The following is a 922,746-nucleotide window of genomic DNA, read 5'->3' as shown; positions in this document are numbered from 1 at the left end:
ACCAATTTTCTTTAAAATGGACCCGGAGACGGCGCATCATCTCGTCATCGGCGGACTGAATAAAGCAGATCTGGTTCCCGGCGGGAGCGCGGCCATGCGCCTCATGTATGGGGTTCCTGAGACCGCTGACCTTGCAGTGGATCTGTTCGGGGTACATTTCCCGACCCCTGTGGGCTTAGCGGCAGGACTGGATAAGAATGCAGAAGCGGTAGGAGGGTTCTCTTCGATCGGCTTCGGATTTATGGAGGTAGGCACGGTAACTCCGGTAGGCCAGCCCGGCAATGACAGTCCCCGGCTGTTCCGGCTGCTGCCTGACAAGGCGCTCATTAACCGGATGGGCTTCAATAATGAAGGCGCGGAGGCCATGGCTGAACGCCTCAAGAAGCTGAAGAAGCGCAGAATTCCGGTGGCGGTCAATATCGGACGCAACAAGGCTACCCCGAATGAATTGGCACATGAGGATTACCGCAAGTGTATCCGTACGCTGTATCCGTACGGTGATTTTTTTGTGGTCAATATCAGCTCGCCGAATACCCCGGATCTTCGGAGTCTTCAGCATGGCAGCGAGCTCTCGAACCTGCTTAGCGAGGTTAAGGAAGAGATGAAGCTGCAGCGGGCGAAGACGGGCGCCGCGAAGGGGCTGCTGGTCAAGATTGCTCCCGATGTCAGTGACGCTGAGCTGGAATATATGGTACATACCATCACGGAAGCCGGAATGGACGGTATCATTGCCACTAATACGACCCTCTCCCGTGAAGGGCTGCAGAGCGACAAAGCCGGTGAGACGGGCGGGCTGAGCGGCCAGCCGCTGCGCGAACGTTCTACAGAGATTATCCGCAGAATCTATAGCCAGACGGGCGGCAAGCTGCCGATTATCGGGTCGGGCGGGATTTTTACAGCCCAGGATGCTTACGATAAGATACGGGCAGGCGCCAGTCTGGTCGAAATTTATACAGCACTCATCTATGAAGGGCCGGAGGTTAACCGCAGAGTGCATGCCGGACTACGGCAGCTGCTGCGGCGGGACGGCTTCGAGAGGCTCCTTGATGCGGTAGGCGCTGATCATCACTGAAGGATGAATGGACAGGAGGACAAGGCGATGGACGTCAGGGACTGGGGAACTTTTCTGCTTCCTTATGAACAAACGGTGGAGGAATTGAAGGTTAAATTCAAGACGATGCGCTCTGAACTCAAGAAAAGGGAAGAATACACTCCGATTGAATTCGTTACCGGCCGTGTGAAACGGCTGTCTAGCATACTTGAGAAGGCCAAACGGTTAAACGTAAAAATGGAGGATCTGGAAACGGGCATCGAGGATATCGCCGGCATTCGCATTATGTGCCAGTTCGTCGAGGATATCCGCAGAGTGGCGGAATACATCCGCGCCCGCAAGGATCTTGAAGTCCTATATGAGAAGGACTACATTACCAATTATAAGGAAAGCGGCTACCGCAGCTTCCATATGATCATCCGCTATCCGGTACAGACTGCGCTGGGTCAAAAGATTGTACTGGCTGAAATTCAAATCCGTACACTGGCGATGAACTTCTGGGCAACCATTGAGCATTCGCTGAATTATAAATACCGGGAGAGCCTGCCCGATGAAATGCGGGTGCGCCTGAAGACGGCAGCAGAAGCGGCTTCCATTCTGGACAGCGAGATGTCGAGCATCCGGGAAGAGATTCTGGAGGCCCAGAAGACCTTCGAGGAGAACTCGAACATGACGACACAACTGCTGAAGGCTATTCATCAGCTGTATTTCTATCATCTTGTGAATGAAGCGATTGAGAGCCAGGAACGGTTCAATGCGATCTGGCAGGCTCAGGATATGGATGCGATGAAGGAACTGCTGGACCATGTGCGCGAGCTGCTCTCGAATGCCAAGAAGGGCAGCGAGCCGGATGGCTTATGAGCCGCTGTATCTGGCCTACCTCATCTACTTCAACCGGGACAGGGATTATTTCGAATGTCATGAGGTGCTTGAGGAATTATGGCTGGAAAAGCAGCGTGATCCGTTATACAAGGCTCTGCTGCAGGTGGCAGTCGGGCTGTACCATTTCCGTAATGCCAATGTGCGCGGCGGCCTGATTTTGCTGAAGCAGTCACATGAAGTACTGGGCAGATATCCGGCGGTGACGCTAGGTATTGATCTGGCGAAGCTGGTCCGGGAAGCGGGAGCGTATGTTGCCCGTCTGGAAGCTTACGAAGATCAGCCCTTTGATTATTATGATCTCACCATCCGCATCGTAGATCCCGTGCTGGAGGAAGAGGTCAGGCTGGCGGCTGAGTCCATTCAGCCTGTGGTGCCCCAGCGGCGCGGGCCGCAGCAGCCGGACAGACCGAGGAACAGGCCGGATGGCGCTTGACCATAGTAAGTTAGAACAGGAGCACCCGCAGGGGTGTTCCTGATTATTTGAGCGGGAGGAAGGCATCATGACGGCACAACTGCCCGGAGCTTTCGCAGAGCGTATGAAAGAGCTGCTGGGACCGGAATATGAGCAATTTACAGATACCTATCAGCAGTCACCCTACGGGGGAATCCGTGTCAATACACTGAAAATAACGGTGGACGGGCTGCGGGAGCGTTCCCCCTTCACCCTGGAGCCGATTCCCTGGTGCCCTTCGGGCTTCTATACCGGTGAGGGAGCCAGACCCGGCAAACACCCCTATTATCATGCCGGGCTGTACTATATTCAGGAGCCGAGTGCCATGGCCCCGGTTGAACTGCTGGATGTTCAGCCGGGGGACCGTGTGCTTGATCTGTGCGCAGCCCCGGGCGGAAAGTCTACCCAGATTGCCGCCAAGCTGCAAGGCGAAGGACTGCTGGTCAGCAATGACCTGCATCCTGAACGGACGAAGGCGCTCGCCAAGAATCTGGAGCTGTACGGGGTACGCAACGGCATTGTACTTAACGAAAGCCCTGAGCGGATTGCGGGAGCGTTCCCCGGGTTCTTCGACCGGATTCTAATTGATGCTCCCTGTTCGGGAGAGGGCATGTTCCGCAAGGACGAGGATATGGTCAAGCAATGGGAGCCGGGGACACCGGACAAATACGCGGAGATGCAGCAGGAGATTCTGCGGGCCGCAGCTTCAGCGCTGAAGCCCGGCGGTACTATGGTGTATTCCACCTGCACGTTCGCTCTGGAGGAGAACGAGGAGATGATTGCCGGATTCCTGTCCGGGCATCCGCAGTTCTCGCTGGTTCCCGTAGGCGGAACCGGCCCGTTCGCTGCCGGACTCGGCCCATTGCCGGGTGCGGCGCGGCTGTGGCCGCATAAGGTCAAGGGGGAAGGGCATTTCATGGCGGTACTGCGCCATGACGGAAGTGGCGGACCTGCGAGAGAGGCAATTGAGAACGGGGCAGCAGAGAATGGAGCTGCGGTGACAGATACTTTAGAGAACGCAAAAGCACGAAATGATAAGAGAGAGAGAAGTCTGTCTGCCGCGCCCCGGAGCAAAGCTGCGAAAACAGACTTTCACAGTAAGGCAGTTCCCGGCAGGGCAGATCACGGCCGGGGCGGCAAGGGAGGACGCGGATCTGGACACGGCTCCGGCTCTGGTAGAGCCGGAACGGGTCCAGGTCCGCAGTCACAGCGAACTGGCGGGGAAGCGATAGCGCTCGCGGTCTATGCGGACTTTATTCAAGAGCTGCTGGGGACACAGCCGCCCGGACATGCCATATGGTTCGGCGATCATCTATATATCTCCCCGTTGCCGCGTGAAGCGCTGGACGGTCTGAAGACGGTTCGGCCGGGCTGGTATGTGGGGCAGATCAAGAGCGGCAGATTCGTTCCCGGTCATCCGCTCGCTACAGCACTGCGTCCTGAGGAATGCAGCCGCTTCGTATCGCTATCCAGCGCCAGCGGGGAAGCAGTGTCCTACCTGAAGGGGGAGACCCTGTCGATCCCCGCAGAGCGCTTGTCGATTAAGGAAGGACATGCATACAAAGGCTATACCCTCGTCTGCATCGACGGCTTCAGCGCAGGCTGGGGCAAATGGCAGGACGGACTACTGAAGAACGAATATCCCGCAGGCTGGAGGTGGACTTAGAGTATGGCTACAGGAGGAACTGCGAACAAGAAGCAGCGGCTTGACAAGGTGCTGTCCCACATGGGGATCGGCTCGCGCAGCGATATCCGTAAGCAGGCCAAGCAGGGCCTGATCACAGTAAATGGAGCTGTCGTCAAAGACAGCGGGTTCCATGTAGACCCGCAGCAGGACCGCATAGAGGTGGGCGGAGAGCCGGTCCTCTACCGGGAATTCATCTATCTGATGATGAATAAACCGCCGGGCGTATTGTCCGCCACTGAGGATAAACGGGACCGCACGGTTCTGGATCTGCTGAAGCAGGAGCATGCGCTGTTCGAGCCGTTCCCGGTCGGGCGGCTGGATAAGGATACCGTGGGTCTGCTGCTGCTCACGAATGACGGGAAGCTGGCACATGAGCTGCTGTCCCCGCGCAAGCATGTCCCCAAAACCTACGAGGCCACCGTCGAGGGTGAGGTCGATGCGGCGGATGTGGCTGCTTTTGCCGAGGGTGTTACGCTTGAGGATGGTTATGTGACCCTGCCCGCGCAGCTTAGCATTCTAAGCAGAGAGCGGGGCAGCCGCGTCCTGTCGTATATCTCACTCACCATTACGGAGGGCAAATTCCATCAGGTGAAGCGGATGTTCGTAGCTGTCGGGAAGAAGGTAGTGTTCCTGAAGCGGGTGTCGATGGGCGAACTGAAGCTCGACGAGACGCTGCCCGAGGGAGCCTGCCGGGAGCTCACAGCCCGTGAGCTGGAGCTGCTGCGCGGCGGCGGGGCTGCGGAATAAAGGTATACTATACAGAGATAGGATGATGGGGTATGAAATACAAACTGATTGCACTGGATGTAGACGGAACACTGCTGAATGATGATCATCAGCTCAGTGAAGAGAACAAAGCGGCGGTTGCCGAGGTCACGCGTCAGGGCGGGCAGATTGTACTCTGCACAGGGCGCAGTCCGCAGAATTCGATTCCTTTTATGGAGGAGATGGGCTTGTCGGGGTATGTGCTGGGCCATAACGGAGCGGCTACAGTGAGTGTCAAGGACCGTAAGGTGCTGCACCAGTATGGACTGGACGCCAGAGGGCTGGACCCGTATATCGCCTATTGCCGCGAGCGTGATATCCATTTTGATGTAAACACTGCGTTTGAGATGTATGTGGACAATGTGGAGAACCTGACGAAGGAAGCCCACTTTATGTATGAGCATTTCCGCATTATGCCTGCATCTCTTCCAGCCTGGGAGGAGTTCCGCGAACCGATTGTGAAATTCACTGTGTTCACGCAGTCCGATATTCTGGATGAAGCGCAGCGGGAGTGGGCTACTTGGGGAGAGCAATACAATATTCTGCGCAGCGGAGAGTTCTTCGTTGATCTCATGCACCCGGAATCCTCCAAAGGCAATGCCCTGAAGCATCTGGCAGCTGAGCTTGGCATTCCGCAAGAGCAGGTGCTGTCGATCGGCAACTATTATAATGATATCTCCATGCTGACTTATGCCGGTCTGGGCGTGGCGATGGATAACTCTCCGGTAGAGGTCAAAGCAGCCGCAAATGTGATCACCGGCACCAATAATGACAACGGCGTGCGCGATGCGCTGGTGAAATATTGTTTGTCTTGATGATGCGAGTAACGGAAAAAGCAGCCTGCCCCCATAAAGGGGGCGGGCTGCTTGAGGTCCGTGTGCTGTGCTGCTTACAGCGGAATTAGACGAACAACGAACGGGAAATGATTACGAGCAATATGAAGAGTACCAAGATCGCACCGGTCGAAGTGAAGCCTACACCTGCACCCATGTCTGATTCCTCCCTTGATTCATGTCTGTTCCCACTTGCCGCCTTAAGTCCGGCGGACCTCCATGGGATAATGACATCATATGCGTAGGGAGGCTTCATGAACTGGTCAACTGCCTAAACCTCGTCAAGATGGGCTTTTAGAATCCGCAGACCCTTGGGCAAATGATTCTTGAGCTGGCCGGAGCTGGCTTTGCCCCAGCCTACGGGCAAGCCGTCTACGGTTACCAGCGTCCAGCCATGCAGGCTCGGCGGAACCGGCAGACTCTCGCCGCGCAGCCAGGCCTGGATCTCCGTGCCGTCCGCAGGCATATCATAGCTGCGCGCCGCCTGATCCACCCGGAGTGCCATAGCCAGAGCGTGGGCAGGCTCGATCCGGTTTTTCTTAAGATGGGCAATATGCAGTCCGGCACGCGGCACCTTGAGCCCGTCCAGTACCCCGGTGTGCAGCCGCTCATTGAATGCCTCAGGCAGCAGATACAGGGATTCGCCGAAGAGAAGCGGAATGCCGCGATCGGCGAATCCGGGCAGCTCTGCCGCCGCCCAGCTCATGAACTGTTGATAGGACTCTCTGAGCGTGGCACTTGTCTTCGGACCATTATTGCCGCGTTCGCTGCGTTTGCCCCGGCTCTTGCGCGGAGCAGAATCCGCCGGGTCTGCTGAAGCCGCCTTGTGCAGCAGGGCCACGAAATGCCCTTCGCCCCGCTCCAGATGCGGCCACAGCCGCTTCGTAACGATCAGCTCCATATCGGGATAGGTCTGCATGAAGCGCTCCATCGTCTCCTCATTCTCCTGGCGGTTGAAGGTACAGGTCGAATAGACCATATGGCCGCCAGGCTTCAGCATCAGATACGCATCCTGCAGAATATCCCACTGTCTGGCTACACAGATCTCCACATGCTTCGGGGACCATTCGTCTATCGCCGCAGGGTCTTTGCGGAACATTCCTTCACCGGAGCAAGGCGCGTCCAGCATAATGCGGTCGAACACCTCAGGGAATCTTTTGGAGAGATCACCAGGGGCTGCGGAGGTAACCAGCGTGTTGCTTATACCGAGCCGCTCGACGTTTTCGGCCAGGATTTTGGCCCGCTCCGGGTGAATTTCATTGGAGATGAGCAGCCCTTCCCCTTGCATCAGTGCGGCGATATGGGTGGTTTTGCCGCCGGGAGCGGCCGCGAGGTCGAGAACGATCTCTCCGGGAAGCGGCTTCAGCAGCTCGGCTGCGGACATTGCGGAGGGCTCCTGAATATAATATAGTCCGGCGGTATGATACGGATGTCTCCCCGGGCGAGCGGGGTCTTCGTAATAGAAGCCTGACGGACACCATGTTACCTGTGACAGGCCGAATTGCGGGATTGCCTGCTCCGCTGCGGTGCGGCCGGAAGGTGTACTGCTTTTTAAAGTATTGAACCGCAGACCCTGGGTCCGCGCAGCCAGATAGCTCTTCAGAAAAGCGTCCGCCGAATCCCCCAGCATCTCTCTAATATTGGCGGTGTAAGCGGCAGGCAGTCGTTCTTCATTCATAAATCACTCTCCTCTAGTCCAAGTTCAAGATAAGTAAAGCTGTCATCTTAGTTGCTGTTTCTGGTGGATACCGATAAAATTAAGATATGGAACCTTAGCGTACCTATACCTGCAGCAGTACCCGAAATTGTAATTGTACATATACACAACTATATCATAATTGCCGGGCTTCACCGTAAATAGGGCAATTGTAAAGGGAGATGTACCTATATGAACTTGCTGCAAGCGCTATTCTTCCCGCCGGAGCAGCCCGGTGGTGTATCTTCTATGATTCCTTATCTCCAGGAACGCTTCCGGTCCAGCCGCTGGGAGATGGATTTGTTCTGGCTGCCCAAGCGCATCCGGGGCAAGGGACGCGAAGACATCGTCTTCGAGACCTTCGACTGGACAGTGTACGGCGAAAGTCCGGTTGTGCAAAAATACATTCAGACCTACCGGGATTACATTTGGTGGACCAAGCTGCGCATGAGCAAAAAATATGATCTGATCCATGCCCATCATCCGATTGCCGGGCTGGCGATGAAGAGAATTTATCCTGATGTTCCCTTGATTCAGACGCTGCATTCCAGCTATGAGCGTGAATTGATTCTGAACGGGCTGATCCGCGAGGGGGGGCTTGAGCATCAGTTCCTGGTCGCGATTTACCGGGAGCTGGAGCAGGTGAGTGACCGGCTGATGACGGTTTCGCGTGCTTTTGCCGATTATGTGACTCCCTATATTGACCAGCCTGACAGCATTGGAGTCATTCCCAATGGATTTGATGAGAAGCGGTTCAAGCCTGTCCCGCATGAGAATGACATTCCGCAGCTGGTCACGGTTACCCGTCTCGTACCGGCCAAAGGCATCGATATTCTGTTCAAGGCCTGTGCCGAGCTGAAGAAGCGGGGGCATGAATATGTGCTGCATATCATCGGGGACGGACCGAGCCGGGCGGAGCTGGAGCAGCTTGCGCAGAAGCTGGGCATCTATAATGAGACTATTTTTTACGGCTATACGCTGCATCCTGAGGAATTCATGCCGTTCTTCGATATCTTCGTATTGCCTTCGCGGGCGGAGGCGTTCGGTTCGGTGTTTGCCGAGGCTGCGCTGAGCTGTCTGGCGCTGGTCGGGACGAATGTGGGCGGTATTCCCGAGCAGATTGAGGACGGGGTGAACGGGCTGCTGGTGAATCCGGATGATGAGCTGGGACTGGCGGATGCCCTGGAAAAAGTAATCACGGACCCCGGCTACCGCTATGAGCTGTCGCGTTCGGCCTGGGATAAAGCAAAGAGCCTCTACTCCCTGACCCGTGTAGCCAATGAGCTGAAGAAAACCTATCTGCAGTTCCAGCCGGGAATGAAGGGGTGAGGCTATGATTCCTTTTCGTTTCCTGCATGCTGCGGATCTGCATCTGGACAGCCGGTTCGCCGGTCTGTCCCATCTCCCGCAGGATATCCGCTCCTATCTCCGAGAGTCCACCTTCGCCGCCCTCGGGCGGCTTGTTGGCGTAGCCATCCTGCAAAAGGTAGATTTCGTAGTCATTAGCGGCGACGTCTACGATGTCTCAGATGCTTCGCTTCAGGGGCAGCTCCGGTTCCGGGAGGCCCTGGAGGAACTTGGACGCCACGGGATTCAGGTGTTCCTGATCCACGGTAACCATGATCCGCTGGACGGCCCGCGCCTTAGTTCGGCACCGCCTGCCCATGTTACGGTATTCGGCGGAAGTGAGCCGGAGCACGTGACCGCCCGCCGCAGGGAAGACGGACGGGAGGTAGCTGTGGTTAGCGGCATCTCCTACCCGACCTCCAAAGTGACAGAGAATACAGCTCTGCGCTTCAGCCGCCAGCCGGGCAGCAGCCTGTTCCATATCGCCCTGCTGCATGGCAATGTGGACGGGGATCTCCAGCATGAGACGTACTCCCCGTGCAGCCGGAAGGATCTGATCGGCAGGGGCTATGACTATTGGGCGCTCGGGCATATTCATAAGCGGAGTATTCTGCATGAGCATCCGCCTATCGTCTATCCGGGCAATATTCAAGGGAGAAGCATTAAGGAGACCGGGCCAAAGGGCTGTTATACAGTTGATGTCAGTGCAGAGGGGGGAGTCCGGCTGGATTTCCATGAACTGGACAGTGTGCGCTGGCAGGTCCGCGAGCTCTCTATTGATGGGCTCACTGACGAGGCCGAGTGGACCCTCGCTGTAGAGAATGCAGTGGAGGATATCCGCAGCGAGACCCCGCAGATGATGTCTGTGGTCAGGTTCCGCCTGACGGGGCGGGGCGATATACATAAGGTGCTGGCGGAGAAGGGAGCGGCGGATGACCTGCTCACCGAGCTGCAGCGGCGTGAGGCTATGCGTGCGGTGCGCAAGGAATATGCAGGCTTGGTCTGGACGGAAGGCTTCTCCATTGAAACGGGACTTGCGATTGACCGTGAGCACTTGCTTCTGGAGGACAGCTTCCTGGGTGAAATGCTGCGGCTTGCCGAACACAGTGGCGGGAATGCCGCAGAATTGGACGAGCTGGTCGCTACTGCGCTGAGACCGATGATGGAGAATCAGGAGCTGCGCAGGCTGCTATTATCCGTAGGCCCCGAGGAGAAACAGGAATGGCTTAGAGGTGCAGCGGAGCTGGGCATCACACTGCTGAGCGGACTGGACGAGTCCGGCGGGGCGCAGCTGAATGCTGCGGAAGAAGGCAAGGACCGGTCTGCTGAGAGCAGTGAAGCATTCATGGAAGGATCTGGACTGGTGGCGGACAGGACGCCGAAGGATCCTGACAAATGGGTGATGAGTAAGGCCGCAGCCGGGGATACAGGAGATGGGGATGGACAGCAAGGCCGGGAGGTAGAGGAATGAAGATTGACTTACTGCGGATAGGCGGCTACGGAAGGCTGGCTCAGCGGGAGATCGGACTGAATGAAGGGGTCACGGTTCTGTTCGGACGCAACGAGGCTGGTAAAAGCACGACCCTGCAGTTCATCCGTGCCATGCTGTATGGCATCCCCGGCCGGGGAAATCCGGCTGAACGGTACGAGCCGCTGCAAGGGGGGACGCACGGCGGGGTGCTGGAAGCAAGGGATGAGTCCGGCGCATTATGGACTATCCGCCGGTATGCATCCGGCGGCGCGGGGCCGGGCAGAGCAGAGAAGCTGCAGATAGCAATCAGCCATCCGGATGGCCGCACGGAGGAGCTGAATCAGGCGGAGCTGGAGCGGCGTCTGCTTGGCGGCATCTCCCGGAGTATGTTCCGCCAGCTGTTCGCTGTCTCGCTTGACGAGCTGCAGGAGCTGGGGACCTTGCAGTCCGGGGAAATGAGCAGCTACCTGTTCCATGCCGGGATGGGCGGCGGCGGGGAGATCATGCGGGCAGAGAAGCGTCTGGTTCAGGAGGCCGAGAAGCTCTACAAGCCGCGCGGCAAGGTTCAGGAGGCGGCCAGGATTCTGCAGTCTATCGGGAAGCTGGAGCAGGAGGTAGCGGAGAGCCGCTCTTATCTGCCGAGATATAACGGGAATACTCTGGCTCTGGAAGCTGCGGAGCAGCAGCTGGAGCAGATGAAGCTGGACCGCGAGCTCGCAGGTGCAAGGCTGATGAAGCTGCGCAAGGCACAGGACATCCGGGAGCTGTGGCTGAAATGGAGCGAAGGCCGGCTGGAGCTGGAGGAGCTTCCCGTGATTGCATCGTTCCCGGATAACGGGGCGGAACGCTGGAGATCACTTACAGCCGATCTGCGCAGCCTGCAGGGCGCAGCGTTCCGGCTGGAACGGCTGACGGCGGAGCTTACCGCAGAGCTGGCGGCGAATCCGCCCGACCCTCTGCTTGCGGAGCAGGGGCCTGCGCTCGAAGCGCTGGACCGCAGCCGCAGCAGCTATGAGGACAAGCGGGCGGAGCAGCAGCGGCTTGCCGCGGAGCTGACGGCTCTGCGGGAGCAGCTGGAACGCCTGCTGCGCAGCATTGGCGCAGGCTGGGACACCGCAGCGCTTGCGGGCTTCACCCCGGCCGCCGCGGACCGGGAGGCCGCGCGGCGTTATGCCGGCTCCTTTGCCGGGTATGACCGGCAAATGGAGGCCCGGGGCGCGGAGCTGCTGAGCCTCCGCGCCCGCAAGGCCGCCGCCGCTGCTGCGCTGCAGGCGGCTGAGCGCCTGCTGGCGCAGGAGCACGCCAGCGGCGCAGCGGACTTCGCGGGCCTAGCTGCGCGCAGCCCGCGTGAACTGGTGCAGCTCTGGGACGAGCTGCAGCAGGCCGCCGAGCGCTGGCGCGAAGCGCAGCTCGGCCCGGAGGGCGGCGCGTCAGCTCCGCGCCGCCAGGGCCCCGCCGGGGGCAGCCGCCCCGGCGTGAACGGGCGCCGGGCGGCACGCTACCGGCGCTTCCTGCAGGCGGGCGCAGCGCTTACGCTGCTGCTGCCGCCTGCGCTGTGGCTGACCGGCGCACCGCCGGTCAGCGTATGGTCCGCGCTCGGCCTGCTGGCCGCAGCGGACCTGTGGCTCTGGGCCGCCCTGCGCGCAGCGGGGGCGGCGGTTTCCCCGCCGGAGCAGGGCGGCGGGGCGGCAGGCAAGGCCGCAGCGGAGATGCTGCGGCTGCGCGGGCAGCTGCTCTCCGGTGCGGAGCGGGAGAGCAGCAAGGCGTCCAGCCCTGACGCAGGCGGGCTGGAGGCCGGGATGCGCGAGCTGCGCCGGCTGATGGAGGCCTGGGGCACCTGGCGCCAGCGCGTAGACCGGCAGGCGGCTGAGGCCGAGGCCTGCCGGACGGAGCTTGAGCGGCTGAGCGGACAGGAGCAGGTGCTGACCGGCGAGCTGGAGGAAGCGGAGGCCCGCTTCACAGAGCTGGCGGCGCGCTACGAAGAATGGCTGCGTCAGCGGAGACTCCCCGAAGGGCTGTCCCCGGACGGCCTGCCGGATATTTTCGCCCTGGCAGAGCAGGGCCATGAGCTGCTGCGCCAGGAGGCCAAATGGTCTGCGCGGCTTAGCGGCCTGGCGGCGGAATGTGCGCTCTATGAACAGGAAGGGCTGAAGCTGCTTGCAGCTGCCGGTACCGGACGGATAGATTCTATTCCCTTTATAGCTGATCAGCAATCGCTACCGGCTTCTCCGCTTACTGAGCAGCACCGACTACCCGCAACCAACCCTGCTGCCCAATACACAGCCCCAACTCCAACTGCTCCCCGCCACCCCACACCAGCCGCCCTATTAACCTGGCTGGAGCTGCGGAAGCGGGAGTGGGATCAGCTGAAGGCGGAGCTGCTGCGCAGAGAGAGTGTGGAGGCGCGGCTGGCTGAAGTCCGGGAGGAGCTGGCAGCGAATCACAGGGAGCAGGCGGAATTGAACCTGCGCTGCTCGAAGCTGCTGGAGGAAGGCGGTGCTGAGGACGGCGAGCAGTTCCTGCGCCGTTCCTCGGCGTGGCTGAGGCGGATAGAGGTTACGCGGTCCGTGCGTCAAGCGGAGCTGGCGATGTTCAGCGGATGGGATGACGAAGGCCGGGCAGAGCTGCTGAGTCTGCTCACGCATCTGGACGCCGGGCGGCTTGCGCAGGAGCGTCAGGCCGCGGAAGAAGCGGCGGCCGAGCTTGAAGAGGAACGCAGCGCACTGCTTGAGCAGCGCGGCAAGCTGCTGCAGGAACGGGAAGCATTGACGAAGCGCGGCAAGGAAGATACTGCGCTCCAGCAGCTGGAGGAACAGCGGGCGGCACTGCGTAATCTGGCCGGGCAATATGCGGTAACGGCGCTGGCGGCCGAGCTGATGGGCCGGACACGCCGGATCTATGAGCAGGAGAAGCAGCCGCAGGTGCTGCAGCTGGCCTCCGTGTATTTCGCGAAGCTCACGCACGGGGAATACCGCCGGATCGTGATGACGCTGGGGCATAAAGAGCTGAAGGCTGAACATAAGGATGCCGGACTGCTGGACAGCGGGCTGCTCAGCCGGGGAACTGCGGAGCAGCTGTATCTGGCAATCCGGCTGGCCCTGGCAGAAACGATGAGCAGCAAGGTGAATCTGCCGCTGTTCTTCGATGATCTGTTCGTGAACTTCGATGAACACCGGCTTCACGCAGCCCTGGCTCTGCTTGGCGAGCTGTCGGCTTCCCGGCAGATCGTCATGATGACCTGCCACCGCCATGTCGCTGAAGCCGTGGCGGGCATCATTCCTGCCGCAGCCATTATTTCCGTGTAGGACGGATCGCAGGCTTGATGCTGACAATTGTGATTCCCTGCTTCTTGCCGCCCGCTCCTCCTGCGGGCGGCTTGCCCTGCCCCGGCGGCGGAGACATAGGGGAGCGCACAAGCATGACCACCCATATCAGACACAGCGCGCCGAAGATCGGGTAGAAGATGCCCAGCAGCGAGCTGAAGCCGAATTGGCTGAACACATAGCAGATCAGCATCAGCAGCGGGGCGACAAGTGCAGGGGCGACCGGGAGCCGCTGCTGGAGCTGTACGCTTACCCCGTAGATACCGGCGACGAAGGTGCTGAAGATTTCCATGAAGATCAGCAGCAAGAAGACCATCTGCACCACCGGACCCAGCCGGATGGCGATGCTTCCCATCGGAATCTCGAACTGCAGGATACCCGGCATCTGCGAGCTCATGGCAAAATGGGCCGCCAGCAGCATGAACCCGATGCCCGCTCCGCCCAGAATCCCGCCGCGCACCAGCGCACGTTCGTCATCCGTATGACGGGCCAGCGGAACCAGCACTGCCTGGGCCATGCCAAGGTTGAACGAAGTATAGAGCAGCGGAGAGATCCAGGCATTGATGCTGCTGTGATCCGTGGGCAGGAAGAGGAAGCGGTCGGCTCCCGGAACGCCCAGCGTATTACAGACAAGGATCAGCGACAAAGTAAGCATCAGGGGCACGACCAGGCTGTTGATCTGCAGAATTCCGGATATGCCGCGCTTCAGCAGCAAGTAAGATCCGAGGATCGTCAGAAGCAGCCCCGCCTGATAGGGGAGGCTGAGATGCTCCTTGAAGATCGCCCCGGCGCCTGCCAGCATGATGCTGTTCACCCCGATCAGAATAATCATGGTGAACAGGCTGATGATGGTCCCGGCCTTGGCGCCGAACAGGTGGCGGTTGAAATCCTCATACGAGTCCGCAGAGATTTTCCGGGCGATGATCATCATTTTGGTGCCCAGCCAGATAAAGAGAGCGGCAGAGAATAGAATCGTCAGCAGCGCCCAGTGGCCGTATCTGGTGAAAAAACGGAGGATTTCCTGGCCGGTAGCAAATCCGGCGCCGACAATGGTGCCAATATAAGTGAAAGCGATCTGTAATGTGCGGACATGTGACTTCATGCTTAGCCTCCTTATGAATGCTGCGAAGTTTACAATCGCGGGGCCTGCAAGGATATAGCCTTGTGTAGTCCGCATAGTACAGGTTATGATGAGGAACAGAGGGACATGACTTCCGCCTGGACGAACAGGTGCGATTTCGGTGGAACGTCTGCAACAAATAAATTCTTATATTTTTATTAAGGGTAATGGAGGTTTACAATGATGGAAGTATTGAAACAGCGGATATTGGAGGAAGGCGTAGTCGTCTCGGATCAGGTGCTGAAGCTGGACGGACTGCTTAACCACCAGGTCGATCCGATGCTGACGATGGAAATGGGACGGGAATTTGCCCGCAGATTTGCTGAGGCTGGAGTTACTCGCGTAGTGACTGTGGAATCCTCGGGGATTGCCGTGGCATTTGCCACCGCTTATGAGATGAAGGTACCGCTGGTGTTTGCCCGGCGCAAAAAAACGCTGCTGGCTGATCCCGATGCTCTGTGCGAACGGGTTCCATCTTTTACCAAAGGGATTGTTACGGACATTATGCTGTCCCGCCAGTTCATCTCGGAGGATGACAAAATCCTCTTCATCGATGATATTATCGCCAACGGCGACGCGGCGCGCGGCTTGATCAAGATTATCCAGCGTTCAGGAGCCGAGCTGGTGGGCCTTGGCGTAGTGGTCGAAAAAAGCTTCCAGGCCGGCGCCCGCACGATCCGGGAACAGGGAATCCGTCTGGAGTCTCTTGTTGATATCACCTCTCTTAATGACGGGACGATTGTTTTTGGATAAGGCTGAAGTGACAATAACAGGATCTCAGCCTATTTTTTAAACATCTGCTTTTCACCCTATAAGTTTTCCTTTATAATAAAAATTAGACATGAGAGAGGAGGCGTCACAATGGGGAATGAACCGGTGACAGAGCAATTTTTTATTGATAAACTAACCGAGGCTAAGGATCACTTCGAACGTGCGCTGGATTGCAAACACACGGAGTTCGACGATTTGTACCCCTATATGATCGAACATCCTCAGTTTTTCTGGTACAAACGTTATGTTGCTTGGTCGGAGCTTTTGACAATCACAAGTTTGTGTGAAGAGCTGTCGTATGGCTGGAGACAGACATTCACAGAGCATCAGGTCGAATATCTGGAACAACGTGTGATGTCCGCTAAAGTTCTTGACTTCTGGTTTGAGAAGAATGAAGCGCTGATATAGGAACTTCGTAAGATATACAGATTGCTTTGAACGTAACTAGACCCGGATGATTCTCATTTGGGTCTTTTTCATGACCGGATACAGGGTGAAATTGGACAAGCTAAGCACAGAGAGGAGAGAAGAAGACTATGATCAGTGATGAACAATTGGATGCTTACCGGATCTCCGGGGAAAAGATACGCGTTGTGCGGGACGGGCTGGAGAGTAATGATGTGAGGGGGATCGTGCTGGCCTGGGATGAGTCCCAGGTGATGATCCGCCGACCTAATAAGCGGGTGGTTAAGCTGGATCGGGGCTATCTGTATCAGCCGTTCAGTGAGCCAAGACCAAAGACCGATACTGCGGAGTAAGCGGATTAGGAGGGAACCATGAGCCATCTTCATAAAATATCAATTGTCACAGGAGGCGCAAACGGAATTGGACGCTGCATCACCCAGGAATTACTGAAGGCTGGAGCAGTGGTTGCCTGCATCGACACAGATCTTGCCGCCGGACGCTGGCTGGAGGCCAAGTATGGAAGAGAGCGGCTGTTCTTTTATCAGGGAGACATTGCGGAGCAGTCCGTGCTGGACGATTTCACCGCACAGGTAATCAGCCGCTACGGACAGGTGGATTACCTGATTAACAATGCCTGTATCAGCCGTAAAGGGCTGCAATCAGAATGCAGCTATGAGGATTTCGAGTATGTGCAGCGGATCGGAGTGACAGCGCCTTATTATCTGACGCTGCGGCTTAAGCCGCATTTTACCCAAGGAGCCTCTATTGTGAATATCTCCTCCAGCCGGGAGCGGATGTCACAGCCGGATACCGAGAGCTATACTGCAGCCAAAGGCGGGATCGGTGCATTGACTCATGCCCTTAGTGTAAGTCTTAGCGGTAAAGTGCGGGTTAATGCAATCAGCCCGGGTTGGATTGATACCACCGCTTATCACGGTACAGAGGAATCGGCGGAGCCGGTTCATACAGAGCCGGATCGGCTGCAGCATCCTGCGGGACGGGTAGGAACTCCGGCGGATATCGCAGGCATGGTGCTGTTCCTGTGCAGTGAGTCTGCGGGATTCATAACGGGCGAGAATATGACAATCGATGGCGGGATGGGCAAGCAGATGATTTACCACGGAGACGAGGGCTGGACCTACCACCCTGGAGGGCAATCATGAAGCTGCCGGTTATTAAGAACGCCGGGGAACTGGCTGCGCTGGTGCGGGAGATCGGTTATCTGCCCTTGTTCCGCTGTGAGATCGCAGGCTTCTCTCTGGAGGAATGCACGCCTGCGGGCTACTGGTTCGTGAAGGATGTCATCGGGCCGTGGGAATGGCGCGAGGAGATTGCGGCCGGGGGCGAGATCGCTTATGCCAAGCTTTTTAACAAGAAGGCCGGGTTCATCAGCAGAGAATGGTACCCGGACTTCGCCAATTACCGCCGGGACGGTTATGATTTCGATGCCAGATATGATGACGGACTGGCCTCCATGGCCAGCAAACGAATCATGGATGTGCTGCTGGAGCATGAGGCGGGGCTGCTGTCCAACGAGCTTAAGCAGCTGGCGGGCTTCGCAGCCAAAGGTGCGAAAGGCTTCGACACAGCCATGACGCTGCTCCAGATGCAGACCTACATTACAGCCAGCAAATTCGAGTATAAGCAGGACAAGCATGGCCGTCCCTACGGCTGGGGAATCGGGCGTTATGCCGTGAGCGAGCATGTATTCGGAGCAGACTGGGTGACTTCGCAGTACAGCGTTCAGCCTGAGACATCCAGGGAGCGGATCGTGGAGCATACGGCCAGGCTGTTCCCGGAGGCAGGATCGAAGCAGCTGGAGAAGGTTCTAAAGTAAGGTTAGGCGTCACAAAAACCGAACACAATAGCTCACACGAAGGCACCTGAGCCAAATGTATGCGAAAAACCAATTACAATTGCTCGCGTGGAGCTACCTGGTCCAAATATAGTCGAAAAACCGATTATAATTACTCGCGTGGAGCTACCTGATCCAAATGTAATCGAAAAACCGATTACAATCGCTCGTGCGAAGGTACCTGCTCCAAATGTAATCGAAAAACCGATTACAATTGCTCGCGCGAAGGTACCTGGTCCAAATGTAATCGAAAAACCGATTACAATTGCTCACGCGAAGCTACCTGCTCCAAATGTAATCGAAAAACCGATTACAATTGCTCACGCGAAGCTACCTGCTCCAAATGTAATCGAAAAACCGATTACAATTGCTCGCGTGGAGCTACCTGGTCCAAATGTAATCGAAAAACCGATTACAATTGCTCGTGCGAAGGTACCTGGTTCAAATGTAATCGAAAAACCGATTACAATTGCTCGCGTGGAGCTACCTGTGCCTGTGTTCCAGACGACAAAGTCTAATCAAACCACTCCCCGTCAACGTATCATATATTGATCTGCACCCGCACCAAGAGCCTCGTCCAGAATAGGACGAGGCTCTTATGTCAGTAATACAATCCATTACAAGATGCGGCTCAGATGGACATCGCCAACTGTTCGGCTTGTTCCTCCCGGGGGAGGACCGAGGCCAGCTCGGCACCCAGTCCGAGGTAGGCACGCATGCGCTGCATCATTTCATTACGGAAGCCGGGCCATAGAATATGGATCTCGCCGACATAGCCCCGGCAGTTATACTCGGCGGTAACTCCGCGCTGATCCTGGCGGACGGTATTGATCTTCAGCTGATGGGAGGTAAGCTCGCGGGTAACCTCCTGCAGCATCAGGGATGTCTTCTTGGTAGCACTGGATACCAGCTCCATGTAGAGCTGGGGAGTCTTGAACAGACCACTCTTGCCGATGGCGCGGCAGTCCCGTTCAAATACTTTATGAATAAACGTCAGCAGCAGATAGCTTCGGACCAGGGACAATTCATCTTTGGTTATATTCTCAGGGATGGTTGGTGTAGTTAGGGGGTGTCTCTTGGTAATCGCCATTATAAATCACCTCATTTATAGTATGCGAACCTTTGTTCTCATTATACACCGAATCCGCAAATAAAAGCAATATTTTACTTGCAATTTATGGATAGCAATTTGCAATAAAATAAACTTGACTCCATCATTCAGGCATGGTAAGATCTATCTTGTGACTGCGCAAGCAAGTCAACTAAATATGCGGTCATGGCGGAATTGGCAGACGCGCTGGCTTCAGGTGCCAGTGGTAGCAATATCGTGGAGGTTCGAGTCCTCTTGACCGCATCACTATAAACTTTTAAGATCTTGATTCGTCTTCATAGACGTTGTCAAGATCTTTTTTTGCATGCCATTATCATCTTTATAATTCAGAATAACATATTGCCGATGATCATTATTTAATAATAAACATTAAATAATTATTGAAAAACATAAAAAAATCTGTTATATTCTAATCAACCTAATGAGGGAGTTCGATTAGATGAGTATTTTGAGAATCCAGAAGACAAGCAAAGTATTGTCCGTATGCCTGCAGTTGCTTTGTAACATGTTACTTCTAGCCACTCTGGCCATGATTGCTGCAATGGTCTGGCTTGCTGTGCTGTCAGGAGATGGAATTCCGACTGCACTACACAATATGACTCATATTTTTGTCAATAAAGATCATGGTGATTATGCCAAATCCGACCTGATTATTAAATTCAGCGGGGATGTAGCAAGGCTGTGTTTAATCATTTTTGTACTATTTTTAGTGAGGATGATATTTAAGGATATAAGCAGAGACTATACACCGTTTGTTGCCAAGCATACGAAGCGCTTGAAACTGATTTCCTTGTTGATGGCAGGCATAGCCTTTATTCCTGGACTCGTTGAAGTAGTACTGATACAAATAATTGATCCTGTGACGTTTGTGTATGCGTCGTTTGAGCTGTTTTTTGTTTTAGTTGCCATTGTATTTTTTTGTCTAGCTCAAATATTTGAATATGGCAGAATGCTGCAACAGCAATCTGACGAAACCTTGTGAGGATGTATGTGCGATGGCTATTATTTTGAGGCTAGACCGTGTAATGGCGGACCGTAAGATATCCCTGAACGAACTCGCGGATAAGGTGGGCATATCAAATGTGAATCTTTCAAACATTAAAACGGGTAAGATTAGCGCCATTCGCTTCTCTACACTTGATGCGATTTGTAATGTGCTCGATTGCCAGCCAGGTGATATTTTAGAGTTTCGGAGGGAAGAATAGTATATGACTGTTTCAATGATGGTGTCATCCCTTATACAATTAATCCTATTTAGCTTTATACCTCTGGTTTGTTGGTTAATATTCGCAAGAAAGAAGCAGTCTTTTTGGAGCTGGATCGGCTTAAAAGCTCCTGAAATAAAAAAGAAAAATCTATTTTTCATCCTGTTTTTCTCAGGGCTCCTTTTGTTCTTGTCGCTTGGATGGGTAATCATGTTGTTTTTTACCAATGGATCCGACGTTGCTGCATCACAATTTGATGGCTTAGGCGTTGCAGGTATAGCGGCTGCTTTATTCTATGCTTTTGTACAAACTGGTTTGTCTGAAGAGATAGTATTCCGGGGGTTTATCGGAAAAAGGTTGATTTCTGCGGTTGGATTTACGGCAGGGAACTCGGTTCAGGCGGCATTGTTCGGCTGTTTGCACGGAGTTATTTTTTTTTCACATGCCGGATATTTAAATGCCTTAATCATCACACTATTCACTGCTGTAATTGGCTGGTTTATGGGTTACATAAACGAGAAACTAGCAGGAGGATCGATTGTTCCAAGCTGGATTATGCATGGATTGGCCAATTTATTTACGGCGATGATGATGATGTTTAACTTGTTTTAGTAGTATAAGCCGTAATTCCGCTTGAATATAAATTCTCCGCTAACTGGATGAATTCTTCTGGGGTACATCCTTATCTCTTTGAAGCCAAAGACGAAATAAAGAAAGGGTCGTCGTCAGATAGAACTCAATGAAGTACGGCGTTAAGGAGTGGTTTTGCGGAAGGTTCAAGAACTGCTCCATGGGAATTTCTTTTTTCAAGCGGGCTAAGAAACGGGGGCTTCCATAATCGCCCAGAAGGGCATGGAGCGCCAGGAGATGTTCTTTTTTGTCCAGACAAGAGAGCGCATCCTGAACCGAATGCATCGACAGCTCTTTACCGGCTAATTCTGCTTTGATGTCATTGAGCAAGTTATTTTCCACAGCGTCCAGCAATTCGTAAATGTCAGTAAAGTATTGATAAAAGGTGCTGCGGTTATACCCTGACCGGTTGGCGATTTCCTGAATGGAAATTTTCTCAACCGGCTTTTGGCTGTATAGCTCACAAAAAACTTCTATAAACCTTTGTCTTGTTTTCTCCGTGATTTGGGGCTGCTTCTTCATGTGTCCCTCCTGCTGGCGTATAAGATATCATCCGACAGATTTTAAAAAACTGATGATTGATCAAGGAATCCTAAAGCTTTATGATCACATCATACAACATGTTGTTGGATGATTACACAGAAATATGAATCAGCGGGGTGGTAAAATGTCAGCGGTAAAGCAAAACAGAATTCTAATTTTCGGCGCAGGTGTCATCGGAAGCATCTATGCAATGAAGTTTATGGAAGCCGGGTTTGACGTTAGCCTGTTTGCACGTTCGGACAGATTCAGAGCCTTACAAGAAAAAGGTCTGCAATATAATGACAAAGGTACAGTCAGAACGATTCCGGTGAAGGTCATGGATACGCTCGAAAATGACGATATATACGATTTTATTTTCGTTACCGTCCGTTATGACCGGGCCGAATCAGCGTTGCTCGCGCTTAAGGATAATCAAAGCCCGAATATTGTTACGATGACCAATAGCTCCATTGGATTTTCTTCGTGGCGGAGGATTGTCGGGGATCGGCTCCTGCCGGCTTTTCCCGGCTTCGGCGGACAGATCAAAGATGGGGTCCTGTACGCCCGGTTCATGCCCAAGCTTCTAGTGGCTACCACCTTTGGAGAAATGAACGGCGCAGTAACGCAGCGCATCGTAAAGCTCTCACAAGTATTTCAAGCCGCCAAGCTTCCCTACGCTATAAAAAAGAATATGCAGGCGTATCTAATCACACATTCTGTATCAGACATTGCGCTGCTGGGCGGTTTGTATTCCGGACATCGGATGACTGACCCTGTAACACCCGGAACCAGACAGACGGCACGCCAAATAACAGTTACTTTAAAAGCGTATCTAAAGGCAATCCGCAAAGCAGGTGTTGCCGTTGATCCGCCTTTCTTTAAAATAGTCCCTAAACTCCCAAGCTGCATGCTTGATCTTCTCTTCATTGCATGGCTGCGCACGAACATGGTTAAGGATATGCTGCTGCCGGATTATGCGAATGCTGCGAATCAGGAGGTTGTTCAGCTAGAGAATGATCTAACGAAATTTTTAACTATGCAGAACGGCTGATACCGGATAATTGTAATCTGAGCAATTAAAACCTGCAAAAAAGGGTTAAATGTATTACATCGCTGCAGTCTGTACTACTAATTCTGCCTCAATCTTAACCAAGGAGTGAGCAATGATGAGCTGGGATGTATTTATCATGAAAGAGAAATACGATTTTGAAGCGCCGGAGGAAGAACAGCCCCCAATGCCTCCCCTGGGACAACGTGATGAAATCATTGAGAAGCTGACCCGCCGTATACCGAACCTGGATTACCGGGATAAGGCTTGGGGCTTCCTTGAGGGCGAGGGGTATTCGATCGAGTTCAACACAGGTGATGAGGAGCTTGTGAATTCCATCATGCTGCATGTCCGGGGCGGGGGAACGGTGATGGAGACGATCCGGCTGGTCTGTGAGACACTGGAGGCTTATGCGCTGGATACATCGGATTCCGGCTATATCGATTTTGAGCAGCCTGAGCAAGCGGAGCAATCCTGGGAGCAATTTCAGCGGTATCGTGACCAGGTGTTGAAGAATGATAACTAAAGAGGTATATGGAAATCAACAGAGGCACAGGATGGTAATCACCTGCAGCCTCTGTTTTTTTGCTGTGTACAGCCCTCTCAAAATCCTCTGAAATAACGTGCAGAAGGGTATTGACGCCTGAAGATTGATCATGTTAATATTTTCACGTAGCAAACTAACATGTCAGTATATATGAATAGCATGTTAGCATGTTAACTCATTTATCCTACTTCAGGAGGTTATTTTGTGGATGTGGCTAATGTTGTAATCGGTTTCATTATGGTCTTATCGTTTTTTGGATTGGTGTGGTATTGCGTCAAGGGGTATAACCTCATGGTTGGCTTCTTCGTCATGTCGGTGCTGTGGACCTCGATTGCCCTGATCGGAAATAGCATTCATCCTACCTCCGTGATGGAGGGCAAGACTTTCATTGATGTCCTTACCAACGTATTCCAGACAGGGCCGGAGAATTACGGGAAGGCGATCCTGGTTAATATTTTCTTCGGCGCCTTCTTCGGAAGAGTCCTGATCGACACCGGGATTGCTGCTACCCTGATTCGTAAGGTTGTAGAGCTTGGGGGAGACAAACCCAGAATCACCATGTCTCTGCTGTGTATCGTTACCGCTGTAATCTTCACATCCATGACCGGTATCGGCCCGGTAATCTCCATTGCGGTCATCGTGCTGCCGATCATGCTGTCGCTCGGGATTCCTTCACCGATTGCCCTGTTCTCCTTCATGGGCTCAATCATGGCGGGGATTTTCGGGAACATTGTGAACTTTAAGCAATATCAGGCGATATTTGCCACAGCCAATGAGAGTTATGCCAGCTACGACTACAATACATATTTCAAATTCGGCATGATTGCAATGGCTGTGTCCCTGATCGTGGTTCTGGTGGTATCTAACGTGATGATGAACCGGAAGCTCTCCCGGGCCTGGGCGGCAACACCGGATAGCGGAGCTACTGTAGATGCACCTGCTATCTCCTGGATCTCAATCATTCTGCCGGTAGTAGGTGTGGTGGTGCTCAAGGTTCCGATCATTTTTGGATTTATCTTCGCCGCCTTGTTCGCCCTGTTGACCTGCGGTAAGCTGAAGGGCGGTTTTGCAAGCGTTTGCAGAATGCTGTCGAAGCAGTTCGCGGACGGAGCCATAGATGTAGCACCGATGATCGGGTTCCTGCTCACGCTGTCCATGTTCAACAATGCGGCCACCTATGCTTCCCCTTATTTCAAAACCCTGCTGGACGGCGCGATGCCCCAGACCGCGCTGCTCTTATGTATTGTATTTGCAATCCTCACACCGCTAGGCTTCTTCCGCGGCCCGATGAACCTTGTAGGTTCGGGTTCGGCCATCCTGGCCGTCGTGGTGGCAACCGCAGCCTGGCCGGTACAATTCCTCTATCCGCTGTTCGCCATTACTACAGTAGCACCGCAGCATTTGGACGTTACACAGTCCTGGGTTGCCTGGGGCTTCGGCTATACGAAGGTTCCGGCCAAGGAATATATGAAGATGTCGATTCCTACCGGCTGGATCATCGGGATTATTCTCTGCGCGGTTGTGTTCTTCATGTACGGCAATTTGGTGTAGCACTATATTAATGAAGAGAAACGGAGAAATCATATGAGTACAATGGTTAGAATGGGGATCGATGTGGGGGGAACCCATACCAAGGCAGTTGCGATTGACAATTCGACACATGAGATTATCGGCAAATCGTCGGTGAAGACGACGCATGACCATGCCACAGGCGTAGCCGCAGGCGTGGTGAAATGCTTCCAGAATTGCCTGGAGGAGAACAATATCCGTCCGGAGGACGTAGTGTTCGTGGCCCACAGTACCACGCAGGCAACGAATGCGCTGATCGAGGGCGATATTGCCCAGGTGGGCATCATTGGCCTGGCGAAGGGCGGTCTGGAAGGCTGGCTCGCCAAGCGTCAGACCCGGCTTCAGAATATCGACCTGGGCAACGGCAAGGAGATCAAGATCTACAATAGCTTTCTTAATGTTAAAAAAATATCCGAAACCTCTGTGGTGACGGTGATTGACGAATTGAAGCAGCAGGGGGCACAGGTGATTGTGCCTTCGATGGCTTTTGGCGTAGATAACGGGCGGCCCGAGGAACTGGTCTATATAGAAGCAGAGAAAAAAGGCATGCCGACCACCATGGCCTCCGACATCACCAAATTATACGGGCTGACCCGCAGAACGCGGACGGCGGCGATTAATGCAAGCATTCTGCCGAAGATGCTGGATACCGCCAATTCCACAGAGAAGTCTGTGCGGGAGGCCGGGGTCCATGTTCCGCTGATGATTATGAGAGGCGACGGCGGCGTCATGGAGATCAGTGAGATGAAGAAACGGCCTGTGCTGACGATGCTGTCGGGACCGGCGGCTTCAGTCATGGGCTCACTGATGTATCTGAGAGCGTCGAACGGGGTGTACTTCGAGGTCGGCGGCACGACTACCAATATCGGTGTGATCAAAAACGGCCGCCCGGCCATCGACTATTCCATCGTCGGCGGTCATCCGACCTATGTCAATTCCCTGGATGTACGGGTGCTCGGCGTGGCCGGCGGGTCCATGATCCGGGCGAACAAGAGCGGAGTGGTCGATGTCGGACCAAGATCGGCGCATATCGGCGGTCTGGATTATTCGGTATTCACCGATCCGGATCAGATCAAGGGAGCGCAGGTCGAATTCTTTTCTCCGAAGCCGGGTGATCCTGCTGATTATGTGGCCATCCGGCTGGAGAACGGGGAGCGGGTGACGATCACGAACTCCTGCGCGGCGAATGTGCTGGGACTGGTGAAGCCGGAGCACTTCTCCTACGGGAATGTGGAAGCGGCCAGAAGGGCGATACAGGCACTGGCGGATTATTGCGGAACGACGGTAGAGGATATCGCCAAGCAGATTATGGAGAAGGCCTATGCCAAGATCGAGCCGATCATTCTGGCGCTGGCTGAGAAATACAAGCTGGAGAAGGATCAGATCTCCCTCGTCGGCGTGGGCGGCGGAGCGGCTTCGCTGATTGTCTATTTTTCGGAGAAAATGGGCCTGAAATACAGCATCCCCGAGAATGCCGAGGTTATTTCTTCGATCGGAGTTGCCTTGTCGATGGTCCGCGATGTGGTGGAACGGATTATTCCGTCCCCGTCCAAGGAAGTGATTGCCGCCCTGAAGATGGAAGCCTTGAACAAGGCCATCCAGAGCGGAGCGACCCCGGAGAGCATCGAGATTCATATTGACATTGATCCGCAGACTTCCAAGGTGACAGCGATTGCTACCGGTTCCACCGAGGTGAAGACGACTGAGCTGCTGAAGGAATGTGATGAGGCGGAGCTGCGGGAGCTGGCTGCCCAGGATATGCGCATCCCTGTAGAGCGGACGGAGCTGCTGCAGAAGACTAGATATGTTAGTATTTTCGGCGAGAAAATGGATAAAGCCGGTGAAGCTGGCGCGGTTCGCATCCTGGACACCAAGGGCTTCATCAAGGTGCAGAGAGGCCGGGCCATGGCGCTGAAGACAACAGCCGGGGACTATCTCAGCGCGGTCAAGCAGCTGTGGGATGCAATGGCCGTCTACCAGACTGAGCTGATCGCAAGACCCGACTTCTACCTGTGTATCGGCGCACGGGTGATGGACTTTACCGCCTCAGACTTCGAGCAGCTGGAGCTGCTGATGGACATTGAGATATCCACGTTCGAGCCGGACACGGAGGTTATTGTTGTGGCGGCCAATATCAAGCAGAGCTAAGAGCCGCGCGGAAGAACGTGTAGACAGGAGGACGTATGCAAGTAAAGACGAAGCTGGGAGAGCTGTTGAATCCATTGCTGGAGGTTGACGATGAGGCTTGGGGAATGTATGCCTTCAGGAGAGACATCCTGAACCGGCGTATTCCGCCGGAGACGAAGCGGGAAATGCTGAAGCAGGCCAGAGCCTGCGGCACCGAATATGCACAGCGGATGATGCTTGAATATGGGACCTGTGATGTCCGGGTGCTTGCTGAACGTATGAACCTGAAGCTGGAATTCAAGGATGCGCTCATGACCGGCAAGCGTGTGCTGTTCGCTTCCTATACCCCTCCCGACCGGATCGAAATCATGGAAGAACCCTTGCACAGAGCGGCAGAACAGGTGCGGGAGGCGGGTCCAGGTCTAGTTGAACTTTTTCCGCAAGCTGGTATAATGAATACTATCCTTGGCCACGAAATTTATCATTTTGTAGAAGACCGGTTTGCACAGGAAATATACACCCGAACCGAGCGTATTCTGCTGTGGAAGCTGCTGGGCCTTAAGAATTATTCTACAATACGCACCTTAAGTGAAGTTGGAGCCATGGCTTTTACACAGGAGCTGAACAGACTGCGATACTCGCCGTTTATTCTGGATGTTCTGTTGTATTACAGCTACGATTCAGCCAGTGCGGAGACAATAACCCGTGATGTACTAGGAGTGAGTTCAGGGAAGGTGTAGGGAAGCCGTTGAAGATTATGAATAACAGCAATTCACTGAATGATGTAACTTACAATAGAATAAAAGAAGACATCATGAATATGACGCTCGAGCCAGGAATGGATGTCAGTGTGCAGAAGCTGTCTGAACGCTATGGCGTCAGCCGCACACCAGTGCGGGAAGCAGTGGTCCGTCTTCAACAGTCAGGACTGGTGGAAATATATCCTCAGCGCAAAACGGTAGTCTCCAAGATCGATCTGCAACGGGTCCGTGAGGAGTGGTTCATCCGCACCTCGCTTGAATCTGCGGTGATCGATGAGTTCATCCGCAAGTGCAGCGAGCTGGTAGCAGATACGATGCAGGAACTGATTAATAAGCAGAAGAAATATATGGACAAGAAATACTTCAGAGAATTCTATATTAAGGACAACAGGTTCCATCAGCTGATCTTCCAGACGGCCGGGGAAGAATTGTCCTGGTTCACCATTGAAGAGGTAGCGTCCCATTACAACCGTATCCGTCTGCTCTACGGGAAGATGGAGGGGGTGCAGCCGTCCGATATCGATAAGCATGTGAAGATGGTAGCGGCTACCCGCAAGCGGGATGTGGAAGGGATGCGCAAGGTCGTGATGGAGCATTCCAATACGCTGCTGGACCGGGTCCAGAGCATGTCGGGGCAATACCCGCAATTCTTCTGATCATACAAATGACAAGCTTAAAGGCGTATACTGAAGTCTTCTCCGCATGGAGCAGAACTTCCGGTATACGCCTTTTGTTGCGAAAGCACTAAGCTGTCTCTACTTGTGCAGGGCCTTTGCAACAATAGCTATTGCTGCTTGAGCCGCCGGTAATATAGCCAGGTTCTGCCCGCGAACGAGCCGAAGAGCAGAATGGAAAGGAACATAATTGAAATGTTCCACGCCTGGGAAGCGGTGAATTCATCCCGCAGCATGCCATCTATGAAGGCCGACACATTCAGGCTGTAGAGCAGGATCATGGGCAGGAACAGCAGGGTATAGCTGATGGCGATTTTACGTGCGTGCTTCAAGCGGTGTAACGGATCGCTGTAGAGCTCCGGGTATTCGGCATGCTCCGGGTTCTCCCGGCTCCACAGGGTCCATTTCTGCAGAGAGAAGGGAGAACTGTAAAGCCTGGTCCAGCCTGCCTCCTGATGCAGCTCGAAATACCCTTCACCCGCAACGACCTGATAGTCAGCGTGATATTTCATACGGCGCGGACGGCCCTTGCTGAAATGGAACAACGTTCCTCCGAAGCCTACTTTATAGAGATTCCAGCCGTTCAGCTCCTGCTCCTCCAGCCATTGCTCCAGCCGGTCAGGGGCATACATCCAGCCTAACTTCATCCGCGCCATCGTAGTGCCGACGGGCTTCTGCGGTTTGGAGGGCTGCTTCAGCTCCTGATGATCCAATAGAAATACCTTACTGGCAGCCCGGAGCTTCACCATGGAGTAGATTGCAAGAACAAGCAGGGCCAGGGCTCCCGCTGCTGCGGTCCAGGTAACAGCCCACATCGGACTTGGCTGAATGCGAACTGGAGTGTCCTGATTGAAGGTGAGCCCTAGTACAAGCAGTGGAATAAGTGCTATGAGCAGCAAATACACCAGGATTCCCATGAAAAGATAGGAGATGATGCGGTTACGCCTCAGGACATCCTTACGTGAAGGATAGGCGCTAATCTGTGACGGGGACCGGTCATTCTCGTACAGGCTCCACTTTCCTTGCTGTAGCCTCCTGCTCCATCCCTCTGCGGACAGATAAGGAGACATGGATGAATGCTTGGGTGAATGATAAGCCAGCTGATAAGTTAGCAAGGCGGGCTCAGCCTGCCGGAAGGTAAAGCGCCTCAGCAGCAAGTTCCACTCCTCGATTAGCCATCCCTTGCCGGCCATATCGGCCAACCAGGCTTCTGTCCCCGGCAGATCGTAGCTCCAAAAGGGCCGAAATACAGTTCTCATTGAAATTCCTCCTCACTGGTGACGGCGTTGCGGTGAAGTTCCTTTAATCTGCCGATTTCTGCGCGCATGACTTCCTTCCCCAGCTCAGACACCTCGTACACCGTCTTTCTCTCTTCATCGGCAAATACGGTAATGAGCCCATCCTTATTCATCTTGGTCAAGGTTCCATACACCGTACCGGAGCCCAGCCGTAGCCGTCCTTCCGACAGATCATCCACATGCTTGATGATTCCGTATCCATGGCGCGGCTTGGTTAAGGACAACAGAATATAGAAGGCCGTTTCGGTCATGGGGACGTACTTTTTTAGAACCTTTTGTGCTGCGGACACCGCGTTCACCTGCTTCGTCAATTCGTTGTGCCAAGTCATAGCTATAAGAGGATATGTCATGCTGTGACTATGTCATATCATGACTATATCACGTTGCGACATATTATTCAACGATAAGTGAGCGAGCTGAGGCAGCAGAGTTACATTGGCGTAAGAAGCAGGGGCTGACACATTGGCTGCCAGAGCTCAGGTACAAGCTGGGGCTGTGAACAGTAGACCGCCTGTAGATACTGGCTGAGCGGGGCCAGCTTGTCCTCAACGAGCACCTCCTTGATGTCGGACGGCTTGACGGGTATATCTTGTCCGGTGGAGGACATGAATTCGGCTAGGGGAAGCAGCATTGCGCAGCTCTTGCGGTATGACATGCGGTGCGGGAACCTGGGGGAGCTGCCGGAATCGTATTTGGACAGCCTGATGCGGGTGTAGTGACCCGCCAGGACGCTGCGGGCATCGAGCTTCAGCACAGCGAAGACCTCGCCCGGCTCTCTGCGCGAATACATTGCAGCCATTGCGAGGCAATCGCGCCAGGTCGGCCACAGGAACACATGGCGGTCCAGGCAGCGGCGGAATTCCTCCGCCGTTGTCCCCGGAGCCATCGCCTCAGGCGTAATGCGCAGATGGGCATTCAGAATCGTAGCTTGACCAGCATAGCTTACCCGGTGCGCAGCAGTACGCCGCTCTCCGGCTGCATGGGCGGGACTCAGCACCGCAGAGGAATAGATGGCGTCAAGGGCAGCCATGGCGGGCAGATTCACTGCCCGGGTGAAGTGATAGAAGGAGGTACGGATCGGGCTTTTGGTCATGGCGTCAATCAGGGAGGGGTTCATGGGAGCTTCTGCCCTTTGAAGGAGCTGAAGGGCATACTCTTCACCTTGCGGTTCAGCAGGACCGCATTGATCTCGCCTCCGGCCAGGATGATAAATGAGCTGATATACAGCCAGATTAGCAGCACTGTTACGCCTCCGAGACTGCCGTAGGTTTTGGAGAAATCACTGAATTGATTGACATATACCGAGAACAGGATCGAGGTCGTAATCCAGCCGATGGTGGTGAACAACGCCCCAGGCATAACCTCCCGCAGCGCCAGTCTCCGGCTGGGAGCGATCCAGTACAGCAGGGTGAAGACGATGAACATCACGAGCAGCGGAACCAGGTATTGCAGCAGATCCCACAGCTTCTGGAATCCATAAGGAAGGTCAACCAGCAGGAAGACTTGCGTCTTGAGCCAGCTGCCAAGGACCAATAGCAGAATGCTGAGCAATACGACGAACCCGATCGTCAAGGTAGCGAGCAGGGCGATCCCCCGGATTTTCCAGAACACTCTGCTCTCGTCAATCTCGTAGGCACGGTTCAGCCCCTTGATGATCGCATTGATTCCTTTGGAGGCGGCCCACAGGGTAGCCAGCATCCCGAAGGACAACAGTGTCTGGCTGCGTCCGGCGGATACATCCTGCAGAATCTCTTCTATGATAGAGATGGCTTCGGCGGGCATGATCTGCTCCAGCTGCTCTATATTTTTCTCAAGAGAGATATTCGCATACCCGATCAGGGTCATGATGAAGATCAGAAAAGGAAACAGGGACAGGATTAAATAATAGGTCAGCTGCGCAGCGATGCCCTGGACATCATCGTCGTTGATTTTCACCCATAGCTGCTTGATGAACTTGAAAGTGCCTCTTCTACTGCCTGAAGTGCTGTTCATAAGACCCTCCTTCATGAATTCCCGGATAGACTGACATGGCAGCCAAATCGTTCCATATATATGTATACCCGTTAAAATATCCTTTAGTCCGTTAAGCTTAGTTTTATTGTAACATACGGGGATTCGATGGATTTTGAACAGTGAAAATTCAAGCAGGAAATTCACTTGTATTATACTGGAAAACTCTTAGAATAGTAGTAAAGATAACTACCCAAGGCTGTTAAGGTCTGCCGGTTAAGGGACTTCATCAAACCTACTATAAGGAGATTGCCCATGAAGCTGCTGCTGGAGGATTACGAGGGAATCAGGCGCTGGATGTACCGCAATGCCCGTCCGCTGGACCTGGCGAGATGGAGATTTCACTTTGAGGGCGGCGGGTCTGCGCCGGTACTGGAAGCGCTGTCCGCCTACCAGAATGAGGATGGGGGCTTCGGCCATGCCCTGGAAGCGGACGCGTGGAATCCGCATTCCACGCCCATTCAGACCGCTACGGCGGTGGAGAGGCTGCTGGAGCTGGAATTTGCAGATAACGGGCATCCGCTGGTGGAGGGAATTCTGAAATACCTGGACAGCGGTGCGGATATGGATGGCCGAACGTGGAGGAATGTCGTAGCTTCCAATAATGATTATCCTCATGCCCCCTGGTGGCATACAAGCTCGGACAGTACTTCCCGCAGTATGTATAATCCGACAGCTATTCTGGCCGGATTCATTCTGAAGGCTGCTCCGAAGGATAGCGGGCTGTATGCCACCGGACTAGGGATTGCCCGTGAGCTGACGGAGCTTTTCCTGCGTGATCCAGCTATTGAGATGCACCCGCTGAAATGCGTGGATACGCTGCTGCATTGCATCACCTGGGCCGGGCTGCAGGAGCACTTCCCCTATGTGGAGCTGCACAAATCCTTCAAAGAACAGAGCGCACGGCTGATCAGCCGCGATGAGGGGAATTGGAACGGGTATGGCTGCAGGCCGTCAGCGTTCATCCATTCGCCGCATAGTCCCGGATACGCTGAACTCGGCGGGCTGCTGCACCAGGAGCTGGATTATCTGCTGGAGACCCGAAATGCCGCAGGCGTCTGGGAGCTGACCTGGAGCTGGGAAGGATATGAACGCGAGTTTGCTGTCAGTGAGAACTGGTGGAAGGCGCATATCGTGATTGAGAATTTGCGGCTGCTGCGGGAATTCGGACGAATGGCGGAGCTGCCGGGGATTGACTAGGAATTGAATTTACCTTGAAAAAATAATGCAGCGCATGTTAAGCCACAGCTCTCCGGATGGAGGGGCTGTGGCTTGAGTTCGTACCGGATGCTTGCAAAGGCAGCAGACAGAAGCCGTTACTGTGCTCTATCCGTTTGAACAAATTCCTGCTCGTAAATGGCCTGCACGTCCTTAAGGATACGGCTGCTATGCTCTGTGAATTTCAGCGGTCGTACCTGATTCTTGATCAGGAAGACACCGGACTTGCCGCTGTGTTCGCCCAGAGCCGCCTGATACAGCAGGCCTGCCCCGTGGGTAGGCTCGGGAAAGAACAAGCGCGTAATGGGCTTTAACCACAGCGGGATACCGGATTTTTTGCCGCTGCGAAGGGTGTTGTTGCCGCCGGGATCGGCGCTCCGGATCAGGATGCCTTCAGCTGCAAGCGCCGGGGCTACCGCCTCTGTCCACAAGGACATGGCGCGCTTGGTGTCGGCATACGGGCCGGTCAGCATCTGAAATTTCGCCGGATGCTCCAGTGAAGCCGGGTCGAAGCTGCGCTTCATCATAAAAGCATTAGAGGACGTATTCACGACCGTGCGGAGCGTGCCTTGCAGCAGGAGCGGCTTCAGCTCCATCGTAATGATGTACGGAACCACCGTCTGCAGCTCATAATGCAGCTCACGCCCTTGCTTGGACAAGAGTAACTCGGGGAAGCTGCCCCCGGCATTATTGAACAGGAGGTCAAGGTGCGCTTCGTGGCGGTTAATATCCTGCAAGGCACTCCGTAATTGGCCAAAATCGCTTAAATCAGCCTTATAGATTCTTAGCTGCCCGCTGCTGAGCGCCTGCCCGATGAGCGGGTCATCTTCAGCAAAAGCTGAGCGGATCAGTGCGAGCACCTCCCAGCCTTCGTCCAGCATCCGGCGGGTCAAGGCCAGTCCGATGCCATGATTTGCTCCAGTGATCAGCGCTGTGCGGGGGGGATGCGTTATGTTCATTATAATTGCTCCTTCGGATTTGATTAGGTGAATGGTGTCCATTCTATAACTTGGAGCTGAGTCCAAGTCAAGTGCCGGAATTAACCGTTGACTTGGAGCTGACTCCAGGTTATACAATGGTACGAAGGAACTTTTAGAGCAAGTAGAGAGGGAGTGGTTCTATGAGTCTGGCGGAAGCGGATCTTGCGCAGGGATATTCGATTAAGGAAACGGCGGAGCGGACCGGAATGCCGGAGGATACGATACGGTACTACGAGAAGATAGGACTGCTGCCCCGGGCGAAGCGCAAGGGGAACAGCCACCGCATTTATAGCGATGCGGATCTGGAGATGATGCAGATGATCTCCTGTCTCAAAAAAACAGGGATGTCACTCGACGATATGCGGCCCTATCTGAATCTGTCACTCGACACGGACTTGTCCGGCTATCCCGAGCTGCATGAGATGATCCGTAATCACAGAAGCAAGATCCTGGAGCAGATCGCTTCACTGCAGCAGATTGTAGACTTCATTGATGTCAAAATAGAGCAGGGAACGCTGGGCCCGCAGACCTGCGAGCTGACCGGGGACCGCAAGCAGATGCCAAGAGGACGTAAAACTAAAGCCAAAGCGTGAGGGTTAATGCGAAGCAGGAGGGGATTCAGGTGCTGAAGGCTATGCTTGACGCTGACAGGCGCGGAGCCGGAGGAATGGCATAGATGCCGCCAGGGCCGCCCGTGCCGTATCCACATCCCATTGTTAATAATTGCGTTAAGACTCTGTACATATTTAACCTTCGTGAGCCAAACAATGAGAACAATTGTTGAATCACGAAGGAGGTGTTCCATCATGAAAATAAACAACCGCAGAGTGAAGTGTGTTCTTCTATATCCATTGGCCGCAGCTGTGATTATGTCGGCGGCGCTGATCCCGTCAGGTCCGCATGCAGTGTCTGCTGCTGCATCGCCAGACAAGGCAGTTTCAGCACCCGCACCTGCGGATAGCAGAGGGAGCAGCGCATCGGGCAACCGGACAGCCGGGAATCAGCCGCAGCAGGCGCTCAGCCGTGTGGCGGTCATTATCGATGATTTCGGCAACAGCATGCGCGGGACAGAGGAAATGTTCAAGCTGCCCGTCAAAATCACCGTCGCAGTCATGCCATTCCTGCGCTCCAGTGAGCAGGATGCCCGGCGCGCCCATGAGCTGGGCTTCGATGTGCTGGTCCATCTGCCGATGGAGCCGCGTCAGGGCAAAGCGGAATGGCTGGGACCGGGGGCCGTGCTTACAAGCATGAGTGATGCCGAAGTCCGGGGGCGGGTGGAGGCTGCACTTGATAATGTGCCTTACGCGATCGGCATCAACAACCATATGGGCTCCAAGGTGACCGGAGATGAACGGGTCATGGGTATTGTGCTGGAGGTCTGCAAGGAGCGCGGTCTATTCTTCGTAGACAGCCATACCAATTACCGTTCAGTCGCGGGACGGATGGCCCGGGAGCTGGGAATGCCGCCGGTGGAGAATCATATTTTCCTGGATGATGTGCATTCGGCAAGCCATGTGGAGAAGCAGATGAAGCTGGTGCAGGAGCGGGCCTTGAGCCACAAGTTCTGCGTTACCATCGGTCATGTCGGTATCCAGGGCAAAGAGACCGCCGCGGGCATCCGCAGCGGCATTGCCGGAATGAAGGACAAGGTGCAATTCGTCGGCATTTCCGATCTGGTCCGCGAGGAATGGAAGTGGAATTCCCGGCTTACACTTCCATAAGGAAGGCAGCAATCCCGTTCGCAATGGCTTCGGCGATCTCTTCCTGACCCTTTGGTGTACAGAGCTTCTCGCGGTCAGCCGGACTGCTGACAAATCCCGCCTCAACGATCACCGTTGTGGCGGTTATTTTGTTGAGCAGGTAAAAGGGCTTGCCCCGGACAGGATCATTCTTCATCCTGTAGAGCTGGTTGAGCTGATCCTGAATGGTCCGCGCCAGCAGGAAGCTGCGCCCTTCCTGGCGGTACAGGACGAGCGGACCATGCTTGGACGGCGATTTCGCCCAGTTAATATGGATGCTGACTACGACATTAGCCGGAAGCGTCTCTGCCAGCTCCTTGCGCTGGGCCAGATCGCGCAAATGCCGGGATCTGCTTCTCAGCCACAGATTCTCATCGCTGGGTGCATAATCGCCGGTCCGGTTCAGGATGGTATCGAAGCCGTCCGCACGCAACAGAAGAAAGAGGCGGCGTGAGATGGCGAGGGTGATGTCCTTCTCCAGAATGTTGCCGTAGGAGGTTCCGCCGTCAATCCCCCCATGGCCGGCATCGATCAGAATGATCCGCTGGTCATGGCCGAGCATATGCTGGCGCTGGCCGGGCTGCTCTGCCTGCGGTTCAGTGCGGGGGGCAGCCGCATGGATCTCTGCGGGGTGGCCTGTTGTAAGCAGGAGCAGAATGCTTGCTGCGGCAATAATCCGCTGCAGCTGCCGCCGGGATCTCAGCCGGGGCTGCTCTTTTGAACGGTGGGACTGTGTAGCGCTATAGGGCTCCAAAGCTTCCGATTGTCTCATGTGAATAACCTCCCTGCCGGAATAATCAACAGCTACTTGTACTTAATGACGGTTTATACAGGTGTAGTCTTGTTAGATTGTGCCTTAACAGCCCAACCTATACGAAGCTTCGGATTCCGGTTTAGAGATCAGAGGATTGGAGCACACTATAGACATAAGGTCAAGCGGCGGGAACCCGCCAAGCACTCACCTGGGAGGTGTATGAGATGGCATCCGGCGGAGATGATCTAGTGAAGTATATTACGGAGAAGGTAGTCGTCTACATTGAGAACCCGCGCGCTGTCCATGCCCGGCGGAAGGCAGAGAAGCAGCCGTGGGCGGAAAAGTGGTTCGGCACGCTGCCGCTCGCCTGGTCCGTCTGGCGCAGCAAATGGAGCCGGGGCGGGGATGGTAAGGAGTAGCGATTTAGGCAGTGAGCGGGCGTTGAGAGGAATTCAGGTGTATAAATGCACCTGAATCTGGAGAAAGCAGGCGTTGAGAGGAATTCAGGTGTATAAATGCACCTGAATCTGGAGAAAGCGGGCGTTGAGAGGAATTCAGGTGTATAAATGCACCTGAATCTGGAGAAAACGGGCGTTGAGAGGAATTCAGGTGTATAAATGCACCTGAATCTGGAGAAAACGGGCATTGAGAGAAATTCAGGTGTATAAATGCACCTGAATCTGGAGAAAGCGGGCGTTGAGAGGAATTCAGGTGTATAAATGCACCTGAATCTGGAGAAAGCAGGCGTTGAGAGGAATTCAGGTGTATAAATGCACCTGAATCTGGAGAAAGCAGGCGTTGAGAGAAATTCAGATGTAGAAGCAAACAGCCTTCCCGAGAGGTACCGTACAGACGGCACCCAGGAAGGCTGTTTCAGTATGGAGTGGGAATTCTGCCAGTGCCAGTCTACCGGCTTGAATCGGGCAGAACAGCCGAGCCCAGCGTGGCTCCCCCGGGCAGCGGCACCGGCAGCTTGTGGAAGGTGCCTGCCTTCTGAAGGGCGCTAAGCGGGAGATAGCGGATGCCACCGGGACCGGCGGCGGCATAGACTACGGCGGCTTCAGTGCTGCCTTGGTCCCGGGAAGCGCCTGGCTTCAGCCAGCTCTGGCTGCCTGTAATCATGAATGGCGCGCCCAGAGTATCGTTGTGCCCCGGGGACTGGAAGGCGAGACTGCCCCGCTCCTGAAGCAGAGCGCTCAGGCTTGCTCCGTTCAACGTCTTCAGCCCGGGTGCGGTCAGCCACAGCAGATCGGCATACGGGTCATCCTCTCCGCCGCTCCGCAGAGCGGGCTGGGGAGTGCGCGCCTGGCCCGGGCCGGAGGACAGCATAGCTGAGGCTTCCGGTGCAGCATTAAGAATATGCTCAGCCTGGCTCTGACTCCAGGGCAGCGTCTCCAGAACGGTAGCATTCAGATACAACGTTCTGTTCTCCGTAGTGATTTTCCAGACGGGCAGCATTGGAGCATAGAGCGCCGTAACCCCGATGGCTCCTGAAGAATTAGAGGGTATCAGTCCTTGCTGCACCAGATACTGGCGCAGTTCAGTCATACTGTAAGGGAGACCATCGGTTCCGGCTCCGTATTCGCTAAGCAGATAGCCGCCCTGATCCGCAGCGGAGATAATGAGATAGCCGATCCGCTGACCGCTGTGCATCACATTGACCAGCCAGCTCCGCGTTCCCGGACCAAGAGGGTAGACCTCCGTTCCGGCATCCTTCCATTCCTTAAAAGGAGCATCCGCCGAGAGCTGGCTAATCGTCTGGCGGGTGAAGGCCTGCAGTGTTTCCGGCGCTGGAATCGGCTTCATCTCAAGTCCCGGAAGAAGCACCTCCTGCGTAACGGCCTGCGTCACGCTCAGCCGGCTGGCTTGTGACGCTAGCGCCTGGGGAGAGGAGGCGCTGGCAGCCAACAGAGTCAGTCCAAGAATCAGACAGAGGAGCAGGCGGCCACGCCGCCGGAAGCCCTTCTGCCTCGCAGTGATATTCATAGGTTCAGTCACCTTTCCTGTTTAGAGGGAATTTACGCTTCTTACTGTTCATTGTAGGGGACAAGCCCTGAAAAGGCTGTTGCTTGCTGTCGCGGCCGGCGGCGGGAGTTTCGCTGTTTTTTTGCCTGCTTTTAGCGGACAAGGTCGCATTCTATGTGCTGCGCAGATGAAACAATCCGTACGTTACGGCAGAAACTGCAATCTGCGGCTCATACTGCCACGAGGTCTCCTGGCGGCGGCGGTTGTACTGCTCCAGGATGGCGAGGCGCTTCTCTTCTTCCGGTTCTTTCAGCAGCTCCGCGTAATAGATGTCCACGATGCTAAGCTCCAGCTCCAGCCGCTCACGCGCTTCTTCCGCCCAGGTGTAATCCAGCAGCGCCAGCTTCGAGGTCAGATATCCCTCCAGCCGGTCGGCCCCGTCCGTAATCCCCAGCTCGAACGGCTGGACATGAATGTTCTCCGGCAGCCGGGGCGTCAGCTCCTTGCCGGCCAGCCGGGCCTCGAAGTCCGGGACAATCAGCCCGGAGGTTAACGACACCGCGATGAAATGCAGCTCCTCCCGCTTCAGGTCACAGGTCATCTCGACCTTGTAGCAGACTGCCAGCCATGGCTCGTAGGCGGCCGAGAACAGCGTGGTCCGCTGCCTTAGGCCAGGGTCCTCGAACAGCTGGAGGCACCGGCCTTCGTCACGCGCCGCCGACCAGATCTGCCGCAGGCGCTTGCTGCCGTAGGTCACATCCTCGCGGCGGATCATCCCCGGCCCAAGGCGCGGCAGCGCCGGAACGATGCCGAAGTACCGCGCGAGGATGCTGTCCTCCGGCGCAGCCGAGACCCCGGGCGGCACCACTCCGCCCGGCACTTCAGTCTGCGCTCCGCCCGTCGCTGCGCCAAGCTCCGCCCCTGCTTCGGCATCCGCCGCCCCGGGCAGACCCGGCGGCGCTCCCGCCCCTGCCGGGCGGCTGGCCGCGCCGCGCGGGCGGGCCGCAGGTGCAGCGGCCTGCGCGGCCAGTTCATCGTACTTCTGCGGGTCGAAGACGAAGCTGAAGGAGAGGGTCTCGGGATCTACGCCGGTGCGCTCCACGAAGCCCCAATAATAAGGGCGGTCCGTCAGCATCCGGTCCGCGCGCGGGGAGAGCTTCACCGTCACATGCAGCGGAGAGGATTCAAGAATGGTGCATTCGGTCGCTTCGAGATAATCCATGACCTGCTTGCGCACCTCAATAGGGGTCAGCATCAGTTAGGCACCCCGCTATCATCCAGCTTGGCGTGGGTCAGCTCGCTGAGCGAATCGCCGATCGTATCCAGCCCGGTGCGCAGCTCCTCGTCGCTGCCCGCTTCGAGAACGATTTTGTACAGGCTTTTCTCAAGCGAGCCCTTCTGCTCGAAGCGCTCCAGAATGACATCCAGCCCGCCGATGACCATCTCGAACATGTTGATTTTCTCATGCAGCAGGTGGAGGATATGCTCTTCAATGGTCCCTTCGGTGGAGAGGTTATAGATGACCACATCATTCTCCTGACCGAGCCGGTGGACCCGGCCGATCCGCTGCTCGACCCGCATAGGATTCCAGGGCAAATCGAAATTGATCATATGGTGGCAGAACTGCAGGTTGATCCCCTCGCCGCCGGCTTCGGTGGCAATCATCACCTGGGCGCGTCCGCGGAAGAGGTCCATCATCCAGTCCTTTTTGCCGCGGTTCATTCCGCCCGAGTACGTCACACATTGCAGTCCATGCTCACGGAAATACTGGAGCAGATACTCCTGCGTGGCGCGGTACTCTGTGAAGACGATCACCTTCTCGTTCATTTCACGGATTAACTCCATCGTCTTCTCCGCCTTGGTATTCGTCTTGACCGTACGGATCGTCTGGAGCAGCCCCATCATCCGCTCGCGCTTCGGCGAATCGGCCGGCAGCTTCTTGATCAGATTCACCAGCGTTACGAACACCGCATCCCGGCTGCTGCACACCTCACGTTGAAGCGTGACCAGGGAGAGCATACTGCTGAGATTGCCGCCCGCCTCCTGATACTGTTCTTTGACAAAAGCGGTCACGCCGTCATACAGCGCCTTCTCCTCTGCGGAGAGAGTGAGGGGGATATTGCGCACCTTGCGCTTGGTGAAATTCACCGGGCCTTCGCCCCGGCGGTTGCGGATCATAACCTTGGACAACTCGCCCCGAAGCTGGACCTCGTTCTTGGGCTGGCGCTTATCCACCACGAAATTGGTAGCAAAATCGCCCTGATTCCCCAGCTGGCCCGGCTTCAGCAGGGTGATCAGATTGAACAGCTCGCCGAGATCATTCTGCACGGGGGTGGCGGTGAGCAGCAGGCAGTACTTTTTGCGGAGCTGCTGTACGAAGAGGTAATTGGTCGATTTCTTGTTCTTCAGCTTATGGGCTTCGTCAATAATCAGCATGTCGTATTCCTGGCTCAGCAGCATTTCCTTATGCGGGTCACGCTTGGCCGTATCCATCGAGGCGACGACAATGTCATTGCCCCAGGAATAGGCTTTCTTTTGCGCTACGGCAGAGATTCCGAACTTGGTATTCAGCTCCCGCACCCATTGCAGGACAAGCGAGGCCGGCACTAGAATCAGAACCTTGCTCACCAGCCCGCGCACCAGATACTCCTTCAGCACCAGCCCGGCTTCGATGGTCTTGCCAAGTCCGACTTCATCGGCCAGAATCGCCCGTCCAGACATCTCGAACAGCACCTTGTGCGCTGTATCCAGCTGATGGGGAAGCGGAGACAGCCCGGACAGATGCTTCATACACTGCAGCTCATCGAAGCTGGTAACCAGGCCCGACTGCTCTCCCTGCACGGCAAGGCGGGATAAGCGCCAGTCGCCCCACGGCCCCCCTTTATCCAGTCTAGATTCCAGATCATGCAGCCAGTTGCGCTCAAAAGATAGAGGAACAGGCAGCAGCGGCGCAGAAGTTACCTTCTCTTGGGGCAAGGAATTGCGGAATAATTGCGTCATGTTGCAGCCTCCTCCGTCGCAGTTTTCATATCGAAATGCGTAGCAGTAGTATGCTCGTTTCAGAGAGATTTCATAACCAGAGGAGTATGGAATTCACAGAGGAACGCTGTAATCCGCCTTGAAAGCTTTCAGTTCCGGTGTCTGCAAAAAAGCGAGAAAGAGGGAGGAAATGAGCCTTTCTTTTCCCGATTTTCCGTTATTCCTGCCTGGGGCTGCTTTTTCAAAAAAGACCGCTATCCACAACATGTGGTATAGTTTAAAAGTTAACGCACACCATATATTGTTACAAAAGAATGAAATTTAGCTGGTATGCGGATTTTTTCGGCTGTTTGTTATTGACAAGAGGAGCTTCCGCAGGACAAGCAGGCTGCGGCTGCCCAGCCGCCGGAAGCATGACCTATTAATCCCCGGGAGGTTTTGCTATTGAGTACAGTGGAACACAACAAGCGTCTAGAGGGTCTGAGCGAGAAAATATTCCTGGACCGGTATGCCTGGAAGGACGCTGACAGCAATAATGCCAAGGTAGGCGATGTGGTGCTTGTCCTGACCAAGGACGATCCGAAGTTCCCGACCAAGGAGGTTGGCGAGATTGTAGAGCGTACAGGCCGGATGGTAACGGTTCGAACCCGCAGCGGCGAGCTGGTGCAGTCGGATGTGGAGAAGCTGACGCTGAACATCGAGAAGACGCCGGAGGAGATGTGGGACCGTCTCGCGGCAGCGATGGCCTCTGTAGAGAAGACTCCTGAGCTTCAGGAGGAGTGGACAGGCAAATTCCGCTCGATTCTGGATGACTGGAAGCTTGTGCCGGGCGGCCGGATTGCGGCGGGTGCCGGAGCGAGCGAGGAGCTTACACTGTTCAACTGCTATGTTATTCCATCGCCAAAAGACAGCCGGGGCGGCATCATGGAGACACTCTCCGAGATGACAGAGATTATGGCCCGCGGCGGCGGGGTTGGGATTAATCTGTCTTCGCTGCGCCCGCGCCGCGCTATCGTCAGAGGGGTGAACGGCTCCTCCAGCGGCTCCGTGTCCTGGGGCGGCCTGTTCAGCTATACAACCGGACTGATTGAACAAGGCGGCAGCCGCCGCGGCGCGCTGATGCTGATGATCAACGACTGGCACCCGGATGTGCTGGACTTCATTACCGTGAAGCAGACCATGGGTCAGGTTACCAATGCCAACCTGTCGGTATGCGTAAGTAATAGCTTCATGAAGGCGGTCAAAGAGGATCTGGACTGGGAGCTGGTTTTCCCGGATACCACCGACCCGGATTACGACACCCTCTGGGACGGCGATCTCGATAAATGGAAGGCAGATAACCGCCGCGTCATTCCTTACCGTACCGTCAGAGCACGCGATATCTGGCATACGATTATCGAATCGGCTTGGAAGTCCGCAGAGCCGGGCGTTGTTTTCATGGAATATTATAATCAGATGTCGAATAGCTGGTATTTCAATCCGATTATTTGTACGAATCCGTGCTTCCACCCGGATACCCGGATTGCAACGGAATACGGTCTCTTAACCATTGAAGAGCTATATAAGAAGGTCGGAACGGAATCCTTCCTGGTGGGAACCGATTTGAGACTCGTGGAGCAGGCCAAAGTGGTTGGCGGAAGAAGCTATGAAGTCCCAGGTCTACAGATGAGACGGGCTACAGTGTTCCCAACCGGCACCAGAGAAACCTTGAAGATATCGCTGCAAAATGGGGTGGAGCTGTCCGTAACGCCTGAACACCGCTTATTTACTGACTCTGGCTGGAAAGAGGCCCGGAACCTGAGTGCTGAAGATAGTGTATATTTGCAGTCTGGTGAGGGCGGGTTCGCGGCTGAGGATGAACTTGGTGAGGATTGGGGCTGGTTCCTGGGCTGGCTTACAGGTGACGGCTGGCTGTCCAAACGCGGCGACATCGGAATGGTGTTTGGAGAGGCAGACAGCGAAGTAATTCCAACACTTATTGATGCTGCCGAGCGTATTACTGGTGTGAGTGCGAAGGTATTCGACAGAACGAATGGCACCAAACAAGCTTATTGGTGGCGTAAATCGTTCCGCGAACAACTTGAGAGACTCGGAGTCAAGGCGGTCAGAGCCGCCGACAAAGAGGTTCCGGCCGCGCTATATACTGCTTCACGCGAGACCGTTGTAGCCTTCCTGCAAGGATTGTTCTCGGCAGACGGAACGGTATATGACCGTGACGAGATGCATCGTTCCGTTCGTCTGACCTCCGCTTCCAAGAAGCTGCTTCAAGGCGTTCAATTGCTGCTGCTTAATTTCGGAATTAACAGCTCCATCTATAACCGTGAGAAGAAGAATCAGGCTGTATTTACGTATACAACTATCGCGGGCGAGGAACGCAGCTACGAGGGCGGCGGATTCTATGAGCTGATCTTAAGCGGCAACAACATTCTTGAATTCAAGAATAAGATCGGTTTTAAGCTGATCTCCAGAAAACAAGAGGCGCTGGAGCGCATTGCCAGACCTTCCCGCAAAAATGAAAAGTTTATCTCCAAGGTCGTTAGTGTCAAAGCAGGCGAGGTTGTGACGGTATACGATATTACCGAGCCTGTAACGCACTCACTGATCGCTGGTGGTATTGTTGCCCATAACTGTGGAGAACAGGGCCTGCCCGGCTGGGGCGTGTGCAACCTGTCCGCCGTCAATCTCTCCAAGTTCTACGATGAAGAGAAGCATGATGTGGACTGGGCAGATCTGGCGAGAACTACCCGGTATTCTGTGCGTTTCCTGGACAATGTTATCGACAAGACACCGTATCATTTCCCGGAAAATGAAGCCAACCAGAAGCTCGAACGCCGCGTAGGCCTCGGCACTATGGGACTGGCTGAGCTGATGATCAAGCTGAATATCCGCTACGGCAGCCCGGAATCGCTGGAGTTCCTGGACAAGCTCTACGGCTTCATGGCCCGCGAGGCCTATCTGGCTTCTGCGGAGATTGCAGGCGAGAAGGGGGCGTTCCAGGCCTTCGACACAGATAAATATTTGCAGAGCGGCTTCATGCGGAATATTACCGAGGTCTACCCAGAGGTCGGCGAATCCATCCGCAAGCACGGAATGCGCAACGTGACTGTCATTACCCAAGCGCCTACCGGCAGCACCGGAACCATGGTTGGTACATCTACTGGCATCGAGCCGTATTTTGCCTTCAAATATTTCCGCCAGAGCCGTCTCGGCTATGACGAGCAATTCGTGCCGATTGCCCAGGAGTGGCTGGAAGCCCATCCGGGAGAGGAACTGCCGGACTACTTCGTCACATCAATGGATTTGTCCGCTAAGGATCATATCCGCGCTCAGGCCGCGATCCAGCGCTGGGTGGACAGCTCGATCTCGAAGACAGCGAACTGCCCGTCTGACTTCACAGTGGAAGAGACCGCCGAGCTGTACGAAATGGCTTTCGATCTGGGCTGCAAAGGCGTAACGATCTACCGTGACGGCAGCCGTGATGTGCAGGTACTGGAGACCAAGAAGAAGGAAGATAAGAAGGATGCTGCGGCAGAAGTTGAAGTTAAGGAAACCGAGGAGAAAGAAAATGCATCAGCAGCTCCGGCAACTGTAGCAGTAGCTCCCGGCCCGCAGGCAGCAGCCAGCGGAGTAGATAAGCAATACAAGAAGCGCCCGCAAGTGCTGCGCGGCGCGACCTATAAGATCAACACGCCGTTCGGTATGGCGTATATCACTATCAACGATCTCGATGGCATCCCGGCTGAGATCTTCCTGAACGTCGGCAAGGCCGGCTCTGACGTCTTCGCCATGGCCGAAGCCCTCGGCCGCGTCTGTTCACTGTTCCTGCGCTACGGTGATCACGGCGAGAAGGTCGGCCTGCTGATCAAGCACCTCAAGGGCATCGGCGGCTCCGGCGCCATCGGCTTCGGCGCGAACCGCGTCGAGTCCATCGCCGACGCCGTAGCCAAAGCCCTGGAGACCCATGTGCTGAACAACGCCCATGACGACCATATCCCGGCGCCTATCGCCGCCACACTGGAGCTTGATTTCAACGAGGCGCTGAGCGCCGAACTGAAATCCACGGTTCCTGCGGCAGCTACTAACGATGGCCATGGCGGTCATGACGCGCACAGCCACGCTACCGCTTCGCGGGACCTCTGCCCTTCCTGCGGCAGTGCCTCGTTGATTAATATTGAGGGGTGTAAGACCTGCGGGAATTGCGGGTATAGCCGGTGCGGGTGAGGATTGAAAGATATTAATACATTTTAAAAAAGCAAAGTACATTGATGAGTCGTTAAATTTCAACTCAGACTCTTTCAAACAGGCTTGGAGCGTTCAGGGTTTCTTATTGACCCTAATGTAGATTGGAACGTTCTTTCTTCACAGAACAACGTTGTTTAGAAACAACCGGTAAATCTGTTAGGACTAGATAAGAAAACAACGCCCCTCTTCGTAAAGGGGGCGTTGTTTTACGTTGTGCTTAGTTACTAGCTTTGTCCATTTCGTATCCATATACTGTATAGCCAGCGCTAAACCAATCTTGGAGTGTGCTAGTTTTTTTTGTGAGATCGACATGTCCATCAGCTCCAAAGTCCGCATTTACGGCATCACCTGTTTGTAGACTCGAACACTCAATCATAAATACACACCGCTGGTGATTGTACTCAGAGTCTACAAGCAAACATTGATAGCGGCTCCCTGGTCAGGGATATTGTCTCCGCTGTACTAATTGCCAACGGACAGGGAGCTTTCCTCTGTCCGTTGTTGATCAGGTTGAACCTGCTGTTGAGCCATCGGAAGGAGAAATTCATGCAAAAGAATAATTATTGACAACGCTCTCAAAAACAAATAAAATCAAAATATAAAAACGATTACGCAAACGATTACCTGTCTTCAGAATCAGGGAATGGCAAGTGTATTTATATAAAAAAATAAACACTTATTTTTTTATATAATAGGAGTGCATGTTAACCTTTGCCACAAGAAGCAGGAGGGCTTACAAAATTATAAAAAAAGGTCTTGTCGATTACGTAATCGTTTACTTTGGAGGTGGAGGAAAATACATGCTCGGGAAAATGAAAAAGAATTATGAATTGTACTTATTGATTTTAATCCCAGTAGCCTATTTTACAATTTTTAAATATTGGCCTATGTATGGGGTACAAATCGCTTTCAAAGACTTTGTAGCTTCCAAAGGGGTTTGGGGCAGTGAGTGGGTGGGTTTAGAACATTTTCAACGCTTTTTTGAATCATACAATTTCAAACAAATCGTAGGAAATACTCTTTTACTAAGTGTGCTCAATTTGGCTATAGCTTTTCCATTTCCCATTATTGTAGCGATTATGCTGAATCAATTAAGACAGCAGAAGATGAAAAAATTCATTCAGACTACGATTTACGCGCCCTATTTCATTTCAACCGTTGTCTTGGTCGGAATGCTGTTCATTTTCCTGTCCCCGACCAGCGGTTTGGTGAATCATATTGTAACCGCCTTCGGCGGCGAACCGATTATGTTTATGGGAGAGGAAAAATGGTTCAGGCCTCTGTACATATTCTCCTCCGTATGGCAGGAAACCGGGTTTGCGTCTGTGATCTACTTGGCTGCCCTGGCGGGGATCGACCCGCATTTGCATGAGGCAGCGGTTATGGATGGTGCATCCAAGTGGCATCGGATTCGGCATATTGATTTACCCGGTATCGCCCCTACTATTATTGTGCTGTTCATTATGGCTGTTGGCAATTTAATGAATGTAGGGTTTGAAAAGGCATTTCTTATGCAGACGGATTTGAATGTCGCTACATCCGAGATTATTCCAACCTATGTATACAAAGTGGGGATTCAACGGGCGGAATACAGCTTTTCGGCAGCGATCGGACTGTTTAATTCCGTAATTAACCTGATACTACTAATAATTGTAAATAAAACAACTAAGAAAATAAGCGGCAAGGGCTTGTTTTAGAGGCGGGAAACGCCTGTTAGAAGGAGGAGAGAAACCATGCTCAAGAGAAAAACGAAATCAGATCTGGTATTTGATATCATCAATTATTTGTTTCTCGGCTGCTTCACTTTAATGATTCTGTATCCCCTATATTTCATAGTGATCGCTTCCATCAGTGACCCGAACAGGATTTATTCCGGTGATGTGTGGCTTCTGCCGCAAGGTATAACCTTTGACGGATATAAAAGAATTTTCAGCGACAGTTCAATCTGGAATGGCTATAAAAATTCTATTCTCTACGCGGTGCTGAATGGATTTGTCAGTACAGCACTTGTCATCATGGCGGCGTATCCGCTTTCAAGAAAAGATTTTTATGGAAGAAATGTAATAATGACCTTCTTTATCATCACGATGTTCTTCAACGGCGGTATTATTCCGACATATCTGGTTGTAAAAGATCTGCATTTGATGAACTCGATGTGGGCGGTCATTCTACCGGGGGCAATGGATGCTTTCCTGATTATCATTGCAAAAACATTTTTCGAGGAATTGCCTGAAGAATTGAGAGAGGCGGCTGCCATTGATGGAGCAAAGAATCTCAGATATTTATGGAGTATCGTTCTTCCTCTATCTAAACCGATTATTGCAGTTCTTGTGCTCTTCGCAGTTGTACGCCAATGGAACGGATTCTTCGATGCTCTAATTTATTTGAGTGATGGTGATAAATTCCCGTTACAGCTGGTTCTTCGAAACATTCTGATCCAAAGCCAACCGTCCGGCAATATGCTTATGGATATTGATAACATGCTGGCCAAACAGCGTGTGACAGAATTAATTAAGTTCGGTGTGATTATCGTTTCCGCTGTTCCGTTGTTAGCCTTATACCCGTTCTTACAAAGATATTTTGTCAAAGGAGTAATGGTAGGTTCGGTGAAGGGGTGAGAGCTGGCCTGTCAAACCGTCGTTAAGGAGGTGTTGTGGGGCTGAATTAGAATGGGATTGGTCTATCCCGGATCAAAGAAGGATGTAATGAACAGATTTAATAGGGAGGTTAAGAAGAATGAACAAACAAGCTGCAGGTCTATTGGCAGTGGTAATGGCCGTTTCCGTATTTGCTACGGCCTGTAACAGCAACAACGGTAATGGCAATGCAGGTACGAATACAGAGAATAGTGGAAATCAAGTGGATGACAGTGTATCCATTCAATTTCCTCTAAAAGAAAAAACCACCTTAAAGGTGGTTGCCCGCAGAGCTCCGCTGGCGCCAAGCGATTATAACGAAATGACCATGGCTAAAAAACTTGAGGAAGCGTCAAATGTTCATATCGACTGGGACACCATTGTAGAGACAGATTACAACGAGAAGAAGAATCTGCTCATAGCAAGTGGCGACTTGCCTGAGATGTTCTTCGGAGCCAACTTCACAGATACAGAGCTGATGAAATACGGTGCAGACGGCACCATTATACCTCTAAATGATCTGATTGACAAACACATGCCTAACTTGAAAGCATTGTTTGACAAGAGACCCGATATCAAAGCTATTGTTACAGCTCCGGACGGCAATATTTATTCCCTTCCTGCGGGTGAAGAGCTTGGCACTGGTCAAGAAGATATTGGATCTAACCCGGATTTCCTCTATATCAATCAGGATTGGCTGAAAAAGCTGGGGCTGAACATGCCGACTACTCTTCAAGAGTATCATGATGTACTGCTTGCCTTTAAAACCAAAGATCCTAACGGCAATGGAAAAGCAGATGAAATTCCGTTATCCTTCGTCAATGCATTCTGGACAGGGGATATCGGTTATCTGTTCGGAGCCTTCGGCGTACCAGACAAAACCTATCAGCCTGCTAACAACGCCTATGCGGAGCATTTAAATGTGGACAATGGCAAGGTTTCATATGCGGCCGTTCAAGACGGATATAAAGAGGCTGTAACTGAGATCGCAAAATGGGTAAAGGAAGGCTTGATTGATCAGGAATCGTTCACTCAAGAATATACCCAATATTATGCAAAAGGGAAAACGGAACCGGAAACTCTTGGCTCATTTCTCTGGTGGGACCGTACGGACGTAGTGGGTCCTGAACGTGACGAACATTATCCGATTGTACCTCCGTTCAAAGATATGGTTGTTAAATGGAACAGCGGCTCCGCACTTTCCAGAGGAGGCTCGGTCATTACCAAAGAAGCCAAGAATCCTGCATTGGTTGCGGCGTGGTTGGATTTGATATACAAACCGGAAACCACGGCTGAAGTCCGTTGGGGCCCTATTGGCGAATGGTTTGAAAAATCTGCCGATGGCAAATTGGTACAGAAGTCGGATATCAGCAACCCGGGTGAGTTCCGTCAAACCGTATCACTGGGCGGAGGAGGCGTGTTCACGGGTGAAGACTTCACCAACATTGCACCTCCAGAAGCACGTGCGCAGCAAAGAATGGATGATATCAAAAATATTTTTGTACCGCAAATGCAAAAGGAGAAATATCCGAACATCTTCTTTACTGAAGAAGAGTTGAAAACTATCGATAAGCTGAAACCGGAAATACAAACCTATACGAACTCCATGCGTGCCAAATTCATGTTAAAAGGGGTCTCTGACTCCGAATGGAATGACTACCTGGCTTCACTTAAAGATATGGGCTTGGAGGATCTGATGAAGATATACCAAGACGGTTATGACCGTTATCTTGCAGCTCAAAAGCAATAAATTAGGATAGGCAAGGCATGTAGCAAGCCTGATTGAGAGCCTTCACTCAGGCTTGCTACCTATGTTTTCGGATTAGAGTCGTATATATAAATGATGGATTAGGGGTGGAGAACCATATGGTTGATATAACAGCAATAGGAGAAGTACTGATTGATTTCACACCGGCAGGGTTGTCCGAGAACGGTGAACAGCTATTTGAATGCAATCCCGGCGGGGCACCAGCGAATGTAGCTGTAGTTTTGTCCAAGTTTGGAAAATCTGCGGCATTTATCGGTAAAGTCGGTGAAGACCAGTTCGGGGAATATCTTACTCAGGTCTTACAGGGAAATGGTGTGGATACAAAGGGCTTAATGAAGCAGAAGAATGCGAGTACAACGCTGGCATTCGTTCATCTCAAAGAAGATGGCGACCGTACATTCAGCTTCATCCGTAACCCGGGTGCGGATATGCTTCTGGGAATCGGGGATGTTGATCTGAATTATATCGAGGGTTCGAGAATATTTCACTTCGGCTCTGTCTCGATGACCCATGAGCCTTCGGCGAGCGCCACGTTAACCACATGCCTTCATGCGAAAAAGAATGGAGCTCTGATTTCATTTGATCCCAATCTGAGACCGGCACTTTGGCGGGATTTGGAGGAGGCGAAGGCCAAGATCGAGGAAGGACTTGCTCTTGCGGATATTGTTAAAATCTCCGAAGAGGAACTTGAGTTTATTACAGGTCTCACTGCTTTGGAAGAGGGTACCCGCCAAATTCAAACCCGATTCAAGGTGAAAGTGATTCTGGTGACTAAGGCTGAAAAAGGGTGCTTCGTCAGGTTCGGCTTAGGCTCCAAATGGGCGGATGTGCCAGGCTTTAAAGTTGATACCGTTGATACTACCGGTGCGGGAGATGCATTTCTTGGCGGGTTCCTCTATCAGCTGCTCGAGAGAGGCTGCAGCATCGGCCAGATCAGAGATCAGGACTGGATTCCTATTATCCAATTTGCGAACGCTGTGGGTGCTTTGGTAACGACACGGAAAGGAGCCATTCCGGCCATTCCAACTTATAAGGAAGTCACAAAACAGATTCAGTCAACGGGCACGGATGTGTTCAAAGAATCTTACCGGCCTCAATTCCATTACTCACCGCCGGCTATGTGGATGAATGATCCTAACGGCATGGTCTATTTCGAAGGGGAGTACCATTTGATGTACCAGTATCATCCCGAAAGTACCGTATGGGGTCCTATGCACTGGGGACATGCGGTGAGCAAGGATTTGGTGAACTGGGAAACACTCCCTGTTGCCATGTCACCGGATCATAACGGAGCTATTTTCTCTGGAAGCGCAGTTGTGGACTGGAAGGACACCAGCGGATTCTTTGATGGCGGGTCGGGATTGGTGGCTATATTCACCCATGCAGATATCTACCCGGATTCAGACAGGCCGAGACAGCGCCAAAGCCTGGCCTACAGTAAGGATAAAGGTAGAAGCTGGACGTTATACTCGGGAAATCCGATCCTGTCCGATATCGGAATCACAGACTTCCGTGACCCCAAAGTCTTCTGGATGGAAGAGGCCGGTGTCTGGGTGATGGTGCTTGCGTGTGAGGATCATATCCGTTTTTACCGGTCGGTTAACTTGAAGGAATGGGATTATGCCAGCGAATTCGGCAAGTCGGATGGCTCACACTACGGTGTATGGGAATGTCCGGATTTATTTGAATTAACAATAGACGGGTTCAATCAGAAAAAGTGGATATTGATCGTCAGTATCGGAGACAATCCGGATTGTCCGGAAGGCTCCAAAACCCAATACTTCATTGGAAGCTTTGATGGCAGGGAGTTTGTAAATGAGAATACTCCGGATACGGTGCTGTGGCTGGATGAGGGACGGGATAATTACGCGGCAGTTTCCTGGTCGGATATTCCGGATGAAGACGGACGGCGCATAATTATCGGATGGATGAACAATTGGAGGTATGCCAACCAGACACCTACTGCTTCCTGGCGAGGCGCAATGACTCTCCCCCGCGTATTATCGCTGGCCCGCACGAATGGAACTGTAATTCTTACTCAGATGCCTGTCCGGGAAATAGAGGAGTTGCGGAAAGAGTCACTATCCTGGAGTGATGTAACGGTTACACGGGAGACTCCGTTTATTCATATGACTAACGATGATCTGCTGGAGATTGAAGTGAACATCGATATCCGTTCCGCAGAAGAGGTTCATATCCAATTGGATTCCTCAGGGCAGAGTGAGACCATTATCGGATATGATCCTCAGCGCGAGTGGTTGTTCATCGACCGTTCCAAATCGGGACTGACAGATTTCAACCCGTCATTTGCATGCAAGCATGGTGCCAGATTAGTTTCAGAGAATGGAACTATTAAGCTGCGCATCTGGGTGGATCGTAGTGTGGTAGAAGTATTTGCGAATGATGGAATACTTGCGCTGACAGATCAGATTTTCCCTGATGAACCGATTGATAATGTAAGGATAAGCACAGAGGCCGGGAGTGCGGAGCTAAACTCGCTTTATATCCATACTCTTCATTCAATTTATAAGCCTGAAGGCAGCATAGAGCAGAGATCAGGGAGGGTTAAGGTATGAGCGGAATCATCGATAAGCAAGGTCTAATGATGTACTGGGCCTTTGATGAAGAGACCGGAGCAAGTGCTCTAGAGAGTGTATCTGATACCCTGGATGACGTCCAGTACGTATTTAACCAGGCGCAATTCACCGAACCGTCTACTCCGCAGTGGAGACAGGGGGTATCGGGAAATGGGCTCCTCTTCGATGGTTACTCCACATATATTGCCCATCCAGCCCATGGGGAACAGCGTAATGGGGAGCCTGAATATCTCTCAACTCTCAGTATCGGAGTTTGGGTTGCCCCGCGCACCTATGAGTGGGGATATGAAGGCAAGCTGGCGGCCATCGTGAACCGGCACAATAAGGATGTCAAACAGGGATACCTGCTGGGCATGTTCCGGCATGGCTCCTGGTCCTTCCAGATCGGGCTTGAGGGAGGAGAATGGAAGGAGCTCTGGTCGCCGGACGGCTATGAATTGCCGAAGAATGAGTGGTCTTACCTTAATGCTGTATTCAACGGGAATGATGGAGCAATGAAGCTGTTTCTTAACGGCAGCGAGATCGCTTCAGCCGCTGTGCCCCGCGGTTGCCGCATGGCTGCGGCGGTGGACAAAGATCTGCTGATCGGCAGGAACAATCACAGCAGCAAGCTTGTAGAGGCGTTCAGCCTTCATATGTTCGGCGGCATCATGGATGAGCTGAAGATATATAACCGCGCCTTGAGCAGTGAGGAGGTAGCAGCTTCTTATCAGGAGGTGCTGGCCGCGCACGGAGGCGACAAGCCGCAGGTGAAACATGATGACATCAAGCTGGACCGTACACCCCTGCTGGCGGACCGCCACAGGCCGCAATATCATGTCAGCCCGCCGGCCCACTGGATGAATGAGCCGCATGCGCCTATTTATTTTGACGGACTTTATCATTTATTCTATCAGCATAACCCGCAAGGGCCGTACTTTCACCATATCCACTGGGGACATTGGGTAAGCGAGGATCTGGTGCACTGGCGTGATCTTCCTATTGCCTTGGCGCCTGAGAAGGATCAGCTTGCACCGGACGGGATTTGGTCAGGAAGCGCGACCTATGATGCAGACGGCCTTCCGGTCCTATTCTTTACGGCGGGCAATGACAGTGCTTCCCCGAATCAGAGCGTAGCGCTTGCCAGAAGCACCTATTCCCTCGACAAGGACCCCGAACTGGTTCACTGGATCAAACATCCCGAGCCGCTTATCGTACAAAAAAAAGGAATGGGCCTTTTCGGAGACTTCCGGGACCCGTTTGTATGGAAGGACGATGATGGCTGGTATGCTTTGGTCGGGTCGGGAACCGAAGGTGGAGGCGGGGCAGCGCTGGCATTTACCTCGCAGGATATGCTGAGCTGGACGTACAAAGGGCCGTTTATGGAAGCGGATATTCAGAAGTTCCCTTATCTTGGACCGATCTGGGAGCTTCCAGTATTTCTCCCTCTGGGTAGTGACAAAGAAGGTGTGAGCAAGTATCTCCTGTTGGTCAGCCCTGTGGGGAAGGGGGCAGATGTCGAGGTATTCTATTGGATTGGACAGCTGGACAAGCAGAGTCTCTCGTTCCTTCCAGATCAAGAGGAGCCTCAATTAATTGATGTCGGCGATTTCCATTTCACCGGTCCGAGCGGCATGGTTGATCCGAAGACGGGCCGGAATATCGTCTTTACCATCGCGCAGGGTGACCGCACATCTGAGCTGGAATACCAGGCGGGCTGGGCCCACAACGGCGGCTTGCCGCTAAGCGTGTATCTGCGGGAGGATGGACAGCTGGGCATTGAGCCGATTCAGGAGCTGGAGTCGCTGCGCGGCGCGAAGTTGCTATCAATTCAGAAGAAATCATTAGCGGAAGCCAATGATCTTCTTAAAGATGTTCAATGCGATATGCTTGAGATTCAACTGGAACTGGAATCAAGCACTGCGGTACAACTCGGAATCAAAGTTCGGCGGTCGCCGGATGGAGAGGAAGAAACGTTGCTGTATTATGACTGGAATGACTCCATGCTTGTAGCCGACCGGTCAAAAACAACGCAACATTCGGGAGAAAAATGCAGCGGGGTTCAGGGTGGCAAGCTGGAGCTCCTGGGAGAAAATCTGAAGCTGCATATCTATTTGGACCGCTCCATGGTTGAAGTCTATGCCAACGGTTTGAAAAGTCTGACGACCCGGGTGTATCCGAGCCGAATGGATGCTCTGGGGCTTGAAATCTGGGGGACTGGCGAACTGTTGGTTAAATCCATGGAGATTTGGGAAATGAAGTCTATCTGGTAGCAGGCTTGCTTGAATAAGAAATGACTAAGGAGGCCCGTTGATGAGAGAAGTCAAAAGAGGTAAAGCGTGGATATCCATAATGGTTGCTGGACGGTATTCAAGGCGGCTATCATTTGTGGGGCTTCAATGAGGCAGCTGGCGGTGACAGCTTAACGGGAACGCTGAAATCACAGAATTTCGTTCTTGGCGGGAACGGCAGGCTCAATTTCCTGGTCAGCGGCGGGCGTGATATCGATAAGCTGTATGTTGCGCTGGTCCGGGCATCGGACGGCAAAGAGCTGTTCAAAGAGACAGCCACTAATTATGAGGAGTATCAGCGGAAGATTTGGGATGCATCGCAGTATATCGGCCAAGAGCTCTACATTAAAGTGGTAGATCATTCGACAGGCGGTTTCGGGCATATTAACGTTGATGATTTCAATGTGCCGGTTAAGGTGCAGAACCAGTAATACCGGCAAGAATGCCTAAAGGTTAAAAGCGCAGCGGGTATTGTAACCTCAAGAAGCCTGGATACTTTTGCACCTCAGGATACCCTAAGCTATTCAAGATAACGGGAGGAATAAGCAATGAAGGAATTTTTCTATCGTCCGGATAACGCTTGGGTAGGGGATGTCATCCCTTATTATGAAGAAGGGGAGTTTAAACTTTTTTATCTGCATGGCTGGAGAGAAAATGACCGTGAAGACCTTGAGCACGGTTGGCATCTGCTTGGAACGAAGGATTTCGTGAATTACCGGGAAGATGGAGCCTGCAAAATCGATGGCGGAACCGGCCACATTCTCAAAGTGGATGATGTCTATCATATGTTCTACTGTATCTTTCCCGAAGGGAAACAGTTCGCCTGTCATGCTATCAGCAAGGACCTGCGCACATGGGAGCCGATTCCTGAAGATACTTTTGGCCCGGACGGTGAAATATATGAGCTGGCAGACTGGCGCGATCCCTTTGTCTTCTGGAATGAAGAAGAGGGGCAGTACTGGATGCTGATCGCCGCTCTGGCCAAGGGACCGACGAACCGGAAAGGCTGCACGGGTCTGCTGTCCTCCAAGGATCTTAAGCATTGGGAATACCGTGAGCCATTGTACGCACCGAACCTACATGTAGGCGCGCACGAATGCCCGGACTTGTTCCGGATGGGGGATTGGTGGTATCTGATTTATTCCTCTTATACGGGGCGTTTCGGCACTTTTTACCGGATGAGCCGTTCCTTGAACGGACCATGGATTGCACCGCCGGAGGAAGCCTTAGATGGACGGGCTTATTATGCGGCGAAGTCGGTATCGGATGGATACAAGCGGTATTTGTTCGGCTGGAATCCGACGAAGAACGACGATCTGTTCGGCTGGAATCCGCCGAAAGCTCCAGGCAAAGACTATAATACCTGGGATTGGGGCGGCAATCTGATTGTACATGAAATAACTCAGCGCCCGGATGGAACGCTCGGTGTTAACGTTCCTGCCACTGTTGTCTCTGCTTTTGCTGAACAGGTACCCGTGAGCTTTAAAGGGATTGCGGGAGAATGGGTGATCACAGACGATATGCTGCGCTGTGACTCTCCTTATGCTTTTGCAGGTTGTCTCACACAGGAGGAACTGCCCGGTCAGTGCAAGATTTCTGCAACTGTACGTTTTTCGGGATCGGCCCAGGGGCTGGGGTTCATGCTTCGGGCAGGCGAAAGTCTTGACTTTGCCTACTATATTACGCTGGAGCCGGAGCGTAGCCGGATTACCTTCCGTGGGCCGATTATGCAATCTGAGGATGGGGGCAAGACCTTCCCTTACGATGTCGAGCTGGAACGTCCGCTTAAGCTGCTGCCGGAACAGGAATATGAGCTGAAGGTGTTTATTGACGGCACGATTTGCGAAATTTATGTTGGGGGGGAAGTGGCGCTGAGCGCCAGAATGTATGATATTGAGCAAGGAAAGCTAGCCTTGTTCGTTAGTCAGGGAGCAGCGGAATTTAAGCAGGTTAAGATACAAACATTAAGAGCTTAGTATGAATAGAGGAAAATGTAATGTTAGAAGAAACCAGACTTGACTTACAATAGTATTTGACAAAAGCTTCTAGTGAAAATATATTATATAGTAAGTAATCGTTTACTTCCATGATCACGGTGAATAACCATTGAGGTAACGGAGATGCTTAATGCGAAACGAGACAGGTGTAATTTAAATGGCTGAAAAAAAGAATATCAGTATTAAAGATGTGGCGCTAAGAGCTAATGTATCTACAGCTACAGTCTCACACGTCATTAATGGAACACGGTTTGTGTCCAATGAGACGAAACAGAAGGTACAGTTTGCAATGGATGAGCTTAACTTCCGGATCAATTCTGTAGCCCGCTCCCTGCGCAGCCGGAGATCGTATATTATTGCGTTTCTTGCTCCGCTCCTTGCTTCTGAAACTTCGAACTTTTATTTTATGTCGGTAGCAGCCGGAGTACAAAGCGTATTGAAGCAAAGAGGCTATCACCTTATTTTGAGTGATTCCAGTGACAATATGGAGGCGGAGAACAAAGAAATCAGTATGTTTGATTCACAAATGATTGACGGACTGATTGTAGCTCCAGCCAGCAGAGATTCAGATTACGAGCGGATGTTTGGAGATTATCCTGTGGTCTATATTGATAGGGTGCCTAATCATTGCGAACGGGATTCTGTTCTTATTGACAACAAAACAGTGACGAAGGAAGCAACACAGAGGATCCTGGACAAAGGCCACCAAAGAATTGCGTTTCTATCCGGTCCCCTTTCGGTAACGACAACCATTGAACGGTATGAGGGTTATTCTGAAACACTAAGGAATGCAGGCCTCGAATTGGATGACTCACTGATTTGTTTTGAGGAGGTTAGCTTTGAGAACGGATACAACAGGATGGGAGATTTGTTAGAGAAGAATCCGACAGCTATTTTTGTGACAGATAATGTGATGGCAATGGGCGTAATGACGTATCTGCAAGACCATTCTATTCGTATACCGGACCAGTTGGCCGTTGTTGGATTCGATGATGTGCAGTGGACACGGGTCACTCATCCGCCGTTAACCGTTATTCAGCAGCCGTCCTTCCAGCTTGGTGTAAAAACTGCTGAAGTGATATTGCAGAGAATTGAGGATGGCACTTCAGGAAAAGAGGAACACCGTTTGCAGGCCAATTTAATGGTCAGACAATCGCTCTGACTTTTGTGAAATTAAAGAGGCCTTCTTTTTCATTGGAAGGACCGTATGCCATGGTCATCCCCATCGTACCCAAACCCATAACAGAGAATTCTATTCCTTGTTGACCGAGAATGCGAGTTTTCAATGTAGTTCCTCCCTTAGCACCGGCATGTTAGAATAGATCAATTACGGCCCTGCTTAGATCATTGTTTTGAGGCAAGGGGTCTATTAGAATTTGGGGGTAAGCAACGATGTGGATGTAAAGGAGACGGTAATATGCTTAGATTGGTCAATGTGGAGAATGGCACGGTAAAAGGCTTGCCCGCAGCCGATCCCCGGATTACGAGCTTCAAGGGAATACCTTTCGCAGCTCCGCCTGTAGGCGAGAACCGCTGGCGGGCACCGCAGCCTGCCGAAGACTGGGAGGGTGTTCTTCAGGCCCACGAGTTCGCACCGGTCTCCATGCAGGTCAGACAGGAGCTGGATGATAACAATATCTATACCCGTGAATGGGCGGTAGAGCCGGATATCGCGATGAGCGAGGATTGCCTGTACCTGAACGTATGGACCCCGGCCAAGCAGGCGGACGAGAAGCTACCCGTCTATGTATGGTATTTCGGCGGCGGGCTCCAGGTGGGCCATCCGGCGGAGATGGAATTCGACGGGGAACGGATTGCCCGCAGAGGGATTGTGGTGGTGACGATTAACTACCGGCTGAATATCTTCGGCTTCCTCTGCCACCCCGAGATTACGGCGGAATCGCCGGAGGCGCCCGCCAACTTCGGCAACCTTGACCAGCAGGCTGCTACCCGCTGGGTGAAGCGCAATATTGCCGCCTTTGGCGGTGACCCGGACAACATCACCATCGGCGGGCAGTCTGCGGGCGGCGGCAGTGTCATGAGCCAGCTCACCTCTCCGCAGAACGAAGGATTGTTTCAGCGGGCGATTGTTGAAAGCGGTATCTTCACCGACCTGTATCCGGGAACCCTGCTGCCGCCGCTACGGGGGACGTTGCAGGAAGCGGAGCAGGACGGCATCGAGTTCTTTAACTATCTGGGTGTATCCTCCCTCGCGGAAGCGCGGAAGCTGGATGCGGTCTATCTGCGGGACAAGGCAGTTGCGCTTGGCGGGTTCTGGGGCACCGTTGCTGACCAGAAGTTCCAGGTGGGCAACCCGTTCGATCTGTTCGTGCAGAACAGACGCTTGAAGGTGCCGATTATGCTAGGCCATACCTCCTCCGAGTTCTTCAGCACTCCGAATGTGCATTCCTACGGGGAGCTCAAGCAGCTTGCGGCGGACATGTTCGGGGAGGATGCGGAGACCTTCCTGAAGCTTAGCGGTGCTAGGCCGGATGCTGTTCAGGAAGCGGCGGAGCGGGCAGCGGTAAGCGGGGTCGAATACGCCATCCGGATCGCCGGGCAGGCGAATGCGGATACCGGAAGCGAAACCCCGCTCTATTACTATAATTTCGATGCGGAGATTCCGGGATGGGATAACCCGGGCACCTTCCACTCGGTGGATCTGTGGTTCTTCTTCGAAACGCTGGCCAAGTGCTGGCGGCCGTTTGTCGGCAAGCATTATGATCTGGCCCGCCAGATGTGCAATTATACCGCTCACTTCATCCGTACCGGCGACCCGAACGGACAAGATTCCACAGGCGAAGCATTGCCGCACTGGGAGCCGTACACCCCGGAAGCACCTTACGGGATGCTGTTCGCAGACAAGGCGGAGTTCTCCGGAGAACAACCGGGCGAGATCATGAATTTTCTGGTGCAGCAGTACTTCAAGAAGAGTGGCAGTCCGGTCTGAGGGGATTCTGCTCTTGATAGGATCAGCGGCAGTTTAAGACTTTATTTATTGAGTCTTAGATTGCCGCTGTTTTTATTGCCGGACCATCCCTTACCATGTTATTCCCTATCTAACAATAGCCCGATAGAGTAGTTTCGGCGGTATTCACTAAGATGTAAGAAAGAGTTGATGCTTCCATGAACGTTTGAAGGCAAAAAGGTGACCGGAGCCGATTTACTTAAAATTAAAGATATAATAATTCAAAATATCTACGATTTTTATAAGGAGGCACTAACGTAATGGGCATCGATACCGTGCTGTGGAGCAGACTGGTGACAGGCTTGACACTGGGGTTCCACGTTATTTTCGCAACAATTGGCGTCGGGGTTCCGCTGATGATCGCTATTGCAGAATTCATGGGCATACGCAAAAAAGACCCTCACTACACGCTGATGGCGAAGAGATGGGCCCGCGGGTTTGTCATTTCTGTAGCGGTGGGTGTGGTGACAGGTACAGCGATTTCATTGCAGCTGGCCTTGGTCTGGCCGAATTTCATGAAGCTGGCCGGTAACGTGATTGCGCTCCCGTTATTTATGGAAGTGTTTGCTTTCTTTTTTGAGGCCATTTTCCTGGGCATTTACCTCTATACCTGGGACCGGTTCAAAAAACCGTATATCCACTGGCTTCTTACGATCCCGATTGTTGCCGGTGCCGGGATGTCCGCTGTTTTTATCACGACGGTAAACGGGTTCATGAATCAGCCCGAGGGCTTTGCTATGGCGGGAGGGCAATTCATCGCAGTGAATCCGGTGGAGGCGATGTTGAATACAGCGACGTTCTCCAAGGTGTTCCATGTCTTAAGCTCAGCCTATCTGACCGGAGCTGCACTGCTGGCAGGCATTGCCGCGTTCGCACTCCTGAAGAAGGGTGCCTCCGAATACCATAAAAAAGCGCTGAAGCTGATGATGGCCGTGGTGATGGTGTTTGGACTGCTGAATGCACTTGCTGGAGATACGTCTGCAAAATTTTTGGCGGAGCATCAGCCGGAGAAGCTGGCTGCGGCAGAGTGGCATTTTGAAACGGAAAGCGGGGCAGATCTGATTCTGTTAGGGTGGCTTAACGCAGAGCATGAGGTTCTGGGCGCACTGCACATTCCCAAATTTCTCAGCTTCCTCGCCTTTGGAGATTTTAATGCAGAAGTGACAGGTCTGAATGAATTCCCTGCGGATGAGCGGCCGCCGCTCCTGGTTCATTATTTGTTTGATCTGATGGTCGGTGTAGGGTTCGCACTGCTAGGCATTTCGTTCCTGTATTTCCTGTTTGTCTTCTGGAAAAAACGCAATGAGCATAACAAATGGCTGCTTCGCGCGATCGCGTTAGGCGCACCGCTTGCTTTTCTGGGAGTCGAGCTTGGCTGGTTCTACGCTGAAATCGGTCGGCAGCCCTGGATCTTAAGGGGCTACATGCGTGTAGAAGAGGGGGCTACGGCATCACCGAGCGTGAGAATCCTGTTTTTTGTGTTCCTGTTGCTGTACATCCTGTTAGGTACTGTCTGTGTGCTTGTGCTGCGGCGTATGTTCAAGGACAATCCGGCAGAAACCGAGATGGAGAAGTGGAATCAGCCTCCCGGCGGCAAATCAACAGTAAGGGGTGAGCACGCAAAATGAGTTATGAGCTGATTGGAATTTCAGTGCTCTGGCTGTTTTTATACGGCTATTTAATTGTGGCCTCTATTGATTTTGGAGCCGGGTTCTTTGCCTTTTATGCCCGGCTGACGAAGCAGGATCATCTGATTAACCGTTTGATCTCCCGCTACTTATCGCCTGTCTGGGAGATTACGAATGTATTTTTCGTCTTTTTTTACATTGGACTTGTCGGCTTCTTCCCGGATACGGCTTATTATTACGGCTCGGCACTGCTTGTTCCGGGAAGCATTGCGCTTATCCTCATCGCGATCCGTGGTTCGTTCTATGCGTTCGAGAATTACGGCTCCAAAAATAACATCGTATATCTGTTCCTGTACGGCGCTTCGGGCCTGCTGATTCCCGCGTCCTTGTCGGTGGCACTTACCCTGTCGGAAGGCGGCTTTATCTTTAAGCAGGGAGAGACCGTGTCTCTGGATTACTGGGCATTGTTCACTAACCCGTTATCCTGGAGCATTGTGGGCTTGGCGATTGTATCTGTGCTGTTCATCAGCGCCTCCTTTTTGGCTTTTTATGCTTCCCGGGCAGAGGATCAGCCCGCACTGAAGCTTATGCGTACTTATGCGCTGTTCTGGAGCACGCCGACGATTGTTATCGCGCTGACGGCCTTTATTTATCTGGGCCAGCACAATGAGCGGCATTTTCAAAATATGATGGATCTATGGTGGCTGCTTGCGCTGTCCGTTGCTTTCTTCATGCTTGCCATGTGGCTGCTGTACAGCGGACGCCGTTACGGGTTGGCGTTCATAAGCATCATGCTGCAATTTCTCTGCGCCTTCTTCGCATACGGCATCGGGCAGTATCCTTATATTCTGGACCCGTTCATTACGCTGGAGAACAGCATTACTTCACCGGCCATGGGCCTGGCGCTGGTCATTGTGTTCATCGGCGGGATGTGCCTGCTCATTCCTTCCCTGATTCTGGTGTTCAAGCTGTTCCTCTTTGACGCAGATTATGTGAAAGGAAAGAAATAAATGGACAAGACAACAAGCCTGATCGCTGAGCAAATGTCACGGCAACGCAAACGATTGGTTATGCTTGCCATCCTGTCGCTCCTGCTCGGCATTGCGATTGTAAGTCAGGCCGGGCTGCTGGCGGAAGCGGTCCAGCGGGTGTTCGTGGAGAAGGCTTCGTTATCTTCGGTTGCTCTGCTGCTCGCGCTTCTGCTGTCAGTGATGGCGATCCGCACGTTGCTGTTATATGCAAATGGGAAAATAGGCCTAACTATGGCGGCCGCCGCTAAGGCCAATATGCGTTCAGCCGTGCTGCAAAAGCTTACCCGTGCCTCTATGCCTTCAACGCTGCGGGGACAGACGGGGGGAAAGGTCAGTGTGGCGCTGGATGCAGTGGACGAGGCGGACAGCTATTTCAGTCAATACATGCCGCGGATGGTCGAAGCAGCTATTATCCCGGTTCTAATATTGGTGGTTACGTTCATCTTACATGCGAATACGGGCTTCATTCTGCTGTTTACGGCACCATTCATCCCGCTGTTCATGATTCTGGTGGGGCTGCAGACGAAGAATAAATCCGAAGAAAAATATGCGCAGCTTGCCGAATTCTCCGGCACCTTCCTGGATTCGCTCCAGGGGCTTGTTACCTTGAAAATATTCGGACAATCCCGCCGCCAGCAGCAGCAGATTGAGCGCAGCAGCCTGGGGTACCGTGACGCGACCATGGATATTCTGAAGGTTGCCTTTACGAATACCTTTATGCTGGAATCCATCGTTATGCTGAGCATCGGGATTGTTGCCCTTGAATTGGCTATTCAACTGCTCGTATTTAAATCGATGCCGTTCCACACGGCTTTTCTGGTGCTGCTGCTGGTTCCTGAATTCTTTAATCTGCTCAAAAATACAGGCACTGCTTTTCACAGCGGGCGGACCAGTATGGGGGCAGTCCGTAAGGTGGAGCAGATGCTTGCGGAAATAGGCGGCGGCGACTCCGGCACACAGCCGGAAGAGGGCCAGCACTCATCAGACAAGCTGCTCCGGATGCCGCCATCCATTGCGCTGGATGAGGTACAGTTCCATTATGCACCCGGTTCATTTGAGCTTAAGGCCGGACCCGTCTCCATAGGATCGGGAGAGCATGTTGCGATTGTCGGTAAAAGCGGCTCTGGCAAAACAACCTTGCTCCATCTCATTGCCGGGCTGCTGAAGCCGGTATCCGGGACCGTGCTGGTGAACGGAAGCCCGCTGACGGAGTGGGAGGAAGACTCATGGTTTGAGCAGGTCAGCTACATTACGCAGCACCCCTATATTTTTGCCGGTACCTTTGCTGAGAATATCGCCATCGGTGCCGGACGTAAGGTCTTCAGGGAAGAAATCAGGCAGGCCGCAGAAGAAGCGGGACTTGCAACGCTGGTTGCCGGGCTGGAGCAGGGATTAGATACCTATGTCGGGGAAGGCGGCAGGGGACTGTCGGGCGGGGAAAAGCAGCGTCTTGCTCTAGCACGGGCTTTCTTGAAACGTCCGGCTCTGATCCTGTTCGATGAGCCTACGGTAGGACTCGACTTGCAGACCGAGCAGATTCTGCAAAGCTCTATAACCAAGCTGGCCCAAAAGGCAACGATGATCTCAGTCGCGCACCGGTTATATACGATCCGGCAAGCGGATCACATTTTGTTTATGGACCATGGCGTATTGGCGGCGGCAGGACCTCACGACGAGCTCCTTGAACGTGTGCCGCAATATGCCGAGATGGTTGATATGCAGCGAAAAGGAGGGTCAGCATGAACGAACTGGCGATTTTGTCCAAGGCCATGATAGCAGAGCGTAAGGATATTCTCCTGTCGATTCTGGGAGGGTTTATTGCCGGAGCAGCCGGTGTGGCCCTCTTCTCCGCAAGCGGGTATCTGATTTCACAGACGGTCTTTATGCCACCGCTCTACACCCTGATCATACTGACTTCGCTGGTCAAGCTACTGGGTTTGCTCCGCGCGGCAAGCCGTTACGGGGAACGTCTGTATTCGCACAGAGCTACCTTTTCTATGCTTAGCCGTTTGCGCACAGGCTTTTTTGCCCGGCTGATCCCGTTAACGCCCGGCATCTTGAACAAGAACCGCAGCGGAGATCTGCTGGCGCGGATTGTCGGCGATGTAGAGAGCCTGCAAAATTATTTTTTACGTGTCGCTTATCCGCCGGTTATCGTCATCACGGTCTTTCTGGCCACTATGGTGTTCAGTGCTTCTTATTCATTCTGGATCGCCTGCTTGTTTGTAACAGGAATGCTGCTAACCGCGTTGGTTGTACCGGGAATCGTATTACTGGGCCAGCGGGCGATTAATGGCCGTGTCCGCAAGCAGCGGGCGCTGCTGTCAACGGAAGTGACCGAGGTCTTGTATGGCTTCCGCGATCTGAAGGTGTACGGGCAATTGCCGCAGCGGGAGCAGCAGCTCCAGGCGGCTTCGGCAGCACTGACAGCAGAGCAGCAGCGTGCGGCAGGACATTTGCTGCGCGGACAGGCGATGCACACCTTTGTCACCTTTTTTATTTCCTGGGGTGTACTGACGTTAGGAGCCTATCTAATTATGGAAGGTGCGCTGGCCGGCGTATTTCTGGCGATGCTTGTCATGGCCTCACAGACGGTGTTCGAAGAAGCCGCAGCCATGGCTACTATGCCAGCCTATAAGCAAGACAGCGAGCACGCGGCCAAAAGGCTGACTGAAACTGTAGGCACTGCCGGTGACTTACCTGTGCAGCCGGGCCTCATTCTGCCAGCAGACGATGCTGTTTCGGTGGAGCTGTCCTGCGTTACGTTCCAATATGAAGACGAGTGGCGGCCCGCACTGAAGGAAGTATCGCTGCACCTCCCGGCAGGCTCCCGAACGGCCGTGGTCGGACCAAGCGGGTCCGGCAAATCCACGCTGATTGATCTGCTGCTCAAGCTGCGCACACCTGCATCCGGAGAGATACGTTTGGGCGGCATTCCGGTACAAGAGCTGGATGAGTCAGGCATTTGGGAAGCCTCGAATGTCGTCTTACAGCAAGGTCATTTTTTCCGCGGAACAGTCCGTGACAACCTGCTGCTGAATGGAGAAGAACCATCTGACGAAGTATTGTTAGAAGCTCTCGCTAAGGCCCAATTGCCGGATGTGGCTTTAACCGATGTGGTATTCGAGAAAGGAGAGAACCTGTCTGACGGTGAGAAGCAGCGTCTGGCGCTGGCCCGGGTCATGCTCCGCAAAGGGCGGTTATGGCTGCTGGATGAACCGACCTCTTCGCTGGACTATGTAACGGAAGAGCGCGTGTTAACCCGTCTCTACGAACAGTCCGCCGGAGATACATTACTGCTCATTTGCCACCGGCTTACCGGCCTGGAAGGAATGGACAGGATTATCGTCATGGAGCAGGGCAGGGTCATCGAAACAGGTTCATATGCGGAGCTAATGGAGCAAGAGGGCTACTTGTACCGGATGAAGCAGATTGAGCTGCAAATGATTGGAGAGCTATAGACAGAAGGTCTCTATCACGGGGCGATTATTCATAAATTGATTAACAATGCGACCATCGATATGGGTTATGCTGCTCACCTTAAGGTGAGCTTTTTTTGGTGAAGAAAGTCACATTTTAATTATGGGATATATGCTATTTTTATCTTGTTAAATGTAAATATTGCCTCTTATACTAATTCTCCCTACTTTATACCTATTCAACCCCGTAAATGGTAATAGTTAATTTTCACCACTTTGAAGTCTACCAATCCCTTGTAAAATGCATGTTTATTCAAAAAAATACATATATAGTTTAATGGAATTTTTTTGTGATTTACAGTCGTGAATGATAAGCATAGTAAAAGGAGCGATAGGTATGAATAAGCAGACAGACAAGCTAGTGGCGATTGTGGGGATGGGCTGCAGGTTCCCGGGAAGCGCAAATAATGTTGAACAGTTCTGGGACATCTTGAAGTCAGGCAAGGATACGATTACGGATATTCCCGAGGATAGATGGAGTATTGAAGAATATTATCATCCCAACAAACAGGTAAAAGGAAAAAGCCACGCCAGGCGCGGAGGATTTATCGATAATTTTGATCAATTTGATGCAAAGTTCTTTGGAATTAATGCCAGAGAGGCCGATCAGATCGATCCGCAACAGAGACAAATGCTGGAGATTGTCTGGGAGGCGTTAGAAGACGCAGGAATTAAGCCCGGCAGTCTGAGCGGTTCCCACACCGGTGTGTTTATCGGCGGATTTACGCTCGATTATAAAATCCTGCAATTTGCTGACGCTGCACAAATTGGAACCCATGCTGCAGTAGGAAGCATGATGACGATGTTATCGAATAGAATCTCGTACATATACAATTTAATGGGTCCCTCTCTATCCATAGATACAGCCTGCTCGTCCTCTGTGGTTTCTGTTCATGAGGCCTGCAAAAGCCTGCACAACGGTGAATGCGATCTGGCCTTGGCAGGCGGCATGGAACTGATCTATGCCCCGGAATATTTCATAGCCGAATCCAAAGGCGGATTCTTATCGGTGGACGGAAGCTGCAAGACCTTCGACGCTGCTGCGAACGGTTATGTCAGGGGGGAAGGGGGCGGAATCCTTGTCCTTAAAAGTCTGGAAAAAGCGCTCGAAGACGGCGACTATGTGTATGCCGTGATCAGAGAGAGCCTTGTGAACCAGGATGGAAAAACGAATGGTATTACGGTTCCTAACGGCGAATCACAAAAGATGCTGCTGCAGGATGTATATGCGAAAGCAGGAATTGCCTCCGATGAAGTTCAGTATGTCGAATTGCACGGAACCGGAACAGCACTGGGTGATCCCATTGAAGTCAATGCGGTCGGTGAGTTCTTTGGAGAGCACAGGACTGAAGATAACAGATGTATCATGGCCTCGGTCAAACCGAACATCGGTCATCTGGAGGCAGCCTCCGGCGTAGCATCGGTAATCAAGGCGGCGTGCATTCTTGATCATCGACAGATTGTGCCGCATATCGGAATGAAAGAGCTTAATCCTGAGCTTGATCTGGACAAGCTGAGGCTAAGAATTCCCTTAACCAATGAAAGCTGGCCGCAGGATGGTAAAGCTGCCATCGTCGGTGTCAATTCGTTCGGATTTGGCGGAACCAATGCGCACGTGATTTTACAGGGAATAACGGGTGACAGAAAGTACGATGGAACAGTCAACGAAGAACTGCCTCAAGTATTAACCATCTCCGCAAAAACAGAGCAATCCTTAAAGGCTCTTGCCGCAGAATACACTCAATTTCTGAATCATACAGAAGAAAGTTTACCGGATATTTGTTATTCCGCCCTTACCAAACGTGAGAAATTCCCGAAATCCCTTGTGTTATTCGGAGGGAATACACAGGAGATCATTCAGGGTCTGACAGATTATCAGCAGGATACTCTGCCGCAGAATGTGGTTGCGGGCAATGAGGGCAAAGACAAGAGACTGGTGTTTATTTTCACCGGCATGGGTCCTCAATGGTACGCGATGGGACGCGAGCTCTATCATGCGAATACGGTATTCCGCCATACGGTCGAGAAGTGCCACGCTGAGTTCTCCCAATACTTGTCCTGGTCATTGCTGGATGAATTCCTTATTGATGAGGAACAATCCAGCATGCAGTTCACCGAAGTCTCCCAGCCGTTGAATTTTACGGTGCAGGTGGCCTTGGTTGAGATGTGGAAGAGCATGGGGGTCGTCCCGGATCTGATTATCGGACACAGTGTGGGTGAAGTGGCAGGATTGTATGCTGCCGGTGTCTACAGTTTTGAAGATGCGGTCCGGATTTCGTATTACCGCAGTATGCTCCAGCAGCGGCTGACGGGTAAAGGCGGTATGCTTGCGGTTGGCTTGAATGAAGAACAGGCCGCAGAGCTGATTGCTGACAATAACGACAAAGTATCCATTGCGGCAATCAACAGCAACACAAGCGTAACCCTATCCGGAGATATGGCCTGTCTTACAGAGATCAGCAGCAAGCTTGAAGCTGACGGTGTTTTTAACAAGTTCTTAAGAGTAACGGTACCTTATCATAGTGTGTTTATGAATGAGATTAAATCGGAGCTGCTGGAAGCCCTGCGCGATATTCATCCGCAACCAACCAAAATAAGAACGTATACCACCGGAAATGGCCAGCTGGCGGAAGGGCCGGAGCTGGATAATGAATACTGGTGGCTGAATGTATCGGGTTCCGTGTACTTTGCCAAGGCCATGGAACAGATTTTGGAGGAAGGCTATGCCTGTTTTGTTGAGGTTGGCCCTCATCCGGTACTGGCGAATTCAGTAAGTGAGCTTGCGAGTGAGATGGATCTGGAAGTTCTGATCTCGCCCTCCCTCCGCAGAAATGATCCGGAAATCCCAAGAATGCTTAGAACCTTGTCTGAGCTATTCTGTGCAGGCTATGAAATTGACTGGTCCCGGATCTACAGAGGAACCTTTAAGTATGTGAAGCTGCCGCATTATCAGTGGGAGCATGAGAGGTTCTGGAAAGAATCCAAAGAGCATATGAAGAGACGCCTTGGACAGAAAGAGCATCCTTTTATCGGATACCGCAAGAATAGCGTAGTTCCGGTATGGGAAGCGGAAATCAATGATTATATTATGCCGTTCGTCTCAGATCATTGTGTAAATGGCAGTGTACTGCTGGCCGGGGCCCATTTCATTGAAGCCGCGTTCCAAATGCTCCGTGATTATAGCAAATTAAGCATGGATGAGGTGTATGGTTTATATCATATCCACTTTAAAAGAGCGCTGTTCCTTGATGAGAATAATGCCGGCCACATGTCTATTAACTATGATCCGCAGCATGGTGTGGTGAAGATCGGAAGCCTGGCAGATGGCGATGTATCCAGAACTACCGAGAATTTCCGTGGGGAATTTGTCAGAAAACAGACCTTCCCGGTCAACCGGACAGCCGATCTGGAGGCTCTTAAGCACAGTGCCAAGGAAATTCTGAATCAGGCGGAATGCTACGAGCTGCTGGAGAAAATGAATTTCACCTACGGTCCTATGTTCCAGGGGCTTAAGAAGGTATGGATTAATCATAATGAAGTCCTGGCTGAGATCTGCATGCTGGAGGAGTTAGGCATCCAGGACATGGATAATATCCTGCATCCGGTTATTCTTGATGCTGCCTTTCAGTCGCTGCTCGCTAATCAATTTGATGAGCTGAGAGATCACGGGCAAGTTGATATTAAGCTGCCGGATACGGTGGACTCAGTCGTCGTATACGGTAAGACATCCGGTCCATTGCGGGTCCGTTCTATAGTGAAGGAATCCAATAAGGAGTTCATTGCCGGGGATATTGAAATCTATGATGAGCAAGGAAATATTGTTGTCATTGTAGACAACTTTGTTGCCAGATCAGTAGACAAAAGTCCGGAAGATGCCGTGCTTAGCGAGAAGAATCTGAAAGAATGGTTCTATGCCATTGAATGGAAGGCTCAGGAGGCAGAGAACGATGAGCAGCTGATCGCGGCCCGTAATTCGTATACGAACTGGGTTGTGCTGTGTGATGCTTCCGGCATGGGTGACAGGATTGCCGACAACTTAAGCGGCAGAGGCTATAACTGCAAACGGTTCTACGCGGATTATCAGAATCCCGGCAACCAGGATGCAGGCAGTGTTATCGTCAGCAATAATCAAGAGGATTATATTAAGCTGATTCAGCACATGGATCAACAGCAGGAATACGGCATTATCCACCTGTGGGGTCTGGACATTTCAAGTCATGATCAGATGGATACGGAGGCTATAGAGGCTTCCAAGCAGAAGGCGGTCAACAGTATCCGCCATGTTATGAATACTTTGAATGAGCACTCCATGAAATATCGTACTTGGGCAGTTACCCAAGGGGCAGTCAGTGTTGACGGCAAAGAGCCAGTTGATGTCCTGCAGGGAGCGGCTATCGGTATGTGCAGGGTAATCAGCCACTCCGAGTGCATTGGAAGCTGGGGAGCAAGTATGGATATCGATCATCACCCCGCCTCAGTCGAACTTCTGATCAATGATCTGGAGAACTATACACGTGAAGATCAGCTGGCGTATAGAAACGGTGTCCGTTATGTTGCCAGACTGGAGCATATCTACGATCTGGACGGGAACATCCCGGTCACTATGGCGGACAATAAGATTTATCTGGTCACGGGTGCAATGGGCTCACTCGGGCAAATCACTGTGAATTGGATGTACGAGAAGGGAGCCAGACATTTTGTATTGGTGGGCCGTACTCCGTTCCCTGGTAAAAAAGAAAGAAAAGGGATGGCTTCATCCCATAAGCTGTACAGCCAGGTGCAATTTATCAATGAGCTTGAACGGAAAGGCTGTACCGTTGAAGTAGCCGCGCTGGACATCGCGGATGAAGCAGCAGTCGGGGAGCTTACGCATCGATTGATTCATGAAGAAACCATGCCGATCGGCGGTGTGATCCATATTGCCGGTGTAGTCAAAGACAAATTAATGATGCAGATGGAGCAACATGAGTTCGATGAGGTCTATGACACCAAAGTTAAAGGCGCCTGGTTATTGAATAAATATCTTGAAGAGGTTGAACTGGACTTTTTCATCATGTATTCATCCACGGGATCGGTTGTAACGGCGGTTGGACAAGTGAATTATGCCGCAGCGAATTCCTTTATGGATTCACTGGCCTGCTACCGCCGCAGTAAAGGCAAAACTGCCTTGAGTCTGGGCTGGGGACCATGGGGTGTAGGGATGGTTAAAGAAAAGAATTTGATTGATCATTATAAATATCAAAGAGGCATGAACCCGATCTACGCAGTGAATGGCATGCAGGCCCTGGAAAGAGTGTTCGGACAACAGCTATGCCATGCGGTAATCGGTGAAGCGGACTGGCCGCTTGCGCTTAATAATTATCCGGGCAAGCCTGCATTGTACAATCACCTCGCCGTGCAAAACGAAGATACTGCCGGGGACATGCAGGAGACCGACTTGTTCAGCATTCTGGCCAAAGCCTCCGGCATGGAAGAAAAATGTGCGGTTATCATGGATTTCTTCGCTGAGATCATCGCTGAGACCATTCATGCCAAGAAGGAAGCACTTGTGCTTGATGAGCCGATCAGTTCAGTTGGAGTGGACTCCATTATAGCTGCGGAGATCAGAAATAAAATAAATAAGAAATGCAGTATTAACATTTCCATTGTTGACCTTCTGGGTGGAATCAGCATTGCTGACTTGGCCGGAAAACACTTCAATGACATCAACGACCTGATTATTGAAGACGAATCCGAAGCGGACCTGGAGGCTTTATTGAACCAGTTAGAGAATCTGACAGAAGAAGAGGCTGCGCTTCTACTATCTAAATAAAAACGGAAAGGAGGATACAGAAGCATGGAAATATCCGCTCAGAATGATGATCTTAGAGACCTCGATATTGCTATTATCGGGATGGACTGCCAGGTTCCGGGAGCAGATAACGTGATGCAGTATTGGGAGAATCTGTGCAACGGAACGGAGTCGCTTACCTTCTTCACCGATGAGGAGCTTCGGGCAGCAGGGATACCGGAAGAACTGCTCACCAATCCGGAGTACAGAAAGTGCGGCTTCAAAATAAATGATATTGAGCAATTTGATGCGGCGTTCTTTGGCTTCACGCCCAGGGAAGCGGCCCTGATGGACCCGCAGCAAAGAATTCTGCTTGAGAGCTCATGGCGGCTGATGGAAAGTGCCGGGTACCAATCGGACCAGTATGCAGGGAAGGTTGGCGTATTCGTCGGGACGGGAACCAGCAAGTATTTATTGAAGAATATTATGTCCAGTATGGATCTGGATTCCACTCCCGAGATCAGACAAATATGGATTGGGAACGATGTTCATTATGCTTCGACCATGATTTCCTACAAGCTGAATCTGAAGGGACCGAGCGTGAACGTGCAGACTGCATGTTCCACTTCCCTGACCGCCGTGGTTCTGGGCTGTCAGGCTCTGCTGAATTATCAATGTGATATGGCCATTGCCGGAGGGAGCTCCCTGTCGCTTCCTCAGGATAGCGGTTATCTCTACATCAAAGGAGAGGTTCTTGCGGAGGACGGACATTGCCGGCCGTTTGATAAAGATTGCAGCGGTTCATTAAGCGGCAGCGGAGTAGGAACCGTGCTGCTGAAAAGATTGGAAGATGCTGTAAACGACCGGGATCATATCATCGCTGTCATTAAGGGAGCCGCCTTTAATAATGACGGTTCGGCAAAGGTTGGTTATTCGGCACCAAGCATTGAAGGCGAACGCAATGCGATTAAGAGCGCCCAGATCCTAAGCGAGATCGATGAAGAAACGATTACTTATATTGAGACTCATGGAACAGCGACTCCCATGGGGGACCCCATAGAGATACAAGCACTTACAGAAGCCTTCTCAGAAGCCACGGACAAGCTGAATTTCTGCGCCCTGGGTGCAGTGAAAGCCAATATTGGACATCTGGATTCTGCAGCAGGTACGGCCGGGTTAATCAAAACCAGTCTGATGCTCCAGAAGCAGAAGCTTGTACCCTGCATTAATTATAAAGAAACGAATCCCAACATTGATTTGAAGAACTCCCCTTTCTATGTCAATACCCGTCTCAGAGACTGGAACCCGGATTGCCGGGTAAGAAGAGCGGGCGTCAGCTCGTTTGGCATTGGCGGTACCAATGTTCATGTAGTCTTGGAAGAAGCGATCGACACCCGCAAAGTCGAGAGCCATGAGGAATTCCAATTGCTGCTGCTATCCGCAAAGACAAAGACCGCCTATGAAGAGGTGGCCGGACAATTGCTGGATTTTGTGCAAAATAATAAAGATATTGATTACCGGAATATCCTGTATACGATGAATATCGGAAGAAAGAGACTGCCCTATCGAGGCGGTCTGGTCTGTAACAGCAGAGAAGAGCTGATTCATAAATTGGGCGCCAGCCTTCCTGCGGTGAAATCTCCAAATGAGAACGAAAAGGAAATTGTGTTCCTGTTCCCGGGACAAGGCGTGCAGTATGTGAATATGACAAAACAACTGTACGATACGAAGCCTATATTCCGGCATGAGCTGGATAAGTGTTTCGAGATTCTTCAGAAGCAGTTGAACTATGATTTAAGACAGCTTATCTTTGCAGATCAAGCGGATGCTAAGGGTGAGGAGAAGCTCACCGAAACCCGGAATACACAGGTTGCTCTATTTGCCGTTGAGTACTGCTTGGCCAAGACTTTGATGCATTGGGGAATTACTCCCAAAGCTCTGCTGGGGCATAGTGTTGGGGAGTACGTAGCCGCTTGTCTGGCCGGGGTATTCTCACTCGAGGATGGTCTTAGATTAATGGTCATGCGGGGCCGGATCATCCAAAGTCTGCCGGCGGGCGAAATGCTGTATGTGAATATGAACGAGCAGGAAGCGCAGGCCTATATTAACGGGAAGGTCTCACTGGCCTTGATTAATTCCGAGAACCGGGTGGTATTGGCCGGGGATAGCGCAGCGCTGCAGGAAGTGGTCGAACAGATTACAGAGCAGCGGGAGTACAGAATTCTTCACACCTCCCATGCTTTTCATTCCTATATGATGCAGGGTGCAGTTGAGGACATGCTGAAGGTGCTCCAGACGGTGACGTTCAACAAGCCGATGATCCCGATCATGTCCAATGTCACGGGAGAGTGGCTGAAGCCGGAAGAGGCGATGAGTGCCGACTATTGGATACAGCATATGCTGGGCACCGTCAGATTTAAAGATGCTGCACTCCATTTGGCACAGAAAAATTATAAATACTTCATCGAAGTGGGTCCGGGAAAAACGCTCTCTGTCTTCATGCAGGATAATTTGAAAGACTACGCGGAGTGCCTATTGTTCCAAACGGTCCGCGGCATTAAGAATACGATGAATGATAATAAATTTCTGGCGGAGTTCGTAAAGAAGGCCTGGATCAGCGGACTAACTATTGATTTTGCGAAATATTACGAAGATGAAATCTTATTCAGAACCCCCTTGCCGACGTATCCTTTTGAACGGAAGAGACATTGGATTGAAGCTGGCAAGCAGAAGGCTTATGAAGCGGCTGGAAGCAACGGCTGGGATAGGGAGCTTTCAGCAGACAGTGCTGAAGAAGCGGACACGATAGAGTATAACCGGCCGGATATATCGGTGGAATATGAACAGCCTGACAATGCGATTGAAGAGAGTATAGTGGAAATCCTCCAGGATATTATGGGGATCACGCCGATTGGAATCAACGATAACTTCTTTGAGCTTGGCGGACATTCTCTGATGATCACACAAGTCGTCCTGAGAATAAAGGAACTCTATGGGATTGAATTGCAGTTGAAACTGTTTATCGAAGCACCGACTGTCAAGAATGTAGCTGACCTTGTATTGGAAGAGTTGTCAGAAAGCCTCGATTTGGATGCAGTCTAAATATGGACAGATAGAGGTGTGGAGAGATGCAGAACAACGAAAGCGGAAGTGTGAAAAATAGAGTGAATGCCTTATCGGACGCCAAGAGACTGCTGCTGGAGAGTCTCTTGGAGGAACAAAGAAAAAAGAAAAGACAGATCATCCTGCAAGAGAAAGGGCTGCATAGGGTCATCAAGAGAGCACCGGAGTTGACCGTGTTGCCTTCCAACTATATGCAAAAGAAAATTTGGTATGTCGAACAACTCTTCAATGAATCGGTTACGTATAATGTTTCGGGTTATGTGACATTCCATGGCAAGCTTCAAGTGGAGCTTTTGCACAAGGCCTTCAGAACGGTGGTTAAACAGCAGGAGGTGCTGCGTTCCAAATTCAAGGGAGGACAAGGACAGCTTGAGGTTGAGCTCAGCGAAGATACCGAAGAGCCGGTCTTCAAAAGTTATGATTGCTCCCAGGCAGGGATGGAACTGTCTCCTCATGATATCAGGCAAAGGATGTACACGGAAGGAATACAGCCGTTCCGGTTAGCTGAGGGCAAGCTTATTCGCCTGATCTGTTACAAGCTTAGTGAGACCGAATGGATTGGACAAATTGTTTGGCATCATATTGTATCGGACGGCTATTCAAGCGGCATTTTTATTAGAGAATTGCTTCAACTGTATGAAGCCTATACAGGCGCAAGCATGGCACCTGTAGAGGAACCCGCTGTGCAATATTATGATTATGTCATCCACATGAATGACCGGATTGCCAAAGGCGAGTTCGATCATCAGCTTAAGTTCTGGAGGGAACAATTGTCGGGCAGCAGCATGACCTGTATGCTTCCAACGGATTACACGGCCGGTCATGGGCTTACCTATCATGGCGAACGGGTAGCTTTTTCAATCCGCAAGGAGCTGAGAATAAAACTGGAAGCTGCTGCAAAAAAACACGGGGTTACACTGTTTGTATTGTTAATGAGCGCACTCAAAATCATGCTGCATAAGTATATACACCAAAACGATATTATTGTCGGGGTCCCGGTTACCGGCAGAAATGAAGAGGAATGCCAGAGCATCATCGGGTGCTTCCTGAACATGCTGCCGATCCGCAGTACTATTGGAGAAGAGCAACAATTATTCGATTATATCCAGGCGGAGAATGCCCAGGTGATGCAAGCCCTGAAGCATCAGGATTTGCCGTTTGATTTCATAGTAGAGGACTTGAAGGTAGAAAGAGATTTGCTGTCTACCCCGATCTATCAGGTGGTGTTCAGTTATGAGACCCATGCGTTAAAGGATATTACAACAAAGGATTTCTACATAGAGTTCGAAGAACTGGATTTAAAAACGGCCAAGGTGGACTTGGCGCTGGAAGTCAATGATGACAAGGATGGGTTAAGCGCCTGGTTTGAGTATAAATCGGATAAATTCTCCCGGGAGCGGATTGAAAAGATTAAGGATTATTATCTGAATATTCTGCAATTCATTGCTGCATATGACAATCGGGCCATTGCAAATATTGAAATGATCTCGGAAGAGGAAAAGAATGAGATCCTCTACTCTTTTAACGAAAAGGTTACGGACTATAAGCCACAGACCATCAAGCAGCTATTCGAGACCCAGGCGGCGCTCCGGGAAGAGGCAGTAGCCGTAGTATGCGGCAATGAGAAGATTACCTATAAAGAACTGAATAACCGCAGCAATCAACTGGCACATTATCTGCGGAAAACCGGTGTGGGCTGCGAGAGTCTGGTTGCCATTATGCTGGATAAATCCATTGAGGCCATCATTGCCATACTGGGGGTAACCAAGGCTGGCGGAGCTTATATGCCAGTGGATTTGACTTATCCCCGGGAGCGGATGGAGTACATTCTGGAAGACAGCAAAGTCCGGTATATGATAACTTCCGGCATCCATCAGGATTATGCAGGTATTGAGCAGATTTCAATGGGTGATAAGCGCATTGAGACCGAGTCCACGGACAATCTTGCGGACCACAGTAATCCAGATAATCTTGCTTATGTAATCTATACCTCGGGAACTACAGGTCAGCCCAAAGGCGTGATGGTAGAGCACAGCGGCATTGTTAACCTGAGAGATTATTTTTGGAATAAATACAAAGTGACCACGGATGATACGATCCTGCAATTTGCCAATCTTGTTTTTGATGCCTCTGTCTGGGAAATGATTATGGGAATTCTCACTGGTGCAAAACTATGCATCATTACCAAAGAAGTGGCACTGGATGTGAATCTGCTGGAGCTTGAGCTGAAAAGGCATAACGTAACCGTTGCCACCTTGCCCCCGCCATACTGGAATGTAATAGCGGATAGACCCATAGGAATCCGTCTGTTGATCACAGCGGGATCAGCAACAAGCGTCAATCTGGTCGAAAAATTGGCAGAGCCGATTGAATATTTCAATGCGTATGGACCTACCGAGACTACGGTCTGTGCATCGGACTGGCAATACGAAAGGACTGTTCAAATTCCGAATCGAATTCCGATTGGCAAGCCAATTGCCAATATGCAAATCTATATTATGAATTATACTTCCTTATGTGGAAAAGGAAGTATCGGAGAATTATGTATAGCAGGAGCAGGCATTGCCCGGGGGTATCTGAACAGGCCGGAACTGACAGCGGAGAAATTTATTGACAATCCCTATGGTCCCGGTAAATTGTACCGGACGGGGGATTATGCTAGCTGGCTGAACGACGGAAATATTGCTTTTACCGGAAGAATAGATAATCAGGTCAAGATCAGGGGACACCGGATCGAAATCGGAGAGATTGAGAATAAGCTCTCTTCTCATAACAAAGTGATTGAGGCGGTTGTTATCCCGGAGATTGACCACCAGAGCAATCTTTATCTGGCAGCTTATTTAGTTGTGGATGCAGCAGTGACTCTGACAGAGATTAGAAGCTTTTTGAACGATGGATTACCTTCGTATATGATTCCATCAGCATTTTATACGCTTGAGGCCATTCCGCTTAATATGAACGGTAAGCCGGATAACAGCAGATTAGCATCCTTAGGCCAGCCTATGGAAGCGGAGAACGATTTTGTTGAACCGTCCACAGAGATTGAAAGAACGCTGGAACGAATCTGGTCTGAGCTCTTAGGGGTCCGGCGGGTTAGTATCCGTGATCATTTCTTCGAAATTGGCGGAGACTCCATTATCAGCATGCAGGTTATCGCTAAGGCGGCAGAGGCAGGAATTAAGCTCGAATTAAAGTCTTTTTACGATGATAAATGTATTGAACAAATGGCATTAAAGGCTGAGGCAGTTGAACAAATCTGCTGTGATCAGGGAGAGGTTACAGGTACTTACCAGTTGACACCTATCCAGCAGTGGTTCTTCACCAATAATTTCCCGGAAAATAACCATTGGAATCAGTCTGTAAGCTTTGAATTGAAGGAGACTGTAGATGCCGGGCGATTGAATGAAGCGCTCAATGAAGTGTGCCGGCAGCATGATTTGTTAAGAACCCGCGTACTTCCCGGAACGGCTCCAAGGTATGCGGATATTCTGCCGTTTGCCTACAGCGAACGCTTGAAGACAGTAGAGATTCCAGCTCATGATGACTATGAACAGCGGATGCAGCAGGAATTGGAGGCTTTTCAGCAATCTCTTAATTTGCAAGCGGGAGAAGTATTTAAAGGGCTGCTTATTGTATCCGATACGTTGTCAAGCAGCAGGCTGGTATTGACAGCACATCATCTGGTATGCGACGCGGTGTCCTTCAGGTTCATCGTCGAGGATCTATTGAATGGCTATCAGGCCTTAGCAGATAAGCGGGAAGTTAGACTTCCGCAGAAAACCTCATCCTTCATAAGCTGGAGCAACGCGGCAGAAGCATACGCCGGCAGCCATGAAGCCGTGAGCAAAAAAAAGGAGTGGACAAAAGAAATTGCGGCTCATTCAAGAAAAACCAAAAGAGGCCGCTCCAGCATAGACAATCTTGAAGGAGAAGCAGAGCAATGCCTGTTCTCCTTATCGGAAGAAGATACCGCCAAGCTAATGATTGAAGTGCCTAAGCATTACAGCATTCAGCCTATTGAGGTGATGATTGCCGCCCTGGAAACGATGCTGCATGCATGGGATGGGGCAGACCATACCTTATATCTGGAAAGTCACGGAAGAGATATGCTTGCCGGTCAGGTGGATCTGTCAAGAACGGTAGGCTGGTTTACCAACCTGTATCCTTTTTACTTCTCCGCAGATGATATTTCAACTACTGGAGCTACGTTGAAAAAAGTGAAAGACAGATTAGCTGCCGTGCAGAAGCGTAAGTTCGAGTTCTTGCTTAGTGATGGCCCCCGTGAAGCTATTGATATTGTTTTTAATTACATGGGGCATTTGGATAACAAAACCTCCGAGCATGCACATTTCCGGCTGCTTACCGGAGAACCGCTGTATACCAGGGGATTGAAGAATACAAGAGTTAGTCTGCTTGAAGTCAACGCGTATATCCGGCAAGACCGCTTAACCTTCGAGTGGGGATATCACCCGAATATCCATTCCGGGGAGAACATCGTGCAGCAGGCAAATGCCTTCACGGATACGCTTAGGGGGATGATCAGCTACTGTATTGAATCTGAGGATGATGGAGTTTCCGCTGCAGATTTTGACGATGTGGATATGGAAGATTTAGATTTCATCTTGGCAAAGTTCAATTAAGGTCACTCAGGGACAAGAAAGAGGAGAATAAATGAACAAGAGGAACGTTGCAGATATCTATGGATTATCCACCATGCAGGAAGGCATGCTGTTCCACAGCTTGAAAAGTGAAAGCAGCAGCATGTATTTGGAGCAATTCTCGTGCAAATTACACGGGCAGATTAATTTCGAATATTTTTGGGATGCCTGGCAAAAGGTCATTAACGATCATTCCGCTCTAAGAACCGCCTTTGTCTGGGAAGGTGTGAAAAAACCTGTTCAGGTAGTTCTGAAGCAATGCGAATGCAGCTACATTCAGTATGACTGGAGCAATCTGCCGAGGGAAGAAATCGAGCATGATTATAGCATGTTTCTTGAAAATGACCGAATGATGGGCTTTGAACTGGACAAGGCTCCGCTGATGAGATTTGCTCTAATTCAAATTACAGAAGACAGCTTTTATTTTGTCTGGAGCTTTCACCACATTATAATGGATGGCTGGTCACTGCCTCTGGTACTGGAGGGAATGTTCGGGAATTATAAAGCGTTCAAGACAGGGGAGGCACCGGCGAAGCACAAATCCGCTTCATTTAAGGACTATATCCATTGGCTGCATAAACAGGATGCCGGGGTCTCCAGACAGTACTGGAAAGAAAAGCTGAAGGGCTTTGAGGAAGCTTTGCCTCTGTATACTGAACCTGCAGTGGAAGAGCAGAAGGGTGAGACCCGTAAGCTCTCCTTACGGCTTTCAGAGGAAATACATCATTCTATCGAGCAGATCACTAAAAATAACGGTTTCAGCGCCTACCAATTGTATAATCTTGCCTTTGCCATCTTGTTGAGTAAATACAGTGGAAAAGAAGATGTCGTCTATGGGACGACTGTATCGGGAAGACCTGCGGAATTAAAAGGTATCGATCACACCGTAGGCATCTTTATCAATACCATTCCGGTCCGTGTTCAGTTAGATGGTAATCTTACCTTGCTGGAGTGCCTGGAGAACCTCACACAGGATCAAATCAGCCGCAGTCCCCATGAATATATGTCTTTGGCTGAGATCAGCAGCGCCCTTAATCTGCCTGAATTATTCCAGAGTATTTTTGTATATGAGAATTATGCCAATGCGCAGGCTTATAAGGATATCACAGAGTTCTCAATCGCAGAGCTGCAATTAAGAGAAGAAATCAATTATCCGCTGGCCTGGGTGGTTAAGCCGGATCACGGAATCCTTGTGGAGACGATTTATAATTCTGCTTATTTCAGCGACAGGATCATTGAAGAATTTCAAAGGAGCTTCATAACGATTTTGGATGAAATGGTCCTTAAAATAAATGAAGCTATCCGCACGATTCAACTGCTTCCATCGGAGCAGAATACAGATTTCAAAGCAGGGAAGGCAGTATCCGCCGTTGTGAACCTGCATAACCAGCCTATCCCTCAGAGTTCGGCTTCCGCTATACCGCGCGTTCTGATTGTTGATCCCTATGGGCACCCGCTTCCGGACGGATTCGAGGGCAGTGTATGTACGCCGGATCAGACCGCTTCCGGGTATAGGGGCCGTTATTATGCAGATGGAACGTTAATGATTAATGAGACCTTAAGCACCAGCATGGTGATTGGCGGAATCAAACGTGATTTGCCTGCGCTGGAGCGTGCCCTAAGAGCGGAATCATTAGTAGATGATGTGAAGCTGCTTCACCGTTATAACAGGGAGGGTGAATCCAAGCTTGTTGTCTATTATGTAGAACCGGTGACGGGTGCTGTAGTGGAACAAGCGGCATTCGATGAAGAACGAACTGGTGCCATAAGAGGTGCAATCGTCGACAGGTTGTGCACCTTGCTTGACTTCAATAAGAAGGATTGTCTGGCAGCAGCAGAGCTCGTTCCTGTGTCAAACATTCCTTATTACAGAGATGGCGTTGTCAAAATCAATGATCTGCTCGAACTGGAAATTATTAATGACAACCTCATTCAGCGCTGGAGTAATTTAGTTATCCCGAATGAGCAGAGTGCTATGAGTGAATCTCCTGTGAAGTTCGTGCGCAAGGCCGCAAGAATCAGCCGGGATAACGTGCATATCTCCGATTTGGCCGATAATTATTCTTTTATTAAGAAGAAGAGCTCCGGCAAAATGGACAAGGCTGAAGGGGTTGAGACCCGCAAGGAAGAGAGCAGCGCTGAAACACAGCTATCCCTCATTGTTGGAGAAGAAGTGATCATTCCTGAGAATACCGTCTTTGATCTGGGTTATTACATCAAACGGGCTGCCGATCAAGCTCCTGATGATTATGGAGTCCGGTTCGTTAATTATGATGGCAGCATTGACTTTGCTAACTATAAGCAGGTCTACAGTGAAGCTAAGGCTATCTGCTGCGGTCTTATCGAAAGAGGCTTGCAGCCTGGGGATAAGGTCATCTATCAGATGGATAACAACCGGAATTATGTAAATACGTTCTGGGCTTGTATGTTAGGCGGCTTTATCGGGATTCCGGCCACGGTAGCTGCTTCTTATAAAGAAGATAATGCAGTAATCCGCAAACTATTGAATGCTTGGAAAATGCTTGAACAGCCTGTGATTGTGACGGATGAAGCGCTGGCTGCAAGTATTCGCAGTGTTCCCGGAGTTCTTGGCGGCGAAGAAGAGTTCACCGTGTATTCCGCTGAACAATTGATGAAGAGCCGGGATATAGAAATCACCTACGAGGTGAAGCCGGATGATGTAGCGCTGCTGCTGCTTACCTCGGGAAGCACAGGAATGCCGAAAGGAGTTATGCAGACCCACAGAAATATTCTGAGACGCACGATTGCCGCCTGCCAAAATAACGGGTTTGGTCCAGAAGAAGTAACCTTTAACTGGATGCCTATGGACCATGTGGGCGGAATTGTCATGTGTAATGTAAGAGACATCTATCTGCATTGCCAGGAGATTCTGGCACCTGTTAATTATATTCTGGAAGCTCCGCTCCGGTGGCTTACGCTGATGAGTGATTTCAGAGCTACGAATACCTGGGCACCGAACTTTGCCTTTAATCTGATTAACAGCCTTGAGAGTGGAATCAAAGCACTGAATATTGACCTGTCTGCCCTGCGGTTTATAACCAACGGCGGAGAAGTGGTGGTGGCGCGGACCGCCCTGAAGTTTAATGAGATCCTTAAGCCATATAAGCTGGATAAGTCGGCAATGATGCCGTGCTTCGGGATGTCCGAGACTTGTGCGGGTTCCATATACTCCACTGATTTCGGTCAGGATGTAGTGAAGCAGGAGGATAGCAGTGTAAGTGTAGGCAGACCTCTTCCAGGGAACAGCATCCGTATTGTCGATGCTCAGAATGAATTAGTGCCTCTCTATACAGAGGGACGCTTTCAGATGGCCGGGGTGTGCATTACACCGGGATATTACAATAACCCCAAAGCAAACGCCGAAGCATTTACGCCAGACGGCTGGTTCGATACGGGGGATCTGGGGATTATAACCGACCGGGGACTTACCATTACAGGCAGGGCCAAAGACATCATTATCATCAATGGTGTCAACTATAATAATTCGGAAATTGAGGCCATCCTTGAGGAGATTGACGGGGTTGAAGTATCTTATACAGCTGCGGTATCCGTTAAAGCAAGCGGTTCACAAGAGGAAGAATTAGCGATATTCTTCCATCCGGTATCCATGGATGCCGGGAGGCTCAAAGGGATCATCAAAGAGATGCAAAAGGTAATCACTTCAAAAATCGGGCTTGTTATTGAATACATCATCCCTCTGGCTAAAAAAGAGATTCCAAAGACAGGAATTGGTAAAATTCAGCGGATTCTGTTAAGAGATTCCCTGCTTGCCGGCAAATACGATGCTGTCCTGAAAAAACTCGAAATCGTCAGAAATAAGAACACCGTAAAGCCATGGATATTCAAGAAAGTATGGAAGCCGCTGAGCTTTAAGGTTGAAGAGGGCTCCGTACCCTGCGTCAATATCCTGGTGTTTGAGGACCGCCACGGATTGGCGGCTGAATTCATAGAATGTATGGGCCTGGATGAAATCAGGGTCATATCGGTCAAGCAAGAGGACCGCTTCCAGGTATATGACCGGAATCATTATGGCTGTGATTATACCCGTTATGAGGGCTGCAAAGAGCTGTTTGACTATTTTAAGCAAATCGGGTGGACGGCCGATCATATGATCTATCTTCCCACTTATCAAATAAACGCTAGCGGACATGCAGATATCTCAAACAGTAACCAACTCGGTGTCTTTAGTCTAATCCACTTACTGCAGGTATTGGCGAACAATGACCTGTGCGCATCTACAAGCCTGTATGTGGGTAGCAGCAATGTGTTCCCGGATGCAGGCGGCCTGGAAACCCGTTATGATAATGCCGCATTAATCGGCTTCATGGCTACTCTGGATACGGAGAATACGGGTGTACGATCGCTGCTGATCGATTTGGAAGGAAGGGATATCAAGCAGGATGCCCGCTTATTACGCGCTGAGATTATGCACGGAGAGACTGCTGTGAAGGAAATCAGTTACCGTGACGGCAGGAGATTAACATGGAAGCTCCGGAATGTGCCTTTACGGAAAGCAGAACCCAAGACAAAGATCAAACAAGGCGGACATTATGTGGTAACCGGGGGCCTTGGGGGCATCGGCACAAAAATCTGCAGTCAGCTCATTGAAAACTATCAGGCTAATCTTCTGATCCTGGGAAGAAGCGATCTGGGGACTCTTGAGGATAAGGATAGCAGAGTTCAGCATTACGACCAATTAGTTGCACTAGGAACTTCCATCAGTTACCGGCAGGCGGATGTGTGTGATCTGGATTCCATCATTCAGGCGGTTGAAGATTATGAGCAATCGAAGGGAATTCAGATTGATGGAATTATACATCTTGCCGGGAATTCAAGCTACCAGCGGCATTTTGACAACCGGGATTCATACCTGATTACGGAAATCGGACAGCAGACTTTTGCCGAAGAATTCGATGCCAAGGTCTATGGTGTGCTAAATCTGTTTGAACTCTTGAAAAGCAGAAAAGATGCGATGCTGATCACTTTCTCTTCGGTGACCTCGCTGCTCGGAAGTGCGACCTTCAGTGCCTATGCGGCAGGGAACAGCTTCCTGGAAATGTTCTGCCAATATGCAGCCGGCCAGTTAGGGTATGCAGTGAAATGTATCTCTTGGACGATGTGGGATAAGATCGGAATGACTGCGGGAAGCCTGCAATCCATTAACAGTCTCAGTGAATCCATCGGGCAGCATGTGATCAGTGAGCAGGATGGCCTGTTATTCTTTGAAGCCCTGCTGAACCTTGGTGACGACATGGTCTATGTAGGGATTGACGAGAATAATGTGCATATCAGCCACAGAATCGATGAGAAAGTGTATGCCAAAGAATATCTTGCTGTCTACAGGCAGGAAGATACAGAGGCGCTTCTCCAGCTTGAGAACGCCAGGGTCCTGGATGATTATGGCGCGGTAAGCACGCTGAAGATGCTCACGGTCAACAGGGATGGCGAAGTGATCGAAGAGGAACAAGCAGAGCAATATGTAGAAGCGTCTACAGATGCTGAGAGAATCATAAGCAACATTTGGTCCGAAGTATTAGCCGCCGGGAAAATAGGGATGAATGATAACTTCTTTGAGCTTGGAGGACATTCCTTAAAGGCAACCCAGGTCGTCTCCAGAATTAAAAAAGAATACGGGATCGAATTTGCCATCAATGACTTATTCTATCATCCGACTGTTGGAGCGCTGGCTAAGCTTGTGGAAGAGAGAGTTCACCCGGCTACGGATTCCAAGGGAGAAGTTCACCTTCCAAAATTATCTGATGAAGAGAAGAAACAGGGCATACCGGTTTCTTATGCCCAGCAAAGACTTTGGTTCTTAAAGCAATATGATGAAGAAAGCGCGTTTTACAATATTCTGGAGAGCATCAGGCTTAAAGGCGAGTTAAATGTCTCCTGCCTGCAGCAGGCTGTTACAGAAATCGTCAAGCGCCATGAAGGACTCAGAACGACCTTCGACAACATTGAAGGGCAAATTATGCAGGTTCTGCATGATGTGGATGCCATCGAGATTCCTTTGCAGAATCTAATGCATGTGGAAGAAGAGGCAAGAGAGCAGGTAATTACCAAACTGGCAGATGAAGAAGTCCATCAGGAATTTGATTTCAAAAACGGACCGTTAATCAGATGCAAGCTGCTGAAATTTGCTGCGGATGAGCATGTTATTTTCCTCACCATGCATCATATTATTTCCGACGGCTGGTCTATGGGAGTCTTTGTACATGAATTCGTCGAGCTATATGATGCCTTAGTGAATCAAAGGCCGGCCGTATTACCCGAAATTGAATGGCAGTATGCGGATTATACCCAGTGGCAGAGAGACTGGTTCACCGGAAAGGTTAAAGAAGACCAGTTCGTATATTGGAAGAACAAGCTCAAGGATGTTGCTACCCTGGATATCCCGTCGGATTACGACAGACCGAAAGTACAAACCTTTAACGGGAAAAAGGACTTCTTTGTATATAGCAAGAGCATGATGGACCGGGTGAATGAACTGGCAGAAGCTACGGGCGCTACACCCTTTATGATTTATCTGGCGGCGGTCGATGTCCTGTTCGCGAGATATACCGGACAGGAGGATATCGCCATTGGAACTCCGATTGCCAACCGGATGCGGATGGAAACAGAGAATACGATCGGATTCTTTGTGAATACCCTGGTGCTCCGCAATGATTTGTCAGGCGATATTTCCTTCATGGAATTGATTGAACGGGTAAAGACAAGTGCGCTGGAGTCCTATGATGCGCAGGATATGCCGTTCGAGATGCTGGTGGATGAATTGGAGCTGGAACGCGATTTAAGCAGAAACCCGTTGTTCCAAGTGATGTTCTCCCTTCAAAATGAAGCACTGCCAGATTTCAAGCTGCCGAATCTTGCGATTACCCGAGTGGAAACAGACAATAAATCAGCAATGTTCGATTTCTGGATTTCCATGAGAGAGCTGGAAGACGGAGTGCACACCTTATGTGAATACAATACGGATATCTATAAAACAGGTACCATACGCAGGATGATGCGGCATCTGGAGAACATCATCAACAGCCTATGCGCAGATCCTTATCAAAAAATCAAGCAGTTCAATTTCATGGATAAAGAAGAAATCAATGAAATCCTCTATGAGCACAATAAAACGGATGTTCCATTGGAGAAAGAATTATTTATCCATGAATTATTTGAAGAACAGGCGCTCTTAAGACCGGATGCACCGGCGCTGAAATTCCAGGGAGACACACTTACGTATCTGGAATTTAATATGCGGGTGAATCAAGTCGCCCATTATCTGATTGCGCAGGGAATAGGCTATGAAGATTTCGTTGGTGTGTACGCAGACCGGTCCATTGAAATGATGGTAGCCGTCTATGGAATTCTAAAAGCAGGCGCGGCCTATATTCCTATTGATCCAACCTATCCCCGGGACCGGGTAGATTATATGCTTCAGGATTCTGAGGTTAAGCTGGTGCTGACCTGCATGGACGAGACCGATGCGCTTGCGGGAATCCGGAAGGTGGATTTGCGGGACAAGGAACTGTTCCTGCCGATGAGTACCGGTAATCCCGGAGTGAAGGTTGAAGGTACCCACGCGGCGTACATGATTTATACCTCAGGTTCGACAGGAAAGCCTAAAGGAACGATTAATATTCACAGCGGCATCCGAAACCGTATTGTATGGGGCCAAAAAGAATTTGGGATGCAGCCGGGAGATCGGCAGGTGCAGAAGACACCCTTCAGCTTCGATGTATCCTGCAGCGAGATTTTTTGGGCGCTGACGGTAGGTGCCTGTCTGGTTATAGCCAAGCCTGAAGGGCATAAAGACGTGGAGTATCTCGCTCAGCTGATCAGGGATGAACAGATTACCATCTCTCATTTTGTGCCTTCGATCCTGAAGCTGTTCCTGGAGCATCCCGGAGCCAAGCAGGCAGGAAGCAGTCTGAGAAAAGTGTTCTGCAGCGGGGAGGCATTGCCGTACCGGTTAAAGGAACAGTTCTTCCAGACCTTCGATGCAGGTCTATACAACCTGTATGGCCCTACCGAAGCCTCCGTTGAAGTATCTTACTACGATTGCAGCGAGAAGCTGGATAAAGAGATTGTGCCGATCGGCAAGCCCATCTCCAATGTGCAGCTGTATGTACTGGACGAGTACATGAATCCCGTTCCCTATAATGTGAGCGGAGAGCTATTCATTGCCGGTGCGAACCTGGCCAGAGGATACTACAAACGTGACGATCTGACAGCCGAGAAATTCATTCCGAATCCGTTCAGTAAATATGTGGCTGCACGGATGTACCGGACCGGTGACATTGTCAAATTGCTGCCGGACGGCAACATCAACTTCATAGGACGCGCTGACAATCAGGTCAAAGTAAGAGGACTGCGCATTGAATTAGGGGAAATCGAAAAGGTGATTCAGTCGCATCCTTCCGTTAAGGATAACGTAGTCATCAACTTAGAGGATGGAAATGATGTAAGAATCGTGTCCTACATTGTCCGTGATGTGAATTATAGGGAACAGGACGTCATGGAGGAGAGCAAGGAGCAGGTCACCCAGTGGGAATCGATATTCGATAATGCATACAACAAAGAGGAAACGATTCAAGATTTCAGTCTAAATACAATCAGCTGGAACAGCAGCTACACCGGGGAGAAGCTTGGTACCCCGGAAATGGAAGAGTGGCTTGCCGATTCCGTCGATCTGATTAAGAGCTTTAAGCCGCGTAGAGTACTGGAGGTCGGTTGCGGTACAGGGATGATTCTGTTCAAAATCGCCCCGTTATGCGAAGAGTACGTGGGTATTGATTTATCGAGGATAGGTCTCGATTATATCGAACGGAATTTGGACAGCTCCATGAATGTCAGACTATATCAGAAATCGGCTGATGAGCTTGGCGAGCTGCAGAATGAGGCATTCGACACCATTATTATCAACTCTGTCATTCAGTACTTCCCGAGCGGAGAGTATCTGAATGAGGTGATTACTACTCTTTTAGGCATGCTGGACAAAGATGGAACCCTCTTTATCGGTGATGTACGGTCCCTGCCGCTGCTAAGAAGCTATCACACTTCGGTGGAATGGTATAAGGCTCCTGCGGAAACCACCGTGCAAGAATTAAACGACCGGATTAAGAATTCCATTGTAGCGGAGAATGAGCTGCTGGTAGACTCCAAATATTTCTTGAGTCTTAAGGATTCCCTGGAGCAGGTTCACCATGTCTCCATTCTGCCTAAAGTAACAAAGTTCGAGAATGAGATGAGTAAATTCCGCTATCAGGCAGTGATCCGGACGAAAGAAGCGGAGCAACTGGAGAATATCGTTCAGCTCAGCTGGCGGAATATACAATCAGAGCAGGGGCTCCAGGATATACTCACCGGGCGGCAGGATGAGGTTATTGTAATCCAGGATGTCCTGATGGATAAGCTGGTTCATGAGAACAAGCTTGAGTCGCTGCTGAACGACCCTGCGGTGCAAGCTGCAACTGTCCGTGAGCTGAGTGAAGACGTTAGGGAGCTTCAACTGTATGCTCCAAGCTTATATGATTTGCTCGTGCAGGATGGCGGGAATTACCGGCTTCGCGCTTTGTGGAATGGTCATGGCGAGAGCGGAGATTATCAGCTGATCTTGTTCCATAAGAATAAATATGGAGCGGACACCTGTGCCTATGATTATGAAGTGCCGAATTTCATCCGCTACAATGAGGACCCAAGTGTATACTTCACCAATCCTTTGGAGTGGAAAGATAACCACCAGTATATTCCTGTCATCAGAGAACATGTCAGAAGTCAGTTGCAGGATTATATGATTCCATCGTTCTTTATGGTCTTGCCGGAGATGCCGTTATTGCCAAATGGCAAGCTGAATAAGAAGATGCTTCCGGAGCCTGGAAGTATAAGAAGAAGCGTAAGGAATGAATTTGTAGAAGCAGCCAATGACAACGAAGCCAAGGTCAAGCGAATATGGGAAGCCGTCCTGAATGCCCGGAACATTGGCGTCAATGATAATTTCTTTGATATTGGCGGCCATTCGCTGCTTGTGGTTCAGGTCTATTACAAGATCAAGGAGAGCTTTGATACGAATATTACGGTAGTGGATATGTTCAAATACCCAACCATCCGCAGTCTTTGTGAATATCTGGAGGAGACAACGAACAGCTTTGCCGAAGTCGCTTCTGCAAGTGAAGTGATGGAGACAGAGAAGGAAGCCATGAAGGTAAAGAGGAAGCGCCTTAAGGAGCTTTTGAAAAGATAAGTAAGGAGTACTTATATGGAGACTAAGAAGGATAAACTCAAATCCTTATCAAGGGAACAGCTCGCAGGACTAATTACGAAGTCCAAAGACAGCAAAAAAAGGAATATTGAGAGGGTTGCCAGAACCTCGAATGCGTTCAGCCAGTCCTTTTCACAGCAAAGACAATGGTTTATGGAGCAGTTCATGAACGGAGGCGTATTTAATGTCCCGCAGTCCTATCGGCTCAAAGGCGATATAAAGCTTGATATTCTGGAAGATGTGCTCAATGCAGTCGTTGAGAAGCATGAAAGTCTTAGAACAGTGTTCAACACCATAGACTATATACCTTCACAGATTATCAAACCGTATGAAAGATTCCGGCTGGATATTATTCATTTGGAAGAATACGACGGTGCGATGAGGGATGCAAAGATCCGGGAGGTTAACAGTGAAATTGCAAGACGGCCCTTTGATTTGACTGTAGGCCCTTTGTGGCGGTTCTATGTGTTGAGATTGTCTGCAGAAGAAATCGTCTTAACCCTCTCCCTTCATCATATTATCTGTGATGGCTGGTCCTTCGGTGTAATTATGAATGAAATTGCCGGGGGCTACCGGGACAGGCTTCATGGACAAGTTGCCCGTTCACTGCTCCAGGTACAATATGTCGATTATTCGGAATGGCAGCGTAAAAGAATTGAAGGCGGCCAGCTGGATGATCAGCTGGAGTATTGGATTGGCAAGCTTAAAGATGCACCAAAGGCCATTCATTTACCCTACGATTATAAAAGAGGCAGCACACAGACTTACCGGGGAAGGACGGAGTACTTTCTCATTGAAAAAGAAGCAGTGAAGGCAATGAGCGACAGATGTGTGCAAATGAATGGCTCGATGTACCATATGATGATGTCCGCGCTAACCCTTCTGATGCATGGCTACAGTCTGGATAATAAGCTCTGTATTGGAACACCGGTTGCCAACAGAAACCAGCTTGAATTGGAGAAATTAATCGGCCTGTTCATTAATACGGTAGTTATCCAAAGTGAAATAGCGAGCAGCATGACCTTTGCAGAGTTATTCACCCAGGTTAGAGACCATTGCATGGAAGCCTTTAATCATGCGGAGATTCCGTTTGAGCAAGTGGTCACAGGCCTTGATATTGAACGTCAGATGCAGCATTCACCAGTGTTCCAGGTGCTGTATGTTCAGACCGAGGAGTCGATGCTGAGTGTTAGTATTCCGGGAATTGAGGTTGAAGTACTCCCGGTATCGGTAGAAACGGCACAATTTGATTTGTCCTTGTACGCAACCATTCTGAAGAATGGAATATCTGCCGGGTTCGAGTACAATACGGATCTGTTCGCGCAGGATACCATTCTGCAGATGATTGAGGATTTCAAGCTGTTAATCCAGTTGATTACTGAGAATCCTGACCGGACCATCGGGGAATTCGTCTCCTCTCTATCGCGTAAGAAAGTAGTGATGACGGTAGTCTCCTCCTTCGAATCCGGGCCTGTAGGAGAGCCGATGGAATTCTGGCTGGACAAGCTCCGGATCGACTATAAGCTGCAATTCGCACCGTATAGCCAGATGTTCCAGCAATTGATTGATGATACGGGACTGTTATGCAGAAGCAGTCAGGGCATAGGAATCCTGTTACTCCGTTTGGAAGACTGGATTCAAGGCATGGATGCTAAGGATGCCAGGCTTGCAGCCGTGCTGACGGACAATGCGAACCGGTTCATCCAATGTGCATCCAGCTTTGTGAACAAGCATCAGTCCAAGGTCATCCTGTACTTGTGTCCGGCATCGGATAAAGTCAATCAGATGACTGAAACCAGGCGGCTCATTCAACAGTCGGAGCAAAAAATAGCTGCGGAATGTGCGAATAACGGGAATATTTCTGTACTTCATGGAGACGAAATCGCTGTGAAATATAAGCTTAGTGAGTATAACGACGGTCTTGGTGATGAAGAAGGGCATGTTCCTTATTTAAGAGAGTATTACACGGCGATGGGCACAGAACTGGTCATGAGTATTTACAATACAGCACTGCAGTCAACGGGCTGAATGATGAGAGGATGCTGAAGTTATGACATTAAAAGAGATTGTTGCGGATATTCTGGCCATCCCGGACCAAGAAACGATTCACGAAGACTTGTCACCGCAGAATGCTCCGGAATGGACAAGCCTGAAGCATATCAAGTTAATCACAACCATTGAAGATACCTATAAGGTCAAGTTCACCTTCAAGGAAGTGAAAAGCTTGAAAAATCTTGCCGCCTTTATAACGGTCTTAAAGAGCAAAGGAGTAAGCAATGGAATCTTTGAATAATGCCATTGCCGGGCAGGCGGTTCTGGCGGGAAGCACTAGTGATCATGATCTGGAAAGAATGCTGTTGATCCGTCAATATGAGCTATCGATCCTCGGGCTTTTTTCCAGCGGACATGTCACAGGGACCACTCATACCTGCATGGGACAAGAATATATCCCGGTAGCTTTGAATCCGTTCATTGAAGAAGAAGACTTTGTGATCAGCAATCACCGGGGGCATGGGCATTATATTGCCAGATATGGGGATGCTGAGGGCTTGCTGGCAGAGGTCATGGGCAAACAAGGCGCCGTATGTAATGGAATCGGAGGAAGCCAGCACATTCGCAGAGACCGCTTTATATCTACAGGGATTCAGGCCGAAGGCATAGCAGTAGGCACAGGCATCGCCTGGAGTTATAAATACAAGCAACAAGATAATCTGGTATTTGTCTATATTGGAGACGGAACCTTTGGCAGGGGCTGCGTGTACGAAAGCTTGAACTTTGCCGGCATCTGGAATCTCCCGATGGTCATCGTTGTAGAGAACAATGGAATAGCGATATCAACCCATCAAAGCTACAGCATGTCGGGAAGCATAGAAGGCCGGGTGCGGGGGTTCGATCTTGATTATCTGTGCATCCAGAGCAAAGCTGTTAATGAAATAAGAGAACAAACTCGTGACGCTATACACCGTGTCCGCAAGGAATCCAAACCCCTGGTCATTGAATTCATAACAGATCGGGTCGCGTCCCACAGTAAAGGCGATGACACTAGAAGTGCTGATGAGCTTGAAAGAGTCAGGGAGAATTACTGGTACAACCAAATGAAAGCCAGCGATAAGGCAAGGGTAGATAAGCTTGAAGAAGCTGTCCGGAATCAAATGCAAACGCTGCAGGAACTTGTCATACACAGAGAGGGAGCAGAATGGGCGGACTATGAAAAAAGAAAAAATAAATGAGAATTTGAGACATGCCATTCATCAGCTGATGTGTGAGGACGAGGCAGTCGTTGTAATCGGGGAAGATGTACGTGAGCCTTATGGGGGTGCCTTCAAAATCAACAAGGGATTATCTGATGATTATCCGGACAGAGTGATTGGCACGCCGATAAGTGAAGAGGGATTTGTCAACATGGCAAGCGGAATGGCAATCATGGGCCACAAACCGATCGTGGATATGATGTTTTCGGATTTCACTACATTGTCATTTGATCCTCTGCTCAATTTTGCATCCAAGTCCGTAACCATGTACGGGGACAAGCTGGATCTCAGCATGATTGTCAGATGTGCGAATGGCGGTTACAGGGGGTACGGACCCACACACAGCCAAAGCATGCAAAAATACTTCATGGGCATCCCTAATCTAAGCGTGTATGAGCTGTCTCCTTTTCATGATAATTATGATGTGTTTAACCGGATGTTGAGTGAGAAAAATCCTTGTATTTTTTTTGAAGAAAAAATAATATATTCCCAGTACAGGTATGAAAATGGCGTGATCGATGAACTTTTCAACTATTCCTTTAAAGGTGACCATGAGAACTGGGCAGTCGCCAGTATAGAAGAAAACAGTGTACCGGATGTTCTTATCCTTTGCCCCGGAGGCTTGGCTTCCATGTGCATGAAAGTGGCTGAAAAGCTGATTATGGCGGATGAAATTGAAGTTAAGGTAGCGGTACCTTCCAAGCTGTATCCCTGCGGAATCGAGGCCATTGTTGAAGATGCGGTTGCAGCCGGCAAGATTCTCATTGTGGAAGAGGGGACCAGCGGGCATACCTGGGGCGAAGGAATAGCGGTCAAATTATATCCATATCTCAATAAGCAGAAGGATGGAGCCATTGAGCTCTTAAGTTCTTCTGACAGCATTATTCCCGCATCCATGTATTATGAAAGCCAGGTGCTGGTAGGGGAACAAGACATTTATGAAAGTGTACTGAAGCTGATGAAAATCGCTAAAGAAGGGTGACGGAGGCGGGTATGAGACCAATTGTTGTTCCACAGTTAAATGCGAATGATAACAGCTGTTTGATCCAGAACTATTATTGCGCTGAGGGCGAATTCATTCATTCCGGTGATCTAATTACCACCTTGGAGACCTCCAAGGCAGCTATTGATGTCGAATGTGAAGCAGACGGCTATTTTTATCCTGCGGCTAAAGAACACACCGATGTGAGGACCGGCGAGGTTATTGCCTTTGTTTTTGAGTCCCTCCAAGAAATGAATACATACAAGGAATTATCCGTGGGCAGTGCCACCGCAGACAGCACGGCCAATTACAAACTTTCCAATCAGGCAGAAGCGTTTGCCGCATTGCACCAATTTTCGCAGCAGGAGCTGTCAGCCTTAAATAAGAAATTGATTAAATTAAGTGACTTGGAAGAGCTGCTGAAGCAAAGAATCGACGGGGATGAGGCCCGGATTCCCTTGAGTAAGAATCAAAAACAGGTCTCTAAAACAGTAGCCGAATCGCATACGAATATTCCAAACGCATTTTTATTAATGAAAGTATATTGTGATGAAGCTCTAACCGGAATGCGGGAAATCAGTGAGCAGCTTGAGGTCATTGTGGGGTTTGGAGAAGTATTACCGGTGCTGCTGGTATCGATCAAGGATGAATTCCCGTTAATGTACGGAAAGCTGAAGGATGAAGATACATTTATTCCTGCTGCTGAAGTCAACGTCGGTGTGACGATCGATGTGGGGACAGGTCTCTACATTCCGGTAATTAAAGCTGAACACGCTGGAAGGATTGAGCATACTGCAGAAATAATGATGGAATATAAATATAAAGCATTAAGAAGCAGTTTTGCTGAAACGGATCTGATGGACGGAACGATAACGATTAGTCTGAATACAAGCGCCGATGTTGTCAGCGTCATTCCCATCATTCTGCCGGGACAGACCGGGATGATTTCCGTGGGTGCGGTAATGAAGGAATTGGTCCTGATTGACGGGACAGTGGCAGAAAGAAGCTATATCAATCTTGGCCTGGCGTACGATCATCGTGTAGTGAACGGATTCTATGCGGTCGAATTTTTGGCGCGGCTGAAGAGCAAGATTGAACATTTTGAGATCAATGTGTAAGGTGTGAGCCCGGAAGCGGAGAGTGAAGGAGGAGGATATAGTGAGTGACATGCCGCGCAATATTTATGTATTGTCCAGCTTCACTGCTGATTTACTGGAAGACTATCTTGAAGAAGATCTTAAGGAACTCGGGCTTCCGTTCAACGTTGAAACCGGACCCTATAATCAGATTATTTCCCATTGCATGGACCCGGACAGCTTATTATTTCAGAAGAAACCGGATTATTTAGTCATCTGGACCCGGTTGGAAGATATTATAGGCCGGAAAGATTTCTATCGGAAAGAGAGCTTTAATTCATGCAAGGCTGATCTGTCGATGTTGATCGAGGCCGTTCTGCATGCCAAGGCGGCACTCCGCTGCAAGCTGATTTTTATGCTCCCCCCTGTCTATGAGAATAGGCCTCTGGGAGCCGGTGACCTGCAAATTATGTACGGTGCAATGGAAACTTCCATGATGCTGCGAAAGTTGATGATAGATAAGCTTAGAGTGGTTGAAGGCATATACCTGGCAGACGGGGAAGAGCTGATCCGCAGATACGGCGCAGATCAGAGCTATCACATGGGCATGTATGCTTTTGCCAAAGCTCCTTATGTGAATAGCATCTACAAAGAGGCTGCAAGACAGATTAGCCGGCTCATCAAGCTGGATCTGAGAAATAAGCGCAATATCCTTGTATTTGATGCGGATGTCCTATTGTGTGAGCAAGAGGAACAAGAAGGACACGCAGTTCTTCATGAATTGGATGAGCAAAGAGTGGTTACGGATGATTCCTACCTTTTATTTCAGAGCTATCTGCAGGAACTTGTAAGCTGGGGAAATGAAATCATGCTGTGTTCCAGATCCGCTCCAGGGCAATTGAATGCCATATTGGACAGGGAAGATCTCATCCTCACCAAGCAAGAATGTAAGTATATGAGCTGTGAGTGTGAATCGATAACAGAAGCAATCCTGCAAATACATAGAGAACATGGCGTTTCACTGGATCAATTCATTGTACTGGATACGAAAGAGCTGTACCTGAACGGAATCCGCCAGCTGCTGCTGCCGGAGGATTCTACACTTTGGATGCAGAGCGTAGAGGCCTCGGGGATTCTGGATTATATATCCGCTGAAGCTTCCCATTACAGCCATGGCGAAGATGTCTTGGCAGACAGCACAGAGGAATACAGTCTGGAGGAATTCCTTCAATCCATCCAGCTGGAAGTCACTCTGCGGGAAATCAATGAGCTGCAGGCCGAGAAGATCGAGCATATCCTCCATAATACCAAAGACTTCAACCTGACAGGGTTACTATGGACGCAGGAAGAAATCATCGGAGCGCTTAACGGGGATAATCAATTGATTTATTCCGTAAAGGTACAAGACAGATTTGGAGATTATGGTACGGCCGGTACCATCATTGGGACAGTTGATAAGAAGAGCTTCAAGGTTGACGCTCTGCTCTTAAATTGCCGGGTGCTCGGTAAAAATGTTGAATATCATTTAATGAAGGAATTAGCCCATAGAATTAGAGAACATCAGTGTGACTCTATAGTGTTCCACTATCAATCCAGCGGCAGGAATGAGAGTGCGGCTCAGTTTCTGGCCAGGATTACCCGCACGGACTTGAAGCGTGTTCACTCAGGTGAAGCCCTGACAATTTCTTGTGAAAAGCTCGTGGATTATGCGAATGAAGCACTCCATCCTAACAAAGCAGACAAAGTAGCAGATACTCCAGACGAACCGCACAAGGCAGACCGCAGCTTCGACCCCTACCAGTTCATTTTCAATAGATGGAATAAGCTGGATGAAGCCGAAAAAGATCAAATTAACGATCTGGTTAGTCATACAAAGTCTATTGAAGAAATAATGAGGGCGATTGCGGATTCGAAAATGAAAACAAGAACAGGCGTTAAGGTTGAATATATGCAGCCGAGAACGGAAACGGAGCAAAAAATCGCCGGCTTGTGGGCAGATATTCTTAACGTTGACAAAGTGGGAGTTTTGGATAACTTTTTCGAACTTGGCGGAACCTCCATCATGGCGGCCCAGCTCATTGTAAAGTTCAAGAATGCCTTTGATATTATGCTGCCGGTGCGGATCTTCTTCGACAGCTCGTCCATTGAGCAAATGGCGATGTATATTGAAGCGGTCAAAAGCGAGCAAAATAAACAGGATATCAATGAATCCGCCGTAAGTAATTTCCGCTATAGGACCCGGGAATTCTTGAAAAACGAGGTGTGGCTGGACGAGGGAATTACCGGAGCAAAGGAACTTCAAGCGTGGGATCATACCCGGGTCCATAACGTCCTTTTGACCGGTGTGACAGGATTCCTTGGGGCATTTCTGCTGCAGGAGCTTATCGCTATGACAGATTATCATATCGTGCTGCTGGTCCGTGCGGACAGTGTGCAGAGCGGCTACGACAGAGTTGTGGCTAATATGGAAATGTACCATTTATGGGACGAAGCTTACAGCAGCAGAATGGAAGTCTGCACGGGTGATCTTGCCAGACCTTTACTCGGCCTACAGCTGCAGGATTTCAACGAATTGGCAGCCCGAGTCGATGCTATCTATCATGCGGGCGCTATCACTAATTTCATGGAGCCGTATAACAAGATTAAAGATGTAAACGTACAGGGAGTTCAGGAGATTTTACGTCTGGCATCCACTCATAAGTTGAAGCAGGTACATTACGTATCAACTCACTATGTATTCTCTACGCTCTCGCACGAAAACGGCTATATCGCTTATGAAGATACCGTTCCGTCCGATAACGAGGTGCTTGTACTGGGATATCAGCAAAGCAAGTGGGTCGGTGAGAGAATTATGGCGCTGGCCAAAGACAGAGGCATTCCGGTGAGTATCTACCGTGTCGGCAGAATCTCCGGCTCCAGCACCACAGGGGCATGTCAGACCAGAGATATCATGTGGCTTATGATCAAAAGCTGTGTAGAGGCAGGGGTATTGTTCGAGGAGAATGTGAATATAGAATTCATTCCTGTGGATTATGTCAGCAAGTCTATTGTAGCCTTGTCCACTCAAGCAGGATCAACCAACAAGAACTTCCATATTGTCGCCAGTAAAATGAATACACTGCATCAGGTGTATACCTGGATGAATTCGTACGGGTTCAAGGTTGAAAAAATGCCGTATGAGCAGTGGAAGGATGAGTTGGTGGACAGAGTTGCCGGGAATCCTTATCTGAATACGACCAAGGCTATGCTGCCGTTCATTCCGGAAGATATGGGGGAATGGGATGTGGAAATAACCTATGACATTACCAATGTTACCAAAGGCTTGAGTGAAACTGCGATCACTTGCCCGGAGGTAGGAGAGGAGGTGTTCAACCGGTATTTGGATTACTTTGTGAAGACAAAGTATTTTGAATTACCCGTTGAGGTCAAGTGAAGGATCAGAGAAGTTTACAATTATATGATTTTATAGGAGGAAAACATGATGAAGGAAAGATTGGATGTAATTACAGCAAAGAAAATGAGCCTGTACACTAGCGGGATGTGGGTCTCTCTGCTCATAGGCTTGCTCTATATGGGAATAGGCATTCTGATGCCTATTGATCCGGCGGAGAAATACAGAGGAACGGAATTCTATGAGCAAATTGCCGCTCATCCGTTTATTCCGCATTTATGGAGATATATCTTCGTAGCGATCGGCTTCTTGTCCATCTACTGGATATCGACGGCAGTGTCAACAGTGAGATCCAAAAGCTATGAATGGGAAGGCTTTTACAAATGGGTAACCATTGTTGGTTATGGCGGCGCGGGCTTGCTGTCCCTGGAGTGGATGAGAGAAATATTTATTATGAAGGTTATGACTTTGTATTCCACAGGCAATGAAATGTACCGGGTAGCCTTGGAAGTAGCAGCTTTCCCGCTCGACCCTGACTTTATCTGGATGTTTGGCGGCTTTGGATTATGGTATCTGGTGACTTCGCTGTTGGGCAAAAGAAATCAGGTTTTCTCCTCCAAGCTCAACATTTTGGGCATTATCGTCGGACTGGATTTGATCATCACCATGGTTTTTGCGATGACGGATACGATCATTTATTTCGATGGCGGTCAGATGACCGTTATGCAGATTACGGCTCTTCTCGGCGGAATTATGGGAGCTGTGTATCACATCTGGATGTTCTTTGATATGAGAAAGAATAAAGCGATGTTCGAAAAAAGCATTACCACCCTGCTGGAGCAAAAAAAGAGCGCGGCATAAACGATGAAACCAACCTTAACTAAAAACAGGCTCGGCTTTTCTCTCAAGGGCCTGATTATTCTTTTGCTGGTATTGCTTCCTAATCTGTTATTTTACGCATTTGCGGTAAACGGAACTGCCGGAACAGGGGCGGCCTTCGACAACAGGTATGAAATCCTTAGTTATATTGAACGTTCGAGCCAAATATTATTAATGCTTGTATTAATATTTCGCGTAAACAAAAGCTCTCCGTCATTGCAAAGCAAATATGTGTTTGGAATGGCCGTATTTTTACTGCTCTATTACGCTTTATGGATTCGTTATTTTGCGGGCGGGATGGACTATACCTTGATCAGCGGGACTTTTTTCGTATTCATGGGGATGTCCATCTTCCCGTCTGTGTATTTCGCTTTAGCAGAGAAATGGCTGGGGGATCATTTGGGAGTAGGGGTCGCCATTACCTTTGGGGTATTTCACACCCTTAACACCTATCTGAATTTTGCAGCTTAATGAGAAGAGTGGAGGATAACATGAAACAAGAGGTTAAACCATGGTTTTTTTTCAAAAGAAGCGCTGAAAAGTCCGAAATCAGATTACGTTTGTTTTTGTTCCCTCCTGCCGGTGGAGATGTTTCAACCTTTTTGCACTGGGAAGAGCAGATGCCGCGGGATGTGGAGACCTGCTTGGTCAGGCTGCCGGGCAGAGGGGCCAGAATAACGGAGCCGGCCATTGATAATATGGATATACTTACAGATCTATTACTCCAGGAAATGAAAGAGTACACTGATGTGCCGTACGTGTTGTTCGGGCATAGCATGGGAGGTCTGGTCTCCTATGAGCTGACGCAAAAAATATATAAACAGGGGCTTCCTTTACCGGAATATGTAATTATATCAAGCATGAAAGCACCCAACTATATGAACAAGTTCACCGAGAGTCTGACAGAAGACGGCAATGACAAATTATATCTGAAAAGCAACGCTGAATTTATGGATAGAATCATCAGTCTTGGCGGAATCCCGGACGCTTTCAGTGAGAACAGAGAGTTTCTGGAATTAATCCTGCCTACCTTTAGAAAAGATATGAAAATGTGTGAAACGTATAATCCTGAGAGTGCGCAAGCCGTCCCGGTGTCATTTGATATCTATGGCGGGAACCGCGATAGCATTGCTACTAAGAAAGAACTAGAGGGATGGAAGAAATACACCACCCAAAAATACGCACTCACCCTCTTTCAGGGGAACCATTTTTATTTTATGGATAATCCCAATATGCTTCTGTTCCATCTGCGCAATAAATTAATGGATATAGGGAATAGGCTTACGGATCAAGCTCAAAGAGAAGCACTATAACACCGGCTTGCCATTTAAAAAGAGTGGAGGATGAAAGATGAATGTGATTCAAATCGATAACCTGGTCAAAAAATTTGGTGACTATACCGCAGTAAACGGACTCAATCTGTCCATTGAAAAAGGTGAGGTGTTTGGTCTGTTAGGCCCGAATGGAGCCGGCAAGAGTACCACGATTAATCTGGTATGCGGCCTGCTTCATGCGACATCGGGGAACATCAGGCTATTCGGAAATAAGGTAGAGGATGAGAAAAGAAAGCTTGGCTTTGTCCCGCAAAACATTGCCCTGTATGATAATTTCACTGCGTATGAGAACGTTAAGTTCTTTGGTGAGCTGTATGGACTGAAAGGGAAAGAATTGGAGAATGGAATCGATGAAGCCTTGGAATTCACAGGCCTGTCCGATGTCAAACGTAAAAAAGCAAAGACCTTCTCCGGCGGGATGTTAAGACGATTGAATATTGCCACTGCTTTGGTCCATCAACCACAGATTCTTATTATGGATGAGCCAACGGTCGGGATTGATCCGCAGTCCAGAAACCACATCCTGAAGTCTGTCCAGCGGTTAAATGAGAAAGGCGTGACGATTGTCTACACAACACATTATATGGAGGAAGTTGAAGCGATCTGTAATCGCATAGCCATTATTGACAAAGGCCAGGTCATTGCTTCGGGGACAAAGAAAGAATTAACAGATCTGATCAGTGATAAGAAATCTCTGCAGTTAACTGTGGATGATGCCCTTGAACTGGATAAGGAAGCAATCTCCCATATTGATGGCGTGGTTAATGTGGAAATCAATGACAACCTGATCCAGGTGGAGTCGTTAAAAGAAAATGATAATTTGAATGCAATTATTGCATACGTAACCAGCAAAAATGTGAAAATCAGAAGTATCGGCACCACTGATGTTACTTTGGAAACCGTATTCCTGACATTGACAGGGCGCAAGTTACGCGACTGACCATAGAGTCTAGAGGAAAGGAAGATCATATGTTTCAGATCATAAAGAAAATCATTAAAAATCAAATCAGAAATCCAAAGTGGTTATTATTCTTGATGATATTCCCTATCTTTTTAATGATTCTGATCGGTTCGATTCTGACCGGAGCCTTCTCTGACAAATCAAACCTGACCATGGTTGATGTTGCATTGCTCAATCAATCGGAGGGAATGGCAGCCGAGGTTATTGATGCCTTAACCACAGCCTCTGTATCCATTGAAAAAGATTACGGGATAAAAATGGGCTACACCGGCTCAGAGAAAGAAGGCAAAAAAGAGGCACGGGTGAACAAAAAAGTATTCGTGCACCTGGATAAGGAGAAGATCCTGGTCTACGGAAATGAATCGGAGCCGTTAAATACGGCCAGAGTGGTAGCCTTATTCCGCAGCGTGGCCAGCAGCATCCAGACGGTTAAGGAAGCCTATAAAATTGACGGGGAAAAAGCGATTGAACTGATTGGTGCGGATAATGCCACGTATGAAGTGCCTGTAGAACTGATTCCCTCCAAAAGTGCCATGAGCTCCTATGATTACTATGGGGTGGTGGAATTAACGCTTATGGTGATGTATATGATGCTGATTCCCATTGGGGATTTATTTACGGACAAAAGAACCAAAATCAAAGAGAGAATTTTACTTACAGGACTTAGCAGAGTGAAGTATTATCTCGCTTCCTTGGCCGCGTACTCTATTTTTGCCTTTGTGGTATTTATTCCAGCCTTTATTTTCTCAATAACCTACTTGGACGTAAACTGGGGCAATTATTCTTTATTCATGTACCTGTATATTGTTTTATTTGCCATCTTCAATGTAGCTCTAGGCATGTTAGTGGCCCAATTATTAAAAGCGCGCGGCAAAGTGGATGTGATTCTTTCTGTGATTATCCTGCCGATTTTCTCCTTTCTCGGGGGATCGTATACACCATTTCCTTACGATATGGACGGCGTATTCGGCAAAGTCTTGCTGGTCTCCCCGTTACGATGGGTGAATATTGGTATTTTAAAAAGTACCTACGCGCATGACAACCAAATGATATGGGTAAGCTCTTCCATATTTCTCCTTTTAATATTCGTCAGTCTATTTATCGTTGTTGCCAAAGAAAAGAAGGAGGAATTAAGAGCATGAGAACATTTTATGCATTAATAAAAAATAACTTAAGAATTACGATAATGCATAAACCGATTTCTTTTCTGTTAATGACCATCACTCCGATTATCGTCTTAATCATTGCCAGTAAAATGGTCAGTTACTCGACAACCTTTGTTAACGTGGGTATTGTGGATGGAGATCAAACCCGGGCCTCGGAAGCCATCACCCAAATTGTTGACGGCCTGGAGGGCATCAAGGTCTTCAAGATGAATGAGAATGAAGTGGAGGCCAATTTTCAAAGTAATAAAATAAATACAGCTTTGGTCATCCACAGCGGATTCCAGGATGGGTTGTTAAATAATTCTATCGATCAGCTTGTGGTGAAAGGAAACGAAGAGCAAAACGTATATACGTTGCTTCAGGCTATCCTCAAAAATCATTTGTTGAATTTACGCAACTTGGGCAAGATTTCAGGGGGGGATGCAGCTGTATTCGAGAATGCGGTAGGCAATTATATCGCCAGCTCTGAGTTTGTGGAGAAAACCTCTCTTAACGATTTGTATACGGAGTACAACAACTCCAATATCTTTGTCGGTTTTTTGATCTTGTTTATTTTCTTCAATTCCTCGGCCATAGCGAATGTAATTAATATTGACAGGGAGCGCAATATTTACTCCAGAATCTTCCTCTCTCCGGCCAAAGTATGGATGTATTATCTGTCCAATGTACTCTGCAATCTGGTCATCACCGCCTTTCAAATTCTGGCCGCAATCCTCAGCATGGAATACTTCACGAATACCTCCATTGGCGTGGAGCCCGGTGTGCTGTTCTTAATTCTTTTCCTGACGGCTATGGTGGCGGTCTCCTTGGGGACATTCTATGTTTCCATTACGGAAGAGGCGGATGCTGCTTCCATGATTTCCAATTTTGCGAACCTGCTGATTGTTATTCTGGGCGGCTGCTTTATTCAGGTGGAACTGTTTCCTAAATTAATCAATGCCATTTCCTATATTTCACCGGCTAGATGGGCTATGGGAAGTATTCTGGATTTACAGCAAGGTTTAACCTTGGGGGATATAGCTGGCAAGGCGTTTTTACTTGGCGGCATGGCAGCGGTGATTCTAGCCATATCGGTCATCATAACCAGCAAGCGGGAAAAGAAATTCAGAAGTCTCTCCTAAAGTGGCAACGAATTCAACTAGACAAGGATAGGAATATAACTATGGCAGAACTCTATTATATTAATATCGAAGACCCCATAAGTGCTGATGATTATCAGACGTTAATGGGCACATGTGCTTCAGACAAAAGGGAAGCCTTACACAAATTCAGGTTTGAGGCAGACCGGAAAAGAAGCTTGTACGGGGAAGTGCTGGCCAGATTCATGATCGCCAAGAAAACCGGAGTTACGATGAAAGACATTGAATTTGACAAAAATTCATACGGAAAACCTTATGTAAAGGATCAGAATGAGGTATTTTACAATATATCTCATTCTGGAAAGTATGTAGTCTGCGGAATGGATACTGAGGATATTGGCATAGATATTGAAGAAATCCGGGACATTGACTTGGATATTGCTAAACGCTTCTTCCATGTCAAAGAATATGAGGATATCATTTCTCGGGAAATAGGAGAGCAGGTTCATTCGCTGTATGATTTCTGGACGTTAAAAGAAAGTTATATTAAGTTTTTGGGCGTCGGGCTGAGTAAGCCGCTGAACTCATTTTATTTCATGATTAACGGAGAATCCGTACAGCTCTGCTCCCAAGAAGACCATACAGTTTATTTTAACCGTTACTTGCTGCAGGATAATTACAGGCTTGCCGTTTGTGTAAGCACACCTGATCAGATCCATATGGAAAAAATATCACTTCATGACCTTGTAGCCTATATTAAGAGTGAAAGTTAATGGATAAAATCTGGTAAGGAGTCCCTGGCATGAAGAAAATAGTTGCGATTTCCGGAGCATTAAGCACTTTGTTTTTTTTGATACATCTTATAGTGGCCTGTATCTATTACGCAGGAATCATGCCGTATGGATATATTCATATGACCATCGGCGGAATTCTGTCCATTGTCATGTCCGTCCATATGCTTTCCGCGATCTTCCTGATGGTGAAAAATCGCCAAAGGGATAAACAAGCCAAGCAATATCCGCAGCTCAATATGGGCACTGTAATCCAGTCCGCAACGGGTATTTTCACAGGGATATTTTTATTGGTGCATATCCTGGTGATTGAATTAAGTAAACGGATAGACGGGACTATGTTTAATATTATTTATGTTTCAGCAGAGTTTTTGTTTCTCTTAACTGTAGGTCTGCATATGGCCATCAGTGTGCCCAAACTCTTTATATCCATGGGAGTCATTAAAAAACGGGAGCATTACCCGCTCTTCATCAGAGGGACCTATGTCTTCTTAGCCTTGGTGCTGGTGATGTATATGGGGTCCCAAATTATGTTTTGGGCAGCATAGACCGCCGGGTGAGGCTGCTGTCTGAGGGAGAGAGAGGAGTGTCAGCATTCGGATGAAGAATATACTTGTAATGGGCAGCGGCCTGGCCGGAATGACGGCAGCGCTGAAGCTTGTGGAAGAAGGAGCAGCTGTTACCTTGGTGTCACCGGCGTATTCAGAGAGAGCGCAGTCTGTAATGGCCATGGGCGGAATTAATGCTGCCCTGAATACCAAACAAGAAGATGATTCGATCGATGAGCATTTTGAGGATACCATGCGGGGAGGCAGTGATCTTAATGACCCTGAAGCCGTGGCTAATCTGGTACGGAGGGCTCCGGAGATCATCCGCTGGCTTGAAGAAATCGGTGTGAATTTCACCCGGGATGAGAAGGGCAGAGTGGATTTACGGAATTTCGGCGGACAAAAAAAGAAACGTACTGCCTACGCGGGTGCGCGTACCGGTAAACAAATTGCCACAGCTATTATAGCTAAATGCCGGAAATATGAAGCTGCTGGCCAAATCAAGCGGCTGACGGGCTGGAGATTCCACTCCCTATTAATAGAGGGCCAGGAATGTGCGGGTGCTGTTCTGCTGCACGAAAACACGAACGAATTGAAAAGCCTGGTTGCCGATGCAGTGATTATGGCCGTCGGAGGGCCGAATGGCGTTTTCGGAAAAACTACCGGCTCCAGATTAAATGATGGCTATGCCGCAGGAATGCTGCTTGAACAAGGGGTCGAATTTTCCAATCTGGAGATGATTCAATATCATCCTACAACAGTACATACCCCTTCCAAACGTATGCTGATTACGGAGGCTGCACGTGGCGTCGGAGGAAGATTGTACGTCATTAGAGAGGGGCAGCCCTGGTACTTCATGGAGGAGTGGTTTCCGGGATATGGGGCATTAATGCCGCGTGATGTGGTGAGTCAGAGTATCTATAAAGTATGTAATGAGATGAAGCTGGGCATTAACGGGAGCCAGGAGGTTTATTTGGATGTCTCTCATCTGTCCCCGGAAATTATTGATGTACAGTTAGACGAAGTTGTCAGCATCTGTTCGAAATTCTTAAAGGTCAACCCGTATAAGGAACCCATTCCGGTTGCTCCAGGGATTCATTACTTTATGGGGGGAATCAAGACGGATAAGAATCATACAACGAATCTGGCGAGACTTTTTGCCGCAGGAGAATGCTCCGCTCAATATCATGGGGCAAACAGACTGGGCGGGAATTCGCTATTAGGCGCGATTTGTGGAGGATGGGTTGCAGCCGAAAGCTCTCTAAGGGTCGGCCCAATGGATACTGCTGCCGCAGACAAAATAGGTGAACAGCATCTGGAGACAGCAAATCAGGAGCTGCAGCATTGGGAGAAGAGGGCGAACACTTCTATAAAAGGCTATTTTCAGATCAAACAAGAATTATCAGAGCTTATGTACGGCGCCATGGGTATATATAGAAAAGAGAGACAGCTGCTTGAAGCGAAAAAAAGGCTGGAGGAAATGAACAACGACAGCGCGGAGTCATGGTATCATCATCATTTTTATGAATACAAAACTTTATCAGCCAATATTTTATTGGCAAGGGGAATGGTCGAGTCGGCATTGGCCAGAAAAGAGAGCCGGGGGGCACATCAGAGAATCGATTATAGCGAAAAAAATGATAAACAATTCAAGAAATCTACGAATGCAGTATTTCTGAATAATAGTATCTGCATTGAGTTTAATTAAGAAAAGAGGCAGTACTATGAGTATCAGGATTAATATCAAGCGGCAGGAAGATGCAACGAAGGAAGCATACTGGCAGAATTTTGAATACTCGGGTGAATTACATGTATCCATAGGGACTCTAATTAATAATCTGAATAGTGAAATGCTCGAAAGGGATGAGGGAGAACGGCCGATCCGCTGGGACTGCAGCTGTGAACAGGGACTGTGCGGAGCATGTGCAATGGTGGTTAATGAGAAGCCGGTACTGTCCTGCCAATTATTTTGCGATGATCTGGTACAAGAGAACAATGAAATTACGATTCATCCCCTAAGTAAATTCCCTGTCATAAGCGATTTGGCAGTGGACCGGAGTCAAATGTTTGAAGTGATGAAGGACATGAAGCTATGGCTGGAAGAGCCGGCAAAGGTTAGAACCGCCAATTTAACGCTGCAATATGAAGTGTCCCAATGCCTGATGTGCGGGAGTTGTCTGGAGGTCTGCCCCAATTATAGCCTGGGTGAATTATTTACTGGAATGTCCTCCGCGATGTCGATGACTAATCTGACCTTATTAAGTGAGGACAAAGCCTATAAAAAACAATATACCCAAAGAGTATATGATGGCTGTTCCAAATCTCTTGCCTGCCAGGAAGTTTGCCCCATGGACATTCCGATTGTGGAGGCGATCTCCAAAATGAATAGAGTATCGGTCTGGGGAATGTGGAACATGTTTGGGAAACATGGATAAAATGAAACTGATGAATGACATTACCAAACTACTATAGCGGAGGACACACCATGAAACAGCTCTACATCAAGCAAAAGATATTCAGCATAGGCGAGAAGTTCACGGTGAAGGATGAGCGGGAACAGGATGTGTATTACGTAGAGGGCAGCTTCATGCGGATTCCAAAGACCTTCTCGATTATGAATGCAGACGGAAGGGAAGTTGCACAGATTACGAAGAAGGTGTTCAGCTTCCTGCCCAAGTTCTTCGTGGAAGCGGATGGCCGTGAGGTGCTCACCATTAAGAAGGAGCTGTCGTTCTTCAAGGCGCGCTATTCGATAGATTCGGCGGATATTGAGGTGCACGGGAACTGGTGGGATATGGATTTCCAGGTCTTGCAGCGCGGGACGGTCGTAGGGGAAGTGAGCAAGAAGTGGTTCACCTGGGGCGACAGCTACAGTGTTGAGGTGTTGAATGAGGAGCTGGAGGCGATCATCATCGCGATTGTGGTCGCCATTGATTGTGTGAAGAGTGATGAAGCCTCGGCTTCTAATCAGTAGCGATTAACAATCCTTTCAATTAGACCCTCTCCGGGCGGAGAGGGTCTTTGACATCCACGGGCAAGGTGTGCTGCAAGATCACGAGTTCGCACCGGTGCTGGCCAAGTGCTGGCGGCCGTGTGTCGGCAAGTATTATGATCTGGTCTGCGTAACGGCCGAAATTCCCGACAGGCTCTGGAGTTATGGCGGCGAAGCCCCGGTATTGGCCTGCCGCTGGTAATTTCGCGGAGTATATCCGGTCACCTGCTTGAATTGCCGGCAGAAATGCTCCACATTCGGATAGCCGCACCGTGCTGCGATATCAGCGGTGCTCTCTGTGCTGTGGATGAGGTATTCCTTGGCCATGCGGATGCGGCTGTTAATGACATCCTCCATACAGGAGAATCCGAAGGTTTTTTTGTAGATATTCTGAAGATAGCCTGAACTGATCTCCAGCACACCGGCCATTCTGGCTACGGTCCAGTACTCCCCGGGATTGGTCTGAATGGACGTGCGCAGCTTCAGCAGCTTGTAATATTGCGGGGTAATATTGTCCTGGAAATAGGATTCCCACAGCTTGTTGAACAGCGCGCGCAGGAGCAGATCGATGGAAGAGGACTTACAGTCGCCGCCCATATGATGCTCGGTGGCCAGCAGCTCAAGCAGCTTTTGGCAATAGTCAGGGTCGCTAAGCGCAAAGGGGATACCTAAGGGAAGCGGTGATTCCGTGACATAAGGCTCACTTGATTCAAAACGAATCCAGTCATTGATGAACTGGCCGGCGCAGGCCTGATAATAGACCTTCTGCTGCGGCTGGTAGAGAACTACGCTGTGCGCAGGGTATTGCTTGAGTCCGCCATGCACCCAGAATAGCGCCGGAGTCTTGGTAATGACCAGGAGCCAATGCGCACCGGCGGGAACATCTACAACGAAATTCGAAGCGTGTGTCGTATTGCACTCGACATAGTGTATAAGGGCCATTTCGGTTCTCCTCCCGGCAAACATGCTTAATTATAGCATGGTTTTTTTGTGTTTTTGTCAATGCCGGATAAGTGAAGTAAAAATGTGAGCGTTGTCAATAAATAGGTGTCTCCCCCATAATGAAAGCGTAACCAAATAATGACCACAAACATTGAACTGGGGGTTGACTATGAACACAGGTACAAGAAATGGTCTGGGCCGACTGAAGAGTACATCCATCCTGCTGTTGTCTGCACTGCTGTTGTCCGCTTGCTCGGGCAAGCTGGAATCCGGTAACGGCGGCAAGGACGCAGCAGCCGGTAATGATCCGAAGCCAAGCGCAGCTGTTGATGAGAGTCCGCTCGGCAAATACGATCCTCCGATTGAGCTATCGTTCGTCAGAGATCTGAGCGATGTGGTAGAGAATAACGTGCTTGGCGTATTGAAGGATGAGACGATTGATAACAACCGCTGGACCAAGCTGTATGAGGATCAGCTCGGCATCAAGATCAAATATAACTGGATTGTGAAGGGCAGCCAGACCTCGGATCAATACTTGCAGAAAATCAATGTCACCCTGGCCTCCGGGGATCTGCCGGATGTAACGCCGGTCAACGCCACCCAGCTCAAGCAGTTGGCCGATTCAGACCAGCTTGAGGATATGACAGCTTTATATGAAAAGTATGCTTCCCCGTTCACCAAGAAGGTGCTGTCGGGAGAAGGCACGAGTGTATTCGATGCCGCGACCTTCGACGGCAAGCTGATGGCTATCCCGAGCCTGGAATCCTCCATTGAACGCTCGATGTATATCTGGATTCGGACAGACTGGCTGGAGAAGCTCGGTATGCAGCCGCCGAAGACGATGGCGGATGTCCTGGCGATCTCTGAAGCGTTCTCTGATAAGGACCCCGACGGAAACGGGAAGAAGGATACCTACGGCCTTGGCATTACCAAGGATCTGTGGGGCGGGGCGATGGGACTGGAAGGCTTCATGGCCGGGTATAATGCCTATCCGAACATCTGGCTGGATGACGGAACCGGCAAGCTGGTCTACGGCAGCATTCAGCCGGAAGTGAAGAAAGCGCTTCAGGTGTTGCAGGATATGGCCAAGAAGGGGCAGCTGGATCAGGAGTTCGGCGTGAAGGACGGCGGCAAGGTCTCTGAGCTGATCTCGGCCGGCAAGATTGGGATGGAGTACGGCGAGCAGTGGAATTCCATCTGGCCGCTGCAGCTTAACCGTGACAATGATCCCAAGGCGCAGTGGCAGGCCTTCCCGATTGTCTCGGAATCGGGCGACACGCCGAAGGTGCCGCTGAAATTCAGCACGACCCGCTTCTTCGCGGTTAAGAAGGGCGCCGCCCACCCGGAAGCGGTGATCAAATTGTTCAACCTGCATGTGGAGAAGAACTGGGGCGAGACGGCCGAATTTGATAAGTACTATGCACCGCCGGAAGCGGAAAGTGTCTGGCAGCTGTCTCCGGTTACGCCGTATCCGGTCACGAAGAATGTAGATGCGTTCCGTGAGATTGATTCTGCCCGCAAGGCCGGTGACTTCTCTACACTGAAGGGTGAAGCCAAGACGATCCAGGAGAAGCTGGAGTCCTATGCTTCAGGTTCAACGGAGGGCTTCTCCCTGTGGGGCTGGGAGCGGATCTATGGAGAGCAGGGCTCCATGGGCATAGCTGACCAGTATATCAAGAATGACCAGTTCCTGCAGGAGAAATTCGTCGGCGCTCCGACTCCGACCATGGTCGAGCGCAAGACAACGCTTGAGAAGCAGCAGAATGAAATGTTTGTCAAAATCATTCTGGGTGATCCTATCGATAAGTTCGACCAGTTCGTGAAGGACTGGAAGAAGCTGGGCGGCGATCAAATTACGCAAGAGGTCAACGAATGGTACGCAGCGACTAAGAAATAAGGCGCCCCTGGAGGAAGAAAACGACCTTTTCTTCCTCCATTCCATTCTTGCCTGCAGATGTGGAGGATAACGATGAGAACAAAACTGCGAAAAGAACTGCCGCTTCATTTGATGCTTTTGCCGGGACTGGTGATGATCATTCTGTTCTCCTACGTCCCCATGGCCGGTGTCATGATCGCGTTCCAGAAATTCATCCCTGCCAAGGGCTTGTTCGGGGATCAGAAGTGGGTGGGCCTTGATAACTTCGAATATGTGATGAACCTGCCAAGCTTCACACAGGTGCTGTGGAATACGCTGTTTATTTCAAGTCTCAAGCTGATTCTGGGCCTGATTATTCCGCTGGTGTTCGCGATTCTGCTGAACGAGCTGGCCAGTAATGTAATCAAGCGTTCCGTACAGACAGCGATCTATCTGCCGTATTTCTTGTCCTGGGTCGTGCTTGGCGGCATCTTGATTGATATTCTGTCTCCATCGGGCGGGATTGTGAATGAATTCCTCGGATGGTTCGGTGTCTCCAAGATATTCTTCCTCGGCGACAATGACTGGTTCCCCTTCACGCTGATTGCTTCGGATGTGTGGAAGAACTTCGGCTACGGCACGATTGTATACCTGGCGGCTATAACGGGGATTGATCCCGGACTCTATGAAGCAGCTACCATTGACGGTGCGAACCGCTGGCACAAGACCTGGCATATTACCATTCCGGGCATACGCATGGTCATCGTCCTGCTATCGGTACTCAGTCTGGGTCAACTGCTGAACGCGGGCTTCGATCAGGTCTTTAATCTGTACAGTCCGCAGGTCTATGAGAGCGGGGATATCCTGGATACCTTCGTTTACCGGATCGGTCTGCTGGACGCACAGTACGGCGTAGCGACTGCCGTCGGCTTCTTTAAATCGATCATATCGCTTACCTTAATTTCCAGCTCGTATTTCCTGGCTTACCGTTTCGCCAAATACCGGATTTTTTAGAGGAGGGAGCTCCCTTGCAGCAACCGCTTACGCCTAAACAGACAGACATAACTACTGTTCACCGTTCAAAAAAGTTCGACGGGATATCGATGCTGAACGCCACCTTTCTCATTCTGGTCTCACTGCTCTGTATCCTCCCGCTCATTCATATTATAGCGGTGTCCTTCAGCTCCAGCGCGGCCGCCTCCGCAGGGTATGTCAGGCTCTGGCCGGTAGATTTCACATTCGCCTCGTATATGTATACGATGAGCCGCACAGAATTCTGGCAGTCGATGCTTGTATCGCTGACCCGGATCGGAATTGGGACGCCGCTGAACCTGTTGCTGACGATCCTCGTGGCCTACCCGTTATCCAAGGAATCACACGCTCTGCGGTTCCGCAGCGTCTATGCCTGGGCCTTCTTCGTCACGATGCTGTTCAACGGCGGGCTGATCCCCTGGTATACCACGCTCAAGGAGTACGGCCTGCTGGATTCCATCTGGGCGCTGGTGCTGCCCGGCGCAGTTCCTGTGTTCAGTGTGGTGCTGCTGCTTAACTTCTTCCGGGAGATTCCGAAGGAGCTGGAAGAGGCGGCGCTGATTGACGGGGCGGGCCACTTCCGGACGGTCTGGTCCATCTTCGTGCCGATCTCCAAGCCGGCGCTGGCTACACTGGCCTTGTTCTCGATGGTGGAACACTGGAACAGCTGGTTCGACGGCCTGCTGCTCATGGGGAATCCGGCCAACTATCCGCTGCAGAGTTATATTCAGACGATAGTGATCCAGCAGAACCTGTCGAATATGTCGCGTGATGCTATGCTTGATCTGGCGCTGATCTCGGACCGGACCCTGAAGTCTTCCCAGATCTTCCTCGGCTCCCTGCCGATTATTCTGGCCTATCCGTTCCTGCAGAAATATTTCGTGAAGGGGATTGTACTCGGCAGTGTCAAAGGTTAACCTCCCGGAAGTTATGCATAAGACTGCGGCTCTCCCCGGATTCAGGCTATAATGGTGAAAATGATTGCTGGGGGCCTGGGATTGTTGTTCAAAAAGGATTACTCACTGCGCAATACAATATTTCTGCGGCTGATTGTGACCTTTCTGCTCATTATGCTGCCTATTCTTGTGTTCGCCGCTTATCTGTATCAGTGGATTGTGCAAACGGCCAGCAGCGACATCCGAAGCTCGGCCAGCGCGCAGACCGTCTTCTACTTAAATGATATGGAGAATGAGATCGAGCGGATGAAGCTGCTGCAATACAGTCTGCTGGAGGATGAGGATCTGAACAAGCTGGCTCTGACCTGGGAGACGCTGCCGACCATTGACCGCACGGAGAATCTGAACTCGCTGATGAAGCGGCTGTTCATCGTGCAGAACAGCAGCACGTATATCAAGGACGTCAGGGTTCATATCATGACTATAGGCCGGACCATCTCATCAGTCGGCGGCGTGCGTGAGATCGAACTGAAGCGCTTCCGCGAGATCCGCTCGGTCTTCGGGGACCGCCGTTCCCAGGTGATTGAGTGGGATGGCGGCCTGTACCTTAGTGCGATGAAGCAGCGGGGCATCAAGGGGGCGGAGCCGCTGCTGACGGTCGAGATTGAGCTGGACACCCAGGAGCTGCGGGCAGCACTGGGCCAATTCAATACGTATCCCGGCAGTGGAACGCTGCTGCTCTCCGATAGTGCGAGATTCGCGCTCTACAGCATGACCGGCGGGCTGGCGCAGGCGGAACCGTCCCAGTATGCCCGGGATATCCGCGCGGTGGCCTCCGGGGAGAGGCTGAGGATCGCAGGTGCGCCTTATTATATCGTCCAGACCGGCTCACAGGAGCTGGGCTTGTCCATCTACCGGATCATCCCGGAGGCTATTATCAAGAATCCGCTGAGCAAATTCTATACCTGGGCCTGGGTGTTTGCCGTGGCTGCGCTTGCTATCATCATTGCTTTTGCACTGTCGACCTACAAGTTCATTCATAAGCCGATGCTGACGCTGGTGAAGAGCTTCCGGAGAATGGAGCAGGGCGATCTGGACATTCATATCCAGCATGAGTCGAAGGATGAATTCCGTTATCTGTACAGCCGCTTCAACCAGATGGTGAGCAATCTGCACTCCCTGATCGACCAGGTGTACAAGCAGAAGATTATGGCCCAGCGGGCAGAGCTGAAGCAGCTGCAATCACAGATTAACCCGCATTTTCTGTATAACAGCTTCTTCATTCTGAACACAATGGCGAAGACCGGCGATACCGAGCGGATCGAACAGCTTACTACGATGCTAGGGGAATACTTCCAGTTTGTCACCCGGAACGCTTCCGATCTGGTGTCATTGGAGCAGGAGCTTCACCATGCAAGGATGTATACAGAGATTCAGGCCATGCGCTTCTCCCGCAGAATTGGGGTCCGGTTCGATGCCTTGTCGGAGGAGCTGAAGAAGGTGCCCGTTCCGCGGCTGATTGTGCAGCCGATTATTGAGAACGCGTTCAAGCACAGCCTGGAAAAGAAGGCCATGGAGGGCCTGATCATTGTGCGTTTTGAGCAGGAGGATGCATGTATCCGCATCATTGTGGAGGACAACGGGGACCGGCTGAGTGATGACACACTGGAGCAATTGAGAGAGTCCCTTCATGTCTATCAGGAGCAGGCGGAGACAACCGGCCTAGTGAATATTCACCGGCGCATCCGCATAACCTTCGGGGAAGAGAGCGGCTTGCTGGCGGACCGGAGTGAGCTGGGCGGACTAAGGGTAACCATCCTGCTTAGAGCTGGAGGTGAGAATGCTGATGTACAGGATGCTTATCGTTGATGATGAAGAGATTATCACAGATGGACTGGCGGTAATTTTCGGCAAAATGGCGCTTGAGCTGGACATCTACAAGGCCTACTCGGGCCGTGAAGCGCTAAATCTGCTGCACCGGACCCGGGTGGATATTGTCCTGTCTGATATCTGCATGCCCGAGATGGACGGGCTGGAGCTGATGGAGCATATCCGCCGGAGCTGGCCGCAATGCAAAATCGTCTTCCTGACCGGACACAGCGACTTCAATTATGTCTACCAGGCAATTCAGGCTCCGGGCGTCCAGTATGTGCTCAAGAATGAAGGTTATCCGAAGCTGATTGAAGCGGTGATGCGTGCGCTGCAGGAATTGAACGACACCATGCAGGTGAATGATTTGATCCGTGAATCCAAGGAGCAGCTGAATACGCTGGAGACCTTGGCACAGGGCGATTATTTCCGCCATCTCATTCACAGCGTCAAGGCGGATCAGGATATGGCCGGGGACTTCGTCCGTCTGAACATTCCGTTGGATGCTTCGCGGCCGGTGCTGATCGCACTTGGCAGCATCAGTGATCCTGAATCCTCGCGCACCTATATGGATCGCCGGGAGACGGCGCTTGCGGTCAAGTTCCTGTCGGAGAAGCTGCTGAAGGAGCGGACGGTCAGCCTTGGGGTTATCGACCGGTACGGTGACCTGATCTGGCTGATTCAGCCGGGCAGGACGGGAGAGGCTTCGCAGCCGGAAGATTTGGAGCAGATGATTAAATTTCTGGAAGGCACCTTCGAGCTGATTCAGCAGTCGTGCAGGGAATCGCTGGAGGTCGGGATGGCCATCACGCTCAGTGCGGAGGAGTGTACCTGGTCCAGGCTTCAGGTAGTATACGATAAAGCGAGGCAGGTTCAGCATTACCGGGCAGGAGACGGAGAGCGGATGGTGCAGAAGGTGCAGCTGAATGAAGCGGCGGCGCCGGATACCGTGCGTGACCGGTTCATGCAGGGCAAGGTGGAGACGCTGGCTGCGCATCTGGAGGCGGGCCGGAAGGAGGAATTCCTACGGCTGTTCGGGGAGATGGCTGAACCGGCGGGGCAGGAATGCGCGCGGGGCAATCCTTATCTGACTGAGCTGTATTACACCATTGCTCTGATGCTCATGTCGTATACCAACAGATGGGAAGCGGACCAGGAGATCGGGGCAAGCGGGCTGATGCAGCTTGAGGTCCACCGGACATGGGGAGAAGCCTTCCGCTATCTGGAGGACACCGCCGGGAATCTGTTCTCTGTCCGCAGGAGCGGCGAGCAGAAGCGGGCGGCGGGTGTTATCGACCGGATCTGCCTATATATAGAAGAGAATCTCGACCAGGACCTGTCGCTGGTCCGTCTGGCCGATGTGATCCACTTCAATCCCTCCTATCTGTCCCGTTTGTTCAAGCAGGAACGGGGAATCAATCTGTCCGAGTATATCGAGGAGCTGCGCGTCCGCCAGGCCAAGGAGCTGCTGCGCAGAGGGGAGCTGAAGGTCGCCGAGGTCGGCTCGCGGATCGGCTACGTCACCCCGCAATCCTTCACGCGGGTCTTCAAAAAGTGGACCGGAACCACGCCGCAGGAATACCGTGCGGATGTGGTTGGGGGGTAAATGGATAGGAAAAGGTATAAGAAAATCGCTCCTTCGGGATGGATGGCGTTGCCTCCATCGTCCGGGGGAGCGATTGTTCGTTGAGGGGAGTAAATGAAAGGGATAAATCCCTTTGGTGCAGCCAAAAGTTGGCTGGACGGGCAAAAGAAAGGGATAAATCCCTTTGATGCAGCCAAAAGTGGGCTGGATGGGGAAAAGAGAGGGATAAATCCCTTTGGTGCAGCCAAAAGTGGCTGGACGGGGAAATGAGAGGGATAAATCCCTTTGGTGCAGCCAAAAGTGGGCTGGACGGGGAAATGAAAGGGATAAATCCCTTTGGTTGCAGCCAAAAGTCGGCTGAATGGGGAAATGAGAGGGATAAATCCCTTTGGTGCAGCCAAAAGTGGGCTGGACGGGGAAATGAAAGGGATAAATCCCTTTGGTTGCAGCCAAAAGTCGGCTGAATGGGGAAATGAAAGGGATAAATCCCTTTGGTGCAGCCAAAAGTCGGCTGGACGGGGAAATGAGAGGGATAAATCCCATTGATGCAGCCAAAAGTGGACTGGATGGGGAAATGAAAGGGATTAATCCCATTGATGCAGCCAAAAGTGGGCTGAATGGGGAAATGAGAGGGATAAATCCCTTTGGTGCAGCCAAAAGTGGGCTGGACGGGGAAATGAGAGGGATGGTATTAGAGTAACGAGGAGCACAAGTGCACCAGATATCAGCAGAAGTCGGCTAAATGAGCGAATCAGGCGCACAAGTGCACCTGATATCCGTAGAAGTTGGCTAAATGAGTAAATCAGGTGCAGAAGTGCACCTGATATCGGTAGAAGTTGGCTAAATGAATTAATCAGGTGCAGAAGTGCACCTGATATCGGTAGAAGTTGGCTAAATGAGTAAATCAGGTGCAGAAGTGCACCTGATATCGGTAGAAGTTGGCTAAATGAATTAATCAGGTGCAGAAGTACACCTGATATCGGTAGAAGTTGGCTAAATGAATTAATCAGGTGCAGAAGTGCACCAGATATCGGTAGAAGTTGGCTAAATGAATTAATCAGGAGCACAAGTGCACCAGATATCAGCAGAAGTCGGCTAAATGAGTAAATCAGGTGCAGAAGTGCACCTGATATCGGTAGAAGTTGGCTAGATGAGCGAATCAGGCGCACAAGTGCACCTGATATCCGTAGAAGTTGGCTAAATGAGTGATTCAGGTGCAGAAGTGCACCAGATATCAGCAGAAGTTGGCTAAATGAGTAAATCAGGAGCAGAAGTGCACCTGATATCGGTAGAAGTTGGCTAAATGAATTAATCAGGAGCAGAAGTGCACCTGATATCGGTAGAAGTCGGCTAAATTTAGTTAGTTTCTTTTACAAGTAAATTCGATAATTCCCGCTCAGCGCCAGCATGGTGAAGAAGTATAGACAGTTGTCGTAATACCGCCGTTCTCCGGTGCGCAGCGGGGTGTCCCAGAATAGCTTGACGAAATGACCGGCATCCGGGCCATCGGCGGCAAGCGAGGCCATGGCCAGAGTGGATAGCAGGCCGACCGGATGCAGGGACAGCTCGTCGAACGGCTGGCCGTCAATGGTATACCGCCGGTAATCAGCCGGATCGATATCGCGGAAGAAAGCCTGAATGCGGTTAGACTGCTCTACCTGCCAAGGATCGCAGCGGAACCATTCATAATCCAGCCCGATGTTGGCGGCGACCCGGTAAGCATCACTGAAGAAGTGGCGGAAGTCGCCATGCGGTTGAGGTTCCGCCGGAGTTCCGTCATAGTTGGCGTACTCCGGCGACAGCCCGGTAACCGGGTGGCAGGCCAGGTGTAGGTAATCCCGACTCTTGTTAGCCGCATCCTTCCAGAACGCCCCGTCTGCTTCATCCGCTTCCAGCGCAAACAAATCATAGAAATGCGGCAAATGATAGGAGGGATCGCTGAACGGAGTCTCCGGGATGAACTTGATCAGCCGGGTCGCCGGGTCCCACATCGGATCGCCTTCCCCGTCTTCTCCCTTGTGCACACAAGCGCGGAGAATGATTCTGGCCTGCTCGGAATAATTGAACGGCGCGGCTCCGTCACCCCAGCGGCGGGAAGCGAAGAACAGTGCCATCGCGAAGAACTCCTCTCCATCCGGCGCGGGACCGGGAGACAGCCGTGTACCGTCCAGCTTACAATGCCAGGCGAAATAATCCTTGTAACGGCCTTCCGTATGCTGCATGAATACCTTGGCGAAATTCCAGAGCCGGTCGAACTCCTCCTTTTTATCCATCTGAACCGCCATCATCATCCCGTAGGACATGCCCTCTGTGCGCACATCGGTATTACCTGTATCTACGATATAACCCTTATCATCATCCATAGTATGATAGAGCCGGACATCAGGGGCGCCGTAGAACATCTCGTTCCAGGTATCTTCCAGCCGCTGCTGAATCGCCTCCGGACGCAGTCCGTTCTCAAGGAACAGATTTCTGTACTCTCCAGTGTAAAAAGACCCCTCTGTAGTATTCATCATAACATCCTCCAGGTGAATTTTATTTGGCCCAAGTATACCATAAGCGGCAGTATAGAGATTAAAGCGTTTTCCAGATATTTTATAGACGATTCCGGCTCCGGCCCATAATCTAAGGATAGATCAAGCTTAGGTGTCTATATGTCATGGACTTCACGCCAAAAGCTTCTCTATACTGATAGGGACATGCTGCAAGATGAATAACAAGGTAAGGGTGATAGAGCTATGAATGAGGTGGCAGAGCTAATGAAGCTTACAGTCTACACGCGCGTTCCGAACCAGGATTACACCGGGTCTCTCGCCAACAGTGTTCATATGGCCTGTGCAGATGACCCTAACGAATTTCAGCCGCTGAACCGGAACTATGGCCTATTATTTGCCGTGGCCACCGTGGATGAGAAGAATGTGATTCATGAAAAAGGACTCAAAAACCCCTATCTGTTCCGCACACAGGATGGTGCTTTCGGGATGATTGCGGTAAGGATTGACGCCTCGGGGGAGGATGACAGGGAGAGCAGGGGGCAGATTCTGCTGTGGACCTCGCCGGATCTGGTGACCTTCGATGCTCAGCGGCTTGTCCGGCTAGACCATGAACGGTATGTAAAAGAAGCCGTCTGCGCACTGGACAGCACTGGCGGGTATGAGATCCGCTGGAAGGACAACGACGGCAACTATTATGTGAACCGGCTGGCTGACCTGCGGAAGCCGGAAGGGATCTCGCCGCCGGAGCCTGCGGAAGCCTTCACCGCAGAGCGGCCCGCCCAGCCGCTGCCCGGAACCCGTCCGGGGAATGTGCTGACCGTGGATGGCCCCACCGGCCGCAAGGTCCAGGCGGCCTGGACCCCGGTGCATAACACCGGTATTCGCGTGGCGGAGCAGGTCAGTGTCCACTCCGCCGCCGAATTGGCAAAGGTCAGAGCCACAGCGCTATATTCGGACGGCTCCACTGCCGATAAGCGGGTGGACTGGGATACCGCAGGGATTGATTTCACCTTGCCAGGAACTCATACCATACAGGGCAAGGTAGTTACTTACGACTTGCCGTTCCCGTTAGCAAGCGGCTATGCAGACCCTGTAATTCTCCCCTGGAACGGCAGGTATTACTTCCTGGCTACCAATGACAATGTCAATAATATCGGCATCTATGTCCGCGTGGCAGATACTTTACAGGACTTATTCGCTCCGGGCTTCCAGGAAGCCGTTATACTGGACCTGAATGAGGAGCTGAACTTCATCCAGACCTTCTGGGCACCGGAATTCCATGTCATCGGCGGGGAGCTGTACATCCTGTTCGCTGTTGGCGGCAAGGTATGGGGACCGCAATGCCATCTGATGAAGCTGAACCCCGGCGGCGATATTATGAAGGCCGGAGATTGGAGCACGCCGGTCCGGGTGAAGCGGATGGACGGTACTCCTTTGGCCGCAGACGGCATTACGCTGGATATGACTTATTTCAAGGTAGACAACACCTCATGTGTTGTCTGGTCTTACCGCAAAGGAATCGGAACGCCGCTGGATACCGGCTCCATGCTGTATATCGCCACTGTAGATGAAGCGAACCCGGCGGTATTAACCAGTGAGCCGGTGCTGCTGTCGCGTCCGCTGCTCGGCTGGGAGAATGTTCAGGGCACCATCAACAACGAAGGCCCGTATCCGCTCCTTACGGAAGATACCGTGTACATTGCCTATTCCGGCGGGGCGGCAACAGGGTATACCTATGCGGTAGGCTGGTTAAGCATTCCACGGGGCGGCGATGTTCTGGATGCCGGTGCCTGGAGCAAGGCGGCTACGCCAGCACTTTCTTATTATTCGCTGGATGGGGTGTACGGCCCGGGGCATAATTCCTTTTTCCAGGATACAGACGGTACTATGCTAGTTCTCTACCACGGGGAAGAGCAGCTGGTGAAGCATGGAACGAGATGCTCGGCGATCCACAGAGTCCATTACAACAGTAACGGCGTACCCTTGCTCGATGTGGCCGGGGATAGAGATGTACACCCGGATTACGCCGAGTGCACGATACAGGTGACTGTGCTTGCTTAGCCGGGCACCTCTTACAACGACAATCTATATAACAAATGGAGGATGTTAGAATGACACAACAACAAGGATTTAACCCCTATCTGCCTTCCTGGGAGTATGTGCCGGATGCGGAGCCTTATGTTTTTGAAGGAAGAGTATATGTCTATGGCTCACATGACCGGTTCAACGGCCACGCCTTCTGTCTGAACGACTATGTCTGCTGGTCAGCGCCGGAGGACAATCTGGGCGATTGGCAGTATGAAGGTGTGATCTACCGGACGACAGATGATCCGCTCAACCCGGAAGGCAGCATGTGTCTCTATGCACCGGATGTGACGCAGGGACCGGACGGGCGCTACTATCTCTACTATGTACTGGACAAGGTTCCTGTCGTATCGGTAGCGGTCAGCGATAAGCCGGGCGGTAAATACGAATTCTACGGCTATGTCACCTATAAGGACGGCACGCGTCTGGGCGAACGGGAAGGCGATGAGCCGCAGTTTGACCCCGGGGTATTAACCGAAGGAGACACCACTTACCTGTATACCGGCTTCTGCGGATACGGCGACAAGTCCAGACACGGCGCGATGGCTACCGTACTGGGTCCCGATATGCTTACGATTATTGAGGAGCCTGTGTTCGTTGCACCGAGCCAGCCTTACAGCCAGGGGACCGGATTCGAGGGCTATGAGTTCTTCGAGGCCCCTTCCATCCGCAAAAGAGGGGATATCTACTACCTGATCTACTCCTCCATCTCCATGCATGAGCTGTGTTATGCCACCAGCAGTCATCCCACCCGGGATTTCGTGTATCAGGGAGTCATTGTGAGCAACTGTGATCTGCATATCGATACGTATAAGCCTGCGGACCAGACGATGTATTACGGCGGCAATAACCACGGCAGCATCGTGGAGGTTAATGGAGCGTGGTATATCTTCTATCACCGGCATACCAACGGGACCGCGTTCTCGCGCCAGGGCTGCATCGAGCCGATTACGTTCCGTGAAGACGGCACCATCCCGCAGGTGGAGATTACAACCTCAGGCCCGAACGGCGGCCCGCTGGAGGGACGCGGAGAATATCCGGCCTACCTGGCCTGTCATTTGTTCACCAAGGATCAGGAGATGTATACCGGAGGGTTTGGCAAGATGGGTGCCTGGATGGACAGCCGGTTCCCGAAGATTACCCAGGACGGCAGAGACGGCGAAGAAGAGGTTGGCTATATTGCCAATATGACGGAGTCGGCGACCGCGGGGTTCAAGTATTTTGACTGCAAGGGGGTTAGCCGGGTCTCCATCAAGGTGCGGGGATATTGCCATGGGGAGTTCCAGGTGAAGACGGCTTGGGACGGGCCTGCGCTTGCTTCCATTCCGGTAGGCTTCACGAATGTCTGGAAAGAATATGCTGCGGAAGTGGCGATTCCGGACGGCGTGCAGGCGCTGTATTTCACGTATACCGGAGGCGGCGGCGCGCAGTTTGCATCGTTTACGCTGGAGTAGACAGTAATAGCTGTCGGCAGATTCTCAATAAGCACAGCAACAAGGCAGCAGCCGCCGGGAATTCTCCGGTGCTGCTGCCTTGTTGTTCGTATGGTGGTGCGCACGCTCTGAGCCCGCAGCTACACGCCGGAAGAATACCGGGCCTTGTACTCTGAGGGGGTCATGTTCATATAATGCTTGAACCATTTGGTGAAATAGCTGACATGCTGGTAGCCCGACTCCAGCGCAGCCTCCAGCACGTTGTATGATCCGCTGCGGAGCAGACTGGCCGCCTGGCTGATGCGGATATAATTCAGATACTCCATCGGGCGCATCCCTGTCTGAGCCTTGAAAAACTTGCAGAAATGCGAGCGGCTAAGCGATACCACGGAGGCAAGCTGATCCAGCTCCAGCCGGTCGCGGGAATGCGTCTCCATATAGCTCAGCACCTCCCGGATCTGCCGGTTATATTCCCGGCCGTGCCGGGTCTCCGCCGCCGGGTTCATTGCGGTCAGCCCATATTGATAGCTGTCTGCAATGAACAGCAGCAGGAGCGCCTTCAGACTCATTTCGTATGCCCCGGACTTACGCTCATAGCGGCTTAGCAGCTCCCTGATTAGCTGAACCAACGGGGAGTGGGCGGCATCTGCAGCAGATAACAGAGCGGGAAGCCGGACCTTCCCTTGCAGGACGGGGTCCAGGAACAGCTCCTGTACCCGGTCGGGCTGCGGCGAAGACAGCCAGGAGCCCTTGAACACGATGGAATAATAACAGGTGCCGCCCATGGCGGTGTCCATGCCCGAATGAAGCTCGCCGGGATGAACGATCAGGGCATCTCCTGCCTGGATGGCGAACTCGCGGCTCTCAATATAGAAGGTAGCGCGGCCTTCCGCCAGATAGATCATCTCCATCTCGTTATGCCAGTGCACGGGAAGAATGGAATGCACGCGGGCCTGATGCTCCACCCGGTAGATATGCAGCGGGAATTCCGGCTGGCCGTGCAGCTTGTTCTCCCGGTAACGGTGTTCGTACATGATGCCCTCCTCTAAATCGCTATATTGTGATGATATCGCGCAAATATATGGTAGATGAACCGCTAATAATAATAATATCATTATCATCAGAGGAAGTCATAAGGAAGGGTGAAACCATAATGAAACTGATAGCTGTTCAATCCGGCGAGGCTGGCGTAAGGCTGGAGACTAGTGAGGGAATGATGCATATTGGCTGGTGTACGCCGGGGATTGCCAGAATCCGCTATACGCTGAATGCTGAACTGAGCGGTAAAGAAAGTCTGATGGTGGTACGCCGGACAGAAGCAGAGAATGTAGCTTGCGCGATTACAGACCTGCCCGGCCATCTGGAGATCTCAACGGCGCAGCTAACGATTGAAGTGGATAAAGAGACCTGTGCGTTCAGCTATAGAGCTGCGGACGGCACACTGCTGACACGGGAGCCGGCCAGAGGCGGCAAAACCCTGGAGCGCACAGAGGTCTATCATACGGTATTCGATGCTTCGGCAGACACGGTAGAGACCGGACAGGGTGCGGACGGGCTGCGTGCCAGAGCGGAGGGCGTTAACCGGAGGCTGGACCGGGAGGCTTTTCACACGAAGCTGGAATTCGAATGGCAGGAAGGCGAAGCTCTGTACGGACTTGGCTCCCATGAAGAGGGGATGATGAACCTCCGGGGACGGCAGCAATACTTGTACCAGCAGAATATGAAGGCGGTTGTACCGGTACTGGTGTCTACACGCGGCTACGGGATTTTGGTAGATTCGGGGTCTTATATGACTTTTCATGACGATGCCTTTGGCTCGTACCTCTGGAGCGATGCGGATGAAGAGATGGATTACTATTTCATTTATGGTCCGGAATTCGATCAGATTACGGCGGGAATCCGCTACCTGACCGGAGATGCGCCAATGCTGCCGAAGTGGTCCTTCGGGTATGTGCAGTCCAAGGAAAGATACGTCTCCCAGGCAGAACTTCTTGCCACTGTGCAAGAGTATCGTGAACGTTCGCTTCCCCTCGACTGTATCGTGCTCGACTGGCAGTCCTGGACGGGTAATCTGTGGGGGCAAAAGACTTTTGATCCTGAGCGCTTCCCCGATCCCTCGCAGATGATGGACAGCCTGCACGCTATGAACGCCAAGCTGATGGTATCCATCTGGCCGATTATGGGCGCGGGCGGGGAGAATCATGAAGAGATGAAGGCACGCGGCTTCCTGCTCGGCAATCAGGCGACGTATGACGCCTTCTCGGAGGAGGCTCGTGCGCTGTACTGGAAGCAGGCCAATGAAGGACTGTTCGCCCACGGCATTGATGCCTGGTGGTGCGATTGCACCGAGCCGTTCGAAGCGGACTGGAAGGGCGCGGTGAAGCCGGAGCCGGAGCAGCGGCTGCTGATTAATACGGCAGAATCGAAGCGGTATCTCGATCCGGGCTTGATCAATGCCTATTCTATGCAGCACTCCAAAGGGATCTATGAAGGCCAGCGTGCAGCGACCTCAGCGAAAAGGGTGATCAATCTGACACGCTCCGCGTTCGCAGGACAGCACCGTTACGGCACGATTACATGGTCAGGCGATATAGCCGCCAATTGGGAGACGCTGAGGAAGCAGATTGCAGACGGCCTTAACTTTTGCGTGACCGGTTCGCCTTATTGGACTTTGGATATCGGGGCGTTCTTCGTGAAGAATTCCAAGGAGCAGTGGTTCTGGAGCGGGGATTATGACGAAGGTGTTGCGGATCTGGGCTACCAGGAGCTGTATGTCCGCTGGTTCCAGCTCGGGGCCTTCCTGCCGATGTTCCGTTCGCATGGCACGGATACGCCGAGAGAGATATGGCAGTTCGGCCAGGAGGGGGAGCAGATGTATGACACGCTGGTGAATTATCTGAAGCTCCGTTACAGGCTGATGCCATACATCTACTCCCTGGCCGGAGCTGTGGCACACCGCAGCTATACTATGTTCCGTGCGCTGGCCTTCGATTACCGGGAGGATGTGCAGGTCCATGCCATCGGCGACCAGTTCATGTTCGGTCCGGCCTTCATGGTGGCTCCTGTCACAGAGGCCATGTATTACGGTCCCGGCTCCCGCGAGCTTGAGGGGGTTCTTAAGCAGCGCCGGGTCTACCTCCCTGAAGGAGAATGGTATGATTATTGGAGCGATGAACGGCTGGAGGGCGGCGTTACGATTGAAGCCAAGGCGGATCTGGAGACGCTTCCCCTGTATGTCCGCGCCGGGTCCATTGTTCCGCTCGGCCCCGACGTTCATTATACGGATGAACAGCCGGAGGCGGTGACGAGGCTCAAGGTATACGGCGGCAAGGATGCAGCCTTCACCCTGTATGAAGATGAAGGCGATAATTATAATTATGAGACCGGCGCCTATGCCATGATAGAGCTGAGCTGGTGTGAAGCGGACCGCAGCCTGACGATCGGGAAGCGGGCCGGAGACTATGCCGGAATGCAGGCGGTAAGGCAATTTGCCGTAGAGCTGGCCGGTTATGCGGGAAGCCGCATTGTCAGTTATGAAGGGGAAGCTGTAACCGTCCGCGAAGCGGATCTTCAGAGCTAAGGCTTCATTCGATGTGTGACTCATTGTACGCTTGATAGAGAAGCTCTAGTAAGCTCTGTTACTCTTGCGGTAGGCGGCGGGTGTCATGCTGGTGATTCTTTTGAACGTACGGTAGAAATGGGGCAGGCTCTCGAAGCCGCAGGCCATGGCAATCTGCTCGATGGTGCCGCTTGATTGCAGCAGGCTGTCCTTGGCGGCAAAAATCCGCTTGGTCGCAATATAATCCGTCACATTCATGCCCAGACGCTGCTTGAAGACCCGGCTGAAATGGGCCGGTGAGATATTCGCCCGCGCAGCCAGAGAGCTTAGCTCCAGCGGCTGATCCAGATGATCGTTGATATCCCTGAGCGCCTCACGGAACCACTCCGGCAGCAAGGGATTGGAAGCAACCGGCTCGGCGGCTTGCGGCAGGCAGTAGCGGTTCAGATGCAGCAGTGTAAGATGAAGCAGCAGCGTAAGCGCCTGCCCGCCGTCCGGCTGATTCTGCTCGCGTTCCCGGTGGATCGCATCGATATCATTTTGTAGAATTTCAGCATGCTCTGGAGACAGGGTATACTTGTACTGCTTGTTTGTCTTGGCAGCGTCGAACAGCTTCAGATAGGGATAAGACTCACTGTAGGTATGGTTATGAATCAGAGCCGGGCTGAAAAAAAGGGCGGAGGAGGTCACCGGCTCCTCATTGTCGGGAAATCCCCGGTGTACCGTGTTTCCGGGAACGACAATAATGTCACCCGGATGCATCTCATAAAAGGTCTGATCGATGAAAAAGCTTCCTTTGCCGCCGTATACGTAAATGAATTCGTACCAGTCATGCTGGTGGTCGGGCAGCTCGCGCTGCGGACTTTTCGTTTCCTTATAGTCCAGCAGCAGCGTAACCGGTAATTGATGGTCAAAATGCCTGCGGATCGGTTCCATGAAGTCGCCCCCCTGTGCTACATCTCTGCATTCTTACCCACATCATATCAAAATAAGGTATAGATTTGTTTGTTTTAGCTATTTTTATTCCTTTATCGGATGTTTACAATAAGGTGGAATGGAGGCGTTATCATGTATATTGATGCTCACCAGCATTATTGGAAGATAGACAGGGATGATTATGGATGGATTACGCCGGAGATTCCGGTGCTGTTCCGGGATTATCTGCCTGCTGATCTGGAGCCGGAGCTAATGAAGCACGGGATCACCCAGACGATTGTCGTACAGGCTGCGCCTACGGTGGAGGAGACGGAATACATTCTGGGACTGAGCGGGCAGGCGGATTCTGTTGCAGGCGTAATCGGCTGGCTGGATCTTGCAAGCCCTTCCTTCCAGGCGGACTTCGAGCGTCTCAACAAGCATCCGAAGTTCACCGGGCTGCGGGTGATGATTCAGGAGATGGCAGACCCCGGTGTGCTGTTGACCCGGCCTTATATAGAAGCGCTCTCATATCTTGCGGAGCGGGATGTGCCGGTGGACCTGCTGGTGCTGGCCGATCAGCTTCCGCAGCTCATTGCGATGCTGGAACAGGTTCCGGGACTGCGGGGAGTCATTGATCACCTGGCCAAGCCCCCGATTGCAACGGGTAGCCTGGAGCCGTGGAGAAGCCAAATGGCAGAGGTTGCGGGGCATCCGGGAATTTACTGCAAGCTGTCCGGGATGGTCACTGAAGCAGATCCCCAGGGCTGGACGCAGGAGGATTTCACGGCTTACGTACATGCTGTGCTGGAGCTGTTCGGACCGGGGCGGGTGATGTTCGGCAGCGACTGGCCGGTGTGCCTGATGGCGGCAACCTATGAGGAGGTTGTGGGGATTCTGCGCACAGCACTGCAAGGCCGACTGTCTGCGGAAGAGATGGAGCCGGTGTTTGGAGCGAATGCTGTTAGATTTTATAAGCTGGATTTATAAACCATAGGAGGTAGTGCAAGATGAAATACAGAAAGCTGGGCAATACGGGACTGGATGTCTCCGCATTAAGCTTCGGGGCCTCTTCGCTGGGGAGTGTATTCCGGGAGGTTCCGAAGGATGAGGCTATCCTCACGGTTCATACGGCGCTTGATCTGGGGATTAACCTCATTGACGTCTCCCCTTACTACGGTCTGATGAAGGCGGAGACCGTGCTGGGTGAGGCACTCCAGACGGTACCGCGCGACAAGTATATCCTGAGCACGAAGGCCGGACGTTACGGCGAGGGGGAATTCGATTTCTCCAGAGAGCGGATCATCCGCAGCGCGGAAGAGAGTATGGGCAGACTGGGCACAGATTACCTGGATATTCTGCTGCTGCATGATGTTGAATTCGGCTCGCTTACACAGGTGATGGAGGAGGGGATTCCGGCGCTGGAAGAGCTGAAGCAGGCGGGCAAAATCCGTTATTCCGGCGTCAGCGGCCTGCCGCTGAGTGTGTTCGAGAAGGTGCTGCCGCAGACCAAGCTGGATGTCATTCTGTCCTATTGCCATTATTCGCTCAACGATACCACACTGCTCCGGCTCCTTCCGCTGCTGGAGGAGAGCGGCACGGGACTGATGAATGCGTCGCCCATCTCGATGGGGCTGCTCAGCAACCGCAAGGTGCCGGACTGGCATCCGGCAGGAGCGGAGATTCAGGCCGCATGCCAGCGCGCCGCTGAGTATTGCAGGGACAAGGGAGAAGACATCGCCAAGCTGGCGGTCCAGTTCTCTACCGCGAACGAGCAGATTCCTACGACCTTGGTCAGCACGGCGACACCAGCCAATATCCGCAACAATATTAAGTGGACTGAAGAGCCGATCAATGAACAATTACTGGCAGATGTACGCGATATTCTGAAGCCGATCGACGGGGCGACCTGGCCGAGCGGCCGGGCAGAATGGAACGAAGCACCAAGCCGGAACGGGGAGCGCCTATAATGAAAGGAATTATTTGTGAAGAGATCGGAAAGTTCGTATTCAGGGAAGATCTGCCGGAGCCGGAGCTGCTGGATGGAGAGGCGGTGGTAAGCATCCGCCGGATCGGCATCTGCGGGACGGACCTCCACGCTTACCGGGGCAACCAGCCTTATTTCACTTATCCGCGTGTGCTGGGGCATGAGCTCTCAGGGATTATTGAGCATATTGGCGATAACCCGCAAGGGCTGCGGGCCGGTGATCAGGTCAGTGTCATTCCGTATCTGCATTGCGGAGAGTGCCGGGCCTGTCTGAGCGGTAAAACGAATTGCTGTAAGCAAATGAGAGTGTTCGGTGTTCACCTGGATGGCGGAATGCGGGAACGGGTAAGTCTGCCTGCAGGCAATCTGCTGAAGACAGACGGGCTGACGCTGGATCAGGCGGCCATGCTGGAGCCGCTGGCGATCGGTGCCCATGCGGTGCGGCGCTCCGGTGTCGGCGCGGGGGAGCAGGTACTGGTAATAGGCGCAGGCCCGATCGGACTGGGCGTAATGGCCATGGCCCGGTACGCTGGGGCGAAGGTCATTGCGATGGATGTCAATGACGAACGTCTGGCCTTCTGCAAAGGCTGGGCGCAGGCGGAGCATACGGTAAGCGCCTTGCAGGAGCCGAAGGAGCAGCTATCGGCGCTGACGGACGGCAACTTCCTGCCGCATGTCATTGATTCCACCGGCAACATCTCTTCTATGGAAGGGGCTTTCGGACTGGTCGGGCATGGCGGTACGTTGACTTATGTCGGCTTGGTCAAAGGAAACATTACCTTCAGTGACCCCGATTTCCATGCCCGTGAGATGACGGTGCAGGGCAGCAGAAATGCGACCCGCGAGGACTTCGAGCGGGTGATTAACGCCATTAGGGACGGTTATATTGATGTGGACCGCTATATTTCCCACCGCTGCTCATTCGGGGAGATGACCGGGCAGTTCGAGAGCTGGCTGAATCCTGAAACCAAGGTGATCAAGGCGCTGGTGGAACTGAATTAACGGATGAAGCTGGACTAACGGGTGGAACTGACTAACTACGAAGGAGCGGAATTGTAATGAAAAGCAAGGAACACAGCCAGCGGTTATGGTATAGTGAACCGGCACAGAATTGGAATGAGGCGCTGCCGATCGGCAACGGCCGGCTCGGGGCGATGATCTTTGGCAGGGTGGCTGAGGAGAAGCTGCAGCTTAATGAGGATTCCGTATGGTACGGAGGTCCGCGTGACCGCAACAATGAAGATGCGCTACCCCACTTGCCGAAGCTCCGCCAGCTGATTCTGGAAGGCAAGCTGAGTGAGGCGGAGGAGCTGGCGGCCATGACGATGGTGGGGCTGCCGGAAGCACAGCGCCATTATCTGCCGCTTGGCGACCTGCTGCTGTCGTTCGGCGGACATGAGCAGCCTGCTCAGGACTATCAGCGGGAGCTTAATCTCGAATCCGGTGTATCCCAGGTGAGTTATTCCACCGGCGGAGTGCGGTATACCCGTGAGCTGTTCGCCAGCTTCCCGGATCAAGCCATCGTGTTGCGGATTACCGCTGACCGGAAGAACGCAATCTCCCTGAAGGCCAGATTCAACCGCCAGAACTGGAGAATGCTGGAGAAGACCGAGAAATGGAATGACAGCGGGCTGGTGATGGGCGGAGAATGCGGCGGGCGCGGGGGCAACTCCTTCGCTGCCGTACTCAAGGTCGTCACAGAAGACGGAACCTGCCGTAACATCGGCGAATATGTGCTGGTGGAGGGTGCGAGCTCGGTTACGCTGCTGCTTGCCGCAGGAACTACGTTCCGCCATCCTGATCCGGCGCTGCATGCCAAGCGGCAGCTTGAAGAGCTAAGCAGCGTTCCTTATGATAAGCTCCTTGCCCGCCATGTCGGGGACTACCGCAGCCTATACGGCCGGACCACGCTGACGCTGCCGGAGAACGCGGAGCTGAGCGGACTGCCGACAAGTGAACGGCTGGACCGGTTCCGGCAGGGGGAAGAGGATCACGGGCTGATCTCGACTTATTTCCAATATGGCCGTTATCTGCTGATCGCCTCCAGCCGCCCAGGCTCCTTGCCTGCGAATCTGCAGGGCATCTGGAACGACAGCTTCACCCCGGCCTGGGACAGCAAATTCACGATTAACATTAACGCGCAAATGAATTACTGGCCGGCTGAACTCTGCAATCTGGCGGAATGCCATGAGCCGCTGTTCGATCTGATCGAACGGATGCGGGAACCGGGCCGGGTGACCGCCAAGGTAATGTACGGCTGTGGCGGCTTCACAGCACACCACAATACGGATATTTGGGCAGATACTGCTCCGCAGGATACGTACCTGCCAGCATCGTTCTGGCCGCTGGGAGCCGCTTGGCTGTGTCTGCATATGTGGGAGCATTACCGGTTCAGCCAGGACCGCCAGTATCTGGCGAATGCCTACGATACAATGAGGGAATCTGCACAATTCCTGCTGGATTACCTGATAGAGGATGAATCGGGCCGGCTGATTACCTGTCCGTCCGTCTCGCCGGAGAACACGTATCAGCTGCCCGGCGGGGAATCGGGCGTGCTGTGTGCCGGAGCCTCCATGGACTTCCAGATTATTGAAGCTCTGTTCAAGGCCTGCATCCAGAGCGCGGAAATCATCGGACGGGACGAGGCATTCCCCGAAGAGCTCCGCTCAGCACTGGACCGTTTGCCGGGGCCGCAGATCGGCAAATACGGCCAGATTCAGGAATGGATGGAGGATTATGAAGAGGTAGAGCCGGGGCACCGTCATATCTCGCATCTGTTTGCACTATATCCGGGGGATGCCTTCACAGTGGAGCATACGCCGGAGTTGGCGGCAGCGGCCCGTACGACGCTGGAACGCAGACTTGCCAGCGGCGGCGGACATACCGGCTGGAGCCGGGCCTGGATCATTAATTTCTGGGCGCGGCTCCAGGATGAAGGCAAGGCTTATTCGAATGTACGGGCGCTGCTGGAGCACTCCACCCTGCCTAACCTGTTCGACAACCATCCGCCGTTCCAGATTGACGGGAACTTCGGAGGAACAGCGGGCATTGCGGAGATGCTGCTGCAGAGTCATACAGAGGTTATTAAGTTGCTGCCAGCTCTGCCGGCAAGCTGGTGTGAAGGAAGTGTCAAGGGACTGCGGGCAAGAGGCGGCTATACTGTCGATTTCACCTGGACTGGTGGACTCATTACGGAAGCAGTGGTAACATGTACCGTATCCGGCCCTTGCCGGCTCGAAGGTCCAGGACTTGATTCCGTATCGTTCACAGGAGAAGCGGGCAGCTCGTATACATTCACCCGCTGAGGCTGAATAGCAGGCTGTGCGGGTGACGAATACTATACGATAGTACACTGGGATTGGCGCATTTGCGTCAATCCCTTTCTGCTGTGGTTGGCTAGAACTTCGAGCGGAGCAAGTGTAATCGGAAAACCGATCACACTCGGACCGGGAGCGGCGCGTAAGCCAAATGTAATCGAAAAACCGATCACATTGCGCAGCGCGGAGACGAGCGGGCCAAATGTAATCGAAAAACCGATCACATTTGGCAGCGCGGAGGCGAGTAAGCCAAATGTAATCGAAAAACCGATCACAATGCGCAGCGCGGAGGCGAGTGGGCCAAATGTAATCGAAAAACCGATCACATTGCACAGCGCGGAGGCGAGCGGGCCGAATGTAATCGAAAAACCGATCACATTTGGCAGCGCGGAGGCGAGCGGAGCAAATGTAATCGAAAAACCGATTACATTGCGCAGCGTGGAGGCGAGCGGAGCAAATGTAATCGAAAAACCGATCACATTACGCAGCGCGGAGACGAGCGGGCCAAATGTAATCGAAAAACCGATCACAATGCGCAGCGCGGAGGCGAGCGGGCCGAATGTAATCGGAAAACCGATCACATTTGGCAGTGGCGTAGGTGCGGGTGGGTGCGCAAGGGACGAGCCTAATGGTGAGGTGCACAAGTGCTCCCGAATCCGCCGAAAGCGAGCTCCAGCGTGAATGAGGTGTTCATGTGCTCCAGAAACCGCCGAATGCGAACTCCAGCGTGAATGAGGCGCACAAGTGCATCAGAATCCGCCGAAAGCAGGCACTCAGCGCCAATAAGATGCACAAGTGCACCTGAATCCACTGAATAATACCGCGTCCGCAAAGCAGCCAGAAGCCGAACCCCCGCAGGCACCACGCCCCCACTCACAACGGCAATTCCGCTGCCGCTTTGCAAGCAAGCGTTTTCTTTTTATGAATTTTCAGGGGGGAAGACCTATATTCTATGAATTGTAAGCGCATTCTGAAAACGTATAATTAAAGTTGTCACCAGGAGAAATTAGAAGCATAAGCGATTAGCCAAAAAGGGGAGGCATAACAACATGCACAAAACGGCAAAACGTTCAGCAGCAGCCGCTGCGGCCGGTGTATTAGCACTCACACTGGCACTGACAGGCTGTGGATCAAGCGATAATACCAGCAGCACAGGTACCAAGGATACCGCCACTGGAGGAAACGCCAGCCCGGCAGCAGCCGGAGACGACACGGCTCCGGTAACGTTCTCGGTATTCATGAATGGTCCCGGACAACAGCCAACGCCTGACAATAAGATTCTGAAGCTGATCAAAGACGAGACCGGAATCAGCTTCAACCAGGAATTCCTGGTCGGCGATTTGCAGCAGAAGCTCGGGGTCATGATTGCCGGAGGCGACTACCCGGACATCCTGTCGGGCGACGACAAATTAATCAACGCCAAGGCGTACATTCCGCTTGAGGATCTGATTGAGAAATACGCTCCCAACCTGAAGAAGCATTATGGTGCGGTCTGGAACCAGATCAAGGATGAGAGTGACGGACATATCTATGTACTGCCAAGCTATGGCGTCTATCAAGGTAAAATTACCGAGCCTACTTACCAGGGACCAGGCTTCTGGTTGCAAAAAGGTGTGCTTGAGGAAATGGGCTACCCTACTCCCAAGACCCTGGATGAGTATTTCGATCTCATTGCCAAATATAAAGAAAAACACCCGGACATGATCGGGTTCGAATCACTCAACTTTGACTGGCGCGTGTTCCCGCTGCAGAATCCCCCAGAGCATCTGTCGGGGCATCCGAATGACGGGGCCGTTATTGTAGATAACAATGTAGCACAGATTTTTGCCGACAAGGATATCTCCAAGACCTATTACAAAAAGCTTAATGAGATTAACGCTCAAGGCTTGATGGATAAAGAAGCCTTCGTCCAGAACTATGACCAGTATCTGGCCAAAGTAGCAAGCGGTAAGGTCATCGGGATGTTCGACCAGCACTGGAACTTCCAGGACGGCGAGAAATCTCTGATCTCCCAAGGCAAGCTGGAAAATACGTATATCGGCTTCCCTCTGCTCTATCCGGGCGCAGAAGAATGGTATCGTGACCGCGGAGCGGTCGGCACCAACCGCGGATTCGGAATTTCGATCAATGCCAAGGACCCTGTCCGCATTATCAAATTCTGGGATAAGATGATTACCGAGGATTGGCAGAAGACGCTTCAATGGGGCGTGAAAGGCGAAGATTATGAAGTGAACGCAGACGGCTCCTTCTACCGTACGGCTGAGCAACGGGCGAATGCAGATCAGACCAGCTGGCAGGTTGCTAACAAAATCTCAGGGATGTTCGGTTACATGCCTAAGATTCAAGGTACGTACAGCGACGGTAACGCAGCAGATGCCGGTACACAGCCTCAGGAATTCTTCGACAGCCTGAAGCCTTACGACCAGAAGATTCTGAAGGCGTACAACAAGAAATCCTGGTCCGAATTCTTCAAGGAACCGAAAGAGAACAATATCTACTTCCCTGCGTATTCCATCGTGCTTAAGGATGGTTCACCTGCACAGCTCGCACAGTCCAAACTGAATGACCTCATGATTAAGTATTTGCCGAAAGCCATTATGGCCAGCCCTGCTGAGTTCGACGGCGTGTGGCAGGATTATGTGGACAGAATCCACAAGCTGGACATCAAGGCCTATGAAGACCGGATGAATGAAGGCATTCAGCAGCGTATCGAAAAATGGAGCGTTAAATAAACCATTCAATACAGAAGTAGGAGCGGGAAATGCTGTTTCCCGCTCTTCCTAAATAGGACTGCGTGAATAGGACAACGTGGAGAGAATGATTTTTACAGGAGGGAATACAACATGTCTGATGCCGTACTGGACAAACAGGTCAAAAAACAGAAGACCCGAAAAAGCAAAATCGATCCGGAAATCGGTGTGGAACTCAGCTGGAAAACACTGAAAACACAGAAACAGCTTATTTTTATGTCCGTGCCCATTGCACTCTATCTGATAATCTTCAACTATGTTCCCATTTGGGGCTGGCTCATGGCCTTTCAGAATTACCGCCCGGCGGTGTCCTTCGGCCAGCAGGAATGGGTAGGCTTGCAGCAATTCAAGTTTTTGTTCTCTGATGATACCTTTATGCTGGTGCTTCGCAATACCATTGCGATGAGTTTTATCAACCTTGTACTGGGTACGGTTACGGCTATCGGTCTGGCTCTGCTGCTGAATGAGATCAAGCTCAAGTTCTTCAAGCGCGCGGTTCAGTCGATTTCTTATTTGCCGCACTTTCTGTCCATGGTTATCGCTGCGGGGATTGTGTCCACTTCACTCTCCATCGATGGCGGGATTGTCAATGTCGTTCTAATGAAGCTTCACCTGATTAAAGATCCGATTATGTGGCTCAGTGAAGGGAAATATTTCTGGGGCATTATCGGGGCATCGAACGTGTGGAAAGAGGTGGGCTGGGGGACGATTATCTATCTGGCTGCTATTACCTCCATCGATCCTTCCCTGTACGAGGCAGCTTCCATTGACGGCGCGAAACGTTTTCAAAAGATGCGTTATATCACGCTTCCGGGAATTAAGGCTACATTCGTTATTTTGCTGATTATGAACATTGGACATATTCTCGATGCCGGCTTCGAGCTTCAATATCTGCTGGGCAACGGACTTACGGTGGACTATTCGCAAACCATTGATATCTTTGTAGTGAAGTATGGTCTGGCTATGGGGAACTACTCGCTGGCTACGGCGGCAGGGATCTTCAAAACGATTGTCAGTGTCATTCTCGTATTCATCGCAAACAATGTCGCAAAACGCCTCGGCGAAGAGCGATTACTATAGAGGAGGAAGCCCATATGAAAGCCGGGACCAAAGGTTCAAGCCGGATTGAGCCGGTTGTATTTCATACATTCAACACGATATTTATGCTCTTTGTGGTTACTGTCACCCTCTATCCGTTCCTCCAGACGCTGGCGGTATCCTTCAATGACGGCAGTGACACGCTTACCGGGGGAATCTACCTCTGGCCCCGTGTATGGACGCTGGAGAATTACCGGGCGGTCTTTATATCAGGAACGATCTATCATGCCGCATTTATCTCGGTATCCCGTACGATTATCTCAACGGTGCTGGGTGTATTCCTTACAACGATGCTCGCTTATGCACTGGCGCAGCCGCAATATATTTTCCGCAAAAAGATCGGCCTGCTGTTCATCCTGACCATGTACTTCAACGCCGGGCTGATTCCGAACTACTTCCTGATCAAGAATATGGGCCTGCTGCATAACTTCATGGTCTATATCCTGCCGAGTCTGGTCAGCGCGTTCAACCTGATTATCATGCGGACGTATATCCGCGGGCTTCCGTTCAGCCTTACTGAATCGGCGAAGATTGACGGGGCGGGAGAATTCAGGATTTTCTGGAAAATCATCTTCCCGCTCTGTACGCCTGTACTGGCAACTGTCGCACTGTTCATCGCGGTAGGCTCATGGAATTCCTGGTTTGACACATTCCTGTATGCCTCCTCGGATATCAAGCTCAGCACGCTGCAATACGAAATGATGAAGATGCTCGGCTCCATTATGAGTGCGAACAATGATCCGTCGATGCTGGCGGGAGGCCAGAACAATCAGGTCCAGTCGCTGGTTACGCCAGCCTCCATGCGTTCAGCCATTACGATCGTTACAGCGGTTCCGATTCTGTTCGTCTACCCTTTCTTGCAGAAGTATTTCGTGGTAGGATTGAACCTGGGTAGCGTAAAAGAGTAATTGTCACTACGTATTATATAAGGAAAATATGTATACTATAACCGTTTCGGGTACAGCCGAAGCGGTTTCTCCTGTTCCATCACGGGGAGTCCTGCCGGGCTCCAACTACTTATATAAAGATGGTGATTCCATGCTTAAGGTACTGTTTGCCGACGATGAGCCGATTATGCTGGAGGGGCTGCGCTTTCTGGTGGACTGGAAGGCACTCAACTATGAAGTATGCGGCGAGGCGCTGGACGGGGAGGATGCGCTGCAGCTGATTCACAGCACCCGTCCTGATCTGGTCATCACCGATGTGCGCATGCCGGTTATCGACGGCCTGGAGCTCATTCGAAGAGCCTCTGAAGGCGATTGCCGTCCGAAGTTTATTATTTTTAGCGGCTATGCTGACTTTGAGTATGCCAAGCGGGCTCTGAAATACGGAGTCTCCAACTATTTGACCAAGCCTCTGGATGAAAAGGAGCTGACGGAGGCGCTCCATACAGTAACCGAACAGATTCTTAAAGAACACAAGGCCTCCTCGCGGCGTGACGCGCTCTCGGCTCTGATGCAGGAGGATACGGTATCCCGGCTCCTGATGCGGGAGAATTCGCAGGAGGAGCAGGAGAAGGGCCTGAATATGCTGGGGATCGGCCCTGCCTCGCGGCTATGCTGTGTCCTGGTCCATGGAGCCGCGCCGGACAGCCTGCAAATGCGCAAGCAGGTCGCCGCCATGAGCGGCAAGGAGCCGCTGCGCGGCATTTCAGTCTATCCGTTCACCGCAGGCAGCGGGAAGCACGGGTATCTGCTGGTGTCACCGCAGGAAGGGCCGGCGCTTGACCGGACCTTGCTTACCCGGTGGATGGAGGAGATGCGGCCGCTGTACACCACGCCGGTCTTTTTCGCGGCAAGTCTCCAGCATCAGGGCAAGGAGGCTCTGAATACGGCATACCGTGAGGCGCTGGCTGCTGAGCTGTGCAGGCACGATACCACGGGCAGCGAGGCCGCCGGCTTCTTCGAGAAGCAGGATAAGACGCAGATGGCCATGCTTCCGGCAGAGCTGAGACGTTCGCTGCTGCAATCTGTCACCGAAGGGAAGGCTGAACATCTTACTGCGCAGCTTGGCGAGGTGTTCAAGATTTTCTCGGCGGAGGTGGCTTCGAGCTCCTGGATCGATGCTTTTCTGGCCAATATCAAAGCAGAGCTGCTACGTGAAATTACCGCCAGAGGGGGAGACTATGCACAGTGGGTGCAGAAATGGTTCCCGTCACGGCATACGGCCAATTGTCTGCCGCTGCTTGAGCGTCAGATCGAGGAGGAGCTGTGTGAGGCTGCCGAGTGGTTCGCAGCGGCTGCGGACGGCAGGGCGGAGGATCAGATCGTGGCCGCAGCGATTGAGTATGTCCGAGGGCATTATCAGGAGAAGCTGAAGCTGCAGGATATTGCGAAGCATCTGCATGTGAATTCCGCCTACCTGGGACAACGGTTCAAGAAGCATTACGGCAGCTCTTTTAACGACTATCTCCATGAATTCCGCATTGAAGAAGCCAAGAAGCTGCTGCGCCGGACCGATATGGGGATTTCCGATATCTCAAGCAGAGTGGGCTATTCAGATGCCGATGTGTTCGCCGCCAAGTTCAAGGCACTTAACGGAGTTACACCTTCCGTGTACAAGAAGAGTTAATTCATGAGGAAGGAGGGGGCGTGCATGAAGAATAACCGGAAGCCATCTGCCTTCATCAATGATATTCCGCTTAAATACAAGTTTTTGTTTATCTACTTACTGTGTGTGCTCGTCCCCATACTTAGCATCAATGCCCTCTTTTATGTGCAGATCAGCCGTAATGTGGAGGCACGGGAGAGGGAGAACCTGGAGATTTCGGTAGACCGGGTGGCCTATGACCTGATGCAGATCGTGAACGAATGCGTGGCGATCAGCAACACGGTGGCTGCGGACCGGCCCTATATGGAAATGATGGATTACGCCTACCCGGATAATGAGGCTTATTATGATGCCTATAATGATTCACTGAAGGATAAGCTGCGGCAGTACAGCACGCTCCACTCCTATATTTCCTGGATGGGGATATACACCTCTAATCCGACGATCCAGAACGGCAACAGCTACTTCATTCTATCGTACGCGGATAAGCAGAGTGAATGGTACCGTAAAATCTCAAGCAGCACAGGTAAGGTGCTGCTGACTTCTTATCAGGGAACCAACCCGCTGAATCCGCCGCAGCAGGAGGTGCTGGTCAGTCTGATCCGCAAGCTGGATAACTTCACGGGCCAGCCCTACACGAAATACCTGAGGATTGATCTGCGGCTGAACAATGTACAGGAGCTGTTCCAGAAGGAGCGTGACTATCTGGATTTCAAGCTGCTGGACGAGAAGAACCGGGTTGTGCTGGACTCGAACCGTTCCTTCTCCTCGCTGGATGCGAGTGCCTTGCTGAATGTGGACACCAGCCTTGACCAGCCGCCCAAGCAGATTGTCCGGGCGCTGAGCAGTGCGGCCTACACCAAGGGCTGGCGGCTGGTCGGAACACCGGAAGGGCGCAAGATCAACCATGAGATGGAACGCGCGCTCAGGAACTCGCTGATTCTGGTGCTGCTGACGATCATCATTCCCACTCTGCTCATGATCGTGATTATACGCTCCTACAATCTGCGGGTACGGCTGCTCTACAAGCATATGAAGCTGGTCAAATATGAACAATTCGAGAGCATTGATATGTATGAGGGGAAGGATGAGATCGGTGGTCTGATCCGCAGCTTCAATCTGATGACTGGCAAAATCCGCAATCTGATCAATGATGTCTACAAGCTGGAGATCCAGAAGAAGGATCTGGAGCTGGAACGGGTACGGGCGGAGCTGAAATATCTGGAGAGTCAGGTAGACCCTCATTTCCTTTTTAATACGCTGAATGCGATCCTGGTCATCTGTAAGAAGTATAAATATGAACAGGTTACCGATGTCATCCGCAATCTGGCCCTGATTATGCGCAGGCTGCTGAGCTGGAAGGATGATCTGATTACGGTGGAGGAGGAGGTATCCTTCATCGAGATGTATCTGCAGATTGAGAAGTTCCGCTTCCAGAACCGGTTCTCTTATGTGCTGGATATTGCGCCTGAGGTGCTGAACTGCCGGATTCCCAAGATGAGTATACAGGCTCTGGTGGAGAATTCCTGCAAGCATGGCCTGCAATCGGTCAAATGGGCCAGGGAAATTCACGTGTCCGCTTCGCGGAATGAGACAGGTCTGCTGATTGTGGTGACTGATAACGGCAAAGGAATCGAGAAGGAGAAGCTGGAATGGATTAAGTCCCATCTGGAGACAGAAGAGGATACGGGACAGAATGTTGGCCTCCGCAATGTGTATAAACGCCTCATGCTGTACTATAACGGCAGAGCCGAGTTCAGTATTGAGAGCACCGAATACGAACGGACGGTCATCACCATCCAGATTCCGGGGGACCTGAGTCTGGTTCCGGGAGAGGAGGGTGCTCATGTATAAAGTAGTGCTTGCAGATGATGAGACGATTGCCTTAGAGGGGCTGCAGACGCTGACCGACTGGGAGGAGCTGGGCTTCGAGGTATGCGGCGCCTGTGAGAACGGGGAGGAAGCGCTGGCTGCCATTATACGAAGCTCGCCCGATCTTGTGATTACGGACATCCGCATGCCCGAGATTGACGGGCTTGAGCTAATCCGGCGCGTACGCAGCCTTGATATGGAGCAGCCGGTCTTCATCGTGCTCAGCGGCTACGGCGAATTTGAATATGCCAGAACAGCCATCCGTTACGGGGTAAGGCATTACCTGCTGAAGCCGGTTATGGATGCGGAATGGGATAAGCTGCTTACAGACATTACGGATGAGCTGGAGCTGCGCCTTAAGCAGACCATGCAGCAGAGTATGCTGTCCAGCCGTCTGCTGCCGCTTGCCATTGCGCGCATGCTTGAGGGACACTGGGCAGAGCCGGATGAGGAAGCTGCTGAGCAGATGGACCGCCTGGATGAGGCGGCCACGGGGTGGACGTATGTGCATGTGGAGGGCAACAGCAGCCGGATTACGGAGCTGTGCCGGGAGCTGGCCGGACCGGCCGGTGCGATGCTCATTGATCTGCCCGGGGATCAGGCCGGGCTGGTCGTGGAGAGCTCGGGGGAGGCGGCAGGGCTGGCGGAGCAGCTATACGCCGGGCTGACCCATAGCGGAGTAAAGGGTTCGGTCAGCATCGGGCCAAGTGTGCGTTCCCTCCGCGAGCTGCCGGTCTCCTACCGCGAAGCGGCAGACGCTGCCGCCCGCCACTACTTCTATTCGGACGAATGCGGCCCGGTGGATTCGGCCAGTGAAGCCGAGGGACACGTGAATTACACGCTTCCTTCCGCAGAGCTGATTGAGGAGATCATCAGCGCAGTGGAACGGCTGCAGGAGCATAAGGCTGCGGAGAAGCTGGGCGAATTGTTCCGCGGGTTCAAGGAGAACCGGACAGATCCGGGAGTCGTCCAGATGACGGGCATGGATATCATGCTGCGGAGTATGGAGCTGCTGAAGGAATTCGGGGGCGCGGACGATCAGTGGATCGGCACGCTTGATTTTTTCAGAACCGAGCCGAGGTCCCTGGAAGCTCTGCAGGTTACCCTGGAGACGGCGCTCTCCACCAGTATGAACTACATCCGCCAGCACAAGGAGCGTAACTCCGAGCATCCGCTGACCCGCGTGGAATGCTTCCTGCGGGATCATTATTCGGAGCATCTGACGGTGAAAGAGATTGCAGAGCATTTCTATATCAATCCGGTGTATCTGGGCCAGGCCTTCATCAAAAAGCACGGCATCAGCATTCTGGAGTACATTCATAATTTGCGGATCGAAGCAGCCAAGAAGCGGCTGATTGACACTCACGATACGGTCAGAAGCATTGTGGAGAGCGTCGGTTACGTACACTATCACCATTTCTTAAGAGAGTTCGAGAAACGGACCGCACTCAAGCCGGTGGCCTTCCGGGAACAGGCCCAATCGGAACAAGGATAGGGTATCCATTTATTTATTAGGGTCCAAGTCTTTACTATGGTGATGGAAAACGCATACAAATGCGTTATGATAGAGAGAGTTGTCCAAAAATGTTATCAACTACAGGAGGTTAGCAAAGATGAAGCAAGCGAGCAGCGAAATTCCTGCATTACATGAGATGTTCCGGGAGGCCTTCAAGATAGGGGCTGCCGTCAGTACTGGCATTATAGCTGCCCAGGGTCCTTTCATTGCCAAGCATTACAACAGCATCACCGCCGAGAATGAGATGAAGCCGGCTCTGGTTCAGCCGCAGGAAGGGGAGTTCACCTTCGAGGCTGCGGACGGTATCTTCGAATTCGCAGAGACACACGGGATCGGTGTCCGGGGGCATACGCTTCTGTGGCATAACCAGACCGGAGACTGGATGTTCCAGGATGCGGAAGGCGGAGCCTGCAGCAGAGAACAATTGCTTGCCCGCCTGCAAACCCACATTAACACGGTAGTGGGCCGTTACCGGGGACGGGCCTATGCCTGGGATGTAGTGAATGAAGCGATTGAGGATAAAACAGACCAGTACCTGCGGGATACGCGGTGGCTTGAGATCATCGGCGAGGATTATCTCCGTCAGGCCTTTGAAATGGCACATCAGGCAGATCCTGACGCGCTGCTGTTCTACAATGACTATAATGAGACCGATCCTGTCAAAAGCGGAAAAATCTACAAGCTCGTGCGCAGCCTGCTGGACCAGAATACGCCGATTCACGGGATCGGAATGCAGGGACATTGGAATATCTACGGCCCTTCCATTGAGGAAATTCGTAGTGCCCTTAAGCTCTACGCGTCGCTGGGGCTTAAGATCCATATTACCGAGCTGGACCTCTCCGTGTTCCGTCACGACGACAAGCGCACGGATTTGAAAGCGCCAACAGCTGAAATGCTGAAGCTTCAGGAGGAGCGGTATGCCGAGATCTTTGCACTTCTGCTGGAATTCAAGGACTCTATTGATTCGGTAACCTTCTGGGGCGTGGCTGACGATTATACCTGGCTGGACGGCTTCCCCGTCCGGGGACGCAAGAACTGGCCGTTCCTGTTCGATGAGCAGAAGCAGCCGAAGGCTTCATTCGCCCGGCTGGCTGAGCTGGCCGCACCGCAATCCTAATATTATTGGAAGCAGGACACTTTATTATATCTGGAGGGAATTCAATGACAACTCAATTGAAGCAGGCTGCCGGCAAGGTACAGCCAAATGGCAATCCGCTGGTGGCACACAGATACGGAGCCGATCCTTATGCCCTGGTATTCGGGGACAGAGTCTATCTGTACATGACCAATGACGCACTGGAATATGATGAGAACGGTGTCGTGAAGGAGAACTCCTACAGCAGCATTAATACGATTACTGTAATCTCGTCCGCCGACCTGGTGAACTGGACCGATCATGGTCCGATAGCCGTAGCCGGACCGGAGGGTGCAGCGAAGTGGGCAACCCAGTCCTGGGCACCGGCAGCACTTCATACCGTAATTGACGGCCAGGACAAGTTCTTCCTCTACTTCGCCAATAATGCCAGCGGCATCGGCGTTCTGTCGGGTGACAGTCCGGTGGGTCCATGGGTGGACCCGATCGGGGAGGCACTGATTCTGCGCTCCACACCCGGGGTAGAGGATGTGACCTGGCTGTTCGACCCGGCAGTGCTGTTGGACGACGACGGCAAGGGGTATATCTACTTCGGAGGCGGCGTCCCGGAAGGACAGTTCGCCGAGCCGGGCACAGCACGGGTGATGCCGCTGGGTGAAGACATGACCAGTGTGGTCGGTACAGCCAAAGTCATTCCGGCCCCGTTCATGTTCGAGGATGCCGGAATCCATAAGTGGAACGGAGTCTACTATTATACCTACTGCTCGAACTTCTATGACGGGCAGCGGCCGGAAGGCAGCCCTCCTGCGGGAGAGATCGCTTATATGACGAGTGACAGTCCAATGGGCCCATGGAGTTATCAGGGGACGATTCTGAAGAATCCGGGACATTTCTTCGGCGTATCCGGGAATAACCATCATGCGGTCTTCCAGTTCCATGACAACTGGTATATTGCTTATCACGCCCAGACCTTGTCCAAGGCCCAAGGGATTGCGAACGGCTACCGCTCCACCCATCTTAACCGCCTGACTCATCATGAGGACGGGTCCATTCCCGAGATCCATGCGGATTACGAAGGTGTGCAGCAGCTTGCAACGTTGAACCCGTATGAACGGATTCCGGCGGCAACGATGAGCTGGAGCGCAGGGGTGAAGACAGAATACCTGGCCGAGGGCGGAGTTCAGGCCGTAACGGATGTGGAGCAAGGCGGTTGGATCGGACTATCCGGGGTAGACTTCGGCAGCGGAGCTGAGTCGTTCCAAGTCTCGGTCCTGAGCCTGGAAGCGGGCGGCGTGCTGGAGCTGCATTTGGATGAGCCAGCGGGTCCGGTTATCGGCAGACTGACGGTTCCGGCGGCGGACGGCTCGCAGGAATGGGTGGAATTGAAGACAGAGGTCCAGGGAGCGGAGGGAGTTCACAACCTCTATCTGGTGTTCACAGGAGAGAGCGATAAGGGCTTGTTCAAGCTGGCTGCCTGGCAGTTCACACCACAGCATAACTAACATCAAGGGGGCGGGCACTTTGAATACAGCCAGAATTACCAATCCAGTGATATGGGCAGATGTCCCGGATGTGGATGTCATCCGGGTCGGCCCGGTGTTCTATATGGTCAGTACCAGCATGCACTCCATGCCGGGCTGCCCGATTATGAAATCGGTGAATCTGAAGGACTGGGAGATAGTGGCTTACGTCTATGACACCTTCGAGGACAACGAGGCCCACCGGCTGGAGGACGGCAAAGGCATCTATGCCAGCGGCTCGTGGGCGGCATCGTTGCGTCACAAGAACGGGACCTTCTATGTATGCTTCTCCTCCAATGACATGGATCAGTTCTATATCTACCAGACCCGGAATATTGAGCATGGGCCATGGGAGCGTTCGGTTATTCCGGGGCTGTACCATGACCCGGCGCTGCTGCTGGATGATGACGGCCGCAATTACGTGATCTACGGGAACGGGGATATCCGGGTCCGGGAGCTGACAGCGGATCTGACGGCTGTGAAGCCCGGCGGAACGGATCAGCTGCTGCTGGAAGGCGAGCGGAAGGACATCATGCTGCGGATGGAAGGCTGTCACGCCCATAAGCGGGACGGCTACTACTTCCTCTTTTTCATTGAATGGCCGTCGGCGGGGAATCAGCGCAGGAGACAGCTATGCTACCGCTCCCGGGAGCTGCTGGGTCCATATGAGCATAGGGTTGTTCTGGATGATGATCTGGGCTACCGCAATAACGGCGTGGCGCAAGGCGGGCTGGTGGATACAGAGGAAGGAGACTGGTACGCTGTACTGTTCCAGGATCACGGGGCGGTTGGACGTATTCCCTGCGTGTTCCCTGTGACCTGGGAGAACGACTGGCCGGTGATCGGGGATGGCGGCAAGGCTCCGGTGTCCTTCGGGACGAAGCTTCCCGCCGGGGAGCCGAAGAAGCTTGTGATCAGCGATGAGTTCGAGTATGCGGAGAACCGGCTGGCGCTTCAGTGGCAATGGAACCATAATCCCGATAACGGGCTATGGTCGGTTACCGAGCGGCCGGGCTGTCTGCGTCTGCGTACAGGCCGGACGGCAGACAGTGTCCTGACGGCGCGCAATACGCTGACCCAGCGGACGGAGGGTCCGGCTTGCAGTGCCGAGACGCTGCTGTATCTGGGCGGCATGAACGAAGGGGACCGGGCCGGTATGGTTGCTCTCCAGTCCGGGTACGGCACGGTTGGGGTGACAGCCGGAGAGCAGGGACAGTTCACCGTGGAGATGTGTATCCAGGGTGACGATGGCGTTGAAGTGGTGGAGAGTATCCCATTCACAGGGGAGCGCATCTCCCTCAGGATTGATTTCAACTTCAAGGATGGTGTGGATGAAGCCAGGTTCTTCTATTCAGGGGATGGTGAGGTGTGGCATTCCATTGGTCAGACCCTGCATATGAAATACACACTGGATCATTTCATGGGCTACCGGATTGGCTTGTTCAATTATGCGACCCGGCAGACGGGCGGCTATGCCGATTTCGGTTATTTCCGTTATCACAGAGAGGATTAAGCCCGGGTCTGGAAATGGGAAGCATATTCGCTGGGTGTCATCGATGTATGCTGCTTGAATATTCTTCCAAAATACGTCAGGCCCGTGAACCCGACTCTGAAGGCAACCTCCTGAATTGAATACCGGCGAAGCTGGAGCAGGCGGCTGGCCTCATGCACCCGCAGCATGTTCACATATTCGATTAAGGTCTTGCCGGTATTCTTTTTGAACAGATGACAAAAGTAGTTGGGGGTCACACAGCAGATCCGTGCGGCCTCCTCCACAGTCAGCGGTTCATGGAAATGGTTGCTAAGGTGAATCAGCAGGGGCTGGATGCCCGTCTCCTGCCGGTCTTTTTTGGAAGGCGGTACTGTGAACTCTGCCAGGGGATAAGCCAGACCCAGGGAAGAGAACAGGCCGCCTTTGATACATAATTCGAACCCGGGGCTCTTGCTCTGGTAGCTGTAGATAATCTGTTCAACGCATCCTCTGATCTGGCGGGTAACCGGCTGATCCGTCCCATAGAAGGCGGGCAGCCGGATCTCACCGGAGAGCAGCGGCCGGATATGCTGAAGCTCAGTCAGGTCCCGCATGCCGTTCAGCAGCGCTTCGTTGTAGACAACCGCATATAGCTCACTGCCATCCTCTGTCGGGTAGGCCGCATGAATCTGCGGACGGCTGACGAAGGCAAGCTCACCCTGTACCAGCTCTCTGGAGTGGGGGCCGACCTGGACGCGGAAGCGGCCCTTGGTCACGAGAATCCATTCGAGATGGTCATGCCAGTGAGGCGGAATAATGCTGCGGTCCGGAAAGCAGATATGAAATACATTGATGGGAAACAGGCCCTCGGGAATTTCCGTGTGCTCTTTTTTCCATGGATAAGGCTTGTCCTCGAACGCTTCACTCATCTTATTCCCTCCACACAATCGTAATATCGTATGATAGATGCGTACTTTTATGTATAGTATAGCGGCTTTGCACTATTTATAATGTGGTTGCAACCTTATTATAGAACTGTTGGAGGGATCGCGCTATGTTTCGTGAAGAGAATGGCAGACTGATCAGAGAATATGACCATGAGAGAGTCTGGATAGAGCCTTGGGGAGAGCATTCGCTGCGTATCCGGGCTTCGTATGCGGAGATTACCGATGAGCAGTGGGCGCTTCTGCCTGCTGTGCAGACGCTGAGTCATATATCGATTACCCCAGAACGCGCGAGTATTGTGAACGGAAATATCCGGGCGGAAATAACGGACAAGGGGCAGATCTTCTTCTATAACCAGCACGGCAAGCTGCTCCTTAACGAGACAGAGGATACGTATCAGTTAAAATATGGCGGGAGAGAACTGGCGGCGGTTCCGGGGAGCAGTGATTTCTCCGTGAAGCTCCGGCTGGAGGCGGACCCGCAAGAGAAGCTGTACGGCATGGGCCAGTATCAGCACTCCTTCCTGAATCTGAAGGGCTGCTCGCTGGAGCTGACCCACCGCAACAGCCAGATCAGTATTCCGTTCGTGCTGTCCAGCGCCGGTTACGGGTTCCTGTGGCATAATCCGGCGATCGGACAGGCGCATTTCAGCCTGAATGTGACCGAATGGACAGCCCCGTCGACCAAGCAGCTGGATTATTGGATCACCGCCGGTGACTCGCCTGCCGAGATCGAGGAGGCTTATGCCAAGGCTACGGGAACCGTGCCGATGATGCCGGAGTATGGTATGGGGTTCTGGCAATGCAAGCTCCGCTACCGTACGCAGGAGGAATTGCTGGAGGTGGCGAGGGAGCATAAACGGCGCGGGCTGCCGATCGACGTCATCGTCATTGATTTCTTCCACTGGACGAATCAGGGGGACTGGCGGTTTGACCCGGAATATTGGCCCGATCCTGAGGCGATGGTGCAGGAGCTGCAGGAGCTGGGCATTGAGCTGATGGTCTCGGTCTGGCCGACTGTCCAGACGGAGAGCGAGAATTATAAGGAGATGCTGGAAAAAGGGTACCTGCTGCGCTCAGACCGCGGCGTGCGGACGCAATTCCAGTTCCTCGGCCAGAATGCGATCTTCGATGCGACGAATCCAGAGGCCCGTAAGTTCCTGTGGGGACTGATTAAGCAGAATTATTATGACAAAGGAATCAAGGTCTTCTGGCTCGATGAGGCGGAGCCGGAGCTGACGGTCTATGACCATGATATCTACCGTTATCATATCGGCTCCAGCAAGCAGATCGGCAATATCTACCCCATGAAATACAGCCAGACCTTCTATGACGGTATGGCGGCTGAAGGCCAGGAGAATATCATCAATCTGGTCCGTACCGCCTGGGCGGGCAGCCAGCGCTACGGGGCGCTCGTATGGTCCGGAGATATTCACTCCAGCTTCAAGGTGCTCAGCATCCAGGTGCGGGCCGGACTGAATATGGCCGTGGCCGGGATTCCATGGTGGACCACCGATATCGGCGGCTTCCACGGCGGTAATCCGGCAGACGCCTCCTTCCGGGAGCTGATGGTCCGCTGGTTCCAGTACGGCGCGTTCTCTCCGGTGTTCAGGCTGCACGGGGACCGTTCCCCTTTTGTTCCGCCCACCGGAACGCGGGGCGGGGGCGTATGCGGAAGCGGCTCGGATAATGAAGTGTGGAGCTACGGGGATGAGGCGTATGTCATCTTCAAGGAGTTCATGCAGATGCGGGAGCGGCTGAAGCCATATATCCGCGGGCTGATGCAAGCGGCACATGAGAAGGGCACGCCGCCTATGCGTCCACTGTTCTATGACTTCCCGCAGGACCCGGCGGCCTGGGATATCGAGGACCAGTATATGTTCGGTCCCGATCTGCTGGTCGCCCCGGTGCTGGGCGAGGGTGAACGGGCTCGCAACGTGTACCTGCCGTCCGGCTCCGAGTGGACCCATGTCTATACCGGCACTGCCTATGCCGGCGGACAGGCTATTACGGTCGATGCGCCGCTTACGCAGATTCCGCTGTTTGTGCGGGACGGTGCCGTGCTGCCGGTGCTTGGCGGGGCGGCGGAGTAAGTAACTCCTCACAGGCTCACAACGGAATAAATTAAACAGAGCAGCGATTCTCCTGATAGTGGAGGGTCGCTGCTCTGCTATGTGGGCCAAATGTATGCGAAAACCGAACACATTGGGCAGTGCGGGTGCGTGTGGAGCAAATGTAGTCGAAAAACCGATTACATTTGGCATGGCAGAGGCGCGAGGATGGAATGTAGTCGAAAAACCGATTACATTGGGCTAGGCAGAGGCGCGAGGATGGAATGTAGTCGAAAAACCGATTACATTGGGCGTGGCGGAGGCGCGAGGATGGAATGTAGTCGAAAAACCGATCACATTTGGCTAGGCGGAAGCGCGAGGATGGAATGTAGTCGAAAAACCGATTACATTGGGCGGCGGCGAGAGGGTGCCCATAGTTGGAGCAACGATGTATTCACATTTCCACATACCCTTTGCCATACTCCTAACTAACTCCCACCTTAGCCTCATCTAACTCCGACCTTATTACACTCCCGCTATTCCCCCTTCCGCACCTGCGGCTCCCGGGAATTCAGCTTCTCCCGGTAGGCGCGGGGAGAGAAGCCGGTAAGCTGGCGGAACTGGCGGCAGAAATGCTCGACATTGGCGTAGCCGCAGAGGGCGGCGATCTCGGCGATTTTGTGCTGGCCGAAGCCCAGCTTCTCCTTGGCCAGCCGGATCCGGCATTGGATGACATCCTCCATGCAGGAGATGCCGAAGGCAGATTTGTAGATGGTCTGGAGGTAGCCGGTGCTGATGTGCAGATACCCGGCCATCGAGGATACAGTCCAAGGGTGGCCCGGATTGCTGTACAGCGTCTTGCGCAGCTCCAGCAGATTATAATACTGCGGTGTCAGCTTGTCCTGGGACGCTTCGGACAGCTTGTTGAACAAGAGACGGAACAGGTAGTCAATGGACAGCTCCCGGTAATCGTTCTGGAACGAGTTCTCCAGCGTCAGCAGCTGGAACAGCTGATGGCAATACCCCGGATCGGGCAGGGAGAACGGGCTGCCCAGCGGCAGGACGCTTTCGGTGATATACGATTCATCCGCATCGAAACGGACCCAGTCGTTGACATACCTCCGGGAGCAGGCGCGGTAATAGATATTGTGCCCTGGAGGATACAAAGCGACAGAGTGAGCGGGAAACTCCTTCAATTCACCGCCCACTTCAAACACCGCCGGAGTCTGGGTCAGGACAAGAAGCCAGGCGTCCAGTCCTTCGGGGATACTGTAGACGAAATTGGCCGGATGTGCGGCATCGTATTCCACGTAGTGAATTGTGGGCATGGGCTTCTCCTTTCTGCGGATAGATCAATTAATGGTCAGTAAATATCATTGTTAGAATTTCAGTGAATCTCTATAATTTGTAGTGGATATAAGAGTGAATTCGAAGGTTACCCGAACAGCGCGTGATTATTGTTATTAGTAATTATCAATATGAAAGAAGGCTATGGAACCATGATACCACAACAAAACGAAGATCGGAAAGATATCCTTTGTTACACAAGACTGCCGCAGGAGGATATCGTGTATGCATCGAAGCTGGCTTATAGTATGCACCTGGCTTACAAGACGGAGAGGGGCCAGTATCAGGCATTGAATCATAACTCGGGTGTTCTGTTCGCCAAGGCGACGGAGAATGAGGATGGGACACTTCGGGCCAAAAGCCTGAAGCAGCCGTATCTCTTCTACCTGGCAGACGGGAATTTCGGCGTCCTTGCTGTGCGCACCGAGGCAGACGGTGAAGCGGATGACCAAAGCAAAGGGAAGGTACTGCTATTCTCTTCAGCCGATCTGCTGCAATACAGTGAGATTGGACTGCTGGAGCTTAAGGCAGACACTCATGTAAGCGATGTCTACTGCACCTATGACCCGCAGCGCAGCGGTTACCTGATCCGCTGGATCGACGGGCAGGGTCAGGGCTATGAGAATTTCACCGCCGACATTATGAGCCTTACGAATGTCTCGGAACCGGTGGAAGCGGAGCCGTTCACGCTGGAAGCGGTGCAGGCGGATATCGAGGGAATCCAGCCGCGTAATGTGATCTCTGTCTCCGCCGGGATCGCCCGCAGACTCTTCTGCAAGCTTACGGTGCCGGAGAACATTGCTGTCGTGGTACCGGACCGTGTGAATGCGGCATCGGTGGAGGATGTGAAGGCAGTCCGGGCAACGGCCCTTTACAGTGATGGTACGCAGGCTGCCAAAAGAGTTCATTGGAACACGGATGCCATCAACTGGGACAAGGCCGGAACCTACAGCATCTCCGGGGAAATCCATCAGGATCATTTTCCATTCCCGATTGCACTTAACCGTGCGGACCCTTGCATTACACGGTGGAAGGGAAAATATTATTTCATTGCGACTAATGATGCGGATAAGGAACATACGTTGTATATGAGGGAAGCCGATACGATTCCCGGGCTGGTAACAGCCGGGGAAGCCCTGATCCTCGATTCCTCCACATATGAAGAGATTGGCGGCCTGCTGTGGGCGCCGGAATTTCATATCATTGAAGACGAGCTGTATATTTTCCATGCCGCCACACCCGGCGAGTTCTTCCACGAGGAATCGCATGTGATGAAGCTGAGCCCGGGCGGGAATCCCATGAATGCTGCGGACTGGTCCAAGCCCCGCCGGGTAGTGAAGAAGGACGGCAGTTATCTGTGCGAGGCAGGCAAGACGATCTCTCTGGATATGACGGTCATCCGCTGGAACGGCCAGCTCTATGCCGCATGGTCGGAGCGCCAATTCCTGCCGGTGGATCTGGGAGCCTGGGTCTATATTGCTACCATTGACCCGCAGGAGCCATGGAAGCTGACCAGTGATCCGGTGCTGCTGACCCGGCCGGATTACGGCTGGGCCAATAACCATACGTTCGTGGATGAAGGTCCGTTCGCTCTGTACACCGATGATAAGCTGTATGTGACTTTTGCCAGCGCAGCGGTGGATGCTACTTATGTTGTCGGTCTGCTGACCGCAGACAAGGGGGCTGATCTGCTGGATATCAAGAGCTGGACCAAGGGCAATTATCCGCTGCTGACCTCCAGAAGCGTGCCGGGGGAATACGGGCCGGGCCATAATTCCTATGTGACGGACGAGGACGGGCTGATCTGGAACGCCTACCACGCCAGACCGGGAATCGAGGGACCGCGAAGCTCCGGCCTGCGCCGCGTGCATTTTGACATTGATGGTGCTCCCGTTCTGGATCTCACCGAGGAGAAGGACCTGAATCCGGGCCTGAAGCAGGTATCCATGGAAGTCATCGTAGGCTAGACTGCGGGCCCGCCTAACTCTATAATATTCCTTGTCATCCGGGAACCCTTGACCATTCACTTAGGTCGGGGATTCCCTTTTTTAAGATTTTACGGAGGGGGGGATGCCAATATGTACGGGATCATTATTGTCGATGATGAGCTGTTTGTCCGCAAGGGCCTGATTGGAATGATTGACTGGGAGGGCAGTGGATTCAGGATAGTGGATGAGGCAGACAACGGGGAAGATGCGTTGGAGCTGATCCGGGCCAAGCGGCCGCAGCTCGTAATCACCGATATCCGCATGCCGGTTCTGGATGGCATCGGGCTGATTGAGGCGGTGACCGGGGAGCAGCTTGGAACGGAATTTATCATTATCAGCGGATATAACGACTTCCGGTATGCCCAGCAGGCTGTCCGGTATGGCGTGCTGGACTATGTGTTGAAGCCGATTAATGAGCACGAAATTGTGAAAGCGCTTCACAAGTTCCGCGATTTATTCACTGCGCGCAAGCAGCTCCAGGACCGGCTGAGCATTCATGAGGGCGAGAAGCGGGTGGAGGCGCTGATCCGGGGGGAAGCGGCGGATGAAGTGCTTGACGCCTGGGAGCAGCAGTGGACAGAGGCGGGGTCCCGCCAGTTCAGCTATGTGCTGCTGGAGGTGAATAATGTGTTCCCCTGGAACGGGCAGTCCATGCCCGGCAAGGCGGAGCTGAAGGATGCGATCCGGCAGGCGGTGCAGCAGTTCACAGCAGAGACGCCTATTATCTATGAGCACCGGAGGTTCTTCGGCTTCATTGTGCCGGAACATTATCTGGCGAGTCATGCAGGAGAGCTGCGCAGCTTCGTGGCGGATTGTCTAAGCAAGCTCTACGAGCGTTATCCTTTGCAGGTTCAGGCGTATGCGGGCAGGCCGGTAAGCAAGCTTCAGGAGCTGAAGCATTCGTATACCTCAGCCAAGGAGACGGTGGAGTACAAATATGTCCGGCCTGCCCAGCCGATTCTGCTGTCCTCTGATATTGCCGGTCTGTCCCTGAACTATATCCATGCCAGTAGTAGGGTGTTTCAGGCGCTGATTGAAGCGATTGAGGAGAATCAGCACGCGGAGATCATGGGCGGGATCGGTAAGCTGTTCGCAGAATTTCAGGAGAAGCTGGTCTCGCGGGAAGCGATGAAGGCCGTAGCCATTCAGTGCGTCCATAGTGTGCTGCATACTATACGGAGCATGGAGGGGGATGAGAAGCAGCTGGCGAGCCTTGTCCCGATGATGAACTGGCCGGATCATAACATCACGCTGGCGGAACTGAGGTCCTTGTTCGAAGCCTTTGCGCTGGAAGCGGCGGAGCGGATTCAAGAGCTATACCAGAGCTACGGCAGCAGCGGGCTGTATAGAATCAAGTCTTATGTGGACCGGAACTTCCATGAGAACCTGAACCTCAAGCAGATCGCAGGCCAGTTCTATATGAACTCGGCCTATCTTGGCCAGGTGTTCAAGAAGAACTACGGCATGTACTTCAATGACTATCTGCTCCAGCTGCGTATCACCGAGGCCAAGAAGCTGCTGCGGCAGACCGATCTGCGGATCTATGAAATTGCCGAGCAGGTTGGATTCAAGAATGCCGATTATTTCGTCACCCAGTTCGAGAAGCTGGAGCAGAGGACGCCTACAGAATATAGAAACCGGACGGGCAACCGTTAATGCCAGGAGGAGGCGCTGCATGAAGCTGCTGAATAATATCCGGCTCAGGAATAAAATGTTCCTCGTCTATTTCCTCGGGGTCATCGCTCCGATTATTCTCACGAATGTGATCTTCTACAACACGATTACCGGAAATGTGAAGGCGCAGCGGATCAAGGACATAGATCTGGCAGTGGAACAGATTAAGAATGAGTTCCGGCTGATGGTGGATCAGGCCGTGGGCTTATCCTCTTTTTTCTATGCGGATTACAAGACCAATGAGGTGCTGGACCGTAACTTCACACAGACTGAAGACTATGTTGAGGCGTACGACCTCTATCTCCGGTCCACCCTGAACAACTATTCCCCGTTCTCTTCCTCGCTGCAAAATAAAACCATCTATGTGGATAACCCCACGTTGCTGAATTCAGGGAATATCGGGATTCTGTCCGGGGAGGTCCGCGAGAGTGTCTGGTATAAGGAGTGGATGCAGGAAGCCTCCTCCCAGCCGATATTTGTGCGGATTAATGAAGCAGACGGCCGCTTCCAGTCCTTCTCCGTGCTAAGGCGGATGGATTACTTCGCGGACCGGATGGACAAGGAGAAGCTGGTGAAGATTGATTTTAAGACGATTGATCTGATGGAGGTCTTCGCCAATCTGAACGTGCAGGGGGATGTGTCTCTGCTGGGACCGGAGGGGCGGATTGAATATACGACTAACCGGGCCATTGACTGGCAGGGGAAGGACCGGCCGCTGTATGCCTCCCTGAAGCAGGAGCAACTTATTGATTTCGAGAAGGAATACGGCAGTATCAGCTATCTGTCCGGCTGGCAGATTGTCGGCACAGTGAATGAGAAGGAGATCATCAAGGAGGTGCTGAAATCCCGCTATTTCATCCTCTGGTCGGCCTGCCTGATGATGGTTGTCCCCACCGTTATTATTCTGATCATTACCCGTTCGATCAACCTCCGGATTATTGAGATTCTGAAGCATATGAAAAAGGTGAAGACGCAGCAGTTCCAGACGATCATGCACGGGGAATCGCGCGATGAGATCGGCCAGCTGACCCTGGAGTTCAACAGTATGATTATGCAGATTAAGGCCCTGATTAACGATGTGTATCTAACGGAGATTCAGAAGAAGTCGCTGGAGCTGGAGCGGCGGAAGGCGCAGCTAAATGCTCTGCAGAGCCAGATTAACCCGCACTTCCTGTTCAATGCGCTGGAGACGATTCGGATGCGGAGCTTGCTGAAGCAGGAGAACGAGACGGCCAAAATCATCCAGAGCATGGCGATGATCCTGCGCAGCTCGCTGACCTGGAATAAGGAGTGGGTGAGCGTGGAGGAGGAGCTGGGCTTCATTCTCTGTTTTCTGGATATCCAGAAATACCGGTTCGAGGATAAGCTGAGCTATCATATCGAGGTGCAGCCTGAGGCCTACGCCTGCGTAGTCCCCAAAATGGTGTTCCTGCCCTTCGTGGAGAACGCCAGTATTCATGGCATCGAGCCGCTCAAAAAAGGCGGAAGCATTGAGATCCGCATCAGCGTGGAGGGGGATGAGGTGGTCTTCCAAGTGGCGGACAACGGGATTGGCATGAGCAGTGAGCAGGTTGACACTCTGTACGGATACCTCGACATGGAAGGAATTATCGGCGAGCGGATCGGAATACAGAATGTAATCTACAGAGTAACCATGCTGTATGGCAGACGCGCAATCTTCCAGGTGGACAGCAGACCGGGTGAAGGGACACGGATTGAGCTGAGAATTCCAGTTCATCCATAGTTTTCAAAGGAGAAGCCATAATTTCACGGGTAACGGAGAAATGTAAACGCTTTTATACTAAAGGAGCACTAAACCATGAATATACAAGGGGGAGTACAGGCAATGGGGAAAAGCAAGAGAATGTGGCTTCTCGCTCTGACGGCAGTCGTCTCGTTATCCGTGGTGACGGCTTGCTCGGGGCCGAATAACACCAAGAAGAATACGGGAACGACGGAGCCGACAAACGCCGCCGCTACTGCTGAGACTGAGCCTAAGCAGGACAAGGTAACGTTCAAAATCTTCAACGGGGTAGCCGGATCGAAGGACGGAAATACCAATGAGACGACCATCGGCAAGCTGCTGGAGGATCAGACCGGTGTCAATTTCAAGCTGGAATTCGTCGTGGGTGACCTCAATACCAAGATCGGAACCATGATTGCGGCCAACGATTACCCGGATGTGCTGATTCCCGATGCCGCTATAGAGGAAGTGCTGAATGCCGGCGCATTCATCCCGCTTGACGAGCTGATTGAGAAGTACGGGCCGAACATCCAGCGTGTGTATGGCAAGTCGCTGAATCAGATGCGCTCCAAGGATGGTAAAATCTATTTCCTGCCGATTGCCGCCCAGGTGAACGATTTCATTCCTGAGCCGGAAGCGGGTGCGGGGTTCTGGGTTCAGCGCCGCGTGCTGGAGGAAGCGGGTTATCCGAAGATCAAGACGCTGGATCAATATATAGAGCTGATTAAGAATTACCGTGACAAGCACAAGGATGAGAATCTGACGGGCATGGTCTCCCTTACGCATGACTGGAGATTCTTCGCCACCTCCAACCCGCCGATGCATCTGATGGGCTATCCGAATGACGGCAACGTTACGGTGGATACCAATACCTGGGAAGCCAAGACCTATGCCGGTGCAGAGTCCACCAAAAAGTGGCTGAAGGCGCTGAATGACCTCAATGCCGCCGGGCTGTTCGATAAAGCCTCCTTCGTCGATAACTATGACCAGTATATCGCCAAATTAACCTCCCACAAGGTGCTCGGCTTCTTCGACTACCGCTGGCAGGTGGATAATGCGCTGAATGTGCTGAAGGATGCCGCCCGTAAAGACCCTTCCCTGGACGGCTTCAAGTATTTCCCGCTGCCGGTAACCTTCGAGGAGGGCACGCCGGATGCCTATCTTGATCCGCCTGGGGGTCTGGTAACGAACCGCGGAATCGGGATTACAGTCAGTGCCAAAGACCCGGTCCGCATCATCCAGTTCTTCGACAACATGCTGACCGAAGAGAACCAGACCCTGATGTCCTGGGGCATCAAGGGCGAAACGTATGAAGTGAATGAACAGGGCCGCTACTTCCGTACGCAGGAGCAGATCGACAAGATTGACGAGCCGTTCAGAGAGAGCTTCGGCTTCAAGTACTTCAGCTGGAACTGGCCGATGTATAATGCCACCTCTACACTGGCTGACGGAAATGCCAAGAATGTTGCCAGCCAGCCGGAGGTGTTCCAGATGACGCTGACCGACAAGGATAAGGCGATCTTAGAGAAATACGGCGTACAGACCTACAGCCAGCTGTTTGCTGAACCGGTTCCGCGTCCATACTTCCCGGCATGGGGCTTCGCGAAGGAGCAGAATTCCCCGGAACAGCTCTGGGAAGCCAGCAAGGATGAAATGACGAAGAAGTATTTCCCTAAGCTGGTGCTGACGACTCCGGATAAGTTCGATGCGGTCTGGGAGGAGTATATGAAGGAATTCGGCAAGCTCGATACTGCGGGTTACGAGAAATGGACCACCGAGCAAGTCAAAGCGAAGGTTGAACTGGCGAACGAGTAGCCGGAATCGGCGGGAAAGACCAGATTGTACAGCTATCCTGGTCTTTCCTGTCTGCCGCTTGGACGGCCCGGTGTGCTGAAGGAGAGAGATACGGATGGATAAAAATACGGTACCCGCGTTATCCCGGCCGGCGGCGGATAAGGAGCCGGGCCGGATGAGGCTGTTCTTTAAAAAGCTGGGCCAGCAGCGGGCCTTGGCAGTGATGTCGGTCCCTTTTCTAATCTGGCTGTTTGTATTCAAATACTTGCCGCTGTGGGGCTGGAGTATTGCCTTCCAGGATTATAAGCCGGCCAGGAAGTTCATGGAGCAGACCTGGATTGGCTTCGAGCATTTCAAATTTCTGTTCGGGGATGACCGCTTCCTCCGGGTGCTCCGCAATACGCTGGCGATGAGCTCGATTAACCTGTTCTTCGGCTTCGTCACCGCGATCACCCTGGCCTTGCTGCTTAATGAAATACGCAATATTGCTTTCAAGCGTGTGGTGCAGACTGTCAGTTATTTGCCGCATTTTATCTCCTGGGTCGTGGCAGCGAGCATCATTCAGACGACGCTATCCCCGGATGGTACGATTAACCAGCTGCTGGTGGGTCTGGGCTTCCTGGACCGCGGCAATGAAATCCTGTTCCTGGGTATCCCGGAATACTTCTGGACCATCTTCGGAGCCAGCTCCGTCTGGAAGGATATCGGCTGGAACACCATCGTCTACCTGGCCGCTATGACCACAATTGATCCCACACAGTATGAAGCAGCGGAGATCGACGGTGCGAACCGGTTCAAGAAAATGATCTATGTCACGCTTCCGGGCATCAAGTCTGTTGTGATTGTCCTGCTCATTATGAATATCGGCTATCTGCTGGAATCGGGATTCGAGCCGCAGTACCTGCTGGGCAACGGCATGAATGTGGACTATTCCGAGAACATTGATATATTCGTACTGAAATACGGAATTGCCCAGAGTAATTTCTCCCTGTCCATCGCAGCGGGAATGTTCAAGACGGTCGTCAGCTTCATCCTGCTGTTCATGGCGAATAATGCCGCGAAGCGTATGGGCGAAGCCAGACTGTATTAATAAAGGAGGCGCAGGCATGGAAACCGCAGCTGTCCCTAAGAAAAAACGCAAGCCCCCGATAAGCTCTTCCACCGGCGACCGCTTGTTTGTCATTTGCAACTACTGCTTCATGATCGCACTAATGATTGTTACCCTGTATCCGTTCGTGAATGTCCTGGCAGTGTCGCTTAACAACGCGCAAGATTCCATTAAAGGCGGGATCTACCTGCTGCCCAGAGAATGGACGCTGGCGAATTACAATTATATTCTGAGAGAGGCCACGATTTTTCATGCGACCTTCATCTCGGTGCTGCGCACCGTGATCGGAACGGTAGTCACCGTCTTCTGCTCGGCCATGCTGGCTTACACGCTTAGCAGGCAGGATTATGTGCTGCGCAAATTCATCACCGTAGCTTTTATCATGACGATGTACTTCAACGGCGGCCTGATTCCCAATTACCTGCTGATCCGGGATATGGGACTGGTCGGCAGCTTCTGGGTCTACATTCTTCCGGGGATCATCGGGGTGTTCAACCTGATCATTATCCGTTCCTTCATTGAAAATCTGCCGGAGAGCATTATTGAATCGGCGAAGATTGACGGGGCGGGGGATTACCGGACCTTCTTCAGCCTCATCCTGCCGCTTACGGTGCCCGTGCTGGCTACGGTGGCGCTGTTCTCGGGAGTGTTCCAGTGGAATTCGTGGTTCGATGTGTTCCTCTACAACTCTTCGGATGAGAAGCTGAGTACCCTGCAATATGAGCTGCAGAAGATTCTGCAGAACTCCAACACCACCACAGGCACCTCGTCGCTGGACGGGATGATCCAGGGGGCAACAGGAGGCCAGCAGAATGCGGTTACTCCGATGTCCGTGCGGGCAACGATGACGATTGTAGCTTCCGTGCCGATTATTATGGTCTATCCGTTCCTGCAGAAGTATTTTGTCAAAGGCATGATGGTCGGCGGGGTCAAAGGTTAGGTTGTCTAATTGTATACAAGAGTTCTTCCTTACGGGGAATTCTCTTAGAAGGATCGTATGCCGGATGTACAAGGCCTGCGGTCTTTTCTATTAGGATTGTATACATGGTTATAGCAATATACAGGATATTCATTTAAAATGTCCATATGACATACAAGAAAGAGGAGGATTCTCATATGGAATATCATGTTGCATTGCAAGGGAGCGATCAGGCTCCAGGCACGGCGGAACAGCCTTTCCGCTCCATCTCCCGCGCTGCGGCGCTGGCGGAGCCCGGGGATACAGTTACTGTTCAAGCGGGTACATACAGGGAATGGGTGAGCCCGGCTAACGGAGGAACAGAGGAACAGCGGATTGTCTATCAGGCTGCCGGGGACGGGGAAGTCGTCATCACAGGGGCTGAACCTATTGCGGATTGGCAGGACGAAGGAGATGGTGTCTGGAGTACAGTGGTGCCGAACAGCCTGTTTGCTGTGCGCAATCCTTTTGCGGAGAAATTGTATGGCGACTGGCTGTTCGAAGGGGCGTTCGAGCCGCATCTGGGGGAGGTCTATCTGGACGGTAAATCGCTGTATGAATGTGATAGCGTTACCAAGCTGCGCGATCCTCAGGTATGGCCGCAGGCCAAGTACGCAGCGGACTCTCTGCTGCAGTGGTATGCGGAAGCAGGCTCGGCCGCCACTAAGATTTGGGCGAGCTTCGGGGGCAAGGACCCGCGCCGGGAGAATGTGGAGATCAGCGTGCGACCTTATTGCTTCTGGCCGGAGCAGACCGGACGGGGCTACATTACGGTCAGAGGCTTCACGCTCCGCCAGGCGGCTCCGCAGTGGGCTCCGCCCACCGCGTTACAGGAAGGGCTGATCGGCCCCCACTGGAGCAAAGGCTGGATCATTGAAGACAACCATATCTGCGAGTCCAAATGCACAGGGGTGAGCCTGGGCAAAGAAATCTCAACCGGGCATAACGAGTGGTCGAAAGGCCGGATGAAGGGCGGGACGCAGCGGGAGCAGGAGGTTATTTTCCGCGCACTCCGCCAGGATTGGCATAAGGACAACATTGGAAGCCATATCGTCCGCAATAATGTGATTCATGACTGTGAACAGGCTGGAGTCGTGGGGCATTTAGGGGCTGCTTTTAGCCGGATTGAACAGAACCGCATTTATAATATTCATCATAAACGGATTTTTCACGGGGCAGAGGTCGGCGGGATCAAGCTCCATGCTTCACTGGATACCCAGATTTGCGAAAATGTCATTTACAGCTCCTACCGGGCGTTATGGCTGGACTGGCAGGCACAGGGCACCCGGATCAGCCGGAATGTATTCTACGACAACCTGTCCGAGGATTTCTTCATGGAGGTGTGCCACGGTCCGTATATGGTGGATCACAACCTGTTCCTGTCGCCGATGAACTTCCGCAATATGGCCCAGGGCGGCGCGTTCGTCCATAATCTGTTCGCCGGACGGTTCGTGGTGCGTCCCGAGCTTACTCGATATACACCGTACCATATGCCGCATGAGACAGCGGTTGCCGGGTACAGCAATATCGCGGGCGGGGATGACCGCTATTATAACAATATCTTCCTGCGTGATGAGGATACGGACAATGAGGCAGTGCCGATGACCTTCTTCGAGCATCTGCCGCTGGCCCCAAGAGAACAGCTTAACGATAACGGTGAACGGGTGATGGACGGTATCCCGGATAATTCCCGCTGTTATCTGCATCCTGTCGGATTAGGCGGCTACGATGAGCACCCGAATTCGCTGGACAAGCAGTGGTGGGAATACACCAGGGAAGAGATCAAGGCGCTGATCGATTCCGGGAAGCCGTTCCATCCTGAACAGATGGCCCTCCCTGTAGCCATTCAAGGCAATCTGTATCTAAAAGATGCGGTGCCGGGTACACATGAGCCGCACGCGAAGGTCTATGCCGATAAGGGTCTTGAGATCAAGGTTGATCCGGCTTCCGGTAAGGTGCAGGTGCATATTGTGAATCCTGAGCTGCTGCGTGCCGCGGCGCCGACCGTGGTCACCACCAATCTGCTGGGCCAAAGCTATCACGCCGAGATGCGTTACGAGGAGCCGGACGGCTCGGCGTACCGGTTCGACCGCGACTTCTTCGGTAAGCAGCGCCCGGACTCGAATGTGACGCCTGGACCGTTTGAATTAACGGATAACAGTCCGGTGAAGATTGTGCTGTAAGTTAGAAAAGTTGAAAGCCTGTCCGTGAGGACAGGCTTTTGTGTGGTGCACGAAATGAGAAATCCTGCAAGAAATACAACAATGCTGTTCAATTTAGGCAGTCAAAGCGGAAATCCTGCACGAAATGCAACAAAGCCAGCTCGAATTAGCTCCACACACCGAAAATCCTGCATATGTTGCAACAATGCTCCACAGCCAGCAGCTAACTTAGAGAATTGCTGTAATAAGTGCAACAATGCTGGACAATACAAAGGGTCGGTAAGAGAGAAATCCCTCAGATGTGCTGGCGCGAAGGTTATCCTGCACCCCATGCTAAGTACAATAGCACAGATGGTTATAGCAGATTTCTGCCTATGAAGGCGAAGTAGGCCCAACATATAATAGAAGAAGCGTGAATGATTAGAGTCGAAAGAATGGAGGTGCGAAGAAAAGTACATAGATACCCCGGAGAACTTCAATAATGTCCATACCTTTTTGAGAAAAATGGTAACCTTGACTGGGAAGCTTCAGACTTGGGAATTTGTCAGATTCGAGTTCTGGAACCGGTACGAAGCGCCCAAAAGTGCAGACCCTAATTTCATGGAGCATAATGCACACCTATGGAAGAATGAAACCGGTGAGATAACAGGCCTTTTCATTTCCGAATCCGGAGGCGGTTTCTTCAGCTTAATCGTTCATCCGGATTACCCGTATCTGGCGGACGAGATGGTCGCATGGACCCGGAATGTATGGGGCAAGGGGAAAAAGAAGCTTAACACGGATTGCTATCCCTATGGTCAGGAGGTTCAGGCATTATTGGATCAAGGTTTTGTGCAAGATTCCCATATTGGGAATACAAGAAGATACGATCTTGTGCAAACTGAGTACACTTTTAACTTGGAAGAAGGCTTCTACATCCGGTGCATGGCGGAAGGGATAGATGAAGGCGCGAAGAACGATTTAATTGAGCAGATCTTCTCTCCGGGTGATTCCGGCCCAGTCAAGGTAGAGTATTGGAGAAAAACTCTGCCGTCCTATCTTGCGGAGCTTGATTTCTCTGTGGTTGATGATAAGGGCCGGCCCATTGCCTTCTGTTTCGGATTCGTGGATCAGGATAACGGGATCGCGGTTATAGAGACGATTGGTACCCATCCCGATTACCGGCAACGCGGCTTCGGCAAGGCTGTCATTACAGCATGTTTCATCCGGCTGAAGGAGCAAGGTGTGACAACGGCATATATTACGGGTTTTTCTACGGAGGCTAATGCACTATATCAATCCCAGCAGCCGGTGGAGATTACTCCGATGCATTCGTATGTATACGAAGATTAAATACAAGCGGGACTGTCCAATGTAGGAGAAAGCAGAAGACCTTCTATCCTCCATATATATTTTTCCGCAGCAGGTTCCTCAGCAGGATTCTACACTTAGTTTATTGAATAAACTAAGTGTAGAGGAATACATATAATCCAAGAGAGGAATGAGCAGCTTTGGACATGAACCATCAGAAGTATACAACACAAGCAGCGGGATATGATCAGGAAAGAGAAGGGATAACACGTGGAGAGATCACGATGATCGAATACCCCTCTGCCACAGTGGGCAACACCCGGAAGGCCAGAGTCTATACGCCGCCTGGATACTCTAGCACAGAGAAATATAGTGTCTTGTATCTGCTGCACGGCATTGGCGGAGATGAGGATGAATGGTATACTCACGGCACACCGCAGATTATTCTGGACAATTTGTATGCCGATCACAAACTGAAGCCTATGATCGTCGTGCTGCCCAATGGGCGGGCGATGCTCAATGACCGGGCGGAGGGCGATATCTTCGCGCCTGACAAGTTGGAAGCCTTTGCAACCTTTGAGTCTGATCTGCTGAACGATCTGATCCCTTATATTGAAGCGAACTATTCCGTTCTGACGGACCGGGAGCACCGTGCGCTGGCCGGGTTGTCGATGGGCGGAGGACAATCGCTCAACATGGGTCTGAATAACCTGGACCGCTTCGCCTGGGTGGGAGCCTTCTCTGCGGCACCTAACACGAAGGAGCCAGAGCTGCTGGTACCCGACCCGCAGAAGGTAGCGGACGCGCTTAACCTGCTCTGGTTATCCTGCGGAGACCTCGACAGCCTCAAGTATGTCAGCGACCGCACCCATGCGTACTTCTCGGAACACAACGTACCGCATATCTGGGTGGAAGAGCAGGGCGACCATGACTGGCCGGTCTGGAAGAACGGCTTGTATCAGTTCGCGCAGCTTATTTTTTAAGGGAGCTGGAAGAACAGTTACCGGTAACAAAAAAAGGCAGCCCCCAAGCCATTGTCATGGCTCCGGGGCTGCCTCTTCTTTTACTTTTACAGCTACGCAGTAACGCTCATTGCTTATTTATTGGCAACCGCATCCGCGCGCATTTTAACGATTTTCTCTGCTCTTTCCTTGTCTACCGCGAACACATCGTTCCAGCCGAGTCCTTCGACATCGCTCTTCAGCTTGGTCCAGAGCTGGTCGAATTCGGCCTGGTCCTTGGCGAAGATCATTTTCCAGGAGGTGTTCTTGACATAATCCGAGATCTGGCTGCGTTTGTTCTTGACGTCAGAGGAATCGGAGCCAAGACTGGTGTTAATATTCGGCACGATGTCGATCATGTTGTTCTTCGTATAGTACTCGGTTGGCGTAGTGGCGTCATAGGTCTTCTGCCAATCTGTAGTCAGCGCAGTCTTGTTGGCTTCAATGGTGGAAGCCCAGTAGGTGCTGTTGTAGAATTCTTTGGTTTCCGGGTCGGTCACGAAATCACTCATAATCATCGAGTTGACCTTGCTCTGGCCGTCCTGGTAACCGCCGCCGCCGTATTCGGCAGGGACCGGGGTGTTTTCCTGGAATGCCGTCTGGCCGACTTCGGTCAGCTTGAATTTGCCGTCCGGTGTCTTCTCATAGTTGAAGCCTTCGAAGCCGTTGGTGTAGTAACGAAGACCTTCCGGTGAAGACATCCAGTCCATCAGTTCCATAATTCTTTCCGGCTCTTTCGCTTTGGAGCCGATGGCGAACACTCTGCCGTTCCCGAAGTATGCATCACTGTTCTGGATCAGGTGGGTATCTGCAATCGGAACGGCTACGTTGCCGTCGCCCTGGTTGCCGCGTTCAATCGTATTGTAGAACCCTCTCTGCCAGGAGTACCACAGAAGCAGAACCTGCTTGTTGGTCAGCTTCTCAGACACCTTGTTCCAGTCCTGGGAAGGAGAGTCGGGGTCAACGAGACCCATTTTGTTAGCGTCATAATAGAACTGAAGAATCTTCTTGTACATACTGTTGTCGTCCACGATCGGCACGATGTCACCTTTGGCATTCAATTGAATCGTTGTTGTGCCGTTCGGCTGCTCATAGCCATACCAGTTGCTCAGCCACCGGACATTCTCCATGCTGCCGCCATCCCAGTCCTTCCAGAGGGTGATCGGAACAATCGGCTTGCCGTCCGGAGTCTTCGGATATTTAGCCTGCATGTCCTTCAGGGCGGTCATCAGGTCGTTCAGATTATTCAGCTTCGGCGCGCCGATTCCCTTGTAATAATCCCAAGGCATAATCGGGCTGGAGTAAGGCAGCTCTTCTGAGAAAGTCGTTGGCGAAGTGTCGGCGGTGAAGGCCGGGAGAGCATAGATTTTACCATCCGGGTTCTGCTTCTCGAAGGCCACATTGAACGGCTTAAAGTGATTGTCTACATATTGGGACAGATGCTCCGTGTTCTTAATCATGTCGGTTAGATCCATAATCATGCCTGCCGGAATCAGTTCCTCGAGCTGGCTGTTCTCAATAATCAGGAGGTCGCCGAGGTCACCGGATGCAGAGCGGGTCTTGTACAGCTGGTCGCCCGCTACCTGCGGAGCCAGAATGTTCAGTGTGATATTGAATTTGTCTTTCAGCAGCTTGCCGTACCATCCCGTCTGCTCGCCTTGATAGTTAGCTGCGTTGTCGAATACCGTAATGGTTAGAGGTTTGCTGTGATCGATGCCTGTGCTTGTGCCCGGATCGGATGACTCAGTAGGTGTTCCGGGTTCGGCCGTCCCCGCAGCAGCTCCTCCATTGTTGGAATTACCGCTGCAACCACTTAACGCCGTTGTTACCAGCAGAATGGTCGTCCCTAGTAACAGCGCGGACTTTCTGCCCAGCTTAATGTGTCTTTTCATGTGTAGCCCCCCGAATGATTAATGTATCATAATGGCGCAGGTCCGTTAGCCTTTCACGGCGCCAATTATAATTCCTTTGACAAAAAATCTCTGGAAGATCGGATATACCAGCAGAATCGGTGCGACTACGATAATGGTTACAGTCATGCGGATGGAGGTAGAGGTCTGCTTGGTCGCCAGGGTTGCCATCGCCGTGGATCCGGCATTCTGCAGGTTGACCATGGTGGACAAGGAGCTCGCCTGGTTGATGTAGTTATACAGAATGAACTGTAAGCTGTAGAGCTTACTGTCCGTCACCAGCAGCAGCGTATCCTGGAAGGAGTTCCACTGGTTGACCGCCGAGAAAATGGCAACGGTTGCAAGGATCGGCTTGCTGATCGGCAGAATGACTTTGTAGAAAATCGTGAAGATTCCTGCACCGTCAATGCTGGCCGCCTGCTGAAGCTCCTTCGGTGTTGCCTCCACGAAGGTTTTGACCAGGATAATGAAGAACGGAGCGACAACGGACGGAAGAATATAAGCCAGGAAGTTGTCCGTCAGATGCAGCGATCTCATGGTCAGATACCAGGGGATGATCCCGGCGTTGAAGAACATTGTGATGATGGTGAAGCGGTACCAGAACTTCTTGCCCCACATATCCTCCTGGGCGAACATGAATCCGAGGAAGGCCGAAGCGCCGACCGTCAGCAGCGTACCGATCACGGTTCTGCCGAGGGAGATCATGAACGCATTGCCCAGACCCGGGATTTTGAACACATCGATATAGTTCTGGAAATGAATCCCCTTAGGCCAGAAAATAATTTCGCCCTTTGCGCTTAGGTCGTTCGCGCTGATCGTATTGATAATGATCGAGTAGAACGGGTAAACGCAGATGAAGGCGAACAGTGAGAATAGGATATAGATAATAGTAGAGATGATTTTATCGGTAGCGCTGACCTGCATTTTGACCGTTTTTTTGGTGATGTCGATCTCCCGGGTGTTTGGCGTAAGACTGGTCTGGTTGTCACTCATACAATGCCCTCTCCTCTCAGCATTTTGGACAGCCCGTTCACCGAAAAGAGAAGCACCACGCTGATTACACTCTTCAGCATACTGATCGCAACGGAGACGGAATAGCTGCCGCCGCCCATGGCGAGGTTATACACATATAGATCAAGAACCTGAATAGTGTCCTTGTTAAACGCATTTTGGAAGACGAAATATTGCTCCAATCCGTTATTCAGGAAGCTTGCAATCTGGAGCATCAGCAGGACGAAGTAGGTTGGCATCATGCTTGGCAATACGACATGGCGGATCACCTGCATCCGGGTAGCCCCGTCCACATAAGCCGCTTCATACAGCGATTCGTCGATGCCCATAATGGCCGCGATGTATAGAATGGCGGACCAGCCGAGTGTCTTCCAGGTAGCCCAGGCCCACATGGTCCACCAGACATGCTCTGAGCTCTGCAGGAACATTGTAGGTGAATCGGTCAGCCCTGTCATATGCAGGAAGCCGTTGACCATCCCCTCACTGGAGAACATGGAGAAGGCGAGGGAGTACACAAGCACCCAACTGATAAAGTTCGGCAGCGTGGTGACCGTCTGGATGAATTTGCGGAAACGTACCGCCTTGATCTCGGTCAGGAATATGGCGAAGATCATCGGGAGCCAGGAAAAGAGAATACCCAGTCCGCTGATGCCGAAGGTATTCCAGATGACCTGCATCAGCTGGTCGATCTTGACCTGATTCTCAACCAGGGAATGGAACCATTTGAAGCCGACAAACTCGGATTGTGACAATGGGATAGGCGGGGTGTAGTCAAAAAATGCATATACCCATCCATAGAGCGGATAGTAGGCAAAGACAGCGAGTAAAAGCATAAAGGGAGAGATGTACAGGAATTTCCGGAACGAATTGCTTCTCATGCTCTGGCTGCGCATTGTTTCACTCCTCATCATATTCTCTTTGTATGATTGCTTCCTGAAGCTAAGCCGGGGCAAGCAATCCTGAGTAACTTGTCTGGCTGTCATCCCCCTTCATAATATAAGCAATGAAAAGCAATTTCGGAGCAATTGATAACGCTTTCATGTATGAAACTATAATAAGTTATCGTCTATCTTCCTACAATGACCGATCCTCACCAATTATTGATCTATTGTCAGGTGAAGGAAACGCGGACGAGAAGGGAAAGTGCATGGGAGGGGGAGCGAGAGAAGCAAGGGGCGCAGACAAAACGGGACTTTATAGGAGTGGGAAGAAAGGAATACGGGAGGCTAAACGGAAACCCAGAGAGTGATGAGGGGTATTAGTGCACCTGAATTCGGAAAAAAAGGCGGATGAGCCGAATGAGGGGCATTAATACACCTGATTTTATCAAAAGCGGGCGGATGGGCCGAATGAAGGGTATTAATACACCTGATTTTATCAAAAGCGGGCGGATGAGCCGAATGAGGGGTATTAATACACCTGATTTCAACAAAAGTGGGCGGATGAGCCGAATGAAGGGTATTAATACACCTGATTTCATCAAAAGCGGGCGGATGAGCCGAATGAAGGGCATTAGTGCACCTGAATTTATCAAAAGTGGGCGGATGAGTCGAATGAAGGGTATTAATACACCTGATTTCGGAAGAAGTGGGCAGATGAGCGGGCAGGTGCGAACTGGAACACAACATTATACATAACGCACAGGCCGCTCACTCCACCCCCCTCCGCCTCAGGCAATGATGAAGCATTGCTTGCGGTATTCATTGGCGCTGGTTCCCGTGTATTCTCTGAATTTCTTGTAGAACCAGTCGATTTCCGAATATCCGACAGCGTCTGCAATCTCATAGATCTTCATGTCGGTCGTTTCCAGCAGCAGCTTGGCCTTCTCCATCCGCTGGCGCAGAAGGTATTCGTTGAAGGACATCTTCTCCTGCTGCTTGAATTTCTGTCCGAGATAGGCGCAATTGAAGTTCAGGGAGTCGGAAATCCGCTTGAGTGTAATATTATGATGGAGCTGCTCATCTACGTATTGCTTGATCGTACTGACGATCGGGCACGGGGAGGACGGCTCTTTTTGAATGGTGAACTGAGCATAATCCCGCTCCGCAGCAGCCGGTCTGCCGGCCGGAGCCAGCACCCGTCGAACCGCCTCCAGACTTCCGCCCAGCTCAGCCGGGTCCACCGGGTCTGTTAAGTAATCGCTTACATTATAGAGTAAGGCTTGGCGCGCCAGCCCGAAATCTCCGCTGCCCCCGAGCAGAATAATCGGAACGGAGCTTCCCTGCCTGATCTGCTCACAGACTCGCATGCCCGGCGTATGGGCATCCCTGATATTCAGAAGCACCAGTGATATCCCCTCGCTGCGGATCAGCCGCAGAATATCGGATGAATAATCAGCATGCGCATGAATGATGAAATTCTTAAGTCTGCTCCCTGCCATATAAGAAGCGATCTCCCGCACTTGGGCGTTTCGCTCTACACATAAGATTCTGTACAACATGAAGACCCCGCTTTCAGAGAGAAGTTAAGCTTCCTTCATTCATTATGTGCAACAGAGCCAGGCGCTACAATGTGCAATTCTTGCACCAGGCTCCATTTGTTTACCTGATCGGAATCCGGCTGCGCGGTGGATAAGGACTTGCGGACCGGACCTATAATTTGACAGGTGAACACCTGAAATTAGACGGGTTGCTGCCTGAAAATGTAAGCGCTAAACTTTCGAGGTAAGTCATTCATACTTGGGGGGACAGATCATGCGGGCAAAAAAGGTAATGTCAGTATTCATTAGTATGTTGTTATTAGCGGCAACGACGGCATGTGGAGGAGCGGGGAACGCCGGGAACGCCGGCGGGGGAGCATCAGCCCAGCCGGCGGCGGCTACGGAGGCTCCGGCAGCTGAGGCTACTGCAGAAGCTACACCGACTGCAGAGCCGAGCAATGCTACACCAGAAAAAGACTTCGATATGGGCGGCAGAACGATCAAGATTGTCTCCTGGTGGGATATGACGATTCCCGAGGACAATCCTGATAATATCCAGCGCTCGAAGAATCTGAAGGAATTGATGGCCAAGCATAATTTCAAGGTTGAATATGTAGCGCTGGACTTCGGTGAATACCAGAAGAAGGTTGTGGCTTCACTGGTCGCCGGTGAACCGCTTGGCGATATTGTCAGAATGGGCAAGGGCTATATGATTCCGGTGCTGACCAAGCAGGATATGTTCTGGCCGGTTGACGAGTATACCAAGAATGAGAACGCCTTCAATCAGCGGATGACTACAGAATTCTCACAATATGAGGGCCGGGGCTATGGCTTCTCGGAGAATGCAGGCAACCTGATCAGCGGGATATTCTATAACCGCACCCTGATGAAGAAGCTGGGCATGAAGCCGCTTCAGGAATATGTGAACGAGGATAACTGGAACTGGGAGACCTTCACCCAAGTCGCCAAAGAAGCGAACAAAGATACAGATAACAACGGAAAACTTGATGTCTGGGGCTTGGCCTCCGGCGGGTTCCTGGAAATGGCGCTGGCCTCCAACGAGACCGATCTGACCGTTGACGACAAACAGAATCTCGATGATCCGAAGCTGCTGGAGGTCTTCAAGTTCATCGCCAAGCTGGGTGCCGAGAAGGTAGCACGGCCGACAGAAGGCGGGGACTGGCAGGAACCGGCGCAGTTCTTCCGTCAGGGGAACACGCTGATGTATGCAGGAGCCGATTATGAGGCGAACGGCTTCAAGACGGATATGAAGGATTATGATATCGGCTTTGTTCCTTTTCCAAAAGGACCTAATGCTACCGAATACCACAGTGTGGAATCCAATGTCCAATTCCTGACCATCCCGAAGAAGGCCGAGAATCCGGACCAGCTGCTGTATATCTGGGAGAAGATCAATGATATCGAGTCCATCTACGATTATCCGAAGCAGGCTTCCCTGGAGAGCACGTATGACAACGAGGATGATATCAACAATGCCAAGCTGGTCGAAGGCGGCATGCTGCTCACGAACCATAATACCTTCTCGACCATGCCTTACTACGAGATGATTGACGAACTCAAGAAGGGTACCTCGGCCTCTACTGTCATTCAGAAGTACAAGGCTAAGGTTCAGGCATCTGTAGACGCGGTTTACAAAAAATAAACGAATACCGCATGGAACAACAGTCCCACGCGGACTGTTGTTCCCATTCTTGCTGAAATTTTATGATCCATCGCTTAAGGGGAGGAGTACGTTGAATATTCGAATCAGGAACATAGCGATTATATTGGTTGTTGTCCTGCTGGCCGGGACGATCTGGATATTTAATTCCTCGGGGCAGCCTGTGCATTCCGACTCTCCGGCAGAAGGCAAGTTCACGGCAGCCATGCAGGATGCCGCAGAGGGCAGCTATGAAGCCTATCTGAAGCAGCATGCGAACGCCGCACGCCCTGACCGGGAGATCCGCATCGAAGGGGAGAGCTATTCCCCCGGCAGCGGAGATGTCTTCGAGGTGAAGCAGCAATTCGAGGGGCTTGACGGAACAGCAGTCATTACCCCGGAATCGGGAACCATCTCCTGGGAGGTGCCGGTTCCGGAATCCGGGCTGTATAACCTCCGGGTTCATTATTATCCGGTGGAAGGCAAAAGCTCGTCCATTGAGCGTTCCTTATCCATCAACCGGGAGGTGCCGTTCAAGGGAGCGGATACCTTGCTCTTCGACCGGGTCTGGGGGAACCGTGAGGAGGACATTAAGCAGGATGACCGCGGCAACGATCTGCGCCCCAGACAAGTGGAGCAGCCGGTGTGGCAGTCCACAGTCATTGCGGACAGTGAAGGCTTCTATGAGGAGCCGTATGCCTTCTATCTGGAGCAGGGAAACCAGACCCTGTCGCTGACTGCACTACGTGAGCCGATGGCCATTGATTATATTGAGCTGTTCCAGGACCAGACAGTGCGCTCTTATGCAGAGGCTAAGCAGGAGTATGAGACTAAGGGTCTTCAGCCGGTAAAGGAGCCTTATATCGAGGTCCAGGCCGAAGCGGCATCTGCCAAATCCTCGCCCACCTTATATCCGTTATCCGACCGCTCCAGCCCGGCAGTGGTTCCTTATGCCGTCTCGAACTTAAGAATCAACACCATCGGCGGGGTGAACTGGAAGCTGCCGGGACAATGGATCGAATGGGAGATTGACGTCCCCGAAGAAGGTCTGTACCGGATAGCGCTCAAGGAGAAGCAGAATCAGCTCCGGGGCGTCTATGCCAACCGCAGCCTGACGATTGACGGTGAATATCCATTCACCGAGATGAAGCAGATCCGCTTCAATTACTCTCCCGGCTGGCAGATGAATGTCCTTGGCGGGGAAGAGCCTTATCTGTTCCATCTTACACAAGGGACGCACAAGCTGAGACTGACCGTGACCCTTGGCGATATCGCGCCGCTGGTCCGTACGGTCCAGTCCAGCGTTCTGACCTTGAATGAAATGTACCGTAATATTCTGGCGATTACCTCCAATAACCCGGATAAGTTCCGCGATTATCAGCTGGAGAAGCGGATACCGGAGATGACTAAGGTATTCCGGGAGCAGGCGGAGATTATCCGCAGTGTCGGCGAATATCTGGAGCAGGCCACCGGAGAACGTAGCGACAAGGTATCCGTGCTGTACTCGATGGTCACCCAACTGGAGGATATGGCTAAGCACCCGGACACGGTAGCCAAACGGCTGGTCTCCTTCAAGACGAATGTCGGCGGACTGGGGACCTGGATTCTTAGCGTGCGGGAACAGCCGCTGACGCTGGATTCACTGGTGGTCTCGGCCCCGGATAAGCCGCTTCCGTCTGCGCAGGCGACCTTCTTCCAGAAGCTGAAACATGAGCTGAGAGCGTATGGCGCCTCGTATACCGAAGACTATGACAGTATCGGTAACGTGACGAAGAACCAGAAGGCGATTACGGTCTGGATTTCGACCGGCCGGGATCAGGCTCAAGTGATGAAGAGCATGATTGACGACACCTTTACGCCGGATTCGGGCATCTCCGTGGCACTGCGGCTGGTGCCTCCGAACATTCTGCTGCCGGCGACCCTGGCGGGCGAAGGGCCGGACGTAGCCATGCAGATCGGTGAGGATCTTCCAGTGAACTACGCGATGCGCAAAGCATCGGCCGATCTGTCCCGGTTCGCCGACTTCAAAGAAGTAGCTGACCGGTTCCGGGACAGTGCCCTTACGCCTTATAAGTACAATGGAAGCGTCTACGGGCTGCCTGAGCAGCAGATCTTCCCGATGCTGTTCTACCGGAAGGATATTCTGCAGGAGCTTGGCTTAGAGCCGCCTGCTACGTGGGAGGAAGTCTACAATGTGGTCTCTGTTCTGCAGAGACATAATCTGGAGTTCTATCTTCCGCTGGAGGATACACTGAACAACGCGACGCTGGTGCCCAATGCGGCCTTCACCATGCTGCTCTACCAGAACGGCGGGCAGCTCTACACAGACGACCAGAAGCGAAGCGCGCTGAACTCGGAGACCTCCATGAGTGAATTTAACAAGTGGACCCAGTTCTATACCAATTACAAGTTCCCGGTGAAGGTGGACTTTCCGAACCGCTTCCGTACAGGCGAGATCCCGATCGGGATTGCCGATTATACCATCTATAACAGCCTGACGGTAATGGCGCCGGAAATCCGCAATTTGTGGGAATTCACGGTGGTGCCGGGAACGAAGCAGGCGGACGGCACGGTGGACCATAGCGTGGCCAGCCATACCACCGGTGTCATGCTGCTGGAGAATGCCAAGGACAAGGATTCGTCCTGGGAATTCATGAAGTGGTGGACAGACAAGGACACCCAGGTCCAGTACGGCCGGGAAATGGAAGGGCTGATGGGAGCGGCGGCACGTTATCCGACCGCCAACATCGAAGCGCTGGAGGAGCTGCCTTGGCCGGTGAAGGACTACAAGGAGCTGGAGAGCCAGTGGCAATGGGTGAAGGGGAACCCTCAGGTTCCGGGCGGCTACTTCACAGGCCGGCATCTGGACAATGCGTTCCGCAAGGTGGTCAACGGGAATGTGAATCCGCGTGAAGCCCTGTCGGATTATCTGATCTACATTAACGATGAAATTCAGATCAAACGGAAGGAATTCAAACTTCCGTATTAGGTTGGAGGCTGCAAGCTGATGGTACAAATACACAATACCACTGAACCAGCCTTGCAAGGGCTGGCTGGCGGTCCGCTCAAGGAATCCCGCCTGGCGCAATTATGGAAAGATATCAAGAAGAGCAAGCATTATTATTTCATGATGAGTCCCTATATGATCATCTTCTTCCTGTTCACGGTGATCCCGGTGGTCGTCTCCTTCGGGCTGAGCTTCTTCTACTTCAATATGCTGGAGACGCCGAGATTCATAGGCTGGGAGAACTATTCCAGGCTGCTGCTGGGCGATGATGTGTTCATGATCGCGCTGAAGAACACCTTTCTGTTCGCTGTCATCACAGGACCGTTAAGCTATATCGCATGCTTCCTGTTCGCCTGGCTGATCAATGAGCTGTCGCCCTTTGTCCGGGCGCTGATGACACTGGTCTTCTATGCGCCCTCGATCTCGGGCAATGTATTCTTCATCTGGCTGATTGTCTTCTCGGGGGACAGCTATGGCTACCTCAACGGCTTCCTGATGAAGATCGGGGTGCTGCTGGAGCCGATTCAATGGCTGCAGAATGAGAAGTATATTCTCGCCATTGTCATTATCGTCCAGCTCTGGCTGAGTCTCGGCACAAGCTTCCTGGCGTTCATCGCCGGACTTCAGACCGTGGACCAGACGCTGTTCGAGGCGGGGGCGATGGACGGGATCAGGAACCGCTGGCAGGAGCTGTGGTTCATTACCCTGCCGTCCATGCGTCCGCAGCTGATGTTCGGTGCAGTCATGCAGATTACCGCCTCCTTCGCGGTGGCCGAGGTCTCTATTGCGCTTGCGGGCTTCCCGAGCGTTAACTATGCGGGACATACGGTGGTAACCCATCTGATGGATTACGGGACATTGCGCTTTGAGATGGGCTATGCCTCTGCGATTGCCACCATTCTCTTCGCGATTATGCTCGGAACCAATATGATGACCCAGAAGCTGCTTCGAAAGGTGGGTGAATGACCCTGTATTCAAGAGTGATAGGGGCCCTTCGCCCTCAAAAAAGACTGAACCGTTCCTTTGCTGTCAGCTTTATGCTCTTCGGCCTGCTGCTGGGCTTCGGCGCATTCATGGTTCTTCCGCTGATCTACACGGTGAACAATGCCTTCAAGCCGCTGGATGAGCTGTTCATCTTCCCGCCGAGATTCCTGGTGCGGAACCCGACGCTGGAGAACTTCACCGATCTGATGGTGATCATGGGCAATTCCTGGGTGCCGTTCACCAGATACATTGCGAATACACTGCTGATCACCCTGGTAGGAACCGCAGGACATATCCTGCTGGCGTCAGCAGCGGCGTATCCGCTGGCCAAGTTCAAATTTCCGGGCTCCAGCATTCTGTTCAAAATTGTAGTGCTGTCCCTGATGTTCTCGCCGCATGTTACGGCGATCCCCAACTATCTGGTCATGTCGCAGCTGGGGTGGATCAATACCCAGGCGGCGATTATCGTGCCGTCACTGGCCTTTTCACTAGGTTTGTTCCTGATGAAGCAGTTCATGGAGCAGATCCCGGATGCGCTGATTGAGGCGGCCAAAATCGACGGTGCGAACGAGTACCGCGTGTTCTGGCAAATCGTAATGCCGAATGTGAAGCCGGCCTGGCTGACGCTGATGATCCTGCAATTTCCAGCACTGTGGGGCACAGATGGAGGAAGCTTCATCTACAGTGAGAACCTGAAGACGCTTCACTACGCGCTCAGCCAGGTCATCCAGGGCGGGATTGCGCGTGCCGGGGTCGGAGCGGCCGTCGCTCTGCTGCTGATGACCGTGCCGATTCTGTTGTTCATTATTTCACAGAGCAGTGTCATCCAGACGATGGCCACATCCGGTATGAAAGAGTAGAGAGGAGGAACGGTGACAATGGTCGCAAGGATAAAGAAACTGAGAACCGGTCTGCTGGCCTTGTGCTGCCTGGTCAGTCTGGGGCTTGGCGGAGAGCAGGCCCTGGCAGAGAGCGCAGCCCCTTCCTACAATTATTCATACTGGGGGAATGCGGTGGCGGCTCCGTCCGCCTACCAGGCTACTACGCTCATCACGGGTGCCAGCTCCGGTGCGGGTCCCTTCAACAATCCGCAGGATATTCAGGTTACAGAGGATAAGCAGATCTATGTTCTGGATAGCGGCAATAACCGGTTTGTGATTCTGGATCAGGATTACAAATCCGTCAAGACGGTAGACGCGTTCCAGTTCAAGGGGAAGGCGGAGAAGTTCAACAATCCGCAGGGCATCTATGTGACGCAGCAGAAGGAAGTGTATGTCGCGGATACGGGCAATAAGCGTATCGTCCATCTCGACAGCGACTTCAAGGCTGTGGGGATCATTGAAGCCCCGAAGTCCGAGCTATTGCAGGCGAACTTTGAATTTCAGCCTGTCCGTGTTGCTGTAGACAAGGCGGACCGCATCTATGTGATGTCGGCCGGCGTCTTCGACGGATTCATGGAATTCGGGGCGGATGGTGTGTTCAAATCGTTCATTGGCGCGAACCGGGTGCATGTCGATGCGGTGGAGTATTTCTGGAAATCGATCTCGACCAAGGCGCAGCGCGAGCAGATGGTGATGTATACGCCAACCGAGTTCACGAATCTGGACATTAATGATGAAGGCTTTCTGTACGCTACCAACGGTGACGATTACGGGGACCCGATCAAGAAGCTGAACGCGCAGGGGGCAGATATTCTGCGGAGAGAGGGCTATTACAAGCCCAGCGGTGATCTGCTCTACTCCACGCGCTCAGGGGGTGCCCCGCGGCTCGTGGATATCGATGTGAGCGACAGTGAAATATACGCGGTGCTGGATGCCAGCCGGGGCCGGGTGTTCACGTACAACGGGGACGGCTATCTGCTGTACATTTTCGGCGGAATCGGTAACCGTCTGGGCGAATTCAACACTCCGGTTGCCATTGAGCACAGCGGTGACGATATTCTGGTGCTGGATCAGGCGCTGGGTGAAATCACGGTATTTCAGACCACAGAGTATGGAAGAACGCTGAACAGTGCCGTGCGCAGCTACTATAACGGTGATGAGGAGATGGCCTCTCAGCAGTTCAGCAAGGTCGTCAACCTGAATGCGAATATGGAGTATGCCTATGCGGGCATAGGCAAGGCTTATCTGCGGCAGGGCGAGTACAAGGAGTCGGCGGAGTATTTCGAGCGCAGCATGGACCGGACCAACTATTCCAAAGCGTTCCTGCTCTACCGTAAGGAAGTGCTTCGCGGACATTTCTCCACCATTATGACGGCTCTGATCGCGCTGGTGGCCCTATGGCTGGGCCTGAGAATGTACAGGAAAATGAAGGCCAGAAAGAAGGTGGAGCTCCATTGAACAGAGAAGCGCTGCAACATCCGCTGTATGTGATGGTTCATCCGTTCAACGGATACTGGGACCTCAAATATGAACGCAGTCAAAAAACCAGTCTGATCATCTCCTTCGGCATTCTCTTTATGCTGATTCTGACGAATGTTCTGGGCAATCAATATAGCGGGTTCCTGGTCAATATGAATAATCCGCGGTATCTGAACAGCCTGCTGGAAGCGGTCTATGTGCTGGTTCCTGTTCTGTTCTGGTGTGTGGCGAACTGGTCGCTTACCACGCTGATGGACGGGGAGGGGAAGTTCACGGAGATTTTTATTACCACCTGCTTCGCCCTGGTTCCGATTGTCCTGATTAATTTCCCCTGGATCTGGATCAGCAATTTCATTTCGGCCCAGGAGAGCTCTTTTTATTATTTTTTCAAAAACTTTGCCATCCTCTGGTCGGGACTGCTGCTGTATGTGGGCATTATGACCGTTCATCAGTTCTCCCCGTCCAAAACGATCGGGACGATTCTGCTGACGCTGCTCGCTATGGCCTTCATGGCTTTCCTGACCCTGCTGTTCTTCAGTCTGGTTCAGCAGATGATTGCATTCGTCTCGACCATATACCAAGAAATTGTCTTGAGGAGATAGGAGGAGGACCGGGAATGAGGAAGCCGTTAATCATGCTGCTCTCGATTCTCTTCAGTATGAGTGTGCTGGCCGGCTGTTCGGCGTCAAGCTCAGGCAGCCAGGCCAGCGGGCATGAACCGAATCTTGAAGTGTCCTTTACGGAAGGGAGCGCGCTGAAATCTGCCTTCACCGATAGTGGGGTGAGCGGCATGACAGGGGTGCTCGAGAACGCGCAGCTCCGGCTGTTCATGGATGAAGCTACCGGAGGGATTGCCGTCAAGAATCTGTCGGACGGGACGCTCTGGTACAGCAACCCGCTGGACCGTGAAGCGGATGCCAAGGCCAGCGGGGATAATAAAGACCTGCTGTCCGCGCAGCTCAAGCTGGATTTCTATAACAACCTGGGTCAAGTCAGCTCTGTCAATTCATATACGGACAGCGTGGCCCATAAGCAAATGAAGCTGGAACTGACGCCGGAGGGCGTCAAGGTCTTCTACCAGTTCGGAACGACCGCCGCAACGGCGGAGGATCTGCCGATGAAGATGGGCAAGGAGCGGTTCGAGGAGAAGATCATGAGCAAGATGGATAAGACCGGGCAGCGGACGATGAAAATTGCCTACACCTTCGATGAGGAGAACGGGGTATATACGCGAAACGATGAAGCGCTGAAGGGGCTTCAGCTGGAGCGGACTCTGAAGGGCTTCGAGAAGGCGGGGTACACAGAGGAAGATCTGCAGCAGGACATCGCCGAGAACAACCTCAGCCAGACCAAGCCTGCGCCGCGTATTTTCCAGCTCGCCATTGAATACGCCCTGGACGGGGATCAGCTGGTCGTCAAGGTTCCGGCAGCGGATATCCGCTATCCTGCGGATTATCCAGTGAATGACATCTCCCTGCTGAGCTTCCTGGGTGCCGGGGGGAGCAAGGATTCGGGGTCCATCCTGGTGCCGGACGGCTCAGGAGCGCTGATTCATTTCAATAACGGCAAGACCCGTTATCCCGCATACAAGCAGGCGGTATATGGTGTGGACGGGACGATGGAGACCACAGATGCCTATGCGCAGCAGCAGGAGGTCAAGCTGCCGGTGTTCGGCCTGATCCGGGAGGAAGGTGCAATGCTGGGCATTATTGAACAAGGCGCGTCCTTGGCTACCATCAACGCGGATACCAGCGGCAGATTGAACGGATACAACTACGTGTATCCGAGCTTCACCCTGATTGCCAAGGGGGATCTTACCCTGACGTCAAGCGATCAGAACCGCACCCTGCCGAAATTCCAGCAGGAGCCGCCTAAGACAGATTATGTCGTCCGTTACGCGTTCTTGAGCGGAGCAGAGGCCTCTTATCCGGGCATGGCGCGTTATTACCAGAGCTATCTGGCGGAGCATGGCGGACTGCCTGAGGCGCAGCCGGCCGCTTCCGCAGAAGCTCCTGTGAATACGCCGTTTTATCTGGAGCTGGTAGGCGGAATCACGAAGACCAAGCATGTCCTGGGTATTCCGTATCAATCGCTGGAGGCATTGACCACCTTCGAAGAGGCCCAGAGCATTCTGGAGCAGATGAAGCAGCGCGGCATTGATCATATCAAGCTGAAATATGCCGGCTGGTTCAACCGGGGCCTCGATCACAAGGTGCCGGACCGGCTGTCTGTGGATCAGGCGGTCGGCGGCAGCAAGGGATTGAACCGGCTGGCTGCATACGCCAAAGAGCAAGACATTCAGCTCTTCCCTGATGTGGCTCTGCTCCGGGCGAACCAGACCTCCGGCTTCCGGATTAATCAGAAGGCTTCCCGGATGCTCAGTGAGATTCCGGCAGCTGTCTATCCGTACAATATGGCCTTGAACCGGCGGGACCGTTCCTTCACCCCGGCCTACATTATTTCGCCAAGCAGGGTCGGCGGATATGTCGATGCCACACTGAAGGAGATTGCGCCGTTTCAGACCGGGGGCATCTCGCTCAGGGATATGGCCGATCAATTGAACAGCGATTTCCGTAAAAATCAAGAAATTGACCGGTCTGCATCCGAGCAGATATCGGTCCAATCGCTGGAGAAGATCACCGGACAGTCCTTGCGCATTCTCGCGGATGGCGGGAATGCCTACGCCCTCCCGTATCTCTCTGACATTACGGATGCTCCGGTGTCCAGCAGCCGGTTCAAGCTGGAGGATGAGGAGATTCCGTTCTATCCGATGGTGGTGCGGGGATATGTGAATTACACCGGCAAGCCTTTTAACCTGTCCACGTTCACCAATCCAAGGCAGTATATCCTGAAGAGTCTGGAGTACGGCTCCGGTCTCTATTATGAATGGATGTATGCGCCTAATTACAAGGTGAAGGATACCGACTTCGATAACCTGTATGCGGTCAATTACGAGCAGTGGATCAACCAGGCGGCTGATATGTACACGGAAGTGAACACAGTGATGAAGAACGTTCAGAATCAGCGGCTGACGGGTCATGAGAAGCTGGCAGACGGTGTCTATAAAAGCACTTACGGTAACGGGATGTCTGTCATCGTCAACTACAATAAGACCGCAGTCCTTGCCGAAGGCCGGACGGTTGAGGCCGAAAGCTATATTACGGGTGGTGAGCAATCTTGAAATCCATACTTAGACTGGACCGCAGATCCTACAATGAGCAAAAGGCATTAATGGGCTTCTTCTATGTACTGCCCTGGCTGCTGGGGTTCATCTTCTTCTTCCTGATTCCGTTGTTGTCTTCGCTGCGCTACAGCTTAAGCTCGGTGCAGGCCAACTCCGACGGACTGATTGTTCATTTCAGCGGCTTCCAGAATTACGTTGAAGCGCTGACGGTGAATACCGAATTCAACCGCTCGCTGGCCGATGCCATATTGAATATGGTCATCAATGTGCCGCTGATCGTGATCTTCAGCCTGTTCCTGGCGGTGCTGCTGAATCAGAAATTCATTGGCAGATCGCTGGCCCGCTCGATCTTCTTCCTGCCCGTCATTCTGGCCTCCGGGGTCATTCTGAGTCTGGAGAGCACCAGCCTGATTCAGGCGGTTAACGATCAGAATGCCGGAGCGGGAGCGATTCAGGGACTGGGTACCTTCGAGCTGGAGGGGCTGATGCTGGATGCGGGCTTAAGCGAATGGGTAGTGAACTATCTGACCAGCGCCGTGAGCCGCATCTATAGTATTGTGAGCCAGTCCGGCGTACAGATTCTGATTTTCCTGGCCGGCATCCAGACCATCTCGCCGCAGCTGTATGAGGCGTCCAAGATGGAAGGGGCAACCGGCTATGAGGCCTTCTGGAAAATCACTTTTCCGATGGTCAGCCCGCTCATTCTGGTGAATTCTATCTATACGATTATCGATTCCTTCTCGAATAACGCCATGACGGACCTGATCCGGGAGACCGGCTTCACCCAGTTCAACTTCGGTCTAAGCTCTGCGATGGCCTGGCTGTATTTCGCCGCAGTGGCCTTAATTCTGGCTGTCAGCAGCTATCTGATCTCGAAGAAGGTCTTCTACTATGATTAAAGGGAGGATGGGACAAATGCATGCGACCCGCTTACTGTCGCTCGAACGCTGGAAGAAATGGATATGGTCCTTCGTGCGGCTGACGCTCATTGCAGGCCTGTCGTTCGTGATCCTCTATCCGGTACTCCAGAAGATATCCACGGCCTTCAAGGCCAAGAGCGATCTGTATTCACCGATTGTCGTCTGGCTTCCCGAGAATTATACGCTCGACAATTTCGTCAAAGCGATTGGAATTATGGATTACTGGCAGGCCTTGCTGAATACCTTCACCCTGTCGGCGACGACTACAATCTTGACCGCCATCTCCTGCGCGCTTGCAGGGTATGGCTTCGCCCGGCTGAAGTTCAAAGGGAGCCAGCTGCTGTTCGCCGGGGTCATATTGACGATCCTGGTTCCGCCGATCACGATTCTGATTCCGGTCTACCTGAATTTGAAGGATTTCAGCCTGATGGGGCTGATTCCGCTCCTGACCGGCAAATCGGTGAATCTGCTCAACACCTACTGGCCGTTTATTCTAACCTCTGCTACGGCGAATTCGCTGAAGGCGGGGCTGTACATTTTTATCTTCCGGCAGTTCTTCCGGGGGATTCCCAAAGAGGTGGAGGAAGCGGCTTATATCGACGGGGCCGGGGTAGGCAAGACCTTCTACCGGATTATGCTGCCTAACGCGATACCATCCATTGTTACGGTACTGCTCTTCTCGTTTGTGTGGCAATGGAACGACAGCTTCTTCACCACGACTTATCTGACCTCCAGCAAGGTGATGGCGACCCAGCTCGGCTCGCTGCCGTATAATCTGGCGATTCTGCTGGAGGACGGGGCCAATTCCAAGGCTGATCCGTTCTACCTCAGCATGGTCCAGGATACAGGGATTCTGCTGGCGATCCTGCCGCTGATCATTATCTACCTGTTCGTGCAGCGGTATTTCGTGGAGAGTATTGAGCGTACCGGGATTGTGGGATAACCGTAGAAGGAGGATAACTGTGCGCCAAAATAACAGAACAAGCACTCCGGCCAGACTGGCCCGGAGTATAGTCTTCGCAGCCGCGCTTCTAGGGTTATCCGGCTGCTCCACTTCGGGCGGGGATGCAGCTCCGGCTGCTTCCCCGCCAGGGAATGTAGCGTCCTCCCCGGCAGCCTCACCCGCCGGGACTCCGGCTGCTGCCCTTGCAGCTTCGCCTGAAGCTGCGGCGGAAGCTCCGGTGCAGCAGGAGGCTCCGCCGCTGGCGGCAGCCTATGCGGATTACTTCCCCATAGGCGCTGCGGTGGAGCCGGACCAGACAGAGGGGGCCACGGCAGAGCTGCTGAAGCGGCATGTGAACTGGCTCGTGGCCGAGAATGCCATGAAGCCGGATGCAATTGCACCGGCTGAGGGCACCTTCACCTGGGAACGGGCCGACCGGATCGTCGCCTTCGCGAAGGCGAACGGCATGGGGCTGCGCTTCCACACCCTGGTGTGGCACAGCCAGACGCCGGAGTGGTTCTTCCGGGATGAAGCCGGCCGGGCGATGGCGGATGAGACCGATGCGGCGAGGCGCGAAGCGAACAAGAAGCTGCTGCTGAAGCGTCTGGACGGCTATGTCACTGCCGTGGTCGGCAGGTATAAGGAGGACATCTCCTCCTGGGATGTAGTGAATGAGGTGATTGAGCCGAATGACCCGGACGGCATGCGGGCGAGCGACTGGTACAAGATCACCGGCACCGGCTTCATCGAGACAGCCTTCCGTGCTGCCCGCAAGGCTGGAGGACCGGAGCTAAAGCTGTACATCAATGATTACGGCACAGACAACCCGGAGAAGCGGGACCGGCTCTACGAGCTGGTGAAGGACATGCTGGCGAAGGGAGTGCCGATTGACGGGGTTGGCCACCAGACCCATATTAATCTGGAGTATCCTTCGGTGGAGAGCATTATCGAGTCCATGGAGAAGTTCCATGCTCTGGGCCTGGATAATCAGATCACCGAGCTGGATATGAGCCTGTATGTCTATAACGATCTCAGTGATGTCGGACCCGTGGTTCCCGAAGACATCCTGCAGCGGCAGGCCGCGCGGTACGGCGAGCTATTCGCTGCGTTAAGAGACCGGAAGGAGCTGCTAAGCGGGGTCATGTTCTGGGGCATTGCGGATGATCATACCTGGCTGAGCACATTCCCGGCCGAGCGGACCGAGGCCCCGATGCTGTTCGACAGGCAGCATCAGCCGAAACCGGCCTTCCGGGCGGTCACCGATTTCTAAAAATATAAGAATTTATATGTTGCACACGATAACTTATCCTTCTATTTCCCGCTGAAACGGTACCGTCCTTTAAAAGGACGGCAATGCCGTTTCCACTTGATTGGTAAAGAACGGGTAAGCCAAACAAGAATTGCACCTTACAATTTCATTATTTTTGCCGGGATAATATAATATTCCGGTATTCATAATCTTGCAAAGTGAGGTTGCAACTGGTGCCCAAAACAATCAAGAACACGATGGCCTGGACTGTCACAGCATGCATGGCCGTACAACTGTTGACCGCTTGTGAGAGGAGCGATAGCCTTGCGGAGCGTTCTCCGGTCCCTGAGGGACAGCCGGGGAGCGCTTCGTTATATGAAGAGCCGGGTCTAAGCAAATATGATCCGCCCATCCAGCTGTCGTTCGTACGTGAGAACAACGATGCGCTGGAAGAAATACTGAAGGAATTGCCGGGAGAGTCGCTGGAGCATAACCGCTGGACCGAGCTGTATGAAGAGGTGCTCGGCATTAGGGTCACCTATGATTGGACGGAGTGGAGCTCCATCTACTCCCGCAAGCTGGGGGTATCTCTGGCCTCCGGGGATATCCCTGATATTGTGCGGGTGAATGCTTCGCAGCTCAGGGTGCTGAGCAATGCAGGGCTGATCCAGGACCTGAGTGAAGTCTATGACAAGTATGCAACCCCGTTAACCCGCAAGGTGCTGAGTGAGGAAGGAACGGGTCCGTTTGAGACGGTTACCCTTGACGGCAAGCTTATGGCGATCCCGGAGACCAATTCGTCCATTGAGGGCGCGATGTTCCTGTGGATTCGGACGGACTGGCTGGAGCGGCTCGGCCTGCAGCCGCCGCAGACGATGGCAGAGGTGCTTGCTATTTCGAAAGCGTTTACGCAGCAAGATCCTGACGGTAACGGCAAGCATGATACCTATGGCCTTGCGGCAACCAAATATCTGTGGGACCCGGTCATGGGACTTACCGGGTTCATGGCCGGTTATGGTGCGTATCCCGGAATCTGGATTAAGGACAAGACCGGCAAGCTGGTCTATGGAGGGATCCAGCCGGAGGTCAAGCATGCCCTGCAGGTGCTTCAGGAATTGTACCGGACGGGGCAGATTGACAGGGAGTTCGCCTTCAAGGACGGGGTCAAGGCCAGCGACTGGATTGAGCATGAGCAGGTCGGCATGATGTACGGGGAGCAGTGGGGCTCCTTCCTCGCGCAGTCCAGCCGTGAGCATAATCCGCAGGCCGAGTGGCAAGCCTTCCCGCTGGTCTCGGAGTCGGGGGCCGCGCCGAAGGTGCCGCTTCCGTTCAGCACTAACCAGTTCCTGGCGGTCAAGCAAGGCGTCCAGCATCCAGAGGCGCTGATTAAGCTGATTAACCTGCATCTGGAGAAGAATTGGGGGGCTACGAGTGAGGTGGAGCGGTACTATAACGCTCCGCAGGCGGTGTGGAAGCTGTCGCCGGTGACACCGTTTCCGGTGCAGAAGAACCTGGAGGCCTTCCGGGAGCTGGAGACCTTCCGGCGCACCGGCGATGCCTCCGTGCTTCAGGATGAAGCGAAGACGATCCAGAAGCGGATTGCCGCTTACGAGGCCGGAGGTGCGGACAGCGAGACAGGCTGGGGCTGGGAGCGGACGTATGGGCCTTCGGGTGCTTTTTCTATCCTGGACGGGTATGAACGTAAATCTCAGCTGCTCTATGAGAGCTTCGTCGGCGCACCTACAGAGACGATGATCGAGAAGCAGAATATTCTAAATAATCTTCAGATTGATGCCTTTCTTGATATCATTCAGGGCAGACCGCTCAGCGAGTTCGATAATTTCGTGGCACAGTGGAACAAGCTGGGCGGCGAGCAGATTACGGCTGAGGTTAACGACTGGTATGCAGAGAAGGGCGGGAGCGGCAAATGATCGGACATGAGCAGAGGAGTGGAGGCGGTGCAAGTGCTTAAGTTTCCTGCGGTGTCGATGCGCCACACTATTTTTATCCGGATGGTTGTCACTTATCTCGCTATTATTCTGCCGATTCTGCTGCTTGGACTCTACCTCTACAACTGGAGCTACAGGAATGCAAGCCAGGACCTGTCCAGAGCGACCCTGTCGCAGCTAACCTATTATCTGGAGGACCTGAACCGCGAGGTGGAGTGGATGGAGATCCAGCAGTATGATCTTGCCCAGGATACCGAGCTGAACAAGATTGCCGTGACCTGGAATTACATGGACGATGTTCAAAAGCGGGAGAGCCTGAACTACATCACGCAGCGGCTCACCTCCCTGAAGAACAGCAGCGCCTACATCGGCGATGTGTTCGTTCATATCCGTACCATTAACAAAACGCTGTCCGCGATGAACGGCATCGATGATTTTGACAGCAGCAAGTTCAATTTCTTCCGGTCCGTCGATCTCAGAAAAGAAGGCCGGCTGATCAACTGGAACAACTTCCTGGAGCTAAGCGTTACGCAATCCAGCGGCAGGAGGAATGAGCCTCCGCTGTTCATCGTTCAGATCGAGCTGGACAACGAGAAGCTGAAGGATTCGCTCCGGGCGATCAACGCGTACGAGGAGAGCGGCTCGCTGCTGGTCTCGCGGCTGACGGATTATGCGCTCGGTACAGAGAACAGCTCCCCGGAGCTGATTGAGAGCTATCACCGGGCGATCGATGAGGGGAATCTGTACAACTGGGAGCTGGACGGAATACGGTATCATATTGACAGCTTCACCTCGGACAAGCTGGGGATGGCTGTGGCCACCTATTTGCCGGAGAAGGCGGTCAAGCGGCCGCTGACCAAGTTCGTGGTCTGGGCCTGGCTGTTCGCGGCGGCGTCCTTCCTGGCGGTGCTGATCTATTCCTACGCCACCTATAAGTTCGTCCAGAAGCCGCTGCTTGTGCTGATCCGCAGCTTCAAGCGGATGGAGAGCGGCTCGCTTGATATTCAGATTGACCATGGCCGCAAGGATGAATTCGGCTATCTGTATCTCCGGTTCAACCAGATGCTCAGCCGGCTGCGGATGCTGATTGACCAGGATTACACCCAGAAGCTTATGATGCAGCGGGCGGAGCTGAAGCAGCTCCAGTCACAGATCAACCCGCATTTCCTCTATAACAGCTTCTTCATTCTCAGCGCCCTGGCGAAGCAGGGGGACAGCTCCCGGATTGAGGAATTCTCCGGCATGCTGGGCGAATATTTCCGGTTCATCACCCGTAACGGAGAGGATAATGTCCGGCTTGCGGAGGAGACGCGCCATTCCCGGATGTATACGGAGATCCAGAAGATGCGCTTCTCCAGGCGCATTCAGGTGCAGTTCGATGACCTGCCGGAAGCGATGGAGGAGCTGCGGGTTCCGCGTCTGATTCTCCAGCCGATAATCGAGAATGCCTATGAGCATTGTCTGGAGAAGCAGGCGGAGGATGGGGAGCTGCGGGTTTCTTTTGAACAGGAGGAACGGGAGATTCGCATTATTGTTGAGGATAACGGAAGCGGGCTGACCGATGAACGGATCGAGACCCTGAGAAGGCGGCTGAATCAGAACGGCGGAACGCATGAAGTCACCGGCATGAGCAATATCCACCGGCGTATCCAATTAATCTACGGGGAAGGCAGCGGCCTGTTCCTGGACAGAAGCATGTTAAGCGGCCTCCGGGTCGAGATCCGGATTAGGCTGACGGGAGGTGAAGGTCTTGTACAGACTATTGATCGTTGATGATGAAGAGATAATAACAGACGGCTTATACGAGGCGTTCAACCAGCTGCTTCCGGACAAGCTTGATGTCTACAAGGTCTATTCGGCCAAAGCGGCCCTGGAGTGGCTCTCGCGCACCCGGATCGATATTGTGCTGACCGATATCCGCATGCCCGGCATGAGCGGGCTGGAGATGTCTGAGCAGATCCGGGAGTTCTGGCCCCGGTCACGGATTGTGTTCCTGACCGGCTACAGCGAATTCGATTATGCCTATAGTGCGCTGCAGCTTCCCGGGGCACGTTATCTGCTGAAGACCGAGGGCTTCGACAAGATTATTGAGACGGTGCAGGAGGTGCTGCAGGAGATTGAGCAGGGCAATATGCTGAGCGAGCTTCTGGAGCAGTCCAGGGAGCAGCGCGATTCCATGGAGACGGCGGCGCAGGGCGATTATCTCCGCCATTTGCTTCAGGACAGCCAGGCCTTATGTGCGGATACGGATGCGTTACGTGCAGACTTCAGCAAGCTGGGTATCAGCCTTAAGGCTGATACCCCGGTCATGCTCGTTCTTGGACGGCTTACCTACCCGGAGGGCATCTCTTACATGGACCGGCGTGAGCTTCTGACCACTTCCCGGCTGATCTGGAATTCCCATCTGGCGGAGATGACCCGGCAAGCCTGGATGCTTGACAGGCACGGGGATCTCCTGTGGCTGCTGCAGCCTCTGCATAATGCCGGGGCTGCCTTCGGCTTGAATTTCGCGCGTTATCTGGAGGGAACGCTGGAGATGATTCAGGAATCCTGCCGGCAGACGCTGGGCCTGCCGGTTGCTTTTACAGTAAGCGGCTCGGCCTGTGCCTGGACGGAGATTGGCCGCCATTACGAGCGGCTTCACCGTCTGCAGCAGATGAAGATCGGGGACGGCATCTCCATGGTACAGATTGACCGCAGCGGTCCGCCGGAGCCTGACGCAGTCCGTGAGACTGGGGTCCGGCTCCACCAGCGGGTGGAGAATCTTGCGGCCCATCTGGATGCCGGACGGCGGGAGCGGTTCGCTGAGACGCTGGAGGAGATCCGGGAAGGCATTCATTCGGGCGTCTCCGTGGAAGAAGCCGCCGAGCTGTATTATACAGTTGCCCTTGTGCTGCTGTCCCATATGAACCGCTCGGAGCTCTACAGCCTTGTCAATGAATATGGCAAGCTGATGCGGCTGGATGAGCATTCGTCCCTGGGGGAGGGCATCTATTATCTGGAGAGGCTGGCCTCAGATCTCTTCGAGCGGAGAAGCACAGCCGAGAAGGAACGCTCCTCGGAGGTTATTGAACGGATCTGCGATTATATCCATAGCCATTTGGGCGAAGACCTGTCTCTGGTGCGGCTGGCCGAGCTGCATTATTTCAATCCGTCGTACCTGTCCCGCTTCTTCAAGCAGGAGCAGGGCATTAACCTGTCTGAGTACATTGATCAATGCCGGGCTGTAAAAGCGAAGGAGCTGCTGGGAAATGAAACGCTCAAGATCCGCGATGTAGCGCTGTATGTCGGTTATGAGGCCCACCATTCCTTCACCCGGTTCTTCAAAAAAATGACGGGAATGACCCCCCAGGAATACAGGGAGTCTCTGCATGTAAATTTATAATCTGAGTCTATCAACTATAATTTGTAAGTCTATCAACTATAATTACACAGGTTTCAGCCCGTCTCCCCGCAGAGTACAATTCAGATGTATTCGCTTTCATTAAGACGGCATCTGCCGATTACACGTTCATGAGAAGGAGATGGGTATCTGTGAGAAAAAGGAAGTTAAGCTTATCCATGAAGCTGCTGGTGATGCTGGCCCTGCTGCTGACGCCGATGCAGTCCGGCGGCGGCACTGCAAACGCTTGGGAGGGTTCGCCTGTTCCCAAGCTGCATGTAAGCGGCAATCAGCTGGTGAACAGCAGCGGGCAGCCTGTGCTGCTAAGCGGCTGGCATCAGCCTACCGGGGCTTACTGGACGTATCAGAACAGCAATTATTACCTGAACCGCAACGGCGGGAACCGGCATAAGGCTACTCTGGAGTACCTGAAGGAGATCACGGATACCTTCACCAGCACCTCCGGCAAATACGGCAACAGCCACGGCTGGTACTCGAATCAGGTCCGCCTGTTCATCGACCGGGAGGATATGGGCGATGTCGCAGCAGGAACGTATAACTTCGCGGGCCTTCAGGCAGCTACCCAGAATCTGATCATTCCCTATGTGGAGTATGCGAAGACGAAGGGGCTGTATGTCACGCTGGGGCTGGACTTCACCCTGCTGGACAATAAGGCGACCACCCAGGCCAATCTGGACAAGTTCAATCAGATCTGGGGTTACCTGGCCTCCCAGCCGGGACTCAAGAGCGCGGATAATGTCATGTTCGAGCTGGTGAACGAGCCGGTGCTGAGCGATGTGAACGGACAATGGGGCGGCAATCCCTCCCAGCCTAACTTCGCAGCGTTCTGGAATTCGCTGAAGAACTTCCAGAACTCCATGATCTCCACGATCCGCAGCAAGGGCGCGGATAATGTGATCTGGGCTTCCGGACTTGGCTGGGATCAGCACTATCAGCTGACGGCATCGAGTCCGCTGACCGACCCGCTGAACAATTACGGCTATGCCGTACACTGGTATCCGGGCTACGGCGCTTATGACAATTACAACTCGCTCCAGCAGATCTGGGATAGCAGCATCAAGCCTGCTGCCGATGCTTACCCGATCAATATTACGGAAACGACCTGGTTCAAGAACCAGCCAGGCGACTCCTCGTATTGGGATCTGTTCAACGGTACGAACGCAGGCTTCGGCAAGAATACCAAAGCGATCTTCACCGCCGCCGGCAATGTCAGCATTGCCGTCCATATGAACGGATTTCTGCTCAATCCCGGTCCCAAAAGCTCCTTCGCCGATCCCGACGGCGGGCTGCTCTATGACGGCAACTCCACCCGGGACGGCATGGCGCGCTTTATCTTCGAATGGTACTACGAGCGGGCACAGTTCAACCCCTGGAACGGGGTGTGGAACGGGGTCACCAACAATGCGAAGTATAAGCTGATCAACCGGGCGTCAGGTAAAGCGATTGACGTTCCGAACGGGCAGAATACGAACTCCCTTCAGCTCCAGCAGTGGCCGGAGAACACCGCGCTGGCTCAGCAATGGACGGTTACGGATATGGGCACGTACAATAATATTTACCGGCTGCGCAGCGTGAATTCTTCCGACAATAAGGTGATGGATGTGCGTAACGGCACGAAGAATAACGGCGAAGCCATCCAGCTGATGCAGGATTTGAACAACACCGCCCAGCAGTTCCGGCTCATCAAGCTGAGCAACGGCTACTGGAGCATTCTTAATGTGAACAGTAACAAGGCAGTCGAAGTCACAGGAGCCTCCACCGCAGACGGAGCGAAGCTCCAGCAGAACCTCTACCGCGGGGATCTGCACCAGCAGTGGAAGCTGGTCCAGGTGAACTAGAGCTTTATGGTAAGAGCCCCCTTCTCCATCTGTAGGGCGGTCCGGGACAGTACCGGATTGCCGCGCGGGGAAAGGGGGCTTTTTTGAGCGTGCGGGAGGTGCGAGTGCCGAATGTAGTCGCAAAACCGATTACATTGGGCAGGACGGAGGCGTGCGGGCGAAAGGTAATCGGAAAACCGATTACATTCAACGCTGCGGAGGCGCGTGGGCGAAATGTAATCGGAAAACCGATTACATTCAGCGCTGCGGAGGCGAGCAGGCGAAATGTAATCGCAAAACCGATTACATCGGGTGTGTGTGTAGGCGCGTGGGCGAAATGTAATCGCAAAACCGATTACATTCAGCGCTGCGGAGGCATGCGGGCGAAATGTAATCGCAAAACCGATTACATCGGGCGTGTGTGTAGGCGCGTGGGCGAAATGTAATCGGAAAACCGATTACATTCGGCGCTGCGGAGGCGTGCGGGCAAAATGTAATCGCAAAACCGATTACATTCAGCGCTGCGGAGGCGCGTGGGCGAAAGGTAATCGCAAAACCGATTACATTCAGCGCTGCGGAGGCATGTGGGCGAAAGGTAATCGCAAAACCGATTACATTCAGCGCTGCGGAGGCGAGCGGGAGAAATGTAATCGTAAAATCGATTACATCGGGCGTGTGCGGAGGCGCGTGGGCGAAAGGTAATCGCAAAACCGATTACATTGGGCAGGACGGAGGCATGCGGGCGAAATGTAATCGCAAAACCGATTACATTCAGCGCTGCGGAGGCGCGTGGGCAAAATGTAATCGAAAAACCGATTACATTCGGCGCTGCGGAGGCGAGCGGGTGAAATGTAATCGCAAAACCGATTACAATGGGCGGGCGCAGGGCGTACGGGAGACGGATGTCGGAGGCTGGAGTGCCGGGCGGAAATGTGCGGAGGGAAACAATTGCCTTTTATACACTTGCTGATGAACGGAAGGCTTCTCCTACAGCAATGGTTGGAAAAACAACACTTACTCCCGCCCACTCCCGCCGAAGTTGCTGCATATGCGCCCACAAGCATCACAATCCGCATAAAACAAACCAAGCTCTTTTCACCTTCGACTCTCTCACTCCTTATATAAGAAAAGCAACATCCATACATATGAAAGCAACGTCAAGCTATAGATTACAAGGATTAGGTATGATTAAATACATAAATAATACAGCATTTTACCAGGGATTAATTCCTGTCATAATGCGAAAGGATGAATACAAATCATGGACAAACAGCAACAGCTTGGCTTAACCCCTCCGATGGGATGGAATTCGTGGAACACATTTACTTGGGATATCAACGAGCAATTGATCCGGGAAGCGGCCGATACGCTGGTGGCGGACGGTTATAAGGATGCAGGGTACGAATACATTGTCATTGACGACTGCTGGAGCCTGAAGGAACGGGACAAGGATGGCAAGCTGGTGGCTGATCCGGTTAAATTCCCGAACGGAATGAAGGCGGTTGCAGATTATATTCACTCTAAGGGACTGAAGTTCGGCATGTACTCTTGTGTGGGAACGCATACCTGCGCCGGGTATCCGGGCAGCTTCGAGCATGAATTTCAGGATGCCGCGTCGCTGGCGGAATGGGGCGTAGACTTTCTGAAGTATGATTACTGCTTCAAGCCGCGACATATGTCGGGAGAGCTGCTGTACAAGCGGATGAGTCTCGCACTTAAGAACTGTGGAAGAGACATTCTTTTCTCCGCATGTAACTGGGGTGAGGATAACGTCTACCAGTGGATTCGTGAATCCGGCGCGCATATGTACCGTTCCACCGGCGACATTCAGGACAGCTGGGAATCGATCAAGACCCTCGCACTGTCGCAGCTGGATAAAGCCGCCTACACCGGGGCCTACTGCCACAATGACCTGGATATGCTCGTCGTGGGCATGTACGGGGGGAGCAACAGCGACTTCATCGGCAGCCAGATCGGCGGCTGCACGGATGTGGAGTACAAGACACACTTCTCGCTGTGGAGCCTAATGGGTTCTCCGCTCATGATCGGCAGTGATATCCGCAAGGCGAACGAGGCCACCAAGAACATTCTGCTTAACCCCGATCTGATTGCCATTAACCAGGATATCGAGGGCCGCGGAGCTTACCGCATTAAGCCTGAGCCGCAGTGGTTCCATACCAATGAAGTGTTCATGCTGGTAAAAGTATTAGCAGACGGCGACCTGGCCATCGGGTTCTTCAACCTGAGCGATGGACAGCGGGAGATGTCCCTGCAATTCTGGGATTTCGGGCTTCCGTATGCCTCCGGCAAATCGCTGTCGCTGTATGACTGCTGGGAGCACAAGGAGCTTGGGGTGTTCAGAGAACGGTTCGCTCCGGTTGTGCCAGCTCATGATTGTCTGATTGTACGGGCCAAGATCGTCTAACAGGCGGCCCGAATATGAGCAGAACCTGCAGAAAATGCGGCGTCCCCTTAATGACCGATGATGTGGCGATTTACCTGAAGCTGGTCACGCGCAATGCCCAGGATTTCCTGTGTATCGACTGTCTTGGCGAGCAGCTGAAATGCGGACGCGAGCCGATTGAGCGGCTGATCAAGTACTTCAGGGAATCGGGGAAATGTGTGCTGTTCCGTTAAAAATACTGACAAGCCCAGAGCAGCGGTCTCCATGGATGGAGAATTGCTGCTCTGTTACTTTTGCGGGACGGTGTGATCAAGACAAGGGGTATTGCGTATATATACGGTTAACATTCTGGCTATATCCTCGGGAGGCATGGCACGGCCGCTCGTAAACCAGTGATGGATAAGCCCAAATTGTGCGTTACCCAAATAAGCGATGGCATATTCAGTAAACAGACGGCTTTCGTGATCCATCTCCGGTTGCTGATGCTTCAGATGATCATATAAGCGTGTACCGGTCAGATAACGCAGCCGTTCCTGGATCTCAGCCGGAGCATCCGGATGGAATAGCGCCTTGAAAAAACTGGCGTGCTGCTGCATATACTCAAAGGCCTTAGTAATAGGAGGGAATGCTGCTTGCGGATCAGGATAGTCCATTAACTCTTGCATCTGGATAGGCGCAAATACCTCTAATAGTCCTTGGAAAAATGATGTCCCCTCAATCAGATGAAAAATATCTCTATAATGCAAATAGAAGGTGCCCCGGTTAATCCCTGCTTTTTCACAAAGATTCTTTACCTTCAGTCCTTTAATTCCTTCCTTCTCCAAGATAGATAACAAGGCGTTTTCCATTTGAGTGCGGCTGCGGACGGCTCTCATGTCTGTACTACGTTCAATCATGGACGGAGCTCCTTTGTACGGATAACCATTATTTTATCAACACTATTGACATTGTATCTATTAATAGACACTCTGCCTCTAATGTTCATTGATCTCCTTGGTATGCCTGATTATAATGGGTCCTAGCGCTGGAATCAACACGTGTTCATTATCTTCGCCATGGCAGGAACTTAACTAGGAGGATGATCATGGAATATCGTTATCTTGGAAAGACAGGTACTAAGGTCAGCAGCTTTGCGCTCGGCGGGTCTGGTTTTGGAACCAGGACAAGTGAAGAAGAGAGCCGGCAAATCATAGATAAGGCTTTGGATTATGGGATTAATCTGGTGGATACCTCTAATATTTACGGAAAGGGGGAATCAGAACGTGTAATAGGCCAAGCGATTAAGCACCGACGGCAGGATGTTCTGCTGGCTTCTAAATTTGGTGCGGAGTCTCCTGGGAATATTAATCAGAGCGGCGGGTCACGCCGCTGGATACGGACGGCTGTCGAGCAAAGTCTGTTACGCCTGCAAACCGATTATATAGACATTTATCAGCTTCATCTTCCGCTGGAGTGGATGGGCTATGAAGAAATTCTGCTTACCTTGAACGATTTGGTGAAGGAGGGGAAAATCCATCATATCGGTACCTCCAATCACCTCGGCGGGCAGCTTGTGCATGGACAGGCGATTAGTGACCGGTATCATATTCAGCGTTTTGTAAGTGAACAGACACCCTATTCGTTGATTAACCGGCGCATGGAATTTGAACTTGCCGGAATCGCCAAGCAATACCAGTTGTCTCTATTTGTGTATAGTCCCTTATCCGGGGGCTTGCTAACTGGCAAATATAAACCGGGCCAGCCCGCACAACGCGGCACACGCGCTTCCGAGTTAAAAGGATATATGGATAATCTCGACCCGGAATTAGCGGAAAATGAAAACAAGTTCAAGATCATTGCCCAATTGCAGCAGTTGGCCAATGAATCCGGGATGGAACTTGCGGATATGGCCATCGCTTTTACACAAAGCCATCCGGCCGTCACCTCCACTATATGGGGGCCACGGACCTTGGACCAATTAAATGCCTATATCTCCGGTGCGGGGATCAGGCTCAGCACAGAGGTGCTGGATGCGATTGATGGTATAGTTCCGCCAGGCAAGCGGGTGGATGATAAAGAACAAACCTGGACTCCGGAGTGGATGGAGCCGGAACAGCGCAGGCGGCACATGTAGAGCACGAACGGGAAGCTTAGGTATATAACAACAACAGCGGCAGAATAGGGCGGGTACCCGCCCTATTCTGCCGCTGAGTTATTTATTTAGAGGGATGAAGGATGCTAAATCACCGGGAGTTAGTTCATTAATTCCGCTTGCATCAGCAAGCGGAGGATGACGGTTGCCGCCTCCGCACGGGTTGCGGATTGTCCCGGCTGGAATTGCCCGGCCGGTGTCCCGGTGATCAGGCCGGCCTGAACAGCCTTGGCCACATCCTGCTGCGCCCAGCCCGCAATCTTGTCGGCATCCTTGAAGGCTGTAGGCTGAAGCTCTGAAGCTGGGAGCGGCGAGCCTGCAAGGGCGATCGCCTTAACCAGAATAACGGTCATCTCCTGTCGGGTAATGATGTCGCTTGGCCGGAAATTATTGTCCGTTCCGCCCTGCACCAGACCCAACTCAGCGGCTGTTCCGACACTTCCGGTGTACCATGCGCCGGAGGGGGTATCCTTAAACGCAACATCTGCCGAACCGGAGGAGGAGTAGCCCAGCGCACGAACCATCATCGCTGCGAATTCCGCGCGGGTTGTGGTAGCGTTCGGTGCGAATTGGCTGTCCGTTAAGCCGGTCAGGATGTACTTGGAAGCCAGCTTTTCGACGGATGCCTGTGCCCAGTGCCCCTTGATATCCTCGAATGTCTTGTTGCTTGAAATTACTGCAAAAGTGCCGTTGCTCGGACTATAGAACGTGACACCTGTGCCGTTGAAAACCGCCGGGACGAAGGTGAAGCTTCCGTCCTTCCCGATCCGCACCACAGTCGCATTGCGGCTGTCCGCCGGAGCATCAAGCTGCAAGGTGTGCCGGGAATAGCTGCCCTTGAAGCCCGGGATCTCCACCGTACGTCCATTGGCTTCAGCTGTTACCGTGTATTCAATGGCTTGGCTGATTAATTTGCCCTTGGCTGCCAGAACAGCCTGAAGGATCTCTTGCTGCCGCTGTTCCGGCAGGACCGTCATACTGACCTTAAGCTTCCAGTCTCCGGTTCCCAATTGCTGGCCCCAAGCTGCGGTATCAACCGCTTTGACAGGGAAGTGGAAGGTGCCGAGCGGAGACGAGACGGTGATCTGGTCTGCCGCTTTTACTTTCTGCGCATCCAATGTGGCTGTAGCAGTAGTTCCTGTAACCTCTGCTTCGACGGTCAAATGGCCGCTGCCGCTTGGTGCTTCCGGCTGAACAGGGGTGACCGAACCAACGGTAGTGCCACCGCCGTTGCCACTCCCGGCGTTCCCGCCGCCGTTATTGCCGCCGCCAGGATCACCGCCGCCGTTATTACCGCCGCCAGGATCACCGCCGCCGTTATTGCCGCCGCCAGGATCACCGCCGCCGTTGTTGCCGCCGCCGGGATCACCGCCGCCGTTGTTGCCGCCGCCGGGATCACCGCCGCCGTTGTTGCCGCCGCCAGGATCACCGCCGCCGTTATTGCCGCCGTCGTCAATCGCAAGCGTATGCCGCGCATAAATATCGAACCGGTCGAATGCAGGCGCGTATTGGCGCGGGACCGCCGTGTAAGGAGTGAATCCTTGCGCCCCGGTTCCTCCATAAGGGTTGGAGCCGCCGTCATACGTATTATTATTGGAGAAACGGATGCTGTTGGTGCCTGCTTTCAGTTCAACATCAAAGGTCTGTGTGGCGAACTGCTGCCATGAGATGGTGTTCTTGAAAAAGACCGTCTGCGGCTCACCGCCGTTGACGCTTACTTGCGCATACCGTTCAACAACGTCATTGTTGTAAGCATGTGTCCCCGCACTTTCACCATTCGCGTAGGTAACGACCAGCTTATAAGTGCCTGCTTTGGACACCGTGATGTCCTTAAGCTCCAGATACCGCTCTTCTCCGTCGAAGGAAGTAATGCCGTTCACATATTTGCCGCCGGAAGCGTATTTGGCGAAGGCATCCTCGCGGATGAGCGGCAGCTCGGAGCCGGCCGGAGTACCTACGACCGTTGCCGCCTCTGCCTCAACGGAATATACAGAAGTCTGGCTGACGAAGGCTGCATTAATATAATCCAGGCTAAGCGCAGCGCTGGAACGCACATCAACCAGGTTAATACCTGTGCGTAAGAAGGCTGGTACTGTAGCGGTCTGCCATTGTCCGCCGGTATCGGTAACAGGCAGATCCACGAGCGGCTTGCGGTCATGTTGAATTTGCAATTTGCCCGCGCCCGATGCGGCATAGCGGATCTGCAGATCATACATGCCGTCTTGCAGCACACTTACCACAAAGCGGGTATTGGCATCCTGGCTGCTGCCGTAGCCGGTCACATATCCGGCACCCTCGAAGCCTTCAAGGCTGCTCTCTCTGGATAATCCCAGCGCAGAATCATAGTCGGCGAATTCCGCTTGAACACGGTAGCTCGGCTCTGCGCCCAACATACCGCTATAAGTTAATTCCATCGCGTCAAGGGTGGATTCGCCCTGGCCCGCTTCTCCCGTATCCGGGTTGTACTTGCTGATGCCGATGGAATGTGTCCCTTGCGTCAGATCGGCAAAAATCGTATTGCCACCCAGCAGCTGCATGTTGTAATCCGCACGCAGAACCACCTTCGTTGCCGGCTGATCATCAATCTTGATGAACCATTCGGAATTGATGCGCTGATTCGCATCTCCGGTATTGGATTGATTGCGCAGGGTGGAGGTTGCGCCGCTGCCGCCAATCAGATCCAGACGGTAGCTCCCGTCTGCCGGAACCGTAACCTCCGTCCATTTCACCAGGCTGTCCGCAGCCTTGATGCCTTGGACATACTGGCCGTTCGAGGCAGAGCGTCCGGTGCTCTTGCGCGGATAGTGATCCGTCAGTGTCACATTGGTCCGCACCTCTGCATTCTCAGCCTCGAAGCGCTTATAGAAAGTCTCCTTCGCGGCATGAGCTACCGCCGGAGTAATGACTGCATAATACGCCGAGGTGTAATCGTTCAGGTTGACATCCAGAGTGACCGCGCCGTTCTTGACAGGATAATCACGGTCCAGAATCTGGGTAGGCTCTACGAGAAATCCGGTCAAGCCTGTATATCCTGCGTGCCATACGGTGATATGCACGGCTTCTGCTTCTGTGAGGAAGGAGGGGCTGTTCCCGTTGCCGGTCACGTTGTTGAACACGATCTGGCCGTCTCCTTGTGTGCCTCCGAACGCGATACTGACCTGCTTTTTGTTGTCTTGAATGGAGCTTAGCCCGTACAAGCCGGGGCCGAAGGCGTCCTTCTCATGTCTCGCGTTGATGACCTCAATCTTGGCCATGTCGCCGCCCATCATATCGGCATACCACTTGTAGAGCCACCATGCCCCGTTAGGCTCATTCTGCCCGGCAAGCAGGGAACCGTAGGAGTTGGCCGTGTTCCAATACGGCAGCATGCTGTTCATTTTCAGCTCATCATAACGTGCGATGTAATGAATCAGCGAGCCGCCTACGGCAATCTCCGAGGTTGCGGCATACTCATTGATGTCCACCTTGATCGGGAAGGGGACCGTCCGGTCCGGGTACAGCTCCCGATAGCGCTGCACGGACCTCTCTTCCACCGTCCGGAAGGTGGCTACGTTGGAGGGAGCCTGGTTGAAGGCTTTGTCCCACAGCATATGCCAGCTGATAATGTCCGGCAGACAGTCATTCTCTACGCAGTAGGGAATGAAATCCTCGAATACCTTGGCTCCGTACTGGGTTAGATTCACACCCGAAATGACTGCGCCGGGGTCAATCTCTTTGATCTTCTTCGTTACCGCCAGCCAGTCGCTGTTGAATACGGCTCTTGAATTCTTGCCTGTCTGGTTATCCGCCAGCAGCTGGGGATAACGGGTATTGTTCTGCTCAGGCTCATTGAACGGGATATAAATGAATCTGGCATCCGCATCCCGCCCCGGATTCGCGGCCTCCCATTGCTGCTTGTAGGCCTTGACAGCTGTTGTAATCGGAATGACGGCTTCCTGAATATATTCGTTAGCCGTTCTGGACGGATAGTACCAATGCTGATAATAATCCTGCATGACGATATTTACAGCTTCCCCGCCAGCCTCGAAGAAATAGTCCGACACCCGCAGCGCGTCGCCGGTCGGATGCTGGATGCCGTTCGGCGGCTTCTGAGAGATATGCGAGGGCTTGATCGGAATCAGTGTATTGATATCCGGCACATTCGGCTCGCTGATCGCATACAGTGCGCCGGAAGATCCATGGAATACAGGTCCGAGCGAGCGGTCTGCCAGATCGACCGAGATTTTGGCCGGCTTGGCTGAAGTGTTCTCTTCATGCTTCGTCGCCGCATAGAGTGCGCTGACCTGAGTGGCATTTAACTGGACATTATAGATCCGCAGATCATCGAATTTCCCCTTGATATCTCCATCCGAGGTATAGAGCGATCTGCCGAAATCGTTGAATTTCAGCGCGTTCAGATAATCACGCGAGAAGAAATGCTCCAGAACGGAGGACATGGTCGCTTCAGGGGAGCTTTTGCCCTGATCCAGACCTTTGGTGCCAACGGGAACACCGTCCAGGTATACCTCGTAGGCCCCGCTGCTGGTCATAGTGACAGTCACCTGCTGCCATTTGCCCTTGGCCGGGTTACGGTTCCAGACGATATCGCCTTTGTAGCTGGCAATCTGACTTGGATTCGTGCCGGTATAAATCCGGTTGCTGAACGTGCCATCCCCGGCGATGATAATGAATTCGGAGTCCTGCCAGCCGCTTACCCCGGCATTCGTCAGCCCCTTCTCGGCAATTGTGGAGGACAGCAGACGGTTATAGGCGTTAGCCGAAGAGTCGATGTTGGCCCAAAAGGAGATGGACAGTTCATCCTTGATCCTGCTGTAGAGCTGATCCGGCAACTTCAGCCAGGCGGTACCGTTCCCGCCGCCTGGTAAAGAGAGGACGTCTCCGCGCTGGTCGTCATAGACAATGGCTGCTACTCCCTTAAGCTCAGCACGTTCAGCGGCCGCATCGGGGTAGACGCTGTTCACCACCGTGGTGCGGTCAAGCACCTGTCCGGGGCGGAAGCTCCACTGGAACAGCGGGGCCGCCTCAGCAGCGGTCTTCAACTGGAGCTGATCCGGCGCAGTCTCCTGAACAGGAGCCGCCTCCGGCAGTGCAGCAGCGTCCGCCACCGCAGCAGCATCCGGCTCTGCCGGGGAAGCGGGCACTTCATCGGAATCAGGTGCCGTAACCGGATCGGTCACTAACTCCGAATCAGTCACCCATACAGAATCTGCCACAGGAACCGGGTCTGCGGCCGGAGCTGTGGAAGCGCTTGCCAAACTGGAGGGCAGAAGAGTCAGAATTGCCAGTATAGATATCAGTGAACGCTTAAGATATAGCCTCAATAGATACTCACCTCTTTTGTTTTTTGGGGATACCTGTCCTAATAGAACGGTCTGCACACTTGAAACAATTCTCTATCCACTAACACTTATCTCCGCTATCTCTGCATAGGCACCGCAACCTCCCTGTCATTGCTGCTTCGCTTCACCGAGAATGTTAAGTGAATGACCCTTACTATAAAATCAAGCTTTTTTACTGTTTTTGTTCCTTTCTTTACGTCTCTGGGTTACTGCCTGGAGCGGGCAGACAGGGAAGCAGAAGCGGGAGCCGTAGAATCCTGCCAGCCCTTTCCCCGTAATCCCCCTACATGTAAAAAAGGGAACGAAAAGAGTAAAAAAAAGACATGCAGAGCAGGGTGGCGGGAAAGCAGCCGGGAGTCTATCATTAAAGGTATTCTACAAAGGTGTTCCACCAACTCTGCCGCCGGAGGTTATGACTTGAAAGCTCCCTTCACCTTGAAGCCCAGCCGCCGTTTTGTGAGCGTGAAGAACAAAATGCTGTTCTTTTTCCTGCTGGCCATTCTGATTCCGGTTGTGATTCTGTTCGTTACCTCCTATATCTCCTCCCAGCAGATGCTTGAACGTAAATATACGGACCTGCTAGCCGATGTGACGAGACAGTCGAATATCCGCATCGAGGAATTCCTGGAGGACACGAAGCAGATTTCGCTCATCGCCAGCTACGGGATTAACAGCTACATCTCAGCTGTCTCGCAGGAGAACTACCCGGTACAGAACTATCTGCACGACAGCTCTGTGACGAACGAACTTCAGGCTACGCAATTGCTGATGAATTACATCACGATGAAGGACCGCGCCATCTCTATCTATGTCTACAATCTGGTGAATGGCAGCGACCTCTATGTGGCCCCGAACAAGCCTGTCGACTATACGTATAACCCCCGTGAGGAGGATTGGTTCACCGAATTCCTGCGTTCTGACGATATTACGCGCGATCTGCCGACCCGGCTGGACCTGCAGACCAAGGCGGACAGCAATTGGACGATTTACAATCTGCGTAAAATCTTCGATATGGAGAACGGCAAGCTGATCGGCGTAATGGCGGTAAGTGTAGACATAGATTTCATCAACCGGCTGAACAAGCGGATGGAGGCAGGCAACCGTTCGGCCTTCACCGTTACCGATGACAGCGGCAGGATTATATTCAACAACAATTATAACCTGATCGGCAAGCCGTTCAGGACACTTTTTCCGGTGCGTGAGGAAGAACTTGCCGCAGGCTCAGGCAGGCAGATTGTCCGTGTATCCGGCAAGGACTATATTCTGATCCAGTCGCCATTGGAGGAACATAGCTGGAAGACTTATATGTATATGCCCGTGGAAGAGCTCGCGGTGGAAGGCGACATCCTGAAGCGGAATCTGTGGACGATTGCTGTCGTGCTTATCCTGTTCGCCCTGACCAGCTCGGTGTACATGTCGAATCTGATCACCCGGCCGATCAAGCAGCTGATCCGCAATATGACGCTGGTGGAGCAAGGGAAATTCGATAATCTCCCGGCGGTCCGTTCGAATGATGAGATCGGTGTCATGGCCAGTCGGTTCGAGCAGATGTCCGCTGAACTCAAGCAGCTGGTGGAGCGGATCTACGTGGAGCAGGAGCAGAAGGTCGAGGCTGAAATACGCGCGTTGCAGGCCCAGATCAGTCCGCATTTCCTGTACAATACGCTGAATTCAGTCAAATGGATCGCCACCATGCAGCAGTCGGAGAAGATTGTTGAGATGACCGGAGCGCTGATCTCTATGCTCCGTTATACCGCCAAGACGGACAATCGGCTGGTGCCGATCCGTGAGGAGCTGGAGCACATCGGCCATTATATAATCATTCAGAAGGTGCGGTATTTCAACCGGATCGAGTTCCATTCGGAAGTGGAGGAGACGCTTGCGGAGCAGGAGATTCCGAAGCTGAGCATCCAGCCGCTGGTCGAGAATGCGATCTTCCACGGAATTGCCGACCAGGAGGACGGGCTGCTGTCTATCGAGGTCCGGCGGGCCGGAAATGCAGAACTCACCATTACGGTCAGAGACAACGGTGCGGGCATCAGCGCTGAGGCGGCAGCGAAGCTGCGCAGCAGACTGGGCGGTGCAGAGGACAGCGGCGGCATCGGCGTTACCAATGTGCATCAGCGGATACGCCGGTTATACGGCGAGCCGTACGGGGTATCGTTCGAGAGCAGTCCGGGGCAGGGTGCGGTATTCGTGATCACAATTCCCATTCGGGACAGGAAGGGGGCCTATTGAGTATGCTGGGTGTGCTTATCGTGGATGACGAGCTGCTGATGCGTATCGGCCTGAAATCGATTATTCAATGGGAAGATGAGGGATTTACGATTCTGGGGGAGGCCGCAAACGGGCGCGAAGCGCTGGAACTGGCCGGGACGCACCGGCCGGATCTGATTATTACGGATATCAAAATGCCGGTGATGGACGGTCTGGAGCTGATCCGGGAGGCCCGGCGGCTGGACATCGGCGGGCAATTCGTCATCCTTAGCTGTCTGGATGAATTCCAGTATGCGCAGGAGGCGCTCAGGCTCGGGGCGGCGGACTATCTGATCAAGAGCGATATGAAGCCGCAAGAGCTGGTGCAGGTGCTGGAGACGGTCAAGAAGCGGGCGGTCCGCCTCTCCGCAGGCAGCTCCGCCGCAATGCCGCCCGGCTCCTACAAGGAGAGCATCGAGCATTTGAAGGAGACACTGTTCAAGGAGGTGCTGAGCGGCTTCAAGGGAGCCGAAGAGGTGCTCGCCCGGCGTGAAGCGCTGCATATCCGCCTGCCGGACGGGCCGATGGTGCTGATGAAGCTGCGGATCAACCGGTTTGACCAGCTGCGGCGCAAGTACGTGGAGCAGGATGAGAAGCTGCTGCGCTATTCGGTGGCGAATATTCTGGAAGAGATCCTGCCCCGCAAGCGGGCGAAGGAGATCATCGTCATGAATTCCGCGGAATATGTGCTGCTGCTCGATCTCGGAGAGGAAGGCCGGATTGTCCGCGCGGAGATCGAGCGCGCCGCCGCCAAGATCCAGGCGGCGATGAAGGATTTCCTGAAGCTGACCCTGTCGATCGGGGTCAGCGGTCCGGCTCCCGGCTTTGACGGCCTGAAGCGGGCCTATCAGGAGGCGGACATGGCGCTTGACGAGCTGTTCTTCGCCGGCGGGAGCGGCCTGTCCTTCTATGATAAGGCCAGGAGCCGTCAGAGAAGCGGGGAGCGGCTGTTCATCGACAAGCCTTGCATGCGGAAGTTCAGGCAGGATACCGAGAGCGGAAGCGAAGGGGCGCTTGCCTTCCTGAACAGCCTGAAGGATACTATGCTGCTGGAGGGCTGCACGAAGCAGGCAGCGCGTTCGACCTACATACGGATGCTTGGCGCGATTCTGTCCTGCTTCCCGTCGCTTCCCGAGCCGAATGAAGCCGGGCTTACGGTGTACGAGAGCATTCTCCATGAAGAGAGTCTGGAGGGGCTGCACCAGACCGTCGCCGGTTATCTGGAGCAGTGCAGAGCGCAGATGTCGGAGGGACAATCCTCCCGGAGTTATGCAGAGCAGGCGAGTGAGCTGATGATGCAGCTCTACGCAGAGGATATCTCGCTGCAGTCGGTGGCGGAGCAGATTAATGTGAACGCCTCTTATCTCAGCAGGGTATTCAAGCAGGAGACCGGCGAGAATTTCGTCAGCTTCCTGACCCGGCTTCGTATGGAGAAGGCCAAGAGCCTGCTCAGGGACAGGAACATTAAGGTCTATGAGGTTGCTGAGCGTGTGGGTTATCCGAACACCGCGTACTTCAGCAAGCTGTTCAAGAAGCTGAACAGTATGAGTCCGGAGGAATACCGGGGCTAGAACAGTATCAGATTAACGGACCTGAGAGACCCTATTCCCAGCAAAACGCCACCTTTTGCGGATTAACGGACTCAGTAGCCCTTATCGTCTCTCTACGAGAGGTTTAGGAGTAGAGATTCCAAGAATAAGCACCAAGAGGTCCGTTACTTGCCCAAGTGATGACGTTAAACCAGAATAAGCGCGCCTCAGTCCGTTACGCCGGGCTATACGCCTTTAATGGACAACTCCCGTCTTTATCTGGGAATGGCACCTGAAGGGGGGCCTCACTCCTGTAGTCATTCAGGCAGGATAGTGCCCCATCCAACAGAATAAATCGCTTTGGTAAATCGTTTGCTGTGGGTTTGCAGCGCCCCGATTACCATACCTGCTCATGAGCGCTACGCTTAATTGTATTTTGTGCAACTAAAATGTCTGTTTTACTCCTTCTTCTCACCTTAGTTGTATTTCGTACAATTAAAATCTCTACTTTCCCTGGGTTCCGCCCTTTGGGGCAGATTTAGTTGTACAGATTACAGCTAGAAGAGGTAAGCCTTCTTTTTCGCTGTTTTTAAGTGTACATTTTGCAACTATCACTGAATGTCTACTTGGAACCATAGGCTATAATGCGCTTCACGGTTGAACCCCATTCACTTCTTTAGTTCTGATGATCTACTAGAACGGCAATTGTCAAAAAAAGAACAGAGTCTGTAAAAGAAGTGCATCCGCTGCGGGTGCACTTCTTGCCGCTTCCGGGGATTGGTCAAAAAAAGGAAATGTTCCGTAAAAAACAGCCATTTCGATACCTGCCCCCTTCACCTACTATTGGAGGTGCAGCAGATGCAGCACATCCTAAATGGAAGTTGGGGGTAATTCTAGTGAAGAAAAAAAGCTTGGCTACCGTGTTGTCTATCTTACTTGCGGCGGTCACCTTGACGGCTTGCGGCAGTGGCAGCGGCAACGGCAACAGCAATACATCGGCTTCACCACCGGCAGAGGCAACGGATGCCGCAGCGGCTACCCAGGCGGCAAGCGGAGAGAAGGTCCAGCTGACCTACGCGATCTGGGATTCCAATCAGGAGAAGGGGCTGCGGACCATTGCCGATGAATTCGAGAGCAAGAACCCGGACATCAAGGTCGATATCGAGGTGACCGGCTGGTCCGATTATTGGACGATGCTGGAAGCGGGAGCCACCGGCGGCTCGCTGCCGGATGTCTTCTGGATGCACTCCAATGAGATCTACCGCTATGCGAACAACGGCATGCTGCTTGATCTGACAGACCGCATCAGTAAGAGCGAAGAAGTCAAGCTGGAGAATTACCCGGAAGGCCTGAACCAGATCTATAATCTGGGGGGCAAGCAATATGCGGTTCCGAAGGATTTCGATACCATCGGACTGTGGTACAACAAGACGCTGTTTGACGAGGCGGGTGTGAAATACCCGGATGAGAACTGGACCTGGGATGATCTGCACAGCGCAGCGAAAGCGCTCACCAAGGACGGGGTATACGGCTTCCTCGCGCCGATGCACAACCAGGAGGGGTATTACAACTTCGTCTATCAGAACGGCGGCACCATTATTACAGCGGACAAGAAGTCAGGCTATGACGATCCGAAGACGATCGAAGCGCTAGATTTCTATATAAGCTTCGTACGTGACGGACTGTCCCCTGAGGTGTACGGAGATGCCGAGCGTGCCGATCTGCTGAAGAACGGCAAGGCGGCGATGGGCCTGTTCGGTTCATGGAACCTTAGCGGCTTCACAGAGAACGAGTTCATGGCGAAGAATTTCGATGTGGCCGTCCTGCCCAAGAAGGCTGCACAGGCCTCCATCTATAACGGCCTTGGCAATGCGGTTGACGCCAAGACGAAGCATCCCGAGGAAGCGTGGAAGTTCGTGGAATACTTAAGCTCCAAGACCGGCCAGGAGCGCCAGGCGGAGCTGGGCGTTGCCATCTCGGCGTACAAAGGCGCGGCTGACAAGTGGGTGGATTCGAACAAGACCTTCAACATCAAGGCATTCGTTGACATGGTCAGCTATGGCGTAATCCGTCCGTATTCCAATACAACGGCTGTCTGGGAAGACAAGGCTTATGAAGCGCTGAAGCCGGCGTTCTCCGGCAAGGTGTCAGTAGAGGAAGCAGCCCGTAATGCAGCGAAGGTGATGAATGAGAGTCTCGCGGAAGAGAAATAAGCAAGAGTCATATGCCTGCGGCAGCCTGGAGGCTGCCGCAAGTTTGATAGGAGAGGGAAGCAGATGAATCATACCGTCAAGAGGAAAATTGGAGCCAAAACCTGGAATGAATGGTCCTGGGGCTGGTTTCTGATCGCGCCAACGATGATCGGCCTTATCGTCCTCAACTTCATTCCAATAGTGCAGACCGCTTACCTTAGCTTCTTCAAGAGCGGAGATTTCGGCAGAGGCAATATCTATATCGGAGGGGAGAATTACCGCAAGCTGATTCATGATCCCCAGGTATGGCATGCGGTCGGCAATACACTGCTCTACACCTTGCTGGTCGTGCCTGTCAGCATTGCCATCGCCATGCTGGTGGCCGTGCTGCTGAACGGCAAGCTCGCGGGCCGCTCGCTGTACCGCACGATCTATTTCATCCCGATGGTCGCCGCTCCTGCGGCAGTGACCATGGTATGGCGCTGGATGTATAACCAGCACTACGGCCTCATTAATTACGGGCTATCCAAGCTGGGCCTTCCGGCTGTCAACTGGACGACGGACCCGAGGGTAGCGATCTTATCCATCGCGGTGATCGGAATCTGGAGTGTCATCGGCTATAATATGGTGCTGCTGCTCGCCGGTCTGCAGGAGATCCCGAAGGACTACTACGAGGCCTCGGATATCGACGGAGCCAGCCGGGTGCGCCAATTTTTCGTGATCACTCTGCCGCTTGTAACGCCAACATTGTTCTTTGTTGTGGTGACCACGATTATCCAGGCCATGCAAGTGTTCGATGTCATCTATATGATGATCGATGTGAGTAACCCGGCCTATGATCATACAGTATCGCTTGTGTATCTCTTCTATAATAATTCGTTCAAGTACTCCAACAAGGGTTATGGCTCAGCGATTGTAATGGTGTTGCTCGCGCTGATCATGATCATCACCTTCTTCCAGATGCGAGCGCAAAAAAAATGGGTCAACTACATGTAGGAGGCGGCACTATGGCCAAACATAAACAACTTAACCGTATCTTAGCCCACCTTGTGCTGCTCCTGGGAGCAGCCGCGATGATTCTTCCGTTCGTCTGGATGGTGCTGACCTCGTTCAAGTCGGTTACGGAGTCCACCTCGATGAATCCCTTTATCTTTGTCCCCAAGACCTGGAGGGTGGAGAATTATCTGGAGGTATGGCGGCAGAATAACTTCCTGATCCTGTACTGGAATACGTTTGCGATGATGGCTCTAAGGGTGCTGTGCGCGGTGATGTTCAGCGCGATGGCGGCGTATGCTTTTGCCAGACTAAGATTTCCGGGGCGTGACTTCTGCTTCAGTCTGGTGCTGTTCCAGATGATGGTGCCGACCCAGATCTTCATCATCCCGCAATATCTGATGGTCGATGCGCTGGGGATGCGCAATACGATCTTTGCCTTGCTGTTTCCGGGGCTGGTCAGTGCCTTCGGCACCTTCTTATTGAGACAATTCTTCATGGGCCTGCCTAAGGAGCTGGAGGAGGCGGCGAAAATCGACGGCTGCAATATCGGCCAGACCTTCGCCAGAATCATGCTCCCGCTGGTCCGCTCCGGTCTGGTGGCCCTCGGAATATTCACAGCCCTCTTCTCCTTCAAGGACCTGATGTGGCCGATGATCGTCAACACAAGCTCGGACGCTGCGACCCTCTCCTCGGCCCTGGCTAAGATTCAAAGCGCCTTCGCCGTGGACTACCCGGAGCTGATGGCGGCTTCCGTGCTGGCCATTTGGCCGATGCTGCTAATCTACATCCTGTTCCAGCGGCAATTTATCGAAGGGATTGCAACTTCGGGGGGCAAGCTCTGATTGTCCGTTGACTGCAATCTATTGGATCGGTCAGAATATAACGATAGGGCAAGAACGTTACAGAAGCGAACGGAGAATAGATTAAGGAAGGGGAAGCGTCATGAAGAAGTGGAGACCCGGTATCGGGGGCAGCATTGTTCTGCTGCTGTTCATGATTGGCGGCTGTGATACCCGGAGCAGTACAGACGCTTCCCTGCTGTCCGGCGGAGGCGGAGCGGCAGACACCCGCGAACCCGTCATCCTCCGGTACTCCAGCTATCTGCTGGATACGGCGCAAGCAGGCAAAGTGTATTTTGACGCGATTGCCGAATTCGAGAAGCTGTATCCCCATATCCAGATCGATGCAGATTTCATCCAGAACAATAATTATACGGCGGGGATCAAGATCCGGCTGCTTGGCGGTGAGAAGGTGGATGTATTCGATACGTGGTCGCCCAGCCTGTTCGAGGAATTCCGCGCTCTGCGGAGCGATATGTACCTGGACCTGACCGGAGCCGATTTCCTCAAGGAATTCTACCCGAACTCCCTGCTGCCGGTTACGGTGGGCGGCCGGGTATACGGAGCGCCGGAGGTCATGCACAGTGACGGGCTGCTCTACAACAAAACCTTGTTCGACTCTCTCGGGCTGGAGGTTCCGCGCACCTGGGACGAGTTCCTTGCGCTCTGCGTGAAGCTGAAGCAGGAAGGGCTTATTCCGGTGGCAATGGATGCGGAGTGGTCCACGGCCCAGTTCTTCTGGGGGTCCATCATGTCGGATAACGGGGCGGATGCCGCCTGGACGAAGAAGCTGGAGAGCGGGGAGATCACTATCGATGATCCGGTGTTCGTGGATGCCATCCAGAAGCACCGGGAGATTATCGACCGGGGGTTCGTGCCGCCCAACTGGAAGAGCCTGAAGCATGAGCAGGCCAAGGATCTGGTCGGCATAGGCCAGGCGGCCATGATTATTACGGGAACCTGGGACATCCCCAGCATCAAGGAGCGGAATCCGGCTCAGGATATCCGCTTCATGATGGTGCCGGGCAGTGTGCGGACGGTGCCGAACATCAATGTCGGCACGTACCGGGTGATCAGCTCGCGGACGGAGCATCCCGAGGAGGCCAAGCAGTTCGTGGCGTTCATGAACGGCAGGGCTACGCAGGAGAAGCTGGCCGCAGGCGCTCTGGCAGTGCCTTCGGTCATCTCGGCCCCGACGGACCGGAGCGACTCGGTCTCGTCCATTGCCGCTGCGGTAACGCGCGAGGACGCCACGCTCTATTGGCCGCATACAGTATCGACGGAGTCGCTCCAGGTGAAGATTCTGGAGGGCGTCAACCAGTATCTTGCCGGACAGCCCATGGAGACCGCACTGGCCAATATCCAGCAGGCGATTGATGAGGCTGCGGCCAAGCGGCAGCAATCAGAGTGACCTGAGCAGGAGATGGGGGATGCCCATAGAATATAGTCAGGGAAGCAGTTGAATATACAGACTGGAAGGGTAGGACGACAATGGTTAACTACAGAACGGCAGCTCCGCACGAACGCGAGGAATACATAGATTTGGCCAACCTTGCCTTCCGCTTTGATTTTGAAATTCTGATGCCCAAGGCGTATGACAAGAGCGTAGATTCATCAGCGATGCATAAGGTAGCTGTGGACGAGCAAGGCAGGCTGCGAGCGCTGGTGGCTGTTTTTCCAGAGTCTCTGACGGTATGTGATCATACGCTGCGCACCGGCTATCTGGGTACGGTATCTGTTCATCCGCGTGCGCGAGGCGAAGGGCATATGAAAGCGCTTATGAACCTGTGGCTTGAAGAGCTGCGGGGTACCTGTGATATGGTTGTATTATATGGACAGCGGCAGAGATATGAGTATTTCGGCTTCACGCTTGGCGGTGTCAAGTTCAAATATACCGTGGCAGAGGCCAATGTCCGCCATGGCTTAAGAGGGGTGAATGACACCGGAATATCCTTCAGTCCGCTGTTTGATATGGAAGGTGGAGCAGAATTTGCATATACTCTGAACACCTCGCGGCTTGCTTATGTTGAACGTAACTTAGAGCAATTGCCGCTGATCTTCGGTACACTCTGTCAAAAGGCACTTGGCGTTCTGGATCAGGGCAAGCTGATCGGGTATCTGGTTGTCAACGAAGCGGGCGATGATATCGCTGAAATCGCGCTGAAGAGGGCGGATGACATTCTGCGGACGATCAAGGCCTACATGGCTTACAGCAGCGCAGGGCAGATAACGTTGCACGCGCCGGAATATGACATCCCGCTGAATAAGGCTCTTGGCGGCATTGCGGAAGACTTCGTGACCGAGAACTCGGATATGTATCATATTTTGGATTTCGCCAATGTCCTGAAGGCGTACCTCACGCTGAAGTATAAGACCACAGGCATTATCCCGGGAGAATTCTCCGCAGTCATGGACGGACAGCCGGTGACGGCGCGGGTGGACGAAGAGGGCGTGAGCGTCGAGCGGTCAGCCAAGACGGATGCAGTTGTACTTAGCAGGCAGCAGGCCCAGGCCCTGCTGCTTACACAGCACAGCCGTTATATGGCCGTGGATGCGCCTGCAGGCTGGTTCCCGCTGCCTCTGTTCTGGTACAAAATCGATAAGTACTGAGTCATCCGTCGCGCGATAATCCCGGCTGTTCCCGCCTACAGCGACTTGCGGAATTCCGCCGGAGTCATGCCGGAGAAGTTACGGAACAGCTTGATGAAGTAGCTGACGTTGTCATAACCCAGCTGCTCCGCGATTTCCACGATGGTCAGATTCGTCTGATTCAGGAGATCGCGGGCCTGTTCCATTTTCACTCTGGTCACGTACTCGATGAAGGTCAGCCCGGTCTCCAGGCGGAATAACCGGCTGAAATGGGTGGGGTTCAGACCCAGACGCTTCGCCATCTCCTCCATTCCGACCTTCTCGCCTATATGATTCATCACATACCGTTTGGCTTCGGCTATTTCTTTGCGGACATTCTGCTTCCACATGGAGCTTAGCATGAGTATTTTATCCTTCAGGAATTCCTCCAGCCATTCCATAAGCTGCTCCAGCGTTTCGAATTCCTGGATTGAGCGCTGGAGCCGCTCACTGTTGAAGTTGCTGACGAAGTTCTGCATGACGACATATTTCAATTCCAGCTCCATCACCATCTTGAGCAGCCAGCTCTTCACACTCTCCACCGGATACTTCTGGTCCCCGATATACTGCTTGATCTCCCTGACCTTGGCCGCAAGCTGCGGGCTGTCCTCCTGCTGAATGCAGTCCCTTAGCTGCTGAAGGATCTCCGAATAATGCACGAACAGGTCCTCGCCGCTGGTCTGGACAGGTGCATACTTCATAACCGCTCCCTCGGCAGTATAGAAGCGCAGGGCCTGGGAATCCAGCAGCGCCTGAATCTGCTTCTTGATATCGATCAGACTTGGAGTAGCCTCCCCGTAAAAAAAGGAAATTCCCATCCGCAGATGCAGCTTCGCCATTCTCTGGACATGCCGGAAGTTATCACGGAACTCCTCATAAAGATTGCGGACGAGGATATGCGGCAAAGGAATGAACAGGATGAACTGCCGTTCCGTCAGCGCGAACTGGATAATGCCGTCAATCTCCAGAAATTCCTGCAGCACATTATCCATCACGAACTGCAGGTTCACGACTCCGCCGAACCGCCTCTCCAGCTCATAGGAGCGCTCCGGGACCGCCAGTACAGGCAGATACGGGGTGCCTTTGTGCAGGCTGATGCCCATCGCTTCGGCTTGTCCGAACCACTCGGCTTCATCCCAGACCGGCTGCTCCACGAACATGCGGATGAATCTGGTCCGGATGGCGGCATGGTTCTGGCTGACCAGCTTCTCCATCTGGAGATAGTGGTTACGGGATTTCAATTTCACCTCCAGCCGGGCCACCGCTTCCGTCAATACGGCAATCACCTGATCGATCTGCAGACTCTCCTTCAATATATATTCGGCCACATTAAGTTTTACAGCCTTCTGGGCATATTCGAATTCCCCGTGGCAGGACAGGATAATCGTCTGAAGCTGAGGGTTCATCTCCCGCGCCTTCTGGATTAGCTCCAGTCCATTCATCGCCGGCATGCCGATATCCGTAAGCAGAATATCCGGCTGATGCAGCTGGCAGGCTTCCCAGGCCTGTCTGCCGTCCGAGCAGCAAGCCGATAGTTCAAGGCCGAGGGTGTCCCAGGGAATCGAAGTGCTTAAATACTCCAGCACCGGATAATGATCGTCTGCCAGTACTACTTTATAGGTCATGATTATCTGCTCCTATCCGCTTCACGGGCATGATTAACTGTACGGTGGTGCGCCCCCCGTGAATGCTCTCAATGTTCATCTCGAAGCGCTCCCCGTAGATTAGCTTGAGCCGCTGGTAGACGTTGATTAATCCGATGCCGTGAGCGGACTCTGCCACTGGCGTCCCGTCAGCACTCAGGGCGCCGATCTCCGCATCCTTCTGCCTGATGTGCTGAAGCAGGGCTGCGAGCGTATGCTCCTCCATTCCCGTGCCGTTATCCTCGATGGTAATGGTTAGCCTGGACTGAACCAGTCCGATGGTGATGACCACCCGCCCTCCGCCCTGCAAGAACCCGTGCTTGTAAGCATTCTCAATAATAGGCTGCAGGATGAACCTCGGCACCGTCTCCAGCAGCAGCTCTTTGTCCACATGCACTGCATATTCCGTAGGATATCTCATCGTGAACCGCATTAACTCCATATACTGCTTCGTGAAATCAAGCTCGCTGGCAATGGAGACGAATTCCTCCCGGCTGGAGAAGCTGGCCCGCAGCATAGCGGAGAGGGAGCCGACAATCGCAGCATTCTCCTCATCCTGCTTCATCAGCAGCTTCAGCCGGATCGAACTTAGTACATTGAATAGAAAATGAGGGTTAATCTGGGCCTGCAGCATCGCAATCTCCGCCTGGCGCTTGAGTTCCTGCTCCGTCTCCACCTGCCTGAGCATCAGCTGTACCCGGTCCAGCATGTTATCGAAGGAGTGCCCCAGGCTGCCGATCTCATCGGCTCCCCGGATGCCCGAGCGGACCATGAGATCCCCGTCTTCCACCCGGCGGGCCGCCTTGCCCAGAACAAGCACAGGCTTGGTGAATCTCCTCAGCAGAACCGTCAGCGCGAACAAGAAGCTGACCGCAAATATCGTCTGAATGATCAGGCCGGTCCGGTTAATCCCGTTCAACCTTTCTGTTAGCTGCTCATAGGGAGCGACACTGATGAGTCTCCATCTGGCAAACTTCAGCGGCAGCGAGAGGAGGAGCTGATTCTCCCCCTTGAACTTGACGATGTCAGGGAAGACCAGCTCATCTACAGGCAGCAGATGGTCAAAGCTTGTGCCTATCAGCTCCTGGTTCCGGTTCGACAGAATGTTCTCCTCTTCATCCAGCAGATACACATCCTCTTCCAGTGAAGCAAACCGTTCACGGATCGAAGCCTCGCTGCGGCTGACAATCAGGTAAGCGTAGGGAGCGGCAGTCGTTTCTTCTCTTAAGGCTCGCGCTGTCATGAAGATATACGGCTGCTCAGCCTGCAGGGAGGTCAGGTAATTGTCTTCTGCTCCCATAAATAAGGTGTCATACGGCGGGAGCTGTTCCAGAGTAGAGAACCAGCCCCGCTTCAGAAATTGCCGGGGATCATAATCATAGAAGGAATAATCGGAATAGGCATGTCCTTCCTTATCCAGCAGAGTGATCCTCAGATCGATGGTGTCTCCGGCCACCTGCTCCAGGCGGCTGGTCAGGGTCCGCGCAGCTACGGGATTGGTCTTGGCATCCTCCAGCAGGGTCTTGATCTCCGGGTCGAAGTGAACGAAGTTCGACACCGACACCATCTCCTCGAAGATCACATCTATCTGGGACTGGACAATTCTCAGGGACTGCGTGGCCTTCTCCAGGGAATGTTCCCGGATAATCAGCTTGGAATAGACGTTGGTAATATAGAGCATCCCCAGTGCCGGAATGACCAGGCAGGCGATGGAGGTAAGGATTAGCTTTTGCCGGAAGGAGAGCTGACTGAGCCTGTGCTTTTCTTTCATTAATATCCCTCCAGTAGTAGACCTTCACAGACTTATGGTACTTGATTCTGCGGTTCGGCTCATCCAATAAATTTTTCAATTTAGAAAAAATAATGCTATACAAAGTTTTCACCACAGATAAATTCGTTGCATGTGCAATAAAAGTTGTCCTTCTATAATGAAGCTACAAACATAAAAAGAGGTGGATACAGTGGACGTTATTACTGAAGAGGGGACGGCACAACGGTCCGGCAGCCCCGGGATAAGCAAGATGCGCAAGCAATCCTTATACGACAATATTGCAGGGTATTTATTCATTGCCCCCATGCTCATTCTGACCGTAACGCTGGTAATTATTCCGATTCTCCTATCCGGTGTGATCAGCTTCTCGAACTGGAACTTTGTATCCGGGCTGGACGGATTTCAATTTATCGGTCTGGATAACTACACCCGGCTGGTACAGGACGAGTCCTTTCACCGCTCGCTCTACAACAACCTGATCATGATTGCCGTTGTTCCGGTAGCGATGTTCCTGGCGCTGGTGCTGGCGGTGCTGATCAACAAGGCAACGTATTTCAAAACCTTTTTCAAAGTGATCTACTTCATGCCCTTCATCTCGAGCTTCGTGGCCATCGCCCTGCTCTGGAGAGTGCTCTATCACCCGAACAACGGTCCGATCAACGGCTTCCTCAGATCTATAGGGATCGAGCATCCGCCCATGTGGCTGGCTGATCCCAAGTTCGCCCTGATCTCGGTCATGATTATTATGGTGTGGACTTCACTGGGCTTCAACATGGTCATCTATCTGGCGGGCCTGCAGAATATCTCACGGGATTTGTATGAAGCCGCCGATGTGGACGGGGCCTCACCGCTCAGACAATTCTTCAGAATTACACTGCCGATGCTGTCGCCTACGTCCTTCTTCCTGCTGATCACAGGAGTTGTCGGGTCCTTCAAGGTCTTCGATCTCATTATGGTGTTAACCGGCGGCGGCCCGGCAGGCTCAACCTCAGTCATTGTCTACTATCTGTATGAGGTGGCGTTCGTCAATCTGGAGTCGGGCTATGCTTCGGCGATGGGCATTATTCTGCTGATCCTCATCCTGCTGGTGACCTTGTTTCAATGGGTCGGACAAAAGAAATGGGTCAACTACTAGGAGGTATACACATGCGATCGATCAAGCTTAACCGTGTTATTGTTACCGTTTTCATGGGGGTTGCGGGCATTCTGTTCATCATGCCGTTCTTATGGATGCTCTCCGCCTCCTTCAAGCCCGAGCTGGATGTGATGAAATATCCGATAGAATGGATTCCGTCGAAATGGAATGCGGTGGAGAACTACAAGCAGGTATGGGCGGGAGCCGTGCCGTTCACACTCTATTACTGGAACACGACGAAGGTTACCCTGATGTCTACAGCGCTGTCGCTGATTATCTCCGCTATGGCGGCTTACGGCTTCTCCAAAATCATTTTCAAAGGGCGGGACATCCTCTTCCTGGTTGTCCTGGCCACCTTCATGATTCCGACGCAGGCCATTCTGGTTCCGCAGTTCATTATGTACCGCTGGCTTGGATTGTTCGACAGCCATTTCGGGCTGGTGCTGCTTGCCGCCTCCGGCGTGCTGGGAACCTTCCTGCTGAGACAGTTCTTCCTGGGAATCCATGATGAAATTATTGAATCGGCGCGGATTGATGCAGCGGGCCATTGGACGATCTTCATGCGGATTGCCATGCCACTGGTGCAGCCAGCCCTTGCTACCTATATGATTCTCCGCTTTATCTGGACCTGGAATGATTACCAGAATCCGCTGATCTTCCTTCGTTCCGATTCATTGTTTACCCTGCAGCTGGGCATCCGGAAATTCGCTGATTTCAGCGGCGAGTTCTACTCCTTAATGATGGCAGGTGCCGTATCAGCCATTCTGCCATTGTTAATTATTTTCATGATCGGCCAGAAGCAGGTGATTGAGGGAGTTGCGATGGGCAGTGTCAAAGGCTAGACTAATTACATTACAGGGGGCCAAATCATGTCAAAAGTAAAACGCAATCTATTCATCGCTGTACCGCTGTTATCCCTGCTGGTATCCGGTTGCGGAGGGGCCGGCAATGCAGAGAAGGAGCCGGCGGCAACGGGTGCCGGAACAGATGCAGAACAAGCGGTAACCATTAAGCTGAGCAACTGGTACGCCAAAAAAATGGACAACTGGGATATCGTCATTGCCGAGTTCGAGAAGCAGCATCCGAACATTAAGGTGGAATTTGCCTCTGCGGAGGACAACAACTCCAACGAGTATTATAAGAAGCTGGACCTTGCGGTGGCCGGCGGCGATGATCTGGATATCCTCATGTTCAGTAACATGACCTTCCTGTCCCAGCGTGCAGGGCTCGGTATGATCCAGCCGCTGGATGATTATCTGGCGAAGGACGGCATCAATTTCAAGGATGAATATACAGCCGATACCAGCATTGACGGCAAGGTCTATGGACTGCCCGGCAAGTCCTCCCAGGGTCTGGTGATTATTAACGAGGATCATCTGAAGGAGGCGGGACTTGAGCTGCCTAAGGACTGGACCTGGGATCAGTACATGGATTACGCCAAGGCGATGTCGAAAAAGAATGGCGATAAGACCCGGTACGGCACCTACTTCCACAGCTGGATTCAATATGGATATGTGGCGCAGAACTTCGGCCAGCCGGTGAATGCCAATCTGACTACCGATGACGGCAAGACCGCCAATATCGACAATCCGTTCATGCGCAAGTCGCTTGAGCTGCGGCTTCGGGGAGAATCAGAAGGCTCCGCAACCCCGTATTCCGAGGTGGTCAGCCAGAAGCTGAACTACAGACCGCAATATTTCAACCAGGACACCAGTATGCTTGTTACGGGGACCTTCCTGATCCCGGAGACTGGCGGAACGGATACCATTCCAGCTACCTTCAAGACCGTGTTCGCTCCGCTGCCTAAGATGAAAGCGGAAGATCCGATGTCATCGAACGTGAGCGGGGATGTCCTGAGCATCTACAGCAAGTCCAAGCATAAAGACGAAGCCTACACCTTCATCCGCTGGTTCTCCACCGAAGGGATTGTACTGCAAGGCAAGAATATCCCGTCCTGGAAAAAAGCTGATCTGAATGATGTGGTGGACCGGATTATCGCAGGCAGCAAGACCCCGGAAATGATCGACAAAGCTTCCCTGCTCTATGTTCTGGAGAATACTAAATCTACTACTGCAGCTACAGCAGTACCTTATCACGCTGAGCTGGAGAAGGTGCTGCTGGAGGAGTTCGACAAAATGATGCTGTCCGGTCAAAGTATTGATGATACGATTCTGCATGCACAAACCAAGATTCAGAAGATTATTGATTCCAAATCCTAAGAAGCAGATATCACAGATTAGATAGGAGTGCTGCCCGTGCTGTATCCAATAATGACGGAAACCCGCAGTCTGTACGATCTGGGCGGGGTATGGAATTTCAAGCTGGACGATGGCTCCGGCTGGGACGAGAGCTGGCAGGCATCGAAGCTCACAGATACGATCCCTATGGCGGTGCCCTCGGCTTACAATGATCTTGGCGTAAGCCCGGAGATTCGTAATCATGTCGGTTGGGTCTGGTACGAGCGGGAGCTGACGCTCCCGGCGAACATCCTGAATGAACGGCTGGTGCTGCGCTTCGGCTCGGCTACCCATAAGGCGAAGGTATTTATCAATGGAAGCTTGGTAATGGAGCATGCCGGCGGCTTCCTTCCCTTCGAGGGCGTGATTAACGGCTATATCCGCCCTGGAACGAACCGGTTGACGGTGGCTGTTCATAATGTCGTGGATTACACGACACTGCCTGTAGGCCTGTACACAGAGACTGAAGGCCCGGACGGGAAGACCAAGGTGAAGAATCAGCCGAATTTCGATTTCTTCAACTTTGCCGGATTGCAGCGGCCGGTGCGGATCTATTCCACGCCGCAGACCTTCGTTCAGGACGTTACTGTAGTGACCGATTACAAGGAGGAGCAGGGGAAGGAGAGGCAGGGGATAGTCCGCTATAGCGTGGACATTAGCGGAGAAGCTGAGGTCCGGGTCACGCTACTGGATGAAGAGGGGAAGGCGGTCTGTTCAGGTTCAGGGCGGTCCGGCACTCTGGATATTCCCGGCGTGATCCTATGGCAGCCGTTGAATGCCTATCTGTACACCCTGAAGATTGAGCTTCTGCAAGCGGAGCAGTTGGTTGATGTCTATGAGCTGCCGTTCGGTGTGCGGACGGTAGAGGTGAAGGACGGGCAGTTCCTGATCAATGGCGAGCCGTTCTACTTCAAGGGGTACGGCAGACATGAGGATACTCCGTTCCATGGACGGGGACTGGATGAAGCCGCGAACATTATGGATTTCAATCTGATGAAATGGTCCGGGGCCAACTCCTTCCGCACGGCGCATTATCCGTATGCCGAGGAAGTGATGCGTCTGGCCGACCGTGAAGGCTTCGTCGTGATTAATGAGACTCCGGCGGTAGGCTTGGATCTTAATTTCCTGGTGATGTTCTCAGGAGGTTCGAAGAAGGATACCTGGGCAGAGGTCCAGACCTTCGGGCATCACCGGCAGGTGATCCGGGAGCTGATTAACCGGGATAAGAACCATGCCTGTGTAGTGATGTGGAATGTGGCTAATGAACCAGCCTCTTATGAGGATGGGGCTTATGAATATTTCAAGCCGCTGATTGAGCAGTTGCGGGAAGAAGACCCGCAGCATCGTCCGGTTACGCTGGTGACGCATATTGAGGCATCCCCGGCGAACGACAGAATCTCTGAGCTGATTGATGTGCTTGCCTTCAACCGGTATTACGGCTGGTACGTGGACGGGGGAGATCTGGAGTCGGCGAAGAACAAGCTGCGGCTGGAGCTGGAAGCTTGGAGCCAGCGGTGCCCGGGCAAGCCGATGATGATGACCGAATATGGAACCGATACCGTAGCCGGACTGCATGATGTGGAGCCAATTATGTTCACGGAAGAGTACCAGGTGGCGTTCTACCGGGCGAACCATGAAGTCTTCGACGAGTTCCAGGAGTTTGTGGGCGAGCAGGTATGGAATTTCGCCGACTTTGCTACCAGCCAGGGCATCATCCGCGTGCAGGGGAACAAGAAGGGCATCTTCACCCGTGACCGCAAGCCCAAGGCGGCAGCCCACGAGCTGCGCCGGAGATGGACGGCTATACCGGATTTTGGGTATAAGAAGTAGATTGAGTTTAAGTTGCAGCGTAAGTTTGCAAGCCTGCGAACCTGCAAGCCTCCCGTTACGGGAGGCTTGTTTTTTTGCCGCACTCCGAACTGTTTATTCCTGCTTGGCGTACCTTCCAGGGGATACTCCGGCCACCTTGGTGAAGCTGCGGATGAAATTGGCGTAATCGCTGAAGCCGGATTGATAACAGGCCTCGGTAAGGCTAAGCCCGTCGCGGAGGTAAGCCTTGGCCAACGAAATCCTGCGGTCCAGTATGTAGGAACGTAACGTCAGGCCTGTATGCTGTTTGAACTGACGGCTAATATAGGTGCTGTTCAAATGAAAGGTGCTACTAAGCTGCTCAAGCGTGAGGGTCTGGCCCAGATGGGCATCAATATACTCCATGGTCCTGCGGACCAGCTCCGGCATGATATCTGCAGGAACGATGCTTGTTCTATGAAACACGGTGTTGGTCAGCACCAATAATTGAGCAAGCATGCTGTTGGCGAGGATATCTGCTCCATACGCATCCGATGAGAGGGCCTTCTCCAAATCACCGGTCAACCGTAGCACCTGTTGAAGCTCGGCTTCCTCCAGATGCACAATGTTGCCCTTACCCTTCGGACGGTAGTCGAAGCACCAGGATAGCGGGGTAGCCGGAGTAGACAGGCGGTGCAGATAGGATTTTTGGAGATTGATCGTGATCCGTTCGTATTCTGATTCATCCTGGCTGAAGGAACGGTGCATCTCTTCCGGATTCATCACAAGCAGATCACCCCGTTCCATATGGTAACAGCTGTTCTCAATATAGAAGTTGACATTGCCGCGCAGGAACAAGTATAACTCATACGCTTCATGGCGGTGATAGAAGGTCCCCATATTATAGGTAGTCGTCCTGTGCAGGTAGAGGAAATCTTTATGGATAGGATCATACCGCAGCTCAAAAGGGTCGTTCATCGGTAACCTCCAGGTCAGTTGGCGCAATACATCGCGCGGAATTCGCAAGGATTCTTATCTGGAACTACTTTAAAATGTCATTATCCTAGCATGCAGGAATATGATTTGCAACCATTTTATCGTATTACAACAGACTGGAGGACAGGATGATGGAACTGATCATAACGGCAAGAAGCAAGCTTCAGGAAGATCCTGAATATACCGGATTGAACGGACATGGATTACAAGCATCCGTCGAGATAACAGGCGGAGCAGGCAGTGCCGTGCAGCCTTATCAGGCATCTGTAACGATCACGAATCTGAACAGCACGCCGTGGTCGGGTGTCATTCATGTAGAGCTGCCGTTTACGAAGACAGCCCCGCGCTTTTTTCTTCCTGCCTTTATGTATGGACGCAACCGCGGAGAGGCACCGCAGAATGTTCCGAATGAGTTCCCGCGGCTTAGAGACGGCCAGCCCTCGCGTCCTTCTTCTCCCTGGTGGATGGTCCGAAGCGACCGGCTGTCGCATCCGGCGGCGCTTGTATATGACACTGGCAAAGTGTACGGTTTATGCGCCAGCCCTTATTTTATATACAGAGAGGGAGAGAAGATCCAGTGGAAGCCCGGGCATGAAGGGGAGTTCTACCAGTATGGCGGCTTCACCTGCTCACTTGCCAAGGGAACGGTCGGCTATACGCTGGGGTATGAGAATGCTCCGCTTCTGTTCATCAAATCCCGTCTTGTCAAGGAACGGGCACCTCTGGAGGAGAACTGCTTTGAACTGGCGGCCTCAGAGTCAGTAGCGTTCATGCTGGATCTGTATGACTACAAGGCTGAGTCTGAGCTGGGCATTAATACTGCGCTGGAAGACATCTATTTCCGCTATCATCAGCCACCGAGATCTGGAAGTGATATGCGGACCGCTGCGGCCGATCTGTCGAAGGCGATCTATCAATACGCGTGGCTGCCTGAGGACCGGAGCTACACCACCTTCGTCTATGAGGACAAGGAGACGGGCGGGTACCGGTATAATAAAATCATCTCGACCAGCTGGACAGACGGTCTGACTGTAGCCACTCCTATGCTGATGGCTGCGCTGCGGCTGGAGGATGAGCCGATGCGCGGGCAGGCACTCTCCTGCATTGAGAATATCATCGGGAACTCCATGAACCCGGCTTCCGGTCTTCCCTACGAGGCCTATCAGGATGGGAAATGGAGTATTAACGGCTGGTGGTTCGACGGAATGCGTACTCCGGGACATTCCGCCTATCTGTGCGGACAGGCCTTATTCTATATTATGAAGGCCTATGAATACGAGAAACGGCTCAAGCATGTCGTTCACGAGGAGTGGGTGGACTTCGTGCGGAAGATTCTCCCTGTACTGGAACGAAGCCGGAATTCGGACGATGAATACCCGACGATTCTCTCCGAGCGAACCGGTGCCGGGCTTGAATACGATTCCTTCAGCGGAACCTGGATCATGGCTGCAATCGCCTACTACAGCTGGCTAACAGGAAACCGGTCGCATCTGGACAGCCTGAAGCGCAGCGAGCGGCATTATTATGAGACCTATGTGAGACGGATGGAATGTTATGGGGCGCCGCTTGATGCGGATAAGGCGGTGGATTCTGAAGGGATTCTGGCGTACATCCGGGCGGTCAGATATCTGCATGCCCTTACAGGAGATGAGCTGTATCTGGATCATATGCGGGATGCGCTTGCTTACGAGTTCACCTTCAAATTCGTCTATAATTCACCGGTTAAAGTGCCGCCGCTCAGCACGGTGGGCTGGTCCAGCTCGGGGGGGAGCGTGACCTCAGTCGCCAATCCGCATATCCATCCCATGTCGAGCAGCGTGGTAGATGAGCTGTACTATTATGTGAAGCGGCGTGAAGATCCGTATGTGAAGCAGCGGATGCTGGATACCGTCGGCTGGGGCTGTCAGACCTACAACCGGTATGACCGGGAATTCGATCACGGCTTGACGGGCTGGATGTCCGAGCGCTTCTGTCATTCCGAAGGGCTGGTAACAGAGACCTACAGTGACGGCTCACCGGCCAGCACCTGGTTCTGTCTGATGCCCTGGGCCAGCGGCAGTATTATTGAAGGTCTAGTTGGCGATTACTGGGAGGCGGACAGCGAGTAAAGCTGTTCATTCTCAATGTTGATATTCTGTCAAAAATATGGGGCTGTCCCAAAAGTGACAGCCCCTTTTATTGTGGGAACGAAAAACAGCATATATTTTGCTGATGCGCAGGCATGAGGCCTGAATGTATGCGAAAAACAGCATACATTTGCTGATGCGCAGGCGTGAGGCCTGAATGTATGCGAAAAACAGCATATATTTTGCTGATGCGCAGGCATGAGGCCTGAATGTATGCGAAAAACAGCATACATTTGCTGATACGCAGGCATGAGGCCTGAATGTATGCGAAAAACAGCATATATTTTGCTGATACGCAGGTAATGTCGGAGTGTCCCCTCCCCCAGGTGCTCATGCTGAATCTACTCCAGCAGAAAGAGCTATCCCAAGCAGCCGTTTCATGGCTTCTGGGACAGCTCCGATTAAGCTACCGTAAATTTCATACCGACTGTCTGCAATACTTTTCCTTGAACTTCAGTGACCCCGTCTTCTGCGGAGACCGGAATTTCCAGTGCTGCTATAAGCTTTGTCCAGAACTTAACCGCTTTTACATTCGATTTGAACATCCCCACCTCGTAGCGGCCCGAGTGCAGTTTTAAGATTTGCATGACAGCATCTTTGGCTATATTCGTGCCTCTGTATTTGGGCAATACAAACAGCTCCTGCACTGAATAGTCCACTTCCTGTGCAACATAAGGAGGAGAGGTAACCAGAATAAACCCAACGATTTTGCCATTAAACGTGATGAAGTAAGGATGCAACCGTTCATCCCTATAATATGGCGAGATGTCTTCCATTTCGTAGATGCCTTTTGTTCCAACATCCTCCTGTGAGTAAGCAGAAAGCTCGTAGAGATAATAATTAAATAAGTTCTCAAATTGTTCCTTGTTTGTATCTGTTATTGGTTGAATTGTCGCCTTCATCTTAACCCCCATAATATTATTCTCTTAACCTACTGTATCAGCACATTACGCCGAACGTAAGGGAAAAGACCGCTATAATGAACCTTACCTTTTTCAAAAGAATGCCCGGGCACTTACGGCAGCATCCCTGCCCGGTATCTGCCCGGAGATACTCCGGCTACCTTGGTGAAGCTGCGGATGAAGTTGGCGTAATCGCTGAAGCCGGACAGCTCGCAGGCGGCCGCGACGCTCTTGCCGGCGGCAAGGTGGCTCATGGCCAAGGAGATGCGCTTATTGACAATATAAGAGCGGATGGTAAGTCCCGTATGCTCTTTGAATTGCTGGCTTATATATTTGCCGCTGTAATGAAATTCCTGCTCCAGCTGAGCGGAGTAGATCGGTTCGAGCAGGTGCTCCTCGATGTAGGCCATCGTCATCCGGACCAGCTCCGGCATGAGATTGTGCGGCAGGGCGGAGGAGGATTGCTGCAGGGTATTAATGAATACAAGCAGCCGGGTGGAATAGCAATCGGCCAGCAGGTCCTGTCCGTAATCCTGCGAGTGGAGGCTATGAATCAATTGGTCCGCCAGCCGGGAGTAGAAGGCGCACTGTTCACGGGAGAGCCGGATCAGTGTGTTCAGCCCGGAGGGTGAGGATTGGAAGCAGGCCAGCAGATTCGTCCGGCTGCTGGACAGCCGCTGAAGGGCGGACCTTCTCAGATTCAGCCCGATCCGTTCATACGGCTGGTTGTCGGCACAGACGCACCGGTGCATCTCACCGGGCCGGATCAGGAGCAGATCGCCGGGGGCCAGCTGGTAACAGGCCTGCTCCACATACATATAGGCATTGCCTCTCAGAAACAGGTAGATTTCGTAAGCATCATGCCGGTGGTAGGGCTGAGCCGGGTTGAGCTGCTCCGTGGTGGTTGACTTGTGGAAGCAGATCATTTCTTCCGGGATCGGGGTGAACACATACTGGACATCCTGTTCCATGGCATACATTCCTTCAAATGGAAATATAGGGATTATCGGTATCCGCGCAATATATTCTCTCTGATGTGCAACGACTAGACTAGCAGATATTTACTATAATACAGGAAAAGGAAGCGCTTGCAAGTGCTGCAAGAATCATGGACAAGCCTGTATGGCGTTCATCTGCCGCTTCTAGCAGACAGGAGGTGTGGCGGGAGAAGATCCGGCAGAACTGATAGGTTAAGAATATTTCATATGAAGAGGAGCTGAAGCAATGAAATCAAAGTTCAAAAAATCACTGTTGACCCTATTGGCTAGTGTGACCATGCTGTCTGCAATGGTGATTCCCCCGCCGCCCAAAGTAAATGCGGCCAGCGATGTGACCGTCAATCTGTCCGACCAGAAGCAGGTAATTCGCGGGTTCGGGGGTATTAACCATCCGGTCTGGATCGGGGATCTGACAGCCGCGCAGCGGGAGACCGCCTTCGGCAACGGGGCGAACCAGCTTGGATTCTCGATTCTGAGAATCTCAGTAGACGAAAACCCGAACAACTGGTATAGGGAGCTGGATACGGCCAAGGCGGCCATTGCCAAGGGAGCAATCGTCTTTGCTTCGCCGTGGAATCCGCCGAGCAGTATGACAGAGACCTTCAACCGCAACGGGAATCCTTCAGCCAAGCGTCTGAGATACGACAAGTACGGCGCATATGCCCAGCATCTGAATGATTTCGTGACGTACATGAAGAATAACGGGGTTGACCTGTATGCGATTTCGGTGCAGAATGAGCCGGACTATGCCGAGACCTGGACCTGGTGGACGCCGGCCGAAATGCTGAACTTCATGAAGAATTATGCCGGTGCGATCAACTGCCGTGTCATTGCGCCGGAGTCCTTTCAATATCTGAAGAATATGTCTGACCCGATTCTGAATGATTCCCAGGCGCTGGCCAATATGGACATTCTGGGGGCGCACTTGTATGGAACTCAGGTGAACAACTTTGCCTATCCGCTCTTCAAGCAGAAGGGTGCAGGCAAAGATCTGTGGATGACCGAGGTCTACTATCCTAACAGCAATAACAACTCGGCCAACCTGTGGCCGGAAGCGCTGGAAGTGGCATACCATATGCATAATGCGCTGGTTGAAGGGGATTTCCAGGCCTATGTATGGTGGTATATCCGCCGTCAATACAGCCCGATGAATGAGGACGGCACGATCAGCAAGCGCGGGGACAGCATGGCCCAATTCTCCAAGTTCGTCCGTCCGGGTTATGTGAGAGTGGATGCCACGAAGAATCCTAATACCAATGTCTATGTCTCGGCCTACAAGGGAGATAACAAGGCGGTTATTGTCGCTATTAACAAAAGCACATCGACCGTAAGCCAGAAGTTTGTCCTGCAGAACGGGACGGCCTCCAGTGCTTCGACATGGATCACGGACGCGAGCCGGAAGGTTGCTGGGGGAGCATCCATCAATGTATCGAACGGTTCCTTTACAGCCCAGCTTCCGGCGCTAAGTGTAACGACCTTTGTAGCGGAACTTGGAAGCGGGGGCGGTACCGGCTCGGGAACGACTTATGAGGCTGAGACTGGCACCACACTGACGAATGCGGCCGCAGAGACAGTCAATGCCGGTTATACGGGCAGCGGCTACGTCAATTTTAATGCGGCAACGGATGCTGCGATCCAGTGGAACAGTGTGTACTGTGCGGTGGCCGGAACCAAGAATCTGAAATTCCGCTATGCCCTGGAGAGCGGCACAAGAAATCTGGATGTGTATGTGAACGGCAGCAAGGTTATCAGCAATGCCGCATTTACCGCAACGGGTGCCTGGTCCTCCTGGGGGGAGAAGACGGTTCAGGTCCCTATGAATGTCGGCAATAATACGGTAAAAGTGGTGACTACCGGTACGGAAGGCCCGAATGTGGACAGCATTACTGTGACCGCCCAGTAGGCTCTGGAGCCTCATCGGTTCAATAGGCTGAAATTTAATCCCGGCATGTAAATGCAGCTTGTATAGTGCGTTTACGGGCCGGGATTTTTGGCATTCCGCGACATCGTTTAAATTTGAAAGAGAATAGTGTTATTTTAAAATGAATCGTGCATCCTTCTGCTACAAATGTCCAAGTTCAATTGTTAAGATATTACCAGGTAAAAACATGTAAGCGCATACAAGAGGAGGAATCTCTAGGATGAGTAAAAAGATCAGGAGAAAGGCACTCTCGGTTTCAATGGCTGGCGTGCTGCTGCTGTCCGTCATTACCCCTATGCCATTCTCTAACCCGCTTCAAGCTGCTCCGGCTGCTGCCGTTCAGGCCGCAGTTGCCCCGGCACAGGTAACCGCGGACTGGTACAAGACTTACCAGACGATGGATGGTGTTGGCGCCGCTTATGCTTACACGGATTCCATCCATATGCTGCAGCTGGCGTCGGCCGGACATCAAGACACTGTCAGGCATCTGCTGGATCTGACCTTCAGTGAACAGGCAGGAACAGGCCACGATATTGTCCGGGTGATCATCGGCGACAACGGCGGCCTGACGACTTCCGGGGCTACGGCGGCCAGCCCGGGCTTCAACCCGCTCACCAGTCTCCTGGCCGATGTGAATAATCCCGGCTTCGATATTGAAGGCAATGCTATTCCCCTGCGTGGAACGGGCGGGCAATATGGATACAAAATAGAAGCGGAGAACCGCTATTACGATGGCAATACCGACAGTATCTGGCCTGTTGAACCGGAACACGCTCCAGGTACGCTGGTGCCTGTGCAGGATTTCGTATGGGATTATCCTTCCTGGGATCAGCCGGCCGCGAATGACGATGGAGGCCCGACCAATCTCCTGAGCGCACCGGGGGATCATCCTGTGGTAATCAAGAACTCCCCGCGTACCCGCAAAGAGCTGTTCGATGTGGATCAGGTCTGGACAATGCGCCAGGCGATGCAATACGGCGTCAAGCAGTTCTACGCCTGTACATGGACTGTGCCTTACTGGATGAGCCAGTCTTCGACAGGCTCCCCGAATAAGATTGTCCGCAGCGATACAGCCACGATTAATGGAAAAGCGGTGAAAATCTATTATCAGGCCTATGCCGATTATCTCGTGAATTATATCCGCGGAATGTGGGAGCAATACGGAATTCCGATTACCCACATCAATCCCTTTAATGAGGTTGATCTCGCGGGCGGGTCAGCCGCGTACGTTACCGAGCTGATTAACGGTTATATCGGTCCTGCCTTGAAGAAGTCCATGCAGCCGGGCGGCGACCTCTACGATATCAAGAATCCGGACGGCAAGCTCATTGACTTCATTCCCCAGCTTGCTGCCGTGGACGGCACCAATCTGAACGCTTCCTTAAGCAGAGGCGGCGAAGTGTTCAGTCAGACCGACCCTGACAATGCACTGGACAAAAATCCTTACCTCGACGTATTTACCACCCATCTGTATGGAACGGTCGGGATCGGCACGGATGAGAACAAGCTCTACCATACCGGTGACTTCTCCCAGAGTCCGCTGGATTACTCCAAGGATGGAAGTAAGTATCCCGAGTACCTGACCAAATACAAGCTCTGGCAGGCCGAGTTCATGAATCAGGATACCGGTGACGGATCGGCCGGTGCCTACACCCAGCGTTACGGCAACCAGAATATCAATGACGCTGTACGCTGGTCCAATCTGCTGACCAATATGTTCAGCAGCAACCCCGGATTTAACGGCTTCGTCTGGTGGAGCATGTGGGACAGCAACGGTGCGGACGGCTCCGACCTGATCCGCTTCGTGACGACCAACTCCCAGCAGGAGCCGGGACGGATCAGCACGCTGACGGGGGAATACCGGCTGTTCAAGCGCTTCTACGGCTATGGGCATTTCTCCCGGTTCATGAATCCCGGAGATGTACGGTTTGATGTGACACGGGTACCTGCGGCCGATATCAACGTGGTCGCCTTCAAGAACCCGGATACCAATGATTTCTCGATGACAGTATCGAATGCCAAGAATGATGACAGCGTTCAGCCGCTTGAATTCAATCTGAAGGACTTCCCGGCGGGCACGACAAGCGTAACCGTGTTCCGGACTTCAGGCAGCGAGAATCAGAAGAAGCTGGCCACGATTCCGGTAACGGGCGGCAAGTTCGTTGTTGACATCCCGTCTGCCAGCATCGTCACTATTGTTCCGTCCCAAGGCAAATTTGCCTCGTACCAGGGACTAGACGGCGAGCGCGATATTTTCTCAACGCTGGAAGCAGAGGGGAATGACAACAGCGTGCCCGGCGATAGTGCAGGTAATGCGGGCCGTGCGAATGAGGCAGTGACACTGGGTGCAGGCGGTTATCTCGCCTATAGAAATCTGAACTTTGCAGATGGCTCCGCGAACGGCGGCGTTGTACGCAGACACTTGCTGTACCTGACCGCCCAGAGTAAGTCGGCTCAAGGAGGTAAGCTGGCCGCCTATGTGCTTCCGGTGGGAACCGCTGTCGGCAATAGCGCCGATATCCTGTCCCAAGGCACGCGCGTAGCAGAAATTCCGGTACCAGCCAATGAGGTATACGGTAAATTCCAGGACATGGTCGATACAGGCGATCTTAGTGCTTACGGCCATAAGGATCTGTATATTGTGGCCGAACCGAACGGGACTGCGGGTACCCTCACCGTTGACCGCTTCCTGTTCGGAGCAGGCGATGCCGACTGGAGTACTGCGGCTAATAACTCTACAGTATCCATACCAGGCAATCTGCTGCTCAACGGGGATTTTGATACGGCGACCGCTTCCAATACAGACAACTGGTCTGCCGGACGTTACAACAAGGGAACCTTTGAGCCTGCTGCCGCAGGACCTGTGTTAACGGCGGATACCATACAGAGCTATTCGGGTCTGTCACGTTACCTGAAGAACAGCACCACCTCGAAGGTTGCCGGTTCCGGCAAGCTTGCTGGCCGCATCGAAGCTGCGCAGCAGTATGACGGAATGTGGCAGGATGTTACCGGTAAGCTGAACAAGGGAGAGAGCTATAACTTCAAGGGCTACTTCCTCTCGATGATGAGCCGTCCGGAGAGCTATGATGTGGCTGCGGAGCATCCGGGTGATGTCGAAGCGGCGCTGGTGTATTACGACGGGAACGGGAATCAGCTCGGCATGACTCCGATCAATGGCCGCGATATGCCTGAACCGTACGCAGCCCGTGAAGCCGGTGATCCTGCATACTGGGCGGGCGGCAAATTCATCGGACGCATTCTTGAGGGCGGGCCGCTCAGCTTAAGCTCCTTCCAGCCTGTGGATGTGAAGGTGGCGGACTGGCATGAGACGCCTAATGCTCCGTTTACCTATGATGAGCCGGCAGGTACGGCCAAGGTGGTGCTGGCGGTGTATGCAAAGGATGCCAACATCCTCTACGCCGATCAGCTATCACTGACGCCGGAGGCTGTGACTTCGCGCAATATTTTCGTGGATGGCGTTCAGCCGTCTAACTTCGATGCCGCGAAGTATGAATACAAGTACACGGTTACCGGGAACACCGTGCCGAAGGTAACGGCATCAACCAATGACCCGTCTGAAATCGTAAGCATCTCTCAGGCGGACAGTGCGCAAGGCACGGCAGTAGTCCGGTTCGTCAAAGGAGAACAGATCAAGACTTATAAAATTTTCTTCAGTACCAACGAGGTGGTTGATTTCTCAAATGGCCTTCCAGCGGGCTGGGAAGTCATCAATCCGGCTGATCCGCAGACTGCCCTTGGCTATAGCGCGGAGGGCGCGGCCATTCAGACCTTGAAGGGCGACACGGAATATCCGGGCAGCCATAATATGCTGCAGATGCCGGGTTCGGCTGAAGGTAACTGGACACTTACAGCGAAGCTTACGGTAGACAAACCGCTTAATGATTCGTCGGTGGGTGAGAATTCCCAAGCAGGACTTGGCATCAGCCGGACTACAAACGGTGAATTTTACCGGATCAATGCCAGAAAGGTAAGCGCCAATATCAAAGTGAATAATTCGGGGTTAATAGGCAATCAGCCCTTCACGAACAATACGAATCAGACGAATCTGAGCGGCACGAACTATTATTTGCGGATTGTAAAAGAGGGCAATGTGGTTCAAGGGTATTTCTCCACGAACAGCGGTTCTTCCTGGACGGCGATGGGCAATCCGTCAACGTATACCCCGGACTTCTTCAAGGATGCCAAGGTGCAGTTGTACGGAACCAATACGAGCGTTGTAACGGACTTCAAAGTCACTTTCTCTGGGGTCACACTGGTGAAGACCCTGGGCGAGACGGGACAAATCTGGCCTGAGGGAAGCAAGCTTGAAGCTACCGGTGTTACGCGCAACGGGGTTACCTTATCGTGGCCGGCGGCAATGGATAATCTGGGTGTTACCGGCTATCGCATCTACAACGGGATCGATGCCGAGCCGCTGCTTGTAACCGGCATTGAGCCGGTGGAGACCGGAGCCGGAGCCGTATACCGTTATGAGGTATCCGGGCTGCTGCCGAACACGCAGTATACCTTCAAGGTGGAGGCAAGAGATGCTGCGGGGAATTGGAGTAAGGACGGACCGAGCGCCATGGTGACCACTCTGCCGGGTGAAGACATCACACCGCCGGTCTGGGCGGAAGGCAGTACACTTGCCGCTTCCAGTATCACAAGTAGCGGGCTGACGCTGACCTGGTCGGCTTCGGCCACAGATGACAGCGGCATCTACGGTTACCGGATTATGAACGGAACCGGAGACCAGCCGATTACGGTTACAGATGCTGTGTACACGGAGACCGTAACCGGTGCTGTATATAGTTATCAGGTAACGGGATTACAGCCGGGTAAGCAGTATACGTTCAAAGTGGAGGCAGGCGATATGGGCGGCAATTGGAGCGAGGGTGGGCCTTCGGTGTCAGCAACCACGCTGCCTGCTACCGACACCACACCTCCGGTCTGGACGGAGGGCAGCAAGCTTGAAGCTTCACGGATCACGGCATCCGGCCTGACATTAACCTGGACGCGGGCTGAGGATGATACGGGAGTGACAAGCTACAGAATCTATAAGGGATCGGAGGAGATAGCGGCGTTACCTGGTACGGTGCTGCAGTATGAGGTAGCCGGACTTGCTGCGGAAAAAGAGTATCATTTCTCGGTGCAGGCCGGGGATGAGGCAGGGAACTGGAGCACGAATGGTCCCGCCCTCTCTGTAACTACGCTAAAAGACAGCAGCGGTCCGTCTGAGCCGACGCCAACACCAACAACACGACCAACACCAACACCAACACCAACACCAACACCGACACCAACACCAACACCAACACCAACACCAACACCGACACCGACGCCAATATCGACACCAGCGCCGACATCTGCGCCAGGTTCTATCCCGTCATCTGCACCAACGCCTACCCCTGTGCCTGGAGCAGTAGTGTCGCCATCGCCGTCACCAGCTGTAACTTCGGCACCTTCACCGGTGCCTGCCAGCCTATTCCAGGATGTGCAGGCCAAGTATAGCTGGGCTTCTGAGGCGATTGACACGCTATACGGGCTGGGTATAATCACAGGAACCTCTGATACGACCTTTAATCCAGGAGAAAACATCACGAGAGCGGATTTTGTGCTGATGCTGGTGCGGGCACTGGGACTTGAAGCAGAGGCAGATTCCAGCTTCACAGATGTCAGTCAGGGTGCCTACTATTATGAAGCATTGGGCATCGCCAAGAAGCTGGGAATCATCCAGGGAGTAGACGGAAGCAGGTTCAATCCGAAGGGAGAAATCACCAGACAGGATATGATGGTCATCGCTGCCAGAGCACTTATGGCGGTGAATAAATTGACGGTTAGCGGCAGTGCGGGAGACTTAAACGGCTATACGGACAGCAGTAAGATAGCGAAGTATGCCGTAGATAGTGTAGCCGCTCTGGTCAGAGACGGCATCGTGCGGGGAGACGGCATATCCATTCATCCCGCCGCAGCCACCACACGGGCGGAAGCCGCCGTCATGATTTTCCGTATGCTGAAGAAGTAATGAAGTAACACCCCGCAGGTAAAACCATAGAATCACATCAAATAACCCTCACGGCCGCGAGCGTCCACCCATCGGAAGATGGGCCGGATTTCGCTGGCCGGAGGGGATTTTTGAGTAATATAAACTCCCGCGTACCAAGCGCAATCCCTCGCCGTACCTACCACCGAACAAACCAGCATACTAATAATCCGGGTGATCCCGGAAACAAGAAGCTACCAGGACCGGAATTGTTGGATAAAGTACACTTGCTGATGAGCGAATGGACACTACTGGAGCAGCAGTTGAAAAAAAATCCCTAGGATATCAGCGAATTAAGATACGTTTTTCCAAGTGTTTGCGGCTTGAAGGTGTGCGTGGAAGCTACTCCCCAATAACCGCAATATCCGTGTTGATCCATTTGGCTGTGTCTACGCTCTTGGCCAGTAGAAGCAGCGTGTTGATGATATCCTCACCCCAGTTCTGCTCGTTCTGTGAGATCACCCGGGTAATCTGGCCGTTATCCAGCGCCTGCTGCAGGGCAGGGGTCAGGCCGAGGGCGAGGTTATAACGCTTCAGCCCCTTGGCCTTCCAGACCAGGACAGAGCTGGTGCTGGAGACGAAATCCAGATTAACCAGCGCGCTGAAATGGGGATGATCCGAGATCATCTGCTCCAGCTGCCCGGCAGCCCGCTCCTCACTGCCGTCGTTATGACGGATCTCCAGTACATCGATGTCTGTATGCTGAGTCAGGTAAGCTTCAAATCCCAGCAGACGTTCCTGGGTGCTCTGCATCCGGGACATCCCGGACTCCACCAGAATCATTCCTTTGCCGCTTAGCAGACGTTCCACCGTCTGTCCCATCACTGCGCCGGTTGCCCGGTTATCCGCCCCGATATAGGCTGCTCTCCGGCTGGCAGGCGAATCCGATTCGAAGCAGACCACGGGAATCCCTTGGGCGGCCGCTTTGTTAATCATGGCGGTGAGCGCCTGCGAATCCACCGGAGCAATCGCAATGCCGTCTACCCCCCGTTTAATCATCATCTCCATGATGCGGATCTGCTGCTCCAGATTGGCTTCATCGGGAGCTTGCACCAGCAGCTCCACATTATGCTTCCGGGCTACCGCTTCCGCTTTGCCGGTGATCATCTCGTAAGTGGCATTCACCATAGGGTAGATGATGCCGAAGGTCAGCCGAGGTTCTTCGCTCGTGCTTGCCGGGGAATCTCCAACGCCCATCTGATGAGTATCCGCTGCTCCGGCAGCCTTAAGGCAGCCGCCAAGCAGGAAGCCTGCCGTCAGCAGCAGGAGAACCACGGACCAGCCCCGCAGCCTATTTACGTTCACGCATTTCCCGCCCCTCTGCGGATCGTCTGCAGCTGCTCCTCGGGTTTTCCCTGCTTGCGGAATTCCATGGGCGTCATCCCCGTTACTTTTTTAAACAGGTTGGAGAAATAATGCTGATCGTTGTAGCCGACCAGATAGGCGATTTCAAAGGTTTTGTGCCCCGTGGATTTCAGCAGCTCCTTGGCCCGGTCCATACGTGTAGCCGTCAGGAATTCCGTGATGGTCTGTCCGGTCGCCTGACTGAAGGTCTTGCTCAGATGGCTGGGACTGACCCTGACCACTTTGGAGATGTCATTCAGGGAGAGCTGCTCCTTGTCGTATTGCTCCCGGATATACTGCTTCACCCGGTCGATCAGCTCACGGTGCTTGTCTGCTCCTTCGGACCGCCATTCCCACAGCCGCTCGTACAGCTGCTTGAGATACTGAAGGCCGTCATCACTACTGGAGATTTGCTTCAGCTGTGTCTGCAATTCCTGGAGGATGCCGGCGTGGCCCGCCGCTGCGCGGAACCCGTTCTTCGCCGTCTGCACCAGCTCCAGCGTGATATCGTTCATCAGGTAACAGGCATATCCTGAGCTCCAGTTCATCTGCTCAAGCTTCTTGGACAGCTCCAGCAGGAAGCCGGGCATCTGCCTGTGGTCGCCTGACTTCAGGAACTGGACCAGCCGGCTTCTGTCGAGCAGAACCCCATGGGCGCTAGGGTCATAATACGCCTCAAGCATGGCGGCGGAATGCATTCTGGACATCTGCTTGAACATCCGGTCATTCTCAGCCTCCAGATAGGAGAGGTGAATGCCCTGAAGACGTTCGCAGACCTTGCCCCGGCTGACGGACAGCTCCAGCCCGCAGCCTTCCCTCAGCCGCTGCTTCGCAGCCGTGCACAGGTCATCCAGGGCACAGGTCATCCGGAGCGGATCACTGCCTTTATAGATCAGGACCATCTCCATGCGGCTGCGCTTATAGATGAAGCTGTCGGCCGCCTCCTTCAGCAGACCCGCTAACAGCGCCTCTGCATCCGGTGAAGCGGGGGGAAGCTCAGGGGACTCCTCCATATTCTGCGGATGCAGAGTAAATATAGCGGCGGCGTAGTAAGGAGCTGTTAACTGCAGCTCAAGCTGGGCCGCCGCTTCGTAGGCGGCAGCGGTGCTGATCAGGCCTCCGCACAGATCGGCGAACAGGTTCTCGGGGGTGTAGGCATATTTGTGCCTGATCCGTAATTCCTCATCGATCCGTGCGCTGACGCTGCGCAGAAGCTGCAGCAGGTCGGCTGCGCTGAACGGCTTCAGGCAGTAATCCTCGACCCCCAGGCGCAGCGCCTGCTGGGCATACTGGAAGTCATCATGGCCGCTGAGAATGATGATTTTGATCTGCGGGAATTTCTGTCGGACGACAGAGGTAAGCTCCAGGCCGTTCATGAACGGCATTTTGATATCGGTAATCAGAATGTCGGGCAGCTGCGCTTCAATAATAGGCAGCGCCAGCTCACCATCGGGAGCGTCACCGCAATAGAGGAAGCCCTCCTTCTCCCAATCGATGCATTCCCGGATATTCTCGCGGATCAGGATCTCGTCATCCACCAGCATAATCTTCTTCATCACTAGACCCCCCTGTTCTTGGGTATGCGAACTGTAATCTGTGTGCCATAGCCTTCCGAGCTGTCCAGACGGATACCATATTCGGGCCCAAAATACAGCCGCAGCCGCTGATGCACATTCTGCAGGCCGAAGCCGCCCTGGCCGGTGTCCTCAGGTTCCTCCGACTGAATGGGATGCTCAACCGATTCCCTTAGCGCCTCCAGCCGCCCGGCGGGGATGCCGATGCCATTGTCCGAGACCGTAAGCATAATGGTGCCGCCGTCGGTGTACCCGCCAATGCGGATTAGTCCCATGCCCCGCTTATTCTTGATTCCGTGATACAGGGCGTTCTCGACCAGCGGCTGCAGGGTCATATTCAGAATTGGATATTCCTGCAGCTCCTCGGCCACCTCCACCTTGAACTCCAGGATGTCATGGTAGCGCATCTGCTGGATGATCAGATAGCTCTGCACATGGGCAAGCTCGGAGCGGATCTGTATCCAGTCGCGCCCGTTGTTGAGGCTAAGCCGGAAGAACGCGGATAACGCCTTCACCAGCCGGATCACGCCATCGTGATTCCCCGCTTCCGCCATCCAGACAATAGAATCGAGGGTGTTATATAGAAAATGAGGGTTAATCTGCGCCTGAAGCGTCCGCAGCTCTGCCTTTTGCAGCTGCTGCTGCTTACGGATGCTCTGGGCCAGCAGCTCTTTGATCTGCCCGACCATGATGTTGAAGCTCTGTCCGAGATCGGCGATCTCATCGGTGCCGTCCGGCTTGACTTTGGCTTCCAGATAGCCACTTGCGGTCAGACGCATCTTGTGCTGGAGCAGCTGGATGGGCCGGGTTAGCCGCCGGGTCAGCAGATAATGGAGCGTGATCGCAAAAATAATGCTTAAGCCCACGCTGACAATAATAAGCTGCCTAATCCGGTTCGCCTCGGCCACAATCTCCTGCAGCGGGGCTATGCCGATAATCGTCCAGCCTGTCGCAAGCGACGAGGTATGGACGATGAACCGGGGCGGGCCGCCCGTCTGAAGCACGAAGCTGCCGCTTCGGCCCCGTTCCCCCGCAGGAATCAGGTTGTCCTGAATGACGGCCAGCTCTCCCGCCCGCACAGGAGGGACATAGAGGGGATTGTTCTGCTCGTCCAGCAGGTAGAAGAATCCGGTAGTGCCGATCGTCACCTTGTCGCAGAACTCTTTAATGAAGGAATCGCTCAGATCCACAATGATATAACCGATGACCTCATGCGTAATCCGCTGCTTGACCGCCGTCATAATCGAGATCACGCCCTCGTCCCCGTAGGTGAATCCGTCCACCCGGTCATAGCCGGTAATCAGCGGCGGGGGCACCCGGAGGATCAGCTCCGGCTGCTGGGATAACGCCTGAAAGTGCGGATTGCGCAGCGGGTTGCTGGCCGACTGGAAGATTCCCCGGCGCTCGCTGATGCCTTTGCCATACAGGTTAATCAGGCTGATGTTGAGCACATTCTCATACTTGTAGGTGTCCCGGTAGAGAGTGAAGGTCTGCAGAATGTCCTTGGCCTCCTGATAGGTCTCCGACTGCGAGAACAGAAAGTGGATGACCTGAGGATTATTGCTAAGCTCCAGCAGACGCTCGGTATCCTTGAACAGGTTGTCCATATTCGTTCCCAGCATATCGGCCTGAAGCATGCTTGAAGCCTTGCTGTGACTGGAGATGGATTGGTAGGATTTCTGGTAGGAAATGAGGCCGACGGCAATCAGCGGTATGGTGGACAGCACTATGAACAAAGCCAGCAGTTTGGCTCTAAGACTGGAGGAGATCCAGCGTGTAATCCGCATTATCGGGAATTCCCTTTCACAAGTAGAGTAGATGCCGTTCCTAGCTCTATTTTATAACAAATATTGGAATACCGAAACAAAAAAGAAAGCGCAAACAAAATATCCACCTTTTGAATAAAAAAGTACACCAAAACACCCGCCCGGGGGCAATAAACCCAAAATTAGAAAGCAAACGCCAAAGGCTGCCCGTATAATGCCCTTCTGTAAGCGTTCTATAATGGGCACAACACCGGAACAAGGTGAACGTCAAGGGGGAGGAATAAGGAGATATGAAAAAGCTTGGAAAAGTGGGGGCTGTGCTGGCCCTGACCCTGTCCATGACCCTGTTAGGGGCATGCAGCAGCAATAACGGCGGGAACACGGCGGCCGATGCGGGCAAGACAGACAGTGCAGCAACGAAGGCGCCGGCGGCAAATGCCACCAAAGAGGCTAAGGACATCACGCTCGGCTTCTCGCAGGTCGGGGCGGAGAGCGGCTGGCGCAGCGCGAATACGAAGTCTATTCAGGATTCAGCCAAGGAAGCGGGCTACACACTGAAATTCTCGGATGCCCAGCAGAAGCAGGAGAATCAGATCAAGGCACTGCGTTCTTTTATCCAGCAAAAGGTCGATGTCATCTCCTTCTCTCCGGTAGTAGAATCCGGCTGGGATACGGTGCTGAAGGAAGCGAAAGCGGCGGGCATTCCTGTGGTTCTGACCGACCGTGCGGTAGATTCCAAGGATACCTCGCTGTATGTTACCTTCCTGGGCTCCGATTTCGTGGAAGAAGGCCGCAAGGCAGGGAAGTGGCTGACCGAGCAGTATAAGGACGCTTCCGAGGACGTTAACATTGTAGAGCTGCAGGGAACTACAGGCTCAGCTCCGGCTAATGATCGGATGGCAGGCTTCGCCGAGACCATTAAGGATAACCCGCACCTCAAGGTCATTGCTTCACAGACCGGCGACTTCACCCGCGCCAAGGGCAAGGAAGTCATGCAGGCCTTCCTGAAGGCAAATAAGGATATCGATGTGCTGTATGCCCATAACGACGATATGGCGCTGGGGGCGATTCAGGCGATTGAAGCAGCAGGTCTGAAGCCGGGCCAGGATATCAAGATTATCTCTGTCGATGCCGTGAAGGACGGCATGCAGGCCGCCAGTGAAGGTAAAATCAACTTCATCGTCGAGTGCAACCCGCTGCTTGGACCTCAGCTGATGCAGGTAGTTAAAGATGTGGTCGACGGCAAGCCGGTAGAGGCCCGGATCGTGACCGAGGAGACAACCTTCACTTCCGAGCAGGCCAAGGAAGCTTTGCCTAGCCGCCAGTATTAAATATTGTATAAGAAGAACTTAAGAAATTAACGAAAAGCAAAAAGAAGCGGAGGGGAAATTTGGAACTGAAGGAGCGGTAGCGACCGCCTTTGTCACCGGATTTCAACCGCGAAGAGCGGATTAAATCAAGAAATCTGGTGACAACAGCGGCCGTAAGTCCAAATGTTCACCGCAGCGACGACCAAGCTTCAAGTCAAACTTAAGTGCGTGGAGAATAAGGAGTGGATATAGCCTTGAGCACACAGCAGCCCATACTGCAAATGACCCGGATACATAAACGGTTTCCGGGGGTGAAAGCCCTGACAGATGTGAGTCTGCGCCTGTTCCCCGGCGAGGTGCATGCCTTGATGGGTGAGAATGGCGCCGGTAAATCCACCTTGATCAAGGTGTTGACCGGCGTCTATTCGATTGATGAAGGCCTTGTGGAGATGGAGGGTACCGCCATCTTCATGCGCAGCCCGCAGGAATCACAGTCTGCGGGCATCAGCACTGTGTACCAGGAGGTGAATCTGTGCCCCAACCTGACCGTGGCCGAGAACATCTTCATCGGCCGGGAGCCACGGCGGTTCGGCTGCATTCAGTGGAAGCAGATGAATCTGCGGGCAGCGGAGCTGCTCCGGGAACGGATGAATCTGCACATCGACGTCACCCTGCCTCTACAGAGCTACTCTGTTGCAGTTCAGCAATTGGTTGCCATTGCCAGAGCGCTGAATATCTCGGCGAAGGTGCTGATTCTGGATGAGCCGACCTCAAGCCTGGATCAGAATGAAGTGGATCAGCTGTTCCGCATTATGAGGAAGCTTCAGCAGGAGGGACTGTCGATCCTGTTTGTGACGCATTTTCTGGACCAGATGTATGAAATCTCCGACCGGGTTACCATTCTGCGCGGCGGTGAGCTGGTCGGTGAATACATGGCGAACGAGCTAAGCCGCCTGGATCTCGTACTCAAAATGATCGGCAAGGAGCTTCATCTGCTGGATGAGCTGCCTGAGCTTGCGGCACAGGACAAGAACAGCCTGGGCGATGAGCTGCTGAGGGCGGAAGGGCTGGGCCGCCGGGGCGGAATCGAGCCGTTCGATCTGACGATCCGCAAGGGAGAGGTCGTCGGACTGGCCGGGCTGCTGGGTTCCGGGCGGACGGAGGCGGCCCGGCTGTTGTTCGGTGCCGACAAGCCGGACTTCGGGCAAGTGATCCTGCCGCCAACTGGCGGCGGGGTGCACTCCCCCCGGGAAGCCATAGGACGGAGGATCGCCTTCTGCTCGGAGAACCGCAAGACCGAGGGGATCATCGGCGATCTGACAGTAAGAGAGAACATTATTCTGGCGCTCCAGGCCAAGGACGGGATGTTCAAGACGATCCCGCGCAAGCGGCAGGAGGAGCTGGCCGGAGAATACATCCGTATGCTGAATATCAACCCTCCCAGTCCGGACCAGCTGATCAAGAACCTCAGCGGCGGCAATCAGCAGAAGGTGCTGCTGGCCCGCTGGCTGCTGACGGAGCCGGAGCTGTTCATCCTCGATGAGCCGACGCGGGGCATCGATATCGGAGCCAAGGCAGAGATTCAGAAGCTGGTGCTGACGCTCTCCCGGCAGGGGATGTCGTTCCTGTTCATCTCCTCGGAGCTGGAGGAGGTGCTGCGGGTCAGCGACCGGATCGCCATTCTGCGCGACCGCCGCAAGGTGAAGGAAATTTCAGAGAAGGACATGAGCCAGCAGCAGATTATGCAGGCGATTGCGGGAGGCTGAACCGATCATGAGCTCAATAATGAAGCATCATTTATTCTGGCCGCTGTGCGTTCTGGCTGCACTGCTGATGTTCAACCTGTGTTATTCGCCGGATTTCTTCTCGATCACCGTCCATGACGGGCATTTATACGGCAGCTTGATCGATATTCTGAACTTCGGTGCCCCGCTGATTCTGGTAGCTATCGGGATGACGCTGGTAGTGGCTACCAAGGGGATCGACCTGTCGGTCGGTTCCATAGTAGCCATCTCAGGCGCCATCGCCTGTCTGAGCATTAGCAGAGCAGCGGATCAGAACAGTCTGGGGCTGATCCTGACCTCGGTGCTGCTCGCCGCAGGCTTGTCCCTGATGCTGGGGGCCTGGAACGGACTGCTGGTCTCAGGGGCCGGGATTCAGCCGATTATTGCCACGCTGATTCTGATGGTTGCAGGAAGAGGCATCGCCCAGCTCATTACCGGCGGACAGATTATTACGGTAACCAGCACCAAGTATGCGTACATCGGGTCCGGTTCACTGGCGGCGCTGCCCTTCTCTATTTTTGTCGTCGCTCTGGTTCTGGTGATCGCTCTGCTGCTTACCCGGCGGACGGCCCTCGGCCTGTTCATCGAATCGGTGGGCTGCAATCCGGCCGCCAGCAAGATGTCCGGCATCCGTGCCCACTTAGTCATACTGGCCGTCTATGTGTTCTGCGGCTTATGCGCCGGCATCGCCGGCCTGCTGCTCAGCTCGAATGTCTCCAGCGCTGACGGCAACAATGCCGGTCTCTGGTATGAGCTGGACGCTATTCTCGCCGTGGTCATCGGCGGGACGTCGCTGAACGGCGGCCGCTTCTATCTTACCGGCACCGTGATCGGAGCGCTGATCATCCAGACGCTGACCACCACCATCTATATGATCGGTGTGCCGCCGGAGATTACGCTGGTTGTTAAGGCCTGTGTCGTCCTGGCCGTCTGTCTGATCCAGTCGGATACCTTCCGCGCCGCGATTGCCGCCCGCTGGAAGTCGCGGCATTACCCCGCTGAGAAGGAGATGAGCCGTCATGTCTCTTAACCGCAAGTATATTCCGATTGTTGTCACCATTCTGCTGTTCATCGTCATGTTCACCGCCGGTTCCTTCCGGTACACAGGCTTCTTCTCCCTCCAGGTGCTGATGAATCTGCTGGTGGACAATGCTTTTCTGCTAATAACGGCTGTGGGCATGTCCTTCGTCATCCTGTCCGGCGGCATCGATCTGTCGGTCGGCTCGGTGATTGCGTTATCCACAATGGTCTCGGCGAGCCTTGTGCAGCAGCAGGGCTGGCCGCCCGCCGTGGTGATCCCGATTGTGCTCCTGATGGGTGCCGTATTCGGCACGGCTATGGGAGCGATTATCCATTATTTCTCCATCCAGCCGTTCATCGTCACACTGGCCGGAATGTTCCTGGCCCGGGGCTTATGCTATGTCATCAGCATCGATACCATCACCATCGATAACACCTTCTACACCGCCATGGCCCAGACGCGAATTCCGCTGCCGGGAGGCAGCTTCCTCTCCATCAGCGCGGTTATCGCCATACTTGTCGTTGCCGCCGCAATCTTCACGGCCCACTATACCCGGTTCGGTCGCAATGTGTATGCCCTTGGAGGCAGTGAGCAATCGGCGCTGCTGATGGGGCTGCCTGTGGCGAGAACCAAGGTGCTGGTCTATACGCTTAGCGGGCTATGCTCGGCGCTGGCAGGCGTGGTGTTCACCTTTTACATGCTGTCGGGGTATGGGCTGCATGCCGTCGGCTTCGAGCTGGACACGATCGCGGCGGTCGTCATTGGCGGCACACTGCTGACCGGAGGTGTAGGCTATGTGCTGGGCACCTTCTTCGGTGTACTGATTCAAGGCGTCATTCAGACGATTATCAGCTTCGAGGGCACACTCAGCTCCTGGTGGACGAAGATCGTCATCGGCCTGCTGCTGTTCGTCTTCATCCTGCTGCAGCGGGTGCTAAGCTCCAGGCGGCTGACTTTAAAAGAATAAGCACTCCGCATGGAGAGACAAATTATACTTGTCTCTCCATTTTTTTGAAATATAATAATGTATAGGTTTCACGCTATACATTATCCTTCTATTTCTCGCCGAAACGGTACCATCCTTTAAAAGGATGGCAATGCCGTTTCCACTTGCTATATTATTGTAATCGCTATCATATGGAAGGGGGAATCTGCTTGCGAACGGTAAAAGAGTGCCTGGTGCTGCTGTTCTTCGTCCTAACACTGATGTTGCTGGGAGGCTGCACGGGTGGCGGGAATAACAGCGGGACACAAGTACTGCCTATGCAGGGGCCTTCTCCTGCGGCCCTTACAGGCCTGCTGCCATCGGAGATTGCCGCCGACAACAAGCCTATCGTGCTGGGCTTCTCCCAGCTTGGGTCGGAGAGTACCTGGCGGGAAGCGAACACCGCCTCGATCCGCGAAGCCGCCGGGGAGGCGGGAATTACGCTGCTGCTGAAGAACGCCGAGCAGGATCAGCAGCAGCAGTTCGAGGCTATCCGCTCTTTTATCCGCAGCGGGGTCGATGTGATCGCCATTGCGCCTGTGGTGCAGACCGGCTGGGAGCCGATTCTGCTGGAGATTAAGCAGGCCGGAATTCCGGTGATTATCCTGGACCGTTCAGTGAATGTACCGGACAGCTCGCTCTATGTCACGTTCATCGGCTCTGACTTCTATGAAGAAGGCGTGAAGGCGGCTAAGTATGTGAGAGACAAGATGCGCCATCACAACGGCGAGATCCGCATTGCCGAATTGCAGGGAACCGTAGGCTCAACGCCATCCATCGACCGCGGGCGCGGGTTCCGCAAGCTGATCGCGGATCAGCCGAACCTGCGGATTACCCTGAGCGCCCCGGCGGATTTCACGCGCAGCGGCGGTCATGAGGTGATGAAGACCTTCCTGCAGCAGCCGAAGGAGCAGTGGCCCCGCGTACTCTATTCCCATAATGACGATATGGCAATTGGCGCAGTGGAGGCTATTAAGGAGGCCGGACTTGTGCCGGGAGAGGATATTATTATTGTGTCGGTGGACGGAACGCGGCGGGCATTCGAGAAGATGGTGGCGGGCAGCATCAACGCGGTGGTCGAATGTAATCCGCTGCTCGGGCCGCTGCTGATGCAGGCCGTGAAGGAGATTATGGCCGGCCGGACTCTGCCGAAGCGGATGGTGACCCCGGAGGATATATACACTCAGGAGCTGGCTGCAATAGAGATTAACAACCGCAAATATTAAGACAAAAAACCAAAAAATTTCAACTTTTCAAACAAAAATCTACATTGTTCATTGGGCAGAAGTATATTAAGATGATCTCGAATAACAAATATTAGTAGATTCATTCAAGTAATTCTATAGGAGGGGAGGATTGTGAGCTTCCGGCATAAGTAGCGCATCCGATTGAAAGGGTTTACACAAATTCGAAATGGAGGAGAATGCCGATGTTCAAAAAGCTCTCGGTGCTTGTGATGACCTTTGTTCTGCTGCTGGGCTGTATGCCTATGCTGTCTGCTCAAGCGGCAGGGAACGCCACAGCCAAACAGCCGGGAAATTCCAATCCGCTGATGGACCACAAGCTGGGTGCCGATCCCTTCGCATTGACGTATAACGGAAGAGTCTATATCTATATGTCGAGTGATGCCTATGTCTATAACAGCAACGGAACGGTGAAGGATAACGATTTCAGCGCACTGAACAAAATTAATGTCATCTCTTCGGCAGATATGGTGAACTGGACAGACCATGGTGCCATCCCGGTTGCCGGAGCCAATAATGTTAACGGTTCTGCGGGCATTGCCAAATGGGCCTCGCTCTCCTGGGCACCTTCAGCAGCCGTCAAAAAAATCAACGGCCAGGATAAATTCTTCCTGTACTTCGCCAACGGGGCGTCAGGCATCGGGGTACTGACAGCCAACTCTCCGATTGGCCCATGGTCCGATCCGCTCGGTAAAGCGCTGGTGACAGGCAGTACACCGGGAATGTCCGGGGTGACCTGGCTGTTTGACCCGGCGGTACTGGTCGATGACGACGGCAGCGGCTATCTGTATGCAGGCGGGGGCATCCCCAACACTTCGGACCCGGCATCTATTGCGAGTCCCAAGACAGCCCGCGTGCTGAGACTTGGTGCGGATATGACCAGTATTATTGGAAGCGCCTCCACGATTGATGCTCCCTATATGTTTGAGGATTCGGGCATCCACAAGTATGGCGGCAAATATTATTACTCGTATTGCTTCAACTTCTCCGGCACGCATCCGGCTGCCTATCCGGCAGGTGAAATCGGGTACATGGTCAGCAACAGTCCGATGGGACCCTTCACCTATACCGGGCATTTCCTGAAGAATCCGTATACGTTCTTCGGAGTGGGCGGCAATAACCATCATGCCGTGTTCAACTTCAATAACGAGTGGTATGTGGTGTACCATGCCCAGACTGTAGCGAAGGCAGTACTTGGCGACGGCAAGGGCTACCGCTCACCGCATATCAACAAGCTGTTCCATAATTCCAATGGGACCATTCAGGAGGTTCAAGGCAATATGGCGGGCATCGCCCAGATTGCCAATCTGAATCCGTATAACAGAGTCGAAGCCGAGACGATTGGCTGGAACGCGGGCATTACAACGGAACGTACGCAGGCTGCGGGCGGTCCTGTCAGCAATATGAATGTGACCAATATTAACAATGGAGACTGGGTTGCCGTGGGCAATGCCGATTTCGGCTCCGGCGCTTCCAGCTTCAAGGCGAATGTGGCATCGGCTACAGGCGGCGGTAAAATCGAAATCCGGCTCGATAGCGCAACCGGCCCGCTGGTCGGCACGCTGAATGTTCCTAATACAGGAGGAGCGCAGTCCTGGCAGGAGGTACAGACTACGGTCAGTAATGCGGCAGGGGTGCACAGACTCTATCTGGTCTTCACCGGATCAGGCTCCGGCAATCTGTTCAACTTCGATTACTGGCAGTTCTCTACGGGCGGCGATGGCGGCACGACACCTCCTCCAGTGAGCAAGGTGGAAGCGGAGGACATGACGCTCAGCGGGACCTATGCCGGCAAGATCACTTCCCCTTTCAGCGGAGTGGCGCTGTACGGGAATGATGACGCTGCTGTATTCAATCAATATTATGCCTACGGTACGCATAACTTCTCGGTCCGGGGGGCTTCTAACAATTCCTCTACGGCGCGGGTGGATCTGCTGATCGGCGGTGTGAACGTTGGCTCCTTCAATTTCAGCGGCACAACGCCCTCGGTACAGACGTTGACCAACGTGGCCCACGCCACCGGCAATCAGGAGGTCAAGCTGGTCGTAACCACGGACAATGGAAGCTGGGATGCCTATGTGGATTATATTGAATGGAGCCAGTGATGAGGGAACCAGATGGGAGGAGGGGCGCTATGGCAAATGGAAACGGCCGTGTGCAACATATAAATTCTATTTTTAAAAAAACAGGGCTGTACCTGCTGGCAATCTCGCTCATGCTCGGCATCCTGTTCAATCCTTCTACGGCTGCGGCCGCGACCTTCACGAACCCGTTTATCTATGCCGATGCCCCGGACAATGATGTCATCAGGGTAGGCAATGTGTATTACATGACCAGCACCACCATGCATATGACCCCCGGAGTCCCTATCATGAAGTCCTATGATCTGGTGAACTGGGAAATCGTGAACTATGTCTACGATACGTATGCGAACGGGGATGCCCAGAACCTGAACAACGGACAGAATGAGTATGGCAAGGGTTCCTGGGCAAGCAGCATCCGGTACAATAACGGGATCTACTATGTATCCTTCGGGTCCAACTCAACCGGCCGGACTTACATCTATCAGACCTCGAATATTGAAAATGGCCCCTGGACCTCATCGGTCCTGAACAGCTATTATCACGATGCGTCGCTGCTGTTCGACAATGGCCGGGTCTTCCTGGTGTACGGAGTTGATAATATCAGCCTGATTGAGCTGACGGCAGATGCCAAGGCGATTAAGTCTGGCGGAATCAGTCAGGTCATCATCCCGAATTCCAGCAATATTGCCGGTTCGAGCTTCATCGTGAAGGCCGAAGGCGCGCATATCCAGAAGATTAACGGCTATTATTATGTGTTCCTGATCTGCTGGCCTTCGGGAAGCGGACGCACCCAATTGACCTACCGCTCCACCAGCTTAACTGGAGGCTATACGGGGCAGGTGTCACTTAACGACTCGGGCATTGCCCAGGGCGGAATCGTGGACACGCCATCCGGCTCTTGGTACGCGATGCTCTTCAGAGACAGCGGGGCAGTCGGGCGGATGCCGTATCTGGTGCCGGTAACCTGGTCAGGGAACTGGCCGGTCTTCGGAAGCGGGGGCAAGGCGCCCCGGACCCTGAACCTGCCTGTCGAAGGGTATCCGGTGAAGAAGGTGTACGCGTCAGACGAGTTCACAGCCCCATCTTCAGGCTCAGGGCTGGCTAAGGTCTGGCAGTGGAACCACAATCCTGATAACTCGAAGTGGTCGCTGATTCAGCGCCAAGGCTTCATGCGGCTGACGACCGGCAAGGTAAGCACAAGTCTGCTGGATGCCCGGAACACGCTGACCCAGCGGACGTTCGGACCGAAGAGCACAGGCGTCACGGCTCTGGAGACGGGCGGAATGAAGGACGGGGACGTTGCCGGACTGGCTGCTTTTCAGGCGAAATACGGGTTCGTCGGCGTGAAAATGTCCGGCAATTCCAAATCCATTGTGATGGTCAATGCCAGCTCCGGGTCTATGACTCAAGTGGCGGGTGTGCCGCTCAGCCAGAACAGAGTCTATCTGAAGGTGCTCTGCGATTTCACCAATCAGACAGATAAGGCGTACTTCTCCTATAGTCTGGACGGCAACAACTGGACGTCCATAGGGAATACGCTGCAGATGTCTTATACGCTGCCTCACTTTATGGGCTACCGGTTTGCGTTGTTCAATTATGCGACGAAGTCAGCGGGCGGCTATGCGGATTTTGATTATCTGCGTCTGGAATAGCTTGTTTGAATTTGAACCCAATTAGAAAAAGGAGATGTATTCAATTGAAGAATAGAATCAAGAAGGTTGTGGGCGGGCTCGCCTTAGCGAGTGTCCTGCTCACCTCTGTGATGGCAGGCAATGCCAGCGCAGCAATTACCAACGGATCGAAGTTCCTGGGGAATATTATTGCAGGCAGTGCGCCCAGCAACTTCACCACCTATTGGAATCAGGTCACCCCTGAGAACGGCACCAAATGGGGAGCGATTGAAGGCAACCGCAACCAGATGAACTGGGGCAATGCGGACATGATCTATAACTATGCGATTAGCAAAAACATCCCGTTCAAGTTCCATACCCTGGTCTGGGGAAGCCAGGAGCCTAACTGGGTCGCTGGTCTATCGGCAGCGGAGCAGAAGGCGGAGATCAGCTCATTCATTACTCAGGCAGGCCAGCGTTATTCGGCCAAGTCAGCCTTCGTGGATGTTGTCAATGAACCGCTGCATGCCAAGCCTTCGTACCGCAATGCCATCGGCGGTGACGGAAGCACCGGCTGGGATTGGGTCATCTGGTCCTTCCAGCAAGCCCGGGCGGCGTTCCCGAATTCCAAGCTGCTCATCAATGAATATGGCATTATCGGTGACCCCAGCGCGGCCGATAAGTATGTGACCATTATCAATCACCTGAAGTCCAGAGGACTGATCGATGGTATTGGTATTCAGTGCCACTACTTCAATATGGATAACGTAAGTGTGAGCACCATGAATACTGTACTGAATAAGCTTGCTGCAACAGGCCTGCCAATCTATGTCTCCGAGCTGGATATTACCGGTGATGACAACACCCAGCTTGCCAGATACCAACAGAAATTCCCTGTGCTCTGGAACCATCCTTCCGTTAAGGGCGTAACCCTGTGGGGCTACATCCAGAATCAGACTTGGGCCGCCAACACCCATCTGGTGAATTCCAACGGTACAGAGCGCCCGGCGATGAAGTGGCTGAAGCAATACCTGGGCGGCTCCTCGGCCCTGATGGAAACCGCCGACACCCAGGACATCACCGACAGCGTGATCCAGCCGGATAGTGTGGTTGAGCCAGACCTTCAAACGGATCTCCAGCCGGTGCTGGAACCCGTTCCGGCCGAGTAAGGTGACAGCATAAGGGCTGTTGCCAAAGTGTGAACAAGGCTGTTACTGATGCATGAATATGGCTGCTCCCCATGCGTGGTAAGACGCGCCGGGAGCAGCCTTTTTTTGGTGGGATGCAGTGCGGAGGTGCATGGGCCAAATGTATGCGAAAAACCGAACACACATTGGTTAGTGCGGAGGCGCGTGGACCAAATGTAGGCGAAAAACCGCACACATTGGGCAGGCACAGGCGGACCGGAAGACAGCTTGTGATTTTCATCTTGCGTTCGCTGACCAAAAGTGGCACACTAGTAATAAATATATTGAACGTGGCAAAGAATGCCCCGCTCCCTTCTCTTGTAGAAGGAGGCGGGGTTTTGTGCGTTTAGAGATTAATCTCATTGCAGAGCGGGGGAATTAAAGTGGGCTTTACTGAAGAACATGACCAGTGGTTAAGCAAGCATTTGAAACAAAGAAAGGGGGAGCGGCTCGATGCACTCAAGCGGGGGCATAGCTACGGTAACCGCTTATTTGTTGAATGTGTGTGGTGGCCACTTACCGGACACTTTCACGGACTCCATCCGGAATATGAAGTTAAGGACTGGCGCGGTAGATCCTATTTTATCGACTTATTGTGGAAGGCCGGTTCCTCGCGTATTGCATTTGAGATAATGGATTACGGATCGCATGGCACGGACCGGAGCAAATACCGGATGGACTTGAATCGCGGCCTCTTCCTGCAATCGCAGGACTACATGGTTCTCTATATCTCGCTGGATGAGATGAAAGAGAATCCGTCATTTGTCCTTTCCACACTGCGGAACATGCTGTCTCCTTACTTGTTGGCAGGAACTGCTAATAGAAGCACAGAGAAATCCTATTCCAGAATTGAACGGGATTTGATGAGGTTAGCTATCCGTAACTATCGTGTCCTTCGTCCCGGCGATGCAGCGAGAGAACTTGAGCTACACTACACCACAATTATTAAATACAGCCGTATGCTGGTGGATAAGGGGAAATTCCGCCCTGTAGCGAGAGGGACATCTCCACGAGTTACATACTACGAGTATATAGGCACCATTCAAAGCCCAGATTTGGTCTAAAAAACAGCGTCACCGAATGTAATCGAAAAACCGATTACAATCGGCCGGATGGGAAGCGTGGACGGAAATGTAATCGAAAAACCGATTACAATCGGCCGGACGGGGGGCGTGGACGAAAATGTAATCGAAAAACCGATTACAGTCGGCCGGACGGGAGGCGTAGATGGAAATATAATCGAAAAACCGATTACAATGGGCCGGACGGGAGGCGTGGACGAAAATGTAATCGAAAAACCGATTACAATCGGCCGGACGGGGGGCGTGGACGGAAATGTAATCGAAAAACCGATCACATTGCGCCGGATGGGTGGTGCGGACGGAAATGTAATCGAAAAACCGATTACAATGCGCCCGCCATCACTCACCCGCACAAGTAAGTTATCCCCGAACCCGCCAAGACACCCGCCAATCTCACCCCTCACGCCCATCCGCCGCAGGAAGGGACACCATCCCCTCCCTATACACCTTCCTGTACTGTGAAGGCGTGTAAGAAGTAACCTTCTTAAATATCTTCGAGAAGTACAGCGGGTCGTGGTAGCCGACCGAGTAAGACAACGACTTCACCGACAACCGCGACTCCGCCAGCAGCTCACAGGCCCGCCGGATGCGCACGGTGGTCAGGTAGCCGGAGATGGAGGTGCCCGTCTCTTTTTTGAACAGCCGGAACAGGTAACTGCGCTCAATCGACACATATTCCACCACATCCAGCACCGACAAGGAAGACTTCCAATAGTTACTCTCAATATAGGCCTTCGCTGACCCTACATAGTCCTTCTTGAGACTGGCCTGCTCACTCGGATAATACTCCATGTAATACGACAGCAGCAGATGAAGCGCCGCATCCGAGCGCTCCCGTGCATACGGCTCCAGTTGATATCCCTTGACCTGATCGAACATAGCCCTGAAATCCTGCGGGGCAGCCGTTACAACGGGCTGGTCCGGTGAGATATGAATCATGGCAAGTAAGCGCAGAGCCTCCGCCCCGCTGAACTCGATCCAGCAATACGCCCACGGGTCCTGCGGGTCAGGATAATAATACACCTCCGTCTGCGGAAAAATCATAAAGCTCTCACCCGTCTCCACAGGGTGCACCGCCTGGCCGGTCTTCAAGTAGCCCCTGCCGCTTACGATATAATGCAGCGCATATACATCCCGGACGCCGGGTCCCCATCTGTGCAGATTGGGGGGCTTGTACCCGTTTCCTTTTACCATTGGACCCTCATTGAGTCCGTATTCCCTAGAGTTCATAGTCGGCACCTGTACCCTTTAAAATGATAATACTACTATTATAAGCTGAATATCAGCCACTGGCTCTATGCCCAGTCGTCACTATAGTGAATATTTGGACTTCCTGCGTAATACCCCAACAGGCTGTCAGAATTAACTGGATTTTATAGGCGTTTATGCAACTATATAGATTGAACTTGATAACTCAAGTTAAAGGAAAAGGGAGGGAGGGGAATTTTGGAACTGTAGGAGCGGTAGCGTCCGCCTTTGTATTTGGATTTCTACCGCGAGGAGCGGTTTCAATCAGGAAATCCTAATACAACAGCGGCCGGAAGTCCAAAACTTCTCTGGAGTCGCGGCTAATCCCAAAACATAAAAATAATTAGTTCAATTTATATAATAATGTAGATGGAGCCAGTTAAGTATGTCTTAGCCGTATTCAAAAATGACAACGCTTTCTTAAGAATGTTGGCTTACGCCGTCGCGGAGCTTGCAGGTAAACTAAAGGTACGAGGGAGGAGCGCATATGGAATTGGAAACACAGTTGAGTAGTCCCGGAACCGGTGGCGGCCGGCGGTCGTTTTTATGGAAGCGGTTTAAAAAACAGAAAGTACTGCATTTGTTCGTCGGGCTAGGCATGATCTATCTGCTGATCTTCGCGTATACTCCGATGTTCGGCATACTGATGGCGTTCAAGGATTACAGCATCTCCGGCGGCATCAAAGGAATCTTCACCAGCGATTGGGTCGGGCTGAGGTATTTTGATGAATTCGTCCATGATTATCAATTCGGCAAGCTGGTCCGCAACACGCTTGTCCTCAGTCTGCTGAAGGTCATCTTCGCCTTCCCGGCGCCGATCCTGCTGGCAATCATGCTGAATGAAGTGAAGCACATGGCCTTCAAGCGGTTTGTGCAGACGATCAGCTATCTGCCGCATTTTATCTCCTGGGTGGTCGTGGTTGGCGTATCCTATGCCTTCCTGTCCGCCGATGTCGGTGTGGTCAATAAGGCGCTGATGGCGATGGGCTTCACGGATGAGCCGCTGGCCTTCCTGACCAGTCCGAATTACTTTTGGGGGCTGGCGGTAGGGAGTGCGGTGTGGAAGGAGATGGGCTGGTGGACGATTATTTTTCTGGCGGCGATCTCGGGGATCAGTCCTTCCCTGTATGAGGCTGCTGAGATTGACGGTGCCGGAAGGCTGGCGCGAATCCGTTATATCACCCTGCCGGGGATGAAGGGAACCATCGTTGTTGTACTGGTGCTGACCATCGGAAGTATTCTCGGCGGCGGATTGGTTGGTTCGAACTTCGAACAGGCTTACCTGCTCGGCAACAGCATCAATAACCCGACTTCAGAAATCGTGCAGACCTATGCCTTCAGAGTAGGCCTAAGCGACGGGCGGTTCTCCTATGCAGCGGCCATAGATTTAATTCAATCGGTGATTTCGGTAGCGCTGATATTCTCCAGTAACTATATCGCCAAGCGGGTGTCAGGCTCAAGTCTGTTTTAGAGAAAGGAGGGAAGGCTATGCTGAAGAGTCAGCGGCAGAAGGATTTTGTTTTTGACAGCGTGATCTATGTGGTATTGTTCATTATTATGCTTACGATGCTGTATCCGTTCTATTATGTGTTAATTGCCTCCTTCAATAAAGGCTCGGACTCGCTGCTGGGCGGTGTGTATCTGTGGCCCCGGAATTTTACCCTGGAGAATTACCGGGTGTTCATGGATGATCCCAAGTGGGTGAAGGCGTTCCTGGTCTCCGTACTGCGGACAGTGTCCGGCACCTTGCTCGGACTGCTGCTCACCAGCATCGTCGCTTACGGTCTATCCCATCGTGATCTGTTATTCAGCAAGGTCTATTTCACAGTGATCGTATTCGCTATGTACTTCTCCGGCGGACTGATCCCTTATTATGTAGTCCTGCGTTCACTAGGCTTGTTAAATTCCTTTGCGGTGTATATCATCCCGTCCATGCTCAGCACGTTCTTCCTGCTCATTGCGATCTCATTCTTCCGTGAAATTCCCGCTGAGCTAAAGGAATCTGCGCATATAGACGGGGCCGGTGAGCTTACGATATTCTTCCGCATCATCCTGCCGGTCTCAACGCCGGTGCTGGCGACTATGGCCTTGTTCATGGGGGTCGGGCAATGGAATTCCTGGCTGGATTCGGCTTATTTCGTCCAGTCCGAGGAGCTGCGTACGCTGGCCTTCCGCATGATGGAGGTCATCAACAAGAGCAACTCTCCGATGGATTCGCTGGCGGTAGCCAACAGTGCCTCGGCGGGTGTGACCAGCTTCTCCTTACAGGTCACTTCAATGGTCGTTTCCATTGTTCCCATTATCTGTGTGTACCCGTTCCTGCAGAAGTATTTTGTTCATGGCATCATGCTGGGTTCGGTAAAAGGCTAGGCCAGTGCTTCAGTGTTCAAATGTTCCATTGCTCATACAGCTCATTAATTCAATCATGGAGGGATTAGCTTGAACAAAAGCAGAAGCTTCAAGATCGTTGCAGCCGCACTCTCAATGGCCGTAGTCTTATCCGCCTGCGGCGGTAACGGGGGGAATACCGCCCAGCCCGCCCCGTCCGGCAGCCCGGACGCCGCAGCAGGCGGGAATGCACCGGCCAAGCCCGGACAGGTGAAGGAGTTAAGCCTCTTCATCGATGCGTCGTGGTACCCGGTTACGGAATGGAAGGGCCCGGTCGCCGACATGATTACCGAGAAGACGGGAGTGAAGCTGAAGGTTACCGTCGCTACCGATGATAAGCAGCTTCCGCTGATGATTGCCTCCGGTGACCTGCCGGACCTGGTGTTCACCTCTTCCAACATAGACCGGTTATCCGACTCGAAGCTGTCATATTCCTGGAATGAGCTGATTGAGAAATATGCGCCGGATTTCAAGATTGACAAGACCCGGATTGCTATTCATACCATGGATGACGGCAAGTTCTATACCGTGCGGAATTCCTTTGCTACCCAGGAGGAGATGGCGAATAGTAAATATTCGTTAGGCAGCGACGGCAACCCGGGCATCGCGGTACGGGAGGATATTCTGAAGGAGCTGGGGAATCCGCCGATCAAGACCCTGGATGATTTCGTCAAGGTGCTGGGCATGGTCAAGGAGAAATATCCCGAGATGGTCCCGCTGATCATGGACAAGGACTGGATCGAACAGTATTTCCTGGCCCAATTCGGTACGGAGACCCTGCTAGACGGCTGGTATGAACAGGACGGCAAGGTGGAATATGCGATCAGGCAGCCTAAGATGCTGGACTTCTTCAAGTTCATGAATAGCCTGTACCGCAACGGATATATCCTGGCTGAGAATTTCGCACTGGCCAATGACCAGATTGATGATCAATATGCTACGGGCGGCAAAGCCTTCGCCCATAGCCACACCGTCTCCACCGCAGATACCGATAACATTAAGATCAAGAGCAATCAGGGGAACTTCTCCTTCAAGATGCTGCCAAGCGTATTGTCTAAGGATGCCAAGGTAGTCAGCTCAGGACTCGGCTTCTCCGGAACCTTCATCACCAAGAAGAATAAGGACCCGGAGGCTTCCATCAAATTCATGCAATATCTGGCCAGCGACGAGGGCAAGAAGCTGACGATGTTCGGGGTAGAGGGCGTGCACTGGACCTGGAATGAAGAAGGCCACCCCGATTTCAAATACAATCCGTCCGATGCCGATTTCGTGAACAGCAACGGGATTAAGTGGTGGTATCTGTATAACGATGGAGTTACGGAGGGCATGCTGTCCTATGTTCCTGAGCTGCAGAAGACCCAGGCGCTGATGGAGCTGAAGTCCGTCAGAGTCTATAAGCCGGAGATCGGCCTGATCCAGACTCAGCCGGATTCACAGGAGAAGACCATTAAGACCAAGATCGATGAGATGGTCAAGAATGAGAAGGTCAAAATCTATCTGGCTGAGTCGGAGGAAGCCGCAGTAGCAGCCTATGAGAATATGCTGAAGAACGCAGAGAACATCGGCTTGCAGAAGCTGACCGACTGGGCGAATGCGACCTATCAGAAGAAGAAAGAACTGTTCAAGTAAGCGAATTCCTGCCGGTAGAGACCTGTCTCTACCGGGTTTTACATGTTCATGGTAGGATTAGAGAACACAAGTCGGGCACCGGAGGGACAGACTGCCGTGAGCATTGTACGCAAGATGATAGTAGGGTATATCTTTCTGATTTTTATTCCTGTAGTTACGTTTGGCTACTATTATTATAGTAAGATCTATGACAGTGTAAGCAGCCAGTTTGTGGAGAGCCGTCAAAAGATACTGGAGCAGGCCTATGCCAATATGAAGGCGGACCTGGCCCGGATTGATTCTACCCAGCGTATGCTGCAGTACAACCCGTATGTCACCGACTATCTGGACGGCAGCTATGAGACGGACTCAGAGAGCGTATATGCCTATAACCGTTATATCAATCCGGTGATTCTGCAATCGCTTAATATCAGTCCTGAGATCGACACGTTCAGAATCTATATAACCAAGCAGGGCGTGCTGCCCATTACTGACCGGCTGCTCGATATATCAGCGCTGAACGAACAGGGTGCCGAGGCTACCCGTATGCTGCGGCCGGGACAGGGCAAATGGATCATTCCCGATCCTGAGGTGGAGGCGCCCCCGCTGGTATTCTACCAGAAAATATATAATAATGACTTTACCGAGATTGTGGGACTGCTGGAGCTGCGGGTTGGCAGTGAGCTGATCCGCAAATTCTACCGGGCAACAGGCGGAGGGGATTGGACCGCGCTGCTTCTGCCGGCAGAGGGTGAACCGCTGGAGCGGGAAGGCATTCCCGCAGCGGTGGACGATGCCACCTGGAGCAGACTGGCTTCGGGAGAAGCACAGACCTATTTCATTAACCGGGAGGTCATTGTTAATCAGCTATATATGAAGGAACTGGGCGTACGTGTCGCGGTAATCGGCAAGGTATCCGAGGTGTTCCGCTCGATCAGGAGCCAGGAGCTGGTGATGATTACGACATTCGCGGTGCTGCTTGCGTTATTGTCGTTCGCCTATTACACACTTGCATCAACGATTACGAAGCGCGTACTCCGGCTCGCCAGGCATATGCGCAATCTGAACGATGACAACCTGAAGCAGTCGGTCAGCAAGGAAGATAAGCCGGGCCGCAGGGATGAGATCAGCTTCCTGACCGAGACCTACAATTCGATGCTCCTGCGCATGGATGAGCTGATCAACAATGTCCACCGGGCCGAGCTGCGCAATAAGGAAGCCGCTTACAAGGTGCTCCAGGCCCAGATCAAGCCGCATTTTCTCTATAATACGCTGGAGACCATCCGCATGCTGGCCGAATCGAACAACGACAAGGAAGTGGCGGAGATCTCTTACTGGTTCGGCAAGCTGATGCGCTACAGCCTGTCCGCCCAGGACGATCATACCGTTCTCTCCCAAGAGCTTGAGACCGTAGTTTTCTACCTCAATATTCACAAAATGCGGCTGCAAAAAAGACTTACCTATGAGGTCGATATCGCTGTGGCTGCCGAGAACCTGATCTGTCCAAGATTCATCCTCCAGCCGCTGGTCGAGAATAGTATTATTCACGGAGCTGCCGTGACACTGCGGCCGGTCCATATTCTGATTCAGGCGAAGGAGACGGCGGATGAGATTCGAATCAGCGTGTCGGACAGCGGCATTGGCATTCCTGAGAACCAAGTGCGGCTTATTCGCGCCCGGTTATCCCGCGCAGAAGAGGTGAGGACTCAGGAGGAGGCGGAGGGAGGCGTGGGGCTGTATAATGTCAGCGAACGGATTAAATCATTCTATGGCGGGACTTCACGGCTGGATCTTGAGAGTGAAGAGGGCAAGGGGACCTGCCTGACCATCATCCTATTGAAAGGGGCGGCAGAGCAAGCATGAGAATTCTGATCGTAGACGATGAGCCGATTATCCTTGGAGGGCTGGTGAAGGTGATTGGCGGAGCCGCGCCGGTCGGAGCCGAGATCCGCGAGGCCAGCGACGCCTTCGAGGCGCTTCAGATTATGAAGGAATACATGCCGGATGTGACGGTAACCGATCTGCATATGCCGGAGAAAAACGGGTTCGAGATGATGGAGGAGGCGAAGGAGAACGGTTTATGTGAGCGCTTCATTATTCTTACCGGACATGATGACTTCGAATATGCCCGCCGGGCGCTCCGCTACGGGGTAGTGGACTACCTGCTGAAGCCGGTGGATAAGGAGGAGGTAGCCCGGCTGCTGAGTCAGGTGAGCCGGAATCTTCCCTCAATGGACAGTACGGACTGTCCGCCTCATGCCAAACGGATTCTTGCCTATACCCGGCTGAATTACATGAATGACCTGTCCCTGGATCATCTGGCTGAGCTGATGCATCTTCATCCGAATTACATTAGCAGCCTGTTCAAGAAGGTCACCGGCGATACGTTCGTCAATTACCTGAATACCACCCGGATCAAGGAAGCGCAGAAGCTGCTAAGCCTCCACCGGGATCTGCCGGTAGGTGAGATCGGACGCCGGGTCGGGTATGAGAACAAGCATTACTTCAACAAGGTGTTCAAAAAATATACCGGCAGCACCCCGGGGGCTTACCGGGAAGACCACTGAAGCTTGCGCTCGGCCGGGAGGCCGGGCGCAAGGATGGGGCATGCTGTACCTACACGCCCCTCTTGGCCTTCATGCACTTCAGCTTGTAGGTACGTCCGTAGGCTGTGCCGTATCTTACGATCCGGTCCAGCATCCGGGTATCCTTCAGCTTGGTGAACGGGCAGGGATCGGGGGCGGTGTTCACTTCCAGAATCCAGGGAGTCAGCCGCCGGTCCAAGGCTAAATCCAGGCCGATTTCCTTAAGTCCGGGATAGGCAGAGCTTAACTGGAGGGCGCACTTCACGCCAAGTTTGTACATTTGGGCAAGCAGCTCACTGCTTTTTTCTGAACGGGTGTAAGCCTTCAGCAGCGTCTCCACCGGATAGATGGTTCCGCCCTGGCTGCCATTCGTAACCACCTTCTGCGGATGTGCCACGCGTCCCGCCGCTCCGGTAGCCTCCCACTCCCCCTGAAGATTACGCTGCACCATCACCCGGATATCAAAAGGCCGTCCGCCGTAAGTCAGCAGCCGGATGCCCTTTTGCACCAGATAGGATCGGCCACGGGTCTCCGCCAGGAGGGCCTGATAGGCCTCGTTATAATTACCGAATGTGCGTATCCTTGTCCCTGCCTGATAGCGGTAGGACCGTCTGGTCCCCGAATCAGTCCCGCTTCCGCCAGCGCCGCTACTGCTCCGCAGCATCCGCTGTTCAACCCTTATGACGCCTTCGCCCAACGAACCGCAGCAGGGCTTAATGTAGACCATCTGATGATTTTGCAGCATGGCCTGGAGTACTCTCCGGCTTAATTGCCGGGTCTCCGGGATATGCCGCTTTAATTCAGACTTCTTCGCCAGTACCGTTGTCTTCGTTAATTTATTGGAGATTCGGCTGATTTGCTCCTTCATGCTACTCCCCCGTTCTATGGACTCTAATAGGCTATAGTACGGTACAGAGCAGGATTTGGCTTGGGCGGATGCCCCGGGGCCGAACACACATGCCGATGATTACATAGATTATTGAAGGTATTCATCCGGGGCTGCGTTCAGGCAACCGGTGCGGGAGGCGTCGAGAGGAATGGCGGAGCAGTGGCGGGATAAAGTAAACGAAGTGATCAGGTACTTCCCCTGGTACAAGGATCTTATCGGCAATGAGCACGTGAATTACAGTCTGGAGCAGCTTCCCCTTATGACTTCGGATCTGCTGGATATTCATTATTATAACAACGAACCCGATGCTTCCCATGCCGTCTACCGGACCTCGGGCACCAGTACAGGACGGCGTAAGGCAATAGTCTATTCGGAAGAGGATGAACAGCATTATATCGATATCAAAACCAGACTGTTCGGGGAATTGCTTCAGGGAAGCGGATGTGCCCGGGCGCTGGCGGATATGGGAACCGGACATGCTGCGCATACGGCGCTGGCTATTTTTGCACGGCTGGGACTGGTGAACAGCTCCATTCCCTTCGAGTTGCCGGTAGAACAGCATATTGAGCGTATTCAGGCTTTCCAGCCCGACCTGCTGTACACCATGCCCTCGATCTTGGATCATATCGTATATGCTGCGGAGGACCCCCGGGCGTTTGGAATCCGCAAAATCATTCTGGTCGGCGAGATCGCTACCCGCGAGTGGCAGCAGAACATGGCCCGCCTGTTCGGCCTGAAGCCGCAGGATATTACCGATACGTACGGGTCGATTGAAATCGGCACGATTGCTTATTATTCGCATGAGCTGGGCCGGTATCTGCTGGCTGAAGGCATCGTTGCCGAAGCTGTGGGAACGGAGATCGTAGGGGAAGGGCTCGACCCGCTGGGTAACGGCGAAGGCATTCTGGTGTTAACTTCAACCGTGCGTAAGCTGCTGCCAGCCCTCCGGTTTGTCACCTATGATGTTGTGAGGGATTTCAGGACTGTGGAGGTAGACGGGGTGGAGCGGCAGAGCTTCCAGTCCATCGTCAAGCGGGTGGGCCGTGAGCTGAAGCATGGGGAGAAAATTAGCATCTACGATATTGAACAGGTGGTCTACCGTCATCTTCAGCAGGCCAGGGTCCGGGTCGGGGTCAGCCATAATGCATTATCCGTGTATATCCAGAGCAGGTCAGCTGCTCCATCCTGCGTTCCGGTCATCAGGGAAGAGATCAGGGCATGCATCCCGGAGATTGGTCTGATGATCGCAAATCACCTGCTTGACGATATTGAAGTCATTCTGACGGCAGAGGACGGGGAGCTTGCGGGCGGACAGGTGAAGAACAAGAAGCTGTATTACCGGAAAGATCAAACGGAGCAGCAGACAGTGGAGCAGCGGGCAGAGCCTCAGCTTACCAGGGGGATATTATCGGCTATCGGACATACACCACTCCTGAAGCTGGATAATCTGTTTCCTGCCAGCGGGTTCAGCGTCTACGCCAAGCTGGAGCTGATGAACCCGGGAGGAAGCGCAAAGGACCGCCCAGCCTTGCGGATGATCCGGGAAGCGTGGAAGGAAGGCCTTATCGGGCCGGGGACCGTTATTATTGAATCCAGTTCCGGGAATATGGCCATCAGCCTGGCCATGATATGCAAGCAGCTGGGGATGACCTTCATCAGTGTGGTGGATGCCAGAACCACCGGGATGAATCTTCAGCTGCTGAAGGCCCTGGGTGCGGCTATTGATTTCATTGACCGCCCTGATCCCGAAACCGGGGAATTCCTGCCGGCCCGGCTGAAGCGTGTACAGCAGCTGCTCGCGGAAATACCGGGCAGCTATTGGCCGAATCAGTATGCCAATCCCAATAACTATTTATCCCATTATGATACGACTATGCCGGAGATCGTGAAGGAACTGGGGCAGGTCGATTACCTGTTCTGTAGTGTCAGTACCTGCGGAACGATAAACGGACTGGCAGAATACGTGAAGGACAAGGGACTGCGGACACGGATTGTGGCGGTGGATGCAGAGGGTAGCGTTATTTTTGGCGACCATCCGAAGAAGCGGCACTTCCCTGGACTGGGTGCCGGTATTGTGCCCCCGCTGCGCAGACAGGATCTGATCGACCGGATTGTACATGTTACCGACGCCGATATGGTGAAGGGCTGCCGGGCGCTGGCCCGCAGGGAATCCATTCTGGCCGGAGCCTCCTCCGGGGCAGTGCTTGCCGCTATTCGGCAACTTAAGGAGGAGATCCCTCCCGGCGCAGTCTGCACCGCCATCCTGCATGATAAGGGAGAACGGTATCTCGATACGGTATACTCGGACACCTGGGTGCAGAGCCAATTCGGAGCGGAGCTGCTGTCAGCTACGGAAGAGTTCCTGGTGTGACCATCTTCCTTGAGCTTGGCCTTATCGGCTAGGAGCCGTGGGGTCAAGCTCATTGTCAGCTGACCCTTAGCGCTCCTTGGCAGCAGGATTGAACGGATTCAGAGATAGTCATCACCTGGGAAGAAGGCCTATGGTATGATGGACGTAATCGTAATAACAGAACCGCCCGTGATTTTACACCCCATTAACATCCTTAATATGTTGGCGTGATATAACTGAAACAATCGGTTATAAGAGGAGAAGATGAGATGAAGCTAAGCAAAGAGGAGAGATCGTGGATTCTGTACGACTGCGGGAATTCCGCTTATTCGATGGCCGTGACTACGGCGCTGCTGCCGATTATCTTCGGGATGTTCGATAATGTGGGCAGCAGCATGGACCTGGGGTACTTCAACTCGATCGCCAGTATTCTGGTCGCGGTCCTCAGCCCGATTCTGGGCACGATTGCGGATTATAAGGACCGGAAGAAGCGTTTTTTTATTTTTTTCGCTGCGCTTGGTATCCTTGCAACCGCCTCCCTGGCCTTCGTGTCCCCGGACAGCGGTCAATGGCAGTTGCTCATCGCCTTTTACATTCTGTCAGCGGTCGGCTTCGCCGGGTCTAACATCTTCTACGATTCCTTCCTGGTGGATATTACGGAGGACGAACGGATGGACAAGGTGTCTACCCGGGGGTTCGCCTACGGCTACATCTTCAGTTGTATTCCGTTCGGCATCAGCCTGCTGCTGATCTTCCTGCTGGGGATGGACAAGGCCATCGGCTACCAGATCGGGTTCATCATTACGGCGCTCTGGTGGGGGCTGCTTACGGTGCCGATGATCCGCGATGTGAAGCAGAGATATTATATCGAGCCTGAGCCGAAGCCTGTTGCCCGGAGCTTCCAGCGTATCGCTGCCACCTTCAGGAATATCCGCCAGCACCGAATCGTCTTTGTGTTCCTGCTCGCCTACTTCTTCTACATTGACGGAGTAGATACGATTATCAAAATGGTTGTGCCCTACGCCACCTCCGTCCTCGGCACAGATGCCCTGGATACCTTCACGCTGCTGGGAATTCTGCTCATCATCCAGATTATTGCCTTTCCCTGCGCGATTCTCTATGGCAATCTGGCCAAAACCTACTCCGCCCGGAATCTGATTATTGCCGGGATCTTCACCTACGTTATTTCTTGTATCGCAGCGTTCTTCATTAGCTCGGTGTGGCATATTTTCCTGCTGGGTGCGCTGATCGGCTCGGCACAGGGCGGCATTCAGGCGCTTAGCCGGTCCTATTTCGCCAAAATCATCCCGAAGGAGAATTCCAACGAATTCTTCGGGTTCTATAATATTTTCGGCAAGTTCGCGGCGATTCTCGGCCCTGCCTTAATGTCTCTGACCACTACCTTGAGCGGGGATGCCCGCTACAGTATTTTATCAATTATTCCGCTCTTTCTGATCGGCTTCTTGATCTTCATCACATTGCCAAAGGGGACATAGTATGGAATCTACTGGACTGCAATCGCAACCACCCCCGGCAGCCAAGCATCTGATCGTCATCTCCTATGATGCCTTCTCTGAGGATCACTGGGAGCTGGCCAGCCGCCTGCCTAATCTGTCGAAGCTGATCACCAGCGGTGCTTACAGCAACCGTCTGAGAAGTGTCTATCCCACGCTCACTTATGTGGTGCATACGACCATCGCTACCGGCGTCTACCCGGATAAGCACGGCGTCTATCACAACAATCCGCTGCAGCCGTTCGTGCCGGAGGAGGAGCAGCGCTGGTTCTGGTTCCGGGAGGCGGTCCAGGTGCCAACGATCTATGATGCCGCGCGTAAGGCAGGGCTGAGTACGGCGGGACTGCTGTGGCCGGTAAGCGGCAAGTCCTCGATTCAGTATAATATTCCAGAGATCCGGGCGTTAAAAGGAGAGAATCAGGCGCTCAAGATACTGCGAAGCGGCAGTCCCCTGTACTGCGCCCGGCTGGAGTTGAAATACGGACGGATCAGGCAGGGCATCACCCAGCCGCAGCTCGATAACTTCACCACGAAGTGCGCTGCCGATACGATCAAGCGGCATAAGCCGAATCTGCTCATGATGCATCTAATCGACCTGGATGACACCAAGCATATGTACGGCACGGATAGCGGGGAAGTGGACGATGTCATCCTGCGGATGGACAACCGGCTGGGTGAGATCATGCAGGCTGTGGAGGATGCCGGAATCCGGGAGGAGACGGTGATTATGGTACTGGGTGACCATGGTCAGTTCAACGTGCGCTACAAGGTGCATTTGAACAATCTTTTGCAGGCTAAGGGGCTGATCTATGAGAAGGACGGCGTGATGCAGTGGCGGGCCTACTTCCAGAGCGGCGGCGGTTCAGCTTATCTGCATGTGCAGCCCGGAGATGAGGAAGCGCAGCGGCTGGCCTTGGCGGTGGTGGATGAATATAGGCGTGACGGTGCACCAGGAATCGAGAGTGTATATACGGAAGAGACGCTGAAGCAGCTCCACGCCAGCCCGGTGGCAAAAGTCATGCTTGAAGCACAGCGGGGCTACAGCTTCGATGAGGCGCTGGCGGACACGCTGATAACCGATCTGCAGGCTGAAGGTATACGCTATGCTACGCATGGCTACTCGCCGGATGCAAGCGGGTACCGCTGCAATCTCGTCATCGCAGGGGCTGGGATCAAGCAGAGCTATCCCATCGGTGACCTGGAGATGGTCGATATCGCCCCGACGATGGGACGAATTCTGGGGATGGAGTTCAGGCCGGGGGACGGGCGGGTGCTGGAGGAGATTTTTGAGGGATAGCTAGGGGAATAGTAGTGGTAGTAGGAATGCTAATAGAGCAACTTCCATCGGTCTGATCAGGATGTCCGCGCACGCGGCCGCCGGGTTGGGCTTTTTTTTGTTGACTTCAGAGGCCAATATGATGATAGCTAGCTTATGCGGGGGTGTGGAGCGGGAGACTGTAATTTAAATTTAAATTACCGTTGACAATTTGCCTATGATAAAATATATTATCCATAAGAATAAAAGTTTCCTGAAGGAAACATATATGCAGATGAGAAACAATAGACATATTAATAGGCTAGATAATTTGAACTAAAAAATTTAAGTTTAGGGAAAAGTGGCGAACAGCCAATTCCAAAACCTAAAAAATCATTAGTTCAATTTAGCCAGATAGGCTAAATAAGAGACGGGGTGCTGACATGATTCAGATTAAAGGTTTAAATGTTGATTATTTCGGCCATTCGGCGCTGGAAGGAGTGACGCTCGATATCCCCTTCGGGCATTCGGTAGGCATTATCGGGCCTAATGGCGCCGGTAAATCCACGTTCATTAAGGCGCTGCTGGACGTAATCAAGAAGAGAAGCGGAACGGTGAAGGCAGAGGGGAAGGACATCGCCCTGTACAGACGGAATATCGCCTACGTGCCGCAGAAGAACGATATTGACCTGACTTTTCCCATTACAGTGAAGGATACGGTGCTGACCGGAACTTATCCGAACCTGAAGCTGTTCCGGCGTCCGGGCAAGAAGGAGCGGAATATTGCGGAGCGCAGCATGGCGATGGTGGAGATCAGTGACCTTGCGGATAAGCAGATCAGCAATTTGTCCGGCGGGCAGCTGCAGCGGGTGTTTATCGCCCGGGCGCTGGCTCAGGAGGCCAGTGTGTTTTTCCTGGATGAGCCGTTTGTGGGCATTGATATGGTCAGCGAGCGCATCATTGTGAACCTGTTCAAGCAGCTCCGCGAGGAAGGGAAGACGATCCTGGTGGTGCATCATGATCTGCATGAGGTCGAAGAATATTTTGATAAAATCATTCTGCTCAACAAGCAGCTAATCGCCTTCGGAGATGTACAGGATACCTTCACCACGGAGAATATCCGCAGAGCCTACGGTACCTCCTTGGGCAATGTAATGATCCAGGGGGCAGGAGGTGCCGCTCATGCTTGAGTCCTTATCCAGCCTGCTGAATATTCCAGTGTATGCCATTAACGCCGGGCTATCTGCGATTATCCTCGGGATTGTCTCGGGGGCGCTGGGCAGCTTCATCGTTCTGCGCAAAATGTCGCTGATGGGCGATGCCTTATCTCACGCGGTGCTTCCGGGCGTCGCCCTGTCTTATATTCTGGGCATTAACATCCTGCTGGGTGCTTCGTTATTTGGCCTGTTAGCCGCTATTCTCATTCAATTCATCACCAGCCGCAGCAATATTAAGAGCGATACCTCCATCGGCATCATTCTTAGCTCCTTCTTTGCACTCGGCATTGTCTTGATTACATTCGCCCGCAGCGGGCTGGATCTCACTCATATTCTGTTCGGCAACATTCTGGCCGTTCCGCAATCCGAGCTGCTGCAATCCTTCATCATCATGCTGGCGGTGCTTGCCATTATTACACTGCTGTACAAAGAACTGCTGATCAGCTCATTCGATCCGGTGGTAGCGAAGGCATACGGGCTGAAGACCGGCTTCTATCATTATCTGCTGATGATGCTGCTCTCCGTAGTGACCGTCTCCTCCTTGTCCCAGGTTGGGATTGTGCTGGTCATCGCCATGCTGGTTATCCCGGCGGCCACTTCGTATCTGTGGTCTAATTCCTTACTGCATATGATCGTTTTAGCCTCTGCAGTAGGGGCAGCCTCGGGGATCATCGGCGTATACGTGAGCTTCCGCTACAATCTGCCGACAAGTGCAACAATCGTGCTGGTAGGCGTCACCCTGTTCAGCATTTCATTCATCATATCGCCCAAAAATAATTTTCTGCGGAAAGGATTGAAGCAAGCATGAGACTGTTCAAAATACTATCGGCATCCGTACTCCTTCTACTACTAGCAGCCTGCTCCAACACCAGTAAGGGGGGAGCGGATGACGGTAAGCTGCAGATCGTGGCCACGTATTCGATTATTGCCGACATGACCCGGAATATCACCGGAGATAAAGCGGAGGTCTATAGCATGGTGCCTATCGGCACAGACCCGCATATGTATGATCCGCTGCCCGCAGATACAGGCAAGGTGTCGAGTGCGGACCTTATTTTCTATAACGGCTTGAATCTGGAGACCGGGAAGGGCTGGTTCCAGGATCTGCTCAAGGTGACGAAAAAGGAAGCGGCCGCGTTTGCCGTCTCTGAAGAGGTTGCGCCGATGTACCTAACCGAGAAGGGGAAGGAATCTCAGGTTGACCCTCATGCCTGGCTGGATATACAGAACGCGGTCAAGTATGTGGACGTCATTACCGCGCGTGTGATCGAACGGGACCCGGACAACAAGCAGTATTATCTGGATAACCAGACCGCGTATGTGAAGGAGCTGACCGAGCTGGATCAGTATGCCAAGGAAGCCGTGAGCAAGGTCCCGCAGGATAAGCGCGTCCTGGTGACCAGTGAAGGGGCCTTCAAATACTTTTCCAAGGCCTATGGCTTCGAGTCCGCCTTCATCTGGGAGATCAACACGGACAGCCAGGGAACACCGGAGCAGATGAACCGGATTATCGGCATTATCAAGGAGAAGCAGATTCCGGCGTTATTCCTGGAAACGAGCGTCAACCCCAAGACAATGGAGACCATATCCCGCGAGACCGGGGTGCCGGTGCACTCCAAGATTTTCACGGATTCTCTGGCTAAGGAAGGCGAAGACGGAGACACCTATCTGAAGATGATCAAGTGGAATATCGATCAGGTGATTGAGGGCTTGTCGAAGGAATAAGCGGATGCCTGTGTGCGAAAAAGAGCCCGCAACAACCAATAACCCGCAAGGCCGGATAAGCACTGCTATCCTTGCCTGCGGGTTATTCGTTATCCTTAGGGGTTATTTTGTGTGGTGACAATCCCGAGCACAAAGCCGTCATAGCCCTTGCTGCCGACCGTCTGTATTGCAGTAGCATCTATACGCGGCTCTGCGGCGAGCAGCTCCATGAACTGCCGGATACCTTGAACCCGGTCATCCTTACTGCCCGGGTCAATAACCTCGCCGTCACGCACTACGTTATCAGCCACAATGACCGCGCCCGGCCGGGCCAGCTTCAGCGCCCACTTCAGGTAATGCGGATTATTAGGCTTGTCGGCATCAATGAAGATGAAGTCAAACGGCTCATCGCCCCGGGCTTCCAGCAGCGCCAGCGAATCCAGCGCCGGGCCTTCAATTACCTCTGTCTTGTCTGCCAGCCCCGCCATTCTCAGGTTATCCTCAGCTACCACAACATGCTTGTGCTCGAATTCCAGCGAGACCAGCCTGCCCGTCTCCGGCAATGCCCGCGCCAGCCAGATGGTGCTATAACCGCCCAGGGTGCCGATCTCCAGAATGTTGGATGCCCCCTTCATTTTGGCGAGCAGATACAGCAGCTTCCCCTGGTTCGGAGCGACATCAATCGCCGGTAAGCCGGCCCCGGCATTCGCATCCAGCACAGCGTCCAGGACCGGATCTGCCTCCAGCAGCCTGTCACCGAAATAGGTATCGACCTTACTCCATTTACTTTGTTCTTCCATGTGAATCCCTCCGTTAGTTGTGTTTTTATATTGGTGTATTAGAACTGCTTTAAATATAAGGGATTATCATTCATAATACTAATATATGTTAATGTCATAATCATAAGTATTGGTTATGAATGCAACCTATGAATAGGAGCGTATTTATGAACATTCATGCACTGAGGCTTTTTTATTATGTGGCTGAGACGGGAAGCGTCACGAAGGCGGCTGCCCGGCTGAGGATCAGCCAGCCGGCGGTGACCAGCCAGATCAAGAGGCTGGAGAAGGATCTGGGACTGCCGCTATTCAATCCCAGCGGCCGGGGAATCTCGCTGACTCCCTTCGGGACAGAGCTGGCGAAGCAGGCCGGCAATCTCTTCACCTATGAAGAACGGATTGAGGAGTTCGTAGAGGATTACCGCCAGGGACGGAAGGGGAAGCTGCGCATTGCCGCCACCTATCTTCCGGCGAATTTCCTGGTCCCGGGCTGGGCCGCCCGGTTCAAGGCGGGGCAGCCCGAGATGGAGATTGAGATAACCACGACCAATTCCACGCAGGCCTTTGAACAATTGCAGCGTCATGAAGCGGATGTCGCCTTTTACGGGGGCGGAGCCAAGGAGAAGCCTGAGGATGTAGACTGGCTGGAGCTGTTTGAGGATGAGCTGTGGTTCGTAGTGGCCCCTTCCCATCCTTTTGCCAATGGTACGGTATCGCTGCCGGAGATGATGCAGGAGCCGTTCGTAATGCGTGAGGAAGGCAGCTCCACCCGGGAGCGTCTGGTCTCGCTCTGTACAACCTATGGTCTGAAGCCGCCGCGTGTGACCCTGCAATTCAGCGGGCTGGGCGAAGTCATTCGTTCGGTCATGGCAGGGTATGGCGCCAACTTCATCTCCTCACTGGCTGTGCGGGACTATGTGGAGTGGAAGCAGTTATGCCGGGTACAGGTGGAGGGCATTCAGCTTAGCAACCATATTGCTGTCTGTACACGCAAGAACGAGACCCTGTCAGCCGGGCTACAGCGGTTTATTGACATCTGCCGGCAATGATGAACAATAAGAATATATTCCTTTTCAATTAAAATATATTGATAAACGATAAATATTATGCTAAATTATACTCACTCTAACAAGTGAGGTGTTTGTGTGATGAACCGTAAGCCAGGCTCAACCACGTTTCTGAAGGCGGTACTTATTGTGTTCGCGCTGGCTGCGCTGGCCTTGTGTATCTTCGCGGTCCCGGCGATCGCTGGCTTCGCGGCGGAGCTGTATCCAGACCATTCGTACATCCAGGTGCTGGTGATGATAGATCTGTACGGGGCGGCCCTGCCGTTCTTCATAGCACTGTCCCAGGCCTACAGGCTGTTAGGCTTCATTGACCGTAATGAGGCGTTCGCGGAGGGCTCGGTGCGGGTGCTGAAGCTGAAGCATATCAAGCATGCGGCTGTGTCGATTAGCGGAATGTTCACCTTAGGACTGCCGCTGTTCTATCTGCTGGCAGAGCGGGATGATGCCCCGGGCATTATTGTGATCGGGCTGATCCTTATTTTCGCATCCATGGTGATTGCAGTATTCGCGGCGGTGCTCCAGAAGCTCCTGAATGAAGCGATTGAATTGAAATCTGAGAACGATCTGACAGTCTGAGGTGGCTACCATGGCGATTATCGTTAATATTGATGTGATGCTGGCTAAGCGGAAAATGAGTGTAACAGAGCTTACGGAGCGGGTGGGAATTACAATGGCGAACCTGTCCATTCTGAAGAACGGCAAGGCCAAGGCGATCCGCTTCTCAACGCTTGAGGCGATATGTAAGGCGCTGGACTGCCAGCCGGGAGATATTCTGGAATATACACCGGATGCTGTAGAATAATGGGCACCGGGAGCGGGGAGGGGACGGTATTGAGAGCCATGACACGGCTGCTGCACTTCGGGTATCATCAGGCGATGAGCTGTATCTTTCCTGTAGCGATCTTCGGAACGTTAATCCTGACCCGGACAGCAGAGCTGCCGTTCATCCACCGCTATGATCTTATTCTGCTGATCCTGCTTACTGTGCAGTACCTGATGTACCGGAGCGGGCTGGAGACGCTGGATGAGATCAAGGTGATCTGTGTGTTTCATGGGATTGGACTGGTGCTGGAGATGTATAAAATAAGAATGGGCTCCTGGGCCTACCCGGAACCCGGTTATGCGAAGCTGCTCGGTGTGCCGCTGTACAGCGGATTCATGTATGCCAGTGTGGCCAGCTACATGTGCCAGATCTGGCGCAGGCTGAAGATGGAGTTGACCGGCTGGCCGGGTCTTGCCGCTGCGGGACTGCTGGGCGGAGCGATCTATCTGAACTTCTTCACCCACCACTATATTCCGGATTTCCGCTGGTGGCTGACAGCCCTGGTAGTAGTGGTATTCTGGAGAACCTGGATCATCTACCGGGTGCAGGGCAAGACGTACCGGATGCCGCTTGTGCTGGCTTTTGCCATTGTAGGCTTCTTCATCTGGCTGGCCGAGAATATTGCGACCTTCCTGGGGGCGTGGCAGTACCCGGACCAGCACGGGAGCTGGCGGCTGGTTGGCTTCGGCAAGATCAGCTCATGGTTCCTGCTGGTGATTATCAGCGTGATTATTGTCGCCCAGCTTAAGCATGTGAAGGCCGGGCGGAGCGGGTCCAGATAGTCATTCCCTCCAGCGGATAACGGAAGGACAGTCCGGTTCCGCCGGAGACAGACGGGATTAGCGAACATTGTTCCCCGTTGGAATCAAGGGAGAATAGCTGTTCAATATGATAGACACCGGGAGACGGTGCTGACTCATAGAGTCTCAAGGCGACTCCAGCAGCCGTTGCCGCTGTGATGGATGCTTCATGTACGCCTGTAATTCCGTATTCTCTGGAGGCGGGCCTGCCATCCTTCGTGCCGCAGGCATCGACTTTGACCGCGTAGCGCTCGGAGCCGAAGCGGAAGCGGGTGAACGCCTGGACTGCGAGGTTGCGGAGTGTCCGGTTACGCAGCAGACGGGAGAGTCCGGTGCGGCGCAGCAGCGCTGCGGCTGAGGTCATGCTCCGTGAATCGAAGCAGAGCCGGGTCGAGACGGAAGGTACGGCAAGGGTCTGAGGCAGAGTCATCTGATCCGAAAAAGGAAAACGGTAGGCTCTATGCGTCCGCAGAGAAAAGCCGAAATCCGCAGTCTTAGCCTCCGTGAAGCTTGAGGCGGTGCGCGGTCTGCCGTGCTCGGTAATCTCGAAGTCGGCTCCAAGGTTGTCCACCGTCCACTCCATAGCCGCCTGTCCATGGGTGTCACCCAGTCCCAGCATGATCGAGATGTCGATCTGCTCTGTATGGTCCAGCTCCTGGACGGCCCTTGCCGCAAGCAGGTTGGTTAACCCCGGCGCGAGCCCGACACTTAGCACTGCTGCCGCCTTGAGCTTATGCTTCACAGGGTCCAGCCTTTGCAGCATAGTCAGGAAGTCTCCGCTTGCCGAGACATCTACATAATGGGTGCCGCTCTGGAGGCAGGCTTCGGCCAGCCGGGTGTCCTGCTGATCCAGACACATGACGACCAGCTTGACCTTCTCCAGCAGCTCAGGGGGAAGCGGCTTCTCTGCCGACAGGCGCAGCGGCTTCACGTATCCGCCGGTACTGCGGGAGAATTCCACGGCCCGGTTCAGGTTTCTTCCTGCCGCGTAGACCTTGCCGGGGTGCTGTGCCCCGAGTAGCCGGCATATCTGTGACCCGACATGCCCGTAACCGCCGATCACTACAATATCTGTTTTCATGAGTATTCCCGTCCTTCGTGGTGGATTGCAGGTTCTGCGGTATAATTAACTCTATGTATCATTATCCTGCTAAGGCGGGCGGCAGACTATCCCACATTTGTGGGATTTCGGGGAGGGGAGGGCAGAAGATGAACGAGGTTATGAGAAGCATTCTACAGATTGACCCTGCCCGGGGCGGGCCGGTGCTGGATTCGCAGCAGTACCGGGAAGCGGTGATTGCCAGACTCCGCCTGCTGGTGCCGTTCTCTGCGGCCTGCTGTACGACAGTGGACCCGCACACGCTTTTAACCACAGGGGCGGTTACGGAGCAGGGATTGGAAGAGGTTCATCCGCTATTGTTCGAGTATGAATATCTGCATGAGGATTATATGAAGTATGAGCAGTTAGCGGTGTCGGATATTCCGGCAGTCTGCTTAAGCGGAGTGACCGGGGGAAGCCTGGAGAAAAGTGCGCGTTACCGCAAGGTGCTGCAGCCCGCCGGATTCGGGGATGAGCTGCGCGTAGCGCTGCGCACCGGCGGGGTCTGCTGGGGGTTCCTGACCTTATTCCGTCCGCTGGACCAGCCGGCGTTTCAGGAGCAGGAATGCGCCTTGCTGGCTTCGGTAGCTCCGCTGATTGCTGAACGTCTGCGGGCGTATGCCTCTGTCCTGCCGGTATCCGGAGCGGACCGGGCAGTGCCGGAGGATAACGGTATTCTGGTGCTGAGTGAGCAGCTGGTCCCGGTCAGTGCGAATGCAGCAGCCCGTTACTGGCTGAAGCAGATCTGGAACCTGGAGCTGCTGGAAGAAGGGCAGCTTCCCGGTCCGGTGCGTGCTGTCTGCCTGCGGGTGCTCGGCGCGAAGAAGCCCGCCGGAACCGGGACTTCTCAGGCAAGAATAAGTCTTCCAATCGGAGACGGGGCGTATCTGACAGTTACCGCAAGTTTGCTTGGCGGCCCGCAGAGACAGCTCGCCGTATCCTTGGTGAGTGCCCGCTCCGGGGATGTCTTCCGGCTGCTGGCCGAAGCCTTCGCCCTTACTGCGCGGGAGAAGGAGCTGGCAGAGCTGCTGGCGCTGGGGTTATCGACCAAGGAGCTGGCGGAATCGCTGCATATCTCCGCCTACACCGTGCAGGATCATTTGAAATCCATCTTCGCCAAGACAGGCGTGTCCAGCCGCAGAGAGCTGATCAGCCGGCTGCTTCCGCGATAAGGCCAAGAATCACTAAGAACAAATAAGGGGAATCTCCACAGCCGCCTGGCTGGAGATTCCCCTTGCTTCATGTCTGGGACTTTTACTATCTGGAACTGTTCCGTAACTGAATAGAAGGAGCCTAGAATGAATTCTTGAATGCTTACTGGCGCAAGGTCTTCAGCGCGCCGCTCCAGGCCAAGACCTGATCCAGCATAGCATTGACATTGGCAGCATGCAGGTCAGCAGGCTTGAACACCGAGCCGTTCTCGAAGTCGGTGAACAGCGAGAGCAGCGGGTGGACACGGACATCGGCAACGGACAATTCGCCGAGAATACCGCGCAGATGCTCAGCGGCGCGGGCGCCACCGGCGGAGCCGTAGCTGACGATTCCGGCAGCCTTGTTGTTCCATTCTTCGCGGGCAGAATCCAGTGCGTTCTTCAGGGCACCGGAGAGACTGTGGTTATATTCCTGGACGATGAATACGAATCCGTCCAGGGTAGCCAGCTTAGCTGCCCAAGCCTGAGCTTCAGCGTAGCTGTCGCTCTCCCCGAGCAGCGGCAGCTTGAAGTCAGCAATATCTACGATTTCGTAATTAGCATCTCCACGGGCATCAGCGATCCCCTTCACCCATTCGCCTACCTGCGGGCTAACGCGGCCCTGGCGTGTGCTTCCGAGAATAATTCCGATATTAAGTGTTGTCATTGTAATTCCTCCTCGATTTTTATTTACAAGTTCTTGCAGCAGTTGTTATGTTTTTATTATAGCTAATAACTAAAATAAAGCAAGTTAATTTTTGAAACCAATTTAAGTTTTAGCCAAAATTTAAAGAGTCCATTAGCGTCCCCCACTTGGAAAGGCATTGGACCGCAATGGATGACTCTGTGTGCAACTTCGATTTTTAAAGGTCAACCATCCATTTTTTTCTTTGCCAGAACGAAGGATGTGTCATAATGCATAACATTATACTGGTATTATTAGGCTGTGTACCAAAATAAACAGCTTTACAATTGATTTATATATTGAAATTAGCTTAAAATACACTCAACAAGTCAGTTATTCTGACATATAATTAAGCAATCTTAATATATCTATAATATATGGAGAGGTGGGGCAGCCATGATAGAGGAAAAGAAACGGCAGACAGAGCTTGAGCTCCCGCGTGATTGCACCTTCTCGCCTGAAGACTGGCGTATTCTGGCCCAGTACTGGTACCCGGTGGCTACGGCAGCAGAGGTACAGGATCAGCCGGTGGCCGTGAAGCTGCTGGATATGAAGCTGGTATGCTACCGCAGCGGAGGCAAGGTGGTTATTGCCCGGGATCTGTGTTTTCACCGGGGAGCCCCGCTGAGTAAGGGATGGGTGGAGAACGGGGAGATTGTCTGCCCGTATCACGGGTTCCGCTATAATTGTGAGGGGAAATGTACTGCGGTACCGGCACATCCAAGCGCTAAAATCTCGCCCAAATTGAAATTGATTGTCTATCCGGCCATCGAACGCTACGGTCTGATCTGGACCTGCCTGGCAGATGCGCCGGAGCAGATTCCTGCCTTCCCGGCCTGGGATGATCCCGACTATATTAATATTCTGATTCCGAGCTTCGATATTGCCGGCTCCTCCGGGCGGCAGATGGAAGGCTTCCTTGATGTATCCCATTTCGCTTACGTGCATACGGCAACCTTCGGTGACCGCAATAATACAGAGGTCCCCCAGTATAAGGTATGGCGTGAAGGAGAGACGGAGCTGGTGGCCGAATACTGGAGCACGGTCAGCAACTATGGCAAAGGGCAGGAGAATCCTGCGCCGGAAGGCTTCCAGTGGCTGCGGGAGTTCCGTGTATTCGCACCGTTCGCCGCATCGCTGACGGTCTATTTCCCGGATGAGGGCAGGCTGAAGATTCTGAACTGTGCATCTCCGGTGTCGGCCCGTTATACCCGGCTGTTCTGCCCGATCTCGCGGAATTTTGACAAGAACGCCCCCTTGGAGGATACGGTGAAGTTCAATCTGCAGGTGTTCCAGGAGGATGCGGAGATGGTGGAATCGCAGACGCCGGAGGATCTCCCGCTGGATCTGCAGGCTGAAGCCCATATTCCGGCAGACCGCACCTCCATTGCTTATAGACAGCTGCTAAGCAGTCTAGGGCTGGGGCAGAATTATACGTCCTGAGCATTATTAACAGCACACGCCCGGCAGCAGAGAGCAGAAGCTCGGCAGCCGGGCGTGTGCTGTTGTGTTGATTGGGTGGAGGCTGCTGCGAAAAGCAAAGCTGGCGGCAGCAGCTAGACCGTATAATTTTCCAGCGACAGGCTCCATCTTCCGTCCACCAGCCCGATTCTGTGCAGGCTGGCATAGGAAGCAGGGAATTTACTGCCCCGGTTATTCCAGTCGATCCCTTTGATGATGTGATAGATGATATTTATGACACCGCCGTGTGTAACAATCATCAGGTTATCATCGGGGCCGCTGTCCGCATGCTCTTCGCAGAGCCGGGTGAAGGTCTCTTGAATCCGTGTAAAGAATTCGAGCGGACTCTCTCCGTCAGGGTAACGCTCGTCCATCCGCAGTCCTGAGAAGTATAAGCCGGGGTAACGTTCATTCACGATTTCGTTCGGCATACCGGCGATCACACCGTTATTCATCTCACGCCAATCCATGCTGCGCTCCAAGGGTAACTCCAGCTCTCTTGCCAGCTCGCCGGCTGTATCCAGCGCCCGCTGCAGATCACTGCTGACTATACGTTGTATAGGGAATGAGGCGGAATTCTCTCTCAAAAAACGGCCAAGCTTCTCGGCTTGTCTGTACCCCTGGGTATTCAGCCCCCGCTGGCTCCATCCGCCGCGATATCCTTCGTCGTCCTTACCGTGTCTTACCAGATAAATCGCCAACTGCTCTTCGGCCTCCTTTAAGTAGGATACCCTGCTAAGTCTATCACTCACTTTCCAGAATGTTCAAGAACAGAAGTTACAATTGCGTGTCTGGCTGCGGAGCAACACAGCTGACAATACCCGGACATAGCTTGCTTGGCGGGTTCTGGAGATTACTTGTTGTGCGGTACGAAGACAATGCGCTGCTGACTGCCCGGCGGAGTCTTCCATACTTGTTCAATCTCGGATAGCGGGTAAACCACAGGGTTGGCTGTAAGCTGACCCTCTGCAATCGCCTGAATCAACGCCGGGAATTCAGCCAGATATCCGGCTGGCGTGACGGACCCCTGGCCGCTGCCGATGATCTGGAAGTTGGCAGAGCGGAGTGCAGCGGAAGGGATTGCGGCGTCCGTACCGGCCATGGAACCGATCTGAATCCAGGTTAACAGCCGGCTGCGGTCGGACCGGCGGGTTAATATCGGGAGCATAGCGAGTGCAGCAGGCTCACCCCACAGATAGTCGAGAACGATATCCACTTCAGCTGAGGCTTCGCCGAGCTTCCGGGCCGCTGTCCCGGGATCTCCGGCAAACTACATCTGCACCAAGCTGTGTAAGTGAACGGAGACGTTCCGGGTTCCGCCCGGCGGCGATGATCTGACTGGCTCCCATATGCTTGGCGATCTGCACGGCCATTTGCCCGGAGTTGCCGGTAGCACCCAGAATGAGAACCTTGAACCCGGGCTTAGCCTGAACGCGGCGGCGGAGAGTCACCCAGGAGGACATAGCCGGATTCATCGCGGCGGCGATGAGCACGGGATCGGCATCTGCGGGCAGCTGGACAGCGCGGCGAAGATCGATGAGGGTCTGGTCTGCGAACGATCCCAGGGCATTATCGGCGGCTACAAAATAGACCAGCTTGCCATCCGGGAGCCGTCCGACGCCATCAATGCCTGGGATTAGCGGCAGCTCATCCGTACTGGTGTAGTGAGAGCCATTGGCTTGTGCCCGGACCCGGAGATGTAGTCCGGCAGCCAGCACATCTACCAGAGCTTCGTGTTCTCCTGAAGGTACCGGAGCTGCAACCTTTTCGTATTTCGGACCTGAATCGAAGGATCTTACAATAGCAGCGTACATAAATAGGCCTCCATTTACCCGGATAGTTGCCGGGTGAGTGATTTTTGTTTGTGAAACAAACTAAAAAGTTTGTAATACAAACAATATAGTTTGTATTACGTACAAAGTCAACGGCTACTGTGGTACAATAGGAGCGAACAGGTCTGAAATATACAAAAGTGCGGAGTGAAATCAATGAGCGGTTACGATAATTCTTTTGATAAGCTGGAGGATCTGTCGATGGTAGACAGCCTTGTGCAGCTATCCTTCCTGGTTCAGAATATCCTTGCCCGGATAGGAACGGAGCATGATCTGTCGATCATTCAGATCCGCCTGCTGGGGATACTGCGCGACCGGGAGCCGGGCATGCTGCAGCTGGCCAAGCATCTGGGCCTCGACAAATCCAGTATTACAGGGCTCGTTGACCGGGCGCAGCGCCGCGGGCTGGTAGAACGTACCGTATCACAGAGTGACCGGCGGGCATTCAATGTGAGGGCTACTCCGGCAGGCTGGAAGATTATTCACGAGGTCGGGGAGCAGATCGAGCGTCAGATTACGGCGGTAACCGATGGTCTTACCGGAGAGGAACGGGCGCAGATGATTGCCCTGGCCAGCAAGATTCTGGCCACTGCACCTGGGGTGAGCCGCTGAACGATAGGGTTCGTGACGATGAAGCATATAGGAGGGATTTCCATGGACCAGGAACTTATGAATGAACTGGCGTCTCAATTCAAGAATTCGCTGAAGGTGCTGAACGCGGTCGGTGCCGAGACCCGGCAAGCTATCCTGATGGCCTTGCTGCAAGGGCCGCAAGATCCGGGCATGCGTGTAGGCGAGATAAGAGGAATCACCCACTTTTCCCGTCCGGCCGTGTCCCATCATCTGAGAATATTGATAGAAGCGGAAATAGTTAGCGTCCGAAAAGAAGGCACCCGCAACTATTACCGGCTTGATTCTGGAAGCAAGCTGATGGTGCTCAAAAGCCTGGTGAACGGGCTGGAGAAGGTTCTGGCACAATGCGGGCGTGAAGCAGGGATTCTCTGACCATGGAGAATCCCTGCTGTGCGGTATAGGCTAATACTAAGAATGTGTTGGCGTGAAGGCACGTGGTCCAAACGTATGCGGAAAATTTAAGCTACCTTGTTCCAGCAAAGCATGCTATGCTATAATCAATTACCGACAGACAGTCGGTCGGTAATTATTTTTTCACAAATAAAGCTACGGTTACAGCCAAAGTTACATGTACAGTTACACCCAAAGTTAGTACAATCCCAGCTTTACCACAAGGAGACATGACCATGAGAGTTGTAAAAGAAGCGGAAGCCCGTAGAAATGAGATTCTGGATGCAGCAGAGGAGCTGTTCGGACAGAAGGGCTTCGACGGTACCAGCACGGGCGATATTCTGGGCAAGGTCGGCATTGCGCGCGGGACACTGTATTATCACTTCAAGTCGAAGGAGGATATTATGGACGCGCTGATTGAGCGGACGAATGCCGCTATCCTTCATGCCGCTCAGCAGGTTGCTGAAGACAAGAGCATCCCCATCATCGACCGGATTCTCCGTGTAGTCATGGCGCTGAACATCAGCAGCGGAGAGGGGAGCAGCACGGAGATCATGGAGCATATCCACAAGCCGCAGAATGCGCTGATGCATCAGAAGGTTCAGAAGGCGGTTATCCGCAGCGTTCCGGCCATTCTGGCCTCCATCATCAGCGAGGGGATAGAGCAGGGGATATTCAATACTCCCTATCCGTACGAATGTATGGAGATGGTTGTCATCTATGCCACCACCATTTTTGATAATGACATGGTTGAAATGACGGAAGAAGAGCGTATGTCACGCATTCTGGCCTTCATCGCCAATGTGGAACGACTGCTCGGTGCCGGGAGCGGAAGTCTGATGAGTGTAATGCAGATGTTCGGCGGCTCCGGTGGAGTGGAAGCGGGCAATGGTGATGAATAGATCCGGAACAGGCTTCGGCAGATTCCTGTTTCTGTGGTCAGGGCAGCTGATTTCGGCTATCGGCGGCGGGCTCACCGCGTTCGGGCTGGGGATTTATACCTTACAGCAGACCGGGCAGGCTTCGGCTATGGCGCTGGTGACATTACTGGCATTCATGCCTTCGCTGCTGCTCAGTCCAGTCGCAGGCGTGCTAGCGGACCGCTATGACCGCAGACTGCTGATGGTGCTGGGGGATACGCTCTCTGCCTTAGGTCTGATTTATATTCTGGTCTGCCTGCTGAATGGAGATGCACAGCTGTGGCAGATCTGCTTAGGGGTGACCGTCAGCTCGGTATTCTCCTCGTTGCTTGATCCCGCCTATAAAGCTACGATAACGGATCTGCTCACAGAAGAGCAGTATACGAAGGCCAGCGGGTTTGTGCAGATTGCCGGCTCCGCCAAATATCTGATTTCGCCGCTCATTGCCGGGCTGCTGCTTACAGTCTCTGATGTGAAGCTGCTGCTGATTATCGACATCTGTACTTTTTTTCTAACCGTGCCTACTACGCTTGCGGTCCGCAGCGGTCTTCCCTCCAAAAAGACGGAGCAGGCTCCGGCCTTTATCCGTGAATTTCAAGAAGGCTGGAGAGCAGTCTCCGGGAATCGGGGAGTACTGGTGCTGGTGATTATGACCTCGGTCATGACCTTCTTCATCGGGTTCATCGAGACCTTGTCCATGCCGATGATTCTGGCGTTCTCGAATAGTGCTGTCCTGGGAACGCTGGAGACCGTCATGGCATCGGGGATGCTGGTGTCGAGTGTCATTATAGGGATGCTGCATATACAAAAAAATTTTGTACGCATGCTGGCAGTGTCGCTTTTTTGCTCAGGAATCAGTATCGCCGTCTTCGGACTGCGTGAGAATATTGTGCTGATTGGCGCTGCCGGATTTATGTTTTTTGCCATGTTGCCCTTTACGAACACGGCCCTGGATTATCTGGTCCGCACTAATATTGACAATTCCGTTCAGGGGAGAGCCTGGTCATTGATCGGACTGCTCTCACAGCTAGGATTCGTGGCGGCTTATATGCTGGCAGGTGTGCTGGCAGACTACGTATTTACTCCCTTGCTGGTGAGCGGCGGAGTTCTGGCGGATAGTGTGGGGCGGATCATCGGCACTGGCAGCGGGCGGGGGATGGGACTTCTCATCATCATTGCCGGGCTGCTGTTAAGCGCTGCTTCGGTCATGATCTATCGGCTCAAATCCATTACAAGTCTTGAGAGCAGGGGGTAACTTATGTTTTACCGAATCATCCGCAGAGATATCCGCACAAGCAAGGGAATTACACTGACGACTATGCTGTTCGTAGCGGCCGCTGCCATGCTCGTCTCTCTGTCAGCCATTCTGGTCGTCAATCTGAGTGGGGCCATCGATCATCTGATGACGCAGGCGAAGACGCCGCATTTCCTGCAGATGCATTCCGGCCAGCTGGATCAAGACCGGCTCAAGGCCTTTGCAGAGCAGAACAATAAGGTTGAAGAACACCAGGTGCTTGATTTTCTCAATGTAGAAGGCGCGAGGATTGTCATGGACGGGCATACGCTTGCGGACAGTGTTCAGGATAACGGCTTCAGCACACAGAGCGGGAAGTTTGATTATCTGCTTGATCTGGACGGGAAAGTGATTGATGTACGGGGCGGCGAGGTGTATGTCCCGATCAGTTATATGAAGGATGGCTCCGTCAAGGCCGGAGGGACGGTTACCGTGGGAGATACAAGTCTCACCGTAGCGGGGTTCCTGCGGGATTCACAGATGAACTCACTGCTTGCTTCGTCGAAGCGGTTCCTCGTCAGCCCGGCGGATTATGCGGAGCTGGCGCAGTACGGAACCACGGAATACCTGATTGAGTTCAGACTGAAGGACCTGTCGATGCTGGGGGCCTTCGAGACAGACTATACCGCAGCAGGACTTGAAGGCAACGGCCCGGTGATTACATATCCCCTGTTCAGAGTGCTTAATGCCATCTCGGACGGACTTATGATTGCGGTGATCCTGCTGGCGAGTGTGCTGGTTGTTATTATTGCTTTTCTATGTACAAGGTTCACCCTCATGGCAACCATCGAGAGCGATTACCGGGAGATCGGTGTCATGAAGGCCATCGGTCTGCGCGTCTCGGATCTCAAAAGAATCTATCTGGCCAAATACGCAGCGATAGCAGCTCTAGGGAGTATCCTCGGCTTGGCATTATCGTTCAGCTTCAGAGGTCTGCTGCTTGAGAATATCAGGCTGTATATGGGCGAAAGTGCGCATCCGGCACTTGCTCTGGCCTGCGGCATCCTTGGAGTGCTGCTCGTATTCCTCATTATTGTTGCCTATGTGAACAGGGTGCTGAAGCGTTTCCGGAAGATTTCAGCTGTCGAAGCCATCCGTTTCGGCACATCCCAGCAGACCCGGGCGGGCTCAGGGCGGTTTACCTTGAGCGCCAACCGGCTGCTGAACACGAATGTTTATTTAGGCGTTAAGGATGTCTTGTCCAGAAAAGCTCTATATGCAACTATGCTTGCAGTACTCGTCATCTCTTCCTTCCTTATGATTGTGCCCCAGAATCTCTATCATACGATCTCCTCTCCAAGCTTCATTACATACATGGGCATCGGTGACAGTGATCTGCGCCTGGATATCCAGCAGACGGACCATATTCCAGAGAAGGCCGCAGATATTGCGCGGGTGATGGAGCAGGATGTGATGATCTTCCGTTTTGCCGTGCTGACCACTCAGGCGCTGAACGTGAAGCTGGACAATGGTGTCGTTGAGCGGATAAAGGTTGAGCTGGGCGACCATTCTATTTTTCCGGTTGCCTATGGTGAAGGACATGGCCCGGTTGCAGCGAATGAGATTGCCCTCTCCGCCGCGAATGCCAAGGAGCTGGGCAAGCAAGCCGGTGATTCCCTGACCCTGCTCGTAGACGGAGAAGCGAAGGAGCTTACGGTGTCCGGGATTTATTCGGATGTGACCAACGGCGGGAAAACAGCCAAGGCCACCTTCACCACGACTTCTGATCAGGCCATGTGGGCCGTGATTTATGCGGAGCTTGCAGATTCCATGCTAATCAGCAGCAAGGTGAGCGAATATGCAGAGCGGTTCAGTTATGCTAAGGTGTCTGATATCGGGGAATATGTGACGCAGACCTTCGGCTCTACCATTAGCTCAGTCGGTAAGGCTGCATGGGCTGCTCTAGCCGTGATGCTGGTCCTGAATGTACTGATTACACTCTTGTTCATGCGGATGCTGGTAGCCAAGGACCGTTACTCTATTGCCGTCATGAAATCGATGGGCTTCCGGAATTCCGATCTGACTGTACAGTATTATGCGCGTTCTATATTTGTACTGGTGACCGGAATGGCTCTGGGCATCCTGCTGGCGAACACCCTGGGGCAGATTCTTGCCGGGGCTGTGATCTCCTCCTTCGGGGCTTCGTCGTTCAAGTTCGTGGTCAATCCACTCTCGGCGTATCTGCTGTGTCCGCTAATCATGACCGGTTCTGTACTCATCGGGACGGTTATCGGCACATCGGGCATCGGTCGAATTCAAATATCCGGCAATATTAAGGAGTAGATCAAGAAGATGAAGAAGATCATTTCGGGAGAAAATATAACCAAACAATATGGCACTGGCGGGGAGCAGCGCAAGGTGCTGGACGGGGTATCCGTCGATATTCACGAAGGTGAATTCGTCTCGGTAATGGGACCCTCAGGCTCAGGGAAGTCCACGCTGATGTTTGCACTGAGCGGAATGGACCGGATCGACTGGGGGCTAGTTACTTTTGAGGGCAGGGATCTGGGGATACTTGAAGAGGATGAGCTTGCGGATCTCCGCAGAACGGAAATGGGCTTCGTGTTCCAGCAGCCGACACTGATGAAGAATCTGAACATCCTGGACAATATTATTCTGCCGTCGATGCGTGACAACAGGCGGAAGGTTGCAGCGATTACGGATAAGGCGCAGCAGCTTATGGAAAAGGTGGGGATCGCGGAGCTGGCGAAGCGTGATATTACAGAGGCTTCGGGTGGACAGCTGCAACGGGCGGGTATCTGCCGCGCGCTGATGGGCAGCCCGCGGATTATTTTCGGGGATGAGCCAACCGGCGCGCTGAATCTGAAGGCTGCCGAGGAGATCATGGACCTGCTGTCCGGAATCAATGAAGAAGGGACGGCAATCATGCTGGTCACCCATGATGCTACCGTTGCAGCCAGGACGCAGCGGATTATGTTCATGTGCGACGGCCGGATTGTCGATGAGATACGCCTGCCGAAATACAACGGAGGGACGCTTGAGCCCCGCATGAACTTAATCACGGCAAAAATGCGGGAGATTGGGATTTAATATTGAAATGAACCATTAGCCCGGGCTGTTCGTATTATAGTTATTTGCTAACACCAAGGAAGAGGTGAGAGGAAATGCTGACCATCAAGAATTTTACGAAGAGTTATAAAGGCGGCGCAAAGGCGGTGGATGATCTTAGCCTTGAGGTTGAACGGGGCGATATCTACGGCTTCATCGGGCATAACGGGGCAGGCAAGACCACGACGATTCGCGCTGTGGTGGGCGTGCTTGATTTTGAACAAGGGGAGATTGAAATTGACGGCATCTCAATTAAAAAAGATCCGTTAGCCTGCAAGGCGAAAATTGCCTACATCCCGGATAACCCGGACCTGTACGATCACCTGACGGGGATTCAGTACCTGAATTTCATCGGCGATCTCTTCAGTGTATCGAAGTCCACCCGGGAGCGGCTGATCGGGCAATACGGCGATGCCTTCCAGCTCACAGCCAGTCTGGGCGACTTGATCTCCTCGTATTCCCACGGCATGAAGCAGAAGCTGGCCATCATCTCTGCGCTGATTCATGAGCCGAAGCTGTTAGTATTGGATGAGCCTTTTGTGGGCCTTGATCCGAAGGCTGCGCATACGCTGAAGACGATCATGGCAGATGTGTGCAGCAGAGGCAGTGCGATTTTCTTCTCCACGCATGTGCTGGATACTGCTGAGAAGCTCTGCAATAAGATTGCGATCATCAAAGGCGGACGGCTGATTGCCCATGGTAAGACCGAAGAGGTCAGGGGCGAGAACAGCCTGGAGGATGTATTCATGGAGCTGATCGATCATGATTAATGTCTGGAGATTAACGAAGCTGCAGCTATTGTCCTCCTTCGGCCTCAATAAAGCGCTGCATACGAAAGACCCTGCGGAGAGACGGAAGGCGCTGTTGCTCAGCATTGCGATGATAGCCGGGATACTCATGATCGGAGCCGTGTCATTCGGCTACAGCTTCATGATGGCGCAGTCGTTCGAGCAGCTTGGGCGGATGGACTTATTGCTGGCAGTGATGATGGCGGTCACTTCGCTGGTCGGCTTCTTCACTACGGTCTATAAGGCAAGCGGGGTATTATTCAGTTACAAAGACTACGATATGATCATGTCGCTTCCCGTGAAGACCAGCCATGTGGTGGCGAGCCGTGTGCTTCAGCTTTATGTGATGAATCTGTTCTTCACGCTGCTGGTCATGCTTCCGGCGGGGGCGGTGTATGCGATACATGTGAAGCCGGGCGTGCTGTTCTACCTGTTTTTCCTATTGACGCTCTTCTTCATTAATCTGCTGCCGATTATAGCGGCTGCGCTTGTGGGCACCCTCATTAGTTGGGTCTCGTCCCGGTTCCGGGCGAGCAAAATCCTGAATATGATTCTCACGTTCGCCTTCATCATTGTGCTGATGCTGGGCTCGTTCACGCTCAATCAAGGGCAGCAGGCGATTGCAGATGTTGGAGCCGCCTTGGGTGATATGATCTTCAGGGTGTATCCTCCGGCTTCCCTGTACGTTGATGCGGTCTGCTCGTACCGTGTAAGTGCCTTGCTCTTCTTCATCGCGGTGTCTGTGCTGGTCTTCATGCTCTTCTCAATCCTGCTGGCGACCCGGTATAAGGCGATTCATACAGGGCTTATGACCAGCCGGGCAAGCCGCGGATATACGATGAAGCCGCTACAGGCTAATTCAGCATTCAAGGCCTTGTATCTGAAGGAGCTTCGGCGTTATTTCAGCTCAGTCAATTATGTGCTGAACACAGGGATCGGCATGGTGCTGCTCCTGATGATGTCCATTTCCTTATTATTCGTCAGCTCAGAGCAGCTGGGAACTATACTTGACATCCCGCAGCTGTCGGACTCCCTAAGTACGCTGAGTCCGCTGGTGATCTCTCTGTTTGTTGTTCTGAGCTGCACCACGGCCTGCTCCATTTCGCTGGAAGGAAATCATCTGTGGATCTTGACCAGCTCGCCCGTGCCCAAACCGGCGATTGTATTCAGCAAAGTGGCGGTGAATCTCACCATTACGTTACCCATTACAGCTGTAAGCTGGGGGCTGCTGGCCTATACTCTGCGTGCCGGGTGGATGGAAAGTATATTAATGCTGGCCGTTCCGGTAATCTATGCCTGCTATTCCGCCCTACTGGGCGTTATGGTGAACCTGAAGCTGCCCAAGCTCGACTGGACCAGTGAAGTTGCGGCGATCAAGCAGAGTGCGTCGGTGCTGGTAACGATGGTTATCGGCGTTCTCACGCTGGCTGTTCCCGCCGTACTGTTCATGCTTCTTCCTGGGGTGGGCGGAAATCTCATCCTCCTGGGATACGGCATTCTAATGGCAGCGGTGTGCGCCGGTATGTACAGATATATCCAGATCAACGGAGAGAGGATGTTTCAGAAGCTGTAGTCCGCTTGTTGTGCACGCGGGGAGAAGTTTTTTTTCGGATACACCCGATTAGCCCCTTGAAGTTGCCGCGGCGTCAAGTGATAGGATAGCTAAGAGAGGAGGGTGAAATGAACAAGACTGTTGTTACCATACAGCAATTGTCGGAGCAACTCGGGCTGACGAGCCGAACCTTGCGGCACTGGGAAGCGGAAGGATTGTTTCAGAGTAAGAGAGAGGTATCTTCCGGCTGGCGTACATACGATGAACATGCGCTTAAGTGTATCAGGATCACAGCGCTGCTGCGGAGAATGGATATTCCGATCAGAGAAATACAGCCTATTCTGGAGAAGGGTTCTGTGTCTGTGCTTAAGCAGGTTATACAGAACAGGACAATCGCGCTGCAGGTGCACCAAGAAGAACTCGAACGGGTGGGAGAGCAATTACATCAGGTACTCGATTACCTGAATACTTCTAATAAGAGGGCCTCCATTCAGGAGGAACTGCTTAGCGAAATGGAGAATGTCTTTATGAGTAATGTAACCGAGCGGTCAACATTCAAAGTGATTACATTGCCGGAGATGAGAGTAGCTTATCATATCGTGGTGGACCAGTCTCCGGAAGACAAAGCGATGGGTCCTATCATGGATTGGTTGGAATCCGCAAAGCTCCTGGGCACGGCGCGGTTATTCGGCGGGAATATGAAGCCTATGCCAAGTGGTGCAGGTAAACCCTATGGCTATGGAATGTGTGCGACAATTCCTGATGGAACCACCGTGCCGGAACCCTTCAAGGAAATGACCCTGCCCGGGGGGCTATACGCCAAGCTGGACAGCAGCGAAGACATTGGCGGCTCCTGGAAGATGCTGATGGATCATTTAGCCCATAGCCAAAAGTACCGCTCGGACCGCAGCAGACTTTGCCTGGAAGAGCATATCCGCAATGACTGCCCTGCGGGCAGCGGCAACCTGTATGATCTTAGTCTGCTGGAACCTGTAGTGTTGAAATCATTGTAGCTGAACCCAAGAAAAGAAGGGAAGTAAATGAGCATTGAATTCAGTAAGATCAGCCTGTTTGAACGGGGAACATTGCTTGAATTATTGAAGGATGCCTATTCCTTCGACCGCAGGTATGAGCAGAGCTGTCTGGAGAATTGGCAGGAGTTCGACTGTTTCTTCTTTGACAATCTGCATATTGCGGATCAATATGGGTTCATGACTACGCTGGACGGTGAGGCGATAGGCTTTGTATCCTGGGACCCGCGGAAGATGCCCCTGTACGCTGAAATCGGCCATAACTGTATTGCGACTGCCAACAAAGGCAAGGGCTACAGCACCCTGCAGCTTCAAGAAGCGGTTCATCGTATTCTGCAGAATGAAGTGCAGCACATTGTAGTGACCACTAATGACGATCTAATCCCCGCCCAGCGGATGTATGAGCGCGTTGGTTTTATTTTGCAGCAGAAGCGGCACTTGGGTCCTGGTTCCGTACTTAAAGGTGAACATTGGGATTATGTGTATAGGCCATGAAATTGGGGGGACTATGAAAAAGTCAGAGGTTACACTAAGTAAAGCTACAGTGGAGGATGCGGCGGCGATTCATGCGTTGCAGCTTGAGGCCTTCATGCCGCTCTTAGAGAAATATCAGGATTATGAGACAAATCCGGCTAATGAAACGTTGGAGAGACTCGTAGAACGGATGAATCAGGAATTTGTTGATTACTATATCATCCGAAACGCCGGGAATGCTGTAGGCAGTATTAGAGTCAAGAAAATAGAAGAGCATCATTACTGGCTCGGTCAATTATGTGTAGTTCCGCAATCCCAAGGCCAAGGCATCGCCCAGCAGGCATTCGCCCGGATTGAAGAAATCTATTCGGATGCGAAAATGTGGGGGCTGGCGACCGTCGTGCAGGAGGAGCGGAACTGCTATTTGTATGAGAAGCTGGGCTACAGAAGGACCGATGAAATCCGGGAAATCAATGATAAGATGACCTTGTGCTTTTATGAGAAAAAGCTTGTTAAGTAAAGTTAATGCTGATAGCTAAGAAATACTGCATAAATTGCAACTCTGGTTGATTAATACCTAAGTATTCGGGAGAAATGTTGTATAAAAAGCAGGAATAGTCCCGTCCAGCTGTCTGGTGGAGGCGGAGAAGCTGCCTTTTGTGCAACATTTTTTGATTACGGGCCTTAGAGTGAGCAGAATGTTGCAATATGTGCAGGATTGTCACTGTTCATCTAGTAAAATGTGTTCAAAAACTATTAGTTCAGCGGCCTCTTCTTAGGAAGGGGCTATTTATTGTACTCAAGTACTTGACAACTGTAACTATAGAAAGTAAAGTGAGGATATAAATTATCTTAACTTAAAGATAATATTTAAACAAATATCTTAAAGTAAAGATATAATTCGATTTTATTAACTTAGGAGGCAATTCAAATGAACAAACAAACCATGGGTATTCATCATATCACCGCGATTGTCGGGCATCCGCAGGAGAATATGGACTTTTATGCAGGGGTACTGGGGCTGCGGCTGGTGAAGCAAACGGTCAATTTCGATGATCCGGGAACGTATCATTTCTACTTCGGCAATGATGGCGGTAAGCCGGGAACCATCATTACCTTCTTCCCGTGGGCGGATGCGTATCAGGGTAAGATCGGCGGGGGCCAGGTTGGCGTTACTTCGTATGTGATTCCGGCCCAGGCGATGGCGTTCTGGAGAGAGCGGCTCACGGCATTCAAGGTGGCTTACACAGAGATGGAGCGGTTCGGGGAGCTGTACCTGGAATTCGATGATCCGCACGGCCTGCATCTGGAGCTGGTGGAACGGGAGGCGGGTGAGCGTAATGAATGGACCTTCAGCGGAGTAACACCGGAGGTGGCAATCAAGGGCTTCGGCGGCGCGACACTGCTGTCCACTCATCCGGAACAAACCGCTGAGCTGCTGGAGAAGGTGATGGGACTTACATTCGTGGGGCAGGAAGGCGATGTCGCCCGCTACCGCTCGGCTGCGGATCTGGGCAATGTGATTGAGCTGAAGGTGACGGCTGTACCGCGTGGTGAAATGGGGGTTGGCTCTGTCCACCATATTGCCTGGAGAGCGAAGGATGACCAGGATCAGCTTGAATGGCAGGATTATGTGCATGATAATGGATATGGGGTAACGCCGGTGCAGGACCGAAATTATTTCAACGCTATCTACTTCAGAGAGCATGGGGAGATTCTGTTCGAGATCGCTACCGATCCTCCGGGCTTCGCTCATGATGAAACGCCGGAGACGATGGGGACCAGCCTGATGCTGCCGGAACAATACGAGCCGCACAGAGCAAAGATTGAACAAGTTCTGCTGCCGGTTACTGTAAGAGCGCTTGACTAATCTGCTTTGACATTAAAAAGGAGGCATGAGCATGATCCCTATTGATCCGCAGCAGGGCACCGAACGGGATAATTATAAGCTTCTGATCGGGACAATTATCCCGCGTCCGATTGCTTTTGTAACCACCTTGTCGGAGGGAGGGGTCTTGAACGGTGCGCCGTTCAGCTACTTCAATATCGTATCCTCCAATCCGCCGATGATCTCTATCTCTATTCAGCATGCCGGGGGCCAGTCGAAGGATACTGCACGCAACATTAAGCAAATGAAGGAGTTTGTGGTTCATATTGTGGATGAGCAGAATGTCGGACAGGTGAATATGACCGCCGCGCCTTTGCCGCCGGATCAGAGTGAGATAACCTTAGCCGGAATGACGCCTGTAGATAGCCTGCGCATTAAGGTTCCCGGCGTTCAGGAAGCGAAGGTGCGGATGGAATGTGTCCTTGAGCAGTGTCTGGAGCTGCCAAATACTGATCTATTGATCGGCAGGATCGTGCAGTTTCATCTGGACGAGGCGATCTACGAACAGGGGAGAATTAATCCGGTGGCATTAGGGGCGGTCAGCCGTCTGGCCGGGAATAACTATGCGGGGATCGGGGAGATTTTTGAGATTGAGCGGCCGTTGTAACGGCTGTGCTGGTGAGCAGACGGTTAGCCGTTTCAGCGGGGGATAGCGGGCAATACAAGGACAGGTTATCACCTAAACAACAAAACCCTGGCGCAAGCGCCAGGGTTATTTATGATTCAGGAAGTATTGCATACAAAGAAATAATATGCTAATGTTAGAAGACTGTTGACTATTTTTAAAAATCAGATCGGAGGTAACGCATCTTATTTATATTTTAATTATAGCAAAGGGACATCCGGTTTGTCAACCCGCCTGTTTGGGACTATTTCAAGAAAGAGGAGTGATCAGGTGATGGAGAAGGTAAGCAGCTGGGAGCAGGAGCAGGAGTGGCTGGATCAGGTGAAGGAGAAGCTGAAAGCGGGGATCGCTGAGCTGGAGCCGGAGGTCGGGCAGCTGAAGGAGCAGGCCACAGACATCCGCCGGAGATTCTGGGAAGAGGTAACGGTCAATACGAGTACGGAGGAGGATTTCGAAGAGAGCTTCTTCACCATTACCCAGCAGGACGCAGTCCTGTCAGAACGGGAACGCAGTCATGCGCGGAAGCTGCGGCAATGGAAGAATATGCAACGGCTGCTGCCGTCGCCTTATTTTGGGCGGATAGATTTTCATGAGGAGGGTCAGAAGGCTGTGGAACAGGTCTATATCGGAGTGTCCTCCTTCATCGAAGAGGATGGTCTGAGCTTCGTGGTCTATGACTGGCGGACCCCGATTGCGAGCCTGTACTACGACTATCCGCCGGGAAAAGCAGCCTTCGACACACCTGGAGGACGGATTAGCGGAACGATGGAACTGAAGCGGCAGTACCAGATCCGTGACGGTCAGCTCCAGCATTTGTTCGATTCTAGCGTTACAATCGGAGATGAACTGCTCCAGCAGGTGCTTGGCAAAGGCGCAGATTCACAAATGAAGAGCATCGTAGCCACGATTCAGGCCGAGCAGAACGCGATTATCCGTAACGATACCAGCCGGATGCTTATTGTGCAAGGAGCGGCGGGCAGCGGCAAAACCTCGGCAGCGCTCCAGCGCGTAGCCTATCTGCTGTACAAACACCGGGAGCGGCTCACGGCGGATCAGATCGTATTATTTTCCCCGAACCCGATGTTCAACAGCTATGTATCCACCGTTCTTCCGGAGCTGGGTGAAGAGAATATGCAGCAGACGACCTTTCAGGAGTATCTGGAAACGTGGCTGGGTCAGGATTACCGGATAGAAGATTCGTTCGATCAGATGGAATACGTGCTTACCGCTCAGCAGGAAGAGGGTTATGAAGCCCGTCTTAAGGGAGTCGGATATAAGGCGTCGGAAGCCTTCCTCCGGGCACTTCAGGGTTATGCGCAGTGGCTGAAGCTGGAGGGGATGCTGTTCAAGGACATTTGCTTCCGGGACCGCGTGTTAATCTCGGGGCAGCAGATCAAGAGCAAGCTGTACAGCTATGATCCTTCGATTCGTCTGCCGAACCGGGTGGAGCTGGTGCAGAAATGGCTGCTCACCGAGCTGGCGGGACTACAGAAGGAGGAGCAAGGGGCAGCCTGGGTAGAGGAAGAGATGAATTACCTCGACAATGACCAATATGCTGAAGTGCACGGTAAGCTGCACAGAGAGAAGGGCGTGTTCGACTTCGCGGAGAAATACCTTCGCCTGCAGGAGCTGCTGGTGCATAAGCGGGAGCAGGATGAAGGGGACTTCGATTACGCCGAGCGGGAGGAGGCGCTGCTGGGAGAGATGATCGTGAAGGAGCAGTTCAAACCGCTGAGACGGGGGATCAGGAAGTTCACCTTTATCGACATGGCCGGGCTCTACCGTCAATTGTTCAGTGATGAAACGGCCTACAGGGAAATGACAGGTGAAGCGGAGGTACCGGAGCTATGGCCGGAGATCTGTGCGCAGACCCGGAAGATGCTGGATAGCGGGACACTCTGGTATGAAGATGCGACCCCGTATTTGTATTTAAAAGAGTTGATCGAGGGTGTGCGGACGAATACGCAGGTGCGGCATATTTTCGTGGATGAAGGCCAGGATTATTCCATGTTCCAGTATGAGTTCCTCAAAAAGCTGTTTCCGCGTGCCCGCATGACGGTGCTGGGAGACTTCGGCCAGGCGATCTTCACGCAGGCGACGAATCTGTATGGAAGCAGCTCACCGCTGCTAAAGCTCTATGGAGAAGAAGAGACTAACCAGTTCCTGCTGGTCCGCAGCTACCGCTCGACCTTTGAGATTGTGGAGTTCACGAAGCGGCTGCTGCCCGGCGGCGAGGCGATTGTGGCTTTTGAGCGGAGGGGCCGGAAGCCTGTATTGGCTAAGCTGGACAATCATGAGTTGAGGGCGGAGCGAATCGTGAAAGATCTCGCGGAGCTTCAGGCTGAAGGCTATAGCTCCATCGCTGTGATTACGAAGACGGCCGCAGAGAGCAGAGAAGCTTATGAGTGCCTGACGGCTCGAGGTAGCGCCCCGGAGCTGAGGCTGATTACGAAGAATACGCCAACTTTTGAACGAGGAATACAGGTAATCCCCGCCTATCTCGCCAAAGGCGTGGAGTTCGATGCCGTACTGATCTATGACGCCTCCCCGCAGACGTATCACAGGGAGAGTGAGCGGAAGCTTTTTTATACGGCATGTACTCGGGCTATGCACCGGCTGCAGTTGTATACTGCGGGGGAGTGGACGCCGTTTGTGGGTGGGGTAGATGGGGAGTTGTATGAGCAGACAGTAGTTACACTATAGATCTAAGAGAGCCTCTCCGAGTGCTGGGGGGGTCTTTGCATGTTGAGCCTGGTTCAACTAGGAGAACGAAGCGAATGGATCTGTGATACTTTTTTCATATCAAAATACTCGTTAAATGATATTTCACCTATTAATAGTGATTTGTTACGCTTAAATGGCTATTAAAAGGAGGTAATGAAGATGGAATATCGGAAATTGGGTGCCAGCGGCTTATCGGTCAGTGAGATTGCTTTTGGAAACTGGATTACGCATGGGGCTCAAGTGGATTATGACACAGCCAAGGCTTGTGTTCATGCTGCGTTGGAAGCGGGAATTACTACATTTGACACCGCAGATGTGTATTCGGACACGAAGGCGGAGACGGTGCTGGGGCAAGTCTTATCAGGAGTGCGGCGCGAAAGCATCGAGTTATGTACTAAGGTCTATCAGCCTACAGGAACAGGACCTAATGACCGTGGTCTATCCCGGAAGCATATTATGGAAGCTTGTAACTCCTCGTTAAACAGGCTGCAGACGGATTATATAGATATTTATTATGCCCATAGATTTGATAAAAAGGTTTCGCTGGAGGAGAGCTTCCTGGCCTTCTCTGATCTGGTGCGTCAAGGGAAGGTTCTGTATGTGGGGATCAGCGAATGGACGGCGGAACAGATCACACAAGCCGCGGTGTTGGCCCGGGAGCTGAGGGTTCCTCTGGTGGCCAGCCAGCCGCAATATTCGATGCTATGGCGGGTAATTGAAGCGGAGGTTATTCAGGCTTCTGAGCGGGAAGGGATCGGGCAGGTTGTCTGGTCACCGCTGGCCCAAGGCATTTTGTCGGGAAAATATCTGCCGAATCAACCTGTCCCGCAGGGGTCCCGTGCTTCGACTTCAGCGGGTTCTCCGTTTTTTCAACGATTGGCTGGCCAGTGGCTGCACACAGAGGTTCTTACGGCTGTATCCCGGCTGTCCTCACTTGCACACGAGGCGGGGCTGACGCTTCCGCAATTAGCCATAGCATGGGTGCTGCAGAATCCGCAGGTGTCGGCTGCAATCATTGGGGCATCCAGACCAGAGCAGGTACAAGAGAATGTGAAGGCTTCGGGGGTGCTTCTTGAACCTGATTTGCTGAGTGAGATCGACAGAATATTAGAGGGACTGGTTGAGCGTGATCCTGCAAAAACCGGGTGAGTAACGCTGTCCGCTCACCTTTCACCTGGAATTATGCTCTTGTAAAATCTCTATAAATGCAGAGAGGATGGCCTGATTCGTATCCGTTCTCCAGGCAGCGTAGAAGGGAACAGGCGGCGCATTTTCTTCGAAGGGTCTGAACACGACCCCGCTGCGCTGGAAGACGGAAACTGAAGAAGGGACAATGGAAACCCCCAGGTTCGCTGCCACAAGGTTAACAATGGTATACATCTGCACGGCTTCCTGTACAACCTGAGGGTAAACATCATGCTCAGCGCAGAAGCCCATAATCAGATCATGAAAAGGAAGACCGTGCTTACGCGGAAAGAAAATAAAAGGCTCGGAACGCAAAGCGGACACTGGCAATGCAGGAAGCTTGGCCAGCGGATGTTGATCAGGCAACACGGCAACCAGAGTTTCGTTGATCAGGCTGCAATGACTAATGTTCTTGGCCGGCTCAATGAAGCGAAGGAATCCAATATGGATGTTGCCGTCATGCAAGGCCTGCCATTGCTGGGCAGAAGTCATCTCCAGCAGGTTCAGCTGTATTTGAGGGAACCGTTGCCGGAATATTTTGAGCACATCGACCATGATGCCGCCCTCTGCTGAACCGATGAAAGCTATATTTAAATGTCCAATGATGCCTTGGCTTGCCAGTTGTACCGTTCGAATAGACCGCTCCAGTTGAGATAAGATCCGGGTGGCTTCCTCCCAAAAAACAGATCCCGCTGGTGTGAGGCGGACTTGACGTTTGTTCCGTTCAAACAGCTTCACGCCAAGCTCTTGTTCCAGCGCTTGAATCTGCTGAGTCAACGGAGGCTGTGTCATATTTAATTTCTCTGCGGCACGATGGAAATGAAGCTCTTCCGCCACCGCAACGAAGTATTGTAATTTTCGTATATCCATTGTTGTGGTCCTCTTTCCTGGTGATAAAGGTAGTATAGCATAAGGGAAGTAGGGGATTGGCTGCGCTGTATGGGCCTAAATTATTATTGTGAATTCTTTCGACTAGGAAACTATTAGCTAAAAAACACCCTAGCCAACATTAAGGGGACAGTCCCTGGTCGGCGCGGGTGTTTTATAATTTTAATAATTGCATAAATGATGAATATTAGGAGTTATTGTACAGTTACTTTAAATATCAATCTATCACCTTGTGGAGTGATCTCAGCAGCTACAACCGAATACCCTGGAGATAAACCAATGAATCTTCCATCTTCTGTTACTAGCAAACTACCATCCCACCGAAGGAAATGCCATAGATAAGGGTAAAATTCAACAGTTTCACCTACAGCAATTGTTAAATCGCGAACATAATCATTAGGCGCGGATTGAGCAACATTAGTTGGAAGGAATGCGTTGGGAGCCAGAGTGGTTTCAACGCTAGAAGCAAAGGATGTCGATCCTAAAGAAAAACAGGCAGATACAGTCAATAACCCGGCGAGCAATTTCTTATTCATAAATTCTCACTCCATTTCAAATATTAGGATATTATTAAATATTACAGAATAAATATCCATATGTAAAGTATTATATATAAAATTATGAATTACTATATTAATAAAGGAATTTAGGATGAGATAGTATTTCACTTCACTCTGTCAAAAATGAATATTGACAACACAATGTAGTTACACTAAACTGTAACCAATACAGTTTAGTGTAACTTTTGTTTGGATAAGAGAGGTGAGTACGATGAATACGTATACTGCGAAGCAGTTGGCTGAAGTGCTACAGAATGAAGATCCGCAGATGAATCTGCGGACGGTCAGGTATTATACGCAGATCGGGATGTTGCCGCCGCTGGAACTGGTGGGCAATAAGAGGGCGTATACAGATAGTCATTTGCATTATTTAAGGGCGATCCTTGTATTGACCAGGAGCGGCGAGACGCTGGCTTCGGCACAGGAGAAATTAGCGGGACTGCCGCTGGACGATGTGATTAAGCTCGGGGATAATCTGCGGCTGTACCAGTCGGATCAGATGCTCCACAGTGAGCTGCATGTCATCAGTGAAGATGTGATTCTCTCCGTTAGTCCGCGCATCTCAACGGCGCTGAAGGAGAAGATGCTTGAGACGATTACTAGACTACTTCAAGAGGAGGGGCAGGTATGATCCATATCCGCTTTGCCAAATCTGCAATGGAGAACGAAGAAGGGATGAATCATCTCTGGCTTCAGATTGCGCCGCCCGGCGGGGTGCAGAATGTCCGCTTACAATTAATCCTTCCGGCAGGGCTTCACCGGTTTCCTAATCTGAATGGTACTGTTGAAGACAGCAGCGGGAGAATGTGGATTAACGATACGCAGTCAGTAACTGACCTGTACGTTGAAATCTTCACCCGGGAGCCGGTCCCTTGCGGGGAGTATAGTCTGGCGGTTGAATTGTCTTACACGGACAGGGATGGAACGGGTACCAGTGTTAAACAGGTGATTCCGCTGAAGGTCGTGTCTGAGGAGGAGTCGGAGGAGATTCGTACCAATGAGGAAGTAGTGCGCAGAATTAAAGAACTTCATCTGACACCGGGCAGCAGCGAACCGGCACACTGCAACGAATATACCCCGGCCAAACTAATCAGGCTTGATTCCAACGCTATGTCGGAATGGGAGAAGAAATACCGCGTGGAAGGAGCTAAGATCGAGAGCATATGAGAACCCAATTACCATTATTCATTATCACCGGAGCCAGCGGAGTAGGTAAAACCACGGTCATGCATGAGTTGAGGGAGCAGATGCCGGAATTTGTTCTGTTCAGTACGGATGACGATCATTTCGGGACGACGGGGAAGAAGCTGGAGTACCAGGACCGCTACAACCTGCTGCTACATGCTGCCCATGCTGTTGCTTTGTCTGGACGAGGGACGGTGATCTGCGGGACTATGATGCCATGGGATGCGGAGAAATGTGATGCCTACAGCACATTCAGTGAAGTGCACTTTATTAACCTGCATTGTGACGATGCCACCCGCAATTCCCGTCTGCGCAGCCGTGAGGATGCGGCGACCTGGACAGAGGATATGCTTAGGCAGCATGAGGTATTTGCCCAGTGGCTGCTGGATCATGCGGAGACGGATTATGATCCGCCGATGCCTACTTTTAACACCACTTCTACACCTCCGGCTGCGCTGGCGGAACAGATCAAGGAGTATATTAAGGGAAAATGGAAGAGTAGCACGGGAATTGTCTCTTAGGTGATTAAATCTGCGGTGTATAGGATGGTTTACTTTCTATTCGTATGTAAAAGCTTAAGGCCATCCCTGCCGGGATGGCCTTTGAACTATTTTAGGTTATCCCACAGCGCCTGGAAGGCACCGGGCTCAACCTCGAAGAATACTGGCGCATTGCCGTAGCGCACAAGTCCCTTGCCGAACAAGGTTAGCTCTACCCGGGCTTTGTCAGCAAGTTCGAGGTAAACCAGCTTGCGGTCCTCATTGTCATAGATGCCTTGCGCCATGAGCGAGTCTGCGGACAGCGGCTTGGCGGCATTAAGCGCGCTCAGGAAGTCGTTAAGCGCTGCGCCTTCGGGCAGCGGCAGGTATTGCTGCTTGCCGTTATTCCAGCTGTCGAAGCTCTCCCACTGGGCGGAGGCGATGCGCCCGTCCAGGTTCAGCTTGCCAATAAGATCGGCACCGCTATGCACAGTAATCCCGTTCGTGTGTTCGTACAGCTCCGCGAACACCTGACCGTCTGCCTCTGTATAAGACATGACCAGGAAGCCGGAATCGTATCCTTTGACAGCATAGATATCTGTCTCCCCGATGTTTGAGGCCATCTCTGTATACGCATCCTTGCCGCTCCATTCATCAATCCCGCTGGTTGTGCGGCCCAGCTTCTCCCCGCGCAGTGCAGCCGCATCGGCTGCTTCAATGCGGATCGCCGCCTGGGTATAGATATTTCCCTGGTAGATGACCAGGCCGATCATATCTGCCTGGGCACCGGAGCTTTTATCCGGCAGCTCGATCTTGGGAATGACGACTCCGGCAGAATTCCCTGCCGAAGGTGTGCCCGGATCTACCTGGGCTACTGGATTCGGGGAAGCTGTACCATTTAGCTGCTTCATTACGCTGGGTCCGGCCAGGCCGATTCCGGCGGCGACCAACACGCTTGCTGCGATATAGACCATTTTACGCGGACGGCGCTTTTGTTCCATTTTACCTTCTAAACCTTGCTTCATTTCTCTGCTTGAACTCATAGTATCCACCGCTTTCTTGTATTGGGTTCGAAACTGATCTTCCTTCATTCCGCTTCTGCTCCTTCCAGTTCCAGTCTTAACAGCTGACGTCCGCGCTGAAGTCTCATCTTCACGGCAGACTCGCTGATCTGCAGAATTCTGCTGATCTCCTGGACGGGATAATCCTCGTAATAGTACAGATGAATCACAGTCTTATACTTCACCGGCAGGGCCAGCACGAGCTGCAAGACCGCCAGCTCCTCAGGGTTATCGGCCGTGACCGGCTCCACCCCTTCGAGCTTGACCTCGCGCTTGCGCCAGCCTCTGCCCAGCAGATTCTTGCAATGATTGGTGATGACCCGGATCAGCCAGGCCTTCTGGTGTTCGTCATCCTTGAATACGGGAGCCTTCTCCATCAGCTTGATGAAGGTGTCCTGCGTAGCCTCTTCGGCATCCTGGCGGCTGCCCAGATGAACCAGGGCAATCCGGTACAGCATTTCTGCATATTGTTCGTAGCTTTTCATCACAGGATGGCCCGGCCGGGTCATGGGTTGCTGCATGAGGTTATGCCCTCCTTTATCTATAACACCCTTTAGGACGGCATCCGGTCACATTTTGTTTCCGGGAATTTATTCTGCTTGTTCTAAGCTCACCCTGATACAGCAAAAAACAGGGGATGAAGAAGTCCAAGACTTCCTCATCCCCTGTGATAGAGGCCGTATGAAGCGGCCGGCTCATCCGGTCACTTATCTGTTTGCAGGAATCCTGCTGTTACTCGGGGGTTCCCTGGGTTACCCCGTGAACATAAGTCTTCCAGGGGGTGTCCAGCGCCCCTTGTCCGGGATTGTAAGTGAAGAAATACTCTACGAAATCGCCTTGCTGCACGTTATTGACCGCGTAGGTGTAATTGCCGTTGCCTGCGGAGGTCATGGCTACGTTCTGCTGGCCGCCGCCGTTGATCTTGTAATGCAGATCAGCGAAGGTGGCGCCGTTCACATAGAAGAGCAGGTTATTGCCTGTTTTCTTCAAGCCGCGCACCTGATCTCCGATCACAATGGTTGCTGGCGGCGGGGAGACTACAGTGATTGTGCTGCTGGAGGTTTTGTTACCATCCGCGGTTGTTGCAGTAACGGTAGTGGTTCCCGTTGCAATTCCGGTAACAAGACCACTCTGGCTCACTGATGCAATGTTGCTGTTCGCTACGCTCCAGTTCACCTGTTTGTTGGACGCACCAGAAGGTGCTACGTTAGCTGTTAACTGGACATTCTGCCCAATCTCCACCTGGGAGGTGGACGGAGTTACGGTAACGCCGCTAACCGGAACGGTACCCGGATTGCCCGGGTTACCAGGATTTCCGCCGCCGCTGCCTTCCTTATACACCCGTACATAATCGACCTGCATCGTTGCCGGGATATCGGACGGAGCCGGAGTCAGTCCGCCGTCGAAATGTCCGCCCACTGCCAGATTCATAATCAGATAGAAGGGCTTGTCGAAGGGAGCATTAGGGTTGTTCGGCGCTGCAACGGAATACCACTGCTCTTTGTTAACCTTGAAAAAGAACTTGCCGTCCACATACCATTTCACATTATCTTCTTCCCAGATCATGGAATATACGTGATAGTCGTTCGCAAAGGTCTGGCCTTGCGGGAAGTGATATTCCCCGGCAATGTACTTGTTCACCGGCCATTGTCCGCCGAAGTGAACCGCGCCGCTGGTTGTGCCGGGCAGCCGTCCCTTGGCTTCCATGATGTCAATTTCGCCGGATGCAGCCCAGGCTCCATAAGCCGCATCCTGCGGGAGCATCCACAGCGCGGGCCAGATACCGTTGCCTGTCGGCAGCTTGGCACGGATGTCTACCCGGCCGTACTGGAAGGACAGATGGTCTTTGGTGTTGATTTTGCCGGAGGAGTATTGTGCATAGCGGTTCGGGTCCTGCGGGAAGGACTTCGGATCGTTCTTGGCCCGGATGTTCAGCTGGCCGTTCTGCACAAACACATTCTCCGTACTATTCGTATAATGCTGCAGCTCGTTATTCCCCCAGCCCCAGCTGTTAGGGTCATTGGTGATATAGTAACCCTGCTCATAGTTCCACTTGCTGGTATCCAATGCGGTTCCGCTGAACTCATCCTGCCAGAGCAGGTTCATGCCCGCTACGGCCGGGTCTGACGGAGTACCCAACGTAATATCTTCCTGATCGCTTTCATCTGGACGCGGAGCATTCGGGTTACCGGTGAAGGTATAATACACATAATTGCTGCCGATATTGCCGCCCTGCTGGCCGTTTAACGGATAGCCGATGCGGATCTCCATATTCTCCTGGATCGGCTGGAACCACAGTCCATAGACGTAATCGGCCCAATAGCCCCACTGGTTGGCCGCGGACATATTGTTGTAGCCGTTGCCTGCATAGACGAAGCCGCTCTGGGCGGAATTGCTCAGATCGACCCACTGGCCGCCGATTTTGATCTGATAGACGTATTTGCCCAGCTCGCTGCCAATCGGTGCACCCCCGTCAATTTTCGGCAGAGGGAATCCGATAGACCCGTTGTTATCCGCAGTGAAAGCTGTGCCTTCATAAGCGGATAGGACATAGGAAGCTCTGACGGGCTGATTGAAGGTAAGGGTGTAGATCACGTTCGCGGATGAGGTCTTGGACTCCAGCTTGACGTTGATAGATTCGGTGATCGTGAACCAGTATCCGCCGCCTCCTTCGGTGAACTGACCGAAGTTGCTGTCGTAGATCCAGCCGCTGGCTGCGTTGTTGTTAATATCGATCCAGGTGCTGCTGTTCACCGGCTTCACATAGACCTTCAGGTCATCGGCCACAGCTTCATAAGTGAGCGCCGGATCATTATTGAACGTAGGGTAGGTGAAGCCGGCCCCGCCGGTGAAGCCAGCTGTAATCTGCGGCCCTTGGGTTGGTGTCATCGCAGTGATGGTGGTCTTGTTCAGGTTCTGAAAAGCCAGCGTGTAGTTCAGTGTAACCCCGCTGTTCGCTTTGGAGTAGAGCTGGATCTCGGTTGTAGCAGACAGAGTGAACCAGTAGCCGTTCTGTCCGCCATCGCTCCAGTGTCCCCAGTTCTGGTTGTAGACAAAGCCGCCTGCGCTGTCAATGTCTACCCAGTTGCCATTTACTTTGACTCTGACGCCTACATCATCCGACACATCGCTCCAGGACGCAGACCCGCCGTTAAATACCGGCATCACGAACCCGTAGCTCGCCTGGCCGACACCTGATTTGGAGATGACCGGACCGTCTGCCGCTGAGAAATAAGCCATAGAACTAACCGTGGTTCCTGCGGCCTCTGCGCGCTGAATGCCTGAAGCAGGGAACTGGCCGATGCCGGATAGCAGCAGCAGGACCAGGAACAGACTAAGCACCTTCCGCTTGAAACCGGGTTGCGTAACATAAAGTCGCTTCATACTTGCCCTCCTTTAATTAAATGGTAGTGAAGGTAACCGCTTACATGTGAGAGAACATCTTTATTCTATCGAAACTTGTCAGCTGCTAAAAGGGACAATCCTTTTTGTTTTGACCCATTTTTTTGGGTTTTGCTGCCAGAGAAGGGCTGGCGCGGGGCGCGTGGGCGGAATGTAATCGGAAAACCGATTACAATGGGCGTGGCGGAGGCGCGTGGGCGGAATGTAATCGGAAAACCGATTACAATGGGCATGGCGGAGGCGTGGGGAGGGAATGTAATCGGAAAACCGATTACAATGGGCATGGCGGAGGCGTGGGGAGGGAATGTAATCGGAAAACCGATTACAATGGGCATGGCGGAGGCGTGGGGAGGGAATGTAATCGGAAAACCGATTACAATGGGCATGGCGGAGGCGTGGGGAGGGAATGTAATCGGAAAACCGATTACAATGGGCATGGCGGAGGCGTGGGGAGGGAATGTAATCGGAAAACCGATTACAATGGGCATGGCGGAGGCGTGGGGAGGGAATGTAATCGGAAAACCGATTACAATGGGCATGGCAGAGGCGTGGGGAGGGAATGTAATCGGAAAACCGATTACATTCTGCCCAGCGCGGGACCTGAAGGTCGGCCGCGCTGGGAATTTCGCATAAATAGCGGAGCGGACGGAGCATAGGTTGAATCAGCCGCCCGATAGCTGGTGACTGGCGCGGGGCGCAGGGGCGGATTTTTTTTCACAGCACAGTATCGCGGTAATCCTCTTCACTGGCAGGCTTCCGGCGGATCAGCAGACGGTATTCGGTCGGCTGCATGTCCATGGATTCGCGGAAGGCGCGGGTGAAGCTTTTGTAGCTCTCGTAGCCGACCATGGCGGCAATCTCGATGATCTTGTGGTCGGTCTCGGCCAGCAGACGCCGCGCTTTGCCCAGACGCACATCACGCAGGTATTCGGCGAAGCCCTTGCCGATATTCTTCTTGAACTGGTTGGAGAAGTAGGCGTAATTCAGCGAGACATGATTGGACACCATCGCCAGATCCAGCGGCTTGTGGTAATTCTCGTGGATGAAGCGGATAGCCTCATTCAGATCCTGCGAGCTGCGGTAGCTGCACTTGTATTCGTAGTAGAACTGGTCGAGCCGCAGGAGCTGCTGCTGTAAGGCCTGGATATATTCGCGGATGCCGGGATAGTCGAACAGATTGCGCAGACACTCCAGATCAAGCGCTTCTTCACCCAGATAAGGACGGATGACACGCTCATAATCCTCCATCATCCGGACAACGGCGCGGCATAGCTGCTGGGTGTAACGGATGTGATAGCGCTGAAGCACCTCCTTGTGGAAGAGGCTGGAGATCCCTTGGGTGATTCTGCCGCTGTTACTTGTGCCGGTTAACTGGAAGAGAGCATACAGTTCCTCATAAGGAAGCTCCCAGTGCTGCTCCAGCCGTGCGATGTGCTGAGGCAGCAGGCAGCGCGTATCCGGGAAAAGAAAGCTGTGGCGGTACAGATCAAGCACCTGTATATAACTGCCCGGCAGAGTGCTTAATCCTTGGTGCGGCTCAGTCATGGCCGTGACGGCCCCGATCTGCTCTTCGCTGAGCGCAGCAGGCAAGGCTCCCGGATCTATGGCTGCATCCACGGCCAGGACCAGGTGGGGGCGGTGCTGGAGACAGATGCAGCCCTGTCTGCCGTACACACGGTAAGCCACAGCTTCGATGCTGTGACTGCTGCTGGCCCCCGGCTGGTTAATCCAGCGCTCCTCGCGCAGTTGGCAGAGGCGGTAGCTGCGCCACAGCCCCGGGTTCTGCTGCTCAGTCGCGGCAATCCACGCTTCATCGCCCGCCGCACCTTGCATATACATCCGCAGCTCCTTGCGGTCCGTCTCCCGGGCACGCTGCGAGAGCCGCTCGATATCGCTGGTGAGCAATATGCGCGTCTCGATCTCCTGCCAGACATGCTCCACCGAGACCTGCAGGTCCTCGCGCTTCACAGGCTTGAGCAGGTAACCTTTGGCCCCGAGCTCAATGGCCTTCTGGGCATAGGCGAAATCGCTGTATCCGCTAATGATCAGATAATCCGCCTTCAGGCCTTCCAGCCGGCTTTGCGCCATAAGCGCAAGGCCGTCCATATCCGGCATGCGGATATCGGTAATGACGAGCTGGATGCTGTGCGCCCGGAGAAGCTCCAGGGCTTCAAGCCCGTTAGCGGCGCTGTACATATGCCCCGGCTGCTGCGGGAACTGGCGGAGCATCGCCTGCAGTCCGTCGCGGATATGCTTTTGATCATCCACCACCAGAATATTGATCATGCCTACCAACCTCCAAGATTCTCATTTTCCCAGGGCAGCCTCAGGGTTACACAGGTATATTCCCCTTGAACGCTGCTGATCCACAGGCCGCAATCCGTGCCGTAATGGAGCTGCAGGCGCTTATGTACATTGTCCAGCCCCAGCCCGCTGCTGCTGCTGATAATCGGGGTGTCAGAGTCCCCCCGCAGCACAGACTGCAGGCTGTCCAGCATCCGGGGAGCTACCCCGGCGCCATCATCGCGGATCTCGATCAGCAGCAGACTGTCATTCTCTACCCGTACCGAAATGGTGATCTGAATACTGCCGCCGGAAGGGGCTGCATGGTGTACGGCGTTCTCGACAATGGGCTGCATGCACATCTTGGGGATGCGGTAGCGCTGGACCTCCGGGGGGAGATCGGCCGACAGCTCCGTGCTCCCGCCTTCCATGAAGTTGATGAACCGGATATAGCTGCGGATATTGGCCAGCTCCTCGCTGAGCGCGACCGTATCGCTGCGCCATTGCATGCTGTAACGCAGCAGGGACCCCAGCGAGACGAGAGCGCCTGCGATGGCAGGCTGCCGTTCCACCTCTGCGCGCATTCTGATAGATTCCAGCGCATTGTACAGAAAGTGGGAGTTGATCTGCGAATGGAGAGAGTGGAGCTGCGCATTCTTGGCGATAAGCTGCTTATCTACTACCTGTGTCATCAACTGCTGGATTTCGTCCAGCATACTATTGTAGCTGACGGCTACATAGTCAATTTCGTCACCGGTTTCGTTCGCGCCAAGCCCGGTATCAATATTGGCATCCAGCTGGCCCCTGCGCACCTTGCGCATTGAGCCCAGCACCTTCTCTAAGCGTCGGAAGATCCGCCGGGTCATCCTCGACACCAGCAGCAGCATCAGCAGCAGGACGGAGGAGGTGATGGCAATGACCAGCAGATACCCGTCGCGCGGACCTTTCATCAGTGCCTGACGGGAGGCGATGTCCACCACATAGGCGTTCAGGGGAGCGATATAACGGTAGAGCGCATAGTAAGTCTGGTCCCCGGAATGGACCTCAATGGGGGCCTTTTGCTCCAGTACGTTCAATTGCTCATGGGTCCGGCTAAGGATGTCATCCAGCTTCTCTCCGGCCTTCTGCGGGAACACATGCCCCGGAAGGTAGACACTACGGGAAGCATCTGCGCTGTCCATGATCACGGTGAAGAAATCCCGCCCGCTGTCCTCCAGCAGATCGCTGAACAAGACGTTATGCCGCGCCCGGATCTCCATAATCGTAGGCAGCCTCTGCTGCTGGCCCTGAAGCCGCACCAGCCGGTAGTAAGACAAGGTATCTGCGCCATCCTTGAAGGAGAACAGCCGGAAGGCGGCGCCGCCTTCATCCCGGAGGGTCATCCAGTAATCCTGCGGCCAGAACTTGCTGTAATGATAGATTTCCGGCCAGATCTCATAGACATCGGGGTTATCTACATAGAAGCTCAGACTGCTAATCATCGCATGGCTCTGGATGATGTTATGCATCTGTTCATATTGGTTCTGCTTGAATTTCACAAGCCGCAGACCATCCCCGCGCATGCCCGAATGGATGAAATCCACGAAGGACTTCTGGGTCAGGGCTGTTGAGGAAGCGTTCTCAAGAAGTTCAAGCCGGCTGCGCAGCCGTTCGTTCATCCGGGCGACATGGTTGCTGCCCTCGGCCATAGCCTCTTTATAGAGCTGGTTCTCCTGGCTGCGGATGAACAGGGAAGACACCACAATGGCCGGGATGGCGATCATCAGGCTGAAGGCCAGGAACAGCTTTTGCGAGATCGGGGCATTGCGGTATAGCCTTCTTAACGTGGTCAGCAGCTTCTTCATCGGTAACCCCTCCATCCCAGTAATATAGCATAGATCATAAATGGGCTGGTAGGGAATATGGCACGTATTTTAGCAGCTACAGCCCGTAGGGGAGCCTCCTCTATACAGGAAATACCGGCAGCCCTCACGGCCGCCGGTACAGCTCCATTACACAGGCGGATTATTCCGCCATCTTGGCCTTCCGGGCATCCAGCTCGGTCTGCCGGTATTCCATCACCTGCGCGAACCCGTAGCCGTCGCGGCGGGAGCGGAAGCTCTCGAACACCTTGTCAAAAGCCGCCTCATCCTTGGCCGTAATCAGCTCCGGCAGCACCTCTTCCCAGTTCTGGGAGATCCGTGACCAGGCTACGGCAACATCGGAATCGCCGAGCGGGTCCAGGCCTTTGTAGATCCCGCTGTCAATATCGGCCTGCGCATTCGCGAAGTCCTCCATCTGCTTGATGACCGGGGCTTTCTTCGGTCTCCACTGGTTGACGATGACCGGGTTACGCATCATCCAGTAGGTGTCCAGAATGCCGTATTCTTTCTCCAGCTTCTCAATATTGCTGCCCAGCATGTCGGCGAACTCTGCCTTCAGCTGAGGCTTGCCGTCCACGGAATCCCAGGTTTCGCCCTCCTTGCCAAGGAACAGGTCGCGCTGGCCTTCTTCACTGGCGAGGTAGGTCAGGAAGCGGATCGCCCGCTCCGGGTTCTCCGTGGATTTGCTGATCATGGTCACCATCCAGCCGTCCATGTTGCCGGGGAACAGCTTGGCGCTCTCGCCCTTGCTATTCTGCGGCCCGTCAACCGCGATGTAGTAGGAGTCCGGGTTGGTCCCCGCCGCCAGCATCGGATTGACCGCTGACATGCCGGTCCATTCGCGGATCATCATGAAGTAGCGGGCATTGTTTGTTTTCTCCTCTACCTGGGTATCGGAATCCACCAGGAAATCGACGTTAATCAGTCCGCGCTCGTACGCTGTGCGGAAGGTTTTGAGCCAGGCGATGTAATCAGGGTCGGTAATACGGTCATATACTTTGCCATCCTTCTCATGCGGAACCGCCAGCAGATTCTGGAGATATTCCGTCATCCCGTAAGGCACATTGCCCTGGGCGAAAAAGGGGCTGATCGGCTGGCCCTTATACTCCGGGTACTTATCCTTCAGCAGCTGCAGCGCACTGAGGAAGCCTTCCGGGGTACTGAGGTCCGGCTTGCCCATCTCCTCGTACAGATCCTTACGGACCAGGAAGGTCTGGTTGGCCGCCGTCATGCCGGTCTCGTGCATCAGGTTAGGGCTGTAGGAATCATTCGGCACTCCGTAGGTGTTGCCGTTCTCCTGCCGGTACCACTTCAGTGTGCCGTCACCGGCAACCTTGAAGAAGTAGGGATCATACTTGTCGGCCAGTTCATTGAGCGCATAGACATGATCGCCCTCCCACAGTTTTTTGACAGCGGTCTCCCAGGAGCCCATGCTGATCAGGTCAGGCAGCTTGCCGGAGGTCATCATCAGCGTAACCTGCTCATTCGCTTCCCCCGAGGGAACCTCCAGCTTGACGTTCACGCCCGTCTTCTCGGTGACATACTTGGAAGCTAGGCTCTCGCCCCAGGTGTGGGCATACCAGTTCGCGCCGACGAACCAGGTGAGATCCACCGGACTGGTATCGAGCTTCCAGGCGGGCTCCTCCGCATTCAGCTTGGTCTCGGTCTGCGGTTCCGCTGACGCTTCGGCCTGAGGCGCAGCCGTCGGCGTATTCTCCTTAGTGGCGGAATTGCTGCTGCAGGCGGCTATGCTTAATGCCAAGGTTACAGTCATCATTGCGGCCAGGATGGGGCGTACAGGTTTGCTTTTCACAGCATAATCATCCTTTCGGGTTAGATGTGGTTAGATTTCCTACGGTTATCCCTTAATCGCGCCGATCATCACACCCTTGACCAGATAACGCTGAATGAAGGGGTAGAAGATCAGGATCGGCAGCGTAGCCACCATCATGGAGGCGAATTTGATTGAGTTGCCGGGCAGACGGGCACCGAATTGGGCCATAGCCTGCTGCTGCATGAAGGACATGGAGTTCTCGGCGATGATTTTGTACAGCATGGTCTGCAGCGGCAGCAACTCCTGGGAATGGATGTAGATCACACCCTGATAATAATCATTCCAGTGATAGACGGCGGAGAACAGCGCGATGGTAGCAATGACCGCCATGCTGTTAGGCAGTACAATCCGGAACAGCACGCCGTAATCCGAAGCGCCGTCTACCTTGGCCGACTCCTCCAGGCTATCAGGAATGGTACGGAAGAAGCTCATGAAGATGACCATATTAAAGAAAGTATACATGGACGGGATGATGAACACCCAGAAGCTGTCATACAAGCCGAGCTTCGTCATGAGAATGAAGGAGGGGATGAGCCCGCCTGAGAAGAGCATGGTGATCAGAGAGATTTTGAGATAGAGCTTGCGGCCGATGAGATTCGTCTTGCTGATTCCGTAAGCGATGATTGCCGTGAAGAGCACATGCACCACCGTTCCGATCACCGTGCGCATTGTAGTGATGTAGAACCCGTTCATCAAGGTCTTATCGTTAAAAGCTACACTGTAGCTGGCCAGCGACAGCTCGGAGGGGAACCAGTTGACGGTGCCGAGTGAAGCCTGCTCCGGCGAATTCAGCGAATTGACGAGCACGAACCACATCGGGTACAGCGTCAGGAAGCAGACGGCCAGCATCAAGAGCGTATTGAAGATCTCGAACAAGCCGATCCGCCGAAATCCTCCATGTCTTGCCATGAATCGTTGGTCTCCTTTCCAGGTGAATTCTTGTGTTCAAAAAATACTGTCCCCCGTAAGCCTTTTGGAGCTCTGATTGGCTAACAGCAGCAGTCCCAGCGCTACAATCGAGCGGGCGAACAGGACGGCGGTGGAAAAGGAATGGCGCCCGGAGACCAGCCCCATGTTGTAGATGTAGAGGTCCAGGCTCTCCGCCATCTTCATGTTCATATTGTTCTTCAGCATGAAGATCTGCTCAAAGTTGCTGCCGAGAATGCCGCTCACAGCGAGGATGAAGAGGATGGCAATGGTCGGGCGGATGCTCTGCATCGTGATATGCCACATCCGCTGCCAGCGGTTCGCGCCGTCCAGCTCGGCAGCTTCATACAGCCCCGGATCAATGCCCGCTATGGCCGCTATGTAGATGATGGCGCTCCAGCCGGTCTCCTTCAGCGTATCGGTGAAGAAGGTAATCCACCAGAAGTACTGCGGCTCGCTGTTGAACAGAATATCCCGGTCCTGCAGCCCCAGCGCCATCATCAGCTGGTTAATGACACCGCCTTCGCCCAGCCAGTTGAGCGCGATTCCCCCGAAGATCGTCCAGGCGATGAAATGAGGCAGATAGGAGATCGTCTGCACCGTGCGCTTGAACCGGAGGCTGCGGATTTCATTCAGCAGCAGGGCGAACAGAATAGGGATAGGGAAGCCGAGGAAGAGCTTGATGCTGCTCATCCCGAGGGTGTTGCGGATCGAGCGCCAGAACCGGTCATCTGTCAGGAAATCGCGGAAATGCTTCAGCCCGACAAACGGAGATTCCAGCATAGGCTTCGCGATACTGAAATCCATAAAGGCTATGATCAGCCAAAGCATGGGGATGTAACAAAAGATAAACATCCAGAGAATGCCCGGGATCACCATGCTTTGCAGCTGCCACTGCCTAAGAAGCGCTTTCATTTGTCCCGTTCGGGTGTGGAACATGTACTGTACCCCCTTCCTTCTTCATCGTATGAAAAAGGCCGGCGGAAAAAAAGGCCATGATTATTGGCCCTATCCCAATTTTTTGGATTCCATTGACCGGCCCCCGAAATTAAGTATGCTGTGATTAACTGAAGGGAGTGTGCCAAACGATGAACAGACTGGTATGGGAGCAGGATTTCCAGGGGGGGACTGCTGATTTGAAGCTATGGAACATCCGCATGGGCAATGATCTGCTGGACAATATCGGAAATGCAATCTTCCCGGGCTGGGGGAATGGAGAGCAGCAATTCTATACGGGGCGGCCGGAGAATCTCTCGATTGGCGCAGAGGGACTGCAGCTCTGTGCGCGCCGCGAGGTGACCCGTCAGGAGGGCCGCAGCTTCGCTTACACCTCGGCACGAATGGATACGAGGGATCATTTCGCTTACTGCTACGGCAGGCTGGTCGTACGCGCCAGGCTGCCGGTAGGCCAGGGCATCTGGCCGGCCATCTGGCTGCTTCCGCAGGATCAGGCCTACGGCCCCTGGCCCGCTTCCGGCGAGATCGATATCCTGGAGGCGAAGGGCCGCCTGCCCCGGCACATAGCAGGAACGCTGCATTATGGGCCGGATCTTGAGCGGAAGGTCGTGGAAGAATTCACCCATGAGCTGGAGCGCGGGACGATTAACGAATTCCGGGAGTACACGCTGGAATGGGAGGAAGGCTCCATGAGGTGGCTGGTGGACGGGCACTGCTATGCCGAGCGGCGGCTTGAGCCGGGGATGCCGTTCGACCAGCCCTTTTATCTGCTGCTTAATCTTGCCGTTGGCGGATGGTATGACCCTGTCGCGGTAGATGAAGCTGCGCTGCCTGCGGTAATGACGGTGTCGGGCATCCGGCTGTATCAGAGCTAAGGACAATCCCTCAGATCCCGGCAAAAATATCATTCAAGCGGTCCCAGTTGGCTGCGATCCAATGATTCTCCTGACGGAAGCGGACGAGCGGCGGGAATTCATCCTGCTGAGGCACAGCAATCCATTCGGCTTCCTTCCACCAGGTTAATTTCACTGACCGGATGAGTGTACTTGCAGGCAAGGGAGTATATTCATGGTAGCCCGTCACGAAGGCCCGTACCCGGTCCAGCCCGATTCCGTCCTCAGATAACGCGCAGGAGAGGATCGGCCGGGCTATATCGAACTCCGGGTAGACGAAATGCAGCCGGTCGAAGTCAAGGATCGCCGCCACCTGATCTGCGCTGAACAGTATATTATCCACGAACAGGTCCCGGTGCCCCCAGCCCCGTTCGCAGTCCGCGAAGATGCCGGTGTCCATCCGGTCGATGATCCTCCGCTGAAGCTCAAGCGCCGATAGAGTATCCTCGCTCTGCCGGGCGGTAGCCTGATGATAGCGTGCCTCCCAGTTTCTCACCATAGACGCCTGGCTGCGGACCTCCCAGTACAGCGGCAACGAAGCAGGCTGGGCGTTAAGTAACTTGTGCATCCGGCCGACTACCCTGCCCAGCGAATACATCTGCTGCTCCGTGGCCGAGCCGGGGGCAATACTGTGCCCGTCACACAAGGTCATCAGCACGTAACGTTCCTGTGAAGGCGTTCTCAATACATAATTTCCGGCGTGCGAAAATAACTTCGGAACAGGAAGGCCTTCCCGGTACAGATGATCCTGATGGCTTAAGGAGACTTCCAGTCCGCGGGTGAGGGCTTCAGGGTAACGGATTTTACTGTACTGCTTCACGAACAGACGGCCTTGATCACTGTCCAGCCTCCACTTCAGATTCAGGAAGCCCTGATCGATCTGGACCGCTTCAGTGACATGCAACCCGAATTGTTCTGTGATGGAGTCCAGGATCTCATCCCGGATTCTTACGGCGGTGTCTGACATACAATATCTCCTCACCGGGATAATATAGAGGCTGGATTAGCGAAGTATTCACACTAGTAGAGCATCAGATTTAAAATGGTGGAGTAGAGGCTGAAAGAGACAGGGTTATAGAAATGGGAAAAAAGAGCGCAATAGACCGCGCTTCCTTGGTGGAGACATCAGCCTGCCAGCGGCAACCGGATAAAGCTCTTCATGCGGGGAGGGGGATGGACTGCCGGGCTTCTGCATCGTTTCCAGCGTTGCGGATAATTGCTTAATCATTACTCGCATATCCTCAAGCTCTGCACGCTGCTGGAGCAGCTGTACCGAAACGATCTCGCTCGCTTTTTGATCCAGTGTGTGTTCAATATACTCGATCCGGGACCATATTTTATTCATAGGGTCACCATCTGTATATAGGCTTGGATTCGCTTGCAGCGGGCCCCTTGGCAGCTTGTCGTTCGTGAGATCCGGATCTATGCCTTCCAGTGCTTCCCCCTGATTAATACGGTCTTTAATATGATTGAGCTGGCTGATTTGCTGCTCCGAGAAGGTATAATGTCCAAGACGGTCCTTTGGAAAGAAATCGGGGAACATGGCCGCCCAGCGTTTGATCGTAGTCTGGCTAACGGACAGCAGCTCCGCAGCTTCCTTTGTTTTCAGAATTTCCATTTCAATCCCTCCGGTGTAGTAGTCTTCTATGAGTTATTCGCTATTCTTCGGCGGCCCCCTGCACAGGTGACAAAGGAAGTGCTGATTCGCCAAGCAAAGTGTTATTACGACTATTCTTGCTCTCTAGAGAGCAGTGTACATACAGAAGAGTATAATTGTATCCCCGGAGAGCTCCAGAGGTAGAATCTATAACAAAGAAAAAGCTTTCCATAACCCCCTTCCGGGCAATTATGGAAAGCTTTCTTCAGCTAGTTACAGACATTGTGCTGAGCTGCCTTAAGGGAGAAGGCAGTTTATAGCAGGGCGAGCTTGAACTTGAAGGTATACGGACGGTTGGCAGGCAGCGTGAACTGCTCATGGGTTGGCGCACCCCAGCTGTCATCGCCGCCCACGCCCATTTGCTTGTAATTGACACGCAGCACGGTTTTGTCAGAGGCTGGCAGCTTGTAGCCGTGGTCGCTGGCTTCAAGCTCAGCCGGAGACCAAGGAAGTGCATTGACTTCAAGCGGCAGCGCGCCCTCCACGGATAATCCGTGTCCTTCGTGTCCTGCGGTGACGGAAGCATACCGTACATCCGTCTTGTTGCCGCACTCCTGCGGGCGGAGGTAATCCGTGAACTGCTCGCTGACCTTGCCTGTGTACAGCCCCAACGGAGCTCCGGACTTACGGTCCCAATAGTTCTCATGCGGCCCGCGGCCGTACCAGGAGACCGTGTCCAGGCTGCTGTCCAGCTCGAAGACCATCCCGAATTCCGGGATCTCCGGCAGGGCGCTGCTGCCCGGGTTAAGCTCCTGTACAATCTCGACCGAACCATCCGTACGAATCTCGTAATGAACACGCAGGGTGGACTGCAGCTGCGAACCCAGCAGATAGTCAGCGGTCACGAAGCCGAGGCCCCCTTCCACACGGCAGCTGAACCGGGCCAGCTGACGCTCGTAGGACGCTTCCTTCCAGATCGCACAGCGCTCAGGATGCTTGTTGCCCAGATCATTGTCTGTTACAGCTCTCCAGAAGTTAGGTCTGGCCGGTGCGACGAGAACCTCCTTCCCGGAGGACTTCAGCGAGACAAGCGCGCCGGTTGCTGTCTCGAAGGCAAGCGCGAATCCGTTGCCCTCGAAGTTCACGAAGCCATCCTGATCCTTCACTTGCAGGGTGCCGCCCGAAAGTTCCGGGTTACGGGACGGGATATACGGGGTTAACACGAACTGTTCCCAGGCAACTTCATGCGCGGCCTCAGACCAGGCGGTTGCGCTCTCCTGAACGAACGACACTGTAAGCACAGCTTCCTTGTCCGATTCAAGCAGCGCTGAATCCAGCGGAACGGTGAAGCCGGCTGCTTCGCCAGGCGCTGCGGAGAGCGGCAATTGTCCTTCCTGGGCCGCTACGCCGTTCAGAGCCAGCGTCCATCTCAGCTGATAGTCTGCCAGATCCGTGAACAGGAAGTTGTTGCGGGCCTCGAAGCTCCCGCTCTTCAGATCCAGTGCGGTGATGGTGATATTCTGATAGCATTTCTTCACCTCGTAGAGCTTAGGCGTCACGCTGCGGTCCGCGAACAGCAGCCCGTTGCCGCTGAAGTTGCCGTCATGCGGCTTCTCCCCGAAATCCCCGCCGTAAGCCAGATAAGACACGCCTTCAGGAGTGGTTGTACGGATCGCCTGATCCACCCAGTCCCAGATGAATCCGCCCTGAATGCTGTCATATTTGTCGAACAGCTCCGTGTACAGTTGCAGGCCGCCGCAGGAGTTGCCCATGGCATGGCTGTATTCACACAGAATGTACGGCTTCTTCGGATTACTGAGAGCGTACTCCACGACTTCATCCGGCTTGATGTACATCGTCGATTCAATATCGCTGGCCGCGTCCGAAGGTCTGTAATGATAAGTGCCTTCATAATGCACCGGACGGGTCGGGTCAGCTTGCTTCAAGTGGTCATACATGGCCAGGAAGTTATCGCCGCCGAAGGATTCGTTGCCAAGCGACCAAATAATGACGGACGTGTGGTTCTTGTCGCGCTGCATCATGGAGTTACAGCGGTCAATGACGTTCGCGCGCCATTCCGGGCGGCTGCCGGGAACGTTCCCCTCATGCAGCTCCTTCTGCCCGTATTGCCAGGAGCCGTGTGTCTCCAGGTTCGTCTCGTCAATCACATAGAGACCATATTCGTCGCACAGCTCGTACCATACCGGTTGATTCGGATAGTGGGAGGTCCGCACGGCATTAATATTGTGCAGCTTCATCAGCTTAATGTCGGTGATCATATCTTCCTTGGAGAGCGCACGGCCGGTATCGCAGGAGAATTCATGGCGGTTCGTTCCCTTGAATACAATCCGTTTGCCGTTAATCTTCATCAGGCCGTCCCGGATCTCGAAGGTCCGGAAGCCCGTCTTGCAGCTGAGCGCTTCCAGCAGCTGTCCCTGATCGTCCTTCACCGAAATCAGCAGGGTGTAGAGGTTAGGCTTCTCCGCGCTCCATTTCAGCGGGTTCTTCACGGCTGCGGACAGCTTAAGCAGCTGAGTTCCTTCTTGTTCAAAAGCAAATCCGGCGGACACCGGCGCAGCCCATACCGGCTGCTGCTTGCTGTCGTAGAGCTGTACTTCAACGGTGTGTGCCCCGATGACCCGGTTATAATAGTTCTCCAGAGTCAGGTCGACCTGCAGCTCCGCATCGGTGAAGCTCTTGTCCAGCTCGGTGCGGACGAAGAAGTCGGCTACCCGTACCGGAGGCGCAGTGTAGAGATAGACATCGCGGAAGATCCCGCTCAGACGCCAGAAGTCCTGATCTTCCAGCCAGCTCGCATCACACCAGCGGTAGACTTCAACGGCCAGCTTGTTCTCGCCGGGAAGCAGGTAGGCGGTGATATCGAATTCTGACGGTGTGAAGGTATCCTCAGAGTATCCGGCAAGTTCGCCGTTCACCCATACATAGAAGGCGGATTCCACACCCTGGAAGCTGAGGAATACCGGCTGTCCGTCCCAATCCTGCGGAACGCTGAAGGAACGGATATAGGAGCCTACCGGATTGTATACCGTCGGAGCGAAGGGAGGCTTCAGATCCGGCTCGGATACTTCCCAAGGATAGCGTACATTGGTGTATTGGGGATAATCATATCCCTGGAACTGCCAGTGGGAAGGGACGGCGATATCTGCCCAGCCGGCAGAGTCGTATCCGGCCTTATAGAAGTCCTTGATCCGTGCATCCGGTGTCTCGGCAAACGCGAATTTCCATGTTCCGTTCAGCGTCTGGTAACGGGATGAGGACGCTTTATCCCCTTGCAGAGCGTCGGCTGCTGCCGGGAAGGACATCATGGAGGCGTGGGCATCTATACGGTTCAATTGAAAAATCTCAGGATTATTGTTCCATTCGGGATATCCGTTGGCAGGCTGCTGATATGAGAGTTTGTTGCGCAAGTTAACATCTCCTTATATTGTTATATTCATATTATAGGATGGGAAATGTTCTGGGTATATATAATGATTTTGTTTAGATATAATAGAATATGAAACTAAGTGATGCCAGATTGCATCTGGAGGGAGGCTGCTATGGACAGTACGATGATCTTTTGCGAAATGGAAGATATGCTTCTGCTGCCCCTGTATCCCATGACCATCGGGTATTGGGAGCATCAGGGGGAGATGTCCCGGCCTGCGGGCTTCCCGGATTATCAGCTGCACCAGGTCCTTGGCGGCAAGGGTGAAGTGAATATCAAGGGGAAATCCTATATTGCCGAGGCGGGTGATATCTTCTGTCTCTACCCGGATGTGCCCCACTCTTATACGCCGCTTACCCGCGAATGGGAGCTGGCCTGGATCTCCTTCAACGGAAGAGAAGCAGCCCAGATGCTGCTCTACGCCGGAATACGGGAGTCCGGGGTGGGACGCCTCAGAGCAGAATCCATCCTTGCTCCGCTTGAGGAGATGCTTACGCTCTCCTGCGGCAATGAGCTTCAGGACAACATGGAGCGTTCCAAGCTGCTGTATGCCCTGCTGCTGGATCTGAAGCGCAGCCTGCTTCCGGCCTCGAATGAGGACAATGAGCTTGCGCGGATGAAGCCGGTGCTGCAATATATTGAGCTTCACCTGCACCGCCCGCTGCTGCTGAAGGAGCTGGCCGAAGTGGCGTCAGTCTCGCCGCAGTATCTGTGCCGGCTGTTCCAGCGGACCGTCCGTGAACGGCCGGTGGCCTATATTAACAAGCAGCGGGTCAACCGGAGCAAGCAGCTGATGTTCAGCAGCCGGGGGCAGCGGATCTATGAAATCGCCCAGCGGGCAGGCTTCGAGAATGTCAGCTATTTCTGTGCTGTCTTCAAACGGATTACCGGCATGCAGCCGGAAGAGTGGAGAGGTCTGCATGGATTGGACTAGAGGAGCGGCTTCATAGATAGCTCACACAAGCTCCAGCTTAAACACAACCGGCAAGGCGCTTGTGACCGTAGTGGTACGGATCGTTAAGGCCTCAGTATCCCGTTCCCAGGAGGGCTGCTCACTGAAACCGAGGACTGTAATGTCCCTCAGGATTCCCTCGAAGCAGGGGGATTTCTCCCGGAGCGACTGGATGCGCACGATACCATCCTCCGGGTACACCAGTACTGTCGCATACAGGCAGCTGCCTTTTACAGTGAAGCGGATATCTTCCGGTGTGAACGTTTTGGCCTGGCCATCGGTAAATTGTCCTTCTTCAATACGTGTAGGCCCTTCCCCAAAGGTGCGCCAGAAGGAGGTATCATAGATCGCTTCTCCGTTTGTTCCCAGCCAGCTGCCGATGGCCGTCAGAATCGCCTGGTCCTCCTCTGCGAAGCTGCCATCGGCCTTGGGCCCCACGTTCAGGAGCAGATTGCCGTTCTTGCTGACGATATCGACCAGGTCGCGGATGATTTCTGCGGCGGATTTGTAGTCGTTATTCTCCGTATAACACCAGGAATTACGCGCTGCCGCGGTATCTGTCTGCCAGAAGAAGGGCTTCAGCCCGGCGAATTGCCCGCGCTCGACATCGGGGACCGCACTGCCGAACATGAAGGCATCATGCTTATAATTAATAGCCGCCGGCATTCCGCGCTCTGCCGCGCGATTGTAGTAGTAGGCCGCGAACTTTTGCAGATAGGGCCGGAAGGCCGCATTCTCAATCCACCAGTCGAAGTAAAAAATCTTGGGCTGGTACTGATCGACCAGCTCGCAGCAGCGGATCAGCCAGTCCTCCAGATACTCCCCGGACGGGGGAGAGCCGTACGGATCATGATGATCCGGTTCCGGCATAGCCGGCCAGTAGAAGTCGCCGCGGACAAGCGGCTCGCGGATATCGGAGTCGAATTCCTTGCCGTGGGACATGAAGAACCAGTGCTCCGCACGGTGGGAGGAGACGCCCAGCTCCAGCCCCTGCTCTGCGAAGGCTGCCTTCAGCTCGCCGAGAATATCCCGTCCGGGACCCATGTCATAAGTGTTATAATGAGAGACAGCGCTTTTATACATCTGGAAGCCGTCATGGTGTTCTGCCACGGGAATGACATATCTGGCGCCGGAGGCCTTGAATAATGCAGCCCACCCGGCCGGATCGAACTGCTTCGCTGTGAACAGGGGAATGAAGTCCTTGTACCCGAACGTCTTGTGGTTCCCGTAGACTGCCAGATGATGCTCATATTCCTTCGTGCCCTGAATGTACATATTGCGTGAATACCACTCATTGCTGAAGGCCGGAACCGAATACAGCCCCCAGTGAATGAAGATCCCGAATTTGGCCTGGCGGTACCACTGCGGCACCTCATAGGCGCTTAACGATTCCCAATTCGCCTTGTAAGGGCCGTTCTTAATCGTCTCGTCAATAACCTGCAGATAATCAGTTGTGTTCATCATGAGCCAGTCATCTCCCTGTGTATGAAGTAATGCCTTTATTGTACCGGGCGGCAGGGCGGGTAAGAATGTACGGTGCTAACTTTTTGATGTACAAAAATAACCTTTAAGGCGGTCTGTCCCATGGACTCCCACAATCTGCTTACCAGCTACCTGGCCAATCTCAAGGTTGACCTGATTGTAGCCGACTATAACGAATGCTCTATGGATTGGAAGGATCTGGACTACACTCCGGATTACAGCAAATTCTATTACATAATTGGCGGAGAAGGCTGGCTGAAGATCGGGGATAAGGAGTATTATCCGAAGCCGGGTGAGCTGATTCTAATGCCGGAGGGGGTGAGGCAATCCTATGCCTGCATCAGCGAACGTCCCTTTCTCAAATACTGGTGTCATTTCAGTGCCAAGGTCGGGCAGATGAACCTGTTCCGTGTGCTTGAGCTGAGCCATGTCTGTCTTCCTGAGAATTCTGCTGCGGTTGAGGCGGCGTTCAAGGGGATCACCGACAGTGCCAGATCTGACGCGGTCTACGCCCCGCTGCTGGCGAGAAGCAAACTGCTTGAGCTGATGTCCTATTACCTGATGAACCTCAAGCTGGATGAGCTCTCTTATAAGAATCTCGGGGCGGCCCGGAAGCTGACGGCTGTCCTGGATTATATCGCGGAGAATATCGAGCAGAATATGAGCATTCATGATCTTGCCGAGATTGCATACATGCATCCGAACTACTTCATGCGCCTGTTCAAGCAGCAGATCGGCGTGCCCCCCATCCAGTACATTACCCGGCAAAAGATTGAAAAGGCCAAAGAGCTGCTGACCACCACCTCCGGTTCGGTCAGCGCGATTGCCGATCAGCTCGGCTTCGGCGATCTGTTCTATTTCTCCAAGCAGTTCAAGAAGCATGCCGGGCTTACGCCCACCGAATTCAGGAAACAAAAGAGCGGAGGGATGCTGTAGTGCTTCTGAAACAGAGCATTGCTGCCCGTCTATAGCGCGAGTGGAGAATACAGGGTGAAGTCTGTTAATATAGAACTACGGCATCATCCATATCAAAGGAGAATTCAATGTGAACGAGAACCTGAAGCAAGCGTATGTACAGTTAGGATTACCTGAAACCGTAACCAGAGAGGAACTGAACAAGCGGTTCGATCTGCTCCTGAAGCGAAGACGCGCCCTGACCACAGAGGAAGAGATAGCAGCTTACGAAGCGGATTTCCGGGCGTACAAGCTGATTCTCGATACCTGGGATGAGCAGGAGATCCAGAAGGCTGAAGACGAGCGGCTTGCCAAGTATGGACGCTTCTCCGGTACGGCAAGCAAGTGGGAGACCTTCATGCGGCTATACCGGACACATGTGATCCTCGGCATTATCGGGCTGCTGGTAGTGATTTTTGGCGGGAAGGCCCTCTATGACAATTATCAGCATAGACAATATCTGGCTTCTCTGCCGCCAGTAGATGCTAAGATTATGTTCATCGGCAGCTTCGGAGTCACGGATACCAGCGGCAAGACCGAGGAGCTGGAGAAGGCGATCATCGCGGCTTATCCGGAATGGAAGCGGGTGGAGACGGTGATGACTTACCTGCCCAGAACGGGCGAAGGCTCCGACTCGCTGGATATGAATTATATGCAAAAGGCAGTTGTGGAGCTGGCGGCGAACCGGCCGGATATCCTCATTCTGGATGAGGCCACCGTCAAGTGGATCGGCGGACAGACCGGATTCCAGAATCTGGAGCCGATCACAGCGGACGGGAAGCTTGCCGCTGACGATACCCGCATGCAGTGGGGAGTCAATGAGGACACGGGCAAGAATGAGCTGTATGGTGTAGATATTCTGAAATCTCCGTTCATCTCAGAGCTGCCTATCAATTATAATGCGAAATCCATCATTATCGGTGTACTGAATGACAAGGACAAAGATAAGATGCTGGCGTTCGTGAAGCATATTGCGGAGGAGCCGCCCGTTAAGTAAGCAGGATACACAGTACACCAAAAACCTCTCTTCACCGATGGACCGGACAGTCATCAGGAAGAGAGGTTTTTGGTATGCCTATTGCTCTATTATATGCTTGTTAAGGGTCTGATCTTACTGCTCTAAGCGGTAGCCCCCATGGAATACAGGACCGACATACTCATTGAACGCATAGCCATTGCGGATGGCGGCAGATACGAAATCTTTCGCCTTCACCACAGCATCCTTCACCGACAAGCCGTTAGCCAGTCCGCCGGTAATCGCTGCGGCGAAGGTGCATCCCGCTCCATGGTTATGGGCAGGCTCGATCTTCGCAGTCTCCAGGACGAGGTATTCGCTGCCGTCGAAGAAGATATCAATCGCCTTGTCGCCGCCCAGCGCCTTGCCGCCCTTGACGACAACATTCCGGGTGCCGAGCTGATGGATCAGGCGGGCAGCTTCCTTCATCTGATCAAGCGTAGTCAGCTTGCCGAGACCCGAGAGCACTCCGGCTTCGAACAGATTCGGAGTAGCCACCGTAGCCAGCGGCAGCAGCAGATCGCGGATGGCATCTGCACTCTCCGGGTTCAGTACTTCATCCTCGCCTTTACATACCATAACCGGATCGATCACGACATTGGTCTGCTTGTTGCTCTTCAGGGCCTGTTCAGTAACCTTAACAATGTCCACACTGCCGAGCATACCAGTCTTCATGGCATCCACAGGACCGCCGGCGAAGATTGTCTTAAGCTGTTCGGCAACGATGGCAGCATCGACAGGGTATACATTATGATGCCAGCCCCGGTCAGGGTCCATCGTTACAATGGTAGTCAGGGCACTAAGGCCGTAAGTACCGTATTCCTCAAAGGTTTTGAGGTCTGCCTGAATGCCTGCGCCTCCGCTGGAGTCACTGCCGGCAATGGTTAATGTCTTAATGATTTTTGACAAAGGTAACGTCCCCTTCTTGTATATAAATAGTATGCTGCTTATTATAACAAAAATCATCGGCTTAGTCCGCAAAAAAAGTATAAGCTCCAAAAACGCACCGCTGCCCTTGGGTGAGAGCATGGGTTTGCCGGCTGCTGCACTGCATATCATGGTAGTCTAGTGGATTATGTATTCAGGAGGCTGCCATGATTGAGATCAGTTTATGCATGATTGTCCGCAATGAGGAGAAGAGCCTGCCCCGCTGCCTGGCTTCGGTGGAAGGGCTGGTCGATGAGATCGTCATTGTAGATACGGGATCGGCAGACCACACCAAGGAGATTGCCGGTGCCTTTGGAGCCGCAATTTATGATTTTACCTGGATTGACGATTTCTCCGCTGCCCGTAATTACGCCTTCAGCAAGGCGACCCGGGATTATATCTTCTGGCTGGATGCGGACGACTATCTGAGAGAAGAGGATCAGGCGCTGTTCAGGGAGCTGAAGTCTTCGCTGCCGGAGCAGGTGGACAGTGTGAATATGCAGTATAATCTCGCTTTTGACGGGGAGGGAAGGGTGACGACCTCCTTGCGGCGCAACCGGCTGGTCCGCCGGGCGTGCGGGTTCCGCTGGATCGGTCCGGTGCATGAATATCTGGAGGTGTACGGCCCGTCGCTGGCAAGCAGAGTCTGTGTCACCCATGAGAAGGATAAAGCGTACACGGACCGCAATCTGCAGATCTACCGTAAACGGGAAGCGGAAGGAGAGAGCTTCTCTGCGCGTGATCAATATTATTACGCCAATGAGCTGCGCGACCACGGAATTCACCGGGAGGCCCGCCGGTATTACGAGCTGTTCCTCAGCGGTGGGCAGGGCTGGATTGAAGATAATATTCAGGCCTGCCTGCGGCTGGCCGAATGCCTGGAAGCGCTTGGGGACAAGGAAACGGCCTTCACTGCGGTCACCCGCACGCTGCAATATGATGCCCCGCGTGCCGAAGGCTGCTGCCGGATAGGGGCCTGGCATCTGGAGAAGGGCCAGCTTCATCCGGCAATCTACTGGTTTGAGCTTGCTATTCAGCTGCCCGGACAGGCGGAGTCCATGGCGATGAAGAATGAGGCTTTCGCCACCTGGATTCCGAATCTGCAGCTTGCGCTCTGCTATGACCGGCTGGGCCAGCATGAACGGGCCAACCGCTATAATGAGACTGCGCTGCTTCATTCCCCCGGCCATCCCAGCATGCTGTATAACCGGAATTACTTCCAGAAGCTACTGGGCGACAAGTATGTCTCCTTGCAGCAGCCCTGAACACATAACAAGCGCTCCCCTGCCAAGGCTGGGGGAGCGCTTGTTATTGTCTACGGATGTCCAGGCATTGCCGCAGGCTCCAGCAGCAGCTGGGGTTCACTCATGCGGATGAATTCCAGCACCTTGTCGTAGATAATCCGGTGGCCCTCCCGGTTGGGGTGGATGCCGTCCCGGCAGATGAACTTGGTATAATCCGGCTGCTGCAGGAAGGCACCCCGGACATCGATAATCTTGGTCCTGGTGCTCTCGGCGACCTTGAGGATAGCGGAGTTATAACGCTCCTGCCACCAGTAGATTTTGGTGACGCTGCCGAGGAACTTCATAATGTTCACTTCGGAATCGGGATTGTTGCCGCTGACCCACTTGAAGTAGTTGTCCGCATTCAGCGGAGGCAGACTCATCAGGATTGGCGTGATTCCCTGGTTTTTCAGGAAATGGATCATATCAGCCAGCATCCGCTCGAAGGCCGGAAAATCTGTCTTGGGACTATGCTCTGCCTCGGGATTGCTCGCAATCTCACTCCAGTGGTAGTCACAGTCATTGCCGCCGTATTCAATCAGCACCACATCCGGCTTCTCCTTCAGGACATCCCGCTTCAGATTGCCGAAGCCCTTCATCAGCGTATTGCCGAATCTGGCAGTATTGCGCATAGCTCCCTTGAGCTTGCCCTGAAGCATGGATACATAATTATCCTCCAGAATGACATACTTGCTTCGGGTCTCGTCATACACAACGCCCTTGGAGATAGAATCCCCGCTGACCATATATTTGAACTGAGACCCCATGGACTCTTGCTGCTCCTCATTCCTGTTCATGCTCCCGCCTCCGATAACCCTAGTGTATATACAATCAGTGTAAACCATACATGCAGCCGTGCCTATGTATAGATGTCATGGGTTCTTAGGTTTGCCGGCAGTATTCTGGCGGATCAGTGGATAATACAGAAAAGGTTCAACCCCATCCTCATAAGTTGGACCTTTTTCTGCATTCTCCGGGACCTCTACCCATTCTCTGCAAAAGGTCGGCTGGAGCGCGCTTTACCCGCACCGTTCCCCTTTAAAAAAGCAGCGGCTGTCCGTTCCATGATTTTGACACTGTTCTCCCAGGTCCATGATCTTGAATCGCTCTCACCGCGCGCGGCGATCCGGTTCCGGAGTACGGGATCTTGAATGAGCCGCATCACATCCGCCGCAAGCCGGTTCTCATACCGGTAGGACAACAAGGAGTTCTCCTCATGGCGGGCATACTCCAGATTTCCTCCCGAGTATACCGAGACTACCGCCGCCCCGCAGCGCATCGCCTCCAGCCCGGGCAATGAGCCGGTGTCGAAAATGCTGGAGCTGACAAAAATATCAGCACCGTTATAGTGATAGCATAGCTCCTCGTCATTGAGCGGCGTGAAGAAGCGGTATTTGCCGCTGTCCATCATTCTTCTCAGTGTATCAGAAGTGAAGCATTCATCCGGCGGACTGATGAAATTGATATTGACCCACGGGAAGTTCTGCTTCACGATATCCAGCTGATTCACCAGATAATCCTGCTCGCGGTGCCAGGAGAAGCCGTGCTCCACCTTGCGCAGAATCGCTGTAATATTCAGCGGCTCCTGAAGCTCCTTGCGGATATTCATATTTCGGAATGAAGCGCTGATCCCTACCGGTACAATGCTTCCGCTGATGCCGTGACTGAGCCTAATCAACTCCTGCTGCCATCTGGAGAGGACAATTAGTTTATCGGTAATGTGGTAAGAGGGGAAGGATATCTCGCTCTGCGGGAGAAAAAGAGGTTCATAGCATAGAGAAAGGCGGATATGCATGCCTTTGCCGCTCAGGCTGGCTGCCTGTGAGACCGGAACCGTAGTGTAGAAGTTGGAGACGATGATATCACTGACCGGAAAATCGGATTCACGGAGCAGCGGGTAGTCGGTAATCAGCAGAGTGGAACGGACGTCATAGGAAACATCCCCTCCCAGCGGCATGACAATCACAACCTGGTGGCCCCGGGCCGTAAGACCGTTCGTAAGCTCCACGAGCATGCGTTGTGCCCCGCCATGGCTTAAGGTAAGAATGGGGAAAGTGAACCGCATCTGTGATCCCTTCCTTTCTGTACAATCGCCCTGCAAAAATGCGATAGGTATACTATTTTATTCAGTGAAAAGCGAAAAGTACCGCTAAGCGGTACTTTTGGAGGAAATGGGGGTATGGCTGGATTATAACGATTTGCGCAGATTGCGCAGCAGATTCACAGTGTCCCGGATCTCCAGGCTGGTGACATCCTCCAGCGAGACATCGATCATCGGCTTATGCGCCTCAAGCTTGTTCAGGAACTCAGCGGTGTGGAACAGTCCGGCTCCGGGAGCGCCGTGACGAATGTGTCCGCCGTCTTCATAGATTCCTTTGAGATGGGCGAGGATGATCCGGTCGCCGAACAGGCTGAAGGATTGATCGACGATCTCATCCTGGAGATGAACCTCTTCACCGATCAGGTTGCACGGGTCGAATACGACACCGATGGAGCTGGAAGGCACCTCGTCGAGGATGCGCCGCATTTTGGCTGGAGAGGACAGGGTATGGGTACTGACGCCTTCAAGCCCTAAGAATACGCCCCACTTCTCCGCCTCCTCTGCCAGCTCCTCAATCGTTGCCTTAAGGGCATCCCAGCCGAGCTCCTCATAGCGGTAAGGATCAAGCTCCTGGAAGGTCTTGAGTGCTCCCGTCTCCGTGGCGACCATAGGGGCACCGAACAGGCGGGCATAGCGCAGATGCTCCTTGAAGCGGTCGATCTCCGCCCGGCGGACCGCAGGATCGGGGTGGATCGGATTGATGTAGCAGCCAAGCACGCCAATGCGGATACCGGCCCTGTCGAATTGCTCACCGATATAGGAGGCTAGTCCAGGACTCAGCTTGCCCGGGGAGAGGTCGATATCCTGTATGGCTTTGGACAGAGCGAGCTGTACGAAATCAATATTGTAGGTCTGAAGAGCGGAGGTCAATTCCTTAAGCGGCAGGCAGCCGGCAGTATGCGCCAACGTTCCGTAACGAATAATAAACAACTCCTTTGGAATTCTATGAATTTATATCTATAATATTAATGACGCTTACATAGACATGCAAGTTTAAAGAGTGCATGCACAACAGGAGGAATTGAGATGAATGCAATAGAAGCGCGTAAGCAAGAGCTTGAGAACTGCCGTCCAGAGCCGACTCTGGACCGGGAGACGGTTGATGAATTCTGGAATGAGCTGCTCGCGGAAGATGAAGAGCAGCCGCTGGAGGTGACCCTCACCCCTGAAGAGACCCCCTATCCGGGCATGAAGGTGAGTAAGGTCAGCTACATGAGCTATGGGGAGACTACGATCAATGCCTGGTATATCCAGCCTGCCGGTGATACAGAGAACACTGGAGACCGGCCGTGTGTTGTGACCTTTCCAGGTTATACTGGAGACCGGGGATATCCCGAGCGTTACGCACATTTCTTGCTGCTTGGCTACACTGTCCTCGCCGTAGATGTTCGTGGACAGCTAGGCGAGACGGGCAATCTGCTGCCGCAGGAGCATGGCATTGTCAGAGGCTGGATTACCCAGGGGTTGCTGGAGAAGGAGCAATCCTATTATCTGGCGTTAGCTATAGATACCGTCCGGGCCATTGAGACGGCAGCACAGCTGCCAGGGGTTGATCCGGAGCGCATTGCGATTACAGGAGCCAGTCAGGGCGGGGGGATCGCTCTCTTGGCAGGGGCGCTCAGCCGCCGCGTGGCTGCGGTAGCCGCAGATATTCCTAATCTGTGCCGGCTGGATTTCGGTGTGCTGAATTCCACCAGCTCACTTACAGAGATCGCGGAATACTTGAAGCGTTATCCGGAGCACCTGGAGCGTGTGCTGGAGAATCTGGCCTTTTTCGACATCGTTAATCTGGCTCACCGCTTCACTGTCCCTGTCCTGATGTCTGTAGGCTGGAAGGATACGGTATGTATGCCGGAGACGATCTATGCCGCGTATAACCGGATAGAGTCGCCTAAGGAGATTAAGGATTATCCGTTCTCCGGGCATGAGGTGAGCGAATTCCAGCGCAGACAGACGGCACTGTTCTTCCAGGAGCATCTGGGCTCCTAAAAGAAGCGGTACAGGCTACAGTGATTAGCAGCAAGGGAATGGTGTGATGATATAGTAAGGGCTGGCGCGAGGCCATGTGAAGGCAGTCTAATCACCGGGAGGGAATTACAGATGGACAATCAGACAGGTAAGCTGCCGGCGGGAGTATTGGTGGAGAGCTTTGAGTATGACAAGAAGAATGAGGAGCTGGTGAAGAAGAGCTTCTGGAGCAAAACCAGGAAAGCCGCCGGTAAAATCCCCTTCACCAGAGAAGCGATAGCCATGTACTACTGTGCTATGGATGCCAAAACACCGCTATGGGCGAAAGGGATTGCCTTTGGAGCGCTGGCGTATTTCATTTCCCCGATCGATGCTATTCCCGATGCGCTGATCGGCCTGGGCTTCACAGACGATGCTGCAGTCATGGCGGCGGGCATCCGGGCTATTGCCGGACAGGTCAAGGAGGAGCATAAGCAGAAGGCGGAGGAGTTTTTCGAAGATTCATGATAGGCTGGAAGATAGCGAAGGGATGCAGCGGGTTGCTGCATCCCTATTCTGTGCGCTCTGCTACACTCCGGTGTCTATAGCTGGACGCTCTGAAGTCTGCTGCTTCGCCTGGTACTCCAGACCCCAATCTCTCATCAGCTTGATGATCGGAATCAGAGACCGGCCGAAATCAGTCAAGGAGTACTCGACCTTCGGGGGCACCTGATGATAGACCTCACGGTGTACAACGCCATCCTCCTCCAGCTCGCGGAGCTGCAGGGTCAGCATGCGCTGGGTGATGCCGGGGCAGATGCGGCGGAATTCATTGAACCGGACGGTGGAATCCATCATATGGTACAAGAGCACACCCTTCCATTTGCCGCCGATAACATCGAGGGTGAATTCTACAGGACAAGCAGGGCCCTTGCCGTCCGGGCAGGTGCCGAAACCGCCTTTACGGTCGCGCATCATTGAACACGCTCCTTAGTATCATTTTGTATACTACATCACATAAATGTGCGTACTTCTAAATGTGTTGTATATCCATTACTATAGGCATGGGAACAGGAAAACGTCAATTCCTTATCATGAACGGTACACAGAAAGGGAGTATGGAGGATGGAGAACACAAGCACAGCAACTCAAATGACGAAAGAGCAGATTTTGGCGGCCTATGAGTACAGACATGCGACCAAAGAATTCGACAGAAGCAGAAAAATCAGCGGGGAGGATTTCGGCTTCATTCTGGAGACGGGACGTCTGTCACCGAGCTCGTTCGGCTTCGAACCCTGGAAATTTGTAGTGGTCCAGAACCCGGAGCTCCGGCAGAAGCTGCTGCCGTACGCCTGGGGAGCTCAGAAGCAGCTTCCGACCGCAAGCCATTTCGTGCTTATTCTGGCCAGACAGCCGCGTGATCTGGCAGCTGACTCAGAATATATTCAGAGTATGATGTCAGAGGTGCAGAAGCTGCCGGTTGAGATTGCAGAGGGCAAGCAGCGGGTCTTCGGCGCATTCCTGAAAAACGATTTCGGCCTGGCTGGCAATGAGCGGGCGATCTTCGAGTGGGGGGCGCGTCAGACGTATCTGCCCCTTGGCAATATGATGACCGCAGCCGCGCTGATCGGCGTCGATTCCTGTCCGATTGAAGGCTTCGATAAGCTGAAGATGGAGCAGCTTCTGGCCGACGAGGGGATTATGGACCCTGAACATTTCGGGCTGGCCTGCATGGTAGCCTTCGGCTACCGTACCGGCGAGCCGCGTGCCAAGACCCGGCGGACCGCTTCGCAGGTGGTGGAGTGGGTCTAAGGGAGGCGTCAACGGGCAGGAGAACGTACTGAGAATCTAAAAAGAAACGGATGCAGCCCCAGGGCGTCATCCGTTTCTTTTTGCAATCTGGAGATTCTGCGGCAGTTCCTGCTTCCGCTTGCACCATTATGAAAGTACATAGAAGAGTCGAAAACTTATTGAAAATTTACTGAAAATTCTGCTACTCTTAGGAGGTCAACTTGCTGCCGGTAAGCAGCTGCTTAAGATCGTCATTTCAAGTTTGAAGGGATTCCTGCATTATGAAAATCATCCGCATTATCGCCGAGGTCTGCTTGCTGTATGTGTTCTTCCTGGCTGGAGACTATCTGCAAGAGCTGCTGCATTTGCCGATTCCAGGCAGTATCGTGGGACTGTTGCTGCTCTTCGTCTTGCTGCTGCTAAAGATTGTGCCCGTGAAGCTGATCGAGAACGGCTCGTCCTTTATACTGGCGTATCTGCCCATGTTCTTCATCCCGGCCACCGCAGGCATTATGAATCATCTGGATATCTTCAGCGGAAGAGGCTTGCTCCTGATTGGTATTCTTGTCATCAGCAGTGTGCTGACCATGGTTGTTACAGCACATTCCAGCCAGTGGATTGCTGCCCGCAGCGTCAAACGGTTAACACGCCGGACGTACCGTGCCCGTAATCTCCACGGGAAGGGGAAGGAAGCATGAGAATTCTGCTGGCCATTGGTTTCGTGCTGATGAACGTTGTGATCTATCTGGTCATGTCCATGCTGTACAGACGCTACCGTCTTCCTGTCCTCCTGCCCGCACTGACGGCAACGTTCACGGTTGTTGTGCTGCTCATGGGCTTCCATATCTCTTATGAGACTTATATGATCGGCGGCGACTGGATTAACCGCCTGCTGGGACCAGCGGTAGTATCGCTGGCTTATCCCTTATACAAACAGCGGCATGTACTGTGGAAGAATCTCCCCGCCATTCTCGGCGGAACGGTCACCGGACTTATGGTCGGAATGTTCAGCGGGCTGCTGATGGCAGCCGGACTCGGCTTCTCCAAGCTGTACGTGCTGTCCATTCTGCCCAAGTCGATTACCACCGCTGTAGCGATCCAGATCTCCAGCAATCTTGGCGGAGATTCATCGCTGACCTCCGTGTTCGTGATGGTTGCCGGCTTCACGGGAGCGATTGGCGGCCCCTACATTATCAAGCTGTTCAGAATCCGCAGCGAGTCGGGGATCGGCATTGGCCTGGGCACAGCTTCCCATGCCCTCGGCACAGCCAAAGCACTGGAATACGGCGAGGAGTCCGTCTCCATGAGCTCTGTAGCCATGACCGTATGCGCGATTGTCGGCTCCATCGCCGGACCGCTAGTCGCCTGGATCATGTACCATTGAGCTTGCAGCATTCAGTAATCAGCCGTTCACCCGCAGCCGGATTACGTTCCAGGAAGCAGCCGGAAGCATTGCGCTCACCCGGCCGCCGTCTGTGGCTGCTGTTCCCCGGTTGTGCGGAAGCACATTCGACGGGTTGGAGCGGGTATTGGCCGCCTGAAGATCCTCATGCTCAAGAACCGTGTGCTGAATAACCTCTACAGCGCCGAAGCTCCGCAGATCAACCGCCAGCTCCATGCCTTCGCTCAGATGGCGGTTCACTGCAAACACAGTAACCTCGTTCAGCTCCTCATTGTATACACTGACCGCTTCCAGATATGGAACGTCGGTGAAATCCTTGGAATCATATTTCGAACTTGTAATCAGCGGGTGCAGCACTGTTCCCCGGCCGTAGATGGAGGCATGCATGTAAGGATAATAAGTGGTCTGCAGCCAGAGCGGTCCGCCGTCCTCCGTCATAATCGGGGCAATGACATTAATGAGCTGGGCGATACAGGCCATCTTGACCCGGTCTGCATGCTTGAGCAGGCTGATCAGGCAGCAGCCCACCACCAGCGCATCCTCCAGGGTATAGACATCCTCGAATTCAGGCGGTGCAATCTGCCAGTGCTGCTCGGCACGGCTAGAGCCCTGCGATTTCCAGACATTCCATTCATCGAGGGACAGGTAAATCTTTTTCTTGCTTTTCTTCTTGGCCTTGATATAATCACATACTGCTGCTACGCTGTCGATGAACTGATCCATATCAAGCGATTGGGCCAGGAAATTCGCTGTATCCCCATCATTGTTATTGTAGTAAGTATGCAGCGAGAGGAAATCGACATTATCATAGGTGAGATCCAGGACTGTAGCTTCCCATTCGGCAAAAGTGCTCATACTGCTGCCCGAGCTGCCGCAGGCGACAAGCTCCAGGGAAGGATCTACCCAGCGCATCGCTTTGGCGGTCTCATTGGCGAGTCTTCCGTATTCGACGGCAGTCTTGGCTCCGATCTGCCATGGACCGTCCATTTCATTGCCCAGACACCAGGTGCGGAAGTTGTGCGGCGTCTTGTAGCCATGAGAGATCCGCAGGTCACTCCAGTAAGAGCCGGAGGGATGGTTGCAGTACTCGACGAGATTCCTTGCTGCGTCGATTCCGCGTGTGCCCAGGTTCACTGCCATCATCACTTCAGAACCGGCCAGCTTGGCCCAATCGGCGAATTCATTCGTGCCTACCTGGTTAGTCTCTGTAACCCACCAGGCAAGTTCAAGAGAGCGCTTCCGTTCCGCCTTGGGTCCAACGCCGTCTTCCCAGTTATAACCGGATACGAAGTTGCCCCCCGGATAACGGATGATCGGTACGCGCAGTGCCTTGATAGCCTGGAGGGCATCGCTGCGGAACCCGTTCTCGTCAGCGGTAGGATGTCCCGGCTCATAGATTCCGCCATAGACGGCCCGGCCCAGATGTTCAATGAAGGAACCGTACAGCCTTGGATCTACCTCGGCCAGCTTGAAGTCTTTGTCGACAATCATCTTGGATTGAATGCTCATAGTTAGAAGCTCCTTTGTATTAGATTAATATAATAGCTAATCGTTCAAGCCCGTTTATGATTACATGATACGAATTACGGGGTATACTAAGCAATAACTAATTTCAGGATTAACTTAATAACTAATTCAAAGAGCACGGAGGGCCACCGATGTATTTAACCACAGATTCCGAATCGTTGAAGGTCTATGAAGCACTTGCCAGTGAAGTGAGGCTGCGGATCATCGATCTGCTTAGCAGCGAGGAGATGCATATTAAGGAGATTGCAGCCAGGCTGTATCTCAGCAGTGCCATTGTCAGCTCGCATGTAGCCAAGCTGCAGAAGGCCGGCATTGTCAGCTCCCAGATGAAGCGGATCGACGGGGGGACTTATAAATTCTGCTCCCTTTCCGCGAATTTCTTGCAGATTAAATTATCCGGGGCCAAAGGCATCGCCCGCAAGGTAGTGGAGGTCTCTGTCCCTGTGGGCCATTACACCGATCTTGAAGCTTCACCGACCTGCGGCATTGCCACAACCGAGAAGCTGATCGGGTATTATGACGACCCGCGTTATTTCCTGGACCCGCAGCGGGTGGATGCCGGCATTCTCTGGTTCGCCAAAGGATACGTGGAATATAAGGTTCCGAATTATCTGTTCATGGATCAGACGGTGCAGGAGATTGAGATTTCCATGGAGATCGGCTCGGAGGCACCGAGTGTGAACGAGAAGTGGCCTTCGGATATCTCTTTTATGATGAATGGCATTTCGCTTGGCAAATGGACCAGCCCCGGTGACTTCGGCGTGATGAGAGGCCGGCTGACTCCAGCCTGGTGGCAATCGGATGTGAACCAGTACGGGCTGCTGAAGGTGCTGCGGATTAATGCGGGAGGCACTTACATAGACGGGCAGCAGATATCGGCAGTTACCATCGATCAGGTGGGCTGGCAGCAGGACCAGTGGAGCTTCAGGTTCACGGCAGAAGACACGACCCGAAGGCGGGGCGGCTTAACGTTATTCGGGCGCGGCTTCGGGAATTACGAGCAGGACATTGTGTTTCGTGTCTATTATGAATAAGAGGGGCCCGTCCGCTGAATGGCAAGTGGAAGGAGAAAAGGAAAAAGAAAGGGAGAAGAAGCTTTGTTCAGACGGGATGTTTGCAAAAGGGGTCTGCGGGTAACTATAACTAAGTAATTCAAAACGCACAGCTTGCATAACAAGGAGGAGTTCACATGTCAGATCAATCCGGCAATGAAGCAGACATCCGCAACAAAGAGAATAAAGACGGGGATTCACTCGCGGAACGCAAAAAAATGGAAAACGGTGTGGATATTGAACCGGAAGCCGATGATTGGGAAGCCAAACCGGCCGAAACCGCTCATCCCGATCCGCTCCCGAAGAATTAGGAACGCTGGAGCGGGAACAGAAGACCTATAATTGACCAGTTAGACTATCAGAGGGCAGAAGGCAGAAGTACAGCCAAGCCCTCTGCCCTCTGATGTGAATCATTATTCCTCATCCTTTTACGCTTACCCGGCTGCCATATCGACGCTCTCGCTCGTTCCTTGAGGAATCACTTTCCCGGGAAGGTAGTGGATGGTGCGCAGATAACGGATGGTACGGCTGCTCGCCCGCATAATAACGGAATGTGTCTCGGCCCGATCCTTCGATAGTTGCCGGACACCGCTCAGAAATTCTCCAGAAGCAATACCGGTGGCTGCAAAAATTACATCACCGGTTCCAGCCATATCCTCCATGGTGAGTATATGTGCAGGATGCGTAATCCCCATACTCAGGCAGCGCTGAAGGTCAACAGCGTTCTCCGGCAGCAGCCGTCCCTGTATCTCTCCCCCAAGGCAACGCAGCGCAGCGGCAGCAAGGACTCCTTCAGGCGCACCGCCTGAGCCCATGTACAGATCGACATTACTGTCCGGCAGGGCCGCCGCGATTGCACCGGCTACATCTCCATGCCCAATGAGCCGGATGCGCACGCCCAGACGCCGTAATGTAGCGATTAGGGCTTCATGCCGCTTGCGGTCCAACACCAGTACGGTCAGATCGGATAAGGCTTTGCCGGTCAGCGCGGAGGCTCTGCGGACCGTTGTCTCATGATCGTCGTCCAGACTCAGCTTGCCGGCCAGTTCAGGGCCGCAGGCTAGCTTCTCCATGTAGATATCCGGTGCGTGAAGGAGAGTGCCTCTATCGGCAACCGCAATAATGGATTGCGCATTGTGCAGACCGGAAGCGACAACCTCTGTACCCTCCAGCGGATCTACAGCAATATCTACCGCCGGTCCGCGTCTGTTGCCTACCCGCTCTCCGATGTAGAGCATGGGCGCTTCGTCCATTTCGCCTTCACCGATAACGACCGTTCCATCAATGGATACGGAATCGAACATGGTACGGATTGCCGTTGTAGCCGCATCATCAGCGGCCATCTTATCCCCGCGGCCGGTCCAGCGTGCTGCTGCCAGCGCCCCCAGTTCAGTCACTCTTACAATTTCCAATGCCAGCTCTCGTTCCATATTCTTCCCCTCCAGTGGTGTTCTAGTATTAATCTTCCGAATCGGCTATATAGCCCATAATTATTCCTGCGGTCTCTTCAATGGCCTTGTTGGTAATATCAATAACCGGACAGCCCAGCTTGCCGAACAATACATTGGAATACTGAATCTCATCCTCGATTCGTGCCAGGCTAGCATATTGTGAGGTCTCCGGCAGATGCAGCGCCCTAAGCCGCTCGGAGCGGATCTTGAGCATCATCTCCGGTTTCATGGTTAGCCCGAACACCCGGTTCGGCGGCAGGGTGAACAGCTGGGACGGAGGGGCCATTTCCGGGACGGCCGCCAGATTAAGGACCTTGTTGCCGCGATGCGCGAGGAAGATGCCAAGCGGCGTTTTGGAGGTGCGGGACATTCCCAGCAATACAATATCTGCCCTGGGCAAGGCTGACAGATCCCGGCCCTCATCACAGGAGACGGTGAATTCGATGGCTTCCATACGCTTGAAATAATTGTCATCAAGCTGATGCAGCAGACCGGGTCTTGCCTGCGGCTTATCATCGAACGTATCGATGAAGGCCTGCATCATGGGACCCATCAAATCAACGATCCTCAGGTCCAGGCGGACCGCCTCTTCCCGGATGACCTCTCTCAGCTCCGGCTGCACCAGTGTATAGGCGACAAATCCGTGAAGCTGTGCAGTCTCCTCCAGCAGCTTGCGCAGCTCGTCCTCGTGTCTGACATTGCCGTATCTTCTTATCGTGACCGGACTATTCCGGAACTGGTGAATAACAGCCTGCACCACTGCCTCGGCTGTATCGCCAAGCGAGTCCGAACAAATGGTGATGAATTGTGACGAATGCTCCATTGGGTATAGGTTCCCTCCTGTCAAACGTTAAGCTCGAATTCTAAGAGAAGCTTGATAATCGCTGTCTTTGTCAGCCGTCCGATTACCTCCTGGCCCATGTCCGCCTGCTTGAATGCAGGGTGAAGGACTGGCAGACTATCGACCTCATGAACAATCATTTTCGATGCAGCCTCCAGAACGGTCTCCTCGGGGGAGACCGTCACGACCTTGGTGCGCCGGGTCATTACCATGCTAACCGGCATCGTTGCCGCAGCGGGGTTGCCTAAGGTTACCTTCAGGAAGTCCTTGCGGGAAGCGACCCCGGTCATCCGGCTCTCCTCATCACAGATCACCAGCGTCCCTACGTTCTGCAGGAACAAAGTCACCACCGCATCCTGGATGGTTGCCGTTTCACGAACGATAATCGGTGTGCTTAGAATGGCGGCAACCTTCGTCTCCTTAAGCACATCGCTGCCTTTCAGCTTCCCCGACACTTTCTTGCCCAGGAAGTAGCCGACCTTCGGCTTGGCGTCAATGTATTCGAGCATGACCAGCACAGACAGGTCTGAACGAATCGTCGGGCGCGATAATTGAAGCTGCTCGGCAATCTGGTCGCCGGTGATCGGGGCGTGTTTTTTGACAATTTCAATAATCAGCAGTTGACGGGATGTCAAATCAATCACATTCTTCCTCCAGTTCCATCAGATATCGGTTGATTCTTCTTTAATAATACGTATTATATGTGGATTACGCAATATATAATGTGTCATATATAAAAAAATATGTATTTATTCATCCTATAATATGGGCCGACACGCCAAGCCGTCTTCACTCAGATTCCCTCATAACCAGCCGCTCCCCGAGGCATACTAGCCTGGATTAGTATATTAATGGATCAGGAGGCGGCAGAATTATAATGGCAATACTGCTTATACAGAGCGGGTACAGTGCATTGGCGGCGGTGAGTCCATCCTTGTTCTATTTCACTGTCTACTCGTTCATGGGGTGGGTTCTTGAAGGCAGCTATAACCTCTACAGCGCAGGTACCTTTCGCAAAGAAGGCTTCCTGAAAGGGCCGTTCAAGCCCATGTATGGCTGCGCTCCCTTGCTGCTGCTGGCGGCATATGAGAGCAGGCTTCCCTTCTTGTCCTTCCTGCTGCTGGCACTGCTTATTCCATCGGCTGTGGAATTTGTCAGCGGCTGGCTGCTGAAGAGGATGTTTCGTCGACAGTGGTGGGATTATTCAGCAATGCCGTACCAGCTCAAGGGGCATATCTGCCTGAAGTTCTCGCTGTATTGGTGGGGCCTGTCCCTTATCTGCATCTATGCCATTCAGCCGATGGTTCATTCCCTGTACCGGCAGGTTGAACAGGCATGGCTGCCGCTGCTTCCCGGAGTGCTGCTGCTGTTCACAGCGGATCTGCTGTGGACCTTCCGCACCCGCCGCCGCGGGCTGCCGCTGCTGGAGGCACCGGAGCTTGGCGAAGGGTAAGGAGTGGGTGACGAATGTGAATACAAAAAACAAAAGAACCCAAAGATATCTCCGGCGTATGTCTGGAGGTATTTTTGGGTTATATAACCTGTCAGACAAGGAATATCATACAACCATGTCAAATATAGTGCTAACCCGGTTTATTTATTAACCGTAGTGCGGGAGGGAACATGAACAACTTTTTCAGCAAATACAGCCGGTCTATTATAATTCTTGAAACGCTACTTATTGCAGTACTATCGCTAATGCTGATACGGGAAGTCAACAAGCCCGTCCCTTTGGTCAGGGACCAGCGGGACTTGATTACGCATTTTGATCAGCTGGATTTGGACAGAATTACAGAAATGATACATAGATTTAATGAAGGCAAGGGAGATAACCTTACCATGCTTCAGTGGGGTGTTGACAGCGGGCCGTATGTTCATGATTTCTACAACGATGGCAGGGTGCTGCACTGGACGGTGGACAACAGCCGGGACTGGGCAGGCGACGGCGGGAAGATTGAATATGTGTGCAGAGCGATAGGGCTCTCCGAGACTCAGGAGTTCTATAACGTAGAGCTGACGGATTGTGAGAATCAGCCGGATGACTTCGTGGTTCATCCGGTTTCTTTCCGCAAGGATGAGCTATAGGCTGGAATTAAGAAGGATAGAGGGACCAATTGAAATCAAGTCAGGAGGAAGCTTCATGTCAATGTCTGAGTATTACCGGGAGCTGCGCGGGAAGGCCGGAGGCGGGCTGTTAATGATGCCGTCTGTAGCGGCTGTAGTAAGAGATGAACAGGATCGGATTCTGCTGATCCGCAAAAAGGATGAGACCTTATGGGGCCTGCCAGCCGGAGCGGTTGAACCTGGAGAGACCCCGTCCAGGGCGCTGCGCAGAGAGGTGTTCGAAGAGACCGGCTTAATGGTTACGCCTGAACAGGTTATCGGCGTATTCGGCGGTGAGAAATTCAGATATGAATATAGCAATGGGGATCAGGTAGAGTACACGGTTATTGTATTTGAATGCGTCATTGTTAAAGGCCAGCTCAGAAGCCTGGACGGAGAAGCGGAGGAGCTGAGATTCTTCAAGGAAGATGAACTGCCCGGGCTAACGATCCCTTATCCCCCGAAGCTGTTCGTGCGGGATACATCTGCGCCGCGAAAGATTGTATTTGATTGATGAAGGAGTAGTTTCGATTGCGGATTTTGAATTTACAATCCAGAATGATCTACTGCGGCGCAGTACTGCTAGCCACCCTGCTGGGTCTTGGGACCAGGGCATACGGGAACTCGCTGCCGCACTTTGTCAGCGAACACTTTGGGGATGCGATCTGGGCAGGGATGATCTACCTTGCCTCCCGGGTGCTGCTGATCCGGCATCCGCTATGGATGTCGCTTGTCCTTAGCCTGTGCTTTAGCTTCGGAATTGAGTTCAGCCAGCTCTACCAGGCAGAGTGGATTCTGCATGTGCGTGCTACAACCCTTGGCAGCTTGATTCTCGGCCACGGCTTCCTGTGGATTGATCTGGTCCGGTATACAGCCGGAATTCTGTTCTGCTGGACGGTGGACCAAATCTTACAAAATTGATTCTGGATTATATAGGAAGAAGAATATATATTAAGTGAGGCGATCCGGTCTGTAATAATCTGGAACAAGAATACCGGTCATCTGCCGAAGGCTGCCTGATTTGGAGATGAGTAACCGTAAATGACGAACAGCTTATTAGTGGTATGCCTGTTGACTCTGATTATTCATACAGCGGAGACATTGTCGTATTCGGTGCGGTTTGCGGGAGTGAAGCTGAACAAGATCGCTATCGCCTTATCCCTGACCGGAATTATCGTGCTGGTCTCCAGAACCGCAAATATGGTACAAGGTCCCTTAACGGCGAAGTTCGTAGATTATGCCAAAGCTGACGACAGCTTCCCGCTGCTCAACTATCTGCGGATTATTATGCTGGCTTCTTCACTGGGGACATTGATCGCGATTGCGTTGTTTCCAACCTTCGTAGGACTGTTCGCAAGAGTGATCTCCAAGCTGGAGATCGAAGGATCTATCCCTAAGCTGCTGACGAGTGTAACGGTCAGCCAGCTCAAGAATACGCGCAAATATATCCGCAGACCGAAGGTCAGGCTGAGCAGCTTCCGTTATCTTGGAATTCCCAAACGCTTCATCGTGATGAATGTCTTCGTGACGGCCTTCTACACAGTTGGCGTATTATCCTCGATGTATGCGGCCAAGCTGTTGCCGGAATTCAGCACCACTGCTTCCCAGGCATCCGGCCTGATTAACGGGATAGCAACGATACTGCTGACGGTGTTCATCGATCCGCAGCTGGGAATCATCACCCATAAGGCAACGGAGAATGTGGAATACCGTGACCAGCTCGGGAAGATCTATGTACTCCTGATGGGCTCGCGCTTTCTGGGGTCTCTGCTGGGCCAAGCCCTGCTGGTACCGGGAGCCTTCATCATCACCTGGCTGGTGAAGCTGCTCTGACCCTCATGACTATGCTGCTTCGGCTACTTCGGCAGCTTCAGCTCTGCGGCACGGAGCGCCGTGCTGATCTGTTGCTCCCAGCTGTACAATTGTCCGACCATAGTACGGATCTCCTTCATCCGGTTATATGACAGCTTCATTGCAGCCGCAGCCTGGGTGGCGTCCCCCGCCTGGACCGCAGCTTTGTAGCGCTTGTCGGCCTCGGTTCTCTCTGATTGTGCGGCTGAGAATAGCTTGTTCTGGGCGGCAATCTGCTTCTTGAGCAGGGTGATGGGGGCAAGGGCATCCTTAGCCGGCTTGTTCTTCGCAGCAGTTAACGCTTTGGCTTCTGCCAAGGCTGAGGTGGCCTTCTTCACTTCAGCCCGTGCTGCAGCAGCGGCAGCCTTAAGCTTATTGCGCTTCAGCTCAAGCACAGTGGCACTCTTCAGATTGCTTACCTTGCGGGCAGCGGTGATCTGTTTGCTGAGAGCAGTATACTGGTCCAGGAGCGGAGCATGCTTCTTCTGCACCGCTTCCGAGGCAGCCTTAAGCTTGGCGAGCTGGGCAGCATTAGTGGCTTGAAGCTGCTTGTTCACTGCGGCAAGTGCGGCGTTATTCTGCTTGCGCAATTCCTGATTCCGCTGGAGGTCAGACTTCAGCGATGCCTGTAGACCCGTATAGTCTGTATACAGATTATGAATCTCGTCCAGCGCAGAATCCCACCCGGAATCGGCAGAGACACCGGACAAGGGAGAAGTACAAAGTGACAGCAGTATCACCAGCACAAACAGCCTTCTTACAGCTCTTCCCGAGAAAGGTGTAACAACTCCCATACCTCTCCAATTCGTCAAGTCCATGAATTTAAACATTGCGTTCAGCTCCTCTGATTGTTCATTTGGCAATAGACACAAAGAAGCACCTCCAAGAAAGGCATGAACTGCCTGTCCTGCGAGGTGCTTCTCCCGCTTAACGTGTGCTATTGTGCATCTACTATAACCCTGTGAACCTGCGGCAGTCAAGTATTTTTAAGAACTCCAGTTCGTGAAATGGGATATTTATCTTCTTTTTGTATATGACTCTGCCGGAAAATCTAGTAGAATATATCTGTAGTTTACAATAATATATAAAGTTCGACATCTTGGTACTCACAGGAATGGGAGATGCATTATGCAGCTTAGACATGTGAAAATAAAAGGAACAGGCAAATATTTGCCGGAGCGTGTAGTCAGTGATGCAGAGCTTGATCAGATCCTTGGCACAACACCGGGCTGGGTGAACAAAATCACCGGCGTCGGCACCCGCCATTATGCCAATACAGATGAAACCGCCTCCTTCATGGGCGCAAGAGCTGCTGAAGCGGCCCTCGCCGATGCAGGCCTCAGCTTCAGTGAGGTCGATTGTCTGGTGTGTACGAGCGGAACCAAGGAGCAGCCGCTGCCGAGTACCGCCGTGTTCATTCAGCAGGCCATGGGGCAGGCGGATTCCGGTGTGCCGGCTTTTGATATCGATGCGACTTGTCTCAGCTTTCTGGTGGGGCTTGATGTAATGTCCTACATGGTGGAAGCGGGCAGATATAAGAATGTGCTGCTGGTGGCCACTGAGATTGCATCGGTGGGGCTGAACTGGCAGGATAAGGAGAGCTCGGCCTTGTTCGGTGACGGAGCGGCAGCGGTGGTGATCGGCCCTGCGGAGACCGGTGATTCCTCGCGGATACTCCACGCTTCGCTCAAAACCTACAGCAGCGGTGCGCGTTATTCGGAGATTGCCGGGGGCGGGACCAGACTGCATCCCCAGAATTATACAGCTGAGGATGCGCTGCCTTATCTGTTCCATATGGATGGCCAGGCTATATTCCGCAAAGCGTCCAAGCTGCTTCCGGATTTCATTGCAGACATGCTGAGCGCCACAGGCAATAAGATGGACGACTTCTCGCTGGTTATTCCCCATCAGGGCAGTGCAATGGCGATGCGTCTCCTGCGTAAAAAGCTCGGTATTGCCGAGGACCGCTTCCTCGACAACACCGCTGGCCATGGTAATACGATTGCAGCGTCTATCCCGATGGGGCTGCATGAAGCGATCCGTCAAGGCCGGATATCGCGCGGAGAGCGGATCATGCTGATCGGCACAGCGGCTGGGCTGTCTCTGGGAGGCATGATTATTGAGTACTGAAGCCCGGCGTATTCTGATTACCGGCGGACGCGCCCCGGTAGCCCTGGAGCTGGCAAGGCTGTTCAAGGCTGCGGGCCACCGGGTATACGTGGCGGAAAGTGCTGAGTATCATCTGTGCCGGGTATCCTCTGCCGTTGAGGCCAGCTTCCGGGTGCCTGCCCCAAGGCATCACCCGCAGGCATATGTCCAGCGGCTGGCTGCGTTAACGGAAGAACTGGGCATTCACTGCCTGATTCCCACCTGCGAGGAGATCTTCTATGTCTCTGCCGGTCTTGAGCATCTGACGGGGTGCCGCGTACTTACGTCAGAACGAAGTATTCTGGCCGGGCTGCACCATAAAGGGGAGTTCATGGTCCTGCTCCGTTCGCTCGGCTTCAAGGTCCCGGACACGGTGCTGATCAGCAGTGCAGAAGAATGGCGGAGAGCCGTGAAGCAGGCAGCGGAGAGGGGGGAGCAGCGGGTCTATAAGCCTGCGTACTCCCGCTTTGCCTCTAAAGTCATTCTTCCGGGTAAAAGATCCGCTTCAACTAATCCGCATAGTCTTGCTCTAGGGGAAGCAGAGCCTCCAGCCGGACTATCGGCCGGGGCTCCCTGGGTGTCCCAGGAGTACATTCAAGGCAGAGCTGTTTGTACGTACAGCATTGTTCATGACGGCACAGTTGTGGCGCATGCAGCGTACGACAGCAGGTACAGGACGGGGCGCAGCGGGGCCAGTGTGTATTTTGAATCGCTGGAGCATCCTGCGGCTCTGGAATGGGTACAGCGGTTCGCCGCAGCAACCGGCTTCAGCGGCCAGATCGGATTCGATTTCATCGAACCGGAGAACGGGATGCTGTATCCGATTGAATGCAATCCGCGCGCTACAAGCGGTATTCATCTGTTCACGCCGGAGGAAGGGCTGACGGAGGCGCTGCTCAATCCCGGACCGCTCATGCAGAGCGGAACAGTCATTGTCCCGCGTTCAGCCCGCACAGCCATGCTGACGCTGCCCATGCTGGGCTGCGGGCTGAAACCGGGACCCGGGGGCTTCCGTAGCTGGCGGCAAGCGCTGCTTGGAGCAGCAGATGTGGTCTACCGCAAGGATGACCGCCGCCCTGCGCGCGAGCAGTTCCGCATAGTATACGCCGCCTGGAAGACAGCCCGGCGGCATCACATCTCGATTACAGAGGCGTTAACTGAAGATATAGAATGGAATGGTGAGGCATGACCAAAGCGCTGGTAACAGGTGCAACCGGATTTCTTGGACGGCATACCGCCCTGAGGCTGGCCCGGATGGGCTGGGAGGTCTACGCGCAGGGACGCAACCCGGAGCTGGGGAAGCAGCTGGAGCAGGAAGGTGCAGTGTTCCTGGCCGGGGATCTGCGTGACCCGGAGACTGCCTATAGCTTTTGCCGGGGAATGGATGTGGTGTTCCATTGTGCGGCATTGTCGTCACCCTGGGGGAAGTACAAGGAGTTCTATACTTGCAATGTGGAGGCTACAAACCATATCGTAGAAGGGTGCAAACGTCATGGAGCAGGAAGGCTGGTTCATATCTCCACGCCCAGTGTGTATTCCAGCCAGCGGCCCCGCTTCGGCATCCGGGAGAGTGATCCGCTTCCCGGGCGGCCGGCCAATGCCTATGCCGCAACGAAGCTGATTGCCGAGCAGATCATCCGGCAGGCTTCAAGCGCTGGCCTTACCGCCTTCATGCTCCGGCCCAGAGCCATATTCGGCCCGATGGATAATGCCTTGTTCCCCCGGTTGCTGGCAGCGAATGAGAGCAAGGGGGTGCCGCTGATGAATGGCGGACAGGCCAAGCTTGATCTCACCTGCGTAGAGAATGTAGTCGATGCCATGCTGCTCTGCTGTGAAGCCCCGCTCTCTGCTTCCGGCAGTGTCTACAATATTACCAATGGTGAGCCGTTAAGGTTCGAGGAGCTGGTCACCCGGCTATTCTCACTGCTCGGGCTGCCGCTGCACACCCGGCGATTGCCCTACCCGGTAGCTTATACCGCAGCGGCCCTAATGGAGGGGATCTACAAGGTGCTGCCTATCCCGGGTGAGCCGCTGCTGACCCGTTATTCTGCAGCCGCACTCGGCATCTCCCAGACACTGGATATTACACTGGCCCGCGAGCAGCTGGGTTATCAACCGCGTATAACAACAGACGAGGGACTTCGTGCCTTCGCAGAGTGGTGGAGGGAACAGCAATGATTACAGAAATTCCAGTTGGATTATCTATACTGTCTGCGGGCTATTGCCTGCATCCCGAGCGGCTGACGCTGCGTGGAGGCACACTGAAGCCGGTTGCCTTCCCGGCGGGCTATGCCCTGATCCGGCATCCGCAATACGGACCCATCCTGTTCGATACGGGCTACAGTGCGCGTTTTTTCGAGGAGACAGCAAGTCTGCCAGCCTCTATATACCGCAAGATCACTCCGGTTGTCTATAGGGAGGAAGAGAGTGCTGCGCGGCGGCTGCAGGCAGGCGGGATATCGCCGGAGGAGGTGCGGTATGTGGTACTGTCGCATTTTCATGCCGACCATATCGGCGGGGTCCGGGATTTCCCGCAGGCGCAGTATATTTATCTGCAGAAATCTTACGATGCCGTAAGCGGGCTGGGTCCGGTGCGGGCGACGAAGGCGGGATTTCTGCCCGGGCTGCTGCCGGAGGATTTCAAGCTCCGCTCCATCCCTGTGGATGAAGCCTCGGCGAAGCGCCCGCTGCCGCAAGGCCTTCCGTTCCCGGAAGCCTATGATCTGCTTGGAGACGGCAGCCTGCTGGCGGTTGAGCTGTCAGGCCATGCCGCCGGGATGATCGGCGTATTCGTCTCCACCGGCGAGCATGATTATCTGCTCTGCGCAGATACAGTCTGGTCGAGCCGGGCGTTCCGGGAGAACCGCAAGCCGCACCCGGCAGCAGGCTTGATCATGTCCAGCCGCACAGAATACCACCGCAATTTCGAGCGGCTGCGCCAGCTGCATGAACAATTTCCTAAGCTTCGGATTGTGCCCAGCCATTGCCGCGAGGCGCTTGCGCACTGGGGAACGGGAAGTGTGACATGAAGCGCATCAGACTGGTGATCACCCATTATATTCTTACCAAGTGGGGCAGACGCTGGAAGAACCGGGCAGCACTCGAGCAGTGGCAGGAGAAGCGTATCCGGCTTCATGTAGAGAAGGTGAGGCAGCGCTCGGAATTCTACAGGGAGCTGTGGGCAGGTATTCCGTCCAAGGAATGGCGGAGTTTCCCGGTGATCGGGAAGCCGGAGATGATGGGGAATTTCGATCAGCTCAATACAGCGGGCATTACGAAGGAGCAGGCTTTTGCAGAAGCCTATGAAGCGGAGAACAGCAGGAACTTCAAGCCTACGCTGCAAGGCGTCACCGTCGGGTTATCCTCGGGTACCTCCGGCAACCGGGGGATTTTTCTCGTTGGCGAAGAAGAGCAGGCCGCCTGGACCGGTACGGTGCTGGCAAAGCTTTTGCCGGGTGGACTGTGGAAGCGGGCGAGCATTGCATTTTTTCTGCGGGCAAACAGTAATTTGTATGAATCTGTGAAGCAGGGACGGCTGCAGTTCCGGTATTTCGATCTGCTGGAGCCGCAACCGCAGCTCTTGGCCCGTATGATGGAATACCAGCCGGATATCTGGATCGCACCGCCGTCCATGCTGCGTCTGCTGGCCGGGGCACAGCAATCGGGTGAGATGAATCTGCATCCCCGCCGGATCATTGCGGTTGCGGAAGTGCTGGACCCGCTCGACCGGCAGCAGATTGAGCAGACCTTCGGACAGAAGGTCCATCAGGCTTATCAATGTACCGAGGGCTTCCTCGGTGCGACCTGCAGTCACGGGACGCTGCATCTTAATGAAGATATTGTACATATCGGCAAAGAAATGCTGGATGAACATTCACGCCGGTTCGTGCCCATCGTGACCGATTTCTCCAGAAGTGTGCAGCCCATCGTCCGCTACCGGCTGAATGATATTCTGACCGAAGCGGCAGAGCCTTGTCCCTGCGGTTCGCTGTTCACGGCCATTGAGCGGATCGAAGGACGCTGCGATGATATTCTGTATCTGCCCCATGCGGCAGATAGCACGGAGGTCACTCTATTCCCTGATTTCGTTACCCGGGCTGTGCTGGCTGCTTCCGCAGACATTGAGCATTACAGGGTTATCCAGCACAGCCTGACTGAGCTGGAAGTCTCCTATCGTACACGTAGCGGCACCGATCAAGGCACGGAACAGCAGATTACAGCAGAACTGACGCGCTTGTTCACGAGGCTGTCCTGTCGCCCTCCACACCTGACTTTTACCGCTTACAGCTTCGTACCCGGAGCTGTGAAGCTGCGCCGGGTGGAGAGGAGGTGGAAGCTGTGAAGAACAGAGTGACGCTATATGACCGCGATTCTGTCGGTGGGCTGGATTGGCCGGATTCGGAGTATGGGCGGTATGCCCGGGAGTATCTTACACCGCTGCTGGAGCGGGGTGCGCAACCTTTTATCGATAATGTGAGTACAACTGTTAAGGTGCTGACCATCGATGGACTGCCGGTTCCGATTACCGTCAACGAAGCAGACTATGACAATTCGTATGTATGCTCACCCTATACCCACTATGTTAGCTATGCGCGTGAGGAGTTAGCTCTGCTTAATAACCGGATGCTTGAGCGACTTCTGTCGCTAATGCTCTCAGGAATGGGCTGGATGCTGCGACAAGCACGGTTCAACCGGGTGGTTCAGGTGAATAACTGGCTGCTGTCCACCAATCTGTATCCTGCCTTAAGTACGGAACAGCTGACGGCGATACTCGATTACCTCCGGCAGACTTATCCGGGTTATACCTTAATGTATCGTTCGCTTAGCCGGGAGACCTCGGGAGAACTCATTGCCACATTGGAGGGGGATGGCTGCAAGCTCGTTCCAAGCCGGCAGATCTACCTGTTGCACCCGAATACCTCTGACTCCAAGGCCAGATGGCTGGTCAAGCGCGACAGGAAGCTGCTGGCAAAGCACGGCTATACTGAGGTTGGCCCGGAGGAGATCACACAGGAAGACATTCCCCGGATCGTGGAGCTGTACAGACTGCTGTATATCGATAAATATTCGGCCTATAATCCGCAGTTCACCGAAGCCTATATTGCTCTGGCGCTGGAACGGCGGACCTTGCAGATCTATGGTCTGCGCAAGGAGGGAAGGCTGGATGCGGTGCTTGGCTTCTATGAGCGTGAGGGCGCAATGACGGCGCCATTATTCGGTTATGACACAAGTCTGCCTCAGTCCTTAGGACTGTACCGTATGCTGTCCGCCGTTCTGATCGGGCTTGCAGGCAGCAGAGAACTATTACTGCACGAGAGCTCCGGCGTCGGCCAGTTCAAGCGCAACCGGGGAGCGGCCGGAGCGACCGAATATTCGGCGGTGTATGACCGGGGCACCTCACTGCTCAACCGCTGCGGCTGGTCCATCCTGGAGCTGCTGCTCCGGCGGATCGGCATGCCGCTTATTCAGAGGCTGAAGCTGTAGGCGGATTCATAACCTGTTAACTTGAGAAAAATGAAAGGAGGTGCCCCATGAACACTAATTTAGGCCTGTCCCATGGGCATGAGCCGGTTGCGCTGATTACCGGGACCTCCAGCGGCTTCGGGCTGCTGACCGCAGTTACGCTGGCCCGCAGAGGGTACCGGGTCATTGCCACGATGCGGGATCTCGGCCGCAGTAAGGAGCTTGTTCAGCAGGCTGAACAGGCGGGGGTACGGGAGCGCATTCATCTGCTGGCACTGGATGTGACGGACGAAGCTTCGATTGCGTCTGCCGTTCAGGCTAGTCTTGAGCTCGCCGGCAGAATGGATGTGCTGGTGAACAACGCCGGCTTCGCTGTAGGCGGATTCGTGGAGGAGGTCAGCATGGAGGAATGGCGGCGGCAGCTGGAGACCAATTTTTTCGGACTGGTTGCCGTAACGAAGGCGGTGCTTCCTCACATGCGGGTCCAGCGCAGCGGCCTGATCATTAACGTGAGCAGTGTCAGCGGCCTGAGCGGATTCCCGGGCTATGGTCCGTATGCCGCCTCCAAGTTTGCGGTGGAAGGGTTCAGCGAGAGTCTGCGCCAGGAGATGCTCTCTTTTGGCGTCCGCGTTGTACTGGTTGAACCGGGCTCCTTCCGTACCCCCATCTGGGACAAAGGGATTACGGGAATACACAGAAGTGAAGGCTCCCCGTATCACACCAGGCTTGAAGAGGTGCTGCGGTACTCCCGGCGGGCGTCCGAGACGGCTCCCGATCCGCAGGAGGTGGCTGACCTGATTGGACGGATCACTGCCAAGCGTGCGCCGAAGCTGCGCTATCCTGTTGGCCGGGGCTCGCGGGTGCTGATGATCGGCAAAGCCCTGCTTCCCTGGAAGGTGCTGGAGGGCATCATTTCGAGGTCACTGCGGGCGATGAAGTGAGTGTATTGCTGTCCGGTATTGTGCCGGTATCACAGGCAAGAATGGAACAGGAGGGTTGCTTTTGCCGGGAACAGTTGGATTACATATATGCTTTGATGAGCAAGGCCGGGAGATTGAGGTGCTGGATGTGACCCGGATCGATAAGGACACGTACAGGATTGAGGAGACGCCGATTTTTAACCCGGGGATTGCGCTTGGCGACATTATCAGAGTGAATGAGCGTGAGGGGATCGCTTATTACGTTGAGACGGTGAAAAAGTCCGGACTTGTCCGGTATGCCTGGCTGCTCAGCAAGGAGGCGGCGGCTTCCGGCGAGATCCGCAGCTTTACGGAGCGGGTTACAGAGCATGGGGGCAAATGGGAGCAGATCTTCGGCGGACTGCTGGTGATTTATCTGCCTAAGCACTCTCTAGTGGATGCGGAGCTGGAAATGTCGCGGATTATAGAGCATTTTGAAGGCTAAATATACGAAGCTGAGGTGAAGGAAGTTGAAGAAATTTTTGAAGCAGTGGGTGCCGAGTATTGCCATTGGCATTATTCTATCCTTATTTATTCGTACCTACGTAGCAGAAGCAATGCGTGTGCCTACAGGCTCGATGATTCCAACTATAGCGGTTAATGACCGGCTTGTAGTGGACAAAATGCTCTGGAATACCTCGCTGAAGCATGGCGATATCGTGGTGTTCCATCCGCCGGTTGCGGAAGATGCGCATAAAAGATATGTAAAACGGCTGATCGGCCTGCCGGGCGATGTGATTGAGATCAAGGATGGCACTCTGTACCGTAACCATGAGGCGGTCGATGAGCCATACCTGCAGGAAAAGATGACCTATACCTTCGGGCCGGTCACCGTTCCCGCAGACCATTATTTTTTCTTGGGCGACAACCGTAACGTCAGCTATGACGCTCACTTATGGGAGACTCCGTTCGTAGACAAGGATGCGCTGATCGGCAAGGTGCTGTTCGATGTGAACCAGTTGTTCTAAATCGGGTAGTCGACCACCACAACATTCTCCAGGATTCCCTCGAGCATAGACACGAACTTCTGATGGGCTGGATGCGGTCCGTACTCACGCAGGGCTTCCTGATTCTCAAAGGTCACGCGGAGCCCCAGCGTATAGCCGTGGACATTCTCCTGCTCCTCGGTCACATTGATGCCTGCCGTAAGGTCAATGATGCCGGGGATTTGCTTTTTCAGCGCCAGCAGTGCTTGTAACAGGTCTTGCTCCTGGCCGTTATCGAATTGCTCATTGAAGCGGAAGACAACGAGATGCTCATACATAATGGATGGATCCCCCTTGGACAAAGTGTTGGACTGCATTAGCGATTATACTACAAATTGGACGGATGGAGGTTGAATGCGTTGACTGGAGATTTCCTAGCCGTAACCGACCGGATCAAAGCGCCTAACCCTGTTAGAGTCTTGATAGGTGTGCTAATTCCCATTATTATTCTGAGACTGCCCCCTAACCCCGACCCGGATAGACATTTCTATTTAAACTACATCATACAGGTATGGGTTGGACTCAGCATCGCGGCCTGCCTCTTCATTCTCATCAACGCGTTGCGGAAGGAAGGCCGGCTTCAATGGGGGACAGATTCGCTTATTATTCGCAAAAAGCGCATCTCCGCGCAAGGGATTAAGGCCATTTACATAGATGGTCCGATAGTAGGAATATTGCCTGCAGGCAAACGGATTGTCCCGGTTAATCTCTGCTTCAGGTTCACAGAAGACACGGCAGCGGTGAGGAAGAGACTAATGTACTGGGCAGAAGAGAACGAAATTAGGATAAAATACAAGAGATTTGTCAGATGGCTCTGAACAGAATATGGAAAGGCGTCTAAAGACAGGGATTCTATAGCACTAGATTACGGGGAGTTTGTGACTTTGACCGGATTGTTACTTTACCGTCTGTTGACTATGATCAAGTGGAGCATAACGGAATATTCCTAACAAGCGGAAACAGCTTGGCCGTCCTTTCAAGGACGGCACGTTTCAGCGAGAAATAGAAGGATAAGTTACCGTGTGAAACCTGTAAGTTCTTATATTTAATACAAAAGGGGTGCTGGTACTTGAAAGTACATGTCACGGATCTGAAGCACGGTGATTGTCTAATGGCAGACACTTTCAATGGTGTAGGTCTGCATGTTCTCCCCAAGGGGACACGTGTTGAGCGGGAAGAGATTAGTATTCTGATCCGGCACAAAATTGATTATGTCGATATCGAGCCGCGCAGCGGGCTGCATACGGATGCCGAACCTGCGCCCAGCCACGGGCTGCACGATGATTTTGATCTCGCTATTTTGAATTATGAAGCGATTTTTCTGGAAGCCTTGACGAAGGGCAGCTTCTCGCAGTCTGCAGTCGATGATACGCTGAAGCCGCTTCTGGAGACGTTGGAAGGGCAAAAGGACGTTGTCTCTCTGCTGCTCCTGCTGGACCGGGATGACATCGATACATATCACCACTCATTACAAGTGGGCTTATTATCTTATTACATTGCTGCGTGGATGGGTTACTCCAAGGAGGAGCGCTACCAGATCAGCCGTGCGGGCTATCTGCATGATATCGGCAAAAGCCAGGTGCCGCTGTCGATCCTGAACAAGCAGGGTCTGCTGACGGATTCCGAGCAGGAGGAGCTGGCACGCCACACCTTCTATGGTTATGATCTGATCCGCGGCTCCCAGATGGATGAGGTTACCGCGCTGGTAGCTCTCCAGCATCATGAGTACGAGGATGGCTCAGGCTATCCCAATCAGCTGCTCAAAAAAGAGATTCATCCGTACGCCCAGATTGTTTCGGTAGCCAACATCTACATGTCGCTCACCACTTCTACTGCAAACCGTCCCAAGCAGGGGCTGGTTACGGTGCTGCGTAAGGTGCATGAGATGGGCTTCGGCAAGCTGAACGAGACGGTGGTGCAGGCATTGACCGGACATTTACTGCCGAGCTTCGTGGGTAAGAATGTACAGCTCAGCAACGGCGAAGTGGGCATGATCGTCATGAATAACCCGCTGGACCTCTTTAAGCCGCTGGTCAAAGTAGGCGAGGGCTTCCGGGATTTGTCGCGTGAGCGGAGCCTGTCTATTGATGAAGTGGTTAACTGAATAACCGGATGAAGAGGCACTGTCAACAGCGCCCGCTTCTAATTGAACGGCCAGACTGTCTTTTTGGACAGTTTGGCTTTTTTTAAGAATTTATATGTTTTGGGGTAATCGCAAGCTTACCCTTATTTTAAATCTATACGACTTTCTGTAAAACGATTTCAGCGTTTGCGGTGTGAATAGCTCCCGTATGTGAGATGAAGCTAGAGAATGGCAGGGCGCATTAAGCCACACATCGTGCTGACGCATTACAGCTTGTCCCTACAGCAAAACCGACTTAACATAAGTAAGTCAAGTTTTGGCTGTAGAATACAAACTTAATCGGTCTAAATTAATTCAAAACCTCATCAATTAGAGCAATCATGACTGTATATGTAACAGCCTTCTTGTAAATTGAGGTGTTGTTAAAAAGCAAAATAAACATTGCTGCTAAACTAGCTAATAAGACAACTAGAAAACCAATTTTAACGGCATTTTCATTAAAATCTGAGACACTAAAGACTGTTGTTGCTAGTGAGATAGCTACAGCGGAAATTGCTAACGAATTTGATAATGCTGGCGGACTTTGCAATTGGCCCTGGTATCTAATTTTTGTGTTTTTTAAGTCCTCCAGGCTTATTTCGTTTTGATTTTTCAAATCCATTAATTCGTTCTTTGCTAACGTAATATCATCTGGTGTTGCTACTTTTTTTGATCTCAAATTTTCTTCAATTTTATAGATTTTTTTGTATGACAAGAATTCAACCCCTCATATTGTTTTAAATTGTAAAAATGTAACAAAATATATATCGGAAGATCGACGTTGTTAATTAATAGGATTATATGGAGGTGGTGATAATGTAATCGCTAGAGCAAGAGAGCCGAACCGTTACCAGGCAAAACAGATAGGACTGTATCACTGCGGAAATTTAACCAATCGGCAGATTGTCTAGCAACTGGGCATTGATGAAAAGAAGGTCGGCGTCTAGAAGCAGCAAGATAGTGGAATGTTGTAAAACAAAAGCGCGGCGAACTGAAAGGGAACAAAAACACCGTAGGCATTCGCGTCGTTGCTCCTCCCGGTAGCAAAAACGCGCAGGGGAACAAGGGCAAGCACTGCGAGCCATATCGGAACGACAAGGCCGTCACTCACGGCTTCTTCCGTAGGTTCCTGCCGGACGAAACTGCCGAAATCATCTAGCAACTTGAGACTCGTTCTTCCCTTGAAATGATGTGGGATCGGATCACGATTCAGTATGCTGCTATTCTACGAGCGCAGCAGATGATGTTGGTGAAGGACAGGGATGATATCACTAAGGAGCTGAAGAAGTCCAAGTTGGTCACTAATGGAGAAAACGGATAATGAGGAAACCAAGTGAGAAATTCATTTTTCCTGTGACAAGCAGGCCACATTCCTTACGGCAAAAAGTCGGCGATATGAATTGAAATGTACCTCAACTGTTTTTCAATTGGTGGGGAATCCACAGAATGTGGATGGACGAGATACACTGGTCTTTGATTTATATCCTCAACAGCTAAAGAAGATTAGTGGGATTAGGACTGAATTTACAGCGTTTAATTACATACTTATTCAAAATAGGTTGATTTTTATAGAGAAATGCACTAATGATATGTCGATGTGGCACACCTTTGTGATGCTGATATTTAACAATGACGTGGAACTGGTTACCTTGCAGGAACTCATGGGACAGACAGACCTTCAGGCTACCCTTCGCTATGCCTGGATCATAGAAGAACGCAAGCGAGAGTTGCTTAGACGTTATCTGGTCAAATGATAAAATACTTAATAGGAAATTCATCCCAGATGTTGTATTATTATCCCATATGATCGATGGGGGGATTTATAAATGTTACATACGTTGAGGAAAGTTGTGGCGGGTATTTTAAGTTTTATTTTTATTGGTTTGGTAGTCTATGGAGCAATCACAAACTACTATGTTAAAGAAGGCGGAACCTTAGAAATAAAGGTTATAGACACCGACTTTGTTCAAAGATTCCCTGAAAGCTTCACAAAACTTGATAGTGATCTTTCAATAATTCATGGTATTCAAAATGGAATTTCTCTAAGCGGCAGAGTCATTTGGGGCGGACTGAAATGGACATGGTTAGATTACATCAATGGATTTCCTGAAGGGTTATTCAAAAAAATACTATGGCTGGTATTTGGATTAATTATAGAGTTCTTTGTGAACCTCTTCATTCATCTGGCAATATTCTTTATGTTTATATATAAATTATTCTCTCTAGGTGGTGTAGCTTACAAAATTGCACTCATAATATCATCTTGTGTTCCTCCTTTCTTAGCAGTTCTGGTTTCACTTATTCAACCAGATGATGACTCTCCAAGTCTAGGTAAATCAGAACCGACTGGGCTGAATTAAGCATAGTTTTATTTAAAGATATGAATTTATATTTATTGGGGGAAGCGAAGCTTACCCCTTATTTATGTGCAGAGAAGAAAGAAGGACAGGCCTGAGGGTTCCTGTGAACGGAGGAGGGTTTGTGTTAACACCATAGATTGGCTATGATTAATTAGAGATGGAAGAGTTGCATAGGGTTCTATCTAAGAAGCACTAAAGAAATTACAAAAAGCCAAAAGAAGCGGAGGGTAAATTTGGCACTTTAGGAGCGGTAACTACCGCCTTTGTCAACGATTTTCAACCGCGAAAAGCGGATAAAATTGAGGGAATCGGGTGACAACAGCAGCCGGAAATCCAAATGTTCACTCAGCGACGACCCAGCTTTGAGTTCAATTTTAAGTGTGTCTTATATAGTCACTGTGCAGCAGGATAAAGGAGAAATGAAGATGCATACCGACAACCAGTTAGAGAAATTGAAGCAGCTCAAATATGAGCTTACCCGCTTTATGATGATTTACAAGTTCGCTCTTGCCGAGATGGAGACCAAGATAGATATCCTTAAAGAGGAATTCCAGCTGCTTCACGACTATAGCCCCATTGAGCACACCAAATCCCGGATCAAATCCCCGGAGAGCATTATGAAGAAAATGCTGCGCAAGAACAGTGAGCTGTCCCTCCCGCAGATCAGATCCAGTATCAAGGATATCGCCGGACTGCGGATTACCTGTTCGTTCATTTCGGATATTTATCAGGTTAGCGCTATGCTACAGAAGCAGGACGATCTCAAGGTGCTTGAGGTGAAGGATTATATTAAAAACCCGAAGCCCAACGGTTATCAGAGTCTGCATCTGCTTATCGAGGTTCCCGTATTCATGTCGGACTGTCAGGAGCATGTCTGTGTTGAGGTACAGATCCGCACGATTGCTATGGATTTCTGGGCCAGTCTGGAGCATAAAATCTTCTATAAATACAGCCAGGCGGTTCCTGAGCATCTGACCCGTGAACTTAAGAATGCGGCTGACAAGGCGTACGAGCTCGATCAGCAGATGGAGCGGCTGCACCGTGAAATTAAAGAAATCAAGGATTCGCAGGAGGACGAAGATCCATTCTCCGAGTTGCGGGATATGATTCTTAACAATCAACAGCTCAGTCTGCCGGATAACTTTGTTAAGCTGTTGAAGGAATAGAGGATGGTTCGACAAGAAAGACATATACATACAGGAGCCAACAAGGGAGCGATTACAGGATGAGTGACAAGCGTCTTCGTACCATTGCAGTGAACCAGGCAGGTTATTCAAGCGGAGGAGAGAAGCTTGCCCTGTTCACCGGGGATACTTCCCGTTTCCATGTAATTGACACAGCAACCGGGAATGCGGTATTCACCGGGCAGACCGGGGCTTATATTGAGGATGAGCCCAGCGGCTGCCGTGTGCGCAGCGGAGATTTCTCGGCGCTTACCTCACCCGGTGAGTACCGGATCGAGGGGGACGAGGGTGAGGAGTCGGCTGCTTTTGTCATTGCAGACCAGCCTTATCAGGAGCTGCAGAGGGGATTACTGAAGGCCTTCTATTACTACCGCTGCGGCGAGAAGCTTGACGGAGAGTATGCGGGAGCCTGGGGGCATAAGGCCTGCCATCTGGCAGAAGGTACGGTCATCGGCCAGCCCGGTCTGAGACTGGACAGCAGCGGAGGGTGGCATGATGCGGGAGATTACGGAAAATACTCCGGGCCTGGAGCGAAGGCCGTAGCGGATCTTCTTCTGGCCTGGGAGCTGTATCCTGCGGCGTTTGCCGGTGTACATACACTACCGGAGAGTGACGGCAGCCTGCCGGATGTCCTGCTGGAATGCACCGTGGAGCTGGACTGGCTATTCAAAATGCAGGAGACCGGCAGCGGCGGGGTCTACCACAAGCTGACCACAGCGCATTTCCCCGGCCTTGATGTGATGCCGGAGGAGGATACTGGGGAGCTGTATTTCTCGCCGGTCTCTGCGGCTGCTACCGGGGACTTCGCCGGTGTGATGGCTATGGCGGCACGGATCTACAAGCCGTTCGATGAGGCCTATGCGGCGCGGTGTCTGGAAGCTGCGCGGGCTGCCTGGAGCTGGCTGACCGCACATCCGCAGGTGCCGGGCTTCACCAATCCGCGAGGGATTACCACAGGGGAATATGGCGATAAGGTAGACAGCGATGAGCGCTTCTGGGCAGCGGCGGAGCTATTCCGCACGACAGGAGATGAACAATTCCACAGTGCTGCTCTTGAGCTTGCCAAGCTGCCGTTCCCCAAAAACAGCTTCGGCTGGGGGGATATGGGCGGCTATGGCACACTGGCTTACCTGCTCTTAGGGGAAGCGGATACTGAGCCATCTCTCTATGCGGAGCTAAGGGAGGGTTTGCTGGCAGAAGCAGACCGCCTGCTGCGGCAGAGCCGTGACGACGGCTACAGAATCTCGCTGCTGGAGGAAGATTATATCTGGGGCAGCAATATGCTGGTCATGAACCATGCCATGCTGCTGCTGGCAGCGGAACATTTCAGCGGGGAACAGGAGTATGCTGCTTGTGCTCTGGATCATCTGCATTACCTGCTGGGCCGCAATGTGCTGGGAATCAGCTATGTGAGCGGATTCGGCGAACATGCGGTCATGCATCCCCATCACCGTCCGTCTGTGGGCGATCATGTGCTTGATCCGGTTCCGGGCCTGGTGGTTGGCGGGCCGGACCGGGGACTGCATGATGAATATGTGAAGAAGCATTTGCGGCGCAAACCCGCAGCCCAGTGTTATGCGGATCACGAGGACAGTTATTCCACGAACGAGGTAACAATCTACTGGAATTCACCGGCATTGTTCGTGACGGCGAGGTTCAATTGCTGATCAGATCAGGAGACGCAGAACAATAACAAAGGAGCTGTGAGCGAAATGAACGACAATGTGGAAGAGCAGGAGCTGGAGTTGTTAAAATACCCGATTGGAAGATTCGCCGCTAAGGGGAACCGGACAGCAGAAGTGCGGGAAGAATCGATTGCGGTCTTTAAGCAGTTGGCAGAGGAGCTACGGGCAGCAGTTGAGCCGCTGACGGTTGAACAGCAGCACACGCCTTACCGGCCGGGAGGCTGGACCGTAATTCAGGTCGTGCATCATCTTGCCGATACCGGCATGTATGCATACCTCCGCTTCAAGCGGGGGCTAACGGAGGAAACACCGCAGGTTCCAAGCTACAGACAGGATCTGTGGGCGGAACAAAGCGATTATACCGGCGAGCCGGTGGAATCCTCACTCCAGCTCATCGGACTGCTAAACCGTAGATTCGCCACTTTGCTGGAATCCTTGCAGCCTGAAGATTATGACCGGACCTTCGTAAGCGGCGGTCTCGGTGAGATGACGCTGGATACCGCCGTGGAGAGGTACATCTGGCACAGCCGCCATCACATCGCCCAGATTACAGCATTGGTCCAGCGAAGCGGCTGGTAAGTGATAACTTTGTTTTATTATGAACAGACGGAGAGGGTGTTTACCCGCCGTCTGTTTATTTTGTCCGGGACCGGAAAAGGGGGGGAGGCCCGACGAGTGAACGAGGAGTCTGGAATGTATGTGGAAAACAGCATACATTCGGGCGGATAAGAGGCTCCCGGGCAGAATGTATGTGGAAAACAGCATACATTCGGGCGGATACGAGGCTCCCGGGCAAAATGTATGTGGAAAACAGCATACATTCGAGCGGAAGCGGGCCTATGGTCAGAATGTATGTGGAAAACAGCATACATTCAGGCGGAAGGGGGACTTCGGGCAAAATGTATGTGGAAAACCGCATACATTAGCATAGGGCGGCTGCGGAGCATGTGAGATGTTGCTCCTTTTATGGTTGCAGCTCCATCCGGCCCAGCCCGTCCGCCCAATCTATTACCGAATGAACCTGTCACCTGGGCAGGTGCGGATACATATCCTATAACCAGAACGATAAAAAACGGCCCCGAGGAAAGGACGGATATGTGTGACCTCTTATATGGACTATACGTCGCCCAATACACAGTTTACGTTTGATATGAATGGCAACACCTTATTCAAGAAGGATGATTGCAATTACATCAACGTACTGGGCGTCAAAAATCTGAACACCCTGGAGAATACCTCGCTGCTCGATATCTATCTCAGCAGATCCAATGTGGTCGAGCCGCATTATCATCAAAATGCCGCTGAGCTGGTGTATTGTATCTCAGGCGCGGCTGTGGTGTCGCTGATTAACCCGTTCACGAATGAGCTGCTGCATTTCCCGATCACCCCGGGCCAGGTTGCCAATGTGCCGCAGGGCTGGTGGCATTATGAAGTGGCCACGGTGGATTGCACCCATCTGCTGGCGATCTTCGATGCTCCTACTCCGGAAGTCATCCTTGGATCGGATCTTCTGAGCCTAACACCCGCCAATGTGCTCGCGCATACCTACTGTCTTAATGAAGCGCTGGTTAAGGAAGCACTCGCTCCGGTGAAGCCTCAGACCTTCATTGGTCCGCCTGCAGATTGCTGTCCCCCTGGGAAGGCCGCGGCCGAGAATATGAAGGGGACCCACATTGCTCCCGCCAATATGGCGCCGATGATGGCTAATGCGAACATGCCGCCTTACATGCACCAGCAGCAGGCTCCGCAATCCTTCGGATACCAGCCGATGGCGGTACACGGTTATTATGCTCAGCCGTATGCCCAGCCCTACCGCCAGCAGCAATACGTTCAGGCTCCTCCGCAAGCTGTACATGAGGCTGGAACCGAATAACAGAAATCCATACAGCACAAACGGCAGCGTATTCTGTGAATGCAGAATGACGCTGCCGTTCTTTTGCAACCAAGAAGAGAAAGCTTGTCTTCAATGATTCTGATCTTGAACCTGGAAGGAACGCAGATAATTCTGAATATCCTCCTGCGGGGTTTCAAGCAGACCTGCCAGCATGCTTTGAATAGCATGCAGGGCGGCAACCTTTTCGTCGATTTCGGTGATTTTATCGCGGACGAGTTCCTTCAAGGTGTCTTCATCCATCTTCGAGCCGAGCAGAGCGAGCGCCGCCTGAATTTCTTTCAGTGAATATCCCAGAGACTGGGCATCCTTGATGAACTTCAGCTTCACCAGAACATCTGCAGAGTAGATCCGGTATCCCTTCGCGGTCCGCTCCGGGGCGGGCAGGATGCCGCTGTCCTCATAGTAACGGATGGTGGCTGCACTCAGCCCCGCCTGCCGCGCCAGCTCACCACGGGTCATTCCCTTCATCTGGAAATCCCTCCTGTATTTCATAACTATCTACCTACGCCTATGGTCTCTTGTACGTGTAGGCCGGGTCAAAGGTTACTTCCGGGTATTCAGCCGACGGACCATTCAGCAGTTTCTGAGGTTCCTCTTTCAGATACTGATCGAAGAATGACCGGGTATAGGTTCTGCTTATATCTACAGTATGCACCGGATCAAGGCCGTTGGCGAATAAGGAGGGTGACAGCAAGGCTATATCCGTAAAACTCTGGTGAATGAAATGATCCACTGTCAGATAATGGGTATCCCTGGTGCTGCGGCTCATAACCGACTTCAGATCCGGTGTGAACTCTTCATAGATAAGGGGCTCTGTGCTCGCTTCAGGATGTGCAAGATGCTGCGCAGTCGTTCCGGACATCACGTACATAAAAGGCTGCGTCAGCCCTTCATGGGCAACTTTTCCCCAGAACCCGCCCTCCAGACTGACACCGGCCTTGAACCGCTTGTCCTGGGCTAAAGCTTCGGCGGTTGTCGCCCCGCCATAGGAATGACCGAAGATCCCTGCACGGCTGAGATCCAGCCTGCCCTGGAACAATTCATTAGGGTCTTGGGTATTCCAAGCCGTCAGGGTGTCCAACACAAAGCTGGCGTCCGCTGCACGGATGGTAATTCCGCTCACATTGTAGTTGTAGAGCTCTGCGGAAGTATTGAACTTCGGATCAGGCACGTAGTAGACCGAAGCGCCGTCCGGGTAAGTGACCTTGGCTGAGGTATAAGGATGATCGATCCCAACGACAATATAGCCGTGGCTGACCAATTCTTCGATAATCGACATACTCTGGAATCGGGTAGAGCGGATTCCCGGCGAGAACAGCAGGACCGGGTAGCTGGGTTCTTGTGCCGATAGCTGCACTCCGTCTGTAACATGAGTCGGAATATCGGTCACATGGCTGAACAACTGCTTCGGCAATCTGAAGACGAGACTAATGGCTTCACCCAGTGCGGAAGGATAGTGTTCCTTAGGCTTACCCTCAGTCTGGTCAGGATCGGCTGGATACCATACATTGACCATCAGCTTACGCTTGCCGCCTGCTTGCGGAGTCAATGTCTCTTCGCGCTTCTCGTCGGTCAGCTCCCGCGCTATTGTACCGATGGCATAGGACCCTGTGGGTTCTGGCAAGGTGAACATCGGCAGCAGCCTGGAAGCATAGACGGATACTCCTGATAGAAGGAGGACGAGTATAAGCAGCAGACTCTTCCATAACTTCGCATACCGCTTACGCTGGTCCAACCGTTGACGCTTCACAAGTCTGAATCCGAGTATGGTCAGCAGCCCCAGCGCTGCGGCGTAAGCCGGAGCCATCTGGATACGGTGGTTCTCCAGCGTTCCATGCAGCACCAGGGCTATCATTACAGCCAGCAGCATAAGGATATCCAGCCTCCGGCTCTTCTTCGTCCACATCACTCCTGCTGTAGCAGCCAGAACAGCAACAATGACTATCATCTCAAAAATTCTCATCTGCACTACCTCCAACTCTATTCATCTGGAACAATTAGAGTATAAAGGTTGAAGTATACTTCAAGGTCAAGGCCTAATTATGCCCGGGGACGTATATGCAAAAAAAAGCGGCAGCCCGTTCCAGATTCAGAACGGCTGCCACCGATACGGCTAATCTTCGCATCAAGTGAGATTAGGATAAGCGGACAAGCACCCGGCCCCGGGTGCCCGACTGGAGAATATCCTGAAGCGCCGCAGGCAGCTCAGTCAGAGAAATCTCACGGTCCACCAGTGTATCCAGCACCGCAGGCTTCATGTCGCCTGCCATGCGCTGCCAGAGCGTGGCCCGTTTCTCCATAGGGCAAGCTACGGAATCGATGCCGAGCAGACTGACTCCGCGCAGGATAAACGGCAGGACGGTAGTCGGGACAGCCGTGCCTGCGGTTAAGCCGCTTGCGGCAACTGCGCCGCCGTAAGCGATTTTGCTCAGGACTGCAGCAAGCGGCGCACCCCCGACTGAATCTACTGCGGCCTGCCAGAGCTGCTTGTCCAGCGGCTTCACCGCAGTGCCCGCGACCTCTTCGCGGGAGATCACCTCAGCAGCACCCAACGCCTGCAAATATCCGGCTTCATCCGTTCTGCCGGTACTGGCAGTGACCTGATAGCCCAGCTTCGCCAGGATGGCGGTTGCCGCACCTCCGACACCGCCGGTGGCCCCGGTGACGAGTACTTTTCCCTGATCAGGGGTCATGCCTTGTGCTTCCAGTGCCTGTACAGACAGTGCCGCCGTGAATCCGGCCGTGCCGTAGATCATTGCTTCCCGCAGCGTCAAGCCCTCCGGGAGTTCAACAACCCAGTCCGCAGGGATACGGGCGTATTCGCTGAAGCCGCCGAAGTGGGAGACGCCGATTCCATAGCTGGTGGCAATCACAGACTGGCCTTCGCGGAAGCGGCTGTCCTTCGATGAGACTACCGTCCCTGACAGGTCAATGCCCGGAATGAACGGATAATTTCGCACAATATTTCCATTCGGGATGCTTGCCAGCCCGTCTTTATAGTTTACACTGGAATAAGCTACCTTAATTAACACTTCACCGGCGGGCAGTTCCTCAAGCGATACCGGTCTGACCTCTACGGAGAATGGTTCTGTCTTGTCCACTACCAATGCTTGAAAAGGGTTCGTCATAGCTTCTCTCTCCTAATTCGTGTTATATTTGTTTGGTTCAAAGACAAGAATTCATAGGCTTCGCGCCATTACTATTGTGCCCTGTCAATTGAGGAAACACAATGATATCCTGCACTAAATGCTTACAAAGGAGCGTTCATATGAGAGTGAAAATACGTAAAACCGTGCTTGCCACAGCAATCTGCCTCGTTCTGGGCGGGGGAGCGCTATATGGGTTCGCAGCATCTGATTCCGTCCCGGCGGTACACCGGCTGCGTCTAAGTGAGGACGAGCCTGCGCGGTATTTGCAAGGGTTGGAGTCTGTGACTCAAGATCAGCTGGAGCTGTCGCTTGGCGATCAGAGCCGTCCGAGTAAATATATTAGCATCCCTAATCATACAGAATTGCTATGGAGGAAGCCGGTGCCGACTCCGGCAGGTGAAGGGGAGCTGATCAAGTTCGTACAGGGGGGAAGTGCGGTCTATCCTGCTCCTGAGGTTACTTATTATTGGCTGTGTTATCAGCGTCCGGGCCAGAGTGACAGCGATAATACGCTAACCTACTATATAGAAGCGAAAGTATTGGGGCAAGATGAAGAAGCTGCGGAAGCAGAGCTGCTAAAGCTGGCAGAGGACTGGGAAATTCCCGGTTAACCCGGATTTAATTGTGAACAACAAGTGAACTGTAGTATATTGAGATAGAATTCATCCGTCTGATGAGGGAGGCATACTCTATGTCCATTGCAACAACGATGATTATCCGGCTTGAGATCCGTAAGGCAGAAGCTTCTTTTGGCGATGTGGCGTCCAGACTGGCAGCGGCCGGCGGCGATATTGTAGCGATTGACGTAATCCGTGGCGGCAAGGATGTGACGACCCGTGACCTGACCGTGAATGTGCAGGATGCGGCGAATGAAGAGATTATAAGCGTGCTGAAGAATATGCCTGGAATCAAAGTTATCAATGTCTCCGACCGCACCTTCCTGGCCCATCTCGGCGGCAAAATCGAGGTCACCCCGAAGATGCCGATCAAGAACCGGGAGGATTTGTCACTGGTGTATACCCCCGGTGTGGCCCGTGTCTGTACGGCGATTGCCGAAGATCCGTCCAAGGCGTATTCCCTGACGATGAAAAGAAATACGGTAGCCGTCGTCACCGACGGTACCGCTGTGCTGGGTCTTGGCGATATCGGACCGGAGGCGGCGATGCCGGTGATGGAGGGCAAGGCCATGCTGTTCAAGCAGCTGGCGGATATTGACGGGTTCCCGCTGTGTCTGGACACGAAGGACCCGGAAGAAATCATTCGGATCGTGAAAGCGGTTGCTCCCGGCTTCGGAGGGATTAATCTGGAGGACATCAGCTCTCCGCGCTGCTTCGAGATTGAACGGCGGCTGTCGGCGGAGCTGGATATTCCAGTCTTCCATGATGACCAGCACGGAACGGCAGTAGTTGCTCTGGCTGGATTGCTGAACGCGCTCCAGGTGGTGGAGAAGTCGATAGAAGACTCCAGAATTGTAGTCGTCGGCATCGGTGCGGCAGGTGTGTCGATCTGCCGTCTGCTGCTGGCGGCTGGCGCGAAGCAGCTCTACGCGGTAGACAAGGAAGGGATTCTGAACCGCAGCGAAGCCTACACCAATCCTGAATGGAGCTGGCTGGCCGAAGCAACGAACCCCGAGAATCTGAGCGGAGGACTGGATGAGGCGGTGCGCGGAGCAGATGTCTTCATCGGCGTATCCAGGGGAGGGATTCTGCAGGTTAGCCATCTGCAGAGCATGGCCCAGGACAGTATCGTGTTCGCTATGGCTAATCCGACCCCGGAGATTGAACCGGATCTGGCGGAGCCTTACGTCCGGGTGCTGGCAACCGGCAGAAGCGATTACCCTAACCAGATTAATAACGTGCTGTGTTTTCCGGGGATTTTCCGCGGGGCGCTGGACTGCCGGGCCAAGACGGTGAATCTGGAGATGAAGCTGGCAGCGGCGCAGGCCATTGCAGCAGTGGTCCACCCGGATGAGCGAAATGAGCAGTATATTATTCCGAGCATTTTCAACGAGAAGGTTGTGGAGCAGGTGCGTCTGGCTGTTATCAAGGCAGCTATCGCGACCGGCATCGCCCGGCGCATCCCGCCGGATGTGAGCTGAGGAGCACGCTGAGCATTAGGAAGGTGAACAAGCTGCGGCCTGGGGCTGCGGCTTTGTTTGCGTGGTCCATTTGCTTTATATATAAGGGATGGCATGGTAAAATATACAAATGGATACAATGATTCTTTCATACAGGAGGGCCTATGTACCGCAAAATTCATATTATGGGAGCTTCCGGGGCGGGAACGACAACCTTGGGCAAGGCGCTGGCGGCGAGGCTTCCGCATGTACATCTGGATAGTGACGACTACTATTGGGAACAGAAATACAGCATTAAGAGCGATGTTGCCGCACGTCTGAGCAGACTGGAGATGGACCTCAAGCGGCATGAGCCGTGGATTCTGTCCGGTGCGCTCTGCGGCTGGGGTGATCCGCTGCGCGACATCTTTGACCTGGTGATTTTCCTGTGGATTCCGGAGGAGCTTCGTCTGGAACGGCTGCGGGCGCGGGAGTATGAACGTTACGGAGATGAGGGTCTGCCGGGCGGAGATAAATATGAGGATGTTGAGAGCTTCATAGACTGGGCAGCGCAGTACGATACGGGCGGAATGGAGGTCCGCAGCCGCATGCTGCATGAGGAGTGGATGGCAGGACTAAGCGGTGATCTGCTGCGGCTGGAAGAGGATCTTACGGTGGAGGAGCGGGTGGAGGCAGTACTGCAATACATGTCCCGTTCACGCTAATGTAATCTATTGGAAAAGGGGGCTGACCATGAGGAAGATACTGCGTACGCTGCTGCTTCCGGCAATTCTGCTGCTGCTAACGTCCTGCAATACGGAAACGACCCATTTCAACTATACCTTCAAAGGCGAAGGGGACACCTGGTCGGGCGTCTATAAGCAGGAGGCCAGCCAGAAGCTGATTACCAAACGGGATAAAGTAACGAGTGAAAACTCCAAACAATATACCTTCGATCTGAAATACAAGGGTGAGCAGTCTGATCTGGGAGAAATCAAGCAGTTCAAATATGGCTACAAAGGCACCAGCGGCAGCAGCACCCGGACGGAGGAAGGACCAGTGCGCTGGGATATGCTGCATATGAGTGGATATGGAAATGGTGCGTTTGAAAATGAAGACTCCGTCATTAAAGTCACTGTCGAGTGGGACGGGAAGATTGAGGAGTTTGAGCTCAAGAATGAGAAGTAGGGGGCATAACAAGCCATGGTAACCATCGAACAAATCGAACTCGCATCACTGGAAGCATTGAACACACTCTACGATGAATTAATGGGCGGACGGGCGGACCCGGTGAAGCTGGAGGATGCTTTTCGGACTATCCGGGAGGATGATCGATATGTGCTGCTGGGTGCTTTTGTAGACGGGGAATTGTTAGGATCATTGATGGGAATCGTCTGCCAGGACCTGGTGGGCGATTGCCGCCCGTTCATGGTGATTGAGAATGTGGTCGTATCTTCGCGCGCACGCCGGCAGGGGCTTGGCAAAAAGCTGATGACCGCCATCGAAGCAATTGCGCATGAACGGGACTGTTACTATATCATTTTCGTGTCCGGGGAGAAGCGGAAGGAAGCGCATATTTTCTATGAGGCGATGGGGTATAGGGAGGAGAAGGTTGAAGGATACCGCAAGCATCTCAGCTCGCATTAGGGTGGCATAGAGGACATAAAAGTTTGGAGAAACTGAAAATTGCCCCGGCATATTTAGTATGAAATAGCAGTGTCCGTACGAATGGCATTGTTATGGAAGCCAAACTGAGGGCCATCATCTTCGATGATTGTATTATGTACAATCAAAAAGGTGGAAAACCCTAGCTTTTTCGCCACCGATTGTACTTCATACATTAGATTTTCGGATATTTGCCTGAAATGGACCCTTTTAAGAAATTCTATTGCAGCAAATACATTAGAATATGTTTTGGAGCGCTTTTTTTTCGATTCTACTGTACATAATGCAATTACCTGGCGGGGGATCTAAGAATAACGGAGATTGGGATGCTCCTTCGTATACACTGGACAACATACTTTTTACTAAAATTGCACAACCAAGAGCAGGGAATGTCTCCCTGCTCTTATTTTAAGTTTGACCATCTCCATGATAGCGCTTTATAATCCGTTCATAGTGGCTAGGGCCAGAGGTTATGACTACAGAAGGCGGGGGAGAATCATGAATCCAATATGCAAGGTGCTGATTGTGGACGATGAAATCCTGGTCCGGCAAGGGATTAAATATGTGCTGGACTGGGAACAGGAAGGATTTCAGATAGTGGGTGAAGCGGCTAACGGGCGGGAGGCGCTGAATTCGCTGCAGACCCTGCAGCCGCATATCATCATTACGGATATTGTGATGCCGGTGATGGATGGCGAGGAGCTAACCCGGCTGGTGAAGCGCGATTATCCGGCTACCGAGGTGATTGTGTTAAGCAGCTTCAGCGAATTTCATTATGTGCGATCGACGTTCCAGCATGGGGTGGCGGATTATATTTTGAAGCCGAAGCTGGAAGCCGGGGCCTTATTGCAGGTGTTAAAAAAGACCCAGGAACGCATCCCGGGACTGAGTGCCGCCGGGGGACAACAGAAGGCAGAAGCGCAGCCGCTGGATACCCTGCTCGGCCGGATGCTCTCCGGTTACCGGCTGCCGCCGGAGAGCGAAGCGTATGTGAAGCAGCAGCTTCCGCACAACAGCTTCGCGCTGCTGGGCTGGGAACCGGTGCAGCAAGCACCGGGCGGCAAAGCCATGAACCATACCGCCATAAACGCGGTCAGCAGCGATAACGCCGTGAACCATACCGCTGTTCACGCGGTCAGCAGTAACGCCGCCAATGCACATGAGGCCGCATCCGCTACCGTGGTTACCGCTGTTACCGGTGAACTAAGCCGGAGTGTTCCGGGACGGGTGCAGTGCGTTATTCCAGGCGCAGAGCCGCCGGGCACTATGTTCATGCTGATCAATCTGCAGGAAGTCCATTGGCCGCAGCTGCTGGCGGCTGTACACCGGTTGGCCGATACGATGGGAGGGCAGGAAGTGGAGCTTCGTCTGACGCTGAGCCGGAGGTTCAGTTCGCTCAGCGAGCTGGCGGCCGTCCAGCATGAGAGCAATGCGAGACTACAGCAGTGCCGGTTTTTCCGGCCGGATCAGGTCCTGCTGGTGCAAGGAGTTCCGCCTGAGCAGGAGACACTGTTGCCCAAGTTCAATCTGACGCAATTCACCGAGCAGTTGAAGCGTCAGCAACTGGAAGAAGCGTTCGGTGAACTGCACCAGCATGTGGAAGCGCTTAGCCGCCAGAATGACGGGGATGTGTATCAGTTCAAGTCGTTCCTGGGGAATATCATTTTCAATATTACGAATCAGTTCAGCCATCTGCAGGAGCTGGAGGAGGGGAAATACGGCCTTTTCCGGGCCATCGATGAAGCGGGCACTGCCGAGCAGGCCATGCAGATCCTGGAAGAATACCTGACCCGGATCATGGAGCTGACTGCATCGGCAGCGCCTGCACCGGGCGGCAATGCCAATATGACGAAGCTGCTTCAGTACATAGAGGAGCATTATGCTGAGCCGTTAACCCTTACGGAGCTGGCCCGTCATTTTCATTTCAACCCATCGTATCTGTCGAGCCTGTTCACGACCTACAATCACGAGGGCTTCAAGGAGCATCTTAACACAGTCCGTACGGGCAAGGCGGCAGAGCTGCTGCGGGCCGGGGAGGCACCCATAGCGGAGATTAGCAGTATGGTCGGATACGGGGATCACAGCTATTTTTGCAAAGTGTTCAAGAGGTATCACGGCCTGTCCCCGAGCGGCTACCGGCGTCAGCATTACGGGCAGGAGTAGAGCGTATGCGCAGATACTGGGAGCGGTTCAAATTTCACAGCCTATTCATCAAAATCTTCATTGTCATGCTGATCAGCATCATCGCCGTAGCCATCGCTTCCTCCTGGACGACCGTCCGTATGTCGGAGAAGCTGTTCATGAATACGTTCAGCATTACGAATTCCAAGGTGATCAGCCAGATTAAGGCGAGCTTTGAAGCTTTTCATTACTCGATCGTTACAGCTACCAATAATACCCAACTGAGCGGCACGATCCGTTCCTTCCTGAGCGAGGAGGACTCGGATTCCGTGCGGATGCTGCGGACCTATTACAACATGACCACACAGATGAAGAAGATTCAGTCCACACTCGATGCCTATCAGGTCGGGGTCAAAATCATGGGCAAAAACGGCCGCAGCTACTCCACCAACACGAACAATCTGCTGATGAGTGACCGGGAGCTGCAGGAGCACGAGCTGACACGGAATACGCTGGCCGAGCCGAAACGGCTGATGTACCAGTTCTATGAGGAGACGATGCCGGATTCGGCGCAGAAGGAAGCGGTGATTGTAGGCAGCAAAGCGCTGATGGACCGGACAACGGGCGATATCTACGGGACGCTTTTTTTCACCATTCATGAAAAGGATTTCCGCTCCTTCTACGGGAGCTTTGTCAGTACCGGGAACGATGTGGTGATCCTGAATAAGCAGGGGGTGATTGTGTCCAGCAACCGCAGTGATCTGATGGGCCAGCAGGCGGGGGATCTGTTGCAGGGGGCGAAGGAGATTGACGAGCAGCAGCTTGCTTACCAGAACACCGATTTCCAGGGCACCGATTCGATTCTGATTGCGGATTACCTGCCGTCTTATGACTTCTATATTGTGAACCTGATCGATAAGCAGACGGCCCTCGGCCAGATGGTCAACGGTAAAATGGTCGTGCTGTTCTGCTCAGTTATCGTGGCTGTGGCCCTGATCGTGGTGTTCCTGATCTTCAGAAGGCTGACCCGCTCGCTCACGCTGCTTACCCGGCAGATGTCCAAGATTACCGAGCGTAACTTCCACAATTACATTACGGTTACGGGGAGCTTTGAATTTCAGGAGCTGGGGCATGCCTATAACTATATGCTGGACGAGCTGAATGAATATGTCGAGAAGCTGGTGGAGACGCAGCAGGAGCAGCGGAATGCCGAGCTTGCGGCGTTGCAGCATCAGATTAACCCGCATTTTCTGTACAATACGCTGGCCTCGGTGAAATTTCTGGTGCAGCAGGGCAGTCAGGAGAAGGCGGTGCATACAATTCATGCCCTGATCTCGATGCTTCAGAATGCGCTAAGCAATGTCAGTGAGAGCATTACGGTGACGCAGGAGCTGGAGAATCTGAAATCCTATGTGTTCATCAACCATGTGCGGTACGGCGAACAGATCAGGGTGAATTTCTTCGTCTCCCCGGATTGTATGGACTGTCATCTGCCGAAACTGATTATTCAGCCGTTCATTGAGAATGCCTTCTTCCATGCGTTTACGCGCAAAAACGGCGGATATATTCATATCCTAATCTCTCAGGATGCCGGTTCTCTGCTCTGCGAGGTGGTGGACAACGGGGACGGGATGGATACCGGAGCAGCAGATCTGCCCATGTCGAGCCTTGCGGAAAAGCGCCAGCTGTTCACCGGAATCGGTATCCGCAATGTGCATGACCGGCTGGTGCTGATGTACGGCGAAGAATATGGAGTCACCATAAAGAGTGCGCCGGGGGAGGGGACTGCCATCCGAATCCGCCTGCCGCTGATGAAGAAGTGAGATTATTACCATTTTCCAAAAAAAGAACAAATACCTAATAAGGTAGCGCTTACAATCAGGCGATAAAATGACCAATCCCCATAAAGTAAGTTCTAACGGGTCGCCCGGAGCGGGTGATAAGATTACTTATGTAATAAATAAGCGCTTACATTCAAGCGAGATACAGTAAAGCGCATCAAAGGGGAGGCTTACCAATGAAAAAAGGCTTTGCGTTAGTCCTGATTTGCCTGCTACTGCTTACGGCCTGCAGCTCTAATTCCGGGTCCAAGAATTCCGGCAATACCGCTGCGGACACGGGAAAGACAGAGAATACAGCAGCTACAGAGCCTGCACAGGCGAAGGAAGTTACCATTTGGGCTTGGGACCCAGCATTCAACATTGCCGCACTGGAAGTGGCCAAAGCAGAATATGCCAAGACCAACCCGGATGTGAAAATTAACATTGTGGAATATGCACAGGCGGATATTATCCAGAAGCTGAACACGGGACTGAATTCCGGGACTACCAAGGGTCTGCCGAATATCGTGCTGATTGAAGACTACCGTTCCCAGAGCTTCCTGCAATCGTACAAGGATTCCTTCTACGATCTGAGCAGCTCGATCAAGGGCGCTGACTTCGCGGATTACAAAAGCGGTCCTACCAGCCTGGACGGCAAGCAGTACGGGATTCCTTTTGACTCCGGCGTTACCGGTCTCTATCTCAGAACCGACTATCTGGAGCAGGCAGGCTACAAGCTGGCTGATCTGCAGGATATCGACTGGAAGCAATATATTGAAATCGGCAAAGCGGTGAAAGAGAAAACCGGCAAAGCGCTGATTACGCTGGACCCGAACGACCTCGGACTGATCCGGGTGATGATTCAATCCGCAGGCGAGTGGTACCTGAAGGAAGACGGCAAGACGCCGAATATCGCGGGGAATGCACCGCTTAAGGAAGCTTTTGAAACCTATAAGGAGCTTACCGAATCGAACGTAGCCAAGGTGCATGCAGACTGGAGCCAGTTCGTAGCCGCCCTGAACAGCGGCGATGTAGCCTCCGTGCCGACAGGCAACTGGATCACCCCTTCGATTACGGCGGAAGCGTCACAATCCGGCAAGTGGGGCATCGCACCGCTTCCGAAGCTGACTGTGAACAAATCCGTTCATGCCTCGAACCTGGGCGGAAGCTCATGGTATGTCATGAATGTGGACGGTAAGGAGACGGCAGCAGATTTCATGGCGAAGACCTTCGGCTCGAATGTGGAAATGTACCAGAAGCTGCTCACGGACATCGGTGTCATTGGTACCTTCAAAGCGGCTGCGGGCGGAGAGGCTTACAGCCAGGCTAATGAATTCTTCAGCGGCCAGAAGGTTGTAGCGGATTTCGCCGCCTGGACGGAGCAGATCCCAAGCGTCAATTATGGAATCAACACGTATGCGATTGAAGACATCCTGATTGTAGAGATGCAGAATTATCTGAACGGCAAGGATATTGACAGTGTGCTGAGCGATGCCCAGGCCCAAGCCGAGTCACAGATTAAATAGTTAGTTCTCATACAGTGACCTTGGGCGTGGCCTGCAGCTTCCGGGAGTTCAGGGGGCGGGCTGTGCCCGGGGTTTATTTTAAATGATAAGGAAAGGACTGGGCAGCTGTGCATCAAACCAATTCCAAACTTAGATTCCGCACCAAAAGTGTGTTGACCGGATGGTCCTTCGTCCTGCTTGCGGTCATTCTGATCTTCGTCTTCTATTTCTATCCGATGCTTAAAGCACTCATTCTGTCGTTCCAGACGGGAACGGGCAGCAATCTTACCTTCACCGGCTTCGATAACTATTCACGGCTTCTGTCTGACAAAACATTCATTGTATCGGTTAAGAACACCTTCATCTATCTGCTGGTTCAAGTGCCGCTGATGATCATCCTCGCGCTGTTTATCTCGGTGCTGCTGAATGACAGCAAGCTGAGGTTCAAAGGATTCTTCCGCACGGCGATCTTCCTGCCCTGTGTCACTTCACTAGTTGCGTATTCTGTGGTATTCAAGTATTTGTTCTCCGGCAATGGCCTGGTGAATACGATGCTGCTGAAGCTTCATCTGGTTAGTAGCCCGATTGAATGGATCACCGATCCGTTCTGGGCCAAAATCACCATTATCATAGCGATCACTTGGCGCTGGACGGGCTACAATATGATTTTTTACCTGTCCGCCCTGCAAAATATCGATCACTCCATCTACGAGGCCGCCCGGATTGACGGAGCTTCAGCTTCCCGCCAGTTCTTCGGAATTACGGTCCCGCTGCTGAAGCCGATCATCCTGTTCACCTCGATTACCTCAACCATCGGGACTCTGCAATTGTTCGACGAGGTCATGAATATTACGAAGGGCGGCCCGGGCAACGCGACCCAGACGATCTCCCAGTACATCTACAATTTATCGTTCAAATATGCAGCAGACTTCGGCTATGCAGCCACCGTATCGTATTCGATTGTCATTATGATCGCACTGCTGTCGGTCATCCAGTTCAAAGTGGCAGGTGATAAGAATGGCTAAAAGTAAACGTTTCTTCATGTATCTGTTCCTCAGCATCGCGGCCATTGTCTCAATCTTTCCATTCCTGTGGATGGTCGTCAGCTCGACGAACCAGTCGGTGGATGTCACCCGCGGGCGTCTGCTGCCGGGCAATCATCTGCTGGAGAATCTGCGCAAGCTGCTGGACACTACGGACCTGCAGTTATCCCTGATGAATTCAGCGAAAATCTCGGTAACCACCACGCTGCTGGCGCTGCTGATTGCCTCACTGGCCGGTTACGGCTTCGAGGTCTTCCGCAGCCGCTCGAAGGATATCGTATTCAACATTCTGCTGCTGTCGATGATGATTCCGTTCGCCGCGCTGATGATCCCGCTATACCGGATGTTCGGCCAGATCTCGAACGTCTTTCCATGGATGGGCATTGATACGATGACCTCGGTCATTCTGCCTACCGTGACTACCGCTTTCCTGATTTTCTTTTTCCGCCAGAGTACGAAGATGTTCCCGAAGGAGCTGCTGGAGGCCGGGCGGATGGATGGGCTTAGCGAGCTGGGCATCTTCCTGCGTATCTATCTGCCGACGATGAAGACGACTTACGCCGCCGGAGCGATCATTACGTTCATGTCGAGCTGGAACAACTATCTCTGGCCGCTGATCGTATTGCAGACGCCGCAGACCAAGACCATGCCGCTGCTCATCTCCACCCTCGGCTCAGGCTACGCCCCGGACTACGGGATGATTATGATTGCGATTGTAATCGGCACGATCCCGACGGCGCTGGTGTTCTTCGTGATGCAGAAGCAGTTTGTGGCGGGGATGATTGGGTCGGTGAAGTAAACTTGAGTTGACCTTACTTTGGGAATAGTCGTGGCTCCAGGGATTGTTTGGACTTTCGGCCGCTGTTAGATTTGGATTTCCTGATTTAAGCCGCATAGTCTGCGGTAGAAATCCAAATCTAAAGGCGGACGCTGCCGCTCCTACAGTTCCAAACATCCCCTCCGCCACTCCTCCCAAAAGGGGGAAGCTCAAGTTCACTTACTGTGGGGGTAGGGCAGGGGGAAAGGATAAAGGCAAAGAAAAAGGCAAAGGCAAAGAAAAAGGCAAAGGCAAAGGCGGATGCTTAATTGTACTCTGTACATCTATATTGTCTGATATACCGACGATTGTGCGTTTAGCTGTATTTCGTGCAATTAAAGTGCTGCTGTACCTGAGTTCTTGCCGGTTCGGGCAAATTTAGTTGTACAGACTACAGTTAGAAGGAATATGCTTACTTTTTCTGATGTTTTAAGTGTACAGAATACAACTATCGCTGAATGTTCGCTACAAACGCAGCTTCATTCATTAACCTAAAGCTTCCGTATTGACATATCGCAAATCATCGATATAATAAAAATTATGAATCCAATTGATGTGTTTAAGGCTTTGTCGAATGAATCCAGGTTACAGATCTTACAATGGCTCAAAGAGCCATACGTTCATTTCAAACCCCATGAAGGAGTAGATATGGAGGAGATCGGGGTTTGTGTAAGTCAAATAACCGACAAGCTGAACATGACTCAGTCCACGGCTTCTCAATATCTTACGATGTTGCAGCGGGCAGGGCTAATCACCACAAAACGTATTGGCAAATTTACGTATTATCAGAGAGACGAGGAAGCCATACGTCAGTTAGCGCAGTATACGATGACAGATATGTAAGAGAGATAACACTGAGTTCTTTACCCAGAATTCAGCTTTATCTTGGCATTATGTATCGACAATTCGCGATATGTCTTTTTTGTTATCGTATCGATAATTCGTGAATTGTATATTCAAAAATAATCAAAGGAGCTGTATCATTTTATGTCGCTAAGCTGGAAGGTATATATTTTAGCCATTGTTAGTTTTTTGGTAGGGACGTCCGAGTATATTCTGTCTGGCATTCTAGATAAGGTATCCATTTCTCTTGGTGTTTCAGTTGCTGCCGCCGGGCAATTAATTACGATTTTTTCGCTGGTCTACGCTATATTTACTCCTATTCTTATGGCTGTAACCGCAAGTATGGACAGGCGGAAATTAATTATGCTGGGTCTAGGTTTGTTTGTGGTATCTAATGTTCTCGCCGTTCTTTTGCCCGGGTATGGATTGTTTGTGGTAGCCCGCATCATTATGGCCATGGGTGCAGGTGTAGTAGTTGTTACCGCCTTAAACATTGCAGCGAAAATTGCGCCTGAGGGGAAACAAGCAAGCGCGATTGCAACAGTCGTAATGGGCTTTACAGCATCCTTAATTATTGGCGTACCTCTTGGGCGCATTGCAGCGGATACGCTTGGCTGGAAATCTGTGTTCGGGGGAATTGCCCTTCTAGGTATTATCGCAATGGTCATCCTTTCTTTCGCCATCCCGCGTGTTAAGGGAGATGAACCTATTCCATTACGCCAACAATTACGTTTGCTAAAAAAGCCTAAGGTCGCATTGGGATTAGCGATTACCTTCTTTTGGCTTGGCGGATATTCGGTAGCATATACGTATCTTTCACCGTATTTGCTTGGAGTATCGGGCATAAGTGATAAATATCTCAGCGGAGCTCTGCTTATATTTGGTATAGCCAGCATGATAGGCTCCAAAATCGGTGGCTTCAGCTCGGACCGGTGGGGGGTTAACCGAACCTTATTCAGCGGATTGATACTCCATATTGTAATGCTGATCCTATTGTCTTTAGTAACGAATACACTCATTGGTGTAATGGTTGTGCTATTGTTGTGGTCCTTCTCCGCATGGTCCTCTGGTCCAACGCAGCAATATCATTTAACGACAATTGAACCCGAAGCATCGGGTGTTATGCTTGGTCTTAATCAGTCGATGATGCAACTATCTATGGCAGCAGGTGCTGGTATAGGCGGGGTAGCGATTGAAACGGTCTCGCTTGCATCGATTACATGGATTGGTGCTGTTGGGGTTGCGATTGCTATAATCGCTACGCTCATTTTATATAGAATGAATTCTAAATCAGAGATGAGTGTTCAACATTAAGTTCTGACCAAAAGCGCGGTGATCGGACATTCCGGACACCACGCTTTTCCATACTATTCCCCGACTCTATACCATAGCTCGCAATATTCAGTGCCATCTGCGCTTGTACCATACATCTCGAAATTGCCGCCATCTAGAATCGTATAAGTTGAGGTTGGCAGCCATTCTGAGAAGATTCGATTCTTCAAAGACCGCAAGTCATACTTTCCGCTGCCGTTCCCATCATGGAGTGTTGAGAATACGGCCCATGTAGATGCGGGAACATCAACAACAGTGTATCCGTTCACCTGGCTGCCTGGCGCTCTGTAGCACCCGATTAGATAAGGGAAGGTCGAGTTGCTTGTGAAGGTGTAAGCATCGAATGCAAAGACTGCTCCAAGTTCCTTGCTGAAATTGCCTTCGTCTCTCCAAGCCCCGCTTACCGATTGGGCTAAACGTTCGAACTCACCATTCTTGCAGATATTTTGCCAAACCTCCGGGATCGTTACGCCCGCTTCATTCGCAATAGTGTCGTACTGGTAGATATCCTCCAGTCCATACACTTGAAAAGCATCCCGTTTCTCCATCCGGTAATTCATTCCGGTCACTCCCTTTAAGATAATTTGAAAGGAGATGCGCGGATAGGCTCTTAACTCACTTCCGGCATTGCGCGCTAATGTAGGCGTCATTCCATGCAGATTGTGAAATGCCCGGGAGAAGGCTTCCGGTGATTCATATCTGTACTTCAAGGCTATGTTCATCACAGTGTTCTGCCTGTTCTTCAAATCGAATGCAGCCAGCGTCAGCCTTCTGCGCCTGATATATTCGGATAACGGGACATCAAGTACAAATGAGAACATGCGTTGAAACTGGTAAACCGAACATAAGGCAATTTTAGCGATTTGATCGTAATCAATATCTTGTTCCAGGTTATCTTCAATATAACCGATCGCCCGATTCATTCGCTCCAGCCACTCCACGGCAATCCCTCCTTTCGTAAGATAGCATATCATCCGGTAGTTACCGTAGCCTGATTATCGGTGCAGCATATTGTCAGGCTTACTTTGGGAATAGTCGAGGCTCCAGGGATCGTTTGGACTTATGCGGTTGGTGTTCCTTGATGAAACACCATTTTCCATTTCGAATGTTCATATTTCCATATGGAACTGCGCAAAGAATGCTGCTTTTTGTCTTCATTGAATATTTTATAAGTTGTTAAAATGATATTTTCAGATAATGGATGAACTTCAAAATCACTTAGTTGCATTCTGACAACACCTATGCCAATCACGTCTATCCCATCTTTTATACGCCAAACCTGCCCCGAGCTTCCAATTTCGAAGAAATCCTCTGCCAGCAAGTTAGAGAGTTTTGTAACTGATGTTCGGACCTCCGGTGTGAGTAACTTCTCTTCGAGTCTTAAAAGTTCCTTTTGGATCAGATTCATGGGTTTTGCTTCCACCGTGCATTCTCCTCCAGTTCGACACCATTTCCGATGCTCCACTTCATGAATAAATAATATCCTTAGTATAATTCTCCTTCATCCCCTTGTACTTTGGCATTAAGTTCAATTGCAATCTCCCTTATCTTATCAATCACATTGCCTTCATCGGCTCCGGAAACTGTAAGTCTACCATTAGAATAATGAAAAGGAACCGTTACATCATCAACCTTCCATATAAAAAAATCACCACTTATTGATATTTGAAATGGACCAGATATTGTGAATGTATTCGAATACTCAAAATCATTTTTAGCCGAAAATATAGCCTTTAACTCGTCAAGTGAAATGGGGAACTCCGTGCTCTCTGTCCAATGACTTGCTCTTGTAATATGTATATCATAGCTCATAACACTAATCTCCTTTGCAATAACTTCATTTTAATTATAAATATATCAAGAAAGTATTCAAACGCCTTCTACATGTTCAAGCTGAGAAAGAGCATGTCACGAAAAGACACTGCTTCCCTGTGAGGGTTGTTAAATTTTACTAGAGACGCGCAACTGATGAGGGGATTTGGAGTAATAAGAAAGATGATAAAAATATATGAAATAGAGGGAAAGAGAGGATTTTGGGATGAAGACAGGTAAAAAAGTGTGGACAGCCTTACTGGCTGCGGGATTGAGCTTCGCCATGTTGACGGGTGTGAATCCGGGGAAGGTAGAGGCGGCGGCTAAGAAATACCCTGCGCTTCTGAAAATCAACGATTATTATGTGCTCTATACAGCACCAAAGGCGCCATATGTGGATTCCAACTACCGGACGATGATCCCGCTTCGCTCCATTAGCGAGCTGATGGGGGCGAAGGTCAGCTATGATGCCAAGGCTAGAACGGCTGCCATCGAAAAGGATAGTGTAACGGTTAAGTTCACCATTGGTTCCAAATCTGTGTCGGTTAACGGGGTTGCCGGATCGATGGATACGGTTCCGGTGATGGAGCAGAATTCAATGTTCATCCCGGTCAGTGTGCTGGCCGGACGTCTGGGTATTGTGAGCAAATGGGATCAGGCGAATCAACTATACACTCTGACGGGTGAAACCCTGATGCAGACGGATATCATCAAGCTTTCTTTAGAGGACAATGAGAACGGACCCTTCACTTCCCCACCGGGGAAGATCATTAGCAACGATGCGTTCCGGCCAGTTTCTTACACCTTTGACCCTGCAAAAGGCAGCTTCACGGTGAAGGCGAAGAATATAACAGGTAAGGATGTACCTGAAGGGGCGGCGGATGTTGCCGCGTATATACTTTATGATGAACTAATTCAATTGCCGCCGCAGGAACGGGAAAGACCGGCTGTGCGTAAGGATGGAACGATTGAGGTTACCGTTAAAACCGAAACACCGAGTACTCCAGCTTATTTACTTGTAAAAGGGCGCCTGCTCGACCGTTCCGGAAATTAATTTCAATTTCGATTTTGAATCAGAGGTGAATCTATTTGAAGGATACCCACATTCACCTCCTCTGCGGCGACTCCTTCGGGGGCAGCATGAAGCAGGCAATGAAAGGAGTGGGCTGGACGGACACACATAAGCTGATTATCCTGCGGGAGAATTATGCTATAGGTCCGCTGGAGCAGTTGGATACGCCAGTAGGGAGGAAACTGCGCAGCGACTGGTTCCGCCAAAATATAACGGAAAACTATAATGTCTCATATGATTGTGAAGAAGAGTATACGGAGCTGCTAGACAATCTGGAGCAGATTTCTGCACAGGCCAAGATTATAATCTGGACCAGTGGCAATGCATCCGAGCAGGCAGGGCTGCGTCTTACGGTCCATTTGCTGGCGAACAGACAGAATGAGATTGTAGTGCTTGATGCCGGGGCCATCTGTGAGGAGCTGTTCAACCGGCCGGATGCTTTCATTAACTACTGTCATTCCGGTGAGATTCCGTCAGACAAGCTCCGGGAAGCACTTTTGCGGATTAATGACGGCAGCAGGCTGACTGCTGCGGATATCATGCGGCTGGCCCGGGAATGGCAGCAGATTGCAGAGCAGTCCGGGGCTCTGCGAATCTGGCAAGAGGACGCCTTGCTGGAGGTGCCTGCCGATTATTATGATGGCTATCTGCTGGAAAAGCTGGATTCACTGACACCCCCGCCAGGAGAAGACGGGTTCCTGAAATCAGCACGGCTAGTTGGAGAGGCGATCGGATACTGTGAGCAGTATGTCGGTGATACTTATTTCGAGCATAGGGTGAGGGAGTTGATCTACAGCGGGGTACTGGAGATCAAGGGCGTTCCCACAGCGATGAGATTCTATAGCATCCGGCGCAAGAAAGGCTAAGGTATATAAGAAGCACTAATGAAATTAACAAAAAGCATAAAGAAGCGGAGGGGAAATTTGGAACTGTAGGAGCGATAGCGTCCGCCTTTGTGTTTGGATTTCCACCGCTAATAGCGGTTAAAAATGAAGAAATTCAAACACAACAGCGGCCGGAGGGCCAAATGTTCACCGCAGCGACGACCAAGGTTGGAGTTCAGATCTTAAGTGCATTTTATATAGCAGCGGTTTAATCAGCAACAGCGGCCAGCAGTCCAAATGTTCACCGCAGCGACGACCAAGCTTTGAGTTCAAATCTAAGGAGGACAACCATGCAAACCTTATTTCGTTATAACTGGCAGGTCCGCGAGGAATGGTATCAATGGTGCGGGGAGCTGCCGGAAGAAGAGCTGGTGAAGACACGCATTGGCGGAGTGGGCGGAATCCTGCAGACGCTGGTGCATATAGTGGATGTGGAATTAAGCTGGGTCCGGGATATGGAAGGGAAGCCGGATATCCGATTAGACTTCACGGAGTACAATACTTTGCAGAAAATCAGAGAGGTGGACGCACGCTTCCGGCCGGAGGTGGAGTCCTTCGTAGTGGCTTGGAATGAGGGATTGGAACGGAGGATTCTAAGGGAGGATAAGCCGGATGGGCAGGTTATCCAGCATAGATGGGGCGAAGTGATGCGCCATGTTGCCGCGCATGAGATTCATCACATCGGCCAGCTCTCCATCTGGTCAAGGGACCTCGGCCGGAAGCCAGTCTCGCCTAATCTGGTGGGCAGAGGTCTGGCTACGTATTTACCCGGTACAGAATAAAGGAGGCTGCGGGTCCTAAAATAGTCTGGCGGTGCAGCCTCTCCGGCCTTCGACTTCGTATCTACAGCTCCGGCGGAAACCACAGATGGCGCAGATCGACCCAGCCCTGGCTGTTGAAGGTCACCCCGCGCACGGAGGGCAGATAGGCGGTCTCGGCAGGCCGTTCGTAGAGAATATGCAGCTGGTGGTCACGGGTTAGAGTATCTTCGATCACCCGGAAGCCTTCCGCCCGAACGGCGGCGTCAGGCTCCCGCGAGATCTGGCGCAGTCTGCCCTCAATGCCCGCACGGGTGCGTGGTTCGATATGCTGCGAGAGGGTCAGATACAGGTCGTACAGCCGGAGCTGCTCGTCCTGGTCGCGGAGCAAGGAGAAGACGATCAGGTCAGACTTCAGGCGGATCGGACCTTTGAATTCCTCCGGCGACACGGATAACACCTTGCAGGCATATCCATGCTGCGTTAGTCTTGCGGCGATGTATTCGGCATCCCCGGCGTACTGCGGGATCGTGGCAATCTGCAAGACTTCAGCCGGAGGCGCTGCGAAATGCCGGAAGGGCACTCTCGGAGCTTCATGCAGACAGGACAGCAGTTCGGCACGGAGAAGGGGATCGCTTAGCGGTCCCTTTTTCTTCGTGTTGCAGGTTACGAATTTGCGGACATAGGACTCAGAGTGGATTCTGCTTAGAGAGTCTGCGCCCGCCGCTGACGGATTCGGGATGACATGGAAGGCAGAGCCGGTCTCTGAGGGCTCCCGGTCAAGGCTCCATGGGACATAGATAATCTCCACACGGTCCAGATGGGCCCGCCCCTGGAAGTAATAGGGGAACACCTCCAGCACACAGGTATCCTCATTCATCTCTACGACCTTGAACGGTCCGGTGCCCGCCGGCCTGCGTCCAAACAGATTCTCTCCAATAGACTCCAGATCGCGGGGCACAATCGCCGCCCGGCTGGTGCAGAGGAAGGGAAGGAAGAGCTCATTCGGCTTCTTCAGCAGTATGCGGACGGTAGAGGCATTCAAGGCCTGGACCTCCTGAATCTCCTTGACAATATAGCTGTACAGCATGCGCTGCGAGGTAGACATCATCCGTTCGAACGAGTAGACGACATCCTCGGCGGTCAATACCTTGCCATGATGGAACAAGACCTCCTTGCGCAGATGAAAAGTCCAGGCGCTCCGGCTCCCGTCTGTCTCCCAGGCATGGGCCAGGCCGGGGATCACCTTGCCGCGTTCACCGCTGCGGCCGACCAGCCCGTCAAAAACATGGCTGGAGACGAATGACTCCGCCAGCAGATTCATATAGAGCGGATCGAAGGTATGGAGCTGCTGGGTGACCGGCAGCCGCAGCGTATCGATCCGCTTGTCGCTGTGCACCTCGGCATGATGCCCGAAGTAAGCCAGCAGCCAGCCTTGCAGTGTGTCCTGCAGCGATGAGGTGCGGGCATGTCCGCGGATGCCCTCCAGCGCACTGCTGATATCCTTGCTGCTTATCGCCTGCTTCATAGATTCCAGGGCAATGTCCTCGGCCGCTGCGAGGAACACCAGCTTGGAGCGCCGCCCCCGCCCCCGGCTGGGGGTCCAGGTGATCCAGCCGAGATCGGCCATTTTGCGGATCACATGCAGTGCATTGCGGTGGGTGCAGCCAAGGGTCAAGGCCAGCTCGTCCAGGGTGACGGAGATCTCGGCCGGACCTCCATGCTGCGAATGCAGCTTCAGGAACTGACTGTGCAGCTTCATGTGGGGAATTCTCCTCCTGTCTAATCTGTAAAATAGGAAATTAATAATATTATATTTCTCTTTTTCTTCTTATTTTATCAGCTAAAATCAGGATATGATAGTAAGAAGATGGGGGAATTTACCATGGACGAACAAACGGTATCCAAACCGGGGCTTGGGCGTGTAGCCTTATTGGCCGCATTTCTGCTTGCGATTGTGCATCAGTACCTGTTCTACGGCAAAATGCCGGGGATCTCTTACCCGATTTTTGTGGTCTTATTTTATGCTTTTATGCTCTATTTCGCCAAGGAGCGGCTGCGCAAGCAGAACGGGTTCAGCTATGTTTGGATGGCTTCCATTTTTCTGCTGTCCCTGACCTATATGCTGTTCGGCAACTGGTTTTTCTTTGCCCTTAATTTCGTTGTTATTCCGGTGCTCATTCTATTACATATGACGTATATGCTTAGTTACCGTAAGCCCGCCTGGAGCGGACTTGCGCTGATCGGCGCGGCGCTTGAGCATCTGTTCCCGCAAAGTCTGCGCAACTGGGCCACAGCATTGAGGCTGCTGCGCCGGGGCAAAGGCGGGATACCGAATGAACGCAAGCAGGTATTGATGCGGGTGCTGATCGGTCTGCTGATTTCCGTACCGCTGCTGCTGATTGTGATCTCGCTGCTCTCTACGGCGGACGGAGTGTTCAGTCAGCTGCTGGAAGCACTCCCGGGGATTTTTGACAATATTTCACTGGGGGACTGGATCTTCCGGGGCCCGTGGGTTCTGCTTCTCGGGCTGGGCATGTTCGGCTTCGTCTGGGGGTTCGTACAGAGTAAATCCTATATCCGCACTCCTCTGGTCAGTGAGTTTGATGCGATGGGACAGAAGCTGGAAGCGGCTGAGGCAGGGGAGGACAGTATCGGTCTTGATGACCCGGTCATAATCACTACCGTGCTGACTGCAATCAATGCGGTGTACATGCTGTTTGTGAGTGTCCAGTTCTCGTATCTGTTCGGAGCCTGGGATGGTATTCTGCCGGAGAACAGTACGTATGCAGACTATGCGCGGAGCGGTTTTCTGGAGCTGATTCTGGTCACCTCCATTAACTTCGCGATCTTGCTGCTGTCCTTGCTGGCAGTGCGCAAAGCGGGCGGTATCCTGAAGCGGGTAATTCAGCTCCTGCTGTATATTCTGGTGTTATGCTCCATGGTCATGCTGTATTCTGCATACTCAAGGCTGACTCTGTATGAAGAGGCGTACGGTTACACCTACATCCGGTTCCTGGTGCATGCCTTCATGATCTTCCTCGGTTTGCTGCTGGTGCTGGCGGCCGTGCGGATTAGCCGGGAACCGTTCCCGCTTCTCAAATGCTACATCGTGCTCGGCCTGCTTTCTTATGTGCTGATGAACTATATAGGGATGGATCATATCATTGCGAAGCAGAATATCCACCGTTACGAAGTAAGCGGGACGCTGGATGCCGGTTATTTGGCCGGTCTCTCCGCAGATGTGGTTCCAGAGCTGATCGAATTCAGCAAGCAGGAGAAGGGCATTCTGGACGAGGCGCTGCGCAGCAGACTGTCTGAACGCACTCAGCCTAAGCAGAGCTGGACATCGTTCAATCTGGCGAATCACCGGGAGCGTAGAGCGCTTGAGGACTATTTTGCCGGAGAGGTAACGCAGAAATAGCTTCTGTGCTCAGGCTTGTGTTACAGTAATTTCAGCTGAAATCACACAAGGAGAGAAGAACCACATGCAATCGATTATAAATCCGGAGGCGGTTCGAAGCCTTACCGAGCAGAATGGGCTCACAGCCATGTTCAGCAGCAGCGCTATTGCCCAGATGGAGCTTCGGCGTTACGGCGGCGGGGAGGCGGTCTGCTCGGTGGGCGACCGGCTGGAGCATATGTTTTTCCTGATGCAGGGGAAGCTGAAGATTCATACGCTGCTGCCCAACGGCAAGTCGATGCTGGTCCGGTTCGCCCGGCCGATGTCGGTGATCGGGGATGTGGAGCTGCTGCGCCAGTATCCCGTCAAGAATGAGGTGGTCTCTGTAGGGGACAGCCTGCTGCTTGTTGCCGGAAGGAAGCTGCTGCTCCGGGAGATTGAAGACAATACAGCGCTGCTGCGCTTCCTGGTAGGAGAGCTGAGCCACAAAATGTACACGCTCGGCCAGACCTCTGCCATGAATGTGCTCTATCCGGTGGAGAACCGGTTCGCCAGCTACCTGATGTCGCTGTTCGCGGACAACACTGGCGCCCAGCGCGTAGAAGAGATTCGCACCTCCACGCTGACTGAGACCGCCGATCTGCTGGGCACCAGCTACCGGCATCTGAACCGGGTGGTGCGCCGCCTCATTGAAGACGGGATTATTGAACGCAGGAACGGCCGGCTGATTGTGCGGGATGAGGAGCGGCTGGCAATGCTTGCGAACGGGAATTTGTACGATTGAACCGGATTACAAGACGTAATTCAGAGAACCTCTATTTCTGCCTTGGCAGGGATGGCGGTTTTTTTGTGCTTGGCAGCGTATTTCAGTTTCATTTAAGAATGATGATGTACGATACGTAGAGGTCACACTGTAAAGCTTACATATCGAGTGGAGGTAGTTATCATGTTCAACAGACTTAGAGGAATCCGGGCCAAAATCATGTTTGGTTTCGCCGCTGTTATTATCGTGTTCATTCTCGCTATATTCGGCAGTACTATATTTCAAGCTAAAGCAACCATGCTTACAGAGCAGATCAACCACAATTACAGCAAGCTGTCGATGGTACAGAAATTAACCGATGATATCCGGACGGCGGACGGTCTGGCCGCAAGGTATGTGATGAGTAATACCACGGAGGAGAGAACAGCCAATCTGACCGCCTATGAAGCCAAGATCCCGGAGATTACAGCCGCAGTCGAAGAGTTTAAGGGCGCCGGCCTGAATGAAGCGGAGCTTGCGGGAATTCAGAATCTGGAGGGGGAGTGGGACAATTATCTGACGGTGCTGAAGCAGGCTTTTGCCTTGGCCAAAGAAGGGGATTTCCCGCAAGCGCAGAAATCGTTCACAAGCCTCTCCCTTACGACTATCATCGATTCACAGCTGGTATTCGAGACGATGCTGCATGATGAAATTATGAAAGAACAGAATCAGGCAGCTACCCACCGCAGCTCGGCTATGATTACCAGCATGGGGGTGACAGGATTATCCGTGGTACTGGCTCTGTTGATCGCATTCGTATTGTCCGCACGGATTCTGAAGCCGGTAAAGGATGTGAACAGGCAGCTTCAGGAGATTGTGCGCGGCGATGCCGATCTGACCCGCAAGCTTAGTGTGCAGACGAAGGATGAGATCGGTGAGCTGGCCCGGAATTTCAATACAATGACCGATAATCTGGCAACGATGATCACCCAGGTGAAGCTATCCGCGAACGGTCTGGCGGCTTCTTCAGTGAAGCTGACCTCGGATAGCGGATTGACCGCCGAAACGACCGAGAAGATCTCCGGAATTATGGGTGAGGTCGCAAGTGGTGCGGGCATGCAGATGAATGACCTGCAGACTAACATGAACACCATTATTGAAATGTCGGACGGTATTCAGCTGATTGCTGCCAGTGTGCAGGATATCTCGGAAGCTTCCCTGCGTTCTGCAGATTATGCGGTGGCCGGGGATCTATCCCTGCAATCTGCGGTCCGGCAGATGGATTCCATCAACGAATCCATTCAGTCCTTATCGGAGAAGGTTATGGGCTTCATGAAGCGTTCACAGGACATAAACAGCATTGTCGGGGTGATCAAGGGGATCGCCTCGGAGACGAATATGCTGGCTCTGAATGCGACCATAGAAGCGGCCCGCGCCGGAGAGCATGGCAGGGGATTTGCTGTCGTAGCCGATCAAGTGCGCAAATTGGCTGAGCAGTCCGCAGATTCCGCCAATCAGATTGCTGAAATGGCAACCGGAATCCAGGCCGATGCAGATCATGCAGTGAAGGTGATGAAGAACAGCATGAACGAAGTGCTGGGGGGAACCCGGATCATAGAAGAGGCCGGGCAGTCTTTCAATGCCATCCGCCATTCGATTGATTCACTGGCGGGACAGGTTCAGGAGGTATCCGGTGCGGTAGAAGAAATCACGGCAGCAACGGAGGAGATTGTAGACTCTATCCGTACCGTTACGCATATCTCGGAGACTACAGCGGCAAGTACACAGCAAGTATCCGCCGCATCGCAGGAGCAGATGGCTTCAGTGGAACAGATCGCCTCTTCTGCCAGTGCCCTCAGCATACTGGCGCAAGGTCTGCAAGGTCTGGTAGCACGTTTCAATGTATAATTAGGCAAGCCCCCAACCTGAACGAAGGGAGGGGGCATGATCTTGCTTATCTGTTACTTGTTCATATATTGCCGGTACAGCTCTTCAAAAGTATCGTACTTCTGGGGCTGCCGGCCGGCCCGCTGATATTCCTCCAGATAGTCATCCATTGCCAGGAGGAACCGGTCCTTGAACAGATCCAGATTCGAGGCATCAAAATACTGCATGAGTCCGAACTTCCGCGTTCCCCGCGACTCGGTCATCTCATCCAGCAGACTCTGCGCTCCCATAGCGGCGTAGAAGGCGTAAGAAGCATCCTTACTTTCAGCGCTGGCGATGATCTTGTTGCGGTAGTTGCACCATAATTCCTCATAGGTGCCCGCCAGATTATCATAGGTAGGAACAGGCTGTTCTACATATTTCTGATACAGGATGCTGTACAGATCAAGGATACTTTTGAGCAGAATGCCGGAGGTATTTCGGATCTCGTCCGTCGTCTTCGCACAGATCACATTCATATAGATCGTTTCATAGTTTTCGGGGAGGTAGCGGTAGGCTGCGGTGTCCTCCAGGTATCTTTTCAGCCCTCTTTTCAAATAAGTACTATTCATATGCGTCAAAGCATTCACCAGATTGTAGACCAACTCCGCTGAAGCCAGCCTTACGGCTCCCTTATCCTCTGTAAGACAAATATTCGCATATTCCTGCTTCGCCAGATCGATCCACTTCTTCGCCCGTTCCATACAATCGCGTCCCAGGGGCTTCGCCAGAGCATCCAGCGCCCGTTGCTGATAGACCTTAAGCTTCTCCAGATCCTCGGGCTTGGCATAGTAGAGCACCTGCAAATCTATTAGAGAGGAGATCATCGGACTTTCAAGCGCGGCCTGTTCTTCGATCCGGGTCTCCCAAGGAGTGCAGTAGATATCATAACCGACATCCCCCAGAATGAAGCAGGACGAGATGCCCCAGCCTTGGTTGTTATTATTGATGATGATCAGATCCAGGTCGCTTTTCTCATGATAATCCCCGGTATTGCAAGAGCCCGCAAGCCCGATTACTGCAATCTCCTCCGGAAAATCCCGTTTGGCCCGCTCGATCACCATGTTGATCAATTTTTCGTTTTTGGATAATAGCTCCTGCCTGATACTTTCGTTCATAGCTGATTCCTCCTGCGCTGTGGCTTGTTGTTGTATTCATTGTAAAAGCATCTGCCGTCCGCGGGTATGCCGACTTCGGTTAGGTTCATTCTCTTCCTGAGCGCTCCGTATGTACGCACATACTTTTCATAGAATACGCCATCGACCTGAGCCAGGCTCTATCTTATATTATTACCATAATTTGTTTTTGAAAGCGCATACTCGAAGGTGGCACCATAATTTATGGGAGGTGGTTGTCAAATGATCAGCAGAACCAGGTCTTCGGTAGCAAGGACGTTCCTGATGTACGGTCTGATGCTTGTGTTATGTGTGGGACAGCTCGCGTTATTTCCGGCAGTGGGGGCGGCGGCAGGCAATCTGGCTCAGGGCAAGACGATTAGCGCAAGCTCAGTCGGTGATGTGTATGTAGCAGCGAATGCTAATGACGGTAACCAGGGTACGTACTGGGAGAGTGCCAGCAATGCTTTTCCGCAATGGATCAAGGTGGATCTGGGTGCCAGCAGCAGTGTGAATCAGGTTGTACTGAAGCTGCCTGCGGGCTGGGAAGCCAGAACACAGACGCTGTCTGTGCAAGGCAGTACGGATGATACGTCTTACAGCAATCTGGCGGCGTCTGCGGGGTATGCCTTCAATCCGGGCAGTGCGAACTCCGTCACCATCAGCTTCACTGCAGCAACCGCCCGGTATATCAAAATCAACTTCACGGCCAACACCGGCTGGCCTGCAGCACAGCTATCTGAGCTTGAGGTGCACGGCACCACGGCCTCTCCACCCGGAACCTATGAAGCGGAGGCCGCCGCCTTATCCGGCGGAGCCAAGACAAATACCGATCACAGCGGCTATACCGGTGCTGCCTTCGTAGATGGCTACCTGGCTCAGGGGGCAGCCACAACCTTCTCGGTAACGGCTCCGGCGGCAGGGAATTACAGCGCAGCCCTGCGGTATGCCAATGCGTCCGGCAGTACCAAGACCCTCAGTATCTATGTGAACGGGACGAAGGTCAAGCAGACCTCGCTTGCCAATCTCCCGAACTGGGATACCTGGTCGACCCAGGCAGAGATTCTTGCCTTGAACGCCGGAACCAACACCATTGCCTACAAGTATGATGCGTCCGATTCCGGCAATGTGAATCTGGATCAGCTTGTGCTGAGCGCTTCCCCGGCGCCGACGGCAACGGCAACGCCAGCTCCGACGGCTGTGCCGACCGCAGCCCCAACGGCTACGCCAACCGTAGCTCCAACGATCGCGCCGACCGTTGCACCGACGGCTACACCTACTGTAGCCCCAACGGCGACTCCGGCTCCGACGATCACGCCAACGGCCACCCCGAGCACGGGTCCCGGCTCGAATCTGGCGGTCGGCAAGGCAATCAATGCTTCTTCTTCCGTCTTCACCTTCGTCCCCTCCAATGCCAATGATGGAGAAGTCACTACCTACTGGGAAGGAGCGGGCGGCAGCTACCCGAATACGCTGACCGTCAGCCTCGGCGCGAATGCCAATGTCACCTCGGTGGTCGTGAAGCTCAATCCGGCAGCCGCCTGGTCAACCCGTACCCAGACGATCCAGGTGCTGGGACATAACCAGTCCACAGGAACGTTCACCAGTCTGGTGCCTGCGGCGGAGTATACGTTTAATCCGGCCAGCGGCAATTCAGTGACCATTCCGGTGACCGCTACAGTCAGTGAGCTGCAACTGAGAATCACGGCGAATTCCGGTTCAGGTGCCGGACAGGTTGCTGAGCTTCAGATTATCGGCACACCGGCGGCGAATCCTGACCTGACGGTAACCGGAATGTCATGGAGTCCGTCGGCTCCGGTGGAGACCGATGCCCTCACGCTGAGTGCCACCGTCAAGAATATCGGCTCAGCGGCTTCGGCCGCAACCACAGTCAGCTTCTATGCCGGCACCACCCTTGCCGGGACAGCCCCGGTGGGTGCGCTCGCCGCAGGAGCTTCGGCCAATGTCTCCTTCAGTGTTGGTGCCAAGGATGCCGGAACCTATACGGTAAGCGCCAAGGTAGATGAGAACAACAATGTCATTGAGCTGAATGAGGGCAATAACAGCTATGCCCATCCTACGGGCCTTACTGTGAATCCGGTATCCAGCTCGGATCTGATTGCTTCTCCGGTCAGCTGGTCTCCCGGCAACCCGGCTGGGGGCAACACGGTCAGCTTCTCAGTGGCCATTAAGAATCAGGGAACGGCGGCCTCAGCCAGCGGCGCGCATAACATCACGCTGACCTTAACGGATGCCACCTCCGGCGCGGTCCTCAGAACGTTGAGCGGCTCTTATAACGGTGTCATTGCTGCCGGAAGTACTACGGCTCCTGTGTCTCTTGGGACCTGGACGGCGGTGAACGGAAAGTATAATGTCAAAACAGAAATTGCCGTGGATGCCAACGAACTGGCGGTCAAGCGGGCCAACAACATCCAGAACCAGTCGCTCTACATCGGACGCGGGGCCAATATGCCTTACGACATGTATGAGGCAGAAGATGGAATGATCGGCGGCGGAGCTGTCAAGCTGACCCCGAACCGCAATATTGGCGATCTGGCCGGTGAAGCTTCAGGCAGAAGAGCGGTCACCCTCAATACAACAGGCAGCTATGTGGAATTCACGACCAAAGCCAGCACCAATACCCTGGTCACCCGCTTCTCCATTCCCGATGCTCCGGGCGGTGACGGCACCACAGCTACACTCAACATCTACGTCAATGGTGTGTTCAACAAGGCCGTTACCTTGACCTCCAAATACGCCTGGCTGTATGGCTCGGAGGCCAGTCCCGGCAATTCGCCAAGTGCCGGCTCCCCGCGCCACATCTATGACGAAGCGAATATCATGTTCGACAGCACGATTCCGGCAGGCAGCACGATCCGGCTGCAGAAGGATGCAGCCAATACTTCGCAATATGCCATTGACTTCATCAGCCTGGAGCAGGTCTCGCCGATAGCCAATCCGGACCCGGCCAAGTACACGGTTCCTCTGGGCTTCACGCACCAGGATGTGCAGAATGCACTGGATAAGGTCCGCATGGATACAACGGGTAAGCTAGTTGGCGTCTATCTTCCTGCCGGAACCTATGAGACCTCGAGCAAGTTCCAGGTCTACGGCAAGGCGGTGAAGATCGTCGGAGCCGGCCCTTGGTATACCCGGTTCTATGCTCCGCTCAACCAGTCGAATACAGACATCGGCTTCCGGGCGACAGATTCAGCGAATGGCTCGGCCTTCTCGGGGTTTGCCTACTTCGGCAACTATACTTCACGGATTGATGGTCCCGGCAAGGTATTCGACTTCGCCAATGTAGCCAACACAACAATTGATAATATCTGGACGGAGCATCAGGTATGTATGTACTGGGGCGCGAATACCGATTATATGGTCATTAAAAACTCACGCATCCGCAATACCTTTGCCGACGGCATCAATATGACCAACGGCAGCACGAACAATCTCGTGTCTAACATCGAGGCGCGGGCAACTGGAGATGACAGCTTCGCCTTGTTCTCGGCGATCGATTCCGGCGGCTCTGACATGAAGGACAATGTCTATGAGAATCTGACATCCATCCTGACCTGGCGGGCAGCCGGTCTTGCCGTCTACGGAGGGTATGCGAATACCTTCCGCAACATCTATATTGCGGATACTCTCTGCTACTCCGGGATTACGATCAGCTCGCTGGACTTCGGCTATCCGATGAACGGCTTCGGGGCGTCACCGACGACGAACTTCCAGAATATCTCCGTCGTCCGGTCAGGCGGACATTTCTGGGGCGCACAGACCTTCCCGGCCATCTGGGTATTCTCCGCTTCCAAGGTGTTCCAGGGCATCCGGGTCAGCGATGTGGACATCATTGACCCGACCTATCACGGAATCATGTTCCAGACGAACTATTCCGGCTCTGCGCCGCAGTTCCCTGTCACAGACACGATCTTCACCAACATTACGATCTCCGGTGCCCTCAAGAGCGGCGACGCCTTCGACGCCAAATCCGGTGTCGGTATCTGGGCTAATGAATTGCCGGAGCCCGGCCAGGGGCCGGCAGTGGGCAGCGTAGTCTTCAACAACCTCAAGATCCTGAACACGGTAACGCCGATTAAAAACACAACGTCCACGTTCACGATAACGGTGAATCCGTAGAGGAACGAAGCAACGCCTTCTGTGATGCAGCGCACAAAAAAAACCGCAACCCGTGTGTCCGGGAGCGGTTTTTTTGTTGAATCGGCTGTACGTCCTTGGGTTAACATCATACCCATGACTACTCGTACACGTATGTTACCTTTCAGATCCCGCCTGGCCATAGGAAATCCTGCATCTTTTACAACAAATCAGTCTCTTTATAGCCTCCAAAAAGGAAATCCTGCACAAATTACAACAATGTGGACTCAGACTTCCCAATCTGCTGATTATTCCTGCAAAATGTGCAACAATCGGGGACCAGAGCTACTCTGCGGCTGGAAATCTTGCACAATGTACAACACTGCAAGTCACAGGACCGATCGTGGCAGCAATTCCTTAAAATCGACAAATGCTATCCCGTAACTATACAATGGGTGTTATATCGTGCATAAGATAAGGACCGAAACTAAGGAGGCACACCAATGACGAAGCGGGTAGTCAATAATATTACGGAGCTGATTGGCGGCACGCCGGTTGTACGCTTGAGACGGGTAACCGGACCGGAGGATGCGGAGCTGTATGTGAAGCTGGAGATGTTCAATCCCAGCGGCAGCGTCAAGGACCGGGCAGCCTATAATCTGATCCGGCAGGCGGAGCTGGACGGACGGCTGCAGCCGGGCGGGACGATTATTGAGCCGACCAGCGGCAATACCGGAATTGGACTGGCGATGAACGCGGCAGCGAAGGGGTATAAGGCCATCCTGATCATGCCGGATAATATGACGAAGGAACGGATCAATATCCTGAAGGCCTACGGGGCGGAAGTCGTGCTGACTCCGGCGGCGCAGCGGATGCCCGGCGCGATTGCCAAGGCGGTGGAGCTGGGACGGGAGATCCCCGGCAGCTTCATCCCGCAGCAGTTCGAGAATCCGGCGAACCCGGACATTCACCGCACCACCACCGCGCCGGAAATTCTGGAGCAGATGGAGGGGCGGCTGGATGTCTTCGTCGCCACCTCCGGGACAGGCGGCACCATCACCGGAACCGGCGAGGTATTGCGCGCGCGACTGCCGGAGCTACGTGTGGTTGTCGTGGAGCCGCAGGGTTCGCCGGTGCTGTCCGGCGGCCAGCCGGGGCCGCACAAGCTGGTGGGGACCAGCCCGGGCTTCGTGCCGGCGATTTTGAATACCGGCATTTACGATGAGATCGTGCAGGTATCCGATGAGGATGCCTTGGAGATGGTAAGAGAACTGGCCCGTACCGAGGGAATTCTGCTCGGACCTTCCGGCGGAGCCGCAGTCTGGACGGCCTTGCAGGAGGCGCGGCGCCTGGGACGGGGGAAGCGGGTGTTATGTATCGCACCAGATACCGGAGAACGTTACCTCAGCATGGGGATTTTCGACTAAATCATACTGGAGGCCCGCTATGAATCAAGCGAAGCACAGTTTCCGGCACCGGGTAAGAGCGGCCGGAAGTCTTATTCTTACAGCAGCCATAGTCTTTAGCCTGACCGGGTGTGCCCGGACGAATAGCAATGACGCTGCCAGCAGTGCAGCAGCTTCGGCCGGGCCGTCTACCGGCAGTCCATCGCCAGCCGCTCAGCAGACGGATAGCCCGGCAAGTGCGGTCCCGGCTGCATCAGCGTCAGCTACGGCCTCTCCAGCCCCGGCTGCCTTACTTGACCCTGCCAAGCTGCAGCCGGTCTTCGGATTCGCGAGTGAGACCGGGAGTCATATTATGGTCACCAGGGAAGAGGAGGGAAGCGGGGAGCAGTTGAAGTCCCTGAACACTGCCATTGGGAACGGGGGGCAGGTGCTGGCTGTGAAGCTGGAGAAGTGGCAGCCGGGCAACGATAACAACAACGGACGGGAGCTGGCGAATAATATTCCGAATATGTCCGGTTATCTGTTCAAGGTAGAGGGTGACGCAGCGATGCGGGATGAGACCTATGTTCTGGTTGATTCTGCGGTCTTTCCGCAGGCGGCCTTGCTGGAGGTTCAGCCTGCCGATCCGGCAGGCCCGCAGCTTGCAGCCGGCGATCCGCTGCGGAAGAGTATTGCAGCCGCCAAAGGGCGGAAGATCCAGTCCGCCTGGAAGTTGGCCGGGCTGGGCCCGGACAGAGAGCTCTATCTGGTGCAGTTCGTAAGACAGGATAAGGAGATGCTGTTTAGCCTGGTGTTGGAGGAAGACGGGAAGCTCAGCTTCAAGGACTATCCTGCTGAGATTACGGATAATGAATATTCAGTCTGGCGTGTCGATGACGGCGGTGAGGTGATCCCGCAGATGTTCTCCGTGCTGTTCGCGGCGCATACGGCAGACGGATTGCTGCTTGGGCTCAACTGGTGGGGAGCGGAGGGTGTAAACAGCTTTTTCCTGAAGCAGGAAGGCAATGGCTTCACGGAGCTTGCAATTGAATATGGCCGCTATATCTCTCCCTTGTGAGCAGGGCGAACGGAAAGCAAGGCTCCCCGTCACTTCTGGGTGACGGAGGAGCCTTGTCTGCCTGTCATATACATCATCATGATGGGGCGAATCAGCAGATATCCCAACATCCCGCCGAAGGTGTTCAGAAGAAGATCATCCACATCGAAGGTTCCAATATAGAAGACGGCTTGCGAGCATTCCAATACTGCGCTTAAGGCGAAGGACCACAGGATTACACCCTTGAAGGAGCCGCTGCCTCTTCCATTCGGGTTGAGCAGCACCAGGAAGATGCCATAAGGGATAAACAAGGCGATATTTCCCAAGAAATTAACGACGGTGCTAGTGCTGATATGGTGATAGGTGTTAGCCAAGGTGGCCAGCGGGATCAGATTTCCGCGTTGCAGACTGGCCGCAATATGGCCCGGGCTGTGCTGGAGCTGCTGCCAAAGGAAGCTAAGATCAATTGAACCGAATTTGAATAAAATGATTTTAAACAGAATATACACGTAAATGGTAAATAGCATCTGCAACCCGTATTTTGTCTGCTTGTGTGCCTGATTCATTTCTGCATCACCGCTTTCTGTAGATTGTAATGATATATGGGTTAGTCATTAAGGATATACCGTCATAATCACACCGCCTATATTGTCTCCGGAGAGTTCAAGATGCTTGCCGGCGGGGACAGGAACAGGGGTGTTCCCCTGCACTTCTACATAAGAGATCTGATACTTAGTACCGTTCACTGTAGTGGTGATCGATTGCTGCTCCTTAAGGAATTCCAGATATTCTTCCAGCGTGAAGTTCTTGTCGCGCATAATCACACTGTGTGGAAGCCCTACATACCGAAAATGCCATGGCTCATACTTGATGCCAGTGATATCTGTTTTATCCTCAGGATAGCGCAGAATGAAGCCGTAGTCCCATGCGTTATCCCGCAGCCATTGCCCTTCGGGGGCACGGCTCATGGACATCTGCGAGGAGCCGATATCCAGCGACAAGCCCAGATTATGCTCGCTGTAGCCGGGTGGCAGGGCGTAATCGGCCCCTTTTTCATCGTATAGCTGCTGCTGCTTGTCATTGTCCCTATATCCGCTGCTGATCAGGAAGCTGTTGATGTCCTCCATGGATGCGGCCTGTACCATCTCTGTGAATTTCTCTGCGACTTGCCTGGATAGCATCGTTTTGTGATCCAGCAGCAGGTATCCGGAGGTCAGCTCCTCATGATCGAGCAGACGGACGATGTCCTGGCTGACTCCCGTATCATGAACGGGGTAATCCTTGTTGACCAGCAGCAGGTTCCCTTGGTAGATTTGCTCTTTGGGAATAACCGTCAGATTCTTGGAGCCTTTATCTGCACTCGTCTGTACCGTCTCTATATTCAGTTCATTCTTTGCGGTCTCCTGCTCCCTATCCATCCATTTCATTCCGAGCAGTCCGGCAATTACGATGATTACTAACCATTTCTTCATGTTCTCGTCCTCCTTGTTTCAATGACTTAAGCATAGAGGAGTGTGTTTAAATAGAAGTGGGGGAAAGATAAAGTTTTTCTTAAAAGATAAAAATAAATCCGTTTCCACCTGAAGTGTCAACGCAAAAAACCGTCCTTCAAAAAGGACGGCAACACTGCGGCTGCAGCTGGACCAGAACAGACTATTGGATCACACCCGGCAGACGGACCTCGAAGAGCGTGCGGATCGTGTCACTCTGTACGGAGATGGTCCCCTGATGCTGCTCGACGATATTTTTGGCAATGAACAATCCCAGCCCGGTACTGCCTTCCTGATGGGTCCGTGCCCGGTCACCTGTATAGAACATATCGAACAGAAAAGGCAGATCCTCCGCCGGGATCATATCCCCGTAATTCATGACCTGGACAACGATCGTCTCACCCTCCGGGTAGCAGCGGACATCGACATAACGGCCGTCTTTGCCGTAACGCACAGCATTGGTCAGCAGGTTCTCGAACACCCGGGCCAGCAGTTCCCCGTCCCCGGTAATTTTGAGCTGCGGAGTGACCTCCATGCGGGCTGTCAGTCCGTTATTCTCCAGCAGAGGATACAATTCCTCGTTCAGCTGGACCAGCAGCTCGCTCAGATCCAGGGGGCGCTGCTCCACGGTAAGCATGCCATAGTTCATCCGGGTAATCTCGAACAGCTCGTCGATCAGCTTTTCCAGCCGCTGTGATTTGGTGTAAGCAATCGTGGTGTAATGTTTCACTTGCTCGGCGGTTAACTCCCCGTCCTTCAGCACCAGATCCAGGTAGCCGAGTACAGAGGTCAGTGGAGTCCGCAGGTCATGAGCCAGATTCAGCACCAGCTTGTCCTTGCTGTTCTCCGCAAAGTCCCCCCTTTCCACCGCTTCCTCCAGCTTATTCTTAGCCTGATTCAGATCAGCGGCAATATCCTCGAATTCATCGTTAGAATGGATTTGAATCCGGCTTTTGAAATCCCCGTTAGCCAGCAGGCGGATATGATGCGAGATTTCTTTGAAATAGCGGGCATACGGCTTGGTGAACAGGAAGAAGAACAGCAGCGCCAGCGGGATGAAGAAGATCAGGAAGAAATTCAGGTCGCCGAAATCGGCAATCAGGTAACGAAAGCGGGTCAGCTTGTCTTCATACTTCACCTGAGAGGTATAATACATTTGCAGGCTTTTGTAGAGTACAAAGGTAATAGCACCGGAGCAAATCATGCTGAGTACCAGCAGCGATATCATTTTGAAGCGGAAGCTGCGGACAAGATTAGCCATTGAACGTGTACCCTACCCCCCAGATCGTTTTGATCCATGTATTTTTACTTTGGTCATCGCCCAGCTTTTTGCGCAAGGTGCGGATATGGACCATCACAGTGTTTCCGCCTTCATAATAAGCCTCACCCCATATTTGCTGAAAAAGCTGCTCGGCGCTGAATACTTTCTTAGGGTAGCTGGCGAGCAAATACAGGATATCGAATTCCTTCGGCGTCAGCTCCACGGGATGTCCGTATAAGGTCACGGAACGGCGGTCCGGATCGACGATCAGCCCCCCGGCTTCCACCACGGCCTTCTGCTCGGTAACCGGCTGGTTCAGCTTCATAGAACGTCTAAGCTGCGCGTTCACTCTTGCGACCAGCTCCATGGGATTGAAGGGCTTGGTCATATAATCGTCGGCGCCGATGACCAGCCCGGTGATTTTATCCAGATCCGAAGTCTTCGCGCTCACAAAAATAATCGGCAGCCCATGCTGCTCCCGGATCTGCCGGGTCACCTCATACCCGTCCAGCCCGGGCATCATAATATCCAGAATCGCCAGGTCGATATGCCTGGACTGGATGACCTGCACCGCTGCCGGGCCGCTTGTTACCTTTATGGGGTGGTAGCCTTCTTTGTCCAAATGCAGTCCGATCAGATCGGCAATCTCGGGATCATCGTCGGCGATTAGAATCGTAATCCGTTTCATATGATTATCTCTCCTGTAGTGTCAGCATCAATGTATACTTGATTGAATGTTATTCCTAGTGTAACCTATCGGATATTGTTTCGCTAACTGTTATGATAGGACGATGGGAGCTATGAAGGGAATGATTTAACTTTTAAATACTTAATTCTGTAACATATGCGGACGGGCATAGCCCTAAAGAGTCATGCCGCCGGTCACCCGGAAATGGTAAAATAACGAACAGAAATTGGGGAGGGAACCGTGACGTATACCCGAATTAAAGTGCTTATCCTGCTGATTCCAACGGTTATGGTCGGTATCTGGGAATGGGTGAGACATCAGTTCCTGATGCCGTACATCTCTATGGACACGGGGAACTTCTTAACACCTGTATTGGTATTTCTGTGCAGTATTATTCTGCTGCTGCCGCTCTTTCGCCTCATGGAGCGCAATCAGCGGGAGCTCGAGCAGGAGCGGGCGGCCACCGGAGCGATGGAAGCTCGGGAGGCGCTGGCCAAAGAGCTGCATGACGGAATGGCCCAGTCCCTGTTCCTGCTCTCCGTGCGGATCGACCGGCTGGAGCATAGCCGCAAGGACGGCGGTATCAGCGCGGACAGTGTGGATCAGATCAAAAAGACCGTTCACGAGGTTAACCGTTATGCACGTCAGGCTATTGCCAATCTGAAGGTGCCCGTGAGCGGTGCGGAGAACTTCTCGCTGGAGCGTTCTATCCATGAGCAGCTGGCGGCCATAGCCGGAGAAGTCATGATCGAGGTATCTCTCGATTGGCATCTGGAGGAGCAGTTGCTGACGCCGGCGGAACAGGCAGAGCTGTTGTCCTGCATTCGTGAAGCGATTATCAATGTGCGTAAGCACACACGTGCCGGCAGGGTGTCCGTCTCGGGTCATGGGAATGAACACGGCTGGCGTATAACTGTTGTAGATGACGGTGCGGGGATTGAGCATGATGATCCTTTTGCGGTGAGCGGCAGCTATGGCCTACAGATTATGAGGGAACGGTCCCGCAGTATGGGCTGGAGATTGGATGTACAATCGGGGGCAGTCGGAACCACTGTAGAAATTACGAAGGGGGAGGTGCAGGATGGAACGCTGCCGGGTGCTGATCGTCGATGACCATGCACATGCCCGTGAGGCAATGAGCGAGATACTGGCGCTGGATGAACGGTTTGAAGTAATCGGTGCCGTGGCCAGCGGAGCGGAGGCGATTGTCTGGACCGGGCAATGGATGCCCGACCTGATCCTGATCGATATCGAAATGCCGGGAATGGATGGTCTGGAGACCACGCGGCGCATCAAGCTGGAATATCCGTATGTCCGGATTGTCATCGTCACCGTGTCGGATGAGATCTCTTATCTGTTCGAAGCGCTTAAGCAGGGGGCGCAGGGGTATCTCCTGAAGAATCTGGCCCCGTCCACCTGGATCGAATACCTGCTGGCGATTGTAAGCGAGGAGGTGCCGCTGAGCCGGGAGCTGGCGTTCCAGATTCTGAAGGAGTTCGCGGTCACCTCCGTCAAGGAGGAGCGGGAGGCATTAACGGCGCGGGAGAAGGAGATACTGGGCTGTGTATCCTCCGGGTCCACCAATAAGGAGATTGCCGCCACCCTCGGGATCTCCGAGCATACGGTCAAGAATCACCTGAAGAACATTCTCCAGAAGCTTCAGCTTCAGAACCGCACACAGCTTACAAGATATGCTCTGGAGCAGGGGCTGGCTTCGCGGGAGCGGGATTTTCCGGGGAAGAGATAGATTATTACAAGAGACAAGGAGAGATTCATTTGAATAGATTGTTTCGTAAAATAGCCGCACTGGCCGCACCGGCAGCCGCAACACTACTGTTGTTCGCTGCCGTGGCGAGTGCCCACGTAACCGTAAGTCCAGCGCAGTCCAGTACGGGGGCCTGGGAGACGTATACGCTGAAAGTGCCGTCTGAAAAAGAAAGCGCCACCGTGCAGGTGGATCTGCGGATGCCGGCAGGCGCGGAATTCAAGCAATACGAAGCCACTCCCGGCTGGGAGGTAACGGTTGAAGGGAATAAAGTGAGCTGGATTGCGAAGGACGGCGGCATACAGGCCGGGCAGTTCCAGCGCTTCTACTTCACAGCCAAGAACCCGGACTCCGCAGGCGATATCGCCTGGGATGCCTATCAGCACTATGCCGACGGCAGCCTGGTGCAATGGTCCGGCGAACCCGGCACGGAATCCCCGCATTCCATCACGGCCATCGCTGAAGCCTCCGGCAGCGCCGGTGGCGGCCACGGCCACGGTGCCGCAGAAATGTCCGGCAGCGGCACCATGACCATGGATGAGCATCAGGCCATTGTGAACGAGGAGGGCAAAGCTACCGGCACCTCGCCGATGCTCTACATTACCCTCGGCATCTCCCTGGTCTCCTTCCTGCTGGCAGCGATCGCTTTGCTTCGGGGGAAGCAGGAGTAGGCTGGAGGATTAGGATGGATTGACTTGTATGGAGAGAACCCCGCAGCAGATGTGAATTCTATCTGCTGCGGGGTTCTTTGTGGTTGGTATCAAGTGCTGTTTATCCAACTGCTGCTCAGGTGAAAATATCATTTGATTACAATTGTTTTAACACCGATTCCAGTGCTATTTCCAAATGGGTCAGTGGTATAGATGTGCGTTATATAAGTGCCAGTCTCGTAATTGTGTTCACTGAGAGGAATGGTGATTTTCCATGTTCCTGGTGATACTTTTTGGCCGCCACTTTGCTTTATATCATCCTGACCGTTGAACTCGGTCCAAGTGTAGTAGGTTAGCTTAGAAATATCTTCACGTATATTTTCTATTGTTATTTCATAGGAACCAGACTTTAAATTAACTTTATCTGGAATAATGACTTTGTTTGTTTTTACTATTGTTGAAACCCCTCCGAAATAAACGCCGTCAACCCAGACGTCATTGTAGTACAATCCAGACTCATTATTATGCTTGTTAAAAGGAACTACAGCTCGCCAAATGCCATCGGAAACTTTTGTGCCGGATATTAAAGGAGAGGCTAAATCATCCTGACCGTTGTAGTCCGTCCAAGAGGGGAAAACAACATTTTTGGCGTCCTTATTGACTCCATAGGCGTAGACTTCATACGAACTATCCAATAGATTTACCTCAGAGGGAGCAATTATAGAAGAATGGACTTGAGTCTGAACACCGATTCCAGTGCTATTTCCGTATAAGTCAGTTGTATAGATATGGGTAGTATATATACCTGTCTCGAAAGAATGATCACTTAATGGGACCGTGATTTTCCACATACCTGGCGATACTTTCTGCCCTTTATTTTGCTTCAAATCATCCTGACCATTGGCTTCAGTCCAAGTGTAGAAGGTCATATTAGTTATTGCTTCACTTACTCCTTCAACGATAATATCATACACTCCATCTTTAAAATTTACCTTCTCTGGAATAGTAACCTTATTTCTTGTAACAACTGTAGTGGTTCCTCCAAAATACACACCATCAACCCAGACATCATTGTAGTACAACCCAGACTCCTGATTATGTTTGCTAAAAGGAACGACAGCTTTCCAAATACCATCGGAGACTTTTTCACCGGCTACCAAAGGAGAAGCTAAGTCATCATTACCATTAAAGGCCGTCCAAGTAGGAAAGGTGACATTTTTGGCTTCCTTTTTAACCCCATAGGCATATACCTCATAGGAGCTATCTAATAAAGTCGCTTCTGCTGGTGCTTGGACTACAGGTGTTTTAAGTTTGCTTTTAGAGGTAAGATTACCATTCAGGTCATGTTTATAAATAATGACCGTTCCATCATCATAAGTCACACTGCTGAGCTGTCCCGTAGAACCTTTGTAATTATACTGAACTGCTAAAGACACATCGTTGTCCCATATCAAAAAAAGAAGCATTCCCAACACAAACATAATAAATTTCGAACAATATTTATTTACGATTACACCCATTTCTCTTAATCCCCCTAAGTAAATTCTTAGAGGATTATAGCCTTTTCGGCAATCTCTGTAAATTATAGAAGTCTCCATTCTGATAATGTGACTAAAACAGTACGCAATCGACAATATAAGTTTTATTTCGACAAAATACAACCGTTTAAATGTGCGGGGCGGTAAATTATGATGAGTGAGGAAGTCATTGGGTTTGAATGCGGGTGGGTTCCGCTATGCTGGCTAAGACAAATTCAATTAAGGAGAGGGCTTAAAACTAACATGAACTTCAAAAAATACAAAACTCTATTTCTGGTCATTACTATACTTTTTTCAATTAGTATTAGTACAATTACTTCCGCAGCCGGAGCCTCCAATCTAAATAAGCATACTGGCTACCTCCCATGGAGCTGGAGCACAACTAGCCGAATGATCGATGACAATAGTTCGATGTGGTTTGAGGATGTGAACGGCGACGGGAAGAAGGATCTAATCTCCAAAGGTGAAGCAGGAGCCTGGAATGCTGGAGTTGTCTACGTTGCCTTAAGCACCGGAACTGGGTTTCAGCCTTGGACGTGGAATTCCGGCTCCCGTATGATCGACGACAATAGTTCGATGTGGTTCGCTGATGTGAATGGGGATGGTAAAGCAGATCTTATCACTAAGGGTGAACCAGGGGCGTGGAATGCCGGGGTCATCTACGTTGCTTTGAGCACGGGGAATGGCCACCAGTCTTGGAACTGGAACTCTGGTGTACGTATGCTTGATGATCACAGTCCAGTATGGCTTGAGGATGTGAATGGAGATGGTAAGGCGGATTTGATTTCAATCGGACAAGCAGGAGCATGGAATGAAGGACGCATATACGTGTCATTAAGCACGGGGGCAGGGTATCAGCCTTGGACTTGGACATCATCCATTAAGATGCTCACTCCGCAAGATACAGCTTGGTTCGCAGATGTGAATGGAGACGGTAAGGCAGATTTAATCGCAAAAGGTCAGCCGGGCGCAATCAATGCTGGTCAGATGTATGTCTCTTTAAGCACCGGCAGCGGTTATAATCCATGGACTTGGACATCGGGGTCACGAATGGTTAATGATAATGATGTTCAGTGGTTTGCTGATGTGAATGGAGACGGCAAAGCCGACATGATATCCAAAGGTCAGCCCGGAACAGCCAATGCTGGATATGTGTTCGTCTCATTGAGTAATGGAGCAGGCTATGCATACTGGACATGGAACAGCGGCAAACGAATGATCGACGACAGCGGAACCATGTGGTTTTCAGATCTTAATGGAGATGGTAGGGCCGATATGATATCGGTAGGGAAGAATGTGGGTTATAACGATGGCTGGTTGTACGTCTCTCTGAGTACTGGAAGTGGCTATCCATATTGGACCTGGAACTCTGGCAGCAGAATGATTGATAGTAATGATTTATGGTTCAGCGATGTAAGTGGCGACGGAAGAGGGGACTTGATCATTAAGGGAAGCGGCCGGGAAGCAGGTTTTGTTCGCGTGGCAGTCAGTACGGATTTTAATCAAATTCAGCACGAGTATAATGCAACTGGTCAACTTCTGCTTACCACCCTGCCAGACGGATCAACAATCCAATATACATATGATAAGAACGGGAATTTACTGAAAGTGGAGAAGAAATGATCTTTTTAAGGATGGAGAGATTTAATGAAACACTATAAAACGCTTGGCTTGTTTTTTTTGTTTTTTATTTTATGCTCAATCTCTGTGAAGGCTGAATCTTCAAATAATCTTAACACGACATTCTATCATTATGATTCTGGCGGTAGCCGGCTGGATCACACAATAGATTCAAACAACAATAGTACCTATTATCTGTATGACCGTAACGGGAATATCAAACGTAAGATTGCTTCCTCTGGAGTTAGCGTCTTTACCTCATCTAGTATAGAAGGCTGGGCAGCCTTACAAACTAAGCGACAATAATGCGGCAACGGTATGGTCAAGTGTGAATAGGGGCAACGAAGACGATGTGGAATGGGTAGCTGCTGACCTAGGCAAAAGTGGTATTGTAGGCGGAGTCGAATTAACTCCAAGGGGGAAGCTGTCTTTTCCGGTTAACTTTAAAATACAGTCTAGTGACGATGCAGTGGCTTGGACAGATCTCCCTGGTCAGACCTACAGCAATTTTGTCAATGATGGTTCGACTCATTTTTTTCAGTTTGAAGCACCAGTAATTGCAAGATACATAAGAGTATATGCTACGAAGTTAGGGAAGGACGATAACGGACAACTATATTTCCAACTTGCTGAAATTAAGATAATGCGGTCTACTGTTGCGACTTCATCCACAATTGGCGGCTGGCCTGCGTCCAGACTGGTAGATCAGAATGCTACAACAACCTGGTCAAGCATAGCGCGATATCCGGCTGAGAGTACAGAATGGGTCGTCTTTGATTCTGGGAGCGTACAGATGATAGGGGGAGTTCAACTACATCCAAGAGGAACACTGGGATTTCCGGTTGATTTTAGAATACAGAGCAGTAGTGATGCTAAGTCTTGGACAGATATCCCGGGACAGGCCTACAGAGGATATATCAATAATGGATCTGTTCAAACATTCAAATTCGATGCCCCTGTCATTGACCGTTACGTAAGGGTTTATGCTACCAAGCTTGGTACGGATGACAATGGCGGTTATTATTTTCAGCTTGCTGAGATTGCAGTCAATTTGTCAACGGTAGCAGTGTCTTCTGAACTAAACGGCTGGCCTGCATCCAGACTGGTGGATCAGAATACTAGCACAATTTGGTCAAGTATAGCGCGATATCCAGCAGAGAGTACAGAATGGGTCGTTGTAGATTCCGGGAGTATGCAGATGATAGGCGGGGTTCAGTTAACTCCAAGAGCGAAATTAGGGTTCCCGGTTGACTTTAAAATACAGAGCAGCAGCGATGCTAGATCTTGGACAGATATCCCGGGGCAGTCCTACACAGGATATATTAACAATGGATCTGTTCAAACATTTAACTTCGATGCTCCTGTTATTGACCGCTATGTAAGAATTTACGCAACCAAACTAGGTACGGATGATAATGGAGGATATTATTTTCAGCTTGCTGAGATTAAGGTCAATTTGTCAACAGTAGCTGTCTCTTCTGCACTGAATGGCTGGTCCGCATCAAGATTGGTAGACCAAAACACTTCAACCATTTGGTCAAGTATAGCCCGTTATCCGTCAACAAGTACAGAGTGGGTAGCTGTAGATTCCGGTATGATCCAGAAGATTACTGGCATTCAACTGATTCCAAGAGCAACATTGGGATTTCCGGTCGATTTTAAAATACAGAGCAGCGTAGACGGTAAAGTCTGGACAGACATAAAGGGACAGTCTTATACCGGCTATGTTAACAATGGGAAGATTAAAACGTTCACCTTCGATGCTCCCATCATGGCACGGTATGTACGAGTATATGCGACCAAACTTGGTACCGATGATAACGGAGGTTTTTATTTTCAGCTGAGCGAGTTCGGGATCAATAAATCTAAATAATACTACCTAAGAATCGAGGAGTCTAATGCGTAAATCTTTATCTGCAAATCCATTTGTTTTCACAATCGTTCTTTTAATGTTTTCTTTCACTATTTTGAATTCTGCGTCTGCCGCTACCTTCTACTATTATGATGCGAATGGCAGATTGGCACAAAAAAGCGAATTGACCGGAGAGACGGAACGCTACTTCTACGATAACAACGGGAATCTAGCATCTAAGAATTTTGGAGAACCCTATTTTGAATTACAGACTGCTTTTGGCTCCAAACAAGGAGAGAACAACTGGTACTACCAGCTATGGGACGGAGTACAGTACAAGGATATGAAGTGGGATCCGGTTGAATCAAGATGGAGAGGGGAGCAAAACTGGGACATCGTTAGCAAGGAATGGATGCATCCAGACGGCAATGACGCCGTGCTTAAATGGGTTGCACCTCAAACCGGGTCCATACGAATCGCAGGAAGAGTAGCCAAACACCCGCTCAACCTGGAAGGTGACGGGGTGCGCGTGAAGATTATGAAGAACAGTACGCAAATCTGGCCCTCAGCAGGTTGGCAAAGTATACAAGGTGATGATGCCATCGGAGTGACCACGGACGTAAACATTAATGTAACTAATGGAGACTCTATCTATTTTATCGTTAATCAAAATGGAACCATAGGATATGATGCCACTAAATGGTCACCGTCAATTACATATATTGAAAAAGCTTCGACTGCATTTGGCTCTGAGCAGGGAAGAAACAACTGGTACTATCAACTATGGAACGGAGTCCAGTATAAAGACATGACATGGGACCCGGCGGAAGCAAGATGGAGAGGGGAGCAAATCTGGAACATTGTCAGCAAGGAATGGATGCATCCGGATGGTAATGACGCTGTGCTTAGATGGGTTGCGCCTCAAACGGGTTCCATACGGATCGCAGGCAGGGTAGCCAAACACCCGGTTAACCTGCAAGGGGATGGGGTGCGCGTGAAAATTATGAAGAACAGCACTCAAGTCTGGCCCTCAGCAGGTTGGCAAAGTATAAAAGGCGATGATGCTATCGGAGTGACGGCGAACATGAATATTAATGTAACAAAGGGGGACTCCCTCTATTTTGTCGTCAACCAGAATGGTGATCAGCTCTATGATGGGACTACATGGAATCCCTCGATTACATATATTGAAAAGATGTCATCCGCTTTTGGCTCCGAACAGGGAAAGAATAACTGGTACTACCAACAGTGGGACGGAACCCAGTATAAAGACATGTCATGGGACCCGGCTGAATTAAGATGGAGAGGGGAACAAAACTGGAATATTGTCAGTAAGGAATGGATGCATCCGGAAGGTAATGATGCTGTGCTTAAATGGGTTGCGCCTCAAACGGGTTCCATACGTATCGCAGGAAGAGCAGCTAAACACCCGGTGAACCTGGAAGGGGACGGGGTGCGCGTGAAGATTATGAAGAATAGCACTCAAGTCTGGCCCTCAGCAGGCTGGCAAAGTATAAAAGGCGATGATGCTATCGGAGTGACGACGAACTTGAATATTAATGTGACAAAGGGAGATTCCATCTATTTTATCGTCAACCAGAATGGTAACTATGGGTACGATGCTACTAAATGGAATCCATCTATAAATTATATCTTGCAATAGCTTAATCAAATATATTACGACAGGAGAACTGTTCATGCGAACTAAATCGCTATTCAATCGCTGGTTGATCATTATTTTATCTATTGCTCTGGTGTTGAGCTCATTTCCGTCCTTGCAGGGATCGGCATATGCTGAAGCGGCACAAAATTCACCTGCGGTTTCAAAAGTTGCTGCTGTTCCCACACCCTCTGCTACACCAAGTCCAGAGTTTTCAAAAAGACCTGAACCTCAGCCAACTGCACCTCCAGTAGATTTCAAAGAGCGGAGTGATTTGTCCTACAAGCAGACCGTTTCCGAGTCTTCCGTGATGAAAGATGTATATCTAACAGAAGACGGAAATCCTACTCCCCCTAAACCTTTTAACATCTTAGAAGAGGAGCCAGAGCTTCGCCTGCTCGCTCTTCATTATAGTGAGCAGTTTGGAAGCATCCAAGAACCTTATTTGAGTAAAGAGCTTGTCGAAGAACTTGCTGCAGACGGTGCTCGTATCAAAGATATGTATGCGATCGCTTTTTTACAAGATCTATTGGATATGCCCCCTCTGAAGCTTTGGGAAGAACAACAACTGAAATCAATGTCTTGGATTGAGCTTGAAGCCAGTTTAACCACGAAGATGTCAGGTCCCTCCAGTTCAAAAACTGTAACAGATGACGTATATCCAATAGAATCGGGTACTTTCTCCTTGCATAGAGAGCAAGCAAGCATTATCGATGCGGTATATAGCGAGTCAGAATTGGCTTTTCCCCAGCGTGCTCTATATAAACTAAACCAGAATATTGCTAGTCTACTTAATGGCAATGGAATGAAAGTGATTAATCAGACCTTTAAAGAACAATATTCTGATCATTACGAAACCAATGAAGCAATCGATCCGGCTACAGGAACCTTAACCTGGAAAAGTAATCAAATCTCACTCCCTGGACGTGATGGTCTTGACTTGAATCTGGGGGTCATATACAGTTCCAATCAAGCCAGTCCTTATCTTCCTAATGCCACCAATGAATATGGAACTCCTGTGAATACCAGAGAAATTTATGATTATAATCTGAGGCGAAATCAGTTGGGTCTGGGATGGTCCTTCCGAATTCCCTATGTTGATACGGACAATAGTCAGATCTATTATCATGATGGGGAAGGAGGAAATTATGAACTTAGGCAAACAAATGAATCTGGAGCAGGTGGATACAGTCTTCTGAATTTAAAAGATTATCAAAAAGGAGACACTAAAGTATATTATTCTTCGCAGAATCAAGAACTCTATGTTGAGCGTTCGGATCATTCACGAGAATACTATACTATGCGTGATACTTGGCCGAGTAACTACGGAGAGTTGTACCAAAAAGTAGACCGATTTGGAAATAAGATAACTTATGAGTACGGTATGTTAGAAGGGACAAATGGAGAACGGGCACTAAAAAAAATAACGGATACGATCGGACGAACCCTTGAATTTGACTATGTATACTCGACACCTGCAAACCCAGTTTTAGAGTCTCTTACTGTTACGGTGAAAGATCCGGGCCAACGTGCCGTGCAAAGGATCAAGTATACGCAAGATAATCTATTTATGTCCTCAACCGGAGAAATGCTTTCAGCCCTATCGAAAATTGATATAGAAGGGAAAGTTGTCACAGAATTTAATTATCAGGGTGCCATGTATAATTTTGATTATTATCATCGTAGCATTCCGTCCATGTATTCGACGTATACCGCCAATCTTATTTTAACAAAAGTAAAGTATAATTCTACCTCTGAGACCGTGTATGTACCGGAGAAAGCGGTGCATAATCTTGGGAATGAAGGGTTAATCGAGCAAAGCCGAATTATGAGCCGGTATGATGTGATTTTAAAACAAAATGGCGTACAAGAAATTAACAATAGAATCAATTATGAATATAATGGGGATTATTCAGGTTTTCCGGCATTACTAGTAGAAAAAGGAAACGAAATGGTACTTCCTGATGGATATACCTTCTCCAGTGCGGCCATTCAATTAGACAAATCCGGACAACAAGTCGAGAAAGTGACAACCGCATATAATCATGAACGGCAAATGGTATCGGTGGATGAAACCATTCTTGCGGGAGCAAATGCAGGAGAACGCAAGGTGGAACGATACACAGGATTCCAACCCAATTTCAAGTATACCCCTACCTCTATAGAGCAGCTAGAGTATCAAGGAGACGCGGATCCCAATCCCAATCAACTATTTACAGATATAAGCTATGATGCTTTAGGATACGTAACTTCTCAAACGGTTCCATTGAATGTGGTACAGCGAAATGATCTGGCTCTAAAAGAAAAGTACACGACTCGTTATACCTATGATTCGACCTTTCATTTTATCGCTTCGCAGTCTAGGTATCAAAATGAGAGTGATTCCGTTCCAAAAAGCCAAACGTATAGTTACACTGCTCAAGGCAGATTACAAAATACGATGAATCCGCTAGGCGAAGCGACAGAGTATGTCTATGAGAACGCAGGGGATGGATCGGGTAGCCTCCATAAGATGACGGCGATTCTTAAGACAGCGGGGGGAAAGATAGCCCGTAAAACCGCAACGACTTTTGGAGCAGAAACCGGGTATGCTTACCCAACAAAGCAAGAGGATTATATTGATATTGGTCAGCCGGCCCAGCAAATCATCAGCAAAACTATGGGTTATGATCTGGGCTTAGGCAAGCTTGTTCGTGAAACGGATGGGAATAATCAGACTACAAGTTATGCTTATGATGAGCTAGGCAGATTGTTGAAGATTACGAGACCCAGTTATACGAATACTAACGGGGTAAGCTACAGTGAGACGGAGGAATATAAATATACAAATAATCAAGTCTCTACAAACTATGATGCTGTCAATGCCGGAACGAAAAGTTTCGTTGTTGACACCATTCACACTGTAACCCAAACTTCTAACGGAAACACTGTCAAGACGTACGGTATTGTGTTTTACAATGGACTGGGACAAGCTCTGCTCGAAGAGCGATATGATCCTAATGTGGAAAGGTATACCCAAACGCAATACCATTATGATGAATGGAGCCGGCCGGTATATTCTATCGATCCCGCGGGAAATACGCTTACCGCAAGCTATGATGGTTGGGGAAGGCAGAACCGTGCCACCAATGCCAATAATGATCAGATGGTCAGCGACTACAATTTCAAAACGCGTACCAGCGCCAGTTATATTAAGGATCACACTAACGGTGAAGTATTGAATTACGTAGAGCAGAGCTATGATCCTTGGGGGAATAAGCTGTCAGCGGCAACCTACAAGGATTGGCCAACCAATCAGCAGCGGATCGCCGAATCATACCGGTACGATATTATGGGTAATGTTACAGGGTATACTGACCCTAATCACAATCTGAATGAAGATGGGGTAACTACCTCCTTTACGTATGATGCTTTAGGCCGGTTAATCAGCCTGAAGGATGCCTTGAACCAGACAACGAACTACAGCTATGATGGGAACGGCCAAGTCACCAAGGTTACGATTCAAGCCAAAGGCGGTACTCCGCAAACCCTGAACACCAAGGCCTATAACGAACTGGGTCTGCCTAGCGTCAAGCAGGATGGTGCCTCGCAAAGTGAGAGCTATACGTATAATAATCTGGGGCAATTGGCCGCGAAAACGGACCGTAACGGCAGTTCATTCGGGTACGTATATGACGAAAGCGGTCAGCTGAAAACAAGCACGATTCGAGGAAATATTAATAGTGTAGCGCAAATACAGGAAACCAAAATGATTTACGGCGATGGTAGCCCGGATAAGCAGACGGTTCGAACCCTTACCAATGGAGTAGAGACCGCTTCACATACCCAAACCCAGAACAGTCTGGGTCAAGTAAGCAGTGTATATTCGAAATCGGGTGCACATGCGGCATCGATCGGTAACCAACTTGATGTCTTAGGACGAATGAAACAGATTACAGATAACTATATGGGGTTCTCTGCGAATTACCAATATTCTAAGGAACGGTTGGACAAAGTTCAAACGAATGGAAGCTCGACCCTAAATAGTGACCCTTCTGTAAATGCCCAGTATAGTTATTATGCGAACAATCAGATTCACCGGATTGTCTATCCGACACTGACGGATGGCAGTCAACTTATCACGACATATACGTATAACAAAGCACTCGGCTGGACGGAGATGATGCAAAATACAAAGGGAAGCGGAAGCCTGTCCAGTTACAACTACAGCTATGACAACAACGGGAACCGGATCTCTGTCAGCGAAGCACGCAACGGAGCGGCTGCTCAAAAAACGAATTACAGCTACGACGCACTGAACCGGCTGATCTCCATCAGCCGCCCGGACGGCGGCCAAACGACGTATACGTATGATGTGCGGGGCAACCGCCTAACGTTGTCCGATACGAGCTCCGCAAGCACGGATTCTGCTGATACCAGCTACACGTATGATCTCCAGAATACATTAACAAGTGTCACCAAGGGCGGCGCCAGCACCAGCTTCAAGTACTACGCAGATGGAATGCGATCCATGAAAACGAAGGGTAATACCCAGACCCAGGTGAACTACAACTTCCAGGGCCAAGTCATCTCGGAAGAAAAGATCGTCAATGGCACCTTTGTAGAACAGGCAAACTTTGTCCGGGGAGACCGGGTGTTGGTGAAGAAGGATAAAAAAGCGGCTAAGGATTATTACTACTTGTACAACGGGCATGGTGACGTAGTGCAGATCGTCGATACTAACGGAACAGTAGTGAACAACTACACCTATGACGAGTGGGGCAACATCACCAGCCAGGATGAGAAAACCTCTAATTCCTTCAAGTATACGGGAGAGGTGTATGACGAGGAGACAGGACTGTATTACCTGCGAGCACGTTATTATGATCCGAGTATGGGGCGGTTTTTGAATGAGGATACGGTTGAAGGGCAGATTACAAATCCGCTGAGTCAGAATTTGTATACTTATGTAGGAAATAACCCATTAATTTTTTCTGACCCATCTGGTCATAGTATGGAAAGCGATCATGTACTTCCTCAACATGTTCTTAATCAACTTGCACCTCTATCAGCTGGTTGGGAAGATTTACAGAGACAACTTTTATCATTAGATAATAGTTCGACCAGTAATATAACTAGGATGAACATTATAGCGTTACAAACTACTATACACCGTGCAGCTCAAAATATAAGATTTAATTATTTCAGTACAATTAAAAATCCAACACAAACACAGATTGACGCTGCAAGTAGTGCGGGATACATTTTTGGGAAAAATGTAGATTTGAGTGCAGGTTATAAGGGGAGAGTTGATGCACAAAATGATGGTAGTGGTACTCAAAGACATGGACATATTTTCGGACCCAAAGGGGAAGAATGGGCGCGCAATCTAGATGGAACTATCCATGATGCTAATAGAAATAGTCCTGGATCACCACCAAAATGGGTACAGAAAGAAATGGAAAAGAAAACAAGGTTTAAGTGGAATGAGGTTAACTCAACTTTGCCTACAAGCTCTATAAATCCAGGAAACGCAGAAACTGGTTTGTATGTAGTTGGTGGAGGCTATCTTGCTTATAGAGGAATAAGACTCCTACCTTCATTAATACCTATATTGTGGCCAACGCTGCCCGCAAATTTACTAGCCCCATAGGAGGGAAAAATATGAATATATCAAATCTCAGCACGAACAAAAAGGTTTTCTCCACTGCAATGGAAGAAGAAATCAATTTCCTTGCATTTTCTAATGATGAAATTTTTATTTCAAGGAATACTATAAGGAAAATTGATTTCAATGGAAATGTAATCGAAAATAATGAAGACAAAATAAGGACCAAATCGATTTGGATGGTCAATCTTAAAACCGATATAAAAAAAGAAATTATTAAAAGTGGAGAATTTGATATTAATGATGTTTATTTAACAGTGAATTATCTATATTATGTAAAAATTGTTGATGAAGATAACGACGGATTATTATTAGATAATGATTATCTTAGTGGTGAAGTATGGAGATTAAACAGAGCAACACTCGATAATGATTTTTGTTTCAAGGTAAACCCATTTTATTTTCATCGTTTTTTATCAGCAGACGATTCATATGTAATTTTTGTTTCAGAAGATCGAATTCCTGATGTAACTGAGATTGTTTTTTATAATTTGGCCACAAAAGAAATAGCTGTACTAAAAAATGTCTATGAGAAAGATTGGAGCGATTTTAGAGTAGTAAACAATCAAGAAGGAGAGCCGGATTATTTTATCTATAAAGAGGAAATTAACGAAACAACTGAAAAAGATATATCCTATGTGCAGGTGCTTAATTGGAAGGACTTAATAGCTCAATTGCAATGGGGATAAATTTGAATGGGTGGTGATTGGGAATATCTTCTCAGTTACCACCTGCTTTATTTACAGCTTCGCTTTATAAACTAGGTTACGGTTGAGGGGCAGATTGATAATCCGCTGAGTCAGAATTTGTATACGTATGTGCATAATAATCCGTTGATTTATAGTGATCCTAGGGCTACACTTATTCTCTTTTACCAGGGTATACAGAAGTGGAGGCAGGAAAAGTGTACTTAGTTAACATCTTTGAACGTTCGAAAATGATGATAGCTGTTGAAGAAAAATAGTAGCCTCACACGGATAGTAATCGAGATGAAAGACCTCAATGAGTTAGGCATTTAGCAATGATCGAAATACTAGATGAGTTGAAAAACTCTCGATTATAACATAAGCAATAGAAGTCAAAAATATTATTTAGAGAAGATATTATTCCTTATCTTGATTTATTCGAACTGATTGGATTAGAACAAGCTCTATAGTATTGATCAAGACTGAGGTTTCAAACATATTTGAAGCACTGTATCGGACCGTTACAAGTTTGAGTAAGGTGATCTGCGAAGGGCTGGTGAATCATCCTCTATTAAAAGATTGGAAAGTGAATGTATATAACACAGAACTACATGGGGGTATACTCCCATGTGGTTTTTTCTGCAATTTAATTAACTTCAGCTTCCTCACGGTATTGATTAAAGCCAAACTGTGATTAATTTATTGTGTAAACGACAAATTAAATTTCATTTCGACAAAATACAACCGTTCTCAACGTAGGTCAATTCCCTTATGATGGGTGAGGAAGTTAATGTGGGAGAGTGATCGAGTTGAAAAACGTAAAAAAGTCCTGTTTATAGGTGTGACAAGTGGCAGCGAGATGAAACAGGTGGTTCTCTAAAGGTTAAAGTAGCATCTTCGGGAGATCAATATCAGTTTAAAGGCGCGAGCCCGGGCGGGTGATCGAGATCAGCCGGTTCAGTGCATCGTAGGCGTAATTCGTCCTTTGGGCAGCTCCTCCGTTGCGAGATTCACTGACAGCGACCCGGTTTCCGTTGTTGTCATAGGTGTAGCTGTAACTGGACTGCGGACTTCCATCCCCCGCTACCATGACGGTCTCCAGCTTCTGGTCGACGTTGTTGATCTTCCCTTGTATCGTGCTCTTTTTCAGTTGACCGGCTTCGTCATACATATACGCAAAGCTGCTGATATCGATATTAAATTTCCTATAAAGGGAAAGAAAAGATGATTAAAAAAATTATAATTATGATTATGCTAATACTTAATTCAATTCTTATAATGGGGTGCGAGATGGATAAAACCGAAACGGAAAATTTTAATTTGGAAAATGATTTCAGAGACGAAGCTTTATTTATTATTGACTCACTCCAAATTTGTATTGATAATTTTGGTTTTTCCGAGTCGTTGAGAAAAGAAATAGATATCTTTTTTGAACAAGAGCATTCAATCCATGAGGAGGATATAAGTGGTAAAATTGCTGGGATTTATATGGCTTTTCTAGGTAAAACAGATTTTAAAAATAAGGAATCTACCTCCAATAAAGAATTATTAAGTCAGTTGAAAAAGGAGATTGCTGAAGTTAGAGAATTATTGAATGATTAAAATCAATAAGATATTTCTTCAGTCTCTAAAATATTCGCTTAGATGTACGGATAAATTAAATTCAATACCGAACCACATGGGAGTATCTCCTCCATGTGGTTTTTTTGAATCGGAATAGTGAACTCCTCATTACAAAGATCCGAAAAATCTAAATGTGGCTGAAATATTACTCAATCGACAAAACAAGTTATAATTCGACAAATTACAACCGTTCTCAACGTTGGTCAACTCCCTTATGATGGTTGAGGAAGTTCTTGGAGAAAAGAGAGCGGGGGAATTACAATGCTGAGCAGCAAACCTAAAATATCATTCTATTTAACACTATTGATCATTTCGACATTATTCATTAGCGACTCTGTGGCTATGGGTGCGGGAGGAAAGACTTACTATTATGATACCAATGGGAGATTAGTAAACGAGGCATTGCGCTCCAATGAGATTATGGAATATCAATATGATCTAAACGGAAATGTAAAGCGGAAGTTTAGAAGTAATAATATGCTTGTCAATCCGAATTTTGAGTTGAATACCAGTAGAGCCACGGACATAGCTAATGGTTGGGACAAATGGAGCGATACCGGAAGTGCCTTGTTTCAAGTAATCCCGGCGTCAGTAGTGTCTAAGAGTGTGGCACAGAAAGTTTCAGCCTCGGGGATGAGGCTTGGTACTGCAGCCTGGCTATTTCAGGATGTTGCCGTTAAGGGGAACTTGCCGGTTCTGTTTAATGGCGATGTTAGTATCGAGAGCATTAACAAAGCCAAGGCGTCCTTATGTATCCAATATTTCGATGCAGCCAATACGCTACTGTCCGAAAAAACTGTTGATTACCCCTCTGGAGCGTTAAATAGTTATATGACTTTATCCTTGACAGATATTACTCCTCCTAACACGGTTCGTGCCAGAGCCCATGTAGGGATCAGAACGGAAGAAGGGGGAGGAAGCGGTGCTTTTTATGTGGACAACATGGCATTCAGATATGACACCGCAGGCAATATATTAAACAACCCTAGCTTTGAAAACAATCTATCCGGCCAAAAGGAAATCGCTGAAAGCTGGTCACGATGGTCAGATTCAGGCGGAAGTCTATTACAAGTAGTCTCTTCCCCGGTAACTTCAGGTGTAAGAGCTCAGAAATTGACAACGCCAACCATGAAGTCTGGAGGTGCGAGTTGGTTATTTCAAGATGTAATCGTCCAACCTAATGTCCCCATTTCAGCAAGCGGAAATATAGTTGTGGATCAGCTTACGTCCGCGAAAGTCTGCATCGTTATCCAATTTTTTGACGAAAAGAATAAGTTCTTAAGTCAGCAAACGGTGGACTATCCTGCAGGGATACTCAAAAAATATATGACGTTAGCTCTAAATACAACAACGCCATCGGATGCGGTTAGAGCCAGAGTGCATGTTGGGATTCAAGCCATTGCTGAGGGAGGCAACGGGGCCATTTATGTTGATCATATGGCTTTAAATCGTGATCCGCAAAGAAACATGTTATCTAATCCAAGCTTTGATGCTAACTCCACTGCAAATGTTGGTATCGCAGATAGCTGGCAGACGTGGTCTGACACCGGGAATCATACTTTTCAAGTTGTGGGCCCTCTTCAGACAGCAAATACCTACGGGCAGAAGTTCACTAGCGCCAATATGAAGAAGAACGGAGCGGCATGGCTGCTGCAAGATGTAGTGGTAAGCGGAAATAAGTTAGTTGAGTTCAAAGGAAATATTTTAGTCGAGAGTGTGGTGCAGACAAAAGTTTCTTTATGCATACAGTTCTTCGATCGTAATGATGCTTTACTCTCAGAGAAGTATGTTGACTACCCTGTGGGAGTGCTACAGAAATTCTCTACGCTGTCATTAACAGAAAAAACTCCCTCCAAAGCTGTTAGTGCAAGGGTCCATGTGGGATTACAAGCAACCGCAGCGGGTGGGAGCGGAACCTTTTATGTGAAACAATTGATATTGAAATATAGTGAATAATGGAGCGTGTACTATCGTGATTGCGAAAATAGTGAAACTTGTTAAACATATCTGCCTTCTCTTTATCCTGTTCTTAGGATATTCTGCTTCATCTATTTATGCTGAGGCATCCAGTACAGGCCATATCGTTGTTGATGTCATTGGTTCATCTCCACAGCGTATTTATACCTATAATCAAGGGCGGCTGGATACGGAGATTCTACCGGACCGCACGATTAATCAATATACATATGATGCTAACGGAAATCTGATCAAGCGCAGCCGCGCGAATTTTTCCACACCACCCTACGTATTCGATCTATCTTCAGTATCCTATGATATTTATATCCGCGGGGTTCAGCCTAATGTCCAGCAAGTGCACTTTCCAACATGGACTGCCTGGAAGGACCAGGATGATGTGGAGTGGATCGTAGGCGAAAAACTGGCCGATGGAGTCTGGAAAGGAACTGTAGTTTTTAATAGACATGGTGGAGAGACAGGTACATATATTACACATATTTATGCAGATGGGAAAATGGTTAGTGATGTAGCTGCAGAAGTCCGGAACAACGGAGTAACGGTTACAGCACCTCTACAAGCATCGCTGGCTGACGGTTTCTATACTGTGCAGGCTAGTGGTATACCGGAGAGTATCAAAGAGGTGCGCTTCCCAACGTGGACAGAGCATATGGGACAAGACGACTTGGTCAATCCCTGGATAACAGGTGAAAGACTTGCAGACGGATCTTGGAGAATTAAAATACCGTTCAGTAACTACAATTTTGAAATGGGAAATTATATTACACACATATATTCATTTGACCGGTATGGGAACAAGACAGGAGTGGGCGGCAAAGTAGTCAATGTGGTAGGCGGAGCAGGAGGATCTAAAGAGACCGATCTGTCCGGTGTTTCGTATGACGTATTCATCTATGGGGTAGACCCGTCTATCCAGAGTGTCCAATTTCCAACATGGACGGCGAACAATAATCAGGATGATATTGAGTGGATTGAAGGTGTGAAAGTTGGGAACGGCGTGTGGAAAGCAACGGTCGTGTACGCCAGACACCATTCAGAGACAGGCAGGTATATTACACATATTTATTCCAGCGGTCGTATTCTTGGAGCTTGGGAATATGATGTCACTAGTTCACAGGTATTGAAAGCACCCGTAAATGCTAAGATCAGTGACGGTTATTATGAAGTCTCTATTGAAGGAATACCAGCCAACGTAACTCGAATGGAATTCCCGACGTGGACGAATCAGAATGGCCAAGATGATCTCATTTGGTATCAAGGAGAACGGGAGAGTGCGTCCAAATGGAAAGTTCGGATTCCTTTTGCTAACCATGGGAATGAAGCAGGAATCTATATCACCCATGTCTACGCCAGTGACGGATACGGGAATAGCCGGCCTGTTGGAGGAGTTACAGTAAATGTTAATCGTTAGTGAAATAATAAAGGATTGGGGGAAATGGATGACATGAAGATTGGAAGGGATTTAAAGATTCTAATTTGTATCATTGTATTTTTGTCTCTTATAATAAAGCCTTCACAGGGTTCGGCTGCTTCTGTAGATGAAGTGTTTAGAATCGTTGATAAAGGCGGAACCATATACAACTATGATCCCTCTGGAAGATTAACTGAAGATCAAACTCGGAGTGCAGTTGTCAAAAACAAATACGACTTGAATGGTAACATGGTGACCCGAAAATCAGTGGCGAGAAGCCTGACACAGTGGCAGTTGGGAAGCGGACTTGGCTCCAATACTCAATTCGTCAATGATGTGAATGGTGATGGGAAGACGGATGCCGTTCTCTTTTTCAAGGATGCGGGAACATGGTATGTCTCTCTGTCGAATGGTCAAGGAATTAAGGGTTACCAGAGATGGATTTCCGGTCATGGCGTGGGATCTGATGCCCAGTTTTTGGCCGATGTGAACGGAGATGGTAAAGCGGATGCGGTTATCGTGAATTACGGAAGCTGGTACGTGGCATTGTCCAATGGGAGCGGTTTTGAAGGCTATAAATTATGGGTCTCCGGCCATGGAGTTGGGGCCAGTGGCTTATTTCTGGCAGATGTGAACGGAGACGGCAAAGCAGATGCAGTTATCGAAAATAGCGGAAGCTGGTATGTATCACTTTCTTCTGGTCAAGGATTTCAGGCTTACAGCAGATGGATTGAAGGACACGGTGTAGGAGCTACCAAAGAGTTCTTAGCTGATGTGAATGGGGATAGCAAGATGGATGCCGCTGTTTTTTACGAGCAAGAGGGTTCTTGGTACATAGCGTTATCCAATGGAAAGGGGTTCGAAGGGTACAAAAAGTGGATAGAAGGCCATGGTGTTGGTTCAGCGGATCAGCTTCTGGCTGATGTGAACGGAGATGGCAAAGCAGATGCTGTAATAATAAATTACGGGAATACGTATGTAGCCTTATCAGGAGGTAGTTACTTTAAAGCATATACCAAATGGTCAATAGAAGGTGCTGTGGGGCAAAACACTTATTGGGTAGCTGATATCAATGGGGATCACAATGCTGACGTTGTTCAATATAGTGAGGATGGTATGAAATGGAGCGTATCTTTATCTAATGGTTACAGCTTTCTGAAGAATAAGGATTGGTCACTGGAAGGCGGATCAGAGGTTCGCACCCAATTTACATCTGACGTGAACGGTGATGGGAAGGCGGATGCGGTTCTCTTTTTTAAGGATACAGGAACATGGTATGTCTCTCTGTCGAATGGTCAAGGAATTAAGGGTTACCAGAGATGGATTACCGGCCATGGAGTGGGATCGGATGCTCAACTGTTAGCGGATGTGAACGGAGATGGGAAAGCGGATGCGGTTATCGTTAATTACGGAAGCTGGTATGTGGCATTGTCCAATGGGACCGGTTTTGAAGGCTACAAATTGTGGGTCTCCGGCCATGGAGTTGGGGCCAGTGGCTTATTTCTGGCAGATGTGAATGGAGACGGCAAAGCAGATGCAGTTATCGAAAATAGCGGAAGCTGGTATGTATCACTTTCTTCAGGTCAAGGATTTCAGGCCTACAGTAGATGGGTTGAAGGATTCGGTGTAGGAGCTACGAAAGAGTTCCTGGCAGATGTAAATGGGGATGGGAAAGCAGATGCCGTTGTATTTTACGAGCAGGAAGGTTCTTGGTACATAGCGTTATCCAATGGAAAGGGGTTCGAAGGGTACAAAAAGTGGATAGAAGGCCATGGTGTTGGTTCAGCGGATCAGCTTCTGGACGATGTGAATGGCGATGGAAAAGCGGATGCTGTGATTATTAATAGCGGAAATTGGTATGTAGCATCATCAACTGGAACCAGCTTTACAGGCTATGCACCTTGGATTATGGAGTTTGGTGGTGTCGGTTCAAAATTATACCGGTTGGCAGACGTTGACGGAGATCGCCGTTTGGAAGCAATAGTAATTACTACCGATGACTCTTGGTATGTGTGGGATTATTTATCTGGTGCTAATTGATTAAAAATGAAAATAGGCGGGAATAAGGAGCGAGACATTTCTATGAGCTTCAGGATAAAAAAGAAAATAATATATTTTCTTACCTTAAGTCTAGTCTTTAATTTAGTTGGCATGTTCAATTCCGATTATATTAAGGCGGATGCAAGCGTGGGTACGGATAATATAATTAAAAATTCTGGTTTTGAAATAAACACTATTGGCAGTAGCATAGCCGATAACTGGGTCTCACATGGGATTGGGAGTTTCGAAGTTACCAGCTCATTGGTCTCCGGAGGAAGCAAAGCACAGAAAGTTTCCATTAGTAATTTACCGATGAATCATTTTGCTGGTGTGAGCCAAACCTTATCGGTGAAACCTGGGCAACCTTATAATATGAACGGACGATTTTACATTGAGAGCATCTCCAATGCTAAAGTGCAATTATACGCAGATTTTTTTAATGCAGGGGCTTTTGTAGATAGTAAGATTTACGAATTGCCTAGTCAGGCTACAGGACAATTTGTTACATTGGGAGGAAATGGAAGTGTCCCTAAGGGAGCTACATCAGTTGTCATTTATGCTTTGATTCGTTCAGGTTCAGATGTTAACTCTGGAACTTTTATTACGGATAATATCTCATTTCAATATACTAATGACAGCAATCTGATTGCTAATTCAGATTATGAGAACTTTTCAAACACGCTTGCCAACTCAGACGATTGGGACTATACAAGCTCGTTTAACCCATCATTTAGTTCTGTTGCCTATCCATCGTTAAGTGGAGCTAGAGCCCAAAAAATGAAAGTTTCGTCTCTGCCGGTTAATGGATATGCGGGCATCTTGCAAAAAATTAAGGTTGATCCGGGTAAGTCATTCCAAGCAAGTGGCGCATTGATAATAGAAAGTCTATCGAATGCCAAGGCTCAAATCTATATTGATTTTATGAGCTCCTCTGGCAACTACACGGGAACCACTATTCTCGAATATGCTAAACCGACCAATGGCATATACATGACACTATCTGATGCAGGTCAAATTCCTAAGGATACCACTTATGCTGTTATATACGTAATCATTCGAGGGACAGGGAACAATGGTTCAGGAAGCATGTATGTAGATTCTTTGAATTTTCATTATACGAATGAAGCCAACCTATTTAATAACGGGAACTTCGAAGCAACTGGTTCTAACGGCTTGGGAAGCGGGTGGTTGCCCAGTTACGGGAATACCGTTCAGCAAATCGATGCATCCAATATAAAAGATAATGATTACGTTGGAATAAGCCAGATGTTAAAAGTTGTACCTGCTAAAAAGTATACGATGAGCGGCAGATTAAAGGTGGATCGTATCAGCAATGCCAAAGTACAGCTGTATGCAGATTTTTTTACAGGCTCAGGTGCATTTATTGAAGCGAATATCGTAGAATTGCCTGCCACCACTCAAGGAGGATACATCACTATATCTAATACTGGATCAGTACCTTCTAATGCTGATTATGCTCGTATCTACGCTATCATACGTGCGACTAATGGAGGCGGGGCAGCAAGTATTAATATAGATGATATGAGATTCAGTTATAGTTCCAACTTATTGGATAACGCTGACTTTGAAGTAAGTAATTATGGGTCAGAAACACCGCTGAACTGGACAGTTCATAAGCCTTTAGGAGTAGAGGATGAAATACGGTTGGTTGAGAATAGTCCGGCTAAGGGTGTAACTACTAATTCTTATTCGGCAGCGGGACGTTTGCTTAACCAGACGCTTGTACAAGGAACCCAGACATATAATACTTCTTACAAATATGATCTGAACGGAAATTTAACGAAGAAATCAACGATGATAGGTACACTAGAGGCATTTCATGATCAAAAATCAGTGGAAGTCAGGGGATTCGGGATTCCGGCTAATCAATTTGTTGGCATCTCTCAGACTCTACGTGTAATTCCTGATAAGTCTTACATGGTTACAGGCAAAATTAATATTAGCATGTTGAATCAATCCAGAGTGCAGATGTATATTGACTTTTATGCTATGGATGGGTCATTCGTCTCCAGCAGCATTAAAGACACAACTGAAGCAAATGGAAAGTATATGTTACTGACGAATGAGGGAGTCATTCCAAGTAAAGCTGTATTTGCAAATGTATATTTTCTGATCAGATCTGTAGGAGATTCTGGGGCGGGGACGTTCTATCTTGATTCGGCTAGTTTTGATTATAGATGAAATAGGGAATAAGGAGGTGATTACAAATGGACAAATTAATGGATGGGGGAATGACTTATGAAAAAATATGCATTGATTCTATTAGTTTTTGCTTTACTTATTAGCTCTCAGACTGCTACAGCAATGAAATATACTTACTCCAGAACAGGTGGGTTAAACCTAATACGAATATCAGAAGAGAAGTATATGAGTTTTCAGTATGATAACAACGGTAACTTAATTGGAAGGAAAAACTTAAACTGCAAACCATCAGAATACAAACTATTGAATGTGAATAGCAACAAGGCACTTGATGTATATGCGGGAAATAGTGTGAACGGGACCAAAGTTCAAATAGAAACAGATAACGGAACAGATGCACAGCGATGGTTACTGTGTAAAACAGAAAACAGCTTTTTTAAGCTGATCAATATTAATAGTGGAAAGGCACTCGATGTGGCAGGTGGAGAAACAACCAACGGGACAAGGGTTCAGATATGGAACGATAATGGAACCGCAGCTCAGGTATGGCGTGTAGTTGAACAAGGGGACGGTTCATATGAACTAATAAATATACATAGCAATAAAGCTCTCGATGTTGCAAATGGTGATACAGCGAATGGAACTGCTGTGCAGATATGGACCTCAAATGAAACAACAGCCCAGAAGTGGAGACTTGTTAAGGCGATTTCAAATGGAACAGAATACAAGATATTAAATGCTGGTAATGGAAAAGCCTTGGATGTCACCGGAGGAAATACTGCAGACGGTACTCCCATTCAAATATGGACCAGTAATGACACCACATCCCAAAAATGGAGAGTTTATGATACGGGGGATAGTAACTATAAGTTAATCAATGTGAATAGAGGCAAGGCACTGGGGGTGGCTGGTGGTGGTAAAAATAATGGTTCTTCTATTCAAATTTGGACAGATAACGGTACCACATCCCAACAATGGAAATTTAGAGAGAATGGAGACGGGTCAATTAGTTTTATTAATGTGAACAGTAATAAATTGCTTGATATTACAAATGGAAATAATGAAAATGGTACACCCCTTCAGATATATGAGGATAACGGAACAAGTTCGCAAAAGTGGAGATTAATCAAATATATTGATTGAGGAAGCACTTATTATTTAATACTTAATTCTAGATAGGAGTGTGTTTTATTTGAGAAGGATCTTCTTGTTGTTTCTTTTTTTATTAACTTTAGGTGCTAGTCATGCTTATGCTTATCCCATTAATGGGAATATCAATGGAGGATTCGAGCAGGATCAAAACAACAATAACCTTCCTGATTTTTGGGAGACTGTTTGGAGAAATGGGACTAGCGTCGGCTCCAGCGCTTCAAAAGAAAGTTTCGAACCCGTTGAAGGGAAATATCATTTCAGATTATACAATGGTAGCGGAGATAAGAACTCATATATGTATGCTTTATCGAATCCGGTTGCTATCGAGAAAGACCATTCGTACAAAATTAATGCTTCTATGAGATATACCCTGCCTGTTGGAAGAGCAAGCATAACGATCATCGAAACTGACCGCTATAAGAATATTGTATATGAATCCAATCGTTCCTTCTCTAACGGCGGATGGCAATGGCATGATAATACCATTTATGTGGCCCCCAAAGACAATACAGAATACATACAAATCCGCTTTGAAGTAGGAGGAGAAGAAAATGCCTATTTAGATATCGATAAGGTCAATATTGATTCTATTGAAATTGATGAGAGTTTTGAAAATGATTTTAATAATAATAGTCTACCTGATTTCTGGGAAACAGTATGGAGAAATGGAACGAGCAATAATTCCAGTGTCTCCAAACCAGGTTATGAGCCTATTGAAGGCACCTCCCATTTAAGAATGTATAGTGGGACAGGAGATCCGCAATCCTTTGTTTATTCACTATCGGACCCAATCCCTGTTAGTGCTGGATCTTCATATGACATGAATGCTTTTATGAGATATACCTTACCAGAAGGTTGGGCGGAAATAACAATTATAGAAGTGGATAGCAATGATCGTGTTGTTACCGAGTATGGAAGAAGTATGAATAACGGTGGATGGAAATGGCATTATCATTCAGTTTTAATTACTCCTAATTATAAGACCAGTTACATACGAATACGTTTTGCGGTAGGTGGAGAAGAGAAAGCTTATTTGGATGTTGATCAAGTTTCTTTGAAAAGAGTTGTAAATCCAGCGGCGTGGAAAATAGATATACCGAATCAAAATCAAATACGCTACTTCTATGATGCTAACGGCAGGCTTCAATATGTGCTGCTGACTAATGGTGAAATTGTCGCATTAAAATATGATAAAAATGGATCACTGATTAAGAAAGAAGCATTATAACTAAATTTATTTAAAGCGAAGATTAGGAGAGTTACTAATGAAAATATCAGATTTATCTAAAAAAATTATATTGTTCTTGATGTGTTTTGTTTTAATATTGCCAACTGAGCCTATGTTTGCGCAAACTAGCAAAACAGTGATAGAACAGAAATTCGGACAGACACAAGACATCGACCCATGGGACAGTATGAGGAATCCCCAGCAGCCTGCAGATAACGGTCAACCATTGACCAAGCAGGAGATTGAAGAACCAACACCCCTCGAGCTGCCTCAGCTTGATGATGATTCGTTGGCTGAGGGCACAGATACGGCGTTGCGCCAAAACTCTGTTGTAGCAGATACCTATGAATCGGCTGACCCAACCCAACTTGAGATTCTGAAGCTAAAAGCGAAAACGCTGGAAAAGCAAGGTCTTCTACTGGCTAACGGAGCTTCCATGCAGCGGGGATTATCCGATGCGAATATCTCCACGGCGTCCGATAAGAACTTATCCATCGAAGTGATTAAGGAGTTGGACCTGCGGGGGGCCACCAGGCTGGAATTTTACTGGATGAACCTGTTGTTCCAAGACCATCCGGATTGGAATCTGCCCGAGGTATGGGATTGGAAGCAAGATTCCGGTTATGATTGGGAGACCATCTACAACAACCCGGCCTTATACACAACTTCTTCCTCGCTTCAATTGAAGCGAAATGTGACCTCTCAGGTATACCAAGAAGAGGTACAGGATTGGAGTCCGGGAAGTGTAACTTCAGAGGTATATAATCCGCTGGAAGTGTCCAAGAACAGTTTAAGCTTTGCGGCTGTGAGCATGAGAGCCTTTGATAATGATGTGGACAACGTCACCAAAAACCGGTTGCAGGCTCAAATTAATCAGACCAGCAAGCCTCAATATGGAGACCGTTACAATTCGGGAGAATTCGTGGACCCCGTTACTGGCTCCCTGAGCTGGAAGCAGAATCAGATCCATCTGCCGGGAAGAGACGGCCTGGATCTGGATATTGGAATAAGGTATAGCTCCAACGAAGCCATGGCATTTTATACGTCAAGCAGCTATAACCCGAACTTCAACAGCTATGACGTGACCACTAGCCTATATAATCAATCCGTACTAGGAGCAGGCTGGTCCTTCCAGTTCCCGTACATTCAGAAGATTGGGGATTATAACTATTACTATCACGATGGCAACGGTAGTGTCTACCCTGTCGGTGATGGGGGGGGACTGTCGAGCTACACCCAACTGATAAATTATGAAGGCAAGGACAAACGCTATGTCTGGGAAACCTCAGTGTGGGAGCATGAATTCAGCAATGGTCAAATTGGCTCCAAGCACTATATTGAATATGCCGACAAAAGAAAAGAGTACTTCGACCGCGATGGAAAGTTACTGGGCATTAAAGACCGGTTCGGCAATACCATTACCTTCAAATATGAACTTCCGAATTCCTGGCAGATGTCCTCGATTGTGGATTCCGTAGGCAGAGAAGTGAAATTTACCTACGAAGATAAACTGATGAACAGTAATTTTAATGGGGAAAATGTAATTATTCAAGTATTCGACGAGAACGGGCTTCCAAGTGAACCAGTCGTGCTAACCAAAGGCCGGCAAGCGATTAAAGTCAACGAACTTCAAACTTATGTACCCTTTCTGCAAATGGTGACCAATCAAAAGGGGGATAAAATCTATTTTGACTATCAGAGCGAGTTGGCCAGATACAATCCGAGGGGCATTAACCGCAACTATGAGAACAAGAATTACTATGCACTCTTAAAGAAGATTCAATTCCCGAATTCAAGCTCGGAATATAGCTACGACAAAGTCGTGCGTAATCTTCCTTATGAAGATTCGGTAGAAGAATTCCGTATAAATTCCCGGAGCGATCATACTGGGCTCAAAGCCTATAACCAGTATAAATACACCTATTGGAAAGATTATACGGGGGAGCAATCCACCCACTGGCCGGGGCATCTGCCCGACGGTTATCAATTCAGCACCAGTGTCATACAGATTAGCGACACAGCAAGCAATGGAACGACAGCACTGAGAGTATTCGATAAAGATAACAAGCTGCTGCGGACCGAGACCCAAGCGCCGAATGGAGAAAAGAAAGTAGTCAACAACACTGCGTTTGATCCAACCTTTATCCATCGGCCGGTAAAGACCACACTATCCGATTACGGAGTAGGCGACAGTGAGCAAACGGCGAATCACCTGTACACTGAGACGGTCTACAATGAGTGGGGCTTTGTTCACAAGGAGACCTTACCGCTAACCTGGGAACAGTTGAACAACGCAGCCGCGAAAGAACATTACACCACTACGTATGAATATGAGCCTAATTATAAATTCGTTCGTGCCAAGACGTGGTATCAGAATGCATCCGATGCTGCACCGCGCAGCGAGACGTATACTTACACTGAAGATGGTCGTCCGGCTCGAATTGTGAATGCTTTAGGGGAAGAAACCCGTTATAGCTATAGCTATGACTCGAACAAGGTCGTTCAGGTGCAAGTGGAAATCTGGTCAGGCAGCCGGCTTGTCGCGGTCACCGTTACCCGGTATGGACCGGAAAGCAACAACGCATATCCTACCGAACAGCGTCAAACGCTAAATCCCGGAGCGAAAAATAGCCAAGAAGTCATCACTAAGATGAGATATTACATGGGAACCGGGTTATTGTGGAAGATGACAGATGGATTGAACCGTGAAACCTCCTATGAATATGATGAGCTTGGCCGCCCGACCAAGATTACGTATCCCGAATCGGTAAACGGCAATGGCAGCCGATACTCCCGGACGGAAGAATACAGCTACATGTACTTTAGTCCAGATGGACTGGATGCGTTCAATGCAGGTACTTCCACCCTGCGGGTAGGAACCAGTACCAAACTGACCGAAGTGGCGACCGGCAAGCAGTCGTTCACTAGCGGAGAAACGTATTACAATGGACTGGGACTGCCTATTCTCGAAAGTAACTGGGATGCCTTTGGCGCAGTATCGGTCATGAAGCAGTATCATTATGACGATCAAGGACGCCCGGTATACATGATAGACCCGGAAGGAAATACCGTGACCGTTGGCTACGATGCTTGGGGACGTCCAAACGTATCCACGGATGCCTTCGGCAACCGCATGATCGCAGAGTATCAGTTGAAGGCCCGTCAGGATGCTAGCTACCTGATTCCAGCCGATGGCAGCGGAACTCTTAATTATATTCTTCAGCAGTATGACCCATTAGGCCATGTGATCCAGCAACTGACGTATAAAGACTGGCCGCAGAATACACAGCCCGTGACTGAAGAGTATCAATACGATCTGGATGGGAATATAACAGCGTACACCGATGCGAATAAAAACCGGAACAACGAAGGGGTAACCAACTCTTATCGTTATGATGCGTTGGGACGGTTAACATCCGTTAAAGATGCGCTTAACCAGACCACCCAGTACACCTATGACGGGACAGGACAGATTAAGGAGGCGTCGATCCAGGCGTTAGGAGGCGTAGCCCAGAAGATTTTCAGCAAAGGATTCAACGGGCTGGGTCAAATGACGATGAAAGAGGACCCCTCTTCTCAAAAGGAAAACCTGACATATAATGAACTCGGCCAGCTAGTTACCCGTACCGACCGGAATGGGACGTCGTTTACTTATGACTATGATGAGTGGGGGCAACCCAAATCAGTGAAGTTGGCAGGCGCTGGAGCAGCAGCTCAGCAAAGTCTGGAGACCAAATTCCGCATTAGTGGCAGCAGCATCTGGGATACCGTCACCGAAAAAAATGGCGGACCGGTAAAAGCGACACATACACAATGGAATGACAGTCTCAACCGGACCCGGGCCGTATATGAGGAAGTGAATTGGAACGGGGCTGTTCACAATGCGAACATTACGAACACCCTGGACCGTATGGGGCGATACACGCAGGTGAAGGATGCGAATCTGTCGTTCTCTACCAACTTCCAGTATGATCGGAGCCGGTTGTTGAAGGTGCAAACCAATGGTGCATCTGCGCTTAATGGAGCGGCTTCTGCGAATGCGGAGTATCGGTATTATCCGAATGGACTGGTGGAATCAATCACGTATCCAACGCTGGCAGATGGAAGCCGTCTAGTCACGCGATATACGTACAACAAGACACTGAACTGGGTTGAAACGGTAACGAACGAGAAGAGCGGTGCGGTCCTGTCGAAGTTCGATTACGGTTATGACAACAACGGCAACATCATAAAGGTAACTGAGAAGCGGCTAAATGAGGATGAACGGGTGACCGCCTATACCTACGATGCATTGAACCGTCTGTTGACCTCAAGTCAATCCAATGGCGCGCGTGAGGCCTATACGTATGATGTGCGCGGGAACCGCTTGACTCTGGAAAGCAGCACCACGCTAAGCGCGGAATCAACGGAGACAAGCTATCAGTACGATTTAGAGAATACACTGACAGGACTGACCAAGGGGGCGCAGAAGACCGAGTTCGCTTACTATGCCAATGGGCTGCGTGTAGCCAAAGCGACCGGTGTCAAGAAAACAGAGTACAATTACAATTTCAACGGTGAAGTTATCTCGGAAGAGAAGAGCGGCAACGGAGCTTCGGAACAGTCCAATTACGTACGCGGCGATCGGGTGCTGGTCAAGAAAGAACAGAAGACAGGCAAGGATTATTACTACCTGTATAATGGACATGGCGATGTTGTGCAGATCGTAGATACCACGGGTAAGATTGTGAATAACTATGTGTACGATGAATGGGGCAACATCACCAGTCAGAAGGAAGAAATCTCGAACTCCTTCAAGTACTCAGGTGAAATCTACGACGAAGAGACTGGACTGTATTACCTGCGGGCTCGCTATTATGACCCAAGTATGGGGCGGTTTTTGAATGAGGATACGGTTGAGGGGCAGATTGATAATCCGCTGAGTCAGAATTTATATACTTATGTGCATAATAATCCGTTGATTTATGTTGATCCTAGCGGTCATTTTATTGACACGATCTTAGATATAGGGTTTGTTTTATATGATATTGGAATGCTAGTAAGTCAACCTACCTGGGCAAATGCTGCCTATTTAGGTGCTGATCTTGCGTCAGCAGCGGTTCCGTTTGCTACGGGAACAGGTCCTGCTTTGAGAGCTACTTCAACAGTTGTTAAAACAAAGAATGCGGCTAAGATTATTACAAATTTAGGAGATGCTACACTCACTATAACTGCAAAAAGTTATAAACTAATTGAATCGGCAAAGTTAGGTGTTTTAAATACCCATTCCATGCAACATATATTTTCTGGATATAAGAATCAGAGGGGGAATGCAGTTGGATGGCATGTTATGTTAACAAAAGAAAGCATAGAAAACGGAAATAAGATTCTTGAATTTTTAAAAGGCCCAGATAGATGGGGGACGACCGTTGCAAAAACACAAATTGAAGGTGCAGTGAAGAATTATAGTTCATTTTTTAACCCCTTTTATTCTCAAGAATATATTGTTTCATTAATAAATCAAGCATATCAAAACCAGGTATACCATTCAGGTTCAACGATTATAGGAACAGCTGGTAATGGGATGCAAATAAAAATGTATACTGATGCTAGTGGAAGTATCGCTACGGCATTCCCGGTACACCAGACTGACATGAGGCCATGAATTATGAAAGAATGGTCCCAACAAATTGTTGGGACCCTCTCCGTTTATATAGGATAACTTGAACAAAAACATTTCGAAAGGAATAGTGTATGAATATTTGTGAAATAAATTTTAAAGATAAAATGAAAAAGTATGAAGTAGTTGATGAGATAAGCAATACTAAGGCAAATAGGACTTCTAAAGAAATTGTGCTTGAATTATCAAAAGAAACTAGAATAACCGTTAATTTAGTGAGCGGTGAGGGACATTTTTTAAAGATAAATTTTAAAGGTAATACTTTTTTCGATATGCTAAATCATTATTGCAGTGATGAAGAGTTGGATAAATCTATCCTCATTAATAGTGAAATTTACCTGGAAATTAAGGCGCTATTGAAGGCTGAAGCGATCCTTTCGAATTCGATAATTATCGATACTGTTCATTTTAATAATATAATTGAAAATATAACGTACAGAATGGATTGTTTCCAAAAAATATCTGTATTTATTTCAACTTATGATGAACATCCTAGTGAGGATGATCTGACATTATTTTTAGTAGGTACGACAGGCAGGCTATTAGCAGAATTCTTATACGAAAAAGGATTAGCTAAATACTCTCGCGAAATGAACGGGTATTTAATAACCTTTGACGAGAGAGTGAATGCAAATGACCGTTTTATAACAGATTTACTTGACTTCATTAACAGGCTGGGTATTGCAGGAACTGCATCAGCACTTGATTATCTGTAATATATATATTATGAAAACTTTTACTCCAGCAGGTCCATTTAATTTAGTTTGTACAGATTTATGGAGCGAGGTGACACCCATAGCCGCTAACTTCAACATAGCCCTATATTCCCGAGACATTATTGACTACGATAAGTTGCTCAGAATTCTCCAAGACCAAGGTTTCAAGCCTACAATCAATCATATCGAATCAATAAGAAACTGGGAATATGAAGATGCGAGAACCCATACGATTCAGGGAATGCTGGCAGACCCTTTTGCCGCTCTTCTTGAGAAAGGAAGAATTATTTGGATACAAGGAGAGGCCAAGCTGAACAGGTTTGTAGTGTTTTTGAGCAAGTCGGAAGAAGTGTATGAAACAAGCATTTCAATCGATACCCAACATATAGATTACCTGGATGATACGCTGAACGAACGTAACCAGCCCTTCTATGATGAAATATCTTCTATTTTGTTATCTTCCGAACTAGTGAATGATTTCCTTGTTGCTGCATTAGGTGTCGAAGTGATGGTAGACTACGACACCGACACAATTAAGATGATGCGCAATAGCCACAATGTGCTTAAGTGGGTATTTGAACCATAAAAGGAGGCCCCAAAAATGTCCCTATCCCGACAACAACTAATCGCACTCGTAACCAAGATTGTGAACGCCGAAGGAACAGAGGCGGAGCTGGATGAGTGGCTGGAGGTCGTAGCGGAAAATGTGGCTCATCCCGGCGTGAGTGATCTGATCTTCTGGAATGAGCCGGAGCTGACGCCGGAGGAGATTGTAGATGCTGCGTTAGTGTACCAGCCGATTGTGCTGTCGCCCCCAATGGAGAACTAGCGCTAGAACTGCCTTGCGATTGCTGATCGCGAGGTTTTTTTGTGTACTTCTCTATCCCCTATTTCGTCAAGTGTGAAAATGGTGCGCTAATTGCTGACAAAATTCCCGCATAATCAACCATTTTCTCTCACGGCATCGGCGAAACCTGCTCTATAATGGAAGCGTTACCAAAGTATGTTTGGGGAGGTAAGGATCATGAGTCGAAAACGTATCCGAAGACTAGGAATACTCGCCCTGCTGACAGCGATGTCAGGCTCTTTGTTTAACGTTGCTCCCGCTGTAACCCATGCCGCAGCCAGTGAAGACTACAGCTGGAACAGTGTGGCTACTGGTGCGGGCGGCGGTTTTGTGCCGGGGATTATTTTCAACCAGACGGAACCGAATCTGATCTATGCACGGACGGATATTGGCGGGGCTTACCGCTGGAACGAGGCGAACGGGAGCTGGATTCCGCTGAATGACTCGGTCGGCTGGGTGGACTGGAACAAGAACGGCGTAGACGCGCTGGCTACCGATCCGGTTGATCCGGACAAGGTGTATATGGCAACCGGGACGTACACGAATTCTTGGGATGGTAATGGTCAAATTATGCGTTCCAGCGACCGTGGGGATACCTGGCAGTCTACGGCGCTTCCGTTCAAAGTTGGCGGCAATATGCCTGGACGTTCAGCCGGAGAACGGCTGGTGATTGACCCGAATAAGAACAGTATCCTGTTCTTCGGGGCGCGGAGCGGGAACGGTCTGTGGAGAAGCGCGGATTCCGGGGTGACCTGGTCCAAGGTTAACTCTTTCACTAACGTAGGGACGTATGTCCAGGATCCGGGGAATGAGTATCAGAGTGATATCGTGGGCTTGTCCTGGATTACTTTTGATAAAAGCACGGGCTCTGCCGGACAAGCTACCCAGACGATCTATGTCGGAGTCGCGGATACCGCCAAAAGTGTGTTCCGCAGCACAGATGGAGGTGCAACCTGGTCAGCGCTGCCTGGACAGCCGGTAGGCTTGCTTCCGCATCATGGGGAGCTGTCGGCAACCGGCGAACTGTATATTACCTATAGTGACGGGGTCGGGCCGTATGACGGACGCAAAGGCGAAGTCTGGAAATTTAACACAACCAGCGGCGTCTGGAAAAACATCAGCCCGACTACAGGAGCTGACAACTTCTACGGCTTCGGGGGGCTTGCGCTGGATGCCCAGCATCCGAATACGCTTATGGTCGCCAGCCTCAATGCCTGGTGGCCGGACGAGGTGATCTTCCGCAGCAAGGACGGCGGGGAGACCTGGAGCCGGATCTGGGATTGGGGCTTTTATCCGGAGCGCAACTATAAGTTCGAGATGGACATCACGGCGGCCCCTTGGCTTGATCATGGACTCTCATCGACATCACTTGATCCTGCGCCTAAGCTGGGCTGGATGATGGGCGATCTTGAGATTGACCCGTTCAACTCGGACCGGATGATGTATGGCACCGGCGCTACGATCTACGGTACGAATAACTTGGGAGCCTGGGACACCGGCGGCAAGGTTAAGATATCCGTGATGGCCAAAGGGGTAGAAGAGACCGCAGTGCTTGGGCTGATCAGTCCGCCAACGGGTGCCCACCTGATTACCGCGCTTGGCGATGTATCCGGCTTCCGGTATGAGGATCTGACAGCGGCACCAGTCAAGTTCCAGACCAGCCCTTCCTGGGCCAGCACGAACAGTATCGATTATGCGGAGCTGGACCCGGCCTATGTTGTCCGTGTCGGCGGTGTGGACAAAGAGAAATATCCGAACGGTAAGTCGATTGGGATCTCGAATGACAACGGCAAAAACTGGTACATGCCGAATGCAGAACCCTCCAAAGGCGGCAGCACCACAGTAGGCCAGGGTCAGGTAGCTGTATCTGCCAGTGGGAATGCGCTGCTGTGGAGCACCTTGGATATCGGGGTCTTTTACTCCAAGTCAGGCGGCAACTCCTGGACGGCGAGCAGCGGAATTCCTGCCGGAGCGAAGATAGCATCCGACCGGGTGAATCCGAATAAATTCTATGGCTTCTATGAGGGCAAGCTCTATGTCAGTACAGATAGCGGAGCCACCTTCACAGCTACGGCTGCGACCGGCTTGCCTGCCAATAACGTAAACGGGCTGCAACCGAGCCAGGCGCAAGTGAGCCTGAAGGCCACGCCGGGCGTGGAAGGCGATATCTGGTTTGCCGGAGGACACCCGCTGGATAAGTACGGCATCTGGCATTCTACCAACTCAGGTGCCAGCTTCACGAAGCTGAGCAATGTGGAAGAAGCGGACCTGATCGGGTTCGGAAAGGCCGCACCAGGTGAGAATTATATGGCACTCTATACGGTAGCCCAGATTGATGGCGTTAGAGGAGTCTTCCGTTCGGATGACGCCGGAGCCAGCTGGGTGCGGATTAATGATGATAATCATCAGTATGCCAGAATTAATATGGCGATTACAGGAGATCCGCGCGTCTATGGCCGCGTTTATCTTGGGACCAACGGACGCGGGACCTTATATGCTGATCCGGTGAATCCTCCGGCAGCAGGCTCATTAATTTCGCCGGTCACGGCCAGCTTCGATAAGAAGACAGGGAATCAGAACGACATCGAAGTAGCGATGACCTTGAACGGGAATACCTTGGATTCCATTACCAATGGTGCTTCTGTATTATCCGCTGGAACGGATTATACGGTGAGTGGTTCCACAGTGACGATCCATAAGGCTTATCTGGCGGCACAGGCTGTGGGAACAACCACCCTAAGCTTCCATTTCAGTGCCGGAGCGGCGAAGACCTTAACGGTTACGGTGGCGGATACGACCACAACGGCTAATGATTCAACCATCACACCGGTCACGGCCAGCTTCGACAAGAAGACAGGGAACCAGAGCGACATCGAAGTAGCGATGACCTTGAACGGGAATACTTTAGCCTCTATTAAAAATGGTTCGGCGGCGTTAACCGCCGGAACGGATTATACGTTGAGCGGATCGGCTGTGACGATCCACAAAGCTTATCTGGCGGCACAGCCGTTGGGGACAACCACGCTGAGCTTCCAATTCAGCGCCGGAGCTTCGAAGACGCTGACAGTTACAATAGCCGATACAACTGCACCGGTGAATGGCGGTCTGAAGGTCCAGATGTTCAACAGCAGCACGGCCGCTGCTGTCAATGCCCTCAGCCCGCGGATCAAGCTGGTGAATACCGGGACGGCTGCGCTATCCCTCGCCGATGTGAAGCTCAGATATTATTACACCAGTGACGGCGAGCAGGCTCAGAATTTCTTCTGTGACTGGTCCCAGGCAGGGAGCGCCAATGTGACAGGGACGTTCGTGAAGCTTCCGGCACCCTTGAGCGGAGCGGATCATTATCTGGAGCTGGGCTTCACAGCTGCAGCAGGCACGCTTGCTCCGGGAGCCAGTATCGATATCCAGATGCGGGCGTCCAAGGTAGACTGGACCAATTATAACCAGTCCGATGACTATTCCTTCAATTCTACAGGCACAGCTCCTGCGGATTGGGCCAAGCTTCCAGCCTATATCTCTGGCAGTCTGGTATGGGGCAATGAGCCCTTGTAAGCTGTAATTCATATCCGGGCAGTTTCCGGCAGCAGCAGAATCACCGGTTGCACATGATGAAATTCATGGGCAGCCGGTTTTTGATATGTCAGGATGTAATAAATTGCATACCAAGGGAACCTTCTACCGCCAGCGGACCAATATAGAGTGTAAGCAAGATAGAGAGGGGAGAGGAAGATGACAGAAGAAGAGCTTGGGGAATGTCTGCAAAGGCTGGAACAAGGAGATAAAGAGGCCTTCACCTTACTACATAACACCATTAGGCAGCAGGTGTACGGAACCGTCAGTCTGCTGGTGAACCGGCAGGCTGATGTGGCTGATGTAGTCAATGAAATCTACATCGAGCTATTCCGCTGCTTGCCGCAGTATGACGGCAAACGGCCTTTCGGAGCCTGGCTGAACGGTATGATCGTCAGGCAATGCAGCAACTGGAACCGCAAAAGCTGGCGCAGGCTGCGGCTCATGAACCGCAGCCGGGAGCATGCATCTGAGAGTCTGTATCCGGGGGCGGACGCGCAGCTTCTGGTCCAGGAACAGCAGGGAGAGCTGATGCAGCTGGTCAGCGGACTGCCGCCTAAGCTCCGCAGCGTAATTGTCCTGCGTTACTATGGGGAGTGCAGCTATGATGAGATTGCCTCAGCCTTGGGCATACCGCTGGGGACAGCTAAGTCCAGGCATCATAAAGCGCTGCGTAAGCTGCGGCAGCATTCGGCATTTACAGCGGACGATGAGATGAAGGAGGAATGGACATGTCTGTCGAGAGTCAACTGAAGCAGGAGTTCAACAGGTATAAACAACATACAACGATGCCGGAGCCGCTGGAGCAGCGGTTAGCGGCGGGCTTTGAGCAATTTCATCAGCCGCAGCAAAGGGGAAATAACGGTCGGCCGGTACGTGTACGCGGGACAGCGAGGATCGCCCTGGTACTCTGCGGACTGATGCTCTTCGGAGGTGTGGTCTATGGCGCGGAGCGGTTGTGGAAGGTTACTTATGGTGCAACCGGACTGGAAGTGAACATTCAACAGGACGCTAATGAGTCTGCAGCCTTTGCCAGCCAGACCCGGCGGGTGATTGCAGACATTCAGTCTCAGCTGGCCGTAAATGAATCGGCTATGCTGTTAATTGCCAGGACAAACGGAATGAAAGAGCTCCGTATGATTAACCGTCCGCAGATATTCAAGGATATCGAGAGCTGGAGGAAGGCTATAGAGCCTGTCGCTGGTAAGCTGAGCGTGCCGGGCAGATTGCCGGAAGGATATCATTTTGCCGAAGGAAGATCCGACAGTACGGTGGGCATTACCGATGACTCCTGGGTTAAAAAATACACCAATGTTCTAACCAAACGGCTGAAGCCCGGTGAGCATTATGCCTGGATTAAGAGCTTCAATGTACCCAACCAGCTGGCTGGGACGGTAAGTCCTGAGCTGGTATATCAAGGTCCTAAGGGCGAGAATGATTTCATCTCCGTTACCTATTCCCCGCTTACACCGTGGGCACAGCTAACATCTGATGTTTGGACGGATACAAAGGTTGAGCATCTGAAGGTAAATTCTGAGGAAGCCCTGTATGTGGAGGATCACCAGGCCTATGAGTATAACAGCAATGGCTATTATGCTTACATCCGCTGGATTGAGGTGCGGGAGAACGAGGAGAGAAATATAATGCATGAGGTAGGGACCGGATCGCCTGAAGTCACCAGAGAGATGCTGCTAAAAGTGGCGGAAGGCCTGCGTTAACCTAGAGCGGCGGTAAGACCGTGCAGACACATATAAACCTCTATCGTTGATCAGTACATCAACAATAGAGGTTTATATTGTTACCACTATACCCATGTTAGTCTCAGACTCCTTATCCTATCCTTTGTACTCAGCCGGGTAGAAATGGTCCGAGGTGGCAGTATATTTGCCTATCCTGCACATTCAAACTGCTCTCAACTGATCCGCTTACCACGATAGGATGGGATTGTGAAGCCTGTGAGCTTTAAGAAGCTCATACCGTTTCGTGCAGGGACTCACTTCAGGCGGGAATGTCAGGATCAAAGATATAGTCTCAGTCACAAGGAGGAGCGCTGCTTAAGATTAGCTGCCAGAGATTCTGCCCTGGCTTATGTTCTTCCTGCAGTGTCTGTTTCCTTGAGCTGATACCTGAATTATACCGTCCGTGCGTGGAATAGTAAAAAGCTGAAATTTTTTAATTTGTACTCCCAACTTGGAAAAAGGTATTGTAAGCGCTATTATTCTGCGTTTTCCTTAGAATCTGCCGAATTCAAATCCCACTGCCTTTGCTGTATAATGAAAAGGATGGTTTCAATGCTGCGCAGACTCCGGCAGCTTTGCCTGGAGGGAAAGGATACGGAAATGAGCTTGTATGGGGTGAAGCTTGAGGAACTCGGCAGCGGGCTGCTGAAGTCCTTTTTGGAGGATAATTATATATGTGCAGGTTATCCCGGTACGGGTGATCTGGAGAAGCATAGCAGAGAAGAGATCAGCAGCAAGTTAGCTGCCGCCGGCTATCGCGGGAGGGAACTGGAGGGGGCAACACATACCTTAGACATCTTCGTCAATGCGATGCAGGATGGGGATTACGTGCTGATCGCCGATGAAGAGTGGGTATATCTCGGGGATCTTGGCGATTACTTCTATGATACCCGGCACAGCGGCCCAGAGGATAGTACAGCCCACCGGCGCGGTGTCACCTGGCTGAAGAGTCTGCCCCTCGCAGCGGTTAATCCGGTTGTAGCAGAGCTGCTTGCCTCTGACAGCAGAATAACTGCCTATTCAGGAGTGCTGCCCGCAGCCCGAATGGATCTGTGGCTTGGGAATCAGGCAGGGGATGGCGGGAGTAACGCCGGGTCCTGTTCCGTTCAGGTGGATGAAGCTACAGTAGCGCACGCGCTGGCTGTTCTGAAGGCGGCCCTGCACAGCACGGATGTGGAGCGGCAGGAGCGTGCGGCTGTGGCGATTTTGCAGTATGCCCGGTGAGTATGGGATGAAGAATACGGCAGGATGATATAAATAAGGGTCTTCCGGTTTATTAGCCGGAAGACCCTTTTTTATATATTGAAATTTATATGCTTCCCGCTTAAACAGTGGAGAGAACGGACTGATTGTGGAAAAGCGGCAGCGGTCGCCTTGGTCTCCGGATTTTCACCGTATAGGGAATGAAAAAAATCTGGAGAGCACAGCGATTGGAACAACGGTCCGTTCGCGGAGCGTCCACCCAAGTGAACACGTACATCCTTACTCCATATTAGATGAATTCAACAAATTCATTAACCGGCTTGCGGTAGCCGCGCGGTCTGATCTTGTGCTGGTTGTCCTTGCCGATCGTAATCAGCATTACCGGAACCATATGGTCGCCGAGACCGAGAGTAGCCTTCACAGCCTCCGGATCGAAGCCGATCATCGGGCAGGTATCCCAGCCCTTATCCTTGGCAATCAGCATGAACTGCATCGCCGACAGAGAAGCGTTGCGGATGGCTTCATCCCGCTGGAATGAATCGTTCCCGGTATAAGCATCGTTGATGGATTGAATGGTTTGCTCGTATGCATCCTCGCTCATCGCTCCCAGCAGCTTAAGCCCGCTATAGATTTCCGGAGCCTGCAGGTAGGCATTCTTGTCACCCAGCACCACAATAACAGCAGAAGCAGTGTGGATCTTGTATTGGCCATACGCGTCCTTGCGGATGGCTTCCTTCACGCTGTCATCGCTGATCACCTTGTAATGGGTGTGCTGAAGATTATAAGCCGAGGGAGCCAGACGGGCGAGGGAGAACATCTCTTCGAGCTCACTCTGCGGGATGGTAACACCTTCCACGAAATTATTAGCCGATCTGCGGGCCTGCACCAATTCGGAAAAAGTACTCATAAGTCATTACCTCCATTTACTATGTATGCTGCTTAGTAATAATCAATTGCTGATATTAATTAATAAACTTACATTTAGTTACTTGCTTAAGATATCACGACTCTCTGTGTACGTCAATGATTAAAAACATAATAATTTGTAAATTTAACCTGATTAAACGGCTGACTTCGACAAAACCGATAAGGAAGTGATAATAATCACAAAAATAGGTTGCAAAGGCAAAAAGATTGTGACAATAATAACAAATAGAGTGTTATAATAGTCACATAGTTTCACCTGGATGTCATTAAGTAAGAATACGATTTGTAAAAGGAGACTTCGATATGTCACAAACCGTTACCCAAAATCTTCCTGAACAAGAAATACCAGAAGCAGCTCTTCCCAAAGAGGATGTGCTGAAAGAGCTCTTGAAGCCGGAGGTTCAGCAATCTCTGATGGTACTGGTCGAGCAGCTGCCGCAGATCACCCAAATGGTTAGTGTATTGTCCAAATCACTAGATTTTGTGCAGTCGGTTGCCACAGATGAAGTACTTAAGAATGATACAGTCGGTGCGATTAAGGAAATGGCGGGTCCTGTGATGGGCACTGCCAAGAATCTGGCGGCTACAGTCATTGAAGCGAAAGACCGCGCGGAAGCAAGCAGCGAAACAGTCAGCCTGTTCGGCATGATGAAGATGATCAAGGACCCGCAGGTACAGAAGGCTCTCCGGTTCATGAATGCCTATCTGCAGGTCAGCGGTGAACGTCAATCGGGCAAATAAGCCCGTAATACTTAATGATGGAGGAATGATCATGTCAAAACATATAGTGATTCTAGGTGCAGGCTACGGCGGCCTGCTTAGCGCCTTAACCATTCGTAAATATATGAGCAAAGCGGAAGCCAAAATAACAGTAGTCAATCAGTATCCGACACATCAGATTATTACGGAATTGCACCGGCTTGCAGCGGGCAGTGCGTCTGAACAGGCGGTTGCCATGCCGCTGGCGAAGCTGTTCGCCGGTAAAGATATTGATCTGAAAATCGCCAAGGTCAATTCGTTCTCCCCGGAGAACAAGCAGGTTATTCTCTCGGACGGCGTCATGCTGACCTATGATGCTCTCGTTGTCGGTCTGGGCAGCACCACCGCATACTTTGGTATTCCGGGACTTGAAGAATACAGCATGGTGCTGAAATCAGCAGCAGATGCGCTGCGGATTCGCCGTCATATTGAAGACCGGATTCGTGACTATTCCAAAACCCGCAACGCAGCAGATGCTACGATTCTGATTGGCGGCGGCGGTCTGACTGGCGTAGAGCTGGTAGGCGAAATTGCCGATATTCTGCCTAAACTGACGAAGCAATATGGAGTGAATCCTGCTGAGATCAAGCTTCTGCTCGTGGAAGCGGGTCCGAAGATTCTCCCCGTCCTGCCGGATCATCTGATTGAGCGCGCTACGGCCAGCCTGGAGAAGCGCGGGGTGCAGTTCCTGACGGGTCTTCCGGTTACGAAGGTATCCGACAATATGATTGATCTGAAGGATGGGCAGCAGATTGTGGCGAACACCTTCGTCTGGACCGGCGGGGTACAGGGCAATCCGCTGGTTGGCGAATCCGGTCTTGAAGTCAACCGTGGCCGGGCCACGGTGAATGAGTTCCTGCAGTCCACTTCACACCCTAATGTATTTATAGCCGGAGACAGCGCTGTTGTCTTTGCACCGGATGGCCGTCCTTATCCGCCAACGGCACAGATCGCCTGGCAGATGGGTGAGCTGATTGGCTACAATCTGTTCGCATATCTTAATGATAAACCGCAGGAGGCCTTCAGCCCGGTCAATTCCGGCACACTCGCCAGCCTCGGACGCAAAGACGGGGTAGCCATTGTCGGCGGTAACTCCACTCCGCTGAAGGGTCTGCCGGCCACGCTGATGAAGGAAGCCAGCAACATCCGTTACCTGACTCATATCCATGGCTTGTTCAGTCTGGCCTATTAATCATTTATCCTAAGATCCCCCTGAGGCTGCCATGTGGCAACCTAAGGGGGATTTCTATTAAATAGAAGGAATAATTTTCAATGAAAACGTGTCCGCAGGAAAGCTGATTTGCTATAATGATCATGTTTACATACTACAGATGTTTTCATAGGAGGATTTCAGGCATGCCATTTCAAAAGAACGATATCATCCTGTTCCAGGGGGATAGTATCACGGATTGTGGACGCAATTACGCCGATGCTTCATCGCTTGGTGTAGGTTACGCGCTGATGGCGGGCGCCCGTCTTGGCCTTCAGTATGCGGAGAAGAATCTTACGTTCCTGAACCGCGGAATCAGCGGCAACCGGGCGGTCGATCTGCAGGAGCGCTGGGAGAGGGATTGTCTTGCGCTGAAGCCAACCTGGGTGTCTATCTATATAGGCATAAATGATACCTGGCGGTGGTATGATTCCGGGCAGGAGACTACTGCGGCTGAATTCGAGTTGTCCTACCGTGATCTGATTGAACGGATCAGGGAGCATCTGGATGCCAAGCTGGTGCTGGTGGAGCCGTTCGTATTGCCGGTGCCGGAAGACCGCAAGGGCTGGCGTCAGGATCTGGACCCCAAAATCCACGTGGTCCGTGAGCTGGCCCGTGAATACGGCGCTGTACTGGTGCCGCTGGACGGCCTGTTCGCAGCAGCATCCGTTAAGGCTGAACCTGCCTTCTGGGCGGGGGATGGCGTGCACCCTTCGCCTGCCGGACATGCCTTAATCGCCGAAGCCTGGATGAAGGCTGTAGGTGCAATAAGCTAAGAGGTACGTTCATTTCACTCTGCGTAGCAAGGCTGTTATACTTGTAGGATACATACTCAAGGTGAAGCTTTGATAACGAGAGGAATGTGAGCAGGGATGACGAGCGAGACGCTCCAGGATATGCAAGGACTGAAAGCGGCGGGTGCAGTGGTAGGCCACACCATCGCCGAGATGAAGAAAAGTGTAGTTCCCGGAATGACGACTGCGGAGCTGGATGAAGTGGGGGCGAAGATTCTGAGCCGTTTTGGCGCCAAATCTGCTCCAAAGGTAACCTACAACTTCCCCGGAACGACCTGTATAAGTGTGAATGAAGAGGTAGCCCATGGAATTCCGGGACAACGTGTAATTCAGGCCGGAGATCTGATCAATATCGATGTCTCCGCCGAGCTGAACGGTTATTTTGGCGATGCCGGGGTATCGTTTCAACTGCCGCCTTATAATGAGAAGCTAGTCCACCTCTGCCGGAGTACGGAAGAGACCATGATGAGTGTGATTAATCATCTCCGGGCGGGCATGAAGGTGAACGAGATCGGCCGGGTTATGGAGTCGGAAGCACGGAAGCGCGGCTATAAAGTCGTGCGTAACCTGTGCAGCCACGGCATCGGCAAAGCGTTGCATGAGAAGCCGTTTGAGATTCTGCCCTTCTATAATCCGCGTGTAACGACGGTGCTGAAAGAAGGACAGGTCATTACTATCGAGCCGTTTCTATCCACAGGCGCTGATTTTGTAGAGCAGCAGCCGGATGGCTGGACACTCAGCGTGGCCGACAACAGCCGCGTGGCCCAGTTTGAGCATACGATTGTGGTCACCAAGGGCAAGCCGATTATTTTGACTAGTGCGTGAAGTTAGATAAGACGCAGCGGCCGGAAGTCCAAATGTTCACCGCAGCGACGACCCAGCTTAGAGTTTGAACCTTAAGTGCATCTTATATATAGGAATATTTAACAGTTGTAATGTATGCATTACGCAAGAAACCCTCATACTAAAGATGATGTTATGATATGGAATGCAAGAATCTGTTTCCAGAATCGGAGGGTTAATTAAAGTGGACAATGTACCGCAAGTCAGTCATGCTTTTATGACATTTATGAAGGAAGCGCCGGAGCAGCAAAGGGCCCTTGGCGAAATCGTGAAGAAGCTGGATGCCGCAAGCAGCCTGGATGCCAAAACCGAGGAGATTGCCTATATCTCCGTACTCGCGGCGGTTCGGCTGGAGAGCGGGCTGCCCTTTCATGTCAAGCATGCCAAAGCGCTCGGCGCAACCCGTGATGAGATCATCAGCGCAGTGCTGCTGCCCCTTCCGGCAGTGGGCAATGTGGTGATTCAAGCCCTGCCGGTGGCATTGCAGGCGTATGACAGTGAGTAGTGTTCTGTTGACTGCAAACTCCCCACGGGATTGACAATTGCTCTAAATGTAACTATTATAGTTGCATCTGGCGGAAGCATTCCGGCTAGTGTGAAGGAGTGATTGTTATGAACATTAGCACGCGGTTTGCGGTTGCTATTCATATTCTAACCTTAATTGACAGCAATAAAGACGGCAAAAGCACCTCCGAGTGGATTGCCGGCAGCGTGAATACGAACCCCGTAGTGATTCGCCGCCTTACGGGTATGCTGAATAAGGCAGGACTTGTGGAGGTTCGTCCCGGTGTGGCCGGAGCGAAGCTTGCCCGCAGTGCAGCTGATATTACGCTGCTGCAGATTTATAAGGCGGTGAATGCCGTGGAAGAGGACTCCCTGTTCTCTGTCCATGAGCATCCGAACCCGGAGTGTCCCGTAGGCAAGAACATTGCAGGGGCTATTGTTCCAGTGTTCTCTCTTGCTCAGAAGGCGATGGAGAATGTGCTGCAGGAGGTCACCCTGGATCAGATCGTACATCAGATTCCTGTGGCTTGAGACAGGAATCTGATGTAAGTAAATTTAAGGAAACCTTCAGCCCCGTTTTATGTTTTTTTAAGGTTCGGGGAGTATAGTGAAGTTCTCCACCCCCCAGTGGAACCATTTGTGGAAGACCCCGCCGTGCCTCGGCAGGGTCTTTCTTTTTCCTGAGTGTATTCTGGCATTTTCATTAAACCTTTATGTGTTTTTCATCTGTCCTTAAGCTTCGCTCAGTATAGTAGACACATGACCCCCTTACAATAGACTTTGGCCCTGCCGGTTACCCGGCGGGGCCGCTTTTTTGAAGAATAGGTGCTTGGGAATAACTTTACACATACATATAAGGAGATGCTGTCCATGAAGAATCAATATACCATCCTGGGAGCTGCTCTGATTCTGGGTCTGTGCCTGATTGCCAGCAGCTTCGTGATCGGCGATCGGATTAGAGCGGGCTACGAGATGCAACTGCCGACACCTGCCGGAGCGGAGACGGAAAGCCAGGCTGAGGACCATCCGTTGATGACACTTGCAGAGACTGCGCGGTTCCTGCACCTGAGTGAAGATCAGGTGAAGAATATTATGAAGGCGGAGAATGCAATGTTACGTAATGACGGACCCTTCGGGGGGACGAAGCTCCCGTATCTCAAAGTAGATAGCGAGTTCCTGTTCAGCAAGCAGCAAGTGACGGTCTGGATTGTGGCGGCTTCGCAGGAGCACAGAGTATATCTGGGGGAGAAGCTAGCCGGGAATTAAGGATCGCTACAGATTGCAGAGTGGAGGAAGCTTCAGGATGAAATTTTTCACTATACCCTGGTATGAAGAAATGCAGGTTCGGGGGTTCATGGTCTTCCCGGAGACGGAGCAGGACTGGCTGGAGGATGTGGCCTGGCATGTGGCGGAAGGGATCAGCTATGAGGAGCGGGCCAAGGATTTTCTGGAATATATGAAAAAAGATCTGCTGAAATATCTTCCCGGGTACTTCCACGCTTCGATACATGACGGAACCATAAATTCCACCTATCCTGCGCCTGAGTTCAAGGAACGCGCGTTACAGTGGAGTAGGGAGTATGACGAACGGCTGCAAGCTAATTTCAGAGAATACCGCAAAGGGTATGAAGCCATTAAGGATAACCTCCCGGCCAATGCCGTACAATTAGTAGAGAATAATCTGCATGATGCCAGAGTAATCTCTTATGCCATGCCTGCAGCAGGTGTGCTGGAGATGATTCTGGACTGCGGCGGGGCGATGCATTATCAGTGTGAGATTAAGCTGACATTCAGCGGTGTGAGCGGGCTGCGCTTGCCGGAGCCGCTGGAGAAGAAGGACTGGCTGTATGACGAGATTTATGCCGTGGAGCAGGGGTTCGAGCTTCGAGTTCTGATGGATTCCCCGCCAAGCGAATTAAGAATTACTGCCCAGGATGTATCAATAGAGATGCTTGGTGAACCTAAATATATGGATTGACTGCTTCGGAGTCTGGCCTGTCGGCTGGGCTTTTTTGTTGACATGATGTGTATTGTAAAAGTAATTGACAAACATATAGAGTGCAACTATACTTAAGTAAGTTAATGTGTAACGGAAATTGAAATTGCCTTTGCATGGACATGACAGGAACAGTCAACACTAACCGTTATTATGTGAATTTGGAATATATTCATTTCAGGAGGGATTCCTATGACAGCAACAGCTATATTACCGCAAGCACTGGAAATTGGACTTGTACAGATTCGTGTAAGTCATTTGGAGCGCTCGCTCAGCTTTTACCAGAATGTGATCGGACTGAAAATCCTGCGGCAGCAAGGGCGCACGGTGCAGCTGACGGCGGACGGCCAGCAGGTGCTGCTGGTTCTGCGGGAGATTGAGCAGGCTCAGGTGCTGCGCCGGAACTCGGTGGCCGGACTGTACCATTTTGCGATTCTGCTGCCGGACCGGCCTTCTCTGGGACTGGTGCTGCGCAATCTGATCGACTCCGGCATATCGGTGGGCCAAGGGGATCATCTGGTCAGTGAAGCCCTGTATATTGAGGACCCTGATCATAACGGAATTGAGCTGTACCGCGACCGGCCCCGTGACACCTGGAAGTATGAAGCAACAGGCAACGTGGTCATGACCACCGATCCGGTGGATGTGGACGGTCTGCTGGCTGCATCGGAGGGCCTGAGCTGGACCGGGCTGCCTGCCGGCACTGTAATGGGTCATGTTCACTTCCATGTGGGCGATCTGGCAGAGGCCAAGAAATTCTACGTGGATGCGCTTGGATTCGCGGTGACTGCCCATTACGGCGATGCGGCCATGTTCATTTCGGCTGGGGGTTATCATCATCATATGGGACTGAATACCTGGGCTGGCAAGGGGGCTCCGGCGGCTCCGGCGAATGCGGCGGGCATCGATTATTTTACACTGCTGCTCCCGGACATTCAGGATGTGCATGAAATCGCTGAACGTGTGAAGCGAGCCGGATACCATGTGGAAGAAGAGGGCGGTATCATCACTCTAAGGGACCCGTGGAATATAGGCATACAGCTGCTAGTGAAACGCTAAAATAACAGGGCGGACAGCATCGCGTTACTATTTACTGCTAGACCAGCGGCGGAAGCCGTGAATGATAAGGCAACGGAAGGTTCGGGCGGAGATTGTAATTTCCGCTGTGCCTTCCGTTTGTTGACGTTAGCCGGGTCACTGCCATATTATAATTGATTATCAGACGGGGAGATGATGGACTTGGAGACTTTTCTGGCTGTGCTGTTGATGCTTGGATTAATCGCCGTATCGAATATATTGAACCGCTTCATTCCGTTTGTCCCGGTTCCCCTGATTCAGATCGGACTAGGAATCATTGCTGCACTCATTCCGACGGGAATACATATGCACTTCGAGCCTGAGCTGTTTTTTGTATTATTCATTGCTCCGCTGCTCTTCAATGACGGGCGGCGGACGCCGCGCGGTGAGCTGTGGAACCTTAGGGCACCGATTCTGCTGCTGGCACTGGGACTGGTATTTGTCACGGTATTTGTGGCGGGCTATGCGATTAACTGGATGATTCCCTCGATTCCGCTGGCAGCGTCCTTCGCACTGGCGGCTATTCTGTCTCCTACCGATGCGGTAGCGGTAAGCGCACTGGCTGGACGGGTTCATCTTCCCAAAAGCATCCACCGGATTCTCGAAGGAGAATCGCTGATGAACGATGCCTCCGGCCTGGTCGCCTTTAAATTTGCAATTGCAGCCATGGTTACCGGAGTGTTCTCTCTGCCTAAGGCCTCGCTTAGCTTTGTGCTGATTGCTGCAGGAGGTCTGCTGCTTGGTGCAGTGCTGTCATTCCTGCTGATCCGGCTCAGCGTGTTCATCCGCAGATTCGGCATGGAGGATGTGACGATCCATGTTCTGCTGCAGATCCTTACCCCGTTCATTATATATTTGATCAGCGAGGAGATCGGGGTCTCAGGCATCCTGGCCGTTGTGGCAGGGGGAGTCATGTATGCCATTGAGAAGGACCGGGCCGTCTCTCCGCAATATAAGCTTCAATTGGTATCTGCCAGTACCTGGTCAGTACTGCTGCTGGTGCTGAACGGCCTGGTCTTCCTGATTCTCGGCGTGTCCGTTCCGGATGTGGTCGAGGTGATTTACCGGGATCAGACGCTGAATAACTTCATGGTTGCCGGCTATGTTCTGGCGATCACGGCGCTGCTGATTGTGCTGCGGTTTCTGTGGGTCTATGGTTACTCCTTATGGGAGAGCAAGCGGCTGAAGGCAGAGAAGGCTCCGCTGAAGTCACAGATTATTACCTCGATCTCAGGGGTGAGGGGAGCGGTTACCCTTGCGGGTGCCTTCTCCATTCCGCTGGTGCTTGGGGACGGGGTGACACCTTTTCCGGAGCGGGATCTCATTATTGCGCTGGCGGCAGGAGTGATTCTGATGTCGCTGGTCATCGCCAGCATCTTCCTTCCGCTGCTTGCGGACAGTGAAGAGACCGTAGTTCAGAGCGCCGGAGCTGTGCACGGGAATACGGAGCTGGCGGCCAGAAATGTGGTCATTGATGCCGGGATGTCGATGCTGCGCAGCCTGGTCTCTGAGAGCCCGGAGCGCTCAACACAGCCTGTGCTGCTGGAATTCACAGATAAGGTTGACAGACTGTGTGCTGCAAGACCGGATCATGACCCGGCCCATGAGCAGTTCCTCCGTCTGGGAATCGAGGCACGCAAGAGTGCGCTTGAGGCCGAACGCTCGGAGCTGCGGCGGATCATGGAGAACGGGGCGCTGCCGGAGCCTGTTGCCCTGAAGATGGAGGAGCTGCTGGACCATACGGAGTCTCTGCTGTGCAAACGGCTGAATACGCAGATTAAATTCTCTTTAACGGAAATTCAGCGGCTGTTCTCTGGACTGTTCTCAGGTAAGCTCAGCGGGGCAGAGGGACAGCTCGCCCTGCAGAATGCCGAAAGTGCGCGGACGGCGAAGATTGCGATGTGCCAGGCGGCAGTATCCGCCGTTAGTGCAGGAATGAGTGATGAGAACCGGCTCGCCTCACAGAAGGTCATCGACAAGTACGAACGGCTGGAATCCAGGCTGGAGCAGGGGGAAGGCTGGAGCAATGACGGCGTACTGGATGATGACAAGCTGGAGCTGAAGCTGCAGGCGATTCAGGAGCAGCGGAATACCGTGCAGGAGATGTATCAGAACGGGGCAATTAATCTTAAGATTGCCGGCAGGCTGCGGCGGTTCGTCGACCAGCTCGAAACCTCAATCTGGGAGGATTAGACTGTTAGGGCGCCGGTGTTGCAATATATTTTACCTGATACAATAGACAAAGCCCGCTTGCGCAGGGACCCGGGGTCCTTGCTGCAAGCGGGCTTGTCTGTGGAATGGAGCGTTACGGTTGTTTGGGCAATTTCTTGATACGCAAAACCATCTGCCCGAGCACCTCGCTTAGCACCAGACCGGCCGCAATGGCTCCGGACAGCAGTAGCGCCTGAACCCCATACTGGATGCCGAGGTTATTATCATTCTCCACGAACCTCCGCATGGCATCATACGCAAGACCGCCCGGTACAAGCGGGATGATGCCGCCGACACTGAAGATAATGACCGGCATCTTGAAGGATCGCGCAAAAAACTGGCTGATCAGTCCGACCACAACGGTAGCACCAAAGGTTGCGACGACAGTATCGGAACTGTAATCCAGCAGCAGGTACAGCATCCAGCCGATCATTCCGGCGAAGCCGCATTGCAGCAGCGCGCGCACCGGTGCATTGAATAGAATGCAGAAGGTTGAGGCAGCGATGAAACTGGTGATCAATTGCAAAATCATGGCAGGAAGACCTCTTTCAAGTGGGTGTTAAAAAATGGACAGGACCAGCCCGATGCCGGTCCCGATGGCGAACGCAGTCAGAAAGGCGTCGGCCCCTTTGGAGATGCCGGATACCAGATGCCCGGCCATCAGGTCACGGACCGCATTGGTGATGAGCAGCCCCGGTACGAGCGGCATTACACAGCCGATGATAATCTTGTCCATCTCCCGTCCCACGCCGAGCTTGACGGAGAAGAAGGCCAGCAGGCCGATAATGAAGGAAGCAATGAATTCCGCGAAGAAGCGAAACTGCACCAGACGATGAAGATAAGTGGCCGCTGCGAAGCCTGTACCGGAGATCAGCAGCGACGGCAGAGCATCCTGCAGGCTGCCCTTGAACATGACCGTGAAGCAGGCTCCGGTCAAGGCTGCCGCTGCGATCTGTACCCATACCGGGTAAGCATGCGCGGCGTCATCGACCACGCCGAGACGCTCACGCGCTTCGGCGGCTGTCAGCTGGCGTTCGGTCAGCCGCCGGGAGATGTCATTGACCTCAGATACCTTTTGCAGGTCTGTCGTCCGTTCAGCGATCCGGAACAGCTTTACCGGCTCGGTCCGGCTGGTGGTGAACATAATGACCGTCGGCGTGACATAGCTATGCGCACCGGGGAAGCCGAGTGCCGCCGCCATCCGGCTCATGGTATCCTCCACACGGTAGGTCTCTGCACCGCTCTGCAGCATGATCTTGCCTGCCAGCAGGCACAGATCGACAATGTCGTGTATGGAAGTGTTGCTATTCGTGCTTGTACTATCCAACTTCGCTAATCCTCCCCGGGAATGTTATCTATTCGATTGTCGCCTGAAAGTCTGAAAATTTCAACCTTTATTCCATAGCATCCGGCAAATTCCGGGTTTTTACTCTTCCAGTGTGCATAATCCCGTAGCCACACCTCCTGAAACAATCGTCAGAATCGAATGGAAAAAGGTCTCCTTGGAGATGAGAATACCGCCAGCTCCGATGATCAGGAAGTCCGTCAGGAAGATGATCAGGCCGACATTCAGCGGAAGGTAGCGTTGGATGAATCTGGCGAGGAGGTCGGTCCCGCCTGTACTGGCTTTGAACCGCAGCATCAGCCCGAGTCCGGTGCCCATCAGGAAGCCGCCGATAATGGCGCTTGAGATGGAGCCCAGCTCAATGTAGTACAGGAAGTAATACTGGAGCGGAAAGAGCAGCTCGATCAGCAGGGAGGAAGCCAGCAGACCGAGAATGCTGTTGTAGAAGATCTCCCGTTGCCGGAACCAGGCCAGCAGGAAGATAGGCAGACTGCATAGCATAATGCAGAGTCCGATTTTGGCACCGGAGATATAATTAATAATGAGGGCAATGCCGATAATTCCTCCATCGAGGATTTTATAGGGGACCAGGAAGAAGTTCGTTCCAGTTGCAATCAGCAGGCTGGCCAGCAGAATAATAACATAGCTTGGGAAGGATCGCATAGTCAACATCTCCGGAATTGAGGCATGTCTTAATCTTTATGCGCCCATCTGGAAAAAAATAGCTAAAAAATCTGCGCTGTCCGAATCAATTGACCATGAACCTTGTCCCGGTTTCCGCTCTAGTGCATTCATGCTCAGCGGGAATATCGCTTGCGGAAGCGCAGCGGAGAGATTCCGACCTTGCGGCTGAAACGCCGGGAGAAGTAAGCCGCACTCTCGAAGCCGGTGCGCTCTGCGATTGCCGCGATCGGGATCTCTGTCTTAAGCAGCAGCAGCTTGGCCTGCTCCAGCCGGTAATCGGTCAGGTACTCCATGGGCGTAAGCCCGTAGACGCGCTTCATGCAGCGGGCCAGGTAGTTGTAGTGAAAATGCAGGGCGTCTGCCAGAGAGGTGTTCGTGACCTCTTCCGCATAATGATTCCGCAGATAGGCCTCCGTCAGCTCGGCAATCTCATCCGCCTGGCTTCCGGCCGTATCCTGCCGGGCCAGATCCATCGTCCGCAGCATCTCCTCGAAGATGCGCTGCTGCTGCCATACAGCACTTGAGCGCCTGCCCTGGTTCAGCTGCAGCAGCTGTCCGGCCTGTCCGCTTCGGGCGAAGGGGGCGGGGAGCGGTCCGAACTGGGGAATACGGATGGTATAGGGATGGGTAAGGAACTGCCGGAAATGTTCCTCCCGGTCTGCATACACCGGCTCCCCCGCAGATTCCGTCCACTCTCCTACCGTGTGAAAATGAACCCAGGTAAAGATCGTCTCAGCCTCACACGGCCGGACAGAATAATGGTAGCGGTCAGGCAGCAGCAGCAGGGTATGCCCGGCGCCTACCGCCCATTCTGTATGCTCCTCTCCAAGGTACAGGCATCCCTGCTCCACGATAATCAGATCGAATTTGCCCATACAGCTGCGGTTCGGATGCTGGTCTCCGGGGAAATATACGGTTCGGCCACACTCTAGGAAGTAAGGGAAGGGCGGCGCAGCGAGATGAATATAGGAAGGATTAAATGTCATTAGCGTCTCCTTAACATAGGCTTATTTTCTGGTCCAGCTTCGCTAAATGTTAGATAGAAGTTGTGTGAAATAGTACAAAAACAGAGTTGCTTATGATTCTGTTTTTGTTCCATTGTACCGTCTATAATGGCAATTAGCGAGGAAGATATACTGAGGAGGAGATACAATAATGAGCGAATTTGCAGGTACAAAGATCGGTACAACCGTTCAACCAGAGCAACCGGATCAACCGGGTTATCCAGAGCTGTCAGTCCAGAGAGCATCCGTTCAGGATGAGTTCTGGGAACGGTACATCCGGCTGGTGCAGGATACGGTTATTCCTTATCAATATGAGGCGCTGCATGACCGGGTGGCAGGGGCTGAACCGAGCCATGCTATTGCCAATTTTGAAATCGCTGCCGGAAGAAGAGAGGGCAAGTTCGGGGGCATGGTCTTCCAGGACAGCGATGTTGCCAAGTGGCTGGAGGCGGTGGGGTATTCACTCCGCATCCGGCGTGACCCGGAACTGGAGCGCCAGGCGGACGAAGTGATCGATCTGGTGGGTGAAGCGCAGCAGGCTGACGGATACCTGAATACTTATTTCACCGTCAAGGAGCCGGGGAAGCGCTGGACGAATCTTCAGGACTGCCACGAGCTGTATTGCGCCGGTCATTTCATCGAAGCGGCGGTGGCTTATTATGAAGCGACCGGCAAGGACAAGCTGCTGAATGTTATGCGCCGGATGGCCGACCATATCGACTCCGTGTTCGGACCGGAGGAAGGGAAGCTGAAGGGCTATGACGGTCATCAGGAGATTGAACTGGCGCTGGTGAAGCTGCACCGGCTGACAGGGGAAGAGAAGTATCTGAAGCTCAGCCTGTTCTTCATTGACCAGCGCGGGCAGGAGCCGAACTTCCTGCGCCAGGAGTGGGAGAATAGGGACCGGGTCTCGCATTGGTCGGGCCGGACAGATCACCTGGACACAGCCTATAATCAAGCCCATATTCCGGTCCGTGAGCAGACGGTGGCCGTAGGACACTCCGTCCGCGCCGTCTATATGTATACGGCCATGGCCGATCTGGCCCGGCTGACCGGAGATGAAGCACTGCGCGAAGCCTGCGTTCGCCTGTGGAACAATATGACGGAGAGGCAGATGTATATCACCGGCGGAATTGGGTCCACGCATCACGGCGAAGCGTTCACCTTTGATTATGATCTGCCTAACGATACGGTCTATGCGGAGACCTGCGCTTCGATCGGGCTGATCTTTTTTGCCAGACGCATGCTGGAATTGGCTCCCGAAGCCCGCTATGCCGATGTGATGGAACGGGCGCTCTATAATAATGTGCTCGGCTCGATGGCGCAGGACGGCAAGCATTATTTCTACGTCAATCCGCTGGAGGTCTGGCCACAGGCCTGCACCTGCAATCCCGGCAAACAGCATGTGAAGGCGCAGCGCCAGGGCTGGTTCGGCTGTGCCTGCTGCCCGCCGAATGTGGCGCGTCTGCTGGCCTCATTGAACCAGTATATTTACACTGTACACAGCGGTACACTTTATACGAACCTGTATATCGGAAGTGAGCTTAAGACCACTCTGGGAGGAACAGAGGTGAAGGTCACTCAGTCCAGTAAGCTTCCATGGGAGGGCACGGTCACGCTGAAGGTTGATCCGGCGGAGGCCGGAGAGTTCGCTATCGCTCTGCGTATTCCATCGTGGAGTGCTGCGGGGAAGATCCGGGTGAATGGGGAGCCGGTTCCTGTTGCTGAAGCTGTGGAGCGGGGCTACGCGGTGATCCGCAGGGAGTGGCAGGCCGGTGACACTGTCGAGCTGATTCTTCCGATGGAAGCGCACCGCATATATGCTCATCCGAATCTGCGGGAGAATGCCGGGAAGACGGTGATCCAGCGCGGGCCGCTGGTCTATTGTCTGGAATCTGCGGATAACGGCGAGCCGCTAAGCTCAATATCTCTAAGCAAGGAGGGCAGGTTCACGGAAGCTTACGATGAAGAGCTGCTTGGCGGAGCGGTAGTAATCCGGGCGGCGGGCTACAGGGTGGAGGAGCAGAGCTGGAGCGGCGGACTCTACGGCAGCACCAGGACGGCTGTACAGCCGGTGGAAGTAACGGCAATTCCGTATTATCTGTGGGGCAACCGCGGCAGCGGAGAGATGAAGGTGTGGATACCGGAGTAATCCCGGCGGCCGCCTGTCCATGAACGAACAACCCGGTTGTACCGCCTAAGCGGACAACCGGGTTGTTATGCTTTTATAGGAGTGCCAGGTTATTAGCCGAGAGTGACGACAACCTGGTGTACTGCACCGTCGCCCACAGGAGCGATAATATTGCCTTCCACGGCAGCGCCGTCGAGGGTCAGGCTGGCTACACCTTTGGAGACATGGTTCGGGTTCTGGATCGAGATCACATAAGTGTCGCCACGGAAGACGCGGGTGATCTCGAAGCCGTCCCATTCTGCTGGGATACAAGGGTCAACCTTGAGCCCGGCGAAGTCCGCCTGAATTCCCAGGATAGACTGCGTGATCGCTACATAGTTCCATGCCGCTGTACCTGTCAGCCAGGAGTTTTTCGCTTCCCCGTGACGTACGGCATCTTTACCGGCGATCATCTGGGAGTACACGTAAGGCTCCATCCGGTGAACTTCGCTGATGTCCTCCAGGTAGGCCGGAGCGATTTTTCGGTAAATGTCAAAAGCTCTGTCGCCATGTCCAAGGACCGTCTCCGCAATCATAATCCACGGGTTGTTATGGCAGAAGATCCCGGCATTCTCTTTGTAGCCCGGAGGATACGTGGAGATTTCACCCAGGTTCAGATAGTACTTGGAATACGGAGGCTGCTGCAAAACGATACCATAGTCCGTATCCAGACGTTCCTGCACGGAAGTCAGGGCGCGGGCTGCTTCACCGTTCTCTACACCGATTCCAGCCATTACGCACATGCCTTGCGGCTCAATGAAGATCTGGCCTTCTTCGTTCTCCTTGCTGCCGATCTTGTCGCCATAATGGTCATAAGCGCGCAGGAACCAGTCGCCGTCGAAGCCGTGGGACAACGTGATGGCACTCATGTTCTCGATCTTGGCAACAGCATCAGCGGCTACATCATCCAATCCGCGCATCCGGCAGATCTCGGCATAGTCCGGTCCAACGAAGACGAACAGACCTGCGATGAATACAGATTCCGCTACGCCGCCAGCGATATTCTCCGTGGTCTGGAACGATTCGCCCGGCTCGGTGGAGAAGCAGTTCAGGTTCAGACAGTCATTCCAGTCCGCGCGTCCGATCAGCGGCAGGCCGTGAGGCCCGAGGTTGTTCGTGACATGCTCGAAGCTCAGCTTCAGATGCTCGAACAGGGTTGCTGTGTGATCCGGATTGCTGTCAAAAGGAACCTGCTCATCAAGGATCGAATAATCGCCGGTCTCCTTAATATAGGCTGCTGTACCCGAGATCAGCCATAGCGGATCGTCGTTGAAGCCGGAGCCGACTTCATTGTTGCCCTTCTTGGTTAGCGGCTGGTACTGGTGATACGCACTGCCGTCAGGGAACTGGGTAGCGGCGATATCAAGAATCCGTTCTCTGGCACGCTCAGGAATCTGGTGGACGAAGCCGAGCAAGTCCTGGTTGGAGTCGCGGAAGCCCATACCCCGGCCAATCCCGGATTCGAAGTACGATGCGGAACGGGACATGTTGAAGGTCACCATACACTGGTACGGATTCCAGATGTTCACCATCCGGTTCAGCTTGTCGTCCCCGCTCTTGATCTGGTATTTGGACAGCAGGTTATCCCAGTGCGCAGCCAGAACGGCAAGGGCGGCATCCACCTGGGCATCAGTAGCGAACTGATCGATGACAGCCTGGGCCGGCTTTTTGTTAATAACGTTCAGAGCTTCCCATTTCTCATCCTCAGGGTTCTCGATGTAGCCGAGCACGAAGATGAAGCTTTGGGCTTCGCCCGGCTCCAGCGTGATGTCAAGTGCGTGGGAGCCGATCGGCGACCAGCCGCTGGCGACAGAGTTAGCAGCCTCACCGGCAGCAACCGCCTGCGGAGCATCCAGGCCATTGTACATGCCCACGAACGATTCGCGGTCCGTATCGAAGCCGGCAATTTCCTTATTTACAGAATAGAAGGCGTAGTGGTTTCTGCGCTCGCGGTATTCTGTTTTGTGATAAATGACGGAATCCTTCACTTCCACTTCGCCGGTGCTGAGGTTACGCTGGAAGTTGGTCATATCATCGTTGGCATTCCACAGGCAGAACTCGGCAAAAGAGAACAGCTTCACGGTCTTCTTCACATCGCCTGTGTTCTTAACAACCAGACGGTGAACTTCCGCATTGTGGCCCATCGGTACAAAAGCAAGCTGATTCACGGAAATGCCGTTACGCTCGCCTGTAATAGAAGTGTAGCCAAGGCCGTGGCGGCATTCGTAGAAGTCGAGGTCCCGCTTCACCGGCATCCAGCCCGGCGTCCAGAAGTCCCCGCCATCGTACAGGTAGTAGTAGCGGCCGCCGGTATCCAGCGGAATATTGTTATACCGGTAACGGGTAAGTCTTCTCATCCGCGCATCGCGGTAGAAGGTATAGCCCCCGGCAGTATTAGAGATGAGGCCGAAGAACTGCTCGTTGCCGAGGTAGTTAATCCAGGGATAAGGGGTTTTGGGGGTGTTGATTACATACTCTTTACGGGTGTCGTCAAAAGTTCCGAATTTCATGAGAGACAAGTCTCCTTTCGATTGTGAACGCGCGTTTACAGAGCGGAGAAAAAAGTCCCTCGGGGCAAGGGATTTTTCTGAATCGGTCTGTATCAGTCTAAATCGGAGTAAAGCTCTACTTCTTCGGCGGCTGACAGGAATCTCTGGTGATCAGGCGCGCCGGGAAGCTGATGGTGCTGAAGGTCGGCTGCTGTGAATCGCACAGCTCAATGACCTTCTCGACAGCGGCTTTGGACATTTCATAAATCGGCAGACGGACGGAGGTCAGCTTGGGATGAATCCGCGCAGCAAGCTGCACATCGTCGAACCCCGCAATGGAGATATCCTCCGGCACGGAAATGCCATGCTCCGAGAACGCTTCCATCGCCGAGATAGCCATATCGTCATTGGAAGAGAAGAAGGCGGTCGGCAGCGGGCCGCCGGAATCCAGCAGCTTCTTCACTTCCTGATAGGCGGTCTCCTTGAGAAAATCACCCTGAAGGACGAAGTCCTTCTGCAGGGCAAGTCCATGGCGCTTCAGCGTATTCTCGTATGCCATGTAGCGCTCCCGCCCGGAATAAGTATTCATCCGTCCGCAGATCATGCCGATCTCCTGATGGCCGAGACCGATTAAGTACTCAATCGCTTCTACAGTACCTTCATAATCCTTGGAATTCACAATAGCGAGATGATTGCGGTCCAGATGCTCTGACATAATCTCGGAAATGTCATAATCGATCAGCACCAGCGGAGCGCTGAGACCGACCATTTCCCGTACAATCTCAATATCCTTCTGGGTGCCGACAATGATTCCGCCGTCAATCCGTTTCTGCAGGAAGGCCTGCTTGACCTTCAGGAAGTCGTCGGGAGAATAGACGGTGTGAATCAGAACATAACAGCCGCGGGCATTCGACGTATCTACCACAGCATCGACGAACGGGGCAAAGTAATTATTCTGATAGATCCGTGTCGCATTCTCCTTCTCGTTCATGCTGATGGCAAACAGCCCGATCGTGTCGGTCTTCTTGCCGGCCAGCGCCCGGGCGAAGCTGTTCGGCTCGTACTGATGCTGTTCAATTACCTTCAGCACCTTAGCCCGGGTCTCTTCAGGGACATTGGAATAGTTGTTGATCACACGGGATACGGTGCTTCGCGAAACCCCGGCTAGCTTGGCAATATCTTCGCTTCGCATAATGTACCCCCTCTAATGTAAACGCGCGTTTATGAACTCATTGTAGAATAAATCTGCCCAGCGGTCAATCGTCCGCCGCAACATTTTTGCCATGCGATAAGAGCGGTTTCACTTGCCGGATTCTGCGATCTGCGTTACAACTAGAGGCATCAGTCAAATAGAGACAGGAGAAAGGACACCGCTCATGATAAGACAAATGATGAGACAAACACCGGCTTCACAGATCTGCGGGGAGAAGGAGGGCTTGCTATCTTTTACTCGTTGAAAAACCGCCTGATCGCATTCTTCGTTGTGCTGCTAGTCTTGTCCTTCGGCACGATGTCGCTGCTGCTGTTCAATCAGGCGCGCTCGATTATCCGCTCTTATATCGAAACGTCGGCACTGGAGAAGATGGACGAATACGGGTCCTTTATTCATATGGCGCTCCAGCAGAGCTATGACTTGTCCTCTCTGGTCTATAACAGCGATATCACCCAGAAGTGGGATGCGATACTTACCCATCCGGCTTCCACCGAAGGGCAGAGGATGCTGGCCAGCATCAACATGAGCAAGTTCCTGACCCAGACGACGAATAATTATTCAATCGTCTCCTCGGTCAGCATCTACCGCAAGGAGGGGCTGCGGGTCGGGGCCGAGAATCAGGTGGTGGCAGATAGCTCGTTCAGGCAGGAGGACTGGTACCGCAACTTCATCGAACACAGCAATCACTGGGTTCCGGCCCATACCGATGAGGCGGAGATCAAGGGGGCGAGACCGTACGAGGTGGTGAGCCTGCTGCTGCCCATCGGGATCTTCGAGCCGTCGCTGGCGAGGAATGTGATGAAGGTCAACATCAAGGCGGACTTCCTGCTGGAGCCGCTGAACCGTATACATCTTGGTGAAAGCGGTACCATTTTCCTGCTGAACGAGCAGGGCAGTCCCATTCTCTCCCAGCAGGAGTACAGCACGCATCCGGAAGCGGCGAAGGAGGTGGAGCGCGTGCGGGCAGCACGGGACGCGCAGGGGGTAGTATATCTGAAGGATAAGCAGGGAGCATCTCACATTCTGGTCTACAAAAAGCTGGCCATCACCAACTGGCTGCTGGTCGGCTTCGTCTCGGAGCAGGACCTGTACGCCAATCTGTTCAAGCTCCGTAACAGCATTATAGTGTTTGCTTCACTGATGCTGGCGGCCGCCTTTGTACTGGCCTACTGGATCTCATCGGGCATTACGAGGCCGCTCTCGCGGCTGGTCTCGGCCATGCGCCATGTGCAGAAGGGCGACTTCGCCCAAGCCGAGCGGCTGACCCTGCCGGAGCGCAGAATCCAGAGCGAGGTGGACTATGCCACCGTCACCTTCCGCAATATGGTTAAGCAGCTATCGCATCTGATCCGCACCGAGTTTGAACAGAAGCTCCTGCGCCAGCAGGCTGAATACAAGGCGCTCTTGATGCAGATCAATCCGCATTTCCTGTTCAATACGCTGGAGCTGATGAGCAGCCTGGCGATCCAGCAGCGGACGAAGGAGACGGTCACGGTCATAGAATCGCTGGGTAAAATGCTCAGGTTCTCGCTGCGGATCAGCGAGGATCTGATCCCGCTGCGCGAGGAGCTGAAGGTCGTGCGCTATTACATGTCCATCCTGGAGGTCCGCTTCGGTGCGGGTCTGGATCTGCGGCTGGACGAGGAGGAGGCGCCTTACGATCTGGAGATCGTCAAGTTCCTGCTGCAGCCGCTGATTGAGAATGCAGTGAAGTACAGCTTCATTCACCAGGCTAAGGCCAAGGTACGGATTACCGTCAGAGCGGACAAGGACCGGCTGGTTCTCTCCGTCGCTGACAACGGAATCGGAATGGACCCGGAGCTGCTGCGCGAGCTGAAGGATCAGGCGATGCGCCAGCAGCCGGAGCAGTTATTGCAGAGCATGACCCATCAGATTGGACTGCGCAATGTACTGGCCAGATGCCGGCTGTATTACGGAGGGCTCTTCACCCTAAGCATAGAATCAAGCAAGGAGGCGGGCACCTGCATTACGCTGGGCCTGCCCCTTCAGAGGAGGAATGACCATGTACCGCGTATTGATCGTGGATGATGAGCCGGAGATCCGCCAGGGCCTGCGGCTCAAGGCTGACTTTGCAGCGCTGGGCCTCAGTGTAACCGGAGAGGCGGGCAACGGCATGGAGGCAATGGAACGGCTGGCAAGCCAAGCGGTCGACATTGTCATTACGGATATGAACATGCCGGTGATGAACGGCGTATCGTTCCTGGACGATTGCCGCAGGCTCTACCCGGAGCTGAAGCTGGTAGTCATTACAGGCTATGAAGATTTCCATTATGCCAAGGCAGCGATCCGCAATCAGGCGCGTGATTATCTGCTCAAACCGGTGGCCGCCGATGAGCTGACGACCGTGCTTCAGAAGCTGAAGGACGAGCTGGATCAGGAGCGCAATGACCGTGACCGGCAGGCGGTGAATGAGTGGCGGCTGTCCCAGTACTACAAGGAGATGAAGGAGCATTTCCTGGTGCAGCTTGTCAAAGAGGAAGTGGAGCCGGTCCATGCGCTGAAGGAGCGCGCTGCGCTGTTCGAGCTGGATGGATGGGACCTGACGGAGGTGCGGTTCGTAACGGCCGGACTCCGTGAGCGTGCGGGGGAGGCGGCGGTGCCGGAGCCTGGGCACGGCAAAGGTTCAGCGCTGCCGGAGCGTACGCCGGGCAAGCTGCGGCTGCCGTTCGAGCTGCTGACCAGGGAATTCGCGGGCAGCTCCGGGGAGCGATGCCAGGTGCTGCGGGACCCGAGCTATCCGGGGCTGGTCCACTTCATCCTCCAGGATGCGCTCACTGATATAGACCGCTTCTGTACAGAGCTGGCGGAATGCGTCGCCGTCCATCTGGGCTTCAAGCCGGTGATCGGCTACAGCGGCGGCAAGCTTGGATTCCTCCGCTGGAAGGAAGGCTGCCTGGAATCTCTGCTGGCCTGGAACCTCTCGGAGAATGCGGCCCAGCCGCCGGCCGAAGGAAGAAGCGAGCCGGGACTGGCGCTTACGGAGGAATTGACACGGACCCTGCGCAGGCTTCTGATTCAGGGGGAGTGGGACGCCTTCGGGCAGAGCATCCGCCATGAGCTGCAGCAGGCGTTCTCCCAGTCCCGCTCCTGCCTGGTGAAGCTGATCTTCCAGCTCTGCCTGCTTGTGGACGGGGCGGGTGCAGAGGCCGCAGACGGAGACATCCAGGCCCAGGAGCTATGGCTATATCCCGAGACGGTCCACAAGCTGGATTCGGTGGACAAGGCCGGGCAATTCCTGCTGGAGCGGGCGGCCTCCGTGTACCGCACGATGCAGGAGGCCGGCGATGCCGAGGATTCGGTCATCCGCACAGCGACGCAATATATCGACAGCAACTACATGTATGATCTTAACCTGACCCAGCTTGCCAGACGGTTCAATTACAATTCCTCCTACTTCTCGGAGCTGTTCAAGGCCAAGGTGGGCCGGAGCTTCATGGTCTACCTGACCGACATCCGCATGGCCCAGGCCACGCATCTGCTGTTGACGACAACGCTTAACCTGTGGGATATCGCCGAGCTGACCGGATTCTCGAATGCCAGTTACTTCAGCTCCAGGTTCAAAAAAATGTATGGAACCTCCCCGTCGGACTTCCGCCAGCATCCACCTGAAAAATTCAGTAGTCAACAGCCGAAGAAATAGCATTCAACCAAGCTGCGTTGCTTTCTATAATGAGCCTATATCCACGAAGAAGGAGAAGGCGCATATGAAGACAGCACACAAACCGGCGATGTGGAGAAGGAGCGGTACCGCTTACCTGTTCCTGCTTCCCTGGCTGATCGGCTTTTTCGGACTGACACTCGGACCTATGCTGGGCTCCTTGTATCTGTCCCTGACCAAGTACGACCTGCTCAATGCCCCGCAGTGGCTGGGACTGAACAATTACAGGCACATCTTCACGGCAGACGAATACTTCTACAAGTCTCTTACCGTGACGTTCAAGTACGTGCTATTCTCGGTTCCGCTCAAAATGGCCTTTGCCCTCCTGGTCGCCATCGTCCTGAACAAAGGCATCCGGGCGCTGGGCATCTACAGAACGGTGTATTACATTCCGTCCCTGCTGGGAGGAAGTGTGGCAATCGCCATCGTCTGGCGGCAGATTTTCGACGGGGAAGGGCTGATTAATCACTTCCTGGCCTGGTTCGGGATCGAAGGCCCGTCCTGGATTGCCCATCCCAGCTATATTCTCTCGACCATCGTCACGTTGTCCGTCTGGCAGTTCGGCTCCGCGATGGTCATCTTCCTGGCCGGCATTAAGCAGATTCCTGCGGACCTGTACGAAGCTGCGCAGGTGGACGGAGCCGGGAAGCTGCGCCAGTTCGGCCGGATTACGCTGCCGATGCTCTCCCCGGTGATCTTTTTTAACCTGGTCATGGGGATTATCAATTCCTTTCAGGTGTTCACTCCGGGATATGTCATTGGGGACGGGCGCGGCGGTCCGGTGAATTCCACCCTGTTCTACACGCTGTATCTGTATCTCAAAGGCTTCTCCTTCTTCGATATGGGGTATGCCGCTGCTCTGGCCTGGATCATGCTGATCATCATCGGCCTGTTCACCTCCATAGTGTTCGTGACCTCCAAATTCTGGGTGTTCTACGGCGACGGAAAGGACGGGCGATAATTCATGACAGACGACAAAATGATCTTTAGGCTCGGCAAGCATGGCGTCATTATTCTGTTCGGGCTGCTGATGCTGTATCCGGTGCTGTGGCTGCTGTCCAGCTCCTTCAAGCCGAATGCGCTGATCTTCTCGGAACCGGGGCTGTGGCCGGGGAGATTTACGCTGGAGAACTACGTGAACGGATGGAAGGGGCTGCAGGGCATCTCGTTTAGCCGCTTCTTCCTCAATTCTGCCACGATCTCTGTACTGTCGGTCTTCGGCAACATACTGACCTGTTCGCTGGCGGCTTACGCGTTCGCCCGGCTGGAGTTCCGCTTCAAAAGTGTGCTGTTTGCCTGCATGCTGGTGACCATTATGCTGCCTTACCATGTCGTGCTGATTCCGCAATATATTATTTTCAGCAAGCTGGAGTGGGTCAACACCTATTTGCCGCTGATCGTGCCGAAATGGCTGGCGCATGACTCGTTCTTCATTCTGCTGATGATCCAGTTCATCCGCGGCATCCCGAAGGAGCTGGACGAGAGTGCCACGATTGACGGCTGCGGCCAGGGCCAGCTGTACTTCCGGATCATTATTCCGCTGCTGGTTCCGGCGCTGATTACAACGGCGATCTTCACCTTCATCTGGTCGTGGGATGATTTCTTCAGCCAGATGATCTACCTCAGCCGGATCAATCTGTTCACCGTGCAACTGGGCATACGCTCGCTCTATGATCCTTCGGGCTCCTCCGACTGGGGCGCGCTGCTGGCGATGTCGGTGCTGTCACTGGTGCCGATTATGACGATCTTCATGCTCTTCCAAAAGCATTTCCTGGAGGGCATCGCTACGACGGGCCTGAAATGAGCAAGCGATTACAATTATTCTTGGGGGGATATGTTTATGAAGAAAAGCTTAGGTCTTACGCTGAGTGTCCTGCTGCTGGCAGCCACAACCGCCTGCTCGGGCGGCAATAACGGCAAGCCTGCGGCGGCCGGCAACTCCGGCGGTGCGGGAGCTTCTGCGGATCAGGTGGAGCTGCGGATTATGTGGTGGGGCGACCAGAAGCGCGCAGATAAGACGAACGAGGCGCTGCGGGCCTTCGAGTCGAAGCACCCGAACATTAAGGTGGTCGGGGAGTTTGCTCCGAACTCCGGGTATTTCGACAAGCTTAACACCCAGCTCGCTTCGGGCACAGCGCCTGATGTGTTTTTCCTGGGAGGGAACGTAACTGATTACGCCGCGAAAGGTGTGCTGCTGGACTTACAGCCCTATGTCGGCCAAGAGCTGGATCTGACGGATATGGACCAGACGATGGTGGAGTACGGAACGCTGGGAGGCAAGCTGGTGCATATCTCAGCCGGGGCGAATGCCCGGGGGATGGTACTCAATACGGAGCTGTTCAAGAAGGCTGGAATGGAGGTTCCGGCAGACGGCTGGAGCTGGGAGGATTACGCCCGCATCAGCAAGGAAATCTCCGATAAGCTGGGCAAGGGTTATTACGGCACCTACAACTTTACCGTTGAGGGGATGGACATCTATATGAAGCAGCGCGGCAAGCAGGTCTATGATATGGAGAAGGACGCGCTGGGCTTCGGGCAGCAGGATGCAGAGGAGTGGTTCAACTACTGGCACGGGATCACTAAGAACGGCGGAATGGTCACTCCATCCCTGCAGGTATCCAATCCTCCGGGAGACACAAGTAAATCTCTGGTCGTTACCGGCAAGGTGGCGATGAGCCTGATTCCGTCCAACCAGTTCGCCGCTCATCAGAATCTGACTCAGGATAAACTGACCATGATTCAGGTGCCGCGCGGGCCGAAGGGAACGGGGGTTGTCTTTGAATCCAGTCAAGGGTTGTCCGGTTATGCCAAGACCAAGCATCCGAAGGAGGTCGCGGAGCTGATGAACTTCTGGATCAATGATCCCGATGCCGCGCAGATTCTGGGCAGTGACCGTGGCGTGCCGGTTACCTCCAAGATGCGTGACCTGCTGATGAAGGAGGCTACGCCGCTGGAACAGACCGTATACGACTTCACAAGCCGTGTATCCGAAGCGACGAAGAAGGAGCCGTTTGCCGTCAGCTATAACCCGCCGAATTTCACCGAATTCACCAAGCTGGCGGAGACCGCTGTACAGGAGATCGGTTTTGAGCAAAAGGATGTCAAGCAAGGGGTAGAGGATTTCTATACAGGCGCGACGCAGTTATTCGGAGCCCAGTAGTCATATCCCGGAAGCGGGCTGCCCCCCGCAGTCTGCTTCTCTGTCTGGAGAGCAACTAAAGTTACAGGAGGGAATGGAATGACGGGTAGTGTACTGGAGAGACTGCGGAGGATAGCGGTGGACGACCGGATTAGAGTGCTTAAGAAAGCGGCGGACCGGGATTCACTGGAGGAGTGGAAGCAATCGGGCGTGGCCTTCGCGGCTTCATCGGAGAACATGGAGAATGTCTATTACTCTGCGCTGCACAAGCTGCTGGACTGTATCGTGCCGATGGACGGAGGCGGACTTGTGCTGCATGAAGGCGGGGTCTATCTCGGGAGCTGGCTGGAGAGCACGGGCACGATCAGCGCTGAACGGCTGTCGCGCTTCATGCCGGGGGTGGCGGGAGCGACCTTCCGGCTGTTCGCCGACCAGCAGCGGCAGGATGGGCTGATGCCCTACAAGGTGACGCCTGCGGGACCGGCCTACCGGCAGATTCAGATGGTGACGCCGCTGGCCCGCAGCGTCTGGAATCATTATCTGGAGAACGGGCGGGACAAGAGCTTCCTTCGCTCCATGTATCAGGCGATGGGCCGGTTCGACCATTGGCTGCATATGCACCGCAACACCAGAGGGACCGGCTGCGTCGAAGCCTTCTGCACGTTTGATACCGGACATGACCTCTCCCCGCGCTTCTGGCATGTCCCCGACACGCCCCATCTGGAGGATGCGGGACAATATAACCCGGATTCGCCGCTGCTGCCTTTTCTGGCCCCGGATTTAACGGCCAATGTCTACTGCCAGCGGCTCTACCTGTCCAAGATAGCGGTGGAGCTTGGCGGGAGCGGGGACGAATGGCGTGCCCGGGCAGCGGCGAGCAGCCACAGCCTGTTCAGCCATTGCTATGACGAAGAGGATGAGTTCTTCTATGACCGGGATCGCGGAGGCCGGTTCGTCCGTGTACAATCGGATGTTCTGCTGCGTGTGCTGGCCTGCGAGGTGGGGGACGGGGTGTTTTTTGCGTCAGCCCTCCGCCGTTACCTGCTCAATACCGGCAAGTTCTTCGCCAAATATCCCTTCACCTCCATTGCGATGGACGATCCCAGGTTCGACCCTTTCTCCAGCTATAACACCTGGGGAGGCTCGTCGAACTTCCTCAGCCTCATCCGTGCGCCGCATGCCTTCGAGCAGCACGGGCGTTATGTCGAGCTGACCTGGGTCATCCTGCCGATCCTCGCAGCGTTCTCGCGGATGACCCGGTTCGGGCAGACGTTAAGCCCATGGACCGGGGAAGAGGGATATACGGAGACCTATTCACCGGCGATTCTCTGCCTGCTGGACTATATGGAGCGGCTATGCGGGATCGTGCCGGTAGCCGGAGAGGAGCTATGGTTCACCGGCCTGCTTCCCTATGACATGGATCATGGCCACGAGGTGGCCCATGAGACCGGATACCGCCGGACCGTGGACGGCACGGTCTTCGAGCTGGTTACTACGCGTGAGCGGTCTGTAATCTACCGTAATGAAGAGGAGTACCTGACCTTTCCATATGGTGTGCGTGTGGTCCTGGGCCGGGGCGGACAACTGCTGAAGCTGATCGGCATGAGTGTCCGCCAGATCGAAGGGAGTCTGTGCTATGAGGGCCAGACGCTTCCGTTCACCATCAAGGGCAACGAGCAACTGGAATATGCGGACGGCGGCTTCGTGAGCGTCAGCGATATTGGAGTGGTATTGCCGGAGTACAGCTAACTAAGCATGCAGAGTGTGCGGGAAGAAAGGAGAGATGTACATGATAAATAACAAAAACCTGCAAATCAGAGATCCGTATGTGCTTCCGCTGGCCGGACATGAACAGGAGCAGGGCACCTACTATTTATATGGCAGCACCGACAGCAATATCTGGGGCCCGGGCACGGGGTTCAACGCCTACACCGGCACAGATCTGGAGCACTGGGACGGCCCGTTCCCGGTCTTCCGGCCGGAACAGGATTTCTATGCGGAGCGGAATTTCTGGGCACCGGAGGTCTATAATTATGGCGGCAATTACATCATGTTCGCCACCTTCCGGCGCAAGGACAATGATCTGCTGGGCACCGCCGTTCTGATCTCGCTGCATCCGCTGGGCCCGTTCATCCCGCATAGTGAGGGGCCAGTGACTCCGCAGGAGTGGAGTTCACTGGACGGAACGCTGTATGTGGACCGGAAAGGCCAGCCGTGGATGGTGTTCTGCCATGAATGGCAGCAGACCGGGGACGGCGAGGTCTGCGCCATGCGGCTAACAGAGGACCTGCGGAGTGCCGCTGGGGAACCTGTTGTTCTGTTCCGGGCATCGGAAGCTCCATGGACAACACCGTTTAGATCGGAGCGGTATGCGGATCAGCTCAATTATGTAACGGATGGGCCATTCCTGTTCCGTTCTAGCGACGACGATGCGTTATATCTGATGTGGGCCAGCTTCATTAATAATACCTACGCGCTGGGTATCGCCCGTTCCGGGAGCGGAGAGATTACCGGACCCTGGCTTCATCAGGAGGAAGCGCTCTACCGGCAGGACGGCGGCCATGCCATGGTGTTCCGCGCCTTCGGCGGTCAGCTGATGCTGGCCATCCACACGCCGAATCAGACACCGGAGGAGCGTCCGCTGTTTGTGGAGCTGGAGGAGCAGGACGGTGAGATGAGGGTGAAGGCGTAGGCACTTACGCGGGCAGGCGGAGGCTAATCTCTGCCTTTAAAAGAAAACGATTGCCCTCCTTTAAAGAGTGGCAATCGTTTTGGGGTGCGGTTAACCTAAGGAAGCTTATTCGATATCAATGCTCCATTGTCCGTCTGCTTCCACGGAAAAGACATAAATTCCGTCGGATTCGATTTTTTCCGCTGTGGAGCCGGAGTAGTTACCAATTTCATTAACCAGCAAGAGGCTATCATTCACTTTGACGGCAAAATTGGATTCACCCGTGTGCTTGGATGTGAACCGGGTCAGCTTGCTTTGCAGCCTTGCAAACACAACATCGTTCCCCTTACCGGATAATTTAACCGGTGCGCTCTTGACGTTCTCGGGGATGCTCTGCTTAATATCTGCTTTCCACGAGCCATCCGACTCCACCTTCAGCATATATTTCCCGCCGTCAGGAATCACAGCTAGTGATTTTCCTTTGTAAGGCCCAATTTCATTCACGAGCATTTTTTTGGTATCTCCTGTTTCATCGTACATATAGATCACAAAGTTAGAATCCCCGTTGTCTGTTGCCTCCAATATAGCGATCCCGCTGTTCAGATGGAAGAACTCTGTAGCCTGGTCCTTTTTCCCTTTGAGATGTATGACTTCGTCCTTTGCTGGCGCTGGCGTAGCGTTTGCCGTTGCTGAACTAGGTAAGCCTTGGTATAACGGCAGCAGTTCAGCGTATAGCTTCTCAACAGTAGCCTGGTCATCCTCTTGAATGGCAAGGGCCATTTCCTTGAATTTGCTTTGATTTTCCTTATTTATAAACTCCAGACTATTGAGAATAACTGCTAATACTTCATCTCTAAGTTCTTGGGTGAGGTTCTTTTCCAGATAGCTTTTGGCTAAATTAAGTGATCTGGCTCCTAGCTCCTGGTTTGCTTCATCAAAGGTGTTAATAGTATCCCCGCCAGAGGGTACATCCGTTTCATCGGGTGTAGGTGTGGAATCTGGATAGCGGGCGGCAACGGAAGCAGGTAGAACTCCACCAATTTTTGTGAAAAGCTTCTTTACATTTTGTACATCATTTTTCTCAATAGAGTCAGCAATCTCCAGATAAGTGAAGGTATTCTCTTTATCCTCCCGGGCCTTAATCCGGATGTTATTGGCGATTTCTTTGGACGACTCAATATTCCATGAATTAGTACCGAAGTTCTCTAGGTATTCCTGCGTCTTATCCTTCACTGAGAAGTTCTTCAGCTCTGGCGCTGGAGTAGGAGAAGCAGTCGGAGCAGCAGAAGGAGTAGCCGTGGCAGCTTGAGTACTCTCATTAGACCCGCCACATCCGTTCAATATCACAGGTGAAGCTAAAAGAGCAAAAGCTAAAGTCATTTTGGATAATTTTCCGTACATGAGTAATTTCCCCCAAATGTTTAATCATACTTAGCCAGTATATCAAAATTGGATTATTTCTACAGTGAAATTTAATAGAACTTTGCATTCCTTACACAATCGTGCCAAACTTGATATGATTAGGATATAGACTTTTATCATGTTGAATTAGGGGGATGTAAGCTGTGTATATGACAGGTTTTGGGTCCTTGCTCGCTGGAGGGTTCAGTATTTTTGCTCTTTTACTATGGTTGACTTGTCTGGGAATGGGGATATATTTATTTGTGCTGGTGGTGAAGCTTGCCCGCAGGGGAATCATTGCGCTGGATTTGTACAATCACTCCAAAAATCTGGAGATACGCGAACGTTACGAAGCGGTTCACCGGAGAGACGATGTCTGAATGATTGCATCTGATGGCAGGATTTATTATACTCCGAATATGGAATATTCAAATTTGTTATATCTGGAGAGGAGTTTGAGCGAATGAAGAAGAAGATGACTGCTGCGCTGACTGCATTTGCCGTACTGGGAGGAATGGGCACGGGCGTGTATGCCGGGGCCAACCTGCAGGAAATCAAGGCTTTTCTGAATCCAAGCATCAAATTCAAGATGAACGGCCAGCCGGTGCAGCTTAAGAATGGCAGCGGTGCAGTGATTGCCCCGATTTCCTATAAGGACACAACGTATCTGCCGGTCCGTTCCGTATCCGATCTGCTGGGGGTTACCGTTAAGTTCGATGCCGCAACAAACACCATTTCTCTCGGGGAGCAGACGGCAGGTGTGCCGATTGCTACAGGCTTTGATAATATGTATCACACCAAGGACCCGGGTAAGACCGTGTACAAGGATAAGGATTACAAGGATGTATTCTTCGATGACGCCAGCAGCGACCGCGGCAGTTCCTTCATGCTGCAACCTGACAAAAAGTATCAGAAGCTCTATCTCCAGATAGCCGCGATCGGCGGGGAGATCAAAGACTTCAGTATTCAAGACGCGGACACCAACACGGTGCTGAAGAAGCAGACCATTGACCCGGCCAGCGGACTCACGACCATCGAAGTGGATATTGCCGGAGTCAGCAGCCTGTATCTCACTGGCGACGTGAAGAAGGGAACCTCGGTCTTCGTCCCGCTTACGACATCGTATTATAAATAATTTCTGAACTTATACATCATTCACGAATGCCCCGGGAGCCTTGGTTTCCGGGCTTTTTCTGTCTGCATTAGTTGTTTGGATGAAGGCAGAAATGGGTATTATCCGGTAAGCCGGTGAATCTAACCGGCCGTGTAATTGTTCAATGAATTCATGAGGAGTGAGCAGATGTATACCAAAAAACTAATAATGTCCTTATCCTTGACGTTGTCCCTATTGGCCCTCAGTGCCTGCGGTAATGCTGAGGATAAGCCGTCCACCGAATCGATGCAGACCACTGCACCGACAGCAGAGAGTGTCCAGACTCCTGAGCCGACAACAGAGGCTGAGCAGACTCCAGCACCTACGGCAGAGCCGGAGCAGACGCCTGAGGCGACAGCCGGAAGCAACGAGACGGCTGCCGGATCTGCGGACCTGCCGAAATATCTGCCGGAGGATTTCCCGATGCCAGAGAATGTAACAGAGACCATTCTTTCGAATGCGGAGGAGAATGAGGGCAAGAAGACGGCATTGCTGATTTTTAGAACAACGGATAGTATGGAATCGGTAACGAAGCTCTATGATGATTATCTGGCTTCCAAGCTGGGCGATCAGTCCGTGAAGACTATCGATCCCAAGAACCTGATCATTCAAGGCAAGACCAAGGACGATAAACAGAGCTGGTCAATCATTGGCGGTCCGCTTGCGTCCCAGGAGGGAACCGTGGAGGTTAACGTCATTTGGTCTGAAATTTAATACGGACAGCCAAGCTGCTGTACCCAGAGGAACATCCGTTGAGGCTCGATTCAGAGCGGCCAACGGATGTTTTTTTGATTTGATAAAAAGTGTCGAATTTTGTAATTAAGTAGTATACGTCAGGTGCGGCGGGGATATATAATTAATTTTGTAAACGAAAATTAGTCAGGCGGTGTTATGGTTTGTCGTGGGAACCTGTAGGCTTTATGTTTTTCTCTACGATAGAGACGCTTGCGCTCTATTATCTGATTATGTCTCTCTATAGATTCAAGTGGAGATGGTACATCTGGCAGGCTTTATTTGTCATCTTGCTGAACAATCTGCAAAGCTATCTGTTACGCAACGAATTGGGCATGTCGAATGTCGCACCACTTGTTTTAATCTTGATTTTTATCTTCTTCTTTGCTGCGGTAGTGAGGATGCCTCTCATTCTATCCATCATCGCAACAATATCAGGATTTGCTATTTTTGCCGGGATTCAGACGCTGCTCACCCTGCTCATGTTCGGATCTATATCGAATATTGGTAGTACCGCGAACGGATATTTTCTGCAGGTAGCGACTGCGGCAGCGGTGTTCGGTATTTTTGGGCTTCTGTACCGCAAAGGCAAGGGCTTCACGTTCGACTTGGATAAACTCCGCTTTAAGATAGAAGATATCCTGCTGTCTCTGCTGATTTTCGGCTTCGTAATAGGGATTTCAGTGCTACTCTACTATAATGATATTCTGCTAAATGCCTTGATTTTCCTGGTGATGACTGTATTCCTTCTATATTATTCCACCCGGAGGGAGCGGGAAGATGCTTGAATTCATGTCCGGCAAGCTGGCATTTACGATTAAAAATATCGTACCTGAGCACCCGGCATCCTACGCTGTCCTGAAATTTGCTATTAGCGTAGTGCTTAATGTGGTGTTTATTATTGGGCTGACGCTGGTAGTATCCCTTTTGACAGGCAGGACAAGTGAAGCTCTGCAGATTCTGATCTCCTTTGCCGTATTACGTCAGGTGTCGGGCGGGGTCCATCTCAGATCCGGTATTGCCTGTGTCTTGTTTACGGTAAGCTTGTTCACGGTCCTATCCTTTGTGGAGGTTAGTTCCCTTTACGTTATGCTAATGAATGGAACTAGTCTGTTAATAGTTTTATGGCTGGCGCCCATTGGAATTGAACGACAGACCCGGATTCCGAGGCGGCACTGGCCTAAGCTGAGAATCGTGGCGATACTGCTTGTTGGCGCCAATATCGTTGTAGGATCAACTGTTATCGCAGCCAGTTTTTTGGCTCAATCCATCAGTCTGATTATAGCTAGAAGGGAGGTGAACATCTGACAATGAGAGCTTTGCAGCGCAAAGTAGTGTATAAGCTTGCTTCTGGTTTGTCCGCCTTGGCTGCCCTTATCGTGTTGGTTACAGCAAGTGTATTATACATTAATCAACCGGAGGTTCCTGAAGAGTTACTTAAATAACATTGGAGTTGATCCCTTTGAGCACGATATCTGTTACTAGAGACACAGAGGGAAACACTGGTGTATTCTCACTCGATATTGCAAAAATAACGTTTATGGAATTTGAACGGACTATCTATCGGATCATTGTCCATACGTACGATCAGACCTTTTATACAGTAGGTACGCTGAAATATTGGCTTAATACCCTGGCCAGTTCAGGATATCATTTCGTTCTAGCAGATAGAAACACGTTAATTCAGGTTTCTAATATTATCCAGCTGGATAAGACGTTTCATATTGCTTATTTTGGGGAAGACCACAGAGGAGTCGAGCAAAAGTGTTTTCTGTCAGAGAAGGGCTACAAACAAATTCTAAAATACGTAAAAACATCCGCATCGGATGTTAAATTAGTGGAGCTGCCCCAGTGGTAGCTTATTTTTTACGACCGCATATTTAATAAGGCTGACCCTGCACAGTTGATGTGCCGCGGGCCAGCCTTATTCAAGTTAGGTTAATCTGTAGCTAATCTGGAATACATACACAGATCAATGAAGCTTCCTTTGGACCGCTCACTCTGCCTCAATATTCCTTCCAGCGAAAAGTTTAATTTCTGCAGTACCTTAATAGAATTGATATTAGCAGGCTGGGCCTTTGCTTCTATTCTATTGAAGCCCAGTGTATCAAACGCATAATCTATTAGTGCGCGAAGGGCTTCAGGCACATATCCTTTTCCCCAGCACTCGCGGCTAAGGTCATAACCGATCTCTGTCTTGGCATTGTCATAGTCCAGCGCATTGAAACCACAGGAGCCGATAATCCGGCCGGATTCTGCTTCCGTGATGGAATAGCGGATCGCCTGATTCTCGGTGGCTAACTTATGAAGCAGCTCAATCATCTCCACGGCCTGACTCTCATCCGTGAAGCTGCTGATATTCATGAACCGGGTGACTTCAGGATCGGACCAGATCGGGAACAGGCTGGCTGAATCGGCGGTGCGCATTTGTCTTAATACTAATCTTTCGGTTTGTAATTCTGTTATCATCAATAAGTTACCTCCATTGAATATATATGGTATTGGTGAGGTGCAACTATTGATATCTGCGCATAGTTCAGTCCTTTCCGTGTGTAAGCTGCCTCTATTATATAGAATACAGGGGAGAATGTTAATCAGGGACGCGCCTGTTTCGTATTCCTCCTGACATGGTAAACTTTAGATAAAAACATCTTGGGAGGGTATTATGAGAAAAACGTTACTGGTAGTATTGTTCTTGTTCGTATTGACAGCTTGTGGGGATTCCAAAGACGGGGTAACCACTAAAGACTTAGCCATCCAAAAGGTGAACGATCATAAAGCCATTGTTGAGTATGGTATGAGCCGCGCGGAAGCAGAAGAGGTATTGGGCAAAGGAGAAGATAAGGATATTGCGAATTCAGTCATGTACAGCCCTGGCGTAAGAATTATGTACCGTGAGGATAAAGTGGCAGGGATTACTCTGGCAAAGGAATCGAAAGATATGTATGAAACTACAGGCGGTTTTAAAATTGGCATGTCCAAAGATGATTTCAAGCAAATCTATGGCGATCAATATCTTAAGGATATGGAGAGGAACCTGGACTATGCTTACGATTCAGTCAACAAACGTTATTTGCAGGAAAAAGAATGGGTAGCGAAAGCTGAAGATGACACGAAAATATATGTAATATCAGCCATGTTCAACGGTAAGGGTGAAGCAGACGCCGTTGTATTGGTGGATAAGCGAATGGCGATCACGTTTAGGTAAAAGGGGAGGGCTGACGATCAAGCATGTGCTAGTATGTTTCTTTGAGCTTTGGGGACAGAATAGCAATATAGGGACCTTAAAGGCTGGCTTTGTCTACAACGAGTAGTTCCGCCATGATATAATCAATGTATATGATTGGAGTATAATCGTGGAACTACTCGACGCACGGAATGACTTTATCTTCAAGAAAATTTTCGGCAGTGAGAATAACAAGGATGTCCTGCTAGCCTTCCTCAACAGTACCTTTATGGAGGCAGGCGAACCCCCGCTGACAGAGATTGTATTAATGAATCCGTACACTGATAAGGATGCTCCAGCGGATAAACAGTCTATTCTGGACATCAAGGCCAAGACGGCTGAGGGCAAACGGATCAACATCGAAATGCAGCTGTTCAATCCATACAATATGGAGAAGCGGACACTGTTCTACTGGAGCGAGATGTATTACCACCAGATTCAAAAAGGCGACGATTACAGTGAATTGAAGAAGTGTGTGACGATCAATATACTGAACTATTCCTGTCTTCCTAATGACCGCCATCATAATGTGTTTCATCTTCGGGAAGATCACACCGGGATACCTCTTAACAATGATCTTGAGATTCATGTGATGGAATTAACAAAGCTTGAGGAGCAGGCCGTTCCATTAAATGGTGGTCTGATCAACTGGCTGTTATTCCTGAAGGGTGTTGAACAACCAAATTGGGAGGTGCTGACCATGAATGAACCGATGTTGAAAAAAGCAATGGATACGCTGGAGTTCCTGAGTCAGGATGCCGCTACACGTATGGAATATGATGCCCGGATGAAGTATTTGCGGGATGAGGCGTCACGAATGAATGGTGCTAAGGCTGAGGGGCGAGCTGAGGGACGAGCAGAAGGTGAGCGGAAAAAGGCAGAGGCAATGGTGCGTGAACTTCTTGCTCTTGGAGTGGAAACCTCAATTATTGTTAGAGCCTCAGGCCTCTCAGAGCAAGAAGTTTTAAGCTTGAAATCACTAATGGGTAGACACTGACCATGAATGAACCGATGAGAAAAAAGAGAAATTGCTAGAAAGCTCTTGGCAATGGGGCAATGGAATTCAAAATTTAAAACTGCTGCAATGATAACAACGAAAAACGAAGCCGATCATATGATCGGCTTCGTTTCTTTAAGGCTTTCCATTTATAGGACGGATGGGGTTCGAACCCATGACCCCTACCCTGTCAAGATAGTGCTCTCCCGCTGAGCTACCGTCCTGCAACGAAATTTATAATAACACAGGACGTGAGGGAATGGCAAGAGATTTTTTAATACGCATAGATGATACCGTTAAGCACGACCCTGTCACACCGCCGCAGTGACAAAAACCCACGACACCCCAACCATAGTATATTACAATATTGGCGCTTGTCTGGAAGTTACTCCGCTATGCATCTATTCAGTCAGAAGTAGTGAACTGGCAGAGAGCTACGGGATGTTGTATTATGCAGATGTCAAAAGGTTCGGAAATTTGCCCCCGTACGAAATGGCGGAGCTTCGAAGCTTCAGCGAGCTGCCGCAGGCGGTGACATACCCTGGGATTTACCCCACGCTATATGCGAGAGTATGTGAACATGTGAAGTATCTGTGAATCAATTGTAATGCTGAAAGGAGGCCCAGCTCATGAGTTACGAGATTACGAGGTTTAGGCGTCTTGGCGACTACCTGAGATCACGCCGAGAACGTCTGCAGCCTGAAGCTGTAGGGATCAAGGAAACGAACAGTCAGCGCAGAACTCCAGGGCTGCGGCGGGAGGAGGTTGCAGTTCTGGCTGGTCTCAGCAGCACCTATTATACTTGGCTGGAGCAGGGCAGGGAGGTTACCGCCTCCAGAGATGTCATGGAGAGTCTCAGTCAGGCGCTGCGGTTGTCGGCAGATGAGCACAAGCATCTGTTCGAGCTATGGAATCCGGGCTTGCCGGATACACTTGCTTCTATAGATACAGCCAGTCCGGAGCTGAATCCGCAGTGGCGGGATATTATCCGCCAATTGACTTATCCGTCTTTTATTACGAATGAGCGGTCTGAGGTACTGGCCTGGAATGATAGGGCGAGTGAAGTCCTTAGTGATTTCGGAAGTCTGCCTGCTTCAGAGCGCATTATGCTGCGTCTTCTGTTCCTGGACCTGGAGCTGCGCCGCCGGATGCTGAATTGGGAGGAGTTCGCTCTCTATTCAGTAGGGGTGTACAGAACCTATTATGACATGAACCTGCACGATCCCTGGTACAAGGAGATGGTCGATCAGCTCTTAGCGGACAGTGCGGATTTCGCTGAGATGTGGAAGCAGCACAATATACTGGGCAAAAAGGTTAACCGTGTGGTCATAGAGAGTCTGGGCACGAGCCAGCCTGTAGTCTACGATATCAATTCTATGGCGAATCTGGCAGATCACCCGGGTGTGCATATTTGTATCTATACCCCTGTCATAACCTAGCAGAGGATCATCTGAAGGCGCATTTTTACAGGTATGTTGCCGCTCCCTGGTAATGATCTTACTAGCATGAACGTACTGTGGCTGCTCCACGGCAGGACGGTTAGAATAAGGACATGTTCGTAAGATCTATTACAGGTACAAGAGGGAGGCAACCATATGCATACAAGAACACTCGGGAACGAAGGGCTGAGCGTATCGGCGCTGGGACTCGGAACGATGATGATGCCGGATAACGAAGAGTCGGTACGAACCATTCATGGCGCGCTTGACCAGGGAGTAACTCTGCTGGATACAGCAGATATCTATGGAGCCTTCGAGCAGCAGCGCTTCGGCGGGAATGAACGGCTTCTCGGGCGGGCGCTTAAGGGCCGGAGAGATCAGGCTGTGATTGCGACCAAATTCGGCATTACACATACTCAGGGACCCAAGGGAGACCCGGCCTATATCAAAAAATCCGTAGATGCCAGCCTCTATCAACTCGGCACAGATTATATCGATCTGTACTATCAGCACCGTCCGGATCTGAACATCCCTGTTGAGGAAACCGCCGGTACACTGGCTGACCTCGTCAAGGAAGGGAAGATCCGCTATATCGGCTTATCCGAAGCTTCGCCTGATTTGATCCGCCGGGCACATGCGGTGCATCCGTTGACTGCCCTGCAGACAGAGTATTCGCTCTGGAGCCGGGAGGTGGAGGATGAGATTCTGCCGCTGGTCAAGGAGCTGGGCATCGGCTTCGTTCCTTATAGCCCGTTGGGCCGCGGTTTTCTCACTGGACAGATCAAAAGCTTCGAGGATCTGCCGGAGGATGATTACCGCCGCCATTACCCGCGGTTCCAGGGAGAGAACTTCATCCGGAACCTGGAGGTCGTCTCGCTGATCGGGCAGATGGCAGAAGAGAAAGGCTGCGCCCCGGCACAGCTTGCGCTGGCCTGGCTCCTTGCGCAAGGGGAGCAGATCGTGCCGATTCCCGGCACCAAGCGGCTGGAGCGGGTGCAAGAGAACCTCGGAGCGCTTGAAGTTACACTGACGGCTGAGGATCTAGCCCGGATTGAGCGGATATCCCCGCAAGGTATTGCAGCCGGAGCACGTTACCCCGGCCAGAACTAAGTCATCACACAGAGCGGACAGCCGCTTTGTATTCATCAATATTAAGACCCCGGAGCGTTCTTGCCTTCGCCGCTTGCTTTCGTAAGCGGTATGAGAGGCGGGACGCTTTTGTCTTTCATCCGCTCTATTTCCTCCTCTATGCGCTCTACATCTATCCGCTCAAACAGTAATTCAAGCTCCAATATAGGCTGCTCTGCAAGGACGGATACCGGATGCCATACAGGCTGTTCTATGGACAGGAAGCCCCTGATCTTCTCGCAGGAGAAGGGGAGGAACGGGTTCAGCAGGTTAGACAGATTGGCAATAATCTGAACACAGGTATACAGCGTGTTAGCCCCGGCCGCAGGATCATGCTTGATCTGGAGCCACGGCTGCTGCTCGTCGAAATATTTGTTGGCCTGGCGGATATGCAAGAAGATGAATTCCAGGGCTTCCTTGAAATGTCCGGCTTGGGTCAGCCTGCCTGTCTCCTTATACAGCTGCTCCAGACTGCTAACCCATGCTTCGTCCAAGACTCCTTCTGGTACTCTGCCACTCCAGAACTTATTTACGAATACGAGGCTGCGGTTAACGAAATTGCCGAACGCGCCCAGCAGCTCGCTGTTATGGCTGTAGATGAACTCTCTCCAGGAGAAGTCGGCATCCCGCTTCTCGGGACCGTTCGCAGTCAGGAAATAACGGACCGAGTCAGGGTCATACCGGCTGAGAATATCCGGCACCCAGACCGCCCAATTGCGGCTGGTGGAGAATTTCTGCCCTTCCAGGGTCAGATACTCCGAAGAGAAGATCCGGTCCGGCAGATGCAGCTCCTCAGCTCCCAGCAGGATAGCGGGCCAGATCAGGCTGTGAAAAGGAATATTGTCCTTCCCGTGCACATAATAAGCAGTTATAGGCGGCTGTCCATGGTTATCCTGCCCCGATGGTACGGACCAGAACTCCTCCCAACGGCCTCCGGTCTCCTCCGACCACTGCTTGCTGGCAGACAGATAGCCGCTAACGGCTTCGATCCAGACATAGATTTTTTTGTCTGCGAAGCCGTCAACAGGAACATCCACACCCCAGTCCAGATCGCGTGTTGCTGCGCGGTCCTGCAGGCCTTCCTGCAGATATCTGCGGGTTAGACGGACGGAATTGTCTCTCCAGCCCTGCGCGGAATCAGCATATTCTGTGAGTGCTTGCTGGAAGCTGGACAGCGACAGATAGTAATGCTGAGTAGAGCGCAGCACAGGCGTAGAGCCGCAGAGGGCGCATGTGCGCTCCAGCAGATCCACCGGATCGAGAATCGTTGAACAGTAATCGCATTGGTCTCCCCGGGCTTGCTGCCCGCATACCGGGCAGATGCCATGGACATAACGGTCCGGCAAGAAGCGCTGGTCCAGCTCACAATAGCACTGGAGACCGGGTTTCTGGTACAGATACCCGTGATCCAGCAGCTTAAGGAACAGTTCCTGCACCGTATTGTAGTGATGTGCCTGATCGGTCCGGGTATAGAGGTCATAAGTGAAGCCCAAGGCGCGGAAGCAATCGGCGAACTCCTCATGATACCGGCTGGCGAATTCACCCGGGGTTACACCCTCCTGCGCCGCTTGTACAGCAACGGGGGTGCCGTGACAGTCACTGCCGGATACATAGAGTACAGCGTCACCTTTGGCACGGTGGTAGCGGGCCAGAATATCTCCCGGAAGAATACTGGCGAGTCTGCCCAGGTGCAGGGAGCCGTTGGCATAAGGCCAAGCCCCTCCAATAAAAATGTTAGTCATCTTGTTATCCTCCTCAAGTATTGTGGAACGCAAAAAAGGCACTCATCCCCCAAAAGGGACGAGAGCCTTGTGCTCACGTGTTACCACCCAAATTCATCAATGCCTTACGGCATCCACCTCTTCAGGTACGTCCGCAGATAAAAGCGGGTATACCCTAGCACGGTAACGGATGCGGGTTCCGGCGCAGCCTACGACCCGTTCATGCCGGGGTTCGGTGCGCAGCTCTGAGACCATATTCCCGAGGGTTTTCTTTGCTCCTTTTCACCATCCGGAGCTCTCTGTGGAAGAATTGCCAGGGTACTCTTTCTCTTCGCAGCTATTGTGGTTATCCTAATTACTGGATATCATATATGCAGGCCGGGAGATTTGTCAACACGTAAGTCTATTTGCAATCCACCGCACTCCTGTGCGACAGTAGAGAGTAAGGGCTAACGGGAAGCAGAGGAGTGCCTGATCCGTGGCCTGGAAGACAAGCGACATAGTGATCAAAAGGAGATTGAGACTATTGCAGGAAAACAAACAGGAGAAAAAAAGCTCGGGGGCATGGGGGTGGCTGGGCAGCGGGGCAGTACTGCTACTCCTTAAGGGAAAGGCTATTATCTCTCTGCTTAAGCTGGGGAAAATCGCAGGTCCGCTGATCTCCATGATGGTATCCATCTGGGCTTATGCCCTGATCTCGCCATGGCAATTCGCGGTGGGCTTCGTTGCCTTAATGTTCGTTCATGAGATCGGCCATGTGATCGCTGCCAAGCGGATTGGGCTGCCGGTGAGCGCGCCGCTGTTCATTCCTTTTATGGGCGCCCTGATTACGATGAAGCGGCAGCCGCTGGATGCCAGACAGGAAGCTTATGTAGCTTTTGGCGGCCCTATACTCGGGAGTATTGGTGCGGTTGTAGTATTCGGAGCGGCTTATTACTATCATAGTCCTTTGTTATACTCGCTGGCATACGTCGGGTTCTTGCTTAACTTGATTAACCTGCTGCCGATCCATCCGCTGGATGGGGGGCGAATTGCCACGGCGGTAACACGCTGGTTATGGCTGGTAGGGCTCGTTGGCGGCCTGGCTGTAATTATTTATCTGAAATCCATCCTGTTCGGCGTAATCTGGGTAATGTTCGCTTATGATATGTATAAGAAGTACATCAGCCGGCGGACGAAGAATCAGATGCATACTGTGCTCAAAAGCTTCCTGATCCCCATCGGGGATCTGCAGGAGCAAGGATATCTGATCCCCGGCCCCGAGCATAAGCGGGAGCTGCCGTTCACCACCTACAGTGATTTGAACCGCCAGCAGTTTGTTGGTGTACGATGGGATAACCTGGATTACTATGGAACGACAACTATGCCGGTGCAGTCGCTGATCGGAAAAGTCAAAGTCGTGCAGCTCGATCAGCTGTATGTGGATGCCAGCCTGCAGATGAAGATGACCTGTGAGATCAGCTTCACGGTATATGACAATGACAAGTACTATGATGTACCGGCTGCTACCCGCTGGAGATATGGGGCCGCGTATTTTGTCCTTGCCGGAGTTCTTGGGGGGATGATGTATCTTGTCCATGTAGTTGGCAACGTAAATCTGTAAATCTTCGTTTATGAACCTCCCGATTCGTCAAAGCTGTAGAGAGCCGAGAAGGATGAGGAGGTTAACAACAATGCGGTTGGCAAGAGGATGTCTCTTATGGATTGGAGCATGTCTCCTTCTGGGAATCGCCGGATGTACGGCAGGCAAGGAAATTCCTGAATATACGGATGTTCACAACATGACCGGATTGGACGGAAGTCTGAATTCACGGGATAGCCTGACCTCGCCGGTTCTGCGGGATGTGTATGACCGCTCGATTCCCGAGGAGGTCTATGAGTCTCCGTAAATAAGGTGGTCGGAGGTTCCCTGTCCACGGGCCTTGCCCTGAAGCTCTCAGGCTCTATACAGGATATTAATAATTCTGTATAATGCTCCATATTGATTGGAGCTATAGAGAGGAGCCAGGGAGATGGCAGTGGAAATCGTACATGTTACTACAGAGGAGCAGCTTCAAATGGCGCTGGAGATCCGCAAGAAGGTGTTTGTGGAAGAACAGAAGGTGCCGGTAGAAGAGGAGATCGATGAATATGATGCCATCAGTGAGCATGTGCATCATTTCCTGCTCATGGAGGGCGGGCAGCCGGCTGCAACCGGCCGGCTGATCTATTATAAAGCGGACACTGCCAAGATGCAGCGGATTGCCGTTCAGGAGGCCTTCCGCGCTAAGGGATGCGGACGTATCCTGCTGCTGGCTATGGAAGAGCGGGCACGTGAGCTGGGTCTGCAGGCTTCCATTCTGGATGCCCAGTGTCAAGCAGAACCATTTTACAGCAAGCTCGGCTATGAAGTAATCTCTAAGGAGCCCTTCTATGATGCAGGGATTCTGCATGTAAGAATGAGTAAAGCCCTGTAATCTGCCGGGTACATACTCTTTCGCTGCGATGGACAAGCTAGAATCGGCCAGGGTAGCTGGCTAATTCTAGTGCGAAGGAGACGATCCTAAGTGATGAATCAAGAACGGGAACGATTTATTGCCGCCAAACGTAACGGTGACGGGGACCTGACCGGGTTCCAGACCTCCTCCGGACGCGTGCTGGATTATCAGCAGGCACTTCAGGAGGTTCAGTCCGGCAGCATCGCAGGGGTCAATGTATTTAAGGGCAAAGACGGCGAAATGTATATCCGCGGCGATGCAGATGGAGATCCTACGAACAATCTGGATCAGCTTCCGCAATTTTAGCCGGGCATAGATAACAGGGGGAACGGCCGGACAGGCGTCTTACAGGCGCTGAAGTCCGGCCGTTTCTATGTGTTAAGGGGGACTCCGGCTTCTCTGAAAATACTTCGTTTAGGGTCTGCTGTACATGCCGAAACCGGTTGCTGAAGGGCTTGTTTTTCTTTTCTTCTGCAAAAAGAAATAAATCCCTGAATTCTGCGCAACTTGTCGAAGTCTTAGCAGTATACATTAACAGCATGAATTATTTGGAGGGGCTTTACAATGAGATGGAGAAAAATTGCTCTGTGCACGGTTGTGTTTTTCATGATGGGAAGCTCCTATTTGTTCGCGGACGCTGTGAACCAGAAGATCAAAGTATGGAGCAATGGAAAGGAAATAGCCGATGGCGGCTATTTGATTGACGGCAAGACCTATATTCCCGCCAGGGAGGCCGGGGGTGTCGTCAACTGGGACGGCTCGGGCAGAGTGACGATCCTCAAGCCGAATGTTCATATCGTCCTGTTCAAAGGCGACACGGTATTCGGCAATGTCAACACAGGCAAGCTGAAGATGAAGATTCTGACGCAGGTGGACAGCCTGAAGGACAGCATCGCTGCCGTGAAGGTGGCAATCACCGATCCTGCCGGGAATGTGAAGGATATTCTCGAGGATGCCGTTGGCTCCAAGAATGAGGATTTCTGGTTCTCCACACCGGAGTTTACCTATGATTTCAAGGAACCGGGCAAATATAGCGTAGGCTTCTTCATGAAGGCGTCGAAGAACGGAGATTACGTTCTTGTGTCCGAGAAGGTAGTTACGGCTTCATCCAAAAATTAAGTCCCTCCTGCAAATTGACCTGTCCTTATCTTACGTGTTACGATACCAAATGTAGGATAATTCAATTAAAGTGAGGTATTACAATGAGCGATCACAAACATGAGCATGGCCATGAACATGGTGAAGCATGCGGTTGCGGACATGATCACGACCATGAGCACGAGGAGTTTGTGCTGACCTTGACGAACGAGCAGGGCGAAGATGTAGAAATGGTACTGGTGGAAACGTTCGACGTAGGCGAGAAGTTGTACGCCCTGCTGCTTGAGCGCGAGAATCCGGAAGCAGACGGAATCATCCTTCGTATGGAAGAAGAAGACGAGGAAATGGTTCTGTACAACATTGAAGATGAAGCTGAATGGAAAGCTGTTGAAGAAGCTTATAACGAGCTGCTTGCCCAGCAAGAATAGATTTCAGGCATTCATGCAAAACCCCGATACTCTATACGTATCGGGGTTTTGTATGTCGCACTGCTATAGGACAAGCCTTAGGAGATCGGCTCCGCTTCGACAATGACTTTTATATTGGTAATGCTGCGGTCCTCGGGTCCTTTGACAGGCAATCCGATTTCTACATGGTCAATGATATAGTCGATATTATCCTGGGTAATAACTTCTCCAGGGAGAAGAATAGGAATTCCCGGCGGATAGACGTAGATGAATTCTGCAATAATGTAGCCGGCAGACTCCCGGAAGGGAATCAGCTGCGTATCCGCATAGAAGGCATCTCTCGGGATTAGGGCCAGCTGCGGAATATTCGGCACCTGTACCTTAAGCTCATAGATCTCACCCTTGCTGTAATGGATCGCTGAGAGCACCTGCAGCGCCGCAAGCAGCTTATCTACAGATTCCTTAGTATCTCCAGGGGTAATCAGGCAAAGAATATTATACATGTCGCTGAGTTCAACTTCGATGTTGTACTTCTGCCGGAGCCAGTTCTCGGTCTCGTAACCGGTAATACCCAGATGCCTTACATGAATGTTCAGCTTCGTCGGATCATGATTGAAGGTGGCTTCTGTTCCGAGAATTTCTTTGCCGAAGCTGTACAGCCCCTCGATCTCGTTGATCGAATTGCGGGCATAATTGGACAAGGCGATGGTTCTCGCCGCCATCTCATGGCCGTTCAGGGCAAGGTTGCGTCTGGAGGTATCCAGAGAGGCAAGCAGAATATATGAGGTTGAAGTGGTGGTCAGCATGCTGAGAATGGTCTGTACCCGCTGTGGGTTGACAAGACCCGTCTTGGCATTGAGGTTCAGTACCGAGCTCTGCGTCATGGAGCCGCCCAGCTTATGCACACTGGTTGCTGCCATATCTGCACCGGCCTGCATGGCCGATACCGGTAAGTCCTCATGAAAATGAATCAGTACTCCATGTGCCTCGTCCACAAGTACGGGAACCCCGTAACTGTGGGCCAGGTCGACAATCGAACGGAGGTCAGCGCATACGCCGAAATACGTCGGATTGATAACGAGGACACCCTTGGCATCCGGATGGCGCCTTAAAGCCCGTTCCAGCGAGCTGGTGGTTATGCCGTGGTCTATCCCAAGATTCTCATCCTGTACAGGAGAGACGAAAATAGGCTTGGCTCCGGAGAAAATAATGGCCGACATTACCGATTTGTGAATATTGCGCGGCACAATAATTTTGTCTCCTTCTGAGCAGACAGAGAGGATCATAGTCATGATGGCATTGCTCGTGCCTTGTACACTGAAATACGTGTAATCGGCGCCGAAAGCCTCAGCAGCCAGCTTCTGAGCTTCAAGAATAACCCCGGTGGGCTGATGAAGATCATCAAGCGGTGCAATATTGATCAAATCTATGGATAGAGCGTTATCGCCGATAAACTCACGGAATTCGGCATCGGTCCCTAGCCCCTTCTTATGTCCCGGAATATGGAATTGAACTGGATTTCCGGCGGCATGCTTTTTGAGAGCAGTGAAGAGGGGAGTAGCTTGTTGATTCATTTAATGCTGTCACAACCTTTCGCGAAGAGTGGTTTTTTGATTTCGCTGAAGCAAAAGGCGTCCCCGGAGGGACAGAATACCTATTTCTACTTGAGCAAGCATCAGTATAACAAATCAATCAACATAATACTAGGATGTGATGAAATGTCTGGCAAAGCAGCGGAACGTATGCATATCAGTTTAGCCTCACCGTTCATATTAAAAATGTGGATCATTATTTTCCTGGTCGAATTCGTCAAAGGATCGCTGCTGGTAGCTCTGCTGCCGGTCTATATGGAGAATATTCTGGGCCTCTCCGTAACGGTGGTCGGGTTCGCCTTCGCGCTGCAGTATCTCGGGGATAACCTGTTCCGCAGCCCGTTCGGCTGGGTCATGGAGCGGATCGGCTACCGCTGGACGATGACAGGAGCGCTGCTGCTGCTCTTGGTGGCAGTCGGGCTGATTATCTATGCCAAAGATGCCGTAAGCTTGTCCCTCGCCTGTCTGATTCTGGGGATCGGCACCTCGCCGCTGTGGCCTTGTACGATGACAGGCATCACCGAGCTGGCAGGCTCTACCCGGAGCGGCAGCAGCGGCGCAGCCATGGGGGCAGTGGAGATGGCCTCACTGGCCGGAACCGGCGTCGGTCCGATTATCGTCAACTTCATGATGGATCATGGCGGACAGGGCTACCGGACGGTCTTCCTGGTGCTGATGGGCTTCGCTGCTGCTGTAGTAGCCGTGGCGTTGTTCCTGCCCTCGAAGATCGGCGGTCATGCGCCGCGCGTTGTCCGAGAGATATCGGCGGAGGGGCCACCGGTGACGCGTAAGCCGGTAAGGCCCCTGGAGAGTCTGAAGCGGACCTGGCAGCAGGTCACCTCCTCCCTGAAGGTAAGCCGCCTGCTGTTCCCGGCATTGTTCCTGCAGGCTTTTGCGATCGGGCTTATGACCCCGGTGGTCACCTTGTTCGCACGTTCGGAGCTGCATGTCACCCCCAACCAGTTCAGCCTGCTGCTGATTGCCGGGGGTGGGATTACCGTGCTAACCCTTATACCCGCCGGAAAGCTGGTCGATAAGGTCGGCACCTCCATCTTCCTCAATATCGGCTTCCTGCTGGCAGCCTGCTCCATGGCCTTCTTCTCACAGGTCCGCTGGCTGCCGCTGGCCTTCGTGGCGGTAGCTCTGGTCGGGATCAGCTATGCGCTGATTCTCCCGGCGTGGAACGCCTTCCTGGCCAAGCAGGTGCCGGAGGGCGAGCGCGGGACCGTCTGGGGACTCTTCCTGACGCTTCAGGGCTCAGGGATGGTTGCCGGTCCGGTGGTGTCAGGCAAGCTGTGGGATACGGTCAGCCACGGTGCCCCTTTTCTGGCCAGCGCTGGAGTAATGGTTGTGTTATTCGGCCTGCATCTGCTGATCGTCCACCGGACGAAGCTGAAGCACGGCAGGGCGCACTGAGTAGAGCGGGCACAGGGGGAGTAGGCCGGTGTGGAAATGCAATAAGCCGTAGACTGCCTGAAAAGGAGGCGGAATGCGGCTTTATTGCTGTTTTGCGTATAAAAGGGCTGGTCCAACTCTCCTAAAACGGGTTCCAGCGTTTGGAAAAGGCCAAAAACGGGTAAAAATAGTCAATAAACCAAGTTACCGCTACATAATATGAAGTATAAAATAAGTGTAAGCCACACAAAGAATCAAGGTGCAAGCGGAGGTCCGGCAGTCTGTTCTACTCTTAGGTTAGGCCATGAAGCTGACTATTGCTTAAATCAAGCCGTTAGGGGGGAGTGCCGTGAACAAAAACGATGAAGTGGAGTACTGCAATCTGGAGCTGCGGTTCGACAGAGAGCATATCCAGGATCTAATCAAGGACCTGATCAAGGAAGGTTATTCCCTGTACTGGAGTGAGAACGAGAGTGTTTTTCTTATTTCGGTGCGCACCGGCCGCAAGCTTGTGAAGCTGCGCTTCCAGCGGATTAAGGACGGCTTCAAGCTGGTGGGAGACTACATGATCCGTGATGCGCGCCTGTCAGAATGGATGGAGAAGCTGATTGGGGATATGAGAGGTCATGCCGTTGTCAAGCGCTTCCGCGACCGTCAGATCATTATAGAGAATATTTTATTCGGTGAAGTCATCCGCCTGGTGGAGATTTCCGGTTATCAGCAGCGTGTGCTGTACCAGAAGGGGCCGCTGCTGTCGGATCAGGAGCTGACGAAGCTGTTCTACTCTATAGAGGGCGAAGAGCGGATCCGTGACCGCAGGCTTGCCGTGGATGAACAGCTCGACTTGCTGAATGAAGCTATGCGTGAGCGCGATACCGAATCGGTGGCGGCCAGCACAGCGAGGCTTGAGCAATTGACCAGGGAGCTGGCAGCGCTGGAGTGGTAGTACGCAGAGTGAATAATTGCGATTAAGGGCATCCCATAGCGGGGTGTCCTTTTATTGTGCCTTTCTGGAGGAGGGGGTTCACTTCTGCGGACAAAACCGTTAAAATAGTCATTGTGAGCAATTTCCCTGATGGATCGAGTTTGTCAATGAAATTGATCTCTCTTTCGCAGGCAGAACTTTGCTGTCTCTGACAAAGGGTGGTATTCTTATACTGCGAGAAATGGATTTCACAAAAATACAGGGTGCAAAGGGTGGAGAACCAGATGTCAAAACAACAAATCGGCGTTATTGGCTTGGCGGTAATGGGCAAAAATTTGGCTCTTAACATCGAGAGCAAAGGCTTCAGCGTATCCGTGTTTAACCGTTCCCCGGAGAAGACACAGGATCTGGTCGCAGAAGCAGCAGGCAAGAACCTGGTGGGCACGTTCTCCGTTGAAGAGTTCGTACAATCACTGGAAGTACCGCGCAAGATTCTGATTATGGTTCAGGCTGGCAAGGCTACGGATGCTACCATTGAGCAGCTTCTGCCGTACTTGGATCAAGGCGATATCATCATCGATGGCGGTAACGCTTATTTCCCTGACACGGTACGCCGCAGCAAATATCTTGAAGACAAAGGCTTCCGCTTCGTCGGCACCGGCGTGTCCGGCGGTGAAGAAGGCGCACTCAAGGGCCCTTCCATTATGCCAGGCGGTCAAGAAAGCGCGTATAAGCTGGTTGAACCTATCCTTACGGCGATTTCAGCCCACGTGGGCGGAGAGCCTTGCTGTACATATATCGGGCCGGACGGTGCAGGACACTATGTCAAAATGGTGCATAACGGCATCGAGTACGGTGACATGCAGCTGATTGGCGAAGCCTACCACCTGCTGAAGGACGTCCTGGGTCTGGATGCCAAGGAGCTGCACAGCACCTTCGCAGAATGGAACAATGGCGAGCTGGACAGCTATCTAATCGAGATTACGAAGGATATCTTCGCCCAGTATGACGAAGAGACCGGCAAGCCGATGGTGGACGTTATCCTTGATGCTGCCGGACAAAAGGGTACCGGCAAGTGGACAAGCCAAAGCTCGCTGGATCTCGGCGTGCCGCTGTCCATGATTACCGAATCCGTCTTCTCCCGCTTCCTGTCTGCTATGAAGGAAGAACGCGTTGAAGCCAGCAAGGTGCTGAGCGGCCCTGCTACGGCTCCATTCGACGGTGACAAGGCTGAATTCATCGAGAACGTGCGTAAAGCGTTGTTCGCCAGCAAGATCGTATCGTACGCCCAGGGCTTCGCCCAGCTGCGTGTGGCTTCTGACGAATACGGCTGGAATCTGAAATACGGCGAGCTGGCCAAGATCTGGCGCGGCGGCTGCATCATCCGTTCCCGGTTCCTGCAGAACATTACGGATGCATATGAGAATAATGCAGAACTGAAAAACCTCCTGCTTGATCCGTTCTTCAAGGATGTTATGGACAACTACCAGTCGGCATGGCGCAAGGTTATCGCTTCGGCTGTAACTCTGGGTATTCCGGTTCCGGGTTTCTCAAGCGCCCTTGCATACTACGACAGCTACCGTACAGAACGTCTTCCGGCGAACCTGCTGCAAGCCCAGCGCGATTACTTCGGCGCTCACACCTTCAAGCGTGTGGACAAAGAAGGCGTGTTCCACCACAACTGGCTGGCAGAGTAACAGGCAGCGTTCAGCTTATTGCTTAGGAACCCGAGATGCTCTCCGCTTCATGCGGAGAGCTTTCGGGTTTTTTGCATCTACGAGGCACAGCTACAGCAGGCACAGTCCGCCTGAAAATGAAGGCTGCCGGGCATTGTGCAAACTTTTCACCCTGTGTTATGATATGACAAATGTCGCGGCTTGGAGGTTGTTATGGACGATCGAAATATCATTCTCGTCGGGATGATGGCTACGGGGAAATCCACAGTAGGCGCCATTCTGGCCGAGGAGCTTGATTATGAACTGGTTGATCTGGATGCAGTGATTACCGGGAGAGAAGGCCGCAGTATTGCGGATATCTTCGCAGAAGGCGGTGAGCAGGCATTCCGGAGCATTGAATCAGCGGTACTTCAGGAAATGCTGCAGGGAGAGCGCAGAGTAATCTCTACAGGCGGAGGGGCGGTGCTTGCGCCGGGGAATGCCGAAGCCATGCTGGAGCATGGATTCGTAGTGGCCCTTACAGCCTCGGAGGATACCATTATTGAACGGGTCAGCGGGGATGAGAACCGGCCGCTGCTCGCCGGCAATGCGGCAAACCGGGTCCGTTCCATTATGGAACAGCGCAGGGAAGCTTACCGTTTCGCGCATTGCACGGTCGATACAACGGAGCTGAATGTGGCTGAGGTCTCGCAATACATTTTACTGCGTTACCGCGCTTGAGCTTTTATGTGTGTTGGCGCTTAGCATCAGGATGATGTTCAATTACGCTTCGGTATCATCCCATTCGATCATACCGCCGCTCAGGTTCGAGCCCTGAATGCCAAATTGCTGCAGATATTCACAGACCCGCTGGCTGCGGTTGCCGGAACGGCAAATGAAGATGATCTCCGTATCTGACGGAAGCTTCTCCGTATGCTGCGGAATCTGGCCCATCGGGATATGCTGCGCACCGGGAATCATGCCGAAGGCAACCTCATCCTCTTCACGGACGTCGATCAGTACAAGCTCTTCGCCGTCAGCGAGCCGTTTACGCAGCTCCTGCGGTGTAATTTGCGGAATTTCATTCATGATAGTACCCTCTTTTCTGCCTGAATGGGAATGGACTTTCTTCACGCAATGATAACACAACTGCGGATTACCCTGTCAAACAGGACCGTACATACAGACTATATATGATGAAGGAGCGCTTATACTATGGACGTTATTGTTAGGCCTACGCCGACGCTGCAAGGAGAATTCGGAGCCCTGTCCTCCAAAAACTACACCACGCGCTACCTGCTGGTAGCCGCTCTCTCTGAAGGAGTCAGCACGATCTTCCATCCTGCCCACAGCGAGGACAGCGACGCGATCCGCAGATGTATCGCCGATCTAGGCGCAGTCCTGACCGAAGATGATGAGAAAATCGTAGTGCAGGGGTTCGGCCGCCATCCCCGTGACGTCAAGGAGCTGAATGTCGGGAATGCCGGCGCAGTCCTCCGGTTCCTGATGGCGGTGGCCGCGCTTAGCCCGGAGGTTACCTTCGTGAATACGTATCCTGATTCTCTGGGCAAGCGGCCGCATGACGACCTGATTCTGGCACTTGGCCAGCTCGGCGTGGAAGTAGAGCATAATAACGGAAGACTGCCGATTACGATCCGCGGCGGCAAGCCGCAGGGCGGACGGATTACCGTCTCCGGCGCCGTCAGCTCGCAGTATCTCAGCGCACTTTTATTCCTGACCCCGCTGCTTGAAGAAGACAGTGAAATCATCGTGCTGGATGATCTGAAATCCAAGGTGGTCATCGGGCAGACGCTGGAGGTGCTGGAGCAGGCAGGGATTATCGTACATGCGGCGGACGATTATATGTCCTTCAAGGTGCCAGGACGCCAGAGCTATGCTGCCAAGACCTATACGGTGCAAGGCGATTATCCGGGATCAGCCGCAGTGCTTGCGGCCGCAGCGGTGACGAAGTCGGATGTGACCATTCACCGGCTGGCTGAGAGAAGCAAGCAGGGGGAGCGGGCCATTGTTGATGTGCTGCGGATGATGGAGGTGCCGCTCACCCATGAGAACGGAACAGTGCATGTGCAGGGGAACGGTATCCTGAAGGCGGTGGAGTTCGACGGCGATGCGGCAACTGATGCGGTCCTGGCTATGGTGGCCGCGGCGGTTTTTGCCGAAGGGACCTCACGCTTCTATAATGTGGAGAATCTGCGTTACAAGGAATGCGACCGCATCACGGACTATCTGGCAGAGCTGACCCGGGCCGGTGCGAAGGTCGAGGAACGCCGGGACGAGATCATTGTGCATGGCACACCGGAAGGCGTGGAAGGCGGCGTAACGATTAATGCCCACTATGACCACCGTGTGATTATGGCGCTTACTGTAGTTGGTCTGCGGGCCCGCCAGCCACTGCTCATCAAGGATGCCCATCATGTGGCGAAGTCCTATCCGGAGTATTTCGATCATCTGCGCTTGCTGGGTGCGGATGTGGAATGGGTGAAGTGACGAGGACAGGCCACTTAAGCATAGTTTCGCTTACCCGGGACGATGTTATCTCCGTAACGAATCTTTACAGGCTTTCGATTACGGCTGCTTTTGAAGGTGAGGGACTGGGTCACTTGGACAGTGACATTCAGCAGGAGATCGAGTCCAAGATACGGATGGTTAACGCTTCCCTGAGTCCGCAGAATGCAGATACGTATTTCTGGGTGGCCAAAATGGACGGGAAGGTCGCCGGCACCATCTCTTATGCACCTTGCGGGCCGGATATCCGGGTCTGTACAGGAAACAAGCTTGATGCTGTAGGTGAGCTGGGCAGTCTATATGTTCTGCCGGATTATCAGGGGCAAGGGATTGCTTCGGCCCTGATTGCGGAACTGATGATATTTCTCAGACAACAGGGAATTACCGAGTTCTGCCTGGATAGCGGCTATAGACGGGCGCAAACCAAGTGGCTGCAGAAGTTCGGAACGCCCTATGCAGCAGTGCAGGATTACTGGGGACCGGATTCCGTTCATATGGTATGGCTATGCAGCGTGAGGGACCCAGAGGACCCAGAGGACTCATTGAGCCAGAGATGAATTAACTGGGGACGTAAGCTGATGAGAATTTGGAACTTCTGGCGCAGCGCTGTATGATGTAGTTGTTGCTGAAAATGATAAAACTGTGACTTAAGCGGCAGTAATGCAGCGGAGGCATGGACGAAATCAGACGGAAGGGGTAATACACATGAGCTTTGAGAACCCGAGCAGGGAAGAGATCGGCGAGATTCTGGCTGCGGCAGGCAATATTGCCGTAGTTGGCCTATCCGACAAAACAGATCGCACCTCATATATGGTTGCAGGTGCTATGCAGAGTCGGGGCTACCGGATTATTCCGGTGAATCCGTCGGTAGATGGTGAGATCCTGGGCGAGAAATGCTACCATACGCTGGCGGAGATTCCTGAGCCGGTGGATATTGTGAATGTGTTCCGCCGCAGTGAATACTGCGCGGCTGTGGCGCAGGAGGCTGCTGATATCGGCGCACGCGTGCTCTGGCTGCAGCAGGGTATCATTAGTCAGGAGGCGGCGGACATCGCCGCTGCCCATGACATGATCGCGATCATGGACCGCTGCATCAAGGTGGAGGAAGCGATCACGATGAAGGGCCGGAGCCGGGGGTAAGACAGGACGGCTGCATCGGGAGTATATTCCTGGTGGACTGGAAGTCCAGGCCGGAAGCAGAAGTGTTTTTGCCACACTGGATTTCAACAAATATTATGGCTATAATTTGAACAAGACGAAGAACGTCCTTTACTCCATTTTAAATGGGGAAAGGGCGTTTTTTTTATTTTCAGGGAGGGGGAAGGAGATATGGAATTTGAGGTGGCGCACAGCATCTTTATAGAGGCACATACGAATGTAAGAACGGGTGAACGCCGGGGGAGGCTGCTGCGCGGACATAACTTTGCGGAGAAGTTATTTCTGCAGAATGTATGGTGGCCGCTATTCGAGTCACTGGAGCATCTGCACCCGGAATATGAGGTGTATGACTGGAACCGGAAGTCGCAGTTTCTGGATTTTGCCTTTATGCCACAAAATGGAACACGCTTCGGAATCGAATGTGACGGTTATCAGAGCCATATTAAGGATATGGACCGGGAGAAGTTCAACTATGCGCTTAACCGGGATACCTTCCTGACAGGGATGGGCTGGAAAATGCTGCACTTCTCGTTCGATGATATCCAGCAGCGTCCTGAAGTCTGCCGGATGCTGCTGCAGCTGGCGCTGGCACCTTATTTGGCGCGGAGCAGGAGTGGTGGGGAGCTACTGTCGGCGGAAATGGATGTATTAAGGCTGGCATGGCGGATTTCCAGGCCGCTTCGGCCTAAGGATGTCACAGATTATCTGCATGTTAATTACCGGACGGCGCACAAGCTGCTGGTTGTGTTGAGTGATAAAGGCTTCATTAAACCAGTGTCTTCAAAAGAACGGGTACGGTACTACGAGGTGAATTCCATGCGGCTAGATCAAATATGGTGAAGGAGGAGCGCTGGATGTAACATATGTAATCTTTGCGATAATCGGCATAAGTGTAGTTCGTACAACTAAAATGTGCTTGATAAAGTGTTTATTAAGTTTAACTGCACTTCGTACAATTAAAAATACGCATTAGTACGATTAGAGTTAAATTGGGCGAAAATAGTTGTACAGAATGCAGTTAGAGTGAAGTGTAAGGATGTATTGCCAAATATAGTTGTACAAACTACACTTATCCAGTCGCAGGAGTCGCAGGAGTCGCAGGAGTCGCAGGAGTCGCAGGAGTCGCAGGAGTCGCAGGAGTCGCAGGAGTCGCAGGAGTCGCAGGAGTCGCAGGAGTCGCAGGAGTCGCAGGAGTCGCAGGAGTCGCAGGAGTCGCAGGCCCTCCCGATCACACGTCAGATTCTTTTGACAAAAACTGCTGTAACGCTTACCATTCAATATAGAAAGAAAGGAGAGGGTCGCCTTGAATTGGCTCGGATCTTTGCAGCAGTTGGGCAGAGCCATTATGCTTCCTACCATGGTGCTTCCGGCGGCAGCGATTCTGCTGAGTCTGGGCAGCTTACCGTGGTCTGCATGGGGACTTTCTTCGGTATCCGAAGTGACGACGTACGCGGGGCAAGGAATATTCTATTTCATGCCTTATTTGTTTGCTGTCGGTGTGGCGTGGGGGTTATCCAATCAGGCCGGACCGGCCGGACTGGCCGCACTCGCAGGGATGTTCACTTATGACCGGATTGTGTCCAACATGGGAGACGGGGCTGTACAGCCTGCAACATTAATTGGGATTATCCTGGGGATTGTAGCCGGTGTAGCGCATAACCGGTTTAAGAATATCAAGCTGCCGGAGGCGATCCAGTTTTTTGGCGGGTCGCGTTTTGTTTTGCTGTTCATGGGCTTATTCTCGGCGCTGTTCGCCTGGGTCATGCTCGGAGTGTCCCCGCTCCTGCAGGAGCTGCTTAATGAGCTGTTCAGGGTAGTGCAGCTGACCGGCGGCTATGGAGTGTTCGTCTACGGGGTGTTATACAGGGTGCTGACGGCCTTTGGCCTGCACCATATTCTGAATAATGTGTTCTGGTTCCAATTGGGCTCCTTTACGACGCCTGACGGCAGTGCAGTCGTACAGGGGGATTTGCCGCGTTTTTTTGCCGGTGACCCTACAGCGGGTGTGTTCATGGCCGGACTGTTCCCGATTATGATGTTCGCCCTGCCCGCAATTGCTTTTGCAATCATTCAGGAAGCGCGCGAGGACCTCAAGCCCAAGATCAAGAAGACTTTTTTGCGTGCAGCCTTGGTGTGCTTTCTGACCGGTGTGTCGGAGCAGATTGAATTTGCCTTCCTGTTCGCGTCACCGTATTTGTTCGCGCTGCATGTGGTCATGTCCGGGCTTGCGATGGTGCTGACCTACTCGCTCGGGATTCATCACGGCTTCTCCTATTCGGCGGGGACCATCGACTTCTTCCTCAACATGCATCTGTCCCAGCGGGCCTGGCTGCTGATTCCCATCGGGATCGGCTATGGCATTGTCTATTATAACGTGTTCCGCTGGGCGATCCGTCGGTTCCAGATTCCTACGCCGGGCCGTGAGGAAGGCTCTGAGCTGGGCGACTGGGCGGGCAATATCCCGTATCAGGCCCCGCTGATTCTGGAGGCGCTGGGCGGCAAGGAGAACATTGTGCAGGTGCAGGCCTGCATCACCCGGCTGAGATTAACGGTGCATAATGACCGCTTCATAGATACAGGGGCACTTAAGGGGCTGGGCTCCGCAGGCATTATCAAGCTGGGCGGCGGCAATGTGCAGGTCGTCTTCGGGACGTATTCGGAGCTGATCCGCGAAGAGATCGACAAGCTGATGCTGCGCGATCTGCCGCAGGTGCTGTTCAGTGCGCCGATCCAGGGGCGGATGATGCCGATTGAAGAGGTGCCGGATCATATTTTTGCCGCGAAGCTGGTGGGGGATGGAGTGGCCTTTGTCCCGGAAAAAGGAGAGCTGGTCTCGCCCGTATTCGGCAAGGTAATGCACGTATACCCTACGATGCACGCAGTGGGCATAGCTACGCCCGAAGGGCTTGAGGTGCTCATGCATATCGGGATCGACACTTCGCAGCTTAAAGGGCCGTTTGAGGCGCTTGTACAGGAAGGGGACAGCGTGGAGCCGGGGCAGCTGCTGGTCAAGTTTGATCTGGCCTTCTTGAAGGAGCATGCCGCTTCGCTGGCGACACCGATGGTGATTACCAACCCGGACCGGGTCAAATCCTGGAGCTACGCGCCATTCAAAAACGTGAAAAAGGGGCAGTCTTCCGTCATGTCCGTGGTACTACATGAAAGCAATGTTGGAGGGATCGAAGCATGATACAAGGCGTAGGCGCCGCAGCAGGTGTTGCCATTGGGAAGGCCTTTGTCTTGCCGAACTGGGAATGGAGTCTGCCGGACACTCAGGTGAATCCGGTGGATCTGGCTAAGGAGTTCGAACGGTTGTACGAAGGCATTCGGACCTCCAAGGACGAAATCGAGTTTATCAAAAAAGAATTCCGCGAGGTCGTCGGACCGGAGGAATCGAGCATTTTCGATGCCCATCTGGCGATCCTGGATGATCCGGTGTTCATGAGCGAAATCCGCGGCATTATCGAGCGCCAATACAAGGCAGCCGAGGTGGCGGTCAAGGAAGCGATCGACCACTTCGTGGCGATGTTCGATTTGCTCGACGATGAATATATGAAAGAACGTGCGGTGGATATCAAGGATGTCGGCAACCGCCTGCTGAAGCATCTCCTGGGTGCGCCGGAGGTTACTCTGCCGTCGGATACCCAGCCGTACATTCTGGTGGCGAAGGAGCTGTCCCCCTCACAGCTGGCGCATTTGAATCCGGCATATGTGCTGGGTATCGTGACGATGATGGGCGGCAAAACCTCGCATTCCTCCATCATGGCCCGTGCGCTCGGCATTCCGCTGGTGGCAGGCCTGGAGAACAAGATCCTGACTCCTATCCAGACAGGGGACATGCTGGTGCTCGATGGGGAGACCGGGGCGGTCATGATTCATCCAGATGAATCCACACTGCTGGACTTCAACACCAGACGTGCGAAGCAGCAGCGGAAGCGGGAGCAATTGGAGCTGCTGGCAACCGTCGAAGCGGTGACGAAGGACGGTGTGTCTCTGCGGCTGGCCGGCAATATCAGTTCCGTGAAGGAGCTCAACATGGCACTGAAATACGGGGCCGAGGGAGTGGGACTGTTCCGTACAGAGTTTCTGTACATGGACCGTAGTACATTTCCGACAGAGGATGAACAGTTCGAAGTCTATAAGCTGGTTGCGGAAAAAGTCGGCAAGGAGACCGTAGTCATCCGTACGCTTGATATCGGGGGAGACAAGCATCTGGATTACTTCCAGCTGCCGGAGGAGCAGAACCCGTTCCTCGGCTACCGGGCCATCCGGATCAGCCTGGACCGCAAGGACATGTTCAAAACCCAGATTACAGCCATTCTGCGGGCCAGTCATTACGGCAATGTCCGGATGATGTTCCCGATGATCTCTTCTGTCGAAGAGGTGCAGGCGGCCAAAGCGGTGCTGAACGAGGTGAAGAGCGAGCTCGACAGCCGGGGGGTACCGTATAACCGCCACATGAAGGTAGGTATAATGATCGAGGTTCCGGCCGCAGTGATGATTGCCGACCTGCTGGCGGAGGAAGTGGACTTCTTCAGTATCGGCACGAATGATCTGGTGCAGTATGTACTGGCTGTGGACCGGATGAACGAGCAGATTGCCCATATGTATCATCCGTACCATCCGGGAGTGCTGCGTATGATCCGCATGACGGTGGATGCGGCACGCAGCGTAGGTATCGATGTCAGTGTATGCGGCGAGATGGCCGCAGACGAGCGCTCACTGCCGCTCTGGCTGGAGCTGGGGATCAATGTGCTGAGCATGTCACCGCAAGCCTTGCTGAAGGTGAAGCACCGCACACTGAACACACTGGCTTCTGAAGCCAGGGAGATTGCGAAGGTCTGCTTCCGCAACCGCACCAGCTCCGAGACAGAGGAGCAGCTTACTGCTTTTATCGGACGGAGCGGATTCCCGCTGGGCGCCGGCGGTGATTCCAAAGAGAAGACATCATAGCCGGGTAACGGCTGAACGTTATCGGGTTTTCAAGGACAAGCAGTAAGAATATCTAAATTAAGTCCGGGTGAGGGTCAAGGGGGCCACACACCGGACTTTTTGTTTTGAGATCTGAGGGAACAGGCCTGCCCTGCAAAAAAAGTAAAACCGTTTGGGCTGCGGGACAGTCAGTATATACAGAAGTCAAAAAAAGAAAGGGGAGACTAAGCCTGGATGGAGCATACGTGGGAAGGCGAGCAGGTGCGCCACTTGAATGAACAGGAGCAGTTGTTTATCAACCGGGTACTGGAGCAGAAGAAAATACTCTACAGTATTGCGTACAGCTACTTGCGCAGCGAGGCGGAGGCACTCGAGATGGTTCAGGAAACTACATACCGGGCCTGGGTGAAGCGCAGGAGCCTGAAGGATGAGGACCGGTTCGCACCCTGGCTGACCCGGATTCTGATCAACTGCTGCAAGGACGAACTGAAGCGGAGGAAGAGGCTGGCTACTCCCGTTCGAGAACAGGCAAGTGCTGGACTGCAGGAGATGACCAGTGACCGTAAGCTGGATATGGAGCAGGCCCTGGAAGCAGTGAAGCCGAAATACCGTCAGGTGCTTGTGCTGAAGTACTACCGGGATATGACGCTGACAGAAATTGCCGGGGTGCTGGGCAAGCCGGAAGGAACGGTCAAGACCTGGCTGAACAAGGGACTTAAGCAGTTACGTGACAAAATGAGAATCAAAGGGGGACTATAGCATGGTCAAGACAGAAGAAGAGCTGCTGAAGGAGTACTACCACAGTCTGTCGGCAGAAGCAGATGAGGTTGCAGAGATGAAGCTGAATACGGCAATCCGTAAAGGCATAACGCGTTCACGCAGAAGCTCTATGTCATTAAGGAAGCGTTATGCTCTGGCTACAGCGGCGGCAGTACTTGGGCTTGTGCTGTTATTCTCCTTTCCCCGGGCGGGTGAGGTGTTTAAGACCCAAGGGGCAGCTCCCGATCAGGCAGCAATATATCAGAGCTATGGACCCTTTGAAAAGTACATTCCAGCTGCGATGACCACAAACGCTGTATCTTCGGCAATCGAGGATGGCCTTGTACAGCGCGTCACGGGTGTTACTGCGGAGCAGAATGGATTTGTCCTGACTGTAGACGGAATTGCTGCAGATCAGAAGGGGATTATCATTTTGTATTCCTTGCAGAATAAGACTGATGAGAAGGCCAAAGTAGCACATATTCAGTTAACATCAGCTGTTTCAAATCCTTTGCATACATCCCTGGGGCCTGAGAACTCAATTTCCCCAAATCGTACAACCTATGGTTATGAAGTAAGGCAGTGGGAGAGTGACGGAGGCGCTCTTCCGGATCAATTTACACTGGAATTGGAGCTTGGTAAGTACAAACAGTTCATGCCAGCTTCAGCAGATAGCTCTCTTGCTAAATTGTCTGTAGCTCTTCCGCTAGACCGGGAGGAGATTGCTAAGGCAGGAGAAACCATACATGTAGACAAAACACTGGAAATAGAAGGTCAGAAAATTAAAATTAATCAGGTCTATCTGGCCGCCTCCGGCATTTATCTGGATTATACCTCCGACCCGCTGAACTCCAAACAGATCTTCTCTATGTATAAACCGGGTCTCTTAGCGGGCGGCAGTGGTGATTATACGTATCTGGCTTTACGCGCCGCCAGCTTTACGGACAGTGGGGGCAGACTGATATTTGCCAACGACAGGAGCTCGGCACAATCGCTCCAGCTGCAAATCAATGGAATTCTGGCGCTGGATAAGCAGGCAACCCAATTAATTATCGATACCGACAAGCAACAAATTATTAAGGCTCCAGATCAGAATTTGCAAATGTTCATTCACAACACGGAGAGGGGCTCCACGCTGGTGCTGGAATATGATTCTCAGGCACAGAGTAACAGTATTTACAATACCTTAATGCTGGGGCAAACATTCACCGATGGAGCAGGTACAGTCCATTCAGCAGACAAGTTTGAGTTCGATATTCCGCAGCGCACTGAGTGGGAGAATGCGAAGTCAATCCCAACCATGTACTACCGTGGTCTGGGCAGCAATAAATACCCGCAGCCGCTGACGTTCACCATTGAGGCGTATCCTGCCCTGATCAAAGAGAAGCTGTCTGTCCCTATCCGCTAATCTCCTTTAAAAGCGGCAATAAGCCCTGAACCCTGTCAGACGACAGGGCAGGGCTTATTGTCTATATCAGATATCTGCTGCCTGTTATTCCCCGGCCAGCGCATCGCAGAACGCTTTGCCGTAAGGCGGCAGGTCCGGCGGGCGGCGGGCGGAGATGATATGGCCGTCCCGGACGAGCGGCTCGTCCTTCCAGATGGCTCCGGCGTTCTCCATATCGTCACGGATGCCCGGCGTGGAGGTGACCGTTACGCCTTCGAGAATTTTGGCGGAGATTAAGACCCAGCCGGCATGGCAGATCTGGCCAATCGGCTTCTTCGCAGTATTGAAATCCTGCACCAGCTGCAGCACTGCGCTGTAGCGGCGGATTTTGTCGGGTGCCCAGCCTCCGGGAACAAGGATGCCGTCATAATCGGCAGCCTTCAGCTCGTCCCAGCTGTATTCAGCGGTGGCAGGTACGCCATATTTACCGACATACGTCTTGCCCTTCTCAAGGCCGGCCAGATGTACCTCGGCCCCTTCCTCACGCACGCGGTATACGGGATACCACAGCTCAAGATCTTCAAATTCATCGTCCACCAGCGCAATGACTTTTTTACCAGACAGTCTCATTCTGTACAGCTCCCTTCGGTTCAACTCATTGATATCTATGTCATTCTATCAAAAGAGACAGTTGAAGTCACTTTTCGATATGGAAATTCCTACGACTATTGCCAATTAAAACATGATATGCAAACTTGCAGGGATTCAGGGGGATGAGGTCGAATACTAGAAAGAGAAAAGCCAAAACTATGCGTTTTTAAAAGATCATTCTGAGGTGTGGGAGATGTATAAGGAACAATTAATGAAGAAGTCTTGTGGCTGCGGCGGGATCATGACCATACATATGCATACGCTGATTTATAGTGCGAAGATCAAAATTACGAATGTCCCTGTATATACCTGCGGGCAATGCGCCCGTTATGAGCCCTTGCCGGTTATTAAGCGTGACCTGGGCCTGCTGATCCGGGAGCTTGGAGAGCGCCCAGCGGGCAAGCTGCATCTGTCCTTTGCGGACCGTAATGAGTGGGCCAGTGTGCTGAAGGATACCTTTGCTGCGGGCTTGTTTGCCGGCGGCTTGCCGGAGCTGGAGGAGGCTATCCGCAAGGCTATGCAGAGCCGGATTGATCTGCTGCTGGATGTATACCGCACGGCGGCGGATCTGTCCGATAAGAAGTGGATGGAAGAGATCGGCCTGCGGCTCTCCCAGTTGACGGCTCATTCGGCAGAAAGTGCCAAATAAAGGAGCATTTTTTGACATTTTGAAAAAAAGTCTGCAAAAACAATGAAAAACTTTCAACGAATGTTGGATTTTTCACGCGCTTTTTGATACGATAGAGAAAGCATACAGAATTCTTGAAATTTTAAAGGCTTTCCACTGGAAGCTATTGGAGAATCAGGAATTGGCGGAAGGCGTCAAAGCCGCGCCAGGACTGGCGTTTCAACCTTTGAAAGAAATTTTGAAAGGAAAATGAAGCGTTATCATTGCACAATTGTACAAAGTGTCGTATCATAATTTTAATTAGTCGAACGATAAAATTTATCGCAATGGAGAGAGTAATTTGACGGTAACCATTTACGATGTAGCTCGAGAAGCAGGCGTATCTATGGCTACGGTATCACGGGTTGTGAATAATAACCCCAACGTGAAACCGCAGACCCGGAAGAAGGTTTTTGAAGCGATTGAGCGTTTGGGCTATCGTCCGAATGCGGTGGCGAGAGGTCTCGCCAGCAAGAAAACGACAACCGTAGGGGTTGTTATCCCTGATATCTCAAACTCGATTTTTGCGGAAATTGCACGCGGGATTGAAGATATTGCCAATATGTATCACTACAACATTATTCTCTGTAACGCTGACAAGCGTAAAGAGAAGGAGATTCGTGTCATTAACACACTGCTTGAGAAGCAGGTGGACGGGCTGCTGTTCATGGGCGGAACCGTTACGGAAGAGCATATTCAGGCGTTCCAGACCTCTGCTGTGCCTATCGTGCTCTGTGCGACCCGCGATGAGAAGGGAACGTATCCTTCCGTGGATATCGACCATGAGACGGCTGCATTTGATGCAGTGAATACGCTGATCCGCCACGGACACCGCGAGATCGCAATGATCAGCGGTACGCTGCAGGACCCTGCGAACGGATATGCCCGGTTCCACGGCTACAAGAAGGCGCTGGAGGCGGCAGGTATCGAGTATCAGGAGGATCTGGTGCGCATCGGTAACTATCGTTACGAATCCGGTGTCGAAGCCATGAAGTACTTCCTGGGTCTGAAGAAGAAGCCGACAGCTATCTTTGCTGCTACCGATGAGATGGCGATTGGTGCCATTCACAGCATTCAGGATGAAGGCCTCAAAGTGCCGGATGACTTCTCAATTATCAGTGTTGACAACATCCGGATGGCTTCAATGGTTCGTCCGCTCCTCACTACTGTAGCACAGCCGATGTATGATCTCGGTGCTGTAGCGATGAGACTGCTGACGAAGCTGATGAAGAAGGAGACGGTTGAGAATCCGCGGGTTATTTTGCCGCATGAGACCATTCTTCGTCTGTCTGTCAATCATGTCAACAAATAAGACTTGTATATTCAGCATGTGAATATAGGTTTCATAAGAAGCTCCTTCGGGAGCTTTTTATGTTTGCAGGCAGAAAGTTCAAGGGGGATATGAAATGAGCGGAGTGCTGGGGCTGATTGGCGCAATGGATGAAGAAATCAAGCTGCTGCTGGAAGAGATGGATAATCGGCAGACCACGGTGAAGGCCGGAATTACCTTTTATGCAGGGATAGTGTTCGGGAAGGCAGCTGTAGTCTGCAAATCAGGGGTAGGGAAGGTGAACGCCGCAGTAACCACACAGATTCTGCTGGACAGCTTTGGCGTAGAGCAGGTGCTGTTCACCGGAGTGGCCGGGGCGCTGCACCCTGAGCTGAACATCGGGGATATTGTTATTTCGTCATCCTGTATTCAGCATGATATGGATGCTACAGCGCTCGGCTTTGCCAGAGGAGTGATCCCATATCAGGAGATCTCCGCCTTCCAGGCAGATCCGCTGCTGGTGAAGTTAGCAGAAGAGGCCTGTCTAGAGCTGGAGCAGAAGTCTGTAACAGGCATTATGCTGTCCGGGGATCAATTCATTGCCAGCAGGGCGTCAGTAGCTATGCTGCGTGAGCAGCTGGACGGGGCCTGTGCAGAGATGGAGGGTGCGGCGGTCGCCCAAGTCTGCCATATGAACGGGATACCTTTTGTAATCGTACGTTCCATGTCGGACAAAGCAGACGGCTCAGCACATGTGAATTACAGTGAGTTCACCGTCACTGCCTCGCAGCATTCGCATGCCATTCTGGAGCATATGCTTAAGGCTATGTAACCTGCAGGCTGGCCGCCTGAATTAATACATAAACCGCTGTCTGAAGCGCACCCGGTCGAAGGTCTCGCGGGAGGACAGCGGCACTTCCCGGCCCATACGCACCATGAGGCAATTGGCCGGATGCGAGCAGATCTCCGGGTCATCGGTAGCATACCACACCATATCTACCGTCTTCATCAGCTTCTCCATCATCTGGCGGTACTCCCATACATTAAGACCGCTCCCCTTGAGGTCCCAGTGCCAATAATATTCGGTTGTGAATACGATGCAGTTCTCCAGTTGTCCCTCTTCAAAAGCGCTTGAAACCAGCAGCTTCGCAAGCCCGCTCCCGCGGTACTCGTCAGCCACTTCGATGGCTCCCAGCTCAATCAGATCCTCCATCCCGCCCTGAGACCATAACTCCAGTTCATCCGGATAATGAAAAGTAACATAGCCCACGATAACGTCTGAGACCACTGCTGCTACGATGCGTCCCTCGGGTAAGCCCGATATCTCTATCAAGGCTTCGAGCTGCTCCTGCGGCTTACGGAAGGCGTCCAGATCGCGGTGCATGCTTAAGGTCTGAAGCGTTTCGGGAGATAGGGGTCCACGGACAGAAATCAGCCGGCCTTGATGCTCTATGGTATGGGATACAGGGATTTTATGGTGCTCCATGCTTGGGCTCCCTTCCGGTTCACTATAATATGGAATGTAACCGCTTCCTGTGATATACTGATTCCGACACGGAATATTCACATTTAGAGCATTGACGGAATTAATAGAATTAGAGGGTACCCTTAAAGCTTAAAGCAAACCAGTAGGGGAGGCAAGAGTAATGGGGCAAGTTCAAGGCGAAATTTTGCCGGGCCGGGTGCAGCACTCGAATATGGAGGATTATTCCCGGGCAGTTGAAGAATTCCGGTGGGAGGATGTCGAGCGCAGCTTCTCCTGGCATGGGACCGGCAAGGTGAATATGGCACATGAAGCTGTAGACCGTCATGTCGAGGAGGGGCGGGGGGCTGCTACAGCGCTGATCTACAGCGATGCGGTGCGCGAGGAGCGGTACACCTTCGCCGACTTACAGGAGCGGTCGAATAAGTTCGGTAATGTACTACGCAAATATGGAATCGGTAAAGGCGACAGGGTGTTCATCTTCATGCCGCGTACCCCGGAGCTGTATTTCAGCCTGCTTGGCATTCTGAAGACGGGAGCAGTGGCAGGTCCGCTGTTCGAGGCATTCATGGAGACGGCGGTCAAGGACCGTCTGGAGGACAGCGGAGCGGTGGCGCTGGTGACTACACCGGAGCTGCTGCACCGGGTGAAGCGGGAGCAGCTCCCCGGATTGCGCCATATCTTTGTCGTCGGAGCCTCTGCTGATGAGGATTCCGGACTGTTGAGCTATGAAACGGAAATGGCCGAAGCCTCTGCCGAGCTGGAACCGGAGTGGCTGAGTCTTGAGGATGGTCTGATTATGCATTATACCTCCGGCTCCACCGGGAAGCCCAAAGGCATCTACCATGTGCAGAGAGCCATGATCCAGCAATATTATACAGGCAGGGTAGTCCTGGACCTGCGCCCGGACGATGTGTACTGGTGCACGGCCGATCCGGGTTGGGTGACCGGAACCTCTTACGGGATTTTTGCCCCTTGGCTGAATGGAGTAGCCAATGTAGTCCGGGGAGGCCGCTTCAGCCCTCTGGATTGGTATAAGACGATTGAGCGCTTCGGGGTGAGCGTATGGTACAGTGCGCCTACGGCTTTCCGGATGCTGATGGGGGCTGGCAAGGAGACGCTGGAGGGGATCGATCTCAGCAGTCTGCGTCATGTGCTGTCTGTCGGCGAGCCGCTGAACCCGGAGGTCGTGCGCTGGGGCGACAAAATCTATCAGCAGCGGATTCATGATACGTGGTGGATGACCGAGACGGGAGCGCAGCTCATCTGCAACTACCCGGGAATGGACATCAAGCCAGGCTCCATGGGCCGGCCGCTGCCGGGGATCGAAGCAGCTATCCTTGATGACCGCGGCAACGTACTGCCGCCTTATGCTATGGGCAATCTGGCCATTCGCACCCCCTGGCCGTCCATGATGGCCAAGGTGTGGAATAACCAGGCTAAATACGATGAATACTTCCGAATTCCCGGATGGTATATCTCGGGGGATTCTGCGTACATGGATGAGGACGGCTATTTCTGGTTTCAGGGCCGGATTGATGATGTGATCAATTCCTCCGGGGAGCGGATCGGACCCTTTGAGGTCGAGAGCAAGCTGGTGGAGCATCCGGCTGTAGCGGAGGCTGGGGTAATCGGCAAGCCGGATGTCATGCGCGGAGAGATCATCAAGGCCTTCATCTCGCTGCGGGATGGATACAGTCCAACCGCGGAGCTGAAGGAAGAGATCGCAGCATTTGTCAAAGCGGGCCTGTCTGCCCATGCTGCACCGCGCGAAATCGAGTTCAAGGATAAGCTGCCCAAGACCCGGTCCGGCAAAATTATGCGCCGTGTACTGAAGGCCTGGGAGCTGCATCTTCCGGCAGGCGATCTGTCTACCATCGAAGACTAGGCAGATCCGGAGTGTTGCAATCTATTGAAAAAGCCCGTTCCCCGGGATAAGGGGAACGGGCTTTTGAAGCTTATACTGAAGTCTGCCTGGTGAGCTTAACGGCCGGTATTGCCTGTTGCGTTAGTAGCAGTACTGCCTCCAGCATTGCCGCCCGTATTCCCGCTGTTTCCGCCGGCTCCATTACTGCTTGACGGAGTTGCAGGATCCACAACAGGCGGCTGAACAATGATCATGCCCGGGTCCTCTGTACTGTCCGGGATGATTCCGGCGTCCGGTGTCGGCTCAGCGTCCGGCGTCTGTTCCGGAGTTGGTGTAGGCTCAGGTGTAGGCTTAATGCCGCCAGCCACACTACCGGAAGCAGTCTCATGTCCGGCTACGTCCACGGCAGCCACATAGAAGGTAGCATTAGCGCCTGCCGGAGTACCCGGCCTGAAGACGGTGCTCTCTCCAGCCGCGAGAACGGCCTGCTTCTGGAAAGATCCGCCGTTCAGGGAACGGTAGAGGCGGTAGCCGACAACATCCGGCGAACCGCTTGGAGTGAAGGTAACTACAGCCTTGCCTGTACTGTAGGAGACCATGACTTCACCGGGAGCACTTGGCCCGTTGCCGTCGTCGACCCGCGGATCGACCTCGGTCGGATAGTCGGTTTTGGCATCCTGCGGCATGTAGTACGATAGTGACTCATGCGATTTCATCGCCGGGAAGGCGGCCAGCAGCTCTTTGACCAGCTCCTGAATCGGCTTCTCGCGCTTGACGACGATCTTTTCCTTCAAGAAATCCTCAGGAGTTCCTTCGAGAGGGATGTAGTTCACCCCGTTATAAGTGATGTATCTGGCATTGGAGATTCCGTCGTCGCTCTCCTTAGGAACAAATTTCGCGTTGAACAGATCCGTTGTGAATCTATCCGTCAGCTTGGAAGGCTTCTTGCCGCTGTATGCCGAGACGGTTGCCTTGACAATGCCCTCCGGCTGGGCAAATTCCTTCGTGGTGAACAGCTCGGGACGCTTGTCAATCACTGTATTCATAACCTTGGTCCACAGGGTCTGCGCCTGACGCTTCTGCGTATCTCCCTGCAGGGTATTGACCTGCTCTTTGTAGCCCACCCAAATTCCAAGGGTGACATCCGGGGAATAGCCCATGAACCAGACATCCCCGTAGTTCTGGGTGGAGCCGGTTTTGCCGACAATCGGAACTTCCTTGAAATGCTTGTAGTTCCTCTTCACTGTAGTTGCTGTTCCGTCAGTAATTACGGTACGCAGCATATCCGTCATCAGATAAGCGGTCTGCTTGGAGAAGACCTGTTCCGGGTTAACTTTATGCTGGTAGACGATTTTGCCCTGACTGTCCACGATCTTCTCGATCATATAAGCATCATTGAAGGCACCGCCGTTACCGATGGAGGAGTAGGCGTTGGTCAGCTCTTCCACGGATACCCCGTAACGCAGCCCCCCGATAACCCCGGTCTGAGCGCTATAGTCATTGTCCTGGATGGTGGTAATCCCCAGCTTCTTAGAGAAGGCCCAGGCCTTCTCAATTCCCACCTTGTCATTGAACAGCTTCAAGGCCGGAAGGTTCAGGGATTTGTTCAGGGCATAACGGGCGGTAACCAGACCCTGATAACGGTTGTTGGCGTTCTTGGGAATGTGGTAGCCTTTGCCTCCGTCCTTCATGACAATCGGCGCATCATCCAGAATACCGGCAGGCTGAATGAGCCCTGCATCCAGTGCAGGCAGGTACGCTGCAATCGGCTTCATGGTGGAGCCGGGCTGGCGGATCATCTGAGTGGCGTAGTTCATCTGCTCGATGTTGAAATCGCGTCCTTCAATCATGCCCAGAATCGCGCCTGTCTTATTGTTAATCATCATGCCGGCTGTCTGTTCCTTGCCTCTCGCCTTGCTGTCCTTGGTGAAATTACTGCTGTCATCCGAGACACTGTGCATCGCACTGTACACTTTCTTATCTATGGTGGTGTACACCCGATAGCCTCCGGTCATCAGCTGCTGGCGTGCTTCCTCCAGAAGCTGGGCGGAATCGGTAGCAGCGGCCGCCTTGTCTGACGTACCCTGGTTCAGCTTCAGCAGAATCTCGGACGCTTTGCGTTCGGTCTCCATCATGAGATAAGGGAAGGTGGCATAGGCCTTCTTCGTATGCGGTGCAAGGGAGCTCTTGATATCGAAGAGCAGCGCCTCATCGTACTGGGAAGTGGTAATCTTGTTCTCCTCCAGCATCCGCCGTAAGACCAGCTTCTGGCGGTCCATCGCCCGGCCGAAGGCCGTCTCGTTGAATTCCCCTATGCCGTTGAACGCAGAGTACTTGGAGGGGAGCTGGGGCAAGCCGGCGAGATACGCCGCCTGGGCCACATTCAGCTTCTCCAGATCATCCAGGCCGAAGATGCCTTTGGCGGCAGCCTTAATACCGAATACATTATAGCCGTTGGAACCGTTCCCGAAAGGAACCTTATTTAAATAAGCCGTTAAAATTTCCTGCTTGGACAAGAAACGTTCCAGCCGCAGGGACAGTAGAATTTCCTTCACCTTGCGGTCTTCCGTGCGGTCCAGGTTCAGGAACACGCGCCGTGCAAGCTGCTGGGTAAGGGTGCTGCCCCCGGTCTGAACGGATTCATTCAGTACCTTTTGCTTGACGGCCCGCAGGGTGCCGCTGAAATCCACCCCTTTATGATTGTAGAAATTATTGTCCTCTATAGCGAGAACGGCATCAATCACAAGCTGCGGAATATCGTTGAATTCAATAAGTCTGCGGTCTTCTTCTGTGCGGAGCTGGCCTATCGGCTGTCCGTCACTGAAATAGGCAAAGCCGGTAATGGCGTTCAGCCCAACCTGCTGCTGGATTAGTTCTTCGGGCCGGACCGGGTCGTCCTTCACTATTGAAGTGACGTAGCCGGCTACAGCGCCGCCGGCGAACAGGCAGCCGAGTATACCGAGTATGAACATCCACTTCACAACTGAACCGAACCTGCGGAGCCAGGATCTGCGCGGTGGACGCTGTTTTGCGGTCTTCTTTTTCTTCTCCTCAACCATCGACGATAATCCTCCTTTTAACGGAACTATTATAGCACAATTTGGCGATTTTGAATGCGCTTCTGCCGGAGAGGATTTTTTTGCAGTTGACACGCGCTGTATTTTCAACAGGAGAGTAAGGATGGAATATTTACTTTTGAGACAGCCACATGAAGCTTCAAAAATAACTCAGGTACTTTGCAGGGGTCCCAAAACATATAAATCAGAACTAAATCACCCTGCGGGTGAACGGTGCTAATGCCTCTCTCATCGGCCGCTTTTAAGGAGCAGTAATGTTGCACTTTTTGCAGGATTTCTCTATACCTTTTACGGGTTGAAGTACAATGTTGCATTATTTGCACAAATTTCGGTGTTTAGAGCAAGTTAGCGCTGAATTTGTTGCATTTCGTGCAAGATTTCAGCATAGACCGCTTCTTTGGGGCAGTAATGTTGCACTTTTGGCAGGATTCCTCTTAAAATATTACTGGCTGTGATGCATGTGGCCCTTCCCTCCGCGCAGCGGCATCCTGAAAATACGTCTGGGACTGCGATAAACACACGGCCTACGCGGTGCACCCAGTCCAATATGTTCGGTTTCCTGTTAAAATATGTTAAATAAATGAGCAAAAAAAAGCCCCCGGATAGAAATCCGGGAGCTTTGATCAGATTCCGCTGTAAGCGAATCTTAACGGTTGTAGAATTCGACGATTTGCTTCTCATCGATATCCTGGGACAGCTCTGCACGTTCCGGCAGACGAAGGAATTTACCTTCGAATGATCCGTCAGCATATTCCAGGTAGCCTGGAAGGTGGGAGCGGTTGTCGAGAGCTTCTTTGATCGAAGCCATAGCGCGGCTTCTTTCGCGGAGTCCGATAACGTCGCCAATGCTTACACGGTAAGAAGCGATGTCGACTTTTTTGCCGTTAACGGTTACGTGGCCGTGGGATACCAACTGGCGTGCGCCTGCACGGGAGTTAGCGAATCCAAGACGGTAAACCAGGTTGTCCAGGCGGCTTTCGAGCAGGAACATGAAGTTTTCGCCCGCAATACCCTGGAGCTTTTGTGCCTTAGTGAAAAGAGTTTTAAACTGCTTTTCGCCCAGGCCGTACATGTGACGCAGTTTTTGTTTTTCCAAAAGCTGCATTCCGTAGTTACTTACTTTTCTGCGTTGGTTAGCGCCGTGCTGTCCTGGTGGGAAAGGGCGTTTCAGGTCTTTGCCTGTACCGCTAAGGGAAATGCCCAGACGGCGGCTGAGTTTGAATTTAGGTCCGGTGTAACGTGCCATATTATAGTAGACTCCTTTTAATGAAAAAATGTATTGTAGGGCCTATTTGCGCCGCAATTCGTATCCGTGAAAGCGTTAAATGGTTTCACACTGCCGAGGGAAGTTCAGCCGCTGCCCTGACAGTAACGAAATGCGTAGAGGGTGACACAACGTTACGCCCAATAAGACTTGTTACAGTCTTGTTCAACAATAAATATTATATGAAAATGACAGTCAAAGTCAAGTGCAACTTAAAAGAGTTTTTGTCTATGTTTGTCGTTAGTTCTTTGGTCCTAAAAAAAATCCCGGTTTTGCGGAAAATATAATGCAATACCTCAAGAAAGGGAGTAAAATATAACTAATTGGATGTTATCGGAAAACTGTGATTTCAAATATCCTGACTATATTTACGCTGGATTGGTAATGTCTCTACTATAGAATCAGGGGGCGTACTCCGGTCTGGCCTGATTGAAGATGCAAAGGAGGTCCTCTTTATGTCAGAGCAGGAGGCATACGGCCATAAGGATCGGGACAGCCGTATGCTGTTACAGGACATGAGGCAATCCGGCGGAGAAGATGTAGATCCCGCCGCCTGGCTGAAGGAGACGGATATCGTGTCTCACGATTTCCCCTACGCCGCCAGCTTGATTGCCGAGAGCTTCAGGGAATGGCAAGGACAGGGAGTCCCCTCCTTCGCGAAGGCCTGGAGCTGGTGTGTGCTGAATTATGAAGGTGATTGGATTGAGCCCGGCTCTGAATTCCGGCAGGGGCGCTGGAGAGCAGAGTGGGAAGAAGCGGCGGGAATCTGCCTGCAGACAGGCGGAATGTATGCCGCCGAGGTTCTGGAGGAAGGACAAGCCTATTCAATTCTGGCTTTGCCGGTATTTACGCGCGGGCACCGGGAAATCTTTGCCGTGCTTGGCTGCAGAATGCCTGCTGAGCAGTACGAGTCGGGCGGGAAGCATACGGCTGAAGCCATGTCGATGCATTTCCAGACCTGCTTTTATCACCGGTTTGAGCATGTGTTTGTCTCGGATCTTGCGGGAATTCATCTGCATGCCGAGCGTGAGGGCAGCCGCCGTTCGCTGCTTTTTCAGATTGTCCAGCGCATGCATGACAACATTGATGTAGATGCCGTGCTGACGGAGGTCATTGACAGTATCGCTGCGATGTATCCGGGGGCGCGGCTTGATTTGTTCATGTCCCAGGACCACCGCAGCACGCATCCTCAGGTCAAGCCGCTTCCGCTGACATGGGCAGGCAATGATGTCTGTGACCGGGCCTTCAAGGATGGGCGGGTCACGCTTCATGCCGGGCGTGATGAGAACGGGACTGTTGAGGTAGGGCTTCCGCTCGGCGGCAAGCAGGGGGTATACGGTGTGTTTCATATGATTATGGACAAGGCGTCCTTCCATGAGCTGGATCTTAGCTTCCTGACCATGGTCGCGGATACCGCCGGTACCGCCTTTGAGAATGCGAAGCTGTATGAACGCTCCAACCAGCTGATCAGGGAGCTGCGCATGAGCAATGAGCTTACCCAGCGGCTGAATCAGAGCCTCAGGCTCGGCGATATTTTCCAGTTTGCCTTCGAAGAGCTGCTGGCAATGTTCGAGGCGGATTATTGCTGTATCCTCCATAAGAATGAAGAGCGCGGCGGGCTTGAGGTTATCGCCTGCAATTATCTGCCGCTGCTGGGTGAAATATTGGATGGCAGTCAGGGACTCGGCGGTAAGGTCTATGCTACGGGAGAGCCGCTGCTGGTCTCCGATTACAAGTATGCTGCGGGGCAGACCTCGACGCTGATGGATGCTACCGGCTCACAGTCGCTGATCGCTACTCCGCTGAATGTGGGGGGAGAGGTGCGGGGAGCCATTATGCTGGCGCATAAGCAGGCCCACTTCTTCTCCTATGACAGCTACCGTCTGCTGCAGGCGATGGCCGGTCATATCGGGCTGGCTGTCGGAAATGCGAGGCTTCATGCCGAGGTGCACCGCCTGGCGAACCGGGATACGCTGACCGGACTTTTTGCCCGCCACTATCTGGATGAAGAGATTAAGCAGCGGCAGTCGAGTGATTTTTGCGGAACCCTGATTGTGGTGGACATTGACCAGTTCAAGATGGTGAACGATACCTATGGACATCAGAAGGGGGACAAAATCCTGAAGCAGGTCAGCGACATCGTGAAGACCTCGATCCGCCAGGGGGATGTCGCCGCCAGATGGGGCGGAGAAGAGCTTGCAGTCTATCTGCCTCAGCTTGGGGTGCAGCAGGCCGTATTCGTAGGGGAACGTATCCGCAAGCGTGTGATGGGAGAGACAGAGCCGCGTGTGACCGTGTCCTGCGGGGTCGCCGAGTGGAGCTGGACCGATGACCGGGTCAGCGTCGAATCTCTCTTTTACCGGGCGGATATGGCGCTCTACGAGGCCAAGAACAACGGGCGCAACCAGGTAGTGATCGATAACAAAACCGTAGAGAATAATTCGAAGAATCCTTGGGCTTAGGCCTTAAGGATTTTTCTTTTGTGCAAATATAAGAACTTATATGTTCCGGGGTCCCCGCAAAGTACCTGAATAGACATCGAAGTTAAAGCTCCGCTAAATGGCGGTGTTTTGCGTCATCCGGCGTATAAGCCCTGCATTCAGGGAGACCCTAGGTAGAATGCAGGTACACTCTACTTTCTTGCGGAAAGGGCTTGATGGCCATGATGAACTTACGATGCGTCCGCACGGGAATTCTTGCCCTGCTGATGCTCTCCAGCCTTGCATTCAGCGGATGCGCGGGTGTGAAGGACAAACCGGCTGCGGAGGATTTGAATCTGGTAATGGCGGGGATGGATGGCACTGACGGGGTGTCCTTTGAAGGAGCGGCTGCCCTGCTGATCGACGGGAAAACGATCCCGGAGTCCACGCTTTACTATGGGGGAAAGGTAGCGGATCATAACCGGGTCAGCCTCTATTCGCTCCTGCCGGACGGCGGACATCCTGCTTCTGCGGCGGAGTCCGGTCCGCGTTCTCTGGAGCAGGGCTCGGGAGATGCGCCCGTCTACTATACCCGGATGGTGAAGGAGGACGGAAAATGGACGATGAAGCAGGCCTCTCCGGCCTTGGGTGGCAGTAATCCCCTGGAGGCACTGAATCCGCTGCGTCAGCTGGAGGAGCTGGAGAAGATGGGCAAGAAGGTGACGGAGGAAGCGGGCAGCGCCAGAGGGACACGGGTCCTGCGGATTGAATTAACGGCAGAGGAGGCGCGCAGACAGCTCTCGGCAGAGCTTGAGCAGAAGATGCAGGCAATTAAGCCGGCTGCCAGAATAGGCGCTGCTGCGCCTGCTGACACTCAGGCTAAGGCACTTGCGACTAAGAATGCACTGTGGGAACAGAAGCAGACAGAGCTGCAGCAGAGGCTGAACCAGGCGGATATCCGCACGGTATATTATCTTAAGGTTGACCCGAAGCGGAATCTGCCCACCCGGCTGACCTCGAACCGCACCCTAACCTATCCCGGCAAGGCTGGTGCGACCACGGAAGAAGCCTACATTACGCAGGTGGATTTCTATGGTTATAAGTGAGCGGTTCCCTTCCCGAAGATGGCTTGCGCTCTATGACAGGCGTGCTACAATATAACGGTATGTTTATTTTCAGCAAGAGGAAGGAAGAGAGAGACAGATGAATGATCCCCGGATTCAAAAGCTTGCGGCGAACCTTGTAGGGTACTCCGTAAACGTACAGCCCGGCGAGAATGTGCTCGTCGAAATGATCGGCAGTGAACGAGATTTGATCAAAGCCGTTGTGGAGGAAGTGGGGAAGGCCGGAGGCCGTGCATTTGTGCAGCTGACCGACCGCACTGTTCTGCGCAGTATGCTCAAATATGCAACACCTGAAGGCATCAAGACCTGGGCGGAGATCGACCTGAACCGGATGAAGCAGATGGACTGCTATATCGGCATCCGTGCCGGTGAGAATGTCAATGATCTGTCCGATGTGCCGGAAGAGAACATGAAGCTCTACAATTCCCTGTATTCCCACCCGGTACATAGCGAGCAGCGCGTCAAGCACACCAAATGGGTGGTGCTGCGTTATCCTAACGCCAGTATGGCTCAGCTCGCCAACACGAGCACTGAGGCCTTCGAGGACTTTTACTTCGAGGTCTGCAATCTGGATTATGCCAAAATGGATAAGGCCCAGGATTCACTGGCTGAGCTTATGCGCAGAACCGACAAGGTGCGTATATCCGGTCCCGGAACAGACCTTACTTTCTCCATCAAGGGAATCGGGGCGGAGAAATGCTCCGGCCAGAAAAATATCCCGGACGGAGAAGTGTACAGCGCGCCTGTCCGGGATTCCGTGAATGGAACGATCAGCTATAATGCCGCATCGATCTATAACGGGGTGACCTTCGAGAATGTGAAGTTTACGTTCGAGAACGGCCGGATCACAGAGGCTTCCAGCAATGATACCGCGCGGCTGAATGAAATTCTGGATTCCGACGACGGAGCGCGCCATATCGGTGAGTTCGCCATCGGCTTCAACCCTTATATTCTGCATCCGATGAAGGATATTCTGTTCGATGAGAAAATTGCCGGCAGTCTGCACTTCACACCGGGCCAGGCGTATGATGTGACGGACAACGGCAACCGTTCGTCCATTCACTGGGACCTCGTGCTGATTCAGCGTCCTGATTACGGCGGCGGCGAAATTTACTTCGACGATGTGCTGATCCGTAAGGACGGAATTTTTGTGGTGCCGGAGCTGGAAGGTCTGAATCCGGAGAACCTGAAATAAAATGGTATAAAAGCGGGATTCCAAAAGCACGTAAAGGCCGGTTTCCAAGAAACACCTTGCGTGAGTAAGCGGATTCAATGTATCATGGAATTGGTAACAAGTGAACATAAGTATATAATCAAGTTGCGGAGGGATTCCTATGTCCAACAATGCGGCAATCGTGGATATTGCACAGACAGCAAGCCAATTTAATTCATCTATCGTTCTTCAAGCGGACAACAAGTACATTGATGTTAAGAGCATCCTGGGCTTGTTCACCACCCTGGTATCCAGCCAAAGCTATGAGCTGCATGTACATGGCACAGATGCCGAGGAAGCCAAGAAAGCCATGAGTGAAGTTTTCGCCAAACACAATTTGAATTTTACAGTAGTAGCAGAGTAATTCCAGTTTCTTCTCAGACGTCCAGCCTTACGGCTGGGCGTCTTTGCTGTGGAACCAGGCGGTTTTGCAGGAACTTCAGGAATAACCCAAACTGAAATCTTGTATTAGGTCCTAATTTCGACTAATATTAAGAATAATAAGCAATCGCTGCTGTAACTTTTGGACATGGGGGGGAAAATGCATGACTTCATCGGATTTGCAGGAACAGCTCAATATCAAAGCAATCAATCTTCTTCAAGAAGATGCCGATAAAATTCAGAAGCTCATTGAAGTACAGATGGAGAATTTGGCAACCCGTTACTGCCCTCTCTATGAGGAAGTGCTGGATACCCAGATGTACGGCTTCTCCAGAGAGGTCGATTTTGCGGTCAGAGCGGGGCTGGTGCCGGAGCTTACAGGCAAGCAGGTGCTAAGCAAGCTGGAACGCAACTTGGCGGTACTATATGAGGCACTGAACAAGAAAGCTGAAGAACGGGAGATGTAAGGACCCGGTCATCAAGTGGAAACGGCTTTGCCGTCCTTTTACAGGACGGTACCGTTTCAGCATATAATTCTTATATTTTCAGCAAAACGCACACGACAGACCCGGGGGTCGATCATGTGCGTTTTTTTTAAATGGAGCTATAGGGCCTCAGAAGGGCTTCAGACCAGATAGAACGATACACCGAGAATCAAATAGACCGCCAGCAGCAGCAGGCCTTCGTACCAGTTGGTTGCGCCGTCCTGAATAATTGATTTGGCGATGAACACAGATACGGCAATCGCTACAATCTCAATTGTGGTGAAGACAATCGACATGGTGTTGCCCATGAAGTAACTGGCGAAGATCAGCACAGGGGCGACGAACAAGGCAATCTGCAGACTGCTGCCTACGGCGATCTCGACTGCGGCTCCGATCTTGTTCTTCATGGCGAGCATAATGGCAGCGCTGTGTTCTGCGGCGTTACCGATAATCGCTACAAGGAATGCGCCCACGAACAGCTCACTGAAGCCGAAGCGTTCGGTGAGAGTCTCCAGCGTTCCGACCAGCCACTCACTGACGAAGGCGACCATGACTGTGGCAAGGACCAGATAGAGGATTGAACGGTTCCGGGACCAGACCGGAGCATGCTCATTCGGCAGCTCTTCCGCAGTATCGTCCGTAACATCCGCCAGGTACTTCTTGTGTGTGATCATGGAGAAGACCAGCCAGGCGAGGTAGGCGGCAATCAGGAGGCCGGCGACGACAAGGCTAAGCACATTGGTGTCTTTCTCGGTGATGGAATGCGTGTTGAAGAACATGGCGGGGACGAACAGGGCGATAACCGCAACGATCATCAGTGAGCCGTTCAGACCGGCGAGGGTGACATTGAAGTTCTGAACCTTGAACTTCATGCCCCCGGCAAAAATACTGAGTCCGAGGACGAGCAGCAGGTTGCCGATGATGGAGCCGGTCAGACTCGCTTTGACCATGTCAAACAGTCCTTCCTTGACCAGGAAGAAGGCGATGATCAGCTCGGCCGCATTGCCGAAGGTTGCGTTCAGGAACCCTCCAAGCCGCTGTCCGGCGTAGTGGGCTACACTCTCGGTGGCCCGGCCGAGGAAACCGGCCACGAAGATGACCGATACGGCAGACAATATGAACTGAAGGGTATGATCCCAGTTCGCGTAATGCCCTATGGCGCTGAGGATGAAGCTGATGACCAGCAGCGCCGGTGAGATCCATTTTTTCAAGGGTAAGCACTCTCCAGTCTCTATATGTAGGTTGAATTCATAATCAATATACCCAAATTGTTCCTGGCTGTAAACGGGGGTGAGAGAAAGTCATTTGCTTTTTAGGCCGCTTTGGAATTACAATAATTGATAATGAGAGTAGGGGGGATATGGCATGGCAGAACAGCTTCAACTGGAATTGGGAAATATACGGATATCGAATGACGTTGTCTCAAAAATTGCCGGCCTGGCCGCGCTTGAGACTCCCGGAATTGCAGCCATGTCTGGCGGTTTGTCAGAGGGCTGGGCAAAGCGCCTGAGTGGCAAGAACGTGCAGAAGGGTGTTACTGTCGAAGTTGGCCAATTGGAAGCTGCAGTAGACTTACGCATCATCGTGCTGTACGAAACGCCGATTCATGAAGTGTGCCGCATGCTTCAGCAGAATGTCCGCGAGGCTGTGGAGAGTATGACCGGGCTTCACATCGTAGAGGTTAACGTTAAGGTCGAAGGCGTAGCCTTCAAGAACGACGAGATTTCTTAAGCACAATTATATTAGGCATCCATGCAAAAGGCAGTCCGGAATATATTCCGGACTGCCTTTCTACTTGTTGGCTCAACCCTCATTTGTATGTAGGTAGCCTATTTAGCGTGCGCGGGTGCCAGCACTTCTGTTGTTGCGTACCTGTCTGACTGTAGTCACAGACTTCACAACTTCCTCCTTGGCCGGACGGTTGGTCTCCCGTGAGATGCTGAGCATGATCCCCATGCAGAGCATGGTGACGAGCAGCGAGGAGCCGCCGTAGCTGATGAAGGGCAGTGTAACCCCTGTGAGCGGAATCGTATTGGTCACACCGCCGATATTGATGAAGGCCTGAATGGCGATGAGCCCCATGATTCCAATGCCGACCAGGGTGCCGAAGGGATCGGTACACCGCAGTGCAATCAGAATTCCTCTCCAGATGAAATACAGGTAGAGCAGCAGAAACAAGGCGGTTCCCACAAAGCCGAGCTCCTCACCGATGACGGAAAATATAAAATCGGTGTAAGGATAAGGCAGGTAGTGAAGCTTTTGGATACTCTTACCAAACCCGGAGCCTTGTGTTCCGCCTTCGCCCAGGGCGATCAGGGATTGCATGATATGATAGCCGTTGCCCGAGGCATCTTTCTCCGGGTCAAGGAAGGCTTCGATGCGGCCTAATTTGTAATCCTTCTGAATCTCAGCTTTCTCGGTTGGCGGGGACAAGGAATCGATGGCTGCCTTCGCGCCGATGACGAGCGCTACCCCGAGAATAAGCAGGGCGATTGATCCTGTGATGTGCTTCATACTGGCGCCGCCGGCATAGATGATCAGTCCGCTGGTTGCGACAAGAATCATACAGGAGCCGAAGTCCGGCTGGAGCATAATCAGTCCGGCTACGATGCCGACGATAATCATGACAGGGATATACCCTGTCCGCAAATCGCGCAGGCGCTCGCCTTTTTTGGTGATCAGGGCTGCCAGATACAGAATGATGGAGATCTTGGCCAGCTCGGTAGGCTGAATGCCAAGAGTTCCGATACTCATCCAGCTCTTGGCGCCGTTAATCCCCTCGGTGGTGGCTACGAACAGCAGCAGTACAAGTGTAATCACGAAGATCGGGGCATACCATTTCTTGAATTTGCTGTAGTGGATATTCATGACAACGAACATGATGAAGCTGCCCAGCACAGCCCAGATCAGTTGTTTTTTGACGAAGAAAAATGCATTATTGCTGTATTTCTCACTGGCAAGGGTTAAGCTGGAACTGGAGCTGAACACCATCAGCAGGCCGAAGCCCACGAACAGCAGGGTGAGAATAAGCAGCTGGAAATCGGGCGTTCCTCTTTTGGGCGGGTTGGCTTTGGCGGCCGTCTTTCCCTTCGCGGCACTCAAACTTCCAGCAGCGCTTTCAATTCATTAATATGCTTCCGGGCTACCTCAAGCACCGGCTGAGGCACCGGAGATTCATATTCCAGCCCGTGGGGGAATGTGGCCTTGCCCAGATAGACAGCTTCAATCGCCAGCACCGCGTCCGCCTTCTCCAGCTTCCCCTCCACAGCACGGGTATTAATACGCAGGAAGTATTCGCCGCCGTCCTTGCGGTCTTCGATCTTGCAGTCATAAGTCGCGCGGTAGTATTCCCATTGCCATCTGATGAATCCTGCCTTGGAGGCACTCTCGTCGAGATAAAGAAGGTCGCTCTTCAATCCTTCGAGGCCCGTGTTCTCAAATATCATAGCGCACAACTCCCCTTAATGAAGTATAATGATTCATTTGTAATTAAAATTTGTTATTGTTCTTCCTCATGATAGTCTGTTTCCCGGGGTTGTGCAAGGTAGAACGGGCGGATTAATACCCACTTTTTTGCGTTTCTGCTACAATAAAAGAAAGTTGGCAGGCTGCGGAGCGGACAGAGCTCAAGGGCTTGCCCCGCAGGCTTATCCGCAGGATGCTGTCAGAGAAGGGAATGGAGAGTTATGGAGAGGTTAGAGATCAAGGAGCTGCTCCCGGAAATGATCAAATGGCGCCGCCATCTGCACCGTCATCCGGAGCTGTCCTATCAGGAGAAGGAGACCTCCGCTTATGTCGGGGCAAGGCTCACGGAGCTGGGAATTGAGGTCCGGCGGAGTGCAGCAGGCTACGGATTGACAGGCATACTTAAGGGCCGGGAGACTGGAAGAACGGTAGTCCTGCGTGCAGATATGGATGCGTTGAATATTACGGAGGAGAGCGGCCGGGAATATGCTTCCCAGCATCCCGGGGTTATGCATGCCTGCGGGCATGACGGGCATACCGCCATGCTGCTGGCTGCGGCGGCGTATTACAGCTCCCGCCGGGAGGAACTGAGGGGGGAGATTCGCTTTCTGTTCCAGCCGGCGGAAGAGGTCTGTCCCGGCGGTGCAGTGGACATGATTGCGGAAGGCGTGCTTGCGGGGGCGGATGCTGTCTACGGGCTGCATCTGTGGACGCCGTTCCCGCTCGGGACGGTAGGCAGTGCGCCGGGGCCGCTGATGGCTTCGGCCGATGAGTTCTTCATTGATCTGACCGGCCGGGGCGGACACGGCGGTATGCCCCACCGCACAGCAGACAGCATTGTGGCCGGTGCGGCGCTGGTTACCGGGCTGCAGACGATTGTCAGCCGCAACGTGGATCCGCTGCGCCCTGCTGTGGTCAGCGTGGGAACGATGCAAGCCGGTTCCGCCCAGAACATCATTGCCGAGCGCTGCCGGATTACCGGGACGGTGCGGGCCTTTGATGAAGAGACGCGGCATCTGATCCGCCGCCGCATTGAAGAGTTGGCGGCGTCCATAGCCGCAGCCTATGGTACGGAGGCGAAGGTGGATTATCTGATGGGGTACCCCCCGCTGGTGAATGACATTGCTGAGTATGAACGCTTCGCCCGTGTTGCCCCTGAGGCGCTGGGTACAGATGCCCATGTGATGCTGATGGAGAAGATTATGCCGGCGGAGGACTTTTCCTATTATGTTCAGGAGATTCCCGGCTGCTTCATCTTCGTCGGTGCGGGCAATGCGGCCAAGGATGCCGTCTATCCGCATCATCACAGCAAATTTGATTTCGATGAGGACGCCATGCTCTATGGCGTGAAGCTGCTGGTCGCTATGGCCGACTCCTGTCTGAATGAGTCCTTATCCGTATAAATGTTACCGCTCCAGGAAAAACTACTCTCAAATGCCATGGTAACGTGGACAGGAGGGTTCATTCTTGACAGCGGCAGCAGCCGCATTAATAGAATGACGAATGGCTCATATCCGTTAGGCGGAGGTGGGCTTTTTCGTTGTAGGGACAAATTGAACCACTATAGCACAGAAGGAGGGAATAGGATGAGCGGAGCAGGGGCGGAGCCATGTATCACACGGAATGACCGGACGATTCTGCTGGAATGCGGACATCCGGGATTTGAGGAGGCACGGGCGGTTCTAAGCGGATTCGCCGAGCTTGTTAAAAGTCCTCCAGCCTACCACACTTACCGGCTCACACCGTTGTCCTTATGGAATGCAGCAGCCGGGGGACAGACAGCGGCAGAGGTCATTGAAGGACTGCGCAGGCTGTCCAGGTGGGGCATTCCTTCCGAGGTCGAGGGGGAGATGGAGCTGCTGATGTCCCGTTACGGAAGCTTGCATCTGCACGCGGATGAGAGTGATCCGCAGCTGGTTACGCTAACCGCTGACCGGGCGAGTGTGCTGGATGAACTGGATGACTCTCAGAAGCTGAAGGAGCTGGGCCTGCGCCGGACCGGGGAGCTGCATAGCCATTGTCCGAAGATGAACCGGGGTCTGCTGAAGCAGGAGATGACCAGACTGGGTTATCCGGTTCTTGACTATGCCGGGTACCGGGACGGGCAGAAGCTGAAGATAGCCTGGCGCGAAACTCTAGGGGAAATGGGCGAAGAGAGCAGCGCCGGATTCAGGCTCCGGGATTATCAACAGGAGGCTGTCCGAAAGTTCCAGGGAACCGGCGGACATGGAGGCAGCGGTGTGGTCGTGCTGCCCTGCGGGGCAGGCAAAACGGTTGTCGGCCTTGCGGTGCTGGAGCAGCTGCAGTGCGAGACACTGATCCTTACTTCGAGCACGACTTCTGTAGAACAGTGGCGCGGGGAACTGCTGCTGCGGACCACGCTGAGCGCAGATGAGGTCGGGGAATACACGGGAGAGCACCGGGAGGTGCGGCCTGTAACCGTTACAACCTATCAGATGCTGACCCACAGGCGCTCCAAGGGTGGAGCGTTTGCCCACATGAATCTGTTCCATGAACGAAACTGGGGGCTGATTATCTATGACGAGGTCCATCTGCTTCCGGCACCTGTCTTCCGGGCGACCGCAGATATTCAGGCTACGCGGCGGCTGGGACTGACAGCAACGCTGGTCCGGGAGGACGGGCGGGAGGGGGATGTGTTCTCCCTGATCGGCCCGAGATGCTACGACCTGCCCTGGAAGGTACTGGAGCGGCAGGGATGGATTGCCGCTGTCGATTGCATCGAGGTCATCGTTCCGATGAACCAGAAGCTGCGGCAGCAATATGTGTATGCCGGTGCGAAGGAGCAGTTCCGGCTGGCGGCAGGTAATCAGGCTAAGGCGCAGGCCGCAGCGCAGATTGCTGCGGCGCATCCCGCAGCGTCGATTCTAGTGATCGGACAGTACCTCGACCAGCTGGAGCAGATGGCGGCGGAGCTTGCGGCCCCTCTGATCACGGGCAAGACTCCGCAGAAGGAGCGGAATGCGCTCTACGCTGCGTTCAATGAAGGCAAGCTGCCGGTGCTGATTGTCTCCAAGGTTGCGAACTTTGCTGTGAATCTGCCGGATGCCTCGGTGGCAATTGAGGTATCCGGCGCCTTCGGCTCCCGGCAGGAGGAGGCTCAGCGGCTGGGCCGCATCCTTCGTCCGAAGCCGGGGGATAACCGGGCGTATTTCTACACGCTGGTCACGGGAGACAGCCGGGAGCAGGACTTCGCCCTGCGCCGCCGGATGTTCCTGACAGAGCAAGGCTACGAATACGGGGTCCGGATGCTGGACCCGGCGGAAGGAGCTGTTCTCTGATGGAACTGGAACCGGCAGATGATATCAGCAGGCTGTCTGCGGATGCTTGTGAAGTGCTGCTGCGGATAGCGGCAGAGCATGCGGCTTCGCCATGTACAGCGGATTCTGTAGAGCGGCTGCGGCCTGAATTCCTGTGTAGAGCCGAGCAGTTGCTGGCCCTGGAGGAACTGCTTCACACCGGGATGCTGGAGCTGCGTCAGAAGGTGTGGGGGGAGCGGCTGTATCAGATTCCACAGCAGCAGTATCCCTTGATCCTGAGGAGCTTCTGGACGGGCTGCCCGCAGGTGCGGGTGGAGGGGGCGGTCCGGGTTGAGCATGCAGCGTGTTCAGAACTGGCAGGGGAGATCTTTCAGGGACTGCTGTTCATAGCCCAGGAAGGCCTGCCTCTGACCTCTAAGGGAGTGATACATAAGAAGCAGCTTGGCCGGTTAGCCGGAAGGTTGTCCATACCGGGGGAGTATCTGGCTCTGCTTGAGTCCTCTGCCGGTCACCAAAGTTATCCGCTGCGGGTTACATTAATGATTGATTTGCTGAGCACACTGGGGCTGATTACCCGCGGCAGCAGCGGGTATGGATTAGACAGAACGATGCTGCAACGCTGGCTGGCTCTTACCGCACAAGAGATGACGGATACGCTCTACACCTTGGGAATCAGCCGTTACGGCACTCCGCTGCCTGAGGAGCAGCATTTCAGACATTTGCTCTCGGCAGCAGAGTTTAAGGCGGACGAGTGGTTTGCGGTAGAGCCTGTTCTAAGCTGGATGAGAGAGAATGGTCTCGCCGGGGAGAGGCCTGTACCGGGGGCGGCAGGGACAGGCTCAGACTCAGGGCTTAAGCAGGCGTCACTTGCCTGGATTCGCCTTCTGGCCGCCTTCGGCTGGTGTGAGCTGGGGTCTTCAGCGGAAGGGGCGGAGTGCTTCCGCTGGAAGGCAATGAAGCCGCAGCTGACCAGACATAGCCTGGGAATAACCCCGCAGCATCAAGAGGGTGCAGAAGAAGCAGACAGTAACCGGGACACAACCAGCAGCAGTCCAAGCATAGCAGAAAGCACCCGAGCGACAGCTGTCAGCGGCACCGAATCACCAGATAGAGTCCAAGGAACAGACAGTATCTCGGAAGCAGGTAGTAGCAACCCAAGCATATCGGCCAGCAGCCAAGCAATCCTGGACAGCGCCGCCGAAGCTCAAGATACCGTCCTCAGCCCGCCGAGACCCGTAGCAGCTGAAGCCGCACGTAGCCCGCTGCCGCAAGCATCGGCTTCCGCGTCCCCTGGCTTCATTGTTCAGCCGGATTTCGAGGTGCTGGTTCCGCCGGAGGTCCCTTATACGGTCCGCTGGACCTTGGCCGGGTGTGCGGAGCTGCTGCATCACGAGGATCTCTGGAGCTTCCGGCTGACCCGTGAGCGGCTGGAAGCCGCAGCGGACCAGGGCTTCGCTCCGGGTGAAGTGATCTCCTGGCTGAACGCCCATGCCGCCGGAGGATTGCCGGAGCAGGTTGAGCTGGCGCTTCGCCAGTGGGCCAGAGCGATCGGGCGGACCGAACTGGCGGAGGTTCTTCTGCTGTCCTGCGCCGGAGAGCAGGAGGGCGAGATAATCGCCGCCCATCCCCGGCTGCAGGACATCGTTACCCGCATCGGCCCGCTCCACTTCATCGTCCGGCCGGAGGCTGCCGGGCAGCTGCGCAAGGAGCTGGCAGCCGCCGGTCTGGCGCCGTCCGTAAGGGCAGGGGACCTGAACGGGGCTGCGGGCCAGCAGCGGCTGTTCGAGCTGTCTGGGCCGGACGAACCAGCGCTGCGCTACGAGCTCCCTGCTGCAGCCGGGGAACGGGGCCTGCTGGGAACGGGACCGTCGCCGAAGCTCCTGCCGCTGGACAGGGGCGGCCCCCCGAAGCTGGAGCTGCCGGGTGAGGAGGCCGTGCCGCAGATGTGGTTCAATCAGTGGAGGCAGTATCATGTCACTACAGCGCAAAAGGTAATGGAGCAGGCGCTAAGCTGGGGAATCAAGGTCCGGCTCTCCTACGGGGGCAAGGCAGCGGATTTCATTCCTGAGCGGATCAGCGGACGTCCATGGAAGGTACGGGGCATTCTGCTGCTCCCGGGAACGGAGACGGCAGAGGAGACGGAGCTTGCAGCGGAGGACTGGCAGGAAATTCAGCTGCTGCATCCGCTTAAGCACAGAAATTCTTCTTCTGCTGAGGCGGGCGGATATGTTATGATAAGGTAGTCTATCGCTGCGGTAGAACATTAAATGCAGAAAAGAGTTGAAGTTCATGAGCGTAGCGGAATTAAATACGGTCGATATGGCCGAAGTGCTGACATACGCCTATGAATTAGGCGATATGATTAATCAATCCGCAGAAGTGTCGGATTACCTATACTGGAAGGGACAGGTGGATAACCATCCCGAAATCCAGGCCATCATCAAGCGGCTGCAAGGCAAGAAGGAGCTGTTTGAGGAGACACAGCGGTTTGGTCATTTTCACCCGAACTATCACTCGGCCAAGGATGAGGTTGAGGCTGTAGAGCGGGAGCTGGAGCAGTTCGAAGCGGTGGTCCGCTTCAAGAATGCGGAGAAGACGCTGGATGATATTCTTCATTCCATGTCTGAGGCGATCGCATTCTCGGTCTCGGACAGTATTAAGGTCCCCAGCAATGATCCGTCCCCCAAAGGCGGATGCGGCAGCGGCGGCAAATGCTCCTGCGGATAAGCTGACCCGCGAGGAGATAGAGAAAGAGAGGCGGATGAGCTTATGTTTGCGGAACGGACAGGTTATATTGTATGGGTTAGCGACGTCAAGGCGGCGCGCAACCTGGAGAAGTACGGCACATTGCACTACGTTTCCCGTAAAATGCACTATGCGGTAATGTACGTCAATGCGGAGCGCGCCGAGGAAGTCATGAAGAATGTCCGCAGACTTTCTTATGTGCGCAAGATTGAGCGTTCGTACCGCAATGAACTGAAGACGGAATATACCAGCAACGGACCGGACAAGTCCAAGTACTACGGTCTGTAGTTCAGGGATAAAGGTTATTTAGACAGACGCCGCTGGCGTCTGTTTTTTTAGAGGGGGACCGGCAATGAACCAAGAGGAACAGGTCTTAACCGCTTTCCGGGAATTATTCAATAAGATGAGCTGGCTGAACAAGTCGAAGATGGAGATCAGTCTTAAGGGCAATAAACCCTCGGAGGTGCACTGTATTGAATACATCGGACGACATGCAGACGTCAACGTGACCAAGCTTGCAGAGGCGTTGTACATGACCAGAGGGGCGATCAGCAAGATTACACGGAAGCTCCTGCACAAGGGGCTTATCGAGAGCTACCAGAAGCCGGACAATCAGAAGGAAATCTATTTCAGGCTTACCGGTCAAGGGAAGGCTGTGTATCAGATCCATGACGAATTGCACCGTGAGTTCCGGGAGCGGGACAGACCCGTGTTTGAGCAGGTGACCGATAGCCAGTATGCCGGTATGCTCAGCTTCATGGAGAAGTACAACAGGCATTTGGATGAAGAGATTAAGAAGCAGGAGCTGGGGCTGGAGAACAGCACGGAAGAAGATTAATTTCCTCTCTATACTTCAGCGGAATAGTTGAGGCAGAGTTACTTTCACCCGGAAGGGTGTTTTTTTACGCTGAAAATTATGTTTCCTTGGAATCAAAAATGTGCTAGGATGATATTGTTTCTTAGGAAACAAATCATAAACTCCAAGGAGAGAAGATACATGTCCACATCCAGACCCGCTCAAAATCAAGATCAACCCTCTGAACCAACAGTAGATAAGCACGCGCTTATATTCGGTCTAATCTCTGTATTTTTATGCGGAATAGGCTTCAGCATTATAGCTCCTGTGGTTCCATTCCTCGTCCAGCCTTACATTAGCGATCCCGGAAAACAAGCGGTGATGATTACCCTGCTGACCTCAGTGTATGCGGCCTGCCTGTTCTGTGCGGCGCCTGTGCTGGGTGCGCTGAGTGATAAATACGGACGGCGTCCTTTGCTTCTGCTATGCCTGCTGGGTTCTGCTGCCGGTTACTTCATATTTGGCCTTGGAGGGGCTTTATGGGTGCTGTTCGCCGGGCGGATTATTGAAGGGATCACAGGCGGGAGCATCGGTACAATCTTCGCTTATTTTGCAGACATTCTTCCATCGGAGCAACGGACCAAGTACTTTGGCTGGGTGAGCGCGGTGGTAGGGGCCGGTACTATTATTGGTCCGTCGATGGGCGGGCTGCTGGCCAAGTTCGGGTATTCGGTGCCCATGTATGTTGGTGCAGCGGTAACGTTACTGAATGCGGGTTATGGCTTCCTGTTCATGCCGGAGAGTCTGGAGAAAAGTAAAAGACTGAAGGCAATCTCCTTAGTCAGGCTGAACCCCTTCTCGCAGCTTGCGAACCTGCTGTCCATGAAGAACCTCAATAGACTGTTTGTCTCCGCCTTCCTGCTGTGGATACCGAATGGATCATTCCAGGCTATTTTTTCACAGTTCACATTGGATAATTTCAGCTGGAAGCCGGTGATCATCGGATTGATGTTCTCCATCATGGGTTTGCAGGATATTCTGTCTCAAGGATTCATTATGCCGAAGCTCCTGAAAAGGTACAGTGACAGGCAAATTGCCCTCCTCGGAATGGTCTCGGAAATTGTTGGTTATGTCCTGTTTGCGTTGTCGGCCTTGTTCGCCTTTTATCCTCTTTTTATCGCAGGGATGTTTATCTTCGGCTTCGGAGATTCAGTCTTCGGGCCTTCGTTCAACGGAATGCTGTCCAAATCTGCCGCAGCGGGCGAGCAGGGACGGGTTCAAGGGGGCAGCCAATCGATTCAGGCGCTGGCGAGAATGATCGGGCCGCTGATTGGCGGACAGCTCTATGTATCGCTTGGAGCGGCTGCACCGGCATTTATGGGGGTGATCCTCATTGGAGCGGCGATCCCTGTGCTCTATACGATTAACCGGGCGGGCAGCTGACGTTTCGCACTGCAAGACTGCCGGGGATGGCGGTATGCTTGAACAACGGCCGTCAATGCGGTAAGATTGACAACAATAAGAGCATGCCAAGACCCTTTTTACGTGGAGTGTGATGACTATTGCAGGGCAAGGGGATGGACTGGTGGGGGGTGCACGAACCCTTCCACATCATGCTGAATAACTACGGGATTGCCGACATCGTGCTGACCCGGCATGCCAAGAGCCGTTATGCGGACCGGGTAGCAGCTGAGGACAGCGGGAATGTGGAGGTGACCGCCTGGATCTGGCAGGCCCTGAAGCAGAACCGGCTGAGGCCTTACTCGAGCAGTGATTATAATGCCTATCTGATCGATAATGATACGGTGATCGTGGTTGATTTCAGGCAGCTTGAGGGCGTCACGGCCCTCTCCGGAGAGCCTCTGTATGTCATGGTAATCGTGTCTTTTCTGGGCAAAATATCGGTGACTCCGCAGCTCCGGGATCTCAAGAGATACTATTCCTGGCTGCGTCATTCCCGGAGTATGAAGCTGTCCAAGAAACGCCGCAGGCGCAAGTAGGATACTTGAAATGAGGGAGGCATGCGGCTTGGGGCTGCGTGCCTTTTTGCTCTACACTCTACAACTGTAATTAGCGAAGGAGTCAGTAACGTATGAATTTTCATCAGCTTCATATTTTCTATACCGTGTCCGAACGGGGCAGCTTCTCGGCGGCGGCGCAGACACTGCATATGACCCAGCCTGCGGTGACGATGCAGATTCAGGCGCTGGAGGATTATTTCGGAACCAAGCTGTTCGACCGCTCCACCAAAAAAATCATACTCACCGAGGCCGGCCTGACGCTGATGCCGTTCGCGGTGCGCAGCATGCAGCTGATGCGCGAGACGGACCAGGCGATGTCGGCCTTCACGCACATGCTGGAGGGCCGCCTGATGCTCGGAGCCAGCCTGACCATCGGTGAATATGTGCTTCCCCGCCTGCTGGGGCCTTTCGGCAAGGAATATCCGAATATCTCGATTATGATGAAGGTGATGAACACTTCACAGATTATGGATGAGATTCATAAGCATCAGCTGAATTTCGGGCTGATTGAAGCGCCGGTCTCCCACCCGGACATGGTGATTGAGCCGGTAATGGGCGATGAGCTGAAGCTGATCGTGCCCCATGAGCATCCGCTGGCCGGTCAGGCGGAAGTAACGCTTGCGCAGGCGCTCGCCTATCCATTCGTGCTGCGCGAACGCGGCTCGGGTACACGGCGGGTGATGGAGGAGCAGCTTGAGGCTAACGGGCTTGACCCTGCGGCGATGCAGATTGTGATGGAACTGGGCAGTACCGGTGCGGTGAAGTCGGCGGTAGAGGCGGGGCTGGGGATTACGATTATCTCGACCTCCTCGGTCAAGCATGAAGTAGCGCTCGGCCTGCTGAAGATTGTCAATCTGACGGATGCCTCCTTCAAACGGCAATTCTACGCCATTCATCTGAAATCGACCTTGCTGCCGATCTCGGCGGTAACCTTCCTAAGCTTCCTGCGCCAGCATGCCGGCGGACAGTAACGGATATGCATAGCTGGCTGCGTGTAGCTGCATAAAAGCATGTAAACTTACTTGAAAGAACGGAGGAATTCCATGACAGACCCTACAAGTCATATCGGGCAATCAGAGGCGGAGTTCGCTACCGCGGGTCTTGCTGATACTGCCGGCAGATGCGACCTGCACACCCATACCCAGGCCTCGGACGGCATGCAGCCGCCGGCAGAGAATGTGCGGCTTGGTTACGAGGCCGGTTTGGCAGCGGTAGCCATTACCGATCATGATACGGTCAGCGGAGTAGCGGAAGCACTGGAAGCAGGCAAGCGGTACGGGATTACTGTAGTTCCCGGTGTAGAGATCAGCACACGGCAGAGCGGTAAGGAGATCCATGTTCTCGGTTACTATATCGACATAGAACAGGAACTGCTGTTGTCCCGCCTGGAGGAGCAGCGGGGTATCCGGCTCGGGCGTAATGAAGCAATTCTGGAGAAGCTGCGCGGGCTGGGCATTGCGATCACCCTGGAGCAGGTAGTGTCAGGGCTTGGCCGGGAGCTGAAGCCTGATGAGAGCATCGGCCGCCCGCACATCGCAGATGAGCTGGTGCGGCTGGGTGCAGCCGAAGATATGCGGGATGCCTTCGACAAGTATCTGGGCGAAGGTGCAGCGGCCTATGTCTCGCCTCCGCGCATTACCCCGGAGACGGCCTGCCAGTGGATTCGTGAAGCAGGAGGTGCAGCGGTGTTGGCCCATCCGGGAATCTACGGGGATGACGCGCTGGTGCGCAGAATCGTGGAGGAATGTGATTTGGACGGCATCGAGGTGTATCATTCCGATCACGGCCCGGCAGAGCATGAGCGCTACCTTGCACTGGCTGCGGAATTCGGCCTGCGGGTAACCGGCGGCTCGGATTTCCATGGTGCGCGGCAGGGCGTTGTTTTCCACGGGGATCTCGGCAGTGTGAGTGTGCCTGCCGCTGTGCTGGAGCAGCTTAAGGCTGCCAGAGGCTGAACGCAAGACACAGCAAAGAGCGCAGGATACAAAAACACAAAACGCCAGACACCAGACACCAGATACAAGACACTAAAAACCTCCGACCCTTAGCGCAGGCGCTACAGGACGGAGGTTTTTTGGTAAGAGCAATCCTTACTGTTAGTAGAGCACATGATCAGTAAGAGTAAACCACCTGCTATTATATGCTGTTTATCGCACACATTTGGTCCACGCGCCTTTCGCGAGCCGATTGTGTGCTGTTTTCCACATACATTTGGCCCGTGCGCCTTTCGCGAGCCGATTGTATGCTGTTTTCCGCATACATTTGGCCCGTGCGCCTTTCGCGAGCCGATTGTATGCTGTTTTCCGCACACATTTGGCCCATGCGCCTTTCGCGAGCCGATTGTGTGCTGTTTTCCGCACACATTTGGCCCATGCGCCTTTCGCGAGCCGATTGTATTCGGTTTTCCACATACAATGTGCCAGTTACCTTCGCACCAGCCCAATGTGTTCGGTTTTTCGCTTAACTACGCAGCACATTCGGCAGCTGCTTGATCCGCTCCTCATCGGGCGTGACGAAGAGTGTCCGCTGATGATCGTAGATGACGAAGCCCGGCTTGGCTCCGCTCGGCTTGCGCACGTAACGGATGAGCGTACAGTCCACCGGTACACTGCTGGATTGCTTGGCCTGGCTGTAATAGGCGGCGAGCTGGGCGGCTTCCTCCAGGGTGGCATCGCCGAATTCCTCGCTGCGGATCACCACATGCGAGCCGGGAATATCCTTGGTATGCAGCCAGGTATCGTTCGGCGCAGCGAGCCGGTTGGTGACATACTCGTTTTGCAGATTGTTTTTGCCGACATAGATGTCAACCCCTTCAGAGGAAGTGAACACCTGCAGCGTAGGTCTGGCCGCCTTCTTTTTCTTCTTGCCTTTTTTGCTGCGGTCACGTAAGTAGCCTTGGCTGACCAGCTCCTCGCGGATCTCCTCAATGTCATTCAGTGAGGCATGGGCTAATTGCTGGAGCAGCAGTTCCATATAGGCAATCTCTTCGTGCGTCTTCTTGACCTGCTCGCCGATCACCCGCAGGCTGTTCTTGTACTTGTTATATTTTTTGAAATACCGCTGTGCATTGTCCGTAGGGCTTAGCAGCGGGTCGAGCGGAACGGTAATCTCCGCCTGATTCTCATCATAGTAGTTTACTAGCTTTGCTTCCTTGTCGCCTTTGTTCACGGTGTGCAGGGAAGCGAACAGCAGCTCGCCCCAGATCCGGAATTGGTCCGCATCCTCGGCTTCGTTCAGATCCTTTTGCAGGTTGGCCAGCTTCTTGATGTTCTTGCTGCGCTCGTTGCTGAGGAAGCGGATCAGGTCGCTAACCCGCTGCTTAACCGTGTCTTTCTCCGCCTTGTCCCCGTAATAATCCTCCAGGCACAAGCTTATGGAGCTGTAATGCTTCACATTCCCGCTCATGAGCTTCAGCGGAATGGCTGAGAAGACAGGCTTGCCCTTGGCATTCCAACCGGTGACAGGAGCGAATTCCTGCTTGCTGACCGGCTCCATGACGGAATGGAAGGCTTCCCAGAGCTGTTCGGGCTTATCCATCCCGCTGCGGAAGTCCTCAGCTTCTCCGCCTATCTCCTTGTACCGGTGGAGGATCTCTCCGGCGATCAGCGGACTCAGGCCGCTGAAGGCGTGGACCAGCCAGCCGGCCGGATCGGCTGAAGGGGCCGGGCCGCCGGAGCCGTCAGCCTGCGGAGCCTCAAGTGAGGCCAGCAGTCCGGCGATCTCGCCCTCGATCATATCCTCCTCCGGCTCCTGAGGATGCTCGGCGGCGTAGCGGGCCGCTTCCTCTGCCGAGGCTATCAGGGTAAGGAAATCTGGCTGGCTGATCTGCAGCGGATTCAGCTTATGCTGCTGCGGCGGCTGGGTATAAGCCGCTCCCGGCATAACGACCCGGTAGCTGCTGATGGACGGGGTGACATGATGAATGCCGTCGATAATCGTCCCCGTGGCCAGCTCGGTCAGAATGATGTTGCTGTGGCGTCCCATCAGCTCGATGATGATTTTTTTGGCGGAGACATCCCCCAGCTCATCCCGGGTTCTGATGGTGATATGAATAATTCGTTCAAGCCCCACCTGGGTAATGCTCTCGATGGTGCCGCCTTCACAATGCTTGCGCATCAGCATGCAGAACATCGGCGCTTCCGCCGGGTTGATGCTGCTTCTCTCGGTCAGGTGCAGCCGGGGGTAGGTCGGGTTCGCCGACAGCAGCAGCTTGCCGCCGCCGCCCGCACCGCGCAGGGTGAAGATGAGGTCATGTGTGCTGGGTTGATATATTTTGCCGACGCGTGCACCGATGAAGGGCTGAAGCTCATGCACGATCGCTTGGGTAACAATGCCGTCTAATGCCATGATAAGGTTCTCCTGTCGCCTGATAATAAAGTACTCCCTCTATGATGCCATACTTTTACCGGTTCGCGCAAAAGGAGAAACCCAGATGCGGTGATATTTTGGGACGACCATGAATACACTTGGACATGAACAGGTGGAAAAGCTGTGCGCCGCCGGAAGTCAAGAAACGACCGGGAGGGGAAAGATTAGTTATGGAACAAAAAAGCTGGCACCGGCTCGGTGCAGAGGAGCTGCAGGAGATGTTCGGCGTTCAGCCGGGAACGGGGCTAAGCGCCGAGGACGCCGCCGCAAGACGCAAAGAGAGCGGGTACAATGAGCTGTCTGAGGGCAAAAGGGTATCGCCTTTTACGCTGCTGCTCAATCAGTTCAAGGATTTCATGGTACTGGTGCTGATGGGGGCGACACTGGTATCCGGCCTGCTCGGCGAATACTTAGACGCCATTACGATTATCGCGATTATTCTGCTGAACGGGGTACTCGGCTTCGTGCAGGAGTTCCGCGCCGAGCGTTCGTTAAGAGCGCTGAAGCAGCTCTCCGCGCCTACGGCCAAAGTGATGCGCGGCGGCAAGCAGGAGGTGCTTCCGGCCAGAATGCTGGTTCCCGGAGATATCGTCCTGCTGGAGAGCGGGGACCGGATACCGGCAGATGTCCGCTGGCTGCAGTGCAGCAGCATCTATGCCGAAGAGTCGGCGCTGACAGGGGAGTCGCTGCCGGTCTCCAAGCATGCCTCGGCGATCTATGCTGAAGACATTCCGCTAGGTGATCAGAAGAATATCGGCTTCATGGGTACGATGGTGACCCGGGGAACCGGCCGGGCGGTGGTTATCCGCACCGGTATGGCTACCGAGATGGGCAAGATTGCCGATCTGATTCAGAACACCGAATCCCAGGAGACCCCGCTGCAGCACCGTCTGGAGCAGCTCGGCAAGATTCTGATCTACGTCTCATTGGGACTGACCATTGTTGTGGTCCTGGCAGGAATTATGCATGGTCAGCCGGCAACGGCGATGTTCCTGGCCGGGGTAAGTCTGGCAGTGGCAGCTATTCCCGAAGGACTTCCGGCCATTGTGACGATTGCGCTTGCGCTGGGTGTACAGCGGATGATCAAGCGCAAGGCGATTGTCCGCAAGCTGCCTTCGGTAGAGACCCTCGGCTGTGCCTCCGTCATCTGCTCGGATAAGACAGGAACCCTGACACAGAACAAAATGACAGTCACCCAGCTCTGGAATGCCGGACGGACCCTTGAGGTATCAGGGGAAGGCTATGCTCCGGTAGGCAGTGTGCTGCAGAAGGGCCGGCCCGTTGATTTGAAGAATGATCAGAGTCTGCGGCGTATGCTTCAGGTGGGCGCATTATGCAGCAATGCAGAGATTTTTGAGAGCTACCCCGACACGCGCAGCAAAAAGAAAGGCAAAGGCGCAGAGGCCGATAAAGGGGCTAACGCCCAGCCGGTCTGGGAACTGAAGGGCGATCCTACGGAAGGTGCATTGGTCGCTTTGTCTGCCAAAATGGGACTAACTGCCCAGGCGCTTGCCGTAACCTATACCCGTGAGACGGAGTTTCCGTTCGATTCCGAACGTAAGCTGATGTCGGTGGTTGTGAATCACCCCGGCGGCCGGATGATTTGCACCAAAGGCGCACCTGACGTGCTCCTGAATTGCTGCACGTATATGCTGTGGGAGGGCGGAGTCGTGCCCTGCACGCCGACCTTGCGCCAGAAGGTGCTGGATGCCAATGAACAGATGGCTTCCGGCGCACTGCGTGTGCTCGGGATGGCTTACCGCGATCTGCGGAGCGGAGAAACGGCCGGCAGCGAGAAGGAAGCAGAAAGCCAGCTTGTCTTCGTGGGTCTGGCCGGGATGATCGATCCGCCGCGCAAGGAAGTGCGCGATGCAATCAGCGTAACCCGCCGGGCAGGCATCAAGACAGTGATGATTACCGGCGACCATGGGACGACGGCAGAGGCGATTGCCCATCAGCTCGGCATTCTGCAGCGCGGCGGCAGGGTTCTGACGGGGAGCGAGCTTACCCGGATGGACGATGACGCGCTGGATAAGGTCTCCGACAGCGTGTTCGTCTACGCCCGGGTATCGCCGGAGCATAAGCTGCGGATTGTCAAGTCGCTGCAGCGCCACGGCCACGTCGTTGCGATGACCGGCGATGGGGTGAACGATGCGCCTGCGATCAAGGCTGCCGACATCGGGATCTCGATGGGGATTACCGGCACGGATGTGACGAAGGAGGCTTCGGCTCTGGTCCTGGGGGACGATAACTTCTCGACCATTGTGGCTGCCATTGAAGAGGGACGGAATATCTATGAGAATATCCGCAAGTTCATCCGGTATCTGCTGGCTTCGAATGTCGGCGAGATTCTGACCATGTTCTTCGCCATGATGCTCGGGCTGCCGCTGCCGCTGGTTCCGATCCAGATTCTGTGGGTCAATCTGGTTACAGACGGCTTGCCCGCAATGGCGCTGGGCGTAGACCAGCCGGAGAAGGATCTGATGGAGCACAAGCCGCGCGGGGCGAAGGAGAATATCTTTGCCCGGCGTCTGGGCTGGAAGATTGTCAGCCGCGGACTGCTGATCGGACTCTGCACCCTGGCTGCCTTCTGGCTGACGCTGCGGATTGATCCAGGCAGTGCGCAGCAGTTGATCCGCGCGCAGTCGGTTGCTTTTGCCACCCTTGTGATGGCCCAGCTCATTCATGTGTTCGACTGCCGCAGCTCGCGCTCGGTCTTCTACCGGAATCCGTTCCAGAACAGATATCTGGTCCTGGCTGTCCTGTCCTCTGTCCTCTTAATGCTGGCTGTAATGTACCTCCCTGTGCTTCAGCCGGTGTTCAAGACCGTTCCGCTCAGCTTCCGTGAATGGTGCCTGGTGCTGGTCATGGCCGGAATCCCGACCTTCCTGATGGGAGCGGGCAGCGTCTGGGGCGGCAAGAAGAACCGCAGCCGCAGCGGCGGACGGCAGATGATAAAAAGTACAAAGTTTTCAGCATAAAATCAATAGCCTCACTCCACTCCTATAAGGTATGCTGGTTTCACTGAGAAGCTTGGTTTATGATGAACCAGGAATGTGGAAACAGCTGATCTTACTTATAGGAGTGGACCTGACAATGGAATTTACTAAAATGCACGGTTTGGGCAATGATTTTATCATCGTATTCGGCGAGGATGAGCTGCCGGGCAATGCCCCGGAGCTGGCAGTTACGCTGTGCAACCGGTTCTTTGGCATCGGCGCAGACGGACTGGTGTACATTCTTCCTTCGCAGCGCGGCGATTACATGATGCGTATCATGAACTCCGATGGCTCCGAGGCTGAGCAATGCGGCAATGCGATCCGCTGTGTATCCAAATATGTATATGAGCAGGGTCTGGTGGAATCGGAGCAGATAGTCATTGAGACGATTGGCGCCGGAGAACAGAAGGTCTCCCTGAAGGTGAAGGACGGGATCGTGGAGAGCGTAACGGTGGATATGGGCGAGCCGGTTCTGTCCGGACCGCAGATTCCTGTAGCGATCGACGCAGAGCCTGTGCTGGACCAGCCGATTGAAGCGGACGGCACAGCGTTCCGGTTCACCGCAGTCTCCATGGGGAATCCGCATGCAGTCATTTATGTGGACGATGCGGTATCGTTCGATCTCGCAACCTGGGGACCGAAGCTTGAGGTTCATCCGCTCTTCCCGCGTAAAGTAAACGTAGAGTTCGCCACCGTCGTCAACCGCGGTCACGTGGACATGCGCGTCTGGGAACGCGGTGCCGGTCCTACTCTGGCCTGCGGAACAGGCGCCTGCGCGACGCTGGTCTCCTCCGTGCTGAACGGAGTGACGGATCGCTCGGCGGTTATCAGCCTGAAGGGCGGCGACTTGTTCATCGAATGGAACGAGGACGATAATCATGTGTATATGACCGGCCCTGCGCAGGTGGTATATACCGGCTCAGTCGATATCTGATTCCTATATCACTATTTGCAATCCCCTGCATACCAGATGCAGGGGATTTGTTGTGTTGTTTAAGAGGAACAGGACGAGTGTGGGATAACAGCCGAATAATGGCAGGCATATCCGCGAATAATAGAACTCTGCATAGAATCAGGGAGGAGGAGCGGAGATGAAATCAGGGTCCAGCCGAAAAGCACAGAATGCGGGAGCAGATACTGCACCGGGACCGGGACAACCTGAGGGTGGTGTTGCCCTGGGCCTCGCGGATACGGTCGCCCAAAGTCTGCTCCATATTCAGACGGAGCTTGGCGGCAGTCCGGATCTCCTGATCCGCAGAATCCAGATTGGGGGAGAACGCCGGCTGGAAGCGGCTGCTGTTCATCTGAGCGGGCTGGCGGACTCAGGCTCCGTGAATGAATTCGTGCTGGGCTCGCTGCTGAATCATACGGAGGAGCTGTTGCTCGATAGCGCGGCTGGCGGCGCTGACAGTCCTCGGAAGCAAGCTTCGCTCCCGCAGCAGATCCTTAGCCGTGCTATGGAGATAGGTGATGCGGAGCTCCAGGAGAATTGGAAGGAAATCATGCTCGCTATTCTCTCCGGGGACACAGCGATTCTGCTGGAGGGCTGCCGGTCAGCGATTCTGTGCGGAACCAGGGGCGGGGAGCAGCGGGCGGTCAGTGAGCCTTCCTCCCAGCTCGTGGTCAGGGGGCCGAAGGACGGGTTCGTCGAGTCGGTGGCCACGAACATCTCGCTGATCCGCCGCAGAATCAAATCCGCCAAGCTGCGCCTGGAGGTCTTGAAGCTCGGCTCCGAGACTCATACCCATGTGGCGCTGATGTACATGAAAGGGATTGCGGGGGAGGATCTGATCCGCGAAGCCAGAGAGCGTCTGAACAAAATTGCCTTGAATGAGATACTTGAATCCGGGTACATTGAGGAATTAATCCAGGACAAGACGTTCACACCGTTCCCGACCATCTACAACACGGAACGGCCGGATGTGGCTGCGGGTAATCTACTCGAAGGCCGGGTGGTTATTATTGTGGACGGCACGCCGTTTGTGCTGATTCTCCCGGCGGTGTTTACGCAGTTTTTTCAATCTGCAGAGGATTATTCCCAGCGTTTCGACATTGCCATATTGATGCGGCTGGTCCGTTATTTGAGCTTCATCGTTCTGATTCTGGGGCCTTCGGTCTACCTCGCGCTGACCACCTATCATTATGAGATGATACCGACGACGCTGCTGATTAATCTGCTCTCCCAGCGGGAGAATGTACCTTTCCCGGCCTTTGTGGAGCTGCTCTTGATGGAGACGGCCTTTGAAATTCTGCGTGAAGCCGGGGTACGCATGCCGCGCGCCATCGGGCAGACGGTCTCTGTGGTCGGTGCGCTTATTCTGGGCACGGCGGTGGTAGAGGCCGGAATTATTACCCCCATCATGGTCATCGTAGTGGCGTTAACCGGGATCGCCAGCTTTGCCCTTCCTGCGTATAACATGGCGATTGCCGGGAGAATTATACGATTTGCTTTTCTGGTCCTGGCCAGTATATTCGGCTTCTATGGAATTACGCTGGGCATGATTCTGCTTGTAGCACATATGAACAGCCTGAGATCCTTCGGTGTTCCTTATCTTTTCCCCTTCGTGCCGCTCTCCATTAAAGGGCAGAAGGACACGTTGCTCAGACTTCCGCTCTGGCTGAACGGCGCAGACAAGCCGCCGGCACAGATGCGCGAGGAAATGCCGGACTACATGCTGCTAACGACCGGTCATGAGGAGCAGCTCCCCCCGTTAATCCGCAAGAATAGCAGGACTGAGGAGGAGAACCGTGAGGAATAGAATCTTAGGCGGCATAGGTGTACTGTTTGTCCTTCCAATGCTGCTGCTTACCGGCTGCTGGGACAGTGTTGAACTCAACCGGCGGGCGATTGTCTCGGGGGTAGCGATCGACAAGGGAGACACTGAGGCTGAGCGGTACAAGCTGTCCTTTCAAGTGATTGTGGCGGAGGAAATCTCCGGAGAGAAGAGTAGAGGTATATCGCCGGTTGCGCTGTACACAGGAACAGGCCGCACGATGTTCGAGGCACTGGCAGACGCTTCCCGCCAGACGGCACGCTTCCTCTCCCTGGGCCATGTGCGGGTGCTGGTGATCTCGGAGGCGTTCGCCCGCGAAGGCATCAAGGACCTTCTGGATGTGCTGGAGCGGGAGAGTGATACCCGGCTGAACAGCCTGATCTTCATCTCCAAGGGACAGCCTGCGCGTGAGATCATGTCCACAATGACCGTATTCAGCAAAATCCCGGCCAATGATCTGGTAGAGAAGCTGGAGACGACCTCCAAGCAGTTCGGCTATAACTTCCGGATGGCCGTGGATGATGTGATTCGGGGGATTCAGATCAGAGGAGGCGGTCCGGTGATCAACGGGGTATACACCAGAGGAGAGTGGACTCCGTCATCGGGCAGCAATGAGAGCCTGAAGAATATCGAACCCCGGTCGATCCTGAGAGTCTCCTCCCTTGCGGCGTTCAAGGATGACAAGCTGAAGGGCTGGCTTACGGGTGACGCTGCTCTCGGTACCGTTCTTTTGCATAATCGGATCAAAGAATTCCCGGTTCTGCTCAAGCAGCAGGAGGGCGGCTATCTCTCCTTCAACATCTATCAGTCCCAGGTATCGCTTGCAGTCAATTCGTCTGACCCGGAGCATACTGTCTTTACGGTCAAGATCACGCAGCAGGCTGCGCTCAAGGAAGCTCCGTATCCGCTCGATCTTACCTCGCCTAAAGTGCTGGAAGAGCTGTCAGACCGGCTTATAAAAGAAAGCGTGAAGCATATCCAAGCAGCTATAAGTACCGCCAAAGAATTGGGCAGCGATTATCTCGGCTTTGGACGGGCATTGCAGCGGAAGGACCCGCGCGGCTGGAAGAAGGTCAGGGACCACTGGGAGGACGTATTCGCAGACTGTGAAATCCGGTTCGATGCGGATGTGGTCATACGGCATACGGATATGCGCAGCAACTCTTTTCAGATTCATTAAGTCTGCCGGTAGGGTAACCAGGTGAGGAGGTCCACAGAATATGGGTAAGGTCAAAATCGGACTCGTCGAATTCTTCAGCCTGACGGTGCTGTTCGAGCTGGGCACGGCGCTGGTGGTTAATCTGGGAATGGGGGCAGGCCGGGATGCCTGGCTCTCGATCCTGATCGGCTGCGCGGCGGGGCTGATCATGTTCACGGGATACGCCTATCTGTACCGTAAGCACCCGGACCAGCCTTTTACAGCCTATACACGGCAAATTCTCGGAAAATATATCGGGGCACCGGTAGGCCTGCTCTATATTATTCTCTACATAAACCTGGCCGCCCGGGATCTGCGCGATGGCAGCACCATGCTCGCAATGTCGACCATGCATCATACTCCGCTGTTCATCTTAAGCGCCCTGATGCTGCTCTCGGGAGCTTATGTGCTGCATAAGGGAGTTGAGGTGCTGGGCAGAACGTCCATGGTATTTGCGTTTGCCGTTCTGGGGATCGGTCTGTTCGGGGCAGTGATGCTGATACTCTCCGGTACAATCAATCTGCACAGACTGTTCCCTGTACTGGAGAATGGCTTCCAGCCCGTGCTTAGCTCGGTGATTCATCAGAATTATATGTTTCCGTTCGGGGAGATGGTGTGCTTCACTATGCTGATGCCGTATTTGTCCAGTGTCAAAAAAGGACCGTGGATCATCGCCGCCGCCATGGTGTTCTCCGCGCTGCTGCTCAGCTTCACGATGGCGCTGAATGTTTCGGTTCTGGGTGCTGACATTGTTGAGCGTTCACCGCTCCCGCTGATGCCGACAATCAGCAAGATCTCCGTTTCGGATATCATCCAGCGGGTGGATATTTTCGTGGTTATGGTGCTGATTATCGGGGTGTTTTTCAAAATGGCCGTCTTCTTTGCTGCCGCGCTGATCGGAATCTCGGACCTGTTCAAGCTGCCGTACCGGAGAATGCTCTATCCCTGCGGACTGATCATCCTCTTCACCTCCATGCTGGATGCACGCAGCTTCATTGAACATCTCGATGAGGGCGGGACCCTGCTGTATAGGGTATATCCTTATTTAATGATAGTCATTCCGGCGCTGCTGGTCATCGTGACGGCGGTTCGTGATCATTTCTCCGCTCCCCGGCCGGGCTGACGGCCGCTCACCCAATAGATGGCATCCGGCACGATCATCAGCAGCACCAGTACAGCCGCAGTCAGCTTCTCCGAAGTAGTATAGAGCAGATAATTCAGAATATAGCGGATATTCTCCGCGCCGTAGCCTAACATCAAGTCCAGCAGGTACAGGTACAGCAGCGAGAGCGCTGACAGCAGGAGAATTACGGCATATTTGCGCAGCAGCAGTTTTCTTATTTTTTTCTTCATTCCTACACTCTCCTTTTGGCAAGATTAAGCGTAGTATGAATCATTTGCCGGACTGGCATACAAGAATAACGGACGGTCGCCTCTTTTGCCCGCTAAAGCTTATCATCCATCCCGATTTATGTTACATTAGTATGAAACTAATGTCAGTCAAGGGGAGGTTCTTGCGGTGAAGCCGGATTTGCGCTCTGCATGGGAGAATAATGTGTTGGTCGGAGACGGAGCGATGGGAACTTTTTTGTATCAAAAGGGTTTCCCTGTCGGCATCTCCTACGAGGAATTGAATCTGACCTCACCGGAGGTCATTGAGGATGTGCACCGGAGCTATATCAATGCAGGTGCTGTACTGCTGGAGAGTAATACCTACTCCGCGAACTACGACAAGCTGTCGAAGTTCGGACTGGAGGCCAAGGTGGCGGACATCAACCGTGCGGGGGTCCGCATTGCCCGCCGGGCTGCCGGCGAGAACGGTTATGTAGTCGGAGCCATCGGCTCGATCCGCGCCGGCAAACGGGCCAATCTGTCCTCCTCCGAGCTGAAGAAATTCTTCTCACAGCAGATTGCTGCGCTCCTGGAGGAAGCGCCGGACGGGATCATGCTGGAGACCTTCTATGATGTCGAGGAGCTTCATCTGGCGCTGAAGGCTGTGCGTAAGCTAAGTACACTGCCCGTAATTTGCCAGCTGGCTGTGGACGATTCAGCGCGGACGCTGGACGGATTAACCCTGCCGGAAGCGTTCCATATTCTGCAGCAGGACGGAGCGGATGTGATCGGCTTCAACTGCAACACCGGACCGAACGGGATCAAGCGTGCGCTGGGTACGCTGCAGGGCAAGCTGGCGCTGCCGGTGTCGATCTATCCGAATGCGGGCGTAGCCGATTATGTAGACGGCCAATACCGCTACGGGGCATCACCGGAGTATTTCGGCCAGATGGCACCGGTGTTCGCGGATATGGGCAGCCGGATTATCGGGGGCTGCTGCGGCACCACTCCTAAGCATATCGCTGAAATCTCCGCTGCCCTGAAGGGCTATACGGTGGTGCCGTTGCCTGAGCCCGCTGCCTTCAGTGCGCCTGAGAGCATTGCGGTGCAGGAGCATCTGGCGGATGACGGGGGACAGGGAGGCGGGGAACCGACGCTTGTCGATCTGGTCAAGGAACGCCATACCGTTATCGTAGAGCTTGACCCTCCGCGCGATCTGGACATCGCGAAGTTCATGAAGGGGGCAGAGGCGCTGCGCCGGGCCGGAGCCGATGCGCTGACGCTGGCCGATAATTCGCTTGCTGTCACCCGGATGAGCAATATGGCGCTGGGGCATCTGGTACAGGCCCGCACAGGCCTGCGGCCGCTGGTGCATATTGCCTGCCGTGACCGCAATCTGATTGGCACCCAGTCGCATCTGATGGGCTTTGACGCGCTGGGAATTGACCATGTGCTGGCCGTGACCGGAGATCCTGCCCGGTTCGGGGATCTGCCCGGCTCAAGCTCGATCTATGACCTGACTTCATTTGAAATTATACGTATGATCAAGCAGCTCAATGACGGCGTGGCCTTCTCCGGCAAGCCGCTCAAGCAGAACGCGAAGTTCGTCATCGGCGCAGCATTCAATCCCAATGTCAAGCATCTGGACAAAGCGGTCGAGCGCCTGGAGAAGAAGATTGCCTCGGGTGCGGATTATATTATGACCCAGCCCGTGTATGATCCTGAATTGATTGCCCGGATTGCCAAGGCTACCGAGCACCTGGATATTCCGATCTTCATCGGCATTATGCCGCTGGCCAGCGGACGCAATGCAGAGTATCTGCATAATGAGGTTCCCGGCATTCAGCTCTCCGCCGAGGTCCGCAGCCGGATGGCCGGACTCGAAGGCGAGGCGGGCCGGGCCGAAGGGGTGCTGATCGCCAAGGAGCTGCTGGATGCGGCGATTGCACATTTTAACGGAATCTATCTGATTACGCCGTTTATGTTCTATGATATGAGTGTCCAGCTGCTGGAGTATATTTGGGAGAAGCAAGGACGTAAGTTATCCCCCTTGTTTCGCTAGTAATAATCAATTACAATAGTGTAATGGATGTGATTCCGTTGTCATATAGTATGACCGGATACGGTCAGTCAGCCCTGCAATACGGCGGGCACAAGATAACCTTCGAGGTCAAATCGGTGAATAACCGGTACTGCGAAGTTGTGCTGCGGTTGCCCAGGGAATGGACGGGGTATGAGGATAGGCTGCGCAGAATGGTTCAGGCTCATATCAGACGGGGACGGGTAGATGTTATTATTAATAGAGAACTCACCGACGGGGCGGCTGACACGCATGTGCTGGACCGCCGCAGGGTGAGCTCCTATCTGGATGCAGCGGAGGTACTGGTCCGGGAGTATGGCTTCAAGGGAGAGTTGTCCCTGCGGGATATCCTTGCTATGCCCGGTGTAATGGAACCGAAGGAAGAGACGGCTGCTGCTGACTCCTCCGGAGAACTTGCAGATCTTCTGGAGCAGGGTCTCCAGCTTAGTCTGGAGGCCCTGCTGGAGATGCGCGGGCGGGAAGGCTCCTATTTGGCGGCCGATCTGACGCGCAGACTTGACCGTCTGGAAGAGCTGCATGCCGGAATCAGCAGATATGCGCCTCTGGTTGTAGAGGAGCAGCGCGAGAAGCTGCGGCAACGGCTAAACCTGCTGAATGACGGGAGCTTCCCCTGGGATGAGCATAAATTCGGCATGGAGATGGCTATTTTCGCCGACCGCTGCAATATAGATGAGGAGCTGACCCGGCTTCACAGCCATTTCGGCCAGTGCCGGGCCTTGCTGCTGGGCAGCGAGCCTGCCGGACGCAAGCTTGATTTTCTCATCCAGGAGATGAACAGGGAGACCAACACAATAGGGTCGAAGTGCAGTCATCTGGCGGTTGTGAATCTGACGCTTGATATGAAGGCGGAGCTCGAGAAGATTCGGGAGCAGGCGGCGAACCTGGAATGACAGGAGCCAGGGAGCAAGCTATGATGTTACTTATGGGGGGAACAACCGGAACATGGCAATCAAATTAATCAACATCGGCTTTGGGAATATCGTGTCAGCGAACCGTATTATTTCCATTGTCAGCCCGGAATCGGCACCGATTAAGAGAATTATCCAGGAGGCCAGAGACAGGCATATGCTGATCGATGCCACCTACGGGAGGCGGACGCGGGCTGTCATTATTACCGACAGCGACCATGTGATTCTCTCGGCTGTACAGCCTGAGACGGTAGCTCACCGCCTATCCAGCAAAGACGACGATAACGACGAATAACAACAATTGGAGTGTACTATGTCAAAAGGATTGCTGATTATACTATCCGGCCCTTCCGGTGTCGGCAAAGGCACGGTATGCACAGCGCTGCGGCCGAAGATGCCTGAACTCGTCTATTCCGTTTCTGCCACCACACGCTCTCCGCGTGCAGGTGAAGAGAACGGAGTCAATTATTTTTTCAAATCCAGAGAGCAGTTCGCCGACATGATCGAAGGCGACAAGCTGCTGGAATATGCGGAGTACGTAGGCAATTATTACGGTACTCCGCGTGACTTTGTAGAGAGAACCCTCGAGAGCGGAAGAGATATTATTCTGGAGATTGAGGTTCAGGGAGCACTCAAGGTCAAAGAGAAATTCCCCGAAGGGATCTTTGTGTTCCTTCTCCCTCCGTCCATGGACGAGTTGAAGGACCGTATTCGCGGACGCGGAACAGAGCATCCTGATGTGATCAGCCACCGCATGTCTGTGGCCGAGGATGAGATCGGTTTGATCCGGCACTATGATTATGCCGTGGTGAATGATGAGATTGATCTGGCCTGCAAGCGAATAGAAAGTATTATTATCGCCGAACATTGTAAGGTGAGATGATCGGTTCTACAGGATTGGTACACTATCCACAGTAAAAGATGAAGAGGTGCCTTACATGCTATATCCATCCATTGACGAACTGGTGACTAAGGTCGACAGCAAGTATTCCCTGGTAGTCGCTTCAGCCCGCCGGGCCAGAGCACTCCGTGAAGGCGGAAAGACCGATATCATCGCTCCGAAATCCCACAAATTCGTTGGGGTTGCACTTGAAGAAATCTATGAAGACCGCATTATAGTAACGCGCGGCGAGGAATAGTCCCCTGAAATGGTGCCGTCCCTTGAATAAGGGCGGCGCAGCCGTTTCTGCCCGCTGAAGCTGCACAATGAAGTGATAATGGCCCGTACCGGGCTGTTCCTGACAACCGGAAGGTTGTTATTTTTTTCTCTATATATAAGGATCATGTGAAGCACAGACTTCTTTTAGCGTAAATATGACATAACGAAGCCGTAAATATGAAGATTTTCATTTCTTCTTTTCATAGCAGAATATAGAATGGGTGCAGATTGAGGAACGGAGGGAGATCAGATTGAAGAGCTTACAAGGGAAGTCGATTATACTCGGAATTACCGGCGGGATTGCTGCGTATAAGGCCGCGGCGCTGACCAGCAAGCTTACCCAGAAGGGCGCCGAGGTGCATGTCATTATGACGTCATCGGCCAAGCAGTTCATTACGGAGCTGACGCTCCAGTCATTGTCGAAGCAGCGGGTGTACAGTGATACGTTCCAGGAACGCGATCCGTCCTCGATTTCACATATTGATCTGGCGGATGCCGCCGACCTGGTCCTGATTGCGCCGGCTACGGCCAACATTATTGCCAAGATGGCCCACGGGCTGGCAGACGACATGCTCTCCACCACGCTTCTTGCCACAACAGCGCCTATTATGGTAGCTCCAGCGATGAATGTTCATATGTATCAGCATCCGGCGGTCCTCAGCAATATGGATATCCTTTATAACAGAGGTGTTCAGTTTATTGAGCCCGGTGAAGGGCTGCTGGCCTGCGGGTATGTGGGCAAGGGACGGCTGGAGGAGCCGGAAGAGATTGTGAAGGTGGTTGAGAATTTTTTTGTACTGCAGAAGGAGAAGACCTCCGGACCGCTTGCCGGTAAAAAAGTGGTGATTACCGCAGGAGGCACGGTAGAACGTATTGATCCTGTCCGGTATATCTCCAATGATTCCTCGGGTAAAATGGGCTTCGCCCTCGCGCGCGCCGCGCGTGCCATGGGTGCTGCGGTGACGCTGATTGCCGCGCGTACCGATGAGGCGCCGCCCCGTGATGCCGGTATCGATCTGATCCGCGTCCAGTCAGCACAGGAGATGCACGATGCAGTCATGGCCCGCTGGAGTAATTGCGATATTCTTGTGAAAGCAGCGGCGGTTGCGGATTACCGTCCACGCGAGAGCAGCGACTCGAAGATTAAGAAGAGCGGCAGCACCATGACGCTTGAGCTGGTGAAGACGACTGATATTCTGGAGAGCCTGGGCAGAATCAAGGACAAGCAGTTCCTGATCGGCTTTGCCGCCGAGACCGGAAATGCCGAGGTCTATGCCAAGGACAAGCTGGTCCGCAAGAACCTCGATCTGATTGTAGCGAATGATGTGGCCATGGAGGGTGCGGGATTCGGCACGGATACCAACATTGTCAAAGTGTATGATGCCGAAGGCCTGGTGCTGGATCTTCCGCTGGCTTCCAAGGATGAGGTGGCGCGCCGGATTCTGCGGCTGGCGGCTGAGCGTGTTGCCGGAGCCTTATTATAATGGATATTGCCAAGGTCATTGTCGATGTTCCTGTACGCAGCACCGACCGGCCGTTTGACTATATTATCCCGGATGCTCTGAAGCTGTGGATTGAGGTGGGCAGCAGAGTCGCTGTTCCGTTCGGCCCCCGTACGGTCCAGGGGTTCGTAGTGTCCCTGGAATCAGGGGAGACCGGCAGTGTCTCCCGGATGAAGCCGATTGTAGAAGTACTGGATCTGCTTCCTCCCCTATCGCCGGAGCTGGTTGAGCTAGCCGACTGGATGAGCCAAAGATACGCCTGCAGACGGATCTCCGCACTGCAGGCGATGCTTCCGACTGCCCTGAAGGGCAAAGCCGAGCGTTTGATCTCGCTTGGAGATTCAGAGGAAGCGTCCAGCGCTCCCGCAGATGAGCTGTTTCCGCTCTTTCTTGAGGCGGATAACGAAGAACAGCAGATTATTGACTTCGTTAGGCGTCACAGCGAAGTATCCATGAAGCTGCTGACCCGTACCTTCCCCGAGGCTGCGGAGACGGTTAAGTTCATGGTGCGGCGCGGAGTCCTGGCAGAGAGCCAGTCGATCAAGGATAAGATGGGCAAAAAGAAGCTCAAGGCCGTTGACCTGGCTATTGGCTTGTCAGCAGCCCGGGAGTCGCTCTCCAGCTTCCCGGCGCGTTCAGCGCGCCAGAAGGAAGTGCTCTCCTACCTGATTGATATGGAAGCCATGCTGCCGATGCCGCTCAAGGATATTCTGGCGATTCTTCAGGTCACTGCGGGCACGGTCAAGACGCTTGCGGACAAAGGGTATATAGAGATCAGCGAAATCGAAGTCTACCGTGACCCCTACCGGGGACGGGACTTCAAGCCTAGCACCCCGCTTCCGCTGACAGCGGAGCAGGAGGCTGTCTATAAGCGGATTGTGGGCACTGTTGAGCAGCAGACGCATGAAGTCTTCCTGCTGCACGGGGTGACCGGCAGCGGGAAGACGGAAATCTATCTGCAGACGATCCAGCGCTGCATTGAGCAGGGTCGGCAGGCAGTGGTGCTGGTACCCGAGATTGCACTGACTCCGCAGATGGTGGAACGGTTCAAGGGCCGGTTCGGCAGCGGGGTGGCGGTGATGCACAGCCGGCTGTCTGTGGGTGAACGCTATGACGAGTGGCGGAAGATCCGGGAAGGCAAGGCAATGGTTGCGGTGGGAGCCCGCTCTGCGGTGTTCGCCCCGTTCGCCAATCTGGGTCTGATTATTATGGATGAAGAGCATGAAGGATCATATAAGCAGGAGGAGAATCCGAAATACCATGCCCGTGATGTGGCTGTCCGCAGGGCAGAGCAGGGCGGGGCCGTGGTAATTCTGGGCTCTGCAACACCTTCACTGGAGAGCTATCATGCCGCCAGATCGCAGAGTGACATCCACTTCTCGCCGATTCTGCTGGAGATGCCGAGCCGCGCACTGGGCAACGAGCTGCCGAAGGTGGCTGTCGTTGACATGCGTGAGGAGCTGAAGGAAGGTAACCGCTCCATGTTCAGCCGCAGTCTGCATGCCGCTCTGGTGAGCAGGCTGGAGCGCGGCGAACAGACAGTGCTGCTGCTCAACCGCAGAGGCTTCTCGACCTTCGTCATGTGCCGGAGCTGCGGCTACGTTGCCGGCTGCCCGGAATGTGATATCTCGCTGACCTATCACAGCCGCAGCGACAATCTGCGCTGCCATTACTGCGGGCATGCAGAACCTGCGCCCAAGATATGCCCGGAATGCGGCAGTGAGCATATCCGCTTCTTCGGGACAGGCACACAACGGGTAGAAGAAGAGCTGGGCAAGCTGTTCCCTGGTATCCGGGTTATACGTATGGATGTGGACACGACCACGGAGAAGGGCTCGCATGAGAAGCTCCTGAACCAATTCAGGGACAAGAAGGCCGATGTGCTGCTAGGTACACAGATGGTCGCCAAAGGACTCGACTTCCCTGATGTAACACTGGTTGGGGTCATTACTGCGGATTCTGCGCTCAATCTGCCTGATTTCCGGGCGGCGGAGAAGACCTTTCAGCTCTTGACGCAGGTTGCCGGCCGTGCGGGGCGGCACCAGCTCCCCGGCGAGGTGGTGGTCCAGTCGTATACACCGGAGCATTATTCGATTATCCACGCCAGCGGGCATGATTACCGTTCATTCGTCCGGGACGAGCTGAAGCACCGCAAAGAGCTGCATTACCCGCCGTATTGCCGGCTGATTCTGGTTACCCTGTCGCATGAGCAGCTTCCGCTGCTGCTGAAGCTTGCAGAGAACTATGCGCTCAGCATTCAGGGCAAAGCCAGACAGCTGCGCTGGTACGGCAGCCTGGACAAGCTCTCCTCGGATGCGCTGGATCTGCTGGGACCGGTCGCCTCGCCGCTGCCCCGGCTGAAGGGGCGTTACCGGTTCCAGTGCATTATCAAATGGCGCGGTGCGATTGACGCCATTGCACTGGCCCGCCAGGTGGCGGAGGAGCTGGAGGATTCTGTCCGCGATAAGGGACTGCAGATCAGCATCGATGTCGATCCGCAGATGTTGATGTAATTCCCGGGCGTGTTACAATGGTAAGGCGGTTTTGCCCTGCCGTTTCGGCAAGAAATAGAAGGATAATGTATAGCGTGAGACAGATACATTCTTATATTTGAACAAGGATGGTGTTAGTGTAAATGGCAATCAGGCTGATTGTGAAAGAACCGGATGAAGTATTGCACAAAAAAGCGAAGACGGTAACCACCGTTACCCCCAATGTACAAAAACTGCTCGATGATATGGCAGATACGATGTATGACGCGGAAGGCGTAGGTCTCGCAGCTCCGCAGGTAGGAATCCTGAAGCGGCTGATTGTAATCGATGCCGATGAGGAGCATGGATTGATCAAGCTGATCAATCCCGAGATTCTCAGCATGGAGGGGGAACAGTTCGGACCCGAAGGCTGCCTGAGTATTCCCGGCCTGAACGGGGATGTCCGCCGTGCGGAGACAGTAACTGTACGTGGCCTGAACCGCGAGGGCGAGGAAGTGACCATTACCGGAAGCGGCCTGCTGGCCCGGGCTTTTCAGCATGAGATCGATCACCTGAATGGCGTGCTGTTCACAGATATTGCTGAGAAGGTCTATGAATACACAGCAGAACGCAGTGAAACTGAGGAGTGAATGAAATGAGAATAGTGTTCATGGGAACACCGGCCTTTGCAGTCCCCTCCCTGCGGATGCTGCTGGAAGAGGGCTATGAGGTAGTGGCTGTGGTGACTCAGCCGGACCGGCCGCAAGGCCGCAAGAAGACGCTGGCCCCATCCCCGGTGAAGGCGGCTGCACTGGAGCTGGGACTGCCGGTTCTGCAGCCCGAACGGCTGCGCCGCCCTGAATCGGTGGCTGAGCTGGCGGCCTATGAGCCGGATCTGATTGTTACCGCCGCTTATGGACAGATTCTTCCGAAGAGCGTTCTGGAGCTGCCGGCGAACGGATGTGTGAATGTTCATGGCTCACTGCTGCCCAAGTACCGGGGCGGTGCTCCGATACAGCGCTGTATCATGAACGGCGAGAAGGTGACCGGTGTGACGCTGATGTATATGGCGGAAGGATTGGACACCGGAGATATGATCTCGCGGGTGGAGGTAGCGATAGAGGATGACGATACTTCAGGCACGCTGTTCGAGAAGCTAAGCGTGGCCGGACGGGAGCTCCTCAAGACAGAGATGCCGCGACTGGCTGCCGGCCGTGTAGAAGCTGCCGTGCAGGATGACAGTGAAGCAACCTATGCGCCGAATCTAAACCGGGAAGATGAACGGATCGACTGGAGCCGGGGCTCGCTGGAGCTATACAACCAGATTCGCGGCCTGGTGCCGTTCTCGGGTGCGTTCACCCTGTGGAACGGCGAGACCTTCAAGGCATGGGCGGCGGTGAAGCCGCAGGCGGAGGAACAGCCGGGCGGTAGCGCGGCTCCGGGCACCGTGCTGTCCGTGAGCGAACGCGGCGTTGAGGTGAAGACCGGTGACGGGACGCTGCGGCTTACAAGCGTCCAGCCTGCCGGCAAAAAAGCCATGAGCGCAGCCGACTTCAGCCGTGGTGCAACCCTCGCACCCGGCACGGTGCTCGGTTGAGCGCGGGCGGTAAGGGAGGCGGCGGACCGCGTCCGCGTACTTCCGGCAATCAGCCTGCGGCCTCCGGCACAAAGCCTGCCCCCGGCAGAACCGGCGGAGCGGGCCGGAATCGGCCGGGCGGCAAGCCTGCTGCGCCAGCTTCTGCGCGGGAGGTTGCTCTTGATATTCTGGTGCGCGTAGAGCAACAGGGTGCTTACAGTAACCTGTTGCTGGGAAGCAGCCTCCAGAAAGCGGACCTCAGCCGGGAGGATACGGGACTTGCTACAGAGCTGGTGTACGGAACCCTCTCACGGATGATTACCCTCGATTATGTCCTCAGCAGCTTCGTCAGCAAAGGGATGGCCAAGCTGGAGCCCTGGGTACGGAGTCTGCTGCGGTTAAGCCTGTACCAGATCATGTATCTGGACCGGGTTCCTTCGCATGCAGCCGTTAACGAGGCTGTGAATATCTCCAAGCGACGCGGCCATCAGGGCATCTCGGGTATGGTCAATGGCGTGCTGCGCAGTGTGCTGCGGGCGGGAGAGCTGCCGGTCTTGCCTGAGGGGCTGAGCCGGGAAGAGCGGATATCCATCCTGCACTCCCATCCCCTGTGGATGGTGCAGCGCTGGTCGGCGGAATACGGCCCGGATACGGCAGAAGCCATGTGTGCGGCGAATAATGAGCCGCCCGCAGTCAGTGTCCGTGTCAATACAACGATGATTAGCCGGGAGGCCATGCTGGCAGAACTGCTTGAAGCCGGTCTGGATGCCGCAGAATCAAAGGTGAGTCCTGCCGGGCTGGTCATCAGAGGCGGCGGCAATCTGGCGCTGACCTCCTGGTACCGGGACGGCTATCTGTCCGTTCAGGATGAGAGCTCCATGCTGGTAGCCGAGGTTGTCGCTCCCGAAGCCGGGATGAAGGTGCTGGACTGCTGCGCTGCCCCCGGCGGCAAAAGCGCCCATATGGGCGAGCTGATGAAGGACGAAGGCTCCATATTGGCCAATGACCTGCATGAGCATAAAGCGGGGCTGATTGCCGAGCAGGCAGCACGCCTCGGCCTGGAATGCATTACCACCGCAAGCGGGGATGCCCTGGAGCTGGGTGCAGCCCTCCAGCCGGAATCCTATGACCGGATTCTGCTGGACGCTCCTTGCTCGGGGCTTGGGGTCATCCGCCGCAAGCCTGACTTGAAATGGCGCAAGCAGCCGGAGGATATTGCCAGCGTAGCTGCGTTGCAGCTTGAGCTGCTGCAATCGGTCTCCGGGCTGCTGAAGCCGGGAGGCGTGCTGGTCTACAGCACGTGTACTACCGAGCAGGCGGAGAACAGCCGGGTTGTCGCTGCTTTCCTGGAGCTCAATCCCGGCTTCGCGCAGGTCAGCTTCAAGTCAGCCGTCTGGGAGCGGCTGGAAGGAACCGCGCTTGCTGCCGGTGACGGCATACAGCTGCTCCCGCATCATTATGGCAGCGACGGCTTCTATATTGCCCGGCTGGAGCGACTCTTGTAATATAGTGATTGTGCTTCAGGACTACAGCTTCCCGCCCGCAGAATCCTCCGCGCGGCGGGCTTTTCTTTTACCGGTTCTGAGTTTTGTGTTAAAATAGGAAGAATGAGAAACAATACGCATATAATTTATGAAAGCACAGGTGCAAAAATACAATGAAACCTTTAATATATGATTTTTCTTTAGAAGAGTTGCAGCAATGGGCCAAGGACAACGGAGAGCCGGCTTTTCGCGGCGGGCAGATCTTTGACTGGCTGTATGTGAAGCGGGTCAATGACTTCGAATCCATGAGCAACCTCTCCAAGGCACTCAGAGCCAAGCTGGTTGATCAGTTCAGTATATCGGCACTCACCGAGATTACGAAGCTGGAGTCCAAGGACGGCACCGTGAAATTCCTGTTCGGTCTGCATGATGATCATGCGATTGAGACAGTTATTATGAAGCATAATTACGGCAACAGTGTTTGTGTGACCACCCAGGTAGGCTGCCGGATCGGCTGTACCTTCTGTGCCTCTACCCTTGGCGGTCTCAAGCGGGACCTGACTGCAGGGGAGATCGTTGCCCAGGTTGTCCGTTCCCAGCAGATCCTTGATGCGCGCGGCGAACGTGTAAGCAGCATTGTCATTATGGGTACAGGCGAGCCCTTCGAGAACTATGATGCAACCATGAGATTCCTGCGTCTGATGATCCATGAGAAGGGCCTGAATATTGGCCAGCGCCATATCACCGTATCCACCAGCGGAATTGTGCCGAACATCTACAAATTCGCGGATGAAGATACACAGATTAATCTGGCGATCTCGATTCATGCTCCTAACGATACGCTCCGTTCCAAGCTGATGCCGGTGAACCGCCGTTATCCGTTCGACGATGTAATCGAGTCCCTGCGCTACTATCAGGCTAAGACAGGCCGCCGGATCAGCTTCGAGTACGCCTTGATCGGCGGCGTGAATGATCAGAAGGAGCATGCAGAGGAGCTGGCGGGTGTGCTCAAGACCATGCTCTGCCATGTGAACCTGATTCCGGTCAATCATGTGCCTGAGCGCAAGTATGTCCGGACTTCCCGCAATGATATCTTTGAATTTCAGCGTATACTGGCCGATCATGGCGTGAATGTTACCATCCGCCGTGAGCAGGGCCATGATATTGCGGCCGCATGCGGACAGCTGCGCGCCAAACATATGGAGTTGGGGTGAGGATATTTGATCAGAACAGTTCAAGCCAGCGACATTGGCCGGGTACGTACCGTCAATGAGGATTCAGTCTGGATCGGCGCTACGCGCCACGGTTATACCCTCGGCATTATTGCCGACGGGATGGGGGGGCATCTGGCTGGCGATACCGCGAGCAGGCTTGCACTTGAGACGGTCAGGGGTATTCTGGACCAGCTGGAGCCTGATCTCCCGGAGGCAGAGCTGAAGGAAGCGCTGACTACCGCCATCATGGAAGCCAATAACACAGTTCACAGAGAAGCTCAGAGCGATGAGAAGCTCCATAATATGGGGACCACCATCGTTGCTGCACTGCTGAAAGGGTCGGCAGGCTATATCGGCCATATCGGAGACAGCAGGGCTTATCTGATCCGGGACGGTGAAGCCAGGCAGCTAACCGAGGACCATACGCTGGTGAATGAGCTGTTCAGGAACGGCCAGATCAGTCTGGAGGAGCTGGATAATCATCCGCGCCGCAATGTGCTTACCAGGGCGCTGGGGACGGATACAGTGGTATCCGCGGATCTGGCACATGTTACGCTTGCAATTGGTGAGCTCCTGCTGCTGTGCAGTGATGGACTCAGCAATTATGTCAGTCTGGAGCATCTGGGCAAGGTAGCCGGAATTAATGAAATATCTCTGGAAGAAAGAGCAGAGCGATTACTTCAACTGGCATTGCTTGCGGGCGGCAGCGATAATATAAGCGTTGCTATGCTGGAACACCAAGGAGAGGCCGCAGTGCCCGAGACAAAGGAGTGGGAAAGATGATCGGTCACGAATTGGGCGGCCGTTACCAAGTCATCGAACGGATCGGCGGAGGAGGCATGGCGCTTGTCTATAGAGCCCATGATATTCTGCTTAACCGGAATGTTGCTATCAAAGTACTGCGCAATCAATTTGTGCATGATGAGGAATTCATCCGCCGGTTCCGGCGGGAGGCGCAATCAGCTGCATCATTATCTCATCCCAACGTAGTCAGCATATACGATGTCGGCCAGGAAGATGAAGTCCATTATATCGTTATGGAATATATTGAAGGCAAGAACCTGAATGAGATTATCAAAGAGCGGGCACCGATGCAGGTGGATGAATCCGTGCGGATTGCCTCGCAGATTTGTGATGCGCTGGATCATGCGCATATGAACCAGATTATACACCGCGATATTAAGCCTCATAATATTCTGATCGGCCGTAACGGGCGGGTTAAGGTTACCGACTTCGGGATCGCCCGGGCCGTTACCTCCACGACGATTACCCAGACAGGCTCTGTGGTCGGTTCTGTGCATTATTTCTCGCCGGAGCATGCCAAGGGCGTAACTACAGGCGAGAAGTCGGACCTCTACTCCCTGGGCATCGTACTGTATCAGATGCTTACGGGTGTATTGCCTTTCTTAGGGGAGAGTCCGATCAGCGTGGCGCTGAAGCATCTGCAGGAGGAATTCGAGGAGCCGCGACTGCTGAATCCGCTGATTCCGCAAAGCGTGGAGAATGTAATCCTGAAGTCGATGCGCAAGAACCCGGAGGAGCGCTACCAGTCTGCCAAGCAAATGCTGCAGGATCTGGAGACCTGTCTGCTGCCTGAACGGCGCAGCGAAGCCAAGATGCTGTTCCAGGACGATGATGATGAGGACAGAACACGCATCATTCCGGCGATCAAGCCGCTGCAGCGCGGGCTAAGCAGCCGTGGCGGCGGAGAGGAGCGAATCCGCAGTATGGAGGAAGCTCCGCCGCCTGCTGCTGTGAAGCGCAAGGGCCGTGCAGCGCTGTGGATCAGCCTTACGCTGGTCGTGTTAATCGCCATGACCGGAATTGTATGGTATGTCAATTCCAAGCTGTCGGTCGATGAAGTCTCGGTGCCTGCGGTGACGGGGAAGACCTTCCAGGAGGCCAAGGCTGAGCTTGAGGCTGTGGGGCTGTTTGCCGAGGAGCCTGCGCTGGTTGAGTATAATCCTAATTTCGAAGAGAATATTGTCTGGAAGCAGAACAAGACCAATACGATGGTCAAAGAAGGAACTCATATTATCCTGACGGTAAGTGCTGCCAAGGTATTGCCTAAGCTTAAGGATGTCTCTAACCTGAGTTATGACGATGCCGTCAAGGAGTTAATCGCGCTTGGCATAGCCCAGAGCAGAATCACTCCTGATGAACGCTTCAGTGAGGAATTTGCCAAGGGTAAGGTCATTAGCTCTGAGCCTGCCGCAGACACTGAATATGATCCTGAGACGGTAACCGTCAAGCTGATCGTGAGCAAAGGCAAAGAGAGCACCCAGATGCCGGATCTCATCGGGAAGACGGAGAAGGAAGCCAAGGCTGCGCTGGAGAGTGTAGGTCTAGTGCTGGATGCGGTCAAGGAAGAGCCAAGCTTCACTTACAAGAAGGGTGAGGTTACGAAGCAGTGGGCCTATGAGGCAGGGGATCTGGTCCCTCCAGGCGAGAAGATTACGATCTACATCAGCACAGGGTACCCGCCGGAGGCTCTGGAATTTACGTTCAATGTTCCGGTTGCACCAGTTGCAGACGGCAAGAAGAGCAAGATCCGTATTGTGTTTGCGGATGCGCGCAATGGAGGCGAGAACCAGGAGTGGGGCACGCGCACGATTGGTAAAAGCCAGACCTTGTCCGTAAATATGCTGCTTGCCCCTAATAAAGACGGCATGGTATCTGTATACCGGGACGGGGAGTTCCTGGAGACTTACCCGATCACCTATGTGGATGTCAAGAATAACACGGTGCAGCAGCCTGAATCGCCTCCGGTGGAGACACAGACGCCTGCACCGACAGTTGCTCCTACCGAGTCTGTTCAGCCTACTGAGACTCCGGCTCCCGAGCCGACAGCAGAGCCGGCGATTATTCCGCCGGACACTGGAGAAGGAGAGGTGACGGGCGAGACGGACCAGACGGGTTATGTTCCGGGTAACGGACAGAATAACAATGAGCTGGCTTCCGCCCTCAGCAAGGGTAACAGTAAGGGAAAAGGTAACGGTAAGGGCTCTGACAACAAGCCCGGCAAGGATAAAGGCTCTAAATAATAGAACAGAGATAAGCTTCAGCCGGGCTGCCGGGAATACGGGCAGGGCTGAAGCAGCGAAATGACCCGGGGTTCTACACACTTGGGTCATTTGCGTAAATATCAGGAGAGGAAGGCTCAGCATGTATGCCTGAAGGAATCATAATCAAAGCGTTAAGCGGATATTACTATGTTAAGCCACTCAAGGATGAACAGATTGTAACTGAGGAAGAGGCGGTACAGTGCCGGGGGCGCGGCATTCTGAAGAAGAAAGGAATTGCGCCGCTGGTCGGTGACCGGGTAATCTATGTGCTGACCGAGAACGGAGAGGGCATGGTAGATGAGCTGCTTCCCCGTGAATCGGAGCTGATCCGTCCGCAGGTGGCTAACGTGAAGCTCGCGGTGCTGCTGTTCTCCGTGCGGGAGCCGGATATGAATCTTAATCTGCTGGACAAGTTCCTGGTTCATATCGAGCATTCCGGCCTGGAGACGCTGATTGTGCTCACGAAGCAGGATCTGGCCGATGATGAAGGTCAGGCTACGGAAGCCGTCAAAGCTCTATATGAGCAGATTGGTTACGAGGTCATGGTCACAAGCTCGCTGAACGGATCAGGTGCGGATGAGCTGCGTCAGCGTCTGGCCGGTATCATCAGCGTCTTCTCGGGACAGTCGGGCGTAGGGAAGTCCACACTGCTCAACCGCCTTGTACCGGGCCTGGCGCTGGAGACAGGAGAGATCAGCCTTCGTCTCGGGCGCGGACGGCACACCACACGCCATGTAGAGCTGATGGATATAGGTAATGGAGGATTTGTGGCCGACACTCCGGGCTTCAGCCAGCTGGATTTCCTGGAGCTGGGAGTGGATGAGCTGTCCGTGTGCTTCCGGGAGTTCGCCTCTTATGCGGAGAACTGCAAATTCCGCGGCTGCAGCCATCTGCACGAACCGGGCTGCAAGGTGATAGAAGCCTTGAAGTCCGGGGATATTGCAGATAGCCGTTACGAGCATTACAAGCTGTTCTTTAATGAAATGAAAGATAAAAAGCGGAGGTACTAAACTTATGGTGAAAATTGCTCCTTCCATATTGTCAGCAGATTTCGCAGCGCTGGGCGCAGAGGTGGCCGAAGCGGAAGCCAGCGGTGCGGACTGGATTCATGTAGATGTGATGGACGGACATTTTGTGCCGAATATTACGCTGGGTCCCGCGATTGTGTCCGCGGTGAGTTCCCATACTTCTTTACCTCTGGATGTACATTTAATGATTGAGAACCCGGAACGCTATATCGCTGATTTTGCGGCAGCGGGCGCTTCTGTGATTACGGTACACGCCGAAGCCTGCGTGCATCTGCATCGTGTAATCCATCAGATCAAGGAGCTCGGCCTGATGGCAGGGGTGGCCATTAATCCGGCTACGCCGGCTGCTGCGGTGCGTGAGGTTCTGGAGGATGTGGATATGGTGCTTGTGATGACCGTCAATCCGGGCTTCGGCGGGCAGGCCTTCATTCCGCGCACCCTGCATAAGATTACGCAGCTCCGGGAGTGGGCTGAAGAGATCCATCACAAGGGTCTGCTTATCGAGGTAGACGGCGGAGTAGCCGAAGCTACGGCACCGCTTGTAGCTGGAGCAGGGGCGGATGTGCTTGTGGCAGGTAATGCAGTGTTCGGCCGCAGCGACCGCGCAGGAGCGATCAGGGCCATTCGAGAGGCGGCGGACAGCGCTATCCGGTAATAGGTGATGACGCCCATTTACTATGGAACGAATTGACCCTCAATCTGCTGCATTCGCATACGGAAGGTATAGGCCAAGTTGTGGTCGCATAAATATGGTTACATGAGCAGAAATCTCATGTAGCCTTTTTTGCGGAGGTCTGCAATCGATGGTATATTCTTCATCTAGACAGGATAGTCTCCTACTGCACGGCATGAATTGATGGGAGGGTTAACTATGAAATTTTATACGTTCAAGCTGCCAAGATTTTTGGGAGGTTTTGTTAAAGCGATTTTGAACACGTTTCAGAAGAGTTAGGTTAAAGAAGACAAGTAAATATGAAAAAAAGCACCTTACGAATGTAAAGGGTGCTTTTTGCTACAAATATAATATCTCTTCTATTCTCGCTGAAACGGATACCGTCTATGAAAGGACGGCATGTCCGTTTCTACTTGGTATGAGATACCGCTAGGCCCGGCAATGACCGGATACTAGACGCGTTCAACTTTACCGGATTTCAAAGCACGGGTGCTGACGTACACGCGTTTCGGTTTGCCGTTCACCAGGATACGAACCTTCTGAACGTTAACTCCCCAAGAGCGACGGTTGCGGTTGTTAGCGTGAGACACGTGGTTACCGCTGCCCGGTTTCTTGCCTGTTACTGTACATGTGCGGGACATAGATTACACCTCCTTGTTACTTACACCTGCGTAAAACAATACTTGAATATCATATCACAGCAAAAATTGCTTCGTCAACCGATTCAAAAACATTTATTTCTGTAGACTCTTATAGTACAATATAAATTAGTGCATTATGTCCAGTTGATCATCGAATTGATTAGGCATGAAGTTAGGAAGGGGAATTCTCATTGAGTAAGCGTTCTATAAACGGGACAGATTTTACCGCAATGGTACTAGCCGGTGCGGAAATGCTGCAGCAGCATGCCGAGCATGTCAATTCATTGAATGTGTTTCCGGTGCCGGATGGCGATACGGGCACGAACATGAATCTGACCATGACCGCAGGCGCGAACGAATTGAAGAGAAACAACACAGCCTCTGTCGGTCAATGTGCGGGAGTGCTGTCGAAGGGACTATTGATGGGCGCGCGGGGGAACTCCGGCGTTATTTTGTCACAGCTGTTCAGAGGTCTTGGACGTTATGCGGCCCAATATGATGAGCTTAATACACAGCAGTTCGCTGCAGCACTGCAGACCGGGGTAGATACCGCCTATAAGGCAGTGGTGAAGCCGGTTGAAGGCACCATTCTTACGGTTGCCAAGGAAGCTGCAAGACATGCAGTGTATTATGCACGCCGCACAACGGATATTATCGAGCTGATGACCGAAGTCCTTGCCAAAGCCAAGGAAGCCTTGGCGCATACACCTGAGCTGCTGCCTGTGCTGAAGCAGGTGGGCGTGGTGGATTCGGGTGGCCAGGGTCTGGTCTACATCTATGAAGGCTTCCACCAGCATCTGACCAGCGGAGCAGTCTCAGCACCTGTACAGACTCCTGTGCAAGGACAAGCTGCGGCCCCTGTATCTGTGCCGGCGCCGCTGCTAACCAAACCTGAGCATGCGTTGTCCTCCGTACAGTCTTCCGCGCAATCACAGCTCCATACGGAAGACATTGAATTTTTATATGATATGGAATTTTTCATTAACCGTCAGCTTGGCGCAGCCGTGAAAGCGGATTTTGATGAGGAAGCTTTTCGGAAAGCGTTATCAGTTAACGGGGATTCGATCATCGTCATCTCAGATGATGAGACAATCAAGGTGCATGTGCATTCCAAGACTCCCGGAGAGGTACTTAACCTGGCGCTCGTCCACGGGGAGATTACCCAGATTCACATCCTTAACATGCGTGAGCAGCACCGCGATCTGTTGAGTGCCGGTATGGACATCGCACCGATGCCGGATGTCTTCGCCGATATCCCGGAAGAGAAGGCCAGCGTTCAGGCGCCGGCGGTTCCTCCTGCGGATGATCTGGCGCCGTACGGCTTCATTGCGGTCTCCTCGGGAGACGGAATCTCGGATATCTTCCGCAGTCTGGGTGTCGATGCGATCCTGGCCGGCGGCCAGACGATGAATCCCAGCACAGAGGATTTCGTGAATGCGATCTCTTCCATTTCGGCGAAGCATATCTACATTCTGCCGAATAACTCCAATATCGTCCTGGCTGCGCAGCAGGCCAAGGAGCTGCTGGAGGGCGAACGTGAGATTACAGTGATTCCAAGCAAGAGTATCCCCCAGGGGATCTCGGCTGCCTTTGCCTTCCAGGAAGAGGATGCGGTTGATACCAACACCAGCAATATGCTGGAGGCGATTGCCCAGGTCAAATCCGGACAGATTACCAATGCTGTACGGGATACCGTGATGGAGAATCTGGAGATCAAATCCGGTCAGTATATCGGCATCGAGAGCTCCAAGATTGTTGCAGCTGCCGATGATTTGCTTACGGTCAGCAAGCAGCTGCTGTCAAGCATGCTGGTGAATGGTGATGAGATCGTTACTGTGCTGACCGGTGCAGACACCGAGGCGGATATTACGGATGCCCTCGGCAGCTGGCTGGAAGAGACGTACCCGCAGGTTGAGGTAGAGATTCATGAAGGCGGCCAGCCGCTGTACTATTATCTTTTCTCAGTTGAGCCTTAGAATCTCTTACTCTTAAGTGCCTAATCAAGCAGAGTGGAACAGCCAAATCATAGTATGGGGAGGAACATTATGAATCGTACCGTAATCGTTACCGACAGCACCTCCGATATCCCGCCTGCTCTGGCGGAGCAGTACGGCATTGAAGTCGTTCCGCTGACGCTGATGTTCGGCGAAGAGGCATTCCGGGATAATGTGGATATGACTCCGGAACAGTTCTACGAGCGTCTTCCCCGCTCGCCGCAATTGCCGACCACTTCGCAGCCGTCTCCTGTAGAATATATGAATGTGTACCGCCGTATACAGGAGCAGCATCCGGGCAGCTCAATCCTGTCCTTCCACATCTCCTCCGGCTTAAGCGGCACCTACCAGTCTGCTGTCATGGCCAAATCCATGCTTGAAGAGGAGGGAGAAGCTATCACCGTGGTAGATAGCCTCTCCGCCTCCTACGGCTTCGGGTTCATGGTCGTGGAAGCCGCCCGGCTGGCGGAGCAGGGGCATGCTCCTGCGGAGATTCTGGCGAAAGTGGAGAGTCTGCGCCAATCCCGCAAGCTGTATTTCCTTGTGGATACACTGGAATATCTGCAAAAGGGCGGGAGAATCGGCAAGGCATCGGCCATCCTGGGTACGCTGCTCAATATCAAGCCGATCCTGTCCATTGATGCGGAAGGCATTATCTATGCGGTAGAGAAGGTCAGGGGACGTAAGAAGGCAGTCGCCCGCATGATCGAGCTGTTCAAGGCAGATCTGCCGGGTGTGAATACAATACATGTGGCCGTGGGTCATACAGCTGAACCGGCTTCCGGCGAAGAGTTCCTGCGGGAATTAGCCGGACATTTCACCTTGAAAGAGAAGGTTCTGACCAATGTCGGCCCTGTCGTGGGCAGCCATGTCGGGAACGGAACCTTAGCCGTATTCATCTGGCCCGCCTAAGTATAGGGGATGAACATGGTGCTTACTTTGGATTCAATTGAAGTGAAACAAATAACTGGCGTGAGCGCTCAAAAGCAAAGTGAGCTTCACGCCTTTGGCGTCTTTACAGTGAAGGACTTGCTGGAGTATTACCCTTTCCGGTATGAGGATTTCCGTCCGAAATCTCTCAGTGAGGTCAAGCACGGCGATAAGGCGACCGTAGTAGCCAAGGTCATCGGTATTCCGGTGCTCCAGCGCTTCGGGGGCAAGTCCCGCATGAGCTGCAAGATGGTGGCAGAGCCGTGGATGTTCACTGCTACGTGGTTCAACCAGCATTATGCGCGTGAACAATTGACGGTCGGCCGTGAAGTGGTGCTTACGGGGAAGTGGGACCAGAAGCGCAATCAGATTACGGTGACTAACTATGAATTCCCGGACCGGGGCGAAGGCAAGACAGGAACACTGCAACCGGTATACTCAATCGGGGGCAAGATTACACAGTCCTGGATCCGCCGAATTATTGGCCAGGCTCTGCAGCAGTACGGGGACCTGATCCCGGAGATTCTGCCGCACAGCATTATGCGCAAATATGACTTCATGTCACGCAAGCGGGCCATTGCCACGATCCATCAGCCGGAGGATACGCGCGAGGGGCAGCAGGGAAGACGCCGGATGGTGTATGAGGAGCTGTTCCTGTTCCAGCTCAAGGTACAAGCCTTCCGCGTGCTGAACCGTGGCCGGATGGATGGTGTGGTTCATACGGTGGACAATGCAACCGTAAGACAATTCGTGCGCAGCCTGCCGTTTGAGCTGACCGATGCCCAGAAGCATGTGGAGCTTGAGATTCTGCAGGATATGCGTTCAGGGTATTGCATGAACCGGCTGCTTCAAGGCGATGTGGGCTCCGGCAAAACCGTACTCGCAGCGATTGCGCTCTACGCGACTGTAAGATCCGGATTTCAGGGTGCGCTGATGGTCCCGACTGAAATCCTGGCAGAGCAGCATATGCGCTCGCTCACGAGGATGTTCGAGCCGTTCGGCATCACCGTGGGCTTGCTGACCGGGAGCGTGTCCGGCCGTAAACGGAAGGACCTGCTGGCCTCTCTACAGATGGGGATGCTGGATGTGGTTGTTGGAACCCATGCGCTGATTCAGGAGGATGTCTTCTTCCGCAGTCTGGGGCTTGTGGTTACGGATGAGCAGCACCGCTTCGGGGTGAATCAGCGCAGTGTTCTGCGGCGCAAGGGGTACAACCCGGATGTGCTGACGATGACCGCCACTCCGATTCCGAGGACGCTGGCGATCACTGTCTTTGGCGATATGGATGTGTCTACGCTGTCCGAACGGCCGAAGGGGCGTGTGCCGATCACCACCTACTGGGTGAAGCCGGATCTGATGGAGCGGGTGATGAACCTGATCAGCCGCGAGATCGGGCAGGGGCGGCAGGCTTACCTGATCTGTCCGCTGATTGAAGAGTCGGAGAAGCTGGATGTGCAGAATGCGATTGATCTGCATGTGCAGATGTCGCAGGCTTTTCCGGACTATAAGTTGGGCTTGCTTCACGGGAGAATGACGCCGTCTGAGAAGGATGAAGTCATGCGGAACTTCTACAGTAACGAACTGCAGCTTCTGGTGTCTACAACGGTCGTAGAGGTCGGTGTCGATGTCCCGAATGCTACGCTGATGATCATCATGGATGCTGACCGCTTCGGGCTGTCTCAGCTGCATCAGCTGCGCGGCCGGGTCGGCAGAGGGGAGCATGCTTCCTACTGTGTGCTGATGGCTGATCCGAAGTCGGAGATCGGGCGCGAGCGGATGACCGCGATGACAGATACGGATGACGGGTTCGAGGTATCAAGGCGGGATCTGGAGCTGCGGGGACCGGGGGATTTCTTCGGGACGAAGCAGAGCGGCCTGCCGGAATTCCGTCTGGCGGATATGACTGCTGACTTCGAGACGCTTGAGCAGGCGCGCGATGATGCCGCTGAGCTGCTGCGGGAGGCTTCATTCTGGACCTCGGCGGATGTTGCGCCGCTGCGCGGGTATTTACAGCAGGAACAAATTTTCCAGGGGGATTTAATTGACTGAACAGGCACATCCGGGCACCTGCCCTCATATACTGTGAATGATTGGATATGACAGGAGGTGCTGTACTTGGGTTATCAGCAATATGGAATCAGTCCCCAGCTGGTGGATCGCATCAAGCTGAAGATGAAGAATCCGGCGGTCAAGGAACGCGTCAAGAATATGATTACCGGCATCTCCAAACAGGAGCTGCAGGATACAGCTGTCGTGCGCAAGCTGGTGCGTAATGCCTCGGCGGTGATGCATGAGAAGCTGACGAACGCACAGGAGGAACAAATTGTGAAATTCGTCATTGCCCAAAAGATTGATCCGAACAATACGTTTCACCTGATCCGCTTATGGGGGATGTTCCGCTGACAAATAGCGGGATTCAGGAATCTCCGATAGGTTTGTAATCCAAAAAGGGGATGTCCATAGCCATGAACTGGCTGGGGCACCCCTTGTTTTGGGGTTGGATGGACGTTTACGCTCGGTGAGGACGCTCCGCGAACGAAACGTTGTTACAATCGCTGTGCTCGTAAGATTTTTTTTCATTCCCCTTAGCGGTGAAAATCCGGAGACTACTGATGCTTCCGAAGCGAGCTTTCCTGCGGAAAGCTTTCAGGCGACCGCTATCGCTTTTCCGCGGGTCATTTCGTTCTCTCCGCTGTTTAAGCGGGAAATGGACCATGGACCAACTTTGCTTGCCAATGGATCTTGAATAAGATATTCCTGAACATCACCTCGTTCGTGTCGTGAATGCCGCAGTTCATCGGCTGGATGACGCCATCTTTGACGCGGCCTACCCTGGTGGTGGCCGTGACAGCTACCATCCCAAAATGCTGATCAAAGTCATCATTTACGCCTACACCCAGCGAATCTATTCTTCTCGTCAAATCGCCAATCCGTCCGGGAGAACCTCCTCTTCATGTGGCTCGCCGGACGGCAGCGGCCAGACTTTCGTACTTTGAATCGTTTCTGTTCCCAGCGGATGAAGACCGTTCTCGAAACCGTATTTACAGCCGCACATGGAACAAGCACGGCAGCGTGCCCATAATGTATTAAACCAAGCTGCAAATGACCAATTGCATGTTAAGTTTGAATAAGATATAGGTTTTGTTGATCGAAGCAGGAACTTAAAAGGTTTGGGTGTTTCGTATCCCGCTTAAACAGCGGAGAGGACGGAACGATTGTGGAAAAGCGACAGCGGTCGCCTTGGTCTGCGGATTTTTACCGATCAGGGAAATAAATAAAATCTGGAGACCACAGCGATTGTAACAACGGTCCGTTCGCGGAGCGTCCACCCAAGTGCCCACGTTGATCCTATTCCTCACTCAAAAAGGAGCTGTCCCAAGTAGCCATTTCACGGCTTTTGGGACAGCTCCTTTTTACTTGTTATATAGGAAACTATAGTTTCCTGCTGCTGTGGAAAAGGTGAGTGTAGATTTGTGGATAGTAGAGGGGCATTTGAAACAAATGTATGTGAAAAACAGCATATATTGTGCTCGCAAGCAGGCATATGGACCAAATGTATGTGAAAAACAGCATACATTATGTTCTCAAACAGGCATACGGTCTAAATGTATGTGAAAAACAGCATACATTATGTTCCCAAGCAGGCATATGGACCAAATGTATATGAAAAACAGCATACATTGTGTTCGCGCGAAGGTAGTTAATTCATCCGTTTCGCCACCCTGGAAGCCCATACAGCTCAGCCGGGCGGCTTATTGCGGAACAGAGCACGAATCCGGTTGTTCCGCGCGGCATTGATCACAATCTTGCTATCCTGATCACAGTCATGCACGATAGAGGCGAGCTGTTCTTCCTCCAGCCTGCTTGCCAGGCAGAAGACCGTACCAGGCTCGCCCTCCGGTCCTGTGGATCTTACGAGCTTCACCTCGCGGTCCAGCGACTGCTGGAGCTTGCGGCGGATCTCCTCGCATTTGCTGCTGGTAATAAAGACCGCCTGCGTGAGCGAGAGGTCCCTTAAGGAGAACCGCAGCGCTTCAAAGGCAAGCAGATACGCAATGATACTGTACATCGCCTGATCCCAGCCGAATAATGATCCGCCGTAGAGCAGGATGAGCATATTGAACAGCATAATCGGCATCTCAGCCGATTTGGGCGGCCCTCCGTTCAGCAGCCGGACGCTCTGCTTCTCGCTTCCGGCGGTCAGCCCTCCGAAGCGTACAGAGATGCCCAGTCCGAACCCGAGACATAGCCCCCCGGCAATAGCCGCGGGCAGCGGCTCGCTGATTGCCGCCGGGAAATGGTGCAAGGCCAGAGACCCTGCCGTCAGACAAATTAGGCCAAGCATCGTATACAAGGCAAAGCGGAGATTAATCTGCCTGCGCGACATCAGAATAAAGGGAAGGTTGAACAGGAACAGGAATAATCCAAGCCGCATTTCGGTCACATGGGACAGCAGGGCGGATAATCCGGCAATGCCGCCCGGAAGCAGCTTATGCGGCATCAGGAACAGCTCCAGACCAACGGCTGCAAGTAATCCTCCGCCTACAATGGACAGCAGACGCAAGGTCTTGGAATAACGTAAGGGTGCAGCATTTCTATATCTGACTCTCATAAGATTTCCTCCTTTCAGCAGGAAACCGGAATTTGTGTTGCGGATTACGGCGCTTGCAGCTTCATTCAGCGTACAGCCGTACTCCTACGAAATGTGAATTATATTTCAGCGGAAGCAGCAGCAGCCGCTTCAGCAGAATGTAAATGAAGGGGAGCAGCGATACACAGAGCAGCAGCCCGGGAGGTCCGGACTCCAGCGTCAGCGGGTTCTCACGGGGAGCAAGCCGGACGGCCTGGGTGTCATAGATCTGCGTATGATGCACGCGCACTGGCTGGGCCAGCTTATGCTCATAGCGGTCCGGCCTTACAGAATGCATCTCAGGCTCTTGTTCATGCAGCATCTGGAGGGCCATGATCAGAAAAGTCAGCAGCAGCACCGGAAGAAACACAGCCTTCAGCAGATCCAGCAGCGTCAGACGCGTCCAATCTCTCCTCATGAGAACACCCCCTTTTTGTAAATTGTAGTTAAAGCATATCATAGGATCTTAGCAGGACCAAATATAATACGCTATTATTTCAAGGCCTGCGACTGAGGAATAACGAAACCGGAGCTGCTACGCTGCGTATTCTCTAGTAAATTGAACTTTTTGTGAAAAAATGATCGGAAGGAGCAGTTAATTTGCATAATGCAGGCGTATTTAACGATTTGTACCCGGCAGCGGCCAGCAGCCAGAGCGGATTTTTCACGGAGGGGCCATTCTTGTTAAAGCTCATTCTGCTGCTGATTGCGGGCGTTGTTGCTTACACGATTTGGAGAGGACTCAAGATCTGGATGACGAACCAGACCAGCCCTCTGCAATCAAGGGTAGTTACGGCTATTGCCAAACGGACAGAGGTCTGGGGCGGAAGAGGGCATATGGGGACGCATACGAGTTATTATGTGACCTTTGAATTCCATAATGGCAGCCGCAGAGAGCTTGAGGTGAAGCCGAGGGCGTATGCCATGATTGTTGAGGGGGACCGGGGGGAGCTGTCGTACCAGGGCAGCCGGTTCAAAGGATTCGTGCGGGCAGGGATGCAGAGGGATAGCGGGTGATTGTTGAAGCGAACGGAGAATCTCTGCATGAAGAGCTGGAAGTAACCTTTGGAATAACATTTATTTGCAGCAAAAAAATGCAAGGAAGCGGACCGGTCGCTAAGTGAGCGAGCCCGGGCAAGCTTCCTTGCATTTATTGTGTCCGGGTCTAGAGTACGCGCTGCATGTGCAGAATTACGTTGCTCCAGTATCCGCTGTCCAGCTCACTGATCTGCACGCCGGGGTCACCCCAGGTGTGAATGAAATTCCCGCCGCCGATGTAGATACCGACATGACCGGGAACCGCGTCGCTCTCGAAACGTCCGGGTACGGTGAAGAAGATCAGATCGCCGGGCTCCAGCGAGCTGCGCGATACCCGTCTGCCGATATTGTCCTGATCTTTGGCCAGCCGGGGCAGATCCACCCCGAATTTCTGAAAGACATGGCGTGTAAAGGACGAGCAGTCGAAGCGCTTGGTCTCCTCATAGGAGCCAGCACCGAAATCGTAGGGGACACCGAGAAATTTCTTGGCATAGGCGACCAGCTCTCCCGTGTCCACATTCGATACACTCTGAATCCGCAGCGGCTTCGCAGCCTCCACCTTGCCGGAGTCCTCTGTACTCTCTCTGTCGGAAGGGGTTGCGATGTTAATCTCGCCGGTGCCGGGATTCCAGCCGACCTCTGTCTGCAGCAGCTTGGACAAGGCGGTGGGGGTGATATAGATTTGACCTTCACGGCGGACGGGGACATCGGGAAGGGTGATGTGCTGGCCTAATGAGAATGCCTGGCTGGAATCCGGCCGCAGCATATACATGACGTCACTATAGCCGAGCTTGGTATAGCCGCCGCTTGCCGTGTCATCCTTCATCCGGAAGCCGATGGAAGCGACAGCCGGTTTGAGCGGAATCCAATACTTGCCTTCCTTGTCGGTAAAAGAATACTTCTCATAATAGCTGCCTGCGAACGTTCCGGTTGGCGTCAGCGAGTTAACCTTGGGAGTGCTGTCCTTGCTGGTGTAGCTGCAGGCGGTTGTTCCGGCAATGGCGGTAGCAAGGATGGCGGAGGATAATAAAATTTTGCTGGTACGCAGATTGATTATTGGCATGGGGCACGCTCCATCTTCAAACTTTAAGGTAAGTTTGTGCAGGACCGCTTTTTTTATGTGCTTCAGGCCTTAGCAAACAATGTCAAGAGAAACCACAGATTGTTGAAGCGGGGAGACACTCATTGTGCGTATTTTGTAAAATATGGACCTCACTTAAATGATTGACGGGAAATCAACCTACATATAATATATGTTTAATAGATTCGGGGAGCAGATGGGGACAGGGTGCGGGCCTTCGCTTTAATGCTTTTAAAGATGAAAGCGATAATGCTGGACCGCTAGCCCAGGTTCTCGCGCTGAACCCGTACAAGAAGAGGGGTAATCTGATGAAGACGAAGAAGATTTGGATGGGGCTAAGTATGGCCTTGATGCTCGTAGCTGCCGGTTGCGGGAACAATAATGCAGCAGTGAAGAATGACGCGGGCACCGGGAATGCCCCGGCCGCAGCGACGGAAGCTCCAGCCTCAAATGCAGGCTCCGGCGATGCCAAATCCTATAAGATTGCCATCTCGCAATACGTGGAGCATCCGTCACTGGACGCTACTCGTGAGGGATTCCTGGCTGCGCTGAAGGATGGAGGGATTGTCGAAGGGGAGAACCTGAAGGTGGATCTTCAGAACGCTCAGGCAGACCAGGCGAACAACCTGTCCATTGCCCAGAAGATTGCCGGCGACAAGAACGATCTGGTGCTGGGGATTGCTACACCTTCGGCTCAGGCTGTCGTACAGAAGGTGAAGGACACTCCGATTCTGTTCGCTGCGGTAACAGACCCTCTCGATGCCAAGATTGTTAGTGATCTTGAGCATCCCGGAGGTAATGTATCCGGCGCATCGGATACCAATCCGGAGTCGATTACCCGCCTGATGAACTTCATTGCGACGCAGTTCCCCAAGGTGAAGAAGCTGGGCCTGGTCATTAATGAAGGAGAGCCGAATGCTGTGGTTATGGCGGATATCGCCAAAGGTGAGCTGGACAAACACGGGATCGAGCTGGTGAAGGCGGCGATTACCAATACTTCGGAAGTGAAGCAGGCTGCGGATTCCCTTGTAGGGCGCGTAGATGCGCTGTACATTACGCTCGATAACTCCGTTGTCAGCGGCGTAGATACGATTATCCAGACGGCTAACGACAATAAGCTTCCGTTCTTCTCGGCTGACCGTGATACGGTAGAGAAGGGGGCTTTTGCTACGGTAGGCTTCAAATACTATGATCATGGCTATCAGGTCGGCCAAATGGCGGTAGAAGTGCTTAAGGACGGCAAAAGCCCCGGCGATATGAAGGTAACGATGCAGGAGAAGCTGGACCTGGTGCTTAACCTCAAGGCGGCGGCAGCACAGGGAATTGAAGTAACGGATGCCATGAAGGCTGAAGTGGCTGATCCCGCCAATAATATTATTCAATAATATACAAAGTTCATAAACAGGGCGCGTCCGGGATGGGCGCCCTTTGCCGCTTGAGGGAGGAAGTCAGCAATGTATAATTCATTAATCGGGGCTCTCGAAATGGGCCTGCTCTACGCATTCATGGCACTGGGGGTGTATATTACCTTCCGTATTCTGGATTTCCCCGATCTGACGGTGGATGGAAGCTTCACAACCGGCGGCGCGATTGCCGCAGTGATGATCAACAGCGGTTATTCTCCGTTATTGGCTACCCTGTGTGCGTTGCTCGGCGGAATGGCGGCAGGAATGTGTACCGGTCTGCTCCATACCAAAGGTAAAATCAACGGGCTGTTGTCCGGCATACTAATGATGATTGCCCTCTATTCGATCAATCTGCGGATTCTGGATAAGCCGAATGTCTCCCTGATGGGGGAGGATACGTTATTCAGCTCCATGAATCCTCTGCTGGTCATGCCGTTTATAGTCGTGCTGGTCAAAATCCTGATGGATCTGTTCCTGCGCACCGATCTGGGACTGGCCCTGCGGGCCACCGGTGACAACTCGCGGATGATCCGCAGCTTCGGGGTCAACACGGATACAACCACGATTCTGGGGATCAGCCTGTCGAACGGGCTGGTGGCGCTCTCAGGCGCACTGATCGCCCAGTATTCTACCTTCGCAGATGCCTCGATGGGGATCGGGATGATTGTCATCGGGCTAGCATCGGTAATTATCGGGGAAGCGATCTTCGGTGCGAAGAACGTCTTCCGGGCGACACTGGCTGTGCTGCTCGGCTCAATCGTGTACCGGATCGTTGTCGCTCTGGCCCTCCGGGTATCTTGGCTCAAGGCTTCCGATCTGAAGCTGATCACCGCAATTATCGTCATTATTGCCCTCGTCTTCCCATCGGTTCAGCGGTATGTGAAGCAGAAGAGCACGGCCCGCAGACGGACCGCAGAGCTTGCCGAGCTGGCTCAGCGCAGCAAGCAGAGAGGAGGGGCCGATAGTGTTAAAGCTTGATAATGTATGTAAGCTGTTCAACCCCGGCTCGCCGGATGAGAAGGTCGCGCTGCTGGGGATTGATCTTGAACTGAACGCCGGGGATTTCGTAACGATTATCGGCAGCAACGGTGCCGGCAAATCTACGCTGATGAATATTATCTCAGGTGTGATGAAGCCCGATCTGGGGGAAGCGCGTATTGAGGGCAACTCGATCAGCCATCTGGCGGAATATCAGCGCGCACGCTGGATAGGCCGGGTCTTCCAGGACCCGATGGCCGGGACTGCGCCGCATATGACGATTGAGGAGAACCTGGCCATGGCCTACAAGCGGGGTAAGCCCCGCGGGCTGTCCTTGGGTGTCAATGCGCACAGACGCACACTGTTCCGCGAACAGCTCAGCCGCCTGGGCATCGGCCTGGAAGACCGGCTGCGGGCTAAGGTGGGACTGCTCTCAGGAGGCGAGCGGCAGGCGCTGAGCCTGCTGATGGCGACCTTCACCCAGCCGCAGATTCTGCTGCTGGATGAGCATACAGCTGCGCTGGACCCTTCGCGCGCCGAGCTGATCACCACCCTTACGGAATCCATTGTCCGTGAGATGAAGCTGACTACGCTGATGGTTACCCATAACATGGATCAGGCGATCCGCCTGGGTAACCGGCTCATCATGATGGATAAAGGCTCCATCATCCTCGATTTCGATGAGACGCGCAAGAAGGATCTGACGGTTGAGCGTCTGCTTGGCGAATTCGAAGCGATCAGCGGCCATAAGCTGGCCGACGACCGGATGATGCTGGGCTGATTTACGGCTTATCATTCATGTATGTTAGGGCTTGATCTGCCGCCGGTTAAACCGGCAGCGGGTCAAGCTTTTTGTCATTATCAGGTGTTCTGGTCCGATTCACTTCCGGGTATGAGAGGTAAAGTTAAGGGAAAGAACATAACTTGAACATCAAACACCAAATGGAGGCGACTGGACATATGACTGCGAAGAAACTGGAAGGCAAGGTAGCGATTGTTACAGGAGGCGGCTCGGGCATCGGCCGGGCATCTGTGCTGGAGTTCGCCAGAAGCGGAGCCAAGGTGGCACTTCTGGACCGGACGGTGGAGAATGCGGAGAAGGTGGCCGCTCAGATCACGAAGGAGGGCGGGGAAGCTGCAGTGTTTGAATGCGATATCGCTGATCCGCCGCAGGTGGAGCATGCTGTGAAACAGGTTATCGAGAAGTGGGGACAGCTGGATGTGGTCTTCGCCAATGCCGGGATTAACGGGGCCATGACACCGATTGAGACGATGGACATCGAGTCCTGGGATCAGACGATTCAGATTAATCTGCGGGGCACCTTCGCCACTGTCAAGTATGCCATCCCCCATCTCAAAGAGAAGGGCGGCAGCATTTTGATCAACAGCTCGATCAACGGTAACCGGGTATTCTCCAATGTCGGGTTCTCTGCCTATAGTACGACCAAGGCGGGTCAGGTGGCTTTTATGAAAATGGCTGCTCTTGAGCTGGCCCAGTACAAGATTCGTGTAAACGCTATCTGTCCGGGAGCAATTACCACGAATATCGATGATAATACCTATCCTTCGGATGATCTTAAGGAAGTGCAGATTGAAGTGGAATTCCCGGATGGCGGGCAGCCGCTGGAGAAGGGGCCGGGGCGTCCGGATCAGGTGGCCAAGCTGGCGCTGTTCCTGGCTTCTGAGGATTCGGATCACATCACGGGTACGGAAATCTACTGTGACGGCGCGGAATCCCTCCTGCACGGCTAATCCTTCTATAAGTCACTCATCGCTCATATGATGGAATAAGTGAAGTCTTCTCTGAAGCGGACGATGTTCCTGGCCGGAGCCTCAGGCAGTACTGCCTGAAGCTCCCGGTTAGCGGGGATAGGCGTCCGTTTCTTTTGTAACCCTGGCAGCAGAAAATTTCAGTAAAGCTTGCAGCGTTTTTCAGGTATACTGTTTCTATGTGCCATGACGGGCGAGAAAGGAGGAAAATGAATTATGAATATGGACCTGCTGCATATGGAGTCAATCATCAAGCTGCTTGTGGCCATGCTGTTCGGGCTGTTCATCGGCATTGACCGCCAATTGAAACAGAAACCGCTGGGAATCCGGACCAGTATGGTCATCAGCATCGCCAGCTGTCTGGTAACTCTGGTATCCATTCATGCCTATGACAAATTCGGCGGACCGGAGCATCCGAACATGGACCCGATGCGTCTGGCGGCGCAGATTGTCAGCGGCATCGGTTTTTTGGGGGCGGGTGTTATTCTGCGCAGAGGCGGAGATGCCATCTCCGGGCTGACCTCGGCGGCGCTGATCTGGACGGCTTCCGGTATCGGGATCGCGGTCGGTGCGGGCTTTTATGTAGAGGCGGGTTACGCGGTTATACTGCTTATGTTCGCCGTTAACGCTGTCCCCCTGCTTATCAAAGCTATCGGGCCTGAAGTGCTGAACAAGCATGAGATCTCCATCAAAATCATTATGGAACCGAATTATATTCTGACGGATGTGATTCAGAAGATTGAGCAGCGGAATGTCATTACCGACCAGCGCAAAACACGTAAAACCGGCCGGACCATCCGGCGAATGAAGATCAAGGATCTTGAGGATGGCAGGCAGATGATCGACATGGTCGTTTCTGCGCCAGACAAGGATTATGCTACGGAAATCTATTATGATGTGAAAAAAATCGAGCATGTCATGAGTGTCGAAGTGGAGCAGCTGTAAAAATGGCATGTTGCCATTCCGGCAGATGTGGTACTCTATCTATGAGAGAGTCATTTTGATCATATGGAAGGGGATTATTGTAATGACACCGATTACAGCATTTGAAGGACACTATGAGGGAGAAGCCGCTGTCTGGCTGAAGGCCGGCCGTTATGAAGCGGCTATTCTGCCGGGCATCGGCGGGAATCTGATCTGCTTCCGGGATACTGAGAGCGGTTACCGTTTCTTGCATGAGCCTGGCGCGGAAGAGATGGAAGCGTTCAAGGCGAACCCGGGCATTCACGGTATTCCTGTACTATTTCCGCCGAACCGTTATGAGGATGGAGAGTTCCCGTGGAATGGACAGACCTATCATTTGCCTGTCAATGAAGCCAAAACCGGCAATCATCTGCATGGCTTCCTACATACAGCTGCATGGGAGGTAGAGGAATTCGGCACCGGTACAAGCGAAAGCTTCGTTACTGTAGCGATCAAGGTGGATGAGAACCATCCGTCCTATCAGTATTTGCCGTTCAAATACACGGTCAAGCTGCGCTATACGCTCGGTGAAGGCGGCCTGTCCCAGCAGCTGCTGGTCCACAATGACGGCGATGTGCTGATGCCTTGCCTGCTGGCGTTCCATACCGCGATTAATGCTCCGTTCGCACCAGGCAGCAGCGCGCAGGATTACCGTGTTAAGCTAACGATCGGCGAACGCTGGGAGCTTAACGAGCGGATGCTGCCAACCGGCAAATTCCAGGAGCTGACTGCCGATGAAGTGGCTCTGCGCGGCGAAGGATTGTATCCGTTCTACGCGTCGATGGACAACCACTACACCGCAGCCGCCCAGAATGGACGGAACCGGATGGAGCTTACCGACAGTAAGGCCGGAGTTACGCTGGTGTATGATGTGGGTACCTCGTATAAGCAATGGATGATCTGGAACAACGGCGCGACCGAAGGCTTCTTCTGCCCGGAGCCGCAGATCAACCTGGTGAACGCCCCGAAGGTGGATCTGCCTGCCGATGACATTGGCTTGTTCGGGCTGGAGCCTGGGGAATATTGGGAGGAGAGCAGCCGGATATACGTGAAGTAGGCTTAGGCACAGGCGTCATTCCGGTGAATATTTGGACTTCCGGCCGCTGTTGTCCCCAGATTTCTTGATTTGTACCGCTTACCGCGGTGGAAATCCGGGGACAAAGGCGGACGCTACCGCTCCTACAGTTCCAAAATCCCCCTCCAATCCTTGGCCTAATTAGTTATTATCCTTTTCAGTCTATCCCGCTGGGATGAGAATAGAAAAGAGAGAAGAGCAGTGTCTGATGTTTGGATGCTGCTCTTTTTTTGGCGTTGTGCCCATTTGGCTACTGAATTTTAAGGCGGTTTTAAGCTAAAAGGCGTATACTACTCCTTTAACAGTTAGGAGTGAATGCACTTGTCGCGGTTATTGCCATCGAAGCGTTTGTCGTATTTATTGATCATTTTGCTGGCTGTGGGATTTGGGCTGAATTTGTTTTTGCAGGCTGCTTCTTTTCGGATGGATGTGCTTCATGCATTGGAGTGGGTTGGCGCTTATCCTTGGCTGTATTGTACCGGAAGTCTGTTTATTTTCTTCATCCTGCTCTTAAGCTCAGTGATTGTGCCGAATGCGTATGCGGGGCCGGCGGTGGTCTCGGCGCTGTTCGTGCTGCTGGGGATTGCCAGTGATCAGAAGCTGGCTACGAGAGGCGAACCGCTGTTTCCGTGGGATCTGATGCTGCTGAAGAATGCCGAAGGAATGAGCAAGATTACCAGCGGGATGATCTCTCCGTTTGCTATAGGGACCGCTGTTCTGGTGGTTGCCGGTCTGGTCCTTGTGATTATTAAGCTGCCGAAGAACCGGATCAGACTGTCCTTGCGCGTGACGCTGGCAGGAATATCTGTGGGGCTAAGCGCGTGGTTTCTTGTGCTGGTCACCGGTCAATCTCCTGTCGTTGCAGCAATGAGCTATCAGAACATCTTCTGGAACCAGAAGGTGAATTATACGCAGAACGGGTTCGTCTATGCGTTCGCCGGGAATTTGCGGCAGAGCCTGATGGACAAGCCGGAGGGCTACAGCCGCGAAGCGGTTGAAGCGGTAGCTGCCAATTATTCAGCATTGCCGGAGGCACCGGTACAGGCCACGCCAGGGGAGCAGCCGAACATTCTGTTTATGATGAATGAGGCGTTCTTCGACCCTACGCGCCTGCCCGGATATACGCTTAGCGAAGATCCGCTGAAGTTCATCCATGGGGTGGCGGGCCAGACGCCGTCCGGTTATTTGCTGTCCCCGGAATTCGGCGGCAATACGGCTAATGTGGAGTTCGAGGCCCTGACCGGGCTGTCGATGTATTTTCTGGGGGATGGAACGATTCCTTATCAACAGCGCATCGTCAAAATGTCCTCCCTGCCGTCGATCGTCAGTATTCTGAAGGACAGAGGGTATGAGGCACTGGCGCTGCATCCGTTCGATGATACCTTCTATAACCGTAACCGTGTCTATCCGGTGCTGGGGTTCGACCGCTTCACAAGTGAGAAGGATCTGCCGGACGCTGACCGCCTGACTCCAGAGGGGTATGTCTCGGATAAAGCAGCTGTACAGGAGGCGGTCCAGCAGCTTCAAGAGGCATCGGGCCCGGCATTCCTGCATCTGGTGACGATGCAGAATCATTTTCCTTTCACCAAAGGCCTGAACGGACCGAATACCATCACCGTTCAAGGCGGACTGCCAGAGCAGAAGGATGAGCTGGAGACTTATGTGCAGGATACCAAGCTGACAGACGAGGCCATGGCTTATCTCCAGCAGGAGCTGCTGAAGATCAAGCGGCCCACCATCGCGGTGTTCTGGGGAGATCATCTGCCTGCGCTCAGCGCCGGGATCTATACCGCAGCAGGCTGGGATCAGGAGCCAAGGCTGAAGCATGAGACGAAGCTGTTGGTACTCGCTAACTTTGAGATCGGGAAAGAGCCGCTCGGGACGCTTAGCCCGGCCTTTCTCGGCCCTGCGGTCTTCCGGTTATCCGGGCAGACGCTGCCGGCCTTTTATAAGCTGCTGGAGCAGGTACGGGCGGAAATTCCGGGACTTAGCAAGAAGGTGCTAATCGGGCCGGGCGATACCGGAATTCTGCAGGAGCTGACCCCTGAGCAGCAGGCGCTGCTGGATGACTACCGTCTGGTCGAATATGACCTGCTGGAAGGGGAGAAATATGCGGAGTCGCTGATGTTCTGAGCACTCCGCCGTGGCTTAGCGCAGCCCCACATCATGGAAGCGGTTCTCAATCGGCTCCCGCAGCAGCAGACGAATGGACTGGATCGCTGCGGTCTCGATACGCTTCGCTTCCCGGAGGAGCGGAATCAGGCCCTCAGCATTAATGGAACATGGAGCCTCTGCAGCTTGTACGGGCCTCTCGTTAAGAGCGTCTGTAATTTCATTATAGACAGCGGCCAGAGCCGTATAATGTTCAGCAATCCCTTCAAGTTCGGGCCAGTACAGGCTGGCTTCCCATGCGTAGGCTGCCGTATCCTGTTTCATTCCTGCATAGAAGGTCAGCGTCTCATAGGCTCCGGCAGCATCATAGTTCCCGTCCGCCAAGGCCTCAAGCATGGCATCATAGGCCTTAAGGCCGCAGGCATATTGCGATTCCGGCAGCATCGGATCATGAACCTCTGCCTTGTACACCGCTTGAATGAAGGACTCTCTGATTACCTGAAGCCTATCTTTTGGGACCTGACCTTCATAGATCTGGCCGTACCAATAAGGTGAATCATTCCTCCCAAGCTGCTCGTAAGGCAGTTCGTGCTCAGCGGCTGAATTCAGCTCCTTGTAATAAAAGAGCTGCTGCTGATCATCACAGCGGGTAATCACTACGAACCGGTCCTTCCAGCAGACCACCCCGGTGCCCTGCTTAAGTGATTGACGGATTGCCGCAATGGCCTGCTTCTGATAGAGAGGGAAGGTAGGGCTGAAGTTAAAGCCTGCACCCTGCATGGCGATAAGGCCGATCAGATCTGCCGCTACGAAATGTTCAGCCGCCCAGTTATAAGCTGTAGCTGAATCCGGGTGAAGCTGCCTGTGCACGGACAGGCGGAAACATAAGGCCGTCATGCCGGACAGCATATGGACGGGCAGGCTGAACCAGCCTTTGGCCGAGAGGACCTGGTGCATGGCATCTGCAAAAGAAGAAGAGAGCGGCACACGCTGCTGATCCGTAGCGGGTGAAGCTTGTTTGTTATGATAATCACTCATCGTGCGGTATGCGCCCCCCATCTCGGCAGTGTGGACCGTTTCCGGTCCGGGTACTGTTCTGAAATTATCCGAACCAATTGCATGGCCCGCTCCTCCAGCTCCAAGGCCTTCTCCAAAGCAGAGCAGAGGGAAGGAAGCTGTTCCTGGTTCAGCAGCTTGCTCCCATTCTCCTTCTGGATTGCAGCAGCCATCGGGCCGGCCAGCTCCTCCGCCAGCTCATCATACAAGCGGCTGACTTCCTTAAGACCCGGCAATACGGACTGAACCTCCCGCAGATAAGCGGAGATCTCGGTCCGTGAAGTCATGTACGATTCAAGGATGTAAATAGCGCCGTAGCTGTCGAATCCGCCCTGCTGAAGCGCCCGGATCAGGAAGCTGTAGGCCAGGCGGCCTGAACCGAGGCTTAAGTCAGGAAGTGTTTTGTGAGGAGTCTCCCAATCCTCCAGCGCAAGCCGCAGCGACTCCAGTACAGCATCCTGCAGCGGAATCTTCACACGCTCTCCGATATACATACAGTCCCAGAAGGGCGTGAAGTTCAGGCCGAAGTTATCATACAGCACAACCTGCGTCTCACCGGACCAGCCATCCTGTACATAGAACACCCGGTCATCCTCATCATAACCATGAATCACGCCGAATTCCGGTATCCAGTAGATGCAGGCCCGGCCGCGGTCCAGACTCTGCTTGACATTGTCAATGGCGATCCGTTGATACTCCCCGAACGAATCATGTCTGGTTCTTCCGCCGTCATATTGGAAGAAGATGCCGAGGTTATCGGCGGCCGCACTATGCTCTGTGCCCCACTGCCCATAAGCCGTAACGGATAAGGGGAGGAGCTTCTCGTGTACGGTGAATTTGAAGGCCATGCCGCTTAGCCCGGAGAGCATGAATTTCGGACCCTCGAATAAACCGGCGGCAGTCACTACGGCATAGAGCGCATCGGTAAAAGATTTGGATTCACGCTTCATCTGAACGACAAGAATTACGCTGGATCGCTTGCTCACTGTTCATTCTCCTGTTCATCCAGCCGTCTCACTGCAACCTCACAGATGCTGCGGAGCTTGTCCTTCAGCCATTTGGGAGACAGGAGGGCACTCCACTCCGAGTGGAGCAGATGTGCAATGAACGCGCTGGTATCATAAAAATCAACTTCGTAGACATCCTCAGCAGCAGCACGGAGCCGATAACCACCCCATGAGCTGTCCTGAGGTACTTGGTTAATACGTATTCTCGCCGTGAACGGCTTCAAGGGTCTGGTCTGCTCCGCCGGTGCCGCAGGGCCGTCTTCACCGGCTGTGAAGACCCTGCCGGTAAGTGTTAACTGACGGATGCCGGACAGGCTGAAATACTCACTCCGGCCATCGCCCTCCATAGCGGCCTCCAGATAATCTTCCTCCACCCGCCGGCTTAGCCGCAAAGGGCAGAGATACAGCTCCTGCGAAGTGTCCTGCCCGGCACAGTAGAGAACATGGACCACCCTGCGGGCCGAGATCGCCTGCTCCAGCATCTCCATCATCTGTATGCGGTGGGCATTCACTTCAAAGACAGGCAGCTTAAGCTCCCTGTCCGTAAGAGGCTGCTCCGTGAAGCGCTCCAGCAGCCCCCCGACCTTGCGTATACTCTGGGCATTCTCATAATCATAGTGGCTATACCGGTAAGCCAGATATTTAAGCACCCGCTGTTCCTCGTCCGTAATGTACAGATGAGGCAGCACGAAGCTGTTGTCCTCGTATATATATCCGCGCTGCTTCGCCACATACCGGAGCGGAGCCCGCAGCGATTCTGTCAGGTATTCAATATCCCGCTGGGCCTGGCGACCTGAAATCTCGAACTGCTCCGCCAGCTTGCTGCTGTTCGGATACGCCAGCTGGCGGACCTGCTGGTCAAACCACTGAATCCGGTGAATATGGCTCATGCTGCTCCTCCCGCTCCTTTCAGTAGCTTTCAGTATAGCTCCTGATGATTATGAAGACCAGCGGGACAACTTCCCTGAATAAGAAAACAAGGATGCTCCCTGCTCCCATGCACGAAGCATGAAGCAGGGCAGACATCCCTGTATCGCCTTACTTGGTTGCTGCGTCCACTCTAACCTGCGTGGCTTTGTCGCAGCGCTTGCAGACCTTTAGGGCGGTGCCGTCGGATTTTATTTTGGTGTAGAGCAGCTTGATCCGGGTGGACCCGCAGACCGGGCAGGTGCCGCGTCCGCGGGAAGGGAGGGTCCAGAGAACCCGTCCGCGTTTGGTTTTTGACATTCTTGTAATCCTCGTTTCATTGAATTGATGGTACTTGTCCAGTATAGAACAATCGGTACGACATAAAATGTCGTAGCAGATAACGATCTTTATCTATAGGCTCTGTAACGTAATTGACGGAACGGCTGCCAAGCCAGTAGACTAGATTGGTCATAGATGGAAGAACCTGGGGCCTGTGGGCCTTCGGCATTCATTGTAATGAAAGGGGTTACATATGTGAAAAAGCTGTGGCTCGTCTATGTGCTGTTAATCGGCATCTTCGTGCTCTACGTGCTGAATTACAAGCAGCAGGGAAAGGCGGCAGACCCGTGGGAGACTACCGGACTGCGCGGTAATATTGAGGACAAATATGTGATGGTTACGTTCCAGATCGGCATTGATTACTGGAAAAGTGTGCTGAAGGGCTTCGAGGATGCCGCAGAGGAGCTTAATGTATCCGTCGAGTATCACGGCTCTACCCAGCATAACGCGAGTGAACAGATGACGGTGCTGGAGCAGACCATCGCCAAGAAGCCGGCGGGAATTGCCATCTCGGCCGTGAATTCCAAGCTGCTTACAGCGACGATTAACAAGGCTGTGGAGAGCGGCATTCCGGTAGTGCTGTTTGATTCGGGAGCGGAGGGCAGCAAGGCGTATTCCTTCCTGGGAACGGACAATTATAATGCCGGAACGAAGGCGGCGCATAAGATGGCCGAGCTGACCGGGGGCAAGGGCGAGGTCGCCATTATCACCACACCGGATCAGCATAATCACCAGGAGCGGACGGACGGCTTCACGGATACCATCCGCAGCAAGTACCCGCAGATGAAGCTGGTGGCGGTCAAGGATGGGCGGGGAGATCAGGTGGCCTCCAGGGAGGCTGCCGAGCAGCTGCTGGTGCGTTATCCGCAGCTGGCAGGGATTTTTGCCACGGAAAGTAATGGCGGTATCGGGGTTGCGGAAGCCGTGGAAGCCGCCCCTGGCAGCGGACCGGTCCCGCAGATTATCAGCTTCGATACGGATAAAGGCACACTCGATCTGGTGAAGGAAGGCAAGATTGCCGCAACCATGGCGCAGGGCACCTGGAATATGGGCTACTGGTCGCTGACCCAGTTGTTTCATCTGCACCGTGATCTGGAGGCTGACCCTGAGGCCTATGCCAATAACAAGCCCCTGCCTGTCCCCGATTCTGTAGATACCGGAATTGATGTGGTCACGCGGCAGAATGTGGACAATTATTATGCCAAATAGGCGGCAGAGGGGGAGCCTGTGATGCGCAAGGCCGGCGTGAGCATGGAGAAGCTGAAGCTGAATAATATGCCAATCCGCTATAAGCTGATTATTCACTTTTTGCTGATTAGCATTCTGCCTTCTATTGGACTGGGGCTGTTGATTGGCTGGACGGTGGACCGGATCGTGGAGGAGCAGAGCACCGAGAACACGATGCAGCTCATCCGCAAGGTGAATACGGCCATAGAGAGTGATGTGGAGAATCTGCAGAAAATTACATACCTGATCTCGTTCGATCCGGGCGTCCAGAAGTTCCTGAAGGGGGCGTCACCGGCTCCGGCACAGCCGGACCCCGCAGCGGGCAATGGGGAATCGGCGGAGTACAATATCCGCAAATTTCTGCAGGGCTTTACCACACTCAGCTCCGAGATAGCAGGCATCATGCTGGTCAACCGTGAAGGCGATTTCATCAGCAACGAGATGTATACCCGTTCCGGTACCCGGCTGACGGAGGAGAGCTGGTACAAGCAGGCGGCAGAGAATAAGGGGATCTTCCTGATCGTCGGGCATTCGTATGGCCGTGCGGTCAGGTCCCATGTGGACTATAAGGAGAGTGAGGTAGTCTCTGCTGTAAGGGCCATTGTGAATCCTGAGACGCAGGTGGTCCAGGGCGTGGTGCTGGTGGATCTGAAGCTGCGGGTGATCGCGGAGACGGCTAGAGATGTCACGCTCGGCAAAACCGGATATCTGACAGTGGTGGACAATCGCGGAGAGATGATCTACGCGCCGCAGCATCCTTTAATGCGTACCATCCCGGCAGGTCTGTTCACCGAGTCCTCGGGCATTACCTCGGAGACAGTAGACGGCCGCAAGCTTCAGCTGATCTACCGGACCTCGCCGTTTACCGGCTGGACCACGATGGGCGTGTTCCCGATGGATGAATCGGCTTATGGAATCCGCGAGATTACGTTCAATGTTGTTACCTTTGTATTTGTAGTCTGTATGCTGGGCATGACCGCATCGTTCTATCTGGCCTATTCGATCTCCCGTCCTATCGGCCAGCTGGCTTCCTTCATGAGCAAGGCGCAGTCCGGCGATCTGACGATCCGCTACTGGGGCAGCCGTTCCGATGAGATCGGGCTGCTCGGCCGCAGCTTCAATACGATGCTGGCCCAGATTGGCCGGCTGCTATCCCTGACCGAGCTTCAGGCGCGGCAAAAGCGTGAGGCGGAGCTGCGCAGTCTCCAGGCGCATATCAAGCCGCATTTTCTGTACAATACGCTGGATACGATTCACTGGATGGCCCGCAGCAAGGGAGCGGAGGATATCGCCGAGGTCGTCCAGTCCCTCTCCAGGCTGTTCCGGCTGGGCTTAAGCAAAGGGAGCGATATCATACCGCTCTCCGATGAGCTGGAGCATATCGTCAGCTATCTGAAAATTCAGCATGTCCGTTATAGCACGAAGCTGACGTATTCCATTGAAGTGGAGCCGCACTTACAGGAGCTGTATGTGCTTAAGCTGCTGCTGCAGCCGATGGTGGAGAACGCGATCTATCACGGCATCAAGGAGCGGCGCGGCCTCGGACACCTCTCCATTGCAGTCGTGGAACGGGACAACGACCTGTCTCTTACTGTTCGCGATGATGGTGCAGGGATGTCTGCAGATAAGCTGAAGGAGCTCAGGCGGCGGCTTGAAGCGGTAGGTACAGAAGAACTGGAGCGCCCGGAGACGGAAATAGCTGTAACAGGCACCGCAGGAAGCGGCTACGGCATATTGAATGTGCAGGCGCGGATCAGGCTGACCTATGGAGCGCCGTACGGTATCCAGATAGAGAGCGGGCCGGGTCAGGGAACTCTTGTAACGGTGCGTCATCCGGTTGTTCGTGAGAGTTACCCAGAGAAGCAATAGGATAGAGGAGGATGATCTGTACATGATGGACAAATGGAAAGTAATCATTGCCGATGATGAGCGCATTATCCGGGAGGGCATCCGGCAATGCGTGGACTGGGATAGCCTGGGTATGGAGGTGACGGCAGAGGCAGAAGACGGGGAGCAGGCGCTGGAGCTGGCTGTGGAGCATGCCATCCATATCGCCCTGGTGGACCTGAACATGCCGATTATGCATGGCATGGAGCTGATGAAGCGGCTGCGGGAAGCGCTGCCCGGCTGTAAGATTATTGTAATCACCGGCCACGATGAATTCGCTTATGCGCAGGAGTCGATCCGGCTGCAGGTGAATGATTATATTCTCAAGCCTGCGGAACCGAAGCAATTGATGCAGGTGCTGCGGGGTGTCCGCGATGAGCTGGAGTCCGAGCGGCAGCAGAGCCAGCATCTGGAGCAGGCTTCCCGGCAGCTGATGAAGAACTTCCCGCTGCTGCGCGAGCGCTTCTGCCAGGAATGGCTGGACGGTAATCTGAGCCAGGCGGAGATCCGGGAGCAGCTGCAATTCCTCAAGCTTCCGCCGCAGCGGCCGGAGCTGATCGGCATCATCCGCTGGAGGTGGGAGGGCCAGCATCCGGCGATGAAGGAGAAGGAGCGGCAGCTCTTCTTATTCGCCATAGAGAATATCGCCTCCGAGCTTTTGGACCCGTATCCTAAGGTGATGTTCCGGGACGCCGCCGGATTGATCGTTATCCTGCTGTGGGATGCCGCAGGGGAGCGCATCCTGGCCGGAGTGGAGGCCGCAGTGCGCAGCCATCTCAAAATCGCCGTTGAAGTCGGCACCCGGCCGATCCAGGGCGAGATTACAGAGCTGGCCGCCGCCTACCGGAGCTGCCGGATGGCGCTGGTCAAGGAGCAGCCGCTGTCCCCGCTCGTCCGCCGGGCGAAGCAGCATATCCAGGAGCATTACAGCGAATACGGGCTTACCCTGGAGGCCACAGCAGGCCTGCTTCAAGCCTCCCCGGTCTATCTGAGCCGCCTGTTCAAGCAGGAGGTGGGTGAATCCTTCGGCGCGTATCTGACCCAGACCCGCATCCGCCGGGCCGCCCAGCTTCTGCATTCCACCGACCTCAGTATTAACGAGGTGGCGGAGCAGTCAGGCTACGAGACCCAGCATTATTTCAGCACAGCCTTCAAGAAGCAGACTGGAGTGGCACCGCTGCAGTTCCGTAAAGGGGTGCAGGCTGAGGTACGCAAGTAACTGAAGATACTGAATTAACAGTGGGGGAATGCTTCAGCAGCCATCTATAGGCGCGACGCATTCCTTTTTATATATATAAAGTTGAAATTTCACAAAAACAGTAGCCTCAGTGTAAATACGGCACCTGCCCCCGGTTGCTATACTCGATTTGTCACACGGGAATACCTGTGGAAGACATCAGAATAGTTCAGGGGGTAGTGCAGGAATGAAAAAATATTCAATGATCACGCTTCTGCTAACACTGGTACTCATCTTATCTGCATGCGGCAACAGTGGTAATTCATCCAGCAGCGCTGGCAGCTCTTCCGGCGGCGGGGACACATCGAAGGGCAAGGTGGGCATTGCGATGCCGACCAAATCTTCGGAGCGCTGGGTGAATGACGGCAACAACATGGTCAAGGAGTTCGAGAAGCTGGGCTACGGGACGGATCTGCAATATGCGGAGGATGTCGTCGAGAATCAGGTCTCGCAGATTGAGAACATGATCACCAAAGGTGTGAACGCGATTGTAATCGCTTCAATTGACGGCGAGGCGCTGACGGATGTGCTGCAGAAGGCGCATGACGCCAACGTTAAGGTGATCGCTTATGACCGTCTGATCAAAAAAAGTGAATTCGTAGACTATTATGCGACCTTCGATAATTTCAAGGTGGGTGTGCTGCAAGGCTCTTACATTGAAGAGAAGCTTGGCCTGAAGGACGGCAAAGGCCCGTTCAACATCGAGCTGTTCGGCGGATCGCCGGATGACAACAATGCCTACTTCTTCTTCGATGGCGCCATGTCGATTCTGAAGCCTTACATTGATTCCGGTAAACTGGTGGTCCGCAGCAAGCAGCTTACGATGGATAAGGTAGCTACGTTGCGCTGGGACGGAGCTGCCGCCCAGTCACGGATGGATAACCTGCTGAGTGCGAACTATGCGGGCGATAATCTGGACGCTGTCTTGTCTCCATACGATGGCATCAGCATTGGTATCCTGTCTTCGCTCAAGGGCGTAGGCTACGGCTCCGGTGACAAGAAGCTTCCGGTGGTTACCGGACAGGACGCCGAGCTGGCTTCCGTGAAGTCCATTCTGGCCGGAGAGCAGACCCAGACAGTATTCAAGGATACCCGCGAGCTGGCCAAGAAGGCAGTGGAGATGACGGAGAGTGTGCTGAAGGGGACCGAAGCCGAAGTCAACGATACCACTACCTACGACAATGGTGTCAAAATCGTCCCGTCCTACCTGCTTGAGCCGGTCTCTGTGGATGCGGCCAACGTGGATAAAGTGCTGGTGGACGGCGGGTACTACACCAAAGAGCAGCTCGGACAATAATAATCCGCAGCAATTTCTCGCGGTTTCCCGGCGGCATTGAACAACGAAAAAATCCGCCGGAGAACCGCTGCACAGTCACAAGGAAAGCTGGGTGAGAGGCATATGAGTGAAATTATTTTGGAGATGAAAGGCATCACCAAGACATTCCCCGGCGTCAAAGCGCTCTCGTCAGTCAATCTGCAGGTGAAGGCAGGCGAGATCCACGCCCTCTGCGGAGAGAATGGGGCAGGCAAGTCCACGCTGATGAAGGTGCTTAGCGGAGTGTATCCGCACGGGACGTATGAAGGGGATATCTATTACCAGGGGCAGGTATGCCAGTTCAAGGATATCAAGGACAGCGAGGGCCTGGGGATCGTCATTATCCATCAGGAGCTGGCGCTGATTCCGTATTTGTCGATTTCGGAGAACATCTTCCTCGGCAATGAACAGGCCAGACGCGGGGTGATCAACTGGAACGAAACGACGGTCAAGACCAAGGCGCTGCTAACGACCGTCGGCCTCAAGGAATCGCCGTTTACAGGAGTCTCTACGATAGGTGTCGGCAAGCAGCAGCTTGTAGAGATCGCGAAGGCGCTCTCCAAGGAAGTGAAGCTGCTCATTCTCGACGAACCGACAGCGGCGCTGAATGAGGATGATAGCGAGAACCTGCTGTTGCTCATTCTGGAGCTGAAGAAGCAGGGGATATCCTCGATTATCATTTCCCACAAATTGAACGAAATCGAGAAAATAGCGGATTCCGTCACGATTCTGCGGGATGGACAGACCATCAAGACCCTGGATATGAAGCAGGATGCCGTTACAGAGGATGTCATTATCAAAGGCATGGTCGGGCGTGATCTGACGAACCGTTACCCTGAGCGTACACCGGATCCGGGCGAGACGATCTTCGAGATCCGGGACTGGAATGTCTATCATGAGACCCAGGCGGACCGCAAAATGCTGGATCAGATCAATCTCCACATCCGGCGGGGTGAGGTGGTCGGCATTGCCGGGCTGATGGGTGCAGGGCGCACGGAGCTGGCGATGAGTGTGTTCGGCAAGTCCTATGGCAAGCGGATCAGCGGCCAGACTTTTATGCACGGCAAGGAGGTACACCTGAATAACATCAGCCAGGCGATAGAGCATGGGTTAGCCTACGTAACCGAGGACCGCAAGCATTACGGCCTGATCCTGATCGACGATATCAAGCGGAACATCTCGCTCAGCAGCCTGAAGAAGCTCTCCCGTCATGGCGTCATTAATGAGAACGAGGAGGTACTGGTCGCAGAGGAATACCGCAAGAAGCTGAACATCAAGACCCCCAGCATCCTGCAAAAAACCGTGAATCTCAGCGGCGGCAACCAGCAGAAGGTGGTACTCAGCAAATGGATCTACGCCCAGCCGGATGTGCTGATCCTCGATGAGCCTACGCGGGGCATCGATGTCGGGGCCAAATACGAAATCTATTCCATCATCAACAGTCTTGCCGCAGAGGGGAAGGGCGTGCTGGTCATCTCTTCCGAGCTGCCGGAAATTATCGGGATGTGCGACCGGATCTACACCATGTGTGAAGGGCGGATCAGCGGGGAAGTGGAGCGGAAGGACGCCACGCAGGAGCTTTTGATGAAATTTATGACACGAAGCAGGGGGTAACACCGCATGGGAGCCATTAGTGAACTGTTCAAAAAAAATATCCGCCAATACGGCATGATCATTGCCTTGATTTTTATTTCGGTGTTCTTTCAAATTCTGACCGACGGCATTCTGCTGAAGCCGCTGAACGTGACCAATCTCATTCTGCAGAACAGCTACATACTGGTGCTGGCTATCGGGATGGTGCTGGTAATCATCACTGGGCATATCGACCTCTCGGTCGGCTCGGTAGCTGCCTTCATCGGTGCCCTGTCGGCCATTATGATGGTGGATATGGAGCTGAATCCGGTGCTGGCCGTAGTCATCTCGCTGCTGATGGGCGCGCTGGTCGGGGCCTGGCAAGGCTTCTGGGTCGCTTATGTCAAAATCCCGGCGTTCATCGTGACCCTGGCGGGCATGCTGCTGTTCCGGGGCCTGACGATGATCGTGCTGAACGGGCAGTCGATTGCGCCTTTCCCGAAGACGTTTCAGAAGATCAGCTCCGGGTTCATTCCCGATGTCGCTAGCGGGGGCTCGCTGAATGTGCTGACCCTGATCATCGGCGTCCTATTGTCGCTGCTGGTGATCTATCAGGAAATCCGCAGCCGCCGGATCACCGTGAAGTACGGTTTTGAGCGGTCTCCAATCTGGATGTCCGTTGCCAAAGCCGCTGCGCTGGTGGTTGTCATCAACCTGTTCACCTATGTTCTGGCACAATATAACGGGATTCCTAACATTCTTGTCATTCTGATGGTGCTGATTGTGATGTACTCCTTCGTCATGAACCACATGACCATGGGGCGGCATATCTATGCCCTGGGCGGCAATGAGAAGGCGGCAAGCCTCTCCGGCGTCAAAACCAAACGGGTGACCTTCTGGGTATTCGTCAACATGGGTGTACTCGCTGCCCTTTCCGGTCTGGTCTTCGCGGCCCGCCTGAACTCGGCTACCCCTAAGGCCGGTACGAACTTCGAGCTGGATGCTATCGCTGCCTGCTTCATCGGCGGAGCCTCCGCGTCGGGGGGAATCGGAACTGTGGTCGGCGCCATCATCGGCGGTCTGGTCATGGGCGTCATGAACAACGGCATGTCGCTCGTCGGCCTCGGCGTAGACTGGCAGCAGGGGATCAAGGGACTGGTGCTGCTGCTTGCCGTAGGCTTTGATATCTATAACAAGTCGAAGACAGCCTGATATTAGGATAAAATGGGCCGGAACTGCTCCAGAGGGAGCGGCTCCGGCTTGCCTGTCGTACAAGTTCTCCCGCATAGCTTGCAGCATCTGCCTTTGACATGGATAATAGCACCTAAGGTGCTTTATATTTCATGAACGTAACAGGAGGCTACAGATGCAGATTATTGCCATGCTGACCATGCTGATTGACCATGTCGGCCTGATCTTTTTCCCGGGTGAGCTTGCCTGGAGATATGTGGGGAGAATTGCCTTTCCGATCTACTGCTACGCGCTGGCGCAAGGCTATATCCATACCTCCTCCAGACCCCGCTATTTCCGGCGGCTGCTCGTCATCGCTGTGCTGGCACAGATTCCGTACAATCTGGCGATTCATCCGGGAGGCTGGAACGTCGTATTCACCCTGCTGATCTCAGCGCTGGTCCTTGCCCTGCTTGATAAGCTGCCGAATCTGTGGACGGGTATTCCGGTAGTAGCCGTGGCTGTGCTGCTGATGGATGCTTTGCCGCTCGACTACAACGCGTACGGCCTGCTGCTGGTGCTGATCTTCCGTTATACCCGTTCTTACGTGCTGGTGCTGGCACATTTGGCGCTGAATGTATTCTATCTGTTCTATTATAATTGGCTGGTGCAGATGGCCAGCATTATTCCGACCCTTCTGATTGCGCTGACTCCGGGTTTTTGGGTGCTGCTGGAGAAGAAGCGTCTGCCGCGCTGGGTCTGGTGGTGCTTTTATCCGGCCCATTTAGCAATACTTGCGTTGGTAAAGTTTCTCTTTTTCAAAGAATGGGTATTTATAGAATGGCGGAGTTTATTTAGCGTATGAGGGTTCATCATTTCCAGGTGCTGTATTTACAAATCCATGCTCCTCTGAGATGATGGGTACGTTGCCAAATTATGAGCTAGAGGAGACATGCTATGAAGAAAATGAAAGCAAGAACCAAATGGCTGGTGCCGATTCTCGCCCTGCTGCTGATTCTGTCAGGCTGCCAAGCCGTTGGCGGCTTCGATGTCAATAAGGCACTGCTGGGGGATCTGGATGTCAAATCCTCTGAATCCAGCACTACGATGACCCTGAACGCTGTTCCTGCAGCAGGTATCACCGCAGAGGACAAGGAAGTTATTGATCTTATTAATTCCTTATCGCTCACGCTCGGCCATGTGAAGGTTCAGGATAACGGCAACGTCTCGGCCACGGGAGTTGTGGGTTACAAGGAGTTCAAGATACCTTTCTCCCTCTTCACCGACCAGAAGAACCTGGTCTTCACCGCTGAAGGCGCGAAGCAGCCGTTCTACATGCCGCTTCAGAGCAATGAAATGTTGCTCGGTCTGGAAGCAACCGATCCGGCCAAGACCTTGGAATTCACTAAGCTGGCCTCCCAGTTTGTGATCAAGAATCTTCCGAATCCGGGTGCGATCACAGTGACATCCGTTAATGAATCCGTATACGGCCAGCCAACCAGCTTGACGAAGCTACATACGGAAATTACAGGGGAAGAGCTTCCGGTATTGCTTAAGAGCTTCCTGAGATCTGTGTCGAAGGATACCGAAGGCTTCACCGCTCTGATTAGCGGTCTATATGATTACATGTATCCGCTCATCAAAGACAGAGCTGAAGATCTGAACAGCATCGGTCTGGGCGATATTCCGCTGGAAGACAAAGAAGGGGTAGTCACCGTAGTGCATGATGCAGCCAAGCTGGCTGTGGATGCTCTCCTGCTCGTCTATGACAAGCAACTGGAGAACCTCTATGAATCGACCCCTGAACTCAAGACTGTTCTCGGCAAGGATACGAAGCTGACTGCGGATATCTTCGTTGATAACGGCTTCCATGTCCGCAAACAGAACATCGACTTCAATGTTGCTCTTCCGGCCGATGAATATCTGCCGCTGCAGAGCATCAGCATGAAGCTGGTGTCCGAGACCTGGAATGTGAACGGTCCGGTAACGGCTGATCCAATCAGCACCGTGGGTGCAATTGATTATTCCAAGGGTGACCTTACTCCAGGGGAAACGCTGAGAAACTTCGATGCCAATTCATCCGTTTATAAGCTGCTCAAAGAGGAGATGGCAATTACCTCCAAGAGCCTGATGATCGCACCGGATGACGATTACTATTATCCGGTCGTGAAGAATGGCACTACCTATGTACCGCTGCGCTATGTCGCAGAGGATCTGGATGCCAAGGTAGAGTGGGATGGACCTAACAAATCGATCAAAGTAACTGACGATGTATACGGCGATCAGCTCGTATTCAAAATCGGTTCCGCGCAGGCACAAATTGCCGGCAAGACCGTGAAGCTTCCGTTAGCAGTATTCGTAGATGAGTACGGAGATGCTAATGTGCCGCTGCGTGTATTGGCTGAAGGCCTGCATGCTACGGTTGAAGTAGATGATGACGGCTATATCTGGATTGAACGTCCGTAAGAAGTACCATTATAGTCAACAAACCGGGACCCCTGAGCAATCAGGCGGTTCCGGTTTTTTTGTTGAATAGGAAATTATGATTTTCGTCCGGTGTCTTGGAGCATCGGCAGGATCATATTCTGGATCAGTAATAGGATTTCACCGGACACATGGACAGCGCGTGGTCATCTGGGCCGGATGTGGTCGAAAAACCGACCACATTCGGTGCGTCAGAGGCGTGTGGGCCGGATGTGGTCGAAAAACCGAACACATTGGGCGGAGGCGTGTGGGCCGGATATGGTCGAAAAACCGACTACATTCGGTGCGTCAGAGGCGTGTGGGCTGGATATGGTCGAAAAACCGACTACATTCGGTGCGGCAGAGGCGTGTGGCCCGGATGTGGTCGAAAAACCGACTACATTCAGTGCGGCGGAGGCGTGTGGGCCGGATATGGTCGAAAAACCGACTACATTCGGTGCGGCAGAGGCGTGTGGGCCGGATGTGGTCGAAAAACCGACCACAATGGGGATGCCGCAGGCATTTTGTTCTGTGGGAGTTACCGGTCTTGCCTTGACAATATAGGTTTATTGCAATAGACTTAACATCATTAGGTCTACTGCAATAAACTTATAAGGAGTGAAGAGGATGGAGCCATACAAATTATTTGATGCCGAATATAAATTCGCTTGCCTGATCTGGGATCATGAGCCGATTAACTCTACAGAGCTGGTGAAGCTGAGTCTCTCGGAACTGGGCTGGAAGAAGTCCACGACCTATACCGTATTGAGAAAGCTATGTGAGCGGGGAATTCTCAGAAACGAGGGGGCCACGGTCACAGCTATCATCCCGAAGTCGGAGGCGCAGCGGCATGAGAGCCAGACGGTAGTGGACAAAGCCTTTGGCGGGTCGTTGCCGCAGTTTTTGACTGCTTTTCTCGGGGATAAGAAATTGTCCGCGAAGGAAGCGGCGGAGCTGAAAAGGATTATCGAGGAGGCCTCCCGATGACGGACCTGTGGATCAGCATTCTGAATATGAGCGTTACAGCCAGTTATGTAGCCGTGGCCGTCATGCTGGCAAGAGTCCTGCTGCGGCGCGCGCCCAAGATTTTCTCCTATATCCTGTGGTCAGCTGTAATGATCAGGCTGATCCTGCCCGTCAGCTTCACTTCAAGCTTCAGTATCCTGAGGCTGGCAGGGCGGCCTGCAGGCTCGCCCGGCACAGGGCAGCTGCAATTCGTTCCGCAGCATATAGGGAAGCAAGCGCAGCCTGCATTGGACACCGGAACAGATTCAGCAGGAAGCCTGTGGAACAGTCTGTTTCCGCCGGTAGCACCGTCGGCAAGCGTGAATCCTGTGCAAGTCATCCTGTGGGCCGGCAGTATGATCTGGCTGACAGGTGTTATAGTCCTGCTGCTGTACAGCGTGATCTCTTACCTGAGAGTCATGCGCAGTGTCCGTACAGCAACAATTGTGAAGGGGCATGTCTTTGAGACGGACCAGATCATGACTCCATTCGTATTCGGCTTCTGGAAGCCAAGGATCTACATCCCGGCCGGGATGAGTGAACAGGAGCTGTCCCATATCCTGCTGCACGAGCAGACTCATATTAACCGGCGGGATTACCTGATCAAGCCGCTGATGTTCCTGCTGGTCATTCTCCATTGGTTCAATCCGCTGATGTGGCTGTCTTTTGTGCTCATGAGCAAGGATATGGAGATGTCCTGCGATGAAGCGGTGATCCGGAAGCTGGGTCCGCAGGTTAAAAGCAGTTACTCAGGCTCCCTGCTTGGCTTCTCAGCCCGCCGGAGCGGTCTTATGACCGGCAGTCCGCTGGCTTTTGGAGAGAGCAGTGTAAAGGCACGGATTAAGCATATTCTTGCTTACCGCCAGCCGACCTCGGGGAGTGTGGCCGCTTTTACCCTCGTTCTTGTGATCCTGCTGATTGGATGTACCGCTAATCCCAAGCCTGTGCAGCATCCGTCGCAGCTGTTATATTCCGGTTATACGGTGGATCAGCTGCTGGAGAGCAAGACAAAGTATATTGGCGACGCCAGCAAGGTCACAGCGCAGCTTGGTGCAATGCCGCTGCCGCAAGGACTAGAGAGGGCAGGCATTGAACTGACAACCGGCTCCCGGCCGTATGAGTTAACCATCAATTATACAGTGAACGATATTAAGGGAATGTGGAACGATGAGCTTCAGGCGTTAAGCCGGGACCCTCTCCTGAAGAATTCGGTCCTGCTGTTCACCCTGATTGATAACGCGGATATTATTAATTACTCACTTGCGGATGAAGGGATAACTTACAGCTTCACGTTCGCCAGAGAAGAGGTGGATAAGCTGCTTGGAGAGGATGTCCGCCCGTATGGAGCGGATGAAGCTGGTCTTCGTAAGCTGATCGACCGGCTGGATAGTGTCAAGCTGACTCCTTAAATGCCGATTTTTACAGAATCCTGCTTGCCGCCCTGGATGGTTGTAGTAGCCGGTGCGGCGGGTGGAATGGTGATCGGGTGGTGACTTAAGCGTATAACTCATGGAATGCTCCCTACGTGGGGTGCAACCTAGAGGGGCGTAATGCTGGGGGATTATGTATGCCGACTTTTTCCAAGACCTAATTCAACATAATAACAGAACGCAAAGAAACAGTCTATATTTTTCTCCGGGAATGGAATAGAGTGGAGTAGCCGGCAATACAAGAAGAAGCGGAGTGTGGTTACTTGAAATTTCATTGTCATCTGGAGGCTGCTGCGTTGCAGGAGTATGTGGAGAAGGTCTTCGGTACGCGTTATACCGTCGCTAAGGTCAGTAAGATGGAGGGCGGTGCCCAGAAGGTGGTCTATAAGCTCGACTTCAGCAATGGCTTCTCCTGTATTCTGTATGTGTGGGATCTTGCCATGAATTATTTCCAAGAAGAAATCGTTAATCATAATATACATGCTGAGTCCTACGGGAGCGAATTATTTGAGAGCAATAACAGGTTCCTGACGGAGCATGCAATCCGTACGCCATTACTCTATGATCTGAACAGGGACAGAGACCGGTACGATTTCGATTATGCGCTGGTTGAATATGCTGCCGGACAAGATGCCGAGGTGTATTTCCAACATCCCGATAACAAGGTTCAGAATAAAGTCTTCCGGCAGCTGGGAGAGATGATTCACGCCATGCATAGGATTCAGAGCAGAACCTATGGCAAACCGAGTGAAACTACGCCTAACAACATACAATGTCATCTGCATCAATTATACAATGGGATAGAACAGCTATCTTACGCCGCAGAGCATGTGGAAGCCATCCGCAAGAATCAAGGAAAACTGCTCGAGCAGCTATACAGCCTGGAGTCTAAGATAGCACCCCGCAACAGCTACGGATTCATTCACGGGGAGCTTGGCCCCAACCATGTGATCGTTACGGATCAGCTGGAGCCTTGCCTGATTGATATTGAAGGAGCCGAATTCTATGATATTGAACACGAGCACAGCTTTCTGGAGATGCGTTTTGGGGAGCACTACCGCTATCTGAACGATGCTCCACTCGATGAGAACCGGAAGCGGTTCTATAAGTTCCATCATCATCTCTCATTAATTTCAGGCGGGTTGAAGTTAGTTCACCGAGGGTTCCCTGACCAGCAGCTTGCCAGAGGAATTGCCGATCGTCATACTCACTGTGCGCTCCAGTTTATAGAAGCTTAAACCTGGAACAAGCCTCTCTTTCGTATACCGGAAGGGAGGCTTTGCTGTCTGCTATTGTGTAGTCAGAACCATCTCCAGCGAGGTATTGCTCACTTCTGCATGCTCTGCCATACTGCGGATATATCCCGACATGAAGCCGCCCTCCATACTCTCCCACAGCTTGAATCCCGGCATCGCCCGGATCTCCTCCAGCGAATCAGCAGCGTTCCCGGCAAAATACTTCACGTTCAGCTTCGACATCACCTCAGCCATCGACTGCTTCTGCGCCTCCGTGAAGCTGCTCTCCTTCAGCCGGTTCATCGCTTTGTCATAGAAGTTCTCTGCGAAAATCTGCTCCGCATACGCTTTGAAGTTCAGCAGGTGCGGATCGGTCTTGTGGTTGGCCTTGGCCCAGCCGTCAACATCTACTTGAGCGGTGTGGTAGGTCACGGCCCGTGAAGCGGGATCGAAGGTCATTCTGCCGTACTGGTGCGGATTCACCGCCATGGCGCTTGTAGCAATATCATAGACAGGCAAGGCCGGATCTATCGAGGCTTCCGGAGGATCGCGGCGGATATCCTGCATATGAATATGCCCGGATAATACCAGGTTTAGCCCACTCTTGCGAAAAGCCTTCATCGTCTCCTGGCTGTTGTTGAGCTTGAAACCGGATACGGCCATGGAAGTATGGCTCAGCAGATTATGATGCATCACTGTAATAATCGAAGCATGCTCCTGAGCGGCCAGCTTCACATTGTCATCGATCCAGGCAAGGGTGGACGGCAGCAGGCGCCCGTCGGTCTGCGGAAAATTATATTCTTCGTTATGTGCATACTGGGCACTATCAAGCATTAGCAGCCACAGGCCCGGAGCGGCCTTCACCACATAGCTTAAGCTGTCCGCATCCCGCGAGACCGCCTCGTTATATCCGAAATCGTCATAGATGCGCAGGAAATCCTCTACATTAATATGCTTGGCAACGATCTGCTTGTCACCGTCGAACGATCTGGCCCAGGGGTTGTTGATATCATGGTTGCCGGGAATGACGTAGACGCGGGTTCCGGCAGCCTCCATCCGGTGCAGCTTCGCAGCCAGCTCCTGATGACTGTCCGCTTCCCCGTTATTGGTGAGATCTCCGCTCAGAATGAGAAAAGCCGGCTTGTTCTGTTCCACATCCCGGACCAGTGCTTCGGTCAGCTCATCGCTGTAAGGAAGCATTTTGCCATCGCCGCCTGTGACATAGGTCTGAAAGGCCTGACCGCCGTCCTCCAGGGATTTGTCCAGATAATGCGTATCGGTGGCGACCCAGAAGGATACAGGTTCTCCGGGTTCTATAGCAGGGGTCACGGCCTCAGCAACTGCTGGAACAGCGTTCAAGGCAGAAGAAGCGGAGTCTTCACACCCGCTGAGGATGAGGATGGAGGAGAGGAGCATCATTAAGGTGAGCTTTACCGCATGGGTTGTGCGGTTATGAAGAGAGGTGCGCATGGCTTAACCTTCTTTCTGTATTTTTGGCTGAACCATTGTAGCTTATTTATGAGGGGGTTGTATATACGATATGTTAGCCGTTGTTTCTAAACCTCTATAATAGCTTATAGAAAATAGTGGAAGGTGCATAATTGAAGGCAATTCAGCGACACTAAGAGCGGATATACAAAATAAAGCGCTGGTACAGGAAAAACTTGTGAATGATGTGTTGTATTCAGACCGGAACAGTGTTATGATTAAAAAAAGTAAGTTACTTAATTAAATGGAGGTAGTTATTTTATGTCTAAGACTTTTTTTGAAGCGGTAAAAGGCAGACGTTCCATATACGCCATCAGTAAAGAATCCCCAATCTCTGATGAACAAATTCAGAAGATTGTAGAAGAGGCTGTTCTACATAGCCCAACTTCCTTCAACTCGCAAAGCTCCAGAGCTGTAGTATTGCTGGGCGAACAACATGATAAGCTGTGGGATATTACTGCAGAAACCCTGCGTAAGATCGTTCCTACTGAACAATTCGAAGGCACGGCTCAGAAGCTGTCCTCCTTCAAGGCCGGTTACGGCACTGTGCTCTTCTACGAAGATCAGGCAGTGGTGAAGCACCTGCAGGAGAACTTTGCACTGTATGCTGAGAACTTCCCGATCTGGTCCAACCAATCCTCAGGGATTCTGCAATACGTAGTATGGACTGCCTTCGCCGAAGAAGGTCTGGGAGCATCCCTTCAGCACTATAACCCGCTGATCGATGATGAAGTGAAGGAGACCTTCGGTATTGCTGCGGACTGGAAGCTGATTGCCCAGATGCCATTCGGCAACATCTTAACCCCTCCAGGCGAGAAGGAATTCCAGCCGATTGAAGAACGTGTGAAGGTAATCAAGTAAGGAAACCCTGCGATAAGCAGTTTAGAACCTCCCTGATCCGGCTAATTATGAATATAGCCCGTTCAAGGAGGTTTTTTATAATGCCATGGGATAAAGATAACTACCCGGATTCACTGAAGAACTTCATGGCCCCCGTTCGCAACAAGGCGGTGGAGATTGCCAACGCCCTGCTGGAAGAAGGCTACGAGGAGGGGCGGGCCATCGCCATTGCCACTGCACAAGCCAAGGAGTGGGGCGAGAATCACGATAGGCAGATCCGCAAAAAGGATCACTGACCGTTCAGCGTGGACTCCGCTGGTAAGGCGTCCATCTGGACATAAGCAAAGAGGACAAGCGGTTATCCGCCTGTCCTCTTTGTATAACTAGCTTGTCCATCAACAGAGTTATTTCGTTGCAGGAGCTTCTGTTGCAGCAGCAGGAGCTTCACTGGCTGCCGGAGTAGCAGATGCATCCGGTTTATCGGTCAAAGTATTCGTGATTTTGGCATTCTTGTTCAGATCAGCGAGCCAGGTAGCGGACATCTCGGATACCTTCTGTGACATCAGTGTCTTCTTGATTTCGTCTTTCTTCTCGGCCAGTGTATATTCTTTGGCTTCCTTGCGGTCAGTCACCTTGATGATGTGGTAGCCGTAATCGGATTTCACAGCGCCGCTGGTTTCGCCAACCTTCAGCTTGAAGGCTGCATCGGAGAATTCAGCAACCATGTCACCGCGTTTGAAGAAGTCCAGATCGCCGCCTTTGTCCTTGGAGCCGGTGTCAGCGGATTTTTCTTTAGCCAGTGCGGCGAAGTCCCCGCCGTCTTTGAGCTGCTTAACGATTGCATCCGCTTCTTCCTTGGTCTTCACCAGGATGTGGGAAGCACGAACTTCTTCCTCCTGATTGTATTTCGCTTTGTTTTCTTCGAAATATTTGGAGATTTCATCATCGGTAACCGTTACCTTTGGTTCTACCAGCTTGCGGATTTCAACCTGGAGCGGCATTTGCTTCTTCAGGTCTTCAATGGTCATCGAGCTCTGCTGCAGAGCGTTATTCAGAGCTTCCTCGCCGCCGAACTGGGTTTTGAGGTTCTCGATCTCTTCATTGATGTCTGCATCGGTAACCTTAATGTTGGCTTTCTTGGCTTCCTGGCCCACCAGTGTGGTGGTAATCAGGTTTTGCAGGGTGGATTCCCCGCCGGCTTCAACCAATTTATCATACAGCTGCGCTTTGGTGATGTCTGTTCCGTTCACGGAAGCAACGGCAACTTTGCTGTCATCTTTCTTGAAAGGCTGTACAATCAGCACTACGATTAGCGCCGCTGCCAGTACGAGCGATGCAATCATCCAGCCTTTGCCGCCGCCGGATGGAGCAGGTGAGGAAGGAGGAGTACCGCCGCCGCCGACTTTGTTCATCACGGGAACGCTTTCTTCAACTCTTGGAGCTGTTCGTACAGGTTCCTGCGGTACAGGGGCTGTTCCGGCAGGTTCAATAACTTCTTCCGGAGTACTCACAGAAGCGTCGTTCTCTTCCGGCGTAATGCCGTTTTCTAGCTTTTCATTTTCATTGAAATCTTTTTTGTCCATTATAATTAATGACTCCCTTCAATATAGGTGGTGCCTGTCTTTCTACAACTTTACCAGAAAACAGAATTCCAAACCTTAAGAAAGTATAAAAAAGCACAATTACTTTTTAAGATTCCATTAAGAAACAGGTAAAACACAGGAAAAACCGGAGCAGCACGGGTGTCCCCATATGCGCTCCGGCCTGATGAGAGAGACTGTAATGATTCGCATAGAATAGTACCAAGGTGCAAGCTGTGTGCGGATAACGCTCCGGCTTAAGAGCTCAGTCCCTTAAGCAAATGGCGGATGTTCTCCTGCTTGCGTCTTGGAACCCGTACAGACTTGGCATAGAGGCCCATTTCACCGAAGTAGATGCAGTCGTCCTCAATGGAACTGATCTTGTTCAGGTTCACGTAGCAGCCACCGTACACATGATAATAGCTGTTGCTCGACAATAAGCGGTTCAGTTGCTCGGCAGTCATTCTCTTTTTAATATTGTAGTTTCTGCCGTGAAAAATGACCAGGTCATGGTCCCCGACCTTAAAGAACAGAATGTCTGTCTCCACCTCGAAGTCCTCGTATACATTTCTGGCTTCCAGCAGGCTGCTCATTCGTGTTCCCCCTTTATCTTGATTAATAACATTAATGTTAGCGCTTTCATTATATCATACTCTGAACGGCTTGAGAAGTCTTATTTTTGAAATGTTTTTTGTCATTTTTTCCGTTGCATTTGTCAACCCTCACGAAAAATTGTAAATTATATAGATGGCTGTTTAACTTGAGGAGGAATTCTAGATGAACGAGAAGACGAAGCTGCTGTTATTTACCGGTTCCTATGCCACCGCAGATGAGAGCGGAATCCAGGTGTTTGCCTTTGACGGTGAAGCCGGAGGCACGCTGGAGCGGCTGGATACCGCAGAAGGCCTGACGAATCCAACGTTCGTCAATGTGGACCCTTCCGGCCGGAAGCTGTATGCCATAGGGGAGAAGCCGAACGGTACGGGCGGCAAAGAAGGGGAGGTTATAACCTTCGCTATCGATCCTGAGACAGGCAAGCTGAGCGAATTGCAGCGGATTCAGACTATGCCTTCCGAGGGCAAGGGCCAGAGCACGACCTGTAACATTAACCGGGACGCGGGGAATGAACATCTGGTCGTGTGCAGCTATCACGGAGGATCGGTCGGACTGCTTAAGCTGGACCAGAACGGACTGCCTGTAGCATTGACGGATATCGCTCAGCATACGGGACATGGCGGGACTCCGGGCCAGGACCGTCCCCATCCGCATTCGGCCATCTTCAGCCCTGATGGACGCTACCTGTTCGTCTCGGATCTGGGACTGGATCTGATCCGCAGCTACCGGATAGATGCAGAGGCGGGAACGCTGGAAGCGATTGGAGACACCCCGCTGCATGCCGGGGCAGGACCGCGGCATTTCGTGTTCCATCCAGACGGGAAGTCCGCTTATGTCATTAATGAGCTGGACAGCACGGTGACATCCTTCCTGTATGATGCTGCGGCAGGAACCCTGAAGACGGCTGCTACCGTATCCACACTGCCTGATGGATATGGGGCCGGCCAGAACAGCTGTGCAGAGATCACCTTCTCCAAGGATGGCAAATATCTGTACGGCTCGAACCGCGGGCATGACAGCATCGTTCAGTACGCTGTAAATCCGCAGACGGCCGGGCTGACCCTGGTAGAGCATGTATCCACCAGAGGCGGACATCCCCGTCACTTCACGGTTACACCGGATGGTGCCTATCTGATTGTTGCCAACCGGGACGGCAATAATCTGGTTGTCTTCTCCCTGGACGAAGGCAGCGGCCGCCTGAGCTTCACCGGCAATACCGCTGAGCTGTCGAAGCCGGTGTGCGTGATGCCGGCGGTCTTCCCAGCGTAGGACAGGCTGCCTGCCCCTGCTGGACCTGAGGAGACAACGGCAAAAGGAACACCGGGATGCTGCTCCGGTGTTCCTTTTGAGTTCGTAGACAGTTCATGGGTAAGAGCTTAGGTTAGAATGTGCGCCGTGCAGACAGCTTATTTGAGCGAGACGGGCTTCAGCGGCACCACTGTGGAGACGGCCGATTTGAAGAGTACGTTCTGTCTTCCGTCACCCTGACCCTGCAAGGTGATCGTATAAGCGTCGTAAGAGGTTATCAGTCCCTGCATTTTGACTCCGTTAGTTGTGAAGATCGTCACCGGCATCTTTGTTGAGATGCACTGGTTCAACAAACGTTCCTGCAATTTTAGACTTTCCACTTGGCAGCACTCCATCTTTAATTAAAATAATTTCTCCAGGCCATTATAACACGGGACAGACCATCCCAGGAAATGTGTTCATAAGGCCTGACAAATAGACAAGGGGGTAGTTATGCTATATTATCATTACTGGTCCCGCGGATTCCGGCGTTTTATATGGTTTTTGCTGGCTTTTATCCTGATCGCATTAATGGTTAAGCTGGACTTCGCCAAGGGCTTCGACCATGCGGTGATCCGGTTCGTGCAATCGATGGAATCTCCGCCGCTGACCGCACTGGCCAAAAGCTTATCCTTAGTCGGCTCCTCGAAGCTGGCAATAGGGATCTCCGTGCTGACCATGCTCATCTTGTTCTTCGCGCTGAAGCACCGGCTGGAGCTTGCCTTGTTCCTGTGGGTGGGCCTTGGCTCCCAGCTGCTGAACACGCTCTTGAAGCTGTGGTTCCACCGGGAACGTCCCACCATTCACAGGCTGATTGAGCAGGCTGGTTATAGCTTCCCCAGCGGACATTCAATGGCAGCCTTCTCGTTATACGGGATCATTGCCTACCTGCTGTGGCGGCATATGCACAGCCGGAGCGAGCGGTTCCTGCTGATTCTGTTCACTGTGCTGATGACCGGGGGGATCGGCTGGAGCCGGATTTATCTGGGGGTGCATTATCCGAGTGATGTGATCGGCGGCTATGCCGCGAGCGGAGCCTGGCTGATGCTGTCGGCAGCCTGCTTCGAGGCTTACCGGAATTACAAGGCGAATCCGCGTAACACAAAGAATGCCCGGAAGAAATAACTCCGGGCATTTCCGCGCCTGTCCTCTTACATATTGCGTGCATCTGTGAAGAGGACTGGCTTGGCTGGCTTGTCCTCCTCAAGGCCGGATGCCTTACCGCTCAGGGGGCCTTCGTTGCAGCAGGCGGCGGTGACGGCTTGCCCTGGTGAAGCTGGGCTGCGCGGCTGAGGCTGCGCTTAATCAGCGTCGGCAGGCCCGGCTTCAGCTTCGCCGCGTCTTCCTGCGTCAGTTTCCCATCCTTGACGAATCCATCCAGCTTCAGGCTGGCGGCATCGCTCAGCTTCTGGACATACTGGTCTTCGCTCCAGCCCTTCTTCTCCTGGGCCAGACCCGCCAGGGTCTTACCCGATTTCAGGCTGGCAATCAGCTCCTCGCGGCCCATTCCGAGCAGCTCAGCCGTTTCGCTGATAATGAAATGGCCTCCGGCCCTGAGATTCCGGTCCCCGCTGCGGTGAGGGGGATGCTCTCTGCCGGTATGCGGTGAGGCCGGGGGAGGGGTAGCTGTGCCTTTGGGAAGCTGCTCGCCGAAGGCGGCGGCTGGAGACAGGGCAAGCATCATGGCTGCTGCCCATGCGGTTAGGGTTCGGGTCGTTTTTTTCATGGATACACCTCTTCTGTTGGTTGTAGTTACTACCCGGTATAACAGTATTCCCTGAAAGCTGAAAGAATCCTGAAGCCCGGCTTAAGACATACTAAAATTCGCCAGCGCAGTTCATGGGTAATAACAAGATATACATAAAGGATGAACATCCGCAGTAATTATGATAAGCTTCAAGCTCTTGGGAGGGATGGACTTGGCTTTCGGTGCCCGCATACTCAAAACAGGAATGGCCGTAACGCTTGCCCTTTATCTGTCCGTTCTATTCAACTTCGCCTCTCCTGTCGGTGCGGCTATTGCGGCAATCTTTGCTATGCAGCCCTCCATATACAGATCATGGCGGTATTTCCTCGATCAGATCCAGACCAGCACGATGGGGGCGGTGATCGCGCTGCTTGGCGGAATGCTGCTCTCCAATGAACCGATTGCGGTTGGACTGGTATGCATCCTGGTGATTATGATCAGCATGAAAATGAACCGCGCCGATACCATCGGCCTGACGCTGGTCACAGTCATCTCTGTCATGGAGGCTTCCGGCCAGTGGCAGTTCGCGTTAACCCGGTTCCTGCTGACCCTGACCGGGATTCTGTCGGCTTTTATTATCAATATCTCTGTATTCCCGCCGCAGCCGCGCAAGCAGTATATCCAGCAGATCGAGAATGTGTTCACCAGTCTGTCGCTGCTGTTGCGGACGGCGGTGTCGCATGAGATGAAGGAAAGTGTATTCCGGGATGAGAAGAACGGCCTGGAGGGCTCCATTAAGGCGCTGGCTGACAAATATGCCTTGTTCGAGGAAGAACAGAAACAGCTCCGCAGGGCTAAATACAGTCAGACGAGGCAGATGGTAGTCTACAAAAACCTGCTGAATTCCCTGCAAAAGGGCTATCAGGTGCTTGAGGCGATTGACCGGCATTATTTCCAGGCCGACCGGACGGAGCAAACGGATGAGCTGTTCGACCGCCATCTGGAGCAGCTGATTAAGTATCATGAGTACATTCTGCTGAAATTCGAGGATAAGCTGAAGCCGGGAGCCAATGACTCTGAGCCGCTGGCGGAGGACAATGACCGCTTCCTGAAGTCCGCTATTAACGGGTATGATCCGCAGAAATCCGGGCAGCTTCGGCTGTCGGTGGTGGCTGCGGCCATCTATGACTACGGCTATCAGCTGGAGCGTCTGGATAAGGTGGCTGACCAGATCCACCGGATGAACGCAGACGACAAGGAAAGTGCAGTGCTGAGCGAGAAAATCTAGAGCGTAATGAATATAGCAAAAACTTGTAAAAGGACTACAGAGTTGGTAACATTGTTAGTCAACCTTCCGAAGGGGATGAAATGAATTGGATAAACATGATCACGAGTGGCAAAAGGAGCAGGAGCGGGTAAACGGCATCACCAAGCTGCTGTCTGCCCATATCCGGCTGCTGTCAGAGGAGCTGGGACTCCACCGCACGGATGTCGTGGATATGCGCAAAGATTTCTGGGAAGAGGTCACAGTGAACTTCAGCAGCCCCGACGATCTGGGGGAGACTTCAACCAGTCTGCGGCAGCAGGCACAGATTCTGAACGAACGCGAACGCCATCATCTGCAATCCAGCAAGTCGCTCAAAAAATATAAAAAGCTGGTGGTATCGCCCTATTTTGGCCGGATTGATTTCTCGGAGGCGGGGGATGCTGCGGCTGACACCATCTATCTGGGCATCGGTTCGCTGATGGAGGATAACGGGACCTTCCTGATCTATGATTGGCGTGCGCCCATCTCCAGCCTGTATTATGACGGGGCGCCGGGACCTGCATCCTATGAGACGCCGGGCGGACAGATTACGGGTACCATGGAGCTTAAGCGCCAATTCGTGATTGATAACGGTGAGATTGAAGTCATGTTCGACACGGGGGTCACCATCGGCGATGAATTGCTTCAGCAGGTACTGAGCCACAGCGCCGATGACCGGATGAAGTCGATCGTAGCCACCATCCAAAAGGAGCAGAATGCGGTCATCCGCAATGACCGGAGCCGGATGCTGGTTGTGCAGGGAGCCGCCGGGAGCGGCAAGACGTCAGCGGCGCTCCAGCGGGTAGCCTATCTGCTCTACAAGTACCGTGAGGTGCTTCAGGCGGACCAGATGCTGCTCTTCTCGCCCAACCCTTTGTTCAATAGCTATGTATCTACTGTGCTGCCTGAGCTGGGGGAAGAGAACATGCAGCAGACCACCTTCCAGATGTACCTGGAGCACCGGCTGGGCCAGGAATTTCAGCTGGAGGATGTGTTCAGCCAGACGGAGAGTCTGCTGAATGCCCCGGACGGGGAGGACGCTTATATCCGCCGGGAAGGTATTACTTATAAATCGTCAGTAGCCTTCCTTAGCGCCATCCGGCAATATGTGAATCTGCTGGAGCATGAAGGCATGCTGTTCAAGCCGCTGATGTTCCAGGGGAAGGCGGTTGTCTCTAAGGAAGAGATGGAGCGCCAGTTCTACAGCTATGACCCGGGCATCAAGCTGGCGAACCGGATTGAGCTGATGACGGGCTGGCTGCTCAAAAAAATTGCGGCGTTCGGCGTTGAAGAGCGGAGTGCGGCATGGGTAGACGAGCAGATCGAGCTGATGGACAACAGCGATTATCAGCGTGCCTACAACCAGATGCGCCGTAAGGGCGGAGGGCATAACGACAGCTTCGATGATTATGATGCGGAGCGGATCCTGCTTGCCCGCTACGTGGTCAGCCAGCGCCTCAAGCCGCTGCGCGGCTGGACCAAGCGCGGACGCTTCGTGGATGTGAAGGCGCTGTACAGCCGCTTGTTCGAGGGTCGTGAGCTGATAGAGAGCCTGGATACCCGCCAGCCGCTGCCTGAAGCATGGGATGAGATCTGCGCGCAGACGCTGGCTGCAATTAGGGGCAACGAGCTGGCCTATGAAGATGCGACGCCGTTCCTGTATTTGAAGGAGCTTAGCCAGGGCTTCCGGACGAACACGCTGATCCGTCATGTTATTGTGGATGAGGTGCAGGATTACTCGCCGTTCCAGCTCGAATTCATGCGCCGCCTGTTTCCCCGGGCCAAAATGACTGTGCTGGGCGACCTGAATCAGGCCATCTATGCCCAAGGCGAGGTGCTGGGAGATCTGGCCGGACTGGTGAGCATCTACGGCGAAGAGAACACCGAGGTGATCTCGTTGACCCGCAGCTACCGGTCTACGTATGAGATTGTTGAATGCACGCGGGCGATGATTCCCGGCGGCGAGAAGATCATACCCTTTAACCGCCGGGGGGAGGAGCCGCTCCTGACGCTGGTGGACAGTGAAGACGATCTGCTCTCCTCAGTGGAGCAGGATGTGCTTAAGCTTCATGCGGAGGGTTATCATTATGTGGCCGTAATCTGCAAGACAGCAGAAGAGAGCGCACAGGTATACCGTGAATTGGAGAAGCGGCTGCCGGTGCGGCTGGTCACGAAGGAAACGCCTAATTTTCAAAAAGGGACGCTGGTGCTTCCGGCCTACCTCGCCAAGGGCGTCGAGTTCGATGCCGTAATCATCTATGACGGTTCCGCTGAGAAATACGGGCGTGAACATGAACGTAAGCTGTTCTATACCGCCTGTACCCGGGCGATGCATCTGCTTCATATCTACAGTCTGGGACAGCCAAGCCCGTTCCTGCCTGCTGCTGTGCGTGAAACGGTTACGGCTGGTACGCAGGAGAAGTGAGTAAATATAAAACCGCCTGCGCGTGTGACGCGAGGCGGTTTTGTCTTTTTATTAGGGAACCATAGTTTCCTGCTGCTGTGGACAGGTGTGTGTTGGATCAAATGTATGTCAAAAACAGCATACATTCGGTGCGTAAGCAGGCACACGGCTTGAATGTATGTCAAAAACAGTATACATTCGGTGCGTAAGCAGGCACAGGGCTTGAATGTATGTCAAAAACAGTATACATTCGGTGTGTAAGCAGGCACAGGGCCTGAATGTATGTCAAAAACAGCATACGTTGTGCCCGCGCGAAGGTAATCTTCATCATCCTGTTAGGGTGGTGATATCTCCACTTCACGTAAACGTAAAGCTATCCCTGTAAGGCAGCTTTACGCTTACTGTTCTGCCGGGTCACGAGTACCAGAAGATAGACAGCGAGCAGCAGGAGAGGCGCTAATATCGAATACCGGTACATTACGGCGTAGCTGGTGAACATGGCGACAGCGCCAAGCAGCATGGAGCCGATGGCGACACCGAGATCCAGGGAGTTCAGGAACATTCCGTTGGCTAACCCGCGCTGGCGCGGCTCGACAGACTGGATCATCCAGGTCTGGAGTGCAGGCTGCATGGAGCCGAAGCCGAAGCCGTAGCATAGTGCGGCCGGGAACAAGCCCGCCGTTGTGGAAGCGAAGGAGAGCAGCAGCAGACCGGCGACAATGAACAGGCTTCCCGGGATGAGCAAGGCAGCCGCACCATAGCGGTCGTAGATTCTGCCGGAGAGCGGCCGGATCACGACAATGGCTACGGCATTGAACAGGAAGAAGTAAGCGATATGCTGGAGGTGCTTCTCTTGCCCGTAGAGTGCCAGGAAGCCCAGCAGCCCGCCGTAGGAGATGGATAAGAGGAAGTTAAGCAGGCAGGGAAGCAGCAGCCTGCGGTAAGGATTGCTTCCCGCAGCTGCAGCCGGAACTGCGGCCGGCTCCAGATGTCCGCCAGGCAGTGTTTTCGCCAGGCGGAAGCCCATCGGCAGGATCAGAGCAAGCACGACAGCTGTCCCCAGGAGCAGGGACCCGAAGCCTGGTCCTTGCAGAAGGCTGAGTCCGATTAGCGGGCCAGCCGACATGGCAAGGCTGGTGGATAATCCGAAATAGCCCATGCCCTCACCCATCCGGCGGATAGGGATGACATCAGAGGCCATGGTCGGGAACGCCGTGCTGGCCATGCCGAAGCCTACGCCGAACAGCATGCGGAACAGCAGCAGGGTGAAGATGCTGCCAGCGAAATAATAGCCCGCCACCGCAGAGAGGGAAACGGCAAGGCCGAGGAAGATCAGCAGGTTGCGCCCGCCCTTCTCCAAGGCCCTGGCGGAGAAGAGGCGGGAGGCAATCGCGCTGAAGGCGAACAGGCTGGTGACAAGGCTAACCTGCACGGGTGAAGCATGCAAGGCACTTTCCGCATAAGCCGGGAGGGTAGATAAGGTCATCTGCAGTCCTATGAACAGCAGAAGATTGCAAAGGGTGAGTGTGATGAAGGATGTGGTCCATAGACGTTCAGATGATTGATTCAAGTGTTTTGACTCCTATTCCTGATGTAGATTTCCGGTGTTGTGATAGATTTGCTCCAGCATACTGCGGAGGTCTTCAAGCTGCTGCGGCTCGAGCCCGGCTACAGCCATATCTATAGTCTGCTGCTCCAGTGCTATAGTGTTCTCTATTAACGCCCGCCCCTCTCCGGTGGCATAGAGCTGGAACGCCCTGCGGTCCCCGGGGTTGGCCGTTTTGGTAATGAAGCCTTTCTTGAGCAGGAGCTCCACGATCCGGGCGGTAGTCGGCTGGTCTTTGGCAGAGGCAACCGCAACCTCCTTCTGGTTGACTCCGCTGCGGTCACAGATCATCAGCAGGGTGGACCATTGCTCGGGTGTGATGTCATACGGCTTCAGCGCCCGGGCGAAGCTCACGGAGATTCTCCGGTGGGTCGAGCCCAGCAGGAACCCGAGGAATTGCTGGGGAGAGGAAAGAGTCATAAATGAACTGCTCCTTTGTAATTACTTGTTACAACAAGTATAAGCATAACAAGTAAATGAGTCAAGGATGAATGGGGTCCTTCCAATCTGACAACACCAAAAAAGCCCCGCTCCGCATGATGCGGAAGGGGGCTTGAACAGTAAGCTATGTTGTTTTAAACCTGTGGAACCTTCTCCCAGTCCTTCAGGAAGCGTTCGATACCATTGTCGGTCAGCGGGTGCTTCCAGAGCGATGGCAGGAGTGAGCCCGGGATGGTAGCGATATGAGCACCGGCAATGGCCGCTTGCTCCACATGGGCGATGTTGCGGATACTGGCGGCGATGATCTCGGATTTCAGGTCGTAGTTGGTCAGGATCGTCTTCAGATCCTTGATCAGCTTCATGCCATCCACACCGATATCATCCAGACGTCCGACGAACGGACTGATATAAGTAGCTCCTGCCTTGGCGGCCATGAGGCCTTGAGCAGCGGAGAATACGAGGGTTACGTTGGTTTTGATGCCTTTTTTGGTCAGTTCATAACAAGCTTCCAGACCATCTTCGGTCATAGGCAGCTTGATGACCACGTTCGGAGCCCATTCTGCGATCTCGTAAGCTTCCTTAAGCATCTCTTCAGCCGTAAGGCCGATAACCTCAGCGCTTACAGGACCAGGGACAATAGCTACGATCTCCTTGATTACATCCTTAAACAATCTGCCTTCCTTGGCGATCAGCGACGGGTTCGTCGTTACGCCATCCACTAATCCGAGGCGGGTAATACGTTTGATTTCCTCAATATTTCCGGTATCCAAGAAAAATTTCATTTCCAGGTATCCTCCCTTGATTTCGTATGGATTTGACAAAACAGCAGGCTCCACTTCATTATGAGACATGCCACGTGAAGTTTCAACTGTTAATTTGAATCTCTCAAAATAACTTTATGGAATCGGCGCAAAAAATGGTTTTTACGCGGGTAGGACCATTCACGGTTACTTCTGTCCATGATACTATAGAAGCGGTATTGTTCATTACAGGCGATGGGCTGGTGACAGGGATGTATACTTTAATTGCGGGAGTGGTGCTGTTTCTGCTGGTCACAGCCGGAATTATTGCATATCAGAACAGCAGAATTCTTGCGGAGCAAGAGACGGATGCTTCCAGAGCGCATACCGGCAATCTGATGTATTCGGTATATAATCAGAGGTTCTCTGCGGGCGAGGAGCTGCCGGAGGCGGTGCCGTTGTTCCAATTCACGGTGGTTGAGCCCGGGGAAGAGGACCTGCCGGAGGCAGAGGCGGGAACAACCCGTGCCCTGTGCAGGGTTGCCGCTGGTACGGGTGAGCTGGTGTTAACTGATGCGCAGAATTATATGCTGGGTATTCTCCGCCAGGCCGCAGTGCAGGGGGGCCGGCTTACGTATGTTTCTTTTTTGGGGAAGGCTGCCCGCAGGGGTGAAAAGGAACTGATTCAGGCGCTGGAGACTGCGGCGAAGGAGGAGACCAGCTATGCAGATCAACGTTAATGATGTAGTCCTGTCGGTGCATGAAGGCGACATTACCTCCTGGCAGGGCGAGATGATCGTCAATGCCTCGAACTCCGGTCTGTATGGAGGCGGGGGAGTGGACGGGGCTATACACCGGGCCGGGGGCCCGGAAATTGCAGAGGAATGTGCGGTAATCCGCCGGAAGCAGGGCGGTATTCTTCCCGGCGAAGCAGCGCTCACCAGTGCGGGACGGCTTGCTTTTCGCGGAGTGATACATACGGTGGGGCCGATCTGGAAGGGCGGTACGGCTGGTGAAGCGGCTGTGTTGGCGAGATGCTATAAGAGCAGCCTTGATCTGGCTTGCGCCCATGGGGTGAAGAGCCTCGCTTTTCCGAATATCAGCACGGGCATTTACAGCTTCCCGAAGGATCTGGCCTGTAAGACGGCGTTGGAATCAGTAATTGGGTATGTCCGCGCGAAGAGCCCGGCAAAGCTCCCGCTGCGGCAGATTGATTTCGTCTGCTTCGAGCATGAGAATGCCGGGCTGTACGGGGCCATGCTCGGGAATTATAGCTGAACGGTAAAAGCCTGTCGGGGCAGAAGCCCGGAAATCAGGCGTGATACTTGCCTGCGGGTGCGTTCAGCACCCATTCCAGCATTAGAATCAGATCTTCCAGCCTGGTCAGCTGGGCGTCTAGCGCGGCCCTCTGCGGGTCACCGGGGGGCAGTGGAGCCAGCCGCGACTCGAGGGATCTGCGCTGGAGCGTCATTTCGTTGATTTTGGATTGGATTTGGTTCTCGGTTCTCATGCCGATGCCTCCTGATGAATTATTAGTTTCAGGCTGATAGTAAGGATAAGAATTCCTTGTGGACAGGCACAGCCGATTCCACTTCGTTCATTATAACGGATAACATGGAGGGAATAAAATGAGTATCAATGTGAAGCAGCTGGCAGCAGAGAAGGCAGTCGAATATGTGCAGGATGGTATGAAGGTGGGCCTGGGAACAGGCTCCACTGCTTACTGGGCCATCCGCAAGCTGGGGGAACGGGTAAGCGAGGGCTTGCAGATTACAGCCGTTGCTACTTCACAGGCGTCTGAGGACCAGGCCCGTGAGCTGGGCATCCCGCTGGTAGCGTTCAGTGATGTGGACAGCCTCGACCTGACGATTGACGGGGCGGATGAGCTGGACGGGGCGCTGCAGCTGATTAAGGGCGGGGGCGGTGCGCTTTTGCGGGAAAAGATTGTCGCTATGGGCAGCGCCCGCATGATCGTTGTAGCCGATGAGAGCAAGGCGGTGACCACGCTCGGGAAGTTCCCGTTGCCGGTGGAGATTGTACCGTTCGCCTGGGAGTGGACGGTTGCCGCTCTCGCTAAGCTGGGCTGCACAACGGAGCTGCGGCGCAGCGGAGAAGACCTGTACAAGACGGATAACGGCAATTATATTGCGGACTGCCGGTTTGAAGCGATTGAATCGGCCGCAGAGCTGGCGCTTGCCCTTCAGCGTATTCCGGGAGTTGTCGAGCACGGCCTCTTCATCGGAATTGCAGATCTGGCGATTATCGGCAAGAAAGACGGCACGATTGAGATTATTGAAGGTGGCCAGGATCGCTAAGCCGCGTACAAGCCGCCGGAAGGGGAAGGCCGCTACAGTCAAGCAGGCGCTTCCACCCGGACGCCGGTTCCTGGCCTGGCTGCTGCTGATTGCCTATAGCGGAATGCTGCTGTACTGGATGTTCATCGGGTTCGGACGGACGGTTCAGCTGGACGGGCCGCTCCGTTACAATCTTGAACCGCTACGGACAGTGCGTTTATACTTTGACATGACCAATGGATTATCGTATGCTAACAGGCTGGTGAACCTTCTGGGGAATGTGGCGGTATTTGCGCCTTTTGGCATTCTGCTTCCGCTGGTGGTGACCGGCTACCGCTCTTTTATCCGGCTTACGCTTCTGTCTGTACTGGGCATTATGGTGCTGGAGCTGCTGCAGATGCTGCTGCATGTCGGGAGTCTGGATATCGATGATCTGCTGCTTAACCTGCTGGGTGTGTGGACAGGGTATGCACTGCTGCGGCTGGTGCGGGGATAGCGGAGGCACCCGGGTCAGGTATAATTTCGGGTCAGGTATACTTTTAGGAGGATGAGACATATGTTGATTGATTTGAAGCCGCTTGTCGGCACACCGCAGGTGAATGAGCTGCTGGCTTATGCGGTTATAGATGACCCGGATGCGCTGGTCCGCACTTCGGAGGAATACAGTAAGCTTGCGGCCATGCAGCTGTGCGGCTGGGAGGAGGACGGGCTGCTGGTCGGACTGACCGGCTACGAAGAGACCGAAGACGGCTCGCTCGACATCCGCCATATCGCAGTGCTCCCGGAGAACCGGGGCAAAGGGTATGCGCGCGGCATGATCCTTGAGCTCGTCACCTCCCGTCAGCCGCGTTATCTGGTAGCGGAGACCGAGGACGAGATTGCCGCTGACTTTTACCGCAGTCTGGGCTTCATGGTGTACAGCCTGGGCGAGAACGCTGCCGGCATCGAAATGTTCCGCTGTGTCTATGAGGTGGAAGAGACGGAGGACGAAGAGTAAGCGGCCCGGACGGTATCGGGAGATGCAATAGGTGAAATTCACAATAGCCACTCAGCACTTTGCGTGCAGGGTGGTTTTTTGCGTCCATGAGGCGTATTTAATCCCCCTGATGAATATCAATGTAAAATTCATGAAACCAGTTGACTTTTAACGCAAAGGACAATATAGTTTTACTGTGAAACAGTTCGACACGTGAACTAATATGGAAAGGCGGAAGCAGCATTGAAGAAAGACGCAGAAGAATGGATCAACCGCTACGTAGATGCTTATATGGTCGTTACGAGGCAGATCAATGCGCGGCTCCGGGATATTTTTGGCGAAGGTCTGACAACGGACCAATTCCTGATTCTCAGGCTGATCAGCGGACAGGAGAGGTGTACCTCCACGTATCTGGCTGAAGCAGTCGCCGTAGGCAAAAGCTCGATTACTGCCATCATCAACCGGCTGGATGAAGCCGGGATGATTCAGCGGACCCGGGACGAGAATGACCGCAGGCAGGTGTATTTGACCATGACGGAGTACGGACAGAGCGTCTACAAGACCTCTGAGAAGCAGATGCAGCAGGTGATCTCCCCGTACTTGTTCCACTTCGAGGATGACAACATAGAGCAGTTTATAACCATGTTTGAGAAGCTGGCATTTCTGATGCAGGATACAGGGGGGAGAAGCAATTGAGAACGATTTTGAAGGCAAGGTGGGCGGTTATCGCGGTGTGGCTGGCTGTGGCGGTTGTGCTATTCCTCACGGCTCCCGGGATGCCCGATCTGGTGCGCGAGAAGGGTCAGATCGCTGTTCCGGCTGGCTACACCTCATCGCGGGCTGCGGAGATTATGAAGGAGGTCGCTGCGGCCAAAGACGGGGAAACGGTACATCAGGTTGCACTGGTGTTCCATAAGCCGGAGGGGCTGACGACCGCAGACACCGAGAGTATTAAGCAGGGTGTGGAGCAGCTGGCCGGGAACAAGGATTCCCTGAAGCTCAGCGCGATTACAGATCCGTTCTCACAGCCTGAGCTGAAGGATACGCTGATTGCGGAGGACGGCAAGACGATTATGGTCGCATTGTCGGTGCAAGGCGGAGAGGAGGCAGTCAAGGAACTCCCGGCTAAGTCTGCTGAGCTGCTGGGCAACGTTACGGCGGAGCATTATATGACCAGCGAAGGGCTGATCACGGAGGATACGATTGCCAGCTCGGAAGCCGGTCTGAAAAAGTCGGAATACATCACAGTCGTGTTTATTCTGCTGATTCTGTTCGTGGTGTTCCGTTCATTCGTGGCTCCGTTCGTGCCGCTGCTGACGGTGGGGCTGAGTTATATCGTGTCCCAGTCGGTTGTCGCGTTTCTGGTGGACCGCTTTGACTTTCCGCTCTCGACGTTCACCCAGATCTTCATGGTCGCTGTCATGTTCGGGATCGGGACCGATTACTGTATCCTGCTGATCAGCCGGTTCAAGGAGGAGCTTGCCCAGTCGGAGGATACGCAAAGCGCCATTATCGCCACTTACCGGAAGGCTGGCGGAACGGTGTTCTATTCAGGGCTGGCGGTCTTTGTCGGCTTCGTGGCGATCGGCTTGTCCAAGTTCATGCTCTACCGTTCGGCGGTAGCGGTGGCTGTCGGCATAGCGGTGATGCTGCTTGCACTTGTGACCGTTGTGCCGTTCTTCATGGCGGTGCTGGGTCCTAAGATGTTCTGGCCCTCCCGCGGCAAGCTGGAGCACAGTGAGAGCCGGATCTGGGGAGCGGCCGGTTCGTTCTCGCTGAAGAGACCCTGGGCTGCGCTGCTGATCGTGGCTGCGGTTGTGGCACCGTTCCTGCTTACCTACAGCGGGAAGCTGAGCTTCAACAGCATGGATGAGATCGGGCCTAACTACGCCTCGGTCAAAGGGTTCAATATTATATCGGAGAGCTTCGGACCGGGTGAATCCATGCCGGGCAAGATTGTCATCAAGAATGACGACCGGATGGACACTGCTGAGTACATGGGCCTTACAGAGAAGATCAGCCGCGAGCTGGAAAAGGTGGATGGCGTTAAGGCTGTGCGCAGCATGTCCCGGCCTACCGGGGAGCAGATTAATGACTTCCTGATTCCTACTCAGGTAGCTACGCTGGCGGACGGTCTGGATCAGAGCAGTGAAGGGTTAACCAAGATCCAGAGCGGGCTGAGCGAAGCGAGCAAGCAGCTGAAGGATAATGGGCCTAAGCTTTCCGAGGCCGCCTCGGGCAGTGCGAAGCTGACAGAAGGAACGGCTGAGCTGAAAAAAGGCATTGACGCGCTGGGCGATGGCCTAACGCGGATCGAGGAGGGTATCCGCAGCGGCGGGGCCGGAGCGGGAGAGATCAAAGCCGGCCTGGCGCAGGCGGCGGGCAGTGCGAAGCAACTGGCACAGGCCAATGCCGCGCTGCTCGAAGGGTACAAGAAGATTGGCGGCGGCCTGACAGCGCTGAACGGAGGTCTTACTGGTCTGCAGACACAGCTTCAAGGTGTGGCAGATGCGCTTAACGGTCTGGGAGCTTCCTTCACCGGACTGGAAGCCGCCTATCCAGAGCTGCTCCAGGATGTGAATTACCAGACGATCAAAGGTACAGTTACGCAGAGCGGTACGGGAGCTGCGGGACTTGCCGGAGGACTGGGCCAGATCTCGGCCCAGCTGAGCGGAGCGGCGGCTGGATTGACCGAGGCCAACGCCGGGTATTCCAAAGCGGCAGCGGGGCAGGCTGCGCTGGCGAAAGGGCTGGATCAGCTGGTAGCCGGTATCGGCAAGCTGCAGTCCGGGCTGGAGCAGGCGGCTGACGGCCAAGGGCAGATTGTCGGCAAGCTTCCGGAGATCACCACCGGGCTTACACAGCTGCAAGGCGGGCAGAAACAGCTTGCTGACGGGTTCGGCGAGCTTACGGGCCAGCTTGGACAGCTGACGGACGGCCTGACGCAAAGTGCGGATGGTCTGGGACAAATCACCGGAGGCTTAAGCTCGGCACAGGATTATCTCAAGCAGATTCAGGATGCCAAGGATGATGAGCTGAGCGGATTCCTGGTTCCGGCAGAGGCGCTTGAGGCCAAGGGCATGCAGCAGGTATTCGATACCTATCTGTCCGGGGACCGCAAGGTTATGACCCTGGATGTGGTCTTCGCCGGGAATCCATACAGCGCGAAGGCTATTGACAGCGTCGGACAGATCCAGGAAGCGGTGGACCGTGCCGTGGCCGGCACCAAGCTTGCGAATGCGGAGACAGCCATGAGCGGCGTGACCAGCACCTACAATGATTTGCAGACCATCTCCAATGAAGATTACACGCGTACAGTAATTCTGATGCTTAGCGGTATTTTCATCATTCTGGTGGTGCTGTTCCGCTCGATGATTATGCCGCTGTATATTATTGCTTCATTGTTAATCACTTACTTTACGGCACTGGGCATCACTGAAGCGATCTTCGTGCATCTGCTGAACTACTCGGGAATTACCTGGACGACGCCGTTCTTCAGCTTCGTGATGCTGATTGCCCTCGGGGTGGATTACAGTATCTTCCTGATGGACCGCTTCAATGAGAACAAAACCTGGGATGTGCGGGAAGCCATATTGCACGCCATGCGCAATATGGGGACCGTGATTCTCTCGGCTGTAGTGATTCTGGGCGGTACCTTCGCCTCGATGTACCCTTCCGGGGTACTGTCGATGATGCAGATTGCGACGGTTGTATTGTCCGGTCTGGCGCTGTATGCACTGGTATTCCTGCCGTTCTTCGTGCCGGTGATGGTACGGATGTTCGGCCGGGCTAACTGGTGGCCGTTCCGTCCGGCGGCCGGGGAGGATCACCCGAAATCACTGGATATGTAATGTTCAGCATTACATGATGGGTCACAATGATGGAATTCAATACAAGAGCAGGCTTTCGCTACTAAGCGGAGCCTGTTTTTGCTGTTAAGGAAATTATGATTTGTGTCTGCCACTGGATAGGGTTGTTTACGAAGGAGGAAGCTGAAATGTACGCGGAAAACTGAACATAATGGGTTGGCGCGAAGGGTGTGTGTCAAATGTATGTGAAAAACCGAATTCGTGCGTTTCTGTTGAACAAGCGTAGAAAAAAATATGCTTCGACGTAACCTTACGCACCTGTGCCTCATCTAATCAGCTAGAGAAAGCAAGTTAACGGGGATGCAGAAGCTTCCCGAAGGAAGGGGAGATGAGATTTGGACACAGAGCAAGAAGAGCTCGTCAGGCGTGCGCAAGCAGGTGATCATGAGGTTTTCATTCAGTTGCTGAAGAACCTTGAAAGAAGAATGTACAGTGTAGCCAAATCCATTGTCAGGAATGACGAGGATGGTGCAGATGCGATGCAAGAGACGGTACTCAAAGCTTATAAATCGCTACCTGTATTGAAGGATGTAGCATTCTTCAACACTTGGATCTTTCGGATTCTGATTAACGAATGCAATATGATTCTGCGCAGACGGGAGCGTGTGGTCGTTGTCCCTGAGCCTCCTGAGAGAATTCATTCGTCGTCTCCGCCGGAGAAGGACATGGACCTTCATAACGCCATCAGCAGACTTGAAGAAATCTCGCGGACGATTGTAACGCTTCACTACTATCAGGGATTGACACTCCAGGAGATTGCCGGGTTGCTGGAGCTGTCGGAGGGTGCCGTCAAGACCAGGCTGCACAGAGCCAGGAGAACGCTTCATCAATACCTTACAGAACCTGCAGAAAGGAAGATGAACGGATGAATCAACATGAATTAGAGGATCGGCTGGCAGGCCTCAGGGAAGAGCAACTCCCCGATCTGCCGGGCCTTGTGCAATCCCGAATGCAGAGCGCTTACCAGATGATTCGTGAAGAGAGGGAACCTGAACGAAGCTCACGCAGCAGGAAACAGCGTACCTTGCGGTCCCGGATATGGAAAATTGCAGCATTGATGGCAGGAGTACTGATACTGACAGTGAGCATCGGGTTTGTCTCTCCGGCTATGGCAGAAACACTGAGGAATATTCCGTTCCTTGAGAGTATATTCCGGGTGGCCGGGGACAAGGGACTGCAAAAGGCAGTGAAGACAGGTACAACATCAGATGTCCAGCAGACCGTTACACAGGACGGGTTGACGCTAACCGTATCAGAACAAATGTATGACGGAAGCCGTCTGTCGCTGGTGCTGACCCGGTCGAAGGGCGTGTATGCGCACAAGTCTTTTTCAGATACTTGGGCTATCCCTAATCCGAAGACGGGCCGCCTTAACCGCCCCATGGATTTTTATATCAACGGAGAGCTTGTTAATACGGGAGTGGAGATTGCACCCGGCGGGCAGGAGGCCCCCGATTCTGTCATTATTACAACTCTAAATTCAGGGAATTTGCAGCTTTCGGACACCTTTGATTTCAAAATGTCTGTCTATCTTCCCGGGTTTGCGGACCCGTTCATTTTTGAGTTCCCCGTAACCCGCCAAGTATCGGAGAGCTTCGTTCTTACTCCGGATATCCTGAAAACTCATGATCACATTAATCTAATGATTAGACGGCTGGAGGTAAGCACTACTTCAACTCAGCTGACGGTAGAATTACAAGGAGAAACAGGGGCGCACATTACGGCTATAGAAGCAAACATTCCGGACAAATATAAAGTGAATGGTCACTTCCCGGTCCAGATTGAGCTTTCTGACGAGCAAGGGCGGGAGGTTAGGGGACTCGGCAACGAGGGCGGGACGGGCGAAGGCAATTTCTTATTCCATAATTTTAATTATGAACCGTTTGAGACGATCCCGGCCCGCATTATCATTAAGCCTTACATTTGGAAGGATGAACAGAAGCAGTACATTCCCGAGCTTGAGATCACTGTTCCGGTAAAATAGCATATAAAAGCCTCCGGTCAGCAAAGGTTAATTTGCACCGGAGGCTATTTGCTTAGGAAGACCGGGATGAATTTACTTCAGCTTCGCAAAATAACTGCGCAGCGCCCAGCCGCGTTCCTGGCGTTTCTTGTATTTGGGCAAGGAACGGTAGACCGCTAGCGATTCCTCAAAAGCGCGCTTGGCATCGTCTGTCCGGCCCAGCGCCTTAAACATCGACCCGGCCAGATAATAAGCTTCGCTAGAGGAGGTCTGGATCTCCTGGAATTGGCTCACATAATGCAGCGCCTTGTCCTGGTCGATATGCCGGAAGGTCTCGGCCAGACGCAGGTAAGGCTGCCCATATTGCGCCCGGCGGTTGATGTCCAGCCCCTTGAGCATCTGGGCTTCGCCTTCGGCAAGCTGGCCCAGCTTCAGGTTCGCATAGCCGAGCTCCACCCAGTATTCGGCGGAAGTCTCATAACGGTCAGCGATGGCGGTAAGCAGCTCCTTGGCCTCGCTGTAGCGCTTGCGCTCAATCAGCAGCCGGGCCAGATCGAACCTCGCGGTGACATCGTTCGGGTTCTGGGCAATGGCCGTCCGCAGCCTGGACATCTGGCGGCTGCGGCGGAAAGGCTTGGAGAAGCTGGGCAGGATGCCGACATAACGGCGGTCTACGAAATATAGAACGACGAGCAGAATGATCAGGGCCAGAAAGGGATTGCCGAGCAGCTGGTAGAGCAGCAGGAAACCTAGAATTTTAATCATGAATATGAATTCCCTCCGTTACGTGTGTGGTTCGATTGCGCTTCCTGCAAATTGGATATGAATAGGCAGGGTAATTATACCATATCATCCTTTTTTGAAGCCACGATAAAAGAGGCTGGGGGACGGTTATCCAGTTTCAGGTGATCCATAAGCCCCCAGCTCCTGCCTGCACTGCTGTCATTGACAGGCTACTGCTGAAGTCATAAGCTTTGTGTACAGTCAGATTGTCTCATCGCTATATTGGCTCTTATATAACAGTGTATTCAACTAACACTTGGAAAGAAGGATGAACCGTGGAGACATTGGCAAGCAAGGTCCAGCTGCGTCCTCTGGGACGCTCTGAGTTATCGGTATCGCCGCTTGGCCTGGGCTGCTGGCAGTTCAGCCGGGGCAAAGGATTCGTAGGCCGTTACTGGAGTAATATCACAGACGCGGATATTCTGGATATCGTGCGGGTCAGCCTGGAAGGCGGCATGAACTGGGTGGATACGGCAGAAATCTATGGCGGCGGCAAATCGGAGGAGGCGCTCGCTCATGTACTGGATCAGCTTCAGCAGGAAGGCAGCCCGCATGCGGCTCCGCTGATTGCGACCAAATGGTGGCCGATGCTGCGGACAGCACGCTCGATTACCTCCACGATTGATGAGCGGATTGCTTGCCTGGGCGGCAGAGGCATTGATCTGTACCAGATCCACCAGCCGTTCTCCTTATCCTCCATTGCCAGTGAGATGAAGGCAATGGCGGGACTGGTACAGGCCGGCAAAATCAGGTATGTCGGGGTAAGCAATTACTCAGCTAAGCAGATGGTGGAAGCGCACCGTATCTTGCAGACCTACGGGCTCACTCTGGTCTCCAATCAGGTCAAATACAATCTGCTGCACCGCAGCATCGATCAGAACGGCATCATGGCTGCGGCCAAGGAGCTGGGTATCTCGATCATCGCATATTCTCCGCTTCAGCAGGGTATCCTGACCGGCCGCTTCCATAATGATCCGTCGCAGGTGGCTGCCGTCTCGCGGTCCCGGCGGATGATGTCCGGCCTGGACGACAAGAGCCTGGCCCGCAGCAAGCCGCTGATCACTTCCCTGACCGCACTGGCTGACAAATACGGGTGCACACCGGGACAGATTGCGCTTAATTGGCTGATTCATTATCATGGTGACACCGTAGTTGCGATTCCCGGCGCTTCCAAGGTCCGTCATGCCCGGGAGAATGTCGGCACCATGACCTTCCGGCTGGAGCCGGAGGAGCTGGAGCTGCTGAACGAGGCCTCCTGGGCTGCCTTGAAGAAGTAACCCAATAAGTCTGGTGGTGAACACAAATGAATGAGAAGCATTGGCTCGTGGTACAGTATCCCTTGAAGAGCGCAAAGGGAAGCAAGCGTGATGAATGGCTTAGAGACAAAGTAACCGAATACCTGAATCTGTTCCTGGCGGATGCCGAACTTGGTTATGTAGATGGTTTTGAGCTGGGGAAGGGCGTAGCCGACCCGGCAAAATATGTGCTTAACCTCTTCTGTGTAGTGACGGATGAAGCACGCGGAATTGCTCTGGTCAAAAGAGTGCTCAAAGAGCACAGGCTGGACTATACCCGCATCAGCATCGCCACGATGCCCTTTGAGGGCGGAGGAACCTACACACTGAAGTATGCCGCCAAGAAAGGTGTGACTGATTTTTCGTTATAAGTCATTCTTAATATCAATCAGGGGTTGTGTATCACGTAACGTGATACAGTACGATTGGTGTAAGAGGTGATAGAAATGAACAATATTGTAAGAATGCTGTCCGTGAACCAAGATTTCAGAATGGCAGTTGCGGATACCCGTCAGATAGCTGTAAAAGCATTAAATGCGTTTACCGGCACAACCGGAATGCGCAGCCTTTTGCAGGAGACCATAACGAATTGTGCATTATTATCTTCCATCAATGATGCCCCTTCTAAAATAAGTTTTTCTTTCCGCCTTTCTCAAGGCCTCTCAATTTTTTGCCAGATCTCTGATGCGAAGTTTACTATGGAGTATAGTGCTAAAATTAATGAATTTGACGGGACAGCCGCTGATCTGTTTGACGATAAATCTGTGGTCTCGGTAACGACAGGGAATTGGGAGACAGGGATACACACTAGTACAGTTGAAGCGTATATGGATAGCGTTGTTATGCTGTTTTCTCACTTTACAGTACAGAGCGAGCAGCTTCCAAGTCATATTATACTCGGTGAGGACAATGCTACCAGGGGGATTTTGATGCAGCCCTTACCCTTCGCAGATAACCAATTGATGGGAAAGGCTGCTTATGAACTGGTATATCAAGCTAAGGAATGGGGACAACTGCCTTGGGGGCAGGTTCCCGGGAGGTTGTCCTGTTTAGCAAAGGTGATCTCAGAAAATACGATAGAGTAGAGTGTATGACTATGGAAAAATACATTAAAACCAAAGAATTTGCAGAGCTGACTGGGGTTAGTGTGCGTACCTTGCAGTATTATGATGACATAAAGGTTCTCACTCCGGCCTATGTCAATGAGCAGGGGCACCGCTTTTATGACTCAGATTCCTTCTCCAGCATGTTTGTTATTCTTTCACTTAAAAATATGGGGATGACGCTCAGCGATATTCAGCAATATCTTAACAATGACAGCTTTGACGTCAGGCTCTTTATCCGTGAGGAAAAAGACAGGATTCAGACAGTGCTATCGGATCTGCAGCTTCGATTCATGCGTCTGTCCGTTCTCGAGGAGAAGGTTAGTGAGGGACAGGACGTAACCCCTTATATTCTTCCGCTTTTTTCACAGCTGCCGGCTACAGGCGATTCTCCAAAAGGCAAACCTGCTTCCTTTAACCTCAAGCATTGGAATACCTTCATCAAGGAATTGAATTTCTGTGCTGAACACCGCTTGTCTGCAAAAGATGATAGAGCGGAAAAATGTGTTCAATACTGGATAAAGAATGTTCTTGAGGCAAATCAGGTACCGGAGGATACGGTAAAGAAATCAGAGGCATATTATCAGCAGAATCCGGCGAACACTTTCGGGATCACGCAGGAAAATTACCGCTATTTAGTCCAGTTGATTGATGAGTATGATACCGGCTTGTAAGCCGTAACAAAGAGCATCGATTCTCCATGAGGGGAACCGCTTGCTCTTTTTAATTGGATAAATGTATAGCATCCTCACCTAAAATTCAGATAAAACTGTTTAGGATTGGAAAGAGCGGTTTATATAAGGGATAAGATGCTTCGCACTCACGCAAATAAGGTGAAGATTATGGAAGGAGGTTGAACTTCAATGAGTATGAGCGTACATAACCTTATGGCTTTTAATCATCAGTTTTTTAGACCTCAGCCTGTTCTCGACCCCAAAGTGCAGAGACAGGAAGATAAGGTCAAGAGCTTTCAGGAAGTCCTGAACGAGAAGCTGAGCAGCTATGGCGACATGAAGAAATAAGTAAGCAATAGAACCGCAGAACTATTTTATGCAGAAGACATCGCAGCAAATCATAGAGTATTCAGCAAAAGCAGCAAAAAGGTGCCTCCCGGAACTCGGAAGGCACCTTTTTGCTGCGCACTGGATATGAGCGCACCTGCCATTCGGCAGATTAACGTTTGCTTCGAACGCGCTTTGATTTGCGCAGCTTCGGTTCCGAGCCCGGCGCCTGCCGCATGATCCATTTCAGATAAGCGGCAATCTGCGGGTCGCTGCGCAGGCTATCCAGTGTCGTAAGGCCAAGAACAACGAGATCGCTGTTGGTATACAGGGCATGAATCTGCCGGTGGCAAGCCTTGCACAGAAGGGCCGTCGGGAGCAGGCTGCCGCCTTTCTCGCGGGGAATCAGATGATGAACGGTAGTTGCAAGAGGAGAACGGCCGCACAGCTCACACGTGTCCAAGGCCCGGGCAGTCATATCTTAAGGCCGGACTTCGAAGAATTCACAGCGGCTGCGCGAGTAATAAGTCAGATCACTGACCCGCGACTGGATCACAACATCCGAATCCGTGAACCGCACTATCGTAGCGCCGGAATTCACCAGATGGTCATCCTGGAAGACGCGGACGGGCAGCTTGCGGTCAATCGCTTCCTGCAGATCCTGGTCAGTGAGTAGTGGTCGGTTGATGGGCATGGAATAAATCTCCTTTAGATAGGGATAACTTCAGTTGCAGCAAATACGATCAGTATACCCGTCTGCCTGCCAGAAATCCACTTAACACTTACTTGGTCTGCTCCTTCACTTTATAAGTACAGGAGGACGGAGTGCCTTGAATATCATACTGAAGGGTAAGAACCTCATCCTTCCTTTCCGCCTCGACGGAGAAAGCAGGAGCTTCCGGGTTGGTCAGCTGCACCTCAAGGGACTGATTTTTGCCGGTTGAATAATTTCCGTAAGACATCTGCACAACGTTCCCGCTAGTCTCTTCTATAGAGACGGCGCCTCCAGAAGTAGCAGGGTTCGCAACAAAACGGACTGTCGTATAACAGCCTGTGTCTCCGGAAGACAAGGCCCACCTGCCTTCGATGTCTGCTGCGGTGCCTGAGCGTTTCGTGTACCCGTACCAGCCCAGCGCGGCAATCAGCACAATAAGCACGGGAACTATGATTATTAATTTCTTCATCGCTGAAGCTCCTTTCCTGGTAACTAATACATTATTTACCCGCTGGGAATGGAAGGTAAGCTACTGCACGGGGGACAATCAGAATAATTTCCACCATAAATCGGCAATATGCCTCCTCAAAAAAAACCGTGGCCTACGGTACACTAAATCTTGTAAAAGAAACCTTTGAGAGGGGTACAGAGGAATGAAAAAAACAAAGAACCTGGCGCTCGCGCTGGTCTCTATCATGCTCATGAGCTCACTTGCGGCATGCGGAGGAAATAACAACGGCGGCAACAAGTCTGCGGAAGGAAATACGGGTAACAACGAGTCAAGCACAGCAGCACCCGCAGGTGAAGGAGACAAGGCAGAGAAGGTCGAGCTGTCATTCTGGACGCTGGGCAACGTGAACTATGAAGAGCTGGCGGCTGCCTACACTAAGGAACACCCTAACGTAACCATTAAAATTCAGAATACCGGTGACCAGACGGCCCACCACAACAATCTGACCACAGCACTCTCGGCGGGTTCAGGCGCACCTGACATTTTCCAGCTTGAGATCGGTTTCATGGAACGCTTCCTGGGAGCCCAGGACAAATTCTACAACCTGAATGACCTCGGAGCCAAAGACATCCAGGCCAACTATCTCGACTGGAAATGGAAGCAGGCTTCCTCCATCGACGGCAGCTTCCAGCTTGGACTTCCGACGGATATCGGCCCTACAGTAGTCTACTACCGTACTGACCTGGCTGAAGCCGCCGGCCTGCCGGCCGATCCTGAGGGCTTCGGCGCAGCCATCGATACGTGGGACAAATTCGCTACTGTAGCGAAAGCGTTCAAAGACAAGACCGGAAAGTATTTCTCCGACTTGACCGACCTGACGTACAATGCGCTTCGAGACCAGTCGGCGGACGAGATCTATTTCAGCAAAGCAGACGGCAGCTTCATCGGCGATACCAATCCGCAGGTGAAGAAAGCATATGATTTTACCGTTAAAGGCATTCAAGAAGGCTGGATCAGCAATGTCATGCTCTGGTCGCCTGAATGGGGCCAAGGCATGAACGATGGATCGTTCGCTGTCGTGATGGGTCCGGCCTGGATGGCCGGCAATATCAAGAGCAACGCTCCGGACTCCTCCGGCAAATGGAAAATTGCCCAGCTTCCTGAGGGCGCCGGTAACTGGGGCGGTTCGTTCATCACGCTGCCGAAGGAAGGCAAGCACTCCAAGGAAGCCTATGATTTCATCCAGTGGCTCGTGAACAAGGATAACCAGCTGGAATCCTTCAAGACCAAAGGCCTGATGCCTTCTATCCCTGCACTGTACGAAGATCCTGCGTTCGTGGATTTCAAGGATGACTTCTTCGGCGGACAGCAGACGGCAGTGGAATTCGGCAAAGCGGCTAACCGCGTGAAGCCGGTATACTACGGACCGCTGCATGACCAGACCGATACCTTCTTCAAGAATGCGCTGAAGAACGTGCTGGAGAAGAAAGCCGATCCGGCCAAAGAGTGGGACGATGCTGTCAAGCAGTCAAAAACACTTGCAGAACGCGGCTAACCTGTAATATGCGGGGAACAGACTTCCCCAAATGTCCGGATTCACGGAGTAATCTCTCTGTGAATCCGGATTTAGATATGAATTCTCTGGAGGTGTGACATGGCTGAGCCCGTAATTACGAGTCCGCATGCCGAGAGCAAACGACCTTTCTTCACTGAACAAAGACGGAGCCGCATCACTGCGTATACTTTCATTTCACCGTTCTTTATTCTGTTCTCGATATTCGGACTATATCCAATCTTCTTCACATTCTATTTATCGTTCTTCAAGTGGGACGCCTTGGGTCCAATGAAATATGTGGGCTTCAAAAACTTCGAGCTGATCACCACGGACCCGACGTTCTGGATCTCTTTCAGCAACACGCTGATTATGGGGCTTATGGGTACTGTGCCGCAGGTTATGCTGGCGCTGCTTCTGGCGGTGCTGCTGCATTCGGGGATGACCCGGTTCAAGAAGACCTTCCGCATCCTCTATTTCATGCCGAATATCACTTCGATCGTGGCGGTTACGCTGGTATTCAGTACGCTGTTCGGCAATAACGGGATGATCAACTGGCTGCTTAACGGAATCGGGGTAGAGAGCATGGCCTTCAATTCCGGCTGGTGGGGGGTCAAAATTGCCATCTCCACGATGGTCATGTGGCGCTGGACGGGCTACAATGCGATCCTGTTCCTCTCGGGCCTGCAGAGTATTCCGATGGATCTGTACGAATCGGCCAAAATCGACGGGGCCAACCGCAGACAGCAGCTGTTCTTCATTACACTGCCCTTGCTTAAGCCGTTTATTATCTTCGTGTCCCTGCAATCCACCATTGGTGCGCTGCAGCTCTTCACAGAGCCTTATGTCTTCCTCGGCCAATCCGGCACCGGATCTACCCGGCAGGAAGGGATTACGATGGTTACTTATTTGTACAGTGAGGCCTTCCGCAACGGCTTCTTCGGCACAGCGGCGGCTACAGCGGTTCTGCTGTTCCTCGTTACGATTCTGTTCTCTGTCCTCAATATGCTGATCTCCAGAGGCGGCGGCAGACAGACTGGAGGGAAAAAAGCGTGAGCACACTGCGTATGTTCAGAAAAAAACCGGATGATCTCGGCTTCTTCGGCAAGCTGGGCTTCTATCTTCTCCTGATTCTCGGAGCACTGGTCTCCATCTTCCCGTTCTATTGGATGTTTGTGGTCGGGACCAATGACAAGGGAGCCGTATTCCACGTACCGCCGCTGTTGACCATCGGAGACCAGTTCTTCGAGAACTTCAAGCGGGTGCTGGACAAATCGGACTTCTTCCAGGCGCTCGGCAACTCGCTGTTCGTCTCGTCCATGGTGACGGTCTCGGTCGTGTTCTTCTGTACGCTGGCCGGGTATGCTTTTGCCAAATATGAATTCCCCGGTAAAAACGTGCTGTTCGTATTCGTTATTGCCACCCTGATCGTTCCCCAGCAGCTCGGCGTACTGCCAACCTATGTCATTATGGCCAAGCTTCACTGGATCGACAGCTTCAAGGCGCTGATTGTTCCGGCTATGGTCAATGCTTTCGGAATCTTCTGGATGCGGCAGTACATCTCCTCGGCCGTGCCTACCGAGCTGATTGAAGCCGGACGTATTGACGGGGGAGGCCACTTCCGGATTTTCTGGAGGATTGCCGTTCCGGTCATTACACCCGCGATGGCTACCCTGGGTATTCTGAATTTCATGACGGTATGGAATGACTTCTTCTGGCCGCTGGTGGTCTTGAAGAACAAGGAGCATTTCACGATTCAGATTGCATTGCAGCAACTGTTCACTACACGTGACGGGCTTGATTACGGGATGATTATGTCCGCTACCTTCACGGCCACGCTGCCGCTGCTGGTTGTCTTCCTGCTGTTCAGCCGCTGGGTCATTGCCGGACTGACTTCAGGTGCCATCAAGAGTTAACTCTCTGTCTATTTGGTAAGTAAAAGGATTTACAGAATGCTGTGAAGAATAATAATCAAGTGGAAACGGCTTTGCCGTCCTTTGTAAGGACGGTACCGTTTCAGCGAGAAATAGAAGGATAAGTAATCGTGTGAAACCTATGAATTCTTCTATTTGGACAGAGACCGCAGGAGGAAGGGACCCGTCATGAAGCTCCGCCGCAAAATCTTGTTCGCTATTATTCTTCTAGTATTCATTCCCGTGATTGTCATGGGGATTGTGACGTATGTGAATTATTCGAATGCTATGGAGAAGAAATCAAGTAATTTCTACTGGATCTCCCTGCTGGAGACGGACCGCAAGCTGAAGTTCGCCCTCAGTGAGATTTCATCGATCACCAATTCAGCGATCACGCAGCCTGCGATCCAGCAGTCGCTGAAGCAGCAGAATTTCGTCCTCACCTATGACCGCAAGCAGGAAATCAACAACCTGCTGATTAATCATCCGATGATCACCTCGTTCAGCCTGTACGGGAAAGACCGGCTGTTGTATCAATACAATGCGCCGATGTCTTTTGCAGATATGCACAAGCAGGTCTGGTTCGGAGCCATGGAAGGTGCCGAAGGGCGTCCTATATGGTCCGGTCCCGGAGAGAACGGCTCGGCCAGCGGCGATAAGCCGGTGCTGGTCCATGCCAGAGTGATTAAGGACTATTATTCGCTGGAGGATATCGGCTATCTGGTTGTATATGTGAAGCCGGATCTGCTTGATCAGATTTTCTGGGAGGCTGCGACCCTGAAGAAAGGGGATATCCTGCTGGTCAACAAGCAGGGGAATATCGTCTTTAACAAGTCCGGGGAGCATATCGGGGAACGGACGGATTTTCCTTTTTTACAGGAGAATTATAACCAGGAGCAGGACTATTACATTGACAATTATCAGGGGGAGCGGTCACTGATCACTTTCCTGCCTTCACATAACGCGGACTGGTATCTGGCGGCCATTACGCCGATGAACCTGATCTCCTCCGAATCGGTCTCCATCCGCAATATTGCGATTATTCTCGGGATGGTGTCGCTGCTGTCGGCCTTCCTGTTCGACCGTTATTTCATCCGCAGGCTTGTCCGCAGCATTAACAGTGCCGTGAACGGCATGAAGCGGGTCAAGCAGGGGATCTTCACCCCGATTCCGGTACCGCTGCGGGCCAATGATGAGAGCGATTCCCTGATTGACGGCTTCAACCGGATGAGCTCGCAGATCAATGAGCTGATTGACCAGGTCCAGACCGAGCAGGGACGCAAGAAGGAAGCGGAGATGCAGGCGCTGATGGCCCAGATCAACCCGCATTTCATCTATAATTCACTGGAATCGATCAACTCCATGGCGGTGCTGGCAGGCAACCGGGATATCAGCAAAATGGTCATCTCGCTCGGCAGGCTGCTGCGGATCAGCATCAGTCAGAATCAGGAGCTGATCCCGCTGCAGATGGAGTTCGAGCATGTCCGCCATTACCTGGATATCCAGAAGTTCCGGTTCGAGGACAAATTCTCCTATGAGCTGGACTTGCCTGAGCCGCTGAAATACGTGATGACCCAGAAGCTGATTGTTCAGCCGATTGTGGAGAACGCTTTGTATCATGCCATTGAGCAGATGGAGGAGCACGGGACCATTACAGTCACCGCTCAGGAGAACGGCAAGGATATTATCATTATTGTGCAGGATAACGGGCCGGGCTTCGATCTTGAGGTGCTGATGAGCCAGTGGAACAAGGAGCGGAGCAATCTCAAGAAATACAGCGACAGCGGGGTTGGGCTGAAAAATGTGCATGAGCGCCTGAACATCCGGTTCGGCAATCCCTATGGTATTCTGGTCTGTTCTTCACCGGGCTTCGGATCAGCCATCTGCATCCGGATTCCGAGGATACAGCCGACATGAGGGGGAGAAGCCAAATGAAGGATCAGCGGCATGTGCTTAGATGGTTGACCAACTGGGGATGGATTCTCCTCTATATTGTGCTGATGTCAGGCGCCGTATGGTTCATTATGCAGGAGGACCGGGAGCAGATCGAGGATACCTCGCCTGAGAAGATCACACTGACCTTCCGGCATTTCTGGATTAAGGAGCATGACCGGCCGCTGCTGGCGATCTTCGAGGAGGTTGTGCGCAGCTACCAGGAGAGCCATCCGAATGTGAAGGTAAACTTCGAGGGACTGGACCAGAATATCCACCGGGAGCAGAAGCTGAAGAGTGAGATGGTAACCGGCACACCGCCCGATATGTTCGTTCTGTTCGGCGGAGCGGAGATCGAGCCCTACGTGCGTTCAGCCCGGCTGATGGATCTGACCGATTTCACTGCCCAGAACGGTCTCAGCAACCAGTTCAAGGATCTGCATCTCTGGACGTTCAACAAGCATATCTACGGACTGCCGATCGAGGGCAATGCGGAACCGCTCTATTACAATAAAAAAATCTTCACCAAGCTGGGCATTAACACTCCGGCTACGTTGGCCGAGCTGGATACGGTGATGGCGAAGCTGAAGGCAGCGGGGTATATCCCGTTTGCGCTGGGGAACGAAGACCGCTGGCCTGCGGGGATATTCGCCCATTATCTGATGGACCGCTACGCGGGTCCGGAGTTGATTCAGAAGCTGGTTACTGGCGAGGATAGGTCGAGCTTCCAGAACAGCGGCTACCTGGAAGCGTTCCGGCACCTGAACAGATGGGTGAAGGCAGGCTATTTCAGTGAGGACTCTAATGATACCTCCACCGAGGGTGCGGTCCGTCTGTTCACTGAGGGCAGGGCAGCCATGTACCTGAACGGCAACTGGGATATCAATTTATTCTCGGGGGACAATGCCCCGGACGATTTCCAGAGCCGGGTTGGAGTCATTCCCTTCCCTGCGCGGGAGGCCGGCACAGAGCCGTCTATCGCCGGAGGGTATACGATTGGCATCGGGCTGTCTTCGAGCCTCACCGGAGCGAAGCGGACAGCGGCCCTGGAATTGATGAAGGGCTTCTATACGAAAGAGATTCAGACGCGGATTGTCTATGAGGGACTCCGAATTCCGTCGATGCGGATTGCATTTGACCCGGAGAAGACCGGACCGGTCTTCGCCCAGGTGATGGATATGATGGAGGAGAATGAGCAGAGCTTCGTCCCGTATGACAATCTGTTATCGCCTGAAGTGAAGAAGACCTTCCTCAGTGTCATCGAGGAGATGATTGACGGAGGGCTGCAGGCGGAGCAGGCCCTGCAGCAGCTGCAGGATGCGTCCAAGCAGTATTGGAATCTGATCCGGAGTTCTTCGGGTCAATAAGCCTGGGGGTGTAAGTGATGAATGAGCAGCAGGAGAAATATAAGGTACTGCTCGTAGATGATGAGCCGATTATACTGCGCAGCCTGAAGGTTGCGATTCCATGGGATGAACTGGGCCTGAGCATTGTGGGGGAAGCGAAGAACGGGGAGGCTGCCTTGCAGCAGATTCAGCAGACCGCACCACACATCATTATCAGCGACATCCGCATGCCGGTGATTGACGGGATCACGCTGATGAAGGAGGTGCTGCCGCGCAGCGCCAAGTTGATCTTCATCTTCATCAGCGGCTACGGGGAATTCGAATATGCCAGGGAGGCCCTGCGGCTGGGGGCCTTTGATTACTTGCTGAAGCCGATTGACCATGACGAGCTGGTGGAGATGCTTAAGCGGGCCAGGGAGCGCCTGGACCGCCAGAAGGAGAACGAGCAGCTTATGCTCTCGGTGCAGACCCTGTCGCTGCTGGCCCGCGAGCGCATGCTGGCCGAATTCACGCTGGGCAATCCGCGGCCGCTGCAGCACCTTGCGTGGCTGGAGAACAGCGAGCTGGAGGGAGAATACTTCATGGCTGTGGTCCGTCTGGACGACTACGCCGCCTTGACGGCGAAATGGAGCGCCGAGGAGAAGCGTCTGTGGCTGTTTGCTGTGCGCAATATCCTGGAGGAGTGGTCGCTTACGAACGGGGCATTGTCCATCTTTCCCTTCTATAACGGGGAATGGATTCTGCTCTTCCCGGCCACTCTGAATGATGGCAAGCGGGAACTCGGGGAGCAGCTTATAGCGGGAATCAAGCGCTATTCCAAGCTGAATTGCTCTGTCGGCATCAGCAGAAGCACCAGCGGGATTGATCAGCTTAGCACGGTATACCCGTTAGCCTCCCAGGCGCTATACCAGCGCTTCTATTCCGGCCAGGCCGGTGTCTTCCTGGAAGAAGAGACAGCAGCGGCAGGCAACCGCGAGGTGCAGTATCCGAAGGAGCTGGAGCTGTCGCTGATTGAGAGCATCCGTACTCTGAATATGGAGCGGATGCTGACTCTTTTTGACGAGATGTCCGTATTCATTGAAGCCCAGAGCTTGCCCCAGCCGCTGGCGGAGCGCCTGATGATTGAGATGAGTGTGGTGCTATACCGGCAATTCGAACATCTGAATACGCATAATGACTGGTCCATTGAAGGGCTGTTCAGCAAGCTGAACGGACTGGGCACGTTGCCGGACATGATGAATGTCCTGAAGACCACCTTCCGCGACTGGCTGGAGCAGAGTCATAAGACCGCAGCCCGGGAGGACGGCCGGAGCATCATTGAGAAGGTCCAGCGGTACATTGAATCCAATTACCATAAGGATCTCAGCATCGAGGAGGTATCCGAGGTGGCCGATCTCAGCATCAGCCATTTCTGCACTCTGTTCAAGCAAATCTCCGGCTACACGTTCCTCGAATTCGTCACCCACTGCCGGATAGAGAACGCCAAATACATTCTGCGCAGCAGCAATGTGAAAGTGTATCAGGTCGCGCCGCTGGTCGGCTATCAGGACCCGAGATACTTCACCCAGGTATTCAAAAAAGCGACCGGCAAGACGCCCACAGAGTACCGTGAGGAGCATGTGAAGCAGGCTTAGCCCGGGCGAGTAATATGCAATTGAATAGGACGGAACCTTAAAAAAGAAACAAAAAAAATCGCTCGTTTTGGTAAATGGAGGTACCACCCAACCATCCCCAAAGGAGCGATTTCTTTATACATTCACGGATTAACTTTGTCTTCCAAATGGAACTTGATGAGGATATTCCAGACACCCCCCTGAGAGTCACCCACCTGAACGCCATCCTGCCTGACTACCAACCGCCTACCAAACTATCGGCCATCCGCCAGTTCTCCGACTCGCTATGCACCTAGTTATTTTTACGCCATCAATCCAGCCTTAACGGACCTGAAAGACGTTATTTCCAGGAAAACGCGCCAAACGCCTCTTATGAAGCATCCCTTCATAATCATCCATCCTTATTTGTGTTTTAATAGATAAAATAAAATTTATCTATTAATAACTAGACAAATAAAATAAAAGTCTATATATTAATATACAGATTAGATATTTATCTATTTAGAATATATTCAAATGATGGAGGATGTTAACGTGTTAAGTAACAAGTATGTACGGACGATTATGCTGTCAAATGTGCTATTGCAGCTCGGGGTATGGGTGCGGAATTTTGCGATTCTGCTGTATGTGACGGAGATTACGCAGAATGATCCTTATTATGTCTCGCTCATTTCGGTGGCTGAATACGGCCCGCTGTTTCTGTTCGCCATCATCGGGGGAACCTTCGCAGACCGCTGGCGTCCCAAACGGACCATGATCGTAAGCGATCTGTTGTCCGCGTGCTCAATCTTTGTTGTACTGCTGGTGGTTATGTCAGGCTCATGGCACGCCCTGTTGTTTGCAACAATGGTGTCGGCCGTCCTGTCCCAGTTCTCACAGCCTTCAGCGATGAAGCTGCTTAAGCAGCACGTGCCTGAAGAGCAGCTGCAGAGGGTTATGGCCATGTTTCAGTCGCTTACAGCATTCTTCATGGTCATTGGCCCTGTGATCGGCACCTTCATCTATAGTCATTACGGCATTGAGGCCTCACTTGCTGTGATGGGCGGGATGTTCATCGGCTCGGCGCTCATTCTGGTCAAGCTGCCCGCTGACCGGATGGAGGAGACCGGACAGGCCCGCAGCGGGTTCCTGGCGGAGATGATATCCGGACTGAATTATGTGCGTGCAAGCCGGGTACTGAAGAACCTTGGAGTAACGTTTGCCTTCGCCGGGCTTGCCGCCGGACTGGTTCAGCCGCTGGGTGTCTTCATCATTATGGAGAATCTGGGCAGAGACAAAGGCTTCCTGCAGTGGGTGATGATGGCGAATGGAGCGGCGATGCTGCTGGGCGGAATGTTTATTATGAGTAAAGGCAAAACTATGAAGCCGCAGACAATGTTATCCCTAGGCCTGCTGATCAGTGCGGCAGGAACGGTAGGAGTAGGCTGGTCGCATCACACAGCGCTCACGCTGGTGCTCCAGACGGTTAGCGGATTCTTTTACCCTTGTATTCATATCGGTATCAATACACTGCTGATCCGTCATACGGAGACTGCTTATATGGGCAGGGTGGGCGGCATTATGGGGCCGATGTTCATGGGCTTCATGGTGATTGGAATGTCTGTAGCCGGCTATGCTAAAGGAATGCTCTCTCTGTCCGCAGTCTTCACGGGGAGCGGCGTGTTGTTCCTGATTGCGGTGCTGATTCTGCTGCCGCTGCTCAGAACGAAAGAGGTGGGCAGACAAGCACTCCAGAGCCGACTATGACATTTGTCATACATCAGAGTTGATATTTATGACTTACGGGGATGACACTTCTTTCTTTATACTGGAAATATAAGAAGTATCCTTGAATGGATGCATCCGAGGAGGAACCGATCCCGATGACCAACAACCAGATACCCCAGCTCTCTACATTGAAGAAAAGCGTAGCCCCTTACGAGAAAACAGACCTCAGCACGAGCATAAAACAGCTCATTAATACGCTTGGTCCGCTAGTGTTATTATGGACCGCCGCTTACTTCAGCTTATCCGTGTCCTACTGGCTGACGCTGCTGTTCGCTATTCCGGCTGCCGGCTTTGTCATCCGCACCTTTATTATTTTTCATGACTGCTGTCACGGGTCGTTCTTCAAGAACCGCAAGGCCAATGATATTGTCGGCACCATCACCGGTGTGCTTACCCTGGTCCCTTACCGCCAGTGGAAGCACAGTCATTCGATTCATCATGCCGGAAGCAGCAATCTCGACAAAAGAGGCATCGGGGATATCTGGATCATGACGGTGGATGAATATGTGGCTGCCAAGCCGCTTCAGCGGCTCTATTACCGGATCTACCGCAACCCGCTGGTAATGTTCGTCATCGGACCGATTGCCGTATTCCTCATCCAGTACCGGTTCAATGCCAAAGGGGCAAGACGCAAGGAGCGCATGAATACCTACCTGACCAATGTGTCCATTGTGGCTCTATATACTGGAATTATTCTGCTCATTGGCTGGCAGGCGTTCCTGTTGGTGCAACTTCCAATAGTGTTCGTGTCCGGGTTCCTCGGCATCTGGCTGTTCTATGTACAGCACCAGTTCGAACATACTTACTTCGAGCATGATGAAGAGTGGAGCTACGTGAACGCCGCTGTAGAAGGAAGCTCTTACTATAAGCTGCCTAAGCTACTGCAATGGATTACCGGCAATATCGGATTTCACCATGTGCATCACTTGAGTCCAAAGGTGCCGAATTATAATCTGGAATTGGCTCACAATGCCAGCCCGCCTTTGCAAAAGGCAACCACCATTACACTCAGCACCAGTCTCGAAGCGCTGAAATACCGTCTTTGGGATGAAGAGCATAAGGTCTTCGTCAGCTTCAAGCAGTTGAAGCAGCGGTTGCGCAAGAGTGAGCCTGCCGTGAAAGAGGGACTGAAGGTAATCAAACCGGGGTTCCAGAGCGAATAGAAGCGGTAACTTGATAATATGCAGAAAGACAGATCCGGAGAGCAGGATGCCGGGTCTGGTCTTTCTTTTTTAGAATACACACAGGTTGTTTCGAAGGAAGTTGCCGGTCGGAGGCTGGTTTATGTTAAAATGGGGGTATAAACTTGCTGGCAAAAAGGATGGCTAACATGCAGAAGTGGCATCATATTTTTCATAAAAGTACGGGACTGAGCCCTTATGTATGGGTTGTTTTTTACATTCTTCCGTTCTATTTCATCTTCCGATCCTCCTCGGCGGACCGCTGGGTGTATGGCATTCTGATGATTATGGTCTTCTTCGCCTGCTACGTGCTGTCGTTTAAGGCCAGGGGCTGGGTAGTCTATTTCTGGACCAGTGTGCAGATGATAGTTTCTGTTACGATGACGCTGCTGTTCGGATACATGTACTTTGCGCTGTTTCTGGCTTTTTTTATCGGGAATATTCAGAAAAGGGCGGCCTTCTTCACCCTCTATCCGATCCATCTGCTGACGACGATTGTAGCCATTAACTATGAGCTGATTATGCGCAATCCCGTATTCCTCTCGCAGCTGCCGTTCGTGCTGGTCAGTATCATTGCTGTGGTGCTGCTTCCGGTTACAACCTATAACCGCAACAGGCAGGATAAGCTGGAGGAACAGCTGGAGGATGCCAACAAACGGATCTCCGAGCTGGGCATTATGGAAGAGCGTCAGCGGATCTCCCGGGATCTGCATGATACGCTGGGACAACGCCTGTCACTGATCGGACTGAAGAGTGACCTGGCCGGCAAGCTGATCACCAAGAATCCGGCACAGGCCATGATCGAAATTAACGATGTCCGCGTAACCGCCCGCAGCGCGCTTAAGGAAGTCCGGGAGATGATCACACAGATGCGGGGCATCCGGGTTGAAGATGAGCTGGTGCGCATCCGGCAATTCCTCCAGGCGGCGGAGATCGGTTATATGCTGGAGGGTGATCCCGTTCTGACCAATACCTCACTGATTACCGAGAATGTGCTGAGCATGTGCATGAAGGAGGCCGTAACCAACGTGGTGAAGCATAGCGGCGCCTCGCTCTGCCTGATCCAGATTGAGCCTTCCCGGACAGACCTGGTGATTAAGGTGAAGGATAACGGCACGGGGATTGAGGGGACCAGGCTGTATCATAAGGGGCATGGCCTGCAGGGAATGCGGGAGCGGCTGGAGTTCGTGAACGGTTCGATGGAAGTGATCCAGGATGAAGGAACTACGCTAGTGATTAAGGTGCCGAATGCGTCGCAGCAGCCGGACATGGAGGTGAACGCGCAATGATATCAATCGTGATAGCCGAAGACCAGCGGATGCTGCTGGGAGCACTGTCGGCGCTGCTGGACCTGGAGGAAGACATGAGGGTGGTCGGCAAGGCGAGCAACGGGGAAGAGGCTGTGAAGCTGGTGAAGCAGCTGCAGCCGGATATCTGTATTATGGATATTGAGATGCCGGCTATGACGGGCCTGGAAGCGGCAGAAGCCCTGAAGGGGGCAGGCTGCAAAATCATGATTCTGACCACGTTTGCCCGGGCAGGGTACTTCGAGCGTGCGGTCAAGGCCGGAGTGGATGCCTATCTGCTTAAGGACAGTCCCAGTGAGGAACTGGCGCTGTCGATCCGCAGTGTCATGGACGGCAAACGGATGTATGCGCCGGAACTGATGGATGAAGCCTACAGCAAGGAAGCGAATCCGCTGACCGAGCGGGAGAAGGAAGTGCTGGGGCTGATTGCCGACGGCAAGAATACGAAGGAGATCGCCAGCCAGCTCTACATCACCACCGGAACGGTCCGCAACTATATCTCGGTCATTCTGGACAAGCTGGATGTGGGCAACCGGATTGAGGCGATTACGCGGTTTAAGGAGAAGGGCTGGTTCAAATAAAATATCCCTGCGGGGAAGCAGGAACGGCAGCTGTCTTTTAGGAGGGCTGGCCGTTTTTTTTGTTCGACTATAGAGTGTACATAAACGGCTTAGAACGGAGCTTGACTAGAAGTGAATATAGGACCTATCACCCATTTTTCATCTGAAAGCGGTTACACTATTGGATCGGACGCTAAGATTTGCTAAAATAAATGCAAACATATGATCCTATTTGTAGTCGTTTCATGTGAAGCTGGGTAATAAATACTTGTGCCCCGTATGCACGTTTATTCATTCTGCTTACATCCTAATTCAGCCGGGAGGAATCTAATTTGCCAGAGCTAACATCCACGTACGTCGATTCACTTGCACCCAATGCTGCTGCGATCAAGAACGGCCAGGGGCTGGTCCGCAAAAAGAGCTTTGTGGAGCTCCATCAGTCGGAGAACGGAGAGCTATTATTCGGAAAATGTGCCGGAAGCGGCAAAACGCCCTATGAGTGCTCAGTGGACTTCATCGCAGCAGACAGCCCGGTCTTCCGCTGCAGCTGCCCTAGCCGCCAATTCCCCTGCAAGCACGCTCTAGGTCTGCTGTATGCCTATACCGAAGGCCAGACGTTCACACCTGCTCCGGTTCCCGAAGACATCGCATCGAAGCGCGAGAAGGCGGAGAAGCGGGAAGAGAACAAGGTGAAGCAGGCGGCTGAAGGAGCAGACCCCAAGCCGAAGAAGGTTAACAAATCCGCCCTGAAGAAAAAAATCAACGCACAGCTCGAAGGGCTTGATCTGCTGGAAAAGCTGGTGCTCTCCTTCGTACGCAGCGGCCTGTCCACGATTGACAAGTCTGCGGCCAAGACGCTTCAGGGGCATGTGAAGCAGCTCGGGAACTATTATTTGTCCGGTGCCCAGATTGAGCTGCGCCGCTTCGCGAATCTGATGTTCAGCGGCAAGGATCAGGAGCAGAACTATACATATGCGGTGGAGCAGCTGACACGGCTACACGCATTTATCAAGAAGGGCCGGACGTATCTGCTGGCCCGGAGCGAGGACCCGGAGCTGGCGCTCGATCACGAATCCACCATTGATGAATGGCTGGGCCATGCCTGGCAGCTTAGCGAGCTGAAGGAATACGGGCTGGTGAAAGAGGGGGCAGAGCTGCTGCAGTTATCCTTCTACAGCTACAACGATGCGGCCCGCCAGGAGTTCGTAGACCTTGGCTTTTGGCTGGATCTCTCTGCGGAAGGCGGGGAGATCCGCCGGACCTTTAACTACCGCCCTTACAAGGCGGCGAAGCTGATGCGCGAGGAAGACAGCTTCTTCGACATTGCCGTGGTTCCACAGCTGTACACCTATCCCGGGGATATGAATGCCCGGATTAGATACGAGTCCATGTCTTCAAGACCGGTGCAAGGTACGGATCTTGAGCGGGCGGCCGCCAAGGCTCACCGTTCATATTCGGAGGTCTTCAAGAAGGTGAAGAACCAGATCAAGAACCCGCTGAGCGACAAGCAGCCGGTCATGCTGCTGCATGCCGCAGATCTGGGCGTTACAGAGAACGGCCAGTATGTTATGGCGGACGGGGAAGGAACAAGGCTGCTCCTGGAGGATCTTCCGTCAGTCCCGCAGGGCACGGTAGAGCTGCTGCCGTTCCTTCCGGCCGGCGCCCGCGAGAACTGTACGGTTCTGGTCATGTTCGAGCATGACCTGGACCAGGGACGTTTGCGTGCCCAGCCGCTGAGTGTCATTAAGGGCGAAGAGATCATTCGTCTGCTGTACTAGAGTAATTCAACATTATCCACAAACCTTTATTCATATGGGAGGACAATCCATGAGCACAGCGTTATTGCAGGAACTGCATCAGGAATACAGAAGACTGTATATTGCCGGAAGTGAGCTGGCGGCCGGAGATTTCCGCCTGAAGCGGCTGCTTCCGCAATTTCAGCAGCTAGGCGAGCGGTCACCGGTCTTTAAGAAGCTAGGCGAGGGAATGACGGCACTGATTGAACCGGGGAGCCCGGACGGTCCTGCCCCGGGCATTCAATTGCAGGAGAATACCCTGCTGCTGGAGTCTGTTCTGTACACTCAGGGAACGACAACCGTGGATGGAACTCCCGGACCCTTGCCGGTTCGAAAGTTCACCCTGCAGACGAAACAGACTTACCGGAAGCTTGCGCCTGTGCTGGAAGCACTCACCACTACCGGAAGCGGCAGATATGAGATTGTAGTGGATGCGTATAAGGATGGGGTCTTCCAGGACCTGCGATTGCTGCCGCTGGCGGTCTCTGCGCTGAACGACCCGTATGCGGAGCTGGCGGAATATGCGATGAATCATATTCTCCCGTCCTACGGGCCGGTCATTGCCAGCCACCTGCTGGAGAGTCTTAATCTCTCAGGGGGAAGAAGTGAGGTCCGCAAACTGGAGGTAATCTGGAAGGTCGGTGCAGACGAATACCTGGATAAGATCTTCCACGCTGCCGAGAGTGGAAGCGAGGAGGTCCGCGCTGCAGCCATCAGATGCCTGGGCGGTTATGAACAATTCACGCCCAACCTGCTGGAGTGGTCCACGGACAAGAAGAAAGCCATCCGCGAAGCGGCCTATGCGGCGCTGGCGGCAGGCGGTACGTTACAGGGAGGGGAACGGCTGGTTGAGGCATTCATCCAGAAGAAGGACCGCGAGATTCTGGGCAGAGTGCTGGCGGACGGGCATTCCGCAGAGGTGAGTGCCCGTCTGGCGGCATTATTCATGGAAGAGCTGCAGGCAGCCCCGCAGAAAAATGACGGCGTGAAGCTGACAGACAAGATATGGAATGAGCTTCTTCCCTTCCTTACCGCTCTTCGCCGGGTACGGAGTCCGCAGCTGGATGAAATCTACAGCTATATCCTTCAAGAGTATCCCCGGTTCTCGTCACTGGGCTGGATTCCGCTTTTGGACCACGCAGCCTTGTATAAAGAGAAAACTCCAGACGGTGCTGCTCTGGCAGAGCTTGCAGAGCTGGAGAAGCGGAGCGTGCGTTTCCTGCCGCATTATTTCCATGCCGCCCAGCAGTCTATAAGTCCGAAGGAGCTATTCGACCGGTTCGCCGGCGGAACCTTCTTGGATAAACTCAAAGCACTTGTGGGTAAGGAGGCCAAGGATGCGGCTCAGCGCTCCCAGCTGCTAATTAATACCATTGAGGATCAGGTTGTGGATATCCGCCGGAGGAATTATGAAGTAGAGTGGGATGCAGCGGGAATCAGACAGCCTTACAGCAGGGAGATGCTTCCGGCTCAGGAGATTGCCGCAGCTTGGGACCCCCGCTGGCTGGACTGGTTCATCCAGCACAATGCTGTGAATCTGGCCAGTGCCTTTGCCCGGCCGGGTCACAAGGGTGTGCGGAACTTTCTGGTTGATAAGCTGCAGGACCTGTCCAAACGCCGTGCCAGTGATTTCATTCCCAACATCTTCAAGGGACTGGAAAGGGCCGGGATGCCTGAGCCGGAGCGTCTGGAACTGTTGATGAGTGCCCTGGAGACTAAGAGTCCTCATAACCCGTATACCTTCGAATTGTATGTATTTAAAATGATGGAGCGCTTCCCTGCCAGCTATGCCAGCCGTGTGGAAGCGGTTATTCCCAACTATAGATATGAATGCAAGCAGCAGCTGGAATATGTGCTGGACAGCCTGCGGAGTGCCAAGAATACCTGACCCTTATAACAGCTACCCTGTTCCTCGAAGCCATACATTCTTAACTTTAGCTTTTCACAAAACAGTTGCAAGGAGAGGTGTACATGTCAACAGAACAAGATCAGCTTCAGGATTACATGCGTCTGCCTGCCGAAATCCTTTATCAGGATGAGCTGGAGGCTCTGCGCAAGGAGGACACCGGGCGTATTCCGGCCGGATGGCAGATGTCCCCGCGTTCAGTTCTCACGTTCATTACTGGCGGCAAGGCGGGCAAGACCGTGATTACGCCCAAATATATCGGGAACACCCGGCTGATCGAGATGGCGGTTGCCACACTGGTCACCGACCGGGCACTGCTGCTGATCGGAGAGCCGGGCACGGCGAAATCCTGGCTGTCCGAGAATCTGGCGGCGGCAATCTATGGCAACTCAGGCATGGTTGTTCAGGGGACAGCGGGAACCAGCGAAGAGCATGTACGCTATTCCTGGAACTATGCCATGCTCCTGGCGAACGGACCAACGCCGGAGGCGCTGGTCAAGAGCCCGATTATGCGGGCGATGGAGGACGGCGGCATTGCCCGGTTCGAGGAAATCTCCCGCTGTGCCTCCGAGGTACAGGACGCGCTGATCTCGATTCTGTCGGAGAAGACCATCTCCGTGCCGGAGCTGGGCAAGGAGACCAGTGCCCGCAAGGGCTTCTCGATTATTGCCACTGCAAATACCCGGGACCGCGGAGTCAATGAGATGTCGGCTGCCCTGAAGCGGCGCTTCAATATCATTGTGCTGCCTGCGCCATCGGACCTGGAGACGGAGCTGTCCATTGTGAAGAAGCGTGTCGGCGAGATTGCCTCCTCCTATGAGCTGCAGGCTGCTGTTCCGGCGGATGAAGCGCTGCTGAAGGTGGTCACCATCTTCCGCGAGCTGCGCAGCGGCATGACTCTCGACAAGAAGGAGAAGGTGAAGACTCCAGCCGGTGTAATCTCTACGGCAGAAGCCATCTCGCTGCTGACGAACAGCATGGCTCTGGCGGCAAGCTTCGGGAGCGGAGAGCTGACCGACGAGGATCTGGCAGCGGGACTCCAAGGGGCGATCGTCAAGGATGACGACAAGGATAAGCTGGTGTGGAAGGAATATCTGGATAATGTAATGAAGAAAAAAGGAGCGGACTGGCGCGGACTCTATCAAGCCTGCAAGGAGATGAACGAGTGAGCAGGGCAGCGGTTGCCGGCGTTCATGTCTTCGGAGTCCGGCATCTGTCTCCGGGCGGTGCCAGGCATGTCCTGGAATACTTGAACGAGCTGCAGCCGACCGCCGTGCTGATTGAGGGGCCGAATGATGCAAGCGGGGAGATCCGTCATTTAACCCATGCGGTAACGAAGCCGCCGGTAGCTATTCTGGCCTTCACCGAGGATCTGCCTGTACGGACGGTACTCTGGCCGTTCGCTGTGTATTCCCCGGAATATCAGGGGATGAAATGGGCGCAGGAGCATGGAGCACAGGCAGAGTTCATCGACCTGCCTTCCTCTGTAACGCTGGGGCTGCAGGATGCGTTGCGGCAGGATGCCGGCGGACGCCCGGAGCTGAAGCCTGTGGCTGAAGAACAAGGGGAGCCGGAGGAAGAGGAAGTCAGTGAGCCGGAGTCCGTATACAGCCGGATTGCCCGGCTTGCCGGTGAGCATGACTATGATATGTACTGGGAGCGTAATTACGAGCATAACGCCAGCAGCGGCGCATACCGCGCCGCGATACTGGCCTTCTCTGCCCAGATGCGGGAGCTGTCGGAGTCCACGGAGCGTGCAGAGCAGCCGCGGGAATATGCTTATAACGCGTTGCGCGAATCTTATATGAGGCGGAGAATTAAGCTCAAGATTGAAGAAGGGCATCTGCCGGAGAAGATTGTTGTGATCTGCGGTGCATACCACGCCGCCGCACTGGCTGATCTCTCGGAGGGGATGAGCGATACGGAGCTGGCGTCATTGCCTGCACGCTCTACCAAGCTGACGCTGATGCCGTATTCCTACTATAAGCTCTCCACCATGTCGGGTTACGGTGCGGGCAACGCGGCTCCGCACTACTTCCAGATGATGTGGGAGCTGATGGCCTCAGGCCGCGCTGAGGAGCTGCCCCATCTCTATCTCTCCTCTGTGGCCCGGATGGTGCGCAGAGCAGGGACACACCGCTCCACGGCCGAAGTCATTGAAGCGGTGCGGCTGGCAGAGTCGCTGGCGGCGCTGCACGGCGGAAGCGCACCTACGCTGCGCGATCTGCGCGATGCCGCACAGACCTTGCTCGGCCACGGTGATCTGGCCGTTATCGCCGATTCGCTGGCCCGGGTGGATGTCGGTACGAATATCGGAAGGCTGGCCGATGGCGTCAGCCAGACGCCGATTCAGGATGACCTGAACCGGCTGCTGAAGCGCTACAAGCTGGAGAAGTACAGATCGACTGTAGCCAGTGACCTGACGCTGGATCTGCGCGAGAACCGAAGGGTGTCAAGCAGTGAAGCGGCTTATCTCGATCTGCACCGCTCGGTGCTGTTCCACCGGCTGGAGCTGCTCGGCATCCACTTCGCCCGGAATGTGCCGAGCGGCCAGTCCGGGGCGACCTGGGCGGAGCACTGGATACTCCAGTGGGCGCCGGAGGTAGAGATTGAGATCGTGGAGTCTACACTGCTGGGCGAGACTATTGAGGTGGCGGCAGCCTACGTGCTGCGCGAGAAGCTGCTGGAATGCAGCTCTATCGCTGAGGCCTCTGCGCTGATTGTCACCGCCTGCGAGTGTGCCATGACCACGCAGATGGAGGAGAGCAGCCGCGTGCTGCAGCGCCTTGCTGTGGATAGCCGCGATGTTGTCTCGATTGCCACAGCGGCCAGAGAGCTGGCCAAAATCATTGGTTATGGCGACATCCGCAAGGTGGATACGGCCCCGTTCGTACCGCTGCTGGAGGAGCTGTTCCGCCGGGGCTGCCTGTTCCTGCTGGATGCCAGCGGCTGCAATGATGAAGCGGCGGCGCTGATGATAAGTGCAATGAATGACCTGAACAACATCTCGCAGGAGCATAGCGAGATTGCGGATACAGCGCTGTGGCTGCAGGAGCTGCTGCAGCTGGCACAGCGGGATGACCGCAATCCGCGGCTGTCTGGCTTCGCCTGCGCGATCCTGATGGAGCGCGGAGCCATCCCTGCCGGGGAGGTAGCGGCGGAGGTGTCGCGCCGCTTGTCTCCGGGGATACCGGCGGACCTCGGGGCAGGCTGGTTCGAAGGGTTGTCCATGCGTAACCGCTATGGTCTGCTGTCGCGAATGAGCCTGTGGGAGCAGCTAAATGACTATATCAACGCCTTGGAGGATGAGGAATTCAAGCGTGCGCTGGTCTTCCTGCGCCGGGCGTTCAGTACCTTCTCCCCGCGTGAGAAGACGATGATCGCTGAGCTGCTGGGTGAGCTGTGGGGCGTGAACACAGAGCAGGCCGCCGAGATTCTGACAGGAGAACTGAAGGAGGAGGAAGCCAAAATGCTGGATGATCTGAATGATTTTGACTTCGGGGATCTGTAGATGGGTGAAGAAGAGTTGAAGGAAGAGCTGAAGGAGGATAACCAGAACGGTGCCCTTACACGCTGGCGGCTGATTCTGGGGCAGGAAGCTGAAGAGGCCTTGCCCGGCTACGGCCAAGGCAGCGGCCGGACGCTAAGTGAGGAAGAGCTGATTATGGATGCGGCACTGGCGGCTATCTATAATGAGACAGGCGCAGGTCAGGCAGGCGGGAGTGCCGGATCGAAGGGCAGAGGTGCAGGCTCGGGACATGCTGCGGTTAACCTGTCCAAGTGGCTCGGAGATGTGCGTAATTTCTTCCCGGAGGATGTGGTCTCGGTCATTCAGACCGATGCGATGGAGCGCAAGGGCTGGAAGCAGCTGCTCTTCGAGCCGGAGCTGCTGGCGGCAGTGAAGCCGGATATCCAGCTGGTGGGTACGCTGCTGGCACTCAAGGGCAAAATCCCGGAGAAAACCAAAGAAACCGCAAGGATGCTGGTCCAGGCGCTTGTGGATGAGCTGGTCAAGCTGCTGGAGACCGATATCCGCCGTGCCGTTACCGGAGCACTTAACAAGCGGCAGCATTCTCCGTTGCCTTCACTCAGCGGACTGGACTGGAAGCGGACGATCGAGCGCAATCTGAAGCACTATGATGCGGAGCGGCGGATGATTATCCCCGAGCGCTTCTTCTATTTCGACCGGGCCCGCCGCAGCAAGGAATGGACGGTCATTGTGGATATTGACCAGAGCGGCTCGATGGCCAGCTCTGTGATCTGGGCGTCGGTGATCGGCTCGATCTTCGCCAGTATCCCGGCGCTGAACACGCGTGTCGTTGCTTTTGACACCGAGGTGGTAGACTTGACGGAGCAATGTGCGAATGATCCTGTTGACATGCTCTTCGGCATCCAGCTCGGGGGCGGCACGGATATTCATAAGTCGGTGAAGTATTGCGAGCAGTTCATTGAGGAGCCGAAGAAGACGCTGTTCATTATCGTATCGGATCTGTACGAGAACGGCAATCAGGCCGGTCTGGTCCGGCGGATGCGCGAGCTGCGGGAATCCGGGGTGCGGACGATGACGCTGCTGGCCCTCTCCGATGAGGGTAAGCCTTCCTATGATGAACGGCTTGCCGCTCAGCTCGCCCGTGACGGAACCCCTTGCTTCGCCTGTACTCCGGCACTGCTGCCTGTCCTGGTGGAAGGGGCACTGAAGGGCCAGGAGCTGGGTGAATTGGCGAAGCGGCTGGGGATGACGCGGTAATTTTAGAAGAAGAGGAAACACTTACTTTATAATCACATATTGTGTAACATGCCGCTATCATTTATAATCGGTTATTAAAAAGCGCCTTTCGCTAGGCGCTGCTTGAAAGGAAATGAATTTCTTATGTCGAGGAAGCTCAGAGCGGGTATTGTTGGCGGTACCGGTATGGTCGGCCAGCGTTTCATTGCACTTTTGGAGAATCATCCATGGTTTCAGGTAACGGCGATTGCGGCGAGCGCGAATTCAGCCGGCAAGTCCTATGAGGAGTCTGTTCAAGGCAGATGGAAGCTCTCCACCCCTATGCCCGAAGCAGTCAAAGGCATTATGGTTCAAGACGCCTCCAAGGTGGAGGAAGTGGCTGCGGATGTGGATCTGATCTTCTGCGCTGTAGATATGAAGAAAGAAGAGATCAAGGCGCTGGAAGAAGCTTATGCGCGTACCGGAACTCCGGTGATCTCCAACAACTCGGCACACCGCTGGACACCTGATGTTCCGATGGTGATTCCCGAGATCAATCCGGAGCATCTGGAGGTTATCGCCCAGCAGCGCAAACGTCTGGGGACAGAGACCGGCTTCATCGCCGTGAAACCGAACTGTTCCATTCAGAGCTATATGCCTACTCTGAATGCACTTCATGAGTTCAAGCCTTCTAAGGTGGTTGTAACCACTTATCAGGCGATTTCAGGTGCAGGCAAGACCTTCGCGGACTGGCCGGATATGGTGGATAACGTGATTCCTTTCATCGGCGGGGAAGAAGAGAAGAGCGAGCAGGAGCCGCTGCGGATCTGGGGTAAGGTAACCAGTGAAGGGATCGTACCAAGCGAGCAACCGGTAATCACCACACAGTGTATCCGTGTACCTGTTGCTGACGGCCATATGGCGGCTGTCTTTGCCTCCTTTGAGCAAAAGCCTTCCCGCGAGGAGATTCTGGAACGCTGGAACAGCTTCCAGGGGCGTCCGCAGCAGCTCGGTCTGCCGAGTGCACCTAAGCAGTTCATCACGTATTTTGAGGAAGAGAACCGTCCGCAGACCCGTCTGGACCGCGACATTGAGAACGGTATGGGCATCTCTGCAGGACGCCTGCGCGAGGATTCACTGTACGATTACAAATTCGTCAGCCTGTCCCACAATACGGTGAGAGGCGCTGCCGGCGGTGCAGTACTGATCGCCGAATTGCTTAAGGCCGAAGGATATATTCAGCCCAAATAAGCAATTCTATGTACTTGGATGGATACCCGTTATGCAGCCTGCCGGAGGCTCTCCGCGCAGGCTGTTTGCAGTTGGACCTGACAATCTGCCCGAAATAATGGTAAGATAGAGTAATGTACGACGAAAACTGAATATTGACGGAGTGATATTGTGGCAAAAAGTAAAGGCGGCGGCACAGGCAGAGGAACAGGCAGCAAGGGCTGGACCCGCTGGAATAAGACAGCAAAACCCGTGAAGCCGGCCCGAAGCGGCCCTCCCGGAAGCCCAGGTGCCAAAGGAGCCAAACCGGCTAAGAGCAGCAGCGGCAGCAACAAAACCGGAGGCGCTAAATAAGCGGACATCTGCCCATTGATAATTACCAAATATAAGGGTTATAGGTTGGAGGCAACATCTGATGGGTATGTGAATCAGGTGTTCTTTCATATGTAGGACCTGAAAGCGGGTACTTCATGAGAATTAACAAATATATCAGTGAGACCGGTGTCTATCCGCGCAGAGAGACGAACCGGCTGCTTGCCGCCGGAAGGATCACGATTAACGGGAAGGTCTGTACGCCTGGAGCAAGCGTGGAGCCTGGAGATACGGTAGCTGTAGACGGAATTACTGTGACTCCAGACCGGGAGGAGCGGGTCTATCTGGCGCTGAACAAGCCGGTAGGCATTACCTGTACAGCCGCCCGGCATGTGGAAGGGAATATCGTAGATTATATCAACTATCCATCCCGGATTTTTGCCGTCGGCAGGTTGGACAAGCACTCGGAAGGGCTGATTCTGCTGACCAATGACGGGTCGATTGTCAACCGGATGATGCGCTGCGAGCATAGTCATGAGAAGGAGTACAGGGTGAGCGTGGATAAGCCGGTCACGGAAGACTTTTTGGCGGAGATGTCAGCGGGTGTAGATATTCTGGAGACCCGGACCAAGCCATGCCTCACCCGGCAGATCTCGGATCAGGAGTTCATGATTATTCTGACCCAAGGGCTGAATCTGCAGATCCGCCGGATGTGCAAGGCGCTGGGCTACCGTGTGCTCCGCCTGGAGCGGATACGGATTATGCATATCACGCTCAGCGGTCTTCCGCAAGGGCAGTGGAGACGGCTGACGGAGGAAGAGCTCGCAGAGCTTCATGCCAGACTGGAAGGTTAGCCGCAGCTCACATACCAATGCAGGCTTCCGAAGCGGGCTCCCGGACGGGTATACAGGTAGTTATGCTACCACGACACGACATTTAGGAGGATTACATGCGGATTATAAGCTTATTGATAGCCTTAGCGATCATAGCAGGTTGCTCAAGAACAGGGGATGGCGGATCAGCAGCTCCGTCTGCAGCGCCAGCCGCTTCCCCGGCAGCGGATCTCTCAACAGCACCTGGAGGGCATCAGGAGGAAGACGCGGCTGCCGCTGCGCTCGCGGAAGTGTCCCCTGAGATTGCAGATGAGTATTCGGGATTCGTACATATGGATGCGGTTCAGTTGAACGGGCAGATTTTTCAGGTGTATTACTGGAATAAGGGAGAGTTCAGCTATACACAGTTCGCCATCGTTAAGGAGGGCAAAATGGTCTTTGACAGCAAGAAGGCCGGACTTATCCTGGAAGGCGGCGACATTTGGAATGAGGAGGAGCAGCTCTGGGCTGAAGCGGTGGTACAGAACAACCGGAATACCTTCTTGTTCAGTCTGATGGATAACCGTCCGTCGTACGCGTCTATTGTGGTAGAGGAGATTGACGGAACGATGCAGGTAACCGTTAACGATCTGTTCAGCGTGAATTATGAGGATGTGGATCAGGACGGGAGCGAGGATCTGCTGGCCAGTCCTTATCCGGGCCAATCCCCCCTGGGTCCGGCGCTGACGGGCATCTACCAGCTGGAAGGGACCAATTATGTGCCGGATAAGCTGCTTACCAAGCGATATGCGGACGATCAGCTTCAGCTCAGTGAGCAGGAGTATAAAAACAATCCGTCCGAGCAGACATTAGAGCAGCTGCTGAACGCCTACTTGATTCTCGGGAAGCGTAGTATCGCACTGACACGGTTCGAAGAGTTCCATGAGTGGGCCGGACAGCTTGCCGGTGACGGCGGCTATGTGGACGAATATCAACGGCTGCTGCGCAACACGGAGACGGCAGAACAAATCAGCGGCTGGATGGACAAGCTGAAGCCGCTGCGTACTACGAGGTAAGCCGCACTGATCGCGGACAAGAAGAGGAGAGAGATTCCTGGGGCAGGTGATGCTGCTCCGGGAATCTCTTTTTCAAAATATAAGAATTTATATGTTTCACACGATAATTTATCCTTCTATTTCTCGCCGAAACGGTACCGTCCTTTAAAAGGACGGCAAAGCCGTTTCCACTTGCGTGTGACTGAACCTGTTGGCTTATGAATCTTCCCGCTGAAACTGCTTGTTGTACAAATCCCGGTATACCCCATTCTCTGCCAGCAGGGAAGCGTGCTGCCCCGACTCCACAATCCTGCCGTCCTGAACAACCAGAATATTGTCGGCTGCCATGATGGTAGAGAGGCGGTGGGCGATGACCATGCTGGTCTTGCCCCGCAGCAATTCATGCATGGCTTGCTGGATGTAATATTCCGATACCGTGTCCAGCGACGAGGTGGCCTCGTCCATAATGATGATGGGCGGATTCTTGAGCAGCACGCGCGCGATGGACATCCGCTGCTTTTCACCGCCGGACAGCTTGATTCCCCGGTTGCCGACAACCGTGTTGTAGCCCCCAGGCAGCTTCAGAATGAAATCATGAATAAAAGCAGCTTCGCAGGCGGCCGTCAGCTCGGCTTCCGTGGCTTCAGCGTTGGCATATAGCAGATTCTCACGGATCGTCCCGTTGAATAGGTACGTGTCCTGGGTGACTAGGCCAATCTGTGAGCGAAGCGAATGCAGCGTGAACTCGCGGATGTCCTTACCGCCGATACGGATCACGCCTGAATCCAGCTCATAGAGCCGGGGAATCAGGTTGGTAATGGTGGTTTTGCCTGCTCCGCTGGGTCCGACCAGGGCAGTCAGTGATCCGGCGGCTGCCGTGAAGGAGATCCCGCTCAGAGCGGGCTTGTCCGGGGCGTAGGCAAAATTCACCTGCTCGAAGACGATGTCTTGTCCCTCAACCCGGCTTGGAAGAGCCAGCTTAGCATCTACAATCAGCGGGTCCATATCAAAATAGTCAAAAATCCGTTCAAACAGCGCCACCGAACGGTTCACATCCACATAGAGATTGGTCATCTGCATAAGCGGAAGATACAATCTGCTCAGCAGTGCCACGAAGGTGATAATTGCTCCAATGCTCAGCTCTCCCTGAATGAATAAATAACCCCCGTACAGATAAATCAGCATCGGCCCGATACTGGTGAAGGTGGTAAGGACCAGCATGAACCAGCGGCCGGCCATCGATTCGCGGATTTGCAGCCGTGTCGCCTGGGCGTTTACGGTCTGGAACCTAGCCAGCGCGGTATCCTCTCTGGTGAACAGCTTCATAAGCATGTACCCGCTGAGGCTGAGCGTCTCTTCAATGATCTGATTCTGCTCCGAGATCTTCTCCTGCGTCTCTTTGGCCAGCTTCCAGCGGACATTGCCCATTTTGCGGGTCGGCACGATGAATAAGGGAATGACCAGGATGCCTAGCAGCGCAAGCTTCCAGTTCATGATGAACAGGGTTACCGCCGTGGAGATCAGAATGAACAGATTACTGGCACAATTGACGATGGTGCTGTTGAAGACGCCCTGAATTCCGGCAATGTCACTGGTCATCCGGGTGATGACCTCGCCTTGCTTGACGCCTGAGTAGAACTGCAGCGGCATGCTCTGCAGATGGCGGTACATCTGGTTTTTCATATCATGGACAATATTCTGGGAGATAAAAGAGTTCAAATAATTCTGCAGTACGCCGAGCAGTCCTGACACAACCGTTGTAGCCAGCGAGGCGGCAACCAGCAGGAAGAGCAGCTGCAGATTCTTGTCCGGGAGCGCCCGGTCAATGATCTGCTGAATCAGGATGGGAGGGAGCAGCCCCAGCACTGCGGAGATGCACAGTACGGTCATCACCAGCAGCGTCTGCTTCCAGTACGGAGCGAAATATTTGACGATGCGTAATAGCAGCGCTTTGGATATATCCGGCTTCGCCTCCTCCTCATCGAACTTTAATTTGCCAGGCCCGAAGCCTCCTCCGGGTCCCATGGCTCTGAAGCCTCTTGACAATGGGGTCACCAGCTTTGCTTGAATTTTTAGGATGCAATATATGTAAAAATAATCCGGTGCAGGATCTGACATGGGCATTATACGCCTGGATTTTACGGATGTAAATGCTAAACTGGATAAGCCGGAATGAACCGGAGAACAAGGTTGCAGCATTAGACTTAGGTTCGGGAGGAGAGGAAGCAGAATGATTATTGTTGCACAGGGATATGAAAATAAAGGGCTCCGCTACACGGTGAGATCCGCCTCACCGCAAGATGCCCTGCAGTTGTCCGAACTGAGGCTGAAGATCGACGGGGAGACGGAGAATTTAGACCGGGTTCAGGGGGAAGCATTCATCGGCCCGGAGGGCTTCCGGTCGCTTATAGCGGCGGATACGGCCAGCGGCACGAACCTGTTCCTGGTTGCCGAGGTTCAGGACAGGCTGGCGGGCTTCGCCAGATGTGAAGGAAGTCCGCTGCGGAGGCTGGCTCATCAGGCCGAGTTCGGAGTCGGGGTGCTGCAGGAGTTCTGGGGATACGGAATCGGCCGGAGCCTGCTGGAGCAGTCTATCGGCTGGGCGGATACCATCAGTCTGGAGAAGCTGAGCTTGAAGGTTCTGGAGAGGAATGACAAGGCGATCCGGCTCTATGAGAGCCTTGGCTTCGAGGTCGAGGGTGTCCTGCGCCGAGATAAGCGGCTGGCCGACGGACAATTCTATTCTACTATTGTTATGGGCAGATTACGCGGGGACAGAGGGGGTAGCGTAGGCCGAATGTAATCGAAAAACCGAACATAATTGAACTGGATGCGCCGCGTAGGCAGAATGTAATCGGAAAACCGATCATAATTGGATTGGGAGCGCCGCGTAGGCCGAATGTAATCGGAAAACCGATCATAATTGGATTGGGCGCGCCGCGTAGGCCGAATGTAATCGGAAAACCGATCATAATTGGACTGGATGCGCCGCGTAGGCGAAATCTAATCGGAAAACCGATCATAATTGGACTGGATGCGCCGCGTAGGCGAAATCTAATCGGAAAACCGAACATAATGGGTGTGCGCCCTGGTTAATGCTATATGTCGCCACAAAGCAGACGGATGGAAAAGTGAGGTACTCCTATGCGTGGCATGAGGCACCCGCATTGTTCCACCAACACCGTTCCACCAACACCGTTCCACCCGCACGTGCCTGGTTTGAAATTATGAAGAAGGAGCAGTGACGAGCTGAGAGAATCTCCGCGTAGACTCGCGTATATCCTCAGCTCCGGCAATGGCCGAGATGATGGAGAGACCATCCGCACCCGCCCGGATGACCGGCGGGGCATTCTCCAGGGAGATGCCGCCGATGCCCACCACAGGAATGCTCAGACCGCTTCGTCTGAGCTCTTCAATGACAGTAGTTCCCCGGACGGCCTGGGCATCATCCTTGGACGTAGTAGGATAGACAGGACCGACTCCGAGATAATCGGCGCCGTCCGCGATAGCCTGCCGGGCTTCCGTCAGATTATGAGCGGAGACCCCGATAATCTTATGCTCACCGAGCTGCTCCCGGATCAGCCGGGCAGGCAGGTCATCCTGGCCGACATGAATGCCGTCGGCATCCAGCGCAACGGCAAGCTCCAGATCATCATTTACGATGAACGGGATGCTATAGGCCCGGCATATCTGCCGGAGCTGTTGCCCTAGACGGAGCAGTGCGGCGCCTTTGAGCGCAGCGGAACCTTTTTCCCGGAACTGGAACAGAGTGATGCCCCCAGCGGCAGCAGCGGCTAAAGTGTCCTCCGGTGATTGGCGGCAGTTCACACTGCCCATAATGAAGTACAGCTTCAGCAATCTGCGCATATCCTCGTTGTGTATCCGTGTCATAGCAGTATCCCCCTAGTTCTCATCCGGTTCCCATAAGCAAAATGATTCGTCGGCCCCTGCCCGGCCCCAATGTTCAGACTATCCTCAATCGCCGCTTGAATGAAGGCCTTGGCGGTAAGGACGGCTTCAGGCATGGAATGGCCCAGCGCAAGACCTGCCGTAACCGCAGCCGAGAAGGTGCAGCCAGTCCCGTGAGTATGCTTCGTCGCTATGCGCGGGCTGGACATATACTGGAATTCCCGTCCGTCATAGAGCAGATCCACGGCCTCATCTCCTGAGGAGTCATGTCCGCCTTTCAAGATAATGTACTCGGGTCCCATCTGATGCAGCAGTCTTGCCGCCTGTTCCCGGTCTTCCCGGCCCTGAATCTTCATGCCTGTCAGCATCTCTGCTTCAGGGAGATTGGGGGTGATGGCAAGCGAGAGAGGAAGCAGGCTTGTAATCAGCGCCTGTATTGCCTCCTGGAGCAGCAGCTGTGAGCCGCCCTTGGCGACCATGACCGGATCGATCACCAGCTTGTGCTGCCAGCCGTACTGCTGCACTTTACCGGCAACTACGCGGATGATGTCACTGCTGAACAGCATTCCTGTCTTAATGGCATCCGGCTCCAAATCGCTGCCAATCGAATCCAGCTGGGCGGCAACGGTCTCCGGCTCCATCGGAAAGACACCCTGGACACCCAGTGTATTCTGGGCGGTGAGTGCAGTAAGTGCAGACATGCCGTACACTCCCAGCTCCTGAAACGTCTTCAAATCCGCCTGAATCCCGGCCCCGCCGCCGCTGTCGGAGCCGGCAATGGTCAACGCTTTGCGTATGATAGTCATCTTGTTCTCTCCTTTGGCTGTAGGGTCTAGGCTTCGGCGAGCAGCTGCAGCCGTGAGCGGCTGCTGTATTGCTCCGGGGTCACCAGCGACAATTGATTCAGGAACAAGGTCTGGAAGCTGCCGGGACCTTGGGCTTCAGCCGCTTCAGCGGCAAGCTCTGCTGCCACGCCATAGAAGGAAAGAGCCTCGGCAGCAGCCTCAAGTACCTCCCCGCCGCTTACGGCAAGAAATGCACCCACCACAGCACTGAGCAGGCAGCCGGTTCCGGTCACCCGGGTCAGGATGGAGTGCCCGTTGCTGGCGATATAAGTGCGCTTGCCGTCTGTGATGATGTCTTCCTTGCCGGTGATAATCACGACACAGTTCAGCTTCTGCGCCGCCTTATTGGCCAGAGCGACTACATCGCCTTCGCCTGCTCCGGCATCCACGCCTTTGCTGGCCCAGCTCTCCCCGGCCACATTGGCAACCTCGGCCACATTGCCGCGCAGGGCAGTAAGCTGAAGCTCACGGAGCAGCCCCGCCGTAACGTCCGTGCGGTAGGCGGTAGCTCCAGCTCCAACGGGATCAAGCACGAGCGGCACCTGGTGGCGGTTCGCAGCCTTCCCTGCCTCGATCATGGAAGCGATGGCGGATTCATTCAACGTGCCAATGTTCAGCACCACTGCCCCGGACATGGCGGCGACATCTGCTACTTCTTCGATGGCATCGGCCATGAACGGCGAGGCTCCCAGAGCCAGCAGCCCGTTCGCTGTGAAGTTAGCGACTACGATATTCGTGATATTATGCACCAGCGGGTTCGCTTGGCGTACTTTGGACAGATAAGACATATGAATTCCTCCTGTAGGTATATTTTAAAAATTAATAAAAGCATTCTTAACATCCACTTCTGCATCCAGCAGACCGTTCTCGCTCAGCCACTGGTTCACCTTCTCCCATGAAGCACTGTCCTGATAGCCGAAGGGCTGGGAACCGGCATCCATCAGCGGCAGCAGGATCTCCAGACTGCGCTGTTCAATGGCTTCATCCAGCGGTGCGGTATCCTCCTGATGGGCAAGCAGCAGCTTCAGCGCTTCATCCGGGTGACCGGCAGTATACTGCTGGCCTTTTCTGATGGCATCCACGAATTTCTGATAAAAGCCCTGTGAATCCTGCAGTCCCTGCTCACTGGCGACCAGCACCAGCTCATAATAATCCGGGACCCCGTAATCCACGGGATTGAAGGAGCGGACCGGATGGCCTTCCTGCTCCAGAATCAGCTGCTCATGGTTGATGAACCCGCCCATAATGCCATCCACCCGTCCGGTGGAGAGAGCAGGGATCAGCTCATAGCCGACATCCACCAGCTTGAGGGAGGAAGGGTCCCCGCCGTCGCTTTTGACCATCGTGTTCAGCATGGCTTCATACAACGGGACGGAGGAATATCCGGCTTGCTTGCCGGACAGCTCTCCGGGGCGGGTAATGCCGCTGTCTGCGGCTACCATGAGATGATTCAGCGGATGACGCACCAGCGCGGCAATCGACTTGACTGGAATCTGCTCACCCCGTGCCATCAGCACCTGGGGCTGATAACTGAGTGCCAGATCCACCTTCCCCGCAGCAACAAGCTTCAGCGCATCATTGGTATCGGCCGGCATCTGAATCTCAACCTCCAGACCTTCCTCAGCGAAATAGCCTTCAGCCTCTGCCGCATACAAAAAAGAGTGAACAGCATTGGGATACCAGTCGAGCATAATCGTCAGCTTATGGGCCCCGCCTTTAGCCCTGGCCTCAGAGGTAGAGGGTGCAGCAGCTGGGGGGCCAGAGGCCGCCGGACTGTTCGTATTGGCGCAGCCTGCCAGGACAGGCAGCATACAGAGCAGCAGAGCAGACAGCAGCATGGCTGGCCTTGAAATCGCATGGTGCAGATAACGGGTATAGCGGATAGTAGTCATGAATAACGTCCTCTTTTCTTCAGAATAATCTTCTCCAGCGCGGCGACTGCCAGAAACAGCAGGATACCGAGCAGGGATAATAAGACAACAGCGGCGAACATCTTGGCGCTCTGCAGATTCCCGGCCATTCTGCGGCTGAAATAGCCCAGCCCCTGGCTGCCCCCAAGCCATTCACCGATGGTTGCACCGATCACACAGTACACAGCCGACAGCTTCAGTCCGGAGAAAAAAGAGGGTAAAGCCAGCGGAACGCCCACCTTCCCGAGAATCTGCCAGCGGTTCGCGCCATATGTCAGCAGCAGCTCCCGGTAAGCGTCCGTGTTCTTGGACAACCCGTCATAGGTGCCGATGACCACCGGGAAGAAGGCGGTCAGGAAGACAACGGCGACCTTGCTCCACAGGGTGTAGCCGAACCACATGATGAACAGGGGAGAGAGGGCGATCAGCGGAACCGTCTGGCTGATAATCAGCAGCGGGTACAGCGCCTTGGCCAGCGGACGGAACAGATGCATGGCGATTCCCAGCAGGCTGCCGCAGACCACGGATAGTGCGAAGCCTGTGAGCACTTCAAGCAGTGTGGCGGGCAGATGTACCCCGAACAATAGATGGCGCTCTTCCATCAATGCCATCCACACCGCAGACGGAGCCGGAAGGATGAAGGGAGGAACCAGGCCCAGCCGGGCTACAGTCTCCCAGACTGCAAGCGTCAGCAGGGCGAGCAGGGCAGCCGGACCGTAATGCTGGAGCAATCTTCTAGGAGCGGCGGTTCTCATATAGCTTCAGCTCCAATTCCTGGCGCAGGGCGGCGAACTGCGGCTCATAGTTCAGACTGTGATGACGCGGGCGGGGGAGACCGGCTGGGAATTCCTGCATCCCGCTGCCGCCACTGCCCGTCATTAGATAGATTCTGTCACTGAGCAGCAGAGCCTCCTCCAGATCATGGGTGATGAACAGCACCGTCTTGTCCAGCTCTGCCCATAACTCCAACAGCCAGCGCTGCAATGAACGCTTGGTAATGGCATCAAGCGCCCCGAACGGCTCATCGAGCAGCAGCAGATCATTCCCCGCCGCCACGGTGCGGAGGACCGCCACGCGCTGGCGCATCCCGCCGGACAGCTCCTGGGGATAAGCCCCTTCGGTTCCCTCAAGGCCGAAGCGTTGCAGCAGGGTACGGATCTCGGCTACGGCGGCCGCTTTGGGACGGCTGCGCTTGAGTTCCCAAGGCAGCAGACAATTGTCCAGCACGGTGCGCCAAGGCAGGAGGAGATCCTGCTGCGGCATGTAGGCCACACTGCCCAGCCTCTTCGCTGCTGCAGCGGACTCGGCTCCGTTCAGCGTAATCCTGCCTTTGTCCGGCTCCAGCAGGCCGGCGATGATTTTGAACAAGGTGCTTTTGCCGCATCCGCTTCCGCCTACGACAGAAATGAATTCGCCGCGCTGCACATTCATGGATAGCCCTGAGAAGACTGGGGTACGGGACGAGCCCGTCCCGAAAGCATAGGATAGATTGCTAATGTTGATCATAAGACTATGTACGAAGCCTCCCCGGATTGATATAGATACTGCGGTGAGCACAAAAAAGCCCCATTCATTCCCGGAGGAATGAATGGGGCGGAAGGTACAGTCAGCTGCGGCCCTGTGACGGGAACCACTGATACATTCTGCTCCACTTCCCTCCGCTGGTATGATCCAGATCAGGTTCAAAGGGTCCGGAGCTTAAGCTCCGTCTCAGTCGGCCGACTCCCCTAGTGAATAATGTTGCTATTGAATTCGTAATTGCTACTTAATATACCACAAATTCCTGTCTTGTAAAGATCAGGCGGTCAGCGCTTCGCCAGACCGGTCACAAACAAGGTGACGATGCCCCGGGAGATGTCCAGCTTGGAGGAATGGTGCCGCTTCTGCTCATACAGGTACAGATCGGGGCTGAGGACAGAGATTAAGGCTGTGGCCGCAAAGGCCGGATCAATGTCAATCAGCTCACCGCCCGCCGCAGCGCGTTGAAGCAGCTCTGTCATCATCACCCCCAGCCGCTGAAAAAAAGGATGCTCAAACTGGGTCAGCTGCTTCTTGCCGGTGAACTCGGCTTTGATCATATTCAGCAGCTCGGCATACTGCTCAATGAAATCGGCAATCTGCTCAATGCTGCTCTGCAGCTGAGCGAGAGCCGGAGCTTCACCGGCACTAGCTGCGACCTGCTGCTCCAGTCCGGACAGGAATTGATCTGCGCTGCCCTTCAGCAGTGCAGAACAAATCTCACCCTTGTCCGTGAAACGGCGGTACAGGGAGCCTTGTCCTATGCCTGCCCGCTTGGCAATGCTGTACATGCTGACCGCCTCAAGACCGCTCTCGGTGAACAACTGGCGGGCAGCTTCAAGAATCCGCTGTACATAAGGATCGGCGGACTCGGGCGGGGCGGATTCTATGGCTTGCGGAGCTGAGCGCGGGAGCTGTGCAGCATCGGTGTCTGGCTTTTTCATGAGAACCCCTTTCAGAAAAGAATTGACACAACGGACAATTGTCCGTAGACTATGAATTGCGCTTACGGACAGTTGTCCGTTCACTCATTATATAGAACAATCTGCCCGCAGGTCAATCTAGAACGCGGACAGCTCAGGAGGAGAAGAGACATGGATCAGACCTTGAAGCAGGAAGCCGATTTCCGGCTGTCCGGCATTCTGGTTCCGCTGCTGGCTATTATTGCAGGAGTATTTATGGTTGTGCTGGACAGTACGGCGATGAACGTAGCCTTGTCCAGGCTGGTGGTGGATTTCAAGACGGATCTGCATACGCTGCAGTGGGTAGTTACCGGATATATGCTGGCCCAGGCTTCCGTTATTCCGCTGTCCGGCTGGCTGTCTGACCGGTTCGGGGCCAAGACGGTCTTCCTGACGGCGGTAGTTGTGTTCACGATAGGCTCGATTCTGTGCGCTACACCAAGCAGCGCCGAGTGGCTGATTGTTTTCCGGGTTATTCAGGGACTGGGTGGCGGCTGTGTGCTCCCTGTCGGAATGGCCTATGTATACAGACTGGCTCCCAAAAGTAAGGTCGGCGTAGTCATGGGCATTATGGGCATTCCCGTTCTGTTCGCTCCGGCTATTGGTCCGGTATTGTCGGGCTGGCTGGTTGAATACCATTCCTGGCGCTGGATCTTCCTTATTAATATTCCGATTGGCATCATCGCTGTGCTGATCGGACTGCGCAAGCTGCCGAGTGCGGCGAAGAACAGCGTGCCCGGCATGGATAAGCTAGGTATGGTTCTTGGACCGCTGGCCTTTGCTTCGCTAACCTACGGGGTCAGCCAGGGCGCGCAGAGCTGGACCTCTGATAAGACGCTGATCGGGCTGCTGCTGGGCGCTGTGGCACTGATCGCTTTTGTCATCGCCGAGCTGCGCTCCAAGACACCGCTGCTGGAGCTGCGGATTCTGAAATCCGTAGATTTCACGACAGGAATCATCGTGCAGTGGATTGCCCAGTTCGGCTTATACGGCGCGTTATTCCTGCTGCCGCAATTTCTGCAGCAGGCCCGCGGCTTCGGCGCATTTGATACCGGCCTGACGCTGCTGCCGCAAGCGATCGCTTCCGGGCTGATGATGCCGATTGCCGGGATACTGTTCGACCGGATCGGTGTGCGCTGGCTCGTGGTCTGCGGTCTCAGTCTGGTCTCCGGCGCGTTATTCCAGTATTCGCATGTGGATCTCACCACGCAGAGCCGAGACCTGATCCTTCCGCTGATCATGTGCGGGGCCGGAATGGGACTGATGATGATGCCGATGAACACGCATCTGCTCAACAAGGCGCCAAGCCATCTGGTGAACCGGGTAACCTCGCTGACGAACTCGATGCAGCAGGTGATTACCTCGCTGGCCGTCTCGACTCTGGTTACGATTCTGACGGCAAGAACAACGGCGCGCGGCATAGAGATGCAGGAAGCGGCGGCGGCTGCCGGTAAAAGCACCGCAGGCGCTTCACAGGAAGCACTCCTGCTGGCCAAGCAGACCGTGTTGTCGCAGGGCTTCGCGGATACGTTCCACATTATGATGTTTGTCGCGCTTGGCGGTGCGGTCCTTGGACTGCTGCTGCGACGGGGCCGCCATTCCGGAACTGAGCGTTCTAAGGACAAGGGGGCACCGGAAATCATGCACGTATAGTAATGCCCATATAGAAGCAGAGCTTGTAATATCCATAGAGCAGCGGTTCTCCTTTTGCAGGAGGGTCGCTTTTTTGTTGATTTCTTATCTGGATATGCTGATGCAGGAGCCGAAATTGGGGCAAGCTAAGCTATGGAAAATCAATACTATACAAATCCGATGGATATAATCGGAAAAAATCATTGACGCAGGTAACGCCTCAGTGTTACTATTCTTTTTGCCGGTAATTACGGTATCTAAAGAGAAGATATGAGAGGGGATTCATCGAATGAAAAAACTAAGTCTGACTATTATGCTGCTCCTGACCATGGTCACGGCTGCGGCTTGCGGAAACAACAATACGGACAAGACAGCAACGGGCGGCAATACCGGGAATGAACCCACAGCAGCGGCTACAGAGGGTACAGCTTCCGGGGAGCAGAACAGCCTGGAGGCCGTCAAAGCCAGCGGCAAGCTGCGCATCGGAACTGAAGGAACCTACGCACCATTCACCTTCCATGATGCGGACGGCAAGCTGACAGGTTTCGATGTTGAGATTGCTGAGGAAGTGACCAAGCGTTTAGGTGTGAAGCCGGAGTTCATTGAGACGCAATGGGACGGGATTTTTGCCGGGATGGATGCGAAGCGCTTCGATGTGATCTTCAATGAAGTCTCTATCACTGATGAACGTAAAGTGAAATATGATTTCTCCGATCCGTATATTGTTTCCAAGGCGGTGCTGATCGTGCCGGAGGACAATCAGGATATTAAGACGTTCGCTGATCTCAAGGGTAAAAAAGCCGGCCAGTCCCTGACCAGCAACCTCGGCAAAATCGCCACAGACAACGGTGCCGAGATCGTATCCACCGAAGGCTTCAACCAGGCGATTGATCTGCTGACCTCCGGCCGGATCGATGCTACCGTGAATGACGGATTGTCCTTCCTCGACCTGAAGAAGCAGAAGCCGGATATCAAGATCAAGAAGGTGGATGAGATTGCCGAAGGCTCGCATAGTGCCGCAGTCTTCCTGAAAGGGAATGACGAGCTGGTGCAGGCTGTGAACGAAGCGCTGACCGCTATGAAGAGCGACGGAACCTACCTTAAGATCTCCGAGAAGTACTTCGGCACTGACGTATCGAAATGATGGATGACCGCCAAATACAAATATTTCTCGATTCATTGCTGCCCCTGTTCAAAGCCGGGGTGGCTTTTACCCTTCCGCTTGCGGTGGTATCCTTTATTCTGGGGCTGCTGCTGGCGGTGATTACTGCGCTTGCCCGGCTGTCCTCCTGGAGACTTCCGAGGCTGATCGCCAGATTTTATGTCTGGGTGATCCGGGGAACGCCGCTGCTGGTGCAGCTGTTTATTATTTTCTATGGACTGCCCGCCGCCGGGATTGTGCTTGATCCGTTCATCGCCGCTGTCATCGGGTTCACGCTCAGTGTCGGGGCCTACTCCTCCGAGATTGTCCGGGCTGCCATCCTGTCTATCCACAAGGGCCAGTGGGAAGCCGCGTTCTCTGTGGGGATGAGCCGGAAGCAGGCTCTGCGCCGGGTGATATTGCCTCAAGCTGCCCGCGTGTCGGTTCCGCCGTTATCGAATTCTTTTATTAGCCTGGTTAAGGATACTTCGCTTGCGGCCAGTATTACTTATGTAGAGATCTTCAGAAAAGCCCAGCAGATTGTGGCGACATCCTATGAACCCCTGCTGCTGTATTGCGAAGCGGCGTTGTTCTATCTGCTGTTCTGCTCCGTATTGTCGGCGCTGCAGAATTACTTGGAGAAGCGGCTGGACCGGTATTCGGCCAGTTAAGGTGAAGGAGGCACACGCATGATTGAAATACGCGATTTACATAAGTCCTTCGGGCCGCTTGCGGTGCTGAAAGGTGTGGATCTCGCCGTTGAACACGGCCAGGTCATGGTCATTATCGGACCTTCCGGCTCCGGCAAAACCACGCTGCTGCGCTGCTTCAACCTGCTGGAGACCCCCGACAAGGGCAGTCTTACACTGAACACGATTAAGCTGGATTTCACCCCGGGTGCCAAAATTCCACAGCGTACCGTACTGTCCCTGCGCCAGCAGACAGGAATGGTGTTCCAGTCTTATAATCTGTTCCCGCATATGACGGCGATCGGCAATGTCATGGAGGGACAGATCACGGTGCAAAAGCGTTCCAAGGAGGAAGCGCGCAGCAAGGCGCTGGCCCTGCTGGACAAGGTGGGTCTGGCAGACAAGGCAGATGCGTATCCGCATCAGCTGTCCGGCGGCCAGCAGCAGCGTGTAGCGATAGCCCGCGCCATGGCGGCCTCGCCGGAGGTGCTGCTGTTCGATGAGCCGACCTCGGCGCTTGACCCTGAGCTGGTCGGCGAGGTGCTGAAGGTCATCAAGCAGCTGGCCCGGGAAGGAATGACGATGGTTATCGTCACCCATGAGATGAAATTCGCGGCCGATGTGGCCGACCGAATCATCCTGATGGACAAAGGAGTCATCCTGGAGCAGGGAACCCCCCGGGAGGTACTGGAGCAGACGAAGAACCCGCGCGCTTTGCAATTCCTGAACCGGCTCAGCGGGGAAGAGTGATTGCGGGAAGGAGTATATTAAGGCAGACCGGGAGGGGAGTCCTGGTCTGTCTTTTTATTGTTTTGTAGCAAATTATAGTTACTGTTATTGTGGATATAGTTTACATGCGTAAAACCGAATGCAAATGGCTGGTACAACAGTTCATGAGCTAATGTATGTGAAAAACAGCATACATTGTGTTTACGCGAAGATGAGGTGGTAGGCAAACGTAAACGAAGAAGTGCACTTGAATCCGTGTTTGTAACTCCCCCTCTTAAACAGTGGAGCAGGCGGAATGATTGTGGAGAAGCGGAGCGGTCGCCTTTGTATCCGGATTTTCACCGATTAGGGGAATGAAAAAAATCTGGATACAAGAGCGATTGGAACAACATTCCGTTTGCGGAGCGTGCTCCTAAGCGTCGCGGTAATTTATACCTACGTATTTCCTGTCAAAAAAACAAGGCTGCCCCTAGCCGTAACGGCTTCCGGGACAGCCTTTGATCTATCATACGCGGGGGAACGGTATGAACTAACCTAACTTTCCTTTACTTCTGTGTGCCGCCATCGCTAACGGACTTCAAGTAGTCCAGCGTGTTGTACAGCATAACAGCTGCTTCAGCACGGGTGATAGTGCTCTTCGGATTGAACTTGCCGCTGGCATCAAGGGCAGTGATCTTGTATTTCAGCGCCCGCTGAATGCTGCCCTGATAGGAAGGGTCCAGCGCGTCTGCATCTGCAAGCTCAGCCGGAACGAGATTGATCATCGGCAGGTTACCGGCCTTTTCCACGGCTTGAACCAGCATACTGGTATACAGCTCTTTGGTAATCGGCTTGGCCGGATCGATATTGGCCGGGATACTCACACCATTATAATGGGCATTGATGAAGGCTTCTGCGAACCAGGCATTGTCTTTTACTTTGGAGAACAGCGCACTTGCCTGGGGAGCCTTATTGAAATCAATTGCCGCCAGGCTAAGCTGGAGACCGCCGGAGATAAATTGTATCCCTTGCGCTGTAGTTACTGTGGATGCCGGCAGAAATTGGGTGTCGGAGATTCCTTTGATCAGGCCCTGCTCCTTCAGAGAGTTGATCTTATCCTTACCTGTCACCTGGCTGATATCCTTGAAGCTGCTGCCGGCTGCAAAAATTTGTCCGCCAAGAGAGAAGGAAAGGAGGGTTACTGCTGTAATAGCTGCGATCGTGTTTTTTTTCATACTCATCTGAATTCCACCTCTATTATAGGGTTGGGCCGTTTGGCCTGTATCAACTCCTCTAACGTAATGAGATCAGAAAAGGTTGCAAGCGTATTAATCCCGATCTGCAGGACAGGCAAGCTACATCATTTCCTGAAACAGCAGATTGCGGTAGGGGTACCGGCTGAAGCGGGTCTTGAACAGCAGCGCAATTCCGCTTTCTTCAATCGTTACGGATTTCAGTGACGTTGTTCTTACCAGACTGCGGACCATCGCCCTTACCGCCCGGTTGTCCTTACGCCGGATGGCGGCAGCCATGGCTTCCGCGAAGCTACGGTTAACCGCAAGCTCGCGGTACAACGGGATGATGGAACGCGCTATGCAGCGGTGGGCGTCTGTATTGAAGGTGAACTGAACGGTTCCCGGCGGAATCGTCGTTCCATTGGTATAGAAGGCAATCGGCAGCGGAAAGGGAAAAGAGATAAAATAACCGATTCCGTTCGTTCCGTAATTCTCCGCGTCGGCAAGTGCGGGGATACTGTGGAGCAAGCTGCCCATCAGGTCCAGGTCGGCAGTGACAACCGCGGTTGTCCATTGCCTGGCATAACTGCGGTTTCCGGCAATTTTCCGGTAGAACGGCAGCATGGCCGCAGCTACGCTGCGCAGTACACGGGCTGTTACCAGCCGCTGCGTCTGCTTAGGTTGTACTTTCGCCATCCGGATCATCCTCACTTTGCACAGATTCTTTCCAAGTATAAGCATGTATCGGTTACATTTGATCTTGATATAGAGTATGGGGATTACGCACACTTCGGAATGGGCAACTCCGGTTTCGGCAGAAATATTATCTATGCGTGGAGCGGCAGAGGGGGGCTATTGCGGGCAAGTGATGTTATACTGGTGTCAGGACTTTTCTTTGACGGGCAAGTTTGTTATGCTTATATCGTAACGATTACTAATTATTCTGCGGGAATTGTTCTGCTTCCGGAAAGGTGGGAACCCGGGTGAACCGAGTGTCAAATATCAGTCAGCAGTTTGCGGCTCATAATTATAAGCTTACACCACAGCGTGAAGCGATAGTGAGAGTGCTGCTGGATAATGAGAAGGATCATCTAAGCGTGGAAGAGGTATATATGCTGGTCAAGCGCAGTTACCCGCATTTGGGGCTGGCGACTGTCTACCGTACCTTGGAGCTGCTGTGTGAACTTCATATTGTGCAAAAAATGAATTTCGGCGACGGCGTCGCCCGTTATGATCTGCGCGACGACGATCATGTGCATATGCATCATCACCTGATCTGCAATGTATGCGGTAAGCTGGAAGAGATCAAGGATGATTGGCTGGTGGAGCTGGAGGCGCGGGTAGCCCGTGAATATGGCTTCAGTGTGACCGATCACCGTCTCGATTTCAAAGGCACCTATAATAGCTGTCAAAAGAACGGCTGCAAGGGCGACAAGGACTGCCGCGCCGTCTCATAAGCACATCTGCAACGCACAGAAGGCGCAGGGCTGAAGTTCAGCCTGCGCCTTCTTGCAAATATTAAGAAGTTACGGAATCTGCGAAATGCCGCTGCTAGGAGCGGTTTGGAACGAAGGATTTGATCCAGGTTCCGAAGCTGCCGGGATTGCGGGTCTGAACCAGGATCACCCCTTCGCCGCGGAACCGGCAGACCAGGGCCTCGCCGCTGGTTAAGCTGTTCAGCCAGCCGGAGGCTGCTTTTTCCACCTTGTAATCCATATAGTCCGGCCAAGCTACAAGGTGTCCGTTATCAATGATCATCTCTTCGCCCGGTCCGAGGTTAATGGCGTGAATCGCTCCGAAGGAGGAGAGGAAAACGGTGCCCCTGCCGCTGATTTCCAGAATGAAGAATCCTTCGCCGGAGAACAGACCGCGGGTCAGATTCTGCATTTTGGTATTGACCTGAATGCCTTGGGTTCCCGCCAGGAAGCCGTCCTTCTGTACGATCAGCTTGTACGACCCGTCCAGCTCAATGGCCTGTACATCCCCGATAGAACCGGGTGAGAGCAGCACCTCACTCTGTCCGCGCGTGGCGGTCAGCTCCTGGAAGAAGAATTTCTCCCCGCTCAGCATGCGGCCCAGGCCGCGCATAATTCCGCCGTCCACGGTGCCCCGCAGCTCCACATTCGGTGACATGGCGACCATCGCACCCATCTCCGCCTTAACGCTCTCGCCCGGCTCCAGCAGGACCTTAAGCATGGCGAAGGCGCCGTCATACAGCACATCATATTTCATATCCCGTTCCTCCTTTGCGATTATTGGTTATGCCACAGGTATGTATCTTGCTCTTCAAGGATACTGTACCAGGTAGTCCAACTGCAAGCCGGGCACAGCCAGGGCTGGAGTACAGTACCAAATGAATATAGTGAACAGTACCGGGCAGCGGTCAGGATAGTGTGTTAAAATGAAGTGGACAGTGCAGCCGTACTGAATATACGAATGACAAGGAGTGTCGCCGCTTATGGCACGGACAAGAACGCAGAAGGCGCTGCTTAAGGCAGAGCGCTCAGGCACATGGTGTGCAGAAAGAAACCGCAGACTCAATCAGGATTACGGGGCCATCTCCCAGCATGTCCGAGTTACACCCGGCAAACGGGAGCAATTGAATAAGGTCAAACACAAGGAGCGGATCTTCCATGATGGCGCTCCTTTTGCATGCCTGGGGGCAGCGGGGTAATACTTATACCTGTGCCCTGCTGTGAATACGGTATTCCTTGGGCGACATGCCGAACCGGCTGCGGAAGATCCGGTGGAAATAGGTATAGTTCGCAAATCCGCAGGTCTCGGAGACATGCTCCAGCGGCATGGGGCTGAACGTAATCTTTTCCCGGGCCATATCCAGCCGTACATCATTTACATATTTGACAATTGTGGTGCCGAACGCTTCCTTGAACAGATGAACCGCACGGGAGACCGAGATATCCACATGTGCGGCCACATCCTCCAGCCGGAAGCTGTAAGAGGCATGTTCTTCCACGTACTGCTTCATCCGGTAAGCCAGATAAGCCTTCGGTGAGATCGCGGGCTGATCAATCATCAGCCGGTCAATTTCCATACATAGAATCTGCAGATAACAAGCAGAGATATCCGGTGAGGAGTCCGATAAGCGGCGCTGCTCCAGCACAAGCTGGCGGAAGAGGCCGAGAATATGATCGCTCATCGGCAGGCGGAGTACCGCCGGACGCTGCTTGCGTCTCCACCATTCTTCAATCCATGGGCCGCTGCAAAAGATATGATAGTCACCGCTCTCGATCCTCGGCTTGCCGACGGGATAGACTTCCTTGTCGATACTCAAGTAGTAGGGGTCATTCGGTGCGAACAGCATGAGATCGCCGCTCTCAACGGTTGTAATGGCTCCGTTCTCCCTGGTGCGGCTGCGCCCTTCAGTCTGGAGCCGCAGCAGATAATACTGTACACCCTCGCTGCGTGACATATGAAATGGTTTGCGGTGGAAGGAGAATCCGGCGGATAGAATGTGGCAAGCGGCAGATGTTGTCATGTGTCCCTCCTAGTCTAATAAATGATAAGCAGATTGTTCATGTTTTAATCATATTATTCATTTTATTATATACGCTTTCATATTACCATGTAGCTAAGCAAAAAACATACAAATGATGTGGAGAAGGCCGTATTGCGGCGCTAATCGCTACATTTACAAACTCTGGAAGCAGTGGATGAAACAAAGAGAACGCTGCGTTCTCCAATGTTTACAGCCCGTTTGTTCAGGTGATGCGCTTCAGGGAAGGTAACCGGGAGTGCGGCGGCAGCAAGAACAGGATAACTCCGGATCATATAAGGAGTGGGAATAACAATGCTTAAGGTTGGATTGCAGCTGTACACGCTAAGAGAAGAACTGGAACAGGATTTCGAGGGAACTATACGTAAGGTAGCCGAGCTGGGCTACAGCGGTGTGGAGTTCTTCCACTATTTCGGCCGTACGGCTGAACAGGTGAAGGCGCTGCTTGAAGAGACAGGACTTGTTGCTGTCGGAGCACACCGTCCGTACGATGCGATGCTGAATGATACGGAGCAGGAGATCACCTTCAATCTGGAGATCGGCAACCGCAATCTGATCGTGCCTTATCTGACAGAAGAACAACGGAACTGGCCGGAGGTAGCCGCGGGTCTGCGGACCATCGGCGAGAAATGCAAGGCTGCCGGTGCTGTTCTGTCTTATCATAATCATGATTTTGAATTCACGGAGAAGGTTGACGGCCAGCCTGCCTTTGATTATCTGTTCGAAGCGGTGCCTGCTGAGCAGCTTCAAGTGGAGATGGATACATGCTGGGTGTATTACGGCGGATATGATCCGGCAGAATATATCCGTAAGTATGCAGGACGCCTGCCGATCATCCACCTCAAGGATCTGAAGAAGAAAGAAGACGGCTCACCGGAGACTGTAGTACTCGGCGAAGGTGAAGTGGATCTGGCTGCGATCATTGAAGCAGCAGCTAGCGCTGGTGTGGAATGGGCAGTGGTGGAGCAAGACTTCTGCAGCCGCTCGCCGCTTGGTAGTGTCGCTGACAGCTTGAACTGGATCAAAACATACGAGAATCAAGGAGGAAGTATTCATGTCTAACAAACTCAAGATTGCTATTATCGGTTGCGGTGGTATCGCAAACGGCAAACATATGCCAAGCCTTGCCCGTCAGGAGGATGCCGAAATGGTGGCATTCTGTGATATCGTGGAAGAACGTGCCCAGGAGGCTGCCAAGACCTACGGCTCGGAAGGCGCTGCTGTATTTACCGATTTCCGTGAGCTGCTGGCAACGGGCGGGTTCGATATCGTGCATGTCTGCACGCCGAATGACAGCCACTCCGAGATTACGGTTGCCGCACTGGAAGCCGGCAATCATGTACTGTGTGAGAAGCCGATGGCCAAGACCACTGCACAGGCTAAAGAAATGCTGGATGCCGCCAAGCGTACAGGAAAGAAATTGTCCATTGCTTATCAGAACCGTTTCCGCGCAGACAGCGAATATCTGAAGGGGCTGTGTGAAGAAGGAGAACTCGGCGATATCTATTACGGTAAGGCTATTGCGCTTCGCCGCCGCGCTGTTCCAACCTGGGGCGTGTTCCTGGATGAAGAGAAGCAGGGCGGAGGACCGCTGATCGATATCGGTACCCATGCGCTGGATCTGACACTCTGGCTGATGAATAACTACAAGCCGCGTATGGTTGTAGGCTCTACCTTCCATAAGCTGGGCCAGAAGAAGAATGCCGCGAATGCCTTCGGTCCGTGGGACCCTGAGCAATTCAAGGTAGAAGATTCCGCCTTCGGCTTCATTACAATGGAGAACGGTGCTACAATTGTACTTGAATCCAGCTGGGCGCTGAACGTATCTGAATTCGGCGAAGCCAAGACGATGCTTGCGGGAACGGAAGGCGGAGCGGATATGAAGGACGGGCTGCGTCTGAACGGCGAACGTGCCGGCCGCCTGTATGAGACCAAGGTGGACCTGTCCTCCGGCGGTGTCGCCTTCTACAGCGGAGCTGCGGAGAATGAAGCAGACCGTGAAGCCCGTCTGTGGCTGGAAGCCGTAAGAGAAGACAAGGACCCTGTGGTTCTGCCGGAGCAGGCCTTCGTAGTTACCCAGATTCTTGAAGCAGTGTATGAATCAGCACGTACCGGACGCGCCGTATATTTTGACGGAAGTTCTGACAACTAAGAGCCTCTTCCGGTTCACGCGACTATTAGACAAACAGGAGTGGAATCCATGAGTTCAATCAAACATACTGTAGCCATCGTTGGTTACGGCGGAATGGGAAGCTACCATACCCAATTAATCAAAGAGAGTGACCGGGTGGTAGTGACCGGTGCCTTCGATCTGCTGGCAGAGCGGCGCGCCTTGGCTGAGGAAGCAGGCTACACCGCGTATTCCAGCTATGAAGAATTGCTGGCAGATCCGGCTGTGGACATTGTTCTGATCGCTACACCGAATGATGTGCACAAGGACATCGCCCTTCAGGCTTTTCAGATGGGCAAGCATGTAGTCTGTGAGAAGCCGGTTGCCATGTCCTCGGCTGAATTCATCGAGATGCAGGCTGCTGCGGAGGCGGCCGGACGGGTGCTGATGGTGCACCAGAACAGACGCTGGGATGAGGATTTCCGCGTAATCAGGGAGATGTATGAGCAGGGGACGATTGGATCACTCTTTCAGATTGAATCCCGGGTGCACGGTGCCAACGGAATTCCCGGCGACTGGCGTCATGTGAAGGAGCAAGGCGGCGGGATGCTGCTGGACTGGGGCGTGCATCTGCTGGATCAGCTGTTGTACATGATTGACAGCAAGGTGAGCAGTGTCAGCAGCAGTCTGAGCTTTGTCCTCGGCAATAATGTAGATGACGGATTCGATGCGGTGCTGCAGTTCGAGAACGGCATCAGAGCCATTGTCGAGGTAGGGACAACCAATTTCATCACGATGCCAAGATGGTATGTGAAGGGCACCGGGGGAACCGCTATTATCGAAGACTGGTCGCTGAGAGGCAGAATTGTAGCCCCCAACCACGAATCGGAAAAGATTGAACCCACGCCGATCCGCGCAGGTGTAGGCTTGACTAAGACGATGGCCCCGCCTTCAGAAGGCTCGACCGTCCTTGAAGATCTGCCTGCGGCATTAGAGATGACCTCCAGCTTCTATGATAATCTGGCCGCTGTTATCGAAGGCACGGCGGAACCGGTTGTCAAGAATGCCGAGGTGCTTCGTGTACTGAAGCTCATTGAGGCAATCTTTGAAGCGGCAGAGCGTAATGAGACTATTAAGAATTTCGATAACTACGGAGCTTAATCTAGGCTTCAATACGACCCTAAGAGAGGTGGAATCTGCAAATGAAACTTGGAGTATTTATGGTGTTGTTCGGCGGCCGCAAGCTGGAGGATGCACTGGATTATGTGGTCTCCAAAGGACTGAAGGCCGTTGAGATCGGTACCGGAGGGTATCCGGGGAACAGCCATTGCAATCCCAAGGAGCTGCTGGAGAATGAAACGGCCCTTCAGGAATTCAAGCAGCAAATCGAATCCCGCGGCTTGATCATCAGCGCGCTAAGCTGCCACGGCAACCCGCTGCATCCGCAGAAGGAGCTGGCAGACAAGGATCACGAAGTATTTGTAGACACCGTGAAGCTTGCACAGAAGCTGGGCGTCAAGGTTGTGAATACCTTCTCCGGCTGTCCGGGCGATCATGAAGGCGCGAAATATCCGAACTGGCCGGTTGCCCCATGGCCGAATGATTACCAGGAGATTCTGGCCTGGCAGTGGGAGAACAAGGTCATTCCTTATTGGACAGAGCAGGCGGCCTTCGCCACTGCACATGATGTGAAGATTGGTCTTGAGCTGCACGGAGGCTTCTCGGTACACACTCCGGCTACCCTGCTGAGATTAAGAGAAGCTGCCGGAGAGGCCATCGGGGCGAACCTTGACCCGAGCCATATGTGGTGGCAGGGAATCGATCCGGTACAGGCCATTCATATTCTCGGCCGTGAAGGCGCGATCCATCACTTCCACGCGAAGGATACCGTTATTGATCCGGTGAACGTCAACAAGCATGGTCTGACGGACATGCAGTCCTATACGAATATGCTGGACCGCGCCTGGCAGTTCCGTTCCGTAGGCTACGGACACGATGTCAAGGTCTGGGCAGACATGATGAGCGCACTGCGTCTGGTAGGCTATGATTTTGTAGTCAGCATCGAGCATGAAGACGGCCTGATGTCCATTGAAGAAGGCTTCTCCAAAGCGGTAGACAATCTCAAGCAGGTGCTGATCGAAGAGCCGCTGTCTGAGATGTGGTGGGTCTAACCGGTGGAGAGCTTCACTAAAGTCCAATTGAACGACTGGCAGCTCAGTCTCCTGACTGCCGCTGCCTTTGGTACAGATGTGCAGATCGCCGGCAGCAGGGAGCTGACCGCCGGATTCTTCAATACGGCTTATGACCTGGAGCTTAGCGACGGCCGCTCCGTCATTCTTAAGGTGGCTCCGGACCCGGAGACAGAGACTCTTAGCTACGAGAAGGATATTATGCGTGCTGAGGTGGAGGCTCTCCGGCTGGTACGTGCTGCAGGCGGTGTGCCTGTGCCGGAAGTGTACAGCTATGACGACAGTCTGCAGTTGGTTCCGTGTCCGTATTTTTTCATGGAGAAGATTGAAGGGCAGCCGTATAACGAGGTGAAGGAGAGTCTCACCGAGGAACAGCGGTATTCCATTGAATACGAGCTGGGTCAGTATCAGCGCAGAATCAATGCGATAGAAGGGCCAGCCTTCGGGCTGTTCGGCAAAGAGTCTGACGGGAGTGGACGGTCCTGGAGGGAGACCTTCCGGTCTATGCTGCTGAATCTGCTTCAGGATGCGGTCAGACTGGAGGCGCGGCTACCGGCTAGTCAGCAGGAAATAGAGCAGGTGCTGGAGCTGTATCTGCCGGCCCTGGATGAAGTAACACAGCCCCGGCTGGTGCACTGGGATCTGTGGGGCGGCAACCTTTTTGTACAGGATGGGGTAATCGTATCGATTATTGACTGGGAGCGGGCGATGTGGGGCGATGTGCTGTTGGAGTATTATTTCCGGCATTTCGAGAGCTCGGCAGCGTTCTATGAAGGGTATGGGTCGGCTTTTACCAGCCGGAATGAACTGCTGCGGAAGCAGCTATATGACCTGTATCTGGACCTTATCATGCTTATAGAATGTTATTCGCGCCAGTACAAGGATGAGAATCATGTGAACTGGGCGCATGACAATCTTGCGGAATCCTGGACACGGTTCACAGCGTTGGTACTATAGCATACTTATGAGGCCGGGTCTCTTACTGAGATCCGGCCTTAAGGCCTGTTTATCCTTCGTAACTGTTGCGGATGGCAACAACCGGGCTGATATCAGCTTCATAGTCAACGCCGCCGGATTCGAAGCCGAACAGCTGGAAGAACTCGCGTCTGTAAGCGGCCAGATCGGAATATTCGTAGACGTTCTCCGTGCTTAGCATAGGCCAGATCCGTTCTACTTCCGTCTGCACAGCGTGGCTCATCTCATGGTCATCTATCCGTATGCGCCCTTGTGCATCTACAGGAGTCCCTTCAGGGTTGTACAGGAAATCGGTATACAGCCGGTAAGCTTGCTCAATACAGCCTTCGTGCACTCCCTGTTCCTTCATGACCTTGTAGAGGACTGAGATGTATAGCGGAACTACAGGAATCGCCGAGCTGGACTGGGTCACCAGACCCTTACTGACTGCAACATAGGCGCGGCCGCCAGTTCGAGATAATTCTGCATTCAGCTGTAAGGCTGTAGCTTCCAGATGGTCTTTAGCCCGGCCGATGGTGCCGTCGCGGTAGACAGCCTGTGTTAGCTCTGGACCTACATAGGAGAAGGCAAGCGTAACCGCATCCGCCGCCAGAACGCCGGAATCCCGGAGCGCTTCAATCCATAGCTGCCAGTCCTCTCCGCCCATCACATGAACGGTAGCATCGATTTCAGCTTCGGTGGCCGGTTCAATCTGTACGGTGCTTAGTTCTCCGGTATGGAAATTGACGGTTGTATTGGTATAAGGGCTGCCGATGGGCTTCAACACAGATTGATGAACTTCTCCGGTCTGCGGGTCTGTTCTGCGCGCCGAGGCTACGCTGTAGATGACAAGATCAACCTGTCCAAGCTCGCGGCGGATCAACGCTATGGTCCGTTCTTTGGTCTCAGCGCTAAAAGCGTCCCCGCACACGCTATAGGAGTGCAGACCCGCTGTGTAGGCCATCTCCTCAAACGCTGCGGAATTATACCAGCCTGCGGAAGCAGTCCGGGTCTCGCTGGCTGTACTCGGCCTATAGACACCTACAGTGGCTGCTCCGGCACCGAAGGCTGCTGCAATTCTAGCGCCAAGCCCATAACCGGTTGAAGCGCCGATAACGAGCACATTGCGGGGACCGGCAAACCTTCCTTGATTCTTTACATAAGATACTTGCTCTTGTACCTGGTGTGCACAGCCTGCCGGGTGGGCAGTCGTGCAGATGAACCCGCGGGTTCTCGGTTTTATGATCATTTGAGTAGTTACCTCGCTCTCATCAGTGGTTGCAGGGATTGCAGAAATAAACATACCAGATGACGACATTCTTTGGCAAAGAGAGGGATGTGGGAATGATGCGCGTAACTGCCGGGAATTTTGCTATGGACGTGCTCTTCGTGTATTCTCATAGTAGGGGGAAGCTTGGCCCCGAATCATGATTGTTGACGGTGGCGTTTTCAGAAAAATCTTGACGTAAGCCCCCTAAGATAGATAAAATAATAGTATTGCGTGTTTTTTCGATATTAAGAATAAAGATCATACTTGAAAAGAAACAGAGAGGGTGACAGGATGGAGCGCCTTTTAGAGGTAAAAGACCTGGCTATATCATTCAGAACACGCGGAGGAGAAGTTCAAGCAATCCGTGGTGTCAGCTTTCATGTAAATAAAGGGGAGACACTGGCGATTGTTGGCGAATCCGGTTCCGGTAAGAGCGTAACCTCGCAAGCCGTCATGAAGCTGGTTCCTCAGCCTGCGGGCGAATATAAGCGTGGACAGATTCTGTTCGATGGACAAGATCTGATCGGCAAGAGTGAGAAGCAGATGCAAAAAATCCGCGGCAAAGAAATCGGGATGATCTTCCAAGATCCGATGACTTCACTCAACCCGATGATGAAGGTTGGCCGGCAGATTACGGAAGTGCTGTTCAAGCATGAGAATATCACGAAGGAAGCTGCTTACAAACGTGGTGTTGAATTGCTCAATCTGGTAGGTATTCCGTCACCGGAGCGCCGTTTCCAGCAGTATCCGCATGAATTCAGCGGCGGGATGCGCCAACGTGTTGTAATCGCTATGGCACTGGCTGCTAACCCTAAGCTCCTGATTGCCGATGAGCCGACAACCGCTCTTGACGTAACGATTCAGGCACAGATCCTAGATCTGATGAAGGACCTGCAAAAGAAGATTGATACAGCGATCATTTTCATCACCCATGACCTTGGGGTTGTGGCAAGAATGGCTGACCGTGTAGCTGTAATGTATGCCGGACAGATCGTTGAAATGGGTACCGCAGAAGAGATCTTCTACGATCCAAGACATCCGTACACTTGGGGCCTGCTGGCTTCCATGCCAAGTCTGGAGAGCAAAGGCTCGATGCTTACAGCGATCCCGGGAACACCTCCTGACTTGATCAAGCCGCCTAAGGGGGATGCTTTCGCCCTGCGCAGCACGTATGCAATGGCGATTGACATGGAGAAAGAACCGCCAATGTACAAGGTATCGGACTCCCATCTTGTGAAGTCCTGGCTGATGCATCCGATGGCACCAGCGGTGGAGCCGCCGGATGTCGTGAAGAAGCAGCGCCGCGTGTTGAGCAATGCCTATCCAGAGCCGGTACTTGTCGGCAACAGCAGCGAATACTAAGTTCGATTGATTAGATCAGCGTCAGGCCATAATCGGCCTGGCGTTTTTTGTTTTATGGGGTGTTATGTTTCATATAAACATAAAACAAAACTAACTAATATAAATAAAAGTATTGACTTAATCTCATTTGCGCAGCAAAATGTAAGGGTATACATAGGGAGGTTATGATGAGATGAGAAAAAGATCCTTAACGGCGTTGATATCCTTATCCCTGCTGTCGGCATGCGGTGGAGGGAATCCGGAAGGACCGCCGAAGTTCGGGAATGTATCTGTACACGATCCCTCTGTAATTAAGGTGGAGGATACGTATTACGTGTTCGGTTCGCATCTGGCCTCGGCCAAATCCAAGGATCTGATGGCGTGGACGCAGATTTCTTCCGGTGTGACGGACGAAAATGTGCTGATACCGAATGTAACGGAGGAGCTTAGCGAGACGCTTAGTTGGGCCCAGTCGGATACGCTGTGGGCACCGGATGTCATTCAGCTGGCAGACGGCAAGTTCTACATGTATTACGATGCCTGTAAGGGAGATTCCCCGCTGTCTGCGCTAGGTATTGCTGTAGCCGATAAGATTGAAGGTCCGTACAAGAATAAAGGTATTATTCTGAAGTCGGGAATGTCCGGCATCGGGGATGATGGAGAGGTGTATGATGCCACGGAGAAGCCTAATGTGGTGGACCCTGATGTGTTTTGGGATAAAGACGGCAAGCTGTGGATGGTCTACGGCTCCTACTCGGGCGGCATCTTCATCCTGGAGCTGGACCCGGCTACGGGCTTCCCGCTGGAGGGCCAGGGCTACGGCAAGAAGCTGCTCGGAGGGAATCATGCGCGGATTGAAGGGCCGTATATGCTGTACAGCCCGGAGACCGATTATTACTATCTGTTCCTCTCCTACGGAGGGCTTGATGCGAATGGCGGCTATAATATCCGTGTAGCACGTTCCAAGCATCCGGCTGGCCCGTTCGAGGACTCGGAAGGCAAGGCTATGCTGGATGCGCAGGGGACGCCTGGAGTGCTGTTCGATGATCCGGCCTACGCACCATACGGCGTTAAGCTGATGGGGAATCATGAATTTGTGAATACCGATGAAGAAGCGGCCGGAGCGGGTACAGGCTATGTCTCCCCTGGACATAATTCGGCGTACTACGATGAGACAAGCGGGCAGTATTATCTGATCTTCCATACCCGGTTCCCGGGTCTTGGGGAGCAGCATGAGGTTCGGGTTCATCAGATGTTCATAAATGAAGCAGGCTGGCCAGTGGTCGCACCCCACCGTTACGGAGGGGAGAAGATCGGCAAGTACACAGCCAAGGATGTGACGGGTGCTTACATGCTGGTGAACCACGGCAAGGAGATTACGGCTGAGCTGGCGGAGTCGCAATTGGTGGAGTTGAACACAGACGGCACGATAAGCGGAGCAGCAACAGGGACATGGACCTTGAGCAATGACCATATGGCGAAGCTGACGATAGAGGGTGCGGAGTACAGCGGGGTGTTCCTGCGGGAATGGAATGAAGCGGCCTCAAGCGAGGTAATGACCTTCACGGCACTTTCAGCGGAAGGCATTGCAGCCTGGGGAAGCCATGTGTCACCGGAAAGAAAGTAAGCTGATCCCGTGAACAGTCAAGTCACAGCCGGCATCCTGGCCGTAACCATTACAAACAGCGGACCTCCCTTAGAATGGGCGATCCGCTGTTTGCTGTACTTAGGAATTAGCTGCGATTATGCTTCATACTTGCGCAGAACGATTACAGCGTTGTGGCCGCCGAAGCCAAAGGAGTTGGAGATCCCGATCTTCAGCTCCGCTTGGCGGGCTACGTTAGGGACATAATCCAGGTCGCAGTACTCGTCCGGCTGCTCCAGATTAATGGTCGGCGGGATGAGCCCTTCTTGCAGGCTCAGCAGCAGGGCAATAGCTTCCAGACCGCCGGCTGCGCCGAGGGCATGTCCGGTCATCGATTTGTTCGCCGTGACCGGAATCCGGTAGGCCTGCTCTCCGAACAGCTTCTTAATAGCCAGAGTCTCCGAACGGTCTCCGACGATTGTGCTGGTCGCGTGCGCGCTGATGACATCTACTTCCCCAGGTGTAATTCCGGCCTCGCTGAGTGCCAGCTTCATTGCCTGATAGGCTCCTATCCCCTCAGGATGGGTGGCTACCATATGATAAGCGTCCGAGCTGGCGCCATATCCGGTGACCTCGCCATAGATGACGGCATCTCTGCGCAGGGCATGGGAGAGGGATTCGAGGATCACAATAGCTCCGCCCTCCGCAATGACAAATCCGTCCCTGTTCCGGTCAAAAGGCCGGCTGGCCCCCTGCGGCTCCCCGTTCCGGGTAGACAAGGCTGTCGCATTCCCGAAGCTGGCCAGGGCAATCTCGGTCACCGCCGCTTCTGCCCCTCCGGCGATGATTACATCGGCCCCGCCGTAACGGATCAAGCGGAAGGCTTCGCCAATGGCCGTGTTCCCGATGGAACAGGCAGTCACCGGCGAGAGTGTCGGCCCCTGCGCCCCCAGCTTGATGCTGATCATCGCAGCCGCCATATTGGAGATCAGCATCGGGATCAGGGTAGGGCTTACCCGCTCCGGTCCCCGGGAACGCAGCAGCTCGCCCTGGTCCATCAATGTCTGGATACCGCCTACGCCGGAGCCGACATAGACACCCAGCCGTTCCCGGTCCAGCTCCTCCAGCCGGAGACCGGAATGCGTCCAGGCCTCCTCTGCGGCAGCAAGCGCGAACTGACTGAACCGGTCCATCCGCCGGGCCTCTTTGCGGCCGAATCTGGCATCCGGGTCGAAGGCCTGTACCGAGCCGGCAATCTTGGTTTTGAAATGGGTGGTATCAAAAGAATCAATCGGCGTAATCCCCGATTCTCCTGCCGTAAGGCGGCTCCAGAACTGGTCCACGGTATTGCCTAGCGGGGAGATGACACCCATTCCTGTAATCACGACACGTTCCATCTGCTATTCCTCCTGTTAGTCTGAATAAGTTTATTTTTTCATGTTGCTTATCCTATTACAAGTTGTAGTTTATACTAGTATAATTACTACTACACTAACAGGCAGACGAACTGTAAGGCAGGAGGAAGCATGATGTCCAATCAGAACAGGCTTCAAGCATTATCGGAATTCCTGAAAGCAAGACGCGCGGCCATCACCCCGGCAGCGGCGGGGCTCCCGGAGGGTACCCGCAGGCGGACGCCCGGGCTCCGGCGCGAGGAAGTGGCGCAGCTCTCCGGAGTTAGCAGCACCTGGTATACCTGGCTGGAGCAGGGGCGGGATATTAAAGTATCTCCATCCGTTCTTGATTGTATTGCCGCAGCACTGCAGCTGACGAAGGATGAGCGGAGTTATTTGTTCGCTCTGGCGCTGGAGAACGGGCCGGGAGTCACGGACTATACCCAAGAGGAGCATTCGGTGATTCATCCGTCTCTGCAGAAGATATTGCAGGAGCTGAAGACCTGCCCGACCATCATCTCGGACCGGCACTGCGGCATTGTGGGCTGGAATGAGGCAGCGGCGCATGTATTTCTTGATTTCGCCAAGCTGGCTCCGCAGCAGCGCAATATGATCTCACTGCTGTTCGAGCGCAAGGAGTTCAGGCGGCTGGCAGTGAACTGGGAGCAGTTCGTGCGGGGATACTTATCGATCTTCCGCGCCTACTATGGGCAATACCTGGAGGACCGCTGGTATGATGAATTCATTGCGGAGATGAAGGAGGGGCATCCGGAATTCAATCATTTATGGGAAGAGAGCCGGGTCAGCTCCGCGCCGGATGTTGTACTGGAATTCCGGCATGCCAAAGCCGGCAAAATGCTGTTCCATCTAACCTCCCTGCAAGTACAAGGTACAGCGGATCTGCGCTGTAGCATCTACACGCCAGCCGGTGACTCTGGCACAGAAGCCAAGCTGAAGCAGCTCATGGAACCTAAGTAATACAGGTGATAGATTTTTCTTATGGATTCATAAAAAACTATAAATATGCAATATAGATTTTGCAGTTTATACTCCTAATATGATGAATTTCTTCCTGTGGGAAGGACCGGAAAAGGGGTAAAGGTATAATGGCTAAAGTAACGGGATTAGAAGGCGTAGTTGCCGGAGAGACAGCAATCGGATTGGTAGATGGGGAGAAAGGGTATCTGGTGTACCGCGGATATTGGGCCAAGGAGCTTGCGGTGAGCAAAAGCTATGAGGAAGTTGCCTATTTGCTCTGGAACGGACATCTGCCTGATGCGGAGGAGCTGGCGCAGCTCAGGGCGCAAATGGCAGCGGAGAGAGTGATTCCTGAATATCTCTGCAAGATGCTTGACCTGTACCCCGCTTCTGTACCGCTAATGCTGGTATTACAAAGTGCAGTGGCTGCACTTGGGGATGAGGAGAACGCTACCTGGCCGCCCACGCTTAAACAGGCTGTGCGGCTGACGGCAATGCTTCCGGCGATCATTGCTTACAGGTACCGCAGCCTTCAAGGCTTGGCGCCGCTGAAATCGCTTCCTGAGCTTGGCCATGCCGCGAATTATCTGTATTTGCTTACAGGCAAGCTGCCGGAGGAGGCTCATGTGCAGGCGCTCAGCGCCTATATGATCCTTTGCATGGAGCATGGCATGAATGCCTCGACCTTCGCCGGGCGGGTGGTGCTGTCCACGGAATCGGATATCTGTGCGGCTGTAGCCGGCTCGATCGGGGCTATGAAGGGTCCGCTGCATGGCGGAGCGCCTTATGAAGTGATATCGATGCTGGAGGAGATCGGGACGAAGGAACACGCGGAGCCTTGGCTGAGAGAGAAGCTTGAGGCCGGGGAGAAGCTGATGGGCTTCGGGCACCGGATCTACAAGACCAAGGACCCGCGGGCTGAAGCCTTGCAGATTGCGACACTTACGATGATCGGCAAGGATGCTTCCTTTGATCTTGCGCTTCATGTGGAGGCTACAGCGGTAGCGCTTCTGGAGGAATATAAGCCGGGCCGCCGCCTGTTCACCAATGTTGAGTTCTATGCTGCGGCTATTCTGAAGGCGCTGCAGCTGGCGCCGGAGATCTTCACGCCTACGTTCACAGCGGGAAGAATTGTCGGCTGGACGGCCCATCTCTTGGAGCAGTCAGCCCATAACCGGATTTTCCGGCCACAATCTACTTATATCGGATCGATGCCTGAATCAGAGACAGTCTGATAGCAGCAGATTCTCTATTGAACATGCAAAAGCACCCCCGGCCGTCTGCCAGCCGGAGATGCTTAACAAGGGAATGTTAATGAGAGAGTATGAGGGGGGATACTCTTACATTAGATTAGAAATCAGAGGTTGCCACTTCGATTGTGCCGAATACTGCCCCGGCAGCTGTGCTGAGAAGTCCAGCGACAAGCAGTGCATGAACAGATAGAGTGAGACTGTTAAATGCAGGGATAATATAAGTGACCACTGGAGCGTTGACGCGGTAAATAACGAGATCCACGGGGAACCCGGAATTGTTGTTTACCGTCACAGCCGCGTTGATGCCACCTGCCAGATTTTCATAGTAAGATTTACCTACAGATGCCGGCAGGTTGAAGAATTGTTGCGGTAATAAGATAGCCATTGTAATGTCCTCCTTTTCCTTGTGATAGGATAGTATATTCGGCAAAACTATGATTGCTGTAACGTGTGCCATGGGAGATTCACACATTTCAATAGGATGCCGGCAGATTCATATACAACCCGGATCTATGGTAGACTAAATGTAATCTAGTGACAGGTAAGGGGAAATGACAACGATGAAGCTGGTGTCCTGGAATGTGAATGGTCTGAGAGCTTGTGTGAATAAAGGGTTTAACGAGTATTTCCGGGAGGTTGACGCAGATATCTTCTGTGTGCAGGAGACGAAGCTCCAGGAAGGGCAGATTGTTCTGGACCACGGGGAAGAATATGCCGGGTACTGGAATTATGCGCTCAAAAAAGGATATTCGGGTACGGCTGTATTCACTAGAATCAAGCCGCTATCCGTACGATATGGACTGGAGCAGGATACGGAGGACGAGGGGCGGATCATCACCCTGGAATTCCCGGATTTCTATCTGGTGAATGTGTATACGCCGAATGCCAAGCGCAATCTGTCGAGACTGGACTACCGGATGGAGTGGGAGGACCGGTTCCGTGCCTACTTGCTAAAGCTGGATGCGCATAAGCCGGTTGTGGTGTGCGGGGATCTGAATGTGGCGCATCAGGAGATTGACCTGAAGAATGCGAGATCGAACCGGGGGAATTCAGGCTTCACCGACGAAGAACGCGGCAAAATGACCACGCTGCTCGCGGCCGGCTTCGTGGATACCTTCAGATTCTTCTACCCCGAGCTTGAAGGTGCCTACAGCTGGTGGTCCTACATGCCTAAGGTTAGAGAGAAGAATGTGGGCTGGCGGATCGATTATTTTCTTGCTTCAGAGCGCTTGACCCCGCGTCTACTGGATGCCGGAATTGAATGTAATGTCCTTGGCAGCGATCATTGCCCGGTGGTCCTCCATCTGGCGGATGCGGCGGAAGCATAGACAGAGAGTATATCTATGATATAAAAAGAGGCGGTATCCCGGAGTTCGGGATACCGCCTCTTGTAGCTGTGTCAGCGGCTGAGCGGCGGCTTGCCCGGTTATTCTGACGAGCTGCCTGGCTCCAGCACCGGCGGCCGCCGGTGCTTCGTGGCCTGTTCGTAACTATACGCAATCCCTAGCAGCATAGCTTCACTATGGGCTGAGGCACAGAAGGTGATACCTTGCGGTCCCTTGGTCAGATAGCCGCCTGGTGCAACAATACCCGAGCAGGTATAGCCGGCAGGAACTGTAATCAGCGGATAACCCGCTCTTGCCGCTACTTCACATCCGTGATCTCCGGGGAACAGGAGCGCATCCAGAGCGTAATGCTCCAGGGCATAATCGATTCCCTGCTTACCGGCTAGTGAACGGGAGGAATGCAGCTGCTCCAGATATTCCTTCTCTGTAATATCATCCCCGGAGGTGTTCAGCCATTCCAGTGTTCCTTGGCCATATTTCAGCGCCTGTTCGCTATGCTGCTGATTGAAATCTATCAGCTCCTCCAGAGAATGCACAGCAGCGGATTCCGGCAGGCTTTCCAGATAGCGGTTCAATCCCGGTTTGAATTCATATTGCAGAATCGTAGCCTTCCATTCAGCATCCTGACAGGGAAGCTCCACGGGTTCAATGATTTCTGCCCCCAGCTCCCGCAGTACCGCTATGGCTGATTCCATCATATCCAGAGCTTCATGATCCAGATTACTATAATAGAATCGTGGAATTCCGATCCGCTTGCCTGCCAGTGCATGAAGCTCCAGACCTGCCGAATAATCCAGTACAGCAGAGGAAGAAGAGTCAGCGCTCCCGGCTAATACATTGAGCAGGAGTGCAGCGTCCTTGACCGTTCTGGCCATCGGACCGGCGCTGTCCTGGCTGCCGATTCCCGGTATAATGCCCTTGTTGCTGACCAGTCCCCAGATAGGCTTAAGGCCGACCAGGGAGTTATGGGCTGCCGGGCTGATGATGGAGCCGGAGGTCTCCGTGCCCACGGCGACGGTGACAAGGTTAGCGGCAACCGCAGCCGCACTTCCCGAGCTGGAGCCGCCAATGAACAGCTCTCCGGGTCCGTAGGGATTAAGTACCAGCCCGCCGCGTGCGCTGTATCCGGCCCACATGGTAGGTGACATGAAATTGGCCCACTCGGTCATATTGGCTTTGCCCAGAATCACTGCTCCGGCTGTCCTTAACCGTGTGACGACCTCAGCGTCTTCATTAGCTATGCAATCTGCAAGCGCCAAGGCTCCTGCACTGGTGTGCAGCTTATCTGCTGTGCCTATGTTATCTTTGACCAAGACCGGAATACCGTGCAGTGGTCCCCGGCTGCCTTGATCTCTTCGTTCCTGGTCGAGCCTCGCGGCAATCGCAAGAGCTTCTGGATTCAACTCCAATACGGAGCGGAGCAGGCCGTCCAACCGGTGAATTCTTTCCAAATACCAGCTTACCAGTACCTTGGAGGTTAGGCTCCCTTGTGCCATTTGCTCCTGAATGCTGGTGATGTCTGCTTCTATTAACCACTCTTGCTCATTTAGAGCAGGGGATATACGGGAGAAGTTGTTATTACTCATAAGGATGTTGTACCTCTATTCATTGTTTGTCGTGTTGTCCACGGTCTCACTTGCCGCTGCCTGATGACGCTTCGGCCAGCTGATTACATTGCGGGTTCTGCTAAGCTCCTCGTAGATGAGCGGGCGGTCACGTTTGATCAGCCGCAGCACCAAATGAATGAAGAAGGCTACATCTGCCGCCAGGATGACCAATTTCACTACGGCAGCCAATGCTGTGCCGATGCTCAGGAAGACCGCGGAGTCAGGCGTCAGGGAATTCACTCCTCCGAGGACGCCATAGAGTAATCCATACCGTACCCATACCCTCCAGGGTCTGACCGGACTGCCGTCTTCACTCCTTAGCCGGATACGCACAACCCATTTGCCGAAGGTGCGTCCGCCAGTGAACAGAGGAATGCTCAGGAAATAGACCATACTAACTGCCCACAGCGAAATACGCAGTGAGAGCAGATTGAGGAGAATGGTCACCGCGAGCAGCAGGATGGAATCCAGCAGGAAAGCAAGGGCGCGGCGGGTGTAAGTCACTTTTTTGGCAGAAAGGTCCTCTTGGCTGTCAAGCTTCTCAATCCTCGGCAGCAGGCCGGAGATCCATAAGGAGAGCTTGAATCCGATCATGCCGCCCAGCGTATTCGTGATCATGTCATCGACATCGAAGATCCGGTAGGGATGGTCGAAGAACCCGTAAATGCCGGTAATCTGCGTAATTTCGAACAACAGCGACAGCGCAAAGGACAGCACAATGCAGACCACCCAGCGCGTGCGGAAGTAGTAGCCCAGGAACATACCGAAGGGCACCGTCAGCAGTACATTGAAGGCCGCCAGCAGAAAATCCGCTCCGGCCAGCACATTAAGGTAGCTGGAAGGGTCGCTGCGCGTAATTGGCGTATTGTGCAGAATATCCTGGATGAACTGCAGCGGCACGAACTGGAGCATGCTTCCGGCGGGGGCTGCATTATGCCTGGAGTCAGGCAGGGGCAGAAGGACAAGGAAGAATGCGTTAAGCAGGTACAGCAGCAGCAGATACAGCACCAGGGCCCGGATTTTATTGATATAGCCGTGCCGGCGGTATTGCACAATTAGAAACGGCAAGGTGAAGAACAGTGCCGCAACCGGAAAAGCCATGAATGCATAGGAAATCGGGAATAGATAAGTCTGAAACATGGGTTCACCTGCTGTCTAGGTTTTGTCACAACGACTTCATTATAGAATTAAACATAAACCGTCTCAACAGAATTAATCATTCTAACCGTTCTTTCCTGCATAGACATGTTAGGAGAGGAGCGTGAGGACTATATGGAAAAGAAGGTTCAACAGTATTACAAGCTCAAGGCGAAGCAGAAGGAGCTGGAAAAGGACCTGGCTGGACTCCGGCAGGAGATCCTTGCCCATATTAATGAAGCGGGGCAGACTGAGGCGGTGTTCGGCAGCTACAAGGTGAAGCTGGTCACTCAGAACCGCAAGGAATATGACGATGACAAGCTCTATCAGACCCTGTCCGACCCCGAGCTGTGGAGGCTGCTCTCCCGGGCAGACCCGGCCAAGGTGGCTAGCCTGACGAAGCTGAAAGTGATTGCGGAAGAGAAAATCGCCCATACGTACGATGTGAAGACCATTCAGCTGCTGCAGGTGGATAAGCAGTAGAGGAAGCGCTGCCGGAAGCGGAGGCGTTACGTCATTCTCAGCTTCCGGTTGTACATAGAGCATAGATTACGTGCCATCTTCACGGTCTTCCGCTATAATTATACAGAGACAGTGAAGATATGGAGGAAGAGGAAATGAAGGATTTTGAGCAGATGCTGGAGAAATACGCAGAGCTGGTAGTGAAGGTCGGTGTGAATGTGCAGCCGGGACAAGTGCTGATGGTTCACGCCCCGCTGGAGACAGCGGAGCTTACCCGGCTGATTGTAGGCAAAGCTTATGACGCAGGAGCGAAATACGTGCTTGTGGACTGGGATGATGAAGCGGTCACACGCATCCGTTACGAGAAGGCTCCTGAGGAATCATTCGGGTATTATCCGCAGTGGCATGCCGATATGCTGGAGGGATTCGCTGAAGAAGGCGGGGCTATATTACATATAAAGGTGCCGGACCCGGAATTATTCCGCGGGATCGATTCGGCCAAGGTATCCACTGCCGTTAAGGCGGCTGCGGTTGCGCGCAAGAAATACCAGGCCTACACCCGCAACAGCAGAATCAGCTGGTCGCTGATCAAGGCACCGACACGTGCCTGGGCAGACAAGGTGTTCGCAGATCTGCCGGAGGAAGAACGGATCGATGCGATGTGGGAAGCGGTGTTCCAGATGAACCGTGTGAACAGCGAAGACCCGGTAGCCGCCTGGCGCAGTCATATCGGCGAGCTGAAGCAGAGCCAGGACCGCATGAACGCCAAGCGCTACAAAAGCCTGCATTACCGCGCTCCGGGCACGGATCTGCGTGTCGAGCTGCCGGAAGGCCATCTGTGGCGTGGCGGCGGCGGGGAGAACGCGCGTGGCGTTTATTTTGTAGCGAATATGCCTACAGAAGAGATCTATACGATGCCTCATCGCACCGGCGTGAATGGCACCGTCAAGAGTACGCTTCCGCTAAACCTGAACGGGCGGCTCGTCGACGGAATTACTGTTACCTTCATAGATGGTAAGGTTACAGCGTATGACGCTGAATCCGGCCGCGAGCACCTGACTTCCCTGCTGGATACGGATGAAGGCGCCTCCTACCTCGGAGAAGTGGCCTTGGTACCGCATGATTCGCCAATCTCACGGCTGAACAGAGTGTTCTACAATACCGGAATTGACGAGAATGCTTCCTGCCATTTCGCGCTGGGCAGCGCCTATCCGGTGAATATTGAAGGAGGCACCTCCATGACCAGCGAGGAGCTGCTGGCCAGAGGGGCTAACGTCAGCCTCACGCATGTCGATTTCATGGTCGGCTCCGATGCGCTTGATATTGACGGAGAACTGGCTGACGGCACGATTGAGCCGGTGTTCCGTAAGGGGAATTGGGTGCTTTAAGTGCGTCTTATACGGAACTAATTCATCCTAACGGATGAATTGGATTACCTTCGCACCAGTATAATGTATACTGTTTTCCGCATACATTTGGGCCATACGCCCGCGCGCAGCACAATGTATGCTGTTATCCACATACATTCGGTCCATATGCCTGCTTGGGAGCACAACGTATGCTGTTTTTCACATACATTCAGGCGAGTGCCTGCTTGGGAGCACAACGTATGCTGTTTTACACATACATTTGGTCCAACACGCCTTCTCCACAGCAGCAGGAAACTATAGTTTCCTATATAACAAGAAAAGCCGCAATATTCCCGGCAGCGGGGATTGCGGCTTTTCTGTTGTTGAAGGCGGGTTATAAAATATTTGCCGCAGACTAAAACTGTTTGCATAACCTCTCCGTCTAATTCATGTAAAAGTGATGGAGAGGAGAGGGAGAGATGACGATGTCCGGGGCAGAGATGAAGCGGGTAACTGCCGCCGTGCCGCTCGAGGAGACGGATTGGGTCAAAGCGGTGATGGAGCACAGCGACCAGTTATATTCTATTGCCTACAGTTATCTGGGCAACCGCCATGACGCACTGGAAGCGCTCCAGGAGACCACCTGCCGGGCCTGGTTGAAGCGGCGAACCCTGAAGGACCCCAGCGCGTTCAAAACCTGGCTGATCCGAATATTAATCTATGTCTGCATAGACGAGCAGCGCAGAAGAAAAAGGGCGGTCCCTACAGCCGCAGAGAATATGCAGGAGGGGGTCACCCAGAATAGTACGGATGCCATGGAAATGCAGTGGGCGCTCTCGCAGGTGAAGGTGAAATACCGTCATGTGCTGCTGCTCAAATATTATAATGATCTGACCCTGGCCGAGATTGCAGTCCTGCTGGGCAAGCCGGAGGGAACCGTCAAAACCTGGCAGCACAAAGGCCTGAAGCAGCTAAGGACCATTATGAAGAACCGGGGTGAGTGGGATGAACAATAGCAGAGAAGAACAGGCGATGCTGTCCGATGCGATACGTATCCGTGAGGAGGTGCGGGTGGACTACGGGGGCAATGAGGTCAGAGGGGCGGTTCAGGCGGGAATCGAGCGCGGACGCCGAAAAAGCTGGCAGGGCAGACTCACCAAAGGCTCCTTCCTCGGATTAGCCGCAGCCGCGGTTGCCGCAATAATCCTGTTCCTCATTCCGGTCATTCATGATACAGCACCGCAACCTGCCGGACCTGCCGGAGAAGTGAATTGGGGCGGGCTGGAAATGTTCAAGCGGCTCCATGAATTCGATTTAGAAGCGCCTACACTGGATACGGCCATCCGGCACGGCTATATTCAGGAAATTAATCAAAGCGCAGCCAGCGGGGATTACCGGATTACCTTGAATGCGGTAACGGCGGATGAGAACAAAATCATCTTTTTGTATACAGCGAATGTCGCGGAAGGACAGGAGATCTATGGTATTAGCAGTGCGAGAATCAAAAATCTGGAAACCGGATATGATCTTGACAGCGGTGGTCAGATTGGCGCTAATGCTGAGACAAACGGTTACGACGATTATCGCATTTTCTATGGCCGGGGCGTCATCTATCTGGACCGCAGCAAGCCATTCCCGGAGCAGGTTGAAGCCAATTTCCTGATTGCCTCGATGAATGAAGGGAAAATGAAAGATCTGGGGAAGAGCAAGGGTGTGAATTTAGCCGATGTGCATTACTCCCCGAGACTCAAGATCAGCTTCAAGCTTGACCCGAAATTCAAACAGCAGAAGACCGTCATTATCCAGCCGGAGGAAGATTTCATGCTGGAGGGCGTTCAGGTGATGCTGCAGCAGGTTGAACTCTCCCCCTTGATGATCCGCACTGTAGTCAAAATTAAAAATGAGTCTGAGGTTACATGGGAGAACAGGCAAAAGATATTTGGCGCCGCATACGGGGAAAAAATTCAATCGATAACGAAGTACGGGGACAGCGAGATCGGGTCGTCGCTCGGCTCTGGCACCCATGAAGGCTTTGTACAGAATTTCGGCAGCAATCTGCTGGATAAGCCGAAGTCAATCCATTTGATGATGAAGACAGGTACAGGCAAGAATACCAGGGAGATTAACTTGCCGATTCTGCCGTGAATCCCTTTATCTATTCCCATCTCTAAAAAAAAGCCGAAACTTCCGATATCGGAAATTACGGCTTATTCTCTTTGCCTATTACTTCGCGGAGACCAGTGCTAAGTAGCTAACCGGACCAGTGGACAGCTTGATTTTGGTTTTGCCGTCATTGCTGTACCGGTACAGACAATCGTTATCCAGACCATTGATGTAATACAAGCCGGGAATATTGTCTGTAATTACAGAGTAATCAGACTCAACGCCCGTCATTTTGGTCAAGGATGAATCGGCATTCAGGACGTAAGCATCGGCTGCGGTGAACAATACGGTGGTGAGCGCCGCTCCGTTCTTAACCGTTCTGATATCTTGAACATTCGTCAGCGGCAGCGGCTTGGAGGAGACAATTTTGCCGTTGGCCAGCGTGCTGATGTAGGCTTTGCCTTTGGAATCTGCATAGACCAGCTTATTCGCGGCAATCTCGCTGATGCTGATCACGCTGTTCTGGCTGAGCTGCAGGATTTTCCCGTTCTTATCGATCAGGAAGCCCTTGCCGGTGTTATAGTCCAGCTCATCGCCGGTGGCGTCGACTTTAATGCCTTTGTTGAATAGAAAATAATGGTCGGACCAGGTACCGGCAATAGCGGCGTTGGATTGAAGCGGATTATTGGCATTGGCTGCTTTGGGAGCTCCACCGGTAAGGGGGAGGGTATAGAGCACCATGGAGTTCAGAGAATACTCGGTTTCGGCAGGTTTGTTGTCAATCATAAGGTTAATACTTGTAGCGTATGGATGATAAAATTTGCTCTTCTGAATAGCTCCGCCAGCAATCCACTGAATGACTCCACTTCCGTCACGAGACCTCGAAGCAACCCAGGTTGTGTTGTTCTTCAGCGCATTGTAGTAGATCCGCCCGCTCAAGACGTCGAAGGTCCGGAAATTCACATCGGCATTGTCTGCTATCAGTGTAAGCTGTGAATCATCGTCAGCGTCGGCCAAGGTGCGGTAGATGTGGCCTGTATCATCCAGGAAGTACAGATAAGGACCATCGAACAGGTAATAGAGGATATTCCGGTCCCCGAGGAAGTTAGTAATTAAAGCATCAGGATCGCTGAGGGACAGACGCTGTATCCCCATAGCGCCATCATAGTAAAAATACAGATATTTCCCGGTCGAGTCTAATCCATTGCCGTCATAGTTCTCTGCGATCTTCTGTGTCTCACTTCCATCTGTCGTTACACGGTATAGAACATCGTTAGAGACATAATACACATATGATTTCGTAGAAGCAGCCGCTGCCGCCGTGTGTGACGGTCTGCCTCCCCCAACTGTACCGAGTGACGCCAGTAGCAGTACAAGCAGAAGGACACCTGTTTTTCTGGATAGTAAGTGTAAAGCCTTCATAGTCATTCTCCCCTTCAGCCAATGTGGTGAACATACGAACAAATCCTGTTCTAATTAGATATCGGAGAATTCCGCAGGTTCAAATATACAGCTTAAGCCCTAAAAGGCTTGCATGAAAGAGAAAATAAACCGGTGCGCGGGGACCCATGGTCCTGTACCATCAATGGGATAAGCAATAGATCAGGATGGCCTGCTGAAGATAGATCAGGCTTTTCTTGAACCCGAATCCGGCAAAATATGGCGAAGCAATCACCTCTTCACTGACCTCCTCATTGCGGAAGAAGGGAGGACAGGGGTTCAGCAGCGCTCCGGGTCTTGTCTGCTTCATCCGGTCCAGTGTAATTTGATAGGCGCTGATATACTCCGGCGTGAGGAAACCCTTGGGCAATGAATCGGTAAGAATCACATCGCTCTCCGCTAACACGCTGTCCAGGCTCGTATGAAAGGTATAGCCCGGGTGACTGCCGCTGGCCATCTCATGACCTGGCGTGCAGACATGATGGAAGGATAGATTCAGGGCTTGCGCCGCCTCCAGCCAAGTTCTTGATATATTGCCGGGCGGTCCAACGAAGGTGTAGGTCAACTCCCGGTAGTTGTCCCGGAGGGTGCGCAGAGCATACAGGTCAGCCATAATCTCGCAGGGATGATTATGTGCGGTCATTGCATTAATAACGGGAACAGAGGCGTGTGAAGACAGCTCCTCCAGTTTGCACAGATCCGGGATTCTGGCAATGATGCCATCCCCCCAGTTCTCCAGGTAGCGGACGATATCGCCCGGTGCTTCTTTCTTGTCAAGCGTCTCCGGCGGAAAGGTAATGCAAGACCCGCCCAGGTCACTGATGCCTTTCTCGAAGCTGACCCGTGTCCGCAGACTGGTCTCCGGGAAGAAGAGGATCATGGTCTTGCCTTTGAGCAATGGTTCAGATTTTCGGAGACGAAGCCGGTCGGTTAATTCAAAGATATCCAGAATCTGCTCTGAAGTAAGCTGGTTGATATTCAAAAAATGCATCGGTGTATCCCCCGGTAGATGAGAAATCAGCAATAATTGCCGGTTGAATAAATATACAATAATCAGGAATAGTATACAACCCATTTAATGTTAAAGAGTACATTCTACCGGCAGTTGAATCAGAGGGTATGCAGCCATTCAACCAGCAATTGATAGGATTGTGTATGCTGAAATGCTATGCTGTTTTCGACAGTGCACTGTACATTTGATTAACTTGGAGGTATAACATGCTCGACTTGCGCAGAATTGGAGCTTATATTTCGAAGCTTCGCAAAGATCAGGATTGGACCCAATTGGAGCTTGCCGATCAACTGAATGTAAGCCATCAGGCGGTATCGAAATGGGAGCGGGGCGACTCGCTGCCGGATATTGGAACACTTCCGCAGGTTGCTAGGTTATTCGGCAGAACGGTAGACGATATTCTGAATGCAGGAGACCACGCAGACAGCCGGGAGCACCCGCACATAGGCTTGATTGTTGAGAAGTTCGCAGAGAACAGGCCGGGCCAGGTGGCAGAGCTGGTCAATACCGGTAAGCTGGAGATGGATGAGCTGGTAGAAGTAGCGCCGTTTGTAAAAGCAAGTACTCTGCAAAAGGTTACAGAAGGCATAGACAGCAGCGTGATTAAGCTAGAGGTGATCATGCGGCTGGCTCCTTTCCTTGGAACAGGTACACTAGATGAACTGGTTCATCAGGCGGAAAAGGAAGAAGTGACATGGAGTGCCATTACCGGGCTCGCTCCGTTCGTTAGCAGAGCCACCTTAAGCCGGCTGGTGGATACATCAATTGACGATTTCTCAGAGGTAGACGATCTGGTTGGCATTGCCCCGTTTCTTGAAAGAGAACATCTGGACCGGCTGGTTCAACAAACAGAAGGGCGCAGTCCAAGCTGGCAGTCCATTCAAGAGCTGGCTCCCTTTATAAGCAGGGGAACGTTAGGTAGCTTGGTAGACCGGGTTGCGGATGGCACTGCCGATGCACACCAGATCATGAGTCTTGCCCCTTTTCTGGACAGGGTTGGCCTGGAGAAGCTGCTGGACGGAGTCGAAGCTGAATATCTTAGCCCGGAGCTGCTGGCGAGCCTGGCTCCTTTCCTTGATCAAGGAACATTGAGCAGAATGGTTACAAGCTTATTAAATAAAGCAAAGTAGACACAAGTGGAAACGGCTTTGCCGTCCTTTTAAAGGATGGTACCGTTTCAGCGAGAAATAGAAGAATAAGTTATCGTGTCACACATATTTGCAAAAAACAGAGCACCGGCCTATCCTGCGCCGGGCTCTGTTCTGCGTTAAATCTGGAGAAGCGTTGCTACAGTCCGAGCGTATTCCCCTTTTCCAGCCGCTGAATCTGCTGTTCCCCGTTATCTGCCAGCTCCCGGAACTGGGTAATCGTCTCCCGCATCTTGGGGAGCGCTTCCTGCTTGTAGGTGCTGATCGAATCCAGGGCAGAGAGGACGTCGGTGAAGGCCTGCTTCAGCGTATCGACCGAAATACTGGTTTCGAGCGATTGCTTGTGAATGGCTGCACCCTGCTCCTTAAGCATTCTGGAGGTGCCGCTGATCAGATTGTCGGTGGTCTGGTTCAGCAGCTCGATTTTTTGGAGCACGATCTTCTGGTTGTACAAAGCGCTGGCTACTGTAACCGAAATTTTGAGCGCAGATACCGTAACATTCCTGGCTCTGTCGACTCCACGGATCAGTTCCTTGTTGTTGCGGATGACAACCTCAATAGCCATAATGCCCTGCTGATTGACCACGAGCATCTGCTGCAGATCCATCACCCGCTGGCGCAGGGGGAACAGGACCTCCTCCGTAATGAACCGCACCTTATCCTCATCTTCACTGCGCTGCTTGGCAGCTTCAATCTGCTTCTCGATTTCCTCATCCATCAGGATGCCGAGCTGAATCTCCTTCTTAAGCCGCTTGGTCAGCTCCCGCAGGGTCTGCTGTTCAATCTCAAGTGTCGTGTTGTCATTCTTCAGCACGGCTTTGCCTTTATCCAGGGATAGAATAATATCTGAGATGACGGCATCGGCCTTTTGATATTTGGCGAAATAATTACGCAGGGGGTGGAAAAACTTGCCGAGGAACCCGCTTTTGGCGAAATCGACCGCGCTGGGGTCCAGATCCTTGAGCTGCTGATGCAGCTCGGTTAATCCCCTAGCGACCTGGCCGCCTTCATCCCCGGTCTTGGACAGATTGCCCACCGATACCTGAAGCAGGGAGTTCTTCTCCGACGAGGAGCGCATGGTGCCCATCCCGAAGCTGTCAATCGACTGCAGCACAGCCTTGCGTTTCTCCAGAGACTCGAAGTCCAGCTCCAGGATACTGGAGACATTACTAATCGCCTGCTCCTTAAGCCGGGTGACTTCCTCCGGCTCCGGCTGGACCTGCTCCTCGATGACCGATTTCAGCTTCTCGGGGCTGGGAATTTCCATGGTGAATGACATATGAACCCTCCTTCAGAATATAAAGTCTACATTTGCACGTTGAGCAGGTTTCCGATTTTGTAAACAACATCCTCTGTGTCAGCGTTGATATTGGCCGCCTCGTTGATGCTGGAAATGCTCTCCAGTGCCTTGATATTGGCATTATACCCGATGGTGTATACCGGAATCTTGTAAGTCTCGATCAGGCCGCGGATATCATCCAGGGAATGGCCTTCGTTGGTCTCCCCGTCGCTAAGCACGAAGATCAGGGGCTTCATATCCGGGTTCACGGCCAGCTCATCCTTCAGCATCTTCATCGCAACCACCAACCCGTCGAAGGTAGCCGTGCCGCCCACAGGCTGAAGGCTGTTAATCGCTCCTACGAACATGGACTGCTGATTGGTGTCATATTTGCCGATGGGCAGATTGATGGTCACATCACTGGAATAGGAGACAAAGCCGATGCTGTTGTCCTTGCCGAGGAATTTCTGGCCCTTCAGCAGAGACTCCTTGAGACGGTTCAGCGGCTCGCCGGCCATGCTGCCTGAGACATCGGCTACGAACACTGCCGCAATCGGTTTGCTGCCGTTCTTTTTCTCCTTCCAGAGCTTCTGGGCCGAGGAGAGAATGGAGCCGTCAACCGGTGCCAGCTCGGAGACATAGTCCGCCAGGCCGTTGAAGCCCTTGTCCGCAGCCGTCTTCTGGTACTTATCCTGCTGGACGAATTCGCCGAACTTCTTGATGATCGCCAGCTTCTCCGGCGGCAGCTGCCCGAGTGCATACAGCGGGCTGTCATGTCTTACCCCGAACGGGGTGAACACATAGCCGCTGGTCAGATCCTTCGCATTGACGAAGGTCTGATACTCAAGGACGAAGGCATCCAGCATGCCGGATTTCGCCGCTTCCCGCATTTGCAGGGTGGTGGAGGCGATGAAGGGCACGTTGGCCTGGAACTTCTCGAAGCCTTGAACCGCCTTGTCTCCCAGCAGATCCGTACTGTCGAACGTACTCAGTGCGGTGACTAGGAAATTCAGCCCCGTGGAGCTGGCAAAAGGATCGGTGTACCCCATCGCCAGCTCATTAGCCGCAATGGCATCAGTAATCGTCTTCACGTTGATCGAGCCGTATTTATCGACCAGCTGATCGTATTTCTGTTTGCTCATTACCACTCCGGCTACGTTGCCGGTCAGGCGCTTCGTAACCAATTCGGCCTGCACGCCGCTGGCTTTGACCATCTCGCCCCATAGCTCATTAGAGGGGGTGAAGGCGTCAGGCACATATTTGCCGGAGCGGATATAATCGGCGGCCGTTCCTGAAGCGATATTGCGGATGGCGACAGAGACCGGCTTGCCGTCGACCACGGGATTGGAAGCGTTGAAATCAGCGGCGACCTCATTCAGCCAGCCGTCACCCCCTGTTCCTGACTTCTCCGTGGAGGAGAAAATCTCGACGAAGCTGTCCGTGGTGCTCTCTATGGAGATGGGGAACTTAGAGATATCGGGCAATGAATCGCCGATGGATGCCGGATCAAGATCGATCTGCCCTTTTACAGGCTCAGCACTGGTCACGTTGATATCCTTATAGATGCGGTTCAGTCTTTTGTCGGCGTCTTCGGCAGAGATTTCTGTCTTGGATTTGCCCAGATTGGACGTTAAGGTAATACCGAAATAGACAAGTGCGAAGACGGATGCGGCGATAATGCCGAGTATGAACAGTGTTTTGCCTTTCCTCATAGGTTCATCTCCCTTTCCTTACTGATAGAGTTTCGTCTGCCCGATCAGGGCGGTCAATTCCTGCATGCATGGCATGTCTTCCACATTGCTATAATCTGCGCTGCCCAGCTCGGTAATCTCCAGCAGCAGCTGATCCAGCTTCAGCAGAATTTCCTCGTTGGCTCCGAGGCTGCCTTTGACATAAGTCAGATATTCGTTGTATACGGCTGTTTTTTTCTGAATCAGGGAGCTGGAGAACCGGGTTGAAGCGTTACCGGCGCTGAATCTGGCGAACTCCGCGGCATCGAATACACTGAGCTTGCCCAGCAGCCCCCGGATATTCAGGTAGAAGAGCTTCTCAACCTCCATAATGACGGAATGAAACTTGCGGAAGCTGAGCTCAGCCGGATCGAACCTGCGGCCCAGCACCTGGAGCAGGGCGGACTTCTTCTTCTCAATCCGCTCGATCTGATCCAGGGCGAGGGAGATATCGTCCTTCAGCACCTTCACATTCCGGTGACGGCTGAGGCCGGCAATGTAATCCTCCCGCGTCTCTAATTGCAAGCTGGCGGGTGTGGCAGCCGGAGGTCTGAAGAGCAAGGTGTAACTCCCGTATAGGACGACCAGCAGACTGATGATTAGCAGGGTTACTGCCGATGCCGTTTCCAGCGGGCTTCCGCCGATCTCGACACCGAGCAGGCCGGGAGATAGAACGATGACATTTAAGATGACAACTCCGGCAATCATGCCGAGGAGCTTAACGGGCCCGGATCTGTTCAGGATCTACACCTCCTCCATAGAAGTATATTTGGGGATAGCAGCTTGAATCACATGAATTGGGTTGGAATGAAGGCTATTACAGACTGCTACGTATCGAAACTTGTCAATGTTTCAAATTTTTACGATCGCGCCGGATTGAGGACGGGTCTTCACCATATGTAAGGCTCCTTTCGAATGAACTGCTGAATTGAGTTATATTTTATCATAATTTGGGAGAGGGGGGCTGTCTTTGTATTGTTCATTGGCTGGAGAATTGATTAACAAGAGGTCTATGTCCCTGAATTTCAAATTTAAAAGAATTAAGGCTTGACGCCAGCTTACTTGGCGTGTAACATATGAAGAGTCGTCAACCCGGCACTTAACTCATAACTCTATATTGTTCTCGTATAACCCCGCAGCTATTCAGCTTTTACAGGGCGGGGGTTTCTACAGGAAGCCTATTCTTCCTAACTACGATGATAAGGACCATGAACCAGCGGTCCCTGTCCCGGAGTTAGGATTTTTTGCGTATTGCGGCTGTAATGCAAGTTCAGACGAAACAGAAGATTCAGGAGGCATAACAGACATGAAAGATATGAAATACTTAATCTCCGTACTTGTAGGCGCTATGAGCTACGGCATTTTATCAACGATTGTTGTATTGGCCTACGGGCAGGGTTACAAGCTGGGAGAGGTGGTCGGCACCCAGCTCTTAACCGGCTGTATTCTCGCCTGGCTGCTTGCGTTATATACCAAGCTCAGAGCGAACCGCAAACAACGCGGCACAGCGAACGTTACGGCACCCGCCAAGGCGGTTCCCACCCGGCTGACCTGGAAGCATAGATTGCTCTTGATGATGGCCGGTGCGCCAACCGTGGTTACGGGTCTGCTGTACTATCAGTCGCTCCGGTATATTCCGGCCTCGCTGGCGATTATCCTGCTGTTCCAGTTCACCTGGATCAGTGTGCTGATTCAGGCGGTCAGCAAACGTCAACGCCCTGACAAAATCACGGTGCTGACGCTGATCCTGCTGTTCGGCGGAACCCTGCTGGCTGCAGGTATTCTGAATCAGGGAGCTGCCGAGTTTAACCTGCTGGGGCTGATGCTCGGACTACTATCGGCAGTAAGCTACTCCATGTTCATTATCTTCAGCGGCAAAGCCGTTCCATCGGCCCATCCGGCCTACCGGAGTGCCTGGATGGTCACTGGCGGCCTGGTGCTGCTGTGTATCCTGTTCCCGCCGACCTTCCTGTTTAACGGCATGCTATGGGGACCGCTGCTGCTGTTCGGCTTCCTGCTGGGCTTGTTCGGCGCCTTTATCCCGCCGCTGCTGTTCGCTATCGGGGTTCCGCATATCGGCGGCGGTATGGCCGGTATTCTGGGCGCCGTCGAACTGCCTGTGGCTGTCTTAATGTCCTCGTTCGTATTGCAAGAGCATGTAAGTCTTCTGCAATGGACCGGAGTGGTGCTGGTGCTGCTGGGTGTGGTATTGCCGGAGCTGTATAAGCTGCGGTGGGGTAATGCTCAGAGCATGAGTTCGTCATCGGTCTGAGTTCAGGCGACTGGAAGAGGAGTGTTCCCTGTGAATAGGGGGCACTCCTCTTTGCAGGTTGATAGATTATGTAAGCGCAAACATTTTTGTTGCCAAAAGTGTAATTCAGTGCTATTCTGAATTTGGGATTGTTACTGCAAAGGCAAAACCCAAAACATGGTCACGTGTTTTGGGTTTTGCCTTTCTTTATGTTAAGGGCCCTGCGGGACGCCGTAAGGATTCCTTGACCCGTCTAACATCCTGTAAGCAGTGCCAAATGAAATTCGGGGTAAAGGAGGGCAGCTTGGTTGATTATCGAGAAGATTTTCAATAACAATGCCATTATTGCCAAGGATTCAGGTAAGGATGAATTGGTTGTTATGGGACGCGGCATCGGCTTCAAGAAGAGCCCGGGTGATCCGGTGGATGTCTCTCTGATCGAGAAGACATTTGTACTGAAGCGAAATGACGCGTCCGAGAAATTCAAGGCCTTAATGGCGGATGCCCCCGCCGAATATGTAGCCTTAAGCTATGACATTATCGAGTATGCGAAGCAGACGCTGAAGGCCCGCCTGAGCGATTATATCTATGTGACTCTGACGGATCATTTGACTCATGCGCTGAGGCTTCATGAGCAGGGCATCCATAATGACAATCCGCTTCTCTGGGAGATTCAGCGCTGTTATCCGAGGGAGTATGCCATCGGACATCATGCTATGGGGATGATTGAGCAGGATACGCGTATCCGCCTGCCGGAGGATGAAGCCGGGAACATTGCACTCCACCTGATCAACGCGCAAATGAACAACTCGGGCAACAAGATTGCAGATCTTACCAGGCAGACCCAGCAGATTGATGACATCCTCAATATTGTTAAGTATTCCTATAACAACGAAATTGATGAGCATACCGTCAGCTACGAACGCTTCATCACCCACCTGCGGTATTTCTTCCAGCGTTCGCGCAAGCAGGAGTCTGAGGAGTCCGTGGACGATTTTCTGCTCAAGCAGGTGAGGATGAAATACAGGAAGGCGCATAACTGTGTGCTCAAAATCGAGAAGTATCTGGACCTGAAGCTCCTGGATGAAGAAATCCTGTATCTGACGATTCACATTCAGCGGGTAACGCAAAGACAAACTGAATAAAACCACTTGGATTGTTACTGGTCATGCAGGCGAAACCAAATCAGGCAGGAAGCTGCCGGGATGGTTTCGCCTTTTTCTTATCATTCATCAGGAAACGGGAGGATGTACTATGAAATATGAGGCACTAGCCAAGGATATTATCAAGCATGTCGGCGGCAAGGAGAATATCAACGGACTCAGCCACTGCGTGACCCGTCTGCGCTTCAAGCTGAAGAATGAGGCGGTGGCGAATACAGATGTGCTGAAGAACATGGATGGAATTGTAACGGTAATTCAGAGCGGCGGCCAGTATCAGGTCGTGATCGGCAATCATGTGTCCGAGGTCTATGCCCAGGTGATGACAGCGGGCGGATTGCAGGAAGGCGGATCAGAGACAGCCTCCGGCGAGAAAATGGGTCTGTTCAACAGCTTCATCGACATGATCTCTGGCGTATTCTCGCCGACCCTTGGCGTACTGGCTGCGACCGGGATGATTAAGGGCTTCACCGCCCTGTTTCTAACTGTGGGACTCCTTACCAAGGAGTCGGGGACCTACCAGATTCTGAATGCGCTCGGGGATTGCCTGTTCTATTTCTTTCCGATCTTCCTGGGGTATACCTCGGCTAAGAAATTCGGAGCCAACATCTTTATCGGGATGGCGATAGGCGCTACGCTGGTGTACCCGTCCTTCGGCACGATCACGACGGCGGGCGAACCGCTGTACACGCTTTTTAGCGGAACAATCTTTGAATCGCCTGTGTACATTACCTTCCTGGGGATTCCGGTCATCCTGATGTCCTATACCTCCAGCGTTATTCCGATCATCATCTCGACTTATATTGGCTCCAAGCTGGAAGCCTTCTTCCGAAAAGTGACCCCGAGCGTGGTACGTACCTTCCTCGTCCCGTTCTTCACCCTGCTGGTCACCGTTCCGCTGGCGCTGATTGCCATCGGACCGGTCTCCACCTGGGCCGGACAGCTGCTGGGGCAGGGAACCTTGTTCCTCTACAACCTCAGTCCGGTTATTGAGGGGCTGCTGGTAGGCGCGTTCTGGCAGGTCTTCGTCATCTTCGGGCTGCACTGGGGTCTGGTGCCGATTGCCCTCAATAACATGGCTGTACTGAAATCCGATCCGATTCTGGCGGCTTCCTTCGGCGCTTCGTTTGCCCAGACCGGTGCTGTGCTGGCGATTATGCTGCGCACCAAGAATGCCAAGCTGAAGTCATTGTCGATTCCGGCTATGATATCAGGGATCTTCGGAGTTACGGAGCCTGCCATTTACGGGATTACGCTGCCGCGCAAGAAGCCGTTCATCTTAAGCTGTGTCGCGGCGGCGGTCGGCGGCGGTATCGTTGGTCTGATGGGCACCAAAGGCTATATTCTCGGCGGTCTGGGGATATTCGGTATCCCAAGCTACATTAGCCCTGACGGGATGGATAAAGGCTTCTACGGCGCGATTGCCGCCATTGTAATCAGCTTCATTCTCGGATTCATTCTTGTCTTCTTCTCCGGGTTCAAGGATGAGGAAGCGGTGGACAGCAAGAGCAGCGGGACTGCCCGGAGCATTTTGGTGAAGCAGGAGACGGTGGGAAGTCCGCTGAAGGGCCAGATCAGAGCCTTGTCGGAGCTGACGGACGAAGCTTTTTCTACAGGCGCAATGGGCAAAGGGATAGCGATTGAACCGCTGGAAGGCAAGGTGTACTCTCCCGTTGACGGGGTACTGACCACCTTATTCGCCTCCGGCCATGCGATCGGCATCACCAGTGATAACGGGGTCGATATTCTGATTCATGTCGGGAAGGACACGGTCAAATTGAAGGGCAAACACTTCACCCCCCGGGCCAAGCAAGGCGATACCGTCACCAAAGGCCAGCTGCTCATGGAGTTCGACGTTGCCGCGATCAGAGAGGCGGGCTATACGCTGACCACGCCTGTGATTATCTCCAATTCCGGCGAGTATCTTGATGTCATTGAGACGGACCAGAAGAGCATCGATTACCGCGAGAATCTGCTGACCGTCATGATCTAACCGGTATCCTAATCCAATCTCAGGAGGAACGAATATGAATAACAACGTGAATGTAAGTGTGAACAACAGAAGTTTTCCGGCAAATTTCCTGTGGGGCGGGGCAACGGCTGCGAATCAGCTCGAAGGCGGGTTCGATGCGGGAGGCAAGGGGTTAAGCACAGCAGATGTCATGACCGCGGGAACGCATACGGTCTCCCGGAGAATTACTCCGGTGCTGGAAGCCGGGGCTAATTATCCGAGTCATGAAGCGGTTGATTTCTATCACCGGTACGAAGAGGATATCGCGCTGTTCGCCGAGATGGGCTTCAAGGTGTTCCGCATGTCCATCGCCTGGTCGCGGATCTTCCCGAACGGGGATGATGCCGTGCCGAACGAAGAAGGGCTGAAGTTCTATGATCGGGTCTTTGCCGAACTCCATAAGCACGGGATCGAACCGCTGGTGACGATCTCCCATTATGAAGCACCTTACCATCTGGCTGAAGCCTATAACGGATGGGCGGACCGCAGAACGATCGATTTCTACGTCCGCTACTGTGAGGTGATCTTTAACCGCTACAAGCACAGCGTGAAGTACTGGCTGACCTTCAATGAGATCAACATTCTTACCATGCCCTTCGGGACATTCATGGCCGGGGCGATGAAGCCGGAGGGAAATGCCGAGCTGACGGCATCCGCGCAAACTGACAATGAGCAGCTAAGATATCAGGCGCTTCATCACCAGTTCATCGCCAGTGCCAGAGCCGTGAAGCTGGGACATGAGATTCATAAGGATTTTCAGATCGGCTGTATGATTGCCTACATGTGCTCTTACCCGCTGACCTGTAATCCCGAGGATGTGCTGCTGGCCCAGCAAAAGGATAATCTGAGTAATTTCCTCTGCTCCGATGTTCAGGTGAGAGGTGCTTATCCGGGCTTCGCGCTGCGATACTTCCGGGAGAAGCAGATTGAGCTGCAGATGGAGGCAGGTGACGGGCAGATTCTTAAGGAAGGCTGTGTGGACTTCTACACCTTCAGCTACTATTCGTCCACCTGCGTAAGTGCAGCCCCGGATCAGGAGTCGATTGGCGGCAATATGTCGCTGGGTCTGAAGAACCCGTATCTGCAGGCAAGTGCCTGGGAATGGCAGATTGACCCGCAAGGCCTGCGATGGTCCTTGAATCATATCTACAACCGTTACGGACTGCCGATGATGGTGGTGGAGAACGGGCTTGGCGCAGTAGATACCGTAGAAGCAGACGGTTCAATCAAGGATAATTACCGGATCGAATACTTGAGGGAGCATGTCCGGGCGATGGGGGAGGCGCTGGCTGACGGCGTGGATTTGATCGGATACACCTCTTGGGGCTGCATCGATCTGGTCAGTGCAGGCACAGGAGAGATGAAGAAGCGCTACGGCTTCATCTATGTGGATAAGGATAACGAAGGCAAGGGTACTCTGGACCGGTCCCGCAAAGACAGCTTTTTCTGGTATCAAAGGGTAATCGCCAGTAACGGAGCTGAGCTGGAGTAATCCGCGTCTGCCGTCAGCTCACTTTTACAAATATCTGTCTGCTGTTTCAGTCCGTCATCCCTACGGTATATGATTATTAATAAACATTAAAGGGGATTTCCTATGATCATAAAAGGGATCGAGAACATGGACGGCGGCAATATAATGAGCCAGATTCAGCAAGGCGGCAAATTCGTGATCTACACCTATTGCTTCTCTGTGGTCCTGATGACGTTCAGACGTAGCTCGGGCATCTATTTCATCAAGGCAGGCGAGGGCTCCGTCAAAAAAGGATTGAAGTACACCCTGCTGACCTTCTTTGTGGGCTGGTGGGGGATTCCCTGGGGACCGATCTATTCCATCGGTGCGTTCATCACCAACTTCAAGGGCGGCAAGGACGTCACGAATGAAGTGTTAGCCGCCCTGTCGAATCAGAACGCTTCATAATAAAAGTACACATAGGAGAAGCTGTCCCGCAAGCCGTGAAATATGGCTGGTTGGGACAGCTTTTTATTTCCCGCTGAAACGGTAGTGTCCTTTAAAAGGACGGTAAAGCCGTTTCCGCTTGGCTGAAGTGGTGATCTGTAGCTTACTCACTGGAATAACCACTTAATTATTGATAGCACCTTATAATATGTTATAATGAATTTCTGATTTCATACTAAGTAGAATAGAGGTCGCCAAAGGATGAAAGTAAAAATTAACCGCAATGCAGCTAAGGTTCTAAAAGATATGTTGAACAGCCCGGAAGCGGAAGGCAAGAAAATCCGCGTGGTCATCACCCAGAATCACGGAGATCACGGACACTATGATGTAGCGCTGGATACACCTACTGAGCACGATGAAGTGGTCGCTACAGATAAGGATATCGAGATTCTGCTGGATACGCGCGAACCGCTGCTAGACGGCGTCTGGATTCAGTATTTCTATGTGCCGCAGGAAGGCTTCTTCATCACCAATCCGTCTACCGGATTCCTGGAGAAATAAGCAGCAGTTAACTATGATCTGTGCTGCCTTAGGGGCGGCACTGTCTGAATCAGCCTCATCCGGCTGGTCAGACGGTGCCGTCTTTTTGTGCTGGGCTAAAAGTCGTTGCAAAAGTATGCATTATCGTTGAATGCCTATATTAGCGGAGCGCGGATTTTTTATTATACTGTTCTTGTAAGCGATTACACACATATAGCTGGGGGGAAATTCTAGTGAATAAGAAAAAAGCAATGACACTGATGTCCAGTATCCTGATGATCTCTCTGCTTAGCGCGTGCGGAGGCGGTAACGGCAATGCCGGAGGGAACGCAGCGGAGCCGAAGGCCTCAGCCGCAGCAACGGAAGCTACAGGAACGAATGCCCAGCCAGCCAAGGACGCCGGTGCAGTGGATACATCCCAGCCTGTAACCCTGAAGATGATCTTCGTAGGTCCGAAGCCGGTTGATTACGATCAGGTATTCGGGGAGATCAATAAGAAGCTCAAGGAGAAAATCAACGCCACACTGGAAGCCGAATTCCTGGACTGGTCCGACTGGGCGCAGAAATATCCGCTTAAGCTGGCGGCTAACGAGGACTTCGATCTGATCTATGCAGCCAACTGGGCAGGCTATAACGACCAGGCACTCAAGGGAGGGTTCCTGGAGCTGACGAACGAGCTGCTGGAGAAATATGCTCCGATGACCTGGAAGGCGATGCCTGAGGTAGCCTGGGGTCAGGCGAAGGTGAACGGCAAGCTGTATATGGTGCCTCAGAACCGCGGCGAAACCGTGGAGAAGCTGATTCTGTACCGCGAAGACCTGCGCAAAAAATATAATCTGCCGGAGATCAACAGCCCGGAGGCGTACGCCAACTATCTCAAGACTATATCCGGTAAAGAGAAGGGAGTTACTCCATTCGTACCGGAGACTGGCGACTGGAAGCTGCATAATCTGGACCGGATTCTGCTCAAGCAGCAGAACGAATGGAATCTGTTCGACCTCGATCTGCCGATGGGCTTCAAGCTGGATGATCCGGCCGGTAAAGTGTTCAACTTATATGAGACTCCTGAATTCAAGGAGCTTGTCTACTATTATAAAGATCTGGCCGAGAATAACGCCTGGTCGAAGAGCGCACTGAACAGCAAGCTGGATCATCAGCAGGAATTCAAGGCCGGCAAGGCAGCCTCCATCACACACAATCTGGGTACGCTTGGCGCCTTGATGACCGATATGCGGGAGAAGAACTCTCCGTATGAGCTGGCTCTAGCCGATATCAATCCGGATAAGAAAAAATCGGTGGCTGTCTCTACGCAGAACGGCGTAGCGATTCACTCCACCTCCAAGCAGCCGGAACGTGCGCTGATGATGATCGATCTGCTCCAGAACGACAAAGAGCTGCATGACTTGATGATGAACGGCATCACGGCTGTACACTATAATCCGGTCGGCGAAGATAAATTCACGAACGCCGAGAAGAATGCCAACTACACCGGCTTCTCGAACTGGGGCTTCAACTCCCCGCTGAACCGGGATAATGCCTCCTTCCCGGATGAAGCGAACGCCCTGACAGACAAATGGGAGAAGGAGGTCTATCACTATCCGCTGGAGACCTTCGTCTTCGACAACAGCAAGGTGAAGACAGAGGTGGCCAATGTCGGCAATGTGATGCTGCAATACGGCATTCCGCTGGAATACGGAACGGTGAAGGATGTAGACGCGGGTCTGGCCAAGCTCCAGCAGCAGGTTAAGGCCGCCGGTATCGATACCATCATCGCAGAGGTGCAGCGTCAGATTGATGAATTCCTGGCGAACTCAGGCCAATAAACCTGACAGCTCGGTTATAGGTTATACAAATAATATGACAGCGGTTCTCCCGTCTTGGGGAACCGCTGTTTCATGTTTTTTAGGCCCGTTCATCTTGCCGGGCCGTCATTCAGCTTGTGGTGCGGGCCGGCGGGATGCTCTGCGGGTTGTTGAACACATTGCCGGGATCATATTTCGCCTTGACTCTGCGTAATCTGGCATAGTTCGTTCCGTAATAGACCGGGCCGGAAGGCTTGATGCCCTGGTCAGGCACGTTGATGTAGCTTCCTACGATGAACGGCTGCAGCTTGCGGCGGGTGTTGCGGACGTAGAATATATTTTTGGCGGCGTCCGATTTCTTGACCCAGGAGCTGTTCCACTCCACATAGAATTTGGCCTTGCGCCAGTAGAAGGCGGTAGATTTAGGAGATTTACGGCTTACCGCCCCACCCCAATTGAGGAAAAAGAACCCGGCGTCCTTCCCCTCCACCTTCTCCAGGAACTCACGCATCGGCTTGAATGCCTGATCCGGGAACGGTTTCCTGCCGAAGCCGCTGGAGAACTGGTTACTGACCCGCTGGGTCTGCACCGGATCGGGAGCGAGCATGAAGCTGACCACCTGCGGATAAGGCAGGGAACGGATCGTTTGGACCGTGGGCGTTCCTACACTTGTAATGGGCTTCAAGAGGCGGACAGCCTCAGCCTTAGATCCGAGGAACAGTCCCAGCATGCTGACATTTCCACCCTTTTTGGGACCGATAGATAATTCGCTGCCCAGTCTCGTATTCACTGCGGGAGCCCAGCGCTGCCAGGTCTTAAGGACCTTCTCGAACTGGCCCCAGGGCCAGGTGATGCGGAATACCGTTGCTGTGGCAGGAGCCGGGCGTACTTTGAATTTGTAACGGGTGTACACGCCGAAGTTGCCTCCGCCGCCGCCACGGGAAGCCCAGAGCAAATCGGCATTCCTTTTCTTATTTGCAATAATGATTCTGCCCTTGGCATCGACCATTTCAAGCTCCACCAGATTATCGCTGACCAGCCCCAGAGTACGCTGAAGCGGGCCGATGCCGCCGCCTAGTGTAATGCCCCCGATTCCAACGGTAGGACTGTCCCCATAAGGTGACATATACCCTTTCCGGGCCAACGTATGGGCGATTCTCCCGACCGTATTTCCGGCTCCGACGACGGCTGTCCCGGTTGTGCGGCTTAGCTTAATGCTGTTCATTTCACTGACATCAATGACGATGCCGCCGTTCACCTGGGACAGATTGACCTCCAACGCATGTCTGCCGCCTCTGGGACGGATGGGAATCCCACGTTCGTTGGCCCATTTGATAGCATTCACTACATCCTGAGTCTTCTTGGCGAACACGAATACTTTGGGGAATCGGTCGGTATGCGGGTCCCAATTTTTGCGCGCGGCCTCATAACCCGGATCACCTTTGTAGATGACGCGTCCGGTAAGCTTCGTTGCTGAGTTCACTGGTTTCCAGCTCCTTTTGAGCTAATATTGGCATGCATAGATATGACTTTGACTAGGTTAATGTATGCAGGGCATTAGACTATGGCGTGGGCTATAATGCGGGCTATTAATGAGAATGGTTATCAATTATAATGTGATTAACCGTCAAAGGATACAGCGGAATAAAGATAAACGGGGAATAGTGATGAAGCTGAACGAACATATACAGTGGTGGAACCATGCATCGGTCAGGATTATGGATATCCGCAGAGGGAGGCTTCCGGCAGGCTCGGCGCTTCCATATTACCAGCTGCCTTCGAGTGCGTTCCTGTATGCTGCGCAGGGACAGGCGCAAGTGCAGCTGGATGAGCTACAGACTACCTTGAGACGTAATCAGCTTGTGCATGGCGGGCGGGGGGCTATTCTTGCGGTGCGTGCAGATGAAGCCTTCGAATACTTCCTGGTGCTGTACAAGGCAGTGCTGATGCTGCCCCAGTCCAACAGAGTGATAAGTCTGCTGGAGCAGGAGAATCCGGCCAGGCTTCAATACAGCTTCAGTCCCGCTTACACGCATCCCTTGCTGGACCGGCTTGAGCGGATGTACATAGAGTGGTTAACCGCAGATCCTCTGCAGCATCTCTATGTGAGATCGCTGTTTCTTCAATTTGTCCATGAAGTGCTGGTTCAGATGAAGCAGCAGGGGCTTGTTCCGGTTCAGCCGGACCTGCTGGCTCAAGCACTGCGGTACATGCGTGAGCATTACAGGGAGCCGATCACGCTGGACACTCTGGCTGAACAGTTTGATTGCAGCGTAAGCTATCTGAGCAAGCTGTTCAAGAGCCGGATGCAGGCAGGGCCCATCCGTGTACTGACACAGATCCGCATGGAGAGAGCTGCGCATGATCTGCTGTATAGCGGATATACCGTGCAGGAGATCGCGGAACGGACAGGCTATCCCGATGCCCATACCTTCAGCCGGAATTTCAAGAAGCAGTATGGCTGCCCGCCGGTACAATTCAGAATGAACATGGACGCGGAGCTGCTTGTACAAGGATCGCCTGTCGTTCATCCGATTACTGCCCTTGTAGCTCATAATTCCAAGTGCTATAGTATCCAAAGTAGTGAGAACTATTATCATTTACAGCGAAAAGGGGGATTACCAGTGATGCGGGGAACGAAGACGGCATCTATGGCTACAGCGGTTCTATTATTGTGTGTAACCTTGCTGCTAAGCGCATGTTCGGGGTCTGGTGCAGGAACATCGGCGAATAACGGTGCGGCAGGTAACAAGGTGCCATCATCCTTGAGTACGGCCATTCCTGGGGGCGAAACGGCGGCTCCGGGCTCCAATACAGGCAATACGGCTGCAGCAACGAAAGTTTATACTGACGGCAAGGGGGAGGTTACCATTCCGGTAAATCCGCAGCGGATTATTGATCTGACAGGCAGCGCCATCGGCAATCTGCTGGTGCTCGGTGTGAAGCCGGTCGCAGCTTCGGATGACTCCTTGAAGAATCCGTTCCATGCGGGTCAACTGGATGATATTGTTAATATTGGAGCGGAACCGAATGCTGAGGCTATTCTGAAGCTGGACCCGGATCTGATTCTGACTTTTGACTATATCGAAGAAGCCCAGTATGAGCAGCTTGTCCAGATCGCTCCGGTGGTCCGGCTGAAATACGGCGGGGGCACTCCGCAGGATCTGCTTCTGGAATTCGGCAAGATTACCGGCAAAGAGGCGGAGGCACAGCAGTGGATTGACGGGTGGAACGATAGAATTGCTGAAGTGAAGCCGAAGATTACTGAAGTTGTCGGTGACCAGACAGTATCGATTCTCCAGCCTTATGCGAAGGGCATCTATGCCTGGGGCAACAAGGGAGGAAGAGGCGGTGAGATTCTGTACGGGGACCTCGGGCTTAAGGCACCGGAGATTATCCGGACCACTTTGATTGACGGGGAAGGCTTCGGCGGGAACTTGTCGCTTGAGCTGCTGCCGGAGTATGCGGGAGACTATATTTTCACCAGCAACTGGGGCTGGGATGACGGGGATGTGAATGTTGTGTACGGCAGCAAGGTCTGGAAGTCACTCCCGGCTGTGAAGAATAATCGCGTCTATTTCATTGATGAGAAGGGCTCCTATTATAATGATCCGATCTCTCTGGAAGCACAGCTGAAATTCATTGTGGAGAGCTTTCTGGGAACGGGACAATAATCCGGGTGTTGCGTATGAACGCGTAAGTAAGCCGGAATGATAAGGGGATCAATAGGCTCTTTGGAGCATGTTGATCTTTTTTTCGGAGACAGAGCTGCTGTACAACTTAATATTTACATTTCGTGTAATGTATATATACTTAACTTTTGAAGGATTCATATCTCCGGGTTAACCGGCAAGGGAGGATATTACAGACATGACAGCAACCATTAGAGTAGGCATCGTCGGATACGGGAATTTGGGTAAAGGGGTACAGCAGGCTATTGAGCAGAACTCCGATATGGAGCTGGTAGCCATATTCACCCGCAGAGATCCGCAGCAGCTGGCAGACATCACAGGAACGCGCACCGAGCACATCTCAGCCGCCGAGCAGTACATAGGCAAGATTGATGTAATGATTCTGTGCGGCGGTTCCGCAACAGATCTGCCGGAGCAGACTCCGCAGCTGGCCCGGTTATTCAATACGGTGGACAGCTTTGACACTCATGCCAAAATCCCTGATTTCTTCGCTGCGGTGGACAAGTCTGCCCGCGAAGGCGGCAGCGTAAGTGTGATCTCCACCGGCTGGGACCCGGGCATGTTCTCCATGAACCGGCTGCTGATGCAGTCCATCCTGCCGGTAGGCGAGGATTATACGTTCTGGGGTACAGGAGTCAGCCAAGGGCATTCGGATGCGATTCGCCGGGTTCCTGGTGTGAAGGCAGGCGTGCAATATACCGTGCCGGTCCAGGAGGTTATTGACAGCATTCGCGGAGGCGAGACTCCGCAGCTGTCCACCCGCGAGAAGCACCGCCGGGAATGCTACGTAGTGGCTGAAGCAGGAGCTGACCGCGATGCCATTACCCGGACGATTGTGGAGATGCCGAACTATTTCGCCGATTACGACACAACGGTTCAATTCATTACGGACGAGGAGCTTGCTGCTGAGCATTCAGGGATGCCGCATGGCGGCTTCGTCATCCGCAGCGGAGTGACCGGAGGCGGAAGCAAGCAGATCGCCGAATTCGGGCTGAAGCTGGACAGCAACCCGGAATTCACCGCCAGCGTGCTGGCTGCCTATGCCCGTGCTGCTGTACGGCTGAAGCAGGAAGGCCAGACAGGAGCTAAGACTGTATTCGACATTCCGCTCGGCCACCTGTCCCCGAGATCGGCAGAGGAGCTACGGCGCGAGCTGCTGTAGGCTACAAGGAGAGGGATAAATCCCGTTGATGGGGCCGGAAGTTGGCTGGATGGCTGAAGGAGAGGGATAAATCCCGTTGATGAGGCCGAAAGTTGGCTAGAGGGCTGAATTAAAGGGATAAATCCCATTGATGGGGCCGAAAGTTGGCTGGAGGGCTGAATGAGAGGGATAAATCCCATTGGTGGGGCCGAAAGTTGGCTGGAGGGCTGAATTAAAGGGATTTATCCCATTGGTGGGGCCGGAAGTTGGCTGGATGGCTGAATTAAAAGGATTTATCCCGTTGATGAGGTCGAAAGTTGGCTGGATGGCTGAATTAGAGGGATAAATCCCATTGGTGAGGTCGAGTACGGCTGAGCGAGAGTAATGAGGAGCACAAGTGCACCTGAATTCACCGGAAGTCGGCTATATGAGCGAATGAAGAGCAATAGTGCACCTGAATTCACCGGAAGTCGGCTATATGAGCGAATGAAGAGCAATAGTGCACCTGAATTCACCGGAAGTCAGCTAAATGAGCGAATGAAGAGCAATAGTGCACCTGAATTCACCGGAAGTCAGCTAAATGAGCGAATGAGGAGCAATAGTGCTCCTGTTAGTACCTGAATCTGCTATTCGTACGCATACGTCCAACCGGATGCCCTCAGCATAACTACTAGCGAGCACAGGATCACCAACCAATTCCTCAACCTAAAAAAGAGGTGTCCCCAGCCAAATGGCTTAGGGACACCTCTTCTTGTATCATTTAAGTCTATAACAGTTACACAATACCCTGCGCCAGCATGGTATCGGCAACCTTCAGGAACCCGGCGATGTTGGCACCGGCAACCAGGTTACCGGCGACGCCGTAATCCTCTGCTGCCTGAACGGTTCTGCTGTAGATATTTTTCATAATGACTTGCAGCTTCTCGTCCACCTCTTCGAAGGTCCAGGACAGACGCATGCTGTTCTGGCTCATCTCCAGGCCCGAGACCGCTACACCGCCGGCATTGGCTGCCTTGGCTGGAGCAAACAGCACCTGGTTCTCCAGGAACAGCTCCACCGCTTGGAGAGTGGTCGGCATATTGGCGCCTTCGCCAATGGCCTTAACTCCGTTCAGAATTAGAGTCCGGGCGGATTCCAAATCCAGCTCGTTCTGCGTGGCACACGGCAGAGCGATGTCGCAAGGCAGGCTCCAGATTCCGCTACAGCCTTCAACATACTCGGCATGCGGGTGCTCCTTCACATATTCGCTGATGCGCAGGCGATCTGTTTCCTTCAGTCTTTTGACCGTATCCAGATTGATGCCCTGCGGATCATGAATGTAACCGTTCGAATCACTGCAGGCAATCACGTGGGCTCCCAGCTGCTGAGCCTTCTCGATAGCATAGATGGAGACATTCCCGGAACCGGAGATGACCACCTTGCTGTCCTTGAAGCTTGCTCCGCGTGATGACAGCATCTCTTGCACGAAGTATACACAGCCATAGCCGGTAGCTTCCTTGCGCGCCAGACTGCCGCCATAGAGCAGCCCTTTTCCGGTAAGAACACCGGCAGCATGCCCGCCGTGAATCCGTTTGTATTGGCCGAACATATAGCCAATCTCGCGCGCGCCTACACCGATATCCCCTGCGGGAACATCTGTATCCTGTCCAATGTGGCGGTACAATTCCGTCATGAAGCTCTGGGTGAAGCGCATAACCTCTTGATCCGATTTATCCTTGGGATCGAAGTCGCTGCCGCCCTTGCCGCCGCCCATGGGCAGGCCGGTCAGCGAGTTTTTGAAAATCTGCTCGAAGCCCAGGAACTTGATAATCCCGAGGTAGACCGAGGGATGGAAGCGCAGGCCGCCTTTGTATGGACCGATGGCACTGTTGAATTGAATGCGGAAGCCGCGGTTAACCTGCGTATTACCGGCATCGTCCACCCAAGGGACGCGGAAGGAGATGCTGCGCTCAGGCTCAACCAGGCGCTCGAGAATCCCGTGCTTCATATACTGGGGGTGGCGGGTCAGAACGGGGGTGATGCTCTCCAGGAATTCCTGGACAGCCTGGTGAAATTCTGGCTCATGCGGGTCGCGCTTCTGGACCTCTGCATAGATCCGCTGCACGTACTGCACAGCCTCATTTGATACTTCTGACGATAGTGTAGGAACGATGGACACTTTGGCAAGCACTCCCTGTCTGATTGTAATTCGGGCTATCCCGTATTTAATTAGAATTTAAAAGAATTCTATAAAACCTTACATCAATTTGCCAATCAATTATTTTTGGCATAGTCATTAAGAAATTCTATGAACCTTACATACTATGCCAGCTATATGCGGCAGAATGTTAATAAACCTCTGGTCAATTCAAGATTGCAGGTCCCCCTGAATAGGGTATATATAAATATTGGAAACAGTATAAAGCATTGAGAGAGAGGCGTAAGCATATGCACTTATTATCTGTAGCAGAATTAGTAGATGTGGAGAACCACGCCTGGGAAGAGATCAGGGAGCTGCTGAGTCAGGGATCGCGCACCTACCGGCTGGAGGCGGCAGAAGCGGAACAGGCGGTACAGACGCTGGTCCGCTTGCAGGTCAGCACGAAATCCTATCTGGGAGCGATAGCCTACGAGACAGGAGGAATTGTGTTCGAGCATGGCTGGATTACGCTGCTTGGCGCGGGAGCCGAAGGCATCTTCGGAAGCCTGACCTCATGGAATGGCCTGTCTACAGCGGACAATATTCCTCCCCTGCCGGGAATGCTGATTGTGGCCTACGATGCGGCAGGCGGCTTCTTCGGCCTTGATACGGGGCGGTTCGGGCAGACAGGTCATATCTATTATTATGCCCCGGATGTCCTGAAGTGGGTGACAACGGAGCTGACCTATTCAGGCTTCATCGGCTGGCTGGCAGAAGGGGACTTGGATCTATTCTACGAAACCTTCCGCTGGGAGGGCTGGGAAGAGGAGGTCCAGCAGCTTGAGCCGGGCCAGGTCATGGGCTATTACCCGCCGCTGTGGACGAAGGAAGGCAGCGGCCGGCTTAGCAGCAAAGAGCCAGTATCTATTCTGGAGGCCTGGCATTCAGCGGGAAGTGAGGGCACGGAATGAAGAAGAGTAAGGCGGGCAGAGAAAGGCTTAAGGTCGTCACGATTGCCGAAGAACCGCTGGAATGGATACCATATGTCACTGCAGCACGTGGAAGCCAGGATATTGTATATGAACTGCTACCAATATACCGGGGGGAGATTCTGGGGTTACCGAAGGAGGTGGAGGCGCTGATTATAGCCTCTGACCTTCAGGGAATGGCTCTTCATGACAACGGCGAATACGGCGGCTCTCTGGTGGGTGAGAAGCTTCCGGAGACGCTGGAGCATCTGCTTCAGCTCCATCTGCCGGACGTCAATCAGGATAAGGTGCTGGTATGTTTATGCGGGGATTTATACGGGGATACTTCCGTAAGAGGTTCGAGCGGCGACCCGCTCCCGGTATGGAGAGCCTTCCGCAGCAGGTTCCAGGCGGTGCTGGGCGTGAACGGCAACCATGATGACCTGTCCCCTGAAGGAGAAGCAGAGCTTGCATCTACAGGGGGAATTCACCTGTTCTCTAAGCCGTCAGTCCTGTTGCACAAGGGATTGATGGTAGCGGGACTAGGAGGAGTTACGGGAAGAGGAGACCGGCCCAACCGCACCCCGGAACCTGAATATTTGGAGACGCTGGGACACCTGCTCCAGCGCGGGCCCCATATTCTGCTGCTGCATCAGGGGCCGGAGGTGCCCGCAGCAGGACTTCATGGACATTCAGCGACCCTCGCACAATTGGAAGCTGGACCGGAGCTTCTGGTCTGCTGCGGACATATTCATTGGCACCAGCCGCTAGCTGAGCTAGGGAACGGTACACAGGTGCTTAACACGGACGGAAGGGTGCTGATCTTCACCGCTGCCAGCCCGGACTGACATGAGCCGCCGCCGGGAACAAATGCTTCTATTTTGTCCAAGTCTTGTCCGTAAACTTTACAAACAGCATCGGAATAGATATAATTTAGGTATAACTTTCAGGGTTTGAAACAACAGAAAGGGGCCTAACGCCATTAGGCTCCTTTTGTATTTCCGGCCCATGTTAACAGGAGGGCGAAAGTCATTCACAAGGAAAAGATTATGGTATGTGTTCATTACGGCCCGCATGGCGAGCGTTTGATCCGGCGTGGAGTCCAGTTATCCGAGTTGATCGGGGCACCGCTGTATGTGCTCAATGTGGATAGTTCAGACAGTGATGAATATAATCAAAGCAAAGAAATGTATATGGCGGTCTGGAAGCGTCTGGCTGAAGAAGCCGGTGCTGAATTCATGGTGCGCAAGCGCCGCGGCCGCAAGACCACGGATGTGATCGTTGAAGCGGCAGAAGAACATGAAGTCACTCAGGTTATTATCGGGCAATCGGCCCAGACCTTATGGCAGGAGCTGACTAAACGCAACTTCGTCAATGAACTGATCAGCAAGATGAAGATGATGGATCTGCATGTAGTGGCAGTTCAGCGTATGCGCGCCGGTCTTGAAGAGACCCATGAAGAAGGGGTAACCGCTTATTTGGTGAAGAACGACGGAATGTATCAGCTCAGCGATGAGCCGGAAGGTTCAGACTTCATCAAAGGCAAATTCTTCCACGAATTACACACTGAATTTGAGAATGGCTTGTTCAAAATTGAGCAAGATGGTAAAGCAAGATATTTGCATATCTGTGAAGGCAACTTGGCAGATCCACTATAATTAGTCTTGTTGACAGGAAGTAAGTACCAGTGTTCACAACCTATATCACTGAAGGGAAAAGGAGGCTTGCCTTTGCTGCATATAACCGTTCTTGTTCCGTTTCTTATGGCCCTGCTGATAGCGCTTCTACGCGGGAGGGTACGCAAGCTCCACAGAGGATGGCTTGTACTGGCCGCACCGCTGATGTTATTTATCTACTTCTTTACCCGTATTCCGGTCATCAAGGGAGGGGATCTCGGATATGAGACATATCCATGGATTCCTTCCCTTGGGATTGATCTGGTCTTCCATCTCGATGGATTAAGCCTGCTGTTCGCCTTGTTAATCACGGGAATGGGCACCCTGGTCTTTATCTATTCCATCTTTTATCTGGACAAACGCAAGGAAGAGCTGACTCCATTCTATGTGTATCTGCTGCTGTTCATGGGAGCTATGCTGGGAGTCGTCCTATCCGATAACCTGATGGTGTTATACGGATTCTGGGAGCTTACGAGTGTCTCATCCTTCCTTCTGATTGCCTACTGGCACCGGAGACAGAAATCACGCTACGGCGCGCAAAAGTCGATGCTGATCACTGTCTTCGGCGGTCTGGCGATGTTCGCAGGCTTCCTGATGCTGTATGTGATGACAGGTACCTTCAGCATCCGCGAGATCTGGAGCCAGGTGGGCGACATCAGCGGACAAACGCTGTTCATCCCCGCAATGCTGCTTATTCTGCTGGGTGCCTTCACCAAATCGGCCCAGTTTCCGTTCCACATCTGGCTGCCTGATGCAATGGAAGCGCCGACTCCGGTCAGTGCGTATCTGCATTCAGCAACCATGGTCAAAGCCGGTTTATATCTGGTAGCACGGTTCAGTCCGGTGTTTGCGGGGCAACATGAGTGGTTTTGGATAGTGTCGGGCGTCGGCCTGATCACCTTGATCTATGGATCGATCCAGGCGATGAAGCAGACGGACCTGAAGGCTCTGTTAGCTTATTCTACAATCAGCCAGCTCGGTCTGATTATGGGATTACTCGGCATGGGATCGGCAGCTTCCTTTTATACAGGGGAACAGGCTGTATTCTATACCGCCGCAACAACGGCAGCACTCTTTCATTTAATTAATCATGCCATATTCAAAGGTTCGCTCTTCATGGTGGTCGGAATTGTCGACCATGAGACGAATACCCGTGATCTGCGCAAGCTGGGGGGGCTGGTGTCTCTGATGCCGGTAACCTTCACGTTAGCGCTGATCGGCAGCTTCTCAATGGCGGGCCTTCCGCCGTTTGCCGGATTCCTGAGCAAGGAAATGTTCTTCACGGCTGTGCTGAATATCAGACAGCTGGATATCTTCAGCCCCGGGGCCTTCTTTACAATATTCCCGGTGCTGGCGTGGATTGCAAGCATATTTACCTTTGCATACAGCATGATTATGGTCTTCCATACCTTCTTTGGCAAATATCAGCCGGAGAAGCTGGACAAAAAACCGCATGAAGCGCCCTTCGGCCTTCTGCTTCCGCCAGTAATTCTGGCACTGCTGGCCGTGATCACCGGCTTCTTCCCGAACATACTGTCGGGGACACTGATCGTGCCGGGGATGAATGCCATTCATCCGGAGCTTGCAGCCAGCTCGCCTTTTTACGTCAACATCTATTTCTGGCACGGGTTCACCGCCGAGGTCTGGATGACGCTGGGCGTGATCCTTCTCGGGATTATCGTATACCGCGTATATGGCCGGTTCAGCCTTGTGGATAAGGAATGGCGCAGCGGCCTCACGCTGACACAGGTATATGACGGGAGTATCCGGCTCGTGGAGGGACTGTCCCGTGCGGTGACAGGGCTATACATGACCGGTTCGATGCGTCATTATCTGATGTATATTTTCACCCTGATTATCGCCGTAGTAGGCGGTACTATGCTTTATTCGGAGGGCATTACGTTTGGCCAGGGGAGCTACGCTCCGGTCACCTTCTTTGAAGTTGTTGCCGTACTGGTCCTGCTGACCGGTGCGCTCGCTATACCATTCGCGAAGTCCAGAGTCTCGGCGATTCTGCTTACCGGAATGGTCGGTTACATGGTGACGCTATTGTTCATCCTGTTCCGCGCACCCGATCTGGCCCTCACCCAGATGATTGTTGAAGTGGTCTCGGTCACGCTGTTCCTGCTCTGCTTCCGGCATCTGCCGAAGCTGAAGCGGGAGAAGGTCAAGCTGCGGGTCAAGGTGCCGAGGCTGATCATCGCCTTAGGCTTCGGGATCACGATGACGCTGGTGGCGCTGGCCGCGCTAGGCAGCAGTCCGTTCGAGTCTATCTCAACCTACTATGTGGAGAATAGTTATAAGCTTGGCGGCGGCAAGAACATCGTCAATGTCCTGCTGGTGGATTTCCGCGGCTTCGATACCATGTTCGAAATTACGGTGCTGGGGCTGGCGTCGCTGGCCATCTACTCGATGATCAAGCTGCAGCTGGAGCAGGATCATACGCCTGTTCTGACCAGAAACAAACCGGAGGAGAGCACGCGCCGCTATACCCGCAGCAATGATGTGTTGCTGCAATCGGTGGCAAAAGTAGCCTTCGTGATCATCATCACTTTCTCCCTGTATCTGTTCTTCGCGGGTCATAATCAGCCGGGCGGCGGCTTTATCGGAGCCTTGATGGCTGCTGCGGCGCTGGTGCTGGTCGCGATTGCCTTCGGTACGGAGTTTGTGGAGAAGGTGCTGCCGGTCGATTACCGCAAGTTAATCGCAGTCGGGATTATGATCGCTTTTCTCACCGGAATCGGTTCCTTTGTCTTCGATGCTCCGTTCCTGACCCAGGCCTTCGGTTACTTTGAACTGCCGGTCATGGGCAAGACGGAGCTAACCACGGCGATGCTGTTCGATCTGGGAGTCTACCTCTCGGTGATTGGTGTCACGATGAATATTATCTTTACGATCGGGAGGGATAACTAATGGAGATCCTTATTGCCCTGGCGATCGGTGTCTTGTTTACCGTAGGTGTCTATCTGGTCCTGTCCAAAAGTCTGCTCCGCATCCTGCTCGGGACGACGCTGCTGACGCACGGCGTTCATCTGCTGCTGCTGACGATGGCAGGCCTGAAGACGGGCGCTTCACCTCTGCTTGGCGAGAAGGCGGACAGTTATGTCGATCCGCTGCCGCAGGCGCTTATCCTGACTTCCATTGTAATCAGCTTTGGGGTATCCGCGTTCTTCATCGTTCTGGCCTACCGGGCTTACCGCTCGGCGGGGACGGATGATGTGGAAGGAAGCAAGGGGGAGACACCATGAACAACCTGCTTGTACTGCCATTGCTGATCCCGGCCTTTACGGCGGTCATCCTGATTTTTCTCAAGGAACGAATTAAGCTGCAGCGTATCCTCAGTGCCATCAGTGTGCTGGTGAATATCGCAGTAGCGCTTATCATTATGTACCAGGTCCATACAGATGGGATTCAGACGCTGTATATGGGAGGATGGATTCCGCCTTACGGCATCGTCTTCGTAGCTGATATGTTCGCAGCGCTGCTCGTCTTGACGGCTGCGGTGGTAGGGGCAGCTTGCCTGTTCTTCTCCTTCGCCAGCATTGGAGAGGAGCGGGAGCGGTTCTACTACTATACATTCTTCCATTTCCTGCTCACCGGTGTGTTCGGCTCGTTCCTGACGGGTGACCTGTTCAACCTGTTTGTCTGCTTCGAGGTGCTGCTGGTTGCCTCCTACGCCATGATTGTTCTGGGTGGAACCCGGATACAGCTGCGTGAGACGCTCAAGTATATCCTTGTCAACGTAATTTCCTCCACCTTGTTCGTAGCGGCGATTGCTTATCTGTACGCGGCGACAGGCACGCTGAATATGGCTCATCTGGCCATCCGTGTGGGAGAGGCCGGGCAGGGCGGAGTCATGAATGTGATTGCTGTACTCCTGCTGCTGGTGTTCTCGCTCAAAGCAGGCCTGCTGCTATTCTTCTGGCTGCCGGATTCGTACAGTGCTCCTCCGCAGGCGGTAAGGGCATTGTTCGGCGCACTGCTTACCAAGGTGGGGCTGTATGCCATCACCAGAACGTTCTCGCTGATTTTTGTCCATGACATGGGCCTGACCCATTCGCTGATCGGCTGGATGGCAGGGGCCACTATGATTCTTGGAGCCATAGGGGCACTCGCCTATAATGATCTAAGCCGGATCTTCAATTATAATATTGTCATCAGTGTCGGCTTCATCGCCTTCGGTATCTCCGTGGCTACCCAGGATTCGCTGAGCGGGGTTGTATTCTATCTGATGCACGATATGGTTGCCAAGGCACTGCTGTTCTTCCTGGGCGGGCTGATTGTCGCAGCTTCGGGGACGGAGCAGCTGAGGCTGATGGGCGGTCTGATCCGCCGGTATCCGTGGACGGGCTGGATATTCTTCGTCCTGACGCTGGCGCTGGTCGGCGTTCCTCCGCTTAGCGGTTTTGCCGGGAAGGTCATGATGGTCCGCAGCGGCTTCGGGGAGCAGCATACCGCGCTTGCGCTTATCGCTCTGGCTTCCAGCTTCGTCGTCTTATATTCACTGATCAAAGTCTTCCAGCAGGTATTCTGGGGAGGCGAGAAGAGCGATGAAGAGATCCGTCCTCTGCGCTACAAAGCTATGATGGTACCGGCTGCCGCGCTGTTTGTGCTCGTCATCCTGATGGGTATCGGCGCCGAGTGGGTGAACGGCTATGTGGGGCAGGCAGGCGCAGTCCTCGCTGATCCGGCAGCGTACATTAATGCTGTCATGAAGGAGTAGATGAAGATGGCCTTTCAAATATTGTTGAATCTCATGATCGCCTTCCTGTGGATGTTCCTGAATAATGACTGGACGGCCTCCGGCTTCATCGTCGGTTATGTGCTGGGGGTGGCCGTACTGGTGGTCATGCGGCGCTTCTTCGACGGACGGCTGTACCTGGGCAAAATATGGGCGATTCTGAAGCTGATGGCCTTGCTGCTGCGGGAGCTGGTGGCCTCCAGCTATGTAGTGGTGAAGGCGGTTTTGCGCCCGAATCTCAATATCCGCCCGGCTATCCTGATGTACCATACGGAGCTGGAATCGGACTGGGAGGTGGCGGTACTGATTACTATGCTCTGCCTCACGCCGGGTTCAGTCGTACTGGAGGTGTCCAAAGACAACCGGACCTTATACATTCATGCCATGGACATACAGGATGTGAAGCAGTTCGATGCGAATATCCGTAATACCTTTGAACGCGCGATTCTGGAGGTGACCCGTTCATGATTCAATCGATTCTCATGGTGGCGCTGTCGATCATGGTCATCTCCATAGCTATCTGTGCCTGGAGGCTGGTCAAAGGGCCGTCACTGCCTGACCGGGTAGCCGCACTCGATACCATCGGTATCAATCTGCTGGCGATGGTCGCCGTCCTCTCGGTGCTGTTCAAGACGCAAGCCTTTATAGAATATATTCTGCTGATTGGAATCCTCTCTTTTATCGGGACGATGGCCTTGGCCAGATATATCGAAAGGGGGGTGGTGTTTGAACATGGACATGATCAAGACGGTCATTGAGTATGTGTTTGTCCTGCTGATTCTGACCGGAGCCTTGCTTAGCGCAGTCAGCTCTGTAGGTCTGATCCGCTTGCCCGATGTATACCTGAGATCACATGCCGCCGCCAAAAGTGCTACGCTCGGTGTGCTCTGTGTACTCAGCGGCGCATTCCTCTATTTCGCCTTCTTCCTCGATTTCATCAGTGCGAAGCTGCTGCTCGGAATCGTGTTCGTATTCATGACTTCTCCGCTCTCCGCGCATCTGACCGGCCGGGCGGCCTACCGCTCCGGGGTTCCGCTCTGGAGCCGCCGCGTCCAGGATGATCTCAAGGAGGCGCTGGAGAAGGAGCAGGAACAGGTGAAGACCGATTCATCCTCATCATAGATTAGTATAAAAGCACAAACAGGGATGCTCAACGGCCGTAATGGGTCCGAGGGGCATCCCTGTTTGCTTACTGCTGAGCTTGCTGCGGAATAGTGTCTTTGTACGCCGTCCGTCTGCGGTACAGGTGCAGCAGCAGATACGAGGCGACGAACGCTGCGGTTACCAGCCACAGCGGAATTCGCGGGTCGAGCTTGTATGCCCAGCCTCCGATAATGCCCGCAGGTGCGGTGAAGACCAGGATCAGGACTGACAGCATGGAGAAGACCTTGGCCCGCTTCTCATCCTCAATGGCGTTCTGCACGGCTGCCTCCAGATAAGGAGAGCTGATCATCAGGCCTACGGCGGCCAGGATGGTGCTCAGCCCGATCCAGACAAAGCTCGCTGATGGGTAGACAACCAGCATGGCATTCGACAGAGCAGATAAGCCGAAGCCAGCCATCATGGCACGGCTTGCGCTCTGATCCGGTATTCTGGGCATCAAGAGCCACAGGGTCAGCAGCATGATGACAGAGGATACCGCCGGGAACATAGACAGGATGCCGCTGTCCAGATGGATGTAATCTGCCAGATACAGGTACAGGTAGGTGCTTTTCAGCGTAGCCTGGAAGTTGAACAGAATGTATACGCCGAAGATCAGCAGCAGATTGCGCTCAGCCCCCAGATCACGGAAGGCGCCGCCGTATTCAATCATACTCTCTCTAAGGCCGAGCTCCCGGGTCTCTTGCCTTTTGCGGATACCGGCCTCGGTCTCCCTGGTGGTTAGATGACGGCCCACGAACTGGAAGGTCATGAAGAGGAAGGCCAGCACGTACATGATCCTCATGCCCGTGACCATTCCATACTGGTGGACAAGCAGACCGCCCAGCGGTGCGAACAAGCCTCCGATCACCCCGATGATCTGCAGCAATGTGAATACATAGGTCCGGTCAGCGGGCCGGGTATCTTCAACAATCAGGCAGTAAAAGGCGATATGCGGCACACGCTGGAAGCCGTTAATCACTGCAGCTGCGGCGAAAAACCACAGGTTCTGGGAGAAGGCCCATAACAAGGTGGCAAGGCTCCAGCTAAGCAGGTCAAAATACAGAATAGCCCGCTTGCGTCCCAGCCGGTCCGTCAAATAACCGCTGAGCAAAGAGGAGAATACCTGTACGATGAGTCCGATGGTCGTTATCCACCCGATGTTCAACTCGGTCAATCCAAGCTCATACATGTACAGGGTGGCATAGGTAGAGAACATGCTGTAGGGAATCAGGAAAAAAGGCTCAAAGGTCAAGCAGCCCCGGCTGTTTCCCTCCAGCCGCGGAAAGAAAGGTTTTGCCATGATGAAATCCTCCAGGGAACCGTTTCAGGTCAGGTTATTTTCCATAATGGAATAGATGCTTTCTATATTGGAATTGTTTGTATGGCGACCGCGCGTTGAAGCTGTGCAATAGTCATGTGTGATCATCCTATCTGAATGTATAGTGGATTCTGAAGTAGAGTGGTGTATCGCGACCTTTATATATTAACAAAAATAGTTCCAAGAAGGAGTACAAATGAGGAAAAAGAATGTAAAGAAGATGCTGTCGGTTATGCTGTTGGTGTCGGACCCTATACAGGATCTGCGGACGGGAAAAACGGTGCAGTGCAGGTGGAAGTTACCTTCTCGGAGCATGCCATCGACGCTGAAGCTGTCAGCAGAGGCAGTGGCGGATGAACTTAAATAAGCCCGGCTGTCCCTATAGTGGAAAAGACCAAGTTGCCATGAGATAATATGTTATCCGAAAATTAGATAAGGTGGTTAACATGTTTATCATCATTGGGCTAGTATTCATTGCTTTATACGCATTAATTGTCTTCTATATTGGCTGGAGCGGCTGGGGCTGGATCAAGCCGGTCGTCTCCGGACGGTTCCGGCTGTTCTACATCATTGCGCTGATCTTCCTGGCCAGCTCGCTGATCCTCTCCAGAGTGGTGGCGGGGTCAGCGGTCTTAAGCGTCATTGGCAGTTACTGGCTGGCCGTATTCAGCCTGCTGCTCATGCTGCTGCCGCTAGTGCACCTTACGGTCTGGCTCACGAAGCTGGTCAGGCTGCCACGCCGGGCCGTTCAGAAATGGTCCGGTATTCTAACGCTGGTGGCGCTGGTGAGCCTGCTCGGGTATGGAAGCTATAATGCATACAGCCCGGTTGTGCGTTCCTACGAGGTACAGATTGACAAGCCGGGTCCGGCCAGCGGTAAGCTTCATCTCGTGATGGCTTCGGATATGCATTTCGGTTATTTATCCGGCAAACGCCATGCGGAGCGGATGGTACAGGAGATTAACGCCTTGCACCCCGATCTGATACTGCTCCCGGGCGATATCGTGGATGATGATGTCAGGCCGTATAAGGAGAAGGGACTCGGCGCTGTGCTGGCGAAGCTTGAAGCTCCGCTCGGAGTGTATGCTTCCCTGGGAAATCATGACCGGTTCAAGGGCGGGACGGAGGAGATCATCAGCCTGCTGAAGGAGAGCGGGATGCAGGTGCTCTATGATGAAGACGTCGAGGTGGGCGGCTGGCTGACGCTGATTGGACGGAAGGACTATAGCGATAAGGAGCGGGCCAAGCTGGCTGATCTGACCAAGGACATAGACCATTCCAAGCCGGTGTTCATGCTGGAGCATCAGCCGGTGGAGTTCGGGATTGCTCAGGAGCAGGGTGTGGATCTGATGGTCTCCGGCCATACCCACCGCGGGCAGATCGCGCCGGCCAATCTGATCACCTCCAGAGTGTTCGAGAATGACTGGGGCTATCTGCAGAAGGGGCAGCTTCATACCATCGTGTCTTCAGGCTATGGCTTCTGGGGTCCGCCGATCCGCATCGGGTCGCGCTCAGAGATCGTGTCCATTCAAGTGCAGTTTTCTAACGCAGACCAGTAAGTTGACAGGGCTGACCCGAGATGGGTTAGCTCTTTTTTTGGATAAAGATTTACAAATACCTGTAGATCAGCTATATTGTACTGGTACAATAAGTACACTGTTCACGCAAGGAGGCAGCGTGTGGAGATCATCATCAGTAGTAACAGGAACAAGCCCATTTATGAGCAGATCACCTCGCAGATCAAAGGCAAGATTATGAGCGGAGAGCTTCAGGCAGGAGATCCCATACCTTCGATGCGTGCCTTGGCCAAATCCATTCAAGTCAGTGTCATCACCGTACAGAAGGCGTATGAGGATTTACAGCGCGACGGCTTCATTGAGACTACGGTGGGCCGGGGGAGCTTCGTTTCCGCCGTGAGCCAGGCCCTGTTTCAGGAAGAGCAGCAGAAGCAAGTGGAGGAGCATCTGATCACAGCGGCCGAGATCGCCCGCGCAAGCGGAATCAAACTGGAAAAGATGGTGGACATGCTGACTGTCTTTTATACGGAGGGTAATCATGAATCTTAGTTTGGAAATCACCGGACTGACCAAGTCCTATGCCGACTCCGGCTTTATGCTGGACAATGTATCATTAGCAATTCCCAACGGGACTATTATGGGGTTCGTGGGTGAGAATGGAGCAGGGAAGACGACAACCATCAAGTCTATTCTGAACACGGTTCATAGAGACAGCGGGACGATCCGGCTGCTGGGCAAGGAGATGAAGGATGAAGACACCGCCTTGCGCGAAGACATCGGCGTTGTTTTGGACTCGGCCAATTTTCCGGCGGTGCTGACTCCGGTGAAGCTGGGGAAGGTCATGCGCGGTATCTATAAGCAGTGGGATCAGGAGGTCTATGTGAAGCTCACGGAGAAGTTCGGCCTGCCTATGGATCGCAGGATCAGCGGGTTCTCACGGGGCATGACGATGAAGCTTGCCATAGCCGCCGCCATGTCGCATCATCCCAAGCTGCTGATCCTCGATGAAGCGACCTCAGGCCTGGACCCTGTGACCAGAGAAGAAATACTGGAGGTGTTCCTGGAGTTCGTAGAGGATGAGCGCCACGCTATACTGATGTCTTCTCATATCACAAGCGATCTGGAGAAGATCGCCGATTATATCACCTTTATTCATCGAGGGAAGATCATTCTGACTGCGATGAAAGATGAGCTGATCTATGACTACGGCGTGGCCCGCTGCACCAGCGACCAGTTCCGGCGTATTGCTGAAGGTGACAGGCTGGCTTACCGGGTGAAGGAGCATCAGACCGATGTGCTGGTGAAGGACAGAAGAGGCTTCGGGCAACAATACAGCGGGATTACGGTGGATCAGGTATCCATTGATGAAATTCTGCTGCTTCTGGTAAAAGGGGGGGATTCGGATGCGCGGACTGCTGCTCAATAACTATTATTCGCTTCAAAATAATATCAAGACCTCCGTGGGCATTGCGCTGCTGCTGGCCCTGGTCTCATTTGCCGGGGTGGAACACTCGGTATTGAATGCCGTCATCGCTGCGCAGATTATGGTCTTTGTGGTGAGTATCGGGGCCTCCCTGCAGGCGGACGAGGCATCGAAATGGAACCGGTTTGAAATCACACTGCCGGTCAGAAGGAGAACGGTAATCCATGCCAAGTACCTGAGCTTCCTGATGCTGCTTCTGATGGGGACGGCTGCTAGCCTGGTTACCATGGCGCTTGTCTATGTAAGAGGGGGGGACACCTCATACTTGAGTCTGTCCGCCGGGTATACCTTCGGATTATCCTTATCGCTCTCCATTCTGGCGATCTATTATCCGGTCATTCTTAAATTCGGCATTGGAAAAAGCGAGCAGATGCTCATGGTATCGGTAGGGCTATCCATGGGTCTCCGGTTTCTGGTATGGATGCTGCTGAACCTGTATATGGACGATGTGAACTTTAATGGTCCTGAGACCGGGTATGCCACCCTGATCCTTGCTGTTCTCCTGTTCGCGGTCTCCTATTTGATTGCCGTGCGGATTCATCGGAATAAAGAATTCTGATGATCACCGGATTCCGATTGCGATTGGGAGACTATCAGCCTTGCCGGCTCTGCATAATCCCCTTATAAACTTCTATAGCGAAAGCCCGGGACCGCTTCAGATCTACTATGGCATCTTCATCGGGGAGGTGAATGTCTTTGTCAGACCAGTCCGCGCGTTCCGGCAGCCAGGTACGGATATAGCTGCCGCCCGGATCATGGGTCTGGGATTGGGTGACCGGATTCATCACCCGGAAATAGGGAGAGGCATCGAAGCCGAGCGAAGAGCTCCACAGCCAGCCGCCACGGTTCTGGGCGTTGTCGTAATCGCTTAGCTTCAGCCGGAAATAACGCTCGCCATAGATGAAGGGACAGCCCAGATTCTTCGTCAGGAACATGGCCGTTATCATCCGCAGCCGGTTAGGCATCCAGCCGGTTGCGTTCAACTGGCGCATAGCTGCATCGATGACCGGAATGCCGGTCCTGCCCTGAGCCCAGGCCTCGAAGTGCCCGGTCCCTAGCGCAGAGAGATCATATACATTCTCATAGGTGAAAAAATCTTTGTCCAGCCGTGCCTGACCCAGATAGAAATCCCTCCAGGCTAATTGTCTCAGCCAGTCTTCGCCGATATCCTCTTCTTCAGTAAGCCTGCTGTATAGGGTCCGTGCCGAGATCGCTCCCGTATTCAAATGTCTGCTGATCCGGCTGGTCCGTTCTTGCGCGTAATGATCGCGGTTGACCTTGTAATCCTGCAGATCCGCATGCAGGAAACTCTCGAGCACATGATCCGGGTTCATCTGCTCTGCAGCGGGAGCCAGCGCTGTAAGCTCCCGGGCAATCTCTTCGGGAAGCTGGAAGGAATCTGCGAGCTGCGGGTGAAGATCAACGGTTCGCAGACGGCTTAGCCCGGCAGAGTAAGGCGGCTGGAACCGCTGCGCGAGAAAAGTACGCCAGCGGCGGTAGAAGGGAGTAAACACCTTGAACGGCTCACTCCGGCCGCACCAGTCCATGAATGCTTCCAGATCACAGAGCATGCTGTCATGCCGGGCATGGAACCGGAGGTTCAGCGCATTGGCGGTGTCCTGCAGCAGCTGGTCGCGCTTAAGGGCATAAGGGGTATAGTCCGCATGTAGGCTGACCTCCTGAACAGGGTGGAGCTGTGCCAGCCGCCGGAGGATCACCTCCGGCTCCCCATACAGGAGATGGAGCAGCTTGCCTTCTTTCGCATATTCCAGCTGAAGCCGGGCAACATGCTGAAGGAAATTCTGTCCGCTATGCTCCAGATAACGCTTATTCCTTAGCAGAAACGGCTCCATTATTAATACATGCAGCGAGTCTTCCTGCGCCGCAGCTATAGCGTCGAAGGCTGGCAGATCAGAAGTCCGCAGGTCCTTGCGGTGTATGAATAGAATCATAGCTGTAGTTCCTTTCAGATGCAGATGCCATCTCTTAAATTGTAAACGGTAGTTCTGGCAGATACAACCGGGTCAACACCTGCATATGGTGATGGTTCATCGGATCAACTATTCCAAAATAAGGGAACTGCCACTTCTGTGTTGCTAAAGCCTGCTTATTCGTTACGGTATCCCAGGCTGGATATATCCGTATCGCCATTTTTCCCGGTGCATTATCGGTTGCCAGCACACCATGTTTTTTCAGCAGGTCCTTCGGAAAGACAAACTGTCCAAGCTCCCCGCTAACGGGATGGAAGGTGTTAATGACCAGCAAATCAGGGGCATCGGCATAGGTGAAGGCCTGGTTTTTACGCTCGGCATTTTTTTCCCACATTGCGACAAATTGACCGGTCTTCGTGGGGGTGATTTTGGCCACCCGAAACCGGACCGACAGGGCACCCAGCTGGAATGTACCGGCTCCATATTCGGCATTCTGCGGTTCTTCACGTATGGAATCGGCAATGAAGCCGGCTGGTGCGTACAATGTTTCATTAATATAAGCTAATGTGGTGTGGAATTTATTCATGCACTGGCCCTTCTTCCATGAAGATAATCATGTTGCTTCTCCTAAAGATACTATCAGTGAAAACGCCCGAAAGGAAATTTTCCGGTAATCGCAGAGGTTTTTTGTTAGAATAGGGGGACTGCAGGATTTTACTCGACTAAAGGAGAGATTATATTTGTTGTTGAAAAAAGGATTTACAGTTCTGCTATTGGCATTACTGCTGCTATCGGGCAGCATTACAGCATTTGCGGCTGAGCAAGGCAGCGTAGAAGCAGGGGGAGTTACCCCGTCCGGTATACCGCTGACCGGTTTGGAAGCTTTTGCAGATGATTATGTAAAAGAGTACATAGGAAAGCAGACCGTAGGCGCGTCCGTTGTGATGGTGAAGGATGGACAGGTCGTGCTGTCCAAGGGGTACGGCTACGCCGACGTGGAACAGCAGATCCCCGTCTCCCCGGATACGGTCATGGAATGGGGCTCTATCAGCAAGCTCGCCGTATGGACATCCGTAATGCAGCTGGCCGAGCAGGGCAAGCTGGATCTGAATGAAGATATCCGTAAGCTTTTGCCGGAGCATTTCCTGAACAAGCTGGAGTATGACGAGCCGATCACCATGCTGCATCTGATGAACCACAATGCCGGTTTTGAAGAGTATATGTTCGATATGGCTTACCAGTCGCCTGAGGAAGTGCGGTCACTGGAAGAGGGGCTGCAACTGGCCCAGCCAGCACAGATCTACAGACCTGGAGAGGTAGTCGCTTATTCTAACTATGGCAACTCCCTGGCTGCCTACATTGTAGAGAGAATCAGCGGGCAGCCTTATCATGAATATGTCCAGGAGCATATTTTTGAGCCGCTGGGCATGAAGCATTCCATGGCGTATTCCGTGGTGGAGGACCGCCCGGAGCTGCTGAAGCACAAGGCCAAAGGGTATTTCTTCGCCGGAACAGGCTCCTTCAAGCAAGGCCCGTGGAATTATATGTCTATGTACCCTAATGGTGGCAATAACGGGACTGCGGAGGATCTCGCCAAATTTGCCATGGCCCTCATGCCTGCAGCCGGAGAGCAATCTCCGCTGTTTCAGAAGTCAGGAACGCTGGCTACGATGCTGACCCGGAGTCATTCCGCTGCGGAAGGCATGCCTGGCATCGCCCACGGGTTCTGGGAGTATCCCGGGGCACACCGGACGCTGGGACATGGCGGGAACACGATTGCTTTTGCCACCAACCTTATGCTTGTGCCTGAAGACCGGTTTGCAGTTGTCGTCATGACGAATCAGGCGGGCGAATCCCATATTGTTCATGGTCTGACCAAAGCAGTTGTGGGACAACGAGCGCAGACGGAGGCAGCGGTTCTGCCAGACGTGTCAGAGGTGGAAGGCCGATTCGTCGCGGCGCGCCGTCCCGGCCATGGCTTCATGAAGCTGTTCCCATATCTGACGATGATGAAGCTTGAGCCTCAGGGAGCAGATCAGCTTAAGGTGTCACTTGCCGGGATGAGCGGAAGCTATCAGCAGGTTCAGCCTTACCTCTATGAGAAGACGGGCGGGGATTCAGGACTGGATGCCTGGCCGATGCTGTATGCCACAATGAAAGAAGGGAAGGTAGCGTCTATCTCGGTGTACACCTCCGATTATCTGCCGCTGTCTCCGGTTCGGTCCATGCCTGTATTGCTGATCAGTGCAGCACTTGCGTTGCTGGCCATCGTCTATTTTGTAATTGCTCCGTTTGTGTGGCTGGTACAGATGCTTATGGGCAAAAGGAGAGCACATCGTAACCGTCCTGCACCCCGATCCTCCAACCGGAAGCTGACGGCCGGACTGACCTTAACCGGTACCGGTCTGGTGGTGAACAATCTGGTGCTGGCCTTACGGATGCTTAGCAACAATGAACGTGCCTATGCGGAGGTGTATCCGCAGATTATAGTGAATATTGCGTTAACCGGACTGGCTGCACTGCTTATCGCTGCGCTGTTTATAACCTTGATGAAGCGCCGGTCCCCGTCTGTCTCACCGGCCCGTAACCATTGGCCGGTCATCGTGCCCATGGTGATGATGGCATTTCTGCTGGCCCAGCTGGTATTCTGGGAATTTTACAGTTAAGTCGCAGAGGACAGGCTGAGAAGCGGCAGCTCTGAGGGGAAAGAGCCAGGATGCGATGAGAACAGGGAATAGATGGATTTTATCCACTTGCTTCCTGCAGTAAAGGGATCAACTGGCTCACTTCAGTATGGGAATTGTCTGCCCGTCAGCGGGGCAATTGAAGTTTCTATCGTTCTAGCTCAAACGGCTGCGCCATCCTCTGAAGGACGGCGCAGCCGTTTGCATTCTGAAGCAATATTAGTATTTAGGCTGCTTAATGAAGGGGGACAATAGCTTGTGTGCAATTGGACGAAGCCAGAAAGCTACGACTGTCGTTCCTGTCCATGAGCTGCGCTTATTCTGGAGATATTGATCATTGATGATATAAGTCCGGGTCGAAGCAGGGCTCCTAAGTCCCAGCCGTTCCCATTCAGCCGGATCATTGGACCCGCCGAGCCTGGCAAGCATAGTCTCTGTCGCACGTTCGATCTTACCCGGGATCTGATCGAATGCTACGGTAATCTGCGTATGAAACTCATCGATCGGGCTGCGGCTGGCGATGCTCTCCAGGTGAATGCCTTCGCGGAGATAGGAGACGAAGGCCAGATGGTCTGCCCAGCATTCATCGATATAGAACAGCCGTACCCGCTGCTCCGCAGGGCTAATAGGCTGCTCGCCCAGCAGGATACGGAGCCGCTCTGCGTAGAGAATCCGCCGCTGGTCCTCGACCATATCCGAATAACCGTTCAGCTCATTATGGATATCAAAGTTCTGGCTCATCACAATCTGCTGAATACTTGCGATCTTGCGGCTGAGCTCCCGTTCTTCAATAGCTTCCTGTTGTCTTAGCGCATGGGCTGGGGTAGGGGAACTGAAGCGGCGCATCAGGTCGTCTTCCAGACTGACATAGAAGACAGAAGCCCCCGGGTCGCCCTGGCGGCCGGAACGCCCGCGAAGCTGGTTGTCAATCCGAACGCTTTCGTTCACATGGGTGCCTATGACATATAATCCGCCCAACCGGGTAACAGCCTCAGCCTGTACAGGATCGCCGCCGCCGAGCCGGATATCGACACCGCGTCCCGCCATATTCGTAGAGACCGTTACAGCGCCGAGTTCTCCGGCTCTCGCGATGATATCAGCTTCCTCAGCATCATTCTTCGCATTCAGAACCTGGGCGGGAACACCGGCAGCCGCAAGCTCCGCAGCCAGCATGTCCGATTCCTCCACGCTTGCTGTCCCGATCAGAATGGGACGCCCCTCTCTGTGAATAGAGGAGATGACCTGCACGAGCGCCTGATATTTGGCTTCCTTATGCGTGTAGATCCGGTGCGGGTAATCGTTCCGGATGTTGGGCCGGTTCGGCGGGATCTTCACCACCTGGAGGGCATAGATATCCTTGAATTCCAAGGCAGAGGCACAGGCCGTGGCCGTCATTCCGCAGATTTCCGGATATAGGCTGATGAAGTGTTGAATGGTAATTGTGCCGAGAATTTTTCCGCCTGCAGTCCACTTCAGTCCTTCTTTTGCCGTGAGTGCCGCTTGCAGCCCGTCCGGCAAAAACCGGTTCTCGGCCACGCGTCCGGTATACTCTTCGATCAGCTCGATAGCACCGTCACGGACGATGTAATCAATGTCCTTGGTTAATAAGGTCTCCACATGCAGCGCACAATTCAGTGAGGTTAGCAGCTGACTATTCCGGCTATCGTAGAGGTTACCGCACCCCAGCAGCAGCTCCACTTGGGCAGCCCCTGCATCGTTTAGGTACACGTTCCGCTGGAATTCGTCATAATCATAATGCTCCCCAGGCAGCAGCTGCCTGGCCAGATCCGCATACAGCATGCCGTCGCTATGGCTAACCTCGGATTCGCCGCTGATTACAAGGGGGACCCGCGCTTCATCAAGCAGCAGTGAATCGGCTTCGTCCACGATGACGTAGTGGAAAGGGCGGTGTACTGTAGCACTCTCTGTGAGGGCAATGGTGTCGCGCAAGTAGTCGAACCCCGCTTCTTTTGCCGTAACATAGGTGATATCACTCCTGTAGGCTGCCCGTTTCTCATTCAGGCTCATGCCCGCTTGAACCGAATTCACGGTTAATCCCAGGAAGCGGTAGACCGGACCCATCCACAGCGCATCCCGCCGGGCCAGATAATCATTGAAGGTCAGCACATGCACGCCTTTACCGGTCAGCGAATTCAGATAGGCTGGCATTACCGCTGAGAGGGTTTTGCCCTCACCGGTATGCTGCTCAATCAGCATACGCTCGTGCAGGGCGATTGCGGCCATAATCTGGACATCATAGGGCTGTAACCCGAGTGCTCTGGCAGCCGCCTCACAGACTAATGCATAGGCATCCACCAGCAGCTCATCCAGGGGGATGCCGGACCGGGCCGCTTGCTGTAGCCTGAGGGACTCCACCTGAAGCTCTGCATCGCCGCAGGCTCTCAAATTCCGTGCGCGGATAAGCTCCGCTCTGGCCTCGTAGTTCTTCAAGAGTTGCCGGTTATCATGGTCTCTGAAATTCTGCAACCATTTAACAGCTATATTCATAATAGTGTCCACTCCCCACTCTCCCGACTAGTCACATCAACGTCTTCGGGCTGCTTTATCTGTAAATTATAATTCATTCATGTTTCGTTTTACCAATGTATGGATTATAGGCTCCAGAGAAAGCGACAGCCGGGTAGAAAAGAGGAGGCTAAGCAGCCTCTCACTTGAACTGTATCCCCAATTATTATTGATGTCTAACCTATGTACAATTTATTGGGTTCTTTAGCGATAGAAGTCCACCATATCTCCAAACAGCCGTTTAATAAATTCGAGCTCGCTTTCGTTATATCTTTCCAAAAATTCGTACATTCTTTGCTTTTCCTTCGCATGAAGCCCCTCATGAGCAGCAAATAGCTTTTTGCCGATAGGCGTTAGCCGAAAATACACTTCCTTTTTGTTGTCGTTGAACTGGGATTTTCGCACCCAACCTGCCTTTAGTAATTTATTTGCGATCTTAGAGGTATTTCCTTTACTTAAATTGATTCTCTCCGAGATGGAAGTGAGATTGATCGGCTCCTGCTCTCCGATGCACGCAATGGTGTGCAGTTCCGTCATATTCAAGCTAAATTCTGATTCAATATGCTTCCGGATATCCTTCAGGTATGTGGCAGTTATTCGGGTTTCATATTGCTCTTTTTGCTCAAGAAACTGAACGAAAAATTCATGAATGGCAGTTTTGTTTTTACTGGCAGTATCCATCATTATGCTGGCTCCTCGACTTATTTGTTTTATTATATCATAGATTGTTCTCTGAGAAACATACGGGCATACCCAGATTGGGATTGGGGTTGACATGGTAAACAGTAACCAAGTAAAATGATATTGTTTCGTATGAAACTAAAATTTTATATAATTTTCAGCATACTTGTTTTAACAGGCGATAAAAAAGGTTCTAACGAAACAATAATTGATGAAGGAGGTTTGCCGGAAATACTTGTCCACTTTTCAAGAGGGAATTTATAAATATGGAAATGGAGCATACCTGCCTATGGAAGTCGTAAATCCGAAGACCTTGACGGATAAGGTTACATCTGTAATTTCTCATGTCGTGGTAACTACTGCCTCCAAATTGGCCTTCATCTCAGGTCAGGTTTCTGTAGATGAAACAGGATCATTGGTCGGTTCAGGGGACTATTACGCGCAAGCGATTCAAGTGTTCACCAACCTTAAGTATGCATTGGAAGCCGTGCGAGCGGATCCCTTGTACATTGTAAAAATGAATATTTTTGTTGTAAACCACAACCCGGAATTGATTTCGATTATTTTCGAGGCAGGATTTCATGTGTTTGGCCCTAACTGGCCGAAGACAGCAAGTACCTATATAGGCGTTCAAGCACTAGCCGATCCTGAATGGCTTATCGAAATAGACGCTATCGTGATCTTCCCATAATGTTTAAGAAAAGAGGGTTTTGATATGAAATATGAAGTCATCCTGATCGGTGGCGGGCCTGTCGGCATGATGCTGGCCGGGGAATTGGCATTAGCCGGTGTAAAGGTCTGCGTCATTGAGCGATTAAAAGAGACAACCCCTTATTCACGTGCGCTTACCGTACATCCTCGAACTCTTGAAATATTAGATATGCGTGGAGTGAAATCACAATTAATCAGTCAAGGCCGCTTACTTTCGAGAGGACATTTCGCCGGATTAGAAACTCCTTTGGATTTCAGTGTGTTGGATTCTTCTTCCAATCACACTCTCTTTTTACCGCAGAGTGAGACGGAGAAGGTATTGGAGGAATGGGCGCTTAGCCTTGGCGCAGAGGTCTGGAGAGAGGTTGAGGCTCTATCTGTAAACCAGGACGAGGATGGGGTTGACGTTAAGATCGCAGGACCTCATGGAGAAACAACGTTAAGATCAGCTTATGTGGTAGGTACGGATGGAGCCAGAAGTTTGGTTCGCAAGCATGCAAATATATCATATGAAGGTACAGATGCGACCTTCACGGCGATTCTGGGGGATGCCGTTCTATCTGATTTGGCTCCTATGAGTGTCATATCCCGGATTACAGAAAAAGGATTGGTCAGTATTATGCCGATCAATGATCATATGTATCGGGTCTTGATGATCGATATGGAGAGACGTAACATCTCTAAGGATGAGCCCGTTACATTGGAAGAGTTTCGTTCATCGCTCATCCGTACGACCGGAAGCGATCTGGGAATGAACGATGTGAAATGGATGTCCCGTTTCGGAAATGCGACGCGGCAAGCTGGACGCTATCGGAATGGTCGATTGTTCTTGGCGGGAGATTCGGCGCACATTCATTTTCCCGCTGGTGGACAGGGAATGAACGTCGGCTTACAAGAAGCGATGAACTTAGGCTGGAAGCTTGCAGGAGCAATCAAAGGCTGGGCTCCGGACTGGCTATTGGACAGTTATCATGCCGAACGCTTTCCATGGAATACGACCTTGCTCCGGAATACCGAGGTCCAAACCCTGCTTCTGGACGTGACTCCCCCTATCACGGAACTTCGAAGCATGTTAGCTAAACTGATTCAAATACCGGAGGCTAATTATCAAATCGCCGCACAAGTTTCCGCAATGGACGTACATTATGATCCAGACGCCGAAGCGCCTCCCCATCCTTTAAATGGGAAACGTTTCAAGGATCTAAGCTTAAAGCTGAAAGACGGGCCATTGATTAACGCCTATCCGTTACTACACAAAGGTACTTTTCTTCTGCTGCATTTCCATTCTAATGAACAGAATAGCGGTCAATGGGAAACGTATAGCAACCTTCAAGTTGTACATGCCTCTTTGGCTGAGGCTGACGCGGATTGGAACGACGTCCACACGGCGCTTATTCGCCCGGATGGACATATTGCCTGGGCGATTCCTCTATCCGTTCCAAATCCAATGCAAACCATAAATGAAGGAATCACTCGCTGGTGCGGAGACAGTGCCGTGTAGTAATTCGTTCGAGGTGAGTAACTGATTCGCTGCCACGTTCAAGGATCTAATGAATTAGGGCTTGCAATTAAAAACAAGCGACCCTCCAGAGGCCGACAGCCCCGGTGGATCGCTTGTTTGTGTTAACGGTATTATTTGGCCCGTAAGACTTAGCCTTTGACCCCGCCGACAACCATCCCTTTGACGAAATACTTCTGCAGGAACGGATAGACGATGATAATCGGCACACTGGCCACAATAGTCATCGTGGCACGGATAGAGGTCGGTGTAACGGTCGCTTTGTTGCCCTGCGCGTTCGCAAAGGCATCGGCTGCCGAAGAACTGGACATCGCGGTGTTGGACGTAGACAGCATCTTCATTAGCTCATACTGGAGCGTACTCAGGTTCGGCATGGATGAGTTATACAGGAAGACGTCGAACCAGGAGTTCCACTGATAGACCGCTACGAACAAGGAGACAGTAGCCAGAGCCGGAACTGTCAGCGGGAGTACAATACGCGAGAACGTAATGAAGTCTCCGGCGCCGTCGATTTTGGCCGATTCCATCAGCCCCTCAGGCAGTGCCTCGATGAAGGAACGAATGACAATCATATTAAATACGCCGATGATGCCCGGGATAATATAGACCCAGAAGGTATTAAGCATATTCAGCTCTTTGATCAGCAGGTAGCCCGGGATCAGACCGCCGCTGAAGTACATGGTGAAGATGAACGTGACAGACACAAACTTCTTCAGCTTATATTCCGGGCGGCTAACCGTATAGGCAAGCATCGCTGTACAGAATACGGAGACCACAGTCCCGACAATCGTCCGTGCTGCGGAGATGAAAGTCGAATAGAAAATGTTGGATTCACTGAATACATACTCAAAGTTTCGCAGCGTCCATTCCCGCGGCCAGATATAGATATCCCCACGGACGGAGTCATTCGCTTCATTGAACGATAGAGCAAACATATTCAGGAACGGGTAGAGGGTGACAATCACCAAGAGAATCATGAAGACCGTATTGCAGATATCGAAGATCCGGTCACCTAATGAAGAATTCCGGTATGAATTAGCTTTGGATTGAGCCATAACTTGTGTCCTCCTTTCTAGTACAATCTGCTTTCGCCCATACGTTTGGCGATATTATTGGCTGCGATCAAGAAGATGAAGCTGACCAGCGTTTTGAACATACCCGCTGCGGTGGCAAGCCCGAAGTTATTCATCTGCATCCCATATTTCAGTACGAAGATATCCAGATTCTCCGAATAGTCCAGATTCATCCCGTTACCCAGCAGGTACTGCGCTTCGAAGCCGGATTCCAGAATATGGCCCAGGTTCATGATCAGAATCAGTACAATGACCGGCTTGATGCCCGGAAGTGTAATATAGAACATTCTTTGCAGACGGGAAGCCCCGTCGATCTCGGCTGCTTCATATTGGGACGGGTCGATGGAGGTGATGGCAGCCAGATAGATGATGGTGTTCCAGCCGACATTCTTCCAGACTTCCGTTGCTCCGAGAATTCCCCAGAAGTACTTGCCTTCGCCCAGCCACAGAACCGGATGATCAATAAGCTGCATCTTGAGCATCAGCACATTGATGATCCCTTCCGGTGCCAGTGCCATTTGCACGATATTGGCCGCTACGACCCATGAAATAAAGTAAGGCAGGTAACTGATCGTCTGCACGGTGCGCTTGAAGAGGACATTACGCAGCTCATTCAGCAGAAGGGCCAGTACAATGGCTGTTACAAAACCCAGTACCAGGTTAATAGAGCTCATAACCAGAGTATTACGAAGTACACGATAGAACTGCTGTTCCTGGAACAGGAACTTGAAATTGTCCAAGCCGACCCACTTCTGGTCGAACAGATCCTTGGCGGGCTTAAATTTCTGAAAAGCAATCGTCCATCCCCATAGCGGGAGGTATTTGAATACAATCACCCATAACAGAAAGGGCAATGACATCAGCATCAGCATTTTCTGTTTAGATAGCTCTTTAAAAAAGGTTTTGAAGCGCGAAGTGCCGGTATTATTCGATTTTGCCAACTGCACAGCGGTTTTCCCCACCTGTACCGTCCCCTTTCCTAGCTCCATATTCTCTATTTACTAACCAGTGTAAGTGTAGAAGGGAAAAGTGAAGGCGAGCTTCACTTTTCCCGGTTCAGCATGCTTGCGGTTAGCGGTCAGCTTACCACTTGCCCTCAACGCGGGCTTTTACCTTGTTAGTCATGAATTCTTCGTAGCCCTTGGCGTCCAATTTGTTGTATTCGGCAAGGTATTCATTCCAGACAGCCTCGAAGCCTCCTGGTGCAGCAAGGACCATACGAGGATAATATTTCTGCTGCAAATCGCCGGCTCTCTGGCTGAATAGCTGCTCAGGGGAGCCCGGTTCTTTCTCAATACTCCATGCAGGGTACCATGGGCGTTCTACCGGCTCAGCATAGAAGTCGGAGAAGGTCTTCAGGTTGTAGGCCTTCAGCAAAGCTTTGTCGCCTTCGGTGTAGTTGATGGCTGCAACTTCCGGCTGGTTGAACGGAACATGGGCGTTGCCGTCCTCATACACAGAGTTATCGCCATAACGCGGCCACTCATAATCGAAATAGGAGAAGCCGTATTTACGTTTGAAATCATTGTCGTTGCGGTTTTTTAACTGTTCTTCGCTCATAACCATACGGCCTTCGGCATTCTTGGAGTAAGTTACGCCTTCTTCGCCCCACTGTACAAGCTTCTGGTTCTCATCGGTCAGCAGATTGTCGAAGTATTTAATAATACGGACAGGATCTTTCGCGCTGACGGTGATCCCCAGTCCGCGGTTGTTCACGAAGGAAGGAGGATCAACATAAGCGTCTTTAATGCCTTCGTCATATACGATAGGAAGGGCAACGTAACGCAGGTCGTCATTACCGGCGGTTCTCAGGTTGGTAGTGGCATCGTTGACCTGCCAGGAATAGTTGACATATCCGAGTACACGGCCGGAGGTCAGCTTCGCCAGATACTGGTCTTTGTTCGCAGTGAACGTCTCAGGGTCAACCAGGCCCTTACCGTTCATTTCGTTCAACTTGGCCAGCCAGCGCTTCTCAGTGTCCGTTCCCTGATACAGCTTGGCTTCATGAGACTCCATGTCGACCATAACACTGCCTTCATTCGGATAACCGGCCAGGTGCATTGGCTGGTTGGTGATGGTGTAGAATTCTCCGGCTGTACCAGCGAAGGTGACGAAGCCGATGGTATCTTTACCATCTACCTTAGGGTACTTGGCCTGGTATTTCTCGATCAGGTCAAAGTACTGGTCCAGCGTTTTCACTTGCGGGTAACCGAATTCCTTGAGGACGCGTCTCTGCATCCAGAAGGTGCTGCTAGGGTCCGGCGGCGACAAGTATCCGTTTACATTTGCAGTGAAGGGAAGGATATAGATGTTGCCGTCTTCATTCGTGATCTTGTTCATGTAGTCGCCGTAGACGCGCTTGATATTAGGACCATACTTCTCAATCAGGTCATTGAGCGGAATATAGGCACCGGCATCCAGGAACTTGGCCAGCTCGCCGACTGGAGAGATGACATCAGGATAGTCGCCGCCGGCAATCATAACACCGGACTTGGTGCTTGCATCCCCAACCACGTTTTCCATCTTCCAGTCTACACCTGTCTGTTCCTGAAGCTTCTTGCCGATGGTGGTATCACTGGCGATGACATCCTTGTTGGCCCCGAACCCGAAGTAAGTGAAGGTAACCGGCTCGGTGCTGACCTCGCTGTTCTTGCCGCCGGACTCACTGTTCTTTCCTCCTGCATTGTTGCCGTTTGAACAGCCGACAATGAGGAGTGCCGAAGCCATGACAACAGCCAGACCGGTTTGCAACCATTTCTTTGTACGCATTTCATATCCCCTTTCTTTACTTTGTGCTATTGAACATCCTCATTATAAAAGAAAGCGTTTCACATTGTTACAGGGCAAACCTTATATCGGTCTTTGAATAATTAAGAAACAAGCTTTATTTATTATGGAGCGGCAGTCTGAGCATGATGCGCGTTCCCGCTCCAGGCTCGCTGGTAATGGTGAAGGAGAAGGATTCGCCGTAGTATATTCTCAGCCGTGTAATCACATTTTTCATACCGATGGAGTCCCCCATAGCCGAGGTGTCCTCGAAGTAATGCTGTAGCTCCCGGATTTTCTCCTGATCCATTCCAACGCCATTATCCGCAATGACAAACACGATCTGACCGTTCTCCTGTGCAATCTGAATGTTGATATAGCCGATCCCGGGAATATTCTCAATGCCATGAATACTGGCGTTCTCCACATACGGAAGGAAGGCCATCTTCGGGATTTCGATACCCAGCAAGGATTGATCCACCTCAATGTGGTAGTCGAGCTTGCTGTCGAAGCGGTATTTCTGGATCTCCAGGAAGCACTCGATTAACTCCAGCTCCTCGCGGATCGTCACGAAGCTGCTTTTCCACAGAATCGACTTGCGGAAGATCTTCGCCATGTTCTGGATCGTTCTGGCTGTCTGGGTCTCGCCCTTCATCATACTCCGCATACGGATGGTCTCTAGTGCATTGAACAGGAAGTGGGGATTAATCTGGCTGTGCAGCGCATGAAGCTGAGCCTGACGCTGCCGCAGCTCCAGCTCCTTCTTCTGTATTTCCGCCACATACACATCATTGATCAGATTCTCGATCCGTTTGCTCATCCGGTTGAATTCAACCGTAAGCTCCCCGATCTCATCCCGCTCCAGCTGATAGGGAATCAGCCCGAAATTTTTGTCCTTCACGGACTTCATGTGCTTCAGAATGTTTTTGATACGTGTGTGGATCGAGCGGGACATGATCACGATCACGAGGGTCGGCACAAGGAAGTTAATCCCGGCGAACCACAGGATGAATTGGCCCGATTGTCTGACATCGGACAGAATAAGCGCTTCATCCAGCACGCCGTAAATCGAATAGCCGCCCAGATAACGGTTGTTCTGGTACGTCTTGCTGATCAGGATCGACTTGTTCGGCTTGGGAATATCCTCCGAGGACAGGGTCCTGCCGGCCGTAATCAGCTTGCTTGGCTGGCCGCTGGAGAGGCGTCCGAAGCGTGCTTGACCCGAAGGGTCGAGAATGTAGAAATCGCCGCTGAAGCTGGATAAATCCAGGATCTGCCGGATATAGCTCATGTTCAGATCAATTTTGAACACATGCTCATAACTCTCCAACCGGCGGTCTGTAAGTCTCTGAATTATGCTGATGCTGTCAGGTGTTACGTAGAGATGGGGATGCGTATTACTGAATTGACTGATTTGTTTATACCAGTCCTGATTCCGCATTTCATCCTCTAGTCGTATGATATGGCCCGAAGCCAGAACGGTCGGATTGTCGGTCATAATGACCGAGGAGCTCATTATTTTGTCCTCCTTGTCGGTACGGTTGAACAGATTCGATATCGCATTCAGCGACTCTATATAACGGTCAGAAGAAGCATAGGTCGTGTTCAGATGCTGTGTGAGCTGCCTGTCTATGGAATAGAGGTAGGAGATGCCTGCCGCATCCTCAATAACGGTCCTCAGCTCAGCTTGTAACAGAGTCATTGCCTGCTCGGCATCTGCTGTCTTCTGAGTCTTGATATTGGCAGTGGTTACCCGGTAGAATAATACATTGGTCAGGATGATCGGTATGAACACGCATACAATGTAGATGACGATCAGCTTGCTTCTGAGCTTCATATGATTCAGACGAAAGTTGAACACGGAAGGGAGCCTCCTTATTTACTGCCCGATCATCAAATTGCGGTAATCGGTAGGCGTCATATTCTCAAGCTTTTCAAACTGGGTGGCGAAATAATCAGCGTTCTGGAAGCCGACCAGCTCAGCAATTTCGTACATCCGTTTCTTGGTCTGGCGCAGCAGGCGTTTTGCCTCCTCAATCCGCAGCGTCAACAGGTATTCATTGAAATACACTCCGTAGGTTTTGCGGAATAACTGCCCGAGGTAGACCGGATTCATGTCGAAATCGGAAGCAATCCCCTTCAGGTAGATATTTTCCCGGTAATGTCCGTCGATGTATTTTTTGATCCGCTCAATATTGCCTTCGCTCTTGCCGCCGCGCTTCTCTGCGATATATTCTGCGGCTTCGGCGATAAACTGCTGGAATATCTCCTTCAGCTGCTTCAGATTGCGGTATTTCAGCGGCCAGTTGAGCAGCTCATGCACCGATTGCAGCGTATTCTCGTCACCTTCGAGCTGCCGTATAATATTAATGATGGCAATCATGCTGCGCCGGATCGTGTTCGTCACCGCCCCGGGGGCGAAGTAGCGCTCTTGGAACATGGTGAAAATAGCGTCCACAGTTGAGCTGTAACCCTTGTTGTCATTGGCTTCGACCTCGTAAATCAGCTTACTGTGCAATCCTTCATCGATGTCGAAATAGTATAAGGGCAGCTCCAGCAGCTCGTCCGCCATATATATGCCCTCGAAGCCGGCGGCAAAACGGTACTGGAGGCATTGCTCGGCACTGGCCCCGGAGTCTGCAATCTGCTTGAGATGGCTTACCTTCCGGCCAACGAACAAAGCAATGCTTGTTCCAACCTCCCGCTCCAGTGCATCCAGCATCGTGCGGTAGTCTCCCCACGGGGATGGATTAGGTTCATCGAGCCAGTGGCCGGGTACGATCACCCCGTATTGATTATTCGTGCGTACATGAAGGAGCAGGGTCTGAGCCTCTTGCCTGAAGTAACGCAGCAATGAGTCCTTCAGTGCAGGCAGGTAATCGACTTCTCCGGCGGGGAGCTGATCCTGCATTTCTGCGATGAGATACGTATAGGAAGAGGTAAGAGGAAGCTCCAGCGCATAGGCAATCCGCCCCATGACCTGGTCGTCGGGTTCTGTCTGCAGCAGGCTTTCGATGACCGTCTCGACCAGAGGCTTTTCACGGGTGATGGAGAGGAGCTGCTTCTTGTTCAACATATGGGCGATTTTGCCTAGGGCTACTGTAAGCTCCTGTTCGTCAACCGGCTTGAGGATATAATCGGACACATTGTAACGGAAGGCTTGCTGGGCATAGGAGAAATCGGCATATCCGCTCAGTATAATAAAAATCGGCTCCTGCACAAGGTCCGTCTTCACTTTCTTGATCAGTCCGAGCCCGTCCAGCACGGGCATACGGATATCGCATATCACCAGCTCCGGGTTCAATTGTTCAATCAGGGTAAGCGCTTGCTCCCCGTTCTCGGCTTCCCCGCAAATTTCGAATTGCGGCGAGCATTCGCTTAGAATCCGGATCAAGCCCTTCCGCACAAAAACTTCATCATCTACAATCAGCACCTTATACAATGGACTTCCTCCTTGGGGTTATTCTGGATTGCTTGGTCTTGTTCCATCCTCGGTCAAGTCGCAGTGTGATCATTATAAGCTAATTCCCTGACAGAATTCGAGTGGAAACGACTTTTTATTCTAGCACCTGCTGGAATATCCTCTTAACATGAAGAGCCTGCATCGTTTGACACAGGCTCTTCGGTATTGTATTTTCCGCTATGCGCTTAGAACACAATGCGCCTCAGCGAGTTGAGCGGGCCAAATGTATGCGGAAAACCGAACACATATCGACTTACGGGCGACCTAGACTACTCCTATCCTGCCGCATATGGAAGCATCCATCCGTACTTTTACGAACTCTGCGTGCTCAGTGTGTCTCTTCTGCGCTCAGCAAGGCTCACCCTGTGTAAGCCCGGCTGCTCCGCATTGGGTGAGCCGGGTCTTTCCCGTATAATAGTAGACGTTACGCCGGAAGTCACATTAGAGCTTACCCCGGCGTATGAACTCTAAGCATTAGGAAGGGAATGAAGAAACGTTGACTTATACGAAACTGTTGGAACGAAAAGGCGAAATTCTCAAGCGAACCGTGGAAACCTGGATCATGAAAGAGAATCGTGACGGGCTGGACCGTCAAGAAGCCCATATCTACAGGAATATGGTCAAGGAGCTTCATCAAAATGAGCAGGAACTCCATGTGGCACGTGTGGAGGAACTGGATAAGAGCCCGGATTCGGACCTGGATGGAACAGCTTCCGCTAAGCGCGAGCTTGTATCACAAGGTGTGTGAACCCGGTAGCCTATGAAGCTGTATTATTACCAAATCATACAATGAAAAAAGCCGCCCGGCTTCGCTTGATGCGAAGGAAGGGCGGCTTTTCGCTGAAATAAACTTCATGTCAGGGCAGCCTGATCCGGTAAGAGCTGGCAGCGGCCACCTCTGTGCCTTTGGTCGTAGCGAAGCTATAGTGATCGCTGAAGGCGTAATGAATCCCGCCGCGAGTTACCCAATTACCGCTCACAGCAGCGATTTTGCCGTGAGAGATAGCGTGTTCAATCTTCAGTGCAGTGAGCTCAGGAACTGAAGCTGATCCCTGGAGAACGGCAGACAACGGATAACGTTCGCTGCCTATAAGTTCTACAACAGCATCGGCTGTCAGCAGATGGCCTAATGTCTTGGTATCTCCAGTGATAAGGGCGACTGCTAAATCTTCAGCCAGCTTATTCTTTGGTGAATTGCCGCACATGCCGCTTAATTGTATTTCCATTGCTCGTATGTCTCCTTCCATAATGTGTGAATGGACAGTCTAAAGTCTCACTATACGCCGGTACACTAGGCAATCCATCAGATCCGGCCAATCCAGCTCAGCTTCATAAGGATCGCGGAAAGCAGTCGCGGTTGGGAGATACCCGAGAGCGACACCCTGGCCGCCGTGCAGATTGCAGCCGCCGTCGCCGCCTTTACCTGTGATGCCGTCCGGTGTGAGAACCAGCTCCTTTTTGTAAGGATCGCCGGGGAAGAGAAGACCGAACGCATTCGGCAGCTCAAGCGGGTAGAGGCCTGAATTACCGGTCTCAGCAGAACCGGATACATGCCTAAGACGTATGGATTCGTCAATCTCTTCACCCCACGGGAACAGTGTCCTTGCCCCTGCGCTGTACAGATACTCCCATTCATCCTCAGTCGGCAGGGTGAAGCCCTCCGGCAGCTCCGACTCGTACCATTCTTCGAATGATTCGCTGTCATCGAACAGGAACACTACAATCTGTTCCCCTTCCCGCTCCAGCCGGAAATACTGGGAGTACTCATAGCTTGTGTGCGGACCCTGACGGAACTCCTCTATAGCTTCGAGAATATCCCTGTCTTCTTCAGGGTCCAGCTCCTCAACCGCATATTCATACCAGCCTGCGGAAATAGGGTGACGCTGGACAAGCACTGGTCCGATCACAGCCTCGCGGACAGGAGACATCTCCGCATACATATGTGCCTCCGCCCGGCCCAGGGTCACAGTGTCGCCCGGTACGTACACATATTCACTGTCCTCATATCTGAAGACACCTGTTTCTATGGACTGTCCGTAACGTTCGAACCTTTCGAGGCGCAGCCATATGAAGCCGGCGGGCAACTGCTTAATCACCTCCTGCATCCGGTGCTTTTTCTCTTCGTTCGTTAATTGCCCCCATGTGGCGCGGTTCCATGCTTCCATGTCATACTCTCCTCCCGGGAATCGGCATTGTCAGCCTGATTACTGTCATTGTAATGGACAGCCCCGGGTACTGGCAAACCCGCCGGGAATGCTGCCGGACCACACCTGTTAGAGGGCATCCATTTATAACCTGTCCTTATGGTTGGTGTGCTCATATAATAGTTTAGATTGGAACACAAATACATAGACAACGAGGGATGGAAGTATGAAATCAAAACGCTTGAAATTTTTCACCGCAGGCTTTGCGCTATTACTGGCGGCACAGGTACTGCTTCCCGGGCGCTCATCGGCGGCAAAAGTTATGGAACAGCTCCCGAAGCCGGAATGGAGCTATACGCTGCCGGATGGCCTTAGCTTCTGGGGCACTATAGACACCTTACAGAGCAAGCAGCGGATGTTCATTCCGCTAGTCAAGACCGTAACGGTGTCACCGGGCAAGACGAAGTCTTCCGGCATGCTGTACTCATCCATTGACCGCATTAACGGTTCTGCCAACTGGGTATACGACTATTCGGACATGGCCAACGACAAGCCGTTTACTGCTCATCGTTTTTATTCTGCCAGTAACGGCTACAGCTATTTCTATAAAATGTGGGGCGGCAAACCCTATGATCTTACCGTTGTTGATCCGAACGGCAAACGGAAATGGACCAAAATCATAACCGGGTCCTACTCGCCGGTGGTGCTGGATAACGGAAATATTGTGATTCTAACCTTGGTTAGCGGCAATGTCGCTTCTCGTGGTATTACCGAGTACAATCAGGACGGGAAGCAGGTACGCAAGCTTAAGCTGACCGGCAACTGGACCGCAGGGATGCTAGAAGTGCTTCCAAACGGGTATGTGGTGCATACTGAATACGATAAAAATAAAGTTAGCGTATACCGGAGCTTGGGCGCTCTGACGACACCGCTGGCTACCTACACTGTTCCCAAAACGGTGAACAACCCCTATTTCCAGGTGCAGCCGCTCCGTGGAGGGTCGTTCCTGATCCAGATGAGCAGCGCGGATACCTGGCTGCTACTCGGCTATGACGCTAACGGCACCAAGAAGTGGGTGCGTCCTGTGAACAAGATGGATCGGATTGATACGACAGGCAACAACTATCTGATCCGGAGCGACAACGTCTACAAATTGTACAGCAAAGACAACCAATTGCTTGGTAAACAACAGATCGGTGAAGCCGGGGACCGCGAATGGTACAGCCGGATAACGCCATCGGGCGAGATTACGGTCGAGAAGCAGTACCAATGGCAGGAGCGTCCGGCTGTGATTGATCCTGAGACCTTTGAGGGGGATATAGCGAAGGAAGATTTCTATGTGCTTGACCCGGCGAACCTGCAGATCAAATATCATCTCTCCACAAGCTGGCATGACTACGAAACCGGGCATAATTACATTTATGCGGGAGACGGCGAACTGTACATTTCGAGGAGTTATGCGCCTAAGACGATAAGCAAATATATGTTAAAATAGCACCGAGCCGAGCATATGCCTCCGAATGATAAAAACAAAGCCAAGCGGGAGATCCGCTTGGCTTTGTTTTGGCATATTCCGCTACTCCAGCTTGAACTGCCGCAGCTCCTCCTCCAGCTTCAGGGAGATCACGCTCAGCTCCCGGGATAATTCCGCGACCTGTTCAATACTGCCAAGCTGCTCTTGTGTGTTGGCGCTGACCTCTTCGGTGGAGGCGGAATTCTCCTCGGTGGTGGAAGAGATGACCTCAATCGCCTGCAGGATTTCATCCTTATGCTTGTGGACAATCGAAGTGTTATTGCTGATCTGCAGCATCCGAACCTTCAGCTCCTCGAGGTCACTGTTCAGGCTGAAGAAGAGCTGCTTCGCATTCTCTACGGAGTTGGCGTTCTCTTCTGCAATCGTAAGGTTAAGCGTAGTGTGTTCTACGGACAGGTTTGTTTTTTCCTCAATGGCGCTGACCTTCTTGTATATTTCCTCGGTAGCCCGGGCCGTCTGCTCGGCAAGCTTACGCACCTCACCCGCCACCACGGCAAAACCTCTGCCATGTTCACCTGCCCGGGCAGCTTCAATGGAAGCATTCAGAGCGAGCAGATTGGTCTGGGTGGCAATTTGATTCACTGTGCCTACGATACCCGATATCTCATGACGGCTCAGATCAATATCCTCAATGAGGGATGACATCGCCTGTGTGGATCTGTGATTGTCTTCTGCGGCTTTGGAGAGCTGTTCCACCAAGTCAAGGCCTGAACTGCTGAGCTGCGCAGAGGTCTGTACCATGGTTCCTACAGCCTTGGCTTCACTGGTGATTTCGTCAATTTGATCCGATAATGCACCGGTTTTGTGGAGAATGCTCTCGGATTCAGCGGACTGGTAGTTGGTGGCATTTGCGATTTCATTGATGGCCGTAGCCGTTTCGTTCATAGTTATCGCGGTTTTGGTTGAGATAGCTTGCAGGTTGTGGGAGGACTGGGCCAGCACCTGAGTCGTATTATGGATGACCTGAATCATGCCTTGAATCTTCTGGACCATGCCCGCAATGCCATGAGCAATCTGTCCGATCTCATTGCGAGAGGCGTCACTCAGCTGAACCGTCAGGTCTCCGTCTGCAATCCGTCTGATAGCGGCCAGCAGTTTTGGAATGGAGCGTAGCAGGTAGCGCAGTGTGAGATAACAGATGAACACCAGAACAACAGCGGCGACAGCAAAACCGGTAATGGTCGTCCGGGTGAAGGCCGTCAGCTCGCTAAGCGCCTCTTGCCGGGTAATGGTTAAGCCTACAGACCATCCGGTATCCTTGCTGGTGGCATAGCCGATATAACGGGGGTCACCATTATCATCAATAAGCGATACGCCGGATTCGTCGTTAATCATTTTTTTACCGATGGCTCCGAGATCGCCCGGACTCTCTGTAATTTTCTCCTTCAGAACCTTGGCTTCATCCGGGTGGTAGAGAATATCGCCAGAGCGGGTAGCCAGAATGGAGAACCCGGTGCTTCCCAGGGAGTAGCTCTGCATGATCCGCGGGATGTCATCGAAGGCAATATCTGCGGCAATGAAGCCGATCATTTGGCTGCTCTCATTCAGAATCGGATAGAAAATGCCCATCAGCATTTTGCCGCTAATGACGTCGGCGTAAGGTTCAGAATAATAGAGACCCTTGGATTCGGATACAGGCTTGAAGTAGGGGCGGGCGCGGATATCAAAGTCCGATTTAGAGGTCAGACCGTCATGTTGGAGGAAATATCCCTTCCCGGATAACCCGGCCACCCAGGCATCTGCGAAGGAGGACTCAGACTTTACAATGTCCGCCAGTGTGGCGAGTGCTTCTGCGGCGTGGGGGGAAGTGGTGATTTGATCTGCTGTAGTGCTCTCAATATATTTTTGAAAAATCGAGTTGGTGGACATTTGTTTGACCAGTGAGCCCTTCTCCTTGAACAGGGCATCGAACTGACTGACAATTCCCTGTGTTTTGGTCATCAGCATCGACTCTTGCTGGCTTACTAGAATGCTTCGGGTGCTGGAATAGAAAAAGGTACCCAGGATCGAGAAGACGACAAGAATAATGACTAGCAGTACAATGGCCAATGTGTTGGCAATGCTGGTTGAGCGGACTGGCCGTTTTGGAATTAGCTGTGACATAGGTCATCTCCCGGATATGTATTAGAGCGAAAGCTCTTAAATAATATGTCGGAATATGGCGGATATTCTTGTAGAGTGAAGTATGTTATTTCACAGAAAAAACCGGCTGGGAAAAGGTTCCAAGCCGGTGAGTAGTCTATTAGGCCGTGCCGGTTAAATGATAGGACATCCGCCGCAATAGTCATGATCCGCTCTGAGTTTATAGGCCAGACAGCAGGTAGCCTTCACAGATATCGTATCGTGCGGAGGGTGGGGGTCTCTCCGGAACTTGGGTGTGATACGGAATGGATTGCTGCGAAGTCCGAATGCCTCCGGCGTCAGCTCCCAGAGTACAGCTTGGAATTGCCTGTGGATCTGGCTGCGGCTGCACTCATTGGAGGCGTCAAGAGCATCCTCTTCGATAAAAGTATACAACTGATTATAGACATGCTTCCACAGCATCACCGCTTTGGTCTGTGAAGCCTCGGCAAGCGCCGCAATAATTGGTCTGACCTCGTTCGTGTAGAACAACCCTAGCTCATCTATGATCTCATTTCCATTCCTGTTCCGGTCATAGATACCCTCCCGATGGTTATGGATAGGGAAGGCGAATTCGGGATACCCATCCGTGCGGACGAGCTGCACAGACAGGTTATTTAGTCGCAAGGCATGAGCCAGCGGGTCTGCGGCTGTGAGCAGTGCGTATTTGGCTCCGCAGATCCCGGCGATCCATGTGCAGAAGATGGCTGCCGCTATACGCTTATCCTCAGTCCCGAGCATGGAAGCATAAGTGGTAAGCAGATGCTCAGCATGTGCGGGCATACATAATTCTGTCAGTCGTAAAGTAACCACTGCGTTCTCAATAGGTTCGGGGAAGATGAAATACCGTTCAGCCCCCTGGAGCCCGTCAGTGTTGCCCATCTGAAGTCCCCCTTTATTTGGAGTTGCCTTCAAAGGCCTGAAGCACCGCATCCACCGCATAACGGTTAGCCAGAGGAGACATCCCCAGGTTGAACCAATCCTTGCCGGCCATGGTGTAGACCTGGTTCTTTTTGACCGCCGTCATGTTCTTCCATAATGGACTCTTCAGCAGATCTTCATAGGTTTTCTTCACCCCGGCATCGTCCTCGTTATTCAACTGAAGGAAGATGTGATCGGGATTATACTCCGGCAGCTTCTCCAGGGAGATGGATAAGGAAGGATCTTTAGTCGGGAAATTCGGGATCATCTCCAGCCCAAGCGTAGTGTGAAGGAATTTTCCGCGGTCAATCTGATCCCCGTAAAGAACGAAGCTGCCCGGCATCACCATCATGTACATCACCGTTTCATTACCCACCAGATCATCCAGCTTCTGCTTGGCTTCTGCCTCCTGAGCCTCCAGATCCTTAATTACCTTCTCTGCAAGCTCCGTCTTGCCGAGTACCCCGGCGATATCCTTCAGCTCATCCCGCCAGTCATCGCGCTGCGGCAGCAGAATCGTCGGAGCGATCCCCGACAACTGGTCATAATCCTTAGCCGACCACCATGTAGGGGCGAGGATCAGATCAGGATTGGCAGAGAGAATCATTTCAAAATTCGGAGTTTGGGCTATGCCCATCTTCAGCGTATCCTTGAAGGGCTCCTCTAGATAAGTCGGGAACTCCTCCTGGTAGTTCTGTACAGCAACGGGCGTAACCCCCAGGGCCTGCAGGAATTCCGGGTAGACCACAGACAATCCAATCACTCTGGCCGGGTGGGCGGGGATTTTGATCTCGCCTTTCTCACTGCCTACTACCCGGGAATCTGCTTCAGCGTCTGCGGCCACCTTGGCCTGTCCACTGTTGTTGGAGCAAGCCGTCATGACCAATGTTAATACTATCGCCATGCAGAACACCATTCTTTGTCTCATCTGTCGCATATCTTCACTAACCTCCTGAGTATCAATACCTGTCTTCCCACCTGAGAGTGAGAATCAATATCACTGTTAGGAGTATAAAACAATCTGAAGGATTCGACTATTGACAATCACGCCAATATTTCATGTCTGATTACGCCAGAGTGCCAGCGCGGAGTCAAGAACCAACTCCTGGGTGAACGAGTTATACTCTGTCCAAGGGTAGGGAGGGAGGTATTCGATTCGTGAAAACCCTGCGGGATTAGGGGGCAGCAAGGACTCTCTGTCCCGGAACGCAGACCATAAGGCCTGCGAAGCTGCATCCTCATCCACTATGAACAGCAGCTTGTCCGCATCTGACGACCACAGCTCCTCCGGGGTTATTGTCTGATTGCTCAGTCTACGGTCCACAACGGACGCCGGAATGAAATTCAGATCATCATAGAACACCTCAGCTAAGCTTCGGGTAGACAACACGGTGATGGACTGCCCGGATATGCGGGCAAGGAGCAGCTTGCCCATGGCTGAACCTTGACCTAATTGCGCCCGGATGCTCTTGGCTTTACGCTCATAGTTGATCAGCCAAGCGGCTGCTTCCGGTGCTCTGCCCACGCATTCTCCAATGAAGTGTAATTGCGTGCGCCAATCCGTCTGGAGCGTAGACACAAAGAACGTGGGGGCGATCGCCTGAAGCTGCGGTAGCATCCTCCGGCTGACCGATGGTTCCAGCCCCAGAATATAATCAGGGCGTAGGGAAGCAAGCTGCTGGATGCGGATAGCGTCATCTAGGGCAAGCGGCAGCACCGCATCTGTCTCATATTTACGGCGGTAATATTCTGTCCAGGGATGGTCAGCCGGTGCGGCGCAGGGAATAATATTCAGGGTAAGCAACGTCCCAATCAGGCTGCCGTGGTAGGCAACGATCTTCAGCTTGGCATTCCGCATGAAGGTCGCGGGAGCTACACCGGTAATTTGCTTGAATTTGCGCCGGAAATAAGGAACGTCCTTGTAACCGACATAAGCGGCGATATCCTTCAATTCATAATTCGAATGCGGCAGCATAAGACTTCTTGCTTGTCTGATCCGGTATTCAGTCAGGTATTCAATCGCGCTGAGACCATATTTCTGCTTGAACAACCGGATGAAATGCCTTACGCTAATGCCCGCTTCCCCAGCCAGCAGGGAGATGGACAGCTCTTCACGGTAGTGCTGTTCTATATAGGTCTTGGCGCGTTCCATAATCGTATCGGTATCGCTAGGCTGCAGCTGCCTGGCATCGCTGAGCAGACTGAACAGCAGCTCATAGAATCTGCTCTGGGCAAGCAGCTGCTGTAAGGGGTCAGCACTGCCGAGGGAAGCGGTGATAGCCTCGCAGTGTTTGCTGTATGTAATCGTTGACTGAATGGCTATGTTTCCTTCCAGGGGGAAGGGGACATGAAGCTCAGCAGAGTGAACCTGCTCCGGTTGTTCAGGCCGACTGGGCTGGCTTAGCGCATCGAACCGCAGAATGAATACACTCTGTTCGCCTGTATCCTCCATTGAGGCTTCAATTAATTGCCCCGGCTGACAGACGAACACACATCCCGCCTTTAATTCGTAGTATTTGCCGTCCACTATGATGGAGCCCTGCCCCGCAATGGGAATCAGCAGCATATACGATTCCAGAAATTGCAGCCGCAGCGGCCACTCTCCCCCTGGATTACTGCCATGTGTGATGCTCCGAAGCCTGAACCACATCTGATCAAGCTGTCCGAAGGCTCCCGCAGGCGGGATTCCATCCTTACTGTTCATTCTTTGCACCCCCGTTCGCTATACGCAGCTTCAATTCATAACATGTATTATATCTCACTTGATGGGCACATCCTATTTTGGAGAGGCGTAGACACCCTGATCGAGCAGGTGCCGAAGCTGCAGGAATAGACACTCTCCTCAGAATAATGAGAAGAGTGCCTTGAAGTCACAGGATTCCCCGCATAATTAATTCAGTCATTTTCAGTCATTAGAAACTCCATCCGTTGTTAAATCAGGTGAAATTTCTTCTGGCGCAATGAACTCGTGAATGATGTGACGGAAGGATTCGTGATTATCATAGCTGTTGTACATACGCCAGGCCAGTGTGTGGGAGCTGCCAAAAAATAACCGCTCAAACTGGATTTGTCGCCCCCCGAATGCACCCGCTCCCAGTTCCCAAGCAAGCCGGAATAGAGCGTTTCGGAACCGCGCCTCCGAAGCCGTACCCTTCAAATACTGGCTGAGGTACGCACCAGCGCTTGTATCGAAGTCGGACTCCGAGAGGATCATGATGAGACCGCTTGAACTGAGATTTTGAACCATTTCAATCAGTTCTGGATAAAACTCCGAAAAGTGAACGGACGAAGCCAAAAGTGGACCTTTGTCTGGAACGAGATATCCGAATTTGTCTGGGGAGGCCCCTAGTTCAGAAGCAAGTCTCAAGGCTTTGAAGGTCTCTAAATAGGTTATCGTTCTGGAAATAGGCTGAATAGTATGGGGCTCAGGGATAATGTTTTGTTCTTCTGCCAAAGATTCCAGCAACCCGAGAAAGAACTCTGTTTTTGCAATATAGCGGGTGATGATTTGATGGGCCAGATGCGTATGGAAGTGACTCTCGCCGAATAATCGGGAACAGTACATTTCATCTCCGTAATAAAATACACGGTCATGAGGGATAAGAACGCGGTCAAATATGACTAGTGTATCCATTTCTTCATATCTTGAGCTTAGCGGATGATCGTAGGCAGATGAGGCTGCGTAGCTTTCACGGCAAAAAAAAGTCATCCCGGGCAGATCATTAGGCACGGCAAAGGCAAACGCGAACGGATTATCATCATCCACAAACGAGGGGGAAGGGGTCGGGAATACAAGCATTTCATCGCAGGTTGCCCCTTGTGTTGCCATCATAAAAGCCCCGGTTACAATCATCCCTTCATCATTGATTTCAACGACTTTAGCAGCGATAGAATCCTCTGTAGCATCAAGCTGGCCGGATATTTTGCTTGCTTGAGGCTGGATGAAGGCATGGGATAAGGTAATGTCATGATCCCGGCAGTAAGCATAGTACTTCCTGAGGTTCTCAGCAAATTTCGGATTTAGCTCCTCAAGGATATCGGCCGCTGTAAACAGAGACATGAGGGCTGTATTCATATAATCCGGCGAACGTCCTAAAAACCCATGATGGCAGCTGGACCAGAGTTCAATCATTTTTCTGCGGCGCTGTAAATCTTCAGCATTCTTGGGTGGAAGAAAAGATAGACCAACAGGCTCTCCTGTAGCGGGTGAAGGGTAGGTCATCTGTGCTAAATAACGCTCATCACACTGCATGTTGTACATTTCGGCTTGGGTTTGTATGAGACCTTGAAATGCGGGATGCTTGGATAAAGGGCCTTCGATCCGTGTTCCTTTGTAAAAGATATTGATATTTTGCCGGTCGATACGTTCGATGTATTGGCTACCTGTTTTAATAGGCACACGGTTCACCTCTTTAAAAGACAGCTTTCACTAAAAAAAGCCGTGATATTGCTGTTATTATACGTAACCATGATCTGCTTTGTACATTGTCCGTAGATCGTGTGAGAGAGCCCTAATCCATCTGCAATTTCAGTGAGCCCGAATATGTTGTATAGCATTCTTTTACCGCCTGCTCCAAAAAAGATATAATTACGTTAATGCTCCATTCCAGATAGAAAAGGTGAACCACGCTATGAATCCATTTATGAGAAAAGTCAATGTTCCTTACGTCAAATTCCGCAAAGCCAACACCCTCCGAAATGACTCGACCCAGCATGATTGGCAGCACTGGGCGGGCTACCGGGCTCAGATTCAGCAAGTTCTGGAGCGAACGCTGGAACATAACCGCTGCGGGCGCGGGCATATTTTACTGCTCGGGGCCGGGAACGGAAACGATGTGCCCATTTCGTATATCGAGTCTATATTTGAACGGATCACGATCGTCGATATTGATGAAAAAGCGCTGGACCGTTTTCTGGCCAAGTCGGCCCACCCGGAAAAATACGAACGGGCAATCATTGATCTGACCGGAGTAGGAACGGAAGTGTCTTCACCGGATGACTTGAAAGCAAAGGTTGACGATTTGCTACCCAACGTGGATTTTTCGCCGTTGCATCCTCCTTTTGACGTGGTCATGAATTTATGCTTCACGACGCAGCTCATTTCCGCCTTTTTTTACCGGAAGAAAAACAAGGTTGCCCATAAACCGGAATTCAGCGCTCAGTTGGATCGGCTGCTTGAACGGATTCATATCAACATCTTTCAATCTTTGCTGGGCCTCCTGGCAGCGGACGGGGTGATTGTCCATTTAACCGATACTCTGTTGCTGCAGCGCATATCAGCAACCGGCTATACCAGCCCGGCTACTGTTAAGACTCTGGAGCTGACGGGAGGAAATCTCCGTGAAAACTTGGACCTGATTTACGGGCATCTGCCGGAGATGGCGCAACAAGGCTTGTGCCTGCCGGGAGCATTTGTCCACGTTCATCCGCAAATTATGCGGTTGTATAAAGTTGAATTAAGGTTTTCGCTGCTGTGGGAGTTCGTCCATGATGAATACGAAGACAGGGATTACTTTGTGAGTGCGCATGTGCTGACCAAACTGTAGTAGAAGGTAGCCGGACCGGTCATAGGTAGACCTGACGAAGGGGAGTGGGGGCTGCTAACCCGGAACGTTTGCAAGTTGTTGACAGGAAAGCCCAAAGAGGGCTGGGAAAGGTCACTTCCTCCTAACCTTTCCCAGCCCCCAAACCCGCGTCCGACGCGGCTCCTCGGTTCTTATCGGTCGCTTAGCTCTCGATAATTATACTGTCCAGTTTGAGATTAACCGGATATGCAAGGGTATCTCCAACTGGGCATTTGCTTTCCAGGAACCGTACAAATTCTTCAACCTGTTCTTTGGGCGAATCTGTTTTGATTCGGAATGTATACCGAATGTCAGAATAGCCCGGACGTACCTCCGACCTGTTGAAAAAGCCATCCAGGTCAAGATCGCCTTCTACTTCCACGAAGAAATCCTTGAGGTTCACGCCGAATTTAGGCGCATACACTCTGGCCACGATAGACTGACATGCTCCCAGCGAGGCCAGCAAAGCTTCGACCGGATTCATTCCGGTATCGGTTCCGCCCAAGCTTTTGGGCTCATCGATAATAAACTCAAAGCTTCGGGAGGCTACTTTCACTTGGACTCCGTCTTGCAAATGCGCAGATGCTTTAAAGGTTTGGAGAGCGGCCATTTTTTAAGTCTCCTTTTGTAGTTTAGTTAATATTAAATCGCACTAATCCGCTGTGATTATTTTAATTTGGATGCAGCACACTGTCAATCCTTAAATTACTAACTTGTCGAACTCAGGAACCGCGCGCGCGAAAATGCCAAAAAAGGGCCGTGGGCAGCCTGCCTCCCGGCAACCTGTCACAGCCCCAAAACCCGCATCCGGCGCGGTCTATCGGCTCTTACTCGTCTCCAGCCGCCACCGGGTTATCTTCATAGCTGATCCAGTCACTCCAGCTCCCCGCATACAGCCGCACCTTCGTGTATCCGGCCTTCTCCAGCGCCAGTATATTCGGGCAGGCTGTAACACCTGAGCCGCAGTAGACGATGATCTCGCGGTCTTTGTCGAGTCCGTCAAAATGCTCCTCAAGTTGCTCCGCGTTCTTGAAGCTGCCGTCTGCATTCTGCGTATCTTTCCAGAAGTAGTTCAGGGCGCCCGGAATATGTCCGGCCTTTTTGTCCAAGGTCTCGTTCAGCCCGCGGTAGCGGTCATTCGCGCGGGAGTCGATCAGAACGGGAAGAGCGCTAGGTGAGGATGATACACCTGTGCCATCATTCGTCTGGACCTCAGCTTTTGCAATCGTTCCAGCACCTACCGTTTGCTCCGAAATCTCCCGCACCTCTTCAACTCCCGCCAGCATCTGCGGCTGAACATTTGCCACGAATGAGCTGGGCACGCGAATCGGCTGATGATCTGTTACCGGATATTTATCCTCTTTCCACTGGCTGAAGCCGCCCTCCAGAATGAAGACCTGCTCATGCCCGAGGTAGCGCAGCAGCCACCACAGACGGGCGGCATTCATGCCGTTCTCATCATCATAAGCGACAATCCGTGAACCGTTGCCGATGCCGAGCTTGGATAGCCGGGATGCCAGCACTTGCGTGTCGGGAAGGGGGTGTCGTCCGCCATGCCCGCCTGCAGGAGCAGACAGGTCGAGTTCCAAATCGAGATAGACCGCGCCGGGAATATGCTCTTTATTATAACGTTCTTTGCCCTCCTGAGGCTTGCCCAAGGTGAACCGGCAGTCTACGATGGTCTGTTCCGGCTCATAGAGTCTGGCTAGCAGCCAGCGTTTGCTTACAGTAGAGTCCATAGGTATACCATCCTTTGCTAGTGTTATATGGTGTCTATTATAGCGGATAATTCGTTGCCCGTATAACGGTACGGCTGGCTGATCATTTGACACGGTCCTGATCTGATTCTACAATGGCTGGATACATAACCTACTATGAAAGGGGCATAAGCCTACGGAAGACATCGTGAGTCAGGTCTGGCCTGAATGGAAGGGAACCTTGCACAAACGGAGCGGGGGCTGGAATAACACCACTTATTTCGTGGAGAGCGGGGATCGCCGTGCGGTGCTGCGTATCTATGACACACATAAGAACAGGAAAAAAATAGAATTCGAACATACGGTGCTGCTGAAGCTGGCCGCTGCGGGTCTGCCGTTCAGTACACCTCTTCCGATCCGAACTGCCAGTGGAGAGACCTTGGTTCAACTTGAAGAGAGCGGGAAATTCGCCTGCTTGTTTGCTTACATCGAAGGGGAATCCCCGTCCGGGCAAGATGCGGATTACTATGAGTCTTTTGGAGAAGCGGCAGGCATCTTGTCCGCTGTACTGGCTGAGATCGATACGGGCATCCCGTCCGTATACCGTCCGTACTACGAGCTGCGGACCTCCTATCCGCTATGCACCCGTGAAGCGCTGCATGGTCTGGTGACGGACACGCCCGAGTCTCTGAAGGAGCTGCTGCCGGAGCTTACCCTATTAGTGGAGGCCTACGACAATGTGGCTGACTCGCTGGAACAGCTTCAGAGCCTGCCGCATCAGCTGGTGCACGGCGATCTGAATGCTTCCAACCTGCTGGTGGATGAAGCGGATACGGCCCGGGTGACGGCGCTGCTGGATTTTGAATTCTGCACCCGGGATGTACGGGTTATGGATGCTGCTGTAATCCTGTCGGCCTTGCTCAGTCATGAGGACTCGGAGCGGATCATCCGTGATTTCTGGAGGGGTTATAACAGCAAAGTTACGCTGACTCCCGAAGAACTGGCGACTATTCCAGTGCTTATGCTCCTGCGCAAGATAGACGTATTTCTGCATTTTGTCACCCGCTACTGGGAAGGGACCGATGAAGTGAATGTCCTGCAGCAGCAGGTGAGGGAGCTGGCGGCAGAGGTAGCTGCTATGTAGGCGGGAAGCTGCATGGAACTTGCACTGCCTTCAAGCTTCCTTACAGGAAAAGCTGCTGATTATGTATTCTTTTCATAAGCTCTCTGCCGGATCGGACGACTTCGGGCTGATGATTGTGAGTACCCCAGCTGATGTCGCCGAGGGCCATTTTGATGCAGCATATTTGTATTTCAGCAGACTGTTCCTTAAGCACTTCAGGTCCATACCCTGCAAAATAGGCATCTCTGGCAGACGGATGATCTATGAAATATCTGGCGAACAGAATGGAGAAGTTGTCCATATCCAGCCCCCACAACATATTCTCGAAGTCAATCATACCTGTCAAAATCCCCTGGTCATCCACCAGCCAGTTGCCTGGTGTGGAGTCCCAGCTAATAGGCACAGGTCTGCTGTGCCGAAAGATATGAACGTTCTGAAGTGCCCAATCGGTTAACCTTAGTTCATAGGCCTGCAGCAGTCCCCCATCAACACATTGAGAAGTTAAGTCCTGAATTGCATCAGCAATATACTGCACCGGGTCAGCGTGGTGACTTAGCTCTATCGGGTTTCCATATTGATCGGGGCGGCCGAACCAGCGGCCTGTCTGCGATAGATGCAGAATCTTTGTTAACTCACCAGCCTTATAATAAGCGGCTTCAGCAGCACTTGGGCTTAGTGCCGTCTCTCTCATAATGAACCCGTCGATTGCTGTAATTAATATAGCCTGCCAATCCTCCCCCTCGTAAGCAGCAATTAGCTCAGGTACATACGGTTTCAATTGACCTATCCAGTGACGGTATGCATAGACTTCCGGGTGCCATCTCTGTTTGCGGCTGTACGTTTTTAAGTAATAACATTTAGAGTCCTGATCGGATTGCAGCTTCCAGACCCCGGTTCTCACACTATTCAGCCTGTAGTTTGCCAAGACCTGAAAGCTGCCAATGTTAGACTGAACCTGCTCGTACAACGCTGTTGGATGGATATCCAGTGGCTTCATATTCTGGTGGTCCTCCTCGTGGAATGCCATATTTACCATAATACACCTTCTGGCGCGATTGTGCGGCCTTAAGCCTTCACTCCAGCCAGCCCTCCGCTGTACGGATATTAATAATTCTGCGGGAGGCCGGGAGATAGCGGAGGGCGGTTATGTGCGGCTCGTAAGCCAAAATAAGGCTATTCATATAGCCGTTTACACGGAATCTTCCCTGGTTCGAGGTGTCTACGACGAGCGTGCAGCTGCTGTTGGGCCCACAGCTTTTGTAGGTGTTGGTAATCTGGACAGGCTTCTCGGTGAAGCGGCTGCTTGTCCAATACTGCACCAGATCGGCTGACTGCTGTGGAGCCTGGAAGACCAGGGTAAGCAGCAGCAGGACGGCAGCGGGCCAATTCAAGAAACTGAAGTAATAGAAGAAACGGTAGCCGCCTTTGAATTTATCTTTGGCTCTGACCGTAATGACGTACAGCTTCAAGGTTAACAGGATGCCAGTGAGCCACAGCAGCGCAGCTTGCACGGTTTTGGCCGTAATCAGCCCCTGCTGCACCCCAAGTCCCAAGGCTGTGACATAATAGCGGTCAGCAAACGCCAGTGTGTATAAGGCAAGAGCCCCTACAGCCAGGAGCCAGAAATACTTTTGGAAAAACGGCTTGAGATGCTGCTGCGCAGTATTCTTCACCGGCCGGGAGGGGGCAGGGCCTGGCGCGCCCGAGTTCAATTTTGTACTGGAAAATTTAGATAGTCGCAATTTGATCTTCTCCTTGATGTAGTTCTTAACTATTTAAGACACACTAAAGAAATTTACAAAAAGCAAAAAGAAGCGGAGGGGAAATTTGGAACTGTAGGAGCGGTAGCGACCGCCTTTGTGTTTGAATTTCTACCGCTAACAGTGGTTTTAATCAGGAAAATTCAAACACAACAGCGGCCGGAGGTCCAAATGTTCACCGCAGCGACGATCAAGCTTTGAGTTCTAATCTTAAGTGAGTCTTTAATAATAGTTTTTCCATGATTACCCGTATTCTAATCTATTGAACACAACAGGGCACACTCCGGCTGGGCGATACCGGAGGGTGCCCTGTTCAGCGTGCGTATTCTGTTAGATTAAGCGGTAGCCTGCAGGAAGATCCCCGCTGCTGCGGATACGGCGGATCTGGTCCAGCGTCAGTCTCTGGTTGGTAGAGATGATCGATTCTACGTCATTGCCGGAAATGAAGTCATCCAGATCACGGATGCTGTGGTTGCCGCGAAGCACGCGGAAGCTGCCTCTGAAGCGGGTTCTGCTGAACAGAACGAGTGTAGCATTGCTGCTGGTGGAGAAGAAGCGGAGGCTTTCGATGCCATCCAGAATATTGTCCGTATCGCGGATACCGAGATTGCCTCTGTAGATTCTGCTTCTTCCCCGGAAGTTTTCTTCACTATACACTGTGAGTCTAGGATAAGTCTGCGAGATATGAACCTCTTTGTTCATGTGTATTCCTCCTTGAAGCGGTTTTGGCAAAAGCAGCATGATACTGCCACCTGCAATACTATTCTATGTATGCTGATAGAGATTGGTATGGTTAGAACCCCTGCACGGATAGCCTGTTTACATAGTGCTTCAGGAAATTTTTCACAAACCTGCTTTACAAACCAAAACCACTAGTGTACTATTTAACTAACACACCAATACAACGATGAGCATACACCTGTTTCAGCTCAGCAACAACCTGTGGAATTGCTATTCCACCCATACCTATCTTCACAAGGAGGCTGTCATGAATTCAACCGCTCTTAAGGCTCAGGGGCCGTCTGGCCCGGCGCAAGAACAAACCGTCCTGGAAATGCAGGGCGTCAGTAAAGTGATTAAAGGTAAGGCCATTGTAGATAACCTAAGCTTCAAGATTCAGAAGGGAGAGATCGTCGGGCTGCTGGGACCAAACGGCGCCGGCAAAACGACCACCATCCGGATGATGACCGGACTGATCCGCATGAGCGGAGGGGATGTTCTGATTCACGGGCACAGCATCCGCAAGGATTTCAAGCAGGCGATCTCACAGATCGGGGCGATTATTGAGAATCCCGAGTTCTATCCGCATATGAGCGGGTACGATAACCTGCTGCAATATTTACGTATGAGTGACGGAGCCGGGGCATCGCGGATCAAGGAGGTCGTGGAGCTGGTGGGACTGCAGGAGGCGATGAACAAGAAGGTTCGGGCCTACTCACTCGGTATGCGCCAGCGTCTGGGGATTGCTCAGGCCTTGCTCCACTCGCCGAAGCTGCTCATTCTGGATGAGCCGACCAACGGGCTGGACCCCGCCGGCATCCGGGAGATGCGCGACTATATGCGGAGAATAGCAGAGGTAGAGGGCATTGCCATTCTAATCTCCAGTCATATGCTGGCCGAGATTGAACAGATCTGCCACCGTGCGGTGGTCATTCAGAACGGCAAGCTTGTAACGGTGACACAGCTAACGGAAGTGCCAGAGGCGCAGAGTGAGGTAGCGCTTGCTATCCGGGTAGACAAGATTGAAGCTGCACGGACTGTGGCCGGAGCCCTGCAGGGCGTCAAAGTCACTGGAGCGGATGAAGCCCATTCCGAGCTGCATGTGCAGCTGCCGGATGGAGCCGTACCGGAGCTGGTGGCGGCACTTAGCGAAGCCAAGGTCGGCATATACCGGATTACTGAGAATAGACAAAGTCTGGAAGAGGATTTCCTGAAATGGACAGGGGGCAACCGCATTGCGTAAATTTAATCTGCTTGTGCTGAATGAATGGCTCAAAATATCGAAGAAACGCAGCAATATCATTCCTTATGTCATCCTGCTGGTGCTGTCGCTGGCAGTGGGCTATATGACTCGTACATTTGCCGCAGATATGTATGCTTCAGCGGCGGATTTTACAGCGGATTCCCTTCAGCCCAGAGGCATTGGCCAGCTTCTGGCCATCCTGATCATCGTCGGGACGGCGGGAATTGTATCCAGGGAATACAACCAGGGAACGATCAAATTTCTGCTGATCCGTGCCCGCAGCCGCACGGCGATTCTGGCTTCCAAATATGTAACTGTACTGCTCTATACACTTAGCATGCAGGTAGTTGCGACGGTGGGGCTTTTTCTCTCAGGAGCGGTCTTCTTCGGACTCAGCGGAGGGGAAGCGGGAATCAGTGAGATCCTTACTTCGCTGCTGTATTCAACTGTCTACTGCACCGTCTACGCTACGATCGGGTTCATGCTGGGGATTCTGACGAAATCAACGGGCGTAACGATCGGGGCGACCATCTTCGCCACCACTATTGATAAGCTGGTTATTTCCCGTGATTTCTACAAATATGTGTTGTTCCCTAATCTAAATCTTGCAGCCTATCAGGATGGCGGGGCACCGATGCAGGGAATGACACTGAGCTTCTCCATTATCCTGCTGTGCATCTACATGGCGCTGTTCCTGCTTGCAGGCTTCGCCGTCTTCAGACGCAGGGATGTTGCTTGATGGTGATCGAATTCGATAATAACCAGCCGATTTATCTCCAGATCATGAATTACATCAAGGGAGAGATTATCACCGGCAAGCTGAAGCCTGGAGATAAGATTCCTTCTGTCCGTGAATTGGCCGCTGAACTGCAGATTAACCCGAATACCGTGCAAAGAACATTTCAGGAACTGGAGCGTGAGACCATCGTGGAGACCCGCCGCGGTATGGGCAGATATGTGACCGGAAGCGAAGAGACGATTCTGACCATCAAGAAGGAGATGGCACGAGAGGTGCTGGACCGTTTTATCCGCGGAATGCAGGAGCTTGGCTTCCAGGGCGAAGATATACTAACTGCAGTGGCAGAGAACATTCACCAGCGGGACCAAGAACAGGGGGAGTAAGAAGAGTGGACGATATAGTTGACATTCAGAATGTAAGCAAACAGTTTGGCCACAGACAGGCGCTGAACCAAGTCTCCTTCAAGCTGGGCAGCGGCACCATCACCGGCCTTCTGGGAAGCAACGGCAGCGGCAAAAGCACGCTCATGAAGCTGATCGCCGGACTCGCCTGGCCCGGATCGGGCCGGATCTCAGTCCTCGGGGTGCCCGTGGGCGTAGAGAGTAAGAAGCTCGTCTCCTTCATGCCGGATGTGCCGGTAACGGAGTCATGGATGAATATCGGGGATGCGCTGAGATTCCAGCAGGATTTCTACCCGGATTTCGATCAGGCCAAGGCGCTGCGGATGCTGGATTTCATGAATCTGCGTACAGCGGATAAGGTGCGGACGTTATCCAAAGGAATGAACGAACGCCTGCAGCTGACATTAGCGCTCTCCCGCCGGGCCAGATTATATCTGCTGGATGAGCCGATTGGAGGCGTTGATCCGGTGGCCAGAACTAAGATTTTGAATGCGCTGATGGAGTTCTATGAAGAGGACAGCAGCATTCTGCTCTCCACCCATCTGGTGACGGATATCGAACGGATCTTTGATGAGGTGATTTTCCTGAAGGAGGGGGAGGTTGTACTGCATCGTCCGGTGGAGGAGCTTAGACAAGAGCATGGGAAGAGTGTAGATGAGCTGTTCAGAGAGGTGTTTGCCGAATGCTGAAGCTATTAAAATATGATCTTAAACGCAGAAAGGAACGCATTCTCGTCTTCATTGTAATTGCGTTACTCGCGCAGACCGGGCTGTGGATCTCCAGTGCAAAGGTAGACGTAAACCTGGCCTCCCTGAACCTGGCTGTATACTGCATACTGGCCATTTCGATGATATTTATAGCGGTCACCGGATATTTCCGTAATCTTAAATCCTATCAGCGGCGGCTTCTGCCGGTTACTGCGCTGCAGACGGTCCTGTCTCCCATGCTGCTGGCGCTGCTGCTGATTGGGGTGGTGATCCTCCTCGGTCTGGCCCATCTGGGGATCTACGAGCTGCTGTACACGATGGATTTCCTGCCCGGTAATCTGCTGACGGCTGGCCTCCGCGCATTGCTGCAATCGGTCTGGTCATCCTTATTTCTAATGGTGATGGTGATGTTTTCCTTTACAGTAGCCTTTAGTCTGCGTATGAAGGGGAGAATCTGGATTGGCGTAGCCCTTCTGGTCACGCTGGAGAATGTATTTGGTTATCTGGAGAAGTTTCTCTTCGACAGCTATTTCAGCGGTCTGGATAATGCCTTTAACTTCGAGATTTACCCTGGAAGACTCCAGTCCGGTAGTGATTTCACTATACAGTATCTTCCATTCAATGAAGGGGCGCTGCTGTTTGAAGTGGCGGTGGTCTGCCTGATGGTCTATGGAATGGTTACGCTGGTGAGGAGAAGAATCGAAGTGTAAAAGATACGTTCCTATTTCACGCAAGCAAGGCTCCTAATCAGCCTTGCTTGCGTTTGTGTGCATCAATAAGGCGAGGGATAGCTATAAGCCTTGCGCGCTTCTTCCGCTGGTCCAGAGCTCCAGCTCCCGCAGCAGCTGTTCTTCCTCGTCTTCCTGCAGGTCCAGCCTTACCCCGTACTGGTATTGCCCCAGGCCGAACATCCAGCCCCAGCGGACACTGCCTTCATACTGCAGCTTCTCTTCCGCCAGCTGAAAATGAATAATCAGCTTCGTATCCCCTGCGGTGAAGCGGAGGTTCAGCGACGTGCGGACCTTACAGCCGGAGCGGCTAAGGTCAAGCAGAATACCTTCAGTCAATTTTCCCGCTCCCGGTCCCGAATTACTGGCGGGAATTTCAAGCCAGCAATCGATGGGCTGGTTCATTACATATCGGAATGGTTCTTTTCTGCTGGAGTCATCCATCATTTACCTCCGCTATTTTATTTGCTATTATATCGAAACGGCTACACTTGGACAATCTCCTAAAGTAGTATATTTAAAGAATAATATAGTATCTGTTATACCATACCTTTGCTCCAATACCCAGATAAAGAGGTGCTTAAACTATGTATCAATACCATAATGAAACCTTTAATGAACATAATTTTGATTACGCAGCATTGCAGGATGGAGAAATAAACGGCTGCACCTTTGAGCGCTGCTCCTTTCGGGGAGCTTCTATGGAAGAGATGACCTCCACTGGCTGCAGGTTTGTCGATTGCGATTTCACTGGTGCCCTGCTGAATGCTTCGCTGCACACGGATGGCGCGTTCACCAACTGCAAGTTCACCGGAGCCAATCTGTTCGTGGCGAAGTTCGAGAACTGCAAGATGGTCGGATCGGATTTCGCCAATGCCTATATGGACGGTATTACACTGAGCGGAGGGGACTGGGCCTATACGAATCTGCGCCATCTGAATCTCAGCAGGCAGGATCTGCGGGGCATCCGGTTCACCGAGGCAGACATGCAGGGCTGCGATTTGCAAAAGGCGGATCTGCGCGGGGCGGATTTAAGCCGGGTGCAGCTTGCGCAGTGCAAGCTTACAGGGGCCGATCTGCGTGACGCCAAGCTGGAGGGGATTGACCTGAAGAGTCTGGATCTCAAAGGAGTGCGGCTGGATGTGGAGCAGGCTGTGCTACTGGCCCGTTCCATGGGAGCGAAGGTAGGGTAACGACTCAAGAAAAAACGGCGGTGTGCCGGAAAGCTGTATTATATTTCTGCCGGACTCTTCCGATAAAGAAATATCGACCCATTTCGACATGTTGCCGCAAGATATCTTCAGTGGTCGGAAGCATGAACAAGGTCATCGGAAGAGGAGAGTGTACATGTCATTAAGTCTTCGTACTTTATTTTCAACAGCATTTGCGGTTATTATCATTCTGATCACGGCTATTCTCAGCTATGTCATCGGCAACCGCTCCACCACTTCTGTGGAAGTCAGTATCGGCAGCTCCCTGGCCGCAGAGGCCAATCAAATGTCCGAGAAGCTTGATCAGTTCATGTGGTCACGTTCCGGTGAAATAGAAGTTTTGAGTAAGCTGAATGCTTTTCAGGAGCCCGTTGAACAAGCAGAGGCCGGCGGATTGCTGAATCAGCTGAAGAAGAGTCTGCCGGTATTCACTTGGGTGGGCTTCCTGGATAAGACAGGGAATGTGGTTGCTTCCACGGATCGGATTCTACAAGGAACGAATATCAGCCAGAGGCCTGTCTTTCAGCAGGCGCTTAAGGGAACCTTCGTCGGGGATGTCCACGATGCGGTGCTGCTCTCTAAGCTGTTGCCTAATCCTACAGGGGAAGCCCTGCAGTTTGTTGATGTGAGTGTGCCGGTCATGGACAAGCAAGGACAGACAAGCGGCGTGCTGGCGGCACATCTTAGCTGGGAGTGGTCACGTGAGGTCGAGGCCTCCATTGTGAATCCGCTCAAGGAACGGCTTAAGGGCGTGGAGGTGTTCGTGGTCAGTAAGAAGGACGACACCATTCTATTGGGACCAGAAGCGCTCACCGGCAAAAGAATGACGGCTGCGGTCCTGCAGCAGGCCCGCAGCGGCAAGAGCTCATACGTGATCGAACAGGAGCGGGGCCGTGACTCCTATTTAACGGGATACGCCTATGGCGATGGTTACATGAACTACCCGGGCCTTGGCTGGACGGTCATTATCCGTCAGCCAGCAGACATCGCTTTTGCCTCAGTCCATCAGCTTGAACACTTCATCCTGATCAGCGGTCTGCTGACCGCTGCGGCCTTCGCACTAATCGGCTGGCTGCTGGCCGGATGGATCAGCCGACCGTTGAGGGATATCACCCGTACAGCCGACCTGCTCAGCTCCGGTGCCGATGTGGAGATCCCGGCCTCTACCCGGTTCAAGGATATGGCGATTCTGTCGGCCTCCCTGCAGGGCCTGGTGAACAACCTGACCAAGACAGAGACCAAGCTGAGCTATATGTCGGATATGGCGCTGCATGATAAGCTTACCGGCTTGCCCAACCGGGCAGCACTGGATGAGTTTTTGGCCCATGCGGTCACTAAGGCCAAGCAGAAGCGGACGACACTAAGCTTTTTGTATATGGATCTGGACGGCTTCAAAAAAGTGAACGACAGCTTCGGCCATGCGGTTGGAGATGCCTTGCTTCAGGAGGTGGCCTTCCGGCTGATGGATTGTACGCGGGACAATGAGATCGTTGCCCGGCTGGGCGGGGATGAATTCGTGATTATTCTGAATACCTCGGCGGGCAAACCGATGAAGGAAGCGGAGGTGGTGGCTTCACGGATTATCAGCAAGATCAACCAGCCGATTCTGATTAAAGGCGAGGAGCTTCGTGTAGGCTGCAGCGTAGGTGCTGCTGTATGGACTCCGGACGGCGGAGATACCACCCTGACCCTGCGGCTCGCAGACGAAGCACTGTATATCTCCAAGCGGAGCGGGAAGAACCGGATTACCTTCGAGGCGGCATCTTAGGATCAGCAATCAACAGCAGACAGCAACAACAAACAACCTTTTATCGGCAGGATGGGGATGCTTCTCTTGTGCCGGAAAAAAGGTTGTTTGATGTTGTCTCATTACGTTCAGCGTAACCGCTTACGTGGATTAGACCATCTCTTGATCCACAGAAATCCTTCGTCATCCCGGAAAAACTTAATGCCTATCCAGCTCAGCGGTGTCCAAATTTCCTTGAAATAATATGAAGGCATAGTAAATTAGTCCCTCCTATATAGTTAATTATTACTAGTTTAAGCCAGGATGGAAGATTTAACAATACTTTTTTTTACATATAAATCCCATATTGTGCGTTCGCCCAGTTTTTTTGGGACTACAGGCATATGATGTAGAGGAATCAAAGCTGGGCATGTGCGTAAGAAAGGGGGGCTTCAGATGAGTGGAGGTCTGAGAACGTCAACGGCGACCATACTGGTGTTGTTTATTTTGCTGATTATTATCCTTAGCGTATTTTAGCGGTAGGGGATATAGGGGGGGATTGAAACAGCGCCGGGGCATCCGCTCCGGCGCTGTTTGCATGCGTATAAGCCGCAGCTTACTTCCATATACATCATAACAGGGATAAGCACAGGCAGTTTGGCAGGGTGGGGCATTCAATATAGTAGGAAAGGAAGTGATGCAATGACAAGCTCCGAATTTATCTCACGGATCGCATCCTTCGCGGTAGCTGATATGAAGCGCAGCCGTATTGCAGCTTCGCTGACGATTGCCCAGGCGGCGCTGGAATCCGGCTGGGGAACGAGCGGCTTGACGCTGAAGGCTAACAATCTGTTCGGCATCAAGGGCAGCGGGCCTGCAGGCAGCCTCGCGCTTCCGACAACGGAATACAGGAACGGCCAAGCAGTACAGGTGACTGCCCAGTTCCGTTCCTATCATAACTGGGGAGAATCTATAGCGGATCATTCCGCACTGATTACCGGGGGAGTATCCTGGAACCCCAAGCTGTACAGCAAGGCTATTGGAGTCGACGGCAAAACAGCCGCCCGCGAGATTGCTGCTGCAGGCTACGCAACGGACCCGGGTTATGCGTCCAAGCTGATTCAGATTATGGATTCCTATAACCTGTATCAATATGACGAGCTGAAGGAGGATGAAGAGATGTCGGCTGAAGATAAACAAAAAATTGCGGCGCTGGAAACCGAGCTGCGGGAACTGAAGGAGCTGCTGGCAGGGCTGTCTGTCAGCAGAGATACACTGAAGGCCGGCGTTCAAGAGCAAGGCCAAGCCATTAAAGGCGTCGCGGAACGTCTGGCTGTCATTGAGGGCCGTACAGTAATGAATGTGCCGGCCTGGGCTGAGCCTGCGGTACAGGTAGCGTCTGCCGCCGGTCTGCTGGATACGCCGTCAGGAGGCAGCTATGATTTCTACCGGCTGCTGACCGTATTGAACCGCGCTGGTCTGCTGGTTACAAGCAAAGGGGTGTAGCCGTTATGTACTACGATGCACTTAACAATGTACTAGCTTTTGCATCCGTATTGGCGGTATTCGTCATGGCGCTGGTCCAGCTCGTCAAGAACAGCGTTAATCTTCCGCGCAACGTGGTTCCTGCGGTGGGGCTGGCCATCGGCCTGCTGGTAGGAGCGGCTGCATACCCTTTTACAGACATGGATCTCATTCTTCGTCTATGGGCCGGAGGCCTGGCCGGATTATCGGCAACGGGACTGTTTGAACTGGCGTTCAATAAGCGGAGCGGGACTACCAAAGAAGAATAGGACAGCACCGGCTACTTGAAAGAAAATAAAATAGGGTGAAAGAAATGGGGATTACATCCAATCAGTTTGGTAGGAACGCTAATATACTAGTAAAGAAGAAAGGAGGTGCTTGATATGGGAACTTATGTTGATGGTAGAACCTCACAGAATGCTAGTTTTGCCAACTCTATTGCAATACCTATCCTGGTAATTAATACTCCGCAGCTCTTCGGGCAAATTGGGCTGATCACTGCAGGGGTAGGCGCGAATCCTCGCGTAATCCTAAAAGGAACCATTTCGCTGCAGCTTCCGCTTGCGCTGCTGGGTATAACTGTAACGATTGTCAGAGGAACGCTGCCAACGGACCCGCTGGTGTATTCCGCAACTTCAACTTTCAATCTTAGTGTTCTGGCTCCACAGGTTATCACCTTCTCTGCGGATGATTTCCTGCCGACGATTACTCCGCAGTTAACCTATACTGCATTTGTCAGTTCGAACCTGCTTGGTACAGTTCGTGTAGGTCCGGAGAGCTTCGATGGAATCCTGGTATCCGATTAAGCAATAGCATGGGACATCCTGGGCTGCCCGCAAGGACGGGCGGGCAGGATGCCCTTGTACATACGCCCCAAATTATGTCCGTTTCGCCCAATCTGATAAGGCTGCTTACTCATATGCTGTTCTGTAGTCAACAATATGAAGGAGGTAATCTCATGGGTGCAGATTGCGGATATGGTGGCAATGTAGGCGGCGTGAATACTTGTGGAGTAAGTCCTTGGACATCGACAGGCGCGATTCTGGTTCTTTATATCCTGCTCGTTATTATTCTGAGTGCCTGCTTCTACTAGGAGATCCAATCAGTCAGCGCAGTCCCGGCAATCCGGGACTGCGCTTGTTGCAGGTGCAGGATGGACAAGCTTTGCTGCATGACGGTGAATTTAAATTCGCCTTGCCCCGAATGGATGTGCGATAATAGAAGTCATTGTCTTCAGGGCAATTAGTGCTGGCATGAAAGAGGTGTACGATGGAAGAGAAGGAAAAGATATATGCTATCCTCAAGCGGATTGAAGCGGAACAGGCGGTTAATCAGGAGGTAATGGAACTTGAAGCTGAGGCCTTCGCGGATATTATGGAGGAGCTTATCGACAGCCGGATGGTGGAGAATATTAAGATCTCCCGATCAGGCAGCGGGATCGTGACGGTTAGAACTGCTGAAATCAAATTGACCCGGCGTGGTCATGATTTTATTTTATTGAAGGAGTCTGGCAGAATCTGAACAGAAAATAGAGGTCATTACCCGGCGCTGAAAGAGGCCGGGCTATTTTTTTTGACTAGGGTCCCGGCTTGATTGTAAATACGGGAGATCCCATGCCGGAGACATAAGGAGTTTTATTTGGGTTTGAACTCTGACAACGCTTTATCCATCTGCGTTTCATTCGACTGTACGGCTTCACTGTCCACAGTATCAGCTCCGCGGAAGACATTCTTGGTGTTCTGGTAAAAGTCAAAGGCAAACTTCTTAATGGCCTCACCGTCAGGGTGATTGCGCTCAACAACGGTAGCCTTAAACAGGTTCGTCAGCATGTATCCGGCGTCTTCGCTGTGTGCGAGATAATTCCCGGCGGTGTACTCCTCCACGATCTGGGATTCAAAATCCTTAAGCTCCACCGCCGACGGAGTGTAAGATTTCGCCAAAACTTCTGCGGCGTCTGCTTTTTGCGTGGCCTCCGTATCCGTAGTCGCGATTTGTTGGATAGCAGATTCCCAGTTCACTGCCCCCTTCCCGGTGGATGGTTCAGCGGCTGGTGCTGGCGTGGGCTGCGCTGCTGTTGGCTGCGCTGTCCCGGCGGGAGTGGGGGTAGCCTGATTAGCCGGAGCGTTGCAGCCTGCGGCCAGTCCAATGACACCTCCGAATACGATTACTAGGGCGAGGGACGAGATCTTTTTATACAAGGGTTTCTTCATAGCGGTTCCTCCTGAATCTATCGGATATCCATATACTATATATGTAACCTTGTGTTGCCTGATTGAACTACGCAGCCTAATTACAGTCTTCACCTTAAATGGATAATACATTCCTTAAATGGATAATACATTCCTTGAGAGGGAAGCGGGGAAAACTGACAAATATGAATATTTTGTGAGTCTGTAGAACTAAGCCATTTGACCTGCTATAATTGGTAAAAAATAGAATAGTAAAGAGGTGCTACTGTAAAATGAAGCGGAAACTGGCAACGCTTTTTGTAGTGTTGATGTTGGCTCTATCCTTAAGTGTGCAGCCATTATCGGCAGCAGGCAAGACTCAGAAGGTGAAGGTTACGTTTGTAAGTGCAGATCTGGTAGAGAATAATCACGTAGGCAATGAGTGGTGGTGGGGCGGATTCGTGAATGGAGAGGAGCTGGAAGAAGGGGATTCAGTCACACTGGATCTCAGTTCAACAGGAAGCATTAAGCTTCGTGCTGAAGCGCAGGAACAGGATAAGATCCCTGAAGAAGGCTCAGCGAGCGCCTCTATTAAGGTGTCAGCCCTGAAGGATACCCAGAACAAATCGCTGACAGTGAAGGTAGTCGAAAACCGCGGGCGGTATTCCGGAAATTCAGCCTCCTGGAAGTTTGTATTCAAGATCGACAAGGTCAAATGACAAGCTGAAATGAAGTAGAATAATACATTTGATTCTGCTACAATCTATATATTAAGTTTGAAGGAGCGGAGCACATGGATAATGATTTGGTGCAGGTATTAAGATCCGTTTTTCGCGAAGAATTGGAGCCTGTTAAGGCGGAATTAGGAACCGTCAACGAGCGTTTGGATCGAATAGAGACAGAGCAGCAAACAATGAAGCAAGATCTGCAAATAATGAAGCAAGATCAGCAAACAATGAGGCAAGATCAGCAAACAATGAAGCAAGATCTGCAAACAATGAAACAAGATCAGCAAACAATGATGCAAGATCAGGAACAGATTAAACGTGCTGTGCTGGAAACAAACGAGCGGCTCATCAACGTCGAGTCTTTATTGGAGAATCAGCACAGAATTATCGAACTGCTCTCAGCGCGCTCCATTGAGCAGGAAGCCAAGCTGAAGCGGATTATATAAGAAGTATATACTCAGCAAGCCCACGCATCTTGATTTCAAGGCGGGGGCTTTTTTGCGTGAAACAAAAATCGAGGCTCCCTTTCGGGAGCCTCTTTCATGGGAGAGGAGAAACCGGACGAAGAGCTTATGGGGAAACGTAAGCCTGCTCCGCGGTTGTCTACGACATTTTGTGATGTCGATAGTTACAGGATGACCCGGAAGCGGGAGTTTTATACATTTGCCTGCCAAATTTCTTCAGCTCCGCATTGTGACAAAGTCGGACAATCTTTTTATTTCATGGAATAATTGTGGTACTATAGGCTTGGACTTATGCCCTGTAACGGCATAGTAATGTAGAGACATAAAAGCTAAAAAGCAGGTGGATGATCGGTGAGAGTCATATCGGGAAGTGCAAAAGGCAGGCCGCTTAAAAGTGTTCCAGGCAATGGCACACGGCCTACTACCGATAAAGTAAAGGAAGCGTTATTCAGTATGATCGGGCCTTATTTTGAAGGAGGTACGGTGCTTGATCTGTATGCCGGTACCGGAGGTCTGGGGATCGAAGCCCTAAGCAGAGGGATGGAAGCCGCGGTGTTTGTGGACATGGAGCAGAAGGCGATTGACACGGTGCGTGCAAACCTGAAGGCGGTCCGGCTGGAAGCGCAGGCTGAGGTCTACCGCAATGATGCTGGAAGAGCGCTTGGGGCACTCGGGAAGCGGGGGAGAGCGTTTGATCTTGTTTTTCTGGACCCGCCTTACCGTATGAAGCATGGAGACGAGCTGATGGTTACGCTGGCGGACAAGCTGCTGCTGAACCCTGATGCAGTGATCGTGCTGGAGCATGAATCGGGGTATACCTATCCCAAGGATATACCGGGGTTCGTGAGAACGAAGCAATCCGTCTATGGAGAGGTTACGATCTCTATCTACCGGTATGAAGCTGCTGTTCCAGAAGCTGCCGCAAACGGCAAGGAGGTTAATGATGAGTCTGCAAATTAGAAAAGAGCGTGTCGCCATCTATCCCGGAACCTTCGATCCGGTTACGCTGGGGCATATGGACATTATTCACCGGGCCGCCAAGCAGTTCGACAGGCTGATTGTGGCGGTGTTGAACAACCTGAGCAAGAATCCGTTGTTCTCTGTCGAGGAACGGACAGAGCTTCTGCGCCAGGCGACAGCGGATATACCGAATGTTGAGGTGGACAGCTTCCGTGATCTCCTGGTTAACTATGTGAGGCAAAAGGATGCGCAGGTTATTGTCCGGGGAATCCGGACCGTTACGGATTTTGAATACGAGCTGCAGAATGCTTCCATTAATCATAACCTTGACCCTGAAGCGGAAACTATATTTATGATGACCAATCCGAGATACTCCTATCTTAGCTCCAGTGTGGTGAAGGAGATTGCCCACTTCGGCGGGAAGGTCTCGGATTTTGTAACCCCTGAGGTGGAGCAGGCCATGAAGCTGAAGTTCAGCCGGATGGACGGCGGCTCGAAGTAAACAGCTTCACAGCAGCTGAGAGCAACAGCAACAGCATAACAAGCAGGGTCTGAAGTCCCAGGATCTGTGGGGCCAGGGTCCATATTCTTAGCGAAGTGCCTATGTCTTGGGGCTGTACGGCCGGGGGAGAGCCGGCTAGAACCGGCAGCGCCGCAGACTGAATATGGAGCAGTGGTGTCCACAGCAGGAGTGTGAATGCAAAGGCCAATAGTCCATGCAGCAGCCTGACTGCGGTGAACGGGAGGAAGCGGACATTCGCTGCCTTCAGCACTGTCAGTGCCTGGAGCTGGGCGCAAATGCCGCTCCAGGCCAGTCCGGCCGACAGCAGTGCCGGGCCAAGAAGACCGCCTATGAGGAAGCCTTCGAGTCCTGCTGCGGCCGAAGTCATTGACCGGGCTCCCAGATGAATCTCAAGCATGCTTGCTGTAACCAGAGCCGGCAGCTGAGGGAACAGCCGGGTAACAATACTTACGACAACTGCGAACATAATCATATAGCCGCCTACAATCATCAGGCTCTGTACGGCGGAGGATACGGATTCACCGAGCACCTTGCCGAAGCCCCGTCCGTCCCTTGAACGGGCCTCTGCTGCTGCCTGATGGATACGCCGGGGCAAGGATGGTTTTTTGGCGTGAGAGCGTCCGCCGGTAAGGCTGGGATCACTTTCTTGCGGAATAGGTGAGGTTATCTTATGGGAGCCATTGAAGCAGGCGGATAGAATTCCTGCGGCTACCCCTGACAGCCAGTGGATGGCCAGCAGGGCATACCCGGCGGCTGGACTGTGCAGGAAGGCTGTCCCGACCACAATAAGCAGTGTGACCGGACTGGCATAATGCACGATAGCCGCCAGCCGTCCGGCCTCCTTGTCCGTAATGTCCCCCTGCTTGTGCAGCTGCAGCACTCCTCCGGCTCCTGCCGGGAAGCCGGCGGTAAGGCCGAGCACCAGCGTCCAGCCGCCCGCCCCGGGAAGCCGGAAGCACCGCTTCATCAGCGGCTCCAGCAGGACGCCGATACCATGCACGAAGCCGGATGCGCTCAGCATCTCTGAGAGGATCAGGAAGGGCAGCAGCGCCGGAAAGACCAGGGTCCACCAGAGCGTAAGGCCCGTAAGTGAAGCCTTGAATGAGGCTTCAGGTGCTATGACTATTGCTATAGCTAGCAGAATGGCTGCAGCCCCGGGTATAAATGGAGCTGAACCCGACAGGAAGCGTCTGGATCTAAAGTTTATCATTAGAGTTATCCCCTCTTCATAGCTTAGGACATGGGCACATCTTGTTATCAATTTATGCAGGGGAGACAACCATCATGCCATAGCCGGAGTGAAGCTCCAGGCTAAGGTACCACATTCTAAGTGCCGGGGTATCATCCGCAGGAAAGAAGGGGAAGAGACTTGAGGCAGTACAAACGCCGGGTAGGCATCCGCGCTTCAGCCTATTTATTTTCATTCGTGGTCATTCTCTATGTTGTGGTCTTTATGAACACGCCTTACATTGTATATCAGCCGGGAAGCGCCTCTGAGGTGGCACCGATGATCAAGGTTGAGAATGCCGATCCGCAGGAGCAGGGAACCTTCATGATGACTACGGTCTCTGCAAGCTATGCGAATGTGGCTCTTCTAATTGCCTCTGTGTTCAACTCAAATGCCGAGGTAGTATTGAAAGAAACCCGTCTGCAGGATAAGACGGAGCAGGAGTATGCGGCGGAGCAGGTGTTCTATATGAATAGTTCACAGTCCTATGCCGTGCAGGCAGCTTATCATGCGGCAGGTGTACCCTATGAGGATGTCGTGGATTATCTGTATGTGTTCTCCGTACCTGAAGCTGCCAATCAGGACCGGTTCAAGCCGGGGGACAAAATCATCAGTGTAGGCGGACAAAAGGCAGCCGATCCGGCCGCGCTGTCCAAACTGCTGTCGGTTCATCAAATCGGGGATACCGTGGAGGTATCGCTCCAGCGTGACGGCAAAGAGATCAAGGAACAGGTCAAGCTGGTGGGGGTCAAGGATAAAGACGCTTCGGCTGCCCGGCCGGGCTTCGGCGTTGTGATTGGTGCGGTTCAAAAGGTGGAGCCTAAAGAGGAAGGGAAGGCTGTCAGTTTCGTGGATACTAACGTGGGCGGACCCTCTGCCGGGCTGATGTTCACCATGGAAATCTACAACCGGCTTACGCCGGGGGATCTCACCAAGGGCCGGAAGGTAGCAGGCACGGGTACGATAGATGCGGAGGGGAACGTGGGGCCGATCGGCGGTGTGAAGCATAAGATTGTAGCGGCCGACCGCAAGGGGGCGGAGATCTTCTTCGTTCCGGTTAAGAACTACGACGAGGCCAAGGCAAAAGCCGATCAAATCGGCACGAATATGAAGCTGGTTCCTGTCTCGACCCTGCCCGATGCCCTGAAATACATGGAGGAGCTGCCGGTCATCAAATCCTGACCGGCGGCTTAAGATAATCACTGTACAGATCGCTGCGCAGCGGGTCGGCATAAGCCCCGGCGAACACAGCGGCCGCCTGGAGGTCGCGCTCCAGCATGGGATGGGTACAGCGGGCAGGGCTTGTAATCACCGGAAGAACTGCTGTCTGCTTCATCTGCTTCAGCAGCTCCCGGCCGCTCTCACGGAAGCCAAGGACCCTTATGTAGCCCGGTCCCCGGGAGAGAACGGAGGGGGACAGCTCTGCTTTGCTGTGGTTCAGCAGGGTGTGGAGCAGCAGACGCTGGAGCCTGGTAAGGGTATAACGTCTGCTCTTAAGCTCCTGCAGCAGACCGCCGATTGTGAACTTATCCAGCTGGCGCATGCTTCGGAGCAGCCGGTTCTCCAAGCCCTCGTTCATATCCTGCACTGTGTGCAGCTCCGCAGCGGAGTGCGTATAGAGCACATGGCGCAGCGGCCCGGCGAAGTCTTCTAGCAGTACCGGGCCCCGGCCTGCGTCACGCTCCCGCTCCAGGATGGACAGGGCATACTCCGGCATATAAGCCGCCGGTGATCCGCCCTCCTGCAGCAGCCTGCGGATGGCTGTTGCACTGGCAATGGCCGACCCGCCCTCCAGCGGGTCGTGGAAGCCCGCGCCGGTCCGCGGCACGGTCAAGGGCTCGATCGCGCTGCCCAGCCGCCTTAGCGCGATCAGGTAGTGCAGGCCTAGGCTGTTGTTGGGCTGCCGTAATATATCTTCGGCATCTTCCGGTGTCTCCTCTCCCATGAAAGAGGCCCTCCAGGCCGCCGCCGCCGCTGCGCTGTAGGCGGCGGGGAATCCCGCGCCCTCAGAGAGGCGCGCGCGGATCTCCTCCTTAAGCGCGCTGCTCTCTTCGGCCAGGTAGCCGGCCAGAGGCAGCAGCACGCCCAAAGTGCCCGCTTCGGAGCCGAAGCACAGGCTGTCGACGACGCCGGTCGCCTCCAGCAGGAACACCGCTCCGAAGGCGAACCATTCCGCCGGCTGGACGGCGTACGCCACCGGCAGCTCAATGACCAGATCGGCGCCCATATGCAGCGCCATCTCGGTGCGGGCGCGCTTGCTAACCGCCGCCGGCTCGCCGCGCTGGGTGAACGGTCCGCTCATAATGACAACGGAGCGGTCCGCTCCCGATATTCTTTTGGCCTCGGTGAAATGATGGACATGCCCGTTATGTAAAGGGTTATATTCGGCTATAATACCTACAGTTGCCACAGTTGCTTCACGCCCCATTCTGGTATTTATAATGTATATCATAAATTGTCACGCTCCCTGAAACAATATAAAGGGAAAGTGGTTGACAAAGTCAGGGAATAATAGGTATAATAAATTTTGTTTGTTTGGAGTGATAGTAATGAACATTCACTTTCGCAAATTAGCGAATGCCGACGAGCCACTGGTCCTCCACGAAGTTGTGGATGTCAGCCGGATTGTCACAGGGCGCAAGGATATACTTGCTGTTGCACCACTCTCAGTAGACCTTAAAGCGCTGCCCGCGGGAACCGATAGTGTGAACGTGGTGGGAACACTGAACGGAGAAGTGGACATGTTATGTTCACGTTGTCTATGTGAGGTCAAGAGCAAGCTGAACATTCCTTTCGCTGAGACCTTCAAGTGGCTTAAGCAGCCAATTCTTCCGGAAGATGAAGATGAGGAACTCATTTACATCAAAGATGAGATTGTGGATCTTATCCCGTATGTGGAAGAAAATTTCGTACTGCACTTACCGGATTCGGTATTGTGCAAGGCAGACTGTCTTGGTCTTTGTCAGAAATGCGGACAGAACTTGAACGAAGGCACCTGCAGTTGCGACAACACAGTGATCGATCCAAGACTCGCTGCGTTGAAAGGATTCTTTACCAAGCAAGATGACTAAGAACAAATCCCGAGGAATCGGGTTACAACAAAATCAGGAGGTGTCTAACAATGGCAGTACCACAACGCAGAACGTCCAAGACTCGCCGTGACAAGCGTCGTACTCACTTTAAACTGGTTGTTCCAGGTATGGTGAAATGCGAACAATGCGGAGAGCTGAAGCTTGCTCACCACGTATGTAAAGTTTGCGGAACATACAAAGCAAGAGAAATCATCAAACAATAGTTTGCATTTAAGAGTAGCACTTCATCTGCCGGTGAAGTGCTATTTTTATGGAAATAAAGCAGGGAATGAAGCTTACATGCCTTGCACTGCGCGGGTTTCCAGGCGCTTTTCAAGCCAAAGCTTTATTTTTGCGCCGGCATGCTTTATACTACATATTAGTACCTGGTTCTAAATGATAAGGAATAACAGAGAAACCTAACTACAGCGGCCACTCTTACGGGCCGGAAAGCTGCACATCAGGCCTGTGCCGGGAGGTGAGCCGCTATCGAGCGGATGTCCAAGAAGGAACGTCAGCAGCAGCTGCTGGCTATAATTGAAGGGAACCCGTTTGTAACTGACCGGGAATTGACCCGCCAGCTGAAGGTAAGTATCCAGACAATCCGGCTGGACCGGCTGGAGCTGGGGATTCCCGAGCTGCGTGAGCGGATGAAGCAGATGGCGGAGCATTCCTATGATCAGGTGCGTTCCCTGCCAGTTGATGAAGTGGTTGGTGATATTGTGGATCTGCAGCTGGATAAGAGCGGGATTTCGATCTTCGAGATCCGCGATGAGCATGTGTTCTCCCGCAACGGGATTGCCCGTGGCCACTACGTCTTCGGCCAGGCGAATTCGCTGGCAGTAGCCATAATTAATGATGAGATTGCCTTAACGGCTTCGGCCGACATCCGGTTTGTGCGCATGGTCCGGCTCGGAGAGAAATGCATTGCCAAGGCGCAGGTGCGCTCACTTGCGGGCCGGAACGGCAAGGCTGAAGTGGATGTATTTACATATGTCGGAGAAGAGCTGGTATTTCAAGGCCATTTTATAGTGTATCGTTCAGCAACTGAAGAGTACAACGAAGGGGGAAACCGGAGTGCGGATCGCCATTGATGCCATGGGCGGGGATAATGCTCCTGAATGTAATGTGGAAGGCGCGCTGGCAGCGGCTGCGGAGTGGAATGACATAGAGATCGTACTGGTCGGTGATGAAGCGCGGCTTGAGCCGCTGCTGAAGACTAAGCCTTCCAACGTTACCGTACGTCATGCGGGGGATGTGATCGGTTCGGATGAAGAACCGGTGAAGGCGGTCCGCCGCAAAAAGGACTCATCCATGGTCGTAGCCGGACGGATGGTCCGCGAGGGTGAGGCCGATGCCATGATCTCCTCTGGGAATACCGGAGCATTGATGACTACAGGACTTCTGGTAGTCGGAAGAATGGAAGGGATCGAGCGGCCGGCGCTGGCCCCGATGATTCCGACGCTGGATGATGTCGGTGTGCTGGCCCTGGATCTTGGAGCCAATATGGATGCCAAGCCGCAGCATCTGGCACAGTATGCCCTGATCGGCAGCATCTACCGTAACAAAGTGCACGGCATTGCGAAACCCCGGGTAGGCCTGCTGAACGTAGGGACGGAGCCGGGCAAGGGGAATGAATTGACCAAGGAAGCCTATCCGCTCCTGGAGGCGCTGCAGGGCATTCATTTTGTCGGCAATGTGGAAGCGCGGGATGTGCTCACCGGAAGCTGCGATGTGCTGGTCTGTGACGGCTTCGCCGGTAATATACTTCTGAAGACGCTGGAAGGAACGGCCGGCGCGATGTTCTCCCTGCTGAAGGAGCAGTTCAGCAAATCGCTGAAGACGAAGCTGGGTGCGGCGATCCTGATGCCGGAGCTTAGAAGCCTGAAGGGGAAGATGGATTATAAGGAACACGGCGGAGCGCCGCTGCTCGGTCTTAGCGGCCTGGTAGTGAAGGGGCATGGTTCGTCCGACGGCAATGCGGTGAAGAATGCGGTAAGACAGGCACGGATTGCGCTGAAGGCGGATCTGGTGCCTAGTATATCGAAGGAAATTAGCGGGAAGTGAGTGAAGACATGAGACAATTACGTCCGGTAGGAATTATTGGGACTGGCAAATATGTGCCTGAGAGAATATTAACCAACAGCGATCTGGAGAAGATCGTCGAAACGAATGATGAATGGATTGTCAGCCGCACGGGAATCCGGGAACGGCATATTGCAGCCCCGGAGCAGGCTACCTCTGATCTGGCCTATGAAGCGGCCCTGAAGGCACTGGAATCCGCAGGCATGAAGGCTGAGGAGCTGGATCTGATCATTGTCGCTACAGTAACACCTGATAGTGCTTTCCCGTCCACAGCCTGCATTCTGCAGGACAAGCTGGGAGCCAAGAACGCGGCCGCTTTCGATCTGTCGGCAGCCTGCTCCGGGTTCGTCTACAGTCTGGCTACGGCAACCGGCTTTATCCAGAATGGAATGTATAACAATGCGCTGGTAATCGGTGCAGATACGCTGTCGCGCATTACAGATTATACAGACCGCAATACCTGCGTGCTGTTCGGTGACGGTGCCGGTGCGGTAATCGTCGGCGAGGTTCCGGAAGGACGCGGCTTCCAGTCCTTCGATCTTGGGGCGGAAGGCTCTGGCGGCAGCCTGCTTAATCTTGAAGCGGGCGGCTCGCGTCTGCCAGCTTCCCAGCAGACCGTAGAAGACAAGAAGCACTTCATCTATATGAATGGCCGCGAGGTCTTCAAGTTCGCAGTACGCGTCATGGGATCGGCCACGGAGCGTGTGCTTACCAAGGCGGGATTGACTAAGGAGAATATCGACTTGTTCGTGCCGCATCAGGCCAACATCCGGATTATTCAATCCGCAATGCAGCGTCTGGATCTGCCGCCGGAGAAGGTTGTAGTCAACGTTGATAAATACGCGAATACCTCCGCAGCCTCTATTCCGCTGGCTCTTGTAGAAGCAGCCGAGGAAGGCCGGATGAAAGCAGGCGACGCTGTGCTTATGGTCGGCTTCGGCGGCGGACTTACCTGGGGAGCTTCTGTGCTGATCTGGTAAGAATCGGGGCATTAATAATAGTGACGCAGCAGCTCAATCCGGGGAATATCCGGGCTCGCTGCAGTTAAAGGGAAGGAGCTATATACCTCATGAGCAAAATCGCATTTGTCTTTCCCGGTCAGGGTGCACAGGCAATCGGTATGGGTAAGGATGTATATGAAGCATTGCCTCAGAGCCGTGCAGTCTTTGAAAAGGGTGACGAGGTGCTTGGGTTTCCGCTGAGCGGGCTTGTATTTGAAGGGCCGGACAGCGAGCTTAAGCAGACGGTGAACACTCAGCCGGCACTGGTTACAGCCAGTGTGGCTTATCTGAAAGCGCTAAGCGGCCTTCAGGTTACGCCGGATTATGTGGCAGGCCACAGTCTTGGCGAATATAGCGCTCTTGTGGCAGCCGGCGTGCTGTCCTATGAAGATGCTGTAAGGCTGGTCCGCCTGCGCGGACAATTCATGGAAGAAGCAGTTCCCGGAGGACAGGGGGCTATGGCAGCGGTGCTTGGAGCAGACCGTGAGGCGCTTACAGAATTATGCAGCAGTATTACAGCGGCGGGCACTCCCGTTGAACTGGCGAATGTCAATTGTCCGGGACAGATTGTGGTCTCCGGTTCCGTAGCCGGTGTAGATGAGGTGGTCCGGCGTGTGAAGGAAGCCGGCGGTAAACGGGCAATTCCGCTGGAGGTTAGCGGGCCGTTCCACTCCTCATTAATGAAGGGTGCGGCTGAGCGGCTGGCTGCCGAACTCCAGAAGGTAACCTTCAATGCTCCTGCTATGCCGGTAGTGGCCAATGTGACTGCTGCTCCGGTGACAGACCCCGAAGAAATCCGCAAGCTGCTGGTAGAACAGGTGTATTCTCCGGTACTCTGGCAGGATAGCGTGGAATGGCTCATTGGCGCAGGTGTAGATACTTTTGTAGAGATTGGCTCCGGCAGTGTGCTGGCTGGCCTGATCCGCAAGATTGACAGGAAGGTCAAGGTTGTGAATATCAACAGTCTGGAGAGCGTGCAGGCTGGCTGGTAAGCCGCTTGGCCTAACCGCAGCGCATGATTATCGAAGGGGGACAACATAGCATGTTTGCAGCACTAAAAGGTCAGACCGCCCTTGTAACCGGAGGGTCCCGGGGGATCGGCCGCAGCATTGCCTTGGCACTCGCTGCTCATGGCGTGAAGGTCGCGGTGAACTATTCCGGCAGCCTTCAGGCGGCTGAAGAGACCGTAGCCCGGATTCACGAGCTGGGCTCGGAAGGAATCGCTCTGCAGGGGAATGTCGGCCGCAGCAGTGACGCCGAGAACCTGGTCAAAGAGGTTATCCAGACCTGGGGGAAAATTGATATCCTGGTGAACAATGCGGGCATTACCCGGGACAATCTGATCATGCGTATGAAAGAGGAAGAATTCGATCAGGTCATCGAGACGAATCTGAAGGGCGTCTTCAACTGCCTGAAGGCAGTAACCCGCCCGATGATGAAGCAGCGTTATGGCCGGATCATCAATATTTCTTCGGTTGTGGGCGTGACGGGGAATCCCGGACAGGTGAACTATACCGCTGCCAAGGCAGGGGTAATCGGCATGACGAAGTCTGCGGCCCGCGAGCTGTCTTCACGTGGAATCACCGTGAACTGCATCGCGCCAGGCTTCATTGATACCGACATGACCCGCGAGTTGTCCGATGAGGTTCGCAGCGAGCTGATCAAGGGGATTCCCTTGGGAGAGCTTGGGCGGGCGGAGGACATTGCGAATGCGGCGGTATTCCTGGCTTCGGAAGGGGCAGCTTACATGACAGGCCAGACGCTTCATGTGGATGGCGGAATGTACATGTAAGGCTTCGCAGGCGTCAGCTCATTACGGGGGAAGATGGACAGAGGTGGCCAGGGCAGCGTTTTTTATGCTCTATGGTATTTTGACTTCATATCTCGTATAATACCAAAAGAGGAGGTGAACCGGATGTCCGATGTATTGGAGCGTGTAACACGCATTGTCATCGACCGCTTAGGTGCCGATGAAGCAGAGGTAACATTAGAAGCGTCTTTCAAAGATGATTTAGGTGCTGATTCTCTTGATGTTGTAGAATTGGTAATGGAATTGGAAGATGAATTCGACATGGAAATCTCTGATGAAGATGCAGAGAGAATTACGACCGTGGGTGAAGTTGTGAAGTACATACAATCTCATACCTAGAGTCATATGATTGAGGGTCCCGTTCCTGCCAGGGCGGGACTTCTCCTCATTTTACAGTTCTTTCAGTTAAGCTTCCGCGAAGAGACGCATGAGCATCTTTATGAAGATAATACAGAACCGCAGATTAATTAATCCTGCGGCGACTGCAGTTTATATAGACATCTGGTATGTTTGCGTTTACACATTGTAGAGGTACACAGCCTATAGACGGGGTGATTATGTTTGAATCATAGAGTAGTTGTAACTGGTATGGGTGTAATGACTTCGCTGGGTAAGGATCTTGAGACGTTCTGGGATAGCCTCATGAGCGGCAAGTCCGGAGTATCCCTGGTTGAAGCTTTTGATGTCAGTGAATATCCAACAAGAATCGCTTCCTCGGTCAAGGATTTCGATGCGGAAGCACGCTTCGGCCGCAAGGAAGCCCGCAAGATGGACCGGTTCGTACAATTCGCGGTTGCTGCCGGTGAAGATGCGCTGAAGGACAGCGGACTTACGATCGGTGAAGATATCGATGCAGAGCGGATCGGGGTATCTGTCGGCTCTGGAATCGGCGGCCTCGGCACATGGGAAGATAACCACAACCTGCTGCTCGAAAAAGGCCCGAAGCGGGTCAGCCCGTTCTTCATTCCAATGATGATTGCCAACATGGGCTCCGGCCAGCTGTCGATCAATCTCGGGGCCAAGGGACCGAATACAACGACAGTGACCGCTTGTGCAACAGGCAGCCACTCCATCGGGGAATCCTTCCGTCTGATCCAGCGCGGTGATGCGGATGCGATGATCTGCGGCGGTGCGGAAGCCACCATTCGTCCTACAGGAATGGCAGGCTTTTGTGCAATGAGAGCCATGTCTACCCGCAATGACGAGCCGGAGAAGGCCAGCCGCCCGTTTGATGTGGACCGTGACGGCTTTGTCATGGGCGAGGGTGCGGGAATCCTGATTCTCGAATCCCTGGAACACGCCGAGAAGCGCGGAGCCAAGATCTATGCCGAAGTCATCGGATACGGTCTCAGCGCCGATGCCCACCACATGACGGAGCCTGATCCTGACGGTGCAGCGCGCTGCATGAAGATGGCGATCCGTGATGCCGGTATTAATCCTGAGGATATCGACTACATCAATGCGCATGGTACATCTACACCGGTAGGCGATAAATCCGAGACAGCCGCTGTGAAGAAGGCGCTCGGAGAGCATGCGTACAAGGTTGCGATCAGCTCAACCAAATCGATGACAGGCCACTTGCTTGGCGCTGCCGGCGGGGTGGAAGCGATTATCTGCGGGCTGTCCCTGCAGAAGGGGATGATTGCCCCTACCATCAATTTGGACAACCCTGACCCGGATTGCGATTTGGACTATGTTCCGAATGTGCCACGTCAGGCGGAGCTGAATATCGCGATGTCGAATTCCTTCGGATTCGGGGGACATAACGCGACCGTTATTCTCAAAAAATATAATAAGTAAGGGGAGACAGTGCAGTGAAAGGAGACCTGAAGCAGTTACAAAGCCAACTTCAAATCCAATTTCACGATCCTGTACTTCTGAAGCAGGCTTTCACCCATGCATCTTATGTGAACGAACACCGGTTCAATCAGCATCAGGACAACGAGCGCCTGGAGTTCCTGGGTGATGCGGTGCTTGAGCTGACGGTGTCCGAATATCTGTATAATCTGCTCCCGGACAGACCCGAAGGAGAATTGACCAAGCTGCGTGCTGCGATTGTCTGTGAGCCGTCGCTGGTCCGGTTCGCCGAGACCTTGGGCTTCGGGCGGTATGTACTGCTGGGAAAAGGGGAAGAGCTTACGGGCGGGCGTACCCGCCCGGCTCTGCTGGCTGATGTGTTCGAAGCCTTCGTGGGAGCGCTCTATCTCGATCAGGGACTGGAGACAGCCCGGAGATTCCTGGATAATCACGTATTTCCGCTGGTGGAAACCGACGGTAAGCTGCAAATGCAGATGAGCGACTTCAAGACAGAGCTTCAGGAACTGATACAGCATCATGGGATGGGTACGCTGGAATATCGGATTATTGAAGAACGCGGACCGGCGCATGAGCGTGAGTTCGTCTCAGAAGTATATATGGCCAGCCGTTCACTCGGCAGCGGCAGCGGCCGCTCCAAGAAGGAAGCGGAGCAGCAGGCAGCGGCAGCGGCGTTATTGCTTCTGAAGGAAGATGGTGCCTGAAGGCACATTTGAACATCTGAAATGCGGAGTAGAGCAGCAATGGTCTGAATGCCGGCGGTTCGGCGGAAGTCAGACTTTTGCTGCTCTTTTTCGAAAGATCAGAAATGATATGTTTTGGGGTAAACATCGAAGCAGGTGCACCGCTTTGTGGGGTTGTTTTGGCAACGAAACACTATGTTATAATGGGTCAGAGGTGATTGGCGAGTTATGTTTCTGAAACGGATTGAATTAGCGGGCTTCAAATCATTTGCCGACAAAACGGAGATGGAATTTGTACGCGGAATTACGGCTGTAGTCGGTCCGAACGGCAGCGGCAAAAGTAACATATCCGACGGCATCCGCTGGGTGCTTGGGGAGCAGAGTGCCAAATCCCTGCGCGGCGGCAAGATGGAGGATATTATATTTGCCGGAAGTGATGCCCGCAAGGCGGTCAACTACGGTGAGGTCTCGCTGACGCTGGATAATGAGGATCATGTGCTGCCGCTGGATTTCAGCGAGGTGACCGTGACCCGGCGTGTCCACCGCAGCGGAGACAGTGAATACCTGATCAATAAACAGGCCTGCAGGCTGAAGGATATTACAGAGCTGTTCATGGATACCGGTATCGGCCGTGAAGCTTATTCAATTATCGGACAAGGCCGGATAGAAGAGATTCTCAGTACCCGTTCGGAAGACCGGAGGGGTATCTTTGAAGAGGCTTCAGGTATTGTTAAATATAAATCACGCAAAAAGGATGCCGGCCGCAAGCTCGATGAGACCGAGCAGAATTTGCTGCGGATTCATGACCTGATCAGCGAGCTGGAGGATCAGGTGGGACCGCTGAAGGACCAGTCCGAGAAGGCGATAAGATACAAGGAGCTGCGGGAGCAGCTAAAGCATCTGGAGATTTCGGTATATGTGCATCAGATCGAAGGCATACATACATCCTGGCAGGAGGGTAACGCCCGCCTGGAGGTGCTTAAGACGGAGCAGCTGGAGCTGTCCACTGTAGTCTCTGCCCATGATGCCAAGCTGGAGAGCGGCCGGGCAGAGCTGCGTAATCTGGAGCAGGAAGTGGAGAAGCTGCAGGAACAGCTGCTGCGCAGCAGCGAAGCCAACGAGAAGAGCGAAGGCTACGGAGAGCTGCTGAAGGAGCGCCGCAAGAATCTGGAGCAGAACCGGGAACAGCTCATGCAGACTCTGGGTTCTGTAGGCGAACGCTCTGAGGGGCGGCAGCGTGAGCTGGCGGAGCTTGAGCATAAGCTGAAGCAGACCCGGCAGACGCTTGCGGAACTGCGGGCACAGCTGGCGGATGAGGAATCGAAGCTGCAGGGTGTGGCCGGAGGCATCAGCCAGAGCAAGGAAGAGAAGCTGAAGAGCGCTCTGCTTGAGCTGATGAACCTGATGGCTCAGGCGCGCAACGAGATCCGCTATGCGGATCAGCAGAAGGAGAGCCTGGAGCGGCGGATGAGCCGCAGCCAGGAGGAGAGCGGCAAGTGGACAGCGCGGCTGGAGGAGCTGGTCTCTGCACAGAGCGGGCTGAAGGATAAGATTGCCGCGCTAGGCAAGGAAATCGGGCTGCTGCGCGGTGCGTACATTACGGAGAGCGAGCAGACCGGCAAACGGCAGAAGCTGCTTGAAGAGACGCAGAGCGGCCTGCGCAAATGGGAGCAGAAGCGCGAAGCCCAGGTGTCCCGGCATGAGACGATGAAGGAAATGCAGGATGATTTTGACGGCTTCATGCTTGGGGTCAAAGAGGTGCTGAAGGGCGCTCGCAAAGGTCAGCTAAATGGTGTACACGGGGCAGTTGCCGAATTGATCTCCGTTCCCGAGAAGCTCGAAATGGCAATTGAGACCGCCATGGGTGCTTCCTTGCAGCATGTGGTTATGGAGAATGAAGCGGTGTCCCGGCAGGCGATTGCTTTCCTGAAGCAGCGTCAGCTCGGGCGGGCGACCTTCCTCCCGCTGGATGTTATCCGGCCCCGGCAGATTACAGGCAGTGACCGCAGCATGGTTCAAGGTGCTGAAGGGTTTGTCGGTATCGCCTCGGAGCTGGTCGGCTATGAAGACAAGTATGGAAGCATTATCGGAAGCCTGCTCGGCAATGTCGTAATCGCTGAGAGTCTGGAGCAGGCGAACCGCATTGCGGCCAAATGCCAATACCGCTACAGAGTGGTTACGCTGGAAGGCGATGTGGTGAATGCAGGCGGTTCGATGACGGGCGGCAGCCAGCATAAGAAGAACAACAGCCTGCTTAGCCGCAAGCGTCAGCTTGACCAGCTCTCCGGCGAGATTGAAGAGAGCGAGCAGCAGATTGCCAAGCTGAAGCAGGGGATTAGCCGCTTGCGCGCTGAACAGGACAAGGGCTCCCAGAAGCTGGAGCAGCTGCGGCATGACGGTGATGAGAAGCGGCTGGAGGAACAGCGCGTATCCGGCGATCTGAAGCAGCTGGAGCAGGAGCTGCGGCATGTGCAGGAGCAGGTCGAGGGCGCAGGCGCGGAGCGCAGCGGCTTCGAGCAGGAGGTACGCGGGCTGGACGAGGCCCGCAAGCAGGCGGAAGCTGAGCTGTCCCGGCTGGAGAAGGAAGAGCAGGAGGCGCACGCAGCCATCCGCAGTGCCGAGTCGGACCGCAAGGCGAATGAATCGGCCAAGGAAGAGCTGCAGGGCAAGCTGACCGGGATGAAGGTCACGGAGGGTAAGCTGGATCAGGAGATCTTCTCGCTGGAGGAGCAGCTGCGCCGGATGAGGCAGGACGCCGGCTCCCAAGAGAAGGAGCTGCGCCAGAGCCGCAGCCTGCTGATGACCATCGAGCAGGATCTGAAAGAGAATGCACGGGAGACCGTAAAGCAGAAGGAAGAGGTCAACAGTCTGAGGCTGAGCAAGGAAGATACGTCTGCGAGGCTTGACCTGGCCCGTGCCGACCGCGCGGCGATCTCGCGCAAGCTGGAGCTGGCCGAAGGCGAGACCAAAGACCAGCGGCAGGCGCTCCGGGCGGTCGAAGACAAGCTCCGTTCCACGGAGGTTGCCGTCGGGCGGCTCGATGTGGAGCTGGACAATATTCTCCGCAAGCTGAGCGATGACTACGAGCTGAGCTATGAGCTGGCGAAGCAGCGTTATCCGGTGCCGGAGGATGTGCCTGCGGCACAGCTGGAGGTGCAGCGTCTGAAGCGCAGCATCTCCGGTCTGGGCGAGGTCAACCTTGGCGCGATTGAAGAGTATCAGCGGGTGCATGAGCGGTATACTTTTCTCAGCGGGCAAAAGGATGATCTGGTGGAAGCCAAAACAACGCTGTATCATGTGATCCGTGAGATGGAAGAGGAGATGTCGAAGCGCTTCAAGCAGACCTTCGATGCCATCCGCCGCGAGTTCGGCACGGTGTTCACGAAGCTGTTCGGCGGCGGCCGGGCAGATCTGCAGCTGCTCGACCCTGAGCATATGCTCGATACAGGGATTGATATCGTTGCCCAGCCGCCGGGCAAGAAGCTGCAGAATCTCCAGCTTCTCTCCGGCGGAGAACGCGCCTTAACCGCGATGGCTCTGCTGTTCGCCATTCTGCAGGTCAAGCCGGTGCCGTTCTGCGTCCTGGATGAAGTGGAAGCGGCGCTGGATGAAGCCAATGTGGTGCGCTTCGCCCAGTACCTGCGCGAGTTCTCGGAGCAGACGCAGTTCATCGTAGTGACCCACCGCAAGGGAACGATGGAGGAAGCCGATGTGCTCTATGGCGTGACGATGGAGGAAGGCGGCGTATCTAAGCTCGTATCCGTGCGGCTGGAGGATGAAGAGGCTGAGATAGCTTAACTATATAGACGCAGGATTCATGAAGTGATCCCTATAAACCTTTAGGAGGAAGCATAAGCATATGAGTTTTTTCAAAAAACTGAAAGACAGCATCTCCGGTAAAACGGAAAGCGTAACGAAACAGTTCCGCGACGGTCTGGAGAAAACACGCAAGGGCTTCGTTGAGAAGGTCTCGGATCTGATTATCCGCCGCAAAAAGATCGATGAAGAGTTCTATGAGGAGCTGGAAGAGATTCTGATCGGCGCCGATGTAGGCGTGAATACGGTCATGAATCTGGTGGAGGAGCTGCGCGCCGAAGTGAAGCAGAAGCGGATCGAGGACGCGGCAGAGCTTCAGCCGATTCTCTCCCGCAAGCTGATGGAGCTGCTGCGCGGAGATGATGACAACAGTCTGAACGAGAATCCGGACGGCATTACCGTGATCCTGTTCGTCGGCGTGAACGGAGTCGGGAAGACGACGACCATCGGCAAGCTGGCGCACCGCTACAAGCAGGAAGGCAAGAAGGTTCTGCTGGCGGCAGGCGACACCTTCCGTGCCGGAGCCATTGAGCAGCTTGAGGTGTGGGGCAAGCGTGCCGGAGTGGATGTGATTAAGCAGCAGTCGGGCTCGGACCCGGCAGCGGTGATGTTCGATGCGGTTCAGGCTGCCAAGCAGCGCAGTGTGGATGTGCTGATCTGCGATACGGCAGGCCGGCTGCAGAACAAGAGCAATCTGATGGAAGAGCTGAACAAGATCTTCCGTGTCATTCAGCGCGAGATTCCAAGCGCCCCGCATGAGGTGCTGATGGTGCTGGATGCCACCACCGGGCAGAATGCGCTGACCCAGGCCAAGCTGTTCGGCGAGAAGAGCGGCGTGACCGGCCTGGTACTGACGAAGCTCGACGGAACGGCGAAGGGCGGAATCGTGGTAGCGATCCGCCAGGAAATGAACCTGCCGGTGAAGCTGGTCGGTCTGGGCGAGAAAATGGAAGATCTTCAGCCGTTCGACTCCGACCAGTTCGTGCATGCCCTGTTCGCAGGCATGATCTCGGAAGAAGCAGATTCGGAAGAATAACTGCATAACGGCCATTGCACCCTCCCTAAGGAATGAGTCATTCCTTAGGGAGGTTTTTTGTGTTTTCATCCAGTTCCTCTACATGTTAAAAAAACAACATATGAAAAATTCATAATAGTACTGCTTGTCAGCACTCCGGCATACAATTGGATGTGGAATGAACGCGGAGCACCCCGAAAAGCAAGTTTAAGAGAAAGGAAGCGATTCCAAACCGGCAGAATGGTGCGGAAACTCCATTTTGCTGTTATATATATTGACATGGATAATATCATTTACGTATTATGAAGGTAGTAAATCATATTTTCGTGGTGAATTTTTAAAATTTGAACTTATTTGTTAAGAAACATAACACATTATACTGATCCGAGAGGAGTCGGGCTCATGTCCAAACTAGATCCTTTGCCCGGTCTGTCTCCGTATCCGCTGCAGCATTTCTATGATGAGATGTATGCGGATGAACGGAACGTCCGGCCTCATTACAAGCATGTGAACCGCATGTTTTCCGGGATGAGCCCCGAAGAGCTGCAAGGCAAGCAGAAGCTGATGCAGCGTCGGATGATGGAAGAAGGCATTACTTTTACACTGTACAACCCGGCACAGGATCAGCCTATGGAGCGGACGATTCCCTTCGATATGATTCCGCGCATTATCCCCAAGGGGGAATGGGAACGGCTGGAGGCGGGGATTGTACAGCGGATTACCGCACTGAATCTGTTCATTCATGATATTTACCATGAGCAATATATTGTGAAGGACGGAATTGTGCCGCGGCGGATGGTGATCTCGAACTGTTATTTCCGGCCGGAAATGTCCGGACTCCGTGTACCCGGCGGTGCGTACATCACCACTTCAGGAATCGATCTGATCCGCCATCATGACGGCGAATATTATGTGCTTGAGGATAATCTGCGTACACCTTCGGGCTTCTCGTATCTGTTCAAAGGCAGATCGCTCATGAACCAGCTGTTTCCTGAGCTGTCGTTTGCCAGCTCCATCCGCGATGTGGATCACAGCCTGAACCGTTTTCTGTCCGTGCTGCGCAGCCTGTCCCCGTCCCGGACCAAGGACCCGGTCATTGCCCTGCTGACACCGGGGGAATACAATTCGGCTTATTATGAGCATGCTTTTCTGGCACAGCAGATGGGCATTCATCTGGTTGAGGGCCGTGATCTGGTCGCTCAGGACCACAAAATCTACCTGAAGGTGATGAACGGTCTGCGCAGAGTGGATGTGCTGTACCGCCGGCTGGATGATGATTTCATTGATCCCTTGGCTTTTCAGCCCAGCTCGCTGCTTGGGGTTGCAGGTCTGATGAATGCCTACCGGGCAGGAAATATCGCGATTGCCAACGCGCCCGGAACCGGGGTAGCCGATGACAAAGCCATGTATGTATATGTGCCGGATATGATCCGCTATTATCTTAATGAAGAGCCGATTCTGGGCAATGTGCCGACCTATCTGCTGTCACGGCCGCAAGAGCGCCAGTATGTGCTGGATCATCTGTCTGAAATGGTGGTGAAGGAGACGTCTCTCTCCGGGGGCTACGGCATGCTGATCGGAAGTGAGGCATCGAAGCAGGAACTTATCGACTTCCGGCTCAAAATACTGGCGGAACCGGAGCGTTATATCGCCCAGCCGATCATGTCACTGTCCCGTGCGCCGGTCTTGTCGGACGGCAGTATGGCTCCGCGGCATATTGATCTCAGAGCGTTTGCGCTGATGGGGGCCGACCGCAAGCCGCATGTCATTCCAGGGGGACTGACCCGGGTGGCGATGCGCGAAGGCTCGCTGGTCGTGAACTCTTCCCAAGGCGGCGGAGTGAAGGATACCTGGGTTATGGCCTAGAGACTTTTCTAAGGTAAAGGGGGGGCTAGAATGCTGAATCGCAATGCGGAGGCTCTATTCTGGATCGGCCGGTATATTGAACGGGCTGAGAATCACGCCCGGCTGATCGATGTACATTACCATATCCAGCAGGAAGAGGATTACCAGGAAGAGGGCCACAAGTGGTCGCGCCTGATTGATGCACTCGGGGTCCGGAATGAATATCTGCGACAATTTGAGAGCTTCAGCGAGCAGGACGTCTTATCCTTCATCACACTGGATATGGGGAATACCAATTCCTTGTTCTCCTGTGTGCATCAGGCCAGGAATAATCTGCGCACGCTGCGCCAGCATCTGCCGAGCGAGCTGTGGGATATTATCAATGGCTTCAACCTGTGGCTCGGTGAACAGTCGGTAACAGATATCATGCGCGGCCCGCATCAATTCTATCAGCAGGTCAAGGAGCGGGCGGCGATGTTCCTCGGCGCGGAGCAATCGGTGATGCTCCGGGGCAATGAATGGCATTTCATCGAGAGCGGCCGGTTTCTGGAACGGGCGGAGAATACGACACGTATCCTGCAGACCGTCACGGTATCCTGCAAGTCGAAGGCTATCAATTCCATCTATACCCAGCTTCAGGCTGTGCTGAAATCGGTGAGCGGCTACCAGTCCTTCCGCCGGTATTACGCCGATGATATGTCGCCGGAATGCATTCTGGAATTCCTGATCGTGAACCCGCTCTTCCCGCGTTCAATCCGCTTCTCCTTCCACAAGCTGGAGGAGCATCTGGCCAAGCTGGAGCTGGATTCTTCAGAGAAGGGCTCAGGGCATGAGAAGGTGATCCGTCAGGCGGGCAAGATCAAGGCGGAGCTTGATTATATGGAGAAGGAAGAGATTTCCGGGGACCTGACTCTGGATGTGCTGGAGTCACTGATGATATCCTGTCAGAGGCTCGGCCGAACGATGGACGGTGCTTTTTTTCGCCGTGAAGGAGTCTCGGTATGAAAATACAGATCAACCACACAACCACCTACAGCTACCCCGAGCCGGTGACGGACAGTGTCAATGAGATCCGGCTGACGCCGCGCACGAACTACCGGCAATCCTGTTATCACCATGAGGTTGAGGTGCATCCGCCGGCTAATCTGCTGACGTATGAGGATTTCTTCGGCAACCGGGTCCATGCCTATTCGGTGAACAAGCCGCATACGGAAATGGTGATTCACACCAAAGCGACCGTGGTCACGCTCGACAAGGCGCAAGGTGCCGATCTTCCGCATATTCCGCTGGAAGATCAGGTGAAGCTGCTGAATGACGAGAAGTTTCAGAACCGGTATATTGAGTTTATTCTGCCTACCCGGTACACCGAGGTGACGCCGGAGCTGGTGGAATTCGCGTCGCAGCATCCTTTTGAGGAAGCCGAGGATATGTACGAATGGACCCGGAAGCTGTCGTCCACCATCTACGAGCAGTTTACGTACGATCCCGAGGCGACGAGTGTCAACACTACAGTGAAAAGAGCACTGATGCTAAAGCGCGGAGTCTGCCAGGACTATGCACATCTGATGATTGCGGTCTGCCGCAGTGTCGGCTTGCCCTCGCGTTATGTGAGCGGGTACCATTTTGTCGGGGACCTGCAGGGGGGCAACGCCAACTTCGAACAGGCCTCGCATGCCTGGGTGGAGACACATATTCCGGGTACGGGCTGGCTGGGCTTCGATCCGACCAACAATGCTGAAGTAAGCTGGCGGTATATCAAGCTTGGGCATGGACGGGATTATAAGGATATCGTTCCGGTCAAAGGCGTATACCGCGGAGCAGCGGGCACGCTTACGGTGAAGGTGGATGTACGGCAGCTGGAGAATTGAATGAGTCAGAGGAGACCCCGCAGGTGCGGGGTCTTTGTTGCTGACGGTAAGCTGCTCATTAGGCCCGGTTAATGGATGCGCTGTGCATGTTGCACAAGGTTTGTGCAATTTTTTGCATAATCTGATTATAATCAAGCATCAATTGGGTAATCTTGAAACAGAGCCATTACATGCAGAATGGTATTCACGGAAGGAGAGTGTACATATGAGCCCAAATATAGCAAAAAAGCAGCGTTTTCAAGGGAAAACAGCCATAATCACAGGTGCGGGCTCGGGAATCGGCAGAGCGGCAGCGATCCAGCTGGCACGTGAAGGTGCGAATGTCGCCTTGTTCGATCTGGTGAACGAACGTACCTCGATCCTTGAACAGAAATTGAATAAGCTGCGCAGGGACTGCGCGTTAGCGATTGATGTGGATACTTCGGATGCCGGCCGGATGGAGGAAGCGGTGCGCAGAACCGTAGAGCATTTCGGAGGCCTGGATATTGTGTTCGCCAATGCGGGCATTAACGGAGTGGTCGGGCCGATTGAGGAGCTGAGCGTAGGCGATTGGGAGAAGACCCTCTCTGTCAACTTGACAGGCACCTTCCTGACGCTGAAATACAGCATTCCCCATCTGAAAGAGAAGGGCAAAGGCAGTATTATTATTACCAGCTCCATCAACGGCAACAGCCGGTTCACCAGCTTCGGCTGGTCACCATACAGCACCACTAAGGCCGGCCAGGTCGCTTTTGCCAAGATGGCTGCACTGGAGCTGGCCAAGTTCAAAATCCGGGTCAATGTCATTTGTCCGGGAGCGATCGCCACGAATATCGACGAGAGCACGGAGTGGAACGATGATGTGGAGTCAATTGTCATTCCCATTGAATTCCCCGACGGTGCACAGCCGCTGGCTGACGGTCCGGGCAAACCGGAGAATGTGGCCGATCTGGTCGCGTTCCTGGCCTCGGATGAATCCATTCATATTACCGGCTCGCAGATTGTGATTGACGGTGCGGAGTCGCTGCTGTCTTAGGCATATTCTGCCGATTCTGCTATGAGACACTGCCATGATTGGCGGTGTTTTTCTTTTGTCACAAACAATCTAATTAGATGGTTGTAAAATAACAAACGAAATGATAATATGTCTTTATAAAAGCAAACAAAGGGTGTGGTGGTCCAGTTGGAAGGAGAGAATGAAGCAGTACGGATATCGGAGAAATTCTGGAATGCGTCCATTGCAGAATTGAAGCAGGGCTATAATGTGGAGACTGAAGAGCGGACGGAAAAGTATCATTGTCTGGTCTGCGGGGCTGCCTTCGAGAAGGGCTTGATCTATAAGGATGGAGAACAGTATTACGAAGCGGAGAAGTTCGCAGCCCTGCATGTGGACAGAGTTCATGGCGGGATGTTCAACTGGCTGCTGACGCTGGACAAGAAGCTGAGCGGGTTAACCGATTTGCAGAAGGGGCTGCTGCAGGCCTTCCGCCAAAGTCTTAGCGATGCAGAAGCAGCCAAGGAGCTGGGGATCGGCAGCACCTCCACAGTGCGTAACCACCGGTTCACGCTTCGCGAGAAGGTGAAGCAGGCCAAGCTGTTTTTGGCGGTTATGGAGCTGGCTGAGGAGAAGCCGGGAGCTTCATCGTCTTTTGTGAGTATACCGCGCACGGCTGTGATGGTTGATGAACGGTTCGCGATTACCGAGCAGGAGAACGCCGAGATTCTGGGCACCTATTTCAAACAGGGGCCGGATGGCCCGTTGTCAGAGTTCCCTAAACGGCAGAAGCGGAAGGCGGCGATTCTGCGCCATTTGCTTCAGCGTTTTGAGACAGGGCGCAAGTACAGTGAGAAGGAAATCAATGCGGTGCTCGAAGCTGCTTATCCCGATTATGTAACGCTCCGGCGTTATCTGATCGATTACGGGCTGCTGGACCGTGAAGATGACGGAAGCAGCTACTGGGTGAAATTATAACGGAGAGAAGAAGGGGAGAGAAATAATGACAGATAAATCCAGACGCAAGGAATTGGGATACAATTATGCACACTCGCACAGGCCAATGGGGGTATACCGGATTGTGAACACCGGCAACGACAAAATGTATGTGGGAAGCAGCCTGAATCTGGACGGGGTCTGGAATAAGCATAAGTTCATGCTGGATATCAAAGGCCATGACAACAAGGCGCTGCAGGAAGACTGGAATGAACGCGGGGAAGCGGGCTTCCGCTTCGAGGTGCTGGAGCAGATTAAGCCGGAAGAGGATTTCGTGGCCGATGTGCAGGAGCTGAAGAAATACCGCAAGATGCTGCCGGATATGGAGAGTAAATGGCTGGAGCAACTGTCTCCTTACGGGGAGCGCGGATATCATAAGCAGAAATAGCTTTCTGCCTGGTGATAAGAAGCGATAACTTACAGGCAACCGGGAATGAATTTCAGCAGCACCCGTGCTAAAATAAGGACAAAGCGGTAGCGGCGGGTATGCCGGATGTATGCAGGATGTAACAATAGGAAATCCTCAGCTGCTGATGAAAGGTGCGGTGTGTATGGCTATATTATCTTGGCTTGCAGAACAAAGAATTCAGGAAGCTATGCGCAGCGGGGAGTTCGCCAATCTTCCGGGGCACGGTAAGCCGCTGGAGCTGGAGGATCTCTCGGGCGTACCCGAGGAGCTGCGGATGTCCTACAAGATTATGAAGAACGCCGGATTGCTGCCCGAGGAAGTCACGCTGCGGGCAGAGTGCGTAACGCTCGAAGAGCTGCTGGTGGCTTGCCACCGAAGCGGCAACAGCACTGCCGAGGAACGCAAGGAGCTGGAGGGCAGGCTCTCCCTGAAGCGGCTGCGTCTTCAGATGCTTTTGCAGGAACGGGGGCTGGAAGGCAATGCTGCATATGCGGATTACGGGGACGCGATCGGGCAACGGCTGGCTGGAGTGGAACGGGATGGTAGGGAGTAGACGAGTATTGGAATATGAGACCTCCGGTTCATGGAACCAGGGTTTTTTGGTGCGAGATTATAGGGGAGCTTAGTGTTGAATGGGTCATCCTCTTCCAGCAGCAATGAACCGCTTGATATCTGGAATGAATTCGCCGATGATAGGGAGATGTAGATTAACTTAACCTTGAGCAGATGATGGAGAGATGAAATGAAGCAGCTTCCGATTATGCAGGTGCTCCCTGACCTGAAGAGAATTCTGACAGACCGTGCAGCGGCGATTCTGATTGCCGAGCCTGGAGCGGGGAAGACAACGGCGGTGCCGCCTGCTTTTTTGGAGGAGCCTTGGCTGGCCGGTAAAACCATTCTGATGCTGGAGCCCAGACGCCTGGCAGCCCGTTCGGCCGCAGCTTATATGGCGTCCTGTCTGGGGGAGAGTGTGGGTCAGACCGTAGGCTATCGTATGCGGATGGATACCAAGGTGGGGCGGAATACACGTATTGTTGTGGTGACGGAAGGCGTGCTGACGCGAATGTTCCAGAGCGATCCTTCGCTGGGGGATGTGGGGCTTGTGATCTTCGACGAGTTCCATGAGCGCAGCCTGCATGCGGATCTTGGACTGGCACTGGCGCTTGAAGCGCAGAGTGTGCTGCGCGAGGATCTGCGCATTCTGGTGATGTCGGCGACCTTGGATGGAGAACGCGTAGCTTCTCTACTGGGTGAAGCGCCGGTCGTCCGTTGTCCGGGCCGGACGTATCCGGTGGAGACGGTCTATGTGCCGGACGCTGCCGGTGGCTCCACCCCCGAGAAGTCCGCAGCCGCAGCTGTCCGCCGGGCGCTTGCTGAGCAGCCGGGGGATGTGCTGGTCTTTCTGCCCGGCGAGCGGGAGATCCGCCGGACGGAGCAGGAGCTGGCATCAGGAAGCCTGCCGCCGGGAACGGTGCTCCGGCCGCTCTATGGCCAATTGCCGCAGCCGCAGCAGGATGCGGCGGTGGCTCCTGCGGTGGAAGGCGAACGGAAGGTCGTACTGGCAACCTCCATTGCCGAGACGAGTCTGACCATCGAAGGCGTACGCTCGGTGATTGACACGGGGCTTCGCCGGACGCAGGTATTCTCTGCGCGTACCGGCATGCCGCGCTTAACGACGGTGCCGGTCTCGAAGGCCTCGGCCGATCAGCGGCGCGGCCGGGCAGGCCGCACAGCGCCAGGCGTCTGCTACAGGCTGTGGAGCCGGGAGGCGCATGATCATCTGCCGGACGATAACGTGCCGGAGATCATGGAGACCGACCTGGCGCAGCTCGCCCTGGAGCTGGCGCTGTGGGGCGTGCGCGATCCGGGAGCGCTCGCCTGGCTGGACGCGCCGCCTGCCGCGCCTTATGCGCAGGCGACGGCGCTGCTGCGCCAGCTCGGCGCGCTGGACGCCGGCGGCGCCATTACGCCGCACGGCCGCAGCATGGCCGTGCTTGGCGCGCACCCGCGCATCGCGCATATGCTGCTGCGCGCGGCAGACCTTGCAGCCGCGCCGCTCGCCGCCAGGCTCGCTGCGCTGCTGCAGGAGCGGGACCTCTTCCGGGGTCCCGCGGCTCTAGACAGCGACCTCACGCTGCGCGTGGAGGCGCTGCTCGGGTTCGAGCGCTCCGCCAGCAGCGGCGGAGCAGACCCGGCGGCCTTGCGCGCGGTGCAGCGCGAGAGCCGCAGCTTCCTGGCGCAGCTGCAGGCAGCGCCGGGCGAAGGGCCCGGCGACATCAGCCGCAGCGGCCTGCTGCTGTCGTTCGCCTATCCCGACCGGATCGGGCAGGAGCGCGGCAATGGCGCGTTCCTGCTCTCCGGCGGCCGGGGGGCGGCGATGCGCGAGGGCCAGCCGCTGGCGCGCTCGCCCTACATCGTGGCACCCGGCGTGGATGACCGTGCCGGGCAGAGCCGGATTATGCTTGCCGCAGCGCTCTCCGAGCAGGACCTGCTGAAGCATCATGCGGACAGCCTTCTGGAGGAGCGTGAAGTCTACTGGGACAGTGAGAGCGGAAGCGTGAAGGCGCGAAGAGTGACCCGGCTGGGGGCGCTCATTTTGAAGCAAACGACCCATGAGCGGGCTACTCCCGAGGAGACGGAGAGCGTACTGCTGAAGGTGATCGCGGCGGAAGGGCTACAGCTGCTGCCATGGGAGAAAGGGACCACTCAGCTGCGGCAGCGGATGGAATTCATGCACTCACTGCGGGCCGACTGGCCCGATATGTCGGATGAGGCGTTGACGGATACATTGGAGGAATGGCTGGCACCCTTTATACAAGGGATGCGGAATCTCCGTGATTTACAGCGGCTGAAGCTGACGCAGGCGCTGGAGGGGATGCTGGACTGGAACAGCCGCCAATTGCTGAACAAGGAGGCGCCGACGCATATTACGGTACCGAGCGGTTCGCGGGTTCCCCTGGATTACAGTAATCCGGGGGCGCCGGTACTGGCAGTCAGGCTGCAGGAGATGTTCGGGCAGACGGATACTCCGCGGATCGGCGGAGGGAAGGTCCCGGTGCTGCTGCACCTGCTGTCTCCGGCGAGAAGGCCGATGCAGATCACCTCAGATCTGGCCAGCTTCTGGCAGAACACCTATTTCGAGGTGAAAAAAGATCTGAAAGGCCGTTATCCCAAGCACTACTGGCCGGATAATCCGCTGGAGGCAGCACCGACCAACCGTACCCGTCCTACCAAATAGAATGTAGTTGTGATCAGGCATTAATGCATCCGAAGAAGCTTTTCCTGTTTGGGCACCGCCTGAACGGGTAATACAATAGCGAACAACAATTACGAAGGAGGGCTTCAAGTGACAGAGAAAATTATTGGCGTATTCGATACGGAACAAGAAGCAACCAGAGCAATTGAAAGTTTGCAGAGACAAGGGTTCACGAACGATGAGATTTCAGTAATAACGAAGGATCGAGATGACCTGAAACACATCTCCGAAGATACAGGAACGATGGCGCCGGAAGGCGTTGCTACAGGTGCGGCCACCGGCGGCGTAGTGGGCGGAATTACCGGCCTGCTGGCCGGGATCGGTGCGCTGGCTATTCCGGGAATTGGTCCAATCCTTGCTGCAGGCCCAATCGCAGCTACACTAACAGGGGCTGCCATCGGAGTAGGAGCAGGCGGACTGGTGGGCGGATTAATCGGACTCGGCATTCCTGAGGATGAGGCCAGAGATTACGAAGGCTACATCGACAGCGGCAAAATCCTCGTCCTGGTCGATGACAATGGCCGTGGAAGAGATATCCATACCGTGTTCCGGGGGAACCGTTCACTCAACTCGGGCCGGTACGACAGCCTGTACCCGGAGGATACACTGGCGGACCGCGGAGCAACTAACCCGGATCTGGTCCCTAGGGACACAACGGTTGGCAATACCTTGGGCAACAGAGACTCGATGAATGCAGACCGTGACCCGGACCTCTACAACCGCGACAAAATCTAAAAATTAGAGCAGGCTTAAGCCCGCTCCTATAGCATACTTAAGGACTGCCTGCGGCGAACATGCCGGGGCAGTTCTTTGTGCTTGTTTTAGGCTGCTGTGAGGGTACTGGGCCAAATATCCTAATTGTGCTAGAGGATGATTCTGGTCATGATCAGATCTGTTTGCTCCTCGTCACCCATATAGAAAGAATGAGTTCCTGTCTGTACGAAATTCAATTTTGTATAAAAGGCAACTGCGTTTCCGTTTTGTTCCCAAACCCCCAGCCAGAGCTTCCTCTTATTCTTTTCGGTCGCGATTTCCACCGCTTTCTCAATCAGCTTTTTCCCTAGCCCCAGTCTATGAAAGGGCCTTCTAATATAGATCCGTTCCACTTCAAGCGAGTCCTTGTCCATATGTTCAGTTTGGGCATCATCTGCGTTAACCTTCAGGTACCCGGCAATTTCTTCATTATAATAGATGAAATAAAATTCAGAATGGCGGTTGGCGCATTCTTTTTTTAATTGCTCTGTACGAAATGCTCTTTTCAAATAAGCTTCCATAGCTTCTGGTGAATTTTGATTTTTGAAGGTGTCCGTAAACGTTTCAATACTGATTTTTTGCAAGGTCTCCAGATCGCCGGAAGAGCATCTCTTTATCAAAATAGTCATCTATAATTCTCCTTTTGTATAATCAATAGTCCCGTTTGTTTCCCTTTTTTACATATTCCCAGTCTTTTTCCACATTGGACCTGACTCTTTGCAGGAGTGTTACCAGGGTTTCAGCCTCACTTTCGGAGAAGCCGGACAGCGCTACGCTATTAGAATAATCGTTCTCTCTCTTGAGCAGAGGGTAGACGGCCTGCCCTTTCTCTGTAGGGATCAGCCTCTTGATTTTTTTGTTGTGCCGATCTTCATTTTTTTCAATAAAACCGTTAATCTCAAGTTTCTGTATAGCGCGGGCAGCCGTTGTCCGGTCCACTTTAATCATTTCAGCCAGCTTCTCCTGGATCATCCCCGGATGCTCACAGATCCGCACCAGATACAAATATTGCCCCCGGGTAAGGTCATATTGCTTAAATTCGATATTGCTGATGGAGTCCAGTGACCGGGCAATCATTCCAACCTCGCGTAGAATCTCCTTCATAATCGCAGCTCCATTGATCATTTATTTTCCAAGCCTATAGTTTTAAAATAATACATGAATTTTGTTGCAATTACAACAAAATAAATAAGAGTAATCGTCTGTGGAGAGGCAGAGAGGGGGGTTATTCATGTTAATTCATCATATGAAAAATTCACAATAACCTTTATTCTGCAGAGGCGTTAAGCAACGGGTGTCAGGGGACGCAAGTTAAAGTCGTTCTCTATTAATATAATTTCATTATATGAAAAATTCACAATAGAAGAATAAAACCACCCACCGTATCTACCTATACCATCTAAACGCCTCACAACATCAGTACCTATCTTCTTCAAAACGGAAAAAGTAAACCTAAACTCCGCACCGAAAAAATGAAACTATAAAATATAACTTGTTGTGAAAGCTGGGAAATAGAGTTTATACTAGAGTTGTAGCTGGAAATGCTACCCACATCATTTGACTGCCGGATTTAAGTGACAAGGGTCTATGGCTGTTCTTCTCTAAGGATTCCACAAAAAAACACCCCGGGAGGTGTCTTATGGCGTTTATGATTGCCCAGCGGGCGTTTATAAAGGTATATCTGATTACGATGGTGGAGCAGCACAAGGGGTATGGTTATCAGATGCTGGAGGATTTGCGCAGAGATTTCAAAGCCCATGGTTATTCTCCTCCCCAAAGTGAAATCTACCGTGCCCTGCATGAGCTGGTGCAGCAGGGGATACTCTACCGCACCAAGCAGTTGAAGGGAAACGACCCCAAGGTCGATTTCCAGGAGATTGTCCTGTATCATTTCACCTCGGACGGGGAGGAGAAGGCCAAGCTCTACAAAAAGCAAGTGAAGACCGACCTCGACCGCTGTCTGGGTATCCTTAATAAGGCGGTCGCTGACAACTTCTGAGCGGGCTTCCGGCGCTTACGAAATTCGTTAGCCCGGAATTAAGATTCTGGCTTCGGCCTGCCGGCTCAGGTATCCTCTTCTTCAGAATCCTGGCCCGGCGGGGTTACCGGCGAGCTTGCGCTGCCATAATCCTCCACGGCTTCCCAGGCACCGGCGTCATCGAATCTGCCGCTATTCTGCTGACGTCCTTCGCCTGCACCGGCTGGCGGCGGGGTCATAACCTCTTCTTCCACAGGGCGTGCGCCGGTGTCACGGCTGGTTGGGGCATGCTCCACGGTATAGCGGGTGTAGGGGATGGCCTCAAGCCGCTCATAGGGAATCTCTTGCTTGCTGGCTTCGCAGATACCGTACGTTCCGTCATCCATCCGCGCAAGAGCAGCCTCGATCTCCGTTAATTCTTCGGATAGCGAGGTGTTGATGGACAGGTCGCGGCTGCGTTCAAACGTCTCCGTTCCTGTATCGGCGGGATGGTTATCGACCGAAGAGAGCTCGCCCGTAGAGAGGATAAGGGAATCGCCAAGCAGGCTGTCTTCTGCTCCATTGCCGGAGAAATGCTGCTCCAGCTCTGCCTTGCGCTCCTCAAGGGCTGCCCGCAGTATATTCAATTGGTCTTTGGTTAAGTGGCTCATGTGTCATCTTCCTTTCAGCTGGATTAGTAGTTACACTGTCGTAATCTTACCTTACCCTAATGTGTTATAGGGCAATCAGCAGGCATCCCTATGCTGAATTGTAACTTTAGTGATATTTTCATGCTGCTTTCACCCTGTTATAATAATACCTGCCGGATGAATGCAGCATACACTTGGAGGTTATGAAATGGACGAACATATGAAACGGCGGCTGGATAAGCAGAGAAAGCTGTTCAGCCAGCTCGGTATTACCCTTGATGCACTTACCATTCATGAGAAGGAATTCAGTATGAAGCTTCGCGGCTATGATGCCGAAGAGGTGGATACGTTCCTGGACAGCGTCATTAAGGATTATGAACGGTTCTATGCTACCATAGCGGATCTGATGGATAAGTGGCAGGAGCAGCAGATTGAGATGAAAGAGCTGAAGGCAGAGGTGAAGACCGCAGCCACTCCGGCCCCGGTTCCGATTATTAAGGGAATTGATCCGCAGGATCTGGAGGATATCATCATCAAGCTGGAAGCCAATGTGCGTCAGCTCAAGGACAGATTGCCTATACCCCGCACGGAGGGGTATTTGTAAGCCCTGTACAGCCACAGCGTGAGAGACAACAATATGCAGCATAAGTATAACTCTGGACGGGGGTTGGACCATTGCCGGAGAAGCATGCTTGGAGCTTGAAGATCCGCGGCAAAATCGCACTTGGATATGTCATCATACTATTAATGCTGGGGCTATTTCTGATTATAGTCTCTGGCCGGATTAACAGCCTGGAGAAAGAAACCGTGTTCTTGAGCGATCATGATATAGAAGTTCATGAACTTACATATCAAATTGAGAAAAATGTACTGGATATGGAGACCGGACAGCGGGGGTACGTCCTTACCGACGATGAGTCATACCTGGCGCCGTATAATGACGGGCTGGTGCAGTGGAGAATTAATGCAGCGAAGCTGAATAATCTCATTGCCGATAACCCGAAGCAGGTACGGAATCTGGACACGATTACGGATAATATCGAGAAGTGGGTCGATGTCGCCGGACAGCACGTGGTTGAGCTGAAGAAAAATGGCCATTCTGAGGCGGTCAACGCTTTTTTCCGCAATGACACGGGGAAAAATCTCGTCGATACGATCCGTTCCCAGTCCGATTACTTCCGTGACATCGAACGCACGCTCACGAATGACCGGATCAGCAACCTGAAGGACAGCAATCATAAGCTGTTGATCACCATGTACATATTGTGGGGATTGGTGGTCGTACTTGCGCTGCTCATCACTTATCTGCTCTCGGCCAGCATTGTGAATCCTCTGCACAGCGTCATACAGGCGATCAACAGTATTGCCTCCGGCGGTAACCGCTCGGAGCGCATTAAGGTGAAGACTCTGGATGAAATCTATGACCTGGGCGAAGCGACGAACGGGCTGCTGGATAACGTGCAGCGGGAGCAGTGGACGAGCGAGCAGCTCACCTCCATGTCGATTGCCCTGCAAGAGACAGTTGATATGCCTTCGCTGTGCAGAATTTTTGTCAGCCGGTTGTCGGTTATGCTGGAAATGCAGTATGCCACTATATACGTCGTGAATAACGAGGAACTGTTCGAGCGCATCTATTCCTATGCAGGTGCAGAGAATAAGGAAGAACGCATCGGGCCGGAGGTTATTCAGCCGGGAGTAGGCCTGGCAGGTCAATGTGCGCTGGATCAGCGGATGAACGTGATTGAGCAATTGCCTGATGACTATATCTCCATCAGCTCCGCTCTGGGCAGAACACCGCCGAGGTTCGCTGTGATTGCTCCGATTATTTTTGAGAACAAGACCGTTGCTGTCCTGGAGATTGCTGCGCTGACCCGTTGGGCGCCTTACCATTTCGAGCTGCTGAAGGAATTGCTGGACATGATGGGTGTTACCGTGAATTCGGTGAAGACCCGGATGGAGATCCAGAGGCTTCTGCATGAGTCGCAGGTGATGAACGAAGAGCTTCAGGTTCAATCCGAAGAGCTTCAGACCCAGTCCGAGGAGATGCAGATGCAGACGGAGGAGCTTCAGAGTCAGACCAGCGAGCTGTTAACCGTGAACAAGGAGCTGGAGAACCAGAAAGCGGTAGCCGAGAATGCAGCGATCGAGCTGGAGCGGTACAATGAACAGCTGGAGCAGAGCTCGCGCTACAAGTCTGAATTCCTGGCCAATATGTCGCATGAGCTGCGTACTCCGCTGAACAGTATGCTGATTCTCTCGCAGCTCCTGACGGAGAACCGCAATCATACGTTAACCGAGGAAGAATTGGGCTATGCCTCAGTCATTTACAATTCCGGCAGTGATCTGCTTAGTATGATTAACGATATTCTGGATCTCTCCAAGGTGGAAGCGGGCAAAATGCTGGTGGAAATGGACGCCGTTAATCTCACCGAGCTGCCCTCGCTGCTGCAGGGGTATTTCGGCAAGCTTGCTGAATCGCAGAACGTGGAGTTTAACGTGACCCTGAACCCGGAGGTTCCGGATCTGTTCTTCACCGATGAGATGCGCCTGCATCAGATTCTGCGGAATCTGCTGTCCAATGCCTTCAAATTCACTGAGCAGGGCTCTGTGACCGTGGAGATTACCAAGCTGGCGGCATATTCGGATCAGAGTTACATAACAGAAGGGCCGGTGCTGGCCTTTGCTGTCCAGGATACCGGAATCGGCATCTCCGAAGAGAACCGTGAGCTGATCTTCGAGGCCTTCCGCCAGGTGGACGGAACGACTGCCCGCAAATTCGGGGGAACCGGTCTGGGCTTGTCCATCTCCCAGCAATTGGCTCAGCTGCTGGGCGGGCATATCAGCCTGGAGAGCGAAGAAGGGAAGGGCAGTACATTCACCTTGTATCTCCCATGCCGTGAACTGGACAGTGAAGAAGAACCGTTCCATCCGGCGGAGCTGGCTCAGACTGCAGCCGGGTCGGAGCACTCCAGAACCGTTCATGATACAGGGCAGCCGGGTAATAGCGGTGACTCCCTGTTCGAGAAAGAATACGCCATGCTGCAAGGCAGGACTGTCCTGATTGTAGATGATGATATGCGTAATATTTATGCCTTGCAGAAGGGTCTGGAGCCTTACGGAATGATCATCATGACCGCTCAGACGGGTTATGAATGTCTTCAAGTGGTTAGAGAGCAGCCGGAGGTGGATATCGTACTCCTGGATATTATGATGCCGGTTCTGGACGGTTATGACACGCTGTCTATTATCCGTGAGGAGATGCATCTCACCGACCTCCCGATCATTGCAATCTCTGCCAAGACGATGAAGGAAGACCGTGAGCGTTGCCTGGCCGCCGGAGCCACTGATTTTATCAGCAAGCCGGTATTGATGCAGGACGTCATTACACGAATGTGCCGGTACATTTGACTTTTCCAAAAACCCATTGACGGGAATACAAGGTATGCTTTATGATGGGTTCATAAATGATCATTTATATGCAGTGGCGTGTTACCTTAACAGGGCATGAGCCAAGATTCGTACTCAATACTTTGAGTCCAGTCTTGGCTCTTTTTTGTGCAAAAAATCAGGCAATGGGCGGAAAGGAGGGGGAACTTGGCGAGGGACACTGAACAATTTCAGGTGCTGCGGGTGATTGGGAATAATGTCGTAATGGTAGAGGGCGGCAAGAAGAGCAAGGAATATGTAATTATCGGCAAGGGCATCGGGTTTGCGCTTAAGGATACGGGTGTTATTGATTCGGATGATCCCCGGATTGAGAAGCTGTTTCGGCTGGAGGACCGGGAGGAATGGAGTCAGTATCAGATTCTGCTGGAGGACATTGATCCCAAGGTCATGAGGATTACGGATGAGATTATCTCTGATATCGCCCGTGAGTTTCCCGGCAAGCTAAACGACAAGATCTATTTGGCGCTCCCCAGCCATATCCAATTCACCATTTTCCGCTTGCGCAGCGGGATGGACATAGTGAATCCATTCCTGGAGGAGACCCGGATGACATTCCCCAAGGAATTTGAGATCGCTTCCAAGGCGGCCGGGAAGATCAGTGAAGGCTTTGAAGTGCAGATTCCTGAGGACGAGGTCGGTTTCCTTACTTACCATGTCTATTCTGCGGTCAGCAATGTGCCGGTGGGCCAGCTTGTGAAGGCCTCCAACATTGTCAGTGAACTGATGGAGATGATCCGCAGTGAACGCAAGATCCGCTTTGAGCAGGGCAGTATGAATCATGTCCGGCTGATGGTTCACTTGAGATTCTCGATTGAACGGATTCTGCAGGGTTCGCTCATCGACAATCCTTTTGTGAAGCATATCAAGAAGGAATACAAGGATGAATACAAGCTCGCGCACAGGATGGGCAAAGTCATGCAGGGTAAGCTCAGTGTAGACGTACCCGAAGAAGAAATCTGCTTTTTGGCTATGCATCTGCACCGGCTGTTCCAGACGATAGAGAAGAATAAATAGCAGCAGCAAGGAGTGACTTTTATGTTTTCGAGATGGAAAGCTAAAAAAGAAGAGAAACCTACTGAGGCGGTAAGCCGCCTGGAGATATACGCTCCGGTCAGCGGACAGTCCGTACCATTAACGGAAGTGCCGGACGAGACCTTTGCTGGCGGGCATATGGGCCAAGGTATTGCCATAGAACCTATAGAGGGACGTTTAACGGCCCCGTTTGACGGAAAAATTGCGCATGTGGTTAAAACGAATCACGCTCTAATCCTGGAGCATGCCTCAGGGTTACAGCTGCTGATGCACATCGGAATTGATACGGTCAGCTTGCGGGGGGAAGGCTTCATCAGCCATATTGCCAACGGAGATGAAGTGCAGGCAGGGCAGACGCTGATCGAATTCGATCTGGAAGCGATCCGTGCTGCGGGGTACCGTACCATTACTCCAGTGATTGTGACCCATAACGGGGAGGAACCTCCGGAGGTCGATTGCCATTACGGCCAGGTTACGGCAGGAACAAGCACTATTCTTACAGTAGCTTCACAGGCTTAGAACATACATGTACTAAATATGAAACCAGGGGGATGATTTCATTATGTTGGCTTTTCTACAGAAGTTAGGGAAATCTCTGATGCTTCCAGTCGCAACTTTACCGGCGGCAGCCATACTGCAAGGGTTCGGACTAATTAATTATGAGAAGGATTTCCATCTGGGCAGTACCGTCGGCGGATTCCTCAACCAGTATGTGGCTCCTTTTCTGAATGCGGGTGCGGGTGCTATATTCGGTAATCTGGCGCTGATTTTTGCAATTGGGGTAGCGATCGGGTTCGCAGGGGATGCGGTTGCCGCGCTGTCTGCCCTCATTGCGTATCAGGTGCTGGACAGTATTCTTAAGGTGCTTCCGGCCCAAATGCCGTTCATCGCCGATGATGTGAAGCTGAATATGGGCGTGCTGGGCGGGATTTTTGCCGGAGCCTGGGCTGCTTACCTGTACAAGAAATATCATAATATTAAAATGCCCGACTGGCTGGGCTTCTTCGCAGGCAAACGTTTCGTACCCATTATCACCGCTATCACCACCATGATTCTCGCAGTGCTGATCGGCATGATCTGGAGCCCGATTCAGGATGTCATCAGTGACTTCGGCACCTGGGTTGTCGGTCTCGGAGGGGCAGGGGCCTTTGTATTTGGGACGGCTAACCGTCTGCTGCTTCCGTTCGGCCTGCATCATGTCATCAACGCTATCGCCTGGTTCCAGCTCGGTGATTTCACGAACGCTGCTGGGGATATTGTTCACGGAGATCTGACGCGCTTCTTCGCCGGAGACAAGACTGCGGGAATGTTCATGACAGGCTTCTTCCCGATTATGATGTTCGCTATGCCGGGTGCTGCCCTGGCGTTCATTCACACAGCCAAACCGTCGAAACGCAAAATGGTCGCGTCCATCTTCATCGGGTCGGCGATTGCTTCCTTCCTGACAGGAATCACGGAGCCGCTGGAATTCTCCTTCATGTTCCTCGCACCGCTGCTGTATCTGGTACACGCTTTGCTGACGGGTTTTGCCGGATTCCTGATGTATGTGCTGGATGTGAAGCTCGGGTTCGGATTCTCTGCCGGGCTCATTGATTACCTGCTTAACATGAAGCAGTCCACCAACGCGTGGGTGCTGATTCCGGTTGGGCTTGGCTTCTTCGTCCTCTACTATGTGCTGTTCCGGTTCATCATCGTCAAGTTCAACCTCAAAACTCCCGGACGCGAGGATGAGACGGAAGATGACCTGATTGATCTGTCCAAGAGTGGTACAGCCGCGTCGTCCTCTTCCAGAGCCGCCAAGATTCTGGAGAACATCGGCGGTCCTGCGAACATCCGCAGCATCGATGCCTGTATTACCCGCTTGCGTCTTAACGTAAATGATGACAAAGCGGTTAAGGACTCCGCACTCAAGCAACTGGGTGCTTCCGGTGTCATGCGGCTTGGGCAGGGTGCCGTACAGATTGTGTTCGGACCGCAGTCCGAACAGCTGAAGGATGATATTAAGAAGCTGATGTAGCTTGAAGCTGGTCAGCACAGAAGAATAGCTTTTCCTGGCAGGCATCCTTCATGGGATGTCTGTTTTTTTATGCGCAGACTATTGCAATATCTACAATACCGAGTATAATACTTGGTATAAAGAAAAAAGGAGTCGGTACCTTTGTCAATAGATGATTATCTGGATTTGCTGAATTACGCCAAGGCAATTAACGATGAACAGTGGCAGGCTGATCTCCTGGAGCAATTGAATAACTATGAAATGCTTGCCGAAGAAAAAAAACAAGTGGATAGTGTGAGAGCGCTGTGGTCGCGGTTCGACGATATTAACTTATTGCTGATGCAATTATTCGATAAGCTGAGAGAGCAAGAGGATACAACGAATAGCGGTCTGTGGAGAGAACAGATGTGGGAGCTGAAGATGGAGCGGATTCACGTGGCTAAGCAGCTTCAAGCGCGGTATATCAAGATTAGATAGAGGATAGAGAAGAAATAATCGGAGATATGATTAGGTAGATATAGAGGTAATATAGTTTAACTAAAAAATGGCATGCAGTTAGTCTGCTCAGCCATGACATGCACAATAAAGGTGAATTTCGCAGATTCACTCTCAAGGGCTTGCCGTTGTAAACCTGGACTTACTTGGACATTTCCATTCCATTACGCATCATGGTCATACACATGGTCATCATTTCGTCGCACTGCTGCATTTGAGTCATCATCTTGTCCATATCCATGTTCATCATGCCCATTTGGGTCATGGTTTCCATGCACATTTTCATGTTCTTCATCTTCGACATCATGTCTTCCATACACATGTTCATCATCATTTCCATACATTTCTGTTCCATCATTAACTCCACCTTTCAATTTATAATAGTTTACACCTAATAAACTACTATATTTTATTGGCAAGATCAACCTTTTAATGGATATACACCAGATATCAGTCCTACCGCGTGCGGGAGGGCTTTTTCTGTGCGTCAAAAAATCATTTTTTGACTGGTTCTGTTTAAACGCGGGACTGACGGGTTATAAATCTAAAAATCCGTTTGTTTTGCGAAAGGATGGGGTATAGGTGAGAAAAAGGCGAATGTCCGGACCTGTGATCCGGCGGTTATGGACGGCTGTCATCTGGCTGGGAGTAGCCGTAGCGCTGAGTGTATCAGCGGGCCAAGCGCAAGCTTCGCCAGCTGCGGGCAAAACGATAGAGGTCAATCTGGATGACAAACCATTGACTTTTGAGAAAGCTCCCTTGCTGGATAAAGGGACAACGCTGGTTCCATTCCGTCCGCTGTTCGAAGCGATGGGCCTTACAGTAGGCTGGAATCCGGCACAGCAGACGGTAACCGGCACGAAGGAAGGCCTAACCATCGTCATGACGATAGGCAGCAAGACGGCTACCGTCAATGGAACCAGTGTTCAGCTATTGCAAGCGCCAACAATTATAGACAGCTACACGATGGTCCCGCTCCGCTTCGTCGGGGAGTCCACTCAGGCACTGGTCGCATGGAACCCGTATAAGCCGCAGATTCTCGTCTATACCGATCCGTATCTGGCCGCCAATGGTCTGACCAAAGCAACGGCGAAGGCGGCGGTTGACAAGCAAATTGCCGAATTCAAAAAAGTATACGATGAGCAGATCGCCAGCCAGCCGCAACCGACCAAGCCGCCGGCACCAGGGACTGTGCCGAATGCTCCGGCCGGAGACGGCTCCTACAAGCCAGCCGCTTCGGACCAGGTGAATCTGAGCAATCTGCAGGGAACGTACTACGGCTTCAGCCCGGACTACGACGGGTATGAATGCGGCGGGATGTGCTGGAATATCATCACCTTCCTGCCCGGTAATAAAGTGGTTGTTGATGCTCCAAAGCAAGGCGGACCGGAGACGATCAACTGCTCGCGTGACGGCTGCCAGACTTACACCATACAGAGTGGTAAGCTGAAGCTAAGTAACGGAGATACTTATGATATTGCGGTCAAATCCGGCAAGCTGCATATTGACGATGTTGAGCTTAGCCGGGTCAAAACAGTCAAGAACGGGCTGACCCTAAGCGGTACTTATGTCCACCGTGGCTTCCAGGGGCTGGCTGGGATATCTGCCGGATCAACTTCATGGACACGGACGCTGGTGCTGAACAGCAATGGAACCTTCACCAGCGACAACCTGATGCTGGGTACCGTCCAGGGCGGAGCACCCACAACAGGCGGGGCCGGCGGTTCAGACACCGGTTCCTACAAGATAAGCGGGAATACCATCGTATTCGCTTTTGGTAACGGTAAGGTATCCAGTTCCCTATTCTTCCAGCATGATGACGGCAGCATCCAGGTTGGGGACGAGAATTACAGCAAGCAATAGTCAGGAATGGAATAGCAAGACGCAAACGGTCCCCGGGATTTTACCGGAGGACCGTTTTTTTGTGACAGATAAGCATTTATATGTTTTGGTGTCCCCGCAAAGTACCTGAGTCATCACCTACGCTAAAGCCCCACTTTGTGGGGTTATTTGGCGGATGTAGATGCATAGGACAGCGCCCGGAGTGGATGTATGCGGGTCAACCGGCCTGCCGTATAATTAGAAGATCAGAATTGCTGGAGAGAAATCTTGAGGCAAGATGATACAAATTAGCCCCAGCCTTCGTCTTACTTATAGCTGCAGCGGATAAGGAGGATTACCCTAATGAATATTCCGGAATCAGACCCATACAAATTAATCTTTTATGAGCATTACCCGAGTGTGCGTCGCAAGCTGGCGGCACTTGTGAGGGACGAGAGTGCTGCCGATGATCTGGCGCAGGAGGTTTTTATCAGACTTTACAGAAACCCGCCGGATGATCCCGCAGCGCTGGGGGCGTGGCTGCATAGAGTGCTAACACGGATCGGATATGATTATCTGAACCAGCGGGTGAGAGAGCGGCGTCTGATCAACAAGCAGGAGCTGTTATATGATGCGGGGGCTTCTGCTCCTACAGGGGAAGAAGTAGTCCTCAGCAAGCTGGATCAGGAAGATGTGCGGAGCTGGCTGGAGGATCTTCCCGAACGGGACCGGCAGGCCCTGCTGCTTAAGTATTCGGGCTACAGCTACGCGGAGATCGCCGGGGAGCTGGGAGTGAAGCCGCCAGTAGTCGGAACCCTGTTAAGCCGGGCGACTGCCAAACTGAAACACCATGCGGTGAAATCCATTCCGCAAGAATAATGAGATCCGGGAGGAAAGAAACCATGAATAGAGCAAACGGGCAGATACAGCCACAGAACACAGATGCAGCCTGGGCGAAATTACAGGAGAAGCTGGAAGACGAGCCGGTCAATCCGGTGTGGGCTACATGGGGCAAGCAAGAGACCACTCTAGAGGAACAGACTGCCAAGGCTGATAGATCAGATAGAACAGAACCGGCAGCAGATGAAGTGCTTCCGGCAGCTAAGGCGGAACATCTTGCAGCAGCGGAGTCCGTACAGAAGACAGGGCGGAAGACGAGCCGGCCTATGAGCCGCAGCCGCAAGTGGGCCGCAGCGGCAGCAGGCGTAGCGATTTTCGCAGCTGTTCTGGCCACTCCGGTAGGGAATACGGCCATGGCCGCCCTGCTGAACCAGTTCAAGATGCAGGAGGCAACCGTCGTCGAAGAAAGCGATCTGCGGGATATGTTCTATCAGGCGTCGGAAGACGGGAACTTCAGCCAAACGATGAATTCCTTCGGAGACATCTCATCCGTTAACGGGAGCATCAGCGGTGAAATTCCGGTTGGCAAAATTCAAGGTTTGCTGGGATATGAGCCTTTGAAGGGTGCGAATATTGCTGCTGCAAAGACAGCAGATGTATCACCAAGCCGGGATATTACTCTAACCCTGAAGGTGGATGAAGTGAACAAGGCACTGAAACGCCTGGGCTCGGACAATCTGCTGCCTACGTCTGTAGATGGCAAGCCGATTACGCTTCATATCCCCGAGCAAGTGTATTATGATCTGGGCACCGGTCAGCACTGGGGATCCTTATCACAGATGAATACACCTGTCGTTACCGTAGATCCTTCTGTGGATCTGGACGAAGCGATTGATGCGGTCGTGAACTTCCCGCTGATTCCAGATAATCTGAGAAGCAGCCTGCAGAAGAGCCGGATCTTGTCCGGTGATCTGCCGATGCCGCTGATCAAGGGCAGTCATGATGAACAGATTACGGTGGCCGGTACGCAGGTCATTCTTACTGAAATGAAGTTCAGTAACAGCAACAGCTACATGGCTGTCTGGGTGCAGAAGGGGCAGGTTCTGCAGCTTAGCGGCGGAGACCTCTATCCTGACCGCGAGCAGTTCCTCCAGAAAGTACAGGAGTTGATCACACAATGAGCAGTATCCCTGCGATTGATGCGAACGCCTTGACCAAAGCTTATCCGAATGGACGCGGCTGCCGGGATGTTACTTTGACTGTGGGGAAAGGGGAAGCCTTCGGCTTCCTCGGCCCCAACGGTGCCGGCAAGAGTACCTTTGTCAAAATGCTGGTTGGACTCATCTCGCCAACAGGCGGTCAGGCTTCCATTCTGGGCCATCCGCTCGGCTCTATCGAAGCCAAAATGAAGATTGGCTATCTGCCGGAGCTGTACCGCTACCAGGATTGGCTGACCGGTGAAGAGGTGGTCAGGCTTCATGCCAAGCTGTGCCGGATTCCGAAATCCGTCATGGATCAGAGAATTCCCCAGCTCCTGCAGGAGGTAGGCATCGGGCTGCGCGGAAGTGACCGGGTCAAGCATTATTCCAAGGGAATGCAGCAGCGGCTGGGTCTTGCGTGTGCGCTGGTGAATGATCCGGAGATTCTTTTCCTGGATGAACCCTCCTCAGCCCTTGATCCCATCGGGAGAATGGAAGTGCGTAAGATTCTGCAGCGGCTGAAGGGACGGGGAATTACTATTTTTCTCAACTCTCATTTACTTGAGGATGTTGAAGTGCTGTGCGACAGGATGGCTCTGCTGAGTAACGGAGCGGTCCTGCGGCACGGCAAAGTAGCGGAGATGCTGAACAAACGGACAAGCTGGCATTTCAAAGTAGGCGGATACACGCCTTTTTTGCTGTCCTGGCTTAATGAGCATACAGGGTTATCCATCCGGCAATCCGTGCCTGCGGCTGGGAAATCAGGCTATGACCCGGCTCAGGAGGAGGACTCAGATTCAAGCATTGTGTGGCTTGCGGCGGAGCTGGATCATGAGGAGCAGGCGGGCTGGCTGAACGGGCTGATGGTCCAGCAGGGGATGACGCTGTATCAGGTGATCCGCCAGACGGAGCGGCTGGAGGACTGGTTCATGGATGCGGTAGCCGGGCTAAGTCATAGGGGGGAGAAGGAATGAGAACCATAGTTGCAATGACCTGGAAGGAAATGCTTCGTAAAAAAGTGATGCTGCTAACCCTCCTGCTTACCCTGGTGTTCCTGATTGCCTTCTGGTTTGTGGCCGATACCGTAGGAACGAACGATCAAGGGACCGGAACGCTGGGTAATGGCAGCGGGTTGTTCATGCAGTACATGAACGGCGCTTTTATTCTGAGTCTAGGCTTCTTCTTCGGCGCGTTCGTTATTGCCTTTCTGGCGATTTTCAGCTCTTTCTCGGTGATTGCTGGTGAAGCGGAGCAGGGGGTCATGCAGGCTCTGTTACCCCGGCCCCTGCCGCGCTGGAAATGGTATTTTGGCCGCTGGCTAGGCTTCGTTACGCTGGGAACGATCTATGCACTCATTCTGTTCACCGCCATCCTGCTGATTACAAATGCCCACGCAAATGTTCCCAGAGAAGCGGCCGTGCTGGCGAGGTCATTCCTCCTGTTTGCCTCTGTAGTTCCCTTGTTAATCTCCGTATCCATGCTGGGTTCGGGACTATTCTCGGCGCTTGGCAACGGTGTGTTCATGACAATGCTCTACGGGGCGGGATTTCTCGGCGGGATGGTAGATAAGCTTAGCGGGTCGCTGAGACTGGAGGACGACGGACTGAAGGTGTTGAATAATCTGACTGGAATGATCTCGATGATTATGCCGGCAGATACCTTGCAGCGCCGAATGACAGTCGAGCTGTTCAGCTTACAGGATATGAATGGTATGGTATCGATGGATAACGGGGCGCTTAGTCTGATGAATTTCAATTCATTTCCGTCTAATACCTTTGTCGCATACGCTGTAATCTACACTGTGGTTATCTTTGGGCTGGGGCTTCTGCGCTTTCAGCGTAAGGATCTGTAGGAATCGACCATGCTTATTATAAAATCAAACAAAGCAGCGCCCCGAAGGTTCCTGTTCAGGAGCTTCAAGGGCGCTGCTTCGCGTGCCGTGCGGGAATCATTTGGTCACGCCAATCTCGATCCAATCCGTAGACCAGTTACCGATCTCTCCAAGAATGGGAGCCAGTGCCGTACCTTTATCGGTTAACGAATACTCAATTCGTACGGGCATCTCAGGGTATACAGAACGCTGTATGATCCCTTCAGCCTCCATTTCCTTTAATCGGTCAGACAAGACCTTGCCGCTAAGATTGGACAAGCAATGCTCAATTTCCCCGAACCGCCGCGGACCATCCATCAGGACGAACACGATCAGGGCTACCCACCGCTTGCTAAGCACATCTACCGCTTTCTCGAACCGGGGGCACATTTCAAAATCATTCATAAGGATCACCTCAGCATTCATTATATCATAAACTTACAATAAGTAATTATAAATATTTAAATATATATTATAACTTGACGAAGTTATATTACAATGATAAACTAACTTACAAATAGTTACTACGTCAAAAGTTCAATATTAAAAATTAAATTAATACAATCAAAGAAGCGTATGCTATATGCTATCAAACTTTTAGGACGGTGCTCTTATGATCAACCCAGATATCCTATCTATACTACAGAACAAAATCAACCGGATTCCTATGGAAAACTCCACGAATATATTGGTCGGACCTATCACCCTGCCTGTCAATCTGGACGGGGAGACGATCACCTTCAAATGGTACAGCTGGCTGAATGTGACGGACGAAGAGCTTCAGCGCGCAGAAGGCAAGGAGGCTACCGAGCTGCTCATCAGCCGGTTGTCATCGATGAAGCTTGCGGATGGACAGCAGTCCAGTGTCCTGGTCTACGGAGATTTCGAGCATTCGGAGGAAGCGCTGATCCGGATGCACAGCATTTGCCATACTGGGGATATCTTCGGCAGCAAGCGCTGCGATTGCGGCTTCCAGCTGCACCAGTCGATGAAGATGATTGCTCAGCATGGTGCCGGGGCACTCTTTTATCTGGCGAATCATGAAGGAAGAGGCATTGGCTTGTTCAGCAAAGCAATGGCATATCTTCTTCAGGAAGAAGGGTATGATACCGTAGAGGCCAATCTGGAGCTTGGGTTCGCCGATGATTCCAGAGATTACACAGATGCGATTAGCGTGCTTCAGCATCTGCGCAGCCATCCGGTGACTCTGATCACCAACAATCCGAAGAAGCTGGAAGCTCTCCGGGCTGCCGGAATGAACACAGTGAAGCGGGTGCCGCTATGGGGCGATGTATCGGTCTTCAATGAGAAGTACCTGCGGACCAAGGTGGCCCGTTCCGGACATCTGGAGGCTGTGCCGGGTGCGGAGTTTTTTGAGGGAAGAGTGGCTAAATAAGCAGGGCGGGCGTAGGTGGAAGGAAAGGGACGAGGAAATAGATAGTACTTTTGTATTCATTCTATTATAATGGGGTACTGAACCCAATTCTTAGCTTAGTGAGGTAACCTATGAATGCTATTCAAGTGCAGGACTTGCGCAAGACCTTCAAAGTCCAAAAAAACCGCGAGGGCCTCAAAGGGGCCTTCGCTGATTTGTTTAAGCGGCAATATACCGAAGTAACGGCAGTGAAGGACATCTCGTTCAGCATTCCCGAAGGTGAGATCTGCGGATATATCGGGGAGAACGGGGCCGGGAAGTCCACAACGATCAAGATGCTAACCGGAATTCTTGTCCCTACCGCCGGCAGTCTGACTGTCGGCGGCTTCGTGCCGTACGAGGAGCGCGAGAAGTTCGTGCAGAACATCGGCGTTGTCTTCGGCCAGCGGAGCCAGCTCTGGTGGGATATCGGCGTGATTGAATCCTTCCAGCTGCTGCGCAAGGTGTACCGGGTGCCAGAGCAGGCGTTCAAAAAACGGCTGGATGAGCTGGTGGAACGCCTGGAGCTTCAGGATCTGCTGAACCGTCCGGTCCGTAAGCTGAGTCTGGGCCAGCGGATGCGCTGCGAACTGGTGGCGGCACTGCTGCACAATCCGTCCATTCTGTTCCTGGATGAACCGACGATCGGGCTGGATATTGTCGTGAAGTCGGAGATCCGCGAGTTCCTGAAGGATATGAACCGGGAGCATGGCACAACCATCCTGCTGACCACGCATGATCTGCAGGATATCGAAGCGCTCTGTTCGCGGGTCATTATGCTGGATGACGGGCGGATTATCTATGACGGAGGTCTGGATGACCTGAAGCAGCGCTGGGGAACCGGGCGTGAGGTGCAGTTCCAGTTCGGAACGGCCACGAAGCTGCAGCAGCTGATCGGCTGGACGGAAGGCATGCCGGTTACCTGGACCGCAGAGAATGAGCTGGCGGCCAAGGTCTGGATTCCGCTGGAGCTGAATGTATCGGATGTGCTGGGACGGGTCGTCGGACAGGCCGATATTACAGACATCAAAATCATCGAAACAAACACGGATGACATCGTCCGCAGTATTTATCAGTCAGGCTCGGCAGAGAAGCCGGAGGAGCGGATCGCCGCTCTCAGCGATGAGAAAGAGGTTATCCATGTCTGAGAAGCTGGCAACGGCAGTTCCCTCCTCCGGCGGTTCTCCGGGCGGTTCCGGGGAGAATGGGCGGAGGCTGCTGCTTGGCGCTTATTTTGATTTTATCCGTATCCGGTTCCTGACGATGCTTGCTTACCGGGTGAATTACTATTCGGGGATTCTGATCTACACGCTCAATATCGGGGTGAACTATTTCACCTGGAGAGCGATCTATGGCGATGGTGAATCGCTCGGCGGCTTTACCGGGGCGCAGATGACCACGTATGTGGCGGTGTCCTGGATGGCGCGTGCCTTCTACTTCAACAATCTGGACCGGGAGATCTCCACGGATATCCGTGACGGAAGCATCGCGATCCAGTTCATCCGGCCTTATAATTATGTTCTGGTCAAAATGATGCAGGGCCTCGGCGAAGGCCTGTTCCGCTTCATGATGCTGATGATCCCGGGCATGGTGATTGCCATTCTGCTGTTTCCGGTGCAGCTCCCTACGGAGCCTTCGGCTTGGGCCGGGTTCCTGGTCATGCTGTTCTTCAGCTTCCTGATCAGCTCGCAGATTAATATTATCACAGGCCTGTCTGCCTTCTTCGTGGAGAACAATGAGGGGATGATGCGCATGAAGCGTGTGGTCGTGGATCTGTTCTCGGGGCTGATTGTGCCGATTACCTTATTCCCGGACTGGTTGTCCTCCGTGCTTAAGGTACTTCCCTTCCAAGCGATTACCTATCTGCCGGGTTCTGTATTTACAGGCCGCGTGCAGGGGGTGGGCATCTGGAATGTGCTGGGTATCCAGGTCATCTGGTTCCTGATTCTGCTCATTCCGATTGTCTGGCTAAATCACGCAGCGCGCCAGCGGCTGTTCGTGCAGGGGGGTTAAGCTGAGCTATGTACTACCTGGGCTTATTGATTGAATATCTGAAGAATTATATGAAAACACGGTTAACCTACCGCGCGGATTTCTGGGTGGAGGTTATCTCCGACCTGCTGTTCCAGGCGACGAACTTTATCTTCATCCTGGTCATCTTCATGCATACTGACAGCCTGGGCGGCTGGAATCAGAACGAAGTGGTGTTCGTCTACGGCTTCTTCATGGTGCCGTTCGGCGTATTCAGCTGCTTCGTCAATATGTGGGGCTTCAGTGAGCGGTATATTGTCAAAGGCGAAATGGACCGCATTCTGACCCGTCCGGCGCATAACCTGTTCCAGATCTTCCTGGAGAATGTGGACCCGCCGTCCCTGTTCGGCTCCTTCATCGGGCTTATTGTCATGGCAATCAGTGGCAGCAATCTGGGCCTGCCGTTTGAATGGTGGACCCTGCCGATGCTGATCCTCCTGACTCTCAGCGCCGTAGCCATTTATACGGGGATCTATACAACTCTGACATCGCTGTCGTTCTATTCGGATGCTCCGACAGGCATTCTGCCGCTGATGTATAACATCCAGACGTACGGACGTTATCCGGTAACGATCTACAACCGGGCCATTCAGGTACTGCTTACCTGGATTATCCCGTTTGCTTTTGTCGGGATCTATCCGGCAGCCTTGTTCCTGCACCGCGATGAGATGCGGACGATGGCGCTGCTGACTCCGCTGGTCGGCGTGGTCTTCCTCAGCATCGGCCTGATGGCCTGGAGCTTCGGCGTCAAGCGGTACAAGGGTGCCGGTTCTTAAGCAGCTGGAATGAAATAGATATACAGTGAGGGTTGTCCCGCAGCGTGAGTATTGGCTGCAGGGGCAGCCCTCTTTGTCAATAAAATAACAGCAACCGCTATCCGCAGGATGTTCGCTTTCAAGTGAAACGTACTATCCATATGCTCGGAAAATGCTACTTATCTAAAAGTTGAAAGCGCATAATAAGAGAAGAGAGGTGCAGCATTCTAATGGGGAAAGAAGGATGGGACAGGATGGAGAAATATATAGTTGGCATTGATCTGGGCGGAACCAATATTAAGGCAGGCCTGTTCGATGAGGATTTTACGGCGGTAGAGGAAATTTCGCTACCTACAGAAGCGCAGGAGGGTCCGGCACATGTGCTGGAGCGGATCAGGCTTGCTGTTACGCAGCTATGTGCAGGAAGAGGGATTTACGAGTCACAGATTGCCTGTATGGGTATGGGAATCCCCGGCCTGCTCGACCCGGAGGAGGGACTGTCGGTCTTCTCACCGAATTTTCCCGGCTGGGAGCAGGTCCATGTGGTCAATGAAATGAAGCCTTACTACGGCTTCGAGGTCTACATAGATAATGATGTGCGGGTTAATCTTTACGGAGAATGGCACCATGGTGCCGGACAAGGATACAAGCATCTGATTCTGCTCACACTCGGCACCGGTCTCGGCTCCGGGATGGTTCATGACGGCAAGGTGCTGTATGGGACAACCTTCAGCGCTGGTGAAATCGGACATATGAATATGTACCGGCAGGGACGTCCCTGCCGGTGCGGAAGCTCTGGGTGCCTGGGGCGGTATGTGTCTGCGGTGGGGATGGTGAATACCTTCAAGGAGAAGCTGGAGGCAGGGAGGGTCAGCCTGATTCAGACCTGGACCGGGCAGACCCGGAAGCAGATCACGGCGCAGATGATCTCGGAGGCTTATGATCTCGGAGACCCCTTGGCCATTGAGGTCATGCATGAGACGGGGGAGCTGCTGGGATTCGGGCTGGCGAATGTGATTAATCTGCTGAACCCGGAGCTGGTTATTATCGGGGGCGGCATGTCCGCAGCAGGAGATCGTCTCCTGAATAGTGTCCGCGATACTGTAAATGCCCATGCGTTGAAGCTGCCCGCAAGCCGGTGCCGGATTGTTCAGGCTGAACTGGGCAACCGTGCAGGTACGCTGGGTGCTGCTGTATATGCTTATCAGAAACAGAAGCATACACAACCAGCTCATTCTAATTGAGCGAAAATTCGCGATCTACTGGCCGCACCCGCCTGATGCAAAACTATTGATTTCCAATAATTCACCATATGTCCATATAAAAGCTCGGAATCGACATGAATCGTCAAATTAACCCAATGAATACAGTGACTTGCAGGCGATATACTGATAACAACGCAGGTTACTGGAATATATATCCTTCTCTTCTATAGAAGCAGCATGGATGATCCGGTTCTTCAACAACTGCGAATTATAATCACGGGCAAATTGAATGAACCGTTAGCAGGTTGCTGAAGGTATTCATGCGTTCGATAAGGAGCCGTTCATGTTATGAATCTCGTCATTGGGGGAAATGGCAGTCTGGGCCATTCCATCACACAAGAATTACTGTCACGGGGCAGACTGGTGAAGGCTACCTACCACCGTTCCAGTCAGGCTTTACGCAGGCTGAAGGGCCCGCTGTTGACCCTGGCGGCAGTAGATGTAAGGAATGAGAAGGTGCTTGCTGAAGCGCTGAATGGGGTGACAACCGTCTATTTCTGTCTTAATGTACCGTATCAGGATTGGTACTCTGTCATGCCAGAGGCACTGGAGCGGGTAACCCGCCAGCTTAAGACTGGCCAGACCCTGGTATTTCCGGGCAATATCTACGGTTACGGCAAGCTCCAATATCTTCCGGCGGATGAACGCCATCCGAAGGAGGCACGAACCCGCAAGGGGAAGCTGCGGAATCAACTGGAGGAGCTGATTAAGACGGAGGCTGAACGGCGGGGCTTCCGTTACGTGATTCCGCGATATCCGAATTGTTACGGTCCGAATGTCACGAACCGATTATTCGGACCGATCTTCAGCGGAGCCCTCCAAGCCAGAACGATTAAGTGGCCGGTGAAGCTGGACGTTCCGCATGATCTGGTCTATATCCGCGATGCGGCCAGAGCGGCCGTGCTGCTGGCGGAGAGCGGTGAGCAGGGGGAGTGGCATGTGTCCGGCTCCGGAGCAATTGAGGGGCGGCAATTTCTGATGAATATCCACCATGCGGCTGGCAGTCCGGGAAAGTGCTGTGCGGTGCCTGGCTGGGCAGTCGGATTAGCCGGTGTGTTCAATAAGGAAGCAAGCGAATTCCATGAGCTTCTATACGAATTCGAGTATCCGCTTCTGCTGAATGATCATAAATTCATGATGCGGTTCCCCGAATACAATCCGACATCGTATAAAAAGGCTATTAGGGAAACCATAGAATGGTTCCGTGAAGAGCTGGGTTAGCGGAGTAAGCCAAGGGAAATGAGCAGCAGTGCTTTTCACTGACAAGCTTGCAGAATTGTACGCCGTTCCGGGTAGCATGATATGCTATAGGCAGTAATACACGGGAGGTAATATGATGACACGTGACATACAACATATGCCTTATGGCTATGAACCGCCAGCCAGTGAGCGCAAGGGAACGCTCATCTTCTATGATTCGTTCGAGTATGTATCGGATATGGAGCTGCTCAAGGCGGCGGAGACGGCAGTGGAGCGCAAGTTCATGAAGCTGGTGCTCTACCCGCTGCATGAAGAAACCGTCCGGCGGATGACGAAGGAGCCGGTGAAGGCCTGGTATAAGCGGGATGACCGGCTGCATGCGTGGAAAAAAGAGCAGGGACAGTCCTTCATCACCGTAGAGAGTCTCGAAGGTAAGCGAAAGAAGTACACTCCGCTGGATTCGGCGCTGCGTCATATCAGCGACATTTACCCCGCGCCGTATTTTCTCTATCTGACTCCAGATATGGCGAATCTGTTCGCCTCCTTCTCCTCCTTCGAGGAGTGGATTGTCAAGCTGCGTCTGCTGCTCTCCGAAGCGCCGGCTGAGGTCCATCCGCGACTGGAGAAGTTCCGTCACCGCTGGGATGTGGCAGGCAGGGAACGCTGAACGGGTACACCTTAGTCCGCCTCATTCCGGCAGGCGCAGGCCAGCCAAGCCTTGACAGTAGTGTTCTACTGCTGCAAGGACTGGCTGGCCTGTTCTGTGACAAGGGGTAGAGGGATGCAGCAGGAAGGGAATCCCGGATTATTTGTGAAGCCCGGCTTGCTTGCGTCTGTAAGTGTACATTCTCCACTGATAATGAATGAAGCAGCCGATACAGAAGCCGAGTATGGCAACCGTTGCTGCGATTCCGACCATCATGGTGAAGATATATCCGGCGATCGTCCATCCGGCCAGAAAGCTGACCAGTCCGCCTGCCAGACAGAAGACGGCAATCTTCTGGTTGAATTGCTGCTGCTCCGGGTCTTCAAGCACATAGGCGGAGCGCGGCTTCGTCAGCAGCGGGCTGCATAGCCTGATGACGGGATTATATCCGAAGATTAGTCCTGATAATCCGGCCGCAAGCGGGAGAGCGAGAATCCAGTGGAGACCTGTGAGCAAGGCCAGTAATACAGAGATGACAATGAAGGCCTGATTGAGCTTCACTAGCGGGCGGGGAATTCCGTGCATTGCAGGCTTTTGACTCATTGTAATCACACCTTTCACATTGGAATAATTACTTTTAATTCGATTATAGCGGCAGAACAGATGCGTGGCAATCCTTAAGTCTTATGACCCAATAGTGAATATTAAAAATTAAAATTATTATCCATTGACAGGAGGCGTTTTTTTGTGGTTTTATTATGTAGACCAATTGTTATAATGGTTGGATCGTCAAGATAAGGAAGTGTAGAGCTTGTCAAACAAGCCTAATGCACGCGAAGCCATTGTGGATACGGCTTCCAGGTTGTTTTTTACACAGGGGTACCATGCTACCGGACTGAATCAGATCATTAAAGACAGCGAATCGCCCAAGGGTTCCTTGTATTATTATTTTCCCCACGGCAAAGAGGAGCTGGCCCTGACCTGCATTAACCGGACTAGTGAAGAGGTAGCCCGTTTATTGCGCCATTATATGGAGAGTGAAGCGGTGCCGGCTCAGGCTGTGCAGAATTTCATCATGTCTATGGCAAATGAGGCGGAGAAATCCTCTTTTGAAGGACTGGTTCCGTTCAGCTTCTGGGTAGCCGTGGAGACCTCCTGTGTCAGCCATGAGCTGCGCACTGCTTGCCAGTGTGTCTTCAGGGATTGGCAGGATATTATTGCGAAGCGTCTGATCCGGGAGGGGGTACAGGAGGAATCGGCAGAGTGCAAAGCTTCGGTGGTGGTCTCCTTGTTCGAGGGGGCGCTGCTGCAGGCGTTGACCTGCAGAAATATTCAACCGCTGGAAGCAGCAGCAGAGTGCATTCCGGCAATACTGGCTTAACCGTAATACGCAAGACCATAGAGAGATATACACAGATACCAGGAGGATACGAGAGTGAATGCAACTATGACTGACAAGGGTTCAAGTAAGCCCCGGCAATTCAAGACTTTACCCATTCTGATCTCCCTGCTGATTGCCGGCTTCATCGGCATGTTCAGTGAGACCGCCCTAAATGTAGCTTTAAGTGATCTTATGAATGTCCTGCAAATTACACCATCGACGGCGCAGTGGCTGACTACCGCCTATCTGCTGACGCTGGGCATTCTGGTTCCGATCTCAGGGATGCTTCTGCAGTGGTTCACCACAAGACAGTTGTTCGTCGCTGCCCTATGCTTCTCCATTCTGGGCACGTTCCTTGCGGCGATGTCGCCGAATTTCGAGTTTCTGCTCACTGCGAGAGTGGTGCAGGCTATGGGAACCGCGCTGCTTCTGCCGCTGATGTTCAATACGATTCTAATCATCATTCCCGCTGAGAAAAGAGGGGCGGCGATGGGACTTATCGGCTTGGTAATCATGGTAGCTCCGGCAATTGGACCTACGATTGCCGGTCTGCTGATTGAGAGCCTGAGCTGGCACTGGATCTTCTGGCTGTCCCTGCCGTTCCTGGTAATGGCTCTAATTAGCGGAATCCTCTTCATGCAGAACGTTACGGAAGTGACGAAGCCGAAGATTGATGTCCTGTCCATTATTCTGTCCTCCTTCGGCTTCGGCGGTATTGTCTACGGCTTCAGCAGCGCCGGTGAAGCGGAAGGCTGGGGAAGTCCGAAGGTTATTATCGCCATCGTGATCGGTGCGATTGCCCTTATTCTGTTCTGTATCCGCCAGTTGACGATGAAGCAGCCGATGATTGATCTGCGCGCCTTCAAGTTCCCGATGTTCGTGGTAGGGGTACTGATGGTCTTCATCTGTATGATGGTCATTCTCTCCTCGATGCTGATTCTTCCGATGTATCTGCAGCAGGGACAAGGGTATTCAGCCTTCAAGGCAGGATTACTGCTGCTGCCGGGCGGAATCATCAACGGGCTGATGTCGCCGGTCATGGGACGTCTGTTCGACAAATACGGTCCGAAATGGCTGGTTATCCCTGGACTGGTGCTCGTCGCTGTCTCCTTGTGGTTCTTCTCGGGGATTACAGCTACTTCAACCGTCGTCTTCGTGATCGTGCTTCACAGTGTGCTTATGATCGGAATCTCCATGATTATGATGCCTGCCCAGACGAATGGTATCAATCAGCTTCCGCTGGAATACTACCCGCATGGTACTGCCATTATGAATACACTTCAGCAGGTGGCGGGTGCGATTGGTACAGCACTGGCGGTAAGCATCATGACCTCCGGCTCCAAAAGCTACATGCAGACCGTCACTAACCCGGCTGATCCGCTGAACATCGGCGCTGCCTTCACTCATGGGGTGCAGAATGCCTTCATCTTCGGGATGGTCATGGCTATTATAGGTCTGGTGATTGCGTTCTTCCTTAAGCGTGTCATCGTTTCGCACAAGACTCAGGCTTCTATGCATTAATTAATCTGCTATTGACTAAGAACCTCTCCTTGCTAAAATGGGCAGCCATTTGGCGGGAGAGGTTTATTTGTGTTTGCTAATGTATGGAGGCGGATGTGAGGCGGCTGGACTTCGTTTGGTTAATACTGTATATTAAGCATAGATTAACGATGTATAGGTGAAACAAACAGGAGGAAATGCCGATGAAGGTCAGCAAAGAAATGCTGAAGGGGAGCACGGGGACGATGATCCTCACTCTGCTGCTGGACAGGCCGCTGTACGGGTACGAGCTGATTAAAGAGCTGGAGCAGCGCTCGCAGGGAGTTTTTGCCCTGAAGGAGGGTACGCTCTACCCGATTCTCCATGCGATGGAGAGCGAACGCTGGGTGGAAGCGTATTGGATGGAGGTAGACGGACGCAGACGCAAGTATTACCGGCTATTGGATGAAGGCAAGCACAAGCTTCAGGAGAAGAAGGCGGAATGGGCGCTGTTCAAGGGTGCCATGGATACCGTTCTGGGGGAGGGCAGCGGCTGATGGAACCAAATCAGAAGGTGTTGAACCGCTATTTGAATAAGGTGTGCGCCGAAGTAAAGGCTAAAGGAATGCACGATGAGATCCGGGAGGAGCTGAGCGGACATTTCGCCGACCTGATGACGGAGAGGCAGCAGCAGGGGGCATCCGAAGAAGAGGCGCAGCAGTATGCAATTGCACAATTGGGTGATCCGCAGGCCATCGGCCGGAATCTGCACCAGATTCACAAGCCCAGGATTCCTTGGTCGCTGCTGGCGGGTGTTATTCTGTTGTCGGCGGTAAGTCTGCTGGGGATGGCGGCTGTGGAAGCGGGGTTTGGGGACTCCCCGATTCCTGATGCTCTTTTGCTGCGCCAGTCTGTGTATATCGCCCTTGGGACCGCGGTAATGGCTATCATGTATTTCGTCAATTTCAAACAAATACAGCGTGCCTCGGGATTTATCTATGGAGTAGCATTATTATCAATCTTTTTCAGCTTGATGCTAGGCATGAAAATGATTAATGGTGAAAACCGTTATATTGAAACTTTGGGAATCCCCTTCGATGTGATCGGATACAGTCCTTATGTGTTTGTAGTTGCTCTGGCAGGGATTTTGAACAGACAAGGCTTCATGAAATCATGGGGCGGACGAACAAGAGACTTAACGGAATTATCGTTATTGCTGCTGCCAGCCGCGATGTATGCGGTTATCCCCGCTTTTCCTGAACTAATTGTATATCTGACCGTATCCTTGATGCTCTATATCTGGATGACAGGCCGCTGGATTAGAGGTGCGGTGATTGCTGTAACCAGTCTAATGGGCGGGGCAATCTATGTGTGGAACCAACTGCAACTGCGGGAACGAATCATGGCGGCAATTCAAGCGGATCATAGAGATACGGGCGCAGGCTACTTGAATAGTGTAATTCACAACACGCTAACCTCCGCAGGCTGGAGAGGACAGGGAATGGGCTATAGAGGAGCGGAAGAACGCTTGTTGTTTCCTTATACGGACCTTTTTCCTGTGTACCTGATCCAAAGCTTCGGCTGGGCCGGAGGCCTGCTGCTGCTTGCACTGACCTGCTGGTTAGTACTCAAAATGTTCTCCTACGCCCGCGCGGTAAGCGATACCTACGGCAGGATGCTGATCCTTGCGTTGACGCTGATGCTCTCAATCCGCTTGCTGTATGGCTTATCTATACTCAGCGGCAGAATGCCGCTTGTGTCTATACCGTTCCCGTTCCTGAGCTACGGACAGCATGTGTTCATTGAATTCGCGGCTCTCGGGCTGCTGATGGGGGTCTACAGGCGCAAAGATATGCTCCCAGCGGGTCAAGCTCCATCTTCGCTATAGACGCTCCCTGGGGCTGCACCGTATACTGGAAGGGTAAATATGGGATGAGGCAGGTGAGGAGTAGACATTGTGAATAAGCTGCGATATAGAGGCACAAGACTGGGATTACTGTTAGGCGCAATGATTGTAAGCGGGGCTGCACTTCTAGGCGTCATGACAACGGCAGCAGCGGCACCCGTGACTCCTGAGACACCGTTTGCACCAAGTACAGTTGTGAAGAAAAACAATCTCCCCGGCGGTTTTGTCTATCTGGATGAGGTTATTCCCTCGGCGCAATATGAGATCCGTTATTATAGTGAGAATAATTTCACCGGCACCAGAGTGGACGGATATAAGGCACCGCTGGCGATTTTCTCGCGGACTGCCGCTGCTGCGCTGAAGAAGGTTAGCGAGGATCTGGAACAGAAGGGTTATATCCTGAGAATCTATGACGCTTACCGTCCGCAGCAAGCCGTTAATCACTTCGTGCGCTGGTCACAAGATGCCGGTGATCTGAAGATGAAGGCGCAGTATTATCCGAAGCTGGACAAGCGGAATCTGTTCAAGCTGGGCTTCATCGCCAAGAAATCGGGGCATTCCCGGGGCAGCACGATCGACCTGACCCTGGCTCAGAAGAGTACAGGTAAGCTGGTGGATATGGGCAGTCCTTATGATTTTTTCGGCGAAATCTCTTACTATAATACGACACTCATCAGCAGTACCCAGCATGCGAACCGCAAGATTCTGAAGGATGCGATGACGAAGCAGGGCTTCAAGCCGTACGCCAAGGAATGGTGGCATTTCACACTGATCAAGGAGCCTTACCCGAAGCAATATTTCAACTTCAAAGTCGAGTAGGGCTGTTCCAAAGCTGTATAGAACGGTTAATGAATAATGCAAGGTTAATCTCTGAAGCATGCGTGCATAATATTCGAATATAGGAAAGGTGGGATCGATTTGTTCAAAAGAATCGCAGCCGTATTCCTTAGTGTAATGTTATTTGCAGCAGGAGCAGGTGTATTGACCAGTGATAACGTGAGTGCCGCCGGAAGCTTGAGGATTATCGTGAACGGTCAGGAATTGCAGACAGGTGAAGCACCGGCCTATACCAACGGACCGGATGTCATGATTCCACTGCGTGAGACGGCCCAAGCCCTCAAATATAAGGTCACCTTCAGTGGGGCTACCGGAACGTTCCTGCTGGAACGGTTCCAGGAGAGCGTTCAGTTCAGACTATCCGGTAAGGAGCTTGTGCTGGACGGCAAGAACAAAGTACCTTTTACAGGCGGCTTTGAGTTAAAACAAAAAAGAGCGTACGTGCCGCTATCTTTTTTTGCAGCGATCGGGTTAGTTACCTCTTATAATCCGGAAACAGCTCAGGTTGACGTATACACACGGGAGGTAATGGCAAGTGCCGTAGCAGGTCTGCTGGCAACCGGTAACTATCCGGCGCTGAAGGAGCGGTATTACGCCAAGGATGCAGAACCCGCTGCTCTTCCGGTTCTCCAGCAGAGCTGGGATGGGATTAACTCGCTGGCGGGCAGTTACCACGGAGTGAAATCGACCACCAGCACACAGCAGGATGGAGTAATCACGATTGAGAGCGTATTGTCCTTCACCAAAGCGGAGGCTGTACTGACTCTGGAATTTGGCGCTTCAGGCAAGCTCACCAACCTAACGCTAACGCCGGTCCAGGCAGCCAGTGAAGTATTGGCCAGCCCGGGCCAATCCTAAATTCGCATAAGACATAACTTCACTCCCGAGGGAGAATTCCACGGCTTAAGTATAGCTGTAGGAATTCTCCCTTTAACTTTCTGTTGACACAATGCCGGAAAGAGAGTAATTTTAAATTCGAATTAAACAATGTTTAAATCGTTGATTAGATCAATGATTAAGATTCTGTGACAGAGGAGGGCGACAAGCTGCATTATGGTTAAATTGGGCAACAAAGCTGATTCTTCAGATAAAGATACGAAGCAACTTATCCTCGATGCCACGGTTGCGCTGATCCGTGAGGACGGATTCCACTGCATTACCCTGCGCAGTATCGCGGCGAGAGCTGAGACTAATCTGGCCCTGGTGAACTACCACTATGGCTCCAAGGAGAAGCTGTTCGGCGATGCTGTGAAGCAGCTTATGGCTACCTTTGACGATGCTTTCAAGGTGCTGGAGGATACATCTTTACCGCCAAAAGAGCGCTTGAAGCTGTTCTTCACGCGGTACATTGCCAATCTCAGCCGATATCCCGGTATGGCCCGGCAGATGCTTGACCAACGGCATCATATTATGGGCTCGCATGATGAATATGCGAAATATTCCAAGCTGATGCGGATTGAACGGATTCTGGATGCTCTCGGGGAGATTACCGGCGAACCGGACCGCGATAAGCTCATGATGATGAACATGCAGATCTACGGGGCGATTGTCTTCCCGGTCATTATGGTCAGCAGTTTGCCGAAGGAACGGGAGGATCTCCAGCAGATCTTCAAGCTGGCCCCGCTGGAGGAGCAGATTGACGGATTGTTTGAGCAGTATTTTCACAAGTATAACTAATTATGAATAGAGAAAAGAGTGGACAAGAGAATGTCAAAACCTATGAATCCAAATAGCACCGCCGCCGCAGAGGCGCCGTTCTCGCTGAGAGCTATACTTCCATCGTTGCTGGCGATTATTGTCGGCATGATCATGGTTATTCTGGACAGCACCGCAGTCAATGTGGCCGTTCCGAATCTGGTGCAATATTTCGATACGGACCTGAAGACTGTTCAATGGGCAATTACCGGCTACACGCTTGCGCTCGCTGCTGTAATTCCGCTGGCAGGCTATATGACCGACCGGTTCGGGTCCAAGCAGGTATTCCTAACGACCATTGCTATGTTCGTGCTTGGCTCTGTGTTATGCTCTGTAGCTCAGACTTCGGGACAGCTTGTCTTGTTCCGCGTCATCCAAGGTCTTGGCGGCGGTATGGTCGCTCCGATCGGGATGGCGATGGTCTTCAGACTCGCTCCGGCAGAGCGCAGAGGCTCGATCATGGGGATGCTCGGTATTCCAATGCTGCTGGCTCCGGCCCTTGGCCCGATCCTCGCAGGCTATCTGGTGGAGTATGTGAGCTGGCACTGGATTTTCCTGATTAACCTGCCTATCGGTATCGTGGGTATTATTCTTGGTCTTAAATACTTGCCGGTGACCGAGAAAAAGGGAAGAGCCCACCTCGATATCCTCGGAATCCTTCTGGCCCCGATCGCATTCTCCATGCTGGCTTATGGCGTCAATCAGGGCGGCGGCGAGAGCTGGACCTCCACCGGAGCGCTTGTCGGATTATCGGTCGGCGGCGTTGCACTGGTGCTGTTTGTCATTGTAGAACTGCTGCAGAAGCACCCGCTGCTGGAGCTGCGCGTCTTCCGTTCCTCGGACTTCACGCGCGGGATTATTCTGTCCTGGGTCACACAGGCCGCTTTGTTCGGCTCCATGCTGTTCGTTCCGCTGTACCTCCAGCAGATCCGCAATTACACGCCGCTGGAGACCGGGCTGATCCTGCTTCCCCAAGCGCTGGCTTCAGGGATAGGGATGCCGCTGGGCGGCCGATTGTTCGACCGGATCGGAGCTCGTCCGCTGGTATTCGTAGGTCTCAGTATTATATCGACTGCCCTGTTCCTGCTCTCCGGAGTTACAGTAGACACCAGTCTTCCTGTTATTATGCTGTCTCTGGTTATGATGGGCCTTGGCATGGGTCTGTCGATGATGCCGGTCAATACCCATGTCCTGAACTCTGCGCCGCGTGAATGGGTGAACCGGGTTACCCCGCTTACCGCCGCTGCCCAGCAGGTTGTGGTATCGTTCGCTGTTGCCGGCATGACCGGGTACCTGACCAGCCAGATTGCGGTGCATATGGGTAAAATGACGTCCGGAAGCAATCCGCTTGCCGCTGCCGTACAGGGCTTCGGGGATGTCTTCTTCCTCTCGGGCTGCATCGCCGTGGCCGGAGTGGTCCTCAGTCTGATTCTGCGCCGTCCGAAGACAGCAGGCGCTGCACCTTCTCCTGAAGAACAGCAGACGGATGCCGCCATGATGATGGGGCATTAATCGGTTGTAGCTGTTATAGGCGACACACAAAGAACGTCCCGGACTGCCGGTTGGCAGGGGGCGTTTTTTGTTGTTCCCGATGAATGAAGCGGGGCGGATGTAGGGAGAAAACTGAATGCATGGGCGGGGGAGCGGCGCGTGAGCCGAATGTAATCGAAAAACCGATTACAATTGGACTGGGGGCGGCGCGTGAGCCGAATGTAATCGGAAAACCGATTACAATTAGACCGGGAGCGGCGCGTGAGCCAAATGTAATCGAAAAACCGATTACAATTGGACCGGGAGCGGCGCGTGAGGGTACGTGAGAGTAGCTTTAGCCAGAAGGGAGGAGCGGATGAACGTCTAAGGCAATTGTCCCGCATCCACTCGATCTGCCAGGAGAAGCTATAAATGCGCCCGCCGCTTCTTCAGCATCCTTGCCGGAGGAACCAAATGCAGCTTACCCAGCAGCTCGGAGGCCAGAATGCCCAGCAGGACAAGGGCGGCACCGGTGTAGCCTTGGAGCGAAAGCTGTTCGTGTACGAACAAGTAGCCGAAGAAGGCAGCGAATACCGGCTCAAGGGCGAAGATCAGTCCGGTGCGGGTCGGTGTAGTGTACTTCTGGGCCGCCGGCTGCAGGATGAACCCGCAGGCGCTGCAAAAGATCCCCAGAGCCAGAATCGCGATCCAGCCCGGAAGGGTGGACGGGAGCGAAGGCGTCTCGAAGATAGCCGATAGAATCAGGGCATAGCCCCCGGCGAAGCCGAGCTGCAGAATGCCGATATTCAGCGAATCGCAGGTCTTGACCGCCCGGCCCGTCACTAGAATCTGCACCGCATAGAAAACAGCGGACAGAATGCAGAGGAGATCGCCAGGCCGGATCTGAAGCGAGCCGTTCAGCGTAAGCAGCCCGATGCCGCTGATGGCGAGAACAGCTCCGAAGATCTGCGGGGGTGCGACTTTTTTTCGAAATACCAGAACCTCCAGCATCGGAACGAACACAACAGTCAGAGCAACCAGAAATCCGGCATTAGAGGTGGTGGTCGTCTTCAGCCCGAAGGTGATGCAGGTGAATACGCCAAGCAGCAGGAAGCCGAGCAAGGCTCCGTATTTCAAGGTTCTGGCATCGACACTGCGCAGCCGTCTGCGGAACAGCAGCCCCGCCAGTATGAACGCAAGCCCGAAGCGCAGTGCGATCAGATTGAATTCTCCCATTGTACCCAGTCCCAGCTTCATGAACAGGTAGGAGGAGCCCCAGAATAAGGTTACTACAATGAGCATTAGCTCGGCCTTTAGCGGCTTCATTTTTTCATCATCATCCTTCTATATTACAAGTGAGTATAGTATAATACGCTCGAATACATAAGGTAACTGAATGTTTATCATAAGATACATGAGTAATTCTCATGCTAAGCGAGGAGACTGGACATGAGCCTGATCAAGTATGAAGTGTTCCTGAAAGTAGTGGAGCTGGGCAGCCTGACGCGGGCCGCAGAGGTGCTGGGGTTCACCCAATCCGGCATCAGCCACACGCTGAGCAGCCTGGAGCATGAATTCGGCTTCCCGCTGCTCGTGCGCAGCCGTTCGGGGGTGAAGCTCACGGTGAACGGGGAGCAGGTGATGCAGCCCATCCGGGAGATCCTCAACTGGAATGAGCAGCTCAAGCAGCAGGTAGCGGATATTCACGGTCTGGAGACAGGGACAATTACAATAGGTACCTTCACGAGTGTCTCTGTCCATTGGCTGCCGGATATGATCAAGCAGTTCCGTGAGGAATATCCTTACATTGAGTTCAAGCTGATGGAGGGCGGATATCTGGAGATTGAGCAGTGGATCGAGGCTGGGGTGGTTGATTGCGGCTTCCTCTCATTGCCGACAAGGGAGCGGTTCGAAGTCATTCCGCTTAAGCAGGACCGGATGCTGGCGATTCTCCCGCTGGACCATCCGCTGAGCAAGGCCCCTCATATGCCGCTTGCTCAGATCGCCTATGAGGACTTCATTATTCCGAAGCCCGGCTCGGATTATGATGTGCAGCGTGTGCTGGAGAAGGCCGGGATTAAGCCGAACATCAAGTTCTCTGCCGGGGACGATTACGCCATTATTGCCATGGTGGAAAAAGGCCTGGGTATCAGCATCCTCCCGGAGCTGGTCACCGGGTTCCAGCATGAGCGTGTAGCTATGCTTGAACTGGAGGAGCGGAGCTTCCGTTCCCTTGGCATCGCGGTCAACTCCATGAAATATGCTTCACCTGCCACGCGGCGGTTCTTGCAGCATGTGCAGCACTGGTCGTCTAGCCAAGGAGCCGTTTAACTTGGTGAAAAGCGCAAAAAAGGCATGTTTTCTAAAATATAAGAAATTATATGTTTCACACGATAACTTATCCTTCTATTTCTCGCTGAAACGGTACCGTCCTTTAAAAGGACGGCAAAGCCGTTTCCACTTGTTTTGAAAACATGCCTTTTTACCAATGGTCATCCGCGTATCATCCGCTTAATTTGCGCCCTTCATTATCGAGAAACAACAGCTCGTAGTATTTTTTGGGCCGCCCCTTACTGTTGTCTCTTTTTTCAAATACTGTTTGTACTTGTTTGCTTTCTTCAATTTTGTTAAGGATGCGGTTTGCACCTTTGACGGTCATGGACAGGCACTCTGCAACATCCTCAGAGGATAATTTATTGGTTCGCATGATTTCTGCGTAGGACATGATTTTCTGCAAATTGATGTTGTTGATTCCGATGGTTTTGGCTAACGCAAGGATGTCCGGGTCCCCCTGTTCGGAGAACTGGATGACATTCATGCTCCGCATGGGGCCGGCAACCTTCTGATTCTCGTCTATATAAAAGCTGCTGCTGCCCGTATAGGCTTCCGCCTGTCTGTGAGCCTTGGTGGCATTGACGTTCGCTTGAAAATATTCATGCCCCGAGCCCCAGCCGATCTTTACCTTGCCCTGTATACGCTCCTCCAGATACTCCAGCAGGGAACAGTTATGAGCGTTAGAGGTAATTCTCATGAAATTGCCGAAGGTGGTGTACAGTCTGACATAGCCATCTGAGATTTGGGCCGTGTCTGCCAGATTCACGCTGCGCAGAAACCTGCCGACAAGGACTTTCAGCTCTTGAAGCTGCTCTTCAGATGCAGGCTCAGCCAATTGGGCCGTTAAACATGCGACCACTGCCCGCTGGTTCTTAAGCTTGAGGATGGTAATCTCGTTGATGATCTCGCTGATGGTCTCTTTAACGCTCTCCAAAGTGGGCCGGATTAAGATATATTTGACGCCGTGCTTTTGGAGTTCCGGAACAAAGTGGCCGAAGGCCGTGATGGACAGATCTATTTTCTTGTCTTCCCACAGACTGATATGGTTCTCCAGCATGGTCTCCACCCGTTCGGACAGATCTCCGCTGTCAACGGGCTTTCCCTCATGAGTCAGGTATTGCTGGAATTCGCTGAAAGATTCGATGATATATGCATAATCCACATAGATCCGGGAGATATCAAGTCCAGGTTCTGTAACCAGCAGCCGGAAAAGCTCCCTGTACAGCAGGTTCTCATCATCCTGCAAAATGTGAACAGGGACTTTATCATCCAGGCATTCCTTATTGATGGACTCGTAAAGCATCCTGCCGCTGATCACAAATCCATCCACCGCATCTAAGTTTTTAAGATAGATGTCAGTTGTTTCCTGGAAACTGCTGATGGTAAGAAAACGGAACTGGCATAAGGGCCGCATTTCTTCTTCAATGGTGCGGAAATAATCCATATGGGTCTCAGGCGTGATAATACCCAGTTTGATTGTCATGGTAGATTCCTTTCATAAAACAGTTCAATCAAAAGAGTTATATCACAATAAATGTGATATTACAATGTTCCAGCAGCCCCTGAAATAATGTTCTTAAAATGTCTTAAAATCTCTTGACAGCGAATGAAAATGCCAGTACGATAAAAGTGTTCTTAAAAAGTCCTAAAATATAAAGGAGGAATGCCCGCGCTGTTCTTACGTTCATTTAATTTATGCTTTGGGAGATGTTCATTGTGATTGAAGAAGCTGGAGACTTAATGAGTATGGCCCAGCAGTTGCAGGACAAATTGGTTATGTACAGGCATCATCTTCATGCGATTCCGGAGCTTGATCTAAGTTTGCGCAGGACAACGGCCTACGTGAAAGAGGCGCTGGAGTCTATGGGACTTAAGCCCACTCCCGTAGGGGAATCAGGGCTGACAGTTACCATTGGCGGACAGCATGACGGGAAGGTGGTTCTGATCCGTGCGGATATGGACGGGCTGCCCATTCAAGAAGAAACGGAGCTTCCTTATGCATCGTTGAATGGAAACATGCATGCTTGCGGTCATGACATGCATACCTCCATGCTGCTGGGAGCCGCAGAGATCCTGAAGGCGGGCGAAGCGCAGCTTCGCGGGACGGTCAAGCTTATGTTTCAGCCTGGTGAAGAGACGCTGCATGGGGCCAAAATGATGCTTGAAAGCAGGATTCTCGATAATCCCAAGGTGGATGCAGCCATGATGCTTCACGTATTGACCGGAATGCCGCTGCCTCTCGGACAATTTGTAGTACCTGAGGAAGGCGGAGCGATTTCAGCTTCCTCGGATTGGTTCGAAATCATCATCCGCGGCAGGGGCTCGCATGGCGCAATGCCTGAGGCCGCAGTGGACCCCTTAAATGTAGCGGCTCATCTTCATCTGGCGCTGCAGGGTATTCTAAGCCGGGAAGTTTCACCGATTGACAATGCAGTGCTTACCATTGGCGTAATGGAGGGCGGAACTACGAACAACGTGATTCCCGATACGGCCAGATTGAAAGGAAGCGTGCGCACATTTGACGCTGCATTGCGGGAGAAAGTGGAAGCCCGCATCCGCGCAATTACCGCAGGGATCGGAGAAACTTTTCAGGCAAAAATGGAAGTGATCTATACGCGGGGTTGTCCTGAGGTGAAAACGGATGGCGGACTTAATGAGCAAATGAGGGCTTCGATTGCAAATACCTTTGGCGACGGCTCCTATATCGGTATAACTGAGCTGGTACCCGGCGGGAAATTAATGGGCTCGGAAGACTTCGCCTTTGTCTCACAGGCGGTGCCAAGTACCACAGTGTTTCTTAACGCAGGCAATATCGAAGATGGGTATAGTTACCCTGTACACCATCCAAAGACGATGTTCTCGGATGAGGTGCTTCATAGAGGGGCTGCGGCTTATGCAGCTTTTGCCAGAGACTGGCTTGAAAGTAACAGATAAGCTCTAAACCAAACTTAGGAGGAATTACAATGACAGAGAGACGTATGATTGGACCCACCAAATTCGAAGAGTACTCGGAGAAATACAAGGAATTCCTGTTAATGACCCGCCGTGACGGAATCCTTGAAGTGCGTCTTCACACCGACGGAGGATCGTACACACACAATTGGGAAGCTCATACCGCCTGGTCTCATGCCTGGTCAGATATTGGCCGTGACCCTGAGAATGAAGTTATGATTATTACGGGAACCGGGGATAAATGGCTGATTGGCGACCCTGAGGTCTGGAATACGAAATTCATGGACTGGCCGAAGCAAAAGAAGCTCGAACAGTATCATGAATCACTGAGACTGCTTGAAAATCTGATCTTCTGCATTGACATCCCGACCATCGGGGCGGTCAACGGGCCGGGAACGCACTGTGAGCTCGCAACGCTCTGCGACATTACCATTTGTACAGAAGACGCGGACTTTTTCGATCCGCATTATCTGGGAGGCACGCCTCCGGGAGATGGAATGCTGCTCACACTGCAGAGCATGATCGGGTTCAAGAAAGCAGCCTACTACGCCTACACCGGCAAGAATATCAATGGTCAGACCGCCTTAGATCTGGGTATTGTCAGTGAAGTGCTGCCCCGCGAAAAGCTTCTTCCCCGTGCTTGGGAGCTCGCGGAGATGATCATGCAGGCACCGCGTTCAACGAGACATCTGTCTCACTCCATCATCTCCCGGCCATGGAAGCAGGCTCTGGTCGCCGATCAGGGATTCCAGCTGGCCCACCAGATGTACGACATGGCCATTGATGAAGAAGGAGCGCTGGAGCGGCTGAAGAAAATGCAGGGACGCTTGATGGGCAACGATGTTCAATAGAAAGATGACGGGACCTACCCGGCTCGAAGAATACTCGGAGCAGTACAAGGACTTATTCCTCATGACCCGCCGTGACGGGATACTCGAAGTACGTATGCACACTGACGGGGGACCATTACAATTCGACTGGCCGGTCCAAGCGGCATATGGTCAGGTATGGTCAGATATTGGCCGTGATCCTGAGAATGAGGTCATGATTCTTACAGGGACAGGAGAGCTGTGGCAGACAGGCAATCCTGAAGTCTGGACCACCAAATTCATGGATTGGCCGAACCGCCGGAAGCTGGAGATGTATCATGAATCGCTCCGAATGATTGAAAATATGGTTCATTGCCTGGATATCCCCACGATTGGGGCGATCAATGGCACAGGCGCGCACTGGCAATTGGGAACGCTTTGTGATATTACCCTTTGTGCGGAGGACACCGTGTTCTTCGATGCCCATTATCTGGGCGGTGTTCCGCCTGGAGACGGAATCGTCCTGGCACTTCAAAGGATAGTGGGAACCAAGAAAGCGGCATACTATGCATACACGGGGATGAACATTACTGCAGAGGAGGCACTAGACCTCGGACTGGTCAGTGAGGTATTGCCTCGTGAACAGCTTTTTCCACGGGCATGGGAGCTGGCAGAGATGATCATGCAGGCCCCCCGCTCTACAAGACATCTTACGCATTCGATTGTCACGCACCCGTGGAAACAAGCTTTGGCAGAGAATCAAGGTCTTCAGCTTACTCACCAATTGGTTGACATGGCGATTGATGAAGAGGGGATTCATGAGCGGCTGATGAAGCTCAAGGAACGTTTTCAGAGGAATGACAACTGAGAAGGGATAAGGGTGCTATGAGATCGTTGACTGAGCTATTTAAGATTGGCAGCGGACCGTCCAGCTCCCATACCATGGGGCCGGAAAAGGCGTCCGGAATCTTCAAAGCAGAAAATGAAGACGCAGACCAGTTCAAGGCACTGATCTATGGTTCTCTTGCCAAAACAGGCAAAGGCCATATGACGGACAAGGCTATTATCCGGGCACTGTCACCCATTCGGACGGAGGTTCAATTTGTTCCGCAGCCTGACTTTGATCTGCCCCATCCCAATACTATGGACTTGTTCGCTTACAAGGACGGTCAGCAAACCAATTCCATGCGTGTTGCCAGTATCGGCGGCGGGGAGATCGTGATTGATGGGCGGGAGGAGACGCGGGGACCTGATGTCTACACGGAGAACAGCTTTGCCGAGATCAGCGCCTATTGTAAAGCGAATCATATCCGTCTAAGCGATTACGTCGAGCAGCGTGAAGGCATACAGATCTGGGAGTTCCTCCAAGGCATCTGGGAAGCGATGAAGCGTTCGATCGACGAGGGATTATCCGTCACAGGTATTCTGGAAGGCGGGCTTAATGTTGAGCGCAAGGCGAAATTTCTCTATCATCAGGGGCATGCGGATGAGAGCCCGGAGACGCGTGAGAACCGGATCGTCAGCGCGTACGCTTTTGCCGTCAACGAACAGAATGCGGCTGCCGGTACAGTCGTAACGGCTCCAACCTGCGGGGCCTGCGGTGTTGTACCCGCCTCGCTCCGTTATATGCAGGAGAAGCTGCAGGTCCCGGACGAACAGATTCTCCGGGCGCTGGCGGTCGGCGGGCTCATCGGTAATCTGGTCAAGCAGAACGCCTCGATCAGCGGCGCTCAGTGCGGCTGCCAGGCGGAGGTGGGCACGGCTTGCTCTATGGCTGCGGCTGCACTCGCCGAACTGTCGGGTATGGAGATCGACCAGATTGAGTATGCGGCGGAGGTGGCCATGGAGCACCACTTGGGGTTAACCTGTGATCCGATTAACGGACTGGTTCAGATCCCTTGTATTGAGCGGAATGCTGTGGGTGCGATGCGGGCGATCAATGCGCTGAGTCTGGCGAAGTTCTTGTCCGGTTCCCGTAAAATATCCTTTGATCTGGTTGTACAGACCATGTATGAGACAGGCCTGGACATGAACAGCAGGTACCGCGAAACTTCAGAGGGCGGGCTCGCTAAGTTCTACAACATGGGCAGTTAAATGAAAATGATATCGCTATAGACGAGGAACGTCCCTTGCTGCCGGTTGGCAGAGGGGGCGTTTTTTCGTTGTGCGGGAGGATCTGTAGGACGGAGCCCGCTGTAAGAAAAGAAGTGATTTGACGGAGGGCGGCCGGGATGAGAAAATGTATGCGTGTACATCGAGTAGTTTATTCAGTGAGGAGGCACCAAATGAAACAGCTACGCATTGGAATGATAGGTTATAAATTCATGGGCAAGGCCCACAGCAACGCTTACCGCAGTCTGCCGATGTTCTTCCCCAAGGCAGTTAAGCCGCAAATGTCGGTCATCTGCGGACGCAATGAGGAAGCGGTTACAGAAGCGGCAGCACAGCTTGGCTGGTCAGAGAGTGTGACCGACTGGAAAGAGCTGATTGCCCGCAGCGATATTGATCTGGTCGATATTAATGCGCCAAGTAATGCCCATAAAGAGATTGCACTTGCGGCTGCGGCCGCAGGCAAGCATATCTTCTGCGAGAAGCCGCTGGCGCTGAATCTGGAGGATTCCCGCGAGATGCTGGAGGCTGCTGAAAAGGCGGGAATTGCGCATATGATTGGCTTCAACTACCGTTTCTCCCCGGCGGTGCGGCTGGCGAAGCGTCTGATTGATAGCGGCCGGCTGGGCACCATCTATCACTTCCGCGCATGGTTCCTGCAGGACTGGATTCTCGATCCGGAATTCCCGCTGGTCTGGCGGCTTCAGAAGGAGGTTGCCGGTTCGGGATCGCATGGTGATCTGGGGGCGCATCTGATTGACCTGGCCCACTTCCTCGTAGGGGATGTGGAGGAGGTTATCGGGATGAGCGAGACCTTCGTCAAGGAGCGGCCGCTGGCAACGGAGATGACTGGTCTGAGTGCCAAGGCAGGCAAGGATGCGCCGCGCGGTCCGGTAACCGTAGACGATGCAACGCTGTTCCTGGCCCGCTTCAGCAGCGGTGCGCTGGGCAGCTTCGAGGCGACACGCTTCGCAGCCGGACACCGCTCGACCAATTCCTTTGAGATCAATGGCAGCCTGGGCAGTGTGAAGTTCGACTTTGAACGGATGAACGAGCTGGAGGTCTACCTGACCTCGGACGACGAGGATGTGCAGGGCTTCCGCCGCGTACTGGCCACCGATCCGGCGCATGACTATGCAGACGCCTGGTGGCCGCCGGGCCACACCATCGGATTCGAGCATACCTTCATCCATGAGATGCTGGAGCTGTCGAATGCCATTGAGGAAGGCCGTCAGCCGGAGCCAAATTTCAACGACGGCGTGAAATGCCAGGCGGTGCTTGAAGCGGTCGAGCGTTCGATTGAGCAGCGGCGCTGGGTTCCAATATCAGAGATGTAAGGGAAGACAGGGAAACACCGCCGGCTATTTGATGGCCTGCGGTGTTTTTTGGGCTGTGGCCCGGACAGGCCGGGAAGGCGTATGAGCCAAATGTATGCGGAAAACCGACCACATTTGGACTGTACACGCCACATAGGCTGGATGGTCAGCAGTAGCGCTCCATTCTTTCACCCTTGTTTCCGTGCCTGGGAAGGGGTTAGACCCTTGTATTGCTTGTACAGCTTGGTGAAGTAATTCGGATTGTCGCAGCCGACCCGGCCTGAGATCTCGGTAATCGTCAGATTGGTCTCAAGCAACAGCCGCTGTGCCTCATCCATTCTGCAGAAATTCACATAATCGATGAACGTCCGCCCGGTCAGCTTTTTGAAGGTTTTGCAGAAATGAAAAGGGTTCAGATTCACAAACCTGGCGGCAGCCTCAATCGACATCTTCTGATCTGTGTGGTTCTCCAGGTGTTCCAGCAGCGGCTTGAAGCGTTCGCGGTGGATGCCGCCCCGTTCCCCCTGCTCCCGCTCGCTGCGCTGACGGGCCGGGAAGGCCCGGGACATCAGGGTGAAGAACAGGTGCAGCTGATTCTTCACCACGAGCTGGAAAGCCGGCTGCTTCGCCTCCACTTCGGCAATCACCCGCTCCAGCAAATGATAATACGCGGCGCATTCAGGCTGCTGGGCCGCAGGCATAACCGGGAATTGATTCAGATTATTGAGGTATGGGGCTACGAATTGCTCATGCTGGGAATCCTGGTTCCGGTCCTTGAACAGCGAGGCATGGAACACAATTGAGACATACGACAGGTCACCGCTGCACAGGCTATAGCCGACATGAAGCCCGCCGGACGGCACCATAAGGACATCCCCCGGACCGGCCTCATAAGGCTTGCTATCCACATGGAAAATAGCTTGGCCTTCGCGCATAATAATGATCTCGAAATGCTCATGCCAGTGCAGAAACAGGATGTTCTGTTCAGGCGACACCTCCCGGCAGGTGTTGAAGAACAGACGGAACGGATACGTTTTCTCTTCCAGCCTTGGATATTCCTTGAGTTCCTTCGGATAGTTCATGCTTGGTTCAACTCCCGCAAGATTCAGCTAGTTTAGCACAAGATAAGTAGAGATTTTGCCCAAAATGAGCGATATACTAGGAATGTTGCATTAACTATAAACCAATATTGGAGTGGCATACAAGATGCAGGATACATTAAGAATCGGAACACTGGTTGGAGGCGGGGATGCGCTCAGAGTCATTCCGCAGATTATTGGACATGGATTCGAATCCTTCAGCTTAACCTTCTGGCAGACTACAGGGACTACTGATTTGGCAGAAACAGCGGCACGGGTGCGTGAACTGGCTGCGGAGCATGATTTCACAATTTCTTCAGTCGGCATATTCGGGAATCCGCTTACAGGGACAGGCGATAATTCAGATACGGTAGCCAGCTGGGAACGGCTGATCGACCATGCCGATTTGTTCGGTACCGATCTGGTCTCCGGCTTCACCGGACGTCTGCCCGGCGTATCTATAGATGAGTCGATTCCGAAGTTCGCTGAGGTGTTCGGTGAGCTGTCGAAGCGGGCGGCGGAGCGCGGAGTCAAGATCGCGTTTGAGAATTGCTCGATGGATGGGAATTGGCGGGCAGGGGACTGGAATATTGCGCATAACCCAACAGCCTGGGAGAAAATGTTCAACGCGGTCAATGCCGATAATCTCGGCCTGGAATGGGAGCCCTGCCACCAGATGGTGCAGCTGATTGACCCGATCCCGCAGCTGCGCAAATGGACGGACAAGATCTTCCATGTCCACGGCAAGGACGCAACCATCGCCTGGGATATTATCAAGGAATACGGAATCCACGGGCCCAAGCCTTATGTGTGGCACCGGACGCCGGGCTTCGGGGATACGAACTGGACCGATGTGATCTCGATTCTTCGTCAGGCTGGTTATAAGGGAACGATCGATATTGAAGGCTGGCATGACCCTGTCTATCGTGATGATCTGGAGATGACCGGTCAGGTCCATGCACTGAATTATCTCAAAACCTGCCGGGGCGGCAGCTTCATCCCGAACCCGGTATAACAGGAGGAACAAGCTATGACAGCAGAACATCGTGTGGTTGTGGCGGGCTGCGGGGCTATGGCTAATGAATGGATCACCTATGCACTGAAGCATGCTGATGGAATAGAGATTGTAGCACTCGTGGATATCCGGCGGGAGTCCGCTCAGGCCATGGCAGAAAGGCACGGGCTTACTTGCCCGGTATTTACTGAAGTGGAGCAGGCAATTGCGGATACAGCAGCTAATCTGGTATTTGATGTGACGGTACCGGCCAGCCATTACAGTATTGCCAGCAGCGCGCTTGAGGCCGGATGCCATGTATTCGCGGAAAAGCCGCTGGCGGAGACGATGGAGCAGTGCAATTCGATCGTCAGCATCGCTGAACGTACCGGCAGGAGCCATGCGGTGATGCAGAACCGCCGGTATGATCCGCGCATCCGTTCTTTGCGGGAGCTAATCACTTCAGGGGTTATAGGGCGGACAGGCTCTATCAGCGCGAACTTCTTCCTGGCTCCGCATTTCGGCGGCTTCCGGGATGCGATGGACAGCCCGCTGCTGCTGGATATGGCAATTCATACCTTCGATCAAGCCCGCTATATCAGCGGCGCTGATCCGGTAAGTGTGTATTGCCAGGAGTTCAATCCGCCGGGATCGTGGTATGCAGGGAATGCGGCGGCGGTCTGTATTTTTGAAATGTCGGACGGCTCCGTGTTCTGCTATCAAGGCTCCTGGTGTGCGGAAGGCGCGCCTACGTCCTGGGAAGCTTCTTGGCGGGTTCAAGGTGAAAAGGGCGCTGCTATCTGGGATGGCCAGGTTCTGCCTTATGCCGAGGTGATTAGTGCCGGGAGTGAACACTCCGGCCAGTTCCTCCATGAATTCGAGCGGATCGAAGCGCCGGAGGTACAGATGGAGGAGACCTTCCATCGGGGCTGTCTCGATGAAATGTTCCGTTCGCTGGCAGAAGGCCGTCCGGCCGAGACGGATTGCCGCGATAACCGCTACAGCATGGCCATGGTGCTGGGCGCTCTGGAGAGTGCGCGGACTGGCCGCAAGCTTAGTATTGCCGAATTCATAGAGGGCGCTAAGCTTGCGGGGAGTAAGGCGTAGGAGATTTTAGCAGGGGAAGCAAAATGGAATGCAAAAAGGCATGGGGAAAGCCCCATGCCTTTTCTTTTACCGCCGTCTTCTCAATTCTGGTTATTTATCTGTCCCCAGTAACAAGTTCACAACCGTATCCAGCTGCTGCTCCAAAGAATAAGGGTCCTCCATGACAAATTCATCATGATAATTATCCCCGTATAAGAAGACTTTTCCATTCTTCACGGCAGGTACACTTTTCCATATATCACTTTCCATTGCCTGGTTTGTAATCTCAGCATCGCCATTATAGACAAAGATATAATCACCTAAGTATTCAGGAAGCACCTCAAGCGAGATTGATTCGAACCCCTCTTTCATATGTAAGGCACTTTCTGTTGGAGGCAGCTGCAGCATTTCGTAGATAGTGGAGGAACCATAATTTCCGCCCGTTGCCGCTAACACATAAACCGTTTTTTCGGCAAACTGTACGATGGATACCGTCTCGCCTTCTTTAATGACGTTAGAGACCTTTAACCTTGCTTCAACAACCTTCTGTTCGTATTCCGCAATCCATTCCTCTGCCTGCTGTTCTTTTCCGAATATTGAGGCTACTCTTCTGAATTTATCAAGCGGTCCGGCCGTTGACAGCTCTTCCCAATAAGGCAGAAAAACAGTGGTGCCGATCTTCTCATATTGGTCAACATAATCTTCGATGGAACCGATAATGAGGTCTGGCTCCAGCATGGTCAATTTCTCCAGATTCATCGGGAATTCTCCCAGATCTTCGATTCTTTCGAGTGTTTCTTGTGGAATCTCCGCCTTGTCCATCCAGCCTTCGTCGAGCATAAACGTTCTTGCCCCGACGGGGACAATGCCCAGTTTCAATAAATGGCCCATATATTGGTCTGCCGCCACTTTTACCGGCTCTGCGGGTACTTCAATATCTCCTCTTGGCGTGGATACGATCCGTGTCTTCGGACTTTCTTCAGAGGCAGCCGGAGTTGCTTGATTTACGTTAGTATTCCCGCTGCTTGAATCCTTTGCTGCTGTGTTCGTCCCGTTGGAGCAAGCACTGAGCAGCAGGGAGCCGCACAGCAGGATAGCAGCCATGGCCACAGATCTCGTTGGTTTAAACATATGTATTTCCCCTTTGTCCGTATTATGATAATGATTATCATTATTAATATACAGATCCGCACTATATTCAGAAATAGAGGATGTGGGGAAGTTTAATGGACTTTCAGCAACTTTGTGCTGCTCCAGCTCTCTATTTCTATGATGAGCAGGGGCTACACCTTTTCGTTTTTTATAAATCCTGCTGAAATAATACACGTCTTGATACCCGATGCTGGCCGCAATCTCCCCGACAGAAGCATTAGTTGTCATTAGAAGCTCTGATGCAAGGTCAAGCCGGTAGCGGATTAAGTAATCAATCGGACTGATGCCTGTATGCTCCTTAAATAAGGATGACAAGTGATAAGCACTGAAATTGAATACTTCGGCAAGTGAATCTAAGGTAATAGGTTCCGCATAATACTCCTGGATATAAGTGATTACCTGGACTGCAACAGAAGTTGTTCTGACCTCGGTCTTATGCTCTTGCAGGCGCAATTCCTTTAACGTCAGATGAACGAACTGGTAAAAAAGTGCTTTTACCTGAAGTCGCTCTTCCGGCTTGTCCCATTTCTGATGCATCTGCTGAATTCTGTTATACAGTAAAAGCGGTGCCTCAGGGCTAAAGCAATACTGCGATTGAAAAGGATTCGCTTCATGGAGCAAGGCTTTGTAGTAAATGATGTAGTAAATAAATTTATCGTTAACCGAAACGATGCTTAGGGCCGCCCCTTTGCCGCTATGTAAAAGTTGAAAGCCTGTGCAAGCAAATTCAGCCTGGTCTACCTGAACTTGTGCGCTTCCTTGTACCGACAGTAAGAATATATTGGCGGGTATTATGAACGCAGGAAGAGCTTCGCCTTGTGCTAACTCCATCTGCCGGATATCCACCAGCCTAATTGCAGCCTGATCCCAAAGTAATAATTGATTGCTGTTGTGCATGATGCGTTATTCCCCTCCGTTATCTGTCTGCTTCTCATTTTAAATGATAACCATTATCAATGACAGTCTGAATAATAATCGTGAAATTGAAAGTCACATAAATCCATATTATCCTCACATCGATGTATTCCAGATCTGTGCAATGAAGACTAGAGTAAATAACAGATAGTGGATGTAACGAACAAGGGGTGATCTTGATGGATGAGCGGTTAAGAGTTGTGATTGGGAGCGACGGAAGTCGGCATAATCAGGGTTGGCTGCATACGGAGGAGTCGGAGCTTAATCTTTTGAATGAAGAGGAGTGGGCCAACAGGTTCAAGAAAAGCTGAGGGTTTATCTACCGTTCCAGGCGCTTCGACCACCGCAATACAGAGGGAAGGTTAGGCTTTGTCTCGCTGATAGTGGATGCCGTTAAGGTGTGAAAATAACATCCGTCGCCAGCAAAAAGGCTGATCTCCCCAGCACAATGCGCTGCATCGAGATCAGCCTGTACTCCAATCGGTCAGCCCGGGCTAGAAGCCCCGGTACTGCGGTTCTTCCTTTTCCAGCTCGGTTACGCGTCCTTCCACCTGCGTGACAATCTGCTGGGTCTGCTCGGCCGCTTGGGTGAACAGGGTCTTGGCTTCCTCGTTTTGAGTCTCCATGGCGAATTGCTCCAGGCTGGCCTGGGCGCTTTTTAGCGATGCTACGCACGTCTTGACTTGTGAGGCGACAGTCATCGGTATACCCTCCTCCATATCATAGAAATGGATCATCATCCACGGATTCTAGTATCTGCATTCCCGCAGCTCATATTCTGGAAAATCACTCCAGCCTCACGAGAGCATAATCAGCTGACACGAATTTTTTTGGTTAATTCACCCCTGGTTTGACAAATACTGAAGCAGAATGTCTGACGACACAGAGCATGAAATATCACATTACAGGGGGTTATTCGAATGCCTGAAGCGCTGGAAGTTGTCCTGCGGACCTTATTCGCTGTGGTCGTAATGTTTTTTCTTACCAAGATACTCGGCAAACGGCAGGTTTCGCAGCTGTCTTTTTTTGAATACATTACGGGAATTACGGTGGGGAGCTTGGCGGCGTATATCTCGCTGGATACGGATAAGACCTGGCATCTGGGCCTGATTGCCTTAGGCGTCTGGGTTGCCTGTTCGCTGGGCATCGAATATCTGCAAATTAAGAGCAAGAAGGCCCGGGATTTCATTGACTTCAAATCGACGGTCCTGATTAAGGACGGCAAGATTCTGGAGAATAATATGAAAAAAGAGCGTCTGAGCGTCGACGAGCTGCTGGAGGAATTGCGCAAAAAGGATGTCTTCAAGGTGGCCGATGTGGAATTTGCGATTATGGAATCGGATGGTGCGATTAACGTGCTTTTGACCAAGGAGAATCAGCCCTTCACCCCGAAGGATCTGGGGATCAAGGTTGCACCGGAGAAGGAGACGCTCGCTGTGATTATGGATGGTGAGATTCTGGACGAGCCTCTGGATACGCTGAATCTGTCCCGGAAGTGGCTGCAGACCGAGCTGGAAAAGCTGAATCTGACCGTGAAGGAGGTTTTCCTCGGACAGGTAGACTCTTACGGTGAGCTTACCGTGGATCTCTACGCTGACAATGTCAAGGTGCCGCAGCCGCAGGATAAACCTCAGCTGTATGCGCTGCTGAAGAAATGTGAAGCCGATCTGGAGCTGTTCGGCCTGTCCACCAAGAACAAAGCAGCGAAGCAAATGTACGCAAATTGTTCAGAGCAATTGCAGGCGCTGCTGCAGAAGCTGAAGCCTTTTATCCAGAACTGACAGCATGGGCAGTTTCACAAGCAGGAGCCGGTGATCCGGCTTCTTTGTGGCATGTCCGGGCATAAATCCAGGAATGAACTGGAATACTAAGGCAGATTCCCCATTACCGGAAGGAGGCACCCAGATTGCCTGAACAGGATATGCTGGAGCTAATCAAGGAGCAGCTGACAGACTGCAGCGATGCGGTCTACCAGTCTATTAATGTCTACGGGCATTCCTGTATGCTGATCTATATTCCTTCCATCGTAGATACACTTAGCCTGCAGGAATTTGTCGCCACGCCCCTGAAGGCAGAAGCCAATGCGGAGCCGCACTGGCCGGATTTCATGGAGCGCCTGGATCACGGATCTGCATTCGCTATACCTTATATTAAGGCCTATCATCCCGGCCGGGTAGTGGAGCTGATCGTCAGCGGGAATCCCGTACTCAGCATCGCAGGCTTGCCGTATGTGTATTATTTTGAGATTGCCCACTATCAGAAAAGGGCGGTGTCCGAATCACAGAACGAGCTGGTGGTCATCGGGCCGCAGGAAGCTTTTATTGAGGATATTCAGACGAATCTGTCGCTGCTGCGCCACAAGATCAAGCATGCGGATCTGAAGACCAAGCATTTCGCTATCGGCAAATATACCAAGACCGATGTATATCTGGTCTATCTCGAAGGGCTCTGCAAGCCGGAGATCCTGGCGGAAATGGAACAGAAGCTGGGCAGTCTCGATGTAGACGGGATTCTGGGCATCAGCTATCTGGCGGAGCATATGTCCCGGGGGCAATTCTCCCCTTTTCCGCTCTATCAATATACGGAACGCCCTGACTCTGTCGCCGCCTCGCTCATGGAAGGCAGAGTCGGCATTCTGCAGGACGGCACACCGTCTGCTCTGTTGGCGCCGGTTACTTTTTTTGCGCTGCTGCAATCCTCCGAGGATTATTACCAGAGCTTTTATGCAGGCAGCTGGATCCGGCTGGTCCGCCTCTTTTTCTCGCTGATCTCGATGATACTGCCGTCATTATATGTCGCCATTACAACCTTTCACTCACAGATCATTCCCTCTGATCTGCTGATAACGATAGCTGCGGCCCGCGAGAATATCCCGTTCACTGCCCTGACGGAGGCGCTGATTATGGAGCTTACGTTCGAAGCCCTGCGTGAAGCCGGGACCCGTATTCCGAAGCCAGTGGGTCAGACCGTCTCCATTATCGGTGGTATCGTTATCGGACAGGCGGCGGTCCAGGCGGGAATTGTCTCGGCACCGATGGTCATTGTAGTGTCCATTACGGGGATCGCTTCTTACATCATTCCGCATCTGGAGCTTGGACTGACCTTCAGGCTGCTGCGCTTTGTGCTGCTCATTCTGGGCGGAACCCTGGGACTGATCGGCGTCTTTATTGCGGTATTTATGATCTATGGGCATTTGGCCCATCTCCGGTCCTTCGGCTCACCCTACCTGCAGCCGCTGGCGCCGCTTGTTTTGGAAGACTGGAGAGATACCCTGTTTCGCGTCCCCTCCCAGTATATGAATAAGCGGAGCAGCTCTTTTACCGACAGCAAAAATAAAAGGAGGCAGAAGCCATGAGAGCCGTCAAGCTGGGCATGGCACTGCTGCTGCTCTTCAATCTGACCGGCTGCTGGTCCAAAACGGAGCTTGATAAATTGACCTTTATCTATGGAATATTCATCGACAAAGGGAAGGAGCCGGGTACCGTTGAAGTCACAATCAGTTCGCCGCTGCCGAACCGGCTGATGTCAGGGGCCCAGGGAGGGAGCGGCGCGTCTGACGGCAAGGCTTATTCGATGATCACCAAGACAGCACAGACTATACCGGAAGCAGTAATCCTGATTCAGAAGGATCTGTCCCGAAAGATTGAGATTTCCCATATCAAGATTGTGGTCGTGGGGAAGGAGTACGCCAGGGAAGGCATTGGGGAAATGCTTGAATGGTTCAAAAGGCAACCGGAGATCCCCCTGGGAACCTTCATCATGGCTGCACCCGGCAAAGCCAGCGAGATTCCCAAATTGTCTCCGATCTTCGAACAGTTACCGGATCAGGTACTCAGCAACATTGCCCAAGAAAACCTCCTGTTCAGCACTACGATCAGAGACTGCATGCTCTCGGAGGCCTCGCATATGGGGTATGCGATGGATTATTTATCTTTTGGACTAAAGAGCGACAACACTGAGAAGAAGGAGGAGTACTGGGTTGGGGTCGGCGGTGTAATGCTGTTCCAGGAGATGAAGATGAGAGGTCTGATGAATGTCAGTGAGGGCAGAGCCTTGGCCTGGGCTGCGGGGAATCTCGCCGGCCACATCGCGTTTCCGGTATATTCGATAGACTGGGATGATGACGGCACAGGAGCTGCAAATGCCATCTTCCTCAGGAACACCGCAGCTTCCTCAGTAAGCATGACCCCCGAAGGTCCGTTGTTTCATGTGAAAATAAAAGGACATGCCAGCATCACCTACTTCAAGGATTCGGAGCACCGCGATGCGAACAAGCTCAGCTCCCTGCTTCTGAGCAAGCTTGAACAGAAGGTGGCCGGAGAAATCACAGCCGCCCTAGACCGTATTCGGCAGGAGGGTGTGGATGTGCTGCAATTGGGTATGCTGGTGGAATGGAATGATCCGGCAGAGTGGAGAAAGCTGCGTGAGCGTTGGAAAGACTACTATACCTCGGAAGCCCGGATTAAGGTGACAGCGAAATTCGTTATCGAGGATTTCGGTTCAGAAAAATAAGGGGAAGAAAAACAGTATGCAGACAACGAAATGGCAAATCACCAGGTTCTCTATCGTATATCTGGGCTCCCAGAGCACCATGTTTCTGGTTCCCGGCCTCATTGAATCCTCCGGCTATCAGGGGTGGATCGGAATTCTGGCCGGCTATGCCCTGGCGCTGATTCCGCTGTTCTTCACCGTTCAGATCGGGAAGCTGAAGGCCGGGGCAGGCTGGGTGGTTAGCGGCGAGGAAATTACGGGGAAATGGGTGCACCGGATGATAGTTCTCCTCCTCTTATGCTGGTGTGTCTACTATGCTTCGTATGATATCGAGAATTTTGTCCTGTTCTTCGGATCTAACTATCTGCGCGGAACACCGCCGCTGCTTATCCAGCTTCTTATAGGACTGGTCATTATGTACACGGCTCATCTCGGAGTCACCTCTATAGTGTATATGTCTGACGGCATATCGCTTATTTTCGTAGCTTCGACGATGCTGAGCATCTATCTGTTCATCCAGCATGCCAATTACGCCATTCTCCCGGCGTTTCTCCATTACCATGATCCGTTTATCGCGTTCAAGGACTCGTTAACCGTCATGTCCTGGCTGGGGGAATGGGTGGTGTTCCTGTTTGTTGCCCCGGAGCTCAAAATCAGCAAGAGCACCATGAAAAAGCTGGCCCTTGGAGGCATGTGCGTGATGCTGACGATTCTGCTGGGCTGGGTGATGACCTTGCTGAATTTCGGAGCCTATCTGGGCAAAGAGCTGGCGTTCCCCTATCTGCAGCTCGTCCGCAGCTCGTCCAACAACGAGCTTCTGGGCAATTCGGATCCCCTGCTGATCGGCATCTGGTCCGCTTCTATGTTCATTCACAGTTCATTTCTGATCTATGTAGCGAGTAAATGTGCTGCCTATCTTACCGGCCAGAGAGCGAAGAAGCTGCTGATTCCCGGCCTGACAGTCTGCTCTGTGACGATTGCCTATCTCTATTCCAGAAATCTGGCCCGGTATGATCACGACTATTACTCCTTCAATACGGCCCTTGTGTGGCTGATTGTAGAGTTTATTCCGATGTACTATTTCTTTGTGTTAATGCTCCGGAAGAAGCGGCAGCCGCAGGCATAAGCCAGGGCTGCAATTTCCGCTATTATATTATGTAGGCGCTTTCTGGTATGATTAGTTTATATGTACATACCTTTTTCTGGAATAGGATGGTGTTATTATTCATGAATCTTCAAGAAGCAACCGCTCTAATTGAAGCGATCCGAAGTAATCTGGCACAAGTTATTGTGGGCAAAGAGAGCGGCGTGAACCTGCTGCTGACCGCCTTGCTGGCGAATGGCCATGTGCTGCTGGAGGATGTTCCCGGCACCGGAAAGACACTGCTCGCCAAAACACTGGCCCGCTCCCTGGACTGCACGTTCAAGCGGATTCAGTTCACGCCCGACCTGCTGCCGTCCGACTTAAGCGGTATCAATTACTATAATCAGAAGACCGGCGAATTTCAATTCCGCCCCGGTCCGGTGTTTGCCAGCATTCTGCTTGCGGATGAGATCAACCGGGCTACGCCGCGCACCCAGTCAAGCCTGCTGGAGTGTATGGAGGAACGGCAGATTACGATTGACGGCGTGACACATGAGCTGGAGCGGCCGTTCCTGGTCATTGCTACCCAGAATCCGGTGGACAGCCAGGGGACCTTTCCGCTGCCGGAAGCGCAGCTGGACCGGTTCCTCATGCGGATTACCAGCGGGTATCCGACATTTGAGGAAGGGATACATATCCTCCAGAGATTCCGTCAGAATAACCCGCTGGAGGATACCGCTGCGGTGGCTACGGCCCGGCAGATTCAGGACATTCAACGTCTGGCTGCGGAGGTTACTATCAGTGACGAGCTGCTCGCTTATATGATGCGCGTGGTTGAGGCTACCCGTACCTCCCCGGCGGTCCGGCTGGGAGCAAGCCCCAGGGCAGCTTTCGCCTTGCTGCGCGCTTCGCAGGGATACGCACTGATCCAGGGCAGAAGCTACTGTATCCCGGATGATATCAAAGAGGTTGCGGTTCCTGTGCTGGCGCACCGGCTGATTCTTCAGCGCGGCCCCGGAGTCCGTGAAGGCCAGTCGGCAGAGGTAGTGCTTCAGGTACTGCGTGAAATTGAGGTGCCGGCTGAACCTGCTGTCCTGTCCAGAGGCGGAAGGGTGGAGTGATCCATGTCGCTGCCGTGGTTCATTGCAAGCACCTTCATCCTGCTGGTCCTGATCTCGCTGGTCTATGACCGGAATGCGCTGAAGAAGGTCAGCTATACCCGTTACTTCTCTGCCAAAGCGGTGTACGCGGGTGAGCAGGTAGAGATGGTTGAGGAAATCATGAACAAGAAGCTGCTGCCGCTGCCGTGGCTGCGGCTGGAATCCAGCATAGCTAAGGGGCTTGAATTCGGTAACCAGGAGAATCTGGGCATCAGCAGCGGAGAGATTTCCCAGAATCATGTCAGCCTGTTCTTCCTGAGGTCTTTCCGCCAGATCAAACGGCGGCATCATATCACTTGCAGGGAGCGGGGGCTGTTCGTCCTGGAGACGGCAACCATGACTACCGGCGATCTGTTCGGACTGAGCCGCAGCGCCAAGACCTTCCCGCTTCATCTGGAGCTGCTGGTCTACCCCGGATTGCTGCGTTTCCATGACCTTCCGTTGCCGGTTCACAGCTGGCTTGGAGAGCTGCCGGTCAAGCGCTGGATTGTCGAAGATCCGTTCCTGACCGCCGGTACAAGAGAATACAGCGCCGGGGATTCTCTGGCGAGCATTAACTGGAAGGCGACAGCCCGGACGGGAAGTATGCAGGTGCATCAAAAGGATTACACCGCCGATTCCCGGCTGGTCATCTGCCTGAACGTGGAGACGAGTGAGTCCATGTGGAGAACGGTTACCGATGTGCAGCGAATAGAGCTGGGAATCCGCTATGCGGCAACTGTAGCCGAGTATGCGATCAGCCACGGTATTGAGGTCCGGCTGCTCAGCAATGGAAGACTGGAGGGGAGCGGGGCGAGAGATTCGGTGGACACCTGGTCCATTGTTCATACCGAGGAGTTCCTTGGCCTGCTGGCCAGACTGAATCTGGACCGGACCGTGCCGATGAGCAGGCTGATGGAGATTGAAGCGGACAAGGGTGAGGCAGATAAGGATTATCTGATCATTACCTGTCACCGGGGGGCAGAGCTGCAGCTGGCAGCCTCAGGCTTAAGCTTCCTCGGAAACGGTGTAGAGTGGCTGGATATTCCTTCTGAAGGGGGCGGTGAGCTATGACTTCCCGAATCCCGGATGCCTTCAAAGAAAATTACGCCATATGGATGGCAGCCTTCATCGAATGGCTGCTGCTGCTCCCGGTATGGCTGGTGCTCCAGACTTATTTCCAGCCGGAGGCCGAGGCGCTGCGCTGGATCTATCTGCTGCCGGTACTGGCCGCAGCCGGTGTGCTGCTGCGGGAGAAGTGCAACCGCCGCTGGAAGCAGCTGCTCGCGGCGCTGGTTCTCGGAGCTATATCAGCGGCGTTAACCGGTACGCTGACACTTATGGGTCTTCCGCTGGCAGCCGGAGCGGCAGTGTCTGCCTTCCTTGGCATGACAGCAGCCACACGGGTGAACCGGCTGTGGCTGTATATCAGCGGGATCATGCTGTATTTTGTCGCTTCGATTGCCTTCTCGCGCATCCCCGGTCTCCAGCCGAGTGCACCGGTGCTCACCTGGAGCGGCAGCTTGTGCCTGATCCTGGCACTGCTCGCTACGAACAGCACCCACCTGCGTTATAGCTCCTTGAACGGAGGTGCAGGAAATCTGCCTCAAGGACTGCGGCGGCATAACCGGATGTTCGTAATCGGCTTCATTATCCTGGCAGCACTGCTTGCAGCGGGGGGCGGTAGGGCGGTTGGAATGCTGCTGTGGAATATGACACGGGCATTCTTTGCCTGGCTCAGCCGGTTATCCTCCGGTTCCGAGGAGGCACCGCCAGCAGAAGCTCTGCCTGAGGCCATCCCTCCCATGCCGGCAGCGGAGCCGGGGGAGCCTGGCTTGTTGTCGATGATTCTGAATATAGGCTTCTATATTCTGGGTGCGGCAGCCATTCTTGCCCTGATGTATTTTATTCTGCGTTGGTTGTACAGAAATACAGGAGGTATCCTGCGAAGAGCGATGGACAGGCTGCTGTCCCTGCTGCGCAGAGACACACCTGCGGCTGCGGGGTATCAGGATGAGGAGACCAGCCTGTTCAACTGGGAGCAGACGGTCCAGGATTTCCGGCAATACGTGCGTTCCAAGCTGACACCAGCCAGCCGCCGGGACCGCTGGGAGGTGATGGACGGCAGCCGCGAGCGTATCCGCTGGCTCTACCGGCACTGGCTGCGGGCCAGACATGAGGAAGGGTATGAGGTGAAGCCCTACCTGACCCCGCAGGAGACATCCGCCGATGTAGCCGCCTGGTCGCAAGGCCAGAAGCGCTCAAGCAAACACACTGGCGGAGATGCCTCTGTTAATGACCGGCTGCTCGGCCTATATAACAAGGCCCGCTATACGGAGGAGGAGCTGCCTGAACTTACTGCCGCTGAGGCGGCAGCGCTTAAGGAGCAGTTGAAGCTGTAGCCGAATCATTACGTTCAGCGAATATTGGGAAGGAGCAGCAGCTGTGACTACTTATCTGCGCGCTAATTCCTTAGCCTCAATGTGATCGTACAGCGTATCCGGTGGACAGGGTCAGAACAGCAGACGCAGCAGCATCAGTGTCACAATACCGGTCAATACGGTAGCCAGCAGGCTACGGGTCTTGACGGCTACCCAGAAGGTGGGGAGGGCGGCGATTAGCTCAACATTGGTGGACAGGGCTGCGAACCTGCCGCCGGTTACGAGCAGCTCTTGGGCAACCAGTGCAGCCATGACAGCAATCGGCACATAGGTTAGCCAGCGCATACCCCATTCCGGGATCGTGATCCGGCTCAGCAGCATCAGCGGAAGGACACGCGGAATGAAGGTGACGAGGGCGGCTCCGAGAATGATTACAGCAATATCCAGTCTTATTTCCATTGTTCCATCACGACTCCAATCGTTGAGGCTACCAGTGCAGCAGCTATGACGCCCATGCTGGGCGACCACAGCACAGAGACGAGTACGGCAACAACAACAGCCGCTAAGCCGACAGTGATATCCAGTCTATACTTGCGCCGTCCCATAATGGTCAGGACCAGCAGCCCGATGAACATAGCCGGCAAGGCGAAATCCAGTCCCCACTTCTCGGGACTGGATATCCATTGACCGAGAATAGCGCCGGCGATATTGGCCAGGAACCAGTTCAGATAAGCGGTAATATTCAGGCCGTGCATCCATCTCTCGCTGATCTGCTTCCTTGCGGCGCTCTTCTGAATGGCTACGCCGAAGGTCTCATCTGTGAGCAGCGAGCCGATCAGCAGGTTGCGCAGCGGGGTCAGGTGGCGGAAGTAAGGCGACAATGCTGCGCTTAACAGCAGATGCCGCAGGTTAACCAGCAGAATCGTAATGACAATACCGGAGGCGCTGCTCCCGGCGGCAATCATGCCAGCGGCAATGAACTGGGCCGAACCGGCGTACAGGATGATGGAGATCATGGCGATTTCGGCAAGGGTCAGCCCCGCTGTTTTCTCCACAACGCCTGCGGCGAACCCGATGCTTAAGTATCCGAGCAGAGTGGGGAGGCAGTCCTTGACCCCTTGCCAGAACGTATCGCTGCTCTCCGGCACACTTGGGCTATCTGTAACCAGGCTGCCGCCGGATAGCGGCTCCTGATGAATGGATTCTGGCTTCATAGGTATGCTCCTTCTGGGTCATGGAATAACGGCTGGTATCAGACCTTAACGAGCCAGCGCCCCATTTCTGCAGCAGTCCTTCGGTTGCTGTAGGCGCTGGAACGCTAGTAACTGCATTTAGTACAATGGAATGCTGTAAAAAAGGCTTCGAAATAGAATCTATTGTATTCCGTACAATGGAATGTTGAAAAAAGGCCGTTTTTCACCCAAAACACAACATTCTACGGTATGAAATACAATAGAATCTCATTTTACGGTCAGCAATGCGGTTTCTATTGCAGGAAATACAATCTGCAACTTGAATGTAAGAGTAGAAGTCGGCAACGGGCGCCGTATCAGCCTAAGTTCGCGCCCCGATTAGAGTGCATAAGTAGGCTTAATTGCAATCTGTACAACTAAATCGCCCTATATGCCGCTGAATCTCTATTTAGGTGTATTTCGTGCAATTAAATGCCCCCTATACCTTGATTTTCGCCCATCGTGGCAGATTTAGTTGTACAGAATACAGTCAGAAGAGGAAAGCCTTCCGTGTCACTGTTTTTAGTTGCACAGAATACACTTATCTCTAAATGGTACGCTACGAACAGAAATACATTGTATTAATATCTAATAATTCATAGCGAATTGCAAGGGAATATTAGCTGTAACTGTAAAAAGGGTTCCGCCGTCCGCAGAGCGATCTGCGGCAGCGGAACCCTTTTGGATTCATGGTTATTTCAAGACCAGTACGCCGAACCCTTCCATCGTATAGCTCCCCGACAGGGTCTGGCCGCTTAAGAGATCCGTCTTGGCTGTCTTAAGCACAATCTGTGCCGGTTCTTCGCTGTAGTTGAGCAGGAAGGCGACACCGGAAGAGGCGTCTTCCCCCGTGGCACGAATCTGAAGTTCAACCTCTGGCGGCAGCTCCGCCCAATCGGCGGCTGGCGAGACCAGACCCAGACCGCCAAGCATCTGCAGCACAGCAGGTTCATTGAACACGGCGCCGTAATACCATACTTCGCCTTGGCCCCGGGTGTTGCGGGTTACCGCCGGTTTGCCGGCATAGTAGTCGGTCGCATAGGTTGCCATGACCTCCACACTGTCCTCTTCCACATGCAGGATGTCATTGAAGGCATCTGCACCGGTCAGCGCCTCAGGATCATGGTTCCAGCGGATGGAGGTAGGCTTGCGTGTTCCTTTGACCAGCGTGAATTCTTCAACCGTTACCCCGCACATCTCCTGTGCCGCTCCGGGAAAAGGCCGCATGTAGCATTGTCCGGTAATATCCTTGTAGCCTGTGCGGCAGCCGAAGACCAGCTTCCCGCCTTGCTGCACATACTGGTCCAGCAGGGCCGCCGTATCATCGGTCATAATCGCCGGATGCGGGTAGACCAGCACTTCATAACGGGCAAGCTCTGCAAGGGTTGTATGGCTGCGCAGGTACAGAACGTCATTCGGAATATGCTTCCGCTGCAGAGCCTTGAACCATTCCTTGTTGCTCTGCCACATGAACGGGCCATGCCAGACATCATATTCCCCGTCCCACTCATTGTCATAATCACGCACGATAGCAACGTTCGCCTGAGTCCGGCTGCCGATGAACTGCTGCCCGATGCTTGCCAGCTCGCGGCCGATCTGCTCCGCTTCTCTTACCCGCCGGTTAGGCTGGTTATGGTAGTCGTTCAAGCCGTGCCAATAGATCTCATTGCCCATGGTGGCGGTCCGCCAGCGGAAATAGAGCAGCATGTCAGCGCCGTGGGCGACCGACTGGTAGGTCCACAGCCGCATCTGTCCCGGCTTCGGTGAAGGCATGTCCAGCCGGTTGACCCATCCCCCCGGACCGGATTGCTGCTCCATGACACAGAAATTGCTGCTGACCGAACGTACTGCCGACAGGGACAGTCCCCAGCCGCGGTCAAGCATCGGGTTCACCTCAGACGGATCGAAACCGATGGTGGAGAACTGCGGATACGAGTCATAGCTGAAGAAATCCAGCAGCTCGTCATTCAGCTCATGGCTGTCCAGATGTCCGAACAGCCCGTTCGTGGTAACCCACTGGTTAGGGGCCAATTCCCGGAGGATATCTGCCTGGATTTTGGCGAAATGGATGGTGTTATCAGAGATGAAGCGCTTCTCATCCAGAGCCTGGTGCGGATTCGGCTGATTCGGTGAAGGAGTAGGCCGGGTGAGGCAGACCTGTGACCAGCTCGTATAGGTCTGATTCCAGAACACCGTGCCCCAAGCCTGATTAAGCTTGTCCAAGGTGGCGTACTTCTCCTGCAGCCAGAGGCGGAAGGCCTGATGATCGCTCTCCGAGTAGAATACATTGATCTCACAGTTCAGCTCGTTGTCAATCTGCCAGCCCACGACGCCGGGATGATTGCCGTAATGTTCAGCAAGCTTCGTTACAATCCGGGCACAGAGCTCACGGTATTTGGGACTGCTGTAGTTGTAATGGCGGCGCATGCCGTGCTGTAGCGTCACACCTTCATAAGTAACATTCAAGGCCTCAGGATACTTCTCTGTAAGCCAGGCAGGCGGAGTAGCCGTAGGCGTTCCCAGAATAACCTTCAGCCCGTAGCTGTGTGCCATGTCGACCGCACGGTCAAACAGATCGTATTGAAACACGCCTTCCTCCGGTTCAAAAATGGACCAGGCGAACTCAGCCAGACGAACAATGGTGAATCCGGTTTCAACCATACGCCGGTAATCGTCAGCCCACATGGATTCAGGCCAGTGCTCGGGATAATAGCAGACGCCCAGTTCAAATCGTTCTGCTGCAACAGGTTTCTTCATCTTAACCTCCAAGTGTAAAAATATGCTTTAATTTAGCTACCAATCTATTGTATTATCAGCAGTGTATCCACTTATATAACAGAATATTGCTATTATATCATTATATTGCGTGCTTGATTCAACGCAGGGCAGGAGGAGATTCACATGAGAAAACACTGGGTTCTGCCGCAGCCTGCTTATGCCCACTATGTATGTTATCCGGAGATGCTGGGGCATTACAGCGACTTCCCGGAGCATGCAGAGCGCAGAAGCGAGGGGTTCCTGAACAGCTATAATCTCCACATGGTTTTCGGGGGAGAAGGGTATGTATTTCAGGGAGGGGAGCGGATATCCATGAGGCGGGGCAGCGGCTTTCTTTTTCCCAGAGGGGCTTATCAGCAGTATGGTTCTGATCCCGGCGCCGCCTGGGATGTGCGCTGGATGCACTTCGCCACGGCGATGCCTCTGCCTATGCTGGAGGAGGCGGATCAGTCACGCGGCTACTTCTTCACCTTCGATCCCGGCACCGGTTATGAAGCGCTCTTCGAGGAAATGTACCGGCTCAGTGCAGGCTATGAGACCCGGAGTGAACCGCGCCTCTCCACACTGCTCTATGAGATTCTGGTTACGCTGATGCAGAACTCCGAGCCGCTCCACGGCTCCGTTCCGCTGGAGATCCGGCATTCCATCCGGCTTACCGCCGACAGGATCTATAGTGAGTGTGAGCGGCCCTGGACGCTGGAGTCTATGGCCAGACTTGCCGGTTATAGCAGCTACCATTTTCTCCGCCTGTTCCGCAGCATTATGGGCAAGACGCCGAACCGGTATTTGAGCGATTGCCGGATGGCCCGGGCGAAGCTGCTGCTGGCTTCCACCAAGCTGTCCGTTGCGCAAATTGCGCTGCAGAGCGGCTTTCAACAATCCAGCTATTTCATCAAGGTGTTCAGACAGCTGGAAGGGATGCCGCCGAACCAATACAGACGTTCCTTCAACTCATAGAATCAAGCCTTTTTAGGACCAAGTATTAAGAAAGTTTGTTACATTTATGGCAGAGTTCACGCCGCGATAGCCTTGGTTAGGTGACAGAAAGTTACAAATGGATACAAAGGGTTACAAAGTGGATACAAATTCCACGCGCCAAGCAACTATACTATTGCTAGTAAATACATCTGGAGGGAAATAAATGAGAAAGTATAGAGTTACATATGCTGCATTGCTGGTGAGTTCACTCGTTGCCGGCCAGGTGGCTGGCAGTATCACTGCGCCTGCTGCACATGCAGCCCCGGCGGCGAAGGCCCCCGCAGTATCCGCTCCGGCGGCATTCAAGTTCAATTCCGTTCCCATGGGTGCCGGAGTGACCGCAGTACTGGAGAATATCAACATATGGAGCCAGTCCAGCGGAAACATATTGTCATACACACTTAAATATACGAATTCCGGCAATTCAAGCGCGAGTCTGATGCATTATTTCTCACGTGTGGTCACTCCGGGAGGATCAGTGCTTCCGGGTAATCCCTTAGGTGCGGACGCCCTGAAGAAGAAGGTCGGCGCCAAAGAAAGCCTTAGCGTGACCTATTATGTAAATGTGGGACAAACCTCCTCCTTGCAGGGGATCAAAATCTCGATGCTGGTCTGGGATGCCAAGACGAAGGGGTATCTGAAGCAGACGGGATCTTTTGGAGTGCCCGCTAATTATTCAACTACGGCTGCAGTTGGAACAAGCCTAAGTACAGTCATGAACGACATTCCCGTCGCGGCCAGTGCAGACTCCCTCCAGCTCTACAAATACAGCGGCAAGGTCTATGCCAAAGTAGGGGTCAGTCTGACCAACAAGGGCAATAAAGTCCTCAGTGATCCGGGCTATTCGGCGTATCTGGTATCTGCGAGCGGCACCTCCTTCGAGCTGGCGCTGAGCGGTACCCAGGCGGATTACAAGATTCAGCCGCAGGAGAAACGGAGCATTTATTATATTACGGAAATCCCGGCCTATCTCAAAACAGATAATATGAAGCTGCAATTCACGCAGAGGGACGAGACCACGAAGCTGGAGCTGGCTAAATCTTCTTATAAGCTGCCCGCAGCAAGCTCGCCTAATCTGGTAGTGGGCAGCGGGGTAGTCAAAAAGATTGTAGTCAATAACAACACGGTAGACACGCTGCTCCGCAATGCCAATGTGTACGCACAGGATGCAGATGCGGTATGGACGTTCCAGATGCAGCTTAAGAATACCGGCAACAAGGCGGTAACCCTGCCAAGCTACGACCTGGCGGTCAAATCGGTGAAGGGCAAGGTTTTTCCGGTGAATGCCAAAGGTGTAAGCGGAGTAACCCTCAAGCCGCTAGAGACCAAAATTGTACCGCTTACGGTTCGCGTACCGCTTGAAGTCGATCAATCCGGATTGCAGCTTATGATGATCGAATCCGTAGGCGCAGAGAGCTCAAGTATGCCTGAACCGAGCGGAACCGGCGAGACAACCGGAAATACCGGGAATACCGGAACGCCGTCCACTTCGCCTCCTGCAACACCGACTGCCAAAATGGTTTTCCCGGTAGCCTATTTCGTCATTCCTTATGCCCTGCGTACGGAGGTAACGACCGGCCAGGAGTATATGACCACGAATTCATACGGTTCGTTCTCGTACAGTATAGAGTCTCTGCAGCGTTATCCTTGGAGAGATGATGATATCGTAGCTGCCAGACTGAGAATCACCAATACCCAGAACGTGTCTCTTACGCTGCCTGAGCTGAAGGGAACCATTAAGCTGGATAAAGAAAACCTGCCCGTGACTACAGAGCTGTATATGGACAATAAGGATTCTTCTGTCCTTGCGCCAGGGAAGTCGGCGGATCTGTATGTACTCGGCAAAATCGCCTATACCTCAGAGTTTCAGAATATGCGGATTGCCCTGAACGGCACACAGAATTCAGAGACCGTTCCGTTCCTGGATGTCAGCGTCAACAACTCGATTAACAGTATTCCGACCATCGAGAAGGGCAAGAGCTACACCATTAGCGGCAAAGGCAAAACCGCCAGTGTACAGGAGAACCGGACAACGATCTATCAAGGGGAGAGTCACAATCTGGTGTACACAGAGCTCTATCTGAGCAGTGAGGAGAAAAGACAGAGCAAAATGGCCCGTCTCCAGGCTTACTATAAGACCAAGGACGGCCAGTATTTCGAAGCGGGCACCAGCCAGTCGGAGAACAGCGCGTCTCCGGGTGCCAAGCAGCTCGTGGTCCTGTGGGCCAAGGTGCCTAAGGCTACGGACCTCGCGGATGTCTCACTCTACCTCGGTTCCGGTATCAAAGAGGGTAAGCTGATCGAGGCCAAGGAGGAAGCCACCGGATTCGTCAATGTGGCAGCACTTCAGCTGAATCCGCAGGCTAACGTACCGAAGAATACGCTGGAATCAACGGCATTATATCCTTATACAATTTCTGTTATCACCTCTGAAGGCAAGCGGATGAAGTCTTCGGATACCCTGGACATTACTATGAACTACAGCCTGAGGAAGGATAATCTATATGATGCAGGCGTTCTTGAGCATAAGCTGATTCTGCAGATTACCGATCCGTTCGGCATCGCTACCGAGAAGGTCCTTACACTGGGCACAGACCTGATTGAAGGGACGAACAACCAGTATTCCTTCTCCCTCAGCAGACCTGTGTATAAGACGATGGACGGCGGCGCTTATAAGTTAACCTTCTATGATGAGTTCCAGGGCGAACGGCTAATGCTGGGCAGCCAAGCCTTTGGGGTCACTAATGTGGTTCCGAACAAGACAGAGGAATAATCTTCATCCGCTCAACTAAACCATTCTTATATTTAAAAAAAGGAGCAGCTTCCATGTTGCGTGTTGAAGATATTACGCATTCGTACAAAAGCGGTAATGAATGGACCTCCGTTCTTCATAAAATCAATTTTGCCGTCAAAAAAGGAGAAATGGTTGCCCTGCTGGGCAGTTCAGGTTCCGGGAAGTCCACGCTTCTCAACCTGATGGCCGGCTTGATGAAGCCCACGGAAGGTCATATCTACATTGCTGATCAGGACATTGTGAAGATGGGCGAGAATAAGCTGGCCGAGTTCCGCCGCAAGAATATCGGATTTATCTTTCAGGCATATGAGCTGATTACCAGCCTGACGGTCCGCGAGAACGTGGAGCTGCCGCTGGTCTTCCAGTCAGTCTCTCCCAGGGCCCGCAAGGCCAAGGCGCTGGCGCTGCTGGAGCAGGTGGGAATCCCCGACAAGGCGGATCTCTTCCCCTCGCAGCTCTCCGGAGGCCAGCAGCAGCGGGTCAGTATCGCCCGGTCGCTGATCACAGAGCCGTCGGTCATCTTCGCCGATGAACCGACGGGGAATCTGGATTCCAAGACCGAGGAGGAGATTATCAGCATTCTGCTGAACCTGAACCGGACGATGAAGACGACTTTTATTGTCGTTACTCATGAATACAAGGTGGCTGAACAAATGCAGCGGATTTTCACGCTTAAGGACGGCTTCCTGGTCACTGAATCGCAGACAAAACCGCAAGCAGATACAGCACCGCAAATAGAACCGCAGCTTGAGACGCAGACAGAAGTAGAGGTTGAAGAGCAAATCGCTGAGGAAGCTGAACCGCAGACCATGGTAGAGGTTGAAGAACAATTAGCTGCAGGAGCTGAACAGGAAGCTGTAGAGCCAGTACCGCAGACAGCAGGAGCGGATGAAGATCCGCCGGCTGAGGAACCTGAACACCAGACCGCTGAGGAAGCTGATCCTGCAGAGGGAGGGAAGCCGTGAAGATCAGAGACATTTCACGGATGGCCTGGGAACAGGTCAAACGGCGTAAGGTGGTTACAGGTCTATGTATGACCGGGATATCCATCGGCTGCGCAGCAATTATCGTGGCTTTGAGCGTAGGCCAATCTGCACAGGTCTATGTAACGGAACAAGTTAATGCCAACTTCAAAATGGATGAGATTACAGTCTCGCCCGGCGGAGGACTTCCAACGAACGGGAAGAACGGAGGCGGGGGCGGCGGATCGGGTGAGGTGAATGAGAACCTCGACCCCGGCAAGCTGACCGATCAGAAGCTGAAGATCATCCAGGGGCTGAATCATGTGAAGGCGGCTTCACCTTTTCATCAAGCAGGATATCTGCAGATGGTAACCATAGACAACAAGATCTCCGATGTTCAGGTCGTTGTCGCCGATTTACAGAAGCTGACGGCGTACGACCACAAGTTCAAGCAGGGAGGGGCGAATGGCCAGCTCGGATCCATTGTGCTCAATCACGGGGCTACACTGGGCCTGATTGACCTGGAGACCCGGCAGAAGCTGTTCGATCAGATGAGTGCGGATCCGTTCAACCAGGAGCTGTACCAGCAATATGACAAAATGGCCACTGTGCCAACTGAATTGTACCGCAAGCAGGTTCAGATTCAGGCGCAGGACTACAGCTCTACATCCCCGGTGTTCAAGCTTAGCTCACCCCTGCAGATCTCCGGAATTCTGGCGCTTCCCAAGGGGATGGATGAAATGCGGTCATCCTATGAGAAGATTATGTATGTGTCTCCCGAGACCGCACAGCAGCTCTCCAAGGAGCTTGCGTTCGATAATTCCACCACCAGTGTGCTAACTCTCCCGCCGGAGGGCAGCTACAACTCGATTACAGTCAAGGTGGACGATGTGGCGAACATCAAGCCGGTGGAGCAGATGATTCAGAAGCTGTCCCTGAACGCTCAAGACAATCTGTTCCAGCAGGAGATGCTGAAGGAGCAATTCGATATGATCAAAATGGCGGCTCTCGGCATCGGGGTATTCATCCTGATCATCGCTTCCATCTCCATCATAGTGGCCATGACCATGTCCACCCATCAGCGGCGTCGCCAGATCGGGATTATGAAGGTCCTGGGGGCTAACATGGGGCAGATCCGTAACATGTTCATTACCGAAGCTGCGCTTCTGGGGCTGCTCGGGGGCATGCTGGGTGTTGCATTCTCCTATCTCATTGTGATGGGGCTCAACAAGCTGGTAGGCAGTGCAGGGGACGGGATGAATTTCTTCATTCCGGCGATGAATCTGCCAGTCGGCATCTCCTTTGCCATTATGACGGGTGTACTGTCGGGGATATATCCGGCGATCAGTGCCTCCAGAACCGATGCATTAACCGCTATTAAACGAGACTAACCCTAAGCTAGAAAGGAAGCCGAAACGATGAAGAGGACTCTAAAGAAGAGCCTGAAATGGATCATAATCTTAGGTATCATCGGAACTGCCGGTTATTTCGGATATACCAAATTCTTCAAGGCAGATGAGACCGCTGATCTCCCGCCTGAACCGATGCAGGTGATCAGCTTCCCGGTAACGGAAGAGACGTTAACCAGCTCCGTACAGATCAAAGGCAGATCGCAATACCAGAAGGAGACGCTGGTCTATGCCCCCTTTGCCTCCAAGGTTACGGCCTGGAAGGTGGAGAACGGGGCCCAGGTGAAGAAGGGCCAGGTGCTCTTCACCCTGGATCAGAGCACACTCCGTAATGAGATTGCCACGGCTGAGGCAGCCGCCCGCAAGGCGAAGCTGGAAGGGGAGCTGAATGCTTTTGTCGCGCAGCAGGAGGATGATTCCTCGGCCCCGGCCGGTACAGAAGCGGAACGGCTGAAGGCCCTGGCTGCCCAGGAAACCGCCCGTCTGAGCGATGAGCTGAACCAGGTGAATGCCGAGATTCAAGCCAAAGAGCTTACGGAGAAGAAGGCGAAGCTGAACACTGCGGTATACCATGCTCCGGAGAACGGCATCTTCCTCTTCGACAGTAGTACGGAACGGCCGCAGACCGTCACCGACAATCAGTACATCGGTAAGATTGTGGACACAAACAAAGTAGAATTCATAGCACAGGTCGGGGAGCAGGATATCTTCCGCATCAAAAAGGGCATGAAGGTGAAGGTGAAGATGACCGCCGTAAAAGATCTGGTCCTGGACGGAGAGGTAACCGGAGTGGCCAAGTTCGCCACGACGACCACCGGACAGAACACAGCCGGCCAGCTTCCGCAATTCGAGGTGGTGATCTCCATGCAGCCGGACGAGCATTTGATGGGCGGCCTTAGCCTGAGCGGAGATGTCGAGACCTCGCGCAAAGAGAAGGCGGTAGTTGTATCCAATATCGCCGTCATCCGTGAAGGAGATCTGGCCTTCGTAATGGTGGACAAAGGAAACGGCCAATACGAACGCAAGGAGATCAAGACTGGAATGGAGACGACCGATAAAACAGAGGTGCTCTCGGGACTTAAGGCAGGAGACACCGTAGTTCTGCAATAGATAGCAATAGTTGACAGCATTTGAAAGCCCCAGACCCGGGTCATAACCGGATTTGGGGCTTTTCTGCGGATTGTAGCCTGTGTGTGGGGCGGCAGTTGGATTTTGTCCACTTGTTGCTGAACGATTGGACCATTATTTCTTCTGCATAAACGGTTTACGCCAAGTCTGGATGTCGCTGTTCAGGCCAGTAAGATCAGGCAAGGGCATTGCTTCGTCCGTTAATTGATACTTGGCTTTCAATGCCAGAATACGGTAGACACTCTCGTCAATCCGTGCTTCGGAGATGCTGCCGTTCTTGACGCTGTCCAGCAATGCGGCGCGTACGGCTTGTTCGTTCTTGTATTCATGGGCGACCAGCAGGATATCGCTCCCGGCCAAGACGGATTCTACTGCCGCAGCTGGAAGGCTATAATTCTTAATGATTGCGCCCATGGTCATGTCATCCGTAATGACTACCCCTTCGTATCCCATCAATCCGCGGAGCTGCTGGCCGATAATCACTTGGGACAGGGAGGCGGGCTTGTCCGGGTCGAGCTTCGGATATAGAATATGGGCCACCATTACAGCATCGGCCTTCTCCCGGATCGCTGCCTGGAATGGGAGCCATTCCAGTTCTGCCAGTTGGGCCTCTGTCTTGTTGATGACCGGCAGCTCCAGATGTGAGTCTACTGAGGTATCGCCATGGCCCGGATAATGCTTGACCACGGGAATGACGCCTTCACGCTCGAGCCCCTGCATCTCGGCAATACCGAGCCGGGTGACCAGCTCTGCGCTGCTGCCGAAGGAACGGTTACCAATCACCGGATTATCCGGGTTGCTGTTGATGTCCAGCACCGGCGCGAAGTCCATATTGAAGCCGGAGGATTTCACCGCCCGGGCAAGCAGTTCGCCCATTGTTCCGGCAGCAGCGGCATCATCTCCGCTGCCGACAGCAGCATTCGATGGGAAGGTGGCGTAGTCATCAGGCAGACGGCTAACCTTGCCGCCTTCCTGATCGACACTCATGAACAGCGGTGCGGGATTCCCTGCATTGCTCTGCTTCAGGGCGTTGGTCAGCTGCACCAGCTCCTTGAGGCTGCCGACATTATTAGAATACAGAATGATTCCGCCGACCTTATCTTCGGCAATCATCTTGCGTGCTTCAGCTCCTGCCGCCTTGCCTTGGATGCCGACCAGCAGCATCTGCCCGATCTTCTCCTCCAGAGTCATTCCGGCGAGCTTCCGGGAGACCGGGTCAGGAGTGGCTGAAGCCTCTGATGACGGTGTCACTGGGGCTTCGGTTGCCACAGGCACTGGCGTCTGTGCGGCAGCCGGAGAGGCTGACACCGCTGCCGGAGGAGAGCCTTCGTTTGCCTGTTGTGCGGCATTCCCATTCCCCTCACAGCCGCTTGCCAGCAGCAGGCAGGCGGAGGCGGCAAGCAGGAGGAGAGCGCGGCGGGGTGGAGTATTGTTTATTTTTTGACGGCTGAACCATTTCATAGGGGGAATCTTCCTTTCGATTGCGGTTTGGCGGATAGGGATGATAGAATGAACAAGACATTACATATGATCTGCTTCAAGCATAATCAATACTATAGGATGAGGTGACCTGTCAATGAAAGAGCAATTAATGAACACGCTTAATGAACAAATGAATTTCGAATTCTATTCTGCTCATGTCTATCTTGCGATGGCTGCGTATTGTTCCGGTGAGAGCCTGGACGGATTCGCCAATTTCTTTCTGGTGCAGGCTGAAGAAGAACGGTTCCATGCGATGAAGATCTACAAATTCCTGAATGACCGGGACTACCGGGCCACCCTTGCGGCGATGCCTGAACCGAACAATGAGTATAGCTCCATGCTGGATGCGTTCGAGCATGCCTTCGCCCATGAGCAGCAGAATACGAAGAAATTCTATCATCTGGCGGATTTGGCCCTGGATGAACGGGAGCATGCGACCATCTATTTCCTGAAATGGTTCATTGACGAGCAGGTGGAAGAAGAGGCACTCTTCAGCAACATTATCGCCAAGCTCAAACGGATCGAAACCGACAGCAATGCCTTCTATATGCTGGATGCAGAATTTGCAGGACGTTCATTTACACCGCCAGCGGAATAGAGGACAGCTAGAGTAACCAATCATACGCAAGCTTAGCGGCATTCTCCTGAAGAGGGGAAGCCGCTTGTTTGTGTGCGCCGACCTTGGGTCTCCATATACTTAGACTACGTTTTGCGAGAAAAGTTACACGGCCTGTCAGCAGCAGATAGGCTGCAATGTTGAACAAGGGCAAAGAATGTAGGGAGCCGCAACTTACTTCCGGGTTGCCAACTCTATTTAGCGGGGTTAACTCTTACGCTGTCCGGCAACACTGTTTCTCTAGACCCACCCGTAAGTCAGCGTGTAGTATGGAACAATACTAATCTTTGGAGGTCCTTTTTCTTGGAAAATTACAGCGATATCAAACAAAGTGAAAAAGGAGCATGGCTAAGTCTTTTAGCATACATACTCTTATCTGCCGTCAAATTATTCATAGGAACGGTGTCAGGCTCTCAGGCACTCCTGGCTGACGGGCTGAATAACAGCACCGACATTATTGCTTCCCTGGCCATTCTGACCGGACTTCGGATTTCCCGCAGACCCCCGGATTCGAACCATGGCTATGGTCATTTCAGAGCAGAGACAGTTGCCGCACTGGTCGCCTCTTTTATCATGATTGCTGTAGGCTTTCAAGTGCTCTATCAGGGTGTGAACAAATTCATTCAGCCTGCGCTGGAGACCCCTGATCTGATTGCCGCGTGGACGGCAGCTGGCTGTGCTGTGGTTATGATCGCAGTCTACCGTTACAACATCAGGCTTGCCCGTAACCTGAACAGCAATGCTATGCATGCAGTGGCGCAGGATAACCGTTCGGATGCACTGGTCAGCATGGGTGCCTTCGTCGGGATTATCGGCTCACAGTTCGGCATTCCCTGGTTAGATCCGCTCACAGCCACGATTGTCGGATTGCTGATCTGCAAGACGGCCTGGGATATTTTCCGCAAAGCTACACATGACCTCACCGACGGCTTCGATGCCGGTAAGCTTGAGCTGATGAAGCAGACGGTCGCGGAGATTGATGGCGTGGAGTCGATTAAGGATATCAAGGCCCGTATTCATGGCAATAATGTATTGGTGGATACCACAGTGCTGGTGGATTCCAATCTGAATGTGGTGCAGAGTCACGATATTACGGAGGAGATCGAAGATCAGCTTAAGGACCGTCATCAGGTCTCTACCGTACTTGTCCATATCGAACCGATGTGATCAACAGGTGTACAACAAGAATAGGTTACATGAATTGCCTTGCTTTCGGGTGGGGCGATTTTTTGTGTTAGATAAGGCGCACTAAAGAAATTAACGAAAAGCAAAAAGAAGCGGAGGGGAAATTTGGAACTGTAGGAGCGATAGCGATCGCCTTTGTCACCGGATTTCTACCACGAATAGTGGTTTAAATCAAGAAACCTGGGGACAACAGCGGCCGGAAGTCCAAATGTTCACCGCAGCGACGACCAAGCTTCGAGTTCAAACCTTGAGTACGTCTTATATAGATTGGGGAAAAACGTTCTTCGCCCTGGACCGGACTTGCCTGCATTCCATTAACATGTATATAATATCAATATGTTATTAACAAACGAATCTATTCACCGATTCAAGACAAGGAGAATATCCATGCCAAATCAACCGGTCAAAGGTTCTAACGGCTTAAGCGAGGAGCAATTCCTGCAGAATTATAATGCGGGCAGCTACGAACGTCCGTCTGTCACCGTCGATATGCTGATTTTCACCGTGATGGAGCAGGAGCAGAATAACTACCGCAAGCTGGCGGATAAGTCCTTGCAGCTCTTGCTGATTCAGCGCGGGGAGCATCCTTTTCTGGGACAATGGGCCTTGCCGGGAGGGTTCGTGGGGATCAGTGAGAGCGTAGAAGAAGCTGCCCGCCGGGAGCTGTACAGCGAGACTAATATCGATAATATCTACATGGAGCAGCTGTATACCTGGGGCGATGTGGACCGTGATCCGCGGATGCGGGTAATCAGCTGCTCCTACATGGCGCTCGTGGACCGCAAGGCTCTGGACGTACAGGCAGGGGATGATGCAGCCGCAGCTGCCTGGTTCGACGTTTCGTACCACATTCTGGAGACCCGCCGCGAGGTGCTGGAGCAGGACGTCCGCCAGGAGACACTGGTGGAGATTATACTGGAGAGTGAGCAGGAGAAGCTAAGCGGGGTGGTCAAGCTTACCGAGACGATTCAAGGGCATGTCCGGCAGGTCAGCCGTGAGATCGTGCGCAGCACGGGGTTTTCTTTTGACCATCTGCTCATGGTGCAGTATGCCATCGAACGTCTGCGCGGCAAGGCGGAATATACCGATATTATCTTCAATCTCATGCCGCCGTTGTTCACCTTGTCCGAGCTGCAGCGCGTGTATGAGATTATCCTCGGCAAAGAGCTGCTCGCCGCCGCCTTCCGCCGCAAAATCGCAGAGCGGGTCATTGAGACGGATCAGAGCACCCGGGATGCCGGACACCGTCCCTCGAAGCTGTACCGGTATAACCGGGAATGGAATTTATTTTGAGAACGCCCTTCTGTCCGGCAACGCCGCCTTGGCCTTGTGATGTTCTTAATAGAACTTTCATAGGGAAAAGCAGACAATTAGTTATATTTTGACTATTTGATTTATGGCAAAGGACAGGGTGAGCCTATGATTAGCTGGAAGGATTCGTATGATATCGGAGTAGAAAAGATTGATTGTCAGCACAGACAGCTGCTGGTGAAGCTGAATGATTTTTTTGAAGCCTGCAGCAACCAGCAGGGCAAAGAAAAAATCGAAGAAACGCTGAAGTTCCTCAAGGACTATACCGTGGAGCATTTCGGCAGTGAAGAGCAGCTGATGAAGGATATCAGCTTCCCGGAGCTGTCGGAACACCAGAAGACGCACGCTGAGTTCGTGCAGACGGTGCTGGAACTGGAGGAGACGATCAAGACCAAGGGCGTATCCGTATTATCCACAATCAAGCTGAACCGGACGCTGACAGACTGGCTGATCAATCATATTCACAAATGCGACAAGCTAATCGGTGAATGCATCGCGGCCAAGGGCAACCGGGCGGTCTAACTGAATGATCGGGAACAAGGAGATGCTGTAAGGCATTTCTTTTTTTATATTAGCTGCTTGGAGCGGATGCGCCGCGTAGGCCAAATGTAATCGAAAAACCGATCACAATTGGACTGGGTGCTCTACGTAAGCCAAATGTAATCGAAAAACCGATCACAATTGGACTGTAAGCTCTACGTAGGCCGAATGTAATCGAAAAACCGATTACAATTGGACTGTAAGCTCTACGTAAGCCGAATGTAATCGAAAAACCGATTACAATTGGACTTGGCACTCCGCGTAGGCCAAATGTAATCGAAAAACCGATCACATTTCTATAAGAGGTACCGAAATACTTCCATAAATCCTATTGCCTGTTGATAGTATCATAGTATCCAGTTTGTTAAGGGGGGAGGATCATCATGGATTGCCTGGGGTGCAGAATTGCGAACGGGCTTGAGCCTGACCTGAATATCGTCTATGAGAATGAATATATCACCTGTGTACTCGATATCGATCCCTTCAATGAAGGCCATACCCTGATTCTGCCGAAAAAGCACTATTGGGACGTCGATGAGATGGATGCGAAGACTGCACATACTGTCATGGAGGCTTCACAGAAGCTCTCTGCGCTGCTCAAATATTTGTACCAGCCGGACGGGATCAGAATCATTGCCGACGGCGGTAAATTCAACGATCTGACCCACTATCATATGCATGTGCTTCCCCGGTATGAGGGGGACGGGCTACTGTGGGGAGAACCGCTGCACCCGGACGGAGCAGGGGAACGGCTGGGCGAGACGAGACGGAGAATGGTAGAAGCGTTAGTAGAGAGAGAACCTATGCTGAAAAAAGCGATGGACACGCTAGAGCTTCTGAGCCAGGACGCCGCAGCGCGAATGGCTTATGATGCCCGGATGAAGGCGCTGAGCGATGAGCATTCCCGTATTGAAAGTGCTGAAGAAAAGGGTAGAGCGGAGTCAAGCAGAGAAATAGCTATCAGGCTTCTGGATCGCGGCATAGACCTGCAAACCATTTCCGAAGCCACCGGCTTATCGGTTGAAGACATTAAGGGACTGAGACAATAAGCAAAAGCGAAGGGTCTAATTCAGCTGGTTGCACACAGTTACACACTACTAACTACGTATCACTAATTTAAGCATTCCATGGACGGCAGCCGCAGGGCTGTCTTTCTTTTTTTGTCCAAGGGGAACTCAGGTTTATCACAGGTTGAGTGCACAGTTTATACCTGGTGAATACTTTGTGTTATGATTTGAAGTAGATAGGATAGAAACTTACTTTAAGGGAGTGGAATGAAGTGAAAAACATGCGGATGCTGGCCGGGGCTGCGGTGATGGTGCTGGTGCTTGGACTGGTGAATGTCTACATTGGATGGCATCTGTCCGTATTGCTCCAGGCATGGCTGCCGGGGATGAATACTGCTGCGTACTGGACTATCTTTCTTGTCATTTCCTTCTCTTACATGATTGGCCGGGTGCCGCTGCCGCAGGCGCTGAGACCGGTAGGCAGGTTGTTCAAAGTGATCGGCTCTTATTATCTGGCCTGTATGGAGTTCGCCGTGATCATGCTGCCGCTGACCGATCTGCTCTATGGTGTGCTGGCGCTCGCAGGCGCGAATCTCTCCGCATTCGTAACGGAAGCAGGGACTACATTGCTGGTATTGCTCGCAATCTTCCTGATCTGGGGATCACGCAATGCCTGGAGTACTGTGGTGCGGACCCACCGGCTTAAGGTGGACAAATCCATCGGAACCAGCGTTCCGCTGACGGTAGCTGTAGCCTCCGACCTGCATCTGGGCAACATTGTCGGCAACCGCCATCTGCGCAGAATGGTCAGGGAGATGAACGCGATGAACCCGGATATCATTCTGCTGGCTGGGGATGTGCTGGATGACAGCATTGAGCCTTTTCTCCGCAATGGGATGGAGCAGCAGCTGAAGCAGCTGAAGGCACGTTATGGGGTCTACGCTGTGCTGGGGAATCACGAATACTATGGCGGATCGATTGCGCAGTATACGCAGGTTATGCGGAGTGTTGGGATTCAGGTGTTACAGGATGAAGTGGTGGAGACTTCAGGAGTTTACGTGGTCGGGCGCAAAGACAAGACGGCTGAAGCTATGGAGGCCGGTGGACGGCTCAGCGTGGAGGCTCTGCTGGAGGGTCTTGACAGCAGCAAGCCGATTCTAATGATGGATCATCAGCCGACAGGCTTCGGGATCGCTTCACAGGCTGGAGTAGATGTGCTGCTGTCAGGACATACCCACCGGGGGCAGATTGCACCGAATCACTGGATTACCCGGCGCCTGTTCGAACTGGATTGGGGCTATCTGCTCAAAAACAAGCTGCATGTCATCGTCTCGTCGGGCTACGGAACCTGGGGACCGCCGATCCGGCTGGCCAGCCGCTCGGAGCTGATTAAGCTGGAACTTGTGCTGGATGGCAGCATGAGCTATGGTGAAGACAAGGTGTCAGCTGCGGCTAAGCCTGTTTTAATCTAATGTAATTCTGCATGTGGCTGTATCGTACCCTCTGCCTTCCTTAGGAAGGATAGGGGGTTTTTATTTGGCAACGGGGGAGTGGATTCGTTTCCTTTGACAATCCTGACGGAATCAGCTAATCTATCTATAGAAATAGTTAAGCTATTAACTAAATGGAGTTGACTACTGCCAATGGATGATTTACAAAGTTATGTGCTTGAGCTGCCGCTTGAAAATGAGGTTTTCTTCGCCTTGGTGGGAGCGACTGCCAGCACTGTGGCCGTCTCCGAGAAATACTGGCAGGCACAGGGGCTGAACGGGGCAAGAATCCGCGTACTGGTTGAGATTGCGAAGGATGGAGGGTCGATCCTGCCTTCGCTGCTTGCTGAGCGAATCGCGGTAACCAAAGCCAATATCAGCCTGCTGCTGACTCCGCTGGAGAAGGACGGCTATATTACACGGGCGGCTCACGCACAGGATGGCCGTAAAACAGTTATTTCGCTGACTGAAGCAGGTAAGCGTCTGCTGCTGGAACAGCTGCCGGGGAACCGGGAAGCAGTTGCAGCGGTAATGAACCGGCTGGATGAGCCAGAGCTACACCTGCTGCTGGAGCTGCTGAACAAGCTGAGCAGAGGATAGAGGGTCTGGAATGTTCCGCTTGCCGGGAGGCTGCCCGCAGACAGAGATTATATATAGCGGCTGGAATATGCCGGCGGGGATGTGAAGAAATCTGATTTCAATAAGGAAAGGATGTTATCGCCTATGACGACAATAATGATTACGGGAGCCAACGGGCAATTGGGAAGTCTGATTCTGGAGAATCTGCGCAGCCGCATCCCTGTAGGGCAGATTGTTGCCGGGGTCCGTAAGGTGGAGCAAGCTGCTCTATTCCGGGAGCAGGGAATTGAAGTCCGCAAGGTGGATTACGACTTGCCGGAATCCCTGGAGGAAGCGTTCCACGGGATTTCCCGGCTGCTGCTGATTTCCAGTTCGCATACGGATGATGATGTACGTCTCGCCCAGCATAAGCGGGTGATTGATGCAGCGAAGCAAAGCGGGGTCCGGCATCTGCTTTATACGGGTTTTGCTTTTCCGCAGCAGAGTGCTGATCGGAGTAAGCCCGGCAATGTGCACACAATGACGGAGCAGGCGATTATAGAGTCCGGGCTGGAATATACCTTTTTGCGCAATGCCCTTTATATTGATTTCGTAGGGGTGCTGGGGCTGAAGGAAGCGCTCTCCAGCGGAGAGTTGGTGACGGCGCCGGGCGGATGGAAGTTCAACTCGGTTGGCCGCCGGGACCTAGCTTTGGCTGCTGCTGCTGCACTTGTCGAAGAGGGCGCAGGCAGCCGGATCTATGAATTGACCGCTACGCACACCTGGGATTTCGCAGATCTGGCCGAAGTCCTGACAGAGGTTGCCGGTAAGCCGGTGGTGCACCGTCAGGATGAGGGAATTCAGCACTGGATCTATGCTTTTATGAGCCAGCTGGATACGGCTTCCACCTCCGGTGACCTGGAGCGGCTTATGGGCAGACCGGTCACCCCGCTGAGGGACAGCATTCTGCCTTTTATAGTATGATGACATGATCAGGCAAGCCGGAGGGAGCGTATGTAAGTTGAAAAAGATACTGGTAGCCGACGACGATGTTCATATCCGCACGCTGCTGCGGCATGTTCTTACCAGAGAAGGATATCAAGCGATAGAAGCCGGAGACGGGCTGGAAGCGGCGGCACGCATGAAGGAGCAGACGGTCGATCTGGCGGTGGTGGATGTGATGATGCCGCATATGGACGGATTGGAGCTGTGTGCATACATAAGGGAGAACTATGATATTCCCGTCATTCTGCTGACGGCCCGTCAGCAGCTCAGTGATAAGGAGCAGGGGTATCTGCACGGGACGGATGATTATGTGACCAAGCCTTTTGAACCGGAGGAGCTGATCTTTCGCATCAAGGCCTTGTTCCGCCGTTATTCCATCGCCTCAGATGATCGGATTCGCCTGAATTCGCTGGTGATCGACCGTAAGAATTACGAGATCAGTGACGGGACGGAGGTGCTGCTGCTGCCGGTGAAGGAGTTCGAGCTGCTGGCCCAGCTGGCCCAATATCCGGGACGCCTGTTCACGCGTGGTGAGCTGATTGAGCTGGTCTGGGGAGCGGACTACGAAGGGGATGAGCGGACGGTGGATGTGCATATCAAGCGCCTGCGTCAGCGGTTCAGCGAATACCAGAATGATTTTATCATCCGCACGGTCCGGGGAATTGGCTACAAAGTGGAAATGGTGAACTCATGAGATCGCTCTATGTACGGATGAGTATTATCTTCTGCTCGGTGATTATGATCAGCAGTGTGCTGGGATTTCTGGTCTCCAACCTCTATTACCAGTCCCAAATCAAGCCGAAGAATGACGCCAAGCTGACCCGGATGGCTATAGGTTTGCAGCAGTTCATCGAGGACCACCCGGATGCGGTGGAAGAGTATCTCCTGAGTACAGCTTCTTTGGGGTATAAGATGTATCTGGTCAATGCCGATGGAGAGGAACGCTTCTACGGCCTGCCTTTCCGCAAAAATGACCTCAAGGACGAGGCGCTGCGCAAGGTGCTGGACGGGGAGATCTACCATGGGGTGGGGAATTTCCCCGGCCAGCTGTTCGTGACAGGGTTCTTCGATAACCAGCTCAGCAATTCCATTGGGGTCCCGGTCCATATTAACGGGGAGACCTATGCCTTGTTCATGCGTCCGGATGCTCAGGTGCAGTTCGGGGAGCTGCGGATCTTTTTCGGCGTGCTGATCGTGGTTATTATTATGCTGAGTCTGGGGTTTGTGCTGATCAGCGCATTGCATGTGGTGAAACCGATCACCCGGCTGACCGAGGCCACGCTCCTAATCTCCAAGGGCCGCTACGACATTAAGCTGTACACCGCACGCCGCGACGAGATCGGTCAACTGGCTTCCCACTTCATGACGATGAGCCGCGAGCTGGAACGTACGAACCGGGCAAGACAGGAGTTTGTCGCCAATGTCTCGCATGAGATTGAGTCGCCGCTAACCTCTATTCAGGGCTTCGCCCATGCGTTACAGGATGGCACCCTGCCTGAAGCCCAGCGCCAAGAGTATCTGTCAATTATCGGCGATGAGAGCCGGCGGTTATCTATGCTCAGCACGCAGCTGCTCACCTTGTCCTCGCTGGATTATGACGAGCATGCCCTGCAGAAAAGAAGCTTTGATCTGCGCGCCCAGCTGCGCCAGGTGATTCAGATTATGGAATGGCATCTTACGGAGAAGGAGCTTGCGGTGCGGCTGCATGCCGGAGACATCACGCTTACGGGCGATTCCAATCTGCTCTATCAGGTATGGATGAATCTGGTGACGAATGCGGTCAAATACACCCCGGCGGGCGGGACCCTCAGTATCGCAGCCCATGTGGAGGGCCGGCAATGTATTGTAACGGTGACCGACAACGGGGCGGGCATTCCGGCAGAGCAGCTGCCGATGATCTTCGACCGGTTCTACAAGGTGGACCAGTCGCGCTCCCGTGAGCCAGGCAGCAGCGGGCTGGGGCTGGCCATCGCCCAAAAGATCGTTCAGGCGCATAGCGGAACCATCGAGGTAACGAGCATAGTAGGGGAGGGAACTACGTTCACTGTTACTCTGCCCTGCGACCCTAACGATATAGATTGATCTAAATATTTAGAGTTAAAGGAAAAGTGGCGGAGGGGAATTTTGGAACTGGAGGAGCGGTCGTAAGTCCAAAACTTCTCTGGAGTCACGGCATTCCCAAAACATAATACCGTTTAGTTCAATCTATATAGTGTAATTCTTTATTCATACTCCGTTCATCTTCACTCTCTAAACTGTGGATATACAGATTAGAGGGAGTGGTTATATGTTCTTGGCAATTCGGGAGATGAGGCACTCCAAAGCACGCTACAGTCTCATTATGGTGATTATGCTGCTGGTCTCGTTCCTGGTGCTGTTCGTCACCGGCCTGGCTAGAGGTCTTGCTTATGCCAATATTTCGGCGCTGAAAAATATGCCCGCCAATTACTTCGCCGTGCAGAGCGATGCGGATCATACCTTCAGGCGTTCACAGTTAACGGATACGGAGCTTGCGGCTGCCCGGTCAGTAGCCGGAGAGGCGAACGCGACTCCGCTGGGGGTACAGACCAGTACAATTACAGCTGCCGGTGCGGAGGTTAAGGCGGATATTACTTTTTTTGCCATAGATATGACGGGCATGCTGGCTCCTGAAGTAACGGAAGGCGCCGGATTCACCAATGAGGTTCAAGGCAGCGCGGTTGCAGACTCCAAGCTGGAACAGTCCGGCGTTACCATTGGCAGTACGATCCGTGATCAGGCTTCAGGCATGAGCTGGACGGTTACCGGCTTCGTGAAGGACAGCTCCTACAGCCATACTCCGGTGGTCTATATCAATCAGCTGGACTGGCAGGCGATGAAGCAAGGAACGGTTCAGGGAGGCGGCGGTTCAGGCAATGCCAATGCCCCATACAATGTTATCGCTCTGGATGTAACGGCGGATCAAGCTGCGCAGATTGCGGATCAGCAGCAGTCCATAGAGGTAATTACACAAAAGCAGGCGATCGCCAGTGTTCCCGGTTATTCCGCCGAGCAGAATTCTCTGCTGATGATGATTGTGTTCCTGTTCGTGATTGCTGCGGTAGTTCTTGCTGTATTCTTTTATGTCATTACGATCCAGAAGACCAGCCAATTCGGTATCCTGAAGGCGATGGGGACCAAGATGTCCTATCTGGCCTGGAGTGTAGTCGGTCAAGTAATGCTGCTGTCTGTCGCCAGTCTGGTGCTGGGCATTCTGCTTACGCTGGGGATGAATATGGGCCTGCCCGATTCGATGCCGTTTGAGCTGGACGGACAGACGATGGCGATGACCAGTCTGCTGTTCATAGGGATGTCCCTGCTGGGCTCGTTAATTTCGGTAGCAAGAGTAGCTAAGGTGGATGCCTTGGAAGCGATAGGGAGGACTGGAGCATGAGTACGAAATTAGTAATGAAGCAGGTAACCAAGACTTACGGGGATGGGGACGGGGCGATGACCGTACTGAACCATCTGGACCTTACGGTGAACGAAGGCGAATTCATAGCAGTACTGGGGCCATCCGGCTCCGGGAAAAGCACGTTTCTCTCCGCAGCCGGTGCGCTGCTTACGCCCACCAGCGGAGAGATCCTCCTCGACGGCGAATCGCTGCGTGACAAGGACAAGAGGGCATTGACGGAGCTAAGGCTGAAAAAAATCGGTTTCATGTTCCAAAGTGCGCAGCTGCTGCCGTTCCTGAAGGTAGAGGAGCAGTTGCTTTATGTAGCGAAGCTGGCTAAGCTCAGCCCGAAGGAAGCGAAGGTGCGTGCCGCCTATCTGCTGAAGCGTCTGGAGATCTGGGAGCGCCGCAATCATTATCCCGAACAGCTGTCCGGGGGCGAGAAGCAGCGGGTGGCGATTGCCCGGGCATGGATGAACAAGCCGGCCATTCTGTTCGCAGACGAGCCGACGGCTAGTCTGGATTACAGCCGTGGCCGGGAAGTGGTACGGATGATAGCCGACGAGGTGCGGAGCGAAGGCAAGGCTGCTGTAATGGTTACTCATGACGAACGGATGCTGGACTGGTGCGACCGGGTGCTGCATCTGGAGGACGGCGTGCTGGTTGAAGCTTAGGGGGAGAGATGACCCTGGCACTCTAAGCCCCACAAGCCTAGCTTATTCACCTTCGCGGTACTAATTGTATTCGTCCTTGTGGCTTCGCAGTTGAATAAAAACCTGAACCTTAGAAAACGAGGTTCAGGTTTTTGTTATTCAAGCTTCAGGCCTACACGCCCGAATAGGCCATGAAGCCGCCATCTACCGGCACAGTGATGCCGGTAATGAAGCCTGACATTTGCTCATCGGCCAGCCAGAGCAAGGTGCCGAGCAGATCCTCCGGTGTGCCGAAGCGGCGCATCGGGGTCTGGGAGATGATTTTGAGCGAACGTTCGGTCAGTTCATCGTTCGGGTCCTTCAGCAGCTGTTCATTCTGTGCGGTGACGAAGAAGCCGGGGGCGATGGCATTTACCCGTATGCCGGATTCAGCGAGATGCACCGCAAGCCACTGGGTGAAGTTGTTGATGCCTGCCTTGGCCGCGCTGTAAGCCGGAACCTTGGTGAGTGGCGATGCGGCGCTCATGGAGGAGATGTTGATCACCGCAGCTCCGGGGCGGCCGAGCATCTGCTTGGCGAAGATCTGGACTGGAATTAATGTTCCGGTCAGATTGAGGTCAAGGACCGTGCGGAAGCCGCTCACGGAGAGATCGAAGAAGGAGACGACATCGGGATTCTCCAGGTCTCCCGGTTCTAAGGTCTCCTTGGTGGTAATCGCCGAAGGCTGATTGCCCCCGGCCCCGTTGATTAACAAGTCGCACGGACCCCACTGCTTGCAGATCTCATCCGCTGCCTGCCGGACACTCCCGGCATCCATAACATCGCAGGCCAGGGCGAGGGATTGGCCGCCGCCGGAAATGATCTGTGCAGCCAGAGCCGCTCCCTTCGCCTCCGTACGGTTCAGGATAGCTACCTTCATGCCTTGACGGGCCAGCTCCAGCGCCATGGCGCTGCAGAGTGCTCCGGCTCCTCCGGTAATTACAGCGGTCTTGCCTGCCAGTGCAGGCTGTAATGCCAACTCGGACATAGTGATCCAACCCTTCTTGGTGAAAGTATGATCTTGCGGCAGGTTATATCAGTCTGCGGATCTTTGCTTATAATATTGCGGATATTTCTCCATCAGCATCTCCTGGTCGGCGATCGTCAGGGCCATATGCTCCTGCATAATCTGATCCCCTTGCTGAATATTATGCTGCTCAATGGCTTCATATAGACCATAATGCTGCCGGTACAGATGCTCCCAGTTGTGATCCGCCGTGAGCTTGAGCATCCGGCTGCGGTTCAGGTGAACCTTGATCTGCTGGATGACCTCCCAGGTATTCTTTTTATTGCAGCCCATGAAAATCACATGATGGAACTCTTCATCCAGCATGAACATTTCTTTATAATCCTGATCCTCGATGCAGAGCTTCTGCTTGTCCAGATTAGCCTTCAGATCGATAAGATTCCTGGCCTGGAAGGTGCTGCACGCTTCCCGGATAACCGCCCGCTCCAGATGCTCGCGCATGAAGCGGGCTTCTTCCACGAGCTCGGAATCAATCAGGGAGACCACCGTTCCCCGCTGAGGGTATACGGCAAGCAGGCCCTCCTGGGCCAGACGAACAAAGGCTTCCCGGACCGGAGTGCGGCTGACGTTGAACTTCAGCGAAATCTCCTTCTCCGAAATCCCGGTTCCGGGCGGCAGCTCCAGCAGCAGAATCTGATTCTTCAGTGAACGGTACACGATGTCCCTTGTGGAGAGTGCTTGTGTACCGATAGTGTATTCCATCGTGTAACCCTCCTGTTATCGATTAATGTAAGCACTACCATACTACCATACAAGTATGGTAGTATGGTAGTGCGAATGGGCATAAGCTCCTGCTGTCCGCTTAAGGACGGTATCCGTGGCCCACCAATATCACAGACGAGAGGCTGGAGAACAATATGAGTACCTCATCTTTTATTCATGACGACTGGCTGCTGTTAAGTCCAAGTGCACAGAGATTGTATCACGATTATGCCGCCGCAATGCCGATTTACGATTTCCACAGTCATCTGAATCCGCAGGAGATCAGCAGTAACCGCAGGTTCCGCAATATCGCCGATCTGGCCTTATCCGGGGATCATTACAAGTGGCGGGCACTCCGCTGGCTGGGCGTTGACGAACAGCTAATTACCGGGAATGCGCCGGACAAGGACAAATTCATGGTCTGGGCGCGATCCCTGCCTGAGATGGTGGGCAATCCGCTCTACCACTGGACCCACCTGGAGTTGAAGCGCTACTTCGGGATCGACGAGCTGCTCTCCGGGGAGACTGCGGACAGTGTGTGGGAACGCTGCAATGAGCAGCTTCAGGGAGATGAACTGACTACGCAGGGGATTCTCAAAAAGCTCAATGTCAATGTAGTCTGCACAACCGATGATCCTATTGATTCACTGGAGCATCACATCCAGATTAAGAAGGATCATGTGCTTGAGACGGTGGTTGCTCCGACCTTCAGACCGGACCGGGTGCTGAATATCCGTGATGAAGGGTTCACCGGATACGTGAGCCTGCTTGGTGAGGCGAGCGGTCTTGAAATCCACGATTACTCCGGGTTCCTCGAGGCTGTGACAGCGCGGATTGATTATTTCCATCAGCATGGCTGCCGGCTGTCGGATCAGGCGTTCGGCGAGCTGCCGCATGCCCAGTCTACAGAGCATGAAGCGGCCTACATCTTTGCCCGGGCCTTCAAAGGGGAGGAGATCAGCCCGCAGGAGGAACAGAAATTCCAGAGCCATACGCTGATCAAATTAGGCCGGCTCTATCATGAGCGGGGCTGGAGCATGCAGCTGCATATCGGAGCGCTGCGCAACAACAATGCACGGATGTTTAGTAGAATCGGCAAGGATAGCGGCTTCGATTCTATTCTGGATTTCAATATGGCCCGCAGTCTCAATGCGCTGCTGAATGAGCTGGATGCCAGCGGTCAGCTGCCGAAGACCATCGTCTACACGCTGAACCCTTCACAGTATGAGATGATTGCCACCGCGATCGGCAATTTCCAGGGGGACGGTATCAAGGGCAAGGTGCAGATGGGCTCCGGCTGGTGGTTCCATGATCAGAAGGAGGGCATGCTGCAGCAGCTGAAGGCGCTCGCAAGCATCGGGCTGATCAGCCCTTTTGTCGGCATGCTGACTGACTCCAGAAGCTTCCTCTCCTTCACGCGTCATGAATACTTCCGGCGCATTCTCTGTAACCTGTTCGGCACGTGGATGGAAGAGGGGGACCTGCCGCGAGATTATGCCTTGATCGGCCGGACAATTGAGAATATATGCTACAACAATGCGGATGCGTATTTCGGGATCAAGTAGAGCGCAGGAGCGCGGCATACCATCCATCGATTGACACAGCGTTAAAAAATCAGCAGGTCTCTTAGAGAGGCGTGCTGATTTTTTAATTGTTAAGGAATTATGTCTTTCAAGGCACAACAGCAGCATGAAAATGAGCAGCGTGCCTAAAAACACAACGTCGTCTGTCCATTTGATTAACATATTTACATAAAGCGAACGCAATTGGACCGGGTGGGCTACGTAAGCCGAATGTAATCGAAAAACCGATTACAATTGGACTGTGGGCTCCGTGTAAGCCGAATGTAATCGAAAAACCGATTACAATTGGACTCGGAGCGCCGCGTAAGCCGAATGTAATCGAAAAACCGATTACAATTGGACTGTGGGCTCCGCGTAGGCCGAATGTAATCGAAAAACCGATTACAATTGGACTCTGGGCGCCGTGTAGGCCGAATGTAATCGAAAAACCGATTACAATTGGACTCGGAGCGCCGCGTAGGCCGAATGTAATCGAAAAACCGATCACAATTGGACTCTGGGCGCCGTGTAGGCCGAATGTAATCGAAAAACCGATCACAATTGGATTGGGAGCGCCGCGTAAGCCGAATGTAATCGAAAAACCGATTACAATTGGCCGTTACAGCGGAATATGGACCAATGCAGCATACATTGTGTTCGCGCGAAGGTAAGCTTATTCACTCGCAGGATGATTACTTTCTGATACTTCCGGTGCATTCTACCGCGTACTGCTCCGGTAAGCAGACGGGGATACGCCGGTGGACTTCTTGAACACCTTGGAGAAGTGGGCCAGCTCCATGCCGACCTGCTCGGCGATACTGGAGATGCTGAAATCGGTGTAGGAGAGCTGCCTCTTCGCGAGCTCCATCCGTTTCAGCTGGACGTACTGCATCGGCGGAACGCCTATGAATTTCTTGAAGTAGGGAATGAAATAGTTCGGGTGCAGATGGACCCGCTCTGCCAGCTCCTCGACCGTCAGCGGCCGCATTAACCGTTGATCGATGTAGCCCAGCACATTCGCCAGCTTGCCCTGGTCGCTCGTATGCGTCAGATCGTCAAGGAAATTGCTATAGCCTCCTGATTCCAGACAGAGGGACAGCAGTGTAAGCAGCGCAGCCTGCGTCCGAAGGGTAGCGAGGAAACCGGTATCCTGGAACCATTCAATCATCTCCGCGAACATCGTCCGGGTGGCCTCCGGATCAGGCACATCACAGATATACAGCTTATTCGCCGAATGAAACAGCGGCCATTCCCCAATCTGCGCATCGAAGTGGCAATAGTAGCGTGTATAAGGATCATCACGTGAAGTATCCGTGGTCTGGGTAGAGCCTGCGGGCATAATCATCAGCTGTCCGGGTCTCGGATAGTACGCCACTCCGTTGATAATCACCTTGCCTTCGCCGGAATCAATGTAGTAGAGCCGGTTGAATGCAGGGGTCTCATTCGTCCGGTTCCATCCCGGATATCTGCTGGTTAATTGGGCATGGGTAACGGTAACCGTCAGGTTGTGCAGCAGGCGTCCGGTCAAATTACCATTGCCTTTCGCAGTCATATTCATATCAGAGCTCCTTCAAATAAGGCTATAAAGCTATTATAACGCTTCCATTTATCCAATACATCTTATTATTATACAAATATACCTTAATTACAGTCATGGCCTCCACCGGCAAATAGGGTTATCCTCATAACATAAACTGTTTCAGGAAGGGAATGGGAGATGGATAAGGTACGTTATGGAATTATTGGCGTAGGGGGTATGGGGCGGACCCATGCACAGAGTCTGCTGAGTGATATTAAGGGGGCCGAGCTAACGGCCGTATGCGACATCAGCCTTGAGCGGCTGGAATGGGCAGAGGAGCATTTGCCGGATCATGTACAGCGCTTTCTGTCGCCGGAGGAACTGTTCAAGTCCGGGATCATTGATGCGGTGATGATTGCCACCCCGCATTATGATCATCCGCCGCTGGCGATTCAAGCGCTGGGCTACGGGCTGCATGTTCTGATCGAGAAGCCTGCCGGTGTCTATACGAAGGCAGTACAGGAGATGAATGACGCCGCAGCGAAGTCTGACCGCAAATTCGGCATTATGTATAACCAGCGGACGAATCCGCTCTATCAGAAGCTGAGAGAATTGATTCAGTCCGGGGAGCTGGGAGAGATCCGGCGCACGAACTGGATTATCACCAATTGGTACCGCTCTCAGAGCTACTACGATTCCGGCGGCTGGCGGGCGACCTGGGGCGGGGAAGGCGGCGGAGTGCTGCTGAACCAGGACCCGCACCAGCTTGATCTCTGGCAGTGGACTACCGGAATGATGCCTAAGCGGGTACGCGCTTTTTGCCAGTTCGGGAAGTACCGGAATATTGAGGTTGAGGATGATGTGACCGCTTATGTGGAGTATGAGAATGGCGCAACCGGGCTGTTCATCACGACTACAGGGGAAGCGCCGGGGACGAACCGGTTCGAGATTACAGGAGACAACGGTAAAATCGTCGTCGAAGACGGCACGCTGACCTTCTTCCGCCTTCGCACCCCGGAGCCGAAGTTTAATGCGGAATATACCGGAGGGTTCGGAGCACCGGAGTGCTGGAAATGCGAGATTCCGGTGGAAGCCGGAAATGGAGAACAGCATAAGGGGATTCTGCGCAACTTCACCAATGCCATTCTGCAGGATGAGCCGCTGCTGGCTCCGGGGGAAGAGGGCATTCACGGTCTGACCCTGTCCAATGCCATGTATCTGTCCGCATGGACCGACAACTGGGTGGACCTGCCGATCGACAGCGAGCTGTTCTATGAGAAGCTGATGGAGCAGGTGGAGAATTCGACTTTTCAGAAAGCGCCGGTCAGCCAGAAAGCCCTGGATGTATCGGGCACCCACTAGACGAACCTTACTCTCTTACGCAACTCAAACTTATCTAGGAGTGGATGAATACAATGAACCGTTCAACGATTGCCGCCCAAATGTATACCCTGCGTGAATATACCCGGACGCCGGAGGACTTGAGAGAGAGCCTGCGGAAGGTGAGCAGCATGGGGTACCAGGCTGTGCAAATCTCCGGGATCGGTCCCATGGACCCTAAGCTGGTGAAGGAATATGCGGATGAATTTAATCTGAAAATATGTGCGACACACGTTCCCTGGGACCGGCTGGTGAATGATCTGGATGCGCTCGCTGCCGAGCATAAGCTGTGGGACTGCAAATACATCGGTCTTGGCTCGCTGCCTGCGGAATATCAGACCAGCCAGGAGGGCTACCGCACCTTCGCTAAGCTGGCTTCCGGCATTGCACGGACACTTAAGGAAGAGTATGGCCTGCAATTCGTTTATCATAATCATGATTTTGAATTTGAACGTTTTGACGGTCTGACCGGTATGGATGTGCTGCTGCAGGACAGTGATCCGGAGGTCTTCGGGTTCGAGCTGGATCTGTACTGGGTTCAGGCGGGGGGCGGAGATCCTGTAGAGTGGATTCACAAGGTGGAAGGCAGAATGCAGGCTGTGCATTTCAAGGATATGACTATTCTGAACCGTAAGGCTGTGTTTGCCGAGATCGGCGAAGGCAATATGAACTATGGAGCGATTATTGATGCCTGCCGCAAGACGGGGGTGGAATGGCATATCGTGGAGCAGGATGTGTGCCAGCGTGATCCGTTCGAGAGCCTGGAGATCAGCCTCCGGTATCTGCATTCCAGATTGGAGGTGCAAGCATGAGCCGCAAGGATGGAATGATGTATGCTCCGGTACATGAGGCGAAGCCTGTGGTGGGGCCGGGTGAATTCGTAATCGCTGCGCTGGCACTGGATCATGGGCATATTTACGGGATGTGCAACGGGCTGGTGGAGGCGGGAGCCGAGCTGAAGTGGGTATACGATCCTGACCCCGAGAAGGTAAAAGCATTCCTGAACAAGTATCCCGGCGTCAGAGCCGCGCGTTCTGCTGAAGAGATTCTTGAAGATCCTGAGGTCCGGCTCGTTGCAGCGGCGGCCGTTCCTTCGGAGCGCGGTCCGCTCGGTCTGCGGGTGATGGCACACGGGAAGGATTATTTCACGGACAAATCTCCGTTCACTTCTCTGGACCAGCTCGCGGCAGCACGCCTTCAGGTGGAGCAGACGGGGCGGAAATACATGACATACTACAGTGAGAGACTGCATGTAGAGAGCGCTGTCTATGCCGGTCAGCTGGTGCAGCAGGGGGCGATTGGCCGTGTGCTTCAGGTCATGGGACTGGGTCCGCACCGGTTAAATGCACCCAGCCGGCCGGAATGGTTCTTCCAGCGTGACAAATACGGCGGCATTCTCTGTGACATCGGCAGTCACCAGATTGAACAGTTCCTCTTCTATGCAGGCTGCCGCGATGCCAAGGTGCTGCACAGTAAGGTTGCCAACTACAACAATCCGGCATACCCGGAGCTGGAGGATTACGGGGATGCTACGCTGGTTGGGGACAACGGGGCTACGCAGTATTTTCGCGTGGACTGGTTCACACCGTCAGGACTCGGAACCTGGGGCGACGGACGGACGATCATTCTCGGCACGGAAGGCTATATCGAACTGCGCAAATACAGCGATATCGGCCGCTCCAGCACACCGGACCATGTCTACTGGGTGGACGGTGAGGGAGAGCATTATGAGCATGTGGCCGGGAAGATCGGCTTCCCGTTCTTCGGTGAGCTGATTCTGGACTGCCTGGAACGGACGGAGAAGGCGATGACGCAGGAGCATGCATTCAAGGCGGCTGAGCTGTGTCTGGAGGCGCAGCAGCAAGCGGTGAATCTGACACCGGATACGCTCAAATAGTTGCAGGACAGCTATCAGAAGATCGGAAGGTGGATAAGATGAATACCAACGGAGCAGCGATTATCGGCTGTGGGGCGATTGCCCCGCTGCATGCCAGAGCCATTGCCTCGATCGAGAATGTGCGGCTGGTAGCCGTGGTGGACAGTGACCCTGTTCAGGCGGCTCAGTCCGCTCAGGATTACGAATGTGAAGGCCTGACGGATTACAGGGAGCTGCTGGAGCGTGCAGATATCGGCATCGTCCATCTCTGCACGCCGCATCATCTGCATGCCGGAATGGCGGTGGAGCTGCTGAAGGCGGGCAAGCATGTGTTAACCGAGAAGCCCATGGCGCTGGATGTGCCTTCGGCCCGCTTGATGCAGGAGGCGGCGGAGCAGGCTCCGGGACAGCTGGGTGTAGTATTCCAGAACCGCTATAATGAACCTTCGGTGCGCATCAGGGAGGTGATCGATTCCGGCAGCCTGGGTAACCTCCTCTGCATGAAGGGCTTGGTAACATGGACCCGGACTGAGGAGTACTACACGAACAGTCCATGGAGAGGCCACTGGGCTACGGAAGGCGGAGGGGTATTGATCAATCAGGCTATCCATACCCTGGATCTGCTGCAATGGTTCGGCGGTGACATCGCTTCCGTGAAAGGCAGTGTAAGCACCGATGTGCTGAACAATGTTATTGAGGTCGAGGACAGTGCACATGCGTGTATCGACTTCAAAAACAAGGCGCGCGGGCTCTTCTACGGAACCAATGCATATCAGGCCAATTCACCGGTGGAGCTGGAGCTGGTCTTCGAGCAAGGGACCCTGCAGCAGCGCAGGGACAGCCTGTATCTGTGGAAGGATGGTCAGGAGACGCTGCTCTGTGAGCCGCAGAGCATCAGCAGCGGCGGGAAATCCTACTGGGGCACCGGGCATTCACGGTTAATTCATGACTTCTACGCCCACATCCGTGAAGGCCGCAGGTTCTGGATTGACGGTGCTGAGGGCATCAAAGCGCTCACGCTGATTGCAGAGATCTACAAGTCCTCGGGGAGCCGGAATCTGGTCCCTCAGGTCTAGTGTACATCATCCGGCTGATGCCGGAATAGGCTGTCTCTTATGCAGAGCCCTGCTTAAGGGATGGCCTCATTTGTGTTATCCGCTACAGCTTAATAGCAAGCCAGCAGGCTTCAATGGTCTGCTGAATCTGCTGCTCATTCAGCGGATATTTTCCGTCCAAGTAGCCTTTGATGACAGCAATTAATATCCCGTAGATCAGCTGATAGCACAGACAAACATTCATTTCCCGGATGATTCCCTGCCGCTGTCCTTCTTCAATGATGGAGAATATCTCTAAGGTTGAGGGAGCCGGCGTGTTCCGCAAGTCCTCGGAAATATAGGGCGAGGAGCAATAGTTCTCTGTGAAATCAACCTCTTTGGGGTATTGAAGCGAATAGTTAGCCGTATTCTTCAGAAGGCTCTTCACACGCTCATAGATGGTTAAGCCGGGGTCATAGCCGTTCATGACGAACTCATTTTTATGTATGCGGACTTTATGGTACAACTCATTGACCAGCTGCTCCTTGTTCTCGAAATAATGGTAGAATGTGCTGGAGCCTACATTGGCCCTTTTGAATATTTTGGCGAAAGTAACAGATTGTAAGCCTTCTTCAGTAATTAAATCAAGGGTTGCCTGAAGAATATCATCTCGTTTACCCATCATTACACCTCACTAACGGAAAAATCATTCTATAAAATAGTACATCCCCTGCAAGGAAATGTCAATTATCAGAATGTCTATTCCGCTGCAAAGTGGAAAAAGGATAGAATTTGTGGTGAAATAGACAATAAAAGAACTATATTTTTGTCTAAATTAGGAAAAATGGAATTTTCGTTCTGAATTTATTTGAAGTTTGATTTTCTTCCTTTTAGAATATCAATAGAATAAACATTCTATTTCTTAAGCATATGAATGGATTGCTAATACAAGCAATCCAATTGACTTTTAGACCATTAGGCTTTATCTTAGTACAGGGTTTACCTAGAGTCAGCAGAAGAGAGACAGGGAGTGGGAGTATGGCTATGGAACAGGCAATGTTTGCCGGAGGCTGCTTCTGGTGCATGGTTACGCCGTTCGAAGAGCTTCCCGGAATTCACGGGATTGTATCGGGATACGCCGGAGGAACGGTAGAGAACCCTACTTATGAGCAGGTGAAGACCGGTACAACCGGTCACTACGAGGTGGTTCAGATCACTTATGACCCTGAATTATTCCCTTACGAGCGGCTGCTTGCGCTATTCTGGCCGCAGATTGACCCGACGGATGACGGCGGACAGTTTCAGGACCGGGGAACGCAGTACCGCACGGCGGTATTCTATTATACGGAAGAGCAGCGGCTGGCTGCACTGGCTTCCCGGGAGCAGGTGGCGGTCAGCGGCAGATTCGAGCTTCCGGTGGTGACGGAGATTCTGCCTGCGCCGGTATTCTATCCGGCAGAAGACTATCATCAGGACTATCATAAGAAGAATCCGAAGCATTATAAAGAGGACCGTGAGCAATCCGGGCGGGATACCTTTATTTCGCAGCACTGGGAATAGTGAATACGAGAGGGAAGCCTACAAAAGCCTTTAATGACCAGGCGTCTGGGAATTAAGGGCTTTTTGCTATTTTTGCAGCACCGTGCGGGTTAAGCTATAGATCATTATACCAAAAACCAAAATATGGGAACCTAAATCCGAAATTCCGTGCCTACTCAATTGCCGATTGTGCAACTATAATCATATTTGTAAACGGATACAAGCATTGGTAATTCTGGTTCTGATGCAGGCGGGAATAGGGGGGAGGTAGCAGGGTACGGGTACAGAGGATAGAATAAGCGGCTTGGCGAAATACAGAATGCTCTACAGCTCCTGCAGTTGAAGGGAAGTACTGCAATGCCAATATAATTCAGGAGGAATCTAAGAATGTCCAAAAAATGGTTAATGACGATGCTTGCGTTCGTGCTTCTGCTCTCTTGCCTGCCTTTGTTCAATTCCAAAGCAGCCGCAGCTGATTATACCCAAGGTGTAGATCTGTCGGGAACCTCAGCTACCATCTGGTTCAAATCTACAGTCAGTACCAGCTGGACCGATGTGCATTACAAGGTGAACTCGGGAACCCAGCTAAACTACCGAATGACTTATAACAACAGTAAATCGCGTTATGAGCAGGTGGTTACAGGCGTCGCGAGCGGCACAGCACTCTCGTACTTCTTCACCTACAACAATGGGACTCCGGCTTATGATACCGGCTGGTTCAACTACACTGCGGGAACCGCGCCCACTGCAGCGCCGACTACTCCGCCTTCCGGGTCTTCCGGTTCCATCTATTCTATCGCTGCCTCTTCTATTCCGACACCGCCGGGAGGCTCCGTGTCTGTCAAAGTCATGAACGGAACGGGAGGCGCTTACCCTGATAACCAGGTCTATTGGGGCGTCATCGGTATCAATCCGGCTAACGGCAAATGGAGTTATCTGGATCTTAGCGGCAATCTCATTCCGATCTCGAATGCGCTGAATAATGCTTCCGGCCATCTGACCAAGAACGGGGTCAACTATGCCAATATTTATCATACGGTTAGCCAGACCAGCTGGGTGACGCTGCCCAAAATCACCTCCGGCCGCATGTTTCTAAGTGTTGGCACGCCGTTGTATATTAAGACCTATGACGACGGCTTTGCCGGACCGGATATTGATAATCCGACCGATCCTAACCGTAATCTCTATTTCGACTTCGTTGAATTCACGGTGGATGCTACAGGCTACCATGGCAATACGACCCGTGTCGATGCATTCGGCTTCCCGGTCCAGCACCGGCTGGTAGGCTTGTCCGGCGGCTATGACAAGACGGTAGGCGAGCTGGAATCGGAGACACGCGCCGGAATCTTCAGCAAATACCAGAATGAAGTGCCGTCTGCCTTCAAATCGCTGGGTACCGATCAGGCGCCTTACCGGATCATCGCTCCTGTCCATGGTTCGTTCAAAGCCGGCGGGGCCAACGGCAATTATTTCGCAGGCTATGTCAGCTATAGCACCCAGGATATTCTCCGTAACGATGGCTCGCTTATCGATGCTGCCACCGGCGCTGCCATTAACCGCCATGTCTACACCACTAGTAACTGGAACAACGTAGCTAACTATTACAATGCGGCTCCCGCCAACTTTTATGCAAAATTCTGGCATGACCACAGCATCAGCGGGCTGGCTTACGGCTTCCCGTATGACGATGTCAACGGCCAGGCGTCCTACCTGGAAGTCGGTGACCCCAAAGGCCTGATTATCCGCGTGGGCTGGTAAGCACGTAAGCCACAGGTAAAGGAAAACTACGATTTTACAATAGAGGCGCCCCGTAAGCCAGATAATGGCTGAATGGGTGCCTTCTTGTGTGTGCAGTGATTATCGGCGCGGAGAAGCCTGTGGAAAATAAACAGGAAGCAAGGTATGATGGATAGCAATTACACACGAAGGGAGCATCCGGAAGAGATGAAGGACAGCTTGCAGCACATCTTATTTGATCTGGACGGCACACTAACCGATCCCAAGGAAGGCATTACCAAAAGCGTGGAGTATGCGCTCAACCAATTCAGCATTGAGGTGGAGCATCCTGACTTGCTGATTCCGTACATAGGTCCGCCGCTATATGATTCTTTTATTGAAATTCAGGGCTTTACGGCGGAGGCAGCGGCACAGGCTGTAGAGTTCTACCGGGAGCGTTACCGGACGCTGGGGATGTTCGAGAACCATGTGATTCCAGGCATTCCAGAACTGCTGGAGAGCTTGAGGAGTAAGGGATTCGAGCTGTATGTGGCGACCTCCAAGCCTATTGTGTTCGCTGAGCAGATCCTCCGGCATTACGAATTGGACGGGTTCTTCAAGTATGCGGCCGGCAGCAACCTGGATGGCACAAGATCGAAGAAGCGCGAGGTGATTCAGCATGTGCTGGAGGAGAATAATCTTCTTGCTTCGCATTCGCTGATGATCGGGGACCGGGAGCATGACATCATCGGGGCCAGAGCCTGCGGTGTAGCCTCTGTGGGCGTGTTATTCGGCTATGGTTCAGAGGAGGAGTTATCGGCGGCCGGGGCGGATTATATTGCGCATACGGTGGAAGAAGTAGGGGATATTATTCAGCGGTTGCAGCGGAATGAGCTCGGTGGGCAAGGCCCACGGGCTGAGGGATTAAGGGAGTTAAAGTTAAAAGGATTAAGCGGTCAAGCGGGAAGCGGATTTTAAGTTTTTTTCTGCGAAGTATTGACTTCTGTCGAAGACCGTGCGTATTATGTAACCAGCAACACCATAACCAAGGCAATGACCAGAGACAGGATATCCCGTGAGGACTGACCAGAGAGAGAAGTGCAAGGTGAGAGCTTCTTACAGAGACCAGCCGGATGTTACCCCTCTATAGCCGTGACACTGAACCCTCCTGCTGTTAGCGAGGCTGTAAATGTCACCGCCCCATCCCCGTTAACGGATGCCATGAGGATTGTACTGATCACGTTTCCGCCGAACAGCCGGGGGTGAAGTGACGTATAGTCGAATTAGGGTGGAACCACGAGCTTAGACGCACTCGTCCCTTTCCGGGATGAGATGCGTTTTTTTGTGTTCACATATACGAATATACACTGAAGAAATGGAGGCCATAATCATGGAGATTCAAGTGCAGCTGCCGGATGGAGCAAATAGGAGGTATTCGCGTAACACCACAATTGCGCAGATTGCGGAGTCGATTAGCGTAAGTCTAAGGAAGAATGCAGTAGCCGGCAAAATCGATGGCAGACTCGTTGACCTTGATTGTCCGGTTGAAGGGGACAGCCTCGTGGAGATCGTGTCAGCGGACAGCAGCGACGGGCTGATGATTCACAGACACAGCACAGCCCATGTGATGGCCCAGGCGATCAAACGGATCTATGGAGAACGGAACGTGAAGCTGGGCATTGGTCCAGTGATCGAGGACGGCTTCTATTACGATATAGATATTGAACAACCCCTGTCCAGCGAGGATCTTGCTGCGATTGAGCGGGAGATGGGGAAGATCATCAAGGAGAACCTGCCGATCCGGCGCCGGGTGGTCAGCCGGGCGGAAGCGGTGCAGTACTTTGAACAGTCGGAAGAGCCGCTGAAGCTGGAACTGATCCGGGATCTGCCGGAGGACGCGGTCATCAGCCTGTATGAGCAAGGCGAATTCACGGACCTGTGCCGGGGGCCGCATCTGCCCTCCACTGGCCGGATTAAGGCGTTCAAGCTGCTAAGTGTAGCAGGTGCCTACTGGCGCGGAGATGCTGACAAACAGGTGCTTCAACGGATATATGGCACAGCCTTCCTGAGCGCTGCGGCACTTGAAGAGCATCTGCATCTGCTGGAGGAAGCGAAGAAACGGGATCACCGCAAGCTGGGCAAGGAGCTGGGCTTGTTCATGTTCTCCGAGGAAGCGCCGGGCATGCCGTTCTACCTGGCCAAAGGGATGCTGATCCGCACAGCGCTGGAGGATTTCTCCCGCAGGCTGCAGCGCGCGGACGGGTATGAGGAGGTCCGCTCGCCGCTGATGATGAACCGCCGTCTGTGGGAGCAATCCGGACATTGGGATCATTACAAGGACGAGATGTATTTCACTAAGGTGGATGAGACAGATTTTGCGCTGAAGCCGATGAACTGTCCCGGACATATGCTGATCTACAAGAATAGCCTCCGTTCCTACCGGGACCTGCCGATCCGCATTGCGGAATACGGCCAGGTTCACCGCCATGAGTCTTCCGGCGCGCTGAACGGGATGATGCGGGTCCGGACTTTTTGCCAGGATGATGCCCATTTGTTCGTGCTGCCGGAGCAGATTGAATCCGAGATCTCGCGGGTGCTGGAGCTGATCGATCAGTTCTATTCCATCTTCGGCTTCGAGTACAAGGTCGAGCTGTCTACACGCCCGGAGGACTATATGGGGTCCGAAGAGCTCTGGGATCAGGCGGAGGAGTCGCTTGCGCGGGTGCTGAAGAATAACGGAATCGAGTACCGGGTGAATGAAGGAGATGGCGCTTTTTACGGGCCGAAGATTGATTTCCATGTCCTCGATGCCCTGAAGCGGAGCTGGCAATGCGGTACAATTCAACTGGATTTCCAGATGCCCGAGAAGTTCGACCTGACTTATATTGGCGAAGATAACAACAAGCATCGTCCGGTAGTCATTCATCGTGCCGTGTTCGGCTCCATTGACCGGTTCATGGGTATTCTTACAGAGCACTATAGCGGGGCGTTCCCGCTGTGGCTGTCTCCGGTGCAGGTCAAGCTGCTGCCAGTCTCTGTGGTTCATGATGAGTATGCCGAGCAGGTCAGAAGACAACTGGCGGCAGCCGGACTGCGGGTGGAGGTGGATTCCCGGAATGAGAAGCTGGGCTACAGAATCCGTGAAGCTCAGCTGGAGAAAATCCCTTATATGCTGGTGCTGGGAGATCAGGAGCAGAATGACGGAACAATCTCGGTACGAAGCCGTGCGGAGAACGCACTGTCCACGCTGAGGGCGCAGGAATTCATTCGGCAATTGACTGCCAGGATTGACAGATGGGAATAAATCGCTTCATATATAATAGGTGAAAAGCTAACAGGTAAAAAGATATAGGGGGAAATCAGTTGACAGCAATTGAAACAGGGCAGCTTGCAGGTAGCGTAATCCGGCTTGTGCCTTTGACAGCAGAGCACAAGCCTGAGCTTAAGAAGCTGCTGCATAATCCGTTGATCTGGGAGTACACCTGGAGACGGATCTGCTCAGAGGAACAGGCAGGACAACTGGTGGATACGGCTCTGGCGAATCAGGCGGCAGGCAAGGATATGCCTTATGTGATGGTGGAGCAGGCATCCGGCCGGATCGTAGGGACTACGCGGTTGATGCATCTGGACGGTACGCATCGCAATGCAGAGATCGGCTGCACCTGGATCTCACCGGAATACTGGAGAACTGCGGTGAATACGGAGTCGAAGCTGCTTTTGCTGCAACATGCCTTCGAGGTGCTGGGGCTGATCCGGGTGGACTTCTCCATTGTCAGTCACAACCTGCGCTCCCAGCGGGCCATTGAGCGGATTGGAGCGGTCCGGGAGGGCGTCCTGCGCAAGCATCGTATTACCGCTGACGGGGCTGTTATGGACAATGTGCTGTACAGCATTATCGATGAGGAATGGTCTGCGGTGAAGAAGAATCTGCAATATCTGGTGAATGAGAAATATAAATAGCGGTTGCTATGGTGTGGTTTAAAGTAGTGCTTTAACATGGAGGGGTCCCTGCGCGGGCTCCTCTATTTATTTTGCAAATAGCCATATCTATGAAACATTGATATAATAGAATGACATGAGAATAGAAACATACATTCCCATTATCTCGGGGTTCTGAGCATGAACAAACCGTCTATATTTGTATGTTCCGGCCCAACCTTCACCCTGCGGTGCGGATTTGGGTTTATGTTATGTTGTAGGGAAATTATGAAGTGATGGCGAGGTTGGCTAGAGGATGAACTGGAATGATTTCGGAGAACGGAACAAGCGGCTGAATCCCTTATGGAGTCTGGGCGCAGGCATGAATCTGGGTGAGCTGCAGCCGTATAAGGAAATGATTGCGCTTAGTGTGCTGCTGCAGGTCTATTATCTGGAGCTGGAATCGAATGAACAGCGGGCCCGGGAGGATCTGGTGGATCTGGCCTGGAGCTCACTGGAGCGCTTCGGCATAGCGAAGTCGGGCAGCCCGGAATCGGTCGAACGGCTGATAGACGGACTGCTGTGGAGCGGCAGCGGCGGCGATTTCGAGGCCCATTATTATGATGACCATACCCGGCAAATCGGGGTCCAGAAATACAAGTATTTCACTGTGGACGAGGATGCTACGCGTATCAGCTGGGAGGAGAACGGGACGACCATTTACCGGCTCTCCGAGTATGCGATGGAGCTGATCTTCATGAGCCACGAGATTATCGATGAGTTCCAGGTCAGCATCAAGCTGCTGGAGATTCAGATGCATATCAAGCATGGACGGGTTACCCGGGCGATGCAGGATGTGAATGAGCTGATCTCCCGCGTGCGCAAAATGACCCAGCAGCAGCAGGAATACCGTAATGCCCTGCGCCGTAATCCGAAGCATATCTTCAGCGAATACGGCACTCAGCGGCACGAGCGGCTGGAGGAGATCCACCAGCAGTTTGACGAGGAACGCAAGCATTTCGATAATATCCACCGCTCGCTGGCCCGGCTGGCCAATGATGAGAAGGATGTCATTGATTTCAATGAGCTGCGTCAGCTCTCCGAGCGGGTGGAGCTGTCCCGGCGGGTGCACGACGAGCTGGCCGAGGTTGTGCTGAGCATCTTCGAAGCAGAGACGAATCTGCGGCTGAACTTCCCGGAATTATTCTGGGGAGCAGCGGGCTTTAACTTCCGCACCCATGTGTGGGAGGAATGGGTGAAGCCCGAAGGGCTGCGGGATGGGGATAGCCTGGAGACGCTGATCAGCGGGCTGTTCTCGCCCAGCCAGGATTTCATCTATCCGCTGGCCTGGGCCTGGGAGGAGCAGGAGGTCGGCTTCCTGCCGGAGGATACGCCGGATGTGACGGAGGAAGCCGGGGAAGAAGAGGAGATCCATTATGTGCCCAGAGGTATTCCCTGGACCGAGGTATGCGAGCTATGGCTGCCGGTTATAGCCGGAGTGGCTGCGCAAGGCAGCTTCACCTTCACTGCGGAGGCGTTCACGGAGCAGGAGCAGCGGCGCTGGGCGGATTGTCCGGATGCCGTGGATTTGTGGGTGCAATTTTTCCATACCGTAATTACTGTCGAGGAGCAGGAAGCGGAAGGCCATGGCGTCGCGGACGAGTGCCAGAAGCTGCTTCAGCGGCTGATGCTGGACCACCCGGAGCTTGCGGTGTTGCGCGGCTTAAGGCTGCGGACTACCATCTCTTCACAGCAGCAGGGCAGCATCCGTATCCCTGGTCTTGAGATCAGCCCTTATACCATTACTATAGTAGAGAAGTGAGATGATTCGGATATGAGTTATTCCTTAGAGCAAGTTCAGCAGGCTTCCCGGCTGTTCTTCGACCTGCTTCGGCGCAAGGTGATTCCGCTGGATGATCCCGCTGCCGCCGAATGTCTGCAGGATACTGCCGCCTATGATGCCCTGCAATATGTAGCCAAAGAAGCCGGCTGCCGGATTATGAATTCCGGTCACCGCCTGCACCTGCTCGTGAGTCCGATCGGCTCCGGGTTCGCCAGCAACTTCACTCAGCTGCGTAATAAATATTCACGGATTGAGCGTAAGACGCATCTACATATCATTAACGTTATTATCCTTGTCTTCCTGGCGGAGATGGATCAGGATGAGCAGCACTTCAAGCCGGGACAGGACAGCATGTCTTACATCCAACTGTCGGATCAGGTATCCGAGTTGTTCCAAGGCTGGCTTGGCATGGATGAAGACGGCAGCTTCAGCAAGCAGTGGCGGCTGGATATCCAGGCGATGCACAGAGTGTGGACCAGCCTCTATATGCAGACCCGCAGCCAGGAGGAGGGCGATTCGCTGACCCGCGGTGCAGGCTCCCGGATTGGCCTCATTCACGAAGGAATGAAGCTGCTGGAGGAGGAGCATCTGGTGTTCATTTCCGAGCATGAGAAGCGGATTTTCCCCCGGGAAGAGCTGTACGAGCGGATGCGTTATCTCTACCACGATGTGGACCGGTACAAAGAGCTGAAGGCTCTGGTTGGCCGCACACTCAGCGAACAGGAGGGTGAAGCCCATGCCGCGCATTGAGCGAATCCGCATCGCCGGACTGAAATACGAGAAGATGCTGAAGAAATATGAGGATATGATCCTCGATCTGTGTAATGAAGAAGGCCCGGCCAATACCCTGATTACGCTGATGAACGGCGGGGGGAAGGGCGTGCTGCTGCAGTCGATTTTCCAGTTGCTGATGCCTAGAGCCGCCTGGGGTAAGGATAATGAGAATCAGGTCGAGGCCTTCTTCCATAATCACAAAAAACAGCTGAAGCCCTACACCTTCCACGTGGCCATCGAATGGCGGCTCGACGATAAGGAGCGGACGGAGTATGTCACCACCGGGATCGCGATGACGGCCCAGCATTCCATGGACCAGCTTGAGATCAAAGTGGATTATCTGCTATACGCGCTGCTGAAATATGAGGAGACGGCTGAGCTTACACTCTCCACCCTGCCTTTGTATGATCATGAGCTGAACACTCCTGCGAGCTTCGAAGCGATTCAGCAGTTTGTGCGGGAACGGCGGGGTGAGATTAATGTCTACGGCAGCAGCAGCTCCGATCTGAAGAAATACTATGCCTACCTGGCTGACCATGATATCCATATTGATGAATGGCGCAATATGCGCAGAATCAACGGGGAAGAGGGCGGCATCAAGGGCTATTTCCAGAAAAATGACGCTTTCACCAATCATAATCTCTTCGAGCGGCTGATTATTCCAGAGATCGGTTCCAGTCTGGGAGGGAGCCTGCGCGAGGATGAGGGCTCGCTTCAGCGGATGTTCGTGGACACCGCTACGGTTGCACAGCGGCTGCCGATGCTGGAGCAGCGGGAGCGCGCTTTTGCCGAGTTCACCTCTCTTGCGGCTCCTCTGTATGAAGCGGTGAAGCTCGGAACGGAGGCGGACCTCAGCTTCCGGGAGACAGAGAGGCTGGGAGCGCAGCTCTATACCGTTATTCATGATGAACTGAAGCAGGCGGAAGACAAGCGCCGCATAACGGGGGATGAGCTGGCCGGACATTATCTGGAAGCGAAGACGCTCAGATTCGAGAGCGATAATCTGAAGTACCTGCGGCTGAAGGAAGACCATGACGGCAAGCAGGAGCACTTCAGAGTGGTCTCTGATAATCAGACACGGGCCAAGCAACGTCTGGAAGAATCCAAGCAGCGGGAGAAGTCGCTGGAGGTCGCCCATTATCTGGCCCGGCGCAAGCTGCAGCTCCGCCAGATGGAGCAGTGGCAGAAGGAGATTGAAGCCATCGAAGGGTCGCTTGCGATGAAGGAGCGCCAAGAGGTGATTCAAAGCGCCAAGCAGGAGCTGCGGGCACAGTGGGAGCAGGTCTACCGGCTATGGCAGGCGAAGAGCCTGTTCTACAGCGGACAGCAGCATTCCCATGCAGCGGAAGAACAGATTCTGCGCAAGGGGAGGGAGGAATTGCTGCTGGAGCTTGGCAGACTGGACGGGAAGCTCCAGGAATTAACAGCCATGATCCGTCAGTATACAGAGGATCTGGGTGTGTTCGCTTCCCGCCACGGACAGGAAGCCGCCCACTCACCGGCAGCCGCCCTACAGCGGACGCTGATTGCGGCCAGAGGGCTGACTGAGCAGATTGAGGCCTTGAACGAACAGCGCAAGACTGCTGAAGACCAGAAGCTGCTCCTGCATACGCAGCATACCCGGCTGGCTGAGAAGCTGCTGGGGGCCGAGGCTCAGGCTGAGGAGCTGACCGGACGCATCGAAGCGCAGATGAACAAGGAATCACAGCTCTGGTCACAGCTCGTAGTGCTGCTGGAGATGTATGAGGAGCATCAGCGCTTAGGCGCGACAGCTCTATTCGAAGCGAAGCCTCTAATCCAGGAGCGGTTCATTCGCAGGCTGGAGGATACCGAGCAGCAGACGAAGCGGCTGCGGCGGGATTATTATCAGCAGCTGCTGGATGTCGAGTTGCAGCAGGAAGCCTACTGGCTGCCTAACCATGATATTGTAACGGTGAAGGATACGCTGGATGCCCTCAAGATTAGTTCTATGACTGGCACCATGTATCTGAACGATCAGCCTTATCTGGTCCGTGAGGAGGAGCTGGAACGCCATCCGCTGCTTCCTTACGGCCTGATTGTCACGAAGCGTGAAGCGGATAAGCTGCAGCCGGAGCTGCTTAAGGAGCTTCTGCTTAAGGCTCCGGTCCCGGTCTTCGTGCGTGAGGAGATGGCGGAGGGCGGTAGAGACGCCTTCCTGCTGCTGGCCCATCAAGGGCCGCAAATGGTCTTGCAGCCGGATCATTTTCAGGAGTGGAAGCGGGGGATGGCCTCCAGACTCCGTGAGCAGGAGGAGGAGCTTCAGGCGGAGGAAGCTTATCTTGCCAAGCTGAGAAGCGCCCGGCAGGAATATGAACGCCTGCATCAAGGCGAGCATACCGCAAGTCTGCGGAGCAGACAGAAGAGTGCGGAGACCCTGCTGCAGCAGCTTCGCAGCCAGCTGAATGAAATGAACGCAGAACAGGTACGCTATGAGGAGGTTCTGGCTGGAATTTCCAGAGACCTGTCAGCCTGTGAAGCGGAGAAGTCCGAGCAGGAGACCCGGGCGGCGGCGCTGCGGGAGTGGAGTGAACGGAGCCGGAAGCACGAGCAGAGCTATACAGACAAGCAAAAGTCTGTGGAACAGAAGAATAACCTCAGCAAAGAGATTGCAGTTAAGGACCAGCAGCTCGCCCGGCTGAAGGCGGAGATGGACAGTCTCGCCTTGCAGCGTGAGAAATGGATCGGGGATACCCGTTATTCCGTATTCCCGCGGCTGCAGAATTGGTTCCCGGACATAGAGTTCCCCGGAGAAGCTGCGGGTGCGAAGGTTCAGGATGCGAATGCTGAGGCGGATCTAGCAGCTGCCGATGAAGTGCTGAATGAGACGGTGCAGGACAAGCTGCTGCAGGTGCTCAGTACGGTCGAGAGTCTTCAGCAGTCGCTAAGCCAGAACGAGCTGGAGATCCGCACCAGAACAGCCCAGATCAAGGCGGCCAGAGAACAGCTGGCTGAGCTGGAAGCTGCGGTGCAGCAGGTAGATGCCGGATGGCTGTCTGCCCCTGAGCCGCAGGAGTCACCGGATATGATTCAGTCCGCCAGAGTCCGCCAGAAGAGTGACACGATGATCTTGGACGAGGACTATCAGCAGCTCCGTGATTCCTTCATCCGCTGTCAGACCGAGCTTGACAGCCTGCGCAAAGAGCTGGGCAAGTCCGAGAAGGCAATCAAGGAGAAGCATGAGCGGACGGTAGAGCTGTGGCATGAGCCTCTGGAACAGAAGGAGGAAGAGATCAGTCTGCGGGTCCGGGAGAATGAGCATCTGCTGAATACCAGTAAGCAGATGCTGGCTTCCATGGATCAATGGCTGCTCGTTCTCGGCAATCAGAGCCGGATCATGGATACTCATGTCGAGCACCGTGTGCCTCTTCGGGAGGTGCCTGAAGAATTGCAGCTGAAGGTGCGGGAGAGCTGCGAGACGCTGGTGGAGGATTGGCTGCAGCGCAGCAAGGAGAGCCGCAGCCAACGGGCAGATATCTCCCGCAAGGTGAAGGAAGAGAAGACTGACCTAAGCGGTAAGGTAGCCAAGTCCGGCTGGAATGCAGAGCTTGAGACTAAGATTCAGGAACGCCTGAACAATGTTCACTGGGATGATTTCGCTATCGCCTTGCAGGTGCTGGATTCGATGCTTCAGAGCTCACGCGATCAGATGGAGAGCATCCGCAGCGATAAAGAGGATATGGAGCTGTCCCGCAAGCTGTGGGTAGGCCGGGCAGCCAAGCGTGTGGTGCAGATCGTTGATATTCTGAAGCGGATGGAACGCCGGATGATCATTCACAATGAGAACGGCCATGCCTTCCCGCTGGTTAAGCTGAATTACAAGAATATTAATGTTCCACGGACGACCGATGACATCGAACCGCTGGTCAGCGAGTACTTCAACCGCTGCATCAGCAGCCTGCTTGAGCGGTTCCCGAAGATGGAGCAGGTTCCGGCTTCAGCTGTCAGAGAGCTGATTAACGATGGACGCATGGTGTACGCGGCGCTGCAGAACCGCTTCCCGGTGTTGCAGGTGTATAAGCCGGTGACGGAGAATTACTTCCTGTATGCCGCTCCCGAGGACTATCATTATTCCGATTGGGAGGTTATCAACCGCGGCGCGCTAGATGAGGCGGTAGGCAGCGGCGGACAGCGCCAGTCTGTTCAATTGCTGGTGGCGATGATGATCATGACCCACAAGCGTGTTAACCGGGAAAATAAAGGCTGGACGGTCTTCCTGTACGATAACCCGTTCGGTGAGATGGTCTCGAATAACGTGCTTGACCCGGTCTTCGAGATTTCGAAGGCGCTGAAGTTCCAGTGGCTGATCGTCACGCCGCCGGAGCTGGTCAAGAATGATGTCAGCATCCGCTTCGGCGTGTACTGGCAGCTGTATTTTGGCGGAGATAAAGGGGATGCCCTGGATTCGACCCTGATCAAAGGCGGGCGCAAGCTGATCCCTGCTTCATTATTCTAGAAATAGAAGCATCACTGGGTAACCCTACAAATCATAGAGACAGGTGGTAGTGTGATTATGATGAATCTAAAGTCCACAACGAAATTAGCTAACGGTGTAGAAATGCCATGGTTCGGGCTGGGCGTATTCAAGGTACAAGAGGGCCAGGAGGTTATTGATTCGGTCAAAGCAGCCATCAAGGCCGGATACCGGAGTATTGATACCGCATCCGTGTACGGAAATGAAGAAGGAGTCGGACAGGCGATCCGTGAATCGGGAGTTGCGCGTGAGGAGCTGTTCATCACCACCAAGGTATGGAATACAGAGCAGGGCTATGATTCTACGCTGGCTGCATTTGACCAGAGCTTAAGCAAGCTGGGACTGGATTATGCCGATCTGTATCTGGTACACTGGCCGATCCGGGCCAAATACAAAGATACCTGGCGTGCCCTTGAGAAGCTGTATGCAGACGGTAAAGTCCGGGCCATCGGGGTATCCAACTTCCAGATCGATCATCTGGAGGATCTGCTGGCAGAGGCCACCGTGAAGCCGATGGTCAATCAGGTGGAGCTGCATCCGCTGCTTAACCAGCAAGAGCTTCGCGAATATTGCAAGGCACAGGGCATTCAGATTGAAGCCTGGGCCCCGCTGGCCCAAGGTCATCTGCTGGAAAATGAGGTACTTGCTGATATTGCAGCCCGACACAACAAAACACTGCCGCAGGTGATCCTGCGCTGGGATCTGCAGAACGGAATCGTGACGATTCCGAAGTCGGTCAAGGCGGAGCGGATTATTGCGAATGCCGATATTTTTGACTTCGAGCTGTCAGAAGAGGAGATCAGCCGGATCAACGGCCTGAACCGCGATCAGCGCTTCGGCTCTCACCCGGACCGGTTTAATAACGAGTAAGCCCGGCAGACTCTTTTGAATAATTACTAGATTCGGACATACACATAAGAGAGATGGAACTATACGTCCATCCCGTGCGTAACCGATATAGTAATAGAAGAGATTTGAGAAGCCGGAGGGGATTTCATGAAGCGTGCAAGAATACTGCAAACAGTGCTGACCGGTATGCTGATCATTATGCTGCTGCCGTTCATTCCGGGGAAGGCGGAGGCGGCAGTACCGGCTCATTCGGAAGCCTTTTATGTGAATGACTACGCGAACGTGATTGATGAGAAGACCGAGAATTACATGGTCAACTATGGGGTGAAGCTCTATCAGGAGACCGGGGCGCAGGTAGTGCTGGTTACGGTGAATTCGACGAACGGCGTATCTATGGAGAAATATGCGACCTCGCTGTTCAATTCATGGGGAGTCGGCTCTGCGGACAAGAATAACGGACTTCTGCTGCTGCTCTCCATTAAGGACGATGATTACTGGGCTGTTCCCGGCAAGGGACTGGAGACTGAGCTGAACAGTGGTGTGATCTCGAAGATTCTCTCGGCATCGCTGGAGCCGGACTTCGCTGCCAAAAAGTATAGCGCCGGTGCCCATAAAACCTATGGCTCCTTCATTCAGAAGCTCGGCGGAAGCTACTCGGAAACACTTGGTACCCGCAACTATGTCTCGGACAACGCCGGAATCCTACCGCAAGTTACCAAGGATTATCTGAACCAGTCGAGTAACCGTTACGCGGCTACCACCGGGAGCGGAATCTATGTGGTAACTGTTAAGAATACTGGCGGCAAGAGCCTGCAGGATTACACCTATGCGAAGTTCGCCGGAGTTGCTGCCGGACCCAGAGATGTGATGCTGGTACTGGATATCGGCGGGGATAACTATCATGTGCTACAGGGCAAGTCGATCGATAGAGTGCTGACGAATGAGCGGATCAGCGGGATTCTGAATACGGTGCTGGAGCCTAAATTCGCGGCAAAAGATTACGCTGGCGGCGTGGTGGGGACGGCGAATGCCTTCTACAGCTTTTTCCTGGCCCGGGCAGATGCTGCTTCGGGACAAGCCGCAGGCAGCTCCACATCCGCAGCAGCCTCTACTGTCAGCAAAGCCCCTGTGACAGCGAAGGAACCTGTGAAGCTGGTGCCTGTCTCCAGATCGAAGGGGATGATGATTCTCGGGATTTTCCTGGTTCTTGTCGCGCTAATCAGTCTCGCGGCTGCCGCGCGCAACCGTTATGTTGCCCGTTACGGGATACGGATAAATCCGCATAACCCGCGCAATATCCGGCGTTATGGCGCTTGGACCGGCCAGCCCGGTTATGGCTACAGCCAGAGAAGAAGATACCGGCGGCCGCACCATCACTCTTCCTCGGGGAGCAGCTCATCCAGCTCCAGCAGTTTCTGGGGCAGTAACTCCGGGGGCGGAGGTTCTTCGAGCGGTGGCGGAGCGGGGCGGTATTCCTCGCGTGACGATGACGATGATGACCGGAATCGTGGCGGTGGCGGATACTCGGGCGGCGGTGGAGCCGGCCGTTATTCCTCCAACGATGACGACGATGATAGCAACTCTGGCGGAGGCGGCAGTGCAAGCAGCGGTGGCGGTGTAGGCAGACACGGTTAATCCGGGTCGCTCAACCGCTAAGCTGTGCTAGAGTTAGCGTGAAGCCGTGCAGGAATGCACGGCTTTTTTTCAAAAGCACAGTCCAGCTGGAAAGGAATGATTGACTTTATGAGTACATCTATCACGGTCCGCCGGATGAAGTCCGAGGATATTACATGGATACATGAAGGGCTGGCCCCGCATGATGTCAGCAAACCGGTAGCGTATATTGAACAGTGTTGGAAGGAGAACGAAGGGGAGAAGCGGCTTACGCTGGTAGCCCTTCGTGGGAATGAGTTTGCAGGCTGGGGACATATCGTGTATACGTCACACTATCCTTATTTTGCAGAGAATCATATTCCAGAGATTCAGAATCTTGATGTGATTTCTACCCTGCGGAAATCCGGTATCGGCAGTATGTTGATGGACGCTCTCGAAGCAGAAGCATTCGCCAGATTTGACACGGTTGGCATTGGTTTCGGATTGTATGACAGCTATGGTACGGCCCAAAGGCTGTACATCAAGCGGGGCTATGTCCCGGATGGCCGGGGACTCATGTATGACAACCTGCCCGCTGTTCCTGGAAGTCAGGTGCGGGTGGATGATGATCTGACATTATATTTGACAAAATCAAGGTAGAGCACGAATTGCCATTGTTACAGCGGCAGTCAGGGACGTTAATGTCCGGGCTGCCGCTGTTGGTTTTTTTTAGATTTCAGCATCATAGCGTGCCATAAATTCAGGAACTAATTCAGGATTTGTCATAAGCGCGACCGATTCATTCTCTAATTCCTCTGCCAGCTCATCGTCGGTCATGGATACAAAGAAGGTAATGTCCTCTTTGGTTTGATTATATTTTGTGAATACATCGTCCTTGGTTTCATTAACAACCTTGGCAATGATGTTGACCATTTCATCTTTATATTGGTATACATTATCCTCAGCATATAAAAAACGGCTGATATGATTGAAATGCGAATGCTCACCATATTGAAATTCGGAAATTGCCCATTTGTAATAAAGCTCTGTTTCAGCATCATCACATAAGCCTTCACTTGTCATATCGGCAATATGTCTGGCAAGGGATTGCTCTGTATTGACCGCAAGGAACAGAGTGACAAAGTCGCTATCTGTACCGACTGCGCAGACATATACCTTCTCTTGTGCTACTTCCGCCAATATAGCTTCAAGGTCAGCCACAAACCCCTCGCGAATCCGTTGTTCAAATTCAGTTAGAAAAGCGTTCATTATAACCCTCCTTATATTACGATTTAGTATGACTTCACTCTACCATAATTTAGCCGCAACTTAAGCAGTTTACAGTTTCTGGACAGAGTTAAACAAACTGAAACTTTTAAATCAGAGATTTCGTCTATCATGGAAGTTGTGAGTTTATAGACTTAACCATTATCAGTATGTTAGGGAGGATTTCAGAAGTGAGCTCTTTACCACAACGTTCTACTGTCCGCAAGAAGAAGACACCGGCGCGCAAGCGCAAGAAAAGAGGTTTCTTCCGCACACTCTTCAGGGTGTTCATGGTCTGTTTCATTCTGGTTATAGCGGCCGGAGGCTGGCTCTATTTTGCACCGTCGGCCCAGAATACGCGCTTCCTGATCGCAGATACGATGATTACAACTCAACACCGGCACTGGGCCAAATATATTATCGGCGAAGAGGAACTGAAGCACCGCGTCAGCGATTATACCAAGCGCTTCGAGGAGATGGGCGACGAGGTTGATACCCATGAGATCAAGCCTGAGCCTGTAAAGGAAGCGGAGCATACACCGCTCGTCCAGATTGAAGAAGTCACGGGCAGCGGCTATAGCGGCTATGTCATGATTGTGAACGATCCCAAGAAGGTGCGCCTGGGTGTGCCGGGCAAAATCGGCTCCGGGGAGAAGGTATCCAGCATGGTGGCACGGACGGGGGCTATCGCCGGGGTGAACGGCGGCGGCTTCGCCGATCCGAACTGGAAGGGCAATGGCTTCAAGCCGATCGGGCTGGTGATTTCGCAAGGGAAGCTGTTCTACAATGGACTGGGCGGCAAGAAATCCACTCAGATTGTCGGCATTGATAAGGAAGGCAAAATGGTCGCCGGTAACTACACGCTGGATCAGCTCAGCAAGATGGGGGTGCAGGAGGCGGTTTCTTTTCAGCCACGGATTATTGTGAACGGTAAAGGCCAGATTAAGAATGCCGCCGAAGGCTGGGGTATCGCGCCAAGAACTGCAATGGGCCAACGGGCGGACGGTGCGCTCCTCTTCGTAGTGATTGACGGGCGGCAGCCGGGCTACAGCATCGGGGCGAACCTGTATGATGTGCAGCAGATTATGCTGAAGCATGGGGCGGTCATTGCGGCCAATCTGGACGGGGGATCTTCGACGGTGCTGGTGAAGGACAACGAGATTGTCAACAAGCCCTCTTCGCAGTATGGTGAGCGTTACTTGCCTACGGCATTCCTGGTATTCGATGACCCCGAGAACGCGAAGATCAAGAATATCTGGGAAGGGCTGGACCCGGCCAAGATCGACGCAGGCAAGAAGCGCACCCAGTAGCATCCACAGGTTCCCTGCTTCATAATCTATAGTAGATCAGACGCGGCAGGTGTGCTAGGATAACAAGTAAATTCTTATTTTGCTGAACCTGCCAGGTGAAGTCCTTGATCGGAGGGGGAAAAGGTTTGACTTTGCAGCAGCTCCGCTACGCGATTGAGATTGCGAACAGCGGCTCTATGAATGAAGCGGCCAAACGGCTATTTGTGTCGCAGCCCAGCCTCTCGAATGCTATCAAGGAGCTGGAGAACGAGCTGGGCATCACGATTTTTGAACGGAATAACCGGGGAATCAGCATCTCGGCGGAAGGCATGGAATTCCTGGGCTATGCCCGGCAGATTATTGAGCAGACCGAATTCATGGAGAACCGCTATACCGGCAAGAAGCGCAGCCCGATCTATTTCTCGGTATCTACACAGCATTATGCGTTTGTTACGGATGCTTTTGTGAAGCTGATGAAGGAGAGCAAGGTGCAGGAATACAATTTCAGCCTGAGAGAGACGCAGACCTATGAGATCATCGAGGATGTGCGTACCCTGCGCAGCGACATCGGGATTCTGTATATCAATGAGAGCAACTACAAGATTATGAACAAGCTGTTCAGTGACGGGAACCTGAAGTTCACTCCGCTGTTCAATACGAATCCGCATGTCTATGTGCGGGCAGGGCATGTATTGGCTGCAAAAGAGTGGATCACGGCGGAGGACATTCATCCGTATCCTTACATTACTTTTGAGCAGGGGGATAATAATTCGCTGCATTTCTCGGAGGAGATGCTTAGCTTCACACAGATTGAGAAGAATATTAAGGTGACCGACCGGGCCACGCTGACTCATTTGCTGCTCGGCAGTGATTCGTATACCGTAGGGACTGGGATTATGGCCTCTAAGCTGGATGATGCGGGGCTGATTACGATTCCTTTTGACAGCAAGGAAGTGTTCTCTGTAGGCTGGATCGCCCACAAGGACCGCAAACCGAGTGAGATTATGTCTACATATATCGATATTCTGAATGATCTGGTGTCGGGTAATGCTTTCGAGCTTGAATCTTTCTTATTATAAGAGCAGGAGGGACGTATGAGTAGTCCAGTGATCGGATCGACAAGAAACGCACCGCCCTTCCGCTACGACATTGTCGGGAGCTTTCTGCGTACAGAGGAGATCAGGAATGCACGCAGCCTGCATGCGGAAGGTGAACTAACCGCGGGACAGCTGCGGGAGATTGAGAATATAGAGATTGGCAAGCTGCTTCAGCAGGAGAAGGCGCTTGGTTTGAAGGCTGTGACCGATGGCGAATTCCGCCGCTCCTGGTGGCATCTGGACTTCTTCCTTGGGATTGAGGGTACTGGAAAAATCACTCTTGGCGGTACTCCCGGAACTTCCAAGGAGCAGACTAACCGGGCGGAGAGCTTCAGGATAACCGGTAAAATCGCCTTCGGAGACCATCCTATGGTCGAGGAATTCCGCACGTTGCAGCAGATGGCCGGAGAGACGCTGGCCAAAATGACGATTCCTTCACCCTCTTTGTTCCATTTCGTGCAGGAGTATAACGGAAACGAGATTTATTCCGATACTGAAACGCTGTATGGAGATATCATTCAGGTGTACCGGACGGCGATTCAGGCTTTCTATGATGCCGGCTGCCGCTATCTGCAGCTGGATGATACCACCTGGGGGACGCTGTGCAGCGGCAGACATCGCGCTCACCTGCGCAGCAGGGGCGTTGACCCGGATAAGCTTGCTCAAGATTACGTCCGGCTGATCAACGAGAGCATTGCCGGCCGCCCGGCGGACATGACTATTGCCCTGCATGTATGCCGGGGCAATCTCCGCTCGACATGGTTCGCCGCCGGAGGGTATGGGCCGGTCGCCGAGGAGCTGTTCTCGAATACGAACGTGGACGCGTTCTTCCTCGAATACGACAATGAACGCTCCGGCGACTTCGAGCCGCTGCGCTTCATCAAGGATCAGTTCGTCGTGCTGGGTCTGGTAACCACCAAGCATGGCGGGCTGGAGAGCAAGGAGCAGCTCATTGCGCGTATTGAAGAAGCTGCACAGTACGTAGACATCAACAAGCTGTGCTTAAGCACACAATGCGGCTTCGCCTCCTCGGAGGAAGGCAACATTTTGACGGAAGAAGAGCAGTGGGATAAGCTGCGGCTGGTGATTGAGACGGCGAATGAGGTTTGGGTGTAGCGCTCAATGGATCGGGATTAATTGGTGTGAATTGGGGAGGATTGCCTGGTGTGGCGATCCTCCTTTTTGCGGGGGGCGCTAGGCAGCGGGCTGTGGCGGATCATAGGTGGATTTCCTCCACTTGCTGATGAAGGAATGGACTTTGCCGGGACAACAGTTGGATAAAGGACACTTAATTTCTTCCACATTCCGCAGTAGCGGCATATCCCGATGCAGTAGTTGTTGTTTTTCCACTTGTTCACCTTAAAGGATTAGAAATCACGAAATTAGGATACATTATTCCACTTGTTTCGGAGCTGCGAAGGCTCAAGTGTTCTTGTGCTTGCTGTGATAGCCTTTTTCTTTAACCATTCTATACCAACCGTAGAGATTCCCTCCACAGTATAATGTTGGGAGAAGTTTGAATGCTGAAACTAGATCTTTGGAGGGAATATGATGGTTATTGAACTAAGGCCTGTAACGGCCGAGAACTGGTATGATTGCACATTGCTGAAGGTGAAGCCAGAACAACAAAGCGTTTTTCCTGCTCCGGTGGTTAATTGGATTGCTGAAGCAAAATTCGTGCAGGAGTTTGAACTGATGGCTATTTATTCAGGAGCTGTAGTAGTGGGAATTATTGTATTTTGTACAACTCCCGATGAGGACGGTAACTGCTGGATACCCGCCCTTATGATTGATGAGCAACATCAAAGACAGGGTTATGCCAGACAAGCCATGGTGAAATTAATACAGCATATGCGAAATGAAGGGTGTACCCGATTAATGATCGGACATAGACCTGACAACCGGATTGCCGGATCGCTGTATGAGTCGCTCGGATTCCAAAAGGTCAGTGAAGAGTTATATGACGGTGAGGTTGTGCGTTGTCTGGAGCTTAATCAATGCATTTGACCACAAATAGCCCTCCTGCAAAGAGGGCTGATCGTTTGGCCATAGGAGCCGGGACATTCGATTCTATTAGTCGCATAGCCCTAAACCGTAATTTTTTTGCTATTTTCGCTATTCCTGTTACATACTGTTGAGAGCGTTTTCTATTTTTACTCCAAACTCTGTTTCGTTTAGCTTGGGTGTTCGAGTTTTTGAATCGACGAGGGGGTAATACAGAACTAAATACTTTCCAGATTGGTAGACAATTGGTGCGTGGAAACTAAGAAGCTGAATACTTTCTTCAAAGTGCTTTATTCCACTTTCTCGTTTCTCCTCCGATCCGAAAGCGTAAACTTTTAATATTTCCTCATTACTCAGTTTATAGCTAACAGGTTTAATACCCTCAAGAATTTGGTCGTCAGGTGATTCAATTTTTGTAATGTTTTTTTCAAGGGACATTATTGCTTCATTCACGTTAGAATATTCTTGTTGAGAAGAACAAGCAATAAGAAATAAAAAGCTAATGAAGGTGAAGAATAGATTTTTTTTCATGAATAACCCTCCTTTTTTGTTCAGGACACAGATAAGAAGAGACGAGACCCACCTAATGCAGAAGTTACTAACAAAATTGAGCTTGCCATGTATTCCTTATGATTTTATCAAAAATAGCGAAGAAAAGAATGGCATGGGCTTAGGGTGATGAATTTTCTGGAGTTCTGTCTTTGGTTCCAGAGGCTCAAGCGAAATCCTTGACAGCTATTAACGGTTATTTTAAAACTTATTGACACATTCTCCCTCCCGCAGTATTATTGCAAATAATAACGTACAACAACACAAGCGATGAAGAGAAGAGTAAGCAGGCGGCAGCGTTCACAGAGAGCTCCAGAGTGGTGAAAGGGAGCAGCGAAGCGCCTGATCTGAAAAAAGTCTCCGAGCTGCATAGGGAATTGGGCACAAGTGTCCAAGGATGGTATGCCGGGTTCTCCCGTTACAGAGATAGGGTATAAGCGTCATGGCCGTACCCGAAGAGGCGGATGAGGCAACTTGTCCGTGAACAGAGGTGGTACCACGAAGCTTATCCAAGCTCCCGTCCTCAAGATATTAATCTTGAGGGCGGGAGCTTTTTTGCTTTTCAGGCAATTCACAATAAACTTAGAGGTGATTGAGATGCATTGGGCCGAAAAAATTGCAAACCGGTTAATCGCGGAGCATCCGCAGCGGCAGACGTATGTATGTGCATCCGGAATCAGTCCGTCCGGATCAGTTCATATCGGGAATTTCCGCGAGGCGGTGACGACTGCATTTGTGGCGAAGGCGCTGCGGCGGGCGGGGAAGGAGGTGCGGTTTATTTTCTCATGGGATGACTTTGACCGGTTCCGTAAAGTTCCGGCCCATATCGATCCCGGCTTCTCTCAGTATATTGGGCTTCCTTATTCGCAGGTGCCGTGTCCGTATGGCTGTCATGCTTCGTATTCGGCATATTTCGAGTCGGAATTCGAGCAGGCGCTCCAGGTATTCGGGATTGAGCCGGAGTTCATCTATCAGAGCCGGGAATACCAGTCAGGCCGTTACTATACGCAAATTCTGCACGCCCTGCGCCGCCGGGGAGAGATCTACGATATCCTGATGTCGTTCAAGACAGGTGAGAGTTCGGCGGATGAGCGGGCGGCTTTTTATCCGATCCATTTATATTGCGGGCAGTGCGGAAAAGACTCGACTACGATTCTGAATTTCGACGATCTGGAGGAGAGTGTGGCCTACCGCTGCGGATGTGGTCATTGCGATACCGTACATATTCCTCAGGCGGACAACATCAAGCTGCACTGGAAAATCGACTGGCCGATGCGCTGGCAGCTGGAGCAGGTGGTGTTCGAGCCGGGTGGCCGGGACCATTCGTCGGAGACGGGGAGCTACAATGTGGCTGCGGTAATCGCAGAGCGGATCTTCGGGTATTCACCCCCGGTGTACGAGCCATATGAATTCATCAGCATCAAAGGCAGCTTCGCTAAAATGTCCAGCTCCTCCGGGCACAATTACACTCCAGATGATCTGCTCCGAGTCTACGCCCCTGAGAACATTCTGTTCCTGTTCGCCAAATACCAGCCGAATGCCGCCTTCCATATCGGGCTGGATGAGGATGTGCTGCGCAATTATGCGGAGTTCGAGCGGTATGCTGCGGGAGCACGGGCAGGCACATTAACGGGCGATCTTGCGGGTGTGCTGGAGCTGTCTCTGCTAAACGACTCTCCGGTGAGCACTGGAAGCAACGTTAGCTTCGGCCAGGTAGCCAGTCTGCTTCCCTTAATCAACTTCGACAGGGAAAAGCTCCGGGAGATGTTCAACAGAAACGGCGAAGAGGTAGATGAACTCCGGCTGCAGACAACGGTTGGGCGGGCGGAATACTGGATCAGGAACTGGATGCCGCACAAGCTGGTGACGATTCAAACCTCGCCCGACTATGCGTATTATCATTCTCTTACCGGAGTGGAGCTGAGATGGCTGCGGAGCTTGTGCAGTCTGCTGCGGAGCAGGGAGCTGGAAGAAACGCAGCTCATGACGGAGATCTATGCCATCTGCCATCACGAAGATAAGAAAACGATGCGGACCCAGCAAAAAAGACTGTTCACCATCATCTATCAGTTAGTCCTTGGTGCGGAGCAAGGCCCGCGTCTGCCCTGGCTAATCCAGGCAGCTGGAACAGAGCAGATGCTGAATTTGCTGGATTTGTGAAGGTGTGTGGACGGCCCTTTACGGGATCGATTGAACAGAGGTATAATGTACAGGACTGTTTTACATCAAATGTTGGAAAGCGAGCGGTAACGATATGGGTCGTAAATGGAATAATATTAAGGAAAAGAAAGCATCCAAGGATGCTAATACAAGTAAGGTCTACGCCAAGTTCGGGGTAGAAATCTATGTTGCAGCGAAGAAGGGCGAGCCTGATCCGGAATCCAACCGGGCGCTGAAGGTCGTTCTGGAGCGGGCCAAGACCTACAATGTACCGAAGGCGATTATTGACCGTGCCCTGGAGAAAGCCAAGGGCAGCGGCGATGAGACCTACGTTGAGCTGCGCTATGAAGGCTTCGGTCCAAGCGGATCGATGATTGTAGTCGATGCGCTGACGAATAACGTCAACCGCACGGCTCCGCTGGTCCGTTCGACGTTCAGCAAGAACGGCGGCAACATGGGCGTCAGCGGATCGGTTACGTATATGTTCGATCCGACAGCAGTAATCGGGGTGGAAGGCAAATCTGCGGATGAGGTGATGGAGCTGCTGATTGAAGCAGACCTGGATGTCCGTGATGTGCTGGAAGAGGATGAGGCGGTCATCGTGTATGCTGAGCCGGACCAGTTCCATGCAGTACAGGAAGCCTTCCGCAGCGCGGGGATTACGGAATTCACCGTAGCCGAGCTGACGCTCCTCCCGCAGAACTATGTAGCTATTCCTGAAGATGCACAGGCACAGTTCGAGAAGCTGATCGATGCACTCGAAGAATTGGACGATGTGCAGCAGGTCTACCACAACGTGGATTCGGAAGAATAGAATAGTCGTCTATGGAATAAGCGGACAAGCCTGCAAACCGGCTTGCCCGCTTGTTCTTTTTTCTGGTGCAGAAGAGAGAGGGGCAGGTCTGTGGGGGTATTTCGACTGGTTAGTGTCGTCCATGTATTTCTGATTAAGGACGGGCAAGTCCTGCTGCTCAGGCGCGCGAATACGGGACATCATGACGGGGAGTATGGCTTGCCTGCCGGGAAGCTGGAGGGCGGCGAGCCGCTTCATGTTGCCGCCATCCGCGAGGTCCGGGAAGAATGCGGTGCTGTTATAGCTCCCGCCGATCTTACCCTGATCGGAACGATGCACCTGCATACCTCCGGGGATGAGCGGGTGGATTTCTTTTTCAAGGCGGAGCAGTGGACTGGAGAGATCTGCAACATGGAGCCGGACAAATGCGATGAGATATGCTGGTTCCCGGTGGGTGCGCTGCCGGAGAATATCATCCCGTTCGTACAGGAGGCCTGGAATACATTCAGGGACGGTGTCTGGTATGCCGCTCACGGATGGAATTAGATTAGAGTAGCAGGGGGAATGGCGCAGTAATGGAAGACTGGACGCTCAGTATGGTTCTTATATTGGTGGTATGCGGATTTCTGGCCGGATTCATTGATTCGGTAGTGGGTGGCGGCGGTCTGATCGCGATTCCGGCCCTGCTGTCGGTAGGTATACCGCTTCACCTGCTGCTTGGCAGCAGCAAATTGGCCGGATCGATGTGCTCGCTGACCAGCACCGCCTCGTTCGTGCGTTCCGGCAAAATCAATTTCAAGCTGGTCCGCACCCTCATCCCGTTATCCGTCATTGGCGCGATGGCCGGAACGCTGACTGTCCGTCAGGTGCCTTCCGAGTTCCTGAAGCCGCTGGTGATCGTGATGCTGATCGTCATTACGATCTACACCTTGTTCAAAAAAGCCTGGGGAGACGTCTCCACCTTCTCTGCCAGCAACGGTAAATTACGTATGGCGGGAATCCTAGCTGCGCTGCTTATAGGCTTCTATGACGGGTTCTTCGGCCCGGGAACGGGATCGTTTCTGATTTTCGCTTTTCTGATGATGGGGTTTGAATTTGTCACCGCCGCAGGTAACGCCAAAATCCTGAATTTCGCCAGCAATATCACAAGCCTGCTTACGTTCATTGCCCTGGGCTCTGTCAGCTACACCCACGGGCTGATTCTGGGGATTCCGATGGTGATTGGAGCCATTGTCGGCTCTAGGATGGCTATCCGCAAAGGGGCGGCGTATATTCGCCCGTTATTCATTACAGTTACTGTCATATTGATCGGCAAGCAAATATGGGATACGATGCATTAAGCACAACTAATGGAGTGGATGAGATGGAGATCAAGCTTATACATAAGGAAGAAGCATGGAAGCTTAGGCATGAAGTGATGTGGCCTGAGCGTGAGCCGGATTACATTAAGCTTGCGGACGATGACCAGGGCAAGCATTACGGACTGTATCTTGAGGATCGGCTGGTCTCGGTGTTATCTCTGTTCGTCAACGGCACAGAAGCACAATTCCGCAAGTTCGCTACTTTGGAGCTGGAGCAGGGCCAGGGTTATGGCAGTAAGCTGCTGAAGACGGTTCTTGCGGAGGCGGAGCAGGCGGGGGTGCGGCGGATTTTCTGTAATGCCAGAACCTACAAGGCAGGCTTTTATAAGAGATTCGGCATGCAGCCAACCGATGAAGTGTTCAGCAAAGGCGGCAAGGATTACGTGGTCATGGAGAAGTTCTTCGGACCTGTAACGGATGCGAAGGGGGAGCTTAAGGGATGACCAAGAAGCTATATTATGATTCGGCTTATATAAAAGAATGGAGCACTATCGTTACTTCGGCGATAGAGCGTGAAGACGGGATCTATGTGACGCTGGCGGAGACGGCCTTCTACCCGCACGGCGGCGGACAGCCCTGCGATACGGGAACCATCGGTGGGATTGCTGTACTGGATGTGGTGCTGGAGGATCAGGAGGTGCTGCATAAGGTAGCGCAGCTTCCCGGGCAGACTGAAGTTGAATGCGCAATCGACTGGACACGGAGATTCGACCATATGCAGCAGCATAGCGGCCAGCATCTGTTATCCGCCGTATTCCTGAAGTTATATCAGGCGGCGACCGTCAGCTTCCACCTGGGGAGTGAGTATGCCACGATTGATCTTGATCTGCAGGAACTGTCAGCGGAGCAGCTGGCGGAGGCTGAACAGGAGGTGAACCGCAAGATCTACCAGAATCTAGCGATTACCAGCTACTTCGTGACCGCAGAGGAAATGGCCAAGCTGCCGCTGGTGAAGCTTCCTAAGGTAACAGAGGATATCCGGATTGTCGAGATTGAAGGCGTGGAGCACAATGCCTGCGGGGGAACCCATGTCGCGGCGACCGGGTCGATTGGGATGATTAAGCTGCTGAGGTCCGAGAAGCAGAAGGGCCATGTGCGGGTTACCTTCCTGTGCGGGGGGCGGGCACTTGCCGCCTTCAACGATCATGTTCAGATCATCAGCCAGTTGTCCGTCAAGTTCAATACCGGCAAGGAAGAGATTATGGACCGGATCGGCAAATGGGAGCAGGAGCAGAAGCTGCTGATGGTGGAGCTGGCTGCGGTGAAGGAGCAGAACGACAGTTATCTGGCCCGGGAGCTGTTAGCATCCATGGAAGAAGGAAGTCGGGTGCTCGCGCATATTTCGGAAGATAGAACACTTAAGGACTTGCAGAGTCTTGCAGCGAAGCTGACGGCGCTGACCGACCTTCGGGTGCTGCTGCTGAGTGCGGCGGAGAATAAGGCGGTGCTCGCGAATAGCGGATCTGCGGATTTCTCATGCGGTGCCTTCTTCAAGGCTCATCTGGGCAAATACCAGGGCAAGGGCGGGGGCAGCGACAAGCTGGCTCAGGCCGGATTCCCTTCCTGGGAAGGCGCACTGGCATTTTACAATTTTGCCAAAGAACAATTCTGATGTAGGGCAAGTAAGGAGCTATGGAGCGTTTATTCCGTAGCTCTTTTTGCTGTTTCCGTAGGTTGAACAAGGATTAGACCGACTTAAGGATTATTTAATAATTGCCGGATTATAATCAGGACAGAGCTTGACGAAGGGAGATTATAAACGTGTTCCTGACTATTTTAAAAAAGGATTTGCGGCGCAAAAAGGTGATGAATACCGTTCTGCTGATCCTCATCATCCTGGCCTCCACACTAGCCGCAAGCAGCTCCAGCCTGATGTATTCGACCTCCAGCGCTCTGGGCAGCTTCATTGAAGCCAGCAAGGTTGCGGATCTTAATATCACGCTGGCCAATGACCCCGGCTATAACTCGGCAGTAGAAAATTGGGTCAAGCAGGAAAAGAAGGTAGAGACAGCTTATACAGAACGGCAGCTCAATCTCTTCCTGAATCAGGTTACGATGCCTGAAGGCCGCAGGAGCTTCGCGGGAAATGTAAGCTTCGTGTTATCCGCCATTCCTGAGCAGGTGAACCTGGTCTTCGGTGAGGACAATGAGCGATATTCGCTTCGCCCGGGGGAGATCGGTCTTCCGGCCAGCCTGATGCTGGGCAGCGGTATCGTGCCGGGAGAGCAGCTGAAGCTTAAGTTCGGTGAGATTACGAGAACGTTCACGGTGAACGGTTACTTCAAGGATGCGTTCATGGGGGCGGATCTGCTTGGACTGAAGCGCCTCATGCTGTCAACAGAGGATTTCAAGGAAATAGAGAAGCTGGTGCCCGAAGATAAACGGATGAATCTATGGAGCTTCGTGGCGGCACCGGATGTAGCATCTACGGAGATATCTTCTTCTTTTGCGAACAGTGATCTGCCCATCAGCTTCGAGGTGGATAAGGCGCTGGTTAAGATGACTTATATGACGGACCGGATCATCTCAGCCATGATGTTTGCGATTAGCGTGTTCCTGATCTTGATTGCCTTTCTGACCCTGCGCTTCACCATTGTCTCCACCCTGCAGGATGAATACAAGGAGATTGGCGTTATGAAGGCCATCGGGTTCAGGAACCGGGCGATCAAGCAGCTCTACCTGACAAAATATACAGGGCTGGCCTGTCTCGGCGGTGTCCTCGGACTCGGCATCAGTCTCCCCTTGACTGCGCTGATGTCCCGCAAAACCTCGCAGTATATGATTCTGCCCGGAGGCAGCATCAATATAATGATCTCGGCGCTTAGCACGGTAGTCATGATCGCATTCATTCTGCTGTTCTGCTTACTCTGCATGCGTAAGATTAACAAGGCATCGGCCATCGATGCCATCCGGCAAGGCCAGACCGGCGAACGCTTCAAGGCATCCCGGCGCATTCATTTACATACAAGCCGTTTCCTCCCGCCCCCGTTCTTCCTCGCGCTGAGCGATGTGCTGAACCGGCTCAAGAGCTATACGTCGCTCATCCTGACCCTGATCTTAAGCTCGGCGATCATCCTAATTCCGGTCAATCTGACCAATACCATTGTGACACCTAAGTTCCTGGAATATTTCGGGACGATTGGTGCGGATTTTTATAGCCCAACCGTAGTGGCAGAGAAATCCGTAGAGCAGATCCAGCAGGAGAAGGCGCTCTTGTCCAAGCGGCTGAAGGATCACGGCTTCGAGGTCGCGTTTACAGCGAATTATACGGTAAATACCAAATATATCTCCGATAACGGGCAGGCCAACCGGCGGATCAACGGCCAGAAGAATGATCAGAACGGGTCTGTTGAGATTCTGGAGGGAACGGCCCCGCTGCTGAAGAATGAAATTGCGATTACGACCATCATGTCCGGGAAATACGGGAAGCGGGTGGGCGACCATATCACTTTTGAAATCGGCGGGGTTAAGGGGACCTTCATGATCAGCGGACTGTTCCAAAGTATCTCCAACGAAGGGTACGCGGTCTGGATTGCACGGGACTATGAGCTGAAGACAATACCCGCTTACATGTTCTCCGGCGAACTCCATGCCCCAGAGCAAGCAAAGGCAGGAATAATGAAGCAGATTCAACAGCAGTTCCCGGAGCAAGGCATCAAAACCTCGCTCGAACTGTTGGAAGAGATCACAGGCGGCTTCATGGGCCAGCTTCACAGCATCAATGGGCTGCTTACGGCAATCATCTGCCTCATTTCGTTCTTCATCACCTGTCTATTCGTCAGACTCATGATTGCGAAGGAGGTCTACGGCATTGCTGTCATGAAAAGCATTGGCTTCACGAATGCCGCGATCCGGCGGTGGCAGGCGCTGCGTATTCTGATCATTATTTCCGTCTCGCTGGTGCTGGGCGTCATCGCTGCGAATACCCTTGGCGGCCGCCTGCTCGGTCTCATCTTCCGGATCTTCGGACTGACCAGCCTCCGGCTGAATATTATTCCGCTTCAGGTCTATCTGCTGTATCCACTGTTGATCCTGGCCGTGGTTATGCTGGCAGTGTACACCAGCTGCGGCCAGATCAAGCGTGTGCAGATATGGAACATGAATAAAGAATAGGCTTATATTTAAAAAGAAAAGAAGGAGTGGCGAAATGGCAGCAGTACTTGAAGTAACTAACCTATGCAAGACCTATATCGTCAATAAAGTTCAGAATAATGTTCTGCGGAATATCAATTTCACGCTTCATGCAGGAGAGTTCGTGTCTGTCATGGGGCCGTCCGGTTCGGGCAAGTCTACGCTGCTCTATACCATCAGCGGGATGGACCGGCTTACTGCGGGCGAGGTGGTTTTTGACGGGGAGAGTCTCTCCCAGCTCTCCGAGAAGGGCATGGCTGAACTTCGGCTGCACAAAATGGGCTTCATCTTCCAGCAGATGCATATGCTGAGCAATCTCTCCGTTTATGATAATATTATTCTATCAGGCTATCAGTCGCTGAGCGGCAAGGGAAACGGGCAAAGACGCAGCCGCAGCGAGGTGAATCAATACGCCGATGAGCTGATGCGGAAGCTGAACATTATGGAGACGGCGGGCCATGACATTACAGAGGTGTCCGGCGGACAGCTGCAGCGGGCCTGCATCTGCCGGGCGCTCATCAACAAGCCGGCAATGCTGTTCGCCGATGAGCCGACAGGTGCGCTCAATTCCAAAGCTGCACAGGAAGTCATGTCCGAGCTCTGCCGGATCAACCGGGAAGGAACAACGCTGATGGTGGTTACACATGATGTGAAGGTAGCCGCGCAGAGTGATAAGGTGATGTATATGGTGGATGGCAATATTCAGGGCGAGCATGTGCTGGGCAAATATATGCCGGAACAAGGCCCGAGGGAACGCGAACGCAGCCTGACCGGCTGGCTGATGGAGATGGGCTGGTAGGAAGCTGCAAGCAGCAGGAGGAGAGAGGCGTGGCGGACATTCTGATCATTGAGGATAATGCGGAGCTGGCAGAGGTGATGAAGGATTTTTTGCAGGTGGAAGGATATTCTGTATGCAGTATGGCCTCTGCGGAAGAGGGCTTGGCTTACTTGGAGACGAGTGCTGTCAAGCTGCTGCTGCTCGATATTATGCTGCCGGGGCTGGACGGCTTCGCCGTATGCAGAATCGCCAGGGAGAAGTACAATTTGCCGATTCTGATCATGAGCGCACGTCACGGGGATGAGAGCAAGATTATCGGACTTGAGCTGGGAGCAGACGACTACCTGGAGAAGCCCTTCTCGGCTCCGCTGCTGACGGCCAAGGTCAAGGCGCATCTGCGGCGGAGCTATGAGATGAACGAGAACAAGCTGCTGCTGACCGATGGCGAACTTACAGTGAACCAGACTGCAAGATCAGTGTATAGAAGCGGCCAGCCGCTCGGGATGACGGCCAAAGAGTACGAGCTTCTGGTGCTGCTGATGAGCAACAAAGGCAAGGCGCTGCGCAAAGAGTGGTTGTTCCAGCAGGTGTGGGGAGCAGACAGCTTCAGTGAGCCGTCCACACTGACCGTACATATGAACAAGCTGCGGGACAAAATCGAGCAGAACCCCAAAGAGCCCAGACGCATCGTCACCGTCTGGGGAGTGGGATATAAATATGAAGGCATTTAACAGGCTGATGCTCTGGACATTACTTCTCGGTCTGACGTTCATAGCGGCTCTGAATGGATATGTATCCTACAGGGAGACAGGGACGACTGGAAAGGCTTACAGGGTAGAGGTAGGCCGGATCTATGAGCAGGTGCAGCGCGGAATTCCTCTGGAGGAACTGCAGCCGAATCAGATCCGGTACACCTACGTGAACGGCTTAAGCTGGATCGGGAAGGAAGCGGGGCCGGATGAGGTACAGCGCTTTTTTGCCGGTATCGGGGTGGAGGACGCAAGTGAGTTCATGATCAAGCCCTTGTATGCGGACCAGCATATCACAGGATACTTAAGGTTCTCTTACCGGATGCCCGCGGCGGATGTTCAGGCGCTTCTGGTGCTGAATCTGTTCCTGCTGGCGGCACTTGGAGCGGTTATGGTGCTGCTGTTCTACATCCGTAAGCAGATTCTGCGGCCGTTCCATACGCTGCAGGAGCTTCCCTACGAGTTATCCCGGGGGCAGCTGAACATAGGCATGAAGGAGCACCAGAGCCGGTTCTTCGGCCGGTTCGTCTGGGGGCTGGACCTGCTGCGGCAGACACTCGATGCCCAGAGAGAGACGAATCTCCGCCTGGAAAAAGACCGCCAGACGCTGGTCGCGTCCCTCTCTCATGAGCTCAAAACCCCAGTCGCCACAATCAGGCTCTACGCCAGCGCCCTAGCGGACTGCCTCTATGACAGCGAAGTCAAGCGGCAATCGGCGGCCCGGCTGATTGGTCAGCAAGCAGAGCAAATGGAGCAGCTGATCGGCGGGATCATCACTGCTTCCGTCTCTTCTTTGCAGAATATAGAGGTGGTTCCGGGAGAGTTCTATATCAGCGGGCTGGTCGGCAAGGTCATCCGTAGCCATAAGGAGCGGCTGGAGCTGCTGAAGGTGGAGCTCACGGCAGGTGCTTATCAGGACAAGCTGCTGCTTGGGGACGAAGAACGGCTGCATGAGGTACTCAATAATCTCATTGAGAATGCCATTAAGTATGGAGACGGCAAGTCTATCTCTATTACATTCCGTGAGGAGGATTACCACCAGCTGATTGTGATCGAGAATTCGGGAGAGCCGCTGCTCCTGAGCGAGCTGCCCCACATCTTCACCAGCTTCTGGCGCGGGTCCAATGCGGACGGCAAGCCGGGCAACGGCCTCGGACTCTTCATCTGCAAGCAGCTGCTGCAGAAGATGGGCGGCGATATTTACGCGGAGCCGCTGGAGCGGGGGATGCGGTTTGTGCTGGTGTTGCGGTATTAAAGTGAGATACATACATGGAGGGAAGCGTAGTGAATGAGTTGAATAAGCTTTTGGAGCTGCAACCTGAGGATTTTGCTGCAGTTTATGATCTTTATGCTGGTAAAAAGCACCGCCTTCCCGCCTTATCCGTCCTGCTGGAGCACTATCCCGGGCGGGTATTTGCTGATCGTTTGGAAGCGCCGACACTGGCTGTGGTATGGGCTACGGGGAGATGGATGTATGCTGCAGGAGATATCAGTACTGAGATCAACCGGCTGAAGATGATGGGCTTTTTGCAGATGGTAGTTGTGCCTGATTGCCAGCAGCGACAAGAGAAAGGGTTCGAGATCTATGCGGAAGATAGTGATTCATGGACGGAACTATTGACGCTTGAGATTGCCGGGCTGAGCGTAGACAGACATTTGGAGTCGGTCTATGAGTTCAATATCGAACGATTCATTCAGCTGAAAAACAAGCGTGCTGCTATCCCCTTGGAGGGAGATCTATCTGTCGCCTACGAGGAATTTCCCGTGCTCACCCAACCGGAGCATAATAGGTCTGCAAGACAGGACGGGTTCATTGGGCTGACAGCCACTGGTGCTGTAGTGAAGGTTAGGGATAAGGTAGTCTCCATTTGCAAAAATAACGGCTTCGGCGTGAATAACAGGTACTTCATCGATGTAGATACTCATGCAGAATCGGAGCGCGGGAAGGGCTATGCTACGCTCGCCGCCGCATCGTTAATTAGTCACTATCTCGATCAGGGAATGCTTCCTTTATGGGAAACAACGCATGAGAATACGGCTTCACATAAGCTCGCGTTAAGGCTCGGTTTCGAGCCGGTGGAGAGTTATCCGGTATTTGCTTTTGTCATGGAAGGATAGTACCTATTAACGTTAAGGAGTGGTATTGATGAAGAGGTTAGCAATCCTTACAGTCGGTAAAACGCATAGCGGGAAGACCACATTTGCCAGAGAATTAGAGCGGTGCTTACCTGAATCAGCCGTTATTGACCGGGATGATCTGGCTGAAATCATCAATACCCGGTACGAAAGTCTGCTGCCCAAGCAAGGGGCGAATACGCTCAAGGACGCTCTGACCCGAACGTTAGTGGATTATGCCGTTCATGAGACGGAGCAGCACATTATCATGTGTAACGCTAACTCCAATAGGGAAGGCCGGCTGCGAATGCTGGATTGGTTTCACCAGAAGGGATTGGTTAGTGTGCTGGTATATTTCAATCTGCCTGATGAGGTGCTGTATTCGCGTGTAGCGAGTAGTCAGCGGAGTACAGCTATCCTTAGAAAATCAAACAGCTTCGATGTAGTGCTGACCCGGCAAATTGCGGATTCACAGAAGGGATTGGCGGAGCCGCCAACGGAGAGTGAGTCGGAGCATCTGTTTGTAATCAACGACAGCGATGAAGTACCCGGCACGATTCAGCAGATCGTCCAGATTGCAGGCGGGAAGTGAAGTCCGGCCGTCAACTGGACCTGACCGCCCAAACCCTTCATAATAAGAAGAGTTGTGAACGGTTCCACACAAACTCATAAACGGAGGTTCATAGGATGAAATACCGCGAGCTGGGAAATACGGGTCTGTCTGTCAGTGAGGTCAGCTTTGGCACTTGGGCGATTGGCGGGGACTGGGGCAGCAGCAAGGATGAGGACGGGCTGAGAGGCTTGGAGGCGGCGATGGAGCAGGGCGTGAATTTCTTCGATACGGCAGATGTCTATGGCGGCGGCCATGCGGAGGAGCTGCTCGCCAAGGCGACCCGGGGGAAGCAGGATGAGATACATATTGCCACGAAGTTCTGCCGCGCCGGAGATATCCATGACCCGGAGAATTACTCCTCGCGCCGGATCAGTGAATACTGTGAGCAGAGCCTGCGGCGTCTGGAGCGGGAAGCGATTGATCTGTATCAGATCCATTGTCCGCCGATGGAGATTCTGCGTGATGGCAGTGTGTTCGCGGCGCTGGACCAGTTGAAGGCCGAGGGTAAAATCCGTCACTACGGTGTCAGCGTAGAGACTATCCAGGAGGGCTTGCTCTGCCTGGAGTATCCGGGCGTAGCGGCGCTCCAAGTGATCTTCAATCTGTTCCGCCAGCAACCTGCACAGGAGCTGTTGCCGCAGGCTGCGGCCAAGGGGGCGGGAATCCTGGTGCGCCTGCCGCTGGCCAGCGGTCTGCTGACTGGCAAGTTTACGGCATCCAGTACCTTCCAGGAGAATGACCACCGCAGGTTCAACGCGAACGGGGAGCAGTTCAATGTGGGCGAGACCTTTGCGGGGCTGCCTTTTGTTAAAGGAGTGGAACTGGCGCAGAAGCTGGAGTGGATCACTGAAGGACGCGGCAATATGGCACAGGCCTCCATGCGCTGGATTCTGGACCATCCGGCAGTCAGCTGTGTGATTCCGGGCTTCAAGAATGAGGCTCAGGTGAACGATAATCTGGCCACGCTGGATGTACCTTTCTTCAGCCCAGGGGATATGGAGCGCTTGGCTGCCTTTTACCAGTCAGAAGTGGTTCCGCATATCCGTGGAGAGGTGTAGCGGTACTGTATGAATATAACTGTCGGACTGCTCGCCCATGTAGATGCCGGGAAGACGACCTTCGCCGAGCAGCTGCTCTACCATACCGAAGCCATCCGCAGCAGGGGGCGTGTGGACCATCAGGATACGTTCCTCGATACCCATGAGATTGAAAAAGCACGCGGGATCACCGTCTTCGCCGATCAGGCGGAGTTCACCTATAAGGATGCCCGCTATTTCCTGCTGGATACGCCGGGCCATGTCGATTTCTCCCCGGAGATGGAGCGTTGTCTGCAAGTGCTGGACTATGCAGTGGTAATTCTCAGCGCGGTGGAGGGCGTAGAGAGCCACACCGAGACGCTCTGGCAGCTGCTGCGCCAGCACCGGATTCCCACCTTGTTCTTCATTAACAAAACCGACCGTGCAGGCAGCGACCCGGAACGTGTCCTGGAAGAGATCCGGGAGCTCCTTAGCGGCGATGCTCTGCTCCTGCCGGAGCAGCCGGAAGCGGCGTGGACCGAGGAGATGAAATCGTTCCTTGCCGAACGCGAGGATGCGCTGCTGGAACCTTATCTTGAAGGCATGCTGACGGACAGCGATTGCCGCAGTGCGCTAAGATCTATGGTGAAGCGCGGAGAGATTTTTCCGTGTATGCAGGGCTCTGCATTGCTGGACCAGGGCGTGGGTGAATTTCTGGAGGTTCTGGATGCGCTCACGTTCACGGAGTACGATCATCGGCTGCCTTTTGCCGGGAGGGTCTATAAGATCCGCCACGATGCCAGAGGGACCCGCATCACCTACATCAAAGCCCTTCAAGGCGTGCTGAAGAACCGCGAGTTCTTGACGTATGGACCCGAAGCAGAACAAGTATCCAAACGGGTTACCGGAATCCGCAAGTACAACGGTACTGCTTATAGCGCTGCTGACTGGGCTGCCGCCGGGGAGCTGTTCGCCGTTGTCGGCCTAAGCTCCGTGCTTCCGGGTGCGGGAGTGGGCACACTTCAGGACGCGCAGGGCAGCGGACTTATTCCCACCTTGAAATCCAAGGTGCTCTTCAAGCCGCCCGTGCACCTGAAGGAGCTGACACATGCTTTCGGACAACTGGGCGCGGAAGATCCGTCACTGAACGTAAGCTGGGATGAAGAGCTCCAGGAGCTGCATATTCATGTAATGGGCGGGATACAGCTTGAGATTCTGGAGCAGATTGTGGCGGAGCGGTTTCAGCTTAAGATCTCATTTGGCGCGCCGGAGATTCTCTATAAGGAGACTATTGCCGGTACGGTCTATGGCTGCGGGCATTTCGAGCCGCTGGGCCACTACGCCGAGGTTCATCTGATGCTTGAGGGCGGGGAACGGGGGAGCGGGATTACCTTCATTAACCGCTGCCACCCGGATGATCTGGCGGCGGGCTATCAGCATCAGATTGAGCAGCATCTGCTGGAGAGCGGCCATCACGGCCTATTGACGGGTTCCCCGCTGACGGATCTGAAGATCACCCTGCTTACGGGAAGGGCGCATAATAAGCATACGAGCGGCGGCGACTTTCGGGAAGCGGCTTACCGCGCGTTGCGTCAGGGGCTGGAGCAGGCAGAGAATCTGCTGCTGGAGCCAGTCTATGACCTGAAGATTAGGATAGATCCGGACGATGTGGGAAAGGTTATGAGTGATATCCAGCAGGCCGGCGGCCGCTTCAATCCCCCGGATATTACGCCGTCCAAGGCCGTGATCACGGGCACGGTTCCGGCCGCAAGCTTCATGAATTACGGGGTGAGACTGGCTGCGATGACGCAGGGCAAGGGATCGATGTCGCTCAGAGTGGCCGGATATGAGCCCTGCCACCAGACCGGGGCGGTGGTGGAGCAGCGGAATTATAATAAAAATGCGGACCCGGCCTACTCCTCGGCGTCTATTTTTTGCGCCAAGGGTGAGGGTTATGCTGTGCCCTGGGAAGAGGCCGGAGCGCATATGCATATTCAAGCAGCAAGCAGGAACGGGTACACGGTTCTTAAAAGAGCAGTGCCGTTTCAGCGTAACATCGAAGGAAAGGTGCACATTGACAATGACTAATGTGATAGATAAGGTAGCCTGGATCTATGTTGTGGATGGCAAGGTACTGGGCGCGCGTTCCAAAGGCAAGGACACCTATTATTTCCCCGGCGGCAAGCGTGAGCCCTGTGAGAGTGATGCAGAGACTCTGATCCGTGAGATTGAGGAGGAGCTGTCTGTTCAGATCTTGCCGGAGACGATTGCAGAGTTCGGAAGCTTCGAAGCCCCGGCACATGGCAAAGCGGAAGGTATCCTCGTACGGATGACCTGCCTGACCGCAGAGTTCACAGGCGAGCTTATCCCGGCTTCGGAAATCGAAGAATTGGCCTGGTTAACCTATAAGGATATAGACCGCGTGTCGGCGGTCAGCGTCATCATCATGGACAAGCTGCGGGAGATGAGTCTCATCTCCTGAATATAGAAGAGAGAGTAAGCCCGTTTTGAGCCGGAACCCGGCCTGGAACGGGCTTGTTGTCTCTTTAACAGGGCGATGCAGGCGGCGGGGCGAGCACACTTTTATCGAATAGGACATATGTCCTTTTCCAATCCGGCGAACTGGCTTTTAATAAGTACAGAGAAGCAAAAAGAGGAGAGAGATAGATGAGAGGGATCATATTCGCATTTTTGGCCGGAGCCTGCATTACACTTCAGGGGGTAGCCAATGCCAGAATCAGCCAGGATATCGGCACGTGGCAGGCGGCAACCATTACCCAGCTTACCGGATTCATCATGGCGTTAGCGATAGCACTGGTGGTACGTGACGGCAAAAAGCACGGCTTCCGCAAGGTGCATCCGTTATACATCAGCGGGGGCGGTCTGGCCGCCTTCGTGATTTTCAGTGAGGTGACGGCCATTCAGAACATTGGGGTTACGCTTACGATCTCGGCGCTGCTGATTGCCCAGCTCTGTCTGACCTTTATCATTGATATCAGGGGCTGGTTCGGAGTCGTCCGGCAGAAGATGAAGCTGCCGCAATTTATCGGCATCGGGATGATGATTCTCGGGGTAGTTGTACTGAAGTTCTAAACGAAGGGGACAAGAGATATGTTAACAGGGTTAGTACTTGCACTGATCGCGGGGGCGCTGGTCAGTTTACAGAATATTTTCAACGCCAAGGTTAATGAGCACACGGGCTCCTGGTCAACTACTACACTGGTGCTGGGCATGGGCTTCGCCGCTTCCCTCGTCATGGGGCTGATTATGGAAGGGAAGAACATGTTCACGCTGCAGCACATGCAGCCCTGGTACTGGTTAAGCGGAATGATCGGCGTGGGGGTCGTGATCTGTCTGGTCCAGGCCACCAGAATCCTTGGCGCCACCTATGCCATCTCGATTGTACTAACTGCCCAGCTCGGCTTCGCCTTGCTCTGGGATTCACTGGGCTGGCTGGGGTTGGCGAAGGTTCCGTTCTCGTTCAACCAGCTGATCGGCGTGCTTATTATCGTAGGCGGGATATTGGTGTTCAAGCTGGGCGGCACAAGCAATGCCAAAGAGCCCGCCGGGACCCCGGGTTCCGGCAAGCCCCAGGGAGCGCTGCATACGGATTAACGAAAGCATTTGCAGTAACAGAAAAGAGCGTGCACCGCAGGAATGCGGATGGCACGCTTTTTTCTGTGTGTGGAAAACCGAATACAATAGTGGTTGCGAGGGCGTGTGGGCCGAATGTGTGCGGAAAACCGAATACATTCGAGAGCTGCTACTGCTGCGCGGGGCATAAACTAGCCAAAGGTAGGGAATCAGGTGCAGAAGTGCACCCGAATTCTCCAGATATACCCGAAAGCGGCAAATCAGGTGCAGAAGTGCACCTGAATTCGCCAGACACACCGAAAAACGGCAAATGAGGTGCAGAAGTGCACCTGAATTTGCCAGACGCACCCATAAGCGGCAAATCAGGTGCAGAAGTGCACCTGAATTCGCCAGACACACCCAAAAGTGGAAAATGAAGTGCAGAAGTACACCCGAATTCGCCAGATATACCCGAAAGCGGCAAATGAGGTTCAGAAGTGCACCCGAATTCCCAGGAGGCAGCCATACAAGGTTGTGTGCACCTCAATGAACTGGCGAACGGAGAAGCCGGGCTCTGCCGTCTACTCTTATCCCTGCCCGAGTGAAGCGACCCTGCTGCCCGCCAGTGCGTGCTGCCAGCGCTGATAGGTCTCCCAAGCCCGCCCGTTATCCAGCAGAGGCTTACAGGTATAGACGCCTTCCTCAATAGAATTCACACGCCCGGCGGCATGCAGTCTCGCAGCGGCATTCAGCAGCGTCTGGTTGTAGTAGGCCATATGCCCGCCGCCTTGCAGGACCTCCTCTGCTATACGGAGCTGCCGCAGAGCTGTCCACTCCTGCTCCTCAGGCAGTGTCACCTCCAAGCCAAGCGCCTCGGGGTCAATGATATCCAGCTCCGCCGCTCCATCCTGAATCCGGTATACGCGGTTCGGCCGGTCAATGTACAGATCCTCCGAGCCTTCCACA

General features: G+C 52.7%; 789 protein-coding genes, 2 tRNA genes, 3 pseudogenes, 1 riboswitch and 1 other annotated feature (2 of these 796 only partly in view). Of the genes and pseudogenes, 595 read left to right on the top strand and 199 right to left on the bottom strand.

The window, feature by feature from the left end:
* From NSS64_RS17285 to NSS64_RS17260, 6 genes are all read left to right on the top strand, one after another.
* Window positions 1–1,072 carry the 3' portion of a quinone-dependent dihydroorotate dehydrogenase gene (locus NSS64_RS17285; RefSeq protein WP_341140937.1) on the top strand. It extends 23 nt beyond the left edge of the window, so only the last 1,072 of its 1,095 coding nucleotides appear in the window; the start codon falls outside the window, past its left edge; its stop codon occupies window positions 1,070–1,072.
* Window positions 1,073–1,099: 27 nt separating this feature from the next.
* The gene (locus NSS64_RS17280) at window positions 1,100–1,912 is read left to right on the top strand and encodes a GTP pyrophosphokinase (RefSeq protein ID WP_036725183.1); all 813 of its coding nucleotides are present in this window, start codon (window positions 1,100–1,102) and stop codon (window positions 1,910–1,912) included.
* Window positions 1,902–2,366: a DUF309 domain-containing protein gene (locus NSS64_RS17275; protein WP_341140936.1), complete on the top strand. Its 465-nt coding sequence runs from the start codon at window positions 1,902–1,904 to the stop codon at window positions 2,364–2,366. The genes NSS64_RS17280 and NSS64_RS17275 overlap by 11 nt, the downstream gene beginning before the upstream one ends.
* 67 nt (window positions 2,367–2,433) lie before the next feature.
* Window positions 2,434–4,050 (top strand): RsmB/NOP family class I SAM-dependent RNA methyltransferase, encoded by a 1,617-nt coding sequence (locus tag NSS64_RS17270; RefSeq protein ID WP_341140935.1) that lies wholly within the window; start codon window positions 2,434–2,436, stop codon window positions 4,048–4,050.
* 3 nt (window positions 4,051–4,053) lie between these two features.
* Window positions 4,054–4,818: a pseudouridine synthase gene (locus NSS64_RS17265; RefSeq protein ID WP_341140934.1), complete on the top strand. Its 765-nt coding sequence runs from the start codon at window positions 4,054–4,056 to the stop codon at window positions 4,816–4,818.
* Window positions 4,819–4,850: 32 nt separating this feature from the next.
* A complete protein-coding gene (locus NSS64_RS17260) occupies window positions 4,851–5,651 on the top strand; it encodes a Cof-type HAD-IIB family hydrolase (protein WP_341140933.1) in 801 nt (266 codons plus the stop codon).
* Between the two features lie 85 nt (window positions 5,652–5,736).
* Here NSS64_RS17260 and NSS64_RS17255 read toward each other — a convergent pair whose 3' ends face one another.
* Both NSS64_RS17255 and NSS64_RS17250 read right to left on the bottom strand, forming a co-directional pair.
* Window positions 5,737–5,826 carry a sporulation protein YjcZ gene (locus NSS64_RS17255; protein WP_143803672.1) on the bottom strand — a complete coding sequence of 30 codons (90 nt, stop codon included), beginning with the start codon at window positions 5,824–5,826 and terminating at the stop codon, window positions 5,737–5,739.
* Window positions 5,827–5,940: 114 nt separating this feature from the next.
* Complete coding sequence (locus NSS64_RS17250; protein ID WP_341140932.1) at window positions 5,941–7,347, bottom strand: RsmB/NOP family class I SAM-dependent RNA methyltransferase; 1,407 nt, start codon at window positions 7,345–7,347, stop codon at window positions 5,941–5,943.
* Window positions 7,348–7,557: 210 nt separating this feature from the next.
* Here NSS64_RS17250 and NSS64_RS17245 point away from each other — a divergent pair, with 210 nt between their 5' ends.
* The 3 genes from NSS64_RS17245 to NSS64_RS17235 are packed head-to-tail and all read left to right on the top strand — an operon-like array spanning window position 7,558 to window position 13,488.
* A complete protein-coding gene (locus NSS64_RS17245; protein ID WP_076078456.1) occupies window positions 7,558–8,694 on the top strand; it encodes a glycosyltransferase family 4 protein in 1,137 nt (378 codons plus the stop codon).
* 4 nt (window positions 8,695–8,698) lie between these two features.
* Entirely contained in the window at window positions 8,699–10,183 is a 1,485-nt protein-coding gene (locus NSS64_RS17240) for a metallophosphoesterase family protein (protein ID WP_341140931.1), read from the top strand.
* A complete protein-coding gene (locus NSS64_RS17235) occupies window positions 10,180–13,488 on the top strand; it encodes an AAA family ATPase (RefSeq protein ID WP_341140930.1) in 3,309 nt (1,102 codons plus the stop codon). Before NSS64_RS17240 ends, NSS64_RS17235 begins: the two co-directional genes overlap by 4 nt.
* On the opposite strand, the gene NSS64_RS17230 is transcribed toward NSS64_RS17235, so the two are convergent.
* Window positions 13,475–14,608: a YkvI family membrane protein gene (locus tag NSS64_RS17230; protein WP_341140929.1), complete on the bottom strand. Its 1,134-nt coding sequence runs from the start codon at window positions 14,606–14,608 to the stop codon at window positions 13,475–13,477. The two genes, NSS64_RS17235 and NSS64_RS17230, sit on opposite strands and share 14 nt — an antisense overlap.
* A gap of 201 nt (window positions 14,609–14,809) precedes the next feature.
* Here NSS64_RS17230 and NSS64_RS17225 point away from each other — a divergent pair, with 201 nt between their 5' ends.
* From NSS64_RS17225 to NSS64_RS17205, 5 genes are all read left to right on the top strand, one after another.
* Entirely contained in the window at window positions 14,810–15,379 is a 570-nt protein-coding gene (locus tag NSS64_RS17225) for a xanthine phosphoribosyltransferase (RefSeq protein ID WP_340941897.1), read from the top strand.
* A gap of 108 nt (window positions 15,380–15,487) precedes the next feature.
* Entirely contained in the window at window positions 15,488–15,805 is a 318-nt protein-coding gene (locus tag NSS64_RS17220; protein WP_340941896.1) for a hypothetical protein, read from the top strand.
* Between the two features lie 128 nt (window positions 15,806–15,933).
* Window positions 15,934–16,155: a hypothetical protein gene (locus NSS64_RS17215; protein WP_340941894.1), complete on the top strand. Its 222-nt coding sequence runs from the start codon at window positions 15,934–15,936 to the stop codon at window positions 16,153–16,155.
* Window positions 16,156–16,173: 18 nt separating this feature from the next.
* Window positions 16,174–16,965 carry an SDR family oxidoreductase gene (locus NSS64_RS17210; RefSeq protein ID WP_341140928.1) on the top strand — a complete coding sequence of 264 codons (792 nt, stop codon included), beginning with the start codon at window positions 16,174–16,176 and terminating at the stop codon, window positions 16,963–16,965.
* Complete coding sequence (locus tag NSS64_RS17205; RefSeq protein WP_341140927.1) at window positions 16,962–17,639, top strand: AlkZ-related protein; 678 nt, start codon at window positions 16,962–16,964, stop codon at window positions 17,637–17,639. Before NSS64_RS17210 ends, NSS64_RS17205 begins: the two co-directional genes overlap by 4 nt.
* A gap of 649 nt (window positions 17,640–18,288) precedes the next feature.
* On the opposite strand, the gene NSS64_RS17200 is transcribed toward NSS64_RS17205, so the two are convergent.
* Window positions 18,289–18,747: a hypothetical protein gene (locus NSS64_RS17200; protein WP_340992245.1), complete on the bottom strand. Its 459-nt coding sequence runs from the start codon at window positions 18,745–18,747 to the stop codon at window positions 18,289–18,291.
* A gap of 180 nt (window positions 18,748–18,927) precedes the next feature.
* On the opposite strand from NSS64_RS17200, the gene NSS64_RS17195 reads away from it, so the two are divergent.
* From NSS64_RS17195 to NSS64_RS17180, 4 genes are all read left to right on the top strand, one after another.
* Window positions 18,928–19,011 (top strand) — tRNA-Leu (locus tag NSS64_RS17195).
* Window positions 19,012–19,207: 196 nt separating this feature from the next.
* Window positions 19,208–19,750, top strand: coding sequence for a hypothetical protein (locus NSS64_RS17190; RefSeq protein ID WP_341140926.1), 543 nt, complete (start codon window positions 19,208–19,210; stop codon window positions 19,748–19,750).
* 13 nt (window positions 19,751–19,763) lie between these two features.
* Window positions 19,764–19,973 (top strand): helix-turn-helix domain-containing protein, encoded by a 210-nt coding sequence (locus NSS64_RS17185; protein WP_340941884.1) that lies wholly within the window; start codon window positions 19,764–19,766, stop codon window positions 19,971–19,973.
* 3 nt (window positions 19,974–19,976) lie between these two features.
* The gene (locus NSS64_RS17180) at window positions 19,977–20,585 is read left to right on the top strand and encodes a CPBP family intramembrane glutamic endopeptidase (protein WP_341140925.1); all 609 of its coding nucleotides are present in this window, start codon (window positions 19,977–19,979) and stop codon (window positions 20,583–20,585) included.
* Window positions 20,586–20,624: 39 nt separating this feature from the next.
* Here the strand turns inward: NSS64_RS17180 and NSS64_RS17175 are convergent, their stop codons facing one another.
* Window positions 20,625–21,125 (bottom strand): TetR/AcrR family transcriptional regulator, encoded by a 501-nt coding sequence (locus NSS64_RS17175; RefSeq protein WP_341140924.1) that lies wholly within the window; start codon window positions 21,123–21,125, stop codon window positions 20,625–20,627.
* Window positions 21,126–21,270: 145 nt separating this feature from the next.
* Here NSS64_RS17175 and NSS64_RS17170 point away from each other — a divergent pair, with 145 nt between their 5' ends.
* From NSS64_RS17170 to NSS64_RS17145, 6 genes are all read left to right on the top strand, one after another.
* Window positions 21,271–22,176: a ketopantoate reductase family protein gene (locus NSS64_RS17170; protein ID WP_341140923.1), complete on the top strand. Its 906-nt coding sequence runs from the start codon at window positions 21,271–21,273 to the stop codon at window positions 22,174–22,176.
* Between the two features lie 112 nt (window positions 22,177–22,288).
* Window positions 22,289–22,699 carry a hypothetical protein gene (locus NSS64_RS17165; RefSeq protein ID WP_340826803.1) on the top strand — a complete coding sequence of 137 codons (411 nt, stop codon included), beginning with the start codon at window positions 22,289–22,291 and terminating at the stop codon, window positions 22,697–22,699.
* A gap of 225 nt (window positions 22,700–22,924) precedes the next feature.
* A complete protein-coding gene (locus tag NSS64_RS17160; RefSeq protein WP_083684870.1) occupies window positions 22,925–24,271 on the top strand; it encodes a citrate transporter in 1,347 nt (448 codons plus the stop codon).
* Window positions 24,272–24,304: 33 nt separating this feature from the next.
* Entirely contained in the window at window positions 24,305–26,437 is a 2,133-nt protein-coding gene (locus NSS64_RS17155) for a hydantoinase/oxoprolinase family protein (protein WP_341140922.1), read from the top strand.
* A 35-nt stretch (window positions 26,438–26,472) separates the two neighbouring features.
* Window positions 26,473–27,156 (top strand): hypothetical protein, encoded by a 684-nt coding sequence (locus tag NSS64_RS17150; RefSeq protein ID WP_341140921.1) that lies wholly within the window; start codon window positions 26,473–26,475, stop codon window positions 27,154–27,156.
* 17 nt (window positions 27,157–27,173) lie between these two features.
* Complete coding sequence (locus tag NSS64_RS17145; RefSeq protein WP_036725153.1) at window positions 27,174–27,833, top strand: GntR family transcriptional regulator; 660 nt, start codon at window positions 27,174–27,176, stop codon at window positions 27,831–27,833.
* A 128-nt stretch (window positions 27,834–27,961) separates the two neighbouring features.
* On the opposite strand, the gene NSS64_RS17140 is transcribed toward NSS64_RS17145, so the two are convergent.
* The 4 genes from NSS64_RS17140 to NSS64_RS17125 all read right to left on the bottom strand — a co-directional run bounded on the left by NSS64_RS17140 (window position 27,962) and on the right by NSS64_RS17125 (window position 31,141).
* Window positions 27,962–29,110 carry a DUF2812 domain-containing protein gene (locus tag NSS64_RS17140; protein WP_341140920.1) on the bottom strand — a complete coding sequence of 383 codons (1,149 nt, stop codon included), beginning with the start codon at window positions 29,108–29,110 and terminating at the stop codon, window positions 27,962–27,964.
* Window positions 29,107–29,400, bottom strand: coding sequence for a PadR family transcriptional regulator (locus NSS64_RS17135; protein WP_235191871.1), 294 nt, complete (start codon window positions 29,398–29,400; stop codon window positions 29,107–29,109). Before NSS64_RS17135 ends, NSS64_RS17140 begins: the two co-directional genes overlap by 4 nt.
* Window positions 29,401–29,579: 179 nt before the next feature.
* Complete coding sequence (locus tag NSS64_RS17130; protein WP_341140919.1) at window positions 29,580–30,266, bottom strand: DUF7002 family protein; 687 nt, start codon at window positions 30,264–30,266, stop codon at window positions 29,580–29,582.
* Window positions 30,263–31,141: a YihY/virulence factor BrkB family protein gene (locus tag NSS64_RS17125; protein WP_340941867.1), complete on the bottom strand. Its 879-nt coding sequence runs from the start codon at window positions 31,139–31,141 to the stop codon at window positions 30,263–30,265. The genes NSS64_RS17130 and NSS64_RS17125 overlap by 4 nt, the downstream gene beginning before the upstream one ends.
* 273 nt (window positions 31,142–31,414) lie before the next feature.
* On the opposite strand from NSS64_RS17125, the gene NSS64_RS17120 reads away from it, so the two are divergent.
* Complete coding sequence (locus NSS64_RS17120; RefSeq protein WP_341140918.1) at window positions 31,415–32,359, top strand: hypothetical protein; 945 nt, start codon at window positions 31,415–31,417, stop codon at window positions 32,357–32,359.
* A 116-nt stretch (window positions 32,360–32,475) separates the two neighbouring features.
* On the opposite strand, the gene NSS64_RS17115 is transcribed toward NSS64_RS17120, so the two are convergent.
* Complete coding sequence (locus NSS64_RS17115) at window positions 32,476–33,336, bottom strand: SDR family NAD(P)-dependent oxidoreductase (protein WP_341140917.1); 861 nt, start codon at window positions 33,334–33,336, stop codon at window positions 32,476–32,478.
* Window positions 33,337–33,497: 161 nt separating this feature from the next.
* On the opposite strand from NSS64_RS17115, the gene NSS64_RS17110 reads away from it, so the two are divergent.
* A complete protein-coding gene (locus NSS64_RS17110; RefSeq protein ID WP_341140916.1) occupies window positions 33,498–33,950 on the top strand; it encodes a MerR family transcriptional regulator in 453 nt (150 codons plus the stop codon).
* A 213-nt stretch (window positions 33,951–34,163) separates the two neighbouring features.
* Window positions 34,164–35,078, top strand: a complete 915-nt coding sequence (locus NSS64_RS17105; RefSeq protein ID WP_341140915.1) for a divergent polysaccharide deacetylase family protein — start codon at window positions 34,164–34,166, stop codon at window positions 35,076–35,078.
* On the opposite strand, the gene NSS64_RS17100 is transcribed toward NSS64_RS17105, so the two are convergent.
* Window positions 35,065–35,868: an N-acetylmuramoyl-L-alanine amidase family protein gene (locus tag NSS64_RS17100; protein ID WP_341140914.1), complete on the bottom strand. Its 804-nt coding sequence runs from the start codon at window positions 35,866–35,868 to the stop codon at window positions 35,065–35,067. The genes NSS64_RS17105 and NSS64_RS17100 overlap by 14 nt on opposite strands.
* A 206-nt stretch (window positions 35,869–36,074) precedes the next feature.
* Here NSS64_RS17100 and NSS64_RS17095 point away from each other — a divergent pair, with 206 nt between their 5' ends.
* A complete protein-coding gene (locus NSS64_RS17095; RefSeq protein ID WP_340941857.1) occupies window positions 36,075–36,269 on the top strand; it encodes a YqzE family protein in 195 nt (64 codons plus the stop codon).
* A gap of 487 nt (window positions 36,270–36,756) precedes the next feature.
* Here the strand turns inward: NSS64_RS17095 and NSS64_RS17090 are convergent, their stop codons facing one another.
* The 3 genes from NSS64_RS17090 to NSS64_RS17080 all read right to left on the bottom strand — a co-directional run bounded on the left by NSS64_RS17090 (window position 36,757) and on the right by NSS64_RS17080 (window position 40,815).
* The gene (locus NSS64_RS17090) at window positions 36,757–37,836 is read right to left on the bottom strand and encodes a hypothetical protein (RefSeq protein ID WP_341140913.1); all 1,080 of its coding nucleotides are present in this window, start codon (window positions 37,834–37,836) and stop codon (window positions 36,757–36,759) included.
* A gap of 151 nt (window positions 37,837–37,987) precedes the next feature.
* Entirely contained in the window at window positions 37,988–39,070 is a 1,083-nt protein-coding gene (locus NSS64_RS17085; protein ID WP_445667802.1) for a YqhG family protein, read from the bottom strand.
* On the bottom strand, window positions 39,070–40,815 hold the full coding sequence (locus NSS64_RS17080; RefSeq protein WP_340941854.1) for a DEAD/DEAH box helicase: 1,746 nt from the start codon (window positions 40,813–40,815) through the stop codon (window positions 39,070–39,072). The genes NSS64_RS17085 and NSS64_RS17080 overlap by 1 nt, the downstream gene beginning before the upstream one ends.
* 423 nt (window positions 40,816–41,238) lie before the next feature.
* Between NSS64_RS17080 and NSS64_RS17075 the strand changes: the two genes are divergently transcribed.
* From NSS64_RS17075 to NSS64_RS17035, 9 genes are all read left to right on the top strand, one after another.
* A complete protein-coding gene (locus NSS64_RS17075; protein ID WP_341140912.1) occupies window positions 41,239–45,015 on the top strand; it encodes an LAGLIDADG family homing endonuclease in 3,777 nt (1,258 codons plus the stop codon).
* An 821-nt stretch (window positions 45,016–45,836) separates the two neighbouring features.
* Window positions 45,837–46,733, top strand: coding sequence for an ABC transporter permease (locus NSS64_RS17070; RefSeq protein WP_341140911.1), 897 nt, complete (start codon window positions 45,837–45,839; stop codon window positions 46,731–46,733).
* A gap of 36 nt (window positions 46,734–46,769) precedes the next feature.
* A complete protein-coding gene (locus NSS64_RS17065; protein WP_341140910.1) occupies window positions 46,770–47,654 on the top strand; it encodes a carbohydrate ABC transporter permease in 885 nt (294 codons plus the stop codon).
* Window positions 47,655–47,772: 118 nt separating this feature from the next.
* Window positions 47,773–49,422: an extracellular solute-binding protein gene (locus NSS64_RS17060; protein WP_341140909.1), complete on the top strand. Its 1,650-nt coding sequence runs from the start codon at window positions 47,773–47,775 to the stop codon at window positions 49,420–49,422.
* 116 nt (window positions 49,423–49,538) lie between these two features.
* Window positions 49,539–52,016, top strand: a complete 2,478-nt coding sequence (locus NSS64_RS17055) for a PfkB family carbohydrate kinase (protein ID WP_341140908.1) — start codon at window positions 49,539–49,541, stop codon at window positions 52,014–52,016.
* The gene (locus NSS64_RS17050; RefSeq protein WP_341140907.1) at window positions 52,013–54,289 is read left to right on the top strand and encodes a GH32 C-terminal domain-containing protein; all 2,277 of its coding nucleotides are present in this window, start codon (window positions 52,013–52,015) and stop codon (window positions 54,287–54,289) included. The genes NSS64_RS17055 and NSS64_RS17050 overlap by 4 nt, the downstream gene beginning before the upstream one ends.
* 83 nt (window positions 54,290–54,372) lie before the next feature.
* Window positions 54,373–54,738, top strand: coding sequence for a hypothetical protein (locus NSS64_RS17045; protein ID WP_341140906.1), 366 nt, complete (start codon window positions 54,373–54,375; stop codon window positions 54,736–54,738).
* Window positions 54,739–54,855: 117 nt separating this feature from the next.
* The gene (locus NSS64_RS17040; RefSeq protein WP_341140905.1) at window positions 54,856–56,283 is read left to right on the top strand and encodes a glycoside hydrolase family 32 protein; all 1,428 of its coding nucleotides are present in this window, start codon (window positions 54,856–54,858) and stop codon (window positions 56,281–56,283) included.
* A gap of 178 nt (window positions 56,284–56,461) precedes the next feature.
* Window positions 56,462–57,466 carry a LacI family DNA-binding transcriptional regulator gene (locus tag NSS64_RS17035; protein ID WP_341140904.1) on the top strand — a complete coding sequence of 335 codons (1,005 nt, stop codon included), beginning with the start codon at window positions 56,462–56,464 and terminating at the stop codon, window positions 57,464–57,466.
* Here NSS64_RS17035 and NSS64_RS17030 read toward each other — a convergent pair.
* Complete coding sequence (locus tag NSS64_RS17030; RefSeq protein WP_341140903.1) at window positions 57,450–57,590, bottom strand: hypothetical protein; 141 nt, start codon at window positions 57,588–57,590, stop codon at window positions 57,450–57,452. The genes NSS64_RS17035 and NSS64_RS17030 overlap by 17 nt on opposite strands.
* A gap of 131 nt (window positions 57,591–57,721) precedes the next feature.
* Between NSS64_RS17030 and NSS64_RS17025 the strand changes: the two genes are divergently transcribed.
* The 26 genes from NSS64_RS17025 to NSS64_RS16900 all read left to right on the top strand — a co-directional run bounded on the left by NSS64_RS17025 (window position 57,722) and on the right by NSS64_RS16900 (window position 107,669).
* The gene (locus tag NSS64_RS17025; protein ID WP_341140902.1) at window positions 57,722–59,254 is read left to right on the top strand and encodes a carboxylesterase/lipase family protein; all 1,533 of its coding nucleotides are present in this window, start codon (window positions 57,722–57,724) and stop codon (window positions 59,252–59,254) included.
* Window positions 59,255–59,532: 278 nt separating this feature from the next.
* Window positions 59,533–60,900: a cytochrome ubiquinol oxidase subunit I gene (locus NSS64_RS17020; RefSeq protein ID WP_341140901.1), complete on the top strand. Its 1,368-nt coding sequence runs from the start codon at window positions 59,533–59,535 to the stop codon at window positions 60,898–60,900.
* Window positions 60,897–61,910, top strand: coding sequence for a cytochrome d ubiquinol oxidase subunit II (locus NSS64_RS17015; protein ID WP_340941831.1), 1,014 nt, complete (start codon window positions 60,897–60,899; stop codon window positions 61,908–61,910). Before NSS64_RS17020 ends, NSS64_RS17015 begins: the two co-directional genes overlap by 4 nt.
* Window positions 61,911–63,674 carry a thiol reductant ABC exporter subunit CydD gene (cydD, locus tag NSS64_RS17010; protein WP_341140900.1) on the top strand — a complete coding sequence of 588 codons (1,764 nt, stop codon included), beginning with the start codon at window positions 61,911–61,913 and terminating at the stop codon, window positions 63,672–63,674.
* Window positions 63,671–65,392: a thiol reductant ABC exporter subunit CydC gene (cydC, locus tag NSS64_RS17005; RefSeq protein WP_341140899.1), complete on the top strand. Its 1,722-nt coding sequence runs from the start codon at window positions 63,671–63,673 to the stop codon at window positions 65,390–65,392. The genes cydD and cydC overlap by 4 nt, the downstream gene beginning before the upstream one ends.
* A gap of 355 nt (window positions 65,393–65,747) precedes the next feature.
* A complete protein-coding gene (locus tag NSS64_RS17000; RefSeq protein ID WP_341140898.1) occupies window positions 65,748–71,222 on the top strand; it encodes a type I polyketide synthase in 5,475 nt (1,824 codons plus the stop codon).
* A gap of 24 nt (window positions 71,223–71,246) precedes the next feature.
* The gene (locus tag NSS64_RS16995; RefSeq protein WP_341140897.1) at window positions 71,247–74,282 is read left to right on the top strand and encodes a type I polyketide synthase; all 3,036 of its coding nucleotides are present in this window, start codon (window positions 71,247–71,249) and stop codon (window positions 74,280–74,282) included.
* A 26-nt stretch (window positions 74,283–74,308) separates the two neighbouring features.
* Window positions 74,309–78,943 (top strand): amino acid adenylation domain-containing protein, encoded by a 4,635-nt coding sequence (locus NSS64_RS16990; RefSeq protein ID WP_341140896.1) that lies wholly within the window; start codon window positions 74,309–74,311, stop codon window positions 78,941–78,943.
* Window positions 78,944–78,974: 31 nt separating this feature from the next.
* Entirely contained in the window at window positions 78,975–89,219 is a 10,245-nt protein-coding gene (locus NSS64_RS16985; RefSeq protein WP_341140895.1) for an amino acid adenylation domain-containing protein, read from the top strand.
* A 15-nt stretch (window positions 89,220–89,234) separates the two neighbouring features.
* Window positions 89,235–91,265, top strand: a complete 2,031-nt coding sequence (locus NSS64_RS16980) for a condensation domain-containing protein (RefSeq protein ID WP_341140894.1) — start codon at window positions 89,235–89,237, stop codon at window positions 91,263–91,265.
* A 22-nt stretch (window positions 91,266–91,287) separates the two neighbouring features.
* Window positions 91,288–91,530: an acyl carrier protein gene (locus NSS64_RS16975; RefSeq protein WP_341140893.1), complete on the top strand. Its 243-nt coding sequence runs from the start codon at window positions 91,288–91,290 to the stop codon at window positions 91,528–91,530.
* Window positions 91,514–92,467, top strand: a complete 954-nt coding sequence (locus tag NSS64_RS16970; RefSeq protein WP_341140892.1) for a thiamine pyrophosphate-dependent dehydrogenase E1 component subunit alpha — start codon at window positions 91,514–91,516, stop codon at window positions 92,465–92,467. The genes NSS64_RS16975 and NSS64_RS16970 overlap by 17 nt, the downstream gene beginning before the upstream one ends.
* Window positions 92,445–93,470: an alpha-ketoacid dehydrogenase subunit beta gene (locus tag NSS64_RS16965; RefSeq protein ID WP_340941813.1), complete on the top strand. Its 1,026-nt coding sequence runs from the start codon at window positions 92,445–92,447 to the stop codon at window positions 93,468–93,470. Before NSS64_RS16970 ends, NSS64_RS16965 begins: the two co-directional genes overlap by 23 nt.
* Window positions 93,471–93,481: 11 nt before the next feature.
* On the top strand, window positions 93,482–94,588 hold the full coding sequence (locus tag NSS64_RS16960) for a 2-oxo acid dehydrogenase subunit E2 (RefSeq protein WP_341140891.1): 1,107 nt from the start codon (window positions 93,482–93,484) through the stop codon (window positions 94,586–94,588).
* Between the two features lie 49 nt (window positions 94,589–94,637).
* Window positions 94,638–97,979, top strand: a complete 3,342-nt coding sequence (locus tag NSS64_RS16955; protein WP_341142830.1) for a thioester reductase domain-containing protein — start codon at window positions 94,638–94,640, stop codon at window positions 97,977–97,979.
* Window positions 97,980–98,027: 48 nt separating this feature from the next.
* Window positions 98,028–98,798 (top strand): hypothetical protein, encoded by a 771-nt coding sequence (locus NSS64_RS16950; RefSeq protein WP_076073539.1) that lies wholly within the window; start codon window positions 98,028–98,030, stop codon window positions 98,796–98,798.
* Window positions 98,799–98,801: 3 nt separating this feature from the next.
* Window positions 98,802–99,287 carry a hypothetical protein gene (locus tag NSS64_RS16945; protein ID WP_341140890.1) on the top strand — a complete coding sequence of 162 codons (486 nt, stop codon included), beginning with the start codon at window positions 98,802–98,804 and terminating at the stop codon, window positions 99,285–99,287.
* 20 nt (window positions 99,288–99,307) lie between these two features.
* Window positions 99,308–100,129 carry a thioesterase II family protein gene (locus NSS64_RS16940; RefSeq protein WP_341140889.1) on the top strand — a complete coding sequence of 274 codons (822 nt, stop codon included), beginning with the start codon at window positions 99,308–99,310 and terminating at the stop codon, window positions 100,127–100,129.
* 37 nt (window positions 100,130–100,166) lie between these two features.
* Window positions 100,167–101,090 carry an ABC transporter ATP-binding protein gene (locus NSS64_RS16935; RefSeq protein WP_341140888.1) on the top strand — a complete coding sequence of 308 codons (924 nt, stop codon included), beginning with the start codon at window positions 100,167–100,169 and terminating at the stop codon, window positions 101,088–101,090.
* Window positions 101,091–101,119: 29 nt separating this feature from the next.
* Window positions 101,120–102,253: an ABC transporter permease gene (locus NSS64_RS16930; protein ID WP_341140887.1), complete on the top strand. Its 1,134-nt coding sequence runs from the start codon at window positions 101,120–101,122 to the stop codon at window positions 102,251–102,253.
* Window positions 102,250–103,398, top strand: a complete 1,149-nt coding sequence (locus NSS64_RS16925) for an ABC transporter permease (protein ID WP_341140886.1) — start codon at window positions 102,250–102,252, stop codon at window positions 103,396–103,398. The genes NSS64_RS16930 and NSS64_RS16925 overlap by 4 nt, the downstream gene beginning before the upstream one ends.
* 41 nt (window positions 103,399–103,439) lie before the next feature.
* Window positions 103,440–104,129, top strand: coding sequence for a 4'-phosphopantetheinyl transferase family protein (locus tag NSS64_RS16920; RefSeq protein ID WP_341140885.1), 690 nt, complete (start codon window positions 103,440–103,442; stop codon window positions 104,127–104,129).
* 29 nt (window positions 104,130–104,158) lie between these two features.
* Window positions 104,159–104,695, top strand: a complete 537-nt coding sequence (locus NSS64_RS16915; protein ID WP_340992299.1) for a hypothetical protein — start codon at window positions 104,159–104,161, stop codon at window positions 104,693–104,695.
* A 52-nt stretch (window positions 104,696–104,747) separates the two neighbouring features.
* Complete coding sequence (locus NSS64_RS16910; RefSeq protein ID WP_341140884.1) at window positions 104,748–106,403, top strand: FAD-dependent oxidoreductase; 1,656 nt, start codon at window positions 104,748–104,750, stop codon at window positions 106,401–106,403.
* 16 nt (window positions 106,404–106,419) lie between these two features.
* Entirely contained in the window at window positions 106,420–107,130 is a 711-nt protein-coding gene (locus NSS64_RS16905; protein ID WP_340941797.1) for a 2Fe-2S iron-sulfur cluster-binding protein, read from the top strand.
* Between the two features lie 50 nt (window positions 107,131–107,180).
* Window positions 107,181–107,669: an LURP-one-related/scramblase family protein gene (locus tag NSS64_RS16900; RefSeq protein ID WP_341140883.1), complete on the top strand. Its 489-nt coding sequence runs from the start codon at window positions 107,181–107,183 to the stop codon at window positions 107,667–107,669.
* 180 nt (window positions 107,670–107,849) lie between these two features.
* Here the strand turns inward: NSS64_RS16900 and NSS64_RS16895 are convergent, their stop codons facing one another.
* A complete protein-coding gene (locus NSS64_RS16895) occupies window positions 107,850–108,629 on the bottom strand; it encodes a helix-turn-helix transcriptional regulator (RefSeq protein ID WP_341140882.1) in 780 nt (259 codons plus the stop codon).
* Between the two features lie 169 nt (window positions 108,630–108,798).
* Between NSS64_RS16895 and NSS64_RS16890 the strand changes: the two genes are divergently transcribed.
* From NSS64_RS16890 to NSS64_RS16860, 7 genes are all read left to right on the top strand, one after another.
* Window positions 108,799–110,526 (top strand): extracellular solute-binding protein, encoded by a 1,728-nt coding sequence (locus tag NSS64_RS16890; RefSeq protein ID WP_341140881.1) that lies wholly within the window; start codon window positions 108,799–108,801, stop codon window positions 110,524–110,526.
* 72 nt (window positions 110,527–110,598) lie between these two features.
* Window positions 110,599–111,498, top strand: a complete 900-nt coding sequence (locus NSS64_RS16885; RefSeq protein ID WP_340941791.1) for an ABC transporter permease — start codon at window positions 110,599–110,601, stop codon at window positions 111,496–111,498.
* 89 nt (window positions 111,499–111,587) lie between these two features.
* Window positions 111,588–112,433, top strand: a complete 846-nt coding sequence (locus NSS64_RS16880; protein WP_341142829.1) for a carbohydrate ABC transporter permease — start codon at window positions 111,588–111,590, stop codon at window positions 112,431–112,433.
* A gap of 81 nt (window positions 112,434–112,514) precedes the next feature.
* On the top strand, window positions 112,515–114,281 hold the full coding sequence (locus tag NSS64_RS16875; RefSeq protein ID WP_341140880.1) for a sensor histidine kinase: 1,767 nt from the start codon (window positions 112,515–112,517) through the stop codon (window positions 114,279–114,281).
* Window positions 114,259–115,887 carry a response regulator transcription factor gene (locus tag NSS64_RS16870; protein ID WP_341140879.1) on the top strand — a complete coding sequence of 543 codons (1,629 nt, stop codon included), beginning with the start codon at window positions 114,259–114,261 and terminating at the stop codon, window positions 115,885–115,887. The genes NSS64_RS16875 and NSS64_RS16870 overlap by 23 nt, the downstream gene beginning before the upstream one ends.
* A 93-nt stretch (window positions 115,888–115,980) precedes the next feature.
* Entirely contained in the window at window positions 115,981–116,136 is a 156-nt protein-coding gene (locus NSS64_RS16865; RefSeq protein WP_341140878.1) for a hypothetical protein, read from the top strand.
* 169 nt (window positions 116,137–116,305) lie between these two features.
* Window positions 116,306–116,566, top strand: a complete 261-nt coding sequence (locus NSS64_RS16860) for a hypothetical protein (RefSeq protein ID WP_341140877.1) — start codon at window positions 116,306–116,308, stop codon at window positions 116,564–116,566.
* Window positions 116,567–117,236: 670 nt separating this feature from the next.
* On the opposite strand, the gene NSS64_RS16855 is transcribed toward NSS64_RS16860, so the two are convergent.
* Complete coding sequence (locus NSS64_RS16855; RefSeq protein ID WP_341142828.1) at window positions 117,237–118,379, bottom strand: glycosyl hydrolase family 8; 1,143 nt, start codon at window positions 118,377–118,379, stop codon at window positions 117,237–117,239.
* Window positions 118,380–118,625: 246 nt separating this feature from the next.
* Between NSS64_RS16855 and NSS64_RS16850 the strand changes: the two genes are divergently transcribed.
* A complete protein-coding gene (locus tag NSS64_RS16850) occupies window positions 118,626–120,422 on the top strand; it encodes a family 43 glycosylhydrolase (protein ID WP_341140876.1) in 1,797 nt (598 codons plus the stop codon).
* 50 nt (window positions 120,423–120,472) lie between these two features.
* Window positions 120,473–121,900, top strand: a complete 1,428-nt coding sequence (locus NSS64_RS16845; RefSeq protein WP_341140875.1) for a family 43 glycosylhydrolase — start codon at window positions 120,473–120,475, stop codon at window positions 121,898–121,900.
* Between the two features lie 119 nt (window positions 121,901–122,019).
* Here the strand turns inward: NSS64_RS16845 and NSS64_RS16840 are convergent, their stop codons facing one another.
* Window positions 122,020–122,913: a helix-turn-helix transcriptional regulator gene (locus tag NSS64_RS16840; RefSeq protein ID WP_341140874.1), complete on the bottom strand. Its 894-nt coding sequence runs from the start codon at window positions 122,911–122,913 to the stop codon at window positions 122,020–122,022.
* Window positions 122,914–123,032: 119 nt separating this feature from the next.
* On the opposite strand from NSS64_RS16840, the gene NSS64_RS16835 reads away from it, so the two are divergent.
* A complete protein-coding gene (locus NSS64_RS16835) occupies window positions 123,033–125,459 on the top strand; it encodes a glycoside hydrolase family 31 protein (RefSeq protein WP_341140873.1) in 2,427 nt (808 codons plus the stop codon).
* 45 nt (window positions 125,460–125,504) lie between these two features.
* Here NSS64_RS16835 and NSS64_RS16830 read toward each other — a convergent pair whose 3' ends face one another.
* Entirely contained in the window at window positions 125,505–126,374 is an 870-nt protein-coding gene (locus tag NSS64_RS16830; RefSeq protein ID WP_340992314.1) for an AraC family transcriptional regulator, read from the bottom strand.
* 132 nt (window positions 126,375–126,506) lie between these two features.
* Here NSS64_RS16830 and NSS64_RS16825 point away from each other — a divergent pair, with 132 nt between their 5' ends.
* From NSS64_RS16825 to NSS64_RS16810, 4 genes are read left to right on the top strand one after another with little or no spacing between them, the layout of a single operon-like run.
* A complete protein-coding gene (locus NSS64_RS16825; protein ID WP_341140872.1) occupies window positions 126,507–127,343 on the top strand; it encodes an amidohydrolase family protein in 837 nt (278 codons plus the stop codon).
* A 20-nt stretch (window positions 127,344–127,363) separates the two neighbouring features.
* Window positions 127,364–128,323 carry an aldo/keto reductase gene (locus NSS64_RS16820; protein ID WP_341140871.1) on the top strand — a complete coding sequence of 320 codons (960 nt, stop codon included), beginning with the start codon at window positions 127,364–127,366 and terminating at the stop codon, window positions 128,321–128,323.
* On the top strand, window positions 128,323–129,342 hold the full coding sequence (locus NSS64_RS16815; protein ID WP_341140870.1) for a zinc-binding alcohol dehydrogenase family protein: 1,020 nt from the start codon (window positions 128,323–128,325) through the stop codon (window positions 129,340–129,342). Before NSS64_RS16820 ends, NSS64_RS16815 begins: the two co-directional genes overlap by 1 nt.
* A gap of 56 nt (window positions 129,343–129,398) precedes the next feature.
* On the top strand, window positions 129,399–131,645 hold the full coding sequence (locus NSS64_RS16810; RefSeq protein WP_341140869.1) for a glycoside hydrolase family 95 protein: 2,247 nt from the start codon (window positions 129,399–129,401) through the stop codon (window positions 131,643–131,645).
* 32 nt (window positions 131,646–131,677) lie between these two features.
* On the opposite strand, the gene NSS64_RS16805 is transcribed toward NSS64_RS16810, so the two are convergent.
* Complete coding sequence (locus tag NSS64_RS16805) at window positions 131,678–132,301, bottom strand: hypothetical protein (RefSeq protein WP_341140868.1); 624 nt, start codon at window positions 132,299–132,301, stop codon at window positions 131,678–131,680.
* Between the two features lie 405 nt (window positions 132,302–132,706).
* Here NSS64_RS16805 and NSS64_RS16800 point away from each other — a divergent pair, with 405 nt between their 5' ends.
* The 9 genes from NSS64_RS16800 to NSS64_RS16760 all read left to right on the top strand — a co-directional run bounded on the left by NSS64_RS16800 (window position 132,707) and on the right by NSS64_RS16760 (window position 145,569).
* Window positions 132,707–134,389, top strand: coding sequence for an extracellular solute-binding protein (locus tag NSS64_RS16800; RefSeq protein ID WP_341140867.1), 1,683 nt, complete (start codon window positions 132,707–132,709; stop codon window positions 134,387–134,389).
* A 111-nt stretch (window positions 134,390–134,500) separates the two neighbouring features.
* Window positions 134,501–135,487, top strand: coding sequence for an ABC transporter permease (locus NSS64_RS16795; protein ID WP_036693453.1), 987 nt, complete (start codon window positions 134,501–134,503; stop codon window positions 135,485–135,487).
* Window positions 135,488–135,501: 14 nt separating this feature from the next.
* Window positions 135,502–136,413 (top strand): carbohydrate ABC transporter permease, encoded by a 912-nt coding sequence (locus tag NSS64_RS16790; RefSeq protein ID WP_036724944.1) that lies wholly within the window; start codon window positions 135,502–135,504, stop codon window positions 136,411–136,413.
* Between the two features lie 130 nt (window positions 136,414–136,543).
* Window positions 136,544–138,076 carry a response regulator transcription factor gene (locus tag NSS64_RS16785; RefSeq protein ID WP_341140866.1) on the top strand — a complete coding sequence of 511 codons (1,533 nt, stop codon included), beginning with the start codon at window positions 136,544–136,546 and terminating at the stop codon, window positions 138,074–138,076.
* Window positions 138,077–138,100: 24 nt separating this feature from the next.
* Window positions 138,101–139,909 (top strand): sensor histidine kinase, encoded by a 1,809-nt coding sequence (locus tag NSS64_RS16780; RefSeq protein WP_341140865.1) that lies wholly within the window; start codon window positions 138,101–138,103, stop codon window positions 139,907–139,909.
* The gene (locus tag NSS64_RS16775; protein ID WP_341140864.1) at window positions 139,902–141,422 is read left to right on the top strand and encodes a response regulator; all 1,521 of its coding nucleotides are present in this window, start codon (window positions 139,902–139,904) and stop codon (window positions 141,420–141,422) included. The genes NSS64_RS16780 and NSS64_RS16775 overlap by 8 nt, the downstream gene beginning before the upstream one ends.
* Before the next feature lie 118 nt (window positions 141,423–141,540).
* Window positions 141,541–142,560 carry an endo-1,4-beta-xylanase gene (locus NSS64_RS16770; RefSeq protein WP_341140863.1) on the top strand — a complete coding sequence of 340 codons (1,020 nt, stop codon included), beginning with the start codon at window positions 141,541–141,543 and terminating at the stop codon, window positions 142,558–142,560.
* Between the two features lie 44 nt (window positions 142,561–142,604).
* Complete coding sequence (locus tag NSS64_RS16765) at window positions 142,605–144,038, top strand: glycoside hydrolase family 43 protein (RefSeq protein ID WP_341140862.1); 1,434 nt, start codon at window positions 142,605–142,607, stop codon at window positions 144,036–144,038.
* Window positions 144,039–144,057: 19 nt separating this feature from the next.
* Window positions 144,058–145,569, top strand: coding sequence for a glycoside hydrolase family 43 protein (locus tag NSS64_RS16760; RefSeq protein ID WP_341140861.1), 1,512 nt, complete (start codon window positions 144,058–144,060; stop codon window positions 145,567–145,569).
* Here NSS64_RS16760 and NSS64_RS16755 read toward each other — a convergent pair.
* Entirely contained in the window at window positions 145,566–146,456 is an 891-nt protein-coding gene (locus NSS64_RS16755; RefSeq protein ID WP_341140860.1) for a helix-turn-helix domain-containing protein, read from the bottom strand. The genes NSS64_RS16760 and NSS64_RS16755 overlap by 4 nt on opposite strands.
* 125 nt (window positions 146,457–146,581) lie before the next feature.
* Between NSS64_RS16755 and NSS64_RS16750 the strand changes: the two genes are divergently transcribed.
* Complete coding sequence (locus NSS64_RS16750) at window positions 146,582–148,564, top strand: glycoside hydrolase family 31 protein (RefSeq protein ID WP_341140859.1); 1,983 nt, start codon at window positions 146,582–146,584, stop codon at window positions 148,562–148,564.
* Between the two features lie 94 nt (window positions 148,565–148,658).
* Entirely contained in the window at window positions 148,659–148,787 is a 129-nt protein-coding gene (locus NSS64_RS16745; RefSeq protein WP_341140858.1) for a hypothetical protein, read from the top strand.
* A gap of 271 nt (window positions 148,788–149,058) precedes the next feature.
* On the opposite strand, the gene NSS64_RS16740 is transcribed toward NSS64_RS16745, so the two are convergent.
* On the bottom strand, window positions 149,059–149,850 hold the full coding sequence (locus NSS64_RS16740; RefSeq protein WP_341140857.1) for a helix-turn-helix transcriptional regulator: 792 nt from the start codon (window positions 149,848–149,850) through the stop codon (window positions 149,059–149,061).
* A 240-nt stretch (window positions 149,851–150,090) separates the two neighbouring features.
* On the opposite strand from NSS64_RS16740, the gene NSS64_RS16735 reads away from it, so the two are divergent.
* The 9 genes from NSS64_RS16735 to NSS64_RS16695 all read left to right on the top strand — a co-directional run bounded on the left by NSS64_RS16735 (window position 150,091) and on the right by NSS64_RS16695 (window position 163,570).
* Window positions 150,091–151,836, top strand: a complete 1,746-nt coding sequence (locus NSS64_RS16735; protein WP_341140856.1) for a family 43 glycosylhydrolase — start codon at window positions 150,091–150,093, stop codon at window positions 151,834–151,836.
* Between the two features lie 111 nt (window positions 151,837–151,947).
* Window positions 151,948–153,513, top strand: coding sequence for a response regulator (locus NSS64_RS16730; protein ID WP_341140855.1), 1,566 nt, complete (start codon window positions 151,948–151,950; stop codon window positions 153,511–153,513).
* Window positions 153,514–153,532: 19 nt separating this feature from the next.
* Window positions 153,533–155,275, top strand: coding sequence for a sensor histidine kinase (locus NSS64_RS16725; protein ID WP_341140854.1), 1,743 nt, complete (start codon window positions 153,533–153,535; stop codon window positions 155,273–155,275).
* 102 nt (window positions 155,276–155,377) lie between these two features.
* Window positions 155,378–157,090, top strand: a complete 1,713-nt coding sequence (locus tag NSS64_RS16720; RefSeq protein ID WP_341140853.1) for an ABC transporter substrate-binding protein — start codon at window positions 155,378–155,380, stop codon at window positions 157,088–157,090.
* A gap of 94 nt (window positions 157,091–157,184) precedes the next feature.
* Window positions 157,185–158,159: an ABC transporter permease gene (locus tag NSS64_RS16715; protein WP_036693425.1), complete on the top strand. Its 975-nt coding sequence runs from the start codon at window positions 157,185–157,187 to the stop codon at window positions 158,157–158,159.
* A 16-nt stretch (window positions 158,160–158,175) separates the two neighbouring features.
* On the top strand, window positions 158,176–159,117 hold the full coding sequence (locus tag NSS64_RS16710) for a carbohydrate ABC transporter permease (RefSeq protein WP_340941747.1): 942 nt from the start codon (window positions 158,176–158,178) through the stop codon (window positions 159,115–159,117).
* Window positions 159,118–159,293: 176 nt separating this feature from the next.
* Window positions 159,294–161,318, top strand: coding sequence for a right-handed parallel beta-helix repeat-containing protein (locus NSS64_RS16705; protein WP_341140852.1), 2,025 nt, complete (start codon window positions 159,294–159,296; stop codon window positions 161,316–161,318).
* A gap of 492 nt (window positions 161,319–161,810) precedes the next feature.
* On the top strand, window positions 161,811–162,629 hold the full coding sequence (locus NSS64_RS16700) for a GNAT family N-acetyltransferase (protein ID WP_341140851.1): 819 nt from the start codon (window positions 161,811–161,813) through the stop codon (window positions 162,627–162,629).
* Between the two features lie 164 nt (window positions 162,630–162,793).
* Window positions 162,794–163,570 (top strand): alpha/beta hydrolase, encoded by a 777-nt coding sequence (locus tag NSS64_RS16695; protein WP_341140850.1) that lies wholly within the window; start codon window positions 162,794–162,796, stop codon window positions 163,568–163,570.
* Between the two features lie 113 nt (window positions 163,571–163,683).
* Here the strand turns inward: NSS64_RS16695 and NSS64_RS16690 are convergent, their stop codons facing one another.
* From NSS64_RS16690 to NSS64_RS16680, 3 genes are read right to left on the bottom strand one after another with little or no spacing between them, the layout of a single operon-like run.
* Window positions 163,684–165,480, bottom strand: a complete 1,797-nt coding sequence (locus tag NSS64_RS16690) for a hypothetical protein (RefSeq protein WP_341140849.1) — start codon at window positions 165,478–165,480, stop codon at window positions 163,684–163,686.
* A gap of 45 nt (window positions 165,481–165,525) precedes the next feature.
* Complete coding sequence (locus tag NSS64_RS16685; RefSeq protein WP_081751123.1) at window positions 165,526–166,491, bottom strand: carbohydrate ABC transporter permease; 966 nt, start codon at window positions 166,489–166,491, stop codon at window positions 165,526–165,528.
* Window positions 166,488–167,402, bottom strand: a complete 915-nt coding sequence (locus tag NSS64_RS16680) for an ABC transporter permease subunit (RefSeq protein ID WP_036724924.1) — start codon at window positions 167,400–167,402, stop codon at window positions 166,488–166,490. The genes NSS64_RS16685 and NSS64_RS16680 overlap by 4 nt, the downstream gene beginning before the upstream one ends.
* 405 nt (window positions 167,403–167,807) lie before the next feature.
* On the opposite strand from NSS64_RS16680, the gene NSS64_RS16675 reads away from it, so the two are divergent.
* Entirely contained in the window at window positions 167,808–168,146 is a 339-nt protein-coding gene (locus NSS64_RS16675) for a hypothetical protein (RefSeq protein ID WP_341140848.1), read from the top strand.
* A gap of 32 nt (window positions 168,147–168,178) precedes the next feature.
* Here NSS64_RS16675 and NSS64_RS16670 read toward each other — a convergent pair whose 3' ends face one another.
* Complete coding sequence (locus NSS64_RS16670) at window positions 168,179–168,949, bottom strand: helix-turn-helix transcriptional regulator (RefSeq protein ID WP_341140847.1); 771 nt, start codon at window positions 168,947–168,949, stop codon at window positions 168,179–168,181.
* A gap of 253 nt (window positions 168,950–169,202) precedes the next feature.
* Between NSS64_RS16670 and NSS64_RS16665 the strand changes: the two genes are divergently transcribed.
* The 17 genes from NSS64_RS16665 (at window position 169,203) to NSS64_RS16585 (ending at window position 193,041) form a co-directional block, all read left to right on the top strand.
* Window positions 169,203–170,591, top strand: coding sequence for an ABC transporter substrate-binding protein (locus NSS64_RS16665; RefSeq protein WP_341140846.1), 1,389 nt, complete (start codon window positions 169,203–169,205; stop codon window positions 170,589–170,591).
* Window positions 170,592–170,682: 91 nt separating this feature from the next.
* Window positions 170,683–173,577, top strand: a complete 2,895-nt coding sequence (locus NSS64_RS16660; RefSeq protein ID WP_341140845.1) for an extracellular solute-binding protein — start codon at window positions 170,683–170,685, stop codon at window positions 173,575–173,577.
* Window positions 173,578–173,595: 18 nt separating this feature from the next.
* Window positions 173,596–174,561, top strand: coding sequence for a carbohydrate ABC transporter permease (locus tag NSS64_RS16655; protein ID WP_340992350.1), 966 nt, complete (start codon window positions 173,596–173,598; stop codon window positions 174,559–174,561).
* Window positions 174,558–175,439, top strand: a complete 882-nt coding sequence (locus tag NSS64_RS16650; RefSeq protein WP_036724919.1) for a carbohydrate ABC transporter permease — start codon at window positions 174,558–174,560, stop codon at window positions 175,437–175,439. Before NSS64_RS16655 ends, NSS64_RS16650 begins: the two co-directional genes overlap by 4 nt.
* 18 nt (window positions 175,440–175,457) lie before the next feature.
* Window positions 175,458–176,918 (top strand): hypothetical protein, encoded by a 1,461-nt coding sequence (locus tag NSS64_RS16645; protein ID WP_341140844.1) that lies wholly within the window; start codon window positions 175,458–175,460, stop codon window positions 176,916–176,918.
* Window positions 176,915–177,541: a YIP1 family protein gene (locus NSS64_RS16640; RefSeq protein ID WP_036724916.1), complete on the top strand. Its 627-nt coding sequence runs from the start codon at window positions 176,915–176,917 to the stop codon at window positions 177,539–177,541. Before NSS64_RS16645 ends, NSS64_RS16640 begins: the two co-directional genes overlap by 4 nt.
* Before the next feature lie 14 nt (window positions 177,542–177,555).
* On the top strand, window positions 177,556–180,120 hold the full coding sequence (locus tag NSS64_RS16635; protein ID WP_341140843.1) for a DUF5696 domain-containing protein: 2,565 nt from the start codon (window positions 177,556–177,558) through the stop codon (window positions 180,118–180,120).
* Complete coding sequence (locus NSS64_RS16630) at window positions 180,117–181,022, top strand: carbohydrate ABC transporter permease (protein WP_340992353.1); 906 nt, start codon at window positions 180,117–180,119, stop codon at window positions 181,020–181,022. Before NSS64_RS16635 ends, NSS64_RS16630 begins: the two co-directional genes overlap by 4 nt.
* A 16-nt stretch (window positions 181,023–181,038) precedes the next feature.
* Complete coding sequence (locus NSS64_RS16625; RefSeq protein WP_340941730.1) at window positions 181,039–181,986, top strand: carbohydrate ABC transporter permease; 948 nt, start codon at window positions 181,039–181,041, stop codon at window positions 181,984–181,986.
* A gap of 19 nt (window positions 181,987–182,005) precedes the next feature.
* Entirely contained in the window at window positions 182,006–183,256 is a 1,251-nt protein-coding gene (locus tag NSS64_RS16620) for an endo-1,4-beta-xylanase (RefSeq protein ID WP_341140842.1), read from the top strand.
* A 236-nt stretch (window positions 183,257–183,492) separates the two neighbouring features.
* Window positions 183,493–185,166, top strand: a complete 1,674-nt coding sequence (locus NSS64_RS16615; protein WP_341142827.1) for an extracellular solute-binding protein — start codon at window positions 183,493–183,495, stop codon at window positions 185,164–185,166.
* Window positions 185,167–185,199: 33 nt separating this feature from the next.
* Complete coding sequence (locus NSS64_RS16610; RefSeq protein WP_340992355.1) at window positions 185,200–186,957, top strand: sensor histidine kinase; 1,758 nt, start codon at window positions 185,200–185,202, stop codon at window positions 186,955–186,957.
* Window positions 186,935–188,569: a response regulator gene (locus NSS64_RS16605; protein ID WP_341140841.1), complete on the top strand. Its 1,635-nt coding sequence runs from the start codon at window positions 186,935–186,937 to the stop codon at window positions 188,567–188,569. The genes NSS64_RS16610 and NSS64_RS16605 overlap by 23 nt, the downstream gene beginning before the upstream one ends.
* Window positions 188,570–188,718: 149 nt before the next feature.
* Window positions 188,719–190,425, top strand: a complete 1,707-nt coding sequence (locus NSS64_RS16600; RefSeq protein WP_341140840.1) for an RICIN domain-containing protein — start codon at window positions 188,719–188,721, stop codon at window positions 190,423–190,425.
* A gap of 89 nt (window positions 190,426–190,514) precedes the next feature.
* The gene (locus NSS64_RS16595) at window positions 190,515–190,850 is read left to right on the top strand and encodes a hypothetical protein (protein ID WP_341140839.1); all 336 of its coding nucleotides are present in this window, start codon (window positions 190,515–190,517) and stop codon (window positions 190,848–190,850) included.
* An 815-nt stretch (window positions 190,851–191,665) separates the two neighbouring features.
* Entirely contained in the window at window positions 191,666–192,829 is a 1,164-nt protein-coding gene (locus tag NSS64_RS16590) for a glycoside hydrolase family 27 protein (RefSeq protein WP_340941722.1), read from the top strand.
* Window positions 192,830–192,843: 14 nt separating this feature from the next.
* Window positions 192,844–193,041: a hypothetical protein gene (locus tag NSS64_RS16585; protein WP_340022826.1), complete on the top strand. Its 198-nt coding sequence runs from the start codon at window positions 192,844–192,846 to the stop codon at window positions 193,039–193,041.
* Between the two features lie 54 nt (window positions 193,042–193,095).
* Here the strand turns inward: NSS64_RS16585 and NSS64_RS16580 are convergent, their stop codons facing one another.
* On the bottom strand, window positions 193,096–193,704 hold the full coding sequence (locus NSS64_RS16580) for a TetR/AcrR family transcriptional regulator (protein ID WP_341140838.1): 609 nt from the start codon (window positions 193,702–193,704) through the stop codon (window positions 193,096–193,098).
* 188 nt (window positions 193,705–193,892) lie between these two features.
* On the opposite strand from NSS64_RS16580, the gene NSS64_RS16575 reads away from it, so the two are divergent.
* Entirely contained in the window at window positions 193,893–194,921 is a 1,029-nt protein-coding gene (locus tag NSS64_RS16575; protein ID WP_341140837.1) for an aldo/keto reductase, read from the top strand.
* Window positions 194,922–195,040: 119 nt separating this feature from the next.
* Here NSS64_RS16575 and NSS64_RS16570 read toward each other — a convergent pair whose 3' ends face one another.
* Entirely contained in the window at window positions 195,041–200,260 is a 5,220-nt protein-coding gene (locus NSS64_RS16570) for an S-layer homology domain-containing protein (RefSeq protein ID WP_341140836.1), read from the bottom strand.
* Window positions 200,261–200,695: 435 nt separating this feature from the next.
* On the opposite strand from NSS64_RS16570, the gene NSS64_RS16565 reads away from it, so the two are divergent.
* From NSS64_RS16565 to NSS64_RS16535, 7 genes are all read left to right on the top strand, one after another.
* Window positions 200,696–202,516 carry a sensor histidine kinase gene (locus tag NSS64_RS16565; RefSeq protein ID WP_341140835.1) on the top strand — a complete coding sequence of 607 codons (1,821 nt, stop codon included), beginning with the start codon at window positions 200,696–200,698 and terminating at the stop codon, window positions 202,514–202,516.
* Window positions 202,517–202,518: 2 nt separating this feature from the next.
* Entirely contained in the window at window positions 202,519–204,105 is a 1,587-nt protein-coding gene (locus NSS64_RS16560) for a response regulator (RefSeq protein ID WP_341140834.1), read from the top strand.
* A gap of 854 nt (window positions 204,106–204,959) precedes the next feature.
* Window positions 204,960–206,276, top strand: a complete 1,317-nt coding sequence (locus NSS64_RS16555) for an ABC transporter substrate-binding protein (RefSeq protein WP_341140833.1) — start codon at window positions 204,960–204,962, stop codon at window positions 206,274–206,276.
* 63 nt (window positions 206,277–206,339) lie between these two features.
* The gene (locus NSS64_RS16550) at window positions 206,340–207,251 is read left to right on the top strand and encodes a carbohydrate ABC transporter permease (RefSeq protein WP_341140832.1); all 912 of its coding nucleotides are present in this window, start codon (window positions 206,340–206,342) and stop codon (window positions 207,249–207,251) included.
* A gap of 11 nt (window positions 207,252–207,262) precedes the next feature.
* Window positions 207,263–208,093 (top strand): carbohydrate ABC transporter permease, encoded by an 831-nt coding sequence (locus NSS64_RS16545; RefSeq protein WP_340992366.1) that lies wholly within the window; start codon window positions 207,263–207,265, stop codon window positions 208,091–208,093.
* 100 nt (window positions 208,094–208,193) lie between these two features.
* Window positions 208,194–209,501 (top strand): ABC transporter substrate-binding protein, encoded by a 1,308-nt coding sequence (locus NSS64_RS16540; RefSeq protein WP_341140831.1) that lies wholly within the window; start codon window positions 208,194–208,196, stop codon window positions 209,499–209,501.
* 80 nt (window positions 209,502–209,581) lie between these two features.
* Window positions 209,582–210,700, top strand: a complete 1,119-nt coding sequence (locus NSS64_RS16535) for a GNAT family N-acetyltransferase (protein WP_341140830.1) — start codon at window positions 209,582–209,584, stop codon at window positions 210,698–210,700.
* A gap of 35 nt (window positions 210,701–210,735) precedes the next feature.
* On the opposite strand, the gene NSS64_RS16530 is transcribed toward NSS64_RS16535, so the two are convergent.
* A complete protein-coding gene (locus NSS64_RS16530) occupies window positions 210,736–212,343 on the bottom strand; it encodes a response regulator transcription factor (RefSeq protein ID WP_340941698.1) in 1,608 nt (535 codons plus the stop codon).
* Window positions 212,333–214,132, bottom strand: coding sequence for a sensor histidine kinase (locus NSS64_RS16525; protein ID WP_341140829.1), 1,800 nt, complete (start codon window positions 214,130–214,132; stop codon window positions 212,333–212,335). The genes NSS64_RS16530 and NSS64_RS16525 overlap by 11 nt, the downstream gene beginning before the upstream one ends.
* Window positions 214,133–214,382: 250 nt before the next feature.
* Here NSS64_RS16525 and NSS64_RS16520 point away from each other — a divergent pair, with 250 nt between their 5' ends.
* From NSS64_RS16520 to uidA, 4 genes are read left to right on the top strand one after another with little or no spacing between them, the layout of a single operon-like run.
* Window positions 214,383–215,267, top strand: coding sequence for a carbohydrate ABC transporter permease (locus NSS64_RS16520; protein WP_445667841.1), 885 nt, complete (start codon window positions 214,383–214,385; stop codon window positions 215,265–215,267).
* Window positions 215,268–215,278: 11 nt separating this feature from the next.
* On the top strand, window positions 215,279–216,109 hold the full coding sequence (locus NSS64_RS16515; RefSeq protein WP_209875756.1) for a carbohydrate ABC transporter permease: 831 nt from the start codon (window positions 215,279–215,281) through the stop codon (window positions 216,107–216,109).
* Between the two features lie 27 nt (window positions 216,110–216,136).
* A complete protein-coding gene (locus tag NSS64_RS16510; protein ID WP_341140827.1) occupies window positions 216,137–217,486 on the top strand; it encodes an ABC transporter substrate-binding protein in 1,350 nt (449 codons plus the stop codon).
* Window positions 217,487–217,522: 36 nt separating this feature from the next.
* Complete coding sequence (gene uidA, locus NSS64_RS16505) at window positions 217,523–219,334, top strand: beta-glucuronidase (RefSeq protein WP_341140826.1); 1,812 nt, start codon at window positions 217,523–217,525, stop codon at window positions 219,332–219,334.
* A gap of 93 nt (window positions 219,335–219,427) precedes the next feature.
* Here the strand turns inward: uidA and NSS64_RS16500 are convergent, their stop codons facing one another.
* A complete protein-coding gene (locus NSS64_RS16500; RefSeq protein ID WP_341140825.1) occupies window positions 219,428–220,270 on the bottom strand; it encodes an AraC family transcriptional regulator in 843 nt (280 codons plus the stop codon).
* 149 nt (window positions 220,271–220,419) lie between these two features.
* On the opposite strand from NSS64_RS16500, the gene NSS64_RS16495 reads away from it, so the two are divergent.
* Entirely contained in the window at window positions 220,420–222,396 is a 1,977-nt protein-coding gene (locus NSS64_RS16495; RefSeq protein WP_341140824.1) for a hypothetical protein, read from the top strand.
* A gap of 419 nt (window positions 222,397–222,815) precedes the next feature.
* Here the strand turns inward: NSS64_RS16495 and NSS64_RS16490 are convergent, their stop codons facing one another.
* Window positions 222,816–223,316, bottom strand: coding sequence for a GNAT family N-acetyltransferase (locus tag NSS64_RS16490; RefSeq protein WP_341140823.1), 501 nt, complete (start codon window positions 223,314–223,316; stop codon window positions 222,816–222,818).
* 113 nt (window positions 223,317–223,429) lie between these two features.
* Window positions 223,430–224,287: an AraC family transcriptional regulator gene (locus NSS64_RS16485; protein WP_341140822.1), complete on the bottom strand. Its 858-nt coding sequence runs from the start codon at window positions 224,285–224,287 to the stop codon at window positions 223,430–223,432.
* A gap of 253 nt (window positions 224,288–224,540) precedes the next feature.
* Between NSS64_RS16485 and NSS64_RS16480 the strand changes: the two genes are divergently transcribed.
* Both NSS64_RS16480 and NSS64_RS16475 read left to right on the top strand, forming a co-directional pair.
* Window positions 224,541–226,217 (top strand): carbohydrate-binding protein, encoded by a 1,677-nt coding sequence (locus NSS64_RS16480; protein ID WP_341140821.1) that lies wholly within the window; start codon window positions 224,541–224,543, stop codon window positions 226,215–226,217.
* A gap of 238 nt (window positions 226,218–226,455) precedes the next feature.
* Window positions 226,456–232,260: an S-layer homology domain-containing protein gene (locus NSS64_RS16475; protein ID WP_341140820.1), complete on the top strand. Its 5,805-nt coding sequence runs from the start codon at window positions 226,456–226,458 to the stop codon at window positions 232,258–232,260.
* A 360-nt stretch (window positions 232,261–232,620) separates the two neighbouring features.
* Here the strand turns inward: NSS64_RS16475 and NSS64_RS16470 are convergent, their stop codons facing one another.
* Genes NSS64_RS16470 through NSS64_RS16460 form a run of 3 tightly spaced genes read right to left on the bottom strand, consistent with a single transcriptional unit; the run spans window position 232,621 to window position 236,983 of the window.
* On the bottom strand, window positions 232,621–233,583 hold the full coding sequence (locus NSS64_RS16470; protein ID WP_341140819.1) for a sugar ABC transporter substrate-binding protein: 963 nt from the start codon (window positions 233,581–233,583) through the stop codon (window positions 232,621–232,623).
* Window positions 233,580–235,178 (bottom strand): response regulator transcription factor, encoded by a 1,599-nt coding sequence (locus tag NSS64_RS16465; protein WP_341140818.1) that lies wholly within the window; start codon window positions 235,176–235,178, stop codon window positions 233,580–233,582. The genes NSS64_RS16470 and NSS64_RS16465 overlap by 4 nt, the downstream gene beginning before the upstream one ends.
* Before the next feature lie 2 nt (window positions 235,179–235,180).
* Window positions 235,181–236,983 carry a cache domain-containing sensor histidine kinase gene (locus NSS64_RS16460; RefSeq protein ID WP_341140817.1) on the bottom strand — a complete coding sequence of 601 codons (1,803 nt, stop codon included), beginning with the start codon at window positions 236,981–236,983 and terminating at the stop codon, window positions 235,181–235,183.
* A gap of 269 nt (window positions 236,984–237,252) precedes the next feature.
* Here NSS64_RS16460 and NSS64_RS16455 point away from each other — a divergent pair, with 269 nt between their 5' ends.
* From NSS64_RS16455 to NSS64_RS16410, 10 genes are all read left to right on the top strand, one after another.
* Window positions 237,253–238,293 (top strand): ABC transporter substrate-binding protein, encoded by a 1,041-nt coding sequence (locus tag NSS64_RS16455; RefSeq protein ID WP_036729933.1) that lies wholly within the window; start codon window positions 237,253–237,255, stop codon window positions 238,291–238,293.
* Window positions 238,294–238,514: 221 nt separating this feature from the next.
* A complete protein-coding gene (locus NSS64_RS16450) occupies window positions 238,515–240,038 on the top strand; it encodes a sugar ABC transporter ATP-binding protein (RefSeq protein WP_341140816.1) in 1,524 nt (507 codons plus the stop codon).
* A 7-nt stretch (window positions 240,039–240,045) separates the two neighbouring features.
* Window positions 240,046–241,086 carry an ABC transporter permease gene (locus tag NSS64_RS16445; protein WP_341140815.1) on the top strand — a complete coding sequence of 347 codons (1,041 nt, stop codon included), beginning with the start codon at window positions 240,046–240,048 and terminating at the stop codon, window positions 241,084–241,086.
* Window positions 241,076–242,044, top strand: a complete 969-nt coding sequence (yjfF, locus tag NSS64_RS16440) for a galactofuranose ABC transporter, permease protein YjfF (protein WP_341140814.1) — start codon at window positions 241,076–241,078, stop codon at window positions 242,042–242,044. The genes NSS64_RS16445 and yjfF overlap by 11 nt, the downstream gene beginning before the upstream one ends.
* Before the next feature lie 188 nt (window positions 242,045–242,232).
* Window positions 242,233–243,288 (top strand): ABC transporter substrate-binding protein, encoded by a 1,056-nt coding sequence (locus NSS64_RS16435; RefSeq protein ID WP_341140813.1) that lies wholly within the window; start codon window positions 242,233–242,235, stop codon window positions 243,286–243,288.
* Between the two features lie 203 nt (window positions 243,289–243,491).
* Window positions 243,492–245,411: a carbohydrate-binding protein gene (locus NSS64_RS16430; protein ID WP_340941674.1), complete on the top strand. Its 1,920-nt coding sequence runs from the start codon at window positions 243,492–243,494 to the stop codon at window positions 245,409–245,411.
* A 29-nt stretch (window positions 245,412–245,440) separates the two neighbouring features.
* Complete coding sequence (locus tag NSS64_RS16425) at window positions 245,441–247,042, top strand: glycoside hydrolase family 43 protein (RefSeq protein ID WP_341140812.1); 1,602 nt, start codon at window positions 245,441–245,443, stop codon at window positions 247,040–247,042.
* 44 nt (window positions 247,043–247,086) lie between these two features.
* The gene (locus NSS64_RS16420; RefSeq protein WP_445667801.1) at window positions 247,087–248,169 is read left to right on the top strand and encodes an endo-1,4-beta-xylanase; all 1,083 of its coding nucleotides are present in this window, start codon (window positions 247,087–247,089) and stop codon (window positions 248,167–248,169) included.
* Window positions 248,170–248,570: 401 nt separating this feature from the next.
* Entirely contained in the window at window positions 248,571–249,251 is a 681-nt protein-coding gene (locus tag NSS64_RS16415) for a hypothetical protein (protein ID WP_341140811.1), read from the top strand.
* A 57-nt stretch (window positions 249,252–249,308) separates the two neighbouring features.
* Window positions 249,309–249,731, top strand: a complete 423-nt coding sequence (locus NSS64_RS16410) for a hypothetical protein (RefSeq protein WP_341140810.1) — start codon at window positions 249,309–249,311, stop codon at window positions 249,729–249,731.
* Here NSS64_RS16410 and NSS64_RS16405 read toward each other — a convergent pair.
* A complete protein-coding gene (locus NSS64_RS16405) occupies window positions 249,663–250,463 on the bottom strand; it encodes a helix-turn-helix domain-containing protein (RefSeq protein WP_341140809.1) in 801 nt (266 codons plus the stop codon). The genes NSS64_RS16410 and NSS64_RS16405 overlap by 69 nt on opposite strands.
* Before the next feature lie 541 nt (window positions 250,464–251,004).
* Between NSS64_RS16405 and NSS64_RS16400 the strand changes: the two genes are divergently transcribed.
* The 5 genes from NSS64_RS16400 to NSS64_RS16380 all read left to right on the top strand — a co-directional run bounded on the left by NSS64_RS16400 (window position 251,005) and on the right by NSS64_RS16380 (window position 257,080).
* On the top strand, window positions 251,005–251,988 hold the full coding sequence (locus tag NSS64_RS16400) for an ABC transporter permease (protein ID WP_341140808.1): 984 nt from the start codon (window positions 251,005–251,007) through the stop codon (window positions 251,986–251,988).
* 17 nt (window positions 251,989–252,005) lie between these two features.
* Complete coding sequence (locus NSS64_RS16395) at window positions 252,006–252,887, top strand: carbohydrate ABC transporter permease (protein WP_340941666.1); 882 nt, start codon at window positions 252,006–252,008, stop codon at window positions 252,885–252,887.
* Between the two features lie 69 nt (window positions 252,888–252,956).
* A complete protein-coding gene (locus NSS64_RS16390; RefSeq protein ID WP_340941665.1) occupies window positions 252,957–254,534 on the top strand; it encodes an extracellular solute-binding protein in 1,578 nt (525 codons plus the stop codon).
* Window positions 254,535–254,630: 96 nt separating this feature from the next.
* A complete protein-coding gene (locus NSS64_RS16385; RefSeq protein ID WP_341140807.1) occupies window positions 254,631–256,376 on the top strand; it encodes a sensor histidine kinase in 1,746 nt (581 codons plus the stop codon).
* Window positions 256,373–257,080 (top strand): response regulator transcription factor, encoded by a 708-nt coding sequence (locus tag NSS64_RS16380; protein ID WP_341140806.1) that lies wholly within the window; start codon window positions 256,373–256,375, stop codon window positions 257,078–257,080. Before NSS64_RS16385 ends, NSS64_RS16380 begins: the two co-directional genes overlap by 4 nt.
* Window positions 257,081–257,129: 49 nt before the next feature.
* Here the strand turns inward: NSS64_RS16380 and NSS64_RS16375 are convergent, their stop codons facing one another.
* On the bottom strand, window positions 257,130–257,966 hold the full coding sequence (locus NSS64_RS16375) for a YheC/YheD family protein (protein WP_341140805.1): 837 nt from the start codon (window positions 257,964–257,966) through the stop codon (window positions 257,130–257,132).
* A 169-nt stretch (window positions 257,967–258,135) separates the two neighbouring features.
* Between NSS64_RS16375 and sbnA the strand changes: the two genes are divergently transcribed.
* The 6 genes from sbnA (at window position 258,136) to NSS64_RS16345 (ending at window position 266,048) form a co-directional block, all read left to right on the top strand.
* The gene (gene sbnA / locus NSS64_RS16370; protein WP_341140804.1) at window positions 258,136–260,358 is read left to right on the top strand and encodes a 2,3-diaminopropionate biosynthesis protein SbnA; all 2,223 of its coding nucleotides are present in this window, start codon (window positions 258,136–258,138) and stop codon (window positions 260,356–260,358) included.
* Between the two features lie 248 nt (window positions 260,359–260,606).
* Window positions 260,607–261,833, top strand: a complete 1,227-nt coding sequence (locus NSS64_RS16365; RefSeq protein ID WP_340941659.1) for an MFS transporter — start codon at window positions 260,607–260,609, stop codon at window positions 261,831–261,833.
* 1 nt (window position 261,834) lies between these two features.
* The gene (locus NSS64_RS16360) at window positions 261,835–263,148 is read left to right on the top strand and encodes an alkaline phosphatase family protein (protein WP_341140803.1); all 1,314 of its coding nucleotides are present in this window, start codon (window positions 261,835–261,837) and stop codon (window positions 263,146–263,148) included.
* Between the two features lie 404 nt (window positions 263,149–263,552).
* Window positions 263,553–264,296, top strand: coding sequence for a metal ABC transporter ATP-binding protein (locus NSS64_RS16355; RefSeq protein ID WP_341142825.1), 744 nt, complete (start codon window positions 263,553–263,555; stop codon window positions 264,294–264,296).
* On the top strand, window positions 264,289–265,131 hold the full coding sequence (locus NSS64_RS16350) for a metal ABC transporter permease (protein ID WP_036729903.1): 843 nt from the start codon (window positions 264,289–264,291) through the stop codon (window positions 265,129–265,131). Before NSS64_RS16355 ends, NSS64_RS16350 begins: the two co-directional genes overlap by 8 nt.
* On the top strand, window positions 265,128–266,048 hold the full coding sequence (locus tag NSS64_RS16345; RefSeq protein ID WP_341140802.1) for a metal ABC transporter substrate-binding protein: 921 nt from the start codon (window positions 265,128–265,130) through the stop codon (window positions 266,046–266,048). Before NSS64_RS16350 ends, NSS64_RS16345 begins: the two co-directional genes overlap by 4 nt.
* A gap of 95 nt (window positions 266,049–266,143) precedes the next feature.
* Here NSS64_RS16345 and NSS64_RS16340 read toward each other — a convergent pair whose 3' ends face one another.
* A complete protein-coding gene (locus tag NSS64_RS16340; RefSeq protein WP_341140801.1) occupies window positions 266,144–266,827 on the bottom strand; it encodes an O-methyltransferase in 684 nt (227 codons plus the stop codon).
* Between the two features lie 146 nt (window positions 266,828–266,973).
* On the opposite strand from NSS64_RS16340, the gene NSS64_RS16335 reads away from it, so the two are divergent.
* From NSS64_RS16335 to NSS64_RS16320, 4 genes are all read left to right on the top strand, one after another.
* On the top strand, window positions 266,974–267,855 hold the full coding sequence (locus tag NSS64_RS16335; protein WP_340941654.1) for a LysR family transcriptional regulator: 882 nt from the start codon (window positions 266,974–266,976) through the stop codon (window positions 267,853–267,855).
* 99 nt (window positions 267,856–267,954) lie between these two features.
* Window positions 267,955–268,449: a DUF2975 domain-containing protein gene (locus tag NSS64_RS16330; RefSeq protein ID WP_341140800.1), complete on the top strand. Its 495-nt coding sequence runs from the start codon at window positions 267,955–267,957 to the stop codon at window positions 268,447–268,449.
* 10 nt (window positions 268,450–268,459) lie between these two features.
* Window positions 268,460–268,675: a helix-turn-helix domain-containing protein gene (locus tag NSS64_RS16325; protein WP_341140799.1), complete on the top strand. Its 216-nt coding sequence runs from the start codon at window positions 268,460–268,462 to the stop codon at window positions 268,673–268,675.
* 29 nt (window positions 268,676–268,704) lie between these two features.
* Window positions 268,705–269,478 (top strand): DUF817 domain-containing protein, encoded by a 774-nt coding sequence (locus NSS64_RS16320; protein WP_341140798.1) that lies wholly within the window; start codon window positions 268,705–268,707, stop codon window positions 269,476–269,478.
* Here the strand turns inward: NSS64_RS16320 and NSS64_RS16315 are convergent.
* Window positions 269,441–270,577, bottom strand: coding sequence for a saccharopine dehydrogenase family protein (locus NSS64_RS16315; protein WP_341140797.1), 1,137 nt, complete (start codon window positions 270,575–270,577; stop codon window positions 269,441–269,443). The two genes, NSS64_RS16320 and NSS64_RS16315, sit on opposite strands and share 38 nt — an antisense overlap.
* A gap of 128 nt (window positions 270,578–270,705) precedes the next feature.
* On the opposite strand from NSS64_RS16315, the gene NSS64_RS16310 reads away from it, so the two are divergent.
* Window positions 270,706–271,767: a LuxR C-terminal-related transcriptional regulator gene (locus NSS64_RS16310; RefSeq protein ID WP_341140796.1), complete on the top strand. Its 1,062-nt coding sequence runs from the start codon at window positions 270,706–270,708 to the stop codon at window positions 271,765–271,767.
* A 142-nt stretch (window positions 271,768–271,909) separates the two neighbouring features.
* Here NSS64_RS16310 and NSS64_RS16305 read toward each other — a convergent pair whose 3' ends face one another.
* Window positions 271,910–272,452 (bottom strand): NADPH-dependent FMN reductase, encoded by a 543-nt coding sequence (locus NSS64_RS16305; RefSeq protein ID WP_036729889.1) that lies wholly within the window; start codon window positions 272,450–272,452, stop codon window positions 271,910–271,912.
* A gap of 414 nt (window positions 272,453–272,866) precedes the next feature.
* On the opposite strand from NSS64_RS16305, the gene NSS64_RS16300 reads away from it, so the two are divergent.
* Window positions 272,867–273,913: an aromatic ring-hydroxylating dioxygenase subunit alpha gene (locus tag NSS64_RS16300; RefSeq protein ID WP_340941643.1), complete on the top strand. Its 1,047-nt coding sequence runs from the start codon at window positions 272,867–272,869 to the stop codon at window positions 273,911–273,913.
* Window positions 273,914–274,026: 113 nt separating this feature from the next.
* Here the strand turns inward: NSS64_RS16300 and NSS64_RS16295 are convergent, their stop codons facing one another.
* From NSS64_RS16295 to NSS64_RS16285, 3 genes are all read right to left on the bottom strand, one after another.
* Window positions 274,027–274,632, bottom strand: coding sequence for a histidine phosphatase family protein (locus NSS64_RS16295; protein ID WP_341140795.1), 606 nt, complete (start codon window positions 274,630–274,632; stop codon window positions 274,027–274,029).
* Window positions 274,633–274,784: 152 nt separating this feature from the next.
* Entirely contained in the window at window positions 274,785–275,147 is a 363-nt protein-coding gene (locus NSS64_RS16290) for a hypothetical protein (RefSeq protein ID WP_341140794.1), read from the bottom strand.
* A gap of 1 nt (window position 275,148) precedes the next feature.
* Window positions 275,149–275,745 carry a zinc-binding alcohol dehydrogenase family protein gene (locus NSS64_RS16285; protein WP_341140793.1) on the bottom strand — a complete coding sequence of 199 codons (597 nt, stop codon included), beginning with the start codon at window positions 275,743–275,745 and terminating at the stop codon, window positions 275,149–275,151.
* Between the two features lie 174 nt (window positions 275,746–275,919).
* On the opposite strand from NSS64_RS16285, the gene NSS64_RS16280 reads away from it, so the two are divergent.
* The 15 genes from NSS64_RS16280 to NSS64_RS16210 all read left to right on the top strand — a co-directional run bounded on the left by NSS64_RS16280 (window position 275,920) and on the right by NSS64_RS16210 (window position 292,300).
* A complete protein-coding gene (locus NSS64_RS16280) occupies window positions 275,920–276,375 on the top strand; it encodes a MarR family winged helix-turn-helix transcriptional regulator (RefSeq protein ID WP_341140792.1) in 456 nt (151 codons plus the stop codon).
* A gap of 42 nt (window positions 276,376–276,417) precedes the next feature.
* Window positions 276,418–276,768: an ArsR/SmtB family transcription factor gene (locus NSS64_RS16275; RefSeq protein WP_445667800.1), complete on the top strand. Its 351-nt coding sequence runs from the start codon at window positions 276,418–276,420 to the stop codon at window positions 276,766–276,768.
* Window positions 276,769–277,022: 254 nt separating this feature from the next.
* A complete protein-coding gene (locus tag NSS64_RS16270) occupies window positions 277,023–277,688 on the top strand; it encodes a TetR/AcrR family transcriptional regulator (RefSeq protein ID WP_341140790.1) in 666 nt (221 codons plus the stop codon).
* Complete coding sequence (locus NSS64_RS16265) at window positions 277,681–278,961, top strand: MFS transporter (protein WP_341140789.1); 1,281 nt, start codon at window positions 277,681–277,683, stop codon at window positions 278,959–278,961. Before NSS64_RS16270 ends, NSS64_RS16265 begins: the two co-directional genes overlap by 8 nt.
* Window positions 278,962–278,964: 3 nt before the next feature.
* Window positions 278,965–281,283, top strand: a complete 2,319-nt coding sequence (locus NSS64_RS16260; RefSeq protein ID WP_341140788.1) for an ABC transporter permease — start codon at window positions 278,965–278,967, stop codon at window positions 281,281–281,283.
* A 9-nt stretch (window positions 281,284–281,292) separates the two neighbouring features.
* On the top strand, window positions 281,293–282,051 hold the full coding sequence (locus NSS64_RS16255; protein ID WP_341140787.1) for an ABC transporter ATP-binding protein: 759 nt from the start codon (window positions 281,293–281,295) through the stop codon (window positions 282,049–282,051).
* A gap of 74 nt (window positions 282,052–282,125) precedes the next feature.
* Complete coding sequence (locus NSS64_RS16250; protein ID WP_340941631.1) at window positions 282,126–282,839, top strand: ABC transporter ATP-binding protein; 714 nt, start codon at window positions 282,126–282,128, stop codon at window positions 282,837–282,839.
* Entirely contained in the window at window positions 282,832–284,430 is a 1,599-nt protein-coding gene (locus tag NSS64_RS16245) for a hypothetical protein (RefSeq protein ID WP_341140786.1), read from the top strand. The genes NSS64_RS16250 and NSS64_RS16245 overlap by 8 nt, the downstream gene beginning before the upstream one ends.
* A gap of 107 nt (window positions 284,431–284,537) precedes the next feature.
* Complete coding sequence (locus NSS64_RS16240) at window positions 284,538–285,422, top strand: MerR family transcriptional regulator (RefSeq protein ID WP_340941629.1); 885 nt, start codon at window positions 284,538–284,540, stop codon at window positions 285,420–285,422.
* Window positions 285,423–285,449: 27 nt separating this feature from the next.
* Window positions 285,450–285,935, top strand: coding sequence for a GNAT family N-acetyltransferase (locus NSS64_RS16235; RefSeq protein WP_340941628.1), 486 nt, complete (start codon window positions 285,450–285,452; stop codon window positions 285,933–285,935).
* Between the two features lie 13 nt (window positions 285,936–285,948).
* Window positions 285,949–286,434: a GNAT family N-acetyltransferase gene (locus tag NSS64_RS16230; protein ID WP_341140785.1), complete on the top strand. Its 486-nt coding sequence runs from the start codon at window positions 285,949–285,951 to the stop codon at window positions 286,432–286,434.
* A 411-nt stretch (window positions 286,435–286,845) separates the two neighbouring features.
* A complete protein-coding gene (locus NSS64_RS16225; RefSeq protein WP_341140784.1) occupies window positions 286,846–287,784 on the top strand; it encodes a ring-cleaving dioxygenase in 939 nt (312 codons plus the stop codon).
* Between the two features lie 31 nt (window positions 287,785–287,815).
* A complete protein-coding gene (locus tag NSS64_RS16220; protein WP_340992422.1) occupies window positions 287,816–288,409 on the top strand; it encodes a flavin reductase family protein in 594 nt (197 codons plus the stop codon).
* A 291-nt stretch (window positions 288,410–288,700) separates the two neighbouring features.
* The gene (gene helD / locus NSS64_RS16215; protein ID WP_341140783.1) at window positions 288,701–291,130 is read left to right on the top strand and encodes an RNA polymerase recycling motor HelD; all 2,430 of its coding nucleotides are present in this window, start codon (window positions 288,701–288,703) and stop codon (window positions 291,128–291,130) included.
* 180 nt (window positions 291,131–291,310) lie between these two features.
* The gene (locus NSS64_RS16210; protein WP_341140782.1) at window positions 291,311–292,300 is read left to right on the top strand and encodes an aldo/keto reductase family protein; all 990 of its coding nucleotides are present in this window, start codon (window positions 291,311–291,313) and stop codon (window positions 292,298–292,300) included.
* Window positions 292,301–292,321: 21 nt separating this feature from the next.
* Here the strand turns inward: NSS64_RS16210 and NSS64_RS16205 are convergent, their stop codons facing one another.
* Window positions 292,322–293,206 (bottom strand): LysR substrate-binding domain-containing protein, encoded by an 885-nt coding sequence (locus tag NSS64_RS16205; protein ID WP_341140781.1) that lies wholly within the window; start codon window positions 293,204–293,206, stop codon window positions 292,322–292,324.
* Window positions 293,207–293,418: 212 nt separating this feature from the next.
* Window positions 293,419–293,760: a hypothetical protein gene (locus NSS64_RS16200; protein ID WP_155991631.1), complete on the bottom strand. Its 342-nt coding sequence runs from the start codon at window positions 293,758–293,760 to the stop codon at window positions 293,419–293,421.
* A 235-nt stretch (window positions 293,761–293,995) separates the two neighbouring features.
* On the opposite strand from NSS64_RS16200, the gene NSS64_RS16195 reads away from it, so the two are divergent.
* The 3 genes from NSS64_RS16195 to NSS64_RS16185 are packed head-to-tail and all read left to right on the top strand — an operon-like array spanning window position 293,996 to window position 295,490.
* Window positions 293,996–294,415, top strand: coding sequence for a MerR family transcriptional regulator (locus NSS64_RS16195; RefSeq protein WP_341140780.1), 420 nt, complete (start codon window positions 293,996–293,998; stop codon window positions 294,413–294,415).
* Window positions 294,412–294,951 carry a hypothetical protein gene (locus NSS64_RS16190; protein ID WP_341140779.1) on the top strand — a complete coding sequence of 180 codons (540 nt, stop codon included), beginning with the start codon at window positions 294,412–294,414 and terminating at the stop codon, window positions 294,949–294,951. The genes NSS64_RS16195 and NSS64_RS16190 overlap by 4 nt, the downstream gene beginning before the upstream one ends.
* Window positions 294,948–295,490 carry an AAA family ATPase gene (locus tag NSS64_RS16185; protein ID WP_341140778.1) on the top strand — a complete coding sequence of 181 codons (543 nt, stop codon included), beginning with the start codon at window positions 294,948–294,950 and terminating at the stop codon, window positions 295,488–295,490. The genes NSS64_RS16190 and NSS64_RS16185 overlap by 4 nt, the downstream gene beginning before the upstream one ends.
* A gap of 86 nt (window positions 295,491–295,576) precedes the next feature.
* Here the strand turns inward: NSS64_RS16185 and NSS64_RS16180 are convergent, their stop codons facing one another.
* From NSS64_RS16180 to NSS64_RS16170, 3 genes are all read right to left on the bottom strand, one after another.
* Entirely contained in the window at window positions 295,577–296,539 is a 963-nt protein-coding gene (locus NSS64_RS16180; RefSeq protein WP_341140777.1) for a hypothetical protein, read from the bottom strand.
* Window positions 296,536–297,030 (bottom strand): RNA polymerase sigma factor, encoded by a 495-nt coding sequence (locus tag NSS64_RS16175; protein WP_341140776.1) that lies wholly within the window; start codon window positions 297,028–297,030, stop codon window positions 296,536–296,538. Before NSS64_RS16175 ends, NSS64_RS16180 begins: the two co-directional genes overlap by 4 nt.
* Before the next feature lie 211 nt (window positions 297,031–297,241).
* The gene (locus NSS64_RS16170; RefSeq protein WP_341140775.1) at window positions 297,242–299,893 is read right to left on the bottom strand and encodes a family 16 glycosylhydrolase; all 2,652 of its coding nucleotides are present in this window, start codon (window positions 299,891–299,893) and stop codon (window positions 297,242–297,244) included.
* A 129-nt stretch (window positions 299,894–300,022) separates the two neighbouring features.
* Between NSS64_RS16170 and NSS64_RS16165 the strand changes: the two genes are divergently transcribed.
* Window positions 300,023–300,544: a hypothetical protein gene (locus tag NSS64_RS16165; protein WP_341140774.1), complete on the top strand. Its 522-nt coding sequence runs from the start codon at window positions 300,023–300,025 to the stop codon at window positions 300,542–300,544.
* An 81-nt stretch (window positions 300,545–300,625) separates the two neighbouring features.
* Here the strand turns inward: NSS64_RS16165 and NSS64_RS16160 are convergent, their stop codons facing one another.
* The 5 genes from NSS64_RS16160 to NSS64_RS16140 all read right to left on the bottom strand — a co-directional run bounded on the left by NSS64_RS16160 (window position 300,626) and on the right by NSS64_RS16140 (window position 307,756).
* Complete coding sequence (locus tag NSS64_RS16160; protein ID WP_341140773.1) at window positions 300,626–302,197, bottom strand: response regulator; 1,572 nt, start codon at window positions 302,195–302,197, stop codon at window positions 300,626–300,628.
* A gap of 2 nt (window positions 302,198–302,199) precedes the next feature.
* The gene (locus NSS64_RS16155; RefSeq protein ID WP_341140772.1) at window positions 302,200–304,038 is read right to left on the bottom strand and encodes a sensor histidine kinase; all 1,839 of its coding nucleotides are present in this window, start codon (window positions 304,036–304,038) and stop codon (window positions 302,200–302,202) included.
* 160 nt (window positions 304,039–304,198) lie between these two features.
* On the bottom strand, window positions 304,199–305,869 hold the full coding sequence (locus tag NSS64_RS16150) for an extracellular solute-binding protein (protein ID WP_341140771.1): 1,671 nt from the start codon (window positions 305,867–305,869) through the stop codon (window positions 304,199–304,201).
* Between the two features lie 45 nt (window positions 305,870–305,914).
* Window positions 305,915–306,799: a carbohydrate ABC transporter permease gene (locus tag NSS64_RS16145; protein WP_341140770.1), complete on the bottom strand. Its 885-nt coding sequence runs from the start codon at window positions 306,797–306,799 to the stop codon at window positions 305,915–305,917.
* 36 nt (window positions 306,800–306,835) lie between these two features.
* Window positions 306,836–307,756, bottom strand: a complete 921-nt coding sequence (locus NSS64_RS16140) for an ABC transporter permease (RefSeq protein WP_341140769.1) — start codon at window positions 307,754–307,756, stop codon at window positions 306,836–306,838.
* Window positions 307,757–307,905: 149 nt separating this feature from the next.
* On the opposite strand from NSS64_RS16140, the gene NSS64_RS16135 reads away from it, so the two are divergent.
* Window positions 307,906–308,649: a glycoside hydrolase family 16 protein gene (locus NSS64_RS16135; protein ID WP_341140768.1), complete on the top strand. Its 744-nt coding sequence runs from the start codon at window positions 307,906–307,908 to the stop codon at window positions 308,647–308,649.
* A 10-nt stretch (window positions 308,650–308,659) separates the two neighbouring features.
* On the opposite strand, the gene NSS64_RS16130 is transcribed toward NSS64_RS16135, so the two are convergent.
* The 3 genes from NSS64_RS16130 to NSS64_RS16120 all read right to left on the bottom strand — a co-directional run bounded on the left by NSS64_RS16130 (window position 308,660) and on the right by NSS64_RS16120 (window position 313,692).
* Window positions 308,660–309,634: a phosphotransferase gene (locus tag NSS64_RS16130; protein ID WP_341140767.1), complete on the bottom strand. Its 975-nt coding sequence runs from the start codon at window positions 309,632–309,634 to the stop codon at window positions 308,660–308,662.
* Window positions 309,635–309,739: 105 nt separating this feature from the next.
* Window positions 309,740–310,285: a MerR family transcriptional regulator gene (locus NSS64_RS16125; RefSeq protein ID WP_341140766.1), complete on the bottom strand. Its 546-nt coding sequence runs from the start codon at window positions 310,283–310,285 to the stop codon at window positions 309,740–309,742.
* A gap of 293 nt (window positions 310,286–310,578) precedes the next feature.
* Window positions 310,579–313,692 carry a glycoside hydrolase family 2 TIM barrel-domain containing protein gene (locus tag NSS64_RS16120; RefSeq protein ID WP_341140765.1) on the bottom strand — a complete coding sequence of 1,038 codons (3,114 nt, stop codon included), beginning with the start codon at window positions 313,690–313,692 and terminating at the stop codon, window positions 310,579–310,581.
* Between the two features lie 132 nt (window positions 313,693–313,824).
* Here NSS64_RS16120 and NSS64_RS16115 point away from each other — a divergent pair, with 132 nt between their 5' ends.
* Window positions 313,825–314,646, top strand: a complete 822-nt coding sequence (locus tag NSS64_RS16115) for an AraC family transcriptional regulator (protein ID WP_341140764.1) — start codon at window positions 313,825–313,827, stop codon at window positions 314,644–314,646.
* A 21-nt stretch (window positions 314,647–314,667) separates the two neighbouring features.
* Here NSS64_RS16115 and NSS64_RS16110 read toward each other — a convergent pair whose 3' ends face one another.
* Entirely contained in the window at window positions 314,668–316,128 is a 1,461-nt protein-coding gene (locus NSS64_RS16110) for an alpha-L-fucosidase (protein WP_341140763.1), read from the bottom strand.
* A gap of 120 nt (window positions 316,129–316,248) precedes the next feature.
* Between NSS64_RS16110 and NSS64_RS16105 the strand changes: the two genes are divergently transcribed.
* Both NSS64_RS16105 and NSS64_RS16100 read left to right on the top strand, forming a co-directional pair.
* On the top strand, window positions 316,249–317,082 hold the full coding sequence (locus NSS64_RS16105) for a helix-turn-helix domain-containing protein (protein ID WP_341140762.1): 834 nt from the start codon (window positions 316,249–316,251) through the stop codon (window positions 317,080–317,082).
* Between the two features lie 109 nt (window positions 317,083–317,191).
* Window positions 317,192–318,097 (top strand): hypothetical protein, encoded by a 906-nt coding sequence (locus NSS64_RS16100; RefSeq protein ID WP_209875639.1) that lies wholly within the window; start codon window positions 317,192–317,194, stop codon window positions 318,095–318,097.
* 114 nt (window positions 318,098–318,211) lie between these two features.
* Here NSS64_RS16100 and thiD (NSS64_RS16095) read toward each other — a convergent pair whose 3' ends face one another.
* A complete protein-coding gene (gene thiD / locus NSS64_RS16095) occupies window positions 318,212–319,024 on the bottom strand; it encodes a bifunctional hydroxymethylpyrimidine kinase/phosphomethylpyrimidine kinase (RefSeq protein ID WP_340941592.1) in 813 nt (270 codons plus the stop codon).
* 185 nt (window positions 319,025–319,209) lie between these two features.
* On the opposite strand from thiD (NSS64_RS16095), the gene NSS64_RS16090 reads away from it, so the two are divergent.
* Window positions 319,210–320,307, top strand: a complete 1,098-nt coding sequence (locus tag NSS64_RS16090) for a glycosyltransferase family 2 protein (RefSeq protein ID WP_341140761.1) — start codon at window positions 319,210–319,212, stop codon at window positions 320,305–320,307.
* A gap of 50 nt (window positions 320,308–320,357) precedes the next feature.
* Here NSS64_RS16090 and NSS64_RS16085 read toward each other — a convergent pair whose 3' ends face one another.
* The 3 genes from NSS64_RS16085 to NSS64_RS16075 all read right to left on the bottom strand — a co-directional run bounded on the left by NSS64_RS16085 (window position 320,358) and on the right by NSS64_RS16075 (window position 323,356).
* The gene (locus tag NSS64_RS16085) at window positions 320,358–321,122 is read right to left on the bottom strand and encodes an SGNH/GDSL hydrolase family protein (RefSeq protein ID WP_051478358.1); all 765 of its coding nucleotides are present in this window, start codon (window positions 321,120–321,122) and stop codon (window positions 320,358–320,360) included.
* Between the two features lie 185 nt (window positions 321,123–321,307).
* Complete coding sequence (locus NSS64_RS16080; RefSeq protein WP_341140760.1) at window positions 321,308–322,390, bottom strand: glycosyltransferase family 4 protein; 1,083 nt, start codon at window positions 322,388–322,390, stop codon at window positions 321,308–321,310.
* 123 nt (window positions 322,391–322,513) lie between these two features.
* Window positions 322,514–323,356, bottom strand: coding sequence for a sugar phosphate isomerase/epimerase family protein (locus NSS64_RS16075; RefSeq protein WP_340992446.1), 843 nt, complete (start codon window positions 323,354–323,356; stop codon window positions 322,514–322,516).
* Window positions 323,357–323,452: 96 nt separating this feature from the next.
* On the opposite strand from NSS64_RS16075, the gene NSS64_RS16070 reads away from it, so the two are divergent.
* On the top strand, window positions 323,453–324,415 hold the full coding sequence (locus tag NSS64_RS16070) for an acetylxylan esterase (protein ID WP_341140759.1): 963 nt from the start codon (window positions 323,453–323,455) through the stop codon (window positions 324,413–324,415).
* A gap of 111 nt (window positions 324,416–324,526) precedes the next feature.
* Window positions 324,527–324,901 (top strand): YkvA family protein, encoded by a 375-nt coding sequence (locus tag NSS64_RS16065; RefSeq protein WP_051493493.1) that lies wholly within the window; start codon window positions 324,527–324,529, stop codon window positions 324,899–324,901.
* A 60-nt stretch (window positions 324,902–324,961) separates the two neighbouring features.
* Here the strand turns inward: NSS64_RS16065 and NSS64_RS16060 are convergent, their stop codons facing one another.
* Window positions 324,962–325,348 carry a winged helix-turn-helix transcriptional regulator gene (locus tag NSS64_RS16060; protein ID WP_340992448.1) on the bottom strand — a complete coding sequence of 129 codons (387 nt, stop codon included), beginning with the start codon at window positions 325,346–325,348 and terminating at the stop codon, window positions 324,962–324,964.
* A 150-nt stretch (window positions 325,349–325,498) separates the two neighbouring features.
* Here NSS64_RS16060 and NSS64_RS16055 point away from each other — a divergent pair, with 150 nt between their 5' ends.
* From NSS64_RS16055 to NSS64_RS16045, 3 genes are all read left to right on the top strand, one after another.
* Window positions 325,499–326,185: an NAD(P)H-dependent oxidoreductase gene (locus tag NSS64_RS16055; RefSeq protein WP_341140758.1), complete on the top strand. Its 687-nt coding sequence runs from the start codon at window positions 325,499–325,501 to the stop codon at window positions 326,183–326,185.
* 260 nt (window positions 326,186–326,445) lie between these two features.
* Window positions 326,446–326,862, top strand: coding sequence for a CidA/LrgA family protein (locus NSS64_RS16050; protein WP_036695124.1), 417 nt, complete (start codon window positions 326,446–326,448; stop codon window positions 326,860–326,862).
* On the top strand, window positions 326,859–327,548 hold the full coding sequence (locus NSS64_RS16045; protein ID WP_076073978.1) for an LrgB family protein: 690 nt from the start codon (window positions 326,859–326,861) through the stop codon (window positions 327,546–327,548). Before NSS64_RS16050 ends, NSS64_RS16045 begins: the two co-directional genes overlap by 4 nt.
* A gap of 18 nt (window positions 327,549–327,566) precedes the next feature.
* Here NSS64_RS16045 and arfA read toward each other — a convergent pair whose 3' ends face one another.
* Window positions 327,567–329,075, bottom strand: a complete 1,509-nt coding sequence (gene arfA / locus NSS64_RS16040; RefSeq protein WP_341140757.1) for an arabinosylfuranosidase ArfA — start codon at window positions 329,073–329,075, stop codon at window positions 327,567–327,569.
* Between the two features lie 149 nt (window positions 329,076–329,224).
* On the opposite strand from arfA, the gene NSS64_RS16035 reads away from it, so the two are divergent.
* Entirely contained in the window at window positions 329,225–330,127 is a 903-nt protein-coding gene (locus tag NSS64_RS16035) for an ArsR/SmtB family transcription factor (RefSeq protein WP_340941570.1), read from the top strand.
* A 155-nt stretch (window positions 330,128–330,282) separates the two neighbouring features.
* The gene (locus NSS64_RS16030) at window positions 330,283–330,456 is read left to right on the top strand and encodes a hypothetical protein (RefSeq protein WP_341140756.1); all 174 of its coding nucleotides are present in this window, start codon (window positions 330,283–330,285) and stop codon (window positions 330,454–330,456) included.
* Window positions 330,457–330,579: 123 nt separating this feature from the next.
* Here the strand turns inward: NSS64_RS16030 and glpX are convergent, their stop codons facing one another.
* The 3 genes from glpX to NSS64_RS16015 are packed head-to-tail and all read right to left on the bottom strand — an operon-like array spanning window position 330,580 to window position 333,081.
* Window positions 330,580–331,575 (bottom strand): class II fructose-bisphosphatase, encoded by a 996-nt coding sequence (gene glpX, locus NSS64_RS16025; protein WP_341140755.1) that lies wholly within the window; start codon window positions 331,573–331,575, stop codon window positions 330,580–330,582.
* Between the two features lie 28 nt (window positions 331,576–331,603).
* A complete protein-coding gene (locus NSS64_RS16020) occupies window positions 331,604–332,419 on the bottom strand; it encodes a pyruvate, water dikinase regulatory protein (RefSeq protein WP_341140754.1) in 816 nt (271 codons plus the stop codon).
* A gap of 20 nt (window positions 332,420–332,439) precedes the next feature.
* Entirely contained in the window at window positions 332,440–333,081 is a 642-nt protein-coding gene (locus NSS64_RS16015) for a helix-turn-helix transcriptional regulator (protein WP_341140753.1), read from the bottom strand.
* A 233-nt stretch (window positions 333,082–333,314) separates the two neighbouring features.
* Here NSS64_RS16015 and NSS64_RS16010 point away from each other — a divergent pair, with 233 nt between their 5' ends.
* The 5 genes from NSS64_RS16010 to NSS64_RS15990 all read left to right on the top strand — a co-directional run bounded on the left by NSS64_RS16010 (window position 333,315) and on the right by NSS64_RS15990 (window position 336,373).
* Complete coding sequence (locus NSS64_RS16010) at window positions 333,315–333,890, top strand: putative ABC transporter permease (protein ID WP_341140752.1); 576 nt, start codon at window positions 333,315–333,317, stop codon at window positions 333,888–333,890.
* A 386-nt stretch (window positions 333,891–334,276) separates the two neighbouring features.
* Window positions 334,277–334,522: a hypothetical protein gene (locus NSS64_RS16005; RefSeq protein ID WP_340992453.1), complete on the top strand. Its 246-nt coding sequence runs from the start codon at window positions 334,277–334,279 to the stop codon at window positions 334,520–334,522.
* Between the two features lie 55 nt (window positions 334,523–334,577).
* On the top strand, window positions 334,578–335,054 hold the full coding sequence (locus NSS64_RS16000) for an NUDIX domain-containing protein (RefSeq protein ID WP_341140751.1): 477 nt from the start codon (window positions 334,578–334,580) through the stop codon (window positions 335,052–335,054).
* A gap of 17 nt (window positions 335,055–335,071) precedes the next feature.
* Window positions 335,072–335,461, top strand: coding sequence for a ribosomal maturation YjgA family protein (locus tag NSS64_RS15995; RefSeq protein WP_341140750.1), 390 nt, complete (start codon window positions 335,072–335,074; stop codon window positions 335,459–335,461).
* A gap of 120 nt (window positions 335,462–335,581) precedes the next feature.
* The gene (locus tag NSS64_RS15990) at window positions 335,582–336,373 is read left to right on the top strand and encodes a lipid II flippase Amj family protein (protein WP_340754296.1); all 792 of its coding nucleotides are present in this window, start codon (window positions 335,582–335,584) and stop codon (window positions 336,371–336,373) included.
* Between the two features lie 23 nt (window positions 336,374–336,396).
* Here NSS64_RS15990 and NSS64_RS15985 read toward each other — a convergent pair whose 3' ends face one another.
* Window positions 336,397–337,221, bottom strand: coding sequence for a hypothetical protein (locus tag NSS64_RS15985; protein WP_341140749.1), 825 nt, complete (start codon window positions 337,219–337,221; stop codon window positions 336,397–336,399).
* A 298-nt stretch (window positions 337,222–337,519) separates the two neighbouring features.
* Between NSS64_RS15985 and NSS64_RS15980 the strand changes: the two genes are divergently transcribed.
* From NSS64_RS15980 to lepB, 9 genes are all read left to right on the top strand, one after another.
* The gene (locus tag NSS64_RS15980) at window positions 337,520–338,521 is read left to right on the top strand and encodes a beta-ketoacyl-ACP synthase III (protein WP_340992457.1); all 1,002 of its coding nucleotides are present in this window, start codon (window positions 337,520–337,522) and stop codon (window positions 338,519–338,521) included.
* Window positions 338,511–339,728 carry an ATP-grasp domain-containing protein gene (locus NSS64_RS15975; RefSeq protein ID WP_341140748.1) on the top strand — a complete coding sequence of 406 codons (1,218 nt, stop codon included), beginning with the start codon at window positions 338,511–338,513 and terminating at the stop codon, window positions 339,726–339,728. Before NSS64_RS15980 ends, NSS64_RS15975 begins: the two co-directional genes overlap by 11 nt.
* A complete protein-coding gene (locus NSS64_RS15970) occupies window positions 339,725–340,717 on the top strand; it encodes an NAD-dependent epimerase/dehydratase family protein (RefSeq protein WP_341140747.1) in 993 nt (330 codons plus the stop codon). Before NSS64_RS15975 ends, NSS64_RS15970 begins: the two co-directional genes overlap by 4 nt.
* Complete coding sequence (locus tag NSS64_RS15965; protein WP_341140746.1) at window positions 340,714–341,568, top strand: MBL fold metallo-hydrolase; 855 nt, start codon at window positions 340,714–340,716, stop codon at window positions 341,566–341,568. The genes NSS64_RS15970 and NSS64_RS15965 overlap by 4 nt, the downstream gene beginning before the upstream one ends.
* Entirely contained in the window at window positions 341,565–342,881 is a 1,317-nt protein-coding gene (locus NSS64_RS15960; RefSeq protein WP_341140745.1) for a F390 synthetase-related protein, read from the top strand. The genes NSS64_RS15965 and NSS64_RS15960 overlap by 4 nt, the downstream gene beginning before the upstream one ends.
* Complete coding sequence (locus NSS64_RS15955) at window positions 342,878–344,023, top strand: GNAT family N-acetyltransferase (RefSeq protein ID WP_341140744.1); 1,146 nt, start codon at window positions 342,878–342,880, stop codon at window positions 344,021–344,023. The genes NSS64_RS15960 and NSS64_RS15955 overlap by 4 nt, the downstream gene beginning before the upstream one ends.
* A 47-nt stretch (window positions 344,024–344,070) precedes the next feature.
* Window positions 344,071–344,943: an SDR family oxidoreductase gene (locus NSS64_RS15950; RefSeq protein ID WP_341140743.1), complete on the top strand. Its 873-nt coding sequence runs from the start codon at window positions 344,071–344,073 to the stop codon at window positions 344,941–344,943.
* Between the two features lie 61 nt (window positions 344,944–345,004).
* On the top strand, window positions 345,005–345,406 hold the full coding sequence (locus NSS64_RS15945; RefSeq protein ID WP_341140742.1) for a DUF4265 domain-containing protein: 402 nt from the start codon (window positions 345,005–345,007) through the stop codon (window positions 345,404–345,406).
* Window positions 345,407–345,431: 25 nt separating this feature from the next.
* Window positions 345,432–345,929 (top strand): signal peptidase I, encoded by a 498-nt coding sequence (gene lepB, locus NSS64_RS15940; RefSeq protein WP_340941550.1) that lies wholly within the window; start codon window positions 345,432–345,434, stop codon window positions 345,927–345,929.
* On the opposite strand, the gene NSS64_RS15935 is transcribed toward lepB, so the two are convergent.
* The gene (locus NSS64_RS15935) at window positions 345,926–346,225 is read right to left on the bottom strand and encodes a Dabb family protein (RefSeq protein ID WP_340992466.1); all 300 of its coding nucleotides are present in this window, start codon (window positions 346,223–346,225) and stop codon (window positions 345,926–345,928) included. The two genes, lepB and NSS64_RS15935, sit on opposite strands and share 4 nt — an antisense overlap.
* An 81-nt stretch (window positions 346,226–346,306) precedes the next feature.
* Between NSS64_RS15935 and NSS64_RS15930 the strand changes: the two genes are divergently transcribed.
* Together NSS64_RS15930 and NSS64_RS15925 are read left to right on the top strand one after the other, a co-directional pair.
* Window positions 346,307–346,765 carry a hypothetical protein gene (locus NSS64_RS15930; RefSeq protein WP_341140741.1) on the top strand — a complete coding sequence of 153 codons (459 nt, stop codon included), beginning with the start codon at window positions 346,307–346,309 and terminating at the stop codon, window positions 346,763–346,765.
* A 251-nt stretch (window positions 346,766–347,016) separates the two neighbouring features.
* Entirely contained in the window at window positions 347,017–348,051 is a 1,035-nt protein-coding gene (locus tag NSS64_RS15925) for an HD-GYP domain-containing protein (RefSeq protein WP_340992468.1), read from the top strand.
* 328 nt (window positions 348,052–348,379) lie between these two features.
* Here the strand turns inward: NSS64_RS15925 and NSS64_RS15920 are convergent, their stop codons facing one another.
* Window positions 348,380–348,784, bottom strand: coding sequence for a hypothetical protein (locus NSS64_RS15920; protein WP_341140740.1), 405 nt, complete (start codon window positions 348,782–348,784; stop codon window positions 348,380–348,382).
* Between the two features lie 1,111 nt (window positions 348,785–349,895).
* On the opposite strand from NSS64_RS15920, the gene NSS64_RS15915 reads away from it, so the two are divergent.
* From NSS64_RS15915 to NSS64_RS15895, 5 genes are all read left to right on the top strand, one after another.
* Entirely contained in the window at window positions 349,896–350,429 is a 534-nt protein-coding gene (locus NSS64_RS15915; protein WP_341140739.1) for a hypothetical protein, read from the top strand.
* A gap of 425 nt (window positions 350,430–350,854) precedes the next feature.
* Window positions 350,855–351,595: a GTP pyrophosphokinase gene (locus tag NSS64_RS15910; protein WP_341142824.1), complete on the top strand. Its 741-nt coding sequence runs from the start codon at window positions 350,855–350,857 to the stop codon at window positions 351,593–351,595.
* Window positions 351,596–351,654: 59 nt separating this feature from the next.
* Window positions 351,655–353,280, top strand: a complete 1,626-nt coding sequence (locus tag NSS64_RS15905; RefSeq protein ID WP_341140738.1) for a glycoside hydrolase family 9 protein — start codon at window positions 351,655–351,657, stop codon at window positions 353,278–353,280.
* A gap of 45 nt (window positions 353,281–353,325) precedes the next feature.
* Window positions 353,326–353,877, top strand: a complete 552-nt coding sequence (locus NSS64_RS15900; protein WP_341140737.1) for a YfiT family bacillithiol transferase — start codon at window positions 353,326–353,328, stop codon at window positions 353,875–353,877.
* Window positions 353,878–354,397: 520 nt separating this feature from the next.
* Window positions 354,398–355,171: a cupin domain-containing protein gene (locus NSS64_RS15895; RefSeq protein WP_445667799.1), complete on the top strand. Its 774-nt coding sequence runs from the start codon at window positions 354,398–354,400 to the stop codon at window positions 355,169–355,171.
* 90 nt (window positions 355,172–355,261) lie between these two features.
* On the opposite strand, the gene NSS64_RS15890 is transcribed toward NSS64_RS15895, so the two are convergent.
* From NSS64_RS15890 to NSS64_RS15880, 3 genes are all read right to left on the bottom strand, one after another.
* A complete protein-coding gene (locus NSS64_RS15890; RefSeq protein ID WP_341140736.1) occupies window positions 355,262–355,660 on the bottom strand; it encodes a MerR family transcriptional regulator in 399 nt (132 codons plus the stop codon).
* 40 nt (window positions 355,661–355,700) lie between these two features.
* Window positions 355,701–357,155, bottom strand: coding sequence for an alpha/beta hydrolase family protein (locus NSS64_RS15885; protein ID WP_341140735.1), 1,455 nt, complete (start codon window positions 357,153–357,155; stop codon window positions 355,701–355,703).
* A 172-nt stretch (window positions 357,156–357,327) separates the two neighbouring features.
* Entirely contained in the window at window positions 357,328–358,320 is a 993-nt protein-coding gene (locus NSS64_RS15880) for an acrylyl-CoA reductase family protein (protein WP_341140734.1), read from the bottom strand.
* Window positions 358,321–358,460: 140 nt separating this feature from the next.
* Here NSS64_RS15880 and NSS64_RS15875 point away from each other — a divergent pair, with 140 nt between their 5' ends.
* The 12 genes from NSS64_RS15875 (at window position 358,461) to NSS64_RS15820 (ending at window position 371,525) form a co-directional block, all read left to right on the top strand.
* Window positions 358,461–358,952 carry a hypothetical protein gene (locus NSS64_RS15875; protein ID WP_341140733.1) on the top strand — a complete coding sequence of 164 codons (492 nt, stop codon included), beginning with the start codon at window positions 358,461–358,463 and terminating at the stop codon, window positions 358,950–358,952.
* 80 nt (window positions 358,953–359,032) lie between these two features.
* Window positions 359,033–360,439, top strand: coding sequence for an NAD-dependent malic enzyme (locus NSS64_RS15870; protein WP_341140732.1), 1,407 nt, complete (start codon window positions 359,033–359,035; stop codon window positions 360,437–360,439).
* A 143-nt stretch (window positions 360,440–360,582) separates the two neighbouring features.
* Complete coding sequence (locus NSS64_RS15865) at window positions 360,583–361,122, top strand: AAA family ATPase (RefSeq protein ID WP_340941529.1); 540 nt, start codon at window positions 360,583–360,585, stop codon at window positions 361,120–361,122.
* Window positions 361,123–361,150: 28 nt separating this feature from the next.
* On the top strand, window positions 361,151–361,585 hold the full coding sequence (locus NSS64_RS15860; RefSeq protein ID WP_341140731.1) for a hypothetical protein: 435 nt from the start codon (window positions 361,151–361,153) through the stop codon (window positions 361,583–361,585).
* Window positions 361,586–361,600: 15 nt separating this feature from the next.
* The gene (locus tag NSS64_RS15855; RefSeq protein ID WP_341140730.1) at window positions 361,601–362,044 is read left to right on the top strand and encodes a GNAT family N-acetyltransferase; all 444 of its coding nucleotides are present in this window, start codon (window positions 361,601–361,603) and stop codon (window positions 362,042–362,044) included.
* A 516-nt stretch (window positions 362,045–362,560) separates the two neighbouring features.
* Window positions 362,561–364,225: a response regulator transcription factor gene (locus NSS64_RS15850; protein WP_341140729.1), complete on the top strand. Its 1,665-nt coding sequence runs from the start codon at window positions 362,561–362,563 to the stop codon at window positions 364,223–364,225.
* 5 nt (window positions 364,226–364,230) lie between these two features.
* A complete protein-coding gene (locus NSS64_RS15845; protein WP_341140728.1) occupies window positions 364,231–366,006 on the top strand; it encodes a sensor histidine kinase in 1,776 nt (591 codons plus the stop codon).
* Between the two features lie 194 nt (window positions 366,007–366,200).
* Window positions 366,201–367,529 carry an ABC transporter substrate-binding protein gene (locus NSS64_RS15840; protein ID WP_341140727.1) on the top strand — a complete coding sequence of 443 codons (1,329 nt, stop codon included), beginning with the start codon at window positions 366,201–366,203 and terminating at the stop codon, window positions 367,527–367,529.
* Window positions 367,530–367,636: 107 nt separating this feature from the next.
* Window positions 367,637–368,533, top strand: a complete 897-nt coding sequence (locus NSS64_RS15835) for a carbohydrate ABC transporter permease (RefSeq protein WP_341140726.1) — start codon at window positions 367,637–367,639, stop codon at window positions 368,531–368,533.
* Complete coding sequence (locus NSS64_RS15830) at window positions 368,526–369,350, top strand: carbohydrate ABC transporter permease (RefSeq protein WP_341140725.1); 825 nt, start codon at window positions 368,526–368,528, stop codon at window positions 369,348–369,350. Before NSS64_RS15835 ends, NSS64_RS15830 begins: the two co-directional genes overlap by 8 nt.
* 558 nt (window positions 369,351–369,908) lie before the next feature.
* A complete protein-coding gene (locus NSS64_RS15825; RefSeq protein ID WP_340754230.1) occupies window positions 369,909–370,211 on the top strand; it encodes an ArsR/SmtB family transcription factor in 303 nt (100 codons plus the stop codon).
* Between the two features lie 144 nt (window positions 370,212–370,355).
* Window positions 370,356–371,525, top strand: a complete 1,170-nt coding sequence (locus NSS64_RS15820; RefSeq protein WP_341140724.1) for an MFS transporter — start codon at window positions 370,356–370,358, stop codon at window positions 371,523–371,525.
* A gap of 53 nt (window positions 371,526–371,578) precedes the next feature.
* Here NSS64_RS15820 and NSS64_RS15815 read toward each other — a convergent pair whose 3' ends face one another.
* The 3 genes from NSS64_RS15815 to NSS64_RS15805 form a co-directional block, all read right to left on the bottom strand.
* Window positions 371,579–372,484 carry an AraC family transcriptional regulator gene (locus NSS64_RS15815; protein ID WP_340941517.1) on the bottom strand — a complete coding sequence of 302 codons (906 nt, stop codon included), beginning with the start codon at window positions 372,482–372,484 and terminating at the stop codon, window positions 371,579–371,581.
* Between the two features lie 119 nt (window positions 372,485–372,603).
* Window positions 372,604–372,951, bottom strand: coding sequence for a nuclear transport factor 2 family protein (locus tag NSS64_RS15810; RefSeq protein WP_341142822.1), 348 nt, complete (start codon window positions 372,949–372,951; stop codon window positions 372,604–372,606).
* A 77-nt stretch (window positions 372,952–373,028) separates the two neighbouring features.
* Window positions 373,029–373,355 (bottom strand): hypothetical protein, encoded by a 327-nt coding sequence (locus NSS64_RS15805; protein WP_340941515.1) that lies wholly within the window; start codon window positions 373,353–373,355, stop codon window positions 373,029–373,031.
* 226 nt (window positions 373,356–373,581) lie between these two features.
* Between NSS64_RS15805 and NSS64_RS15800 the strand changes: the two genes are divergently transcribed.
* From NSS64_RS15800 to NSS64_RS15790, 3 genes are all read left to right on the top strand, one after another.
* Window positions 373,582–374,409 carry a copper amine oxidase N-terminal domain-containing protein gene (locus NSS64_RS15800; protein WP_340754224.1) on the top strand — a complete coding sequence of 276 codons (828 nt, stop codon included), beginning with the start codon at window positions 373,582–373,584 and terminating at the stop codon, window positions 374,407–374,409.
* A gap of 35 nt (window positions 374,410–374,444) precedes the next feature.
* Window positions 374,445–375,293, top strand: coding sequence for a DUF1835 domain-containing protein (locus tag NSS64_RS15795; protein ID WP_341140723.1), 849 nt, complete (start codon window positions 374,445–374,447; stop codon window positions 375,291–375,293).
* A gap of 308 nt (window positions 375,294–375,601) precedes the next feature.
* Window positions 375,602–376,093 (top strand): DinB family protein, encoded by a 492-nt coding sequence (locus NSS64_RS15790; protein WP_341140722.1) that lies wholly within the window; start codon window positions 375,602–375,604, stop codon window positions 376,091–376,093.
* A 61-nt stretch (window positions 376,094–376,154) separates the two neighbouring features.
* On the opposite strand, the gene NSS64_RS15785 is transcribed toward NSS64_RS15790, so the two are convergent.
* Window positions 376,155–377,831, bottom strand: coding sequence for an ABC transporter substrate-binding protein (locus NSS64_RS15785; RefSeq protein ID WP_341140721.1), 1,677 nt, complete (start codon window positions 377,829–377,831; stop codon window positions 376,155–376,157).
* Window positions 377,832–377,954: 123 nt separating this feature from the next.
* Here NSS64_RS15785 and NSS64_RS15780 point away from each other — a divergent pair, with 123 nt between their 5' ends.
* From NSS64_RS15780 to NSS64_RS15770, 3 genes are all read left to right on the top strand, one after another.
* Window positions 377,955–379,493, top strand: coding sequence for a DUF4153 domain-containing protein (locus NSS64_RS15780; RefSeq protein WP_341140720.1), 1,539 nt, complete (start codon window positions 377,955–377,957; stop codon window positions 379,491–379,493).
* Between the two features lie 64 nt (window positions 379,494–379,557).
* Complete coding sequence (locus NSS64_RS15775) at window positions 379,558–380,256, top strand: Crp/Fnr family transcriptional regulator (protein ID WP_209879837.1); 699 nt, start codon at window positions 379,558–379,560, stop codon at window positions 380,254–380,256.
* A gap of 162 nt (window positions 380,257–380,418) precedes the next feature.
* Window positions 380,419–382,122 (top strand): methyl-accepting chemotaxis protein, encoded by a 1,704-nt coding sequence (locus NSS64_RS15770; RefSeq protein WP_341140719.1) that lies wholly within the window; start codon window positions 380,419–380,421, stop codon window positions 382,120–382,122.
* Between the two features lie 53 nt (window positions 382,123–382,175).
* Here NSS64_RS15770 and NSS64_RS15765 read toward each other — a convergent pair whose 3' ends face one another.
* Window positions 382,176–383,258, bottom strand: coding sequence for a nucleotidyltransferase domain-containing protein (locus NSS64_RS15765; protein WP_341140718.1), 1,083 nt, complete (start codon window positions 383,256–383,258; stop codon window positions 382,176–382,178).
* Between the two features lie 240 nt (window positions 383,259–383,498).
* On the opposite strand from NSS64_RS15765, the gene NSS64_RS15760 reads away from it, so the two are divergent.
* The 3 genes from NSS64_RS15760 to NSS64_RS15750 all read left to right on the top strand — a co-directional run bounded on the left by NSS64_RS15760 (window position 383,499) and on the right by NSS64_RS15750 (window position 389,816).
* Window positions 383,499–387,395: a galactose-binding domain-containing protein gene (locus NSS64_RS15760; protein WP_341140717.1), complete on the top strand. Its 3,897-nt coding sequence runs from the start codon at window positions 383,499–383,501 to the stop codon at window positions 387,393–387,395.
* A 461-nt stretch (window positions 387,396–387,856) separates the two neighbouring features.
* Window positions 387,857–388,780: a cysteine synthase A gene (gene cysK, locus NSS64_RS15755; RefSeq protein ID WP_341140716.1), complete on the top strand. Its 924-nt coding sequence runs from the start codon at window positions 387,857–387,859 to the stop codon at window positions 388,778–388,780.
* A 19-nt stretch (window positions 388,781–388,799) separates the two neighbouring features.
* The gene (locus tag NSS64_RS15750) at window positions 388,800–389,816 is read left to right on the top strand and encodes a hypothetical protein (RefSeq protein ID WP_341140715.1); all 1,017 of its coding nucleotides are present in this window, start codon (window positions 388,800–388,802) and stop codon (window positions 389,814–389,816) included.
* 29 nt (window positions 389,817–389,845) lie between these two features.
* On the opposite strand, the gene NSS64_RS15745 is transcribed toward NSS64_RS15750, so the two are convergent.
* The 4 genes from NSS64_RS15745 to NSS64_RS15730 form a co-directional block, all read right to left on the bottom strand.
* Entirely contained in the window at window positions 389,846–390,361 is a 516-nt protein-coding gene (locus NSS64_RS15745) for a VanZ family protein (protein ID WP_340992492.1), read from the bottom strand.
* Window positions 390,362–390,409: 48 nt separating this feature from the next.
* Window positions 390,410–391,267 (bottom strand): M15 family metallopeptidase, encoded by an 858-nt coding sequence (locus NSS64_RS15740; RefSeq protein WP_341140714.1) that lies wholly within the window; start codon window positions 391,265–391,267, stop codon window positions 390,410–390,412.
* Between the two features lie 181 nt (window positions 391,268–391,448).
* Entirely contained in the window at window positions 391,449–392,546 is a 1,098-nt protein-coding gene (locus tag NSS64_RS15735; RefSeq protein WP_341140713.1) for a sensor histidine kinase, read from the bottom strand.
* Window positions 392,539–393,234, bottom strand: a complete 696-nt coding sequence (locus NSS64_RS15730) for a response regulator transcription factor (protein ID WP_341140712.1) — start codon at window positions 393,232–393,234, stop codon at window positions 392,539–392,541. The genes NSS64_RS15735 and NSS64_RS15730 overlap by 8 nt, the downstream gene beginning before the upstream one ends.
* A 240-nt stretch (window positions 393,235–393,474) precedes the next feature.
* Between NSS64_RS15730 and NSS64_RS15725 the strand changes: the two genes are divergently transcribed.
* Genes NSS64_RS15725 through NSS64_RS15715 form a run of 3 tightly spaced genes read left to right on the top strand, consistent with a single transcriptional unit; the run spans window position 393,475 to window position 395,670 of the window.
* Complete coding sequence (locus NSS64_RS15725; protein WP_341140711.1) at window positions 393,475–394,347, top strand: sensor histidine kinase; 873 nt, start codon at window positions 393,475–393,477, stop codon at window positions 394,345–394,347.
* On the top strand, window positions 394,316–394,981 hold the full coding sequence (locus tag NSS64_RS15720) for a response regulator transcription factor (RefSeq protein WP_340941487.1): 666 nt from the start codon (window positions 394,316–394,318) through the stop codon (window positions 394,979–394,981). Before NSS64_RS15725 ends, NSS64_RS15720 begins: the two co-directional genes overlap by 32 nt.
* 38 nt (window positions 394,982–395,019) lie before the next feature.
* The gene (locus NSS64_RS15715; RefSeq protein ID WP_445667840.1) at window positions 395,020–395,670 is read left to right on the top strand and encodes a DUF1775 domain-containing protein; all 651 of its coding nucleotides are present in this window, start codon (window positions 395,020–395,022) and stop codon (window positions 395,668–395,670) included.
* Window positions 395,671–395,798: 128 nt separating this feature from the next.
* Here NSS64_RS15715 and NSS64_RS15710 read toward each other — a convergent pair whose 3' ends face one another.
* On the bottom strand, window positions 395,799–397,169 hold the full coding sequence (locus tag NSS64_RS15710; RefSeq protein WP_341140709.1) for a GBS Bsp-like repeat-containing protein: 1,371 nt from the start codon (window positions 397,167–397,169) through the stop codon (window positions 395,799–395,801).
* Window positions 397,170–397,337: 168 nt separating this feature from the next.
* Here NSS64_RS15710 and NSS64_RS15705 point away from each other — a divergent pair, with 168 nt between their 5' ends.
* Genes NSS64_RS15705 through NSS64_RS15680 form a run of 6 tightly spaced genes read left to right on the top strand, consistent with a single transcriptional unit; the run spans window position 397,338 to window position 408,655 of the window.
* The gene (locus NSS64_RS15705) at window positions 397,338–398,810 is read left to right on the top strand and encodes an FG-GAP-like repeat-containing protein (protein ID WP_341140708.1); all 1,473 of its coding nucleotides are present in this window, start codon (window positions 397,338–397,340) and stop codon (window positions 398,808–398,810) included.
* Between the two features lie 24 nt (window positions 398,811–398,834).
* Window positions 398,835–399,113: a hypothetical protein gene (locus NSS64_RS15700; protein ID WP_341140707.1), complete on the top strand. Its 279-nt coding sequence runs from the start codon at window positions 398,835–398,837 to the stop codon at window positions 399,111–399,113.
* Between the two features lie 22 nt (window positions 399,114–399,135).
* Window positions 399,136–400,680, top strand: a complete 1,545-nt coding sequence (locus NSS64_RS15695; protein WP_341140706.1) for a discoidin domain-containing protein — start codon at window positions 399,136–399,138, stop codon at window positions 400,678–400,680.
* A 25-nt stretch (window positions 400,681–400,705) separates the two neighbouring features.
* A complete protein-coding gene (locus NSS64_RS15690; protein WP_341140705.1) occupies window positions 400,706–402,322 on the top strand; it encodes an RHS repeat domain-containing protein in 1,617 nt (538 codons plus the stop codon).
* Between the two features lie 34 nt (window positions 402,323–402,356).
* On the top strand, window positions 402,357–407,951 hold the full coding sequence (locus NSS64_RS15685; protein WP_341140704.1) for an RHS repeat-associated core domain-containing protein: 5,595 nt from the start codon (window positions 402,357–402,359) through the stop codon (window positions 407,949–407,951).
* Between the two features lie 11 nt (window positions 407,952–407,962).
* Window positions 407,963–408,655, top strand: coding sequence for a hypothetical protein (locus NSS64_RS15680; protein WP_341140703.1), 693 nt, complete (start codon window positions 407,963–407,965; stop codon window positions 408,653–408,655).
* Window positions 408,656–409,568: 913 nt separating this feature from the next.
* On the opposite strand, the gene NSS64_RS15675 is transcribed toward NSS64_RS15680, so the two are convergent.
* Window positions 409,569–409,823, bottom strand: coding sequence for a hypothetical protein (locus NSS64_RS15675; protein ID WP_341140702.1), 255 nt, complete (start codon window positions 409,821–409,823; stop codon window positions 409,569–409,571).
* A gap of 119 nt (window positions 409,824–409,942) precedes the next feature.
* Between NSS64_RS15675 and NSS64_RS15670 the strand changes: the two genes are divergently transcribed.
* The 15 genes from NSS64_RS15670 to NSS64_RS15600 all read left to right on the top strand — a co-directional run bounded on the left by NSS64_RS15670 (window position 409,943) and on the right by NSS64_RS15600 (window position 434,001).
* Window positions 409,943–410,254, top strand: a complete 312-nt coding sequence (locus NSS64_RS15670; RefSeq protein ID WP_341140701.1) for a hypothetical protein — start codon at window positions 409,943–409,945, stop codon at window positions 410,252–410,254.
* A 282-nt stretch (window positions 410,255–410,536) separates the two neighbouring features.
* Window positions 410,537–412,231: a hypothetical protein gene (locus NSS64_RS15665; RefSeq protein WP_341140700.1), complete on the top strand. Its 1,695-nt coding sequence runs from the start codon at window positions 410,537–410,539 to the stop codon at window positions 412,229–412,231.
* A 16-nt stretch (window positions 412,232–412,247) separates the two neighbouring features.
* The gene (locus NSS64_RS15660) at window positions 412,248–413,660 is read left to right on the top strand and encodes a GBS Bsp-like repeat-containing protein (RefSeq protein ID WP_341140699.1); all 1,413 of its coding nucleotides are present in this window, start codon (window positions 412,248–412,250) and stop codon (window positions 413,658–413,660) included.
* Between the two features lie 24 nt (window positions 413,661–413,684).
* A complete protein-coding gene (locus NSS64_RS15655) occupies window positions 413,685–415,700 on the top strand; it encodes an FG-GAP repeat domain-containing protein (RefSeq protein ID WP_341140698.1) in 2,016 nt (671 codons plus the stop codon).
* Window positions 415,701–415,742: 42 nt separating this feature from the next.
* On the top strand, window positions 415,743–417,902 hold the full coding sequence (locus NSS64_RS15650) for an RHS repeat domain-containing protein (RefSeq protein WP_341140697.1): 2,160 nt from the start codon (window positions 415,743–415,745) through the stop codon (window positions 417,900–417,902).
* Window positions 417,903–417,959: 57 nt separating this feature from the next.
* Window positions 417,960–419,006 carry an RICIN domain-containing protein gene (locus tag NSS64_RS15645; protein WP_341140696.1) on the top strand — a complete coding sequence of 349 codons (1,047 nt, stop codon included), beginning with the start codon at window positions 417,960–417,962 and terminating at the stop codon, window positions 419,004–419,006.
* A 49-nt stretch (window positions 419,007–419,055) separates the two neighbouring features.
* Window positions 419,056–420,243 (top strand): hypothetical protein, encoded by a 1,188-nt coding sequence (locus tag NSS64_RS15640; protein ID WP_341140695.1) that lies wholly within the window; start codon window positions 419,056–419,058, stop codon window positions 420,241–420,243.
* A 37-nt stretch (window positions 420,244–420,280) separates the two neighbouring features.
* On the top strand, window positions 420,281–425,887 hold the full coding sequence (locus tag NSS64_RS15635) for an RHS repeat-associated core domain-containing protein (protein ID WP_341140694.1): 5,607 nt from the start codon (window positions 420,281–420,283) through the stop codon (window positions 425,885–425,887).
* Window positions 425,888–425,976: 89 nt separating this feature from the next.
* Complete coding sequence (locus tag NSS64_RS15630; RefSeq protein ID WP_341140693.1) at window positions 425,977–426,618, top strand: hypothetical protein; 642 nt, start codon at window positions 425,977–425,979, stop codon at window positions 426,616–426,618.
* Window positions 426,560–427,204, top strand: a complete 645-nt coding sequence (locus tag NSS64_RS15625; protein ID WP_341140692.1) for a hypothetical protein — start codon at window positions 426,560–426,562, stop codon at window positions 427,202–427,204. The genes NSS64_RS15630 and NSS64_RS15625 overlap by 59 nt, the downstream gene beginning before the upstream one ends.
* 15 nt (window positions 427,205–427,219) lie before the next feature.
* The gene (locus tag NSS64_RS15620; protein ID WP_341140691.1) at window positions 427,220–427,447 is read left to right on the top strand and encodes a hypothetical protein; all 228 of its coding nucleotides are present in this window, start codon (window positions 427,220–427,222) and stop codon (window positions 427,445–427,447) included.
* A gap of 195 nt (window positions 427,448–427,642) precedes the next feature.
* Entirely contained in the window at window positions 427,643–431,020 is a 3,378-nt protein-coding gene (locus tag NSS64_RS15615) for a X2-like carbohydrate binding domain-containing protein (RefSeq protein WP_341140690.1), read from the top strand.
* Between the two features lie 177 nt (window positions 431,021–431,197).
* The gene (locus NSS64_RS15610; protein WP_340941434.1) at window positions 431,198–431,791 is read left to right on the top strand and encodes a sigma-70 family RNA polymerase sigma factor; all 594 of its coding nucleotides are present in this window, start codon (window positions 431,198–431,200) and stop codon (window positions 431,789–431,791) included.
* Window positions 431,770–432,756, top strand: a complete 987-nt coding sequence (locus tag NSS64_RS15605) for a hypothetical protein (RefSeq protein ID WP_341140689.1) — start codon at window positions 431,770–431,772, stop codon at window positions 432,754–432,756. The genes NSS64_RS15610 and NSS64_RS15605 overlap by 22 nt, the downstream gene beginning before the upstream one ends.
* Window positions 432,757–433,329: 573 nt before the next feature.
* Window positions 433,330–434,001, top strand: a complete 672-nt coding sequence (locus NSS64_RS15600) for a hypothetical protein (protein WP_341140688.1) — start codon at window positions 433,330–433,332, stop codon at window positions 433,999–434,001.
* A 268-nt stretch (window positions 434,002–434,269) separates the two neighbouring features.
* Here the strand turns inward: NSS64_RS15600 and NSS64_RS15595 are convergent, their stop codons facing one another.
* A complete protein-coding gene (locus NSS64_RS15595; protein WP_341140687.1) occupies window positions 434,270–434,887 on the bottom strand; it encodes a nitroreductase family protein in 618 nt (205 codons plus the stop codon).
* Window positions 434,888–435,210: 323 nt separating this feature from the next.
* Here NSS64_RS15595 and NSS64_RS15590 point away from each other — a divergent pair, with 323 nt between their 5' ends.
* The 10 genes from NSS64_RS15590 to NSS64_RS15545 all read left to right on the top strand — a co-directional run bounded on the left by NSS64_RS15590 (window position 435,211) and on the right by NSS64_RS15545 (window position 444,283).
* Window positions 435,211–435,648 carry a DUF1641 domain-containing protein gene (locus NSS64_RS15590; RefSeq protein ID WP_341140686.1) on the top strand — a complete coding sequence of 146 codons (438 nt, stop codon included), beginning with the start codon at window positions 435,211–435,213 and terminating at the stop codon, window positions 435,646–435,648.
* Between the two features lie 31 nt (window positions 435,649–435,679).
* Entirely contained in the window at window positions 435,680–436,858 is a 1,179-nt protein-coding gene (locus tag NSS64_RS15585) for an NAD(P)/FAD-dependent oxidoreductase (RefSeq protein ID WP_341140685.1), read from the top strand.
* 164 nt (window positions 436,859–437,022) lie between these two features.
* A complete protein-coding gene (locus NSS64_RS15580) occupies window positions 437,023–437,652 on the top strand; it encodes an SGNH/GDSL hydrolase family protein (protein ID WP_341140684.1) in 630 nt (209 codons plus the stop codon).
* 96 nt (window positions 437,653–437,748) lie between these two features.
* On the top strand, window positions 437,749–438,495 hold the full coding sequence (gene map / locus NSS64_RS15575) for a type I methionyl aminopeptidase (protein ID WP_340941423.1): 747 nt from the start codon (window positions 437,749–437,751) through the stop codon (window positions 438,493–438,495).
* A 235-nt stretch (window positions 438,496–438,730) separates the two neighbouring features.
* Window positions 438,731–439,018, top strand: a complete 288-nt coding sequence (locus tag NSS64_RS15570; RefSeq protein ID WP_341142821.1) for a carboxymuconolactone decarboxylase family protein — start codon at window positions 438,731–438,733, stop codon at window positions 439,016–439,018.
* Window positions 439,019–439,125: 107 nt separating this feature from the next.
* Window positions 439,126–439,548: an Rrf2 family transcriptional regulator gene (locus NSS64_RS15565; RefSeq protein WP_036695058.1), complete on the top strand. Its 423-nt coding sequence runs from the start codon at window positions 439,126–439,128 to the stop codon at window positions 439,546–439,548.
* Window positions 439,549–439,887: 339 nt separating this feature from the next.
* Window positions 439,888–440,283 carry a hypothetical protein gene (locus NSS64_RS15560; protein WP_341140683.1) on the top strand — a complete coding sequence of 132 codons (396 nt, stop codon included), beginning with the start codon at window positions 439,888–439,890 and terminating at the stop codon, window positions 440,281–440,283.
* Between the two features lie 37 nt (window positions 440,284–440,320).
* Window positions 440,321–440,995: a DUF4085 family protein gene (locus NSS64_RS15555; protein WP_341140682.1), complete on the top strand. Its 675-nt coding sequence runs from the start codon at window positions 440,321–440,323 to the stop codon at window positions 440,993–440,995.
* A 210-nt stretch (window positions 440,996–441,205) separates the two neighbouring features.
* On the top strand, window positions 441,206–442,072 hold the full coding sequence (locus NSS64_RS15550; RefSeq protein ID WP_341140681.1) for a VOC family protein: 867 nt from the start codon (window positions 441,206–441,208) through the stop codon (window positions 442,070–442,072).
* Window positions 442,073–442,252: 180 nt separating this feature from the next.
* Window positions 442,253–444,283, top strand: a complete 2,031-nt coding sequence (locus NSS64_RS15545) for a Na+/H+ antiporter (RefSeq protein ID WP_341140680.1) — start codon at window positions 442,253–442,255, stop codon at window positions 444,281–444,283.
* A gap of 112 nt (window positions 444,284–444,395) precedes the next feature.
* Here the strand turns inward: NSS64_RS15545 and NSS64_RS15540 are convergent, their stop codons facing one another.
* The 4 genes from NSS64_RS15540 to NSS64_RS15525 all read right to left on the bottom strand — a co-directional run bounded on the left by NSS64_RS15540 (window position 444,396) and on the right by NSS64_RS15525 (window position 447,316).
* The gene (locus NSS64_RS15540) at window positions 444,396–444,833 is read right to left on the bottom strand and encodes a threonine/serine exporter family protein (RefSeq protein WP_340941411.1); all 438 of its coding nucleotides are present in this window, start codon (window positions 444,831–444,833) and stop codon (window positions 444,396–444,398) included.
* A 27-nt stretch (window positions 444,834–444,860) separates the two neighbouring features.
* Window positions 444,861–445,628, bottom strand: a complete 768-nt coding sequence (locus tag NSS64_RS15535; protein ID WP_081751313.1) for a threonine/serine exporter family protein — start codon at window positions 445,626–445,628, stop codon at window positions 444,861–444,863.
* A 99-nt stretch (window positions 445,629–445,727) separates the two neighbouring features.
* Window positions 445,728–446,309 carry a YitT family protein gene (locus NSS64_RS15530; RefSeq protein WP_076074206.1) on the bottom strand — a complete coding sequence of 194 codons (582 nt, stop codon included), beginning with the start codon at window positions 446,307–446,309 and terminating at the stop codon, window positions 445,728–445,730.
* A gap of 134 nt (window positions 446,310–446,443) precedes the next feature.
* Entirely contained in the window at window positions 446,444–447,316 is an 873-nt protein-coding gene (locus tag NSS64_RS15525) for a helix-turn-helix transcriptional regulator (RefSeq protein ID WP_341140679.1), read from the bottom strand.
* Between the two features lie 169 nt (window positions 447,317–447,485).
* Between NSS64_RS15525 and NSS64_RS15520 the strand changes: the two genes are divergently transcribed.
* On the top strand, window positions 447,486–449,486 hold the full coding sequence (locus tag NSS64_RS15520) for a glycoside hydrolase family 127 protein (protein WP_341140678.1): 2,001 nt from the start codon (window positions 447,486–447,488) through the stop codon (window positions 449,484–449,486).
* A gap of 92 nt (window positions 449,487–449,578) precedes the next feature.
* Here the strand turns inward: NSS64_RS15520 and NSS64_RS15515 are convergent, their stop codons facing one another.
* Both NSS64_RS15515 and NSS64_RS15510 read right to left on the bottom strand, forming a co-directional pair.
* A complete protein-coding gene (locus NSS64_RS15515) occupies window positions 449,579–452,014 on the bottom strand; it encodes a GH36-type glycosyl hydrolase domain-containing protein (protein ID WP_341140677.1) in 2,436 nt (811 codons plus the stop codon).
* A 115-nt stretch (window positions 452,015–452,129) separates the two neighbouring features.
* A complete protein-coding gene (locus NSS64_RS15510) occupies window positions 452,130–453,185 on the bottom strand; it encodes a LacI family DNA-binding transcriptional regulator (RefSeq protein WP_341140676.1) in 1,056 nt (351 codons plus the stop codon).
* Window positions 453,186–453,446: 261 nt separating this feature from the next.
* Between NSS64_RS15510 and NSS64_RS15505 the strand changes: the two genes are divergently transcribed.
* The 7 genes from NSS64_RS15505 (at window position 453,447) to NSS64_RS15475 (ending at window position 462,716) form a co-directional block, all read left to right on the top strand.
* Entirely contained in the window at window positions 453,447–455,255 is a 1,809-nt protein-coding gene (locus tag NSS64_RS15505; protein WP_341140675.1) for a sensor histidine kinase, read from the top strand.
* Window positions 455,230–456,867 carry a response regulator transcription factor gene (locus tag NSS64_RS15500; RefSeq protein WP_341140674.1) on the top strand — a complete coding sequence of 546 codons (1,638 nt, stop codon included), beginning with the start codon at window positions 455,230–455,232 and terminating at the stop codon, window positions 456,865–456,867. Before NSS64_RS15505 ends, NSS64_RS15500 begins: the two co-directional genes overlap by 26 nt.
* A 64-nt stretch (window positions 456,868–456,931) precedes the next feature.
* Window positions 456,932–457,846, top strand: coding sequence for a carbohydrate ABC transporter permease (locus NSS64_RS15495; RefSeq protein ID WP_340992515.1), 915 nt, complete (start codon window positions 456,932–456,934; stop codon window positions 457,844–457,846).
* 3 nt (window positions 457,847–457,849) lie between these two features.
* On the top strand, window positions 457,850–458,689 hold the full coding sequence (locus NSS64_RS15490) for a carbohydrate ABC transporter permease (protein WP_341140673.1): 840 nt from the start codon (window positions 457,850–457,852) through the stop codon (window positions 458,687–458,689).
* A gap of 36 nt (window positions 458,690–458,725) precedes the next feature.
* A complete protein-coding gene (locus NSS64_RS15485) occupies window positions 458,726–460,045 on the top strand; it encodes an ABC transporter substrate-binding protein (protein WP_445667798.1) in 1,320 nt (439 codons plus the stop codon).
* Window positions 460,046–460,123: 78 nt separating this feature from the next.
* Entirely contained in the window at window positions 460,124–461,773 is a 1,650-nt protein-coding gene (locus tag NSS64_RS15480) for an MGH1-like glycoside hydrolase domain-containing protein (RefSeq protein ID WP_341140671.1), read from the top strand.
* A gap of 40 nt (window positions 461,774–461,813) precedes the next feature.
* Window positions 461,814–462,716: a glycoside hydrolase family 43 protein gene (locus tag NSS64_RS15475; protein ID WP_341140670.1), complete on the top strand. Its 903-nt coding sequence runs from the start codon at window positions 461,814–461,816 to the stop codon at window positions 462,714–462,716.
* Between the two features lie 105 nt (window positions 462,717–462,821).
* Here NSS64_RS15475 and NSS64_RS15470 read toward each other — a convergent pair whose 3' ends face one another.
* The gene (locus NSS64_RS15470; RefSeq protein ID WP_341140669.1) at window positions 462,822–464,096 is read right to left on the bottom strand and encodes a hypothetical protein; all 1,275 of its coding nucleotides are present in this window, start codon (window positions 464,094–464,096) and stop codon (window positions 462,822–462,824) included.
* Window positions 464,097–464,266: 170 nt separating this feature from the next.
* Between NSS64_RS15470 and NSS64_RS15465 the strand changes: the two genes are divergently transcribed.
* From NSS64_RS15465 to NSS64_RS15440, 7 genes are all read left to right on the top strand, one after another.
* A complete protein-coding gene (locus NSS64_RS15465) occupies window positions 464,267–464,476 on the top strand; it encodes a hypothetical protein (protein WP_340995593.1) in 210 nt (69 codons plus the stop codon).
* Between the two features lie 83 nt (window positions 464,477–464,559).
* Window positions 464,560–465,231 carry a stalk domain-containing protein gene (locus NSS64_RS15460; RefSeq protein ID WP_340992521.1) on the top strand — a complete coding sequence of 224 codons (672 nt, stop codon included), beginning with the start codon at window positions 464,560–464,562 and terminating at the stop codon, window positions 465,229–465,231.
* Between the two features lie 165 nt (window positions 465,232–465,396).
* A complete protein-coding gene (locus NSS64_RS15455; RefSeq protein ID WP_341140668.1) occupies window positions 465,397–465,963 on the top strand; it encodes a hypothetical protein in 567 nt (188 codons plus the stop codon).
* 182 nt (window positions 465,964–466,145) lie between these two features.
* Entirely contained in the window at window positions 466,146–466,769 is a 624-nt protein-coding gene (locus tag NSS64_RS15450; RefSeq protein ID WP_155991628.1) for a hypothetical protein, read from the top strand.
* Window positions 466,762–467,289 (top strand): accessory gene regulator ArgB-like protein, encoded by a 528-nt coding sequence (locus NSS64_RS15445; protein ID WP_341140667.1) that lies wholly within the window; start codon window positions 466,762–466,764, stop codon window positions 467,287–467,289. The genes NSS64_RS15450 and NSS64_RS15445 overlap by 8 nt, the downstream gene beginning before the upstream one ends.
* Before the next feature lie 2 nt (window positions 467,290–467,291).
* Entirely contained in the window at window positions 467,292–467,426 is a 135-nt protein-coding gene (locus NSS64_RS32775; RefSeq protein ID WP_081751311.1) for a cyclic lactone autoinducer peptide, read from the top strand.
* Between the two features lie 17 nt (window positions 467,427–467,443).
* Window positions 467,444–467,839: a LytTR family transcriptional regulator DNA-binding domain-containing protein gene (locus tag NSS64_RS15440; protein WP_340941388.1), complete on the top strand. Its 396-nt coding sequence runs from the start codon at window positions 467,444–467,446 to the stop codon at window positions 467,837–467,839.
* An 80-nt stretch (window positions 467,840–467,919) separates the two neighbouring features.
* Here NSS64_RS15440 and NSS64_RS15435 read toward each other — a convergent pair whose 3' ends face one another.
* Window positions 467,920–468,450 carry a GNAT family N-acetyltransferase gene (locus NSS64_RS15435; RefSeq protein WP_340992525.1) on the bottom strand — a complete coding sequence of 177 codons (531 nt, stop codon included), beginning with the start codon at window positions 468,448–468,450 and terminating at the stop codon, window positions 467,920–467,922.
* Between the two features lie 196 nt (window positions 468,451–468,646).
* Between NSS64_RS15435 and NSS64_RS15430 the strand changes: the two genes are divergently transcribed.
* Both NSS64_RS15430 and NSS64_RS15425 read left to right on the top strand, forming a co-directional pair.
* Complete coding sequence (locus tag NSS64_RS15430; protein WP_340992526.1) at window positions 468,647–469,189, top strand: hypothetical protein; 543 nt, start codon at window positions 468,647–468,649, stop codon at window positions 469,187–469,189.
* A gap of 145 nt (window positions 469,190–469,334) precedes the next feature.
* Window positions 469,335–470,204 carry an Rpn family recombination-promoting nuclease/putative transposase gene (locus tag NSS64_RS15425; protein WP_341142820.1) on the top strand — a complete coding sequence of 290 codons (870 nt, stop codon included), beginning with the start codon at window positions 469,335–469,337 and terminating at the stop codon, window positions 470,202–470,204.
* 152 nt (window positions 470,205–470,356) lie between these two features.
* Here NSS64_RS15425 and NSS64_RS15420 read toward each other — a convergent pair.
* Window positions 470,357–470,428, bottom strand: a tRNA-Val gene (locus NSS64_RS15420).
* Window positions 470,429–470,833: 405 nt separating this feature from the next.
* On the opposite strand from NSS64_RS15420, the gene NSS64_RS15415 reads away from it, so the two are divergent.
* Both NSS64_RS15415 and NSS64_RS15410 read left to right on the top strand, forming a co-directional pair.
* Entirely contained in the window at window positions 470,834–471,643 is an 810-nt protein-coding gene (locus NSS64_RS15415) for a helix-turn-helix transcriptional regulator (protein ID WP_341140666.1), read from the top strand.
* A gap of 156 nt (window positions 471,644–471,799) precedes the next feature.
* Complete coding sequence (locus NSS64_RS15410) at window positions 471,800–472,753, top strand: aldo/keto reductase (protein WP_341140665.1); 954 nt, start codon at window positions 471,800–471,802, stop codon at window positions 472,751–472,753.
* A gap of 41 nt (window positions 472,754–472,794) precedes the next feature.
* On the opposite strand, the gene metG is transcribed toward NSS64_RS15410, so the two are convergent.
* A complete protein-coding gene (metG, locus tag NSS64_RS15405; protein WP_341140664.1) occupies window positions 472,795–474,513 on the bottom strand; it encodes a methionine--tRNA ligase in 1,719 nt (572 codons plus the stop codon).
* Between the two features lie 51 nt (window positions 474,514–474,564).
* Window positions 474,565–474,836 (bottom strand) — a binding site (T-box leader).
* Window positions 474,837–475,018: 182 nt separating this feature from the next.
* Here metG and NSS64_RS15400 point away from each other — a divergent pair.
* The 6 genes from NSS64_RS15400 to NSS64_RS15375 all read left to right on the top strand — a co-directional run bounded on the left by NSS64_RS15400 (window position 475,019) and on the right by NSS64_RS15375 (window position 478,495).
* The gene (locus NSS64_RS15400; protein ID WP_341140663.1) at window positions 475,019–476,095 is read left to right on the top strand and encodes a site-2 protease family protein; all 1,077 of its coding nucleotides are present in this window, start codon (window positions 475,019–475,021) and stop codon (window positions 476,093–476,095) included.
* A 70-nt stretch (window positions 476,096–476,165) separates the two neighbouring features.
* Window positions 476,166–476,381 (top strand): hypothetical protein, encoded by a 216-nt coding sequence (locus NSS64_RS15395; RefSeq protein WP_340941380.1) that lies wholly within the window; start codon window positions 476,166–476,168, stop codon window positions 476,379–476,381.
* Window positions 476,382–476,504: 123 nt separating this feature from the next.
* Entirely contained in the window at window positions 476,505–476,948 is a 444-nt protein-coding gene (locus NSS64_RS15390) for a GNAT family N-acetyltransferase (protein ID WP_076074267.1), read from the top strand.
* Window positions 476,949–477,038: 90 nt separating this feature from the next.
* Window positions 477,039–477,275: a DUF3892 domain-containing protein gene (locus tag NSS64_RS15385; protein ID WP_036695032.1), complete on the top strand. Its 237-nt coding sequence runs from the start codon at window positions 477,039–477,041 to the stop codon at window positions 477,273–477,275.
* Between the two features lie 258 nt (window positions 477,276–477,533).
* Window positions 477,534–478,088: a copper amine oxidase gene (locus NSS64_RS15380; protein ID WP_340941378.1), complete on the top strand. Its 555-nt coding sequence runs from the start codon at window positions 477,534–477,536 to the stop codon at window positions 478,086–478,088.
* 83 nt (window positions 478,089–478,171) lie between these two features.
* The gene (locus NSS64_RS15375; protein ID WP_019911532.1) at window positions 478,172–478,495 is read left to right on the top strand and encodes a DUF1292 domain-containing protein; all 324 of its coding nucleotides are present in this window, start codon (window positions 478,172–478,174) and stop codon (window positions 478,493–478,495) included.
* 77 nt (window positions 478,496–478,572) lie between these two features.
* Here NSS64_RS15375 and NSS64_RS15370 read toward each other — a convergent pair whose 3' ends face one another.
* On the bottom strand, window positions 478,573–480,048 hold the full coding sequence (locus tag NSS64_RS15370; RefSeq protein WP_036729506.1) for an aminotransferase class I/II-fold pyridoxal phosphate-dependent enzyme: 1,476 nt from the start codon (window positions 480,046–480,048) through the stop codon (window positions 478,573–478,575).
* A gap of 144 nt (window positions 480,049–480,192) precedes the next feature.
* On the opposite strand from NSS64_RS15370, the gene NSS64_RS15365 reads away from it, so the two are divergent.
* The 4 genes from NSS64_RS15365 (at window position 480,193) to NSS64_RS15350 (ending at window position 484,782) form a co-directional block, all read left to right on the top strand.
* Complete coding sequence (locus NSS64_RS15365; protein WP_341140662.1) at window positions 480,193–481,482, top strand: MFS transporter; 1,290 nt, start codon at window positions 480,193–480,195, stop codon at window positions 481,480–481,482.
* A 328-nt stretch (window positions 481,483–481,810) separates the two neighbouring features.
* Window positions 481,811–482,407 (top strand): hypothetical protein, encoded by a 597-nt coding sequence (locus NSS64_RS15360; protein WP_341140661.1) that lies wholly within the window; start codon window positions 481,811–481,813, stop codon window positions 482,405–482,407.
* A 263-nt stretch (window positions 482,408–482,670) separates the two neighbouring features.
* Window positions 482,671–484,083: an NADP-dependent phosphogluconate dehydrogenase gene (gene gndA, locus NSS64_RS15355; RefSeq protein ID WP_340941375.1), complete on the top strand. Its 1,413-nt coding sequence runs from the start codon at window positions 482,671–482,673 to the stop codon at window positions 484,081–484,083.
* Between the two features lie 192 nt (window positions 484,084–484,275).
* The gene (locus NSS64_RS15350) at window positions 484,276–484,782 is read left to right on the top strand and encodes a shikimate kinase (protein WP_341140660.1); all 507 of its coding nucleotides are present in this window, start codon (window positions 484,276–484,278) and stop codon (window positions 484,780–484,782) included.
* Window positions 484,783–484,824: 42 nt separating this feature from the next.
* On the opposite strand, the gene NSS64_RS15345 is transcribed toward NSS64_RS15350, so the two are convergent.
* Complete coding sequence (locus NSS64_RS15345; protein ID WP_341140659.1) at window positions 484,825–485,130, bottom strand: rhodanese-like domain-containing protein; 306 nt, start codon at window positions 485,128–485,130, stop codon at window positions 484,825–484,827.
* Window positions 485,131–485,256: 126 nt separating this feature from the next.
* Here NSS64_RS15345 and aroA point away from each other — a divergent pair, with 126 nt between their 5' ends.
* The 8 genes from aroA (at window position 485,257) to NSS64_RS15305 (ending at window position 494,824) form a co-directional block, all read left to right on the top strand.
* Complete coding sequence (aroA, locus tag NSS64_RS15340) at window positions 485,257–486,549, top strand: 3-phosphoshikimate 1-carboxyvinyltransferase (protein ID WP_341140658.1); 1,293 nt, start codon at window positions 485,257–485,259, stop codon at window positions 486,547–486,549.
* The gene (locus NSS64_RS15335; protein ID WP_341140657.1) at window positions 486,537–487,124 is read left to right on the top strand and encodes a GNAT family N-acetyltransferase; all 588 of its coding nucleotides are present in this window, start codon (window positions 486,537–486,539) and stop codon (window positions 487,122–487,124) included. Before aroA ends, NSS64_RS15335 begins: the two co-directional genes overlap by 13 nt.
* Window positions 487,125–487,272: 148 nt before the next feature.
* Window positions 487,273–487,707, top strand: coding sequence for a CoA-binding protein (locus tag NSS64_RS15330; RefSeq protein WP_340941369.1), 435 nt, complete (start codon window positions 487,273–487,275; stop codon window positions 487,705–487,707).
* Window positions 487,708–487,896: 189 nt separating this feature from the next.
* Complete coding sequence (locus tag NSS64_RS15325; protein ID WP_341140656.1) at window positions 487,897–488,565, top strand: hypothetical protein; 669 nt, start codon at window positions 487,897–487,899, stop codon at window positions 488,563–488,565.
* A gap of 463 nt (window positions 488,566–489,028) precedes the next feature.
* Window positions 489,029–490,915, top strand: coding sequence for a glucose PTS transporter subunit IIA (locus NSS64_RS15320; RefSeq protein WP_341140655.1), 1,887 nt, complete (start codon window positions 489,029–489,031; stop codon window positions 490,913–490,915).
* Window positions 490,912–492,678, top strand: coding sequence for a phosphoenolpyruvate--protein phosphotransferase (gene ptsP / locus NSS64_RS15315; RefSeq protein WP_340941367.1), 1,767 nt, complete (start codon window positions 490,912–490,914; stop codon window positions 492,676–492,678). The genes NSS64_RS15320 and ptsP overlap by 4 nt, the downstream gene beginning before the upstream one ends.
* A 213-nt stretch (window positions 492,679–492,891) precedes the next feature.
* The gene (locus tag NSS64_RS15310; RefSeq protein WP_340941366.1) at window positions 492,892–493,416 is read left to right on the top strand and encodes a sigma-70 family RNA polymerase sigma factor; all 525 of its coding nucleotides are present in this window, start codon (window positions 492,892–492,894) and stop codon (window positions 493,414–493,416) included.
* A 76-nt stretch (window positions 493,417–493,492) separates the two neighbouring features.
* On the top strand, window positions 493,493–494,824 hold the full coding sequence (locus NSS64_RS15305; RefSeq protein ID WP_341140654.1) for a DUF4179 domain-containing protein: 1,332 nt from the start codon (window positions 493,493–493,495) through the stop codon (window positions 494,822–494,824).
* An 84-nt stretch (window positions 494,825–494,908) separates the two neighbouring features.
* Here NSS64_RS15305 and NSS64_RS15300 read toward each other — a convergent pair whose 3' ends face one another.
* Window positions 494,909–495,433 carry a type 1 glutamine amidotransferase domain-containing protein gene (locus tag NSS64_RS15300; RefSeq protein WP_340941364.1) on the bottom strand — a complete coding sequence of 175 codons (525 nt, stop codon included), beginning with the start codon at window positions 495,431–495,433 and terminating at the stop codon, window positions 494,909–494,911.
* A 232-nt stretch (window positions 495,434–495,665) separates the two neighbouring features.
* Between NSS64_RS15300 and NSS64_RS15295 the strand changes: the two genes are divergently transcribed.
* The 3 genes from NSS64_RS15295 (at window position 495,666) to NSS64_RS15285 (ending at window position 498,223) form a co-directional block, all read left to right on the top strand.
* Window positions 495,666–496,103, top strand: a complete 438-nt coding sequence (locus tag NSS64_RS15295) for a hypothetical protein (RefSeq protein ID WP_076074887.1) — start codon at window positions 495,666–495,668, stop codon at window positions 496,101–496,103.
* 319 nt (window positions 496,104–496,422) lie between these two features.
* Window positions 496,423–497,433 (top strand): catabolite control protein A, encoded by a 1,011-nt coding sequence (ccpA, locus tag NSS64_RS15290; RefSeq protein WP_036695017.1) that lies wholly within the window; start codon window positions 496,423–496,425, stop codon window positions 497,431–497,433.
* Window positions 497,434–497,527: 94 nt separating this feature from the next.
* Complete coding sequence (locus tag NSS64_RS15285; RefSeq protein ID WP_341140653.1) at window positions 497,528–498,223, top strand: 5'-methylthioadenosine/adenosylhomocysteine nucleosidase; 696 nt, start codon at window positions 497,528–497,530, stop codon at window positions 498,221–498,223.
* 21 nt (window positions 498,224–498,244) lie between these two features.
* Here the strand turns inward: NSS64_RS15285 and NSS64_RS15280 are convergent, their stop codons facing one another.
* The gene (locus tag NSS64_RS15280; protein WP_340992562.1) at window positions 498,245–498,877 is read right to left on the bottom strand and encodes a GNAT family N-acetyltransferase; all 633 of its coding nucleotides are present in this window, start codon (window positions 498,875–498,877) and stop codon (window positions 498,245–498,247) included.
* A 160-nt stretch (window positions 498,878–499,037) separates the two neighbouring features.
* Here NSS64_RS15280 and acsA point away from each other — a divergent pair, with 160 nt between their 5' ends.
* On the top strand, window positions 499,038–500,762 hold the full coding sequence (gene acsA / locus NSS64_RS15275; protein WP_340992563.1) for an acetate--CoA ligase: 1,725 nt from the start codon (window positions 499,038–499,040) through the stop codon (window positions 500,760–500,762).
* A 95-nt stretch (window positions 500,763–500,857) separates the two neighbouring features.
* On the opposite strand, the gene NSS64_RS15270 is transcribed toward acsA, so the two are convergent.
* Together NSS64_RS15270 and rpsD are read right to left on the bottom strand one after the other, a co-directional pair.
* Window positions 500,858–503,800 (bottom strand): transglycosylase domain-containing protein, encoded by a 2,943-nt coding sequence (locus tag NSS64_RS15270; RefSeq protein ID WP_341140652.1) that lies wholly within the window; start codon window positions 503,798–503,800, stop codon window positions 500,858–500,860.
* 664 nt (window positions 503,801–504,464) lie between these two features.
* Window positions 504,465–505,064: a 30S ribosomal protein S4 gene (rpsD, locus tag NSS64_RS15265; protein WP_340941356.1), complete on the bottom strand. Its 600-nt coding sequence runs from the start codon at window positions 505,062–505,064 to the stop codon at window positions 504,465–504,467.
* Window positions 505,065–505,537: 473 nt separating this feature from the next.
* On the opposite strand from rpsD, the gene NSS64_RS15260 reads away from it, so the two are divergent.
* From NSS64_RS15260 to NSS64_RS15240, 5 genes are all read left to right on the top strand, one after another.
* Window positions 505,538–507,544, top strand: a complete 2,007-nt coding sequence (locus tag NSS64_RS15260; protein ID WP_341140651.1) for a GGDEF domain-containing protein — start codon at window positions 505,538–505,540, stop codon at window positions 507,542–507,544.
* Window positions 507,545–507,744: 200 nt separating this feature from the next.
* Window positions 507,745–508,608 (top strand): hypothetical protein, encoded by an 864-nt coding sequence (locus tag NSS64_RS15255; protein ID WP_341140650.1) that lies wholly within the window; start codon window positions 507,745–507,747, stop codon window positions 508,606–508,608.
* A gap of 97 nt (window positions 508,609–508,705) precedes the next feature.
* Entirely contained in the window at window positions 508,706–509,821 is a 1,116-nt protein-coding gene (locus NSS64_RS15250; RefSeq protein ID WP_340941353.1) for an aminopeptidase, read from the top strand.
* 139 nt (window positions 509,822–509,960) lie between these two features.
* A complete protein-coding gene (locus NSS64_RS15245; protein ID WP_036695008.1) occupies window positions 509,961–510,203 on the top strand; it encodes an HPr family phosphocarrier protein in 243 nt (80 codons plus the stop codon).
* A 181-nt stretch (window positions 510,204–510,384) separates the two neighbouring features.
* Complete coding sequence (locus tag NSS64_RS15240; RefSeq protein ID WP_036695007.1) at window positions 510,385–510,687, top strand: YlaN family protein; 303 nt, start codon at window positions 510,385–510,387, stop codon at window positions 510,685–510,687.
* Between the two features lie 158 nt (window positions 510,688–510,845).
* On the opposite strand, the gene cax is transcribed toward NSS64_RS15240, so the two are convergent.
* Window positions 510,846–511,916: a calcium/proton exchanger gene (cax, locus tag NSS64_RS15235; RefSeq protein ID WP_076074340.1), complete on the bottom strand. Its 1,071-nt coding sequence runs from the start codon at window positions 511,914–511,916 to the stop codon at window positions 510,846–510,848.
* A 154-nt stretch (window positions 511,917–512,070) separates the two neighbouring features.
* Between cax and NSS64_RS15230 the strand changes: the two genes are divergently transcribed.
* Entirely contained in the window at window positions 512,071–512,436 is a 366-nt protein-coding gene (locus NSS64_RS15230; protein ID WP_036695005.1) for an Asp23/Gls24 family envelope stress response protein, read from the top strand.
* Window positions 512,437–512,538: 102 nt separating this feature from the next.
* Here NSS64_RS15230 and ftsW read toward each other — a convergent pair whose 3' ends face one another.
* Together ftsW and NSS64_RS15220 are read right to left on the bottom strand one after the other, a co-directional pair.
* Window positions 512,539–513,807: a putative lipid II flippase FtsW gene (ftsW, locus tag NSS64_RS15225; RefSeq protein ID WP_341140649.1), complete on the bottom strand. Its 1,269-nt coding sequence runs from the start codon at window positions 513,805–513,807 to the stop codon at window positions 512,539–512,541.
* Window positions 513,804–514,151 (bottom strand): YugN family protein, encoded by a 348-nt coding sequence (locus tag NSS64_RS15220; protein ID WP_076074345.1) that lies wholly within the window; start codon window positions 514,149–514,151, stop codon window positions 513,804–513,806. Before NSS64_RS15220 ends, ftsW begins: the two co-directional genes overlap by 4 nt.
* Window positions 514,152–514,391: 240 nt before the next feature.
* Between NSS64_RS15220 and NSS64_RS15215 the strand changes: the two genes are divergently transcribed.
* The 10 genes from NSS64_RS15215 (at window position 514,392) to NSS64_RS15170 (ending at window position 524,965) form a co-directional block, all read left to right on the top strand.
* Window positions 514,392–515,573: an amidohydrolase gene (locus NSS64_RS15215; RefSeq protein WP_340941351.1), complete on the top strand. Its 1,182-nt coding sequence runs from the start codon at window positions 514,392–514,394 to the stop codon at window positions 515,571–515,573.
* A 183-nt stretch (window positions 515,574–515,756) separates the two neighbouring features.
* Window positions 515,757–517,469 (top strand): DNA repair helicase XPB, encoded by a 1,713-nt coding sequence (locus NSS64_RS15210; protein ID WP_341140648.1) that lies wholly within the window; start codon window positions 515,757–515,759, stop codon window positions 517,467–517,469.
* Window positions 517,469–519,691: a helicase-associated domain-containing protein gene (locus NSS64_RS15205; RefSeq protein ID WP_341140647.1), complete on the top strand. Its 2,223-nt coding sequence runs from the start codon at window positions 517,469–517,471 to the stop codon at window positions 519,689–519,691. The genes NSS64_RS15210 and NSS64_RS15205 overlap by 1 nt, the downstream gene beginning before the upstream one ends.
* Before the next feature lie 46 nt (window positions 519,692–519,737).
* Entirely contained in the window at window positions 519,738–520,175 is a 438-nt protein-coding gene (locus NSS64_RS15200; protein WP_340941348.1) for a YlbF family regulator, read from the top strand.
* A 42-nt stretch (window positions 520,176–520,217) separates the two neighbouring features.
* Window positions 520,218–520,481 (top strand): YlbG family protein, encoded by a 264-nt coding sequence (locus NSS64_RS15195; RefSeq protein WP_036694997.1) that lies wholly within the window; start codon window positions 520,218–520,220, stop codon window positions 520,479–520,481.
* 64 nt (window positions 520,482–520,545) lie between these two features.
* Entirely contained in the window at window positions 520,546–521,031 is a 486-nt protein-coding gene (locus tag NSS64_RS15190; protein WP_341140646.1) for a MarR family transcriptional regulator, read from the top strand.
* 159 nt (window positions 521,032–521,190) lie between these two features.
* Window positions 521,191–522,432 (top strand): MFS transporter, encoded by a 1,242-nt coding sequence (locus NSS64_RS15185; RefSeq protein WP_341140645.1) that lies wholly within the window; start codon window positions 521,191–521,193, stop codon window positions 522,430–522,432.
* Window positions 522,433–522,566: 134 nt separating this feature from the next.
* On the top strand, window positions 522,567–522,989 hold the full coding sequence (locus NSS64_RS15180; RefSeq protein ID WP_341140644.1) for a hypothetical protein: 423 nt from the start codon (window positions 522,567–522,569) through the stop codon (window positions 522,987–522,989).
* Between the two features lie 92 nt (window positions 522,990–523,081).
* Window positions 523,082–523,981, top strand: a complete 900-nt coding sequence (locus NSS64_RS15175) for a selenium metabolism-associated LysR family transcriptional regulator (protein ID WP_036729432.1) — start codon at window positions 523,082–523,084, stop codon at window positions 523,979–523,981.
* A 72-nt stretch (window positions 523,982–524,053) separates the two neighbouring features.
* Entirely contained in the window at window positions 524,054–524,965 is a 912-nt protein-coding gene (locus NSS64_RS15170) for a PHP domain-containing protein (RefSeq protein ID WP_340941340.1), read from the top strand.
* Between the two features lie 505 nt (window positions 524,966–525,470).
* Here the strand turns inward: NSS64_RS15170 and NSS64_RS15165 are convergent.
* Complete coding sequence (locus NSS64_RS15165; protein ID WP_341140643.1) at window positions 525,471–527,357, bottom strand: Rqc2 family fibronectin-binding protein; 1,887 nt, start codon at window positions 527,355–527,357, stop codon at window positions 525,471–525,473.
* A 191-nt stretch (window positions 527,358–527,548) separates the two neighbouring features.
* Between NSS64_RS15165 and NSS64_RS15160 the strand changes: the two genes are divergently transcribed.
* The 5 genes from NSS64_RS15160 to NSS64_RS15140 all read left to right on the top strand — a co-directional run bounded on the left by NSS64_RS15160 (window position 527,549) and on the right by NSS64_RS15140 (window position 535,472).
* Window positions 527,549–530,359, top strand: coding sequence for a calcium-translocating P-type ATPase, SERCA-type (locus NSS64_RS15160; protein ID WP_341140642.1), 2,811 nt, complete (start codon window positions 527,549–527,551; stop codon window positions 530,357–530,359).
* A 115-nt stretch (window positions 530,360–530,474) separates the two neighbouring features.
* Entirely contained in the window at window positions 530,475–531,311 is an 837-nt protein-coding gene (gene dapF, locus NSS64_RS15155; protein ID WP_340941337.1) for a diaminopimelate epimerase, read from the top strand.
* A 157-nt stretch (window positions 531,312–531,468) separates the two neighbouring features.
* Window positions 531,469–533,136 (top strand): spore germination protein, encoded by a 1,668-nt coding sequence (locus NSS64_RS15150; protein ID WP_341140641.1) that lies wholly within the window; start codon window positions 531,469–531,471, stop codon window positions 533,134–533,136.
* Entirely contained in the window at window positions 533,126–534,331 is a 1,206-nt protein-coding gene (locus NSS64_RS15145; RefSeq protein WP_341140640.1) for a Ger(x)C family spore germination protein, read from the top strand. Before NSS64_RS15150 ends, NSS64_RS15145 begins: the two co-directional genes overlap by 11 nt.
* A 40-nt stretch (window positions 534,332–534,371) precedes the next feature.
* Window positions 534,372–535,472, top strand: coding sequence for a GerAB/ArcD/ProY family transporter (locus NSS64_RS15140; protein WP_341140639.1), 1,101 nt, complete (start codon window positions 534,372–534,374; stop codon window positions 535,470–535,472).
* Here the strand turns inward: NSS64_RS15140 and NSS64_RS15135 are convergent.
* Window positions 535,445–535,702, bottom strand: coding sequence for a hypothetical protein (locus tag NSS64_RS15135; RefSeq protein WP_340992581.1), 258 nt, complete (start codon window positions 535,700–535,702; stop codon window positions 535,445–535,447). The genes NSS64_RS15140 and NSS64_RS15135 overlap by 28 nt on opposite strands.
* Window positions 535,703–535,868: 166 nt before the next feature.
* On the opposite strand from NSS64_RS15135, the gene NSS64_RS15130 reads away from it, so the two are divergent.
* From NSS64_RS15130 to spoVM, 16 genes are all read left to right on the top strand, one after another.
* A complete protein-coding gene (locus NSS64_RS15130) occupies window positions 535,869–537,743 on the top strand; it encodes a bifunctional homocysteine S-methyltransferase/methylenetetrahydrofolate reductase (protein WP_341140638.1) in 1,875 nt (624 codons plus the stop codon).
* 38 nt (window positions 537,744–537,781) lie between these two features.
* On the top strand, window positions 537,782–538,672 hold the full coding sequence (locus tag NSS64_RS15125) for a YicC/YloC family endoribonuclease (protein WP_340941330.1): 891 nt from the start codon (window positions 537,782–537,784) through the stop codon (window positions 538,670–538,672).
* Between the two features lie 52 nt (window positions 538,673–538,724).
* On the top strand, window positions 538,725–538,985 hold the full coding sequence (gene remA, locus NSS64_RS15120) for an extracellular matrix/biofilm regulator RemA (RefSeq protein WP_006209218.1): 261 nt from the start codon (window positions 538,725–538,727) through the stop codon (window positions 538,983–538,985).
* A gap of 18 nt (window positions 538,986–539,003) precedes the next feature.
* Complete coding sequence (gene gmk, locus NSS64_RS15115) at window positions 539,004–539,573, top strand: guanylate kinase (RefSeq protein ID WP_036694520.1); 570 nt, start codon at window positions 539,004–539,006, stop codon at window positions 539,571–539,573.
* Between the two features lie 55 nt (window positions 539,574–539,628).
* Window positions 539,629–539,829 (top strand): DNA-directed RNA polymerase subunit omega, encoded by a 201-nt coding sequence (gene rpoZ, locus NSS64_RS15110; RefSeq protein ID WP_076074388.1) that lies wholly within the window; start codon window positions 539,629–539,631, stop codon window positions 539,827–539,829.
* Window positions 539,830–540,100: 271 nt separating this feature from the next.
* Window positions 540,101–541,333: a bifunctional phosphopantothenoylcysteine decarboxylase/phosphopantothenate--cysteine ligase CoaBC gene (gene coaBC / locus NSS64_RS15105; protein WP_341140637.1), complete on the top strand. Its 1,233-nt coding sequence runs from the start codon at window positions 540,101–540,103 to the stop codon at window positions 541,331–541,333.
* Entirely contained in the window at window positions 541,333–543,864 is a 2,532-nt protein-coding gene (gene priA / locus NSS64_RS15100) for a primosomal protein N' (RefSeq protein ID WP_341140636.1), read from the top strand. Before coaBC ends, priA begins: the two co-directional genes overlap by 1 nt.
* A gap of 122 nt (window positions 543,865–543,986) precedes the next feature.
* A complete protein-coding gene (gene def / locus NSS64_RS15095; RefSeq protein WP_340941326.1) occupies window positions 543,987–544,472 on the top strand; it encodes a peptide deformylase in 486 nt (161 codons plus the stop codon).
* Window positions 544,473–544,477: 5 nt separating this feature from the next.
* Window positions 544,478–545,419 carry a methionyl-tRNA formyltransferase gene (gene fmt / locus NSS64_RS15090; protein ID WP_341140635.1) on the top strand — a complete coding sequence of 314 codons (942 nt, stop codon included), beginning with the start codon at window positions 544,478–544,480 and terminating at the stop codon, window positions 545,417–545,419.
* Window positions 545,416–546,903 (top strand): 16S rRNA (cytosine(967)-C(5))-methyltransferase RsmB, encoded by a 1,488-nt coding sequence (gene rsmB, locus NSS64_RS15085; protein WP_341140634.1) that lies wholly within the window; start codon window positions 545,416–545,418, stop codon window positions 546,901–546,903. Before fmt ends, rsmB begins: the two co-directional genes overlap by 4 nt.
* A gap of 152 nt (window positions 546,904–547,055) precedes the next feature.
* On the top strand, window positions 547,056–548,096 hold the full coding sequence (gene rlmN, locus NSS64_RS15080) for a 23S rRNA (adenine(2503)-C(2))-methyltransferase RlmN (protein ID WP_036729399.1): 1,041 nt from the start codon (window positions 547,056–547,058) through the stop codon (window positions 548,094–548,096).
* 6 nt (window positions 548,097–548,102) lie between these two features.
* Entirely contained in the window at window positions 548,103–548,879 is a 777-nt protein-coding gene (locus NSS64_RS15075) for a Stp1/IreP family PP2C-type Ser/Thr phosphatase (RefSeq protein WP_341140633.1), read from the top strand.
* Window positions 548,876–551,140 carry a Stk1 family PASTA domain-containing Ser/Thr kinase gene (pknB, locus tag NSS64_RS15070; RefSeq protein ID WP_341140632.1) on the top strand — a complete coding sequence of 755 codons (2,265 nt, stop codon included), beginning with the start codon at window positions 548,876–548,878 and terminating at the stop codon, window positions 551,138–551,140. Before NSS64_RS15075 ends, pknB begins: the two co-directional genes overlap by 4 nt.
* Before the next feature lie 125 nt (window positions 551,141–551,265).
* Window positions 551,266–552,171: a ribosome small subunit-dependent GTPase A gene (gene rsgA / locus NSS64_RS15065; protein ID WP_341140631.1), complete on the top strand. Its 906-nt coding sequence runs from the start codon at window positions 551,266–551,268 to the stop codon at window positions 552,169–552,171.
* Window positions 552,172–552,175: 4 nt separating this feature from the next.
* Entirely contained in the window at window positions 552,176–552,844 is a 669-nt protein-coding gene (rpe, locus tag NSS64_RS15060; RefSeq protein WP_341140630.1) for a ribulose-phosphate 3-epimerase, read from the top strand.
* Between the two features lie 216 nt (window positions 552,845–553,060).
* A complete protein-coding gene (gene spoVM, locus NSS64_RS15055; RefSeq protein WP_020431362.1) occupies window positions 553,061–553,141 on the top strand; it encodes a stage V sporulation protein SpoVM in 81 nt (26 codons plus the stop codon).
* Between the two features lie 173 nt (window positions 553,142–553,314).
* Here the strand turns inward: spoVM and rpmB are convergent, their stop codons facing one another.
* A complete protein-coding gene (rpmB, locus tag NSS64_RS15050; RefSeq protein ID WP_076074411.1) occupies window positions 553,315–553,503 on the bottom strand; it encodes a 50S ribosomal protein L28 in 189 nt (62 codons plus the stop codon).
* 191 nt (window positions 553,504–553,694) lie between these two features.
* Between rpmB and NSS64_RS15045 the strand changes: the two genes are divergently transcribed.
* The 5 genes and pseudogenes from NSS64_RS15045 to NSS64_RS32770 form a co-directional block, all read left to right on the top strand.
* Entirely contained in the window at window positions 553,695–555,479 is a 1,785-nt protein-coding gene (locus NSS64_RS15045) for a DAK2 domain-containing protein (RefSeq protein ID WP_341140629.1), read from the top strand.
* 69 nt (window positions 555,480–555,548) lie between these two features.
* Window positions 555,549–556,409 (top strand): DegV family protein, encoded by an 861-nt coding sequence (locus NSS64_RS15040; protein WP_036729383.1) that lies wholly within the window; start codon window positions 555,549–555,551, stop codon window positions 556,407–556,409.
* Between the two features lie 15 nt (window positions 556,410–556,424).
* Entirely contained in the window at window positions 556,425–558,476 is a 2,052-nt protein-coding gene (gene recG / locus NSS64_RS15035; protein ID WP_341140628.1) for an ATP-dependent DNA helicase RecG, read from the top strand.
* 66 nt (window positions 558,477–558,542) lie between these two features.
* Window positions 558,543–558,830: a stage VI sporulation protein F gene (locus NSS64_RS15030; protein WP_340992590.1), complete on the top strand. Its 288-nt coding sequence runs from the start codon at window positions 558,543–558,545 to the stop codon at window positions 558,828–558,830.
* Window positions 558,831–559,180: 350 nt separating this feature from the next.
* Window positions 559,181–559,476: pseudogene (locus NSS64_RS32770) on the top strand (transposase); the annotation flags it as partial.
* Between the two features lie 690 nt (window positions 559,477–560,166).
* Here NSS64_RS32770 and NSS64_RS15020 read toward each other — a convergent pair.
* A complete protein-coding gene (locus NSS64_RS15020; RefSeq protein ID WP_340941311.1) occupies window positions 560,167–561,039 on the bottom strand; it encodes a YitT family protein in 873 nt (290 codons plus the stop codon).
* Window positions 561,040–561,100: 61 nt separating this feature from the next.
* On the bottom strand, window positions 561,101–561,475 hold the full coding sequence (locus NSS64_RS15015) for a hypothetical protein (protein ID WP_341140627.1): 375 nt from the start codon (window positions 561,473–561,475) through the stop codon (window positions 561,101–561,103).
* A 182-nt stretch (window positions 561,476–561,657) separates the two neighbouring features.
* Between NSS64_RS15015 and NSS64_RS15010 the strand changes: the two genes are divergently transcribed.
* Window positions 561,658–562,074: a DUF2500 domain-containing protein gene (locus tag NSS64_RS15010; protein ID WP_341140626.1), complete on the top strand. Its 417-nt coding sequence runs from the start codon at window positions 561,658–561,660 to the stop codon at window positions 562,072–562,074.
* A gap of 148 nt (window positions 562,075–562,222) precedes the next feature.
* Here the strand turns inward: NSS64_RS15010 and NSS64_RS15005 are convergent, their stop codons facing one another.
* Window positions 562,223–563,158 (bottom strand): C40 family peptidase, encoded by a 936-nt coding sequence (locus tag NSS64_RS15005; RefSeq protein ID WP_341140625.1) that lies wholly within the window; start codon window positions 563,156–563,158, stop codon window positions 562,223–562,225.
* A 326-nt stretch (window positions 563,159–563,484) separates the two neighbouring features.
* Here NSS64_RS15005 and NSS64_RS15000 point away from each other — a divergent pair, with 326 nt between their 5' ends.
* The 7 genes from NSS64_RS15000 (at window position 563,485) to NSS64_RS14970 (ending at window position 571,501) form a co-directional block, all read left to right on the top strand.
* Entirely contained in the window at window positions 563,485–564,561 is a 1,077-nt protein-coding gene (locus NSS64_RS15000; RefSeq protein WP_341140624.1) for an ABC transporter substrate-binding protein, read from the top strand.
* A 69-nt stretch (window positions 564,562–564,630) separates the two neighbouring features.
* Window positions 564,631–565,560, top strand: a complete 930-nt coding sequence (locus NSS64_RS14995; protein WP_341140623.1) for an ABC transporter permease — start codon at window positions 564,631–564,633, stop codon at window positions 565,558–565,560.
* Window positions 565,547–566,341, top strand: coding sequence for an ABC transporter ATP-binding protein (locus NSS64_RS14990; RefSeq protein WP_341140622.1), 795 nt, complete (start codon window positions 565,547–565,549; stop codon window positions 566,339–566,341). The genes NSS64_RS14995 and NSS64_RS14990 overlap by 14 nt, the downstream gene beginning before the upstream one ends.
* A gap of 179 nt (window positions 566,342–566,520) precedes the next feature.
* Window positions 566,521–567,312, top strand: coding sequence for an SDR family oxidoreductase (locus NSS64_RS14985; RefSeq protein WP_341140621.1), 792 nt, complete (start codon window positions 566,521–566,523; stop codon window positions 567,310–567,312).
* A gap of 240 nt (window positions 567,313–567,552) precedes the next feature.
* Complete coding sequence (locus NSS64_RS14980) at window positions 567,553–568,275, top strand: MgtC/SapB family protein (RefSeq protein WP_340944578.1); 723 nt, start codon at window positions 567,553–567,555, stop codon at window positions 568,273–568,275.
* 82 nt (window positions 568,276–568,357) lie between these two features.
* On the top strand, window positions 568,358–569,350 hold the full coding sequence (locus NSS64_RS14975) for an aldose 1-epimerase (RefSeq protein ID WP_341140620.1): 993 nt from the start codon (window positions 568,358–568,360) through the stop codon (window positions 569,348–569,350).
* Window positions 569,351–569,689: 339 nt separating this feature from the next.
* Window positions 569,690–571,501, top strand: a complete 1,812-nt coding sequence (locus NSS64_RS14970) for an LTA synthase family protein (protein ID WP_341140619.1) — start codon at window positions 569,690–569,692, stop codon at window positions 571,499–571,501.
* Window positions 571,502–571,516: 15 nt separating this feature from the next.
* On the opposite strand, the gene NSS64_RS14965 is transcribed toward NSS64_RS14970, so the two are convergent.
* The 4 genes from NSS64_RS14965 to NSS64_RS14950 form a co-directional block, all read right to left on the bottom strand.
* Window positions 571,517–572,518: a hypothetical protein gene (locus tag NSS64_RS14965; RefSeq protein ID WP_341140618.1), complete on the bottom strand. Its 1,002-nt coding sequence runs from the start codon at window positions 572,516–572,518 to the stop codon at window positions 571,517–571,519.
* Window positions 572,515–573,522 (bottom strand): hypothetical protein, encoded by a 1,008-nt coding sequence (locus tag NSS64_RS14960; protein WP_341140617.1) that lies wholly within the window; start codon window positions 573,520–573,522, stop codon window positions 572,515–572,517. The genes NSS64_RS14965 and NSS64_RS14960 overlap by 4 nt, the downstream gene beginning before the upstream one ends.
* Window positions 573,519–574,433, bottom strand: coding sequence for a helix-turn-helix transcriptional regulator (locus tag NSS64_RS14955; protein ID WP_341140616.1), 915 nt, complete (start codon window positions 574,431–574,433; stop codon window positions 573,519–573,521). The genes NSS64_RS14960 and NSS64_RS14955 overlap by 4 nt, the downstream gene beginning before the upstream one ends.
* A gap of 148 nt (window positions 574,434–574,581) precedes the next feature.
* A complete protein-coding gene (locus NSS64_RS14950) occupies window positions 574,582–574,770 on the bottom strand; it encodes a hypothetical protein (RefSeq protein WP_340941297.1) in 189 nt (62 codons plus the stop codon).
* A 216-nt stretch (window positions 574,771–574,986) separates the two neighbouring features.
* Between NSS64_RS14950 and NSS64_RS14945 the strand changes: the two genes are divergently transcribed.
* The 12 genes from NSS64_RS14945 to NSS64_RS14890 all read left to right on the top strand — a co-directional run bounded on the left by NSS64_RS14945 (window position 574,987) and on the right by NSS64_RS14890 (window position 589,335).
* Window positions 574,987–576,000 (top strand): substrate-binding domain-containing protein, encoded by a 1,014-nt coding sequence (locus NSS64_RS14945; RefSeq protein WP_341140615.1) that lies wholly within the window; start codon window positions 574,987–574,989, stop codon window positions 575,998–576,000.
* A 21-nt stretch (window positions 576,001–576,021) separates the two neighbouring features.
* Entirely contained in the window at window positions 576,022–577,887 is a 1,866-nt protein-coding gene (locus tag NSS64_RS14940) for a cache domain-containing sensor histidine kinase (RefSeq protein WP_341140614.1), read from the top strand.
* Window positions 577,888–577,909: 22 nt separating this feature from the next.
* The gene (locus NSS64_RS14935) at window positions 577,910–579,124 is read left to right on the top strand and encodes a response regulator (RefSeq protein ID WP_341140613.1); all 1,215 of its coding nucleotides are present in this window, start codon (window positions 577,910–577,912) and stop codon (window positions 579,122–579,124) included.
* A gap of 205 nt (window positions 579,125–579,329) precedes the next feature.
* Entirely contained in the window at window positions 579,330–580,439 is a 1,110-nt protein-coding gene (gene chvE / locus NSS64_RS14930; RefSeq protein WP_341140612.1) for a multiple monosaccharide ABC transporter substrate-binding protein, read from the top strand.
* Window positions 580,440–580,541: 102 nt separating this feature from the next.
* The gene (gene mmsA / locus NSS64_RS14925) at window positions 580,542–582,071 is read left to right on the top strand and encodes a multiple monosaccharide ABC transporter ATP-binding protein (RefSeq protein WP_341140611.1); all 1,530 of its coding nucleotides are present in this window, start codon (window positions 580,542–580,544) and stop codon (window positions 582,069–582,071) included.
* 6 nt (window positions 582,072–582,077) lie between these two features.
* On the top strand, window positions 582,078–583,241 hold the full coding sequence (gene mmsB / locus NSS64_RS14920) for a multiple monosaccharide ABC transporter permease (protein ID WP_341140610.1): 1,164 nt from the start codon (window positions 582,078–582,080) through the stop codon (window positions 583,239–583,241).
* A 154-nt stretch (window positions 583,242–583,395) separates the two neighbouring features.
* The gene (locus NSS64_RS14915) at window positions 583,396–584,064 is read left to right on the top strand and encodes a TraX family protein (RefSeq protein WP_340992603.1); all 669 of its coding nucleotides are present in this window, start codon (window positions 583,396–583,398) and stop codon (window positions 584,062–584,064) included.
* A gap of 92 nt (window positions 584,065–584,156) precedes the next feature.
* Complete coding sequence (locus NSS64_RS14910) at window positions 584,157–585,665, top strand: copper amine oxidase N-terminal domain-containing protein (RefSeq protein ID WP_340992604.1); 1,509 nt, start codon at window positions 584,157–584,159, stop codon at window positions 585,663–585,665.
* 228 nt (window positions 585,666–585,893) lie between these two features.
* Window positions 585,894–586,226, top strand: coding sequence for a hypothetical protein (locus tag NSS64_RS14905; RefSeq protein WP_341140609.1), 333 nt, complete (start codon window positions 585,894–585,896; stop codon window positions 586,224–586,226).
* Window positions 586,227–586,289: 63 nt separating this feature from the next.
* Window positions 586,290–586,649 carry a BlaI/MecI/CopY family transcriptional regulator gene (locus NSS64_RS14900; RefSeq protein ID WP_341140608.1) on the top strand — a complete coding sequence of 120 codons (360 nt, stop codon included), beginning with the start codon at window positions 586,290–586,292 and terminating at the stop codon, window positions 586,647–586,649.
* The gene (locus NSS64_RS14895; RefSeq protein ID WP_341140607.1) at window positions 586,646–588,076 is read left to right on the top strand and encodes a M56 family metallopeptidase; all 1,431 of its coding nucleotides are present in this window, start codon (window positions 586,646–586,648) and stop codon (window positions 588,074–588,076) included. Before NSS64_RS14900 ends, NSS64_RS14895 begins: the two co-directional genes overlap by 4 nt.
* 329 nt (window positions 588,077–588,405) lie before the next feature.
* The gene (locus tag NSS64_RS14890; RefSeq protein ID WP_341142819.1) at window positions 588,406–589,335 is read left to right on the top strand and encodes a phosphotransferase; all 930 of its coding nucleotides are present in this window, start codon (window positions 588,406–588,408) and stop codon (window positions 589,333–589,335) included.
* A gap of 51 nt (window positions 589,336–589,386) precedes the next feature.
* On the opposite strand, the gene NSS64_RS14885 is transcribed toward NSS64_RS14890, so the two are convergent.
* Window positions 589,387–590,802, bottom strand: a complete 1,416-nt coding sequence (locus tag NSS64_RS14885; RefSeq protein ID WP_341140606.1) for a metallophosphoesterase — start codon at window positions 590,800–590,802, stop codon at window positions 589,387–589,389.
* A gap of 279 nt (window positions 590,803–591,081) precedes the next feature.
* On the opposite strand from NSS64_RS14885, the gene NSS64_RS14880 reads away from it, so the two are divergent.
* Both NSS64_RS14880 and NSS64_RS14875 read left to right on the top strand, forming a co-directional pair.
* On the top strand, window positions 591,082–591,681 hold the full coding sequence (locus NSS64_RS14880) for a nitroreductase family protein (RefSeq protein WP_036729316.1): 600 nt from the start codon (window positions 591,082–591,084) through the stop codon (window positions 591,679–591,681).
* Window positions 591,682–591,761: 80 nt separating this feature from the next.
* Entirely contained in the window at window positions 591,762–591,956 is a 195-nt protein-coding gene (locus NSS64_RS14875; RefSeq protein WP_341140605.1) for a DUF2188 domain-containing protein, read from the top strand.
* Between the two features lie 108 nt (window positions 591,957–592,064).
* Here the strand turns inward: NSS64_RS14875 and NSS64_RS14870 are convergent, their stop codons facing one another.
* Together NSS64_RS14870 and NSS64_RS14865 are read right to left on the bottom strand one after the other, a co-directional pair.
* Window positions 592,065–593,243, bottom strand: a complete 1,179-nt coding sequence (locus tag NSS64_RS14870; protein WP_340941279.1) for a peptidylprolyl isomerase — start codon at window positions 593,241–593,243, stop codon at window positions 592,065–592,067.
* A gap of 254 nt (window positions 593,244–593,497) precedes the next feature.
* A complete protein-coding gene (locus NSS64_RS14865) occupies window positions 593,498–593,833 on the bottom strand; it encodes a LytTR family transcriptional regulator DNA-binding domain-containing protein (protein ID WP_173126417.1) in 336 nt (111 codons plus the stop codon).
* Window positions 593,834–594,017: 184 nt separating this feature from the next.
* On the opposite strand from NSS64_RS14865, the gene NSS64_RS14860 reads away from it, so the two are divergent.
* Entirely contained in the window at window positions 594,018–595,124 is a 1,107-nt protein-coding gene (locus tag NSS64_RS14860; RefSeq protein ID WP_341140604.1) for a lactonase family protein, read from the top strand.
* Window positions 595,125–595,261: 137 nt separating this feature from the next.
* On the opposite strand, the gene hfq is transcribed toward NSS64_RS14860, so the two are convergent.
* A complete protein-coding gene (gene hfq / locus NSS64_RS14855; protein ID WP_173126423.1) occupies window positions 595,262–595,483 on the bottom strand; it encodes an RNA chaperone Hfq in 222 nt (73 codons plus the stop codon).
* A 112-nt stretch (window positions 595,484–595,595) separates the two neighbouring features.
* Between hfq and NSS64_RS14850 the strand changes: the two genes are divergently transcribed.
* Window positions 595,596–596,267, top strand: coding sequence for a phosphatase PAP2 family protein (locus NSS64_RS14850; RefSeq protein ID WP_341140603.1), 672 nt, complete (start codon window positions 595,596–595,598; stop codon window positions 596,265–596,267).
* 100 nt (window positions 596,268–596,367) lie between these two features.
* On the opposite strand, the gene NSS64_RS14845 is transcribed toward NSS64_RS14850, so the two are convergent.
* Window positions 596,368–596,868, bottom strand: coding sequence for a hypothetical protein (locus tag NSS64_RS14845; RefSeq protein WP_340992612.1), 501 nt, complete (start codon window positions 596,866–596,868; stop codon window positions 596,368–596,370).
* Between the two features lie 193 nt (window positions 596,869–597,061).
* Here NSS64_RS14845 and NSS64_RS14840 point away from each other — a divergent pair, with 193 nt between their 5' ends.
* Both NSS64_RS14840 and helD (NSS64_RS14835) read left to right on the top strand, forming a co-directional pair.
* The gene (locus NSS64_RS14840; RefSeq protein ID WP_076074501.1) at window positions 597,062–598,117 is read left to right on the top strand and encodes an FUSC family protein; all 1,056 of its coding nucleotides are present in this window, start codon (window positions 597,062–597,064) and stop codon (window positions 598,115–598,117) included.
* 85 nt (window positions 598,118–598,202) lie between these two features.
* Window positions 598,203–600,560 (top strand): RNA polymerase recycling motor HelD, encoded by a 2,358-nt coding sequence (helD, locus tag NSS64_RS14835; protein WP_341140602.1) that lies wholly within the window; start codon window positions 598,203–598,205, stop codon window positions 600,558–600,560.
* Between the two features lie 352 nt (window positions 600,561–600,912).
* Here helD (NSS64_RS14835) and NSS64_RS14830 read toward each other — a convergent pair whose 3' ends face one another.
* The 3 genes from NSS64_RS14830 to fsa all read right to left on the bottom strand — a co-directional run bounded on the left by NSS64_RS14830 (window position 600,913) and on the right by fsa (window position 603,368).
* Window positions 600,913–602,109, bottom strand: a complete 1,197-nt coding sequence (locus NSS64_RS14830; protein ID WP_341140601.1) for an MFS transporter — start codon at window positions 602,107–602,109, stop codon at window positions 600,913–600,915.
* Window positions 602,110–602,121: 12 nt separating this feature from the next.
* On the bottom strand, window positions 602,122–602,565 hold the full coding sequence (locus NSS64_RS14825) for a MarR family winged helix-turn-helix transcriptional regulator (protein ID WP_340941270.1): 444 nt from the start codon (window positions 602,563–602,565) through the stop codon (window positions 602,122–602,124).
* Between the two features lie 155 nt (window positions 602,566–602,720).
* Window positions 602,721–603,368, bottom strand: a complete 648-nt coding sequence (gene fsa, locus NSS64_RS14820) for a fructose-6-phosphate aldolase (protein ID WP_036694437.1) — start codon at window positions 603,366–603,368, stop codon at window positions 602,721–602,723.
* Between the two features lie 134 nt (window positions 603,369–603,502).
* On the opposite strand from fsa, the gene NSS64_RS14815 reads away from it, so the two are divergent.
* Together NSS64_RS14815 and NSS64_RS14810 are read left to right on the top strand one after the other, a co-directional pair.
* Window positions 603,503–604,066: a hypothetical protein gene (locus NSS64_RS14815; protein ID WP_341140600.1), complete on the top strand. Its 564-nt coding sequence runs from the start codon at window positions 603,503–603,505 to the stop codon at window positions 604,064–604,066.
* Window positions 604,050–604,604, top strand: a complete 555-nt coding sequence (locus tag NSS64_RS14810; RefSeq protein ID WP_341140599.1) for a macro domain-containing protein — start codon at window positions 604,050–604,052, stop codon at window positions 604,602–604,604. The genes NSS64_RS14815 and NSS64_RS14810 overlap by 17 nt, the downstream gene beginning before the upstream one ends.
* A gap of 34 nt (window positions 604,605–604,638) precedes the next feature.
* Here the strand turns inward: NSS64_RS14810 and NSS64_RS14805 are convergent, their stop codons facing one another.
* Window positions 604,639–604,836 carry a hypothetical protein gene (locus NSS64_RS14805; protein ID WP_036694433.1) on the bottom strand — a complete coding sequence of 66 codons (198 nt, stop codon included), beginning with the start codon at window positions 604,834–604,836 and terminating at the stop codon, window positions 604,639–604,641.
* Between the two features lie 124 nt (window positions 604,837–604,960).
* Here NSS64_RS14805 and rpiA point away from each other — a divergent pair, with 124 nt between their 5' ends.
* The 7 genes from rpiA to NSS64_RS14770 all read left to right on the top strand — a co-directional run bounded on the left by rpiA (window position 604,961) and on the right by NSS64_RS14770 (window position 612,449).
* Window positions 604,961–605,641, top strand: coding sequence for a ribose-5-phosphate isomerase RpiA (gene rpiA / locus NSS64_RS14800; protein ID WP_341142818.1), 681 nt, complete (start codon window positions 604,961–604,963; stop codon window positions 605,639–605,641).
* Entirely contained in the window at window positions 605,610–606,116 is a 507-nt protein-coding gene (locus NSS64_RS14795; protein ID WP_340992616.1) for a VanZ family protein, read from the top strand. The genes rpiA and NSS64_RS14795 overlap by 32 nt, the downstream gene beginning before the upstream one ends.
* Before the next feature lie 60 nt (window positions 606,117–606,176).
* Window positions 606,177–606,617: a GNAT family N-acetyltransferase gene (locus tag NSS64_RS14790; protein ID WP_340941262.1), complete on the top strand. Its 441-nt coding sequence runs from the start codon at window positions 606,177–606,179 to the stop codon at window positions 606,615–606,617.
* Between the two features lie 222 nt (window positions 606,618–606,839).
* A complete protein-coding gene (locus NSS64_RS14785; protein WP_341140598.1) occupies window positions 606,840–607,292 on the top strand; it encodes a MarR family winged helix-turn-helix transcriptional regulator in 453 nt (150 codons plus the stop codon).
* Window positions 607,289–610,447 (top strand): MMPL family transporter, encoded by a 3,159-nt coding sequence (locus NSS64_RS14780; protein ID WP_341140597.1) that lies wholly within the window; start codon window positions 607,289–607,291, stop codon window positions 610,445–610,447. The genes NSS64_RS14785 and NSS64_RS14780 overlap by 4 nt, the downstream gene beginning before the upstream one ends.
* A 353-nt stretch (window positions 610,448–610,800) precedes the next feature.
* Window positions 610,801–611,334, top strand: a complete 534-nt coding sequence (locus NSS64_RS14775) for an RNA polymerase sigma factor (protein ID WP_341140596.1) — start codon at window positions 610,801–610,803, stop codon at window positions 611,332–611,334.
* A complete protein-coding gene (locus NSS64_RS14770; RefSeq protein WP_341140595.1) occupies window positions 611,331–612,449 on the top strand; it encodes a DUF4179 domain-containing protein in 1,119 nt (372 codons plus the stop codon). The genes NSS64_RS14775 and NSS64_RS14770 overlap by 4 nt, the downstream gene beginning before the upstream one ends.
* A gap of 72 nt (window positions 612,450–612,521) precedes the next feature.
* Here the strand turns inward: NSS64_RS14770 and NSS64_RS14765 are convergent, their stop codons facing one another.
* Window positions 612,522–613,193, bottom strand: a complete 672-nt coding sequence (locus NSS64_RS14765; RefSeq protein ID WP_341140594.1) for a tetratricopeptide repeat protein — start codon at window positions 613,191–613,193, stop codon at window positions 612,522–612,524.
* A gap of 293 nt (window positions 613,194–613,486) precedes the next feature.
* Between NSS64_RS14765 and NSS64_RS14760 the strand changes: the two genes are divergently transcribed.
* The 5 genes from NSS64_RS14760 (at window position 613,487) to NSS64_RS14740 (ending at window position 616,631) form a co-directional block, all read left to right on the top strand.
* Window positions 613,487–614,488, top strand: a complete 1,002-nt coding sequence (locus NSS64_RS14760) for an aldo/keto reductase (protein WP_341140593.1) — start codon at window positions 613,487–613,489, stop codon at window positions 614,486–614,488.
* Between the two features lie 26 nt (window positions 614,489–614,514).
* On the top strand, window positions 614,515–614,877 hold the full coding sequence (locus tag NSS64_RS14755) for a hypothetical protein (protein WP_341140592.1): 363 nt from the start codon (window positions 614,515–614,517) through the stop codon (window positions 614,875–614,877).
* A 75-nt stretch (window positions 614,878–614,952) separates the two neighbouring features.
* A complete protein-coding gene (locus NSS64_RS14750) occupies window positions 614,953–615,591 on the top strand; it encodes an Hsp33 family molecular chaperone HslO (RefSeq protein WP_341140591.1) in 639 nt (212 codons plus the stop codon).
* Between the two features lie 5 nt (window positions 615,592–615,596).
* Complete coding sequence (locus NSS64_RS14745; protein ID WP_341140590.1) at window positions 615,597–616,283, top strand: MerR family transcriptional regulator; 687 nt, start codon at window positions 615,597–615,599, stop codon at window positions 616,281–616,283.
* Window positions 616,284–616,472: 189 nt separating this feature from the next.
* Entirely contained in the window at window positions 616,473–616,631 is a 159-nt protein-coding gene (locus tag NSS64_RS14740; protein ID WP_340992625.1) for a hypothetical protein, read from the top strand.
* 151 nt (window positions 616,632–616,782) lie between these two features.
* Here the strand turns inward: NSS64_RS14740 and NSS64_RS14735 are convergent, their stop codons facing one another.
* The 3 genes from NSS64_RS14735 to NSS64_RS14725 form a co-directional block, all read right to left on the bottom strand.
* Complete coding sequence (locus tag NSS64_RS14735) at window positions 616,783–617,088, bottom strand: HNH endonuclease (protein ID WP_341140589.1); 306 nt, start codon at window positions 617,086–617,088, stop codon at window positions 616,783–616,785.
* Between the two features lie 3 nt (window positions 617,089–617,091).
* The gene (locus NSS64_RS14730) at window positions 617,092–617,304 is read right to left on the bottom strand and encodes a hypothetical protein (protein ID WP_209873220.1); all 213 of its coding nucleotides are present in this window, start codon (window positions 617,302–617,304) and stop codon (window positions 617,092–617,094) included.
* Window positions 617,305–617,392: 88 nt separating this feature from the next.
* Window positions 617,393–617,794, bottom strand: a complete 402-nt coding sequence (locus NSS64_RS14725; protein ID WP_341140588.1) for a hypothetical protein — start codon at window positions 617,792–617,794, stop codon at window positions 617,393–617,395.
* Window positions 617,795–617,978: 184 nt separating this feature from the next.
* On the opposite strand from NSS64_RS14725, the gene NSS64_RS14720 reads away from it, so the two are divergent.
* The 19 genes from NSS64_RS14720 to NSS64_RS14630 all read left to right on the top strand — a co-directional run bounded on the left by NSS64_RS14720 (window position 617,979) and on the right by NSS64_RS14630 (window position 642,784).
* Entirely contained in the window at window positions 617,979–619,331 is a 1,353-nt protein-coding gene (locus NSS64_RS14720) for an ABC transporter substrate-binding protein (protein ID WP_341140587.1), read from the top strand.
* Between the two features lie 99 nt (window positions 619,332–619,430).
* The gene (locus tag NSS64_RS14715; protein ID WP_340941242.1) at window positions 619,431–620,384 is read left to right on the top strand and encodes a carbohydrate ABC transporter permease; all 954 of its coding nucleotides are present in this window, start codon (window positions 619,431–619,433) and stop codon (window positions 620,382–620,384) included.
* Complete coding sequence (locus NSS64_RS14710) at window positions 620,381–621,244, top strand: carbohydrate ABC transporter permease (RefSeq protein WP_036729216.1); 864 nt, start codon at window positions 620,381–620,383, stop codon at window positions 621,242–621,244. Before NSS64_RS14715 ends, NSS64_RS14710 begins: the two co-directional genes overlap by 4 nt.
* Window positions 621,245–621,430: 186 nt before the next feature.
* Window positions 621,431–623,158, top strand: coding sequence for a cache domain-containing sensor histidine kinase (locus NSS64_RS14705; protein ID WP_340941239.1), 1,728 nt, complete (start codon window positions 621,431–621,433; stop codon window positions 623,156–623,158).
* A 14-nt stretch (window positions 623,159–623,172) separates the two neighbouring features.
* Window positions 623,173–624,540: an ABC transporter substrate-binding protein gene (locus NSS64_RS14700; protein WP_341140586.1), complete on the top strand. Its 1,368-nt coding sequence runs from the start codon at window positions 623,173–623,175 to the stop codon at window positions 624,538–624,540.
* A 17-nt stretch (window positions 624,541–624,557) separates the two neighbouring features.
* Window positions 624,558–626,153, top strand: a complete 1,596-nt coding sequence (locus tag NSS64_RS14695) for a response regulator (protein WP_341140585.1) — start codon at window positions 624,558–624,560, stop codon at window positions 626,151–626,153.
* Window positions 626,154–626,666: 513 nt separating this feature from the next.
* Window positions 626,667–627,878, top strand: coding sequence for an MFS transporter (locus NSS64_RS14690; RefSeq protein WP_341140584.1), 1,212 nt, complete (start codon window positions 626,667–626,669; stop codon window positions 627,876–627,878).
* Between the two features lie 116 nt (window positions 627,879–627,994).
* Window positions 627,995–629,062: a fatty acid desaturase gene (locus NSS64_RS14685; RefSeq protein ID WP_340753985.1), complete on the top strand. Its 1,068-nt coding sequence runs from the start codon at window positions 627,995–627,997 to the stop codon at window positions 629,060–629,062.
* 167 nt (window positions 629,063–629,229) lie between these two features.
* A complete protein-coding gene (locus NSS64_RS14680; protein WP_341140583.1) occupies window positions 629,230–630,369 on the top strand; it encodes a sensor histidine kinase in 1,140 nt (379 codons plus the stop codon).
* Window positions 630,366–630,968, top strand: a complete 603-nt coding sequence (locus NSS64_RS14675; protein WP_340941233.1) for a response regulator transcription factor — start codon at window positions 630,366–630,368, stop codon at window positions 630,966–630,968. The genes NSS64_RS14680 and NSS64_RS14675 overlap by 4 nt, the downstream gene beginning before the upstream one ends.
* 311 nt (window positions 630,969–631,279) lie before the next feature.
* Entirely contained in the window at window positions 631,280–632,725 is a 1,446-nt protein-coding gene (locus NSS64_RS14670) for an SWIM zinc finger family protein (RefSeq protein WP_341140582.1), read from the top strand.
* Between the two features lie 49 nt (window positions 632,726–632,774).
* Entirely contained in the window at window positions 632,775–634,631 is a 1,857-nt protein-coding gene (locus tag NSS64_RS14665) for a HEAT repeat domain-containing protein (RefSeq protein WP_341140581.1), read from the top strand.
* An 83-nt stretch (window positions 634,632–634,714) separates the two neighbouring features.
* Window positions 634,715–635,818, top strand: coding sequence for an AAA family ATPase (locus NSS64_RS14660; RefSeq protein WP_076074576.1), 1,104 nt, complete (start codon window positions 634,715–634,717; stop codon window positions 635,816–635,818).
* Window positions 635,815–638,160, top strand: a complete 2,346-nt coding sequence (locus NSS64_RS14655) for a DUF5682 family protein (protein WP_341140580.1) — start codon at window positions 635,815–635,817, stop codon at window positions 638,158–638,160. The genes NSS64_RS14660 and NSS64_RS14655 overlap by 4 nt, the downstream gene beginning before the upstream one ends.
* Window positions 638,161–639,396, top strand: coding sequence for a VWA domain-containing protein (locus NSS64_RS14650; RefSeq protein ID WP_341140579.1), 1,236 nt, complete (start codon window positions 638,161–638,163; stop codon window positions 639,394–639,396). It abuts the gene before it with no gap.
* 123 nt (window positions 639,397–639,519) lie between these two features.
* The gene (gene asd / locus NSS64_RS14645) at window positions 639,520–640,605 is read left to right on the top strand and encodes an aspartate-semialdehyde dehydrogenase (RefSeq protein ID WP_076074596.1); all 1,086 of its coding nucleotides are present in this window, start codon (window positions 639,520–639,522) and stop codon (window positions 640,603–640,605) included.
* A 147-nt stretch (window positions 640,606–640,752) separates the two neighbouring features.
* Window positions 640,753–640,938: a DUF3934 family protein gene (locus NSS64_RS14640; RefSeq protein WP_036729188.1), complete on the top strand. Its 186-nt coding sequence runs from the start codon at window positions 640,753–640,755 to the stop codon at window positions 640,936–640,938.
* A gap of 116 nt (window positions 640,939–641,054) precedes the next feature.
* Window positions 641,055–641,750, top strand: a complete 696-nt coding sequence (locus NSS64_RS14635; RefSeq protein ID WP_341140578.1) for a pseudouridine synthase — start codon at window positions 641,055–641,057, stop codon at window positions 641,748–641,750.
* A gap of 95 nt (window positions 641,751–641,845) precedes the next feature.
* The gene (locus NSS64_RS14630; RefSeq protein WP_341140577.1) at window positions 641,846–642,784 is read left to right on the top strand and encodes a hypothetical protein; all 939 of its coding nucleotides are present in this window, start codon (window positions 641,846–641,848) and stop codon (window positions 642,782–642,784) included.
* 195 nt (window positions 642,785–642,979) lie between these two features.
* Here the strand turns inward: NSS64_RS14630 and NSS64_RS14625 are convergent, their stop codons facing one another.
* Window positions 642,980–644,788, bottom strand: coding sequence for an ABC transporter ATP-binding protein (locus NSS64_RS14625; RefSeq protein WP_341140576.1), 1,809 nt, complete (start codon window positions 644,786–644,788; stop codon window positions 642,980–642,982).
* Between the two features lie 205 nt (window positions 644,789–644,993).
* Here NSS64_RS14625 and NSS64_RS14620 point away from each other — a divergent pair, with 205 nt between their 5' ends.
* A complete protein-coding gene (locus NSS64_RS14620) occupies window positions 644,994–645,566 on the top strand; it encodes a GNAT family N-acetyltransferase (RefSeq protein WP_341140575.1) in 573 nt (190 codons plus the stop codon).
* Window positions 645,567–645,988: 422 nt separating this feature from the next.
* On the opposite strand, the gene thiE is transcribed toward NSS64_RS14620, so the two are convergent.
* From thiE to NSS64_RS14585, 7 genes are all read right to left on the bottom strand, one after another.
* Window positions 645,989–646,654, bottom strand: a complete 666-nt coding sequence (gene thiE, locus NSS64_RS14615; RefSeq protein ID WP_341140574.1) for a thiamine phosphate synthase — start codon at window positions 646,652–646,654, stop codon at window positions 645,989–645,991.
* Window positions 646,651–647,478, bottom strand: coding sequence for a bifunctional hydroxymethylpyrimidine kinase/phosphomethylpyrimidine kinase (gene thiD / locus NSS64_RS14610; RefSeq protein ID WP_341140573.1), 828 nt, complete (start codon window positions 647,476–647,478; stop codon window positions 646,651–646,653). The genes thiE and thiD (NSS64_RS14610) overlap by 4 nt, the downstream gene beginning before the upstream one ends.
* A gap of 26 nt (window positions 647,479–647,504) precedes the next feature.
* Window positions 647,505–648,311: a hydroxyethylthiazole kinase gene (thiM, locus tag NSS64_RS14605; protein WP_341142817.1), complete on the bottom strand. Its 807-nt coding sequence runs from the start codon at window positions 648,309–648,311 to the stop codon at window positions 647,505–647,507.
* Between the two features lie 18 nt (window positions 648,312–648,329).
* Complete coding sequence (locus tag NSS64_RS14600) at window positions 648,330–649,409, bottom strand: ABC transporter substrate-binding protein (protein WP_341140572.1); 1,080 nt, start codon at window positions 649,407–649,409, stop codon at window positions 648,330–648,332.
* Window positions 649,406–650,182, bottom strand: coding sequence for an ABC transporter permease (locus tag NSS64_RS14595; protein ID WP_340992645.1), 777 nt, complete (start codon window positions 650,180–650,182; stop codon window positions 649,406–649,408). Before NSS64_RS14595 ends, NSS64_RS14600 begins: the two co-directional genes overlap by 4 nt.
* Complete coding sequence (locus tag NSS64_RS14590) at window positions 650,163–650,933, bottom strand: ABC transporter ATP-binding protein (protein ID WP_076074925.1); 771 nt, start codon at window positions 650,931–650,933, stop codon at window positions 650,163–650,165. Before NSS64_RS14590 ends, NSS64_RS14595 begins: the two co-directional genes overlap by 20 nt.
* 130 nt (window positions 650,934–651,063) lie before the next feature.
* A riboswitch (TPP riboswitch) is annotated at window positions 651,064–651,166 on the bottom strand.
* A gap of 66 nt (window positions 651,167–651,232) precedes the next feature.
* Window positions 651,233–651,889 (bottom strand): TetR/AcrR family transcriptional regulator, encoded by a 657-nt coding sequence (locus tag NSS64_RS14585; RefSeq protein WP_341140571.1) that lies wholly within the window; start codon window positions 651,887–651,889, stop codon window positions 651,233–651,235.
* 150 nt (window positions 651,890–652,039) lie between these two features.
* On the opposite strand from NSS64_RS14585, the gene NSS64_RS14580 reads away from it, so the two are divergent.
* From NSS64_RS14580 to NSS64_RS14565, 4 genes are all read left to right on the top strand, one after another.
* On the top strand, window positions 652,040–653,560 hold the full coding sequence (locus tag NSS64_RS14580; RefSeq protein WP_341140570.1) for a DHA2 family efflux MFS transporter permease subunit: 1,521 nt from the start codon (window positions 652,040–652,042) through the stop codon (window positions 653,558–653,560).
* A gap of 268 nt (window positions 653,561–653,828) precedes the next feature.
* Window positions 653,829–654,683, top strand: coding sequence for an amino acid ABC transporter substrate-binding protein (locus NSS64_RS14575; RefSeq protein ID WP_340941212.1), 855 nt, complete (start codon window positions 653,829–653,831; stop codon window positions 654,681–654,683).
* On the top strand, window positions 654,683–655,351 hold the full coding sequence (locus NSS64_RS14570) for an amino acid ABC transporter permease (protein ID WP_340941211.1): 669 nt from the start codon (window positions 654,683–654,685) through the stop codon (window positions 655,349–655,351). Before NSS64_RS14575 ends, NSS64_RS14570 begins: the two co-directional genes overlap by 1 nt.
* 18 nt (window positions 655,352–655,369) lie before the next feature.
* Window positions 655,370–656,119: an amino acid ABC transporter ATP-binding protein gene (locus NSS64_RS14565; RefSeq protein ID WP_341140569.1), complete on the top strand. Its 750-nt coding sequence runs from the start codon at window positions 655,370–655,372 to the stop codon at window positions 656,117–656,119.
* A 524-nt stretch (window positions 656,120–656,643) separates the two neighbouring features.
* On the opposite strand, the gene NSS64_RS14560 is transcribed toward NSS64_RS14565, so the two are convergent.
* Together NSS64_RS14560 and NSS64_RS14555 are read right to left on the bottom strand one after the other, a co-directional pair.
* Window positions 656,644–657,318: an S-layer homology domain-containing protein gene (locus tag NSS64_RS14560; RefSeq protein ID WP_341140568.1), complete on the bottom strand. Its 675-nt coding sequence runs from the start codon at window positions 657,316–657,318 to the stop codon at window positions 656,644–656,646.
* Between the two features lie 114 nt (window positions 657,319–657,432).
* A complete protein-coding gene (locus NSS64_RS14555) occupies window positions 657,433–658,008 on the bottom strand; it encodes a hypothetical protein (protein ID WP_340941207.1) in 576 nt (191 codons plus the stop codon).
* Window positions 658,009–658,295: 287 nt separating this feature from the next.
* Between NSS64_RS14555 and fur the strand changes: the two genes are divergently transcribed.
* Window positions 658,296–658,769: a ferric iron uptake transcriptional regulator gene (gene fur, locus NSS64_RS14550; protein WP_340941206.1), complete on the top strand. Its 474-nt coding sequence runs from the start codon at window positions 658,296–658,298 to the stop codon at window positions 658,767–658,769.
* 94 nt (window positions 658,770–658,863) lie between these two features.
* Here the strand turns inward: fur and NSS64_RS14545 are convergent, their stop codons facing one another.
* Complete coding sequence (locus NSS64_RS14545) at window positions 658,864–659,544, bottom strand: TIGR00266 family protein (RefSeq protein WP_036729143.1); 681 nt, start codon at window positions 659,542–659,544, stop codon at window positions 658,864–658,866.
* A 226-nt stretch (window positions 659,545–659,770) separates the two neighbouring features.
* On the opposite strand from NSS64_RS14545, the gene NSS64_RS14540 reads away from it, so the two are divergent.
* Window positions 659,771–659,986, top strand: coding sequence for a hypothetical protein (locus tag NSS64_RS14540; protein ID WP_340941204.1), 216 nt, complete (start codon window positions 659,771–659,773; stop codon window positions 659,984–659,986).
* A 3-nt stretch (window positions 659,987–659,989) separates the two neighbouring features.
* Here the strand turns inward: NSS64_RS14540 and NSS64_RS14535 are convergent, their stop codons facing one another.
* Complete coding sequence (locus tag NSS64_RS14535) at window positions 659,990–660,808, bottom strand: helix-turn-helix domain-containing protein (protein WP_340941202.1); 819 nt, start codon at window positions 660,806–660,808, stop codon at window positions 659,990–659,992.
* A 312-nt stretch (window positions 660,809–661,120) separates the two neighbouring features.
* Between NSS64_RS14535 and NSS64_RS14530 the strand changes: the two genes are divergently transcribed.
* The 5 genes from NSS64_RS14530 to NSS64_RS14510 are packed head-to-tail and all read left to right on the top strand — an operon-like array spanning window position 661,121 to window position 666,082.
* Window positions 661,121–661,888: a sugar phosphate isomerase/epimerase family protein gene (locus tag NSS64_RS14530; protein WP_340941200.1), complete on the top strand. Its 768-nt coding sequence runs from the start codon at window positions 661,121–661,123 to the stop codon at window positions 661,886–661,888.
* Window positions 661,881–662,978: a Gfo/Idh/MocA family protein gene (locus tag NSS64_RS14525; protein ID WP_036729132.1), complete on the top strand. Its 1,098-nt coding sequence runs from the start codon at window positions 661,881–661,883 to the stop codon at window positions 662,976–662,978. Before NSS64_RS14530 ends, NSS64_RS14525 begins: the two co-directional genes overlap by 8 nt.
* Window positions 662,979–663,026: 48 nt before the next feature.
* On the top strand, window positions 663,027–664,097 hold the full coding sequence (locus NSS64_RS14520; protein WP_341140567.1) for a Gfo/Idh/MocA family protein: 1,071 nt from the start codon (window positions 663,027–663,029) through the stop codon (window positions 664,095–664,097).
* 41 nt (window positions 664,098–664,138) lie between these two features.
* Complete coding sequence (locus NSS64_RS14515) at window positions 664,139–665,107, top strand: sugar phosphate isomerase/epimerase family protein (RefSeq protein ID WP_340941196.1); 969 nt, start codon at window positions 664,139–664,141, stop codon at window positions 665,105–665,107.
* 3 nt (window positions 665,108–665,110) lie between these two features.
* Window positions 665,111–666,082 carry a phosphotransferase family protein gene (locus NSS64_RS14510; RefSeq protein WP_341140566.1) on the top strand — a complete coding sequence of 324 codons (972 nt, stop codon included), beginning with the start codon at window positions 665,111–665,113 and terminating at the stop codon, window positions 666,080–666,082.
* A gap of 49 nt (window positions 666,083–666,131) precedes the next feature.
* Here NSS64_RS14510 and fabV read toward each other — a convergent pair whose 3' ends face one another.
* Window positions 666,132–667,328: an enoyl-ACP reductase FabV gene (fabV, locus tag NSS64_RS14505; RefSeq protein WP_341140565.1), complete on the bottom strand. Its 1,197-nt coding sequence runs from the start codon at window positions 667,326–667,328 to the stop codon at window positions 666,132–666,134.
* 312 nt (window positions 667,329–667,640) lie between these two features.
* Here fabV and NSS64_RS14500 point away from each other — a divergent pair, with 312 nt between their 5' ends.
* Together NSS64_RS14500 and NSS64_RS14495 are read left to right on the top strand one after the other, a co-directional pair.
* Window positions 667,641–668,711: an ABC transporter ATP-binding protein gene (locus NSS64_RS14500; protein WP_036729120.1), complete on the top strand. Its 1,071-nt coding sequence runs from the start codon at window positions 667,641–667,643 to the stop codon at window positions 668,709–668,711.
* A 172-nt stretch (window positions 668,712–668,883) separates the two neighbouring features.
* Window positions 668,884–670,317 (top strand): glycoside hydrolase family 43 protein, encoded by a 1,434-nt coding sequence (locus NSS64_RS14495; protein WP_341140564.1) that lies wholly within the window; start codon window positions 668,884–668,886, stop codon window positions 670,315–670,317.
* Between the two features lie 116 nt (window positions 670,318–670,433).
* On the opposite strand, the gene fabF (NSS64_RS14490) is transcribed toward NSS64_RS14495, so the two are convergent.
* On the bottom strand, window positions 670,434–671,672 hold the full coding sequence (gene fabF / locus NSS64_RS14490; RefSeq protein ID WP_341140563.1) for a beta-ketoacyl-ACP synthase II: 1,239 nt from the start codon (window positions 671,670–671,672) through the stop codon (window positions 670,434–670,436).
* Between the two features lie 132 nt (window positions 671,673–671,804).
* Between fabF (NSS64_RS14490) and NSS64_RS14485 the strand changes: the two genes are divergently transcribed.
* Window positions 671,805–672,647, top strand: coding sequence for a helix-turn-helix transcriptional regulator (locus NSS64_RS14485; protein ID WP_340941188.1), 843 nt, complete (start codon window positions 671,805–671,807; stop codon window positions 672,645–672,647).
* 128 nt (window positions 672,648–672,775) lie between these two features.
* Complete coding sequence (locus tag NSS64_RS14480; protein WP_341140562.1) at window positions 672,776–673,882, top strand: citrate synthase/methylcitrate synthase; 1,107 nt, start codon at window positions 672,776–672,778, stop codon at window positions 673,880–673,882.
* A 115-nt stretch (window positions 673,883–673,997) separates the two neighbouring features.
* Here NSS64_RS14480 and NSS64_RS14475 read toward each other — a convergent pair whose 3' ends face one another.
* Entirely contained in the window at window positions 673,998–674,285 is a 288-nt protein-coding gene (locus tag NSS64_RS14475) for a hypothetical protein (protein WP_340992660.1), read from the bottom strand.
* A gap of 175 nt (window positions 674,286–674,460) precedes the next feature.
* Between NSS64_RS14475 and NSS64_RS14470 the strand changes: the two genes are divergently transcribed.
* Window positions 674,461–675,228 (top strand): exodeoxyribonuclease III, encoded by a 768-nt coding sequence (locus NSS64_RS14470; protein WP_341140561.1) that lies wholly within the window; start codon window positions 674,461–674,463, stop codon window positions 675,226–675,228.
* A gap of 98 nt (window positions 675,229–675,326) precedes the next feature.
* On the opposite strand, the gene NSS64_RS14465 is transcribed toward NSS64_RS14470, so the two are convergent.
* Window positions 675,327–676,832 carry an amidase family protein gene (locus NSS64_RS14465; protein WP_341140560.1) on the bottom strand — a complete coding sequence of 502 codons (1,506 nt, stop codon included), beginning with the start codon at window positions 676,830–676,832 and terminating at the stop codon, window positions 675,327–675,329.
* Between the two features lie 15 nt (window positions 676,833–676,847).
* Window positions 676,848–677,993 carry a VanZ family protein gene (locus NSS64_RS14460; RefSeq protein ID WP_341140559.1) on the bottom strand — a complete coding sequence of 382 codons (1,146 nt, stop codon included), beginning with the start codon at window positions 677,991–677,993 and terminating at the stop codon, window positions 676,848–676,850.
* Between the two features lie 132 nt (window positions 677,994–678,125).
* On the opposite strand from NSS64_RS14460, the gene NSS64_RS14455 reads away from it, so the two are divergent.
* From NSS64_RS14455 to NSS64_RS14435, 5 genes are all read left to right on the top strand, one after another.
* The gene (locus NSS64_RS14455; protein WP_341140558.1) at window positions 678,126–678,473 is read left to right on the top strand and encodes a hypothetical protein; all 348 of its coding nucleotides are present in this window, start codon (window positions 678,126–678,128) and stop codon (window positions 678,471–678,473) included.
* A 134-nt stretch (window positions 678,474–678,607) separates the two neighbouring features.
* A complete protein-coding gene (locus NSS64_RS14450) occupies window positions 678,608–679,840 on the top strand; it encodes an aminopeptidase (RefSeq protein ID WP_341140557.1) in 1,233 nt (410 codons plus the stop codon).
* Window positions 679,841–680,010: 170 nt separating this feature from the next.
* The gene (locus NSS64_RS14445) at window positions 680,011–680,220 is read left to right on the top strand and encodes a hypothetical protein (RefSeq protein WP_341140556.1); all 210 of its coding nucleotides are present in this window, start codon (window positions 680,011–680,013) and stop codon (window positions 680,218–680,220) included.
* Between the two features lie 60 nt (window positions 680,221–680,280).
* Complete coding sequence (locus tag NSS64_RS14440; RefSeq protein WP_341140555.1) at window positions 680,281–680,817, top strand: sigma-70 family RNA polymerase sigma factor; 537 nt, start codon at window positions 680,281–680,283, stop codon at window positions 680,815–680,817.
* Window positions 680,807–681,946, top strand: coding sequence for a DUF4179 domain-containing protein (locus NSS64_RS14435; protein ID WP_341140554.1), 1,140 nt, complete (start codon window positions 680,807–680,809; stop codon window positions 681,944–681,946). Before NSS64_RS14440 ends, NSS64_RS14435 begins: the two co-directional genes overlap by 11 nt.
* Before the next feature lie 78 nt (window positions 681,947–682,024).
* Here NSS64_RS14435 and NSS64_RS14430 read toward each other — a convergent pair whose 3' ends face one another.
* Window positions 682,025–683,326, bottom strand: a complete 1,302-nt coding sequence (locus NSS64_RS14430) for a DUF5050 domain-containing protein (RefSeq protein WP_341140553.1) — start codon at window positions 683,324–683,326, stop codon at window positions 682,025–682,027.
* Window positions 683,327–683,486: 160 nt separating this feature from the next.
* Window positions 683,487–684,335, bottom strand: a complete 849-nt coding sequence (locus NSS64_RS14425; RefSeq protein WP_341140552.1) for an ornithine carbamoyltransferase — start codon at window positions 684,333–684,335, stop codon at window positions 683,487–683,489.
* Window positions 684,336–684,562: 227 nt separating this feature from the next.
* Between NSS64_RS14425 and NSS64_RS14420 the strand changes: the two genes are divergently transcribed.
* Window positions 684,563–685,486 carry a helix-turn-helix transcriptional regulator gene (locus tag NSS64_RS14420; protein ID WP_341140551.1) on the top strand — a complete coding sequence of 308 codons (924 nt, stop codon included), beginning with the start codon at window positions 684,563–684,565 and terminating at the stop codon, window positions 685,484–685,486.
* Between the two features lie 157 nt (window positions 685,487–685,643).
* Here the strand turns inward: NSS64_RS14420 and NSS64_RS14415 are convergent, their stop codons facing one another.
* Genes NSS64_RS14415 through NSS64_RS14405 form a run of 3 tightly spaced genes read right to left on the bottom strand, consistent with a single transcriptional unit; the run spans window position 685,644 to window position 689,221 of the window.
* A complete protein-coding gene (locus NSS64_RS14415) occupies window positions 685,644–686,783 on the bottom strand; it encodes a toxic anion resistance protein (protein WP_341140550.1) in 1,140 nt (379 codons plus the stop codon).
* Window positions 686,784–686,809: 26 nt separating this feature from the next.
* Window positions 686,810–688,495: a vWA domain-containing protein gene (locus NSS64_RS14410; protein WP_341140549.1), complete on the bottom strand. Its 1,686-nt coding sequence runs from the start codon at window positions 688,493–688,495 to the stop codon at window positions 686,810–686,812.
* Between the two features lie 18 nt (window positions 688,496–688,513).
* Window positions 688,514–689,221 carry a hypothetical protein gene (locus NSS64_RS14405; RefSeq protein ID WP_341140548.1) on the bottom strand — a complete coding sequence of 236 codons (708 nt, stop codon included), beginning with the start codon at window positions 689,219–689,221 and terminating at the stop codon, window positions 688,514–688,516.
* A gap of 607 nt (window positions 689,222–689,828) precedes the next feature.
* On the opposite strand from NSS64_RS14405, the gene NSS64_RS14400 reads away from it, so the two are divergent.
* From NSS64_RS14400 to NSS64_RS14370, 7 genes are all read left to right on the top strand, one after another.
* Window positions 689,829–690,785, top strand: a complete 957-nt coding sequence (locus NSS64_RS14400; RefSeq protein ID WP_341142816.1) for a DMT family transporter — start codon at window positions 689,829–689,831, stop codon at window positions 690,783–690,785.
* 287 nt (window positions 690,786–691,072) lie between these two features.
* Window positions 691,073–691,909, top strand: coding sequence for a BglG family transcription antiterminator LicT (gene licT / locus NSS64_RS14395; protein WP_341140547.1), 837 nt, complete (start codon window positions 691,073–691,075; stop codon window positions 691,907–691,909).
* 109 nt (window positions 691,910–692,018) lie between these two features.
* Window positions 692,019–693,917, top strand: a complete 1,899-nt coding sequence (locus tag NSS64_RS14390; RefSeq protein ID WP_341140546.1) for a beta-glucoside-specific PTS transporter subunit IIABC — start codon at window positions 692,019–692,021, stop codon at window positions 693,915–693,917.
* Window positions 693,918–693,951: 34 nt separating this feature from the next.
* Window positions 693,952–695,427 (top strand): 6-phospho-beta-glucosidase, encoded by a 1,476-nt coding sequence (locus tag NSS64_RS14385; RefSeq protein WP_341140545.1) that lies wholly within the window; start codon window positions 693,952–693,954, stop codon window positions 695,425–695,427.
* A gap of 102 nt (window positions 695,428–695,529) precedes the next feature.
* Window positions 695,530–695,853: a hypothetical protein gene (locus NSS64_RS14380; protein WP_076077639.1), complete on the top strand. Its 324-nt coding sequence runs from the start codon at window positions 695,530–695,532 to the stop codon at window positions 695,851–695,853.
* A 240-nt stretch (window positions 695,854–696,093) separates the two neighbouring features.
* Window positions 696,094–696,393, top strand: a complete 300-nt coding sequence (locus NSS64_RS14375) for a heme biosynthesis protein HemY (RefSeq protein ID WP_036729071.1) — start codon at window positions 696,094–696,096, stop codon at window positions 696,391–696,393.
* Between the two features lie 212 nt (window positions 696,394–696,605).
* Complete coding sequence (locus tag NSS64_RS14370) at window positions 696,606–698,195, top strand: ABC transporter substrate-binding protein (protein WP_341140544.1); 1,590 nt, start codon at window positions 696,606–696,608, stop codon at window positions 698,193–698,195.
* A gap of 109 nt (window positions 698,196–698,304) precedes the next feature.
* Here NSS64_RS14370 and NSS64_RS14365 read toward each other — a convergent pair whose 3' ends face one another.
* Complete coding sequence (locus NSS64_RS14365; RefSeq protein WP_340941163.1) at window positions 698,305–699,657, bottom strand: FAD-binding oxidoreductase; 1,353 nt, start codon at window positions 699,655–699,657, stop codon at window positions 698,305–698,307.
* Between the two features lie 184 nt (window positions 699,658–699,841).
* Between NSS64_RS14365 and NSS64_RS14360 the strand changes: the two genes are divergently transcribed.
* A complete protein-coding gene (locus NSS64_RS14360) occupies window positions 699,842–701,848 on the top strand; it encodes an AraC family transcriptional regulator (protein ID WP_341140543.1) in 2,007 nt (668 codons plus the stop codon).
* A gap of 196 nt (window positions 701,849–702,044) precedes the next feature.
* Entirely contained in the window at window positions 702,045–703,028 is a 984-nt protein-coding gene (locus NSS64_RS14355; RefSeq protein ID WP_341140542.1) for a diaminopimelate dehydrogenase, read from the top strand.
* Window positions 703,029–703,782: 754 nt separating this feature from the next.
* Here NSS64_RS14355 and gdhA read toward each other — a convergent pair.
* On the bottom strand, window positions 703,783–705,159 hold the full coding sequence (gdhA, locus tag NSS64_RS14350; protein WP_340995603.1) for an NADP-specific glutamate dehydrogenase: 1,377 nt from the start codon (window positions 705,157–705,159) through the stop codon (window positions 703,783–703,785).
* Between the two features lie 275 nt (window positions 705,160–705,434).
* On the opposite strand from gdhA, the gene NSS64_RS14345 reads away from it, so the two are divergent.
* From NSS64_RS14345 to mnhG, 9 genes are all read left to right on the top strand, one after another.
* The gene (locus tag NSS64_RS14345) at window positions 705,435–706,097 is read left to right on the top strand and encodes a DUF2625 family protein (protein WP_341140541.1); all 663 of its coding nucleotides are present in this window, start codon (window positions 705,435–705,437) and stop codon (window positions 706,095–706,097) included.
* Window positions 706,094–706,942 (top strand): metallophosphoesterase family protein, encoded by an 849-nt coding sequence (locus tag NSS64_RS14340; RefSeq protein ID WP_341140540.1) that lies wholly within the window; start codon window positions 706,094–706,096, stop codon window positions 706,940–706,942. Before NSS64_RS14345 ends, NSS64_RS14340 begins: the two co-directional genes overlap by 4 nt.
* Window positions 706,943–707,143: 201 nt before the next feature.
* A complete protein-coding gene (locus NSS64_RS14335; protein ID WP_340941157.1) occupies window positions 707,144–707,752 on the top strand; it encodes a hypothetical protein in 609 nt (202 codons plus the stop codon).
* Window positions 707,753–707,818: 66 nt separating this feature from the next.
* Window positions 707,819–710,683 (top strand): Na+/H+ antiporter subunit A, encoded by a 2,865-nt coding sequence (locus NSS64_RS14330; RefSeq protein ID WP_341140539.1) that lies wholly within the window; start codon window positions 707,819–707,821, stop codon window positions 710,681–710,683.
* The gene (locus NSS64_RS14325; RefSeq protein WP_341140538.1) at window positions 710,683–711,018 is read left to right on the top strand and encodes a Na(+)/H(+) antiporter subunit C; all 336 of its coding nucleotides are present in this window, start codon (window positions 710,683–710,685) and stop codon (window positions 711,016–711,018) included. The genes NSS64_RS14330 and NSS64_RS14325 overlap by 1 nt, the downstream gene beginning before the upstream one ends.
* Window positions 711,015–712,493 (top strand): Na+/H+ antiporter subunit D, encoded by a 1,479-nt coding sequence (locus NSS64_RS14320; RefSeq protein ID WP_341140537.1) that lies wholly within the window; start codon window positions 711,015–711,017, stop codon window positions 712,491–712,493. Before NSS64_RS14325 ends, NSS64_RS14320 begins: the two co-directional genes overlap by 4 nt.
* 6 nt (window positions 712,494–712,499) lie before the next feature.
* The gene (locus tag NSS64_RS14315) at window positions 712,500–712,979 is read left to right on the top strand and encodes a Na+/H+ antiporter subunit E (RefSeq protein ID WP_340941151.1); all 480 of its coding nucleotides are present in this window, start codon (window positions 712,500–712,502) and stop codon (window positions 712,977–712,979) included.
* On the top strand, window positions 712,976–713,269 hold the full coding sequence (locus tag NSS64_RS14310) for a Na(+)/H(+) antiporter subunit F1 (protein WP_340941149.1): 294 nt from the start codon (window positions 712,976–712,978) through the stop codon (window positions 713,267–713,269). Before NSS64_RS14315 ends, NSS64_RS14310 begins: the two co-directional genes overlap by 4 nt.
* A complete protein-coding gene (mnhG, locus tag NSS64_RS14305) occupies window positions 713,244–713,633 on the top strand; it encodes a monovalent cation/H(+) antiporter subunit G (protein ID WP_340944560.1) in 390 nt (129 codons plus the stop codon). Before NSS64_RS14310 ends, mnhG begins: the two co-directional genes overlap by 26 nt.
* Before the next feature lie 67 nt (window positions 713,634–713,700).
* On the opposite strand, the gene NSS64_RS14300 is transcribed toward mnhG, so the two are convergent.
* Window positions 713,701–714,954 carry an MFS transporter gene (locus NSS64_RS14300; RefSeq protein ID WP_341140536.1) on the bottom strand — a complete coding sequence of 418 codons (1,254 nt, stop codon included), beginning with the start codon at window positions 714,952–714,954 and terminating at the stop codon, window positions 713,701–713,703.
* A 464-nt stretch (window positions 714,955–715,418) separates the two neighbouring features.
* Here NSS64_RS14300 and NSS64_RS14295 point away from each other — a divergent pair, with 464 nt between their 5' ends.
* From NSS64_RS14295 to NSS64_RS14280, 4 genes are all read left to right on the top strand, one after another.
* Window positions 715,419–716,531 (top strand): metallophosphoesterase, encoded by a 1,113-nt coding sequence (locus tag NSS64_RS14295; RefSeq protein ID WP_340992687.1) that lies wholly within the window; start codon window positions 715,419–715,421, stop codon window positions 716,529–716,531.
* 120 nt (window positions 716,532–716,651) lie between these two features.
* Entirely contained in the window at window positions 716,652–717,038 is a 387-nt protein-coding gene (locus NSS64_RS14290) for a GntR family transcriptional regulator (RefSeq protein WP_340941146.1), read from the top strand.
* On the top strand, window positions 717,028–717,915 hold the full coding sequence (locus tag NSS64_RS14285; protein ID WP_341140535.1) for an ABC transporter ATP-binding protein: 888 nt from the start codon (window positions 717,028–717,030) through the stop codon (window positions 717,913–717,915). Before NSS64_RS14290 ends, NSS64_RS14285 begins: the two co-directional genes overlap by 11 nt.
* Window positions 717,893–718,531: an ABC-2 transporter permease gene (locus NSS64_RS14280; RefSeq protein ID WP_341140534.1), complete on the top strand. Its 639-nt coding sequence runs from the start codon at window positions 717,893–717,895 to the stop codon at window positions 718,529–718,531. Before NSS64_RS14285 ends, NSS64_RS14280 begins: the two co-directional genes overlap by 23 nt.
* Before the next feature lie 34 nt (window positions 718,532–718,565).
* Here NSS64_RS14280 and NSS64_RS14275 read toward each other — a convergent pair whose 3' ends face one another.
* Complete coding sequence (locus NSS64_RS14275) at window positions 718,566–719,924, bottom strand: cryptochrome/photolyase family protein (RefSeq protein WP_341140533.1); 1,359 nt, start codon at window positions 719,922–719,924, stop codon at window positions 718,566–718,568.
* A 34-nt stretch (window positions 719,925–719,958) separates the two neighbouring features.
* Window positions 719,959–720,489, bottom strand: a complete 531-nt coding sequence (locus tag NSS64_RS14270) for a MepB family protein (protein WP_341140532.1) — start codon at window positions 720,487–720,489, stop codon at window positions 719,959–719,961.
* A 154-nt stretch (window positions 720,490–720,643) separates the two neighbouring features.
* Between NSS64_RS14270 and NSS64_RS14265 the strand changes: the two genes are divergently transcribed.
* Complete coding sequence (locus NSS64_RS14265) at window positions 720,644–722,569, top strand: serine hydrolase domain-containing protein (RefSeq protein ID WP_341140531.1); 1,926 nt, start codon at window positions 720,644–720,646, stop codon at window positions 722,567–722,569.
* Window positions 722,570–722,806: 237 nt separating this feature from the next.
* On the opposite strand, the gene NSS64_RS14260 is transcribed toward NSS64_RS14265, so the two are convergent.
* Window positions 722,807–725,095 (bottom strand): preprotein translocase subunit SecA, encoded by a 2,289-nt coding sequence (locus NSS64_RS14260; protein ID WP_341140530.1) that lies wholly within the window; start codon window positions 725,093–725,095, stop codon window positions 722,807–722,809.
* Between the two features lie 222 nt (window positions 725,096–725,317).
* Entirely contained in the window at window positions 725,318–725,797 is a 480-nt protein-coding gene (locus tag NSS64_RS14255; RefSeq protein ID WP_341140529.1) for a MarR family transcriptional regulator, read from the bottom strand.
* 232 nt (window positions 725,798–726,029) lie between these two features.
* Here NSS64_RS14255 and NSS64_RS14250 point away from each other — a divergent pair, with 232 nt between their 5' ends.
* Together NSS64_RS14250 and NSS64_RS14245 are read left to right on the top strand one after the other, a co-directional pair.
* Entirely contained in the window at window positions 726,030–726,485 is a 456-nt protein-coding gene (locus tag NSS64_RS14250) for a RidA family protein (RefSeq protein WP_341140528.1), read from the top strand.
* Between the two features lie 24 nt (window positions 726,486–726,509).
* Complete coding sequence (locus tag NSS64_RS14245) at window positions 726,510–728,006, top strand: monooxygenase (RefSeq protein ID WP_341140527.1); 1,497 nt, start codon at window positions 726,510–726,512, stop codon at window positions 728,004–728,006.
* Between the two features lie 149 nt (window positions 728,007–728,155).
* On the opposite strand, the gene NSS64_RS14240 is transcribed toward NSS64_RS14245, so the two are convergent.
* The 5 genes from NSS64_RS14240 to NSS64_RS14220 form a co-directional block, all read right to left on the bottom strand.
* Window positions 728,156–729,079 (bottom strand): carbohydrate ABC transporter permease, encoded by a 924-nt coding sequence (locus tag NSS64_RS14240; RefSeq protein WP_341140526.1) that lies wholly within the window; start codon window positions 729,077–729,079, stop codon window positions 728,156–728,158.
* A 17-nt stretch (window positions 729,080–729,096) separates the two neighbouring features.
* Complete coding sequence (locus tag NSS64_RS14235; RefSeq protein ID WP_445667797.1) at window positions 729,097–730,086, bottom strand: ABC transporter permease; 990 nt, start codon at window positions 730,084–730,086, stop codon at window positions 729,097–729,099.
* Between the two features lie 94 nt (window positions 730,087–730,180).
* Entirely contained in the window at window positions 730,181–731,866 is a 1,686-nt protein-coding gene (locus NSS64_RS14230) for an ABC transporter substrate-binding protein (protein ID WP_341140524.1), read from the bottom strand.
* 115 nt (window positions 731,867–731,981) lie between these two features.
* Complete coding sequence (locus NSS64_RS14225) at window positions 731,982–733,724, bottom strand: sensor histidine kinase (RefSeq protein ID WP_341140523.1); 1,743 nt, start codon at window positions 733,722–733,724, stop codon at window positions 731,982–731,984.
* Between the two features lie 18 nt (window positions 733,725–733,742).
* On the bottom strand, window positions 733,743–735,296 hold the full coding sequence (locus NSS64_RS14220; RefSeq protein ID WP_341142815.1) for a response regulator: 1,554 nt from the start codon (window positions 735,294–735,296) through the stop codon (window positions 733,743–733,745).
* Window positions 735,297–735,888: 592 nt separating this feature from the next.
* Here NSS64_RS14220 and NSS64_RS14215 point away from each other — a divergent pair.
* The gene (locus tag NSS64_RS14215) at window positions 735,889–736,074 is read left to right on the top strand and encodes a hypothetical protein (RefSeq protein ID WP_341140522.1); all 186 of its coding nucleotides are present in this window, start codon (window positions 735,889–735,891) and stop codon (window positions 736,072–736,074) included.
* Window positions 736,075–736,183: 109 nt separating this feature from the next.
* Here the strand turns inward: NSS64_RS14215 and NSS64_RS14210 are convergent, their stop codons facing one another.
* Both NSS64_RS14210 and NSS64_RS14205 read right to left on the bottom strand, forming a co-directional pair.
* Window positions 736,184–736,552 carry a hypothetical protein gene (locus NSS64_RS14210; RefSeq protein WP_341140521.1) on the bottom strand — a complete coding sequence of 123 codons (369 nt, stop codon included), beginning with the start codon at window positions 736,550–736,552 and terminating at the stop codon, window positions 736,184–736,186.
* A gap of 39 nt (window positions 736,553–736,591) precedes the next feature.
* A complete protein-coding gene (locus NSS64_RS14205; protein ID WP_341140520.1) occupies window positions 736,592–737,491 on the bottom strand; it encodes a formylglycine-generating enzyme family protein in 900 nt (299 codons plus the stop codon).
* 205 nt (window positions 737,492–737,696) lie between these two features.
* Between NSS64_RS14205 and NSS64_RS14200 the strand changes: the two genes are divergently transcribed.
* Complete coding sequence (locus NSS64_RS14200) at window positions 737,697–738,965, top strand: hypothetical protein (RefSeq protein WP_340941122.1); 1,269 nt, start codon at window positions 737,697–737,699, stop codon at window positions 738,963–738,965.
* An 81-nt stretch (window positions 738,966–739,046) separates the two neighbouring features.
* Here NSS64_RS14200 and NSS64_RS14195 read toward each other — a convergent pair whose 3' ends face one another.
* The 5 genes from NSS64_RS14195 to NSS64_RS14175 form a co-directional block, all read right to left on the bottom strand.
* Entirely contained in the window at window positions 739,047–741,107 is a 2,061-nt protein-coding gene (locus NSS64_RS14195) for a methyl-accepting chemotaxis protein (RefSeq protein ID WP_341140519.1), read from the bottom strand.
* 153 nt (window positions 741,108–741,260) lie between these two features.
* Window positions 741,261–742,007 carry a (2Fe-2S)-binding protein gene (locus NSS64_RS14190; RefSeq protein WP_341140518.1) on the bottom strand — a complete coding sequence of 249 codons (747 nt, stop codon included), beginning with the start codon at window positions 742,005–742,007 and terminating at the stop codon, window positions 741,261–741,263.
* A gap of 13 nt (window positions 742,008–742,020) precedes the next feature.
* Window positions 742,021–742,983: an ABC transporter substrate-binding protein gene (locus NSS64_RS14185; RefSeq protein WP_341140517.1), complete on the bottom strand. Its 963-nt coding sequence runs from the start codon at window positions 742,981–742,983 to the stop codon at window positions 742,021–742,023.
* 120 nt (window positions 742,984–743,103) lie between these two features.
* Window positions 743,104–744,750 carry a helix-turn-helix domain-containing protein gene (locus tag NSS64_RS14180; protein ID WP_341140516.1) on the bottom strand — a complete coding sequence of 549 codons (1,647 nt, stop codon included), beginning with the start codon at window positions 744,748–744,750 and terminating at the stop codon, window positions 743,104–743,106.
* A 201-nt stretch (window positions 744,751–744,951) separates the two neighbouring features.
* The gene (locus NSS64_RS14175; RefSeq protein ID WP_341140515.1) at window positions 744,952–746,445 is read right to left on the bottom strand and encodes a 4-hydroxyphenylacetate 3-hydroxylase family protein; all 1,494 of its coding nucleotides are present in this window, start codon (window positions 746,443–746,445) and stop codon (window positions 744,952–744,954) included.
* Window positions 746,446–746,677: 232 nt separating this feature from the next.
* Here NSS64_RS14175 and NSS64_RS14170 point away from each other — a divergent pair, with 232 nt between their 5' ends.
* Window positions 746,678–747,592: a hypothetical protein gene (locus NSS64_RS14170; RefSeq protein WP_341140514.1), complete on the top strand. Its 915-nt coding sequence runs from the start codon at window positions 746,678–746,680 to the stop codon at window positions 747,590–747,592.
* Window positions 747,593–747,773: 181 nt separating this feature from the next.
* On the opposite strand, the gene NSS64_RS14165 is transcribed toward NSS64_RS14170, so the two are convergent.
* Both NSS64_RS14165 and NSS64_RS14160 read right to left on the bottom strand, forming a co-directional pair.
* Complete coding sequence (locus tag NSS64_RS14165; protein WP_340941110.1) at window positions 747,774–748,220, bottom strand: OsmC family protein; 447 nt, start codon at window positions 748,218–748,220, stop codon at window positions 747,774–747,776.
* A gap of 217 nt (window positions 748,221–748,437) precedes the next feature.
* Window positions 748,438–749,349: a sulfurtransferase gene (locus NSS64_RS14160; RefSeq protein WP_341140513.1), complete on the bottom strand. Its 912-nt coding sequence runs from the start codon at window positions 749,347–749,349 to the stop codon at window positions 748,438–748,440.
* A 166-nt stretch (window positions 749,350–749,515) separates the two neighbouring features.
* On the opposite strand from NSS64_RS14160, the gene NSS64_RS14155 reads away from it, so the two are divergent.
* Entirely contained in the window at window positions 749,516–750,451 is a 936-nt protein-coding gene (locus tag NSS64_RS14155; protein WP_341140512.1) for a phosphotransferase enzyme family protein, read from the top strand.
* A 40-nt stretch (window positions 750,452–750,491) separates the two neighbouring features.
* Here NSS64_RS14155 and NSS64_RS14150 read toward each other — a convergent pair whose 3' ends face one another.
* From NSS64_RS14150 to NSS64_RS14140, 3 genes are all read right to left on the bottom strand, one after another.
* Window positions 750,492–751,427: an aminoglycoside phosphotransferase family protein gene (locus NSS64_RS14150; RefSeq protein ID WP_341140511.1), complete on the bottom strand. Its 936-nt coding sequence runs from the start codon at window positions 751,425–751,427 to the stop codon at window positions 750,492–750,494.
* 76 nt (window positions 751,428–751,503) lie between these two features.
* Window positions 751,504–752,172, bottom strand: a complete 669-nt coding sequence (locus NSS64_RS14145) for a hypothetical protein (protein ID WP_341140510.1) — start codon at window positions 752,170–752,172, stop codon at window positions 751,504–751,506.
* Between the two features lie 348 nt (window positions 752,173–752,520).
* The gene (locus tag NSS64_RS14140) at window positions 752,521–752,892 is read right to left on the bottom strand and encodes a hypothetical protein (RefSeq protein WP_340941105.1); all 372 of its coding nucleotides are present in this window, start codon (window positions 752,890–752,892) and stop codon (window positions 752,521–752,523) included.
* A gap of 286 nt (window positions 752,893–753,178) precedes the next feature.
* On the opposite strand from NSS64_RS14140, the gene NSS64_RS14135 reads away from it, so the two are divergent.
* Genes NSS64_RS14135 through NSS64_RS14115 form a run of 5 tightly spaced genes read left to right on the top strand, consistent with a single transcriptional unit; the run spans window position 753,179 to window position 756,710 of the window.
* Window positions 753,179–754,153, top strand: coding sequence for an ABC transporter ATP-binding protein (locus tag NSS64_RS14135; protein ID WP_340992712.1), 975 nt, complete (start codon window positions 753,179–753,181; stop codon window positions 754,151–754,153).
* Window positions 754,146–754,892 carry an ABC transporter permease gene (locus NSS64_RS14130; RefSeq protein ID WP_341140509.1) on the top strand — a complete coding sequence of 249 codons (747 nt, stop codon included), beginning with the start codon at window positions 754,146–754,148 and terminating at the stop codon, window positions 754,890–754,892. The genes NSS64_RS14135 and NSS64_RS14130 overlap by 8 nt, the downstream gene beginning before the upstream one ends.
* Window positions 754,892–755,275 carry a GntR family transcriptional regulator gene (locus NSS64_RS14125; protein ID WP_341140508.1) on the top strand — a complete coding sequence of 128 codons (384 nt, stop codon included), beginning with the start codon at window positions 754,892–754,894 and terminating at the stop codon, window positions 755,273–755,275. The genes NSS64_RS14130 and NSS64_RS14125 overlap by 1 nt, the downstream gene beginning before the upstream one ends.
* Window positions 755,276–755,280: 5 nt before the next feature.
* Window positions 755,281–755,982: an ABC transporter ATP-binding protein gene (locus NSS64_RS14120; RefSeq protein WP_341140507.1), complete on the top strand. Its 702-nt coding sequence runs from the start codon at window positions 755,281–755,283 to the stop codon at window positions 755,980–755,982.
* Window positions 755,976–756,710, top strand: coding sequence for a hypothetical protein (locus NSS64_RS14115; protein WP_341140506.1), 735 nt, complete (start codon window positions 755,976–755,978; stop codon window positions 756,708–756,710). The genes NSS64_RS14120 and NSS64_RS14115 overlap by 7 nt, the downstream gene beginning before the upstream one ends.
* A gap of 81 nt (window positions 756,711–756,791) precedes the next feature.
* On the opposite strand, the gene NSS64_RS14110 is transcribed toward NSS64_RS14115, so the two are convergent.
* A complete protein-coding gene (locus NSS64_RS14110; RefSeq protein ID WP_235218399.1) occupies window positions 756,792–757,067 on the bottom strand; it encodes a PilZ domain-containing protein in 276 nt (91 codons plus the stop codon).
* Between the two features lie 248 nt (window positions 757,068–757,315).
* On the opposite strand from NSS64_RS14110, the gene NSS64_RS14105 reads away from it, so the two are divergent.
* The 8 genes from NSS64_RS14105 to NSS64_RS14070 all read left to right on the top strand — a co-directional run bounded on the left by NSS64_RS14105 (window position 757,316) and on the right by NSS64_RS14070 (window position 762,710).
* Entirely contained in the window at window positions 757,316–757,921 is a 606-nt protein-coding gene (locus tag NSS64_RS14105; RefSeq protein WP_340941098.1) for a pentapeptide repeat-containing protein, read from the top strand.
* 154 nt (window positions 757,922–758,075) lie between these two features.
* Window positions 758,076–759,707: a diguanylate cyclase domain-containing protein gene (locus NSS64_RS14100; RefSeq protein ID WP_340941097.1), complete on the top strand. Its 1,632-nt coding sequence runs from the start codon at window positions 758,076–758,078 to the stop codon at window positions 759,705–759,707.
* A gap of 414 nt (window positions 759,708–760,121) precedes the next feature.
* Entirely contained in the window at window positions 760,122–760,202 is an 81-nt protein-coding gene (locus NSS64_RS14095) for a YjcZ family sporulation protein (protein ID WP_245368211.1), read from the top strand.
* A 165-nt stretch (window positions 760,203–760,367) separates the two neighbouring features.
* The gene (locus NSS64_RS14090) at window positions 760,368–761,171 is read left to right on the top strand and encodes a glycoside hydrolase family 73 protein (RefSeq protein WP_341140505.1); all 804 of its coding nucleotides are present in this window, start codon (window positions 760,368–760,370) and stop codon (window positions 761,169–761,171) included.
* A 5-nt stretch (window positions 761,172–761,176) separates the two neighbouring features.
* Window positions 761,177–761,458 (top strand): holin, encoded by a 282-nt coding sequence (locus NSS64_RS14085; RefSeq protein ID WP_341140504.1) that lies wholly within the window; start codon window positions 761,177–761,179, stop codon window positions 761,456–761,458.
* A 114-nt stretch (window positions 761,459–761,572) separates the two neighbouring features.
* A complete protein-coding gene (locus tag NSS64_RS14080; RefSeq protein WP_341140503.1) occupies window positions 761,573–761,995 on the top strand; it encodes a hypothetical protein in 423 nt (140 codons plus the stop codon).
* Window positions 761,996–762,147: 152 nt separating this feature from the next.
* Window positions 762,148–762,282, top strand: coding sequence for a YjcZ family sporulation protein (locus NSS64_RS14075; RefSeq protein WP_209873522.1), 135 nt, complete (start codon window positions 762,148–762,150; stop codon window positions 762,280–762,282).
* A 176-nt stretch (window positions 762,283–762,458) separates the two neighbouring features.
* A complete protein-coding gene (locus NSS64_RS14070) occupies window positions 762,459–762,710 on the top strand; it encodes a YjcQ family protein (RefSeq protein WP_340941093.1) in 252 nt (83 codons plus the stop codon).
* A gap of 113 nt (window positions 762,711–762,823) precedes the next feature.
* On the opposite strand, the gene NSS64_RS14065 is transcribed toward NSS64_RS14070, so the two are convergent.
* The gene (locus NSS64_RS14065) at window positions 762,824–763,399 is read right to left on the bottom strand and encodes a hypothetical protein (RefSeq protein ID WP_341140502.1); all 576 of its coding nucleotides are present in this window, start codon (window positions 763,397–763,399) and stop codon (window positions 762,824–762,826) included.
* A 251-nt stretch (window positions 763,400–763,650) separates the two neighbouring features.
* Here NSS64_RS14065 and NSS64_RS14060 point away from each other — a divergent pair, with 251 nt between their 5' ends.
* From NSS64_RS14060 to coaD, 4 genes are all read left to right on the top strand, one after another.
* Window positions 763,651–764,076 carry a hypothetical protein gene (locus tag NSS64_RS14060; protein WP_341140501.1) on the top strand — a complete coding sequence of 142 codons (426 nt, stop codon included), beginning with the start codon at window positions 763,651–763,653 and terminating at the stop codon, window positions 764,074–764,076.
* 74 nt (window positions 764,077–764,150) lie between these two features.
* Window positions 764,151–764,531 (top strand): hypothetical protein, encoded by a 381-nt coding sequence (locus NSS64_RS14055; RefSeq protein ID WP_341140500.1) that lies wholly within the window; start codon window positions 764,151–764,153, stop codon window positions 764,529–764,531.
* Between the two features lie 369 nt (window positions 764,532–764,900).
* Window positions 764,901–765,509 (top strand): 16S rRNA (guanine(966)-N(2))-methyltransferase RsmD, encoded by a 609-nt coding sequence (rsmD, locus tag NSS64_RS14050; protein WP_341140499.1) that lies wholly within the window; start codon window positions 764,901–764,903, stop codon window positions 765,507–765,509.
* Entirely contained in the window at window positions 765,493–766,011 is a 519-nt protein-coding gene (gene coaD, locus NSS64_RS14045; RefSeq protein WP_339256363.1) for a pantetheine-phosphate adenylyltransferase, read from the top strand. The genes rsmD and coaD overlap by 17 nt, the downstream gene beginning before the upstream one ends.
* Here the strand turns inward: coaD and NSS64_RS14040 are convergent.
* Window positions 765,983–767,242, bottom strand: coding sequence for a nucleoside recognition domain-containing protein (locus NSS64_RS14040; protein ID WP_341140498.1), 1,260 nt, complete (start codon window positions 767,240–767,242; stop codon window positions 765,983–765,985). The genes coaD and NSS64_RS14040 overlap by 29 nt on opposite strands.
* Before the next feature lie 159 nt (window positions 767,243–767,401).
* Here NSS64_RS14040 and NSS64_RS14035 point away from each other — a divergent pair, with 159 nt between their 5' ends.
* Window positions 767,402–768,442, top strand: a complete 1,041-nt coding sequence (locus tag NSS64_RS14035) for a SepM family pheromone-processing serine protease (protein ID WP_341140497.1) — start codon at window positions 767,402–767,404, stop codon at window positions 768,440–768,442.
* On the opposite strand, the gene NSS64_RS14030 is transcribed toward NSS64_RS14035, so the two are convergent.
* Entirely contained in the window at window positions 768,432–769,670 is a 1,239-nt protein-coding gene (locus NSS64_RS14030; RefSeq protein WP_341142814.1) for a tRNA(Met) cytidine acetate ligase, read from the bottom strand. The two genes, NSS64_RS14035 and NSS64_RS14030, sit on opposite strands and share 11 nt — an antisense overlap.
* Window positions 769,671–769,809: 139 nt before the next feature.
* Between NSS64_RS14030 and NSS64_RS14025 the strand changes: the two genes are divergently transcribed.
* The 21 genes from NSS64_RS14025 to NSS64_RS13925 all read left to right on the top strand — a co-directional run bounded on the left by NSS64_RS14025 (window position 769,810) and on the right by NSS64_RS13925 (window position 792,638).
* Window positions 769,810–770,331 carry a YceD family protein gene (locus NSS64_RS14025; RefSeq protein ID WP_341140496.1) on the top strand — a complete coding sequence of 174 codons (522 nt, stop codon included), beginning with the start codon at window positions 769,810–769,812 and terminating at the stop codon, window positions 770,329–770,331.
* Between the two features lie 50 nt (window positions 770,332–770,381).
* Window positions 770,382–770,555: a 50S ribosomal protein L32 gene (gene rpmF / locus NSS64_RS14020; protein ID WP_019911234.1), complete on the top strand. Its 174-nt coding sequence runs from the start codon at window positions 770,382–770,384 to the stop codon at window positions 770,553–770,555.
* A 273-nt stretch (window positions 770,556–770,828) separates the two neighbouring features.
* Window positions 770,829–771,425 carry a transcription factor FapR gene (gene fapR / locus NSS64_RS14015; protein ID WP_341140495.1) on the top strand — a complete coding sequence of 199 codons (597 nt, stop codon included), beginning with the start codon at window positions 770,829–770,831 and terminating at the stop codon, window positions 771,423–771,425.
* Window positions 771,409–772,398: a phosphate acyltransferase PlsX gene (gene plsX / locus NSS64_RS14010; protein WP_340941083.1), complete on the top strand. Its 990-nt coding sequence runs from the start codon at window positions 771,409–771,411 to the stop codon at window positions 772,396–772,398. The genes fapR and plsX overlap by 17 nt, the downstream gene beginning before the upstream one ends.
* 8 nt (window positions 772,399–772,406) lie before the next feature.
* A complete protein-coding gene (locus tag NSS64_RS14005; protein ID WP_340941080.1) occupies window positions 772,407–773,396 on the top strand; it encodes a beta-ketoacyl-ACP synthase III in 990 nt (329 codons plus the stop codon).
* 89 nt (window positions 773,397–773,485) lie between these two features.
* Window positions 773,486–774,409, top strand: coding sequence for an ACP S-malonyltransferase (gene fabD / locus NSS64_RS14000; protein WP_341140494.1), 924 nt, complete (start codon window positions 773,486–773,488; stop codon window positions 774,407–774,409).
* Between the two features lie 50 nt (window positions 774,410–774,459).
* Window positions 774,460–775,209, top strand: coding sequence for a 3-oxoacyl-[acyl-carrier-protein] reductase (fabG, locus tag NSS64_RS13995; protein WP_036728883.1), 750 nt, complete (start codon window positions 774,460–774,462; stop codon window positions 775,207–775,209).
* Window positions 775,210–775,332: 123 nt separating this feature from the next.
* Window positions 775,333–775,566 (top strand): acyl carrier protein, encoded by a 234-nt coding sequence (gene acpP, locus NSS64_RS13990; protein ID WP_036694165.1) that lies wholly within the window; start codon window positions 775,333–775,335, stop codon window positions 775,564–775,566.
* A 222-nt stretch (window positions 775,567–775,788) separates the two neighbouring features.
* Window positions 775,789–777,027, top strand: coding sequence for a beta-ketoacyl-ACP synthase II (gene fabF / locus NSS64_RS13985; protein WP_081751295.1), 1,239 nt, complete (start codon window positions 775,789–775,791; stop codon window positions 777,025–777,027).
* Between the two features lie 14 nt (window positions 777,028–777,041).
* The gene (gene rnc / locus NSS64_RS13980; protein WP_036728876.1) at window positions 777,042–777,746 is read left to right on the top strand and encodes a ribonuclease III; all 705 of its coding nucleotides are present in this window, start codon (window positions 777,042–777,044) and stop codon (window positions 777,744–777,746) included.
* 207 nt (window positions 777,747–777,953) lie between these two features.
* Complete coding sequence (smc, locus tag NSS64_RS13975; RefSeq protein WP_341140493.1) at window positions 777,954–781,523, top strand: chromosome segregation protein SMC; 3,570 nt, start codon at window positions 777,954–777,956, stop codon at window positions 781,521–781,523.
* 61 nt (window positions 781,524–781,584) lie between these two features.
* A complete protein-coding gene (gene ftsY / locus NSS64_RS13970) occupies window positions 781,585–782,577 on the top strand; it encodes a signal recognition particle-docking protein FtsY (RefSeq protein ID WP_036728871.1) in 993 nt (330 codons plus the stop codon).
* A gap of 381 nt (window positions 782,578–782,958) precedes the next feature.
* The gene (locus NSS64_RS13965; RefSeq protein WP_340992729.1) at window positions 782,959–784,422 is read left to right on the top strand and encodes a circularly permuted type 2 ATP-grasp protein; all 1,464 of its coding nucleotides are present in this window, start codon (window positions 782,959–782,961) and stop codon (window positions 784,420–784,422) included.
* A gap of 30 nt (window positions 784,423–784,452) precedes the next feature.
* On the top strand, window positions 784,453–785,406 hold the full coding sequence (locus tag NSS64_RS13960) for an alpha-E domain-containing protein (protein ID WP_341140492.1): 954 nt from the start codon (window positions 784,453–784,455) through the stop codon (window positions 785,404–785,406).
* A complete protein-coding gene (locus NSS64_RS13955) occupies window positions 785,403–786,269 on the top strand; it encodes a transglutaminase family protein (RefSeq protein ID WP_341140491.1) in 867 nt (288 codons plus the stop codon). Before NSS64_RS13960 ends, NSS64_RS13955 begins: the two co-directional genes overlap by 4 nt.
* Before the next feature lie 205 nt (window positions 786,270–786,474).
* Window positions 786,475–787,284 (top strand): SDR family oxidoreductase, encoded by an 810-nt coding sequence (locus NSS64_RS13950; protein ID WP_340941074.1) that lies wholly within the window; start codon window positions 786,475–786,477, stop codon window positions 787,282–787,284.
* A 147-nt stretch (window positions 787,285–787,431) separates the two neighbouring features.
* Window positions 787,432–788,220: a DUF2087 domain-containing protein gene (locus NSS64_RS13945; protein ID WP_340992732.1), complete on the top strand. Its 789-nt coding sequence runs from the start codon at window positions 787,432–787,434 to the stop codon at window positions 788,218–788,220.
* Window positions 788,221–788,245: 25 nt separating this feature from the next.
* Entirely contained in the window at window positions 788,246–788,626 is a 381-nt protein-coding gene (locus tag NSS64_RS13940) for a GIY-YIG nuclease family protein (RefSeq protein WP_340992733.1), read from the top strand.
* Window positions 788,627–788,789: 163 nt separating this feature from the next.
* Window positions 788,790–789,200, top strand: coding sequence for a DnaJ family domain-containing protein (locus NSS64_RS13935; RefSeq protein ID WP_341140490.1), 411 nt, complete (start codon window positions 788,790–788,792; stop codon window positions 789,198–789,200).
* A 189-nt stretch (window positions 789,201–789,389) separates the two neighbouring features.
* On the top strand, window positions 789,390–791,885 hold the full coding sequence (gene hrpB, locus NSS64_RS13930; protein ID WP_341140489.1) for an ATP-dependent helicase HrpB: 2,496 nt from the start codon (window positions 789,390–789,392) through the stop codon (window positions 791,883–791,885).
* Window positions 791,886–791,993: 108 nt separating this feature from the next.
* Window positions 791,994–792,638, top strand: coding sequence for a general stress protein (locus tag NSS64_RS13925; protein ID WP_341140488.1), 645 nt, complete (start codon window positions 791,994–791,996; stop codon window positions 792,636–792,638).
* Between the two features lie 128 nt (window positions 792,639–792,766).
* Here NSS64_RS13925 and NSS64_RS13920 read toward each other — a convergent pair whose 3' ends face one another.
* On the bottom strand, window positions 792,767–793,285 hold the full coding sequence (locus NSS64_RS13920) for a GNAT family N-acetyltransferase (protein WP_341140487.1): 519 nt from the start codon (window positions 793,283–793,285) through the stop codon (window positions 792,767–792,769).
* A gap of 22 nt (window positions 793,286–793,307) precedes the next feature.
* Window positions 793,308–793,760, bottom strand: a complete 453-nt coding sequence (locus NSS64_RS13915) for a MarR family winged helix-turn-helix transcriptional regulator (protein ID WP_340992738.1) — start codon at window positions 793,758–793,760, stop codon at window positions 793,308–793,310.
* A gap of 535 nt (window positions 793,761–794,295) precedes the next feature.
* Here NSS64_RS13915 and NSS64_RS13910 point away from each other — a divergent pair.
* On the top strand, window positions 794,296–794,655 hold the full coding sequence (locus NSS64_RS13910) for a helix-turn-helix transcriptional regulator (RefSeq protein ID WP_340941066.1): 360 nt from the start codon (window positions 794,296–794,298) through the stop codon (window positions 794,653–794,655).
* A 65-nt stretch (window positions 794,656–794,720) separates the two neighbouring features.
* Here NSS64_RS13910 and NSS64_RS13905 read toward each other — a convergent pair whose 3' ends face one another.
* Window positions 794,721–795,284, bottom strand: coding sequence for a TraR/DksA C4-type zinc finger protein (locus tag NSS64_RS13905; protein WP_340992739.1), 564 nt, complete (start codon window positions 795,282–795,284; stop codon window positions 794,721–794,723).
* A gap of 187 nt (window positions 795,285–795,471) precedes the next feature.
* On the opposite strand from NSS64_RS13905, the gene NSS64_RS13900 reads away from it, so the two are divergent.
* From NSS64_RS13900 to NSS64_RS13875, 6 genes are all read left to right on the top strand, one after another.
* A complete protein-coding gene (locus NSS64_RS13900; protein ID WP_036728841.1) occupies window positions 795,472–795,867 on the top strand; it encodes a DivIVA domain-containing protein in 396 nt (131 codons plus the stop codon).
* Window positions 795,868–795,938: 71 nt separating this feature from the next.
* Window positions 795,939–798,671: a CHASE3 domain-containing protein gene (locus NSS64_RS13895; RefSeq protein WP_341140486.1), complete on the top strand. Its 2,733-nt coding sequence runs from the start codon at window positions 795,939–795,941 to the stop codon at window positions 798,669–798,671.
* A gap of 186 nt (window positions 798,672–798,857) precedes the next feature.
* Window positions 798,858–799,724 carry a PRD domain-containing protein gene (locus tag NSS64_RS13890; protein WP_340753842.1) on the top strand — a complete coding sequence of 289 codons (867 nt, stop codon included), beginning with the start codon at window positions 798,858–798,860 and terminating at the stop codon, window positions 799,722–799,724.
* Between the two features lie 21 nt (window positions 799,725–799,745).
* Window positions 799,746–800,261: a PTS sugar transporter subunit IIA gene (locus NSS64_RS13885; protein ID WP_340941063.1), complete on the top strand. Its 516-nt coding sequence runs from the start codon at window positions 799,746–799,748 to the stop codon at window positions 800,259–800,261.
* 43 nt (window positions 800,262–800,304) lie between these two features.
* A complete protein-coding gene (gene nagE / locus NSS64_RS13880; RefSeq protein ID WP_340941061.1) occupies window positions 800,305–801,759 on the top strand; it encodes an N-acetylglucosamine-specific PTS transporter subunit IIBC in 1,455 nt (484 codons plus the stop codon).
* 141 nt (window positions 801,760–801,900) lie between these two features.
* A complete protein-coding gene (locus tag NSS64_RS13875; RefSeq protein ID WP_341140485.1) occupies window positions 801,901–802,215 on the top strand; it encodes a hypothetical protein in 315 nt (104 codons plus the stop codon).
* A 182-nt stretch (window positions 802,216–802,397) separates the two neighbouring features.
* Here NSS64_RS13875 and NSS64_RS13870 read toward each other — a convergent pair whose 3' ends face one another.
* A complete protein-coding gene (locus NSS64_RS13870) occupies window positions 802,398–802,652 on the bottom strand; it encodes a hypothetical protein (protein ID WP_445667796.1) in 255 nt (84 codons plus the stop codon).
* Window positions 802,653–802,815: 163 nt separating this feature from the next.
* Between NSS64_RS13870 and NSS64_RS13865 the strand changes: the two genes are divergently transcribed.
* The 5 genes from NSS64_RS13865 (at window position 802,816) to NSS64_RS13845 (ending at window position 807,945) form a co-directional block, all read left to right on the top strand.
* On the top strand, window positions 802,816–804,096 hold the full coding sequence (locus NSS64_RS13865; RefSeq protein ID WP_341140484.1) for a stalk domain-containing protein: 1,281 nt from the start codon (window positions 802,816–802,818) through the stop codon (window positions 804,094–804,096).
* 321 nt (window positions 804,097–804,417) lie between these two features.
* Window positions 804,418–804,933, top strand: a complete 516-nt coding sequence (locus tag NSS64_RS13860) for a sigma-70 family RNA polymerase sigma factor (protein WP_036728818.1) — start codon at window positions 804,418–804,420, stop codon at window positions 804,931–804,933.
* A gap of 23 nt (window positions 804,934–804,956) precedes the next feature.
* Window positions 804,957–806,075: a hypothetical protein gene (locus NSS64_RS13855; protein WP_340941056.1), complete on the top strand. Its 1,119-nt coding sequence runs from the start codon at window positions 804,957–804,959 to the stop codon at window positions 806,073–806,075.
* Complete coding sequence (locus tag NSS64_RS13850) at window positions 806,072–807,067, top strand: ABC transporter ATP-binding protein (RefSeq protein ID WP_341140483.1); 996 nt, start codon at window positions 806,072–806,074, stop codon at window positions 807,065–807,067. Before NSS64_RS13855 ends, NSS64_RS13850 begins: the two co-directional genes overlap by 4 nt.
* The gene (locus NSS64_RS13845) at window positions 807,064–807,945 is read left to right on the top strand and encodes an ABC transporter permease subunit (RefSeq protein ID WP_341140482.1); all 882 of its coding nucleotides are present in this window, start codon (window positions 807,064–807,066) and stop codon (window positions 807,943–807,945) included. Before NSS64_RS13850 ends, NSS64_RS13845 begins: the two co-directional genes overlap by 4 nt.
* Before the next feature lie 96 nt (window positions 807,946–808,041).
* Here NSS64_RS13845 and NSS64_RS13840 read toward each other — a convergent pair whose 3' ends face one another.
* Window positions 808,042–808,368 carry a winged helix-turn-helix transcriptional regulator gene (locus NSS64_RS13840; RefSeq protein ID WP_340941052.1) on the bottom strand — a complete coding sequence of 109 codons (327 nt, stop codon included), beginning with the start codon at window positions 808,366–808,368 and terminating at the stop codon, window positions 808,042–808,044.
* A 208-nt stretch (window positions 808,369–808,576) separates the two neighbouring features.
* On the opposite strand from NSS64_RS13840, the gene NSS64_RS13835 reads away from it, so the two are divergent.
* The 7 genes from NSS64_RS13835 (at window position 808,577) to NSS64_RS13805 (ending at window position 815,295) form a co-directional block, all read left to right on the top strand.
* A complete protein-coding gene (locus NSS64_RS13835) occupies window positions 808,577–809,359 on the top strand; it encodes a GTP cyclohydrolase II (protein ID WP_340941051.1) in 783 nt (260 codons plus the stop codon).
* Between the two features lie 110 nt (window positions 809,360–809,469).
* Complete coding sequence (locus tag NSS64_RS13830) at window positions 809,470–810,525, top strand: ABC transporter ATP-binding protein (RefSeq protein ID WP_340941050.1); 1,056 nt, start codon at window positions 809,470–809,472, stop codon at window positions 810,523–810,525.
* A 70-nt stretch (window positions 810,526–810,595) separates the two neighbouring features.
* Window positions 810,596–811,390, top strand: a complete 795-nt coding sequence (locus tag NSS64_RS13825) for an ABC transporter permease (protein WP_036730060.1) — start codon at window positions 810,596–810,598, stop codon at window positions 811,388–811,390.
* 8 nt (window positions 811,391–811,398) lie between these two features.
* The gene (locus NSS64_RS13820) at window positions 811,399–812,184 is read left to right on the top strand and encodes an ABC transporter permease (RefSeq protein ID WP_340941048.1); all 786 of its coding nucleotides are present in this window, start codon (window positions 811,399–811,401) and stop codon (window positions 812,182–812,184) included.
* 233 nt (window positions 812,185–812,417) lie between these two features.
* A complete protein-coding gene (locus NSS64_RS13815) occupies window positions 812,418–813,407 on the top strand; it encodes an ROK family protein (protein ID WP_341140481.1) in 990 nt (329 codons plus the stop codon).
* 309 nt (window positions 813,408–813,716) lie between these two features.
* Window positions 813,717–814,649, top strand: coding sequence for an NAD-dependent epimerase/dehydratase family protein (locus NSS64_RS13810; protein WP_341140480.1), 933 nt, complete (start codon window positions 813,717–813,719; stop codon window positions 814,647–814,649).
* 115 nt (window positions 814,650–814,764) lie between these two features.
* Entirely contained in the window at window positions 814,765–815,295 is a 531-nt protein-coding gene (locus NSS64_RS13805; RefSeq protein ID WP_341142812.1) for a hypothetical protein, read from the top strand.
* Between the two features lie 138 nt (window positions 815,296–815,433).
* Here the strand turns inward: NSS64_RS13805 and NSS64_RS13800 are convergent, their stop codons facing one another.
* On the bottom strand, window positions 815,434–815,877 hold the full coding sequence (locus NSS64_RS13800; protein WP_341140479.1) for a DUF4395 domain-containing protein: 444 nt from the start codon (window positions 815,875–815,877) through the stop codon (window positions 815,434–815,436).
* Window positions 815,878–816,085: 208 nt separating this feature from the next.
* On the opposite strand from NSS64_RS13800, the gene NSS64_RS13795 reads away from it, so the two are divergent.
* The 9 genes from NSS64_RS13795 to NSS64_RS13755 all read left to right on the top strand — a co-directional run bounded on the left by NSS64_RS13795 (window position 816,086) and on the right by NSS64_RS13755 (window position 824,389).
* Window positions 816,086–816,655, top strand: coding sequence for a TetR/AcrR family transcriptional regulator (locus NSS64_RS13795; protein ID WP_340941041.1), 570 nt, complete (start codon window positions 816,086–816,088; stop codon window positions 816,653–816,655).
* A 66-nt stretch (window positions 816,656–816,721) separates the two neighbouring features.
* Window positions 816,722–818,176 (top strand): DHA2 family efflux MFS transporter permease subunit, encoded by a 1,455-nt coding sequence (locus tag NSS64_RS13790; RefSeq protein WP_340944552.1) that lies wholly within the window; start codon window positions 816,722–816,724, stop codon window positions 818,174–818,176.
* A gap of 182 nt (window positions 818,177–818,358) precedes the next feature.
* Complete coding sequence (locus NSS64_RS13785) at window positions 818,359–818,691, top strand: PadR family transcriptional regulator (protein WP_036694109.1); 333 nt, start codon at window positions 818,359–818,361, stop codon at window positions 818,689–818,691.
* Window positions 818,691–820,022 carry an FtsW/RodA/SpoVE family cell cycle protein gene (locus NSS64_RS13780; RefSeq protein ID WP_341140478.1) on the top strand — a complete coding sequence of 444 codons (1,332 nt, stop codon included), beginning with the start codon at window positions 818,691–818,693 and terminating at the stop codon, window positions 820,020–820,022. The genes NSS64_RS13785 and NSS64_RS13780 overlap by 1 nt, the downstream gene beginning before the upstream one ends.
* A gap of 69 nt (window positions 820,023–820,091) precedes the next feature.
* On the top strand, window positions 820,092–820,859 hold the full coding sequence (locus NSS64_RS13775) for a M15 family metallopeptidase (RefSeq protein WP_341140477.1): 768 nt from the start codon (window positions 820,092–820,094) through the stop codon (window positions 820,857–820,859).
* A 99-nt stretch (window positions 820,860–820,958) separates the two neighbouring features.
* Complete coding sequence (locus NSS64_RS13770; protein WP_341140476.1) at window positions 820,959–821,735, top strand: stalk domain-containing protein; 777 nt, start codon at window positions 820,959–820,961, stop codon at window positions 821,733–821,735.
* 195 nt (window positions 821,736–821,930) lie between these two features.
* Window positions 821,931–822,554: a TetR/AcrR family transcriptional regulator gene (locus NSS64_RS13765; RefSeq protein ID WP_340992761.1), complete on the top strand. Its 624-nt coding sequence runs from the start codon at window positions 821,931–821,933 to the stop codon at window positions 822,552–822,554.
* Between the two features lie 42 nt (window positions 822,555–822,596).
* Window positions 822,597–824,084, top strand: a complete 1,488-nt coding sequence (locus tag NSS64_RS13760) for a DHA2 family efflux MFS transporter permease subunit (protein WP_341140475.1) — start codon at window positions 822,597–822,599, stop codon at window positions 824,082–824,084.
* Window positions 824,085–824,203: 119 nt separating this feature from the next.
* Complete coding sequence (locus NSS64_RS13755) at window positions 824,204–824,389, top strand: hypothetical protein (RefSeq protein WP_341140474.1); 186 nt, start codon at window positions 824,204–824,206, stop codon at window positions 824,387–824,389.
* A gap of 79 nt (window positions 824,390–824,468) precedes the next feature.
* Here NSS64_RS13755 and NSS64_RS13750 read toward each other — a convergent pair whose 3' ends face one another.
* Window positions 824,469–825,368: a DMT family transporter gene (locus NSS64_RS13750; protein WP_341140473.1), complete on the bottom strand. Its 900-nt coding sequence runs from the start codon at window positions 825,366–825,368 to the stop codon at window positions 824,469–824,471.
* 123 nt (window positions 825,369–825,491) lie between these two features.
* Here NSS64_RS13750 and NSS64_RS13745 point away from each other — a divergent pair, with 123 nt between their 5' ends.
* Window positions 825,492–826,373, top strand: coding sequence for a LysR family transcriptional regulator (locus NSS64_RS13745; protein WP_340941028.1), 882 nt, complete (start codon window positions 825,492–825,494; stop codon window positions 826,371–826,373).
* 172 nt (window positions 826,374–826,545) lie between these two features.
* Here the strand turns inward: NSS64_RS13745 and NSS64_RS13740 are convergent, their stop codons facing one another.
* Window positions 826,546–827,859 carry a transcriptional regulator gene (locus tag NSS64_RS13740; RefSeq protein ID WP_341140472.1) on the bottom strand — a complete coding sequence of 438 codons (1,314 nt, stop codon included), beginning with the start codon at window positions 827,857–827,859 and terminating at the stop codon, window positions 826,546–826,548.
* A 224-nt stretch (window positions 827,860–828,083) separates the two neighbouring features.
* On the opposite strand from NSS64_RS13740, the gene NSS64_RS13735 reads away from it, so the two are divergent.
* The 5 genes from NSS64_RS13735 (at window position 828,084) to NSS64_RS13715 (ending at window position 833,583) form a co-directional block, all read left to right on the top strand.
* Window positions 828,084–829,310: a M20 metallopeptidase family protein gene (locus tag NSS64_RS13735; RefSeq protein ID WP_341140471.1), complete on the top strand. Its 1,227-nt coding sequence runs from the start codon at window positions 828,084–828,086 to the stop codon at window positions 829,308–829,310.
* 29 nt (window positions 829,311–829,339) lie between these two features.
* Window positions 829,340–830,179, top strand: coding sequence for an enoyl-CoA hydratase/isomerase family protein (locus tag NSS64_RS13730; protein ID WP_076077911.1), 840 nt, complete (start codon window positions 829,340–829,342; stop codon window positions 830,177–830,179).
* On the top strand, window positions 830,169–831,005 hold the full coding sequence (locus NSS64_RS13725; protein ID WP_341140470.1) for an enoyl-CoA hydratase/isomerase family protein: 837 nt from the start codon (window positions 830,169–830,171) through the stop codon (window positions 831,003–831,005). Before NSS64_RS13730 ends, NSS64_RS13725 begins: the two co-directional genes overlap by 11 nt.
* A 17-nt stretch (window positions 831,006–831,022) precedes the next feature.
* A complete protein-coding gene (locus NSS64_RS13720; RefSeq protein WP_341140469.1) occupies window positions 831,023–832,231 on the top strand; it encodes an L-serine ammonia-lyase, iron-sulfur-dependent, subunit alpha in 1,209 nt (402 codons plus the stop codon).
* A gap of 191 nt (window positions 832,232–832,422) precedes the next feature.
* Window positions 832,423–833,583 carry a Gfo/Idh/MocA family protein gene (locus NSS64_RS13715; protein WP_340992769.1) on the top strand — a complete coding sequence of 387 codons (1,161 nt, stop codon included), beginning with the start codon at window positions 832,423–832,425 and terminating at the stop codon, window positions 833,581–833,583.
* Window positions 833,584–833,750: 167 nt separating this feature from the next.
* On the opposite strand, the gene NSS64_RS13710 is transcribed toward NSS64_RS13715, so the two are convergent.
* Window positions 833,751–834,644 (bottom strand): helix-turn-helix domain-containing protein, encoded by an 894-nt coding sequence (locus NSS64_RS13710; protein WP_341140468.1) that lies wholly within the window; start codon window positions 834,642–834,644, stop codon window positions 833,751–833,753.
* A gap of 124 nt (window positions 834,645–834,768) precedes the next feature.
* Here NSS64_RS13710 and NSS64_RS13705 point away from each other — a divergent pair, with 124 nt between their 5' ends.
* Window positions 834,769–835,656 (top strand): sugar phosphate isomerase/epimerase family protein, encoded by an 888-nt coding sequence (locus NSS64_RS13705; protein ID WP_341140467.1) that lies wholly within the window; start codon window positions 834,769–834,771, stop codon window positions 835,654–835,656.
* A 15-nt stretch (window positions 835,657–835,671) separates the two neighbouring features.
* A complete protein-coding gene (locus NSS64_RS13700; protein ID WP_341140466.1) occupies window positions 835,672–836,742 on the top strand; it encodes a Gfo/Idh/MocA family protein in 1,071 nt (356 codons plus the stop codon).
* Window positions 836,743–836,832: 90 nt separating this feature from the next.
* Here the strand turns inward: NSS64_RS13700 and NSS64_RS13695 are convergent, their stop codons facing one another.
* Entirely contained in the window at window positions 836,833–838,770 is a 1,938-nt protein-coding gene (locus NSS64_RS13695) for an AraC family transcriptional regulator (protein WP_341140465.1), read from the bottom strand.
* 329 nt (window positions 838,771–839,099) lie between these two features.
* On the opposite strand from NSS64_RS13695, the pseudogene NSS64_RS32765 reads away from it, so the two are divergent.
* Window positions 839,100–839,192 (top strand): annotated as a pseudogene (locus tag NSS64_RS32765) (class I SAM-dependent methyltransferase); the annotation flags it as partial.
* Window positions 839,193–839,282: 90 nt separating this feature from the next.
* Here the strand turns inward: NSS64_RS32765 and NSS64_RS13685 are convergent.
* Entirely contained in the window at window positions 839,283–839,489 is a 207-nt protein-coding gene (locus tag NSS64_RS13685) for a DUF1657 domain-containing protein (protein ID WP_340941015.1), read from the bottom strand.
* Window positions 839,490–839,708: 219 nt separating this feature from the next.
* Here NSS64_RS13685 and NSS64_RS13680 point away from each other — a divergent pair, with 219 nt between their 5' ends.
* The 7 genes from NSS64_RS13680 to NSS64_RS13650 all read left to right on the top strand — a co-directional run bounded on the left by NSS64_RS13680 (window position 839,709) and on the right by NSS64_RS13650 (window position 847,904).
* Entirely contained in the window at window positions 839,709–840,569 is an 861-nt protein-coding gene (locus NSS64_RS13680) for a DUF421 domain-containing protein (protein WP_340941014.1), read from the top strand.
* Between the two features lie 140 nt (window positions 840,570–840,709).
* Window positions 840,710–842,143 carry a spore germination protein gene (locus tag NSS64_RS13675; protein WP_445322067.1) on the top strand — a complete coding sequence of 478 codons (1,434 nt, stop codon included), beginning with the start codon at window positions 840,710–840,712 and terminating at the stop codon, window positions 842,141–842,143.
* Entirely contained in the window at window positions 842,140–843,300 is a 1,161-nt protein-coding gene (locus NSS64_RS13670) for a Ger(x)C family spore germination protein (RefSeq protein WP_339256453.1), read from the top strand. The genes NSS64_RS13675 and NSS64_RS13670 overlap by 4 nt, the downstream gene beginning before the upstream one ends.
* A gap of 16 nt (window positions 843,301–843,316) precedes the next feature.
* Window positions 843,317–844,405 (top strand): GerAB/ArcD/ProY family transporter, encoded by a 1,089-nt coding sequence (locus NSS64_RS13665; protein WP_339256455.1) that lies wholly within the window; start codon window positions 843,317–843,319, stop codon window positions 844,403–844,405.
* A 101-nt stretch (window positions 844,406–844,506) separates the two neighbouring features.
* Window positions 844,507–845,484, top strand: a complete 978-nt coding sequence (locus NSS64_RS13660) for an AAA family ATPase (protein WP_339256457.1) — start codon at window positions 844,507–844,509, stop codon at window positions 845,482–845,484.
* A gap of 3 nt (window positions 845,485–845,487) precedes the next feature.
* Window positions 845,488–846,576, top strand: a complete 1,089-nt coding sequence (locus NSS64_RS13655) for a DUF58 domain-containing protein (protein WP_339256459.1) — start codon at window positions 845,488–845,490, stop codon at window positions 846,574–846,576.
* Complete coding sequence (locus tag NSS64_RS13650; RefSeq protein WP_341140464.1) at window positions 846,573–847,904, top strand: hypothetical protein; 1,332 nt, start codon at window positions 846,573–846,575, stop codon at window positions 847,902–847,904. The genes NSS64_RS13655 and NSS64_RS13650 overlap by 4 nt, the downstream gene beginning before the upstream one ends.
* A 111-nt stretch (window positions 847,905–848,015) precedes the next feature.
* Here NSS64_RS13650 and NSS64_RS13645 read toward each other — a convergent pair whose 3' ends face one another.
* From NSS64_RS13645 to NSS64_RS13635, 3 genes are all read right to left on the bottom strand, one after another.
* Window positions 848,016–848,342 carry an AzlD domain-containing protein gene (locus NSS64_RS13645; RefSeq protein ID WP_341140463.1) on the bottom strand — a complete coding sequence of 109 codons (327 nt, stop codon included), beginning with the start codon at window positions 848,340–848,342 and terminating at the stop codon, window positions 848,016–848,018.
* Window positions 848,333–849,097 (bottom strand): AzlC family ABC transporter permease, encoded by a 765-nt coding sequence (locus tag NSS64_RS13640; protein ID WP_083684804.1) that lies wholly within the window; start codon window positions 849,095–849,097, stop codon window positions 848,333–848,335. Before NSS64_RS13640 ends, NSS64_RS13645 begins: the two co-directional genes overlap by 10 nt.
* A gap of 711 nt (window positions 849,098–849,808) precedes the next feature.
* The gene (locus NSS64_RS13635) at window positions 849,809–851,872 is read right to left on the bottom strand and encodes a beta-galactosidase (protein WP_341140462.1); all 2,064 of its coding nucleotides are present in this window, start codon (window positions 851,870–851,872) and stop codon (window positions 849,809–849,811) included.
* 144 nt (window positions 851,873–852,016) lie between these two features.
* Between NSS64_RS13635 and NSS64_RS13630 the strand changes: the two genes are divergently transcribed.
* From NSS64_RS13630 to NSS64_RS13610, 5 genes and pseudogenes are all read left to right on the top strand, one after another.
* On the top strand, window positions 852,017–852,850 hold the full coding sequence (locus NSS64_RS13630) for a helix-turn-helix transcriptional regulator (RefSeq protein WP_340941001.1): 834 nt from the start codon (window positions 852,017–852,019) through the stop codon (window positions 852,848–852,850).
* 184 nt (window positions 852,851–853,034) lie between these two features.
* The gene (locus NSS64_RS13625; RefSeq protein WP_340941000.1) at window positions 853,035–855,644 is read left to right on the top strand and encodes a hypothetical protein; all 2,610 of its coding nucleotides are present in this window, start codon (window positions 853,035–853,037) and stop codon (window positions 855,642–855,644) included.
* 53 nt (window positions 855,645–855,697) lie between these two features.
* Window positions 855,698–856,366: pseudogene (locus NSS64_RS13620) on the top strand (ABC transporter ATP-binding protein); the annotation flags it as partial.
* 260 nt (window positions 856,367–856,626) lie between these two features.
* Entirely contained in the window at window positions 856,627–858,018 is a 1,392-nt protein-coding gene (locus NSS64_RS13615) for an ABC transporter permease (protein ID WP_341140461.1), read from the top strand.
* Between the two features lie 27 nt (window positions 858,019–858,045).
* Window positions 858,046–859,146: an efflux RND transporter periplasmic adaptor subunit gene (locus NSS64_RS13610; RefSeq protein ID WP_076077973.1), complete on the top strand. Its 1,101-nt coding sequence runs from the start codon at window positions 858,046–858,048 to the stop codon at window positions 859,144–859,146.
* 132 nt (window positions 859,147–859,278) lie between these two features.
* Here the strand turns inward: NSS64_RS13610 and nagZ are convergent, their stop codons facing one another.
* Window positions 859,279–860,625 carry a beta-N-acetylhexosaminidase gene (gene nagZ, locus NSS64_RS13605; protein WP_341140460.1) on the bottom strand — a complete coding sequence of 449 codons (1,347 nt, stop codon included), beginning with the start codon at window positions 860,623–860,625 and terminating at the stop codon, window positions 859,279–859,281.
* 115 nt (window positions 860,626–860,740) lie between these two features.
* On the opposite strand from nagZ, the gene NSS64_RS13600 reads away from it, so the two are divergent.
* From NSS64_RS13600 to NSS64_RS13545, 12 genes are all read left to right on the top strand, one after another.
* Entirely contained in the window at window positions 860,741–861,244 is a 504-nt protein-coding gene (locus NSS64_RS13600) for a ferritin (RefSeq protein WP_036728710.1), read from the top strand.
* A 321-nt stretch (window positions 861,245–861,565) separates the two neighbouring features.
* Entirely contained in the window at window positions 861,566–862,429 is an 864-nt protein-coding gene (locus NSS64_RS13595; protein ID WP_341140459.1) for a cation diffusion facilitator family transporter, read from the top strand.
* A 405-nt stretch (window positions 862,430–862,834) separates the two neighbouring features.
* Entirely contained in the window at window positions 862,835–863,740 is a 906-nt protein-coding gene (locus tag NSS64_RS13590) for an NUDIX hydrolase (protein WP_340992785.1), read from the top strand.
* A 126-nt stretch (window positions 863,741–863,866) separates the two neighbouring features.
* Entirely contained in the window at window positions 863,867–864,280 is a 414-nt protein-coding gene (locus NSS64_RS13585; RefSeq protein WP_340940989.1) for a bacteriohemerythrin, read from the top strand.
* Between the two features lie 401 nt (window positions 864,281–864,681).
* Entirely contained in the window at window positions 864,682–865,347 is a 666-nt protein-coding gene (locus NSS64_RS13580; RefSeq protein WP_341140458.1) for an HIT domain-containing protein, read from the top strand.
* A 239-nt stretch (window positions 865,348–865,586) separates the two neighbouring features.
* Window positions 865,587–866,777, top strand: a complete 1,191-nt coding sequence (locus NSS64_RS13575) for a metallophosphoesterase (RefSeq protein WP_341142811.1) — start codon at window positions 865,587–865,589, stop codon at window positions 866,775–866,777.
* A gap of 171 nt (window positions 866,778–866,948) precedes the next feature.
* Window positions 866,949–867,395: a MarR family winged helix-turn-helix transcriptional regulator gene (locus NSS64_RS13570; protein ID WP_341140457.1), complete on the top strand. Its 447-nt coding sequence runs from the start codon at window positions 866,949–866,951 to the stop codon at window positions 867,393–867,395.
* A 123-nt stretch (window positions 867,396–867,518) separates the two neighbouring features.
* A complete protein-coding gene (locus tag NSS64_RS13565) occupies window positions 867,519–868,337 on the top strand; it encodes an SDR family oxidoreductase (RefSeq protein ID WP_341140456.1) in 819 nt (272 codons plus the stop codon).
* Window positions 868,338–868,374: 37 nt separating this feature from the next.
* Window positions 868,375–869,052: a response regulator transcription factor gene (locus tag NSS64_RS13560; protein ID WP_339256491.1), complete on the top strand. Its 678-nt coding sequence runs from the start codon at window positions 868,375–868,377 to the stop codon at window positions 869,050–869,052.
* Window positions 869,049–870,440: a sensor histidine kinase gene (locus NSS64_RS13555; RefSeq protein WP_341140455.1), complete on the top strand. Its 1,392-nt coding sequence runs from the start codon at window positions 869,049–869,051 to the stop codon at window positions 870,438–870,440. The genes NSS64_RS13560 and NSS64_RS13555 overlap by 4 nt, the downstream gene beginning before the upstream one ends.
* A 205-nt stretch (window positions 870,441–870,645) precedes the next feature.
* Window positions 870,646–871,770, top strand: coding sequence for an ABC transporter permease (locus NSS64_RS13550; protein ID WP_341140454.1), 1,125 nt, complete (start codon window positions 870,646–870,648; stop codon window positions 871,768–871,770).
* Entirely contained in the window at window positions 871,767–872,444 is a 678-nt protein-coding gene (locus NSS64_RS13545) for an ABC transporter ATP-binding protein (RefSeq protein ID WP_341140453.1), read from the top strand. The genes NSS64_RS13550 and NSS64_RS13545 overlap by 4 nt, the downstream gene beginning before the upstream one ends.
* 151 nt (window positions 872,445–872,595) lie before the next feature.
* Here NSS64_RS13545 and NSS64_RS13540 read toward each other — a convergent pair whose 3' ends face one another.
* Together NSS64_RS13540 and NSS64_RS13535 are read right to left on the bottom strand one after the other, a co-directional pair.
* Window positions 872,596–873,450: an SDR family oxidoreductase gene (locus NSS64_RS13540; protein WP_341140452.1), complete on the bottom strand. Its 855-nt coding sequence runs from the start codon at window positions 873,448–873,450 to the stop codon at window positions 872,596–872,598.
* Between the two features lie 48 nt (window positions 873,451–873,498).
* Window positions 873,499–874,191 (bottom strand): GntR family transcriptional regulator, encoded by a 693-nt coding sequence (locus NSS64_RS13535; RefSeq protein WP_340940979.1) that lies wholly within the window; start codon window positions 874,189–874,191, stop codon window positions 873,499–873,501.
* A 155-nt stretch (window positions 874,192–874,346) separates the two neighbouring features.
* Between NSS64_RS13535 and uxaC the strand changes: the two genes are divergently transcribed.
* Complete coding sequence (gene uxaC, locus NSS64_RS13530) at window positions 874,347–875,756, top strand: glucuronate isomerase (protein ID WP_341140451.1); 1,410 nt, start codon at window positions 874,347–874,349, stop codon at window positions 875,754–875,756.
* 715 nt (window positions 875,757–876,471) lie between these two features.
* On the opposite strand, the gene NSS64_RS13525 is transcribed toward uxaC, so the two are convergent.
* Window positions 876,472–877,311, bottom strand: a complete 840-nt coding sequence (locus NSS64_RS13525; protein WP_339256504.1) for an AraC family transcriptional regulator — start codon at window positions 877,309–877,311, stop codon at window positions 876,472–876,474.
* Between the two features lie 159 nt (window positions 877,312–877,470).
* Between NSS64_RS13525 and NSS64_RS13520 the strand changes: the two genes are divergently transcribed.
* Genes NSS64_RS13520 through NSS64_RS13505 form a run of 4 tightly spaced genes read left to right on the top strand, consistent with a single transcriptional unit; the run spans window position 877,471 to window position 881,604 of the window.
* Complete coding sequence (locus tag NSS64_RS13520; protein WP_339256506.1) at window positions 877,471–878,634, top strand: Gfo/Idh/MocA family protein; 1,164 nt, start codon at window positions 877,471–877,473, stop codon at window positions 878,632–878,634.
* 53 nt (window positions 878,635–878,687) lie between these two features.
* A complete protein-coding gene (locus NSS64_RS13515; protein ID WP_339256508.1) occupies window positions 878,688–879,464 on the top strand; it encodes a sugar phosphate isomerase/epimerase family protein in 777 nt (258 codons plus the stop codon).
* Window positions 879,461–880,549 (top strand): Gfo/Idh/MocA family protein, encoded by a 1,089-nt coding sequence (locus NSS64_RS13510; protein ID WP_339256510.1) that lies wholly within the window; start codon window positions 879,461–879,463, stop codon window positions 880,547–880,549. The genes NSS64_RS13515 and NSS64_RS13510 overlap by 4 nt, the downstream gene beginning before the upstream one ends.
* Window positions 880,550–880,587: 38 nt before the next feature.
* Window positions 880,588–881,604 carry a Gfo/Idh/MocA family protein gene (locus tag NSS64_RS13505; protein WP_339256512.1) on the top strand — a complete coding sequence of 339 codons (1,017 nt, stop codon included), beginning with the start codon at window positions 880,588–880,590 and terminating at the stop codon, window positions 881,602–881,604.
* Window positions 881,605–881,686: 82 nt separating this feature from the next.
* Here the strand turns inward: NSS64_RS13505 and NSS64_RS13500 are convergent, their stop codons facing one another.
* Complete coding sequence (locus tag NSS64_RS13500; RefSeq protein WP_339256514.1) at window positions 881,687–882,247, bottom strand: TetR/AcrR family transcriptional regulator; 561 nt, start codon at window positions 882,245–882,247, stop codon at window positions 881,687–881,689.
* Window positions 882,248–882,606: 359 nt separating this feature from the next.
* Between NSS64_RS13500 and msrA the strand changes: the two genes are divergently transcribed.
* From msrA to NSS64_RS13445, 11 genes are all read left to right on the top strand, one after another.
* Window positions 882,607–883,122, top strand: coding sequence for a peptide-methionine (S)-S-oxide reductase MsrA (gene msrA, locus NSS64_RS13495; RefSeq protein ID WP_339256516.1), 516 nt, complete (start codon window positions 882,607–882,609; stop codon window positions 883,120–883,122).
* Window positions 883,123–883,488: 366 nt separating this feature from the next.
* A complete protein-coding gene (locus NSS64_RS13490; RefSeq protein WP_339256518.1) occupies window positions 883,489–884,859 on the top strand; it encodes a glycoside hydrolase family 64 protein in 1,371 nt (456 codons plus the stop codon).
* Between the two features lie 144 nt (window positions 884,860–885,003).
* Complete coding sequence (locus tag NSS64_RS13485; protein WP_339256520.1) at window positions 885,004–885,795, top strand: HAD family hydrolase; 792 nt, start codon at window positions 885,004–885,006, stop codon at window positions 885,793–885,795.
* Window positions 885,796–886,207: 412 nt separating this feature from the next.
* Window positions 886,208–888,121: a threonine--tRNA ligase gene (thrS, locus tag NSS64_RS13480; protein WP_339256522.1), complete on the top strand. Its 1,914-nt coding sequence runs from the start codon at window positions 886,208–886,210 to the stop codon at window positions 888,119–888,121.
* Between the two features lie 59 nt (window positions 888,122–888,180).
* On the top strand, window positions 888,181–888,777 hold the full coding sequence (locus NSS64_RS13475; protein WP_339256523.1) for a GNAT family N-acetyltransferase: 597 nt from the start codon (window positions 888,181–888,183) through the stop codon (window positions 888,775–888,777).
* 274 nt (window positions 888,778–889,051) lie between these two features.
* Entirely contained in the window at window positions 889,052–890,557 is a 1,506-nt protein-coding gene (locus tag NSS64_RS13470; protein WP_339256525.1) for a hypothetical protein, read from the top strand.
* A gap of 12 nt (window positions 890,558–890,569) precedes the next feature.
* Window positions 890,570–891,328 carry a DUF6063 family protein gene (locus NSS64_RS13465; protein WP_341140450.1) on the top strand — a complete coding sequence of 253 codons (759 nt, stop codon included), beginning with the start codon at window positions 890,570–890,572 and terminating at the stop codon, window positions 891,326–891,328.
* The gene (locus tag NSS64_RS13460) at window positions 891,315–895,826 is read left to right on the top strand and encodes a hypothetical protein (protein WP_341140449.1); all 4,512 of its coding nucleotides are present in this window, start codon (window positions 891,315–891,317) and stop codon (window positions 895,824–895,826) included. The genes NSS64_RS13465 and NSS64_RS13460 overlap by 14 nt, the downstream gene beginning before the upstream one ends.
* Before the next feature lie 57 nt (window positions 895,827–895,883).
* On the top strand, window positions 895,884–896,714 hold the full coding sequence (locus tag NSS64_RS13455; protein WP_445667795.1) for an aldo/keto reductase: 831 nt from the start codon (window positions 895,884–895,886) through the stop codon (window positions 896,712–896,714).
* Window positions 896,715–896,840: 126 nt separating this feature from the next.
* A complete protein-coding gene (locus NSS64_RS13450; protein ID WP_341140448.1) occupies window positions 896,841–898,328 on the top strand; it encodes a TPM domain-containing protein in 1,488 nt (495 codons plus the stop codon).
* A gap of 108 nt (window positions 898,329–898,436) precedes the next feature.
* Complete coding sequence (locus tag NSS64_RS13445; RefSeq protein WP_341140447.1) at window positions 898,437–898,946, top strand: GNAT family N-acetyltransferase; 510 nt, start codon at window positions 898,437–898,439, stop codon at window positions 898,944–898,946.
* 69 nt (window positions 898,947–899,015) lie between these two features.
* On the opposite strand, the gene NSS64_RS13440 is transcribed toward NSS64_RS13445, so the two are convergent.
* Window positions 899,016–899,555, bottom strand: a complete 540-nt coding sequence (locus tag NSS64_RS13440) for a DUF4303 domain-containing protein (RefSeq protein WP_341140446.1) — start codon at window positions 899,553–899,555, stop codon at window positions 899,016–899,018.
* Between the two features lie 167 nt (window positions 899,556–899,722).
* Here NSS64_RS13440 and NSS64_RS13435 point away from each other — a divergent pair, with 167 nt between their 5' ends.
* The 4 genes from NSS64_RS13435 to NSS64_RS13420 all read left to right on the top strand — a co-directional run bounded on the left by NSS64_RS13435 (window position 899,723) and on the right by NSS64_RS13420 (window position 903,945).
* Complete coding sequence (locus NSS64_RS13435) at window positions 899,723–900,862, top strand: phosphodiester glycosidase family protein (RefSeq protein ID WP_341140445.1); 1,140 nt, start codon at window positions 899,723–899,725, stop codon at window positions 900,860–900,862.
* A 125-nt stretch (window positions 900,863–900,987) separates the two neighbouring features.
* Entirely contained in the window at window positions 900,988–901,920 is a 933-nt protein-coding gene (locus NSS64_RS13430; RefSeq protein WP_341140444.1) for a LysR family transcriptional regulator, read from the top strand.
* Between the two features lie 15 nt (window positions 901,921–901,935).
* A complete protein-coding gene (locus NSS64_RS13425) occupies window positions 901,936–903,054 on the top strand; it encodes a 5-methyltetrahydropteroyltriglutamate--homocysteine S-methyltransferase (RefSeq protein ID WP_341140443.1) in 1,119 nt (372 codons plus the stop codon).
* 432 nt (window positions 903,055–903,486) lie between these two features.
* A complete protein-coding gene (locus NSS64_RS13420) occupies window positions 903,487–903,945 on the top strand; it encodes a GNAT family N-acetyltransferase (RefSeq protein WP_341140442.1) in 459 nt (152 codons plus the stop codon).
* A gap of 117 nt (window positions 903,946–904,062) precedes the next feature.
* On the opposite strand, the gene NSS64_RS13415 is transcribed toward NSS64_RS13420, so the two are convergent.
* A complete protein-coding gene (locus tag NSS64_RS13415) occupies window positions 904,063–904,473 on the bottom strand; it encodes a hypothetical protein (protein ID WP_341140441.1) in 411 nt (136 codons plus the stop codon).
* Window positions 904,474–905,088: 615 nt separating this feature from the next.
* Here NSS64_RS13415 and lysS point away from each other — a divergent pair.
* The 17 genes from lysS (at window position 905,089) to NSS64_RS13330 (ending at window position 921,822) form a co-directional block, all read left to right on the top strand.
* Window positions 905,089–906,651: a lysine--tRNA ligase gene (gene lysS, locus NSS64_RS13410; protein WP_341140440.1), complete on the top strand. Its 1,563-nt coding sequence runs from the start codon at window positions 905,089–905,091 to the stop codon at window positions 906,649–906,651.
* A gap of 94 nt (window positions 906,652–906,745) precedes the next feature.
* Window positions 906,746–907,465: a YebC/PmpR family DNA-binding transcriptional regulator gene (locus tag NSS64_RS13405; RefSeq protein WP_076078109.1), complete on the top strand. Its 720-nt coding sequence runs from the start codon at window positions 906,746–906,748 to the stop codon at window positions 907,463–907,465.
* Between the two features lie 90 nt (window positions 907,466–907,555).
* On the top strand, window positions 907,556–907,990 hold the full coding sequence (locus NSS64_RS13400) for an NUDIX hydrolase (protein WP_341140439.1): 435 nt from the start codon (window positions 907,556–907,558) through the stop codon (window positions 907,988–907,990).
* Window positions 907,991–908,019: 29 nt separating this feature from the next.
* Entirely contained in the window at window positions 908,020–908,784 is a 765-nt protein-coding gene (locus tag NSS64_RS13395; RefSeq protein ID WP_341140438.1) for a TSUP family transporter, read from the top strand.
* A gap of 23 nt (window positions 908,785–908,807) precedes the next feature.
* Window positions 908,808–909,248 carry a GNAT family N-acetyltransferase gene (locus tag NSS64_RS13390; RefSeq protein WP_341140437.1) on the top strand — a complete coding sequence of 147 codons (441 nt, stop codon included), beginning with the start codon at window positions 908,808–908,810 and terminating at the stop codon, window positions 909,246–909,248.
* Window positions 909,245–910,417 carry an alanyl-tRNA editing protein gene (locus NSS64_RS13385; protein ID WP_341140436.1) on the top strand — a complete coding sequence of 391 codons (1,173 nt, stop codon included), beginning with the start codon at window positions 909,245–909,247 and terminating at the stop codon, window positions 910,415–910,417. Before NSS64_RS13390 ends, NSS64_RS13385 begins: the two co-directional genes overlap by 4 nt.
* 149 nt (window positions 910,418–910,566) lie before the next feature.
* Window positions 910,567–912,918: an ABC transporter permease gene (locus NSS64_RS13380; protein ID WP_341140435.1), complete on the top strand. Its 2,352-nt coding sequence runs from the start codon at window positions 910,567–910,569 to the stop codon at window positions 912,916–912,918.
* 34 nt (window positions 912,919–912,952) lie between these two features.
* A complete protein-coding gene (locus NSS64_RS13375) occupies window positions 912,953–913,735 on the top strand; it encodes an ABC transporter ATP-binding protein (protein WP_341140434.1) in 783 nt (260 codons plus the stop codon).
* Window positions 913,736–913,764: 29 nt separating this feature from the next.
* Window positions 913,765–914,445 carry a response regulator transcription factor gene (locus tag NSS64_RS13370; protein WP_036693973.1) on the top strand — a complete coding sequence of 227 codons (681 nt, stop codon included), beginning with the start codon at window positions 913,765–913,767 and terminating at the stop codon, window positions 914,443–914,445.
* Window positions 914,432–915,718 carry a sensor histidine kinase gene (locus NSS64_RS13365; protein ID WP_341140433.1) on the top strand — a complete coding sequence of 429 codons (1,287 nt, stop codon included), beginning with the start codon at window positions 914,432–914,434 and terminating at the stop codon, window positions 915,716–915,718. Before NSS64_RS13370 ends, NSS64_RS13365 begins: the two co-directional genes overlap by 14 nt.
* A 29-nt stretch (window positions 915,719–915,747) precedes the next feature.
* Window positions 915,748–916,581: a GNAT family N-acetyltransferase gene (locus NSS64_RS13360; protein ID WP_341140432.1), complete on the top strand. Its 834-nt coding sequence runs from the start codon at window positions 915,748–915,750 to the stop codon at window positions 916,579–916,581.
* A 28-nt stretch (window positions 916,582–916,609) separates the two neighbouring features.
* Complete coding sequence (locus NSS64_RS13355) at window positions 916,610–917,170, top strand: AAA family ATPase (protein WP_341140431.1); 561 nt, start codon at window positions 916,610–916,612, stop codon at window positions 917,168–917,170.
* 95 nt (window positions 917,171–917,265) lie between these two features.
* Complete coding sequence (locus NSS64_RS13350; protein WP_341140430.1) at window positions 917,266–918,249, top strand: aldo/keto reductase; 984 nt, start codon at window positions 917,266–917,268, stop codon at window positions 918,247–918,249.
* A gap of 9 nt (window positions 918,250–918,258) precedes the next feature.
* Complete coding sequence (locus NSS64_RS13345) at window positions 918,259–920,295, top strand: translation factor GTPase family protein (protein WP_341140429.1); 2,037 nt, start codon at window positions 918,259–918,261, stop codon at window positions 920,293–920,295.
* Entirely contained in the window at window positions 920,288–920,689 is a 402-nt protein-coding gene (locus NSS64_RS13340) for an NUDIX hydrolase (RefSeq protein ID WP_341140428.1), read from the top strand. Before NSS64_RS13345 ends, NSS64_RS13340 begins: the two co-directional genes overlap by 8 nt.
* 185 nt (window positions 920,690–920,874) lie before the next feature.
* Complete coding sequence (locus NSS64_RS13335; protein ID WP_036693966.1) at window positions 920,875–921,300, top strand: DMT family transporter; 426 nt, start codon at window positions 920,875–920,877, stop codon at window positions 921,298–921,300.
* Window positions 921,301–921,318: 18 nt separating this feature from the next.
* Entirely contained in the window at window positions 921,319–921,822 is a 504-nt protein-coding gene (locus NSS64_RS13330; protein ID WP_340940935.1) for a DMT family transporter, read from the top strand.
* A 545-nt stretch (window positions 921,823–922,367) separates the two neighbouring features.
* On the opposite strand, the gene NSS64_RS13325 is transcribed toward NSS64_RS13330, so the two are convergent.
* Window positions 922,368–922,746, bottom strand: the final stretch of a protein-coding gene (locus NSS64_RS13325) for an anthranilate phosphoribosyltransferase (RefSeq protein ID WP_341140427.1). 671 nt of this gene lie beyond the right edge of the window; only the last 379 of its 1,050 coding nucleotides appear in the window; its start codon lies beyond the right edge, outside the window; the stop codon is at window positions 922,368–922,370.

It is taken from the genome of Paenibacillus sp. FSL H8-0122, from assembly GCF_038005345.1.
Taxonomy (GTDB): Bacteria; Bacillota; Bacilli; order Paenibacillales; family Paenibacillaceae; genus Paenibacillus_AQ.
The sequence above is the reverse complement of the archived record's forward strand: the minus strand, read 5'-3'. Positions and strand labels throughout refer to the sequence as shown.

What these genes read in the sequence shown, in the direction of transcription:
- NSS64_RS14695 (WP_341140585.1), top strand. Translation starts at nt 624,558, where the DNA reads ATGAATGAGCAGCAGGAGAAATATAAGGTACTGCTCGTAGATGATGAG.
- NSS64_RS13450 (WP_341140448.1), top strand. Translation starts at nt 896,841, where the DNA reads ATGAAGCGTGCAAGAATACTGCAAACAGTGCTGACCGGTATGCTGATC.
- NSS64_RS17120 (WP_341140918.1), top strand. Translation starts at nt 31,415, where the DNA reads ATGAAGCTGCTGCTGGAGGATTACGAGGGAATCAGGCGCTGGATGTAC.
- NSS64_RS14860 (WP_341140604.1), top strand. Translation starts at nt 594,018, where the DNA reads ATGAACGAGAAGACGAAGCTGCTGTTATTTACCGGTTCCTATGCCACC.
- NSS64_RS14900 (WP_341140608.1), top strand. Translation starts at nt 586,290, where the DNA reads ATGGAGCCATACAAATTATTTGATGCCGAATATAAATTCGCTTGCCTG.
- NSS64_RS16680 (WP_036724924.1), bottom strand. Translation starts at nt 167,402, where the DNA reads ATGCGCAGCCAGAGCATGAGAAGCAATTCGTTCCGGAAATTCCTGTAC.
- NSS64_RS16190 (WP_341140779.1), top strand. Translation starts at nt 294,412, where the DNA reads ATGATCCATATCCGCTTTGCCAAATCTGCAATGGAGAACGAAGAAGGG.
- NSS64_RS15990 (WP_340754296.1), top strand. Translation starts at nt 335,582, where the DNA reads ATGACGAACAGCTTATTAGTGGTATGCCTGTTGACTCTGATTATTCAT.
- NSS64_RS13950 (WP_340941074.1), top strand. Translation starts at nt 786,475, where the DNA reads ATGAGCCCAAATATAGCAAAAAAGCAGCGTTTTCAAGGGAAAACAGCC.
- NSS64_RS13785 (WP_036694109.1), top strand. Translation starts at nt 818,359, where the DNA reads ATGAAGGTCAGCAAAGAAATGCTGAAGGGGAGCACGGGGACGATGATC.
- NSS64_RS14295 (WP_340992687.1), top strand. Translation starts at nt 715,419, where the DNA reads ATGTTTATCATCATTGGGCTAGTATTCATTGCTTTATACGCATTAATT.
- NSS64_RS15855 (WP_341140730.1), top strand. Translation starts at nt 361,601, where the DNA reads ATGGTAACCATCGAACAAATCGAACTCGCATCACTGGAAGCATTGAAC.
- NSS64_RS14650 (WP_341140579.1), top strand. Translation starts at nt 638,161, where the DNA reads ATGGGTGAAGAAGAGTTGAAGGAAGAGCTGAAGGAGGATAACCAGAAC.
- NSS64_RS14215 (WP_341140522.1), top strand. Translation starts at nt 735,889, where the DNA reads ATGAAAGAGAATCGTGACGGGCTGGACCGTCAAGAAGCCCATATCTAC.
- NSS64_RS13580 (WP_341140458.1), top strand. Translation starts at nt 864,682, where the DNA reads ATGGATTGCCTGGGGTGCAGAATTGCGAACGGGCTTGAGCCTGACCTG.
- NSS64_RS14480 (WP_341140562.1), top strand. Translation starts at nt 672,776, where the DNA reads ATGGCTAAAGTAACGGGATTAGAAGGCGTAGTTGCCGGAGAGACAGCA.
- NSS64_RS14135 (WP_340992712.1), top strand. Translation starts at nt 753,179, where the DNA reads ATGAATTCAACCGCTCTTAAGGCTCAGGGGCCGTCTGGCCCGGCGCAA.
- fabV (WP_341140565.1), bottom strand. Translation starts at nt 667,328, where the DNA reads ATGATCATAAAACCGAGAACCCGCGGGTTCATCTGCACGACTGCCCAC.
- NSS64_RS17145 (WP_036725153.1), top strand. Translation starts at nt 27,174, where the DNA reads ATGAATAACAGCAATTCACTGAATGATGTAACTTACAATAGAATAAAA.
- mmsA (WP_341140611.1), top strand. Translation starts at nt 580,542, where the DNA reads ATGAGTGAAATTATTTTGGAGATGAAAGGCATCACCAAGACATTCCCC.
- NSS64_RS15190 (WP_341140646.1), top strand. Translation starts at nt 520,546, where the DNA reads ATGAACCAAGAGGAACAGGTCTTAACCGCTTTCCGGGAATTATTCAAT.
- NSS64_RS13435 (WP_341140445.1), top strand. Translation starts at nt 899,723, where the DNA reads ATGTTAGGGAGGATTTCAGAAGTGAGCTCTTTACCACAACGTTCTACT.
- fmt (WP_341140635.1), top strand. Translation starts at nt 544,478, where the DNA reads ATGAGAATAGTGTTCATGGGAACACCGGCCTTTGCAGTCCCCTCCCTG.
- NSS64_RS16895 (WP_341140882.1), bottom strand. Translation starts at nt 108,629, where the DNA reads ATGGCCCTTATACACTATGTCGAGTGCAATACGACACACGCTTCGAAT.
- NSS64_RS13575 (WP_341142811.1), top strand. Translation starts at nt 865,587, where the DNA reads ATGCGGATGCTGGCCGGGGCTGCGGTGATGGTGCTGGTGCTTGGACTG.
- NSS64_RS15170 (WP_340941340.1), top strand. Translation starts at nt 524,054, where the DNA reads ATGACAGACCCTACAAGTCATATCGGGCAATCAGAGGCGGAGTTCGCT.
- NSS64_RS15570 (WP_341142821.1), top strand. Translation starts at nt 438,731, where the DNA reads ATGACATTTATGAAGGAAGCGCCGGAGCAGCAAAGGGCCCTTGGCGAA.
- NSS64_RS14810 (WP_341140599.1), top strand. Translation starts at nt 604,050, where the DNA reads ATGCAGATCAACGTTAATGATGTAGTCCTGTCGGTGCATGAAGGCGAC.
- NSS64_RS15350 (WP_341140660.1), top strand. Translation starts at nt 484,276, where the DNA reads ATGGACGATCGAAATATCATTCTCGTCGGGATGATGGCTACGGGGAAA.
- NSS64_RS16365 (WP_340941659.1), top strand. Translation starts at nt 260,607, where the DNA reads ATGAAGCTAAGCAAAGAGGAGAGATCGTGGATTCTGTACGACTGCGGG.
- NSS64_RS15410 (WP_341140665.1), top strand. Translation starts at nt 471,800, where the DNA reads ATGCATACAAGAACACTCGGGAACGAAGGGCTGAGCGTATCGGCGCTG.
- NSS64_RS14300 (WP_341140536.1), bottom strand. Translation starts at nt 714,954, where the DNA reads ATGGCAAAACCTTTCTTTCCGCGGCTGGAGGGAAACAGCCGGGGCTGC.
- NSS64_RS16730 (WP_341140855.1), top strand. Translation starts at nt 151,948, where the DNA reads ATGTACGGGATCATTATTGTCGATGATGAGCTGTTTGTCCGCAAGGGC.
- NSS64_RS16990 (WP_341140896.1), top strand. Translation starts at nt 74,309, where the DNA reads ATGCAGAACAACGAAAGCGGAAGTGTGAAAAATAGAGTGAATGCCTTA.
- NSS64_RS13330 (WP_340940935.1), top strand. Translation starts at nt 921,319, where the DNA reads ATGTTAACAGGGTTAGTACTTGCACTGATCGCGGGGGCGCTGGTCAGT.
- NSS64_RS17230 (WP_341140929.1), bottom strand. Translation starts at nt 14,608, where the DNA reads ATGAAGTCACATGTCCGCACATTACAGATCGCTTTCACTTATATTGGC.
- NSS64_RS15840 (WP_341140727.1), top strand. Translation starts at nt 366,201, where the DNA reads ATGAAAAAAGGCTTTGCGTTAGTCCTGATTTGCCTGCTACTGCTTACG.
- NSS64_RS14965 (WP_341140618.1), bottom strand. Translation starts at nt 572,518, where the DNA reads ATGAGTGATTATCATAACAAACAAGCTTCACCCGCTACGGATCAGCAG.
- NSS64_RS16220 (WP_340992422.1), top strand. Translation starts at nt 287,816, where the DNA reads ATGATCCCTATTGATCCGCAGCAGGGCACCGAACGGGATAATTATAAG.
- NSS64_RS15635 (WP_341140694.1), top strand. Translation starts at nt 420,281, where the DNA reads ATGAAAATATCAGATTTATCTAAAAAAATTATATTGTTCTTGATGTGT.
- NSS64_RS14245 (WP_341140527.1), top strand. Translation starts at nt 726,510, where the DNA reads ATGAAATATGAAGTCATCCTGATCGGTGGCGGGCCTGTCGGCATGATG.
- NSS64_RS15485 (WP_445667798.1), top strand. Translation starts at nt 458,726, where the DNA reads ATGAAGAAAAGCTTAGGTCTTACGCTGAGTGTCCTGCTGCTGGCAGCC.
- NSS64_RS16665 (WP_341140846.1), top strand. Translation starts at nt 169,203, where the DNA reads ATGCGGGCAAAAAAGGTAATGTCAGTATTCATTAGTATGTTGTTATTA.
- NSS64_RS16980 (WP_341140894.1), top strand. Translation starts at nt 89,235, where the DNA reads ATGGAGACTAAGAAGGATAAACTCAAATCCTTATCAAGGGAACAGCTC.
- NSS64_RS14915 (WP_340992603.1), top strand. Translation starts at nt 583,396, where the DNA reads ATGCAGATTATTGCCATGCTGACCATGCTGATTGACCATGTCGGCCTG.
- NSS64_RS14995 (WP_341140623.1), top strand. Translation starts at nt 564,631, where the DNA reads ATGTATAATTCATTAATCGGGGCTCTCGAAATGGGCCTGCTCTACGCA.
- NSS64_RS15375 (WP_019911532.1), top strand. Translation starts at nt 478,172, where the DNA reads ATGAGCGATCACAAACATGAGCATGGCCATGAACATGGTGAAGCATGC.
- NSS64_RS15325 (WP_341140656.1), top strand. Translation starts at nt 487,897, where the DNA reads ATGGAATTTGAGGTGGCGCACAGCATCTTTATAGAGGCACATACGAAT.
- NSS64_RS14235 (WP_445667797.1), bottom strand. Translation starts at nt 730,086, where the DNA reads ATGGAGCTAGGAAAGGGGACGGTACAGGTGGGGAAAACCGCTGTGCAG.
- NSS64_RS17015 (WP_340941831.1), top strand. Translation starts at nt 60,897, where the DNA reads ATGAGTTATGAGCTGATTGGAATTTCAGTGCTCTGGCTGTTTTTATAC.
- NSS64_RS13510 (WP_339256510.1), top strand. Translation starts at nt 879,461, where the DNA reads ATGAGCCGCAAGGATGGAATGATGTATGCTCCGGTACATGAGGCGAAG.
- cydD (WP_341140900.1), top strand. Translation starts at nt 61,911, where the DNA reads ATGGACAAGACAACAAGCCTGATCGCTGAGCAAATGTCACGGCAACGC.
- NSS64_RS17000 (WP_341140898.1), top strand. Translation starts at nt 65,748, where the DNA reads ATGAATAAGCAGACAGACAAGCTAGTGGCGATTGTGGGGATGGGCTGC.
- NSS64_RS17255 (WP_143803672.1), bottom strand. Translation starts at nt 5,826, where the DNA reads ATGGGTGCAGGTGTAGGCTTCACTTCGACCGGTGCGATCTTGGTACTC.
- NSS64_RS15780 (WP_341140720.1), top strand. Translation starts at nt 377,955, where the DNA reads ATGGACGAACAAACGGTATCCAAACCGGGGCTTGGGCGTGTAGCCTTA.
- NSS64_RS13515 (WP_339256508.1), top strand. Translation starts at nt 878,688, where the DNA reads ATGAACCGTTCAACGATTGCCGCCCAAATGTATACCCTGCGTGAATAT.
- NSS64_RS13670 (WP_339256453.1), top strand. Translation starts at nt 842,140, where the DNA reads ATGAGAGCCGTCAAGCTGGGCATGGCACTGCTGCTGCTCTTCAATCTG.
- NSS64_RS13550 (WP_341140454.1), top strand. Translation starts at nt 870,646, where the DNA reads ATGTTCTTGGCAATTCGGGAGATGAGGCACTCCAAAGCACGCTACAGT.
- NSS64_RS14705 (WP_340941239.1), top strand. Translation starts at nt 621,431, where the DNA reads ATGAAGCTCCGCCGCAAAATCTTGTTCGCTATTATTCTTCTAGTATTC.
- NSS64_RS15295 (WP_076074887.1), top strand. Translation starts at nt 495,666, where the DNA reads ATGAAGAAGTCTTGTGGCTGCGGCGGGATCATGACCATACATATGCAT.
- NSS64_RS17165 (WP_340826803.1), top strand. Translation starts at nt 22,289, where the DNA reads ATGATGAGCTGGGATGTATTTATCATGAAAGAGAAATACGATTTTGAA.
- NSS64_RS16995 (WP_341140897.1), top strand. Translation starts at nt 71,247, where the DNA reads ATGGAAATATCCGCTCAGAATGATGATCTTAGAGACCTCGATATTGCT.
- NSS64_RS13955 (WP_341140491.1), top strand. Translation starts at nt 785,403, where the DNA reads ATGAAAATACAGATCAACCACACAACCACCTACAGCTACCCCGAGCCG.
- NSS64_RS14875 (WP_341140605.1), top strand. Translation starts at nt 591,762, where the DNA reads ATGCCATGGGATAAAGATAACTACCCGGATTCACTGAAGAACTTCATG.
- NSS64_RS15165 (WP_341140643.1), bottom strand. Translation starts at nt 527,357, where the DNA reads ATGGCATTAGACGGCATTGTTACCCAAGCGATCGTGCATGAGCTTCAG.
- gndA (WP_340941375.1), top strand. Translation starts at nt 482,671, where the DNA reads ATGTCAAAACAACAAATCGGCGTTATTGGCTTGGCGGTAATGGGCAAA.
- NSS64_RS16880 (WP_341142829.1), top strand. Translation starts at nt 111,588, where the DNA reads ATGCTGAACGCCACCTTTCTCATTCTGGTCTCACTGCTCTGTATCCTC.
- NSS64_RS14150 (WP_341140511.1), bottom strand. Translation starts at nt 751,427, where the DNA reads ATGAAGCCACTGGATATCCATCCAACAGCGTTGTACGAGCAGGTTCAG.
- NSS64_RS14975 (WP_341140620.1), top strand. Translation starts at nt 568,358, where the DNA reads ATGACACCGATTACAGCATTTGAAGGACACTATGAGGGAGAAGCCGCT.
- NSS64_RS16545 (WP_340992366.1), top strand. Translation starts at nt 207,263, where the DNA reads ATGGCCAAACATAAACAACTTAACCGTATCTTAGCCCACCTTGTGCTG.
- NSS64_RS15150 (WP_341140641.1), top strand. Translation starts at nt 531,469, where the DNA reads ATGAAATCAGGGTCCAGCCGAAAAGCACAGAATGCGGGAGCAGATACT.
- NSS64_RS16185 (WP_341140778.1), top strand. Translation starts at nt 294,948, where the DNA reads ATGAGAACCCAATTACCATTATTCATTATCACCGGAGCCAGCGGAGTA.
- NSS64_RS13900 (WP_036728841.1), top strand. Translation starts at nt 795,472, where the DNA reads ATGGACGAACATATGAAACGGCGGCTGGATAAGCAGAGAAAGCTGTTC.
- NSS64_RS14495 (WP_341140564.1), top strand. Translation starts at nt 668,884, where the DNA reads ATGAGAAAAAGATCCTTAACGGCGTTGATATCCTTATCCCTGCTGTCG.
- def (WP_340941326.1), top strand. Translation starts at nt 543,987, where the DNA reads ATGGCAATCAGGCTGATTGTGAAAGAACCGGATGAAGTATTGCACAAA.
- NSS64_RS13525 (WP_339256504.1), bottom strand. Translation starts at nt 877,311, where the DNA reads ATGAATATGACTGCGAAAGGCAATGGTAATTTGACCGGACGCCTGCTG.
- NSS64_RS16725 (WP_341140854.1), top strand. Translation starts at nt 153,533, where the DNA reads ATGAAGCTGCTGAATAATATCCGGCTCAGGAATAAAATGTTCCTCGTC.
- NSS64_RS16395 (WP_340941666.1), top strand. Translation starts at nt 252,006, where the DNA reads ATGCTGAAGAGTCAGCGGCAGAAGGATTTTGTTTTTGACAGCGTGATC.
- NSS64_RS13405 (WP_076078109.1), top strand. Translation starts at nt 906,746, where the DNA reads ATGGGTCGTAAATGGAATAATATTAAGGAAAAGAAAGCATCCAAGGAT.
- NSS64_RS14060 (WP_341140501.1), top strand. Translation starts at nt 763,651, where the DNA reads ATGAAGCGGAAACTGGCAACGCTTTTTGTAGTGTTGATGTTGGCTCTA.
- NSS64_RS15215 (WP_340941351.1), top strand. Translation starts at nt 514,392, where the DNA reads ATGGAGAGGTTAGAGATCAAGGAGCTGCTCCCGGAAATGATCAAATGG.
- NSS64_RS16615 (WP_341142827.1), top strand. Translation starts at nt 183,493, where the DNA reads ATGGCCTGGACTGTCACAGCATGCATGGCCGTACAACTGTTGACCGCT.
- NSS64_RS16230 (WP_341140785.1), top strand. Translation starts at nt 285,949, where the DNA reads ATGAAAAAGTCAGAGGTTACACTAAGTAAAGCTACAGTGGAGGATGCG.
- NSS64_RS14980 (WP_340944578.1), top strand. Translation starts at nt 567,553, where the DNA reads ATGGACCTGCTGCATATGGAGTCAATCATCAAGCTGCTTGTGGCCATG.
- NSS64_RS14750 (WP_341140591.1), top strand. Translation starts at nt 614,953, where the DNA reads ATGAACAATATTGTAAGAATGCTGTCCGTGAACCAAGATTTCAGAATG.
- NSS64_RS14725 (WP_341140588.1), bottom strand. Translation starts at nt 617,794, where the DNA reads ATGAAGAAATTAATAATCATAGTTCCCGTGCTTATTGTGCTGATTGCC.
- NSS64_RS16655 (WP_340992350.1), top strand. Translation starts at nt 173,596, where the DNA reads ATGGTACAAATACACAATACCACTGAACCAGCCTTGCAAGGGCTGGCT.
- NSS64_RS13830 (WP_340941050.1), top strand. Translation starts at nt 809,470, where the DNA reads ATGAATGCTATTCAAGTGCAGGACTTGCGCAAGACCTTCAAAGTCCAA.
- NSS64_RS15580 (WP_341140684.1), top strand. Translation starts at nt 437,023, where the DNA reads ATGCCATTTCAAAAGAACGATATCATCCTGTTCCAGGGGGATAGTATC.
- NSS64_RS15935 (WP_340992466.1), bottom strand. Translation starts at nt 346,225, where the DNA reads ATGTATGAGCATCTCGTTGTCTTCCGCTTCAATGAGCAATTCGATAAC.
- recG (WP_341140628.1), top strand. Translation starts at nt 556,425, where the DNA reads ATGGTGCTTACTTTGGATTCAATTGAAGTGAAACAAATAACTGGCGTG.
- NSS64_RS13415 (WP_341140441.1), bottom strand. Translation starts at nt 904,473, where the DNA reads ATGAAAAAAAATCTATTCTTCACCTTCATTAGCTTTTTATTTCTTATT.
- NSS64_RS16305 (WP_036729889.1), bottom strand. Translation starts at nt 272,452, where the DNA reads ATGACAACACTTAATATCGGAATTATTCTCGGAAGCACACGCCAGGGC.
- NSS64_RS14455 (WP_341140558.1), top strand. Translation starts at nt 678,126, where the DNA reads ATGGAAAAGAAGGTTCAACAGTATTACAAGCTCAAGGCGAAGCAGAAG.
- NSS64_RS17190 (WP_341140926.1), top strand. Translation starts at nt 19,208, where the DNA reads ATGAGTATTTTGAGAATCCAGAAGACAAGCAAAGTATTGTCCGTATGC.
- NSS64_RS13790 (WP_340944552.1), top strand. Translation starts at nt 816,722, where the DNA reads ATGACTGACAAGGGTTCAAGTAAGCCCCGGCAATTCAAGACTTTACCC.
- NSS64_RS14470 (WP_341140561.1), top strand. Translation starts at nt 674,461, where the DNA reads ATGAAGCTGGTGTCCTGGAATGTGAATGGTCTGAGAGCTTGTGTGAAT.
- NSS64_RS14850 (WP_341140603.1), top strand. Translation starts at nt 595,596, where the DNA reads ATGCTATATTATCATTACTGGTCCCGCGGATTCCGGCGTTTTATATGG.
- NSS64_RS13335 (WP_036693966.1), top strand. Translation starts at nt 920,875, where the DNA reads ATGAGAGGGATCATATTCGCATTTTTGGCCGGAGCCTGCATTACACTT.
- NSS64_RS13720 (WP_341140469.1), top strand. Translation starts at nt 831,023, where the DNA reads ATGAGATCGTTGACTGAGCTATTTAAGATTGGCAGCGGACCGTCCAGC.
- NSS64_RS15950 (WP_341140743.1), top strand. Translation starts at nt 344,071, where the DNA reads ATGAACACTAATTTAGGCCTGTCCCATGGGCATGAGCCGGTTGCGCTG.
- NSS64_RS16500 (WP_341140825.1), bottom strand. Translation starts at nt 220,270, where the DNA reads ATGAACGACCCTTTTGAGCTGCGGTATGATCCTATCCATAAAGATTTC.
- NSS64_RS16110 (WP_341140763.1), bottom strand. Translation starts at nt 316,128, where the DNA reads ATGATGAACACAACTGATTATCTGCAGGTTATTGACGAGACGATTAAG.
- NSS64_RS13565 (WP_341140456.1), top strand. Translation starts at nt 867,519, where the DNA reads ATGACGACAATAATGATTACGGGAGCCAACGGGCAATTGGGAAGTCTG.
- NSS64_RS14210 (WP_341140521.1), bottom strand. Translation starts at nt 736,552, where the DNA reads ATGGAAATACAATTAAGCGGCATGTGCGGCAATTCACCAAAGAATAAG.
- NSS64_RS13340 (WP_341140428.1), top strand. Translation starts at nt 920,288, where the DNA reads ATGACTAATGTGATAGATAAGGTAGCCTGGATCTATGTTGTGGATGGC.
- NSS64_RS13610 (WP_076077973.1), top strand. Translation starts at nt 858,046, where the DNA reads ATGAAGAGGACTCTAAAGAAGAGCCTGAAATGGATCATAATCTTAGGT.
- NSS64_RS13835 (WP_340941051.1), top strand. Translation starts at nt 808,577, where the DNA reads ATGATCAACCCAGATATCCTATCTATACTACAGAACAAAATCAACCGG.
- NSS64_RS16170 (WP_341140775.1), bottom strand. Translation starts at nt 299,893, where the DNA reads ATGAAGCGACTTTATGTTACGCAACCCGGTTTCAAGCGGAAGGTGCTT.
- NSS64_RS15305 (WP_341140654.1), top strand. Translation starts at nt 493,493, where the DNA reads ATGAAGCTGAATACGGCAATCCGTAAAGGCATAACGCGTTCACGCAGA.
- NSS64_RS15685 (WP_341140704.1), top strand. Translation starts at nt 402,357, where the DNA reads ATGCGAACTAAATCGCTATTCAATCGCTGGTTGATCATTATTTTATCT.
- NSS64_RS16720 (WP_341140853.1), top strand. Translation starts at nt 155,378, where the DNA reads ATGGGGAAAAGCAAGAGAATGTGGCTTCTCGCTCTGACGGCAGTCGTC.
- NSS64_RS16335 (WP_340941654.1), top strand. Translation starts at nt 266,974, where the DNA reads ATGAACATTCATGCACTGAGGCTTTTTTATTATGTGGCTGAGACGGGA.
- NSS64_RS15530 (WP_076074206.1), bottom strand. Translation starts at nt 446,309, where the DNA reads ATGCGATCCTTCCCAAGCTATGTTATTATTCTGCTGGCCAGCCTGCTG.
- NSS64_RS13570 (WP_341140457.1), top strand. Translation starts at nt 866,949, where the DNA reads ATGGATGATTTACAAAGTTATGTGCTTGAGCTGCCGCTTGAAAATGAG.
- NSS64_RS13385 (WP_341140436.1), top strand. Translation starts at nt 909,245, where the DNA reads ATGACCAAGAAGCTATATTATGATTCGGCTTATATAAAAGAATGGAGC.
- NSS64_RS16235 (WP_340941628.1), top strand. Translation starts at nt 285,450, where the DNA reads ATGAGCATTGAATTCAGTAAGATCAGCCTGTTTGAACGGGGAACATTG.
- chvE (WP_341140612.1), top strand. Translation starts at nt 579,330, where the DNA reads ATGAAAAAATATTCAATGATCACGCTTCTGCTAACACTGGTACTCATC.
- NSS64_RS14680 (WP_341140583.1), top strand. Translation starts at nt 629,230, where the DNA reads ATGCAGAAGTGGCATCATATTTTTCATAAAAGTACGGGACTGAGCCCT.
- NSS64_RS14685 (WP_340753985.1), top strand. Translation starts at nt 627,995, where the DNA reads ATGACCAACAACCAGATACCCCAGCTCTCTACATTGAAGAAAAGCGTA.
- rpsD (WP_340941356.1), bottom strand. Translation starts at nt 505,064, where the DNA reads ATGGCACGTTACACCGGACCTAAATTCAAACTCAGCCGCCGTCTGGGC.
- NSS64_RS14100 (WP_340941097.1), top strand. Translation starts at nt 758,076, where the DNA reads ATGTCATTAAGTCTTCGTACTTTATTTTCAACAGCATTTGCGGTTATT.
- NSS64_RS16030 (WP_341140756.1), top strand. Translation starts at nt 330,283, where the DNA reads ATGTCAGATCAATCCGGCAATGAAGCAGACATCCGCAACAAAGAGAAT.
- NSS64_RS13650 (WP_341140464.1), top strand. Translation starts at nt 846,573, where the DNA reads ATGACTTCCCGAATCCCGGATGCCTTCAAAGAAAATTACGCCATATGG.
- NSS64_RS14255 (WP_341140529.1), bottom strand. Translation starts at nt 725,797, where the DNA reads ATGATGGATACTGCCAGTAAAAACAAAACTGCCATTCATGAATTTTTC.
- NSS64_RS16850 (WP_341140876.1), top strand. Translation starts at nt 118,626, where the DNA reads ATGAAGCTTACAGTCTACACGCGCGTTCCGAACCAGGATTACACCGGG.
- NSS64_RS15630 (WP_341140693.1), top strand. Translation starts at nt 425,977, where the DNA reads ATGAATATTTGTGAAATAAATTTTAAAGATAAAATGAAAAAGTATGAA.
- NSS64_RS16625 (WP_340941730.1), top strand. Translation starts at nt 181,039, where the DNA reads ATGCATGCGACCCGCTTACTGTCGCTCGAACGCTGGAAGAAATGGATA.
- NSS64_RS14095 (WP_245368211.1), top strand. Translation starts at nt 760,122, where the DNA reads ATGAGTGGAGGTCTGAGAACGTCAACGGCGACCATACTGGTGTTGTTT.
- NSS64_RS15330 (WP_340941369.1), top strand. Translation starts at nt 487,273, where the DNA reads ATGAGCTTTGAGAACCCGAGCAGGGAAGAGATCGGCGAGATTCTGGCT.
- NSS64_RS14825 (WP_340941270.1), bottom strand. Translation starts at nt 602,565, where the DNA reads ATGACTCTTTCCTCTCCCCAGCAATTCCTCGGGTTCCTGCTGGGCTCG.
- NSS64_RS14790 (WP_340941262.1), top strand. Translation starts at nt 606,177, where the DNA reads ATGTTGATTGATTTGAAGCCGCTTGTCGGCACACCGCAGGTGAATGAG.
- NSS64_RS13365 (WP_341140433.1), top strand. Translation starts at nt 914,432, where the DNA reads ATGAAGGCATTTAACAGGCTGATGCTCTGGACATTACTTCTCGGTCTG.
- NSS64_RS14625 (WP_341140576.1), bottom strand. Translation starts at nt 644,788, where the DNA reads ATGGGACCCGGAGGAGGCTTCGGGCCTGGCAAATTAAAGTTCGATGAG.
- NSS64_RS13355 (WP_341140431.1), top strand. Translation starts at nt 916,610, where the DNA reads ATGAAGAGGTTAGCAATCCTTACAGTCGGTAAAACGCATAGCGGGAAG.
- NSS64_RS14570 (WP_340941211.1), top strand. Translation starts at nt 654,683, where the DNA reads ATGGATGACCGCCAAATACAAATATTTCTCGATTCATTGCTGCCCCTG.
- NSS64_RS13680 (WP_340941014.1), top strand. Translation starts at nt 839,709, where the DNA reads ATGCCTGAAGCGCTGGAAGTTGTCCTGCGGACCTTATTCGCTGTGGTC.
- NSS64_RS17060 (WP_341140909.1), top strand. Translation starts at nt 47,773, where the DNA reads ATGAACAAACAAGCTGCAGGTCTATTGGCAGTGGTAATGGCCGTTTCC.
- NSS64_RS15880 (WP_341140734.1), bottom strand. Translation starts at nt 358,320, where the DNA reads ATGACGAACCCTTTTCAAGCATTGGTAGTGGACAAGACAGAACCATTC.
- NSS64_RS17055 (WP_341140908.1), top strand. Translation starts at nt 49,539, where the DNA reads ATGGTTGATATAACAGCAATAGGAGAAGTACTGATTGATTTCACACCG.
- NSS64_RS17115 (WP_341140917.1), bottom strand. Translation starts at nt 33,336, where the DNA reads ATGAACATAACGCATCCCCCCCGCACAGCGCTGATCACTGGAGCAAAT.
- gmk (WP_036694520.1), top strand. Translation starts at nt 539,004, where the DNA reads ATGTCAAAAGGATTGCTGATTATACTATCCGGCCCTTCCGGTGTCGGC.
- NSS64_RS13815 (WP_341140481.1), top strand. Translation starts at nt 812,418, where the DNA reads ATGGAGAAATATATAGTTGGCATTGATCTGGGCGGAACCAATATTAAG.
- NSS64_RS14420 (WP_341140551.1), top strand. Translation starts at nt 684,563, where the DNA reads ATGCTCGACTTGCGCAGAATTGGAGCTTATATTTCGAAGCTTCGCAAA.
- NSS64_RS13395 (WP_341140438.1), top strand. Translation starts at nt 908,020, where the DNA reads ATGGAAGACTGGACGCTCAGTATGGTTCTTATATTGGTGGTATGCGGA.
- NSS64_RS15740 (WP_341140714.1), bottom strand. Translation starts at nt 391,267, where the DNA reads ATGAAGAAATGGTTAGTAATCATCGTAATTGCCGGACTGCTCGGAATG.
- NSS64_RS16520 (WP_445667841.1), top strand. Translation starts at nt 214,383, where the DNA reads ATGCGCAAGCAATCCTTATACGACAATATTGCAGGGTATTTATTCATT.
- NSS64_RS14595 (WP_340992645.1), bottom strand. Translation starts at nt 650,182, where the DNA reads ATGAGAACCGCCGCTCCTAGAAGATTGCTCCAGCATTACGGTCCGGCT.
- NSS64_RS15785 (WP_341140721.1), bottom strand. Translation starts at nt 377,831, where the DNA reads ATGAAGCTGCACAGTCAGTTCCTGAAGCTGCATTCGCAGCATGGAGGT.
- NSS64_RS16400 (WP_341140808.1), top strand. Translation starts at nt 251,005, where the DNA reads ATGGAATTGGAAACACAGTTGAGTAGTCCCGGAACCGGTGGCGGCCGG.
- NSS64_RS16755 (WP_341140860.1), bottom strand. Translation starts at nt 146,456, where the DNA reads ATGAGTGAAGCGTTCGAGGACAAGCCTTATCCATGGAAAAAAGAGCAC.
- smc (WP_341140493.1), top strand. Translation starts at nt 777,954, where the DNA reads ATGTTTCTGAAACGGATTGAATTAGCGGGCTTCAAATCATTTGCCGAC.
- NSS64_RS15260 (WP_341140651.1), top strand. Translation starts at nt 505,538, where the DNA reads ATGTCAGAGCAGGAGGCATACGGCCATAAGGATCGGGACAGCCGTATG.
- NSS64_RS15495 (WP_340992515.1), top strand. Translation starts at nt 456,932, where the DNA reads ATGAAGACAGCACACAAACCGGCGATGTGGAGAAGGAGCGGTACCGCT.
- NSS64_RS14815 (WP_341140600.1), top strand. Translation starts at nt 603,503, where the DNA reads ATGGTTTTTACGCGGGTAGGACCATTCACGGTTACTTCTGTCCATGAT.
- NSS64_RS15655 (WP_341140698.1), top strand. Translation starts at nt 413,685, where the DNA reads ATGGATGACATGAAGATTGGAAGGGATTTAAAGATTCTAATTTGTATC.
- NSS64_RS14180 (WP_341140516.1), bottom strand. Translation starts at nt 744,750, where the DNA reads ATGAACAGTAAGGATGGAATCCCGCCTGCGGGAGCCTTCGGACAGCTT.
- NSS64_RS13535 (WP_340940979.1), bottom strand. Translation starts at nt 874,191, where the DNA reads ATGGAATACACTATCGGTACACAAGCACTCTCCACAAGGGACATCGTG.
- NSS64_RS14270 (WP_341140532.1), bottom strand. Translation starts at nt 720,489, where the DNA reads ATGAATAAATTCCACACCACATTAGCTTATATTAATGAAACATTGTAC.
- NSS64_RS14335 (WP_340941157.1), top strand. Translation starts at nt 707,144, where the DNA reads ATGGTATGTGTTCATTACGGCCCGCATGGCGAGCGTTTGATCCGGCGT.
- NSS64_RS15365 (WP_341140662.1), top strand. Translation starts at nt 480,193, where the DNA reads ATGTCTGGCAAAGCAGCGGAACGTATGCATATCAGTTTAGCCTCACCG.
- NSS64_RS16260 (WP_341140788.1), top strand. Translation starts at nt 278,965, where the DNA reads ATGTTTTACCGAATCATCCGCAGAGATATCCGCACAAGCAAGGGAATT.
- NSS64_RS14080 (WP_341140503.1), top strand. Translation starts at nt 761,573, where the DNA reads ATGGGAACTTATGTTGATGGTAGAACCTCACAGAATGCTAGTTTTGCC.
- NSS64_RS17235 (WP_341140930.1), top strand. Translation starts at nt 10,180, where the DNA reads ATGAAGATTGACTTACTGCGGATAGGCGGCTACGGAAGGCTGGCTCAG.
- NSS64_RS16955 (WP_341142830.1), top strand. Translation starts at nt 94,638, where the DNA reads ATGCCGCGCAATATTTATGTATTGTCCAGCTTCACTGCTGATTTACTG.
- rpmF (WP_019911234.1), top strand. Translation starts at nt 770,382, where the DNA reads ATGGCAGTACCACAACGCAGAACGTCCAAGACTCGCCGTGACAAGCGT.
- NSS64_RS15490 (WP_341140673.1), top strand. Translation starts at nt 457,850, where the DNA reads ATGACAGACGACAAAATGATCTTTAGGCTCGGCAAGCATGGCGTCATT.
- NSS64_RS15370 (WP_036729506.1), bottom strand. Translation starts at nt 480,048, where the DNA reads ATGAATCAACAAGCTACTCCCCTCTTCACTGCTCTCAAAAAGCATGCC.
- NSS64_RS16670 (WP_341140847.1), bottom strand. Translation starts at nt 168,949, where the DNA reads ATGTTGTACAGAATCTTATGTGTAGAGCGAAACGCCCAAGTGCGGGAG.
- NSS64_RS16070 (WP_341140759.1), top strand. Translation starts at nt 323,453, where the DNA reads ATGAATGCAATAGAAGCGCGTAAGCAAGAGCTTGAGAACTGCCGTCCA.
- NSS64_RS16540 (WP_341140831.1), top strand. Translation starts at nt 208,194, where the DNA reads ATGAAGAAGTGGAGACCCGGTATCGGGGGCAGCATTGTTCTGCTGCTG.
- NSS64_RS16250 (WP_340941631.1), top strand. Translation starts at nt 282,126, where the DNA reads ATGCTGACCATCAAGAATTTTACGAAGAGTTATAAAGGCGGCGCAAAG.
- NSS64_RS14665 (WP_341140581.1), top strand. Translation starts at nt 632,775, where the DNA reads ATGAGCACAGCGTTATTGCAGGAACTGCATCAGGAATACAGAAGACTG.
- NSS64_RS14715 (WP_340941242.1), top strand. Translation starts at nt 619,431, where the DNA reads ATGGCTGAGCCCGTAATTACGAGTCCGCATGCCGAGAGCAAACGACCT.
- NSS64_RS14450 (WP_341140557.1), top strand. Translation starts at nt 678,608, where the DNA reads ATGAAGGATTTTGAGCAGATGCTGGAGAAATACGCAGAGCTGGTAGTG.
- NSS64_RS13660 (WP_339256457.1), top strand. Translation starts at nt 844,507, where the DNA reads ATGAATCTTCAAGAAGCAACCGCTCTAATTGAAGCGATCCGAAGTAAT.
- NSS64_RS15735 (WP_341140713.1), bottom strand. Translation starts at nt 392,546, where the DNA reads ATGGCTAATCTTGTCCGCAGCTTCCGCTTCAAAATGATATCGCTGCTG.
- NSS64_RS15760 (WP_341140717.1), top strand. Translation starts at nt 383,499, where the DNA reads ATGATCAGCAGAACCAGGTCTTCGGTAGCAAGGACGTTCCTGATGTAC.
- NSS64_RS16145 (WP_341140770.1), bottom strand. Translation starts at nt 306,799, where the DNA reads ATGGCAAGACATGGAGGATTTCGGCGGATCGGCTTGTTCGAGATCTTC.
- NSS64_RS13700 (WP_341140466.1), top strand. Translation starts at nt 835,672, where the DNA reads ATGACAGCAGAACATCGTGTGGTTGTGGCGGGCTGCGGGGCTATGGCT.
- spoVM (WP_020431362.1), top strand. Translation starts at nt 553,061, where the DNA reads ATGAAATTTTATACGTTCAAGCTGCCAAGATTTTTGGGAGGTTTTGTT.
- NSS64_RS16870 (WP_341140879.1), top strand. Translation starts at nt 114,259, where the DNA reads ATGTACAGGATGCTTATCGTTGATGATGAAGAGATTATCACAGATGGA.
- NSS64_RS15830 (WP_341140725.1), top strand. Translation starts at nt 368,526, where the DNA reads ATGGCTAAAAGTAAACGTTTCTTCATGTATCTGTTCCTCAGCATCGCG.
- NSS64_RS14435 (WP_341140554.1), top strand. Translation starts at nt 680,807, where the DNA reads ATGAACAATAGCAGAGAAGAACAGGCGATGCTGTCCGATGCGATACGT.
- NSS64_RS14910 (WP_340992604.1), top strand. Translation starts at nt 584,157, where the DNA reads ATGAAGAAAATGAAAGCAAGAACCAAATGGCTGGTGCCGATTCTCGCC.
- NSS64_RS15040 (WP_036729383.1), top strand. Translation starts at nt 555,549, where the DNA reads ATGAATCGTACCGTAATCGTTACCGACAGCACCTCCGATATCCCGCCT.
- NSS64_RS14530 (WP_340941200.1), top strand. Translation starts at nt 661,121, where the DNA reads ATGCTTAAGGTTGGATTGCAGCTGTACACGCTAAGAGAAGAACTGGAA.
- NSS64_RS15250 (WP_340941353.1), top strand. Translation starts at nt 508,706, where the DNA reads ATGAATGATCCCCGGATTCAAAAGCTTGCGGCGAACCTTGTAGGGTAC.
- NSS64_RS14555 (WP_340941207.1), bottom strand. Translation starts at nt 658,008, where the DNA reads ATGGCGAAAGTACAACCTAAGCAGACGCAGCGGCTGGTAACAGCCCGT.
- NSS64_RS15680 (WP_341140703.1), top strand. Translation starts at nt 407,963, where the DNA reads ATGAATATATCAAATCTCAGCACGAACAAAAAGGTTTTCTCCACTGCA.
- NSS64_RS15335 (WP_341140657.1), top strand. Translation starts at nt 486,537, where the DNA reads ATGGGTGAAGTGACGAGGACAGGCCACTTAAGCATAGTTTCGCTTACC.
- NSS64_RS17025 (WP_341140902.1), top strand. Translation starts at nt 57,722, where the DNA reads ATGCTTAGATTGGTCAATGTGGAGAATGGCACGGTAAAAGGCTTGCCC.
- NSS64_RS16675 (WP_341140848.1), top strand. Translation starts at nt 167,808, where the DNA reads ATGAGGGGCATTAATACACCTGATTTTATCAAAAGCGGGCGGATGGGC.
- NSS64_RS14880 (WP_036729316.1), top strand. Translation starts at nt 591,082, where the DNA reads ATGTCTAAGACTTTTTTTGAAGCGGTAAAAGGCAGACGTTCCATATAC.
- NSS64_RS16705 (WP_341140852.1), top strand. Translation starts at nt 159,294, where the DNA reads ATGGAATATCATGTTGCATTGCAAGGGAGCGATCAGGCTCCAGGCACG.
- NSS64_RS17035 (WP_341140904.1), top strand. Translation starts at nt 56,462, where the DNA reads ATGGCTGAAAAAAAGAATATCAGTATTAAAGATGTGGCGCTAAGAGCT.
- NSS64_RS15765 (WP_341140718.1), bottom strand. Translation starts at nt 383,258, where the DNA reads ATGAACGAAAGTATCAGGCAGGAGCTATTATCCAAAAACGAAAAATTG.
- NSS64_RS16475 (WP_341140820.1), top strand. Translation starts at nt 226,456, where the DNA reads ATGAGTAAAAAGATCAGGAGAAAGGCACTCTCGGTTTCAATGGCTGGC.
- NSS64_RS16915 (WP_340992299.1), top strand. Translation starts at nt 104,159, where the DNA reads ATGAAGAAAATAGTTGCGATTTCCGGAGCATTAAGCACTTTGTTTTTT.
- NSS64_RS13655 (WP_339256459.1), top strand. Translation starts at nt 845,488, where the DNA reads ATGTCGCTGCCGTGGTTCATTGCAAGCACCTTCATCCTGCTGGTCCTG.
- NSS64_RS15500 (WP_341140674.1), top strand. Translation starts at nt 455,230, where the DNA reads ATGTACCGCGTATTGATCGTGGATGATGAGCCGGAGATCCGCCAGGGC.
- rpe (WP_341140630.1), top strand. Translation starts at nt 552,176, where the DNA reads ATGGTGAAAATTGCTCCTTCCATATTGTCAGCAGATTTCGCAGCGCTG.
- coaD (WP_339256363.1), top strand. Translation starts at nt 765,493, where the DNA reads ATGAGTCTGCAAATTAGAAAAGAGCGTGTCGCCATCTATCCCGGAACC.
- NSS64_RS15515 (WP_341140677.1), bottom strand. Translation starts at nt 452,014, where the DNA reads ATGAAATTCGGAACTTTTGACGACACCCGTAAAGAGTATGTAATCAAC.
- NSS64_RS14280 (WP_341140534.1), top strand. Translation starts at nt 717,893, where the DNA reads ATGCGCGGACTGCTGCTCAATAACTATTATTCGCTTCAAAATAATATC.
- NSS64_RS13750 (WP_341140473.1), bottom strand. Translation starts at nt 825,368, where the DNA reads ATGAAGCCGCTAAAGGCCGAGCTAATGCTCATTGTAGTAACCTTATTC.
- NSS64_RS15615 (WP_341140690.1), top strand. Translation starts at nt 427,643, where the DNA reads ATGAGTCGAAAACGTATCCGAAGACTAGGAATACTCGCCCTGCTGACA.
- NSS64_RS15960 (WP_341140745.1), top strand. Translation starts at nt 341,565, where the DNA reads ATGAAGCGCATCAGACTGGTGATCACCCATTATATTCTTACCAAGTGG.
- NSS64_RS14310 (WP_340941149.1), top strand. Translation starts at nt 712,976, where the DNA reads ATGATTCAATCGATTCTCATGGTGGCGCTGTCGATCATGGTCATCTCC.
- mmsB (WP_341140610.1), top strand. Translation starts at nt 582,078, where the DNA reads ATGGGAGCCATTAGTGAACTGTTCAAAAAAAATATCCGCCAATACGGC.
- NSS64_RS15910 (WP_341142824.1), top strand. Translation starts at nt 350,855, where the DNA reads ATGCATACCGACAACCAGTTAGAGAAATTGAAGCAGCTCAAATATGAG.
- NSS64_RS16315 (WP_341140797.1), bottom strand. Translation starts at nt 270,577, where the DNA reads ATGAAAACAGATATTGTAGTGATCGGCGGTTACGGGCATGTCGGGTCA.
- NSS64_RS14345 (WP_341140541.1), top strand. Translation starts at nt 705,435, where the DNA reads ATGCACTTATTATCTGTAGCAGAATTAGTAGATGTGGAGAACCACGCC.
- NSS64_RS15790 (WP_341140722.1), top strand. Translation starts at nt 375,602, where the DNA reads ATGCAAACCTTATTTCGTTATAACTGGCAGGTCCGCGAGGAATGGTAT.
- NSS64_RS15820 (WP_341140724.1), top strand. Translation starts at nt 370,356, where the DNA reads ATGTCGCTAAGCTGGAAGGTATATATTTTAGCCATTGTTAGTTTTTTG.
- aroA (WP_341140658.1), top strand. Translation starts at nt 485,257, where the DNA reads ATGGACGTTATTGTTAGGCCTACGCCGACGCTGCAAGGAGAATTCGGA.
- NSS64_RS13625 (WP_340941000.1), top strand. Translation starts at nt 853,035, where the DNA reads ATGAGAAAGTATAGAGTTACATATGCTGCATTGCTGGTGAGTTCACTC.
- NSS64_RS13390 (WP_341140437.1), top strand. Translation starts at nt 908,808, where the DNA reads ATGGAGATCAAGCTTATACATAAGGAAGAAGCATGGAAGCTTAGGCAT.
- NSS64_RS15875 (WP_341140733.1), top strand. Translation starts at nt 358,461, where the DNA reads ATGAGAGTGAAAATACGTAAAACCGTGCTTGCCACAGCAATCTGCCTC.
- NSS64_RS14475 (WP_340992660.1), bottom strand. Translation starts at nt 674,285, where the DNA reads ATGGCTATCTTATTACCGCAACAATTCTTCAACCTGCCGGCATCTGTA.
- NSS64_RS15205 (WP_341140647.1), top strand. Translation starts at nt 517,469, where the DNA reads ATGGAACTGGAACCGGCAGATGATATCAGCAGGCTGTCTGCGGATGCT.
- remA (WP_006209218.1), top strand. Translation starts at nt 538,725, where the DNA reads ATGGCAATCAAATTAATCAACATCGGCTTTGGGAATATCGTGTCAGCG.
- NSS64_RS13840 (WP_340941052.1), bottom strand. Translation starts at nt 808,368, where the DNA reads ATGAATGATTTTGAAATGTGCCCCCGGTTCGAGAAAGCGGTAGATGTG.
- NSS64_RS16810 (WP_341140869.1), top strand. Translation starts at nt 129,399, where the DNA reads ATGAAAAGCAAGGAACACAGCCAGCGGTTATGGTATAGTGAACCGGCA.
- NSS64_RS13760 (WP_341140475.1), top strand. Translation starts at nt 822,597, where the DNA reads ATGAATCCAAATAGCACCGCCGCCGCAGAGGCGCCGTTCTCGCTGAGA.
- NSS64_RS16140 (WP_341140769.1), bottom strand. Translation starts at nt 307,756, where the DNA reads ATGTTCCACACCCGAACGGGACAAATGAAAGCGCTTCTTAGGCAGTGG.
- NSS64_RS13485 (WP_339256520.1), top strand. Translation starts at nt 885,004, where the DNA reads ATGATGGATAGCAATTACACACGAAGGGAGCATCCGGAAGAGATGAAG.
- NSS64_RS15800 (WP_340754224.1), top strand. Translation starts at nt 373,582, where the DNA reads ATGAAGACAGGTAAAAAAGTGTGGACAGCCTTACTGGCTGCGGGATTG.
- arfA (WP_341140757.1), bottom strand. Translation starts at nt 329,075, where the DNA reads ATGAGCATTCAATCCAAGATGATTGTCGACAAAGACTTCAAGCTGGCC.
- NSS64_RS15890 (WP_341140736.1), bottom strand. Translation starts at nt 355,660, where the DNA reads ATGAAGGGAATGACCCGTGGTGAGCTGGCGCGGCAGGCGGGGCTGAGT.
- NSS64_RS13675 (WP_445322067.1), top strand. Translation starts at nt 840,710, where the DNA reads ATGCTGGAGCTAATCAAGGAGCAGCTGACAGACTGCAGCGATGCGGTC.
- NSS64_RS17200 (WP_340992245.1), bottom strand. Translation starts at nt 18,747, where the DNA reads ATGGCGATTACCAAGAGACACCCCCTAACTACACCAACCATCCCTGAG.
- NSS64_RS13425 (WP_341140443.1), top strand. Translation starts at nt 901,936, where the DNA reads ATGAGTAGTCCAGTGATCGGATCGACAAGAAACGCACCGCCCTTCCGC.
- NSS64_RS13810 (WP_341140480.1), top strand. Translation starts at nt 813,717, where the DNA reads ATGAATCTCGTCATTGGGGGAAATGGCAGTCTGGGCCATTCCATCACA.
- NSS64_RS15210 (WP_341140648.1), top strand. Translation starts at nt 515,757, where the DNA reads ATGAGCGGAGCAGGGGCGGAGCCATGTATCACACGGAATGACCGGACG.
- NSS64_RS16855 (WP_341142828.1), bottom strand. Translation starts at nt 118,379, where the DNA reads ATGAATACTACAGAGGGGTCTTTTTACACTGGAGAGTACAGAAATCTG.
- NSS64_RS16425 (WP_341140812.1), top strand. Translation starts at nt 245,441, where the DNA reads ATGGCAAATGGAAACGGCCGTGTGCAACATATAAATTCTATTTTTAAA.
- NSS64_RS14445 (WP_341140556.1), top strand. Translation starts at nt 680,011, where the DNA reads ATGCTGTTTTTCACATACATTCAGGCGAGTGCCTGCTTGGGAGCACAA.
- NSS64_RS16740 (WP_341140857.1), bottom strand. Translation starts at nt 149,850, where the DNA reads ATGCCCACAATTCACTACGTGGAATACGATGCCGCACATCCGGCCAAT.
- NSS64_RS15870 (WP_341140732.1), top strand. Translation starts at nt 359,033, where the DNA reads ATGTCCATTGCAACAACGATGATTATCCGGCTTGAGATCCGTAAGGCA.
- NSS64_RS15985 (WP_341140749.1), bottom strand. Translation starts at nt 337,221, where the DNA reads ATGTTTAAATTCATGGACTTGACGAATTGGAGAGGTATGGGAGTTGTT.
- NSS64_RS14740 (WP_340992625.1), top strand. Translation starts at nt 616,473, where the DNA reads ATGAGTATGAGCGTACATAACCTTATGGCTTTTAATCATCAGTTTTTT.
- fabD (WP_341140494.1), top strand. Translation starts at nt 773,486, where the DNA reads ATGAGCAAAATCGCATTTGTCTTTCCCGGTCAGGGTGCACAGGCAATC.
- NSS64_RS15610 (WP_340941434.1), top strand. Translation starts at nt 431,198, where the DNA reads ATGACAGAAGAAGAGCTTGGGGAATGTCTGCAAAGGCTGGAACAAGGA.
- NSS64_RS15435 (WP_340992525.1), bottom strand. Translation starts at nt 468,450, where the DNA reads ATGATAACAGAATTACAAACCGAAAGATTAGTATTAAGACAAATGCGC.
- NSS64_RS16910 (WP_341140884.1), top strand. Translation starts at nt 104,748, where the DNA reads ATGAAGAATATACTTGTAATGGGCAGCGGCCTGGCCGGAATGACGGCA.
- thiD (WP_341140573.1), bottom strand. Translation starts at nt 647,478, where the DNA reads ATGACTATCATACGCAAAGCGTTGACCATTGCCGGCTCCGACAGCGGC.
- NSS64_RS13465 (WP_341140450.1), top strand. Translation starts at nt 890,570, where the DNA reads ATGAGTTATTCCTTAGAGCAAGTTCAGCAGGCTTCCCGGCTGTTCTTC.
- NSS64_RS16925 (WP_341140886.1), top strand. Translation starts at nt 102,250, where the DNA reads ATGAGAACATTTTATGCATTAATAAAAAATAACTTAAGAATTACGATA.
- NSS64_RS16300 (WP_340941643.1), top strand. Translation starts at nt 272,867, where the DNA reads ATGATAGAGGAAAAGAAACGGCAGACAGAGCTTGAGCTCCCGCGTGAT.
- NSS64_RS13850 (WP_341140483.1), top strand. Translation starts at nt 806,072, where the DNA reads ATGAGCAGTATCCCTGCGATTGATGCGAACGCCTTGACCAAAGCTTAT.
- NSS64_RS16265 (WP_341140789.1), top strand. Translation starts at nt 277,681, where the DNA reads ATGAATAGATCCGGAACAGGCTTCGGCAGATTCCTGTTTCTGTGGTCA.
- NSS64_RS13645 (WP_341140463.1), bottom strand. Translation starts at nt 848,342, where the DNA reads ATGGAAATAAGACTGGATATTGCTGTAATCATTCTCGGAGCCGCCCTC.
- NSS64_RS15510 (WP_341140676.1), bottom strand. Translation starts at nt 453,185, where the DNA reads ATGCGAAGCGAAGATATTGCCAAGCTAGCCGGGGTTTCGCGAAGCACC.
- NSS64_RS13820 (WP_340941048.1), top strand. Translation starts at nt 811,399, where the DNA reads ATGTACTACCTGGGCTTATTGATTGAATATCTGAAGAATTATATGAAA.
- NSS64_RS14465 (WP_341140560.1), bottom strand. Translation starts at nt 676,832, where the DNA reads ATGAGTAATAACAACTTCTCCCGTATATCCCCTGCTCTAAATGAGCAA.
- NSS64_RS15705 (WP_341140708.1), top strand. Translation starts at nt 397,338, where the DNA reads ATGATGAGTGAGGAAGTCATTGGGTTTGAATGCGGGTGGGTTCCGCTA.
- NSS64_RS13910 (WP_340941066.1), top strand. Translation starts at nt 794,296, where the DNA reads ATGGCGTTTATGATTGCCCAGCGGGCGTTTATAAAGGTATATCTGATT.
- NSS64_RS17110 (WP_341140916.1), top strand. Translation starts at nt 33,498, where the DNA reads ATGAGTCTGGCGGAAGCGGATCTTGCGCAGGGATATTCGATTAAGGAA.
- NSS64_RS13915 (WP_340992738.1), bottom strand. Translation starts at nt 793,760, where the DNA reads ATGAAGGAGATTCTACGCGAGGTTGGAATGATTGCCCGGTCACTGGAC.
- NSS64_RS14315 (WP_340941151.1), top strand. Translation starts at nt 712,500, where the DNA reads ATGGCCTTTCAAATATTGTTGAATCTCATGATCGCCTTCCTGTGGATG.
- NSS64_RS14590 (WP_076074925.1), bottom strand. Translation starts at nt 650,933, where the DNA reads ATGATCAACATTAGCAATCTATCCTATGCTTTCGGGACGGGCTCGTCC.
- NSS64_RS17085 (WP_445667802.1), bottom strand. Translation starts at nt 39,070, where the DNA reads ATGCTGACCCCTATTGAGGTGCGCAAGCAGGTCATGGATTATCTCGAA.
- NSS64_RS14500 (WP_036729120.1), top strand. Translation starts at nt 667,641, where the DNA reads ATGGAGCGCCTTTTAGAGGTAAAAGACCTGGCTATATCATTCAGAACA.
- NSS64_RS16245 (WP_341140786.1), top strand. Translation starts at nt 282,832, where the DNA reads ATGATTAATGTCTGGAGATTAACGAAGCTGCAGCTATTGTCCTCCTTC.
- NSS64_RS15750 (WP_341140715.1), top strand. Translation starts at nt 388,800, where the DNA reads ATGAATCAAGCGAAGCACAGTTTCCGGCACCGGGTAAGAGCGGCCGGA.
- NSS64_RS14275 (WP_341140533.1), bottom strand. Translation starts at nt 719,924, where the DNA reads ATGATTCTATTCATACACCGCAAGGACCTGCGGACTTCTGATCTGCCA.
- NSS64_RS14870 (WP_340941279.1), bottom strand. Translation starts at nt 593,243, where the DNA reads ATGGACAAAAAAGATTTCAATGAAAATGAAAAGCTAGAAAACGGCATT.
- fabF (WP_341140563.1), bottom strand. Translation starts at nt 671,672, where the DNA reads ATGGAACGTGTCGTGATTACAGGAATGGGTGTCATCTCCCCGCTAGGC.
- NSS64_RS16405 (WP_341140809.1), bottom strand. Translation starts at nt 250,463, where the DNA reads ATGGTAAAAGGAAACGGGTACAAGCCCCCCAATCTGCACAGATGGGGA.
- NSS64_RS14730 (WP_209873220.1), bottom strand. Translation starts at nt 617,304, where the DNA reads ATGCCCATCAACCGACCACTACTCACTGACCAGGATCTGCAGGAAGCG.
- NSS64_RS14385 (WP_341140545.1), top strand. Translation starts at nt 693,952, where the DNA reads ATGAATAACAACGTGAATGTAAGTGTGAACAACAGAAGTTTTCCGGCA.
- NSS64_RS14560 (WP_341140568.1), bottom strand. Translation starts at nt 657,318, where the DNA reads ATGAGTATGAAAAAAAACACGATCGCAGCTATTACAGCAGTAACCCTC.
- NSS64_RS14700 (WP_341140586.1), top strand. Translation starts at nt 623,173, where the DNA reads ATGAAGGATCAGCGGCATGTGCTTAGATGGTTGACCAACTGGGGATGG.
- map (WP_340941423.1), top strand. Translation starts at nt 437,749, where the DNA reads ATGACGAGCGAGACGCTCCAGGATATGCAAGGACTGAAAGCGGCGGGT.
- NSS64_RS15135 (WP_340992581.1), bottom strand. Translation starts at nt 535,702, where the DNA reads ATGAAGAAAAAAATAAGAAAACTGCTGCTGCGCAAATATGCCGTAATT.
- NSS64_RS14320 (WP_341140537.1), top strand. Translation starts at nt 711,015, where the DNA reads ATGAACAACCTGCTTGTACTGCCATTGCTGATCCCGGCCTTTACGGCG.
- NSS64_RS16200 (WP_155991631.1), bottom strand. Translation starts at nt 293,760, where the DNA reads ATGAATAAGAAATTGCTCGCCGGGTTATTGACTGTATCTGCCTGTTTT.
- NSS64_RS15140 (WP_341140639.1), top strand. Translation starts at nt 534,372, where the DNA reads ATGGGTAAGGTCAAAATCGGACTCGTCGAATTCTTCAGCCTGACGGTG.
- NSS64_RS14325 (WP_341140538.1), top strand. Translation starts at nt 710,683, where the DNA reads ATGGAGATCCTTATTGCCCTGGCGATCGGTGTCTTGTTTACCGTAGGT.
- NSS64_RS17215 (WP_340941894.1), top strand. Translation starts at nt 15,934, where the DNA reads ATGATCAGTGATGAACAATTGGATGCTTACCGGATCTCCGGGGAAAAG.
- NSS64_RS13445 (WP_341140447.1), top strand. Translation starts at nt 898,437, where the DNA reads ATGAGTACATCTATCACGGTCCGCCGGATGAAGTCCGAGGATATTACA.
- NSS64_RS17225 (WP_340941897.1), top strand. Translation starts at nt 14,810, where the DNA reads ATGGAAGTATTGAAACAGCGGATATTGGAGGAAGGCGTAGTCGTCTCG.
- NSS64_RS15460 (WP_340992521.1), top strand. Translation starts at nt 464,560, where the DNA reads ATGAAGAAGAAGATGACTGCTGCGCTGACTGCATTTGCCGTACTGGGA.
- NSS64_RS14200 (WP_340941122.1), top strand. Translation starts at nt 737,697, where the DNA reads ATGAAATCAAAACGCTTGAAATTTTTCACCGCAGGCTTTGCGCTATTA.
- NSS64_RS16130 (WP_341140767.1), bottom strand. Translation starts at nt 309,634, where the DNA reads ATGTCAGACACCGCCGTAAGAATCCGGGATGAGATCCTGGACTCCATC.
- NSS64_RS15565 (WP_036695058.1), top strand. Translation starts at nt 439,126, where the DNA reads ATGAACATTAGCACGCGGTTTGCGGTTGCTATTCATATTCTAACCTTA.
- nagE (WP_340941061.1), top strand. Translation starts at nt 800,305, where the DNA reads ATGTTGGCTTTTCTACAGAAGTTAGGGAAATCTCTGATGCTTCCAGTC.
- NSS64_RS15665 (WP_341140700.1), top strand. Translation starts at nt 410,537, where the DNA reads ATGCTGAGCAGCAAACCTAAAATATCATTCTATTTAACACTATTGATC.
- NSS64_RS13935 (WP_341140490.1), top strand. Translation starts at nt 788,790, where the DNA reads ATGGCTATATTATCTTGGCTTGCAGAACAAAGAATTCAGGAAGCTATG.
- NSS64_RS15280 (WP_340992562.1), bottom strand. Translation starts at nt 498,877, where the DNA reads ATGGAGCACCATAAAATCCCTGTATCCCATACCATAGAGCATCAAGGC.
- NSS64_RS15455 (WP_341140668.1), top strand. Translation starts at nt 465,397, where the DNA reads ATGTATACCAAAAAACTAATAATGTCCTTATCCTTGACGTTGTCCCTA.
- NSS64_RS16975 (WP_341140893.1), top strand. Translation starts at nt 91,288, where the DNA reads ATGACATTAAAAGAGATTGTTGCGGATATTCTGGCCATCCCGGACCAA.
- NSS64_RS15970 (WP_341140747.1), top strand. Translation starts at nt 339,725, where the DNA reads ATGACCAAAGCGCTGGTAACAGGTGCAACCGGATTTCTTGGACGGCAT.
- NSS64_RS14950 (WP_340941297.1), bottom strand. Translation starts at nt 574,770, where the DNA reads ATGTCAAAAACCAAACGCGGACGGGTTCTCTGGACCCTCCCTTCCCGC.
- NSS64_RS15720 (WP_340941487.1), top strand. Translation starts at nt 394,316, where the DNA reads ATGGAACGCTGCCGGGTGCTGATCGTCGATGACCATGCACATGCCCGT.
- NSS64_RS16460 (WP_341140817.1), bottom strand. Translation starts at nt 236,983, where the DNA reads ATGCGGATTACACGCTGGATCTCCTCCAGTCTTAGAGCCAAACTGCTG.
- NSS64_RS13490 (WP_339256518.1), top strand. Translation starts at nt 883,489, where the DNA reads ATGTCCAAAAAATGGTTAATGACGATGCTTGCGTTCGTGCTTCTGCTC.
- NSS64_RS13755 (WP_341140474.1), top strand. Translation starts at nt 824,204, where the DNA reads ATGGGCGGGGGAGCGGCGCGTGAGCCGAATGTAATCGAAAAACCGATT.
- NSS64_RS15270 (WP_341140652.1), bottom strand. Translation starts at nt 503,800, where the DNA reads ATGGTTGAGGAGAAGAAAAAGAAGACCGCAAAACAGCGTCCACCGCGC.
- NSS64_RS16125 (WP_341140766.1), bottom strand. Translation starts at nt 310,285, where the DNA reads ATGGAAATTCTGAAAACAAAGGAAGCTGCGGAGCTGCTGTCCGTTAGC.
- NSS64_RS17020 (WP_341140901.1), top strand. Translation starts at nt 59,533, where the DNA reads ATGGGCATCGATACCGTGCTGTGGAGCAGACTGGTGACAGGCTTGACA.
- NSS64_RS16345 (WP_341140802.1), top strand. Translation starts at nt 265,128, where the DNA reads ATGAGACTGTTCAAAATACTATCGGCATCCGTACTCCTTCTACTACTA.
- NSS64_RS13855 (WP_340941056.1), top strand. Translation starts at nt 804,957, where the DNA reads ATGAATAGAGCAAACGGGCAGATACAGCCACAGAACACAGATGCAGCC.
- NSS64_RS16815 (WP_341140870.1), top strand. Translation starts at nt 128,323, where the DNA reads ATGAAAGGAATTATTTGTGAAGAGATCGGAAAGTTCGTATTCAGGGAA.
- NSS64_RS17095 (WP_340941857.1), top strand. Translation starts at nt 36,075, where the DNA reads ATGGCATCCGGCGGAGATGATCTAGTGAAGTATATTACGGAGAAGGTA.
- NSS64_RS17240 (WP_341140931.1), top strand. Translation starts at nt 8,699, where the DNA reads ATGATTCCTTTTCGTTTCCTGCATGCTGCGGATCTGCATCTGGACAGC.
- NSS64_RS17265 (WP_341140934.1), top strand. Translation starts at nt 4,054, where the DNA reads ATGGCTACAGGAGGAACTGCGAACAAGAAGCAGCGGCTTGACAAGGTG.
- NSS64_RS15540 (WP_340941411.1), bottom strand. Translation starts at nt 444,833, where the DNA reads ATGATTTTGCAATTGATCACCAGTTTCATCGCTGCCTCAACCTTCTGC.
- NSS64_RS14765 (WP_341140594.1), bottom strand. Translation starts at nt 613,193, where the DNA reads ATGATTAAAATTCTAGGTTTCCTGCTGCTCTACCAGCTGCTCGGCAAT.
- NSS64_RS15185 (WP_341140645.1), top strand. Translation starts at nt 521,191, where the DNA reads ATGTCCACATCCAGACCCGCTCAAAATCAAGATCAACCCTCTGAACCA.
- NSS64_RS16775 (WP_341140864.1), top strand. Translation starts at nt 139,902, where the DNA reads ATGTATAAAGTAGTGCTTGCAGATGATGAGACGATTGCCTTAGAGGGG.
- NSS64_RS14075 (WP_209873522.1), top strand. Translation starts at nt 762,148, where the DNA reads ATGGGTGCAGATTGCGGATATGGTGGCAATGTAGGCGGCGTGAATACT.
- NSS64_RS13420 (WP_341140442.1), top strand. Translation starts at nt 903,487, where the DNA reads ATGATGGTTATTGAACTAAGGCCTGTAACGGCCGAGAACTGGTATGAT.
- nagZ (WP_341140460.1), bottom strand. Translation starts at nt 860,625, where the DNA reads ATGAAATGGTTCAGCCGTCAAAAAATAAACAATACTCCACCCCGCCGC.
- NSS64_RS16285 (WP_341140793.1), bottom strand. Translation starts at nt 275,745, where the DNA reads ATGTACGCTGCTATTGTAAGATCCTTCGATTCAGGTCCGAAATACGAA.
- NSS64_RS17080 (WP_340941854.1), bottom strand. Translation starts at nt 40,815, where the DNA reads ATGACGCAATTATTCCGCAATTCCTTGCCCCAAGAGAAGGTAACTTCT.
- NSS64_RS16000 (WP_341140751.1), top strand. Translation starts at nt 334,578, where the DNA reads ATGTCAATGTCTGAGTATTACCGGGAGCTGCGCGGGAAGGCCGGAGGC.
- NSS64_RS14620 (WP_341140575.1), top strand. Translation starts at nt 644,994, where the DNA reads ATGATTATTGTTGCACAGGGATATGAAAATAAAGGGCTCCGCTACACG.
- NSS64_RS16905 (WP_340941797.1), top strand. Translation starts at nt 106,420, where the DNA reads ATGAGTATCAGGATTAATATCAAGCGGCAGGAAGATGCAACGAAGGAA.
- NSS64_RS15805 (WP_340941515.1), bottom strand. Translation starts at nt 373,355, where the DNA reads ATGAGCTATGATATACATATTACAAGAGCAAGTCATTGGACAGAGAGC.
- hrpB (WP_341140489.1), top strand. Translation starts at nt 789,390, where the DNA reads ATGAAGCAGCTTCCGATTATGCAGGTGCTCCCTGACCTGAAGAGAATT.
- NSS64_RS14195 (WP_341140519.1), bottom strand. Translation starts at nt 741,107, where the DNA reads ATGTCACAGCTAATTCCAAAACGGCCAGTCCGCTCAACCAGCATTGCC.
- NSS64_RS14720 (WP_341140587.1), top strand. Translation starts at nt 617,979, where the DNA reads ATGAAAAAAACAAAGAACCTGGCGCTCGCGCTGGTCTCTATCATGCTC.
- NSS64_RS14520 (WP_341140567.1), top strand. Translation starts at nt 663,027, where the DNA reads ATGAGTTCAATCAAACATACTGTAGCCATCGTTGGTTACGGCGGAATG.
- NSS64_RS14905 (WP_341140609.1), top strand. Translation starts at nt 585,894, where the DNA reads ATGTGGTCGAAAAACCGAACACATTGGGCGGAGGCGTGTGGGCCGGAT.
- NSS64_RS14340 (WP_341140540.1), top strand. Translation starts at nt 706,094, where the DNA reads ATGAAGAAGAGTAAGGCGGGCAGAGAAAGGCTTAAGGTCGTCACGATT.
- NSS64_RS14205 (WP_341140520.1), bottom strand. Translation starts at nt 737,491, where the DNA reads ATGGAAGCATGGAACCGCGCCACATGGGGGCAATTAACGAACGAAGAG.
- NSS64_RS14935 (WP_341140613.1), top strand. Translation starts at nt 577,910, where the DNA reads ATGATGGACAAATGGAAAGTAATCATTGCCGATGATGAGCGCATTATC.
- NSS64_RS17140 (WP_341140920.1), bottom strand. Translation starts at nt 29,110, where the DNA reads ATGAGAACTGTATTTCGGCCCTTTTGGAGCTACGATCTGCCGGGGACA.
- NSS64_RS16950 (WP_076073539.1), top strand. Translation starts at nt 98,028, where the DNA reads ATGAAGGAAAGATTGGATGTAATTACAGCAAAGAAAATGAGCCTGTAC.
- acpP (WP_036694165.1), top strand. Translation starts at nt 775,333, where the DNA reads ATGTCCGATGTATTGGAGCGTGTAACACGCATTGTCATCGACCGCTTA.
- NSS64_RS17260 (WP_341140933.1), top strand. Translation starts at nt 4,851, where the DNA reads ATGAAATACAAACTGATTGCACTGGATGTAGACGGAACACTGCTGAAT.
- NSS64_RS13545 (WP_341140453.1), top strand. Translation starts at nt 871,767, where the DNA reads ATGAGTACGAAATTAGTAATGAAGCAGGTAACCAAGACTTACGGGGAT.
- NSS64_RS16695 (WP_341140850.1), top strand. Translation starts at nt 162,794, where the DNA reads ATGAACCATCAGAAGTATACAACACAAGCAGCGGGATATGATCAGGAA.
- NSS64_RS15000 (WP_341140624.1), top strand. Translation starts at nt 563,485, where the DNA reads ATGAAGACGAAGAAGATTTGGATGGGGCTAAGTATGGCCTTGATGCTC.
- NSS64_RS16430 (WP_340941674.1), top strand. Translation starts at nt 243,492, where the DNA reads ATGTTCAAAAAGCTCTCGGTGCTTGTGATGACCTTTGTTCTGCTGCTG.
- NSS64_RS16765 (WP_341140862.1), top strand. Translation starts at nt 142,605, where the DNA reads ATGACAACTCAATTGAAGCAGGCTGCCGGCAAGGTACAGCCAAATGGC.
- NSS64_RS16090 (WP_341140761.1), top strand. Translation starts at nt 319,210, where the DNA reads ATGATTGAGATCAGTTTATGCATGATTGTCCGCAATGAGGAGAAGAGC.
- NSS64_RS14955 (WP_341140616.1), bottom strand. Translation starts at nt 574,433, where the DNA reads ATGAGCCATATTCACCGGATTCAGTGGTTTGACCAGCAGGTCCGCCAG.
- NSS64_RS13600 (WP_036728710.1), top strand. Translation starts at nt 860,741, where the DNA reads ATGAAAGAGCAATTAATGAACACGCTTAATGAACAAATGAATTTCGAA.
- NSS64_RS14115 (WP_341140506.1), top strand. Translation starts at nt 755,976, where the DNA reads ATGCTGAAGCTATTAAAATATGATCTTAAACGCAGAAAGGAACGCATT.
- NSS64_RS13455 (WP_445667795.1), top strand. Translation starts at nt 895,884, where the DNA reads ATGATGAATCTAAAGTCCACAACGAAATTAGCTAACGGTGTAGAAATG.
- NSS64_RS16350 (WP_036729903.1), top strand. Translation starts at nt 264,289, where the DNA reads ATGCTTGAGTCCTTATCCAGCCTGCTGAATATTCCAGTGTATGCCATT.
- dapF (WP_340941337.1), top strand. Translation starts at nt 530,475, where the DNA reads ATGGAATTTACTAAAATGCACGGTTTGGGCAATGATTTTATCATCGTA.
- NSS64_RS15560 (WP_341140683.1), top strand. Translation starts at nt 439,888, where the DNA reads ATGAAGAATCAATATACCATCCTGGGAGCTGCTCTGATTCTGGGTCTG.
- NSS64_RS16490 (WP_341140823.1), bottom strand. Translation starts at nt 223,316, where the DNA reads ATGAAGGCGACAATTCAACCAATAACAGATACAAACAAGGAACAATTT.
- NSS64_RS15645 (WP_341140696.1), top strand. Translation starts at nt 417,960, where the DNA reads ATGAAAAAATATGCATTGATTCTATTAGTTTTTGCTTTACTTATTAGC.
- NSS64_RS15180 (WP_341140644.1), top strand. Translation starts at nt 522,567, where the DNA reads ATGGACTGGTGGGGGGTGCACGAACCCTTCCACATCATGCTGAATAAC.
- NSS64_RS16010 (WP_341140752.1), top strand. Translation starts at nt 333,315, where the DNA reads ATGGCAATACTGCTTATACAGAGCGGGTACAGTGCATTGGCGGCGGTG.
- NSS64_RS14165 (WP_340941110.1), bottom strand. Translation starts at nt 748,220, where the DNA reads ATGGCCGCTCTCCAAACCTTTAAAGCATCTGCGCATTTGCAAGACGGA.
- NSS64_RS13965 (WP_340992729.1), top strand. Translation starts at nt 782,959, where the DNA reads ATGTCCAAACTAGATCCTTTGCCCGGTCTGTCTCCGTATCCGCTGCAG.
- NSS64_RS16310 (WP_341140796.1), top strand. Translation starts at nt 270,706, where the DNA reads ATGAACGAGGTTATGAGAAGCATTCTACAGATTGACCCTGCCCGGGGC.
- NSS64_RS14360 (WP_341140543.1), top strand. Translation starts at nt 699,842, where the DNA reads ATGAAGCTGAACGAACATATACAGTGGTGGAACCATGCATCGGTCAGG.
- NSS64_RS16885 (WP_340941791.1), top strand. Translation starts at nt 110,599, where the DNA reads ATGAGAACAAAACTGCGAAAAGAACTGCCGCTTCATTTGATGCTTTTG.
- NSS64_RS14125 (WP_341140508.1), top strand. Translation starts at nt 754,892, where the DNA reads ATGGTGATCGAATTCGATAATAACCAGCCGATTTATCTCCAGATCATG.
- NSS64_RS16455 (WP_036729933.1), top strand. Translation starts at nt 237,253, where the DNA reads ATGAAAAAGCTTGGAAAAGTGGGGGCTGTGCTGGCCCTGACCCTGTCC.
- NSS64_RS15690 (WP_341140705.1), top strand. Translation starts at nt 400,706, where the DNA reads ATGCGTAAATCTTTATCTGCAAATCCATTTGTTTTCACAATCGTTCTT.
- NSS64_RS13590 (WP_340992785.1), top strand. Translation starts at nt 862,835, where the DNA reads ATGCCAAATCAACCGGTCAAAGGTTCTAACGGCTTAAGCGAGGAGCAA.
- NSS64_RS14090 (WP_341140505.1), top strand. Translation starts at nt 760,368, where the DNA reads ATGACAAGCTCCGAATTTATCTCACGGATCGCATCCTTCGCGGTAGCT.
- NSS64_RS14735 (WP_341140589.1), bottom strand. Translation starts at nt 617,088, where the DNA reads ATGACTGCCCGGGCCTTGGACACGTGTGAGCTGTGCGGCCGTTCTCCT.
- NSS64_RS14805 (WP_036694433.1), bottom strand. Translation starts at nt 604,836, where the DNA reads ATGAGAACCGAGAACCAAATCCAATCCAAAATCAACGAAATGACGCTC.
- rpoZ (WP_076074388.1), top strand. Translation starts at nt 539,629, where the DNA reads ATGCTATATCCATCCATTGACGAACTGGTGACTAAGGTCGACAGCAAG.
- NSS64_RS14660 (WP_076074576.1), top strand. Translation starts at nt 634,715, where the DNA reads ATGTCAACAGAACAAGATCAGCTTCAGGATTACATGCGTCTGCCTGCC.
- NSS64_RS17150 (WP_341140921.1), top strand. Translation starts at nt 26,473, where the DNA reads ATGCAAGTAAAGACGAAGCTGGGAGAGCTGTTGAATCCATTGCTGGAG.
- NSS64_RS17155 (WP_341140922.1), top strand. Translation starts at nt 24,305, where the DNA reads ATGAGTACAATGGTTAGAATGGGGATCGATGTGGGGGGAACCCATACC.
- NSS64_RS14375 (WP_036729071.1), top strand. Translation starts at nt 696,094, where the DNA reads ATGAAAGTAAAAATTAACCGCAATGCAGCTAAGGTTCTAAAAGATATG.
- NSS64_RS16985 (WP_341140895.1), top strand. Translation starts at nt 78,975, where the DNA reads ATGAACAAGAGGAACGTTGCAGATATCTATGGATTATCCACCATGCAG.
- NSS64_RS17280 (WP_036725183.1), top strand. Translation starts at nt 1,100, where the DNA reads ATGGACGTCAGGGACTGGGGAACTTTTCTGCTTCCTTATGAACAAACG.
- NSS64_RS14575 (WP_340941212.1), top strand. Translation starts at nt 653,829, where the DNA reads ATGAAAAAACTAAGTCTGACTATTATGCTGCTCCTGACCATGGTCACG.
- NSS64_RS15160 (WP_341140642.1), top strand. Translation starts at nt 527,549, where the DNA reads ATGGAACAAAAAAGCTGGCACCGGCTCGGTGCAGAGGAGCTGCAGGAG.
- NSS64_RS16180 (WP_341140777.1), bottom strand. Translation starts at nt 296,539, where the DNA reads ATGAAGGAAGATCAGTTTCGAACCCAATACAAGAAAGCGGTGGATACT.
- NSS64_RS16800 (WP_341140867.1), top strand. Translation starts at nt 132,707, where the DNA reads ATGCACAAAACGGCAAAACGTTCAGCAGCAGCCGCTGCGGCCGGTGTA.
- NSS64_RS14025 (WP_341140496.1), top strand. Translation starts at nt 769,810, where the DNA reads ATGAACATTCACTTTCGCAAATTAGCGAATGCCGACGAGCCACTGGTC.
- NSS64_RS14600 (WP_341140572.1), bottom strand. Translation starts at nt 649,409, where the DNA reads ATGACTACTATCCGCTATACCCGTTATCTGCACCATGCGATTTCAAGG.
- NSS64_RS15020 (WP_340941311.1), bottom strand. Translation starts at nt 561,039, where the DNA reads ATGAGAGTCAGATATAGAAATGCTGCACCCTTACGTTATTCCAAGACC.
- NSS64_RS15390 (WP_076074267.1), top strand. Translation starts at nt 476,505, where the DNA reads ATGGCAGTGGAAATCGTACATGTTACTACAGAGGAGCAGCTTCAAATG.
- thrS (WP_339256522.1), top strand. Translation starts at nt 886,208, where the DNA reads ATGGAGATTCAAGTGCAGCTGCCGGATGGAGCAAATAGGAGGTATTCG.
- NSS64_RS16495 (WP_341140824.1), top strand. Translation starts at nt 220,420, where the DNA reads ATGGAACTGATCATAACGGCAAGAAGCAAGCTTCAGGAAGATCCTGAA.
- NSS64_RS17270 (WP_341140935.1), top strand. Translation starts at nt 2,434, where the DNA reads ATGACGGCACAACTGCCCGGAGCTTTCGCAGAGCGTATGAAAGAGCTG.
- NSS64_RS16965 (WP_340941813.1), top strand. Translation starts at nt 92,445, where the DNA reads ATGAAAAAAGAAAAAATAAATGAGAATTTGAGACATGCCATTCATCAG.
- NSS64_RS16115 (WP_341140764.1), top strand. Translation starts at nt 313,825, where the DNA reads ATGGACAGTACGATGATCTTTTGCGAAATGGAAGATATGCTTCTGCTG.
- NSS64_RS13635 (WP_341140462.1), bottom strand. Translation starts at nt 851,872, where the DNA reads ATGAAGAAACCTGTTGCAGCAGAACGATTTGAACTGGGCGTCTGCTAT.
- NSS64_RS13630 (WP_340941001.1), top strand. Translation starts at nt 852,017, where the DNA reads ATGAGAAAACACTGGGTTCTGCCGCAGCCTGCTTATGCCCACTATGTA.
- NSS64_RS14065 (WP_341140502.1), bottom strand. Translation starts at nt 763,399, where the DNA reads ATGAAGAAACCCTTGTATAAAAAGATCTCGTCCCTCGCCCTAGTAATC.
- NSS64_RS17130 (WP_341140919.1), bottom strand. Translation starts at nt 30,266, where the DNA reads ATGAACCCCTCCCTGATTGACGCCATGACCAAAAGCCCGATCCGTACC.
- NSS64_RS13800 (WP_341140479.1), bottom strand. Translation starts at nt 815,877, where the DNA reads ATGAGTCAAAAGCCTGCAATGCACGGAATTCCCCGCCCGCTAGTGAAG.
- NSS64_RS14865 (WP_173126417.1), bottom strand. Translation starts at nt 593,833, where the DNA reads ATGAGCAGCCTGCTGGAAGCCAGAAATGTATACGAGGACTTCGAGGTG.
- NSS64_RS15825 (WP_340754230.1), top strand. Translation starts at nt 369,909, where the DNA reads ATGAATCCAATTGATGTGTTTAAGGCTTTGTCGAATGAATCCAGGTTA.
- NSS64_RS13860 (WP_036728818.1), top strand. Translation starts at nt 804,418, where the DNA reads ATGAATATTCCGGAATCAGACCCATACAAATTAATCTTTTATGAGCAT.
- NSS64_RS14430 (WP_341140553.1), bottom strand. Translation starts at nt 683,326, where the DNA reads ATGAAGGCTTTACACTTACTATCCAGAAAAACAGGTGTCCTTCTGCTT.
- NSS64_RS16360 (WP_341140803.1), top strand. Translation starts at nt 261,835, where the DNA reads ATGGAATCTACTGGACTGCAATCGCAACCACCCCCGGCAGCCAAGCAT.
- NSS64_RS15005 (WP_341140625.1), bottom strand. Translation starts at nt 563,158, where the DNA reads ATGCCAATAATCAATCTGCGTACCAGCAAAATTTTATTATCCTCCGCC.
- NSS64_RS16255 (WP_341140787.1), top strand. Translation starts at nt 281,293, where the DNA reads ATGAAGAAGATCATTTCGGGAGAAAATATAACCAAACAATATGGCACT.
- NSS64_RS15220 (WP_076074345.1), bottom strand. Translation starts at nt 514,151, where the DNA reads ATGATATTTGAGAACACGGGCCTCGAAGGATTGAAGAGCGACCTTCTT.
- NSS64_RS14630 (WP_341140577.1), top strand. Translation starts at nt 641,846, where the DNA reads ATGCGGATTATAAGCTTATTGATAGCCTTAGCGATCATAGCAGGTTGC.
- lysS (WP_341140440.1), top strand. Translation starts at nt 905,089, where the DNA reads ATGCATTGGGCCGAAAAAATTGCAAACCGGTTAATCGCGGAGCATCCG.
- NSS64_RS15395 (WP_340941380.1), top strand. Translation starts at nt 476,166, where the DNA reads ATGCGGTTGGCAAGAGGATGTCTCTTATGGATTGGAGCATGTCTCCTT.
- NSS64_RS13905 (WP_340992739.1), bottom strand. Translation starts at nt 795,284, where the DNA reads ATGAGCCACTTAACCAAAGACCAATTGAATATACTGCGGGCAGCCCTT.
- NSS64_RS13555 (WP_341140455.1), top strand. Translation starts at nt 869,049, where the DNA reads ATGAGATCGCTCTATGTACGGATGAGTATTATCTTCTGCTCGGTGATT.
- NSS64_RS16535 (WP_341140830.1), top strand. Translation starts at nt 209,582, where the DNA reads ATGGTTAACTACAGAACGGCAGCTCCGCACGAACGCGAGGAATACATA.
- ftsY (WP_036728871.1), top strand. Translation starts at nt 781,585, where the DNA reads ATGAGTTTTTTCAAAAAACTGAAAGACAGCATCTCCGGTAAAACGGAA.
- NSS64_RS14040 (WP_341140498.1), bottom strand. Translation starts at nt 767,242, where the DNA reads ATGATAAACTTTAGATCCAGACGCTTCCTGTCGGGTTCAGCTCCATTT.
- NSS64_RS15300 (WP_340941364.1), bottom strand. Translation starts at nt 495,433, where the DNA reads ATGAGACTGTCTGGTAAAAAAGTCATTGCGCTGGTGGACGATGAATTT.
- NSS64_RS13740 (WP_341140472.1), bottom strand. Translation starts at nt 827,859, where the DNA reads ATGACAATCAAACTGGGTATTATCACGCCTGAGACCCATATGGATTAT.
- NSS64_RS14185 (WP_341140517.1), bottom strand. Translation starts at nt 742,983, where the DNA reads ATGCGACAGATGAGACAAAGAATGGTGTTCTGCATGGCGATAGTATTA.
- NSS64_RS16900 (WP_341140883.1), top strand. Translation starts at nt 107,181, where the DNA reads ATGAAACAGCTCTACATCAAGCAAAAGATATTCAGCATAGGCGAGAAG.
- NSS64_RS14565 (WP_341140569.1), top strand. Translation starts at nt 655,370, where the DNA reads ATGATTGAAATACGCGATTTACATAAGTCCTTCGGGCCGCTTGCGGTG.
- NSS64_RS15620 (WP_341140691.1), top strand. Translation starts at nt 427,220, where the DNA reads ATGTCCCTATCCCGACAACAACTAATCGCACTCGTAACCAAGATTGTG.
- NSS64_RS14940 (WP_341140614.1), top strand. Translation starts at nt 576,022, where the DNA reads ATGCGCAAGGCCGGCGTGAGCATGGAGAAGCTGAAGCTGAATAATATG.
- NSS64_RS13585 (WP_340940989.1), top strand. Translation starts at nt 863,867, where the DNA reads ATGATTAGCTGGAAGGATTCGTATGATATCGGAGTAGAAAAGATTGAT.
- NSS64_RS14770 (WP_341140595.1), top strand. Translation starts at nt 611,331, where the DNA reads ATGAATCAACATGAATTAGAGGATCGGCTGGCAGGCCTCAGGGAAGAG.
- NSS64_RS15415 (WP_341140666.1), top strand. Translation starts at nt 470,834, where the DNA reads ATGAGTTACGAGATTACGAGGTTTAGGCGTCTTGGCGACTACCTGAGA.
- NSS64_RS16785 (WP_341140866.1), top strand. Translation starts at nt 136,544, where the DNA reads ATGCTTAAGGTACTGTTTGCCGACGATGAGCCGATTATGCTGGAGGGG.
- NSS64_RS16960 (WP_341140891.1), top strand. Translation starts at nt 93,482, where the DNA reads ATGAGACCAATTGTTGTTCCACAGTTAAATGCGAATGATAACAGCTGT.
- NSS64_RS15475 (WP_341140670.1), top strand. Translation starts at nt 461,814, where the DNA reads ATGATAAATAACAAAAACCTGCAAATCAGAGATCCGTATGTGCTTCCG.
- NSS64_RS15240 (WP_036695007.1), top strand. Translation starts at nt 510,385, where the DNA reads ATGACTTCATCGGATTTGCAGGAACAGCTCAATATCAAAGCAATCAAT.
- NSS64_RS13920 (WP_341140487.1), bottom strand. Translation starts at nt 793,285, where the DNA reads ATGACTATTTTGATAAAGAGATGCTCTTCCGGCGATCTGGAGACCTTG.
- NSS64_RS16845 (WP_341140875.1), top strand. Translation starts at nt 120,473, where the DNA reads ATGACACAACAACAAGGATTTAACCCCTATCTGCCTTCCTGGGAGTAT.
- NSS64_RS13460 (WP_341140449.1), top strand. Translation starts at nt 891,315, where the DNA reads ATGCCGCGCATTGAGCGAATCCGCATCGCCGGACTGAAATACGAGAAG.
- NSS64_RS15810 (WP_341142822.1), bottom strand. Translation starts at nt 372,951, where the DNA reads ATGAATCTGATCCAAAAGGAACTTTTAAGACTCGAAGAGAAGTTACTC.
- NSS64_RS16035 (WP_340941570.1), top strand. Translation starts at nt 329,225, where the DNA reads ATGTATTTAACCACAGATTCCGAATCGTTGAAGGTCTATGAAGCACTT.
- NSS64_RS15900 (WP_341140737.1), top strand. Translation starts at nt 353,326, where the DNA reads ATGAACGACAATGTGGAAGAGCAGGAGCTGGAGTTGTTAAAATACCCG.
- NSS64_RS13500 (WP_339256514.1), bottom strand. Translation starts at nt 882,247, where the DNA reads ATGATGGGTAAACGAGATGATATTCTTCAGGCAACCCTTGATTTAATT.
- NSS64_RS16275 (WP_445667800.1), top strand. Translation starts at nt 276,418, where the DNA reads ATGGACCAGGAACTTATGAATGAACTGGCGTCTCAATTCAAGAATTCG.
- NSS64_RS16650 (WP_036724919.1), top strand. Translation starts at nt 174,558, where the DNA reads ATGACCCTGTATTCAAGAGTGATAGGGGCCCTTCGCCCTCAAAAAAGA.
- NSS64_RS14005 (WP_340941080.1), top strand. Translation starts at nt 772,407, where the DNA reads ATGAGACAATTACGTCCGGTAGGAATTATTGGGACTGGCAAATATGTG.
- NSS64_RS17065 (WP_341140910.1), top strand. Translation starts at nt 46,770, where the DNA reads ATGCTCAAGAGAAAAACGAAATCAGATCTGGTATTTGATATCATCAAT.
- NSS64_RS14140 (WP_340941105.1), bottom strand. Translation starts at nt 752,892, where the DNA reads ATGAACAAAGAGGTTCATATCTCGCAGACTTATCCTAGACTCACAGTG.
- NSS64_RS15670 (WP_341140701.1), top strand. Translation starts at nt 409,943, where the DNA reads ATGGATAAAACCGAAACGGAAAATTTTAATTTGGAAAATGATTTCAGA.
- NSS64_RS16135 (WP_341140768.1), top strand. Translation starts at nt 307,906, where the DNA reads ATGAACAGACTGGTATGGGAGCAGGATTTCCAGGGGGGGACTGCTGAT.
- NSS64_RS14460 (WP_341140559.1), bottom strand. Translation starts at nt 677,993, where the DNA reads ATGTTTCAGACTTATCTATTCCCGATTTCCTATGCATTCATGGCTTTT.
- NSS64_RS16225 (WP_341140784.1), top strand. Translation starts at nt 286,846, where the DNA reads ATGAACAAACAAACCATGGGTATTCATCATATCACCGCGATTGTCGGG.
- NSS64_RS13730 (WP_076077911.1), top strand. Translation starts at nt 829,340, where the DNA reads ATGACAGAGAGACGTATGATTGGACCCACCAAATTCGAAGAGTACTCG.
- NSS64_RS14230 (WP_341140524.1), bottom strand. Translation starts at nt 731,866, where the DNA reads ATGCGTACAAAGAAATGGTTGCAAACCGGTCTGGCTGTTGTCATGGCT.
- NSS64_RS14525 (WP_036729132.1), top strand. Translation starts at nt 661,881, where the DNA reads ATGTCTAACAAACTCAAGATTGCTATTATCGGTTGCGGTGGTATCGCA.
- NSS64_RS13940 (WP_340992733.1), top strand. Translation starts at nt 788,246, where the DNA reads ATGACAGATAAATCCAGACGCAAGGAATTGGGATACAATTATGCACAC.
- NSS64_RS13765 (WP_340992761.1), top strand. Translation starts at nt 821,931, where the DNA reads ATGGTTAAATTGGGCAACAAAGCTGATTCTTCAGATAAAGATACGAAG.
- NSS64_RS16270 (WP_341140790.1), top strand. Translation starts at nt 277,023, where the DNA reads ATGAGAGTTGTAAAAGAAGCGGAAGCCCGTAGAAATGAGATTCTGGAT.
- NSS64_RS13505 (WP_339256512.1), top strand. Translation starts at nt 880,588, where the DNA reads ATGAATACCAACGGAGCAGCGATTATCGGCTGTGGGGCGATTGCCCCG.
- NSS64_RS16830 (WP_340992314.1), bottom strand. Translation starts at nt 126,374, where the DNA reads ATGGAACCGATCCGCAGGCATTTTGACCATCAATTACCGGTTACGCTG.
- NSS64_RS13540 (WP_341140452.1), bottom strand. Translation starts at nt 873,450, where the DNA reads ATGTCCGAGTTGGCATTACAGCCTGCACTGGCAGGCAAGACCGCTGTA.
- NSS64_RS16550 (WP_341140832.1), top strand. Translation starts at nt 206,340, where the DNA reads ATGAATCATACCGTCAAGAGGAAAATTGGAGCCAAAACCTGGAATGAA.
- NSS64_RS14985 (WP_341140621.1), top strand. Translation starts at nt 566,521, where the DNA reads ATGACTGCGAAGAAACTGGAAGGCAAGGTAGCGATTGTTACAGGAGGC.
- NSS64_RS13695 (WP_341140465.1), bottom strand. Translation starts at nt 838,770, where the DNA reads ATGCACAACAGCAATCAATTATTACTTTGGGATCAGGCTGCAATTAGG.
- NSS64_RS15015 (WP_341140627.1), bottom strand. Translation starts at nt 561,475, where the DNA reads ATGAGGAGAGATTGGACGCGTCTGACGCTGCTGGATCTGCTGAAGGCT.
- NSS64_RS13520 (WP_339256506.1), top strand. Translation starts at nt 877,471, where the DNA reads ATGGATAAGGTACGTTATGGAATTATTGGCGTAGGGGGTATGGGGCGG.
- NSS64_RS17180 (WP_341140925.1), top strand. Translation starts at nt 19,977, where the DNA reads ATGACTGTTTCAATGATGGTGTCATCCCTTATACAATTAATCCTATTT.
- NSS64_RS16820 (WP_341140871.1), top strand. Translation starts at nt 127,364, where the DNA reads ATGAAATACAGAAAGCTGGGCAATACGGGACTGGATGTCTCCGCATTA.
- NSS64_RS15480 (WP_341140671.1), top strand. Translation starts at nt 460,124, where the DNA reads ATGACGGGTAGTGTACTGGAGAGACTGCGGAGGATAGCGGTGGACGAC.
- NSS64_RS15770 (WP_341140719.1), top strand. Translation starts at nt 380,419, where the DNA reads ATGTTCAACAGACTTAGAGGAATCCGGGCCAAAATCATGTTTGGTTTC.
- NSS64_RS16935 (WP_341140888.1), top strand. Translation starts at nt 100,167, where the DNA reads ATGAATGTGATTCAAATCGATAACCTGGTCAAAAAATTTGGTGACTAT.
- NSS64_RS14440 (WP_341140555.1), top strand. Translation starts at nt 680,281, where the DNA reads ATGACGATGTCCGGGGCAGAGATGAAGCGGGTAACTGCCGCCGTGCCG.
- yjfF (WP_341140814.1), top strand. Translation starts at nt 241,076, where the DNA reads ATGTCTCTTAACCGCAAGTATATTCCGATTGTTGTCACCATTCTGCTG.
- NSS64_RS17185 (WP_340941884.1), top strand. Translation starts at nt 19,764, where the DNA reads ATGGCTATTATTTTGAGGCTAGACCGTGTAATGGCGGACCGTAAGATA.
- NSS64_RS14885 (WP_341140606.1), bottom strand. Translation starts at nt 590,802, where the DNA reads ATGCGCACCTCTCTTCATAACCGCACAACCCATGCGGTAAAGCTCACC.
- NSS64_RS14260 (WP_341140530.1), bottom strand. Translation starts at nt 725,095, where the DNA reads ATGAATATAGCTGTTAAATGGTTGCAGAATTTCAGAGACCATGATAAC.
- NSS64_RS16715 (WP_036693425.1), top strand. Translation starts at nt 157,185, where the DNA reads ATGGATAAAAATACGGTACCCGCGTTATCCCGGCCGGCGGCGGATAAG.
- NSS64_RS15595 (WP_341140687.1), bottom strand. Translation starts at nt 434,887, where the DNA reads ATGAGTACTTTTTCCGAATTGGTGCAGGCCCGCAGATCGGCTAATAAT.
- NSS64_RS15905 (WP_341140738.1), top strand. Translation starts at nt 351,655, where the DNA reads ATGAGTGACAAGCGTCTTCGTACCATTGCAGTGAACCAGGCAGGTTAT.
- NSS64_RS15445 (WP_341140667.1), top strand. Translation starts at nt 466,762, where the DNA reads ATGCTTGAATTCATGTCCGGCAAGCTGGCATTTACGATTAAAAATATC.
- NSS64_RS13440 (WP_341140446.1), bottom strand. Translation starts at nt 899,555, where the DNA reads ATGAACGCTTTTCTAACTGAATTTGAACAACGGATTCGCGAGGGGTTT.
- NSS64_RS17250 (WP_341140932.1), bottom strand. Translation starts at nt 7,347, where the DNA reads ATGAATGAAGAACGACTGCCTGCCGCTTACACCGCCAATATTAGAGAG.
- NSS64_RS16020 (WP_341140754.1), bottom strand. Translation starts at nt 332,419, where the DNA reads ATGGAGCATTCGTCACAATTCATCACCATTTGTTCGGACTCGCTTGGC.
- NSS64_RS14240 (WP_341140526.1), bottom strand. Translation starts at nt 729,079, where the DNA reads ATGGCTCAATCCAAAGCTAATTCATACCGGAATTCTTCATTAGGTGAC.
- NSS64_RS14425 (WP_341140552.1), bottom strand. Translation starts at nt 684,335, where the DNA reads ATGCATTTTTTGAATATCAACCAGCTTACTTCAGAGCAGATTCTGGAT.
- NSS64_RS16780 (WP_341140865.1), top strand. Translation starts at nt 138,101, where the DNA reads ATGAAGAATAACCGGAAGCCATCTGCCTTCATCAATGATATTCCGCTT.
- NSS64_RS15345 (WP_341140659.1), bottom strand. Translation starts at nt 485,130, where the DNA reads ATGAATGAAATTCCGCAAATTACACCGCAGGAGCTGCGTAAACGGCTC.
- acsA (WP_340992563.1), top strand. Translation starts at nt 499,038, where the DNA reads ATGGGGCAAGTTCAAGGCGAAATTTTGCCGGGCCGGGTGCAGCACTCG.
- NSS64_RS14755 (WP_341140592.1), top strand. Translation starts at nt 614,515, where the DNA reads ATGAATGAGAAGCATTGGCTCGTGGTACAGTATCCCTTGAAGAGCGCA.
- NSS64_RS16585 (WP_340022826.1), top strand. Translation starts at nt 192,844, where the DNA reads ATGAGCAGAACCTGCAGAAAATGCGGCGTCCCCTTAATGACCGATGAT.
- rsgA (WP_341140631.1), top strand. Translation starts at nt 551,266, where the DNA reads ATGCCTGAAGGAATCATAATCAAAGCGTTAAGCGGATATTACTATGTT.
- NSS64_RS14545 (WP_036729143.1), bottom strand. Translation starts at nt 659,544, where the DNA reads ATGAAATATGATGTGCTGTATGACGGCGCCTTCGCCATGCTTAAGGTC.
- NSS64_RS16485 (WP_341140822.1), bottom strand. Translation starts at nt 224,287, where the DNA reads ATGGAACAGGATGTCCAGTATGTGTTCACCCCGATCCCGGAAGAAATG.
- pknB (WP_341140632.1), top strand. Translation starts at nt 548,876, where the DNA reads ATGATCGGTCACGAATTGGGCGGCCGTTACCAAGTCATCGAACGGATC.
- NSS64_RS16940 (WP_341140889.1), top strand. Translation starts at nt 99,308, where the DNA reads ATGAAACAAGAGGTTAAACCATGGTTTTTTTTCAAAAGAAGCGCTGAA.
- NSS64_RS17170 (WP_341140923.1), top strand. Translation starts at nt 21,271, where the DNA reads ATGTCAGCGGTAAAGCAAAACAGAATTCTAATTTTCGGCGCAGGTGTC.
- NSS64_RS16005 (WP_340992453.1), top strand. Translation starts at nt 334,277, where the DNA reads ATGCTTCAGTGGGGTGTTGACAGCGGGCCGTATGTTCATGATTTCTAC.
- fabG (WP_036728883.1), top strand. Translation starts at nt 774,460, where the DNA reads ATGTTTGCAGCACTAAAAGGTCAGACCGCCCTTGTAACCGGAGGGTCC.
- NSS64_RS15175 (WP_036729432.1), top strand. Translation starts at nt 523,082, where the DNA reads ATGAATTTTCATCAGCTTCATATTTTCTATACCGTGTCCGAACGGGGC.
- NSS64_RS16465 (WP_341140818.1), bottom strand. Translation starts at nt 235,178, where the DNA reads ATGAAGAAGATTATGCTGGTGGATGACGAGATCCTGATCCGCGAGAAT.
- NSS64_RS15200 (WP_340941348.1), top strand. Translation starts at nt 519,738, where the DNA reads ATGAGCGTAGCGGAATTAAATACGGTCGATATGGCCGAAGTGCTGACA.
- msrA (WP_339256516.1), top strand. Translation starts at nt 882,607, where the DNA reads ATGGAACAGGCAATGTTTGCCGGAGGCTGCTTCTGGTGCATGGTTACG.
- NSS64_RS15195 (WP_036694997.1), top strand. Translation starts at nt 520,218, where the DNA reads ATGTTTGCGGAACGGACAGGTTATATTGTATGGGTTAGCGACGTCAAG.
- NSS64_RS15860 (WP_341140731.1), top strand. Translation starts at nt 361,151, where the DNA reads ATGAGGAAGATACTGCGTACGCTGCTGCTTCCGGCAATTCTGCTGCTG.
- NSS64_RS13710 (WP_341140468.1), bottom strand. Translation starts at nt 834,644, where the DNA reads ATGAACTATCCGAAGGAACTCAAGGAATATCCAAGGCTGGAAGAGAAA.
- fapR (WP_341140495.1), top strand. Translation starts at nt 770,829, where the DNA reads ATGTCCAAGAAGGAACGTCAGCAGCAGCTGCTGGCTATAATTGAAGGG.
- NSS64_RS16330 (WP_341140800.1), top strand. Translation starts at nt 267,955, where the DNA reads ATGAACCGTAAGCCAGGCTCAACCACGTTTCTGAAGGCGGTACTTATT.
- NSS64_RS15980 (WP_340992457.1), top strand. Translation starts at nt 337,520, where the DNA reads ATGCAGCTTAGACATGTGAAAATAAAAGGAACAGGCAAATATTTGCCG.
- NSS64_RS16750 (WP_341140859.1), top strand. Translation starts at nt 146,582, where the DNA reads ATGTTTCGTGAAGAGAATGGCAGACTGATCAGAGAATATGACCATGAG.
- NSS64_RS15605 (WP_341140689.1), top strand. Translation starts at nt 431,770, where the DNA reads ATGTCTGTCGAGAGTCAACTGAAGCAGGAGTTCAACAGGTATAAACAA.
- thiE (WP_341140574.1), bottom strand. Translation starts at nt 646,654, where the DNA reads ATGACACGGATACACAACGAGGATATGCGCAGATTGCTGAAGCTGTAC.
- priA (WP_341140636.1), top strand. Translation starts at nt 541,333, where the DNA reads ATGGATATTGCCAAGGTCATTGTCGATGTTCCTGTACGCAGCACCGAC.
- NSS64_RS13640 (WP_083684804.1), bottom strand. Translation starts at nt 849,097, where the DNA reads ATGAAGCCAGAATCCATTCATCAGGAGCCGCTATCCGGCGGCAGCCTG.
- NSS64_RS15230 (WP_036695005.1), top strand. Translation starts at nt 512,071, where the DNA reads ATGGCAGAACAGCTTCAACTGGAATTGGGAAATATACGGATATCGAAT.
- NSS64_RS16790 (WP_036724944.1), top strand. Translation starts at nt 135,502, where the DNA reads ATGAAAGCCGGGACCAAAGGTTCAAGCCGGATTGAGCCGGTTGTATTT.
- NSS64_RS15650 (WP_341140697.1), top strand. Translation starts at nt 415,743, where the DNA reads ATGAGCTTCAGGATAAAAAAGAAAATAATATATTTTCTTACCTTAAGT.
- NSS64_RS16795 (WP_036693453.1), top strand. Translation starts at nt 134,501, where the DNA reads ATGTCTGATGCCGTACTGGACAAACAGGTCAAAAAACAGAAGACCCGA.
- uxaC (WP_341140451.1), top strand. Translation starts at nt 874,347, where the DNA reads ATGAGTACCTCATCTTTTATTCATGACGACTGGCTGCTGTTAAGTCCA.
- NSS64_RS15965 (WP_341140746.1), top strand. Translation starts at nt 340,714, where the DNA reads ATGATTACAGAAATTCCAGTTGGATTATCTATACTGTCTGCGGGCTAT.
- NSS64_RS14170 (WP_341140514.1), top strand. Translation starts at nt 746,678, where the DNA reads ATGAATCCATTTATGAGAAAAGTCAATGTTCCTTACGTCAAATTCCGC.
- NSS64_RS16375 (WP_341140805.1), bottom strand. Translation starts at nt 257,966, where the DNA reads ATGAAGGAGCAAATCAGCCGAATCTCCAATAAATTAACGAAGACAACG.
- NSS64_RS16080 (WP_341140760.1), bottom strand. Translation starts at nt 322,390, where the DNA reads ATGCGGTTCACTTTCCCCATTCTTACCTTAAGCCATGGCGGGGCACAA.
- NSS64_RS13780 (WP_341140478.1), top strand. Translation starts at nt 818,691, where the DNA reads ATGGAACCAAATCAGAAGGTGTTGAACCGCTATTTGAATAAGGTGTGC.
- NSS64_RS16840 (WP_341140874.1), bottom strand. Translation starts at nt 122,913, where the DNA reads ATGTACGAACACCGTTACCGGGAGAACAAGCTGCACGGCCAGCCGGAA.
- NSS64_RS17205 (WP_341140927.1), top strand. Translation starts at nt 16,962, where the DNA reads ATGAAGCTGCCGGTTATTAAGAACGCCGGGGAACTGGCTGCGCTGGTG.
- NSS64_RS16745 (WP_341140858.1), top strand. Translation starts at nt 148,659, where the DNA reads ATGCGAAAACCGAACACATTGGGCAGTGCGGGTGCGTGTGGAGCAAAT.
- NSS64_RS17135 (WP_235191871.1), bottom strand. Translation starts at nt 29,400, where the DNA reads ATGACCGAAACGGCCTTCTATATTCTGTTGTCCTTAACCAAGCCGCGC.
- NSS64_RS16835 (WP_341140873.1), top strand. Translation starts at nt 123,033, where the DNA reads ATGAAACTGATAGCTGTTCAATCCGGCGAGGCTGGCGTAAGGCTGGAG.
- NSS64_RS16575 (WP_341140837.1), top strand. Translation starts at nt 193,893, where the DNA reads ATGGAATATCGTTATCTTGGAAAGACAGGTACTAAGGTCAGCAGCTTT.
- NSS64_RS15525 (WP_341140679.1), bottom strand. Translation starts at nt 447,316, where the DNA reads ATGACATTTAATCCTTCCTATATTCATCTCGCTGCGCCGCCCTTCCCT.
- NSS64_RS15465 (WP_340995593.1), top strand. Translation starts at nt 464,267, where the DNA reads ATGACAGGTTTTGGGTCCTTGCTCGCTGGAGGGTTCAGTATTTTTGCT.
- NSS64_RS16205 (WP_341140781.1), bottom strand. Translation starts at nt 293,206, where the DNA reads ATGGATATACGAAAATTACAATACTTCGTTGCGGTGGCGGAAGAGCTT.
- NSS64_RS16210 (WP_341140782.1), top strand. Translation starts at nt 291,311, where the DNA reads ATGGAATATCGGAAATTGGGTGCCAGCGGCTTATCGGTCAGTGAGATT.
- NSS64_RS16515 (WP_209875756.1), top strand. Translation starts at nt 215,279, where the DNA reads ATGCGATCGATCAAGCTTAACCGTGTTATTGTTACCGTTTTCATGGGG.
- NSS64_RS16970 (WP_341140892.1), top strand. Translation starts at nt 91,514, where the DNA reads ATGGAATCTTTGAATAATGCCATTGCCGGGCAGGCGGTTCTGGCGGGA.
- NSS64_RS16945 (WP_341140890.1), top strand. Translation starts at nt 98,802, where the DNA reads ATGAAACCAACCTTAACTAAAAACAGGCTCGGCTTTTCTCTCAAGGGC.
- NSS64_RS14895 (WP_341140607.1), top strand. Translation starts at nt 586,646, where the DNA reads ATGACGGACCTGTGGATCAGCATTCTGAATATGAGCGTTACAGCCAGT.
- NSS64_RS16340 (WP_341140801.1), bottom strand. Translation starts at nt 266,827, where the DNA reads ATGGAAGAACAAAGTAAATGGAGTAAGGTCGATACCTATTTCGGTGAC.
- NSS64_RS14400 (WP_341142816.1), top strand. Translation starts at nt 689,829, where the DNA reads ATGAAATACTTAATCTCCGTACTTGTAGGCGCTATGAGCTACGGCATT.
- NSS64_RS16055 (WP_341140758.1), top strand. Translation starts at nt 325,499, where the DNA reads ATGGAGAACACAAGCACAGCAACTCAAATGACGAAAGAGCAGATTTTG.
- glpX (WP_341140755.1), bottom strand. Translation starts at nt 331,575, where the DNA reads ATGGAACGAGAGCTGGCATTGGAAATTGTAAGAGTGACTGAACTGGGG.
- NSS64_RS13725 (WP_341140470.1), top strand. Translation starts at nt 830,169, where the DNA reads ATGTTCAATAGAAAGATGACGGGACCTACCCGGCTCGAAGAATACTCG.
- helD (WP_341140783.1), top strand. Translation starts at nt 288,701, where the DNA reads ATGGAGAAGGTAAGCAGCTGGGAGCAGGAGCAGGAGTGGCTGGATCAG.
- NSS64_RS17050 (WP_341140907.1), top strand. Translation starts at nt 52,013, where the DNA reads ATGAGCGGAATCATCGATAAGCAAGGTCTAATGATGTACTGGGCCTTT.
- NSS64_RS16060 (WP_340992448.1), bottom strand. Translation starts at nt 325,348, where the DNA reads ATGCGCGACCGTAAAGGCGGTTTCGGCACCTGCCCGGACGGCAAGGGC.
- NSS64_RS16240 (WP_340941629.1), top strand. Translation starts at nt 284,538, where the DNA reads ATGAACAAGACTGTTGTTACCATACAGCAATTGTCGGAGCAACTCGGG.
- rlmN (WP_036729399.1), top strand. Translation starts at nt 547,056, where the DNA reads ATGAAACCTTTAATATATGATTTTTCTTTAGAAGAGTTGCAGCAATGG.
- NSS64_RS14540 (WP_340941204.1), top strand. Translation starts at nt 659,771, where the DNA reads ATGGCACGGACAAGAACGCAGAAGGCGCTGCTTAAGGCAGAGCGCTCA.
- NSS64_RS16050 (WP_036695124.1), top strand. Translation starts at nt 326,446, where the DNA reads ATGAAAATCATCCGCATTATCGCCGAGGTCTGCTTGCTGTATGTGTTC.
- NSS64_RS14675 (WP_340941233.1), top strand. Translation starts at nt 630,366, where the DNA reads ATGATATCAATCGTGATAGCCGAAGACCAGCGGATGCTGCTGGGAGCA.
- ptsP (WP_340941367.1), top strand. Translation starts at nt 490,912, where the DNA reads ATGATACAAGGCGTAGGCGCCGCAGCAGGTGTTGCCATTGGGAAGGCC.
- NSS64_RS15775 (WP_209879837.1), top strand. Translation starts at nt 379,558, where the DNA reads ATGCAATCGATTATAAATCCGGAGGCGGTTCGAAGCCTTACCGAGCAG.
- NSS64_RS17125 (WP_340941867.1), bottom strand. Translation starts at nt 31,141, where the DNA reads ATGAACAGCACTTCAGGCAGTAGAAGAGGCACTTTCAAGTTCATCAAG.
- NSS64_RS13805 (WP_341142812.1), top strand. Translation starts at nt 814,765, where the DNA reads ATGACACGTGACATACAACATATGCCTTATGGCTATGAACCGCCAGCC.
- NSS64_RS16065 (WP_051493493.1), top strand. Translation starts at nt 324,527, where the DNA reads ATGGACAATCAGACAGGTAAGCTGCCGGCGGGAGTATTGGTGGAGAGC.
- NSS64_RS14415 (WP_341140550.1), bottom strand. Translation starts at nt 686,783, where the DNA reads ATGTCATTCACCATGGAAATTCCCAGCCCCGAGAAGCTGAAATCGGTC.
- NSS64_RS15550 (WP_341140681.1), top strand. Translation starts at nt 441,206, where the DNA reads ATGACAGCAACAGCTATATTACCGCAAGCACTGGAAATTGGACTTGTA.
- NSS64_RS16155 (WP_341140772.1), bottom strand. Translation starts at nt 304,038, where the DNA reads ATGAAGAAGCTGCTGACCACGTTAAGAAGGCTATACCGCAATGCCCCG.
- NSS64_RS14635 (WP_341140578.1), top strand. Translation starts at nt 641,055, where the DNA reads ATGAGAATTAACAAATATATCAGTGAGACCGGTGTCTATCCGCGCAGA.
- NSS64_RS16105 (WP_341140762.1), top strand. Translation starts at nt 316,249, where the DNA reads ATGGACTCCCACAATCTGCTTACCAGCTACCTGGCCAATCTCAAGGTT.
- NSS64_RS16690 (WP_341140849.1), bottom strand. Translation starts at nt 165,480, where the DNA reads ATGAAAAGACACATTAAGCTGGGCAGAAAGTCCGCGCTGTTACTAGGG.
- NSS64_RS15255 (WP_341140650.1), top strand. Translation starts at nt 507,745, where the DNA reads ATGATGAACTTACGATGCGTCCGCACGGGAATTCTTGCCCTGCTGATG.
- NSS64_RS16635 (WP_341140843.1), top strand. Translation starts at nt 177,556, where the DNA reads ATGAGGAAGCCGTTAATCATGCTGCTCTCGATTCTCTTCAGTATGAGT.
- NSS64_RS14055 (WP_341140500.1), top strand. Translation starts at nt 764,151, where the DNA reads ATGGATAATGATTTGGTGCAGGTATTAAGATCCGTTTTTCGCGAAGAA.
- NSS64_RS13375 (WP_341140434.1), top strand. Translation starts at nt 912,953, where the DNA reads ATGGCAGCAGTACTTGAAGTAACTAACCTATGCAAGACCTATATCGTC.
- mnhG (WP_340944560.1), top strand. Translation starts at nt 713,244, where the DNA reads ATGGACATGATCAAGACGGTCATTGAGTATGTGTTTGTCCTGCTGATT.
- NSS64_RS16560 (WP_341140834.1), top strand. Translation starts at nt 202,519, where the DNA reads ATGCTGGGTGTGCTTATCGTGGATGACGAGCTGCTGATGCGTATCGGC.
- NSS64_RS16160 (WP_341140773.1), bottom strand. Translation starts at nt 302,197, where the DNA reads ATGATCAATATTCTGGTGGTGGATGATCAAAAGCATATCCGCGACGGA.
- asd (WP_076074596.1), top strand. Translation starts at nt 639,520, where the DNA reads ATGTCGAGGAAGCTCAGAGCGGGTATTGTTGGCGGTACCGGTATGGTC.
- NSS64_RS16645 (WP_341140844.1), top strand. Translation starts at nt 175,458, where the DNA reads ATGGTCGCAAGGATAAAGAAACTGAGAACCGGTCTGCTGGCCTTGTGC.
- NSS64_RS16590 (WP_340941722.1), top strand. Translation starts at nt 191,666, where the DNA reads ATGGACAAACAGCAACAGCTTGGCTTAACCCCTCCGATGGGATGGAAT.
- NSS64_RS16710 (WP_340941747.1), top strand. Translation starts at nt 158,176, where the DNA reads ATGGAAACCGCAGCTGTCCCTAAGAAAAAACGCAAGCCCCCGATAAGC.
- NSS64_RS15430 (WP_340992526.1), top strand. Translation starts at nt 468,647, where the DNA reads ATGAGAAAAACGTTACTGGTAGTATTGTTCTTGTTCGTATTGACAGCT.
- NSS64_RS16825 (WP_341140872.1), top strand. Translation starts at nt 126,507, where the DNA reads ATGTATATTGATGCTCACCAGCATTATTGGAAGATAGACAGGGATGAT.
- NSS64_RS32775 (WP_081751311.1), top strand. Translation starts at nt 467,292, where the DNA reads ATGAGAGCTTTGCAGCGCAAAGTAGTGTATAAGCTTGCTTCTGGTTTG.
- NSS64_RS15850 (WP_341140729.1), top strand. Translation starts at nt 362,561, where the DNA reads ATGAATCCAATATGCAAGGTGCTGATTGTGGACGATGAAATCCTGGTC.
- NSS64_RS16525 (WP_341140829.1), bottom strand. Translation starts at nt 214,132, where the DNA reads ATGAAAGAAAAGCACAGGCTCAGTCAGCTCTCCTTCCGGCAAAAGCTA.
- NSS64_RS17040 (WP_341140905.1), top strand. Translation starts at nt 54,856, where the DNA reads ATGAAGGAATTTTTCTATCGTCCGGATAACGCTTGGGTAGGGGATGTC.
- NSS64_RS13885 (WP_340941063.1), top strand. Translation starts at nt 799,746, where the DNA reads ATGTTTTCGAGATGGAAAGCTAAAAAAGAAGAGAAACCTACTGAGGCG.
- NSS64_RS13735 (WP_341140471.1), top strand. Translation starts at nt 828,084, where the DNA reads ATGTTCATTGTGATTGAAGAAGCTGGAGACTTAATGAGTATGGCCCAG.
- NSS64_RS15885 (WP_341140735.1), bottom strand. Translation starts at nt 357,155, where the DNA reads ATGAGAATTTTTGAGATGATAGTCATTGTTGCTGTTCTGGCTGCTACA.
- NSS64_RS13345 (WP_341140429.1), top strand. Translation starts at nt 918,259, where the DNA reads ATGAATATAACTGTCGGACTGCTCGCCCATGTAGATGCCGGGAAGACG.
- NSS64_RS15730 (WP_341140712.1), bottom strand. Translation starts at nt 393,234, where the DNA reads ATGAAACGGATTACGATTCTAATCGCCGACGATGATCCCGAGATTGCC.
- NSS64_RS14515 (WP_340941196.1), top strand. Translation starts at nt 664,139, where the DNA reads ATGAAACTTGGAGTATTTATGGTGTTGTTCGGCGGCCGCAAGCTGGAG.
- NSS64_RS15590 (WP_341140686.1), top strand. Translation starts at nt 435,211, where the DNA reads ATGTCACAAACCGTTACCCAAAATCTTCCTGAACAAGAAATACCAGAA.
- NSS64_RS15745 (WP_340992492.1), bottom strand. Translation starts at nt 390,361, where the DNA reads ATGAATCAGGCACACAAGCAGACAAAATACGGGTTGCAGATGCTATTT.
- NSS64_RS14160 (WP_341140513.1), bottom strand. Translation starts at nt 749,349, where the DNA reads ATGGACTCTACTGTAAGCAAACGCTGGCTGCTAGCCAGACTCTATGAG.
- NSS64_RS16685 (WP_081751123.1), bottom strand. Translation starts at nt 166,491, where the DNA reads ATGAGTGACAACCAGACCAGTCTTACGCCAAACACCCGGGAGATCGAC.
- metG (WP_341140664.1), bottom strand. Translation starts at nt 474,513, where the DNA reads ATGACTAACATTTTTATTGGAGGGGCTTGGCCTTATGCCAACGGCTCC.
- NSS64_RS15675 (WP_341140702.1), bottom strand. Translation starts at nt 409,823, where the DNA reads ATGTATGACGAAGCCGGTCAACTGAAAAAGAGCACGATACAAGGGAAG.
- NSS64_RS16510 (WP_341140827.1), top strand. Translation starts at nt 216,137, where the DNA reads ATGTCAAAAGTAAAACGCAATCTATTCATCGCTGTACCGCTGTTATCC.
- NSS64_RS14105 (WP_340941098.1), top strand. Translation starts at nt 757,316, where the DNA reads ATGTATCAATACCATAATGAAACCTTTAATGAACATAATTTTGATTAC.
- NSS64_RS15470 (WP_341140669.1), bottom strand. Translation starts at nt 464,096, where the DNA reads ATGTACGGAAAATTATCCAAAATGACTTTAGCTTTTGCTCTTTTAGCT.
- NSS64_RS15310 (WP_340941366.1), top strand. Translation starts at nt 492,892, where the DNA reads ATGGAGCATACGTGGGAAGGCGAGCAGGTGCGCCACTTGAATGAACAG.
- NSS64_RS16580 (WP_341140838.1), bottom strand. Translation starts at nt 193,704, where the DNA reads ATGATTGAACGTAGTACAGACATGAGAGCCGTCCGCAGCCGCACTCAA.
- NSS64_RS14085 (WP_341140504.1), top strand. Translation starts at nt 761,177, where the DNA reads ATGTACTACGATGCACTTAACAATGTACTAGCTTTTGCATCCGTATTG.
- NSS64_RS13745 (WP_340941028.1), top strand. Translation starts at nt 825,492, where the DNA reads ATGAGCCTGATCAAGTATGAAGTGTTCCTGAAAGTAGTGGAGCTGGGC.
- NSS64_RS16920 (WP_341140885.1), top strand. Translation starts at nt 103,440, where the DNA reads ATGGCAGAACTCTATTATATTAATATCGAAGACCCCATAAGTGCTGAT.
- NSS64_RS14585 (WP_341140571.1), bottom strand. Translation starts at nt 651,889, where the DNA reads ATGAAAAAGCCAGACACCGATGCTGCACAGCTCCCGCGCTCAGCTCCG.
- NSS64_RS15915 (WP_341140739.1), top strand. Translation starts at nt 349,896, where the DNA reads ATGTTACATACGTTGAGGAAAGTTGTGGCGGGTATTTTAAGTTTTATT.
- NSS64_RS13845 (WP_341140482.1), top strand. Translation starts at nt 807,064, where the DNA reads ATGAGAACCATAGTTGCAATGACCTGGAAGGAAATGCTTCGTAAAAAA.
- NSS64_RS17210 (WP_341140928.1), top strand. Translation starts at nt 16,174, where the DNA reads ATGAGCCATCTTCATAAAATATCAATTGTCACAGGAGGCGCAAACGGA.
- NSS64_RS17220 (WP_340941896.1), top strand. Translation starts at nt 15,488, where the DNA reads ATGGGGAATGAACCGGTGACAGAGCAATTTTTTATTGATAAACTAACC.
- rpmB (WP_076074411.1), bottom strand. Translation starts at nt 553,503, where the DNA reads ATGTCCCGCACATGTACAGTAACAGGCAAGAAACCGGGCAGCGGTAAC.
- NSS64_RS15380 (WP_340941378.1), top strand. Translation starts at nt 477,534, where the DNA reads ATGAGATGGAGAAAAATTGCTCTGTGCACGGTTGTGTTTTTCATGATG.
- NSS64_RS15865 (WP_340941529.1), top strand. Translation starts at nt 360,583, where the DNA reads ATGTACCGCAAAATTCATATTATGGGAGCTTCCGGGGCGGGAACGACA.
- NSS64_RS15710 (WP_341140709.1), bottom strand. Translation starts at nt 397,169, where the DNA reads ATGGGTGTAATCGTAAATAAATATTGTTCGAAATTTATTATGTTTGTG.
- NSS64_RS16045 (WP_076073978.1), top strand. Translation starts at nt 326,859, where the DNA reads ATGAGAATTCTGCTGGCCATTGGTTTCGTGCTGATGAACGTTGTGATC.
- NSS64_RS16280 (WP_341140792.1), top strand. Translation starts at nt 275,920, where the DNA reads ATGAGCGGTTACGATAATTCTTTTGATAAGCTGGAGGATCTGTCGATG.
- cydC (WP_341140899.1), top strand. Translation starts at nt 63,671, where the DNA reads ATGAACGAACTGGCGATTTTGTCCAAGGCCATGATAGCAGAGCGTAAG.
- NSS64_RS14405 (WP_341140548.1), bottom strand. Translation starts at nt 689,221, where the DNA reads ATGATTGCCGGAGTTGTCATCTTAAATGTCATCGTTCTATCTCCCGGC.
- NSS64_RS15700 (WP_341140707.1), top strand. Translation starts at nt 398,835, where the DNA reads ATGAAACACTATAAAACGCTTGGCTTGTTTTTTTTGTTTTTTATTTTA.
- NSS64_RS15585 (WP_341140685.1), top strand. Translation starts at nt 435,680, where the DNA reads ATGTCAAAACATATAGTGATTCTAGGTGCAGGCTACGGCGGCCTGCTT.
- NSS64_RS15245 (WP_036695008.1), top strand. Translation starts at nt 509,961, where the DNA reads ATGTCCAACAATGCGGCAATCGTGGATATTGCACAGACAGCAAGCCAA.
- NSS64_RS15285 (WP_341140653.1), top strand. Translation starts at nt 497,528, where the DNA reads ATGAGCGGAGTGCTGGGGCTGATTGGCGCAATGGATGAAGAAATCAAG.
- NSS64_RS14070 (WP_340941093.1), top strand. Translation starts at nt 762,459, where the DNA reads ATGGAAGAGAAGGAAAAGATATATGCTATCCTCAAGCGGATTGAAGCG.
- NSS64_RS14535 (WP_340941202.1), bottom strand. Translation starts at nt 660,808, where the DNA reads ATGACAACATCTGCCGCTTGCCACATTCTATCCGCCGGATTCTCCTTC.
- NSS64_RS17105 (WP_341140915.1), top strand. Translation starts at nt 34,164, where the DNA reads ATGAAAATAAACAACCGCAGAGTGAAGTGTGTTCTTCTATATCCATTG.
- NSS64_RS16085 (WP_051478358.1), bottom strand. Translation starts at nt 321,122, where the DNA reads ATGAACAGGAATGAGGAGCAGCAAGAGTCCATGGGGTCTCAGTTCAAA.
- NSS64_RS13960 (WP_341140492.1), top strand. Translation starts at nt 784,453, where the DNA reads ATGCTGAATCGCAATGCGGAGGCTCTATTCTGGATCGGCCGGTATATT.
- NSS64_RS14845 (WP_340992612.1), bottom strand. Translation starts at nt 596,868, where the DNA reads ATGAAAAAAACGACCCGAACCCTAACCGCATGGGCAGCAGCCATGATG.
- NSS64_RS16770 (WP_341140863.1), top strand. Translation starts at nt 141,541, where the DNA reads ATGAAGCAAGCGAGCAGCGAAATTCCTGCATTACATGAGATGTTCCGG.
- NSS64_RS16195 (WP_341140780.1), top strand. Translation starts at nt 293,996, where the DNA reads ATGAATACGTATACTGCGAAGCAGTTGGCTGAAGTGCTACAGAATGAA.
- NSS64_RS16530 (WP_340941698.1), bottom strand. Translation starts at nt 212,343, where the DNA reads ATGACCTATAAAGTAGTACTGGCAGACGATCATTATCCGGTGCTGGAG.
- NSS64_RS13350 (WP_341140430.1), top strand. Translation starts at nt 917,266, where the DNA reads ATGAAATACCGCGAGCTGGGAAATACGGGTCTGTCTGTCAGTGAGGTC.
- NSS64_RS14745 (WP_341140590.1), top strand. Translation starts at nt 615,597, where the DNA reads ATGACTATGGAAAAATACATTAAAACCAAAGAATTTGCAGAGCTGACT.
- NSS64_RS14355 (WP_341140542.1), top strand. Translation starts at nt 702,045, where the DNA reads ATGACAGCAACCATTAGAGTAGGCATCGTCGGATACGGGAATTTGGGT.
- NSS64_RS14285 (WP_341140535.1), top strand. Translation starts at nt 717,028, where the DNA reads ATGAATCTTAGTTTGGAAATCACCGGACTGACCAAGTCCTATGCCGAC.
- fsa (WP_036694437.1), bottom strand. Translation starts at nt 603,368, where the DNA reads ATGAAATTTTTCTTGGATACCGGAAATATTGAGGAAATCAAACGTATT.
- NSS64_RS17275 (WP_341140936.1), top strand. Translation starts at nt 1,902, where the DNA reads ATGGCTTATGAGCCGCTGTATCTGGCCTACCTCATCTACTTCAACCGG.
- NSS64_RS17070 (WP_341140911.1), top strand. Translation starts at nt 45,837, where the DNA reads ATGCTCGGGAAAATGAAAAAGAATTATGAATTGTACTTATTGATTTTA.
- NSS64_RS13705 (WP_341140467.1), top strand. Translation starts at nt 834,769, where the DNA reads ATGCAGGATACATTAAGAATCGGAACACTGGTTGGAGGCGGGGATGCG.
- NSS64_RS15845 (WP_341140728.1), top strand. Translation starts at nt 364,231, where the DNA reads ATGCGCAGATACTGGGAGCGGTTCAAATTTCACAGCCTATTCATCAAA.
- NSS64_RS16890 (WP_341140881.1), top strand. Translation starts at nt 108,799, where the DNA reads ATGAACACAGGTACAAGAAATGGTCTGGGCCGACTGAAGAGTACATCC.
- NSS64_RS14485 (WP_340941188.1), top strand. Translation starts at nt 671,805, where the DNA reads ATGTCCAATCAGAACAGGCTTCAAGCATTATCGGAATTCCTGAAAGCA.
- NSS64_RS16380 (WP_341140806.1), top strand. Translation starts at nt 256,373, where the DNA reads ATGAGAATTCTGATCGTAGACGATGAGCCGATTATCCTTGGAGGGCTG.
- NSS64_RS14380 (WP_076077639.1), top strand. Translation starts at nt 695,530, where the DNA reads ATGATCATAAAAGGGATCGAGAACATGGACGGCGGCAATATAATGAGC.
- NSS64_RS17100 (WP_341140914.1), bottom strand. Translation starts at nt 35,868, where the DNA reads ATGAGACAATCGGAAGCTTTGGAGCCCTATAGCGCTACACAGTCCCAC.
- NSS64_RS17245 (WP_076078456.1), top strand. Translation starts at nt 7,558, where the DNA reads ATGAACTTGCTGCAAGCGCTATTCTTCCCGCCGGAGCAGCCCGGTGGT.
- NSS64_RS13685 (WP_340941015.1), bottom strand. Translation starts at nt 839,489, where the DNA reads ATGACTGTCGCCTCACAAGTCAAGACGTGCGTAGCATCGCTAAAAAGC.
- NSS64_RS14190 (WP_341140518.1), bottom strand. Translation starts at nt 742,007, where the DNA reads ATGGGCAACACTGACGGGCTCCAGGGGGCTGAACGGTATTTCATCTTC.
- NSS64_RS16930 (WP_341140887.1), top strand. Translation starts at nt 101,120, where the DNA reads ATGTTTCAGATCATAAAGAAAATCATTAAAAATCAAATCAGAAATCCA.
- NSS64_RS13715 (WP_340992769.1), top strand. Translation starts at nt 832,423, where the DNA reads ATGAAACAGCTACGCATTGGAATGATAGGTTATAAATTCATGGGCAAG.
- NSS64_RS13665 (WP_339256455.1), top strand. Translation starts at nt 843,317, where the DNA reads ATGCAGACAACGAAATGGCAAATCACCAGGTTCTCTATCGTATATCTG.
- NSS64_RS15555 (WP_341140682.1), top strand. Translation starts at nt 440,321, where the DNA reads ATGAAATTTTTCACTATACCCTGGTATGAAGAAATGCAGGTTCGGGGG.
- NSS64_RS14410 (WP_341140549.1), bottom strand. Translation starts at nt 688,495, where the DNA reads ATGAGGAAAGGCAAAACACTGTTCATACTCGGCATTATCGCCGCATCC.
- NSS64_RS13470 (WP_339256525.1), top strand. Translation starts at nt 889,052, where the DNA reads ATGAACTGGAATGATTTCGGAGAACGGAACAAGCGGCTGAATCCCTTA.
- NSS64_RS16445 (WP_341140815.1), top strand. Translation starts at nt 240,046, where the DNA reads ATGAGCTCAATAATGAAGCATCATTTATTCTGGCCGCTGTGCGTTCTG.
- NSS64_RS16325 (WP_341140799.1), top strand. Translation starts at nt 268,460, where the DNA reads ATGGCGATTATCGTTAATATTGATGTGATGCTGGCTAAGCGGAAAATG.
- NSS64_RS15600 (WP_341140688.1), top strand. Translation starts at nt 433,330, where the DNA reads ATGCTGCGCAGACTCCGGCAGCTTTGCCTGGAGGGAAAGGATACGGAA.
- NSS64_RS16480 (WP_341140821.1), top strand. Translation starts at nt 224,541, where the DNA reads ATGAAATCAAAGTTCAAAAAATCACTGTTGACCCTATTGGCTAGTGTG.
- sbnA (WP_341140804.1), top strand. Translation starts at nt 258,136, where the DNA reads ATGGCGGAGCAGTGGCGGGATAAAGTAAACGAAGTGATCAGGTACTTC.
- NSS64_RS16175 (WP_341140776.1), bottom strand. Translation starts at nt 297,030, where the DNA reads ATGCAGCAACCCATGACCCGGCCGGGCCATCCTGTGATGAAAAGCTAC.
- NSS64_RS17090 (WP_341140913.1), bottom strand. Translation starts at nt 37,836, where the DNA reads ATGAATATCACTGCGAGGCAGAAGGGCTTCCGGCGGCGTGGCCGCCTG.
- NSS64_RS14580 (WP_341140570.1), top strand. Translation starts at nt 652,040, where the DNA reads ATGGATCAGACCTTGAAGCAGGAAGCCGATTTCCGGCTGTCCGGCATT.
- NSS64_RS14390 (WP_341140546.1), top strand. Translation starts at nt 692,019, where the DNA reads ATGAAATATGAGGCACTAGCCAAGGATATTATCAAGCATGTCGGCGGC.
- cysK (WP_341140716.1), top strand. Translation starts at nt 387,857, where the DNA reads ATGACGAAGCGGGTAGTCAATAATATTACGGAGCTGATTGGCGGCACG.
- NSS64_RS15520 (WP_341140678.1), top strand. Translation starts at nt 447,486, where the DNA reads ATGAGCGAATTTGCAGGTACAAAGATCGGTACAACCGTTCAACCAGAG.
- NSS64_RS17175 (WP_341140924.1), bottom strand. Translation starts at nt 21,125, where the DNA reads ATGAAGAAGCAGCCCCAAATCACGGAGAAAACAAGACAAAGGTTTATA.
- NSS64_RS16865 (WP_341140878.1), top strand. Translation starts at nt 115,981, where the DNA reads ATGAAAGGGATAAATCCCTTTGGTGCAGCCAAAAGTTGGCTGGACGGG.